This window comes from Marinobacter salexigens, assembly GCF_018860765.1.
Classification (GTDB): domain Bacteria; phylum Pseudomonadota; class Gammaproteobacteria; order Pseudomonadales; family Oleiphilaceae; genus Marinobacter; species Marinobacter salexigens_A.
In genome coordinates, this window is the sequence record NZ_JAHKPV010000001.1 from 480,489 (window position 1) to 1,181,043 (window position 700,555).

641 protein-coding genes, 1 tRNA gene, 1 other RNA gene, 3 pseudogenes and 1 riboswitch (1 of these 647 running past the window's edge) are annotated in these 700,555 nt (G+C 53.3%); of the genes and pseudogenes, 335 read left to right on the top strand and 311 right to left on the bottom strand.

Annotated features, from left to right (window positions below):
- Nucleotides 1-151 carry the 3' portion of an AraC family transcriptional regulator gene (locus KO508_RS02215; RefSeq protein WP_216006703.1) on the top strand. 920 nt of this gene lie to the left of the window's left edge, so only the last 151 of its 1,071 coding nucleotides appear in the window; the start codon falls outside the window, past its left edge; the stop codon is at nucleotides 149-151.
- Here KO508_RS02215 and queE read toward each other — a convergent pair whose 3' ends face one another.
- Together queE and queC are read right to left on the bottom strand one after the other, a co-directional pair.
- Nucleotides 152-808, bottom strand: coding sequence for a 7-carboxy-7-deazaguanine synthase (queE, locus tag KO508_RS02220; protein WP_216006704.1), 657 nt, complete (start codon nucleotides 806-808; stop codon nucleotides 152-154). It abuts the gene before it with no gap.
- Nucleotides 808-1,473: a 7-cyano-7-deazaguanine synthase QueC gene (queC, locus tag KO508_RS02225; RefSeq protein ID WP_216006705.1), complete on the bottom strand. Its 666-nt coding sequence runs from the start codon at nucleotides 1,471-1,473 to the stop codon at nucleotides 808-810. The genes queE and queC overlap by 1 nt, the downstream gene beginning before the upstream one ends.
- Nucleotides 1,474-1,622: 149 nt before the next feature.
- Here queC and KO508_RS02230 point away from each other — a divergent pair, with 149 nt between their 5' ends.
- Nucleotides 1,623-2,114 (top strand): 3'-5' exonuclease, encoded by a 492-nt coding sequence (locus KO508_RS02230; protein ID WP_216006706.1) that lies wholly within the window; start codon nucleotides 1,623-1,625, stop codon nucleotides 2,112-2,114.
- Here the strand turns inward: KO508_RS02230 and KO508_RS02235 are convergent.
- Nucleotides 2,104-2,343, bottom strand: coding sequence for a hypothetical protein (locus KO508_RS02235; protein WP_216006707.1), 240 nt, complete (start codon nucleotides 2,341-2,343; stop codon nucleotides 2,104-2,106). The genes KO508_RS02230 and KO508_RS02235 overlap by 11 nt on opposite strands.
- Before the next feature lie 431 nt (nucleotides 2,344-2,774).
- On the opposite strand from KO508_RS02235, the gene KO508_RS02240 reads away from it, so the two are divergent.
- A complete protein-coding gene (locus KO508_RS02240) occupies nucleotides 2,775-3,047 on the top strand; it encodes a hypothetical protein (protein WP_216006708.1) in 273 nt (90 codons plus the stop codon).
- A gap of 27 nt (nucleotides 3,048-3,074) precedes the next feature.
- Here KO508_RS02240 and KO508_RS02245 read toward each other — a convergent pair whose 3' ends face one another.
- The 3 genes from KO508_RS02245 to KO508_RS02255 are packed head-to-tail and all read right to left on the bottom strand — an operon-like array spanning nucleotide 3,075 to nucleotide 7,640.
- The gene (locus KO508_RS02245) at nucleotides 3,075-3,488 is read right to left on the bottom strand and encodes a response regulator (protein WP_216006709.1); all 414 of its coding nucleotides are present in this window, start codon (nucleotides 3,486-3,488) and stop codon (nucleotides 3,075-3,077) included.
- 55 nt (nucleotides 3,489-3,543) lie between these two features.
- Complete coding sequence (locus KO508_RS02250; RefSeq protein ID WP_216006710.1) at nucleotides 3,544-4,095, bottom strand: hypothetical protein; 552 nt, start codon at nucleotides 4,093-4,095, stop codon at nucleotides 3,544-3,546.
- Nucleotides 4,095-7,640: a response regulator gene (locus tag KO508_RS02255; RefSeq protein ID WP_436836601.1), complete on the bottom strand. Its 3,546-nt coding sequence runs from the start codon at nucleotides 7,638-7,640 to the stop codon at nucleotides 4,095-4,097. The genes KO508_RS02250 and KO508_RS02255 overlap by 1 nt, the downstream gene beginning before the upstream one ends.
- 128 nt (nucleotides 7,641-7,768) lie before the next feature.
- Between KO508_RS02255 and KO508_RS02260 the strand changes: the two genes are divergently transcribed.
- Nucleotides 7,769-8,842, top strand: a complete 1,074-nt coding sequence (locus KO508_RS02260; RefSeq protein ID WP_216006711.1) for a hypothetical protein — start codon at nucleotides 7,769-7,771, stop codon at nucleotides 8,840-8,842.
- On the opposite strand, the gene KO508_RS02265 is transcribed toward KO508_RS02260, so the two are convergent.
- On the bottom strand, nucleotides 8,836-9,093 hold the full coding sequence (locus KO508_RS02265) for a hypothetical protein (RefSeq protein WP_216006712.1): 258 nt from the start codon (nucleotides 9,091-9,093) through the stop codon (nucleotides 8,836-8,838). The genes KO508_RS02260 and KO508_RS02265 overlap by 7 nt on opposite strands.
- Nucleotides 9,094-9,296: 203 nt before the next feature.
- Here KO508_RS02265 and KO508_RS02270 point away from each other — a divergent pair, with 203 nt between their 5' ends.
- Nucleotides 9,297-9,641, top strand: a complete 345-nt coding sequence (locus KO508_RS02270; protein WP_216006713.1) for a hypothetical protein — start codon at nucleotides 9,297-9,299, stop codon at nucleotides 9,639-9,641.
- 8 nt (nucleotides 9,642-9,649) lie between these two features.
- Here the strand turns inward: KO508_RS02270 and KO508_RS02275 are convergent, their stop codons facing one another.
- Nucleotides 9,650-10,936, bottom strand: a complete 1,287-nt coding sequence (locus tag KO508_RS02275) for a serine hydrolase domain-containing protein (RefSeq protein ID WP_216006714.1) — start codon at nucleotides 10,934-10,936, stop codon at nucleotides 9,650-9,652.
- A gap of 112 nt (nucleotides 10,937-11,048) precedes the next feature.
- Between KO508_RS02275 and ybaK the strand changes: the two genes are divergently transcribed.
- Nucleotides 11,049-11,519 carry a Cys-tRNA(Pro) deacylase gene (gene ybaK, locus KO508_RS02280; RefSeq protein WP_216006715.1) on the top strand — a complete coding sequence of 157 codons (471 nt, stop codon included), beginning with the start codon at nucleotides 11,049-11,051 and terminating at the stop codon, nucleotides 11,517-11,519.
- A gap of 79 nt (nucleotides 11,520-11,598) precedes the next feature.
- Here the strand turns inward: ybaK and KO508_RS02285 are convergent, their stop codons facing one another.
- The 9 genes from KO508_RS02285 to KO508_RS02325 form a co-directional block, all read right to left on the bottom strand.
- Nucleotides 11,599-13,842 (bottom strand): NADP-dependent isocitrate dehydrogenase, encoded by a 2,244-nt coding sequence (locus KO508_RS02285; RefSeq protein WP_216006716.1) that lies wholly within the window; start codon nucleotides 13,840-13,842, stop codon nucleotides 11,599-11,601.
- A gap of 322 nt (nucleotides 13,843-14,164) precedes the next feature.
- Entirely contained in the window at nucleotides 14,165-16,156 is a 1,992-nt protein-coding gene (locus KO508_RS02290) for an acetoacetate--CoA ligase (protein WP_216006717.1), read from the bottom strand.
- A 16-nt stretch (nucleotides 16,157-16,172) separates the two neighbouring features.
- The gene (locus KO508_RS02295; RefSeq protein WP_216006718.1) at nucleotides 16,173-16,952 is read right to left on the bottom strand and encodes a 3-hydroxybutyrate dehydrogenase; all 780 of its coding nucleotides are present in this window, start codon (nucleotides 16,950-16,952) and stop codon (nucleotides 16,173-16,175) included.
- 12 nt (nucleotides 16,953-16,964) lie between these two features.
- Nucleotides 16,965-18,329 (bottom strand): TRAP transporter large permease, encoded by a 1,365-nt coding sequence (locus tag KO508_RS02300; protein ID WP_216006719.1) that lies wholly within the window; start codon nucleotides 18,327-18,329, stop codon nucleotides 16,965-16,967.
- The gene (locus KO508_RS02305) at nucleotides 18,329-18,967 is read right to left on the bottom strand and encodes a TRAP transporter small permease subunit (RefSeq protein ID WP_216006720.1); all 639 of its coding nucleotides are present in this window, start codon (nucleotides 18,965-18,967) and stop codon (nucleotides 18,329-18,331) included. The genes KO508_RS02300 and KO508_RS02305 overlap by 1 nt, the downstream gene beginning before the upstream one ends.
- A 118-nt stretch (nucleotides 18,968-19,085) precedes the next feature.
- Nucleotides 19,086-20,138, bottom strand: coding sequence for a TRAP transporter substrate-binding protein (locus KO508_RS02310; RefSeq protein WP_216006721.1), 1,053 nt, complete (start codon nucleotides 20,136-20,138; stop codon nucleotides 19,086-19,088).
- Between the two features lie 327 nt (nucleotides 20,139-20,465).
- Nucleotides 20,466-21,878 (bottom strand): sigma-54 interaction domain-containing protein, encoded by a 1,413-nt coding sequence (locus KO508_RS02315; RefSeq protein ID WP_216007296.1) that lies wholly within the window; start codon nucleotides 21,876-21,878, stop codon nucleotides 20,466-20,468.
- Between the two features lie 137 nt (nucleotides 21,879-22,015).
- Nucleotides 22,016-24,124: a D-(-)-3-hydroxybutyrate oligomer hydrolase gene (locus KO508_RS02320; protein WP_216006722.1), complete on the bottom strand. Its 2,109-nt coding sequence runs from the start codon at nucleotides 24,122-24,124 to the stop codon at nucleotides 22,016-22,018.
- Nucleotides 24,125-24,417: 293 nt separating this feature from the next.
- Nucleotides 24,418-24,777: a DUF6164 family protein gene (locus tag KO508_RS02325; protein WP_216006723.1), complete on the bottom strand. Its 360-nt coding sequence runs from the start codon at nucleotides 24,775-24,777 to the stop codon at nucleotides 24,418-24,420.
- Between the two features lie 87 nt (nucleotides 24,778-24,864).
- Between KO508_RS02325 and KO508_RS02330 the strand changes: the two genes are divergently transcribed.
- The 4 genes from KO508_RS02330 to KO508_RS02345 are packed head-to-tail and all read left to right on the top strand — an operon-like array spanning nucleotide 24,865 to nucleotide 29,347.
- Nucleotides 24,865-26,277: a DUF2868 domain-containing protein gene (locus tag KO508_RS02330; protein ID WP_216006724.1), complete on the top strand. Its 1,413-nt coding sequence runs from the start codon at nucleotides 24,865-24,867 to the stop codon at nucleotides 26,275-26,277.
- A complete protein-coding gene (locus KO508_RS02335; protein ID WP_216006725.1) occupies nucleotides 26,274-27,704 on the top strand; it encodes a GTPase/DUF3482 domain-containing protein in 1,431 nt (476 codons plus the stop codon). The genes KO508_RS02330 and KO508_RS02335 overlap by 4 nt, the downstream gene beginning before the upstream one ends.
- 50 nt (nucleotides 27,705-27,754) lie before the next feature.
- Entirely contained in the window at nucleotides 27,755-28,150 is a 396-nt protein-coding gene (locus KO508_RS02340; RefSeq protein ID WP_216006726.1) for an ectoine synthase, read from the top strand.
- Between the two features lie 12 nt (nucleotides 28,151-28,162).
- Entirely contained in the window at nucleotides 28,163-29,347 is a 1,185-nt protein-coding gene (locus KO508_RS02345) for an MFS transporter (protein WP_216007297.1), read from the top strand.
- A 144-nt stretch (nucleotides 29,348-29,491) separates the two neighbouring features.
- Here KO508_RS02345 and KO508_RS02350 read toward each other — a convergent pair whose 3' ends face one another.
- Complete coding sequence (locus tag KO508_RS02350; RefSeq protein ID WP_216006727.1) at nucleotides 29,492-30,667, bottom strand: type III PLP-dependent enzyme; 1,176 nt, start codon at nucleotides 30,665-30,667, stop codon at nucleotides 29,492-29,494.
- Between the two features lie 237 nt (nucleotides 30,668-30,904).
- Between KO508_RS02350 and KO508_RS02355 the strand changes: the two genes are divergently transcribed.
- Nucleotides 30,905-33,259: a fatty acid cis/trans isomerase gene (locus KO508_RS02355; protein WP_216006728.1), complete on the top strand. Its 2,355-nt coding sequence runs from the start codon at nucleotides 30,905-30,907 to the stop codon at nucleotides 33,257-33,259.
- A gap of 24 nt (nucleotides 33,260-33,283) precedes the next feature.
- Here the strand turns inward: KO508_RS02355 and KO508_RS02360 are convergent, their stop codons facing one another.
- Nucleotides 33,284-34,102: an ATP-grasp domain-containing protein gene (locus KO508_RS02360; RefSeq protein ID WP_216006729.1), complete on the bottom strand. Its 819-nt coding sequence runs from the start codon at nucleotides 34,100-34,102 to the stop codon at nucleotides 33,284-33,286.
- Nucleotides 34,103-34,260: 158 nt separating this feature from the next.
- Here KO508_RS02360 and KO508_RS02365 point away from each other — a divergent pair, with 158 nt between their 5' ends.
- Entirely contained in the window at nucleotides 34,261-34,629 is a 369-nt protein-coding gene (locus KO508_RS02365) for a DUF6746 family protein (protein WP_216006730.1), read from the top strand.
- Between the two features lie 9 nt (nucleotides 34,630-34,638).
- On the opposite strand, the gene hrpB is transcribed toward KO508_RS02365, so the two are convergent.
- The 8 genes from hrpB to KO508_RS02405 form a co-directional block, all read right to left on the bottom strand.
- Nucleotides 34,639-37,128 (bottom strand): ATP-dependent helicase HrpB, encoded by a 2,490-nt coding sequence (gene hrpB, locus KO508_RS02370; protein WP_216007298.1) that lies wholly within the window; start codon nucleotides 37,126-37,128, stop codon nucleotides 34,639-34,641.
- 8 nt (nucleotides 37,129-37,136) lie between these two features.
- Nucleotides 37,137-38,351 (bottom strand): YbfB/YjiJ family MFS transporter, encoded by a 1,215-nt coding sequence (locus KO508_RS02375; protein WP_216006731.1) that lies wholly within the window; start codon nucleotides 38,349-38,351, stop codon nucleotides 37,137-37,139.
- Between the two features lie 143 nt (nucleotides 38,352-38,494).
- A complete protein-coding gene (locus KO508_RS02380; protein ID WP_216006732.1) occupies nucleotides 38,495-38,821 on the bottom strand; it encodes an antibiotic biosynthesis monooxygenase family protein in 327 nt (108 codons plus the stop codon).
- 322 nt (nucleotides 38,822-39,143) lie between these two features.
- A complete protein-coding gene (locus KO508_RS02385) occupies nucleotides 39,144-39,803 on the bottom strand; it encodes an SCO family protein (protein ID WP_216006733.1) in 660 nt (219 codons plus the stop codon).
- A gap of 62 nt (nucleotides 39,804-39,865) precedes the next feature.
- A complete protein-coding gene (gene cyoE, locus KO508_RS02390) occupies nucleotides 39,866-40,786 on the bottom strand; it encodes a heme o synthase (protein ID WP_216006734.1) in 921 nt (306 codons plus the stop codon).
- On the bottom strand, nucleotides 40,783-41,913 hold the full coding sequence (locus KO508_RS02395; RefSeq protein WP_216006735.1) for a COX15/CtaA family protein: 1,131 nt from the start codon (nucleotides 41,911-41,913) through the stop codon (nucleotides 40,783-40,785). The genes cyoE and KO508_RS02395 overlap by 4 nt, the downstream gene beginning before the upstream one ends.
- 24 nt (nucleotides 41,914-41,937) lie before the next feature.
- Complete coding sequence (locus KO508_RS02400) at nucleotides 41,938-42,588, bottom strand: hypothetical protein (protein ID WP_436836602.1); 651 nt, start codon at nucleotides 42,586-42,588, stop codon at nucleotides 41,938-41,940.
- Nucleotides 42,569-43,234 carry an SURF1 family protein gene (locus KO508_RS02405; protein WP_289851818.1) on the bottom strand — a complete coding sequence of 222 codons (666 nt, stop codon included), beginning with the start codon at nucleotides 43,232-43,234 and terminating at the stop codon, nucleotides 42,569-42,571. Before KO508_RS02405 ends, KO508_RS02400 begins: the two co-directional genes overlap by 20 nt.
- Nucleotides 43,235-43,359: 125 nt before the next feature.
- On the opposite strand from KO508_RS02405, the gene KO508_RS02410 reads away from it, so the two are divergent.
- Nucleotides 43,360-43,563, top strand: a complete 204-nt coding sequence (locus KO508_RS02410) for a twin transmembrane helix small protein (RefSeq protein ID WP_216006737.1) — start codon at nucleotides 43,360-43,362, stop codon at nucleotides 43,561-43,563.
- 19 nt (nucleotides 43,564-43,582) lie between these two features.
- Here the strand turns inward: KO508_RS02410 and KO508_RS02415 are convergent, their stop codons facing one another.
- Genes KO508_RS02415 through coxB form a run of 4 tightly spaced genes read right to left on the bottom strand, consistent with a single transcriptional unit; the run spans nucleotide 43,583 to nucleotide 47,864 of the window.
- Nucleotides 43,583-44,470, bottom strand: a complete 888-nt coding sequence (locus KO508_RS02415; protein ID WP_216006738.1) for a cytochrome c oxidase subunit 3 — start codon at nucleotides 44,468-44,470, stop codon at nucleotides 43,583-43,585.
- A gap of 16 nt (nucleotides 44,471-44,486) precedes the next feature.
- On the bottom strand, nucleotides 44,487-45,086 hold the full coding sequence (locus KO508_RS02420) for a cytochrome c oxidase assembly protein (RefSeq protein WP_216006739.1): 600 nt from the start codon (nucleotides 45,084-45,086) through the stop codon (nucleotides 44,487-44,489).
- A 12-nt stretch (nucleotides 45,087-45,098) separates the two neighbouring features.
- On the bottom strand, nucleotides 45,099-46,682 hold the full coding sequence (ctaD, locus tag KO508_RS02425) for a cytochrome c oxidase subunit I (RefSeq protein ID WP_216006740.1): 1,584 nt from the start codon (nucleotides 46,680-46,682) through the stop codon (nucleotides 45,099-45,101).
- 57 nt (nucleotides 46,683-46,739) lie between these two features.
- Nucleotides 46,740-47,864, bottom strand: a complete 1,125-nt coding sequence (gene coxB / locus KO508_RS02430; protein ID WP_216006741.1) for a cytochrome c oxidase subunit II — start codon at nucleotides 47,862-47,864, stop codon at nucleotides 46,740-46,742.
- A gap of 205 nt (nucleotides 47,865-48,069) precedes the next feature.
- Here coxB and KO508_RS02435 point away from each other — a divergent pair, with 205 nt between their 5' ends.
- From KO508_RS02435 to KO508_RS02470, 8 genes are all read left to right on the top strand, one after another.
- Nucleotides 48,070-49,398 carry an MATE family efflux transporter gene (locus tag KO508_RS02435; RefSeq protein WP_216006742.1) on the top strand — a complete coding sequence of 443 codons (1,329 nt, stop codon included), beginning with the start codon at nucleotides 48,070-48,072 and terminating at the stop codon, nucleotides 49,396-49,398.
- 198 nt (nucleotides 49,399-49,596) lie between these two features.
- Nucleotides 49,597-50,247 (top strand): hypothetical protein, encoded by a 651-nt coding sequence (locus KO508_RS02440; protein ID WP_216006743.1) that lies wholly within the window; start codon nucleotides 49,597-49,599, stop codon nucleotides 50,245-50,247.
- 43 nt (nucleotides 50,248-50,290) lie between these two features.
- Nucleotides 50,291-50,977, top strand: a complete 687-nt coding sequence (locus KO508_RS02445; protein WP_252737773.1) for a methylamine utilization protein — start codon at nucleotides 50,291-50,293, stop codon at nucleotides 50,975-50,977.
- Nucleotides 50,977-53,334, top strand: a complete 2,358-nt coding sequence (locus KO508_RS02450) for a putative bifunctional diguanylate cyclase/phosphodiesterase (RefSeq protein ID WP_216006744.1) — start codon at nucleotides 50,977-50,979, stop codon at nucleotides 53,332-53,334. The genes KO508_RS02445 and KO508_RS02450 overlap by 1 nt, the downstream gene beginning before the upstream one ends.
- A complete protein-coding gene (locus KO508_RS02455) occupies nucleotides 53,331-54,242 on the top strand; it encodes a DUF3034 family protein (protein WP_216006745.1) in 912 nt (303 codons plus the stop codon). Before KO508_RS02450 ends, KO508_RS02455 begins: the two co-directional genes overlap by 4 nt.
- A 2-nt stretch (nucleotides 54,243-54,244) precedes the next feature.
- Nucleotides 54,245-54,688, top strand: a complete 444-nt coding sequence (locus tag KO508_RS02460) for a group I truncated hemoglobin (protein WP_216006746.1) — start codon at nucleotides 54,245-54,247, stop codon at nucleotides 54,686-54,688.
- Nucleotides 54,689-54,710: 22 nt separating this feature from the next.
- The gene (locus KO508_RS02465) at nucleotides 54,711-54,941 is read left to right on the top strand and encodes a DUF1653 domain-containing protein (protein WP_216006747.1); all 231 of its coding nucleotides are present in this window, start codon (nucleotides 54,711-54,713) and stop codon (nucleotides 54,939-54,941) included.
- 114 nt (nucleotides 54,942-55,055) lie between these two features.
- Nucleotides 55,056-56,378, top strand: coding sequence for a Na+/H+ antiporter family protein (locus tag KO508_RS02470; protein ID WP_216006748.1), 1,323 nt, complete (start codon nucleotides 55,056-55,058; stop codon nucleotides 56,376-56,378).
- 473 nt (nucleotides 56,379-56,851) lie between these two features.
- Here the strand turns inward: KO508_RS02470 and KO508_RS02475 are convergent, their stop codons facing one another.
- Nucleotides 56,852-57,103 (bottom strand): YheV family putative zinc ribbon protein, encoded by a 252-nt coding sequence (locus KO508_RS02475; RefSeq protein WP_216006749.1) that lies wholly within the window; start codon nucleotides 57,101-57,103, stop codon nucleotides 56,852-56,854.
- Nucleotides 57,104-57,159: 56 nt separating this feature from the next.
- Complete coding sequence (gene prlC, locus KO508_RS02480; RefSeq protein ID WP_216006750.1) at nucleotides 57,160-59,205, bottom strand: oligopeptidase A; 2,046 nt, start codon at nucleotides 59,203-59,205, stop codon at nucleotides 57,160-57,162.
- Between the two features lie 301 nt (nucleotides 59,206-59,506).
- Between prlC and KO508_RS02485 the strand changes: the two genes are divergently transcribed.
- Nucleotides 59,507-60,043 carry a gamma carbonic anhydrase family protein gene (locus KO508_RS02485; RefSeq protein ID WP_216006751.1) on the top strand — a complete coding sequence of 179 codons (537 nt, stop codon included), beginning with the start codon at nucleotides 59,507-59,509 and terminating at the stop codon, nucleotides 60,041-60,043.
- Here the strand turns inward: KO508_RS02485 and KO508_RS02490 are convergent.
- The 8 genes from KO508_RS02490 to KO508_RS02525 all read right to left on the bottom strand — a co-directional run bounded on the left by KO508_RS02490 (nucleotide 60,040) and on the right by KO508_RS02525 (nucleotide 66,667).
- Nucleotides 60,040-60,351 (bottom strand): PA4642 family protein, encoded by a 312-nt coding sequence (locus KO508_RS02490; protein ID WP_216006752.1) that lies wholly within the window; start codon nucleotides 60,349-60,351, stop codon nucleotides 60,040-60,042. The two genes, KO508_RS02485 and KO508_RS02490, sit on opposite strands and share 4 nt — an antisense overlap.
- 22 nt (nucleotides 60,352-60,373) lie before the next feature.
- Entirely contained in the window at nucleotides 60,374-61,207 is an 834-nt protein-coding gene (locus tag KO508_RS02495; RefSeq protein ID WP_216006753.1) for a flagellar motor protein MotB, read from the bottom strand.
- Nucleotides 61,208-61,211: 4 nt separating this feature from the next.
- Nucleotides 61,212-61,985, bottom strand: a complete 774-nt coding sequence (locus tag KO508_RS02500; RefSeq protein WP_216006754.1) for a MotA/TolQ/ExbB proton channel family protein — start codon at nucleotides 61,983-61,985, stop codon at nucleotides 61,212-61,214.
- Nucleotides 61,986-62,066: 81 nt separating this feature from the next.
- Complete coding sequence (gene aroE / locus KO508_RS02505) at nucleotides 62,067-62,894, bottom strand: shikimate dehydrogenase (RefSeq protein ID WP_216006755.1); 828 nt, start codon at nucleotides 62,892-62,894, stop codon at nucleotides 62,067-62,069.
- Between the two features lie 12 nt (nucleotides 62,895-62,906).
- The gene (gene hemF, locus KO508_RS02510) at nucleotides 62,907-63,833 is read right to left on the bottom strand and encodes an oxygen-dependent coproporphyrinogen oxidase (protein ID WP_216006756.1); all 927 of its coding nucleotides are present in this window, start codon (nucleotides 63,831-63,833) and stop codon (nucleotides 62,907-62,909) included.
- An 8-nt stretch (nucleotides 63,834-63,841) separates the two neighbouring features.
- Nucleotides 63,842-64,414 (bottom strand): L-threonylcarbamoyladenylate synthase, encoded by a 573-nt coding sequence (locus tag KO508_RS02515; RefSeq protein WP_216006757.1) that lies wholly within the window; start codon nucleotides 64,412-64,414, stop codon nucleotides 63,842-63,844.
- 44 nt (nucleotides 64,415-64,458) lie between these two features.
- Nucleotides 64,459-65,580, bottom strand: coding sequence for a DNA-processing protein DprA (gene dprA / locus KO508_RS02520; protein WP_216006758.1), 1,122 nt, complete (start codon nucleotides 65,578-65,580; stop codon nucleotides 64,459-64,461).
- Nucleotides 65,581-65,647: 67 nt separating this feature from the next.
- A complete protein-coding gene (locus KO508_RS02525; RefSeq protein ID WP_216006759.1) occupies nucleotides 65,648-66,667 on the bottom strand; it encodes a LysM peptidoglycan-binding domain-containing protein in 1,020 nt (339 codons plus the stop codon).
- Nucleotides 66,668-67,076: 409 nt separating this feature from the next.
- Between KO508_RS02525 and def the strand changes: the two genes are divergently transcribed.
- The 9 genes from def (at nucleotide 67,077) to KO508_RS02570 (ending at nucleotide 75,748) form a co-directional block, all read left to right on the top strand.
- Nucleotides 67,077-67,580 carry a peptide deformylase gene (gene def, locus KO508_RS02530; protein ID WP_216006760.1) on the top strand — a complete coding sequence of 168 codons (504 nt, stop codon included), beginning with the start codon at nucleotides 67,077-67,079 and terminating at the stop codon, nucleotides 67,578-67,580.
- A 102-nt stretch (nucleotides 67,581-67,682) separates the two neighbouring features.
- The gene (gene fmt, locus KO508_RS02535; RefSeq protein WP_216006761.1) at nucleotides 67,683-68,618 is read left to right on the top strand and encodes a methionyl-tRNA formyltransferase; all 936 of its coding nucleotides are present in this window, start codon (nucleotides 67,683-67,685) and stop codon (nucleotides 68,616-68,618) included.
- 1 nt (nucleotide 68,619) lies between these two features.
- Nucleotides 68,620-69,921: a 16S rRNA (cytosine(967)-C(5))-methyltransferase RsmB gene (rsmB, locus tag KO508_RS02540; RefSeq protein ID WP_216006762.1), complete on the top strand. Its 1,302-nt coding sequence runs from the start codon at nucleotides 68,620-68,622 to the stop codon at nucleotides 69,919-69,921.
- Nucleotides 69,918-71,294 (top strand): Trk system potassium transporter TrkA, encoded by a 1,377-nt coding sequence (trkA, locus tag KO508_RS02545; protein ID WP_200363697.1) that lies wholly within the window; start codon nucleotides 69,918-69,920, stop codon nucleotides 71,292-71,294. The genes rsmB and trkA overlap by 4 nt, the downstream gene beginning before the upstream one ends.
- A gap of 167 nt (nucleotides 71,295-71,461) precedes the next feature.
- On the top strand, nucleotides 71,462-72,496 hold the full coding sequence (gene glyQ, locus KO508_RS02550) for a glycine--tRNA ligase subunit alpha (RefSeq protein ID WP_354667994.1): 1,035 nt from the start codon (nucleotides 71,462-71,464) through the stop codon (nucleotides 72,494-72,496).
- A gap of 2 nt (nucleotides 72,497-72,498) precedes the next feature.
- Entirely contained in the window at nucleotides 72,499-74,580 is a 2,082-nt protein-coding gene (gene glyS / locus KO508_RS02555) for a glycine--tRNA ligase subunit beta (protein ID WP_216006763.1), read from the top strand.
- A 3-nt stretch (nucleotides 74,581-74,583) separates the two neighbouring features.
- Nucleotides 74,584-75,153, top strand: a complete 570-nt coding sequence (gmhB, locus tag KO508_RS02560) for a D-glycero-beta-D-manno-heptose 1,7-bisphosphate 7-phosphatase (RefSeq protein ID WP_216006764.1) — start codon at nucleotides 74,584-74,586, stop codon at nucleotides 75,151-75,153.
- A 24-nt stretch (nucleotides 75,154-75,177) separates the two neighbouring features.
- Nucleotides 75,178-75,254 (top strand) — tRNA-Pro (locus KO508_RS02565).
- A gap of 146 nt (nucleotides 75,255-75,400) precedes the next feature.
- A complete protein-coding gene (locus KO508_RS02570; RefSeq protein WP_216006765.1) occupies nucleotides 75,401-75,748 on the top strand; it encodes a RidA family protein in 348 nt (115 codons plus the stop codon).
- Here KO508_RS02570 and KO508_RS02575 read toward each other — a convergent pair.
- Genes KO508_RS02575 through KO508_RS02585 form a run of 3 tightly spaced genes read right to left on the bottom strand, consistent with a single transcriptional unit; the run spans nucleotide 75,745 to nucleotide 80,595 of the window.
- Complete coding sequence (locus tag KO508_RS02575) at nucleotides 75,745-76,863, bottom strand: ABC transporter permease (protein ID WP_216007302.1); 1,119 nt, start codon at nucleotides 76,861-76,863, stop codon at nucleotides 75,745-75,747. The genes KO508_RS02570 and KO508_RS02575 overlap by 4 nt on opposite strands.
- Before the next feature lie 2 nt (nucleotides 76,864-76,865).
- Nucleotides 76,866-79,631 carry a ribosome-associated ATPase/putative transporter RbbA gene (gene rbbA / locus KO508_RS02580; protein ID WP_436836603.1) on the bottom strand — a complete coding sequence of 922 codons (2,766 nt, stop codon included), beginning with the start codon at nucleotides 79,629-79,631 and terminating at the stop codon, nucleotides 76,866-76,868.
- Nucleotides 79,624-80,595 (bottom strand): HlyD family secretion protein, encoded by a 972-nt coding sequence (locus KO508_RS02585; protein ID WP_252737775.1) that lies wholly within the window; start codon nucleotides 80,593-80,595, stop codon nucleotides 79,624-79,626. Before KO508_RS02585 ends, rbbA begins: the two co-directional genes overlap by 8 nt.
- Before the next feature lie 345 nt (nucleotides 80,596-80,940).
- Here KO508_RS02585 and KO508_RS02590 point away from each other — a divergent pair, with 345 nt between their 5' ends.
- Genes KO508_RS02590 through KO508_RS02600 form a run of 3 tightly spaced genes read left to right on the top strand, consistent with a single transcriptional unit; the run spans nucleotide 80,941 to nucleotide 83,765 of the window.
- Nucleotides 80,941-81,486, top strand: a complete 546-nt coding sequence (locus KO508_RS02590; protein WP_216006767.1) for a rhodanese-like domain-containing protein — start codon at nucleotides 80,941-80,943, stop codon at nucleotides 81,484-81,486.
- Nucleotides 81,487-81,546: 60 nt separating this feature from the next.
- Nucleotides 81,547-83,157, top strand: coding sequence for a tetrathionate reductase family octaheme c-type cytochrome (locus KO508_RS02595; RefSeq protein WP_216006768.1), 1,611 nt, complete (start codon nucleotides 81,547-81,549; stop codon nucleotides 83,155-83,157).
- Nucleotides 83,154-83,765, top strand: a complete 612-nt coding sequence (locus KO508_RS02600; RefSeq protein ID WP_216006769.1) for a cytochrome b/b6 domain-containing protein — start codon at nucleotides 83,154-83,156, stop codon at nucleotides 83,763-83,765. The genes KO508_RS02595 and KO508_RS02600 overlap by 4 nt, the downstream gene beginning before the upstream one ends.
- 94 nt (nucleotides 83,766-83,859) lie before the next feature.
- Here KO508_RS02600 and KO508_RS02605 read toward each other — a convergent pair whose 3' ends face one another.
- Complete coding sequence (locus KO508_RS02605; RefSeq protein ID WP_216006770.1) at nucleotides 83,860-84,300, bottom strand: hypothetical protein; 441 nt, start codon at nucleotides 84,298-84,300, stop codon at nucleotides 83,860-83,862.
- A 248-nt stretch (nucleotides 84,301-84,548) separates the two neighbouring features.
- Between KO508_RS02605 and KO508_RS02610 the strand changes: the two genes are divergently transcribed.
- The 3 genes from KO508_RS02610 (at nucleotide 84,549) to KO508_RS02620 (ending at nucleotide 88,832) form a co-directional block, all read left to right on the top strand.
- Nucleotides 84,549-85,805 (top strand): NAD(P)/FAD-dependent oxidoreductase, encoded by a 1,257-nt coding sequence (locus KO508_RS02610; RefSeq protein WP_216006771.1) that lies wholly within the window; start codon nucleotides 84,549-84,551, stop codon nucleotides 85,803-85,805.
- Between the two features lie 255 nt (nucleotides 85,806-86,060).
- Complete coding sequence (locus KO508_RS02615) at nucleotides 86,061-88,421, top strand: sensor domain-containing phosphodiesterase (RefSeq protein WP_216006772.1); 2,361 nt, start codon at nucleotides 86,061-86,063, stop codon at nucleotides 88,419-88,421.
- 39 nt (nucleotides 88,422-88,460) lie between these two features.
- Nucleotides 88,461-88,832, top strand: coding sequence for a VOC family protein (locus KO508_RS02620; RefSeq protein ID WP_216006773.1), 372 nt, complete (start codon nucleotides 88,461-88,463; stop codon nucleotides 88,830-88,832).
- Nucleotides 88,833-88,860: 28 nt separating this feature from the next.
- Here KO508_RS02620 and KO508_RS02625 read toward each other — a convergent pair whose 3' ends face one another.
- Nucleotides 88,861-91,125, bottom strand: a complete 2,265-nt coding sequence (locus KO508_RS02625) for an ATP-dependent DNA helicase (RefSeq protein WP_216006774.1) — start codon at nucleotides 91,123-91,125, stop codon at nucleotides 88,861-88,863.
- Entirely contained in the window at nucleotides 91,122-92,813 is a 1,692-nt protein-coding gene (locus KO508_RS02630) for a VRR-NUC domain-containing protein (RefSeq protein WP_216007304.1), read from the bottom strand. Before KO508_RS02630 ends, KO508_RS02625 begins: the two co-directional genes overlap by 4 nt.
- Nucleotides 92,814-92,973: 160 nt before the next feature.
- Here KO508_RS02630 and KO508_RS02635 point away from each other — a divergent pair, with 160 nt between their 5' ends.
- The 7 genes from KO508_RS02635 (at nucleotide 92,974) to KO508_RS19025 (ending at nucleotide 100,226) form a co-directional block, all read left to right on the top strand.
- Nucleotides 92,974-93,717: a substrate-binding periplasmic protein gene (locus tag KO508_RS02635; protein ID WP_216006775.1), complete on the top strand. Its 744-nt coding sequence runs from the start codon at nucleotides 92,974-92,976 to the stop codon at nucleotides 93,715-93,717.
- Between the two features lie 142 nt (nucleotides 93,718-93,859).
- A complete protein-coding gene (locus KO508_RS02640) occupies nucleotides 93,860-94,363 on the top strand; it encodes a sigma-70 family RNA polymerase sigma factor (protein WP_216006776.1) in 504 nt (167 codons plus the stop codon).
- A 3-nt stretch (nucleotides 94,364-94,366) separates the two neighbouring features.
- A complete protein-coding gene (locus KO508_RS02645) occupies nucleotides 94,367-95,344 on the top strand; it encodes a FecR domain-containing protein (RefSeq protein ID WP_216006777.1) in 978 nt (325 codons plus the stop codon).
- A gap of 121 nt (nucleotides 95,345-95,465) precedes the next feature.
- Nucleotides 95,466-97,958 (top strand): TonB-dependent siderophore receptor, encoded by a 2,493-nt coding sequence (locus KO508_RS02650; protein WP_216006778.1) that lies wholly within the window; start codon nucleotides 95,466-95,468, stop codon nucleotides 97,956-97,958.
- A gap of 68 nt (nucleotides 97,959-98,026) precedes the next feature.
- Nucleotides 98,027-98,305: a hypothetical protein gene (locus tag KO508_RS02655; RefSeq protein ID WP_216006779.1), complete on the top strand. Its 279-nt coding sequence runs from the start codon at nucleotides 98,027-98,029 to the stop codon at nucleotides 98,303-98,305.
- Complete coding sequence (locus KO508_RS02660) at nucleotides 98,302-99,966, top strand: PepSY-associated TM helix domain-containing protein (RefSeq protein ID WP_216006780.1); 1,665 nt, start codon at nucleotides 98,302-98,304, stop codon at nucleotides 99,964-99,966. The genes KO508_RS02655 and KO508_RS02660 overlap by 4 nt, the downstream gene beginning before the upstream one ends.
- The gene (locus tag KO508_RS19025) at nucleotides 99,966-100,226 is read left to right on the top strand and encodes a DUF3325 domain-containing protein (RefSeq protein WP_354668008.1); all 261 of its coding nucleotides are present in this window, start codon (nucleotides 99,966-99,968) and stop codon (nucleotides 100,224-100,226) included. The genes KO508_RS02660 and KO508_RS19025 overlap by 1 nt, the downstream gene beginning before the upstream one ends.
- 133 nt (nucleotides 100,227-100,359) lie before the next feature.
- Here KO508_RS19025 and KO508_RS02670 read toward each other — a convergent pair whose 3' ends face one another.
- Nucleotides 100,360-100,977, bottom strand: coding sequence for a hypothetical protein (locus KO508_RS02670; protein WP_216006782.1), 618 nt, complete (start codon nucleotides 100,975-100,977; stop codon nucleotides 100,360-100,362).
- A gap of 80 nt (nucleotides 100,978-101,057) precedes the next feature.
- Nucleotides 101,058-112,640 carry an Lcl domain-containing protein gene (locus tag KO508_RS02675; RefSeq protein ID WP_216006783.1) on the bottom strand — a complete coding sequence of 3,861 codons (11,583 nt, stop codon included), beginning with the start codon at nucleotides 112,638-112,640 and terminating at the stop codon, nucleotides 101,058-101,060.
- 1,247 nt (nucleotides 112,641-113,887) lie between these two features.
- Here KO508_RS02675 and recC point away from each other — a divergent pair.
- The 3 genes from recC to recD are packed head-to-tail and all read left to right on the top strand — an operon-like array spanning nucleotide 113,888 to nucleotide 123,458.
- Complete coding sequence (recC, locus tag KO508_RS02680) at nucleotides 113,888-117,487, top strand: exodeoxyribonuclease V subunit gamma (RefSeq protein ID WP_216006784.1); 3,600 nt, start codon at nucleotides 113,888-113,890, stop codon at nucleotides 117,485-117,487.
- Nucleotides 117,484-121,215 carry an exodeoxyribonuclease V subunit beta gene (recB, locus tag KO508_RS02685; protein WP_216006785.1) on the top strand — a complete coding sequence of 1,244 codons (3,732 nt, stop codon included), beginning with the start codon at nucleotides 117,484-117,486 and terminating at the stop codon, nucleotides 121,213-121,215. Before recC ends, recB begins: the two co-directional genes overlap by 4 nt.
- Nucleotides 121,212-123,458, top strand: coding sequence for an exodeoxyribonuclease V subunit alpha (gene recD, locus KO508_RS02690; protein WP_216006786.1), 2,247 nt, complete (start codon nucleotides 121,212-121,214; stop codon nucleotides 123,456-123,458). Before recB ends, recD begins: the two co-directional genes overlap by 4 nt.
- 258 nt (nucleotides 123,459-123,716) lie before the next feature.
- Here the strand turns inward: recD and KO508_RS02695 are convergent, their stop codons facing one another.
- Nucleotides 123,717-125,525 carry an ABCB family ABC transporter ATP-binding protein/permease gene (locus KO508_RS02695; RefSeq protein ID WP_216006787.1) on the bottom strand — a complete coding sequence of 603 codons (1,809 nt, stop codon included), beginning with the start codon at nucleotides 125,523-125,525 and terminating at the stop codon, nucleotides 123,717-123,719.
- A 205-nt stretch (nucleotides 125,526-125,730) separates the two neighbouring features.
- Here KO508_RS02695 and KO508_RS02700 point away from each other — a divergent pair, with 205 nt between their 5' ends.
- Nucleotides 125,731-127,455, top strand: coding sequence for an ABC transporter transmembrane domain-containing protein (locus KO508_RS02700; RefSeq protein WP_436836610.1), 1,725 nt, complete (start codon nucleotides 125,731-125,733; stop codon nucleotides 127,453-127,455).
- 16 nt (nucleotides 127,456-127,471) lie between these two features.
- On the opposite strand, the gene KO508_RS02705 is transcribed toward KO508_RS02700, so the two are convergent.
- From KO508_RS02705 to KO508_RS02715, 3 genes are read right to left on the bottom strand one after another with little or no spacing between them, the layout of a single operon-like run.
- Nucleotides 127,472-128,719 carry a hypothetical protein gene (locus tag KO508_RS02705; protein WP_216006788.1) on the bottom strand — a complete coding sequence of 416 codons (1,248 nt, stop codon included), beginning with the start codon at nucleotides 128,717-128,719 and terminating at the stop codon, nucleotides 127,472-127,474.
- On the bottom strand, nucleotides 128,716-129,918 hold the full coding sequence (locus KO508_RS02710) for a methanobactin export MATE transporter MbnM (RefSeq protein WP_216006789.1): 1,203 nt from the start codon (nucleotides 129,916-129,918) through the stop codon (nucleotides 128,716-128,718). The genes KO508_RS02705 and KO508_RS02710 overlap by 4 nt, the downstream gene beginning before the upstream one ends.
- Complete coding sequence (locus KO508_RS02715; protein WP_252737777.1) at nucleotides 129,915-130,910, bottom strand: MbnP family copper-binding protein; 996 nt, start codon at nucleotides 130,908-130,910, stop codon at nucleotides 129,915-129,917. Before KO508_RS02715 ends, KO508_RS02710 begins: the two co-directional genes overlap by 4 nt.
- Nucleotides 130,911-131,142: 232 nt before the next feature.
- Here KO508_RS02715 and KO508_RS02720 point away from each other — a divergent pair, with 232 nt between their 5' ends.
- Both KO508_RS02720 and KO508_RS02725 read left to right on the top strand, forming a co-directional pair.
- On the top strand, nucleotides 131,143-132,420 hold the full coding sequence (locus tag KO508_RS02720) for an aspartate aminotransferase family protein (protein ID WP_216006790.1): 1,278 nt from the start codon (nucleotides 131,143-131,145) through the stop codon (nucleotides 132,418-132,420).
- Between the two features lie 106 nt (nucleotides 132,421-132,526).
- A complete protein-coding gene (locus tag KO508_RS02725; protein ID WP_216006791.1) occupies nucleotides 132,527-133,285 on the top strand; it encodes a VC0807 family protein in 759 nt (252 codons plus the stop codon).
- A 97-nt stretch (nucleotides 133,286-133,382) separates the two neighbouring features.
- Here the strand turns inward: KO508_RS02725 and gyrB are convergent, their stop codons facing one another.
- The 5 genes from gyrB to dnaA form a co-directional block, all read right to left on the bottom strand.
- Nucleotides 133,383-135,797 carry a DNA topoisomerase (ATP-hydrolyzing) subunit B gene (gene gyrB, locus KO508_RS02730; protein ID WP_216006792.1) on the bottom strand — a complete coding sequence of 805 codons (2,415 nt, stop codon included), beginning with the start codon at nucleotides 135,795-135,797 and terminating at the stop codon, nucleotides 133,383-133,385.
- Between the two features lie 78 nt (nucleotides 135,798-135,875).
- Entirely contained in the window at nucleotides 135,876-137,009 is a 1,134-nt protein-coding gene (gene recF, locus KO508_RS02735) for a DNA replication/repair protein RecF (protein WP_216006793.1), read from the bottom strand.
- 129 nt (nucleotides 137,010-137,138) lie between these two features.
- The gene (locus KO508_RS02740) at nucleotides 137,139-138,410 is read right to left on the bottom strand and encodes an ABC1 kinase family protein (RefSeq protein WP_216006794.1); all 1,272 of its coding nucleotides are present in this window, start codon (nucleotides 138,408-138,410) and stop codon (nucleotides 137,139-137,141) included.
- Nucleotides 138,411-138,420: 10 nt separating this feature from the next.
- Complete coding sequence (dnaN, locus tag KO508_RS02745) at nucleotides 138,421-139,524, bottom strand: DNA polymerase III subunit beta (protein WP_216006795.1); 1,104 nt, start codon at nucleotides 139,522-139,524, stop codon at nucleotides 138,421-138,423.
- A 92-nt stretch (nucleotides 139,525-139,616) separates the two neighbouring features.
- The gene (gene dnaA, locus KO508_RS02750; RefSeq protein ID WP_216006796.1) at nucleotides 139,617-141,083 is read right to left on the bottom strand and encodes a chromosomal replication initiator protein DnaA; all 1,467 of its coding nucleotides are present in this window, start codon (nucleotides 141,081-141,083) and stop codon (nucleotides 139,617-139,619) included.
- Between the two features lie 697 nt (nucleotides 141,084-141,780).
- Here dnaA and rpmH point away from each other — a divergent pair.
- The 5 genes from rpmH to mnmE all read left to right on the top strand — a co-directional run bounded on the left by rpmH (nucleotide 141,781) and on the right by mnmE (nucleotide 145,848).
- On the top strand, nucleotides 141,781-141,915 hold the full coding sequence (gene rpmH, locus KO508_RS02755; RefSeq protein ID WP_008172542.1) for a 50S ribosomal protein L34: 135 nt from the start codon (nucleotides 141,781-141,783) through the stop codon (nucleotides 141,913-141,915).
- A gap of 15 nt (nucleotides 141,916-141,930) precedes the next feature.
- Entirely contained in the window at nucleotides 141,931-142,338 is a 408-nt protein-coding gene (rnpA, locus tag KO508_RS02760; protein ID WP_216006797.1) for a ribonuclease P protein component, read from the top strand.
- Nucleotides 142,338-142,631, top strand: coding sequence for a membrane protein insertion efficiency factor YidD (yidD, locus tag KO508_RS02765; RefSeq protein WP_216006798.1), 294 nt, complete (start codon nucleotides 142,338-142,340; stop codon nucleotides 142,629-142,631). The genes rnpA and yidD overlap by 1 nt, the downstream gene beginning before the upstream one ends.
- 4 nt (nucleotides 142,632-142,635) lie before the next feature.
- Entirely contained in the window at nucleotides 142,636-144,366 is a 1,731-nt protein-coding gene (yidC, locus tag KO508_RS02770) for a membrane protein insertase YidC (RefSeq protein WP_216006799.1), read from the top strand.
- A 93-nt stretch (nucleotides 144,367-144,459) separates the two neighbouring features.
- Nucleotides 144,460-145,848: a tRNA uridine-5-carboxymethylaminomethyl(34) synthesis GTPase MnmE gene (mnmE, locus tag KO508_RS02775; protein WP_252737782.1), complete on the top strand. Its 1,389-nt coding sequence runs from the start codon at nucleotides 144,460-144,462 to the stop codon at nucleotides 145,846-145,848.
- An 11-nt stretch (nucleotides 145,849-145,859) separates the two neighbouring features.
- Here the strand turns inward: mnmE and KO508_RS02780 are convergent, their stop codons facing one another.
- The gene (locus KO508_RS02780) at nucleotides 145,860-146,318 is read right to left on the bottom strand and encodes a YchJ family protein (RefSeq protein ID WP_252737784.1); all 459 of its coding nucleotides are present in this window, start codon (nucleotides 146,316-146,318) and stop codon (nucleotides 145,860-145,862) included.
- Nucleotides 146,319-146,396: 78 nt separating this feature from the next.
- On the opposite strand from KO508_RS02780, the gene KO508_RS02785 reads away from it, so the two are divergent.
- The 3 genes from KO508_RS02785 (at nucleotide 146,397) to KO508_RS02795 (ending at nucleotide 149,284) form a co-directional block, all read left to right on the top strand.
- Nucleotides 146,397-147,065, top strand: a complete 669-nt coding sequence (locus KO508_RS02785) for a DUF2959 domain-containing protein (protein ID WP_252737785.1) — start codon at nucleotides 146,397-146,399, stop codon at nucleotides 147,063-147,065.
- Nucleotides 147,066-147,230: 165 nt separating this feature from the next.
- Complete coding sequence (locus KO508_RS02790; protein WP_216006800.1) at nucleotides 147,231-148,286, top strand: cytochrome-c peroxidase; 1,056 nt, start codon at nucleotides 147,231-147,233, stop codon at nucleotides 148,284-148,286.
- A gap of 242 nt (nucleotides 148,287-148,528) precedes the next feature.
- Nucleotides 148,529-149,284, top strand: coding sequence for a substrate-binding periplasmic protein (locus KO508_RS02795; RefSeq protein WP_354667995.1), 756 nt, complete (start codon nucleotides 148,529-148,531; stop codon nucleotides 149,282-149,284).
- Nucleotides 149,285-149,348: 64 nt separating this feature from the next.
- On the opposite strand, the gene KO508_RS02800 is transcribed toward KO508_RS02795, so the two are convergent.
- Nucleotides 149,349-151,169 carry an acyl-CoA dehydrogenase C-terminal domain-containing protein gene (locus tag KO508_RS02800; RefSeq protein WP_216006801.1) on the bottom strand — a complete coding sequence of 607 codons (1,821 nt, stop codon included), beginning with the start codon at nucleotides 151,167-151,169 and terminating at the stop codon, nucleotides 149,349-149,351.
- A 290-nt stretch (nucleotides 151,170-151,459) separates the two neighbouring features.
- On the opposite strand from KO508_RS02800, the gene KO508_RS02805 reads away from it, so the two are divergent.
- The 19 genes from KO508_RS02805 (at nucleotide 151,460) to glmS (ending at nucleotide 172,958) form a co-directional block, all read left to right on the top strand.
- Entirely contained in the window at nucleotides 151,460-152,008 is a 549-nt protein-coding gene (locus tag KO508_RS02805) for a DUF3833 domain-containing protein (RefSeq protein WP_216007311.1), read from the top strand.
- Nucleotides 152,009-152,045: 37 nt separating this feature from the next.
- Nucleotides 152,046-153,140: an efflux RND transporter periplasmic adaptor subunit gene (locus KO508_RS02810; RefSeq protein WP_216006802.1), complete on the top strand. Its 1,095-nt coding sequence runs from the start codon at nucleotides 152,046-152,048 to the stop codon at nucleotides 153,138-153,140.
- Between the two features lie 3 nt (nucleotides 153,141-153,143).
- Complete coding sequence (locus KO508_RS02815) at nucleotides 153,144-156,257, top strand: efflux RND transporter permease subunit (RefSeq protein ID WP_216006803.1); 3,114 nt, start codon at nucleotides 153,144-153,146, stop codon at nucleotides 156,255-156,257.
- 28 nt (nucleotides 156,258-156,285) lie between these two features.
- On the top strand, nucleotides 156,286-157,566 hold the full coding sequence (locus tag KO508_RS02820; protein ID WP_216006804.1) for an MFS transporter: 1,281 nt from the start codon (nucleotides 156,286-156,288) through the stop codon (nucleotides 157,564-157,566).
- A 358-nt stretch (nucleotides 157,567-157,924) separates the two neighbouring features.
- Nucleotides 157,925-159,811 carry a tRNA uridine-5-carboxymethylaminomethyl(34) synthesis enzyme MnmG gene (mnmG, locus tag KO508_RS02825; protein WP_216006805.1) on the top strand — a complete coding sequence of 629 codons (1,887 nt, stop codon included), beginning with the start codon at nucleotides 157,925-157,927 and terminating at the stop codon, nucleotides 159,809-159,811.
- 8 nt (nucleotides 159,812-159,819) lie between these two features.
- Nucleotides 159,820-160,461, top strand: a complete 642-nt coding sequence (gene rsmG, locus KO508_RS02830; protein WP_216006806.1) for a 16S rRNA (guanine(527)-N(7))-methyltransferase RsmG — start codon at nucleotides 159,820-159,822, stop codon at nucleotides 160,459-160,461.
- A 76-nt stretch (nucleotides 160,462-160,537) separates the two neighbouring features.
- Nucleotides 160,538-161,332 carry a ParA family protein gene (locus KO508_RS02835; RefSeq protein ID WP_216006807.1) on the top strand — a complete coding sequence of 265 codons (795 nt, stop codon included), beginning with the start codon at nucleotides 160,538-160,540 and terminating at the stop codon, nucleotides 161,330-161,332.
- A 63-nt stretch (nucleotides 161,333-161,395) separates the two neighbouring features.
- On the top strand, nucleotides 161,396-162,271 hold the full coding sequence (locus tag KO508_RS02840) for a ParB/RepB/Spo0J family partition protein (RefSeq protein WP_216007312.1): 876 nt from the start codon (nucleotides 161,396-161,398) through the stop codon (nucleotides 162,269-162,271).
- Between the two features lie 205 nt (nucleotides 162,272-162,476).
- Nucleotides 162,477-162,869, top strand: a complete 393-nt coding sequence (locus KO508_RS02845) for an ATP synthase subunit I (RefSeq protein WP_216006808.1) — start codon at nucleotides 162,477-162,479, stop codon at nucleotides 162,867-162,869.
- Nucleotides 162,870-162,884: 15 nt separating this feature from the next.
- Nucleotides 162,885-163,736 carry a F0F1 ATP synthase subunit A gene (gene atpB, locus KO508_RS02850; RefSeq protein ID WP_216006809.1) on the top strand — a complete coding sequence of 284 codons (852 nt, stop codon included), beginning with the start codon at nucleotides 162,885-162,887 and terminating at the stop codon, nucleotides 163,734-163,736.
- Nucleotides 163,737-163,789: 53 nt separating this feature from the next.
- Entirely contained in the window at nucleotides 163,790-164,017 is a 228-nt protein-coding gene (gene atpE, locus KO508_RS02855; protein WP_014873137.1) for a F0F1 ATP synthase subunit C, read from the top strand.
- A gap of 96 nt (nucleotides 164,018-164,113) precedes the next feature.
- Nucleotides 164,114-164,584 (top strand): F0F1 ATP synthase subunit B, encoded by a 471-nt coding sequence (locus KO508_RS02860; RefSeq protein ID WP_200363847.1) that lies wholly within the window; start codon nucleotides 164,114-164,116, stop codon nucleotides 164,582-164,584.
- A gap of 11 nt (nucleotides 164,585-164,595) precedes the next feature.
- Nucleotides 164,596-165,132: a F0F1 ATP synthase subunit delta gene (locus KO508_RS02865; RefSeq protein WP_216006810.1), complete on the top strand. Its 537-nt coding sequence runs from the start codon at nucleotides 164,596-164,598 to the stop codon at nucleotides 165,130-165,132.
- 28 nt (nucleotides 165,133-165,160) lie between these two features.
- On the top strand, nucleotides 165,161-166,705 hold the full coding sequence (atpA, locus tag KO508_RS02870; RefSeq protein WP_216006811.1) for a F0F1 ATP synthase subunit alpha: 1,545 nt from the start codon (nucleotides 165,161-165,163) through the stop codon (nucleotides 166,703-166,705).
- Nucleotides 166,706-166,771: 66 nt separating this feature from the next.
- A complete protein-coding gene (gene atpG, locus KO508_RS02875) occupies nucleotides 166,772-167,632 on the top strand; it encodes a F0F1 ATP synthase subunit gamma (RefSeq protein ID WP_200363853.1) in 861 nt (286 codons plus the stop codon).
- A gap of 53 nt (nucleotides 167,633-167,685) precedes the next feature.
- A complete protein-coding gene (gene atpD, locus KO508_RS02880; protein WP_216006812.1) occupies nucleotides 167,686-169,080 on the top strand; it encodes a F0F1 ATP synthase subunit beta in 1,395 nt (464 codons plus the stop codon).
- A 36-nt stretch (nucleotides 169,081-169,116) separates the two neighbouring features.
- Complete coding sequence (locus KO508_RS02885; RefSeq protein ID WP_216006813.1) at nucleotides 169,117-169,539, top strand: F0F1 ATP synthase subunit epsilon; 423 nt, start codon at nucleotides 169,117-169,119, stop codon at nucleotides 169,537-169,539.
- A gap of 168 nt (nucleotides 169,540-169,707) precedes the next feature.
- Complete coding sequence (gene glmU / locus KO508_RS02890) at nucleotides 169,708-171,072, top strand: bifunctional UDP-N-acetylglucosamine diphosphorylase/glucosamine-1-phosphate N-acetyltransferase GlmU (RefSeq protein ID WP_216006814.1); 1,365 nt, start codon at nucleotides 169,708-169,710, stop codon at nucleotides 171,070-171,072.
- 53 nt (nucleotides 171,073-171,125) lie between these two features.
- Nucleotides 171,126-172,958 carry a glutamine--fructose-6-phosphate transaminase (isomerizing) gene (gene glmS / locus KO508_RS02895; protein WP_216006815.1) on the top strand — a complete coding sequence of 611 codons (1,833 nt, stop codon included), beginning with the start codon at nucleotides 171,126-171,128 and terminating at the stop codon, nucleotides 172,956-172,958.
- A gap of 1 nt (nucleotide 172,959) precedes the next feature.
- On the opposite strand, the gene KO508_RS02900 is transcribed toward glmS, so the two are convergent.
- Nucleotides 172,960-173,802: a helix-turn-helix domain-containing protein gene (locus tag KO508_RS02900; RefSeq protein WP_216006816.1), complete on the bottom strand. Its 843-nt coding sequence runs from the start codon at nucleotides 173,800-173,802 to the stop codon at nucleotides 172,960-172,962.
- 127 nt (nucleotides 173,803-173,929) lie between these two features.
- On the opposite strand from KO508_RS02900, the gene KO508_RS02905 reads away from it, so the two are divergent.
- Nucleotides 173,930-174,823 carry a DMT family transporter gene (locus tag KO508_RS02905; protein WP_216006817.1) on the top strand — a complete coding sequence of 298 codons (894 nt, stop codon included), beginning with the start codon at nucleotides 173,930-173,932 and terminating at the stop codon, nucleotides 174,821-174,823.
- Between the two features lie 31 nt (nucleotides 174,824-174,854).
- On the opposite strand, the gene phnE (KO508_RS02910) is transcribed toward KO508_RS02905, so the two are convergent.
- From phnE (KO508_RS02910) to KO508_RS02930, 5 genes are all read right to left on the bottom strand, one after another.
- Complete coding sequence (phnE, locus tag KO508_RS02910; RefSeq protein WP_216006818.1) at nucleotides 174,855-175,664, bottom strand: phosphonate ABC transporter, permease protein PhnE; 810 nt, start codon at nucleotides 175,662-175,664, stop codon at nucleotides 174,855-174,857.
- Nucleotides 175,661-176,470: a phosphonate ABC transporter, permease protein PhnE gene (phnE, locus tag KO508_RS02915; protein ID WP_354667996.1), complete on the bottom strand. Its 810-nt coding sequence runs from the start codon at nucleotides 176,468-176,470 to the stop codon at nucleotides 175,661-175,663. Before phnE (KO508_RS02915) ends, phnE (KO508_RS02910) begins: the two co-directional genes overlap by 4 nt.
- Nucleotides 176,467-177,297, bottom strand: coding sequence for a phosphonate ABC transporter ATP-binding protein (phnC, locus tag KO508_RS02920; RefSeq protein ID WP_216006819.1), 831 nt, complete (start codon nucleotides 177,295-177,297; stop codon nucleotides 176,467-176,469). Before phnC ends, phnE (KO508_RS02915) begins: the two co-directional genes overlap by 4 nt.
- Nucleotides 177,298-177,389: 92 nt before the next feature.
- Nucleotides 177,390-178,334: a phosphate/phosphite/phosphonate ABC transporter substrate-binding protein gene (phnD, locus tag KO508_RS02925; RefSeq protein WP_216006820.1), complete on the bottom strand. Its 945-nt coding sequence runs from the start codon at nucleotides 178,332-178,334 to the stop codon at nucleotides 177,390-177,392.
- Between the two features lie 163 nt (nucleotides 178,335-178,497).
- Nucleotides 178,498-179,754 (bottom strand): glycerophosphodiester phosphodiesterase family protein, encoded by a 1,257-nt coding sequence (locus KO508_RS02930; protein ID WP_216006821.1) that lies wholly within the window; start codon nucleotides 179,752-179,754, stop codon nucleotides 178,498-178,500.
- Between the two features lie 277 nt (nucleotides 179,755-180,031).
- Between KO508_RS02930 and KO508_RS02935 the strand changes: the two genes are divergently transcribed.
- Nucleotides 180,032-180,502: a hypothetical protein gene (locus KO508_RS02935; protein ID WP_216006822.1), complete on the top strand. Its 471-nt coding sequence runs from the start codon at nucleotides 180,032-180,034 to the stop codon at nucleotides 180,500-180,502.
- A 68-nt stretch (nucleotides 180,503-180,570) separates the two neighbouring features.
- Here KO508_RS02935 and KO508_RS02940 read toward each other — a convergent pair whose 3' ends face one another.
- Genes KO508_RS02940 through KO508_RS02970 form a run of 7 tightly spaced genes read right to left on the bottom strand, consistent with a single transcriptional unit; the run spans nucleotide 180,571 to nucleotide 189,722 of the window.
- Nucleotides 180,571-182,163, bottom strand: coding sequence for an ATP-binding cassette domain-containing protein (locus KO508_RS02940; protein ID WP_216006823.1), 1,593 nt, complete (start codon nucleotides 182,161-182,163; stop codon nucleotides 180,571-180,573).
- Nucleotides 182,160-183,767, bottom strand: a complete 1,608-nt coding sequence (locus KO508_RS02945; protein WP_216006824.1) for an ATP-binding cassette domain-containing protein — start codon at nucleotides 183,765-183,767, stop codon at nucleotides 182,160-182,162. The genes KO508_RS02940 and KO508_RS02945 overlap by 4 nt, the downstream gene beginning before the upstream one ends.
- Nucleotides 183,768-183,824: 57 nt before the next feature.
- Nucleotides 183,825-186,062 (bottom strand): TonB-dependent receptor, encoded by a 2,238-nt coding sequence (locus KO508_RS02950; RefSeq protein WP_216006825.1) that lies wholly within the window; start codon nucleotides 186,060-186,062, stop codon nucleotides 183,825-183,827.
- Nucleotides 186,063-186,092: 30 nt separating this feature from the next.
- Nucleotides 186,093-187,064, bottom strand: a complete 972-nt coding sequence (locus KO508_RS02955) for a siderophore ABC transporter substrate-binding protein (RefSeq protein ID WP_216006826.1) — start codon at nucleotides 187,062-187,064, stop codon at nucleotides 186,093-186,095.
- Between the two features lie 2 nt (nucleotides 187,065-187,066).
- Entirely contained in the window at nucleotides 187,067-187,840 is a 774-nt protein-coding gene (locus KO508_RS02960; protein ID WP_216006827.1) for an iron ABC transporter ATP-binding protein, read from the bottom strand.
- The gene (locus tag KO508_RS02965) at nucleotides 187,837-188,787 is read right to left on the bottom strand and encodes an iron chelate uptake ABC transporter family permease subunit (RefSeq protein WP_216006828.1); all 951 of its coding nucleotides are present in this window, start codon (nucleotides 188,785-188,787) and stop codon (nucleotides 187,837-187,839) included. Before KO508_RS02965 ends, KO508_RS02960 begins: the two co-directional genes overlap by 4 nt.
- A complete protein-coding gene (locus KO508_RS02970; protein ID WP_216007314.1) occupies nucleotides 188,784-189,722 on the bottom strand; it encodes an ABC transporter permease in 939 nt (312 codons plus the stop codon). Before KO508_RS02970 ends, KO508_RS02965 begins: the two co-directional genes overlap by 4 nt.
- Nucleotides 189,723-189,936: 214 nt before the next feature.
- Here KO508_RS02970 and KO508_RS02975 point away from each other — a divergent pair, with 214 nt between their 5' ends.
- Nucleotides 189,937-190,560 carry a TetR/AcrR family transcriptional regulator gene (locus tag KO508_RS02975; protein WP_216006829.1) on the top strand — a complete coding sequence of 208 codons (624 nt, stop codon included), beginning with the start codon at nucleotides 189,937-189,939 and terminating at the stop codon, nucleotides 190,558-190,560.
- Nucleotides 190,561-191,147: 587 nt separating this feature from the next.
- On the opposite strand, the gene KO508_RS02980 is transcribed toward KO508_RS02975, so the two are convergent.
- From KO508_RS02980 to KO508_RS02995, 4 genes are all read right to left on the bottom strand, one after another.
- On the bottom strand, nucleotides 191,148-191,921 hold the full coding sequence (locus KO508_RS02980) for an ABC transporter (RefSeq protein ID WP_216006830.1): 774 nt from the start codon (nucleotides 191,919-191,921) through the stop codon (nucleotides 191,148-191,150).
- The gene (locus KO508_RS02985) at nucleotides 191,908-192,831 is read right to left on the bottom strand and encodes a metal ABC transporter solute-binding protein, Zn/Mn family (RefSeq protein ID WP_216006831.1); all 924 of its coding nucleotides are present in this window, start codon (nucleotides 192,829-192,831) and stop codon (nucleotides 191,908-191,910) included. Before KO508_RS02985 ends, KO508_RS02980 begins: the two co-directional genes overlap by 14 nt.
- Before the next feature lies 1 nt (nucleotide 192,832).
- On the bottom strand, nucleotides 192,833-193,951 hold the full coding sequence (locus tag KO508_RS02990; protein WP_216006832.1) for a hypothetical protein: 1,119 nt from the start codon (nucleotides 193,949-193,951) through the stop codon (nucleotides 192,833-192,835).
- 70 nt (nucleotides 193,952-194,021) lie between these two features.
- Nucleotides 194,022-195,314 (bottom strand): hypothetical protein, encoded by a 1,293-nt coding sequence (locus tag KO508_RS02995; RefSeq protein WP_252737787.1) that lies wholly within the window; start codon nucleotides 195,312-195,314, stop codon nucleotides 194,022-194,024.
- A gap of 209 nt (nucleotides 195,315-195,523) precedes the next feature.
- Between KO508_RS02995 and KO508_RS03000 the strand changes: the two genes are divergently transcribed.
- Together KO508_RS03000 and KO508_RS03005 are read left to right on the top strand one after the other, a co-directional pair.
- A complete protein-coding gene (locus tag KO508_RS03000; protein WP_216006833.1) occupies nucleotides 195,524-196,528 on the top strand; it encodes a CobW family GTP-binding protein in 1,005 nt (334 codons plus the stop codon).
- Between the two features lie 86 nt (nucleotides 196,529-196,614).
- Nucleotides 196,615-197,163 carry a ZrgA family zinc uptake protein gene (locus tag KO508_RS03005; protein ID WP_216006834.1) on the top strand — a complete coding sequence of 183 codons (549 nt, stop codon included), beginning with the start codon at nucleotides 196,615-196,617 and terminating at the stop codon, nucleotides 197,161-197,163.
- Nucleotides 197,164-197,165: 2 nt separating this feature from the next.
- Here the strand turns inward: KO508_RS03005 and KO508_RS03010 are convergent, their stop codons facing one another.
- The gene (locus KO508_RS03010; RefSeq protein WP_252737789.1) at nucleotides 197,166-197,612 is read right to left on the bottom strand and encodes a DUF3299 domain-containing protein; all 447 of its coding nucleotides are present in this window, start codon (nucleotides 197,610-197,612) and stop codon (nucleotides 197,166-197,168) included.
- 157 nt (nucleotides 197,613-197,769) lie between these two features.
- On the opposite strand from KO508_RS03010, the gene KO508_RS03015 reads away from it, so the two are divergent.
- The 7 genes from KO508_RS03015 (at nucleotide 197,770) to KO508_RS03045 (ending at nucleotide 205,415) form a co-directional block, all read left to right on the top strand.
- A complete protein-coding gene (locus KO508_RS03015) occupies nucleotides 197,770-198,486 on the top strand; it encodes an ABC transporter ATP-binding protein (protein ID WP_216006836.1) in 717 nt (238 codons plus the stop codon).
- The gene (locus tag KO508_RS03020) at nucleotides 198,483-199,757 is read left to right on the top strand and encodes an ABC transporter permease (RefSeq protein ID WP_216006837.1); all 1,275 of its coding nucleotides are present in this window, start codon (nucleotides 198,483-198,485) and stop codon (nucleotides 199,755-199,757) included. The genes KO508_RS03015 and KO508_RS03020 overlap by 4 nt, the downstream gene beginning before the upstream one ends.
- Before the next feature lie 137 nt (nucleotides 199,758-199,894).
- Nucleotides 199,895-201,262 (top strand): amidase, encoded by a 1,368-nt coding sequence (locus tag KO508_RS03025; RefSeq protein WP_216006838.1) that lies wholly within the window; start codon nucleotides 199,895-199,897, stop codon nucleotides 201,260-201,262.
- Nucleotides 201,259-201,972 (top strand): 5-oxoprolinase subunit B family protein, encoded by a 714-nt coding sequence (locus tag KO508_RS03030; protein ID WP_354667997.1) that lies wholly within the window; start codon nucleotides 201,259-201,261, stop codon nucleotides 201,970-201,972. The genes KO508_RS03025 and KO508_RS03030 overlap by 4 nt, the downstream gene beginning before the upstream one ends.
- On the top strand, nucleotides 201,969-202,937 hold the full coding sequence (locus tag KO508_RS03035; protein ID WP_216006839.1) for a biotin-dependent carboxyltransferase family protein: 969 nt from the start codon (nucleotides 201,969-201,971) through the stop codon (nucleotides 202,935-202,937). The genes KO508_RS03030 and KO508_RS03035 overlap by 4 nt, the downstream gene beginning before the upstream one ends.
- A 146-nt stretch (nucleotides 202,938-203,083) precedes the next feature.
- Nucleotides 203,084-204,589 carry a sodium/proton antiporter NhaB gene (gene nhaB / locus KO508_RS03040; RefSeq protein ID WP_216006840.1) on the top strand — a complete coding sequence of 502 codons (1,506 nt, stop codon included), beginning with the start codon at nucleotides 203,084-203,086 and terminating at the stop codon, nucleotides 204,587-204,589.
- 70 nt (nucleotides 204,590-204,659) lie between these two features.
- Nucleotides 204,660-205,415, top strand: coding sequence for a substrate-binding periplasmic protein (locus tag KO508_RS03045; protein ID WP_354667998.1), 756 nt, complete (start codon nucleotides 204,660-204,662; stop codon nucleotides 205,413-205,415).
- A gap of 7 nt (nucleotides 205,416-205,422) precedes the next feature.
- Here KO508_RS03045 and KO508_RS03050 read toward each other — a convergent pair whose 3' ends face one another.
- Nucleotides 205,423-206,160 carry a DUF3047 domain-containing protein gene (locus KO508_RS03050; RefSeq protein ID WP_216006842.1) on the bottom strand — a complete coding sequence of 246 codons (738 nt, stop codon included), beginning with the start codon at nucleotides 206,158-206,160 and terminating at the stop codon, nucleotides 205,423-205,425.
- 82 nt (nucleotides 206,161-206,242) lie between these two features.
- A riboswitch (cobalamin riboswitch) is annotated at nucleotides 206,243-206,439 on the top strand.
- A gap of 145 nt (nucleotides 206,440-206,584) precedes the next feature.
- Here KO508_RS03050 and KO508_RS03055 point away from each other — a divergent pair.
- Nucleotides 206,585-209,353: a ribonucleoside-diphosphate reductase subunit alpha gene (locus KO508_RS03055; protein WP_216006843.1), complete on the top strand. Its 2,769-nt coding sequence runs from the start codon at nucleotides 206,585-206,587 to the stop codon at nucleotides 209,351-209,353.
- A 60-nt stretch (nucleotides 209,354-209,413) separates the two neighbouring features.
- Entirely contained in the window at nucleotides 209,414-210,472 is a 1,059-nt protein-coding gene (locus KO508_RS03060; protein WP_216006844.1) for a ribonucleotide-diphosphate reductase subunit beta, read from the top strand.
- 22 nt (nucleotides 210,473-210,494) lie between these two features.
- On the opposite strand, the gene KO508_RS03065 is transcribed toward KO508_RS03060, so the two are convergent.
- Nucleotides 210,495-211,481, bottom strand: a complete 987-nt coding sequence (locus tag KO508_RS03065; RefSeq protein WP_216006845.1) for an integron integrase — start codon at nucleotides 211,479-211,481, stop codon at nucleotides 210,495-210,497.
- Nucleotides 211,482-211,845: 364 nt separating this feature from the next.
- Here KO508_RS03065 and KO508_RS03070 point away from each other — a divergent pair, with 364 nt between their 5' ends.
- From KO508_RS03070 to KO508_RS03135, 14 genes are all read left to right on the top strand, one after another.
- Nucleotides 211,846-212,235 carry a hypothetical protein gene (locus KO508_RS03070; RefSeq protein ID WP_200367901.1) on the top strand — a complete coding sequence of 130 codons (390 nt, stop codon included), beginning with the start codon at nucleotides 211,846-211,848 and terminating at the stop codon, nucleotides 212,233-212,235.
- Nucleotides 212,236-212,313: 78 nt separating this feature from the next.
- Nucleotides 212,314-212,709 carry a VOC family protein gene (locus tag KO508_RS03075; protein WP_216006846.1) on the top strand — a complete coding sequence of 132 codons (396 nt, stop codon included), beginning with the start codon at nucleotides 212,314-212,316 and terminating at the stop codon, nucleotides 212,707-212,709.
- Between the two features lie 119 nt (nucleotides 212,710-212,828).
- Complete coding sequence (locus tag KO508_RS03080) at nucleotides 212,829-213,107, top strand: type II toxin-antitoxin system RelE/ParE family toxin (RefSeq protein WP_216006847.1); 279 nt, start codon at nucleotides 212,829-212,831, stop codon at nucleotides 213,105-213,107.
- A 10-nt stretch (nucleotides 213,108-213,117) separates the two neighbouring features.
- On the top strand, nucleotides 213,118-213,405 hold the full coding sequence (locus tag KO508_RS03085) for a HigA family addiction module antitoxin (RefSeq protein WP_102587158.1): 288 nt from the start codon (nucleotides 213,118-213,120) through the stop codon (nucleotides 213,403-213,405).
- Between the two features lie 95 nt (nucleotides 213,406-213,500).
- The gene (locus tag KO508_RS03090; RefSeq protein WP_113813901.1) at nucleotides 213,501-213,827 is read left to right on the top strand and encodes a hypothetical protein; all 327 of its coding nucleotides are present in this window, start codon (nucleotides 213,501-213,503) and stop codon (nucleotides 213,825-213,827) included.
- Nucleotides 213,828-213,939: 112 nt separating this feature from the next.
- The gene (locus KO508_RS03095; RefSeq protein ID WP_216006848.1) at nucleotides 213,940-214,347 is read left to right on the top strand and encodes a VOC family protein; all 408 of its coding nucleotides are present in this window, start codon (nucleotides 213,940-213,942) and stop codon (nucleotides 214,345-214,347) included.
- Between the two features lie 116 nt (nucleotides 214,348-214,463).
- On the top strand, nucleotides 214,464-214,739 hold the full coding sequence (locus KO508_RS03100) for a hypothetical protein (RefSeq protein ID WP_216006849.1): 276 nt from the start codon (nucleotides 214,464-214,466) through the stop codon (nucleotides 214,737-214,739).
- A gap of 122 nt (nucleotides 214,740-214,861) precedes the next feature.
- Nucleotides 214,862-215,293, top strand: a complete 432-nt coding sequence (locus KO508_RS03105; RefSeq protein ID WP_216006850.1) for a DUF4259 domain-containing protein — start codon at nucleotides 214,862-214,864, stop codon at nucleotides 215,291-215,293.
- Between the two features lie 103 nt (nucleotides 215,294-215,396).
- Nucleotides 215,397-215,912: a hypothetical protein gene (locus tag KO508_RS03110; RefSeq protein WP_216006851.1), complete on the top strand. Its 516-nt coding sequence runs from the start codon at nucleotides 215,397-215,399 to the stop codon at nucleotides 215,910-215,912.
- Nucleotides 215,913-216,011: 99 nt separating this feature from the next.
- Nucleotides 216,012-216,614: a hypothetical protein gene (locus KO508_RS03115; RefSeq protein ID WP_216006852.1), complete on the top strand. Its 603-nt coding sequence runs from the start codon at nucleotides 216,012-216,014 to the stop codon at nucleotides 216,612-216,614.
- 362 nt (nucleotides 216,615-216,976) lie between these two features.
- Nucleotides 216,977-217,282 (top strand): hypothetical protein, encoded by a 306-nt coding sequence (locus tag KO508_RS18795; RefSeq protein WP_252737791.1) that lies wholly within the window; start codon nucleotides 216,977-216,979, stop codon nucleotides 217,280-217,282.
- A 138-nt stretch (nucleotides 217,283-217,420) separates the two neighbouring features.
- Entirely contained in the window at nucleotides 217,421-217,699 is a 279-nt protein-coding gene (locus tag KO508_RS03125) for a type II toxin-antitoxin system RelE/ParE family toxin (protein ID WP_216006853.1), read from the top strand.
- A complete protein-coding gene (locus KO508_RS03130; RefSeq protein ID WP_012137899.1) occupies nucleotides 217,699-217,992 on the top strand; it encodes a HigA family addiction module antitoxin in 294 nt (97 codons plus the stop codon). Before KO508_RS03125 ends, KO508_RS03130 begins: the two co-directional genes overlap by 1 nt.
- Nucleotides 217,993-218,075: 83 nt before the next feature.
- Nucleotides 218,076-218,501: an N-acetyltransferase gene (locus KO508_RS03135; protein WP_216006854.1), complete on the top strand. Its 426-nt coding sequence runs from the start codon at nucleotides 218,076-218,078 to the stop codon at nucleotides 218,499-218,501.
- Nucleotides 218,502-218,529: 28 nt separating this feature from the next.
- On the opposite strand, the gene KO508_RS03140 is transcribed toward KO508_RS03135, so the two are convergent.
- A complete protein-coding gene (locus tag KO508_RS03140; protein WP_216007318.1) occupies nucleotides 218,530-219,402 on the bottom strand; it encodes an IS110 family transposase in 873 nt (290 codons plus the stop codon).
- Nucleotides 219,338-219,484: a hypothetical protein gene (locus KO508_RS03145; protein ID WP_216006855.1), complete on the bottom strand. Its 147-nt coding sequence runs from the start codon at nucleotides 219,482-219,484 to the stop codon at nucleotides 219,338-219,340. Before KO508_RS03145 ends, KO508_RS03140 begins: the two co-directional genes overlap by 65 nt.
- 456 nt (nucleotides 219,485-219,940) lie before the next feature.
- Here KO508_RS03145 and KO508_RS03150 point away from each other — a divergent pair, with 456 nt between their 5' ends.
- The 4 genes from KO508_RS03150 (at nucleotide 219,941) to KO508_RS03165 (ending at nucleotide 222,221) form a co-directional block, all read left to right on the top strand.
- Nucleotides 219,941-220,927, top strand: coding sequence for an alpha/beta hydrolase family protein (locus tag KO508_RS03150; protein WP_216006856.1), 987 nt, complete (start codon nucleotides 219,941-219,943; stop codon nucleotides 220,925-220,927).
- Between the two features lie 135 nt (nucleotides 220,928-221,062).
- On the top strand, nucleotides 221,063-221,599 hold the full coding sequence (locus tag KO508_RS03155; protein WP_216006857.1) for a hypothetical protein: 537 nt from the start codon (nucleotides 221,063-221,065) through the stop codon (nucleotides 221,597-221,599).
- Nucleotides 221,600-221,731: 132 nt separating this feature from the next.
- On the top strand, nucleotides 221,732-221,986 hold the full coding sequence (locus tag KO508_RS03160) for a type II toxin-antitoxin system RelE/ParE family toxin (RefSeq protein WP_216007319.1): 255 nt from the start codon (nucleotides 221,732-221,734) through the stop codon (nucleotides 221,984-221,986).
- Between the two features lie 10 nt (nucleotides 221,987-221,996).
- On the top strand, nucleotides 221,997-222,221 hold the full coding sequence (locus KO508_RS03165; protein WP_216006858.1) for a HigA family addiction module antitoxin: 225 nt from the start codon (nucleotides 221,997-221,999) through the stop codon (nucleotides 222,219-222,221).
- Nucleotides 222,222-222,285: 64 nt separating this feature from the next.
- On the opposite strand, the gene KO508_RS03170 is transcribed toward KO508_RS03165, so the two are convergent.
- Together KO508_RS03170 and KO508_RS03175 are read right to left on the bottom strand one after the other, a co-directional pair.
- On the bottom strand, nucleotides 222,286-222,468 hold the full coding sequence (locus tag KO508_RS03170; RefSeq protein WP_216006859.1) for a CcdB family protein: 183 nt from the start codon (nucleotides 222,466-222,468) through the stop codon (nucleotides 222,286-222,288).
- On the bottom strand, nucleotides 222,399-222,608 hold the full coding sequence (locus tag KO508_RS03175; protein ID WP_216006860.1) for a type II toxin-antitoxin system CcdA family antitoxin: 210 nt from the start codon (nucleotides 222,606-222,608) through the stop codon (nucleotides 222,399-222,401). Before KO508_RS03175 ends, KO508_RS03170 begins: the two co-directional genes overlap by 70 nt.
- Nucleotides 222,609-222,804: 196 nt before the next feature.
- Between KO508_RS03175 and KO508_RS03180 the strand changes: the two genes are divergently transcribed.
- The 3 genes from KO508_RS03180 (at nucleotide 222,805) to KO508_RS03190 (ending at nucleotide 224,398) form a co-directional block, all read left to right on the top strand.
- Nucleotides 222,805-223,659, top strand: coding sequence for a DMT family transporter (locus KO508_RS03180; protein WP_216006861.1), 855 nt, complete (start codon nucleotides 222,805-222,807; stop codon nucleotides 223,657-223,659).
- An 85-nt stretch (nucleotides 223,660-223,744) separates the two neighbouring features.
- Nucleotides 223,745-224,146 (top strand): GFA family protein, encoded by a 402-nt coding sequence (locus KO508_RS03185; RefSeq protein WP_216006862.1) that lies wholly within the window; start codon nucleotides 223,745-223,747, stop codon nucleotides 224,144-224,146.
- A gap of 72 nt (nucleotides 224,147-224,218) precedes the next feature.
- Entirely contained in the window at nucleotides 224,219-224,398 is a 180-nt protein-coding gene (locus KO508_RS03190) for a hypothetical protein (RefSeq protein ID WP_216006863.1), read from the top strand.
- On the opposite strand, the gene KO508_RS03195 is transcribed toward KO508_RS03190, so the two are convergent.
- Nucleotides 224,395-224,949: a shikimate kinase gene (locus tag KO508_RS03195; protein WP_216006864.1), complete on the bottom strand. Its 555-nt coding sequence runs from the start codon at nucleotides 224,947-224,949 to the stop codon at nucleotides 224,395-224,397. The two genes, KO508_RS03190 and KO508_RS03195, sit on opposite strands and share 4 nt — an antisense overlap.
- 293 nt (nucleotides 224,950-225,242) lie before the next feature.
- On the opposite strand from KO508_RS03195, the gene KO508_RS03200 reads away from it, so the two are divergent.
- The gene (locus KO508_RS03200) at nucleotides 225,243-226,160 is read left to right on the top strand and encodes a sensor domain-containing diguanylate cyclase (protein WP_216006865.1); all 918 of its coding nucleotides are present in this window, start codon (nucleotides 225,243-225,245) and stop codon (nucleotides 226,158-226,160) included.
- Nucleotides 226,161-226,259: 99 nt separating this feature from the next.
- Nucleotides 226,260-227,171 carry a lysophospholipid acyltransferase family protein gene (locus KO508_RS03205; protein ID WP_216006866.1) on the top strand — a complete coding sequence of 304 codons (912 nt, stop codon included), beginning with the start codon at nucleotides 226,260-226,262 and terminating at the stop codon, nucleotides 227,169-227,171.
- A 64-nt stretch (nucleotides 227,172-227,235) separates the two neighbouring features.
- Here KO508_RS03205 and KO508_RS03210 read toward each other — a convergent pair whose 3' ends face one another.
- Nucleotides 227,236-227,691, bottom strand: coding sequence for an MgtC/SapB family protein (locus KO508_RS03210; protein ID WP_216006867.1), 456 nt, complete (start codon nucleotides 227,689-227,691; stop codon nucleotides 227,236-227,238).
- A 14-nt stretch (nucleotides 227,692-227,705) separates the two neighbouring features.
- Nucleotides 227,706-228,875: an AI-2E family transporter gene (locus KO508_RS03215; protein WP_216006868.1), complete on the bottom strand. Its 1,170-nt coding sequence runs from the start codon at nucleotides 228,873-228,875 to the stop codon at nucleotides 227,706-227,708.
- Nucleotides 228,876-229,117: 242 nt separating this feature from the next.
- Here KO508_RS03215 and KO508_RS03220 point away from each other — a divergent pair, with 242 nt between their 5' ends.
- The 4 genes from KO508_RS03220 to ahpC all read left to right on the top strand — a co-directional run bounded on the left by KO508_RS03220 (nucleotide 229,118) and on the right by ahpC (nucleotide 232,626).
- Complete coding sequence (locus KO508_RS03220; protein WP_216006869.1) at nucleotides 229,118-230,128, top strand: DctP family TRAP transporter solute-binding subunit; 1,011 nt, start codon at nucleotides 229,118-229,120, stop codon at nucleotides 230,126-230,128.
- On the top strand, nucleotides 230,128-230,622 hold the full coding sequence (locus tag KO508_RS03225; RefSeq protein WP_216006870.1) for a TRAP transporter small permease: 495 nt from the start codon (nucleotides 230,128-230,130) through the stop codon (nucleotides 230,620-230,622). The genes KO508_RS03220 and KO508_RS03225 overlap by 1 nt, the downstream gene beginning before the upstream one ends.
- Nucleotides 230,612-231,916 (top strand): TRAP transporter large permease, encoded by a 1,305-nt coding sequence (locus KO508_RS03230; protein WP_216006871.1) that lies wholly within the window; start codon nucleotides 230,612-230,614, stop codon nucleotides 231,914-231,916. The genes KO508_RS03225 and KO508_RS03230 overlap by 11 nt, the downstream gene beginning before the upstream one ends.
- 146 nt (nucleotides 231,917-232,062) lie before the next feature.
- On the top strand, nucleotides 232,063-232,626 hold the full coding sequence (ahpC, locus tag KO508_RS03235; RefSeq protein WP_216006872.1) for an alkyl hydroperoxide reductase subunit C: 564 nt from the start codon (nucleotides 232,063-232,065) through the stop codon (nucleotides 232,624-232,626).
- A gap of 109 nt (nucleotides 232,627-232,735) precedes the next feature.
- On the opposite strand, the gene KO508_RS03240 is transcribed toward ahpC, so the two are convergent.
- A complete protein-coding gene (locus KO508_RS03240; protein WP_216006873.1) occupies nucleotides 232,736-233,467 on the bottom strand; it encodes a DUF3581 domain-containing protein in 732 nt (243 codons plus the stop codon).
- A 305-nt stretch (nucleotides 233,468-233,772) separates the two neighbouring features.
- Here KO508_RS03240 and ahpF point away from each other — a divergent pair, with 305 nt between their 5' ends.
- On the top strand, nucleotides 233,773-235,338 hold the full coding sequence (ahpF, locus tag KO508_RS03245; protein WP_216006874.1) for an alkyl hydroperoxide reductase subunit F: 1,566 nt from the start codon (nucleotides 233,773-233,775) through the stop codon (nucleotides 235,336-235,338).
- A gap of 125 nt (nucleotides 235,339-235,463) precedes the next feature.
- Here the strand turns inward: ahpF and KO508_RS03250 are convergent, their stop codons facing one another.
- Nucleotides 235,464-236,132 carry a transglutaminase-like domain-containing protein gene (locus KO508_RS03250; RefSeq protein WP_216006875.1) on the bottom strand — a complete coding sequence of 223 codons (669 nt, stop codon included), beginning with the start codon at nucleotides 236,130-236,132 and terminating at the stop codon, nucleotides 235,464-235,466.
- A 225-nt stretch (nucleotides 236,133-236,357) separates the two neighbouring features.
- On the opposite strand from KO508_RS03250, the gene KO508_RS03255 reads away from it, so the two are divergent.
- From KO508_RS03255 to KO508_RS03310, 12 genes are all read left to right on the top strand, one after another.
- Nucleotides 236,358-238,499 (top strand): TonB-dependent receptor, encoded by a 2,142-nt coding sequence (locus KO508_RS03255; protein ID WP_216006876.1) that lies wholly within the window; start codon nucleotides 236,358-236,360, stop codon nucleotides 238,497-238,499.
- A complete protein-coding gene (locus tag KO508_RS03260; RefSeq protein WP_216006877.1) occupies nucleotides 238,493-239,428 on the top strand; it encodes an iron-siderophore ABC transporter substrate-binding protein in 936 nt (311 codons plus the stop codon). Before KO508_RS03255 ends, KO508_RS03260 begins: the two co-directional genes overlap by 7 nt.
- Nucleotides 239,415-240,410: a FecCD family ABC transporter permease gene (locus tag KO508_RS03265; RefSeq protein WP_216006878.1), complete on the top strand. Its 996-nt coding sequence runs from the start codon at nucleotides 239,415-239,417 to the stop codon at nucleotides 240,408-240,410. The genes KO508_RS03260 and KO508_RS03265 overlap by 14 nt, the downstream gene beginning before the upstream one ends.
- The gene (locus KO508_RS03270; protein WP_216006879.1) at nucleotides 240,407-241,378 is read left to right on the top strand and encodes a FecCD family ABC transporter permease; all 972 of its coding nucleotides are present in this window, start codon (nucleotides 240,407-240,409) and stop codon (nucleotides 241,376-241,378) included. Before KO508_RS03265 ends, KO508_RS03270 begins: the two co-directional genes overlap by 4 nt.
- Before the next feature lie 3 nt (nucleotides 241,379-241,381).
- Nucleotides 241,382-242,179 carry an ABC transporter ATP-binding protein gene (locus KO508_RS03275; protein WP_216006880.1) on the top strand — a complete coding sequence of 266 codons (798 nt, stop codon included), beginning with the start codon at nucleotides 241,382-241,384 and terminating at the stop codon, nucleotides 242,177-242,179.
- Nucleotides 242,180-242,295: 116 nt separating this feature from the next.
- Nucleotides 242,296-243,285 carry a 2,3-diaminopropionate biosynthesis protein SbnA gene (sbnA, locus tag KO508_RS03280; protein WP_216006881.1) on the top strand — a complete coding sequence of 330 codons (990 nt, stop codon included), beginning with the start codon at nucleotides 242,296-242,298 and terminating at the stop codon, nucleotides 243,283-243,285.
- Between the two features lie 22 nt (nucleotides 243,286-243,307).
- Nucleotides 243,308-244,321, top strand: coding sequence for a 2,3-diaminopropionate biosynthesis protein SbnB (sbnB, locus tag KO508_RS03285; RefSeq protein ID WP_216006882.1), 1,014 nt, complete (start codon nucleotides 243,308-243,310; stop codon nucleotides 244,319-244,321).
- Between the two features lie 10 nt (nucleotides 244,322-244,331).
- A complete protein-coding gene (locus tag KO508_RS03290) occupies nucleotides 244,332-246,074 on the top strand; it encodes an IucA/IucC family protein (RefSeq protein WP_216006883.1) in 1,743 nt (580 codons plus the stop codon).
- Complete coding sequence (locus KO508_RS03295; protein ID WP_216006884.1) at nucleotides 246,058-247,257, top strand: MFS transporter; 1,200 nt, start codon at nucleotides 246,058-246,060, stop codon at nucleotides 247,255-247,257. The genes KO508_RS03290 and KO508_RS03295 overlap by 17 nt, the downstream gene beginning before the upstream one ends.
- On the top strand, nucleotides 247,254-250,766 hold the full coding sequence (locus KO508_RS03300; RefSeq protein WP_216006885.1) for an IucA/IucC family protein: 3,513 nt from the start codon (nucleotides 247,254-247,256) through the stop codon (nucleotides 250,764-250,766). The genes KO508_RS03295 and KO508_RS03300 overlap by 4 nt, the downstream gene beginning before the upstream one ends.
- Nucleotides 250,767-250,773: 7 nt before the next feature.
- Nucleotides 250,774-251,529 (top strand): HpcH/HpaI aldolase family protein, encoded by a 756-nt coding sequence (locus tag KO508_RS03305; RefSeq protein ID WP_216006886.1) that lies wholly within the window; start codon nucleotides 250,774-250,776, stop codon nucleotides 251,527-251,529.
- A gap of 2 nt (nucleotides 251,530-251,531) precedes the next feature.
- On the top strand, nucleotides 251,532-252,767 hold the full coding sequence (locus KO508_RS03310) for a type III PLP-dependent enzyme (protein ID WP_216006887.1): 1,236 nt from the start codon (nucleotides 251,532-251,534) through the stop codon (nucleotides 252,765-252,767).
- 142 nt (nucleotides 252,768-252,909) lie between these two features.
- Here the strand turns inward: KO508_RS03310 and KO508_RS03315 are convergent, their stop codons facing one another.
- Together KO508_RS03315 and KO508_RS03320 are read right to left on the bottom strand one after the other, a co-directional pair.
- A complete protein-coding gene (locus KO508_RS03315; protein WP_216006888.1) occupies nucleotides 252,910-253,665 on the bottom strand; it encodes a TrmH family RNA methyltransferase in 756 nt (251 codons plus the stop codon).
- Nucleotides 253,662-255,299 (bottom strand): NAD(P)/FAD-dependent oxidoreductase, encoded by a 1,638-nt coding sequence (locus KO508_RS03320; protein WP_216006889.1) that lies wholly within the window; start codon nucleotides 255,297-255,299, stop codon nucleotides 253,662-253,664. The genes KO508_RS03315 and KO508_RS03320 overlap by 4 nt, the downstream gene beginning before the upstream one ends.
- A gap of 185 nt (nucleotides 255,300-255,484) precedes the next feature.
- On the opposite strand from KO508_RS03320, the gene rlmE reads away from it, so the two are divergent.
- Complete coding sequence (gene rlmE / locus KO508_RS03325) at nucleotides 255,485-256,105, top strand: 23S rRNA (uridine(2552)-2'-O)-methyltransferase RlmE (RefSeq protein ID WP_216006890.1); 621 nt, start codon at nucleotides 255,485-255,487, stop codon at nucleotides 256,103-256,105.
- 72 nt (nucleotides 256,106-256,177) lie between these two features.
- On the opposite strand, the gene KO508_RS03330 is transcribed toward rlmE, so the two are convergent.
- The 3 genes from KO508_RS03330 to KO508_RS03340 all read right to left on the bottom strand — a co-directional run bounded on the left by KO508_RS03330 (nucleotide 256,178) and on the right by KO508_RS03340 (nucleotide 259,083).
- Entirely contained in the window at nucleotides 256,178-257,335 is a 1,158-nt protein-coding gene (locus tag KO508_RS03330) for an iron-containing alcohol dehydrogenase (RefSeq protein WP_216006891.1), read from the bottom strand.
- 91 nt (nucleotides 257,336-257,426) lie between these two features.
- A complete protein-coding gene (locus KO508_RS03335) occupies nucleotides 257,427-258,008 on the bottom strand; it encodes a TetR/AcrR family transcriptional regulator (RefSeq protein ID WP_216006892.1) in 582 nt (193 codons plus the stop codon).
- Nucleotides 258,009-258,048: 40 nt separating this feature from the next.
- Nucleotides 258,049-259,083 (bottom strand): histone deacetylase family protein, encoded by a 1,035-nt coding sequence (locus tag KO508_RS03340; protein ID WP_216006893.1) that lies wholly within the window; start codon nucleotides 259,081-259,083, stop codon nucleotides 258,049-258,051.
- Between the two features lie 159 nt (nucleotides 259,084-259,242).
- Between KO508_RS03340 and KO508_RS03345 the strand changes: the two genes are divergently transcribed.
- The 3 genes from KO508_RS03345 to KO508_RS03355 all read left to right on the top strand — a co-directional run bounded on the left by KO508_RS03345 (nucleotide 259,243) and on the right by KO508_RS03355 (nucleotide 261,897).
- On the top strand, nucleotides 259,243-259,533 hold the full coding sequence (locus KO508_RS03345; RefSeq protein ID WP_200362683.1) for an encapsulin-associated ferritin-like protein: 291 nt from the start codon (nucleotides 259,243-259,245) through the stop codon (nucleotides 259,531-259,533).
- 15 nt (nucleotides 259,534-259,548) lie between these two features.
- A complete protein-coding gene (locus KO508_RS03350) occupies nucleotides 259,549-260,262 on the top strand; it encodes an SGNH/GDSL hydrolase family protein (protein WP_216006894.1) in 714 nt (237 codons plus the stop codon).
- 108 nt (nucleotides 260,263-260,370) lie between these two features.
- A complete protein-coding gene (locus tag KO508_RS03355) occupies nucleotides 260,371-261,897 on the top strand; it encodes a flavin-containing monooxygenase (RefSeq protein WP_216006895.1) in 1,527 nt (508 codons plus the stop codon).
- A 149-nt stretch (nucleotides 261,898-262,046) separates the two neighbouring features.
- Here the strand turns inward: KO508_RS03355 and KO508_RS03360 are convergent, their stop codons facing one another.
- The 6 genes from KO508_RS03360 to hutW form a co-directional block, all read right to left on the bottom strand.
- Nucleotides 262,047-262,781: a DUF5777 family beta-barrel protein gene (locus KO508_RS03360; RefSeq protein ID WP_216006896.1), complete on the bottom strand. Its 735-nt coding sequence runs from the start codon at nucleotides 262,779-262,781 to the stop codon at nucleotides 262,047-262,049.
- Nucleotides 262,782-262,882: 101 nt separating this feature from the next.
- Nucleotides 262,883-263,347, bottom strand: a complete 465-nt coding sequence (locus tag KO508_RS03365; protein ID WP_216006897.1) for a c-type cytochrome — start codon at nucleotides 263,345-263,347, stop codon at nucleotides 262,883-262,885.
- Complete coding sequence (locus KO508_RS03370; protein ID WP_216006898.1) at nucleotides 263,313-264,458, bottom strand: hypothetical protein; 1,146 nt, start codon at nucleotides 264,456-264,458, stop codon at nucleotides 263,313-263,315. Before KO508_RS03370 ends, KO508_RS03365 begins: the two co-directional genes overlap by 35 nt.
- A gap of 45 nt (nucleotides 264,459-264,503) precedes the next feature.
- A complete protein-coding gene (locus KO508_RS03375; RefSeq protein WP_216006899.1) occupies nucleotides 264,504-265,178 on the bottom strand; it encodes an SDR family oxidoreductase in 675 nt (224 codons plus the stop codon).
- Entirely contained in the window at nucleotides 265,172-265,717 is a 546-nt protein-coding gene (hutX, locus tag KO508_RS03380; RefSeq protein WP_216006900.1) for a heme utilization cystosolic carrier protein HutX, read from the bottom strand. Before hutX ends, KO508_RS03375 begins: the two co-directional genes overlap by 7 nt.
- Nucleotides 265,718-265,743: 26 nt before the next feature.
- Complete coding sequence (hutW, locus tag KO508_RS03385; RefSeq protein ID WP_216006901.1) at nucleotides 265,744-267,141, bottom strand: heme anaerobic degradation radical SAM methyltransferase ChuW/HutW; 1,398 nt, start codon at nucleotides 267,139-267,141, stop codon at nucleotides 265,744-265,746.
- A gap of 46 nt (nucleotides 267,142-267,187) precedes the next feature.
- Here hutW and KO508_RS03390 point away from each other — a divergent pair, with 46 nt between their 5' ends.
- A complete protein-coding gene (locus tag KO508_RS03390; RefSeq protein ID WP_216006902.1) occupies nucleotides 267,188-267,463 on the top strand; it encodes a hypothetical protein in 276 nt (91 codons plus the stop codon).
- Nucleotides 267,464-267,646: 183 nt separating this feature from the next.
- Nucleotides 267,647-268,969: a DEAD/DEAH box helicase gene (locus tag KO508_RS03395; protein ID WP_216006903.1), complete on the top strand. Its 1,323-nt coding sequence runs from the start codon at nucleotides 267,647-267,649 to the stop codon at nucleotides 268,967-268,969.
- 108 nt (nucleotides 268,970-269,077) lie between these two features.
- On the opposite strand, the gene KO508_RS03400 is transcribed toward KO508_RS03395, so the two are convergent.
- Both KO508_RS03400 and KO508_RS03405 read right to left on the bottom strand, forming a co-directional pair.
- Nucleotides 269,078-269,803, bottom strand: a complete 726-nt coding sequence (locus tag KO508_RS03400; RefSeq protein WP_216006904.1) for an OmpW/AlkL family protein — start codon at nucleotides 269,801-269,803, stop codon at nucleotides 269,078-269,080.
- A 157-nt stretch (nucleotides 269,804-269,960) separates the two neighbouring features.
- Nucleotides 269,961-270,431 carry a winged helix-turn-helix transcriptional regulator gene (locus tag KO508_RS03405; protein WP_216006905.1) on the bottom strand — a complete coding sequence of 157 codons (471 nt, stop codon included), beginning with the start codon at nucleotides 270,429-270,431 and terminating at the stop codon, nucleotides 269,961-269,963.
- 141 nt (nucleotides 270,432-270,572) lie between these two features.
- Between KO508_RS03405 and KO508_RS03410 the strand changes: the two genes are divergently transcribed.
- Entirely contained in the window at nucleotides 270,573-271,685 is a 1,113-nt protein-coding gene (locus KO508_RS03410) for an NADH:flavin oxidoreductase (RefSeq protein ID WP_216006906.1), read from the top strand.
- 96 nt (nucleotides 271,686-271,781) lie between these two features.
- Here KO508_RS03410 and pntB read toward each other — a convergent pair whose 3' ends face one another.
- Nucleotides 271,782-273,176 carry a Re/Si-specific NAD(P)(+) transhydrogenase subunit beta gene (gene pntB / locus KO508_RS03415; protein ID WP_216006907.1) on the bottom strand — a complete coding sequence of 465 codons (1,395 nt, stop codon included), beginning with the start codon at nucleotides 273,174-273,176 and terminating at the stop codon, nucleotides 271,782-271,784.
- A gap of 12 nt (nucleotides 273,177-273,188) precedes the next feature.
- On the bottom strand, nucleotides 273,189-274,766 hold the full coding sequence (locus tag KO508_RS03420; RefSeq protein WP_216006908.1) for a Re/Si-specific NAD(P)(+) transhydrogenase subunit alpha: 1,578 nt from the start codon (nucleotides 274,764-274,766) through the stop codon (nucleotides 273,189-273,191).
- A gap of 157 nt (nucleotides 274,767-274,923) precedes the next feature.
- Here KO508_RS03420 and KO508_RS03425 point away from each other — a divergent pair, with 157 nt between their 5' ends.
- Together KO508_RS03425 and KO508_RS03430 are read left to right on the top strand one after the other, a co-directional pair.
- Nucleotides 274,924-275,562 carry a MarC family protein gene (locus KO508_RS03425; RefSeq protein ID WP_216006909.1) on the top strand — a complete coding sequence of 213 codons (639 nt, stop codon included), beginning with the start codon at nucleotides 274,924-274,926 and terminating at the stop codon, nucleotides 275,560-275,562.
- Nucleotides 275,563-275,571: 9 nt separating this feature from the next.
- Complete coding sequence (locus tag KO508_RS03430; protein ID WP_216006910.1) at nucleotides 275,572-276,135, top strand: gamma-glutamylcyclotransferase; 564 nt, start codon at nucleotides 275,572-275,574, stop codon at nucleotides 276,133-276,135.
- A 120-nt stretch (nucleotides 276,136-276,255) separates the two neighbouring features.
- Here the strand turns inward: KO508_RS03430 and KO508_RS03435 are convergent, their stop codons facing one another.
- On the bottom strand, nucleotides 276,256-277,173 hold the full coding sequence (locus KO508_RS03435) for a DMT family transporter (RefSeq protein ID WP_216006911.1): 918 nt from the start codon (nucleotides 277,171-277,173) through the stop codon (nucleotides 276,256-276,258).
- A 123-nt stretch (nucleotides 277,174-277,296) separates the two neighbouring features.
- On the opposite strand from KO508_RS03435, the gene KO508_RS03440 reads away from it, so the two are divergent.
- Nucleotides 277,297-278,244, top strand: a complete 948-nt coding sequence (locus KO508_RS03440) for a LysR family transcriptional regulator (protein ID WP_216006912.1) — start codon at nucleotides 277,297-277,299, stop codon at nucleotides 278,242-278,244.
- Between the two features lie 22 nt (nucleotides 278,245-278,266).
- Here the strand turns inward: KO508_RS03440 and KO508_RS03445 are convergent, their stop codons facing one another.
- From KO508_RS03445 to KO508_RS03455, 3 genes are all read right to left on the bottom strand, one after another.
- Nucleotides 278,267-280,768 carry an acyl-CoA dehydrogenase gene (locus KO508_RS03445; protein WP_216006913.1) on the bottom strand — a complete coding sequence of 834 codons (2,502 nt, stop codon included), beginning with the start codon at nucleotides 280,766-280,768 and terminating at the stop codon, nucleotides 278,267-278,269.
- A 127-nt stretch (nucleotides 280,769-280,895) separates the two neighbouring features.
- Nucleotides 280,896-281,786, bottom strand: coding sequence for a prenyltransferase (locus KO508_RS03450; protein WP_216006914.1), 891 nt, complete (start codon nucleotides 281,784-281,786; stop codon nucleotides 280,896-280,898).
- Between the two features lie 11 nt (nucleotides 281,787-281,797).
- On the bottom strand, nucleotides 281,798-282,685 hold the full coding sequence (locus tag KO508_RS03455) for an AEC family transporter (protein ID WP_216006915.1): 888 nt from the start codon (nucleotides 282,683-282,685) through the stop codon (nucleotides 281,798-281,800).
- A gap of 227 nt (nucleotides 282,686-282,912) precedes the next feature.
- Here KO508_RS03455 and KO508_RS03460 point away from each other — a divergent pair, with 227 nt between their 5' ends.
- Nucleotides 282,913-284,115 (top strand): MalY/PatB family protein, encoded by a 1,203-nt coding sequence (locus KO508_RS03460; protein WP_216006916.1) that lies wholly within the window; start codon nucleotides 282,913-282,915, stop codon nucleotides 284,113-284,115.
- Here the strand turns inward: KO508_RS03460 and KO508_RS03465 are convergent.
- The 3 genes from KO508_RS03465 to KO508_RS03475 are packed head-to-tail and all read right to left on the bottom strand — an operon-like array spanning nucleotide 284,099 to nucleotide 286,880.
- A complete protein-coding gene (locus KO508_RS03465; protein ID WP_216006917.1) occupies nucleotides 284,099-284,443 on the bottom strand; it encodes a hypothetical protein in 345 nt (114 codons plus the stop codon). The two genes, KO508_RS03460 and KO508_RS03465, sit on opposite strands and share 17 nt — an antisense overlap.
- Nucleotides 284,444-284,471: 28 nt before the next feature.
- Complete coding sequence (locus tag KO508_RS03470; protein WP_216006918.1) at nucleotides 284,472-285,410, bottom strand: DMT family transporter; 939 nt, start codon at nucleotides 285,408-285,410, stop codon at nucleotides 284,472-284,474.
- A gap of 45 nt (nucleotides 285,411-285,455) precedes the next feature.
- Entirely contained in the window at nucleotides 285,456-286,880 is a 1,425-nt protein-coding gene (locus tag KO508_RS03475) for a succinylglutamate desuccinylase (RefSeq protein ID WP_436836604.1), read from the bottom strand.
- A 186-nt stretch (nucleotides 286,881-287,066) separates the two neighbouring features.
- Between KO508_RS03475 and KO508_RS03480 the strand changes: the two genes are divergently transcribed.
- Nucleotides 287,067-287,225 carry a YqaE/Pmp3 family membrane protein gene (locus KO508_RS03480; RefSeq protein WP_216006919.1) on the top strand — a complete coding sequence of 53 codons (159 nt, stop codon included), beginning with the start codon at nucleotides 287,067-287,069 and terminating at the stop codon, nucleotides 287,223-287,225.
- Between the two features lie 49 nt (nucleotides 287,226-287,274).
- On the opposite strand, the gene KO508_RS03485 is transcribed toward KO508_RS03480, so the two are convergent.
- The gene (locus KO508_RS03485) at nucleotides 287,275-288,930 is read right to left on the bottom strand and encodes an MBL fold metallo-hydrolase (RefSeq protein ID WP_216006920.1); all 1,656 of its coding nucleotides are present in this window, start codon (nucleotides 288,928-288,930) and stop codon (nucleotides 287,275-287,277) included.
- A 188-nt stretch (nucleotides 288,931-289,118) separates the two neighbouring features.
- Here KO508_RS03485 and KO508_RS03490 point away from each other — a divergent pair, with 188 nt between their 5' ends.
- Nucleotides 289,119-289,544, top strand: a complete 426-nt coding sequence (locus KO508_RS03490) for a thioesterase family protein (RefSeq protein WP_216006921.1) — start codon at nucleotides 289,119-289,121, stop codon at nucleotides 289,542-289,544.
- On the opposite strand, the gene KO508_RS03495 is transcribed toward KO508_RS03490, so the two are convergent.
- The 5 genes from KO508_RS03495 to KO508_RS03515 form a co-directional block, all read right to left on the bottom strand.
- Complete coding sequence (locus tag KO508_RS03495; RefSeq protein WP_216007321.1) at nucleotides 289,530-290,822, bottom strand: MATE family efflux transporter; 1,293 nt, start codon at nucleotides 290,820-290,822, stop codon at nucleotides 289,530-289,532. The genes KO508_RS03490 and KO508_RS03495 overlap by 15 nt on opposite strands.
- 310 nt (nucleotides 290,823-291,132) lie before the next feature.
- Entirely contained in the window at nucleotides 291,133-291,630 is a 498-nt protein-coding gene (gene tpx / locus KO508_RS03500; RefSeq protein ID WP_216006922.1) for a thiol peroxidase, read from the bottom strand.
- Between the two features lie 98 nt (nucleotides 291,631-291,728).
- Entirely contained in the window at nucleotides 291,729-292,949 is a 1,221-nt protein-coding gene (locus KO508_RS03505; RefSeq protein ID WP_216006923.1) for a Bcr/CflA family multidrug efflux MFS transporter, read from the bottom strand.
- A gap of 219 nt (nucleotides 292,950-293,168) precedes the next feature.
- Nucleotides 293,169-294,080 (bottom strand): LysR family transcriptional regulator, encoded by a 912-nt coding sequence (locus KO508_RS03510; RefSeq protein ID WP_216006924.1) that lies wholly within the window; start codon nucleotides 294,078-294,080, stop codon nucleotides 293,169-293,171.
- Nucleotides 294,081-294,126: 46 nt separating this feature from the next.
- Nucleotides 294,127-295,278, bottom strand: coding sequence for an alpha/beta fold hydrolase (locus KO508_RS03515; protein ID WP_216006925.1), 1,152 nt, complete (start codon nucleotides 295,276-295,278; stop codon nucleotides 294,127-294,129).
- Nucleotides 295,279-295,445: 167 nt separating this feature from the next.
- On the opposite strand from KO508_RS03515, the gene KO508_RS03520 reads away from it, so the two are divergent.
- Nucleotides 295,446-296,339, top strand: a complete 894-nt coding sequence (locus KO508_RS03520; protein WP_216007322.1) for an acyltransferase — start codon at nucleotides 295,446-295,448, stop codon at nucleotides 296,337-296,339.
- A gap of 15 nt (nucleotides 296,340-296,354) precedes the next feature.
- Here the strand turns inward: KO508_RS03520 and KO508_RS03525 are convergent, their stop codons facing one another.
- The 9 genes from KO508_RS03525 to folE form a co-directional block, all read right to left on the bottom strand.
- Nucleotides 296,355-298,388, bottom strand: a complete 2,034-nt coding sequence (locus KO508_RS03525) for a ribonuclease R family protein (RefSeq protein WP_216006926.1) — start codon at nucleotides 298,386-298,388, stop codon at nucleotides 296,355-296,357.
- A 70-nt stretch (nucleotides 298,389-298,458) separates the two neighbouring features.
- On the bottom strand, nucleotides 298,459-300,177 hold the full coding sequence (locus KO508_RS03530; protein WP_216006927.1) for a sensor domain-containing diguanylate cyclase: 1,719 nt from the start codon (nucleotides 300,175-300,177) through the stop codon (nucleotides 298,459-298,461).
- Nucleotides 300,178-300,568: 391 nt separating this feature from the next.
- Nucleotides 300,569-303,196, bottom strand: a complete 2,628-nt coding sequence (locus tag KO508_RS03535) for a heavy metal translocating P-type ATPase (protein ID WP_216006928.1) — start codon at nucleotides 303,194-303,196, stop codon at nucleotides 300,569-300,571.
- A gap of 6 nt (nucleotides 303,197-303,202) precedes the next feature.
- Nucleotides 303,203-303,634 carry a MerR family transcriptional regulator gene (locus KO508_RS03540; protein WP_216006929.1) on the bottom strand — a complete coding sequence of 144 codons (432 nt, stop codon included), beginning with the start codon at nucleotides 303,632-303,634 and terminating at the stop codon, nucleotides 303,203-303,205.
- A gap of 223 nt (nucleotides 303,635-303,857) precedes the next feature.
- Entirely contained in the window at nucleotides 303,858-304,178 is a 321-nt protein-coding gene (locus KO508_RS03545; RefSeq protein WP_216006930.1) for a hypothetical protein, read from the bottom strand.
- A gap of 69 nt (nucleotides 304,179-304,247) precedes the next feature.
- Nucleotides 304,248-306,416, bottom strand: coding sequence for an EAL domain-containing protein (locus tag KO508_RS03550; RefSeq protein ID WP_216007323.1), 2,169 nt, complete (start codon nucleotides 306,414-306,416; stop codon nucleotides 304,248-304,250).
- A gap of 192 nt (nucleotides 306,417-306,608) precedes the next feature.
- Nucleotides 306,609-307,046 carry a CoA-binding protein gene (locus KO508_RS03555; RefSeq protein ID WP_216006931.1) on the bottom strand — a complete coding sequence of 146 codons (438 nt, stop codon included), beginning with the start codon at nucleotides 307,044-307,046 and terminating at the stop codon, nucleotides 306,609-306,611.
- A gap of 35 nt (nucleotides 307,047-307,081) precedes the next feature.
- Nucleotides 307,082-307,456, bottom strand: coding sequence for a dihydroneopterin triphosphate 2'-epimerase (gene folX, locus KO508_RS03560; RefSeq protein ID WP_216006932.1), 375 nt, complete (start codon nucleotides 307,454-307,456; stop codon nucleotides 307,082-307,084).
- Nucleotides 307,457-307,480: 24 nt separating this feature from the next.
- Nucleotides 307,481-308,050 carry a GTP cyclohydrolase I FolE gene (gene folE / locus KO508_RS03565; protein WP_216006933.1) on the bottom strand — a complete coding sequence of 190 codons (570 nt, stop codon included), beginning with the start codon at nucleotides 308,048-308,050 and terminating at the stop codon, nucleotides 307,481-307,483.
- A gap of 210 nt (nucleotides 308,051-308,260) precedes the next feature.
- Here folE and KO508_RS03570 point away from each other — a divergent pair, with 210 nt between their 5' ends.
- Nucleotides 308,261-309,184: an alpha/beta fold hydrolase gene (locus KO508_RS03570; RefSeq protein WP_216006934.1), complete on the top strand. Its 924-nt coding sequence runs from the start codon at nucleotides 308,261-308,263 to the stop codon at nucleotides 309,182-309,184.
- Here KO508_RS03570 and KO508_RS03575 read toward each other — a convergent pair.
- Nucleotides 309,181-310,248: a GGDEF domain-containing protein gene (locus tag KO508_RS03575; protein ID WP_216006935.1), complete on the bottom strand. Its 1,068-nt coding sequence runs from the start codon at nucleotides 310,246-310,248 to the stop codon at nucleotides 309,181-309,183. The two genes, KO508_RS03570 and KO508_RS03575, sit on opposite strands and share 4 nt — an antisense overlap.
- Before the next feature lie 205 nt (nucleotides 310,249-310,453).
- On the opposite strand from KO508_RS03575, the gene KO508_RS03580 reads away from it, so the two are divergent.
- Nucleotides 310,454-311,536, top strand: a complete 1,083-nt coding sequence (locus KO508_RS03580) for a patatin-like phospholipase family protein (RefSeq protein ID WP_216006936.1) — start codon at nucleotides 310,454-310,456, stop codon at nucleotides 311,534-311,536.
- Between the two features lie 19 nt (nucleotides 311,537-311,555).
- Here KO508_RS03580 and znuB read toward each other — a convergent pair whose 3' ends face one another.
- From znuB to pilG, 11 genes are all read right to left on the bottom strand, one after another.
- Nucleotides 311,556-312,380 (bottom strand): zinc ABC transporter permease subunit ZnuB, encoded by an 825-nt coding sequence (znuB, locus tag KO508_RS03585; protein WP_216006937.1) that lies wholly within the window; start codon nucleotides 312,378-312,380, stop codon nucleotides 311,556-311,558.
- The gene (gene znuC / locus KO508_RS03590) at nucleotides 312,367-313,155 is read right to left on the bottom strand and encodes a zinc ABC transporter ATP-binding protein ZnuC (protein WP_216006938.1); all 789 of its coding nucleotides are present in this window, start codon (nucleotides 313,153-313,155) and stop codon (nucleotides 312,367-312,369) included. Before znuC ends, znuB begins: the two co-directional genes overlap by 14 nt.
- On the bottom strand, nucleotides 313,148-313,639 hold the full coding sequence (locus tag KO508_RS03595) for a Fur family transcriptional regulator (protein ID WP_216006939.1): 492 nt from the start codon (nucleotides 313,637-313,639) through the stop codon (nucleotides 313,148-313,150). Before KO508_RS03595 ends, znuC begins: the two co-directional genes overlap by 8 nt.
- Before the next feature lie 76 nt (nucleotides 313,640-313,715).
- Nucleotides 313,716-314,174, bottom strand: a complete 459-nt coding sequence (locus KO508_RS03600; protein ID WP_216006940.1) for a chemotaxis protein CheW — start codon at nucleotides 314,172-314,174, stop codon at nucleotides 313,716-313,718.
- Nucleotides 314,175-314,185: 11 nt separating this feature from the next.
- Nucleotides 314,186-315,238 carry a chemotaxis protein CheB gene (locus tag KO508_RS03605; RefSeq protein ID WP_216006941.1) on the bottom strand — a complete coding sequence of 351 codons (1,053 nt, stop codon included), beginning with the start codon at nucleotides 315,236-315,238 and terminating at the stop codon, nucleotides 314,186-314,188.
- Nucleotides 315,238-322,737 (bottom strand): Hpt domain-containing protein, encoded by a 7,500-nt coding sequence (locus tag KO508_RS03610; protein WP_216006942.1) that lies wholly within the window; start codon nucleotides 322,735-322,737, stop codon nucleotides 315,238-315,240. Before KO508_RS03610 ends, KO508_RS03605 begins: the two co-directional genes overlap by 1 nt.
- Nucleotides 322,738-322,748: 11 nt before the next feature.
- Entirely contained in the window at nucleotides 322,749-323,648 is a 900-nt protein-coding gene (locus KO508_RS03615) for a CheR family methyltransferase (protein ID WP_216006943.1), read from the bottom strand.
- Between the two features lie 27 nt (nucleotides 323,649-323,675).
- The gene (locus KO508_RS03620; RefSeq protein ID WP_216006944.1) at nucleotides 323,676-325,751 is read right to left on the bottom strand and encodes a methyl-accepting chemotaxis protein; all 2,076 of its coding nucleotides are present in this window, start codon (nucleotides 325,749-325,751) and stop codon (nucleotides 323,676-323,678) included.
- A gap of 93 nt (nucleotides 325,752-325,844) precedes the next feature.
- Nucleotides 325,845-326,390 carry a chemotaxis protein CheW gene (locus KO508_RS03625; protein WP_200362583.1) on the bottom strand — a complete coding sequence of 182 codons (546 nt, stop codon included), beginning with the start codon at nucleotides 326,388-326,390 and terminating at the stop codon, nucleotides 325,845-325,847.
- Between the two features lie 20 nt (nucleotides 326,391-326,410).
- A complete protein-coding gene (pilH, locus tag KO508_RS03630) occupies nucleotides 326,411-326,773 on the bottom strand; it encodes a twitching motility response regulator PilH (protein ID WP_200362581.1) in 363 nt (120 codons plus the stop codon).
- Nucleotides 326,774-326,807: 34 nt separating this feature from the next.
- Nucleotides 326,808-327,200 carry a twitching motility response regulator PilG gene (gene pilG, locus KO508_RS03635; RefSeq protein WP_216006945.1) on the bottom strand — a complete coding sequence of 131 codons (393 nt, stop codon included), beginning with the start codon at nucleotides 327,198-327,200 and terminating at the stop codon, nucleotides 326,808-326,810.
- Between the two features lie 298 nt (nucleotides 327,201-327,498).
- On the opposite strand from pilG, the gene gshB reads away from it, so the two are divergent.
- The 8 genes from gshB to KO508_RS03675 all read left to right on the top strand — a co-directional run bounded on the left by gshB (nucleotide 327,499) and on the right by KO508_RS03675 (nucleotide 334,483).
- A complete protein-coding gene (gene gshB, locus KO508_RS03640) occupies nucleotides 327,499-328,452 on the top strand; it encodes a glutathione synthase (protein WP_216006946.1) in 954 nt (317 codons plus the stop codon).
- A 45-nt stretch (nucleotides 328,453-328,497) separates the two neighbouring features.
- Nucleotides 328,498-329,364 (top strand): energy transducer TonB, encoded by an 867-nt coding sequence (locus KO508_RS03645; protein WP_216006947.1) that lies wholly within the window; start codon nucleotides 328,498-328,500, stop codon nucleotides 329,362-329,364.
- Nucleotides 329,361-329,927 (top strand): YqgE/AlgH family protein, encoded by a 567-nt coding sequence (locus tag KO508_RS03650; RefSeq protein ID WP_216006948.1) that lies wholly within the window; start codon nucleotides 329,361-329,363, stop codon nucleotides 329,925-329,927. Before KO508_RS03645 ends, KO508_RS03650 begins: the two co-directional genes overlap by 4 nt.
- Complete coding sequence (ruvX, locus tag KO508_RS03655) at nucleotides 329,920-330,351, top strand: Holliday junction resolvase RuvX (RefSeq protein WP_216006949.1); 432 nt, start codon at nucleotides 329,920-329,922, stop codon at nucleotides 330,349-330,351. The genes KO508_RS03650 and ruvX overlap by 8 nt, the downstream gene beginning before the upstream one ends.
- A gap of 15 nt (nucleotides 330,352-330,366) precedes the next feature.
- Nucleotides 330,367-330,876: a bifunctional pyr operon transcriptional regulator/uracil phosphoribosyltransferase PyrR gene (gene pyrR, locus KO508_RS03660; protein WP_216006950.1), complete on the top strand. Its 510-nt coding sequence runs from the start codon at nucleotides 330,367-330,369 to the stop codon at nucleotides 330,874-330,876.
- 27 nt (nucleotides 330,877-330,903) lie between these two features.
- A complete protein-coding gene (locus KO508_RS03665) occupies nucleotides 330,904-331,935 on the top strand; it encodes an aspartate carbamoyltransferase catalytic subunit (protein ID WP_216006951.1) in 1,032 nt (343 codons plus the stop codon).
- Nucleotides 331,932-333,233, top strand: coding sequence for a dihydroorotase (locus tag KO508_RS03670; protein ID WP_216006952.1), 1,302 nt, complete (start codon nucleotides 331,932-331,934; stop codon nucleotides 333,231-333,233). The genes KO508_RS03665 and KO508_RS03670 overlap by 4 nt, the downstream gene beginning before the upstream one ends.
- A gap of 212 nt (nucleotides 333,234-333,445) precedes the next feature.
- Nucleotides 333,446-334,483, top strand: coding sequence for a putative solute-binding protein (locus tag KO508_RS03675; RefSeq protein WP_216006953.1), 1,038 nt, complete (start codon nucleotides 333,446-333,448; stop codon nucleotides 334,481-334,483).
- Between the two features lie 73 nt (nucleotides 334,484-334,556).
- Here KO508_RS03675 and KO508_RS03680 read toward each other — a convergent pair whose 3' ends face one another.
- Entirely contained in the window at nucleotides 334,557-334,835 is a 279-nt protein-coding gene (locus KO508_RS03680) for an HU family DNA-binding protein (protein WP_216006954.1), read from the bottom strand.
- Nucleotides 334,836-335,232: 397 nt separating this feature from the next.
- On the opposite strand from KO508_RS03680, the gene KO508_RS03685 reads away from it, so the two are divergent.
- From KO508_RS03685 to KO508_RS03700, 4 genes are all read left to right on the top strand, one after another.
- Nucleotides 335,233-336,180: a hypothetical protein gene (locus KO508_RS03685; protein WP_252737793.1), complete on the top strand. Its 948-nt coding sequence runs from the start codon at nucleotides 335,233-335,235 to the stop codon at nucleotides 336,178-336,180.
- A gap of 27 nt (nucleotides 336,181-336,207) precedes the next feature.
- Nucleotides 336,208-338,271, top strand: coding sequence for a TRAP transporter large permease subunit (locus KO508_RS03690; RefSeq protein WP_216006955.1), 2,064 nt, complete (start codon nucleotides 336,208-336,210; stop codon nucleotides 338,269-338,271).
- A 180-nt stretch (nucleotides 338,272-338,451) separates the two neighbouring features.
- On the top strand, nucleotides 338,452-338,676 hold the full coding sequence (locus KO508_RS03695; RefSeq protein ID WP_216006956.1) for a hypothetical protein: 225 nt from the start codon (nucleotides 338,452-338,454) through the stop codon (nucleotides 338,674-338,676).
- A 48-nt stretch (nucleotides 338,677-338,724) separates the two neighbouring features.
- Complete coding sequence (locus KO508_RS03700; protein WP_216006957.1) at nucleotides 338,725-339,285, top strand: hypothetical protein; 561 nt, start codon at nucleotides 338,725-338,727, stop codon at nucleotides 339,283-339,285.
- A 115-nt stretch (nucleotides 339,286-339,400) separates the two neighbouring features.
- Here the strand turns inward: KO508_RS03700 and KO508_RS03705 are convergent, their stop codons facing one another.
- Together KO508_RS03705 and KO508_RS03710 are read right to left on the bottom strand one after the other, a co-directional pair.
- Nucleotides 339,401-341,287, bottom strand: coding sequence for a serine/threonine-protein kinase (locus KO508_RS03705; RefSeq protein WP_216006958.1), 1,887 nt, complete (start codon nucleotides 341,285-341,287; stop codon nucleotides 339,401-339,403).
- Nucleotides 341,288-341,292: 5 nt separating this feature from the next.
- On the bottom strand, nucleotides 341,293-341,583 hold the full coding sequence (locus tag KO508_RS03710; protein WP_200362556.1) for a PAAR domain-containing protein: 291 nt from the start codon (nucleotides 341,581-341,583) through the stop codon (nucleotides 341,293-341,295).
- Nucleotides 341,584-341,885: 302 nt separating this feature from the next.
- Between KO508_RS03710 and tagH the strand changes: the two genes are divergently transcribed.
- From tagH to KO508_RS03840, 26 genes are all read left to right on the top strand, one after another.
- Nucleotides 341,886-343,136 (top strand): type VI secretion system-associated FHA domain protein TagH, encoded by a 1,251-nt coding sequence (gene tagH / locus KO508_RS03715; RefSeq protein ID WP_216006959.1) that lies wholly within the window; start codon nucleotides 341,886-341,888, stop codon nucleotides 343,134-343,136.
- On the top strand, nucleotides 343,133-343,597 hold the full coding sequence (tssJ, locus tag KO508_RS03720; protein WP_216006960.1) for a type VI secretion system lipoprotein TssJ: 465 nt from the start codon (nucleotides 343,133-343,135) through the stop codon (nucleotides 343,595-343,597). The genes tagH and tssJ overlap by 4 nt, the downstream gene beginning before the upstream one ends.
- A 52-nt stretch (nucleotides 343,598-343,649) precedes the next feature.
- The gene (gene tssK, locus KO508_RS03725; protein ID WP_216006961.1) at nucleotides 343,650-344,972 is read left to right on the top strand and encodes a type VI secretion system baseplate subunit TssK; all 1,323 of its coding nucleotides are present in this window, start codon (nucleotides 343,650-343,652) and stop codon (nucleotides 344,970-344,972) included.
- Between the two features lie 29 nt (nucleotides 344,973-345,001).
- Entirely contained in the window at nucleotides 345,002-346,306 is a 1,305-nt protein-coding gene (tssL, locus tag KO508_RS03730; protein WP_216006962.1) for a type VI secretion system protein TssL, long form, read from the top strand.
- 17 nt (nucleotides 346,307-346,323) lie between these two features.
- Nucleotides 346,324-349,830 (top strand): type VI secretion system membrane subunit TssM, encoded by a 3,507-nt coding sequence (tssM, locus tag KO508_RS03735; protein ID WP_216006963.1) that lies wholly within the window; start codon nucleotides 346,324-346,326, stop codon nucleotides 349,828-349,830.
- Nucleotides 349,831-349,846: 16 nt separating this feature from the next.
- Nucleotides 349,847-350,524, top strand: a complete 678-nt coding sequence (gene tagF, locus KO508_RS03740; RefSeq protein WP_216006964.1) for a type VI secretion system-associated protein TagF — start codon at nucleotides 349,847-349,849, stop codon at nucleotides 350,522-350,524.
- 1 nt (nucleotide 350,525) lies between these two features.
- Entirely contained in the window at nucleotides 350,526-351,311 is a 786-nt protein-coding gene (locus KO508_RS03745; protein ID WP_216006965.1) for a PP2C family protein-serine/threonine phosphatase, read from the top strand.
- 15 nt (nucleotides 351,312-351,326) lie between these two features.
- The gene (tssA, locus tag KO508_RS03750) at nucleotides 351,327-352,472 is read left to right on the top strand and encodes a type VI secretion system protein TssA (RefSeq protein ID WP_216006966.1); all 1,146 of its coding nucleotides are present in this window, start codon (nucleotides 351,327-351,329) and stop codon (nucleotides 352,470-352,472) included.
- A gap of 42 nt (nucleotides 352,473-352,514) precedes the next feature.
- Nucleotides 352,515-353,024 (top strand): type VI secretion system contractile sheath small subunit, encoded by a 510-nt coding sequence (gene tssB, locus KO508_RS03755; RefSeq protein WP_200362537.1) that lies wholly within the window; start codon nucleotides 352,515-352,517, stop codon nucleotides 353,022-353,024.
- Entirely contained in the window at nucleotides 353,021-354,517 is a 1,497-nt protein-coding gene (gene tssC / locus KO508_RS03760; RefSeq protein ID WP_216006967.1) for a type VI secretion system contractile sheath large subunit, read from the top strand. Before tssB ends, tssC (KO508_RS03760) begins: the two co-directional genes overlap by 4 nt.
- 41 nt (nucleotides 354,518-354,558) lie before the next feature.
- Entirely contained in the window at nucleotides 354,559-356,079 is a 1,521-nt protein-coding gene (gene tssC / locus KO508_RS03765; RefSeq protein WP_216006968.1) for a type VI secretion system contractile sheath large subunit, read from the top strand.
- 40 nt (nucleotides 356,080-356,119) lie between these two features.
- A complete protein-coding gene (locus KO508_RS03770; protein WP_216006969.1) occupies nucleotides 356,120-356,917 on the top strand; it encodes a type VI secretion system accessory protein TagJ in 798 nt (265 codons plus the stop codon).
- Nucleotides 356,907-357,368, top strand: coding sequence for a type VI secretion system baseplate subunit TssE (gene tssE, locus KO508_RS03775; protein WP_200362528.1), 462 nt, complete (start codon nucleotides 356,907-356,909; stop codon nucleotides 357,366-357,368). Before KO508_RS03770 ends, tssE begins: the two co-directional genes overlap by 11 nt.
- On the top strand, nucleotides 357,368-359,182 hold the full coding sequence (gene tssF, locus KO508_RS03780; protein ID WP_216006970.1) for a type VI secretion system baseplate subunit TssF: 1,815 nt from the start codon (nucleotides 357,368-357,370) through the stop codon (nucleotides 359,180-359,182). Before tssE ends, tssF begins: the two co-directional genes overlap by 1 nt.
- The gene (gene tssG, locus KO508_RS03785; protein ID WP_216006971.1) at nucleotides 359,182-360,147 is read left to right on the top strand and encodes a type VI secretion system baseplate subunit TssG; all 966 of its coding nucleotides are present in this window, start codon (nucleotides 359,182-359,184) and stop codon (nucleotides 360,145-360,147) included. Before tssF ends, tssG begins: the two co-directional genes overlap by 1 nt.
- 13 nt (nucleotides 360,148-360,160) lie before the next feature.
- Nucleotides 360,161-362,737 carry a type VI secretion system ATPase TssH gene (gene tssH / locus KO508_RS03790; protein ID WP_252737912.1) on the top strand — a complete coding sequence of 859 codons (2,577 nt, stop codon included), beginning with the start codon at nucleotides 360,161-360,163 and terminating at the stop codon, nucleotides 362,735-362,737.
- Nucleotides 362,738-362,758: 21 nt separating this feature from the next.
- Entirely contained in the window at nucleotides 362,759-363,250 is a 492-nt protein-coding gene (locus tag KO508_RS03795) for a hypothetical protein (RefSeq protein WP_216006973.1), read from the top strand.
- A 156-nt stretch (nucleotides 363,251-363,406) separates the two neighbouring features.
- Nucleotides 363,407-363,886 carry an Hcp family type VI secretion system effector gene (locus KO508_RS03800; RefSeq protein ID WP_216006974.1) on the top strand — a complete coding sequence of 160 codons (480 nt, stop codon included), beginning with the start codon at nucleotides 363,407-363,409 and terminating at the stop codon, nucleotides 363,884-363,886.
- Nucleotides 363,887-363,970: 84 nt separating this feature from the next.
- On the top strand, nucleotides 363,971-365,866 hold the full coding sequence (locus tag KO508_RS03805) for a type VI secretion system Vgr family protein (RefSeq protein WP_216006975.1): 1,896 nt from the start codon (nucleotides 363,971-363,973) through the stop codon (nucleotides 365,864-365,866).
- Nucleotides 365,867-365,895: 29 nt separating this feature from the next.
- Nucleotides 365,896-366,714 (top strand): hypothetical protein, encoded by an 819-nt coding sequence (locus KO508_RS03810; protein ID WP_216006976.1) that lies wholly within the window; start codon nucleotides 365,896-365,898, stop codon nucleotides 366,712-366,714.
- Nucleotides 366,714-367,562: a hypothetical protein gene (locus KO508_RS03815; RefSeq protein ID WP_216006977.1), complete on the top strand. Its 849-nt coding sequence runs from the start codon at nucleotides 366,714-366,716 to the stop codon at nucleotides 367,560-367,562. Before KO508_RS03810 ends, KO508_RS03815 begins: the two co-directional genes overlap by 1 nt.
- A gap of 141 nt (nucleotides 367,563-367,703) precedes the next feature.
- Nucleotides 367,704-368,144, top strand: coding sequence for a hypothetical protein (locus tag KO508_RS03820; RefSeq protein ID WP_216006978.1), 441 nt, complete (start codon nucleotides 367,704-367,706; stop codon nucleotides 368,142-368,144).
- A gap of 72 nt (nucleotides 368,145-368,216) precedes the next feature.
- The gene (locus tag KO508_RS03825; RefSeq protein WP_216006979.1) at nucleotides 368,217-372,674 is read left to right on the top strand and encodes a glycohydrolase toxin TNT-related protein; all 4,458 of its coding nucleotides are present in this window, start codon (nucleotides 368,217-368,219) and stop codon (nucleotides 372,672-372,674) included.
- Nucleotide 372,675: 1 nt separating this feature from the next.
- On the top strand, nucleotides 372,676-373,038 hold the full coding sequence (locus tag KO508_RS03830; RefSeq protein WP_216006980.1) for a hypothetical protein: 363 nt from the start codon (nucleotides 372,676-372,678) through the stop codon (nucleotides 373,036-373,038).
- 107 nt (nucleotides 373,039-373,145) lie between these two features.
- Complete coding sequence (locus tag KO508_RS03835; RefSeq protein WP_216006981.1) at nucleotides 373,146-373,871, top strand: hypothetical protein; 726 nt, start codon at nucleotides 373,146-373,148, stop codon at nucleotides 373,869-373,871.
- A gap of 32 nt (nucleotides 373,872-373,903) precedes the next feature.
- Nucleotides 373,904-374,227: a hypothetical protein gene (locus KO508_RS03840; protein ID WP_216006982.1), complete on the top strand. Its 324-nt coding sequence runs from the start codon at nucleotides 373,904-373,906 to the stop codon at nucleotides 374,225-374,227.
- Between the two features lie 37 nt (nucleotides 374,228-374,264).
- Here KO508_RS03840 and KO508_RS03845 read toward each other — a convergent pair whose 3' ends face one another.
- The 3 genes from KO508_RS03845 to KO508_RS03855 form a co-directional block, all read right to left on the bottom strand.
- Nucleotides 374,265-374,603, bottom strand: coding sequence for a hypothetical protein (locus tag KO508_RS03845; RefSeq protein WP_216006983.1), 339 nt, complete (start codon nucleotides 374,601-374,603; stop codon nucleotides 374,265-374,267).
- An 85-nt stretch (nucleotides 374,604-374,688) separates the two neighbouring features.
- Nucleotides 374,689-375,180 carry a hypothetical protein gene (locus KO508_RS03850; protein ID WP_216006984.1) on the bottom strand — a complete coding sequence of 164 codons (492 nt, stop codon included), beginning with the start codon at nucleotides 375,178-375,180 and terminating at the stop codon, nucleotides 374,689-374,691.
- Between the two features lie 2 nt (nucleotides 375,181-375,182).
- Entirely contained in the window at nucleotides 375,183-376,058 is an 876-nt protein-coding gene (locus tag KO508_RS03855) for a M15 family metallopeptidase (protein WP_216006985.1), read from the bottom strand.
- Nucleotides 376,059-376,472: 414 nt separating this feature from the next.
- On the opposite strand from KO508_RS03855, the gene KO508_RS03860 reads away from it, so the two are divergent.
- Genes KO508_RS03860 through KO508_RS03870 form a run of 3 tightly spaced genes read left to right on the top strand, consistent with a single transcriptional unit; the run spans nucleotide 376,473 to nucleotide 378,478 of the window.
- Nucleotides 376,473-376,985: a DUF6795 domain-containing protein gene (locus tag KO508_RS03860; RefSeq protein ID WP_216006986.1), complete on the top strand. Its 513-nt coding sequence runs from the start codon at nucleotides 376,473-376,475 to the stop codon at nucleotides 376,983-376,985.
- A 9-nt stretch (nucleotides 376,986-376,994) separates the two neighbouring features.
- On the top strand, nucleotides 376,995-378,161 hold the full coding sequence (locus KO508_RS03865; protein WP_216006987.1) for a lipase family protein: 1,167 nt from the start codon (nucleotides 376,995-376,997) through the stop codon (nucleotides 378,159-378,161).
- Nucleotides 378,162-378,172: 11 nt separating this feature from the next.
- On the top strand, nucleotides 378,173-378,478 hold the full coding sequence (locus tag KO508_RS03870) for a hypothetical protein (RefSeq protein WP_216006988.1): 306 nt from the start codon (nucleotides 378,173-378,175) through the stop codon (nucleotides 378,476-378,478).
- 76 nt (nucleotides 378,479-378,554) lie between these two features.
- Here the strand turns inward: KO508_RS03870 and KO508_RS03875 are convergent, their stop codons facing one another.
- The 6 genes from KO508_RS03875 to mutM form a co-directional block, all read right to left on the bottom strand.
- The gene (locus tag KO508_RS03875) at nucleotides 378,555-380,090 is read right to left on the bottom strand and encodes a phosphoenolpyruvate carboxykinase (protein ID WP_216006989.1); all 1,536 of its coding nucleotides are present in this window, start codon (nucleotides 380,088-380,090) and stop codon (nucleotides 378,555-378,557) included.
- Nucleotides 380,091-380,264: 174 nt separating this feature from the next.
- Nucleotides 380,265-381,119 carry an Hsp33 family molecular chaperone HslO gene (hslO, locus tag KO508_RS03880; RefSeq protein ID WP_216006990.1) on the bottom strand — a complete coding sequence of 285 codons (855 nt, stop codon included), beginning with the start codon at nucleotides 381,117-381,119 and terminating at the stop codon, nucleotides 380,265-380,267.
- A 58-nt stretch (nucleotides 381,120-381,177) separates the two neighbouring features.
- On the bottom strand, nucleotides 381,178-381,585 hold the full coding sequence (hslR, locus tag KO508_RS03885; RefSeq protein WP_216006991.1) for a ribosome-associated heat shock protein Hsp15: 408 nt from the start codon (nucleotides 381,583-381,585) through the stop codon (nucleotides 381,178-381,180).
- Nucleotides 381,586-381,626: 41 nt separating this feature from the next.
- The gene (gene yrfG, locus KO508_RS03890; RefSeq protein ID WP_216006992.1) at nucleotides 381,627-382,316 is read right to left on the bottom strand and encodes a GMP/IMP nucleotidase; all 690 of its coding nucleotides are present in this window, start codon (nucleotides 382,314-382,316) and stop codon (nucleotides 381,627-381,629) included.
- 67 nt (nucleotides 382,317-382,383) lie between these two features.
- Complete coding sequence (locus KO508_RS03895) at nucleotides 382,384-382,716, bottom strand: hypothetical protein (protein ID WP_216006993.1); 333 nt, start codon at nucleotides 382,714-382,716, stop codon at nucleotides 382,384-382,386.
- 119 nt (nucleotides 382,717-382,835) lie between these two features.
- Nucleotides 382,836-383,648: a bifunctional DNA-formamidopyrimidine glycosylase/DNA-(apurinic or apyrimidinic site) lyase gene (gene mutM, locus KO508_RS03900; RefSeq protein WP_216006994.1), complete on the bottom strand. Its 813-nt coding sequence runs from the start codon at nucleotides 383,646-383,648 to the stop codon at nucleotides 382,836-382,838.
- Between the two features lie 164 nt (nucleotides 383,649-383,812).
- On the opposite strand from mutM, the gene KO508_RS03905 reads away from it, so the two are divergent.
- Nucleotides 383,813-384,991, top strand: a complete 1,179-nt coding sequence (locus KO508_RS03905) for a DesA family fatty acid desaturase (protein ID WP_216006995.1) — start codon at nucleotides 383,813-383,815, stop codon at nucleotides 384,989-384,991.
- Here the strand turns inward: KO508_RS03905 and rsmD are convergent.
- Nucleotides 384,967-385,608 (bottom strand): 16S rRNA (guanine(966)-N(2))-methyltransferase RsmD, encoded by a 642-nt coding sequence (gene rsmD / locus KO508_RS03910; RefSeq protein WP_216006996.1) that lies wholly within the window; start codon nucleotides 385,606-385,608, stop codon nucleotides 384,967-384,969. The two genes, KO508_RS03905 and rsmD, sit on opposite strands and share 25 nt — an antisense overlap.
- A gap of 159 nt (nucleotides 385,609-385,767) precedes the next feature.
- On the opposite strand from rsmD, the gene ftsY reads away from it, so the two are divergent.
- The 8 genes from ftsY (at nucleotide 385,768) to KO508_RS03950 (ending at nucleotide 393,964) form a co-directional block, all read left to right on the top strand.
- Nucleotides 385,768-386,985, top strand: a complete 1,218-nt coding sequence (gene ftsY, locus KO508_RS03915) for a signal recognition particle-docking protein FtsY (protein WP_216006997.1) — start codon at nucleotides 385,768-385,770, stop codon at nucleotides 386,983-386,985.
- Between the two features lie 39 nt (nucleotides 386,986-387,024).
- Nucleotides 387,025-387,714 (top strand): cell division ATP-binding protein FtsE, encoded by a 690-nt coding sequence (gene ftsE, locus KO508_RS03920; protein ID WP_216006998.1) that lies wholly within the window; start codon nucleotides 387,025-387,027, stop codon nucleotides 387,712-387,714.
- Nucleotides 387,704-388,717: a permease-like cell division protein FtsX gene (gene ftsX / locus KO508_RS03925; protein WP_216006999.1), complete on the top strand. Its 1,014-nt coding sequence runs from the start codon at nucleotides 387,704-387,706 to the stop codon at nucleotides 388,715-388,717. Before ftsE ends, ftsX begins: the two co-directional genes overlap by 11 nt.
- A gap of 195 nt (nucleotides 388,718-388,912) precedes the next feature.
- Entirely contained in the window at nucleotides 388,913-389,773 is an 861-nt protein-coding gene (gene rpoH, locus KO508_RS03930) for an RNA polymerase sigma factor RpoH (protein ID WP_216007000.1), read from the top strand.
- A 237-nt stretch (nucleotides 389,774-390,010) separates the two neighbouring features.
- Nucleotides 390,011-390,922: an NAD(P)-dependent oxidoreductase gene (locus tag KO508_RS03935; RefSeq protein ID WP_216007001.1), complete on the top strand. Its 912-nt coding sequence runs from the start codon at nucleotides 390,011-390,013 to the stop codon at nucleotides 390,920-390,922.
- 5 nt (nucleotides 390,923-390,927) lie between these two features.
- On the top strand, nucleotides 390,928-391,701 hold the full coding sequence (hyi, locus tag KO508_RS03940; protein WP_216007002.1) for a hydroxypyruvate isomerase: 774 nt from the start codon (nucleotides 390,928-390,930) through the stop codon (nucleotides 391,699-391,701).
- 108 nt (nucleotides 391,702-391,809) lie between these two features.
- Nucleotides 391,810-392,490 carry a winged helix-turn-helix domain-containing protein gene (locus tag KO508_RS03945; protein ID WP_216007003.1) on the top strand — a complete coding sequence of 227 codons (681 nt, stop codon included), beginning with the start codon at nucleotides 391,810-391,812 and terminating at the stop codon, nucleotides 392,488-392,490.
- Nucleotides 392,477-393,964, top strand: a complete 1,488-nt coding sequence (locus tag KO508_RS03950; protein WP_216007004.1) for a sensor histidine kinase — start codon at nucleotides 392,477-392,479, stop codon at nucleotides 393,962-393,964. Before KO508_RS03945 ends, KO508_RS03950 begins: the two co-directional genes overlap by 14 nt.
- Here KO508_RS03950 and KO508_RS03955 read toward each other — a convergent pair.
- Both KO508_RS03955 and greB read right to left on the bottom strand, forming a co-directional pair.
- The gene (locus KO508_RS03955; protein WP_216007005.1) at nucleotides 393,961-394,242 is read right to left on the bottom strand and encodes a hypothetical protein; all 282 of its coding nucleotides are present in this window, start codon (nucleotides 394,240-394,242) and stop codon (nucleotides 393,961-393,963) included. The genes KO508_RS03950 and KO508_RS03955 overlap by 4 nt on opposite strands.
- Before the next feature lie 283 nt (nucleotides 394,243-394,525).
- Nucleotides 394,526-394,999 carry a transcription elongation factor GreB gene (gene greB / locus KO508_RS03960; protein ID WP_216007006.1) on the bottom strand — a complete coding sequence of 158 codons (474 nt, stop codon included), beginning with the start codon at nucleotides 394,997-394,999 and terminating at the stop codon, nucleotides 394,526-394,528.
- Nucleotides 395,000-395,189: 190 nt separating this feature from the next.
- On the opposite strand from greB, the gene KO508_RS03965 reads away from it, so the two are divergent.
- Nucleotides 395,190-395,648, top strand: coding sequence for a hypothetical protein (locus KO508_RS03965; RefSeq protein WP_252737795.1), 459 nt, complete (start codon nucleotides 395,190-395,192; stop codon nucleotides 395,646-395,648).
- An 83-nt stretch (nucleotides 395,649-395,731) separates the two neighbouring features.
- Here the strand turns inward: KO508_RS03965 and KO508_RS03970 are convergent, their stop codons facing one another.
- A complete protein-coding gene (locus KO508_RS03970; protein ID WP_216007007.1) occupies nucleotides 395,732-395,992 on the bottom strand; it encodes an acyl-CoA-binding protein in 261 nt (86 codons plus the stop codon).
- Nucleotides 395,993-396,062: 70 nt separating this feature from the next.
- On the opposite strand from KO508_RS03970, the gene KO508_RS03975 reads away from it, so the two are divergent.
- Together KO508_RS03975 and KO508_RS03980 are read left to right on the top strand one after the other, a co-directional pair.
- The gene (locus KO508_RS03975) at nucleotides 396,063-396,218 is read left to right on the top strand and encodes a hypothetical protein (protein WP_216007008.1); all 156 of its coding nucleotides are present in this window, start codon (nucleotides 396,063-396,065) and stop codon (nucleotides 396,216-396,218) included.
- Between the two features lie 45 nt (nucleotides 396,219-396,263).
- Nucleotides 396,264-397,124 carry a DNA ligase gene (locus KO508_RS03980; RefSeq protein ID WP_216007009.1) on the top strand — a complete coding sequence of 287 codons (861 nt, stop codon included), beginning with the start codon at nucleotides 396,264-396,266 and terminating at the stop codon, nucleotides 397,122-397,124.
- Between the two features lie 30 nt (nucleotides 397,125-397,154).
- On the opposite strand, the gene KO508_RS03985 is transcribed toward KO508_RS03980, so the two are convergent.
- On the bottom strand, nucleotides 397,155-397,937 hold the full coding sequence (locus KO508_RS03985; protein WP_216007010.1) for a substrate-binding periplasmic protein: 783 nt from the start codon (nucleotides 397,935-397,937) through the stop codon (nucleotides 397,155-397,157).
- Nucleotides 397,938-398,206: 269 nt separating this feature from the next.
- Here KO508_RS03985 and KO508_RS03990 point away from each other — a divergent pair, with 269 nt between their 5' ends.
- The 4 genes from KO508_RS03990 (at nucleotide 398,207) to KO508_RS04005 (ending at nucleotide 400,851) form a co-directional block, all read left to right on the top strand.
- A complete protein-coding gene (locus KO508_RS03990; protein ID WP_216007011.1) occupies nucleotides 398,207-398,530 on the top strand; it encodes a DUF883 family protein in 324 nt (107 codons plus the stop codon).
- The gene (locus KO508_RS03995) at nucleotides 398,530-399,033 is read left to right on the top strand and encodes a hypothetical protein (protein ID WP_216007012.1); all 504 of its coding nucleotides are present in this window, start codon (nucleotides 398,530-398,532) and stop codon (nucleotides 399,031-399,033) included. The genes KO508_RS03990 and KO508_RS03995 overlap by 1 nt, the downstream gene beginning before the upstream one ends.
- A gap of 285 nt (nucleotides 399,034-399,318) precedes the next feature.
- On the top strand, nucleotides 399,319-399,897 hold the full coding sequence (locus tag KO508_RS04000) for a porin family protein (protein ID WP_216007013.1): 579 nt from the start codon (nucleotides 399,319-399,321) through the stop codon (nucleotides 399,895-399,897).
- 171 nt (nucleotides 399,898-400,068) lie between these two features.
- Nucleotides 400,069-400,851 (top strand): ATP-binding protein, encoded by a 783-nt coding sequence (locus KO508_RS04005; protein ID WP_216007014.1) that lies wholly within the window; start codon nucleotides 400,069-400,071, stop codon nucleotides 400,849-400,851.
- 9 nt (nucleotides 400,852-400,860) lie between these two features.
- On the opposite strand, the gene KO508_RS04010 is transcribed toward KO508_RS04005, so the two are convergent.
- From KO508_RS04010 to pdsR, 3 genes are read right to left on the bottom strand one after another with little or no spacing between them, the layout of a single operon-like run.
- Nucleotides 400,861-402,168: a DUF3422 family protein gene (locus KO508_RS04010; RefSeq protein WP_216007015.1), complete on the bottom strand. Its 1,308-nt coding sequence runs from the start codon at nucleotides 402,166-402,168 to the stop codon at nucleotides 400,861-400,863.
- The gene (locus KO508_RS04015; protein WP_216007016.1) at nucleotides 402,165-404,249 is read right to left on the bottom strand and encodes an ATP-binding protein; all 2,085 of its coding nucleotides are present in this window, start codon (nucleotides 404,247-404,249) and stop codon (nucleotides 402,165-402,167) included. The genes KO508_RS04010 and KO508_RS04015 overlap by 4 nt, the downstream gene beginning before the upstream one ends.
- A 3-nt stretch (nucleotides 404,250-404,252) precedes the next feature.
- A complete protein-coding gene (gene pdsR, locus KO508_RS04020) occupies nucleotides 404,253-404,954 on the bottom strand; it encodes a proteobacterial dedicated sortase system response regulator (protein ID WP_216007017.1) in 702 nt (233 codons plus the stop codon).
- 424 nt (nucleotides 404,955-405,378) lie between these two features.
- Between pdsR and KO508_RS04025 the strand changes: the two genes are divergently transcribed.
- From KO508_RS04025 to KO508_RS04040, 4 genes are read left to right on the top strand one after another with little or no spacing between them, the layout of a single operon-like run.
- The gene (locus KO508_RS04025; RefSeq protein WP_252737796.1) at nucleotides 405,379-407,433 is read left to right on the top strand and encodes a marine proteobacterial sortase target protein; all 2,055 of its coding nucleotides are present in this window, start codon (nucleotides 405,379-405,381) and stop codon (nucleotides 407,431-407,433) included.
- Nucleotides 407,430-408,074: a class GN sortase gene (locus KO508_RS04030; protein ID WP_216007018.1), complete on the top strand. Its 645-nt coding sequence runs from the start codon at nucleotides 407,430-407,432 to the stop codon at nucleotides 408,072-408,074. Before KO508_RS04025 ends, KO508_RS04030 begins: the two co-directional genes overlap by 4 nt.
- A gap of 47 nt (nucleotides 408,075-408,121) precedes the next feature.
- Nucleotides 408,122-408,820 (top strand): lysophospholipid acyltransferase family protein, encoded by a 699-nt coding sequence (locus tag KO508_RS04035; RefSeq protein WP_216007019.1) that lies wholly within the window; start codon nucleotides 408,122-408,124, stop codon nucleotides 408,818-408,820.
- 58 nt (nucleotides 408,821-408,878) lie between these two features.
- Nucleotides 408,879-409,280 (top strand): MAPEG family protein, encoded by a 402-nt coding sequence (locus KO508_RS04040; protein WP_216007020.1) that lies wholly within the window; start codon nucleotides 408,879-408,881, stop codon nucleotides 409,278-409,280.
- 55 nt (nucleotides 409,281-409,335) lie between these two features.
- Here the strand turns inward: KO508_RS04040 and KO508_RS04045 are convergent, their stop codons facing one another.
- Nucleotides 409,336-409,776, bottom strand: coding sequence for an OmpA family protein (locus tag KO508_RS04045; RefSeq protein WP_216007021.1), 441 nt, complete (start codon nucleotides 409,774-409,776; stop codon nucleotides 409,336-409,338).
- Between the two features lie 199 nt (nucleotides 409,777-409,975).
- On the opposite strand from KO508_RS04045, the gene KO508_RS04050 reads away from it, so the two are divergent.
- Entirely contained in the window at nucleotides 409,976-411,424 is a 1,449-nt protein-coding gene (locus tag KO508_RS04050) for a rhomboid family intramembrane serine protease (protein ID WP_216007022.1), read from the top strand.
- A gap of 28 nt (nucleotides 411,425-411,452) precedes the next feature.
- On the opposite strand, the gene KO508_RS04055 is transcribed toward KO508_RS04050, so the two are convergent.
- A complete protein-coding gene (locus KO508_RS04055; protein ID WP_216007023.1) occupies nucleotides 411,453-412,907 on the bottom strand; it encodes a tetratricopeptide repeat protein in 1,455 nt (484 codons plus the stop codon).
- A gap of 147 nt (nucleotides 412,908-413,054) precedes the next feature.
- On the opposite strand from KO508_RS04055, the gene KO508_RS04060 reads away from it, so the two are divergent.
- The 3 genes from KO508_RS04060 to acnA all read left to right on the top strand — a co-directional run bounded on the left by KO508_RS04060 (nucleotide 413,055) and on the right by acnA (nucleotide 418,129).
- Nucleotides 413,055-413,633 (top strand): SCO family protein, encoded by a 579-nt coding sequence (locus tag KO508_RS04060; RefSeq protein WP_216007024.1) that lies wholly within the window; start codon nucleotides 413,055-413,057, stop codon nucleotides 413,631-413,633.
- Between the two features lie 72 nt (nucleotides 413,634-413,705).
- On the top strand, nucleotides 413,706-415,229 hold the full coding sequence (locus tag KO508_RS04065) for a methyl-accepting chemotaxis protein (RefSeq protein WP_216007025.1): 1,524 nt from the start codon (nucleotides 413,706-413,708) through the stop codon (nucleotides 415,227-415,229).
- Nucleotides 415,230-415,360: 131 nt separating this feature from the next.
- Complete coding sequence (gene acnA / locus KO508_RS04070) at nucleotides 415,361-418,129, top strand: aconitate hydratase AcnA (protein WP_216007026.1); 2,769 nt, start codon at nucleotides 415,361-415,363, stop codon at nucleotides 418,127-418,129.
- Between the two features lie 68 nt (nucleotides 418,130-418,197).
- On the opposite strand, the gene KO508_RS04075 is transcribed toward acnA, so the two are convergent.
- Together KO508_RS04075 and KO508_RS04080 are read right to left on the bottom strand one after the other, a co-directional pair.
- The gene (locus KO508_RS04075; protein WP_216007027.1) at nucleotides 418,198-420,192 is read right to left on the bottom strand and encodes an ATP-binding protein; all 1,995 of its coding nucleotides are present in this window, start codon (nucleotides 420,190-420,192) and stop codon (nucleotides 418,198-418,200) included.
- The gene (locus tag KO508_RS04080) at nucleotides 420,189-421,976 is read right to left on the bottom strand and encodes an ATP-binding protein (RefSeq protein ID WP_252737798.1); all 1,788 of its coding nucleotides are present in this window, start codon (nucleotides 421,974-421,976) and stop codon (nucleotides 420,189-420,191) included. Before KO508_RS04080 ends, KO508_RS04075 begins: the two co-directional genes overlap by 4 nt.
- A gap of 105 nt (nucleotides 421,977-422,081) precedes the next feature.
- Between KO508_RS04080 and KO508_RS04085 the strand changes: the two genes are divergently transcribed.
- The 5 genes from KO508_RS04085 to KO508_RS04105 are packed head-to-tail and all read left to right on the top strand — an operon-like array spanning nucleotide 422,082 to nucleotide 426,629.
- Complete coding sequence (locus tag KO508_RS04085; RefSeq protein ID WP_216007028.1) at nucleotides 422,082-423,740, top strand: diguanylate cyclase; 1,659 nt, start codon at nucleotides 422,082-422,084, stop codon at nucleotides 423,738-423,740.
- A 28-nt stretch (nucleotides 423,741-423,768) separates the two neighbouring features.
- Entirely contained in the window at nucleotides 423,769-424,932 is a 1,164-nt protein-coding gene (locus KO508_RS04090) for an HDOD domain-containing protein (RefSeq protein WP_216007029.1), read from the top strand.
- Entirely contained in the window at nucleotides 424,922-425,320 is a 399-nt protein-coding gene (locus tag KO508_RS04095) for a response regulator (protein WP_216007030.1), read from the top strand. Before KO508_RS04090 ends, KO508_RS04095 begins: the two co-directional genes overlap by 11 nt.
- A 41-nt stretch (nucleotides 425,321-425,361) precedes the next feature.
- Nucleotides 425,362-425,718 carry a DUF2288 domain-containing protein gene (locus KO508_RS04100; protein WP_216007031.1) on the top strand — a complete coding sequence of 119 codons (357 nt, stop codon included), beginning with the start codon at nucleotides 425,362-425,364 and terminating at the stop codon, nucleotides 425,716-425,718.
- On the top strand, nucleotides 425,718-426,629 hold the full coding sequence (locus tag KO508_RS04105) for a lysine exporter LysO family protein (RefSeq protein ID WP_216007032.1): 912 nt from the start codon (nucleotides 425,718-425,720) through the stop codon (nucleotides 426,627-426,629). The genes KO508_RS04100 and KO508_RS04105 overlap by 1 nt, the downstream gene beginning before the upstream one ends.
- A 19-nt stretch (nucleotides 426,630-426,648) precedes the next feature.
- Here the strand turns inward: KO508_RS04105 and KO508_RS04110 are convergent, their stop codons facing one another.
- The gene (locus tag KO508_RS04110; protein ID WP_216007033.1) at nucleotides 426,649-427,857 is read right to left on the bottom strand and encodes an HD-GYP domain-containing protein; all 1,209 of its coding nucleotides are present in this window, start codon (nucleotides 427,855-427,857) and stop codon (nucleotides 426,649-426,651) included.
- Entirely contained in the window at nucleotides 427,854-428,663 is an 810-nt protein-coding gene (locus KO508_RS04115) for a TatD family hydrolase (RefSeq protein ID WP_216007034.1), read from the bottom strand. Before KO508_RS04115 ends, KO508_RS04110 begins: the two co-directional genes overlap by 4 nt.
- 162 nt (nucleotides 428,664-428,825) lie before the next feature.
- On the opposite strand from KO508_RS04115, the gene KO508_RS04120 reads away from it, so the two are divergent.
- Nucleotides 428,826-430,097: a D-amino acid dehydrogenase gene (locus tag KO508_RS04120; RefSeq protein ID WP_216007328.1), complete on the top strand. Its 1,272-nt coding sequence runs from the start codon at nucleotides 428,826-428,828 to the stop codon at nucleotides 430,095-430,097.
- A gap of 59 nt (nucleotides 430,098-430,156) precedes the next feature.
- On the top strand, nucleotides 430,157-431,341 hold the full coding sequence (locus KO508_RS04125) for a methyltransferase (RefSeq protein ID WP_354668000.1): 1,185 nt from the start codon (nucleotides 430,157-430,159) through the stop codon (nucleotides 431,339-431,341).
- 22 nt (nucleotides 431,342-431,363) lie between these two features.
- Here the strand turns inward: KO508_RS04125 and KO508_RS04130 are convergent, their stop codons facing one another.
- On the bottom strand, nucleotides 431,364-432,563 hold the full coding sequence (locus KO508_RS04130; protein WP_216007036.1) for an OmpA family protein: 1,200 nt from the start codon (nucleotides 432,561-432,563) through the stop codon (nucleotides 431,364-431,366).
- 169 nt (nucleotides 432,564-432,732) lie between these two features.
- Nucleotides 432,733-435,012 (bottom strand): ATP-dependent helicase, encoded by a 2,280-nt coding sequence (locus KO508_RS04135; protein ID WP_216007329.1) that lies wholly within the window; start codon nucleotides 435,010-435,012, stop codon nucleotides 432,733-432,735.
- A gap of 309 nt (nucleotides 435,013-435,321) precedes the next feature.
- Here KO508_RS04135 and KO508_RS04140 point away from each other — a divergent pair, with 309 nt between their 5' ends.
- The 3 genes from KO508_RS04140 to KO508_RS04150 all read left to right on the top strand — a co-directional run bounded on the left by KO508_RS04140 (nucleotide 435,322) and on the right by KO508_RS04150 (nucleotide 438,639).
- Nucleotides 435,322-435,699, top strand: coding sequence for a DUF2237 family protein (locus tag KO508_RS04140; protein ID WP_216007037.1), 378 nt, complete (start codon nucleotides 435,322-435,324; stop codon nucleotides 435,697-435,699).
- Nucleotides 435,699-437,861 carry a tRNA(Met) cytidine acetyltransferase TmcA gene (locus tag KO508_RS04145; RefSeq protein WP_216007038.1) on the top strand — a complete coding sequence of 721 codons (2,163 nt, stop codon included), beginning with the start codon at nucleotides 435,699-435,701 and terminating at the stop codon, nucleotides 437,859-437,861. The genes KO508_RS04140 and KO508_RS04145 overlap by 1 nt, the downstream gene beginning before the upstream one ends.
- A gap of 70 nt (nucleotides 437,862-437,931) precedes the next feature.
- A complete protein-coding gene (locus KO508_RS04150; RefSeq protein ID WP_216007039.1) occupies nucleotides 437,932-438,639 on the top strand; it encodes an ankyrin repeat domain-containing protein in 708 nt (235 codons plus the stop codon).
- A 17-nt stretch (nucleotides 438,640-438,656) separates the two neighbouring features.
- On the opposite strand, the gene KO508_RS04155 is transcribed toward KO508_RS04150, so the two are convergent.
- On the bottom strand, nucleotides 438,657-439,763 hold the full coding sequence (locus tag KO508_RS04155; RefSeq protein ID WP_216007040.1) for an enoyl-CoA hydratase/isomerase family protein: 1,107 nt from the start codon (nucleotides 439,761-439,763) through the stop codon (nucleotides 438,657-438,659).
- Between the two features lie 232 nt (nucleotides 439,764-439,995).
- On the opposite strand from KO508_RS04155, the gene KO508_RS04160 reads away from it, so the two are divergent.
- Complete coding sequence (locus KO508_RS04160; RefSeq protein ID WP_216007041.1) at nucleotides 439,996-440,331, top strand: c-type cytochrome; 336 nt, start codon at nucleotides 439,996-439,998, stop codon at nucleotides 440,329-440,331.
- Between the two features lie 23 nt (nucleotides 440,332-440,354).
- Here the strand turns inward: KO508_RS04160 and ppnN are convergent, their stop codons facing one another.
- Nucleotides 440,355-441,737, bottom strand: coding sequence for a nucleotide 5'-monophosphate nucleosidase PpnN (ppnN, locus tag KO508_RS04165; protein ID WP_216007042.1), 1,383 nt, complete (start codon nucleotides 441,735-441,737; stop codon nucleotides 440,355-440,357).
- 110 nt (nucleotides 441,738-441,847) lie between these two features.
- On the opposite strand from ppnN, the gene thiI reads away from it, so the two are divergent.
- The gene (gene thiI, locus KO508_RS04170) at nucleotides 441,848-443,302 is read left to right on the top strand and encodes a tRNA uracil 4-sulfurtransferase ThiI (protein WP_216007043.1); all 1,455 of its coding nucleotides are present in this window, start codon (nucleotides 441,848-441,850) and stop codon (nucleotides 443,300-443,302) included.
- 5 nt (nucleotides 443,303-443,307) lie between these two features.
- On the opposite strand, the gene KO508_RS04175 is transcribed toward thiI, so the two are convergent.
- The gene (locus KO508_RS04175; protein WP_216007044.1) at nucleotides 443,308-444,321 is read right to left on the bottom strand and encodes a histone deacetylase family protein; all 1,014 of its coding nucleotides are present in this window, start codon (nucleotides 444,319-444,321) and stop codon (nucleotides 443,308-443,310) included.
- A 246-nt stretch (nucleotides 444,322-444,567) separates the two neighbouring features.
- On the opposite strand from KO508_RS04175, the gene KO508_RS04180 reads away from it, so the two are divergent.
- Nucleotides 444,568-446,022, top strand: coding sequence for an NAD-dependent succinate-semialdehyde dehydrogenase (locus KO508_RS04180; RefSeq protein ID WP_216007045.1), 1,455 nt, complete (start codon nucleotides 444,568-444,570; stop codon nucleotides 446,020-446,022).
- Nucleotides 446,023-446,088: 66 nt separating this feature from the next.
- Here the strand turns inward: KO508_RS04180 and KO508_RS04185 are convergent, their stop codons facing one another.
- The 3 genes from KO508_RS04185 to KO508_RS04195 are packed head-to-tail and all read right to left on the bottom strand — an operon-like array spanning nucleotide 446,089 to nucleotide 449,365.
- Complete coding sequence (locus tag KO508_RS04185; protein ID WP_216007046.1) at nucleotides 446,089-446,502, bottom strand: substrate-binding domain-containing protein; 414 nt, start codon at nucleotides 446,500-446,502, stop codon at nucleotides 446,089-446,091.
- A gap of 11 nt (nucleotides 446,503-446,513) precedes the next feature.
- Nucleotides 446,514-447,719, bottom strand: a complete 1,206-nt coding sequence (locus KO508_RS04190) for a hypothetical protein (RefSeq protein WP_216007047.1) — start codon at nucleotides 447,717-447,719, stop codon at nucleotides 446,514-446,516.
- A 32-nt stretch (nucleotides 447,720-447,751) separates the two neighbouring features.
- On the bottom strand, nucleotides 447,752-449,365 hold the full coding sequence (locus KO508_RS04195; protein ID WP_216007048.1) for a methyl-accepting chemotaxis protein: 1,614 nt from the start codon (nucleotides 449,363-449,365) through the stop codon (nucleotides 447,752-447,754).
- 218 nt (nucleotides 449,366-449,583) lie between these two features.
- Here KO508_RS04195 and uvrD point away from each other — a divergent pair, with 218 nt between their 5' ends.
- From uvrD to KO508_RS04215, 4 genes are all read left to right on the top strand, one after another.
- Nucleotides 449,584-451,749 (top strand): DNA helicase II, encoded by a 2,166-nt coding sequence (uvrD, locus tag KO508_RS04200; RefSeq protein WP_216007049.1) that lies wholly within the window; start codon nucleotides 449,584-449,586, stop codon nucleotides 451,747-451,749.
- Between the two features lie 241 nt (nucleotides 451,750-451,990).
- Nucleotides 451,991-453,013, top strand: coding sequence for a permease (locus tag KO508_RS04205; protein ID WP_216007050.1), 1,023 nt, complete (start codon nucleotides 451,991-451,993; stop codon nucleotides 453,011-453,013).
- Nucleotides 453,000-453,761, top strand: a complete 762-nt coding sequence (locus KO508_RS04210) for a type 1 glutamine amidotransferase (protein WP_216007051.1) — start codon at nucleotides 453,000-453,002, stop codon at nucleotides 453,759-453,761. The genes KO508_RS04205 and KO508_RS04210 overlap by 14 nt, the downstream gene beginning before the upstream one ends.
- 102 nt (nucleotides 453,762-453,863) lie before the next feature.
- Complete coding sequence (locus KO508_RS04215) at nucleotides 453,864-454,265, top strand: ArsR/SmtB family transcription factor (protein ID WP_216007052.1); 402 nt, start codon at nucleotides 453,864-453,866, stop codon at nucleotides 454,263-454,265.
- Nucleotides 454,266-454,322: 57 nt separating this feature from the next.
- Here the strand turns inward: KO508_RS04215 and KO508_RS04220 are convergent, their stop codons facing one another.
- The 5 genes from KO508_RS04220 to KO508_RS04240 all read right to left on the bottom strand — a co-directional run bounded on the left by KO508_RS04220 (nucleotide 454,323) and on the right by KO508_RS04240 (nucleotide 458,665).
- Complete coding sequence (locus tag KO508_RS04220) at nucleotides 454,323-455,120, bottom strand: undecaprenyl-diphosphate phosphatase (protein ID WP_216007053.1); 798 nt, start codon at nucleotides 455,118-455,120, stop codon at nucleotides 454,323-454,325.
- Nucleotides 455,121-455,236: 116 nt separating this feature from the next.
- The gene (gene arsB, locus KO508_RS04225) at nucleotides 455,237-456,307 is read right to left on the bottom strand and encodes an ACR3 family arsenite efflux transporter (RefSeq protein WP_216007054.1); all 1,071 of its coding nucleotides are present in this window, start codon (nucleotides 456,305-456,307) and stop codon (nucleotides 455,237-455,239) included.
- 8 nt (nucleotides 456,308-456,315) lie between these two features.
- A complete protein-coding gene (gene arsH, locus KO508_RS04230; RefSeq protein ID WP_216007055.1) occupies nucleotides 456,316-457,032 on the bottom strand; it encodes an arsenical resistance protein ArsH in 717 nt (238 codons plus the stop codon).
- Between the two features lie 30 nt (nucleotides 457,033-457,062).
- Nucleotides 457,063-457,293, bottom strand: coding sequence for a thioredoxin family protein (locus KO508_RS04235; RefSeq protein ID WP_216007056.1), 231 nt, complete (start codon nucleotides 457,291-457,293; stop codon nucleotides 457,063-457,065).
- 43 nt (nucleotides 457,294-457,336) lie between these two features.
- Nucleotides 457,337-458,665 carry a permease gene (locus tag KO508_RS04240; RefSeq protein ID WP_216007057.1) on the bottom strand — a complete coding sequence of 443 codons (1,329 nt, stop codon included), beginning with the start codon at nucleotides 458,663-458,665 and terminating at the stop codon, nucleotides 457,337-457,339.
- Nucleotides 458,666-458,811: 146 nt separating this feature from the next.
- Between KO508_RS04240 and KO508_RS04245 the strand changes: the two genes are divergently transcribed.
- From KO508_RS04245 to arsJ, 3 genes are read left to right on the top strand one after another with little or no spacing between them, the layout of a single operon-like run.
- A complete protein-coding gene (locus KO508_RS04245) occupies nucleotides 458,812-459,576 on the top strand; it encodes a metalloregulator ArsR/SmtB family transcription factor (protein ID WP_216007058.1) in 765 nt (254 codons plus the stop codon).
- Between the two features lie 45 nt (nucleotides 459,577-459,621).
- Nucleotides 459,622-460,626, top strand: a complete 1,005-nt coding sequence (locus KO508_RS04250) for an ArsJ-associated glyceraldehyde-3-phosphate dehydrogenase (RefSeq protein WP_216007059.1) — start codon at nucleotides 459,622-459,624, stop codon at nucleotides 460,624-460,626.
- A gap of 1 nt (nucleotide 460,627) precedes the next feature.
- Entirely contained in the window at nucleotides 460,628-461,821 is a 1,194-nt protein-coding gene (gene arsJ / locus KO508_RS04255) for an organoarsenical effux MFS transporter ArsJ (RefSeq protein ID WP_216007060.1), read from the top strand.
- 14 nt (nucleotides 461,822-461,835) lie between these two features.
- On the opposite strand, the gene KO508_RS04260 is transcribed toward arsJ, so the two are convergent.
- Nucleotides 461,836-462,462: a hypothetical protein gene (locus KO508_RS04260; protein WP_216007061.1), complete on the bottom strand. Its 627-nt coding sequence runs from the start codon at nucleotides 462,460-462,462 to the stop codon at nucleotides 461,836-461,838.
- A 98-nt stretch (nucleotides 462,463-462,560) separates the two neighbouring features.
- Here KO508_RS04260 and KO508_RS18940 point away from each other — a divergent pair, with 98 nt between their 5' ends.
- Together KO508_RS18940 and KO508_RS04265 are read left to right on the top strand one after the other, a co-directional pair.
- Nucleotides 462,561-462,689, top strand: coding sequence for a hypothetical protein (locus tag KO508_RS18940; protein WP_289851822.1), 129 nt, complete (start codon nucleotides 462,561-462,563; stop codon nucleotides 462,687-462,689).
- Nucleotides 462,686-463,825, top strand: coding sequence for a tRNA-queuosine alpha-mannosyltransferase domain-containing protein (locus KO508_RS04265; RefSeq protein WP_354668001.1), 1,140 nt, complete (start codon nucleotides 462,686-462,688; stop codon nucleotides 463,823-463,825). The genes KO508_RS18940 and KO508_RS04265 overlap by 4 nt, the downstream gene beginning before the upstream one ends.
- A 27-nt stretch (nucleotides 463,826-463,852) precedes the next feature.
- On the opposite strand, the gene KO508_RS04270 is transcribed toward KO508_RS04265, so the two are convergent.
- The gene (locus KO508_RS04270; RefSeq protein ID WP_200362356.1) at nucleotides 463,853-464,257 is read right to left on the bottom strand and encodes an acyl-CoA thioesterase; all 405 of its coding nucleotides are present in this window, start codon (nucleotides 464,255-464,257) and stop codon (nucleotides 463,853-463,855) included.
- Nucleotides 464,258-464,449: 192 nt separating this feature from the next.
- Between KO508_RS04270 and KO508_RS04275 the strand changes: the two genes are divergently transcribed.
- From KO508_RS04275 to phoU, 5 genes are all read left to right on the top strand, one after another.
- A complete protein-coding gene (locus KO508_RS04275) occupies nucleotides 464,450-465,493 on the top strand; it encodes a substrate-binding domain-containing protein (protein WP_436836605.1) in 1,044 nt (347 codons plus the stop codon).
- A 79-nt stretch (nucleotides 465,494-465,572) separates the two neighbouring features.
- Nucleotides 465,573-466,961 carry a phosphate ABC transporter permease subunit PstC gene (gene pstC / locus KO508_RS04280; protein ID WP_216007062.1) on the top strand — a complete coding sequence of 463 codons (1,389 nt, stop codon included), beginning with the start codon at nucleotides 465,573-465,575 and terminating at the stop codon, nucleotides 466,959-466,961.
- Nucleotides 466,954-468,228: a phosphate ABC transporter permease PstA gene (gene pstA, locus KO508_RS04285; RefSeq protein ID WP_216007063.1), complete on the top strand. Its 1,275-nt coding sequence runs from the start codon at nucleotides 466,954-466,956 to the stop codon at nucleotides 468,226-468,228. The genes pstC and pstA overlap by 8 nt, the downstream gene beginning before the upstream one ends.
- A gap of 44 nt (nucleotides 468,229-468,272) precedes the next feature.
- On the top strand, nucleotides 468,273-469,151 hold the full coding sequence (gene pstB / locus KO508_RS04290; RefSeq protein WP_436836611.1) for a phosphate ABC transporter ATP-binding protein PstB: 879 nt from the start codon (nucleotides 468,273-468,275) through the stop codon (nucleotides 469,149-469,151).
- A 32-nt stretch (nucleotides 469,152-469,183) separates the two neighbouring features.
- On the top strand, nucleotides 469,184-469,906 hold the full coding sequence (gene phoU, locus KO508_RS04295; RefSeq protein WP_216007065.1) for a phosphate signaling complex protein PhoU: 723 nt from the start codon (nucleotides 469,184-469,186) through the stop codon (nucleotides 469,904-469,906).
- A 28-nt stretch (nucleotides 469,907-469,934) separates the two neighbouring features.
- On the opposite strand, the gene KO508_RS04300 is transcribed toward phoU, so the two are convergent.
- The 6 genes from KO508_RS04300 to KO508_RS04325 all read right to left on the bottom strand — a co-directional run bounded on the left by KO508_RS04300 (nucleotide 469,935) and on the right by KO508_RS04325 (nucleotide 475,390).
- Nucleotides 469,935-470,300, bottom strand: a complete 366-nt coding sequence (locus KO508_RS04300) for a histidine triad nucleotide-binding protein (RefSeq protein ID WP_216007066.1) — start codon at nucleotides 470,298-470,300, stop codon at nucleotides 469,935-469,937.
- Nucleotides 470,301-470,334: 34 nt separating this feature from the next.
- The gene (locus KO508_RS04305; RefSeq protein ID WP_216007067.1) at nucleotides 470,335-471,630 is read right to left on the bottom strand and encodes an FAD-dependent monooxygenase; all 1,296 of its coding nucleotides are present in this window, start codon (nucleotides 471,628-471,630) and stop codon (nucleotides 470,335-470,337) included.
- 85 nt (nucleotides 471,631-471,715) lie between these two features.
- Nucleotides 471,716-472,270, bottom strand: a complete 555-nt coding sequence (locus KO508_RS04310) for an aminoacyl-tRNA deacylase (protein WP_216007068.1) — start codon at nucleotides 472,268-472,270, stop codon at nucleotides 471,716-471,718.
- A gap of 170 nt (nucleotides 472,271-472,440) precedes the next feature.
- Nucleotides 472,441-473,274 (bottom strand): mechanosensitive ion channel family protein, encoded by an 834-nt coding sequence (locus tag KO508_RS04315; RefSeq protein WP_216007069.1) that lies wholly within the window; start codon nucleotides 473,272-473,274, stop codon nucleotides 472,441-472,443.
- Between the two features lie 128 nt (nucleotides 473,275-473,402).
- Complete coding sequence (gene mnmH, locus KO508_RS04320; protein ID WP_216007070.1) at nucleotides 473,403-474,515, bottom strand: tRNA 2-selenouridine(34) synthase MnmH; 1,113 nt, start codon at nucleotides 474,513-474,515, stop codon at nucleotides 473,403-473,405.
- 470 nt (nucleotides 474,516-474,985) lie between these two features.
- Entirely contained in the window at nucleotides 474,986-475,390 is a 405-nt protein-coding gene (locus tag KO508_RS04325; RefSeq protein ID WP_216007071.1) for a VanZ family protein, read from the bottom strand.
- Nucleotides 475,391-475,487: 97 nt separating this feature from the next.
- On the opposite strand from KO508_RS04325, the gene cysZ reads away from it, so the two are divergent.
- The 7 genes from cysZ to KO508_RS04360 all read left to right on the top strand — a co-directional run bounded on the left by cysZ (nucleotide 475,488) and on the right by KO508_RS04360 (nucleotide 485,252).
- A complete protein-coding gene (cysZ, locus tag KO508_RS04330; RefSeq protein ID WP_216007072.1) occupies nucleotides 475,488-476,237 on the top strand; it encodes a sulfate transporter CysZ in 750 nt (249 codons plus the stop codon).
- 16 nt (nucleotides 476,238-476,253) lie between these two features.
- Nucleotides 476,254-479,136 carry an RNA polymerase-associated protein RapA gene (gene rapA / locus KO508_RS04335; RefSeq protein WP_216007073.1) on the top strand — a complete coding sequence of 961 codons (2,883 nt, stop codon included), beginning with the start codon at nucleotides 476,254-476,256 and terminating at the stop codon, nucleotides 479,134-479,136.
- 66 nt (nucleotides 479,137-479,202) lie between these two features.
- On the top strand, nucleotides 479,203-481,653 hold the full coding sequence (locus KO508_RS04340) for an acyl-CoA dehydrogenase (RefSeq protein ID WP_252737800.1): 2,451 nt from the start codon (nucleotides 479,203-479,205) through the stop codon (nucleotides 481,651-481,653).
- An 18-nt stretch (nucleotides 481,654-481,671) separates the two neighbouring features.
- Nucleotides 481,672-482,052, top strand: coding sequence for a fluoride efflux transporter CrcB (gene crcB / locus KO508_RS04345; protein ID WP_216007074.1), 381 nt, complete (start codon nucleotides 481,672-481,674; stop codon nucleotides 482,050-482,052).
- A gap of 235 nt (nucleotides 482,053-482,287) precedes the next feature.
- A complete protein-coding gene (locus KO508_RS04350; RefSeq protein ID WP_071265711.1) occupies nucleotides 482,288-482,494 on the top strand; it encodes a cold-shock protein in 207 nt (68 codons plus the stop codon).
- A 165-nt stretch (nucleotides 482,495-482,659) separates the two neighbouring features.
- Entirely contained in the window at nucleotides 482,660-483,235 is a 576-nt protein-coding gene (locus KO508_RS04355) for a glutathione S-transferase family protein (protein ID WP_216007075.1), read from the top strand.
- A gap of 271 nt (nucleotides 483,236-483,506) precedes the next feature.
- Nucleotides 483,507-485,252 carry an alkaline phosphatase D family protein gene (locus KO508_RS04360; protein WP_216007076.1) on the top strand — a complete coding sequence of 582 codons (1,746 nt, stop codon included), beginning with the start codon at nucleotides 483,507-483,509 and terminating at the stop codon, nucleotides 485,250-485,252.
- 3 nt (nucleotides 485,253-485,255) lie between these two features.
- On the opposite strand, the gene KO508_RS04365 is transcribed toward KO508_RS04360, so the two are convergent.
- On the bottom strand, nucleotides 485,256-487,655 hold the full coding sequence (locus KO508_RS04365; RefSeq protein ID WP_216007077.1) for a xylulose 5-phosphate 3-epimerase: 2,400 nt from the start codon (nucleotides 487,653-487,655) through the stop codon (nucleotides 485,256-485,258).
- Between the two features lie 130 nt (nucleotides 487,656-487,785).
- Here KO508_RS04365 and ilvD point away from each other — a divergent pair, with 130 nt between their 5' ends.
- From ilvD to KO508_RS04380, 3 genes are read left to right on the top strand one after another with little or no spacing between them, the layout of a single operon-like run.
- Nucleotides 487,786-489,462, top strand: coding sequence for a dihydroxy-acid dehydratase (gene ilvD / locus KO508_RS04370; RefSeq protein WP_216007078.1), 1,677 nt, complete (start codon nucleotides 487,786-487,788; stop codon nucleotides 489,460-489,462).
- A gap of 29 nt (nucleotides 489,463-489,491) precedes the next feature.
- Nucleotides 489,492-490,433: a D-alanyl-D-alanine endopeptidase gene (gene pbpG / locus KO508_RS04375; protein WP_252737802.1), complete on the top strand. Its 942-nt coding sequence runs from the start codon at nucleotides 489,492-489,494 to the stop codon at nucleotides 490,431-490,433.
- A 45-nt stretch (nucleotides 490,434-490,478) separates the two neighbouring features.
- Nucleotides 490,479-490,958 carry an asparaginase domain-containing protein gene (locus KO508_RS04380; RefSeq protein WP_216007079.1) on the top strand — a complete coding sequence of 160 codons (480 nt, stop codon included), beginning with the start codon at nucleotides 490,479-490,481 and terminating at the stop codon, nucleotides 490,956-490,958.
- Nucleotides 490,959-490,960: 2 nt separating this feature from the next.
- Here the strand turns inward: KO508_RS04380 and rsuA are convergent, their stop codons facing one another.
- The 4 genes from rsuA to KO508_RS04400 form a co-directional block, all read right to left on the bottom strand.
- The gene (gene rsuA / locus KO508_RS04385) at nucleotides 490,961-491,653 is read right to left on the bottom strand and encodes a 16S rRNA pseudouridine(516) synthase RsuA (RefSeq protein ID WP_216007080.1); all 693 of its coding nucleotides are present in this window, start codon (nucleotides 491,651-491,653) and stop codon (nucleotides 490,961-490,963) included.
- A 5-nt stretch (nucleotides 491,654-491,658) separates the two neighbouring features.
- Complete coding sequence (locus KO508_RS04390) at nucleotides 491,659-492,687, bottom strand: metal-dependent hydrolase (protein ID WP_216007081.1); 1,029 nt, start codon at nucleotides 492,685-492,687, stop codon at nucleotides 491,659-491,661.
- Between the two features lie 203 nt (nucleotides 492,688-492,890).
- Entirely contained in the window at nucleotides 492,891-493,586 is a 696-nt protein-coding gene (locus tag KO508_RS04395) for a THxN family PEP-CTERM protein (protein ID WP_216007082.1), read from the bottom strand.
- Between the two features lie 159 nt (nucleotides 493,587-493,745).
- Nucleotides 493,746-495,002, bottom strand: a complete 1,257-nt coding sequence (locus KO508_RS04400; protein ID WP_354668002.1) for a lytic murein transglycosylase — start codon at nucleotides 495,000-495,002, stop codon at nucleotides 493,746-493,748.
- A gap of 248 nt (nucleotides 495,003-495,250) precedes the next feature.
- Here KO508_RS04400 and KO508_RS04405 point away from each other — a divergent pair, with 248 nt between their 5' ends.
- Entirely contained in the window at nucleotides 495,251-496,132 is an 882-nt protein-coding gene (locus KO508_RS04405) for a response regulator (RefSeq protein ID WP_216007083.1), read from the top strand.
- Here the strand turns inward: KO508_RS04405 and phoR are convergent.
- The 5 genes from phoR to KO508_RS04430 all read right to left on the bottom strand — a co-directional run bounded on the left by phoR (nucleotide 496,129) and on the right by KO508_RS04430 (nucleotide 500,493).
- Nucleotides 496,129-497,472, bottom strand: coding sequence for a phosphate regulon sensor histidine kinase PhoR (phoR, locus tag KO508_RS04410; RefSeq protein WP_216007084.1), 1,344 nt, complete (start codon nucleotides 497,470-497,472; stop codon nucleotides 496,129-496,131). The genes KO508_RS04405 and phoR overlap by 4 nt on opposite strands.
- Nucleotides 497,473-497,508: 36 nt before the next feature.
- On the bottom strand, nucleotides 497,509-498,201 hold the full coding sequence (gene phoB / locus KO508_RS04415) for a phosphate regulon transcriptional regulator PhoB (protein WP_216007085.1): 693 nt from the start codon (nucleotides 498,199-498,201) through the stop codon (nucleotides 497,509-497,511).
- Nucleotides 498,202-498,369: 168 nt separating this feature from the next.
- On the bottom strand, nucleotides 498,370-499,257 hold the full coding sequence (ubiA, locus tag KO508_RS04420) for a 4-hydroxybenzoate octaprenyltransferase (protein ID WP_216007086.1): 888 nt from the start codon (nucleotides 499,255-499,257) through the stop codon (nucleotides 498,370-498,372).
- A 110-nt stretch (nucleotides 499,258-499,367) separates the two neighbouring features.
- The gene (locus tag KO508_RS04425) at nucleotides 499,368-499,955 is read right to left on the bottom strand and encodes a chorismate--pyruvate lyase family protein (protein WP_216007087.1); all 588 of its coding nucleotides are present in this window, start codon (nucleotides 499,953-499,955) and stop codon (nucleotides 499,368-499,370) included.
- Complete coding sequence (locus tag KO508_RS04430; protein WP_216007088.1) at nucleotides 499,936-500,493, bottom strand: hypoxanthine-guanine phosphoribosyltransferase; 558 nt, start codon at nucleotides 500,491-500,493, stop codon at nucleotides 499,936-499,938. The genes KO508_RS04425 and KO508_RS04430 overlap by 20 nt, the downstream gene beginning before the upstream one ends.
- Before the next feature lie 268 nt (nucleotides 500,494-500,761).
- Between KO508_RS04430 and KO508_RS04435 the strand changes: the two genes are divergently transcribed.
- The 3 genes from KO508_RS04435 to KO508_RS04445 all read left to right on the top strand — a co-directional run bounded on the left by KO508_RS04435 (nucleotide 500,762) and on the right by KO508_RS04445 (nucleotide 503,079).
- Entirely contained in the window at nucleotides 500,762-500,929 is a 168-nt protein-coding gene (locus tag KO508_RS04435) for a rubredoxin (RefSeq protein WP_216007089.1), read from the top strand.
- A 19-nt stretch (nucleotides 500,930-500,948) separates the two neighbouring features.
- A complete protein-coding gene (locus KO508_RS04440) occupies nucleotides 500,949-502,103 on the top strand; it encodes an NAD(P)/FAD-dependent oxidoreductase (RefSeq protein ID WP_216007090.1) in 1,155 nt (384 codons plus the stop codon).
- Nucleotides 502,104-502,224: 121 nt separating this feature from the next.
- A complete protein-coding gene (locus tag KO508_RS04445) occupies nucleotides 502,225-503,079 on the top strand; it encodes an acyl-CoA thioesterase (RefSeq protein ID WP_216007091.1) in 855 nt (284 codons plus the stop codon).
- 9 nt (nucleotides 503,080-503,088) lie between these two features.
- Here KO508_RS04445 and KO508_RS04450 read toward each other — a convergent pair whose 3' ends face one another.
- The 3 genes from KO508_RS04450 to KO508_RS04460 all read right to left on the bottom strand — a co-directional run bounded on the left by KO508_RS04450 (nucleotide 503,089) and on the right by KO508_RS04460 (nucleotide 507,351).
- Nucleotides 503,089-505,650 carry an EAL domain-containing protein gene (locus KO508_RS04450; protein ID WP_354668003.1) on the bottom strand — a complete coding sequence of 854 codons (2,562 nt, stop codon included), beginning with the start codon at nucleotides 505,648-505,650 and terminating at the stop codon, nucleotides 503,089-503,091.
- A gap of 69 nt (nucleotides 505,651-505,719) precedes the next feature.
- Entirely contained in the window at nucleotides 505,720-506,172 is a 453-nt protein-coding gene (locus KO508_RS04455; protein WP_216007092.1) for a flavodoxin, read from the bottom strand.
- A 75-nt stretch (nucleotides 506,173-506,247) separates the two neighbouring features.
- The gene (locus KO508_RS04460) at nucleotides 506,248-507,351 is read right to left on the bottom strand and encodes a GGDEF domain-containing protein (RefSeq protein WP_216007093.1); all 1,104 of its coding nucleotides are present in this window, start codon (nucleotides 507,349-507,351) and stop codon (nucleotides 506,248-506,250) included.
- Between the two features lie 195 nt (nucleotides 507,352-507,546).
- Here KO508_RS04460 and KO508_RS04465 point away from each other — a divergent pair, with 195 nt between their 5' ends.
- Nucleotides 507,547-509,106, top strand: coding sequence for an inorganic phosphate transporter (locus KO508_RS04465; protein ID WP_216007094.1), 1,560 nt, complete (start codon nucleotides 507,547-507,549; stop codon nucleotides 509,104-509,106).
- Between the two features lie 97 nt (nucleotides 509,107-509,203).
- Entirely contained in the window at nucleotides 509,204-509,470 is a 267-nt protein-coding gene (locus KO508_RS04470; protein ID WP_216007095.1) for a hypothetical protein, read from the top strand.
- An 84-nt stretch (nucleotides 509,471-509,554) separates the two neighbouring features.
- Here the strand turns inward: KO508_RS04470 and panP are convergent, their stop codons facing one another.
- Nucleotides 509,555-511,231: a pyridoxal-dependent aspartate 1-decarboxylase PanP gene (gene panP, locus KO508_RS04475; protein WP_216007096.1), complete on the bottom strand. Its 1,677-nt coding sequence runs from the start codon at nucleotides 511,229-511,231 to the stop codon at nucleotides 509,555-509,557.
- Nucleotides 511,232-511,563: 332 nt separating this feature from the next.
- Between panP and KO508_RS04480 the strand changes: the two genes are divergently transcribed.
- Both KO508_RS04480 and KO508_RS04485 read left to right on the top strand, forming a co-directional pair.
- The gene (locus tag KO508_RS04480) at nucleotides 511,564-512,481 is read left to right on the top strand and encodes a hypothetical protein (protein WP_216007097.1); all 918 of its coding nucleotides are present in this window, start codon (nucleotides 511,564-511,566) and stop codon (nucleotides 512,479-512,481) included.
- A complete protein-coding gene (locus KO508_RS04485) occupies nucleotides 512,481-513,044 on the top strand; it encodes a hypothetical protein (protein WP_216007098.1) in 564 nt (187 codons plus the stop codon). Before KO508_RS04480 ends, KO508_RS04485 begins: the two co-directional genes overlap by 1 nt.
- Nucleotides 513,045-513,085: 41 nt before the next feature.
- Here the strand turns inward: KO508_RS04485 and KO508_RS04490 are convergent, their stop codons facing one another.
- The 3 genes from KO508_RS04490 to KO508_RS04500 form a co-directional block, all read right to left on the bottom strand.
- A complete protein-coding gene (locus tag KO508_RS04490) occupies nucleotides 513,086-513,433 on the bottom strand; it encodes a DUF503 domain-containing protein (protein WP_216007099.1) in 348 nt (115 codons plus the stop codon).
- 204 nt (nucleotides 513,434-513,637) lie between these two features.
- The gene (locus tag KO508_RS04495; RefSeq protein WP_216007100.1) at nucleotides 513,638-515,338 is read right to left on the bottom strand and encodes an acyl-CoA dehydrogenase family protein; all 1,701 of its coding nucleotides are present in this window, start codon (nucleotides 515,336-515,338) and stop codon (nucleotides 513,638-513,640) included.
- Nucleotides 515,339-515,340: 2 nt separating this feature from the next.
- Nucleotides 515,341-515,973: a TetR/AcrR family transcriptional regulator gene (locus KO508_RS04500; RefSeq protein WP_216007101.1), complete on the bottom strand. Its 633-nt coding sequence runs from the start codon at nucleotides 515,971-515,973 to the stop codon at nucleotides 515,341-515,343.
- Nucleotides 515,974-516,243: 270 nt separating this feature from the next.
- On the opposite strand from KO508_RS04500, the gene KO508_RS04505 reads away from it, so the two are divergent.
- The 5 genes from KO508_RS04505 (at nucleotide 516,244) to KO508_RS04525 (ending at nucleotide 522,324) form a co-directional block, all read left to right on the top strand.
- On the top strand, nucleotides 516,244-516,474 hold the full coding sequence (locus KO508_RS04505; protein ID WP_216007102.1) for a hypothetical protein: 231 nt from the start codon (nucleotides 516,244-516,246) through the stop codon (nucleotides 516,472-516,474).
- A gap of 158 nt (nucleotides 516,475-516,632) precedes the next feature.
- Nucleotides 516,633-517,661 carry a lipase secretion chaperone gene (locus KO508_RS04510; RefSeq protein WP_216007103.1) on the top strand — a complete coding sequence of 343 codons (1,029 nt, stop codon included), beginning with the start codon at nucleotides 516,633-516,635 and terminating at the stop codon, nucleotides 517,659-517,661.
- 114 nt (nucleotides 517,662-517,775) lie between these two features.
- A complete protein-coding gene (gene hemB / locus KO508_RS04515; RefSeq protein ID WP_216007104.1) occupies nucleotides 517,776-518,792 on the top strand; it encodes a porphobilinogen synthase in 1,017 nt (338 codons plus the stop codon).
- 80 nt (nucleotides 518,793-518,872) lie between these two features.
- Nucleotides 518,873-521,014: a polyphosphate kinase 1 gene (gene ppk1 / locus KO508_RS04520; RefSeq protein ID WP_216007105.1), complete on the top strand. Its 2,142-nt coding sequence runs from the start codon at nucleotides 518,873-518,875 to the stop codon at nucleotides 521,012-521,014.
- Nucleotides 521,015-521,037: 23 nt separating this feature from the next.
- On the top strand, nucleotides 521,038-522,324 hold the full coding sequence (locus tag KO508_RS04525; protein WP_216007106.1) for a DUF945 family protein: 1,287 nt from the start codon (nucleotides 521,038-521,040) through the stop codon (nucleotides 522,322-522,324).
- Between the two features lie 56 nt (nucleotides 522,325-522,380).
- Here the strand turns inward: KO508_RS04525 and coaD are convergent, their stop codons facing one another.
- The 4 genes from coaD to KO508_RS04545 form a co-directional block, all read right to left on the bottom strand.
- On the bottom strand, nucleotides 522,381-522,863 hold the full coding sequence (gene coaD, locus KO508_RS04530) for a pantetheine-phosphate adenylyltransferase (protein WP_216007107.1): 483 nt from the start codon (nucleotides 522,861-522,863) through the stop codon (nucleotides 522,381-522,383).
- A gap of 116 nt (nucleotides 522,864-522,979) precedes the next feature.
- On the bottom strand, nucleotides 522,980-524,572 hold the full coding sequence (locus KO508_RS04535; RefSeq protein WP_216007108.1) for a GMC family oxidoreductase: 1,593 nt from the start codon (nucleotides 524,570-524,572) through the stop codon (nucleotides 522,980-522,982).
- Between the two features lie 56 nt (nucleotides 524,573-524,628).
- Nucleotides 524,629-525,264, bottom strand: a complete 636-nt coding sequence (locus tag KO508_RS04540) for a hypothetical protein (protein ID WP_216007109.1) — start codon at nucleotides 525,262-525,264, stop codon at nucleotides 524,629-524,631.
- A gap of 70 nt (nucleotides 525,265-525,334) precedes the next feature.
- Nucleotides 525,335-526,780: a coniferyl aldehyde dehydrogenase gene (locus KO508_RS04545; protein WP_216007110.1), complete on the bottom strand. Its 1,446-nt coding sequence runs from the start codon at nucleotides 526,778-526,780 to the stop codon at nucleotides 525,335-525,337.
- Nucleotides 526,781-526,957: 177 nt separating this feature from the next.
- On the opposite strand from KO508_RS04545, the gene KO508_RS04550 reads away from it, so the two are divergent.
- Nucleotides 526,958-527,638 carry a TetR/AcrR family transcriptional regulator gene (locus KO508_RS04550; RefSeq protein ID WP_216007111.1) on the top strand — a complete coding sequence of 227 codons (681 nt, stop codon included), beginning with the start codon at nucleotides 526,958-526,960 and terminating at the stop codon, nucleotides 527,636-527,638.
- Nucleotides 527,639-527,835: 197 nt separating this feature from the next.
- Here KO508_RS04550 and yihA read toward each other — a convergent pair whose 3' ends face one another.
- Complete coding sequence (gene yihA / locus KO508_RS04555; protein ID WP_216007112.1) at nucleotides 527,836-528,474, bottom strand: ribosome biogenesis GTP-binding protein YihA/YsxC; 639 nt, start codon at nucleotides 528,472-528,474, stop codon at nucleotides 527,836-527,838.
- A gap of 173 nt (nucleotides 528,475-528,647) precedes the next feature.
- Here yihA and KO508_RS04560 point away from each other — a divergent pair, with 173 nt between their 5' ends.
- The 3 genes from KO508_RS04560 (at nucleotide 528,648) to KO508_RS04570 (ending at nucleotide 530,910) form a co-directional block, all read left to right on the top strand.
- Nucleotides 528,648-529,256: a c-type cytochrome gene (locus KO508_RS04560; RefSeq protein ID WP_216007113.1), complete on the top strand. Its 609-nt coding sequence runs from the start codon at nucleotides 528,648-528,650 to the stop codon at nucleotides 529,254-529,256.
- A 147-nt stretch (nucleotides 529,257-529,403) separates the two neighbouring features.
- Nucleotides 529,404-530,039, top strand: coding sequence for a thiol:disulfide interchange protein DsbA/DsbL (locus tag KO508_RS04565; RefSeq protein WP_216007114.1), 636 nt, complete (start codon nucleotides 529,404-529,406; stop codon nucleotides 530,037-530,039).
- 10 nt (nucleotides 530,040-530,049) lie between these two features.
- Complete coding sequence (locus KO508_RS04570; RefSeq protein WP_216007115.1) at nucleotides 530,050-530,910, top strand: endonuclease/exonuclease/phosphatase family protein; 861 nt, start codon at nucleotides 530,050-530,052, stop codon at nucleotides 530,908-530,910.
- Between the two features lie 66 nt (nucleotides 530,911-530,976).
- On the opposite strand, the gene rpmG is transcribed toward KO508_RS04570, so the two are convergent.
- The 3 genes from rpmG to radC form a co-directional block, all read right to left on the bottom strand.
- Entirely contained in the window at nucleotides 530,977-531,132 is a 156-nt protein-coding gene (rpmG, locus tag KO508_RS04575; RefSeq protein WP_071263342.1) for a 50S ribosomal protein L33, read from the bottom strand.
- An 11-nt stretch (nucleotides 531,133-531,143) separates the two neighbouring features.
- Nucleotides 531,144-531,380, bottom strand: a complete 237-nt coding sequence (gene rpmB, locus KO508_RS04580; RefSeq protein ID WP_071263340.1) for a 50S ribosomal protein L28 — start codon at nucleotides 531,378-531,380, stop codon at nucleotides 531,144-531,146.
- Between the two features lie 217 nt (nucleotides 531,381-531,597).
- On the bottom strand, nucleotides 531,598-532,272 hold the full coding sequence (radC, locus tag KO508_RS04585) for a RadC family protein (protein WP_216007116.1): 675 nt from the start codon (nucleotides 532,270-532,272) through the stop codon (nucleotides 531,598-531,600).
- A gap of 175 nt (nucleotides 532,273-532,447) precedes the next feature.
- Here radC and coaBC point away from each other — a divergent pair, with 175 nt between their 5' ends.
- From coaBC to argA, 7 genes are all read left to right on the top strand, one after another.
- Nucleotides 532,448-533,647 carry a bifunctional phosphopantothenoylcysteine decarboxylase/phosphopantothenate--cysteine ligase CoaBC gene (gene coaBC, locus KO508_RS04590; RefSeq protein WP_216007117.1) on the top strand — a complete coding sequence of 400 codons (1,200 nt, stop codon included), beginning with the start codon at nucleotides 532,448-532,450 and terminating at the stop codon, nucleotides 533,645-533,647.
- A 1-nt stretch (nucleotide 533,648) separates the two neighbouring features.
- On the top strand, nucleotides 533,649-534,110 hold the full coding sequence (gene dut / locus KO508_RS04595; protein WP_216007118.1) for a dUTP diphosphatase: 462 nt from the start codon (nucleotides 533,649-533,651) through the stop codon (nucleotides 534,108-534,110).
- Between the two features lie 91 nt (nucleotides 534,111-534,201).
- Entirely contained in the window at nucleotides 534,202-536,859 is a 2,658-nt protein-coding gene (locus tag KO508_RS18945) for a phosphomannomutase/phosphoglucomutase (RefSeq protein WP_216007119.1), read from the top strand.
- 52 nt (nucleotides 536,860-536,911) lie between these two features.
- A complete protein-coding gene (gene argB / locus KO508_RS04605; protein ID WP_216007120.1) occupies nucleotides 536,912-537,808 on the top strand; it encodes an acetylglutamate kinase in 897 nt (298 codons plus the stop codon).
- A gap of 24 nt (nucleotides 537,809-537,832) precedes the next feature.
- The gene (locus KO508_RS04610; RefSeq protein ID WP_216007121.1) at nucleotides 537,833-539,086 is read left to right on the top strand and encodes an acetylornithine deacetylase; all 1,254 of its coding nucleotides are present in this window, start codon (nucleotides 537,833-537,835) and stop codon (nucleotides 539,084-539,086) included.
- A 27-nt stretch (nucleotides 539,087-539,113) separates the two neighbouring features.
- Nucleotides 539,114-540,307 carry an acetylornithine deacetylase gene (gene argE / locus KO508_RS04615; RefSeq protein ID WP_216007122.1) on the top strand — a complete coding sequence of 398 codons (1,194 nt, stop codon included), beginning with the start codon at nucleotides 539,114-539,116 and terminating at the stop codon, nucleotides 540,305-540,307.
- Nucleotides 540,308-540,408: 101 nt separating this feature from the next.
- The gene (gene argA, locus KO508_RS04620) at nucleotides 540,409-541,716 is read left to right on the top strand and encodes an amino-acid N-acetyltransferase (RefSeq protein ID WP_216007336.1); all 1,308 of its coding nucleotides are present in this window, start codon (nucleotides 540,409-540,411) and stop codon (nucleotides 541,714-541,716) included.
- Here the strand turns inward: argA and KO508_RS04625 are convergent.
- On the bottom strand, nucleotides 541,690-542,766 hold the full coding sequence (locus KO508_RS04625) for an aminopeptidase (protein WP_216007123.1): 1,077 nt from the start codon (nucleotides 542,764-542,766) through the stop codon (nucleotides 541,690-541,692). The genes argA and KO508_RS04625 overlap by 27 nt on opposite strands.
- Nucleotides 542,767-542,878: 112 nt before the next feature.
- On the opposite strand from KO508_RS04625, the gene KO508_RS04630 reads away from it, so the two are divergent.
- Both KO508_RS04630 and KO508_RS04635 read left to right on the top strand, forming a co-directional pair.
- Nucleotides 542,879-546,658 carry a DUF1631 family protein gene (locus KO508_RS04630; RefSeq protein WP_216007124.1) on the top strand — a complete coding sequence of 1,260 codons (3,780 nt, stop codon included), beginning with the start codon at nucleotides 542,879-542,881 and terminating at the stop codon, nucleotides 546,656-546,658.
- Between the two features lie 39 nt (nucleotides 546,659-546,697).
- On the top strand, nucleotides 546,698-547,564 hold the full coding sequence (locus KO508_RS04635; protein ID WP_216007125.1) for a phosphoribulokinase: 867 nt from the start codon (nucleotides 546,698-546,700) through the stop codon (nucleotides 547,562-547,564).
- 30 nt (nucleotides 547,565-547,594) lie between these two features.
- On the opposite strand, the gene speD is transcribed toward KO508_RS04635, so the two are convergent.
- Both speD and KO508_RS04645 read right to left on the bottom strand, forming a co-directional pair.
- Nucleotides 547,595-548,389, bottom strand: a complete 795-nt coding sequence (gene speD, locus KO508_RS04640) for an adenosylmethionine decarboxylase (RefSeq protein WP_216007126.1) — start codon at nucleotides 548,387-548,389, stop codon at nucleotides 547,595-547,597.
- Between the two features lie 170 nt (nucleotides 548,390-548,559).
- Nucleotides 548,560-548,982, bottom strand: a complete 423-nt coding sequence (locus tag KO508_RS04645) for an OsmC family protein (protein ID WP_216007127.1) — start codon at nucleotides 548,980-548,982, stop codon at nucleotides 548,560-548,562.
- A gap of 267 nt (nucleotides 548,983-549,249) precedes the next feature.
- Between KO508_RS04645 and crp the strand changes: the two genes are divergently transcribed.
- Nucleotides 549,250-549,891 (top strand): cAMP-activated global transcriptional regulator CRP, encoded by a 642-nt coding sequence (gene crp / locus KO508_RS04650; RefSeq protein ID WP_200362219.1) that lies wholly within the window; start codon nucleotides 549,250-549,252, stop codon nucleotides 549,889-549,891.
- Here crp and KO508_RS04655 read toward each other — a convergent pair.
- The 8 genes from KO508_RS04655 to KO508_RS04690 form a co-directional block, all read right to left on the bottom strand.
- Nucleotides 549,876-550,760 carry an alpha/beta fold hydrolase gene (locus KO508_RS04655; protein WP_216007128.1) on the bottom strand — a complete coding sequence of 295 codons (885 nt, stop codon included), beginning with the start codon at nucleotides 550,758-550,760 and terminating at the stop codon, nucleotides 549,876-549,878. The genes crp and KO508_RS04655 overlap by 16 nt on opposite strands.
- A gap of 104 nt (nucleotides 550,761-550,864) precedes the next feature.
- Entirely contained in the window at nucleotides 550,865-551,944 is a 1,080-nt protein-coding gene (gene modC / locus KO508_RS04660; protein WP_216007129.1) for a molybdenum ABC transporter ATP-binding protein, read from the bottom strand.
- Complete coding sequence (gene modB / locus KO508_RS04665) at nucleotides 551,944-552,621, bottom strand: molybdate ABC transporter permease subunit (RefSeq protein ID WP_216007130.1); 678 nt, start codon at nucleotides 552,619-552,621, stop codon at nucleotides 551,944-551,946. The genes modC and modB overlap by 1 nt, the downstream gene beginning before the upstream one ends.
- A gap of 20 nt (nucleotides 552,622-552,641) precedes the next feature.
- Nucleotides 552,642-553,421: a molybdate ABC transporter substrate-binding protein gene (gene modA / locus KO508_RS04670; RefSeq protein ID WP_216007131.1), complete on the bottom strand. Its 780-nt coding sequence runs from the start codon at nucleotides 553,419-553,421 to the stop codon at nucleotides 552,642-552,644.
- Nucleotides 553,422-553,508: 87 nt separating this feature from the next.
- Nucleotides 553,509-553,865: a winged helix-turn-helix domain-containing protein gene (locus tag KO508_RS04675; RefSeq protein ID WP_216007132.1), complete on the bottom strand. Its 357-nt coding sequence runs from the start codon at nucleotides 553,863-553,865 to the stop codon at nucleotides 553,509-553,511.
- On the bottom strand, nucleotides 553,858-554,775 hold the full coding sequence (locus tag KO508_RS04680; protein WP_216007133.1) for an alpha/beta hydrolase: 918 nt from the start codon (nucleotides 554,773-554,775) through the stop codon (nucleotides 553,858-553,860). Before KO508_RS04680 ends, KO508_RS04675 begins: the two co-directional genes overlap by 8 nt.
- The gene (locus tag KO508_RS04685) at nucleotides 554,738-555,715 is read right to left on the bottom strand and encodes a sterol desaturase family protein (protein ID WP_216007134.1); all 978 of its coding nucleotides are present in this window, start codon (nucleotides 555,713-555,715) and stop codon (nucleotides 554,738-554,740) included. The genes KO508_RS04680 and KO508_RS04685 overlap by 38 nt, the downstream gene beginning before the upstream one ends.
- A 102-nt stretch (nucleotides 555,716-555,817) precedes the next feature.
- A complete protein-coding gene (locus tag KO508_RS04690; protein ID WP_216007135.1) occupies nucleotides 555,818-556,558 on the bottom strand; it encodes a glutathione S-transferase family protein in 741 nt (246 codons plus the stop codon).
- Between the two features lie 175 nt (nucleotides 556,559-556,733).
- Between KO508_RS04690 and KO508_RS04695 the strand changes: the two genes are divergently transcribed.
- On the top strand, nucleotides 556,734-557,696 hold the full coding sequence (locus tag KO508_RS04695) for an META domain-containing protein (protein ID WP_252737804.1): 963 nt from the start codon (nucleotides 556,734-556,736) through the stop codon (nucleotides 557,694-557,696).
- Nucleotides 557,697-557,800: 104 nt separating this feature from the next.
- Here KO508_RS04695 and KO508_RS04700 read toward each other — a convergent pair whose 3' ends face one another.
- The 3 genes from KO508_RS04700 to KO508_RS04710 form a co-directional block, all read right to left on the bottom strand.
- On the bottom strand, nucleotides 557,801-558,856 hold the full coding sequence (locus KO508_RS04700; RefSeq protein ID WP_216007136.1) for a betaine/proline/choline family ABC transporter ATP-binding protein: 1,056 nt from the start codon (nucleotides 558,854-558,856) through the stop codon (nucleotides 557,801-557,803).
- Nucleotides 558,857-558,865: 9 nt separating this feature from the next.
- Complete coding sequence (locus tag KO508_RS04705) at nucleotides 558,866-559,900, bottom strand: ABC transporter permease (RefSeq protein ID WP_216007137.1); 1,035 nt, start codon at nucleotides 559,898-559,900, stop codon at nucleotides 558,866-558,868.
- Between the two features lie 119 nt (nucleotides 559,901-560,019).
- Nucleotides 560,020-560,988, bottom strand: a complete 969-nt coding sequence (locus tag KO508_RS04710; RefSeq protein ID WP_216007138.1) for an ABC transporter substrate-binding protein — start codon at nucleotides 560,986-560,988, stop codon at nucleotides 560,020-560,022.
- A gap of 341 nt (nucleotides 560,989-561,329) precedes the next feature.
- On the opposite strand from KO508_RS04710, the gene KO508_RS04715 reads away from it, so the two are divergent.
- Nucleotides 561,330-561,947, top strand: coding sequence for a glutathione S-transferase family protein (locus tag KO508_RS04715; RefSeq protein ID WP_216007139.1), 618 nt, complete (start codon nucleotides 561,330-561,332; stop codon nucleotides 561,945-561,947).
- 41 nt (nucleotides 561,948-561,988) lie between these two features.
- On the opposite strand, the gene KO508_RS04720 is transcribed toward KO508_RS04715, so the two are convergent.
- Both KO508_RS04720 and KO508_RS04725 read right to left on the bottom strand, forming a co-directional pair.
- Nucleotides 561,989-562,417, bottom strand: coding sequence for a GGDEF domain-containing protein (locus KO508_RS04720; RefSeq protein ID WP_216007338.1), 429 nt, complete (start codon nucleotides 562,415-562,417; stop codon nucleotides 561,989-561,991).
- Complete coding sequence (locus KO508_RS04725) at nucleotides 562,377-563,018, bottom strand: hypothetical protein (RefSeq protein WP_216007140.1); 642 nt, start codon at nucleotides 563,016-563,018, stop codon at nucleotides 562,377-562,379. The genes KO508_RS04720 and KO508_RS04725 overlap by 41 nt, the downstream gene beginning before the upstream one ends.
- Nucleotides 563,019-563,114: 96 nt before the next feature.
- Here KO508_RS04725 and KO508_RS04730 point away from each other — a divergent pair, with 96 nt between their 5' ends.
- A complete protein-coding gene (locus tag KO508_RS04730) occupies nucleotides 563,115-563,723 on the top strand; it encodes a DUF4202 domain-containing protein (RefSeq protein WP_216007141.1) in 609 nt (202 codons plus the stop codon).
- A 49-nt stretch (nucleotides 563,724-563,772) separates the two neighbouring features.
- Here KO508_RS04730 and trpC read toward each other — a convergent pair whose 3' ends face one another.
- The 6 genes from trpC to rpe form a co-directional block, all read right to left on the bottom strand.
- Complete coding sequence (trpC, locus tag KO508_RS04735; protein WP_216007142.1) at nucleotides 563,773-564,588, bottom strand: indole-3-glycerol phosphate synthase TrpC; 816 nt, start codon at nucleotides 564,586-564,588, stop codon at nucleotides 563,773-563,775.
- Between the two features lie 212 nt (nucleotides 564,589-564,800).
- Nucleotides 564,801-565,829 carry an anthranilate phosphoribosyltransferase gene (gene trpD, locus KO508_RS04740; protein ID WP_216007143.1) on the bottom strand — a complete coding sequence of 343 codons (1,029 nt, stop codon included), beginning with the start codon at nucleotides 565,827-565,829 and terminating at the stop codon, nucleotides 564,801-564,803.
- Nucleotides 565,830-565,842: 13 nt separating this feature from the next.
- The gene (locus tag KO508_RS04745) at nucleotides 565,843-566,424 is read right to left on the bottom strand and encodes an aminodeoxychorismate/anthranilate synthase component II (protein WP_216007144.1); all 582 of its coding nucleotides are present in this window, start codon (nucleotides 566,422-566,424) and stop codon (nucleotides 565,843-565,845) included.
- Nucleotides 566,425-566,439: 15 nt separating this feature from the next.
- A complete protein-coding gene (trpE, locus tag KO508_RS04750) occupies nucleotides 566,440-567,927 on the bottom strand; it encodes an anthranilate synthase component I (RefSeq protein WP_216007145.1) in 1,488 nt (495 codons plus the stop codon).
- 247 nt (nucleotides 567,928-568,174) lie between these two features.
- Nucleotides 568,175-568,864: a phosphoglycolate phosphatase gene (locus tag KO508_RS04755; protein WP_216007146.1), complete on the bottom strand. Its 690-nt coding sequence runs from the start codon at nucleotides 568,862-568,864 to the stop codon at nucleotides 568,175-568,177.
- Complete coding sequence (gene rpe / locus KO508_RS04760) at nucleotides 568,861-569,562, bottom strand: ribulose-phosphate 3-epimerase (protein WP_216007147.1); 702 nt, start codon at nucleotides 569,560-569,562, stop codon at nucleotides 568,861-568,863. The genes KO508_RS04755 and rpe overlap by 4 nt, the downstream gene beginning before the upstream one ends.
- A gap of 90 nt (nucleotides 569,563-569,652) precedes the next feature.
- Here rpe and KO508_RS04765 point away from each other — a divergent pair, with 90 nt between their 5' ends.
- Nucleotides 569,653-570,594 carry a DUF3530 family protein gene (locus tag KO508_RS04765; RefSeq protein WP_216007148.1) on the top strand — a complete coding sequence of 314 codons (942 nt, stop codon included), beginning with the start codon at nucleotides 569,653-569,655 and terminating at the stop codon, nucleotides 570,592-570,594.
- 42 nt (nucleotides 570,595-570,636) lie between these two features.
- Here KO508_RS04765 and KO508_RS04770 read toward each other — a convergent pair whose 3' ends face one another.
- From KO508_RS04770 to KO508_RS04780, 3 genes are read right to left on the bottom strand one after another with little or no spacing between them, the layout of a single operon-like run.
- A complete protein-coding gene (locus KO508_RS04770; protein ID WP_216007149.1) occupies nucleotides 570,637-571,389 on the bottom strand; it encodes a molecular chaperone DjlA in 753 nt (250 codons plus the stop codon).
- A 4-nt stretch (nucleotides 571,390-571,393) separates the two neighbouring features.
- Nucleotides 571,394-572,101 (bottom strand): N-acetylmuramate alpha-1-phosphate uridylyltransferase MurU, encoded by a 708-nt coding sequence (gene murU / locus KO508_RS04775; RefSeq protein WP_354668004.1) that lies wholly within the window; start codon nucleotides 572,099-572,101, stop codon nucleotides 571,394-571,396.
- Nucleotides 572,098-573,141, bottom strand: coding sequence for an aminoglycoside phosphotransferase family protein (locus KO508_RS04780; RefSeq protein ID WP_216007150.1), 1,044 nt, complete (start codon nucleotides 573,139-573,141; stop codon nucleotides 572,098-572,100). The genes murU and KO508_RS04780 overlap by 4 nt, the downstream gene beginning before the upstream one ends.
- Before the next feature lie 360 nt (nucleotides 573,142-573,501).
- On the opposite strand from KO508_RS04780, the gene KO508_RS04785 reads away from it, so the two are divergent.
- From KO508_RS04785 to slmA, 9 genes are all read left to right on the top strand, one after another.
- Entirely contained in the window at nucleotides 573,502-575,793 is a 2,292-nt protein-coding gene (locus KO508_RS04785; protein ID WP_252737933.1) for an LPS-assembly protein LptD, read from the top strand.
- A 96-nt stretch (nucleotides 575,794-575,889) separates the two neighbouring features.
- Nucleotides 575,890-577,233: a peptidylprolyl isomerase gene (locus tag KO508_RS04790; protein ID WP_216007151.1), complete on the top strand. Its 1,344-nt coding sequence runs from the start codon at nucleotides 575,890-575,892 to the stop codon at nucleotides 577,231-577,233.
- Nucleotides 577,233-578,240: a 4-hydroxythreonine-4-phosphate dehydrogenase PdxA gene (pdxA, locus tag KO508_RS04795; RefSeq protein WP_216007152.1), complete on the top strand. Its 1,008-nt coding sequence runs from the start codon at nucleotides 577,233-577,235 to the stop codon at nucleotides 578,238-578,240. The genes KO508_RS04790 and pdxA overlap by 1 nt, the downstream gene beginning before the upstream one ends.
- A complete protein-coding gene (gene rsmA / locus KO508_RS04800; RefSeq protein ID WP_216007153.1) occupies nucleotides 578,241-579,092 on the top strand; it encodes a 16S rRNA (adenine(1518)-N(6)/adenine(1519)-N(6))-dimethyltransferase RsmA in 852 nt (283 codons plus the stop codon).
- Nucleotides 579,085-579,885: a symmetrical bis(5'-nucleosyl)-tetraphosphatase gene (locus tag KO508_RS04805; protein ID WP_216007154.1), complete on the top strand. Its 801-nt coding sequence runs from the start codon at nucleotides 579,085-579,087 to the stop codon at nucleotides 579,883-579,885. The genes rsmA and KO508_RS04805 overlap by 8 nt, the downstream gene beginning before the upstream one ends.
- Nucleotides 579,875-580,303, top strand: a complete 429-nt coding sequence (locus KO508_RS04810) for a DUF423 domain-containing protein (RefSeq protein ID WP_436836606.1) — start codon at nucleotides 579,875-579,877, stop codon at nucleotides 580,301-580,303. Before KO508_RS04805 ends, KO508_RS04810 begins: the two co-directional genes overlap by 11 nt.
- Before the next feature lie 7 nt (nucleotides 580,304-580,310).
- On the top strand, nucleotides 580,311-580,511 hold the full coding sequence (gene thiS / locus KO508_RS04815; protein ID WP_216007155.1) for a sulfur carrier protein ThiS: 201 nt from the start codon (nucleotides 580,311-580,313) through the stop codon (nucleotides 580,509-580,511).
- A 68-nt stretch (nucleotides 580,512-580,579) separates the two neighbouring features.
- The gene (locus KO508_RS04820; RefSeq protein ID WP_216007156.1) at nucleotides 580,580-581,389 is read left to right on the top strand and encodes a thiazole synthase; all 810 of its coding nucleotides are present in this window, start codon (nucleotides 580,580-580,582) and stop codon (nucleotides 581,387-581,389) included.
- 34 nt (nucleotides 581,390-581,423) lie between these two features.
- Entirely contained in the window at nucleotides 581,424-582,011 is a 588-nt protein-coding gene (gene slmA, locus KO508_RS04825) for a nucleoid occlusion factor SlmA (protein WP_216007342.1), read from the top strand.
- A gap of 303 nt (nucleotides 582,012-582,314) precedes the next feature.
- Here slmA and KO508_RS04830 read toward each other — a convergent pair whose 3' ends face one another.
- The 4 genes from KO508_RS04830 to KO508_RS04845 form a co-directional block, all read right to left on the bottom strand.
- Nucleotides 582,315-583,139: an inositol monophosphatase family protein gene (locus KO508_RS04830; protein WP_216007157.1), complete on the bottom strand. Its 825-nt coding sequence runs from the start codon at nucleotides 583,137-583,139 to the stop codon at nucleotides 582,315-582,317.
- Between the two features lie 54 nt (nucleotides 583,140-583,193).
- Complete coding sequence (locus KO508_RS04835; RefSeq protein WP_216007158.1) at nucleotides 583,194-584,489, bottom strand: pyridoxal phosphate-dependent aminotransferase; 1,296 nt, start codon at nucleotides 584,487-584,489, stop codon at nucleotides 583,194-583,196.
- A gap of 101 nt (nucleotides 584,490-584,590) precedes the next feature.
- The gene (locus tag KO508_RS04840) at nucleotides 584,591-585,934 is read right to left on the bottom strand and encodes a substrate-binding domain-containing protein (RefSeq protein WP_252737808.1); all 1,344 of its coding nucleotides are present in this window, start codon (nucleotides 585,932-585,934) and stop codon (nucleotides 584,591-584,593) included.
- A 113-nt stretch (nucleotides 585,935-586,047) separates the two neighbouring features.
- Nucleotides 586,048-586,362: a DUF3301 domain-containing protein gene (locus KO508_RS04845; RefSeq protein WP_216007159.1), complete on the bottom strand. Its 315-nt coding sequence runs from the start codon at nucleotides 586,360-586,362 to the stop codon at nucleotides 586,048-586,050.
- A gap of 148 nt (nucleotides 586,363-586,510) precedes the next feature.
- Between KO508_RS04845 and KO508_RS04850 the strand changes: the two genes are divergently transcribed.
- Nucleotides 586,511-588,199, top strand: a complete 1,689-nt coding sequence (locus tag KO508_RS04850; protein ID WP_216007160.1) for a putative bifunctional diguanylate cyclase/phosphodiesterase — start codon at nucleotides 586,511-586,513, stop codon at nucleotides 588,197-588,199.
- A 107-nt stretch (nucleotides 588,200-588,306) separates the two neighbouring features.
- On the opposite strand, the gene KO508_RS04855 is transcribed toward KO508_RS04850, so the two are convergent.
- Nucleotides 588,307-591,384, bottom strand: a complete 3,078-nt coding sequence (locus KO508_RS04855) for an efflux RND transporter permease subunit (RefSeq protein WP_216007161.1) — start codon at nucleotides 591,382-591,384, stop codon at nucleotides 588,307-588,309.
- Complete coding sequence (locus tag KO508_RS04860) at nucleotides 591,384-592,517, bottom strand: efflux RND transporter periplasmic adaptor subunit (RefSeq protein WP_216007162.1); 1,134 nt, start codon at nucleotides 592,515-592,517, stop codon at nucleotides 591,384-591,386. The genes KO508_RS04855 and KO508_RS04860 overlap by 1 nt, the downstream gene beginning before the upstream one ends.
- A gap of 172 nt (nucleotides 592,518-592,689) precedes the next feature.
- Between KO508_RS04860 and KO508_RS04865 the strand changes: the two genes are divergently transcribed.
- Nucleotides 592,690-593,181: a molecular chaperone DnaJ gene (locus KO508_RS04865; protein ID WP_216007163.1), complete on the top strand. Its 492-nt coding sequence runs from the start codon at nucleotides 592,690-592,692 to the stop codon at nucleotides 593,179-593,181.
- A gap of 3 nt (nucleotides 593,182-593,184) precedes the next feature.
- On the opposite strand, the gene KO508_RS04870 is transcribed toward KO508_RS04865, so the two are convergent.
- Complete coding sequence (locus KO508_RS04870; protein WP_216007164.1) at nucleotides 593,185-593,973, bottom strand: secretin N-terminal domain-containing protein; 789 nt, start codon at nucleotides 593,971-593,973, stop codon at nucleotides 593,185-593,187.
- Here KO508_RS04870 and KO508_RS04875 point away from each other — a divergent pair.
- Nucleotides 593,967-594,209: a hypothetical protein gene (locus KO508_RS04875; protein ID WP_216007165.1), complete on the top strand. Its 243-nt coding sequence runs from the start codon at nucleotides 593,967-593,969 to the stop codon at nucleotides 594,207-594,209. The two genes, KO508_RS04870 and KO508_RS04875, sit on opposite strands and share 7 nt — an antisense overlap.
- A gap of 130 nt (nucleotides 594,210-594,339) precedes the next feature.
- Nucleotides 594,340-595,392, top strand: coding sequence for a 3-deoxy-7-phosphoheptulonate synthase (locus KO508_RS04880; RefSeq protein WP_216007166.1), 1,053 nt, complete (start codon nucleotides 594,340-594,342; stop codon nucleotides 595,390-595,392).
- Here KO508_RS04880 and KO508_RS04885 read toward each other — a convergent pair.
- Entirely contained in the window at nucleotides 595,337-596,008 is a 672-nt protein-coding gene (locus KO508_RS04885) for a LysE family translocator (RefSeq protein WP_216007167.1), read from the bottom strand. The two genes, KO508_RS04880 and KO508_RS04885, sit on opposite strands and share 56 nt — an antisense overlap.
- Before the next feature lie 217 nt (nucleotides 596,009-596,225).
- Here KO508_RS04885 and KO508_RS04890 point away from each other — a divergent pair, with 217 nt between their 5' ends.
- Both KO508_RS04890 and KO508_RS04895 read left to right on the top strand, forming a co-directional pair.
- Complete coding sequence (locus KO508_RS04890) at nucleotides 596,226-597,668, top strand: dihydrolipoyl dehydrogenase (RefSeq protein WP_216007168.1); 1,443 nt, start codon at nucleotides 596,226-596,228, stop codon at nucleotides 597,666-597,668.
- Nucleotides 597,669-597,786: 118 nt separating this feature from the next.
- Nucleotides 597,787-598,260, top strand: a complete 474-nt coding sequence (locus tag KO508_RS04895; protein ID WP_216007169.1) for a Dps family protein — start codon at nucleotides 597,787-597,789, stop codon at nucleotides 598,258-598,260.
- A 65-nt stretch (nucleotides 598,261-598,325) separates the two neighbouring features.
- Here the strand turns inward: KO508_RS04895 and KO508_RS04900 are convergent, their stop codons facing one another.
- The 7 genes from KO508_RS04900 to KO508_RS04930 form a co-directional block, all read right to left on the bottom strand.
- Complete coding sequence (locus KO508_RS04900) at nucleotides 598,326-599,450, bottom strand: NAD(P)/FAD-dependent oxidoreductase (RefSeq protein WP_216007170.1); 1,125 nt, start codon at nucleotides 599,448-599,450, stop codon at nucleotides 598,326-598,328.
- A gap of 11 nt (nucleotides 599,451-599,461) precedes the next feature.
- Nucleotides 599,462-600,778, bottom strand: a complete 1,317-nt coding sequence (locus KO508_RS04905) for a class I SAM-dependent methyltransferase (protein WP_216007171.1) — start codon at nucleotides 600,776-600,778, stop codon at nucleotides 599,462-599,464.
- Between the two features lie 174 nt (nucleotides 600,779-600,952).
- The gene (locus tag KO508_RS04910) at nucleotides 600,953-602,248 is read right to left on the bottom strand and encodes a TRAP transporter large permease (protein WP_216007172.1); all 1,296 of its coding nucleotides are present in this window, start codon (nucleotides 602,246-602,248) and stop codon (nucleotides 600,953-600,955) included.
- Nucleotides 602,245-602,790, bottom strand: a complete 546-nt coding sequence (locus KO508_RS04915) for a TRAP transporter small permease subunit (protein ID WP_216007173.1) — start codon at nucleotides 602,788-602,790, stop codon at nucleotides 602,245-602,247. The genes KO508_RS04910 and KO508_RS04915 overlap by 4 nt, the downstream gene beginning before the upstream one ends.
- 98 nt (nucleotides 602,791-602,888) lie before the next feature.
- A complete protein-coding gene (locus tag KO508_RS04920; RefSeq protein ID WP_216007174.1) occupies nucleotides 602,889-603,965 on the bottom strand; it encodes a TRAP transporter substrate-binding protein in 1,077 nt (358 codons plus the stop codon).
- 141 nt (nucleotides 603,966-604,106) lie between these two features.
- Nucleotides 604,107-604,565: an ATPase gene (locus KO508_RS04925; protein ID WP_216007175.1), complete on the bottom strand. Its 459-nt coding sequence runs from the start codon at nucleotides 604,563-604,565 to the stop codon at nucleotides 604,107-604,109.
- Nucleotides 604,566-604,617: 52 nt separating this feature from the next.
- Nucleotides 604,618-605,679 (bottom strand): acyltransferase family protein, encoded by a 1,062-nt coding sequence (locus tag KO508_RS04930; protein WP_216007176.1) that lies wholly within the window; start codon nucleotides 605,677-605,679, stop codon nucleotides 604,618-604,620.
- A gap of 117 nt (nucleotides 605,680-605,796) precedes the next feature.
- Here KO508_RS04930 and KO508_RS04935 point away from each other — a divergent pair, with 117 nt between their 5' ends.
- The 3 genes from KO508_RS04935 to KO508_RS04945 all read left to right on the top strand — a co-directional run bounded on the left by KO508_RS04935 (nucleotide 605,797) and on the right by KO508_RS04945 (nucleotide 607,934).
- Entirely contained in the window at nucleotides 605,797-606,864 is a 1,068-nt protein-coding gene (locus tag KO508_RS04935; protein ID WP_216007177.1) for a beta-N-acetylglucosaminidase domain-containing protein, read from the top strand.
- Between the two features lie 57 nt (nucleotides 606,865-606,921).
- On the top strand, nucleotides 606,922-607,401 hold the full coding sequence (locus KO508_RS04940; RefSeq protein ID WP_216007178.1) for a hypothetical protein: 480 nt from the start codon (nucleotides 606,922-606,924) through the stop codon (nucleotides 607,399-607,401).
- Between the two features lie 170 nt (nucleotides 607,402-607,571).
- Nucleotides 607,572-607,934, top strand: a complete 363-nt coding sequence (locus tag KO508_RS04945; RefSeq protein ID WP_216007179.1) for a T6SS amidase immunity protein Tai4 family protein — start codon at nucleotides 607,572-607,574, stop codon at nucleotides 607,932-607,934.
- 177 nt (nucleotides 607,935-608,111) lie between these two features.
- Here the strand turns inward: KO508_RS04945 and KO508_RS04950 are convergent, their stop codons facing one another.
- The 11 genes from KO508_RS04950 to KO508_RS04995 form a co-directional block, all read right to left on the bottom strand.
- A complete protein-coding gene (locus KO508_RS04950; protein ID WP_216007180.1) occupies nucleotides 608,112-608,522 on the bottom strand; it encodes a hypothetical protein in 411 nt (136 codons plus the stop codon).
- Nucleotides 608,523-608,910: 388 nt separating this feature from the next.
- Nucleotides 608,911-609,468 carry a GNAT family N-acetyltransferase gene (locus KO508_RS04955; protein ID WP_216007181.1) on the bottom strand — a complete coding sequence of 186 codons (558 nt, stop codon included), beginning with the start codon at nucleotides 609,466-609,468 and terminating at the stop codon, nucleotides 608,911-608,913.
- Between the two features lie 208 nt (nucleotides 609,469-609,676).
- Nucleotides 609,677-609,922: a DUF6434 domain-containing protein gene (locus tag KO508_RS18805; RefSeq protein ID WP_252737810.1), complete on the bottom strand. Its 246-nt coding sequence runs from the start codon at nucleotides 609,920-609,922 to the stop codon at nucleotides 609,677-609,679.
- 47 nt (nucleotides 609,923-609,969) lie between these two features.
- Entirely contained in the window at nucleotides 609,970-610,383 is a 414-nt protein-coding gene (locus KO508_RS04960) for a PaaI family thioesterase (protein WP_216007182.1), read from the bottom strand.
- A 134-nt stretch (nucleotides 610,384-610,517) separates the two neighbouring features.
- Nucleotides 610,518-610,667: a type II toxin-antitoxin system RelE/ParE family toxin gene (locus tag KO508_RS04965; RefSeq protein ID WP_216007183.1), complete on the bottom strand. Its 150-nt coding sequence runs from the start codon at nucleotides 610,665-610,667 to the stop codon at nucleotides 610,518-610,520.
- A gap of 3 nt (nucleotides 610,668-610,670) precedes the next feature.
- Complete coding sequence (locus KO508_RS04970) at nucleotides 610,671-611,327, bottom strand: helix-turn-helix domain-containing protein (protein WP_252737812.1); 657 nt, start codon at nucleotides 611,325-611,327, stop codon at nucleotides 610,671-610,673.
- A gap of 91 nt (nucleotides 611,328-611,418) precedes the next feature.
- Entirely contained in the window at nucleotides 611,419-611,889 is a 471-nt protein-coding gene (locus KO508_RS04975; RefSeq protein WP_216007184.1) for a carboxymuconolactone decarboxylase family protein, read from the bottom strand.
- Between the two features lie 129 nt (nucleotides 611,890-612,018).
- Nucleotides 612,019-612,507: a hypothetical protein gene (locus tag KO508_RS04980; protein WP_216007185.1), complete on the bottom strand. Its 489-nt coding sequence runs from the start codon at nucleotides 612,505-612,507 to the stop codon at nucleotides 612,019-612,021.
- A 91-nt stretch (nucleotides 612,508-612,598) separates the two neighbouring features.
- Nucleotides 612,599-613,441 carry a TIR domain-containing protein gene (locus KO508_RS04985; RefSeq protein ID WP_216007186.1) on the bottom strand — a complete coding sequence of 281 codons (843 nt, stop codon included), beginning with the start codon at nucleotides 613,439-613,441 and terminating at the stop codon, nucleotides 612,599-612,601.
- Nucleotides 613,442-613,987: 546 nt separating this feature from the next.
- Nucleotides 613,988-614,698: an SIMPL domain-containing protein gene (locus KO508_RS04990; protein WP_216007187.1), complete on the bottom strand. Its 711-nt coding sequence runs from the start codon at nucleotides 614,696-614,698 to the stop codon at nucleotides 613,988-613,990.
- A complete protein-coding gene (locus KO508_RS04995; protein ID WP_252737814.1) occupies nucleotides 614,695-615,714 on the bottom strand; it encodes a ChaN family lipoprotein in 1,020 nt (339 codons plus the stop codon). The genes KO508_RS04990 and KO508_RS04995 overlap by 4 nt, the downstream gene beginning before the upstream one ends.
- Before the next feature lie 62 nt (nucleotides 615,715-615,776).
- On the opposite strand from KO508_RS04995, the gene dauA reads away from it, so the two are divergent.
- The gene (dauA, locus tag KO508_RS05000; protein WP_216007188.1) at nucleotides 615,777-617,558 is read left to right on the top strand and encodes a C4-dicarboxylic acid transporter DauA; all 1,782 of its coding nucleotides are present in this window, start codon (nucleotides 615,777-615,779) and stop codon (nucleotides 617,556-617,558) included.
- Nucleotides 617,559-617,572: 14 nt separating this feature from the next.
- Nucleotides 617,573-619,519: a CASTOR/POLLUX-related putative ion channel gene (locus tag KO508_RS05005; protein WP_216007346.1), complete on the top strand. Its 1,947-nt coding sequence runs from the start codon at nucleotides 617,573-617,575 to the stop codon at nucleotides 619,517-619,519.
- 23 nt (nucleotides 619,520-619,542) lie between these two features.
- Here the strand turns inward: KO508_RS05005 and KO508_RS05010 are convergent, their stop codons facing one another.
- The 3 genes from KO508_RS05010 to KO508_RS05020 are packed head-to-tail and all read right to left on the bottom strand — an operon-like array spanning nucleotide 619,543 to nucleotide 621,776.
- Nucleotides 619,543-619,932 carry a CBS domain-containing protein gene (locus KO508_RS05010; RefSeq protein WP_216007189.1) on the bottom strand — a complete coding sequence of 130 codons (390 nt, stop codon included), beginning with the start codon at nucleotides 619,930-619,932 and terminating at the stop codon, nucleotides 619,543-619,545.
- A gap of 12 nt (nucleotides 619,933-619,944) precedes the next feature.
- Nucleotides 619,945-620,295 (bottom strand): P-II family nitrogen regulator, encoded by a 351-nt coding sequence (locus KO508_RS05015; RefSeq protein ID WP_216007190.1) that lies wholly within the window; start codon nucleotides 620,293-620,295, stop codon nucleotides 619,945-619,947.
- Entirely contained in the window at nucleotides 620,292-621,776 is a 1,485-nt protein-coding gene (locus tag KO508_RS05020; RefSeq protein ID WP_216007191.1) for a DUF1538 domain-containing protein, read from the bottom strand. The genes KO508_RS05015 and KO508_RS05020 overlap by 4 nt, the downstream gene beginning before the upstream one ends.
- Before the next feature lie 281 nt (nucleotides 621,777-622,057).
- On the opposite strand from KO508_RS05020, the gene KO508_RS05025 reads away from it, so the two are divergent.
- The 3 genes and pseudogenes from KO508_RS05025 (at nucleotide 622,058) to senA (ending at nucleotide 625,396) form a co-directional block, all read left to right on the top strand.
- Nucleotides 622,058-623,650 (top strand): isocitrate lyase, encoded by a 1,593-nt coding sequence (locus KO508_RS05025; RefSeq protein WP_216007192.1) that lies wholly within the window; start codon nucleotides 622,058-622,060, stop codon nucleotides 623,648-623,650.
- A 133-nt stretch (nucleotides 623,651-623,783) separates the two neighbouring features.
- Nucleotides 623,784-623,981: pseudogene (locus KO508_RS05030) on the top strand (SLC13 family permease); the annotation flags it as partial.
- 50 nt (nucleotides 623,982-624,031) lie between these two features.
- Complete coding sequence (gene senA, locus KO508_RS05035; protein WP_252737816.1) at nucleotides 624,032-625,396, top strand: selenoneine synthase SenA; 1,365 nt, start codon at nucleotides 624,032-624,034, stop codon at nucleotides 625,394-625,396.
- Nucleotides 625,397-625,408: 12 nt separating this feature from the next.
- Here senA and KO508_RS05040 read toward each other — a convergent pair whose 3' ends face one another.
- The 12 genes from KO508_RS05040 to KO508_RS05095 form a co-directional block, all read right to left on the bottom strand.
- Nucleotides 625,409-626,989, bottom strand: a complete 1,581-nt coding sequence (locus KO508_RS05040; protein ID WP_216007193.1) for a cation:proton antiporter family protein — start codon at nucleotides 626,987-626,989, stop codon at nucleotides 625,409-625,411.
- Between the two features lie 108 nt (nucleotides 626,990-627,097).
- Nucleotides 627,098-628,045: an alpha/beta fold hydrolase gene (locus tag KO508_RS05045; protein ID WP_216007194.1), complete on the bottom strand. Its 948-nt coding sequence runs from the start codon at nucleotides 628,043-628,045 to the stop codon at nucleotides 627,098-627,100.
- Between the two features lie 107 nt (nucleotides 628,046-628,152).
- Nucleotides 628,153-629,439 (bottom strand): phosphoribosylamine--glycine ligase, encoded by a 1,287-nt coding sequence (purD, locus tag KO508_RS05050; protein WP_216007195.1) that lies wholly within the window; start codon nucleotides 629,437-629,439, stop codon nucleotides 628,153-628,155.
- 48 nt (nucleotides 629,440-629,487) lie between these two features.
- Nucleotides 629,488-631,068, bottom strand: a complete 1,581-nt coding sequence (gene purH, locus KO508_RS05055) for a bifunctional phosphoribosylaminoimidazolecarboxamide formyltransferase/IMP cyclohydrolase (RefSeq protein ID WP_216007196.1) — start codon at nucleotides 631,066-631,068, stop codon at nucleotides 629,488-629,490.
- Nucleotides 631,069-631,153: 85 nt separating this feature from the next.
- On the bottom strand, nucleotides 631,154-631,471 hold the full coding sequence (gene fis / locus KO508_RS05060) for a DNA-binding transcriptional regulator Fis (RefSeq protein WP_200362137.1): 318 nt from the start codon (nucleotides 631,469-631,471) through the stop codon (nucleotides 631,154-631,156).
- Nucleotides 631,468-632,463 carry a tRNA dihydrouridine synthase DusB gene (gene dusB / locus KO508_RS05065; protein ID WP_252737936.1) on the bottom strand — a complete coding sequence of 332 codons (996 nt, stop codon included), beginning with the start codon at nucleotides 632,461-632,463 and terminating at the stop codon, nucleotides 631,468-631,470. Before dusB ends, fis begins: the two co-directional genes overlap by 4 nt.
- A gap of 227 nt (nucleotides 632,464-632,690) precedes the next feature.
- Nucleotides 632,691-633,983 (bottom strand): DUF3426 domain-containing protein, encoded by a 1,293-nt coding sequence (locus KO508_RS05070; RefSeq protein ID WP_216007198.1) that lies wholly within the window; start codon nucleotides 633,981-633,983, stop codon nucleotides 632,691-632,693.
- A 73-nt stretch (nucleotides 633,984-634,056) separates the two neighbouring features.
- Entirely contained in the window at nucleotides 634,057-634,953 is an 897-nt protein-coding gene (prmA, locus tag KO508_RS05075) for a 50S ribosomal protein L11 methyltransferase (RefSeq protein WP_216007199.1), read from the bottom strand.
- 28 nt (nucleotides 634,954-634,981) lie between these two features.
- Entirely contained in the window at nucleotides 634,982-636,328 is a 1,347-nt protein-coding gene (gene accC / locus KO508_RS05080) for an acetyl-CoA carboxylase biotin carboxylase subunit (RefSeq protein ID WP_216007200.1), read from the bottom strand.
- Nucleotides 636,329-636,346: 18 nt separating this feature from the next.
- Nucleotides 636,347-636,811, bottom strand: a complete 465-nt coding sequence (gene accB / locus KO508_RS05085) for an acetyl-CoA carboxylase biotin carboxyl carrier protein (protein ID WP_216007201.1) — start codon at nucleotides 636,809-636,811, stop codon at nucleotides 636,347-636,349.
- A 27-nt stretch (nucleotides 636,812-636,838) separates the two neighbouring features.
- A complete protein-coding gene (gene aroQ / locus KO508_RS05090) occupies nucleotides 636,839-637,279 on the bottom strand; it encodes a type II 3-dehydroquinate dehydratase (protein WP_200362131.1) in 441 nt (146 codons plus the stop codon).
- A gap of 263 nt (nucleotides 637,280-637,542) precedes the next feature.
- Nucleotides 637,543-639,156: a diguanylate cyclase gene (locus tag KO508_RS05095; protein ID WP_216007202.1), complete on the bottom strand. Its 1,614-nt coding sequence runs from the start codon at nucleotides 639,154-639,156 to the stop codon at nucleotides 637,543-637,545.
- A 223-nt stretch (nucleotides 639,157-639,379) separates the two neighbouring features.
- Here KO508_RS05095 and KO508_RS05100 point away from each other — a divergent pair, with 223 nt between their 5' ends.
- On the top strand, nucleotides 639,380-640,432 hold the full coding sequence (locus KO508_RS05100; RefSeq protein ID WP_216007203.1) for a DUF2333 family protein: 1,053 nt from the start codon (nucleotides 639,380-639,382) through the stop codon (nucleotides 640,430-640,432).
- 56 nt (nucleotides 640,433-640,488) lie between these two features.
- Here KO508_RS05100 and ppa read toward each other — a convergent pair whose 3' ends face one another.
- The 3 genes from ppa to rpiA form a co-directional block, all read right to left on the bottom strand.
- Entirely contained in the window at nucleotides 640,489-641,016 is a 528-nt protein-coding gene (ppa, locus tag KO508_RS05105) for an inorganic diphosphatase (RefSeq protein ID WP_216007204.1), read from the bottom strand.
- Nucleotides 641,017-641,188: 172 nt separating this feature from the next.
- Entirely contained in the window at nucleotides 641,189-642,328 is a 1,140-nt protein-coding gene (locus KO508_RS05110; RefSeq protein WP_216007205.1) for an acyl-CoA dehydrogenase family protein, read from the bottom strand.
- Nucleotides 642,329-642,464: 136 nt separating this feature from the next.
- Complete coding sequence (gene rpiA / locus KO508_RS05115; RefSeq protein ID WP_216007206.1) at nucleotides 642,465-643,145, bottom strand: ribose-5-phosphate isomerase RpiA; 681 nt, start codon at nucleotides 643,143-643,145, stop codon at nucleotides 642,465-642,467.
- 137 nt (nucleotides 643,146-643,282) lie between these two features.
- On the opposite strand from rpiA, the gene ilvA reads away from it, so the two are divergent.
- Both ilvA and KO508_RS05125 read left to right on the top strand, forming a co-directional pair.
- Nucleotides 643,283-644,818: a threonine ammonia-lyase, biosynthetic gene (ilvA, locus tag KO508_RS05120; protein WP_216007207.1), complete on the top strand. Its 1,536-nt coding sequence runs from the start codon at nucleotides 643,283-643,285 to the stop codon at nucleotides 644,816-644,818.
- A gap of 221 nt (nucleotides 644,819-645,039) precedes the next feature.
- Entirely contained in the window at nucleotides 645,040-645,210 is a 171-nt protein-coding gene (locus tag KO508_RS05125; protein ID WP_216007208.1) for a hypothetical protein, read from the top strand.
- Between the two features lie 11 nt (nucleotides 645,211-645,221).
- Here KO508_RS05125 and KO508_RS05130 read toward each other — a convergent pair whose 3' ends face one another.
- The 5 genes from KO508_RS05130 to KO508_RS05150 form a co-directional block, all read right to left on the bottom strand.
- On the bottom strand, nucleotides 645,222-645,854 hold the full coding sequence (locus tag KO508_RS05130) for a 5-formyltetrahydrofolate cyclo-ligase (RefSeq protein WP_216007209.1): 633 nt from the start codon (nucleotides 645,852-645,854) through the stop codon (nucleotides 645,222-645,224).
- A 120-nt stretch (nucleotides 645,855-645,974) separates the two neighbouring features.
- Nucleotides 645,975-646,835 carry a hypothetical protein gene (locus tag KO508_RS05135; RefSeq protein WP_216007210.1) on the bottom strand — a complete coding sequence of 287 codons (861 nt, stop codon included), beginning with the start codon at nucleotides 646,833-646,835 and terminating at the stop codon, nucleotides 645,975-645,977.
- A gap of 242 nt (nucleotides 646,836-647,077) precedes the next feature.
- Nucleotides 647,078-647,257: non-coding RNA, 6S RNA (ssrS, locus tag KO508_RS05140), on the bottom strand.
- Nucleotides 647,258-647,318: 61 nt separating this feature from the next.
- Nucleotides 647,319-647,615: a cell division protein ZapA gene (locus tag KO508_RS05145; protein WP_216007211.1), complete on the bottom strand. Its 297-nt coding sequence runs from the start codon at nucleotides 647,613-647,615 to the stop codon at nucleotides 647,319-647,321.
- A complete protein-coding gene (locus tag KO508_RS05150) occupies nucleotides 647,615-647,821 on the bottom strand; it encodes a TIGR02449 family protein (protein WP_200362121.1) in 207 nt (68 codons plus the stop codon). Before KO508_RS05150 ends, KO508_RS05145 begins: the two co-directional genes overlap by 1 nt.
- A gap of 191 nt (nucleotides 647,822-648,012) precedes the next feature.
- On the opposite strand from KO508_RS05150, the gene KO508_RS05155 reads away from it, so the two are divergent.
- From KO508_RS05155 to KO508_RS05175, 5 genes are read left to right on the top strand one after another with little or no spacing between them, the layout of a single operon-like run.
- The gene (locus KO508_RS05155) at nucleotides 648,013-648,612 is read left to right on the top strand and encodes a UPF0149 family protein (RefSeq protein ID WP_216007212.1); all 600 of its coding nucleotides are present in this window, start codon (nucleotides 648,013-648,015) and stop codon (nucleotides 648,610-648,612) included.
- Between the two features lie 26 nt (nucleotides 648,613-648,638).
- Nucleotides 648,639-649,958, top strand: a complete 1,320-nt coding sequence (gene pepP / locus KO508_RS05160; protein ID WP_216007213.1) for a Xaa-Pro aminopeptidase — start codon at nucleotides 648,639-648,641, stop codon at nucleotides 649,956-649,958.
- 4 nt (nucleotides 649,959-649,962) lie between these two features.
- A complete protein-coding gene (gene ubiH, locus KO508_RS05165; protein ID WP_216007214.1) occupies nucleotides 649,963-651,228 on the top strand; it encodes a 2-octaprenyl-6-methoxyphenyl hydroxylase in 1,266 nt (421 codons plus the stop codon).
- Complete coding sequence (locus KO508_RS05170) at nucleotides 651,225-652,448, top strand: FAD-dependent monooxygenase (RefSeq protein WP_216007215.1); 1,224 nt, start codon at nucleotides 651,225-651,227, stop codon at nucleotides 652,446-652,448. Before ubiH ends, KO508_RS05170 begins: the two co-directional genes overlap by 4 nt.
- A 29-nt stretch (nucleotides 652,449-652,477) precedes the next feature.
- Nucleotides 652,478-653,398, top strand: coding sequence for a DUF808 domain-containing protein (locus KO508_RS05175; protein ID WP_216007216.1), 921 nt, complete (start codon nucleotides 652,478-652,480; stop codon nucleotides 653,396-653,398).
- A gap of 2 nt (nucleotides 653,399-653,400) precedes the next feature.
- On the opposite strand, the gene KO508_RS05180 is transcribed toward KO508_RS05175, so the two are convergent.
- The 7 genes and pseudogenes from KO508_RS05180 to KO508_RS19110 form a co-directional block, all read right to left on the bottom strand.
- On the bottom strand, nucleotides 653,401-654,120 hold the full coding sequence (locus KO508_RS05180) for a 16S rRNA (uracil(1498)-N(3))-methyltransferase (protein WP_216007217.1): 720 nt from the start codon (nucleotides 654,118-654,120) through the stop codon (nucleotides 653,401-653,403).
- The gene (gene tatC / locus KO508_RS05185) at nucleotides 654,117-654,911 is read right to left on the bottom strand and encodes a twin-arginine translocase subunit TatC (RefSeq protein WP_216007218.1); all 795 of its coding nucleotides are present in this window, start codon (nucleotides 654,909-654,911) and stop codon (nucleotides 654,117-654,119) included. The genes KO508_RS05180 and tatC overlap by 4 nt, the downstream gene beginning before the upstream one ends.
- Nucleotides 654,908-655,330 (bottom strand): Sec-independent protein translocase protein TatB, encoded by a 423-nt coding sequence (gene tatB / locus KO508_RS05190; RefSeq protein WP_216007219.1) that lies wholly within the window; start codon nucleotides 655,328-655,330, stop codon nucleotides 654,908-654,910. The genes tatC and tatB overlap by 4 nt, the downstream gene beginning before the upstream one ends.
- Nucleotides 655,331-655,341: 11 nt before the next feature.
- The gene (gene tatA, locus KO508_RS05195) at nucleotides 655,342-655,575 is read right to left on the bottom strand and encodes a Sec-independent protein translocase subunit TatA (RefSeq protein ID WP_216007220.1); all 234 of its coding nucleotides are present in this window, start codon (nucleotides 655,573-655,575) and stop codon (nucleotides 655,342-655,344) included.
- Between the two features lie 91 nt (nucleotides 655,576-655,666).
- Nucleotides 655,667-655,996, bottom strand: coding sequence for a phosphoribosyl-ATP diphosphatase (locus KO508_RS05200; protein WP_216007221.1), 330 nt, complete (start codon nucleotides 655,994-655,996; stop codon nucleotides 655,667-655,669).
- A 12-nt stretch (nucleotides 655,997-656,008) separates the two neighbouring features.
- The gene (gene hisI / locus KO508_RS05205; protein WP_417502494.1) at nucleotides 656,009-656,416 is read right to left on the bottom strand and encodes a phosphoribosyl-AMP cyclohydrolase; all 408 of its coding nucleotides are present in this window, start codon (nucleotides 656,414-656,416) and stop codon (nucleotides 656,009-656,011) included.
- Between the two features lie 177 nt (nucleotides 656,417-656,593).
- Nucleotides 656,594-656,683, bottom strand: a pseudogene (locus tag KO508_RS19110) (LysE family translocator); the annotation flags it as partial.
- Nucleotides 656,684-656,931: 248 nt separating this feature from the next.
- On the opposite strand from KO508_RS19110, the gene KO508_RS05215 reads away from it, so the two are divergent.
- Both KO508_RS05215 and rlmF read left to right on the top strand, forming a co-directional pair.
- A complete protein-coding gene (locus KO508_RS05215; RefSeq protein WP_200362108.1) occupies nucleotides 656,932-657,126 on the top strand; it encodes a CsbD family protein in 195 nt (64 codons plus the stop codon).
- A gap of 124 nt (nucleotides 657,127-657,250) precedes the next feature.
- Entirely contained in the window at nucleotides 657,251-658,159 is a 909-nt protein-coding gene (rlmF, locus tag KO508_RS05220) for a 23S rRNA (adenine(1618)-N(6))-methyltransferase RlmF (protein ID WP_216007223.1), read from the top strand.
- A gap of 43 nt (nucleotides 658,160-658,202) precedes the next feature.
- Here the strand turns inward: rlmF and KO508_RS05225 are convergent, their stop codons facing one another.
- From KO508_RS05225 to ubiE, 10 genes are all read right to left on the bottom strand, one after another.
- The gene (locus tag KO508_RS05225; protein ID WP_216007224.1) at nucleotides 658,203-658,454 is read right to left on the bottom strand and encodes a DUF2164 domain-containing protein; all 252 of its coding nucleotides are present in this window, start codon (nucleotides 658,452-658,454) and stop codon (nucleotides 658,203-658,205) included.
- 50 nt (nucleotides 658,455-658,504) lie between these two features.
- Nucleotides 658,505-659,038 carry a GNAT family N-acetyltransferase gene (locus tag KO508_RS05230; protein ID WP_216007225.1) on the bottom strand — a complete coding sequence of 178 codons (534 nt, stop codon included), beginning with the start codon at nucleotides 659,036-659,038 and terminating at the stop codon, nucleotides 658,505-658,507.
- A 66-nt stretch (nucleotides 659,039-659,104) separates the two neighbouring features.
- Complete coding sequence (locus KO508_RS05235; protein WP_216007226.1) at nucleotides 659,105-659,557, bottom strand: hypothetical protein; 453 nt, start codon at nucleotides 659,555-659,557, stop codon at nucleotides 659,105-659,107.
- Between the two features lie 36 nt (nucleotides 659,558-659,593).
- The gene (locus tag KO508_RS05240; RefSeq protein WP_216007227.1) at nucleotides 659,594-659,995 is read right to left on the bottom strand and encodes a GFA family protein; all 402 of its coding nucleotides are present in this window, start codon (nucleotides 659,993-659,995) and stop codon (nucleotides 659,594-659,596) included.
- A 100-nt stretch (nucleotides 659,996-660,095) separates the two neighbouring features.
- The gene (locus KO508_RS05245; RefSeq protein ID WP_216007228.1) at nucleotides 660,096-660,416 is read right to left on the bottom strand and encodes a hypothetical protein; all 321 of its coding nucleotides are present in this window, start codon (nucleotides 660,414-660,416) and stop codon (nucleotides 660,096-660,098) included.
- Between the two features lie 679 nt (nucleotides 660,417-661,095).
- Nucleotides 661,096-661,521 (bottom strand): GNAT family N-acetyltransferase, encoded by a 426-nt coding sequence (locus KO508_RS05250; RefSeq protein ID WP_216007229.1) that lies wholly within the window; start codon nucleotides 661,519-661,521, stop codon nucleotides 661,096-661,098.
- Nucleotides 661,522-661,684: 163 nt separating this feature from the next.
- Nucleotides 661,685-662,071 (bottom strand): tautomerase family protein, encoded by a 387-nt coding sequence (locus KO508_RS05255; RefSeq protein WP_216007230.1) that lies wholly within the window; start codon nucleotides 662,069-662,071, stop codon nucleotides 661,685-661,687.
- A gap of 75 nt (nucleotides 662,072-662,146) precedes the next feature.
- Nucleotides 662,147-663,790 carry a ubiquinone biosynthesis regulatory protein kinase UbiB gene (gene ubiB, locus KO508_RS05260; RefSeq protein WP_216007231.1) on the bottom strand — a complete coding sequence of 548 codons (1,644 nt, stop codon included), beginning with the start codon at nucleotides 663,788-663,790 and terminating at the stop codon, nucleotides 662,147-662,149.
- The gene (locus KO508_RS05265) at nucleotides 663,787-664,428 is read right to left on the bottom strand and encodes a ubiquinone biosynthesis accessory factor UbiJ (protein ID WP_216007232.1); all 642 of its coding nucleotides are present in this window, start codon (nucleotides 664,426-664,428) and stop codon (nucleotides 663,787-663,789) included. The genes ubiB and KO508_RS05265 overlap by 4 nt, the downstream gene beginning before the upstream one ends.
- A complete protein-coding gene (ubiE, locus tag KO508_RS05270; RefSeq protein ID WP_216007233.1) occupies nucleotides 664,428-665,210 on the bottom strand; it encodes a bifunctional demethylmenaquinone methyltransferase/2-methoxy-6-polyprenyl-1,4-benzoquinol methylase UbiE in 783 nt (260 codons plus the stop codon). The genes KO508_RS05265 and ubiE overlap by 1 nt, the downstream gene beginning before the upstream one ends.
- A 126-nt stretch (nucleotides 665,211-665,336) precedes the next feature.
- Here ubiE and KO508_RS05275 point away from each other — a divergent pair, with 126 nt between their 5' ends.
- The gene (locus KO508_RS05275; protein WP_200362098.1) at nucleotides 665,337-665,615 is read left to right on the top strand and encodes a polyhydroxyalkanoic acid system family protein; all 279 of its coding nucleotides are present in this window, start codon (nucleotides 665,337-665,339) and stop codon (nucleotides 665,613-665,615) included.
- Between the two features lie 16 nt (nucleotides 665,616-665,631).
- Here KO508_RS05275 and KO508_RS05280 read toward each other — a convergent pair whose 3' ends face one another.
- Together KO508_RS05280 and KO508_RS05285 are read right to left on the bottom strand one after the other, a co-directional pair.
- A complete protein-coding gene (locus KO508_RS05280) occupies nucleotides 665,632-666,381 on the bottom strand; it encodes an FFLEELY motif protein (protein ID WP_216007234.1) in 750 nt (249 codons plus the stop codon).
- Between the two features lie 109 nt (nucleotides 666,382-666,490).
- Nucleotides 666,491-667,414, bottom strand: a complete 924-nt coding sequence (locus tag KO508_RS05285; protein WP_216007235.1) for an alpha/beta hydrolase — start codon at nucleotides 667,412-667,414, stop codon at nucleotides 666,491-666,493.
- A 322-nt stretch (nucleotides 667,415-667,736) separates the two neighbouring features.
- On the opposite strand from KO508_RS05285, the gene KO508_RS05290 reads away from it, so the two are divergent.
- The 9 genes from KO508_RS05290 (at nucleotide 667,737) to KO508_RS05330 (ending at nucleotide 677,793) form a co-directional block, all read left to right on the top strand.
- Nucleotides 667,737-669,140 (top strand): WS/DGAT domain-containing protein, encoded by a 1,404-nt coding sequence (locus KO508_RS05290; protein WP_252737818.1) that lies wholly within the window; start codon nucleotides 667,737-667,739, stop codon nucleotides 669,138-669,140.
- 120 nt (nucleotides 669,141-669,260) lie between these two features.
- Nucleotides 669,261-670,781 carry an acetaldehyde dehydrogenase ExaC gene (gene exaC, locus KO508_RS05295; RefSeq protein WP_216007236.1) on the top strand — a complete coding sequence of 507 codons (1,521 nt, stop codon included), beginning with the start codon at nucleotides 669,261-669,263 and terminating at the stop codon, nucleotides 670,779-670,781.
- A 148-nt stretch (nucleotides 670,782-670,929) separates the two neighbouring features.
- Nucleotides 670,930-671,568 (top strand): acrylate utilization transcriptional regulator AcuR, encoded by a 639-nt coding sequence (gene acuR / locus KO508_RS05300; RefSeq protein WP_216007237.1) that lies wholly within the window; start codon nucleotides 670,930-670,932, stop codon nucleotides 671,566-671,568.
- Nucleotides 671,569-671,615: 47 nt separating this feature from the next.
- On the top strand, nucleotides 671,616-672,599 hold the full coding sequence (gene acuI / locus KO508_RS05305; RefSeq protein WP_216007238.1) for an acrylyl-CoA reductase (NADPH): 984 nt from the start codon (nucleotides 671,616-671,618) through the stop codon (nucleotides 672,597-672,599).
- A 43-nt stretch (nucleotides 672,600-672,642) separates the two neighbouring features.
- Nucleotides 672,643-673,221, top strand: a complete 579-nt coding sequence (locus KO508_RS05310) for a peroxidase-related enzyme (RefSeq protein ID WP_216007239.1) — start codon at nucleotides 672,643-672,645, stop codon at nucleotides 673,219-673,221.
- Nucleotides 673,222-673,568: 347 nt separating this feature from the next.
- On the top strand, nucleotides 673,569-675,356 hold the full coding sequence (locus tag KO508_RS05315; protein ID WP_216007240.1) for a CotH kinase family protein: 1,788 nt from the start codon (nucleotides 673,569-673,571) through the stop codon (nucleotides 675,354-675,356).
- Nucleotides 675,353-676,111, top strand: coding sequence for a polyphosphate polymerase domain-containing protein (locus tag KO508_RS05320; RefSeq protein ID WP_216007241.1), 759 nt, complete (start codon nucleotides 675,353-675,355; stop codon nucleotides 676,109-676,111). Before KO508_RS05315 ends, KO508_RS05320 begins: the two co-directional genes overlap by 4 nt.
- Nucleotides 676,095-676,676 carry a DUF4956 domain-containing protein gene (locus tag KO508_RS05325; protein ID WP_216007242.1) on the top strand — a complete coding sequence of 194 codons (582 nt, stop codon included), beginning with the start codon at nucleotides 676,095-676,097 and terminating at the stop codon, nucleotides 676,674-676,676. The genes KO508_RS05320 and KO508_RS05325 overlap by 17 nt, the downstream gene beginning before the upstream one ends.
- Nucleotides 676,669-677,793: an OprO/OprP family phosphate-selective porin gene (locus KO508_RS05330; protein ID WP_216007243.1), complete on the top strand. Its 1,125-nt coding sequence runs from the start codon at nucleotides 676,669-676,671 to the stop codon at nucleotides 677,791-677,793. Before KO508_RS05325 ends, KO508_RS05330 begins: the two co-directional genes overlap by 8 nt.
- Here the strand turns inward: KO508_RS05330 and KO508_RS05335 are convergent.
- Genes KO508_RS05335 through KO508_RS05345 form a run of 3 tightly spaced genes read right to left on the bottom strand, consistent with a single transcriptional unit; the run spans nucleotide 677,790 to nucleotide 681,306 of the window.
- Nucleotides 677,790-679,154 carry a sensor histidine kinase gene (locus KO508_RS05335; RefSeq protein WP_216007244.1) on the bottom strand — a complete coding sequence of 455 codons (1,365 nt, stop codon included), beginning with the start codon at nucleotides 679,152-679,154 and terminating at the stop codon, nucleotides 677,790-677,792. The genes KO508_RS05330 and KO508_RS05335 overlap by 4 nt on opposite strands.
- Nucleotides 679,151-679,798, bottom strand: coding sequence for a response regulator transcription factor (locus KO508_RS05340; protein WP_252737821.1), 648 nt, complete (start codon nucleotides 679,796-679,798; stop codon nucleotides 679,151-679,153). The genes KO508_RS05335 and KO508_RS05340 overlap by 4 nt, the downstream gene beginning before the upstream one ends.
- Nucleotides 679,798-681,306 (bottom strand): response regulator, encoded by a 1,509-nt coding sequence (locus KO508_RS05345; protein WP_216007245.1) that lies wholly within the window; start codon nucleotides 681,304-681,306, stop codon nucleotides 679,798-679,800. The genes KO508_RS05340 and KO508_RS05345 overlap by 1 nt, the downstream gene beginning before the upstream one ends.
- 228 nt (nucleotides 681,307-681,534) lie before the next feature.
- Between KO508_RS05345 and KO508_RS05350 the strand changes: the two genes are divergently transcribed.
- From KO508_RS05350 to msrB, 3 genes are all read left to right on the top strand, one after another.
- Nucleotides 681,535-682,911 carry a class II fumarate hydratase gene (locus KO508_RS05350; RefSeq protein WP_216007246.1) on the top strand — a complete coding sequence of 459 codons (1,377 nt, stop codon included), beginning with the start codon at nucleotides 681,535-681,537 and terminating at the stop codon, nucleotides 682,909-682,911.
- An 83-nt stretch (nucleotides 682,912-682,994) separates the two neighbouring features.
- Entirely contained in the window at nucleotides 682,995-683,645 is a 651-nt protein-coding gene (gene msrA, locus KO508_RS05355; RefSeq protein WP_216007247.1) for a peptide-methionine (S)-S-oxide reductase MsrA, read from the top strand.
- A 13-nt stretch (nucleotides 683,646-683,658) separates the two neighbouring features.
- A complete protein-coding gene (msrB, locus tag KO508_RS05360; protein WP_216007248.1) occupies nucleotides 683,659-684,084 on the top strand; it encodes a peptide-methionine (R)-S-oxide reductase MsrB in 426 nt (141 codons plus the stop codon).
- A 40-nt stretch (nucleotides 684,085-684,124) separates the two neighbouring features.
- On the opposite strand, the gene KO508_RS05365 is transcribed toward msrB, so the two are convergent.
- Entirely contained in the window at nucleotides 684,125-685,108 is a 984-nt protein-coding gene (locus KO508_RS05365) for a calcium/sodium antiporter (protein WP_216007249.1), read from the bottom strand.
- A 486-nt stretch (nucleotides 685,109-685,594) separates the two neighbouring features.
- Here KO508_RS05365 and mqo point away from each other — a divergent pair, with 486 nt between their 5' ends.
- From mqo to KO508_RS05380, 3 genes are all read left to right on the top strand, one after another.
- The gene (mqo, locus tag KO508_RS05370; protein WP_216007250.1) at nucleotides 685,595-687,076 is read left to right on the top strand and encodes a malate dehydrogenase (quinone); all 1,482 of its coding nucleotides are present in this window, start codon (nucleotides 685,595-685,597) and stop codon (nucleotides 687,074-687,076) included.
- A 62-nt stretch (nucleotides 687,077-687,138) separates the two neighbouring features.
- Complete coding sequence (locus KO508_RS05375) at nucleotides 687,139-688,371, top strand: ATP-grasp domain-containing protein (protein ID WP_216007251.1); 1,233 nt, start codon at nucleotides 687,139-687,141, stop codon at nucleotides 688,369-688,371.
- A gap of 54 nt (nucleotides 688,372-688,425) precedes the next feature.
- Entirely contained in the window at nucleotides 688,426-690,450 is a 2,025-nt protein-coding gene (locus tag KO508_RS05380; RefSeq protein ID WP_216007252.1) for a hypothetical protein, read from the top strand.
- A gap of 14 nt (nucleotides 690,451-690,464) precedes the next feature.
- Here KO508_RS05380 and KO508_RS05385 read toward each other — a convergent pair whose 3' ends face one another.
- Nucleotides 690,465-691,355 carry a chemotaxis protein gene (locus KO508_RS05385; RefSeq protein ID WP_216007253.1) on the bottom strand — a complete coding sequence of 297 codons (891 nt, stop codon included), beginning with the start codon at nucleotides 691,353-691,355 and terminating at the stop codon, nucleotides 690,465-690,467.
- A gap of 236 nt (nucleotides 691,356-691,591) precedes the next feature.
- Nucleotides 691,592-693,151 (bottom strand): BCCT family transporter, encoded by a 1,560-nt coding sequence (locus KO508_RS05390; protein ID WP_216007254.1) that lies wholly within the window; start codon nucleotides 693,149-693,151, stop codon nucleotides 691,592-691,594.
- A 361-nt stretch (nucleotides 693,152-693,512) separates the two neighbouring features.
- Between KO508_RS05390 and KO508_RS05395 the strand changes: the two genes are divergently transcribed.
- Together KO508_RS05395 and yddG are read left to right on the top strand one after the other, a co-directional pair.
- The gene (locus KO508_RS05395; RefSeq protein ID WP_216007255.1) at nucleotides 693,513-694,244 is read left to right on the top strand and encodes a helix-turn-helix domain-containing protein; all 732 of its coding nucleotides are present in this window, start codon (nucleotides 693,513-693,515) and stop codon (nucleotides 694,242-694,244) included.
- A gap of 86 nt (nucleotides 694,245-694,330) precedes the next feature.
- Nucleotides 694,331-695,236 (top strand): aromatic amino acid exporter YddG, encoded by a 906-nt coding sequence (gene yddG, locus KO508_RS05400; protein WP_216007256.1) that lies wholly within the window; start codon nucleotides 694,331-694,333, stop codon nucleotides 695,234-695,236.
- 19 nt (nucleotides 695,237-695,255) lie between these two features.
- Here yddG and KO508_RS05405 read toward each other — a convergent pair whose 3' ends face one another.
- The gene (locus KO508_RS05405; RefSeq protein WP_216007257.1) at nucleotides 695,256-696,095 is read right to left on the bottom strand and encodes a phytanoyl-CoA dioxygenase family protein; all 840 of its coding nucleotides are present in this window, start codon (nucleotides 696,093-696,095) and stop codon (nucleotides 695,256-695,258) included.
- A gap of 691 nt (nucleotides 696,096-696,786) precedes the next feature.
- On the opposite strand from KO508_RS05405, the pseudogene KO508_RS19030 reads away from it, so the two are divergent.
- From KO508_RS19030 to KO508_RS05425, 4 genes and pseudogenes are all read left to right on the top strand, one after another.
- Nucleotides 696,787-697,060, top strand: a pseudogene (locus tag KO508_RS19030) (thermonuclease family protein); the annotation flags it as partial.
- Between the two features lie 108 nt (nucleotides 697,061-697,168).
- Nucleotides 697,169-698,134, top strand: a complete 966-nt coding sequence (locus KO508_RS05415) for an SMEK domain-containing protein (protein WP_216007259.1) — start codon at nucleotides 697,169-697,171, stop codon at nucleotides 698,132-698,134.
- A complete protein-coding gene (locus KO508_RS05420; protein WP_216007260.1) occupies nucleotides 698,127-698,369 on the top strand; it encodes a hypothetical protein in 243 nt (80 codons plus the stop codon). The genes KO508_RS05415 and KO508_RS05420 overlap by 8 nt, the downstream gene beginning before the upstream one ends.
- Complete coding sequence (locus KO508_RS05425; protein ID WP_216007261.1) at nucleotides 698,356-700,083, top strand: DUF2326 domain-containing protein; 1,728 nt, start codon at nucleotides 698,356-698,358, stop codon at nucleotides 700,081-700,083. The genes KO508_RS05420 and KO508_RS05425 overlap by 14 nt, the downstream gene beginning before the upstream one ends.
- 125 nt (nucleotides 700,084-700,208) lie before the next feature.
- Here KO508_RS05425 and KO508_RS05430 read toward each other — a convergent pair.
- Nucleotides 700,209-700,555, bottom strand: a 347-nt coding sequence (locus tag KO508_RS05430; RefSeq protein WP_216007262.1) for a recombinase family protein, incomplete at its 5' end; no start/stop codon positions are given.

Genomic DNA, 700,555 nt, shown 5'->3' on the forward strand with positions numbered 1-700,555 from the left:
CCAAATTGCGGACGTTTTAGGCTATGCAGATGCCGCAAACTTCACCCGCGCCTTCAAACGTTGGACGGGCATAAGCCCAAGCCAATTCAGAGGTTTGGAACGTCAATCCAGTGGCATGGTTCTACAGGCCCAAACACCAGCCCCCGCATAATCAATCGATGCCGATAATTTTGTGCATTTGCAGTGTCAGCCGCCAGCGGGGATGAGCCAGACAGTAGTCAGTGGCCTTGCGAGTATTACTCTGTTTAACCGGGTCTGACTCGCCATCAGGCGCAGACGGAGAAGCCATGGGCGATAGGAAAAAATGCCGGGCGTTGATGTGCACAAATCTTTCCGGCATGGCTTTGGGCTGAGGGTACACCAGTTTCAGTTCATCGCAGGTTTCAATCACTACGGGGGCTTCCGCCTTGGGACTCACACATAGCCAGTCAATACCAGATGGCGCGGGCAGGGTACCATTGGTTTCCACACCCACCTCAAAACCCAAGTGATGTAAGGCCTCAACCAGCGCTTCATCTAATTGCAACAATGGCTCTCCACCCGTACAAACCACATAAGGTGCACCCGGCGCATCCGGCCAAAGGCTGCGAATGTGAGCCGCCAGAGCTTCTGCAGTGTCAAAAGCCCCACCGTTTTGACCATCGGTGCCAATAAAGTCTGTATCGCAGAAATGACACACCGCTGTTGCCCGGTCTTTTTCTCGGCCGGTCCACAGGTTGCACTTACTGAAACGGCAAAACACCGCAGCACGACCGGCTTGAGCACCCTCGCCTTGCAAGGTGTAAAAGGCTTCTTTTACTTTGTACATCAGCGACCTGCCTCGTACGCCAATGGATCTGCAAGGCCATTCTCTGAAAACGCTTCAAGCCGTTCTACACATGAACCACAGAGCCCACAAGCCTTTTCACGACCGTTGTAGCAGGTCCAGGTTTGGGCGTAGTTAAGCCCGAGCTTCAGGCCTTCAGCTAGAATTTCGCCCTTGGTCATGTGCATGAAGGGTGCCTCAATGCCCACGGGCTCGTAGTTGGCCACCCGGCACACAGCGTCCATTTTTTCTACAAATTCTGGCCGACAGTCAGGGTAAATTGCATGATCCCCACCATGGGCGCCATACCAAACCGCACCAGCGTTTACCGTCACCGCATAGCCCGTGGCCAAGGAGAGCAGAATCATGTTGCGGTTGGGCACCACTGTAGCTTTCATGCTTTCTTCTTCGTAGTGGCCTTCGGGTATCTCGCTGTCTGATGTAAGCGCAGAACCAGACATAACCTCGCTCATGGCGCGAATATCAATCACCTTGTGGGGGATATCCAAAGCAGCAGATACCGAGCGCGCAACATCCAGTTCACGCACATGGCGCTGGCCATAGTTGAAGGATAACGCATGTACTCGCAACCCTTGGGCGCGGGCGCGGTGAAGTAGGGTAAAGGAGTCCATACCTCCGGAATAGATTACAACCACGGTGTCAGTCATGCAGGCTCCTGGCAAGAGGGAATAAAGGCTACTGTAAAGGCTGCGCAATAAAGTGGACCTATTGTAACAGCGCAGAAGCAAGTTGGGTTCGCGTCCCCGAAGGCGGGCGGGTAAACTGCCACTAAATCAAACCACAAGCCAGACTGCCAATGATTACAGAACAGCGACCGGCGTTCATCGACTTCGAGGCATCAAGCCTGAGCCTGATCTCAAGTTACCCCATTGAGGTGGGCGTTTGCATGCCCGATAGCACTCTGCACAGCTGGCTAATCGCGCCTCACGCACTTTGGAAGGACTGGTCAGAGAGCTCAGAGCAGGTTCATGGTATTTCCAGAACCAGTCTTGTAACAGAGGGGAAGGACGTAACCGAGGTGGCCCAACGTCTGAACCGATTGCTGTCTGGGCAGGTGTTCTGTGACGCCTGGACATTTGACAGTTTCTGGCTCTACCGGCTATTCCGGGCCGCCAATGTGGAGCCCGGATTTCATCTGGAATGTATCTCGGCGCTGCTCAACCCCAAGCAGGTAGAACAATGGCCGTCTGCACGCCAGAAGGTTATTTCGAACCTTGGCCTGCCCGTTCACCGGGCTGCAAACGACGCTCTGATCCTGCAGAAAACATGGGAATACGTCAGTGCTTGAGTGACCGCGCTCTCAGGGCCATTATTTCCAGACCGCCCCTCAGAGTGGATAACGTCCAGTAGGTAACCAGCGCCATCAAGCCAGCTCCGGCAACGGTGAAGACAAGGTCATCACCAACAACCTGCCCCTTGGCTAATACCATGTATAGGGCCAATGCGGCTATCAAAACAATTTCTACGACAAAATGGAAACGGAACTTATTACGGGGAGATCCGGATTCGTCGGACATTTTCTTAGGTTTCAACCTCTACTGTTTATCGGCGTGGGTGTTTAGTTAGTGTACAAATCATCCCCCATACAGCCCTTAATATCTGTACGAATTAGTGGCTACGAACTAACCACTACCGCGATAATCTCCGCCCGTAGAAGGAGGGTGCCAAAACTTTAGGCTATTGCAAACACGAGGTTAACGGATACACTATTGAACCAAATACACCCAAAACGCCGAATATGAACCGAATGAATCCACAGCCTATGATGAATGCCGCAGCAGACTGCCTCAAAAGGCATTGTGTGCGTGCGTTGGTAAACGATATCTAACGGCTTTCGGTCAGTTCCCGGGAGCCTTTGCAGCGACCGGGTCAGCGTCTCCGCCAAACCCCGGTTGCTCACAGCTCCGGGGTTTTGTTTTTGCCATCGCAAAACGACAAGGAGATCAGCATGAAAAGACAACATACAACGCGTGCCGCTAACCAGCCTATGAATAGCCGGTCTGGGGCCATACGCCGCCCGGAACAACTGCCGCTACTGGACGCCATCTGCAAGAAGCTGAACCAACGCGTTAATCTAGATGACGAACAGAGAGTACTTGGATTGTACGAGAGAGGCTGGATCTTTAATGGTGTGCTGGCCACTTTGGGCAGCGCGGAAGCCCGCTACGTTCGTGCGCTGGCTACCCGCCACAACTCTTGGATTGCCCGTCAGGTGGCGTAGCACGTAAGAACGAGGTCTGAACCGGTTTTAGTGGTGCCGGTTCAGACCCTGCATAATAGCCGCATCACCACCGTGCACCACCGCATAGTTACTGATCACATCGTGAATTTTTTCTTGGGAGTAAGGCTTAACAACATAGCCGTTCGCACCAGCGCTGATTGCCCGCTGTATACTCTCTATGGAGTCATCTGCAGTAACCAAAACAACGTGCTGACCCTCTCGCGCCTTTTTAAACTCTTTCATCAATTCATGACCATCGCCGTCCGGCAGGCCAAGATCCAGAAGTATGATGTCGAATTTGCCATCGTCAAAAGCCTTACGGCCCAACGCAGCGCTCTCGCAATCCGTTACGCTGGTGGCCCCGGCTTTATAAAGCATGTCGACCAGTCGCTCGCGTATCACAGGCTCGTCTTCCACAACCAGTACCGTCAACTTATCCATTTTTATCTCCTTTTCGCCGGGCGTATGGTTGCGCAGTGTTCCTGCAGGGCAGTCACTACCAAGAATCTGTGCCAGTGTTCCGGGGCAGATCTAAAGGCGCATGCCCGGCCCGATTCGCGCTGGCATAGCCATCTGAGTGCTCATCAGCGCTCGTGGCATAGCCTTCGTGGCCGTCGTCACGGGTTAAAATATTGCTTATACCGACAGCTGTCGAATAGAGGGAAATTGCGATAATCAGCAATGTTGGCTGCACAAAGACCACAAAACCCGGAACTTCCGCACCGCCCATGATACTTAGTATAAGGATGATGGCTGGCCCTAGCACCACAAATAACGTTAGAGCTATGAAGAATACAATACGCTCCTTGTAGCGTCCAAGGTCCCGGTTGGTCACTAGCCCCAGCACGAATTTGCCGATAGCCAACCCGGCAAGTATGGCTGCCGCTATGCTCAAATCTGCATGCATCAACATTTCATAAAGGCGTCCATCCCAAAGGCGCTGCATACCGATAACAAGAAACGGAAAAAGCACGAACAAAATGTCGGCATAGGTGCCATACATCATGCTCATTGAATGTTGTTCACGGTGCAGTTGACGCTCACTCATTAGTTCAATCCTGTTTCGCTCTGTGGTTGTTCACGCTCGATCATCCCATCCAATACTGCAAACTCACAGCGTATCAGTTGCCATTGTGGGTCCGCTGCCTTTAACAGCCCCTCGACAATACCGGCCTGACGGGTCATCTCAGGATAACCCACAGCACCAGCTGAACCTTTTATTTGATGCGCTTCAGACGCAAGCACGGCTTTGTCTTTGTCTGCTATCGCTTGGCTCATTCGCTGCCTGCGTTCACCCAACCCTGACAGGAATTGGGCTGTCAGACGACTGATAACCTCGTCCTCGTCCGCTTCCGCATCCTCTTGCTCTCGCGCTGGCGCAGAATCCAAAAACCGACTCAGCAGCGCCTGAAGACGGTACTCATCTATCGGTTTCTCCAGCACCCCGTCACAGCCCGCCTCACGCAAGGCGTCGGTTTCTTGCTGGTCGCCAGCGGTAAACGCAATAATCGGGCGTCTAAATCCCGCCTGCCGGAGCAGCCGGGTTGCCTCCACTCCGTCCATGACAGGCATGTGCCTATCCATCAGCACCAATTGCACGGGCTCCGAAAGGGCCTTGCGCACGGCTTCGTCGCCTGCGGTAACGGACATTACTTCCAAACCCAGACGGCTCAACATACGCTCCACCAACTGCCGGTTCTCGGCGTGGTCTTCAGCCACCAACACACGGCCATTGTATTGCTGCGCTGGCATTCTTGAGCGGTCAGCCTGAACCTCCAAATATCGCGCCAACACGTCATAGAAGCGTTGCTTGTCGATGGGCTTTGCCAAATGCTCGTTGCAGCCAGCTAACCGGTAATCGGCAATATCTTCGGTCATCACATTCGCTGTCAGCGCAATCACCGGTGTATTCACCCCGGCCTCACGCAAGGCTGCGGTAGCATCCCGACCATTCATAACCGGCATCTGGATATCCATAAGAATTAGATCAAATGATTCCCGGATAGCCATTTCCAGAGCTTCCGCGCCGTTACCTACGTGAACCAGCTCAGCGCCAGTGCGGCCGACCAGCAGTGAAACCAGACGACGATTTACATCATTGTCTTCCGCACAAAGTATACGCCCCGAAAGGCGCGGTGCTGCCGCCATTGGGATACTTCGACGACGCTGGCTTAACTCTGAAGCGTCGCGCAAAAAGTGGACCTGTTCCAGCGGCCCAGTGCGAATAGATAGCTCAAACTCGCTGCCTTCTCCGTATGTGCTGCTAACACGGATACTGCCACCTAGCATTTCGGCCAGCCGGCGGGAAATACTGAGGCCAAGGCCGGTGCCACCATACTGGCGGGAAATTGCTGCACTGCCCTGAGCAAAAGGATCGAACAGACGACCTATCTGCTCCGGCTTCATGCCAATTCCTGTATCCACAACTTTGGCAATCAGAGTTTCGTCTTCGCGATCACATTGAATGGAAAGGCAAATAGACCCTTTTTCAGTAAATTTGAGGGCGTTTCCACACAAATTGATGATGATCTGACGCAAACGGGTTGGGTCTGTTTGAATTTGCTCGGGCAAGGGAAACTCAGAAGCAATATTGAAATCCAGTCCTTTTTCTCGGGCTCGCGGTGCAAAAAAGGCACGGATTTCATCCAGAAGCTCGGGGAGGTTTACTGAAACTATATCCACATCCAGCTTGTTCGCATCAATTTTGGAATGGTCGAGAATGTCATTCACCAGTTCCAGCAGATGCCGCCCGCTCCGAACGACTGTTTCAGCGCTGCTGCGCTTTTCCTGTTCATCAAGATCCGGATCCATCAGCGTTTCGCCGTAGCCGATGATGGCGGCTAAGGGTGTGCGAATCTCATGGCTCATATTGGCGAGAAACTGGCTCTTTGCTTCGGCAGAGTTGCGGGCCAACTCTTTCTCTAACCGCTCCTGTTCTCGCTCGCGCTCAATACGTTGGCGTCGGTGGCTCTCCGTAGAGTCTACACACGTCCCCTCAAGATGCGTGGGTTCACCTTCCGTATCGTAAGCGGTGTGAAGGGAGATAATCGCCCAGCGCTCGTCCCCCGACCGGGTTAGGTAGCGGGCCTCTACGCCCTTTACTGTGCCCCTAGCTTCCAGCTGCTCAACCACCAATTCCCGCAGCCGGTCATCAGCAATGCATGCCTCCAGTACGTCCGGATTGCTTTGCAACAGCTCCCGGCTGTTGCCATAGCCCATTAAACGCGCCATGGCGGGGTTAGCCGTTACAAACTGGCGCCCAGCCGACATCTGGAATACGCCTTCAATGGCGTTATCAAAGAGTGACTGGTAGCGCTGAAGGTTAGCCAGTGCTCGCCGGCTCCAGTTTAATGCCTGACCCTGAACCTGTTTTATGCGGTCTGCCAAAGCGAAAGAGAACAAAATAATCTGCGCAGTAAGCCCGACTTGGGGAGCGTAACCAGTGAACGCATTCAGCGGCAAGTAGCCCATAACCGTGAGGGCATAGATACTAAAACCAATGAGCGCCAGCGTCCAGGCAAAAAAGTATGAGCGCGCAGCCGGATTGTAATAGCGCCAAGACAGATAGCTGACCACAATCAAAATAAGGCAAAGCAACATCGAACCAATAACAATCCATTCCATGGCCGTGTGGTAAGGAACGAACACAGACAAAACGAAGGTAAGAATGACTGAGTACAAGCACATGATTAGAACCCGGTCCAGATCTACTGACCGGGTGCGCGTTTCCAGCAGTGCTCTGGCCATCAGAAGGCCCCAGAACCATGTCATGATGATCTGAAAGTGCAGATATTCTTTATTGAACAGCGCCGGGCGGCTGTCTAAAAGCTGGATGCCATGGACCTGCTCGGTTGCAATAAATACTGCCGCCGAGACCAAGTAAAGCACGTAATAGATATTACTGCGTTCGCGAACCGACACTGCTACAAACAGGTTATACGCCAAAATAGCCAGCAGGCTTCCGAGCAGCGCACCACGAATGATTTCGTCCACCGACACTTTTTCGATGTAACTATCAGGGCTCCAAAGGCTAATGGGCAAGCGAAAGGTGTTGGTATTGATGATGCGCAGGTACACCGAGGTAACGCTATTTGGCTCTAGATCAAGCCGGAATGTTGGATTGGGTACGGCTAGATCACGCTCTGCCCAATTGCCGTGGTAGCCTGCCTTTCGTTGATCGATCAACTCGCCATCGCGCACCAAGTACAGCACAACTTCGTCCACAAGCGGCAGCGCTAGCTCCAAAATCCACTCTGAATCAGTCTCTCCAGCGTCTGCGCGTACATCAAACCGAGTCCAGTAGGCGGACTCTGTGTAGCCAAAGTTCAGCACACCGCTTTCATGTTGGGTAAACCGCTCAGACTCCGTGGTAAGAATGTCTGACAAAAGATAGAGCTGACCGGCATCCTCCAGATAGGATATGCAGCCGCCAAAATCGCGAACGCTGTCCGTATTGCTTTTTAGAACAAGCTGGCCATTCACACACTGCTCTTGAGCGTCTGCCATTCCGGGCGCTAGAGTAGCGATCATAACTATCGCGGCAAGCAACCATTGCATGGCTTTGCCGAACGCCGGGGTACACCGTTGCTGCAAAATGTGATCTCCGCGAGGGCAGGTGCCTGTCTTATAGTTTATTGTCAGCAGTCGGATCGGGGCATAGCGCCCCGCGGGTAATTACTTTAGTCGTTTATGGTTGATTTCGCACCTCAGGGCCTTCTGAAATGAGACACTCTTACTTTTTTGCCGCCATCTCACTCACACTCCTTAGCGGGTGCGGGATGGAGGATACGGGCCCAAGCGCATTCAACCCTGCCACTAACGTAGATTTGGGCTTTTCAACATTTGACATTGAAAATACCGAATCAGCACCCGATAACCTTAAGCACACCCGGTTCTGGGATTTCTATCAAGGTATTCAACCCAGCGGCAGTGACGACAATGCCGATAACCGCGAGACGGCAAACGAGATTCGCAGCCATGTTGACAGGTTTATTCGAGCAACCCGTGCTGAGGATGGCAATAACTATAGAAAAGTACGGAACCCTCTCGACCTGATCAATCAGATCATTGCATCGAACCAAAGCACGAATTTCCGGGAAGGCCGAAAGTACATCAGCCAACGCATTGCTGATGAAGAGGCTGGCACCTACAACACTCGGGGAAATGGTGCTCTTATTCGGTTTACGGAGCAGGATGCCGCACTGAGAGACCTAGCGTTGAACGAAAAGCTATGGGTTTACCCAACGTTGGACTGGCGATATCTACCCGCTAACGCTGAAGGCAATAGTCTGGAAGAAAAGGTGTACCGAACAATTCAGTATGTAAGCCGGAGCGTGGAGCCAGAAGAGGTTGATGCGCAGCCAGAATTGGTTAGCGTCTTAGCCGGGAGCCGTTTTGATGCCAACAGCTTTGTCACCAGCGGCTACAACAAACCCGAATTTGCTACCGCAGACTATGCCAGCCGTAATTTCGGTAGCATCGAACTGAGGCAAGAATTCATTCGGAATAAAACCGACACGCTTTTTATCAAAAGTGCTGACAATCGGGTCTTGGATTTGAATCGTTATGACAGCGTAAACCTGAATGACTTGAGCCCTGACTGCCTAAGAGTTGACCTGAACTATGTGACGTCAACCGTGAGGATTTTTACGTCCAACGGCGAGCCAGCAGCACTTGAAACTCCGACCGCTGACAGCCCTAACAAAACTAGCCCAAACCCAGCCTATTGCGACAATCTGCCAGATAGCGAAGCTATCGTAAGCTGGGCTGCAACGGGGTCTACAGAGCGTCAGTAATGGCGCCACTCATCCAGTTCCCAGTTCTGCAAAAAGCCTTTTTTGCGGTCAATCATGCGCTCGTAGGCTGTAATCATAACGGCTACATGGGGTGCTTTGGCGAAGCGTAAAGCCTCAATCCGACGCTCTAATCGCTCGACTTCGGTGCTCACTCTCTGATGCACGTGACTTCGCACACTGTCGTGATGATCCAAACGAACCTGTCTGGTTGCCGGAGGCTGTTCATTGCGGAGCTTTTCTAAGTTATCCATTGCGTATCTCGTCCATTGAGTTGCAGATTTTCCTTGATCAGAATGTAGTTTGCACAACTGTCTGACAAAGTGCAACAAAATGAACAGAGCTTCACTCTTATCACCGCTATCTGCTTCTACGCGCAACGGCCCCACATCCGAGAATCCTGACGAGTCCACTGCTATAGTTCCCGTTACTGTTTTTATAGCGATCAGGACTGTTTATGAGCCAGACATCCGTTGCGAATACCCTAAGAGAATACCTTTCTCTGCTCGAATTACTAGACGACGCCTACTGGGAAGCCTCCAGCATTGCCCATAAAGATATGCTGTACGACATTATTAGCATCTTTAGTCAGGAGGTCTCTGAGATAAACAAGCTCAGCATTCAGGACCACCATTATCCTTATGAAGTGATCACTGAAGGCATTCGGCGGGTTGTGCCCAAACTGGAAAAGTTGGATGAAAGCCGCGAGGAAGTCATTCAGCGCACGCAGACACTGACTGACTTTCGCGACATTCTTTCATCTGTGCTCGGTATTCTTGAGGATCAGCTCAGAACCCTGTGAGGAGCACCTCAAAAGGCGACCACCGGGCGCTCGCTTTCCGGGCGCAGGGGGAATTGGCGGGCGATGGTGTATACAAACTTGCCCAGCGCAGGAATGTGGTGGCCCACAATCGGGATGCCGGTATTGATAAGGCTTACCGAGATGTCTCGCGCTGCATCGGCCCAGCACAGCTTGTTGATCAGCCCCACATGGCCAAAAGCGTACCGGCTTCTTTGTCCCCACAAGCCAACCGGGTTACCGCCCAGCATCATGCCGGCACTGAAACGCATAGGTATCATCATGGTGCGATCAATCTGTAAGGAGCCGAACTGCTGAATGGCCCGGCGAACGGTAATCTCATTGCAGATGCGCTTGCCGTTCCAGATACCGCCATTAAGCATCATCTGGAAGAATCGGCCCATCTCTTCAGCGGTGCCGCACAGATTACCGGCGGGGATCACCGCTTCCTGAAACAGGGGGTTATTGGTTACCTGCTCCACGGTTGATATGTCGCCGCCAAGTGCGCGGTTTACAATCCACGACACCGGGAAACGCGGCGTTGGCCCGGTCGCGTAATTTGTGGCCAACTCATGCAGACTCTCCGCCTCGATCCCGTAGGTAAACCACTTCATGCCCATGGGTTGGCGGATATGCTTGTCGAGGTAATTTTCGATGGTGTCGCCGGTGACTTTTTCAAGCACCCGCTGCAGAACATAGCCGCCAGTTATCGCATGGTAGGCCACCTTGGCACCGTCTACCGCCACGGCTCTGGACTCACACAGCAGGCGCCAGATTTCCTCTTGATCCCACAACACCTCGATGGGTGTGTCTTTCGGAATGGAAGGAATGCCGCCCCTGTGGGACAGGATCTGATGCACGGTGATGGTACGTTTGCCGTTTTGTGCAAACTCCGGGCAATAATAGGACACAGGGTCCATCAAATTCACCAGCCCTTGCTCAACCAGCATATGCATCAGCAAAGCGGTAACCGCTTTGGACGCAGAGAAGTAACAAACCGGGGTGTCGGTGGTCATGGCTACTCTTGGAGTGCCGACTGGCTCGTGGGGGCCATTTCCACTGGCATGGCCAATAGCCCGGTGCAGTATTTGTTCACCCCTGTGGCGCACGGATATCTGGATGCCCGGGTGGACACCGGTGCGATATAAGGCTTCGACGCTTTTCCAGATGGTATCTACTGTGCGGGCGTCTAAGCCCACGGCTTCCGGGTTTTCACCCGCGATGTCGCGCTGGGTTACAGTGGATAAATCCTTGGGAACCTTGCAACTGTGCAGTGCACGACGAGCTATTGGATTCATCAGGTACGCCTTGATATTGGTGACAGTTTTTATTCATTCTTAGGGCTGTTCAAATCTGAAGTTATCATAGACTGTTGAGCATTAGAAAAACCAACGATTTCAGGAGCAAACTATGACGCCCGGTATCGATGCGGCGAGTAAAGCTGGCGTTTTCCACACTATTCATGAATATGAGCACGACCCCGCCAGCACTGGCTATGGCAACGAGGCCGCCGAAAAAATGGGGGTTGATCCGGCACGGGTTTTCAAAACGCTAGTGGTCGCTGTGGATAGCAAAACCTTGGCTGTGGGCGTGGTTCCGGTTACAAGCATGCTAAGCATGAAGCTGATTGCGAAGGCCGCGGGCGGCAAAAAAGCGGTCATGGCCGACCCACAAGAAGTCCAGCGCCGCACCGGCTATGTATTGGGAGGTGTTAGCCCATTAGGCCAAAAGAACCGTTTAAAGACCTTCATTGATGCCTCCGCTGAAGGCTTTGAAACCATCTATGTGAGCGCTGGCCGACGCGGGTTGGAGATAGAGCTCTCGCCTGACGATTTGGCCAGACTGACCAACGGAAAGCTGATACCACTGCAGCAATCATAAAAAAACCCGGAGAGCCAAGTGAGGGCTTTCCGGGTTTTTATCTCGGGCGCTCAGGCGTAATGCCCGACGCCTTCTGGGATCACTTCACCGATGCGCGGGCATCCTTCAGAATCCGGTTGAAGGTTTCACTCGGCTGCATTACGGCCTGCACCTTTTCTGCAGGTGGGTGGTAATAACCACCGATATCCGCAGGCTGACCCTGAATAACGCTCATTTCTTCCAGAATCTTGTCCTTGTTTTCTTCCAGCTGCTTCGACATTTTGGTAAAGAACTCTTTCAGCTCCTTGTCGCTGTCCTGATTAGCCAGTTCTTCTGACCAGTAACGCGCCAAGTGGAAATGGCTGCCACGGTTGTCCAGCTCACCGGTTACCCGTGACGGCGACTGGTTGTTTTCCAGCAGGCGCTCAGTAGCCTTGTCCAACGTCTGGCCCAGCAGGCGCGCACGGTTGTTATCGTGCTTCTCACCCAACTCATCCAGTGATACGGCAATGGCCAGAAACTCACCCAGAGAATCCCAGCGTAGGTGATCTTCCTGCAACAACTGCTGCACGTGTTTGGGTGCAGAACCGCCAGCGCCGGTTTCGTAGAGGCCACCACCATTCAGCAGAGGCACAATAGACAACATCTTGGCGCTGGTACCCAACTCCAGAATCGGGAACAGGTCGGTGAGGTAGTCACGCAGTACGTTGCCGGTTACAGAAATCGTATCGAGGCCGCGAATCAGGCGCTCCATAGTCCAGCGAATGGCCCGCACAGGAGACTCGATACGGATATGCAGGCCTTCGGTGTCGTGATCTTTCAGGTAAGTATTTACCTTCTTGATCAGCTCGGCGTCGTGCGGGCGTTCATCATCGAGCCAGAACACGGCTGGCATGCCGGTGGCGCGGGCACGGCTAACGGCCAGCTTGACCCAGTCGCGGATTGGCAGGTCTTTGGTTTGGCAAGCACGCCAAATATCACCCTCTTCCACGTTGTGTTCGGTCAGCACTGTGCCGTCTTCGGCCACCACTCGCACAATACCGTCTTCCTTGATCTCAAAGGTCTTGTCGTGGGAGCCGTATTCTTCTGCCTTCTGCGCCATCAGGCCCACGTTCGGCACTGTGCCCATGGTGGTGGGATCAAAAGCTCCGTGGGTTTTGCAGAAGTTGATCATTTCCTGATAAATCGTGGCGTAGGTGGACTCAGGCATAACCGCCTTGGTGTCCTTGAGCTTGCCATCGCGAGCCCACATCTTGCCGGAGTTACGAATCATCGCGGGCATGGAGGCATCAACAATCACGTCGCTGGGTACGTGCAGGTTGGTGACACCTTTCACGGAATCGACCATGGCGATTTCCGGGCGGTGCTCGTAAGTCTTGTGTAGGGTTTCCTGAATTTCTTCCTGCTTCGACTCGGGCAACTGCTTGATTTTCTCCAGTACTGAGGACAGGCCGTTATTCGGATTTACACCGATTTCGTCAAACAGTTCGCCGTACTGGTCGAAAAGCTCTTTGTAGTAAATCTTCACCGCATGACCAAATACGATCGGGTGGGAGATTTTCATCATGGTAGCTTTTACGTGCAGGGAGAACATCACGCCGGTTTTTTCGCAATCAGCAATGGCTTCTTCGAAGAACTGGCACAGTGCTTTCTTGCTCATGAACATGCCGTCGAGCACTTCGCCATCCAACAAAGGAAGGTCAGACTTGAGAACCGTCTGCTCGCCTTTTTTGCTCTCGAACACGATGCGGGCGTTGGTGGCCTTGTCGAGGGTGATGGACTGCTCGTTGGAGTAGAAGTCGCCCCCGTGCATGTGCGCCACGTGAGTACGTGAAGCCGGGCTCCACTCACCCATGGTGTGGGGGTATTTACGGGCAAACGCTTTCACGGCAGTGGGTGCGCGACGATCGGAGTTGCCTTCTCGCAGAACCGGATTCACGGCACTGCCAAGCACTTTGGCGTAGCGGGCTGTGATCTCTTTTTCTTCGTCGGTTTGCGGATTTTCCTTGTACTCGGGAACTTTGTAACCCTGATCGTTCAGCTCTGTAATCGCTGCGCGCAACTGCGGTATGGAGGCAGAGATGTTTGGCAGCTTGATGATATTGGCATCAGGGTCTTTGGTGTATTCGCCCAACTCTGACAGGGCGTCGGGTACGCGCTGGTTTTCCTCAAGGTGATCCGGAAAGGTAGCCAGTATGCGCGCCGCAAGGGAGATGTCGCTGGTTTCAAATTCAATACCAGCTGGCTTGGCGTAGGTTTCCAGTATGGGTAAAAGTGACCGGGTAGCGAGGGCTGGTGCTTCGTCGGTCAGTGTGTAGACAATCTTTGCTTTGGATGATGTCATTTTCGTCCTCAGGCTAATAGGTGGGTTCAGGACGGTCATGGCTGGATCTTCCGTCTTGTGAACGGTAGGTCTATGCAATGACTGATTTTTAAACTTTTGATAGACCTACTAAGATAGCATTTTTTTGTAATCTCTGGTTACGATCTTAGTATAAGAACGGACTAAAAACCCTTGATCATCGGTAACTGGGCGACCAAAAGGTGGAATTTTACGAAACTTTCTAACATTTGGCCGATTAACTCGGGAGTAGCGCGCTGGGGTTAACGTCTCCCAAAACACGCTCCTTGCGGCACATCCATGTGGCGCAAGGAGCCCCGCCCTCTTAATCTTGAGGTAACAAGTTCTCCTCAGCAAGCCGCACGCGAATCTGGTCCAGAGCTTCCGGGTTACCCAGTGCATCGCGGTTGTCCGCTTTGGTGGAGCCGTTGATTAGGCGGGCGACGGCCAGTTCGACTTTTTTGCCGCTGCGGGTGTAGGGGATGTCCGGCACCTGAACGATGTGTTTGGGAACGTGCCTTGGGCTGGCGCCCTGGCGGATTCGGGTTTTTAGCTGCTTTAGTAATTCGTCGGTGAGTGTCTGACCATCTGCTGGCACCACGAACAGAACAACTTCTACATCACCATCAATCTGGCGGCCTACTACAAGACTGTCTTTTACGGCAGCTTCGGTTTCTACCTGACGGTAGATTTCAGCGGTGCCGATTCTTACACCGCCGGGGTTGAGGGTGGCGTCGGAGCGGCCGTAGATGATGGCGCCGCCGTGTTCGGTGAATTCTATAAAGTCACCATGTGCCCATACGCCGGGAAAGGTGTCGAAGTAGGCGGCGCGGTAACGTTCGCCATCGGCGTCGTCCCAGAAGGCAACGGGCATGGAAGGCAGAGGTTGGCGGCACACGAGTTCGCCACGGCCGTGATCTACGGGTTTGCCATCGTCGCCGTAGGCTACGGCATCAACGCCTAAAAACCGGCATTGGATTTCACCACGGCGCACGGATAGCAGCGGGGTGGAGCCTACGAAGCAGCCACAGATGTCGGTTCCGCCAGCGATGGAGCCGAGCAGGGCTTTGGGGGCGCCTTGGCTGTATACCCAATCGTAGTCTTCTGGAAGCAGAGGCGAGCCAGTTGAGAACACGACTCTCAGTTTGCTTAGATCAAGTGTTTCGGCCGGGGCCATTTCTTCCTTGCGACAGCCTGCAATGAATCTTGCGCTGGTGCCGAAGTGGGTTACACGCTCTTCCGCTACTGTGTCCCACAAGGAGCTTAAGCTGGGATATCCGGGTGAGCCATCTACGGTGATGACGGCAGCGCCGGTCAACAGGGCAGAGGCTTGCCAGTTCCACATCATCCAACCACAGGTGGTGAAGTAAAGGAACCGGTCTTCCGGGCCTACGTCGCCATGCAGCATGAGTTCTTTGGCATGATTAATCAGCAGACCTGCAGTGCCGTGTACGATGCACTTGGGCTTGCCGGTCGTACCGGAGGAATACAAGATGTAAACCGGATGGTCTGGATCGACAGGCGTGAATGAGGGCGCCTGCCCAGCGCCAGCGGCAAGGGCCTCTTCCCAGGTGGTCACCAGCTCACCGGGAACTGCCGTTTCGCCCGGGAGCTGTTCAACGCTGACAACGCATTTCAGTGTTGGCAGTCCAGCAACCAGTTCTGCAAAATCCTTCTGGCGGGCGAAGGTTTTGCCGCCATAGCCGTAGCCGTTTACCACGATCAAAGCCGAGGGTTCAATCTGGCCAAAACGGTCAAGAATGGCACCAATACCAAAGTCCGGCGAGGCAGAACTCCAGATGGCACCAAGGCTGGTTGCTGCCAGCATGCCAACGAGGGCTTCGTAACCGTTGGTAACAACACCAGCGACTCTGTCGCCTTTTTCGATACCTTTGCTGCGCAGGAAGGCCTCCAAGGCACCTACGTCAGCTTTCAGTTCACTGTAGGTGCGGCGCAGAATCTGACGCGTTTCGCAGTAAGCCACGACGGCTTCGTTGCTGGCATGTTCTCCCTCTGCCGATCGCAACAGGTTAGCGGCAAAGTTCAACTTCATACCCGGGAACCACTCGGCGCCGGGCATGTCCCGCTTACCCAGCACTTTATTGGCCGGTGTTTCACAGATAAGGCCACAGTAATCCCATACTTTCCCCCAGAAGGTTTCGAGATCTTCAACAGACCACTGGTGCAACGCGTGATAATCCGCAAAAGGGCCATAACCCTGATTGCCCAGCCAGGTTTTGAAACGGCCTATTTGGGTTGTCTCTACCGCGTCTTCGGAGGGAGTCCAGACTGCGGGCGATTGTTCTGTAAGGCTCATCCGTCGCTCCTGTTACTTACTGCATGTGCCAGCCGTGGCTGACAACGAAAGATTGGCCAGTGAGTGCGGCCGAAGGAAAGGCCGCAAGATGCACGGCCATTTCGGAAACATCTTCCAAGGTAGTGAACTTGCCGTCCACCGTGTTCTTCAACATAACCTTGCTGATGACTTCCTCTTCAGAAATACCAAGTTCTTTTGCCTGCTCCGGAATCTGTTTGTCTACCAGCGGCGTTCTTACAAAGCCCGGGCAGATAATATTACTGCGCACGCCATGCTCCGCGCCTTCTTTAGCAACCGCGCGGCACAAACCCAGCATGCCATGCTTTGCAGCCACATAAGGTGATTTCAGGGGTGAGGCCTCCAGAGAATGTACAGACCCCATATACAGCATAGTACCTCCACCACTTGCGTACATCTGTCTGAGCGCAGCACGGGTTACCAGAAAGGCGCCATCAAGATGCACGTTGATGACCCGGCGCCAGTCCGCATACGCCAGTTTATGTACCGGATCTATATGCTGAATACCTGCATTGGCCACGGCGATGTCCAAACCGCCCCATGCTTCCACAATGGTGGCAACACCGGCATCGACTGCGGCTTCATCGGTCACATCCATGGCCAGAGCCATGGCAGTGCCGCCCGCTTTTTCTATGGTATCTACAGTCTCTTGGGCGCTTTCCAGAGTAAGGTCGGCTACAGCTACACGGGCGCCTTCGCGGCCATAGTGTTCTGCGATTGCACGACCGATACCGCGCCCGGCTCCTGTAATCAGGGCTATTTGGTTTTCTAATCGCATCGTTGTCTCTCCTTAGTCATAAGCCACACCGGGCAGCCAGGTCGCGATCTCGGGTACCAAAAATACAATGGCCAGTGCGATCAGCTGAATAATGATGAAGGGTATAACGCCCTTATAGATGTCGATCACCGTGATTTCTGGCGGCGCTACACCTTTGATGTAAAACAGAGCAAAGCCTACCGGGGGCGTCAAAAACGACGTCTGTAGGCACATGGCAAAGAGGATGGTAAACCACACCAAGTCAAATCCGAGATGTTGGACAACCGGGGCCACCAGCGGAAGAATAATCAGTGTAATTTCAACCCAGTCGAGGAAGAAACCAAGCAGGAACACCGCGAACAGAATGGTCAACACCACGCCGTAGGGACCGAATGGTAGGCCCAACAGTGCATCTTTGATTACTTCATCGCCACCAAGCCCCCGCAACACCACAGAGAAAGCCGTTGCGCCAAGAAAAATAGCAAAGATAAACGCAGACGTTCGTGTGGTTTGCTGTATTGATGAGCGGAGAACCTTCGTATTCAGTCGCCGTGCCATAACAGCCAGCAAAAGAGCACCCAAGGCGCCGACACCGGACGCCTCCGTGGGCGTGGCTATGCCAGCAAAAATAGAACCGAGTACACCGAGAATCAGCGCAGCTGTAGGCAAAACTGCCTTGGCGACGTCCCAGACAATACTCCAGGATACTTTCTCCGTACCCTCGGGCACTGGCGCGATGTGCGGCTGCAACAGCGGGCGGATCATGGCATAGGCAACGTACATGGCACCCAATAGCAAACCGGGCAGGAAGGCTCCCATGAACAAGTCACCCACGGAGGCTTCGGGAACTGCCAGTCGGTCAGCCATCAGCACCAACATTATGGAAGGAGGAATCAGGATCCCAAGGGTGCCTGTGGCACAGGCCGTGCCCACTGCAAACCCTTTGTCATACTTGTTTTCCATCATCACGGGCAAGGAAAGCATGCCCAGTAGCACCACGGACGCACCAATAATGCCGGTGGTCGCTGCCAGCAGTACGCCAATAATAATGACCGTTACCGCATAGCCACCACGAACAGCACCAAACAGCTTTACCATGCTATTCATCAGTCGCTCAGCAACACCAGACTGGTCGAGCATGATGCCCATGAAGATAAACATGGGCAGCGCTACCAAGGTTTCACTGTTAACGACTTTCCACACCCGCTCGGGCATAAGTCCCATGGATGATACATAGTCAAACCAAAGATTGGCGCCAAAATTCTCAACGGCCACCACACCGATAACCGTCCAGATAACGGCAGTACCACCCAACACCCAGGCAACCGGAAAACCGGTCATCAACAAGGCCCCGAACGTTAGGAACATGCCAATCACAAATAAGGTTTCAAGCTCCATCAGGACACATCCTCTTTCTTGTTATTACTAGTATCGACAGGGATGGGCTTCGGAAAACCAAAAAGCAGTGCGGTAACTTTTAGCAAGCGCGATAGCGCAGCAATCGCTAGAAGAATAAAAGATAGTGCCACAACGCCCTTGAGAACCCAGCGGTAAGGAAGCCCGGCTGGCGCCTGACTGGTCTCGCCCTGCTGCCAGGAACTGAATGCGTAGGGGATCATCTCGTAAACCGCCAGCCCAAGAAACGGTAATAGCAGGAATAACAGGCCGAACAGTTCAACCCAGCCTTGAGTCTTCAACGTCATGCGTTCATGAAGCACATCCACCCTCACGTGATCATCAACCACTAGGGTATAAGCCAGTCCCAGAAGCCAGCCAATGCCAGCCAGATGCCACTGGACTTCTTCCAATGTCACTGATCCATGACCAAAGGCATAGCGACCAACCACCGCCCAGATGATTACGCCAGTTAGCACCACCCAGAGCCAAGAAGCACCCTTGCCTATTGCTGCGACCGCGCGATCGACCCATTGGCTAACACGGGTTGTTGGTAACTCTGTATGGTGGTGAAGGAATTCACCGGCATCGGGCACCGGTGCCCGCGAGTTTTGCGGTGAGTCTTTATCAGACACCGTCATAGAATAAATCCCCGCTCAGAAAACCTATGCTGTGAAACAAGGATGGCCCCGAAGGGCCATCCAGACTTGGTCCGAGAGCACCGAAATTTCTTCCGGTGCTCTCGGTCAGCTCTGGGGCTTAGAGATCCGACGGTACGTACGCACGCGAATCCCACACCTTGTAGGTCTCCATGAACTCGTTCTGGCTCTCGTAAACACGCTTGAAGTCCGCATCTTTGGAGGCTTCTTCTTTCAATACCTCTTCAGTAACCGACTTTAGCTTCTGGAGAACGTCACGGGGAATCTGGTCAGCGTTAACACCTTTGGCCTGAAAGCCAGCCAGCACCTTACCGTTCTTGTACTCGCCCTCGGCCAGAGCCAGCGTTGTGGCGGCGGTACAAGAGGCGTCAACCAGCGCCTTTTGAGCGTCGGTTGCGCTGTTCCACTCGTCCTTGTTGATCAACATGTACTGAGCAGTGAACTGCTGATGCCAACCGGGGAAGAGATTGTATTTGACCACCTGATTGAATCCGAGAATCTGGTCAATGGCAGGCATGGAAAATTCGGTTGCATCGATGGTGCCTTTTTCCAGCGCCTGAAATAGCTCACCCCCGGGCATCATGGTGACCGAAGCCCCCAGTTTTTCCAGAACCTTGCCACCTAAACCCGCGAAACGAATCTTTAAGCCTTTGTAGTCTTCCAGAGTGTCAATTTTGTCTTTGTACCAGCCAGCTGTTTCGGGCCCGATTATGCCGCAAAGCTGCGCGTGTACGTCGAAGCCTTTGTTGGCATACACTTCCTGCAGCATTTCATGGCCGCCACCATAGTAGTACCAGCCGGTATAGGCCCAAGGCTTCATACCAAAAGGTACAGCCGCAAACAGTGGAATCGCCGGAACCTTGCCTTGGTCGTAACCGATCCAGGTGTAACCCGCAGAAACCTTGCCATCGGAGACAGACTGGAGAATATCGAACGCCGGAACCAGCTTACCGGGCTCGTAAACACGAACCTGAATGCTACCGCCGGAAGCTGCATTAAGATTGTCTGCAACCCAGGCAGCTGGCGAACCCAAACCGGGGAGATTGGTGGAAAAGGCAACCGGCATTTTCCAACGCAAATCGTCTGCGTATACCGATCCTGTTGTCAGGGCAATCGCACCGGCAATCCCGGTGATGGCCTTGAGAAGTTTCATTGGCGAGTCTCCTAGCATTGTTGTTGTAGTTAGCTGGCAGGATGTTTTCCTGACGAGCCTGATCTGAGCGTAGTCAGACATCGCAGGAAACGAGACAGACATTTGTGTATTTTGAGTCCTACGAAAGCGTCAGTCTTGTTTTCTGCGTTGTTCTGACGTCCTGCATCCAAGAAACAGCAGAGACTGTGCCAATATTTTTTTTGTTATATGAATCAATAAGATAATATAAAGCCAGAACTTTTGACGATGTAAAGTGTCCTAAAAGTCGGACGATATAATTCGATAGTCGTAGGTACTTGTACAGATATCAAGACACCTGTCCGGAATTCAGGACATTTTCGCGAGTTTCTCATACAGCACGGACCGGGAAATGCCTAAGAGCCGGGCGGCTTTCGTACGGTTCCCCCTGCTTGCAACCAGCGCCTCTTCAACCGCCTGAGCTTCCGCCTCGGCTAGGGTTTCAGCTAATGGCCTGATGGGGCGCGACGAACCCCGTAAGGCCGGGCGAACCCCACCTCGAGGCAAAACCTTGAACATGGCATCAGCATCTAGAACGCCACCTTCCTCACTCATGGTCAGGGCGCGCTCAAGCACATTACGTAGCTCGCGGATGTTACCGGGCCAATCGTAACTGGCCAAAGCCGCAACGCCGGCATCGGTTATTTCCGCACGCATGTCCAGCCCTTCGCTAATCTCCCAGAGCAACGTTTCACAGAGCAGGCCAACGTCTGCCAATCGCTCTCTCAAGGGGGGGATGGGAATTTCGAGAACGTTGAGTCGGTAGTATAGGTCTGAGCGGAAAGTGCCGTCGGCAATCATAGCTTCAAGGTTGCGACTGGTTGCGGCGATAATGCGGACATCCACCGATGCAACCTTGTTGGAGCCAAGTGGTTCAACCTCCCCTTCCTGCAAGGCCCGCAAAAGTTTGGCCTGCAACGGCAGGGGCATGTCGCCAACCTCATCCAGAAACAAGGTACCGCCGTTAGCGAGCTGGAACTTGCCTTCGCGATGCTTGCGGTCTGCACCGGTGAAAGCACCTGGGGCGACACCGAAGAACTCAGCTTCGAGAAGATTGTCCGGAATGGCCGCCACGTTTACGCCCACAAAGGGCTTTGCTGCGCGTCTGGAGACAGCATGAATTGCCTGAGCCAGCACCTCCTTACCGGTACCGGTTTCGCCCAGTAAAAGCACGGCCATCTCACGACCGGCCGCCAAGCGGGCGCGACGCTTCACTTCAAGGGCACCGGGGCTAGCCCCAACGAAATCCCCGAGGCTGTATCGCGTGCTTCTTTCCTTTTTAGCCAGCGCTTTGCGCGCCGCAGCGAGATCCTGATGCAAGCGCCGATACTTGCTCACCAGCGGCGTTAGCGGTTGTAAATCATCGTAGAGTACAAACGCTACAGCGCCTTCTATTTGTCCATCTTCGTCGTAGAAGGGCAACCGGGTAACCACCAACTGTTGCTGTTGATGCTCCATGATGTCCAACAACAAGGGGTTGCCGGTTTCCACCACCTCGGGCATGCGGGTCCCGGGAATCACCTGACGCACCGGGCGGCCGATAGCACTCGCCGGGTCTTTCAGGCCCAGTAACTGCGAATAGCTGTTGTTCAGCCAGGTGATACGGGCCTCACGGTCAACGGCGATCGCCCCGGCACTAGCTTCCTCAAACATCGGGAAGAGTGCTTCGATAAGGTCTCGAGTCAGCCCGCTTTTATTTTTCTCACCAAACAACTGTGTCATGTAGCGCGTACCGCCGGGTCCAATATCATTCATGTTGAAAGCCCTGACACCCGGCAAGCCGGGTGTTCCGTCGGAAGTATATGGCCCTCTCAGCAGCGTGAGCAAATGAGAGGGCGCGCGCGATCACAAAAAGGCTGTCACTCCGGGATGCGTAACTCGCTATCAACCAAGAGAATTAAATCTCCATCCGCCGGTTGCGCTGCAATTTCAGGAAGGTTGCTCTCGGCCAGAGGCGTTGCGATATCCCCCCGCGGCGTGGTTCGGACTACCTGACTTGGCGGCAGTTCGGTACCGTTGGTCAAACGCTCCCAGACCAGATCCAGAGCTTGAAAATAGTAATGATGCAAAGGCACATAGCGGTCACCAATACCTGCGAACTGGTTCAGGATGTCGAGGTGGTGAGCGTTGAGCACTTCGTAATAACGAAGCTGGCTGGCAGTACCCTCAACCCGCTGATTAAGCCCGTAGTAGGGCCGGGATGCATGGTTGATGGGCAAAATGGCATCCGCTCGACCCGTCACAAACACTGCAGGCTTGCCACGGAGGTTTCCGGTTGCCCTGATGTCTTCGATGCCTTCAGCGATTGCTGAAGCCAGTGTGGCATCAGCCCCCGTCAACGCATCTCCTGTAATGGCATCACGCCCCAAGGCCAAACTGTGCAGGCACAATAAGGCGTCCAGACCGTAATCGATCTGGCTACTGCTTGGAGACACACTTGCGGGAAGCGCCGTGGGCTGGCCTTCAGCGTCATCGTAGATAATATCGACGCCTGCAGTGGGTGGGATACCGTTACTGACTGCAAAGGCGGCTGCCTCCCCGGCATCGGTAAACGGCGTCACCGTGCCAGCAGAGTCTGTTGCAGCAAAACTGAGCCCGCACACCCGATCTTCCACACCCGCACGGCCATAGGCATTGGCGTAAGTCATGGAAATGCTCTGAGCCACTTTGGAGGCAAAATGCACTGGCGCAAGTAGATTCTGCTCGGGCTGGATGCCGAAGTCTTGATTCAGGATTCTCTGAGCATCTGTTGCACGCGCGTCAGTGTCAGCACCCGTTACAAGGCCTTTGTTAAACAAGGAGTTGCAGATATTCTCACGCACCTGCTCCGCGTTGAGCGCGTTCAGCGGTGCGTTATCGCGGATGACTGGCGCCTGATTTGCACAGCCCTGATATACCGCAAGCGCAGTGGTGTATTCGAGCAAGCTGCGGCTGTGCTCAGATATCGCGGTGCTGGTACCTTGAACAATGGTGAAACTTGTGTCCATAACCGGGTTTACGTTGGGCTCGGACACGGCTACGCCATCAATCAACCCATTAATGTCCTGTTCTGCAGCGCGAACGGAAGAGCCGCCACCGTTGGAAACGCTGGAAGCGATAACTAACGTGTTCAGAGGTGTAATGGCATTGCTGTCGCTGCCGAACTGCTTATTGAGCGCCCAGAACCCGAATTCAATTGATTGCAGCACGTGCTGCCCCCAATCCGCTTCCGGATTGGCTTTCGAGTGCGCATGCTTCCAGGCCAAACGATCGGGCCACAAAGCACTGAAATCTCCGCGTTCCGTATCGGTCAGGTCTGCGCGGAACTGAACTGGCTCATCTCCCGTGGTAAGAGTGCCATCAATACGCTGAGCGGTGTTGCTCTTAAGGTTGTGCGAACCCGTGCCGCTACCTTTATCGGTGTAAACCACCGCGCAGCCTTTTTTCAAACCCCATTCCCCAGCTGTGCCAATCGCCCCGTAAACGCCTCTGGAACCGGATGATGGCGCGGTAATCATACAGGGGCTACTTTGATCAAAGCTGTCAGGTATCTGGGCCATAACCGTAACGGGCACGTCGCTACCCGGAACTGCCATAAAGGCAATGTATTCATGCCCCGGGATCATTCCTTCGGTGCCAATGCCTACGCTGGGGCCAAAGAACTCGCCATAACCTCCGCCAGCCGATGTATCGACTAAGGCACGGTAATTATTGTAGATGGCAAGCCTGCGCAACTCACTAGGCGAGGGGTTGAGGGCATCGGAGAATGTCGGCGCAGTAGGGCTGCCTAATCCCGTGGCGCCCATACCTGCGGTTAACAAGTCATCTGTCACACCATCGTATTGGGTATGCTGAATATCGCCCTGAATAAATCCGGGAATCGGGTTTGTGGCAGGCGGATTATCGTTGCTGCTGCCATTGCTGTCATTACAGCCACTGAGGCCAAGGCCTGTAGCGCCGATCAGCGCACAGATCATGATGCGTTTCATGGTCGTTCCTTATTTTGTTGTTGTTTAGAACGGGCCGGGACCGCGACCCGAGACCATTGTTATGCGCATCCTATGCCATGATTTTAGCTTACTGTTTTTGTTGGTTTTTTTCGGGATTTCCTTTATCCAAGTCGGCGCTTGTCCAGATTTCCGGACAACCTTAGAACCCATTTCACTCGGATTTGCACGGAATCACCTAGTTATAGGCGCTAGCACAGCCGAATTGTCCGGAATAGCGGACAACGTCGTGATTGGCGGACAGCCGGTTAAAGCGACATACCTGAAGCCCGCCGTCAAATCCGGATAAACGGCAGCAGACTGAGCCCCATAATCACCAATATGGCCACGCAAGCAGCCAGAGTGCGAACAGGCTTGTGTCGAAGCATTTGCCAAACACCACCGCTCTCGCCACTCAGTCGCCGAGCCTCATAAGCCTCACGTTGGCTTTCCATGCGCTGGCGCTGATATTCGTGCAGTAAGGCTTTCGCCCGGTTCGCTTCGTCTGTGTCGTGCACCCAAAAACCACCCATACTGATACCCCAACGGCTTGGCGGCGTCTCGTAAAAGCGCACGTCGTGGGCGTCAAATAACGCCCGTATTTCGTCGGCTTCGTCATCTGGCACGTGACGCAAATTCATCAGGTGGTGGGGCATGAAGGCTCGTTATCTGGTATCGGACAGGGTAATACCGATATCCTAACACCATAGACCCAAAGACCGAATTCATCACCGGAACCCTTCATGACTGATCACCCCCTCCGCTTACTGCTGGATTTCGATACCTGCGCCCAAAGAGACAAAGGCCAGGCCCCGGCATTTTTACACCGGCGGGATCGCAAGTTTGCACTGTCCTGCGAGCAGCAAAAGGTTGCGCCTACTCCAAAGCGCTGGCTGGCCCACATCAACCATCTGAGCGGCCCGGGGGCGAGCGCATCGCCAGCGGAACACACTCTGGGTTTCTGGCGTCGGATCAACAGTGGCTTTATGGCTGCGGGCACCCTATTTGGTTTACTCACTATGCTCGGCTTGCTGTTTTACGACGGTGGTCAACGCATCAACATCACGGTTTTTTTGGCCTTTGTTGCTTTCCAGCTTTTGCTGGCACTGCTAACTACGGGGCAGTCTCTTGCGGGCTGGCAGCCTTGGAGAACACTGCTCCGGCGCTTTCGCAACAATCCCGAATCTGAGGTGTCGGTAAAACTCCAGCCGGTTCTTATGGCAAGGGCCGCGCAACTGGGTGGGCTGTGTTTTGCGCTGACCGGTTTGGCAACCCTGCTGATTATGGTGGTACTACAGGATCTAGCTTTTGGGTGGAGTACCACTCTTGAGACCGATGCCAGCCGCTATCACAGCTTTATTGTTGCGGTTGCAGCGCCTTGGGCCTGGTTTTTGCCAGCTGCTGCACCAGACCTTGCACTTGTGGAAGCCACACGGTTCTTTCGCGCTAACGCGGCTGCGGACAGCATGAACCCGGCACGCTGGGGCCAGTGGTGGCCCTTTATTGCTATGCTCTGGACCACTTGGGCATTGTTGCCGCGACTTGCTCTTGCCCTGCTGGCGAACGTTCTAGTCCGGCGCAAGGCGCGGTATCTGTTGGCTAACCATCCGGCTATGCGAGCCTTGATGTATCGTATGGAAACACCTGCTCTGCATACAGGCAACGACCATAACGATGCCTCGGATCTGCCGGATACCGAAACGCACCTCAGACTAAAACCTTTGCCAGACGCCAGTATTGCCTTGTGTTGGGCAGGCGCGGGCGACCCGGAGTTGCCGGATGCACTGAGTGCAGGCAAGAGCCTGATTGCCAAAGCAGGCGGGCGGATGACGCTCACACAAGACCGGCAGGTTCTAGAGCAAGTGGCCAAACAACTGACACAGACACCCAGCGAATCAGTCCTTCTGATAACACGCAGCTGGGAGCCTCCTACGGGAGAGTTGGAAGATTTTCTGATTTCTGCGCGGGAACTCTGGCCTGAAGCATCGAAGATCGCCTTAGTGCCATTGGCCACCCGCATTGAGCGCGAACCGGATGCCCATCAAATTCAGCAATGGCTGAGATTTGCCAAGCGGGTAGGGCCGGAGTTTGTAACGGTTAGCCTGATACCAACGCACAGAACCCTTCCGGATGTGAATGGGGGAATTATGGAATGAGTACCGCACCTATTTTTGCCGTTGTAGGCCACCCCAACAAAGGCAAATCCAGCGTGGTGGCAACCCTATCGCAGAACGATGCCATAGCCATTGCGCTGGAGCCGGGCACTACACGTAAGCGCCAGCCCTACCCATTAAGCGTGGACGGCAGAGTGCTCTATACGTTGGTTGATACGCCCGGTTTTCAGCGCCCCCGACGGGTACTGGAATGGCTTGAAGCCCACAGCGTGTCGGCACCTGATCACAGCGAAACAGTGCGAGCGTTTGTTCAACAGCATCAGGGTGACGGCCGCTTTACCGACGAATGTGAATTGCTGGCACCGCTGATTGAAGGTGCGGGAATTATCTATGTGGTTGATGGTTCTGCCCCATACAGCGCTGAGCATGAAGCTGAAATGACCATTCTGCGCTGGACTGGTCAGCCCAGTCTGGCGCTGATCAATAGCATCGGGCCCGATGATTACAGCGACACCTGGCAGGCCGCGCTCGGACAGTTCTTTCAGGTTGTGCGCAAATTCGACGCAGTTCGCGCCCCGTTCGAGCAACACTTGAGTTTGTTACGAGCTTTTGGGCAGCTTGAGCCCGACTGGGAAAAGTCTCTAGATCAAGCAACCCACTACCTATCGGCCCAACGCGAACAGCGCCAGCATCAGGCTGCTGGCATCATTGCCAAAGCCTTGAAAGATATGATGTCGTTTCAGGAAAAGCGCACGCTCACGCTGGATCAAGCCGCAGGCACCAGTGACAGCACCCTAGCGGATCAGCTCCGACAGCGCTGGTATCAGCACCAACGGCAACGGGAGCAGACTCTGCGGGTGGAGATAGAGCACCTGTATCAACATCAAAGTATTCGTCGACAGGAAGCCGAGCTCGAATGGCACAGTGATCACGACCTGTTCTCGGAAGACAGCCGCAAACACTGGGCCGTTAGCCGACGCTATCTGGCGACTGCCGGTTTTGGTGCAGGCGCCGTTAGCGGTGCAGGGCTGGATGCACTTACTCTGGGCTCATCTCTGGGCGCCGGTGCCCTAGTGGGCGGCCTGATCGGCGCTGCTGGAAGCTACATGTACGGAGGCCGCTTCACGCTGCCGGCTCTAAGCATTGGCTTGCTTCAAGACGGCCTGAAAACAGCCTCCTTCGGCCCCGTGCAAGACAGCCAGTTTGGCTACGTGGTTTTAGGACGGGCCGTGGACCATTGGTGGCACATTAGCCACCGTAACCATGCAGGTAGAGAACTGCTCGACCTACAACCTGCAGATCATCACTGGCTCGAACGCCTCGATAAAACGAGTCGCCAAACCATTCAGAAGACCCTAGATAGGTGCCGTAAACAGCAACCGTTAGACGAAAGTCAGCGACATAGATTCCACGGCGCCATAGAACAATGCATGGCAGTTTATGACGACTGGCGGTTGAACCGGACCTGAAAGGAATGTTTATACTGTACGGCTATTCCATCACAAAATGAGGAATGCTCATGAAGATTGTGCGAGTTCAGGACATCATCGGTACCGAACGTGAAGTGCATGGCCCCGGCTGGACAAGCCGTCGTATGTTGTTGAAAAAAGACGGTATGGGCTTCTCGTTCCACGAAACGATCATTCCGGCGGGTGCCGAGCTTAACCTGTGGTACAAACATCATCTGGAAGCCGTTTATTGCGTAGCCGGTAATGGCAGCATTACAGACAAAGCCACTGGTGAAACCCACCAAATCTCCGACGGTACGCTCTACGCTCTCGACAAGCACGACCAACATACCCTACGCGGTGGTACTGAGGACATGCGTCTTATCTGCTCGTTCAACCCACCAGTTACGGGTCAGGAAGTTCACGACGAAGACGGCGCCTACCTGCCGGATACCAGCGAAGACTGATCTTACTTGTCCATAGCAGAAAACTCCGCGCCAACCTCATCGCCATCGACAGCAAGCCTGCTGCCGGTGGCGGTATTACTTTGGCTGGCAGGAGTCTACTTGCGCATCCCGATACTGGTTGCGCCACCGCTAGCACCGTTCATCGGTGACGAACTGGCACTCTCCCAGACCCTCACTGGCGCGCTGACTACCCTGCCTATTCTCATGCTGGCCATTGGCGCCATGCCGGGCTCCCTGTCCATATCCCGAATGGGTCCACGCAACACCCTGGCACTGGCCATGCTCGTTATGGTCATTGGCTCTGCTGGTCGTGGGCTGGCACCAGACACCATCACCCTGATGCTCACTAGCGCCGTTATGGGCCTAGGCATAGCCATGATGCAGCCCGCGCTACCGGCTTTGCTACCGCGCTGGCTGGAACCCAAAAACTTGGCGCTCGGCTCTGCCATTTACATGAACGGCATGCTGATGGGCGAATTCATTGGTGCAGGTATCACCCTGCCGGTCATCATGCCGCTACTGGACAACAGCTGGCGTGCAACCATGCTGGTTTGGTCATTACCCGCACTGCTGGTCGCTGCTGCCCTGTTCCTACCCAAGCGCGATCTGGCGAGACCCACCCGCAAAGCCGCCTGGCTACCCGACTGGAAAAATCCGCTCACGCTTAAACTGGGCTTATTACTTGGCGTATCCGGCTCGCTGTTTTTCGGCGTAAACGCCTACCTCGCGGCCTTGCTGGAACAAAGGGGAGAATTCGAAAACCTCACCGAAGCATTGTTCTGGTACAACTTCGCTCAGGTAGTGGCTTCTCTGTTGATGCTGAAAATGGCGCGCTACTGGGTAGGAAGAAAAGCCCCTCTGCTCATCATGCTGATACTCAGCTTACTGGGAACAATCGGGTTATTAGTGTTTTCAGGGTGGTGGGCAATCGCCAGCGCTACGTTCATGAGCTTCACCGCTGGCATACTGTTAATCATGATGGTGGCACTACCACCACTGCTGGTGCCCGCCAACGAAACCGGCAGACTGTCCGCCGGCAACTTTCTGGTCGGCTACACCATAGCCTTCGCCGTACCCATGCTGGGCGGCCTACTCTCGGACTGGACCGGCGACATAAAGCACGCAATAGCAGTAATGATTGTCTATGGAGTTCTAGTCTCCCCATTGGCAATCAAACTAAACCTGCAAAGGCAGTAAAACGCCCCCACCAATGGCCGAAGGCCGGGGAGCGGGGTGTCTTTTCTGCCGGGAAAAAGATGTCTGAGCGAAGCGAGTTGTTTTTCCCAGAAGAAAAGACACCTCGCTTCGCGGCCCACCCCCAATGAAGCACGCCCTCAGTCTTTAGATGTAGTAATCCTTTAGCGGAGGGAACCCATTGAATTCCACGGCACTATAAGTTGTTGTGTAGGCGCCTGTAGACAACCAGTACATACGGTCGCCAATAGCCAAGTTCAGTGGTAGCGGATACTTGTGGTGCTCATACATGATGTCCGCACTGTCGCACGTTGGACCCGCAATCACACAGTCTTCGCCTTCACCCTTTTTATCCGTCCAGATGGGGAATTTGATTGCCTCATCCAGAGTTTCAATCAGACCATTGAACTTACCCACATCGGTGAACACCCAGCGGTGCAACGCTGTGCGGGATTTGCGAGCGATCAGAACGACCTCACTCACCAAAACACCAGCGTTGGAAATCAACGAACGGCCTGGCTCTATAATGATTTCAGGCAGATCGTCACCGAAATCTTCCTTCAGGAAGCGGGTGATTTCAGACGCGTATACAGCCAACTCGTTGGTACGGTTGATGTAATTCGCAGGAAAACCACCACCCATGTTGATCATTTTCAATTCGATGCCGTCTTCTTCTTTCAAACGCTCAAAAATGACCTTCACCTTGTTCAATGCCGAATCCCACGCACCGATTTCCCGCTGCTGAGAACCCACGTGGAACGACACACCGTAAGGCACCAAGCCAAGATCACGCGCCAGAATCAGCAGATCCATGGCCATATCATTCTCGCAGCCAAACTTGCGGGAGAGAGGCCAATCCGCTGTTTGTGTGCCGTCGGTTAAAACCCGAACGTAAATCTTCGCACCAGGTGCCGCCTTGGCAATGTTACGCAAATCCGCCTCAGAATCCGTGGCAAACATACGCACACCCTTCTCATAAAAAGTGCGAATATCCCGCGCCTTTTTGATGGTGTTGCCGTAGCTGATGCGGTCACCGCTCACACCAAGCGCCATCACCTTCTCCAACTCATACACCGACGCGATATCAAAGCTCGCACCCTTGTCCCGCAATACAGTCAAAACCTGCGGAGCGGGGTTGGCTTTTACTGCGTAATACACATTGGCATAAGGAAAACCGTCCACCAGCTCGTCGTACTGACGATCAATCGTGGCGGTATCAATCACCACAAACGGTGTTTCCTTGGTATTCGCAAATGCTTTGATCCGCTCAAAAGTCTCGGCAGTGTAGTAATCGGCGATGTTAGCGTTGGCTGACTCAGTCATGGATGGTGTTTCCCCCTCGGGGCAAAAAACAGTGCGCGAACGCGGATGCCAGAACCTGAATGGCTCTGGCCAAGAAGCGCGATAATCAGGCTTTCTTTGCCTCACAGATATCAGCAAATCTACCCATAAATCGAACGTAGCCAGAACTCTAAAAAGCCCCTAATCAAAGAGGCTTTAGCGATCAACAACTCAACCGACTATAATTCTCCAAATCCAGACAACCACAACAGGCCCCCAATGCCGAGACTCATTGCAGCAACGCTCCTAACCCTGCTGTTTTTGGCAGGCTGCGCCGAAAACACCACGCCTCCCACATTTAAACAAGCGTTACCCACCGCAAGCCAGCAACCGGTCAGCTTCAACGACGATGTACGTCCTATCGTAGAAGCAAAATGCCTAGCCTGTCACAGTTGCTTTGACGCGCCCTGCCAACTCAAAATGGAATACTCCGATGGCTTGATTCGCGGTGCCCACAAAGACGCGGTTTACGATGGTGCACGCTTCGAAACCCAAAAAACCACCCGCTTGGGAGTCGACGCCCAAACCGAACAGCAGTGGCGAGAGATGGGCTTTTACTCGGTATTGGCAAGAGGCGACCAAACCCGCAGTTTATTTGAAAATATGATTCGCTTGGGCAAGGAGTATGAATTTGCTCCCAACAGTAAATTGCCTGAAGACATAGAGTTGGGCCTATCTCGGGCCAACCAGTGTGTTAACAATGAGAATTTCTCCGACTACGCCAGTGACCACCCTTACGAGGGCATGCCTCTAGCAGTCACTGGCCTCACCGACGACGAGTACGCCACCCTCACCGGCTGGGTCAACCAAGGCGGCGCCATCAGCCCGTTGGTTACCAAGGTAGATGACGCCGAGCAAAGCCACATCAAGCGCTGGGAAAGCTGGCTCAATGACCACAGCCTACGCCAACAACTGACCAGTCGATGGATTTACGAACACCTCTATCTCGCGCACCTATATTTTGAAGATAAGGGCGCCAGCACCCGCTACTTCGACATTGTGCGCTCCTACACAATGCCAGGCACACCCATCGACATGGTGGCAACCCGTCGCCCCAACGACGACCCCGAAGGCTTGGTGTACTACCGCCTGCGCCCGGTCGCTGGCAGCATTGTGCACAAGCGTCACATCACCTTCGAGTTTGGAGAACAACAGTTCGAGCGCACCCGCGAGTTGTTTGAAACTGGCGACTGGCAAGTAGAAACCCTGCCGGACTACAGCCGTGAAAACCGCGCCAACCCCTTTGCCACCTTTGCCGCCATCCCTGCAACGGCCCGCTACCAATTCATGTTGGACAATGCCGAGTACTTCACCCGTACCTTTATTCGAGGGCCGGTATGCCGTGGCCAAATTGCTACCGACGTGATCCGTGACCAGTTTTGGGTGGCCTACCACAATCCAGAAAACGATCTTTATCTAACCAATGCGGAGTATCGCGAAAAAGTAACGCCGTTGCTGGCCTTGCCAGGCCAAGATAGCGCCCTGCTGGATCTGGGTTACAACTGGGCCGAATACAAAGGCAAGCGCAACCAGTATCACAAACTGCGAAACCAAGCCTACGGCGAGACCTACCCTAAAGGTGCCTCTCTTGATCATATCTGGGACGGTGACGGCCATAATACCAATGCGCTACTCACTGTTTTCCGCCATCACGACAATGCTTCTGTACAGCGCGGCCTGATTGGCCAGGTGCCATTAACCAGCTGGTGGATGGACTATCCTCTGTTCGAACGCACCTACTACGAACTGGTGGTGAATTTTGACGTGTTCGGCAACGTGGCTCATCAAGCCCAGACGCGACTTTACTTTGACCTGATCCGTAACGGCGGCGAGCAGAACTATCTCCGCCTAATTCCTCCCGGTGAACGCAATAAGGTTTTGCATCATTGGTATCAGGGCGCAGGCGAGTTCAAGTTGGATTATAGCTATGCCAACATGGACGAGACGGCCCCATCACAGGTGCCTTATGCCACCTCGGCGTTCAATGAAGAATTGGGGGCGCGCCTGCTGTTGAAATTCCAGAAGCTGAATGCAGAGCGGGACGATCCCATAAACCGCTGTGGCGGCAGTGATTGTGGTCGCAAAGACAAGCCCGAATGGATTCGCGAGGCGGATCAGGTGCTGTCAGAACTGGCCGCTACCCGGGCGGAATTCCTTCCTGCCATCAACTACCTACCAAATGTCACTTTCTTGCGAGTGTACAACGAGGAAGGAAAGCGCACGGTTTACACGGTTATCCGTGACCGCGCTCACAGCAACGTCGCTTTTCTGCTAGGAGAGGACTTACGCTACCAGCCCGAAAACGACAAGCTGACCATTTATCCTGGCATTATTGGCAGCTACCCAAACTTCATGTTCGACATTCCCGCGTCGCAACTCGGACTGTTTAAAGACAGAATGAAAACCTTGAAGGCAGAAGAGCCGAAAGCCTTTGAGGCCTTAGTGGGTGTATGGGGCGTTCGCCGCACCCATAGGCAATTCTGGGAGATTCTTCACGATATCACCGCCTGGCAGCGCGAACATCAGCCGTTGCAGGCGGGTATTTTCGATATCAACCGTTACAAGAATCTTTAATCGGCCAGTGTGCCGCCTTCGGGCTCACACTGCCACAGGGCGGGAGGGCTCGGGGGTAGTAGAGCCTCCGGGGTCGCGGGGCTCAGACTCTTGTTGCAGGTACTCTAAAATGGCGTCCTTCAAGTCGCTGCCCTGACCCAGCCCCTGATTGCCAAATAAGCGGTTGAACTCCAGTACGAAGGGATACCCCTCCACCAAAGCAATATCAAAACCAGCATGGTCCACGCCCAAATCTCGGGCAAGCCGCAGCGCCAGATCCGTCATCACTGTCGGCACCGGGCTGTTGTCAATCCTGCCACCCTTGGACACGTTGTTGTAAAAGCCCTGATCGGCCTGAGTACGCCAGTAGGCTGTGACAACTTTATCGCCCACCACCACTATGCGCGCGTCGCGGTCCAGCGGCAGGTATTCCTGAACATATAGAACATCCGTGCGCTCGCAGTATTTGCGCCAGTCGTCACGGGTCTCAATCAGCCACACACCTTCGCCCATACTGGCCTTCGGCAGCTTAGCCACGAAGGGCAACACCATCTCACTCCAGATGTGCTCACGTTCCTCCGGGCCGTTGGCTTCAATGATTGTCCAGGGGATGTGCTCCGGCGCAACTGCCTCAAAAGCCCGGGTCATTTCCACTTTATCGTGGCCAATGAGATAACTGGCAACACTGGGGAAAACCCGACATTTCAAACCATGCACTATCGCATTGAGTTGCCAGTATTCCGGGAACAACACCCAATCTGCGTTGCGCAGCAATTCCTTGTGGCGCAAGTAATTTTCCGGCTTCAATACGGTGGTATCCGGAAAGCCAAGGGTGCGAAAAACATTAAACGATACGAAATTCATGGGCGGGATCGCGCTGATCAAAGTGGGTAAGTTTTAAGCAGTTTTAACCTAGGCGCAAGTATTTTTTGTGATTCGAATTGACGGTGATCATGGTTTTTAAAAGCGCATCTGATAATAATTCGCATTACATTTTGAGTTAACTTATTACGGAGCACACCATGACCATTCTTCGCCAGTTTACCGCTGTAGCCGCCTCTTTGCTGATCGCTGTACCTGCATTTGCAAGCGACAGTGATCATTTCAAGGGTCAGCCATCACACACCCTAGAGCAAGCCGTTGCCAACTTCTCCGAATACAACAATAAGCTCGAAAAAGTGCTGGCCGGAGATCTAACGCCAGAGGCTATGAACGAAGTGCATCAACTAACATACACTCTGGAAAACGCGCTACAAAAACTGGATGACGAGATTGACGCGCTTGAGGAGACCCTTGAGAAGGTTCACAAAGCCTCTGAACACGCCGATCCTGATACCGTGCGCTCTGCTGGCGAGCAATACCTCAGCAATAGCCGAAAGCTCGTAAACTAGTAGTTGGCGTTACTTTCTTTTGACGCCCTGCTGGGCAACAGCGGTTAGCGGATCTTCTGGCCAGGGATGTTTAGGATAACGGCCGCGGGTGTCTTTGCGCACCTGCGGGTACACGTTAACCCAAAAACTGGCCAGATCAGCGGTGACCGCTAGCGGTCTTTGGGCTGGAGACAGCAGATGTATTAATACCGGCACCTTGCCGCCGGCCACTTCGGGCGTTTTCGTCCAACCAAACAACGCCTGCAACTTGGCCGCTAAAACCGGGCCATTCTCAGCGCAATAATCCAGTGTAACGGAGCTGCCAGTGGGAATGGTCAGACTGGTTGGCGCAAGCTCAGCGAGCTGCTGCTGTTGCGGATAATCCAACAGACTGTTCAGGGCGTTTTGCATATTCAGGCGTGCCAAATCAGACCAGCGATGAATGCCTGCCAGAAAGGGGGCCAACCATTGTTCCAGCGACTCTGCCAAAGCCTTGTCACTTACATCCGGCCACTGCTCAGGGTAGTGCTTTGCCAGCAGCGATACTCTTGCCCGCCACTGCTTGGCCGCAGGCGTCCACGGTAGGCTATCCAGCCCTCTACGCCGCACCGCTGCGAGTATGCCCTGCTGAATCAACTCGGGTGACGGCTTGGTTAGTGGTTTCTCTACTAAAATCAGTGCCCCTAACCGCCGAGTTTTTCGCGCAATGACTGTGCCGCGTTTATCATCCCATTCGGCTTCGTCTTGCTCTCTTATATGGGCGGCCAGATCCGTTTCCAAAGTCGCTATGTCCACTGGCGCAGCTAAATAGATCCTTGCTTCTCGGGCCTTGCCGTCTAGGTCTGCTGCCACCAGCCATTCGTGCCGCGCAAGCCCGTCGTCGTCCCGCAACAGGGCGCCTTTGCCATTGCTGAGTTGATAGCGCGGTGTATCGCCGGGGCGACGTTTACCAATACGGTCCGGATAAGCGAGTGCTAACAAACGTCCAACTTCTGTGGCCGTGGCTATGGTTTCCTGTTCCCTGTTTCCATTCGCCTGAGACACCGATAAACGTTTAGCCTGTTGGCGTAGCGCTTGAAGACGGTGTGGATCTATACGTTGCGATCCACGTTCGCCACGAAGGGCTCGAATACGCTCATGCATATCAGCCCCGGCACCCGGCCCCAATATGTCCCTGTCTTCCAGCAACGCAGCAAGCTCGGCCGCCAACCGGCCCAATTCAAGCAACCTGCCCAATAGGACCATGTGGGCAAGCCGGGGATGGATGCCCAATGCTCGGGCTGACTTACCGTGTTCGGTAATCGCGCCATCGCCGTCTAGCATATCCAGCCACTGCAGCAGTTCTACGGCCTGCTGCCAATGGGCAGGCGGTGGCGGATCGATCCACACCAAGTTATCCGGCGTTCGGGCACCCCACTGGGCCAGCTCAAGCGCTAAGGGCGCGAGATCGGCCTCGCGAATCTCCGGTGGCGTAAATTCCGCTAGCCCGAATTGCTCAGACTCACTCCACAACCGATAACACACGCCCGGCTCCACACGGCCTGCGCGGCCTTTGCGCTGCTCTGCGGAAGCCTTGGACACACGGCCGGTTATCAAACGCGTCATGCCGCTGTTCGGGTCAAACACGGCCCTGCGTTGCTGGCCACTATCCACCACCACGCGCACGCCCTCGATGGTCAAACTGGTTTCGGCAATAGCGGTTGCCAATACCACTTTGCGAGTGCCTGCAGCGGCTGGCGCAATGGCCTGATCCTGCTCTGCGGCTTTGAGGTTGCCAAACAAGGGCGCAATCACTACATTCGAAGCCACCCGCCCGGATAAACGCTGGGCCACCCGGTGAATCTCGCCTGCGCCCGGCAAGAACACCAGTATTGAACCCGGCTGCTGCGCCAAGGCTTCGATGACGACCGCCACTATGTGATCCACCAACCGCGGGTTGCGATGGGTGGAAGGCTCAGGGCGATACACTACGTCCACCGGGAAGGCTCGCCCTTCGCTGCTTAAAACAGGTACATCTCCAAGCATGCGGGCAATGGGCGCAGTATCTAAAGTCGCGGACATCACCAGCACCCTTAGATCTTCTCGTAACGCCTCTTGAGTTTCTCGCACCAAGGCAAGACCGAGATCCGCTTGAAGGGAACGCTCATGAAATTCATCGAACAACACAGCAGCGTACTCGTCCAGCATGGGATCGCTCTGGATGAGCCGGGTGAGAATGCCCTCGGTGACGACTTCAATACGTGTAGTGCCAGACACTTTGGTGTCCAGCCGAGTGCGGTAGCCGATGGTTTGCCCAGACTTTTCACCCAATTGCGACGCCATAAATCTTGCAGCCGAGCGGGCTGCCAGCCGCCGTGGTTCCAACATCAGGATCTTTTTGCCATGCAACCAAGGAGCGCCCAGCAATGCGAGAGGCACTCTCGTCGTCTTACCTGCTCCAGGAGGTGCTTGCAAAAGCGCCGTGGTGGTCTGTTCCAGAGTGTGCTTCAACTCTGGGAGAATGTGGTCTATTGGGAGCACGTTTGGCTTCAATCGTGCTGAATCGTTCTTGCGTGCCAAGCTGCTGGGCGGGGCACAAAGAAGACGAAGATAAGGCCGAAAACCAGCGCACCTACGCCGATTCCAAAGGCGGATACCAGAGAGCCGCCAGCATCTAGCCATTGCTTGGTGAGCCAAGGACCGACCATTTGGGTGAAGCCGTATAGGGCAACCATGGCCGCTGACAAACGTGGGCCCTGATGTGGGTGCAGGGCGCGGCCGATGCGTTGGGTCAACAGTACAGTACCCAGAAAAGTACCGCCCACCAGTGCTGCGCACAGCAGTATGCCTAGGGCACCGGGCAAAACGACGGCAGCCACAACACCTACCAACTGAATAAGGAAGTTCAGTTTGAGTGCAGGTATGTCACCCATTTTGCTTCCGAGTCTGTTCCATACCCAAGCGGCGGGAATGGTGCTCAGGGCAACAATTAGCCAAGCGCCATCAAGCAACCAATGTTCGGCATCCAGTTCCAGCTTCGCCAACAATGGCAGGAAGGTCATGGGTAGGATGTAGCCCAACCCGGCACCAGCGTACGAGAGAAACAAGGGGATACTGGCACGGTCTATAAGCGGGGTGTTAGTTGTGCTTTTACCATTCTTGTCCGGCTCTTGGTCTGGCATTTCTAACTTCATCAGCCGGTAAGCACCCCAAATGGCCAAAGGAATGGATGCCAGTGCCACAGGCCACCAACGCTCAGCGCCTTCTAGCCAGTCAGCGGTGCCGGTAACCAGCCCACTGGAGAGCAACAAACCTAAGCCCACACCAATGTAGACCAGCCCACTCATACTTGAGCGGTTGCGCAACACCAACCATTCAAGAATCAGTGCAGGCGCCTGTACGAAAACTACACCATTGGCCACGCCGTTCAACCAACGCGCAGTAGAAATGGCGGTGAGGTTGTCTGTTTGGGTAACGAATATCGTGGTTAACACATGCACCACAAGAAAAGCTGGCAACAAAATACGGATATGGCTAACCCGGTGCCAACGAATCGCCAGCATGGCACCCACTAGATAACCGAAGTAGTTCCAGGTGGCGATGGCGGCACCTTCTGGTGCGGTGAGCTGGCCATCGCCGATCAGGTAGGGCAACAGCGGGGTGTAAACAAAACGGCCAAGCGTGTGCACCACCAAAAGCACGATAGCTCCTGCGGCCAGAACGCCAAAGAGTTCTTTCGGGGTTGTGGAGTTCTGTTGGTACATGCTGTCGGTTCCGGCGAGTGTGTTTCAGCCGTGCAGTTTATGCGAGTACCGCAGCGATGTCAGTTTGACCTTAGCAGAACCGCTCGGGTTGCCGGAGAATTTGAAGAGGAAACGCTACTTTTACAATCTACCGCATGACCGTCTTAAGCTTGCGTAACGCCATAAGCCCGCTCTACCTTTGCTACTCGCACCTCGAATTCGGAATACCAAGTTTTATGGCCCAAACGCTGAGCTTCAAGGTGCTCAGCATTTTGTTTCCAGTTTCGAATCGCTTCCTCGCTCGCCCAGTACGAAACGGTAATACCCACACCCTCACGGGCGGACTCGATACCGAGAAACCCCTCCTGCTGGGCTGCTAGCTCAACCATTCTGTCAGCCATAGCGCCGTAACCATGGTCACCATCCGTGCGAACAGAGCTGAAAATCACTGCGTAATATGGCGGATTTGGAGTTTTAGCGATCCCTGACATGACGTCCTCTTTGTGCTTGCACTTACCCGCTCCCCACTAACTGCGCAATCAATGCCGCCACAGATATAAGTACAGCTAAGCCAATTAACGAAACTATAAAGCCCATCAAGGTATTGACGTAGTTTTGATCATTGATCGGCTCTTTGGGAAAGTAACCAAAACTAAGAATACGACAGACAGGCCACCCAACGTACCAACCGAGCTCCCAGAAGCAAAGCTCCCAAATAAGCCAAATCAAAGAGCGAACAACTAGACCCGCAATGCGGTAGCCAACTTCCGGGCTCGCGGCGAGCCAAATGGAGAAACTCAGCTTGATTCGTTTTTAAGTGTCCTGGCGATTGGCTTTAGCCCACAAATAAATGCGCTCAAAAGCCTCTGCGAGGTGTTCCGGGTTGTGGGGGGGCTGAATCAATGCGGCTAGCTGGCCATCCGGGTTTACCAGCGCAAGGTGCCCGCTGTGGTCGACCAAGGTTTCGCCGTCCACGTCACGATGCACAAATACCGCACTCAGGCTTTGAGCCAGTGCGCGCAGTGTTTCCAAATTTCCAGTCAAGCCGTGGAAGTTTTCACCGAAAAAACCGGTGTAAGCTTTGAGCTGTTCAGGCGTGTCGTTTTCGGGGTCAGCACTAACCAGCAGGTAATCTGGCTGGGGCAGCTCTTTTGAGAGTAACTTATCGGTTCGGCGCAGGTTCGCCATTGCGGCCGGGCAGATATCCGGGCAGTTGGTGTAGCCCACGAACGCAAACGTCCATTTGCCACGAAGGCTGTCCCGGGTAACGGTTTCGCCGTTTTCGTTGGTGAGCGTGAATTCCGCCAATGGTCGAGGCTGGTCATACACATAGGTGTTCATTTCAGCCAGATCCGGAGCAGGCGTCGGCTCCCCGCTATCCACCAGAAATACCTGTCGACCTATGACCAGACCAAATACGAGTACAACCAAAAGCAGAAGTACAAATAACGTGACCTTCAGCGAACGATTCATTAGTGCTCCAAATGGAAAACTCTACGGTAACGCACCCCTCCTGCTGACGCGTCTGCACCAAGTCAGAAAAATACGTAATGATCTACAAGGAGTACCACAAACAGCGCCATCAGGTAAGTGATGGAGTATTTAAAGGTATTTAAAGCAACCCGACGATCGTCGCCTTTCAGCAGCTTTATGGCGTACTGAAGGAAGCGCAGGCCTAGAACCAGAGCTCCCGCCAGATAAATCCAGCCGGACATACCTGTGACAAAAGGTAGCAGGCTGACCGCCAGCAGCATCAGGGTATAGAGCAGGATGTGCAGTTCGGTGAATTTGTTGCCATGGGTGACCGGCAGCATAGGAATGCCAGCTTTGGCGTATTCTTCTTTACGGTGAATCGCAAGAGCCCAGAAGTGGGGTGGGGTCCAAGCGAAAATGATAAGAACGAGCAACAGGGCATGACCCTCTACCTGACCGGTTACGGCTGTCCACCCTAGCAGTGGCGGCATAGCGCCCGCTAACCCACCGATGGTGATGTTCTGAGGCGTGGCCCGCTTTAGGAACAGGGTATAAACGCCAGCGTAACCGACCAATGAAGCCAAAGTAAGCCATGCGGTTAGATGGTTCACCTGCCACATCAGCACCACCATGCCGATACTGGCAAGCAATGTGGCGAAGCCAATCGCTTCTACCGGAGAGATTTTACCGGTGGCTACGGGGCGCTTTCGGGTGCGGGCCATTACGGTATCGATTTTCTGGTCGACCACATGGTTGACCACGGCGGCCGCACCAGCGAGGAAGGCTATACCAAGATTGCCCCAGACCAGCACACTTAAACTGGGCAGCCCGGAGGTGGCCAATAACATGCCAATGGCCGATGTCAGGATCATCAAAGCCACAACGTTGGGCTTGGTCAGCTCCAGATAATCCCGCCAGGATATAGCCCGCATGGATTGACTGGTCGTGTTCTGGGCCGGCAGTACGTCCACTTGCTCACTCATGCCGTTATCTCCTGATGCATTATTGTTGTATGTGTTGCTTTTACAGCTTGCGCCTGAGGCAGCAGGTGGTGCCGCCAGATAAGGTATATCACCGACAACAGCAGTCCAGCACCCATGGCGTTATGGGCGACTGCAATCGGCAGGGGAATATGGAACACAATATTGGCGAGCCCCAGAGTTATCTGGGCTACCAGCGCCGCAGTAACAAGCAATACGGGGCGGTGCAGCTCCCGGTTTTTACTTCGGCGCCAAATCAGGGTGAGCAGCACAGAAAAGTACGCCAGAACCACTAACGCACCGACTCTATGGGTTACATGAATGGCTACGCGCCCATCCGCTGTAAGTTGGCCGCCCAGATAGTTAGGGCCTACGTGTTGGGTGATGTCAAAGCCGTGCTGGAAATCCATGCCTTGCGGCCACCATTGGCCCTGACAGGTTGGCAAATCGGTACAAGCGACGGCGGCGTAGTTGGAAGCCGTCCAAGCGCCTAAGGCAATCTGTAAAACAATCAACAGCAGACCGCCATAAAGCCAAGGGCGAAGGTTGAAGAGGCGAGAAGCAGCCACAGTCGGCTTCAAGGGTTTTTCCGGATCTGTTTTAGCAACGCCGGTTTCTGTCGCCGAGAACTTTTTTAACCTCAGCACCAGCAGGGTCAGTAAGCTCAGCGTGGTAAAGCCTCCAAGAAGATGAAGGGCAACAACTTGCGGCCAGAGCTTCAACGTCACCGTCCACATGCCAAAGGCACCCTGAAGCAGGATAAAACCCGCAATAAATAGGGGCAGTTTGAAAGGCACGCCACTCCGGCGCTGACGCACTGCGCTTGCGGCTAAGCCGAACACCACCAGCCCCAGTGTTCCGGCGGCGTAGCGGTGGATCATTTCCGGCCAGCCTTTGGCCACATCTACGGGCGTGTCCGGGAAACGAGCATTGGCGATGGCAATGTGGGTGTCGCTCTGGGGTACGGTCAGAAAGCCATAGCACCCAGGCCAGTCCGGACAACCCAGCCCGGCATGCACCAGCCGTGTCCAGGCGCCCAGCATGATGACCACCACGGCGAGAACCACTGCAAAGGTCGCCCAGTTTGCCATGGCTCTGGCTTTGGGCTGGCTGTCGGTAGGCAGGTGCATCAAGGTAGTTCCTCCGGGCTGTGCTTAGCCCACCTGTGACAGTTTGAGCAGGTGTTTGAGATCCTTGAGCATGTCCTTACCAGAGTTCTCAGGGCCGTAGTGCATCATCACGTTACCAAAGGGATCAATTAACATGATGCGGGGCTCTGCTTCCGGGTTAATGCCAGCAGGCCAGCCCGGCGTGGTACCCGGCACAGGTCTCAGACGCTCCATCAACCGGTATTCGGTGGGCCAGCGCGCCGCTAGATCACCGGAAATACCACCCAGTACGGCGGCTCGGGATACGCGGTTAGCATTTTTACCCAGTGCAATATTGGCCTGCCGGGCAAGGTAGAGAAGTTCTTCGCAACGGCTATCGCACTCGCCAGCTGCAACCACGAGTAGCCACTGGGGATCTGTCTGGCCTGCGCTAAAGCGTTCAGCCAGAGGCTCACCCGAAAGCGTCTCTAGATTAAGCGCGGCAACAGGCACCGTCGGATTGATCAACGCACCCTGATTGGTGTGGCCTGCCGGGTTTAGCCAACCGGTATAAAACATAATAGTGGCCAAAATCATCGGCCCAAATCCAAGTGCAAACAGCAACATAGCGGTGCGTCTGCCTCTGCGGACCTGTTCCGGTGTAGGGCCTTCTGTTTCTTCCTGCTGTGGTAATTGGTTAGCCATTGTCATTGTCATTATTGGTTCCTGTCTTTCGATAACTCGCCACTACACTCAATATAGTCAGCACCACTGCAAGCGCAAACCATTGTGTTGCATATCCGTAGTGGGTTTGTGGTCCCATGAGATCTGGTTCCCAATCAGCGCGATAAGCTCCCGGCTGTTCGCTGCCGCTAAGCCGAATAATTGCGCTAGGCAACCCCGAAACTTCCATTCTCGCAACGTCTGCAGGAAGTGCCTGTACTCGCCGGGGCCAACTGTCTGAAACGGCTGATTCCCCAGACAGCAAAGGCGGTTCCGGGTAAGGGCTTAATCGACCGGTTAAACTGAAAACACCTTCGGGGGGAGTAACAACGGGTAGCCTGTCTCGGGTTCGTGGCGCTGCCACCCAACCTCTGTTGACCAAAACAGCCGGCCCCTGAAGCGGGTAAAAGGCTGTTAGCACTTCGTAGCCGGCAATGCCATCGCGGGTTCGGTTATCCAACAGCCAACAACGTTCGCCAAAGAGCCCTGTAACCGTAACCGGCCTGCCGTTATCCAACCCGCTAGCAACCTGTTCAGGCCAATCAAGGTTTTGGGCTTCTTGTTGCCATTGCTCGATTAGAATCTGCTTTTCCGAAGCCCGGTTCAGCTGCCAAATACCCAGCCCGACCAACAACGGCAAGAAGGCTCCTGTAAAAACCATTAATCGCCAGTTTAGCTGCCATTTTCGCACGTGTTGCTTTGGCTCAGTCATGGTCTGCTATAGTAAATCTGGCAGCAATCAAAACAAAAACCAGAGACGTCTTTATGCTCAAAGCCCTTATCGTTTTCCTCATGCTCGCCGTGATTTTCAGTCTTTTCAGTGGGTTGTTCTTTCTCATCAAAGACGGAGGCAAAACCAATCGAGTGGTGACTTCCCTCGCTGTGCGGGTAACGCTAAGCGTGCTTCTTTTGGCGGTTATTATTTTGTCTCTGTGGCAAGGGAGCCTGACGTTACACCCGACCCCCTGATCCCGCTCTCTAAGTTGCATCAAATAACGTACACGAATACAAACAATCCCAGCCAAACAACATCCACAAAGTGCCAATACCAGGCCGTCGCCTCAAAGCCGAAGTGATTGTCGCCCGTGAAATGCCCTTTCTGTATGCGTATCAGCATGATAATTAGCATGAGAGTGCCCAGCATCACATGAAAACCGTGAAAGCCGGTTAGCATGAAAAAGGTGCTGCCGTAGATGCCGGATTGAAGCGTCAGGTTAAGCTCCTGATAGGCGTGCATGTATTCTTCCGCCTGGAAGAAAAGGAACACCAGTGCCAATATGATGGTCGCACTAAGCCAGATTTTTGTTTTCTTGCGGTTATCCCCTTTGAGCGCATGGTGGGCTACTGTCACGGTAAACGACGAGGCAACCAGCAAAATGGTGTTCAGCAGCGGCAACCCCCAAGCGCCAATAACGGACTTGGGTGCTGGAAAAGCTTCTGGGTCCGGGTTATTGATCAAAGGCCAAGTGGCTTGAAAGCCCTCCCAGAGCATGTTGGAGCTGCCACGGTCACCCTCACCGCCCAGCCAGGGCACAGCAAACACCCGGGCGTAGAACAGTGCGCCAAAAAACGCCGCAAAAAACATGATTTCGGAGAAAATAAACCAGCTCATACCCCAGCGGAAAGAACGATCCATCTGTGGACTATAGAGCCCGCTTCGGCTTTCTTTGATCACACTGCCAAACCAGCCGAACAGCATGTAAATCATAATCGCGGTGCCGACCGCGAATATCATCCAGTCGCCGCCCGTGCTTTGGCCCTGATTGCTGCTGACCATAATCGAGGCCGCGCCGTAAAGCATGACACCAAGCCCCACCGTGGCCACAATCGGCCACTTGCTCTGTTCGGGAACGTAATAGCTCTGATTTTCCGCCATAGCAATCTCCGATGGCTTATCCGTTATCGGTTATTGTTGTGTTCGTTGTGCTTGTTACAGCCGTCTGCGGCTCGCCTTGATCATAAAGTGTGTAAGACAGCGTTAGCTTGGTGATATGGCTAGGCAAATCCTGATCCACAATAAAAACCAAAGGCATATGGGTGTTCTCACCTGCAGATAGCGGCTGCTGGTTAAAGCAGAAACACTCAGTTTTGTGGAAATAAAGGGTACCTTCGGACGGTGACAGGCTGGGTACCGCTTGCCCCACCATATCCTTGTCCGTCGGGTTTTCCGCATAAAAATTCACGGTTGTGGCTTCGCCGGGATGCACCTCAACACTGCGCTCCACCGGCCGAAACACCCAAGGCATGTCTGGCCCGTTCTGGGCCAGAAATTGCACCTTGATCGTACGCGTCATGTCTGCAGCTGTGCGCTCAGTGGATTCATAGCGGCCGCTGGTTTTGCCATTGATGCCTGTAATGTCGCAAAACACATCGTACAGAGGCACCATGGCGAAACCGAAGGCAAACATGCCGACCACGCTGGCGACACACCAGCCAATAACCCGTGTATTACTGCGTTGGGGCGTCGGTTTATTTGCCTGTTGCTCAGCCATTTCTGCCTACCTCTATTTCACTTCCGGTGGCGTAGAAAACGTGTGGTAAGGCGCAGGTGACGGCACGGTCCACTCTAACCCTTCTGCACCGTCCCAAGGTTTTGCAGCCGCTTTTTCGCCGCCTTTCACACACTTCACCACAATTAGAAGGAACAACAATTGGGTCGCGCCGAACATAAAGGCACCGACGCTCGACACCATGTTGAAATCGGCAAACTGCAAGGCGTAATCCGGAATCCGGCGCGGCATTCCTGCCAGCCCCAAAAAGTGCATGGGGAAGAAGGCCAAGTTCATACCCACAAACGATAGCCAGAAATGGGTTTTGGCTAAGGTTTCGTCATACATATTGCCAGTCCACTTAGGCAGCCAGAAGTACGCCGACGCGAAGATGCCGAATATGGCTCCAGGCACCAGCACATAGTGGAAGTGGGCCACTACAAAGTAAGTGTCGTGGTATTGGAAGTCCGCCGGTGCAATCGCCAACATCAACCCGGAAAAGCCGCCGATGGTAAAGAGGATCACAAAGGCGATGGCAAACAGCATGGGGGCTTCAAACGTGAGTGAGCCCCGGAACATGGTAGCCACCCAATTGAACACCTTAACGCCCGTTGGTACCGCAATGAGCAAGGTGGCGTACATAAAGAACAGTTGCCCGGCCACCGGCACGCCTACGGTGAACATGTGGTGCGCCCATACCAAGAACGAAAGCAGAGCAATGGCACCCACCGCATACACCATTGAGGCATAACCAAACAGCTTCTTGCGAGAAAATGCAGGAATGATATGAGAGATCGCCCCGAAAGCCGGAAGGATCATGATATACACCTCGGGATGCCCGAAGAACCAGAACACGTGCTGGAACAGAACCGGATCGCCGCCACCGGCTGCATTAAAAAAGCTGGTGCCGAAGTTGATGTCCATCAGCATCATGGTGACCACGCCCGCTAGCACGGGCATGACCGCAATCAGCAAGAATGCCGTAATTAACCAAGTCCACACAAACATGGGCATTTTCATGAGCGTCATGCCCGGTGCCCGCATGTTGAGTACCGTAGCGATCACGTTAATCGCGCCCATGATCGACGACACACCCATAATGTGGATGGCGAAGATAAAGAAGGTTGTACTGGGTGGCCCATAGGTAGTGGAAAGCGGGGCATAGAAGGTCCAGCCAAAATTAGGCGCACCGCCCTCCATGAACAGAGTTGATACCAAAATCAGGAAGGCACAGGGCAGCAGCCAAAAGCTCCAGTTGTTCATTCGTGGCAGCGCCATATCCGGCGCGCCGATCATCAGCGGCACCATCCAGTTCGCCAAGCCAACAAACGCTGGCATAACTGCACCAAAGACCATAATCAGGCCATGCATGGTGGTCATTTGGTTAAAAAATTCCGGCTGAACAATTTGCAGCCCGGGCTGAAACAGCTCTGCCCGAATGACCATCGCCATGGTTCCGCCTAAGAGGAACATGGTGAAGCTGAATATCAGGTACATAGACCCGATGTCTTTGTGGTTCGTGGTCAGCAACCAGCGGCTGATGCCGCGAGCCGGGCCGTGATGATGATCTTGTGCGTGGGTACCTGCAACCGCACTCATGAAAACCCCCGTTACCGCCAATGTTTGTGGCTGGTGATATCTGTTATCTGGCGTTGATTACTGTTGGTTCTTGTAATCGAAGATTTCTTTTGGCGTGACCATGTCACCCATCTTGTTACCCCAAGCGTTGCGCTCGTAGGTAATGATGGCTGCAAGATCCGCTTCGTTCAGCTGTCCACCGAAGGCCTGCATGGCCGTACCGGACACGCCATTCACGACCACATCGATGTGCGCGGCCATATCGCCGGTCGCAATGGCACTGCCTTTCAGAGCGGGGAATGCCGGTGGAGCACCGCTGCCATCCGCCTGGTGACAGGCTGCGCAGGCGGTGGCGTAGGCCTTTTCGCCCCGCTCCATCAGCTCTTCCATGGTCCAGTCTTTCTGGGTCAACTCACGTTCTTTCTCGGCTGCCGCTTTCTGATCGGCAACCCAGGTGTTGTATTCATCTTCCGGCACGGCTTTCACTACCACCGGCATAAAGCCGTGGTCCTTGCCGCACAGCTCTGTGCACTGGCCGCGATAGGTGCCTGGCTTGTCTACCCGAGTCCAGGCTTCGTTGATGAAGCCTGGAATGGCGTCTTTCTTGACGCCAAAGTCCGGCACCCACCAGGAGTGGATAACGTCATTGGCCGTCAGCAAAAAGCGAACCTTCTTGCCCACCGGGATAATCATCGGGTTATCCACTTCCAGCAGGTAGTTTTCACCTTTGGTCTGCCGGTTATTGATTTGATCTTTCGGTGTCGTCAGGTTAGAGAAGTAACCAAAATCTTCGTTGATATACTCGTACTGCCATTTCCACTGATAACCGGTCACCTTGATGTCGACATCCGATTCAGTGGTGTCGTACATGTCGATCAGAGTTGTAGTGGCGGGAATTGCCATAACAATGAGAATGACAAGCGGAATGAGCGTCCAAAGAACCTCAACCAGCGTGTTTTCATGAAAGTTGGCAGGTTTTGCGCCCTGAGACTTGCGGTGGGCGAAGATAGACCAGAACATGATCCCGAATACCACGACGCCTATAACGACGCAGATCCAGAAGATGGTCATGTGAAGGTCAAATATATCGTTACTGGTACCGGTTACCCCGGGGGTCATGTTTACCGTCCAGTCCGCCATGGACAACGCGGGAAACGATAGACCGCCTAAAAGGGCACCTACCCGCTGAGCGTGCACGCGCATACTGTGTCTCCACAGAGTGTTATTCTTGTCGGATTTTGCGTAATCCCTCTACTCTTTACCGGCGCTCGCATTCGCCAGAAAATCGCAGAGTGAAAGCCTGCTTATTGGATACATCACAATCGAGTATAGACACAGATCAAAAAAAGACTAAAAACCAGTTAAACCCAAAAAGACTAAGGGCGCTCCTTTAAGAAGCAGATCGAATATGACAATGAAGATGTCGGTAACAGATCGCCGTTTATGGGCATTAGCATGGCCGTTGATGCTCACCAACCTCACCGTTCCGCTATTGGGTTTGGTGGATACGGCTGTGTTGGGGCATCTGGAAAGCCCCGAGTATCTAGGCGCCGTGGCGGTTGGCGCTAACCTGTTCAGCATTCTGTACTGGACGTTCGGCTTCATGCGCATGGGCACAACCGGGCTCGCGGCTCAGGCCTGGGGCAAGCGCGACAGCTTCAGTCAGGTGGCACTGCTTCTTCGCTCGGTCATGTTAGCTGTGGGCATTGGCCTGCTGCTGATCCTATGCCATCAGCCGCTGATTCGAATCGGGCTGGAACTCATGAATCCCAGCCCGGGCGTAACCGAGCTTGCTGCTGAGTATGCGGCTATAAGGATCTGGAGCGCTCCAGCGGTGCTGTGCCAGTACACGCTTGTAGGCTGGTTGATTGGTACCCAGTTCGCCCGTGGGCCCATGATCATGCTGATCGTGGCCAACGGCCTGAACATCGTGCTGGACGTGTTCTTCGTAACGGTGCTGGGTTGGAATAGCCGAGGCGTGGCCATTGCCACGGTAATCGCCGAGTACGGTGCCGCTATCATCGGTTTTATGATCGTGTTGCAACGCATGCCTGATGGACAAAAGCTCACCAGAGCATTGTTCGGAACTCTCGCAGACTATCTGGCCATCCTCCAAGTGAACCGTTACATCATGGTTCGCACTATTGCTCTGCTACTGGTGTTGGCGTTTTTTACTGCTCAAGGGGCTCGTCAGGGCGATACCATTTTGGCGGCCAACGCAGTGTTGATCACCTTCCTGCTGTTGATTTCCAACGCTTTGGACGGTTTCGCCAATGCGGCAGAAGCTTTGATTGGTGAGTCTGTGGGCAAAAACAGCAAAAAGCGCTTTCTGGTGGTGTTCCGCTGCGCTCTGCGCTGGTCTTTGTGGGGGGCTCTACTATTGACCATTCTATTCGTTGCCGGTGGCCGAGGCCTGATTGCACTGCTGACGGGCATTGAAGAGGTGCGAACAACCGCATTGCAATACTTGCCCTGGCTTTGGTTGCTGCCTTTCGTATCCGTATGGGGGTTCCTATTCGACGGCATATTTATCGGCGCTACCCGCACTCGGGAGATGCAAAACACCATGCTTTTCTCCGCCTTGGGGGTTTTCGCCCCTGTGTGGTGGTTAACCACAAGCTGGGGAAATCACGGGCTCTGGTTTTCCCTCATCTGCCTCATGTTGGCCCGTGCTGCGAGCATGGGTTGGTTATGCTGGTCATATACCCGTAACGATCGATGGTTCAGCAACCAATAGCCCAGAAGAGCAATCGTTAACAATATCTGACAGTCCAGTAATCGCAGCCCACGAAATCTCGTCTACACTTGTCAGAAAAGAAGGGCGCCTCACAGTGTTGAGTCGAAGCAACCCGCTGCTTAGCTGCCCAGTTACTTATTGTCCGTTACGGGAGGCGCCTTGCGACCTCAATTTGTTCAAACACCGGCATGTCCTCAAATGACTCCACAGGCAGTCCTAGAGATCATTGACCACGCGCGACGCAAGGAGGCACGCTCGGGAACCTTTCTGAGACAGCTGCATGAGAAGGCGGCGGCATTGCCCTCGGCTGTCACCATCGAGGGCTTTCAGCCAGCTTCTTGCTTGTTCCAGTTCGCCATAGAATATATAGAAATGGCGCCGCGGCTCATAGAATGTGTGGACGCCTGTGCAAGGGAGGCAGGGACAGCCAGATTGTTTGATCCGTTTGTAAAAGCGGCCATCGGTTACTTTACTGAGCCTTCGGCACTGCTTGTGCGTTATGATGGTTTGGACGGCCTGCTAATCCGCGCCTACCTTTGCCACCGCCTGATGGAAGACATGCACGAAAACAACCATTCTATCCGAACCGGCGGGCTGGTCGATATGGAAGCAACTCGTGCGAACCTGCTGGTTCACGAGCTGATTGGCGAACCCTTCGCAAACGAACTGGACAACTCCATCACCATAACAGTCCTGCAAATTGCCGGTACGCCGGATTACTATGAACTCAACCTGAACCCCTTCGTAGAACAAGTTAATAACGAAGCCTGGGACTGGATGCGGCGATACTGGGAAAACCTTCTGGTCCGTAATCACATCCGCTTTTCTCTGGGCTCCGGTTTGGCCTGATTCGGCTAGGGGCGGTGGAGTTTAGAGGGTGGAGCGCTGCGCAATGAATAGGCTCATATTCGTCATGAAGGTAAAAACGCTTTGTTTGCTGGCCGCTAGCCTGCTATCGACCCCGTTAATCGCGGAACAGCTTAGAGTGCGTGTTCAGCTTTCAGGCGGCGCAGGCCCGGTGACCGGTGCAGTGGTATACCTGAATGATGGGAGCCACGCAGCGCCTATACGTGCAGAAGTGATTCAAAAAGACCGCATGTTTCACCCCCATGTTTTAATTCTGCCCACTGGCTCCAGCGTCGATTTTCCCAATCAAGACAATACTCAACACCACGTATATTCATTTTCGCCAGCGAAAACTTTTAACCTCGAACTCTATGCAGGCAAACCTGAGGCACCCGTGCTCTTTGACCAGTCAGGCATTGTCGAGCTAGGCTGTAATATTCACGACCATATGCAGGCGTTTATTGTAGTGGCAGATACCCGCGCCATCGGACAAACCGATGAACAGGGAGAGCTCACGATTGCACTGGATTTCGGTGAAGCCCCGAAACCGGACTCTCTAAGCTTGAATATCTGGCATCCCCGCTTACCAAACAACACAAAACCCATTTCCCGAGAAATAAGTTCCGCCAGTCTGGAAAATGCTCCGGTGCACACCGTGAGCATTGAGCTCGACCCTGAGCCTAGGCACGAACACCCTCTGGACCACCTCCAGAAACGCTTTCAGGAACTTTGATGGAGCGCACAGCGAACCGCATCGGTTTTCGCGGTCGTCTTGTCACGGCCATGGTTGCGCTGGTTGCTTTAGTGAGCCTGTTAATTGGCGCACTATTGATGGTGTACCTGTTTGAGGACGAGAAGCGCCGGGCACTGGAACAACTCAGCATCGCTGAACGCCTAACAAACGAAGTCATCGAGCGCCGCACAGATCTAGAGCTCTCCCGACTAAGCGTGGTTGTGCGGGATTTCGGCTTCCGCTCTGCCATCGCAAGCCGCGATCCGGCCACACTTAGTAGCGCGTTGGAAAACCACAGTGGGCGTGCGGGGGCAGATTTTGCATTACTGCTGGGCCAACAAGGCGAACTTCTGGCATCCACTCTGGCCAAAGCCCTACCCGACATTACCTCCGCGCAGTTGTCCAATGCCCGCAGAGATGGGTCTGACCGCTCACTGCTTACCATCGACCAACGTGGCTATGAGGTGCTAGTGGTTCCGGTAGAAGCACCCGGATTGCGGGCATGGCTGGTAGCTGGCTTTGAATTGGATCAGGAGTTGGCCGACATTATCGCCAGGCTCAGTGGCAGCTCCGTTATTTTCCGCACAAGCACCGGCGCTTCGGGTGGTTTTACCAGCTTTGCAGCGTCAACAGACATCGACAGGGCGGAGGAACCCGCACTTATCAGCTCTGCCGGTGGCGGCCATTTTATTGAAAGCGCCCGCTACTTCACTCGTAGGCTCAACCTTGGCGCCTCTGGGCAAGGCGTCTTCGAAGCGATTCTGATGATCAGCCGCGAGGCCAGTCTACAGAACTACTACACACGCGCTCTGGAAATAGCCCTATTTGTTGCCGTGATCATGATACTTGCAACACTGCTGGCATTGCTCATTGCAAGACATCTCGGCAAACCAGTACTGCAGCTTGCAGACTACGCGCGTGCCGTCGGCCAAGGGCTAAACCCCCAAGCGCCCAGTATCCGCACCGGGGGTGAACTCCTGCAACTCCGGGATACCCTACGAGATACCTTGGCCCAACTCACTCGGCGCGAGGCAGAAATTCGCTATGCCGCAACCCACGATGAGGTAACCGGGTTGGGTAACCGAAACGCACTGATGCACACGGCGAATGAGAGCTTTAGGTCAGGAGACCCTTGCAGCCTGATCGGGCTGCGCGTGAGCGATCTTTCCAACATCAACGATACTCTCGGTATTGAGTTTGGCGACAAGGTACTACTTGCTCTTTCGCATCGGCTGCGTGATGAACTACCCGACGCTCTCCACATAGCACGAACCGGCGGCGGCGAGTTTCTGGCATTACTCCCGGCGTGCAGTTTGGAAACTTTGGATCAGCAGGCGAAGAGCTTGCATGCCAGCGTCGAATCACCGCTAAGTATCGACCGTACGCCGTTTTCATTGCGTGCCACTTTGATATCCATGCAACTGCCCGCCGATGCCTCAAATACCAATGAACTGAGACGGCGGGTGAACCTAACGTTCGAACAGGCTTTTCAGCAGCGCCTCACCATCACATGTTACGAACCCGGGCGTGACGAGAACCACCTGCGGGAGCTCAAACTGATCTCCGACCTTCACAGCGCCATCCGCAACAGTGGCTTGCATATGAATTATCAGCCTAAACTGGACAGCTACAGCGGACAGTTGCTTCAAGTGGAAGCTCTGGTGCGCTGGATGCACCCTGAGCTGGGCTTTATCTCACCGGAGGAGTTCATCTTTCTGGCGGAACAATCCGGGCAAATCCACGACCTAACAGACCACATACTGCAGCGTGTTGCTGGTGATGCCCGCGCTTGGTTCCGGGCAGGCCTGGATGCAGGCGTGGCGATCAATCTTTCCGCAATGGACTTAACCAGCCCCGGGCTGGCCGAACGCGTCGCCAGAACTTTTGAAGACTGGCACCACAATATGGACCGTATCACTCTGGAAGTCACCGAGGGTGCCTTGATGGAAGACCCCGCAGAAGCCATGGCTACCTTGAATCGCCTGCGGGACCTTGGCGTTACGCTTTCAGTTGACGACTTTGGTACCGGTTATTCCTCGCTGTCGCAGCTACGTATGCTGCCGGTTCAAGAGCTGAAAATCGATAAATCCTTTGTGTTAAACCTGAACACAGAGCCTCAGGATCAACTGATTGTAAAATCCACCATCGACATGGCTCACGGCCTTGGGCTAAAAGTTGTCGCAGAAGGCATCGAGAATCTCGAGACCTGGAAGCTGCTGCAAACCTGGGGCTGCAATGTGGGTCAGGGTTTTTACCTCAGCCGCCCGGTGTCAGCAGCAGATCTTGCACAGACATCGGCCACCATTAAAGAGCGTCAGCAGGAGCTGGCCGACATTTCGCCGGAGCCTTTGTCATGACCCCCTTTGCCGCAGGATTCATCAACACACTGGTGACAGGGAGGTTTATCCTTCTGCTAACACTGGGAATTCTCTCGGCGCCTGCCGCCATGGCCGATATCGGCAGCCGTATCTGGGCCACCGGGGGCGTAACCAACATAGAGGGCAGTGCGGGCGGAGGTCTGGTGCCCTGGGCCATGCTTGGCAGTTACGCCAGTGATGAAGAGTGGGGCGGCACGCTTGCCCTCAGCCGCGCCGAGGTGGATGACTACTCTCTCTCGGTTACCGGTGCTGGCTTGAACTGGAATAACCGGGTTGAGGTAACCATTGCGCACCAAACACTGGACCTCGATAGCTTAGTGTTCACACTCAAAAACGGTTTTGGGTTAGAACAAGATGAACTCAATCAGGATATTTTTGGTGTAAAAGTAAGACTGGCTGGTGACGTTCTCTACAGCCCTTGGGGGCAGTGGTCTGCAGGCATTCAACACAAGCGGCAACGGGATTTCACCGTGCCAAACGCGATAGGCGCCCGGGATGACAGTGGCACAGATGTGTACCTTTCCGGCTCCAAAGTGCTTTTTGCCGCTGTGTTTGGCCGCAACCTTTTGGTAAACGCGACAGTGCGTGGCACCCGCGCCAATCAAGGCGGGTTGTTAGGTTTTGGCGGTGATTTGAACAACGGATACGAGGTGATGTCGGAAGCCGGTGCTGGCGTTTTCGTTAACCGACAATGGCTGCTAGGTGCCGAGTACCGGCAAAAACCGGACAACCTGAGTTTTGCCCGGGAAGACGACTGGTGGGATGTATTCATTGCTTGGGTGCCAGATCGCCGGTTGGCGGTAACGGCTGCATTCGTGAATCTGGGCGACATTGCCACTCTAGAAGACCAGCAAGGTGTTTACCTGTCTCTACAGGGGAGTTTCTGAGTATGAGCAACACAAAGACGCTCATCGTCACACTTTTGATCACAGCAGGGCTTGTCCTAAATGGCTGCCAAAGCTTTCACGGTGAACCTGACAACAACCTGTACCAACAGCTCGGTGAACGATCTGGAATTGCAGATGTGGTAGAAGACCTTCTTTACCTGATTGTTGCCGACGAGCGTATTAATCATCAGTTTAAGGGTATGAATGTTGCTCAGTTCCACCGCAACCTTACCGATCAATTGTGCGAGCTCAGTGGCGGCCCATGTACTTACTCAGGGCGCGAGATGCGTGAACTACACGCAGATATGGGAATTACAACTACGCAGTTTAATGCGCTGGCAGAAAACCTTATTCTGGCTATGGAAAAACATCAGATATCAACCGCAGCTCAGAATCGACTCATTAAACGACTGCTGCCAACCTACCCAGATATCCGACACCTTTAACACTACAAGGCCACAGCACAGCATGACTGAAAAAAAGATCGATCTCCGACCCGGCCGCTACCGGCACTATAAAGGTAGAGATTACGAAGTAATCGACATTGCCCGACACAGCGAGACCGAAGAGAAACTGGTGGTTTACCGCTGCCTATATGGCGATTACAGCCTGTGGGTGCGCCCTCTTAGCATGTTCCGGGAAACGGTAAACGTGGCAGGCGAGCAGGTTCCACGTTTTGCACGAATTGATAAGGACTGACCGTTACACAAGTCCTTTGACTCAGCCATCCAATTGCTGCACATTACCGCGTTTTCATAATGCCTACCTTCCAAGAAGGTCGATTAACCCACCACGCGTACTCGGAGTTTTCCCATGAATGCCGTTGTTGCTGCGGTGCTGATCATGCTCGTGCTGAGCTTGGCCCGCATCCACGTTGTTGTTGCCCTTATCGTAGGCGCCGTTTCCGGTGGCCTAATCGCCGGACTGTCCCTTGAAGCTACCATCGAAGCCTTTAACAACGGCCTCGGCGGCGGGGCTACCGTCGCTCTTTCCTATGCAACCCTGGGTGCTTTCGCCGTTGCCATCGGTAAATCCGGCCTTGCCCATGCGCTGGCAGATAAAACGCTCACTATGGTCGGCCAGCAAGAAAACAGTGCAGCCGCCAAAAGTGTCCGCTACATGATCATCGGGGTGCTGATCCTGATTGCTCTGTCATCCCAGAACATACTGCCGATTCACATCGCGTTTATCCCGCTGGTCGTCCCACCCATGCTGTACGTGATGGCTAAACTGAAGATGGATCGCCGGCTCGTAGCCTGTGCGCTCACCTTCGGTTTGATCACCCCCTATATGTTCCTACCCATCGGCTTCGGCGGTATTTACCTGAACGACATCCTAATGGCTAAAATCAGCACCAACGGTGGTGAAACAGAAGGCCTAAGCGTAATGCACGCCATGGCCCTGCCTGCTTTGGGTATGCTCTGTGGCCTGCTGATTGCCGTATTCTTCACCTACCGTGGCGAACGTGAATACGATTTAGAAGCCATTACCCGCACTGAGCGAGTAAATGTATCTTATAGCTCCGGCACTTTGATCATGGCGGTTATCGCTATTGTGGTCGCCTTCGTGGTTCAGCTCTGGCTGGGCTCCATGATTCTTGGCGCTCTGGCGGGCTTCCTGCTGTTCAATCTTTCTGGCGTAGTGAAGTGGAAAGAAGCAGACGACCTATTTACCGAAGGCATGAAGATGCTCGCCATGATCGGCTTCATCATGATCGCCGCTTCGGGTTTTGCGGAAGTGATGCGTGAAACCGGCGAAATCGCCACGCTGGTGCAAAGCTCTGTAGACGTAATCGGCAACAACAAACCCATGGCTGCGCTGCTGATGCTATTGGTCGGCTTGATGATCACCATGGGCATTGGCTCATCCTTTTCCACCATCCCCATCATCGCGGCCCTCTACGTGCCTCTGGCGCTGGAAATGGGTTTCAGCTCTCTGGCTATCGTTGCTTTGGTCGGTACCGCTGGCGCTCTAGGTGATGCGGGCTCCCCCGCCTCTGACTCCACCCTCGGCCCCACCGCTGGCCTGAACGTAGACGGCCAACACAACCACATATGGGATTCTGTAGTGCCTACGTTCCTGCACTACAACCTGCCGTTGCTTGGCTTTGGGTGGTTGGCGGCTATGGTTCTCTGACTTCGACTTTGGAGTTGGCCTTCTTTTCGTAGCCTGCCGGTTTTGGGGGCTACGAGGTCACGGTGGGTTTTTTCTTCTGGAAAAAAGGAACTCGCTTCGCTCAGACATCTTTTTTCCGCCAGAAAAGACCCACCGCACCCTCTAGGCACACAGAATAGTTATCGCTAGAGAAAGAATGGAAAGGGGAAAACGTTCCTGCAACATTTTCAATGCTGCCAACACCGGATACGCGAAACCATAATCTGGAATTTGAAATCTAGAATCTGAAATACGGAATCCAAACCGTGCTGAACGGTCCAAACATCTTTATCTTTTAAACCGATCTATCCTCGCAGTAACAACAAGAGGACGTGGGGAGATGTTTTTCTGCCGGGAAAAAGATGTCTGAGCGAAGCGAGTTGTTTTTCCCAGAAGAAAAATATATCGCCGCGGCCTCGAACACCTCCAAACCAGCAGGCTACACCCAACAATCTCTAGTCCTCAGACCCAGCCTTAAAAAAAACAACCTGCTTAACCGTATGATCGTCGGTGTTCTCACGCTGATTAACCCGAGTTTCGAGCTCAGGATTGGCCGGCACCTCCGTATCCGACATAGCATCGGTAAAACCGCAAGCTACACACTCACGAATCTGCTCGTCGTTGTCGTCGGTGAACATCATGATCTTGTCCATCTCCGCACAGCGGGGACAAACCGCACCGGCTATAAAACGCTTTGGGGTCGCCATAACGTAACTCCAGATTAAAGCCTCCGGTGGCTGTAGAACCACCGGAGGGGATTGGATCAGGCCGCTTCGTCTGTGATGCCAGTCTGCTTCAACAAGGCATCCACCTGCGGCTCGCGGCCTCGGAAGGCTTTGAATAGTTCCATTGGCTCCTGAGACCCGCCTTTCTCCAGAATGTTCTGCAAGAACGCCCGGCCGGTTTCCTGATCAAAGATGCCGTTTTCCTCAAACAACGAGAAAGCATCTGCAGCCAGCACTTCCGCCCATTTGTAGCTGTAATAACCCGCAGCGTATCCGCCAGCGAAGATGTGGGAGAAGGCGTTCGGAAAACGGTTGAATTCCGGTCCTTCCACTACCGCTATCTCCTCACGCACTTTGCGGTGCATGTGCAGCGGATTGGTAGGCGCTTCTTCGGTGAACTCCGCATGGAGGCGGAAATCGAACAAGGAGAACTCCAACTGTCTCACCATAGCCATGCCTGACTGGAAGTTCTTGGCCGCCAGCAGTTTCTGCAACAGATCTTCCGGTAAGGGCTCCCCAGTTTCGTGGTGGCTGGCAATCAACGCTAAAGAATCTGGGCTCCAGCACCAGTTTTCCAGAAACTGACTGGGCAGCTCTACCGCATCCCAGGCGACGCCGTTGATGCCGGACACGTCCATGACTTCCACCTGAGTGAGCATGTGGTGCAGGCCGTGGCCGAATTCGTGGAACAGGGTGGTTACTTCGTCGTGGGTGAGCAACGACGGTTTGCCATTCACCGGTGGCGTGAAGTTGCACGTAAGGAAAGCCACTGGCAGTTGCAGTGTGCCACGCTGGTCGCGCCAGCGTACCCGACAATCGGCCATCCAGGCACCACCACGCTTGCCTTGACGGGCGAACAGGTCGAAGTAGAACCAGGCAATGGGCTCGCCGTTACGGCAGATGCAGTAGGCGGTGACGTCTTCGTGCCAGGTTTCTACATCTGGTTTGGCTTCAATCTGTATATCAAACAGCTTCTCAGCAACCCGGAACAAGCCAGGCACTACTTTATCCACAGGGAACCAGGGACGGAGTGTTTCGGGGGAGATGTCATAGCGCTGCTGGCGAAGCTTTTCGCTGTAGTAGCCAACGTCCCAGGCCTTCAGGTCATCCAGACCATGCTCGTTTTTGGCGAAGGCTTTGAGTTCAGCGTAGTCTTTTTCGGCAACCGGCTTGGACTTGGCGGCCAGTTCGTTAAGAAAGCCCAGAACTTCGCCGGTATCCCGGGCCATTTTCTTGGCCAGTGAGCGTTCGGCATAGTTGTTGAAGCCCAGCAGCTTGGCCAGCGCGTGGCGGCGCTTGAGGATTTCGGCCATTACCTGAGTGTTGTCCCAGTTTCCAGCGCCTGGCCCTACGTCTGAAGCGCGGGTAACAAAGGCTTCGTAGACTTCGTGGCGCAGCTCACGGTTATCGCAATAGGTCATCACCGGAAAGAAGCTGGGGAAATCCAGAGTAATTACATAGCCATCCAGTTCTTTCTGGCTGGCCGCCTGCTTTGCGCCTTCGAGCGCGGATTCCGGAATACCCGACAGTTCTTCCACATCGGTGATGTGTTTAAACCAGTTTTGGGTGGCATCCAGGACATTGTCGCTGAAGCGGTTGGTGAGTTCCGACAGCTCACGGGAAAGGTCCGCATACTGCTTTTTCTGGTCGTCGGGCAGGTCGACGCCGCCAAGGTGGAAGTCGCGCAGGGTGTTATCCACAGCTTTGCGTTGGGCTTCGCTCAGTTCCCTGAAGTCATCCCGGGCGGCGAGCTTTTTGTAGGCTTCACACAAGGCTGAGTTCTGACTGACTTCGGTGCTGTACTCGGTGAGCTTTTCCAAGCAATTCTTGTAGACCTTGCGCAAGTCGTCGTTGTTCATCACGCTGTTTAGGTGTGAGATGACGGACCAGGCGTTGCTCAGTTTGTTCTCAAGCGATTGCATGGGCTGAACCAGTGTGTCCCAGGTGGGGTCTTCATTCTGGGCCAGGCTGGCGATCTTCATGCGGTTTTCGCTGAGAATCTGGTCGATAGCCGTTTCCATGTGTTCGGTTCTCACATGGTCAAACCTCGGCAGCAAATCATCAGTCAGTAACGGATTGTTCATGGATCCCCTTCTCAGCAACGAGTTGGTAAAGTAGCGTGACATAGGCAACGCAATACTGTTGGTCCCGGGAGTGGAGTCCGGAGGAAGGGCCTTCCCAAAACCGTACGGAGCCATGGGTAAAGTGCAAAGCACTTCACGGGCAAGCCATGGACGGCTTGCCCAGGACCTTTGGCGTGACGCAGGAGCGTTAGCGCCAAAGGGCGGAGCCGAGCCTACATGGAGTATTTACGGCGTGTTTTGGAAAGGCCCTTCCTCCGAGCGACCCAGACTCGGGGAATAATCTCATCTACGAGTATATGTAATGACGAATATACGTTCTCACAAGGGTATCACGCCAAATTTAGGGGAGCGCACTTTGGTGGACCCCAGTGCGGTAGTGATCGGCGATGTTAAAACCGGAAACGATTGCTCCATCTGGCCGATGACCGTGGTGCGAGGTGATATGCACAGGATCCGCATTGGCGACCGTTGCAGTATTCAGGACGGCTCGGTGCTTCACATCACCCATGCCAGTGATTTTAACCCGGGTGGCCATCCGCTTACGCTGGGCGACGATGTGACCGTCGGGCACAAGGCTTTGCTGCATGGCTGCACCATTGGTAGCCGTGTGCTGGTGGGCATGGGCTGCATCATTATGGATGGCGCAGTGGTGGAGGATGAGGTGATTGTCGCAGCGGGCTGTTTGGTGCCGCCGGGTAAAACACTGGAATCCGGGCACCTTTATGTTGGCTCGCCGTGCAAGAAGGCGCGGGCTTTGACCGATAAGGAGCGCACGTTTTTTGCGTACACGGCGGCCAACTATGTGAAACTCAAGGATGAGTATCTGGCCGAGGCTTAGTGCTCAGTCGCTGCGGTCTTTTTCGCACCCGCCTGTTCCAGCGCCCGGGCGTAGTCTGCGCCTTTGCGGTGCTGGGATACGTGATCCAGAAAGGTCTCACCGGCCTCGTCAATGGCGTTTAGATCACCACCGGCTTCTACGAAGAAACCCACAAAGCGTTCAAAATCCTCTGCTCTCATGGCTCTGTATGCGTTCAGCAGGGCCGTGTAGTCAGATCCTTCTTCTTTGGGGTCGCTTGGCAGGTGGCTTTTTACGCGCTCGTCGCTCCACTCTTCATCAAGAACCTTGGGTTTATCAGGGCCGCTCATATTTTCTCTCCTATGTTTGTGCTCAAGGCCGGATTTCCACGGGCAAATCGCTGGTTGAGACGGATTCGTCACACTTGGGATCACGTATGGCAATTTCTACCCGGCGGTTCAATGCACGGTTTTCAGCCGTATCATTCGGGGCAAGCGGGTTGGTTTCAGCACGGCCAGCGGCGACAACTCGCTCGGCGGGTACCTGCCGGCTCAAAACCAATTCGTGTACCACAGAGACTGCACGGGCAGCAGAAAGGTCCCAATTGGAACGGTAACGGCTACTGGATATAGGCCTATCGTCGGTGTAGCCAGAAACCAATACATCTCCGGTGCACCCCGACAACACGCCAACCACTCGCTCAATAATGGGAATCATCTCCGGTTTTATTGCGGCCTCTCCAGATCGGAAGGCTGCTTCTTCCGAGAACCGGATAACCACTTTATTTTTATCGTAATTGACACTCAAAGCCCCGGACGCCACTTCGTTTTCCAGCTCGCGGATCATGTTGCTGGCTAGATCTATAACGCCACCGGAAATAACCGTGGTTGTGGAATCCGGCGCACGCTCGTCGATAAATTCAGGTTCTCGGGTTTGGGACTCTGTGGGCTCTGGCAGTGATACGGTATCCGATTCCACCAGAGTAATCGGCGAGCCGCCTATGTCGTCACTCAACACATTGGCAGAACCGAACGCCACGGACATGGAATTGGCCATGGCTTTGTATTTTTCGATATCCATTTCCGCAAACGACAGCAGCAGAATAAAAAACGTTAACAGCAGCGTGGCAAGATCGGCAAAAGTAACAATCCACGCAGGTGTTTGGTTTTTCTGCCGAGGCTTTCTGGCGTTCCGGATAGTTTGCAAAACCTCAGACCTCCCGCTCCGGTGCCAGCCCTTTGCGGTGCTCCGGCGTCACAAATGACGATAGCATTTCGGTCATCACTCTTGGGTTCTCGCCACGCATGATGTTACGCATGGAGGTGATGATCAAAATTTGATTGCGGCTTTCATCTTCCGCCTTGAGCTGAAGCTTGTCCGCCAGTGGCAGAGCAATCAGTTGAGCGATGAAAGCGCCGTATAGCGTTGTAAGCAAAGCCACGGCCATAGCTGGGCCGATGGATGAGGGGTCATCCAACGAATTGAGCATTTGCACCAACCCTACCAAAGTACCCAGCATACCTATAGCTGGCGCGGATTCACCAATGCCCCTAAATACCCGTTCCGCTACTTCGTAGCGTTCTGCCGTTTGCTGGGACTCTTGGGCCAGAGCCTCTTCCACCAGTTCAGGCGGGTGGCCATCCACACACAGGTTGATGGCTTTTTGCAGAAATTCATTTTTGGTGCTGTGGTTTTCTAGGCCCAAAATACCTTCTTTGCGTACGACCAGAGCCAGTGCACCTGCCTCGCGAATCAGTTCTGTTGGTCGTTCGACCTTATCGGTAAACGCCGCACTCATGGCTAAACGAAAAGCACTCATTACCGAGGACATGCGGAACTTTACGAGTGTGACCGCGAAGGTGCCACCCACAACAATTGCCAAACCCGGCAGATTTAGGAAGGTGAGAAGCGAGGCGTTTGCCAGCATCGCCAGAATCACAATCAAAATACCGGCAACAAGCCCTACTAGGGTGAAAATGTCCATGCACAGTCCTTAGCGGATAGCCCTTTTAGATAACCCTTACGGGGTGCTGTTTCTAAAACACGCCCGATGCGGTGCCGTCGATCAATCGTTGCGTAAGGCATCAATAACCGACGCGGTGTTTGGCTGAACGCCCCGCCACACACGGAAGGCTTCTGCAGCCTGTTCAATTAACATGCCCAAACCATCAAGTACACGAACGGCGCCATTATCCAGAGCCCACTGATTGAAGGTGGTTGTCTGCAAAGAATACATCATGTCGTAAACAACTGTGTCAGCGCCGATCACACTTGTGCGAAGTGGCGGCAGATCGCCCTGCAAGCTGGCGCTGGTGCCGTTGATAATGATATCGAACGGCTGATCTGGTGCTTCAAATCCGCACGCGCTCAGAGCTGTGGCATCGGCGTCGTCTGCAAACAGTGTAGTCAGCGCTTCGGCTTTGGCCACTGTACGGTTTGCGATAGTCAGGCTGACTGGATGTTGTTCAAGTATGGGCCCGAGCACACCACGCACGGCTCCGCCAGCACCCAGAATTAATACTCGTGCGCCATTGAGCTGCACGCCATGGTTGGCTGTGAGATCCTGCACCAGCCCTTTGCCGTCGGTATTGTCAGCGACCAGTTGGCCTTGATTGTCTTGAAACAGCGTATTGGAGGCACCCGCTTTTTCGGCTCTGGCTGTTCGGCTATCCGCCAGTGCCCATGCCTGCTCCTTGAAGGGCACAGTTACGTTCAGACCCTTTCCGCCAGCCTCAAAAAACTGTCGAACCGTCCCAACGAAATCTTCCAGAGGCGCTTGAATGGCTGTGTACTCAACCGGCTCACCGGTTTGCTTTGCAAACAGGCTGTGAATTCTAGGTGATTTACTGTGGTTTATCGGGTGACCAACCACCGCATATAACTCATTACTCATTAACAACCCCGTTTACGTCACGTCACCGGCCAGCCAATCGCGCCCGGTTAGAAAATACTCAGTCAGCCGTGCTTCTTCGCTGTCTGCTTCAGGTACCCGACTGTAATCCCAGCGCACCAATGGTGGTAGCGACATCAGTATGGACTCTGTACGCCCGCCAGACTGCAGGCCAAACAGGGTGCCCCTGTCGTAAACCAAATTGAATTCAACGTACCGCCCGCGCCGGTAGAGCTGAAAGTCCCGCTCGCGCTCACCGTAGGCATGATCCATACGGCGCCGAACAATCGGCTCATAAGCTTCAATATAGCTGTTACCTACGGATTGCATCAGCGCGAAGTCTTTTTCAAAATCCCCGGTGTTGTGATCATCAAAGAAAAGTCCGCCAACGCCCCGGGGTTCATCCCGATGCTTCAGATAAAAATAATCATCGCACCAGCCTTTGTAACGGGTATAGGTATCCTCACCAAACGGAGCGCAGGCGTCTTTCGCGGTTTTATGCCAGTGCACGCAGTCCTCATCAAACCCGTAGTAAGGGGTTAGATCATAGCCACCGCCAAACCAGTACACGGGTTCACCGTTCTCCGGCGTGGCGATAAAAAATCGTACGTTGGCGTGAGACGTAGGTACGTAAGGGTTATTCGGGTGAATGACGAGGGATACACCCATGGCTTGCCAAGGCGCACCGGCCAAATGGGGACGATGTGCGGTGGCAGACGCAGGCATGGTCGCGCCCATAACATGGGAAAAATTGACCCCACCTTTTTCAAAAATGCGGCCGTCGCTGATCACGCGGCTTACACCGCCACCGCCTTCGGGGCGATCCCAAGCGTCACGCACAAACTCTGCGCCATCTTCCAGAGCTTCTAATCGTTGGCATATCGCGTCTTGTAAGCCAAGCAGATACTCTTTAACCGCATTGCTATCCGGTTGCTGTGGCATGAATTCTCCTAACGAAGCTGTTTACCGCTGACAATATCAATAATACGGCTGGGTTTCTGGTTACCACCAAGGGCACCGGGCACAATCTGGTCAAGATGACCGTCAAAATAGCGACTAACCTGTGAGGCGTCACGGGCAGGCTCTAGTCCGGCCGGGTTGCAGGACGTAGAAACCAGAGGCATACCGGCGGCTTCACACAAGGCCTTAACCACCGAGTGCTCACTCACTCTTACCGCAATCGAGCTATGGCTACCGCGAACCCATTCAGGAATTTGCTTGTTTACGTCGGGCAACAAACAGGTCACAGGGCCGGGCCAATAGCCCAAAGCCTCCTTCTGAAGTTGCTCAGGCAAAGGATCGAGCAAAAATCGAATTTGTTCTACAGACGCAGCTACCAGAATCAGGCCTTTTTCAGCGGGCCGGTTTTTAAGCTCAAGAATGCGTGTAACCGCTTCAAGGTTCCAGGGATCACACCCCAGCCCCCACACAGCTTCGGTAGGGTAGGCGATAACGCCACCTTTCAAAATTGTGCTGCGGGCAACTTGTAACTGCTGATCATTTAAAGCATCGGGGGCAGTCATGATGATGTTGTCAGACCATAACGGAATTGATCATCACACTGGGTTCAGGCGATTTTCTGGAAGCCTCCGGGGACAGAGCTCACCAACCCTTCAAGTTCGAGAAGCAGAAGAGATTGGACAAGCTGGTCGGCCGGGAGACCGGTTGCCGAACACAGTGCATCGGTTGATTGGGGATCATACCCTAATGCCTCAAACACCGCGATTTCCCGGCTGTCCAGAGCGTCCGTTGGGCTGGCTGCTTTTTGCGTCTGGTGCCCGGCCGCCAGTGACCAAGCACAGCCAAGCTCTTCCAAAATGTCGTCTACTTGATCAACCAAGCGGGCGCCCTGTTTGATAAGGTGATGGCAGCCTCGCGCCACAGGGCTATGAATTGACCCGGGAATAGCAAACACCTCTCGCCCCTGTTCCAACGCAAGGCGGGCTGTAATCAGGGAGCCACTTTTGAGCCCTGCCTCAACGACCAATATGCCGCGGCTCAGGCCACTGATAATACGATTGCGCTGGGGAAAGTGGGCAGCTCTTGCAGGCGTGCCGGGCGGGTACTCAGAGACCATGAGTCCATTGGCGATAACACGCTCGCCAAGTCGGCGGTGCTGGTTGGGGTATATTCGGTCAAGCCCGCATCCAATAACGGCAATGGTTGCATGCCCGGCATCCAAGGCCCCAGCATGGGCCGCCCCATCAACTCCCAGAGCCAGACCGCTGGTGACCAGCAAGCCTCGTTCGCCAAGCTCGGCTGCAAAGCGGCGCGCGTGATCAAGCCCAGCAGGCGTGGCGTTGCGGCTGCCGATTATACCGATCTGCTCGCTACACAATAAACGTGCATCACCCCGGGTATACAACACCAAAGGGGCATCGTGGATGTGCCTCAGCGCCTCCGGATAACCAGCGCTTTGCCAAGTTACGATATCAATGCCATGCCGCTCACAGTCCAACAAAGCTTGCCGAGCCGTGGTTACCGCCGCATGGGTTTCATCACGCTTCTGCCATGCCAGAATTGCCGCTATTGCTTCAGCGTGCAAGCCCAGAGCACGGAGGGTGGCGGCGTTTTTTGTAAGAAGATCGGTAAGATCGGGAATTGTTGCGAGAAGAGCTCGCCGACGGGTACGCCCGAATTTAGGCAAACAGGTAAGAAAAAGCCACTGCGCAGAAAGGGAGGAAAGCACGACATCATCCTTGAAAACAACAAAGCCGGGCCTTCCTGGCCCGGCTTTTGATTAACCGGTTAAGAGACTATGGGTTAGTAACTTTGTCGCCCACAGACAACGGACGCGTTGCTTGCAGAACCAGCCCGTAGCTCATTTTTTCGTAAACCTGAAACACCATCAACAAACCGGCCCGCTCCGAGGGCAGCTCAACAGTTTCGTTGGTCACCGGGTCGCGAACGAAATTACCGCTTTTGAGAACGGCCATTACGTTGCCAGCCTCCAGTCCTTCGCGAGTACCACGGCTAATGGCGACCACATCGAATTGACCAATTTGAGTAACACCGCCATCCACTGACATCATCCTGCCCTCAACCTCCTGCTTCGGAGCGCTGGGTACAAAGCTGGTGGTCAGGCGGCGATCTTCGTTAACCAGCAAACGGTCACCAATACGCACTTCTTCGCTGGAGCGCGTGAGGTTTACGGTCAGAACATCGCCATCTTCGGAAGAAACGTTACCACGGGCAATGCTACGGGCCTCAAGACCAAGAAACTCACCGGTGTCCGGATCGCGGAACTCCTTGCTTCGACGGAACACACCCACTTTATCTGCGGGCTTCTCGCCACGGGCATAAATTCTGTCGCCAGCACCGGTCACAATACGACCGTCAGCCCCTTCAAGAACGTACGGCGCCTTATTGATCAATTCGGGGCTGACAATGCGGGTGTCGGTCAGGAAGCTGCTGATCGCATCAAGAGGAATAGCCGGGATGGGCGTCTCTATCCGCTCAGAGCGCACCTGCGGTGACAACTTCACCACACCGTTACTGTGCGCTACCTTGGTTACGCGGGGCTGGCCGTCAATATAAACCAGAGCAAGGCGATCACCCGGGTAGATTAAGTGTGGATTGGCAACCTGCGGATTTACGTGCCAAATTTCTGGCCAATACCACGGATCATTCAAAAACCGCCCTGATATATCCCAGAGGGTGTCACCCTTCACAACAGTGTAACGCTCAGGATGATCAGACCGCAGTTCGGGTGCAGCATGAGCCCAGGAGGTGAATAGCAGCGTAGTGGCTGCCAGAGCGTACAGCAGTTTCCTCATTGTCTAAGTCCTTGATCGCGTGCCTTGATTCTATGCATTCTGGTAAGGATGCAGCCAGTTTTCTGCAGCTTATTACGTTGTTATGCAACTTACTATAGAAGATGTCTCGCGAATTGTGATGTTATCTTTTGTTCTTCCAGTAAATTCTATGCCATTTACGAAAGGTTTTGGCTATTGCCTGATCAGTTTGTACTCAATCAACTATTTGTTGGATAATGTACTGCAAACAGGCAAGGCAGCGCCAATATTAGTGTGAGGGGAACAATTTGCGCTCTTTACTGTCGCATTTCAGAGATCGCTTTCACACAGTTACAAAAGGCAACGTTAAAATTTCGCCCAAGCCGTTAGTCATTCAGAATGTCAGCCAAAATTCCTGACGTTCGTCATACAGGCCAAAAGTACGAGCACTATGATACTAGATATTCTTGAATACCCGGATCCCCGTCTTCGCACTATTGCCAAGCCGGTAGACGAACTGACAGACGCCGACCGCACACTGATCGACGACATGTTCGAGACCATGTACGATGCGCCCGGCATTGGCTTGGCCGCCACACAGGTCAACGTGCACAAGCAAATCATTGTTATGGATTTGTCCGAGGACAAAAGCGAGCCACGGGTATTTATCAACCCGCAGGTTGAAGTCCTCGATGGTGAGCGCGAAGCCATGCAAGAAGGTTGTCTCTCGGTGCCCGGATTTTATGAGGACGTCGAGCGGGTGGAACACTGTATTATTCGCGCTCTGGACCGCGATGGGAAGCCGTTTGAACTCGAAGCTCGGGGCCTTTTGGCGGTGTGTATCCAACATGAGATGGACCACTTGAATGGCAAATTATTCGTGGATTACCTGAGCAACCTCAAGCGCAACCGTATTCGCAAGAAGCTTGAGAAACAGCACAAGCAGAGCGCGTAAACATTGCCTAGAAGGCGCGCGAAGAAATCACCGTCAGCTTAAAAGTATCGGACCGGGCAATGCCCGGTCTTTTCGTATTCAACGAAACAGAGACCCAACACCGTGCGACTCGTTTTTGCCGGCACCCCGGATTTCGCAGCCACCGCCCTCAGTGCTTTGCTAGGCACCCATCACACCCTTGTGGGCGTTTACTCTCAGCCAGACCGGCCAGCCGGTAGAGGGCGCAAGCTTCAGCCCAGCCCGGTCAAGCAAGTTGCGCTAGACAACGGAATCCCGGTATTCCAGCCGGAAAGCCTGAAAACCCCAGAAGCACAGCAAGAACTGGCCAACCTCCGACCGGATGTGATGATCGTTGCAGCCTATGGGTTGATTCTGCCAGAGGCTGTTTTGGCGATTCCCGTTCATGGTTGCCTCAACATTCACGCATCCCTTTTACCCCGTTGGCGCGGCGCGGCGCCCATCCAGCGCGCCATTGCCGCGGGCGACGAAAATACCGGTATAACCATCATGCAGATGGACAAGGGTTTGGATACCGGTGATATGTTGCTGAAATCCGCCACGGCCATTGAATCGAACGATACCGGCGGCAGCCTTCATGACCGACTTGCACAGATGGGTGGCCAAGCCATCCTCGAAGCTCTGGAACTGCTTGAAAAAGGTGAGCTTCAAGGCGAAGCGCAAAATAACGAGCAAGCATGCTATGCCCACAAACTGTCTAAAGAAGAAGGCCATATTGACTGGTCCCAAAGCGCACAAAACATAGAGCGCCTGATTCGCGCCTTCAACCCATGGCCCGGCACCTATACAGACTTTGAGCAGCAACGCCTGCGAATCCACGAGGCCATAGCCACCGATGAGCAGAGTCAAAATCCACCCGGCACCGTTATCAAACGGGAAAGAGAAGGTATTGATATCGCCTGTGGCACCGGTACTCTCCGCATTACGCGTTTACAACTATCAGGGTCTCGGGCCCAGAGCGTGAATGACTTGATCAACGGCGGCAAACAACTGCTGCTACCCGGACAGGAGCTGAACTAACATGGGCGACTACTATGTGCCCATGCGCGCTGTTGCTGCCGATGTTCTGCTGGCGGTAGAAGAGGGCGAGTCTTTATCGCAATGCCTACCTCCTGCTCTGCAACGTCTCGCGCCCAACGAGCGCCCTGTGCTGCAGGCTCTGTGCTACGGCACTTGCCGCTGGTTTCACCGCCTCGACAGCGAGCTGAATAGTCGGCTCAAAAAACCGATTAAAAAACAGGATCGCATTGTTCATCACCTGATGCTGGTCGCGCTTTTTCAGCTCCGTTTCAGCCAGCAGGCTACTTACGCTGTTCTGAACGAATCTGTGGAAGCGTGTCGCGCACTCGACAAGCCCCACCTCACCGGTTTGGTGAACGGTATTTTGCGCGCCGCTGAACGCGAAGGTGCCCCGGAGCCGGAAGACGATTCCAGCCGCTTCAGCCACCCCGTATGGATGGTGGAAAAACTACGCCATAACTGGCCCGACAATTGGCAGCAGATTTTGGAAGCAAATAATGCCCAAGCGCCCATGACGCTTAGGGTCAATGCTCTGCGCTTCAGTCGCGACGAGTATCTCGCTCTATTAAACGAAGCAGGCATCGATGCTAGTGCCACCCGCTTTGCACCTCACGGCATCCAGCTGGGCCGCCCAGCACCGGTTGATCAACTGCCTTGGTTTGCTGACGGCGCCGTTAGCGTACAAGACGAAGCTGCGCAGCTTTGCACCACGTTGCTAGACCTAGCCCCCGGCCATCGGGTTTTGGATGCCTGCGCAGCTCCAGGGGGTAAAACCTGCGCTATTCTGGAAAGCCAGGCAGAGCTTGCAGAGGTGGTCGCTCTCGACGAATCGGCTGCGCGACTGCCACGGGTTCAAGAAAACCTAGACCGACTGGATTTGCAGGCGAATTTGCTTCAGGCCGATGCAGCAGACATCGAGCAATGGTGGGACGGCCAACCATTCGATCGCATATTGCTCGACGTGCCTTGCAGCGCCAGCGGCGTAATCCGCCGCCATCCAGATATCAAATTACTGCGCCGAGAAACCGATATTGTGCCATTGGCGGCAATACAACTTGGGCTACTCGACGCCATGTGGGCCGTGCTCAAACCGGGCGGGCGTTTGGTATACGCCACCTGTTCCGTGTTCCCACAGGAAAACCACCGTATAATCCAGAGGTTTATTAAGCAGCAAAATAGCGCTGTTCTTGTTGAGCCAGAGGTTCAATGGGGCCGCGAGATGGGCGCAGGGCGGCAGCTTCTACCCGATCCAATCAGCCATGACGGCTTTTTCTATGCCGTACTGGAGAAACCTGAATCATGAATATCCTGATCCTCGGTGCTGGCCAAGTGGGTGGTACTCTGGCAGAGAATCTAGCCAGCGAAGCCAACGACATTACCGTCATAGACACAGATGCAATAAGGCTTCGGGAGCTGCAGGACCGTCTTGATATTCGTACCGTACAGGGCATGGCCTCCTACCCTACGGTGCTGAGTCAGGCGAACGCGGAAGACGCAGACATGCTGATTGCTGTCACCAACAGCGACGAAACCAACATGGTCGCCTGCCAAATAGCCTCGCTTCTGTACAGCACGCCCAAACTCATCAGCCGGGTGAGAGCCAGCGCCTACCTTTCGAACAAAAAACTGTTCGGTCGAGAAAGCGGCTTCCCAATCGATGTAATGATCAGCCCCGAGCATCTGGTTACCCGGCACATTACACGGTTGGTTGAATACCCCGGTGCCCTGCAGGTTCTGGAATTCTCCAAAGGTCTGGTTCGACTAGTGGCTATTCGCGCTACCGAAGGTGGGCCACTGGTGGGCCGAGAGCTGTCTTACCTACGCACGCACATGCCGAAGATAGAAACCCGGGTTGCCGCCATTTTCCGCAAAGATCGAGCCATCATGCCCAAAGGCGACACGGTGCTTGAAGACGGCGACGAAGTGTTTTTTATCGCCGGCGCCGATCATATACGCTCGGTGATGAGCGAACTGCAACCGCTGGTAAAAAACTACAAACGGATTTTTATCTGCGGCGGTGGCAACATCGGCCAACGTCTGGCTTACACCTTGGAAGACCGTTATCAGGTAAAACTGCTTGAGCGAGACCACGAGCGCTGTGTGCTGCTTTCCGAAAGCCTGCGCAAAACAGTTGTGCTTGAAGGCAATGCAGCAGACAAAGACATACTGCTGGAAGAAAACATCGAGAATACCGATGTGTTTATCGCCGTTACCAACGATGACGAAGCTAATATCATGGCGTCTTTGCTGGCCAAGCGCTTGGGCGCCCGCAAAGTATTCACCCTGATCAACAACCCCGACTATGTGGACTTGATTCAGGGCGGCGAGATTGATGTGGCGATTTCTCCTCAACAAACCACCATTGGCAGCCTGCTCACCCATGTACGCCGTGGCGACGTTGTAAACGTTCACTCTCTGCGCAGGGGCGCTGCCGAGGCGATTGAAGCCATTGCTCATGGGGATCATAAATCCTCAAAAGTCGTTGGCCGGCGGTTAGATGAGATCAACCTGCCTCAAGGTGCGACCATTGGCGCGATTGTTCGCCTCAATGAAGTGCTAATCGCCCATGATCACTTGCGGGTGCAACCAGATGACCACGTTATTCTGTTCCTGGTAGATAAATCTCGGGTACGGGAGGTTGAGAAGCTTTTCGCCGTAGGACTAACGTTCTTCTAGTTCAAAATCAATAGCATGAAGACGACTTAGAAATACCGCTTTGGCGAGCGTATAATGCGCCTTTTTTCCGAATGACCCTCTTGCGGGCGAATGAGCTCAAGATTGGCGCGATTAACGCGACTGACAAAAGAGTGGCTACACACAGACCGAATCAGCAGGCAAACGTTGTGAAAGAGAAGGCGACAGACAAGGCAGCGAACAGCACTCCAGACATCAAGACTTTCCAAGGCTTGATTCTGGCTCTGCAAAACTTCTGGGCACAGCACGGCTGCGTTGTGCTCCAACCACTGGATATGGAAGTGGGTGCAGGTACCTTTCACCCGGCTACCTTCCTACGGGCCATAGGGCCGGAAACCTGGAACGCCGCCTATGTTCAACCGAGCCGCCGTCCAACGGACGGTCGCTATGGCGAGAACCCCAACCGCCTGCAGCATTACTATCAGTTTCAGGTGGTACTAAAGCCGTCGCCAGACAATATTCAGGAACTTTATCTCGACTCGCTTAAAGCGCTAGGGCTTGACCCGCTCGTGCACGACATTCGTTTTGTAGAAGACAACTGGGAATCGCCGACACTCGGCGCCTGGGGTCTGGGTTGGGAAATCTGGCTGAACGGCATGGAAGTCACCCAGTTTACATACTTCCAGCAAGTGGGTGGCCTTGAATGCTACCCGGTTACCGGTGAGCTGACGTACGGTCTTGAGCGCATCGCCATGTACTTGCAAGGCGTAGACAGCGTTTACGATCTGGTGTGGACCGAAGGCCCGGACGGCGTAGTCACTTACGGCGACGTGTTCCACCAACAAGAAGTGGAAATGTCCACGTACAACTTTGAGTACGCAGACGTTGAATTTCTGTTCCAGAGCTTTGATGTGCACGAGCGTGAAAGTGCCCGGTTGATCGAAGCAGGCCTTGCGTTGCCTGCTTACGAGCAGGTTTTGAAGGCATCTCATACATTCAACCTATTGGATGCCCGCCACGCTATCTCCGTTACCGAGCGCCAGCGCTTCATTTTGCGTGTACGCACTCTGGCTCGGGCTGTTGCTCAGGCGTACTTCGACAGCCGCCGCAAGCTCGGCTTCCCGCTAGCCCCGGAAGCATTGCGCCAAGAAGTATTGGCCGTCGCCGAAGCCGCCGATAACAAGGCTAACGGCAAGAAAGGAAAAAAAGCGAAGCAGGCACAACAGGAACAGGGAAACGCATAATCATGGCAAAGCAGGATTTTCTGGTCGAACTGGGCGTTGAAGAACTGCCCTCGAAAGCACTCAAGCCACTGTCTGATGCGTTCACTCAGGGTATCACCAAGGGTCTGGAAGAAGCGGGCATCGCATTCGGTAAGGTAGAAGCCTTTGCTACACCTCGCCGCATGGCTGTGCGCATACGCGATCTGGCCGATGCCCAGCCCGACAAGCCCGTTGAGAAACGCGGCCCGGCCGTCAAAGCCGCGTTTGATGATTCCGGCAATCCAACACGCGCGCTTACCGGCTTCGCCACGTCTTTGGGCGTAACTCCGGATCAGCTCGACACACTGGAAACCGATAAAGGTGCCTGGCTGGTTTACCGCACGGTAGAGCAAGGTAAGCCAACGGTAGATCTGATGTCCGGGCTAGTTGAGCAGTCGCTTGCGTCACTGCCCATTCCCAAGCGCATGCGCTGGGGCGCTCGCCGCACTGAGTTCGTTCGGCCGGTACATTGGCTGGTTATGCTGTTCGGCAACAAAGTTATTGATACGCCCATCATGGGGCTGACGCCAGGCAACAAAACCATGGGCCATCGCTTTCATTGCCCGAAAACACTGATCATCCCAACGCCAACCGATTACGAAGTTGTTCTTGAGCAAGAAGGCTACGTGATTGCCGATTTCGCCAAGCGCAGAGAAATGATTCGCTCCGGCGTCATAGCTCTGGCTGAAGCTGAGGCGGGTGGCAAAGCAGTGATCAATGAAGACCTGTTGGATGAAGTCACCGGCCTAAACGAGTGGCCAGTGCCGCTTATAGGGCGGTTTGACAAACGCTTCTTAGAAGTACCGGCAGAAGCCCTGATTTCCTCCATGGAAGAGCACCAAAAATACTTCCACGTGGTAAGCACCGACGGCGACATGTTGCCCTTGTTTGTAACCGTTGCGAACATTGATAGTAAAGACCCTTCTCAGGTTATCTCCGGCAACGAAAAAGTGATTCGGCCACGGCTGGCGGATGCCGCTTTCTTCTACGAAAACGACCGCAAAATCCGTTTGGAAGATCGCATAGAAAGACTCAAGCCGATTGTCTTCCAAGAGAAACTCGGCAGTATTTACGATAAGTCTGTGCGGGTAGCGGCATTGGCTCAAAAAATCGCCGCCGCCATTGGCAGCGATCCCGCTCTGGCAGAACGTGCGGCCATGCTGGCGAAGACGGATCTGGTTACCGAGATGGTGCTGGAGTTCAGCGACCTTCAGGGCATTATGGGCCAATACTACGCAGCCGACGACGGCGAGCCTGCAGATGTGGCCAAGGCCATGAACGAACAGTACATGCCCCGCTTCGCTAAAGATGGCCTACCCACAACCATGACCAGCTGCGCGCTCGCCATTGCAGACCGTCTGGATTCGTTGGTAGGACTGTTTGGTATCGGCCAGCCACCCTCCGGAACCCGCGATCCCTTCGCCCTGCGCCGAGCCTCTTTGGGCGTACTGCGCATCATTATTGAGCGGGAACTGCCGCTGGATCTTCAAACTTGCTGCGAATGGGCGGAAGAAAACTTCTCCGGGCTGACTGAAGATAATACTGCCTCCAACGTAGTGGACTACATGCTGGACCGGTTCCGCGCCTACTACGATGAGCGCGGCATTGGGGCCGAGGTATTCCTGGCTGTTCACGCCCGTCGCCCTACACGCCCATTGGATTTCGACCGCCGGGTAAAGGCGGTAGAAGCCTTCCGTCAGCTACCGGAAGCCCAAGCGCTTGCCGGTGCCAACAAGCGAGTGTCCAACATCCTGTCCAAGCAGGGTGGGGACAGCGTTGGGGAAAACGTAAACAGCAACCTGCTGCAAGATGCCGCCGAGAAAACACTGGCAGCACAGGTAGACCAGCAAGCTGACAAGGTGATTCCACTGTTCGAGCAAGGCAATTACGCCAACGCACTGCAATCACTGGCCAGCCTGCAAGAGCCTGTAGACAGCTTCTTTACCGAAGTAATGGTGATGGCAGAAGATGACGCCGTGCGAGATAACCGCCTCGCATTGTTGAACCGGCTGCACAACCTGTTCTTGCGCGTTGCCGATATCTCACTGCTGCCCACCGCTGGCTGACCGATGCTAATCATCCTCGACCGAGACGGGGTCATCAACGAATACGATGGCAACTACATCTGTTCTGTGGATGATTGGCAACCCATTCCCGGTAGTATCGAGGCGATGGCACGGCTTTACAAAGCGGGCCATCGCATAGCCATCGCCACCAACCAGTCGGGCATTGCCCGTGATTTCTACGGCACCGACATACTGGCTGGCATGCATGAAAAGATGACGCAACTGCTGGAACCTCTGGGCGGCCGCATTGAGTTCATTGCATACTGCCCACATCATCCGGATGACGGTTGCGGTTGCCGCAAGCCACTCACCGGTCTACTGAAACAGATCCGTGATCACCTACAACTGAACACCCTCAAGGGTGCCATTATGGTAGGGGACAGCCGCAAAGATCTGGAAGCTGGCGTTGCGGAAGACTGCCAGCCTGTACTGGTCAGAACCGGCAATGGCAAAGACACAGAACACCATCTGAAAACCCGCCCGATCCCCAGCGCTAAAGTGGCAATATACGATCACCTTAGTGCTTTCACGGATGCCTTTTTATCCGGCTCAGGGCTAGAAAAGAGTATATGAACCCGTATAATACCCGCGGTTAATCGGCGTGTGGCGCAGCTTGGTAGCGCACTTCGTTCGGGACGAAGGGGTCGCAGGTTCGAATCCTGCCACGCCGACCATTTTTTCAACGACTTAGGGCTCATCTTCGGATGGGCCCTTTTTCGTTTTTGGCTGGGTGCACCTTTTGCACACATACCCGGTATTCTAGAACTCAATGAGTTGCTACTAACAACAATTTCATTCCACATTCATCGAGGCACTACCCATGGCTATAGAACGCATTTCAACCAACAACCGCATGAGCAAAATCGTAAAACACAATGGCACGGCTTACCTGTGCGGGCAGGTTGCCAAGGACAGGGACGGCGATATTCACACTCAGGTAACCGGCATGCTGGAAAAAGTGGATGAGCTTCTCCAGAGCATTGGTTCCAGCCGGAGCAAGATTCTGTCCGCGACGATTTACCTTGCGGATATGGCCGACTTCAAAGCTCTGAATGAGGTGTGGGATAACTGGGTGCCCGAAGGGGAAGCGCCAGCACGGGCCTGTGTGCAAGCCCAGATGGCGTCCCCGGAGTTGCTGGTAGAAATCTCGGTCGTTGCGGCCTGTTAAACGGCCAGGTGTCGGCGGAACAAAGCCAGCGATGTGCTGAAGAACACTACGCCGATACCTATTAGTGCCAGCATTTGCGGCCAGACCACGTCCAGCCCTGCACCCCGATACAGAATGGCCTGAGCCATGCTTACGAAGTGGGTCGTCGGAGCAGCCAGCATAATCGTTTGCACCAGTTCCGGCATGCTTTCCCTTGGTGTAATGCCACCGGAGAGCATTTGCAGGGGCAGGATGGTCAGAATCAGTAACAGACCAAACTGCGGCATGGTCCGGGCCACGGTACCAATCAGAATACCGATTGCGGTGGTGGAGAACAGGTGAATCAGCGCACCCGTCAGGAACAGCACAACCGAGCCCCGCACGGGTACTGCAAGGAACTCCTGAATCACCAGAGTGATGGAAAGGGTGGCCGCCAGCATAACCACCAGGCCGTTCGCCCATACCTTGGCAGCCATAATCTCGAAGGGCCTCACGGGCATCACCATAAGGTGCTCTACCGTGCCATGTTCGCGCTCACGGATCAGTGCAGCGCCGGTCAGGATAATACTGATCAGAGTTATCTGGGTGATCAGTTCCATAACGCCGCCAAACCAGGTGCCATCCAGATTGGGATTAAAACTGACCCGGGTCACCAGCTCTACCGGCAGCGAGCTTGAGGAGCTTCCTGTTTCCAGGTATTCCGCCACCTCCGTGGTAATGATCTGTTCTATGTAGCTGGAGCCTATAAACGCCTGCGTCATTCGTGTGGCATCGATATCCAGTTGCAGGCTGGAGACTTTTCCACTGCGTACGTCCCGCTCAAAACCGTCCGGAATGATCAGGGCGAAGGTATGAGTGCCCTGATCCAGCAGTTCATCAACCTGATCAAAACGGACCAGATCCGGTTTCAGAAACCAGGGCTGTTGCAGCGAGTCGATAACATGGCCGGAAAGCGCGGTCTGGTCTTCATCCACCACCGCCACAGGGGCATTGTGCAGTTCCATGGAGCCGGCAGAGCCAGCGGTATAGATAATCAACGTGAAAGCCAGCAACACGAAGATCAGCAGAACCTTGTCATGCCACACGCTGCGCAGCTCTTTAACACCAAGGTTCCAGATAGTTCCAAGAGATTCCATCATCAGCGCCCCTGTTTCCGGAGTAAGGCCACGGACAAAAACGTGAGTACAGGAATAAATGCCGCCAGGATCAGGAAGGCATGTTGCAGATCGCCAAAGGTCAGCCCCTTGGTAAACACGCCCCGGGAGATCTCCAGGAACCAGGTGGCAGGCCAAAACTGGCCAATCATTGACGCAATGCCTTCCAATGCGGATACGGGTTCGGTGACACCGGAGAACTGTACCGTTGGCAAGATGGTAATAATGGCAGTGGCCGCCAGCGCAGCAATCTGTGTAGACGCAAAAGCCGAGATTACCTGGCCTAGGCCCGTTGTCGCTGTAACAAAGAGCAGGGCGCCGAGGGTCAAGGTAAGCACACCGCCTTTGATGGGCACATCAAACAGATATATGGCCAGCAACACCAGGCTCACATAGCTCACCATGCTGAACCCGATGTAGGGCAGTTGCTTGCCCAATAGAAATTCCAGCCGGGTTACCGGGGTTACGTAAAGGTTGGTGATGGAGCCCAGCTCTTTCTCCCGAACAATGCCCAGCGCCATGAGAATCGCCGGAATAAAGATCAACAGAATGGGGATAACCGCGGGCACCATGGCATCCAGGCTTCGGAACTCCTGATTATACCGGTAGCGGGTTTTTATGGAGACCAGGCTCAAATTAGGCACAGTGCCATAAGTACGCAGAATCAGGTCCTGAAAATAGCTTAAATGCAGGCCCTGAATGTAGCCGAGAATGGTCTCGCCGCGAAATGGCATGGCGCCATCTACCCACACGGCTATCTCTGTGGGCCGACCCCGTTTGAGGTCCTTGCCAAAGCCGGGCGGGAATGAGAGCGCCAGGCTGAGCTCGCCGGATACCATGCGTTGTTCCAGCTCTTCCATGGTCGAAACCGGCGGTTGCTCCACAAAATACCGGGAGCCTGAAACCGCCGTGATGTAATCCTGGCTCTCCGGGCTTTGATCCTGGTCCAGTACTGCGAACGAGAGGTCTTCCACGTCTAGGGTAATGCCGTAGCCCAGAATCATCATGAGCAGTGCTGAGCCAACAAAGGCAAACGCCATGCGGATAGGGTCGCGTAGCAGTTCCCGGGATTCACGGCGGGCATAGGCCAGAAGTCGCCTCGGGCTGAAGGCCCTGTCACGCTGTGGCGATGCACTATCCGCACTGAGAACCTTGCCATCACCACGGCTCTCCGGCTCTTTATCCACAGCCTCAAGGGTCTTCATGAATGCAGCTTCAAGGCTGTCAGCCCCGGCGTCACGGACCAGTGCCGCTGGCGTATCACAGGCCAGGACTTCGCCAGCATGCATCAGGGAAATCCGGTCGCAACGCTCACCTTCGTTCATGAAGTGAGTGGAGATAAAAATGGTTACGCCATCTTCCCTGGACAATTTCAACAACAGCGCCCAAAAGCGGTTACGAGCGCCCGGGTCCACGCCAGAGGTAGGCTCATCAAGAATCAGCACTTCCGGTGAATGTACTACTGCCACAGCCAGAGACAAACGCTGGCGCACCCCAAGAGGCAGGTCACCGGCGAACTGCTCCATTACCTCGGCAAGGCCAAATTGCTCAGTGAGCTCAGTCACTCTGGGTTCAATAGTGTCTGCCGGCAGGTGAAACAGACGGGCGTGTAACTCCAAGTTCTGGCGCACGGTCAACTCGCTATAGAGCGAGAACGACTGGGACATATAACCAACGCGCTGGCGGGTAGCCAGGTCTCTGGCGTCCAGTGGTGAGCCGAACAGGGAAACCTCGCCCTCCGAGGGCGTCAGCAGGCCTGTGAGCATTTTCATGGTGGTGGTCTTGCCACAACCGTTGGAGCCCAGAAACCCGAATATCTCGCCTTTCGGGATGGTAAAGCTGACGTTTTTCACCGCCGTAAAGTCGCCAAAACGCAGGGTAAGATTGTGAGCCTCTATGGCCGGTGCATCGTCCGAAGAGGCATCACCTTTTGTCGAAGGGGCGTAGTCTTCACCTCCGGATACAAATTCCTGACGATCCTCTGGCAACAGGGCAATAAACGCATCATCCAGGGTTTCCGTACCTGTTTTCTGTTTCAACTCCGCAGGGGACCCCGTCGCCAGAATGGAGCCTGCATCCATCGCAACCAGCCAGTCGTAGCGCTCGGCTTCTTCCATATAGGCCGTGGCTACCAGCACGCTCATGGATGGCTGTTGCCGGCGAATCGTGTCAATCAGATCCCAGAAGCGCTGGCGTGAAAGTGGATCCACTCCGGTGGTCGGCTCATCAAGAATAAGCAGCTCCGGGTTGTGGATAAGTGCACAACACAAGCCCAGCTTCTGCTTCATGCCTCCGGAAAGCTTACCCGCAGGCCGGTCGCGGAAATCCAGCAACCCGGTGGCATCCAGCAAGCGGTCAACCTGCTCGGTTCGGGCCGTACCGGTCAGGCCAAACAGATCGGCAAAAAAACCGATGTTCTCGTCGACGGTGAGCGTATGGTACAGATTGCCGCCAAGGCCTTGGGGCATATAGGCAATGCGCGGTGAAACCTCTTTTCGAAACCGGGAACTGGCCATATCGCCACCCAGCACCTGTAACTTACCCTGCTGCAGTTTTCGGGCGCCAGCCACCAGTCCCAGAAGTGTGGATTTACCCACACCATCCGGGCCAATTAACCCGACCATGCAACCCGCTGGAACCTTCAGGTTGATGTCTTGTAACGCCACGCGAGTGCCATAAAAGTGGCTGAGGGCCTCAAGCCGAGCTACGCCCGCCTCAGCCTCCATACCCGTGTTCTGCATCTCAGCCATTGGGCAAAGTCACCAGCAGGTTTTCTGGCCAGGGTTTACTTTCATCTAGGCGCACATAGGCGTCACCGGGAACACCGGTTTTTACCCTGTCGCGATAGGCTTTCAACAGTTCCGCATCAATGCGAATGCGTACTCTGAACATGAGTTTTTCCCGCTCACTGCGGGTTTCCACAGCCTTGGGCGTGAACTGGGCTTCGGCCGCGACAAAACTCACTTCCGCCGGCACTACGAAATCGGGCAGGGCATCCAGAATAATACGTGCTTCAGATCCAACCCGGACTTTGCCGGCCTGAGCCGTGGGCAAGAACACCGTCATATAGACGTCGGTAACATCCAGTATGGTGGCCACTTTACCGCCGGCAGCCAGTACTTCTCCGGGTTCCGCAAGCCTATAAAGCACACGTCCGCCAATCGGGCTTTCCAGATGGCTGTCATCAATGGTGCTTTCGATCTTGCGAATACTGGCCTGCGCAGCTTCAATGCCGGCTTGTGCCGAAGCAATCTGAACGCGCGAGGCCTGCAGTGCAGCATCGGCCGTTTCTGCCACGGTGCTGGCCTGATCAAGCTGTTCGCGGGAAACATGGCCTTTTTCTATCAGGGCTTCAAACCGGCCCAGTTCGGCGCGGGCCAAACGCTTTTCGCTCTCCCGTTGTTTTACAACGGCTTCTGCCAAACGTTTGCCCTCGATTGCCTGACTCAGATTGGCCTCGGCAGCCGCTAGGCTGGCATCCAGTTCATCCGTATCCATAGCGGCTACCGGTGTGCCCACCTCAATCAGATCCCCTTCGGCCACAAAAACACTCTCCAACCGACCCGGAACCCGAGTAGCAACGTCCACTTGAGTCGCCTCGATACGGCCATTGCCTGAAGCAACATACTCGGGTAACTCATCGTCATCAGGTAGAAACTGCCAGCCTACTATCGCAAGCAGTGCAATCAGGGCCAAGGCAACCAGTAGTTTCATATAGGGTCTTGAGTTTGAGCTGGACATTCATCTTCCCCGGTGCAGTTGTGGGTTTGTGTACCCATACCAAGCTAAACATTAGTATATCACCGGGCTCGTCCCGATGACTGACACGTATCAAAGGTGTGCAAGATAGTAAGAGCAAAGACTCAAATGTCATGCAGCAAGAGCCGGTTCGACAACTGAATGACTTATTCTTAACATGGGTCTAAGCTTAACAGCTACACCGCCAATAGTTTGACGCCGGTCAACAGTATGGTTATAAGCTTATTCATAATGTTGATACTTCCCGCGTTTCAGGCGTATGGTTAAAGCTGACCATTATCCTATTCAGGAGAAAGCGCAATGAGGCCGTTACTGACTGCACTTCTTATAACTTTCGGGCTGAGCTTTCATGCTTTGGCGAACGAAGCTCTATCCCTAACCCCGCAAGAAACCTATGACATAGTTCAGAATCAGGGCGATCAGGTTCTGTTCGTTGATGTACGGGACCCGGTAGAAATCATGTTTATCGGTTACACCGATGTCGTGGACAAAAACATTCCTTTCAAACTCGCCGATCGCAATAAGTTTCTTGCGGACAAAGGCCGGTTTGCCATGGACACCAACCCAGATTTTGCGGCCAGCGTTGAGCAGGCCCTAAAAGACAAAGGGCTCGGCAAGGATGCACTGATTATTACCATGTGTCGCTCCGGTTCCAGCCGTGGTAAGCCCAGCGCCGACTATCTGCTGGAGCATGGCTTCACCAACGTGAAATACATTGATCACGGCTTTCAGGGTAGTGGTGCTAAGGAAGGCAAAAAAGCCGGGATGAGGATTGTAAACGGCTGGCAGAACGAAGGCCTGCCCTGGTCCATGAAGCTTAATCCGGAAAAAATATACCAGCCCTGACACGAGCTATACTGGCAGGGCACGGGCGGTTCCTTAATCTGATAAAAAATGGAGGACGTCATGGCCAAGCTGACCAAGACTCACCCGGGAAAATATCTGGTGGTGACTGCTCTGGCCGCCCTGCTGATGTTTGCAAGCACCTCTGGCGTGGCAGCCGTTGAGCGCAGCCCGGCCACGGCCGACCACAGCAAGTTCAAAGCCCTCAAAGGACCGTTTGAATCTGCCAGCGAGGTAACCGCAGCCTGTCTGAAATGCCACACTGAGGCGGCCACGCAAATCAAGGCTACCACACACTGGACCTGGCTTTATGAGCACCAGGAAACCGGCCAGACTCTTGGCAAAAACAAGGTTATCAACAGCTTTTGCGGTATGGCGGTTACCAACGAGCCTAGGTGCACCTCTTGCCACGTAGGCTATGGCTGGAAGGACATGAAGCAGCCACCGCCAGAAGCCGATTCCGCTGTGGATTGTCTGGTGTGCCACGACACCACCGGCGATTACTGGAAGTTCCCGACTCTGGCGGGCGACCCCACTTATGTTCCCCGGGAGTGGCCCAAGGGCAGCGGCAAGATGGTCCAACCACCCGACCTACCCAACATCGCGCAGAACGTGGGTGCGTCCGGCCGGGCTAACTGCGGCAGCTGCCACTTCTACGGCGGCGGTGGCGACGGTGTAAAACACGGCGATCTCGATTCTTCCCTGGTATCCCCTGACCGCTCTCTGGATGTACACATGTCTCCGGATGGTGCCAACTTCAGTTGTTCTGACTGCCACTCAACTTGGGGCCACAGTGTGTCTGGCAGCCGCTATCAGGTAAACGCCAAGGATACTCTGGGCATAGATATTCCCGGCCACACGGATCTCAGCCGTGCAAGCTGCGAATCCTGCCACGGAGCCGAGCCCCATAAAAAAGAAAAGCTGAACCATCACGTAGACAAACTGGCGTGCCAGACATGTCACGTACCCGCTTTTGCGCGAGGTGGCGTGCCTACCAAGATGTGGTGGGACTGGTCCACCGCCGGCAAGCTGGACGAGAACGGCGAGCCGATCACCACCTACGACGAAGCCGGCCATGTAAGCTACCTGAGCGAGAAGGGCGATTTCCGCCACGGTGAGAATGTGGTGCCTCACTACGCATGGTTCGATGGCACCGTTGAATACACCATGGTGGATGAACAATTCGATATTGATAACCCACCGTTGGAGATCAACCGGCTGGATGGCGAGCCAAACGACCCGGGCTCTCGCATTTGGCCGTTCAAGTTAATGCGCGGTAAACAGCCTTTCGATACCGAACGCAAAACGCTGTTGGCCACGCATGTATTCGGCGCTGATGATTCCTCGCTGTGGAGCAACTACGACTGGCCCAAAGCCTTGAAGTTTGCCAGTGAAGAGTCAGGTATGCCGTTCAGTGGTGAGTTCGATTTTATCGAAACCAGAATGTACTGGCCTATTACCCATATGGTACCGCCCGCCGATCAGGCCCTGCGTTGTGGCTCCTGCCATAGCGCGGAAAGCCGTCTGGCGGGCATTGGTGGCATCTACATGCCGGGCCATAACAGCAACCCCTGGCTTGATCGCATCGGGTGGCTGGTAGTGGCATTGACCCTTGCCGGGGTTGTGATACACGCCCTTGCCCGCGTGGTATTCAGAAGGAGGAAGCAGTCATGAGCCGGGTAATGATCTTCAAACGGTTTGAGCGCTTCTGGCACTGGTTTCAGGCTTTGCTGATTTTCAGTCTGCTGATCACCGGCTTTGAAATCCACGGCAGCTATTCGTTGCTGCACTTCGGTGACGCCACTCAGTTGCACACCATTGCCGCCTGGTCTCTGATCGTGCTTTGGTTGTTTGCCATTTTCTGGCACATCACCACCGGTGAATGGCGTCAGTATGTGCCCACCCGCGATGGTTTGTTTGCAGTGATTCACTACTATCTGATTGGCACCTTTACCGGTGCCGAGCATCCATACCGAAAAACCAGCAAGGCCAAACACAATCCGCTGCAACGATTGGCATATCTGTTCTTCAAACTGGTGATCTCACCCATCATCTGGGTCAGTGGCCTGTTGTATCTTTTTTACAACGATTGGCCCGCTGTGCTGGCAGGAGCACTCAACCTTGAAACCGTAGCACTGGTTCACACCGCTGCAGCTTTTGCCATGCTGGTATTCATTATTGCTCATGTGTACATGACTACGATGGGGCACACTCTCACCAGCCATATCAAACCTATGGTGACTGGCTATGAGGAGTTAGACGAGCCAGCGAAAAAGCCCTGACGAACTGACTATCCGCTGACTAAGCAGCCAAAAAAAGCCGACCCTTGCATTGAACAGGGTCGGCTTTTTCGTCTTACCAAAAGCTAAAAAGAGCTTAGAAGGTAAAGGTACGCATGGCCGGGTTCAGCATCTGGCCGGCCATTTCAGGTGGCGTAGCAACACCTACACCATCAATCAGGTCACTCTTGCTGTAATCGCTGTTAGGCAGATACAGGGCACACACGTTGGCAACTCCGCCTTGCTTCAGCAAACCACGCAGCATCTGACCGGGGGTTACATCTTTCGGCTTTAACGCCGGAGCTTCATAGTTTTTTAGAGCCAGATCACCGGCTTTGTCACACAAGAGTACGTTCACCTTGGTACCCTGTTGCGCCATGGTGTTAGAAAGCACCATCGCCATGCCTTGAGTTTGCAGGGACTCGCTTGAAAGAATCACCAGTACTTCCTCAACCATTTTCTGATCTCCTGCCTGAGCGCTGATAGGGGCAACAGCAACCACGGCCGCTGCAACAAGTGCTTTGAGTGATTTCATCATTAGTACGTGCTCCTTTATCGATTTTATGGTCGGTATAGCCACAGAGTAGGTGCTCACCCAGACGGGGTCAGTGACAAAGTCACCCTCGCTGTTGATTAACTCCCACCAAATGCAGTTTATCCATATCGCTGAATGAGCAGTCGCTTTATATTCCCAATCAATATAACCATAGAACATATAGTTTGGTAGTATTTGACACATCTCAAGAGAGAGCCGAGCTTTCAAATAATGACAAGAGGTTTTGAGGTATGAATAACGCCACTGCAGAAGCAGGCAAAGAAAAGCAGCACACTGTGGTTATTGTCGGAGGCGGAGCGGCGGGTATTTCCGTAGCATCCAGCCTTCACAAAAGAGACAGCAGCCTAGACATTGCCATTATCGAACCGTCCCAAACACATCACTACCAACCGGGATGGACTATGGTCGGCGGAGGTATATTCAAGCCGGAATCAACGTCCAAACCTATGGCTGCCGTTATGCCCGGCTTCGCCGTCTGGTACAAACAATCCGTGTCCTCTATCGACGAAGAGAACAATCAGGTAGTGCTGGCAGATGGGTCAAAAATCGGCTACCAAGCTCTTGTTCTAGCTCCCGGGCTGGAATTGAACTGGAGCGGCATTGACGGTTTGAAAGAGTCATTGGGCTCAAACGGTGTCTCCTCAAACTATCAGGAAGGTATGGCCAGCTACACATGGGCAACCGTGCAAAACCTGAAAAGCGGCCGCGCTCTGTTTAGCCAGCCACCTATGCCGATTAAGTGTGCAGGGGCACCCCAGAAAGCCATGTATCTGTCTTCGGATTACTGGCTCCGGAACAGCGTCCTGAATAATATAGACATTCAGTTCCACAACGCAGGCGCTGTGCTGTTTGGCGTTCCCGATTACGTTCCTGCGCTTGAGAGCTACATCGAGAAGTACGGTATTGAGCTCAATTACCAGAGCACTTTGGTGGCCGTGAATGGCCCGGCCCACAAAGCGACTTTCCGCCGAACAGACCCGAACGGCAACACCGTAGACCGGGAAATCGGCTTTGATATGCTACACGCCGTGCCACCCCAACGTGCCCCGGAATTCATCCGGGATTCCCGGCTTGCCAATGAAAGCGGCTGGCTGGATTTGGAAGACGACACCCTTCGACATAAGCATCATTCCAATATATTCGGCTTGGGGGATGTGAGCGGTACAGGTAATGCGAAAACAGCTGCCGCCGTTCGCAAACAGGCTCCGGTTGTTGCAGAAAACCTGCTTGCAAACCTGCGTAGTCAGCCCATGAACGCTGCCTATCTGGGTTACGGCTCCTGCCCGCTAACCGTTGAAAACGGCCGTATCGTACTGGCGGAGTTTGGTTACAACGGAGCGCTGCAGCCCACGTTTCCAAGTTGGATAAACGATGGCACCAAAGCCACAAAAGCCGCCTGGTATTTGAAGGCCAAGCAGCTACCGGCTTTATATTGGCATGTTATGCTCAAGGGCCATGAATGGCTGGCTAAACCCGCACGCCGCTGAACCCAACAGCAGCCCGACTGCTTCGGCAATGGGGCTGTTGCCTGAGCCGCTCTTTTGACTCAAGGCTGTTCGGAGTTAATCAGAGATTCTCTAGCGCTGCGGCCCATCACTGCTATTATCTTATATCAAGAAATTCGATTCTGGCTGGCCTATTGAACACGCCGATGTACACACTTGCCCGGTTCACCAAATGTCACAAAGTATCAAACCGCGATCTGTTAATATTTCGTCTGCTAGTTTCTGCAAGGATTCCGAATGAGTGAGACGGAAAATGAGAAAAGACGACTCGCAGCGGTAATTCGACTCGGGATTCTCGACACACCACCAGAAGAACGGTTTGAGCGTCTTACCCGCATCGCTCGCCAGCACTACCGGGTCAAAGTCGCTTTGTTCTCCGTACTGGATCTCGACCGCCAGTGGTTCAAATCCCGTCAGGGGCTTGAGGGTACCGAAACGCCACGTTCGATAGCATTTTGTGATCATGCCATACGGCAGGATCATGTTTTTATTGTGGAAAATGCCTCTCAGGATCCGCGCTTTCGCAATAACCCTCTCGTACTGGATGACCCAAATATCCGCTTCTATGCTGGCGTGCCGGTGCGCGAACCGAGCGGCTTCAAAATCGGTACCTTATGCATCATTGACGACAGGCCTCGACAGTTCTCAGAGAAAGATCTGGATGTGCTCCGTATGCTGGCAAGCATAGTGGAGGAGGAGTTGGAGCGCTCGTATATCGAGTCGGATAAAAGCAAGTATGTGCCCGTATCCCAACTTAATCGCGCTATCCACAGCGCCCAGAATGTGTTCCTCACAAGCGACAACGAAAGCTCTGCATTCAGCCAGATGCTCAACGATCTGCTGACCTTAACGGGCAGTCAGTTCGGGCTTATTGGCGAAGTGCTGCATAAGAGTAACGGCACACCCTTTCTCAAGGTTGGAGCCATTACCAACATCGCATGGAACGCGGAAACTCAAGCCCTATATCAGGGTTTGGAGCGTCGGGGCATGGTTTTTGATCGTTTAGACAATATTCTCGGGTTACCCATGGTGTCCGGTGAGATCGTTATCTCCAACGATTTATCGCAGGACCCAAGACGCGGTGGCCTGCCTGCCGGGCACCCCGTTATCAAAACCTACATAGGTATCCCGGTATTTTCCGGTAAGGCCCATCTAGGGATGATTGGCCTGGCTAACCGGCCTGAAGGCTACACCCAAAAACTGGCAGACGAGTTGGCTCCTCTGTCACAAACCCTCGGCCATCTTATTGAACGCAAGCGCCTGTATGCAGAAAAGGGAACTCATAAGAAAGATCTTGAGCTGGCGGCCAATTACGACGCGCTGACAGGCCTACCCAACCGCCAGCGACTTACTGAACTGTTCGAACAGGAACTGTATGAAGCTGGCCAGAGACATGGCCGGGTGTCTGTGTGCTTCATTGATCTGGATGGTTTCAAGAGCATCAACGATGAGCACGGCCATGCCGTAGGTGATGCCGTTCTGAAATCCGTCGCTGCAAAGCTACAAGCCACTGTGCGCAATCACGATATCGTAGCCCGTTTGGGCGGTGACGAGTTTGTGGCTATTCTGCGAGATGTAGGCGATGAAAGAGTATACGCACGCCTTCTTGACGCCATCCGGCAGCCCATTAATTTCCAGCACCATGTACTACAGGTATCCGGCAGCATGGGCGTTACCGTATTCCCAGACGATGACGCAGATTCCGATTTGCTCCTTCGTCATGCGGATCAGGCCATGTATGCGGCCAAAGAAACCGGTAAGAATTGTTACAAGGTATTCGACCTTCGATCACATTCATCCCGCAAAGAACGGGTTCGGGTTCTGGAGCAGATGGACACGGCCCTGCGCGAACAGCAGATGGAGTTGTACTATCAACCCAAGATCTGCTTCCAACACCACTGCGTGAACGGTTTTGAAGCGCTTATCCGGTGGAACCACCCAAGCGAAGGCGTTCTCAGCCCTGCGCACTTTCTAGAGCATATTGAGTACACAGAGTATGCGCGCACCTTGGGCAACTTTGTGATTCGGGAAGCCGTAAAACAGCTTGTGGAATTCTCCAAGCGGGATCTTCCTTACACGGTGAGTATCAATCTAAGCCCCTGCCACTTCTTAAGCCAAGAGTTCGAGAACGATTTATCCAGTGCGCTGGAAGATTGCCCAAACGAATTGCGTGCCCGCCTCATTCTGGAGATTCTGGAAACCACTGCGATGGACGACACGGAAGCTGCTCTGAGAAACCTGAAAGCCTGTCGTGAACAGGGTGTGGATATCTCTCTGGATGACTTCGGAACCGGGTATTCATCGCTGGATTATTTTCGGCGGCTGCCTGCACAAGAAATCAAAATTGATCGTTCGTTCGTCATGGACATGCTGGTAGACACAGACGACAGCATGATCGTCAGTGCTATCGTTAGCCTGTCGAAGAGCTTTAATCGTCGGCTGGTTGCAGAAGGCATTGAGAGTGCGGAGGTTGAAAGCAAATTAATTGAGCTTGGCTGCGACTTGGGACAGGGCTTTTTCTACAGCAAACCCTTGCCACTGCCGGAAGCCCTGCGTTGGGCAGAGAATTTCAGGTGGGAAAACAGATTAACGGCTTAATGCTAACCGCGTAGAAAACGCGATAAAGGAGAACAAAGCATGATTGGGTACGTCACCATCGGTGTCAGCGATATGGAGAGAGCCAAGAAGTTCTACGTTGAGCTTCTTAGCGATATGGGTGCAAAGCTTCTTGTGGATATGGGGCGCATTGCGTTTATTGGTGAAAGCATGAAAGGCCCCTCCTTAGCCGTGTGCACACCCTTCGACGGGCAACCTAACCACCCCGGCAACGGCAATATGCTGGCATTCTGGCCGGGCTCGAAAGAGGCGGTTGATGCTTACTACAAGAAAGCCATAGAGTTGGGTGCAACCTGTGATGGTGAACCCGGGCAGCGTATCCCAGACCAGTTTTACGGTGCCTACCTGAAAGATCAGGACGGCAACAAAATGGCGTTCTTCCACTTCGGTTAATCCGGAACGCCGCAAAACAGAGACCGTTCTATTCGGCGGCCTCTGTTTTAAACCACCACTCAGGCAATAACCCCCGAATCTGCGGCTGCATATAGCGGTCGTCTATAAGCCAGATCACCCCACGATCCTCCGGCGTGCGAATAACCCGTCCGGCAGCTTGCGCCACTTTCTGCAAACCCGGAATCAAATACGTATAGTCATATCCTGCCCCGAACCGCTGCTGCAGCCGATGTTTGAGAATCTCGTGCCAGGCATCGAACGGCGGTAAACCTAGAGTGGCGACAAAAGCGCCAATCAACTGATTACCCGGCAAGTCGATGCCTTCACTGAATACGCCTCCAAGAACCGCAAAGGCCACACTGCCTGCCTCTTCCCGAAATCCCGCCAAAAACTCTTTCCGCTGTTGTTGGCTCATTCCCGAGTGTTGCGAACGTTGGAGCACATCCGGCGCATGGTTTGCCAGAGTGTCACTCACCTTACTCAAATACTTGAAGCTACTAAAAAATGCCAGATAGTGCCCGGGGCGCTTCCGATATTGGTTCGCGATCAGTTCGGAAATTGGCGCTACCGACGTCTCGCGGTGAGCCTGCCGGGTACTTATCTTTGGCGTAAATTGCACCTGTAACTGGTCGGCGCTAAAGGGGCTGGGCAGAGAGATGAAACGGCTGGTCTGGGGCAAACCCAGCAAATCTCGGTAATACACACCGGGACTTAGCGTGGCAGAAAATAGCAAAACCGAGGCAGCGGCCTGAAAACGGTCGCGCAGAAAGTCCGCCGGTACCAAATTCTGAATGCTCAGGCGCGCTCGACCTCGGCCTTCGCGGTGGAATTCACACAGGGAATGATCACCAAAGGAGTCCGCCAGCTTCATGAAAGCAACAGATTCAAACAGCACTTCCTGCAAGGCTAGGTCCGGCGGGTTATCTGCAAGGTAATCGGACAACCCGGATACCAGCCCTTGCAGGCTCCCAGTCAGTGCAGTGGGAAGCTCAGCGAGAAATGCCGGCGTGTTACTTTTTTCGGAATGATCTCGAATAACCCCCTGCCAAGCTCGGGCTGTGCGATCGAAATGCTGCTTCAAAGCCTTGGGTGCTGTTTTTCGGACGTTAAGAAGCCGCTGTTGATCCAGTTGCACCGAATACATACCCCGCCCGCGATCCACCAGATTGTGAGCTTCATCCACGAGCACGGCCGTTTTCCAATTGTTCTGTCGGGTGAGGCCATGGAGTAGGGCAGACTGATCAAACATGCGATTCACATCGCCGATGATCACATCACACCAGCGTGCCATTTCCTGTGCCAGAAAGTAGGGGCAGATATCGTGGCCCGCAGCGATTTTTGCTAACTCTTCCTGGGTAAGCGTTGTGCCCGCCTGAGCAGCTTCGGCACGGGCATCCGGCAAACGATCAAAGAAGCCTTTGGCCAGCGGGCAGGAATCCCCATGGCAGGCTTTATCCGTATGTTCGCAGGCATCTGACTTAGCCACCAACTCCAGAGTGCGAAGGGGCCAGATGTGTGGTTGTTCCTGCGCAGCTCGCAACCGCTCCACTGCGTCCACCGCCAACTGCCTTGCGGTGTTCCGGCAGGTAAGGTACGCCAACCGGTCGTGTTTGGCGGCGGGCATGGCCATAAGCGCCGGGAACAAGGTGCCCAGAGTTTTACCCAGACCTGTGGGCGCTTCTAGCAGCAGGGTTTCGCTTTTTACGGTGTTTTTATACACCGTTTCGGCAAGCTGCCGCTGCCGGGGACGAAATTGTTCAAACGGAAAGCGCAGGCCCGCAAGGCGGCTATCCCGTTGCTCCCGATGATGGGCTTCCTGCTCTGCCCATAGCCGATAACGCCCGCACAGGATTTCCAGCTCCTGCCATAACTCCTTGGCAGTGGCGGTTTCAGTCACCGGTGTTTCCCGGTTGTTGCCGATATTGAAATACACCAGCGACAGCTTCAGGTTTTTACGGTTTTCCTGCTTACAGAGCAGGGCACCGTAGGCTCTTAGTTGGGCCCGGTGCAACGCCCGTTGGTGGAGCCGGAGTCGCGACAGGTCGCCCCGGTGGGTTTTAATTTCCTCCAGCAGGCCGGAGTGGGGGTTATACACATCGGCCCGGCCGTATAGCTCCAGCCCCATACACTCTCCGGAAAGTGAGTACTCGCTTTTGTAGCCGTACCCACGCTTACCCTGAATGGCTTGATGGCCAATAATGCCCTCTTCGGCACTGGGTGCCGGGGTGTACCGAAAGTCCAGATCACCTTCCCGAGCAGCAAATTCGCAAAGGGTTCGGACCGCCACCCTCATGTTCTTGCCTCGCAGTCTTGCCAGCGCAGATAGCACACGCTGGCGGCAATACCCTTACGGGCAAAGAAGTGCAGCCAACGGATTTGATGATCCTGCAGTCGATCGCCCGGGCCTTTTACTTCAATCATCTCATAACCGGGCCTATCTTCGTCGATTTGTGCCGAAAACCTAATAAGATCCGGGAAACCGCTTCGATGTTCGCGAATATTTAACAAAATCCGTTCAAACATAACCTGCAAATCTACGGCAGGAATTCTATCCAGTGCCAGATTCAGCAATTCTTCATTCAGCGCCGGCCAAACAACAAAAGGATTAGTGATGCCCTGTTTGGCGGCGTAAGTATCCAGAATTTTCTGGCGATAGCTGCCGTTCTTTAGCGCAACGAAGCACTCATCAAATAACGCTTGCCGACGACTTACAAAATCCTCCCGCACCAAGTCTGCGGGGCCGGTATGAAAAGGATGAAAAAAGGCACCGGGAATCGCTTTGAATATTGTGGGCCAGAACAACAAGCCGAAAAGGCCATTGATCAGCGTGTTTTCCACATAGAGCACCGGTGCCTCCGGCGTGGAAAGATGATCCCGAACCACCACCTCCACCGAGCCGCCGGTTTGTGACAGGCTCAATGTGAACTCCCGGATAGCAGGATGCACAATGGCGGGCGGAACCGGCTCGCCTACCTTTTTCGCCAGCCGCTTAACAATTCGGGATAAGCCCTGAGCCTCGACATCGCTTAGTTCTTCATTTCCCCACCGAGCGGCAATGGCCCAAGCTTCCTCAAAACGTTTCAATCGCTCTAGTAGCCGCAGCTGTTTTAATCTCGCCTCTCGATGACCACTGGCCTCCAGCGCTTGCAGTGCCAGTTCCCGATCTCCCTGACGTTCTGCCTGCCGCCCCAGCTCCAGCAGTAAGCGATCACGGCGACTGGTTAGCCAAGGGTTGTTCATGGCTGCGGGAATATCAGCCCAAACCTCAGCAGCGGGCACGCCTGCATCCAGACTCTCGCGACAGTGGTGCATGGCCAAGTAACTATCCACCTCACTGCGCTGAGAGAACGCCCGTGATTCAGGGGTAAACTCCACTTGCTCATAGCGATGGTGACCCAACTCCACCAGCACAAAATCCGACCAACTCTGGCGTAAGTTGCCGAAGAACATAAGGCGGATGCGGTCAAAGAGGGCCATGTGGCTGACCCGAACCACAGGGGAAGCAACGTCATCAAACCAGTCCGACAGTGCGCGGGCATCAGTACAGAATTCCTGCAAGACTTCCTTCATCCGTGCCTTAGGAAGATTTTTGGCTAGACCAGCTTGCTCCAGCACTGGTGAAAAAGCAGTGCGCAATTCAGCCAAAGTGAACAGACGGAAAATGTCATCCAGAGTCAGCAGAGGATCAGCATTCAGCCACCTGCGAGTAATCAACTCCTCCAGTGCGTCGGATTCCGGGCTTCCCAACTCGGGGTAATTCAATTTGTCTGCACGAAACGAGTCACCCGTGCGCATCACCATCCGGGTGAGCAGTGCTCGGGCAGGACGAGATAACTCAAAGAACTCGTCCAAAAACTCTTGCTCTGACCTCAATAACAGATCCGAGTAATGGCTCGCCACCCAAGCAACGACTGTTTCCATGTTTTGCAGGTAGTACAGGGGGTTTTCGAGATTCGCTGTGGCGGGCCGCCTGGGGCGCATATTCATAAATTCACAAATAAGCCTTAGTCCTTAGTATTGGATAGCAATTTGCCCTCGTTCCGGTTTCTACGAACTGCTCGCTTAACCGCGCAATTGCTACACTCGCGATCTTTCACATTTCAGTCTCAAATCATCTTAATCAAACAGTTGGAACGATTTCATGAAAAGAAAAATCGGGTTACTACTCGGCCTATTGTTGGCGGCTAGCGCTGCAACGGCCACTGAGGAGCTTCGGATCTACACCGAACAATACCCTCCTTATAATATGACGACCAACGGCCAACCTTTTGCTCACTCGACTGAAGAAATTAGCGGCCTGTGTACTGACATATTAAAAGCCCTGCTGGCTAACACCAACCTAAAGTACAGCATCAAGTTAAGAGAGCTCAGTTATGGTCTCAACCGGGCCGGACAACACCCTAATCATGCGATCTATTGCGTGTCCAAAACGCCAGAACGAGAGCCCGCCTTTGAATGGGTTGGTCCCTTGGCTTCTGTCAAGTGGACCTTCTTCGCCAAGCCGGGGTCGTCTATTGAGCTCAAAAACTTGGAAGAGGCCCGTCAATACCGAATCGGGGGCTATAAAGGCGACATCATGACGAACTATCTAACGGATGAAGGGTTCAAGGTGTTGGCCATCAGCAAAAACGGTTTGAACGCCCGTCGTCTGGTAGAAGACCAGATTAGCTTGTGGGTAGCGGATGGCTTGGCTGGCCCCTATCTAGCCGCAGATACTGCAGACGTAACCAACCTCAAGCGGGTTTTGGTCTTCCGCGAGACCCCTATGTTCCTCGCAATTAACAATGAAACGGACCCAGAGGTTATTCAGGCGCTCAAGGAAGGCTATCGCAAGCTTGTAGAGTCTGGCGAAAAAGAGGCCATTTCGCAGGCATACGGCTTTTAAAGTAGGGTCATCAGGTATAGCGATTGTCGGTTACGCCTAGAAGAGCCTCAGGCCTTGAATAGTTAGTATAATCTGAATAGATAGCTGCAATGATAACTGTTATCATTTAGGTTTATAATACAACTATAGGCCTCTCTTTCTTATGAGCACACCTGCAACTTGCGTCAGGCGAGTATACGCTGACCATCATTCCTGGCTTCGCGGATGGTTGCAGTCAAAGACTGGCTGCTCCAATAGCGCCGCTGATCTGGCCCAAGACACGTTCGTAAGAGTGTTGGTGCGCAAACGAGAAAACGAGCGTCTGGACATGCAGGAGCCAAGGGCCTATTTGCGCGTCATCGCTCATGGGCTGATGGTCGATCACTTTCGGCGAAAATCTTTGGAGCAGGCTTTTCTTGAGACGCTTGCACAGCAGCCCGAGCCAGTGGCCTTCTCTCCGCTGGAACGTGAAACTCTGTTGGAAACCCTGAACGAAGTCGATGCACTGCTTGACCGGCTACCTGCCCGTGCCCGCCGCAGTTTTCTGCTGTCTCAACTGGATGGCATGACCTATGACGAGATCGCCACCCAACTGGGCGTGTCCACCCGCACTATCAAGCGAGAAATGAAACTCGCTTTTACACTGCTGTTAAAGGCACTTGTTTAAGCCATGAGCAGCCCGACTAAACCATCCACTCAGACACTTGAACAAGCAGCTGACTGGCTCATCCTTAAAGATAACGGCCGCTTGAGCCACAAGCAGGAACAGGCCCTTGGCCAGTGGCGCAGCCAGAAGGCCGAACACGAACAGGCCTGGCAAGCGGCATGCCGCTTGCAATCCCTGATAGGCCGGGTTCCCGAGTCACTGGGGCACCAGGTGTTGGACCGGGAGCGACTGGACCGACGAACGCTACTCAAAGTGCTCACAGCCGCGGTTGTGATGCCGGCTACGGCATGGAGCCTGACGACCCAGCCCGATTGGCAACGCTGGACAGCAGATGCCCGTACCGCCACCGGAGAACAGCGGTCCATCTCCCTGCCAGACGGCAGCGAACTGACACTCAATACCGACTCAGCCGTAGACATTAACTACAGCAACCTTGCCCGACACATTGTTCTGCACCGGGGCGAGATCATGATCAGCACTGCTCAAGACACCCTACAACCGATACGTCCTTTTTTGGTCACAACCGAGCACGGAGAGATTCGTGCCTTGGGTAACCAGTTCATCGTCCGGACACAACTGCCGGGCTTTGCGGAAGCTACCGCCCACACGGGCGTAACCGCACTGCATCAGTCGGTGGCGGTTCGGCCCAGCAGCGAGTTACGGGAGACCCTTGTCGAAGCCAACCAACAAGCCGCGTTTACTCATCAAAAGGTCTATCCCCCCAAATCAGCGCCCTACAGTGCTAGTGCGTGGGTGAAAGGGCAGCTCATTGCAGACAACCAACGCTTGAGCGAATTTCTGGCAGAAGTGGCCCGCTACCGGTCTGGGATTATCCGTGTAGATCCCGCCGTTGCCGATTTACGGATTTCAGGTGTGTTTCAGCTCAAAAATACGGATCAGATACTGAGCTCTCTCGCCGGTACGCTCCCCGTTCGTATCAGCCGGATGACCGGCTACTGGGTGACTGTCACACCAGCCTAGTACTCAGGTACTTACTTAACGCTGAAAAATATCATTCATTTTGTCACTTTTTTCCTGTCTATACGGCATACCTCAAACAAACACTAATGATTCCCATTTCTAATCAATGGAGACCCAAGGTATGCCATCAACTCTCAAGACCCTGCCCCGGCTCGCCGATCGGCGCCCGGGGCGGTTTCGTCAGCAACCTCTTGTATCTGCGCTGCGGGCTAGCCTGTTTGGAGTTGGCCTGTCACTGACCTGCGCACCTCTGCACTTGGCTCAGGCTCAGCAACTGATTGAGACGGAGATCAACTACACCTTGCCGGCGGGCCCTTTGGCCCAGTCCCTTAATCGATTTGCCAGCGAGGCCGGAATCACCCTCTCTTTTGATCCTAAACTGGTTCAGGGCAAGCGAGCGCCATCCCTCAACGGACATTACTCGGTAGAGCAGGGGTTGAACTTACTTTTGGCCGGTTCCGGGATTCTCATGACGTTCATGAGTGACGATGTTATTGCGCTCCGGGCCTCTGAATCTGATTCACTGGTTTCTACTCCCTTGCATCTGGCCAGAGCTGACGACGCCTCTGCAGAGCCCGCTGTTCTGCCAGAGCTGACGGTAAGCGGAGATAGCGTGCCAGGCTCTGCCGGAGCCGGTTATAGAGAAGAGTCTGCTTCAGTTGGCATTTTGGGAAACAAAAGCCTGCAGAACACGCCCTACAGTGTTGATGTCTATTCCCGGGAATTGATGGACAATCTTCAGGCCCGGTCCATTGCGGACGTGACCAAGTTGGATGCTTCCGTAAGTCTGTCATCCGGTGATCTGATCTCAGAGAACAACACGGTTGCGATTCGAGGGCTCTCCCCAGACTCCGAGACCGGTCAGAAACTGGATGGCATGAACTTCCGCAGCAGAGCAAAAGATCTGCCGCTGGAGCATATCGAGAGTGTGGATATCCTCAAAGGCGCGGGAGGGTTTCTCTACGGATTCGGGGCTCCCGGTGGCATCATCAATTACACGTTGAAACGCCCCACGGATGCACCAACACGCACACTTAACCTGCAACTCATGGACAGTGGGCTACCGCTAGTACACGGAGATCTCGGTGGCCGGTTCGGTGCCGATAATCGGTTCGGGTATCGGATCAATGCCGTCCATGAATCCGGCGACACCTATATCAATGAGGGTGAATCGCGGCGCAATTCGGCGTCAGTCGCACTGGATTGGCGCATAACACCAGATCTGGTGTGGCAGGTTGATGCCCTGAAAGCGAATCATAATCGCAAGGGCGGCCAGTGGGCGGTGATCTCGAACGCCGACGGACAGAGCAGTAACTTTACTCCCGCTACTCCCATCGACCCGATTGATGGAGACAAACGCTTGGCACCGGAATGGACCAGCTACGAGTCAATTCAGGAAACCTGGGGCACTGACCTGAGCTGGCAGATGTCAGAGGACTGGAGCCTACAATTGGCCCACCGTCAGTCCGATAGCTATCGCCTGTTCCACCTTCCTGGGATTTTCGCCAATACTGACGATGTTTACTCAGCGTACCTGTGGAGCTACAACAACCTCTTTGAAAGCGAACAGTCACAGCTGCAACTCTCAGGTGAGGTAAGCACCGGATTCGTTCGCCATGAACTGGTGGCAGGCGCGTCCCTTACTGAAACGGTGTCGTCAAACAGCGGCTCACTGGGCCAGTCGGGTAACCTGGGCACCGGCAACCTCTCCGATCCCGAAGAGTTTGCAGAGCCATACGGCCGCCTCGCCAAAAGCGCGGCGGAAGTTGAGGAATATTCTCGTGTAAAACGAAGTGAGCTATTCCTATCTGACACCCTGAGAGTGGGCCAGAACTGGGACCTTATCATTGGTGCACGACATGGAAACCTGAAAGACGAGTTTGGTGATTACGACGAGTCCAAAATTACGCCAAGTCTGGCGGTGATCCATCGCCCCGTAGCATGGCTTTCCCTTTACGCCAGTTACATCGAAGCCTTCGAGCAGGGCGGGGTCGCGCCGGAGACCGCCGCTAATGCTGGCGAGGTGTTTGACCCGATGATTAGCGAGCAACAGGAACTGGGCCTCAAGATCGACCGGGACGACTGGTCCGCGAACGCGGCGATTTTCCGATTGCAGCGTGGTTTGTCCTACACAAACTCCGACAATGTATTCACCCAGAACGGGGAAGCCCGCTTCCAAGGCGTCGAGCTGTCAACCAAAACCCGCATCAGCTCCCAGTGGCTGCTTTCAGCAAGCGCCTTGTGGCTTGATGCCCGCAACAAGAAAACCGGAGATACCAGTCTTGACGGTGAGCGGATTCAAGGCATCGCCCGGGAACAGCTCAAGCTGTACAGCGAGTACAGGGTTAACGGCATACCATTAACTCTCAGCGCTGGTGCCCGGTATGTAGGTACACGCCCTGCAGACCCCAGAGGCCAATGGGAGGCGGATGCCATAACACTTTTGGATGCAGGTGCCCGGTACAAACTGGCAGCGGGCAGGGTGCCAGTTACCCTGCGGTTGAACATCGAAAACCTGACTGACGAAGCCTATTGGCTAATGTCATCGGGCGGCAGCTCTCTGGCTCAAGGCGCTCCTCGCACAGTCAAACTGGGCGCACAGATTGATTTTTAGGAACGGGTGCATGGCAATCACGACGGATTGTCCTGCTCTCGAGCTTTGCCACTGAAGGAAGATAACCCATGGGATTGTATGGATGGCGCCTGTTCTCATTGATTTGCGCCGCGCTTATCGGCGGATACCTAATGGCAGCGGCAGCGGGCATTTTTCTCGCTGGCGTGGTCCCAGATTCACGGGGAGCCGCAGCACTGACCGGCACAATGGCCAGCTTTGCGGTTTATGCCGGTGCCATCATCTGGGTATTTGCCATGCGCCGGCCCGCACGAGCGTGGGCCAGCCTTATTCTAGCCAGTGCCGTGTTGGCTACCACCGGCATGATACTGGGGAGGCATAGCCTGTGAGCACGCGTACACCCCGGCCGAACAAAACCCCAATGACCGAGGCGCCCCAAGGCGGCTTTCGACAGTCCATGGCCTGGCTGCATACCTGGGCCGGGCTTACTCTGGGCTGGGTGTTGTTCCTGATGTTCCTTACCGGAACCGCAGGGTATTTCGATACCGAGATTGATCGCTGGATGCAGCCTGAGTTGCCTCCTGCTCAAACTCACCTGAACGCCACCGATACCGCCGCGGTATTGTTAGCCCGGCTGGAAAAAGAAGCGCCCGAAGCGGAACGTTGGTTCCTACGCCTGCCAACAGATCGAAATCAGCCCTACCCGAGCGTATTCTGGCAGGGGGCATCGGTTGATGCCGGGGCCAGTGCGGCCCGAGGTAACCTGAAACTGAACGGTGAAACCGGCGAAACCTTTCAGGCGCGAGAAACCGGTGGTGGCCAACTGCTTTACCAAATGCATTGGCGGCTGCACTACCTGTCCCGAGCTCAGGCAGATGTCATCGTGGGGTTCGCAACATTGTTCATGCTGGTGGCTCTGGTCAGCGGCGTGATTATCCACAAGAAAATTTTCAAAGATTTCTTTACCTTTCGGCCAAGTAAAGGCCAGCGCTCCTGGCTGGACGCCCACAATGTATTCAGTGTACTGGCGCTGCCGTTTCATCTGATGATCACCTATTCGGGGCTCGTTTTCATGGCCTTCTCTTACATGCCGCTGGTGGTGGCCGCGCACTACGGCGTTGATGGAGAGGCCCGCAGCCAGTTTATTGCCGATGTTTTCGACCCTCCCGGTCAGGTTGAAGCCACCAACGAACCTGCCCCTCTGGTGCCGCTCACAGGTCTTATCGCGAAAGCGGAAGATCAATGGGGGAAAGGCCGCATTCGCAACATCGATATTCGCCACCCGGGTGATCGCAACGCCCGAGTCATCATTCATGAAAATATCGAAAAATCACTCGCCAGTGCGGCCGGGCTGATGGTGTTCAATGGTGTTAGCGGCGAACTGTTGCGTATGGTTCCAAAGGAGCCTTCAGCAGCCAAGGGCGCGCGAGACCTATTCATCGGCTTGCATGAGGGGCTTTTCGCTGGGCCGGTATTGCGCTGGCTGTACTTCTTTTCCGGATTACTGGGCACCGGCATGATCGCTACCGGGCTGCTGCTATGGGCGGTTAAACGACGGCAACGCGCCGAGCGGGCAGCAGGCACGGAAAATAGGGGATTGCGACTGGTGGAAAAACTGAACGTGGGCACCATCGTAGGGCTGCCTATCGGAATCGCTGCCTATTTTTGGGCTAACCGGTTGCTACCGATTGGCATTGAAGGCCGGGCAGACTGGGAAATAAACGCTCTGTTTATCACCTGGGCCGCAATGCTGTTGTACGGAACACTCCGCCCGACCAAGCGAGCCTGGATTGAACAACTTTCACTGGCCACCATTGCCTTTGCATTGCTACCTCTGATCAATGCTCTGACAACCAATAGCCATCTTGGACAATCACTGCGTGGAGGCGATTTGGTAATGGTCGGCTTTGATCTGGCCATGTTGTTTATCGGTGCCGCCTTCGCCGGCATTACTTGGCGCTTGATAAGCAAATGGTCACCCACCAACGGTGACCAGAAAGCCGGGCGCCAATGGGCCAAGTCTCTTGATCTAGCGAGGTCAGCCAAATGATGCCGTTGTTTGCATCCACCCTTATTTTCTCCGGCTTCCTCGCACTGTCCTTATCCATGAGCCGTCATTGTAGACAGGTACTTAATCGTTCCCTCTCTCCAAAGGCCAATCTTTGGCTACGGCTTCTGGGGTGGGCTAGTCTGGGCGCAGCCTTGATGATCTGTATAGCGTATTCGGGATGGGCAACGGGGGTACTGCTCTGGTTGGGATTGCTCAGCGCTGTCGGCTTGATCAATATTTTGTGGTTGACCTATCGTTGAGGTAGGCTCCGAATGAACTGACAAGCACAATCAAGCTCTGAGGATTTACATCACCATTAAGGTTCGTATTCTCACCCGCAAAGTCAAAGGGAAGTGTGATGCTCAGATTGCTGTCGGTAGTTGCGCAAAGACCCTACCACTCAACGTTTTTACTTATCAAAATTCCGTCTATACTTTCCACTTTTCTTGGCATCCAATGATATATTTCCGTGTACCTCCACCATCTATTTTTATACCCTACACCCATCGAAACAATTCCGCTAAGAATCGAAAAAAGAGCATTCAACACCCAAGTAAAAAAACCATCAAGTATCGAGCCTAAACCTTCATTTCTCTCAACAGATTTTCTAAATACTATATAAAGGACTAGTCCTGTCAAACTACCTCTGAAAAGTGCTCTTTTATAACTTAACGTAGCCAAAAGCACGAATCTTTCATCGCCTGACCTTGAATACTCTTTCAACAATCTTTTTGATCTTGATAAGCTACAGAAAATCACGGACTTATCGCCTAGGACTTTAAAATACTCTTCGATGGAGCCCGGTTTAAGAACATCCTCATCACCCGAATTTTCTATGAAAATTTCTCCAAAAAGTGCCAGACTTTCAGCGGTCCCGTTTTCTAATTCGCCTTGAAACACCTCCATCAATTCATTTCCAGAAGGTGTTTTCTCGCAAATACTCCACAACCTACCTGCTAGCTGTAGATGGCGAGGGCGCTCAAACTCACAACGGTCTAAAAACGCTTCCACTAACGAATCCGTACGTATGTTCCGAAGCATGAATTCAGGATGTAACACTACGCTATGACAAAGTTTTTTACGATATGAAGTCATTTTGGCCCCGGTGCGTGAATCTCTGTTCGATGTTGGTGATACTCGCCCATCTTGTCGACTTTTGATTGTGGATCAGATGGGTCTCCACCAAGCACTTCAGCTAACTCTGTAGCAATTTCTAAAAAAGTGTCGGGGTTCTTCATTACAATCTTACAAAATTTGAGTAAAGTTCCGCCTCCACCGCCTCCACCTGCAGCAACCATCCCCCAAGCTTCACCGTATTTTGGCAAAAGATTATATCTCTCAGGCAAGTTGTTCATGTTGTCCGCTTCAACTTTTGATTGAGGAAGCCTTCCTCCAGCAAAGCCAAAGCCTGCAGCAACATCGAACGATTGCAACCCTGTCGGATCTATCCAATTAACCGGATCCCCCAACACATACCCATAAAGATTCGTATCCCCTCCCGCAAAGCCAATGGGATCCCGCGCCGTCCAGCGGCCGGTTTTTGGATCGTAATCCCGATAACCGAAGCGGATCAACCCAGTATCATCGTCCTTTAACCCGCCTGCAAAGCCAAAGGGAATCGTGATGCTCGGATTGCTGTCAGCGATTACGTTGCCATAGGCATCATACTCAATGGCTTTGACCACCTGCCCCGCGTTGTCGGTGATTACTCTTGGGCTACCCAACTGATCCGTCAGCAGATAATAGGTGTTGCCATTCTCCGTAAAGCTCGTCGGAGCATGGCCCAGCGTGTAGCTGAACCGCTGTTTAAGATTGCCATTTCCATCGTAGGTGGCCAGCAGGGTGATTTTGTCCTGCCATAGGTAGCGCTCTATGACTTGCCCGTCTTTGAGCTTGGCCACGCGATTGCCCAGAGCGTTGTGCCGGTACTGGATGGTGTGATCGGGCGTTTGCACCTGCTTGAGTCGGCCCTGGCTGTCGTAATTGTAGGTGGTGACTTCGGTGCTAGTGGTTTTCTGGCTGAGGCGCCCGTTGCCATCGTAGCTGTAGTGGGTGTTGCCCTGGCTTTGCAACTGATCACCCAAGTTATAGCTGGCTACGGTGCTATTGACGCCACGCTCAGTGCTGGTGGCCAAGGTACGGTTGCCGTTGGCGTCGTACTGGTACTGCTCGACCAACTGGCTGTTTTTGGTCACGCCCGTGAGGCGGTAACGGTCGTCGTACGTGTAGCTGTACTCGTTGATCACTCCGTTTGGCAGCGTTTCGGTTTTGCCGGTGATCTGGCCAACGCTGTTGTAGGTCAGTTCGTAGCCGAAGGCGGCCGTCTGGTTCAGCTCGGTGCTGACGTTCGTGACTTCCCCATAGCCGTTGTAGGCGAAGGTTCGGTTCAGGGTGCCATTGCTCAGGCTAATGGGCAGGCCATGGTTGGCATCGCGGCCGAGGGTGAAGCCGTGAATGCCGGTTAACAAGCCGTCCCGGTCGTAGGTCAGGTTCGTGCTGTCACCGGCGTAGGTGAGCTGGCTGATCTGGAAGTTGGCATTGTGATCGTACTGAATGCCTTCGTTGAGTTCGCCCTGGTACCCGACTTCCTTCAGCAGGCTGCCATCCCAGGTGTAGGCGAGGGTTTCAGTGCCTTCGCTGATCTGGCTGAGCTGATCACCGTGGTGATAGCTGTAGAGGATGGAACCCTCTGGCGTGTTGGTTTGGGTCAGCCGGTTCTGACTGTAGGTGTTCTCCAGCCGCTGGCCGGAGGGCAGTGCGATGGCCGTGAGGCGGCGGTCGCGGTCGTACTCGTAGTGCGTGGCTTCGCCCAGTGGGGTGGTGTCGGAGGTGACCCGGTTGATGCCGTTGACCGTGCTCACATGCTCAGCGGGTGTGGGCACCACCAGCGTGGTCTGGTTGCCGTTGGCATCGTACTCACTGAGCGTGGCATGGCCGTCCGGGTAGGTGACTTTGGTTACACGGCCTAATGAATCGTACTCATAGACGGTTTGCCGGCCATCGGCGGCGGTAATGGCTGTTACCTGACCACGACCTTCGCTGCCGTATTGGTAGGTTGTGCTTCGGGTGCCCACGGCCTGGCCTGTGAGGCGACCCCGTGTGTCGTAGGCAAACACCGTATCTTGCAGTCCGGCGACGGATACGCTCTGTGTCAGCAGGGTGTCCGGGTCCACCACTTCGCTGACCACACGGCCTTCGGCGGAGGTCTGGGTCAAAGTGCCGGCACGGGTGTCTACCTCAGTGGTGCTGATATCGCCGTTTACATCGGTTGTGAGGGTGTAACGGCTGGTATCTGCACCGTTTTGCCCATAGGTTTTGTTCAGCGATGTCACGCTGGCCCGGCCACTGGGTTGGGTGATGGTGATCACGCTGGGTATTTCTTGCAGCGTTTTGGAGTCGAGCACCTTATCCACAACAGTGGTCACACCGCCGTAAGTGGTGGTCTGCTGAAGCTGATCGGCTCGCAGGATGTCGATCAGGGTGGCACCGTTCTTGTAGGTGATCTCTTTGCGCACATCGCCGTTTTCCAGTACCCGGCGAACGGTCTGGTAGTGCTCGCCTTCGGCGGTGGTGTAGCCGTATTTATCATGGCCAATGCCGACCCGGGTATCGAAGAAGTCCCACTGCCCACCTTCGGGATTGCGGGTCTGGTAAACCCGGCCATTCTCGTCGAATTCGTGGGGGTAGCTGTAGCCGTTGGGGTCAACCTTTTCCGTTAGCAACCCGCCAGCCTGGTAGAAGAACTGATACTGGCTGGCATCTTCGTAAGCCAGCGCGGTCAGGTTATTCTGCTCATTCACCGTGAGTTCAGTAACCTGCCCATCGGCGGCGACCATTCGGGTGGGCGTGCCATTAATATCCCGTTCAATGACGATGTGATTGCCGAACGGATCGGTCATGCCTACGAGCTTATCGCTGTCGTTGTAGCTAAACTCGACCAGCGTTTTGCCGCTGTCCAGGTCAATGGTGGCAATGTGCTTGCCATCCTTGTCGAAGCGGTAGGGCATTCTTGCGGAGGACGCCGCATCCCGAACACAGCGCACGTAGTATTGATCGGATTTACTGAACCGTTCGCTGTTAAAACTCAGGCTTTCGATAGCCCAGGCCTGGGTGTCTTCCTGATAGTTGGTTGTCGAGCTCCAATAGGGCTGACGGAAGCTGGCTTGATAGGTCCAGTGTGTGCCCGGCGGGAAGACCAGTTCAGATTGATGCTGAAAGACATTATTGGGCAACACGTACAACAGCTCATTGATGTTTGGCATACGCCAGTCGTCAAACCCAGCAAAGGTTGTTGCTTCGCAGTGATGGATACTCGCAGCCCAATCCCGTTTGGTAAGGGCGTTTTCCGGTGCATCCTGCCACATCAAGCCATTGTCTTTGTCGACAACTACTTGTTGAGCCGCGTCTCGTTGCAAGCCCTGAACGTAGCGGTCGTCTATGGACTCACCACGAACACACATAACCGGTAGGAGTTGGTCATCATAATTTGAGGTGTTTTGGCGCCATAGAAGCCGAGCTTGCGTCAAACTGTAAATCGCTGGCCCAATGTTAGCGCCCGACTTCTCGATCGTATAACCCACTTCTTTAGAGGTAGGTAGGCGCCAGCCAGAATCTTTTGGTTCGGCTTCGGTGGCGCAATATGCCTGAGCTTCCGCTTTGGAACGAGTTTCGAAAGGCCGATCGGCAAACTGCCATTCTAGCCCGGTGACTTTATCAACCAATACCGCTTCGTCGTTTACGGTGTAATCAATCGTGCTGCCACCGCTTTGGTAGTAACCGTCATCACCGTCCAACAGGCTGTAGGTGAGGCCAGTCTTGAGAATCAAAGACTGGGTTTCTACGTCAACAACTCCGCCATTACCAAGGTACACCCGGCCCGCCGGATCAAACTCATGAACGTTTGAGAGCGACCAGCCATTGCCAAGCTGTCTATCAAAGCTGTTTTTGAATGACACCCCGCGAGTCTGCCAGCTTATGTAGTTCTGCCGACCTGGAACCGCGGTCACGCTATCACCGACCTGCGCCCAGGCAACCGGAAATTCAGACAGTTCCCGTTCTTCTGCGGCAGCATTGCCGGCGCTAATGTATTGCGCCTTGTATTCGTAACCTATGCTGACACGCCCGCTGACCATACCTTTTGGCCGCACCCCATCAACTCGGGTGCCATCCCAAATGAACTCAACCTCGGTGTTTGTAGCCGGTGCGAGTTCACGCTGGAACACTCGCCCAGCCACTTCGAGCTTCACAATCATCTGTTCAAGAGTTGAGGGAATCGAAGCACCACTCACCTTAATGCGAGCTTTGTGTTTATAGCCTTCGGTTCGCTGGCTGGAATAGTGAAGCGTTAGTTGGGTGCCAGCAATTGAAATGTCTTCATGAAAGGTTTGCTGATACGGCTTCACATAGGAGCCGGTGCATTCGGTTTCTTCGTTTTTCTCGTCTTCCTGCTCAACGTCGGCATCGACCTCAGTCGGCGCTTCGTCTTCACTGGAGCCCCAGTTATAGTCCTTGGCCGAGAAGTGATTAAAGCTACCCCACCAGAGCGTGTCTCCCGCTTCGTAGCCTGCCAAACCAATAACCTCATCTTCGGTGTTGCCATTGCCGTTGAGGTCGTCCGGCGAGGAATCGCCGGTGTAGTCGAGGCCGTCGACCTCGCCATCGCCATCGACGTCCAACAACTGAACAACCACGCCATTGGAGGACGCCACCCACTGATTTCCAAGCCGATCGTAGGTTCCGATCGGGACAATCTCACCAACGTCAAAGCCCAGAAAGTTATCAACGAACATCACGACGTCGCTATCAAACACAACACTGTCGCTGTAATACACGCCAGCTACATGGAGATCGTTCGCAAAGGTGAAGGCTACTTCACTTGGCAGCTCGCCTGGCATTGATGTAGGTGTTTCAAACTCTGTAGCACTGAGCAAGAAGCTGTCTAAACTACGAGTACTGCCATCCGCGGAAAGCACCGTGGCGGAGGTAATACCATTGAACACGATAGTCGCCTGGCGTTTGCCAAACTCATCATTAACAGGGGTAGATTGGTGTATTTGAGGCTCGCTGGAGCTTAGATCGATGAGTGTTTGCTTGCTGTCTCGCAATAGCAGCATCACATCCTCAAGGTTCGACCAAGTATTTGAGGCCCCGATGGTTGTGCGCTGAATTACCAACCGCCCCGGCATCTCATACACGATGGTCTGCTGGCCGGCAGGACCAGCGATAATAAAGCGCCCATTACTATCCGTTTCCGTGGAGCCCAACTCGGGTTGGTTCAGGAACGATGCTTGCACCCCTTCAAGAGGCTGGCCATTGCGATCTTGTACTACACCGGTATAGACCGCCATGGCCATGGGGTCGTAGCCGGTAACGGAAGCGTTGTCTGGCACATACTCGGAATAAGCTTCGGCGGCCGTTCCCTGTATATTGCTGATATCCGTGGCTTCCCGAACCCGAACAAAGAGGCGGTTGGATTCCAGCCCGTTGATCCGGGCAAAAACCTGAGCCTGACCAATTTTCTCAGCCGTAACCACGCCATCAATAACTGAGGCGATGGAACGGCTGTCCGCAATAAAACTGGCATAAGGAGTGAAGTCACTCTGGTTACCATTGTCGTAAACACCCATGACCTGAAGAGGCTGGGTGTTGCCCGGAACCATTATCAGTGTGCTGGGTGAAACCCGGATCTCGCTCAGGCCGTTTGTCTCTATCAGCGACTCGTCAATATCCAGAATGTGCGCAGTGTTGCAGCCTTGTGCTGCAGACGTGTCCGTCGTACTGACTGTCGCAAGGTTCCACTGCTCATTCTGGTCAATCGTGTGGAAGACCGCCACATAACCGTGAACCTCCGGAGTAGCCTGACTGGGTCCGTAAAGGCCACGGGACACTCCAAAACCGATCAGTCCTTCGGTGTTGGAACTACCGCTATTCTCGTTAAGACCAGTCTGTAATAGGTGATCACGATGCCCCCAAGCTGGCCCGGTTGCCCAATCAAAATTTTCAAACCATGCTTTGTCTTGATAAATCCATAAAAATACAGCGCGAACCAGCACCTGATCGACTGTAGCTGACGCCAAATACCCTGACCCCCAAGCGACCGACTCGTTCAATACATGGGCATCACGGTGTCCCGCAATATAAGTATTAACATCCAGACGATCCCCAGGGCTCAGGCCATCGTTGTAATGCCCAATGACTTGATTACGGGTAAGGATGTAATCTGCGTATTCCTGAGCAACTGTCGCAACTTCTGGTGCCGCCCCTTCATAGGGTTTGATACCTCGCGCCGTGCGCTCAGCATTAATGAGGTACAAGCCTTTCTCCTGAACCGCCATAGCGTCCCACACGACTTGGGATGGCATGATCAGATACTGGAAGACGGACGGATCCTGGGCGCGTGCGAAGTTAAAGGCCCGCTCGATATCTTCAACGGTTGCAGCATCATTACCCAGCCATTCGGCATCGTTTTCGGGATACAGCTTCTCGTACCCACGATCATCGGTTACAGGGTTTGCTAGGCATTGTGCAAGGTCGCGAGTACCCAGCACTTCTATTGTCACGAGTTTCGAATCCGATAGGCCGAGCTCAGTGGTCACAACCAGCTCAACCGTATGACTACCCGCTTCAAGGTGGTCAATTAACACCGTTGCTTGCTCTGAAATCAGTTGGCCGTTTATGAACCACTGATAAGCCAATGTTCCGGACGCCACCGAACTACCACTGGCATTCAAATCGATCTGCGTACCGGCGTAGCCTGAGACTACATCTGGCGCAACGGCTTTCGGCGTATAACCAACAACGACGGTCACAGCCTTGTTACCTATTAATCCTGAGTCATCCTCAACCTCAAGCCGGTAGGCCCAGGTGCCTATCGGCAACTCGCTGAGTGTCAACTGTGCAGCGTCCCCCAGAAGCTCACTGCTGCCGGCGGCAAACCATCGATAGGCAACAATTTCACCATCCGCGTCGGTACTGCCCGAGGCGTCCAGCGTGAGGGAACTGCCTTCGCTCACAACGTGGCTGTCTTCAACCACGGCTACTGGTTGGTAACCAACAACAATCGTCACGGCCTTGGTGCTCACCAAACCCATGTCATCCTCAACCTCAAGCCGATAGATCCAGGTGCCTACCGGCAACTCGCTGAGTGCCAATTGAGCAGCGTCCCCCAGAAGCTCGGTGCTGCCGTCGGCAAACCACCGATAGGCGACAATCTCACCATCCGAATCGGAACTCTCTGAGGCATCCAACGTGAGAGAACTGCCTGCGTTCACAACGTGGCTATCGTCCAACGAGACTGTTGGTTCATAACCAACAACCACCGAGACCGTCTTGGTGTCCACCAATCCGGAATCATCCTCAACTTCAAGGCGGTAGCTCCAAGTGCCCACTTGCAAATCACTGAGCGTCAATTGAGCAGCGTCTCCCAGAAGCTCACTGCTGCCGGCGGCAAACCACCGATAGGCAACAATCTCACCATCCGCATCGGTACTCTCCGAGGCGTCCAGCGTGACGGAACTTCCTTCTGAAACCGTGTGAGCATCATTGACAACTGCAGCTATCGGTCGAACTTCAGTTACAGTCACCTCAAAACTGGTTCCCAGCACTTGACCAATAGAGTCAATTACTTCGAGCGTGTAATTCCTGGCTCCAGCGCCTAAGCCTTCGAGATTCAGAATCGCCTGATTTCCTACTACATCTCCGGTCGTATCATCAATCCACTTGAAGGAGACAATGCCTCCAGCGCCACTGGTTCCACTGGCATCGAGAACTACATTCTGACCAAGTCTGACCGATGATTCGCCGTCAATAGCAATCTCAATAGGGCGTATCACTGTAATTACGATCGATTCTGGATACGCCTGAGTCAGCCCGTTGTTGTCTGTCACGGTCAACCGAAGGCTATGCTCCCCAGAAGCTAGCGAGTCCAGATGCAGGACTGGGTCACTGCCAAGATCAGCATCATCCGTCAGGCTGTACCACTGATAAGATATAATTGTTCCGTCAGAATCTGAGCTGCTTGAGGCATCAAGCGTTAAAGACTCGCCGAAGTTAATGGAAGTCGGGTGACTCTCGATTCGAGCCACAGGTTCTGCGTAGTTGCGTACACAGCGAACGGGCGTATTGCTCTGCTGGCTATAGGGGAGCTGATGGACATGGTTAACTGCCAAACCAGACGCAATTTCGCTCTGGTATTCGAAGCGCCAAAACTGCGTCAGGTTTTCCAGCGCGTATGGGGCACGCGACCATCCCGGCGTCGTTGTCGTTGGCGTAGACGAAGCCCAATGCCGCACATCCGGTACGTTCAAAAAGACATCCGATGGGTTCTCTAGCGTAACGAAGTGCTCGAACTCCTGCATCAGTGTCTGAGATTCATTAAAATTCGGCAGACGCCAGTCGGAATGTCCCGCCAGCTCCAGCGTTTCGCAACTTTCTAGCGCAGCCGGCCAAGCTACATTGCTTACAAGAACCTGAGCATCGTCTTGCCACATTAGTCGATTGGCTCGATCAACGGTTACATTCTGTTCCATAGGCCTAAAAAAATCAGGAACAAAGCGTTGCTCTCCACTGACGCATCGAGCGTGGGCTCGGCCAGTACTTTCTGGCTTAAGCTCTCCATTACCAAAGTGTACAGTGCTGTGGTAGTTGGTTAACGGCTTATGATTGCTCACATCGATAGCAAAAAATTCCATGCCAGTGTGTTTAAAAGCCGAGTTGATCAAGTTATTGCGGTAGCGCGTGCGATGGTGCTCCAATAAGAACACTAATTCGAGTCTGTTCGGCAATCGCCAAGTATCAATACCTCCATGCACAAGATTTTGACAAAATCTCGCAGCATCGTTCAAACCATCAAAGGAAACATCAACATTATCCGTATCCTCCCAAATGAGCCCGTTGACAGGGTCCAAAACGATATCTAGCAAATCATTCCTTACATAGACTCTGGGAGTTCCCGCCTGAGTCGTCGCATCATCCATAGGGTGGACAGGAACGCGATAACCGGTCATTGGCAACCGAGACATTCCATCAGGCAAATGTTCTGTATCGGTAAAGGGCACTACGGTTAATTGGAATGACTGAGTATCGCTCGCGCCATAGATATCAGACGCTCTAATCACTATGTCATGGACACCAATGTGATCAAAACCCGGCGTCCAAACGATATCTCCATCAGTGGCAACCATTCCCTCAGGCCCACTAATCACTTCTAATACGGGCTCACCGTCATTGGGATCGGATACCAACACCTCATAGGTATATGACAGGCCTTCGAGTGCTCTTTTGGGTGGCGCACTCACAATCACAGGTGGCAGGTTTGGATCCTTTACTTCTATTTCGAAGTTTTGAATGACTTGCCCACCCCGTTCATCGGTAACGGCAATCTCCACTTGATGAAAGCCAAGCTGGGAACGGCTGGGTTCCCACGAAATCAACCCAAACGGGGCATCGACCATCATTCCTTCTGGGGCTTCATTTAGACCAATACACAACTCGTCGTTGTTCGAGTCCGCTGCTAGGACCCTATATTCAAATTTTTTCAGCGCCCACGCCTCAAGTCCTGGCGTTGATATAACCACTGGAAGCTGGTTGGCTTCACTTAACTGGCTAGCTGTTAACCCGTAACCTTCCGCATTTGCAAGCGCTGGGCTTGGCGAACAGCTATCAAAGGAGGCGCCCGCCACAACCATATTAAAAGGGTCGTCGGGCGCAGCAGGGGATGGCGTATCAGGTGGGATAGGCGGTTCTGCATTGAATATTTCGAATAACTCGTAGTAGTCGATATACCCACCATCAGCAAACTGTATAAAGCGAACCGTGTTTTGCCTGACAAAAAACTGGTGAACCCGGACCTCACTATTATTCCGGCTATTACCCAGAATTAAATCGTCTGCCATCCGCGAGTACGTCAGGTCAGATTTGCTTGTTCCGGACGTGTAGTACACGGTGTTGTAGCCTTCATAGGCAATGATGAACTTCTTCCCGGAATCTTGCTCAATCTCAAAGGTGATGCCTTCCATAGCATTTCCGCCACCGGAACCACTGATGCTACCGCCGTAACCAATGCGACCGATGAGATAGTCATCTCCGCTGAGTCCTTGCACCACCTTTGTTCCCATTCGCGGAATCAGAATGTCCGGGCTTGCAGAACCCACCAACGGGCTGCCATCTGCTTTACCGGCAAACAATTGAAGGGACTGAGCCACGGTGGCTGGAGGAGTAACACCAAAGGCCTGAAACAGTTGTGCGCCGGTGAGCTGACTACCATTCTGGAACTCAAGTGCAGAGATAGTGTTATCAATCACAAAGAACCGTTTTATGGTCAAGGATTGACCGCTTTGCCCGATATTGAGAACGAGGTCATCACCCGCCTTCATCAAACCACTGGTGACGTCTGAGTAGGAGATACCGGAAAGAAACTCAATGACATTTTGACCTTCCACATCGTGGATAGTATCGCGCCCATCACCCGCATCAATTCGGTAACGGTCATCGGCAGGGCCGCCAATCAGAAAGTCATCGCCAGCACCACCTGTCACCAATGTGGCGTCGTCACTCGCAACCAAAAGATCCGCATCGCCCGTGCCTGTTAGGCGCAACAATTCGGGCCATTCATTGCCCGGATCACTACCGCCGCCACCAGTATCGCCTCCTCCAGCACCATCACAGTTCTCTGTGGTTGGATCGCATGTGTCATCCGGCGGCGGATTTTCACCACTACCATCATCACAGTTTTCAGGGTCCGCTTCTGGTTCGGAACAGAGAGGTAGCCCTCCATCACCCGGGTCGCTTCCGTCACCAGCTCCGTCCAACGAAGTACCGTCAATTATCATCTGAAACGGCGGTACCTGAGCCGGTTCAGGCACACCAAACATACTTATGATTTGCTCGGCGGCTATCTCGCCGCCACTTTCAAAACGAATCGCTGAGACCGTATTCGCGCGCGTGAAGAATTTGTAAATTCTTACTTCGTTGCCGGCATCGCCATTGCTTAGAATCAGGTCGTCCCCGGATTTCATTAGATTTGAAGCGACATCACTGAAGGAGATTCCATCAACAAACAAAACAACGTTTTGACCCTCATAGGCAACAATGAAATCCTCGCCGTTGCCAAGGCCAATTTCAAAGGTGACCCCGCTTGCACGGCCAACCAGAAAATCATCACCGGCTTGGCCTTGAAGCATTTCCGTATCGTCAATAGGTATGAGGATGTCCCCAGCCTCCGTTCCCGTTAGCAATGGAGCCCCTTCATCTCCTATGTAAGGCACTTTCGAGACTTTGGTTTCAGTTGGGGCTGTCAGACCAAAGACTTGAAACAACAAAGATGCTGGAAGCGTTTGACCAGTTGAGAATTGAAACTCCTGAATCGTTCCGTCAACAGTGAAAAAACTCTTAATCGTGAGGCTCTGACCGCTCTGCCCAACGTTCAAAATCAGATCATTGCCTGATTTCATCAAACCACTGGATACATCCCCATAGCCGATTGAGCTGTCAAACTCTACGTAGTTACTCCCTTCCACTTCGTACAACGTATCCTTGCCACCTCCTGCGCTAACAACGTACCGATTGTCGCCCGGCCCACCCACGAGAAAATCATCACCGGTACCTGGAGTTACCCTTGCGCTTGCAACACCGACGATGATGAAATCGTCTCCAGCCGTCCCATCAATTGCATTCACTGCGCTGGCAGTTACTGAAGAACTAAACCAAAAAACCAAGGGAAGCGAAAAGATCGAAGCAACGATGGCTCGAAGTGCAGTTTTCGTAGCGCAAATCTCGAATAGTCAGGGAAATAATCTGTGGGGGCCCTGTAAGCATCTCGTTGGATGTCACGCAGGCCAGTTAAGGCATAGAGTTAGGGTGATCTGTAGGCACCCGAGGGCCATATGGACACTGCAGCTTCATCAGGAGGGATATGTAAGATCAAAACGGGGTAATACGACAACGCGCTGACGTTACGCTGGTTGTATCGCAGTATTCGTTCACAAGGTGTATTTGCGTCGGTTCGGCGAGATCTCATTAAAACTCTCCTTGTCTTAATTTGAACAATCAAACATTACCGACTGCTCACATCCGTGTAATTTAATTTTAATTATTCAGTTGCGCCATCACAACATTTAATTATCACTGGCAATAAATTTCATTTGTTTTTTTGCTCTACATCACGAAATTCGTAAACATATTTTGCCTTATGAGCCTGACCTCCCTACGGCCTGAATCGGTAACTTCGCTCGAATTTAACACTTTGATTCTGGGCTGGCTCAAGCCTCGCATATGTTTAAAAGCGCTCCAACCTTGTAGAGTACATCTGTTTTTTTACCGATAGTAATGCTTGCAAATTGACCAGATATAGACCGAATTCAGATCAAACGACGAAGAAACCAGGTTAGCAGTTGTTGGAGCCTCGTTGCGGACTTAAATAAGCTTTCCGGCTTGGCTCTGAACACCTTCCAGAATTGACTCTGCAATACGCAAGGGAAAAGTCGTTTGGTAACAACATTTCCACCTTACCGATAACGGCAGGAACCTGTTCCGCGACCTCGCCAAGCAGTTCGCTTGTCCTCTCGCTGGAAAACCCAACTTGTTGGGCGGTACTTACGAAGTGTCTTGGCTCGATGCGATCCCAATGATAGTGGCAGTTTCGACCTTTTACTGACATGGCCATTTTGGTTTTTTGCGGCGCTAGGCTGAGTCAGACACGCACACTCACCATTCTTCATGCCAGCCGCTCGCCGGATCCGGGGCTCCACGCTCCACCACACGCAACTCAAGATCAAGGGCGGAAAGAAGCTTGAATGGGGGACCGAAAAGCGGCAATCACTTCAATCCCTGATTGGAACACTACCGGTTCGGGCTATCCGTTTCTCCAACCACATGCGGTAACCTGTAGCATTGGATCAGTCTAAGATATCAAACAGGGAAAACCATGCCCGAACACGCTACCATCACCCCCGGTTTTCACGCCGTTCACGCCAATCATCTGGAAGACCTGCGCCGGGCTGTGGTGTTTATCTGCCAGCAGAACCCTCTACCGCCGCTGCAGAGTGAAACCTTTCTGGTGCAGAGTAATGGTATTGCCCAGTGGCTGAAGCTGGCGCTGGCGGAGAAGCGTTCGGAAGATGGCAGCGAAGGTGGTCTGGGCATAGCTGCGGGTATGGATTTCCTGTTCCCGGCGCGATTTATCTGGCAGGCCTACCGGGCGGTGCTGCCGGATGGCGAGGTACCGGAGCAATCCCCGTTTGATAAGCGGCGGCTGGTGTGGCGGCTTTATCGCCTGCTACCGGAACTGGTTCATACCGACGAGGTATTCAATCCGCTGGCGCGCTTTCTGGAAGGCAGCGACTCGGATTTGCGGGCCTTCCAGTTGGCCGAAAAAGTAGCAGATCTGTTCGACCAGTATCAGGTGTTCCGCGCCGATTGGCTGGCCGCCTGGGAGCAGGGCCGGGATGTGGTGATCACGTCCCGCAGCGAAGAAAAGCCGGTTGAGGAAGATACCCTTTGGCAGCCAATGCTCTGGCGCAAGCTGGTGGAAGATACAGGCGCTGAAGCCCACACCAGCCGTTCGCAGATTCACACCCGGTTTATGGCCGAGGGCCAGCGTATCGCTGCGCCTGCTCACCCAAGCCGTTTGCCCAAACGCATTGTGGTGTTCGGGGTATCGTCACTGCCACGTCAGGCTTTGGAAGCCCTCTACGTTCTTAGCCGTTTCAGCCAAGTGGTGCTGTGCGTTCATAACCCGTCGCAGTTTTACTGGGCAGATATCGTCAGTGACCGTGAGCTACTGAAGGCCGAGCGCAAGCGGGGCAAAGTCCACCAGACACTTTCAAAGATTGAGGATGCCGACCAACTGCACCAGCACGCCAATCCTTTGCTGGCGGCTTGGGGCAAGCAGGGCCGGGATTATATTCGCTTGCTGGATGAATTCGACAATCCGGATGAGTATCGCGCCAGTTTCCAGGTGCCAGATCAGAAGATCGACATCTTCTTCGACCACGGATCAGATCTCGCTCCTTGCCTGCTGCATCAGCTTCAGAATGACATTTACAACCTGACGCCCCTTCAGGAAATCCGGGAGGAACAGCGTGAACTCGATCTGGCCCATGACCATTCCATAGCTTTCCACGATGCCCACAGCCCGCAACGGGAAGTGGAGATTCTGCACGATCAGCTGCTGGCTGCCTTCAATGCAGATACCACGCTGCGGCCCCGGGATGTGATGGTGATGGTGCCGGATATCAACGTCTACGCACCTCATATTCAGGCGGTGTTTGGTCGCTACACGTCAGGCCTCAAGCGCCACATTCCGTTCACCATTTCCGATCAAGGCCAGCGCCACCACGAGCCGGTACTGATTGCCCTGGAAACGCTCATGTCGTTGCCCCGCAGCCGTTTCGGGGTGAGTGAGATCGTCAGCTTGCTGGAAGTGCCGGGAATTCGCGACCGCTTTGAGATTGCAGAAGAGGAAATTCCCTTAGCCCGGCGCTGGGTAGAAGGCGCTAACATCCGCTGGGGTCTGCACGGCGCTCACCGGGAGAGCCTGGAGTTGCCTGCCGGTCTGGATCGCAACACCTGGCAGGCTGGCCTGCGCTCCATGCTTTTAGGATACGGCATGGGCGACGATGAGCCCTGGGCCGGTGTTCAGCCCTACGGCGAAATCGGCGGGCTGCAAGCCAGCCTGGCCGGGCGTCTTGGCGAGTTTGTGTACCGCCTGGAAAACTTATGGCAAGAGCTGCAGGCAAGCCGCACACCCCAAGAGTGGGAAGAGCTCTTCTCGGCCATGCTGGAGCAGTTTTTCCACAAGGTGGAAGGGCATGACCTGTTGCTGCTGAACCGCTTTCGCCGGCAACTGGAGCAGTGGCTGGAAGACACGATGGCCGCCGGGCTGGATCAACAGTCGCTTCCGTTGAATATCGTGAAGGACGTGTTACTGGAAGGCCTGGATGAAGGCGGACTGAACCAGCGCTTCCTGGCCGGCAAGGTAAACTTCGCCACACTCATGCCCATGCGAGCGATCCCCTTCCGCAAGGTGTGCCTTATGGGTATGAACGACGGCGACTATCCTCGCTCACGGCCGCCTGTAGATTTTGATCTGATGGCTCAGGATTACCGCCCGGGCGACCGCTCCCGTAGGGAAGACGACCGTTACCTGTTTCTGGAAGCCATGCTCTCCGCTCGCGAACAGCTTTACATCAGCTGGGTAGGGCGCAGCATCAAGGACGATTCGGAACGCCCGCCGTCTGTGCTTGTGGGCCAGCTGCAGGATCACCTGAATAGCCTATGGCAGGTGCCAGGCGAGCCGGACATTGACGTAACCAAAGCACTGACCACCTGCCACCCGCTGCAACCCTTCAGCCGGGATTATTTCCCCAAAGCTAACGGTCTTGGCGAAGGCGAGTGCAATCAGCCAAAGCCCCTCGCCGAGGTGCTGGCTGCCCGCAGCCTTTTCACCTACGAAAACGAATGGCGCGGTGCCCATGGTGACCAGACTGAAGTGCAGCGCGAGCCGCAAACCGCTCTGCCATATCAACAGCCTGAGGAACCCATCACCCTCAACGATCTGGCCGGCTTCCTGAAAAAGCCTGTGGATACCTTCTACCAGCGCCGTTTGCAGGTGCGCTTCGAGGATGTGGAAGACGATGACACGGATAACGAAAACTTTGATCTGAACGGTCTTGATCGATGGCGTCTAGATACCGAACTGATTGAGCAGGGCCTGCTGAAAGCCGGTAACGAAGAGGACCTGCACGAGCGTCTGGAAAACACGTTGGATCGCATGGCGAGACGTGGCGACTTGGGTATGGGCGTCACCGAGCACCGGTTGCGCAGCGATCTCTCCGGCCGCTTGCCCGATCTGTTTCAGCGCTATCAAAGCGCCTTGGCAGAATGGCCCGAAGCGATCAATGAGCCACTACCGTTTGAGCACAGGCTGGCCAACAGCACTGGCTCCGTAGAAGTGCTGGATTTAATTAACAACCTGCGCCGCAACCACGAAGGCAAAACCTGCCGTCTGGTGATTGCCGGTTCAAGCCTGCTCACCGGCAGCGGTAGCAGCAAAAAGCTCCGCTACGCCAACCTGATGCGGGACTGGGTAATTCATCTGGCGGGGCAACTCATCGCACAACCGTTTGAAACCCTGATTCTGGGCAAGGAAGAAGGCCGGAAAGTCCGCTTTGCACCATTACCAAGAGAAACCGCTACCAAGCATCTGGACGCCATACTGACCCATTGGATAGAAGCCAGCACCCGCGCGTTACCACTGCATTGCGAGGCCGGCTTTGCCTGGATTTACAGCTTCTACCAGAGCAAAAAGTTCCTCGGTGATCACGACCGCGCCATCAGCGATGCCCAGCAGGCCTACACCACGGCTCTGGATCGGGATACAGGCTATCTGCGCGGCGCCTTTGAAAGTCCCGAAGCCCTGATGGAAAGCGGCGAATTTGAGGCCTTGCTGCACGCGCTTTATGTGCCTCTTTGGGAAGCTGAACAGGATAAATCCGCCGCCGGTCAGATTGAGGGCAAGCTATGACAGCCATCACCGAGACAAGAAAACCGAACCTTGATCCGCTAGCGCTGCCCCTGAGCGGCAGTAGCCTGATAGAAGCCAGTGCTGGCACCGGGAAAACCTTCACCATCGCTATCCTCTACGTGCGTTTTGTGCTTGGCCACGGACAACCCGAGGGCAGCCCTCTGGCCGCCGGCATGCTGCCGCCTAACCTGCTAGTGGTCACCTTCACCGACGCCGCCACCAAGGAACTGCGTGATCGTATCCGCACCCGGCTCACGCAAGCGGCCGAAGTGTTTTCCAGCAACGGGGAGAGCATTCAGCCCACACCGGAAACCGCACTGATCCATCAGCTCAGGGAAGACAGCTACCCAGACCCGGCTACCTGGCCGGACTGCCGCAAAAAGCTTCTGCTGGCCGCCGAATGGATGGACGAAGCCGCGGTGTCCACCATTCACGCCTGGTGTAACCGGATGCTCACGGAGCATGCGTTCGACAGTGGCAGCCTGTTTCGCCTGTCACTGGAAACCGATCAGAGTGAATTGCTCGATGAAGTGGCGCGGGACTACTGGCGCACCTTCATCTACCCGCTGTCGCCGGTACTGATGGACGAAGTGCTGAGCCACTGGAAAACCCCGGACAACCTGCGCGCCTCTGTAAAAAACCTCCTTGGCGACGCCGACTCCTTTGAAGTCGCTACCGACGATGTAAAGCAGGCCATCGAAGCTACTGTGCAAAAGCGCATGGAGCAGGCGCAGGCCCTGAAAGCCTACCCCTGGGCAGACTGGAAGCCTGAAGTCACCGACATGCTGATAGCGCTCAACAAGAGCAAACGCCTACACGGTGGCAGCATGAAGCCGATGATTGCCGCTTGGGACAAACTGCTGGATTGGGCCGCTTCCGATGAGCTTTACCCCGAGGGTCTGGACAAAGCCGGCTTCCAGAACCAGACCCCGGACATACTACCAACAAAACTCAAAGGCGAGGGCGATGCACCCCATCACCCAGCCTTTGATGCCATTGCAGAGCTGATCACATTCAGCCAGAGCCTGCCCAGCGCCGAGGCCGACATTCTCCGGCACGCCAGTTGCTGGATTGCAGCACGGCTGGAATCGGAAAAACAAAAACGCTCGGAAATGGGTTTTGACGACCTGCTCACGCGGCTGGACGATGCCCTGCATGGCCCCCGTGGTGATCAACTGGCAGCCACCATTCGTCGCCAATTCCCGGTGGCGCTGATCGACGAATTCCAGGACACAGATCCGGTGCAATACCGCATCTTCAACCGCATTTACCGGGTTGCAGAGAATCGTCCGGATACCTGTCTACTGATGATCGGCGACCCGAAACAAGCCATTTACGGCTTCCGCGGCGCCGACATCTACACCTATCTGGACGCCCGCACCGGTGCTCGCGATCGCACCTGGACATTGGGTCGCAACTTCCGCTCATCCAAGCCTATGGTGAAAGCCGTCAACCGGGTGTTTGAACATGGCGACCTCAACAGCCCAAAAGGTGCCTTCCTGTTCGGGAAGGGCGACACCTCACCCTTGCCATTTCAGGGCGTAGACGCCAACGGCACCAAGCGCCTCTGGTCGGTGAATGGCGAGGTACAGCCCAGCCTCACCCTATGGTCAATGGAAAGTGTTCAGGAAGACAAGAACGGCAATCGCAAAAGCCTCGCTAAAGGCACCGCTACAACGGATGTCGCTGAAACCTGCGCCAGTGAAATCGCTCGCTTGCTAACGCTTGGCCAGCAGGGACTGGCTGGTTTTGCTCTGGAAGAGAACAAAAACGATCTGGAGCCGGTTGAGCCCAAAGACATCGCCATTCTGGTGAATAACCGCAACGAAGCGGCTGCGGTACGGGATGCGCTGGGCCAAAGGCGCATTAAAAGTGTGTACCTGTCTGACCGGGATTCGGTGCTTACCTCGCAAGAGGCCAAAGAAGTGCTGTGCTGGCTCAAAGCCTTTGCCGAGCCACGGCAACTGGCCTACGCCCGCGCGGCTCTAGCCACGCCCACGCTGGGTTTGCCGTGGCGCTATCTTGACCAACTGCTGACCGACGAGATGGCGCTGGAGCGGGAGATTGATCGCTTTATGGGTTATCAGAGGCAATGGCAGAGCCAAGGCGTACTGCCCATGCTGCGCAGCTTCCTGATGGACTTTGAAGTGCCCGGGCGCTTGCTGCAACGCCCGGAAGGCGAACGCCGGCTGACCGACATTCTGCACATTGCCGAACTCTTGCAACAGGACAGCCTGCAACTGGACGGCGAGCACGCTCTGGTGCACCACTACACCCAGATTCTGCGAGCGGCAGACGAAGAAGACGAGCATCGCACCCTGCGTCTGGAAAGCGATGCCGGTCTGGTGAAAGTGATTACCGTGCACAAATCCAAAGGCCTGGAATACCCGTTGGTGTTCCTGCCCTTCGGCACCGCATTCCGTGCTCAAAGCGAAAAACAATCATTCGTGCGTTATCACGATGACAACGCAAAGCTGATCACCGTGTTTGATCCAACACCGGAAGACGTTACCCGGGCAGATCAGGAGCGGCTGGGCGAGGACATTCGCAAACTCTACGTGGCCCTGACCCGCGCCCGCTTCGCCACCTGGATAGGCGTTGCCGAGATTGAAAACTGGCACCTCAGTGGCCTGGGGTATTTGCTGGGTGGCGAACCTGCTGCGCAACAACCATTGAGTGAGACGCTAACGCAACTTGTTAATGGCCACACTGAGCTGTGCACGGAGCCATTGCCGGAAGCGACAGAACTGCACTACACCGCAGCGGCGCCCGCAGCACTCGGCCCAGCGCTGAGCTCAACCCGCGAAGCCCGAGAAGACTGGTGGATTGCCAGCTACTCCTCACTGGAATACACCGGGCTTTCCGGAACCGGCATAGCCTTCGCCGGGGAGGTGGAAGACGCCGAAACCCAGAACCTGCTGGAAGAGGGCGCCCACAACCCAGAAGACGAAGAAGCAAGCATTCCGCTCAGCCATAGCCTGCACAACTTCCCGAAAGGCGCAGGCCCGGGCACCTTTCTGCACGATCTGCTGGAGTGGTGCGTACAGCAAGGGCTACAACACCTTGTGGATAACCCTGAACACCTGCGTGAGCAGCTTATTCGCCGTTGCAGCACACGGGGCTGGAGTGATTGGGTAGATACGCTTGAACACTGGATACTCGCTCTCATCCGCCAGCCATTGCCGTTGAACCGTAACGGCGGTGAAAGCGTCAGTCTGGCGAACCTGAGCACTCTGCGGCCGGAACTGGAGTTCTGGTTTGAGAGCCGTAACGTAAGCACCCGAGCCATGGACAAACTGGTGACTCAACACACCCTAAACGCAGCGGACCGGCCGCAGGTGGATGCCGGGCGCTTCAACGGCATGCTAAAAGGCTTTATCGATCTGGTGTTTGAACATAACGGGCAATATTACGTGCTGGATTACAAATCCAATTACCTTGGCGATAACGACAGCGCCTACACAGATCAGGCCATGGGAGAGGCGATTCTGGAGAAGCGCTACGACCTGCAGTACATCCTCTATCTACTGGCCCTGCACCGTTTGTTGAAAGCCCGCCTGCCAGACTATGACTACGACCAGCACATAGGCGGTGCGGTGTATTTGTTTTTGCGCGGCGTGAACGCGCCGGGGGCAGGGGCGTTTACCGACAAGCCACCCAGAGTATTGATCGAACAATTGGATGCCATGTTCGACGGCAAAGCAGTCCCCGGGGAGGTGGCGGCATGAGCAAAACGCGAAATACCGAGAGCCAGTTTTCCTTTGATCTGGAAGAAACTATTGATGTGGATAAAACACCTTCAGCTTCTCCAAGCCGAGACTCTAGTTTGACCTTGGATCAGACCGAAAAAGTTCTGGAACTTCTGGATAGCTGGCAGCAAGCCGGTTGGATTCGCCCGCTAGACGTGCGGTTTGCACGACTGATTCAGGATCTGTCGGAAGAGCAGGGCGAAGCACCGCAACCGCTGGTTTTGCTGCTTGCTGCACTGACATCTCATCAGGTTGGCCGGGGCCACGTGTGTGTGGATCTGGCTGACCTGATCGCTGATGCTAACAACACTCTCTCCCTGCCATCAGAGGAGCAAGAAAACGCCGACAGCAACCTCAATGGCCCCGAAGAAGTACTGGCTCTCGTATCCTCGGAACAATGCTTGCACTCTATGCGAGCGACTTTGGCGGTAAGTGATGGCTCACATACTACACCTATGGTATTGAGTGGTACTCGCCTCTACCTACGCCGATTCTGGCGTTACGAGCAACAAATTGCCGCCGGCATTCTGCAGCGACTGGCACAGCCATCCACCCTGTCCGACCCGTCCTCAGCCGCTGCGAAAACACTCAGCCATGCTCTGGACGTACTGTTCAAACCGCAGAGTTCCACGGGCCCTACGGTGGACTATCAAAAGCTCGCCTGTGCTCTGGCCGCCCGAAACCGTTTCGCCGTTATAACCGGAGGCCCGGGCACTGGCAAAACCACCACTGTGGTGAATTTACTGGCCGCCCTGCAGTCCGTCGCGGGTGAATCTGCAGAGCGCGATGGGCGCAAATACCGTATTCGTCTGGCTGCACCCACCGGCAAAGCCGCTGCCCGGCTCAACGAGTCCATCGGCGGCGCTGCCAGCCGTCTGCCTCTGACGCAGCTACCGGGGCAGGTATCTCTGGCTGACATTCCCACCAAAGTAACCACACTCCACAGATTGCTGGGCAGTCGCCCGGACACCCGCAAATTCCGCCATAATCGCGACAACCCGCTGCTGGTGGATATTCTGGTAATCGACGAAGCGTCCATGGTGGATCTCGACATGATGGCGTCGGTATTTGACGCCCTGCCCGCAAACGCCCAACTGATTCTTCTGGGCGATAAAGACCAGCTGGCTTCGGTAGACGCCGGCGCTGTGCTGGGTGAACTGTGCCAACGTGCACCAGACGGGCACTATCTACCGGACACTGCTCAGTGGCTGAAAGCCATCACCGGCACCGACATCCCGACAAACCTGCAGGACTCCGAAGGCCAGCCACTGGATCAGGCGGTCGCCATGCTACGCAAGAGCTACCGCTTTGCCGAAGGCAGTGGCATTCGTCAGTTGGCCGAGGCGGTCAACACCAACACCCTGAACGACAACATGCTTCAGCGAGCCCGCAGCGCCGGTTTTGAGGATGTGGTGTGGTTGAATGGCCGAACCAGCAAACCCTCACTGGACGACACTCAGGCGTTGATCTGCCGCCATGCGGTCAGTGGTAGCCCGGAAGCTTTCTACAATAACGGAGAAGAGCGATTCCATGGCAACAACCAACCTCTGCCACCACCTGTAGGCTACCGGCACTACCTATCGCTGATGCAGAGTCACACCCTGAACGCCAACAGCACAACAGAGCAATGGGACGAGCTAGCACGATCCGTACTGGAAGCCTTCAGCGACTTTCAGGTGCTCTGCGCCCTACGCCGCGGGCCTTGGGGTGTGGAAGGGCTCAACGAACTCATCGCTCACCACCTGCTCAAACAAAGACTCATTCCCCGCGCCGAAGGCTGGTACGCCGGACGCCCGGTGCTGATTACCGGCAACGATTACAATCTGGGTTTGATGAACGGTGATGTGGGCATTACCTTCAGCCTGCCTTGGGGCACCAACGATCAGAACAATAACGCACAACCTCAGCCGGTATTACGCGTGGCCTTTCCAAGCAGCGATGGCAGCGGCGATATCCGCTGGATATCACCCAGCAGGCTGCAGCAACTGGAAACCGTGTACGCCATGACGGTGCATAAATCCCAGGGTTCGGAATTCAATCACACCTGCCTGATACTTCCCGACCGCCTAAGCCCCGTGCTCACACGGGAGTTGGTGTATACCGGCATCACCCGTGCAAGAAATTGGTTCAGCCTGATAACCGGTGATGCCAGCGTGTTCTCAGAAAGTGTCGAACAGCGGGTGGTTCGGGCTTCGGGGTTGGCTTCGGTTTTGACTCGATGATTTCTTGTTTCGAAAAACCATGATGTCAGACATTTGTTCGGGCGAGCCACCGGAAGCGAGTTACGAAAACCTGGAGCGCCAAGGATGGCGCGACGGAGCCCTACATGGGTGAAGCAAGCGTTTATGAAGCAGAGCTTCATGCGCAGCTGAACGACAGCAATCTGTGATTGCTGGCCGGACCCCGACAGGGGTATTTACGGGCGTTTTCCGTAACTCGCTTCCGGTGGCTGGCTTGCACAAATCTGATCCCAAGGAAAATCAGTCTCCCACGGGACTATCATCCTCACTATGCTGTTGCTGCAGCCACAATCTGGCGTAATAGCCATTCTGTGCCAGTAACTCACTGTGGCCACCGCTTTCCACAATCCGGCCCTGATCCATTACAAGAATCGTGTCGGCATCACGTACTGTGGATAAGCGGTGGGCGATAACCAGTGTTGTGCGCTGCCTGCTGACTTCGTTCAGGGCTTCCAGAATTGCCTGCTCGGAAATGGAATCCAACGACGAGGTGGCTTCGTCCAGAATCAGCAGCGGTGGGTTTTTCAAAAGTACCCGGGCAATAGCAACGCGCTGCTTCTCACCACCGGAGAGTTTCAAACCACGTTCGCCCACTTTGGTATCGTAGCCGTCCGGCAGGCTGCGGATGAAATCATCCAAGCGCGCCTGTTTCGCGGCGTGATGGACCTCCGCTTCGGTGGCCTCTGGTTTACCGTATGCGATGTTACTGTACAAAGTGTCGTTGAACAGTACGGTATCCTGCGGAACCACACCGATGGCAGAGCGCAGGCTGTCCTGACTAATCTCGCGAATAGTCTGGCCATCAATGCTAATGCTGCCTTTATCCACATCAAAAAAGCGGAACAGCAAGCGGGCGAGGGTGGATTTTCCGGCACCGCTGGCACCTACAACGGCAACTGTGTGCCCTGCGGGAATCGTGAAGTCCACATTTTGGAGAATTGGCCGATCTTCACGATAGGCAAAATGCACGTGATGAAAACCTATCTCGCCTTTATTCACAGTGAGCGCGGGAGCACCGGGGGCGTCTTCAATGGCCGGCGCTTCACCGAGCAAACCAAACAGACGCTCCACATTCACCAACGACTGGCGAATTTCCCGGTACACAAAACCCAGAGCATTCAACGGAATAAACAGTTGAAGCAAGTAAGCGTTGATCATGGTGAAGTCACCCAGAGTTATGGCACCACTAGCCACTTCCCTGACGGCCATTACCATCATGGTAATCATGGCCAAACCAATGATCAGCGCCTGTCCGGAGTTAAGCGCAGCCAGAGACAGTCGATTTTTCAGCCGCGCCTTCTCCCAGTTTTCTAGGTTCTCGTCGTAAAGTTCAGCTTCAAATGTTTCGTTATTGAAGTACTTCACGGTTTCATAATTGAGCAAACTGTCGATGGCGCGGGAATTGGACTGGTTATCCCGGGCATTGGCCTCACGAACGAACTTAGTGCGCCACTCGGTCACCTTGATAGAGAAAACCACATACACCACCACGGCGATGAGGATGGCGATTACATAGCTGGCGTTGAACGCCACAAACAAAATGCCTGTCACCATTAGGATTTCCAGCAGGGTAGGTACTATGTTGAATAGGGTAAAACGTAGCAGGAAGCTGATCCCGGTAGTGCCCCGCTCTATGTCTCTGGCTAGCCCTCCGGTTTTGCGATCAAGATGGAACGCCAATTCTCGGTCGTGCAGATGACGGAACACCCTTAGCGACACCCGCCGCATGGCACGCTCTGCGACCCGTGCAAACACGGCGTCACGCAGTTCACCGAATAACGTGCTGCCAAACCGTAACATGCCATAGGCGACCACCAGCACCACGGGGATCCACAGCAGCAGTTCGCCTTCTCGGCCCTGATCGAGATAGTCGACTATGTATTTCAGTGCCACCGGAGTTGCAACGGTTGCCAGCTTTGCGAGTATCAGAAAAGCTATAGATAGAGCCACTCGGCCACGAAATTCAGCGAGATAGGGCCAAAGCCCAGCGATGACCTTCCAATCCGGTTTGTGGTCTTGCGGGTAATCACTGTCGGCGTAGGCTCGCACGGGAATCCTTTTTTATGACGGGGTTATCAGTTAAAGCGTTATCAGGTAAAGAGCTATCAGGTAATACGGAGCTATCGAGCATGTGGGCAGGCTGTATGATAAGTCCTTACTTCAAGCTTAACCGTATAGCTGGCCAAGTTTACAGCAGCCAATCCTCAGGAGGCACACTATCAAAACCCATCATCGGCAAGCTCTCAAGCTCGTCATAGGCTTTATAAGCCCTTATCGCAAGGCGGTTGCAGGCGCTCTGGTCGCGCTTATTATCACTGCCGGTATCACGCTTGGGCTTGGGCAGGGTTTGCGAATCTTGGTAGATCAGGGCTTGGCCACTGCATCTCCCGGTAATCTAGCAAGCGCCATGGGGTTGTTTTTTATTTTGGTGCTGGGGCTGGCATTTGGCTCTTTCGCACGCTTTTATTTAGTGTCCTGGATCGGTGAAAGGGTGGTGGCGGATATCCGTAAGCAAGTGTTCAACCACCTGATCGACCTGCATCCCGGTTTTTTCGAGCAGAACCGCGCGCTAGAAATCCAGTCCCGGTTTACTGCCGACACCACGGTGCTGCAATCGGTCATAGGCTCAACCGTTTCTATCGCGCTGCGCAATGTACTCATGCTGGTGGGCGGACTGCTCTTACTGTTTATCACTAATGCCAAACTGGCTGGCATCATTCTTTTGGGTTTTCCTCTGGTTATCGTGCCGATCTTATTTTTCGGTCGGCGAGTTCGGCAACTTTCACGGCTGAGCCAAGACCGGGTGGCGGATGTGGGTAGCTACGTAGGCGAAAACCTCACACAAATCAAAACTGTGCAGGCCTTTAACCATCAGCCCCATGATCGGCGTTTTTTTGCAGATGTTTCTGAACGCGCCTTCGATATTGCTCGCGCTCGCATACAGCAGCGCGCCTGGCTGACGACCATAGCCATTTCTCTGGTGATGGGAGCTGTTGGGGTTGTGATCTGGATTGGCGGTCTTGATGTTATTCACGGCCACATTACTGCTGGGGAACTCGCAGCCTTCGTGTTTTACAGCCTTTTGGTGGGCGTTGCAGCCGGCGCTATCAGCGAAGTTATAGGCGAACTGCAAAGAGCGGCCGGTTCCGCCGCGCGGCTTTTCGAGTTGCTACAAACGGAACCCGAGTTTGACCGTCCTGCAAGCCTAACAAACGAGTTTCCAAAGCCCGTCACTGGTGCTATTGCCATTAAAAACCTGACTTTCAGTTATCCTGGCCGTCGCGAGCACCCTGCGCTCACCGATATTTGCTTAGATGTCCGCTCCGGAGAAACCCTTGCTTTGGTTGGCCCCTCAGGTGCCGGTAAATCCACGCTATTCGATCTGCTTTTACATTTCTATCAGCCCAACAGCGGCACAATCCACATCGACGGCACGGACAGCTCCACGGTTTCTCTGGAGGCGCTACGCAGTTGCTTTTCACTGGTGCCCCAAAACCCCGCTCTGTTCCATGGCACCGTTGCAGACAACATCCGTTATGCGCGCCCGGATGCCAGTCAGGCCGATGTTGAACATGCCGCTCGTATCGCTCATGCCCATGAATTTATAGAGAAGCTGCCAGAAGGCTATCTCACTCAGCTTGGCGATGCGGGGCTGGGACTCTCAGGTGGTCAAAAACAACGACTGGCCATAGCTCGCGCGCTTCTCACTGACGCGCCCATACTTTTGTTAGACGAAGCCACCAGCGCATTGGATGCAGAAAGTGAAAGCCTGATTCAACAAGCAATGCCCGCGCTTACCTCTGGCAGAACCACCTTAGTCATTGCCCATAGACTAGCCACCGTTAGAGATGCTGACCGCATCGCGGTTCTGGATCAGGGCAGGTTGCTGGCGGTGGGTACGCATCAGCATCTAATGCAGGAAAACCAGTTGTACCAGCGCTTGGCGTATCTACAGTTCCGCACCGAAACGGGTGAATAAGTCGTTAATGTCTATGTCAGTGTTGGTGCCCGGCACTGGAACCCGAGTTTTCAGGCCAAAGCCGGCCGCTCCAGATCACGCCTACCGACCAGCGTAAGTCGCTTTCTGGCAAGGTTCTATCCTCAGTAACTTCGGTTCGAAGCGCCAGATTATCCCGCCACTGCCAGTGCCAGAACGCAGAATAGCGTTCCGGATCGTGATCCTGTGGATTCGCAAGCCCGGAATCTGTAGCGAGAACGGGTGCGGCAGCCCCCACCAGATGATTGTCGGTGGAAAGCCACTCGCCTCTTATGCCCACAGTATGACGACGCCACTGAACATATGGTTGCACCCAAACGCCAAACTGCTCGCTATCCACGCTGGCCTCGCGGCCAGCAGAGTCATGCAGCATACCGCCCATATCCATTTGCATCAGCTCCGCCTCCACACCCCACTGCCAATAAGGTTCAGGGTTGTAGCGAATGGCGCCGTGGAGACCGGTAATGTCTGTGTCTCCGGTAAAGCGAGTATCTGGAAACAGGGCCGCTGTTACGCCAGGCGGAGCCACGGGGGTATGAGTATGGGTGCCACCGTAGCGATGATCTGCTCTGGATTCTGCAGATGCTTGGTAGAACCAGCCGCCCCCGGATAGGGTGAGGCGCTCGCCCTGCCACTGATAGCGGGCAAAGACATCCCAGTTGGTATCGCCGGTATCAGTGGCTGGATAGGCCGTGCCGCGCCATAGCTCGACACCAGCAGACACGCCCGCGGTTTCATGCCACCAGAAGCGCACTCCCTCATCGTGGAAGTCTCGGCCAAAAAATACATCATTCACCAAAGGAGCATCACTGACCCTGCGGTCCGCTGCATGGCTGGCCAGACTCGGAGAAAAAACAGCCGACATTTTTCCCGCTTCTAGCACCCAGGGCCCAGTGGTTTCGCAACAGGTATAGCCAAGATAAGCGTGTTGCAGCTCTATTTCGTCGGTATGGTCACCACCTCCGCCGTGGCTACCAATTTCAATGACAGCGAACACCCGCTCATTGATCCGAGAGCCTAGCGACAACATAGTCTCATCAACACTAACACCTTTCTCTTGGGGCCAAGCATGCCCGCCCATCATGGTGCCGGGGATTTGCCAGAACTCATATTCATCAACAAGACTGGCCGACCGCCAGGTGGCCACCACACTTGCATTCACTTCCAATTGAGCATCTTTGGGAATGTAATGGGCATAGCCGGTTACTGGCAGCAGCAAAGCCAGCAGAACATAGAAACGAATCATGGAGTCAGATCCTTATTGGCACTATCCGGCCAGGGATTTGAGAATCGAGGGTTGGAGATAAAGGCCTGGTCCGTCAGGGATTCCAGAAAAGCCACCAAGTCCTGAATTTCCGATTCTGTAATTGAGAACGAAACAATGAAGCCATCTTTGTAGGGATTCATACGGCCATCGCCCGGGTGGGGGGAGGCTACTTCCAATCGGCCACCGGCGGCGTAATTGCGGATTACATCCTCCAGCGTATCCACCGAGCCATCGTGATTGTAAGGTGCGGTCAGCGCCACGTTCCTCAAGCTGGGGGCTCGGAATTGCCCCATGTGACTGGCGTTCCCGGTTACTTCATGACGACCAGTGTTTGGTTCCGGATAAGCCCCAAGACCATCGATGTTGTAGAGCCCGGTATTGTGGAATAGCAAGGTATTAAAACTGGTCAGGCGATCGGTGGTAGCGTCAGTGAAATTATACCCAGCATGACAGTGGAAACACTCCAGCCTTTCGCTGTTGAACAATCGCTCTCCCCTCAGAGCTTCTGCGGACAATTCCCCTCGGTCAAAATCACTGTCGAATGAAACTAACCCGCGGACGAAAGAAGCAAGTGCCTTGACCACATTGTCCCAGGCCTGATCACTGAACAAAGCGTCACTCTGATCAGGAAATGCCTCGGCAAACAAACGTGCGTACTCAGGTTCAACCTGCAAGCTTCGGAGCACCTGCTCATGGTTGCCCTCGTTCAGCCCATGCTCAATAGGAGCGTCACCAAACAGAGGAATCATGATCTGTTTCTCGATAGTTCCAAGGCTGGGGTTGGCCCAGGTCAGAGTATTATTCCAGGCAACGTTCACCAAAGCCTGACTGTTCCTCGGATGACGTTCCCCTGTGGCCCCGGAAGCCTGCGCCAGTCCATCACTGAACGCCTTGTCCTGATGATGACAACTGGAACAGCTGATTGTGCCGTTGGAAGAGAGCCGACTGTCATAGAACAGATGCCGCCCAAGCTGGAATTTCGCTTCCGTCATGGGGTTGTCTTCGGGCTCCCGGGGCAGGGGAATGTGGTCCGGGAGCCCCCAGTCAAAACCGGAAACCCGGGCACCCTGATCATCCACCGTCGTCTGGCTTTGTTCGAGACAGCCCGTCAGCATAATCAGTAAAGCAACACCTATGACAGGCCGGCGAATGCCGGCCCTCAAATGGCGCTTTCTCATAGTGCCTGACGTTCAACTATAGAAAAGACTACAGCGTTAGGATTACCACCATCGTTTTGTTCTTCACCGAACGGTAGCGCGAGGTTCTTGAACACAGCAGGACATTCAGGATCTCCTGCAAACGACATGCAACCCGGCGCTCCACCGCCATCCTGATTCAGGTTGGAACCAGATATCAGAGCGGCATAATCAATTTTGATAGCGTACGCTCCCTGCTCGAATCCCCCCAGAGGCAAAGATACCTCTACCCTGTTATCCGCAGCGCAAGGCTCTGGTGCCACCCCATCTGCCAGATCAGAGGTACCAACCTCACAGCCGGTGCTTCCAAGGTGGAGGTTCCAGGCAGTACTGGACCATTCAGCATCGTCCGGCCGAGTGATACCACCAACAGGGATGACATCGGCTGCCATAAACTTGTAACCGTTCTGCCAGTTCCAGGTCATACCGCTCGCAAGGCCAGGATTTCTCAACGGCTCTTCAGCGCTGCTTTGATCGGCATGGTTCTGTTCAAATGGCACACCTATGGTAAATTCGAAATGGCTGATGGTCTTCTCAGGGTCCAGTTCGGCTGAACCAACAAGAGTATCCTTGAACCCTGGGTTATCATCGGTACCTGATATACAAACGTCGGTCGTATCACCGGTTTCGTTCACTGTTGCCGTATCACGGAAATCCAGAAGAGCAACCTGAGAGTTTTGGCCTGGGGCATCCGGGTCCAGATTGAAGGGAATTTCTTCTCCTTGATCCGTTACAAGACGCACGTTGCTGATAAACATTCGGAAATCTTCAAATTCAACACTGGCAGAATTGGTACCTAAACCTGTGAATGTCTGGCCACAAGTCATCGGATCGCTGCCTACCATCGCTTTGAAGGGTATGGTTAGTTCCGTTGGTTCATCAACAACTGTTTCAGTAGAGGAGGACGAACTTCCACCACAGCCACTCAGTAAAACACTACCTGCGATGAAGCAATACAGCCCTTTTTTTCCCATGCCAAAATTCTCCTTTTACCCATTTCACTTATGTTTGTTTGAGTTAATCACTTAAATCCCCCCCATTATCTTCAGTTTAAGCACAAAAATGAGTGTGGCATGTTGTCGCGGCTGCCGGAGCCTTCATCATATTCAATAGAGAGACTTTCTATCACCGGTTTGTGTCAGGCTCCGCGACTCCCTACACTGTTAAGCGAGATTGATAAATCAGAGACACAGGGAGAAAGGCAAAGTGAGCAATAAAGAATTGCAGGCCCTCAAAGAACGCTATGTTGCAGCAGGTGCGGCGAGTCCCAATGAACAGTTTGCCGACCATGCAACCAATTCTGAACTCTGGGACGCAGACGGCATTCGTATGATCGATTTTGCCGGTGGTATTGGCGTACTTAACATCGGTCACCGACACCCGAAAGTGGTTGAGGCGGTAAAAGCCCAACTGGATAAGCTAATGCATACCTGTCAAACGGTTATGCCCTATGAGGGCTACGTACGTCTGGCACAGAAGCTGAGCGAAGTGACTCCGGTTAAAGGTCACGCCAAAGTTATGCTGGCCAACTCCGGTGCCGAAGCACTGGAAAACGCCCTAAAGATTGCCCGTGCAGCCACTGGCCGCACCAACGTAATCTGCTTCAACGGCGGCTATCATGGCCGTACCTTCATGACCATGGCCATGAACGGCAAGGCCGCACCTTATCAAACCGATTTCGGCCCCATGCCTGGTAGCGTATTCCGTGCACCCTATCCGGTGCCCTATCACGGTGTGACGGAAGAGGACGCCCTACGTGGTTTGGAAATGACCATGAAGGCAGATTCACCCGCAAATCAAACCGCTGCGATCGTTCTTGAGCCGGTACTGGGCGAGGGCGGTTTTTACGCGGCTCCCACTAGCTTCCTTAAAGCACTGCGTAAGATCTGTGACGACAACGGCATCCTGTTGATTGTAGATGAAGTTCAAAGCGGCTTTGGCCGTACCGGCAAAATGTTTGCCCTTGAGCACAGCGGTGTTGAAGCCGACATTATTACTATGGCCAAGAGTATGGCTGATGGTATGCCAATCTCAGCTATTGTTGGAACCGACAAGGTCATGGACTCATCCGGGCCCAACTCGCTAGGCGGCACCTATACCGGCAGCCCGACTGCGTGTGCGGCTGCCTTGGCCGTGTTCGAGGTGTTCAAAGATGAAGATATTCTTGGCAAGAGCCTAAGCTTAGGTGAAAAGCTCAACCAGCGTTTTACCCAATGGCAAGAACAATTTACCCATGTGGATAATGTGCGCGGCCTAGGCCCCATGGCTGCCTTCGAAATGGTTGAAAGCAAGGAAAGCCGTAAGCCGATGCCGGAACTGGCTGCTGCAATTACCAAAAAAGCCAAAGAAAAGGGTCTAATCCTTCTTAGCTGTGGCCTGTATGGCAATACATTACGCTTCCTGATGCCTGTTACCATCGAGGATAATATTCTCGAAGAAGGCTTGGCGATTGTTGAAGAGTGCTTGAAAGAAGCCGGCGCTTAATACAAACCCTTTCGTTTTGTGTAATGAAAACCGAGCCTCCGGGTTCGGTTTTTTTGTGGAGTTCATCGTATACTGCCCGGAGTAGTTTCATCAATCAGGCAGAACCATGACGACACCAAACACCACGTCCGCGCCCGATCACAAGCCCAGACCTTGGGTTGATCTGCTGGTCAGTATTATTATTCCCTCCGTCATCCTAATGAAGTTCAGTGGTGACCAGCATCTTGGTAGCGTTAACGCCCTGATCCTGGGCTTAGCCTTCCCCCTTGGATGGGGTTTGTTCGAACTGATCCGTTACAACAAGAAGAACTTTATCGCCTTATTGGGGCTGGTCAGTGTCGGGTTAACAGGCGGTATCGGCTTGCTAGAGCTTGATGCCGGTTGGCTGGCGGTAAAAGAAGCGGCAATTCCTGCAATTATAGGCTTGGCTGTGCTGGCTTCTACCCGTACCAAATACCCGTTGGTACGCACGCTTCTGTATAACCCGAACGTACTCGATGTGGACAAGATTCAGGAAACTCTTGAAGAAAAAGAGCGTATAGAGGAGTTTGAAGCGCGTTTATTGAATGCCAGTTACTTTTTCGCTGGCACCTTTTTGTTTTCATCCATCATGAACTACTTGGTGGCCCGCTGGATTGTGGTCAGCCCTTCCGGTACTCAGGCTTTTAACGAAGAGCTTGGCAGGATGACTCTCGTGAGTTATCCAATGATTGCTATCCCGTCGATGGTGATGATGATGCTTATCTTCTATTATTTGTGGAGAACCATCCGTCGCCTCACGGGTTATACCCTAGAAGAAGTGATGGCGCCCCACTTGGCGGAGAAGGAAAAGGCTAGATCCTCCGGCTCTTCTTCCGGTAAATAGCGCTCTAATTCAATAACGTAAGCTGTTTTTCAGCAACAAAAAAAGCGGCCAGAGTAGTGATACTCTGGCCGCTTTTTTATTACCTATCCGAATACGATCAGATGTCGAGGTTACTTACTTCCAGAGCATGAGTCTGGATAAAGTCACGACGTGGCTCTACATCATCACCCATAAGAGTGGTAAAGATCTGGTCTGCCGCTATGGCGTCTTCAATCTTCACTTTCATCATACGGCGGCTTTCTGGGTCCATGGTGGTCTCCCAAAGCTGGTCCGGGTTCATCTCACCCAAGCCCTTGTAGCGCTGAATGTTCAAGCCTCGTTGGGCTTCTTTCATCAGCCAGTTGAGTGCGCCCTCAAACGATAGTACGGCCTGCGTGCGCTCACCACGCTGTATATATGCTCCTTCTTCGATGAGCCCGTTCAGGGTCTCGCCAAGGCGAGCTATAGCACCATACGACGGTGAATCAAAGAAATCGTGGCCAAATACATACTCGTAAGGAATGCCATGCACATAAATGGTTACTTTAGGGAGATAAAGCTCCCGTTCGTTATCCTTGGCCACAGAGAAGGTGTACTTGGTGCCGGTACGCGTATCCACATCCAGCTTGTCGCCAAGACGGCTGGCCCATGCAACAACCGTTTGCTCGTCTTTGAGATGTTCCGCTTTCAGGGTGTCATTGTGCAGCATTTGCTCCAACACCTTGGCCGGATAGGCACGGGACAAGCGCTCAATCATAGCCATGACGGTTTGATAGTCCTTCACCATGGTTTCAAGCGCAGAATCCTTGATGGAGGGCGCTTCCGGATTCACATACAACTGCGCACCTTCAAGAGATGTTTGGGTGAGGTAAGCCTCTTTTGCCTTCTCATCTTTCAGATACTGTTCTTGCTTACCGCGTTTCACCTTATACAATGGTGGCATGGCAATGAACACGTGGCCGCGCTCAATGATTTCGCGCATCTGGCGAAACAAGAACGTCAACAGCAGGGTGCGTATGTGGGAACCATCCACGTCGGCGTCCGTCATGATAATGATGGAGTGATACCGGAGTTTGTCTGGATTGAACTCTTCCCGCCCAATGCCACAACCCAATGCCGTAATGAGCGTACCCACCTCAGCAGAAGACAGCATCTTATCGAAGCGTGCTTTTTCCACGTTCAGGATCTTACCCTTCAACGGAAGAATAGCCTGTGTTTTACGGTCTCGGCCCTGTTTGGCGCTGCCACCGGCCGAGTCACCCTCCACAATGAACAGTTCAGAAAGGGCAGGGTCTTTCTCTTGGCAATCAGCTAGCTTGCCGGGCAAACCGGCAATATCCAGCGCGCCTTTACGTCGAGTCATATCCCGTGCCTTACGGGCCGCTTCACGCGCACGCGCCGCTTCAATCATCTTGTTAACGATGAGTTTGGCTTCGCTTGGCTGTTCTTGTAGATATTCCGCAAAACTTTGGTAGAGCTCTTGCTCAACGGCGGTTTTTACTTCCGAGGACACCAACTTATCTTTGGTCTGCGAAGAAAACTTCGGATCAGGCACTTTTACACTGATAATTGCCGTTAGTCCTTCGCGGGCGTCATCGCCGGAGGTGCTTACCTTGGCCTTCTTACCCAATCCTTCCTGTTCAATATAATTGTTCAGGGAGCGCGTGAGGGCCGCACGAAAGCCAGCAAGGTGGGTACCACCATCCCGTTGGGGGATGTTGTTTGTAAAGCAGTAAATATTTTCCTGAAAGGCATCGTTCCATTGCATGGAAACTTCAACCGCGATTCCGTCTTCCCGTTCCCTGTTGAAGTGGAATACTCGGTTTATAGGCGTTTTGTTGGTATTAAGATGTTCAACAAATGCTCGTAGGCCACCCTCGTACTCGAAAACCTCTTCCTTGCCACTACGTTCATCCGTCAAGCGGATGCGAACGCCACTGTTTAGGAACGCCAGTTCCCTGATGCGTTTTGCCAGAATATCGTAGTGGAACTCAATGTGGGTAAAGGTTTCCGGAGACGGAATAAAATGTACCCGAGTGCCAGATGCATCGGTATCGCCAACGGGCGCCAAAGGCGCGTTAGGCACACCGTGGGTATAAGTCTGTTCGTATACCTTACCATCACGACGAATGGTCAAGGTGAGAGAAGAGGACAGGGCGTTTACAACGGAAACACCTACACCATGAAGGCCACCGGAAACCTTGTAGGAGTTATCATCGAATTTACCCCCGGCGTGCAGCACCGTCATGATAACTTCAGCTGCCGATACACCCTCTTCTTCGTGGAGATCCACCGGTATACCGCGACCGTTATCTTGAACGCTCACGGACTCGTCTGGGTGAATGATAATCCCAATTTCGGAACAGTGACCGGCCAGAGCTTCATCGATGGAGTTATCCACCAATTCGAACACCATGTGATGCAGGCCGGTGCCATCATCCGTGTCGCCAATGTACATACCTGGCCTTTTTCGCACTGCATCAAGCCCCTTCAGGACTTTGATGCTGGCTGAATTGTAGCTCGATTCACTCATTAGGTAACTCCTGAAGCGTAAGGGCCAGCGCGTTCCTTAAGCCGCATGTTTGCGGTGCAAAAGGTAGATCGGCCGGTTTTATTCTTCCTTCAATTTGCCATGTTCCACGTGGAACATTCGATAATCGGGTATCTGCTTACCCTGCCACAAAGACTCCGGATCGGGACGTTCAATAGCAGTAATAAATACCTGACAGCGTAATTCCTGTAACTTCCGAGCCAACATGCTTTTGTGGCTCTCATCGAGCTCGGCGTTAATATCATCAACCAGAAAGCTGACCTGCTTTCCATGATCATTTAACACCATACTCTGGGCAATTTTCATCAAGATAACGAGGGTCTTTTGCTGGCCTCGGGAAAACGTCTCCGCTACCGGTCGTCCTTGAAACTTGATGCGGATATCCGCACGGTTTGGCCCATATAGGGTATGCCCCATGCGTGCTTCCTGCTCCCTATGACGGACAAGCACATCTAAGAGGGACTGACTGGTGTCCCACCCGGGATAAAACTCAAGCTTTAATCCCTTAGTCCAGCTCACATCAACTTCGTGAACAAGACTGTCGAAGGCGCTTTTGAATTGATCAAAGGCCTGTTTCCGAGCATCGCTTATCCGTTCGCTCAGTGCCACGTACTGGGCATCCCAGATACGCAGCATGGATTCGTCTAGTCTACCATTTCTCAGCGTTTGATTCCGCTGTGATGTAACTCTCTGGCACTGTTGCCAACTCGATGCGAAGGAAGGTTCCACGTGGAACACGGCCCAATCCAAAAATTGCCGACGCTTTCCGGGGCCACTTGCTACGATGTCGAAAACACCGGGATCAATAACGGACACTGGCAAATGCGTCGCAAGAGAAGACAAACTTCGTACACTTTCCCCATCTACTCGAAGCGTCGTTTCCTTCTGGGACACATCTCGTGATATACCGAGCCGATGAGCAAGAGTATCTCCTGATATTTCATTACCTTCACTATCAAGTCCATGGTCCAGCCCTCCAAATACTGTGAATCGTTGCTGTCCATGCTGCACAACGGCTTGATGCCTGTTTACCCGAAAAGATCGCCCAAGCCCAAGATAGCCAATAGCTTCAAGCACGCTCGTCTTGCCACTGCCATTTTCGCCGTACAACAAATTAAAAGACGGTGAGAACGAAATAGCGTCGGCAGGGGATAGGTTGCGAAAAAACTCGGTATGAAGTTTTACCAGCGCCATAGAAAGCACAGCTCGTCGCGGCAACAAAAGGAATGGAATGCATCCATGAAAAAAGGCAGCGCTTCACGGTTTAGGTGAAAGGCTGCCTTAGTGTACAAAACCGGGATGGTGAAGGCGACCGCCTTTACTTTAGTGGAGCATGTTTAGACGGTCATCCATGAATACATCCATTTCTGGGGCAAGAATGTGTACGTAGCGGTCAAAATACAAGAACTGCTTCAGAAGCAATGCAAATTCCCGAGGAAAGTGGAGACCATGACTTTCACCCACTTTCACCATATCCATAAGAATGCTGTTCACATCGTCTTCCGCCTGATCGGCTTGGTAAGGCACATGGTCAGGCACCATTTTATCCATCTGTTGGTACAACGTACGTAAATCGGCCGCCAAATCAGCAGCTTTTACTGTCTGACTGGTGATGCCTATGCGAATCATCGCCTCGGCCATGCCGTCAAAATTGCCAACCATAACAGCCGAAATGAAGTCACTCACTGCCTGCCAAGTGTCTGGTCGGATGCGGCCAACAATACCAAAATCGATAAACCCCACACGCCCGTCTTTCAGAACCATTAAGTTACCCGCATGCACATCGGCATGGAAAAACTCACACTGGGTTAAACTGGAAAACCACGTGTTCATTGCAGTGATCAGTGTGCGTTCAGGGTCCTTTGCATAGCCTCGGATGCTCTCCAAGTCGGTAAGGGGAACACCGTAGAAACGCTCCATCGTCAGAATACGTCGAGTGCTGCAATGCTCATAAACAACAGGAACAGTGGCGTCTTCGTTGTGGGTATCGTGAAGGAAGTTTCGGAACACCTTTAGGTTGTTTGCTTCTTTGATGAAATCGCATTCTTCCATCATGGTGCGTTGAATTTCCTCCACAATCCCAGACAAGGATGTCCAAGATAGCTTGGGTGCCAAGGTTTCGAGAACGCGAGCCGAGATATACAGAAAGTTTAAATCGGTGAGCAAAATGTTCTCGACGCCCGGCTTCTGCACTTTAATCACAACATCTTCACCGGTGATCAATCGAGCAGCGTGAACCTGCGCAATCGACGCAGAGGCGAGGGCTACTGGATCAATCTCGGAAAACACTTGATCAATAGGGCGACCCAATTCTTCCCTAACGATCCGTTTAATAACACCAAACGGCAGGTTAGGCGTGCGATCCAAGCAATGCTGAAACTCTTCCACGTACTCTTTCGGGAAGAAGGTCGGTGAACTGGCTATAAACTGCCCCAGCTTGATATAGGTGGCACCCAGCGATTCAAATGTCTCACGCAACAAGCGCGGGGCAGGGGGCCGTTCACCACCAACCCATTTGACACCGGTGCGGCCCAATACAGATAGTGTTTGCCCAATCCTGAGAACGCCTTTGATTCCGTTCGTTACGGTGCCCATCTATCCTCTCCTATAGCCTCATCGGCATAACCACATAAAGACAGCGGTTATCATTGTACGATTCGATCAGTGCGCTGCTGTTGGGGTTAGACAAGGTAATCCTGACCTGATCTTCATCCAGCGCGTTCATAACGTCTATCAAATAGCCTACATTAAAACCGATTTGTAGGGATTCGCCCTGATAGTCGACTGGTAGCGCGTCTTCGGCCTGTTCCTGATCCGGGTTGTTGGCAAATACCTGAAGTTCGTTCGAGGCAAGATTGAGACGAACACCACGAATATTTTCATGGGAGAGAATACCCGCACGTTGAAGGGTATTCTTGAGTGTCGCACGATCCGCTAAGACAACCTTGTCGCCGCCCCGCGGAATCACACGGTTGTAGTCCGGAAACTTGCCTTCAATTAGCTTTGAAGTAAAGGTATAAGCCCCAACCGTAGCGCGCAGATGGTTGTCACCTATAACCAGCGTAACCGGCGTTTCTACATCATCCAAAAGACGTGACAACTCTAGAACACCTTTACGCGGCACGATCACTTGGCGCGGCTCTGCACACCCCGTGCTCAGCTCCACGTGCGCCATCGCCAAACGGTGGCCATCGGTTGCAACCGTGCGAACGTGATCCTTATCCACTTCAAACAGCAAACCGTTCAAGTAATAACGAACATCCTGTTGCGCCATGGCGAAAGCGGTAGCGTCGAACATGCGTCTGAGTTCTTTTTGCGGCAACTCTAGGCGGAAGCTCTCAGGCTCATCTTCCACGTTGGGAAAATGCTCAGCAGGTAAAGTCGACAAGGTAAAATGGCTGGCACCGCAGCGCACATGTAAGCGATCACCTTCCAACACCAGCTCAATGGGCGCTTCATCACCCAGTGCCCGACAAATATCCGAGAGTTTACGGGCAGGAACGGTAATTCGCCCAGGCTGGTCGACATGGACAGGCGTAACTCGCCCCACCAGCTCGACTTCCATGTTTGTACCGGTCAAAACCAAAGTATTGTCTTCGGCCACCAGTAACACGTTAGACAGTACCGGCATGGTCTGTTTTTTCTCTACAACACCGGCAATGCTTTGCAAGGGTATGAGCAGGGATTCACGGCTGATCGTCAGTTTCATGTCACTCAGCTTTCTATTGTTGGAAGGATGAATGTTATTTGCTTGGGCAACTCGCCCGCCTCACTGAACCAATTTAATCGTTGAATCAGAATTCAGGTAGTCAGCAATCTCATAAAGTTCTGATAGTCCTCGCGGATACCGGGATCCGTTTCCTGAAGTTCCACGATTTTCTTACATGCATGCAAAACGGTGGTGTGATCTCGGCCACCAAAAGCATCCCCGATCTCCGGCAAACTATGGTTAGTCAACTCTTTGGAGAGCGACATAGCAACTTGCCGGGGCCGGGTCACTACACGGGTTCGGCGCTTGGAGTGCAAGTCCGCAACCTTGATTTTGTAGTACTCGGCCACCGTGCGTTGAATGTTATCTATACTCACCTGCTTCTCGTGCAGGGCAAGTAGATCTTTCAAGCTTTCCCGAATAAACGGTGGGGTAATTTCCGAACCGGTGAAGTGGGCATTCGCTATCACCAAACGCAGGGCACCTTCGAGCTCTCTTACGTTTGAACGGATTTTTTGGGCGATAAAAAAAGCGGCTTCGCTGCTCAATTTAACATTAGTCTGCTCGGCCTTCTTCATCAAAATCGCTACCCGCGTTTCCAATTCTGGCGGCTCGACCATTACCGTAAGCCCCCAACCAAATCGGGATTTAAGGCGCTCTTCCATATCGACAATTTCTTTCGGAAACCGGTCACAGGTTACGATAACCTGTTGCCCACCTTCCAGAAGCGCGTTAAAAGTATGGAAAAACTCTTCCTGAGACCGCTCTTTACGGGCAAAAAACTGGATATCGTCAATCAATAGAGCGTCAACGGACCGATAATATCGCTTGAATTCGTTAATCGCGTTTAGCTGCAGTGCCTTTACCATATCGGCAACAAACCGCTCCGATCGCAGGTAGGCCACCTTGGCGTTCGGATTACGCCGCACGATGTCATTTCCGATCGCGTGCATAAGGTGGGTTTTACCAAGACCCACCCCCCCATATAAAAACAATGGGTTATAGGCACCACCGGGATTTTCTGCAACTTGCATGGAAGCGGCTCGGGCAAGTTGGTTCGATTTACCTTCTACAAAGGTATCGAACGTGAAGCCTTCATTTAGAAAGCTCTGGTGCTTGATATCACCTTCTACCTGAACCGGGCGGCGTCCACCGTTGGACCTATACTCATTGAGCTGGGCTTGGCGATTCCCCCCGGAGGTAGCTGCGACACCCCGCTCCTCCTCCGTGACTTTGCCACCGGATTCTTCCTGAGTTCGCTGGTTCGCCTCCCGCTGAACCAATTCTGAGCGCACTACCGGCTCACTTTCACGGGGAGCAGAGCCAACTTTCATCCCAACTCTGGGGGCCTGCCCGCCGTTCAAATCTTTAAGTACTTCCTCTATACGCCGAAGATACTTCTCACTAACCCAGTCCATCACAAACCGGTTAGGTGCAAATAACATCAGTTGCCCTTCCCGGTGATCAGACTGAAGGGGCCTGAGCCAGGTATTAAACTGTTGTGCGGGAAACTCGTCCCGGAGTACTTCAAGACATTGATGCCACAATCTATTCGGCACGACAGTCCGCTCCCGATAACCCATTAGTTTCTCGAACCGGACAAAAACTGTCCGATCCCGAAAGATGACCACGAATTCTAACCTGTCGGCCCTTTCAGTAAAAGAGCAAATGCCTCATCATAAACAGGCTGTGGAAATTAATAATGTTATTTATCATGACATTACACACTTGTGTACAGGCTTGTGTACAGAAAAATCCTTTTTCGAAGTTACACACAACCCTGTGTGTACAACCAACCTTCAGTTCTGTGTGCAACTACCTTGTCTCCAGGTGGATAACTTAAGAACCTCCTAGCAATTTAACTTATCCACAATCCGTAATCGTCTCATCCACAGGGCTCAAGTGGGGTTTTCCGATGCCTTGTGAATGCTGCAAATTATTGAATTTAAGACGTAAAATCGGCTTTTCCACAGAAAACCGTCTACGTAATAACAGTAATAATAGAATTCTTTAAAGAATATTAAAAAGACCTATAGTTACTATTATTCTGGTCAGTACCCGAAGACCATCTGGCTTCGATCAATTCCAGATGCCACCACCGGATTCGACATCGGCATAAACCACTACCAATAAACGTTGAACCCAACGTCGAATTTGCATAGAATGCCGCTCCTGTTTTGGCTATTAATTTTCCAGCCAACTCTCGAATGTTTAATACACGCGAATGTCCAATACACGAATTGTGAGATAGTCACCATGAAAAGAACGTTTCAACCAAGCGTACTGAAGCGTAAGCGCGTTCACGGTTTCCGCGCCCGTATGGCAACCGCTAACGGTCGCAAAGTGATTTCCCGTCGCCGCGCCAAAGGCCGTGCACGTCTGTCTGCGTAATCTGTCGTTCGCCTTATGAAGGCTTTGAATTTCCCGAAATCGCATCGCCTATTGCGACCTGCTGATTACGGCAAAGTCTTCAACGACGTACAGATGAAGGTTCCGCACAGGAATTTTCTGATTCTGGCTACTCCGAATAATCTCGGACATGCCAGAATTGGTCTTGTGTTTGCGAAAAAGAACCTGAAACTGTCCGTTCAGCGAAACCGGATCAAACGTCAGGTACGGGAAACGTTCCGTCACCAACCTGATCTTCCGGGAATGGATATCATTGTTCTTGGACGCCAGGGGCTTGCAGTTTTGGACAATCAAACCGTCCGGGCCTCACTGAATAGCCTTTGGCAACGGCTGGCTAAGAAATATCATCAGCTACCGCCATCTCGACCAGTAGATTCTCGTTCTACCGGTGAGGGAAAAGGTTAATGAGCAAGTTGCTTCTCTTTCCCATCCGTTTTTATCAATATGCCATCAGCCCGCTTATGGCTAATCATTGCCGTCACTACCCAACCTGCTCACAATATGCAGTCGAAGCTATCTCTCATCATGGTTCGCTGAAAGGCCTTTATCTTTCTGTAAAACGTTTATCGAGATGTCATCCATGGGCAGAAGGCGGGTATGATCCAGTACCTGGTACGATGCACTCTGTACCAGACGATACAACATCCTGTTGCCCTCAGGCTGACAACCCATCTATAACAACCCAGACCAGACAGTAACTCTATGGATATTCAACGCATCGTATTATTTGCCGGCCTGGCTATTGTCAGTTATCTGATGGTGCTTGCCTGGAACGAAGACTACCATCAGCCGGTTCCTACTGAGCAGGTGGCAGAAACTGGGCGCATCCAGACAGATAACAGTTCTGTGGGCAGCGATGCCATGGTGCTTCCGGGTGAAGCGGCAACATCTACTCACAGCACCAGAAATTCTTCTAGCGAAGAGTTTGCAACCCCTGAAAGCGATCAAACCGTATCCAGTTCAACCAACTCTGACGTCACGGTTAGCGACCAATATATAAAAGTTCGTACTGACCTACTCGATCTAGAGATTGACCGTGTTAGCGGGAATCTCGTTAGAAGTTCGCTACTCGCTTATAACAAAACGTTAAATAGTAAGGAGCCGCTCAAGCTTCTGAACAACACAGAAAACCGGTTTTATGTACTTGAAAGTGGTCTTATAGGCCAAAACGGACCAGATAGCGCAAAAAATGGTCCAGCCCCTGTATATGCCACCGAAGCAACCAGCTATGAACTCGCTGAGGGTGAAAACGAGCTGACCGTTAACCTGGTACACACCATGGAAAATGGTGTTCAGATCACAAAGCGTTTCCAATTTTCCCGTGACAGCTACGAGATTGATGTTCGCTATCTGATTAATAACCAATCCAGTGAAAACTGGCAGGCAAACTTTACCGGTAAAATCGTTCGTGACCAGTCACCAGATCCCACCTCCGGGCCCAGCATGGGCATTAAAGCGTTTCTCGGCTTAGTAACAAGTTCCCCGGAAGACCCTTATGAAAAGTTCGATTTTGGTGATTTAGAAGAAAAGCGCATCAATGAAACCGTTACCAACGGCTGGATGGCATTTCTTCAACACTACTTCCTAGCAGCCTGGGTACCAGAAAGAGATCAACCGGCACAGTTCCAAACTACCCGTCGCGGGCCATTGCATGTCATGGGTTTTGTTTACCCCGCAACAACCGTAGCGCCGGGAGCAACCACAGAGATTGGTGCCCGAGCCTATATTGGTCCGAAGATCATCGACCGTCTTGAAGCCGTTGCCCCCAACCTTGATCGCACTGTGGATTTCGGCTGGCTATTCTTTATCTCACTGCCCTTGTTCATCATTATGGAATGGTTCCACAGCCTAGTAGGCAACTGGGGCGTTTCCATTATCCTGCTTACCGTTCTGGTGAAAGCGGTATTTTTCAAACTTTCTGCAACCAGCTATCGCTCCATGGGCCGCATGCGTGCCGTTGCGCCTCAGCTCACCAGACTGAAAGAGCTGTACGGTGATGATCGCCAGCGTATGTCGCAGGAAATGATGGCGCTTTACAAGAAAGAAAAAATCAATCCGCTGGGTGGGTGTTTGCCGATTCTTGTACAGATGCCGGTATTCATCTCCTTGTACTGGGTACTTTTCGAAAGCGTACAACTGCGCCATGCGCCCTTCATGCTGTGGATTCAGGATCTTTCCGTCATGGATCCTTACTTCATTTTGCCGATCCTGATGGGCGCCAGCATGATGTTGCAAATGAGCTTGAACCCAACACCTCCGGACCCGATGCAAGCGAAAATCATGAAGTTGATGCCAGTAGTATTTACCATCTTCTTCCTTTGGTTCCCGGCTGGTTTGGTACTTTACTGGTTAGTAAACAATATTCTTTCGATCAGCCAGCAGTGGTACATTACCCGGAAAATCGAAGCAGAAATGGCCACTAAAAAACACTGATTCAGTGGCTAATTGACTATCCAGTAAAGGCTCCGTAAAGGGGCCTTTACTGTTTAAGGAATGCAGTAAACTGTAGTGTAAGAGGCAAACTTCATGAGCCAGAACTCAGTTATCTCCAATATGCCTGACACCATAACAGCCATAGCCACGGCACCTGGTCAGGCCGGGGTCGGTATTGTTCGGGTATCCGGCCGGCTGGCAAAAAGCATTGCCACGGCAATGCTTGGATATACACCAAAGCCCAGATATGCCCACTACGGAGCCTTTCTGGATCAGAGCGGTGAGCTAATTGACGAAGGCATTGGTCTATTTTTCCCGAACCCCCATTCGTTTACCGGCGAAGATGTTTTCGAATTGCAGGGGCACGGCGGCACCATCATTCTGGATGTACTGTTGCGGGAAGTTTGCCTACTTGGGGCTAGGTTAGCTCGCCCTGGCGAATTCTCTGAGCGGGCATTTTTGAACGATAAATTAGACCTTGCCCAAGCAGAGGCTATTGCCGATCTTATAGAAAGCAGTTCAGAGCAAGCTGCGCGCTGCGCCGTCCGATCCATGCAGGGTGTGTTTTCTCGGCGGATAGATACGTTGGTTGAAGCAGTGACGCACTTACGGATTTACGTTGAAGCAGCCATCGATTTTCCCGAAGAGGAAATCGATTTTCTGGCTGATGGAAAGGTTGCAACGGATCTGCAGACACTGCTGGAACAACTCGAAGGCATTTTGGCTGAAGCCCAGCAGGGAACAATTCTACGGGACGGCATGAAGGTAGTGATTGCTGGCCGACCCAATGCGGGGAAGTCCAGCCTTCTAAATGCTCTGGCCGGTCGCGAAGCGGCCATAGTAACGGCTATTGAAGGCACCACCCGGGATGTTCTGCGAGAACATATTCACATTGATGGGATGCCCCTGCATATCATTGATACGGCAGGCCTACGCGATAGCCCGGATGAAGTGGAACAAATCGGTATAGCCCGGGCTTGGGATGAAATTCGCCAAGCCGATCGCATTCTGCTGATGGTGGATGCTACCACTACAGATAAAACCACACCCCACGAAATCTGGCCGGATTTTATCGATCAACTACCAGATTCGGCGCCGGTTACCGTCATTCGTAACAAAGTAGATTTGAGCGGAGAGAGCGTCGGGATTTCAGAGCCATCCGGAGAAGCAACTCCGGTGATACGCCTTGCTGCCAAGTCCACAAAGGGCCTTGAGGTACTTAGGGATCACCTTAAACACTGTATGGGTTTTGCCAGTACGACCGAAGGTGGCTTTCTAGCTCGGCGGCGGCACTTGGATGCATTGGAGCGCGCTCGTAAATCCCTACTTCAAGGTCAGGCTCAGCTTGAGGGCTATGGCGCTGGCGAGCTGTTGGCCGAAGATTTACGGGCGGCTCAGGATGCGCTTGGTGAAATTACCGGGCAGATTACGCCGGATGAACTGCTTGGGAAGATTTTTGGGTCGTTTTGTATCGGGAAGTAAAACCAAAAACCTCACAAACAACACGCCTTAAACTTCCTGCCGCTACCACATGGGCAGGGGTCATTGCGTCCGGGCTTTAAAATACCTTCTTGCGGTTCCCCCTGTAGATAAACCCAGCGCCCATCTTCCCGCACAAACTCCGAATCCTCTTGTAGGAAGCCCCACCCGGGGTTGAGTCGGTAAATGGCTTGAAAGTGTACGCGACCCTTATCGCCACTTTCGCTGCTTTCCAGAATACGCAGCGATGCCCAGTCCGGTGATCTGTCTAGATCCAGTTCTGCTGGCTGAGTGCTGTGGTGCCAGCTTGTGCGCAGGTAGTCCTCCAGCTTCAGCACATATGCGCTAAAACGTGAGCGCATTAGGGCTTCGGGATTGGGAGCAATTGCGCCTTGGTGGTAGCGCTGGCAGCAGTCTGCGTATGGGCTCTGGTTGCCACAGGGGCAGTGTGGGATAGTAGTTTGCTCTGTCATTATTTTGTAGCATTTGCGTCAGGGATTAAGCTTGCAGTATAACAACCACGCCCAGTCACCAAAGGATTGATTCAAACCATGTTTACCGAAACCACTAAAGCTTCTTTATTCACCCGGCTAACCGGCTTAATTGGTCTGGTGCTGGTACTCGGTGGTTGCAGTTCAATGTATTACAGCACGATGGAAAAGTTCGGCGTTGAAAAACGCGATATTCTGGTGGATAGGGTGGGGGATGCTAGAGATTCCCAGAGTGATGCCCGCGAAACCTTCCGCTCGTCTCTGGAACACTTCCAGAGCGTGGTGGACACGCCAGAAACTACGCTACAGGAAAAATATAATGTCATCAGTGACGCTTATGATGACAGCCTTAAATCGGCAAATAAGGTACGGGATCGTATCGAAGCGGTTGAAGATGTATCCGAAGCCTTGTTCGAAGAGTGGGAAGATGAACTGGATCTGTACGAAAGTGCCTCACTTAGGAACACCAGTAAGCGAAGGCTAGATGAGACCCGCAAGTTATACAGCAGCTTAATTACCCGAATGCATCAGGTTGAAAAGCGTATGGACCCTGTGCTCGAAGCATTTGAAGATCAGGTGCTTTTTTTGAAGCATAACCTTAACGCTCAGGCGATAGGTTCCCTCGAGGACGAGTTGGGGCAGATTCGACAGGATGTAGATAGCCTTGTTCGTGACATGGAAGCATCCATCGCGGAATCTGAATCATTTATACAACGGTTTCGTGAATAACCCGCTTGAGGCTTGAGTTAATAAAACCATGCGTTGAATTCCTGAATTTGACAGTCGTCAATTTTGTTACACGTAATGCCGCCTGCCGTGCTCCTTTCATTTACAAAAGTTAATCTTCTGATAGCTTGAGATGTAGTAACTACCCGCAAATGAGAGAGCAGAAAAATGAAACGGCAAACACTTAAATTGGCTATCGCTGTCAGTCTGGGTATTACTGCAGGAACCGCAATGGCGGTGGACTTGCAGGATCGTGCGCGGGACATGTTTTCGGCGATACCCCAGTATCCACCAGTTATTGATGGCAATGAGTTGACCGAAGCAAAACTTGAGCTTGGCAAAATGCTATTTTTCGAGCCCCGCTTGTCTGCAAGCCACCTGATTTCCTGCAATACCTGCCATAACGTAGGCATGGGTGGGCACGATTACCTTCCTGTTTCTATCGGCCACGGTTGGCAGAAGGGGCCACGAAACTCGCCTACGGTATTCAACGCTGTTTTTAACGCTGCCCAGTTCTGGGATGGCAGGGCGGCGGACCTTGCGGAGCAGGCGAAAGGGCCGGTTCAGGCGGGCGTAGAGATGAGCAGCACGCCGGAGCGCGTGGTAAAAACCCTGTCCAGCATGCCAGCTTATGTTGAGAAGTTTGGCCAAGCCTTTCCCGGTGAGGATAACCCGGTAACTTTCAACAATATGGCTATAGCAATTGAGGCCTATGAAGCAACGCTGATTACGCCGGATGCCGATTTTGACAAATTCCTGCGTGGTGATAAAACAGCCTTGAACGAGCAGGAACAGGAAGGATTGGCGCTGTTTATGGATAAGGGCTGTGTGGCCTGCCACGCCGGCGTTAATCTGGGCGGTCAGGCATACTATCCGTTTGGTCTGGTGACCAAACCTGGTGCCGACATTCTGCCTACCGGCGACAAAGGCCGTTTTGCAGTAACCTCGACCGCTTCTGATGAATATGTATTTAGGGCATCTCCTCTGAGGAATATCGAGCTGACCGCGCCTTATTTCCACTCTGGTGCAGTTTGGAGTCTGGAAGAAGCTGTTGCTGTTATGGGTACCGCTCAATTGGGAGCAGAACTGAATGATGGGGAAGTTAAGTCCATCACTGCTTTCCTGAAAACCCTGACAGGAAAAATCCCCGAAGTACGATATCCTGAGCTGCCACCAAGCACCGACGATACCCCGAAACCGGAATCCATGGTCGCGCCGCAGTGAGCTAAGCAATGAGTTAAAATTTGTTTGGCTCTGTTATTCCGAACTCTGCTTATTCGGGGTGACAGAGCCATTCTAACTTGGCCATATCCACACCTCCGAATGCTGTTTTACATAACGATACACCTTTAAATACAAACTCTACTCGTCTTGAACTACACTTTCGTAGTTTGCTTTCTGATGTGTCGAGAGGTCATGTTTCGGGACGTTTTCTAGAGATTGTGAGAGATAGAAGGAGAGTATCTGTGTGTAAAGGTGTTCGTCTAATAGCGCTAATGCTGGCTTTGTTCGGGAGCTTGGCGGCGGTGCCTGCCTCCGCATCGGAAAAGTTGTACCTCTATACTGAGAACTTCCCTCCGTACAATATGAGTGCGACTGGGCGTGCCTTTGAGCACAATGAAAACAGTATCGATGGCATTTGCACAGAAATGGTGAAAGCCATTTTGCAAGCCACGGATTTGGATTACGTTATCAAATTGCGTAACTGGAATTATGGCTATAACCGGGCTTTGTCGAAAGCTAACCATGGTATTTTCTGCACAACTTACACGGAAGAGCGCGCGCCCCTGTTCAAGTGGGTTGGGCCATTGGCGCAGAATCTTTGGACGGTTTTTGCGCCGCCGGGAAGCACGTTTACAATGGAAAAGCTTGAGGATGCAAAAGGGAAAACCATTGGAGGCTATCGCAATGATGTCCGTAGCGAGTACCTCCTTAAACGTGGATATGATGTGTCTGTGATTGACAGTGATGACCTCAATCCCAAGCGTTTGGTTTTAGGTCAAATTGATCTATGGATTGCAGAGCGCCTTGCAGGTCCCTATCTGGCCTCGCAACAGGATGTTGAAGGCTTGGTTCCGGTGTTCTCGTTTAACGATGTTGATCTATATCTAGCAATGAGCCCGGATACACCCGATGAGGTTATTGAAGAGCTCAACGAAGCTCTTGAAATCACGAAGAAAGACGGAATATTTGACGCTATTGGTACGAAATATGGCCTGTAGACACGAGCACGCACTATAAAAATTCCCGGGTAGAAACTACCCGGGACAAAAATCACCGGATAACTTATCCAGTGAAGGCCATATCGTCCGCACTTATTTGCATCAGATTTTTACTAGAGCTCAGCATACTGCTTGCGTGTGCCTGAGCTCTGGGGAGTAAACGCTCATAATAAAAGTCTGCAGTTGCCAGCTTAGTGTTATAGAAAGCTTCTGATTCATTGCCCCCCTTATCCAGACAATTAGTTGCCGCAACAGCTTGTCGAGCCCACATGTAAGCCATAGTCACGTAGCCGCTATACATCAGGAAGTCGTACGAAGCGGAACTGACAACGTCACGATCTTTGCGGGCTGCAAACATAATCCGCATCGTGAGTAGGTTCCACTGAGCCGTGAGTTTAAGCAGTTCCAGAGCGAAGGGACGTAATCGGCTGTCGGTCAGATGCTTGCGAGCAAAATTGGCAATTCGGGCCGTAAAATCACGAACCGCACCACCTTTGGTGGTTAGCAATACCTTGCGGCCAAGTAGATCCAGCGCCTGAATACCGGTGGTGCCTTCGTACAGTGTGGCAATCCGGGTATCCCGGGCAATCTGTTCCATGCCATGTTCGCGAATGTAGCCGTGGCCTCCAAACACCTGCATACCAAGGTTTGCTGCCTCGTTACCCAGTTCCGTGAGGAAACCTTTCAGAATCGGGGTCAAAAAGCCCAGTTTGTCATCGTACTTGGCTGCCTTTTTCTCATCGCCAGCGGAATAGCCTTCAACCATATGGTCTGCCAAGCGAGCAGCGTCATACAGCATGGCGCGGCCACCTTCGGCAATGGCTTTCTGGGTGAGCAGCATGCGGCGCACATCGGCGTGGTGAATCAAACTATCGGCTACATAGTCCGGGTCCTTTTTACCGGAAAGTGCGCGCATGGAGCGGCGCTCCTTGGCATAGTCCAGAGCCCACTGATAAGAGAGTTCAGCGGGGCCAACACCTTGAATGGCGGTACCGATACGAGCGGTGTTCATAAAGGTGAACATGCACTCCAGACCTTCGTTCTCGGGGCCGATCAGGTAGCCGGTTGCACCATCGAAATTCATCACACAAGTAGCAGATGCCTTAATGCCCATTTTCTTTTCGAGGCTGCCACATACCACGGCGTTACGCTCACCTACGCCAACTTCGGCTGTGGGTACAAACTTGGGCACAATGAACAGGCTGATGCCGCGGGTGCCCTTGGGCGCGTTCGGCAGACGAGCCAAAACAATGTGAATAATGTTCTCGGTAAGATCGTGGTCGCCGGAAGAAATAAAGATTTTGGTGCCGGTAACCTTGTAGGTGCCATCTGTCTGTGGCTCGGCTTTGGTTTTTACCTGGCCCAGATCAGTGCCGCACTGGGGCTCGGTCAGGCACATGGTGCCGGCCCAGCGGCCCTCGGTCATCGGCGTAAGATAGGTGTCTTTCTGGTCGTCAGTACCATGCAAAAAGATGGTGTTCATGGCACCCATGGACAAGCCCGGGTACATGGAGAACGACCAGTTCGCGGTGCCCATCATCTCTTGCTTCAGCAGGCCCATGGAGGCAGGTAGGCCCTGCCCGCCGAATTCTTCCGGGGCAGAGAGCCCTTGCCAGCCGCCCATCACATATTGGTTATAGGCTTCTTTGTAGCCTTTCGGGGTGGTTACCTCGCCATCTTTAAGCGTACAGCCTTCTTCATCACCAGGCTGGTAAAGGGGGCTCAGCTGTTCTTCACAGAAGCGAGCGCACTCGGAGAGGATCGCGTCAACAATATCCGGGGTTGCGTTCTCCCCACTGGCCAGAGAGGCGTAGTGTTTTGGGTAATCAAACACGTCGTTAAGCAGAAACTTCATGTCACGCAAAGGCGCCTTGTATACCGGCATAATTAATCCTCTGTACAGGTCTGAAAATCTGAAAGTAGGGCTATTCATTGCAAAGTTGGTTGTTGTTTTACGGCATTCCGCTTCGGCTTCCATTGACGAAAAGCGCCCAACGCAATGTCAATAAAGACAGTTAATGAGCTCTGCCTTAAGTATCTTTTGATCGAAGACCCACCCTTGGGCGTATTTAAGTAACACGCGTTGAACTGTGAATTTTTGATGGAATTTCTGACTTAAAAAGCCCTTTGGAGAGCCCTATGGCTAGTGTAAAAAAGATGCAAAACTCGCGTTCTATGATTCCCAAAATAGGTAAGCGCTCTATACTCATTTTTATAACGGTTTTGGGGTTGTTGAGTGGGTGTTCCGGGCCAGCTTTAACCGACTACGCAGAGCGTGGCCCCAAGCTTGTTCCAGAAAACTTTTTTAGCGGTGAACTTAGTGCCCGTGGTGTGGTCAAGGACATGTCCGGTGAAGTGATTCGCACATTTGATGCGGATATTTCAGCATCTTGGGACAACACTGGGGTGGGTACGCTGGATGAAGAATTCCGTTTTGATGACGGCGAAGTCCAAACCCGGATTTGGACCCTAACGCCTTCGGATACTGCCGATAGCTATCATGCCGAGGCGGGCGATGTGGTAGAGCCCGGCACCATGCGGTGGAGTGGGAATACCATTCATATGAATTATGTGCTTCGCATAGCCTATGGTGATGGAACTGTGGATGTGCGAATGGACGACTGGATGTATCTTGTTACGCCCGATACCTTGATCAACCAAACCACTATGAGCAAATGGGGGGTTGATGTCGGTGAGCTTGTACTTGTGATTCAGAAAAAATAACACCCGGCATTAGCCGGTCTGTCTGCTGGAAAATTTTATGTTGAAGCAATGGTTGATCGGTTTGCTGCTGGTGGTATTGGCAGTTGGTGGTGCTCTGGCTTATCGCAACTTCGTTGGCCCGGTGCAGGAGCAAGTTGCCCAAGAGCGACCAGCCAGTGCAGTTAACACTGTACTTCCAGTAACCGACACCGTGCGCGATCAGGTAGCGGCGGTTGGTAACTTGAAAGCGGTGAATGCCGTTGAGTTAACCACAGAAACAAGCGGCCGTGTGATGGAGATCAACCTGAAATCCGGCCGGCAGGTGAAGCAGGGTGATGTGCTGTTGCGGCTGGATGATCGGCAGGCAAGGGCAGATCTGGGTGTTATCGAAGCGCAACTGGCAGACGCCCGGCGCCAATACGAGCGCGCCCGGAGTCTGAGAGACAAAAACAGTATTTCCCAGTCTTTGGTGGATGAACTCCGAACAGCCGTAGAAGTGTCTGAAGCCCAGCATGCCGCGGCCCGTGTTCGGCTTGAAAACCACCTTATAGAAGCGCCGTTTGCCGGTGTAACAGGCCTAAGTGATATTAGCATTGGTGCATATTTAACGGCGGGTACACGGGTAACCACACTGGATGCCACCTCTCGCATGGAACTCAATTTTTCCGTTCCCGAGCGCTTTCTTGGCCAGATCAGCCCCGGCCAGAAAGTGCAGGGCAAATCGTCCGCCTATCCCGACTTGATGTTCAGTGGCGTACTGGTTGAGTTGGGCAGCCGTATTGACGAGCTAAGCCGCTCTTTACCGGTCCGCGCGCTTATCGATAATACTGAGGGCCGTTTGCGCCCGGAGCAATTCATGTCTGTGAGCCTGACCTTGCGTGAACGGCAGGCTCTGGTTATTCCGGAGCAGGCGGTGATGCTCCGTGGTGCAGAGAAATATGTGTTTGTTGCGGAAGATGGAATTGCCCGACGTGTGAACGTCACCTTGGGTGCGCGCATGCCCGGGAGCGTGGAAGTTGCTGAAGGACTAACGGCCGATGACCAAGTGATTGTAACCGGCCAGGATCGGCTGAGCAGTGGTGAACGTATCCGGGTAGTGGATGATGAAACCGCCATTCCCGATAATCGGTTCACCAGTGTTGTGGGGTCGTAAGCGGTGATACTTTCAGATATTTCCATAAAACGCCCGGTTTTTGCCACGGTTCTCAGCCTGCTGATTGTGGTGTTTGGCTTGACTGCCCTAATGGGCCTTCCGGTGCGTGAATATCCTGATATTGACCCGCCCATAGTGTCGATTTCCACGAATTACACCGGCGCTGCCGCCGATGTGGTGGACACCCAGATTACCCAAGTGATCGAGGGGGCGATTAGTGGTATTGAAGGGATTCGGACCATTGAATCCTCTACCGAACAAGGCGATTCCCGCACCAGTATCGAGTTTTCCACTTCCCGGGATGTAGATATCGCCGCCAACGATGTGCGCGATGCGGTATCCCGAGTTGCCAACCAGCTGCCGGACGAGGCGGACCCACCCATTATCCGCAAAGCGGATTCCGATGCCCGCCCGATGATGTGGGTAACTTTGCGTAGCGAGGTCTGGGACAGTGCCGAACTGAGTGATTATGCGGACCGGGTTCTGGCAGATAGATTGGCTGTGGTGGACGGCGTTGCCGATGTGCGCATTGGTGGCGAGCGCCGTTATGCCATTCGCGTGTGGCTCGACCGGGAGCGTCTGGCCGCCCGGGATATTACCGTGGCCGAGGTAGAGCGGGCATTACGTGCCAATAACGTGGAATTACCGGCGGGTTCGGTAGATTCTTCCACGCGCAACTTTTCCGTTCGCACAGAAGGCCGCCTGACCAAAGTTGAAGAATTCCGTGAACTGGTGATTCGCCGGGATGGCAATCAATTGCTGCGTCTTGGAGAAGTTGCGGATGTGCACATGGGCGTGGAGTCCGATATTGGACGTTTGCGGGCCAACGGCCAAACGGCCATCGGCATGGGTATTATTCGCCAATCCAAGGCCAATACTGTGGCGGTATCGGATGCTGTCCGAGCTGAGCTGGACAAAATACGGGAAACCCTACCCCCGGAAATCTCTATTACCGAAAGCTACGATGAATCCATTTTTATCCGCGCTTCCATTAGCGAGGTAATGACCACTCTGGCCATTGCCGTGTCTCTGGTCATTCTCGTGATCTTCCTATTTCTGCGTTCGTGGCGCGCAACCCTGATTCCCGCCGTAACCATTCCTGTAGCAGTGATCGGTGCCTTTATTGGCCTCGGATTTCTAGGCTTTTCGGTTAACGTACTCACTTTGCTGGCGGTGATTCTTGCCATTGGTCTGGTGGTGGACGATGCCATAGTGATGCTGGAAAACATTCAGCGTCGTATTGATGGAGGTGAGCCGCCGTTGCTGGCGGCTTATCGCGGCGCCAAGCAGGTGGCCTTCGCGGTTATTGCTACAACGCTGACGTTGGTGGCGGTGTTTGTGCCCATCTCGTTTATGGGGGGCAACATTGGGCGGCTGTTTGCGGAGTTTGGTTTTACGCTGGCAGCAGCGGTGGTGGTGTCCAGTCTGGTGGCGCTTACCCTTGCCCCGATGCTTTGTTCAAAGTGGCTCAGACACAGTCCCGAGAGTGCGGAAGGGCATCGGTTTTGGGCAGCAAGCGAGAAAGTGCTGAACGGCCTTACTAACGGCTATGAACGTCTGCTGCGATTCTCTCTCAATCAGGCGGGCTTAGTGCTGGGTTTGGGGCTTGTGGGGCTGGTTGTTGCTGTAGTTATCTACCCGCAATTGCCTCAGGAATTGGCACCTACGGAAGACCGAGGCGTTATCATTATGCCCGCTAATGCCCCTCGGGGCTCCACAGTGGAGTTTACTGACCATTACGCACGCAAGGCTGAAGAGAAACTTCTACCCTATCTGGAATCCGGTGTCGCCAGTCGCCTGCTTTCTATTGTCGGGTTCCGAAACGAGGAAGACAACGCCTTCATGATCATGGGCCTTGCGCCATGGGAAGAGCGGGACATAAAACAGCAGCAGATTACCAGTGAAATACGCAACAAACTGCGTGATGTTGCAGGGATGCGGATTGTAGCCATAGACCCGCCGGGGCTGGGCCAGAGAGGCTTTAGCCAACCGGTAGAATTTGTTATTGCTGGCCCGGATTACGAATCCGCCCGAGTTTGGGGTGAGGAAATCGTTGCTTTGGCTAAGGAAAATCCGGATCTGCTAAACGTGCAAACGGATTTCGAACTCACCCGGCCAGAGTTGCTCCTGAAAATTGATCGCGAGCGGGCGGCCGATCTGGATATCACCATCGAGGATGTTGGCCTGACGCTGCAAACCATGCTGGCATCCCGGCAGGTGACCACCTATCAGGATCGTGGCCGCGAATACGATGTGATTGTGCAGGCGGCCGACGCCGACCGTGCTACGCCAGCTGATTTAGGGCAGATCTTTCTGCGGCCTAGAGAGGGCGGCACACTCATACCCCTGCAGGCTCTGGTAACGGTTGACGAGCTTGGCGCAAACCCAGATTTACGCCGTATCGACCGACTGCCGGTTGTGGTAGTCAGCGCGTCGTTAGGAGATGGCTACGATTTGGGCTCGGCACTGACTTACCTGAACAATCTGGCTGTGGATAACCTGCCGCCCGAAGCAAGGGTGAGCTACCGGGGCATGTCCCGGGAATTCCAGGAATCGTCCTCGGCGATTTATGTCACCTTTGGTTTGGCCTTTATTATCGTATTTCTGGTGTTGGCGGCCCAGTTTGAAAGCTGGATTCACCCGCTCATCATCATGCTTCCGGTGCCATTGGCGGTAACCGGTGCACTGCTGGCGTTGTGGTGGAGCGGTATTAGCCTGAATATATATAGCCAGATAGGGATCATCATGCTGTTGGGGCTTATGTCAAAAAACGGCATATTGATTGTAGAGTTTGCCAACCAACTGCGGGATGAAGGTTACGCGGTGAAGGATGCAATTCTGGAGGGAGCCTCCTTGCGCTTCCGGCCCGTGTTGATGACCACTATATCCACCGTCTTTGGTGCAGTGCCTCTGGTTATAGCGACGGGAGCCGGTGCGGAAAGCCGGGCGGCGATAGGTATGGTGATTCTGGGCGGGCTGATCTTTGCGACCACACTTACCTTGTTTATCATTCCGGTGCTCTATAATCTGCTGGCTGGCTTTGCCAAATCGGCAAATGCGGTTGAGCATGAGTTGGAACGTCAAGCGTCTCTGCCTCAGGCAAATTCGTTAGACTGAAGCGAAACCTAGCAACCCGGATGCTTACATGGCCATACACAGTCAGTTCCGTTTATTGGGGCAGCGGCGCTTTTTGCCGTTTTATCTCACCCAGTTTTCCGGGGCCTTCAACGACAATCTCTATAAAAACGCGCTGCTGCTGCTGATTGCCTACCAGACCACCGGTTTGATGGGGCTTTCGGTTAATACAGTGATTAACCTGGCAGCTTTTTTGTTCATCTTGCCGTTTTTCCTGTTTTCCGGCATTGCAGGCCAGATGGCAGACCGTTACGAGAAGTCGGCCATAATTCGCAAGGTTAAGCTGGCCGAAATAGGCATTATGGCCATGGCGGCTTTGGCGCTCTGGTTTGGTTGGTACGAAGGCTTATTGATATTGCTTTTCCTGATGGGCACCCAATCCACGTTCTTCGGGCCGGTAAAGTACGCCATTTTGCCGCAGGTACTGAGTGACGACGAGCTGGTGGGCGGTAATGGCCTAGTGAGCATGGGCACTTTCGTGGCCATTTTGCTTGGAACCATAGCTGCTGGTGTACTGATGGGTCTTGAGGCGGCGGCCAAACTTACAGCAGTCGGTGTGGTGGCAATGGCGGTTGTAGGCTATCTCGCGGCTCGAAAAGTGCCACAAACTGGCATAGCTAGTAGCGAGCAAGTGATCCCGTTCCGCCCGATTCTGGAAACCTGGCATCTGATGAGTGTCGCCGCTGAGCGTAAGCCTGTGCTCTGGGCCATTTTGGCTATCTCCTGGTTCTGGTTTTTGGGTGCCGCCTATCTCACCCAGTTCCCCAGCTTTGCCTACAGCAACCTTCAGGGTGATGAAACCGTTGTCACTCTGTTGTTGTCTATGTTTATTGTGGGTATCTCCATCGGCTCCATGATGTGCGAACGGCTTACTAAACATCGCATCACGCTTGCGCCTGTGCCATGGGGAGCCCTTGGCCTGACTCTGCTGGGAGTAGATCTGTTTTTTGCAGTGCCAGTGAACCCGCAACCTTCGACTTGGTGGACGCTGATGACTGACCCGGTTTACATCCGGGTATTGTTTGATTTGGTGGGCATTGGGGTGTGCGGTGGTTTATTCATCGTGCCCCTTTATGCATTTATCCAGCATGAAACCCCGCCAAACAAGCGGGCACGTATTATTGCTGCACTGAATGTGATTAACGCACTCTTCATGGTGGTGAGTGCGCTCACGGGCATAGTGGTGCTCGGCATTCTCGACGTAGCTATTCCGGGCTTCTTCCTGCTGTTGTCGTTGGTTAACGGGATTGTGCTCATAGCCGTGTGGCGCCTGAGGCATAAAGCTGGGTGAGAGTCTGTGGATAATTATTGGGATAAGCTGCGGACAAGCTCTGAATAGGTTTTAATAAATACAATTAAAACAAGGTCTTGTCTGTCAATAAAGGCTTCTTGGTGAGTAGTAGTTTTTGTGGATAACTTTATTGAAAACTTTTGTGAGGAGAGTTGCCCAAGCCTATGAAAAGCCGGTAATTTATGTTCTCCAAACTGCGAAAAGCAGCAGAGACTAGACCATTGTCTAGGGATTCAAGATTTAACGAATATAATCTATCGTCGCTTCTGGTTAAAAATTGCACATTCTGACTGCAATTTCTCAAGTGAAACGTTATACTCCCCGCCCTGATTTTATCCCCCGATTTCCGAGGTGAGCTGTGGATTTTCCGACCCGTTTCGATGTTATTGTCATTGGTGGTGGCCATGCCGGTACCGAAGCCGCACTTGCGGCGGCACGCATGGGCTCCCAAACCCTGCTGTTGACCCACAACATTGAAACGCTGGGCCAGATGTCCTGTAATCCGGCCATCGGAGGTATAGGTAAAAGTCATCTGGTAAAAGAGATCGATGCCCTTGGCGGCGCCATGGCTCAGGCAACCGATCTTGCAGGTATACAGTTCCGCGTGCTTAACAGCCGTAAAGGTCCGGCCGTGCGGGCTACCCGCGCTCAGGCAGACCGAGTTCTGTACAAGGCTGCGATTCGCCATACGCTCGAAAACGAGCCAAACCTCACCCTGTTCCAACAGGCGGCAGACGATCTGATTGTGGAAAACGATCAGGTGATCGGTGTGGTCTCCCAGACCGGCATCCGGTTCAATGCTAAAACAGTGGTACTGACTACCGGCACGTTCCTTGGCGGGGTTATTCACATTGGCATGCAGCAGCATTCCGGGGGGCGCGCAGGCGATGCACCCGCCAACGCGCTGGCGCAGCGGTTACGAGAGTTGCCCTTTAACGTAGGCCGCCTGAAAACCGGTACACCACCGCGCATCGATGCCCGCTCTGTCGACTTCTCTGTGATGCAGGAGCAGTGGGGCGACAACCCGGCACCGGTTATGTCCTTTATCGGCAGCCGAGATCAGCACCCGGAACAGGTATGCTGCTATGTAACCCGTACCACCGAGCAGACTCACGACATTATTCGTAGCGGCTTTGACCGTTCGCCCATGTTCGCGGGGAATATAGAAGGTGTTGGGCCGCGCTATTGCCCGTCTATTGAAGACAAGGTTAACCGTTTTGCCGACAAGGATTCGCACCAGATTTTTGTAGAGCCCGAAGGCCTAACCACCCATGAGCTATACCCCAATGGCATTTCCACCAGTCTACCGTTTGATATCCAGCTTGCGGCGGTGCGTTCTATTCCGGGTTTTGAAAACGCCCACATTACGCGGCCGGGCTACGCCATTGAGTATGACTACCTGAACCCTCAGGATTTGCGCCACACGCTCGAAACCAAGTTTATTCAGGGTCTGTATTTCGCTGGTCAAATTAACGGCACCACGGGTTATGAAGAAGCGGGTGCTCAGGGCTTGTTGGCGGGCATCAACGCGGCTTTGCGCGCTCAGGAAAAGAGCGAATGGTACCCGCGCCGGGATGAAGCCTACCTTGGGGTGCTGGTGGACGATCTGATCACCATGGGCACCAAAGAGCCTTACCGTATGTTCACCAGCCGCGCGGAGTACCGCCTGATTCTGCGTGAAGACAACGCCGATCTACGCCTCACAGAGACTGGCCGTAAGTTGGGGCTGGTCAATGACGAACGTTGGCAAAAATTCAGTGACAAGTGTGAAGCCATAGCCACCGAGCGCAAACGTCTGGAGTCTACTCGCATCCATCCTGCTACCGAAGCAGGTGAACGAGCCAACGCTTTTCTCAAGCAGCCAATGACTCGGGATCACACGTTGGCAGAGTTGCTGCGTCGCCCGGAAATTGTTTACAACCATGTTGCTGAAATCGGTGCTGCCCAGGCAGATGACCCCGTTGTGGCAGAGCAAGTGGAAATCGAAATCAAATACGAAGGCTATATTTCGCGCCAGGAAGATGAAATTGAGCGCTTGCGCCGGAATGAGAATACCGCGTTGCCTATCGACATGGATTACGATGTGATCGGTGGCTTGTCTAACGAGATCAAGCAGAAGCTCAAAGAGGTACGTCCTGAGACGGTTGCTCAGGCATCCCGTATTCAGGGTGTTACACCAGCAGCAATCTCGCAGGTTCTAGTACACCTGAAGAAGCGCGAGCTTTTGCGCAAACAGAGCGCCTGAACGCGGTTATGACTCAATCTTTCTGGCAGCGCCAGCTCTCTGAGGGGCTGGCGCAAATGCAACTTTCCCTCAACGAAGACCAGCAACAACAACTGCTGGCGTTTCTGGCTCTGCTCAATAAATGGAACCGAGCCTATAACCTCACCGCGGTGCGGGACGAAAGCGAAATGGTTTCCCGGCAGTTGCTCGACAGCCTTAGTATTTTGCCTTGGGTAACTACAGAGCACCTGTTAGATGTGGGTGCTGGCGGCGGCTTGCCGGGTATCCCTCTGGCTATTGTGTTGCCTGCAAAGCGTTTCACACTGTTGGACAGCAATGGCAAGAAAACCCGTTTCCTGCAGCAGTGTATTCTGGAACTTGGCCTGAAAAACGTGGAAGTTATTCATGGCCGCGCCGAAGACTGCAAACCCGAGCACCCGTTTAGCCAAATCAGCAGCCGGGCGTTTACCGCTTTGGATAATCTGGTAGCTTGGTGTGGTGATCTGTTAGCGCGTGACGGGAGCTTCCTTGCCATGAAAGGTCAGTATCCGGATGATGAGGTAGCTGCCCTTCCTGCAGGCTGGCAGGTATCATCCAGTCATTCTCTAGAAGTACCCTGTGCTGGCGGTGAGAGACACCTGCTGGTGGTAACCCGATCAGAGTCCAGTTAGAGATTAGCCCCGGTAACCCGCAACTGTATTCAATAGCGGTCTTCAGAAACTGTATTGACGAACAAGGAGGCAAGACATGGCGCGCGTGATTGCAGTGACCAATCAGAAAGGCGGTGTGGGCAAAACCACCACCTGCGTCAACCTTGCTGCCTCATTGGCCGCCACCAAACGTCGGGTTCTGCTGGTGGATATGGATCCTCAGGGCAATGCTACTATGGGCAGTGGCGTGGACAAAAACGTTCTGCAACTTTCCGGCTACGACCTGCTGACCAAGCGCGCCTCCGCTGCTGAAGTTATTATCCCGGCAGAAGCTTCCGGCTTTGACATTATGCCGTCCAACGGCGACCTGACTGCTGCCGAAGTGGAGCTGATGAATGAGATTGGCCGGGAACACCGGCTTAGGCTTGCCCTAAACGGCGTTCGTGACGATTACGACTATATTTTGATCGATTGCCCGCCGTCACTAAGTTTACTAACCGTTAACGCGCTCTCAGCGGCGGACTCGGTGCTTATACCCATGCAGTGCGAGTACTACGCGCTAGAGGGTTTGGCGGCACTGATGAATACCGTGGAGCAAATTAAGGAATCCGTGAACCCAAACCTTGAGCTAGAGGGCATCTTAAGAACCATGTATGACCCTCGGAACAGCCTCACATTGGATGTGTCCAGTCAGCTCAATGAGTATTTTGGTGAAAAGGTCTATCGCGCGGTTATTCCGCGTAACGTACGCCTTGCAGAAGCGCCGAGCTATGGCATGCCAGCCCTGAAGTACGACAAGCTGTCCAAAGGGGCTATTGCCTATTTGGCATTGGCTGGAGAAATGGTGCGTCGCCACGGGGCAAAAAAGACACCGGCTCAGGTTGCGGTGTAACATACCCCCTCGCTAGGTTTTATAGATACACAACCACCATCAACGGGAAGAATGACTGATACCATGGCGGCGAAGAAACGAGGATTGGGCGAGCGTGGGCTAGGAGCCTTGCTAGCCGGTTCCAGAGTTAATCTGGATCAGGAACTGAAAGATCACGACGGTGAGTTGCGACAGGTTCCCATCGATCTGATCCAGCGCGGTCGTTTTCAGCCCCGGCGTGATATGGATCCCGCTGCGCTTCAGGAGCTGGCGGATTCCATTCGCCAGCAGGGCGTGATGCAGCCTGTTGTGGTTCGCCCGATTGCCGAAGGCCGTTACGAGCTGATTGCCGGTGAGCGCCGGTGGCGCGCAACCCAGATGGCGGAGTTGGACAGTATTCCTGCCATCATTCGCGATGTGCCAGACGAAGCTGCCATTGCCATGGCGCTTATTGAAAATATCCAGCGGGAAAACCTCAACCCCATTGAAGAGGCCTTCGCACTCCAACGATTGCAGGAAGAATTTGGTTTAACCCAAGCTCAGGTAGCCGAAGCCGTTGGGAAGTCCCGCACCACTATTACCAATCTACTGCGCCTGATTGGCTTGACCGAAGATGTACGGTTAATGCTGGAACACGGTGACTTGGAAATGGGTCATGGCCGGGCCATGTTGACGCTCTCACCGAAGCAGCAGGTGCAGGTTGCGAAGCAGGTTGTCGCAAAATCCATGTCCGTGCGCCAGACTGAAGATCTGGTGCGTCGGATTCAGCAAAACGCAGAAGCCGGAACACCTGCAAAAACCGGTGCCATAGACCCCAATATTCGTGCCTTGCAAGATGACCTTGCCGAACGTTTGGGGGCAAAAGTATCGATTGCCCACGGTCAGCGCGGCAAGGGTAAGTTAGTGATTGAGTACAGTTCACTGGACGAGTTGGACGGTATTCTTGGTCATATCCGCTAATTGGACATTAAAATCAGCATATCGGCTGAAAGTACCATAACCACCAGATGTCGTGACCACAACAGGCGCTAACCACAAGTTGTGTGGTAAATGGTGATTCTTAGCGCTAGTTTGAGTATGTTTTGGCCAGATTTCGTGCAGAGTCTGGTTGAACAACAAGTGCTTAAAACATATAATTTCGCGCGATTGGAATGATGGCGGTGATATGAAATTTCGGCAATCTCGAATCACCCACGTTCCCTTGGCCCGTTGGCTGATCATAGAGTTTACAGGCTTGTTCATTATCAGCCTTCTATGGTCACTTCACAGTGTTTTGGCCGGTTATTCCGCATTTATCGGCGGTCTTATCTTTATAGTGCCAAATGCCTGGTTTGTAAATCGGGTTTATCGTGACCAGGGCGCCCGTAATGCGCACCTGATGGTGGGGAATTTGTTCAGGGCGGAAACCACCAAAATCGCCCTTACCGCAATTTTTTTCGCGGCCGTTTTCACTTTAATGGAGCCGGTATACGTTCCGGCTCTGTTATTCACTTTTGCTGTGATGGTCTTAGCAGGTGGCGCGTTGCGCTGGCTGATACGGCCGCAACCACGGCGATGATGGGACGAGAGCAGAATGGCTGATACCCCAGTAGAGTATATAAAGCACCACCTCCAAAATCTGACCTATGGCAAGCTTGATGCTGGCTATGAGCGTTTTGACGGCAGCGTGATGAGTGAGTCTGGCTGGACCTTCGCTCGCACTGCGCAGGAAGCATCAGATATGGGCTTCATGGCTATCCACGTAGATACCCTAGGCTGGTCGATCGCAATGGGTGTCCTGTTTTTGGGACTATTCCGTTTCGTGGCCAAACGCGTCACTACAGGCGTCCCAGGTGGCTTGCAAAACTTGGTAGAAGTCACCGTAGAGTTCATTGAAAATCTGGTAAAAGACGGCTTTCATGCCCGTAATCCCCTGATTGCACCATTAGCATTGACCATCTTTGTGTGGATACTGCTAATGAACGTGCTTAAGCTGATTCCGGTGGATTACATTCCAACTATTGCACACGCTATGGGGCTTGAGTACTTCAAGATCGTACCTACCACAGACCCCAATGCGACCTTTGGTATGTCTATTGGCGTGTTCCTGCTGATTATCTTCTACAGCCTGAAAATAAAAGGTGTTACCGGTTTTGCTAAAGAACTTGGCATGCAACCGTTCAACCATTGGGCGCTGATTCCGGTGAACCTTGTACTGGAAATTCTGGTACTCATCGTTAAGCCCATCAGCCTGGCGTTGCGTCTGTTCGGTAATATGTACGCCGGTGAAGTTGTGTTTATTCTGATTGCACTGCTGCCATTGTGGGCGCAGTGGACTCTGAACGTGCCCTGGGCCATTTTCCATATTCTGGTAATTCCGCTGCAGGCGTTTATTTTCACCATGCTGACAATAGTTTATCTTGCGGCGGCGCACGAAGATCACTGATTTACCCGTTAAAAAGCAAACCCTTAACTATCTGAAAAACTGAGGAGTTCTCAATGGAAATGGTATTTATTGCAGCAGCGATCATCATCGGTATGGGCGCACTGGCCACCGGTATTGGCTTTGGTATCCTGGGCGGAAAACTGCTTGAAGCAACCGCTCGTCAGCCAGAAATGGCTAACCAACTGCAGGTAAAGACCTTCATCATGGCTGGTCTTCTGGACGCCGTTCCGATGATCGGTGTTGGTATCGCGATGTACCTGATCTTCGTTGTTGCTGGCTAACACAGACCAGAGATGCGGGCGCTACTCTGATAATCAGAGGCTGGCGCCCGGTTTTTCGGTTTCCAGCACGCAACGAATAGCAAGAGGTATATTGCCGTGAATATAAACCTTACGTTAATAGGGCAATCGATTGCCTTCGCTATTTTCGTCTGGTTCTGCGTGAAGTATGTATGGCCGCCAATTACGGCAGCCATGGAAGCGCGCCAGAAGAAAATTGCTGATGGTCTTTCTGCTGCTGACCGGGCTTCACTGGATCTTGAGCTAGCTCAGGAAAAGGCAGCCCAGCAAATGCAGCAAGCCAAAGAAGAAGCTGCTGTTCTTATTGATCAGGCCAACAAGCGCGCCGCCCAGATTGTGGAAGCATCAAAAGACGATGCTCGCAAAGAAGGTGAAAAGCTCATTGAGCAGGCCCGGGCGGAAATTCAGCAGGAGCGTGTTCAGGCTCGCGACGCACTTAGGACAGAAGTGGCATTGCTTGCCATTGCCGGTGCCGAGAAGATCCTGGAAACCTCTGTCGATGCCAAAGCTCACAGCGAGATGCTGGACAAGCTGGCCGCACAACTCTAAGCGAGGGTCCCATGGCAGAACTGATAACGTTAGCCCGGCCCTATGCGAAAGCCGTTTTTGACGCCGCTAAAGAGCAAGACGCCGTTGATTCCTGGGATCAGGCACTTGCCTTTGTTGGTTTGTTGGCGGCGGACGACGCTGTGAAGAAAATCCTGGCCAATCCTGGCCTGTCTGAGCAACGCAAGGCAGAGCTGTTTTTCGATACTGCAGAAGAACAGATGCCTGAAGCACTCAGAAACTTCCTGTTGATTCTTGCTGAAAGCAAGCGCCTAGCGCTGCTGCCGGAAATTTCAACCCTGTTTGCCTTCTACCGTGCGGAACTTGAGCGCACAGTTAATATGAAGGTGAGCACGGCGTATGAACTGACCGCCGATGAGCAGCAAAAGCTGGCAGAAGCATTGTCCGGAAAACTAGAGCGTAAAGTCGCCTTGGAAACCTCTGTCGATCGTACTTTGATCGGCGGTGTGGTGGTGAATACCGGCGATTTGGTTATTGACGCTTCAGTCCGTGGCAAGCTGGCCAAAATGGCTAAAGCACTGGGCTCCTGATTTCAGCAAAAGGTTTGAGGACAAAGGCATGCAGCAACTGAATCCATCCGAGATCAGTGACATCATCAAAAAGAGAATCGAGAAACTCGACATCTCTTCTGAAGCAAAAAATGAAGGCACCATCCTGTCTGTAGCAGACGGCATTGTGCTAATCCACGGTCTGGCCGACGTTATGTACGGCGAGATGATCGAATTCGCCAATGGCGTATTCGGTATGGCGTTGAACCTTGAGCGCGACTCAGTTGGCGCCGTGGTACTGGGTGACTACGAAGATCTGGCCGAAGGCCAGAAAGTACGTTGCACCGGCCGTATTCTGGAAGTACCGGTTGGCCCGGAGCTTTTGGGCCGTGTTGTAGACGGCTTGGGCAACCCGATTGACGGAAAAGGCGATCTGGGAACCACTAAGACTGATCCCGTTGAAAAAGTAGCACCGGGTGTTATCGAACGTCAGTCTGTTGACGAGCCGGTACAAACGGGTATGAAAGCCATCGATACCATGGTTCCCGTTGGCCGCGGCCAGCGTGAGCTGATCATCGGTGACCGTCAGATCGGTAAAACCGCCGTTGCGATTGATGCGATCATTAACCAGAAAAACTCTGGTATCAAATGCGTATACGTCGCGGTTGGCCAGAAGCAGTCTTCCATTGCTGCGGTTGTGCGCAAATTGGAAGAGCATGGCGCGATGGACCACACCATTGTGGTAGCCGCCGGTGCTGCAGATCCTGCATCCATGCAGTTCTTGGCACCTTACGCCGGTACAACCATGGGTGAATACTTCCGTGACCGTGGCGAAGACGCCCTGATCGTATACGATGACTTGTCTAAGCAAGCCGTTGCGTATCGTCAAATCTCCCTGTTGCTGCGTCGCCCGCCAGGACGTGAAGCATATCCGGGTGATGTTTTCTATCTGCACTCCCGTCTATTGGAGCGCTCCTCCCGCGTAAACGCTGAATACGTTGAGAAGTTCACCAACGGTGAAGTGAAAGGTAAGACCGGTTCTTTGACGGCTCTGCCAATCATCGAAACTCAGGCTGGTGACGTATCGGCTTTCGTACCGACCAACGTAATCTCCATCACCGATGGTCAGATCTTCCTTGAGACCAACCTGTTTAACTCCGGTATTCGTCCGGCGATGAACGCAGGTATCTCGGTATCGCGGGTAGGTGGTGCAGCCCAGACCAAGATCATGAAGAAACTGGGTGGCAACATCCGTCTGGCTCTAGCTCAGTACCGTGAGCTGGCAGCTTTTGCCCAGTTTGCATCGGATCTGGACGAAGCCACGCGTAAGCAGCTTGAGCACGGTCAACGTGTTACCGAATTGATGAAGCAGAACCAGTACAGCCCAATGTCTGTGGCTGAAATGGGTACGGTTCTGTTTGCCGCAAACGAAGGCTTCCTTGACGATGTAGACGTCGACAAGGTTGTTAAGTTTGAAGCCCAGTTGTTGGACTGGATGCGGTCAGAGCAGAAAGAACTGCTCGAAACAATCGGTGCTGAAGGCAAATATAACGATGAAATTGCCGCTGGCCTCAAAGCTGCTCTGGAGAAATTCAAGACCACTCAAACCTGGTAATACCAATGCCCGCTGCGGCGGGTTTGTTGGTCCCAAAGAGTGTCTAACTTGAAAGGGCAGTGACATATGGCCATCGGAAAAGAAATACGTAACCAGATCGGCAGCATCAAGAGCACGCAGAAAATTACCAGCGCCATGGAAATGGTCGCTGCGAGTAAAATGCGTAAAGCTCAGGAGCGTATGCAGGCAACTCGCCCCTATGCAGAAAAGATGCGGCAGGTAATTGGACACATCGCCAAGTCCAATAAAGATTACCGCCACCCGTTCATGGTTGAGCGTGAGGTGAAACGTGTTGGCTACATCGTTGTCTCCTCCGATCGCGGTTTGTGCGGTGGTTTGAACGCGAATGTTTTCAAACTGCTCGTGCGCGAAATGCGCGACTGGAAAGAAAAAGGTGTCGCAACCGATCTCTGTGCTATCGGGCAGAAAGGTGCATCATTCTTCCGCAACTACGGCGGAAACGTGATTGCTGCGCTAACGCATTTGGGTGATGACCCCAGTGCGGAAACGCTGATCGGCAACGTTAAGGTGATGCTCGATGCATTCAGAGAAGGCAAGATTGACCGCCTGTATCTGGTGAGCAACGAGTTTGTGAACACCATGACACAAATGCCGAAAGCTGAGCAGCTTCTGCCACTGCCGGAAGGCACGGAAGAAGATATTGGTCGCCAGTGGGATTACATCTATGAGCCGGATGCGCGTCCGATTCTGGACGGGCTGCTACCACGTTTTATTGAGTCCCAGGTTTATCAGGGCGTGGTAGAGAATCTTGCCTGCGAACAGGCGGCACGGATGATTGCCATGAAGAGTGCTACCGATAACGCCGGTGACATTATTGACGAGTTGCAGCTGGTTTATAACAAAGCTCGTCAGGCAGCCATTACGCAAGAGATTTCGGAAATTGTGAGCGGCGCGGCATCGGTCTGATCCGCCACAATCCTACTGGTTTTATTGACTATTAAGATAACGAGGAACCGAGCATGAGTAGCGGACACATCGTTCAGATCATTGGCGCGGTTATCGACGTGGAATTTCCACGTGACGCCGTGCCAGGCGTTTACGACGCACTGCTGCTTGAAGGTGGCGAGACAACTCTGGAAGTTCAGCAGCAGCTGGGCGACGGCGTTGTTCGTACCATCGCCATGGGCAGCACCGAGGGTCTCAAGCGAGGCCTGAAAGCAGAAAATACACACAAGCCAATTTCCGTACCCGTGGGCACCCAGACTCTGGGCCGTATCATGGACGTTCTGGGACGCCCCATTGACGAGGCCGGCCCAATTGGTGAAGAAGAGCGTTGGGGTATTCACCGCAAAGCACCAGGTTATGCAGACCAGTCAGCTTCCGCTGACCTTCTGGAAACCGGCATCAAGGTTATCGACTTGATCTGCCCGTTTGCCAAAGGTGGTAAAGTTGGTCTGTTCGGTGGCGCCGGTGTTGGTAAAACCGTAAACATGATGGAACTGATCAACAACATCGCGAAGGAGCACTCCGGTCTTTCCGTATTCGCAGGTGTTGGTGAGCGGACTCGTGAAGGTAACGACTTCTACTACGAAATGAAGGACTCCAACGTTCTTGATAAAGTAGCCATGGTTTACGGCCAGATGAACGAGCCCCCAGGAAACCGTCTGCGTGTAGCACTGACCGGCCTGACTATGGCTGAGAAGTTCCGTGACGAAGGCCGTGACGTACTGTTGTTTGTAGACAACATTTACCGTTACACCTTGGCTGGTACTGAGGTATCTGCACTGTTGGGCCGTATGCCTTCAGCGGTAGGTTACCAGCCGACTCTGGCCCAGGAAATGGGTGAGCTGCAGGAGCGTATTACCTCCACTAAAGATGGCTCAATCACGTCTATCCAAGCGGTATACGTACCTGCGGATGACTTGACTGATCCGTCTCCTGCCACCACCTTCTCGCACCTTGACGCGACTGTGGTATTGAGCCGTGACATTGCTTCCAAGGGTATCTACCCTGCGATCGATCCGCTCGACTCCACCTCCCGTCAATTGGATCCGTTGGTGATTGGTGAGCAGCACTACGCTGTTGCCCGTGGTGTTCAGAACGTTCTGCAGCGCTACAAGGAACTGAAAGATATCATCGCTATTCTGGGTATGGATGAGCTGTCTGAAGAAGACAAGCTGACTGTTTCCCGCGCCCGTAAGATTGAGCGGTTTTTGTCTCAGCCGTTCCACGTTGCTGAAGTATTTACCGGTTCGCCGGGCAAGTACGTGTCTCTGAAAGACACCATCAGCAGCTTCGAAGGCATCCTGAACGGCGACTATGACGATATGCCTGAACAGGCTTTCTACATGGTCGGGTCTATGGACGAAGCCATCGAAAAAGCGAAGGCCATGAAAGCGAAAGAAGCTAAGTAATCCTCTTTCACTTTCTGACCCAAGAGGCTTAGAGATATGGCTATGACAGTACATTGCGACGTCGTAAGCGCTGAAAAGAAGATTTACTCCGGTTTGGTAGAGATGCTTATCGCTACCGGCACCGAGGGTGAGTTGGGCATTCAGTTTGGCCATGCTCCGTTGCTGTCCGCCCTTAAACCGGGGGCAGTCCGGATCATCAAACAAGGTGGCGAAGAGGAAATCCTTTACGTTTCCGGGGGTTACCTGGAAGTACAGCCAAACCTTGTAACCTTGATGGCCGATACGGCGGTGCGTGCCAAAGACGTTGATGAGGCTGCCGCTGTGCAGGCTCAGAAAGACGCCGAAGCAGCACTGGCGAATAAGACGGGTGAGTTTGAGTATTATCGTGCGGCTACAGAGCTGGCCGAAGCGGCCGCTCAGTTACGTACCTTGCAAAAGCTGCGCAAGAACGTTCGCTAGAACGCTCTGGCAGAGCTTGCCCCGATAAAGCCGCATCCCGGCGTGGGTAGCGGGTGTTGTATGGCCTGAAAAGGCTTTTACGATGCTGGCTTCCACTACGAGGTGCGGCTTTTTTGTTGTGCGAACTACCATTAATAGAACCCCACCACGTAAGGGAGTAGTTGCCCCATGTCACCGTTGCACGTTGTTATCTTGGCCGCCGGTCAGGGCTCAAGGATGAAATCATCGCTGCCAAAGGTACTGCACAAAGTGGCTGGGCGAGCCATGCTTCATCACGTGATTGATACCGCCGAAACGCTTGGCGCTGAGAAGGTTCATGGCGTTATTGGCCATGGTGCTGATCAGGTTAAGGCGGCCTCCACCGCTTATAGCGTTAGTTGGGTAATGCAAGAACAGCAATTGGGCACTGGCCATGCCGTTGCTCAGGCGCTACCGGAACTCCCGGACGATGCGCGGGTGCTGGTGCTATATGGTGACGTGCCGCTGACGGCCGCCGAAACTCTCCAAGGGCTCGTTCAGGATTTGGATGAAACCACGTTGGGGTTGTTAACCGTCAGTCTGGATAACCCGCAAGGGTATGGCAGAATTTTGCGAAATGAGAAAGGGCAGGTTACCGCCATCGTTGAGCAAAAAGACGCCAGTGCAGAACAGCTGGCTATTACAGAAGTAAACACGGGCATTCTCGCGGTTAGCGCCCGACATTTAAAAGACTGGTTACCCCAGCTCTCTAGCAGCAACGCTCAAGGCGAGTATTATCTTACGGATATCATCGCCATGGCTGTGCAGGCTGGAATGACCGTCAACGTCGCTCAGCCGGGCAATCCCTTCGAAGTACAGGGGGTTAATAACCGTTTGCAGTTGGCTGAACTTGAGCGATGGCACCAAAGCCGAGAAGCCGATCGTTTGATGACCGAAGGAGCAACGCTGGCTGACCCCGCACGAGTGGATGTGCGCGGGGAACTTAGTATCGGCAACGATGTACTGATTGATGTAAACGTGGTTTTTAATGGCAAGGTGACCTTGGGCAGCCATGTATCCATCGGACCCGGCTGTGTGATTACCGATGCCAACATTGCGGATGGCGCTCAGATTCATGCCCATAGTGTTATCGAGCAAGCCAGTGTTGGCCCAAATGCACAGGTTGGGCCTTTCGCGCGATTGCGCCCCGGCACACAACTGGCGGCCAATACCAAAGTGGGCAACTTTGTTGAGACTAAAAAAACCATCGTTGGCGAAGGCAGCAAAATTAACCACCTCAGCTACGTGGGTGATGCTACGCTGGGAACCCATGTAAACGTGGGTGCGGGCACCATTACCTGCAACTATGACGGCGTGAATAAATACCAGACGGTGTTGGAGGATGGCGTGTTTGTTGGATCCAACAGTTCGTTGGTTGCCCCGGTTACTGTAAGGGAAGGTGCTACTGTTGGCGCTGGCTCGACGATTACCAAGGATGTGCCGGAGCATGAACTGGCCGTGGCCAGAGGCCGCCAGCGAAATATTTCCGGTTGGCAAAAGCCGGAGAAGAACTGAACAGGGCTTTTACATTATTCACCACGATTTTTATCACGAACAGGGTACGAAACATGTGTGGCATTGTAGGTGCGGTTTCAGAACGGGACGTTCAGGGCATTCTTCTTGAGGGCCTGCGCCGCCTGGAATACCGGGGGTACGATTCCGCCGGTATGGCAGTTTTGGATGGAAAGAGTGCCGTGCAGCGTGCTCGAGAAGTGGGCAAGGTAGCCTCACTTGCCGCTGCAATTGAAGCCAGCCCGCTTTCCGGCTATCTGGGCATCGCCCATACCCGTTGGGCAACCCACGGCGAGCCGTCTCAGCTCAATGCTCACCCCCACATGTCCGGTGACCGCCTAGCAATCGTGCATAACGGCATCATCGAAAACTATCAGGAACTGCGTGAAGAACTAAAGGCCGACGGGTTTGAGTTTACGTCTCAAACCGACACAGAAGTTGTTGCGCACCTAATAGAAAAGAACTTCCGCGAATTGGGCAAACTTTACGAGGCGGTGAAAACCTCCGTAACTCGCCTGCGTGGCGCCTATGCACTTGCTGTGGTGCATGCAGACGAGCCCGACCACATGGTTGTATGCCGTGAAGGCAGTCCGCTGGTGATCGGAGTGGGCATTGGTGAAAACTTTATTGCCTCCGATCAACTGGCACTGCTGCCAGTAACCGATCGATTCATGTTCCTCGAAGAAGGCGATCTTGCGGATATCCGCAAGGACCGCATCGAGATTCACGACCGTGATGGCATGCAGGTGGACCGGCCCACAAACCGCTTTGAACACAGCTCAGACTCCGCAGATAAAGGCGAGTATCGGCACTATATGCTCAAGGAAATCCATGAGCAGCCAAGAGTGATCAAGGCGACTATGGAAGGACGTGTGACAGCCTCACGGGTGCTGGAGCAAGCTCTTGGCACCGAGGCTGGTGACTTACTAAAAGATGTTCGTCACGTACAAATTATTGCCTGTGGCACCAGTTACCACGCCGGAATGGTAGCCCGCTACTGGATCGAAGATTTGGCCGATATACCTTGCTCCGTGGAAGTAGCCTCCGAGTTTCGTTATCGCAAACACGTTATCCAGCAAGACACGTTGTTTCTGTGTATTTCCCAGTCTGGCGAGACAGCCGATACTCTAGCTGCTCTGCGTCAAGCCAAAAAAGCGGGCTTCCGCGCCGCATTGGCTATCTGCAACGTGCCGGGCAGTTCCTTGGTGCGAGAATCCGATCTGGTCATCATGACTCAGGCTGGCCCGGAGATTGGTGTTGCCTCCACAAAAGCTTTTACTACCCAGCTGGTCGCACTGCTTATTTTCACTCTGGCGCTGGCCCGCAAAAACGGTTTGAGCGAAGAACGCGAAACCGAGATTGTTCAAGCGCTTCACCTAGTACCGGGACAGGTGAACGATGTATTGGCGTTGGAAGGGGAGATCGCAGAGATATCTAAGCGCTTTATGGATAAAAACCATTCCCTGTTCCTAGGTCGCGGCTCGCAGTTCCCTGTGGCCATGGAAGGTGCTCTGAAATTGAAAGAGATTTCCTACATTCACGCTGAAGCCTATCCTGCAGGCGAACTCAAGCACGGTCCGCTGGCGCTGGTAGACAGCGAAATGCCGGTGATCACGGTGGCACCCAATAACAGCATGGCCGAAAAGCTGAAATCGAATCTGGAAGAAGTGCGTGCTCGGGGCGGCGAGCTGTTTGTGTTTGCCGATAGCTCAGCGAACATAAAGCCAGAAGAAAACATCCATGTGGTGCAGCTACCGGAAGTACATGAAATAACCGCTCCAATTGTCTATACCGTTCCGTTACAACTGCTTTCTTACCACGTTGCCGTGCTCAAAGGCACGGATGTGGATCAGCCGAGAAATCTAGCGAAAAGCGTTACGGTTGAGTAGGTTAGAGAGCCTCCCAAAGAAGCTTACGGTATTGTGCCGGAGTTCGGCCGGTCTGTTCGCGGAAGACGCGAGTCAGATGGCTCTGGCTTGAGAAACCGCAATCGACGGCAACTTCTACAAGGGGTGCGTCTGAGCGCAGAAGTTGCTTTGCTCGGCGCACTCGCTGTTTGGTAATCCAAGCATGAGGAGGGCAGCCCTGCACTAGACGGAACATTCGGTGGAAGTGAAACTCGGACATATTAGCCAGCAGCGCAAGGTCACTAAGCTGAATGGTCGAGGCGAGGTGGGCTTCAACAAAGTCCTCCACTCGACACAGGATATGAGGCGCGAGCCCCCCAAGAAGGCGTGTTTGCCGACCAGAAAGTCCTCCTATCAGATCTGTTAGAGCGCCTTCCGCGTGAAGCAGATTGTTCGACATGGCTGCATGGGCGAGTTCGGCAAGCGGTTGTGCCACATGCGGTTTATCGGCGAAGTTGGCTTCAGGTAGGTCCAGTCGGCGTGCGTCGCAGTCATGGGCCTCCGCAAACATACTTCGCAGCTTTTCGTCAGAAAGATAGAGGTGAACGAAGCGAAATCGCTTGGTGATCTCCCACTCTGAACTTTGTCCCGCTGGCATGATACAGACTGCGCCAGGCCAGCCCGATGCCTTACCTGCATCAAGCCGTCGTGTTCCTGTCCCGCCCTTCAGGTACAGGCTAAAGGTATTATTGTGTGGCGCGTCGTATCGTACGTGATCGTTTTTATTTTCCCAGATTGCCACACCGCACCCTGCACCCAGATTCATCTTGGTGGAGAGATTTTCGGCGTTTGAAAGGCTGAGAAAATGTTCAACGGTTCGAGTCATGACATTAGCTTACCAAAGCACAATCGAAGTTGATTAACGCCTATCGAACTTAACCGCAAGAATATGCAAAACCGGAATAGGGAAAGCGGGTAGCGTAAAGGCATCAAAATGCAGTTGAAGGCCTACTATGAACAATATCACCCTGTTTATAACCACTGTCCTTATTTGGGGGACTACCTGGATCGGTATTGTGGCGCAGATCGGTGAGATACCAATCATCGTGTCCATTTTTTTCCGTTTCGGGCTAGCAGGGCTGATAATGCTGGCCGGGCTTGCGCTGATGCAGCGGCTTAAGCGTCCATCAATTTGGCGCTTTGTTGTTCTTCAGGCCCTTTGCCTCTTCTGTTTCAATTTTATCGGTCTGTACAAAGCCTCGGCGCTGATTCCATCGGGGCTGGTGTCGATTGTTTTCTCGCTGGCATCAATCTTCAATGCGATCAACGCGCGGCTATTTTTCGGCGACCGGATCACTCTAAAAACGCTTCTAGCCGGTGGTGTTGGTGCAACGGGCTTGGTGCTTATCTTCTGGACCGACCTCGTGGTCAGCTTCGACGCAGCTACTCTTAAGGGCATTGGCTGGGCCGTGTTTGGAACGGTGATGTTTTCCCTCGGTAACATGGCCTCGCGGCGCAACAGCAGTATCGGAATCACGCCCGTTATTGCCAACAGTTGGGGTATGGGCATCGGCGCGCTTGCGCTGCTAGGTTTAATCCTAGCGAGCGGACAACCTTTGACACTTTCTACGAAGCCAGAGTACTGGGTGGCGCTGGTCTACCTTGCGGTGATTGGGTCGGTAGTCGGCTTCACGACCTACCTTATGCTTGTCGCAAGAATCGGATCTGCAAAGGCAGGCTACGCGACAGTATTGTTCCCGATGGTAGCGCTGGCAATCTCGACCCTATTCGAAGGCTATAACTGGACACCGCTTGCCGTGATCGGGATCGGCCTGACCCTTGCAGGAAATGTGATTATGTTTTGGCGTCCTCGCAAGCGTGACAGTGGCGAGTTAGTCCGAGATTGATTTAGGGACGCCAAGTGGCACTTGAACGACTCTAAAGCACTGCCTGCCGGACCTTTGCAGACACCCACTCTGAAACAATAACCGTTGCCAGAATAACGAGAAATATTACGGTTACTTGGTTCCAGGCCAATGTGCTTAATGACGATTGGAGTTGTAAGCCCAAGCCACCTGCACCAACCAGCCCGAGAATGGTTGATTCGCGAATGTTGATGTCCCACCGGAAGACTGAAATACCCCAGAATGCCGGGAGGATCTGCGGGACAATCGCGTAATCAATAGTCTGTGCACCGGAAGCGCCTGTTGCCCGTATGGCTTCTACCTGCTTCTCATCAATCTCTTCGATAGCCTCATACAGGAGCTTTGCAACGAAACCAATGGAGCGAAGACCGATGGCGATAATTCCCGCCAATAGCCCCGGGCCTATGATGGCTACTAGCAGCAACGCCCAGATAAGGGAGTTGATTGACCGGGAGGTCACGATGATCAGCAACGCAACTGGGCGCACGAAATAGCGGCTCGGTGTGGTGTTGCCTGCGGCCAAAAATGCTACAGGTATTGCGATGATCACACCAATCAACGTGCCAAGGGTCGCAATGTTCAGGGTATCCCAGAGCGGCTGCCAAAGTTGATTGAGGTAGCCCCAGCGTGGCGGAAGCATGCGACCACCAATATCCGAGGCCTGGCGGGGAGCGTCTGCTACAAAAGCCCAGATGGTGTCTTCGGTCATCAGGTTCCAGCAAAATACGGTCAACGCTACTAACCAGAACCAACCGAGCCATCGCAGCATGTGTTGTTTTGGGGTGCGGAACTGCCAGATCTGCGTGTCTGCTCCGGATATCATTGAACCCACCGTCGGATATAGGATGAGGAGTATTCCACCACCAACACTATTGCGATGATGATGATTAAAATGGTGCCAGCCGAATCGTATTCGTAGCGATCGATGGCTGTATTCAGAGTGGCTCCTACACCGCCAGCGCCGACGATGCCGATAACCGATGACTCCCGGAAATTGATGTCCAGACGGTACAGAGAAAGGCCTATTAGCCGTGGCATCACTTGAGGCTGAACGGCATAGTTAACGACTTGCCACCAACGAGCACCGCTAGCGCGAATGGCGTCGATTTGGGCGCTGTCACAATCTTCGATGTCTTCGGCCAACAGCTTGGACAGAAACCCAATAGAGGCAAACGTCAGCGTAAGAAATCCGGCAAAAGGTCCGAACCCGAACATGGCGACGAGCAGAATTGCGATAATGATTTCCTGAAATGAGCGTGAAAGCGTAATGATGCTCCGGCAGAACATATACACCGGCGCTGGGGCTAGATTACGGGCGGCACCGATGCCGATTGGTACTGAGACCAATACGCCGGCTACAGTGGAGGTTAGAGTCATGGTCAAGCTTTCGATCAGTCCAATCTGGATATCCTGCCAGCGAGAGCTGAAATCCGGTGTTAGAAACCCCTGAATGAAGCGCCATCCTCGTTCTAACCCTTCATAAACCCGAAACCAGTCGACCTCCACCGAGTTGATCGCCAGAATCAGATAGACCACGCTGCCTGACATGATAATCCAGCGCCAGCGTTGGCTTTTGAGCAATACCGGCGGCCGCTTCCAAGTTCGCGAAGAGCTGATATTACTACTCACGAGCTCACCAGCATTGGCGAGCTATCTAGAGAGTTCTCTAGGAGGGTATCGTCGTCTTGTGGCTCATTGGTCTGCTGCATCTGGCCCCAGTCCTCGGCGCCGTAGATACGAGTGAGGGCCTCGTGGGATAAGGCAGATGGCAAGCCGTCAAACACCACCTTGCCAGCCTGTAAGCCGATGATTCTGTCTGTAAAATTCTGAGCCAGCACAACATCGTGAATATTGATGATGGCGGGCAGGTTCATTTCCCGACAAACGCTCTGGATTAGCCGCATAATTTGGCGGGAGGTTTTAGGATCCAGTGATGCGGTAGGTTCGTCTGCCAGCAAAAGTTCCGGATTCTGCTCCAATGCTCTGGCAATACCTACACGTTGCCGTTGACCTCCCGAGAGTTCATCAGCCCGTTTGTTGCAGTGATCACCTAGTCCCACACGGTTCAGTAAACTGAAGGCCTGATCAATGTCAGCCTGAGGGAATCGGCGTAGGAAAGATCGCCAACTGGAGACATAACTCAATCGTCCAGACAACACGTTCTCCATCACCGTAAGACGCTCTACCAGAGCGTACTCTTGAAAAATCATACCGATACGTCGGCGAGCCTGACGCAAAGCCCGGCCGTTGAGGGTGGTCAGCTCGGTTTCACCGAGGCAAACGCTGCCGGCGGTTGGCTCAACCAAGCGGTTGATGCACCGAATCAGGCTTGATTTGCCCGCGCCAGAGGGACCAATCAGCCCTACGACCTGCCCCGCAGGTACGGAGAAACTGATATCGCTCAGCGCTCGGTCGCCGGTTTTGTAGGTTTTTGATAAGGCTTTTAGTTCAAGCACAATTTGTTGCCATTGCTGATAATAAAAGACGGTGGGTGGGCCACATCTCGCAACGTGGCCAACCCACTGACGACAGGTTGTGGTCTGAGCCCTTAGCGGCAGTTGTAAACTACGCCGTTGGCATCATCGATCTTACGAATAACTTCCCAGTGTTCCTGAAAGGTAATCGGGATGAACTGGGCCTCACCTGACTTAGAGAATTCCTCTTCCAGAGAGGTGCCTTCCCAGTTGAAGGAGAAAAACGCCTTCTGAATCTTGTCTTGAAGTTCTGGTGTCAGGTTATGTGCGACGCCGTATCCAGTGGTGGGAAAGGTCTGGGACTTATACAAAGATACAATCTGCTCTTCTTTGATGACGTCCCGGTTCAGCATGCGCGACATAACTGAGTTGGCAACGGCTGCAGCGTCGTAGTCTTTATTGGCAACCCCAAGAATGGAGTTGTCATGCTTGCCAGAAAACACCGGAGTGAAATCTCTGTTTGGTACAAGGTCATAATCGGCTTTCAGAATCGCAGATGGCGCCTTGAAACCTGAGTTTGAGGTTTCAGAGGTAAAGGCCAGTTCGCGGTCTCTTAGCCCTTCTACATCAGTAATGCCGGAATCCGGATGGGTGATGATTTCCATTTCGTAGCCAAATGACCCATCAGCAGAAGCCATGATGGTGAAAGGGCGGAAACCACCGCATGCAACGGCTATCGGGTTGGAGCCAGTATTGAAACCGGCAATATGGAGGCGTCCGGCGCGCATGGCTTCGATTTGTGCAGCGTTGGATTGAACGGGGAAAAACTGGATTTTCTTACCCGTTTTCTCAGACAGATGGTCTAAAAAGTCAGACCAGGCTTCAGCGTAAACAGAAGGGTCTTCCACCGGCGTGTATGCAAAAATCAGCGTAGAAGGGTCGACCTGCTCAGACTTGGCAGGAATGTCTGCAATCAGATCACCGTCCTGATCACTGTATCGGGAGTCCAGTTTGAATGCGCCCTGCGCGAGCATTGGGGTCATTAGGGCTGCGCAAGTTAGTGTCATCAATTTATTCATAGGTGTGTCCTTGGGTCATGAAACCATCATCAGCCAGATACTAATCAGGTAATGTTATGGTTACGTGACACCGACAAGGGATTGAACCCAAAAGTCTGTGTCACGCAATCTCGTTTAACCTAGAGGGATCGGCTGATCAGGTGAATGCGGATGAATGAGACTTTTAAAGCCCCATACAATTGGCGTAGTGAGTGGTGGTCGCAGGCCAGTCTGAAAAAATGCCTATTACACCTATTTCCCGAGCCAGCACATCAATTACTGTATAAATATCGCCGTCGTTGTTAATGGCATCGCTGATACTTTGGTAATACCAGCCACCACCTTCTTTTAGGGGCCCGCTGCGCTCTAATGACCAGCCAATCAAATCAAGGCCTGCAGCCTTAGCGTTGAGTGCATAGTCAGACGGAACAATCTTTTGGTGAGCGTCTAGAGTTAGCATTTTCCAAAGTGCGGGTGCCAGAATAGGAACCCCTTGTTGGGTAAGGCTTTCCATGTACGCCATAGATGTGTTCTCTGGGTCGTTACTTTTCTCATCCAGAAATACGGCTTGGCGTCCAAACTCAGGCATTTGATTAACCCAGAATACGACATCATCCAACAGGAATGACTGCGGCCATACATCCTCAGGGCTCACGCCAGCAGAGATGTATTCGCTGATCATCTGGCGGGCATAGTCTTCTTGTGTGTAGTCACCTTCAAAAGGCATTTCGACCACCGGTGTTTTCAGTTCTGGAGTGAACTTGAGGCCCAGCTCTTTAATCAGTTGGATGCTTTCGCGATGGCTTAACAGGGTGCCTTCAGTGGCATACAGATTCGTGCGCCAATCGGCGGTACCGCCAAGATACTCCTCAGGGGTAGTGGCATCTTCATTAAACGCATCCATTTTTCCCCGGAGCGTCTTAAACTCAGCTAGCGTAATGTCACTGGTGCGGCATTCAGCCTCAGCCTTAGTGCCTGCGCTCGGATTGGCGGGCACGAATGGCTGTGTGCATTTGGCGTTCAGCTCTGGCACGGCCACAATGTTGGTCGTGGTGTGCAGGTCGTTCTGAGCGTGGCGGCAGACTAATTGCCGGTCCTTGGTAAAGGCAACGTCGCACTCAATAATCCCAGCCCCCATTTTGGCAGCTGCCACATAGGATTCGCGGGTATGTTCAGGAAACTGCAACGGTGCGCCACGGTGGGCAATGGAGAAAGCGCTTGCGGTCGGGGTCATAGATTCACACGCTTGCAGCGTACTCTTCAGTTCACCCTCATCCATATCGTTAACCAAAAAGTAAGGTCTGGGACCAAGCTGAACCAGCGGTGAGCTGTCATCAGAAGGCGTCGCTTCGGGCGCGCTGGCGTTGTTATCGCTGTCGTTGCAGCCGGATAACATAGCGAGAGCGCCGATGATCAGTGGCAATATAAGCAAGATTTTCATAACGGGCCTTTTGTTGGATATATTGGTTTTTTCCAGCATCGCGTTAGTCGGCGAGAATGGGGTGGTTGGTTAATCTAAGGCTGTACAGGCGCTAATATTGCCTAGGCTTAGTTAACGTCTGATGACAGTTTTGAGTCTCTGAGCTGGAATGTAACTGGAATCGAAGTACCGGCGAAGAACGGGACTTGCTGGGGTTGGTTGCAATAAGCCCTCTAATTTAACTTGCCTTGATGAGAATGGTTGTTATTATCGTTCGGTGAAAGCCAAGGAGGATGTCATGAAATTTCTTTGTCCGCACCACCGCTCGATGTTCGCAAACTTGTCACTCATAGAACAAAATGATTTGTGGGTTTACTGGATGGAAAACGCCCTTACTTTGTACGAAAGTCGGGATTCTGAAAAAGTCATCATTGTGGCAGGCAACGCCTTTGATCTAGCTTGTTTGGTTCGTACCCGAAATTCTGACTGTATGCATGTTGAGCTGACTCTTTCTGCCATTCTTTTGTGCAGCATCTTGCGTAATTGCGGTGAACATAGCGTTGCTGACGATATGTTGCTTCGAGCTCTTGAGAGCTTGCGAGCGACAGAGCGCTGCCACGTCCGCATGAGCGAATATTGCAGCAGCAACGAATGCATCGACATCTTGCTGGATGCGTCACTCCAGCCAGAGTTTTTTGCCCAATATTTGAACTGGCCGACGTGTCCAGTCACCTATCCGTCTAAGCAATCGGCAATGATGGTCCACTGAAGTATCATTGGAACTACGGAAATGCCTTTTAGCGGATTGAGGCAGACAGCCTGATCCGCTCCCCGTATTTAACCGCCCAGCATTATCGTATGAGTGGGGGCCCAGATAGTCTCGTTCCTATGGGTAACCAGAATAACGGTGCCCGGCAGTCTTCTTATGATTTTGGCGATTTCTTTCTCGGTATTCTGATCCAAGGCTGAGGTGGCCTCATCAAGAACCAAAATGGGAGCGCCCTTAATCAATGCTCTGGCCAGTGCTAGACGTTGGCGCTCCCCACCGGAAAGAGCCGAGCCTTGATGGCCGACCGGCTGTTCTATACCAAGTGGCGAACGATCTATTACGCTTCCTAACGTGACGTACCTTGCAATCTTTTCTAGGTCTGCGTCTGATGCGTGCGGCTTTCCTATCCGAATGTTATCGGCGAGTGTGCCGGTAAAAATGACGGGGTCCTGCCCGACGTATGCAATGTGTGCCATTAGATCCTCATAGCGAATCTTCGCCAGCGGAACCTTACCGAGGGTAATTTCCCCACGCTCCGGATCGTCGAAACGCATCAGCAGTTCAATCAATGTACTTTTGCCACTCCCAGTAGGGCCAACGATTAGTAGTCTGGCACCCTCTGGGGCGTCCACAGAAATATCGTGTAGCATCGGTGAGTGGCTGACTTGCGTTGCAGCAAGGCCATATCCTTCTGGCTGTTTGACTTCATCTGGCCCGGCTTCTGGCAATGCTGGTGCATCAATGATTTGGTGATAGTCCTTCAGCGCAGCTCGCAGGTCGTTGATGACAAGCCCTGATAGGGCGAGTTCTTCCATAGGCGCTGCAGCGCGAGTGATAAGCACCAATAGCGCCAATAATTGGCCGGGGTTGTTGAAACCTGTAAAGATCAGATAACTTGCCAGCCCCACCAATGGCAAGGCTCCCGCCAGTGCCGAGATGAAAACTGCAATGGCAGCGCCCCGGTTGATTCTCGCCATCGCCTGTTCCTGATGCTCCCATTGGCACTCGATACGCTTTAGCGCCAGTACCGGCCCTGCAGCGTTTCTTAGCAGTTCCAGGTGGTCTATGAGCTCTTGCGTGGACTGGGCTGTGTTCAGGTCTCTGGTATGCCGTTCGATATCAATTCTCTTGAGGGCGCGCTGTGCAAAAAACTGCATTCCCAGCGACATGGCAAGTAAACAACCCGCCACAAGCATTATCTCTAGTCCACCGACTAATCCCAGACCAATCAGAAGTAACAGGGGTATGAGTGGAGCGTGTAGTAGTGACTGTAACTGGTGGGCTGGAATGCTCATAAATCCCGGAATTCCGCGTCCGGCCAGTACCATAACCTCTGCCTGATGCTCGCCGGAAAACCACGACAACTTGGCCCGTGCTAATGCATTGCCTAGCGCTGCGTACAGATCTCCAGACAACCGGGCGCCTGAAAGAAAGCCTGCGCGTGTCACTAACACGGTCATCAACATGGCTATCGCAGCGCTTGTTACCACTGTGACAGGGGGGTGATGGTGAACAATTGCTAGCGCTAGTGTTGTGTATGCAGTTGCTTCGAGCGCCGCGACAACAATCCAGCCCAGACTGATTGCCAACACCCGGTTGCGAGAGTCTCGTGAGAAAGGGGATTTGCGAGTGCTCTTTTCATTCAGCGTTGAGGCGTTCATTCCGGAACCCTTAGTGTATTTCTCTGCATTTGTAGATGAACATCTGCTTCGGCGGCGCACACCGGATCATGAGAAACAATGACAATGGTTTTGCCTTGGCTGTGCGCGAGTAGCTGCAGGGATTTGATGATGTGTTTGGTCGTATCCGGATCCAGTGCACTGGTTGGTTCGTCCAGTAGAAGTACCGGTGCGGACGTAAGAAACATGCGCGCCAGCCCCAGACGCTGCATTTCACCTCCGGATAGATTGCCGGCATGGGCGTCGAGATCAACTTCCAGCCGCGCTTGACGCAGCGCCGCTTCGAGCTTTTCATCAGCCTGCTCTGGATCAGCCAGAGTAAGGTTCTCTCGAACGCTTGTTAACAGAGCAGAGCTGCCCTGCGGTAATAGCCGGATTGTCTGATGGCGAGCCTCTTCATTAAGCATGACTAAATCGACGCCTGCCAGGCGCATGGAGCCGCTGAGTGTTTGCTCCAGCCCCGCCAGAGCTCTGAGCAATGTAGTCTTCCCCGCGCCGCTGGGTCCGGATATAACCGTCATCGTCCCGGGAGAAAAACGGTAATCCGTCCTCTCAACAACGAACTGTTCGCCTGCCGTTAAGGTGACTGCCTTTGCTTCCAGCAGTACACGGCTTTCAGGCACCCTTGCATTGGCGCTGGGAAGCGGGGGTTCGCGAAAAAAGTCTGTCAGGTGGCGTGCCGCATTTCGTCCGGCGGAAACGTAGTCCAGACCATGCCCAAGCCTGAGCGAAGGGGTTACGATAGCCAAACCGAAAAACAGGCCAGCGGCTATTGCTGCGGTACCCTGCTGGTAGGTGATTGCGTAGGCAATAGCAAACGTCGCTACGGCCTGCAGAAGCGACACAGCAACCGCCGCGGCCGTTGCCACCTTTCTGACCCAGGTAATCATCCCGTGGGTAAATCTGTCTGTGGCACTGTGGTAGGAAGCCAGAGCCCCGGATTGTGCACCATAAATACGGCTAGCCCGAATGCCCCTCACATACTCGTCCACTGCGGTTACGATTTCCGACATGACTTTCGCACGCTGCTCACCATGACGTGCCGAAATTTTAGGCATAAACCATAGATAGTAGAGCGCTGCCACTGCACCGGGGGTTAGCACCAGTAGTGCCTGCAAACCAGAGATGGCCACGAGAAATGCAATAGACACCAGAGGGACGATGGCAAACGTAACGATTTCGGCAGGGAGGTGGGCTACCAAATGATGTAGCGAGAGGACATCGTTTGATAACAGGCTGCGCAGTTTCTTGTCATCCCACCGGGTAAGCGTGCTTGCTGGCAGCCGGATCAGGTGCTTAGCCACCTGTCGGCGCAGCCGGGCAGCAAACCCGGCTTCCGCTTTGTGAGTGGACCATGATGCTGCGGATGATAGTATTGCGCTGGCTAGCAACAGCGCGCCTACTCCGATGATCCATGTTACGGATTGATCATCGATCACCTGCACCAGGCACCACAGTGCGCCCAGTTTTGTCAGGCCGGACAAGGCAGCCGCCAGGGTGCCAATTGCAAGCATAGGCAGCGCTGGTTTTAGCGCTGCCGTCAGGGGCTCGTTAATCAAGCCGGAATACCATTTAATACTACTCATACAGACACCGGTAATGAAGCAATTGAAGCGGAGCGGTTGTCAAAAGTGTTCCACTGCTTAGAACCCCATCGTGGCCGAAAGCATGACCGTACGTGGAGCGCCCACGCCAAGTGAGGTGTAGTGTGGGGTCGCCCAGTACGTTTTATTGGTCAAGTTTTTAATGTTAAGCCTCCAGATCAGAGACTGACCTGAGACACTGGTGTCGTAACGTGCACCCATGTCGTACAGGGTGCGGCCTGACAGCGATATGAAGTTGTCGGAGTTGATGTACTGTTCCGATACAGAGGTAGTGTTCCCGGTCAACGTCAGACCCAGCAGTGCTGGAACATCCCATTCCACGCCTAGTTTTCCGGTCAGCTCGGGTATCCCTGGGGCCTGATTGCCCTGATTCACGCCGCCTGCCGTTTTTGTGAGCTCGGCATCGAGATACGCGATGCCGCCCATCAGGCGCAAGCGGTGCAGCGGGGAACCGAAGAAGCTCCACTCCGCCCCTCGGTTACGCTGTTCTCCGCCCGAGGAGAAAACATTAGTAACCGGGTCGGTATAACTGTTTGGTCGCTTGATTTGGTAGAGACTTAGGGTATGGGCAAAGTCCCCCAGATCGAACTTTAGACCGATTTCGTTCTGCTTGGTCTTGTAGGGTTCGAAAACTTCACCTGCATTCTCCGCCGTGGTTGGTGCCGTTGCTCCCTGGCTCAGGCCCTCTATGTAGTTGGCATAAACCGACAGGGCGTCCGTGGCTTTGAATATCACCGCAACTGCGGGTGTCACCGCGCTTTCGTCATAGCTGCTCAGCGGCATACCCGTGCTGGCCAGAGCGCTGTCCTGAACCACTTCCTGATGTCGAAGGCCCAGAGTCAGTTGCACTCGGTCTTCTGCAACGGACAGCGTGTCCGCTATGCCATAACTGGTCAGGCGCAGATCGGTTTGGGTAATGGGCTGGACGTTGAAGGGGGTATCACGTGGATCCCAGACCGGATTGTAGATATTTGTGATCCAGTCTTGATTAAGGACGCCCCGGCGGGCGTTTAGTTGGTAGTCTTCTTTATATCGCTGGGCATTGATCGCTACCTCATGGCCAATGTAGCCGGTTTGGAAGTGGCTCTGAAGGCCCGTCTCTACAGAAGTCCGCTTAGCCTCGTCGCCCACGTCACCCATGTTATTTCGATAGTCGCCGGCGTCGTTGATTATCTGGGCTACAGATGAGTTCGTCGCCCGAAATGTCGTCTCACTGGTGCCGATTGCGGCGTACACCATGACCTGATCGCTTACATCGATCTCGCCGCGTAGCATAGCGCCCTTATCTTTCGAGTGGTTGAATCCCCAGTCGGGGTTCAACAAGGTATCGGGCTCAGGTGGTCTGGGTAGTTTCACTCCCGGTGCAAGGGTGAGACCCCGGGTAGCACCATTGATCCGGTCTTCGCTCATATACAAATCGGCGGAAATCCGGGCTTGATCTCCGCGCCAGTCCAAGGCCAGCGAGGCTAATTGGACTTCCTTCTCTTGCTGGTTAACGGCGGTTTCGCCATCCCGATAGACGCCATTGAAGCGCACACCGAACTGATTCCTCTTGCCGAAACGTCGTCCCACATCGATATGACCGCCAAACTGTGAGTCAGACATATAAGTTGCTGTAAACTCGGTCATTGGTTCGTTTCCAGCTCGTTTGGGGACCAAGTTCACGGAGCCGCCTACGGACCCGTTTGGCGGCATGCCATTCAGTAGCGCTGAAGGCCCTTTCAAAACTTCAATGCGTTCAAACATCTCCGGCGAGCTCCGATAGTAGGGGGCAACGCCGAACATGCCGTCGAATGTAACGTCGCCGATGTCGGAACGGAAACCTCGAATGGAGTAGCTTTCGAGGTTCTCCCCGGTCACGCCACTACTGAATACCGACGGATCGGTTGCCGCAATTACATCAGTTACCGCTTGAGCCTGACTGTCCGCAATAAACTTCTCCGTGTAGCTGATACTATTGAATGGGGTCTCCATGAAGTCCTTTTCACCCAGCATTCCGGCACGGCTTCCGTTCGCTACCTGACCACCTGAGTAGGCTTCATTTGCGGAGATCGTGTTGCCCAAGACGTCAAGTTGGGGAAGTGATTCAATGTTTGAAGGCTCGGGAGTAGTGCTTTGAGCAGACGCCAGCGGTACATAGAAGGTCACTCCCCCCAGTGCCAGCCCAACAGCAAGAGCTATGGGTGTGGCTTTGTGGGTCCTCCCGACGACAGAGGTAAGTTGGCGTGCCTCACTCGCCGGAGCAGATAAACAGCGGCCATTCAATGTGCTTTTCATGGGAAATTCCTGTCAGTAAGTTGTAATAAATTAGCCCTGATACCCTGCGATAACCTCATCGATCAGAATCTTCAGCGAGGTCACGCTGGCAGCAGTGATGTACCAAGCGTCGGCATCAACAAAAACTACCCGCCCGTTCTTCCATGCTTTGGTTTGACGTAATAATGGGTTACCCATTTGCTCGGCAGTCATGACTGGGCGGCGCTCCATAACCGCCGTACGGTCGATGACATAGAGAATGTCCGGGTCGGCTTGATGGATAAATTCGCTGGAGACGGGTTGGCCGTGTAGGCTGGATGCATCTATGTTGCTGGCGGGTTTCACGCCAAGCGCATCGAAAATAAACCCGTAACGTGATCGAACGCCGAAGGAGCTGAAAGTGCCGTTGTTGTGCATCACGATCAGAGCGGTTTCTGGTCGACCGTTTGTGACCCGCCGTGCTTGCGCTACTTTTGCGTCAATTTCATCTATTTTTTGACCGGCGAGATCGCTCTTGTCGAAGATGCGGCCAAGAGACCGGAGATGTTCTTTAACGGCTGTGATGTGACCGTTTCTGCTGTCTCGGAAGTCGACATCGAAATGTACGGTGGGTGCGAGCCCGGATAGTTCTTCATAGTGATTGGCCTGTATAGGCGTTATCAGTATCAGGTCGGGGTTGAGGGCATACACTTTTTCCATGTTTGGCTGAGTAATAGCTCCAAGATCTTGCACGCCAGGAGCCGATTTGTAGCGGGCAAGAAAATGCGGAACATAGTCTTTCACCATCCCGGCAATCGGTACGCCGAGCTGGTCGAGAAAGTCCGCCTCGTTCATATCAAGCACCGCCACCTGACGGGGGCGCTGAGTAATCACTGTGCGTCCGAGGCTGTGTTCAACGATGACCGGTTCATCAAGAGGCAGAGAGGCCTGCTGGTTAGTCGATTTTTCCCCGCACCCTTGCAACGAAATAGCCGTCAGAATTGTCAGAGAAACCATTGCCCGATGTGCCTTTTTCCATTTCATTTTCATACTCCGGAACGGGGGGTGAAGTAGTCGCAAACGCAGCCGCGTTCGCTGCTCAGGATTTCAAAGTCCAAGTCATACAAATCGTGCAAAAGTGCTTCGGTGATGGTCTCGCCGGATGGTCCATTGAACCGGATTTGTCCGCCTTTTAAGGCCAGAATGTGGTCTGAATAGTTGGCAGCGAAATTAATATCGTGGATCACAAGAACCACGGTGCGTCCCTGCTCGTCACACAGGCGTCGCAGCGCATGCATAATCTGCACTGCGTGTTTCATATCAAGGTTGTTTAACGGTTCGTCTAGCAATAACACGGGCGTTTGTTGTGCGATGGTCATCGCGAGGAAGGCCATCTGCCGTTGACCGCCGCTGATTTCGTCTATGTAAGCGTTACGAAGTGGTTCAAGCGAGAGGAACTCGATGGATTCGTCAATCACTCTACGATCATTGTCATTGATGACCCCGCGGCTATAGGGGAAGCGGCCGAAGGCAACAAGCTCCCCCACCGTCAGGCGCATATTGAAATCAGAGGACTGCCTCAGGGTGGCAACACGCTTGGCGTACTCGGATGTAGGTATGCCTTTGACGGGTTTGCCGTCAAAAAAGATGTCCCCACTGCTAGGCTCAGACAGGCGCGCCATGAGCATCAGCAAAGTCGACTTACCGGCACCATTTGGTCCGATAACGGAGGTTACGCACCCAGGTGGAAAGCCGGCACTGACTGCAGACAGGACTGTCTTGGTGCCGTATGCCTTAGAGAGATTCTGGACAGTGATCATAGGGTGCCTCGAACTCGGACCGTCAACAGAAGGAAGTAGGCGCCACACACCAGATTGACTAGGATGCTGACGGTGGTTTTGTAGTTAAAAACATGCTCGACCAGGAACTGGGCAACGAGAAAGATGGCGATGGCGATGGCGCAGCCGGTTGGCAAAGTCAGGCGGTGCCTTCGGCTAGCTGTCAGCGCGTACGCAATATTGGCGACAAATATTCCCAGAAATGCCGTGGGGCCGATCAGGCTGGTCGAAACGGCGACTAGAATAGCGATTAGCGCAAGGTACAGGCCCACGAGTTTGGAGTGATTAACGCCCAAAGACATCGCCTGATCACGTCCTAGCGCGAGGACGTCAAGCTCTGGTAGATATTTGCGGCCAACCACACACACGCCAGTAAGCGCGACCAAAGAGTAGAGGAGGGTAGCGGGCTGGGCCCGGTTGAAAGAGGCGTAACTTAAGCCCTGAAACACCGCGAATTCACCAGGGCTGATCCGAAGCTGAACAAACTGTGTGAGAGTGCTAATGACCATTGTCAGAACCAGCCCGACTAGCAACAGACGGTAAATGTCATTGTTGCCGTTACCCAACAGCCATCGGTGGATGACCCATGAGTAGAGCAGCACTAGAATTGATGAGATAAAGAAGTTCCCACCCGAACCGATGGTCACCAGCCCTTGCGTACCCAGAACAAGTAGCAGCATTGACTGCCACATCAGGTATACGGCTTCATAGCCCATGATCGCCGGAGTGAGAATTCGATTGTTAACGAGGGTCTGGAAGATAATTGACGAAAGCGCTACACAGATTCCGCCGACAATAATGGCTGCTAGCCGTATCAGACGCTTGGGAATAATGTACTCGAAATTAAGCCCTGAGCCTGCGAATACGAACACCAACGCCAATACAATGACCGCCAAGAAAATGGTCCACAGCGCGCCTTTGCCCTTCATTGTTTTTCTCCCCGTAGAATCAACACGAGGAATATTGCACCGCCTATGAATCCGGCGGTTAAACCAATGGGAACCTCAAAGGGAAAGATCAGCAGGCGGCCAACGATGTCGCAGGCTAATAGAAGCGCTGCGCCACCCACTGCAACAAGCGGAAGCGTATGCTTAAGGTTATCACCGTAGTGCAGAACCACCAGATTGGGCACCACCAGCCCAACAAAGTAGATTGCCCCCACGGTGATCACCGTAACGGAGACAGTGATCGCTACCAGCAGCAGCCCCAACGTCGCGGTCGCTGCATAGCCCAACCCTAGACTGGTCGCCATGTCCTCACCCATCCCCAGAACGGTAAACCGATGGGCATAGAGGTATGCCAGAACAGCAATAGGTAGAATGAGATAGATGACTTCGTATTGGCCCTGAACCACTCTGGAGAAGTCCCCCATCAGCCAACCTTGCATGCTCTGCAAGATGTTCTGCTGGTATGCATAAAACTCGGCGACCGCGCTGAGAACGCTCCCGTACATGAGGCCAATTACTGGAACAAGCGCGGTATTTCTGAACTGGATACGCCTTATCACTGCGACATAAAGAAGGCTTGTAACAAAACAGAACCCCAGCGCGAACAGCATCTGACTGAACTTCCCCATCGCTGGCATCAGCGTTAACGAGACCAGAACCCCAAGTTTTGCGGCATCCAGCCCCCCAGAGGTGCCCGGCTCGACAAACCTGTTGCGAACAATGTGTTGAAGAATAACGCCACATACCGCCAAACCGACCCCGGTTAGGATGAGCGCTGCCATACGTGGCAGGCGACTGGCTGTCAGCGTTAGCCAAGTATCCCCTGATAGGAGCACCACCTGAGACCACTCCATTTGCCGCGCACCAACCAGCAGAGACCCAACGCAAAGCGCGACAAACAGACAAGCCATTCGCATACGAGTGGCGCCTGATATCTGGCTGCCATCTGCAGCTTTGATGGGCTGTTTTTCACTCTGAGAAGGAGTGTTCATGAAAAACCTTGAGGGATGGTAATGATAATTAGTCGCAACACAATAAATAAAAATTTATATAGTTGCAACCGTATAAACTAATTTGACGTGGGCTTTGTAAAGCGGTTTCATGGATGTCCCAGTCGACCAAGGAGCAAACATGGCACAGTCGCAAAATACCCCCGCCCGCGGTCGCCCCCCGGTTATCACCCGTGAACGGATAGCCAATGCGGGTATCGAGATGGGTCTGCCGAATATCACCTTTGTTGGTCTTTCGGCCTCATTGGGTGTCAGTCACATGGCGCTTTACAAGCACGTTCCCAGCCTTAAAGAACTTAAGCGACTGGTTGCCGAGGAGATCTTTCAACGATGGGAGATTCCGAAAGTTTGCGGTAAGGGGAAGGATGACCTGAAGGATCATCTGGTGGCGCTCGTCACATCTTTGCAAGATTTAGTAAAGTCCAACCCGGGCCTTCCGCCTTACCTGCTAAGAAGGTCGGCTTCAACGCCGCAAATCACCGCTAAAATCGGCGAGCACCACAAGCAAGTCGCCGATGTATATGGAATTCCCGAGAACCGCGCGCGCTGGATAGTCGCCACCGTTGCATTCCATTGCATCGCGGTAGCTGACACGATCTATTCCGCAGCAGAGAATGATTCGGGCTTAGAATTGGGCCATGTGGCTGATGAGGCTGAAGTTGAGGCGGAGTTTTCTCAAGGTATGAACGCCCTTATTGTCGGGGCACTGTTTATCCTGAATAAAAACGATGACAGGGTTTCATGATGGCGTCCCGCGATAGACGGTTTTGTTCAGGGCTTTGGTGAGTTAGTTCGTGATCAATTTAGGGTGCGGTTATCGCCGCTAGTGTCCTGTATATGCCAAACATGATTCGTTGTGGTAACCCTTGGAAGGCCAGCTTTTAACTTGTCACCACCACAGAGGATGATTACTATTTGTACGGGAAACAGACCTGCCACGGAATTTGGATGAAAGGCGGGATTTGAAACGGAATTTCTAAAGGGATTTATTATGAGCACAGCAGCTATTGCGACCAGTTAATCCGCCTGAAAATTCCCCAGCAGTACTGCGCTGCCCCTAGGCCCAACCACCACATCCTGCCGTCAAAACTGGACCCTATTTTGTTTCAGGGGCCTTTTTTTAAATCTTCGGAATTACTGAATTACCCGGTTTTCCCGTTGAGCCTTTTCCGCTCACTGAATTACGTTTATTTGATCGCATTGCCAACTTTTGCCAAGAAGAAACGCTTTAAAGGCTTCAACGAACCGCTTCCGGTGGGGTTGTCGACTACCATAATGTGCAAGCTACATGCTGCTCTATGCATATTGCTTTTTCTGAAGGGCGTCCCCTACCTACTTATTAGTATCTGGGGCCTGTTTGCTCTCTAATCTGAAGTAATATCCGGCAATCCAAAGCATAGCTGTAAGCAGTGTTGCGACGACGATAGCTGGCCCCACGGGTACATCGGAAACCACGGAATAGGCGATCGCGACTAAATGGCCGGTGATTGCACAAATCGCCGCGATGATTGGCGGTTTATCTTGAACAGAACCCACGATCAACGGTGTGATGATTAGGGTCGCGAATACGACGTAAATACCAGCGAGCGACACCGAGTAAGTGACTGAAATTGCGAAAACGGGCATGAAGGCTGCACCGGAAAACCAAGCTGGTAGCTTCCAGCTGAGTAGCCATACAAACGCTGTCAGTATCCCTGTTGCGATGATGAGCTCCCAACTTGCCCATAGTAGATCACCCGCAGCCGCCCTCTGCAGGGCTTGAGCGCCGTGGGGGTCACCACCAACCATCAATACTGCCAGACTAGCTCCTAGTACATAGAGAATGCCAATCCACGCCTCTTTGACCGCGCCGAGAAACCTGAAAATCAGTTGTACGGCTATGGCCGCGAGTAGGGCAAACAGCAAACTGCTTATCGACGCCCCTGCAAGTGTATGGTCTGGCAGGAAATACAATCCCGCCAGAGTTCCCAGCGCCGCCCATTGGGCAATCGCAAGATCCGCAAAAATGACTCCTCGAGCAATCACCTGATACCCCAGTGGCACGAGCAGCAGGCAGAGAAGTGCGCTGCCGAGCACCGGTAGGAGCATCCACTCAAAGGCTCCCATTAGCAACCTCTGGCATGGCACTTTCAAGGCGGTTGATAATTTCAGAAATCAGCTCAGCCAACGTGTCCGTTTTTGAGTCGTCAGTAACGGTTCCCGGTAGTACCAGAATGGGTTTTCGTGTTTGAGCCGACAGCCATTGCGCAGGCTTTTGGTTCTGGTGACTGGCAATCAAAATCGCTGCCGCATCTTCTAACCTCGGATCTGCTAATAGCTGATTCAGGTGGCTGGCGCTTGGGGGCAGACCGGGTTTCGGTTCCAGATCCATGGTTGCGTCTATGCCAAGCCATCTTAATAGATAGCCGAACCCGGTGTGCTGGATGACAAGGGAGCGCCCCTGCAAGGCTTTTGCTCTTTCTTGCCAATTTGCACTATGGAAGTTCCAGTTAACGCGCCATTTTATATAACGCGCAAAGATATCAGCTGAGTTGTCTGGCCTCATTGCGCCAAGGCGCTCAGCCAGCGCCTTGGCGATGTTCGGTAGTTGGTCCGGCGAGAGATGCACATGGGGATTCCCCTCGGGATGTACATCTCCCATGCTGCGATCTACATGATCATGGGGAGCAAACAGTTGAGCGTGATCTGCAGCAAAGAACAGCCCGGGTTGGCCTGGCTGAATGTCTGTATTGCCGGCTCTCTGAAGCAGTGCCGGCAACCAGCCCGCTTCCAGTGAAGCTCCCGTACACACAGCTATATCGGCCCGACTCATGGCTGCGATCAGGCTGGGTCTTGCTTCAATGTAATGGGGGTCCTGCAGATAGCTTGTGGCTGTTGTGAAGTGAGCGTCTGGCATGAATGTTCGGGCTAGAGCAGTCCATTCGGGCTCACAGGCAAACACGTGGAAGTCTGCTCGGGCGGGTAGAGAAATCAGCCCGGTCAATACAGCGGCGATGAACAATGGTAAATAGCGCATATCAGTATCCATGAGCCCCGTGTGCGCCGAGCGACACTACATATTGCAGCGCCACGGTATTATCCGCGTTGCTGAATCCGGTTGCCGACTGATGAGTGTATTGGAGCCTGAGTGTCGAAAAATGTGAACGCGACCAGGCCAACATGACATCCGTTTCTTTAAGGCGTTGGCTGTGGAAGTGATCACCGTGCGCCTCACGCAGGTCCACTTCGCCATACCGGATACCCGCCGACCACTGCGGCGCGAATTGGTGAACGCCAGACACGTACCAACCTTCGTGATAGTCATCAGAGGTCGCAAATTTATTTAAATCATCGGCATAGAGGTATTCCGCGCTAAGTGTGAACTGTTGTTCGCGGGTGTTGCCGTTTGGGGACCATTTCCAAACCACATCGGCAATGTAGAGGTTTTCACCGGTGTAGGATGCGCCATGACTGTGGTCGTGCCCGTGTTCGTCATCAAGGTCATGGTCATGGCCGTGGTCTTCTTCGTCCACGCTGATCTGACGGTTATGTAGATAAGACAGCCCTGCCTGCCAGCTTTGAGCGGCAGAAAGGTCGCCGCCTACTCGGGTATTCAGGGTATAGACACCGATATCTTCGGTTCCTTCCGAAAGTTGATCGCCACTGAAGGCCTCGGCGCCTATTTGCCAGTAAAACGGAGTGGGTAGGAGAGCATTTAGGCGCAGGCCGGTATCGTAATAGTGGCTTCCCAGCAGCGCCCGGTAAGCGGCTGGTCGCTCCACGAAATCATCTTCATGCATATGTCGGCCATTGAGGTAACCTACTTGAGAAAGGAAGCGGCCTGCTCGTACGTTCAGTCCAAGAGGTAAGCCGTTGGTTTGTAAGTAAGCCTCTTCAATCAGAATCTCACTCTCTCCATCATGTTCTTCGAAAACAGTGGTTAACCGCCCCGAGAATAGGTCGTCTATGGGAGAGGAGAGTGAGAGCTCTGTATGCCCTAAGCCAAATCCTTGTTCACGATGAGACAGCACGGTGTCATTCTGTTTGTAGTGTCCATCCAGAGTAAGGCTTACGTCTGGGTTGAGCTCGTTTGCTCCGGCACCGCTTGTGAGCAGTGCCAGTGATAAGGCGGTAAAAGGTACAATGCGATTTAACATGGGTACTCCAACGGCAACGCAACAAGGCAAGCCAGTGATCACCGGCCTGCCTTGTGCGGTTCATAATGGGTTAGTGCGAGTGTTCTTCGTTGTGCTCCCCATTCGTCAGGCCCAGCCAGACAACGGAAGACGCGTTAAAGCCTAGGTCGATGCTGCGGACAACATCACCATCAGCCATATCCACCTCAATCACGGTTTGATTGTGCAGTACGAACAAATGTTCTTGAGCCGCCGATACAGTCACCGCCAAGGTATCTTCTTCGCTGGGCGCGTCCATCAGCTGAACGGTTTTGAACAATGCCCAGTTATCGGCGGGGTTGAATAGCCGCAGGCTGCCGTCGTTACCAAGTACATAGAACACCTCACCGTGAGTCGTAAATCCTTGAGTGAGTCGGGCTACGTCTGAGCCAATATCCAGCTCTTGGTAAATAGTCGTTTCTGACTCTGGATCGATGATAAAGAGTTGGTCTCCTGCAATGCCCACCAGTTCTTCAACGTCGTGATTGCCGACGAGGGTTCCAATGCGTGCGCCTGTTTCAAGGCTGTCAGGGTTGGCCAATTTGGTAGCTGGATAGCCAGCTTCGTGGAGGTCGATCACCAGCACGCCGTCACCGCACCCAAACCCGAGACTATGCGCGTTCGTGGCGGCACCGTGGAGGTTCGGGCAGGCCTCGTCGTACCGAGTCTCGAAACCGAAACTGGAGCCGTCAAAATGATAACGCTCGACTGCCGCTGGGAGTGTGGTATCTGTAATGCCACTATCACGATAGGTCACGAATAGGTGGTCGCCAATCAGTTTGGCAACACCGTGCATGTTGTTTTCAAGATCGAGACTGGCGAGAGTGGAGCTGCTCCCCAAGGATGCGTCAGAAAAAACAGTCACTTTTGAACGGGCAGCAGAACCACCGTCAAAGAAGACGACACCGTAAGGCTCGCCCAAAGTGTAGTGAGTGGGCTTGTGGTCATTCAGCGTCAAGGGCAGCATGGTCGGGGCTTCGGCATAGTCGTGCAGATGATCGCCGTGATCCTCTGTATAAAGCCCGCCATCAAAGAACGACACTCGATCGTCTTCACGTTGGATAGCAACAGCATACCGATGATCGGGTGACGCATAGAGGCGTGGGGACTCACCGTCTATAGCCATGGACGTAAGTACCTCTTCATCGTCCAAGTTCAAGAACTTCAGGGCCGACGCATCCATATCAAACAGGGCCAGCCGCCCGCCGGTATCGATGTCTGTGTCATTGTGTGCCTCGTCTGAACTACTTCCACCACAGGCCGTTAGGAGTGTTGCTGTGGTCAGCGCCAAGATAGTCCCAAAGGGACGAAGCGTTGAAGTGAGCGGTCGGGGTTCGTAGATCATAAATTCTCCTATTTGATGTTATAACATTGCATCGTTGAAGTTGAAACGAGCCAATCCCGATTCAAGACATGGAGTGTTATCCTTTTGGGCGTAGACCCTTTCAGGGGGGGTTGGTCTAAAAAAGTGTAATGTTTCTTAATGACTCCAAATGTTATGTTATAACATATTTGGTGTAAAGCAGAGTTTATCCGACGACGAAGGATCAGCAGATGGCAGGCAACCAAACACGCATTCCCACTCACTTAGTGCTTGGTTTTCTCGGTGCTGGAAAAACCACGGCAATTCTCAATCTGTTGAAACAGAAGCCGGAAGGCGAACGCTGGGCGGTGTTGGTTAATGAATTCGGCGAGGTTGGTATTGATGGAGCCTTTTTGTCTAATCAGGGTGTGGCGGTTAAAGAGGTGCCTGGTGGCTGTATGTGCTGTATTTCCGGGCTGCCTATGCAGATTGGGCTCAACAGTTTAATCAGCTTTGCACGTCCTGATCGGTTGTTTATCGAACCAACAGGGTTGGGCCACCCGGCACAGGTGATCGATACGCTAACGGGTGAGTTTTACAGAGATGTATTGAGTCTTTCCACATCCGTTTGCTTGGTTGATCCGCGTAGGTTGGAAGATAAACGTGTGCTTGCTAGCCGACAATTTCATGACCAAGTGGCTGTGGCTGACGTGTTGGTGGCGAGCAAAGCAGATCTGTGTACGGCTCATCAGTTGGATCAATTTGATATCTGGGCAAACACTTGGCAACCCGCAAAGCAGCGCATTGGGCCGGTCAGTGGGGGTGAGCTTCCGCTAGATTGGCTAGCAGGTAGTTCGGGCAACCTGCCTCCACATTATCCTGAAAGTCACCACCACCATCATCATAGTAAAGCTTCGGCTGAAAAACCTTCGCTGGCGGATGAGCCCTGGCAGTATTACTTCGGCCAGGGCGAAGGTTATAACAGCATGGGCTGGCGGGTTCATGAAGACCTAGTGTTTGATCCGATCGCGTTGCAAAGCTTGGCCTCCAGTGCGGAGTTTGAGCGCTTCAAAGGGGTGGCACGTACAACCAGAGGCTGGTGGATGTTTAATGCCGTGGAGGGTGCATTAACGCTGCTAGACGCGGAGCCGACCGATGAGTCCCGGCTTGAGATTATCAGCCGAAAGCTGGAGCCAGTGCAGTTGGATCAGCAGCTTCGAGCTGCCTTAGCTGAACCTACTAAGCCCAAATTATAACCATCTATACTCAGCTGCTCAGTTGAGTTTTAACAGGCGGGGAACCTAAACACTTGCCCGACTATTAACTGCAATAAGGTAGAGAAATGTTATCCAAAAAACGAGTGGTTATCACCATCGCCTCGGCACTCATCGGTTCGCCCCTAATGGCTGCAGACAATCCCGCTTCACATCTGCACGGACAGGCCAACCTGCAACTTGCTTTCAACGATAACCGGGTTGATTTACTGTTCGAGTCTCCCGCTGGTAACTTGCTAGGGTTCGAGCATGAACCGCGTACAACGGAACAACAACAAACGTTAGATAGGGTCACTAGTTGGCTAAAGGCTACACCGCTCATCAATACCTCCGAATCAACATGCACAGTTGAGGCTGCTAACGTTCAGCGCCTAGGGCATGATGATGGGCACGCTCACGCTCATACCCACACCCATGGCGAGGAGGAGCATCATGCTGACATTGAAGTTACTCAGGTTCTGGTGTGCTCCGGTTTAAAACAAGCAGCGTCTCTGGTAACGCCTATTTCCACTCGCTTCTCAGGCGTGGAACATCTCAATATCGAATGGGTTGGCCCAGATGGGCAGGGCGCAACCCGATTGGAGTCTGGGGATCAGCTTTTTAAGCTTGGGCGCTGAGGTTACTCTTCATAGGGTTCAACGGCTTCGGCAACCATGGAGTAGGATGAGGTGCCAATGGCGGTTTCGGTGTGGTCAATCACCAGAGTACCTTCAACCCACACGGGGTCGTACAAAGCTTCAAGCTTAAACCCTTGTTTGTATTTTATATGGATAATTTGGTTGGGCGGCGGAGGCGGAACGTGTATGCAGGCGCCATAATAGGGCACCAGAAAGAACTCTAATATGCGCATGTCTTTGGTTGTTTTCAGAGGCACGACAAAACCGGGGATTCTGCTTTCAATATTGCTCATTTCCGGAACAACCCGACCGGTCATGATTTCGTCTGGCAATAGGGGCGGCCCATCACCCTCATGCTCCAGTTCTGGCATGTTTTCCAGCAGCGCCAGATCCTCGGCGGGCATGAGCTCTAGCCAGTCGATTTCACGCGGTTCTGAGCTTGCTTGCATAGAAATGCTCAGCAATAAAATTAGAAAAGCTGGTACGAGAGCCTTTGTAGGGCCTTGAAAAGAGTGGAGCATTGCAAACTTCCCCGGAAAACATGCAGCCGTTTAAGCGGTTGCGGATAAGATAAAGGCATAATACACGGAGCCGTTAACGATCAACATGAACAGCCAGTTATTATCCAGCGCAGATGGGTCTATCGATAAGCCTGAAGCAATTGAAACCTCAAATCTCACGTTTTGCTGGGACCGTCTTCAGCCGACGCTAAGATTCCCTGATTTTAGCCTGCCTCGAGGCGAGCATCTTTTTTTATACGGCCCAAGCGGGACCGGAAAAAGTACGCTCCTAAGCCTCTTGGCTGGAATGCTTTCGCCAGCCAGTGGCGTGGTCAAATTGTTAGGCACCGAATTCCACAGGTCCGATGCAGGCAAGCGCGATCGTTTTCGAGCGGATCATATCGGTGTGATTTTCCAGCAATTCAACCTTGTGCCTTACCTCACCGCCGAAGCCAATGTGACTCTGCCTTGCAAACTTTCATCTCGACGTAAATCCGCAACTGGGGAAAGCCCAACACTGGCGGCACAACGGCTATTGTCTGCTTTGGCTATTCCAGAGAGCCATTGGCAACGTAAGGTTACCCAACTGAGCATTGGTCAGCAGCAACGCATTGCCGCTGCACGGGCGCTCATTGGCGCTCCGGAGATTATTTTGGCTGATGAGCCTACATCCGCACTGGATAGCGATAACCGTGACCGCTTCATCAACCTGCTATTAGCTCTGGCCGGCGAGCGCAACACATCCGTGGTGTTTGTTAGCCATGACAGGTCGCTTGCGCGGCACTTTCATCATCAGATTGAGCTTGGTCAGGTGTCAGCATGAAGATTCGTCTCGCATTGTCTCTGGCAACAGCAAGCCTTTGGTACAGGCGCAAGGTGCTGGCGCTCGTGTGTCTCACCCTTACTCTTAGCGTCACCCTGCTACTTGGCGTCCAGTACTTGCGTACTGAAGTGAAGCAGTCGTTTACCAGCACCATCAGCGATACCGACCTGATTATCGGCGCCCGCAGTGGCCAGCTTAACCTACTGCTGTACACGGTGTTTCATATGGGAGATGCCACAAATAATATCCGCTGGTCGACTTTTCAGGCTCTCGAGAAAGATGCGCGTATCGACTGGCTGATTCCTATTTCATTGGGTGACAGCTACAAGGGATTCCGAGTTGTAGCCACCGACAAAGCATTTAAGGAGCACTTCCGGTACGGCCAAGGTCAACCTTTAGAGCTAGCGGGTGGCCAATGGTCTGAGGGGATTTTTGATGTGGTATTGGGTGCGGGCGTTGCAAGAACCCTGAGCCATCAGCTTAATGATGAAGTCATCTTGTCTCACGGCGGCGGGCGTACCAGTTTCTCCAATCACAAAGACACGCCCTTCAAGGTAACCGGCATTCTTGAGGCTACGGGCACACCGGTGGATCAAGCTGTATATATCAGCCTTCAAGGGATGGAGGCGATACACGTAGGTTGGGAATCGGGGGTCGCAATTCCTGGGCGCACACTCACGCCCGAGCGGGCGCAGGGTCGAGATCTCACACCTAGCGCGATTACCGCCGTGTTTGCCGGGCTGGATCGCAAAATTCTGACATTCCGTGTGCAGCGCGACATTAACCAGTACGCTGAGGAGCCGCTTTCTGCCATCTTGCCAGGTGTTGCCTTGAGCGAGCTATGGCGCTTGATGGGCCAGTTTGAACGGGCGTTGCTTGGTATAACCGGCTTCGTTGTGGTGACCAGTTTAATCGGTTTGATTGCGGTACTGCTCACACTGCAAGCCCAGCGCTCGCATGAGATTGCGGTCCTGCGCGCGACCGGTGCATCTCCCGGGCTGATCGCCAGCCTCTATGTGATTGAATGCTTGGCGCTAGCCGTGGTGGCTTGTTTGAGTGCGCTTGTATTGAGCTCTCTGGCAATCTCAATACTTGGCCCTTGGTTACTGACAAATTACGGCATTCAGATTCAATTGCGCTCCTTGAACCTAGAAGAGTGGGCTCTGCTGGCTTCTGTGCCGCTGGCGGCCTTGTTGGTGGCCTTTGTTCCAGCATTAAGCGCTTGGCAGACAAGCAGATCACAAGGATTTGGAAGCCCGGACAAGTTGTAAAGGAAGCTCAATGAGGCTTCAGTAAAATCCGGGTATTTTTCAGTTGCCAATCGTTTTGTGCGTTGGCAAGTGTATCCACTAGACTGGGAGCCAGAGATTACTTTAAGCAACAGCTACCACGAGGCCGCAGTGGGAATATGAAACGACAATCTGGCCAGCCACCTTTAAAGCTGAAAGAGGCAACCTTGTCGTCGTTGTTGACCGGGTTGCAGCAGGGCAAATGGTCTGCCAAGCAACTTCTTGAAACCTGCCTTAGCAATATTGATCGGCATGATGACCCCGCAAATCAGGTTTACACCGCCCGCTTTGATCGCACAGCCAGAGCTGAGGCCGCCGCTATGGATACGCTGCAACAAAGTCGTGTGCCAATGGGAGAGCTTGCCGGGCTGCCCATTGCACTAAAAGTACTGTTTGATGTTGCCGGTGAAGTGACCCATTCAGGCTCCAAATGGTGGAGCCAGAAAGCGCCAAGCGATGCGCTGATTGTCTCGCGCCTGCGCCGGGCTGGAGCAGTCATCACCGGCCACACCAACATGACCGAGTTTGCATATTCGGGCCTTGGGCTTAACCCCCACTACGGCACGCCTGCCAACCCGCTAGCATCAGGCCGTATATCCGGAGGCTCATCATCCGGAGCTGCAGCCGCTGTCGCTTGTGGAATGGCTGTGGCAGCGATTGGAAGTGACACTGGAGGTTCGGTGCGCATACCTGCCGCTTTCTGCGGTTTGGTGGGCTTCAAACCTACCCAAAAACGCATACCTCGTGACGGTGTGTTCCCCTTATCTCAAAGCCTCGACTCCATTGGTCCTATCGCCCATAGCGTTGATTGCTGTGCGCGATTGGATGCCGTGATGGCAGGGGAGCCTTGGCAGAAGAACGCTCAGGCAGATCTGCGCGGCCGCCGCTTTGTGGTACCCACTAACTACATGCTGGACGACTTGTCTTCCGGGGTCGCTGAAGCGTTCGCCAGCAGTCTGCGCAAACTGCGCGATTGCGGGGCTCAGGTCGTGGAAACACAGGTTCCTGTGTTGGATAGATTACCGGAGCTTATGAAGAGTGGAGGGCTTGCAGCCGCTGAGAGCTATCATGTCCATCGCCACTGGCTTCAGCAACACGGAAACGAATACGACCCACGGGTGCGGGAGCGCATGGAGCGGGGCGCGGGTATCAGTGCGGCAGATTACCTCGACCTGCTGCAGCTACGGGCGGCGCTAAAAAAGCAGGCAAGCCAATGGCTTAGTGCCTACGACGGGCTTCTTGCGCCCACGGTTGCTATTGCGCCACCTCTGCTTACAGAGTTGGAGAGCGATGCGGATTACTTACGCCTGAACTTGCTTGTATTGCGCAACCCAACGGTCGCGAACCTTCTTGATCTCTGCGCTATTACGCTCCCAAATCATCGCAGTGGTGACTTGCCCAGCGGCCTGATGTTAGTTGGCCAACATGGCTCCGATCGCAGTTTGCTTGGCGTTGCGCAGGCTGTGGAAGAGGCAATCTCATCGTGAGTTGGAAGCCCGTGCTCGAATCTGCCGGGTTGGATGCCTGGATTGTCAGGATGTTTGCGTCGATTGACGAGCGTAATGTGTCCTGGCTGTCTGCGTTGGCACGCCGGTGTGAGGAGGCCTTTGGCGATGCGCTGGTTGATCTAGTACCCTCCTATACAACGCTTCTGATTGTGTTTGATCCGCTTAGCGTGTCGCCCTCGCAGGCACGGGCAATTATTTGCCAGACGTTGGTTGATCTTGAACCGGAAGAGACTGCCCATGAAGGTGAGGTACACGAATTGCCCACTTGGTACGACGCCCGCGTAGGCCCGGAACTACCAAGGGTAGCGGAAGGCGCTGGTATGGCGGTTAGTGATGTTATTGAAGCCCACAGCGAGCGCGCCTATAGGGTTTTTGCCTTGGGTTTTGCACCGGGCTTTGCCTTTATGGGCTTAGTCGATCCTCGCCTCGAATGCGCACGCCTGAATACGCCCCGCAAGCGGGTTCCCGCCGGAAGTGTTGCTCTTGCAGGGCTCCAAACAGCAGCATACCCAACAGAAACCCCGGGTGGTTGGAACCTACTGGGACGCACCAGTGCGCGCCTATTCGATCGTGAGCGTGACGGCTTTAGTCTTCTGAGGGTAGGCGATCGGGTGCGTTTTGTCCCTGTGAGCCGCGAGGTATTTGAACGTGAGGGCGGAAACACCGCGCCACTGGAGCCCATAACGTGACACAACATGATTTGCCTGAGCCGGGTATCCGAGTGCTGTGTGCCGGGCCCCTCGCATTGCTACAGGACAGCGGGCGGTTTGGAGTGCGGCATTTAGGTGTGACTCAGGGCGGGCCAGCAGATCTGTACTCGTGGGCTTGGGCCAACCATCTCACGGGCAATCTCTGGGGATCTGCCAATCTGGAAATCACCTTCGGCGGGCTGAAGCTCGTCGCGGTGAGAGATCTGGAAATCGCGATTACCGGTGCAGACTTGGGCGCCACCATTGAGCACAAGCCAGTTCCGCTGTGGCAACGAACAATCTGGAAAGCTGGCGACACACTGACATTCGCTGCGCCGGTAAGTGGACTAAGGGCTTATCTTGCTGTGTGTGGTGGCTTTGCGGCAGAGCCCGTGTTGGGCAGCGTGGCTTGCGTAACCCGTGAAGAGTTGGGTGGTTTTGAAGGCAATGGCGCAAAGTTGGCAACAGGCGATGAGCTTTCGGTTAATCGTTCAGGCTCCGGCCAACAACTGGCAAACGCGCCAACTGAAGCTCCGAAGGATGTTTTGCCAGATTTCAGCCAGCCAGCGGTGCTGGATCTTCTGCCGGGTGCCCAGATTGCATCTTTCACTGGTCGCAGCCTGTTCGACGCATTTAATACTTGGTGGCAAGTGGATGACCGTGCTGATCGAATGGGTGTACGCCTGAGAGGCCCAACGTTGAACTGCAAGATCAATACGCTCATTTCAGAAGGTATTAGTCTCGGCAGCGTTCAGGTGCCACCGGATGGTCAGCCGATCATTTTATTGAATGATCGCCAGACCATTGGCGGTTATCCCCGATTGGGCGCACTGTCGCCGCTCTCTGCTTCGCGGTTAGCTCAGTGTTTACCGAGAGAGCCTGTAAGGCTGATTGCAAGAGGGAGTGATGCTGTGCTCAAAGAACATCGGATGTTCAGGGCTGTTTTTCACTCTGAGCCTGTTTAGAGCGCGATGGGTGGTGCGAAGCGGGCAGTACTAAAGAACAAGGCTATCCTGTATCTTTATACAATTAACCGGCGCAGAAATATCAAGGAAGATACAGGCATGTCGCCCCATACTGTTTTGGCCCGCTAACCCAGAAGAACCCCGCAATGCCCACAACCATTTTTTCTGCCTTCACCAGTAATTTTCTTGGCAAGGCTCCGGTCTGGTACAAACAGATCATTTTACTGTTTCTTATCGTTAATCCGATTGTGATGTATCTTCTGGGGCCAGTTTCAGCGGGCTGGCTGCTTATCGCCGAGTTTATCTTCACCCTTGCCATGGCACTGAAATGTTATCCATTGCTGCCCGGTGGTTTGTTGGCAATAGAAGCCTTGTTGATTGGCCTTACCACGCCAGACGCGGTGTACCTGGAAGTGCTCACCAACTTTCCGGTTATTCTGTTGCTAATGTTCATGGTGGCAGGCATTTACTTTATGCAGGATCTGCTGCTCGTTGCGTTCACCCAGATTCTGGTGGGAGTGCATTCTAAGTCGGCCCTGTCACTTTTGTTCTGCATCGCGGCTGCGTTGCTTTCCGCTTTTTTGGATGCGTTGACGGTCACCGCCGTTATTATCAGCGTTGCTGTCGGTTTCTTCTCCGTTTATCACAAGGTGGCCTCTGGTAAGGGGTATCAGAGCAGCGACCACAATTCCGATAGTGATGACGAGGTTATCGAGCTGCACCGCAACGATTTGGAAAACTTTCGGGCTTTTCTGCGTAGTCTGTTAATGCACGGTGCCATAGGTACGGCCCTTGGTGGTGTTGCAACCATGGTAGGCGAACCTCAAAACCTGTTGATTGCTAAGGTAGTGGGCTGGGACTTTATCGGGTTCTTTTTGCATATGGCGCCGGTGAGCATGCCGGTGTTGGCAGCCGGGTTAGTAACCTGCTGGGTACTGGAGAAAATGCGCTGGTTTGGCTATGGCGGGCGTCTGCCTAAGTCGGTGCGCCGTGTATTGGAAGAGTTTGCGGATAACGAGCGCGCCAAGCGTACCAAGGCCGATCAGGCGGCACTTTGGGTGCAGGCTTGCGCGGCGGTTATTTTGGTCGTGGGCTTGGCTTTGCATCTGGCCGAAGTCGGCCTGATTGGTCTGCTTGTTATTATCCTGATTACATCATTCACTGGCGTAACCAGTGAGCACCAGATAGGTAAAGCCTTTCAGGAGTCTCTACCGTTCACATCGCTTCTAGTTGTGTTCTTTGCAGTGGTGGCGGTGATTCACGAGCAGCACCTGTTCAAACCCGTAATCGATCACGTATTGTCACTTCCGGAAGGGCAGCAGCCGGGTATGTTCTTCATTGCCAATGGCCTGCTTTCGATGATCAGCGACAACGTGTTTGTGGCGACGGTTTATATCAGTGAAATTAAGCAGGCGCTGGATGCGGGTAGTATCAGTTATGAGCATTTTCAGAGCCTTGCCGTTGCAATCAATACCGGCACCAACTTGCCAAGCGTAGCGACACCCAATGGTCAGGCCGCCTTCCTGTTTCTGCTGACTTCAGCCATTGCACCATTGGTTCGCTTATCTTATGGTCGAATGGTTGTTATGGCGTTCCCGTACACGGTGGTGATGGGAGGTGTGGGATTGTATATGGTTATGTACCATATCTAGCATGCAAAAAATCTGGCGTTCTTATTGTGCTTCGGTTTTCACTCGGTGCTTTTTTGTTCGGCGTGTAACAGTGCTTACGCTGTTGGGGCTTGTTGTCCTCGCAAAGCCTGTGCTGGCCGAGAATGCAGTGCGTATTGGCTATACCGAGTTCCCTCCCATTGAATACCAGAATGAACAGGGCCAGCCTGCAGGCTATTTTATTGAACTCACCCGAAAAGTTGTTCAGGAAGCAGGCTATGAGCCCGAGTTTATTTACCTGCCTATAAGCCGGGCTTATCTGTATTTAAAAAGCGGTGCGATTGATTTGTTTCCCGGTCTCTCCGGGGTTCCGGTGCTCCAGAGTGAGGTGCTAGAGAGCTGGGTGAATGTATACCCGGTTAAGTTGTACGCCTGGCACCTTGAGGACTCGGCTCCGTTGACACATTTTGACCAGCTTGAGGGTAAAACCGTTATCGTGATCAATGGCTACACGTATGGAGGCCTGCTTTCTTGGCTTGAGAAATCTGATCGCATACGGTTAACCGAGGCGCCTAATAATGGCGCGGCGCTTGAGATGTTGAGGCTCAAGCGCGGAGATTATGTTTTGGATTACCTCGAACCGGCTGAGGAAATACTGCGCCAGCAACCAACACATAGAATCCGTGGTTCGGAACTGCGATCCCGCTATTCAGCGTGGCTTTATTCTCTGGCAAGTCCCAGAGCATCACTGCTCCGGGAGGAGCTTGACGATGCTTATCTACGCCTTCTCAGCCGAGGTGAGGTAGCGCCCGTTCGGAAGCTCAAGGCAGGCTTCGTTATCCCCGGATTTCCTGAACAGCACCGTTAAGAGGGCACTAGTTGGGGCTAGCGCGGGTGAGGGTGATATCGCCGTACCAAGCGGTTGCCTCTTCGCCGGTATTGTCTGAATCTGACATGATCGCAATACCCCGAATGGGCGGAGGGCTTTCTCCAAAGGCTTGGCGATAATCCGCAACAATATCCCGCTCTATACTCACCCACTCCCCGGCTTTCCCGTTGCCGGAGTTGACGGCAATCATCATGGTTTTGTCTGTATAGGGGTTGGGTATAAACTCGCCCTCCGGCAGAGTGTTTGCCCATATGTAGTTCAAGGCATTACCCGGTAGCTCTGCGCCAAAGAGCAGTGCGACGGTTTTGCGCTTGGCCCGTTCAAAAAATCCAGCTTTATCAGGCTCAAACTCGAAGGCAATGTAAATCCGGGCAGGGTAGTCATCGCCGGGTTTTGTACGAGCATTGCCCTTCTCAAAAACATTGGATACCTTCCAGCGCCAGCTAAGTATCGGTGAGTTCTCTGGCCGTACATCCAAGCGGGTGATAAGGCCAGACGCACCTCCGGAGGTGTTGGCTTGAACAACTTGAATTCCATTCTCAAGCATTAGCTCGTAGCGGGAGTGCGTTTCTATATCCGGGAACTCCAGCGGTTCCCAACCGTCTGTCAGCGACGTCATTTTGGAGAATGCAGGAAGCAGCGGCTCTTGTGCTAGCAGGTGCTTAGGGGCGAGGCTGGCCAAAGTAGCAACAAGCAAAATAACAGCGCGGTTGGTGATCAGCATGAAAATGTCCCACTTTGCAGTGTGTTTGTGGTAGACCCGGCGGGTCGGGAACGGTTGCCTTGTTTCTCGAAATTTTCCCGTATATAGTGCCGTAATCCTTGGTTGAATACCAAATATGGTATTCGGGAATCCGGTGAGAATCCGGAACTGACGCGCAGCGGTATTGGGGAACGAGTGTGGTACAAAGACACTGGCTGAGGCCGGGAAGTCACCACGCAAGGCAGAATTAACAGGTTCATGCCCCTAAGTCCGAAGACCAGCCAAGGAATACTACTACTGTACCTTCGCGACTCAGGCGCCAACTCAGGCCCAACAAGGTAAGCAGCAACGAACAGCGCATAGAACAGCCCCTACGGGCCGATGTGCTTGTTTGTCCTGCGTACGCGAAGGTTACGGACTTAACGCGTACTCAGGAGAAAAGCACATGTCTGCGACCGCTCTCGCCGAGCCCCGATCTTCATCGCCATCCGCCACCGAAACCCTTCAGGTAATCAAGCGTAACGGCAATTTGGTCAATTTTACCCCGTCTAAAATCAGCGTAGCGGTTACTAAGGCTTTCCTCGCTGTTGAAGGCGATCAAGCTGCGGGCTCTGCCCGTATCAACGACGCCGTCCATCGAGTAACTGAGCAAGTAGTGCAAGCCATCAGCCGCCGCCTGAAAGCGGGCGGCCGTGTTCATATTGAAGATATACAAGACCAGGTAGAACTGGCCTTGATGCGCGCAGAAGAACAAAAGGTGGCCCGCGCTTATGTACTCTACCGTGAAGAACATGCCCGCAAACGTGCTCAGCATGAGCCTGTAGAGGCTCACCCAACGTTGACGGTGAAACGGCCTGATGGCCAAACGGTACCACTGGACTTGGGCTTGATGAAGCAGCAAGTGGACAGTGCGGCACTCGGGTTAGAAGGTATTGAAACTGAGTCCTTGGTGGAAGAGGCCATTCGCAACCTTTACAACGGCATCGACGAAGCCGAAGTGCTAAGCGCCTTGATTATGACCGCCCGCGGCCGTATTGAGCGGGAACCAGACTATAGCGCTGTAACCGCCCGCTTGCTCTTGGAACAGCTGCGCCTTGAAAGCGTGACCGCACTGAACCTTGACACCACTCTGAGCCTCGCCGACGTTTATCCACAAGCTCTGAGCGCTTTTATTCACGCTGGCATTCGTTACGAGTTGTTGGATGAAGCCATGGCCGCGTTTGATCTTGAGCAGCTGGGTGCCGCGATCAAGCCTGAACGTGACCAGAAGTTTGGCTTCTTAGGTCTGCAAACCCTGTACGACCGTTACTTCCTGCACTGGAAAGAAGATCGTCTGGAGCTGCCACAGGTATTCTTTATGCGCGTTGCCATGGGCTTGGCGCTACGTGAAGACGATCCGAACAGCCGTGCCATAGAGTTCTATAACCTATTGTCGTCCTTCGACTACATGTCCTCCACCCCCACACTGTTCAACAGTGGCACCCGCCACTCCCAACTGTCGTCCTGCTACCTCACCACCGTGGGCGACGACCTTGAAGGCATCTACGGCGCCATTCGCGACAACGCTCTGCTCTCCAAATGGGCTGGCGGACTGGGTAATGACTGGACTCCGGTGCGCGCTCTGGGCTCCCGCATCAAAGGCACCAACGGCCAAAGCCAAGGCGTAGTGCCCTTCTTGAAAGTAGTGAACGACACCGCCGTCGCCGTAAACCAAGGCGGCAAGCGCAAAGGTGCCGTGTGCGCCTACCTAGAAAGCTGGCATCTGGACATCGAAGAGTTTCTGGAACTGCGTAAAAACACCGGTGATGAACGCCGCCGTACCCACGACATGAACACCGCCAATTGGGTGCCGGACTTGCTGATTGAGCGCATGCGACAAGACCGCGACTGGACCCTGTTCAGCCCCAGCGATGTGCCCGATCTGCATGACCTTTACGGCAATGAATTCCGCGAGCGTTACGAACACTACGAAGCACTGGCTGCAGAAGGCAAAATCGAACTATTCAAAACCATCCCGGCCAAACAGCTGTGGCGCAAAATGCTGACCGTACTGTTTGAAACCGGCCACCCGTGGATCACCTTCAAAGACCCCTGCAATCTGCGCTCGCCGCAGCAGCACAAGGGCGTGGTGCATAGCTCCAACTTGTGCACCGAAATCACCCTGAACACCAGCGTCGACGAAATTGCCGTATGCAATCTGGGCTCGGTGAACCTCGCCGCTCACATCAACAACGGCGAGCTGGACGTACAGCGACTTGAGCGCACCGTAAACACCGCCGTGCGCATGCTCGATAACGTTATCGACATCAACTTCTACGCCGTACCTCAAGCGCGTAACTCCAACCTGAAACACCGCCCGGTGGGCCTCGGCCTGATGGGTTTTCAGGATGCGCTTTACGCACTGGGCCTGCCGTACACTAGCCCACAAGCGGTGGAATTCGCCGATGTGGCCATGGAGCAGTTGAGCTACTTCGCCATACGTGCATCCGCCCAGCTGGCAGCAGAGCGGGGCGCTTATGAAAGCTACGAAGGCTCTCTGTGGAGTCAGGGAATACTGCCCATCGATTCCATTGAATTGCTGAAAAATGCGCGCCGGGAAGGTGATATCAGCGTGAACACCGACAGCCGTCTGGACTGGGCGCCAGTGCGCGATCTCATTGCACAGCACGGCATGCGCAACAGTAACGTGATGGCCATTGCACCCACCGCCACCATTTCCAACATCGTGGGCGTGTCTCAATCCATCGAACCGGCGTACCAAAACCTGTTCGTGAAATCGAACCTCTCCGGTGAATTCACCGTGGTGAATCCCTCGCTGGTGCGCGACCTCAAGGCGGTCGGCCTGTGGGACAACGTGATGGTGAACGACCTCAAATATTTCGACGGCAGCGTGCAGCAAATCGAACGCATACCCACGGAACTGAAATCCCGTTACGCCACTGCGTTTGAGATCGACGCGCGCTGGCTGGTGGAAGCTGCATCCCGCCGCCAGAAGTGGCTGGACCAGGCCCAGAGCCTGAACCTCTACATGGCCGAACCTAGCGGTAAAAAACTGGATGAACTCTACCAACTGGCCTGGGAGCGTGGCTTGAAAACTACCTACTACCTGCGCTCGCTGGGTGCGACCGGCGTGAACCAGCAGGATGCCCCCGTGGCGGCACCGCAGCCACAAGTATGCAGCATTGATGAACCCGACTGCGAAGCATGTCAGTGAGCGATAACCAGAGCGGTTCCGCACCAAAATTGCAGGCTTAACACCAAGAGGACACCACCCATGCTGAACTGGGACGACGAAACCAAACCAAAAACCCAGCCCGCTGCAGACAGCAGCGTGGCCCCGGTGAACGTAGACGACAAGCGCGTAATCAACGGCGAAACCGACGTAAACCAGTTGGCCCCCTTCAAATACCCCTGGGCTTGGGAGTTCTTCATGAACGCCAACAAAAACCACTGGACCCCGTTGGACGTGAACATGGCGCAGGACGTTCACGACTACCACCATCGCCTGAGCCCGGCGGAAAAGCACGTGTTCGAAAACGTGGTGGCCTACCTCACCACCTCCGACATACTGGCCATGCGCAACATTGGTCTGGCGGTGATGGAGAAGATGACTGCGCCTGAGCTACAGATATATCAGGCACGCCAAGTGTACGAAGAGGCGCTGCACACCTGGACCTACCAGCACTGCATTGAAACCTTGAACCTAGACCAAAGCGAAATTTACAACCGCTACCGCGTGGTGCCGCAAATAAACGCCAAAATCCAGATGGCAAACCGCCGCCTGGACGCCGCCATGCGCTCCGACCTGAACCTGCGGAACAAAGACGACCTGCAAGAATTCATCATGTCGTACCTGTTCTTTGCAGCGGTGTTTGAAGGTTGCTGGTTCTACAACGGCTTCAGCCCCATCTTCGCCTTGCAGCGCCGTGGCCTGATGCGCGGCACGGGCGAGCAGTTCCAATACATACTGCGCGACGAAGCCATGCACTTCGCCTTCGGCCTGAAAGTGGTGAACCAGATACTGGAAGAAGAAAACATCAGCTTCGATCCCAAAGCCGTGCGTGAAATGTGGGAAGAATCCGAAGCCGCCGAGCACGACTACGCCAACTACATCCTGCGGGACCCCATCCTTGGCTACTCCGCGGAATACCACACCGAACAATTCCGTTTCATAGCCAACCGAAGAGCCCGCACCGTAGGGCTGGAAGAACCGTTCCCGGGTGCGAAAAACGTATCACCCTGGCTGGAAGAACAAGCCACCATGCGTAAAGAAAAGAACTTCTTTGAAACGCGGGTGATTGAGTACCAGACAGGGGCGCAGTTGGAGTGGTGAGGCTGCACCGCATCTAGGGAATTCAAAAGCCTTCGTCCACCGGGCTGCGAACACCAAAACCACCTTTGCGAATTACATGGGTGTAGATTTCTGTCGTGCGCAGGTCTGAATGGCCGAGGAGCTTCTGGATGGTGCGAAGATCATAGCCGGCCTCCAGCAGACGCGTGGCAAAACTGTGGCGAAAGGTATGACTGCCCGCGAGCTTGCGGATCCCGGCAGCCTGAATAGCGAGACGAAAGTGCTTTTGAACCGTTCGGTCCATTAGATGATGTCGCCTGCTAATGCCCGAACGAGGGTCCTTCGAAAGCATCTGTGCCGGAAAGATGTATTGCCAACCAGGCTCCTGACTGGCATTCGGATATTTGCGTGCGAGGCTCGCCGGAAGATAAACAGAGCCAGATCCTTTCAAAAGATCCGCCTGATGCATGTGCAGAGCGGATTCGATCTGTTGTTTTAACGGTTCGATGAGGCGATCCGGTAGCAGGGTGATTCGATCTTTAGCGCCTTTACCGCTACGAACAATCAACTGCTGCATATCAAAATCAACGTCTTTAACTCTCAGTCGCAGAGCTTCGTTAATACGCAGCCCGGAGCCGTAGAGGAGCATGGCAACAAGCTTGTAATCTCCGCTCAGATTACGAATAACAGACCTAGCTTCCTCCGCACTGAATACCGTTGGAAGTTTGACCGGTTTTCTGGAGTGCTTGAAATCCAGATCATCCAGAGGTTGGCCCAGAAATTCTCGATAGAGAAATACCAATGCATTCAGAGCGACTCTCTGGGTAGAGGCGCTTACGTTTGCCTGCAAAACCAGATGAGACAGAAATGCTTCGACTTCCGCAGAGCCCATAACTGCAGGATGCTGGCGACCATGGAAGCGGATAAAGCGTTTGATCCAGAACAGGTAGGTTTTCTCTGTTTTATACGCCATGCCTCGAAAACGTATAAAAGCCCGAACCTTATCCAAAAAACGGGTTGGCTGTGCTGGTATTGGGGTAGGGATATCCATATCCTCTCATCCTTTAATGCTGTTTTTATATACAGTATACGGATCGCGATCGAAGTCAAGAGGTTGCTAATTGGTGGAGTTATACGAACGCGTTCGCAAAAATCCAGAACTCTCCAGAGAAAAGAAGGTAACTATCTGATAGGGTTTGAAAGTTGGTGCAGGAAGGGTGGAGTTATGCGCCCATGGTGGGGGCGGGAGTGGCTCTAAAGAGGGCGTATAACTCCGGCGGTAGCCGTGGTAATTGGTGCTCAAAAGTTTGTTTTTATTCAGAACATTTTTTTATTTTGAGTGTGTTTGAATGGAGTTTTACGAATGAGTGATATACGAACTCGTTCGTATAATTAGCTGTTAAGTTGCAAAAATTATGAATCAGTTCGATGGACCAAGCTGGCGAATCAATTTGTTGCCCGAGTGGGTAGGAGAGCATGAAGAAGATTGCTCTCTCGTTTTTCACCCGGAAGGCGTAGGGGCGCTCCAGATCAGTAGCTATTCCAAAGAAGGAACTGTCACGGAAGCTGACTTAAGAGGGTTGGCGGAAGAGCACATAGAGGCCGGAGCTAAATTAACTGAAGCTGACGCAGGCGACTTCAAGGGCTTCACTTTAGCATTTGGTTCGGACAATGAATTTTGGCAATTCTGGTATGTTGCCAACGGGCCAACTGCTCTATTCATCACATACAACTGCCAAGCAGCGGATCGCGACGCTGAAATTGAGTCGATCAAGAGCATGATCTCGGACTTGGCTGCAACTTAACCAGTAGGTGAAGCCGACCGGTACTGCGCTGCGCTCCGTCCCGGCGGCTTACCATGGCGTTAAGCACAAGGAAGGCTCATGCACGCAAACATAGCCCGCTACGGAATAATTCTGAACACGGAAAATTTCGAGGAGTGCGTGGCGTTCTATCGAGACCTCTTTGGATTGCGTCAGCTATTCGAGAAAAAGGAGGGTGACTTCAAGCTCACCTGTCTCGAGTACGGGAATGGCTATTTGATGGTCGAGCAAGGAGGCAAGGCGAAGAACGGCGTTAAGTCACCGACAGAGGGTAGCTTCAAACTGCGCTTTAATGTCGAGGATTTGGAGGAGGCCCTGGCGGAAATAAGGGCATGGGGTATCCAAGCTGAAATCCAGGAAAGTTCTTGGGGCCGGACTATCAACATCAGCGACCCCGATGGCAACCGGGTAGGTGTCAGAGATGAAGCTGGCTTCGTCCGCCAGATCAATGCTTAACAAGTCAATTAAGTTCGTTCCCGGCCTGGCGGCCGTCCACCGGACGCCCTAGACGGGCGCCGCTTATCATTGGCGTTATGTGTTTTGACACCTGATACGTTGCAGGGTACGCTCAAGGAATGATTCGAAGCTTCAAACACAAGGGCTTGGCAAAATTCTTCAAGTCCGGCAGCACTGCAGGGATTCAGGCCGCTCATGAAAAGAGGCTTCGGCTAATTCTCGGTAGATTGAATGCAGCATCGAATGCCAAAGATATGGACTTACCCGGTCTTCGTTTGCACGAGCTCTCTGGCAATCGTGCAAGAATCTGGTCAGTGACCGTCAGCGGTAACTGGCGAGTGACCTTCCGATTCGAAGACGGAGATGCCGAGATTGTAAACTACGAAGATTATCACTGAGGTACCGCCAATGTTAATGCACAACCCTCCGCACCCGGGTGAAGTACTGCGAGAGCTTTGTATTGAGCCCCTCGGCCTCTCTGTCACGGCGGCGGCAGAGGCATTGGGCGTTAGCCGCAAAACGCTGAGTGCCGTGTTGAATGGCAAGGCCGGCATCAGTCCAGAAATGGCGATCCGGCTCTCTATCGCTTTCGATACCTCGGCAGAAAGCTGGCTGAATCAGCAGTCCCAATACGAACTCTGGCATGCTGAACAACACCGCAAAGAGCTGAACGTGAAGAAGCTTGTTGCAGCCTGAAGCAGCACATAACCAGGCCATGCACCGGATGCCAAAACCTCCGCTTCGCTGCGGTTCTGTCACCGGTGATGGCGGGCGTTATGTGGGTATAGCCAATGCCGCTATCTGATTTGACAGAAGCTGAGTTGAAAATCGTTCAGCAATGTTTGGATGCCGCCGCTGACGGTAAATTCTTCGAGGATTGGGAATTTCACACCCTTTTCGGTGTTGATCGTGAAATTGTTCGTCAGGTAGCAAAACAGTTCCCCTTCGTTGATGAGTTTGATGAAAGCGAGGGTGGTAATGACGACTCTTGGTTGGTAATCAACAATACCTTTGCCAACCTCATTTTCTATCCGCATCGCAAAGATGCAGAGCTTGCCCAGTGGGTTACAGCTTCAAAGGGCCAAGTGGAGGAGGTTTTCAGAAAATGGCGGGGGTGAGTTCACATAACCAGTGCAGGCACGGCGACGCCTACTACATTGCGCCTTCGGCTGCATTTCGTAGGCGCGCATGCTGCAAGCGTTATGTGTACCCATCAGATTGGAGGAGCAGATGAAATCCATCACGACTTCGCTCATGTTTGTCGGAGAGCAGGCCGGGAAAGCCGAGGAGGCAATCAGGTTCTATACCTCTTTATTTCCTGGTTCAAAGATCACCGATATTCAGCGCTACGGAGCCGGTGAGCATGAACCAGAAGGTTCTATCAAAATGGCTCGGTTCAGGATAAACGGAACCGAGTTTTTGGCGCTGGACAGTCACCTTGATCACCAATTTAATTTTACACCCTCCATGTCATTGTATGTTGAGTGTGAGTCCTCAAGCGAAATTGAGGAGGCTTTTCGGGCCTTAGCCGACGGTGGCTCGGAGCTGATGCCTTTGGATAACTATGGCTTTAGCCAGAAATTTGGGTGGCTGAAGGATAGGTACGGCGTGTCTTGGCAGCTCAACCTATCGGATTAACGTGGCGACAGAGTCAACACATAACCAGGCGCAGCACTACGCAGCCTCCGGCTGCCGGACGCTCGCAAGCTCGCGCCGGTGTGCGCGGCGTTATACACAAGGAATGTTCATAGATCATGGCAAGGAATCGCGGCCAAGATGGGCCAATTGAAATAAGGTTGATCAGCCTTTTTGCCTCGCTGTTTTTCTCTGTCCCAACGGCAGCATTCGTTTGGCTCTGGGTCAATTTGGAGTTGGCCGTTTACTGGGATGGTTTTCTGAGCAGTCGTTACCTCATTTTCTCTATCTTGGGTTTTGCTGTGCTGGCGTTGCTGCTCCCGAGACTTTTCCCGTCTATTCTTGGGGGTGTCTGGCGCGGTATAGCCAAGGTTTGGCATTGGTGGGGGTGGTAGCCTTATGTATAACCAATCGTTCAAGTTCGCTACCGGCCTGGCGGCCGTCCGCCGGACGCCTACTACGCTGCGCTCCGTAGGCGCCGCTTAACATTCAGCGTTAAATCAAGAAAGGTATATTCATGGGTGCTTGGGGGATTGGCAATTTCGAGAACGATGATGCGGTCGATTGGACGCATGACATCTCTGGTTCAAAAGGGGTCAAGGTACTGCTTTCCCCACTAAAAGATGTTGTAAATGAAACTGGTTATTTAGAATCCCCCTATTGCTGTCAAGCGCTTGTCTCTGCTGAAATTATCAACAAGGCTTTGTCCAAAGACAGATCGGAACTCCCCGAAGAAATTCAAAATTGGTTAGAAAGGAAAAAGGGGCTCTTTGGCAAACTGCCAGTGTTAGAACCGGTGCACGCCTCGTTAGCTGCTCAGGCCGTCAAAAAGATAATGGGAGACTCAGAGCTAAAAGAGTTGTGGCAAGAGACCGGTGAATATGACCAATGGCTCTCAGAACAGCAGCGCTTACTGGTAGCCTTAGAGAGATTTAACCAGTCGCTGTAGTACGCGGCCGATGGCCGCCGGACGCCCTTTACATTGCGGCTTCGCCTCCATTACAAGGGCGCCGCTAAGCTCAGCGTTAAAGCTCATTCGAAATCGAGACCACTTGCCTGTAATGACGAGAAAAAGATCAAAAGATCCTGTAACGGCAGCTACTACAAGCTTTTTGTGGCCGTACCTGAAAAGCCAAGGTTTTGTGAAATCAACTACACGAAACTTTTCGAAAGAGGTTAATGGTTTCTTTCAGCAAGTATGGATAGATGCGAATGGATTTTCGGGAAAGGAATCAGTTCGAGTGCACTACAATGTAATGCCAGTTGCTGAAGCCAATGTGGCTTCATACAGTGTCGGTGATGGTATAGATAGTTGGGATATGTCGACGCATGAACTAGCTGACGAATCTATGCAAGATGTAGTCGTTTTACTCGGATCAGAGTTACTTCCGAAGATGGATTCTTTCTCGAACTATGAATCTTATATAACCCAGTTCAATGATTATGGATCGGGAAATGACGAGTACAAGCAAAGTACTCTCTCCAAGATGTCTCGCTGGAAAACCAGTGATTTCAATGCTGAGGAGCTAGAAAAAATAGATGCAAATAGAAAGAAGCTTAGGCTTTAACAAAGCAATCAACCGGACTCCGCATTGCGTGGTTCGCTTCGCTCACTTTACCACGCAATGCTCCGCTCGGTTATTGCGGCGTTATATAGGATTAATTACATGAAGTTGCGATATGACTCCTTGGACTACTTTAAAACACCTGAAGAGTTAATCTTTCGTCTTAGGCTATGGACTGATCCTGACTTTAAGAAAGCGCCTATATTGATGGCTTCACAGGCACATGGTTGGAATGGTGTCTCAGTTGTTAATGCGTCGGAAGATATATACGGATATTTTATGTCACAGAATATCCTTGGCTCTATTCAGGCTGAGGACCAAGACGTAATAAGGAAATTAACAGGTTTCGATCTGTTAGGGGTTCTATCTAGGTTGCAGCAAAATTTCTCCAATGGTTTGTATAATTCTGGCGCAGTACACGATGAGCTTTCAGCACTAATGTGGTTGGGCCCTAAAGTCGGACCATGCTTAAACGAAGCGAAAACCCATATTGTTGGATATTACAGCGAATCCGAAGGCCTGTCGCAAGCTTTTGAGAATATGCTGTTTATTGAACACTACCCTCCTCAGGGAGGCTTAATTCAGGATTGGCTCACGAAAGAAAAGTTCTTTGTCATCAGCTACAAAGCGGGACATAGAGATCAGCAGTGTATCGTGATGAGCCACCAAGCGATGGATCGTGAATACGGCATCAAAAATATATAACAAGGCCAAGCACGGCGACGCCTACTACATTGCGGCTTCGCCTCCATTTCGTAGCCGCGCATGTTGGCTGGCGTTAAGTGTGAGGGAGTATGAGCGAAGAATTTACTAGGCCTCGGTATCTCGAGGTTTCAAACCATTTCTTCCACGATGCCCGGGATTTTTACATCCGGTATAAGCATTGTATGGAGAGCGATGGCCCTCTGTTTTATACGCCTCGTTCGATGCGGGCCAAATCCTTCATTGATTTGCGGATGGGTATGGAGTCAGTCCTGAAATCCTTGATCTGTTACTTTGAGAACGAGGACAGGAAAGGCAAGAGACTCCTAAATTGGATACAGAAGTACGGTCATGACATTGGGAAAATGATGAGGAAGGTTCGCCCTCATCTGCCAGAGAACATCGTTACCGAGTACGAAGGCGATATCCTCAAAATGGATGGCTTACCAGTTGGGCTACGCTATAGATTGGATACTTGGGACTTCCGTGGAAACAGAGAAGAATATTACTACGATACGATAGGCAGTGATTACTGGTTAAACAGGAACCTAGAGGCACTTTCAAAACTCATTGATTTCGCGAATGAAAACCTAAAGCCCCACAGTCGAGTAGTCGGGTCTTCTGAGTTATTGGCCGAAATGATGGAGCCAAGGTACGAGAAATACACTTAACCAATAGTTGCAGTTCGTTCCGGGCCTAATGGCCCTACACCGGACAGCCTTGTCGCCGCTTCGCTCTGCCAAGGCTGCCGCTGAACAACGGCGTTAAGCTCTATTGTTGCATGGTGCGCAACATGCTATAATTCCCTCATGATTAAATCATTCCGTCACAAAGGACTGAAACGGTTCTACTCGACCGGCAGCACGTCCGGCATACAGCCAGATCACGCCAAGAAACTGCGCATGCAGCTGGCTGCTCTGGATACTGCCACTTCGGTGGAAGACATCGACATCCCTGGTTTTCGGCTTCATCCATTGAAGGGCAAAGACAAAGGCCGGTGGTCGATTAGGGTTAACGGAAATTGTCGCATGACGTTCGAATTTCAGGACGGCAACGCCTACATTCTTGATTATGAGGATTATCACTAATGACTATGCATAATCCGCCGCATCCTGGTGAATTCATTCGTGAGGTGTATCTGGAGCCTTTCGGTATCAGCTCTCGTCAGCTTGCTTCCAGTCTGGGCGTTTCACCTTCTACTTTGTCTCGGCTGCTCAAAGGGGATAGTGGCATTAGCCCTGAAATGTCATTACGGCTGTCCAAGGTTCTCGGTCGTACTCCTGAGAGCTGGTTGGCAATGCAAGATATGTATGATCTGTGGGTGGCTCGCGGCACAGTCAATCTGGAGGGTATTCATCGGCTGGACTTCGAAGCAGCTTAACCAGTGGCTGTTGTCGGACGCGCCTGCGCTGGCGCTCCGGCACGCCGCAAAGCCGGGCGTTACGAGTACTAGGGAGCAACCAATTGATTCGCGATTATCGGGAAGCCGATATTGATCAAATCTTGGCAATCTGGCTATCAGCATCGATTAAAGCCCATGACTTCATCGAATCTGTTTTTTGGAATTCGAAGATTAGCGAGATGCGTGATGTATACATCCCCGCATCGGAGACGCTGGTATATGAAGCCGAGGTAGACGTTGTTGGGTTCTATAGCCTATATGAGAACAATCTTGCTGCGATCTTTGTGACGCCAGACTCACAGGGCAAGGGAGTGGGCTCAGCCCTAATTAATGATGCTAAGAGTAGGCGAAAGAGCTTGCAGCTAACTGTTTATAAAGAAAATATACCGAGCATCGAGTTCTATCAGAAACACGGATTCACTTTACTTGAAGAGCAAATCGATGAGCACACGGGGCATCCTGAGCTCATCATGGAGTATCACTCGTAACAAGTGACTGTGGTGTCAATCCCATATATTAAGCCATATTTTCACGCCACGGTTCTTGGTTTTTAACCATGGTATTGAGCACCACAATCATCTTTCGCATGCAGGCGATCAGAGCGACCTTGGGAATCTTCCCTTGAGCTTTCAGATGCTCGTAGAAGCGTTTAAAAACGGGATTGCACTGTATAGATGAGAGCATGGCCATGAACATCACCGTGCGCACTCTGTGACGTCCTCCCCGTATCCTTCGTTTGCCATTGAGCTTGCCACTATCCCGGTTGATGGGAGCCACGCCGACCAGTGCGGCAATCTCTTTTCGGTTGAGCGATCCGAGTTCTGGAAGTTCGCTGAGCAAGGTGTAGGTGAGCACTTTGCCAACGCCTGGGACACTGGTCAGAATTTCCGATTTGATACGCCAGTGATCAACCTTGGTAACCTCCTGCTCGATCTGCTTGGTGATGGTTTCAATCTGACTCTGAAGCATTTTGAGCAAACTTTTGATGGAACGATGAAGTGCTTTTGGAAGGATTTGAAGGCGATTTTTTTCCATAGTGGATATTTCCAGAAGTTGGCTTCGCCGGGTTAATAAGTCTTTAATTTTCTGAGATGTTTTATCCGGAATCGGTTTGAATTCGGGCTTTAACGTAGCCGCATATTTGGCGATGACCTGTGCATCGATCCGATCGGTTTTGGCAAGCACACCGATGGCTTGGGCGTACCGTCTAACGCTGGTGGGATTAACGAAAATGATCGGAAGACCGGCCTGATCGCAGGCCTGAACCAGAGCATGTTCATAGCGCCCGGTTGCCTCCACCACGATGCGTTCGATGGAATAGCCTTTAAGGATTTGGACGAATCGCCGGATGTGCAGCTTCGCTGTTGGGAATCGAATAAAGCTCTCCAGAGGGGTGAAGAGCTATATCAAGATTGGCCTTACCAACGTCAACACCGATATTGACTGGAATTTGGATTTTTGAGTTGTTCATAATAAGCTGACTCTGCCTTGCTATACGGGCTCGAGGCCCCGATGACTGTTCGAGTTATCGCTTTAGAGTCATGCAGCGCTACGCACTTGTTATCGGTCTCTCGAAAGGGGAGCCGGCGCATTATCGAGCTGCTGCACGAAGGCCCCCAGTTGCAGCAGGGGGTGGGTCTCAACTTTACCCACACACGGCAGAAATTATCCATACAAGCGCATGTTGTTCGCCCTGGACTTCCCCCACTATACGCTTCGCTTCAAGCGGCAAATTATGGCGGAGTTGAGGCTGTAGAAAAAGGTCGGAGGTTTCTCCTGAGCGAGAACTGATCAATAATTAAGCTAAAAATAGGACCTATTCTTAAAATCTGGAACAGTTGGCATCGGAAATACACCCAGATTTTACGTAGGAGCATCATCGCAAAAAGGCTCTAGGGTTTTTCTACAGCTTCGTTAGGAACTTGAAATGAAAATCCGACTTATACCCATGATATTTCTATTTTTAACGTTTAGTACACACTCTGATTCAAGAGGCTTTGAGTCGCTGGTACTTGATAGGCCTGATGGGTCTAAAATAAATTATTATCTCCTCAAAGCATCATATGAATCACCGAGTGATGTTTTGTTGCTTGTTCTTCAGGGGTCTGGTTGTAACAGTGTTTTGAAAATTGAATCTATATTTAGTGACTATAGATATGTATGGCCAGAAGCAGATCTACTTCTAATTGAAAAATACGGTATTGACAAAGCTCTTACTTATAGCTCGGATCCAGAGCGAGAGGATTGCCCAATACAATATCTTCAAAAGGATAGTCCCAATCAACGCCTTATAGATATAGAGAAAGTTCTCAATGATGTGCGAAAAAACCGTGCATATAGTGAAGTTATCGTAATGGGTGGTAGCGAAGGCGCAGTTATTGCCAATTTATTTGCGTCGGGCACTGACGATGTGGATGCAACCATTTCTTTTAATGGAGGCGGTCGCCGATTCATCGACGACGTTTTTCACAATATCGCTTCAGCGCATGAAGGCAATGAAGAGGAAAATGAAAGCATAAATGGTTTTAAAGGGTTTTCTGAGCATATTCTTAATAGTGAGCCATTTGATCTCCAAGTAAGTGGGCATGGCTATACTTGGTGGCGTCAGATGTTGTCAGTTGATCAGTACGATGTTTTACGTAGAGTGAATTCACCTTTGCTTATAGTCCAGGGCGGCATTGATTTATCAGTTTCACCAGAGAAAGTTAATGAGATGGTGGCGGCGCTGAAAGAGTCAGGGAAGGAAAATATCGGGTATCTTGTTTACGAGAATCTTGACCATGGGTTTAATAATAGTAAAGGCCAAAGCGAGCGCAAAAGAGTAGTGTCCGATTTAAATAAATGGTTAAAGAAAACTCTACACAGAAACCCTAACAAGCGAATGCAGCCGACCGCTGACGTGTCGGCTGATTGAAACGCTATGAATTTTGGCTTTGAATCTAAGTGGTGTTATTTTTTTAGGTAAATTGGATTACCCAAGTAGCAGGCTTTAAACTATATAATGTATTACACCTATCACTACTTCATTAAATCACATACAGGATCAACAATGAAACAGATAATTCTAATAGTTCTAGTGGTGCTATCGTTTAATGCCTCAGCAGAAGTATCTAATTATAAATACAATTCACTAGTGGATGAATACAGAGAACTTGCCAAAAAACACAGCGATTTTATCGATAAATACAACGATCTTGTTGATAAATATAATGAGCTTATTTTTAATAATATAATGTCTGAAATAACGAAGATTCAACTAAATGAAGAGATTTTTGATGTTATAGCTGTAGGCGATAGAGCTTTGCATGGGTATGGCAACCGATGCATATTAGGTTCTACCGTATACACCGCTGACGGGAAGGAATATACAATATCATTTAATTTTGATGATGGGATTGGCTGGTCAAAACCATCTAAATTTCGTGACAGTATAAAAATTAACGGAACCAGCCCCGGTGTCATAGTCATAGCTCGCCCTGAGGATAAAGTAAAAGAACTTCAAAGGTTATTCATAGAAGACTATAACTTAAGAGAAGAGCTGGCAAAGATGTTTAAAAAATTGCACGAAGAGTGCTATACCAGCTAGCACAAAAAATTATATATTTATATTGATAGGCATTGTAGTGGCACAATGAATTTGAGGATAAATGGGATTCGATTAAATTATGACTGGAAATAGCATAACAATCACATGTACTCGGACATTACCACTGGCGTTATGCCTTTCTCCAGATCCATCCGTCAGATAATAATGCTTGACGTTAATTTCGAGCGAGTTGCTTTGAGGAAAGTTCGGCAACTCCAAGCTGCAAGCCAGTTGGATGATTTGAAAGTACCGCCCGGAAATATGTTGGAACCATTGCATGGTGACCATCAAGGTCAGCACAGCATTCGAATCAACAAACAGTTCCGGGTTTGCTTCCGCTGGACCAAGGTTGGCGCGGAAGATGTTGAAATTGTTGATTACCATTAGGAGGTGGCTCATGCGCAACATTGATGCTGTCACGCCAGGCGAGTTGCTCAAAGAAGATTTTCTGGAGCCGATGGGTATTTCTCAATACCGCCTGGCCAAAGAAATTGGGGTGGCGGCTCAGAGAATAGGCCAGATCATCGCGGGAAAACGTTCGATTACCGCAGATGCCCTTGAGGATCAGCTGAAGAATATTCGTCCTTGGACTGCTGTATCCGAAATCGGGCATAGGGCATAAAGCGGCTGCACAACGACCGATTTTCCGCCGCTTAGCGGCTCCAAACCTGCGCGTGAGCCGGGCGTTAAATGCCAGTGATTGCGAGATCCAGTGCTTCAACAATCTGGTCCCTGAAATGCGATAGGGAGCCAATTGGATTCTTCAGCTGTTTTTCAGGCACTGAAGAAATTTGAGGTGTCAGCAACAGCCGTGCTGTTCGACGAACTCGTTGTAGCTTTTGATTGCTGTCCGGTTTTCCTCTACCCATTGGTCAGCCTTGCGCTTTGCTAATTCTTCTTTCAATGCTCGCTCAAGGGTCGCAGACAGGTTAATGTTCAGAGCGCGTGTCTTTTTCAGCAAGTCGCTGTTAACCGACAAATTTGCGGCTGTGTTGTATAGATCGGCCATGGTAGCCGCCAGTTTCAGTAACACACTTAGTAATAGGGTATGCGCATATCGATAACTTGACTTGGATTGTCATCGGTGGATTTCTCATGAGCGCCATCGCCTTGGTGGGCAGTGTCTCCGCTTCGCTGCGTTAAAGTCACCGGTGCGTTTCGGCGTTAGAGGCTCTAGATTAAAGGTGCTCATAGGAAAACGTTTAATGTCGAATGTCCGTATCATTGTTCTTACATTGTTAGCCATGGTTGCATTTGCAGGTAATTCATTGCTCTGCCGGGCTGCGCTCAGGGATACCAGCATCGACGCGGCCAGTTTTACGACTATTCGATTGCTTTCCGGTGCTGTGGTGCTTTGGCTAATCGTACGAATGAGGCACAGCTCACCTGCCGGTGCTGGCAACTGGCCGTCTGCTTTTGCGTTGTTTGTTTATGCCGCCGGCTTTTCTTTTGCCTATACAGGTTTGTCTGCAGCAACCGGTGCACTGATACTCTTTGGCGCCGTCCAAGCGACCATGATCGGCTATGGTGTTTGGGTTGGGGAACGGTTGCATAAACCGCAACTCATTGGTCTTTGCCTCGCTTTCGGAGGGCTAATTGGTCTTATGCTGCCGGGGCTCTCTGCACCGCCACTAAATGGCTCCGTGTTGATGTTGGTTTCCGGCATTGCATGGGGCATCTACTCCTTGCGCGGTAAGGGAGGAGGAGATCCGACCAAAGTTACAACGGGGAATTTTCTACGCGCTGTTCCGATCACACTAGCAATGAGCATATTCATGTTGAGCGGTGCGTCGCTCGATACGGATGGGTTCTGGTATGCAGTTTCGTCGGGGGCACTGGCGTCCGGGGTGGGTTACGCCATTTGGTACACGGCCGTACCTGAGTTGAAGGCCACTAACGCTGCGACAATTCAACTGAGCGTTCCGATTATTGCGGCTTTGGGTGGCGTTATTATTTTGGGTGAACCGGTAACCCTACGTTTGGTATTGGCGTCCGTAGCTATTCTTGGTGGAATCGCGTTGGTTATTATGAAGAAGCAGAATGCGAACAGCGCCCGATAAATAAGAACAGAGTAGAGACAGCTTTTGCTCGGGATGCGACCAAGCTGCTGATATTGTAAGGGTGTGTTTGTTGCGAGGGGTTCTGATGACTGATTATTGCGGTTCTTGTCTGTGTGGCACCGTTAGCTTTGAGATAAAAGGTGGCTTCGATAGCTTTTACCTGTGCCATTGTCAGCATTGCCAAAAAGATACGGGTTCAGCCCACGCGGCAAATCTATTTTCACAGTCAGCGAAGTTGGTTTGGCTGTCGGGTGCAGAAGCGGTGACGTCCTATACTCTCCCAAATACTCGCCATACCAAGAGCTTTTGTAGGTTGTGTGGCTCAGCACTGCCAAATAGTCAGAACGGAGGTTTGCTCGTTGTACCTGCTGGGTGTTTGGACACCGACATCGCTATGGCGCCAACAGCGCATATCTTTTCATCCAGCAAAGCAGTTTGGGATGATAGGTTGGGGGAGGTGCCAGAGTTCGAGTGGCTGCCAGATTGAGCGAGAGTAGCCCCTTGCGGACTCCATCGGAGGCCCTAGTCAGGTGAATCCACAAATTTTGAGGAATAGGATATGAGTTTAAGGCTTATCGGCACCATTGGGACGTTTCTTTTAGTTTTTCTGGGGCTAATGTACAAGGTTGGCGACTTTAACACGGAAGAGTTCTTCGTTTTTCTTGGCTTGGCGTCCATAGCGGGCTTAATCGCTTGGTTTAAGCTTTTCAAGCCAGGCCCTCAACGGGACGGCAGCTAAGGGCGGGTACTCGGCCCTAAAAAGCCAAGGTTCCGATTTGCATTAGTAGTGGCGGCCTTGAGGATTTCTTCACACATCTGATTTTGGTTTTTGTGTTCGCCATTTACGACCACATCGGCGAATCGGGTATATAGCCCATGGCGTTCGGTAAACAAGTCTTCCAGTGTCTGCTCTGGGCGTTTGGATATGCCTCTTAGGCTGAAGTCGCCAATACGCTGTCGCACCGTTGTGAGAGAAATATCCAAGAATACGATGATGCTGTTTTGCTTAAGGTGCCGCATTGCTCGGTCGCTATATACAGCACTGCCGCCGGTTGCAATCACGTGGCCTGTTACGTCTAAATTGCACAGAACTTGTTCTTCAATTCGGCGCAAAGCCTCATAACCCTCACCATCAACAATAGATTGTAAGGTTTGGCCTGAGTGGGATTGAATTAACAAATCTGTATCTACGAATGCCAAAGCAGCAGCTTTGGCCAATAGAACACCCAGAGTGCTTTTGCCTGATCCGGGCATACCGATCAACACAACATTATTTAGCGATGAAGACATAGCTAAAGCTCACCTACACGTGGACTAACGGCCAGAGGTTAACCGAGGGCCTCTCGACGATACCACTGCTTTCTTTTCCTTTGCAGTTAAAAGCGGTTTCTTTTTCGTGCCCTTTTTCTTATCTTGTCCTTTACTCGTCATATCTACCTCAATAATCAATACACTGCCATCAGCAGCAGGCTGCCCTGCAGTATTAATCAGTATGGCCCTGTTGATGAACAAAGGAAGGGTTTGTCGTTCTTTGTGATTGCTGTAGGGATTGCGTGTAATCTGGCTATCCAGAGAGGCTCTCAATGAACACTCTTACGATTAATATTGAGCAGATGGCCGCTGTGTTGGACACACTGCCAGACCCCGTTTTTATTTTGTCACGCAGCGGCAAATATGTGGCCGTGTATGGTGGTCGCGATGAACGCTATTATCATAGCGGCAGCGGGCTTGTCGGTCTGTATATTGCCGATGTGGTCAAGGCTGAGAAAGCAGACTGGTTTCTTGAGCAGATCGATTGCGCACTCAAAACCGGTAAACTTGTGATCAAAGAGTACGAGTTGAGCAGCAGGGATGTTAAAGGCGTGCCTGATGATAATGGGCCTGTGGCTCCCATTTGGTTTGAGGCCCGTATTCAGGCACTTGATTTCCTGATTGACGATGAAGCCGCGGTGCTTTGGGTTGCAAGTAATATATCTGAGCGACACGATCTAGAAATCAAACTGCGTGAGTTCAGCGATACAGATCAGCTTACAGGGCTTTTCAACCGTAGGAGGCTTGAACGTGATCTGGCTCTTTATTATGAGACGTTTGAGCGCTATTCCTTGCCCACTTCCATTTTGATGCTTGATCTGGACCACCTGAAGACGGTTAATGACACGCTTGGCCATCATGCGGGCGACGAAATGATCCGTGAGGTTGCAGACGTTTTCCGAACAGAACTCCGGAAAACGGACACCGCTAGTCGCTTTGGCGGCGATGAATTTGTTATTGTCCTGCCGAATACAGAACAGAAGCAGGCTGTGCAGTTTGCTGAACGGCTTTGCGAGTGTGTTCGGCGAAAGCTTCAGCGTTTCTCTGCCAATGGTGTTGCTGTGACTGTCAGCCTTGGGGTGACTGTGACAATGCCTGAAGACCGTAGTTTTGAAGCCACCCTGAAACGAGCGGATAAGGCGTTGTACGAAGCTAAAAAACGGGGGAGAAATCAGGTCGTTGCAGTTTGATAATGAATTCATCTACCAATTCATAGTCTCACCTATTTTGTACGTAGAAACTATGTCAGGCTCACAGCCCAAATTTATAGACAAGGACGTTTGGCCAGAATGACTAAAAAGAAGAACTCATCCCTTTGGCACCCACGTTTGTGGCCATCATGGGCAATTGTATTTTTACTATATCTTCTTTCTTTTTTACCCATGTCATCCAAGCAGCGGCTAGGTGCTCGATTAGGCCGTTTTTTGAGTCGCAAGCTCAAATCCCGTGCGCGAGTGGCTGATCGAAACCTCGAACTCTGCTTTCCTGAGCTAGATAAAGAAGCACGCAAAAAGCTTGTGCAAGACAACTTTATTGCCTGCACCCGCGGGTTTCTGGAAAGCGCTCATGCTTGGTGGCGTGATATATCGCCCTATTGTGAGGCGGCCGAGGTGCAGGGGTTGGAGCATCTTCGAGAAGCTCAAAGCAGAGGTAAAGGTGTGCTTTTAATCGGCGGCCATTACAGTATTTTTGACTTCGCGTTACCGCTGGTTGCCTGCCACTTGAAAAAACCCGGATATGTTTATCGGCCCAATAACAATCCGGTTATTGACCGAATGATTGAAAACGGCCGCCGCCGCCACTTTGGTATCCGGCCGTTTACTAAGCGCGAGTTACGGCCAATGGTGACTTTTTTGAAGAAAGGGGGCGAAGTTTGGTTTGCCTGCGATCAGGATTTCGGTGGTAAAACGGAACTGTTCGTGCCGTTTTTTGGTGTGGAAGCAGGCTGCATTACTTCTCCAAGTTACATTGCTAAAGTCTCTGGCGCGTCGGTTATTTGTGTGAGCCACCTACGGATGCCAGATGGTGGTTACCGAGTTATTTTCTCTCCGATACAGGCTGGCTTTGGGGCGGATAAAGTTAAGGATACCGAGGTTTGGAACCGGTATATTGAAGACGCGATTCGCGAGCAGCCTGATCAGTATTTATGGCTGCACAAGCGCTTTAAATCTCGCCCCGAAGGAGGATGCAAAGTCTACTGAGCAGGTGGGCTTTCCCTGTGCGGGAAAGGTGAAGGGTTAACTAAGCAACCCTGCCAAGTGGGTTTCAGTCGCCATTGATGACTTCATGCTGAAAGCGGCCGAGCACCGACATAATGATTAGGGCCATTAGGGTCACCATGCCAGCGAGGGCAAAGATTCCCAGACCACAGGCCACGCCAATGGCGCCTGCCATCCAGATCGATGCCCCGGTGGTAATACCCTGTATGTTACCGCGACTCTGGATAATACTACCCGCCCCAAGAAACCCGATCCCGCCTATAACCCCTTCCACAATACGGGTTGGATCAATACTCGCTGAGGGATCGCCTTCTGCTGTGGCAAACAGAATGTGCATCCCCATGATGATAAAAGCAGAAGCCCCGAGCGAGACAAGCATGTGAGAACGCAAGCCCGCAGCCTTACCCCTAAATTCTCTCTCCAGACCTAAAACAAGAGCTAGGCCAGCTGCTGCAAGAAGCCGGATGAACATATCCAGCACAGGGATTTCTGTATCGAACATGGCGTACCTCGCTTTTATTTGCCCAACAGCTCACCGACGGGGCGCAGGTTTACAATGTGGTCGCACAAAGATTTTATAATCATGAGGATAGGTGTGGCGATGATTAGCCCTATCGGCCCCCAGAGCCAGCCCCAGAAAAGAAGGCCGATAAAGATCGCCACGGCGTTGAGGCTTGATATCTGGCTGGTCAGCCAAGGCGTCAAAAGATAGCCCTGAACACTGGTGATGGCCAATGAGGTGCCTGCTACGATAATGGTCATTTCCATTTCACCAAACTGGAGAAATGCTGCAAAGCCAGTACCAACTAACACCAGAAACGGGCCAAGGTAGGGTATGGCGCTGGCGATACCGGCAACCACGCCCCATAGCATTGCCTGCTCCACGCCGAGGGCTAGAAATGCAATCCAGGTTACAAGCCCCACGAACAGGGCGCCAAGCAGCATCACAAACAGGAACCGCCGCACCTGGCGGTGAAAATCGACCATAATCCGGGCAGCTTTACGCATTCGCCCGAACGACGGGCCTGAGAGCTTTACAATCTTGCGTTTATACAACGATCCCACGGCCAGTATGAAGTACACGAGAAGTAACACGGAAAAAAACTGTGAGATAAGCACCAGTGCAGCTGGTGAGCCTTTCAGCACGTATTGCTGAATATCCATCGGCTTATCTACTACCCGCACAGGTGTCACGCCTTCATGTGCGGGGTGCTTGTCACTTTGCCCCTGAGCTGCAGATTCCTCAATTTTTTTAGCGGCCGCTTGAGCCTTTTCCATGAGCCCTTGTTCTTGATCAGGAGCTTTAGCTTCATTGCGCTTAAATTCGTTGATGGCGACAGGGATTTTGTCCAGCATAGCCATGGCTTCGCGTTGCAGGGGGATGCTGGCTGCGGCAATCGCTCCAAGCAGTGTAACCATGACGATGGCAGCGCTCAGGGCTCTGGGGAGCCTCAGCCGGTCAAGCGTCGACACCAGTGGGTCGAGGGCGTAGCTGATTAAAACCGCGACCATTAGCGGAAGGAGCACCGCCTGAGCCCAGTTGATAAAATAGAGGGTGGCTATGCTGGCGAGAATAACCATCGATGTGCTGCGAACACTTACGGCTTCAATCAGTGCCTTCCGCTGTTTTTGACTATTGTGGTCTATGTTGTCGGGGCGGAGCTCACTCTGTTCGTTGCTTACCATGGTTTCCACTGTGGTGGTTGTAAGGTTTATATCCTATCAATTGTAGACCGCTCTGGCAGCGTGCGAGAAAAAAACAACAGAGTCGTAATGACGCGCCAACTTTATATTGCGACGCGTCGGGCTTTACTCAAGTGCTTTTCTTTTGCGTCGCGGCGACACCCGCTCCTATAATCCCCCATGACCGTGATGTGCTCGGCATCTCTCCCCGAGCTTTGCCATGCCAATAAAAAAAGGAAAACAACATGCTGAAAACCCGCTCTTTAATCGCTGTTGCCGCGGCGACTTTGTTGCTCAGCTCTGCTGCGAACGCCCAATACAAAGATGAATACACAGTTTCTACGGTTCTGCCGTCGGCATTTCCTTGGGGGCAGGCTGCGGATAAATGGGTCGAGTTGGTGAAAGAGCGCTCTGAAGGGCGCATCAATATGAAGATTTACAGCAACTCCCAGCTGGTTTCCGGAGACCAAACCAAAGAGTTTTCTGCCATGCGCTCCGGGTTGATCGATATGGCCGTGGGTTCGACTATCAACTGGTCGCCTCAGGTTCCTGAATTGAACCTGTTCTCCTTGCCATTCCTGATGCCGGATAATGCCGCGATTGATGCAATCACTCAGGGTGAGGCGGGCAAGGCGGTGTTCAAAGCGATTGAAAAACGCGGCGTTACACCACTGGCTTGGGGCGAAAATGGCTTTCGTGAGCTGTCCAACTCCAAATTGGCTATCAGCGAGCCAGCAGATCTTGAGGGCTTAAAAATTCGGGTTGTAGGCTCGCCTTTGTTTCAGGACACCTTCTCCGAGCTGGGCGCTAACCCCACGCAAATGAGCTGGGCAGACGCTAAGCCAGCACTGACCACCGGCGCGGTTGATGGTCAGGAAAATCCGCTTTCGGTTTTTGACGTGGCGCGTATCGATCAGGTTGGGCAGGAGCACCTCACGCTGTGGCACTACATGGCCGACCCGTTGGTGTTTGCGGTAAGTAACCGTGTTTGGAGCCAGTTCAATGCGGAAGATCAGGCGCTTCTGAAACAAGCGGCAATCGACGCTGGCAAATGGGAAATTGAAAAATCCCGTGCCGAGCTTGCGGACACGCTACAGGCCATTAAAGATCGAGGTGTAACCGTTACGGAGCTCACCCAGGCGCAGCACGACGCGTTCGTGAAGGCGACTCGCCCGGTTTATGAAAAGTGGACACCGCGCATTGGCGAAGACCTGGTGAAACAGGCCCAGTCTGCTGTCGCTAATCGTAAGCAGTAATGTCCTCACGACCCCCGAAGTTCCGGCCGGAAGCCTGGCTGGCATCGTTGGCGCTGATCGCAATCTGTGTGATCAGCTTGGGCAACGTGATTGTCCGCTACACCACCGATGCCTCCTTTGCGTTCACTGAGGAGTTCTCGGTGTTTCTTCTGGTATTGCTAACGTTTGCTGGCGCCGCGGTGGCTGCTCGTAATAATCAGCACATACGGATTGAGCTGATTGAGCACTACTTGCCGCCCGCTGCGTTGAAGGTATTGTTTGTGGTGCAGTGGCTGGTGGGCGTGTCGGTTATGGGGGTCACGACTTGGTATGGCGCTATTTTTGCGATGCAAGAATACGACTGGGAGTCCCTATCACCCGGGTTGGGGCTGCCCAACTGGATTTATGTAATTTGGTTACCGCTGATGTCGGCTGCCATTATTTTCCGGATGACCCAGAACTTCATTGACCGAATGCGTGGCAAGAAAGACGCGGAGGTCATCCATGAATCCTGATTTGTTGATGATCGGCAGCTTTCTGGTGGCATTACTGCTGGGTGTTCCCGTTGCCATCGCGCTGGGTTTTGGTGGATTGGTGGGGATCGTTGCTGGCTTGTCACCCGACATGCTCGCGACGTTTGGCACCAACACCTACAACAGTGTGTCTAAGTATCCACTGATTGCGATACCTTTGTTTATTCTCACCGGGCTTATTTTTGAGCGGGCCGGGGTGGCTGCCAGTTTGGTGCGCTTTGCTCAGGCCATTATCGGCCCTCGCCATGGCAGCCTAACGGTTGTTGCGGTTCTCGTGTGCCTTATCATGGGCGGAATGAGCGGTTCAGGGCCTGCAGATGCTGCAGCCGTGGCGATGGTGATGTTGCCCAGTATGCGTAAGGCGGGCTATCCACAGCCCTTTTCTGCCGCGCTGATTGCGGCTTCATCCTCCACCGCCATACTGATTCCCCCATCCATTGCGTTGATTCTTTATTCTATTGTGGTGCCGGGTGTGGATTTACGGGCGCTGTTTGCTGCGGGCTTGTTTCCGGGCATTCTGGCCGGGTTATCGCTGCTGGTACCGGCGCTGTACCTCGCCCGCAAGTTTGGTTGGGAGAACCCCGAAACCTCGGAGCGCCCGCCGTTTTGGCCCAGCTTCAAGGCGGCGTTGCCCGCGTTGTTTGCACCGGTCATCATTCTAGGCGGTTTGCGCTCCGGGCTATTCACCCCCACCGAAGCCGCAGTGGTCGCCGTGGCTTACGGTGTACTTGTAGGCTGCGTGGTATACCGAAACCTGAGCTTACGCAGCTTGTTTGATCTAATGACCGACGCGGCGGTCACATCCGGCGTGGTTATGTTGATCATTGCGCTGGCGGGTATTTTCGCCTGGGCGGGAACCACGCTGGGTACTTTCCAGCATCTTGCGGATGGACTGTTGTCGCTTTCCGACAACGGTTGGGTGTTGTTGGGCTTGGTCATGGTGCTGGTGTTAATCGCTGGCATGTTGCTGGATGCGGTGTCGATTTACCTGATTCTCATCCCCATTGTATTACCGTTGATGAATCATTTTGGCTGGAACCCTGTGTGGTTCGGTATTTTGCTGGCAATGAACATCGCCATTGGGCAATTCACCCCACCCGTAGCGGTTAACCTGATGGTTACAACACGTATTGCGAATATTCGTCTGGAACATACCATAGGCTGGGCGTTGGTCTTTATTGCTGCAATGAGCGTTAGCTTACTTTTGGTGATGCTGATGCCCGGGATTGCTCTCTGGCTTCCGGAGCAGCTTGGTTATGTTGTTGGGCCTTGGTAGAGGTGTAATTTCAGGTAGCGGCGGAAGTTTATAGGTGTGACCTATCGTTATCTTAAATATAATCAATTTTACCAAACTTGGCTTTTTGCTTAGTATAATGGCTGTAGATTCGTAAACACGCAAACGAACTGATAGGAGTGATATCCATGGGCGTAATCAATAGCGAAATCAAACCGTTTAACGCAACTGCCTTCAAGCAGGGCGAGTTTGTAGAGATTTCTGAAGCTGACGTGAAAGGCAAGTGGTCGATCTTTTTCTTCTACCCAGCAGACTTCACGTTTGTTTGCCCGACAGAACTGGGCGACGTGGCAGATCACTACGAAGAACTGCAGAAGATGGGTGTTGAAGTATTTTCTGTGTCTACCGACACGCACTTCACTCACAAAGCATGGCACGACAGCTCTGAGACGATTGGTAAGATCAACTACTTCATGGTTGGCGACCAGAACGGCAGCATCACCAACAACTTTGGTGTGATGCGTGAAGGTCAGGGTCTTGCAGACCGCGCTACCTTCCTGATCGATCCTGATGGAATCATTCAGGCAATGGAAATCACTGCAGAAGGTATTGGCCGAGATGCAGACGATCTGATGCGCAAAGTGAAGGCCGCCCAGTACGTGCGCAACCACCCAGGTGAAGTGTGTCCGGCCAAGTGGAAAGAAGGCGAAGCGACATTGGCTCCGTCTCTGGATCTTGTTGGCAAGATCTAAGCTTTCCACAAAACAGAAAGTAGACAGTACAGGTTCTCTAAGAACTTGTTATTAACACAAAACCCCGGGCTATCCGGGGTTTTGTGTGTTTGCGGCTTACGAATAGGGCCTAGGGTTCGACCGCGTCGACACCGTACCGGGACCCGCGAGCCTTCAGTCGATAGAACTCTTCAATCACGCCCGCCATGGCATCCGGGCAATAGGGTCGGAGTCCGCCCAGCACAAGGCGTTTGGACACTTCACCCACAGCTTGGCCATTGGAATTGAGCCGGTATTCCAGAGTGACATTACCGCGTTTGCCACTGTCTTCCAGCTCAGCTTTGTGAAGTTCCAGCTCAGGTGATGACGCATCCAGATTATCCAAAGTCAGGCTCATGCTCTCGTACATCACCATGGGCCGATCGGGATTGAACATCACACCCTTTGATTCCATCAGTGGTATCAAAGTGTGCGGGAAGTTCTTGCCGGAAGCTGCCACATAACAACGGGTAAACTCTTCAATAACTTTTTCATCCCGGGTTATGTCGCCGCTGCGAGTGACTTCCAGATACACCTTGTCGTTCTGGTCGCAAACCTGAATGGACTCGTCTCCGTTTTCACGGAACTCTAGAGGAACCCCGTCTCCAAGCAGGGCACGGAACTGGAAGGTCATGTGCCGGGAAAGGCCGAAGCGCGAGACCACTACGGCAAAAAGCAGATCTCCGGGAACGCAGAAGCGGCGGGCGTCGGGATCATGAATCGGGTTGAAATCTCCGGCCACTTCTTTGGCAAATTGGCTGGCCTGAGGGGCGGAAATATATACGCGTCCGTCTTGAATTGAATAAAAACGGTCTAGAAACATTTGCTACCTATCCTGAATGCAAAAGGGTGACGACACTGCGCCTTGCAACATGGTACCGAGGTCTGGCGTGTAAGGGTATGCGCTATTTGTACATTCACAGGACCTGGTGCTTTCGGGGTGCACTTTTAATAATGTTATTGTCACATATTCAATAGCATTCAGCTATCAATACGTTCGTGTCAATTAATTTGAGCATTTCATTGTGGGTGCGTATCTTGAAGACATATCCCAAACAAAGATTGCCTGAGGTGTGAGTTCAATCACTCAAGCAATCGCTTTACGAATCCAGAAAGGAGAATCCGTACATGTTGGATGCCAATATTAAGCAGCAACTGAAAGCCTACATGGAAAAACTGCAGCAGCCGATTGAGCTGGTGGCAGCCTACGACGATGGCGTTAAGTCTCAAGAGTTGCGAGAGCTGCTCGAAGAAATTGAGCCAATGTCTGAGAAGATCAGTTTGCGCACAGAACAGTCGAATGATGTGCGTCGTCCTTCCTTCGCCATAAATCGCGTAGGCAGCGACATGGGTGTGCGCTTTGCGGGCATCCCTATGGGTCACGAGTTTACTTCGCTGGTTTTGGCGTTGTTGCAGGTGGGAGGTCACCCATCCAAGGCGTCTCAGGATGTGATCGAGCAGGTTCAGCAGCTGGATGGTGAGTTTGAGTTCGAAACCTACTTTTCGCTATCGTGTCAGAACTGTCCGGATGTGGTGCAGGCTCTGAACCTGATGAGCGTACTGAACCCGAATATTCGCCACACGTCTATTGACGGTGCCTTGTTTCAGGACGAAGTGGAAAAGCGTGAGGTTATGTCTGTGCCCAGTGTTTACCTGAATGGTGAGCCTTGGGGCCAAGGACGTATGACTCTGGAAGAGATTGCGTCCAAGCTGGATACCAAATCTGACGAGAAAGAAGCCGAGAAGATCAACCAGAAAGATACCTTTGAAGTGCTGGTGATTGGTGGTGGCCCTGCTGGCGCAGCCGCCTCTATTTATGCCGCTCGTAAGGGTATTTCGACAGGCATTGCCGCAGAGCGTTTTGGTGGTCAGGTTGCGGACACCATGAGTATCGAGAACCTGATTTCTGTGCCTTACACCGAAGGCCCGAAGCTGGTGGCGGCCATGGAGCAGCACGTTAAAGAGTACGACGTGGATATCATGAACATGCAGTTGGCCGAGAAGCTGATTCCGGCGTCGAAGCCCGGCATGCCCCATGAGATACGTCTTGCCAATGGCGCGTCACTCAAAGCACGCACCCTTGTACTCTCTACCGGTGCTCGCTGGCGCCCGCTGGGTGTTCCCGGTGAGGCGGAATACCGCAACAAAGGCGTTGCTTACTGTCCGCACTGTGACGGCCCGCTGTTCAAGGGCAAGCATGTTGCGGTGATAGGTGGCGGTAACTCCGGTGTGGAAGCGGCGATTGATCTTGCCGGTATTGTGCGCCATGTAACGCTGATTGAGTTTGGCGCTGAAATGCGCGCAGACGATGTATTGCAGAAAAAACTGCGCAGCCTGAATAATGTGGACATTATTACCTCTGGCCAGACCACTGAAGTGGTTGGTGAGAATGGCAGGGTGAGTGGCCTGAAATACACAGATCGCAACACGGGTGAAAACCATCACGTAGCGCTGGAGGGCGTGTTCGTACAGATTGGTTTGGTGCCGAACACCGAATGGCTCAAAGGTGATATTGAGCTGAGCCAGCATGGTGAAATCATCATCAACGACCGCAACGAAACCTCAATTCCGGGTGTGTTTGCGGCTGGTGACGCTACCACTGTGCCGTTCAAACAGATTGTGATCTCTATGGGCGAAGGCTCGAAAGCTGCACTGAGTGCGTTTGATTTCTTGATTCGTAATTCTGTGGAATAAATCAAATTGGAATAGAGAGTTGGCAAGACAAACATGAGCCGGGGCGACTGCTCCGGCGGTGTTTTGGACATGCTGGAAAGTACTGAAAACGGCATTCGTCATGCAGGCGAGTGCCGTTTTGCGTTTCAGCTCCCGGAAATATCCTTTTCCAGACTGCCTTCAACCGCTTCGGGAGAGCCGCTTTCCAGAAACAGGTGCCCGTAAGCGGCTTTTATTCCCGACAAAATAAAATCATGGGGAACGTCATCGAAAAGACCATGATCGTTCACGTACTCCATGTGTGCTTTGCCGGATTCTGTGTATTCCTGAAACACCGAGTCGTTCACCCCGTCAAACTCCAGCGGCTCTACCTTCATCAACTCACAAAGCTGTTTGTTGAATGCAGGGGTAGCCTTTACCCAGCGGCCGTTTAGGTAAAGCTCGATAAACCCATGCATACGAAAGATATCTGAGCGCAGCCACTCAACTAGCTTGGGGCTTGATAGGTGATTACGCACATCAGCGAGGCCTAAGCGACTGGGGATGCCGATGGCCCTTGCAGCGGCGCCGAGCAATACGGCCTTAGGAATGCAGTAGCTTTCACCGGCTTTTAACGCGTAGCTGGCGCTGAAGGTCTCGGGTTCGGGGCGGAAAACGTAGGGGTTGTAGCTTACGCTGTCCCGAACCGCCAAATAAAGAACTTTGGCCTGCTCCACCGGGTGCTCGGGTACACCCTCAAGCTGTGATGCAATCCAAGCTTTTAATTCGGGCTGGTTGTAGTCGAAAAAAGCGGTGGGCTGGAGGTAGTGTTCCATAACTGGGTATCCGGTTTGGGCATCAAGCTTCGATCATCGCTAATTAGCAAGCTACAGGCAATAGCAATAACCGTCAGGATGACTGCCAAAATGGATCAGGGTTTCTGGCAGGGCATTTTCCTATTTTGGAGCGTCTATCTTGCTGTTTAGGTTAATGAGAAGTATTATTACTATCAATATCAATTCAATATTAGTTTTTTCGACTTAAAGCAAAATGAGATTCAAATGAGCCAGATCAATACTATTTCAAGCCTACTTCTGGCAGCAGTGGCGACTCCTTTCGCTATCACCGCAATCGCTCAAGAAACTCCAGTCGCTACCGAACTGAAACCGCTCGAGGTCTCCGCTACCCGTCAGGGCATAGCTGTCGACGAACTCGCCCACGCCGTCACCGTCATCGACCGTGAACAGCTCGATAGCCAGTTCCAGACCTCTCGCAACCTCGGCGAGGTTTTGGCAAAAACAGTGCCAGGCATGGCTCCCGCCAGTCAGACCCTGACCAACTTCAACCAGAGCTTGAGAGGGCGCAACCTACTGGTGTTGATTGATGGCGTTCCACAGAACACCAACCGCAACATAAGCCGCGACCTTATGAATATCGACCCCGCCAACATCGAACGCATCGAGGTGCTGCGCGGTGCCAGTGCAGTATACGGCAGCGGCGCTGCTGGTGGGGTCGTCAATATCATCACTCGTAGCAACGACGCCCCCAACAGTACAACGTTGGGGCTGCGTAGCTCGCTCACCAAATTGGATGAGGACGGTCTGGGTTATCGGGCGGAGCAACATCTGGGAGGCGGCAATGACTCTTACGATTATGGCGTCAATCTAGCCTGGGAGCGTCAGGGTGCCTTTTTCGACGCCGATGGTGACCGTATTGCCCCTGAGCCTAGTCAGGGCGACCTTTCCGATACCGACAGCTTGAGTCTGGCGGGTAAGCTGCGCTGGTTTCTGAATGGCAGCACCCTAACCCTATCAGCCAATCACTTCGACGCCGAACAGGACACCGATTACGCGTCCGACCCTGCCGTTGCCTCTCTACCTGCGGGCAGCGTCAAGGCCCGGCCCATTTCCGGGTTGAAGCTGGAGAGGCAGAGTCGTACTCGCAATAGCGCGATAAATCTGAGCTGGATTGCCAACCAGACCCTATTGGGTAGTCTTGATACACAGTTGTACTACCGTGATTACCATGCCCGCTTTTCTCCAGCTGATGGGCGTACTTGGTCGACTTGGGGTGTATTGGGCCAGAACTTTCAGGACACAGAGACGATGGGTGCGCGGGTAGGCTTGAGCACCGAACTCAGCGAGGCCAGTCTGGTGCGTTGGGGTGTAGACGTGAGCCGGGAAAAGTCCGAAGCCCCCATTGCCACCTATGATGGCAACGCTTTTGACAACAGCGGCGGGCTGGTATTTATCAATACCGGTGACCGAACTTTTATGCCTCCTATTACTCAGGACACTGTCGGTACCTTCGTGCAGCTGGAGCATGGTTTCAGCGACCGCCTACGCGGTGAGTTGGGAGCCCGCTACGAGTATGCGTCCGCTGAATTTGATGACTTCACCACGCTCGGTCAGGGTAATGGCATTGAGGGTGGCGAGATCAGTTTCGACGACTTTCTGTTCAATACGGGTCTAGTATTTGATGTCACTCGAACCAGCGAACTGTATGCCAATTTCTCTCAGGGCTTCGAGCTGCCGGATGTCGGCTTGCAGTTGCGCTATGCTCCCAGCGACTTTGATATCACCAGTTCTCAGTTGAAGCCCATCAAGACTGACAACTACGAAATCGGCACGCGCAGCGACTGGGGCCGCACCCAGACCAGCGTAGCTGTGTTCTACAGCCGATCAGATCTGGGGCAGCCCACCATCAAAGACTTTGCCTTTGTCCAGCCCCGCGCCAAGGAGCGGATCTACGGTATCGAGGCTACCCTTGACTATCTGATTAGCGAAAACTGGTTACTGGGTGGTTTGGTGACCTGGCTGGAAGGTGAGCGCTACGACGATGACGACCAGCGCTGGGAAGCCTTAAACGGCTACCGCATTCCTCCGGTGCAGGCGCGCACCTACGCTGAGTACACCCCCAACAATCACTGGTTCCACCGCCTGCAAATCAACTACAGCGGTTCACGGGACGATGCGTTCGAGGATCAGGTGGGCTTCGGCAGTCGTGAGGTGGAGTCCTACACTACCGTTGACTATCATACCCGCTACCAAATCAACCAACACAAGGTCAGCGTGGGTGTTGAGAATCTACTAAACGAGAACTATTTCACGGTGTACGGCCAATTGCTCCGCAACAATAACAACACCAGTCATATTCCGGCTTCGGGCATCACTTTGATGGCCACTTATCAATATCAATGGTAAAAGCTGCACTTCTGACTGCCCTCCTGTTGGCGGCCAATGGTTCGCCTGTGGCATTGGCGGAATCCTGCCGTCTGGTCAGTCATGCTTTGGGCAGCAGTTGTGTGAGCCCCGAACCGAAACGGGTGGCGGTGCTGGACACCGGAGAGCTGGATATCGTACTGGCTTTGGGAGTGGAACCCATCGCTGCCACCACCCCCTATCAGGTGGGGCAGTTCCCTGCGTACCTGCAAATGGACGACGATCGTGTGCGCTCTCTGGGGGTGGTGCAAGAGCCGGATCTTGAACGGCTAATGCGATTGCAGCCTGACGTTATCATGGGCAGCCAACAGCGCCACGGCCAACTTTACCCAATACTGTCGTCCATTGCCCCCACGGTTTTTAGTGAATCCCTTGGGGCAAGTTGGGCGGAGAACCTGCAGCTGTTCGCCGGTGCACTTGGCCGGGAGGCGGTAGCAGAACGACTGCTCGCAGGCATCGACGAACAATGTCGGCAGATCCGGAAACAGTACCGAGCCAAGGGCCAGCCGCGCTTGTCGATCATACGTTCCATGCAAACCCATGTCCGGCTCCCCTTAGGTGGCTCCTTTATTGGGAGTCTTGTGCAACGCTGTGGCCTTCTGCGGCCTGACGCCCAGTCCGGCACCGGCTTTGATCGCCGCCTGCGCTCGCCCCGGCATATCGACATGTTGGATGGGGACATTATCCTGCTCAGTGAATATGCTCCCGGGCAGGGGTCGTTGATAAAACGCTGGCAGCGCTCACCGTTCTGGTCACGGCTCGTGGGACAGGTCCACGAAGTGGATGATAGCTATTGGATGCTGGGCATCGGCCCCGTAGCTGCGAAGCGCGTGTTGAATGATTTGCAACGAATCATCGCTAGTTACTCACAACGACTCCAACAACAGGCCCAGCCTTATGCTCAGCATTGATCGCCGCCTTCTCTGGCTAGTGGGGGGGCTGTTATTAGTGGGTGCGGCGTCGCTGCTTTCGGGTATATCCAATGTCAAAATTGCAAACCTCTGGCACCTTTTGAGCGGCGGCATCACGATGAGTACCATCGACCGATTGGTATTGACGGAACTGCGGCTGCCTCGCCTGCTGGCGGCATTTCTAGTGGGGTCTGCACTTGGCGCCGCCGGTTGCCTGCTACAGCGTCTTACCGCAAACCCTCTGGCCAGCCCAGGTTTGCTGGGGTTGAATCAGGGTGCCGCTCTGGGGCTGGTCTGCTTGCTGGTCGCACCCTGGCCGTTCACGCCCATGCACGGTTTCATCGCTGCCATGGCCGGGGCCGCACTGGCCATGATTCTGGTATTCGGGGTGGTGCGGCTCGCCACCGGCGGGTTGGCAGCGGAAAGTCTCCTGCTCTTCGGAGCCCTCCTGAGTACCCTGTTCGGCGCCCTAACGACCATTGCATTGATTCTGGATCAGCATGCTCTGGATGCTATCCGTTTCTGGTTGGCAGGTTCGCTGTCATTGGTGGAACCAGCCCAGCTTCCTTCGCTGGCCATACTGGTTCTGACCGGTCTGGTGCTGGCAGGGTTGCTGTGCCGCCCGCTCCAACTACTGGAAACTGGCAGCGATACCGCGCGGGGGTTGGGCGCTAACCCTCGACTGATCCTGCTGTCGGTTAGTGTCGTTACCCTAATGCTTACAGCCGTGTCTGTGGCGGTCAGTGGCCCCATCCTGTTTGTTGGGTTGGTGGTGCCCCATCTGGCCCGGCTGTGGGTTGGCGAACGCCTGCACTACCAACTGGCGGGCAGCGCCTTACTGGGTGCCTTGCTGCTATCTCTCGCGGACCTCCTGATTTACCATCTCGACAACACCGACCGGCTGCCTCCAGGCGTCGCCCTAGCATTGCTGGGCGTACCCTGGTTTTTGTGGTTGGTGCGACGGAGGTACCTTAACGGATGATCGGACGTCTGATGACCGTTCCCTATCTCTTGCTATTGCCGCCGGTATTGGCCTTGTGCCTGCTCAATGGAAGCATCGACACACTGTCGCTTCTGCTGGTTGACAGCCAGCGCCAACTTATACTGCAGGTTATTACTGAACTGCGCCTGCCTCGGGTGCTGGTCGCGGCACTGGTAGGTGCGGGTCTAGGCATGTCCGGCCTGCTACTGCAGACCCTGTCCGGCAACCGGCTGGCGGACCCGGGTATTATCGGCGTCAATCAGGGAGCGGCACTGGCCGTTGTCGCGGGCCTGCTGCTGCTGCCGAACCTGCCGCCCCATTGGTTACCGCTGATGGGCGTCCTTGGTGGGTTGGCCAGCATGGGACTGCTTTGGCGTCTGAGCCGGGGCACCCCAGCCATCGCGCTGATCCTAATGGGGGTTGGGCTTAGCAGCCTGCTCAGTGCGCTGATTGGCTGCCTGCTGATCTTGTCGGAAACCCACCGGCTGGCCATGGTGATGACGTGGTTGGCGGGCAGCTTTGCCACCAGCAATGACGCAGTACTGATGAGCACCTTTGGGTGGTCAATAGTACTGTTGCCGCTATCTTGGTTGCTATGCAGACGCCTGAGTCCATTGCTGCTGGATCCGCTCAGTGGCCGTATGCTGGGAGCTCGTACAAGCCAGACCGAATCCTTCTGCCTGATGATGGCCTGTGCGCTCGGCGCAGTGGCAGTGGCCGCCGCCGGCACGTTGGGATTCGTCGGACTGCTTGCTCCCCACATTGCCCGGCGGCTGCACCCGCCGCAGCCGGAGCTGCTAGCCCTGCCTGTCTTGGGGTATGGCGCCCTATTGGCAATGCTGGCGGATCTGCTGGGACGGAGTTTGTTCGCACCGGTACAACTGCCGGCGGGACTGATGCTTGCCGTCGTGGGGGTTCCGGTGTTTATCCTGTTGCTGCTCTGGCAACAGCGTCTTCGTGGAGACTGATCAATGAGCAAGTATGCTGTTCGCGCCACCGATATTCGTGTGGGCTATCGCGGGATTCCGCTGATTGAGGAACCCCGCCTGACTATCCCAGCAGGGCGCATCACCGTCCTGCTGGGCGCCAACGGTTGCGGCAAGTCAACCCTGCTTAAGGCCATGGCTGGACTGCATCCCCTGCAGGATGGGCGAGTGTGGATCGGCGACGATGAGCTGGCCACAACCCCGGTCCGGCGGCTGGCCCGCCGATTGGCGTTCTTGCCACAGCACCCCAGTGCTCCCGAGGCCCTCACCGTGGCAGAATTGGTGATGATGGGGCGCTACCCGTATCGACATCCGCTGTTGCCGCCAAGTGCCCAAGACCGTGAGGCCGTAACGGAAGCTCTCGCCCAGACTGACCTACGTGAGCTGGGGAAGCGCACGCTGGGTACCTTGTCCGGCGGTCAGCGGCAACGAGCTTGGCTGGCCATGGTGTTGGCGCAACAGACCGATATCTTGATGCTGGACGAGCCCACCAGCTATCTGGACCTAAGCCACCAGTACGATTTGCTCAATCTGATCCAGCGGCTGAACCGGGAGCATGACAAGACTCTGGTACTGGTGCTACACGACCTGAATCAGGCGTTCGAATTCGCCGACCACCTGATCTACATGAAACAGGGACGCATCCGGGCTCAGGGGACGCCGGCCCAGACGGCGTCCCCGGAACTGATCGAGGAGATCTTCGGCCTCAACTGCGATATCCAGCCCCATCCAAAAGTATCTTGCCCACTGCTAATCCCGTTGGCTGGTCAGTACGGCCAGTAACGGCTCCAGCAGTTTATCCCTAGATAAACTTACCAAGCTGTAATTATAGACTGGCTTTTATTGCAAATCGTTCTTATTTGCATTTAGTATTGCCTCTTGCACCATAGGAGGCAAAAATGATCTACGACAATGTTGCCAGCTGTATAGGAAATACACCGCTCGTCAGGCTTTCACGGGTCTTTGCAGGAAAAAGCGTCACCGTTCTCGCAAAGATGGAACTCATGAACCCCGGCGGAAGTATCAAGGACAGACCCGCCAAGTATATGCTGGAAATGGGCATTCAGGCCGGCACGATCAATCCCGATAGCCACATCATTGAGAGTTCCTCGGGCAATCTGGCCATTGCCCTGGCAATGATCTGCAAACTGAAAGGGCTCGAATTCACCGCGGTGGTCGATCCGAAAATTTCCCCGGCCAACCTGAAGATGCTGAGGCTATACGGCGCCAATGTCGTAACCGTTACGCAAAAGGATGAGAACGACGGTTACCTGTTGACCCGAATCAACACCGTCAAACAGCTCCTTCATTCGATCCCCAACGCGGTCTGGATCAACCAGTACGCCAACCCGGACAACTGGCGCAGTCACTATTACGGCGAAGCGCGGGAAATCTTGGGACAGATCAATCACCAGATTGACTACCTGATTATCGGCGCGAGCACCTCCGGAACTCTCATGGGGGTGTCCCGCTGTCTGAAGGAGGTGTTTCCGGATATGCGGGTCATCGCGGTGGACATTGTTGGCTCCGTCCTGTTCGGAGGCAAGTCGGCCCCCCGCGAAATCCCCGGCATTGGCGCCAGCCGTGTTCCGGAACTGCTGTCTGCAAACGAGGTGGACCAGGTGATTTACGTCGACGATTACGAATCCGCCATGGGCTGCCGACGTCTGATTGCCGAAGAGGGTATTTTTGCTGGCGGCTCCAGTGGCTCCTCGATCTCGGCGATTGAGAAGCTCCTGCCCGAGATACCCGCAGGCAAATGCATCCTGACGCTGCTGCCGGACCGCGGCGATCGCTACCTTGATCTCGTCTATAACGAAGAATGGCTTGAACTGGTAAGGCAGCGTCATTTCAAGCACACACCCCATACCCACGAAGAAATTGCTTAATCGAACTCCAGGGAACTCATCGATGACCAACACCGCAACACTCCGCTATCTCAGCCAATCCGATCTGAAAGCGCTGGGCGCAGATCACAGTCATGCGTTCATTGAAGCAGTCGAGGAAGGTTTAAGGCTTCACGCCGAGGGCAATTTCGTCCAGCCACTCAAGCCCTACCTGCGCTGGCCCGGGGCCGACCATATTGCCGACCGGATCATTGCCATGCCCTGTTATCTGGGTGGCGAGAACCCCATGGCGGGCATCAAGTGGATTGGCTCCCGCCAACACAATCCCAGCAAACACCAGCTTCCCCGGGCCAGTGCGCTGATCGTCCTCAACGACGCCCAGACCAACTACCCCGTGGCAGTAATGGAAGGCGGCCTGATCAGTGCAATGCGCACCGCGGCAATCACCGGCGTCGCGACCCGATACCTCGCAGCCAGCAACTTTACCGATGTCACCATCATTGGCTGCGGGCCCGTCGCACACATGCAAGTGAAAACCCTGCTTGAACAGTACCCGCAGATCCAGACGGTGCACCTGTACGACCTGAACCCGGCTGCCGCCGACCACCTGATCAGCGACTTCGCCGCGGATTACGCAAACACCCGGTTTATTATCCACGAGTCGGCCAAGTCGGCGGTAGAGCAGGCCGACGTGCTGGTGACCTGTACCGTTTCCGACAAGCCCTATATCCCGTTCGAGTGGATCAAGAAAGGCTGCTTTATTTCCAACATCTCGATCATGGACATCGAGCGTGATGTCTTCCTGAAAGCCGACAAGGTGATCGTCGACGATTGGGACCAGTCCAACCGCGAGAAAAAAGTGATCAACGTGCTGGTGGAAGAAGGCCTGTTCAGCCGTGAGCAGCTGCATGCCGAACTGGGCGAGATTGTTTGCGGCTCGGTCCGGGGCCGCGATAACGATGACGAAATCATCCTGCTCAATCCGATGGGCATGGCCATTGACGACATCGTGTGTGCGCGCTGGTTTTACCAGGCCGCCGAAAGCAACAACGCGGGCACCGAACTCCCCTTGTTCTAGGAAGACGACAATGCGGCGGCAGCTTTATACCGACCAACTGCAAAAACTGATCGATGCCCTGTTCATGGAGGATTTCAATGGCGCCTGCAGCCACCTGCATTGTACCGGCTCATTCCTTTCCATCACCCTGGACGATACGACCCGCCTGGAACTGGCGTGTTCCAGGCGGGACGGGCTCAGGCCCTACCGGCTGCGAGACGACGAAGTGTTCCTTTGCAGTGACCAACAGCGCAGCCGGCTGGAAGCCCGGCTCCTCATGGCGCATCTGGTACAGGCCTCATGGTGGCCAGCCACCAACCGGGCGGAAGCGGTGCAGTGGTGGGAGGAGAGTTTCGATTTCATCGACGGTCTTCCTCACCTGCTCCGGCTTGCCACCAACCGGGGCCGTTCGACCCTGACCGTCAGCGAATACCTGGCGATGGCCGCGGACCGACCGTTCCATCCCTTTGCCCATGCGAAAGGGGAGCTGGCGGCCCTGATGTCGCCGTCGGAGGCCCGGGAACCTCGCCTCCCTCGCCTTCACTGGTGGGCCTTTAACCCGGACCAGCTGATGACCCGGCAGGCAGCGCAGCCTGCAGCGTTGCTGCTGGCCGGGGCTGAGCTGGCCAGCCTCAACCGCCAGCTTATCACCTTGGCGCCGGGGCACGTCGCCCTGCCGGTGCTACCAAGCCAGCACGCAACGCTGCTGTCGACTGGCGCCGGGGTGGATGCCGTGGACCTGCGGTTCTCATCGCCGGTGGGGCAGCCGACCTCGTCCCTGCGAACGCTGATCAGCGGAAGCGACGAACACCTGCACCTGAAACTTTCTACCAGTGCCCGGACCCTCGGGGCCATCCGTTCGATGCCCCCACGGTACCTTGTCAACAGTGATCAGGCCCACCGACTGCTGGAACGCATCCTGGCGCAGCACACCGAGCTGGCACAAACCGTGGCGCTGTGCGACGAAAGCCACTGGTGGGTCGTGGGAAGGGAACAGGACATGATCAGCAATCCGGGGCTGTTCGGCTGCCAGCTGCGTTATTTGCCCCGGGCTGCTGCTCACACCCAACCGGAGCAACTGGTCACATTGTCCGCGCTGAGCTTTGCCCATGCACCGGTATGGCAGCAGCTACTCGGTGACGGCATCGAACCCTGGCAAGCGGTCAAGGACCTGACGGCCCGGTTCGTCCAGACCTTCCTGACCTTGTGGTGCCACGGCGTCATGCCGGAATGTCATGGCCAGAACCTGCTCGCCCGCTATCAGGGCCAACGGCTAAGCGGCTTCGTGTTGCGGGACCACGACACCCTGAGGATTTGTCCAACCCGGCTCAAACAGCAAGGGCTGCCACTGCCCGACTACCAGATCGACTGGACCACGCCCAACTCGCTGGTGCTGGGGGCGGACGAACGGCTGCTGGGGTACTTCACCACCCTGGGGCTACAGGTCACCTTGTACCCCATTGCTCTGGCGGCACTTAACCACAGCGATCACAATGAAACGGACTTTTGGAACTGGGTGCGGGTGTGCATTGAAGAGTACGCCGCAACACTGGCCGATAAGCAACTGAAGCAGATCCTTTGCGAATCCTTGCTGGAAGCCGAGGTATGGCCATTCAAGCAATTACTCACACCGCTGTTAAATCAACAAGCTGCTTCAACAGGGATGCCAAGCTCCATGGGACATATCCACAACCCGCTGCTTACCTCCCAGCCAAACTCTCTCCCAGCCGAACAGGACTTAACGCAAGCTCGGGACCATGAAGCCACGACCTAACATTTTTGCACTGCTTTTCTGCTGCCAGTTCCTGGCCACCTTCGGCCTGATGGTGCTGGTCCCGGTCATGCCCTTGTACCTGAAGAAGCTGACCACCAGCACCAACGCATCGGCGGTCTGGGCGAGCATCGCCCTGGCGGCTCCCGCCATCGGTGGGCTGCTGACGGCACCACTGATCGGACGCCTGGCGGACCGCTGGGGTTACCGGACGGTGCTGTTTCTCGCCCTGACCGGCTTTTGCCTTTCGCTGGTGCTGATGTCGACAGCAGGTAGCCTGGTGCTCTTCCTGTTTGCCCGGGTGTTACTTGGGCTGTGTGGTATCTCGGTGGCCATCATGGCTTACACCAGCCATACCGCAGGCTTGCCGGGAGCCGGGTTGTCCAAAGGCGTGGCTCTGGGAAAACTTCAGAGTGCCATGGCGGCGGCCTGTCTCAGTGGCCCCCTGCTTGGCGGGCTCTTCATGGACCTGTGGGGCATGGAACTGCTGCTAAACCTGACAGCGGCCGTGACCTGCCTTGCCCTGGTCGTGGCGGCGACACTGCTCCGTGAAGCGCCAGGGACCACCGACAGCGATCACGGCAAGCCATTGCCCAAGCGGTGGTACTGGCAACGGCGCCACCTCTCCTGGCTCGCCGCTGGCACCTTGGCACAGGGCGGGGCCTTCGCCCTGGTCACCTGTTTTGCGCTTTATATCCGGGAGCTTGGCCCCAAGGCGTTCCCTGCCGCCACGACAACCGGCGTGCTGCACGCTCTGGCCTGGGCCTCCACCTTCCTCGCCGGCAGCTACTGGGGAAGGCGCAACGACCAGGGTCAGGCCAGCGACAACTTCATCCTTGCCTCGGCCGGGTGCGGTGCCGCCATCCTGGCGCTGGTCTGGGTGGACAGCCTTTGGCTGGTTGCGCTGCTGCGGCTTGCCCAGGGGTTCTTCTTCGCCGCCCTGATCCAGTCGGTCATGTACAGCGTGAGCGACCAAGTAGCACCAAGCCAACAAGGGCAGGCCATAGGTACGGCAAAGAGTGCTCTGGTCACCGGCCAGTTGATCGGTCCACTGGTGGCCGCCGCTAGCTATTCACTGTTTCAGGCCACAGGCGCCATGGCAGTTACCGCCGGGTTCTTCCTGGCTGCCAGCCTCCTGATGACAACCTTAAGATATTCAATCTACCCAGAGGTAACCCAATCATGACGCCGACCCATGCCCACCATTGGCGTAACAAGCTCTTCGAACAGTATCTCAATACCTTTTTCAGGGAGACTGGTGTGGATGTTCGCGAGAACCTGTTTTCCCGCCCGGAGGGGCTGACCGGGGAAGGGCCACAGACCACCGACAGTAACCTCTATTTCCGCTACCGGTTTACGGCCTCGGACACTGTCCTGTACGGCAGCCTCAAGCACCTTTCCCTGACCGGCTACCACCAATACGGTCACCGGTTCTGGCTGCAACAAGGCTCCGCGAGTGCTGCCAGCGAACTGACGGACATCCGTCCGCTGCTGCGACTGATCTGTGAGCAACTGGCCCACGATGCCGGTGGCGAAACGGAACGGGTGGTGGCCGCGGCAACGCTGTACGAGAGCATGTGCAACAGTGTTGATAAGTCATGCTTCTTTCTCGACGCGCGCGCCGTTCAGGCCGACGGACCGTCCGTGGTGGATGATTTTACCGCGGCGGAGCAGGGCATGGTGCTCGGGCACCCGTTTCATGTCACCTCGAAATCCAGTACCGGGCTTTCGGAACAGGATATGAGGCGATACAGCCCTGAACTGGGTGCCTCCTTCAAGCTCCATTACTTCGCGGTGGCACCGGCACTGGTTCAAACCTTGTCGGCTGGGGCCGAGGTCGCCCAACTGATTGACCCGGCCGCCCAACGGGAAGCCCGGCAACGGTTGGAGGAACGGGCCGGTCAATACCAGCTCGTACCCTGCCACCCCTGGCAGGCTAACTTCCTGTTAGAGCAGGCCGAGGTTCGCCGCAAGCTCGAAGAGGGCGACATTATTTCCCTCGGCCCCTTGGGTCAGATGGCCTGGCCGACATCGTCGGTCCGCACCGTATGGTTGCCGCAAAGCAGGCTGTTCCTGAAGTTGTCGCTGGATGTTCGGATCACCAACTTTATTCGCAACAATCCCCTTGATCAGGCCAGGCGCGCCATTGACGCCAGCCGCCTGATAAACCTGATGACCCCGGACGAGCGCAGCGAATCCCTCTGCCTGTTGCCGGAACTGGCGGCCCAGACCCTGAAGCTGCCAGGGCTCGAAGCCTCTTTTGGTATCATTTACCGGGCCGGGCTGGCCCCCGATGCCCTGGCGCAAACCCGGGTCCTGGGCAGCCTGGTGGAAGAGTGCCCGGTAACCGGAGCGCTGCCACTGCGCCATTACCTTCAGCAAGCCGCTCAGGTGGCGGACACGCCGATAACGCGCGGGTTTGTCTGTGACTGGTGGCGGCAATACCTCAGGGTGTCGCTGCTTCCGGTACTGGAGTTGTTCGCCAGAACCGGGATCAGTCTTGAGGCCCACCTGCAGAACTGCCTGATGCGATTCGATCAGGGCATGCCGGTGCAACTGGTTGTTCGCGATATGGAAGGCGCCAGTGTGGCGTCGGACGACCGCAGTACCGAGGTACAGTCCGATAGCCCGGTCTGGTATTCCGCAGACGACGCCTGGTTCCGCTTCAAGTACTACGTGGTCGTCAATCACATTGCCCACGTCACCGGGGCCCTCGCCCGGGTCTGCCCGGTGACCGAGGCCGCGTTGTGGCAGGTGGCGGGGCAGGCCCTGTCCGACACCGGTCTCTCGGAGAGGGCGCGGCATTACGCCCGCAAGTTGCTCGAAACCAGCCATCTACCGGCGAAGGCCAACATGCTGAGTACCTTTGCCAAAAGCGGCGAAAAACCGTCCTGGGTGGACATTCCGAACCCGCTCTTTGACCACCGGCCGACCGGCCTTACCCCGCTGTCTGATACCGGCTTCGAGGCTGCCTACCGTCACGCCGAACAACGGGTCATCACCCAGTTGCTGGAGGCATTGCTGTTTGAAGGGGTGCTGCCATACCAACAGGCACCCGATGGCCTGGGGATACCAATCACAGCGGCGCTGAGCTACCAGTGTCAGGCGACCACCAGCTTCAGTTTTGGCCGCATTCGCATCCGGCCGGGGTCACTGCAACGGATCGAGGCCGGGAAAACCAATATACCTTCCCCTTCCCTCGGGCAGGTCATGGAGGATCTCTCGCAAGTCATGGAGGCGGACCCCGAACGTTGGCAGCAGTTCCATGATGAACTCGCACATACCCTGGTCAAGCACGCTCAGGTCCTGCGGAACCCGCCGGCCCGCCCCATCCGGGACATGTCGTACTTTGAGCAGGAAGCCAGGGTGAGCAATGGCCACCTGTATCACCCCAGCTTTAAGTCCCGGATTGGCTTTGACCTGACCGAAAACCAGCGCTACGGACCTGAACTGTCCACCGGGCACACCCTGGTCTGGATTGCGGTGGACCAGGCCCTGACCCGAGTGGGGGTCAGTGGGACGGCCAGCCTGGAAGCCATCCATCGCGAGCAGTTCACCGTTGGGGAATACCAGGCCATTGAGCAGCAAATTCGAACCGCAGGTGGCCAGCCGGACCGTATGGTCCTGATGCCGGTACATCCATGGCAATGGCACAAGGTTATCCGCGTCTATTATCAGGCTCAGTTGGCCAGCAAGCAGATCATCGAACTGGAGGTGAAGGGGCCGGACTACCTGCCACAGCAATCGATCCGTACCCTGTCCAATGTGAGCGACCGGAACGCACCCTCGGCCAAGCTCGCCATGAGCCTGGTCAATACCTCGACCTCCCGGGTACTGGCCCCCCATACCGTCCAGAACGCCGCTCCTATCAGTGACTGGCTGTGGCAACTGGTCCAGGACGATGGGCTGCTGCCGGAGGAACACAAACCCATTATCCTGCGGGAAATCGCCGGCGTAAGCGTGACCCCGCCGCAACAGGTCCAGACGCAATACGGTGCCCTGGCCTGCATCTGGCGCGAGAGTGTGTACCGCTACCTGTCCCCGGGGCAGTCGGCCACACCCATCACCGCCCTGATGCAACTGGACGTTGACCAGCGCCCGGTCATTGACCCGTGGATCGGCAAGCACGGTGTTAACGAGTGGGTGACAGCATTGATCGAGCGCGTCTACCTGCCGGTCATGCACATGCTGTGGCAGCACGGCACCGCCCTGGAATCCCATGCCCAGAACATGTTGCTGGTCCATGAAGACGGGTTGCCCGTTAAAGGGGCACTTAAGGATTTCCACGATGGCGTGCGTTACAGCCGAGCGCTGCTGGCCAATGCTAAAGCCTTGCCCGATCTCACCGACGCCCCCCAGGCCCACGCCCGGGTCAATCCGAACTCGTTCCTTGAAACTGATAACGCCGATGAGCTGCGCGACTTTACCCAGGACGCCCTGTGTTTCGTCAACCTGGCGGAACTGGCGTGGTTCCTGAGTGAGCACTACGGTCTTTCTGAACGGGACTTCTGGGCGCTGGCCCGGCGGCCCATCCAGCGGTATCAGGCCGAACGTCCCAGCCTGGCTGAGCGCTTCAAGCTATTTGATGTTTTTGCCGCCGGAATCGATGTCGAACAGTTGGCCTGTCGCCGCTTTCTGCCGGAAATCAGGCTACGGACGATGACGGTCGCCAACCCATTGAAGGAGGACAGCTGACGTGACAATGCCATCACTCAAGTCAAGAATTATCGCCCGGGACGAGTGCTTCGGGCTGTTTTGCTCCATTCCCTCGGCGGTGGCCCTGGAGCAGGTGGCCGCCGCTGGTTATGACTTTGTCATCATCGACCTGGAGCACACCCTGATCAGCCCCGAGCAGGTCGAAACCATGATCCTGGCGGCGCACGGCGCTCAGCTGGCGGTGTTGGTGCGGGTCCCCCCACAAACGCCGCATCTGGTGGTGCAGCTACTGGATGCCGGGGTCGCAGGCATCGTGTTTGCGCGCATTGACGATGCGCAACAGGCACAGCAGGCGGTAGAACTCTGCCACTACGCGCCCCTTGGCCAGCGAGGGCTGAATGCCACGCGAGCCAGCCGCTACGGCATGGGCGGCCTGACCGAGGCCACCCGGCGTGCCGCAACCGAGACCCTTGTCGTGATCATGGTCGAAAGCCGGCAAGGGCTCGACAACATCGAATCCATCGCCCCCACCGAGGGGGTCGACGTGGTGCTCGAGGGCGCGGCCGACCTGTCCCAATCTCTGGACCTGACCTGGCAGACCAGTCATCCACAGGTTCAGGCGGCCGTCGAACGAGTGTGCGTGGCTACCCAAACCGCCGGCAAGGCTTTTTGTGCCATACCGCGGGAACTGGACGATATGCAGCGCTGGCGCGGGAAGCGCGTGTCACTTTTTGTGATCGGTGACGACCGGGGCGTGATGCGCCGGGCACACCTGGCCCACCTGTCAGCCCATAAGGAGTAACAATGACGGTTCCTTTTTCTTTGACGCCGCTGCTGCAGTACATAGAGCAACAGCACGAACCGATCTGCGCCTACTATTACGATCTGGATTACCTGGCGCAGCGAGCCCGGTGGATCAGCGAGAGCCTGCCGCAGCGGGTCCATTTCTACTACGCCATCAAGGCCAACTCCGACACCCCGGTGCTGACAACTCTGGCACCCCATGTCCATGGTTTCGAAGTTGCCTCGCTGGGTGAGATCCACAAGGCTCGCCAGGCAAGTTCCGGCACCCCCATCGCCTTCGGCGGGCCTGGAAAAACCCAGGTGGAGCTGCAGGGCGCCATCGAGGCCGACGTGGAGCTATACCACGTTGAGAGCGAACTGCAGTTGGTGCGCTTAAACGCCCTGGCGACCAAGTCGGGTAAGGTGGTGAAAGTATTGCTCCGGGTCAATCCCCGGTTCGACCTGCCGGACGCCACCTTACAGATGGCCGGTAAACCCACCCAGTTTGGTATCGACCAGGATCGGATATGCGATGTCCTCGACTCATTGCCGGCCTATTCCCACATCCGGTGCGTCGGTTTCCACTTCCATGCCCTCTCCAACAACCTGGATGCCAGGAGCCACCTGCTACTGGTTCAAAGCTACGTTGAAGTGGCCCGGTCATGGCAGCGAGCGTACGGCCTGAACATTGAGGTGCTGAACATCGGTGGTGGCATAGGCATCAATTACACTCCGGGCGGTGCCCAGTTCGACTGGCCCTACTACTGCCAGGAAGTGGAGCGGTACCTGGATAGCGGGGATTTCGACTTTCCGTTAGCTATGGAGTGCGGGCGTTTCGTCACCGCAACAATGGGCTGCTACGTTACGGAAGTCACCGACATCAAGGTCAATCATGGCGAGAACTTCGCCATCCTTCGTGGCGGCAATCACCATTTCCGCTTGCCGTCATCCTGGCAGCACAACCATCCGTTCCAGGTGGTACCGGTGGAGCAGTGGTCGTGGCCCTGTCCGCGGCCCGGGGTTTCCCAGCAGGAGATCACCCTGTGCGGGGAGCTTTGCACCCCGAAGGATGTGCTGGCAAAACAGGTCACGGTGGACCAGTTGCGGGTTGGAGATCTGGTGCTGTTTGACAAGGCCGGGGCCTACGGCTGGCATATTTCCCACCATGACTTCCTGAGCCATCCGCATCCCCATCGGGTCTATCTCCATGACAACCACTTATGCCAGATTGACTCAGTTATCGCTGGAACTAATTAAGCCTAATGTTGAGTCCAGACTTTTCGGTGAATGGACAAAACAGAATAGCCAATGGCGCTGCGGCTTTAGAAACGATACTGCCAGCAGTTGCTTCAAGTTTGGCGGTTGAAAGTCCGACTGTAGGTGTTGCTTAGAACTCTAGTTATTGTACTCCATTTGATAATGTGTAACCCCGAGCCAACTCATAGGTACACATGTTGACTGCCGAGGCTAAATTAAGGGATTCAATCTCGCCTTTGCCCACGATGGTGTAGGGAGTTGCCCCCAACTGATCCAATGCTTCGGCTGGCACGCCTCGGGCCTCGTTGCCGAACAGGTAGCAATCGTGCTGTTGGAACGACTCGGCGGTCAACCTGTCGCCGTTTAGATCGAGGCAGGCAATAGACTTGTAGCGGCTGTTTAAGCCAGCTAGAGGTACTTCGGTTTCAATCGGTACGTGGAAGATAGCGCCCATGCTGGCGCGCACCACTTTTGGATTGTAAGGGTCAACACTACCGGGGCTGAGCAGGCAGCGAAAGCCGCCAAACCAAGCCAGTGTGCGCAAAATAGTCCCGAGGTTACCCGGATCTTGAACTTCGTGCAGGTAAACGGTTTTTTCGCCGGGTTTTGGCGCAGGCAGGCTCTCGCTGTTTGGCATGGGCACTACGGCGAGAATGCCCTGAGGCGTGCGGGTGTCGGCGAGCTGGGACATCTGGCGCTCGCTCACTTGATGGGTTTTGAACGGGCTGGCCCACTGTTCATACCCGCCTGTTACATACAACTCGGATAAGCTCAGTTCAGGTTTGTGAGTAGCTGCTTTTTGCAGTTCCAAAACCAGATGTTCGCCTTCAACCAAATAATGGCTCAGCGACTGCCGGTATTTTTTGTGGTGTAACTTTTTGATGTCATCCAGCTTCACTTATGAGCTCCGCTGTTATTTTCCAGATCGTCCAGCATGGCTAGGGCCAGCGCCTCAGCAACTTTGATACCGTCCACGCCAGCAGAAAGAATGCCGCCAGCATAGCCTGCACCTTCACCGGCTGGATACAGGCCACGGGTGTTTAGGCTTTGTAGGCTGGTGCGATCTCTGGTGATGCGCACGGGCGAAGATGTTCGAGTTTCAATGCCGGTCAAAATGGCGTCTTTTCGGTCAAAACCTCGGATCTGTTTGCCGAAAGCCGGTAGGGCTTCACGGATGGCTTCGATGGCGTAAGGCGGCAGTGAAGGCGCTAAATCCCCTAACTTGATACCGGGCTTGTAGGAGGGCTCCACTTCGCCCAATTCGGTAGACGCTTTGCGTTTGATGAAGTCCCCCACCAGCTGGGCAGGAGCGCAATAATCACTACCGCCGAGTGTGTACGCTCGGGATTCCAGCGCCTCTTGAAATTCCACTCCGGCCAGGGGGCCTCCGGGGAAGTCTTCCTCTGGGTGAATGGCTACAACAATACCGGCATTGGCGTTGCGTTCGTTGCGGGAGTATTGGCTCATGCCGTTGGTAACAACTCGTTCAGGCTCAGAGGTTGCCGCCACCACCGTGCCGCCCGGGCACATACAGAAACTGTAGACTGCCCGACCGTTGCTGGCGTGGTACACCAGCTTGTAGTCTGCTGCACCTAAGGCCGGGTGACCGGCGTATTTGCCCAACCGCGCATTGTCGATCAGCGATTGCGGATGCTCGATGCGAAAGCCGATGGCAAAGGGCTTGGCTTCAATAAAAACGTCGTTCCGTTGGAGCATGCGGAAGGTGTCGCGCGCGCTGTGCCCAAGCGCCAGAATCACATATCGGCTGTCTAATCGCTCGCCGGAGGCCAATTCGACCCCGGCAACACGGCCATCGCGAACGCTCAGATTGGTGACTTTGCTTTCAAAGCGGATCTCGCCCCCAAGGCGGATGATCTCCTCACGCATGGTAGCCACCACGCCAGTAAGCCGGAAGGTGCCTATGTGGGGCTTGCTTACGTACAAAATTTCATCGGGTGCTCCGGCCCGGATAAACTCATGCATGACCTTACGGCCATAGAACTTCGGGTCTTTTATCTGGCTGTACAGCTTGCCGTCGGAGAATAGGCCCGCACCGCCTTCGCCGAACTGTACGTTCGATTCTGGCGATAGCTGCTTTTTCCGCCACAAGGCCCAAGTGTCTTTGGTGCGGCGGCGTACGTCTGTGCCGCGCTCCAGCACAATGGGCCGGAATCCCATCTGGGCTAGAATCAGAGCCGCGAAAAGGCCGCAGGGGCCGAATCCGATCACAATCGGGCGTTCGGTTAGGCCGGCGGGTGCCTTAGCAACTGGGTAATAGGCGGTATCGGGTGCTTGCCGGATGTGCTGGTCTTTTTCGAAACGGGCGAGAATGGCGTCTTCATTGCGCGCGTTCAGATCAACAATGTAAACGAACTTGATCTCAGTGTTTTTCTTACGGGCGTCGTAGCTGCGCTTGAATACGGTGAAATCCACCAGATCGGCATCAATGATGCCCAAGCGTTCGAGTATCGCGGCCCGGAGGGCGCTTTCGGGGTGATCCAGCGGCAGCGCCAGTTCGGTAAGGCGGATCATAATAGGTCCTGCGCGGTCTCTAGCCGCCAATGGCGGTTCAGATGCCGAGTATAAGAAATCGGAAAATAATGCGGCAATTGTACGTGCGGTTCGTGTGGTTGTCAGGGTTTTGCCGGGAGTGCCCGCGACACGTACAATGAAAGCTTGAGTAACCCCTTTTTTGATACACCTTTTAAAGAACCCCTATGGCACGTTCCAAAAGCAGTGGCCGCTGGCTTGATGAGCACGTAAACGATCCCTTCGTGAAACAGGCGCAGGTCGATGGCTATCGCTCCCGGGCCAGTTACAAACTTCTTGAAATCAACAAAAAAGACAGGTTAATTCATCCCAACATGGTGGTGATGGACCTTGGCTCGGCGCCGGGAGGTTGGTCGCAGGTGGCGGTCAATCTGGTGGGCCACAAGGGCAGGGTGTTGGCGTCAGACATATTGCCAATGGATGCCGTTGCCGGTGTGGAGTTTGTGCAAGGAGACTTTACAGAAGACTCGGTATTCGATGCCATTATGGAAGCGCTCGGCGATAGCCGTGTGGATGTTGTGATTTCTGACATGGCTCCGAATATCAGTGGTGTCACTGTAGCTGATCAGGCCTCGTCGATGTACTTGGTGGAACTTGCTTTGGATATGGCTGGACAGGTACTCAAACCCAAGGGCAGCTTTGTGGCCAAGGTGTTTCAAGGCGAAGGCTACGATGAGTATTTGAAAGCCGCTAGAGAGGTATTCGATAAGGTGGTGGTGCGTAAGCCAGATTCTTCCCGCGCCCGCTCCCGGGAAGTTTATGTTGTAGGCAAGGGTTTCAAAGGCTGAATTTGCCAACCGTGTAAGCAAAAAAGGGGCACCTGAAGTTTCAGGGCCCCGCAAAAGAAAAACGGTTTTTGCTTACAGGCTTGCTTGAAGCACCCGACGGCATACATCGGGCGTGACGTTGCCGTGCTCACCAAGCGCTGTCATACCGTGGCTTTCGAGGCTTTTGATCAATGGCTCGATGTGCTCTTCGCCAAGGCCGTAGTCGCCAAGGCGCGTTTTAACACCGAGTGACTCGAAGAAGTCTTGAGTTTTGGCAATCGCGGCCTCGGCTTTTTCCTCAGTGCTTCCCTCACGAATACCCCACACCCGCTCGCCGTACTGAACCAATTTGTCCAGTTTGGATGCTTTGCGCTCACGTAGCATTGATGGCAGCACAATGGCTAACGTCTGAGCGTGATCCAGATTGTGCAAGGCGGTCAGTTCATGCCCCAGCATGTGTGTGGCCCAATCTTGGGGCACACCGCTACCAATAAGCCCATTCAGAGCCAATGTCGCTGTCCACATTAGGCTGGCCCTAACCTGATAGTTCTCGGGCTCCGCGATGGCTTGTTCGCCGATTTCGGAGAGTGTCAGTAGTAGGCCTTCTGCAAAACGATCCTGTACGGGCGACTGAGCTGGGTAGGTTAGATACTGTTCGACCACATGAACGAAGGCATCTACAACGCCATTGCCCACCTGAGGCAGAGGTAAGGTGTAAGTTTTAGTGGGGTCGAGTATTGAAAACTGCGGAAATACAAGGTCACTATGGAACGGTAACTTCGCCTTCAGCGACCGACGAGTGACCACGGCACCTTTGTTCATCTCAGAGCCTGTGGCAGGGAGAGTCAGCACCGAACCAAAAGGTAGTGCGCTTTTAATATTGCTGCCGCCTTTGAGAAGGATATCCCATTCATCACCCTCAAAAACCGCGGCTGCCGCTACAAACTTAGTGCCATCGATGACTGACCCACCACCTACAGCTAGCAGGAAATCTATATTCTGTTCGCGCACCTGTGCAACGGCTTTGGTCAACGTTTCAAAGCTTGGGTTTGGCTCAATACCGCCAAACTCGGTTACTTGACGGTCGCCAAGTGCTTGGGTGACTTCACCCAAAGTGCCGGTGCGGCGAGCGCTTTCACCACCAAACAGTACGAGTACCTTGGCATTTTTAGGGACAAGTTTATCGAGCTCGGCAATTTTGCCTTCACCGAAGGCGATGCGGGTTGGGTTGTAAAAATTAAAGTTATTCATTTGGAATCCTTAATGTTGATTTTGTAGATATAAAATAGACCGGTCGACTAGGTTTTAGGCAAAAAACAGTCCGCATTAGATAAACGTTGATCTAATTTATGAGCAGTTTTTGAGTGCAGGCCATGGCATGCGCCATGTGTTGGTCGTCTCGATGAAGCTTGGTCAGCAGGCTTGCGCCAAGCCAAAGCTGATAAAGACTTGCCGCCAGTTGTCGGGCGTTTTGGTCAGGTATAGAACCTTCAGTAATGGCGGCTTCGACGCATCGGGTAATCCCGCCGATAATCCGGTCAGTGCCGTCTTTCAATGTCAGGCGCATGGCTTCAGATAAATCGGCGACTTCAGCGCTCAGCTTCACCACTAAACAGTCCCTCAAACCTACAGGGCCGCAGTATTGTTGCTGCCAGTCGTGCCAGTACCTCATGAGTCGATCTAGTGCCGACTCGCTGCTATCACTGAATCGAGTCTCCAGATTGTCCATGTAATCGACAAAGTAAGCCTCCAGTACCGCTTGGCCAAAGCTCTCTTTCGACCGGAAGTAGTGGTAGAAGGAGCCTTTCGGCACACCTGCTTGCTGGAGAATAGCGCTCAGGCCAACCGAGCTGAAACCTTGCGCCGCGAGAATATCGCGACCAGTAGTCAGTAGGTGTTGGCAGGTGTCTTTATGTCGATTCATGGCGCCATGGTAAAGATGATTAGACCGGTCGTCTAGTTGTTTATTGTTTCTCGGACTCAAAGCCCTGCATCACGTTCACCACATTCACTCCAATGGCGTCCACATCGTAGCCGCCTTCCATAGTGAACACGGTAGGCAGCCCGAGTTGGGCAATACGTTCGCCCAGTGAGACATAGTCTGTTGATTTCAGCTTAAAGAATGAAATCGGATCTTCCTCGAAAGTATCCACACCCAACGCAATTATCAGGGCGCTTGGTTGGAAATCGGCAATACGTTTACAGGCTGTTTCCAATCCTCTGCTCCACTCACTGTAAGGCGTTCCGGGAGGATAAATCACGTTGAGATTATAGCCTTTCCCATCGCCTTCTCCGGTTTCATCTTCAAAGCCCAGAAAGTGGGGGAACACGAGGTCGGGGTCTCCGTGCAGGCTGATGGTCAGCACATCACTGCGATCGTAGAAAATGGCCTGCGTGCCATTGCCATGGTGAAAATCCACATCCAGAATGGCAACACGTTCGTAGCCTTGGTCTCGAAACGCCTGTGCAGCAATGGCGGCGTTGTTGAAGAAGCAGTAGCCCCCGAAGAGATCAGCATGGGCGTGATGGCCGGGTGGGCGACACAGCGCAAACGCAGCCCTTTCGCCGTTTGCGACCAACTTTTGTGCTGTTAGTGCGACGTTGGCAGAGGCGCAGGCTGCTTCCCAAGTACCGTTAGAAATGGAGGTTTCGGCTGCAAAGCTAAAGTACCCAAGGCGGCCATCAATGTCTTTGGGCATGCGGGGTCGCATACCCCGGCCACACCACACAGCTGGAATAGCCTCCCCCGGTTTCCCTTCAGCCACCCAATCTGCCCAGCAATGTTCCAGAAACTCCACGTAATCGGCTGTATGCACCCGCTTTACAGGTTCCAAACCAAACTCGTCTGGCTCAATCACTTCTCCCAGAGTTTGTGACCTCACTCGGGCCAGAATGGTCTCCGCACGGGATGGCTTTTCATGGGGTTCGATCAGGATTCCGCCATCCAGCTCGGTTTTAGCAGAACGGAGGCTGTGCAAAGGTGAGAAAACAGTTTTCATAGGGTGCTATCCGGATCAGTTTGGTGTTCGACTTTGCCATAGCTTTTGCGGTGGCTCAAACTAAGCTAAGGTGTTTTGGTGGCGTATTTTGGTCTATTGTCAGAGCGTACAACTATGCTGAGAATTACCTCATTCACTATCGGATAAAAGGTTTCTTTTATGGCGAACGAAAGTTATCACGAACCTGTTGGCGAATTGACTGATGAAACCCGAGAGATGCACCGGGCCGTAAGCTCCCTAATGGAAGAGTTTGAAGCGGTAGATTGGTACAACCAGCGGATGGACGCTTGCAAGGATCCGGAACTGAAAGCAATTCTTGAGCACAATCGCGATGAAGAAAAGGAACACGCCGCCATGGTACTGGAGTGGATACGCAGAAGAGATCCAGTGATGGATAAGCACCTGCGGGAATTCCTGTTTACCGAAGGCCCGATTGGCCACCACGATTGAACGGGCGTAGTCGCTATGTTGTACCCCTTGTCGACGCTTGCGCTGGCACCGGTGCTTATCGGTCAGGGGCGCTATGTACGCCGGGTAACTCCGAGCTTGCAGGAGCCTGAAGGGGACCGTCAGGGTAGCCTTGGCGAAGGACCGGAACTCCGCCTGCTTATTCTCGGGGACTCGGCTGCCGCCGGGGTGGGAGTGACTACTCAGCAGGATGCGCTGGCGGGCCAGTTGGTTCGCGAGCTTGCCAGCGATCACCGCGTTATTTGGCGCTTGTTGGCAGAGACTGGCCACAAAGCGGCCGATGTTTTGGCTGCGCTCAATGCCTCGCCTCATAATCATTATGACGTTGTGTTGGTTTCTGTTGGTGTTAACGATGTGACTGGCCGCACTGGTAACAGGCAGTGGCTTACTGCACTCAATGAGCTGTCGGACCGATTAATTAATGGCATGAGCGCCACCCGCGTTATTTTTACCGCCATTCCTCCTATGCATCTTTTTCCAGCCTTGCCGCAGCCTTTACGCTGGTATCTGGGTATGCGGGCCAAACAGCTGAACACGTTGATGGAGAACCTCTGTAATAACTGGAACTCTGGGGTGGGCAGCCTTGAGTATCTTTGCATTTCCTTTCCTTTAGAGCCCGGTTTCATGGCTTCGGACGGCTTTCATCCAGGATTGGATGCCTACGGAGTGTGGGCCGAGCACGCTGCAGCCAGTATTCGCAAGCTGGCCTAATATCAGGGGTTTTAGACCCCACCTGCCAACCACTATCGGTACCCGGTTGCGCTATCGTGATTCTCAATGTGTTAACTGAATAACGACAGCGAAATTGAGAGGCCGGCTATGAGCGAGCAGCACTTTGACGTATTGATTATCGGTGCCGGGGTGTCTGGCATAGGTATGGCTTGTCATTTGAAGCGGGAATGTCCCGGCAAGACATTTGCTATTCTGGAGCGGCGCCAGTCCCTAGGCGGTACTTGGGATTTGTTCCGTTACCCTGGTATTCGATCCGATTCCGACATGTTTACCTTTGGCTACAATTTCCGCCCGTGGACTGGCGGTAAGGTGCTGGCGGATGGTGCATCCATCAAAAACTACGTTAGTGAAACCGCGCAAGAACATGGCATTGGACAGCACATCCGTTATGGCCTTGCGGTAAAAACCGCAGACTGGTCGAGTGTGGACAAGCGCTGGACGCTAACGGCGCTGAATGAAACAACAGGCAAAACCGAAAGCTATACCGCCAGTTTTATGATTGGTTGCACCGGCTACTACAATTACGATCAGGGCTACAAGCCCGATTTTCCCGGCGAAGCGGAGTTTAAAGGACAGGTTGTCCACCCGCAGCACTGGCCCGAAAACCTGGATTACACGGGTAAAAAGGTTGTCGTTATTGGTAGCGGCGCGACGGCGATTACGCTGGTGCCCACGCTGGCCGAAAAAGCCGAGCATGTAACCATGTTGCAGCGCTCGCCTACCTATCTGATGCCCCTGCCATCGATAGATAAGGTAACTCTCGGTATTCAGAAGGTGTTACCTGCAAAAGCTGCATACCGGCTCACTCGGGCTCGTAATATCACCGTTGCCCGGCTTCTTTACCAACGTTCCCGTAAGAACCCGAAATCCATGCGTCGGTTGTTTTTGGGCGTTATCAGGCGTCAAGTGGGTGATCAAATCGACATGCGCCACTTCACTCCAGACTACAACCCTTGGGATCAACGCTTGTGCGTGGTGAAAGATGGTGACCTGTTTGGTGCATTGAAAGCGGGCAAGGCTTCCATGGCGACGGATCACATTGAGCGCTTTACTGAAACCGGTATCCGCCTCAAATCTGGTGAGCATCTGGATGCGGATATCATCGTTCCTGCAACTGGCTTGGATATTCAAATGCTTGGGGGCATCAAGCCGAAAGTGGATGGCCAAGAAGTGCTTCTAAAACAAAAGGTTATATACAAGAATGTGATGCTAGAGGGCGTGCCTAATGCAGGTATGATTTTTGGTTACACCAATATCTCCTGGACCCTAAAAGCCGATATTGCCAGTGAATATCTATGCCGACTGATCAACTACATGGATCAGTACAAAGTGGGTATGGCGGTCGCCAAAGATAATGAAAACAGCTTGGGTGAGGATACGGTGATGGGCGCCTTGGACGCAGGTTACGTTAAGCGTGCAGCGGATCGCCTTCCCCGTCAGGGCACCCACGGCCCGTGGAAAGCCGCGCAGAATTATTTGGCGGATGTGAAAGTTCTGCGGTTTGATCCGATTGAAGATGGCTACATTGAGTTTGATGGCAGGAAAACCAAGGTCCGCAGAGGCGAACCCCGTGCTTTTCTCCGGCCTTTGCGCTCAGCGCTGTTTGGCTCTTGAGTAAAGCTGTTAGACAAGCACGCCTGAAAGTTCCGTCAATTTATCCTGAAACAGTTACCGCAGGTGAAGCGAAGGAAGCGCTGGCGCACTGATTTTTACGTGTTTCCTTACAGCTATGGCCGTTTTTTGTGGCTGAACCTGCTGCACTGTCAAAAACGGCGGCTGATGACAAATCCGGCATAGGCATCCCGGGAATCTGTCATTGCCAGTGGCGCCAGTACTTCGTGACTGTTGAGGTCACGATGATTAGCTAGAGTAATGCGAAAGCGATGGAAACCGGTGTTGATGTCCCAGGCGGCGACAATCCGCGGGTTTCTGTTGCTGCCGCGAAACCCCGCCATCGGTTGCAGTAGTTCCAGTGACGCAGCGTGCCAACTGTTCCAGTTTACGGTGGCGGCAAGCTGAGCCCCCAGTGAGCCTTCGCTTTCCCCGGCAAATCCGGGGTTGGTCTGGCTGGCGGCTCTGATGCCGGTTGTCAGGGTAATGGGTTCAGACTGATAGCCCATCATCACGTCCAGATTGACGCTGTTTTTGCGCCCGTCCCGCCCTTCTTTCTGACCGGTTTGTATGCCGGTGCCAAGAACCGACAGCAGGCGCCAGCGGTTACTCTGAGACAGCCACCAGTTTTCCCGCCAGCTCGCTTCAATAATGCCGGTAGGGCTGGTGCGTGATAGGCTGAACTGCCGGTTCCGGGTGGCGGCCCAATCCCATTGTAGCCGTACCCGGGAGCCCTGATCCATGCCAAAACTGTTACGCAGAAGGTCGTTGTTGATGGGGCCGTTAAACCGGTGGCTGACCCGCATCCAGTGGCTGCCCTCATCCGCGGTGTTAAATGCAGGCATCATGATAACGTAGCCATCATTGCCCCATGCCGGCCCGCTCATCAGCGCGGAGATAATCAGCCATCCTACAGAAAAACACAGTATTCTGAAGAGCCTGCTGTGACGTTTGAAAGAGCAGAAGTGAATCATGAGTTCATGCCAGTTTAACGGTTCTGATGACAGGCTCCGGCGCATTGAGGCGAGGAAGATGCAGCCAGTGCTTTTACCGAAGGGGATGCCGGCAGGAAGCGGTTTGCCGATGGCTGCCCAAGGGTGCCCAGATAGGCAACTATGTCAGCCCGTTCTTCACTGCCTAGCCGGGCCTGAAGGCCCGCCATCAGTGGCACATTGAGGATAGCCTGATTCAGATTGGCCTCTGTAATCTGCCGTATGTCTGGGGCGCCGGTTTGTTCCCGGCCTTCCCCGTTGCTGCCATGGCAGGCGGCGCAGTTCCGGTTGAACAGCGCCATGCCCCGTTGCGCATCCGGTGTGTAGCCGGCCTCAGGTGTCTGCTGGTAGCGAATTTCGCCATCATTGCAGCCACCGAGTAGCGCCAGAAGCGCAATGCCGGTTATCCGGGTCAGCGTTGATGGCTCAGAGTTTTTCATAGCGCAGGTAAATGTGGCCACTGGCCTGGTCATCATCCTCGCCATAATTGCTCAGAATCTGCAGCCGGTAATCTTCCAGCCCGTCGTGAATCCGGTAGACCGTGAAGTTGGCAGTCATGTCGTGGGTGCCCGTTACGTTGTATTCCAGCGGGCCAAAATTACCGGGATCAGTAAGTGCGCCAGTAGCCGCATCGGTAAATAAGGTATACACCTGATCGGGTGAGCCGGGGTTGGTCACATCCCAGGCTGAACCTTCGCCACCATTGAGAACCACCAGACCTACGCCCCCATTACCTGGGCCGGAAACGCCAGCGTTGGTTTGCAGGTCCCAGGAGCGGCCATTAACGGCAATGCTCAGATCCCATGCCTGATCTGAGCTAACAATACTGTTGGTGTTCATGTTCCAGTAAACCCGCTGTTCACTGAAATCCAGCCATTCTGAGGTCTCCTGAGCGCCGAAGCTCTGGCTGTTGCTGTCCCAGAGTTCCCGGGTCAGCTTCAGCTTGCGGGTGGTAGGTGTGGTGCCAGAGTCGTAGCCAACCTCTTCAACCTTGACCCGCGCATAGTGGTGCTGGCCATTGCCGTCGGCGTCGCCAGAGCGAATGATCCAACCATTACTGGTGTCATCTTTGGCGGCAAAGCTGGGGCCGGATGGGCCATAAGCTGCCTGCAGCCAGTCATCCATGTTGATGATGGTGGTGAGGCTGTCAGTGATGAGTGTGTCACAGGATTCTGTTGTGACGGCTTCAAAGTCTGTCTGGGTGTTGTCTTTGTTAAGCGTCTCGAACTCGGCGGGTTGCGGCTGGCCATTGTCGTCGTACAGCTGTGGGTAGTGATGAGCGGTGCAGCCGGCAACCTCGCCATCGCCGGCAATGCCGCCATTCAGGGCAAAGCCACTATAGCGTTTATAGGAGAGGTGCCAGAGCTCTTGGCCGGTTTTTTCCGATTCTGTAAACGTGCTTCCTGAGTTCATGTTCAGGTAAACACGCTCGTTATGGGTACTGTCGATGGTTATGTAAGCGGCGCTTTCCGGCACTTCCGGTGTGGGAGTTGTATCAATGTTCGAGTCGGAGCTTGAGCCGCAGGCTACCAGAGCTGGCAGTAATGCCAGAGCGAAAATCTGTTTGTACATGTTTGTTGGTCCTTGGTCAGAGTTACAGGGTGGAGTATCCGAGGCTCAGGCTGAGAGGCAGGCAGCCACCAGAGCGTTGTCTGATCGTGCCTGATCCTGATCAACCGCAGCGAAGGCCCGGCCTTCAGCTTCCGGGTTGGACAGCACCTCACAAATCAGGGTGGCAACGTCTTCGCGATGGATCATGCCGTGAATCTGTGGATCTTCCGAGAGTATGCCGCGCCCGGTTGCCGGTTCTGATATGAGGCCGCCGGGGCGAATGAAGGTATAGGGCAGGCCGCTGGCACGAATGGCGTTTTCACCTCGGGTCTTGGCATCAACGGCAGCTCCAAAGGCGACAATGGCACGCTCGGAGCGGTAGGGTGCCATTTCTCCGCAGCCAATGGATGTCACCAGAACAATACGTTTGACGTCGGCCTTCTGGGCAATCCGGGCCAGAACCCGGTGAGCGATGTCTTCAACCCATTCACCATCCGGCAGCCGGCCGGAAAGCGTTGATACCACCCGAACGCCTGCGCCTGCTGAGCGCAGAGCAACGCCAAGAGTTTCAGGATCGGTTGCATCGCCAAGTATCTGGTGAACTCCGATGTCTGCCAGTCGGTCGCTCTGTGAGCCAGGGCGCACCAGCGCAGTCACCGGAATCTGCCTGAGGCGCAGCTGCTGCGCCAGTTCCAGTCCAACCCCCCGGGTGGCCCCGAGGACCAATACCGGGTTCAACATGGTGCTGCCTCCGTTGCAGCCGCAGACAGGCGGTTCTTCAGGCTGTGGAAGTGCTTCAACTGGTCCTGCCGCAGGCTCCGGGTTTCGTCACGGCCCACGTACACTTTGAAGGCGCACTTACCCTGACCGTTAAGAAACTGAATCGAGGCGGTATCAACACCCATGAATGGGCGGGTAAGGAAAACAATATCGGTTATCCGATCGGGTTTCAGGTGACCGCTCAGGGGGTGCCCACCTTTCAGATTATAATAGCCATGCCCCAGTGACCCCTCAGGAACCTGACTTTGTACTTCGATAATGGCGTCTTCGGTGTGAACAATGATGTTGAGCAGCCCCCACTCGGCCAGCTCATTCATTACGCCGGTAAAGTGCTCACCTCTGACCCTTGTCCACAGGGCGTTAGGCAGGCACTGAATGACGTCCATCAGGCTTAACTGATGTTCGGCGGCGATGTTCTCAAGAATGCCGTCGCCGCTTTCCGCCAGCCGGGCTTTAAGGGTGGCGATGCTGTCTTGCTTGTCTGATGAGGTGCTGGACATAGAAAACTCCGGTGTGTTGCTGAGTATCAGTTGATAGTGGATTCGCAATCTGAGGCAATGCGGCCCGTCTCAATGGCTCGGGATTGTTGCAGTGGGGCAATCAGCAGTTCGATGGCATGGGCCTGAAGGTTGTTGCCCCAGAAGCGCCCAGCCGTGGTGAGCCAGAGCGTCTCATGGGCATGCACGGCCAGCCCGGCCGCTTGCCACTGCTCGGACAGCCGGGCCCAGGCTGAGGTCGCGCCCGTCAGGTCGGGTAGGGTTGCGTCCAGCTCTCGCCAGGACAGGCGGCCAACTTCGACCCCGGCAATGATTTTCTCCCTGAGCGTTTGCCAGTGGTCTGCCACCATCATGCCGCCCAACGCTTTGTGGTCGTTTCTGGTCTGCTCAAGATAAGCCGCAAGATCGCTCTGGTTGTGATAGCTGAATTGACCAATGCTGCCGCCGGCCCCGGATCCAAAAGCCAGAGTGTCGGCACCCGCCTTGATCATCAGGTTATAGCGGTTGCGTTCCCGGGTGGTTCTGGCCCAGTGACTATTGCTGACCTGATGCCAACCAGCAGCAGAAAGGGTGCGGGTGGCCTGTTGGTAGTAGCTGCCCTGATCTGCAAGGCTGGCCGGAGGGGGCATTTTTCCGGAAGCAACGGCTTTGCCCAGAGGGGTGCCGGGAATCATGCTCAAGCAGTAAACATCCAGGCCGTCCGGCGCCAGTTCCAGACTGGTGTTGAGGTCCTGTTGCCAGATTTCCGGCGTCTGCCCGGGCAACCCATACATAAGGTCGATCACAATGGCCGCTTGCCGCCGCGCAATCAGGCTTTCGATAAATTGGATTGCCTGCTCTCTGTCGGCTTTGCGCCCCTGTGCTTTTCGTACCTCTGTATTGAAGCTCTGGACACCAATGGAGATGCGATTGACGCCAGCTGCCAGAGAGGCCTCTACCTTCTCCTGATCAAAATGCAGAATGCGCCCCTCCAATGTGATTTCACAATCGGATGCCAGAGGCAGGTGGGTTCGCAGCGCTGTAATCAGCCTGACAAGGTCTGGTGTTTCCAGAGCAGTAGGTGTTCCGCCACCGAGATACAGGGCTTCGATAGGCGCGCCACCGACAACAAAGGGGCGCCGGGCATCGCGGATAATTTCCTGAATAACAGCATCAATGTAAGGCGCGGAAGCGCTGCGATGGTAGTGGTTCTTATAGAAACCACAAAACAGGCAATGGTTGGCGCAAAAAGGCACATGCACATAAGCCAGTCTGGGCGTCGTGTCTGGTGCCGCAGCTTCAATGGTGGCCCACTGCCGGCCTACCTCGCTCTCCGGGAAGGGGGTTTTATCCTTCCAGGGCATAAGTGGCACTCGGGCCGAATAAGCTTCGCGGATAGGGTCAAGACTTGGCTGTGGACTGGCTGGTGGCAGTTTGCGTGGCTGCACAAGGTCTCCCTGAAGATCTATGGCACAAATGAGATTTGTAACACTAATGACAATCATTATTAATACCGCTAAAGCGGAATGTCAACTACTTGTTACTGATCCGCATGAGCTGGTTGTTGCCGCCAAAGAGCTTGAGAGAATCCATGCCAGAAGCGTGAAGGAGGCACCGGAAAATGTGCCAGGCCTGCAGTTGCGGGAGATTCATGGCAAACCCGACTATGAGTTATGGCTTCAGGGGATTGCAGCGGACCGGGTGCTGTTTTGTGATAGCGGTTGGCAAACAGATTTGCGTCTGTTACTGTGCGCGGCATCCTGCCTCTAAGGATTCTGCAGTTTCCGGCTTACAGCCGCGTTGCGAACCATCCATACGACCTGTCAGAGGACGTCACCCCGATTACCGGCGAGTGACTGTAGTCGTCTAATATTCCATGAATCTTCATGGCATCTGCCCGCATTCGCCTAAAACGGTGTTCGTGGAGGCAGAACAATCAAGAGTTAATCATATATGAGTTTTTCTTCACTCGGTTTGTCCGAGCAGCTTGTCCGTGCCACCGCCGATCAAGGTTACGATACCCCTTCTCCCATTCAGCTTCAGGCCATTCCGGCCGTGCTTTCTGGCAAGGACGTGATGGCGGCAGCTCAAACGGGTACCGGCAAAACCGCTGGCTTTACCCTGCCGTTACTACAGCGTTTGGCTGAAAAACCGCGCACGGGCAAAGGCCCTCGTGTACTTATTTTGGCACCTACACGAGAGTTGGCTGCACAGGTTCACGATAGCGTTAACCTGTACAGCAAATATGTTCCCACCAAGGCCGCTGTGGTTTTTGGTGGCGTAAAAATCAATCCGCAGATGATGAAACTGCGCAAAGGTCTGGATGTTCTGGTTGCCACCCCTGGCCGCTTGATGGACTTGTATCAGCAGAACGCTGTGAAGTTTAACGAAGTGGAAATTCTGGTACTGGATGAAGCCGACCGCATGCTGGATATGGGCTTTATTCGCGACATCAAGAAAATTCTCGCTCTGTTGCCCGCCAAGCGCCAGAACCTGCTGTTCTCAGCCACCTTCTCCGGTGAGATTCGTGCACTGGCCCAAGGCCTGCTGAATAATCCGGTTCAGATCGACGTAGCGGTTAGAAACACCACCGCTGAAACGGTCAAGCAGTCTGTGTATGCCGTTGATCAGAGCCAGAAGACCGCTCTGTTGAGCAAGTTGGTTCGTGAGAACAGCTGGGAACAAGTGCTGGTATTTACCCGCACCAAACACGGTGCTAACCGCTTGACCCAGAAGCTGGAAAAAGACGGCATCACGGCAGCAGCTATTCACGGCAATAAGTCTCAAGGTGCTCGCACCCGCGCTTTGGCCGATTTCAAACAAGGTCAGGTGCGCGTGTTGGTTGCCACGGATATTGCGGCCCGTGGTTTGGACATCAAACAGCTGCCTCAGGTGGTGAACTTTGAACTGCCTAACGTGCCGGAAGACTACGTGCACCGTATCGGCCGGACTGGTCGAGCAGGCGAGAGTGGACATGCGTTGTCTCTGGTAAGCGCTGATGAGCTCAAAATGCTGGTTGGCATTGAAAAGCTGATCAAGAAGCAGTTGCCGCGCAAGGAAATGGAAGGTTTTGAGCCCAAAAACCATGTGGCCATGAAGCCTAAAGCCAAGGCGGACCCGAGCAAGGCTCGTAACCGAAGTGGTGGTAACGGCCGCCCGGGTGGCAAGCCCCGTAGCTTCGGTGATAAGCCGGGCGGGCGTAGCGGTGGACGCAGCCAGAATGGCAATAATGGCCAGCGTGGTCGCTCTTCGGGACAGCGCCAAAGCCAGAGCTAAAGCGCAAATAAAGCACCGCCCCAAGTGTAGGTGCTTTCATAGTGAATCGTAGAACCAAAAACGGAGCCTAAGCAGCTCCGTTTTTGGTTCTGGTTTGCAGAATCCTGATCAGAATTTGTAAGTAAAGCCGACCATGTAAACCATGGGGTCGATCTCAACTTCAAATGTGTCTGCGTTAGTAACGAAGTTACCTGCGCCATCGTAAACTTTTACGGTAGCGTCAGTGTTGATGTCTGCCCACCAGATCGCTGCGTTCAAACCAAAGTTCTCACTGAGCATATAATCGATACCAGCTTCAAACGCTACGCCAACGCTGTCATCAAGCTCCAGTTCAGTGGTAGCGCCTGCCAGCGGTACCGTTGCAGCTACAGCACCATCTAGTGTGCTGGTGGTCTTGGTTTCAAAAAACGTTGTGTAGTTCACGCCTACGCCCACGAAAGGCTGCAGCGCAGAAGAGCTGTGCATTGGGAAGTATTGCAATGTCAGTGTTGGTGGCAAGTGCTTGGTTTCACCCAGCTTACCTGCGCCGTAAAGATCTCCGGCACCATTGATGTTGTGCTTGAACGGAGTCGCGCCCAACACGCCTACGCCCAGATTGCTGGTAAACATATAGGTGGCACGAATACCGAGTTGGGTGTTCGTATCAACAGAAACCCGTGCGTCAGCTCCAAAAATCGGTGCGCCGCCAACTTTAATCACATCGCTTGAATCATCGGGTGCCACATGAACAGCCCCGGCACGTAGAATGAAATCACCACCCTCGAAAGCTTGGGCTGCGGGCGCAACGGCCATAACGGCGGCTGCTATAACACTGAGTTTGAACGTACGGGACATAAACATCTCCTTAACCTGAATCGTTGTTGTGCTCAGGTTAAAGGCCACGGAGATGGGAAACTTGATATAGCGCAATAATTGCGATTAGGTGATTCGTGTTCCGGCATCAGATTGATGCAACTCAAGAAATAGGTCGGGAGCGTAGTTTTGCGGATTGTCAGGCGGGGTCTTTTTTGCTGCCAAGCATCGGCTCGCCAGATACAAACACATCTCGCACGGTGATTGGCTTGCCTTCGGCATTCTGAACTTGAACCGTTTGAATTGGCTGCCCGGTGTCCCTGTCTCGAAGATCCAAGGGGGCTTCGTCGGGCGCGGGGTTCCACTTATCTCCCCATTGACGCAGCGCAATGACTACCGGGAATAAATCACGACCCTTCTCGGTGAGGCGATACTCAAAACGAGAGCCATGCTCGCCCACATCCACTTTCTTCAGGACGCCGTTTTCCACTAACCGGGCCAAGCGATCGCACAGGATATTTTTTGCGATGCCCAGTTCCTGCTGAAAATCCACAAAGCGCCGGGTGCCGTACATGGCGTGCAGCACAATAAGCAAGGACCACCAGTCTCCCACCTGATTCAGGGCGCGGGCGACGGAGCAGTTGGAATCATCAAAACGTTTTCTAGCCATGCGTTGAAGTGTACAGAATAGGGTTGCATCTTAAAACCAGATTAAATAAAGTTGCGTTAAGAGACCAAATTGACAAGGTAGCTAACTTCTGTCGTCAAGTTATTGCCTTTAACGCCCAAAATTGTCAGGGAGTAGTATCGAATGACCATGAATCTCGGCCCCATGTTTGAACCTTTTGAACTTCACAACCTTACCCTCCGTAACCGCGTAGCCATGGCACCCATGACCCGGAACTTTTCGCCCAAAGGTGTGCCCGGAGAAAATGTCGTGGCCTACTACAGGCGCCGTGCCGAAGCCGGTGTGGGCTTGATCATCACGGAAGGTACAACGGTAAACCACGCTGGTGCTAACGGTTACCCGAATGTCCCCGCGTTTTATGGTGATGAAGCGCTGGCGGGTTGGAAGAATGTAGTAGATGCAGTCCACGCGGCTGGCGGTGCCATCTTCCCGCAGCTTTGGCACGTGGGTGCGGTGCGTAAAGAAGGCACAGAGCCTGATGCTTCGGCTCCCGGTTATAGCCCGTCTGGCCTATTTGCGCCGGGTAAGCCCAATGGCAAGGCTATGAGCAAAGGCGATATCGATGATGTGATCACCGCGTTTGCGGATGCGGCACAGGATGCTAAAGCTCTGGGCTTTGATGGCGTTGAGCTTCACGGCGCCCATGGTTACCTGCTGGATCAGTTTCTTTGGGAAGGCACCAACCAGCGTGAAGACGAATATGGCGGTAGCATGGAAAACCGCCTGCGCTTCGTTGTAGAGATTGTGGCGGCCGTGCGCCATCGCGTGGGGCCTGATTTCCCCATTATGCTGCGCTTTTCACAGTGGAAACAGCAAGATTACGACGCAAAACTGGTGAACAGTCCAGAAGAGCTGGAGCAATTCCTCAAACCCCTCGTTGACGCGGGTGTGGATATTTTCCACGCTTCAACGCGTCGGTTCTGGGAACCTGAATTTGAAGGCTCTAGCCTCAACTTGGCAGGTTGGACGCAGAAGTTATCCGGCAAGCCCACCATGTCGGTTGGCAGCGTTGGCTTAACGGAAGACTTTATTAGCGGCACTATGGCCAGTAAACAAGAGTCGGTTGAGCAGTCTGGTATCGACGAGCTGGTAGAGCGCATGAACAACCACGAGTTCGAACTGATTGCTGTGGGCCGTGCGTTGCTGCAAGACCCGGAATGGCTCATCAAAGTGAAGGAAGGGCGACTTGGCGAGGTAGATGACTTTGCCCGTAAGTCTCTTACCAAGCTGTACTGAGCTTAGGCAGGCATGCCCTCGTGATTGCAATACACTCCCATCGCTTGATCAAGCGATGGGAGTGTTTTTATGGAAGTCTCACATAGACTCTAAGGCTTAGTCCCGTAACCCGCTCACTAACTTGTCGATACTGTCTTTGGCATCACCGAACAGCATGCGAGAGTTGTCCTTAAAGAACAGCGGGTTTTCCACCCCGGAATAGCCTGTAGCCATGCCCCGTTTAAGAATGACTACTTGCCGAGCTTTCCACACTTCAAGCACCGGCATGCCCGCGATGGGACTGCCCGGATCTTCCGCCGCTGCCGGGTTTACCGTGTCGTTGGCGCCGATAACCAATACCACGTCGGTTGACGGGAAATCCTCGTTGATCTCGTCCATTTCCAGCACTATGTCGTAAGGCACATGGGCCTCTGCCAGTAACACGTTCATGTGCCCGGGCAGGCGACCGGCAACCGGGTGAATGCCAAAGCGCACATTCACGCCGCGCTCCCGCAGCAGCTTGGTCATATCGCTCACACCGCTCTGGGCCTGAGCCACCGCCATGCCGTAGCCGGGCACAATAATGACGGAATCGGCATTACGCAGCTCCTCACATACCTCGTCTGCACTGGTTTCCAAAGCAGTTTGTTCCGGCCCTGAAGCGGCAGAACTGCTGCTGGTCTGACCAAACCCGCCGAGGATAACGCTGATAAACGAGCGGTTCATGGCCTTGCACATGATGTAACTGAGAATAGCGCCGCTGCTGCCCACCAATGCACCGGTCACGATCAGCAGGTCGTTGCCTAGCATAAAGCCGATAGACGCTGCAGCCCAACCGGAATAGCTGTTGAGCATGGACACCACCACCGGCATGTCGGCACCGCCAATGGCCATGATCAGATGCATGCCCAGCACGGAAGCAATGACAGTCATCAGCACCAGAGCAAGTATACCCAGCGCCATGCTCTGTGTACTCAGGAACCAGCAACCCAGTACCACCGATACGGCAATAGCCGCCAGATTCATCAGATGTCGGCCGGGCAAGGTAAGCGCCTTGCTGTCGATACGACCGTCCAATTTGCCGCAGGCCACCAGCGAGCCGGTGAAGGTAACGGCACCGATAAAGATACCCACAAACACTTCCACCAGTTTGATGGCGTGCTCGGCGCCCGTGCTTTGAATCAGAGGATCTAGATAGCCGGTGAAACCCACTAATACAGCGGCCAGACCTACAAAACTGTGCAGCAGGGCTACCAATTGCGGCATCTGGGTCATTTCGACTTTGTTGGCGATGACAATACCGATACTGGCACCCGCCAGCACGGCAATCACGATAGCGACAACTCCGCTGTTACTCACGCTGGCCATGGTAGCCACGAGTGCAATCAGAATTCCGGCAACACCATAAAGGTTGCCCCGGCGCGCGGATTCCTGATGGCTCAAACCTCCAAGGCTGAGAATAAACAATACACTGGCGACCACGTAGGCCACACTGACGAGTCCTGTACTCATGGCGGTGACCCCTTATTTGCGGAACATTTTGAGCATGCGATGGGTGACCCGGAAGCCGCCCCCTACGTTGATGCTGGCAATCAGCACCGCCACAAAGGCCATAATCCCGACCGCGGCGTTATCTGCCTGAGCCAGATGCAGAATGGCGCCAATCACGATAATGCCGCTGATGGCGTTGGTGACACTCATCAAAGGGGTATGCAGGGAGGCGGTTACGTTCCACACAACCTGCCAGCCAATAAAGCAGGCCAGCACAAACACAGTAAAGTGACGCAGGAAGCTCTCCGGCGCATGAGCGCCCACGCCATACAGCGCAGCAAGGGTGACAGCCAGCACGGCGCCTTTGCCAATCAGGCTACGGCGCTGGGACTCTTTGTGCGCTGCCGCTTTCTGCTCTGCAGAGGGCTCTTCTGTGCCGGGCGCTGGCTTAGGGCTGGTTGGTGTCTGTGGTTGCGGTGGAGGCCAGGTTACATCCTTGTCCAGCACTACGGTGAGGCCACGAATCACATCGTCTTCCATGTTCACTTGTGGCTTGCCGTCTTTATCCGGTGTCAGTTCGGTAAGTAGGTGAAACAGGTTGGTAGCGTATAGATCACTGGCCACCTTGGCCATGCGGCTGGGCAGATCTGTATAGCCGATCAGCGTCACATCATGTTGCTCAACGATTTTCCCGGGTTCTGTGAGTTCGCAGTTGCCGCCGCGCTCTGAGGCCAGATCCACAATCACACTGCCGGGTTTCATGGATTTCACCATGTCCGCCGTTATCAGTTTCGGTGCGGGCTTACCGGGAATCAGAGCGGTGGTGATGATGATATCCACCTCTTTGGCCTGCTCTGCAAAAAGCGCCATTTCCGCCTTAATGAACTCATCGCTCATCTGCTTGGCGTAACCGCCGGTGCCGCTGCCTTCCTCCTCGCCAAAATCCAGCTGCAGAAATTCGGCACCCATGCTTTCAATCTGTTCCTTCACTTCCAGTCGGGTATCGAAGGCCCGGACGATAGCTCCCAAACTGTTGGCTGCACCTACCGCCGCAAGCCCCGCTACACCGGCCCCGATCACCATCACCTTGGCTGGCGGTACCTTGCCCGCTGCGGTCATCTGGCCGGTGAAAAAGCGCCCGAAGTGATTGGCCGCTTCCACCACCGCACGATACCCGGCAATGTTGGCCATGGCGCTCAACGCATCCATTTTCTGCGCACGGCTAATCCGGGGCAGGCTGTCGATGGCAAACGTGGTGATGTTGCGGGCTGCAAGTTTGTTAAGCAGCTCGGAGTTTTGAGCTGGCCAGATGTAACTGACCAGAAAGGCGCCTTCCTTCATAACGTCGGCTTCGTGCTTGCCCAGTGCCGGATTCTTCATGGGCGCACGAACTTTAAGAATAAAATCAGCCTCGCTCCACAAGGAACGGGTGTCTACAGCGATTGTTGCACCAACAGCTTCATAGGCTTCATCGCGGTAATGCGCCGCTTCGCCTGCTCCGGCTTCAACGGTAACGTCGTATCCGAGGTTGATCAATTTGTGTACCGAGGGCGGCGTTGCTGCCACCCGCCGTTCGTCGCTAAATATCTCTTTTGGAATGCCAATCTTCATGATGCAAACGCCCTGTGTTTGAACCGATGAAATGAAGGAGAGCTACACTCAGCCTAGTGCAAATTCGGGACTTTGCTTGCTATAGGTTCTGTTGCGTACGGAAGACGTTGCGGATAGGCGTTATGCTTTGCCTCTTTTTCTGGACCGGATATTTTTGATGATTGAAATGTTTTTCAGTACCTATGTCAGCAGCACAATCCGCTTCCTGTTTTTGCTGGCGCCCTTCTTTGCCGTCTCTATGTTTATTGCGTTGACCCGCGGGCTGCCTGCGGCTGAAAAAGCCTCGATTATCCGCCGGGCCTGTATCGCGGCATCTGTTATGGGCGTAATCTTGTTCTTTGGTGGGCCGGTGCTGTTCAGTGCTATTGGCATTACCCTGAACTCTTTCCGCATTGGTGCCGGTACGCTACTGTTTCTTACTGCCATCAGTCTGGTCACCAGCGGCACCCGCAATCACGCCACCGGTTTGCCGGAAGAAGAGCGCGATGACATAGCGGTTGTACCCTTGGCCGTTCCAGTGATGATCGGCCCCGCCACCATCGGTGCTATTCTGGTATACGGCGCTGAGCTCAAGAGTGCCCCGGAAGTTGCTGGCGGGCTGCTGGGCCTGCTTTCCGGTCTGCTGATTCTGGGTGTGTTGCTGTACTTGTCCGGCTATCTGGAAAAGGCCTTGGGCAAAACCGGCCTCAACATTCTCTCCAAAATCAGCGGTCTGGTTCTCTCAGCCATGGCTGCTGAAATTGTACTGACCGGCATCACAGGCTTTATCGCCAGCTCGGGATTAATGGGAGCATAAGGGGGCTCAATGTCCGCTGACACCACGGAACACAATCGCAACCGACAGGATTTCTCCGGTATCGATTCGATCTGGTTGTTTGGTTATGGTTCTCTCATCTATAAAGTCGACTTCCCATATTTGGAAAAGCGCCCTGCGTCCATCGAGGGCTGGGCCCGCCGGTTCTGGCAAGGCTCTCACGATCACCGAGGCACACCTGAAGCGCCGGGGCGCGTGGTGACTCTGATCGAGCAACCGGGTGCCAAGTGCAAAGGCATGGCGTTTCGGGTATCACCAAGTGTGTTCGAACATTTGGATGTGCGGGAAAAGAACGGCTATTTGCGATTTACCACAACTTTGATGTTCGATAACGGCAGCCATGGTGAAGGGCTGGTTTATATCGCCACGGAAGACAACGAAGCCTTTCTTGGCCATGCGCCGGATGAAGATATAGCGCGGCAGATTGCTTCTGCGGTTGGGCCCAGTGGTCCAAACTCCGAATACCTGCTAAGGCTTGCTGAATCGTTGCGCGCACTGGGTGATGAGTGCACCCACACATTCTCAATTGAAGCCTGCCTAAAAGCAGACTCATAAACCGGGTACGCAATGCCAAACAAGCAGTAGGGGGAGAAACGCCTCCCGAAACTGTGCGGAGCCAAGCGTACACGGACGTATTCACAGCGTGTTTCGGGAGGCGTTTCTCCCCCTACTGCGTCAGGCCTCCACCGAAGCGACTCGAGACTCTTCCCGGGTAGCAGGATTAAAGCCTCTGGGAGGTGATTTGCGACGCTGGTTCAGGCCGATCATCACCAATGGCACAATAACCATCAAACTGCCCACCAGAAACCACCAATCCGGCACTTCGTTAAACCAGATCCAGCCAATACCTACCGCCCAAATTAGCCCTGTGTACTCGGCGCTGGTTACCTGATTCGCGTCTACCTGCCGGTAAGCCAGCAAAACCGTGATGTTGTAGCCCAGAATAAAAAACGCAGAAGCGGCAGCGGTAACCAGAATTTCCGGGTGCCAGATAGCACCCTGCTGCCACTCCCACACCGCCAGCAGTCCAGACATCGGAATCACCAACAGGTAATTGAGAAACAACTTATGCACGGTAGTCTGGCCCTTGGGCAACTTGCGTACCATCACTGCGTTGATGGCCAGCGTAATCGCCGACCCCAGTGCAGCCACAGCCGCCCAATTGAATTCTACTGGGCGCAGGATAACGATGATGCCCGCAAAGCCGCTAAATACCGCAAGCACACTCAAAGGCGACAGCGATTCCCGGAAGATAGCCACCGAAAACACCATCACCAGAATCGGCGCTGCGTAAAACACCGCGTTGGCTGTGGCCAGAGGCAAGTTGCTCAGAGCGACGATCATGCACAGCAGGCCGACCAGATGAACGTGTGCTCTTATGGCGTGAACTTTAATGCCGCCAAACAAGTTGGTGCGGTCGATCTTGCGGGCCAAAGGCAGCAGGAATAAGAGGGTAATCAGGCAACGTAAAAACGCGAACTGAAGAATGGGCGCGCCCGGTTCCATCAGTTTGATAAATACGTCCGATATCAGCGCCATGGCATTGCCAAGCACAAGCAAAAGAATAGCGCTGTTAACCGTTTTGCCTGACATCTTCTTTTTCCTGATTGTTGGGAGTGACTAAAGCGCGCACGTAGGAAGTGGCAGTCTTAGTCTAGGTGCGTTTTAATATCCGATAAAATGATGTTTATTAGTAAGGTATTAGGAAATTAGATAATGAAGCTGCCACCTCTGAAAGCCTTGCCGGTGTTTGAAGCCGTTGCCCGCCTCAATAGTTTTTCCTTGGCTGCTCAAGAACTGGCGGTAAGCCAGAGTGCGGTTAGCCATCAGATCAAGCAGCTGGAAACCTACTTGGGTGAGCAGCTGTTCTGGCGTAGTGGGCGCACCCTGATGATGACTGACGAAGGTCGTCAGTATCTGGATGCCGTTGGTACGGCTTTGCTGCAGATAGAGCGCGCCAGTGAACAACTTTTAGGGCGCGAGGAGTCTCAGCTGAGGCTTGCTTTGTTCAGTTCCTTTGCGGTGCGCTGGCTGGTGCCACGGCTGCCGGATTTGCAGCGTTTGCATCCGCAGGTGGAGTTGGCTTTGGAAATGACCAGCCAAAATCCTGTGCTGTCCGATAGAGTGGCGGACTGTTTTATTACCATCCACCGAAATTCGCCAGCCTACAGTTATGAGCTTTTGTATGTGGAGCGGCTTTTCCCGGTGTGTAGTCAAGACTATTGGCAACGTATCCGCAGGGAGTTGGGGCGGGAAACGGATGTTACCGGGCGCGATGAGCCAGCCATGACGCCCGCCGAGGTAGCGCGCTTCCCTCTGTTATCCACCCACAGCATCTATGATAAAGCCGCTGGAGACTGGGAGGCCTGGTATCAAGCTTCGGGAGAGCCCTTGCCTTCCGGCAGTCGCGTTCAGCATTTCAGCCACATGCTGCTGGCTCTGGAAGCGGCGCGTTATCATCAGGGCGTTGCCCTAACCAACGACTACATGTTGAGCACCCGCAAAGACTCTGAAGAGTTTGTGCGCTTGCCATGCCATTCCGTCGTCACCGGCGACAACTTCTATTTTGCCTGGAAAACCAGCCGTAGACAGGAGCGCGGCATTCAGATACTGCGCCGTTGGCTGGTTGATGAAGCGATTAAGGGAGGGTTGCGCGGGGCTTGAGATAGCCCCGCGCACTATAGCGCTACTCTTTGGCGGGTCTTTCAACCACTTTGCGTTTGCCTTTGGCGCATCGAGACAGCGCCTTCAGGCCCTCTTCGTCAAAGGCATCTACCCGGATAACGTCATACAAAGCCGTTAGTGCTTCTTCAAGTTTTTCGCACTCATCGGCTTTCACAACGCCTTCGGCGCAAGCCCAGTCCACCAGTTCTTTACGCTGGTGGCCCATCAACAATGCGATACCGTCCAGATCGTCTTCATCGCGATTGCGGATGGCGTCGTGCAGGCGGCTACGCATGTCGGCGGTTTCGTTTGCCAGTTTGTAGGCATTCAAAACCCGGCCAAGAGAGTCGTCCGGGTCCATGGTGGTGTAGGCTCCTCGGCTGATGCGTTGGCGTAGTGGGGTGTCCTTAACAATACTGGCGGCTACGCGAGTGCCCAGCGTGTCATCTGGCCCGTTAAGGCCTGTGGCACCCAACGGGAACACCAACAGGCGCAGGGGCCAGCGCAGAGCCGGTATCGGGAAGTTGATAATCGCTTCGCGCATGGAGTCTTGCAGGTCGCGCAAGCAGGACTGCAGACACCATTCCACCAGCGGGCGCTGATCATCCGGGTAGCCTTCCTCATGCCACTGTTTAATAACCGCAGACGCGTAATACAGTTGTACGAGGCTGTCTGCCATTCGCCCAGAGAGGCGCTGTTTGGCTTTAAGGCCTCCGCCTACGGAGAGTAGAGTGACATCGGTCATCAGCGCAAATGCGGCTGAAAATCGCGCCAGCTGGCGGTAAGACGACTTGATATTGCCCTGTGCGGGAACCGATTCAAGTAAACCACCGGTAAGACCTAGAACTAGAGCCCGCAGTGCATTTCGCGTCGTGTGGGCCAGATGTCGGTAAAAGATACCGTCGAATTTTTTGGCGGCCTGGTCTTCGTCTTCCATGCCAGCGGCGGCAATTTCTTCAACTATAAACGGATGACAGCGAATGGCACCCTGACCGAACACCATCAGGCTGCGGGTCAGAATGTTTGCACCCTCCACCGTAATACCGATGGGTACCGCATTGTAGGCGCGGGCCATAAAGTTGCGGGGGCCGGTAATGACGCCACGGCCTGCGACTACGTCCATGGCGTGGTTGATGACTATGCGCATTAGATCGGTATTGCGGTACTTCAGAAGTGCCGAGGGTACGGCTGGCCGAACGCCTCGGTCTAGCATGCCGGAGGTGAGCAAGCGGGCTGCATCCATCATGTAGGTGTAGCCTGCGATCGGTTCCAGAGCTTCCTGAACACCCTCAAATTGACTGATGGAGCGACCGAACTGCTCGCGGGTATAGGCGTAGGATCCGGTTGCCAGACTGGCAACCTTACCAGCACCGGTACCCAAAGCAGGCAGAGAAATGGAGCGGCCAATGGACAGGCACTCCAGCAGCATGGTCCAGCCTTTGCCGAGCATGTCCTGACCACCGATAACCTGATCCATGGGGATAAACACCTCGGTGCCCCAGGTGGGTCCGTTCATGAATACGGTATTCATCGGAAGGTGGCGAGCCCCTGCGTGTACGCCTTCCGTATCACGAGGAACCAGAACGCAGGTTACGCCTATGTCGGCATTATTGCCCAGCAGGCTCTCGGGGTCGTAAACCTTGATAGCGAGGCCAACCAGGGTAGCGACCGGAGCTAAGGTGATGTAGCGCTTGTTCCAGGTGACTTTCAAGCCCAAGACTTCTTTGCCGTTCCACTGGCCTTTGCACACGATGCCTTTATCGGGAATGGCACCCGCATCAGAGCCCGCAATCGGCGAAGTCAGGGCAAAGCAGGGAATTTCTTCACCGCCCGCCAAGCGGGGCAGATAGTGTTTTTTCTGCTCATCGGTACCGTAGTGCATCAACAACTCGCCCGGGCCGAGGGAGTTGGGGACCATGACGGTAACGGCCGCAGACACACTGCGGGTAGAAATCTTCATCACGATTTCCGAGTGGGCGGTGTTGGAGAAGCCCATACCGCCGTCTTCTTTCGGAATCACCAAGCCGAAAAAGCCGTTTTCACGGATAAACTTCCAGACTTTTTCCGGCAGGTCGTAGTGTTCGTGGGTGATTTTCCAGTCGTCCAGCATCGCGCAGAGTTTTTCTACCGGGCCATCGAGAAACGCCTGCTCTTCGCTTGTTAGGTTCGCAGGTTTGGCATTCAGAAGTTTCGACCACTCTGGTCTACCGGAAAACAGCTCGCCATCCCAGTCTACAGAGCCGGATTTCAAGGCTTCTTCTTCTGTGGAGGAAAGCTTCGGAAGGCGGCTGCGAACCCAGCTCAGCAGGGGACGGCTGAATTTGTCCAGACGCAGTTCGCTAGGAATAACCAGAATCAGAGCCAAGGCTAAGAAAAGACCGCCAAACAGAACACTGGCAATGTGCCATTCATCCTGAAATACGCCAATCAGGGTTGCGATGGACATCACCACAGCGGCGGTGGTGCCGCCAATTCCTACATAAATCAGAATCAGGGCACTAATGAGCAGTAAAAGTACACTCATGGGCAGACCTCCGTATCGTGAATGAAATCAGAGAATGTCAGTAATAACCTTCTGCTAAAGCTCTCTCACATGCAAGGACAATACATGGGTGTCCGCTTGTTGTTTCACTCATTGTTCGAGGTCGGGATTACAGGCTCAGTCCAACAATTAGCAGCGCCAACGTGGCCAGTAAAATGGCGACGTTGGTGCCTAGTAACACATTAAGTGCATCTGGCTGATCAATGGCTCCCGGCAGTTTCAAGACAAGCCAGAGGGCGAAGGGTGCTGTTGCCAGAGACAGTATAGACGCCAATGGTAACCAGCCGGTGATTATGCCTGTTACCAGAACAGCGTAGCCGGAAATAAACATGGCAGACACCAGGCGGGCGGCGGCGCGGGTGCCTAGCGTGATGACCAAGTGACGGCGACCGATTTTACGATCCGCTTCCGCATCCGGTATCTGGTTGATCAGTAGCAGTTCACTCACCAGTATGAGGCTGATAACAGAGACGGTGAGCGCAGTGGCATCAAGCCTGGCGCCGAGTGCTACCAGTGTGCCCAGAACCATTACCGGGCCGAAGCCGATGCCGGGAGCAAACAGGCACAGCAGGGGAGAGCGGGTAATCCATCGCGTGTAGGTGAGTATCAGCACCACGCCCGCTGCGCCCAGCACCAGCATGGGCAAACCCCTTTGCCAGAGGAAATACAGGCCGATCAGGATAACAAGAGCCAGAGTGCCAATAGCGGCCGCTAGCACCCTCTTTGCAGCGCCGGGGACCTCCGGAAGAGCCCCGCTACCGCCGGAAAAAGGTGTGCGGGTGGTGATCAGGTCGAGCCCGGATGTAAAATCCTCGTATTCATTAAATAGGTTCACCGCTGCATGAGCCAACAAGGCACCAATAAAGACTAATACTGTATCCAGCAGTGCCGGTGGCTCACCCTGTTGCCAAGCCACCGCGACTCCCAGCCCGACACACAGGGGCGCAAGAACCAGAAAATTGGGGCGGGAGGCGCGAACAACGGCGACGGCTTCAGACATTCACTTTTTCCTCAGATGTATCCGGCAGCAAAAACCAACCCAAGTACAATTGGCATGACAACCAGACTGCCCAGATTACTCAATAATACCAGTGATGCGACTTTGTGCGGTTCCTGCTGGTATTGCTCCGCAACCATATAGTTGAGAACCGCCGGTGGAAGGGCGGCAAATACCCAGAGCGCGGCAACCTGAAGGCCGGGCAGATCCAGCAGATAGATCATGGGCCACGCCAGCACCAAGCCACTGAGTGGGCAGGCAATAGCGCCGAGCATGCCCAGCTTCCAGTCGCTGAAGTCTATGTCCAGCATCCTTACGCCCAGAGTGAACAACATAAGAGGAATGCAGACTTCACCAAGCATGTTCAGAGACTCAAGCAGCCAGCCCGGTAGAGGCACACCCCCAAAGTTTACGGCCAGCCCGGCGATGCTGGCAAACACAATGGGGAGCCTCAGGCGCTGTATTATGGACGTGTGAGGGTCCAGCATGTACAGGCCCACGGAAAAGTGCAGCAGCATTTCCACGATAAACAAAACGATGGCCGCGGGCAGGGCGGCCTCGCCAAAGGCGAGAACCAAAAGCGGAATGCCCATGTTGCCCGAGTTGTTGAACATCATGGGTGGGAGAAAGGTTTTCAGGTTCAGGTTGAGAACCCGGGCCAGCGGATACAGAACAATCCCGGAGCCCAGAACAACAACCGTTGCGGCCAGCGCAAGCCCAGCGTATTCCTGCAGCGGGGCGTGCTGATCTGCCAGCACACTGAATACCAGCATGGGAACAAAAAGTTCCATGTTCAGAACGTTCAGACCCTGAATGTCTGGTGTACGGAACCGTCCGTAAAGGGCGCCACATCCGGCGATGAGAAACACCGGTAACAGTGTGGACAGGATTTGACCGATCATTAAAAGCTCCAGCAGGCGCCGGGGAAGAGGCTTGGCGCGGGTAAACCGTTAGGTTCGCAAGTATTTGGGTGATTCGGCAAGTAATATTACATTCCATAAGACCAAAGCAAAATGTCAGTGCTCTGAGGAAGCCTGGCGACTATACGGAGCCGGTTGCGAACATGGCGGTGCCCACCCAGAATACTGAACAGTGTTTCCCGATTGTCGGCCGATAGTGGAGTCCGCCTGTGAAAGAATTGTTTGATCTGCCCCTTGACCGTGAAAATACCTGCTCAGTTAAGTTTGATGCCCGCAAAGCAGTGTTCGGGCGTGAGGATGTGATTCCTGTCTGGGTAGCAGATATGGATTTTGCTGCACCAGAGGCTGTCACCCGGGCACTTGCAGAGCGCGCTGCGCACCCGGTCTACGGCTATACGCTGTTTCCCGAAAGTCTGTACCAGTCAATAATTGACTGGTTTAGGGAGCGTCATGGCTGGGAAATTCAGCGGGATTGGATACTGATGGCACCTGGCGTTGTACCCTCCCTGCACGCTGCCTGCATGGCCTATGCGGCGCCAGGCGAAGGCGTGATTGTGCAACCGCCGGTGTATCCACCGTTTTTCAGCTCTGTTCGGCTCAGCGGTCGGGAGGTTATTGAAAACCCACTGATTCACGATCATGAGACCGGTCAATACCGGATGGACCTGGAGCACCTGGAAGTCTGCGCCGCACGCCCTGATGCCCGGCTTCTGATGTTGTGCTCACCGCACAACCCGGTAGGACGTATCTGGTCGGAACAGGAGCTCACAGCAGTGCTGGCTATCGCTCGCCGGCATGAATTGACGGTGATTTCCGACGAAATTCACTGCGACCTTACCTTCACCGACAAGCCCCGGCACCGGATGTTGGCCGCTCTCGCGGGTCCAGACGATGCCCTAGTAACCGCGGTTGCTCCGAGCAAGAGCTTCAATATGCCCGGGTTGGGGTTGTCTGCTCTGGTCATCCCGGAGCGGGATCGGCGTAATGCCATGAAAGCAGTGTTTGATTCCATGCATTTGCAGCAGTGCAACCCGTTCAGTGTTGCGGGGTTTGAAGCCGGCTACCGGTACGGGGCACCCTGGCTGGATGATTTGATGGCGTATTTACAGCAGAACCGCGATTTTGTGCTGCAAACAGTCAACGCACGCTTGCCTGGAATTCAGACCCAGGCACCGGAAGGAACCTATTTGATGTGGCTCGATTGCCGGAGTCTGGGGATGAATGATGTCGCCCTGAAACGGTTTTTCGTGGAAGACGTCGGAGTAGGCATGAACCCCGGTATTTCATTTGGTGAACAGGGCAGTGGTTTTATGCGGCTCAACATCGGCTGCCCGAAGGCGGTGTTGATCGATGTGTTACAGCGTATCGAAGCGGCACTATCTGGCAACCGCCCGGCTACTGATCAACCATAAAACAGTGGTCGTCAACGAGTTCCCAGCGTGAAGGCTCGTTCTTCCCGGGCATGTCGCCGCTGGTGGTTTCGATCGCCCTCCACACCTTGCCGCCGTGGAAGGACATTGCACCTTCTTCATAAGTCTCGGCCCAAAGCCACTGTTCCGGACGCTCGCAAAGGCCAGAGTTTTCACCGGGTGTGCTGGTTGTGGCCGAGTCTGGTGTTTCAGCCTGCGTGGTCGCCTTGCTCTGGGCGTTCGCGACAGAACCGAGTGCTGAAATCATCAGCACCAGAAGCAGGGACCCCAGTGTGTGATGAATGGGTCTGAGCGTGAGCTTCTTAAGCATGGTGGGCTCCTTGTGAATTTAGAGTTTATCAGGACAATTTGCTGTAGTCCGGCACCTTTTGGCCTGCTCGGGTGGCCAGTAATAGTCCGGCTAGGATGAACGCGCCGCCAATTATATGGAAGAGCCCCAACGACTCTCCAAGGAAAATACTGGCCAGAATTGAAGCAAAAACCGGTGTCAGGTAAATGAAAATGGCTGCCCGGGACGGCCCTATACTGTGCACGGCGTAATTCCAGAAGCCGTAGGCGAGAATCCCCGGGAAGATTGCGAAGTAGGCAAGTGGCAGAGCGGTTTGTCGGGTCAACTCAAAGCCACCAGAGAAAAACAGTAGGTCGCCCAGATAAAACGGAAGGATAACCAGGGTGCCAAGCAGAATCTGAGTGCTGAGGAAGGTAAACCCGGGCAGAGGAACCGCCTGACGCCTGAGTAACACGGAAAACAGACCCCAGCTGAACACGGCGGCGACCATTATCAGATCGCCCGGTTGTGACTTCAGGCCGGTGAGAACCGATAGGTCCCCTCGTGCTACCACCGTGAGAATGCCAAATATTGCGAGCACGATTCCCAGTACCTGAATCGGTCGGGTGCGATCACCCAGAATAATCCATGCCAGCAGCGAAACGAAAATCGGAATGGTGGCGTTGATCAGGGCAATGTTGGTCGCTGTGGTGGTGACAGCAGCAACGTATAACAGTGAGTTGAAAGCACCGACGCTGAATGTGGCGAGTACTACCATGGAACCCAGATGCTGGCGGATCAATGCCCGGTGTCGCCAGATACCGGGCAGAGCAAAGGGCAGCAAAATAGCGAGTGCTATGACCCAGCGCCAGAAAGCCATGGAAATGGGCGGTATGCTGTCGACGGTGCCCCGGGCAACAACGGCATTGCCAGCCCAGAACAAAGGGGTCAGAACCAGACCTGCGTAGGTTAGAGTCGCAGATTTAGCTGGACTGTTTTCTGAAGGCACGTCAACTCCTGTCGGTCATTCGCGAAAGCGTACAACGATAGGATACTATTCTCCTGACACTTTTGCCTTGGTACCAATGTGGTAGGCCGCAAAACCCGCCATAACCACCTGATCAACGGCCATGCCGATAATGCGCCCATCACTGCTGGAGGCAATGGGGTGTTGGGCATTGGTGATCGGGTCTGCGATATAGCCAAGAATCTCACCTTCGGAAACCTTAGCGCCCAGTTCAACCTTGCTGAACAGAATGCCGCCGTGGTTTGCCCTTACCCAGGCCGAATCGTAGTACACCGGTTCCGGATCACCCCATACAAACATTCGCGAAATCATTTTCTGTTTTTCCATCAGGCTTGCCAGGCTGTTTACCCCGGCATCAATCTGATGCTCCTGAATGCGGTGGGATTCGCCAGCCTCCAAAGTGACGGCACGAATGCCGGCATTCACCGCTGCGGTGCGGAGCATCCCGGGGGATCCAGTGCTGTGCACAACGGCCATTCGATCAAAGCCCCGGGTAAATTCGGCAACCGCGGGGTTGTTCATATCGGCACGAAGCTGGGGTAGGTTGGTGCGCTTCAGTGAGCCGGTGTGGATATCCACCAGCATGTCACAGTATTGAATAACCTTCTCGAACAGGGAGTTGGCAATCCGGTCTGCCAGGCTGCCATTCTTGCTGCCCGGGAAATGTCGGTTCAGATCACGGCGATCCGGCAGATAACGGCTACCTTGCTGGAAACCGGGCAGGTTTACGATGGGAATACCCACCACGGCGCCGCTCAGTGTTTCCGGATCAAGGTCGTACATGGTCTGGCGAATAATTTCGATGCCGTTCAGTTCGTCACCGTGAATGGTGCTTGTCAGACACAGAGTCGGGCCGGCATTGGCGCCATTAACAACCAATACAGGCGTGGGCTGCGATAGGCCGGCAATCTGAATACCTGCTGACCAGCCCAAGCGAGTCGATGTGCCCGGCAGTACTTCGCTTCCAAGCAGAGCCAGGTTTTTGGCGCGCTCTGGCTCTTTATCCTCTGGTTCGGGTGTTGTTAGTTCTTGAGGCTCGGGTACAGCAGCAGGATCACCATCTTCCTGTGCTTTGCTGACATCAGATTCTTCAGTGTCAGGTTCGTCCTGAGCATCCGGAACCGGGGGAGGCTCTGGAGTTGGTACCGGTGCAACGTCTTTCAGGTCAATATTGGGCGCTACCTTTTTAGCTTTTTCTCTAGGTTTGGCCACCGTTTTTTTGACGGGAGAATGTTCCTTGGGGGTTGGTGATTTACGGGCTTCCTGCAGTGGATCTGAGCGCTCTACATCTTCAACGCTTTCGTCTTCCGCCAGTTCGGCCAGCATCACCTGTGTGGGTTGCTTCTTGCTACCGCTGTCGGAGGGCTCTGCCAGCGTTACGGAAGGCAGCGCCAGCAGGAGCGTACACAAAGTGATTGAAAGGGCGGTCAGCGCTTGCGGCCTGTAAAACAAAACGATTCCTCACAGGTAATTTACGAGGGCCCAAGAATAAAGGCCAGCCGGTGGTCATGGATATGGCAATAACAAAGGTTTAATGCCATTTTCATGATGTAGCCATTAATAATGCGGCTATGGGTAGTATGGTTGCGGAGTGTATTCGAACCTTACCCGTTATATCCGACTCAAGGAGTTAACTGTATGGACTTTTTGCGAATTATTATTGCGATTCTGTTACCGCCGCTGGGCGTGTTCTTGCAAGTGGGCATTGGGAAACACTTTTGGATCAACATCTTGCTGACTATTTTTGGCTACATTCCCGGCATAGTGCATGCGGTATACATAATCGCTAAAAAATAGCCATTGTTGCCACTGGCAGAGGCGTTGGGCATTTGCCAGTGGCTATGGCTCAGGTGGTGGGCGTTGCGCGCCAGACACCGTCTGTGTGCAAGGCTCGGCCATCGGCCTCTAGCTTCAGCAGGTGCGCCAAAGCGGAGCGGGCTGCAAGTCCGTGAATGGCGGTGGGCACATCGCCGTAAGCCTTGCTAGTGAGGTCTTTTAGATTTACGGGCGAAAGTTGTTCGAGCGCACGCGCGATCTTGTGTTCTCTGGCCAAGCGATGGGTGATTAGGTAGTCGATGATGGCTTCTGGCTGGCCCATCAAAAAGCCGTGCGCCGGAGCAATGAAGCGGATCGGCTCTGCCAGTAGATCATAAAGTGATTCCAGATAAGCTTTCATGTCGCCGTCGGGTGGGTTTATAACCACCGTTGAGCCCTGCATAATGTGATCCCCTGAAAACAAAAGCTCTTGATCCCTTAACAGAAAACATAGGTGGTTAGAGGCATGCCCCGGCGTGTGCAGCGCTTTGAGTGAGCCTGCATCGGTCTCGATAATATTGCCATGTTCAGGCTGTTCATCCGGCGCGAATGCCTGATCTTGCGAGGCACCTGCTGGTGCCTGCCGGCCGTACACTCGGCAGCCGGTTTTTTCTTTTAAGGCCCGGGTACCGGGGGAGTGGTCCAAATGCGTGTGGGTAACCACCACTGCATCAATTTTGCCACCCGTCACCTCCAGAATCTGTTCGATGTGCCCTTCATGGTTTGGGCCGGGATCCAGCACGGTAAAGCGCTCGTGGCCCAGAATATAGGTGTTGGTGCCGGGGCCGGTCATCATCCCGGGATTGGGTGCCGTAAGGCGGATCACGCCCGCGGCAATTTCAATAGGCTCACTGGAAACAACCTCCGCTTTTGTGGTGCCTTCGCCTTCCGGATCTAGCTTAACGGCCTCATCGTAGGCGGGCGAATCCGGTTCCAAAAATACCGGCTTGCCACGACGAATCGCTGGCCACGGGTCGCTCGGGTAGGCCTCTGGCGGATTGGCCCAGGCGTAGCGCATCAGGGTTTCCACAGAATCGAAATCGCGCAGGACCCGCAGTGTTCTGATGGTGGGCAGCGTCATCAAGCGCTTACCAGCCCGGTGTTCCTCCAGCGCCTGCGTTGGGCTGAGCCATACGTGGTCTATGGTTTCCTCGCCGTCATGACTCACAACTTGGTTCTCGGGCGCTTCGGTTACAAAGAACCGTGTGTCAAAGCGCCGGGGAGGACCAGGCGGGGTAACCCAGTGGCTAAGATAGGCTAGCCTGTCTAGTGGAATGGTTAGTTCGTGGCGCTGGCATAACTCCGCTAGCGAGAGTTCGCCTTTGAACACTGCTGTGCGATCGTCATGGACCGCATGATCTCGGGTTATTATGTGCCTATGCGCATCCACCGCGAGCAGCACGCCGGCCTCTTCAAAGCATTCCCGAACGGCAGCCAACATATAATCCGCTCCGCCCTCGCTCAGGCTCATGGTATGGCTGATCTCGGTATCTTCTAGCCCTTCCGCGTGTTCGCGCCCATGAGATTCTTTCTGGTCTACCGCGCCACCGGGAAAAACGTAGTAGCCGGGTAAAAAAACGGCTTCCCAAGTGCGTTGCAGTAGTAATATCTCAATGCCACTGGGAGTATCCCTCACCAATGCCAGAGTGGCTGCAGGGCGAATATCCGTAGAGCTTTTATTGTTCAAAACCGTAACCTCCGCTTGCCTTTACATCCAACGCATTACCGAACCTAACGCACAAAGGCTAGGTTTAGCGCTAAAAGACCCACAACGAAGATAACCGATTTTTGCGTCAAGATCTTGAGGTGAGCACGCGCGTACGAAAGAGTATCATCCACCGTCGCATCCATAATTTTGCTACACAGGTATCTGAAGTGGCCCGAATTAAACTCTCCTTCCCAGACGACGTTTTCTGTTTTGAAACCCTTATGCAGGTTCGTACAACAGACATTAATGGCGCTAACCATCTGGGCAACGATGCTTTGGTTTCAATACTCTCGGAAGCGCGAGCCCAGTTTTTGATTGGTTATGATATTCCTGAAAGCGATAGCGGCGGCGAGGGCATTATTGTGACCGATTTGGCCACTATGTATCAGTCGGAGTCTTTTTTTCCGGAGATGCTGCGCTTTGAAGTGGGGGTGATGGACTTCAATAAATACGGCGGAGACTTTGTGTTCCGGGTAACCAAGGTGGAGAGCGGCCAGCCTGTTGCTTTGGCAAAATATGGGTTTGTGTTTTTTGATTACCTAACGAAGAAGGTGGTGCCCATGCCGGAGAGCTTTCGGTCACGCTTTGCCTGATTTGTTTCCGCTTTTGCGGAGGTGCTTCATGCCGGTTCGGTAGAAGCTGTACGCCATGATGCCGGCAAACAGGTTACCCACCAATGCACCACTCATCAGCCCATATATGCCGTTGAGTTGGCTACCCAGCCACAGCAGCGGTAGGAAGCACAGAAACAACCGCAAGGATGAAACGAGCAGTGCCCGTAAAGCGAGGCCAAGAGCATTGCATACTGAGACCATCAGCATGCACACGCCAAGGCCACTATAGCTGAGCGGTACGCGAATAAGGTATGCCCCCAGAATTTCCTGTACCTGTTGATCGCTGCTGAATAGATCAGAGACGAGGCCAGAGGCGATTAGCCAGAGCAAGCCAATGGCCAGTTGCCACCCCACCGCAAAACGCACTGCAATCCGAACTAGCTTGCGGATCTGTTCTATCTCGCCTGCGCCTAGCATGCGGCCGATCATGGGTGGCATGGACATGGTGAGCGCGAGCACCACCACAATCGAGAAAAATTCCAAACGTGTCCCCAGACCCCAGGCTGCAACCGCAGCGGAGCCAAAGCCAGCGACCATGGCCGTTGCCAGCATGGCGGAAACAGGCGGCATAAGCTGGCTCACCATGGCGGGCGCCATAATGCTATTGAGCTGTTTCAAGGCGCGCCCCAGGGCGAGTTCGCGAAGGTCGAATCTAGCCCAGCCTCGCTTCAGCAGTTTTGGATAGATGAAAAGGCAGCCAATTCCAAAGGAGGTCACTGTGGCCCAAGCGGCGCCCGGTAGGCCCCAATCAAAAATGAAAATATACAGTGGATCCAGGGCGATGTTGGCGAGGCTGGTAGCGACCATCATGTAACCTGGCAGTTTGGTGTCGCCATGGGAGCGACAAATGCTGTATCCGAAGTATAAAAATGCGCCGATCCATGCAGAAAATAGCCAGGGCACCCAGTAGCTGCGCACCATTGGGAGCAGTGTGTTGTCTGCTCCTAATGCGCTCATGATGGGGCTTTGAAGAAGCCACAGGCCAACACATAGAAGGAGCACCAAGGCACTACCAACAGTGATGACCAGCCCGGCTAGGCGAAAGGCACGTAGTTCGTCACCCATGCCGAGCGTTCGCGAGATGATGGCCGTGGTGGCAATGCCAAGGCCTACTTGTAGGCCGATGATGAGCTGGTGCATGGGCAGTGTGAAGCCCAAAGCGGCCAGCGGGTCTCGGCCAAGCTGGCCGATAAAGGCGCTGTCTGCGAGCTGGAATGTCATGAGTGAGAGAACGCCAAACAGCATGGGCCAAGTCATGTGGTACAGCTGGCGGCGAAGGCTGACGGTTTGGGTGGTGTTGCTCACGGGTTTGGGGTGACGCCTTCGTGTTGGATTGGGATTGGGAGTCTAACAGGTTTGTTCTTTGTATTCGGTGTAGGTCCAGCGGGCAGGCAGGCTTTCCCAGACACGCCGTGAACCCATCCTTGGGGGCTTGGCATTGCCATCCTTGGCAATGCACAGTCTGGGAAAGCCTGCCCGCCCGCTGGACTTCGTGCCCTGCTATAGCCTACAGAACGCTACTTTTTAAAGTGCTTGGGCCAGTTTCAGGCTGATTGAAGATTCGCGGTTATAGAACCTTCAGTGCTGCGTCGTAATCCGGCTCGTCGTGGATTTCGCTGACGAGTTGGCTGTGGATGACTTTGTTGTCTTCATCCAGAACCACCACAGCGCGGGCGCAGAGTCCGGCCAGTGGGCCGTCTTGGATGGCTACGCCATAGTCCTGTTGGAAGCTGTAGTTGCGGAAGGTGGAGAGGGTAATCACGTTTTCGAGCCCCTCTGCACCACAGAAACGGGCTGCCGCGAAGGGTAGGTCTGCGGAGATAACCAGTACAACGGTGTTGTCCAGACCACCGGCTTTCTCGTTGAATTTACGAGTTGAAGCAGCACATACGCCGGTGTCGATGCTGGGGATGATGTTCAGGATTTTGCGTTTGCCAGCCCAGCTTTCGAGTTTCACTTCTTCCAAGCCGCTGTTGGTGAGCGTGAACGGTTGTGCTGTGTCATCGTTCTGCGGAAATTTTCCGCTCAGTTCAATGGGGTTGCCTTCGAGAGTGACTGTGCTCATGAATTGCTCCTTTAAAGATACGGATATGTTCGGTAACAGCTTACTCTGTTTAGTTCATTTTGGATGAGTTTGCATCCCGTTGAACAGTATCAAGGTAACTATCTGCTGGATACCGTTTGCGGTTCGAAGCCGGGAGCTGGGTGGCGTTGAACCAGCAGCAGGTAGCTGCCTAGAGACAAAGCGGCACAGGAGGCAATGATGGCTGCCATCACCAGTGAGGTGCCGTCATGCAGGTGGCCCACGAGTACGCCTGCGCAGGCGGCAATGGCCATCTGGGCAAAGCCGAATAGGGCTGAAGCAGACCCTGCCATACGCGGGAAGTTGGCCATGGCACCTGCCATGGTCTGCGGCATGACCATGCCGGTGCCTGCCATAAACAGAGCCTGCGGCAGGATAACTGCCCATACACTAAAAACTTCGGCCAGTGCCAAGGCCACCATTAAGCTACCTCCTGCAACGGCTAAGATCAGCCCGCGCACCAGTATTTGATCTGGCACTAAGTGGCTGCCAAGGCGTATGGCTGCGAGGTTGCCGGTTATATAGCCAACCACGATGCCAGCGAAATACAGGCCAAACTGTTGCGGTGGAACTTCAAGGAAATCAATCAGCACGAACGATGAGCCGGAAAGAAACGCAAACAGCCCGGAGAACAGCAGGGCGTTGGTGAGGGTATAGCCAAGAAAGCTGATGTCGGTGCCTATGGTGCGATAGTTTCGCAGCAGGCTGCAGAGTTTCAGTGGCTGGCGGTATTCCGGGCGCATGGGCTCAGGTATACCGAAGGCGACTACGACCGCCATGATTAGGGCGTAGCCACCTAGTGCGAGGAATATTGAGTGCCAACCCAACCCTGCCACCATTAGGCCGCCTAGCGTGGGTGCTATGGCGGGTGCTAATGCCATGATGCTGGCAAGAAGTGCCATGATTTTTGCGGCTTCGCGGGGTGTATAGATATCGCGGATGGCTGCGCGGCCCAGTACCGGCCCGGCGGATCCGCCGAGTGCTTGCAAAAAGCGGCAGAGGATAAGGGTTTCGATGTTGCTAGCGAGTGCGCAGCCGATGCTGGCGATGGCGAACAGTACGAAGCCGCCAATCATGATGGGCTTGCGACCAAAGCGGTCAGCTAAAGGGCCACACACTAGCTGCGCTATGGCAAAGCCAGCCATGTAGAGGCTGAGGGTGAGCTGAACCTGACTGGTACCGGTGCCAAAATCATTGCCGATTTGCGGCAGTGCCGGCAAATACATATCCGTGGCCAGCGGCCCGAGAGCGACGGCGGCAGCGAGTAGTATGGTTGTCCATATACTGGTGAGTGCTAGCATCTACTATCCATACCTTGGGGGTGGCGATTGAGGGGGCGAGGCTTCCAAAACACGCTGTGAATACGTCCGTGTACGCTTGGCTACGCCATCCATGGCTCCGCACAGTTTTGGAAGCCTCGCCCCCTCAATCGCAGTCAACTTTGGAGTGGATTCTAGGGGGAGGCTTGCGAAAAAATAACAGGGGCGCTGCTCATAGCATATATGAGCAAAACAGATGGGTTAGTCGTTCAGGCCATTCATGGTGGCGGCTACGGTGTTTATCTGGTTTCTCAGCCAGCGGTGCGCCGGGTCGTTTTGGTTGCGGCGGTGCCACACCATCAGCAGGGTAAAAGGGTTGAAAGTGAAGGGCAGAGGTACCCAGGAAAAATCCCGAAGTAAGTGTTTGCTCATGCGCTCAGGCGCGGTAACCAGCATGTCAGTGCCCCGGAGGAATTCCGGTAGGCCGGAGAAGTTGGATACGGTAATAACGTTACGGCGGGTTAGGCCGCGGGCAGATAAACCGGCTTCTAGGGCGGGCTTTTCTCCGGTGCCGAATACCAATGCTATGTGGTCGGCTTTCAGGTAATCGGTAACTGTTTCCGGCGCTTCTCGCTGGCTTGGGTCGTAAAAAACCACCATGCGGTCGCCCATCAGCCCTCGTTGCATAATGTCGGTGGCTTCCGGGGCGTGGGGGGAGATGATCAGGTCGCAGATGTTTTTGCGCAGCATGTCTGCCGTGGGAATACCGGAGGCAATGACCTGCAGCGTAACGCCAGGCGCTTGTAGGCGCAGGCGCTGCATGAGTTTTGGGAGCAGCATGTCTCGCTCGTAGTCGTTGGCGGCGATGATGAACGAGATTTCGGTGGTTTCTGGCGTGAAGGGTGGGCCAGAGGACAGGGAGTGCAGGTCATCCAGAATCTGGCGAATGTGGGAGCCGGCTTGCACTGCAAAGCGCGTGGGTGTGATGCCGCGCCCGGATTTAACGAATAGAGGGTCACCTAAAGCTTTACGCAGGCGGTCCAGAGTATGGCTTACAGCCGACTGGCTAACCCCAAGCTTAACGGCCGCCCGCGATACACTGCCCTCATCAAGAACCGTGACAAAGGTATGGAGCGCGCGGATATCAAGATTGAATGTATCAATAAGGTTCATGGGTAGCAGTGTAATTCACAACTGCCGTTGCCGGAACCTCGTGCCATCAATCAGAACGTTGAGCCAACCACTCTGCGATTTCCAGCCAGCTTTCAGCGGGCGCTTTGCTACCAGCCAGAATGCCCATGTGTCCGCCATGGGTTACGCGGAAGGTCTTGTCCACGGAGCTGACATGCCCCATCAAGCTCTTAGCTGCACCCGGTGTCACCATGGTGTCTTCGCTGCCTGCTATGGCAAATAAGTTGGCGTTGAAGTTGTTCAACTGTACGCGATCATCCCCAATCTGAACTGCGCCACGGGACAACTGGTTGTCGATCCAAATACGAACAACTGTGTCCTGAACAACTCCGCCAGGGTAGGCCACCATGCGGTCAAGAAAGGCAGAGGTTGTGGCATGGCTGGTTACAAACTCCCGATCTCCCAGCCGGACAATCAGCTCCCAGTAACCCATAAAGCTGCCAATAGGGTTGGTGAGTTTGAAGCCAATAGTGTTGGCCCAACCCGGACTGTGGAACCAATGCGGCCGGAGGTTGTGAAGCTTGAATCCGGTGCGTTTGTGAATTGAGTTGGACACATCGGCCAAGCGCTGATTCAGCAGTCCGAGAATGCCCGAAGCATGGCTATCGATAGGTGACCCCAACACGATGGCGTTACGCACATGCTGGTCTTTGCTCAGGGCCGAATAAAACAACGTAAACATGCCGCCCATGCTCCAACCGTGCAGCGATAGTTTCTGTTGGCCACTGTGTTCACGCACTCTGTCTAGAGAGGCGGGCAGGAGTTCAGCTACGTATGTGTGGAGGTTGTAATGGCTGTGCGCCCGCGTGGGTTTACCCCAGTCAATAAGGTACACCTCAAAACCTTTTGCACGCAGAAATCTTACCAAACTGCGCTGGGGGAAAAGGTCGTAAATCAGCATGTTCACAGCCAAAGGTGGAACGATAACCACAGGCGTTCGATGACTTTGCCTTTCAACAGGAATCGTCATGTCATCCAGTTCGATGAAATCTTCTTGCAGAGGGGGGTAGTAACGCAGGCTAACCAGCCCATCGGAGTAGAGCACGTCGAAAGGCGTTTGCCCTGCCTGCACGAGACTGGAGGCACGAAATACGCGATCGAAAGCATTGCCAGCATAGTGCGTTGTTTGCTTAGCCAATTCTGCTGCTTTCTCGGTCGCGGCTTTGATAAAGTCAGGCATTAAAAGCATCCATGGTAAAAAAGTAAGGCTATCGTGCAGCGCTTGGCCGCGCTATGGCAGTGCTGTCACTTCTGGCTGGCAGTCTGGTCACAATCAGCCACTGCCCATCGCAGGTGGTGATTGGTATGATTGCCCACCACTGGTTAAATAATCACAACAGGAAACCTATGCTCAGCTTCCTACCCGCTCCCGTTATCGGCGTAATCAACTCTATTCTGTTGGCAATCAATACGCTGTTTTGGTGTTTATTGCTCTATATTCCAGCGTTGTTGAAGCTCATTATCCCCCATAAGGGCTTCCGGGTTCTGTGTACCCGCGTCATTATCTGGATTTCGGAATCCTGGGTGGCGTGCAATACCGGTTGGATGAAGCTAACCCATGGTACGCAATGGCAGGTTACCGGCGCGGAAAACTTGCGCCGTGAAAGTTGGTACCTAGTGCTTAGTAATCATCAGAGCTGGGTGGATATTTTTGCCATGCAGCGGGTGTTTAACCGCCGTGCGCCTTTTTTGAAGTTTTTTTTGAAGCAACAGCTTATATGGGTACCGGTTATCGGGCTGGCTTGGTGGGGGTTGGATTTCCCGTTTATGAAGCGGTATACCCGAGAGTATTTGATCAAACACCCGGAGAAACGTGGCGAAGACCTGAAAGCCACCCGTCGTGCCTGCGAGAAGTTTCGCTACACCCCCGTGAGCGTCATGAACTTTGTAGAGGGCACCCGGTTTACCCCGGCAAAACACGAGAAACAAAAATCACGCTACAAGCACCTGCTTACCCCCAAAGCCGGTGGTGCCGCTTTCGTACTGGACACCATGGGTGATTCGATTCAGACGCTGGTTGATGTAACCATTGCCTACCCTGGCGGGGCACCGTCATTCTGGGACTTTATTTGCGGCCGGGTGAAGGAAGTGAAAATGGAAATTCATACTGTGACCATCCCAGAGCACCTTAAGGGCCGGGATTATGCCACTGATGCGGAACATAGGCGTAACGTGAAAAACTGGCTGGCGGAGCAGTGGCAGGCTAAGGATGCCCGCCTAGAGGAAATGCTCCGCCCATAGCCCTCGCGAGCGGCGTCAGCGCTTGCTGTCGCCGCTCTCCAGTGCATTCTCTTGCCCTTCTTCTATTGCGCCTTCCTTACCAGATCCTTTTGGCTTTTCATCCGCTTCAACAAGCTTGAAGTTGATCTGCCGACGCTCCTCTTCCACGCCTGAAAAGCTCACTTTAACCGTCTGATCAAGCTGGAAAATGCGCCCGTTTTTGTTGTGAATCAGGCGCAGGGTGACCGGATCAAAGCTGTACTTACCGTTAAGATCTTTGCAGCTAACAAAGCCTTCGAGACCATTGGCTTCCAAACGAACAAAGAATCCTGCTGGAATTGTTCGGCTGATGACACCCTCCATAGGTTCATCACTGAGGGTTTTGGCGAAGTCGCTCTTCAGCCAAGTTTCCAGATTATTGGCCGCCTGACGCGCTTTGAACTGGGTCGACTGAAGCGCCAGCAGTTGCGCGCTGCTCAGTGTCTTCAAGGGGGTGTCCCAGAGTGCTGATTTGATCACCCGGTGGACATACAAATCAGAATACTTGCGCAAGGGCGATGTAAACGTGGTGTAGGCATTCAGCCCCATACCTTGATGAGGTGCTGCAGTAAACGCTAGCTCCGCCCGCGCCAATTGGCGTGAAAGAATGGCCTTCACCGGCACATCCGCTTCCAAGTCTGCTGTTTTTTTCATCAGCGCTTTGAAGCCTTCTGGTTTAGTGGCATCTATATCCGCCAAGTGCGGTGCATAGCCTTCGATTAGCGCTCGAACATTGTCGGCGCGATCGTCCCGCAGTCCGGAGTGTTGGATGAACAAGCCTGAAGGCTGTTTGGTCAGAAAGTCTGCAGCGCAGCGATTAGCTGCAACCATGCATTCTTCTACCAGACGATGAGCCTCGTTCTGGATGGAAGGTTCGATGGCGCGAATACGTCGGTTTTCATCCAGCCTTAGGCGGAACTCTGGCCGGTCGCCGCTCAGCAGAGCGTGCTCGCTGCGCCATTTTCGTAATGCCGTTGCAGCCTGATGTAGCTGATCCAAACTGTTACAAACTGAGTCTGGCAGTGCTTTTATGTCTTCGTCTTCACGCCCTTCAATAAGGTTTGAGACCAGATCGTAGCTGAGTTTGCCATGTGAGCGGATAACGGCCCTATGGAAGCTGTATTCACCCAAGCTGCCGTCGTTGTTGACCTGCAAATCGCACACGAGCGCTAGCCGCTTCACGTCAGGCATGAGTGAGCACAACCGGGTGCTGATAGCGTCTGGCAACATGGGCAGAGGTTCGCCCGGGAAATAAATGGCGGTCGCGCGCTTGAAGGCTTCAAATTCCGCCGCACTTTCTGACCCAATGACTGCAGACGGGTCGGCAATGGCAATGGATAGCGACCACCCTGTTGCGTTTGGTTCGGCCAGCAGTGCATCGTCCATGTCTTGGGTGGCCGGGCTGTCAATGGTTACGTAGGCGCGGTCTGTGCGGTCTTCACGGTCTGTTTCGAGGGCTTCAATGGCGGCCTCAGTCAGGCTTTCTGCTTGCTCCATTACGGCTGTTGGCCACGCGTCTGCCAAATCGAAGGTTGCCAGAGTCAGCGCGCGCTCAATACCTGGCTCCCCAGCTTTACCGATAACCCGCAGAACCTTGGCTTGGCCTTTCCCGTCTTTGATGGGGTGCTTGTGCATGCAGCAGTATAGATAGTCATCTGGCTCTGCGTTCATGCGCTCTTTTGGCGGAATAAAAATCCAGCGATTGATGCCGGGGGTTTCCGGCACCACAAAATGCCCTTTTCCTTTCACCAGATAACGCCCAACAAAGGTGCTTAGTCGGCTTTCAATCAGCTCGTCGATTAAACCTTGGGTTTTACCTTTTTCAACCTCCAGCTCGGTGACGTTAACTCTGTCACCCGGGAGCACTTTTTGCATTTCTTCCGGTGGCAGGAATAGATCCCGCCCTTCATCCAGTGCGACGAATCCGAAGCGGCCGTTGGTGGCTTTAACCGTTCCGGGGAAAACAACTTTGTTTTCCTCAATGTCAGACTTTAGCTGGCGCAGCTGGTTTAGAGCGTCGGCATTGAGCATGGGGTAACCTGACTGAAAAAATGAATGATGGAGCGGAGTATAACGGTTATGGCGGTACGAGTCAGACCTGTTACACGGAGCTAACTTCTGTATGTTCCGGGCTGTTGATGCAAACGCGGTTGCGGCCTTCGCTCTTGGCCCGATATAGGGCTTGATCGGAATTCCTCAAAATTTTGCCCATGTCGTCTCCGGGCTTTGAAAAATAGCCGCCAACGCTAACCGTTACCGGTGTGCCTGTTTTGCAGCTTTCTTGTTCAACGTTTGCGCGAATACGTTTGGCGATGTGTTCTAGCGTTGCTGGATCGCATGGGGAGAGCAAAATGACAAATTCATCACCACCCCAGCGTCCCGGATGGTCATAAGAACGCAGGCAGGCTTTTAGCCATAAGGCAACCCGGCAGAGAATTTCATCGCCAGCCTGATGGCCAAGCTGATCGTTGAATGACTTGAAGTGGTCGATGTCGAGCCAGACCACACCAAAACCGTTGCCTGATCGCTCTGCTCGCTGAATCTCATTATCCAGAGCTTCATCCAAGCCCCGACGGTTTTTCAGACCGGTGAGAGGGTCAACCCGGGCCAGTTCGTGCAGTTCATCGGTTCGCTGGGCAACCTTGTTTTCTAATTCCCGAGTAGAGTCACGCAAGCTGACAGTCATTTTTTCAAAGTGGTCAACAAGTCGGCCAATCTCGTTATCGGGTTTGTCCAAACGCGGTAGGATGAAGCTCCCGCTACGAACTTTCTCCACTGCGGCTTCCAGCCCGACAATGGGTTTTACGATACGCGACTGGATGATGAGGTGGAAGACAATCAGCGTGACTAGAAGGCTGGCGATAAACACAGCCACCAGTGGCCAAAGGTAGCTTTGTGGCAGCAGAGTGTTGAGGTCTAGCAGGGTGATTTCGAACCAACCAATAGCAGGTAAAAATGCCACGCCAGCCAGATGCTCACGGCCTTCTACAGTAACGAAGCCGCTTTCGACATGGCCCGCCTCGCCAGCGTTTTTCTTCAATAACTGCAGCATGCCGAGAATTTTCTGTTTATCTTCGGGGGCTTCAAACAGGAGGTCGACGGTATTTTTCTGGCCTTCAGGTTTTACAACACTGGCGAAATCAATGTAATTGCGATCCCGGTAGAGCTGAATGGCGCCATTGTAGTCGACAAATAGGGTGGTGATGCCCTCCTGATTGATATCGACAATATCTTGCAAAAACGTATCAAGATTCATCCCGGTGCCAACCATACCCACGATCCGCTTGTCAGCATCACGCATGAGAACATCAATCCAGAGCTTAGTGACGCCCAGTTCTGTATCGGGGTTCACATTGAGATGAAAATCTCGGCCCTCTTCGATTAGCTGGTAGAACCAAGCATCGTCAGGCTTTTCCGGATCCAGAACGTAACGGAACTGCTGGCCTGCAAACTCATCTTTTTCATTATTGAAGTAGTAGCGGCCGCTGTCTCTGAGCGCCACAAAATAGCTGTTATCTCGAAAATTGGTGCGGAAGCTCTCCATTTCGTAAATAGCATTCGTTTTCAGGGTTTCATTTTCGGGGGCAGTTGCCCAGTTAATCAGTGCTGTCGAGTCTGCCATTTGTCGGGCAAGGCCGATTTCGCGCTCAAGAGATTGCAGTAGGCGAGCGCTGTCGTAGCGAACCTGTATCTCCGCTACTTGACGCCCCCAGCGTTCAATCAAATCGGCGGAAAGCTCTCGGTAGGCCAGCCAGGAGGCACATGCAGCGACAATAATCAGGCCTGCGGCGAGGCTGAGAAACCGGGTTTTAAGACTCAAGAAACACTTGCTCCGTTTTCTTATGTGTCGGAGTCAATAGTAGTGCACTGTCGGGCTTGTGTGTAGAAAAGTAGGCCCGAAAGTGCTGAAAACTGTTGTGATTCATGACCGATGCTTTTGGGCATGGGTGCAGGCACTTGTGCATTCAGGCTCTAACCTACGAGTCAGTTGTGCTCGGAAAGAACTTTGGGTCGCCCATTTCCAAGCCGGGGGAGCCCACGGGGATACCGGGAACAGCTAGACCAATTCATGGTTTTCTTTCTTTAACGTGGTGTTCAATGGTGCCTGTGATCCTGTGCTGGTGCATCGCTATCTGTTGACGAAAGCCAGAACCACCACACTGTTGCGGCCATCAGGGCAAGCCCTGCGGCATTAACCAGTATTACTTCCATCAGTTCCGCTCCTCTTGTGGCGTTTGGCTTGGCGCTTGAGCCGGTTTATGGCTGGTTTTAAACAGGCGCAGCCGGTTGGCATTGGTCACAACGGTTACTGACGACAGCGACATGGCCGCGCCAGCGAGAATCGGGCTCATCAAAATGCCCCAAACCGGGTACAGCAGGCCGGCGGCAACGGGAATGCCTAGGGTGTTATAAACAAAAGCGCCAAACAGGTTTTGGTGAATGTTTTTCACGGTAGCCCGGGAGATTTCTATGGCATCCGGCACACCGTGCAAAGAGCCCCGCATCAGCGTAATGGCCGCGCTTTCGATGGCGACGTCTGTGCCTGTGCCTATGGCGAAGCCCACATCGGCAGCCGCCAGCGCAGGAGCGTCGTTGATGCCGTCGCCCACCATGGCAACCGTGTAGCCTTTGCCGCGCATTTCATTCACCACATCGGCCTTGTCTTCCGGTAGCACTTCGGCGCGGTAATCGTCGATACCCGCCTTTGCGGCAATGGCTTTGGCTGTGGCGTCTATATCGCCGGTAACCATCATTACCCGTATACCCGCATCGTGTAGGCGCCGAATGGCGGCCTCTGAATCCGCTTTAATCGCATCGGCAACGCCCATAACGCCCAGTAATTCAGTGCCTCGGGCAAGAAGCAAGGGTGTCCCAGCTTGCTCGGTAATGGAGCTCTCTGCATCACTCAGGCTATCCAATGATATGCCTTCGGCCTCCAGCCAGCGGCGGTTACCCAAGCGAATCTTGTCACCTTCATACTCGCCAGCCACGCCTTTGCCATTCAGCGCTTCGAAACCAGTCACTTTAAGCGGCTGTGCGCGTTGTTCCTTTGCTTTGTTAACAATGGCTTCTGCAAGCGGGTGCTCGGAATGCTGCTCCAAGCCCGCAGCTAGTCCCAGAAGCTGTTGTTCATCGCCATTTACCGCATGCACGCTGGTCACCGCCGGATGACCTTCGGTGATGGTGCCGGTTTTGTCTAGAATCACTAAATCCAGCTTGCCAGCTGTTTGCAGGGCATCCCCCTGACGAATCAGGGCGCCGTATTCCGCTGCCTTACCAACACCCACCATCACCGACATAGGTGTAGCCAGCCCCAAAGCACAGGGGCAGGCAATAATCAGTACGGTGGTGGCTGCAACCATCATGTGCGCAACCGCGGGCTCAGGGCCAACGTTGTACCAGACCAGCGCGGCGGCGATGGCAATCAACATAACACTGGGTACGAACACCGATGATATTTTGTCTGCCAGACGCCCGATGGCAGGTTTCGAGCCTTGCGCCTTCTTCACCAAATGAATGATCTGAGCCAGCGCAGTGTCGCTACCCACCCGTGTGGCCTGATAAATAATTCCGCCGTGGGTATTGAGCGTACCGGCAGAAACATCATCATCCACGCCCTTGCTTACCGGCATGGGCTCACCCGTGAGCATGCTCTCGTCTATACGGGTGCTACCTTCAACAACGCGCCCGTCTACGGGCAAATTCTCACCGGGGCGAACCCGAATGTGGTCGCCTTTGCGCACGTCCTCCACCGGAATATCCTGCTCCTGCCCATCACGGATAACCCGCGCGGTTTTTGCCCGCAAATCCAACAGCCGACGCACAGCCTCGGACGTTTTGCCTTTTGCCCGCAGCTCCAAAGCCTGACCCAGATTGATCAAGCCGATAATCATGGAAGAAGCTTCAAAATACACATGCCGAGCCATCTCGGGTAAGGCATTGGGAATACTCACTACCATTATTGAGTACAGCCAGGCAGTCCCTGTACCCAGTGCAATGAGCGTATCCATATTGGCGTTGTGGTGCCGGAAGGCCTTCCAGGCCCCGCTATAGAAATGCCCACCTGTACCTGCCATAACCGCTAAAGTGAGAAACCCCAAACCCAGCCAAATGCCTTGATTCGACTCAGTTACCGTCATGGAGCCAAACCCCATGCCGTAGATCATCATGGCAACGCCTAGCCCCAAGCTAATCGCCATCTTCACCAGTAGAGTTTTATACCGCCTCTTGTCCTCCTCTTGCTTCTTTCCATCTGCGGCATCCGCGTCTTCAATCACACTGGCACCGTAACCAGAACTTTCTACGGCCTTAATCAGAGCCTGTGAATCCGACACCCCGGTTGCCGTAGCCGTGTTATCCGCAAGATTCATATGGGCATGGGTAACACCGGGCACCGATTTCAGTGCCTTCTCAATGGTATTCACACAGGAAGCGCAGGTGGCACCGGTAACAGCCAGATGTACCTCATCATCTCCGCGAGCCGGTTTCGGTTTTTCAGGTGCGCTCTCCGGAGATTTCTCCCGACCGCCTTCATCTACTGCTTTATCTGACGGAGTATCAACGGCGGCAGCCTTATCAACTTTGGACGCGCAGCAACTGGCAGGCCTCTCAGCAGCGGCCACCGGCTCTGCCGGGTACCCAATCTCTGTCACAACCCGGGCCGCCTCTTTGGCATCGACACCCTTCGGCAAGGACACCGTCTGATCCTCCAGACTAACCTCAACCAAATCCACGTCACCGGAGAGCGGCTCCAGAGCATTACGAATCTTCTTGGCGCAGCCCTGACAAGTGGCGCCGGAAATACTCAGAGTAGCTTTCAACACAGATTCTTCGCTCATAGTGATTTACTCCTCAACCTGCTTTGCGGGAGCCTGGTCATCCCAACGCTCAATCAACCGACAGATGGTGTGACCATCCGGCGTACCGTCGGGCATATCCTGCCAAGCGGCCAATGCTGTTTTCATACGCTTGCGCAACTGCTGCAACTCATCAATCTCGCGCTCCACGTCCGCCAGCCGCTGCTGAAACACATCCCGAACCATGGGGCAGGGCGAGTGATGATCATCCGCCTGATCCAAAATCTGCCGAACCTCGGGCAATGAAAACCCCAACTGTCGCGCCTTGCGGGCAAAACGCAAACGGCGAAGATCCTCAGCGTCGTAATGCTGATAATTGTTATCCGGATTCCGAGTAGGTTTGAGCAACCCTTCCCGTGTATAAAAACGCACGGTGTCCGGATTAACCCCAGCAGCAGTAGCAAGTTCTTTAACTTTCATATTTAGCAGCACCGCCAAATTCCAAGGAGCGGCGGTATGGAAGGCCTGTCCGAAAATGCTCGGAGCCAGGGAAGGCGGAGAGCAAGCGTACACGGACGTATTCACAGCGGTTTTCGGACAGGCCTTCCTCACCGTCGCGGCTATCACCGAAGTAGGATAGCTGAGCGTGTAGAAGATTTAAGGATAGCCTAAAACCTATGACCTACTCACAGGTCAAAGGTTTTCAGGAAGAGGAGCCTTTCGCCCGAAGGAAGGTACCGCAACTTTTGCACTGATCAGGCGCCATCAACTTAGCCTGCCAGCCAATCTTCACGCCACAAGCCGGACAGGCCAGACGCAACTGCAAAACAATAATGGGAGTAACCAAAGCCACAAGCAGAAGCCCCAAAGGTCCCCAACTTTCGCCACTGGAAAGCCCAAGCTGACTACTGAATACAAGAATAATAACCAGAGCCACAAACGCAAAAATGAAATAATTCCGATTCCAACGCTCCCAACTGCGAAGTTTGGCATCCTGTTCCGACGTCAAATAACCCGTGGCCATAAAATCTCACCTAAAAAATTCAATCACCGCCAATGCAATGGTGGAGGTCGCAGAAAGCAATTACAAACCTCAATCGACCATCGCACACTTCACAAGCTCACCGCTGGCCAGCGCCTTTTCCAGCTCTGCCGCTGGAACAGGGCGACTGATCAAAAAACCTTGAGCTATATTGCACCCCTGCCCCTTGAGAAAGTCCAACTGAGCCTGAGTCTCTACACCCTCGGCAACCACCTGCAAGCCCAGATTTTGGGCGAGATTAATCACCGCCCGGGTGATCACAGCATCATCGTGGCGCTCAGTCACCTCCGTGATGAACGAACGGTCTATTTTCAGAAGGTCCACGGGGAAGTCTTTCAAATACGCCAGAGAAGAATATCCCACTCCGAAATCATCAATCGCCAGTTGCACCCCTAAGTCATGCAAGCGGAACAACTGATCCCGATTGTGCTCAATGTTCTGAATGAAAATCTCCTCCGTAAGCTCTACTTCCAAATGATCGGCTGCGATACCCTCGCCATTCAGAGTGTCGCGTATGTGATCCACCAAATGGTCATTGTCTAATTCCCGCCCAGACAAGTTCACCGCCACTCGAAGATGCTCAAAAGGTGTGCCCTTCCAGGCTGCTAATTGACGGCAGGCGGCCATCACCACCCAGTGTCCGATGTCGGTAATTCGGCCATTTTCCTCTGCTAGCGGAATGAACTCTCCCGGCGCCAAGAGGCCTCTGCGGGGATGCTCCCAGCGGATAAGCGCCTCGACGCTGTTGACCTTGCTACTGTCCAGATTTAGTTGTGGTTGGTAATGCAGCACAAACTCATTGTTGGCAAGCGCCTGACTCAGGTCCTTTTCCAACTCCAGACGCATGACCTCCCGCTCCTGCATACCCTCGGTATAGAATTGGTAGGTATTGCGGCCCTGATCCTTGGCCCGGTACAGGGCGATATCGGCATTGCGCAACAGAGTATCTGCGTCCAGGCCGCTATGGGGGTAAACGGCAATGCCGAGGGTTGCGGTAATATTGTGAGTTTCGTTCTGGACCACGTAAGGCATTTCAAAACACTGTTTTATCTGGCCCAGTAAGTGGATGGTATCGTCAATATCCTCAACATACTGTTGGCAGATCATAAACTCGTCACCACCGGAATAGGCTACGGTAACGCACTCGTCACTGAGTTGGTTCAGGCGCCCGGCGACCTGAGCCAACAAGGCATCGCCAAACTGGTGCCCCAAAGAGTCGTTCAGCATTTGAAAGCGGTCGAGATCCAGCATCACAAATGCCACTTGCCGCTTATGGCGATCCGCAATAGTTAGCGCATGGGCCAGATCTTCCATAAAAAAGCGACGGTTTGCCAGACCGGTGAGAACGTCGGTGGACTCCAACCGTACCAAGTCTTGCTGTATAGCTTTGCGCTGGGCAATTTCCCCATCCAGCACGCGGCGCGTTGCTAGCAAATCCCGATTGCGTTTGAGTGTGAGTTGCAAGAGGAGTGTTGCGATACTGGCCACCAACCCTGTAAAAACAAGTGTAATGAAGATCCAGCGCGGCCAAGGGCTGGTTTGTTTGCTCACCCATGCCGGTGAAGGCTTAAGTGTTAGCTGCCAGTCCAGAGTTGGTAGGTCGATTGGTACGGTGTAGGACATGGAATCGCCGGTACTTTCAAAAACGCTTAATGCATAAATTTGAGCGCCTTTACTTAAGAGTTCAATGCGGAACATTGCCGGTTCCCGGGTTGCCAGCAGTTCGCTGGCCAGTGTTTCCATCCTAAAGACTGCGGCGATAAAACCATTGTTTTCTGGTCCGGCCCCCACCGGTGCATAGATAACAACGCCTTTGCCGCCTTGACGTAGCTCCAGTACGTCGGAAATATCAATGTCGCCCGAAAGCTTCGCAGTTTCGAGAGCCGTTCTACGTTCTTCGTTGAAGGCAACGTTGAAGCCAAGGATTGCGTTATTCAGTGAAGGGGGCTCGATCCAGCGGATAATATTGTTTCGGTCGATCCACTCGATCACAGAATAAATGCGATAGTCTTCTAAATAATTACGTACATCCTTCCGCCATTCGCTTTCCGGAGTCGTAGGATCCACTGCCAGCCGGTCGGCTATTCGTTGGATGGCTCCGGCATGAGCCAGAAACTCCCGCTCCAGATTGTTGGCCATGAGCTTGGTTTCGTTTTCGAGGTTGGCCTGAATCTGTCCGGTATATTGGTGAATCAGGCCCCAGCGGAGCCCGGATGCCATGGCAAGAAATAAAAGAAAGATCACCCCTGGAAAGATGGGGTGCAGCAACCGTTTTACCAACGATCCGGTTCTTTGGGGTGATTGTTTCAATAAGTGCACCGTTTACCATTAACCCAACGTATTAGTGTATCGGCTGCGAATAGCAAACAATAAGTCAATTTTCGCTAAAGACACGCCCCATTGCATAGCAGTTCAAGCTCTAGAACTTACTGCGGAGATACCCAATCGCGGGATCTCTTGCTTCGGGCACCTGTCCATCACCACCTTTAGCCCAGCCGCTTCCGCCCGCCCGGCTCCGGCTTCGTTGATCACGCCAATCTGCAGCCATACCACCGGGATATTGAGCTCTATCGCCTGATCGATTACTGCGTCCGTGCGCTCTGGTGCTAGAAACAGTTCCACCATATCGACCGGTTCTGGCAAAGAGGCAATGTCGGCGTACACTGTCTCGCCCAGCACTTTTTGACCGGCAAGGCGGGGGTTAACAGGAATCATCCGGTATCCGTGGTGCTGCATATACTCCATGACCTCGTGAGAGGGCCTGTGGGTTTTCTCGCTGGCGCCCACAAGAGCAATGGTGCGAACGCTTTCAAGAATGGCGCGCATTTGATCGGGTTGATTGTTGGGCATGGTGATGGTCCCTATGGTGCGTTAACGGTATTGAATCAACGGTGCGCCTCAAGACACACAGACACAGATTCCGCATAGCGTAACGCGTGGGGCTTGTCGATTTCCACTTGCGCCCACTGCACCGCTCCGTGCTCCATAACGATATTGAGCACCTCGTGAGTCAGGCGCTCCAGCAGTGCAAAGCGGTTGCCGTCCACGTGACCAATAATCTGCTTGGTAATGGTGCGGTAATTGAGCGCCGCAGTGATCTCGTTACGGTTAATTGCCTCTGTTGCATCGTAAGTCAGGCATACATTAATGATCACATCCTGCTGGTTGTTTATTTCCTCTTCCTTGATGCCTATGTAGGCACGCAGCAGCAAATCCTTTATCTGTACTCTTGCCTTGTGGTCGCAGGAAACTTTTGTCATGCCGCCTCCAACAGGCTATCGCGATTAGCGATTGCCGCTGATTAAATTGAAAAACTCTGTGCGTGTTGCTTGAGATTTGCGGAACTGGCCCAGCATCATCGAGGTTTTCATTTTCGAGTTCTGTTTCTCTACACCACGCATCATCATGCACATGTGTTGGGCTTCGATGACAACGGCGACACCTTTGGCACCGGTAACGTTCTCAACCGCTTCAGCGATTTGTCGTGTGAGGTTTTCCTGAATCTGCAGGCGGCGGGCGTACATATCCACAATGCGTGCAAACTTGGACAGGCCCAAAACACGGCCTTGGGGCAGGTAGGCGATGTGACACTTGCCGATAAACGGCAATACGTGGTGCTCGCACATGCTGTAAAGCTCAATGTCTTGCACCACAACCATTTCGTCCATCGTGGATTCAAAGACAGCGTTGTTAACAAGGTCGTTGAGATCTTGCTGGTAACCTTGGGTGAGGAACTGCATGGCTTTCGCGGCGCGCATGGGGGTATCCTGCAGACCTTCACGGTTGGTGTCTTCACCCAGCCCGTTGATGATGGCGCGGTAGTGCCCCGCGAGGTCGTCAAGGAGTTTGGTCATAGTGATATCCGGTTCTCTTAATGGTGCGGAGGTGGGGTATAAGGGCCAAAGCTTAAGTGAATTTGCCCTTTATCTCTACGATTTACGACCATAGGCACGGAAAAGACCGCTGACTGATAGTAGTTTAAAGGTCGCTGCTATGCCGTTCTGGTAGGAGGGGCGGGGTTGTTCTAAAGTCGCAGGCGATGAAGGCGTTATCGGGGACAAGGCATGGACAAGCACAAATCGGGTACTCGGGACCGAGTAGCCTCTGGTTGCGAGGTGATTGCACTTGAAGAATGGCAACAGGGAGGTAAGTGGTTTACCTACGAGGGCCATGCAATATTCAGCCGTATGGCGGGGCAGGGTGAGCCACTGCTCCTGATACATGGGTTTCCCACGGCAAGCTGGGACTGGAATCGGCTATGGCCCATGCTGCTACAGAACAACCATTTGCTGGCTTTGGATATGCTTGGGTTCGGGTTCTCCGATAAGCCCCGCAAGCACGCTTACAGTATCGAAGACCAATCAGATTTGATGCAAGGGTTGCTGGAAGGGCTTGGGCTCAAATCGATACACCTGCTAGCCCATGACTATGGCTGCAGTGTTGCCCAAGAACTGCTGGCCCGTGAACAGGAAGGAGTCTTGCCCTTCGAGATCGCCAGCGTCTGCTTTTTAAATGGGGCGCTGTTTCCTGAAGTGCACAATCCTCTAATGATTCAGAAGTTACTGCGTAGCCCCTTGGGTGGGTTGCTCGGTAGGGGGTTGACCCGGCGCAGCTTCGAACGGAGTTTTCTAAAGCTCTTTGGCAGCAAGAACCGACCAAGCCCTCAAGACACAGACGATTTTTGGCATCTGCTAACCTATAATAATGGCCGCGGTATCTTGCACCAACTTATTCACTTTATGGAGGAGCGCCGGTGCCACCGCCACCGTTGGGTGTCGGCGTTGCAGAATGCCAAACAACCCATGCGCCTTATTTCAGGCGCCGCAGACCCTGTATCGGGCGCGGCCACGGCCCGGCGTTATCAGGAGTTGATTCCCGAACCCGATGTGGTGCAGTTGATGAATGTCGGGCACTACCCGCATTTTGAGAGCTCTTGGGAGGTGTTTGCCGCCTACAGGGAGTTTCGCAAGCGCAAAGCGGGACACTAACTTGCTACCGGTGTTGGGGGGGTACCTAAGCTTTGGTGGTCTGATGGCGGTTGGTTGGTGGCGCTGACAACCTGATTGCGCCCGCTTGATTTAGCCTCGTAAAGCGCCTGATCGGCTCGGTTCAGCCACACAGACCAGGTCTCGCCCTTGCTGACTTCTGCGATACCGGCACTGGCGGTCACTTTAATGTTCTCAAGAAACGGCCGGGCATTGATGCTAGTCAGCAGTTGGTGTGCAAGAAGGTTGCACTCATGCTGGTTGGTTTCAGGTAACAAGATCATGAACTCTTCACCGCCGACCCGGAACAGTCGATCGCTTTCCCGAAGACGTTTGCGCAATCTTAGAACCATCTCTTTCAACACCTTGTCGCCCGCGAGGTGTCCCCATTGATCGTTAATGAGCTTAAAGTGATCGAGATCCAGTAGAATCAGGCTCGACAGCCGTTCATAGCGTTCACGCATCTGGATTTGGCTATTCAGAATATCAGCCAATTGCGATCGGTTGAGGCACCCAGTTAGTGGGTCGGTGGTTGCCACGCGGCTCAGTTCGTTCTGGAGCTTCCCCACCAGCCAAGCAAAAATCATAGAGAACACGCAAGTAAGGCCTAGCGAAAAGGTAATACGCCAGAAATCGGTCTCGGGAAATTTCAGGAAAGAAACCACAGCCATAGTGGTGACAAAAATGATGTTGCTGGCAATGGCTTCCCGTAGAGGCAGCAAGAAAAAAAGCGCGGATGCCGCCGGGTAAGCCCAGTACAGGCCTGAATGCCCGTTAATAGCTGTTGAATAGGCGGCACTCACAACGGCGAGCAGCGGGAATAGTCTGCCTTTTAGGAAATAGGTGTCACGCAGTCGCAACAGGGCGATCACAGCAAGTGCGTTAACACAGAAGAGGATTAACAGGCCGGAGAGTAGAAAATGATGGTGCTGCCATTGCACTACAACAAGCGGAGCCACGGCAATGAATGCCCACAAGTGCAGGTGGTATACCAGTTGACGTTTGAAACCAAGCACGGCGAGGGTTGGGTTAGTGGATGAATGCTCGATAGAAGAAAACGTGTTCACAGAACACTCCAGCTAGGTGTTGTTAAGTCGCCCCGCGTCTGTGACCGGGTCTGTTTCCGAGTTTAACATGGGTAATCCTTTGTACATCTGAACTGTTTGTTTATTGGTAGTATTAGTGTTGTTCAGTTGGCCCCGTATGACCACTCCGTTAAAATATTCTTGTTATCTGGTTATCATTCATGCCGAACCCTGATGGGAAACCCTTATGACCGCCATCCACACTCGCGCTCCCGCACTTACTATCCGGGCGGGTCGACGAACCCTGCAGCGGTTACAGGAAAAGCCCCTAACGCCGGATGATGTACACGTAATACCCGGAGCAGCCGGTGGCCCCAAAGCTCTCGGTCTTAGTGGTTTGGACAAGGCTATTTTCGGTGACTGGCTACCTCGGGTTGAGCAAGAGCGCTCTTTGATCGGTTCGTCTATTGGTAGCTGGCGGTTTGCGGCTATTGCCTCTTCGGACGACCCGAGTGCCCAACTGACCCGGCTAGCGGAGCTGTATACATCCCAAAGGTTTGCGAAAGGTGTCAGTGCTGCCGACGTAACTCGTCAAAGCACTTTGTTTCTCGATGAACTGATCGGTGGGCGGGAGGATTATATCCTTACGCATCCCTGGTATCGCTTGAACGTGGTCGTTGTGCGCAGTTTGGGCATGCTGGAGCCGGATACTAGAGCCCGGCTAAGCTTTGGTTTGATGACTGCCATCGGAGCCAACGCTGTAGGTCGGCGGCATCTGGGGCGATTTATGGAGCGTGGGATACTTCATGACGCCAGACTGAAGGCGCCATTGTCGCCGTTGTCTGACTTTCGCAGCTACGAAGTACCCTTGAGCCGCGAAAACTTGCTGCCTGCCCTTCTTGCATCTGCATCCATTCCTATGGTGATGTCCGGTGTTCGGGATATTCCGGGGGCCCCGAATGGTATATATCGAGATGGCGGGCTGCTGGACTACCACCTTGATTTGCCATACGAGCAGCCGGGCGTGGTTCTATACCCGCACTTTACCAACCGCGTGGTACCCGGGTGGTTTGATAAAACGCTGCCTTGGCGCCGTGGAGATGCAACTCGCTTGCAGGATGTACTGCTAGTGGCACCTTCCACGGACTATCTGGAGCGCCTACCGGACGGCAAGCTGCCAGACCGTAAGGATTTCGAAACCTACTTAGGAAATGACAGCGGTCGGGAACGCGCATGGCGCAGAGCCATTGCCGAGAGCGAGCGCCTGGGAGACGAGTTTCTTGAACTGCTAGAAACAGGCCGTCTGGTGGATGCCCTTCAGCCGTTATGACGGCTGGGCAGCTCGCTGCTCAGGCAGAAGGGCGCGCTGATAACTGGCCAGCGCTGCCATAAACGACTAGAAACGTAGCGAAAGCTGTGACTACAACGGAGGGGCCTGCTGGCGTGTCCAAATGCCACGACAGGCTTAGACCACCTGCCACAGCAATAAATCCGAACAGGACCGCTAGGGCCGCCATTTGTTCCGGGGTATTGGCCAAGCGGCGTGCCGTGGCTGCCGGAATAATCAGCAATGCGGTAATCAGTAGAACCCCCACCATCTTCATGGCAACCGCAATCACGATCGCAAACATCAGCATCAACAGCAGGCGCAGGCGCTCGACAGGTATGCCTTCCACCCGGGCCAACTCTTCGTGGATAGTGCTCATGAGCAAGCCGCGCCAGAGAACGGTTAGCAGCGATAGAATCAAAACAGCACCGCCGTAAATCCACAACAGGTCGTTGCGGGTCATGGCCAGTAGGTCGCCAAACAAAAGGCCAGTCAGATCGATCCGCACGCTCGGCATAAAGCTGAGTGCAACCAAACCGATGGCCAGAGCGCTGTGGGCGAGAATGCCTAAAAGTGTGTCGGTTGCGAGTGTTTTGTTGCGAGAGAACAGCATCAAAGCCATGGCCAAAATTACACTGGTAATGATCACCCCGAGATGCAGCGGAACACTGATCAAAAAGCTCAGGGCTATTCCCAGTAATGCTGAATGGGCCAGAGTATCTCCGAAATACGCCATTCTTCGCCATACCACAAAACAGCCCAAGGGCCCCGCGATCAGCGCCACTCCTAGGCCACCAATAAGCGCCCGCCAGAAGAAGTCATTCAGTAGCGTATCAATGATGCTCATGGCTACACTCCTCATGCCCGGTGGCTGAATGGGATGTGCCCGAGCCAACAACGTTACCGTGCAGGTCATGACTGTGGTTGTGATGGTGGTGGTACACCGCCAGCGAGTCGGCCACTGGTCGGCCAAAGGTTTCAATAAACGCCGGGTCGTGCGAGATGTCCGCGGGATAGCCGCTGCAGCATACGTGTTGGTTCAGGCAGATAACCTTGTCGGTAGCAGCCATAACCAAATGCAGGTCGTGGGATATCATGATAACGCCACAGTTAAGCTCGTCTCTTAGCTGGCGGATAAGATCGTAAAGCGCGGCTTGACCGTTGATATCAACTCCCTGAGCTGGCTCATCAAGCACCAGAAGGTCGGGCTTGCGCACCAAGGCTCTGGCCAGCAGAAGACGCTGTTGCTCGCCCCCGGACAAATGGTGCACCGATGCTTTGAGTAGATGGCTAACGCCGGTTCTTGCCAGTGCAGACTCACACTCTGCAAGCGACTGGCCACTGAGCAACATAAAACGTTTGACGCTCAGGGGGAGGGTTGTTTCCAAACTTAAATGTTGGGGCACATACCCGATAGCCAGATTCTGTGCACGCATGATACGACCGCTGGTAGGTACCTGTATGCCCAGAATGGTTTTGATCAACGTGGTTTTACCCGCACCGTTGGGGCCGATGATGGTAATGATGTCACCCCGGTGCAGCGATAAATTCACCCGATCAACAACCAAACGGTCGCCAAACCTCACAGTAAGGTCTTCGATAGCAACCAGAACTTCACTCATGATGCTGGTTCGCCTGACAACCGGGGCACAGACCTGCTACCTCCAGTGTTATTGCTTCGGGTTGAAAGGCTTCAGCTCTGGCGGCATTCTCGATGGCGGTGGTTACAGATGATTCCATCAACTCGAGTACGTTGCCGCAGGCACGGCAGATAAGGAACATCCCAGTGTGGTGTTCACCGGCATGAGTGCAGCCAGTGAAAGCGTTGAGGGATGCTATCCGGTGCACCAGACCGTATTGCTGAAGAAAATCCAGAGCCCGGTAGACCGTTGGTGGCGCAGCGTTATGGCCCTCGGAGGTCAGCTTTGCCAGCACGTCGTAGGCACCGAGCGGCTTGTGGGATTGCCAGATGAGTTCCAGAACCCGCTCGCGCGTGGGCGTTAGGCGGGCATTCTGTTGTTGGCAAATGGCTCTGGCTTCAGCCAGCGCCTGACTGACACAAGCATCGTGGTTGTGAGGGCGGTACGGGAGCGCGCGGGAAGGCATAATCGGAATCCTGCAAGGTTTGCAACATTATAACATTTGCAGGTGCCCAGATGCCAAGACGACAAATACCCAGAGTTTAGGCCAAAGATTCACTGGCAAGGGTTTCAAGATAGTCTAAATTGGGGATCCAAGCTGTTTCGCCATCAACGTCTACCAGCATTAAATCGGCAGGCCCATTTTCAGCCTCGAGTTGTTTGATCTGCTCTTGCCCAATTCGAACTTGGCTGGGAATGCCCTGAGTAATCAGAGCCAAAAAGCGAAGCTTTTTGTTGGAGCTAACGCTGTTGAGCACCAAAATCCGACCACGGTTTTCACCGGGTACAGTCAAATAGCCGCCATTGGCCGCGTCGTAAGAGATAACCGGTAAGCTCAGCCCTCGCCAATCGAGGTAGCCTGCAAGCCAGTCGGGTGCTCCGGTGCCAGCATCGTTGCTGGCATAGTCCACCACCTCGGCAATGGATACGTTAGGCAGTAAAAGCTGTCGCCCGCTCACGGGTATCATGACGCAGGAGAGGGTTTGGCTGTTCTCGTTCATTGCTTGTGTCCTCAGGCGGAGCCCCGTTTCTGCCTGCCTTTGAGCAAGCAGGATTCTTCGATGGTTTTAACCAGTTCCCGGGCCAGCTGTTCGGGTGTACCGCAGAAGGTGGTACAGCCTGTGGCAGCGACGGAATCCGGCATTGAGCTGTTGCCACAACTGGTGCTTTCTTGCACCCAGATTCGGCTTCCATAAGCTTTTAGTAAAGGTGCTGCGATTGCACCATCATTACCCATGCCGGAAAATAGGATTGCATGGCAGTGAGCGCCATAATGATCGGCCGTATTCAGTAACACCTTATCAATAGAGGGGCTATAGGGCCCGGGCCAAGGTGTGTCCTGTTCTTTTAGTACACCGGTCGTATCAAACTTCCATTCGTGCTCAACCGGCATCAGCACCACATCACCATTCTTCACTCTGTAGTTCTCTTCCGCATGCCGCAGCTTGTAATGGGCATGGCGGCCAAGCACCCGGGTGAGTACCTCGGCAAAATTACCGTCAATATGCTGGGCGTACACGAAACCCACTGGCAGGCCCGGCGGCAGTCTGTCGAGAAAAGCTTTCACCGCGGCAGGGCCACCAAGCGAGGCAGATAACACCCAGATTTCATTGGCCACAGAGCCGGGAACCGCCGGTGTGAGCCACTTTGGCAGCTCGGATGATACCGGGCTTTCCGGAACCCGCACCTCAAGTTCTTCGATGCTGGCTTTGGAGTCCAGCTGGGCAAGATCCCCCAATTGCTGCTCGAGCTTGCCCAGTAACCTCCGCTCCCAGCGAAAGTAATCTGTGGTGCCAGAACTGGGAGCTTGGTCCAGCCCGAACAGAACCGGCGCTTCGGTATTCTCCAGAAGGTAGTCAAACAGCGCCGGGTGGTCTGCTTCATCTTCCAGTGTTACCAGCCAGAGCCCGGCTTCCGGGAAGTCGGGGTGGCCCTGCAACCGCTCCGGGTCTCCGGAGAAACAAACATCAAGGCCGAACTTGGCGGCAGCTGCCTGCAGTCGATGCCGCTGCAGGACAATGTCCGACACGATTCCAACCTGAGCCCGACCGCTTTGGCCGGCCATTACTGCTTACCGGTTAGCCGTTCAATGGTCTTCAGCAACTCGGACTCCTGGAACGGTTTACCGAGATATTCATTGACGCCGATAGCCAGTGCCCGTTCACGGTGCTTTTCGCCGGTTCGGGAGGTGATCATGCAAATTGGCATATCGCGCAGGCTGTCATCGTGCCGCACGAAGCTGGCAACCTCAAAGCCATCCATACGCGGCATTTCAATGTCCAGAAGCATGATGTCCGGCTTGTGATCCTGCAGTTGCGCCACCGCATCCAGACCATCTTTTGCCGTGATAACTTCCATACCGTTACGTTCAAGTAGGCGCGAGGTCACCTTGCGCACGGTAACCGAGTCGTCCACCACCATGACAACGGTGGGCCGTTCTTCAAAGCGGGCGGATTCCCGAACTTTTTCCAGTTCGGTTAGACGCTGGCGCTCGGACAATATATCGGAACGAATCATGGCCGGCAGATCAAGAATCACCACCACGTTACCATCACCCAGAATGGTGGCACCGGATACGCCTCGAACAGTACCGAATTGTGGGCCTAGTGATTTAACAACAATTTCTCGGCTGCCCATCAGGTTGTCTACCTGAAGTGCCATGGGCTGTTCTGCACCACGAACCAGAATCACCGGCAGCGGCAAGGCTTGGCCCTGTAGTTTGGGGTGGTGGTCGCTGTTCAGCAGGCTGCCCAAATACTGCAAGCGGTACTCCTGACCTGCGTATTCGTACATGGGGGCATCCGGCTTGTAATATTCCTCAAGCTCGTACGTGCTAACCCGGACGATACCTTCGATGGTGTTGAGCGGGATGGCGTAAAAATCTTCACCCGTGGATACCATCAGGGCCCGGTTTACCGAAACGGTAAACGGCAGTCGCACAGTAAATACAGTGCCCCGGCCAACCTGTGACTCAATGTCCAGACTGCCGCCAAGTTGTTTGATTTCACTGGCCACCACGTCCATGCCAACCCCGCGACCGGAGATCTGGGTGACATTCTGCGCGGTCGAGAAACCGGGTTGTACGATAAACTGGAGAATCTCACGTTCGGAAAGATCTTCATCCTCACGCAATAGCCCCTGACGAATAGCTTTATCTCGGATGACGTCAGAAGGTATGCCAGCACCGTCATCCACCATGCGCAGGACTACATCGCCGCCTTCGCGGGCCAGAGATAAGGTAACTTCGCCTGCTTCCGTTTTACCCTGCTTCTTACGATCAGCTGGGCTCTCGATACCGTGGTCGATGGCGTTGCGCAACATGTGCTCCAGCGGCGCAATCATACGCTCCAGAATGTTGCGATCCATTTCGCCTTCGGCATTGCGAACATCAAATTCAACTTTCTTGCCCAATTCGCCACTGATCTGACGCACTATCCGGCGTAGGCGCGGGACCATGGAGGCAAACGGAATCATTCGGGTCTTCATCAGACCTTCCTGAAGTTCGGTATTGATACGAGATTGCTGAACCAGCAGCGTTTCTGTATCCCGAACCCTGTCAGCCAGCGTCTCGCGCAAATCCGCAAGGTCTGAGGAGGATTCCGTTAGTGCCCGCGATAACTGCTGGATGGATGAGTATCGGTCCATTTCCAGCGGATCGAAGTCGTCCCCATAATCCGGGCCATGTTCTTTCTCGGCACTGAACAGGATTTGTGCCTCAGTTTCGATTTCCATCCGGCGTAGCTGTTCACGCAAACGCTCGATGGTCGCGGCCATTTCATCCAAGGTATGGCCGAAATCACTGCTTTGCTGTTCTAGTCGGCCACGGGTAATACTGGTTTCACCGGCCAGGTTAACCAGTTCATCCAGCAATGGTGCGGACACCCGTATGGTTTCCTGAGCGGCACGCTGGGCGTCCGCCGCTCTATTTCGAGCCTTAGTTCGGGCAGGCTTGGGAGCCGGTTTAATCTGAACCTCCGGCTGTGCCGGAGGTTGAACCGCAGGTGCCGCTTCGGCCTCGGGTTCAATAGTTGCTGCATTCGATTCATAGCGCCCGCGTATATCCGCAACCAGCGCAATAATGCCATCGTGATACTCGGTAATGGCTTGCCACTGATTGTCATCGGGAGCCTCACCGCCCAGATTAATCAAGCGTGTCTCGAAACTGTGGGCCTTGTCACCCAGCTGGGAGAGCTGGGATAAACGGGCGCCGCCTTTCAGAGTGTGGAGTGCGCGCTGTGCTTCCTGATTGAAATGGCTATTGGCTGGGTCTTTGTGCCAGTCGGCAAGAAGCTGCTCCAACTGGTCCATGATCTCGCCAGCTTCTTCCAGAAATATCTCTAAAATCTCCGGATCGATGGCGTCTTGATCGGCACTTGCCTCTTCTTCCTGAGGCGCATCCTGACTTTCTGTGTCCAGTAACTGTGCGCTGCCGAACGCTGCAAGTAGGTCAGCCTCTGCTACCGGCTCCTTCCCTTGCGCCAGCTCATCAAGCATGGCCTTCAGGTTATCCAGCCCACGCCCGCTTAGAGTGAGCAGAAGCTTCTGGTTGCCCGGGGTCGACATGAGAAGATCAAGTGCGCCTGCCCAGGCTTCTGCCAACTCTGCAATGGGGTCAACATCAGACAGCCGGGCGCCACCTTTGAGGGTGTGCAGTTCTTGCTGAAGCTGCGCAGTGCCATTCATCGCTTGAGGATCGTCACGCCATTGGTCTAGGCATTCGCTGATGGCATCATGGATTTCATGGCCTTCAACCAGAAAAATGTTGGCGATATCGTTGTGTTCATCTTCGGCGTCAGCGTCCGCTGGCGTGATTTCAGGAACGGCTGTAGGAGTCTCAATGTCGGTAGACTCTGCTTCGGTGGGAACAGGTTCGCCACTGAGAATAGCCTCAACCTGATTCACCAAATCGACGGCGGGCGGGCAGGGCTTTTGGGTTGCAACTTGCTCAACCATTTGCGCTAGACGGTCGTGACAGGCAAACAGTACGTCGTTCATGGCACTGCTGGCTTCTAGCTGGCCTTCGGCCACTTTCTCGAATAGATCTTCGAGCACGTGGGTTAGGTCACCAATGGCCTCAACGCCAGCCATGCGAGCGCCACCCTTCAGGGTGTGAACGTCGCGCTGAAGTTCTGCGGCAACTGAACGATTAGATGGATCCTCACTCCAGGTGTGCAGGGCACTGCCTGTTGAATTGATTAGGTCATAGGCCTCTTCAAGGAAGATGCCGATGAGTTCTGGGTCCATGTGTGAGAGATCGGTTCCGACCTCTTCCGTTTCCGGCGCTTCTGTCTCTTCAAGCTCCAGCATCGGCGGCAAGACATCATCGGATTCGATGCTGTTCGGCTCAACGGGTAACGTCACATCTGTAACTGGCCGCGAGCTGTCAGTGTTATCCATGTAAGCGTGGATTTCACTGATGAGATCCGGCGCAGGGTGCGGCAGCTCTTTGGCATCCAGGCTGTCCACCATAGCTGCCAACCGGTCATGGCAACGGAATAGAAGGTCTGACAACTCTTCGTTAACAGACAGCCGTTTTTCGGTTAGCCCTTCAAACAGGTTTTCAAGTTCATGGGCCAAGTCGCCCACTGCTGAAATATCGGCAAGGCGAGCGCCACCCTTCAAGGTGTGAAGGTCCCTCTGCAGCAGGCGCAGTAGGTCTAGATTGCCGGTAGCTTCGCTCCAGCTCTGCAGGGCTTCCGCCGTGCTGTTGATGAGTTCCCGCGCTTCTTCAAGGAAAATCTCTGCGAGTTCGTCATCCAATTCACTGTCAGAGACTTCGGCATCGTCGTCATCTGCCCAGTCGGTTTCAGGAAGAGGTAGATCGGACGTCGACTGCGGCTCTTTGCTGGTTTCATCAGCAACAGAGCGATCAAGCTCGTCCATGTCGAAGCTGAGGTCGATTTCTTCCAGATCTTCTGTGAACTCTTGGTCGAAGGCGCTCGTACTTTCGTCGGCTTCGGAAAGAGATGCGGTCAGTGCTTCAAGCTCGGTCACCAGTTCATCGCCAGATTCGGTGGCCAAACCTGCGGCAACCTGATCCATCATATTGATCAGATGGTCGTGGGCGTTGCGCATGGTTGCGAAGAACGGTTCATCCGGTGTTTCGTTCCGGGCGGCGACGGTCACGTAAACTTCTTGCAAGGCTTCTGACAAAGCTGCGACATCCGGCAGCCCAGCGTCCGATGCAGAGTCGGTAAGCTGTGTCAGCTCTGCTGTGAGGCGCTGAAGCGGATTCTGGTCTTGAGGGTTTTGTGCCCATTCCGCGAGAATAAGATCGGCATCGAGAACGACGTCCAATCCTTCATTTAGGAATAGCTGAACCAGCTGAGAAGGCGCCGGTTGGGTACTACAGCTGGTATCTTCGCTGTAGCTGTGGAGTGTGTCGTTCGAGATGCGCTCCAGCTTTTCCAAAAACTCGTCGGTGCCGGGCAACGAGGCTTGGGGTTGCTTGCGTATCTGGGCCAGTCCTTGTGTCAGGAATTCGCAGGCCGCTTCAATCAGCGAAAGCACGTCACGGTCGGCGCGCAGATTCTGGGCGCGGGACTCTTTTACGAAGCGTTCAAGCGGCGCAATAACCGCTGCAATAGGCCCTATGCCTGCTGTATGCGCGCTGCCTTTGAGAGTATGCAGTGCCCGTGACAGGTTATCGGTGTAGGACACGCTAATTTTGTCGCCAGCAGATACCAGAAACTCTTTGAGGGTTTGCAAATGGGTCTCTGTTTCGCTCTCGAAGATATCCAGTAACACCGGATCGGCAGCTTCATCCTCCTCGTAGTGCTCGGCTTCAGTGTCTTCTATTTCAATCGAGCCAGATACGCCATCGACGTCGGCGACAGGCATGGTGCTGGCATCCGGGATTTCGCCGTTCGCAAGCGCTTTCGCTCGCGCCTCCAGACCTGAAGTATCAAACGAAGGCGGCTGATGGTTTTCAAAATCACTGACCAGAGCCGGGAAAACTTCGGTGGCGTCTTCCAGCAGACGAGCAATGTCGTCGTTCATGAAGGTACTGCCGTCGATCACACGGTTCAGTAGGTTCTCTACCGACCAGGCAAGCTCTCCCACAACCAGAGCACCGACCATACGGCCGCTGCCTTTGAGCGTGTGATAGGCACGGCGGACTTCAGCAAGTGCGCTACGGTCATCGTGTTGGCGTAGCAGCATGGGCAGGTATTCACGGATGGTATCCAGAACCTCGCCCGCTTCTTCGACAAAGATCTCCAGAATTTCGTCGTCGATCAAGTCGTCCTGTTGTTCCGAACTGGCAGCTACTACTGGCTCGGGAGGAGTCTCAACAACGGGCATCTCATGCAGGGTTTCATTGGTTTCTGGCGCTTCAGCCTGTTCGCCTTCGCTGCGGCGGGTTGTTGCCATGGCTTCGCCACGCTCAATCAACTCGGCAACGTCCCCCGTGGTTTGGCCGTCGCGGAACTCATGAATCAACGAGGGAATGCGAGCATTCGCTTCATCAATGTATGAGAACAGGTCGTCGTTAGGCTTGATGCTTTGATCAATGACTCGGTTCAGTAGGTTTTCCACCGACCAGGCAAGTTCGCCAAGGCTGGTAGCGCCAACTAAACGACCACTGCCTTTGAGCGTGTGGTACGCGCGGCGGACCTCGGTCAGTGCCGGACGGTCGTCGTGGTTTTGACGGAGACGCGGGTAAAATTCGTAGATTGTCTCCAGGACTTCTTCGGCTTCTTCTACGAAAATGCCGAGAATTTCGTCGTCCAAAAGTTCTTCATCGGAGCCTTTGGTTTCGGGTTGTTGCACTGTGCCACTTGCGATGGCTGCATCTTCAGCCGTAGCAGGCTCTACAACTGGTATTTCTTCCGCTGCGGGCTCTGTGCCCCAGGTGGGTTCCTCGCCTACCGGGAAGCCAAGGCTTGCAAGGCTCTCTTCTGCGATGCGCAGAATATCTTCGTTATCACTGATGCCTTCTGCCAGTCGCTCAAGGTAGTACTCGATACTGGTGATTGCATCGGCAAGGGTGTCGAGCTGCTTCCAGTCCGGAACGTGTCGGTCACTAAGCAGTACATCTGAAATGTAGCGTTCAGCAGAGGCTAGCATGCTGGCCACGCGCTCCAATGGCACCAAGCTCAGGCCGCCACGAATGCTGTGAAGCAGGCCGGGAACGTGTTCGATTTCCCGAACGTCCCACTGGGAGGCAATAAAGTTGATGACCGATGACTTTACCTGCTCCAGCGTGTTGCGGGATTCCCTCAATAGCGCACTGCTGGCCTCGCCGAGCTCGCGAGAACCCTGAGTGTCTGGTAGATGATCAATGTTGCTTTCGGAAGACTCCGGTTGCCGGTCACTGTCGAGCCCGGCAAGGCTGGCTTCCACGTAAAGTAGAGCCCCGGCTATGTCCATCATGGTGCCGTCATCGACTAATTCATTCTGGACACTCAGTTTTTCTATAAGCTCGATTTGGTCGGTAATAACCTTTCGCGGTATACCTAAGCCCAGTACAGCGAGCGTATTACCCACCTGCACCAAGCCGGGAAGAAGGTCTTCAAGTTCGCTATTTTGGCGCAGCTCTGACCGCACAAACAGGTCTAGCTGGTCTTTAAGTTTGGCAAGCTCTTCGTTGAGCGCGCTGACAACAGAGTGAATCGCTTCACGGCCTGGGCCGGAGACACGGTTTCGGGCAGCGACCACATCGTCGTCAGACGGCAGGGCCTCGCCTAGCTGGTAGCGGTTGCGTAGATCCCGGACGTTTTCGGAATCCAAATCCCGCGCCCGTGCCACGTAATAGAGCAGGTGCTTGAGCAGGGCATCGGGCGCTGGCTGCGCGAGAATGTCTGCGTGCTCATCGGTAAGGCGGCGGATTTCACTATCGAGCTCCCGCAGCAGGGATTTTACCGCTGCGTTAACCGGGTTGGCTTTTGCCTGAAGAGTTTCCACGAAGGCAGCTGCTGCTTTCCAGAGTTCCCCACGCGGAGTTCTCTGGCACAAGCGAATCAGTCTGTGGATAACCTTTTGTAGGTATGCGAACTGGGCGTCGAGATCTTCTTCGCGAACAATACCCGCAAGCGCAAACTGGTACATTTGCCGAAGCTTGCGAATATGGCCAAGCACCGTGGGATCCTGCAGCCGCTGCGAGACACTGCTCGCCACCTTCATGCGTGAGGGGGCCAGATCGGGCTTGAACAGCGACGTGTCTGAAAGCAGGGAATCACCGCGTGCTGCCCGGAGATCGTTCAGCAGAGGTAGCAGCACCATGGGGAAATCATCTTGGCTACTGGCCAGATGCTCCAGATACTGTGGAAGCTGCAGAATGGCCTGCATCAGTACCGCAACGGCTTCGTCCACGCTGGTGACGCTGTTATCCAGTACCGCCTGAGTGAGCTTTTCCATTTCTTCGGTCAGCAGGGCCGCACCGTAAAGCTCAACCATCTGCAGGGTGCCATGCACCTGATGGAGATAATTCAGGCAGAAGCGCAGGCGTGCCGTGTCGTCACGATTTTCGACATACGCTTCAAGCGCATGCTGACCTTGGGTCAGCGTGTCCTGTATTTCGCCCCGAACCCAGTCGAGGGCGATGCTGTCATGGTGATTGCCCATAACCTCTCCGGTTATTCTTCGTCAGTCTGGCGTTTTATCCACGCCAGTACATGTTCCGAGGGTACCTTTTGAAGACCCGGGGGCTGCCAATCGGTCAGCTCTCCCTGGCCCAGAACCAGTAGTCCCCCGGGCGCCAGCCGCTCTGCAAGTCGCCTGACAATGTCCCGCCTGCGCCAGCGACGGAAATAAATCAGCAAGTTCTGGCAGAAAATAATATTCATTCCGTGCATGGGCGCTTTATCCAGATCCAGTACATTTAGTCTGGTAAAGCAGACCCGCTCTCGGATGCTTTCGATAATTTCAACGGTGTTCCGCTCGGCCGGGCGGAAGTACCGGGTTTTCATGTTTTCTTCCATGCCCAGCAGTTTGCGGGCATTGAACTGGCCGGTCCGGGCCTTTTCGATAACCGGTGTACTGATGTCTGAACCGGTTACTCCATACAGTGGTTGCAGCCCCAGTTGCGTCATGCATTCGTTCAGCACCATAGCCAAGGTGTATGGTTCTTCGCCGGACGAGCAACCAACACTCCAGGCCTCAATCGGCCGTTTTCGGAACTGCTCCCTTGGCCGCGTAAGAACGTAGTCGGCAACCAGTCGGAACGCATCAGGATCCCGAAAAAAACGGGTTTCCTGCACCGTAAGTCGGTCAACCAGCGTTGACCATTCCCGTATGGCATCCGGCCCCGAGACAATCGTTTCGTAATAGGCCTGATAGCTGCTGCAGCCTATTTCCCGCATCCGGATAGCCAAATTGGTTTCCAGAAACGAGCGGCGCTCTGCAGGCAGCGTCATGCCGGTACGGTGCTCCAGTAGTGCTTGCCACTGGCTGAACTGCGCCTCGTCCATGTCAGGAAGACGGCGCAGAAACCAGGTGCTCTCGGCAGGTGACGGAGCGTTATGAGGCTCAGACATAAACCGCCATTAGCCTCGGGCTGAAAATCAGCCCACCACCGGAACGTTGCTGTCTTCCTCTTCTTCGTGGCCTGCCAGATCTTCTTCTGGCAACGTAAAGCCGGCAACGGAGGACCGAAGCTCGGAAGCCATTTCCGCCAGATTCCCGATAGACTTCGCAGTAGCGTTGGTACCGGACGATGTCTGGGAGGTGATTTCCTGGATAACGTTCATCGTGTTGGAAATGTGAGCCGCTGAAGACGACTGCTGGCGTGCCGCGTTGGAGATGTTCTGGATCAGCTCCGCAAGGCTCATGGATACGTTCTCGATTTCCTCGAGGGCGATACCCGCGTCTTGTGCCAGACGTGCACCACGTACCACCTCGGCGGTGGTGTGCTCCATCGAGATAACCGCTTCGTTGGTGTCAGACTGGATCGTCTTAACCAGCGCTTCAATCTGCTTGGTTGCAGCAGAGGAACGTTCCGCAAGACGCTGAACTTCGTCCGCAACTACCGCAAAGCCTCGGCCCGCGTCACCGGCCATAGAGGCCTGAATAGCTGCGTTCAAGGACAGAATGTTGGTTTGGTCGGCAATGTCGTTGATCAGGGATACGATGTCACCGATTTCCTGTGAGGACTCACCCAGACGCTTGATACGCTTGGAGGTTTCCTGAATCTGCTCACGAATGTTGTCCATGCCGCGAATGGTGTTCTGTACCACTTCCGCGCCTTTTTTGGCGATGGCAACCGAGCGCTCCGCAACCGCAGACGATTCAGCAGCGTTAGAGGATACTTGGTCGATGGACACGGCCATTTCGTTAACCGCAGCAGAGGCGCCTGCAATTTCTTGCGCCTGATGCTCGGAAGCGTCTGCCAAGTGCATCGCAGTAGACTGGGTTTCCTGGGCAGCAGACGCTACACGTACCGCTGTACCACGAATCGCCTGTACCAGCCCGCGCATCTGGTCGATCGCGTAGTTGATGGAGTCAGCGATGGCACCGGTGAAGTCCTCGGTTACTGTGGCCTCAGTGGTAAGGTCACCGTCAGCCAGATCGGCCAGTTCGTCGAGCAGTCGCAGGATTGCGTTCTGGTTCTGTTCGTTTTGTTCCTGAGTCGTCGCCAGACGAGCTTGAGCTTCCCGATACAGGGCTAGACCGATAAACACAACCATCGCGACCATGGCCGCCAGAATAATAAAGGCTAGGGTCGGGCTTATGAGACGCGAGCCACTTTGGGCGCGGAAGCTCTCGGCAAGAACAGACAGTTCTGAAAGCAGAATTTCTGAGTTCTGGAAAATGTCGCTGGCCGCAGTACGTACCTTGAAGAGGTCGGGAGAGGCTTCAAGGATGGCGTCTACGTTTTGGGAGATGAACTCGAAAAGCTCATCAACCGCTTCAAGACCATAAATGGCATCTTCATCATCAACCTTGGAAATGCCCATGTTGGGATTTCCGGTCAGCTGGCCTTCTAGTACCCGGCCAAACAAGCTGGCGTCACGGCCGAAGCGGTCGGCGGCAATGACGGCATCTTCATCACCGGAGAGTACGTTGTTTACCGAACGCACAATACGCTCTGCAAGCAGCGATTGGCGTTGGGCCAGAGCAATCTGTTCCGCCGGAGCGCCACTATCCAGAAGGATTTGTACGATATCGTCGTACTCCACCTGAAGCTGAGGGATGGTTTCGTTGAGGGTGCGCGCTACTTCGTGCAAGCCCAGCACTGCGTCCCGAGTGGACAGAATGCTGTCGGCGTTCTCGCGAACCGTATTCCAGTGCTGTTGAACGCCGCTTCCGCGGGCCATTTCACTGGCTGGCAGGCCGGTTTCCGGGTTGCCTTCGGTCACGTTGGACCAGAGCTGCTGGAACTCATCGCGGGAACGACGCAACTGGTTAAACGCCTCGGCGGTACCGCCAGCAGCTTCAGTCGCGTTTTTCGCGATTTCCTGTGACAGCACCCTGAGTTCAGCGGCGTTGGCGATATATTCCTGATCGTTCTGGCTATCCCTGTTAATGATAAACAGGACCACAACGAGCAGGACGGTGAGTGCGATCAGTGAGGTAATCAGACCAGCAACAAGCTTGTTGCCCCCCTGACCCATACCGATTCTTCCGGCTCTGTTTTTCATTTTCTGGCTCCCGGCCTCTATCTGGAATTTGGCAAGTTGTTTTTAATTAGGTTTCAGGCAGTCAGGGTGTTTTTCCTGCCACTGTCATCACCCTTACCACTGTGCGACGTCAAGAAAGCGTTCGTCTTCGAGCAGGTCGACGGCGGAGAACACTTTCCAGACTTCTTCGTTTCGTTCATAACCGCCTGCGACAAACGGCTGAACGTTTTCAGGCACACCAGCAGGTGCTGCCTTGAAACTGTCGGTTGCAAAGTACTGCATACCCAATACGGAATCGACGACTAACCCGCTGAAAATATCCCCCTGCTCAATGACAAGAACCCGCCGTTCCCTTTGGTTACGGGAAGAGCGGGGAATGTCGAAGAAGTTGGCGAGGTCAACCAGAGGGAGGAGGCGCCCGCGAACGTTGGCAGCCCCCATGAGAAACGGCCGAACTCCCGGAATATGCGTAAACCGGGGTACGTGCAGTATTTCAGTGACCTCACCCATGGGAGCCACATAGCGCTCGCCTGCAAGAACAAAGCCGATGCCGTTCCAAAGTTCAACGGCTTCTTCCTGTTCGGGTAGGCCAGCTGCCATGGATCGGCTACGTCGGGCGATATCCGTCAGAACGGTAAAAGGGGCGGCCTGTGCGGACATGCTTACTCCACAGTTGGGGATCAGCCAATCAGATTGTTGATTGTTTTGATCAGGTCGTCTTCGTTTACCGGCTTAACCAGATACCCTTTGGCGCCCTGACGGGTGCCCCAAACACGGTCGGTTTCCTGATCCTTGGTGGTGACAATAATCACCGGAATGGAAGCCGTTTCTGGAGCTCGGGTTAGCTGGCGGGTCGCTTGAAAGCCGTTAAGGCCAGGCATAACCACATCCATGAGCACCAGATCTGGAGTCTCAGCGCGAGCCTTGGCAACACCATCTGCGCCGTTGTCGGCTGTAAGCACTTCGTGTTTGTGCTTTTCCAGAATGGTGGAGATTTTCTTAACCTCGGTAGGAGAGTCGTCAACAATCAGAATGCGAGCCATTGGTTCCTCGATGGTTCTTTAGTGTCAGCAGGGTTTACTGTGGCGTCACGGGTATGTAGTGACGAATCGTATTGAGCAGCTCATCCTTGCTGAACGGTTTGGTCAGGTACTGGTCAGAGCCGACGATGCGACCCTTAGCCTTATCGAACAGCCCGTCCTTGCTGGATAGCATGATAACGGGTGTCTTTTTAAATGAGGAATTATTCTTGATGAGCGCACAGGTCTGGTAGCCGTCCAGACGGGGCATCATGATATCCACAAAAATGATGTTCGGCTGCGAATCGGCAATCTTTGCCAGAGCATCAAAACCGTCTGTCGCGGTGATAACCTCACAGCCAACCTTTTTCAGGAGGGTTTCTGCGGTGCGACGGATGGTTTTGCTATCGTCGATCACCATGATCTTCAAGTTCTCGAAGTTGTCATCCATTGTCCAGGTGCCTTGCGCTCAGCGACTGTCATTGTGTTCAAACGAGGGTTTTAACATAAATCTTAAGGTTCTTCTGTAAACCCCGCCCATTTATAGATTATTGATGGCCTGATAAAAAGTATTACTTTGTGACCAAATGTACTTATGCCTGCAACATCACGTAATTTACCAGAGATTTCTCGGGATGCATTCACGGCTCGGGTACAATACCATCTGATTTCCTAGCATAGCACTTATTGTCCGGTTCGCTCTGCAGACCGGTTCTGTTTTTTCACTCCTCAGGAGCGCAAGGGGCACTATGACAGTTCGACTCGGGATAGTGATGGATCCGATTCAGGATATCCACTTCAAAAAAGACAGCTCTTTGGCGATGCTACTGGCAGCGCAAAACCGTGGCTGGGAAATCGAATACATGGAATTGCCTGACCTCTATATGGAAGGTGGCAGGGCTATGGCTTCCACGCGCAGCCTAACGGTCCGAAAAGATCCTGATGACTGGTACAGCTTTGGTGCTGACAGAGATCGCGCGCTTGGCGATCTCGATGTTATCTTGATGCGCAAGGATCCGCCCGTAGATCGTGAATTCCTGATTGCCACCTATATTCTTGAATCTGCCGAACAGCAAGGTGCGTTGGTGGTTAATCCGGCGGCGACTCTGCGAGACTGCAACGAAAAGCTGTTTGCTACGCAGTTCGAGGATTTGACCCCACCTTTGCTGGTAAGCCGCTCATCGAAGCGCTTTCGGGAGTTTTACGCGAAGCATGGCGACATTATTATGAAGCCGGTGGACGGCATGGGCGGCCAGTCTATTTTTCGCGTCAAGGAGAATGACTTCAATTTGGGTGTGATTATTGAAACCCTCACCAACAATGGTGAGTATCAGGCCATGGCCCAGAAGTTCATTCCGGAAATCAGCGACGGTGACAAACGGATTTTGATGATTGAGGGCGAGGCAGTGCCTTATTCCCTTGCGCGAATTCCTTCGCAAGGCGAAAATCGCGGCAATCTTGCGGCCGGTGGCCGAGGTGAAGGTCGTGAGCTGACAGATCGTGACCGCGAAATCTGTGCGCGGGTAGCGCCGGTAATCAAGGAAAAAGGTTTGATGTTTGTTGGACTGGACGTGATCGGCGATTATCTGACCGAAATTAACGTGACCAGTCCGACCTGTATCCGGGAGTTGGACGATACTTTTGGAACAGACATCGGGAGTATGTTGATGGACGCCGTTGAAAAGCGTCTTAACCAGAACTGACGGGTATACCATGGATCAGGGCCAACGACAGAAACGGGCGTATTAATGACGGTGCAGGTGAGCGAGTTCGATAGGTTTTCCTTCACGTTATTCATGGCACTGGTGGTGCATGCGGTTGTGGTGCTGGGAATTACCTTTGCGCCTGAGTCGCCGCGTTCGTCTGCCCAGACCATGGAGATAACCCTGTCGCAGTTTGATGATGAACAGGCACCGGAGAAGGCCGACTTTCTGGCGCAGACCAATCAGCAGGGTAGTGGCACGGAAGAAGAGGTGCTGGAAATGACCACGCCGCAACCCTCTGAGATCAGGCAGCCTGAGGTTGCGCAAGTGCAACCGGAACCAAGGGCACAGGTTGAGCCGGTGCGTCGTCAGGAACGGGCGGTTGTGCAGACTGAAAGCCGCTCAAGCCGACAGGTTCAGCAGCCTGAACAGTCCACCGAACCGGAAGACGAGCCTCTGCCGGTAAGGGAAAAGAAAAGCTTGATGGATCGCAGTCTGGAGATCGCCAGTCTTGAGGCTCGCTTTGATGCCCAGCAACAAGCCTACGCCCGTAAACCCAGAGTTATGCGGGTAACGGCCGCTTCCACCTTAAAGTCCACCAATGCCTGGTATGTGCAGAATTGGGTGAGTAAGGTGACGCGGGTTGGCAATATCAACTATCCCACTGAAGCTCGCCGTGCGGGAGTTTATGGCACCTTGCGTATGCTGGTTTCCATGCAGAAAGATGGCTCCATCAAGGAAGTAGCTATTCTGCAATCGTCAGGAAGCACTCTGCTCGACGATGCGGCGATTCGGATTGTCAGGATGGCTGCACCCTTCGCACCCTTTCCTGACGACATGAAAAAAGACGTGGACGAACTGGAGATCATACGTACTTGGTCGTTCCAGCAACGGGGGCTCTCATCCGGATGACGGCATCTAAACACTCTCCGCACAGTCTTAAACACCACTTTCTGGTGGCCTCACCCTATCTCGCCGACCCTCGGTTTCATGGAGCGGTTGTTTACCTGTGCGAACACTCAGATGATGGCGCGCTTGGTTTAATGATCAACCAGCCTCTGGATATTCATTTGGGAGAAATTCTGGAGCAGCTTGACCTTCAGGGTGGCGAGCTCGATCTACCGGTTTTTAGTGGTGGCCCGGTTGAGCAGGAACGGGGTTTTGTTCTGCACCCACCGGGCGCCAGTTGGCAGAATACGGCCGAGGTGGCCAACGACGCTATGCTCACCACATCCCGCGACATACTTGCGAGCATTGGGCGAAACGAAGGCCCACCAGAGTTTTTGATGGTGCTGGGGTATTCCGGTTGGGGAGAAGGGCAGCTAGAAGAAGAGCTGGGCAGCAATGCCTGGTTGGTTTGCCCGGCAAACACCGAGATTTTGTTTCGAACACCTTGGGCTGATCGCTACAAAGCGGTTCTGGACCTGATTGGCATTGATCTCAACCAGCTTAGCGAAACGGTGGGGCATGCCTAAAGTCGGCCAACGCAGTGTTATGGCATTCGATTTCGGCCTGCGCCGCATTGGTGCGGCTACCGGGCAAGAACTGCTTGGTACAGGTCAGCCTCTCGCCATGATTCCTGCCGATAACGGAACCCCTGATTGGAGCCAGCTTGAGAAACTGCTGGTGGAGTGGCGGCCGGATCTGGTGCTGGTGGGCTTGCCTCTGAATATGGACGACAGCGAAAACGATATGTGTGGCCGTGCCCGCAAGTTTGGCAAGCGCCTGCACGGACGCTTTCATGTTCCAGTAGAAATGGTAGATGAGCGCTTGACCAGCTACGAGGCCAAAGGCCAAGTAATGGCTGCCGGTGGTAGCCGGGATTATGGTCGCCACGGAGTGGATGACCGTGCAGCCGTGCTGATATTGGAAACATGGTGTCGCCTGCAAAGTGAATAACACAGTGAGGATGGAATGAGCGCATTGCTTGATGTAGACCAGCTGATGGATAAGTTGGAAGCGGGGCTACGTGGCCTGCTTAACGAGCGAGGTATTGAGTCGCCGGTGCTTATTGGTATTCGCACGGGTGGTGTCTGGGTCGCGGACATTATTGGTAAGCGCTTGGGAATTGAAGAGCCGTTCGGCGAGTTGGATATTTCCTTCTATCGGGATGATTTCAGCCGAATTGGTCTCAACCCGAAAGTGACGCCCTCAAGCCTGCCTTTCGATACCGAAGGCCGGGACATTATTCTGGTTGATGATGTCATCATGAGCGGCCGCACTATAAGGGCTGCGATGAATGAGCTGTTCGATTATGGTCGCCCAGCCAGTATCATACTCGCCACTTTGATCGATCTAGGTGCCCGTGAACTGCCTATTCAGCCTGATGTGGCCGGGCAGTCGCTGACCTTGGGTGTGCAGCAGCGTGTGAAGCTGCGTGGCCCAGACCCGCTCCGGATAGAGCTTCAGGAAACCGAGCAGTAAACCCCCGAACTCGATAGCAGGCAAATCATGACCGCAAATGCAGCTTCCCCTAATCACTTACAGCTAACCCGGGACGGCCAATTGCGGCATTTCCTGACTCTGGACGGTTTAGGCAGAGAGCTGCTGACCGACATACTCGATACCGCCGACTCTTTTATCGAAGTTGGCGAGCGAAGCATCAAGAAGGTGCCTCTTCTAAGAGGCCGTACAGTGGTCAACTTGTTCTTTGAGGCCAGCACCCGCACGCGCAGCACCTTTGAGCTTGCTGCCAAGCGGCTCTCGGCAGACGTACTCAACCTCGACATTAATACCTCGGCCACCTCTAAAGGCGAATCGCTTTCAGACACGCTTCTCAACCTTGAGGCCATGGCTAGCGACATGTTCGTAGTGCGCCATGCCCAAAGCGGAGCCCCGCACTTTATTGCCCAAAGTGTGACCCCCGGGGTCGCCATTATCAACGCGGGCGATGGTCGCCATGCACATCCCACTCAGGCCATGCTGGATATGTTGACCATCCGGCAACACAAAGGCGGCTTTGAAGGCTTAAAAGTCGCCATAGTGGGGGATATTTTGCACTCTCGGGTGGCTCGCTCCCAGATCCGCGCCCTGAATGAGCTGGGCGCCGAGCAAATACGAGTTATTGCGCCCGGAACCCTCCTGCCAAGAGATGTCGAAAGCCTCGGCTGCACTGTGGAATACGATATGGCCAAGGGTATGAAAGATCTGGATGTCGTTATCATGCTGCGCCTGCAAAAAGAGCGCATGGAGGGGGCGTTACTGCCTAGCGAGCGGGAGTTTTACCGGCTTTATGGGTTGAGCCAAGACAAGTTGGCGCTGGCGCACCCAGAGTGCATCGTGATGCACCCCGGGCCGATTAACCGAGGTGTAGAGATTGAATCAGCGGTCGCGGATGGCCCGCAATCGGTTATTTTGAATCAAGTAACTAATGGCATAGCTATCCGCATGGCGGTGATGTCCATGGCGATGGGTGGGCAGGTCGCCGAGCGCCAGCAAAAATTGAACGAATTGAGCGAGTTGAATGAGAGAGGTCTGGCATGAGCGGCAACACACTATCCTCCAGTGCCAGCCTTAAAATTACCGGCGGCCGCTTACTTGATGGCCATGGCAGTGAAACTCCAAATCGCGCTTTGTTGATACGAAACGGACGCATTGCCGCTACCGGAGAGGCCGCTGAAACTGCCGACGCCGACCAAAGGTTTGATGCCAAAGGCTGCGTGATTACTTCTGGGTTTGTTGATTTGTATTGCAACCTGCGCGAGCCGGGCAATGGCCAGAAGGGCAATATAGTTTCGGAAACAAGAGCCGCTGCCCGAGGCGGCTTTACGACAGTCTGTGCGTCGCCAGAAACCTCGCCCGTTAACGACTCTCGGGCCGTTACTCACCTGATCCAAGATGGTGCCGACGCAGGCTCGCCTATCCGTGTTTTGCCCGTAGGTGCGTTAACTCGAGGCCTTGAGGGCGAGATGCTCAGCGACATGGCGGGTCTAGCCGCCGCTGGCTGTATTGCCTTGGGCAATGGCTCCCGTGGCGTAAGTAATGCCCGAGTGCTGCGCCGCTGTATGGCTTACGCCCAAACGTTTGGACTGACCGTGATGCTGCGCCCGGAAAACCAGTCCTTAGCCGCAGACGGCTATGCCCATGATGGCCTGATAACAGCTCGCCTCGGCTTGCTGGGCATTCCGGAAGTGGCAGAAACTGCATCCGTTATGGAAATGCTACTGCTTGCCGAAGAAACCGGTGTAAAGCTGCATCTGAGTCAACTTTCCTGCGGGCGCAGTGTAGAAATGCTTGCTGACGCGCGCCGCCGGGGGATTTCCGTAACCGCAGACGTAGCCATGCACCAGCTTGTGTTTACAGAAGATGCCCTGTCAGGTTTTGACAGTCGCTTCCACTTGCGCCCACCGCTGCGTTCAGAGACTGACCGTAAGGCATTGGTAGCAGGGGTTCGCGAAGGAGTGATTGATGCCATTGTAAGCCAGCACTTGCCCCATGAAAGTGCTGCCAAGCAGGCGCCGTTACCAGACACTGAACCAGGCCTCTCCAGCATCGAAAGCGTGTTGTCGTTGGGCCTTGGGCTAGTTAAGCGGGGCGAGTTAAGCCTTGCTGAGCTGGTTCGCGGGCTTACATCCGGCCCAGCATCGGTCATCGGCTTACCTGCCTCGATCAGCCAAGATGAGATAGCCGACCTGTGCGTATTCGATCCAGACGCTGATTGGACGCCAAGTAGCCAGTCTTTAGCCTCGGCGGGGCATCATGCGCCTGTACTTGGCCAACCGTTGCCCGGAGTGGTTAGGCTTACGTTGGCCGAGGGTCGAGAGGCGTGGGGCGGAGCTTAAAAACCATACCGCCTGCATAGAAATGCGGCAGGGGTTGGCTAACCTCTGTCGACACCATCACATATTCCAAATTTTTGCTCAAAAAGCCCTTGAGGGAGGGCACCTGTGCCAACGTATTCTTGCGGTTGTCGGCATACTGTTGCCGCAAATAGATGCGGCCCTGCTTGTACAGCGACACACTGGCCAAACAATAATAGCTCAGGAGTTATCCCTTGAAATCAGTAACCTTCCCACAGCGGGTGGCCTTGGCGGCCACTCTGTGTGCTAGCCTCATCCTGCCCTCATTGGGACATGCCCAGACAAGTACTGAAAACAGTGGCGATATTCTGGAGAGAAGCTTCTGTGTGTTTGACCCAGTCGGGGCCAATGGACCGCTATTTGCAATCACCAAGACCTTTCAGCCCGTTGCTCTTAAAAATGGTATCAAGCTGAACCTGAGTGCTTACACTGACGAAAAAGTTGCTGCTGAAGACTTTAAAGCTGGCCAGTGTGATGTCGTGTTGCTTACCGGCACCCGTGCCCGTGAATTCAATAAATTCACCGGCAGTCTGGAAGCCATGGGTGCCGTACCGGGTGAAGAAGAAATGCGCCTGCTATACAACACGCTCAGCCAACCGAACGCTCGCCCTCTACTGAAAGATGGCCCCTATGAAGTGGCCGGAGTATTCCCGGCTGGCGCGATTTACCTTCACTTGCGTGACCGCTCCATTGATTCGGTTGAAGAGCTTCAAGGTAAGCGCGTAGCAACTTTGGATTTCGATGAGGCGTCTGTTCGCATGGTTCGCCATGTAGGCGCGTCAGTGGTCGGCTCCAATTCCGCCAACTTTGCTGGCAAGTTCAACAACGGCAGTGTGGATGTCGCCTACGCGCCAGCGGTGGCGTATTCACCGTTGGAACTGTACAAGGGCGTTGAGCCAAACGGTGGGGTGCTCAAATACGCACTGGCCTACATGAACTTTCAAGTCATTATCCACAGCGATCGCTTCCCCGACACTGCGGGCCAAATGGTGCGTGATGAGGCCATCAAGCGCATTGATGAAGCCTACGAAATTATTGCCCAGGCGGAAGCCGAGATGCCGGAAAACGTATGGATGACTCTGCCGCAGGAAGTGACTGCCGAGTACGACAAAATGCTGCGTACTGTCCGCCTGTCGTTACTTGAAGATGGTGTGTACGACGAACGCGCAATTAAACTGATGAAAGCCATTCGCTGCCGTGTGGATGCCACCCGATCAGAGTGCGCTTCCTGATATTTCTATTGCAACTAACAGCCCCGCCTCAGCAAATTGGGAGGGGCTATTTTGGCCGGTTAGTGAGTGCACACTAGGCTAAGCGGAACGCGTCTTTAAGTGCTTTGCCTGCTTTGAAGCCGACAGTTTTGCTGGCAGGAATATGAAGGGGTGCCCCGGTTTGGGGGTTTCTACCCTCACGCGCATCACGAGTGCGGATGTTGAATGTGCCGAAACCGATCAGGGTTGTGTCTTCTCCTCTGCTAGCGGCAGCTGAGATCTGGTCAGTAAAAGCGGTAATCACTTCGGCGGCTTTTTCTCTTGTTAAGCCTGTGCGTTCAGCGATAGCTGCCGCGAGTTCGGGTTTTCGCATCGAGTACCCCTTTTTGTTTTTTTCGTCGGAACCGCCGCCCAACCGGCTTACGGTTGCTTGAATCTATAGCGGCTTATGACGCTTTGTGCAAATCAGCGGATGGGTAAAAACTGTGTGCATAGGCGTCATTTGCGGCTTCAGTCTCAAAAAGCGCGAACGCTGTAGGCCATAATGCGCGGCTGACAGCGGATTCAGAATAATAATGCAAAAACGTTCAAAAGGTTCAGAAACCATGATGCAAACCACCGGCATTTCATATTCAGAGACGTCCGTCCGGGGCCGTTCACGCCCGTCGTCTTTCAGGCAAAGGTTTAAGCATTCGGCCTCCTGGCTCAAAGGGGTTGCAGTCGCTCTTACCCTCGGGTCGCTGCTGTCAGGTTGTGGTGTCGTGAACCACATGATTTACAAAACCACCGGCGATGTAATGCAGGGCTTTTCTCGCGACCACACAATTCCCTATCTGATGGCCAGCGGTGATCTGGCTATGGGTTGTGCCATGAGCGAGGCTACCGCTCCATTGCTTATGTCCTTCGGCAGGGTGACCAATGAACCCGATCAGTTGGCTGTCATGCTCTATCTTTCGGCTGGTGGCTGTGCGGAAGAACAAGGCCGTGAGCATGAGCTAGCGGCACTGGCTGCCATGTATGAGAGAAAAGGTAATGCAGCAGAAGACGCCATCATCCGCCAAAAGCGGGCTTACTCTCTGGCCGCCAAGCGTTATTTGAAGGGGTGGCAGCATCACAACACCTATTATGGTGAGCCCGGCACCGGAGAGTGCCCGGACTTTGACGATGATATGGATGAGTTTATCTACTTTGCAGGTTTGCTCGCAGGTTTACAGGCGCTTAACTCAGAGATCCAATCCACCTCCTCCATCGGTGTTCCCAAGAACGTAGGTTCTGTTGTAGCCCGCGCCTCGAGCTGCCTTGAAAGTGATAAGTGGTGGGGCGCCCCGATGGCCTTGAAAGCGACCGTTTGGGCAATGATTCCCGGTGCGCAGCCAGAAGGTGAGGATGCCTTTGAGCGCCTCGCCATGACTGACCGTATGGGCGACGAGGCAGGCGTGCGCCTTAGTCATGTATTCCATGCAATTGCCGCCACAAACAAGGGCGATGAAGCAATGGTGAAGTCGGTGGTTCGCCAACACGCCGAGTCGCTGAAAGAGCAGCCAGCCAACGAAGACTGGGCCTTTGTGGATGCTATGGCGACCAACATGATTATCGCAATCTCCGACCGTCTATGGGTAGAAAATACCGGACACCGTACACCGCTGGGCCGGCTTGGCACCTTCTGGGACGACCAGAAGGCAGAAGTTGAGACCATGGACTTGGATGGTCTGCTGTAACCCGTTAACGTTCCAGAGTGTAGAGTCATGTCTAAGGGTAGTTTTCGTCGTAACGGGTTGGAGTGGTTTTCATCACTGCCTGCTTGCCTGCTATTGCTGTCTGTGGTGCTTTTTTCCACAAGCAGCGATATTCACAACCAGATGCTGCGTGGCGGCGAGCAGCTCTGGAGCGGCTACTACAAGCTACGCATGGACCCGGCTGCACCAACCTGTGATGCAAATCGGGATGTTGAAGCTGCTGTGGCCCATGAGCTTGCTCAAAAGCCAGCTGCTGACGACCCCATGGCAGCTCTCTTGGGTGCCCAAGACAAAGACCCTGCCGATGTTCGCCTTGCGATTGAGCGCTCGGTAGCCGAGTGCAAAGCTGCGTTCCAAAGTTATGAGAGTCTTCAGGGCCAACTTACTCCCGGTGTAAAAGCATATCGTGCGGTAGAGCTGTTTATTGCCGATCTCATTGCCTTTGGGCTCGTCTCCCAACGCTACATTTTGGTGATCTTGGTTATGCTGTGTGCTGCCACAGCAACGCTCACACGCCACCATATTGCTATGCGCGCCATGGAAACCCGTTTGGACTATACGGTTTCTCTGACGCTTCAAACCCTTGCCAACGCAATGCTGTTAGGCTCCAGCCTGATTTTCCGCCAGTCCAGTGTGGGCTCAGACGTATCGATATCTTCCGAAGATCTGCTGCTGCATAATTTTTGGGTTGTCGGGTTTGCCTGCCTCACATTGGCCAGCCTCTATAGGCTGATCCGCGCACCCTCAGATCTTGCCCCGGGTGGGCAGTTGAACAAAGCGTTTCTTGCGGTGCCACTGTATACCGTGATGTGTCTGATTTCCGGTACCTACTTCGCGTTGATTGGCCATGCCTCGGGCATTGGTATCTATCTTGGTAAAATGATGGAGTTGGCAGACATGTTCCTTAATGTGGGGCTCTATGTTTGGGTGGGCATGATGCTTAAACAAACACGTCTGGCGACGCTGGTGTTTAATCTATTCCGGCCCTGGCGTATGCCGCCGGAAATGCTCGCTGTTGTTGCGGTGCTTGTGGCCGCCGTTCCCACCGCCTATACCGGCGCCTCCGGGATTTTCGTAATTGCTGCAGGCGCTGTGATCTACAGTGAATTACGCGCTGCCGGTGCGCGTCGTCAGCTTGCGCTTGCGGCCACAGCCATGTCGGGCTCTTTGGGTGTGGTGTTGCGCCCTTGTTTGTTGGTCGTCGTTATTGCTTATCTCAACCGTGAAGTGACCACAGACGACCTGTTCGGATGGGGCATTTGGGTGTTCGTGTTGACCGCCGTCATGTTTAGCGCGGTGGCGCTCACGGTAAACCGCCAGAGTAAGTTTAATCTGGCGCCAGCGGCTGAAGCCATGCCTGCGACACTTCAGGCGTTGCGGTCGTTGATTCCTTATGTACTGGTGATTGTGGGCGTTGTGTTGCTCTACCGCTTTGCCCTAGATGTGCGCATGGATGAGTTTTCGGCACCGCGCCTACTGCCGGTGATTATGTTGTCCATACTGGTGTACGAGCACATTAGCTTTAAGAACAAAAAGGGCAGCGCCTCCGGCGAGATTAACCACCAAGGGTTGGAGCGCAGTGTGCGCGGTGCCACCAATGACACCACAGCGGAAATTGGTGCCTTGCTATTGTTGCTGGGCCTGTCGGTTAGCATCGGTGGTGTGATTGAGCGCTCTGAGATCATGCAGGCATTTCCTCAGGCATTCGACAGCGCATGGTCTGCCATGTTGTTAATGGTGGTTATTCTGGTGATTCTCGGGATGATTATGGACGCCTTCGGTGCCGTCATCCTTGTGACCGCAACAGTAGCAACCATTGCCTATTCCAGCGGCATTCACCCTATCCACTTCTGGATGGTTACGCTGGTGGCTTTTGAGTTGGGTTACCTAAGCCCACCGGTGGCGCTCAACCACCTGTTAACGCGACAAGTAGTGGGTGAAGCCGAGGTTCTAGCTGCCCAGCAGGAAACCGGCACCTTCTACGAGCGCCATGAGCGCATCATTATGCCGCTGATCGCTATGGGTATTTCGCTGGTGCTGGTGGCATTCGTGCCGTTGATGTTTTACGCCTGATCGATGCGGTGCAAATGGCTTTAAACTGAGTGGGAGTGTGCGTTCTTACGTTGTGCCCTAAAGCGTCTCCAGCACACTCCCTGATTGCAAAGAACGCCTGCAATAGCCAATCTCCCACACCACTCTACGAATCTGCTTACATTCGTATCATCCCGCTAAGGATAGGATCTGCGTCCTCTTTTGAAAGTCGACGTGGCCTACATGCTGCAAGATCGCCGAGGCGACCCAGCGGTGAAAGGGCTTTATGAACAGGCTCTGGAATCGCCCACCCTGATGATACGAGCCATTGCGCTTATTGTGCTGCATGGCGATATCGATTTCTGGGATACGGTGATGGTGGATAACGAATTCAATGAGGAAGCCGTTGCTCGGCTTAAAGGCGAGTATTTAAGCCGGGTGGGTTAGGTCTCTTTGCTGCGCGCCGTATTAAAAACAAACGATTAGGAAACATGTATGAAGAACATCTCAAGAGCACTGATATTGGCTATGGCCGCATGGTCGCTGCCAGTGTTTGCCGATAGCCTGCAACAAAGTGATGTAGACCGGTTTATCGCCAAAACACCGGCTGTTTTTACCGTTATTGCCTCCGTGGACCAGCGGCTGAGTAAGCAAGAAAAGAAACGGTTTCAGGCATCTCTGATGAAGATGCATCCCTACACCACCATGGCAGACATGATGGAGGACAAGCCCGATAACCTGTTGCTTGATGGCGTTAGCCAAAAAGTAGGCTATGAAGATTTTCAGCACTACGCGAAAGTGGCCGATCGGTTTTTTTCGGTTGCTATGAGTGCCCAGATGGTTGAGCAGTTGTCCGGCTTAGGGCAAGAAAACCCGGAAAACATCAACAACCTTTTCCGCTATCTTGATGACCCCAGCAAGCCTGAAGAAAAGCAACAACGTTTATATGAGATGTTTGAAAAAATGTGTCAGGAGCGGTGTGTGAACCCTGAAGATGTTGACATCGTCGCCCAGAACTACTTGCCGCTAAGTAAAGTGCTTCGCTTGAAAAAGTAGCCAACTGGCCTTTATAGGGCCACAAATAACTAAATTAAAATCGAACTTCCTACTACCTGCCTAGTTGGTCTAGCCATTATTCCAGCGAATTAAGGCCCGCCACGGCTAGATGCGTTTAGCGCATCAACGTGGTGGCGCGTTTTACCAATGGCTGAGCACGGCTAGTCTGATTTCTGGCCAGTAGAATATCTGCTTGAGAAAGGTACGCCTCGGCCAAGCGTTTCTCTGCTGTTACGATCTTTTCGAAGTCCCCAGGAATAACCTTTTTTAAGGCTTGTATGTCCTCATAAACTGCATCTAGCTGACGACTTGAACGAGCGTTCTTGATGGTAACCGGCCATGTCTCAAATTTCTGAGCATAGAACACAAGTGCCGCACTACTTGGGAAAACCTGATCACCTTCGGCGGCTTTATTGTCTTGGTACTGAGCCAACTCTTTGGCAGCCTCTCCAAGCTTTTCGAGAGCAAGGCGCTGTTCTTTCGTTTCCGGCGACTGCGCGAAGAAGCGATTCCCGATGGTGAGCAATTGTGCTTGTTTTGGAGCATCAAATGCCTTAAATGCCGAATCCACCTGAGAGAGATACTCTTTAACGGCTGCTGGCGATGGATTGGGTGGCTTATTTCCCAAGAATTCAAGGTTAGAGCCTAGTTTTACCAAGGCGTCAGCGCTTTTGGCTCCTTTATAGTTCCCCTGCTCCAGAGTGGATTGGATTTCATTGGCAATGGCACTTTGCAGGGTCTTTTGTCTATTCTCGATTCGGTTTTGAACACTCAAAAGCTCCCCGTCCCTTGGGAAGAGGGTGGTCGCATTCTCAAGCACTGAAAGCGCCTGCACTATGTTTGGTAAACCGTTCCCCTTATTGGGCTCAAGCGCCTTATCAATACGTGATAGGAAGTGGTTGACCAGAGGTGTTTGTTTGAGCTTGAGAAGCCCCGCTTGATCGAGCTCAGACATTCCCGATAACTGTTGCAAAAGCTGCTCAGCAGGGAGGTCTTTTAGTGCCAGATTATGTTGTCTCTGCTCTGTCAGGGCGTCTGCGGTATGCCTTGCTTTGGCAGATTCGGCCGTGCCTATGTGCCAAGCAGCAATACCCGCTGTGATCGCGGCAGTGGTGACCACCGTTTGCCCGACCGCCAGCCAAGGGGTTGGCTTCAGGGCGCTTTCTGTTTTCTGGATAGAAAGCTGCTGAGGGGCTCCGAGCAGTTGCTGCTTCAGAGTTCGCCATGTTTTCAAGGGTAGGTTGCCGGGCCGCTTTAACTTGGCCGATTGCCGCTCCTTCTGTGATGGTGATTGCCGATTGAAGGGGTGCTTGGAGCTCAAAAGCTCGTAACAGATGCAGGCGAGGGCATATATGTCACCCTCGCCAGTAGGCTGCTCACCCTTCGCTATTTCGGGCAGTGTGTAAGCTGGCGTGTACCCGTAAATAGATGTCTCGTCGAGACCGGGATTTAGAAAATCCTCTTGAAGCGGATCGCTCAGTACCCGGGATACGCCAAAATCGAGGAGTTTGACCTGGCCGTTACGCGTAAAGAAAATATTTGAGGGTTTTAGGTCTGCATGCACAACGTTGTTAGCGTGAGCGTATTTCAGTGCGGACACTATCTGCGCGACAATTTCCTTTACCCCTTTCCACTTCAAACCGCTGGGCCGCGAGCGCTGGATCATGCGTGTAAGCGGCTCACCTTCAAGCAGCTCCATGACCATAAAGCAGGTATCACCATCCTGTTGCAGGTCTTGCACCCGGATAATATTGGGATGGCTTAGGCTTTTGGTTTTGGCGGTTTCTCGGGCGAGCACGCCAAGCACACCGTCTTGGGTTAGCATGTCGTGCTTGAGGATTTTGAGCGCGACTTTGCAATCGGCTGCCCCCGCTTGCTCTAGCTGCAAATCCACTGCCCGATACACGTCGCTCATGCCGCCTGAGGCAATGAGAGCTTCAATTCGATAACGCTGGTTTAGTGTTTTATCAAGCCACTTATGTTTATTGCTCTTGCTTTCCACCGTGCTCACCCTCCCGTTAGAACCGTAGGGTTTCCGACGACAATTTTCCCGCCATGAACGGTGGCGTCGCCTAAGCGCGCTACCGGCAGACCGTTTGCGAAGACGGTTCCGGAGCCCTCAACGACAACATCGGGCGGGCCAACGCAAATGAGCTTGTCTGAAAGCCTTGCAATAGGTAGGCCGCCAACAAAAACATTAGGAGATGCTGCGAGGGTGGGGCCACCAACGTGCGGCACGGGGCCTGTTGTGGCGGGGCAGATATGAAAAGCTCCTAGAAAAGCAGTCGGCTTGCTCATGAGCAATACGTCCCTGAAAATAAATCCGTCCATTGGTCTTACAGAGCGTGATATTCGGCGATCCGAAAAGGTAGGTCAACCCCCTTGTGTGATCTTTGCCTACATTAGTGATGTCCGTGTTTAACAGGAATTGACAGTTCCAAGAGGCTAGAATAGTATCCATCAGTCAAGCCGCACTGGCGGTTGTTGAATTGAATGTGATCCGTTCCGACGTTCTTACAAAATTGGTCCAAGGAAGGTGCAGAAACCCGTGTCGTTATGACACAGCTTTCTAGGTTTTAGCTCAAAGGGAAGAGCGAGTGATGTTGTTAGAGCTCACAGTTACCAGCTATCAAAGGCTGTCGCCCTCAGTTACCGGCCAAAAGACGGTTGAGCCCAACGATGTTGTTGTTATTGGGCGAGCTACCGATTGTGACTGGCATTTACCCGATCCGCTAAAAGTACTCTCCTCCCGGCACGCCGAGATTCGTTTCTCTGATGGCCATTATACGGTTACGGATATCTCTACTAACGGCGTGTTTCTGAACGGCGAAGCCTCGGCCATTGGTCGTGGTAGTACTGTGGCGATCAAATCTGGAGATTGCTTGCGCCTTGGTGACTTTGAAGTTGTGGCTTCTGTCGTTGCAACGTCGACAGGGCAGGTTGAGTCCGATTTTTCGAAGCCATTAGAAAACAAGCCACTGGAAAGCCAGCCAGAACAGTTGCCCCCCATTCAAGCTGAAAGCTCTGAGTTGCCTCTGAATAGCAACCGCGTTGCAGGCGACAGCCCTGCAACAGCAGGTGCTTTCGGAGATTTTCTTGCTGCGGGCTTGGGCGAAAGGGTTATGGCAGATAGTCATGTGCCAATGCAAGAGCCCGCGATTCCCGGCGAGTGGCATTGGGGGCGGGGTAGTAGTGAGCAGTCCCAAGGCGCTGCGACAGCACAGGGTCTGCCCGTCTCGTCTCCAGCGCCAAGAGACCATGCCACTGCCACCCCAAGCCAGCAGTCTGATGCGCTAACAGCTCTTGCTGAAGGCCTTGGTCTCCCCTCAGAAAAGCTAGAAGGTGCTGGGCCAGCCGTATACAAGGATCTCGGAAGTCTCACTCGGGTACTGCTAGATCGTCTGTTGGACATGATCCACATGCGAGCCCGCCAGAAGCAGCAATTGCGTGTCGCTCAGACACTTTTTCAGCGGAGTGAAAATAACCCCCTGAAGTTCTCTGCTACACCACAGGATGCGCTGGATAGCCTTCTTATTCGGCCTCACGCTGCTAACTTGGGGCCGGTGGATGCTGTGAACAAGGCGTTTGATGACCTCTTCTCGCATGAGCAGGCACTGCTCAAAGGTGTGGAGTCTGTCGTTCAGGATCTTCTAGCGGATACGCCGAATGTGACTGGCACAAAAAATACAACGGGGCTGTTTGCCCGCCGTAAAGCCTTGGAAACAATTACCCGTCATCGTGCTTGGCAGCGGGACGTATACGGTAGCACCGACAGCATGCTCAGGAGCGACGTATTTGTTGAAGCCTACGAGCAGGCCGTTGGTCAGAACGAGGAGAGTGCCAAAACATGATATATGCCATGCGCTGGGCGATGGTCTTGGTGGCTGCAATAGCTTTAACTGGCTGTGTTGTTGCAAACACCATAGTGACGCCCTACACCGACTTACACTTCGCCTCTCACGGAAACATCAATCCGGATGCGAGCGGGCGATCCTCACCACTGGTAGTAAGAGTTTATGAGCTCAAGTCTGCAGGCAAGTTCAAAGATGCGGGCTTCTTTGAGATCTACGATGATGCAGAAGCGCTACTCGGTGAAGATTTGCTAAGCGACGTTGAGATTATTATTCGGCCAGCTCGGGGGCATGTTCACGAGATGCGATTGCATAAAGATACTACGCACATCGGAATCGTGGCCGCTTTTAGGGATATTGAGAATGCTGAGTGGAAGTTGACGCTCGCAGCAGATCCTCGTGGTTATGACAATCGAAGAATCAGCATAGACAGCCGTGCGATTGCCCGGGAGGACCGCTAACACACTTCGTGTGCGGTCAGTTCAGAATGAATAGCAATGGGTTTTATACATCATGGAACGAATAGCTAAGGTCGCTTGGTCTGAGGGTATGCTGCTTCGGCCACAGCATTTTCAACAGCAGGATCGTTTCTTGTACCAGACGGCGCGAAGCCGACATGCTCGTACCGCTGTGCACGGATACGGCATTTCAGAACTGGAGATGGATTCTCAGGCTCTCGCGCTTGGTCAGGTATCACTGGTTAGGGCGGTAGGCATTCTGCCGGACGGCATGCCTTTCGCCTTCGATCAAACCGATGCACTTGTATTAGAAGTTCCGCCAGATGCCAGAGATGAGCTGGTGTATCTGGTGCTGCCCATGGAAAAGCTATCGGGCACCAATATTGCCGCAGACAGCTCCACCCAGGGAGCTCGATACCGTTTTGAAGAAAACCGCTTGCTAGACGATTCTGCAGAAGATGGTGAGGAAGAGCTTTTGGGCTTGGCGCACCTTAATCCTCGCCTCAAACTCGGGCGTGATGATTTGGCGGGGTTTGCGTGTCTTTCTGTTGCCCGCATTGTGGAGGTGGTAAACGAGAAAGAAGTGAAGCTTGATCGGAGCTTTATTCCGCCGACATTGGATGTGGCAGCTGTTGCCCCTTTGGCGTCATTCCTGCGTGAAATCCTTGGCATGGTTAAGCAAAGGGCCAAGGCGCTAGCGGTACGAATGCAAAAGGGCGCAGAGCAATCATCAACACTGTTTGATGTGTTGATGCTGCAAACGCTGAATCGTTGGCAACCTATGCTAGAGCACCTGAAAGGCGCACCGCAAGTGCACCCGGAGCGCTTCTACGAGTTGGCAATTACCTTGACCGGCGAGCTGGCACTCTTTGCACGCGCAGACAAAATGGTGCCGTCCTTACCCCCGTACCGGCATGAACAATTGACGGAAACCTTTGGCGATTTGGCTGCGTTGCTGAGCCAATCACTGAGTACCGTTCTTGAGCAAACTGCGATTGCTCTGAAGCTGGAAAATGCTCAGTACGGAATCCGAGTTGCGCCATTGCCTGACGGCAGCCTTCTTGAAACCGCTCAATTTGTACTTGCGGTTAAAGCAGACTTGCCAACGGAAGATATCCGCCGTCGCTTGCCAGCGCAGATCAAGCTCGGCGCTGTAGAGCATATTCGTGACCTCGTTAACAACCACTTGCCGGGTATACCGGTAAGTGCGCTGCCCGTGGCGCCAAGACAGATTCCTTACCACGCCGGCTATCACTACTTTTTGCTGGATGGAAAAAGTGAGCGCTGGCAGCACCTCAAGCAGAGCGGCGGATTGGCGGTTCACGTGTCCGGTAATTATCCGGGGCTTGAACTCGAACTCTGGGCCGTCCGGCAGTAGCCGACATACACTTAAGCAGGGATTGCTACATGAACGACAGCACCGTCCTCAAACCGCGACCAGGCGCCCGACAGGCACCCGGCCCAGCACCACATGCTGCTCCCCGCCCGGCAGACGAAACTGTTATAGCTACGCCCGCAAAAAGTGCTTCTGGTTTTAGTCGGTTCAAGTTGCCCCAGACTCGTTTGGGCCCCGTTTGTGATCACGCATCTAAGCTGCTTTCTCTGGCTGTTCGGTTGCCAACCGCAGAATTGGTTGATGATGTTGCAGAGCTTCGCAGGCGTTGTGTAGAGCTGGTTCGTGAGTACCAGACCAGTCTTCAAGCGGACGGCCTCACCGCGGAAACCGTCGAAACAGCGTCGTATTGTGTGTGTGCACTTATTGATGAAATCGTGCTCAACAGCAGTTGGGGCGAAAACGGGCACTGGGCAGCGCATTCACTGCTGTCAGAGTTTCACTCTCAAACTTGGTCCGGCGCCTATTTCTTTGATCTGGTTGCGGCCGCAAGGCGCACGGCAAATACAGATGTTCTGATGCTTCAGTACCTTTGCTTGTCGCTGGGCTTTAAAGGCAAATATCGCGTTGAGTCACGTGGGCAAGAGGAGCTGGATACGCTCAGAGATTGCCTGTATCACGAAATATGTTCTGCCCGTGGTTCCTTAGGCACTCCATTCGAGAAAGCCTGGGAGCAGAAAGTCCTCACCGGTCCCGGCGTGACGCTAGGCGTGCCTGTATGGGTCGGCGCCGCAGTCGCTGCGATGATACTGCTGGTTTTTTATATGGCCTTTTCGCAGCGACTCGATTCTATCGCAGAGCCGGTATTGGCGAATATGGCAACGCTGGCGGTCCCGGAAGTAAGAGTGCCCACGGGTCAGGTAGGGCCGGGACAGGGTGACTACCTCAGACGAGTGCTCCAGACCGAAATCGACAGGGAGCTGGTCACGCTCAACGACAGCGATGGCGGCAAGATTACGCTGAGTATCGGGAATGAATCGCTGTTTGAATCTGGTGCAGCTGTTCTGCGAGAAGATGTGCTGCCACTAATGAATAAGATTGCCCGTGCGCTGGAATCGACAGAGGGAACCGTCATGGTAACCGGACACACCGATAACCAGCCCATCGCAACAAGCCAATACCCCTCTAACTGGCACCTGTCACTCGCCAGAGCGACAGCGGTTTCTGACGAGCTTGCAGGCTCGGCAAACCTGCAAGGCAGATTGTGGCCTGAGGGCCGTGGTGATACGGAACCCCGTTTTGACAATGCTACCTCTGAGGATCGTGCCCGCAATCGGCGCGTTGAAATCAGCTTGGTTCCTGAAGCCCTGAATGATTGATTACGTGAGGTAACCCCATGGCATGGATTCGCCGAATTTGGTCTCGGATAACCACAAGAACAATCTTTATTGTTCTTGGGTTTGTCGCACTTACGGTATTGATATGGTTTGGTGGCCCGCTGCTGGCGATCGCGGACTGGAAGCCATTTGCAAGTAAGTTAGCTCGAATTAGCTTTCTATTGACGCTCGTTGTTCTTTACCTCGGTGTTCAGTTGTGGCGCTCTCGACGTGAGCGTCGTGACAACGAACGCGTTGTTGAAGAAATGATGGCTACCGATCAGGGTGATGAGCTACTTCAGGAGGAGCTGGAAACTCAGCGCAATAACATGCGCAAGGCCCTTGCGCTTGTACGCAAATGGAAGTCTGGGCGCTTTAGTTCCGTCTATCAGTTGCCCTGGTACATGATTGTAGGCGCGCCTGGATCTGGCAAATCCACTGCACTGCTCAACTCGGGCTTGGAGTTTCCGCTCAAAAGTGAAATGGGGTTGGATTCGGTTAAAGGTGTTGGTGGTACCCGTTATTGCGATTGGTGGTTCACTAACCGTGCCGTGATCATTGATACAGCTGGCCGCTATACCACTCAGGAGTCCGGTGATAAACGGGACTCAAAAGGCTGGAATGCATTTCTAGGGCTACTGAAGAAGTATCGGCCCCGCCAACCAATCAATGGGGTGATTGTTGCTGTTAGTGTTGCCGATATGCTGGAACAGACGCCTACGGAACAGGCCATTCATGCAAGGGCGATAAAACAAAGAGTTCAGGAGCTGCGGAATCGTCTGGGCGTTGTTTTCCCGGTCTACGTGATGCTTACCAAGTTTGATCTTTTGGAAGGTTTTGTAGATACCTTCGGGATGCTCTCTGATCAGGAAAGAGAGGATGTTCTTGGTGTCACCTTTGATTTGGGAGCGGTGACCGATCCTGAGAAGTTGCCAACGGCCTTCGAACACGAATTTGATCAACTGCTGAATCGCCTTAGCGGGTTTTTACTGCACAGGCTGAAGCAAGAGCGGGCGCCTGACACTCGCAGTCGAATTTACGAGTTCCCCAAGCAAGTAGCGCTGCTCAGAACACCTTTGTGGAATCTGGTCAAAGATGTGTTTTTCCCCTCGGCTTACGAAGAGGTGCCGTTATTGAGGGGCGTTTACATGGTTTCCTCGGAACAGGGCCAGTCCGGTTTCGATAAAGTGTCTGGCATTGTCGATCAACAGTTCCGGCTCAAGTCATCGAAGGTGGGGAAAAATCACAGCGCTCAACCTAGTGGGGGCTATTTCCAACGGAAACTGTTCGATCAGGTGATCTTCTCTGAGCATGGGCTTGCGGTGACTGATAGCGGCAAAGCTCGGCAGCGAATGTTTGTTCGCCGCATCGCCTTTGCAGCAATGGCTGTTCTGACGGTTGGGCTTGCCGCAACTTGGTATGTTGACTATGCCCGGTCGAGGGACGCCATTGCAGGTTTTGCGGAGCGAACCGGCGGGTTAGCGAATACGCTAAATACGGTTCCAGACAATGCCCAGTGGTTGATGCTCGAAACCGTACTTAATGAATCGGCTGCCCTCTCAGGTGGTAACGAAATTCCAGAGACCCATGGTCTATCGTCTCTTGGCCATTTTCAGATTCAAGCGCTGTATCAGGGTGCCACAGGTGTTTACGGTCGGGTTCTTCAATACCGACTTGCCCAGACGCTGAAGGATGCCTTGGAAGAAGATATACAGTTGCATCTGGATAACCCTGAGTATTTGTATGAGGCGCTGAAAAGCTACCTGATGCTCGGAGATCGTAGCCGCTTCAATCGTGATCAAGTTTCGTTGTGGTTAGCCTATTTGATGGGAAACCATTTGCCCGGAGAGATTAACCGCCCTCATCGAGAAGCGGTGCTGGAGCACTTTGAAGCTTATTTGGATCTTGAACAGCCTCTGCGCGTATCACAGGGTCTTGTGGAGGTCGCGCGGAATGAACTGACCTCCGTGCCGCTTTCGGAACGGGCATATCAGCGTATTCGATTGGATGCTCAGGCAGCAGGTCTTCCTGAATTCCGGTTGCCAATGGTGTTGGGCACAGTTGCTGCAGAGGTTTTTGAGCGGCGCTCGGGTGAAAGCTTACATACGGGTATTCCGGCGCTATATACCAAGGCAGGATACCGCGGCGTTTTTGAGCCGGAGCGGGATCAGATTGTCAGCCATCTACTCGAAGATTCCTGGGTATATGGAGATGATTCAGCTGCCTACCGCAACCTAGACGAGGACAGAATTAAGGCGCTCGTTGAGGATCATTACTTCAGGGATTACATCCATGCATGGGATTCCCTGATGTCTGATCTTAAGATTCGTTCGTTCAGCAGTCCTGAGCAGGGTCGCTATTTGACGGGTTTGCTCAGTGGTCCGGATGCGCCGTTGAATCGATTAGTGTCTGCCGTCAACTACAACACACAGCTGGCCGCCACAGAGACGGAAGGTGCATCAGCCGCAGATGCTGCAAAGGGTCAGGCCATGCGTGAGGCTGGTCGAAAAAGCCGTGCGCTTGATCGGCTGAATCGAATTCTTCCCCTCACAGGTAAAGAGCAGCCCCAGACCACTCTGGTGGACGACACCTTTAAGGTTTTGCATAGCATCAAGGAAGAAACCTTCCAAACGCTACAAAGCAAAACCCGCACAATGTCCCAGTATTTTTCCGAACAGTCGGATGGCGCTAATAGGTTTCAGACGGTTTCTCGTGCTGACTTTAACTCCGCTGTGACTGGTTTCTACGCCACCGTCGGCAACACTCAGTCCACGCATCTTAAATCGATTGTCTCGGACTTTGCGCGCGAATCCAGAGGCTTGGTGCGAAGCTCTGCAACTCAAAAGATCAATGGTCTTTGGCGCAATCAGGTGTATCGAGAGTTTAAATCGGCCATCGCCGGGCTCTATCCTCTGGCACCGAATGCATCAGATGAGGTGAGTTTGGCGGACTTCAGCCAGTTCTTTGGCCACGGCGGCACTATCGACGAATTCTTTGATAAATACCTCGCTGATCATGTGGACACTTCGTCAGATCCTTGGCGGTTATCAACAGACCTCAACATCCGTAGAGACAGTCTGCGTTTTTTCCAGAGGGCGAACCGAATCCGCAACGCGTTCTTTGAGGATGGAACTAAAAATTTGAAAGTGCCCTATGCCGTTCAGCCGGTTTACTTGGACAGTCGCGTAACCCAGTTCTCGATTGAGGCGGGCGGGGATCAAATGCTTTACCGCCATGGTCCAGCCAGAAAACATCACTTTGAGTGGCCGGGCACCGGTGGCGATGTGCGCATTGCAGTAAATCCTGGATCGACATCTGACGCGGTTGTTCAGCGGAAGTTTCAAGGTGAATGGGGCCTTTTCCGGCTACTCGCTGCTTACGGCGGAGTTGGGGGTGAAGGCCGGGATCTTACGTTGGAAATCATGCTCAGTGACTATTTGGCTCGATTGAGAATTGAGCCAGCCTCGGTTAGGCATCCCTTCGCCGACGGGCTGATTGAAAACTTTACTTTGCCGGCACGTCTGTAGGTCAGGGAGCGAGAGCATGTGGGGATATATGGGCAAGGTGCCGGCGCGAGGAGATTTCATCACGGTGGATGTACGCCCGGATGTAAGAGATCTCTTCTTCGAGTGGTGCCAGACCTCGCTTGCTGTAAGCAGAGATCAACTGGAAGGGCAATGGATGGATGCCTACCTCACATCACCGATCTGGCATTTTTGCTCTGCGCCCGGAGGCATGCTTGATTCCGGCTTGTTGGGGACGGTTATTCCGTCGGTTGATCGCGTGGGTCGCCACTTTCCCTTTTTGGTGGTTCGCGAGTTTGCGGGCCAGATGCTTGATGGTTGGCGCCAGCCGGAATGGGCATCGTCTATGGAGAACTGCATTCTCGATGTTTTGGAGGATGGCTGGCATGAAGAAGTTTGGCGGCAACAACTGTCTGCCATTGAGCCTCCAGAGCCCACAAACGCACGAATGCAGTGGCCAGCGGGGGCGGGTAATTTGGTATTCGCCTCATCCGGTAGCGAAACGGATTGGCTAGAGGCCATGTTGCGAAAAGATCGAAGAACAACCATCTGGTGGACTCAGGGTTCAGCCTTTGTAGAGCCAGTAACATTGCTTACCGATGGCCTACCAAAGATTGGCCAGTTTGCTTCGATGATGGTCGGTCAATGGCACAACCATGGCTGGCTGGAAGCTGAATTTATAGGGCAGGGTGCCTGAGATGCGTTATTCCTCGGCTCAGTTCACACATACCGGCGCCGTTCGGGATCATAACGAAGATGCTTATCTGTCGTTTCCCGAGGATGGGCTTTGGGTTGTCGCGGATGGTATGGGTGGGCATCAGGCGGGTGAAGTAGCCAGTCAGTTGATATGCGATACCGTCAGTTTAGAGCGCCAGCGAAGCGGCAGTTCCATGAGCGCGAGTGATTTGGAAAAGGCGATATATCTCGCCAATCAACGTATACGAAAATATGGCGATGAGCAGTTACCCGGTGCCACTTTGGGCTCAACGATGGTGGCACTAAAGATCACCGATGACCGATATAAAATTCTCTGGATTGGCGACAGCCGGGCTTACCTGCTGAGGGAGAGCAAGCTACAGCGGTTGTCAAAAGATCATAGCCAAGTCGCAGACCTTGTAGAGCAAGGGGTTCTCTCAGAAGAGGAGGCCGAGTCTCATCCACTCGCTAACGTGATCACACGTGCGTTGGGTGTAGAGGCAGAGCCTTTGATTGACAGCGTAGAAGGCAAAGTGATGCCCGGAGATCGTTTTCTTTTATGCACGGATGGTATTAGCCGCGAGTTTGAGCGCGAGGAATTGGAGCAGTTTCTTATGGAAGAGCCTATTGAGGATATCAATCAGGCCCTCCGCCATGCGGCTTTGGTGAAGGAGTGTCGGGACAATATCACCTCAATCATTGTACAGGTTGAACCCCCTGTTGAGTTGGCCGGTTTGGCAGACAGCGCCCGAGATTCGACACTTCCGCTGGGCCAATGGAATCTTTAACAGGTGGAGAAGCCAATGACACATGAAGCCAATCGACTGTTTCCGCTCGAGACTCTGCTGGCGGACATATCGCCGGAATTACCCTGTGGGGATGACACTCGGGAGGATAGCTCGCCGGTTTCTCCTTATTTTACGCTTAAGGATCTTAGGAATCAGGCCAGAGCGATAGAGCGCCAAGTGCTTATCGGTGAGGAACCACCGCAAACGCCTCAGTGGCGCCAGCTTCTTGATGAGATTCCGGCCGTATTGGAAAACCGATCTAAGGATCTTGAGTATGTTGCCTGGCTGATTGAGGCCCTATGCAGGGAAAAAGGATTTGAAGGCCTAGCGGAAGGTTTTGAGCTTGCCCGTGAGCTGATCGATCTGCATTGGGAGAACCTCTATCCGCAACCTGACGAAGAAGGCCTAGATACTCGGATAGCGCCGTTGGTTGGCCTGAATGGAACGGATGGCGAAGGCACCCTTATTAAGCCAATCATTTCGGTGCCCTTGTTCTTCGATGGTGATGGGGTTACCTGCTACGCAGCCTGGCACGCTGAGCAGGCTACTGAAGTGGCCCGCCTCGATGAGTCCAAAGCCGAATCAAGAATCCGCAGCGGTGCTATGTCGCCCGACCTCTTGGCAACCGCTGTGCAAGAAACACCGACCGAGCATTTGGTGCAAACCCGGCATGCGCTAGAACGTGCGCATTCTGAGTTTCGCGCTCTGTCAGATGCCATGGACCGAGCCATGGGCGGTGACCCTCAGCCGACGACCAATATTTCAAAGGCTCTTGATCGCTGTTTGATCATGCTTAATCACAATGCCGGTGAACGTATTGATCGGTACTTGGAAGCGCAACAGCAGGAGCTGCATGTCAGTGCGGATCCAGATACACCAAATGAGGATGGCTCACCGAATACGACCGCGAAGCCTGCCGGTATAGACACGGTTAGAGTTGCTATTGAGAGCCGGAAAGAGGCACTGGAGCAGTTACGTAGACTGTCAGATTTTTTTCTCAAGACGGAACCTCACTCGCCGGTTTCTTACGCGATTTTACGGGCAGTTCGATGGAGCGAGCTGTCATTGCCTGAACTTATGGACGAACTGATATCCGACAGTGGAGCCCGGGACGGGTTCTTTAAATTAACCGGTGTGCCTGCCCCCGAGCAGCAGGAATGACCACTGGCAAACCAACAGTGAAGCTCAAAAGGAGACAGCAATATGGAAAGCATCCACAACAAATTGTCCCGGGTTCGCAAGCCCCGGGTACACATAACTTACGATGTGGAAACAGAGGGAGCCCTGGTAAAAAAAGAGCTGCCCTTTGTAGTTGGCGTCATGGGGGATTTTTCTGGCAACAATAATGCCGACGTTAAACCATTAAAAGATCGTCGCTTTATTCAGATTGATCGTGACAACTTTGATGAAGTTATGCGTCGAATGAGCCCGAGCCTGCGGCTTAAAGTTGACAACAAGTTGTCAAATGACGGATCCCAGATCTCTGTGGAATTGGGCTTCAATTCGATGGAAGATTTTCAGCCTGCAGCGATTGTAAATCAGGTCGAGCCTTTGCGGCACCTGATGGAAACCCGCAACAAGCTACGTGATTTGTTAACCAAGGTCGATCGTTCAGAAGAGCTTGAGGAACTGTTGGAGCGAGTGCTTAACAACGCAGACGATCTTCAGGCACTGAGCTCAGATCTGAGCAGCACAGAGGAGGACAAGGGATGAGTCTTGAAACACGCACCGAAGACGCGGTACTAGAGCATGAGGCAGGGTCGGTCAGCTTGCTGGAGCAAGCCATTGGCGCCACAAAGCAAACTGAAAGCAGTCGCGCCGAGGAGCTAATTCGAACGCTGACTGAAGAGGCCATGAAAGGCACGGTGACCTGGAACAAAAATCTGGCCATCACATTCAATCAGGCTATTTCGCGTCTCGACCAGATGATCTCTGGCCAGCTTGCTGAAATTCTGCATCAGGAAGAATTCCAAAAGCTGGAAGGTTCATGGCGTGGTATGCACCATTTGGTGATGAACTCTGAAACCAGTGCTATGTTGAAGATCCGTGTTCTTAACCTGAGCAAGCAGGATTTGCACAAGGATTTGTCGAAGGCGGTTGAGTTCGATCAGAGCCAGATTTTCAAGAAGATTTACGAGTCTGAGTTTGGCACGCCAGGTGGTGAGCCTTACGGCATGATGATTGGCGATTACGAATTTAATAGCCATCCGAATGACATTGAGACCTTGAGCTTGATGTCGAACGTAGCAGCAGCGGGCTTCTGCCCATTTGTGTCCGCTGGGTCTTCTGGCATGTTTGGCTTTGATGACTGGACCGAGCTCTCCAAACCGCGTGACCTTGAAAAAGTATTCGAATCGCTTGAGTACACCAAGTGGCGCTCATTCCGTGACAGTGAAGACTCCCGCTTTGTAACCCTCACGATGCCTCGGGTTCTTGCGCGTCTGCCTTATGGCAAGGCGACCAAGCCGGTCGAAGAGTTTGGATTTGAAGAGCTGGAACTGGATGCCGAAACCGGCATGGCTGTGACGCCAGACCACGATGACTACTGCTGGATGAACGCTTCTTACGTACTTGGCAGCCGCATGACGAATGCGTTTTCCAAATACGGCTTCTGCACGGCGATTCGTGGTGCTGAAGGTGGCGGTAAAGTAGAAGGCCTGCCAGCCCATATCTTCCGCAGCGATGATGGCGACCCCGACCTCAAGTGTCCAACCGAAATCGGCATCACCGATCGGCGTGAGGCTGAGCTGAGCAAACTGGGCTTCTTGCCGCTGTGTCACTACAAGAACACGGACTATGCGGTTTTCTTTGGCGCTCAAAGCTGTCAGAAGCCAAAGATCTACGATAATCCGGATGCAACTGCAAACGCCGCAATATCCGCGCGTCTGCCTTACATGATGGCAACTTCGCGTTTCGCCCACTACCTGAAAGTGATGGCGCGCGACAAGATCGGCTCGTTCATGGAAGCGGATGACGTTGAAAACTGGTTGAACCGCTGGATTATGGGCTACGTCAATGCGTCTGAGGGCGGTGGTCAGGAAATCCGTGCAAAATTCCCCTTGGCAGATGCAAAGGTTCAGGTGCGTGAGATTCCGGGTAGCCCGGGTTCATACAACGCTATTGCCTGGCTGCGCCCATGGTTGCAGATGGAAGAGTTGACTACGTCTTTGCGCCTCGTCGCCAAGATTCCGGAAATCGGTAACTGATGGAGCCTCCCGGGGGAGCTCCGGGAGTGCTTGGAGTTGGCATGAGCTCAGCATTGTCGTTTGTCGAGCAGGATTACATCACCCGCCGTCAGGCTTCTGACAGCACCTCTGCGCCTTCGTGGGGCAGAGGCCTGTCTGAGCGGCTGATTGCCGAGGCTGATGACCAGCAAGCACTGTTACTGTTTCTGAGTCACTATCCCGGCCGAACCAGATGGACACGGGATCAGATTCGGGCGGTATTGGCTGATCGTATTCTGCGTCTAGATCGGCTACTTAATGCACAGCTCAATGCCATACTCCATCATCAGGACCTTAAAGATCTTGAGGCTCATTGGCGCGGGGTCAGCCTTCTGGTTGATCAAGCAGCACAAGATGCGCAGCAGGATCAGGTCAAGATAAAGGTTCTGGATGCGTCGTGGGATGTTGTTTCCGCAGACTTTGCCAGAGCTATCGAGTTTGATCAGTCTAAGCTATTCGCCAAAGTCTATTCTGAGGAATTTGGCAGCCCGGGAGGAGAGCCTTTCGGCCTGCTTCTCGGAACCTACAGCATCAGCCACCGAACTCAGGGTGGCGCGGCAAATTTGGAGACGCTTCGGGAACTGTCGCAGGTGGCGGCGGCCGCATTTGCGCCCTTAATCCTCAATGCCGCTCCAAGCTTTTTTGGTGTGGATCATTACGCGGAACTAACGGGTGTGCGGGATCTGGAGAGCCACTTTTCCCAAGTGGAGCTCAGTGCCTGGCGCTCCCTGCGGGACACCGAAGACTCCCGTTTTCTCGGGTTAGCCGTGCCAAGAATGTTAATGCGACCGCCCCACCGGGAGTTAGGTGAGGGAGCCGAAGCGTTTGGTTTTCTGGAACATCGCAAAATAACCGATAGGGACTATCTTTGGGGCCCTGCCTGCTTTGCTTTTGGAACCGTTGCCATACGTGCGTTTTGCGAATCGGGTTGGTTCTCCCAAATTCGTGGCTTTCGGCCCGGTCGTGTAGCCCATGGCACGGTTGATAACATGCCTGATATTGCCGAAATCAATCCGTCGGGCGTGCTGTTTCCAACACGTCAGGCCGTGGACTGGCAGATTAGTGACCGTATGGAAAAGGCACTATCGGAAGAGGGCTTTCTACCGTTAGTGCCCTTGCCGAACACGCCCATGCTTGTATTCCATTCCGTGCCTTCGATACAGCAGCCAGAACGGCATGAGACAACTGCGGCAGATGTCAGCGCACGGCTCTCCTCCATGCTGCATTACATACTGTGCGTTTCGAGGTTTGCACACTATTTGAAGGTAATGGGGCGAGACCGGATAGGTGGCTATCGAACGCCGGAAGAGTGCGAGGCCCAACTACAACGCTGGATTCACGGTTACACCATGTCCACCGAGAATGCATCAGATGGCCTACGCACAAAGTTCCCGTTACGTGATGCACGTGTGACGGTAAAAGCACGAGCCGGAGAGCCGGGAAAATATTACTCAATCATACACCTCCAGCCTCACTTCCAGCTTGATCAGCTGGTGAGTGGTTTAAGGCTGGTTACTGAACTGACACCCGTGGACGGCCACTGAGCCGGTCACCCAGTTTTATATTCGAACGGAGGAGTAAGAAATGGATGTCATCAAACAGCATTTGGCGAGCGGCAATCTGGCGCAAGCTATCGAGGAAGTTCAGCAACAGGTAAAGGCGCAGCCTGCCGCGGCAGAGCTAAGGGCTTCCTTGATTGAGCTCCTGTGTGTGGCGGGTGACCTAGAGCGCGCCGACGACATGCTGGGCTCTCTCGCCCGTCACCATCCGGAGTGGCTGGCCGGTGCAGCAAACCTTCGCCAGCTCATCCGTGCACAACAGGCCCGGTTGGAGTTTCACCAAGGCAAACTGGCGGAGGATGCAGTGGTGTGCGAGGCCGAAAACCTTCAGACCATCCTAGCCCTGAGGGCCGCTCTGAATGAACAGGACTTCACTGCTGCCGAAGCGGCGGCCATCAGTTTGGAGCAGCAAAGACCAGCAACTGAGTTCCAGCTTGGTGAGGTAAGCGGGGATATACGCGACTGTGACGATAGCTTGTGTGACTTTTTGGAAGCGTTAAGTGCAGAAGGCAAGTTCTATCTATGGCGCTGGTCGGATATCGAATCTATCGATTTTCATCCACCAACCTCGCCAGTCGAGCTGGTATGGCGTCGAGCCGATGTTGAGCTGGCATCCGGTAAACAGGGAGAGGTGTTTGTTCCCCTCGTGTACGCCGCTAGCGACACCGATCATGAGCGCTTGGGGCGTGTGACAGAGTGGCGCGCACATTCTGACGGGTTAGTAACTGGCATAGGCCTCAAACAGTATCTTGTGGGTGACGATGCTGTAGGGCTTGCGGATGTGAAGCGAGTAGAGCGAGTAGCGGCAGTTTATGCAGACTGAACGCAATGTGCGCCTGCAGATGAACCTCTTGGACCGATTGGCAGCGGATCACAACGCTAAAGCGACGGTTACGACCATTCGCCAGTCTGTTCGTCGGGATCTCGAGGCGCTCTTAAATACCAGACGGTCCTGGCTGGTACTTCCGCCTGAGCTGCGGGAGCTCAAACAGTCGGTGCTTGGCTACGGCTTGCCGGACTTCACGGTGATGGATTTGGGAACAGAAGAAGCACGGCAATGGTTGTGTGAGGAAGTGCGCCAGACCATTGTGCGCTTTGAGCCAAGGCTGACGCGCATTGAAGTGATTGCTGAAGAGGGTGACACGCCCCTTGATCGCACCATGAGGCTGCGGATTGATGCCATTTTATTGGTTGATCCGGTACCCGAGCCAGTGGCCTTTCGCTCCGACCTTGAGCCCGTAAATCTCTCCATGACGCTTCAGGAGTGCGCGTGATGAGTGATGAACTCCTTCAGTACTACAACCGTGAACTTGCCTACCTAAGACGACAGGGGGCGGAGTTTGCCAAAGCTTACCCCAAGGTAGCGGGAAATTTGCGCGTCAGTGATGAGTCCGTAGAGGATCCGCACGTCTCGCGGTTGCTTGAGGGTGTCGCATTTATGACCGCCCAGATTCGTCGGCGTCTGGATAACCACTTTCCGGAACTGACAGATATCTTGATGGGCAACCTGTTTCCGGATTATCTGGCCCCGATTCCTTCCATGACGGTCATCCAGCTAAAAGCCGGTGCATCACAGACCCATTGTGCGGCATTGGACAAGCAGCAGCGTTACGAAACAACTGTGGAAGGTTTGCCGCCCTGTGAGTTTCGGTCACCGGCAAGCCACCACTTAGCGCCCGTCGACGTTGTGACCGCAGCGTTTGAGAATGCACCCTTTGATGCGCCAAGGCCTGCGGGTTCGGAGGGCGCACGCAGCGTGATCAAGCTTAGGCTTAAATCGCCTTTGCCATTCAATGAGATCAACCTGCCATCGTTGAGATTCTACCTGCATGGCCAGACTCACCTGAGCAACGAACTCTATGATCTTATCCACCGCTCAGGCATTGGCTTTGCGATTACCCCAACTACAGACACCCGGCAACTGCGGTTCTTCAGTGCCCAGCACATCAAGCCGGCAGGATTCGAGGCTGATGATGCCTTGGTTCCCTACAGTAAGCGCAGCTTCGACGGCTTTCGTTTGTTGACCGAGTTTTTTCTATTCCAAGAGAAATTTTTGTTTGCCGAATTTTCGGGGCTTGAAGGGTTTTGGCCCGAACATGAAGAGGTCGACCTGTTTGTTTATCTAGGCGAGGCTTCTGGCGAACAAGAAAAGAGTTTTGTGCCTGAGCATATGCGTCTTTGGTGCGTGCCTGCCGTAAATCTGTTCGACGAGGCTCTGGAACCGGTTAGCAATGATGACTCTAATCATGAACACCGGCTAGTTTCCCGATTTCGCGGCGCAGACACCTATGAGGTTGTCAGTGTGGAGTCTGCCAGTTTGGTAGAGAACGAAAACGTTCGTGAGATGGCGCCTTTCTATGGTATCGGTCACCCTCGCTGGCAATCGGGCCTGGACGTATTTTGGCATCTGGAAAGACGGGAAGCAGGCTGGGCTGGCGGGCAATATGAGCCTGGGTTTGAAACCTGTCTAACGCTGGTTGATCGCCGTTTCAACCGTCGCGTACTTGAGGATTTGCCTCAAGGCGAGATCTTGATGGTGAATGCTTGGTGCTGCAACCGGAACATTCCCGAGCGGCTGCCCTTCGGCGGTGGAGAACCCCGTTTTCGGGCGATAGGTGAGCCTCTTGTGGAGGAAGCCGTAGCGCTGGTGCCGCCAACACCCACAACCCGGGCAGACCTGTCAGACGGAGCGCGTTGGGAGTTTGTTCAGCAGTTGAATCTTGAACACTTCACTGGCAGCGAAGCTCTTAGTCGTCTCAAGGCGGTGCTGCGGCTACATGATTTCAGGCATACGCCGGAAACCGAAGCGTTGATTGAGGGCATTGAGCAGGTAAAAACTCGTCGAGTTGCCGCCCGAATTGGCAAAGGCGTCCACAGCGGTATATGTCAGGGCACCGAGATTTGTATCACCTTTTCCCGGTCAAACTATGCGGGCACCAGTATTTATCTGTTCTCAGCCATTCTTGACCGCTTTTTTGCCCAGTTTGCTCAGATCAATACCTTTACTCGGGTGCGGATTCGGTTGGAGGGGCATCATCGTGATTATTATCTTTGGCCTGCCCGAGCCGGCGAGCGGGAGTTGTTGTAATGGCAACCTCCACCACCTTGTTCAAAGCGGTCTGGAAAGCAGAGCGCCAGTTAATCAATAACCACGCCGGCTACCACCGAGTTGGCCATGATGGCTGGCCAAATAAAGAGGTGGTGCGCTTTCGCTCCAGCCAAAACCTCGGGTTTGCTGGTCAAGACCTTGTCCGCCTCAAAACCCAGCGGGAAGACGATGGCGCAGTACTGCATGAAATGATGACAGATCTCATGGGGTTGACGGGAGCGCGAGGCGCACTGCCAGCCTGTTTTACCGAGCGAGTGCTTGAGCAGGTAAGGGATAGATCACCTGCTACCCGGGACTTCCTCGACCTGTTCAATCATCGTCTTATTTCGCTGTTCTATCGGAGCTGGGAGAAAACGCAGCCAGCCGTGCATCAGGAACGGTCAGAGGCGGATATTTTCACGCGAATCCTAAAGTCTCTGACCGGCTGTGAGCAGAGTTGGCAACTTTATTACGGCGCTGCTTTCGCCCGCCGCTCGCGCTCCGCCAGTACATTGCGGTCCGTTCTGGAAGATATCGTGGGCATGAGTGTGGAGGTTCGAACGTTAAGGGGGGAGTGGGCGCCCTTGGCTCTGGAAGATCAATCAAGTCTGCCGAGCAGAAAACAGCCTGAGGGCCAATATGCTCGGCTTGGCGGCGTTATGTTGGGGAGCCGAGTATGGATGGCAGACAAGGGGTTGGATGTTGTTTTTCGCCCGAAATCCCGGGAGCAGCTTGTCTCTGTTTTGCCCGGCGGCACCTACAGCAAGACCGTTTCACACGTAGCGCAACAGCTGGTTAGCGGCCAAATGCGTGTTCATTATCGTTTGTCAGCCCGCGCTGCGCACCTGACCCACACTGTGTTGGGGCGTCATGGTCGGCTTGGGGCTGACAGTTTTATTGGAGCTCGGCCAGAGTCCGTAAAAATGGTCGAGGTCAGTTTCAAACCAAGCCAAGGAAAGGACTGAATTCATGTCTGCAATGACACTCAAATCCCTCGTCGAGAAACTCAATGACTCGGGCAAAGAATCGTTGGAAACAGCTGTAGGCCTTTGCTTCCAGCGGACACACCATACGGTTGAGCCAGAGCACCTTCTAAAAAGCATGATTCGTAATGACGACTCTGATCTGAAAGGGGTGCTGCGGTATTTCAACTTGGATATCACCCGTCTAGACGCGCAGCTGGATAGCGGGTTGGAAACGTTCAGAACAGGCAGCGGTGCAACACCGAGTCTTGCACCTAGATTGGTGGATCTATTTCGCCAATGCTGGCTGGATACGTCAATCGAGTTTAACGAGTCAACTATGCGAGGTGCCACCATGCTTTACAGCATGTTGAGCGACCCCGCTATGGCGGCATTGGTAACAAGGCATGCGGGCGAGCTTAATGGTATCGACCCGGCGCGTTTACTTGCCGAATGGCCGGATATTCATGCGACGCTTGCGCAGGAGGCGACCACATCCTCGAAGCCAGCAACCGCACGGGCAGGTAAAGAGCAGCATCTCTCCAAATACACCATCGATCTTACAGCTCAAGCGAACGCAGGGGAGCTAGACCCGGTTATTGGTCGGGACGATGAAATCCGTCAAGTGATTGATATTCTAACCCGCAGACGCCAGAACAATCCGATTCTTACGGGTGAGGCAGGGGTTGGGAAAACCGCAGTTGTTGAGGGGCTAGCCAGACGCATTGCTGAGGGAAATGTGCCGGACGTGCTAAAGCCTGCGCGCCTTTTAACTCTTGATCTTGCGTTGCTGCAGGCAGGCGCGGGTGTAAAAGGGGAATTCGAAAATCGCCTGAAAGGTGTTATCGAAGAAGTTAAAAGCTCTGAGCGGCCAATCATCTTGTTCATTGATGAAGCGCATAACATGGTAGGCGCTGGCGGCCAAGCTGGGCAGAACGATGCGGCGAATTTGCTCAAGCCTGCGTTGGCCCGTGGTGAATTGCGCACCATTGCCGCCACAACTTGGGCGGAGTATCGAAAGTTCTTCGAAAAAGATGCGGCTCTCACGCGTCGTTTCCAAGTAGTGAAGGTGGATGAGCCGGATGAGACAACGGCTATTCAGATACTTCGAGGCTTGGTTCCTACGTTGGAGGCACACCACGGAGTTGCGATTGCAGATGACGCGCTGAAAACAGCCGTGGTGCTTTCAACTCGCTTTTTGGCCAGCCGTCAACTGCCGGATAAGGCTGTAGCCTTGCTCGACACGGCCTGTGCTCGTGTGGCCATGAGTCAGGCAAGCGTGCCTGCTTCTGTAGAGCGGGCAAGGGCTGAGGTAACAGGGATGCAGCAAGAGTTGGCCCTGCTGTCTCGCGAATCCCGCTTAGGCGTTAATCATGGCGACCGGCAAGATGCCCTAGAAACCCAGCTTCATATAGCGGGTGAATCTTTAGCTCAACTAGAAGCTGAATGGGCGGATGAAAAGGCGCTGGTTCAGGAGGCTGCTGCAATCAGCAAGACTCTTCTGGAAGATGAAACCGATGAAGGCAAACAGCGGTTAAACGAAATTCGCGCCAGTCTTGGTGAGCGCGAGCAGGTTATGGTGCACTGGCAAGTGGATACGCAACTGGTCTCCGAGGTGCTGTCTGACTGGACAGGCATTCCCTTTGGCCGCATGCAGTCAGATGAAGTGGCGGGCATATTGAACTTGGCTACAACGCTCAAAACGAGAGTGACGGGTCAGGATCATGCGTTGGATGACATAGCTCGCACTATTCAGGTCGCTCGGGCTGAACTCGCTGATGAGAAGAAGCCCTTGGGTGTGTTTCTACTGGTTGGCCCCAGTGGTGTGGGTAAAACGGAGACCGCCATGGCTCTGGCTGAGCAGGTCTATGGTAGTGAATCCAACATGACCGTCATCAATATGTCGGAGTTTAAAGAAGAGCACAAAGTGTCCCAGTTGGTGGGTTCCCCTCCAGGCTACGTGGGTTACGGCGAAGGTGGCGTATTGACCGAGGCCGTCCGCCGCAAACCCTACAGCGTGATATTGCTCGATGAGATGGAAAAAGCACACCCTGGTGTTCAGGACATTTTTTATCAGGTGTTTGATAAGGGTTCGCTGCGGGATGGCGAAGGACGTGATGTTGATTTCCGGAACACTGTGTTGTTGATGACCTCAAACGCAGCCTCGGAACACATCTCCGACCTGTATGTAGATGAGCTTACCGCGCCAGAACCGGAGGCGCTGAAAGATGTGATCTGGAACGACCTGCTTGCCATCTTCAAACCTGCCTTTTTGGGGCGCACGGTGGTCTTGCCTTATCGGCCCCTTGGAGAGGAGCAGTTACGCACGATCACTCGGATGCAGTTAGAAAGAGTGTGCAAACGGGTTCAGAGGCAGCACGGCATTGCGCTTGAGTATAGCGACGACGTTGTTGAACGTATTGCAGATAGCGGTCATCAGGCCAGTACTGGCGCACGGAATATACAGCAAGTTATACAACGCGAGGTGCTAACAAGGCTGTCAGATGTCTTGCTCAATGCGATAGCAAATGACAAACCTCTGAAAGAGCTTCGAATCACACTCGACGATAATCAGTTCAATATTGGCAGTTAACGGGTGGGTAGGAGAAGCAATATGAAAATAACGGTGTGGTTGCAAAAAGAATTTCGACTTTTGTTAGTTACACCGTTTAAAATTCTGCTACTCCTGTTACTATTTCTAAATGGGTGTGCGTCCCATGGGAAACCAGTCACTCTATATGATACGTATACCGAATATACATATAGAGTGAAAGCTCGAGACTACGCTTATATATTGGATAATTTGATCACTCAATCCATGGGCGATCGAGGTATTAAAAAATCATCAGATTTTCCTGATTATTTTCCGATATTGTCAGATTTGCCGAGTATATTGGTTAAGAAAAAGGAACATTTTGAATTGCGGGATGGCAACTTCGGTTGCTTAACGCTAAATGGTTTCGATCGATTTGATCGACCAGCTGTTATAAAGATGGAGTTTGGAAGGGAGCAGGGAAGCTGGAAGCTGGCTTATGTTTCAGTTGATTACCTCAGTTTGCCGTCAGAATTTACGGGTGCAGCTGTGTGCCCAAAACGACGTGCATAGTAACAGGGCTTGTAACAATGCCGCTGTTCCTCTCTCTTTGTATTGCTATCTAAAAGCTGGACACAAACCCAAGAATCCGAGGTTCTGGCTAAGTGTCAGGACTAGGGTAACCATGTCCTCGTTACAGGACGTAACTTAAAAAGCAAGGAGATACACATGCAAGCGAATACCTACCTGGACTACGAAGGTATTAAGGGTGAAACCACCGCAGAACAGTTCAAGGATATGATCACTGTTCTGACCATGGACTTTAACGTTCATCGGGAGATTTCTTCTTACACCGGTACCGCTATGGACCGTGAAGCCTCTGCTACCCGCCTTGGTGATATTACAATCACTAAACTGCAGGACAATGCTTCTACTGACCTGTTCAAAGAAGCTACTGTTGGTAAGGGTAAAAAAGCAACTTTCCACGTGACCAAACAGGGTGACGCAGTTGAAGAAATCATGAAAATCGAACTAACCGATGCCATGATCTCCAACTACGCCGTTTCTGTTTCCGGTGACCGTCCGATTGAGTCTATTACCATTTCTTACACTGAGATGATGATGACTGTTACTCCGACTGATGACAAAAACAGCATCACTGGGCCGAAAGTATACGGCTACAGCGGTGTTAAAGGTCAGCAGTTCTAATAGCAGGCTCCGAACTAGTAGGGGAAGCCCTTTGGGTTTCCTCTGCTCTTTTTGTTCACCGAAACCAGGAAGGCGCGGCGATTCATGGGCAAGGAAAAGCAGCATCATTTTCTTCAGATTAACAGCTCTCTCGGTAAAGACGCTCTGGTATTGGAGCGGCTGAAAGTGCGTGAGGGCATGTCACGCCTGTTTGAGGTGCGGGTTGGATTTACCGCTAATCAACGTATCGCTGATATGAAGAAGCACATTGGCGAGGGTGTAACCGTTACCCTGAAGGTAGGGTCAAAAGATGGCGGTGGTGAAAAGCACTTCCATGGCCACTTTCTTAGTATGTGGGAATTGGGAAAGCCGCTTCACAACAGCGATGGCCAGCGTTATGAGGCCATTATCGTACCGAAAGCCTGGTCTGCCGCTAATCGCACCAACTGCCGAATTTTCCAAGACAAAACTGTAAAAAAAATTGTTGAGACAATTTTGGGGGAGCATGGAGTTGCGTTCAGCTGGAAGCTGAAAAAAGGACTTTATACCTACCGTTATTGTGTTCAGTACAACGAAACCGACTGGGATTTCGTTTGCCGGCTACTGGCTCACGAAGGTCTGTGTTTCCATTTCGAGCATTCTAGTGGCTCTCACACGATGGTCATTACCGATCATGAAAAGGCTTGGCCTAAGGCTGTTGAGGGTTCCGTTGTATTCTGTTCCAGACCAACCGGTGTGGCACATATTTCTAGCTGGTATGCCGGTTTTAAGGCAACAGCTAACTCCATCATTGAGCATGGCTTCGATTTCGAAACGCCCAAGCAGAAGGTTAAGGCTACCAGTAGCGAACAGGTACCTGGTGGCCCTTTTGGTTCACGCGAGCTGTTTGGGTACTTCGGTGAAGATCGTCCTATCAAGGATGGCGCCAACCTTGCTGCTTTGCACCTAAAAGGCATTGCTCAGGAATCAGAGAGCTATAGGGCTGTATCCGATTACCGCTCTTTTGGTGTTGGCTTAACTTTCTCCTTCAAAGAGCATGAAGACGAAATTCCGCCACATAATGAATTTGTGATCACGGAAGTGGCGATAGAGGCTTCGGTGCCGCTGAATGCGGATAACCAGCCATCAATGGGTAGCTTTTTCTATACCAACAGCTTCCGCTGCATACCAACCAAGGCGCCCTTTGTGCCTCGTAAACTGCCGAAGCCAATGGTGCCCGGTTTGCAAACGGCAACCGTTACCTGCGCTCCCGGCGAAGAAATCTATGTGGATGAACATGGCCGCATTAAGGTTCAGTTCCACTGGGACCGCGAAGGCAAATACGACCAAAAGAGTTCCTGTTGGATTCGTGTGGCTCAATCTTGGGCGGGCGAAAATTGGGGCGCACAGTTTATTCCCCGCGAAGGCCAAGAAGTGCTTGTTGAGTTCCTCAGTGGCGACCCAGATCTGCCGCTGATTACCGGCTCTGTTTATAACGGCAAAAATAAAATGCCGTATGAGCCTTTGTCCAAGAAGAATATTTCAGGGCTGAAAAGCCGGTCTACCACGAAAGGCGGCGGTGCCAACTACAACGAAATCAGTTTCGACGACACCATAGGCAAAGAGCTTTTGCTGATGCACGCCGAAAAAGATCACACGTTGACGGTTGAACACGATCAGACAGATGAAGTTGAGAACGATCGCACCACCACAATTGGCAATGATGACACGCTAACCGTCAAGAACGACCAGACGGATGACATTAAGAACAACCGCACCACGACCGTTGGAAATAACGACACCCTAACGGTCAAAAACAACCAAACGGTTGATATCACCGGTGCTCAAGCGACCACAGCGGGCAGAACCATAACGATTGATGCAGGCCAGAGCATCACATTAAAAACGGGTGCAGCAAGTCTGACAATGGAGGCTTCCGGTGCGATATCGATTAAGGGCACCAGCATTAGCGTGCAAGGTGTCACCATTGATATGAAAGCCGCGAAGATTAGCCTCAACTAATCAAAGGCTTTGCGCCGGAGTGCCCGTTAATGCTTGAAGACTTGCTTAAGCAGCGGCAAGCGCTGCTAGACAATGCGCAATCACCTTTGCAGTTGTTGCGACAGCTCGATAGGCGTTTAGTGCTTTGGTGTGAACAGCATCCGCAAGACTTGGCATTGGATAGTTGGCGAAAGGCACAAGGTGATGCCCCAGTTTTTTGGCCGGGAGCACTGAGGTTGGAGCTGACCATGCGTCTGCATGCTTGCCCGCCGTGGGAGGGCTTCGAGCTGTCGCAGAGTGAAACGGCCAGTGAGTGCAGGGAAGGAAACCACTGGCAAATGCTGGCCTGTCATTCCGGAATGGAACTTCCTAGGGAATGGCCGGAACCTCCGCAACAACAGCTCTGGGCAGCTATGGCGGCCAGCCGCCGAGGGCAAGAAGCCAAAGTAGACGCTTGTTGGCAAGCATGCGTTAGCATGCAGACCGGCGCCATAATGATGAGCGAGCCCGCTGTTAAGAGTTTGTTGTCGGAGTTGTGGCTCGCGGGGGATCCATTTTGGCGAGAGTGGTTTTTCCCGCTGCTATTGGCTGCGTCAGAACAACTGCATCCAGCCATGATTAATGGTTTGGCTGGAAGAGTGAGGGATGCTTCGGTGATTGAAGCTATGGGCATTTCGGGAAGTGATCGCTTTTTGCCGTTGCTTGCAGAGGTTGCTTCCCATGGGGGCGAGCAAGGAGAGGTAGCGAGCGAGGCCTTGCAGCGGAGGAAAGCTCATAGCCAAGACCTTGGTCAGCGGTACCGCCAATGGTGGGCAAGTTGGTTGCGTGTTCAGGGTGCTCCGTGGTCGCTGTTCGGAGGTTGTTGGTGATGGCTGCAAGCGAACGCACCGGAGGCTGGCAGGTCAGCGCCCTAATTGGTGAGATTGCCGGCCGAGGTCTGGCTGACTGGTTTCGGAGCGGGTTTGTTCCCGCAGATGATTCTGAGTCGCGGGAGGCAAACGGCGGGCTGTTAACGCCAGAGCGGCTGCGCCCGTATTTAGATCCAAATTGCCCGGGATGGTTAATACTTCCAGCTGCAGAGCATCAACGTAGAGAGCAGTGGCTGGCGGCATTTACTGACCAGCCTGTGGAGATTGGTTTTGGGCGGGCCGGGTTGGCTTTAGCTGTTCGGGCTGTGGATCGTGCCGGGGTTGCTGCGCAGATACTGGCCGCGGACCTCGAGCCAGAGCTTCAGGTTCTCGCAATGGTTTTGAGCCCGGGGTCTGGTCCTAGCGTGCACTTTAGTGCTCTGGATGGAAGGCTGGAGGGCACTAACGATTTGGCGACTCTGCTGACTAATGCGCAGGCGGCTGTGCCGGAAATAGAAGTGCTGGTATGCCCGGGCACTCCGCAGGAATGTGGCTTTGAGCGGATCATGCCTTTTTTGGCCGGCCTTTCACGTTGGAATCGACCCGCTTTACGTTGGGAGTTTCCTGAGCTGGTGTTGGATGCTCCCGGTGTTTTAGGCGCTCTTTGGGGGCTTTATTGGCTGTTGGATGGCTACAGAGTAGGCGATTGGCAACAACCGGGCGCATTGCTGTTGTTGGATGCGGTTAGCCCTTTGGCGGGAGTGATTGCAGTTAGTTGTAGTGAAACGAGTATGGCCGGTGCAGCGCCTCGGCCAGCCATCAAAAGCCTTGAGCAATACAGGACGGAGAGGGCACGAATCTCAAGTTGATGTCGGAGTTGTCCAGCGGATCATAAGTGATAGGTCACTGTGGATAAACGTACCCGCCGACCGGTTCCAGAGGCGCGTTCGGTACTTGGCGTGAGGCTTATGGAGTTTGAGCACCGGGCAAAACGGAGACAAGCCGTGAGAATGAGTTTTTATTGGAGATGGCTGCCGGTTTTACTGATGTTACCTGTGCTGGCGGAGGCAGGAGGCGTCGCTTCTCCGGTGGTTGACGCCAGAGTGATGGAAGTGGGGGTCGTTCGACACCAAGACACCCTATGGCGCTACGCCCGTTTTAGCAGCGAGAGCGATTACCCGTGCTTGAGGTTTGAAGCGGTTCATCCCGACCAAGGCTGGCGTGTGCTAGAGCGGCTGGATGTATGCGACATCACGCTTCAGGATGATGCCACTCTCGACTTTAGAGATACCGCTTACACGGGTTTCTCGGTGATCGAGTTTAGCCGAGAGCACAGTGCCTTCACTTTTGAGGTGGAGTACATCCGCCGGACGGCAGCGGGTGAGCAGAGTGTGTTTTGCATGTTGCCCGTCTCTCATAACGAGAACTTCGGACATTTAGTGTGCCGGTGATGAATACCAACACCGGAAAGGCCAAGCTGGCCAGATGTTACACCGGACGCATTAAGCAGGGATTGCACAAGTATGGCCAGTCATATCGAATTTAACGGCGCAGATGGCTACAAGTACATTGTTGTTCGGCCAGACACTTACGATGGTCCTCAAGGTCCAGAGAACGCTGAGGGCAATGAAGACTGGAGTCAGTGGCTGCGCAACCGCTTTAGCCCCGGGTTCGCCAATGAAAGCACCCAATGGCTGAGTGTGCTCCAAAGCCATGGTGTTTCACTCCACGTAGCGAGTAATAGCGACTTGCTATTCCGGCATGTTGCTCAGATGCTTCGAGATCGGCAACTGGCTATCTACAAAGTGCCTTTGCACAGCCTGCCGCCAAGTGAAGGCAGTGGCGGTGGAGGCGGCAGCAGCACTGCCCGCACGGGTAACGCCCCGGCAAGTGCCGCATCATCTGCCCCTGCAGGCAGCTCGAAAGCAAAGCAAGCCGATACCGACGACCCCGGAGCCAACACCGCTGACATGCAGTGCCAAGGTGATCCGGTAGCGCCTGTAACGGGTGAAGAAATCCTCGATATTGAGGACTTCGTTATAGAAGGCCCCATGCCCCTTACGTGGACGCGCCGCTACCGCTCAGGATACTGCGAGAGACAGTTGGGCTTCGGAGCAGGCTGGGCCATTACGTGCTTACGGCAGATACATCTTGATGGCGACCACCTCTGGATACTCGATAAAGACAGCCGATCCCTGCGCCTTAAAACACTCGCACCGGGTGAGATAACTTGGCAGGTTCATACCGGACTGAGGGTGGAGCGGCGCCAAGACAACCAAATAGTGTTGACCGAAGCCAACGGGATGGCCTGGATATTGGCCACACAAGACAACAAAACCTGGTTGCCTGTGAGTGTGCAAAACCTGACAGGCCAGCAGTGGCGTTTCCACTATGACGCTGAATTCAGGCTTTCTCATCTGCGGCTGAATGCCCATACCGCCGTGGTGTTCAGCTACAACAAGCATCACCCGGAGCGGGTACACGCCATACACTTGGAAAACGGTGACCAGCGTCGCCTCTTGGCACTTTACAGCTACGATGAACAGGGCAACCTGCTGCGCGCCGAAAGCGATTATGGCACCGAACAGTACCAGTATCAGGGGCACTTGCTCACCCACCGCGAATTACCCACCGGGTACACCTTCCACTTCGAATGGCAAGGTCACGGTGAGCGTGCGCGTTGCCTCCGCAGCCGGGGTGAACAGGGCCACCACGACTTCCAGTTCGACTACCAGCCCGAGCGCTACCTAACACAGGTACGCGATGCCCACGGCAACGTTCAGGTATTTCATTACGACGACAACGGCCGCATCCTAGCCCGGCAAGACCCTGATGGCGCACTCTGGCAGTGGGCCTACGATGGCCTAGGGCGCTTGGTGCAAGAAACCCGGCCCGATGGTGCGCAAACCCAACACCGTTACGATCGCCAAGGCCGTAAAGCTGAAACCATCGAGCCCGACGGCCGCAGCCACCGGTGGCACTTCAACGAGCTGGGCTTCTGTACCGCTGAAACGCACCCGGATGGCCGCACTCACAGGCGCCGTGTTGATTTAGCTGGCCGTTTGCTTAGTGAAGAACGCCCCGATGGCAGCCAGTGGCACTACCAGTACGATGCTGACGGCTGGCCAGTACAGGCTACCAGCACCACCGGAGAAACCACCGAACTGGGCTGTGCCGACACAGGCCACCTTCTGGCGAGCAACCGCAACGGCCAGCTTCAGCGTTTTGCCTTTCACCCGGATGGCCGCGTGGCGGGCAAGCTGGAACAGGGCTTGGTAACCCAATACGACTATCAAGGCCAGCGCCTACTGGCCGTGCACCAATACCCCGAACAAGCACCGGAACAAAAACGCAGCCGCCAGTACCACTACGACAAAGCTGGCCGCCTGACCGACTACACCACGGCCCAAGGCGACCAACACGGCTACGAATACGGCCCTTTGATGCGCCCACTGGCGTACCGCCGACCCGATGGTCACAAGGTTCAGTACCAGTACGACCTCAGAGAACGCCTGACTGCCATCACCCGCGCAGACGGCAAACAGTGGCAACTGGGCTGGAACGCCCAAGGCCACATCGACCGTTGCGCCGCCCCCGACGGCCGCGATATCCATTTTCAGTATAACGCCGCCGGGCACATCACCCACCGTGAACACCCCGGCTTCTGGGCACAACGCACAGAGCGAGACCCCGCTGGCCGGGTACTGACCCAAACCAGCCAAGGCAAAGACCGCAAAGCCGTCACCCGCCACTACCGTTACGACGCCTTTGGCCGCCGCACCCACGCCAGTTGCGCCGACCGCAAACTGCACTGGGCCTATAACACCGTCGGCCAGATCACCGAACACCATCAGGACCGCCACCGCACCACCTACGGCTACGGCCCCGGTGGCCGGATAGACACGATCCAACTGCCCGACGGCAGCACTGTCCATTACCACTACGACCCACAAGGCCGTTGGCACACCCTGAGCGTGAACGGCGACACCCTGATCGAACGCACCTTCGACAGCCAGAACCGGGAAACCACCCGCACAGCGGGCAGCAATACCCAAAGCCAGCTGCACGACCGCTACGGCTGCCTGATCAAACGCAAATGGCAAGGCCAACAAAGTGCCACAAGACGCTACCGCTGGGACGCCGAAAACCGTCTGGAAGCCACCGAAGACAGTCTGGCCGGCAGCACCCACTACCAACGGGACAGCCAAGGCCAACTGACCCAAGAGAACGACACCGAATACCACTACGATCTGGGCGGCAATCGCGTCCCGGAAGGCAGCCAGATTGAGAGCGACCGCCTGATCAACGTTGGCCACAATGACGAGCACACGCAGCCAACAAAACGATCCTACGATGCACTCGGCGCGGAAATCCGCATCACCAGCCAAACCACCGAACACCGAACCTTCGACGCCGAAGGCCAACTCATCGAACTCAAACGCCCCAGCCTGCACATCACCTACGGCTACGACGCACTGGGTAGGCGAGCCTGGCGCAAAACCGACGCAGGCACCACCACCTACCTGTGGCACAACGATGTATTGCTGGGAGAACAGAGCCCAACCGGCCAGTGGCAGTGGTACCTCCGTGACCCACAAACCGATGAGCCGTTAATCACGCTGATCGACAACCAACCCTACTACTACGAACTGGACCACAGAATGATGCCGGTTCGGTTGTGGGACCAAAGCGGCCAAAAGGTTTGGGAGGGGCATGCGGATGCGTGGGGTAAGTGCCGGCCTGAAACGCTCAATAACAGCATCCACCAGCCCTTGAGGTTGCCGGGGCAGTTTGAGGATGAGCTGACGGGGATCGTTCAGAATCGGTTTCGGGATTACGATCCCGCCACTGGGCGGTATCTGACGCCGGATCTTTTGGGAGTGCAGGGCGGCCTCAATACATACCGTTATACTCGGAACCCTTTAGATTATATCGACCCGCTGGGTCTGAGTAGTTGTGAGACTTCCGGCGTAACTCCGGACGATGCGATGAAAGGCGAAGAAGGGCCTGTCGGCGATGATGGACCGGCCTTCCAGAACATTGAGCTGGCTGGCGCTGTTGCTTTGGCCAGAGCGCCCGCTCCGGTTCCAAACCTACCGACATCAACCGTTACCCGTGTGGTAACCGGTGCGGCGGCGAATGATGCAGTGTATGCCGTCGAGCGGTCGTTGTTTTCCAGAGTTCTGCCAGCTCTGGGAACGGCGGCAACGTTTGTGACCGGGATGCTTTATAGCCCGGAACTGGGTGGCGGCCTAGAGCAGATCAGCGCACCGGATGGCACGGTTTACAGTAAGCATGGTGATGAACGAATCTGGAATGCTGCTGGGGTTGATGGTTCTACGTGGCAAACAGACTCGCCGCAGGAGGATATGGAGTATCGCACGTGGTTGGCGAATGGTGGGGATGGGTCGTTTCAGCAGTGGATAGCCAGCGGGAAGCCCACGGAAATTCTGCAACCTAATCTTCCCATAGATACTCACGATTTTGATAGTACGAACAGCGTTAGTCTAGGTGAGTTCTGTGATTCTGTCGAAGAGTTTGATGTCCACGACAAAAAATCTCAAGAAGCTTTCTCGCTATTTAACGATAAGCGGTGGGGAGAGCTTGAGGATATGTTCAACAGCGAAGGAATTAATGGTGGTTGGCCCCCGAATAGAGGAGCCATTAGTTCTATGGAAATCTCACTGGCGCCGGGCCAAAAGGTGGATAGGTACGGTGGTTTTTTCGATAATGATACTGGAGAATTTAGAGACCTAGGCACCTTTACTGCGGCAGCGGATGTACCTTTTGAGAACAGGGCGTTGCCTGAGGCCACTTTAAATAAGCCATACAAAAAATACGAGGTTATTAAAGAGATACCTAACGTTAAGGCAGGAAAAGCTATACCGTGGTTTGGCCAGCCTGGAGAGGGTGTCCAATATGAGTTGCCGGTTTCTATGGAAGAGCTGGTTAAGGGTGGATACGTTCAGGAGATAGAGTAGTATGAATATTGAAAATGACGGGGCCTGTTTAGTTTTTGACGGTGACATTGAAGAAATGCAAAAAATAACTCCTGAAGTTGAAGTTGACGGAGTTAAAGTAGATGTGACTCCAAGTGCGCTCAATAGAGTCGAAGATCTAGAGAAATTTCGTTGTGATATAAGTATTGATCAAATCGCGCATAATTTAGGTTTTAAGGTCACAGTGTTTGATGGAAGAAAGATCTATCATGGCAGTAAGCAAGGACTGAAGCTTTTTTTTATTGCTAAGAGTCTTTCTGGCATTGAAAAGATACTGATGTTCTCTTTTGGAGAGTTTCAGCCGAGGCGATTTATTTGCATATTTGAGGGTGTTTTAGAGGCCTAACTTAAAGAACTTTCGTGAGTATGTTCCAGAATGGGGCGGTATCTGACGCCGGATTCACAAGATATACTGGGCGCGGGATGAACGACTATCTACAAAGGAATGTAACCGTGTCTCATTTAATCGATCGCCTTGTTCAGCGATCCATAGTCGAGCAGTTCTGGGATATCGTGCTCGATACGGATGAAGTACCTTCGCTCCCAAACGAAGAGGCGTTACTGGCGCAGATTGAAGCCGAAACCGATGACGAAGCCAGTGATGAATTATTGTTGCAGTATCTTGATGCGCATGCACGCCACTTCAATACAGCTCCGCTAATAGGTGGGCCATTACCGGATTTCGCCGACATTGTTGAACTTGATGGGGAACCCATCATGGTTGGTCTTGTGGTGCCCTCTTTGCGCACGTTGAAACCTTTCTGTTCCCGAATAGTGACTAAGATGAGCGGGCTGGGTATCAAGGTTGGCTTGTTTATCGACGGCCCCATATCACCCGGGTTGACCCGTGAGCAATTGATCCTTGCCGGGAAATCGTTCAGGGAAGATCTGGAAAAAGTGGCTGCGGACGACGAGGTCGCAAGCCTGCTGGAGAATGACACCAAATCAAACCGCAAAGTCAAAAAGAAAAAGAACCAACCTATCGCGATTATTTTTGAACTGATTCAGGTGGGAGACCATATAGACACCCCCGCCGCCCGTGCGACGCTTCGCGAACTTAAGCTTCTCTTTAATCGGAAAGACCGGGTGTTTGTTTGCGGCACCCTCATCGACAGCGTAATTGGCGATACGCACTCGCGAACCGTGACCAACGACCGGCAGACATTCGAGAAGACCTGAGAAACAGCCGTTTCAACTGGAAATTGGTGTTGGTGGCTGTGATGGTGGCGTTAATCGGGACGGGGTTCAGCTACTACTTGCAACTGCAAGGAAGCCCGCGTCCTCTCGTGATGTTTTCAAGTGATATTCTGATTCCCCTCGTGATCATTCTGGGCGCGGTGTCCTTTAACAGGCTTCATAATCAGTCGGCTCGGCAGACCAAGTACTGCCTGATCGGTTATTTCAGCATCTATATCACGGTACTTTGTTGGTTGGTATGGCCCGTTACTTTTGCTTTTGTGCTGTATCTGGCCAAGGTGACGCTGCTGGTGTCATGTATTAGCATGATGGCCAGCACGATGATGGAGTTGGAGTGAGGTATTGGGCAAAGCTGAGAGCCGGTTATCAGCCGGATCAGAATTTGCCGCCATCAAGCCCTGCAATTACTCGCTCAAGGTTTGGCCGAGCTAGTGTCTCAAAGGCATAGTTCGCACTTTGTTCCTCATTATTGTTTTTGTGGGTGTCGTAGATGACGTCGTGATACCAGGTGGCCATCTCGATAGCGTGAAAATTTGTCAGTTGATCTCTGACGCTATCCAAGTGGCGGAGGCACGCGTCAATATGCTGAAAGTTATGGTAGGTACGGCGGGGTTCTGCGTAGTGTGCGCGTAAACGTTTATAAGCGTTCGCCGCTAGGTCTTTTGGGGCTTCAGGGAGCAGTGCTAACCACCGTTCATAGTGCAGGTCTAACATACCTACCCCCTTCGCTCTGCCAGCTTTTCCGAGGCTGTGAAAATGGAGCTAACCTGCTCCCGCATGGCGTGCAAATGCTGGCAGGTTATGTTTTTGTATCAACTCTGAGTAGTCCATTCTCTTCTTCAAAGTCTACCTGCACCTCATCCGGACTAAACTGGTAAAGATAATCAGGAATCTCTCTTCCTTCAAATTGTCGTTGAACAAAGTCGTACACCTGAGGCTCCAGAATAGGGCCGGGGTAGACGTAACCTTGAGCTTCATTCTGTTTAATGAAAACGACAGAGTAGTGGGTGAGGGTAAAACCAAACTCGATCGGGAGTTTGGGGGGCGATGCCTGCGGGTCTAGTGCAAAAAATGCCCAGTGATCACCAGCAGAAGCGGCAAAGTTGTTGAGATAGTGCGCGAAGTCGCCATAAGTCTCGTCGGTGTTGTCAGGATTGGGGCTGGTAGTGATGACGATGGCTTTGCCTGCATGCCAGGCCTCTACCAGTGGATGAGTGGCGGTGTCGGCCGACGCGCAGGCGGATATCAACAGCGCCAGCCCTAGAGTAATTGATGAACGTAGTAGCTTCATGGTCAATTTAGGTTCTTGAGAGGTATCGGGTGATTATTGGCGATGATGCGCTGGTTGAAGAAGAACTTGAATTCATAGGCATCGCCATAGGGGTTCAGCCGTTTGTCGAAGTGGGGCGTATCGGGATTGGAAAAATTTCCGCCCCAGCGGTAACCAGCGTTTTTCATATCGTCGATAAAGTTGGTTGCCCCTTCGGTCTGTCGACCGGCGGCAAAAGTGCGGCTGTTGTTCCAGTTGCTGCCATCAACAATGTTGCAGTCGATAGCGTGGCCAATCAAATGTTGAGAGCGGGTTGCCGGGGTTACTACGGCACCGGAAACCGGTACGCCATTTACCCGAAACGCCTGATTTAGCACTAGCTTCACACAGCGTTCACCGGCTTTTTTGTTGGCAGTGCTGAGCAGGTCAGCGGCAGCTGCGGAAAGCACTACGTCGCCCTCACAAACCGACACGTGGCTCAGTACTCGGAAACCAACGCCGACTTCGACGTGGTCCAGTTGTTTGCTGTCTAACCGTATAAGGTCGCCTGTACTGACATAGCCTTGGGCGATCCATCGGTTAAGCTCACTGGCTGTCTGGGTGTCCAGTCGCCCGCTTAAGGCCTGAGTGACCTTGCAGGTGTCGGTTACTAAAGACTGATTGAATCGCCTGTAGGGGTGCGCCGTGAGGCACCACTGGAACATTTTGAGCGCCTGCTCGGTGCCGGGCCCGAATTGACCATCCACAATGGCTAAGGGAATGTCTACCGCTCGCAGAGCCTCCTGCAATGCGGTGACATAGCTTGCAGCGTTCGGGCGCCGATGGCCGCCAAAAATTTGTTTTTTGTCACTGTCACCACTCTTGAGCTCGAACGGGCCGAAACATGAAGACCTTGCCATTGGATATCCTTATCTCTTTTGGTTCAGAAGCAGAGCCCAGCAATGAGCGAGCTGTAGAATTTTTACGGATACCTACACTTTGACTGGCAGGGAAGAGATTGGCGCGTGCGATCCTTCCATGTGATCTGGGCCGGCATCCTGAGGTGGACAATAGGCGGCACTCTTAAGACTGTCAATGACGCCTTCGGTTGCACATTACTCGTTAATATAAAAATAACGTCTCCAACAATTGACACCCAATACAGCCTACATTAATGTTGATTTTCAAATTAGCCAGGAAGGCGTTACGTTCAGGGATTTAGAACATGTAGTTACTTTCAGTACATCGTTAATTGATTTGAAAGTACCCTGCCTCAAAACACCAATGTTCTTCATCTACTGACTCTGTGCCTTCTGTTCCGGGACGGTGTTGTCTTGTTTAAGCGCTTCTGGATTTTTTCTGTTATTGCATTGGCCGTTTCAACGGCAACGGGAGTTTATGCAGGAATGTTTGGATTTCTAAAAAACTACGATGTTCAGTTATTCCCGCCAGTTGAGGGACGCCTTCTGCATAGTGGGGTGCCTTTAGAGGGAGTGGAAATTATTAGGGAGGCGACATATGACGAAGTGAAAACCGAAACGGTTGTCACCGATGATGATGGGCGTTTTTTTTTCCCTGAATGGGTAACTCGCTCGAATACTCCAGGTAAGCCGTTGATTGAAGTTCGTCTTCGTCAGGTGGTCGCAGCAAAGTATCAGGGTGAGTACTATATTCTATGGCAGTACACAACGGATCAAATTGAGCCAGAGTCAGTGATTACGGAACTTCTGAGCAATCTTGATTGTGATATTACGAACGAGGAAATTGATCACTATTTTCCGATACCGGATAACCCCGACTTCGAGCACATTATTGGTAGCATCTGTAGATGGGAAACCAAATCATAAGGATATGTTATGCAAGCACTTTCGCCACGCCTTGCCGCCGAGTTGGCGGACCTCGTCTATGAAGTTCAGGCGCCAAGCACTATTCCGAATCTTGGCCTAAAAAAGAGTCAAGAGCTTAAAGCCTCGTTTGATATCGATCTCTCCAATGGGCCGATAACCGGTACTACAGGGGGCTTTTTCGGGCTGTTTTCGAAGACTTCGGGGTTTGCTTTGGTCGGTCATGGAAAAGGGCGCTTTCAAGGGCATCAAGTAGTTGCCATACGGGGGACTCAGGATGGTCATGACTGGCTGACTAACGGCAATGTAGGGTATTCAACCTGCTCAAGTGGTTCCACCGTGCACGCAGGCTTTAATCAGGCCTTCGAAAGTATGAGGTCTGGTATCGAGTCGCTGCTGGCCCCACAATTGGCGTCAAGCGGAGTGCAGGGTGTTCACTGTGTTGGGCACAGTCTTGGTGGCGCTCTTGCTTCTCTAACAGCAGATTGGGTTAAAGATCACTATCGCAAGCAAGTTAATGTTTATACCTTTGGGGCGCCGAGGGTCGGACTCGATGGGTTCGCCCAGCACTCTACTCACGCGACAGCGCGAATGTTTCGCTGCACTCACGGTGCGGACCCGGTGCCCAATGTGCCTCTCTGGCCGTTTATTCATGCACCTGTAAACGGTTTTGAATACCGTCTCGATAATGGCTCGGGCATTAGCGTTGATGCTCATGGGATGGGTAAGAACAAGCGGCCTGGTTATCGGAACACTGCTAACACAAATGACTGGTCTAGGCTGCATCAGAGCTCACTGGATTATTTAAAGCAACCTGTTCGGTTGGACTACGAGCGCCGCAATGAGGCCTCATTCTCCGCATATTGGGCGGAACGTATATCTGCTGCATTAATTACTCTTTTGAAAGATGCTGGTTATTATGCAGCTGTGCTTGCACAGGCAACGGTTAGTTCTACCCTTACGTTTTACGATCTGGTTTCAAGAACTATTCAGCAAATTGCCGAGTCGTCATTGAAGTTGGCTGATCAGGCTCGTGGGTTGTTGGGTCATATGTTGGCATTTGCGCGAATGGCGGTAACAACAGTTGGAGAGCTGACTTTTACGTTTATTCGGTGGGTCTTCGATAGAACTGTAGGGGCGCTTTACCGAGCTGTCCAAACTGCCTTACAGAGGACTTAGGAATAATAGCTATGTCGCTAGATGATTCGTTCTATTTGCGTAATGAGTTGAATCAACCAGTGGTTTTTACGGCTACACCGAGGCTTGATGAGTCCGGGGCGCCAGAAAGTGAGGCGTTTTTGCCTCACGCCACTTATGCTAAGGAAGCGTTGCGTACGATTGTTGATGCGCAGCAGGATCCTTTTGCCAATCTGCTTACAGAGTTGTGGCTTTACGCTTACCAAAAGCCGTGGGCTGTACCCGATACCGTGGACAAGATAATTGTGGATATCGCAGACAAAATTGAATGCAGAGAGCTGTTCGTCTATCTGGATTGATCTGCCTTTTTGTGCGGGAAAGCCGGAAGGTGCCGGGCACAAAAAACTCACTCAGAGTCTTTTGTGCCCGATAGTTTTACTGCAGTTTTGGACCGGCTGCGACAATTGAGTCGGAAACATCAAACTTCTTGAAGTTTTCCACGAACTGGTTGATCAGCTCTTCTGCTTTTTTGTCGTACGCGTCTTTGCTAGCCCAAGTGTTGCGTGGGTTCAGTAGGGCGGTATCAACACCCGGTACTTGCTTTGGAACGCTCACGTTGAGGGTGGGCAAGTGTTCGGTTTCGACGTCATCCAAGTCACCGTTTTGAATTCCGCTGATGATCGCACGGGTCGTCGGTATGCTGAAGCGTGTGCCTTCGCCGTAGGAACCGCCAGTCCAGCCGGTGTTTACTAGGAAGACCTTGCTGCCGTATTCGTCGATGCGCTTCATGAGCAGTTCTGCGTAAACGCCTGCCGGGCGCGGGAAGAATGGAGCGCCGAAACATGTAGAGAAGGTGGACTTGAGCTTGGACGATGAACCCATTTCCGTAGAGCCAACCAAGGCAGTGTAGCCGCTTAGGAAGTGGTAGGCAGCGCCTTCACGGCTCAGGATAGACACTGGGGGCAGAACGCCGGTCATGTCGCAAGTCAGGAATACAATGTGCGAGGGCTCACCTGCACGGTTTTCCAGTACGCGTTTTTCGACATGCTCAAGAGGGTAGGCACAGCGTGAGTTTTCGGTTAGTGAAACGTCGGTGTAATCCGGCTCACGGGTTTCTGGATCAATAGTGACGTTTTCAATAATGGCACCGAAGCGGATAGCGTCCCAGATGATGGGTTCGTTCTTCTTGCTTAGGTCGATGCACTTGGCGTAGCAGCCGCCTTCGATATTGAATACAGTGCCCGGGCCCCAGCCGTGTTCATCATCACCGATCAGGAAACGGTGTGGATCGGCCGACAGGGTGGTTTTGCCGGTGCCGGAAAGGCCGAAGAAGAGGCAGGTTTCGCCGTCTTCACCTACGTTGGCAGAGCAGTGCATCGGGAGTACGTCTTTTTCCGGGAGCAGGAAGTTCTGCACGGAGAACATGGCTTTTTTCATCTCGCCTGCGTAATGCATGCCGGCTAGAAGCACTTTGCGACGGGCGAAGTTTATGATCACACAGCCATCGCTATTGGTGCCGTCACGTTCTGGTACGCATTCAAAGTTGGCAGCGTTCAGAATCTGCCATTCTTGCTTATCAGCCTGATTGTAGCTTTCCGGGCGAATGAACAGGTTGCGACCAAACAGGTTTTGCCAAGCGGTCTCGGTGGTCATCTTCACGGGTAAATAGTGCTCAGGGTCTGAGCCTACGTGCACTAGGGAAACAAAGCTGTCTCTTTCAGCAATGTAGGCTTCTACACGATCCCAAAGAGCATCGAATTTATCCGCGTCGAACGGGCGGTTGATCGGCCCCCAGTGGATACTGTCAGAGGTGCTTGGCTCTTCGACAATATAGCGATCCATCGGGGATCTGCCGGTGCGTTCGCCGGTCTTAACGACTAGTGAACCGTTGGAAGCCAGCTGGCCTTCGTTCCGCGCCAGTGCTTGCTCTACCAGCTGTGCTGTACTCAGATCATTATAAGTGTTGCTCACTTCGACCTCGCCCTCGGGATGTCTTAGTGACTGCTCAGGTCGCCTGCCCAAAATTGACGGAAATCTGAACAATCGGGTCAATTCAGGCGCGCTATTATGCCAGAGGCGCCGGTAAAAAACGACTGCTCCGGAAGTCTCAGGATTGCTGACTTCCGGGCGAATTTATAACCAGCCCTAGTGTAGCGTGTGGCCAGAAAAAAGGTGATCTATATCGTTTCTATCGAAGCGATAGTGTTCGTGGCAGAACTGGCAATCCATATCGATGGCGCCCTGTTCCTCCAGTATGCTGTAACACTCGTCTTTGCCTATGGCTTCTAGCGCGACGAGGGTTCTGTCTCTGGAGCAGCTGCACTGAAACGCTACCGCCTCGGCGTCGAAAAGCCGTACTGTTTCTTCGTTAAACAAGCGGTGTAGTAAGGTTTCACTATCTAATTCAAGCAGTTCGGCGGCTTCAACAGTGCGCGCAAGGTGATTGACCCGCTCCCAAAGCTCGTTGTCCTCCTCGGTAGCACCGGGTAGGCGTTGAAGCATTAAGCCAGCAGCGCCGTTTTCATTGGAAAAAAGAAACAGGCTGGTGGGGATTTGCTCCGAGCGCTCAAAATATTCTTCAAGGCAACCGGCGAGGGTTTCGCGCTCCCGGGGCACAACACCCTGATAGCGGTTGCCCTGTCTGGGGGTAATAGTAATCGCCATGCGACCGTCGCCCAGCAGGTTGTGGAAACTGTCTTCACTTATGGCCTGTTCATCAAATCGCGCTAGGCCGCGGATCTTCCGGTCATGACTGCATTCGGCCATGAGTGTCCGCAGCGGGCCTTCGCCTTGCGCCTGAATGGATAGGGTGCCCTCGAACTTTAAACTGCTACTCATTACGATGCTGGCCACCAGCGCCTCGCCAAGCAGTCCGCGAACGGACTCGGGGTAGGGCGCCTGACGGGATATTTCCAGAAAGCTCTCGTTAAGCTGAACCCAGGCTCCGCGCACCTGGCTGTGTTCAAATATAAAACGCTGGAACTGGTCGCGAGATGCCATGGTGGTTCTCCTGAAAACTGGGTGCTTAATTAGATGGGCGACGTCAGATCGATGTGGCTCAAATGCTGTTCTGGTCGCGAAATTTTTGAATATCACGGCGATCTTTCTTGGAAGGCCGACGGGCTGGTGGTAGCTGGGCTGCTTGCATGGTTTTGCGTTGCCACGAGAGGTCTTCCCGCTTTTTTACGCTGTCTTCGGTTTCATGGTAGAGCTTCTGGGCTTCTGGCGCACCGCGCCTGCGCTCACTTATATCGTCAACAATCACGACTTTTTCCATAAAGCCGAGGCGCAGGGTGAGCGTGGCGCCTGACTCAACCAGTCGTCCGGGTTTACAGCGCTGGTTGTTGTAGTGAACTTTGCCGCCTTCAACCGCTTCTTTGGCCAGAGCGCGCGTTTTGTAGAATCGCGCAGCCCAAAGCCATTTGTCGAGTCTTACCCGTTGATCGTCCGAAGTGGATGCCGCCATGTCTCCTCACTTGATGGGCGTTTGACAGCATTATAGCGCTCTCAGCCACTAGATGGCAGAGGCCTTTGCTGGTGAATGGAGGACAGAATTTCATCAAAGTGATGAACGCAGGGGATGTCGGGATGCGTCTCCCGGGCAGCTTGCGTGCTATCAGGAGCCAAAATGCCCAAGCACTGGGCAATGCCTGCGGCTCGAGCACTTTCTAAAACGGGGAAGCTGTCATCCACCATTAGAGTGGTGGCAGCACGGTATGGCGCCAATTGCTGTAGGTCTTGCCAAAAAGCGGTGTCTTCTTTGGGTTTACCCAGTTGGTGGCTAGAAACAATGCAGTCTACAAAACTGTCGAGGCCTGTGCACTGTAGCTTTAGCTCAAGAGGGTCGGGGTGACAGTTAGTTACGATGACCGATCTAAGCCCGGTTTTTTTGAGTGCTTGAAGGAAGTTCGCTACGTGAGGGCGGTAACCAATTCGGTTGCCGACTTCGGACTTTAGGCCAGTGATGTCCATAGCGAGCCGCTCGCTCCAATAATCGGTGCAATACCAGTTCAGGGTGCCTCTCTCGGCCATGATCATGCTGATAAGTTGGTGCTTTGCTTCGTCGGGGTGCAGGTCGTACTGTTCAGCGTAGCGCTGGGGCAGGTGTTCCAGCCAGAAGTGATTGTCGAAGTGCAGATCAAGCAGTGTGCCGTCCATGTCCAGGAACACGGTTTCGAGAGACGTCCAGTTGATCATAAGTATAAACAGCCTGAAGAATTTTCGTCAGGCTGCCGCAGATGCCAACGAGAGGCAAGCCCGAATGTTACTTACCAGACTGCTCGACAGTCTCGGTTTTTTGGCCAGTTGTGGTGCAGCCAAGGCAGCGCACAAACGTCGCTTTCGCCGGGCCTACTACCAACGTTTCTCCAGCTTCAGCGGCATTGCCTCCAAGTAGAGAAAACGGAAGGGATACCAGATAAACGGCGGCTCCAACAACGGTAGTAGCCAGTAGAACGGGGCGCACGAACACTGCGTCACCGGCCATCGCCAAGGCGGACGGGCTTTCATCGATAGCGCGGGCGTGGCCTACGGATGAAAAAGCTAATAAGCAAGCCGTTAGCGTGGCCATCAAGGTGCGTGAAATAGTGCGGGTCATTGTATGTCTCCTGAGTGTTAATCCTCTGTTAACTATGAATCATATTTGCGTATTTTCAAACGAATATTCGCTGAGAGTTGCGCAGTCTCATGGGGTTTAGGCAGGGAGTCGCCAAGAAACTACCTCTGGCATCGAGTGCAGTACACCGTTGACCGGCCGCTCATGCGGATTTCCTTCAAGGGTGTTTCGCACTCTGGGCAGGGCTCTCCTGTTCGGCCATAAACGAGCAAGGATTGAGCAAAGTAGCCCGGTTTGCCATCGCTATTCACGAAGTCCCGCAGAGTCGTGCCGCCCATCAAAATCGCAGCGCTGAGAATTTCGCGAATGGCCTCCGCAAGGCGTTGATAGCGGTCGAGGCTGATGCGGCCAGCTTTGCGTCGGGGGTGAATGCCAGCTTTGAATAAGGCTTCGTTGGCGTATATGTTGCCTACGCCCACAACCACGTGGCTGTCCATAATGAAGGCTTTCACTGGGGTGTTTTTTGAGCGCGAGAGTTGGAAGAGCATTCGACCGTTAAATTCCGGTGATAACGGCTCTGGGCCGAGGCTGGCAATTAATGGGTGCGCCGCAGCAGGGGCGGCCCACAACCAACAACCGAATCGGCGTGGATCATTGAAGCGCAGAGTAACGCCGGAATTCAGCACAAGGTCGATGTGGTCGTGTTTCTGTGCTGGCGCGCTATCCGTGATGATGCGAAGGCTGCCCGACATGCCCAAGTGGATAATGGCTGTACCATGGTCCAGATTCAGGAACAGGTATTTCGCGCGCCTGTCCACTGTTCGGATAATCCGGCCTTCCATTTGTTCAGCAATGTTCTCAGGCACAGGCCACCGCAGGCTGCCATTGCGAACCTTGATTTGATCGATGGTTTGGCCTTCACAGTGCGGCGCAATGCCACGCCGTGTGGTTTCCACTTCAGGTAATTCGGGCACGCAGACTGTCTCCGGTCAAATGTGTGAGCCGTAATATTGCGCAAATGTGAACAGTAACAAATTTGCATTTTAAAGCTGTTGTTCTAGCTAACAGCTGTACGCTAAAGTAATCGTGCCGGTGCCAAAAATTGCAGGCGCCCAAGATTTTGATTTGAGGATAAATTATGTGGTTTAACGGTCTCCTTGACCTATCAGTGATGCAGCTGATTTTAGTTGCTTTGGGTATGACCCATATCACTATCATCAGTGTAACGCTCTATCTGCATCGCCATTCAGCTCACAACTCGTTGGATTTGCACCCTGTACTGAAGCACTTTTTCCGCTTTTGGTTGTGGCTGACCACCGCGCAGAATACCAAAGAATGGACCGCGATCCATCGTAAGCACCACGCCAAGTGCGAAACCGCAGAAGATCCACATAGCCCAGTGGTGCTTGGGATAAAGAAAGTGCTGTTTGAAGGCGCGGAGCTCTATGCGTCGGCGGCTACACCGGAGACTCTTGAACGTTACGGCCAGCGAACTCCCGATGACTGGGTCGAGCGAAACATATATAGCCGCTACAAGATGCTGGGTATTACCCTGATGGCGGTTATTAACTTAGCGTTGTTTGGCGTGCATGGTATTTGGATATGGGCCGTTCAAATGGTCTGGATACCCTTCTGGGCAGCCGGTGTGGTGAACGGAGTTGGCCATTGGATGGGTTACCGTAATTTTGAGTGTGCAGACAATGCCCGCAACATTTCTCCATTAGGCATTTTGATTGGTGGGGAAGAGCTGCACAACAACCACCATACCTACCCGAACTCATCCAAACTCTCGCGTCGTTGGTACGAGGTAGATATCGGCTGGGGTTATATCCGCACTTTCCAGCTGTTTGGTCTAGCTAAGCCCAAAGGATATCGGCCCATTGCGCATTATGTGCCGGGTAAGCAAGACGTCGATGTCGAAACCGTTCAGGCCATTGCCAACAACCGGTTTGATATCATGCGCCAGTATCGCAAGCGTGTAACAGAGCCGGTTCTGCGCCAACAAAAGAGCCTGATGGATGAGGAGATTCGGCCCCGGTACCGAAAGCTCAAGCAGCTTTTGTCCCGGGAAGTCACCCTCATAAAGCCACGTGAGAAAGAAACGCTGGAGTCGGCTCTGGAAAGCAACGCTGTTTTGCGCCAGATCTACGAGATGAGCAACGACTTACAGGCACTTTGGCGCCAGCGTGGCCTCAAACCACAGGACAAGCTCCACGCATTGATGGAGTGGTGCAAGGAGGCTGAAGCCAGCGGCATCCGGTATCTGGAAGAGTTTGCCGCCCATTTGCGGGCCTATTCGTTGCGCCCCGCAGTCTGAGCGACTCGGTATAGACAATAAGTGACCTGTCCTGCGGTTTTTTGCCGGTGCAGTTGCCAGTCGGCGGGTGCAGACGGAGTAGGCAGGTCGCTCTCATGCTCCACATAGACCCAGCCCCCAGACTTAACCCAGCCCTGAGAATCCAGCAACGGAAACAGTGTTGTTAACCAGCCCTGCCGGAATGGCGGGTCCATAAATACGATATCAAACGGCTGCCGCGCCCGCTGGCTGAGATAAGTGTCTACGTTGGTGCAGGTAACCGTGCCAGCCTCGGAGCCAAGAAGCCGAAGGTTGTTGCGCAGCGCCGTTGCCAAAGCGGGGTTGTTGTCAACCAGCGTGGCATGGGCGGCGCCTCTGGAAAGCGCCTCGAAGCCAAGCGCGCCTGAGCCGGAAAACAAATCTAAACAGTCGCTTCCCGCCAAATGAAATGAAAGCCAGTTGAACAGAGTTTCCCGCGTGCGTGCTGGCGTTGGGCGCACCCCTCCCGCGTCAGGGAAGCGGAGTTTACGGCTGCGCCAGTCGCCGCCGATAATGCGCAACTCACCGCCAGCCCCTGGGTTACGGGCGGCTAGTGGCTTGCTTGAAGGCCGCGGGCCTGAGTGTTTTCTTCGCGCCATATCCTAAGCTCCGGAAGCTGACTGGGTTCTTGCTGGCTGGCGTATCTTAGCGGAAAACCGGTGTTCCATGATAATCCACACGACCCTCACTTCCCGGGGACAGTCTGCTAGAATGTGCGCTTTATTTGTCCCGCCCAATCAGACTGACGGTATGACTTTATGATGGCAGAGTGGATTTCAGTCGGCCTTTTGGCCCTTCTTGTATTCGTATTTGTTCTGGATATCGCCAGCAACCGACGTCGGGTTCCGCGGCCGAAGCCCGTGCCCCAGCGCAAACCGGAGGCTCTGAAAGGTCCCGCACCCGCCGCACCGGTTGAGCGCAAAGCTCCGGACGCTACCCCCGAGCCCGTGCCAGAAGAGCCTGCGGAAGCGCCAGCCGCCCCTGCACCGAAGACAGTGGCAGAGCCTGAGCCTGCACCCGAACCAGAAAAGATACCGGAGCCAGAAGCTGCGCCCCAGCTCAGCGTATTCGAGCGCATCAAGCAGGGTTTGGGTAAAACCCGAGCGAGCCTCACCGGTGGTATGGCTGATCTTTTTGCGGTTGGCAAGAAGATCGATGAAGACCTACTGGAGGAAATTGAGACCACTCTGCTGATGGCCGATGTGGGCGTGACTGCCACTTCAGAAATTATTGAATCCCTTACCGACAAACTCCAGCGCAACCAACTAAAAGACGGCGAAGCACTGCGCAAGGCGTTGCGTGATGAATTGCACGGCTTGTTAAAGGATGTCACCAAGCCGCTGACGATTGATGCGGGAACTAAGCCTTATGTCATTTTGATGGTCGGCGTGAACGGCGTAGGCAAGACCACCACAATCGGCAAGCTTACGAAAAAGCTCCAAAGCGAAGGCAAGTCCGTCATGTTGGCGGCAGGTGATACCTTCCGTGCTGCCGCTGTTGAGCAGCTTCAGGTTTGGGGTGAGCGTAATAACGTTCCTGTGGTTGCTCAACATACCGGCGCTGATAGCGCATCGGTGATTTTTGATGCGATCCAGTCAGGTCGGTCCCGTGGCGTAGATGTTGTGATCGCGGATACGGCAGGCCGGTTGCAGAATAAAGATAACCTGATGAGCGAGCTGGAAAAAGTCGTTCGGGTTATGAAAAAACTAGATGACACCGCCCCTCACGAAGTCATGCTGGTCCTGGATGCGGGCACAGGGCAGAACGCACTGAGTCAGGCACAAGTGTTCCAGAAGGCGGTTGGCGTAAGCGGTATCACCTTAACGAAGCTGGACGGTACAGCCAAAGGCGGTATCGTGTTCGCCATTGCTCGCCAGTTGCAGCTTCCTATTCGCTTTATCGGTGTGGGTGAGCAAGTTGATGATCTGCGCAGCTTCGATGCCGAAACCTTTGTGGACGCATTGTTTGCAGAATAGTTTGTCGAGCCACCTGAACTTGTGGAGCAATAGTCCGCCATGATCGAATTTCGTCAGGTTACCAAGCGGTATGACAGCGATCATACTGCATTGCGACAGGTGAATTTTCATCTAGCCCGTGGTGAGCTGGCCTTTCTGACAGGGCATTCTGGTGCGGGCAAAAGTACCCTGCTGAAATTGCTTATGGTTATGGAACGCCCCAGTGCAGGGGAAGTGGTGGTTGGTGGTCAAATATTGAATAGTCTGCCAAGGCGACAAATTCCTTATATACGTCGCCACATTGGCGTAGTGTTTCAAAACCACCAGCTGCTTTTTGATCGTACCGTATTCAACAACGTTGCCATGCCTTTGGAAGTTATGGGCGCTACGCCGCGTGACGTTGGGCGGCGGGTAAGAGCTGCGCTGGATAAGGTTGGCTTGCTGAGCAAAGAAAAAATGAATCCCTTACAGCTCTCGGGCGGTGAACAGCAGCGCGTAGGCATTGCGCGGGCTGTGGTGAACAAGCCACCGCTACTGTTGGCGGATGAGCCCACGGGTAATCTGGACCCAAAACTGTCGGCAGATATCATGAACCTGTTTGCGCAGTTCAGTCAGGTTGGCGTAACCGTGCTCATAGCCAGTCACGACCTTGCTCTGATCAACGAGATGAACCGGCGCACATTAACGCTGGATCACGGTAATCTGGTTGCCGGTGGTAACCCGCTTCAGGGAGGTGCCGGTGGCCGCTGATCCTTCACCCAAGCTCCGTAAGGCAGACGCTGAAAGAGGCGCCAAAACGTCTCGGTCCCCTTGGAGCGAGCAGGCTGAATCCTATTTTACACATCACCGAAAAGTAGCTCGTGACAGCGCAGTTCGCATGTGGCGAACGCCGGTGGCAAGCCTGATGACGTGGACCGTTATGGGCGTGGCTTTGGCTTTGCCGGTTGCGCTTCTATTATTGTTAGCCAGTCTGCAAGGCGTGAGTGCCGGGTGGGAAAGCAGTGCGCGAGTGACTGCCTACATGAAAATGAGCTCTAGTCTTGAGCAGACTCAGGCTCTGGCTAGTGAAATCGACGGAGATGGCCGTGTAGCGGAGCTGGAATTGATTGATCGCGATCGCGCCTTGGCAGAGTTCCGGGCATCGTCGGGCCTGGATGATGCTCTGGACTATTTAGAAGAGAACCCCTTGCCTCACACGTTGCTGGTCACGCCAGAGGAAAGTGCTCGGTCTGCCGACGGTGTTGCGGCTCTGGTAACGTTTATAGAAGGTATGGAGGGAGTTGAGCGGGTGCAGGTGGATCTAGGCTGGTTGCAGCGCCTTAACGCCATGACAGACCTGCTTGCGCGGGCAGTATGGGCGCTTGCCATATTGCTGGCCGCAGCTGTGGTACTGGTGATTGGCAATACCGTGAGGCTGTCCATAGAGAGCCGTCGTGATGAGATCCTGGTCGCCAAACTGGTTGGTGGTACAGACAGTTTTGTGCGCAGGCCTTTTCTTTATACCGGTGCCTGGTTTGGTCTTGGAGGTGGCGCTGTTGCCTTGATACTGCTGCAGCTATCCCTGTGGTGGCTGAGTGGCCCCGTTGAACGCCTCGCTGGATTGTACCGCAGTGACTTCTCACTGAACGGCTTAAGTCTTGATGGTGGGTTTGCGTTGATTATTGCCGCAATGCTGCTAGGCTGGCTGGGCGCTTGGGTAGCGGTAAAGCGCCATCTTGATGACATTGAGCCGGGGGAAATTGCCGGTGGTTGATGATCCGGACTGCGGAAAGACCGTATTGAAGTAAGATGCATTCCGGAGTAGGTTCGTAAGCAGTTAAAGTTAGGGAGAATTCTCCATTTAGTTGATTTGAAACGTTTTACTTGGGGATTCGGGAACTTTTAGGGTTCGTGACGGTCTAATTTTTATTCGTTATATTATGCGACCGTCAGGTTCGGAGGATACAACATGGGTACGAGCTTACAGCTCATTGAAAAACTTGTTCCGGGCGCAAATCTTGAGGCATATATTCAGGCCGCGAGTCGCATTCCGGTACTCACCGTGGATGAAGAACGAGAGTTGGCCGAGAGGCTGCACTACGAAGAAGACGTAGATGCAGCTCGCCAACTGGTGTTGTCCCACTTGCGTTTTGTTATCCATATAGCCCGCAGCTATTCCGGTTATGGATTGGCGCAGGCGGATTTGATTCAGGAAGGTAACGTTGGCTTGATGAAAGCTGTCAAGCGCTTTAACCCGGAATACGGGGTGCGGCTGGTGTCTTTCGCAGTGCACTGGATTAAAGCTGAGATTCATGAGTTCATTCTGCGTAATTGGCGCATTGTGAAAGTGGCGACCACCAAGTCCCAGCGTAAACTGTTTTTCAATTTGCGCAGCCAGAAGAAAAAGCTGGCGTGGTTGAGTCACGATGAACTGCACGCAGTGGCAGACGACTTGGGTGTTGAGCCAAGGGTTGTGCGTGAAATGGAAGGCCGCTTGGCGTCCCACGACACTGCCTTTGATGGCCCGATGGATGATGATGACGATAGCGCCTACAAAGCGCCGGCGTATTATTTAGAAGACCATCGCAGCGACCCAGCCGTTCAACTTGAAAAAGCGGACTGGTCTGAGGACTCTAACGGTCGCTTGATGCAGGCGTTGGAGCTGCTTGATGAGCGCAGTCAAGATATTCTGCGTGAGCGTTGGTTATCCGATAACAAGGCAACACTTCATCAGTTGGCCGACAAGTACGGTATTTCAGCCGAGCGTATTCGCCAGTTGGAAAAGAATGCCATGAAGAAAATCCGCACGCAGATGACGGAAGCTGCCTGATTAAGGTAGAGCATCTGCAAGTGTCCTGAAAACGCCACCACCGGCCACCGGTTGGTGGCGTTTTTGTTTGTGTGGTGTGTAATGCACTCAAGTATAAGAGGCGATTGGGCAGGCGTTTCCAAAACCGTGCGGAGCCATGGATGGCGGAGCCGAGCGTACATGGATGTATTTACAGCGTGTTTTGGAAACGCCTGCCCAATTGCCTCCTCCACCGATGCTGGATAGAGACCCACTCCTATGATCGAAAAACTCCCCCGAATCGCATTTCTTGGCATCGGCCTCATGGGCGCACCCATGACCCGTAATCTGCTGGATGCAGGTTTTTCCATGAATTTATGGAATCGCACCGCCAGCAAGTGTGAGCCGTTTTCTGCCGAGGCAACTGTCGCGGCCACTCCCGCTGACGCAGTGCGAACCGCCGATGTGATTATCACCATGCTGGAAAACAGCGATGTGGTAGAGCAGGTGTTGGTTGCTAGCGGTGCTATAGAAGCCATTAAGCCGGGCGCTCTGGTGATTGATATGAGCTCCATTCAGCCATCGGTGGCTCGTCGGCATGCTGCACTTGCGGCGGAACAGGGTGCTGGGTATGTGGATGCGCCGGTTTCCGGTGGAACTCTGGGGGCAGAGGAAGCACGATTGAGCATTATGGCTGGGGGTTCTGAGGATGATGTTCTTCGGGCGCAACCGATATTCGAGGTGCTGGGCAAGAGCACCCGAATTGGCCCTGTGGGCGCCGGGCAGCTTGCCAAATTGGCTAACCAGGCGATTGTCGGGATTACCATCGGGGCTGTGTCTGAGGCTCTGTTGTTGGCTGCCAAAGGTGGGGCTGATCCGGCAGCTGTGCGGGAGGCGCTTATGGGGGGGTTCGCTGGCAGCCGGATTCTTGAGTTGCATGGTCAGCGCATGATCGACCGAGATTTTACGCCCGGAGCACCAGCGCGTATCCAGTTGAAAGACATGCGGATGATTTTGGATGAAGCCCGCGCTGAAGGATTGACGCTACCCTTGTCACAGCAGGTGCATAATGAATACCTGTCTCTGGTTGCTAATGGTCACAGCGACGCTGATCACAGTGGCTTGCTGCTGGAACTGGAGCATATTAACCGCGCCCGCCTTGGTGCTGCTGACTCGGGATCTAAGGAGTAACTGCCATGCCGCGTTTTGCTGCCAATCTATCGATGCTATTCACCGAAATGCCGTTTACCGAGCGTTTTGCCAAAGCGGCTGAGGCCGGGTTTACTGGCGTGGAGTATCTTTTCCCCTATGAGTGGCCTAAGGACGAGTTGGCCAAGGCGTTGGAAGAAAACGGTTTGACTCAGGTTCTGTTCAATCTACCCCCTGGTGATTGGGATGCCGGGGAACGTGGGATTGCATGCTTGCCGGATAGGGTTCATGAGTTCCGTGCAGGTGTAGAACAGGCAATTGAGTACGCGCGAGCGTTGGGGTGTAAGCGGTTGAACTGCCTGGCTGGATTGAAACCGGTGGAACTGAGTGAAGACACGGCCTGGCAAACGCTGGTGGCGAATGTGGCCTGGGCAGCGGATAAGTTGGAGGATGACGGTATTACGTTGTGTGTTGAGGCAATAAACTCTCGGGTCGATATGCCTCGTTTTTTCCTTGATACGTCTGCTAGAGTCATGGCGCTGATTGAGGATGTGGATGTCGATAACCTGCGCCTGCAATATGACATCTACCATATGCAAATCATGCAGGGCGATCTGGTGCGATCCATGGAGTGCTTGCTGCCATGGATTGGGCATATCCAGTTTGCCGACAACCCGGGCCGGCATGAGCCGGGAACCGGAGAGATTAACTTTTCGAATGTTTTTTCTGCCATCGACAAAATGGGTTATGACGGCTGGGTAAGTGCGGAATATCGGCCCTCTGGCACCACCGCAGATAGCTTGCACTGGTTGCCGATCTAAGGTCGCCCGTCGCCATTAGCGACACCCTCTTACAAGATCGTAACTGGCCGGTGTCCCGAGATATTCGTACTCTGTTGTTAATGTAATCCGCTATCAGGAGGAGATCCGGTGAAAGCGCTGGTAATCGAAGACGATCAGGACGTAGCAAATTATCTTGTTAAAGGGCTGAAGGAATCAGACTTCGTAGTCGATCATGCTGCCGACGGCAAAGACGGCATGATGATGGCCGCCAGTGAAGAGTACGACATCATGATTGTCGACCGTATGCTCCCGGGCATGGACGGGCTCTCTATTATTAAGACGGTCCGCGCCACGGGAAATCAGGTGCCGGTACTTATACTGAGCGCCTTGGGCGATGTTGATGATCGTGTTGAAGGCTTGCGGGGCGGCGGTGATGATTACCTGACCAAACCTTTTTCTTTTACGGAACTTCTCGCCCGAATTGAGTCACTGGTTCGGCGGAACCGCCAGTCTGCAGAAACCGAAACCGTGCTTCGGGTAGCCGATTTGGAAATGGATCTGTTGGCACGAACGGTAAAACGCTCTGGCCAGAACATTGACGTTCAACCCCGTGAGTTCCGGTTGCTGGAGTACTTGATGCGTAATGCTGGTCAAGTGGTCACCCGAACCATGCTGTTGGAGAAAGTCTGGGATTATCATTTTGATCCCCAAACTAATGTGATCGACGTGCACATAAGCCGTCTACGGGCAAAGATCGACAAGGAATTCGAGACCCCCTTACTGCAAACCATTCGTGGTGCAGGATACATGCTTCGTGAAACTACTTAGCCAGCTCAGGACATCGTCCTTCCAGCTTGCCTTGCTGTACATGGTGGTGTTTGCCACCTCGGTATTTTTGTTACTGGCCTTTATTTACTGGCGCACAGCGGGTTTTATGACCGCTCAGACCGACGAGACCATTGAAGCAGAAATCGCCGGGCTGGCGGAGCAGTACAGAGGGCGTGGTGTAAATGGTCTGATCACGATTATTCGTGAGCGGGTTGCCCGCGATCCCAATGCAAAAACGATCTATCTACTGACCACCGAAGATTCTCTCAAACTGGCAGGTAACCTAGAAACCTGGCCGGAAGGCAGCCCCTCAGAGGGCGGCTGGGTTAACTTCACGCTTAGCTCTGCAGTGGGCTGGACAGGGCCGGAACGCTTGGCCCGGGCTCGAATTTTTGAAGTTCAGGGTGGGTTGAGGTTACTGGTCGGCCGAGATGTCGACGAACTCACTAATCTCAAACGAGTGATTGAAACCGCCATTAACTGGGGAATGGGGATCACCCTTGCATTGGCGCTGCTCGGCGGTTACCTGATGAGTCGAAACACCATTCGCCGCATCGAGGTCATCAACAATACCTCCCGACGAATCATGAACGGACACCTCTCACTGCGCATACCCACCCGTGGTACAGAGGATGACTTTGATCAGCTTGCAGAAAACCTGAATCAAATGCTGGACAGGATTGTCTACTTGATGGAAGGCATTCGCCATGTGTCTGACAGCATTGCCCACGACCTTCGCACTCCTCTCACCCGCCTGAGAAACCAACTCGAAAACACCTTGATGTCCGTGGATAACGATGAGGCCCGCGAGCAAGCAGGCCGTGCGGTTGCAGAAGCGGACCAACTACTTGCCACCTTTAATGCTCTTTTGCGTATCGCGCGCTTGGAGACGAAAGGTAATTCTTCTGACATGAAGCGGGTGGCACTGGATGAGTTGGTGTCAGATGCCTGCGAGCTTTATGAAGCCTTGGCGGAAGACAAAGAACAGACGTTTGAGCAGTCCCTTGAGCCCGGTGTAATCATTGAAGGCGACCGAGACCTGTTATTTCAGATGATCAGCAACTTGATTGACAATGCTATCAAATATACGCCCGAGCAGGGTGCCATTGGCGTGGTTGTGAGGAAGGAGGGGGGCGACGCCGTTTTCGAAGTCAGGGACAGCGGTATCGGTATTCCTGACGATGAGAAAGATCAGGTGTTTCAGCGCTTTTACAGGGTTGGCAAGAGCCGTTCGCTTCCCGGCAATGGTCTGGGGCTCAGTTTGGTGAGCGCCGTTGCGGAAATTCACAAAGGGCGGATTGTGCTGAGTGACACGGACGAAGAAGCGCAACCGCCAGGCCTTACGGTCGCGGTGTATATGCCTGCCCCCACTCATGTACGAAAACGCATCAGAGTTAAGCAGGCGGGGCAGGAAAACGAATCTGTTAGTGCTGGCGCAGTTGCGGGACAGAAACCGACCGTATCCGAGTCTTAGTGGCTCGGGCGGAACCGCTTTACCTGTGACATTACTGGAGCGACCAGTGTGTCGGCACGGGTTTCAATTTGTTGGGTAATGCGCTCAAACTGTGAGCGACGAAGGTTCAAGCGAACCTGAATGCTGTCCCACTCACCTTCTAGATGCTTCTGTTCTGACATCAAAAAAGCCGCAATGTTATGGCGGTTAACTTTTCCGGTAATGCCCATCTGGTCAAGGCGGTAACCCACGGCGTCTATGCCTTCTAGAGCTATATTCAGGAGCTTCTGTGTATTCATTGTGCTATCTCCAAAGCTGGAAGCGAATATAAGGTTCGTTGTCCGAAAGCTATAGGCCTTACCTAGAGTGTACAACCTAATTCCCAATACAGAGGCTGACCAAAAGGTAACTCACCGGCAAGGGCTGGGTAATGCAGGGTGTGGAGAATAGGATGGGTAGTTTGAAGCAAGCATGTATAGCCGCTTGTTTCTACCTCCAGCACAGCGCTAGCCTTACCCCGTTTTTACGGGGTTTTTTTATGCTTGATGGAAAAGCTTCAAGAAGAGTGGTTGGCCAGTTGCACTATTTATCGTAAGCAATGCTGTTGATATACCAAGTGATTGTTCCTGCATCGGTTCTTACCTCAGCCTCGTCGCCCACTTGCTTTTTTAGCAGAGCCCGGGCCATGGGCGAATCAATGGAAATGTAATCGTTGCGGTTGAATATCTCATCGTAGCCTACGATTCGGAATTTCAGGGTTTTGCCATCATCGTTTTCGACTTCTACCCAAGCTCCGAAAAAAACCTTCCCTTCTTGCTCTGGATGATGCTCTACCACTTTAAGGTTGTCCAAACAGCGCCTTAAATAACGCACCCGGCGGTCAATTTCCCTAAGCCGCTTCTTGTTGTACTGGTAGTCTGCGTTTTCGCTGCGATCACCAAGACTGGCTGCCCAAGTAACCTTTTTGGTGATCTCCGGGCGTTCAAATCGCCAGAGCTCATCAAGTTCTTTTTGCAGGTCATCGTAGCCCTGTCGGGTGATAAGTGGTGTCTTCAAGACTGCTCCTGTTTTTGCAAAGTGAGTGTGTAGCGGGAACAAAGAGGCTGCAAGCGTGACGATCGAATCATATTCACCAGTGAAAGATGTCACAAAACGGTCAATCTACTGAGAAATACGGACGGTTTGGCGATAGACTGATTAAAATTTGACACATTTAAAACAGGATGTGTCTTGGAGGATGGACGCCATGAATCTGTTACAACGTATTGCTGGATCGCCTGAATCGTTTCGTTCTAGGTGTGTTCCTGCTTTTCTATTACTCATGGTAGCAGGATTGGCAAACGCACAGACCAGTTCCGGCGAGAATGAGGTATTTGAAGTTGAGGAACGCTCCACTCTGGAGACCATCTCTTTTAGCTCAATTGAGGAAGACGCTCTATCAGAAACGGTCATTGAGGGCGCTCTGACAGAGCCAGCCGAGGGTATTCCAGTTCAGCAGGTAGGAAAAGGAGACTTTTATTTAGACCCGCTTGCGTTGCAGCCCGGTGATGGCCGCACCGATCTAGGACGTTCGGAGATCCCAGTCGAGTTTCGCTTCAGTACTCCCAAATCTATCCCCGGGCAAACACACAGCGATAATTTTGTGATTCGCCCGCCGAACAACCGTACTTACGATGCGCTCAATTTGAATGTAACCGACCGTTGAGTGCTTCTTCAGGTTAATCGTTACATAGGCAGAGAAGCGATCCCGGCGGTATCTTCCAAGCCGGGATCGAAGAGCAGCTTGGCTTACTTGAGGGATTCGAGTTTGTCGATGTACTTTTGCATGGCTTCATCTTTTGACATGCCTTTGCACTTTTCCCAGGCGTCATACTTGGCGCGGCCAACAAAATCCATCATGCCCGGGCGCTTGCCCGACACGTCGCCTTCGGTGCCCTGCTTGTACAGTGCGTAAAACTCCAGCTTCATTTCGTTGGACGGCTTGAAATCGCCTTCCGCAGTCTGAATGTAGTTTACCGCCTCGTCGAAACTGGTTTTCAAATCGCTCATATCAATCTTCTCCTTGGTTTTTGTGATAATGCCTTGAGGCTATATATGTGCTTGCAGGAGTATAGCCATCGTGTTGCTTGCCGTCATTGACCGATTTGCTGGCTACTTTGGCCAGTCGGTCACAAGTGTTTGCTCAGGTACAGATGCCTTGATAAAAGTATGCGAACGCTCACAATTCAATGCTCTGTTGGCGGATTTGGTTGAGAAGTCTGGCTTGTCTATGTAGGTTTTTAGTCGGGTAAAAGGAAGATAAACGTTAAGGATTAGACGTATGCAATTGATATGTACATGGGGGTTCATTCCAGCCCTATTTCTACTTTTGATGGGTGCTGCACGTGCCAGTGAGATTGAACCGCCGCTGGTACCTCTCGCCAGCACTTATAAACAGGGAGTTGTCCTAGAGGATTACTGGGTCAGCGAAAAGCTGGACGGTGTAAGGGCTTATTGGAGCGGGCATGTGTTTTTATCCCGTAACGGCAATGTTTATAGGGCACCAGACTGGTTCATCGCTGGCTTGCCTGATATTCCCTTGGATGGTGAGCTATGGATGGGGCGGCAACGCTTTGCGGAGCTGTCCGGTGCAGTTCGTAAGCAGGCGCCCATTGACGTCGAATGGCGCCGTATCCGATTTCATGTATTTGATTTGCCGGGCGCCGGGCCATTTCATGAACGCTATGAGCGGTTGCAGACACTGATAGACAGTGCGGATTCACCCTACCTGAAGCTGGTGCAACAAAAGCCAACTTCCTCACACTCTGCGTTGATGGCTGATTTGGACAGGGTTATCGCTGAAGGTGGTGAAGGCCTCATGTTAAAGCGGCGGGAAAGCTCTTACGAGGCAGGCCGCTCTGATGACCTGTTGAAGGTGAAAGCCTTTGAAGATGCAGAGGCTGTGGTGGTTGAGCGCATAGCAGGCAAAGGGCGCCTGCGGGGCATGATGGGAGCGCTGAAAGTAGAGCTTCCAAATGGCCGCCGTTTTCGCATCGGAACAGGGTTTAATGATGAGATCCGCGCGCACCCGCCCGCACCGGGAACGCATATAACCTTCAAGTACTACGGCTTAACAGCAACCGGCCTGCCACGCTTTGCAAGCTTTTTGCGTATTCGTGACGATGAGCCACCAGGGCCCTAGGTGGCCTCTGGTGACGCATAAAGTCTCAAATTATTGTCTGTAGTTGTTTTCAATTCTATCCAACTCACCGGCTTTGCGGGCCTCGTCTAACGCTCGCTGAAAGGCGGCAACAATAGTGGGGTCAGTGCTGTTACTGAAAGCCAAGTACATGGGGGTTTCTCGAAACACCAGCACCGGCTTTAGGCCGGTTATGCCATGCTCTTCTTTGGCGACCAGTGGGCCGACCAAGCCGTCCGTTACCCACAAATCCGCTTGTCCCAGCATCAGCCGCCGTGTGTTCACGTCGCCTGAAACGGCAGTGAGAACATTGAATCCCTTGTCGATCAGATAATCCGACATTACGTCACCCTTGTAGCCAGCAATCTGTAGATCTTTTGCATCGTCAAGGGAGTTCAGACTGATATCTGAATCTGGAGCTGCAAAAAGCGTCCATTTAATGGATGCTAACGGGCCTACCCATTGGAACTGGCTCTCACGCTCATCCGTTCTGGCGGTGCAAAAAAGACCATGGTTTTCACGTTCCTGAACCCAGTTATAGGCATAGCTCCATGCCCGCATTTTCATAACATAGTCGTAATCCAGCCGGGCGAGGGCGGCTTTAACCATATCGCTACAGATACCGGTAATATCGTTTTCGCCATGGGCAAACGCCTTACCAGAAACAGTATCGTTGTAGGGTGGATACTTCTCGGTAAAGATATACAAACGGTCGTCGGCTGTCGTCGAAGCCGCGAATCCCGATAGTACCAACGACAACAAACCAGTTTTTACGCCGTTTAAAATCTTACGAGAGGTTGAAGTCAGCATAGGCATTAGCTCGTCCTTTGTTTTTGGTTCCGACGCCCCAAGGGGCCGCTGTTTACCGAGGAGTTTTATCATGGCGCGTTCGCATTCAAATGTCAGTGACAAAACGTAGCAGGTTACCCATTACAGGTGCTCCGCTTTCTGCTGGGTTAGTGTACAGTTACGAAGTGGGAACCCTATGCTACAGTAGTTTGCGAGCGGTCTTGCATGGTTATACGTAGCCAGTCTAGCCCAGACCGTCGTCGAATGAACTCAGGAATCGGATCAGGAGACAGCTCATGGAAAAGCAAACAGCAAAAGATGATTATGCCCGCGTTAAAGAAGATCTCCAGCTGCTGCGGGAAGATATGGCATCACTTACCAAGGCTGTTGCAGATGGCCAGAAGGCCAATGCCAGTAACCTGAAAGATGAAATCAGCCGCGAGGCTCAAGCCGTGTTTGATAATCTGCGCAAGCGCGGCGATGCCGCCCTTACTCGCGCTACAGAGGCGGGCTCGCAAACCGTAGAGGGTGTGGAACACAAAATTGAGGAGAGGCCGTTTCTCAGTATCATCCTCATGTTTTTGGCAGGTGTTATCGTAGGCAAAATGCTCGATCGCTAATGCTGCCCGACTCTGCAACGATCCAAAGCACCCTTCGTAAAGTTGTTGCGGCCATCACCGGTGTGGTGTTGGCCTTGGTGCTGCTTACCGCGCTGTTAGTAACCGGCTTTTATTTTTTGGTTAATGCAGCGGCTCTGGCTCTGGCTCCTCTTGTGGGGAAGCCAGCGGCCATGGCGATTACCGGGTTTGCATGCTTGTGCTTGCTCGCACTGTTCTTCTATCGAATGACTCGCCCTGCCAAATCCCGCAAAGATAGCGAGGGCGGCGCGTCAGCCTCTGGTTCCGCATCCCCCGTTGAGGTTTTGCGGTCGCTGATCGCTCAAAATCCACTTGAGGCTGCTGCTTTGGCTTTTGCCGTGGGCGTTGCTGAGCAGGCTGATCCTAGATTGAAAAATCTACTGCTTCAAGGTGGCATGGTTCTGATGCGTCAGGCTCCCAGCTCTGCTACCTCCGAACCTGACGATTCTGCCACATCTTCCGCTGACAAGCCCTCAGCCGAATAGCTTTTTGTTGGCCTTATCAGCTCGAAAAACCTCTTGGAAATCCTTTGTCCTGTACCTTCGAGTAATTGGAGTTTTTGGTGGTTTTGTTCTATCTCTTTGGTTTTCTTTAATTTTTCTTTGAGAATTAAGAGAGTATGAAGAGATTTTAGTTTGGATGTAACCCAAAACTGCCATCAGAGCCACTAGGGTGGGAGCACGTATTTCGGGGGCAGTGAGTGGAATTACTCAGCCACCCGAAGAACGCTATTAACGAATAGAACTCTTAACTAGTGAGGATGATGCATTATGAACTCTAAAGCTCGTATTGCCTGTGCCACGATTTTGTCTGCCAGTGTTTTTGCAGCCCCTGTAGCCTTGGCGCAAGGCTCTTCTGATCGTGACGCCTCCGGTCCATACATTAAGGGTAGTTATGGTGGCTATAAATCGCACGGCGGGGATTTCGATGATTCGAATGATCTTTATGGAGCGGGGTTAGGTTACCAGTTCAACGAGTTCTTTGGCTTGGAAGCGAACTATGTGGACTTCGGCAATTTCGGTAAAGACGACACGAAGGCAAGCTTAAAAGGCGGCGCGCTTGTGGTCATCGGTCGACTACCGCTATCAAGTAGTTTTGGTGTCTACGCCAAAGCGGGTGCATTCGCTGCGGCGCTTGACGTGGACGCTTTTGACGAGGACGAGACCTATGACGATGTAAGCCCCGTTGTAGGTGCAGGTGTTGATTTCCGCATTTCAGAGCACCTGACTACCTTTCTGGAATATAACCGCTATAACGTAGACATTGATGAAAATGATTTTAACGGTCAGCTGAATAACGATGGCCCAGATTTCGATACTGCGCAGGTTGGCCTCAAGTTTCAATTCTGATTAGAGTCAGTCTGACCCTAAAAAACGGCGCAGGGGTTTAACCTCTGCGCCGTTTTTGCTTTTAGCCGCTTCGATAGCCTGCCTATAGCTCGTACCGATATACTGACAACTGGCTTCCCCGGCAGGGAACCGGGAAGCACATCTGTACTCAACGAAACGGGACGAAAGCTTATGACTGAACACCAACCCTTTGATTGGTCATCAACTCCGGCCGCTGTGTGGCGTCGCCACCGCTCGGGCTTGCGCGCCGTTCGAAGGTTAGACCCGGTGCAATGGGGCTCGCTAACGGGTATTGATCGTCAGCAAAAGGCGCTTGCCCGCAACACAGAGCGCTTTCTTGCCGGAGAGCCCTCCAATAACGTGCTGCTTTGGGGAGCCCGAGGAACGGGGAAATCATCCCTTATCAAGGCGCTGCTGAATCGCTACCAAGAGCAGGGTTTGAGAATTATTGAGGTGGATAAGGACGACTTGGTGAACTTGCCGGAGATTGTGGATGACATCTGTGATCTGCCGTTCCGCTTCGTTATCTTCTGTGACGACTTGTCGTTTGATGTGGGTGAGACCGGTTATAAAGCGCTGAAAAGCGTGCTTGAAGGTTCGCTGGAATTACCGCCAGAGAACGTTCGTGTTTATGCCACATCTAATCGCCGTCATTTGATGCCGGAATTTATGTCCGACAATCTCAAGGGTCATACTCAGGATGGCGAAATTCATCCTGCGGAAGCTATTGAAGAGCAGGTTTCTTTGGCTGATCGCTTTGGTTTGCAGTTGTCCTTTTACGCGTTTCCCCAAGAGGGGTATTTGCAGGCAGTGGATACGTTTTTCCCGAGCGTGGTCGACAGGGAACACCTGCACCGTGAAGCCATCCGCTTCGCCACCCAAAAAGGCGTACGAAATGGCCGCACCGCGCAGCAGTTTTACCGACAGTTTGCCGGAGACGAGAGCCTTGGCTAAGGCCTTTTGCTACTGCCGTCTTGCCATGCGGATAAAGTGATGGTGAACAAACCGAATCGCTAGATACACCAGTGCAAGTGTAGCGGGAATGGCAATCCCCAGCGCCAGAGTTTTGTTGAAGATAATCCCTGCTTCGTAAATGGAATCCAACGCTAGCTTCAGAAGACCGATCAGATAGTAGGTGATAGCGACAACCGAGAAGCCTTCAACTGTGTGCTGCATCATCAGTTGGATTTTTGAGCGCCTGTCCATGGAGCTCAGTAGCTGCTGATTCTGGCTTTGGATGGCCAGCTCCACCCGAGTTCGCATCATGTCAGACGCGCGGTCTACCCGACGGGAAAGGTCTTCCAGTCGCACGCTGACGGATTCACAGGTTTTGACAGCAGGGGTTAGTCGGCGAGTCATAAACTCAGAGATAGTGAGATGGCCCGACACTTCGTCTTCTCGCAGCTCTTCAAGGCGGGTCAACACCAGCTGATGGTAGGCTTTGGTGGCGGAAAACCGAAATGTGGAGTGGGCACGAAAGGCTTCGATTTTGGCCGCAATATTCGTGAGTTCGGCCAAAATGGTCTGTTCATTCTGGGTTTCGTTGTCAGCCAATGCCTGAGTGATGACGGTCAGTTGCTGGTCCATATCATTCAGGGCAGGTGTGATTTCGCGGGCAACGGGCAGTGCCAACAGAGACATCAAACGATAGGTTTCGATTTCCATCAACCGTTGAACGAGCCTGCCTAATTGGCTATCCGACATGCTGTAATTGAGCACCATGAAACGGCCGAAGTTATCTGAGTGCAACTGAAAAGTGCCTAATACCCGAGCAGCTCCTTCTTGAGGGCTGCTGCCTACCAAGCGCATGCCCTCAAAATGTCGACGCATAAACGCGGGTTCGTTGCGGGCGTGTTCCACCGACGGGCCAACGTCAATATGAAAGGCGGCAACCACTATGCCTTCGAGTTGTTCGAGCCAGCCATGGGGCAGCGCGCTGACACCCGTTTCCTCAAAGGGCTCGGCATCGGACGGAGCCAGATTGGTAAAAGTGTAAGCGGTAAATTCCAGATGGACCTCGCGGCGAATGCGCAACTGATCAAAAGTTTGCTCGTAACAAGTGACCTCCTCCTCTGGCCAGGGTTGCCCCAGCATTCGGTGTAGGCTTTGCAGATGTTTAAACTGGCTTTTGCGTTGCTCCGATGTGGTCAACACTGCAATGTGGCTTACCCTTGCCTGCGGTGGTAACACCTGAAACGGACGCGAATGCAGCTCCTGATAAAGGTCAGGGCGCAGGGGGTGAAAATCCAGTGCGAGGGTTTGGGCGGTCACGGGTCAGTCCTTGGTTTATCCGGAAGCTTTGGGATGATAACGCGGAAGCAAGCGCCGTCAATGCCATTCAGGCGCTGGTTTTGAGCGTCAACTCGGCCATCGAGAAAGTCGGCAATCAAGCGCACAATTAACAGCCCTTGGCCAAGATGCCCCTCGGTTTTGCCTTCACGCTGGGATACAAACGCCTCGAAAATGTTGACGCCGGAGCTGGTGGGTAAGCTTGAACCTTCGTTAAACACGTCGATCTGGCAGTGTTCCGGGTGTTGGTACAGACGTATTTCAATCCTACCGTTTTCGGGTGTGAAGTCGCGCGCGTTATCGACCAGTTTGTCTAGCATTTGTACTAGTAGTTCTGGGGAGCCCACAAGGTTGATGCCGGCCTCCGGTCCTGTGTAGACAAATTGATGATCTGGATCCAAGGCCTTATAGGCCGCGCTTGCCTGACTGACCACCTCTGCCAGATCGAAGTCTTCCTTGTCGGCGTGATCAAAACTCTGTTCCAAACGGGCTGCTTCGCTCATGCCGTTGAGGATTTGTCGCAAGCGTTCGGTCGCTGTGGCCGCACGCCCGATGTATTGCAAGCGTTCATCTTCGGTTTCGGCGTGAGATAGGTTCTCCAAAGATGAACGTACCACGGCCACGGGGGTTTTGAGTTCGTGGGAGAGACGCTTTGAAAAGCTCTCCAGATAGCGGTTATAGCCGTGCAGCCGGTCTGCCATCTGGGCGAAATGGTTCTGCAATTGGCCCAGCTCATCCTTGGCTCCGGAGCCCGGCAGGGTGCCGATGATTCGACCATCCTGATCAATGGTGGCGCTGACCGCGCGCTGTAAACGGGCAATGCGCCAAGACAGCCAACTGGCGTAGCCCAACAACACTAACGTCAGGCCGATAATAATCAAGGTGCTTCGAGCGATAACTGACCCCAACGCAGAGCCGGATAGCGTTAGTAGCTGATCAAGAGACTGTTCGACGATCAGTGTTCTGCCTCCGAATACGGGCTTGGTGGTCATCAGCCAAATGCTGTCGTCTTCATGCCGTACAAGCCCTTCTTTGGGTAGGGTGTTCATGTCTAGGCGAGTGCGGTTGGCGGTGAGCGTTGCCGGCGTGGGTTGATACAACTGCACCAGTGCTCGCAGGGTGTTAAGGCTTATGTGCTCAATAATTTGCAAGGGGCTGAGTGCCTCAAACTCTGGCGGCGCCTGTCGAGCAGGCGTTGACTGTTGTGCGATGACCCAGCCTGCCGGCTCGATCAGCCGGGTAACTTGCCCTCTGCTCATTCCTGACGTCAGTTGGCGTTCCAATTCGGGTTGGCGTTCGACGAGAGCGGGTAGAGGGTCTATTGATGTGGATGTTTGCGCCGAAGTTGGGTTGTCCTGCCACTGGATAGCAAAGCCTAGGCGACTGTCTGGCGGTGGTTTGGGCAGTTCCAGTTCAAGCTGCCAGCCGTTACCTACGCTGTGCCAATATCCGCTTACACGGTAGTCGGGCTTGCCTTCGCTGTCTCCGTTCGCCGTATCAATGGTGGTTGCGTAGACCTTGCCTGGCGCGGGGGTGCGTATGAGCCATGCTGCGGTTTGGGCGTCGGGGTTCAGTTTAGCGTTTGCGGGCTCTAGCCAGAGCTTTAGTCGATCATGAGACTGCTGGGGCGCGCCGGGGTTGAAGAATACGGGCTGGCGATTGTTGAGGCGTATTAATAAGTACAGGTGGCGTTGGTCGGTTGCGGCTTGCCAGCGCATGGTGGGTTTGCCGATGGTTTCTGTGAGGCGGTCCGGTGATGCAGCAGATTGCCAGGGTTGGAGTCGTTCACTTTCGTCGTAGCCGGGCCAGTCATCGCTGTAGCCGTCCAAATTGATGGGGGACTGTAGGCTTTCTACGTAAATGGCGGGCGCATGAGGCGCTACGACCGGGAGCCCAAGGCTTAGATCACCGGCGGTTTGTGCAAGCCGGTCTGCCTGATCCTGTAGTTGTTGAAGTGCCTGTTGCCGTAAGGCTTGATCCAGTTCCAGCACAAACTGGAGGCCAGCCCATGGGATGAGCAGCATCAGTAGGCTGGCAATAAAAAGCTGGCGTTTGAGAGTCACGAGTCAGAGCTCACGGGCATTCCAGCGGTATCCCATGCCGTAGGCGGTTTGGATTCCGTCGAAGGTGCTATCGATCTGCAGGAATTTGCTGCGGATGCGTTTGATGTGAGAGGTGACGGTGTTGTCGTCCAAATGCGTGCTGGCGGCTTCCATGAGTTGGTCACGGTTGCGTACATGGCCGGGGTGTTGTGCCAATGAGTGCAGCATCCAGAATTCTGTAACAGTGAGGTCTATTGCGTTGTCGTCCCAGGCTACGGTCATGCGATCAACGTTTAAGCTCAGGCGGCCACGGTTTACCACTTCGTCGGGCTTTTGCAGGGCGTCCGCCCAGGCATCTGCCCGGCGTAGCAGCGCGGTTACTCTTGCCAGCAGGTGTTCCATGCTCATGTCCTTGGTGACGTAGTCGTCAGCGCCTAGTCGTAGGCCGTGTACTGAGTCTATGTCGCTGTCGCGAGCGGTTAGGAAGATGATGGGCAGGGTTGCAGACAGTGAGCGTAGGTCTTGGCAGAGGGTGAAGCCGCCTTCGGGTTCGTCGCCTAGGCCGACGTCTATGATGGCGAGGTCGGGGAGGCTTTGGCGCAGTACTTGCCAGGCGGATGATCGGTCGCTGTAGGTGGATACGCGGTAGCTGCGGCGTTCGAAGGCGGCGCGGTAGTTGTCGCGGATAGCGGGTTCGTCTTCTATTAGGACGAGGTGTTTTTTCATGGTTTTTGCTGTTTGTCTGTGGGCGTTAGGGTCTATTTAAACACGGGGGGCGTTTAGAGCAAGGTTAGCTTGCGGTGTTGTCATAATTCATCATTTTTTGTTCGCGGAATGTTGGATTCTGCCATGGGGGTGCCTTTTTGGGTTGGTGAAATGGCTGTGTCTGATTTAGTCATGTAGCCAAAGGATTATTGCCATGATGTTTTCTTCTTTATCCGCTCAACATAGCGCTTTCCCATTTGTCGCGAACCCGCCCTCCCGCAAGGCGGCACCCCCTTCCGAAACACGCTGTGAATACCTCCCTGTACGCTCGGCTCCGCCATCCATGGCTCCGCACGGTTTCGGAAGGGGGTGCCGCCTCACGGGAGGGCTCAGTGCAGGGCGCTCGCTTCGTGTTCGGCGTTTTATGGAGGGGGTTAGTTTGTGGATGGCTATGTTGTTGGTTTTGTTTGTGCAGCCTTTGTATGCAGAGGCCAATACCGGTAATGAGGATTCCGCAGGTGTGCTGCATTTTGTTGACGGTAAAGGCCAATGGCAGGAACCGGCTTTGGTGCTGGGGAGCGATTTTGATGTTCGGGTTAGTGGATTGATTGCAGACAGCAAGCTGGTGCGGACGTTTAAGAACACGAGTGATGATTGGCGTGAAGGAGTGTTTGTGTTTCCTCTGCCGGAGAAAGCCAGTGTTTACGGGCTGACCATGAAGATTGGTGAGCGCACGATTGTAGGGGAGGTTCAGCCCCGTGAGGAAGCGAGGAAGACTTATGAAACGGCTCGGGATGCCGGGCGGCATGCGGCGACGGTTGAGCAGCAGCGGCCGAATCTGTTTACCACTCGGGTAGCGAATATTCCACCGGGGGCTGAGGTGAGTGTAGAGCTGAATTATCAGCAGCTGGTGAGCTATCGGGATGGGGTGTTTGAGTTGAGTGTGCCAACAACTCTGACTCCCCGATATATGCCGGGTGAGCCTTTGGCGGTGGCGCCGCAGCAGTGGCAGGGTGGTTGGGCTGTGCCTACTACCGAGGTGTTGGATGCGAATGCGATCAGTCCGTTCACGGTGGATGTGGACGATGTTGCTGCGGGCAGTCACAGGGCGTCGGTTCGGTTCACTATAGATGCCGGGCTTGCGTTGGCAAATGTGTCTAGCCCTAGTCATCCGGTGGTTACTCAGCAGGATGGTCAGGTGTTTACGGTTGAGCCTCAGGTAGGTGAGGTTGTGATGAATCGGGATTTCGTGTTGCGTTGGCAGGCGTTTGCTGGGCAGGAGCCTGAGGCGGCTGTTTTTCATCAGCGCTGGGCGGATGAGGATTATTTGTTGGCCATGGTGGTGCCGGGGCGGGCGGGTAAAACTCGTTTGCCACGGGAGCTTACGTTTGTGATTGATACCTCCGGTTCTATGGCCGGGGAATCTATTCGGCAGGCGAGGGAAGCGCTGCAATTGGGATTGGAAACGCTGGCACCCGGTGATCGCTTTAACGTGATTCAGTTTAATTCCCAGCCACACGCTCTGTTTATGCAGTCGGAAATGGCAACGGCGAATAATCTGGCCCGGGCGCGGCAGTATGTGAGTGGGTTAAGTGCCGATGGTGGTACGGAAATGGCTCCGGCATTGACTATGGCTCTGCAGAGTCAACGAGCGGCTGGGCGGCTGGTAGCTGCTTCATCTGAGTCAGATTTGGCCCCGAGAGTGCGCCAAGTTGTGTTCATGACGGATGGTGCGGTTGGGAATGAGTCGGCGTTGTTCGATCAAATTCGTCGCCAATTGGGTGATCAACGGCTCTTTACTGTGGCTATAGGGTCAGCGCCCAACATGCATTTTATGCGTGAGGCGGCACGGTGGGGGCGGGGTAGTTACACGTCAGTGCAGGATCCCACGGATATAAGCGGCCCGCTGGCTAAGTTGTTTGCGGCTATGGAGGCACCAGTGCTGACAGATATTAAGGTGAGTTGGCAGGGGCAGTCTGCATCGGCACTGGAAGACAGTTTTCCACGTAGGCCCGGTGATTTGTTTCAAGGTGAACCTTTGTTGCTGGTGGTGCGGGGTGTGTCACCTGCGGGTGAGTTGAGTGTTTCAGGTCGGTTGCCGGGTGGCGGGATGTGGCAACAGCGTTTGGATTTGCAGCAGGCGGCTTCAGGCACAGGGTTGAACCGCTATTGGGCGCGGGAGAAGATAGACAGCCTTCTGGATGACGCGCGGGTTCAGGCGCAAGAGCCGCAGAAGGCCAAGATCACCCAGTTGGCGGTTGAGCACAATCTTATGTCGCCTTATACGAGCTTTGTAGCCGTTGATAAAACACCAGTCAGGGCTCCCGAAAGCGCTTTGTTGAAAGACAATCTGCCAACACTGCTGCCAGCAGGAAGCCAACCCGGCATGGTCCGCTACCCCCAAACAGCAACCTTCGCTCCCTTGTTGATTGCTTTGGGGCTGCTCGGTTTAATGTTCTCGGCCGCTATTACACTGCTTCAACGGAGAGCATACCCGTGAGCCGTTCGTTACTACTGTTAATCACAAGTTCTTCCATGCTATTGCTGTTCGGATTATGGGTTCCTGTAAAAGCAGTGGTGGCTCAGGAGTTGCTGGAAATTGCCTGGGCTGAGAGTCAGGCCCGACAAACAGAATCCCGGCCTTGGCCTTGGGCCGATACCTGGCCGGTGGCAAAGCTGTCTATGCCAGAGCTTGGCAGTTCGATGATTGTATTGGCGGGCGTTCACGGTGAAAGCTTGGCTTTTGGGCCAGGCCAGATGATGGGTGGCGGTGGCCAGCAGAGTGCGGTTGTTATTGCCGGTCATCGAGACACCCATTTCCGGCCTCTGAAACAGCTAGAACCCGGCAATGAACTGCGGCTTCAAAGCCGCGATGGGCGCTGGAAAGAGTATCGGGTGCAAACCACAAGAGTTGTGGATAGTCGTACAGAGCTCATTGATACTCATAAATTGCCCGCAGGTACTCTGTTGCTGGTTACCTGCTATCCCTTCGACAGCATGGATGCCGGTGGCCCGCTGCGCTACGTGGTGGAGGCCCGTGTAGAAGGTGTCGCCCGTGTAGTCAATGTAGAAGGTGATCACAATCAGGTTCTTTATAGTCAGGCCATAATGGACGAAATTGACACTGTTGCAGGCCTATAAACTTGGCGTACACTTGTGCGCCAAAATCCTGGTGCAGAGTTTGTCGTATGGGCTTTATCAGAAGTGTTTTGGCTTGGTTGAGTGTTCCCGTGCTTTGCATACTCGCCCTGCCATTCTTTATTGTTAGGCCGTTCAATCCGGATAATAACCGGCTACTGGCCATTGCATTGGCGCGCACCGGTCGCGCAATACTCGGTATGGAGCGACCGGTGGAAGATGTGGAGAACATGCCTCAGGATCGCCCGGTGGTGGCAATTTGCAATCACCAATACAACGATGATCTTTTTGTGGTGGGAGATCTGGTAGCGCCTCGCACCGTAACCGTGGGCAAGTCCTCACTGGTATGGGTTCCGTTTTTTGGCTGGGCATTCTGGCTCGGCGGCAATGTGATATTGAACCGTGCCCGCTCCCGCAAAGCTGTTGCAGTCATGCAAGCTACCAGCGAGGCGATCACCCGCGAGAATAAAAGCCTGTGGGTTTTTGTGGAAGGCACGCGAAGCAAGGGTCGTGGCCTACAGAAATTCAAAAAAGGTGCCTTCTACGCAGCGGTGACCGCTGGGGCACCCATTGTTATGGTGTGCACAGCCGAGTACCGGAATAAAACAATGGGGTGGCTGGCCCGGCGTGAGCCGGTTACTATGCGGATTCTGCCCCCGATAGAAACCGTAGGCCTTACCACTGAAGACGTTCCTGCTCTGGTCGCACGTTGCCACAATGAAATGGCGGAGGTTATTGCCAGCCTCTAACCTTATTATCGGGTTGCGGCGTACGGGCTGTTTTCAACCAATCTAGGAAGAACCGAATATGATCGTACCTGTTACCGGAGTGTTTGCCGCTGTACTCGGTATATTGATGTTAGTGCTTTCAGGCCATGTGGTTAGGTTTCGCCTGAAATACAAAAAAGGGATGGGAGTTACTGATAACCCTGATTTTCAAGCCGCCGTTCGTGCCCACGGCAATCTTGTAGAGTACGCTCCCATCGGGCTGATTATGTTGGGGATCGCTGAGTTAAACGGTGTGGCAAGCGGATTTATTTACTGGACTGGCATGACTCTGGTCGTTGGTCGCCTTCTGCATGCTTGGGGCATGATCAGTGGCCATGGAGAGGAGCACATAGGACGCGCAATTGGCATTGTAATGACGTGGCTTGCCATTCTTGCAGCAGCCATTCTGTTGTTGTGGAATATTTGGCAGGTAAACGGCTGATTGTCTGAATTAAACCTCTGGGGCCATATTCTCTGACCCCAGACTCTTGGTTCGTTTAGAGAGCTTTCGCCATATCGCTGGTTAAATATTCTATCTCTACCCGGCGATTTGCGGCTCGATCATCCGGCATTGTAAAGGGGCGGGTTGAGCCCCAGCTAGCAACCAGAATGCGCGATTCAGCCACTCCTTCCTGAATCAGAAACCTGACGACAGCGTTAGTTCGTTGTCGGGATAAAAAGCGGTTGTAGTCCTCTGCGCCAAAATTATCAGAATGACCATGAATGCGAACGCTTACAGACGGATGCTGCTTCATGTAGGTCGCATGCTGACGCATGATTGCCGTGTCTGAGCTTTCCAAGGCGTGCTTGTTAAAGCCGTAATGGAACCTCATTCGGTGTGGGCGCTGTGTGTCGGTAAAAAGATCCGCTGTATTAAAGCCTGAGGCCACGGCTGCTTTAGCAATTAACTCCGGGTTGTCCAATACGAGTACAGTCATCTGCAGTGTCCTTGTTCCAGGTCTCTGGTTTTTCTTGTTATTCCCGCTCACTATTACCCAGAGTGGAAATAACGGTAATTGGCGGATGGTCTAGTGTACCTAGACCTTTTCGCTGAAAATCATTAAAGCGCGAAAATAAGACACTGGTATGATAGAAAACAGTTTTTCAGGGACAGATTATGATGAATTGTGACCGCCTATGCTGATTATTCCTGCTGAGAACACCATTAACTGGAAACGCCCCCCCTGGGTGACCCTTGGTTTGATGTTCGCATGCTTGCTGGTATTCCTGTTTTATCAAGGAGGAGACAGTCGCAAACTTGAACAAGCAGTAGATGCTTATGTGGATGCTGGGCTGCCGCAACTGGAAGAGCCAGCTTATGAGGACTACCTGCAACGAAAAATCCGCTTCGAGGGCGACGATGAGCGCGCTCTTGAGTTGCGACAGTTTCAGCAGTTAAGGGAAGAAGGCGAAGACTTCTGGCTCTCGGCGAGCCTGCTTATGGACCGCGAGTTCTATCATTATTTGCTGCAAAATCGCGACATAATCTGGGCGCCTGCAGAGCGTATGCACTGGCTGGAACAGCGCAGCATCATTGAAGAAACCTACATCCAGCGCCTAAGTGCCAACCAACTGGGGCTTATTCCCGCAAAACTGTCGCTGTATACGCTGATTACTTACCAGTTCCTGCACGGCGGCTGGGGCCACATTATTGGCAACTTGCTCTTTCTATTCCTGCTTGGTTTTACGGTAGAAAAAGCGCTTGGGCCGGGTCGGTTCTTGCTGGCTTATCTTGCCTGTGGTGCTTTGTCTGGCGTTGTTTTTACTGCCTTTTCGCTAGGGAGTTTTATTCCCTTGGTGGGGGCTTCCGGCTCTATTTCCGGCCTGATGGGAATGTATGTAGCCATCTATGGTCTGCAGAAAATCCGCTTCTTCTACTTCCTTGGCGTGTATTTTAATTATTTCCGTGCCCCTGCACTGGCCATCTTGCCCGTGTGGCTGGGTAAAGAAATCTACGACTACTGGTTTGCGGGCGCCACGGGAGTTGCCTACATGGCACACGCAGGCGGTTTGCTAGCGGGCGCCGGGCTGGTGTGGCTGCTGGGAAAAAGCTGGTTGCAGGTACGGGAGGAGTTTTTCGAGCCGGAAGAAAGTGAGCAAGACGAACGCTTCACCACCGGTTATGCCCAAGCTATGGCTAGCCTAGGGCGCATGGATTTTGATCTGGCCCGTCGCCAGTTTGAGGCATTGCGTGAGAACTACTCCGACAGGCCTATAGTGCTGGAGCATCTTTATAAGCTCGCCAAGCTGCGCCCGGATTTACCCGAGTACCAGTCCCGCACCCGTGAGTTAATGAACGATGCCCAGAGCCGTAGACAGCCAGAGCAGATGGTTGCTGTGTGGCAGGAATACCTGAGAAAAGGCGAGGAACACCATCCGCTTGCTGCGGAGGACCACAATAGAGTGTTGTTCGCCAGCCTAAAGCAACACGACATGAAGGCGGCAGAAAAGGCTTTTGAGCGTTTGCGTGGTGCTGATGATCCGTTATTGACGTCAGAAGCCTGCCGTTTACTTGTAGAAGAGTTCGAGAAATTGCAGATGGCTCCGAAGGCCCAGCACTACCGTCAGCTGCTTCAGGCAGGCTAAGTCGATGTCGCCCCCACCCTCACAGGCCTTACTCCTGAACCAGAAAGCTAGCCCGAGGCCCCTTAAGCAATTCCCGCTTCTCAGCCTGCGCCAAAAACACCGGAACCTGCTCATGCAGCGGGTGGCTTTCACAGCGCTTCTGAATAAACGTTAAAAATGCCGTCGCCTTCTCCCACTGGTTCAGCCCGTTAGCCAGACTTTGTGCAACAAGGAGATAAGCCGGGGCTAACTCATCGCTGTCCGGGAAACGTTTATGGAAGTCCTGAAGCAGCCGTATAGCTGGCTTGTATTGGCCCCGTTGATATAAACAGCGGGCGCAGCGCACGGCCAGTTCCGGGTCATCCAGTTTAAAGCCCGGCTCCGCCTGCTCCAGCATGCCCAACACCGAGGTTATTCCGTCACCGTCATTGCGGTCTGCCAGCCAACCCAGAATTCTCGGATGGTATTGATAAAGCTCCGTTGTATCATTTCTGGCTTTCAACAACTGGTATAACTGACCAATACGCACAGGGTCGTTGCGGTTATGTTTTAAGGCTTCCTTCAGCATGCCCTGAACCCGGTCATAGTTGCCGTCCTTCAGGTTCATATCAACGTCCGCATCAAAGCGTGCACCGCGATCCCGTTGATGCATGTCCTCGCCAGAGGGTTCATCTTGAAGATCCGAAGCGAAGCCTAACTCTTCCTGATACTGAAATAGCAGGTAACCAAGCATATTGAACAGAATCAGAGTGAAGGTACTGTTCAAAAAGCCTGATAGGGGCTGTGAAAACCAAAAAGGAAAGTGGTTGTAAGCAAAATCTTGAGCCACACCTGAGGCCAGGGTCAGCAGAATAAGGTAACCGTACAAGAGGAAATACGGGGTGCCGATGCGGGAGATGAGCACGGCTAAATTCATCGGGTTGACCGCAGCACCCACAGAACGCTCCATGGCTAACACCATAATGCTCGCGGGCAGTGCGAGAACCACAAAAGCCAGTGCCAGCAGCATTAGTAATGGGCCACCCACCATAGCGGCTGCGCCAACAAGACCGCCCATTACAATGAATACCAGCAATTGGAGAATAACAATGTTAAAGCCGCTGCCAGTGAAGGCCACTGAAACAGAGGGCGGTGCTAAGTGGCCTTCCGCTGTGTGATTGATGACCGCATAGGTGTACTTGAACAGCGCTAATGCCAGCACCAACCAAACCACAATTCCAATTAGATTGGCAGGAGCCAAAAGCGGAACCAATGTGCAGATAGCAATAACAATCAGTGGGTCTGTGTGAAACGGATAACGAAAAAACGATCCAATCCGGTTCCAGAAAGGTACAACCTCCGTCGCTGCACCCAAATACCGCATGGCTTTGCTACATGAAGGGCAAAGCCCACGGCGCTGCCGTGTGTCGGCGTCCGGCATGCAGCGGGTGCAGTAATGCACTTGGCATTCGCCGCAGTGCCATTTCGCCGGGTCGCCGGGATGGTAGTGACAATCGTGTTTCATATTTTGTGGCGATCCTGACACAGTATAAATAGGCTTTATGATCGCAAAAATGATGCTTAAAGAATATGCCGAAATGGCCGTAAATCTCTATGAAGCCCGCAGTCGTTGCAAAAGGCTTGCTTAAACTCCCATGGCGAAACTCACATTATGAAACCTGCCTCCGTCATTCTTATACTGGCAGCCCTCGTGTTGGCCGCTGTTTTACCGTTTTTTCAGGGGTTATCGAGTGAATGGGGCGGAACGTCTGGCTATTACGGTTATAAAACCGATGTGCCTGTACCGCCGTTGCCCGGTGCGGGCGTGCCCAAGAAAGGGTTGAATGTGGTGTTTTTTGGTTATCGGAGTTGCGGCACTGTCTGCCCGCTGCAACTAATTAACCTAAAGGCTTTACACGATCAGTGGCGTGATCGACCTGTAAACTTTGTGTTTGTGACTCTGGACCCTGAAAACGACAGTCAGCGGGAGTTGAATCGGGTGATGGTGGCACTGGGCAAGAATTTTAGGGCGGTACGGCCAACTGATTTTCGGCAAGCTCAGGCGCTGGCTGATCGATATGGTGATTTTGCTGCCCGCGAAGGCGCAGTAACCGGAGAGATCAACCACGGGGCCAGACTCTACGTTGTCACAGAAGGCAACCGTAGACAGCTTTTATATGCCTCGCCCGAGTTGGATTTAGCGCGAGTTAACGACGACCTTGCGCGGCTTATGGAATTGGACCGAAGTTAAGCCATAAACCGAAGGTTTCGAACGAATTTTGTACAAGCCAGCCTAGCGCGTGTTTGGAAGAGAGGTGTACGTATGAATGCAACAAATGACATCCAAGGCCTGCAACAGCAAGATCTGTTGCGAGTAGACCGTCGCATGCTTTGGCTCTTGCTGGCCCAAGTGCCGGTGGTTGGCTTGCTTGTGCCTTGGGGTTATGGAACCTACAGCTTTGCGCTCACAGCATCGTTGGCAATTGGAGCTCTGACCATCGCCGGTTACAGCTTTCTGCGTGGAACCCGTGCGTGCGGTGTGCTTTTTTCTATGTGCCTGATGCTGTTCTCGGGCACCATGATTCAGGCCCAGTTAGGACGCATCGAAATGCATTTTCATATTTTTGCTGCTTTGGCGCTTACGATTGCCTACCGCGATTGGTTACCAGTGCTTGCCGCTGCCGGGTTGATCGCAGTGCACCATTTTGCCTTGACGGCGCTGCAGTTGTCAGAGGCCAGTGTTGGTGGTATCCCAGTGATGCTATTCAATTATGGTTGTAGTTGGTCGATTACAGCATTGCATGCCGTTTTTGTGGTGTTTGAGGCTGGTGTGTTGTCGTTTTTTGCGGTCAAGATGTCGGCTGAGCAAAGGCGTTCGTGGGAAATGATTGCACTGGTTAGTGCGTTTGACGACGAGCATGATCTGCGTGGCCGGCTTGCAAACGCAAATGGCGATCTTGCCGCTACTTCTTTTAATACGATGATGACGAAGTTTGCCGTGTTGATTGAATCTGTTCGGACGCTCTCGGGCCAGTTGCATGCCCGTGCGTCAGATCTCGAGGCAGCTAGTGATTCAACTAACCGTATCATGGATGCACAGCAGGCTCAGACTGATCAAGCTGCCGCGGCCACTAACGAAATGACGGCAACCATTCAGGATGTGGCACGCAACGCTCAGTCTGCAGCTGAATCGGCAACCCACTCAGCGGATGCATCTGCCGAGGGCACGCGCCACATCCAAAGCGCGATTGACATGACGGAAGCCACGAATACAGCGCTGGCAGACTCTTCTCGCATGGTTGCCGAACTGGTAGAAAAGGTTCAGTCCATCGGTACGTTCATTGCTTCAATCAATGACATTTCAGACCAAACTAATTTGCTTGCCCTGAATGCTGCCATTGAAGCAGCGCGTGCGGGTGAGCATGGACGTGGTTTCGCAGTCGTGGCTGATGAAGTTCGGAACTTGTCACGCCGCACTCAGGATTTCACCACCGAAATCCGTGCGACGATGGATGGGTTAGCGCATGTTTCTGAAGCCACTTTGGCAGCCATTGAGATGGGACAGACACGATCAAAAGAAACTCTGGGAGCAATGACTGAGACGGGCAGGGCGATTGCGGATATTGAAGCCGCGATTGCCGAAGTGAATGGCATGAATTTGCAAATAGCCTCGGCGACTGAGCAGCAGGCGGTCGCCTCGGGGCAAATTAACCAGAGCGTTCAACAAGTTGCTGAGCAGAGTCAAGATGTCGTGCAGGAAGCTGCAAAGTCTCAAGCCATAGCTACAGAAATTGGGCGGATGATTGAAGAAGTGGATACATTGATTGCTGGCTACAAAACACGGTAATGAGTTGGCTGAGACGACCTTTAGCGCCCGCTATTCACTGCCTGAATGGTGAACATTATTTGCGGTGAGTTGAAGTCTGCCAAAACGATGCAATAGTAAGAGGATAGGAATTCAATGTAGGAGGTCCTACCGTGTCGAATGATAGCCTTGGCAAAGACAGCCTGAATACCTTAACCAGCCTGAGCGCTGGTGGAAAAACCTTCCATTATTACAGCCTGCCCAAAGCGGCCGAATCGCTTGGCGACATCAACCGTCTACCGTTTTCCCTGAAAGTCCTTTTGGAAAACCTGCTACGCAACGAAGACGGCGTAACCGTGGATCAAAACCACGTGGATGCCATGGTGCAGTGGCTGAAAGACAAACGCTCGGACACTGAGATTCAATTCCGCCCGGCCCGCGTGTTAATGCAAGACTTTACCGGTGTGCCCGGCGTAGTTGATTTGGCCGCCATGCGCGAGGCGGTTAAAAAGGCTGGCGGAGACCCTGCTCTGATCAACCCTCTGTCGCCTGTGGATTTGGTTATTGACCACTCGGTAATGGTTGACAGGTTCGGTAGCTCATCAGCGTTTAACGATAACGTAGCCATTGAAATGCAGCGTAATGAGGAACGTTACGAGTTCCTGCGTTGGGGCCAGCAAGCCTTTGATAACTTCCGCGTGGTTCCACCGGGAACGGGTATTTGCCATCAGGTAAACCTTGAGTACCTCGGCAAAACCGTGTGGCAAAAAGAGCAGGGAGGTAAAACCATCGCCTATCCCGATACGCTGGTGGGTACAGACTCTCACACCACCATGATTAACGGCCTTGGCATTCTTGGCTGGGGTGTTGGTGGTATTGAAGCGGAAGCGGCCATGCTCGGCCAGCCGGTATCCATGCTGATTCCAGAAGTGGTCGGTTTCAAAATGACGGGCAAGTTGCGCGAAGGCATCACCGCTACAGATCTGGTACTGACCGTTGTTGAAATGCTGCGTAAGAAAGGCGTGGTGGGCAAGTTCGTAGAATTCTACGGCGACGGTTTGAAAGATATGCCGATAGCGGATCGTGCCACCATTGCCAACATGGCTCCCGAATACGGCGCGACCTGCGGCTTCTTCCCAGTGGACGAGCAAACCCTCACGTACCTGCGCTTGACTGGCCGCGACGACGAGCAGATCGAGCTTGTGGAAGCTTACGCCAAAGCTCAGGGCTTGTGGCGCCTGCCGGGGCACGAGCCGGTTTACACGGCCACGCTTGAGCTTGATATGGGCGATGTTGAGGCCAGTATGGCTGGGCCGAAACGGCCTCAGGACCGGGTCGCCTTGAAAAACATGAAAGCGGCCTTTGAGTTGCTGATGGAAACCGCCGAAGGTGGGCCGGATGCAGCAGAAAAACGTGACAACGAGCTGGAGTCTGAAGGCGGACAAACAGCTGTGGGTGTCGATAACAGTTATCACCACCCTTGTAGCCGATCGCTGATATTGAACGGACAAGAAACCCGTCTGGATCCCGGCGCGGTGGTGATTGCAGCCATCACCTCCTGTACCAACACATCCAACCCCAGCGTAATGATGGCTGCGGGTCTGGTGGCGCGCAAAGCCGTGCAGAAAGGTTTGAAAACCAAGCCTTGGGTGAAAACCTCTCTGGCACCCGGCTCCAAAGTAGTGACCGATTATCTTGAAGCTGGCGGCTTTCAGGAGGACTTGAACAAGCTGGGCTTTGATCTCGTCGGTTACGGCTGCACCACCTGTATCGGTAACTCCGGCCCGCTGCCGGATGAGGTTGAAAAAGCCATTGCTGATGGCGATATAACGGTTGCATCGGTGTTGTCGGGCAACCGCAACTTTGAAGGCCGCATCCACCCATTAGTGAAAACTAATTGGTTGGCGTCGCCACCCTTGGTTGTAGCCTATGCATTGGCCGGTAACGTGCGTCTGAATCTGGCAGAAGAGCCGCTGGGCGAAGATCAGGACGGTAATCCGGTATACCTGAAAGATCTGTGGCCAAGCCAGCAGGAAGTGGCTGAGGCTGTAGCAAAAGTTAAAACGGAGATGTTCCGCACCGAATACGCTGCCGTGTTTGATGGTGACGCCACATGGCAGGCCTTGGACGTGCCGCAAACCAAAGTGTACACCTGGGCTGAGGACTCCACTTACATCCAGCACCCGCCATTCTTCGAAGGCATGGGGCCGGAGCCTGACCCGATTGAGGATATTGTCGATGCAAATATTCTGGCTTTGCTGGGGGATTCGGTAACCACCGACCATATTTCTCCGGCCGGTTCTTTCAGCGCCGACAGCCCTGCAGGCAAATACTTGCAGGAGCGAGGGGTTGAACCGAAGAACTTCAACTCCTATGGTTCCCGTCGTGGTAACCACGAGGTCATGATGCGTGGCACCTTTGCCAACGTGCGTATCCGCAACGAAATGCTGGATGGCGTTGAAGGTGGTTTCACCAAATTTGTGCCCACTGGGGAGCAAATGCCGGTTTATGACGCCGCCATGAAGTATCAGGAACAGGGAACACCGCTGGTGGTGATTGCCGGTAAGGAATACGGAACTGGCTCAAGTCGCGACTGGGCTGCCAAGGGCACACGCTTGCTGGGCGTTCGTGCGGTGGTGGCGGAGTCTTATGAAAGGATTCACCGCTCCAACCTGATTGGTATGGGTGTAATGCCGTTGCAGTTCCCGGACGGTGCAAGCCGCAAGAGTCTTAAACTCACCGGCGAGGAAACCATCAGCATCAGTGGATTGTCCGGCGATATAATGCCGGGTCAAACCTTGACTATGACGGTAAGCTATAAAGATGGTTCCACGGCAACCTGCGATTTGAAGTCGAGGATCGATACGGCTAACGAGGCAGTGTACTTCCACCACGGTGGAATCCTGCACTATGTGGTGCGTGAAATGCTTAAGTCTGCCTAAGCCAACGGCTTATTTGGTATAGATAAAGAGCAGAGTCGGCAGTCCCTTAAACGGGAGCTGCCGGTTTTTTATGGATTGGAGTCGGCTACCGGAAGGCGAACCCAGAAACTGGCTCCTTGCTCTGGCAAGGATTCAAAGCCGACTTCGCCTCCCATCATCGTAATGAGTTCGCGGGTTATGGCAAGCCCAAGCCCCGTCCCGCCTTGGCTGCGGGTGTCGGAACTGTCTGCTTGGGCAAAGCGCTGAAAAATCTGGTCCCGGAAGGCTTCCGGAACGCCCTTACCGCTGTCGTGGACGGTAATGATAACCGTTGGTTTTCCTTCTGATACCTGCTGTTCAACCGATACGTCGACACGGCCTCGGTCGGGTGAAAATTTTATTGCGTTGGATATCAGGTTATTGAACGCTTGCAATAGTCGTTGGCCGTCTACCATTACGTCGGTTTGTGGTATGTCCTGCGCAAGATGAATGGTGATTTCACGCTGTGCGCCATAAGGCTGGTTTGCATTGACCGCTTGTTCCACTAGCGGCTGTAGGGGTTGCCACAGCATATTGATGTTCAGTTTGCCTGCCATGAGCTTTTCAATGTCCAAAAGGTCGTCGATCAGCGTTGCCAACTGGCGGGCATTGCGCTCGGCGATGTTTATAATATCCAGTGCTTGTGGTGAAAGCTCCCCGGTTGCACCGCCTGCCACTAGCCTGATAGCTCCGGTAAGAGAGGTGAGCGGTGTGCGCAGCTCGTGGCTAACAGTAGACACAAACTGGTTTTTCAGGCGCTCGATTTTTTTGCGCTCGGCAATATCTTCCGCTAGCACCCAAAGTAGTTTGCGCTCTGAGGCGTCATGTATCAGTACACAGTGCACGATTGCCGGATAGCCGCTACCGTTGCGATCGATGATTTCTTGCTCGATGGGCCCGAAATAGCCATTTTTTTCTAATTGCCCCAAAATGTCGGCTCGTAGAGATATCTCCATAGGGGTGAGCAGTTGACGATAGCTCAACTTCAGAAACTCGTCTTTGCGATAGCCTGTTGATTTCAGCATGGCGGCATTTACGTCGATGATTCCACCGGTGTGATAATCCGCAAGAACGATACCCGAGGGTGCCAGCTCGAAAAGGTGTCGCAACTGTTGCTCACTTTCCTGAAGCGCCAGCAAGGCGCGCTTTTTATCGTGAATGTCTTCCAGATAGCCGTGCCAGAGAATACTTCCGTCCGGCAGTTTCTGTGGCGTGGAGTGGCCTTCAATCCAACGTATGTTGCCATCTGGTCGACGTATTCGGAATTGGATAGACCAGGTGCTCAGTTGTCGAGACGATTCCTCGATGGTTGCGGCCACAGCTGAGGCGTCCTCGGGGTCAATCATCGCAAACAGAGCGGCAGCATCCGTTTTGGCTTGAGCTGGGGTGACGCCGAAAGAGCGCTCTACACCCATGCTGCTATAGGGAAAATTCATGCTGCCATCGGGATAGCGGCGAAACTGATACAGCCCGCCTGGCACCATATCCGCAAGCTGTTTGAGCATAGTCAGGGATTCGTTCTGTTCTTCCAGCTCCTGGTCTCGATAGTGAAGGGCTAATGTGCGGGCACTAATCTGCTCCTCCGCACAGTCGGCGAGGTCGCGCAGGCATTCGCGGTCTTCTTCGCTGAGGGTGCGCGGTTTACGGTCCATAACACAGAGTGTGCCGAGGGCATAGCCATCTGCACTGTGCAAAGGCGTACCTACATAAAACCGGATATTCGGATCGCCCGTGACCAGCGGGTTATCGCGGAAGCGTTCATCTTCTTGCGCATCCTCAACCACCAGAGGTTCGTTGTCGAAAAGGGCGTGGCCACAAAAGGAGACGCTTCGCGGGGTTTCACTGGCATCCAACCCCACGCAGGATTTGAACCATTGGCGGTCCCGGTCAACCAGTGAAATCAACGCAATAGGCACATCCAGAAGTCTAGCTGCCATACGGGTAAGCCTGTCAAAGCGTGCTTCTGGTGGGGTATCGAGAATTCGCAAATGATCCAGTGCCGCTTGTCGCTTGCTTTCATCGGCAGGAAATTCAGGAGTTATCATGATGAGGATCCCTCCGCTAACGCGGTGCTGTTCAGGGGCAACTCAACCCAAAAATGCGCTCCATTTTTATTGTAATATCCAACGCTGCCGTTCAGGAGTTTCGCAAGCTCGCGACTGATTGCTAAGCCCAGGCCCGTGCCACTGGTCGCGCGGGTCGTGCCCGTTTCTGCTTGAGCAAAGCGGTTGAAAATCTTCTTTTGAAAACCTCCGGGAACACCTTTGCCTTGATCGCTGACAGTGATACATAGAGTGTTTTGATCGGTTTTTTCGGCACTGAGCGTCACCAGACCACCTTTTGGCGAAAACTTGATGGCATTGCTGACAAAATTATCAAGTATTTGCCGCAACCTGTGACCGTCGGTATCCAAAGACATAGCGGGTATGTCGGGCGCAGCCAGCTTGACATCGAACTCGCGTGCCATTGTTTCATTGTCACCAACGGTTTCGGCAAGCAATGTCTGCAAGTTTTCAGTTTTAACGCTCACACGCAGTTTACCGCTGGAAAGTTTGCTGAAATCGAGCATATCGCCGATGAGCCTTTGCAGGCGTTCACCATTACGCAGAGCTAGCACAGTTAACTCCTTGGCGCGATCAGGCAGTTCGCCTGCAGTGCCAGAGTGTAGCAGGCGCAAGGCGCCATTCATTGAGGTTAAAGGTGTACGCAATTCATGGCTGACATTGGAAACAAAGTTGACTTTGAGCCGGTTGGTGGCATCCCGCTCATCCATTAATTGGTTAAACGCTGCTGCTAAGTCACGTACCTCTGGCGCGCCTTCTTGTTGCAAGCGCCGGGAGGATTCGGGTTTCCGGATCATCGAGCGTATGCGTCGGGTCATTTGGGTGAGGGAGGCGGTTGTAGAGCGAAGAGCGAGATAAGTCAGCAGTAATATCCCCAACGTTAGGCTTACACTGAGCACAAAGAAGCGGCTGAAGGCCTGCTGGGCAGGCGCAGTTGCCAGAGATTTGGGCACCGCACGTATAAACAGCCAGCCCAAACGCTGTAGGTGGCTGGTTGCATAGATGAGTTTCTCGCCCGAATTGGTCTCAACCTCCCCAAAGCTGACGCCTGAGAGGGCGGCATCAATCAGCAAATTCTCTCCGGGGTCTGGAAGGTTCTCTATCGCTTTTCCGGTGGATGAGCCCTCTATAAACAAGAAGTTAGCTGAATCGACTACCAGAAAAATGGCGTCTTCGCTGGCGCTATTTCGAACGCTTTCAGGTATCAGAAGCGACTGGTTCATTTGCAAAGTACCGGTAGCGAAGCCCAGAAGATCTCCGTTATCACTCACTATGGGGGTAATGAATACCATCAACGGAATGCCCGTTGTGCGTCCTATCAATGGGCGGCTGATCACCGGTTTGCGTGTTGTCATGGCTTCCCGCCAGTGGGGTCGATCCGCGTAATTGGTACCTACCCTGTTCGGAACGAATGTGTTTTCAGCAATGAGAGTAGCGTTAGCGTTTGATACGGTAAGGCTATGGGGGAATAGCTCACTCAGTTTTTGCTGTTTTTTTAGAAGGCTTGTGAGTTGTGCTTCAGGTAACAATTGGTCATCGTGGCTTAGGATGGTTGCGAACTGGGCCAGAGCACTGGTTCGGAGCTCAAGATCCTGACTGACCAAACTTGAAATGTGGGCGGTTTCGTTTACCTGTTGCGCGGACAGATTGGTCGCAAAATCCTCCAGTAACGCGGTGTAAGCAACGTAGATAACTGAACCTACGGTTGCGAAGCAACCAAGCATAACAATGATGGCAAAGCGGGTACCTAGAGATAAGTGGGTCAAAACGCGCTCCTGTCTGGCAATTTTCTCCAAAACTTGCTTTGATTGAACAGTAATTGAGCCAGAATTCACAGCGTTTGCGCGCGATATTTAACAACAAGAGCCTTTATGCCTAAAAGCCTCTCTTCCGATGTGCGGAAAAAACTGGAGACCCTTCGCAACCGTTTCCGGGATAAAACGATCGGTGATATTCAAGGGCTGGTTACTAATATCCAGAACGCGTCGCAGCGCTCCGAGGCTGTTAATGAGTTGGTTGCCGCCTATCAACTGCTGCATCGGCTCGCGGGATCGGCCGGCACCTTGGGTTTTACCCAGCTCGGCGAGCAGGCCCGCAAGCTTGAGGTTGCAATAAAGCCCTTAGCGGAGCAGGTAACCGAAGGGGCAGACAGCGAGTGCATTCGGCTTCAGTTACAACAGCTGTTGGATGGCGGCTATGAACACGACATTTCAAGCCTCGGCAGCTTTTTGGGTGTGGCCGAGCCGGTATCAGCCCAGTGGCATAATCCTAAACGAGCGGAGGCCGATCGCCAGTCGGTTGTGTTGACACTGGAGCCGGACCATCAGCTTAACGACTTGATAATGCAGGGTTTGGCGTTGTATGGGTACCAAGTACGCAGTCTGAGCAGCGGCGAACAGTGGCCGGACGGTATGAATGATGTTGATCTGGTGATGATCAGAGACACGCTGTTGCAAAATGAGGGCGAGATCTGGTTGTCTAAGCTGCACAGCTTGCCGGTGATCTGCTTCAGCAGCACCCACGACTTTATTACCCGCTACCGGCTAGCGCGCCTGGGTGTTGATGCGTGTGTTGACGAGCCCCACGATATTCCGGCACTAGTAGACCGGGTAGAGCAGCTTCTGGCAGAAGGGCTGGCGACGCTCACCGGGCGAGTGATGATTGTGGACGATGATAAAGAACTGCTGGAACATTACCGGCTTGTTCTTTCTAGTGGCGGTTTGCAGGTGCGGGCGCTTGATGACCCATCCCGCTTATTGTCAGAACTGGCGGATTTTCGGCCGGATATTCTGTTGATGGATGTACAGATGGGCCAGTACGATGGCCCGGTGTTGGCTCGCATGTTGCGGTTTCAGTCAGAATGGCTGAGCCTGCCCATTATATTCTTTTCGTCCGAAGAAGACCGCGATCTGCAATTGGATGTACTCGCACGGGGCGGTGATGATTTTGTGACCAAACCCGTCTCGGACCAGTTTTTGGTGCGCACAGCGAGAATACGCTGTTATCGTGCCCGGCAGCTCGATAAGCTGGTATCACTCGACAGCCTCACCGGCCTACTAAAGCACGCCCTAGCCAAAACCGAACTCAATCGCGAGCATGCACGCTGCGCCCGCTACGGCCACAGCTCTGTTGTCGCAATGCTGGATTTGGATCATTTTAAGCAGGTTAATGACTCCTACGGCCATGGAACTGGTGATGTAGTGATTAAGGCCTTATCCAACCTTTTGCGCCACCGGCTTCGTAGCACCGACATTATTGGCCGCTACGGAGGCGAGGAGTTTGTGCTGGTGATGCCCGAATGCGTCATGAACGAAGCCGTAGAAATACTCGAAGCACTTTGCCAGGATTTCGCCCGTCTGGTGTTCAATGCCGAAAGTGCGGAGTTTTCGGTAACGTTCAGTGCCGGTGTTGCTGCCCTCAATGCTTATGAGACCGGCGAACAGGCTATTGAAGCCGCTGACAAAGCTCTCTACCAACGCAAGCGCGCCGGGCGGAATGGCGTTACCGTGGCCGCTGGTGACCTATCTTGATGATTAATTACAAACTCAGAGCGTCACTATGTATGTTTTGATTCTCGAAGATGATGAGTTGGTTGGCGATCTACTCGAGACGGTTGTGGCAGGTGCCTACCCCGGTGCGTCTATTAAGCTCTGTACCCTAGTGCAATCGGCAATAAGCAGTTGGCAGGAAAAACCAGCGGACCTAGTGATCGCCGACTGGAACCTGCCGGATGGCTCAGGGCTTGAGTTGATTCGCGTAGTGCGGAATACGAGCAGTGATGTCCCAGTGCTTATGATCAGCGGCCGCGCAGATCGTGACTCCATTTTGGCCGCAGCCCATTTGGGCATCAGCGGTTACGTTAGTAAGCCGTTTCAAGTGGACGTTTTACACCAAAGGCTGACAGCGCTGGTGCCCAGCTCAATCGATCTTGGCGATGCGTCAAGTAATACGCTGGAAGATAAAATGGAAGCAGCCTGCAACTCTGCGATCCAACTGCCCGGTCAGATTGACACTGGTGAAATTCTTGAACTCATAGAAAAGTGTGATGAGCTGGATGCTGTAGCCTTGGCAGAAAGCTGGAAAAAAGAGCCGTCCCTGAGTGCCAAAATGCTGGATGTGGCGAATAGTGCATCTTTTCGCCGTTCTGGTACACCGGTAAAAACACTCAGGGAAGCGATCAGTGTGATCGGCGTTGCAATGGCCCTGAATCAAGCTTTGGCCTTATCTCTGGATATTTCGGGGAAGCTTGCTTGCTCGCGCTTGGCGGAGCGTGCACGTCAAGAACAGGAGCAGGCGTTGCATGTGGCGGAGACTGCCCGGTCCTTGGCCCAACGGATTGGTGATAAACCGGCCATCTACTACACTGCCGGCCTTTTGAGTAAGGCTGGTGAGTTGGCGGCGCTGAAGGTTTTGCAGAACCATTCTGATGAATCCGGAGACCCTCCCGACATAGAGCAGATTGACTCTGCACTTGCCTATTGGGCGGAAAAGCTTGGGAACCGAATCAAAGTGCAGTGGCGCTTACCGCTTGACCTTCGAGAGCTTATTGGTGCCGTATATTTTGTTAGCAGAAGCAACGTTAGTCAGTCTAAGTTGGTTATGCGCACAGCTGCTTTATTGTCAGCTGAACAGGCAGATAGCCCCGAGTGTCGCACATTGTTGCGACGGCTAGGTATTGAACACCGAGAAGACAGTCGAGAGGGCAGTCAAGATGACACCTGAAAGCTTACAACGTATTTTGATGGTTGAAGACGAGCCGGATATCCGAACGGTTGCGGAACTGGCATTGGAGGCTATTGGCGGGTTCGAGCTTACAGCATGTGAGTCGGGGCAACACGCGTTGAAAAAAATAGAAGAATGCCGCCCTCAGTTGATTGTGTTGGATGTGATGATGCCCTGCATGGACGGTCCGGCTACCTTACGGGCGATTCGTGCCATGCCGGGCTACGCTACAGTGCCAGCGGTGTTCATGACTGCAAAAGTCCAAAGTGATGAAGTCCAGAGCTACCTCGCATTGGGCGCGGCCGGTGTTATTCCAAAACCATTTGACCCACTCACACTGGCAGATCAGATCAGAGAGATCTGGAACGAGGCTCATGCTATCGGTTAAGCTTCTTCCGATTTTTACTGTCACCATCGCAAAAGGCTGATATGTCGTCCTCACGCAATAACGATGAAACCAAAGCCAAACTTAATTTGGAAACGTCCCGTATACGCTGGCACGAGTTACAGACCTACTACGCCCGGGGTCAGGTTGTGCGTGTCGGCAAAGCTCTGGATCTGTTAGATGTAGCCTCAGAACTCACCGCTGATAACCGTGCGCTGTTTGAGCAGTGGCTTGCTGCGGGACATGTGGGGGATGTGTCTCCCGATATGGCGCGTGCGTGGTACGACCGTGATGCCGAGCTCTGGGCCGTGGTTGTGGCGCCTTGGGTGCTGGTTCAGGACCGCACGGAAGTTTCTGGGCCCTCAGGGTCTTCCAACCCTTCTGACTCGTCGGTGCATTAGTGCTTACCGACGCTTTATTGATTCTTGCTCCACTGTTTTTGGGCTTCGCTTTGGCGCTGAAAAACCGGCGGCTTATGACTGGAATCCACTACACAGTGGAAGCCCTGGTGTATTTTATTCTGGCATTGCTGGGGTTAGGGCTGGGCCAGATGGAAGGCTTGTCTAGCCAACTTGGCGCCATGGCTAGTCAAATGTCCGTTTTGGTGATTGTCCTGTTCGTGGCTAATATGGCCGGGCTGTGGTTATTTCATCGCTGGCAGCCCATGGTGCCCGAACATCGGAATCAGTCTACCGGAAATACTGGCTATGTGCGGCTTTTCATGGCGGCCCTAAAGCCTTTGCTGGCGGTGTTTGTGGGGCTGATTTTAGGCTATTTCCTGCTCCCCGATCTGCCGCAGGCCGAGCAACTGGCCACCTGGTCTCTTATGTTGCTACTGTTCCTGATTGGCCTGCAATTGCGCAACGCAGGGCTTTCGTTGCGAAAACTGTTGATGAACACGCAAGGCTTAGGGATTGCATTCATGCTCGTGCTCAGCTCTCTGCTAGGTGGAGTGCTGCTGATTCCGGTATTGGGCCTGCCTTGGAACGAGGTGCTGGCACTAGCTTCGGGTTTTGGCTGGTACTCTCTCTCGGGTATTGTGATCGGGGAAGCCCTTGGGCCAGCCTGGGGCGGCGTGGCTTTCCTGAACGATGTATTGCGGGAGATCATTGCCCTTGCCATCATTCCCTTAATGATAGGCAGTCGGCCAGCTATGGCTATTGGTTATGGCGGGGCTACATCCATGGACTTCACATTGCCGGTGATTCGCAGTAGTGGAGGGTTGAGCTGTGTTCCCGTGGCCATTGCATCGGGCTTTTTGCTGTCGTTTTTATCGCCGGTTCTAATGGGTGTTTTGTTATCGCTAAGTTAAGCCGATAGACCAGTCGGGGTCAGCTAAGAAACTTACGCACATCAATGTGGTAATCGTCAGGATCAACAGCCCGTAGAATGCGATCCTGATTACCCGGTTTCGAGAGGTCAATGGTCGTCACTGTAATCGGCATCCGGAATTTCGTGTGGTACATCACCCGCACCACGGGGAGCCGCTGATCTTCCTCGTTGATCTCAACCACAACGCCAAGCCGCCCGCTATCCAGCAAAACAAGAGACCCGACCGGGTACAAACCAATACAGCGGATGAACTGCTTCACCAGTGTTGCGTCCAGATGGTCGCCACTCCATTCCAGAAGTTTTTTCAGGCCTTGTGTCGGCGTCAATCCTTTGTGGTATACACGATCTGCAGTAATTGCGTCATAAACGTCTGTAATGGCCACCATGCGCCCATATACCGAGATCTGCTCGCCCTTTAGGCCCTCCGGATAACCGGAGCCGTCCATTCGTTCGTGATGCTGCGCTGCTGTGATCACCGTCAGCTCACCTATGCCCTCTGTTGCGGACAGGATATCCCGGGAGTGCCGGGCGTGGAGCTTCATTACTTCAAACTCTTCCGGCGAAAGGCGGCCGGGTTTGTGCAACACTTCATCGGGCGTTAGGATTTTGCCAAGGTCGTGGAGCAGGGCGCCAACAACGGTTTGATGCATCACATCTGTGGGAAGTTGGCGATATTGCCCGAAAAGCGTCATCAGCACGCTCAGGTTTACCGAGTGCTCAAGCAAGTAATTGTCTTTTTCGCGAATCCGACCAAGACACCCCAGCGCATTGGCGTTCCGGGATACGGAGCTTTGCAGCTCATCCGCCAGCTTGTGAATGGGGGCTACATCAACAGGTGCGCCCATTTTGGCGCTGCTCATGAAGTTGCTAACCAACTCTTGGGCCTGTGAATGGACTCCCATCGCAATCACGATTTCTTCCGAAAGAGATACCTTAGGTGCAACCCCGGGCTTCTGCTCGCCAGCTTTTTGCAGGGCTGCGTCATTACGCCCATCTACCTCGGCCGCAGGTTCCGAATCCTGACTGTCGATCCCCTTTTGCACATCAATGTAAACAAACTGCACGCCCATCTTGCGGATTTTTTCGATGGTTTCATCCCGTTTGATCACGCCGCGCCTTCGTTGCGTGTTGTGGGGGATCCAGTCGTTGTTCAGGTCGGAGATGTACATGCCGACCTTTAACGCGGAGACGGGAATGCGCTTGATCATGGCGTGGGAAAAAACGTTCTCAGGCTATTGTGGTAGGTTTGGGTGATTACATTGTTCAGCGGTAAGCCTTTTACCTCGGCAATTTTTTCAGCAACGAACGGCAGGTAAAAGGGCGCGTTTTCCTTGCCGCGATAAGGTACGGGCGTAAGGAAAGGCGCGTCGGTCTCTAGAAGGATTTGGCTGATGGGAGCCATACGAACGATATCCCGCACGTTTTCTGCCTTATTGAAGGTCGTAATGCCGTTAAAGCCTAGATTCCAACCCTGATCCAATGCGTATTGGGCAAGACCCGGGCCGGATGTAAAACTGTGGATTACGCCGCGGCGTTTAAGAGACTGCTCAAACTCTTTCAGTATAGCGATAGTTTCTTCATCTGCTTCCCGACTGTGGATAACGACCGGGCGGTCATTGTCGCAGGCAATTTGAAGCTGGCGCCGAAAAACGTCTTGCTGGGTGGCGCGATCGGCTTTGTCATAAAAATAGTCCAGCCCAATTTCGCCAACGGCAACAATCTTTTCGTCGCGTGCGTGGGCGCGAATCTCTGCCTCTACTGCATCGTTATAAGTTTCTGCCTCATGGGGGTGAATGCCCTGAGTGCCGTATAACCATGATGCCTTTGCGCTGAGTTCTCGAACTTTTGCCAGATTGTCCGGAGCCACGGCAATGGTGATTACCCGTTCGATATTCACTTGCCGTGTCTGCGCCAGAGTTTCCTCCAGCGGGCGCTCCTTGAGATAGTCCAGATGGCAGTGGGTTTCGATAATCGGGTGATCGAATACGGGAATCTCGCGACGTTTTTTACTCATGAACAGGTGCTAGGCTCCGGTACAGGCAGTTGGTTTGGCTGCTACTCTTAGGCGTGAAACATGAGAGTTTACCAGTTGTCTGTTTATTGGCCTACGTTCATCCGTAAGGAGTTTCCTTGATGAATGTTGCTGTTCCGGTTTGATTCAGGGTTGGAGGTGCAGATGCACGTTGTCGTAGTTGGTGGTGGCGTTGTGGGTGTAACCACAGCTTGGGAGCTGAGCCGTCGTGGTCATCAGGTGACGGTACTTGAACGCCTTAGCATGGCAGGAAGTGAGACCAGTAAAGGCAATGCAGCGCAACGCTCATACGGCGTGGTTTATCCTTGGGCTGATCCAAGCATGGTGTTTAAGGCGTTGCCCTGGCTTGTTAAGCAGGATGGCCCGTTAAAACTGCGCATGCCGCCATCTCTTGCAGCTGTGAAGTTCATGTTTTCGACTCTGAGGTACGCCTGGTCGCCAGGCCTGTTCGGTTTCAACAAGCGCGCCATGCTTCGTCTTGGTATTCACAGCCGTGAGCGTTTTCTGAAGCTGGAGGAGGAGCTTGATCTGGGGTTTGATGGCGGCCACCGTGGTCTGTTGCACCTTGCTAGTACGCCAGAAGAACTGGAGGTGCATCGAGGTACTCACCGGCTACTCAACGAAATGGGTATTGCTTCTCGGCTGCTGACACCGAAGCAGGTATACGAAGTAGAGCCGGGCATGGCAGAGAACGGCCCTCTTTATGGCGCCCTAAGCTATGACACAGACGGTACTGGCGACTGTCACTTGTTTTCGCTGGCACTGGCTAAAGCCTGCGAAGAGAAGGGCGTGAACTTTCGCTATAACGTCCAAGTGAAGCGGCTGGTGGCCAATAGTCAGGCGGTTGAGTCGGTGGTTTTGCAAAACGAGAACGGCCAACAAGAAACCCTTGAGGCTGACGCCTTTGTGATCAGCGCTGGTTGTTGGTCTGATGAGTTGGTTCGGCCTTTAGGCCTCAAGCTGCCCATCTATCCTATTAAGGGCTACAGCATTACCGTCCCTTTGAAAAGCCCGGATAACGCGCCGGTTTCCACCATTCATGATGACAACTTCAAGGTTGTCTCCACGCGATTGGGCGACCGCTTGCGCTCAACCGGCTTTGTGGAGCTGACGGATTTTAACCGCGACATTCCAGAAGCTCGCATAGCCACTATTCGCAAATCTGTAGAGTCCCGTTTCCCGGGTTGCGCTGATCTGGATGCGGCAGAGACATGGACCGGCTTTCGGCCCATGACACCCGATGGCCCTGCCATCATCGGCCGTGGCCCCCGAGAAAATCTGTACCTGAACACCGGCCACGGTACTTTTGGTTGGACTTTTTCGGCGGGTAGTGCGGATGTGATTGCGCAAGTGTTGGATGGCGAAGAGCCTGCTGTGTGTTTGGATGCCTTCCGTCCGAGGCGCTATCAGGAGTGAATGTTTTCCCGGCCACCGATTCTTTTTACTCGCGATGGAGAGCGCTCAATGATTGGCTGGTGCGGCATCAAACAATCTGGCGGCCAGCTCCGTTTATCGAGCCAGTGCCGGGATGGGTTCAGAGCCATCCTGAGCTGGCGCAACGATTGATAGGGCTTAGCGATGCTGAGTGTGCCGGGTTAGATGGTCAGCCGGCAAAGCTGGCAAATGTGGCGTCCCAATACCTACCAGAACTGGCTCTGTACGCAAATTTGGTGGATGTGCCGGAATTAGCGCCTGAACCTGCGAATGTTGTGGCAGCGACACTGCCCGAAATCCGGGCAACGGATATGCCGGGACGCAAGCGAGAGCAGGCGGGTGCTTTTACAGCCGTATTGAAGCCGCTGCAGCAACCGATTTTGGATTGGTGCTGTGGCAAGGGCCATTTGTCCCGAACGCTCGCCGCACAGAGTCAAAATCAAGTTCAGGGTTATGAGTGGAATTCAAAGCTGGTGGCCGATGGTAACCGGCTAGCGGCCCATTTTGGAGACGCGGTTCAGATCCACTGTCAGGATGTTATGGCGCCGCATGTGCTCCTGCCAGGCGGCACCCACATAGCAGCCCTGCACGCATGCGGGGATCTTCATCGGCAGCTATTGATACAAGGAACTGCGGCAGGGGTGCCGAGATTGAGCCTGTCGCCTTGCTGCTATCACAAAACTGCTGAAGGGCGTTACAAGACGCTTTCAGAGCGTGCAACGACGCACGATGGAAGGCTTGCGCTCAATCGTGATGATATGCGCTTAGCCGTGAGGGAAACGGTAACAGCGCCAACCGGCGTTAGAGAGCAGACAACAACCTTGAGCCAGTGGCGGTTGGGATTTGATGGGCTTCAGCGTTCGCTGCGCGGGGTGAATGAATACCTACCTGTGCCGTCCTACTCCCCAAAGTTAATGCATCAAGGGTTCGCGGCTTTTTGCCATTGGGCGGCCAGTAAAAAGCAGCTTATTTTGCCAGCACACACAGATTTCGATACTTGGCTTGCCCATGGAGTGCAGCGCCAAAAAGATGTACGTCGTTACGAGCTCATCCGACATGTTTTCCGTCGGCCTTTGGAGTTGTGGCTGGCTCTGGATTACGCGGTCTTTTTAGAAGAACAGGGGTATGGTGTGCGGTTCGGCCGCTTCTGTGCTCGATCTCTGACACCCAGAAACCTGTTGCTGGATGCCGTCAAAAAGAAAGGCGCCCGAGAGCGCCTTTCTTAACTTCACTTGTTTGTCTTCAAACCTAACGGCGAATCTGAATGCGCGCTTCAACCCGGCGGTTTTCAGCACGGCCAGCAGCCGTGGCGTTAGATGCAACCGGCTCTGTCTCTCCGTAGCCTTTAGCGCTCACCTTGGTAGGATCTACTCCCAGTGGCCCGGTCAAACGGTCGGCAACGGCTTGGGCTCGGCGTTGTGACAGGGACTGATTGTAGCTTGCCTTGCCGGTGTTGTCGGCGTGGCCAGCGATTTCTACGATGGTTTCAGGATTTTGCTTCAGCGCGTCTGCAACACGGCGGATTTCCGCGTCATAAGCGTTGCCGATGACCGAGCTGTTGAGCGGGAACTGAACCTCAATGGTAAAGGTTTCGATGGTTTCAGTTACGCCTTCGCAACCGGTTTCGTCCACGTCTGCGCCAGCGGTTGTGTTAGGACACAGGTCCTGACTGTCTACGACGCCGTCGTTATCGCCATCAAGTTCGCAGCCACGGCTGTCTACCTTGGCGCCGCGCGGGGTATCGGGGCAGGCATCACGAACATCGGCTACGCCATCGCGATCTGCATCCGGCTCACAGCCGGTGGTGTCAACCATAGCTCCAGCCGGAGTGCCGGGGCACTGATCGCGGGAATCGGGTACGCCGTCTGCATCTGTATCTGCGGGTGTTGGCTTGCCGACTGCGCGGTGAAACGCAAAGCTAATGCCGAGCGATACCTGAGTATCGAAGGTGCTTTCGTCGATGCCGTGGAACTCACGCAAGTCGCCACGTAGAGCAACGGAATCTGACACGTTATAACGGAAGCCAGTACCTACGTTAACGCGGGTTTCGTCATGGTCGGTGCCGGTTGTGCGATAGCTAATGGAATCGTTTACGCCAAAGTCAGCATGCCCAGCGCCCGCAGAAACGTATGGGTTCCATGCTTTATCTTGCCCGGCAAAGTAGTAGATGCCATCGATACGAAGCTCTTCAAATTCAGATGAGCCATCAACATACTTGCGGTCTGCATCAGCGCGGGAGTACAGGGCTTCAACTGCCCAGTTTGGCCGGAACCGGTACTCTAGACCCACACCAAATGTGCCCGTCTCACTCAAGTCCCGATCATCATCAAAAAGCTGAAAGGCGGCAAAAGGATTAATGTAAATGGTTTCCTTGCGCTCGGCCGCTAAGGCCGGGGTGGCAAGAGTAGTGGCGATGGCGATCATCGAAATCGGGCGCATGATGCTCATGCAGAACCTCCAGTTGGACTCGTATTTAGGCTGCTGAGTTACTTAAACCATCAGAATGCATAGTTAGTTTCAACTCAAGCTAAAGAGTTACAAAAAAACAACGAATTGGCAATTCCGGTTACATTAGGAAATGTACGTGCAGAGTGATAGGGGGCTAGTGACAGTGCTTTTATGACAGCGGAACACTGAAATAGAGGTGCGCGCTTTTTTTGCTGAAATTCATTTTTTCGCCGCTGGCAAAGTGTACTTCGAAGGAACTCTCATCTTCCGAAACCACAGTACCAGCACCAAAGATGGAGTGGGTAAGGCGTGGTTGGTGCCACAACGGCGATATATTTGTAGCGTTTGTTTGGGTTTCGCCTTCAAGGGTGACGCTCTCCTGCGCGGCGTAACGTGAGCTGACTGGCGTTAGGGGCGTTTGCAGCTTCAGTACAGGGTTGGTCTCCGGCGTCCACTCATCGAGCAAGCGCCCTAACTCGTCAGCCAACTCAAAACAGAACTCCTCCACGAACCGGCTCGGGCCTTGATCTCCATCTAGATGCGGTTGTGTGCTTACTGGCCGGGAGATTAAGTGCAGTGTTTGCCGCGTTCGAGTCATGGCAACGTACAATAGCCGTCGTTCGCTTTCCAGAGTGGCGCGGGCATCATCTTGAGGCCGTGGGCTGTGGGGCAGGTACTTCTCTTGTAATCCGGGGATGATCACCCTTTGCCATTCCAGTCCCTTGGTGCGGTGAATGGTTGAGAGTAATACACCTCCGCCCGCCTGCTTTTCATTGGCCTGTTGGCGTAGCGCTTTGAGATGTGCAAGAGCTCCCGTAGCGTCCACATTGAGGCCTTTTAGATAGTCGCGGAAGCCGTGAATGGTATCTATACGTTCCTCAGCGCTTTCATGGGTGAGTGCGAGACTGCGAACGCCTTCGTACAAATCCGTATGCTCTGCATACACCGTGATCAGCCCGGCAACGGGGCCGGAATAGCCGCGCAGCTTGTCCAGTACTTCGCCCAGCTTACGCAGTTTACGTGCTGCCATGGGCGCTAGTGCATCGTAATCCAACGCGAGCAATCGTTCGTGCCAGCCATTGGCAAACCCGGCTAGAAATTGTGCTAACTGTTCCAGTTCCGGTTCTTTGAGGCCCACATGGGGAAAGCGCAAAAGCTGGCGGGCCAGCTCTAGCCGGTCGACCTCAGACAATTTCTCAAGCGCTCCAGAAACCAACTTTAACAGTGCTGTGATGGCCTGCACTTCGCGGCTGAACAACGCCCCTTTGCCAGCATCAATGCGATAGGGGATCTGCTGAGCTAGCAATTTTAGTTCAATAGGAACGCTCTGGCTCCAAACCCGGAACAGGATTGCGGTTTGCGCCAAGGGGTCTGCTGCATCCTGACTCAGAATCTGAAGTACCGCATCGGCGTCGTTCTCGGCTCGGTGTAGAGCGATTTCTGTTGCGGGAGTGGATGGATGGGAGTGGCACAAAACATCCTTGCGACCGGTATTATGGCAAATCAGGTGATTGGCAAGCAGCGCCACTCGGTGACCATAGCGGAAGGTGAAGCTTAGAGTCTGTTCCAGAGGGCTTTCAAACTCGTCGCTAAAGCGTTTCAGAATAAATTCGGGCTTGGCGCCTCGGAACTCATAAATGGTTTGGTCCGGGTCACCCACTACCGTTACCCGGGCGCGATCGCCTGCTACATAGCGCAGCAGCAAATGTTGAATCTCGTTGGTGTCTTGGTATTCGTCCACTAAAATAAGATCCATCTTGTTGCCCACCAGTCGTTGCAAGGGTGGGTTCTGATGAATCGCCATCACCGGCTCGTAGAGCATATCGGCAAAGCTGATACGGCTTTGTGCTTTGCGCCATTGTTCAAAGCTGTGGAACAGGTCAATAAGGTATCGGTATTTATCGGAGTAACCCAGGTCTTCAAATACTATCTCGGCCGGTGACAGGGTGGTTTTCACCATGTCGATAAATCCGGTTGCTGTCTCTACAAAATCTTTCTTGTTTCGCCTTATCTCGTCCGCCAAGTCCTCCGGCGCCAGTCGCCGTGTTAATAGCCAAGCTTGAAAACTGATTTCCTGCTCGGTCAGGATCTTTTCAGAGAAGCCCGGCAGGTAGCCTTCACGCACAAAGCGCTTATATAGCCGCAGCCCCATGGCATGGTAGGTTCGGATCTCCGGGAGCGCCAAGCCGCTGTGGTAACACACTTCTTGTAGCTTACGCTCAAAATCTATGCGGGCGCTGCGGTTGAACATAAGCACCAAAACGCGGGCAGGGTCGTGTCCTTGCTGCAGCAAATAGCGAATGCGCCAGGCAAGGGTGGAGGTTTTGCCGCTGCCTGCCACTGCGGTGATGACCGAGTGCTCGTAGCCAGCGGTAATAATCGCTCGCTGTTCGTCGGTGAGAAAGTCAGGTAGATCTAAGGCAGAGGATTCAGGGGTGTTGGTTGGCATGGGTGCTATTGTACTGGTCAACTGGTAGCGCGGGTACCTGTGCCGTTAACATGATTGATTAACTAAGCGAATCCACCTCATTAGTTGGAGGGCAGCGAGGCAGAACCTTCTCCAAAATCGTACGGAGCCATGGGTGAAGAGCGAAAAGCTCTTCACGGGTTGGCCATGGACGGCCAACCCAGGACTTTCACTGCGACGCAGGAGCAATAAGCAGTGGGAGGCGGAGCCGAGCGTACATGGATGTATTTACAGCGTATTTTGGAGAAGGTTCTGCCTCGCTGCTAACTCCCAGAGCCGGAGAGAGTAGAGATGCAAATAGAAGACTCAATTAACGTACTTGGTGAAAAGCTGGAAACCTGTAGCACTGATCCGGAAACCGGCTTTTACCGGGATGGCTGCTGCAATACTGGGCCAGATGATCACGGTTCTCACACCGTATGCGTTGTCATGACGGATGAGTTTCTGGAATTTTCCAAAGCTCGCGGTAATGATTTGAGTACACCCGTGCCTGCATTCGGATTCCCGGGATTAAAAGCTGGCGACGGCTGGTGCCTGTGTGCGGCCCGCTGGCATGAGGCTTTTGAAGCTGGTACTGCGCCGAGAGTGCGGTTGCGTGCTACGCATCAGGGGGCGTTGGAACACTGTGCTCTGGGTGATTTGAAGTCCCATGGAATTGACCTTAGCTAATGAATCCCGAAACCTTGCCTCCCCTGCTGGATACGACAGCTTGGTGCTCGTTGCAATCAAATCTTGCAGCTACCGGACAGCGGCGGCTGGTATTGGTGGAAGGCGCCCGTGAGCTTTCTAGGCAGTGGCTAAAAGCTCTGCTGCCAGCATTGGAGCTGATGAAAGGTGGGCTCTGGATCGGGGACGCAGATGACGCGCCCGATAACCGTTTGGTCAGCATTAAGGCTAATCAGGCACGGCAGTGGCTGGGTCAGGAAACGTCAGTCATTGTATGGGATGGCTGGCGGGGGAATCCTCCGGATGCGTTTGCCGCGCTTTCGGGCACGTTGAAAGCTGGTGGGTTGCTGTTTTGGTTGATGCCATCGCTGGAGAAGTGGGGGAGTTTTGCTGACCCGGATTATTCCAGAACCGGCTTGGAGCACGATCAGCTTCACCCTTTTGCCGAGCGTATGGCGCGCATTCTTGCGCTAGACCCTTCGGTGATACGGGTGCAGTCCGGCGCGCTGGGGGCAGTAGGTCTTCCCGTGCTGACTGAGTCAGTTTCGGAATTCCGGGTGACTACTACGTCGGACCAGCAAGCGTTGATTCACAAGTTGGTGGCTTTTGGGTTGGGGCGTCGGCGTCGGCCAATGGTGGTTACCGCAGATCGTGGGCGCGGTAAATCGGCGGCTCTTGGTATGGCAGCGGCGCAACTGCTGCTGCAAGGGCGTCGGCAGGTGTTGGTGACTGCGCCGGCACGGGATCATGTGAATGCGCTGTTCGCCCACGCGCTGGAAAGCCTTGGTACCGATGTTATAAGGGCTGAGGATAACCGGATAGTAACTGTGACTGGCGCCCAGATACGCTTTTTGCCGGTTCGGGATTTGTTAAAGGATAGGCCGGAAGCTGAAGTGGTTCTGGTGGATGAGGCAGCAGCTATTCCAGTCTCCTTGTTAAAGCAGGTTCTTTTGGGTTGGCCGCGGGTCGCTTTTGCATCTACGGTTCATGGCTATGAAGGCGCTGGCCGTGGGTTTGCTATTCGCTTTCGCCGGATTCTCGATGAGAAAACTCCCCAGTGGCAGGCACACACGCTGTCCAAACCAGTGCGCTGGGCCGAAGGCGATCCGCTGGAGGCGCTGATATCGGAGCTGTTTCTGCTTGGTGCCGATCATGACTCAGCGGTCGGTTTATCGGACGCGGTGGCTGGAAAAGTGGTGATTGAACCCTGGCAACCTGCTCTGGCCTCGGAGGCTGAGTTGACCAGTGCATTTGGTTTGCTGGTGGACGCCCACTATCGAACCACGCCCGCAGATCTTAGACAATGGCTGGACGATCCCGCCGCTAGAAGCTGGCGCGCTCTTGTGAATGGCAAGACGGTGGGTGTGCTTTGGGGGGCAGTAGAAGGTGGTTTGAGTAAGGAGCTGGCAGAACAAGTGGCCAGTGGCAAGCGGCGCATTCGTGGGCACCTTCTGCCGCAGTCTTTGGCCAACCACAGCGGATTTCCCGAAGCGGCTAGCTTGCGTGGTTTGCGGATTGTTCGTGTTGCTGTTTCAGCTCAGGCAAGGCGCCTCGGGATTGGGAATCGGCTAGTTGCTGCAGCGGCTGAGCGGGCAAAGCAGGAGGGTTTGGATTTCACCGGCACCAGCTTTGGCGGCAGTGCCGACTTGTTCGCCTTCTGGGCTTCTTGTGGATTGGAGTTCGTACGCATTGGATTGCAGCAGGAGGCGACCAGTGGTGAGTACCCCTTGCAGATGATGAGTGCGCACAGTGATGAAGCCTCGGCCCTCGTTCAGCAATTGCGGGCTCGTCTGGCGCGGCACTGGCTTACGCTGGTGCCATTGAATTGGAAGGATTTGGAGCCAAAACTGCTGGCCGAGTTAGCCGCTGAGCTGCCTCCATGTTACCGGCCCGATGCGGCAGATATTCAGGACATGAAGAGCTTTGGTGACGGCCACAGAGGCTTCCGGCTAATGGTGCCCGTGTTGCGTGAGTTGAGCATGACTTCAGGGTTTATGAAGTGGCTTGGCGCGCATGAAAGTGCGGCTATTTGGTGTCGGGCTGTGTTGCAAGGCTGGTCTTGGTCGGACTTGCAAAGTGAAGGCTTATGTTCGGGGCAGCGGGGTGGGGAAGATCAATTGCGCGCTGTCATCCGTGAACTTATGCAGAAGGGGCCAAAGCTGTGACGCGCTCGATTTAATTATTGCACACACCTGCTCAGAATAGATGATACCTAACTGACTGAGACTTCTTGATATGGCCAAGGGAACCGGCTTCTCCCATTTTTCGATCCTGTTATACACCCTGCTGCTCGCTGCCAGCGCTACGTTGGTTGGTGGGTGTGCTTCCAAAGAAGCGCCTGCTAACTTGAATCCGCAGGTCGACAGTACCTCGGGCTCGGATCTGTATCGTGCGGCGGAGCAAGGTGATGTTGATGCGGTTAGCAAGCTGACGGAATCAGGAGCCCCCCTGAATACCCTTACGGGTAACGGCACACCGTTAATGGCTGCTGTACGAGCGAAGGCGGATCGGGTTGTATGGTATTTACTCAGTCAGGGGGCGAGTCCGGATCTTGCAGAGAGCGATCAGGTTACCCCGCTGATGGTGGCCTCGGAGCAGGGGGATCGTCGGCTCGCGCGCCTGCTGTTGCATGCTGGCGCCAAAGTGAATGCTACCGACCTTCAGGGCTATACACCGGTCATGCGGGCAGCGGAGAAAGGTCAGCTGTCGGTGGTGAAGATTTTGTTAGCGGCCGGAGCCAACGTCAATGTCAGTCAAAACGGTGAATCACTGCTCATGAAGGTGGTTTCTACCGGCGACCTGCTAACCGCAGAAATGCTTTTGGCAGCGGGTGCCGATGTAAACTACCGCGCAGAGAGCGGTGCCACGGCGCTTGATGTTGCCCGCACCCGCAATCACCAAGACTTGGAGATGCTATTGGTGCAGGCTGGGGCTGAGCTTTAAAGCGCTTGAGTGGGCCCCTATTTCCCAAGCTGCATGGGGTCTGTTTCGTCGTTCCATACGGGTAAGAAGTGGGCGTCGACAACGGATTGGGGCACTTCTTTGATGCCATCATAAGACCACTGCGGGTTCTGGTCGCGGTCTATCAGTCTGGCTCTTATGCCTTCTGTCAGATCGGGCCTGCGCAAGCATTCCCACACCATGGCCAATTCCATTCTGAATACGTCTTTTAGAGTCATCTGTTGGGCTTTCTTAAGCTGATTCCAGATAAGCCAAGCAGATACCGGGCATCCCCCTTTCAGTGTTTTCATGCAGGCTTGCCACCATTCGGATTCGACATGAGCCGCAAGCAGTTGGTCGATGATCTCCGGTAAGCTGATGCCCGCACACAATCTTGCAATATCCCGTTCGTGTAACTCTAAATGACCGGTGGGCAGCGCGGAGTAATCCGGGGTTTCAAATTGGCTCAATAATTGGGTCAGACGGCTGTCATCACTGGCTACACGGCCACTCCAAGCCTCTTCCTGTAAGCTATGAAGCAGGCATTGATGATCACTGTTTGGCAGGGCTATATCCGCTAGTCCGACACGCAGTGCGTCAGTCACGTTCAGACGTGCGCCGGTAAGGCCCATAAACAGACCAAGACGCCCCGGCAGGCGATTCAGGAACCAGCTGGCACCAACGTCTGGAAACAGTCCAATAGACATCTCTGGCATGGCCAGAGTTGCGTCTGGCGTAAGCAACCGATAGCGACAAGCGGAAAACAGGCCCAGCCCACCACCCATAATTATGCCGTGTCCAATACCCACAACCGGCTTGGGAAACCTGTGCAGGGTATAATCCAGTTCATACTCGTGCCGGAAAACGCTAAAGGCCGATTCGGGCTTTTCTGCACCCGTTAATGAGCGGTACAAAAACTGAATGTCACCGCCAGCGCAGAAGCTTTTTGCTCCGGTGCCGCGTATCACTAAGATACAAATGCGGTCGTCTTCAGCCCAGCGTTTTAGGCTACTTCTGATGGTGACGATCATCTCTTCAGTGAGCGCGTTTAGTGTGGAGGGGGTGTTTAGCGTTAGCAAGCCGATATGGCCTTCGCGGCAGGGGAGTTCTTGAACCTCTACAGACATTAACAGTGTCTCCGGGCGATAAATAATCTCTGATGCAATTTTCGTTCGTATCATCTCCTTAACTGACGGAAAGTGAAAGTGAGCGAACGTTGAAAAAACTGCATTGATCTATGGCATTTGCGCTCTGGTATCGCTGTGATATAAGTTCGAAACAGTTATTGTCCGGTTTAAACGCACTAAAGTTTAGGGCACCGGTTTCAAAACTTAAAACGATGATGAGAGGTTAATCATAATGAAACTTAAACACTATGCTGTTGCAGGTCTTTTTGCACTGAGCGCTGCAGTTCCTGCTGCGGCTTCCGCTGCCGGTGATGCCGCTGCGGGTAAGGCAAAAGCAGCTGTTTGCGCTGCTTGCCACGGTCAGAATGGCATTGCCCAGATCCCGATGTACCCTAATCTGGCAGGCCAGCACGAGCAATATTTGGCTTCTTCCCTGAAAGCTTACAAAAACAAGCAGCGTAACGGTGGTCAAGCGGCCATCATGCAGGGACAGGCCGCAGCACTGAGTGATGAAGATATTGCCAATCTGGCGGCTTATTACGCGAGCCTGCCTGCTGGCGGTAAGTAAGCGTTATTTATCAGTACGGCAGCTCAGGCTGCTGTACTGACGATACGGTAGCTCGGACGATATGCGGATGTGCCCGGTAATTTCATGCGGTTCTGGGCCACAAACTGCTCCAACATAGCCTCTAGAGGTTTAATCAGGGTTGGGTCGCCCGCAATTTCAAACGGTCCCTTTTCCTGAATCTGTCGAATACCCCCTTCTTTTACGTTGCCAGCGACAATGCCACTGAAGGCCTTTCGCAGATTTGCCGCAATCAGGTGTACGGGCTGGTCACGGTGTAGTTCCAAAGCAAGCATACTCTTGTGATCCGGCTCGAACGGCTGCTGGAACACTGGGTCGATTTTTAGCATCCAGTTAAAATAGTATGCATCCTGCATGGCACGGCGGAAGGTTTCGACATCGTGCATCCCCTTTTTCATTGCCTGTGCCACCCGCACTGGATCGTCGATGATGATTTCATACTTGTTGGCAGCCTCATCCCCCAGAGCGTTGCGAATGAACTTGTCGATCATCTCGAAATACTCAGCGTTCTCTGGTCGTCCGGTAAATACCACAGGGAAGGGCAGGTCTGCGTTATCCGGGTGCAACAGTATTCCGAGTAGGTAAAGGATTTCCTCTGCGGTACCTACGCCACCGGGGAAAACCACTACGCCATGGCCACAGCGTACGAAGGCTTCTAGCCGCTTTTCGATATCCGGCATTATCACCAGTTCGTTAACAATGGGGTTTGGTGCTTCAGCACCGATAATGCCGGGCTCGGTAATACCAATGTAGCGACCGTTTTTAATGCGCTGTTTGGCGTGGGCGATGGTGGCGCCTTTCATGGGGCCTTTCATAGCACCGGGGCCGCAACCGGTGCAAATGCTCAACTCTCGCAGGCCAAGCTGGTGCCCGACTTCTTTGCTGTACTGGTACTCGTCATGGCTGATCGAGTGCCCGCCCCAGCAAACAATCAGATCAGGCTGGCGACCCGGCTGCAGCACTCTGGCGTTGCGCAGAATGTGAAACACCATGTTGGTTAGGTCTTCCGGCTCTTTGCTCTTCAGAGCCTTTGCAAACTGGGGTGTCGAGTGGCTGTATACAATATCCCGTAACACAGAGAACAGGTGTTCACGAATAGCCCGGAGCATCTCGTTATCCACAAACGCGTGTGCAGGTGCGTTGATCAGTTCCAGTTTTAGGCCCCTGGGCTGGGGGATCAGGCGTATATCAAAGTCCGTATGGGCTTCCATCAAGTCCTGGCAGTCATCGGTCACGACACCTGTGTTCAGAACCGCTAAAGCACATTGTCTGAATAACCGGTACAGGCCACCCTCGCTTCGGTCTTTTAGCAGATTAACTTCGTGATTGGACAGTATTTCCAGACTGCCCTCAGGTGATACAAGGGCATTGATGGTGGGTTCGGTCATTAATGGAAAAGCTCCTGAGTGCTGCGGTAATACCCGATTTTGAGGCATAGAGCCAAAACGTTACACTATGCGCCTCTGTGATCATACACCATCCGACAAAATGCCCACTTATGAAACTGTTAATCCGTCCCGCCCCGGAAGTAGCCATTAAAAGCAAGCCTGTTCGCCGCCGCCAAATGCGCCACCTGCGCCAGAATGTCCGTAAACTTCTGGCCCGGCTGGATCCCGACATTGTGGTCGACGGCAGTTGGGACAGGGTAGATGTGGAAGTACCCGAGGGTCGGAGTTTGAATGGCGTCGTTGTGGATGAGCTTTTGCGCATTCCTGGTATTTCCACCATTCAGGAAATCGCGGCCTTTCCGTTTCTTAGCCTTGAGGATATGGCAGAAAAAGCGGTGGAAGCATTCGCGGGGCGCCTCGACGGTAAATCGTTTGCGGTTCGTGCACGGCGCCACGGTGAACATGACTTCTGCTCAGTAGATCTTCAACGCGCAGTCGGCAGCGCCCTCATGCAATCAGCTTCTGGCGCCAGCGTTGATTTGCGCACGCCTCAAGTGGAAGTGCGTATCGAATTGCGTGATGACCAGTTTCACATTGCCCATCGCAGGCATCGTGGCTTAGGTGGTTACCCGCTGGGCAGTGTAGAGAACGTTATGACTCTGGTATCGGGGGGCTATGATTCATCTGTCGCGGCCTATCTGATGTTGCGCAGAGGTTTACGCAGCCATTTCCTGTTTTTCAATCTGGGTGGCGTGGCGCACGAAGTGGGTGTGCGTCAAGTGGTTCACTATGTGTGGAGTCGCTACGGCGCTTCCCATGGCGCCAAGTTTATCTCCGTGCCTTTTGAGGGCGTGGTGGAAGAAATTATGCGTTCCGTTGGCCACCGGCATTGGGGTGTGGTGCTCAAACGGCAAATGCTAAAGGCCGCCAGCGAAATAGCGCAAAGCAACAACGCTGTTGGTTTGGTAACCGGTGATGCGGTGGCTCAGGTTTCAAGCCAAACCCTAACCAACTTGAATGTGGTTGATCGTGCCAGCGATGAGGTGGTTTTGCGGCCACTGGTCGCCATGGACAAAGAATCCATTATCAAGATTGCCCGGGAAATCGGCACGGAATCCTATGCCAGAAGCATGCCCGAGTACTGCGGCGTTATCTCCCAGAAGCCCGCTACGCGTGCTCGCCTGCATCGGGTAGAGGCTGATGAAGCAGAGATGGACCCGCGGGTTCTGACGCAGGCTATTGAAGCCCGCGAGGAAACACCCGTTGAGGGTTTGCTGGAAAGTACCACCACGCCGGAAGAGGTTGATCTGGTGAAAACGCCAGCGGTAACGGATGTGATTATTGACGTGCGCCATCCGGCGGAGGGCGAATTGTCGCCGCTAGTGCTTACCGGCAATGAAGTGCTTAAAATTCCGTTTTACGAATTGAGCCGAAAGCTTCCAGAGCTACCTTCCACTCGCCAGTATCTGCTGTACTGTGATCGCGGCACTATGAGCCAGATGCACGCTGTAAACCTGAAAGCAGACGGGCACGCAAACGTAAAAGTTTACGCACCAGCCTCTTAATGGTATCAGCCAGCCAGACCCCTGAAGAACTGCTGCACGTTCTCGCTAAGAGTGTCTAGATCGTAGCCGCCTTCCTGCACGACGAGTGTTGGCAGGCCAAGCTGTCGCATGTGGGTGCTAAGTCGGCAGAAGCCTTCTGACGATACCGACACCTTGGCCTGAGGGTCATCTTTGTAGATGTCAAAGCCCAAAGTCAGTATCAGAGCGTCTGGCTGATATAACTTGATGGCCGCTATGGCCTCCTCAAGCTTTTTGAAAAAATCATTCTCGGATGAGCCGTGGGGCATGGGCAGGTTGATGTTGTAGCCGTAGCCCTCGCCTTCGCCGCGCTCATTCTCGAAACCAGACACCACCGGGTAGAAGTTGGTGGGGTCGCCGTGAATGGATATATAGAGCACATCGCTGCGGTCGTAGAAAATTTCTTGAATACCCTGACCATGGTGCATGTCAGTATCTAGAATCACCAAACGCGGAAACCGGGGCTTCATGTGCTCGGCCGCAATGGCGGCGTTGTTGAGGTAGCAAAAACCGCCTGCGGAGTCTTTGCGGGCATGATGTCCAGGTGGGCGGCATACAGCGTAGGCTGTGCGGTCGCCTGCCATGAGAGCATCTGCGGCACCCAGAGCGGTTTGCGCAGACCAGTAGGCAGCCTCCCAAGTGTGCTCGCCTATGGGACTGCTACCGTCGGACTGATAGCGCGCAGCCTCTGCCAGAATGCCTGACAAGTGGTTTGGGGAGCGAACGAAGATATTGGACATGACTTCCTCACCCCAGTCGTCCATCTCTTTCCAGCGTCGGTGAGCCGATTCGAGAAAACGTAAATACCCTAGATCGTGCACCTTGGAAATTGGCCTACCGCCTTGATCTGAAGGCTGCAATACCGGTATCCCCATTTCCTTCAAGCCCTCCAGCATCTGGCTGGTGCGGTCCGGTACCTCTTGAGGCTGACGCATTTGGCCCCGCGTAAAGTATGACTGGGGAGAGTGCTTATCTTGCGCGGGATGGAAAAACGCTTTCATTATCCGACCTCCTGAGTTTCCGGTACTGCTTCGGTACGGTTTCTGTGCTTTTTCTGCACTTTCTTTGTACTACGAATGCAGACACTTTTGATATAGGCATTGGGAGTATAGGCACAGATGAAGAATGGTCAAAAGCCGAGACATCGACTTTACAGGTAGTGATTCAGCATCCACTATGGAAGACAGATTCAACCAACGCAACTGTGCACCTTTGTGGGTGTCGTTACTGACTGAATAGGAGCCGAAATGATCGAGTCACCACTGCTAGGAAAGATGACTGGCTACATCGGCGGTCGCTGGACGGACAATGAGCACGGCAATACCTTTGATGTCTACAACCCGGCAACGGGTGAGGTGATTGCCAAAGTCGCTTCTATGTCTGAAAGTGAGGTGAAGGCGGCGGTCACTGCCGGAAAATCCGCATTACAACTGACCACTCCCTACACCATCGAAACCCGCAGAAAATGGCTGGAAGATATCCGTGATGCACTTAGGGCAAACAAGGAAGAAGTAGGTCGAATACTCTGTTTGGAACACGGTAAGCCGTTGAACGAAGCTCAGGGCGAAGTGGATTACGCTGCTGGTTTCTTTGATTATTGCGCTAAGCACATTCAAGCATTGGACGCCCACACGTTGCCGGAAAAACCGAAAGACTGCACCTGGGCTGTGCACTACCGCCCCATTGGTGTCACCGGGCTTATCACCCCTTGGAATTTCCCTATCGGCATGATTGCGAAAAAGCTTTCAGCCGCTTTGGCAGCGGGTTGTCCGTCTGTAATTAAGCCCGCCAGTGAAACGCCCTTGACCATGATTGCGTTGTTCAAACTGATAGACCAACACGTGAGTCTGCCAGATGGCATGGTGAATCTGGTAATGGGCAAGGCCAGCGTGATTGGCAAGGTTTTGTGTGAAAGCCCCGATGTGCCCATGCTGAGCTTTACCGGTTCCACAGAGGTGGGCCGCAAGCTGGTGGTGGATACCGCCGACCAGATTAAAAAGCTGGCTTTGGAGTTGGGTGGCAACGCACCGTTTATCGTGTTTGAGGATGCGGATCTGGACGTTGCTGCAGACAACCTGATTGCTAACAAATTCCGAGGCGGTGGCCAAACCTGTGTGTGTGCAAACCGGATTTTTGTTCACGAGAAGGTCATAGACTCCTTCGGTGAAAAGCTCGCGGAGCGGGTGAACAAAATGACAGTTGGGGATGGTATTACAGGTGATGTTGACCTTGGTCCGCTCATTAACAAAGCTGGTTTTGACAAGGTGAAGCGCCATTTGGAAGATGCCCTAAGTAAAGGTGCATCATTGGTCGCTGGCAAACAGCCGGGCGATTTGGGCGAGGGGCACTTGTTCTTCCCGCCAACGGTTGTCTCAGGTGTAACGCCAGATATGTGCTGCTCTCGGGAAGAAACCTTCGGACCACTGGTGCCTATGGCTAGCTTCAGTAGCGAGGAAGAGGTCATCGAAGCCGGGAATGATACCGAGTTTGGTTTAGCCTCCTATGTGTTCACCGCCGATGCAGAGCGTGCCCAGCGTGTTGCTGCGGGCTTGCGGTTCGGCCATGTGGGATGGAATACTGGCACCGGACCAACGCCTGAAGCACCTTTTGGTGGCATGAAAGCGTCTGGTACAGGTCGTGAAGGCGGGTTGGAAGGGTTGTTTGAGTTTGTTGAAGCCCAGACCATACCAAGAGGCTTCTGATTTGAAGCTTGGAGTTTAAACAAAGAAGGCGAGCCGTGGCTCGCCTTCTTTGTTTAAGACTGCTGGTTAAGGCTTAAGAATAACCTTTACCGAGCCGTCTACATCGGCTTCATCAATATAGCCAATGCTGCCAGGTGTTGATGCAACCTGAGCTTTCATCGCAGCCGGGCTGGCGGCTTCTGCGGGTGGCTGGCCGCGGCCAGTAAACACCTGCTTAGACCAGAATGCCTTGAGCTGGGCATCGTTCCGCCCTGTGATCTTGTCGTGAAACTGAGCACGCACCGGGCTGCCTTCGGGTAGCTCGAACGGTGTGGCTTTTTGCCCGTCTGGAAGCGCTTTGCTGCGGTTCAGGTACAGGTCGCGCACAAGGTTGTCGGTGAGGTTATCCGGGCCTGCGGGGTTACCAATAATCACAACATCAGCCAATGCGAGGGGGCTGACCAGCAAGCTGGCCGCAAAAATCAGGCTTAGCTTTTTCATGGAGGCCTCCGTTAAAACGCCGAGTCGAGTTTTAGGGTGTAGACGTTGGTGCTTTCAGTATCGTTTGAGAGCATGTACGCGGTGTTCAGGTTGCCATAACCCTTATCCAGCCCACGAACGTGAGTAACGTCTGCTTTAATTGCTACCCCAGGGGTAATGTCCCAGCGTGTACCAACACTATACTCAGTGCGCTGATAGTTGAGGATTGACTCAGGGACAGCGCCGGGAATGAATGCACCTGTCCGCTCGTCATCATCCATGCTTTCTGTCCAACCTGTGGCTATATAGGGCATCCAGTTGCCAAAGCGATGACCAATAGATAGGTAAGCAGAATCAGTGTCGGCAAACTTACCGTCTACTTCTGCCCGGGTGACTTCCGAGACGATCTGCCAGCTGCCGTCATCGTAGCTTGCGCCAATGCCGTAAAAGTTGCCTCGGTCATTTGTGGCCAACTGAGTGATGCCAGCTGGCAGGGTAATACCTTGACTTGCGGCTAGCCTACCAAGGCGTGTGGCGTCAACATAGGTTTCCGCTGTTGCTGCGACACCTCGTAGCGTCCAAACATAGTCAGTCCATGTCAGGTTAAGACCGCCAATATTACGCAGTTGCACATCACCGGAGTTGCCGTCTTCGTCGGTGAAGCCGGTGAAGCCGGTTACTGTGAGCGATGAGTCATCGAAATTGAAGTTATACGTAGCGTCGGCGCCAACATAACTGGTAATCGCAATGGGGCCGTAAACGCTTTGAGGTGGGCGTGCCCAGGGCTGAGCGTAGCCAACTTCAAGGGAGTCGGAGTACATGAAGAACGGGATGCGCATTTTACCCGCTCGCAACTGCAAGTTATTGGTAGGACGGTGGCTTAGGTACGCCCACTCTACCTGTGGCTCCCAGTCATCAGCACCACGGCCGACCAGTTGAAGAACCGCTTGGCTCTTTTCAGTTACATCAAACGTGCCTTGCAGTGCCAGCAAGCTAAGGTCAGCCACGTTTGTTTTTTCAGTGATGCCGGTATAGCCAGCGTCGTTACTCGCCCGTGCTACGCCCGTGCTGAAGAAACCGTTGAAACGTACGCGGTCATTTTTGGCAGCGTTCAACTGTTGTTGCATGGAATTGAGCTGCTGCTGCATGTTGGCTAATGTGTCTTCGGTGCTTTGGGCAGAAGCGGAGCTCGCCGCAATGGCTAAGGCCAGTGGCGCGAGATGTAGCAATCTTTTCATAGGTTTTCTATCCGTACGCTTTCGTGGTTGATTTACACGCGGAACTGGCTGGCAACAGTCTGAAGACCATTGCTGACGCTCTGGATATCGCGGCTAACGCTATCCAGCTCGTCGGTGCTTTCCATGACTGCCTCGGCGTTCCGGTGCATATCCGTCATGTATGTGGTTACTTCATTAAATGTAGTGCTTTGTTCGTAAGTTGCGGCAGCAATCTGTTCGTTCAACTCACTGATCTGCTGCACGTTCTGCAGAATTCGGGAAAGTATTTCGCCGGATTCGGTAGTCGCTTCAACACCTTCATGAGCCTTGCTTACGCTGGATTTCATGGAGGTAACTGCTGAGGAAGAAAGCTTGGAAAGCTCTGAAATGACACCCTGAATTTCTTCGGTTGCTTTGTGTGTGCGCACGGCGAGCCCCCGTACTTCATCGGCGACCACTGCGAAGCCGCGACCATGCTCACCCGCACGGGCTGCTTCAATGGCAGCATTCAAGGCCAACAGGTTGGTTTGCTCTGCGACGGTTTGAATGGTATCGAGTAAGCCGCCGACCCGCGCGGAGAACTCATCAAACTGGTTCACCAAACCTGCCGTATTCTCAATTTCGTTTACCAGCTCGCGGATGGTTGCGACGTTATTCTGGACCTTCTCCTGCCCCGACTGGGCAAAGCGTGCCGCATCTTGAGTCTGGTCGGATGCACTGGAGGCAAACCCGGCAACTTCTTCAACACTTTTCACCAGTTCATCGACCGAGTTACGTGTAGATGAGATGGCCTGCGCTTGACTGCTAATGCGCTCGAGATTGGCCCGACTAGCGTCAGTTAGGTGTCCGGTGGCTGTATTGAGACCATTCACATCGTCGCTGATGGTGGCAAAGGAATTGTGCAGCTTGGCAACGAACAGGTTGAATTGGTTAACCAGCTCTCGGAGCTCATCCCGGCCTTCATAATTCAAGCGCTGGGTTAGGTCGCCCTCGCCAGAGGCCATGTTTTTTAGGGAGTCAATAATTTGAGTAAGACTGGAAGATATCGAACGCCCGATCACCAAGCTGATTGCGATTAGTACAATCACCGTAACGACGAGAATAATGAGAGCCAAAGTTTGTGCTTGGCTTGAGGCTTCAACGGTTTCAGAAATAGCATCTTGAAACTGGCCGCGATTGGTTTCCAGCATTGTGTTCAGCCCGGCTTGCAGCTGCTCCAGACGCTCGGCGTTACGCGCTGCATCATCGCCGATGCGGCTAAAATCGGCGGTACCATCAATAATCGTGGTCGCTATGCGGGTGGCATTGTTGTAATAGCTATCCAGGTCCCGACTTAGCTTCCGGGCAGTGTCAGTCTGGTTGGGGTTCAGCTCTGCGATTTTATTTAGGTTGGTTGTGATGGTGTCGCGATAAGCTTGGGTTGATTTTAGCTGTTGGTCATCACCCGTGGTCACTGAGCCGCTGATTTGCTGCTCCATCAACTTTAGCTGACCCTCGTTGATTGTGGTCAGTTCCAGTGTTGGGTAGAGGCGATCTTTTACTTCGCTCAGGCGCTCAGAGTTGGACCGCTCGGTCATAAAGGCAAAACCTTGGCTTATCAGGAAGGCCAAGATGGCAATGCTGACAAGTAGACCAAGCTTTTGAGAAATTTTAAGTGCTGACAACATAGTCTCTTCCTGAAGGGACAACCCAAATGCGCAGGGCAAGCTTATAGGTTGCTATTGTTAGACGAAATGCTAATTGTGTTTCGTACTGTTATTTTCTGTTGACGGCCAATGTGAGCGGAACTTGATAGTGAAATGTACGCATCAGCGCAGGTTTGGCGCTGAGTTGTTATAATCCGCAGCCTGAATTCTCAATTCACCGGACTACAGCGATCTGCCCCATGGATGTCTCTCACATTATCGATTCCCTGAATGATGCCCAGCGTGAGGCAGTCACAGCACAGAACGACCATTTGTTAGTGCTGGCCGGTGCAGGGAGTGGCAAAACTCGGGTGCTGGTGCATCGGATTGCGTGGTTGATGCAGGTGGATCGCGTTCCACCGACAGGCATTTTGGCGGTTACCTTCACCAATAAAGCTGCTAAAGAGATGCGTTACCGCATCGAAGAGATGATGAATATCCCGTCGCGGGGCCTTTGGTTTGGCACCTTCCACGGTATTGCCCACCGTTTGCTACGGGCACATTCGAAGGATGCCGGGCTGCCAGAGAACTTTCAGGTGCTGGACAGTGACGATCAGCTGCGCATGGTTAAGCGGGTGATGCGTGAAGCGCAGATTGACGAGAGCAAGTTCCCGCCAAAACAGGCCCAGTGGTTTATCAGCAGTCAGAAAGACGAGGGCCTGCGAGCTGACCATATTCAGGAAAACCCAGCAGATCATTTTACCTCCACCATGTTGAAGGTATACCGCCGCTACGAGCAACTTTGCCAACAAAGCGGGCTGGTAGATTTTGGTGAGCTGCTGTTGCGCTCTCACGAGCTTTGGTTGCATCGCCCGGAGCTTTTGGCGCATTACCAGCAACGTTTTCAGCATATGCTCGTGGATGAGTTTCAGGATACGAACACCATCCAGTACGCATGGCTGCAGGTTCTGGCGGGCAACCGTGTTCCCTTAACAGTGGTAGGTGATGACGACCAATCCATCTACGGCTGGCGCGGCGCCAAAATCGAGAATATCCAGCAATACCAGCGAGACTTTCCCAATGCCCGGTTGGTTCGGCTAGAGCAAAACTACCGCTCCACACAGTTGATTCTGAAAGCTGCTAACTCAGTCATTGCCAATAACCAAGGCCGGTTAGGCAAGGAGCTCTGGACCGATGGCGTAGAAGGCGAACCCGTCAGCCTGTATGCCGCATTCAATGAACAGGACGAAGCCAATTACATTGCCGATAGCATTTCCAGCTGGGTAAGTGAGGGCAATTTGCGCAGCGAATCCGCCATCCTGTACCGCTCCAACGCCCAGTCTAGGGTGTTGGAAGAGTCCTTGATGCGCCAAGGTATCCCGTACCGCGTGTATGGCGGCCTGCGCTTCTATGATCGTCAGGAAATCCGCAACGCTTTGGCGTATTTGCGGCTGGTGCATTATCGCCGAGACGATGCCGCCTTCGAGCGGGTAGTGAACGTGCCGACCCGGGGCATTGGCGCTAAAAGTCTGGCGGAACTGCGTGAGTACGCTACCAACCAAAGCGTATCGCTATGGGAATCCGCAGAGCGCCTGTTGGAAGCTGAACAGGTTAAAGGCCGGGCTAAAACTGGCTTACAAAAGTTCATTAGGGTCATTGAAGAGCTGTCCGTTATGGCCGAGGAAGCATCGCTTCACGGTCTGATGAAACAGACCATTGAAGCCAGCGGTCTTAAGGACTATCACGCCAGCGAGAAAGGAGAAAAGGGTCAGGCCCGAGTTGAAAACCTAGAAGAACTGGTCAACGCCTTATCGGATTTTGAGGTGGAGGAGGGCGTTGATCCGCTCTCGGAATTCATTGCTCAGGCAGCGCTGGATGCTGGCGAGTCTCAGGCGGGTGATCACGAAGATAGCGTGCAGTTGATGACCCTGCATTCCGCCAAGGGTTTGGAGTTCCCTCTCGTGTTTCTTGCCGGTGTCGAAGAGGGGCTATTTCCCCATAGCATGTCTCTGGAAGAGCCGGGGCGTATGGAGGAGGAGCGACGACTGGCCTATGTAGGTATTACTCGTGCCATGAAAAAGTTGGTGATTACTTACGCCGAGTCTCGCAGGCTATATGGGCAAGAAAAGTTCAATGCACTTTCTCGCTTCGTGCGGGAAATTCCCGGTGATTGCCTTCAGGAAGTGCGGTTGCGTAACACGGTGACCCGCCCGGCTATGATGGATCGCCCGAACGAAGGTTTGTTCAGTCAGGATTCTGCTCAGCAGTCCGGATTCAGTTTGGGGCAAAGAGTGCGGCACCCCAAGTTTGGAGAGGGTGTTGTTCTGAATGCCGAAGGCAGTGGCCATCACACGCGGGTGCAGGTGAACTTTGATGAGGGGGCAAAATGGCTGGTGCTTGCCTATGCGCCCCTTGAAGCCTGCTAGTGATAATAACGGACGTTCCTGTCAACGCCTGTTATTTCGCCATAAATAATCTGCCCTTTCAGTCAGCCCCAGCTATTAATGCCGGCACCGGAGTGCCGGCGTATATCATCAGGATGGTGATGTCTTTGGCCTGATTCCTATCTCTTGCTTGCCAGAAGCGACTTTATTGGTTAAATTGCAACGTATGCATAAATGCGCGTATGTGCATTTATAAAGTTGTCTTTCAATATCAGGTGAGTTTATGGAGAAGAACAATTGGGCGGTAGCTCTGGAGGAGCTGCTTCACGTAGGTGGTACTCTGGTTCTCATAATTGCTGTAGTTGTGGTCCTGACGGGCATCATTCGGGAATACATTCCGCAGGAGAAGCTGCAGAAGAAACTGGCAAAGCACGAAAAGCATGGGCCGTTGGTGGGCGCTCTGTTAGGTACTCTTACCCCCTTCTGCAGTGCATCCATGGTTCCAGTTGTCATGGGTATGATTGAGATGAAAGCATCGATGGGGATGGTTTTCGGCTTTCTGATCTCTGCACCTCTGTGCAACTTCGTGGTGGTTGGTCTGATCTTTGCCGTGTTTGGGTGGGAAGTTGCGCTCCTGTACTTTGTTCTGACGCTTGCCGGGGCGGTTCTTGCGGGTTACGTGATTGGTCTGACCCCGCTAAAAACTGCCTTCCGCAGAATCTCCGAAGTGCCTGTAAGTAGCTGTGGTGGTTCAGCGTTGGCAACTGGCCCGGTTGCGACTTCCTCTTGTCAGAGTGGAAACAATACGTTGGATGAGTGTTCTGGCCCTGAGGCGCTGCAAGAGTGTATGGCTACGGCTTGCGCGCCTTATCCCAGCGATGCTGTGGTGACTCACAAGGAACGGTTACGGCTGGCTATGAGGTTCGCCTGGGCACTGTTCAAACGCATTATTCCCTACGTCCTGATTGGTGCCGTCATCAGTGCATTGTCTGCTGGTTTTTTGCCCGCAGAGCTGGTCGAAGAATATATTGGCGACGACAACTGGTACGCCATTCCTGTGGCAGCGGCTATTGGCGTGCCCTTATATTTGCGAATCGAGATGGCTATTCCTCTGCTTCAGGTACTGATCGCCAAAGGTATGGGCATGGGCGCAGCCATGGCCCTGCTAATCGGCGGGACGGGTGCCAGCTTGCCCGAAATCGCGATTATCTCTTCGGTGCTTAAGCCAAAAGCGGTTGTGGCATTTGTGATTACTGTGATCACTCTGGCCATCGTCGGAGGGGTCATTTTCAGTGTCGTCTTTTGATACGTGCTCTGGCTTCGAGCATTCACAGGAACGACCGGTGCGCCTTGGCTTGTTGTTGTGTGGTGATGTGCACACGGCCCTGCAACCGATGTTTGATAATTATGCGGGATGTTTGATTGATCGGCTCCAGTTGCGTAACGCACATATTGAAGTCAGGCTCTGGCATGCGTGGAAAGGCGAGTTGCCAGATAAGGTAACGGATGCAGATGCGTACCTGGTCGGTGGCAGTCCGGCCAGCGTGTTTGACCGGGAGCGCTGGATTGACCAGCTAGGCTCCTTCATCCGGCAGGCTCACAGTGCGCGACGGCGGCTGGTGGGGATCTGTTTTGGCCACCAGATGATTCACCATGCTTTAGGCGGGCGTGTTGAGCGGGCTGATGCCGGGTGGGGGTTGGGGATATATCCCATAAATCTGAGTCGCCAGATACCTGGCCTGTCGAGCAAGAATTCTGTGGCGTTGTATGCAATGCATCAGGATCAGGTTATAACGCCCGCTGAAGGGTTTGAGCTTTTGGGGGGCAGTGAATTCTGCCCCCATTATATGATGAGCCATGCCGACAGGGTTCTGACCATACAGGGACATCCGGAGTTTACCCATAACTTTTTTGCTGAGTTTCTGAAGCTCGCTGAATCCCGATTTGATGAGAAGAGCGTTGCCCGTGCGCGGCTTGGAATGCTGGGTGCTGATGATGGCGAAGCTGTCTGTCAGATGCTCAATGGTTTCGTACTGGGGCGGTCAGTCCTGTAAAGCCTGGCTTATGGTCAGAGTGGCGCGTTAATGGTGTTCGCCGGATTGCTGCGCTGCTACTAATGGCCTAAGATCCGAACCAAACGGAGGTTTGGAAACATAATGATGGATGGTCACTATGTCGAAGGCTTGAAAGCTATAGCGGATCCGAATCGTTTGCGGCTTTTCTGGCTGCTGGTTCAGATTGATGAGCGGATATGCGTAGCCGAAGCGATGGATGTTCTTGGTGAAACCCACTACAACGTTTCTCGCAATCTGAAAATTCTGCAAAAAGCCGGTCTGGTGACGGCGCAGAAGGAAGGGAAATGGGTTTTCTATACTCTCAACAGAAAGGGGACGCCTTTTCATGCCAGACTCCTGGCGGCGGTAAAAAGCATCCCTGAGCAAGAATTTGAAAACGAAATTAAAAAATGCCGTCTGCGTCTGGAGATGCGCGAGAGTGGCCAGTGTGTCCTTGGGCCCGATAGTCAGGAGTGGGCTGCTATTATTCAGGAAAAGGGCTAGCTCAACGAAGCTCGGCGCAATTGTTGGCAGGTAATCTATTGCTCAGGTGAGCAGATTTTACATTAGCAGAACGTAAATGGCCCCGGCCAGAAGGATTCGATAGAGCACGTAGGGCCACATGCCAACTTTATTCAGCCACTTCAGGAAGAAGTGGATGGCGGTAATGGCGATTAAAAATGAAGTGACGCTGCCCACCAGAAAAGCACTCCAATCGACCAAAATCTCCGAGGTTGCCACTTCCAGAAGTTTGACGGCAGAGGCCAACGCAATAATTGGAATGGCCAGAAGAAACGAAAACCGGGAGGCTGTCTCCCGAGACATGCCCAGAAACAGGCCGGCGGTTATGGTTACACCGGAGCGGGATGTGCCGGGAACCAGTGCCAGTGCCTGGGCAATTCCTACCAGTAACGCGTCCTTCCAGTTCAGTGTGTCCATAGTACGCTGGCGCTTGGGCATCCAGTCTGCAATACCCAGTAACAGGCCGAAAATTAGTGTAGTGGCGAAGATGATCTCCACTGCCCGAAGTTCATTGTCGATGATATCCAGCAGCGCAAGGCCCGCGAGGCCTGCGGGAACCGTGCCGATTACAAGGTATAATGCCAGTGCTCCCTGGCCGACGACACGGCGTTGGCCCATGGACATCAGACCGTCTCGGGCAATACCGAACACGTCTGTGCGGAAGTAGAGCACCACCGCCAGCAGAGTGCCCATGTGCACTGCAAGGTCGAAGGCGACGCCCTGATCTACCCAGTCAAAGAAAGCTGGAACCAGAATAAGGTGTGCTGAACTGGAGATAGGCAGAAATTCGGTCAATCCCTGTAGAAGGCCAAGGAAAAGAGCTTGAAGAAAGTCCATTCTAAGGGTTCCGTTAGGGTTTGTTGCGTCACAAGGTTGGGCAGGATGTTAGCAGGGTGGTGGTTGGCTGAACAGGCTTATAACCCCGGGACATTGCCCCGAGGCTATACAAGGACTCAGGGCTGGAACTTGTTTCTGGTGTTGTTGGCAATGCGCACCAGAATTAGCATCAAGGGAACCTCCACTAATACGCCTACTACAGTGGCCAAAGCCGCCCCGGACTGCAGACCGAACAGCGCAATGGCGGAAGCGACGGCCAGTTCAAAGAAATTGCTGGCACCTATCATGGCACCGGGGGCGGCGATGCAGTGGCGCACGTTCCATAGCCTCGCCCAGCCGTAGGCCAGGAAGAAGATAAGAAAGGTCTGGATGATCAGCGGCACCGCAATCAACGCAATATGCAGCGGGTTTTCCAGTATGACTTCGCCCTGAAATGCAAACAACAGCACCAGAGTGATAATCAGCGCTGCCGGGGTTACCGGGCCGAGACGCTTCAGAAATACTTCGTCATACCAGTGCTGGCCTTTGCGGGCAATCAGGCTCCGGCGGGTCAAGTAGCCAGCTGTGAGCGGAATGACAATATATAGTACTACGGACAACACTACGGTATCCCAGGGTACCTGAATATCCGATATGCCCAGCAGGAAAACCACGATTGGGGCGAAGGCAAACAACATAATGATATCGTTCAGGGATACCTGTACCAGAGTATAGGCAGCGTCGCCTTTGGTAAGATAGCTCCAGACAAACACCATGGCTGTGCAGGGAGCTGCGCCCAGCAAAATGGCACCTGCCAGGTATTCACTCGCCAGGTCTGGTTCGATAAACGGCTCAAATACTACCATCAGGAAGAACCAGGCGATGGCGAACATGGTGAAGGGTTTGATCAGCCAGTTCACGATAGTGGTAATGGCCAGTCCTTTCGGTTCTTTCCGTACGCCCACAATGGCGCTGAAATCAATCTGCGCCATCATCGGGAAAATCATTGCCCAGATCAGGATGGCGACAGGAATAGACACCTGAGCGTATTCGAATCGGGACAGAGTTTCGGGAACCGCAGGGGCAAACTGACCCAGTGCCACTCCTACGATAATAGCCAGGGCCACCCAGATCGACAGAAACCGGCCAAACAGGTCCATGCCACCGGGGTCGTTATCACGGTCTACTGCATCGGTGTTGTTGCTCATGGTTTTCCTCAGATGGACCGCTGGTTTACGCGTTTCGACAACTCTGCCGCGCTTTCCTTTCGCTCGGAATAGCGATCGGTGAGGTAATCACTGCGATCGCGAACCAACAGAGTAAACTTAATCAGCTCTTCCATCACATCCACAATGCGGTCGTAATAAGGTGAGGGCTTCATGCGGTCATTGTCATCGAACTCCATGTAGGCCTTGGGCACCGAAGACTGGTTGGGGATGGTCAGCATCCGCATCCACCGGCCCAGCACCCGCAACTGATTCACCACATTGAATGACTGGGAACCGCCGCATACCTGCATAACGGCCAGAGTCTTGCCCTGAGTGGGGCGAACGGCTCCCATGGATAGCGGAATCCAGTCGATCTGGGTTTTCATGATGCCAGTCATCGCCCCGTGGCGCTCAGGGGAGCACCACACCATACCCTCTGCCCATTGCGCCAGATCCCGCAGTTCCTGGACTTTGGGGTGCGACGCATCTTCCGCATCGGCCAGCGGCAGGCCGCGCGGATTAAAGATGCGGGTTTCCGCGCCCATGGCCTCCAGTAAACGAGCCGCCTCTTCAACGGCCAGACGGCTGAATGAGCGCTCACGTAGCGAGCCATACAGCAGCAGAATACGCGGTGCGTGATTTGCTGGCTCCGTTGCGAATACCTGTTCTGTGGTCGGTGGCTGGAACAGGTCTGCGTTGATATTCGGTGTGTCGGTCGGCTTCATAGTGCGATTCGGAATCCCTGATAAATGTGTTTAGCTAAGGTGTTTCTTGATGTCTGCCGGGCTGGCCACTTTGCCCTCCACTATAATGTCATTGTTTAAAGCCAGAGCCGGTGTGCGCATGATGCCGGCGTCGATAATCGCATTCACGTCGGTGACCTTTTCCACTTCGTAACTCAGGCCCAACTCATTAGCGGCTTCCTCGGCGTTGGCTGTAAGCTGTTTGCATTTGGCACAGCCACTTCCATAGATTGTCATTTTCATAGTGATTTCCTTCCGGTGTTGGGGGTACGTATGAGGGCGGGTATCAGGCGGACACCCACCAGTTACCATAGGCAAAGCCGGTGATCGTAGCCATCACTACAACCAGAGCGCAGTAAACCAGTGTTTTCTGCGTGCCCAGAATGGTGCGAATAACCAGCATGTTGGGTAATGACAGAGCTGGGCCAGCCAAAAGCAGCGCAAGGGCCGGGCCTTTGCCCATACCGGAACCCATCAGAGCTTCCACTATGGGCACTTCGGTCAGCGTAGAGAAATACATTAAAGCACCCAGCACCGAGGCAAGTATGGTGGAAAGCAGTGAGTTGTCACCAACCGCTATGGCTACCCATTCAGATGGAATCATGCCTTCGTGGCCGGGTCTGCCCAGCGCAAAACCCGCAACGAACACGCCAGCCAGCAGTAGCGGCAGGATCTGTTTTGCGAAATCCCAGCTCTGCACCGGCCATTCCCGGTCGTCTTCCCGCAGCATGGCAATCAGCATCAGCCCGCCGATGCCGATCACAAATGGTAGCTCGGGCATGCCGGGTGCCATTATGGCGATAACAGCAATGACGGCGCCCAGAGTCAGTAGTTGCACTGGGGGCCAGTTCCAGCGCCAGATCAGCAAACCACCTAAAGCTGCAGCCAGTGCGGCAGTGATCGGCCATTTGAGAGCGTGAATGGCCATCCAGGTATCGCTGTCTGCCGCCGCCCAGTTGGCGAATACAAGAATGCCGACCATAAGGGCAAAGAACAGGGCAATGATACCAACAGGTTTTTCTGCACTGTCGTCACCAAAGCCTCGAGCATTTGAGACTGAACGCTGGGCTTCTTCCTTGCGATAGATCAGGTGCATGATGCCACCAATCACTATGGCAAAAACGATAGCGCCGACGGCCCGGGCAAGGCCGATTTCAGCACCCAGTACCTTGGCGGTCACCACAATGGCCATGATGTTGATGGCAGGGCCGGAATATAGAAAGGCTACTGCAGCTCCCAGGCCTGCGCCGCGACGATAGATACCGCCAAACAGCGGCAGCACGGTGCAGGAGCAGACGGCCAGCAAGGTGCCGGACACAGATGCCACAGTAAAGGCAACGGGCTTGGGGGCGGCGGGGCCGAGATAACGCATCACCGAACCCTGACTGATATATACCGCCATGGCGCCGGCAATCAGGAATGCTGGCAGCAGGCACAGGATAACGTGTTCGCGGGCGTACCAGTTGGTCAGACGAAAAGCTTCAAGGATGGCGTTATCAAAGCGCTCGGTGCCGGCGGGTATGAAATAAATAGCCAGAAACACCAGTATCATGAAGAACAGCAGGTTGCCTTCCCGCTGATTGCTCCGGTATATCGCTAGTAGTTTTTCTGTCATGTCGGGTTCCGGTTCCTTGGGTGATGCGTGTAGGCAACCATAGAAGATAAGAAGACTATGTCATTCAGGTGTCTTTACTTTGTAACTTTCAACACCTATTATCGCTAAAAACAGATATATGGCAACTTGTATATGCGAAAAATCATATGAAAAGAAAAGTTCTGTTCATCTGCACCGCAAACAGCGCCCGTTCATTGATGGCGGAGGCACTGTTGAGACACATGGCCGGAGATCAGTTTGAGGTGGCCAGTGCCGGTACTCAGCCTTCTGAGCCCAATTCCCTGGCTTTGCAGGTTTTGCAGGAGGCGGGAATACCCACCGAGGGTCTCCAGAGTAAATCGTTGGCGCATTTTCAGAATGAACACTGGGATTATGTGATCACTCTTTGTGAAAAAGCCGCCCGTGAGTGTGTGGCTTTTAGCCAGGGAGCCCAGCAAATCGCCTGGGATTTTCCAGACCCGGCCGCCAGTAACCGCCATGTAATATTTTCACTGACTCTGAAAGAGCTTAAAGAGCGGATAGGTCTGTTCACTCTGGTACATCAGAAAGGGACAGCCCTGAAACCCGAAGTTTATAAACCCGTGACTATATTTAAGGCTCTGGGTGACGATTTGCGGTTGGCTGCCCTGTTGTTGATCCGGGATCAGGCCAGACTTTGCGTGTGCGAATTGACCGAGGCTTTTGGGTTGGCACAGCCGAAAGTCAGCCGCCATCTGGCGATTCTTCGGGATGCAGGGTTGGTCGAAACGGAGCGTCGTGGTCAGTGGGTCTACTATTACCTTAACCCCCGGCTACCCGCCTGGGTTTCGCGGGTTGTGGATGAAACCGCCCGGAACAATGGCGCATTGATTGAAATGCCCCTGATGCAACTGCAGGCCATGGCTGATCGCCCGGCGGTGCAGTGCCCCTGATTATCAATCAGATACACGGATTACGAACCTATTGAGGAGTCCGCCATGAGCAAGATCAAAGTAGGCATTAACGGATTTGGCCGCATTGGCCGACTGGCTCTGAGGGCAGCTTGGGGCTGGCCAGAGCTGGAGTTTGTCGCCATTAACGATCCGGGGGCGGATACCCACACTCTGGCGCACCTGTTGAACTTCGACAGTGTTCACGGTGTCTGGAGTCGCGAGGCTTCAGCCAGTGACGATGAGATGGTAATCGACGGCAAGCGCATTTCAGTTACCCATAACAAGGCCATCGGTGACACTGACTGGTCGGGCTGTGATGTGGTGATTGAAGCCAGTGGGGTCAACAAGAAGGTCGCGGTGCTTCAGGCATACCTGGATCAGGGCGTGAAACGTGTGGTGGCTACGGCACCAGTGAAAGAGGTCGGAGCTAAAAACATCGTTCTGGGTGTGAATGAGCATATTTTCGACCCGGCTCAGGACCGCATTCTCACCGCAGCCTCGTGCACCACGAATTGCCTGGCACCTGTGGTTAAGGTTATCCACGAGAAACTCGGCATCAAACATGGCTCTATCACCACTATTCACAGCCTGACCAATACTCAGACCATCCTCGATGCGCCTCATAAAGACCTGCGTAGAGCCAGAGCCTGTGGCAGTTCGCTGATTCCCACCAGTACCGGTTCTGCAACCGCAATTATCGAGATCTTTCCGGAGCTGAAAGGGCGGTTGGATGGCCATGCCGTACGGATACCGCTTACCAATGCCTCGTTGACCGACTGTGTGTTTGAAGTGGAGACGCCAACAGATCGGGACACCGTGAACAGGTTGCTGAAAGAAGCCGCCGAGGGCGAACTGAAGGATATTCTGGGTTATGAAGAGCGCCCTTTGGTATCCATTGATTACAAGACGGATCCGCGCTCATCCATTGTCGATGCCTTATCCACGCTGGTTATCAATGGCACTCAGGTAAAAATCTACGCCTGGTATGACAATGAATGGGGTTACGCCAACCGCACCGTAGAGTTGGTGCGCAAGGTAGGTTCTGCCTGATATGAGCGCGGCCATTCGTCAATATCTAGTGATTACAGGCAACTACTGGGCCTTCACTCTGACGGATGGCGCGCTGCGTATGTTGGTGGTGCTGCACTTCCATCAGCTGGGTTATTCGCCTCTGGAAATTGCCCTTTTGTTCATTTTTTACGAATTCTTCGGGGTTGTGACTAATTTGGTAGGCGGCTATCTGGGTGCCCGCATGGGGCTGAATCGCACCATGAATATCGGGCTATTCTTGCAGATTGCCGCTCTGGCCATGCTAGCAGTGCCAGCAGCCTTGCTGACCGTACCCTGGGTGATGGCGGCGCAGGCTGTGTCTGGCATTGCCAAAGACTTGAACAAAATGTCCGCCAAAAGCGGTATTAAGTCGCTGGTGCCAGATGCCCAGCAGGGCACTCTGTACAAATGGGTAGCCATACTGACCGGCTCGAAGAATACCCTGAAGGGTGTAGGTTTTTTCCTGGGTGGCGTATTGCTGATGTCGGCCGGTTTTACTGGCGCGGTGATAGTCATGGCCGTGGCGCTTGGTCTCGTGTGGTTGGCGAGCCTGTTCTTGCTCAAGCAGGAGCTGGGTAAGAGCAAGGCCAAGCCCAAGTTCAGTGAAATTTTGTCGAAAAGCCGGGCTATTAACGTGCTATCTGCAGCCCGGATGTTTCTATTCGGTGCTCGGGATGTCTGGTTTGTGGTGGCCCTGCCGGTCTACCTCCATACAGTCTTCGGCTGGGATTTCTGGAAGGTGGGGGGCTTTATGGCCACCTGGGTCATTGGCTATGGCTTTATCCAGACGGTCGCTCCCCGAATTACCGGCAATTTGGACAATAAACAGTCCGCCGTGCTCTGGGCCGCTGCCTTGGCGCTGATTCCCGCTGCTATTGCCACTGGCCTGATGCTGAATTGGTCACCGCAGGTCGTTATTGTTGGTGGCTTGCTGTTGTTCGGTGTGCTCTTTGCCATTAATTCCTCCCTGCACAGCTACCTGATTGTCAGCTATGCCAGGGGTGATGGTGTCTCGCTGGATGTGGGTTTCTACTACATGTCCAATGCGGCGGGTCGGCTGCTGGGAACTGTCTTGTCCGGTTGGGTCTATCAGAGTTATGGCTTGGGGGCCTGCCTTTGGATTTCGGCAGGGCTTGTGGCCATAGCTGCTTTGTTTTCGTTGATGCTTCCCCAAAGGCAGGAAGCCCTGGCCTGACGCTTGATGACGCGTTAAAACCTCAGCACCAAACCAGCACCGGCTTCAACCTGAAGATAGCCACTGCTGCTATAGGTGAGCTTGCAACCTCCGGAGCAGAACACCGAGCCACCGGAATCCAGTGCGGTATAAACACCTCGCAGGTCAAGCCGCAGGCGCAGTTGCTCACTAATGAAAAATTGATAGCCGCCGCCGAGGGACAGGGCAATGCGGTGGTGGGTATCGAATGCCGAATTGTTTGGTTCTAGGCGGGTTACGCCCAGTACGCCGGACGCAAAACCGCCGTAGGTTTTGCCGCCCGGAAAGTAAAGACCACCGAACTGTAGCTGGTAAATTGTTATGTCGATGGATTCTGTGCCCGGAGCAAACAGGCCGTTGTCGAGCTTTGCCGAGGTTTGCTGACGGCCGAAATATAACTCTCCCTGCTTGCCTGCCTCCTGTAGATCGAAGTTCAATGCCAGCCCCTGACTCACCGTGTCCTCAAACCGGATTTGATCTTTGGTGTTGGTACCGGAGGATTCGATATCGATCGAGCTACTTGCGCGAAAGCCTGCGAAAGGTGCGATGCTAACGTCGGCCACCACCGGTGACGCGAACAAGGCAAGACTTAACCCCCATGTAATTAACGGCTTAACGTTCACGGTTTCCGAGTTCCTGTTGTCGCGTTCTGGCGGAGTAGGGCCTTATGGTATAACGCATAAAAGTTGGGGGCGACCTTGCCAATCTGCGAGGTTGATCCATGAGCACGATCAAAACGGAGGTGTTTCGTATGCCTGAACTCAGACTAGCAGTAACCACTGGAGCCAATCGGAGTTCGAAGAATACCGGTTCTTTCTGGCGCAGCAATGATGAAGGGCTGCCTTGGTGAGTATCAAACCCCGCATATTGCTCCTGTCGGCTTACGATGCCGCCAGTCATAAACGTTGGCGGGAGCAACTCGTTCAACTCTTGCCGGACTATCACTGGCATACCTTGGCACTAGCCCCACGATTTTTTCAGTGGCGTATCCGCGGCAACGCTCTGAGTTGGCTTAACGAGCCTAGTTTTCAAGAATCCTGGGATTTGGTGGTTGCTACATCCATGGTGGACCTCGCAACCTTACGGGGGCTGCACCCACAACTGGCGAACACGCCTTGTTTGTTATACATGCATGAGAATCAGTTTGCCTTCCCCGTAAGCCATCAGCAGCAGGGGCGCGTAGAGCCTCAAATGGTGAACCTCTATGGCGCTATGGCTGCAGACTGTGTGGCATTCAACAGTGCCTGGAATCGAGACAGCTTTTTGCAAGGGGCGGGGGCGTTTTTGAACAAAATGCCGGATGCGGTGCCGAGCGGGCTGGTTGACAACCTGAAGCGTAAATCCGAGGTGCTGCCGGTGCCTATCGAAGACGCATTGTTTGAGGGCACACCAACGCCCTTGAATCGAGAGTGCCCGCATCTGCTCTGGAACCACCGTTGGGAATACGATAAAGGGCCAGACAGGCTGCTTAACTTTCTGGACGTGTTAGAAAGGCAGCAACAGCCGTATCGTCTGAGCGTGGTCGGAGAGAGTTTCCGTAACCATCCAAGCGCCTTTGCCCAGATAGCGACAAGGTTCCGTGATCGCATAGAAAATTGGGGGTTTCTGGAGAGCCGAACTAAATACGACAGACTGCTACGCAAAGCAGATGTTGTTCTATCAACGGCGCTTCATGATTTTCAGGGCTTGTCGATGCTGGAGGCTATGGCCGCTGGGTGCGCCCCATTGGCGCCGGATAGGTTGGCTTATCGGGAGTACGTGCCTCACAGCTGTCGTTACGACAGCCATGAAGAGGATGCTGATACGGAAGCTAAGGCTGCAGTCGGTTGCTTGCAGCGGCTTATCGAAAAGCCGCCACCTTGCTGCCAACCCGATGCCTGGAGTGCGTCGGTACTTGCAGGGAGGTATCGATCCCTGTTTGACCGGCTCATCAAGATCGCGCCTAAGCCTGAACCTTCAAGTGATTCGATTGGATCAATGCAGTAAGGCTTGGCGAGCAGGGTCGATTGATGGTCAGGCTTTCTGTTCGGGAACTTCTCGAATACGGCCTTGTTCATCAATGGCCACGTAGACAAACCTGCCTTCGGTGACTTTGCGCGGATTTTTTGCCGTGCGGTCAAGGGTCCATACTTCCACATTAATTTTCATGGAGCTGCGGCCTATGTCTACTAATTCGCAGTAACAGCCGACTTGGGAGCCGACTCGTAACGGAGAGAGAAATTCCATCCCGTCCATGGCCACGGTAGCGTTGCGGCCCAAAGAAATACGCCCAGCGACGGTAGCTGCGGCAATATCCATCTGTTTGACCAGCCAACCGGCGAAGACATCGCCATTGGCGTTTGTATCCTGAGGTAATGGAACGATCTGAAGGGTTAAGTCGCCCCGGGGCTGGGGTTTATCGTCATCGTATGCAGTCATGGATCACGCCTTTTGTTATCTAGAATTATTTTCTTAGCATGTTAACGGGATGGCGACTCTCTGCAAGGGTATTTTCTCAATGAAGCCTATATTCCATCGACTGTAACAAAGTTGTCACAGAGCGTTCGTAGGATGCACTCATCGGAAACGCACATCCGACATAACGTCCTAAACTGAAACCGGAGACTCGACGTGATAAAACTCAATAAAACATTCGCTACATTGGCGCTGGCTGGCACCGTCGCTGTCATGTCCGCACCGGCGATGGCTCGTGACACTATCAGTATTGTGGGATCATCCACGGTTTACCCGTTCGCTACTGTTGTGGCTGAGCGTTTTGGCTCCAACACAGATTTCTCTACGCCGAAAATGGAATCCACAGGTTCCGGCGGTGGCATGAAGATTTTTTGTCAGGGTATCGGTACACAGAACCCTGATATCACCAATGCTTCCCGTCGTATGAAGAGCTCTGAGTTCGAGCTTTGCCAGAGCAACGGCGTGAAAGACATTGTTGAATTCCGTATTGGTTCTGACGGCATCGTGATTGCCAGCTCGCAGGAAGCAGATCACATGGATCTGACCCTGAAGCAGCTGTTCCTGGCCCTGGGTGAGAAAGTACCGCAGAATGGCGAGTGGGTTGCTAACCCCAATAAAAACTGGAGCGATGTTGACTCCAGCTTGCCAAACAAGCCTATCCGCGTAATGGGACCGCCTCCGACTTCCGGTACCCGTGATTCATTCAATGAACTGGCGTTGGAAGGTGGTTGTGATCAGCTACAGGAAGCCGAAAGCCTGAGCAAAGATGAGCACAAGGCGATCTGCCAGAGTATTCGTGAAGACGGAGCCTTCATCGAAGCGGGTGAGAACGATAACCTGATTGTTCAGAAACTCATCGGTGACAAAGACATGTACGGTGTGTTCGGTTACAGCTTCCTGGAAGAGAATGCTGACCGTTTGCAGGCGGCCTCCCTCAACGGTGTTGAGCCTACTCAGGCAAACATCGCAGAAGATAAGTACCCGGTTGCACGCTCTTTGTTCTTCTACGTGAAGAAGGCTCACGTGGGCGTGGTTCCTGGTATCGTTGAGTACGCTTCCGAGTTCGTCAGCCCCCGTGCCATGGGCCCGAACGGTTACCTGAAAGATGTGGGTCTCATCGTACCGACTCGCGAAGCTTTGATGGAGCTTCAGGACAAGGTAGAAAATATGCCTAACCTGACTCTGAATGAGCTGAAGTAAACCGGAATATTTCGGTTAATGCAGGGTGCAGGCGTACACGAGCCTGCACCCTTCTGTGTAGTTGAAGACAGGAATTCTCATGCAACCGTTAAACCTGCTTTTATTGACGATGCTGCTGGCCGCAGTCGCCTATGTGCTGGGCTCCGCGCGCTCCCGCACATTGGCTATGCCGCTCGGCGGTGTGCGTCACCTGAAATCACTGCCCGGGTATTATGGCGTTCGTGCAGCCATCTGGTGCGGAGTACCTGCGCTCGTTATCCTTGGATTGTGGGCAGCGTTTGAAGGCAAGATGATCCAGTCAATCGTGGTCGGTACCCTGCCTGATACCATGATTCCGGATACGGCAGGTGAAGCCAGCCTTCTGATGAGTAAAATTGGCAATGTTGCCAATGGCTCCTTACCACCTGGCTTTGTGGAGGAGCCGGTAGCTAAGGCGGCCGAATTACTGCAGGTACTTCAGGTACAGAGCAAGATTTACATGACGGGCCTTGTTCTTGCTGTTGCGCTGTTGGCGGGATTTGTGGGTTGGGTGAGGATTCGCCCATTACTGAATGCTCGTGAGCAAGTCGAAGCCATTTTGCGCTGGTTCTTTTTTGCCTGTGCCGGCGTTGCAGTTTTGACAACGGTAGGTATCGTTTTTTCGGTGGTGTTTGAAACCATCCGATTTTTCGAGCAAGTGCCATTTTTTGAGTTCTTCTTTGGCACATCCTGGAGCCCCCAGCTGGCCCTGAGAACCGATCAGGTGGGCTCGGAGGGAGCCTTCGGTATGATCCCGCTGTTCACCGGGACTTTGTTGATTTCGTTTATTGCGATGTTGATCGCAGCGCCTGTTGGTTTGCTATCGGCAATTTACCTCTCTGAATACGCCAACAAACGGGTTCGCAGCACCGTCAAGCCCTTACTGGAAATGCTGGCAGGTATTCCCACGGTGGTGTATGGCTTTTTCGCGGCCTTGACGGTCGCGCCGTTCATCAGTGATCTGGCCAGTGCAATTGGCGTGGAGGCCTCTTCACAGAGTGCTCTCGCAGCGGGGTTGGTCATGGGTATCATGATTATCCCGTTCGTGTCCTCGCTTTCAGACGATGTTATTAACGCTGTTCCCCAGACACTTCGTGATGGCTCCCTTGCTCTGGGTGCCACTCAATCTGAAACCATGAAGAAAGTTATTTTCCCGGCGGCATTGCCGGGCATCATGGGTGGCCTTTTGCTGGCCGTGTCCAGGGCCATTGGCGAAACCATGATTGTAGTAATGGCTGCTGGTCTGGCGGCTAACCTCACTGCCAATCCTCTGGAAACGGTAACCACCGTGACGGTACAGATTGTCACTCTGCTGGTTGGTGATCAGGAGTTTGACAGTGCCAAGACTCTGGCTGCGTTTGCACTGGGTGCGATGTTGTTTATCTCTACCCTGTTGCTCAACGTTATTGCTTTGAAAATTGTTCGAAAATACCGGGAACAATATGACTGATCATACTTCACAAGCGGAACTGGTTCGCCGGTCCCTCAAAGGCAGATATCGCAAAGAACGCCGTTTCCGGGCTTATGGAATCGTGGCTATTGCAATAGCCCTCGCTGCTCTGGTTACTCTGTTTACCGATATTGTAGGCAAGGGGTACACCGGATTCCTGAAAACAACGATCACTCTGGAAGTGACCATGGATCCGGATCTGATGTATTTGGATGACCCTACAGATCCGAAACAGGTCCGTATGGCGGACTTCGTTGCACCTCTGGTAGCTGCTGTGGGTAGGGCTCTGCCGAGTGCAACTCAAGATGATCAGGACGCCTTACGCCGGTTGATCAACCCATACGCTTCCAGTGAGCTTCGAGACGCGCTGATTGAAAATCCGGAATGGATGGGGACAACGCGAACCATGTCTTTTCTGGCGCACAGTAACGTTGATGTGTATGTGAAGCACAAAGGCGATGCAGCATACTCGATCAAGCTAACGGACCAGCAACAGGCCTGGGTGGATGACCTCAGAGCGCGCGAGCTTGTAGAGACCAGCTTCAACGATGTGTTTTTCACCAGCGGTGATTCAAGGGATCCTGCCAAGGCGGGTGTTCTGGGGGCGATCGTTGGCTCTTTGCTGACGATGATCATTACTCTGGTACTGGCGTTCCCCATTGGTGTCGCTGCCGCTATCTACCTGGAAGAATTCGCCCCGAGGAACAAGCTGACGGATTTCATTGAGGTGAACATTAATAATCTGGCTGCGGTACCGTCTATCATTTTCGGTTTGCTGGGCCTTGCGATTTTCATCAACCTGTTCGGCATGCCGCGTTCAGTGCCGGTGGTAGGTGGCTTGGTACTGACCTTGATGACCCTGCCTACCATCATTATTTCCAGCCGCGCAGCAATCAAGAGTGTACCGCCTTCGGTACGCGAAGCTGCTGAAGGTATTGGAGCTTCGAAAATGCAAGTCGTGTTGCACCATGTGCTTCCGTTGGCCTTACCGGGCATGTTGACCGGCTCGATCATCGGTATGGCTCAGGCGCTGGGCGAAACCGCACCACTTCTGTTGATAGGCATGGTCGCGTTTATTGTCGAAGTCCCGGAAGGGCTTTTTGATGCCGCAACTGTTTTGCCCGTTCAGGTGTTTCTGTGGGCTGGCAGCCCTGAGCTGGCATTTATTGAACGTGCTTCAGCTGCGATTATGGTCTTGTTGGCTTTTTTGATGAGTATGAACGCATTGGCTATTTGGCTGCGTAAACGTCTTGAGCGCCGGTGGTAAGGAGAATAGATATGAGTACTGTTAGTTCGACGATAACCAACAAAATGCAGGCGCCAGATGATAAGGCCATGCCGGTAACAGAGGATAAGGTCATGCCGGTAACAGAGGCAAAGCCCGAACAAACGGTGTTGGAGGAGGGCGTGACGGTTGGTACGCCCTTCGCGGACGACCCCAAGTTCAAACTGCGGGATGTGGAGGTGTTTTACGGTGAAACACAGGCCATAAAAAATATCAGTCTGGACGTCGCCCGGAATGAGGTTATCGCCTTTATCGGGCCTTCCGGTTGCGGCAAATCCACCTTTTTGCGCTGTTTGAACCGCATGAACGATAGCATTGATAGCTGCCGGATCAAAGGTTCATTGCTGTTGGATGGGCAGAACATCTATGACTCAAAGCGAGACGTAGTTGAGCTGCGCGCTCGTGTTGGCATGGTTTTCCAGAAGCCCAACCCCTTCCCAAAATCTATCTACGACAATGTCGCCTATGGCCCGCGGATTCATGGTTTGGCCAATCGCAAGTCTGATCTGGACGACATTGTAGAAAACAGTCTACGCAAGGCAGGCCTTTGGAACGAGGTGAAGGATCGCCTTGATGCCATGGCAACCGGCATGTCAGGGGGGCAGCAACAGCGGCTGTGTATCGCAAGAGCCATCGCCGTCAGCCCCGAAGTGGTGCTGATGGATGAGCCCTGTTCGGCGCTGGATCCTATTGCTACTGCCAGAATTGAAGAGCTCATTACTGAGATGTCCGAGAGCTACACCATTGTGATCGTGACCCACTCCATGCAGCAGGCCGCGCGAGTGTCCAACCGCACCGCCTACTTCCATATGGGGCACCTTGTGGAAGTAAACGATACCAGCAAGGTGTTCACTACGCCGGAACACGAGCTGACCGAATCCTACATTACCGGTCGTTTTGGTTAATCCCGGTGCGCAGAACAAAAGAGGAATACAGCATGCCTACGAATAAAGACGACGTTTACGGGGACCATATATCTAACAGTTTCAACGACGAATTGCTGGCATTGAAAACCCGATTTCTAAAAATGGGTGGTCTGGTGGAAACTCAGATCGAAAGTGCTTTGAAGGCGTTGGTTGACAGTGATGGGTATTTGGCGGAAGAAATTCGAGCCAACGACCGAATGGTTGACCGGATGGAAATGGACATCGACGAGGAGGCGATGCTCATTATCGCCCGCCGTCAGCCTACTGCCCGAGATCTGCGACTGGTTATTTCAGTTATCCGAATGGTTGCGGATTTGGAGCGAGTTGGCGACGAAGCCAAAAAAATTGCCAAGTTTGCCATTAAACTCACCGAAGAAGGGCAGACTCCCCAAGGATATGGGGAGATTCGCCACATTGGGGCTCACGTCATGGCCATGCTCCATGATTCGTTGGATGCCTTTGCTAGACTGGATTCCGAACAGGCCTTGCGGGTGATGAAGGAAGATAAACGAGTAGATGAAGAGTATCAGGCTGCGGCCCGCACTTTGCTGACCTTCATGATGGAAGATGCTCGCAATATTTCACGCTGCATGTCGGTAATGTGGGTTCTGCGGTCGTTGGAGCGGGTGGGCGATCACGCCTGCAACATTGCCGAAAACGTGATCTTCATGGTGAAAGGCGAAGACGTGCGCCACACACCAATGGAAGAAGCCGAGCGGGTGGTGGGGCGCTAAAGCCCCACGCTATCCAAGTTTTGGTTTCTCAGGCCTGCTTCATTTTGTCGGTATACGGCGGCCAGCCTAGAGGTTTGCCTGCCAATAGATGCAGATGAATGTGGAATACGGTCTGGCCGGAGTTTTCACCGCAATTCATCACCGTGCGATAGCCGTCATCGGCAAAGCCCATCTCTTTCGCGAGCTTGGCGGCTACCCAGTAAAGGTGGCCGACCAGTTCTCGGTCCATCTCCTCGATATCATTGATGGTAGCAATCAGCTTTTTGGGGATGATCAGTAGGTGTACCGGTGCTTGCGGATTGATATCGCGAAACGCCAAGCTGATGTCGTCTTCATAAACGATATCCGCCGGGATTTCGCGATTAATGATCTTGGTGAAAAGCGTTTCTGACATTTTGGCTTCCTTTTGTTTATCGTTGTCCAAATATTCAAAGCTGGCTCAGCCCCGGCAACCGGGCTGTTAATTGCCGGATAACCGCTGGGAGCTCATCGTCGATTCCCATGGCATAGCGTGCTACCCGATTGCGTGCGAAGGGCAGGGCACGGACGGTGCCCAAGCCGAGGTTCCGGAGCAAATGAAGCGGCGGGATCTGGTTGCTAAACAGATGATAAAACGCATCCATGGCGAACATCATACGCCTGTTCGCAGGTCGCCGTTGCTGCTCATAGCTGGCCAGCCATGAGGGCTTGGCCAGGTCGTCCCCGGCTCTCTTGGCTTCTTTCAAAAGACTCTGCAAACACTGGGCATCCTGAAAACCAAGGTTTACGCCCTGTCCCGCTAAGGGATTGATGGTGTGAGCGGCGTCTCCCACTAGCACAATACGCCCCGCCGAGTAGTGTTTGGCGTGTTGGCGGGCGATGGGAAAGCTGGCGCGATCTTCAATATGGGTAAGCTGTGGCAGTTCGGCCGGAAAGCCCTTCTGTATCTCCACCATCAAAGCTTCAGTGTTCAGGGTTTTCAGTCGGGCGATTTCTTCTGGCGAGTCGTACCACACCAGTGAAGCGCGGCTTTCCCCAGAATGACTGGCGCCTACGTTATAAAGTGGCAGAAAGGCTCTGGGACCGGACGGGTAAAACCCCTGCCAGGTGATATCTTGCACTGGCCCCTGATAACGCACAGAAATAACCATGGCCTGCTGATCGTACTGGTTCCGGGTAACACCGATGCCCGCCCTGTCCCGCACCCGGGATTGCGCACCGTCGGCACCAATAATGAGTGCGGCGGTCAGTTCCTCGCCACCCTCAAGCACAACTTTGACCTGAGCATCAGTCTGGGTAATGCCAGTGACGCCCTTGCCTGCCAGTATGGTAACCGAGGGCTCGGCTTGTGCAGCTTGCCAAAGGCCCTGCTGGGTTACGGAGTTTTCAACAATATGGCCTAGGTGAGGAGCGTTCAGCCCGGCGGCATCAAATTCCACCTGATTGGACGTGCGCGGTAGCAAGTTGCTTAATGGATGAGGGGTTTCGTCCCATACCGCTAGGCGGCGATAGGGTGTTGCGCGCATATTTAGGATATGGTCCCAAGCGCCCAGACTTCGCAGATAGCGTTCGCTTCCAGCGCTTAGGGCAGAAACGCGTATATCGGGGGCCGAGCCCGGATCGAACTTGGGTGCAGGGGCGCGATCAACCATCGCGACACTGAAGCCTTCCTGCCCAAGGCCAGTAGCCAGTGCGGCGCCAACCATGCCAGCGCCGACAATCACAATATCAAATGCTTGAGTCATATCGGTTTCCTGTCTGATGCCCACAGTTTACGCGATGGCAACAATCAGACAAGCGACCGGGGTCAAGCCGAGTACAATAGCAGCATTAACCTAGCACCCCAGATACCTGTTGTTCCGAGTGCTCCCCATGCTGGCGTCGGCCTTTCAGTAACCAAGCTGGCTTGGGAGCACCGGGCTTGTTAAAGCCTCGATTGAGCACCATGGGCTGAACCAGGTTCAGAAAATCCCGGGTTTTCATGTGCAGGGTTTCTGTATGGCTGCCTGCGGCAAAGGCCAGCTCGGATTGTTCTGTTAGCGGTTCGGCGCAGTAAACGGTCATCCCGAACAGGTTGCCGAAAGGCGGCATGGCCCCGACTTCACAGTCTGGGAAGCGATCCTGAAATGCCTGCTCGTCGGCAAGGTCAACAAAGTCGGTATCCAAAATGCGGGAAAGGCTCTCCCAGCGCACGCGCCAGGTTGCTGGCATAACCAGCATCGCCATTTTTCCATCCAGTTCGATAATGACAGTTTTAACGACCTTATCACCCGCAATTTTTACGTGGTGGGCAAGATCCTGAGCGGTAAATGCGGGAGGGTGAGTGAGGCACATGTATTCAACATTGGCCTCATCAAGAAACTCTTTTAGCTGCTGTATCGGCATAGAGAAAGCCTCCTACCAGCAATGACAACTATCCGAAGCGGTCGGCATGTGTAGCTTGCTCCGGCGACGTTCTGACGGGGCCCCAAGGGCCCCGTCATTATTGGTCAGCTTAGCTTAGGTTGTGCTGTTTGCGAGTAACGGGTTGTATCTATGTGATACGGATTGCTATTTCACTCGGTTTTGTACATGTGAACGTCGCGCTGAGGAAAGGGAATGGAGATACCTTCCGCATCAAAGGCTTTTTTCACACGCTCTTGCATGTCCCAGTAGAACGGCCATAGGTCCCCAGACTTTGTCCAGGCCCGAACAGTAAGATCAACAGAGCTGTCTCCAAGACCACCCACCACAATCAGCGGCTCGGGATCTTTTAGCGCGCGCTCATCTTCTTCGATAAGCCGTTTGCAAATGCTCTTGGCTTTATCGATATCGTCGTTGTATCCAATGCCGAATGTCATGTCGCAGCGGCGGGTATCGTAGACGCTCATGTTGGTTAGGCTGGAGTTGGATAGCTGGCCGTTGGGGATCACTACGCGACGATTATCGAAGGTGTCGACAACCGTGTAGAGAATGCTGATTTCACGAACCGAGCCCAGAAAGCCCTGAGCTTCGATCACATCGCCCACTTTGAAGGGCTTGAAAAGCAGAATCAGCACACCACCTGCAAAGTTGCCCAGACTGCCCTGCAGTGCAAGGCCAACAGCCAGACCTGCAGCACCAATGATAGCGACAAAGGAAGTCGTGGCGATGCCTACCATGGAAGCAACAGAGATCAGCAGCAGAATCTTGAGAATCGCGCCAGTCAACCCACACAAAAACTTGTTAAGGGTAGGATCCTTTTTCCCAAGTTTTGCATCCAAAACGTTCACAAAACGATTGATCAGCCACATACCGATAATCAGCGTAATAATGGCCAACAGAACTTTAGGGGCATAAGTCATGACCAGTGCAATGGCCTGATCTATGTATTCAGAACCGCGCCCGTCAGCGCTAAATAGGTCTTCCATAGGGACTCCTTGAGATTACTGTTCTTAGTTAATTATCATTTTCTGTGTGGTTCCGGTGTAGCCGGATGAGTTTACCGCATTTTATAGCAGACAAGGCGCCCGGGGTATATCGGAGTTGCAGCGGGCGCTCACATTACTTGTGTAGAGCTATCGTCGCTCGCCCAAGCAATTACGGTATCTGCGCCGCCTCGAATAAGAATTTGTCCCTGCTTCTGGCTAAGTTGGTAGTCGTACATGGGGTCGTAGTAGTTCTGCAGCAAAGGCTGGATCCAGGCGTCATGGCTGTAAACGTCACCCCGGTTTTCCTGTTGCTGCAGGGCTTGCTCCATAAGACCGCGCAACTGGCTGTGACGTTCGCCGCCCAGACGTTTGCTTATGCGTTCGAGCGCGCCAAGCAGGTAGTCGCGGAAGTTCAGCCAGCCTGCTTCTTCTCCGTCTCGGTTCATGTAATCGGCGCACATACCCTCTACGTAGTCTTCTCGGATAATGCGTATGCGCTCTTCTAAAGATTGTTCGAGGATAAGAAGTGGTGCGCGAGCCATGCGTTCTTTCAGTGCATCGGGCAAGGCACAGCGGCCGACCAGACGGCTTTCATCTTCAAGATATATCGAGCCACCCGTAAGGTGGTGTGCTTTGAGCATGGCAACGGCCAGTCTGTTTTCAAAGTCTATTTGCGAGGGCTGCGGTGTTACCTGACGTCCGAAGCTGGAGCCTCTATGATTTGCCAACCCCTCCAAATCTACTGGGTTAGGGAGTTGCTGCAGCACGCGCGTTTTGCCGGTACCTGTGCGCCCGCTGAGAATGCGGAAATCGCCGGGCTCAATGAGATTGTTGAGGCTGTCGATAAGAAACCGGCGTAAAGCCTTGTAGCCACCCTTGATGAGAGGGTAATCAATACCGGCGTCTTTGATCCACTGCTGCGTAAGTCTGGACCGCAAGCCACCCCGGAAACAGAATAAGTAACCCTCGGGATGGTTTGCTATAAACCGTTTCCAGGCTTCGATTCTCTGTGCCTGAATATCGCCCGAAACCAAATGGTGCCCAAGCCGGATGGCTTCATCCTGCCCCTTCTCCTTGTAACAGATCCCCACCCGGTGCCGCTCTTCGTCATTCATCAGGGGAGCGTTCTGAGCACACGGGAAGCTGCCTTTGGCGAATTCTACGGGTGCCCGTACATCCATCAACGGGGTGTCGTTTAGGAATAGGGGGAGATAATTATCGGTATCGGGTCTGCTTGCCATGACAGGGCTCAGTCGCTTGCCAGAATGAGGCAGCAGTATAACGGATGGGACACGGAATAAAAAAAGGGCAGCCCTAGGGCTGCCCTTTACCGGAACAGGTCGGCGCATCCTTGCGCTGAGTGCAACAGCCTTGTTGCGAATCCATTTGCCACTCCGTGGTGCCAGCATCCGAGCCAGCCATCCGAATAGTTATCCCTTAAGCCAGATATCCATGTATCCCTGCTTCTCCCAGCACTCCGTGCCGGGGTGCATCCAGTGCGTCGTCCGTTTCCTTGCCATCCCTGACGAAGTCACTATACCAATGGTTGATGATAGAAACCTGCGGGTTCTAGCCTGTCTTTGCTAGTAGGGTTGACGGTTGGAGTTAATAAAGATTAATAGTATCAGTGTATTAGGGTATTCTGGTGTGGCAGTATGGCCTCTGCGCACGTCAGATCACTGCAAGATCTCACATGCTTGTGAGATATATCTCACATGGAATTGGGCGAATCTCTCAAGCCCTGATGGCTCACTTTGCGTAGTCCCGGCCAGAGTAGGAGTCCGATTAGAATGCCTCCGCCATTGGCGGCGACGTCCAGCAGCGAAAAGTCTCTGTATGGCAGGTTGGCCTGTACGGCCTCGATGCCCAGTCCAAACGCCAGTAAAACCGGTGCGTACCAGATGGCTCGTAGCTGTGGCCAAGCTAGTCGAGTGAGAATGGTGAGTTCAACAAAGGCGATCAGGTGGTTCACTTTGTCGCTGGGAGCGGAAGGTATCGGGTAACTGTTGTTAGTGGTTGCCAGAAAGCCGATAGCAACAACGGATAGCACCAGGGCAAGGCGCCACAGCGGGCGGCAGTGCAACAAAACGGTCAGTTGGTGTCTCAGTGTTGCCATTAGTGAAATCCGTCAGAGTTCTCTGGCTGTGTGAAGGTTTTCAACATGATATGCTTTGCGCCCCGTCACTGTCATTGAAGCGGAGGGCCAATCGGCGATGCTCAGAGGTAATTTTTTTCGTGGACTGGGCTATTTGGGTGAAGGCTTTCGCCTGATTCGCCAGCCTGGTTTGCGGCTATTCGTTGTCATTCCGCTTGTAATCAATATTTTTCTCTTCGGACTGCTGTTTTATTTTCTGGGCGAACTGTTCGGCGTATTGATTGCGACCGCGATGGACTGGCTGCCCGACTGGGCCTGGTTGCAGGCGTTGGACTGGTTGTTCTGGATTCTCTATGGCGCTGTAATCTTGCTCATGTTGGCTTACGGTTTTGTGATTATCGCAAACCTTATTGGCTCGCCATTCTATGGTTACTTGGCAGAACTGACGGAGAAGCATCTTACCGGTCAGGAAGTTAGCACCGATGACGGCTGGGCAACCATCATAAAAGACATTCCTCGGGCGCTTTGGCGCGAGGTCCAGAAGATCGCCTATTACCTACCCCGAGCTTTGGGCCTGTTTATTATCGGCATCATTCCAGTGGTCAACGTGGTTGCAGCCGTGCTGTGGTTTTTGTTCAACAGCTGGATGATGGCGCTGCAGTATGTAGATTACCCAGCGGATAATCATAAGGTGAGTTTTAAGGCGTTGCGCCAGTTGCTTGCCGATACTCGCCTGTCAGCTTTGGGCTTCGGGCTCCCAGTGGCATTGGCCGCTATGGTGCCGGTTCTTAATTTGGTCGTAGTTCCAGCCGCAGTTTGCGGCGCGACCGCCTATTGGGTGCGCGAGAAAGGCGCAACACGAAACTAAAGAGTCTGGAGGTTTTTTGGACGCATCGGATTTTGCTATAGGTCAGCGCTGGGTCAGCCACAGTGATACAGCGCTTGGCCTAGGAATAGTGACAGATATTTCTGGTCGACGGATTACCCTAGGGTTTCCAGCGGCAGACGAAGAGCGCACCTACGCTATTGATAACGCGCCGCTTTCTCGCATCGTGTATCAGCTAGGTGAAGAAATCGAGACCTTCGACGGTTCCAGATATCTGGTGCGCGCGGTTGAAGACCTCAGTGGCGTACTGCTTTATCACGGCGAGGCGGTAGGTGATGGCGAGCAACTTGAAACGGATTTAGAGCAGATATCCGAAGTGAAGCTCGCGGGTTCCGTTAATTTTTCTGCGCCGCACCAGCGCCTCTTTGCTGGCCAGTTTGATCGCAACGGGGCCTTTCGCCTGCGCTTCGCCACACTGCAACACATGGACCGCCTGCGTGCGTCCCCCGCACGCGGGCTAATCGGCGCCCGCACGCAGCATTTGCAGCATCAGGTTTACATTGCCCATGAAGTTGCGAAACGCCATGCGCCACGGGTGCTTTTGGCCGATGAGGTGGGCCTTGGTAAAACCATTGAGGCTGGCCTAATCCTGCATTACCAACTGCAGACCGGGCGAGCCCGGCGGGCGCTGATTGTGGTTCCGGATTCGCTGATACACCAGTGGCTGGTGGAGATGCTAAGGCGCTTCAATCTGCGTTTCTCTATTGTGGATCAGAGCCGCTACGATGCCTTAAAAGACTCCGAAGACGATGTCGACGCTTTGATGAATCACATCTTCGGTGAGGAATCGTCCGTTAACCCGTTTGAAAGCGATCAGTTGGTGCTATGCAGTCTCGATTTTCTGGTTAATAGCAAAAAAGCCAGAACCGACGCATTGAAGGCAGGTTGGGACCTGATGATTGTCGATGAGGCCCATCACCTAGCTTGGAGTCCGGAGGAGGTTAGCCCTGAGTACCAGTTAGTAGAAGAGCTCTCTGGAGTAAGTGAAGGCTTACTACTATTAACAGCAACGCCGGAGCAGGTGGGTGTGGCCAGCCACTTTGCCCGGCTGCGACTGCTCGACCCTGCACGGTTTCATGATTTACAGGCGTTTCAGGACGAAGAGCACCAATACGAAGCGATTAACGACGTAGTGCGGCGTATACAAGATGAGAGCTCGGAGATCCAAGGGGAGGACCGTAAGGCCTTGGAGCTCTGGTTGGGCGATGAGGTGGCGCAATTGTTGGCAGGGGACTCCCCACGCCAATCTATTATAGACGCACTGCTGGACCGTCATGGCACTGGCCGGGTTTTGTTCCGTAATACTCGCGCTGCCATTCAGGGCTTTCCGGAGCGCCGGGCCAATGCGGTGCCTCTGGATTGCCCGGCCATGTATCAAGATCAAGCCTTTGGCTACCCCGGCTTGGCTCCTGAGCAGTCGGTGCCGGAAGAGCAATGGCTTGCAGATGATCCGAGAGTTGTCTGGCTAGAGAAAAAACTAGCCAGCTTGCGTCCCGCGAAAGTGGTGGTGATCTGCGCCATGGCTGAAACGGCCATGGCTCTGGAAACGTATTTGCAGCTCCGGGCAGGCATTCGCAGTGCCGCCTTCCATGAACACTTGAGCCTCTTGGAGCGCGACCGAGCCGCCGCCTACTTTGCTGACGACGAACAAGGCGCTCAGGCATTGATTTGTTCCGAGATTGGCAGCGAAGGTCGCAACTTCCAGTTTGCGCACCATCTAGTGTTGTTCGATTTGCCCGCAAACCCCGACTTGCTCGAACAGCGTATTGGGCGACTTGACCGCATCGGGCAGAAGGAAACCATCGATATTCACATTCCTTACCTTAGAAACACGTCGCAGGAGGTCCAATACCGCTGGTTCCATGAAGGTTTGAATGCGTTTTCTGAAAGTTGCGCTGTGGGCGTGGCGGTACAGGAGAAAGTTAGCGAGCAGTGGAATAGCGCCATCGAAGGCGATTTATCCGTACTGGACAACCTGGTTGAAGCGTCGGCGGCAGAGACTGATCGCTTGAAAACGCTGCTACAGAATGGTCGAGATGCGCTGATTGAACTTAACTCCTGTCGCCGGGATATTGCGGATACGCTGATTGCCGGTATTGAAGAGGAAGAAGGCTCCGTTCAGGTGCGCGACTACATGATGGATGCCTTCGATATTCTCGGCGTGGATGTGGAAGACCACTCTGAGCATGCAGACATTCTGCGCCCCGGCGAGCAATATCAGGCTGGCCACGTTGCTGAGTTGCCGGAAGATGGTGTAACCGTTACCTGGGAGCGCCAGCATGCTCTGGAGCGGGAAGACATAGGGTTTATGAGCTGGGAGCACCCTATGGTTACCGGCGTGATGGACTCGGTGACCAGTTCCGGGCTGGGCAAAGCGGCACTGGCAAGCTTGTCAGTGAAGGCATTGCCAGCAGGAACCTTGCTTATGGAAGCCCTGTTTACGGTGCACTGCCCGGCGCCCGAAGCCTTGCAGTTGACGCGTTATTTGCCGGTTTCACCCTTACGGTTGCTGGTGGATGTGAACGGTAAAGAGCTTTCTGGTGCACTGCCCCATGATCGACTGAATGATCTGTGCTCCAATATCCGGCGGCGCACCGCGCAGGCGATTGTGCCGCAGATTCGGCCACAGGTGGAAACGATGGTAGACCATGTGGAGCGCTTGTCTGCTCCGCATCTGGAGCCCATGAAACAAAAGGCTCTTGAGCAGTTAGCGGCAAACTTTGAGCCGGAAATTCGCCGACTGGAAGCCCTGAAGGAAGTGAATCCGGCGATCCGCGAAGAGGAAATTGATTATTTTCGCAGTCAGCTAACGGCCGCACAGGAAGCCATTGGGCGCGCGAGTCTGGCTTTGGAAGGGATTCGGGTGATCGTCACAGCTTAGAGCTGTTTTTTGAGATACCCTTGAGTAAACTTTTTTCAATTGACCCATGGATAACAGAGAGACCCTATGATGACTTTGATTCTGTTTCTAGTGGCACTGGCAGGCTTGCTAGTTGTTATGCGACGTGAATCCGGTGCCAAACCGGCTATCGGTGTAATGCTTGTGGTTGGCATTCTATCGTTGGTGTTTGCGTCAGGATGGCTGGCTTTGATTCTCTTTATTGGCGCTGCTGCTACTGCTGCTGCCGGGTTGCCGGGCTTGCGTCAGGGCTGGCTCACACCGCGCATTTTCGCCATGTTCAAGAAAGTGGCTCCAAAAGTATCGGCTACCGAGAAAGTGGCGCTTGAAGCTGGCACCGTGGGTTGGGACGGTGAGCTATTTACTGGGCAGCCGGATTGGCACAACCTGCTGATCAATCGGCACACCGGCCTAAGCGAAGAGGAGCAGGCCTTTGTAGATAACCAGTGCGTTCAGGCGGTCTCTATGTGTAATGCATGGGATATCGCGGTAGAGCGCGCCGATCTTCCGAAAGAACTGTGGGACTTCCTCAAGAAAGAGAAGTTCTTCGGAATGATAATCCCCAAAGAGTACGGCGGGCTTGGTTTTTCTGCAAAAGCCCAGACTGCAGTACTGCAAAAGATTGCCGCCAACGAGATGTTGATGGTTTCCGTAGGCGTACCCAATTCTCTTGGGCCAGGCGAGTTGCTGCTCAAGTACGGTACGGATGAACAAAAAGACCACTATTTACCGCGATTGGCTGATGGCCGTGAAATTCCATGCTTTGGGCTCACGGGCCCTCGTGCTGGCTCGGATGCCACCTCTTTGCCGGATGTGGGCACCGTGTGCAAACAAGACATAGACGGTAAAGAAGTTATTGGTATAAAGCTCAACTTTGAAAAGCGCTGGATCACCCTTGCGCCCATCGCGACGGTGGTGGGGCTGGCGTTCCGCATGTTTGACCCGGACGGCCTGCTTGGTGACACCAAAGACTATGGCATTACCTGTGCGCTGATTCCCCGGAACACTAAAGGTATGGAAATCGGCCGCCGCCATTGCCCTATCGGTAGCCCCTTCCTGAATGGCCCGATCATCGGTAAGGACGTATTCATCCCGCTGGATTACATTATCGGTGGTATGGAAATGGCTGGCCAAGGTTGGCGCATGCTGGTCGAGTGCCTCTCTGTTGGCCGCTGCATCACGCTGCCCTCAGGTGCGGCAGGCTCCGCTGCCTACGCTGTGGGTACTGCTGGCGGCTTTACCCGCATCCGCCGCCAGTTTAACACGCCGGTGGCAGACATGGAGGGCGTACAGGAGCCCTTGGCTCGCATTGCAGCTAAAACCTACATCTCTCAGGCCGCAGTTAACCACACAGCTAACATGATTGATAAGGGCGAGAAGCCAGCTGTGCCATCGGCGATCCTCAAGTATCACCTGACTGAATTCCAGCGCGGCATTTTGGCAGATGCCATGGATGTTCACGGTGGCAAAACGGTGACTCTGGGGCCGCGTAACTATCTGGGTATAGGCTATAGCGGCTCACCTGTTTCCATTACGGTGGAAGGTGCCAACATCATGACCCGGAGCCTGATGATCTTCGGGCAGGGCGCGATTCGTTGCCATCCTTATGTACTTAAAGAGTTGGCCGCTAAAGATAATGACGACATCAATGCATTTGACGACGCCTTCTTTAGCCATGCAGGTTTGATTTTCGGTAACGCAGCTCGTGCCTTTACTCAGGCGCTTAGCATTGGCCGCGCCGATGTTCCGTTTGACAGTGCCAGCAGAAAGTACGCTCAGGCGGTTGCCCGGTTCAGTGCCGCTTTTGGCCTCTGTTCCGACGCCGCTATGACGACGCTAGGCAGTGAATTGAAAATGCGTGAGTTGATCTCTGCACGGCTCGGCGACATGCTCTCCAATTTGTACCTCGCTTCCATGGTGCTCAAGAACTGGCACGAAACCCAACCAGTGGAAGGTGAAAAAGAGGTGATGCAATACAGCCTTGAGTTGCTTCTGCATCGCACAGAGGAGGCCTTGGATGGGTTTCTACAAAACCTGCCGAATCGTGCGGTAGCGCTGGCTCTGCGCGCAATCACCCTGCCTCTGGGTAGGCGTTGGGGTAACCCCCATGATGATCTTGCTCGCAAACTTGCTCGATTTATTTCCACCGATACGCCGATTCGTCACAAACTGCTTGTTGGCACTTGGACGACAGAAGGCGAAGGTGCGGTGGAGAATCCGGTCGCTCGTTACAATGGCTTGCTGAAAGACTACGACAAAGCCGAACAGCTCTATCGGAAAGCTACGAAGGCCTATGCCAAAGGTGAGCTCCCGGCCACTGCGCTGCACCCGGAAGAGCGCTTTGAAGCGGCATTAGAAGCTGACATCTACACCAAAGAGGAAGCCCAGTTTATGCGTGAGTATGAATCTGTGGTGCTTGAAATGCTCACTGTGGACGATTTCCCGTTTGATGAGTTTGCACGCAACAAGGAAACCTTGATTGATCACAACCCAGCGTAAGCAGGTAAGCGGCTGACCATGTGGTTATCGCTCATTGCAGTCAGCGCAGGTGCCGTTGTCGGCGCTAACCTGCGCTGGCTGCTTGGGCTTTGGTTGAATACAAGCTATCACGCGATTCCATTTGGAACCCTTGCCGCCAACTTAGGTGGTGGTTGGTTGGTTGGGTTGTTACTTGGCTATTTCAGCCAGAGCAGTTCGCTGGCGCCTGAGTGGCGTTTGTTTGCCATTACCGGCTTGTGTGGTGCGCTGACAACATTTTCTACCTTTTCTCTCGAGATGTTTGCTGCGATTCAAGACGGCAAATGGGCGATGGCCATAACGGGCATTCTCGCCCATGTTGTTGGCTCTATACTCATGACTGCATTGGGTATTTATACCTTTGGTGTATTGAAAGGCTGATGGGTATGGCTACCTAGGCGATTTATTTTAAATCTACTTGGCAAGCCGATGATTCAGTAGTAGAGTGTTTTGGAAGGAAAGATTCAGTAAAGCATTTCATGAATATGACGTACTCCGCAGTTAGTAGTGACCGTCCTGTTTTTGATCCCGCGAGTTCTGTATTTCCGTAAAACGCTGACCAGCCACATTCAGTGAATGGCAGCAGATAATATGATTGATTTCAGGAAGTTTAAGTATGTCTACTACTACCGGTACTGTTAAGTTCTTCAACGAAGCTAAAGGCTTTGGCTTTATCACTCGTGAAGGCGGCCCGGACGTTTTTGTTCACTACAGCGCAATTCAGGGCAGCGGTTTCAAGACTCTGGCAGAAGGCCAGCAAGTTGAGTTCACCGTTACTCAGGGCCAGAAAGGTCCTCAGGCGGAGAACGTTACTCCTCTCTAATCCCGTTCGGATAGAGTAGTAACCGCCAAAAGGCAGCTTCGGCTGCCTTTTTTCGTTATAAGGATTAGGTTATTTTCCTGTGTTACGGGATTGTTGTGGTACATTTTCAGCTAGGCACTGTGTTATTGGAAAGTGTCTTTAAAGGGTTACACAACCGGAGAGTTTATGAAGCTGTTTGGATCAACTACCTCGCCCTATGTCCGGCGCATCCGCATTCTGCTTGATGAGGAACGCTACGACTTCGTTAATCTGGATATTTACGGAGAAGACCGTGACGAAATCAGGCGCAACAATCCGGCGCTGAAAATACCTGTACTTGAAAGCGACGGTCAGGAAATCTACGATTCCCGGATAATTTCCCGCTATATCAGTTCAAAGCAGGGCCGCGACCCTCTTACTTGGGATCAGCAGAATCAGCTTACCCTGATTGACGGTGCTAATGATTCAGCCGTTATTTTGCTATTGGCAAAGCGCTCCGGACTGGATGTGGACACGCCTGGCGTGTTGTTTTTTGATCTGCAGCGCGAGCGCATTATGACAACCCTGCGTACACTCGCCGCTCAGGTTGAAGACGGACAGTTCGAGGAGTGGAATTACCCGGCCATGTGCCTGTATTGTTTGGTGGACTGGTTCGATTTTCGCGACCTTGCTGACTTCTCGGGCGTCGAGAGCCTGCTTGCCTTCCGTGACAGCCGCAAAGACCTCCCTTGGGTAGCTGAAACCGACCCTCGCCAGCCTTGATCGTTCGCTAGTAAGGTGCCCTTCAGGTCGGGCACCTGCTGCTTTAACCAACGCCCCTATCCCTTCTTTCGTTGTTTTTCATTCCTGCTATTGCTCATTGATTTGCTCACTTGTCGTAATTTGACAGGGTGTTGTCGCAATTCGGTAGTGCGTTATTCACACAAGCGGATTAGTTTCTAAGTTGGCGCCATAAAAGTTGCGTGCTGTTGTGTTTCGGGCATTAGGTGCTCGACCTCTCCCGACTTCCAAGAATTTAAAGGAACCTATAACAATGACGAAACTGACGAGACGGGACTTCCTGAAGGCGTCTGCCATGGGCATGGGCGCAGTGGTTGTTTCGACTGGCTTAGCTGGCTGTGTATTTGATAGTGACGACAACCGCTCTACAGAGTTTACTCACGGTGTAGCCAGTGGCGACCCCTTGGCCGACGGGGTGGTTCTCTGGACCCGGGTAGTACCGAGCAAAGAGTTTGAGAGAGCCGTTAGCGTGGCTTGGGAAGTGGCTACGGACTCTGGTTTTGAAAACCTCATTCACTCAGGTACGGCTGAGGCCAGAAACGCCCATGATTTTACGGTTAAAGTCGACGTTCGTGGTCTTGCCTCTGGCCAGACCTATTACTACCGGTTCCGTACGTCCGACAGCCAGTCCTCCGCGGGTAAAACCCGAACGTTACCGGAGGGCGGCGTGGATTCGGTTCGATTGGCAGTGGTGTCTTGTGCAAACTACCCCGCGGGTTACTTCAACGTCTATCGTGAAATCAGCAAGCGCGAAGACCTAGATGCGGTTGTGCATCTGGGTGATTATATCTACGAGTACAGCAGTGAAGCGGGCAGTTACGCTGCGGCTGACGCAGCTGCGCTTGGCCGCACCTTCCCAGCAGATAACGATGTGGAGTTGATAACGCTGAAGGATTATCGACGCCGCTACGACATTTACCGGTCGGATGCAGACCTGCAGGCGCTGCACGAGAAAGTACCGTTTATAGTTGTTTGGGACGATCATGAAGTCGCAAACGACGCTTGGCAAAACGGCGCAGAAAACCACAATGCCGACGAGGGCGACTACGGCACCCGTAAGCTCGAAGCCCTGCAGGCATACTTTGAGTGGATGCCCATACGTCCGGTGTTTGAGGGGAATGACGAGGCGATATTCCGCACTTTCCGGTTTGGTGATTTGGTGGACCTGCACATGCTGGATACCCGGCATATGGGGCGAGATGAACCGCTGGACTATCTGGATTACTTTTCATCGGATGGCAGTCTCAATCAGGCTCAGTTTATTGCGGACGTTGGCAGCCAGAGTCGCACCTTGTTGGGTGCCGAGCAACTGCTCTGGCTTCAGTCCTCAATGGGATATTCCACGGCCAAGTGGCAGGTGTTGGGTCAACAAATACTCATGGGGCGCATGAACCTTCCGGCCGAGTTACTGGTTGCTATAGCAACGGAGAATTTTGCGGGCTTGCCTCAGGCACTTGGAGAGTTAGCGCAGCTCAAAGGCCGAAAGTTGGCAGGAGACCCCACACTCACAGCCGCAGAGTTGGCGCGGATAGAAACTGCTGCACCTTATAACCTCGATGCGTGGGACGGCTACCAGTATGAGCGGGAAGTTGTTCTGGGTACCGCAAAGCAGTTGAACAAGAATCTTGTGGTGCTGGCGGGGGATACCCACAACGCTTGGGCCAATAACTTGAAAGACTTTAATGGCGATCAAATAGGCGTGGAGTTTGCCACGTCGTCGGTGTCATCGCCGGGCTTGGAGGAGTATCTGCAATTGCAGGCGGATCAGGTTGCTGGAGCCGAGCAAGGCATTAGTTTGCTGGCGGATGATCTGGATTACCTGAACCTCAATCAAAGAGGCTACATGATGGTCACCTTCACAGCGGATGAGGCGCGGGCTGACTGGTGCTTTGTGGACACTATCAAGGCTCGTGATTACGCTATTGATGCTACTCGCAGCACGAGCCGGAGAGTCCGGCCCGGCATGGGTAACCGCCGTTTGGAGTCTGTTCCGTCCTGACGGTTATGGCAGGCCGCGAGTGATCAAAGTAGGGTCGCCGCGGCCTTCAACGGCTGCCAATTCGGCACTCGATAGCCACTCTCCGGGTGGCTTGTTTAATGCGTTGGCGCAAGCGGCCAGAGCGTGGCCCCAAGAGCAACGATTGGCAAACAGCATGCCTGCCTCGTTCAAGGTGCCGCCGCGATTGATGTAACCCAATATTCTACTTTGACTGGGGTTTGGGAACAGTGTGTGCATGTGCCCGCGAAACACCTCCGGTCGCATGTGAGTCAGCGCAACTCGCCGATGCAAACGGCTAGGAAACAACCGTTCCCGTTCAATCTCCGGCATGCAGATTTCTGCTTCAAACGTGTCTCTCGGCTCGCGGAAACGCCCGGGTTCCTGCACGTAGACCAGTCGGAAAGATGTGCCTGTTTCACGCAGGCGCTCGCAAGCGCGAATGGCTTCTGAAAGCTGGTAGGCTCCGTTGGCGATCAACAGGACTGGCTCGTTGCCAGATGTGTCCTCGTCCACTACCAACGCGCCATGCCGTGCAAGAGCCTCGGCTTCGTGGGTATCGAACACGCAAGGCCGGTTTCGTTTGGGTATGACCATGCAACTGATGGTTCCGCGCCCTGTGAAAACCGAAGGAAGAACCGCCAGAGTGCTGTTGTAATCCGCTGGGAAAAGAACCCGGGACACATCGCTCATTTCACCCAGCAGGCTTTCACAAAAGGTGGTGTCTTGATGCGATTGTTCGTTCTTGCCGTTTTCCCAAGTGTGGGAAGTGGCAATCACCGGCAGGCCAAGCCAGCGAGCAGAGCGGCCAACAGCTTTCTGGTGACGCGCAAAAATCAGCTCTTGGCGGATTGCGCCAAGCATTTTTACGCAGAAGGCTTCGTAGCTGGCGACCAGATTGACCCCGGCTTTGTTGGCCAGACAAGCAGACACAACGGCTTCTTCGTTCAGTGCGGTGATGATCTTGCCATCAACCGACTCCGAGTCATTCTCGGGATCGTTAACCCGGTGTTTGAGGTCTTCCAAAACCCCTGTCAGGCGATTGCTTGCAAGCTCATCGGGGTTGCCCACACGCGCCCTGAGCTCTGGGTTTTGCGTCACCAGAGCCCGGAAGAAGTCGTCAACTGCCCGCATGGGAGAAACTGACTCGTGGCATGCGGCAATGACTGGAATAGCTAAGTCTGGCGGATTGCGCTTCGCCAGAGGATGGTCGCGTTCCAAGGGGCGGGACTGTTGTTCATGCTCTTTTAGCCGCAACACGCTTTGTGCAAGTTCCTGCGGAGCTACCCAAAGGCGCGATGCGTGTTCCTGAAATAATTCCCGAGCCCGAACGTCCAGTCGCGGGTTGCCGGGTAGTGGCAAATTGTGTGCTGGGTTTAATCCCGCGCCATAAAAGCCAAAACCTTTCACCGTTTCGGCAATGCCGTAGGGAATGCGAACCGGATAACTCAGCTCGCCTTCCAGCGCACTGTCACGCCGGTACTGGAGAGAGTTTTCCATTTCGGCAAGCGCACAAACAAAGGCCGCCGGATCGCGGCCATCAAATCTGAAAGGATCAAAGCCCAGAGCTGCAAGGCGTGCCTCAAACCTTTCAAGCCCCTTGCGGGTGCCCAGTTCAGTACGCTGTTCAATACGCCGACCATTGGCGATCATTACTGGCATCACCAGACCGCAGTCGGCTGCCCGCCACCAACGAGGGATCCAGTCACTGCCGCGCTGCTCTTCAGCTGCGCCATCAGACAAAAAGGCGATGAGTGATTCGTCAGGCAGCGGCATGTGGGCGTACTGAAGCTCGGCAAAGCCTAAGTAACCGCCTTCAATAATACCGCCCGCCGTGTATGGGTTAACATGACTTCCCAATGGGGCTGCTGTACTGCCATCCGGCTTTTGCTGGTAGCTGTAAAAATCCGCTACCATCCGTGACAGCCCATCCGTTCCGGTGTAGCGTTTATGCTGTTCCGGCAGAAGGTTGCTGGTGAGTACGTTCAGCGCATCGATGGCGGCTACGCAATGCCCTTGGCCCATCAGCCAGCTTCGGGTTCGCCCTGTCAGGTTATTTAGAGCCATGTAGGCTGCATAGGCTGGGACCATGTTCAACGCGCCGCCAGTATGGCCTTCGGGATTGCACTTGAAGTCCTTTGCAGCCAAAGGGGCGCCAGAGCTGTCTACGCGGTTTGCATAAGTCATGTGTACGACCAACCACATGCCAGCGCTGGTTAGCCGGTCTAGGTCCGCCAGCTTGCGGTAGACTGTAGCGGTATCAGGTTGGAGGCCTGCGGCAACAAGACGAGAAGCAAGAATTTGAACATGCTCGCAAGTGGTGTCGGTATGCTCGATGACGCCATAGCCGCGGCGCCAGAGTTCGTACTCTGGGCAAACCGTTGATGGCGAAATGGGTGATGACATAGCTTGCCTCCAAGGCATAATTATTGTGCAACGATTGTAAGAGGCACTCGCATTGCGCCGTTTGATTCAGGTCAGGCGAACAGGCTTCTCACGACAACTGCGTTTTGTAACCGTTTTAAAGGAGAAACTGATGACCGATGACAAACGCCGCCGTTATTCCGCCCCTGTGGTGGATGGTGTGGGTAAGTCCGCTAGCCGGGCTATGCTGCGGGCTGTCGGTTTTACCGATGAGGATTTCCGTAAGCCGCAGATCGGCATTGCCTCCACCTGGAGTAATTTGACGCCCTGTAACATGCACATTCACGAGTTGGCCGAAGCTTCCTCGGCGGGCGCTGATTCAGCTGGCGGCAAGTCATTGATCTTCAATACCATCACGGTTTCTGATGGCATTGCCAATGGCACGCTCGGCATGAAGTATTCGCTTGTGTCGCGGGAGGTTATCGCTGATTCCATAGAAACTGTGGCAGGTTGCGAAGGGTTTGATGGGCTGGTTGCCATTGGGGGGTGTGACAAAAACATGCCAGGCTGCCTAATAGGGCTGGCCCGACTGAACCGGCCATCGGTGTTTGTGTACGGCGGCACCATTCTGCCCGGTGAGAACCATACGGACATTGTGTCGGTATTCGAGGCGGTGGGGGCTCACGCTCGGGGCGATCTCGATTTAATTGAAGTTAAACAAATTGAAGAAACAGCCATTCCCGGCCCGGGTTCCTGTGGCGGTATGTACACTGCCAACACCATGGCATCGGCTATTGAAGCTATGGGAATGAGCCTGCCGGGAAGTTCCGCACAGAATGCGGTATCCAATAACAAACTGGATGACTGCCGTGCCGCGGGTGCAGCGGTTTTGAGTCTTCTGGATAAAAACATCAAGCCTTCAGACATCATGACCCGAGCGGCGTTCGAGAATGCGATTACCGTTGTGATTGCTTTGGGTGGCTCAACCAACGCAGTTCTGCACCTTTTGGCAATGGCCAGCACGGTTGATGTGGAGCTGAGTCTGGAAGACTTCGTAGAGATTGGTAAGCGCGTACCTGTTCTTGCTGACTTGCGTCCTAGCGGCCACTACATGATGTCTGAGTTGGTGGCGATTGGTGGCATACAACCTCTGATGAAGATGTTGCTCGATCGAGGCTTGTTGCATGGAGACTGCCTGACTGTAACCGGCCACACGCTGGCGGAAAACCTGGCTAAAGTAGAGCCTTATGCCGAAGGTCAGGACATTATCCGTGCGTTCGACAATCCTGTGAAAGCTGACAGCCACTTGCGCATTCTCTATGGCAACCTGGCACCGGAAGGCGCTGTTGCAAAGATCACCGGTAAAGAAGGTACTCATTTTTCCGGGCGTGCCCGGGTGTTCCATTCCGAAGAAGAAGCGCAAGCGCGGATTATCGACGGAACCGTGGTTGCCGGTGATGTGTTGGTGATTCGATACGAAGGCCCGAAGGGTGGCCCGGGCATGCGTGAAATGCTTACGCCGACATCGGCAATTATGGGTAAGGGCCTTGGCAACGATGTAGCCTTGATCACGGATGGTCGTTTTTCCGGAGGCAGCCACGGCTTTGTCGTTGGGCATATAAGCCCGGAAGCTGCAGAGGGTGGCCCCATTGCGCTGGTTGAGGATGGCGATACAATTACCATCGATGCGGTGGCAAACACCATGGTATTGGATGTGCCTGACCAAGAGCTTAAACGCCGACGCAAAGCTTGGGTTGGTCCCGAACCACGATTCACGCGTGGCGTGCTTGCCAAATACGCTCGCACAGTAAGTTCTGCGTCCACTGGCGCGGTTACCGACCTGCCATGATGCATCAATAACGCAGAGACAGAACGCACATGCATAAAGTGAACATCGCGCGGATGCTATTGTGGCTGGTGTTATGCCTGCCACTAGCAGTAAGTGCGCAGCAGAAGAGCGCCAGCGTGGCTGGTGCTCAGAACTTGAATTTGGCATCGGTCAATGCGGCCGTGGCGATGGCTGGTAGCAACGAACTGGTGTTTGGTCGAAATGCTGACCGACCTGTACCAATCGCTTCCATAACCAAAGTGATGACAGCTCTAGTGGTGCTGGACTCCGGCGCCGCGCTGAATGAGTGGTTGGTATTCCAGAAACGCCACACGGTTGCCGCAGCCAATGCCTACACCCGCATCCGGATAGGTTCGAAGATGCGCCGTGCCGATGTGCTTCGTATTGCGCTCATGTCGTCTGAAAACTTTGCGGCCTACACCTTGGCCCGAAGCCATCCGGGTGGCTTCGATGCATTTATTGACGCGATGAATGCCAAGGCAAAAGCTCTTGGTATGAGCGGCACCCGCTTTGTGGACCCGACGGGTCTTTCGGCAGAGAACCTATCCACAGCAGGGGATTTGGTGAAGCTTATTAATGCTGCGGCAAAGCATCCGGAGATTCGGGAGTATTCCACCACTGGCTATTTTCGTGGCAACTTCCGGAACCCCCGTTACAGCTTGTCGTTTGGTAACACCAATGCTCTGGTGCACCGGGAAAGTTGGGGAGTGGAACTGAGCAAAACCGGCTATCTTTCGGAGGCCGGGCGCTGCTTGGTAATGATTTCTGAAATGAACGGCAAACAGGTGGTCACAGTACTTTTAGACTCTTTGGGAACTCGGTCTCCAATGGGGGATGCAGGGCGCATCAAACGCTGGCTGGATACCGGTGCCGAAGGGCGGGTGGCGAAAGCTGCAAAGCAATATGCACAGGAGAAGAACGCGGCCTACAACGCAATGGCCCACGGCCCCGCAACTACCGCGCTCAAGTAACGTCTACACAAAGTCGCGCCATACCCTGAACAGGGCAGGAAGGTCATGATCCAGATTTTTACCACCGGCGGTACCATCGATAAGGTGTATTTCGATGCCAACAGCGAATTTGAGATTGGCGAGTCTCTGGTGCCGGAATTGCTGGCGGAATCCAACATCCACAAAGGCTATAGCCTGCGGGGGTTGTTGCGTAAAGACAGTCTGGAAATGGACGATGCAGATCGTGCGTTGGTTCTTGATGCCGTTACCGCCAGTGACAGTAATCGTATACTGATCACCCACGGAACGGACACCATGGCTGAAACGGCTCAAGTGCTGTCACCTCTGAGTGGTAAAACCATCGTTCTTACAGGCGCAATGCAGCCTGCTCGAATGCGTCGAAGCGATGCAGTGTTCAACATAGGGTTTGCTTGGGCAGCGTTACAGCTTCTGCCCTCAGGCGTTTATATTGCGATGAATGGCGAGGTGTTCGAGGCTGGTGCTGTGCGTAAAAACCTGAAGGCTCAGCGCTTCGAGCGCGCCTGAGCTCAAGCAATTGAAGCGATTTCTTGCTCCGTCAGCTCTCGATACTCGCCCGGCCTCAGTGCCGGGTCGAGTGAGACGGCACCAATGCTCTGTCTGTGCAGGGCTTCCACATGGTTCCCCACCGCTGCAAGCATGCGTTTGACCTGATGATAGCGCCCTTCTGAAATGGTCAGCTCAATCAATTGTGGCTCCACAACGTTGACCTGCGCCGGCTTTGTGGGCATCGCTTCGTTGTGAAGCACAATGCCTTTCTCCAGTTCTTCGATGGCGGACTCTGAAATGGGTGTGGTCAAAGTTACCCTGTAAGTTTTTGGGCAGTCTACTTTGGGGGAGGTGACTCGGTGAGACCACTTTCCATCGGTTGTCAGTAACAGTAAGCCTGTGGTGTCGGCATCTAATCGCCCGGCAATGTGCAGGTCTCGAGTTAGTTCCGCAGGAAGAAGATCCAGCGCAGTTGGATGATCACTGTCGCGGGTTGCACTGACAACGCCCGCAGGCTTGTTCAGCATCAGATAGCGTTCACCCTGAATGGTCAGTTGCGCGCCATCCAGAGAGATGTCTGCATCTGCAGGGACGTGCTTTCCCGTGTCTTTCCAAACCTCCGTATTAACCTCAACTCTCCCTGCATGTATGGCGCGTCTGGCCTCTTTACGAGAAAGTGGTGAGCTTGTGGAAATAAACTGATCAAGGCGCATAGTTGTTAACACTCCTGGCCAGAGGCTGGCGTTGCAAGGCTGGCAAGACACAGTATTGGAATTGCGCCGGTGGTGCGGGCCCAAAGTAAAGGCAGGGCTCCGGTGTTCATTACGGGGCGTGGCGCTCGAGCACCATTGCCGGGAATAACGGCTCCATCTTGCTGATTCGCGAGAATGAAGGTGAACGGGTGTGCACCGGGAATGCCAAGCCGAACGTCGGTTGCGGTGATTTCCTCGCCGTTAGTTTTGTAGTCTAGGAAGCCGCGGGTAAACCACTCCAGACGGCGTGTCTCGGGTAATTGCGAGACAGCCTTGGCCAACTCTGGCTGACGCGGGAAATGCTCAAGTGTTAAAGGTGCGTCGCCATCCAGAAAGCCGGTTACGATTTCAACGCGATGCTGGTCAGTCATGGCTGTGGCACGCCAGAGTACTGTGTTGAACGGCATTGGCTGTACAAGCAATTCAGCGTCTTGAAAGCCGGCGTCTGCAAGCGCGGGCTGCACCCGCTCGGTGATGGTTTGCTGGGCTACAAACGACCAACCGAGATACGCAGTGGAGAGAACCAGCCCCGTTGCCACGGCGCGCATCGCCGGAGGGCGTATTAGAAAGGCGATGCAGCCTGCCAAAAGCGGAAGTGTATAGAGAGGATCGATGATAAAAATGCTGCTTATGGCAAGCGGCCTACCAATCGGCCAGAAAAGCTGGGTTCCGTAGGTGGTGAAAGTGTCTAGTAGCGGGTGCGTCATTAACACCAGTGCAGTCAGTAACAGCCAGCGCGGAAACCCCGGCTCCGGTTTCCAGCGCCAAAGCAAAGCTGCTAATAGCAGTGATAGAGGTGCAAGTACAAACAGTGAGTGGCTAAAGCCTCTATGCTGCGTAAAGTTCGCAACCGCCGTTCCATAGTCAATTAGCACATCGAGATCGGGCAGAGTGGCTAGTAGCGCGCCGGTGAGCAGAACAGGTCGTCCGAGGGTTTTACCTGCCAAAAGACCCGCGATGGAGGCGCCCAGAGCAGCTTGGGTGATTGAGTCCATGAATTCCGTAAAAGTAGAAAGTGTTGGTGAGTATTATGCTTGGAATGCGGGCTCAGATCACGGCAAGAAAGGTGTGGTTCAACAACGAGGGTGTTAAAAAAGCTGACACCCCGAGCTTGGTGCAAGCGCAGGGTGTCAGCTTTGTACTCGTTTATATTCTGTGCACTACAGGGTTAAGGTGCTCCTGTTAGTGCGCCAGCCACTCAGGCTTTGCGGCGACGTGCCATGCCGAGACCAGCCAGACCAAGGCCGAGCAGGGCTAGGGTACCGGGCTCTGGGACTGAAACCGGCAGGGCTGTTGCGTTTAGTCTGGCCCAAAGGTTGTAGTCCTGAACCGTGTTTTCGGGAGTGCTGCCATCCGCGCTCAAGCCCAGCAGTTCAAGTGAGTACTCGACCCCCCCGAGAATAAAGTCCGAACTGGTGACTGATGCGCCAGTCTGAGTGATTGTGTCGTCAACGTCACCCGTAAATGATCCAAACCAGCAAATGCCTAGAAACAGGGTACCGGTGCATGCGGTATCGGGAGTTTCATTATGGGTAAAGACAAACTCGCCTTCACCAGCACCAGTGATTCCAGCAGCTGAAAAACCAAGAGTGACCGCGAGATCTGCAGATGTCAGAGTTCCACCGGATACTTGGTTGTTCGTATGTGTCAACATCCCAAGAACAAATGCCGAATCGTCATTGATTACCGGCAGTGGTGTTGCGCCCGTGAACTCGTAACTACTCTGGATGCCGTTACCCCAAGAGATCAAACTTGTACCGTTACCATTCACTCCGTTTCCGGTAGTGTTTTCAAACGTGCCGTCAATCGACGTTACGTTAACTGGAAATGCTGCTGCGCTCATAGCTGCTGCCAGCAACAGTGCACCGATAGACCCTTTCGCCAACATCTTCATGTACTTCTCCTAGCTTTATAATCATGAAATGACAAAATTTCATTTATGTCGTTAGTTACGACTGTTAAGCTAGTTTTGTGCCAATCTAAAATCATCTTTAATTACAGACTGTTATAGTTTCTTGAGTTTTTGGTTTGTAAAGAAAGCTGACGACCTGAGCTAGTTGTCTATCTCAAGCCGGTCAAGCAACTCCTGCCCCGGAAATCCATCCGCGATCATCCCTTCATCGTGCTGAAACTTACGAATCGCAGAGCGGGTTGCGGGCCCGGTGATACCATCCGGTTTTCCAGCATCGTATCCGCGCTCACTGAGAGCGGACTGCAGTTCAAGAACTGTGTTTCTGGACAACGCCGGTGCATCTTCCGGCGGCGGGTTCTGTAGCATTCCAGCCCCGGCGATGCGGTCAGCCAGATGGCCTACTGCTATGGCGTAAAACTCCGACCGGTTCCAACCCATGATCACTTTGAAGTTGTGGTAGGCCAAAAAAGCTGGTCCCTCATGGCCTGCCGGGACGACCAGAGCTGCGGTGATATTTTCTCGGCCAAGAGGTTTACCGAACGCATCGGTAATGCCCAGCTTGCGCCATTTATCCAATTCAAGACGTCGGCCGTCGGCCATTGCGTAGTCGAAGTTTTCTGGCAGCAAGACTTCCCGGCCCCAGCGATACTCTCCGTCCCAATTCATGGATTCCAGAAAGCGCCCTGCAGACATCATGGCGTCTGGCAGGCTGTTCCAGAGATCGCGCCGGCCGTCGCCATCCGCGTCGACAGCGTGTTTCAGAAATACCGTGGGCATAAACTGCACGTGACCCATGGCGCCAGCCCAAGACCCTTCCATTTGCTCTACAGGAATAGCCCCTTCATCGATAATGCGTAGCGCGGCGATCAGTTGTTCAGTAAAGAAACTGCTTCGGCGGGTATCGCACGCGAGAGTTGTTAGGGAATCGGGCACAGACATTTTTCCGAAGTAGCTGCCGAAATTGGTTTCCAGCCCCCAGAAAGCGACAAGGTATGGGGCGGGTACGCCGGTTTCTCTGGTCACCCGTGCTAGCAACTCGCTGTGCTCCTTAATCAGTTCACGGCCCTTGCTCACCCTGCTGTCATTAACCCGACGATTCAGGTAATCCGCAAATGTGGTGGTGAACTCGGGTTGCCTGCGGTCCAGCTCGATTACCCGGTCTATATGCTTCACTCCGGTCATAACGTCTTGGGCCGTTTTGGCGCTAACGCCGGCGGCAATAGCTTTTTCTTGCAACTGTAGCTTGCACTCTTCAAAGCCGTCGGACGATGCCAGTACGGCGTCGTTGTCTGCTACCGCTGATATGGCGGGCAGTGAAGCGGTTGCCAAAAAGGCAGATACAGAAAGACGGCACGCCATGCGCCGGTTAGGCAGAATCCTTGCAAGCTTGGTCAGCACGCGAAACCTCGGTCATTAAAGAAAGAGTGAACGTTAAAGGGTAGGGGCATGGTAGCGTGTTTTCAGTCTGTTGAAACACCTTACGGGGCTGTTGGGGGTGACAGTTCTTTAACCTCAACGTTTTGGAGGCCACACAACAGGCTTTTTATCTGTTTTAAGGTTGAAGTTTGTGGTTTTTTGTAGCTTGCAGGTTTCCCGCGCGGGCCTTTGTTCTATAGTTGGGGCATACATTCCTAAGAGTTTGAGACATGGCAACGCTGAAAGCGCTGGTGGTTGATGACGCCAGTTTTGTAAGGGATTTGGTTAAGCGGACGATACGTCAGCGTTTTCCCGTTATCGAGACGACCGACGCGCAGAATGGTCGTAGGGCGCAATCGCTTATGTCCCGAGCGAGTTTTGATCTGATTTTATGTGATTGGGAAATGCCCGAAATGTCAGGCCTTGAACTGCTGCAGTGGATGCGCCAGCAGCCACAGTACGAGAAAGTGCCTTTCATTATGATTACCAGTCGCGGCGATAAAGATCATGTGATCGAAGCAGTGAAGGAGGGTGTGTCCGAGTATTTGGGCAAGCCTTTCAGCCCGGAAGGCCTGAGTAAAAAAATTATCAAGGTGATGGGTAGCACGCTGAGTAATGCGATGGGCCGAAGTGGCAAGTCGATGGCTGGCCCTGCCGATGCGTTTAAAGAGTCGGCGGCGCTGCTCACGCAAAAAAGGGAACCGGCGTCGCCGGCGGCGGAACAGCCTACGTCAGCACTCGGAGCGCTCGCACCCTCGGCCCCGGCAAGCCCAAAACCCGCAGCGGCGAAGGGCAGTATGAGCCTTGCTTCAGTGCGCTTTGCCGAGAGCACACTGAAATCTGTGGTTAAGGATATCAACCTAACCGAGGTGCGGGTTATTGCCAAGCGTGATCAGTCATTTCCGGGGATTTTGGATCAAGCAGTCGTGGATATAGAAACTGGCGAGGGGCAGATGGCACGGTTGAACGGCTATGTACATCAGCTGCAAGCTGTGGATAAGCGTCGGGATACGGACTTTGTGAGCGTCACCATTCGCTTTGTAGATGAGGATCCGAAAAAAATGGAAGACCTGTCTCGCTTCGTTGCGCGCTTTCGGGCCGGTAAGCGCTAAGCTTTGTCCTCATCGGATGTTTGGTGGGTCGGTGCAGCTAAGGCGGACGTCACCAGACGCTCCGCTGGAAAGTGGCAGATAAACTCGCTACCTTCACCAAGTTCGCTGCGTATCTCCAGATTGCCATCGTGATTGATCAGCACATGCTTAACAATAGCCAGCCCCAATCCAGTCCCGCCGGTATCTTTATGTCTGCTGGGATCGGCTCGGTAAAAACGCTCAGTTAGGCGAGGGATATGAATCTGGTCAATACCCGCGCCTGTATCTTTTACCGAAAGGTGGCCTCCGTGACTATCGACGCTCCAGGAAACGGAGATTGTACCTCCGGCTGGGGTGTATTTAACGGCGTTGAATATCAGGTTGGAAAAAGCGCTGCGCAGTTGGTTTTCATCACCGTCTAGCCATTGCTGGCTGCTAGCCTCAAAGCGAATGTCATGCTGGCTTTTGCCACTCAATGTGCGGGCGTCTTGGCAGACTTGCTGCACGAGGCTGTCCACGTTCGTTGGTGCGTCATTCGCGGCGTGTTCGCCGGTTTCTATTCGGGACAATAGAATAAGATCGGTAATCAGTGTTTCCATGCGAACCGACTGTGTTGCCATTGTGTTGATGGCTCGCCGCCATTTCGCAGGCAAGTCATCGGCGTTGTCTGCTAGAGTTTCCAAATAGCCGCTGATAACCGTTAGGGGGGTTCGCATCTCGTGGGATACGTTGCTTACAAAGTCTCTGCGCATCTGCTCTAGTTGGTACAGGCGCGTAATATCCTTGGCGACGATAAGGCGATCGTCTTCTCCGAATAGACTGATCTGGATTTGCAGATGAATATGAGGCTTCGCGGGCGAGTGCAGCTCTAGAGGCTCGCGGTAGTCCTTGGCATCAAAGTAGGATTTAAAGGCCGGGGTGCGGATGAGGTTATAAATAAACTGGCCCTGATCGGTCGTTCGGCGAAAGCCCAGTAAGTGCTCTGCTGAACCGTTCCACCACTCCAGACCCCCGCGTGCGTCGGTCATAATCACGCCGTCACGCATGGCGTTGGTAGACTCCTGTATGCGGTCGATGCGCGTTCGCAGCCTATCCTGTGTGTGTAGATAGTTCTGGTTGAGTTTGTGCAATTTTTCAAAAAATTCACCCCAGATGCCTGTGCTTTGGGGTGCCTCGTCTGCAGTAATCGGGTCTGTTAACCACTGCGACAAGCGGCGAGTTTGGTAAAGCGTCCAGAGTAAGTAGAGGCTCAAGCCCGCAATCAGACCGTAAACCGGATACCCCAAATAAAACCCCAAAAACGCGGAGCCTGCGAGGCCTGCAAGCGTGTAACGCAGATGTCGCGACCAGATTTTCTGCATGGAAGATTGCCTTGTATGCCTCTGGTGAGTTACGCGTTAGGCGGGTTGGGTAGAGAACCTGTAACCTGCGCCTCTCACTGTCTGAATGAGATAGTCGTGTTGCTCCCCTAAAGCCTTGCGTAACCGTCGGATGTGCACATCAACCGTTCGCTCCTCAACGTAAACATTGCCACCCCACACCTGATCCAAAAGCTGTGATCGGGTGTAAACTCGTTCCTGATGCGTCATGAAAAACTGCAGAAGCCGATACTCCGTTGGTCCGATGTTCAAGGAGCTGTCGTTTGCGGTGACGCGATGGCTTGACGGGTCTAATATTAGCCCATCCACTTCAATGGGGCTGTCGATACCTGGCGGTGTTGCCCTGCGGAGAACAGCCTTTAAGCGGGCTACGAGTTCTCTGGGGCTAAAAGGCTTGGTAATGTAATCATCCGCACCAACCTCTAGACCGCGGATTTTGTTATCTTCTTCAACCTTGGCCGTTAGCATAATAATGGGGATGTCTGAGGTGGTCTCTTCTTTTTTCAGGCGTCTTGCCAGCTCTATGCCGCTGGTGCCCGGCAACATCCAGTCCAACAGAATAATATCTGGTTGTTTGTCGATAATTAGGGCATGAGCTTCGCGAGCGTCTGCAGCTTCCATGCTGTGGTAGTCGGCCATTTCAAGAGCAACGGCGATCATTTCGCGGATGGCGGGTTCGTCGTCGACTATCAGGACGGTTTTTCCAGACATATTCTATAACCTGTTTCAGACCATGATTTGTTACTGACCTATTACAATGCCTGAGTGTTACAGCTGTGTGACAGGCTTGATTTTGAGTAACTCTCGCTGTGTGAAAAGTAATGACACTGTTGCGCCAGAAGGCTTCGCCTCTTCTGGCACTGACGGCAAACAGTTAGCTCAGGCGACGATCAGGTCTATAACCAGCCCGGCAAACACCGCAAACCCCGCCCAGTTATTGTTCAGGAAGGCCTTGAAGCATCCGTCGCGCTCGCGGTCCTTGGCTAGATATTGCTGGTAGATAAACAGGCAAGCCATCGCAACCAATCCTAAGTGATAGAAACTCCCGAGCTCATAACGGCTGCCGATGATTATCAGGATAAGCACTACCATGGCCTGAAGTACACCGATAATGGCCCGGTCAGCATCGCCGAAAAGGATGGCCGTGGATTTGATGCCCACTTTGAGGTCGTCGTCGCGATCCACCATGGCATAGAAGGTGTCGTAAGCCACTGTCCAGAGCACATTGGCCGTAAATAGCAGCCAAGTCACCTGACTAAGTTCGCCAGCCTCTGCGGCCCACGCCATGGGAATCGCCCAGGAAAAGGCAGCGCCAAGAAACAGCTGGGGTAAGTGCGTAAAGCGTTTGGAGAAGGGGTATATAAACGCCAGCAATGCGCCGCCAAAGGAAAGGTAAAGTGTGAAGGTGTTGGTAAAAAGCACCACCATCAAAAAAGAAATAATGCATAGACCACCAAACAGAGCGACGGCCTCCCACGCTTTTACTCGGCCGGTGGTCAGTGGGCGATCTTTGGTGCGTTTTACGTGCTTGTCCCAATCCCTGTCCGCAAAGTCGTTGATGGCACACCCAGCGGCGCGCATGAAAAACACGCCCAATGTGAAAACGATGATATTGCCGATGCTTGGGCTACCGTCACTGGCAAGCCAAAGCGCCCAGTATGTAGGCCAAAGCAGGAGTAGTGTGCCAATAGGACGGTTGATGCGCAGCAACTGGGCGTAATCGGCTAATCGACTCCGTATATTTTCTGGTACGGCATTAAGTAACATGGGTCTATCCGGTTGAAGCATGGAAAACGAGACACTGGTGAGTAGAAAGTACAGGGATTATAGCCAGTGGGTGAGCAGGGGTAAAAGTTGGCGGTTTTCTGCGGGGCGCCTCAGTACTGACGATAGAGGATTGGGAGTAGATATTCGCCCACAAGCAGGGCGCTGTTTTTGTTGCTGAACAGTGAGCGGCGGGCAAGTAGGGGCTGGCTGGCATTCGAGGGTCTTTGGCTTTCGTGGTTGCAGAGTCCTGTTTCAAGTGGCCCCCGCTTCCAGTTGCGGCTACTGAACAGAAAGGCGCCTAGAGGCTTGCTGCCGAGATATAGAAGCCGCCTACCTTCGCCTGTCAGGCAGGCAAGTGGAATAACTGTGCGTGCGAGAACCCATGGTTTACCGTCTCCGCACAGGCGAACCTCGCGAATCCATGACCGTTGGCGATGCGGGATGCCGAGGCGCATGGCTTCTTCAGGGGTGGGCGTGGCGAAGCCTTCTCGCTGAACTTCAACGTGAAATGAACGAGCACAATGGTTTTGCAGGGCCCGGGTAAAGGAGCCCTCTACCTTTAGCCAGTAACGCGCAGGGCCATGAACCTCGGGGTTGCGCAGCCCTGCAGCAGCGAAAGAACTGTACCAATCGGTTGGCGGAATTATCAGGCTGGAGCTGGCGTCCGACGTGTTGATGTCAGAGGCCTTTAACGGCATAAATCCCGGGCGCATTGCGCCAGTAACCCTTGTAATCCATGCCGTAGCCAAACAGGAAACGGTCTTCCACATCCAACCCAGTAAAATCTGCTTTTAGATCCGGCCGGGCTTTGCGATCGTGCTGCTTGTCGACCAATACAGCTGTTAACACTTGCTTTGCGCCATGGGCCAGACAATAGTCCGCGATGGCACAAAGGGTGGTGCCTTCATCAAGAATGTCGTCAATAATTAGCACGGTGCGGTCTTTCATGTCTGCCTGAGGCTGGAGCTTCCACTCCAAAATGCCACCGGTAGTTTCCTGCCGGTAGCGCGTCGCATGAAGATATTCTGCCTGCACCGGGAACTTGAGCTGTGGTAGCAGTTGGCCGGTGAAGATCAGGCCGCCGTTCATCACACAAAACAGCAGGGGGTTGCTGTCTTTGAGGCGGCCGGTAATGTCGTCGGCTAGATTGCGGATGGCAGCCTGCACCTGTTGCTCATCAATCAGGCAGTCAGCTTCGGCCATAACCTGATTCATTTCGGCGACGGTATCGGTCATAACGGTCGGTCCTGTCATAAAACCGGCGATTATACCGGAGAGGACCGGTCGAGGGGAGGGGGTGTTCTATCAACTATTGGCAGAAAAACCCGGTTGAGTGCGTCTTTGCTGGCATTGGTGAATCCTGAAGGGCCGGGTATTATTGTGTCGCATCGCAGACAGGTGCGTGGGACGCTAGGGTTTTTGGGTGCCTGTGCAAAGAACTTATTTTGATGTATTGTTCGACAATTATCATGGCGACCGCAAGTGTGTGGTGGAGAGATTGTTTATGAAGAAGTGGCAGTGCGTAGTGTGTGGTCTGGTTTATGACGAAGTAGAAGGTTGGCCAGAAGATGGTATTGAGCCCGGGACTGCTTGGGACGATGTGCCCGACGATTGGGTTTGTCCCGATTGTGGAGTGGGCAAGGAAGATTTTGAAATGATCGAGATAGGTTGACCCCTAACGGAGCATGGCTATGACAGAGCAGAACCCCATCGTTATTATCGGGACCGGTTTGGCGGGGTACTCTCTCGCGAGGGAAATCCGTAAGCAGGATAAGGATATACGGATTGTGATGGTAACCGCTGATGATGGCGTCAGCTACTCTAAGCCCATGCTGTCGACGGGTTTTACCAAAGGCAAAGATGCTGACGGTCTGGCTCAGGCGGCCACTGATGCCATGGCGGAGCAACTGAATCTGGAGTTGCGGACTTTCACCACCGTTACCGGTATAGATACCGATGGCCACAGGTTGCTGCTGGGCGACGAAAGCCTTTCTTACAGCAAGCTGGTGCTGGCCTGGGGCGCGGATGTTATTCGCTTGACTATTCCTGGTGATGGGCAGGAGCGGGTGTTCCCGATTAACGATTTGGAAGATTACCGGGTGTTCCGGACAGCGTTGAAGCCGGGAGGCCGGGTGGCCATTATGGGAGCCGGGCTTATTGGTTGTGAGTTTGCGAATGATCTACGCAATGGCGGTTATGAAGTAGAGGTAATCGCGCCCTCCGATGCGGTTATGCCAAGCCTATTGCCTCCGGTTGCCGCCAAGGCTGTGCAGGAAGAGCTAGAAACGCTGGGTGTGCGCTTTCATCTTGAAACTCTGGTTGAGCGGGTTGAACCGGCGAGCGCGGGGGTAACCTTGTTCCTCGCCAACGGTGAAAGCTTGCAGGCGGACCTTGTGATTTCCGCAGTGGGGCTGCGGCCCCGAACGCAACTGGCCCGTGCCGCCGGAATCGACACTGGTCGTGGAATCAAGGTCAACAGATTACTGGAGACCTCGGCCTCGGATGTTTATGCTCTGGGTGATTGCGCGGAGGTAGACGGCCACGTATTGCTTTATGTGCTGCCTTTGATGGCTTGCGCTCGTGCTTTGGCAAAAACCCTGACCGGAGAGCCCACCGAGGTGACATACGGCACCATGCCTGTGATGATCAAAACTCCCTGTTGTCCAGCTGCGGTGTGCCCGCCGCCTTCAAACGCTGAGGGTAGTTGGGAAACCGAGCAGGATGGCACTCATGTAAAAACCTTGTTTAAGAATGCCAGCGGCGAGGTTTTAGGCTTTGCGGTTACTGGCCGGTTTGCGCTGGAAAAACAGGCGTTGTCTAAAGTTGTGCCGCCTATTCACGCTTGAATATCCAGCAGCTGCCAGCATTTCTCTATTCCGCTTAGCGGGTTGGGGCGATTTTTCGTTGCGGATGGGATCTGCTTAGGGTAGAAACTCTTCGTGTGCTAACGAATCAACAGGAGCAGGCATGCTTGATGTTACAAAGAACCTGATTGAGTTGCTGTATCTGGAGCCAACGGGTGAAGGCCATTATCGTGGCGACAGTCAGGACTTAGGGTTTCCCCATGTGTTTGGAGGGCAAGTCCTCGGGCAGGCTTTGATGGCGGCCAGTCATACAGTTGAGGGCCGTCTCTGCCATTCTTTGCACGCTTATTTTCTGCGCCCCGGCAACCAGCATATGCCTATCGACTATGAAGTTCAGCGGGTGCGCGATGGCCGCAGTTTTGCAGTTCGCCGGGTTATCGCCCGACAAGATGGCAAGGAAATTCTAACGGGAACCATGTCGTTTCATGTGCCTGAAGAAGGCTTTGAGCATCAGGCGGATATGCCAGACGCACCAGATCCTGACACTCTGCGGTCTGAGCAGGAATGGGGCAAAATCATGGCGGCACAAGCGCCGGAAAAATTGCGGGAGATCATGACCCGCGACCGTCCCATTGAAATCCGCCCGGTCAATCCGGTGAATCCGTTTGCGCCGGAGAAACGCCCGCCGCACAAACAAAACTGGATCCGTGCGCTGGGACCATTGCCGGATGATCCGGTTTTGCACCGCTGCCTACTCATATACGCATCAGACTTTTCGTTTCTAGGAACCTCGCTCAGCCCCCATGGCGTATCGTTTATGAATAAAGGGTTGCAGGTTGCAAGCTTGGATCATGCGATATGGTTTCATCGGAATTTTCGAATGGAGGATTGGCTACTTTATGACAAGGACAGTCCGAGCGCTTCTTCTGGGCGTGGGTTCAATCGTGGCAACTTCTTCAATGAAAAAGGTGTTCTTGTTGCGTCCACAACGCAGGAAGCGTTGATTCGTCTGCGCTAAAGCCTGCTGTCATCCCGAGCGGTGTTGGATGGCAGCGGTTTCGTGCCACTCTGTTAGCCAGGTGAGCATTTGCTCAAACGGGAGCGGTCGGCTCAGCAGGTAGCCCTGAATCATATCGCACCCCATTCCTTTTAGTAGGCTGGCAGTTGCCTCATCTTCCACACCTTCGGCTACAACACGGTAGCCAAGGCTGTGGCACATGTCGATGGTGGTTTGAACGATCACCCGGTCCGCCTCTCCGGTGGCCAAGTCTGTGATAAGCGATCGGTCGATTTTAATCTCGCTGGCGGGTAACTGTTTGATATAGGAAAGCGACGAGTAGCCCGAGCCAAAATCGTCAATAGAGATGGGAATGCCAGCGCTCGCCAATGAGTTAAGAGCCTTCAGCGCGTTAACCGGATCCTGCATCATGGATGTTTCTGTCACTTCAAAGGTGATGGCACCTTGATGCTGGGTGTTGGCACTTGTCAGCCGTTTTACGAACAGCGGGAAATCTTGCTCCCTCAGATTGTTCGGCGAGATGTTCACCGAAATGTCCAGTTGATAACCGTGCTCAAGAAAGCGGCTGCGAAGTTGTAGCGACTCCTCCAGTACCCATCGGGTCAACGGCTTAATAAGCCCGGTTTGCTCGGCAAGAAGGATGATCTCATCCGCAGGTACAGGGTGCTCCCTCCCGGGCCAACGAATGAGTGCCTCCATGCTAGAAATTCTTCCGGTTTTGCAATCCAGCTTTGGCTGCAGATGAAGAGCAAGGCCTTCACTCGCCAGTGCTTGCTGTAACTCGGACACCATCGTAAGTCGGCTAGCGCTGTAGGAGTCTATGGAAGGGTCGTAATAGGCTATGCCCCGTTCATGGGCACGCTCGGAACTCTCCGCGATGGCAGCCTTGCGAATCAAGGATGTGGCATCTGCGCCATGGGCTGGTGAAACGGCAACGCCCAGCTGGGCATTAAGCGGGATTTGCATACCCAGATAATCAACTGGGCTGCGGATAGCGTCCAATTTACGCAGTATTTCTTTGGGGACCTGCTCTGCTACGTTGACATCCACCACGCAGGCAAAGGTCTCCGGATCCAGCGAGGCTAGAAAAAAGTTGCGACCGTTGTGCTGGCCTAAAGAAATAATACCCGGCATCTCGCGAACCGTTGCATTCAGGCTTTTCGAGGCCAACTCCAGAATGCGGTCACTGTTCTGGTGTCCCAGAGTTTTTGTAACAGACTGTAGGTTGTTCAGGTGAATGACAACGATGCCATGGCGCCTATGCGGCGATTGGAGAATCAGGTCGTTTACCTGCATTTCAAAATTGGTGCGATTCGGCAGGCCGGTAAGCGAGTTGTGCAGGGCGTTCTCAATTAACTTGAGTTCGGCTGAGCGCCGGGCAGTCATGGCTTTCAGCTCTGCTTCCCGGGCTTCCACCTTTTCATGCCGTTCTTGGTAAAGGCGGGTAGCTAAGGCCAAAGTAAGCAGCATTGCTTCAAGTGCTGAGCCAATCTCCATGCCGTAGAAGGTAATGAAATTGTTGGGCAGCAGGCCGTACTTGTTGGCTGCCGTAATAGCGCTGCCAAGAGATAGCGCGCTCCAAGCCAGAGTGTAATAGACGGCTTGGGGTTTCCCCCGTATCCATTGCAGCGGGCCAATCACGGTGAGTAGTAGTGTGCTTGGGATGGCCATAGCGACGGTGATGCGGACGGCGCTGCTGTAATCCAGAACACCCGTCACCAGAGTCATGATGACGTTTACCGTAATAAAGCCAAGCACAATGCTGTTGAGGATGGGGGCTGTTTGTTTCAGCCTCAGAAAAGAGCGAGAGAATAATAGAGTGAATATAACAGCCAACGGAATCGTGAGCAGCATGGAGCGATTTTGAATTTCGGGGCTTTCTGGCCAAAGCAGTTGAAAAGCTGTGCCATTGAGATTGCCTATCAGAAGGAGATAGCCCGCTGTCGACAGCACGTAAAGTAGATAAACGGGCTCTCTCAGGGCAAGAAAGACCAGCAAGTTGAAGAATATAACGCTAATGAGTATGCCGTAGTAAACCGCATGCAGCTGCTCTTCAACCGACGCATGCTCAAAAAACTCCTGAGTGCTCCATAGCGCCATGGGTACCTGAAGTGTACCTCCGGTGCTGATTTCCAGAAGAATTTGCCGGTTTTCGCTAGTGTCCGGGCTGAACGGAAACAAGAAATGACGGTTGAGAATAGGGCGCTTTGAAAAGGGATGGCGATCCCCAGAAACGACGGTGTCTACAAGCTTTCCGTTATCAATGAGATAGAAGGTGACATGGTCAAGCTGGGAGTAGGCTACCTCTAATAAATCGATCCGAGGGTTGGCAGGAACCTTAAAGCGAAACCACGCCGTATCTTGTGTATAACCAAAATTCGGGCTGCTTTTGTTAAGTGGTTGCCAGTCATCAGAGGCGGAAGCTTCGATGGGCGACAATTGTACGCCGGGCGGAATACGCAAAAACTCTACACTGGGAAAACGAAATGCCTCCGCTCCCTGACAGCTAAACGCCAGAGGCAGGAGTAACATCAGTGCTGCCAGAATGCGAGACCATTGGTACCTTGTCACGATTCACCGCTTATTGTAGTTATCGTCTGAATCAGTATGAGCTGTAGCCTATAGCGACTCAAGTCGCTCTTATACGAATACAGCAGCTACCCATTCACGCACCCAGGGTAAAGCCTCGCTTTCCGGCTCTTGGGTTTCTAGCGCATCAATGCACAGGGTTTCGCCAACCTTGCGGGCGGCGGTTTCATACAGTGCTTCTTCCATCAGTTCGCCCGCGCCACAAAAAGTATCGCCATAGGAGCTGTCACCCAAAACGATAATACCAAAAGGGCGGCCTGGCTGTTGTGGCAGCTGTTCACGTAAAGCTACATAAAAAGGCAGCAGGTTGCCTGGAACCTCTCCCTGCCCCGTGGTGGATGTGCAGACCAGCAAAGGCGATGTGTCAGACGTTATATCGCTGAGCACCGGGTTCTCCAAAACCTGTACCGAGTAACCTTCTGTATCTAATGTTTGTTTGATGGCTCTAGCGGTCATCAGAGCGCCGCCGTAGACGCTGCCCACGAGAATACGTATGTCTTTCATATCAATCCTTGTTTAATACCAAGCACAGTGCAGGGCTTTCGAGGCGCTAAATAATAACGGCAGGGTCAGCTGGCCTCAAACGCTAGGTTCGCTTTGGGTATCTGCCGTGTGGCTGCGCACTCTAGGTATAACCCTGTTTCGTCCTGCTTCTTTTGCACTGTATAAATGCGCATCTGCTTGCTTAAGCATAGTTTCAATTGAGTCCACCTGAGCGACGGAGCAAACGCCCGCGCTCATAGTGATCGGTAGCTCCTGACCGTGATAGCTAAAGCGATCTTGCTCCACTTTGCTACGCAAGCGCTCAGCCAAAGTGAGGGCGGGAATCAACGAGGTGTCAGGTAGTAGCAGAAGGAATTCCTCGCCACCCCAGCGAGCCGCTACATCTGTTTGGCGGATCACGGATTGCACCAGTTTGGCAAATTGCTTTAGAGCCGCATCGCCCGCGTTGTGGCCGTATTGGTCATTGATGTTCTTAAACAGGTCCAGATCAATCAGGACGATTGAAAAGTGATGTCCTGCGCGCTTATGCCTAGAAAATTCCTCCGATAAACGATTCAGGATGTCGCGTCGGTTGGAGAGCCCGGTGAGTTCATCGGTTTTGGCGGCATGCTCGTGGGTCAGGGCTAAATCCAGAAGTTCGTTGCGGGCTTTCAGCCTGCTTGCTTCCAGTACAAAACAGAAAATTGACTCAAACGCCAGAGTAACGAAAAAACGGATTATGAAGTCGTTTTCGTACTCCGCAAACACAAATGGCAGATTAGGGAACTGGAATACAATAACGGCTACCAGATAAACCAGCAGAAGAATCATGGTGCCGGTTTTTAGGTTGGTTAGAAAAAACAGTAAAGGAGGGAAGACATAGAACCAGAGAGGGCCGGTGTTTCCCTCGCCGCCCGAGGCGATTAGATAAGTGAAAAGCACACTGACAACAACCAGAAGGCCGGTTTTTTGCACGTCACGATTGCCCGTGCGGGCATACCAGACCATGTTGGCCAGCACGGGCAGTATAAAGCCCCATAGGGTCAGGGCGTGGGTGATATGGTCTGAATGCCAAGCTTTGGCGCCAATACTTGCAAGGCACAGCGCCGCTGCTAGGGATAGCCACGTCAACACCCGTGAAACCTGAGCCTCTTCACGTTCACGCGCAGCCTCGTAACCCAAGGAAGAATCTTTGATCATAACGGCCCTATTCCGTGGCTCACTGGTTTTCGCCCATTATGAATCAGACAATGGTAGGTGTGCATCTATTGTGAGTGTATTGTGTGACCAAGTTGTACAGATGCACATTTGTTTCAATTTAAAGGCAAAAAATTTATAGTTGCGCGCAGCACAGCGGTTCGTTCTCCATTTCGACCAAATGAGACCTTTTCTGTTATGGCCCGTTCAAGCGGATTTCTGGATACCCTTCTCACCAGCGACTCTACCGAGCGATACCGGATTGGCTTCAGCCTGCTATTCCTGTTGGGCGTTTGGCTCGTTGTTGGCGCCTTCAGCGAAGGTATGCCCAACAGCACGCTGCTAATGGCTGCAGCGGTTATTGGCGGCTATATGGCTATTAATATAGGTGCTAATGATGTTGCTAACAATGTTGGCCCCGCCGTTGGTTCTGGAGCCCTGTCTTTGGGTGCTGCGGTTATTCTCGCAGGCATATTTGAGTCGGCGGGAGCGCTGATTGCTGGAGGCGATGTTGTCTCCACCATCAAAGGGGGAATCATCGACCCCACAAGCTTGGAAGATGGCCGAGCCTTCGTTTGGCTGATGACTGCAGCACTGCTGGCTGGTGCGCTTTGGTTAAATCTTGCTACTTGGATGGGCGCGCCGGTATCCACTACCCACTCAATTGTGGGCGGTGTGCTCGGGGCGGGTATTGCTGCGGGGGGCTGGGGCATTGCTGACTGGGGTGTCATGGCCAAGATTGCTGGCAGTTGGGTTATTTCGCCGGTTCTAGGCGGCGCTTTGGCCGCCCTACTGCTGTACATAATCAACAAAACGGTTTTGTATCGTAAAAACGTGATACCCGCAGCTCGCACGTTTGTGCCCTGGCTTGTAGCGATCATGGCCTGGGCCTTCGGTACCTACCTGATGATCAAGGGTGTAAAGAAGATCATCAAGGTGGACTTTCTTGAAGCCTCACTCGTTGGTCTTGCCGCCGCTGTTATAGCTTTTTTCGTTGTTCGCACTTTGGTGTCCCGTCGAGCGGCCACTATGGAAAACAGTGCGGGTGGTGTGAACACACTGTTTACTTGGCCGCTGATATTCGCAGCTGCTCTGTTGAGCTTTGCCCATGGCGCAAACGATGTAGCCAACGCCATTGGTCCGCTGGCGGCAATTAACGATGCGCTATCCAACGGAGCGATCGTGACTGCATCTAGTATCCCCGTGTGGGTGATGATGATTGGCGCTCTGGGCTTGACCGTTGGCCTTATGTTGTTTGGGCCTCGCTTAATCAAAACCGTCGGTAGTGAAATTACCGAACTGGATAAAACCCGCGCGTTTTGTATTGCTCTGTCGGCAGCATTGACTGTGATTCTTGCGTCGCAACTAGGCTTGCCTGTTAGCTCTACTCACATCGCTATTGGTGGCGTGTTCGGAGTTGGCTTTCTGCGCGAATACCTGAAATCCAACTATGCGACCCAGCTGCATAAGATCATGGAAGAGCGTGATGAAGATGATCGAGAATTACTCAAACCTTTCTTAGATGATTTCCGCAACGCCTCCGTTGAGGAAATGGAAAAGCTATTGAAGCGCGCCAAGAAAAAGAAACACGTGCCTCTGACCAAGTCGGATCGCAAGCGCCTCAAAAAAATCTATAAAGAAGAAATGGTCAAACGATCGCACCTCGTGCGCATCGCGGCAGCCTGGATTATCACGGTGCCCGCCTCGGCAATTATGGCGGCTCTATTGTTTTTCACCTTGCGCGGACTTTTTGTATAAGGTGCTGGCTGGTTGTAACGCGCGGGTTTGGTCATACTGTACGTCTACCGAAGGAGCTGCATGCTCCCTAAGAACTTATTTGCCCGGAGGGTGAGTTATGAGTACGCCAATTGAAAGCCGTCAGGCTAGGGTGATTGATGAGCTGCGCGTTTTCATCAAGAAGGTACTGAGCGATCCGACCATTGCGGTTAAATCCATCGACATTGCCCGAAAGTATCGATCTGAGCCAGATTCCGACGAGCTGATTGCGCGGGAAATCAGCGCTAACACCACCATCCGTATTCCGGAGAAGTGGAGTGAGGCGGATCGGATGTTTTTGGACATTATTGACGAAGTGCTGGATGACGAAGAGGCTTTGTACTGAGTCAGGCCTCGGTGGAGCGAGCGGGACGGCGCGGTTTCTGAAACCGCGCCGTCCCGCGCACCGAATCTTTTGAGTTTGTCTTCTTCAGGCGTGATTTAGGCCCTGCCCGTGCTGATTAAGCACCGCATCCGCCATCTGGTGCAGTATTCCGATTTCGTCCTGAATGCCTTCCTCCCCTGAAAGCTCTCTTTGCTCTTCCAGAATGTCCGCCAATATTTTTGGCGTGGTCAGGGGATTTGCAAGAACCACCCGGAAAACAATGCACGGGAAGTTGTAGTAACGGGCAGGCTCCAAACGGGTTCTTGAAACAAAAGCCTTGCCGCGCTCCCGTTGGGTTTTCTGGATAAATTTAGTGATTCTGTTCAGGCAGGCGTTAAGTTTTTCCGCCTGCAGGGGGTCTGCCAGAGCCAAGGCTTGCTGCACGTTTTCCGGGCAATAGCGGTAAGTAAGAATGTTAAGTTCCGGCCGGGTGACCAGTTCAAAATCCGGCTGGGCTGAAATCATATCAGCGAATGTCGCTGCCTTTTCGATACCCTGATCAATCAGTATCTCGTAACCTTCTCTGGCCAGAATTTTCAGGCCGGAATGAATCAGCATAGACATACCGGGGCGTGAGCCTTCCAAGGTAGTGGTACCGAGATCCCGTGAGCCTTTGCGGATGATGTATTGGGCGTGATGCTCAACGGCATTGGCCAAGCTAGGGTCTTTGAACACGACCAGCCCAGCGCCCATGGGCACATATAACTGTTTATGGGCATCGAAGGTAACGGAGTCTGCCTTCTCTATACCACGCAACAAGTGCCGGTAGGTTCTGGAGAACAGTGTAGGCCCGCCCCAGGCTGCATCCACGTGGAAGTGGGCGCCGAATTCCCGAGCGGTATCTGCCATGGCGTCCAGCGGGTCAACGTTACCGGTTTCGGTAGTACCTGCAACCCCGCAGATCGCCAGTATCTTGATTTTTTGTTTCTGCAACTCCAGACACTTGTCGCGCAACGCATCGGTTTGAATCCGGTTGGTGTCGTCGGTGTCCACCGCAACCAAAGATTCGCGGCCCAGGCCTAGTACATCCGCCGCCTTACCTAGAGAGTAGTGGCCGCGGCGCGATACGACGATGGCAGCGCCTTCGTAGCCGTAATACTTGAGCGCGCGAAACAAGCCTTCCTGATGCAACCCCCGGAAACTGCCTTCAGCCGGAAATGCCCGATTGCGAGCTACCCAGAGTGCGGTCAAATTTGCAACGGTTCCGCCAGAACACATGGCGCCAAGAGCGTAGCGAGCGTCGTGCATCCATTTCCGGTAAAAGGCGCCATCCTCTTCGTACACCAGCCGATGAATCATGCCAAGAACCTGACGCTCCATGGGGGTAAACGCTTTGGAGGTTTCGGTTTTTACCAGATTCTGGTTGAGGGCAATCATGATCTTCGACAGCGGCAACATAAAGTAAGGCAGCGCTGAGGTCATGTGGCCTATAAAGGCTGGAGATGCTGTGTGAACGGAGTTGGCAACCAGCTTGTCGAGCAGGAACTGGGCTTGTTCCGAAACGAACACGGGTTTTTCAGGGATAGCGTAGTCCGAGAAGTTTTTCTCGACATCTGCGAGATCCCGTTCGACGGCAACGATGTGCTCCTGCAGAAAGCCTGCAAGGTTGCTGGAAATATTCTGGTCAATACGGCTAAGCGTAGATTCCGGTGCTTCTGGCACAGTGAACACGCGATACATGGCCTCGATGGAAGCCTGAGCCGTTTTTTTCTTACCGGTCATAGATACCACACACAATCAGTGGTCATCCGCAGGGTCGGTTCCGGATACCCGACGGATACAGCCGGGATTTGTTCCGGCATTGGTTACTTGTCGCCTGTTGGTTACAGGCACGCTGGCATCCCTGAGGTGGCGTAGTATACGGGCTGCTTTGATGTTGTGCCATAGAGCTTTTTTAGAGGACTTCGCGGTGAATGTCGAGTATTGCAGCGTCGATTTCTCGCGAGTGGGACATAGATAGCTGTCAGCCCGTTGGCATTTCCAAAAAAGTTGGTTTAAAGTTTGCGCGCTAGAGTTCTAGGATGAACGCGGAGTTATCAATACAAGGAGTGTATATGTGTCCAAATCCAACTAATCATATAAATCGTGCCCGTGAATTGGCGGAAGAACGCCACTTGCGCGCAAGCCTGAATGAGCAACTTGCAGCTAATCGAATCGATGTTTACGTATTGAGTGCGAGTGAGCTTACAGATGTCTGGGTTAATGCCCAGAAAGCAGGTGGTCGATCAGATTCTGAAGTAGAGTCTCTCTACGAGCAGATTACGGGTTTTGCCTTGGGCACCATTCGTGACCACACAGGTACTGTTTCTTCTTCTATTGTATTAGCTAAACTTGGCGCCGACATGCATCGCTCGGGGACTTTGTTTGCGACTTATCGTGTTATTTTACGTGAGGGTAAAAGCTTCATTGTGCTTTCTGGATATGCTGGCTTACGAAGGTATCTAACTGCACCAGTTTATGGTGTGAGAAATCCGAAAGTTATCAAAATGGGGATAGGGCAGGTAGCAGCGAAGGCGGCGTTAAAATCTGGTGCAGTACTAACATTGATCCTCAGTCCGGCCGTGCGAACTCTAGAGTGGCTTTTTACCGATGAGCTGAAAACGATGGAGGCAATGCTGGCCCACATAGCGACAGACATTGCGAAAGGCTTTATTGCTGCAGGCGCTGCTTATTTTGCTTCAGGGGTCCTGCCTGCTATCGCTGTCTCTATGGGGGCATCGGTGGTAGCGGTTATTCCGGTTGTGGCAGGGATAGCTGTAGCCATTGCTGCAGGCATGCTCCTTAACTTGGTGGATGACAAGTCGGTGTTAACAGAGAAACTTGTCGATGCGCTGGTTCAACATAAAGAGTCATGGGCTACGGCTATGAAAGAAAATAAAAGAAGTGTTGAGCTGGTCAGGAGAGAAGCCAATTATTATTTCGGTAGTACGCGAGGTAACCTCGATTTTATTCGTCGTTTTGGTGGTTTTTGATGGGTGCGACTATTGATTCATTGCCACCCATCAATCGCCCCATTGCATTTTGGGGCGGGGTGCTTGTACTAGGTATGGGTGTTGGCCTGACAGCTTTGTCTGTCTGGGCTCTTTTGGTCAATCATAGAGACTATGATGAGGCTGTTCAGGCGGGAGTACCTATCCTTCTGGAAAATACAGGGATTACAGTTATGTATCTTGCCCCGATCGCTTATTTGGGGCTTGCTATGTTTGGTACGTTTGGAATCGTTGTTGCGATTCGAGGTAAAGCTTTCGCAATAGCAGTGTCTGACAAACTGAACAAAATAGTGGCGGTGGTGCTTATTGTCGGCGTTTTGGGGATGTTTTTTGGCTCTTATGTCGCGAATAAACTGTGGGCTGAGCACTTCGAGAGTCAGGGATACTTGGAGTGTTCGCAACCATTCAGAATGACCAGCAAATGGTTCACAGCGGTGTGGGTTGATTCGATATCGTTGTGTGACGATAGAAGAGTTCTGAAGATGTTTGGTTCCGGCAAGCGCGTTTCGTATATCAATAGCGTTATTGAGGAAAGCCGACACTAAGAGCCAGCAGCCGCGAGGGTTTTGGCTAGGTTTGGGTGCGGTTAAATTATTTCCCGGTGGACATCGAGTATCGCCGCATCGATTTTTTCCTGAATGGCTTTCTCTATTTGGTCTAGACGTTGGGTGATCAGTTGCGAGGATGTGCCAAGTGCCGCAATGCTCCAAGTTGCACAATCTAGGGCTTCTAGGTCGGCGGTTTCTGCTATGGCTAAGTCGGGTTCTTTGCCCCATACGGCGCGCAGTGGGGTGAAGACTTTGCGCTTGGCTTTGAGGTCTTCGCAACCGTAGAGTTGGAAGTGTAGGGTGAGCACGCCTACGTGGGGTGTTATCGCGGCATGTTGTTGAGGTGCATTGCCTTCTTTGAGTAGTTTTCTGAGTGCTTCAGACATGGCTCTTCCGGTTTGGGTGCAGGAACCGGCGAGGGCAGACTGCCCAAAACACGCTCCTTGCGGCACATCCCTGTTGACGCTTGGGCTCCGCCATCCTTGGCTCCGCACAGTTTTGGGCAGTCCACCCTCGCCGGTTCTCGGACAATTCAAGGGGAGTCCACATAGTTTCAGAAGCTGCTCCCCTAAGCTGCTAGTAGGTTTTGTTCAGCCTACTACAGGCGTAGCCCTCTTGATAATAGCCGCGGCATCGGTGCCGGAAGGTAGGTTGCCGTAGTTCATACCGCCGTTGGACTCCAGTCGGGAGGCGCAGAAGGCGTCTGCTACGGCTTTGTCGCCGTTGCGAAGCAGCAAGGATGCCTGCATGGCTAAGGCCATTCTGTCTACCAAATTGCGAGCGCGGTATTGGAAGTCGCTGATGTCGGCGAAGTCGTTTTGCAACTGCGCTAGGAACTGGTCAAAGCGGCGATCCGCGCCTTTGGCTTCGGCGGTTTCGTGGAAGAAGGCGTCGAGGGTTTCCGGTTCTTTTTGGATGGCGCGTAGGGTATCCAGGCACTGGACGTTGCCGCTGCCTTCCCAGATGGCGTTTACCGGGGATTCGCGGAACAGGCGGGGCATGATGCAGTCTTCCATTACGCCGCTGCCACCGATGCACTCCATGGATTCGTAGGCATGGTTCGGTGTGCGCTTGCAAATCCAGTATTTGCCGACGGGGGTGGCCAAGCGGGCCAACAAGCGTTCGTGTTCCTGATCTTGGTTGTCCAGAGCGCGGGCGATTCGCAGGGTGTAGGTGAGGGCGGCTTCGTTTTCCAGAGCCAAGTCTGCAAGCACATTTTGCATTAGCGGTTGGTCGCTTAAACGGTTGCCGAAGGCGCTCCGGTGGCGGCAGTGATGCGTTGCCTGAGCGACGGCTTGACGCATACCAGCAGAGCTGCCGATCATACAGTCGAAGCGGGTCATGGCGACCATTTCTATAATGGTGGGTACGCCTCGGCCTTCTTCACCAATCATCCAAGCCAGCGCGCCGCGCAGCTCTACTTCGCTGGAAGCGTTGGCAACGTTGCCCATTTTGTTTTTCAGGCGCTGTATCTGCCATGGGTTTTTGGTGCCGTCCGGGCGCCAGCGCGGCATCAGGAAGCAGGACAAACCGCCGGGCGCCTGAGCCAGTACCAGAAAGGCATCGCACATGGGGGCGGAAACAAACCACTTGTGACCGACTAATTCATAGGCCTGACCCGGTCCTTTGCTTCCTATTGGGTAAGCCAGAGTGCTGTTGGCGCGTACGTCGCTGCCGCCTTGCTTTTCTGTCATCGCCATACCGATGGTTACAGAGCTCTTTTCTGTGTCTGGAACGTTGCGGGCGTCATAGCTGTTAGCGAGTACACGGGATTCCCATAGGGCCGCCAGCTCTGGTTGCTTACGGATAGAAGGAATTGCAGCAAACGTCATGGTAACCGGGCAGCAGTGCGCGGCTTCCACTTGCGAGTGCATGTAATACTTTGCAGCGCGAGTTACATGCGCGCCTTTGCCCGGGTTTGTCCACGGGCTACTGTGCAGGCCGTTTTCAAAGGCGATGCTCATCAGTTCGTGGTACGAAGGGTGAAAGTCTACTTCGTCGATACGGTGGCCAAACCGGTCGTGGGTGTTGAACACCGGTTTGTTACTATTGGCTCGAAAGCCTAGGTCGATAGTTTCCGCATTGCCGGCAAGTGCGCCATAAGTCTTTAGATCGCTTTGAGCATCCCCGGCACCCTCTCGTTTTACCGCTTCTTGAAGAGCCATATCTTCGTCGTACAGGTTGTAGTTTTCCAGCGCTGGCGGCTGATTGACTACTTCGTGGGTGACCGCCAAGTAACGGTCGCCATGACCTCCTGAAGCTATTTGGTGTTTGGGTTGCGGGGTGTTCATAGCTATCTCCTAGTGCCGGTCAACCCCTGTATGCAAAAGCGGATGATAGTGTTGGCCAGCGGGTCGTTGTTGTCAGTTGCTGTTGTAGTTGCCTGTTCGTTCTGGGTTGGCGACAAGGGGCCCACCAAACTCTCTGCAATAGCACCAACCAGACATGTACTGCTCTGGCGGGCGTTTTGATCCGGAATGCACCCTTCTTTGATGCCTTCTCGAATCGCTTGTTCAAATAAGTCGGCATAGGCCTTTCGATACGCTAGCCGCTCTTCTTCAACTTTCGGGTCTACAGGTTCGGCAATAAGCGACCAGGCCATAACAGGGCCTTTCAATGCGCGCTCGGCAAATTGTTGCAAGGCTTTTTCCAGTCGCTCTATTGCGCTACCCGGTGTTGCCAGCGATTCCACAACTTTGTCTATTTCGCGCTGCGTGGCGATGCGGAATATTTCGGCAAACAAGTCTTCCTTTGACTCGAAATGGCGATAAATCGACCCTGTAGCGACACCTGCAAGCTGAGCAATGCGCGTAATCTTTGCATTGCGAAAACCTCCCTCCGCAACGCATTGATAGGTGCATTCAGCGATACGCTGACGCGCGGCGGCTTTGCGCAGTCGCATCTTTTCAGTTTCACGATAAGCCATTTCGGGCCTCTGCAATTAGTGAATATTGATTCATTCTTTACCTTGATGCAAATGCTTATTCTCGGATTTTATTTAATCTTTTAAATTCATGGAGTTAGTCAGCGTTACAAATATTCACGAAAAAGTTATTGTCAGATAATAGCGCTGTCACGAAAAGCAGATTATAAAGACGCCAAGACGTTGCCGCAGTAGCGGCTGGTCGAGACGGAGCTTGGTATCTCTTATGGGTATACCTCGCTTGTAACACTGTTTTCGTTGATGGAGAGAGCCATGAGTGAGTTCGACGAAAGCAATTTTGAACAATCCGGGAACTGGGCGAATGCGAGTAGTGACGTCGACGACACCCATTCGATCGCAGGCAGGGCACGGGTGCGCGAGCAACTGCAGCAAGATATTGACGCTTTCCTGAGCCAAGGCGGTACCATTCAGGAAGTTGAGACATCTTTTCGCGTTAGCTCTCCTCGTAAGGTGGATACCGGCTTTAACAACCGCGCTCTTTGAGCATCGCCTTTGCAGGCCGGGGTATTCACCTTGGCCTGTTTTTGCGGTCTGTCTCGGTCAAAAGCCTTATTTCCCTTTAACATTGCTCGTGCAAAGTGTCTAAATCCCTCGCTATGGGGTTTTAGTCAAGCCACCCACGGCCGGACCCATCCATTATCATGAAACCTGCTTCCAGACACTCCTTTATCGTTCCTGTGATCATAGCAGTTGTGATTGCACTCTGGTTGCTTGCTGATGGTGCTCAAAACCGGCCTGCATCTGCTCACCACGACGACAAGTCAGCCGATGTAAAAGCCAAGGACGCCGACTTTTCCGAAGCCCGCCAGCTACCCCCTTCTAAACTGGTCTCCGAGGTCTCCGAGGTAGACGTTTCGGGTTTGCCAGCGTCTCTGGCAGGCACCTCGGAACCGGGTGGCTGGGCCATAACGGATCGTTTTGGCAACCTTATCCCTACAAGCGAGTTGCGACAGCTGTTCGAATATTACCTGTCGGCTTTGGGCGAGGAGTCCCTGTCGCAGCTCGTGGCGAGAATCCGGCTTGTTCTTTCGGCATTGGATGAGCCTGCAAGAGGGCAGGCCCTTGATACCCTTGGCCGTTATCTGGACTACAAGCTAGCGCTATCAGATTTGGAAGCCGCTTACGGAGAAGCCGGGACCTCTGGCCCGGGGGAAATGGAGCGGCGAATGTTGGAAATTCAGGCTTTACGTAGGACGTGGTTGGATGCAGATACAGCAGAGGCATTCTTCGCAGACGAAGAAGCGATAGACCGCTTCCAGCTAAAAAAGCGAAGCCTCAGCAGGGACAGCAGCCTAACCGACGAGCAGCGTGAAGAAGCTCTTGCAGAGGCTGAAATGGCGTTACCTGAGCCTGTGCGGCGGGCCCGGCAGCAGACTCGTAAGTTTGCCCGTTATGAGCAGGTGCGGGAGGCCATGGCCAACGATCCAGAGGCACTGCGCGCCTGGCGGCGCCAAGAATTCGGCGAAGAAGCTGCCCAAAGATTGGAGAATCTGGATGCCGAGCAAAAGGATTGGAACAAACGGTGGCAGTCTTATGCCAAAGAGCGGGATGCCTTGAAGGCCTCGGGTCTGGCGGAGCCAGAGCGCGAAGAGAGTTTGAACCAACTGCGCGAGAAGTATTTCAGCGAGACTGAGCGCATTCGCGCCAAGGCGTTGGATTCTATTCAGTAGCTTTTCAGTAGCCTGCAACCAAAGCCCCTTGAGGTGTATGATGGTGCAAACGGTGCCTTTCGGGCACCCGGATTTTCGGTTCAACTCGTTGTCGTGCCACTCAGGAGGTTTTCCGTGCCTTTATCAACACCCCGCACCTTTCCCGGTACCCGTTTGCGTCGCAATCGCGCCAGTGATTTTTCTCGCCGGCTGGCGAGGGAAAACCAGCTCACACCAGATAACCTGATCTATCCGGTTTTTGTGCTTGAAGGTGAAGGGCAACGCGAGCAAGTGTCATCCATGCCGGGTGTCGATCGCCTCAGCATTGATCTGTTGGTTGAACAAGCGGCGGAACTGGTAGAGCTCGGCATTCCAGCAATAGCCTTATTCCCGGTGGTCGCGGCGGACAAAAAGAATTTGTCTGGCTCAGGTGCCTGGGACTCGGATGGTCTTGCACAGCGCGCTGTACGAGCGCTAAAAAAAGCGTATCCCGAATTGGGTGTTATCACAGACGTAGCGCTGGATCCCTTCACCACCCATGGTCAGGATGGCATCATCGATAATGACGGCTACGTACTGAACGATGTCACCGTTGAAGCGCTGGTCAATCAAGCGCTGTCCCATGCCGATGCCGGTGCGGATGTTGTTGCTCCTTCCGATATGATGGATGGCCGTGTTGCCGCCATCCGCGAAGCTCTGGAATCTGCAGGGCATGTGAATACTCGCATTTTGGCTTATTCAGCGAAGTATGCATCTGCTTATTACGGCCCATTCCGGGACGCAGTCGGCTCTGCCGCAAACCTCGGTAAAAGCAACAAGTCGACCTACCAAATGGATCCGGCCAACAGCAACGAAGCAATTCATGAAGTGATGATGGACCTTGCTGAAGGGGCAGACATGGTGATGATCAAACCCGGCATGCCGTATCTAGACATAGTGCACCGGGTGAAAACCGAACTACAGGTGCCAACCTTCGTATATCAAGTCAGTGGCGAATACGCCATGCATATGGCTGCGGAGCAGAACGGCTGGCTTGATGGTGATGCCGTGGTTATGGAAAGTTTGATGTCTATGCGCCGTGCCGGCGCGGACGGAATCCTGACTTACTTCGCTGTGCGAGCGGCCCGCCTGATGCGGGATCAGAGACGCTAGAATCGCTGCTGGACTATCCTCCGCGGGACTATCCACCGCCGGAAGTTGGCCTGCGGTAAATCAGACAGGAACTGAATACCATGAGAACGGAAATCGCCAGAAATCTGACAGCGGAAGGGGAGCAAAGTGTACCCGCTCCGATAGAAATTCCGCCGGTGGGTGAAGTGATCAACTTGGATGCCAGCGAAAACTACTTCAACCGAGAGTTGAGCCAGCTTCAGTTCAATTATCGGGTGTTGAAGCAGGCGCTTGATACCACCCATCCGCTGATTAACCGGTTGATTTTTTGCTGCATTTTTAGCAGCAACATGGATGAGTTCTTCGAGATACGAGTAGCTGGCTTGCGTCAGCAGATTAAGTACGGCCGGGAAACTCTGGGCGCTGACGGCATCATGCCTGAACAAGCACTGAGCGAGATTAGCCGTGTTGCTCATGAGTACATTGATGAGCAGTACGACATTCTGAATCACGTGCTGATTCCGGAGATGGAAAAACAGAATATTCACTTTGTGCGGCGCCGGGAATGGACGCCAGAGCAAGCAGAGTGGGTGCGCAACTATTTTGAGGATGAAATTCTGCCGGTGGTGAGCCCTATCGGGTTGGACCCATCGCACCCGTTTCCCCGTCTGGTGAACAAGAGTTTAAACTTTATTGTTGAGCTTGATGGCAAGGACGCGTTTGGTCGTGAAACCGGTATGGCCATCGTGCCAGCGCCGCGTTCGCTGCCAAGACTCGTGCGCCTGCCGGATGACGTCTGTAGCGGCGGCGAAAATCTGGTGTTTCTGTCGTCGATGATTCACGCCCACACCGACGAGCTTTTCCCAGGCATGGAGGTAAAAGGTTGCTATCAATTCCGGCTAACCCGCAACGCCGATCTGGAGCTGGAAGACGACCTTGAAGATTTGGCGTCTGCTCTGCGCGGTGAGTTGCTCAGCCGTCGTTTTGGCGACGGAGTACGGCTGGAAGTGGCGGATAACTGCCCTCAGGAGTTGGTGCAGTTTTTGTTGACAGAATTCGGCCTTGGGCAACGAGATCTGTATCAGGTAAACGGGCCGGTCAACCTCACACGGTTGATGGCCGTGACCGGCTTGGTTGATCGCCAAGATCTGCTGTATTCCAGCTTTTCGCCCACCATACCGCGGCAAATTCGTAGCAGAGAAACGTTGTTCGACGCCATTCGAAAACGGCCGATTTTGCTGCATCATCCGTTTCAGAATTTCAGCCCGGTAGTGGATTTTCTGCGTCAGGCCGCGAAGGATCCGCAGGTGCTGGCAATTCGTCAAACGCTCTACCGCACAGGCGCCAACTCCGAGATTGTTGAAGCTTTGGCCGATGCCGCGAAGCGGGGCAAGGAAGTAACGGCGGTTGTTGAGCTGAGGGCACGATTTAGTGAGGCAGAAAACCTGGAACTGGCAAGCCGGTTGCAGGAGGCCGGGGTGATCGTGGTCTACGGCGTTGTTGGGTACAAAACCCACGCCAAGATGATTCTTATTGTGCGCCGGGAGGAAGGTCGCCTACGTCGTTATGTGCATTTAGGGACGGGCAATTACCATGCGGTCAACGCGCGGCTGTATACCGATTACAGCTACATGACGTGTGACGAATCCATTGGTGATGATGTCAATAAGCTGTTCCAGCAGTTAACCGGTATGGGCAAGGCTTTGAAGATTAAAAAGCTGTTCCATGCGCCGTTTACGCTCCACAAACGATTGCTCAGTCTTATTGAGCGTGAAGCAGAGCTCGGTGAAAAAGGGCGCATCATTATCAAGATCAATGCCCTCACCGAAATTCAGCTTATTAAGGCGCTGTACAGGGCCTCTCAGGCCGGGGTACAGGTAGACTTGATAGTGCGTGGTATTTGCAGCATCAGGCCCGGGGTTCCGGGGCTTTCGGATAACATTCGTGTGCGCTCCGTTGTGGGGCGGTTTCTGGAGCATACCCGAGCCTACTATTTTGGTAACGAGGGTAAGCCAGACGTTTACTGTTCAAGCGCGGATTGTATGGAGCGCAACTTGTTAAGCCGAGTTGAAACTGCCTTCCCTATAGAAGATCCGGAGCTTATAGCGCGAGTGAAGGAAGACTTGGATACCTATCTTGCAGACAACTGTCAGTCCTGGGTGTTGCAACCAGATGGTGGCTACATTCAGAACCAGCCAGCCGAGGGTGAGGAGCGAGTGGCCTCACAGGTGGTGCTGTTGGAACGCCTGACTGGCAAAACCTGACATTTTCTAAATGGAGAGAGTACTTGAAAGCAAAGTGGATAATTGCCGGTGCAGGTGTACTGGTTGTCGCTGGTGCAATGCCATGGGTCGTGGGGTATGTAACTGAGCAGCAGTGGCAGCAGGTGAATCAGGAGTTAAATCAGGCGCAGCCGTTTTTACAGATGCAAACAGAAGACTACCGCCGAGGGTTCCTTAGTTCGAACTTGAACGGCGCTATAACTGTGTTGAACCCCGAAACCGGCGAGACTCGCCGTATAGACTACCGTGCCGATGTAACCCATGGCATTACCGGTAGCTTTATGGACTTTGAGCCAGTTGACGGCTGGGCGCCTGAAGGCGCGGACTGGTTTCAAGAGCGACCAAGGCTAACTCTCGAAACGCGCCTTTGGGGTGTTGCCATACTTGAGTTGGAAGCACCGGCTATTGCGATCAACAATCCTGACAGCGGTGAGTCGTTTAGAACCAGTGGCGGTGTTGCACGTATTGAAATCAATGATACTGGATCTCAAGCGGAGGCACTGATTGTTTGGCCGCAACTTAGCCTCTCCGGCCCTGAGATGAGTGTTCGCGTTAATGGGTTCCGTGTAGAGCAGAGCATGGCCCATCTGGAAGGGGATGTTTGGACAGGAAGCATGGAGGCGTCCATAGATTCTGTTGCTTTAACGTCTCCCGAAATGTCCCCGCTAACCATAGAAGGTGTCTTTGCCCACAGCAGCACCGAAGCAAAACGGGACGGGCAGCGCCTAGATTCGAAAATGACGATTGAGGCGGAGAAGGTTCTGTTTGAAGACGAGGTTTACGGCCCGCATAAACTGGCATTCGCACTCGATAATCTGGACGTAGCGAGTTGGAATATTCTGACTTCAAGCATGACAGACCTGCAAAGTTTGACTTTAGCGCCTACTTCCAGCGGCCCTGAAATGTTTGAGAAACAGATGGCGGCCATGGGGCAAGTTACTACGGCTATGCGTGATCTGGCGGCTGCAGGGTTTTCCGTGGGCTTCTCCGAGCTGACTATGGATACACCTGAGGGCGAGATAACGGGCCATGCAGTTATTCGCCACCCGGAACTCACAGCAGATGAGAAAGCGGGAATGCTGTTGGTGATGCAGCAGCTAGCCGGGGAAATGAGCTTGAGCGTGCCTTCTGTGCTGGTAGATGACTACCCAGCGGTGCGCTTGCAACTTGCGCCGCTTGTTAAGCAGGGCTTGTTGGTGCCCGATGGTGACAGGTTGGTGCTGGCGGCTAAGCTGAATGACATGATGGTTGACGTTAACGGCCAGAAAATTCCGTTGCCGCCGCTGTTCTAAGGTAGCGTCAAGAAAAAAGCCCCTGCTTGGGGCTTTTTTCTTATACGGCGTTAGGCCTAAGCCCCTCTGAATTTCTCTTTCAAGGCAGCCCCTACTACCGGGTCAACAAATTCAGACACATCCCCGCTTAAAGAGGCGATTTCGCGGATAAGGCTGGAAGAAATATAGGACAGGTGGTTCGACGGTGTTAAAAATACGCTTTCCAGCTCTGGCGCCAAGCGACGGTTCATATCTGCAAGTTGAAATTCGTATTCGAAATCGGAGACGGCCCGCAGGCCACGAAGAATCACCGTGGCGCCTTGGTCACGAACAAAATCGGCGAGTAAATAGCTAAAGCCTGTCACGCTGACATTTGGGATGCCGGTGGTTGCCTGCCGCACCAACTCGCAGCGCTCTTCCAGATCAAATAATGGCTGTTTCTTCGAGTTATAGGCAACGGCTACCACAACCTCATCAAACATGCGGCTGGCACGTTTTATAAGATCCGTGTGGCCATTGGTGATGGGATCAAAGGTGCCAGGATAAATGACTTTAGGCATGCATAGCTCCTCATTTTAATAGGCGCCCAGAATATCAGCATTTCAGCGCATTCTGTAGACCGACTGAAAGTCCTCCTGCGCCGGTACGTAGCGCTGAGAGTTTCCGTTCGGGCGTTTTACGCTTTGAGCCTTTGGGCCAATCGCGTGCTGTTTCGTGCAGCCAAGGCATACACAGACAGTTGTGGATTGGCGCCTATGCTGGTGGGGAATATCGAGGCGTCGTGTACGCTGAGGTTGCTAACCTGATGGTGCTCGCCAAACCCATTGACCACAGATTCTTCAGGGTTGCTTCCCATTCCGCAACCGCCCATTTGGTGTGCGGTGAACAAGCGAACCCGGTGGGGCTTCATGGAAAAGCCATCGATGGCCGCTTTGGCATCGGCCCAGCTGGAGTACCAGTCAGAGTCCAAATGCATCAACCGTACTTTTTTGGCGCCAGCGGCAAATTGAATTTCCGCCATGGTGTAGAACGCGTTGCGCAGCCCCTTCCAAAGATAATCACTGATCGGGTAATCCAGCATCGGGCTGCCATCGTCTCGCAAAGATACTGTGCCGCCGGTGCTGTTTTCGTGAAACCCGTCCCGCACCAGTGCGATAACCGACTGCATCCAGGGTAAGCTAGCCAGATTTTTAGTCTGTTCGTCGCCATGCCCGGGTACAACACCGGCAGACATGGCCGGGTGCAGCGGTGGCACTTCCAACTTGTAACCTGCGTCCCCATCTACGCCGTCGCGGAAGTTGAACTCGTCGGAATAAACCGACTGCGGCGCACCGTAAAACGGATCTACCAATTTCGGCATTTGTGCAACGCTGGCGTTCACCGGGTGAATAAAGGATCGCTTTCCCAAGCGCTCGTAGGGGTCGGGCAGTTTGGAGCGCAGCAGTAGGCCGGGGGAGCCTATCGCACTGGCGGCAACCACAAAGTGCTTGGCTTTAAGCGTAACGGTTATATTGGTGGGCGTAATCCCATCGCTGGCCATTGCTATGGCTTGCAAGGCATCAATTTTGTCCTGTTTCATCACCAGCCGCTCGGCGCGCAGCCCGTGGTATAGGGTGGCATTATTATCTAGCGCACCGGGAATGGTGGTCATTAATGCACCTTGTTTGGCGTTGGTTGGGCAACCCACGCCACAGTAGCCCAGATTCCAGCAGCCTTTGACGTTACGCGGGATCACCTGCCAGCTAAAGCCCAGCTTTTCGCAACCTTGGCGCAATATGTCGTTATTAAGATTGGGCGCCATTTCCCAAGGTGACATGGAGTGCCGTGCTTCACGGCCTTCAAACCAGGGTGCCATAGCCTGTGGGCTCAGTGCCTCTAGGCCAAACTGCTTAACCCAATAGCTGAGCGTTGCATCCGGGGTGCGAAAACTGCTGGTCCAGTTCACCGTGGTCGAGCCGCCTACGCAGCGGCCTTGCAAAATCGCAATGGCACCGTCTTTAGTCGTGCGGCTCATGCCCTCCTGATAGAGATTGGCATAGGACGTAAGTTCGTCCATTTTGAAGTCTTTTTGGTAGTACAGGCGACCCTCTTCTACCAAAATAACGGAGAGGCCGCTCTTGGCGAGAATTTCTGCGGTGGTTCCGCCACCTGCGCCCGTACCGACAATAACCACATCCGCTTCTGCCGTGTGGTTCTCGGTCAGCGTGGCGCCGTCGATGACGTTCCAGCCGGATTCCAGCCCCTGGGCAATGCGATCGTTGAACGACATGATTGGTGGTTTCCCTTTAATAAAAATAACAGCGGGCTTAATCCGCAGGCTGAAGATCAGGCTTTACGGAATTGCGGCAGGGCTTGAACCGCCCACTCGGGTGGGCCTGGGTAACCGGAAAGGTGCCAGTTCTCCTGGTAGCCGTAAAACGCCACGTTGCTGATTTTGGTCAGGGCCATGTAGCCATTATTGAACAACCCGATACTGCTTGAGCGCCAGCGTTCGAGAAATCCGTTGGCCTGTTTCGTGGTGACATTCGGCCAAGGTGACCAAAGCCGTGCGATGGTGACCCGGGTAACGCCTAAGTTGAGCAGATCAAACAGTTGTCTGAGCTCTTTTTGGTTGGCAGGCCCGAATTTTTGGATACCTGCGTCAATACGCTCGACGGTGCTGGCAATAACCATGCGTCGGGCATTGGCTGGCTCCGGTAGGGCGGAACCGAGAATGGCCGGTAGCAGAGCTTCGAAGAGTTTGATGTCGTCCGCTGTCAGGAACTGGAACTTGTACCGTGCATCCATGCGTGTTTCAACAGCGCCTAACCGCCCAGCTGGTGAAGTTGCGCAGCCGCTTAGGCCTGCAGTTACACTAATGGTGCCCAAAAATAAGGCGCCACCCAGCCCGGTACGAAGGAAGCTGCGCCGGTCCAAAGATATCGAGTCCTGCCCTTCGGGTAGGGTGAGGGGGTCGGTCATAATTGGCTCACTCTTATTTTTAGTATGGCGATTACCGGGGCTCTATAGCCCCGGCTGCAATGCAAGGCGCTTAGCGGATAAAGAATTTGTAGATCATTTTATGGGCGGATGTCCCATAAGGAGGATAAACAAATTTGCCGCTGTTGAACTTCTGTTTGGCAAAAATAGCTCGTTGGTGCGAGAAGGTCAGGAAGCCTTCCTTGCCATGGTAGTGACCCATGCCTGAATCGCCTACGCCACCGAAGGGAAGGTCGTCCTGGGCTACGTGCATCAGGGAATCGTTAATGCACATACCCCCCGAGAGAGTGTGATCGATCACTTGCTTTTGCTGGTCGCGGTCGTAGCCAAAAAAGTACAGGGCCAGAGGTCGCGGGCGGTCGTTAATGAACTGAATCGCCTCATCAAAGTTGCCGTAACTCACAATCGGCAGGATAGGCCCGAAGATTTCATCCTGCATCAGCTTCATGTCCGGCGTGGTTTTCAATACCAGTGTTACCGGAATCTTATGGGTGCCGTCGCCCATGTTTTCCTGTGCAGGGTTCATCTCAATCAGCTCGGCGCCTTTAGCTTTGGCGTCCTCAAGATAACCCTTCAGACGCTTGTACTGGCGCTCATTGATAATGGCCGTGTAGTCATCGTTATCCCGCAGGGAAGGGTACATTTCCGCAAACTGGGCGCGGAACTCGTCTACGAAAGCCTGAGTGCGGCCGGCCGGGCAAAGTACGTAATCCGGCGCCACACAGGTTTGACCTGCGTTGAATGCCTTGCCGAATGCAATACGCTGCGCCGCATCCTCCAAAGGCACGTCTGGAGAAACAATAGCGGGTGATTTGCCGCCCAGCTCCAGAGTTACGGGTGTTAGGTTCTCGGAAGCGGCCCGCATCACTAACTTGCCTACAGATGTGGAACCGGTGAACAGCATGTGATCGAAAGGCCGTGCGGAAAAGTCAGCCGCAACGTCGGCTTCGCCATTGATTACGGCCACTAGATCTTCCGGAAAAGTGGCTTCAATTAGTTCTTTGAACAGAGCTGATGTATGTGGCGTGAATTCGGACATTTTGATCATGGTGCGGTTTCCCGCGGCGAGAGAGGCAACAAGAGGCCCCACAGCCAGATACAGCGGGTAATTCCAAGGCACAATCACGCCAACAACGCCTTTCGGCTGGTAGCAGACCTTATTGCTGGCAGGCCGGAAGAGAATGGATACGTGCCGGCGAGAAGGCTTCATCCAGCCTTCGAGGTTTTTCAAGGTGTAATTAATACCTTGAATGGAAGGCATGACTTCTGCAATGAGTGATTCGTCCCGGGAGCGGCAGGAAAAATCCCGGTCAATGGCATCCACAATGCGATCCTGATAGGACAGCAGGGCTTGTTTGAGCCGATTCAGGTTTTCCTGACGCTCCGCCAGCGACGGCGTAGGGTGGTCGTGAAACGCCTTTTTTTGTACTCCAAACACCCGGTGGGTCTGCTGAATGTGACTATTGCTCTCTGTGAGCTGAACTGCGCTGGCACCCATGGTGTCCTCCCTTTGGCTCCGCCGTTTAGCGGCGATAGCCTGATGTATTGTTATGGCGAAAAAACGCTCAATTTGCACTGGAAGGTATTATTAGAGTATATACTCTAGTGAGTCAAGCAGCTCCAATGGCGAATCAGGCCATCTGTGAGCTGTAAAACAACAAACGCCGATGAGCCTATGAAAACCAGAGACAAAATATTGCTGTCGAGTCTTGAGCTGTTTAATGAGCAGGGCGAGCGAAACGTAACAACCAATCACATTGCGGCGCATTTGGCGATATCGCCGGGCAACCTCTATTACCACTTTCGCAACAAGTCCGACATTATTTACGAGATATTTCAGGAATACGAAAAACTGGTGGACTACTACCTTGATATTCCTGAGGGCCGAGTGCTGACGCTGGACGACATGACGTTTTATCTAGAATCGGTGTTTGATGGTCTTTGGAGTTACCGGTTTTTTCATCGAGATCTGGAATACTTGTTAGATAGGGATTCACGTTTGCGCGACGACTACCGCGAATTTACCAACCGGTGCCTCGCGGCCATAAGCCTTATTTTCGAAAAGCTGGCAGATGGCGGCATTTTGGAGCCCCAGCCAGAAAGCCTCCGTTCAGCCATGTCGCTGAATGTTTGGTTGGTTATTACCAATTGGATGGCGTTTCTGAAAACAGCTCATGGGGAGAAAGCGTCCGCCTGCCTGACATTGCGGGAGCTTAAGCAGGGTATTTATCAGGTATTAACGCTCGAAATACCCTACCTGACGCCAGCGTACCGTGAGCAGGTTATGACGTTGCGGGAAAAATACCGGCCAAAGATGCCTGAACAGGAAGGTGCGAGTGAAACTTCGGTGGGTTGACTAAGGGTGTACGGGTACTGGGGGGGCAGTGTTGCAACTTTCTGGCTCGGAACTTTTTCAGCAGGGGGGTGTCACAATGGTCGGCGCAGGGAATTCGGACATTTCCAGCGCCTCCTGAGGGAGTTCTCAGGTTTTAGCACGTCGCAAACCCTGATGTTTTACCGGCCTGACTTTTTTTCAGGCCGGTTTTTTCATTCCTATCGAAGATCTTCACTGGCGTTTTCCAGCCAGTCTGTCAGTGCCGCCCGGCACTCATCAACACCGCGTTTTGATGTTGATGAAAACATAACCAAGTGCTCGACACAGGTAAATTCCTGAAGCTTTTTGGAAATTTCCAGCATGGTGGTTTTGGCTTGCCCGAATTTAAGTTTGTCGGCTTTTGTGGCCAGAATCATCAGCGGCAACTTGTTATGTTCGCACCATTCCACCATCATTTGGTCAAATTCGGTAAGTGGGTGGCGGATATCCATTACCAAAACCAGACCGCGTAAACACTGACGGTCGTTCAGGTATTGCCCGAGGTGTTTTTGCCAGTCATCTTTCATGTCTCGGGAGACTTTCGCGTAGCCGTATCCCGGCAGGTCTACTAGCCGAGCATTTTCGCGGTTTAGGGAAAAAAAGTTGATTAAACGCGTGCGCCCTGGCGTTTTACTGGTGCGGGCGAGTTTGCCGTTGGCAGTAATTGCGTTCATGGCGCTGGACTTTCCTGCGTTTGAGCGTCCGGCGAAAGCCACTTCTGCGCCAGTGTCAGGCGGGCAGTCTTCCAGTCGGGGCGCGCTTATTAGGAAGCGAGCGCTGTTAAAAGAGATGCTTTTTTGAGTCAGGTCAGAGTCCACAGCGGTTGGCTTTCCTTTGGATTTCAGTTATCAGGGATTAATGTATAATGCTACACCAATTCCGGGCGGTACGCTTGGCGTAACCGCTGTCAGCCTTGGTCTTGAGCCTGACTGAACAGCGCCTGCCAGCTGCAAACTAAGAATATTTTCGAGATGAGAGAAGCGGAGCGAGCATGAAGAAACTGATCGCAGGATTTGTTTTCGGCCTTGGCCTTACAGCTATGGCGCACGGAGCAGGGGATCCTGAAGCAGGCAAGCAAGCGGCGGCAGCCTGTCAGGCATGTCACGGCCAGGGTGGAGCCAAGCCAATTATGGGTGCCTATCCGAAAATATCCGGGCTGGGCGAAAAGTATTTGTACAACCAGTTAGTGGCGATCCAAGAAGATGCTCGTCCGATCCCAGAGATGACCGGCCAGCTTACGGGAAAGTCAAAACAGGAGCTTGAGGATCTTGCAGCTTACTTTGCGAGCCAAGAGATGGTTGTAAGTCAGGCTGACCCAGAATTGGTAGAGAAAGGCGCTGCGCTTTATCGCGGTGGCAATATGGCCTCTGGCGTTCCAGCCTGTGCGGCGTGCCATAACCCGCAGGGTAAGGGTAACGGGCCTGCCGGCTATCCGCATATTGGTGGCCAGAATGCAGAGTATCTAGCTAAGCAGCTAGAAGCCTACCGCGATGGTACTCGGGCGAACGGCGCTAATGCGGCGATCATGATGGACGTATCTGCCAGATTGACCGATGCGGAAATTGAAGCGGTTTCCAGCTACATTTCTGGTCTGAACTGATATAGGCCTTCTCAGCTTGACGAAAAACCCCGCCTTGCGCGGGGTTTTTCGTCTGTCGATCCTGTAATCCACAAACTGTGGAACTTTTCAGGCTCGGTTGGTCATAATATCCCCTATAACGACACTTATGAATTTTGGAGATACTTCATGTTTCGAGCACTTAGATCGGTTGGCTTGTTTTTGGTGGTTCTGACCGTATTTGGTCAAGCCAATGCGGCAGACTGGCAGGAAGGAACGCATTACAAAAAGCTCGACACCCCGGTGCGGACAGATACTGATTCAGGTATCGAGGTTGCAGAGGTTTTCTGGTACGGCTGCCCGCACTGCTATAACTTCAAGCCGCTAGCTGAGAGCTGGGAAGCCAAAGCTCCGGATGATGTAAATTATGTACGCATTCCTGCGGCTCTGGGGCGCTCCTGGGTTCCCCATGCTCAAGCCTTCTATGCGCTTGAGGCCATGAACTCGTTAGATAAAGTGCACGATGCCCTGTTTGAAGCATTGGCGGGCCAGCGTCGGCCACTAAATGACGGAGAGTCTCTGGCGAATTTTGTTGCGGGTCATGGAGTCGATCGTGAGGAGTTTCTGAATAACTTCAACGGTTTTGGTGTCAATGCACGTATGCAGCAGGCTCAGTCCAAAATTCGTGGTGCGCGCATTACGGGCACACCGACTATGCTGGTGAATGGCAAGTACACGGTTAGTGCGTCCATGGCCGGTAGTCTGGAGGCAGTGCTGGCGGTAGTGGATTATTTGGTAGAGAAAGAGCGCTCTGCAGCTAAATAACAGCAACACTATGTATAAACGCTTCAGGAAGCAGCTTAATGGCATTCTCAGCGCCCGAGATGAGTCGAAAGGCTCAAACTCGGGCCTTGAGCATGTGCCCGAGTTTGAGCCCCAGCGTCACCTCCGGTTGCTTACGTTTAATATACAAGTGGGTATCAACACCTCCTCTTACCGTCACTATCTAACCAGAAGCTGGCAGCACTTCCTTCCCCACCGCAATCGCATCGAGAATTTGGATCGCATAGCCTCGTTGCTTAGCAACTACGATGTAGTGGCGCTGCAGGAGTGTGACGGAGGGAGTTTACGCAGCGGTCATATCAATCAGGTTCAGTATCTCGCCGAAGCGGCGGGTATTCCTTACTGGCATCAACAGTTGAATCGTAACTTGGGCCAGATTGCCCAGCATAGCAACGGCTTGCTGAGCCGGTTCCGGCCCTTGGATGTAAAAGAGTACAAGTTGCCGGGTCGGCTTCCCGGAAGAGGTGCGATTGTAGCCCGCTATGGCACTGAAGAAGATCCGCTGGTTTTGGTGATGATGCACCTCGCACTGAGTAAGTCGGGGCAGCAGCGCCAGCTGGGCTTTATCAGCGAGTTGATATCAAAGTACCGGCATGTGGTGTTGATGGGTGATATGAATGCCCATGCTGAGCAGCTGTTAACCCAGACCCCGTTGAAAGAGACAGACCTGATACCTCTGCCGGACAGTGCCCACAGCTTTCCAAGCTGGCGGCCCGAGAAGGCGCTGGATCATATTCTGGTGAGTCCAAGTTTGCAGATAAGAAACTCGGAAGTGGTGAGCTATCCCATGTCCGATCACTTGCCGATTGCTATGGATATAGCGTTGCCAGACGGGTACCTGAAAAAGTTCTGACAAAATCGAAGCACATACAAAAAAACTCGGCAGTGCCGAGTTTTTTTGTGGATCCAAGATCAGAAATTACTTGATCTTGGCTTCCTTGTACGCAACGTGCTTGCGGACAACCGGATCGTACTTTTTGATCTCGATTTTTTCCGGAGTGTTACGCTTATTCTTCATGGTCGTGTAGAAGTGACCCGTGCCTGCTGATGAAACCAGCTTGATTTTTTCGCGCATGATGCGGCTCCTTATACTTTCTCGCCGCGGGCACGAAGATCGGCCAATACAGCGTCAATACCATTTTTATCGATGATGCGCATACCCTTGGTAGAGGTGCGCAGCCTTACGAAACGCTTTTCAGACTCAACCCAAAAGCGCTTGCTTTGCAGGTTAGGCAGAAAGCGACGACGGGTGTGGTTCATCGCGTGAGAAACATTGTTACCGGAAACCGGACGCTTACCGGTTACCTGACAAACTCTGGACATACTTGCCTCCGACCTGAGCAATGGTCTTAATAAATACGAATTCGATTTTAATGCGTCTCTGGTTGCCGAGGAACGGTTAAGTTCCCGTTTGCGCCCCTGAACTGAACGCTGCTCGCCAGACGCCGCCAGAAAGGGACGCTTTTATACCAGAACCAGCCCCCCAACGCAAAAAATTGTTGGGAATTTGGCCAGTTTTCCTGCATTCGCCTAGGATGGCTTACATCAATCCACGTTCTGCGAGCGATATTACCTCACCGTGGCCCACTACCATATGGTCAAGAACCCTGATATCCACAAGGCCAAGCGCTTCTTTTAAGCGTCTGGTTAGGGAAATATCAGCCTGACTGGGTTCGGCGACGCCGGAAGGGTGGTTGTGGGCAAAGATAACGGCGGCGGCATTATCTTCCAAAGCTTGACGTACAACCTCCCGAGGATATACGGCGGCTCCGTCAATGGTGCCCCGAAACAACTCTCGGTACTGGATAACCCGGTGCCTGTTGTCCAGAAATAGACCCGCGAAAACTTCGTGGGGGTAGGTGCCCAGCCGGCTTGTGAGAAAGCGCCGGGTATCCTCTGGTGAGCGCAACGGGTCACCTTGGCGCAAGGGTTCATCCATTACTCGCCGGGCCATTTCCATAGCAGCTTGAACCTGTGAGTATTTCGCGGTGCCTAGCCCTTTTACGTCGCAAAACTGTCTGCGGGAGGCCGTCAGTAGCCCGCGCAAGCCGGAAAATTCCTGCAAAAGAAAGCGTGAGAGCTCCATAACTGGCATACCGCTTGTGCCGGTGCGTAGAAAAATAGCCAGTAGCTCTGCGTCAGAGAGGCTTTCGGCGCCGTGGGCGAGCAATCGTTCACGGGGGCGCTCATCCATGGGCCAGATGGTATCGGTCATTTTGGCTTCCTTGCATAGTGATTGAAGGGGTTAGCGCTTCCTGTGCGCTTTCCATTTACACAGATTACTCCAAAAAGTAACAATCGGTAAACGTGCGGAGGGTCATGCAGGCTGTCGGTATGGCCAGAGCATGCTATCTTATAAGCCTTTCATTTTAAGCGGATACGGAGCCTTTATGGCCGTCAGAAACATCCTGCTGGGCATAACCGGCGGCATTGCAGCCTATAAAAGTGCCGAACTTGTGCGCCTGCTTAAAAAGGCTGGCTACGGGGTGAGGGTAGTTATGACCCAAGGGGCGGAAGCCTTCGTGACGCCTCTGACTTTTCAGGCCCTCAGTGGTGAGCCGGTGCGTACGTCTTTGCTTGACCCAGAAGCCGAAGCTGGTATGGGGCATATAGAACTGGCGAAATGGGCTGATCAGGTGGTTATTGCACCTGCCTCCGCAGATTTTATCGCAAGGCTCGCTCAAGGAATGGCTAACGACCTGCTAACGACGGTCTGTTGTGCAACCGTCGCCCCAATTGCCGTCGCGCCAGCCATGAATCAGGCAATGTGGAGCAACGAGCGCACCCAGCGCAATATTCGTTTGCTGGCGAGCGATTCGCAAATTACGCTCTGGGGGCCGGATCAAGGTGAGCAAGCCTGCGGCGATAATGGGCCAGGGCGCATGATTGAGGCCGCAATGATTGCTGACCTGATTATGGACAAGCAACATGGTGATAAAGGGCTTGCAGGAAAGCGTGTCGTTATCACCGCAGGCCCAACCCGTGAGCCGATCGATCCGGTGCGCTATATCAGCAACCACAGTTCGGGCAAGATGGGCTACGCACTGGCGGTGGCTGCAAGAGATGCTGGTGCCAAGGTTGTTCTGGTTAGCGGGCCGGTCAACTTGGAGTCTCCGGCGGGTGTCGACGTTCGCGCTGTAATTACAGCCGAGGATATGTTGAAGGCAGCTTCGTTAGCCGTTGATGAAGGCTGCGATTTGTTTGTCGCAACTGCGGCAGTGGCGGATTATCGGCCTGAAAATTGCGCCAGCGACAAGATCAAAAAGTCCAGTGAGACCATGGCCCTACCTCTCACGCGTAATCCCGACACATTAGCGACTATTGCAGGGCGCTCAGATGCGCCATTCACGGTGGGCTTTGCCGCTGAGACCTCCGACGTTGCTCATTACGCCAAAGACAAAATGCAGCGCAAAAATTTGCGCATGATTGTTGCCAACGATGTGTCGGCGCCGGGGTTAGGCTTTAACAGTGATGACAACGCGGTGACGGTATTCTGGTCGGGTGGGCAGGAAACGATAGGCCCAGACACTAAAAAACGTATTGCCTCACGCTTAATAGAGCTTATTGGCGAACGGCTGAAGCAGGAATAATATGAGCAAAAAGAATTTACAGGTGCGCATTCTCGATGACCGGATTGGTAACGACATTGCTTTCCCCGAGTACGCCACAAAAGGCTCTGCCGGTCTCGATTTGCGGGCCTGCCTCGATAGCCCTATTACATTAGCGCCAGGCGAAACAACATTAATTCAAACCGGGCTTTCCATCCACATTGCCGACCCATCTCTGGCCGCGATGATTCTGCCCCGAAGTGGGCTGGGGCACAAACACGGTATTGTGCTGGGTAATTTGGTAGGTTTGATTGATTCCGATTATCAGGGTGAGTTGATGGTGTCCTGTTGGAATCGTGGCAATGCAGCCTTTACGGTAGAAGTTGGGGAACGCATAGCCCAGCTGGTGCTGGTGCCGGTCATTCAAGCCGACTTTGAAATAGTTTCGGAGTTTGATGCCAGTTTAAGGGGTGAGGGCGGATTTGGTTCTACCGGAACCCGGTAACCTTAAGCCTTAACGCAGAAACCTGTCGCGGCGTCTATACTTTGCCGATACGTGCTTGTCCAGGACAAAAAGATAATTCGCAGGATGAACTATGAAGCTGGGTAAGAAGAAGTCGTCTGAAGCAACTGCTGATGAGCAACCGGCTACCAAAGCAGAAAAAAAACCGAAAGCCCGGGCTACTGCAGGCTCTAAGCTGAAACACCTTGGCTCGACGGCTATAAAGCAGTCGTTGGTTGTTTTTGCGGCGGGACTGGTTGCTGTGGTTCTAATACATTTTCTGGTGTTGCAGCCAGCTGGCGACAAGCGTTTTAACGCTTGGAAAAGTGTAGAAGCCGACGCTGCCGCTCAGCGCATAGGCCAATACCTGACATTGATGCAGCAGAGCGTCAATGGTTTGGCAACCCAACCTCACGTGGTGGGCGCGCTAATTGGAGGTGGGAATTCCGGGGCCGTTCAGCAGAGGCTAGCCACCGCTTTGCCGGGCGTGCAGGCGGTGTTCCTGTTCCCCTATCGCCAAGTTCCGCGGACCGGCAGCGATCTGCTTGGCTTCGCCGGGCTAGAGTTGGCCCGACGGGCTGAAAATAGCCAGCCCTTGCACCCGGATGCCTTCCCCCGTGAAAACCGCTGGTATGTGCAAATGGCAGCGCCAGTGCGCAATCCGTCCAGCAAGGCTATTGTAGGTAGCCTTCTGGTGGTTTTTGATGCCTCTGTGCTGCAGCCACTGCTTTCCGTGGTTAATACGCAGCTAGGGGGTGAGCTGGCGTTGATACAAACCGTTTCCGGCGCCCCCCGTACGTTTGTCAGTAGCGGCACAAGTACAGGCGTAGCCGCAAGCGCTGCGGAGACCAGAGTCCTCGCTAACCCCGATTGGAGCATTACCTATAAGCCGGGTGCTTTGCCAGCGCCACCGGTTAACATTCTACTACTCGCACTGCTAGTTGGGGTGCCTGTACTCATAGCCGCCATAGTGGTTTGGGTGTTGTTGGTTAGTGCTCAAAAGAGCCTGCGTCACGAAGTAACCAGCCTCGTTCAGTGGGCCCACAAAGTATTTAGTGGTGAACGACAAAAACTGCCCAATTTCCAGTGGGGTATAGTGGGATCCACCTCGGAGGTGCTTTACAGGTTGTCGCAAGTTGTGGATAAACGTCTGGCGAAGTCTTCCGAGAAGACCAAACCAATGCCTGCTGCTCCTGCAAAGGGTGCAAGAGTGGTTGAAACAGACGATGCCGAACCGCTGTTTCAAGATAAAGAGCTGCCAGACATTGATATGCTCGATGGTGATGAAGATGTCTTAGGCTTTGGCAGCAGTAGTGACGAAAGCTCATTTTTTAGCGACGAAGATATACTGGGAGTTGAAGAGTCCAGCGAGCCCGCTATTGAAATATCGCCCAATATATTCCGGGCTTACGATATCCGTGGCATCGTTGGGGAGACGCTTTCGGCAGCCATTGTCGAGAGAATTGGCGCCGCTATAGGCTCAGAAGCTATAAGCCGCGGTCTGGCATCGCTATGCATAGGTTACGATGGTCGACACTCAAGTCCTGAGCTGGCGGATGCGCTCGCCAGAGGGGTTATGGCATCGGGCTGTAACGTTATCCATGTGGGTGCGGTACCGACACCTGTGTTGTATTTCGCAACCCATCATCTTGAGAACGGCTCGGGTGTGATGGTAACGGGCAGTCACAACCCGGCAAACTACAACGGCCTCAAAATCATGTTGGGGGGCGAAACCCTCTCCGGCGACGCAATCATGTCTCTGTTCCAACGCATAAAGTCGGGTAATCTCGCCGCTGGCCGGGGCACTCAATCGTCTGAGGATGTGCGTCGGGCGTATCTTGATCGCATCGTGGGTGATATTGCCGTTGCTGCACCACTCAAAGTGGTTGTCGATGCAGGTAATGGTATTGCAGGCGAGCTGGGCCCCATGCTGATTGAAGAGCTTGGTTGCGAAGTGGTCCCGCTGTACTGTGAAGTTGATGGAGATTTCCCAAATCATCACCCGGATCCCGGCAAGCCAGCCAACCTTGCAGACTTGATTGAAAGAGTCAAAGCGGAAGGTGCAGATCTTGGTGTGGCCTTTGATGGCGATGGTGACCGCCTGGGTCTGGTGACCAATACTGGCAAGATTATCTGGCCGGACCGTTTGTTGATGCTGTTTGCCCGTGATGTGGTTTCACGGAACCCCGGCGCGGATGTGCTGTACGATGTGAAATGCAGCCGTCGGCTTGCCGGCGTGATTTCGGAATCTGGCGGGCGTCCCATTATGTGGAAGACCGGCCATTCACTGATGAAGGCCAAAATGAAAGAAACCGGTGCCCTGTTGGCCGGTGAGATGAGTGGCCATATTTTCTTTGCAGAGCGCTGGTACGGCTTTGATGACGGACTATACGCTGCCGCCAGACTTCTTGAGATACTGGGTATTGAGGACCGTCACAGTGAAGAAGTGTTTGAAGACTTCCCTGAGGACATCAGTACACCGGAGCTCAATGTAGAGGTCACCGAAAGCAGCAAGTTCTCGATTATGGAGAAGCTGGGCCAAGAGGGAGAATTTGGCGACGGCAATATCAGCACCATAGACGGCATTCGAGTGGATTATGCAGACGGCTGGGGATTATGTCGGGCTTCTAATACTACGCCAGTTTTAGTGCTTCGCTTCGAAGCCGAAACAGAAGAAGCTCTGTCGCGGATAAAAAACATTTTCCGGAGCCAGCTACAAAAGGTAGCACCGGACCTTATGGCTGAGTTCTGATGCTTAACCCCTAAGGCTTTTTATTTTGATTTTGATCTATTAAGGCAACAAAATGACGCTGGATCGTGAAACGGCAATGCAGGTGGCCACCGTACTTAGCCGAGGCTTACCTTATATTCAAAGGTTTACCGGCAAGACAGTGGTTATCAAGTACGGCGGCAACGCAATGGAAAACGAAGAGCTTAAAAGCAGCTTCGCCCGTGATGTTGTGCTTATGAAACTGGTGGGCATCAATCCGATTGTTGTTCATGGCGGTGGTCCGCAAATTGGTGAACTCCTGCAGCGTTTGAATATTCAGTCCCGCTTTGTGAATGGCATGCGTGTGACCGATGCAGCAACCATGGATGTAGTGGAAATGGTATTGGGTGGTCAGGTGAACAAGGAAATCGTGTCCTTGATCAACGCCCAAGGTGGCACTGCCATCGGCCTCACTGGAAAAGATGCCAACCTCATTCGCGCTCGCAAGCTCGAAGTGGTAGATCGCTCACCAGAGTTGGAACGCGCTGAGATTATAGATATCGGGCGTGTGGGCGAGGTTTCCAGTATTAATGTGGATGTGATTGATATGCTCACCCGGAGCAATGTAATTCCGGTCATTGCGCCTATTGGCGTTGGGCCGGATGGCGCCTCTTACAATATCAATGCGGATCTCGTGGCAGGCAAGGTTGCAGAAGCCATGAAGGCTGAAAAGCTAATGCTTCTGACCAATGTGTCTGGACTCAAGAGCAAGGAAGACAAAGTGCTCACCGGGTTAACAGCGCAGCAGGTGAACGACCTAATCGAGGACGGCACCATCCACGGCGGCATGCTGCCGAAAATTCGGTGTGCGTTAAGTGCGGTGGAGAACGGCGTGCGCACCTCCCATATTATTGATGGCCGAGTGGCACATGCATGCTTGTTGGAAATCTTTACCGATGAGGGTGTGGGTACACTTATTTCCCGCAACTGACGGCGCCGCTTAAGGAATTTTTGGATGAAACGCCTGTTCACAACTCTGGTACTGGCTGCTCTGATTGGATTTGTCGCATTCAAGGCCGGAGTTTGGTGGCTGGCGGATCAACGTATGGCGGAAGCGCGTCAGGCGCTCAGCGAGACCGGTGTTTTAGAGCGTGGTAAAATTGGCTCGGGCATCGAAGGCCGTCTGGTTTTATCCGGAGCCGCTTGGCAAGGTTTTGAGCTTACCCAGCCGCTGGTCATTGGCCGCGCGGAATTCGACGCCGGCTCCCCTGTTACTTTGCTCGAAGCACTTGTTAATCCAGCTAACTTGCCAGCCAATTGGTCGTTGCAAGCTGAAGGATTGGAATTGGTGCTTGAGGCAACCATGTTCCGCAACTGGGTAACGGCAGGAGGCGTAGAGGGTCGCGAACACGCAGCCTTGTTCGCACTTCCTTGTGCGCCAGATCCGCGCCAGCAGCTGGGTAGTGGCGACCTTTTGCGCATGGGCATCACCCGCTTGACCGGCGAGTTGGTTCTGAGCCAGACACCCGAACAGCTTCATCTTGAACTAAATTCGGCCAATACCGGCAGTCTGGAGATTAACTGGCCGGGCGCCCGTATCAGTTTAGTGTCTCCTGAAACGACTTTAACGAGTTCGACCCAACCCCTAGAAGTTACTCTACGAGACGGCGGGCTTATGCGCCGGGTTGCAGCTTATTGCGCCAGAGAGGCGGGGCTAGAGGCATCGCAATGGGCGGGACGAGCGCTGGCAACATTTGAAGGTGGATTGAAAGCTCGAGGCTGGCGCCCCAGCAGTCAATTATTGGCGCTCTACCGGCAGTGGTTGCTTGAGGGCGGAGAAATAACAGCCTCTGTGCAATCGGGCTCTGAAACCCTCGGAGTACCCGTACGCGCAATGGGTGAAAGTGCGGACGGCGCTTTGGCCTGGGCAGTGGAATACAATGGTGCCATGGTACCGGATGTGTTTCTGCAAAAAGCGGAACCCGCTGTACAGGAACCACCCAAAGCGGCGTTAGAGCCAGTTGTCCCAAGCGAAAACTCAAATGTTGCTAGCTGGCACCCGGAAAACCTTGAGACGGCAACTGCATGGGTTGGCCGTGTGGTTCGGGTGACGCTTTCGAACGGTAATTTGGTGAAAGGCCGCTTGGCGAGTGCTGACGAACAGGAACTGGAAGTTGCCCGTGAAATGGCGGGTGGTGAGGTGGGCTACCCCATTGCTATTCGAGCAATTACAGCATTTGAAGTCTGGCGGCGCGGCCAGACACAGTAACGCTCTGGCCCGGAACGAGGAGACATAATGCCGCAGTTTGGCAATGATGATGGTCGTAAGGTAATCAACAGAGCTGAAACAGTCCCCGATGTGCGGGAAATGCTAACTACGCTTATCTCGCTGCCATCTATCAGCAGCGCATCCGCTGAATGGGATCACAGCAACGAGCCAGTAGTGCGAACACTTGGCGAGTGGCTGGAGGCACTGGGTTTCTCTGTAGAATTGCTGGCGGTGCCAGAAATGCCTGGCAAGTATAACCTCATTGCAACGCTGGGCAGTGGCTCCGGCGGGTTGGTGCTTGCTGGCCATACGGATACGGTTCCTTTTGATGACAAACGCTGGCAGAGCGACCCATTTACCCTAACCGAACGCGACAACCGCTGGTACGGTTTGGGCACCTGCGACATGAAAGGCTTTTTCCCTCTAGCCATCGAAGCCGCCCGAGAGTTCGCTGCTGCTGACCTAAAGGAGCCGCTGATCATTCTCGCCACCGCTGATGAAGAAACCTCCATGAATGGCGCCAGAGCGCTTGCGGAAGCGGGCAAGCCGAAAGCCCGGTACGCAGTTATCGGTGAACCTACGAGCCTTCGGCCCGTGCGCATGCACAAAGGGATCATGATGGAGCGACTTATCTTTGAGGGGCAGTCCGGCCACTCCTCGGACCCGAGTTTAGGCCGCAACGCCCTTGAAGGCATGCACGAAGCCCTCGGTGAACTTCTGACCCTGCGCGCTGATTGGCAGGCACAGTACACCAACCCGAATTTCGATGTGCAAGTGCCAACACTTAACCTTGGTTGCATCCACGGTGGCGATAACCCCAACCGCATTTGCGCTCGGTGCGAGCTGCACTTTGACTTGCGTCCGTTGCCCGGAATGAGCATGGAAAATCTGCGTCAGGATATTCTACATCGGCTTCAGCCATTGGCGGAGCGTCGTGAATTGGCGATGGAGTTTGAGCCGCTGTTTGATGGTGTGCCTCCATTTGAGACGCCAGCCGATGCGGCGCTGGTGAAGGCCTGTGAACAACTTACTGGTCACACTGCGCATGCCGTTGCCTTTGCGACTGAAGCTCCCTGGCTGCAAAAACTTGGTATGGAAACTCTGGTTCTTGGCCCGGGTTCAATTGACCAAGCTCACCAGCCAGATGAGTTTATAGAACTCTCGCAACTGGAACCTACGGTGAAAATACTAAAGAGTCTAATCAGACAGTTCTGTCTTTGAGCAACTTGGCGCTCCACGGTTTTGGAGTGGGTGCCTGACAGCGCTCTCCGAGTATGCGGGCGCACGAAAAAAACATGGAAAATACGATTGGGGAACACCATTTGAAAACCAACGGCTGGCTGCATTCATTCCGCCACTCATCGCCTTATATCAACGCACACCGTGGCCGTACGGTGGTGTTGACCCTGCCCGGTGATGCGTTTGAGCATGAAAACTTTATCAACATCGTTCACGACATCGCCTTGTTGAGCAGTCTGGGCGTGCGACTGGTTGTTGCCTTTGGTTCACGCCCGCAAATTCAGAAGCGTCTGGACGAGGCTGGCCTAGAATCGTCGTTTTCCCGCAATTTGCGCATCACTCCTGAAAACCATTTACCACTGGCTATGGAGGCAACGGGCGGTTTGCGAGCATACCTTGAAAGCCAGCTGTCTATGGGGCTTGTGAATTCCCCTATGCACAATGCGCGCATTCGGGTTAGCAGTGGCAATTATGTAACCGCGAAACCAGTCGGTGTGCTGGATGGCGTCGATTTCGGCTACACGGGCAAAGTGCGCCGTGTAGACGTAGCTGGCATTGAAAAGTTACTGGAGCAGGGCCATATCGTTTTGCTGCCGCCTATGGGTTATTCGCCCACTGGAGACGCTTTTAATTTGTCCTACGAAGATGTGGGCAGTCAGGTTGCCGCCGCACTGCAGGCAGAAAAACTAATGGTGTTTATTGATGACCAAGGCTTGCTGGAGCAGGATGGCTCTTTGATTCGCGAGCTTTCAGCTAGGCAAGCTCCCGAGCGGCTGAGCGACGGCACGGTAACCGGGCATGACGCTGACTTGTTGCGAGCCGCCTGCGATGCCTGTGTAAAGGGTGTCCGGCGGGCGCACTTTATCAGCTACGTGAACGATGGCGCTTTGCTCGAGGAACTGTTTACCCGCGATGGTACAGGGACTCTGGTCAGCGGGGATCACTATGAACAGATCCGTCAGGCTAGGGCGGAAGATATCGGCGGTATTTTGGGGCTGATCGAGCCACTGGAAGAGCAGGGTATTCTCGTACGGCGGTCGCGGGAAATGCTGGAAACCGATATTGAACATTTTGTTGTTGCCGAGCGTGACGGCACCATCGTGGGCTGCGCTGCCTTGCACAATTATCCGGATGAAGGTGCGGGTGAGCTCTCCTGCTTCGCAGTGGATTCCGCCTATCGCCGTGCAGGTCGTGGCGATGATATTTTGCTGATGGTGGAAAAGCACGCCCGCAGCCAAGGCATCCACAAGCTGTTTGTGCTAACCACACAAACCGAACACTGGTTTCGTGAGCGCGGCTTCCAGCCCAGTACTGTTCAGTCGTTGCCCGGGCCTAAGCTTGCGGCCTACAACACGCAGCGTAACTCAAAAGTTTTTTTCAAACCGCTCTGATAGTGCGTCCAGCGTTGGCTGTCGATTTTCTTCCGGTTGTTCGGAGAGAGATTCAACGGCACGATAGAAAGCCGGAAAATCGTAACCGGTCTCTTTCAGTAGTTGTCGAAAGGCAGGTACGTGCTGGTTGTATTGGGTGAAAAGAGCCACGCGGGCGTTGTTGAAGTTGACAGGAGGATGGCCGAATGGGCCAGTTTTGTTTTCGGTCTCGCTGGCTAGCAAGCGTTCATAGTTTGTGTTGAGTTCGTCAAATAGGTGCTGCTTGCGCTTGCGCAAGCTTTCCTCAGAAAGCACATCTTGTTGCTGGAAGAGGCGCTTCAGTTTGGCATTTGTATTTGCCACCAGAGCGTGGGTGCGATTGCGGAGTTCAAGCCGTATTAACGCCCTCTTAAAGGCTGCTGGGTCGCCTTTTTGCGTTAGCCACAGCTTTAAACCTTCGAGCTCGACTGCGGTGGCAAAACTCTCGTTGAAGGCAGTGTCGCCTTTGATGTACACCACCCGATGGGCCAGTTCGTGGAACATTAGAGCCACCATGCGATCATTGGCAAGATTGGTAAAGCTGGAGTGCAATGGGTCGTCAAACCAGCCCAGCGTTGAGTAAGCAGTAACGCCACCAAGGAAGGTGTCGTAACCTTCAGCACGAAATTTCGCTTCTTCTTTTCGAGCATCTTCAAGGTGAAAATACCCGCGGTATGCCTGACACCCCAGAATTGGGTAGCACCACTGGTGCGGTTGCAGCGAGAATTCGGGTACGGCAACAAGGTTAACCACAACCCAGGGCTGCTCTAGAACTACGTAGTCCGTGAAGGCATCCCCGGGCGAGAGCCCCAAGAACTCGTCTGCAAACCGCAGGGCCTGTCGGGATAGAATCAGCTTGTCACGGAGCTCTGGAGAGGTGTCTTCGCTGTTGATAAAGCTGTCTACCGGTTTACCGGCTATCGTCAAAGCCAAGTGGCCGCGAATGGCCTGTGAATAGTAGCTGAAAGTCGTACAGCCACTCAGTAGTGTCACCAGTAGTAAAACCGTATAGATCTGACTAAGCTGTTTCATAGGTACGATGTTATAGCTTTGCGGATAGTGTGTCTGCGATGGGTCTCTATAGTACACTTATGGTTTGAGTTATAAGCTTAATACTCCGGTTTTGCGCAACATCAGGTAATCCATGGATCCGAGAGAACGTCGAAGCAGCCCCCGCAAACCTATCAAGCTTGCTGCCCAGATTGACCTGGGCACAGGTGAATCTTGGCCGTGCCAAGTGGCGGATTTCTGCCCGGAGGGCTTGTTTGTCCGCTACTCGGGCGAAACCTCCCGCAAGCTTGATCGAGCTTTTGCCACCGCTAACCCCTCCGAGTTAATCGTGCGTTTCCGGGATCTGGATGGAAAGCGTCGGCATGAGCTTCACGTTAGTGTTGTTCGGCGCATCGACGGCGCCATGGGTGTGAATTTTACCCGCAACAATCCCGAAGCTGTTGCATCTATGCTGCAACAGTGCGGAGGTTCCGGCGGTCAAGCGCCGGCCTCCTTACGCGCCCCGAGTGAGCGGGTTCAGTTTGTCCTCCATCAGTCGGCGCGAGCCGTTGTTCAGCATATTGAACCACTTATGGACGCCTGTTTCGTGCAAATGGCCGATGCTCTGAAGACGGCTGCACAGAAAGCCACGAACGATCAGCAGGCAAACGAGCTAATGGACTTTTCGGGTCAGGTTCAGGCGCGGCAGCGGGTCATTTGGCACCAAATCGCCCGCAGTCTCGAATCGCCGCTCAAACCAGCCCCCAAAGGTTTCCCCGGATCAGAACTCTCTGTCGTCGACAAAGGCGAGTTTGAAGACTGGCTGACTATTCGGGTAATGGTTACCAAGGCTGATACCCACTACCGTAAAGATCTCCTGCAGCTTAAGCTGCGCCTAGACAAGTTGGGCATTGCCAATGCCACCGGGCATCATAACCCTCTTGGGCCATCATTAGTGGCTGAATCTTTCCATGCAGGTCTGAGCCAACTGAAAGCTTCCAGAGATGTTGAGAAGATTTGCCTGAAGGTGTTTGAAAAGTCCGTTCTGCAGCACCTTGGGCCGCTTTATAACGAGCTCAATAACATTCTGATCCGCCACGGAGTACTGCCAGATCTTGACCTCAGCAAGTACCTGAGTGAGCAAGCTGTCGGCAGTAATCCAAGCAAACCAGAACCGAAAATAAGCAAACAAACGCCGCTCTCTGAAGAGGTTAAACGAGCGAATCAGCAGAGCGCGGAACGGGTTGACACTAACGCGACTCCGCCGCCACCTATTGGCACTGGCGCAGGAAAAAATCGCTCCGGAAGCGAGTTTCGAGGCTATGCTCAGGCTGCCCAAACAGCTTTTGCTACCGTGCGCAGCCTACTTGGGACACTTGCGGCCAACCGCGCAACACGAGGTAAAGCTGAGCCCGCTCCTTTTCCCGCCAATGCACGGTCCATGTCGCCCGGTGAGCTGCAGCGCGAGCTTCAGCAACTGCAAACAGAACCAGCTAGTTCCAAGAGCAATGTTATTCCGCTGCGAGAGCGTGTTGTAGAGAAAGTTCGAGAGGCAGACGGAAAAAAACTCGATGAAGAGCAACAGGGTACGCTGGATGTTGTAGATCGGTTTTTCAACTCTGTGACTGAGAGCCCGAAGCTCAGTGAGTACGCTCAGGAGCGGATGCGCCAGCTTGAAGTGCCGGTTTTGAAAGTGGTGATGCGCGACCCTGCTTTTTTTGACGATAAGAATAGCCCCGTTCGGGGAGTTATGAATCGGTTGGCCCAATTGGGCGTTAAAGGCGGTCGTTTGAACCCGGTGGTGCAGCGCAAAGTGGATGAACTTATCCAGCGTATCACCACCGACTTTGAGCAGGATACCGGCGTTTTTGAGCGCACGGTTCATGAACTCGATGGCCTCATTGATCGCCAGAATCTGGTGTATCGTCGTAATGTCGAGCGCGTAACCGCTGCTGCTGAAGGCGCCCAGAAGGTTGCCGAGTCCAAAACCGCCGTGGCGGAGGTGCTGAACCGGAGGCTGGAGGGGCGAAAAGTCCCGAAAGCTATTATTAGCTTGCTGGAGGGCGGCTGGAAGGATTTGTTGTCGTTAACTTGGATTCGTCAGGGGCCGGATAGCCAGATTTGGCAAGACTACCTTGCCGTGGTTGACTCCTTGCTGGCGTTTGCAGAAGACCGAGACATTGCCGTGAATCTACCGGAATTGCTCCGGGTGATTCAGGATGGTTTGGCGTCTATTTCCAGCAACCACATGCCTTCGTCCCAGATACGGGACGAACTGAAACGATTTTTGGTGCGCAGCCCCGATAGTCCACCAGAAATGGTGGAAGTTCCTAAAGTTCAACCCGTTGAGGATCTAAAAAAGTCGCTGTCTGAGCGTGAACAGCGCAGTTTGCAGCGTTGGATCAATCGCGCCCAAAGGTTGCGCACCGGCGATTGGTTGCGGGATCAAGCAAAACCTGACGAGCCCCAGTACATTAGGTTGGTTTGGGTAGCGCGCGGGTTTACCCGGTTTGTTTTCGTGAACCATCAGGGCATGCGGGTTGTGGAAGTTGAACTTGACGCTTTGGCCCGCCAGATGCGCAAGGGCATAATCGTGCCGGACAGCCAGTACGAGAGGCCTCTGGTGGATGAGAGTATCGACCGCATGGTGCGCAAGGTTTATGACCAGTTGTCCTGGGCATCCACCCATGACGAACTGACAGGCCTTCTGAGTCGTCGTGAGTTTGAGCGCATGCTTGACCAGCAGTTGGCCCGGCGTGAGGACGAGCGGTCGTTGCTTAGGTTGGATCTGCGCAAGTTCCGTTTGTTGAATGACACTGCTGGCTACCAAGCAGGTGACGACGCACTCAAACGTGTGGCCGATCTATTGCGCAACCACGTAGGGGACGGTATGCCTCTTGCGCGGCTGGCGGGTAACGAGTTTGGTATGTTGGTGCCGTCTGAGAACGCAATAGGCGCGGCTCAGGATCTGATTGCTGCCGTAGAGGATGCCGAGTTCGTTTATGGAGGGCGTCACTATCAACTATCTGCGTGTGTTGGCGTGGTGCCGGAGTTGCCGGGCTTAATCAGCGCTGAACTCTGGTTAAGGGCGTCTGAACAGGCATTAAGTCATGCCCGAGCGAAAGGTCTCGGCAAGCTGGCGGAGTACACCCTGAACCCCGGAGATCAGGCTCGTCAAGAGCAGATAGCGGCCAAGGTTGCCAGTCTCGGTGATCTGGACGAGGAGCGCATGTTGTTGCGCTGCCAGAAGATTATCCCGCTGCACGGCCGGACGAAAATGGCAGCTCAATATGAAGTGTTGATCAGCATGTACGATGATGCCGGAACACTCATTACCGGTCGCGACTTTGTTCGTATGGCGGAGCGTTATGATCGCATGCAGGCCGTTGATCACTGGGTGGTTGGGCACATGCTGGACTGGTTGAGGGTGCAGGCGCCAGACCCGCGTCATCTGGGCGGAGTGTGTATCAACCTCTCGGGTTACTCCTTGAATGATCAATCGTTGCTGGAATACATTTACGAAAAACTCAGTGAAAAAGATGCGCCCATCGAGCGCCTTTGGTTTGAAGTAACCGAAGCTTCGGCCATTAATGATGTACAGGCAGTGGCTGACTTTATTATCGAGATGAAAGAGCTTGGCTGTCGGTTCTGCCTCGGGAACTTTGGTAGTGGCCCCAGTTCGTTTGAATTCATGCGCTCGCTGCCGGTGGATTTGATCAAGATCGACAGCGCATTCACTGGCCAACTTAATACCAGCGAAACCGACCGCGCCATGGTGCAGTCGATGGTCGATATGGCGCATTATATGGACAGGGAGGTTATCGCTAGTCAGGTTGAATCACGCGCGGTTCTGGATACACTAAGGCAACTTGGAGTGGATTATGCACAAGGTTTTGTAATTGAGAAGCCCCGCTCGCTCGATAGTCTTACCTGACGTTTCTCGTTTCTTTTCAACCTCTGGCGCACCTCAGCTATGTCAAAACGACACCCTATAATTGCGGTCACCGGCTCGTCTGGCGCTGGCACAAGCACCACAGGACAGATTTTTCGGCGCATGTTTGCAAACGAAGGGCTCTCGGCTGCCATGGTGAGTGGTGATAGTTTTCACCGGTATAACCGTGAGCAAATGGCACGTCTGGCAGCCAAGGGCCAGTTTGGTGAGCGTAACCACTTCGCGCTTGCCGCCAACCACATAGATAAACTGGAAGCGTTATTTTACGACTATGGCCATACGGGGAATGGCCGGTATCGCCAGTATGTTCATGACGAAGATCGTGAACTACAGGCTGAGGGCCACAAGCCGGGCACATTCACTGCCTGGGGCTCTTTGCAGCCCGACACAGACATACTGTTTTATGAAGGGCTACATGGGGCGGTTGTGAGTGAGGCGTACAACATTGCCCAGTATGTTGACTTGCTCATTGGTGTAGTGCCCATCGTTAATCTGGAGTGGATTCAGAAAATACATCGAGACACCCACCAGCGTGGTTACAGTCAGGAAGCCGTGGTCGCCACCATCATCAATCGAATGGACGATTACGTTCACGATATAGTGCCGCAGTTTTCGCACACCCATATTAATTTCCAGCGCATACCGCTTGTAGACACGTCCAACCCCTTTGTTGTTCGGGACGTACCTACTGAAGATGAGAGCATGTTGGTGATTCGGTTTCGGGATGCCTCAGACGTGGATTTTGCTTACTTGCTGCAAGCAATACAGAACAGCACACTTTCCCGCCATGACACTCTGGTTATTCCGGGCACAAAAATGGCGCTGGCCATGGATCTGATAGTGAGACCTATGGTGCAGCGCCTGATTGCCCAGAAATCGTTTGCCTGAGCCTTGTAGGCTCCCTTTACCGGGTAATCCTTACTCCATGTTGCGGGAGTAGAATATCTCCAGCTTTTCGCGCTTTAGGCGCTCTTCAATAGATTGAGCAATTTCAGGGTCCAGATCTTCGGCATTTTCACCAAAAACGTGGTTGTCGAGATTGAACTCTTTCACCATCATCTTGGTATGAAAAAGGTTTTCTTGATAAACGTTCACATCGATCATCTGATAGGCGTTTTGCGTATCTTCGGTCAGATAGTTCTGAATCGAGTTGATATCGTGGTCAATGTAATGCTTGGTGCCGTCGATATCGCGGGTAAAGCCGCGCACACGGTAGTCAACGGTAACCACGTCAGAGTCAAAGCTGTGAATCAGGTAGTTCAACACTTTCAAAGGCGAGATCAAGCCGCAGGTGGACACGTCAATGTCTGCCCGGAAGGTGCTGATACCCTCGTGAGGATGGCTTTCGGGATAGGTGTGCACGGTCACATGACTCTTGTCCAAGTGAGCCACGATGGTATCGGGTAGTGGGCCGGGGGATTCTTCGTTGTCTGGCTCTTCGCCACTGGTTAGCTCATGCTCGGCGATGAGCATGGTAACCGACGCCCCGTGGGGTTCGTAATCTTGCCGAGCGATATTGAGAACATTGGCGCCGATGATTTTGACGACATCAGTCAAGATCTGGGTAAGACGCTCTGCGTTATACATCTCATCGATGTAATCAATATATCCTTCACGCTGTTCTTCAGTCTGCGCATAACAGATGTCGTAAATATTGAAGCTCAGAGATTTGGTCAGGTTGTTGAAACCGTGCAACTGGAGTTTTGGTTCCATGCTCAGCCCCTCCGATTTATGGAGATGAATGACAGCAGAGCAGCAGTTGTGCGCTCTGCGGAGGCCGCCACCGATGACTGACCAGGTTGTTCACCTTTTGCGCAGACCGGCGGAGAAAGGGCGATATTATGCACACAGCGGGGGGCGTTGAATAGTCGTTGGGGTGCAGGTTATTCCGCACTGTGAATTTCATGGCTGTGGGTGATTTCTACACCGGCTTTTTCAAGCATGATTGAAGCCGAGCAGTATTTTTCGGCAGATAGGCTTACTGCGCGTTTTACCTGATTTTCCTTGAGGTCGCGGCCGGTCACTACAAAGTGCAGGTGGATCTTGGTAAACACCGATGGCACGGCATCCGCTCGCTCCGCTTCGAGTTCTGCGTGGCAAGCGGTAACGTCCTGACGGCTCTTTTTCAGAATACTCATTACATCAAATGACGAGCAGCCTCCAAGGCCCATGAGCAGCATTTCCATCGGGCGGGGGCCAAGGTTCTCGCCACCATGATCGGGTGGGCCGTCCAGTTGCACAGAGTGCCCAGTGCCACTGGTGGCCCTGAAGCTGGCATTGCCTGTCCAGTCGACGCTTGCTTTCATAAAGGGTGCTCTCCTGTTGCTCAGTGGCAGGCATAAGGCTGCCCGGAAATAACGTAAAGGAGCAGAATGCTAGCACAACCGGTGTGATCTGGCAGTTGGTGCTACATGCTCGAGATGCATCCCGCATACGGTTAGCGGTTGCTCGACGAAGGTCTTCTTGCTATAAGTTGTTCTGTTTTGTAGCAAAAGTAAGCGAACCCGCAGGGACAGCCGGGTGAACAACAAGCATCGGATCCCGCCAGTATTTTAGGAGGCACCACTCGCACTATGGCCACTATCGTCAATCCAGTTGAGCAGAAAACCAAGCATCTCGACTATTTTCTATCGCAGTGTCACCGCCGCCGGTATCCGGCCAAGAGCACTATTATTTATGCCGGTGACAAAAGTGACTCCCTCTTTTACATCGTTAAGGGGTCCGTGACGGTTATCATCGAAGACGACGATGGCCGTGAGATGATCATGGCTTACCTCAATGCTGGAGACTTTTTCGGCGAGATGGGTCTGTTCGACAACATGGACTCCCGCAGTGCCTGGGTAAAGGCGAAAACCGAATGTGAAGTGGCTGAGATCAGCTACCCAAAATTCCGGGAAATTGCCCAGCAGGATCTCGGAGTTCTCTACTTTATTGGCGAGCAAATGGCCTCACGGCTGCGCCAGACCACCCGCAAAGTTGGTGATTTGGCATTTCTGGACGTTACTGGCCGGGTTGCCCGCACCTTGCTGGACTTGTGCAAAGAGCCAGACGCCATGACACATCCGGATGGCATGCAGATTAAGATCACCAGACAGGAAATTGGCCGTATCGTCGGCTGCTCCCGAGAGATGGTTGGCCGGGTGCTAAAGACGTTGGAAGATCAAGGGCTTGTGATGGTAAAAGGCAAAACAATGGTGGTTTACGGAACCCGCTGAGGGTAAGTAAAGTTGCGAACCGCACTGGCAATGACCTCTGGCTCTGTAAGAGGGGCCCAGTGCGGGGCATTTATCTGCACTCGTGTTAGTTTTTCTACCCATTGGTCTAAACCGCAGAATATATCTTCACCTACGTAGTTATCATACTTAGGAATTATTAGTTGTACGGGACAGGTTGCGAATCTTGGTTGAGGCCGTAGCAGGCGAGGTAAAACATTCGCCCGATACAACCGCACACCAAAGCGCCCGTCATCTTTTTGTAACTTGCTGGAACAGGCATCGACAATACCCTCGCGCTTCTTCAGAAAAGCGGGCCATTGCTTGTAAAGGCCCATGTTCCAAATAGCTTCTGGTATGGCTGGTACTTGAAACAAAAATACGTACCAGGATTTAACTAATTGTTTGGTAACTCGGGCGAATCCGTGGCGTGTAAAGCTTGACGCCTGCGCTGTTAACCAGCTCGCCATATGGTCGAGACAAGGACCAGAAATAGACGTAAAGGAAAGAATCCTCTCCTGCAATGGGCCTGCACCAACCGACTCCCAACTCTGAATGGAGCCCCAGTCGTGGGCGAGTATATGAAACTTGCGATCTGGCAATAACTGACCGACGACAGCTTCAAGATCTTTTGCCAATAGTGATAGCCGGTAGTCTCGCGTATGCAGAGGTTTATCAGAAAGACCGGCACCTCGGACATCGTAGCGTATGAGAAAGTACTCTTGTTCCAGAGCGTCGACTACTTTGTCCCAAACGCTGTGGTTGTCTGGGTACCCGTGAACTAACACCAGAGGAATGCCGTCTGGATTTCCTTGGGTTACAGCATGTAGGCAAATTTTTCCGCTGGTAACGCGGTGAGTGTTGAGCGTCATGAGGGGGGGCCGTGATCAAGTCATTGAGTGGTTCCTGCTAGGCAGCATACTTGTCAGCGGCAGAACGAGCTTTGTTCAAAAGGGCCATAAGCCGGTCTAGTTGATCAGTCAACAATAGCGACCGACTTAACCTGCATCCACACCTGCTGGCCGGGAGCGATGTCGAGACTGTGCACCGCTCTGCTGGTCAGGCGAGACAGGAACGGTGTTGGCCCCGCTAGCAATCGCACCATAGAGGTTCCCGGGCTCACCTCTAAGGCTATTTCGTTAATGGTGGCAGGCAGGGTGTTTTGGATGCTCTGATCAGCCTGTTCGCTGAGGGCCAGGCTGATATCCTTTGCCAGTACCTGTACGCGGACTCGTTGACCGATTGCCAGATTCTCATCGGCACGAAGCCACAGATGTCCTCCTGCAAAATCTGCCCGGCACAGATGCCACCGTTTATCACGTTCCGAGAGGGTAGCGTCAAGAATGACTCCGGCATCGTCCTCCAGCCCAAAAGGCTGATCTGTGCGTGCCATAATCTGTTGCAGTGGCCCTTGAGCAATTACCTGCCCTTTATCCATCATCACAATATGGTCCGCCAGCCGTGCAACCTCCGCGGTAGAGTGGGACACATAGAGCATGGGGATGGCGAGGTTATCCCGCAGGGCCTCCAGATACGGCATAATCTCCCGTTTGCTGCTTTGGTCCAGAGCAGACAAAGGCTCGTCCATCAGCAGGAGCTTGGGGCTTGTGAGCAGAGCTCGGGCAATCGCGACACGCTGACGCTCTCCACCAGAGAGCTTTTCCGGCATGCGGTTAATCAAGTGACTGAGCCCCAGCCATTCAATCGCTTGGTCGAAGGTTATTTGGCGTTCGCTTTGAGGAATGCGCCGGTATCCGTACATCAAGTTGCGTTTTACTGAAAGGTGAGGGAATAGGCTGGTTTCCTGAAACACGTAGGCAAGCGGCCGCTGGTGAACGGGGCGGCTTCCGGACTCGCTCTGCCACTCGTCACCTTTAACGCGCATGATGCCGCGCGCCTGTTGTAAGCCCGCCATACAGCGCAGCAGCGTTGTTTTACCGCAACCGGAATGTCCGAACAAAGCGGTGAGCCCGCTACCGGGTAGGTCTAAATCGACATCCAGTGAAAATGTTCCAACTTTGCAGGCGAATCGCGCTTTTATTCCGGTTGCCGCCATTATTTCACCAGTCCAGATTGCAGCCGCCCGTTGAGGGAATAAAGGGTTACCAGCACCACAAAGGAGAACACAACCATACCTGCCGCTAGCCAGTGAGCCTGAGCGTATTCCAAAGATTCCACATGATCGTAGATAGCGACCGAGAGTACCTTGGTTTCGCCGGGTATGTTGCCACCAATCATTAGCACTACACCAAACTCACCGATGGTATGGGCAAAAGTAAGCACGCCTGCGGTAAGAAATCCTGGTCGAGCCAGTGGGAGCACTATGGAAAAAAAGCGATCCCGGGGTGAGGCCCGAAGCGTGGATGCGACCTCAAGAAACTGCTCGTTGATGGAAGCGAAGGCGTTTTGCAGGGGTTGCACGGTGAACGGCAGGGAATAGATGACCGACGCAATGACCAAGCCTTCGAAAGTGAAGGGCAATAGGCCCAACCCCAGTTGCTCTGTGAACTGGCCGACCATACCTTTAGGGCCCATCAGAACTAAGAGATAAAACCCCAGAACGGTAGGCGGCAATACCAAAGGTAGAGCGACAATAGCGGCAATAGGCTGGCGCACCCAATGAGTGCTGCGGGCCAACCACCAGGCAACGGGCGTACCCACCACCAGAAGCAAAACTGTAGTTAAACCTGCAAGCTTCAGTGTGAGCCACACGGGCTCCCAGTATATGTCCATGGTGTCGGCCGGGTTATATCTCAGTTTTGGGTTTCATAGCCGAACTCTTCAATAATGTTTTTAGCTGTATCGCTGCGCAAAAATTCTATCCATTGATGCGCAGCCCGATTGCTTTCGCTACGAGTCAGAAGAATAGCTTGTTGATTAATGGGGGAATAGTAGCTTTGTGGAATCATCCAGAGTGAGCCGTCTTGACTGTCCCAAGCTCGTACTTGTGAGAGTGCCACAAAACCAGACTGGGCATTGGTGGTTGCGACAAATTGAAAGGTTTGAGCAATGGAGTCCCCGCGTACCAAGCGGTCTTGCAAAGGCTCCCAAAGGTCCAGCTTGGTAAGCACTTCTTGAGCAGCCAGACCGTAAGGGGCTGTTTTGGGGTTCGCAATGGCGAGCCGGGCGAAGTCGCCGGACTTAAGCCAGATTTTTGGGTCTTCAAACGTGTCGGGTGTGGGGCTCCAAAGTGCCAACTTACCGCGGGCGTATGTGAACCGGGTGCTGGCTACACCTTGGCCATTCTCTTCAAGTAGCTCTGGCCGACGGGTGTCTGCGGCCAAAAACACGTCGAATGGTGCGCCATTATCTATTTGTGCGTAGAGCTTTCCGGTAGAGCCATAGCTTGCGACGGCTTCTAAGCCGGTGGCTTCGTGAAATGCCACAATCAAGTTGCGAGTTGTGTCGGTGAAGTTGGCGGCTACTGCAATGCGAACATCGGCGGCGTAGGCCTTGCTGCCGAATGCTAGTGACAAGCAGAGCGCTAGGTAAAGCGCTATCACTTGGCGATAGCGTCGCTTGAGTATAAACATGGCCACTCTCCTTATATCCGTATGTATATAGCGGTACGGATAGTATAGTTGCTTGCCGTTGGAAACAAGGGTTGTTGTTTTGCTGTTTTAGGTGTTTTTGCTAAGCAAGCTTGCTAACTCTGTGAGTTCGGGACGCTCTGACACGGCGTTTTCGTACTGCCGATAGAGTGCGAGCACTTTTAGTCCCTCATCTGAAAGCTCAGCACCACCGCCCTGATTACCACCTGTGGCAGTGAGCACCAAAGGGTTTTCAAAGCAGGTGTTCATAGTATCTACCAATAACCAGGCTCTTCTGTAGCTCATCTTCATAGCTCTGGCGGCAGCAGAAATTGAACGGTGTTGCTGGATTAACTCAAGCAACTGAGCTTTGCCGGGGCCCAGAGCGATGGTATCGCCAGCCTTCAGTCTCAATCTGGGGGTGAGGCAGGTGTTGCTGTCAGGCATTAGGCTGATTTCCATGGGAAAGCAGAGAGAGTACGTGTTCCCGAACTTCCTCTATGTTGGTTTCATTAAGCATTTCATGCCGACCGCCCTCGAACAGCCGAAGACTGGTTTCTTTTACTCCGGCTTGGCGAATGTCCTCTAAGTGGCGGGAAACCCCTTTGCCCATTTCGCCCACGGGGTCATCGGAACCGGAGAAGAGGTGAACCGGAAGGTCCTTTCTCCAAGTTGATGGCCTAATACTAAGCATCCCTTGAATAAAATCTTTCCATAGACCTATCGAGCATTCGAATCCGCATAGGGGGTCTGCAATGTATAGGTCTACCTGTGCCGTATCGCGACTCAACCAATCGCAATCCGTGCGGTTGGGCCGAAACATGCGATTAAACTTCCCGAAAGACATTTTAGCAATGGTTGGGCTTCGGTGATGTTTGCCGTGAATTCTGCGAATTGCGCCTATTAAGATGCCGGAAACCCATAGTTCAGTTTTAGGGATGCGGTTGGTTGCGCTGAGTATCAGCCTATCCAGAGATTCGGGATGCTGCTGCGCGCAGCTTTGAGCGATGAACGACCCCATGCTGTGCCCGAGCAAGGTCAGTGGAATAGAGGGGAAGCGTTCCCGGGTATCAAGCAGTACCCGGTTTAGGTCGTCGACTACCTTGCTCCAGCCATCCGCATCACTGTAGTGGCCAAGCTGGTCGGGTTCACAGTCAGGGCCGTGGCCTCGATGATTCAGTGTAACAACGGCAATATCCCGTTCGGCCAGCCAGCGGGCGAAATTTGTATAGCGCCCAGCGTGTTCTGCCATGCCGTGGGCGATAACCAAAACGGAGTAAGGTTTATGCGGGGAAAAAACGGTACCCGATATGATGTGATTATTCTGACCGTTCAGGCTCAGGGGTTGTTCTTGCATGGCGTGTTCCGGAAGCTATTGGAGTCGGACGTTCCCACTCTGGCGGTTTCCAGAGGTGGTTCATTCGAGAGGCTAGTCTACCCGGGCGGGCCATGTCGCGGAACAGATCCACGTATTCATGTGTCCACAGCACGAACAGGTTGTTTGATGGCGCCGGGCGGGTAATACCGTACTCCACGGGTATTTCGGCATCTTCAGCTGTAAAGGTTCCGAATAGGCGGTCCCATATGATGAGGGTGCCTCCGTAATTTCGGTCAATGTATTCCGGGTTGCGGCCGTGATGAACACGGTGATGGCTTGGGGTATTGAATATGTGTTCGGCCCATTCTGGAAGTTGCCCAACCAGAGTGGTGTGAACGAAAAATTGATAGACAAGAGACAATGCGTAGGCGATACCAATCCAAACTGGGTTGAAACCCAACAACGCCAAGGGTAGGTAAAAGGCCCAGCCGCCGTTAAAAATGTTGGTAGCGTTCTGACGCATAGCTGTAGAAAAGTTCATTCGCTCTGAGGAATGATGGACAACGTGGGCGGCCCAAAACCAGCGTATGCGATGGCTGGCTCGGTGCATCCAGTAGAAACAGAAATCAACGCCCAGGAAGGTAAGAATGCCGGTGAACCAGTTCAGTTCAAGCTCAAGCAAGCGGTATCTGTAGCACAGCGCATAAACCGGAAAGGCAATAATGCCAGCAAATAATAGCTCGGTGGCCTGATAACCCGCCCCCAGAGTGAAGTTGCGAATAGCTTCGCGGGTGTCCATTAGCTTCAGATTGTGCCTTATTTTTACGTACTCAAAGGCCGCTACTGCTATGAAAACCGGTGTTGCAATAACAAATATAAGTTGCCGCTCATCCAGTGCCAGCCAAGGGGAAACGGCTTGCCAAAGTGGCAGTAAGCCACTTTCCTCAAGTACGGTGAGCATCATTTCGGTAAGAGACACCGGCTATCCCCTCTCTTTTGGATTCCTCAGCATTCTGGCATGAACCTGCGGAATCGGGAGAGTCGTATCGCGTCACTGAGAGTAGCGATTTACGCCAAGGAGCTATCTATTATCACCGTACACTTTGGCGAGCACCTGCAGTTGAGGTTGCCATTCCGTCAGCCAACTCTGAATATCCCTCGGAATTCGCGCAGGTTTTGGCCAGGGTACCGGGTAGGCTTCTGGTTGAAACAAAGGCGCAAAGAGCGCTGCGGCTGTGAGGTCTGCACGGGAGAAGGCGTCACCCGCTAGAAACGGCTGTTTGCTGTAGGTTTCTACAAGCTCTGTTAACAGGCCTTCCATAACCTTTCGGGATTCTTCCGCTGTTTTCTCGTTGATTTTCATCCAATTCCGCATCACTTCGTTTACCCGGCTAAAGGCTAAACTGAGCAGGATACGATTGTAAAAGGGTGTGCCCGCGGTCAGTAGTGGCACCACTATTTTCGGACGCTGCAGGAAGTGGTGGTAGGAGTAACATCGCACAGCCGGACCAGCCTCGTCATCCAAACGTTTCTCCCATGCTAGAGCCTGTGCTTTTGCAGGCTCATCAAGCGGGGTGAGGGGGTTGTCGGGAAAAGTTTTATCAAGGTAGTCGAGAATGTCCGATGAACCTTGAACAACTTCACCGTCATGCTCCAGTACGGGTACAGATGCGCCCGCACCTTTGGTGAGCTTTTTGATGGTTTTTATATGCTGTCCCGGCAACAGGTTTGTGGTTTCGTAGTTGAGATTTTTGTAATCCAGTGCCCAGCGTATTTTCTCGCAGTAGTGGGAAATGGCGAATTGGTAAAGTCTGAGAGCCATGGGGTGTCTCCTAAATGATGGGCACTAGCATAGCCTTGCGCCTGAAGGATAAAAAGCGTTAGGGCCACATAAGTTGCGTGTTTGTAACGGTTTTGCAGGCACCACGATTGGTTTTTACTCAGGCTTGTCTTTAATATGCCTGTAATCTTTTACGTTACAAACATAGGTTGTATCCATGTATTTACAGCGGGTTTTGATGACAGCTGCAGTGGCGGCTACTGGGCTTTTTCTAACAGCATGTGCCACGGGGCCAGAGTCGAGAGATGTCACGAACAGTTATCAGTGCGGTCAGCTAGACGTTCATGTCACTTCCTTGGGCAATGGTGACCACTTAGAGGTGGATTACAAGGGCGAGCGTTTGCAGCTAGAGCGTAAAGTCAGCGCTTCTGGTGCACGTTACGAAGCGCCTGATGACGAGAAAACCCAGTTTTGGAGCAAGGGTGAGTGGGCAATGTTCTCAGTAAAAGGGCAGGCGTATCCCGACTGTCTGCAGGCTGGTGCTCTGGAAACACCATTTGAAGCTACCGGTAATGAGCCATTCTGGGACATGCGCTTAATGCATCAACAGATGGAGCTGAATCGTCTCGATGATACCGGTGAGCCTAAAAAGGTTACGCTTGAAACAACCGTTTCCAATCAAAACGGCCGTGAATTCCGTGGCAAGCTAGACGGCCAGCCGTTATCCCTCAAGGTGGACCGGCAGTTGTGTGAAGACACTATGTCTGGAGCGCAGTTCCCGGCTCAGGTTCGCCTTGAGCTGAATGGTGAGGTGCTCGAAGGCTGCGGTGGTGACCCTGAACGTTTATTCCGTGGGGTCGAGTGGGTGGTTGAAGACTTGGCCGGTGCAGGCATTATTGATAGCTCCCGCATGACCGTTGAGTTTTTTGATGAGAACCGTCTTGCGGGCCGGGCTTCCTGTAATCGCTACGGCGGCCAGTATGAGCTTACTGCAGAGGGAATGACTTTTGACTATATGTTCTCAACAAAAATGGCCTGTGCTCCGGCCCTGATGAATCAGGAAGGCCGTTTTCTGGAACTCATGTCGAACGTAAAGCGTGCGGAGATCGGCCCCAACGGAAAGCTGGTGCTAACAACCTCTGCGAACGAAGAAATTACCGCTTATAAGGCAACTTATTAACCGATAAAATCAGGAAGTGTTCGCCTTTGGGTCGGTTGTTTTCCGGCTTGAGGGCCGAAGTTGAAAAACGGGCCTTACAATGAGGCCCCTTCAGTTTTTGTGGATCACCCCTTGTGGTTATTTGGGGGTGATACGCCAGTAGGAACCAGTGCGCGGGTCAGGTCTTTCATGCAGAGACTGCCTACCATCTCACCTTTTCGAACCACTCTGAACACCTTGTCTGTGTCGCCACCTGACCGTGAAAGCACGGTCTCCAGATTGTCCCTCTCGGAGATGTCACCGGCATACTCAGCGTCGTTATCCACGTGCTTTTTCATAATCGAGCGAACCCGAAGTACCCGGGCGCGGTTGATGTCGTTTATAAAGGCAACAATGTAGGGATCGTTGGGGTTGAGCAGGATGTCCTGAGGATCTCCCTGTTGAACCACTTCTCCATCTTTGAGAATCACCAGATGGTCTGATAGCTTCAGTGCTTCGTCCAGATCGTGGGTGATGAAGACGATGGTTTTTTGAAGTTCATCCTGAAGCTCCAGTAGCAAATCCTGCATGTCGGACCGGATTAGTGGGTCCAAAGCGGAGAAGGCTTCGTCCATCAACATGACCGGGGAGTTCGAGACCAGCGCGCGAGCTATGCCTACCCGTTGCTGCATGCCGCCGGATAGCTGGTGGGGATACTGCTGTTCATTGCCTTCAAGACCCACACGGCCCAGCCATTTCACCGCTTCTTGCTCAAAGTCTGCGACGTCTGAGCCACGAATATTGAGGGCCATGCCCGCGTTCTCAAGCACGGTTTTATGGGGCAGCAGGGCGAACTTCTGAAACACCATAGACATTTGTTCCCGCCGCAGTTGGCGTAGCTGCTCTTCGTTCAGCTCCAGAACATCTTTGCCATCAAGCCGGATTTCACCGGCGGTGGGCTCAATGAGTCGGTTAAGGTGCCGGATCAGTGTTGACTTGCCCGAGCCCGAAAGACCCATAATGACGGTGATTTTGCCATCGAGGATATCTACGTTGATATCCCGAAGTCCAAGAACGTGATTTTGCTGATCCAACAAATCAGCCTTGTTCATGCCCCGTTTAACGTATTCAAGCGCCACGTCGGGTGTTGGCCCGAAAATCTTATAGAGGTTTTTTATGGAAATTTTAACGTCGTTTGCCACTTGATATCCTCACTGATTCTGGCTGGCGTTGATGCGCGCTAGGGATGCTTTGGTTACTCGGTCTAAAATGACCGCTAAGATGACAATGCCAAGGCCGGAAACAAGCCCGACGCCGAGCTCCAAGTTACGGATGCCTCTAAGTACCAAAACACCAAGACCGGGCGCCGAAACAAGCGAGGCGATCACAACCATGGCAAGGCTCATCATGATGGTCTGGTTTACGCCCGCCATAATGTTAGGCAGTGCCAGAGGTATCTGAACCTTGAACAGTTTCTGGCGTGGAGTCATGCCGAAGGCGTCTGCCGCTTCAATCACATCTTTATCTACCAACCGTATGCCAAGATTGGTTAGCCGCACCACAGGCACTATGGCATAGAGAATAATAGCGATACCGTAGAGCTTGGATTCGGTTACGCTGAACAGGAATATCAGCGGAATCAGGTACACGAATGGCGGTAATGTCTGCAGCATGTCGAGCACCGGAATCATTATCCTTTGCAGGGTGTTACTCCGGGCCATGGCGATACCTATGGGCACCCCAAGCAGAACGCAAAGAAACGCGCAGACAAAAATAATCGCAAGTGTCTGCATGGCGTATTCGTAGTAATCAATGAATGCCAGCAGACCAATGCTGATACCTACGAACAGCACCAGCTTCCAGGATTTGGTGACCACGAAAACAACCGCCAACATGATCGGGATGACAATCCACCAGGGCGTGTTCAGCATGCCGTAGAGGGCGCTATCCAGAAACCAGCTCAGGGGCTGGGTCAGTGGGTCGAGCATCAGGCTAAGATTGTCTTTTATCGCAAGAAAACCCTGTTCAAGACCTTTGGTGAGCTCCCGCGATTGCGGGAAAGCGGCACAGGATTCATTGAGTGTGTCCATGGACGGAAAAGGGAGGTCCCACAGAGATTCCGGCTCTGCATCGCTGCCCTTGGTTTTTGCGAGCAGGTCAGCCATCGACATCGGGCCGTCTGATTTACCTTCCGCGCACCACTCTTTTAATCCCAGTGTCGAAAAAAGGGAGTCGTAGGTTGCCATTAGTGTTCAGCCTCTTGTGCGCATGGGTGGCCATACGCCATCGAAATCAGTTGCTATTACTATCGGGCGTGCCCGGGGCAGCATCGTTGCTGATGCAGCCCCGGGTCAGGGTGGGTCAATCAGTTTTCAAGAAGAGCTGAGAGCTTCTTCCTGGCGTCGTCGTTCAGCCAGTCGGACCATTCATCCCGGTTATTGCTCAGGAAATAGACGGCAGCTTCTTCGGCGGAAGCGTTGTTGGAATCCATCCATGCTAGAAGTGAGCTCATGGTGTTCGTCTTGAAGGTCATGTTGCTGAGCATCTCGGTGACTTCCGGTTCGCGCTCTTTGAAGTCGGTGGTAACAGAGGTAAGAACCGTCGCTGCGGGGAATTCGGATACACCCGGATTGTCCGCGTTAGCAGTCTGGTTCTTCTGGTGAACCTCTTGCTTGTACTCGCCCAGCTCCACTCGTGTCATATCGTATTTGCCCAGAGGCACGGTCGGGCCCCAGTAGTAGCCAAACCAGGGTTCTTCATCCTGTACGGCAGACGCCATTGAAGAGGCGAGAGTTTCACCAGATCCATGGTTAAAGACCTTGATGCCGGACGCTTCCAGATCCAAAGCACGAACCAGATTGTCGCTGACAACTCTGCAGCCCCATCCGTCAGGACAGTTGTTGAAGCGTGCGCCAACCAACTCGGGATTAGCCATTATGCCTTCGATAGTCTTGAGCTCAGGGTGTTTTTCCGCCAGATAGGTGGGAATCCACCAGCCTTCTACCCCGCCGGGATCCAGCACTTTGGCTAGCCGTTCAATCTTGCCTTCTTCCTCAAGGCGCAGGTAGGCCTCGCCGGCAGAGTTCAGCCACAGTTCGGTAACAATGTCCGGCTCGCCGTTTTCCGCAACAGAGGTCACGGCAGGAACCGTGTCGGAGGGGATAACCGACACATCGCAGCCATAACCCTGTTCCATAATAAATTTGGCTACGTTGGTGACCACTGTGTTAGACGCCCAGTTCATTTCTGTGATGGACACTTCACCACAGTTTGCCTGTGCCATGGCGGGCACTGATAGCGCACATAGCAGTGCGGCAGACGTAAGCTTTCGCATAGTCACTTCTCCGTTCGGGGTTTGGTGAATTTTGGTATCAGTTGATTTACTGGTTGTTTTAATACTGACACGAGGTAACCGGCAAAGGCTCTCTGGTTTGCGGTTTTCTGGGAATTCTGAAAGTCGGGCAAAACGGCTTGTCTCGGTTACCACCTACTATTTAGCATAAGGATCCTGAGCTCAGTTACAAGGTTTTAACGAAAATGGGCGATATTTGAAGACGTATTGAAGCAGCTCACGGGTATTCTGAACAGTTGCTTGACGCAACCCTTTATTCGGGCCAGTCTTTCGGGGCTGAAATTCTGACCCACACCAAATCATCCGGAACGGAGCTGATAAAAATGAAGATTTTCGAAACAAAAACCGCACCGAATCCTCGACGTGTACGTATGTTCATGGCGGAAAAAGGCTTGCTTGAGAAGGCTGAGTTCATAGAAATTGACTTACAGAAAGGTGAGAACCTGACGCCGGAGTACAGAGCACGTAATCCCATGAAAAAAGTACCGGTTATGGAGCTGGATGATGGAACCTGCATCTCCGAGACCATGGCCATTTGCCGCTACTTCGAAGAAAGTTATCCGGAAGCCCCCACTCTTCTGGGAGATACACCTGTAGAGAAAGCTCTGATCGAGCAATGGGTCAGGTGGGTTGAGTTCTACTTCTTTATGCCGACGGGCATGTGCTTTCAGCATACCAGTGGTTACTTCAAGGATCGGATGAACCCTATCAAGGAATGGGGTGAGGATTGCGGCAAGAGCGTTACCAAGTTCATGGCGTTTCTCGATAATCACCTTGCCGAGCGAGACTACATTTGTTGCGATCGCTTTACCGCTGCTGACATCAATGCATTTACAACGGTTGCGTTCGCGCGGGTAGTAAATATTCGTATCTCCCCGGAGCATGCGAACCTTCAGGCTTGGTACGACCGCATAAAAACGCGTGCGTCGGCGCAGGTCTGATAACCTCGATCGCTGGCGCATATCGTCACTGGTTCGGTGAACTATATGCCCTGGCGATCAGTAACGGCATACTCGGATTGCGGTGGCGCGATAACCTCTGTGCGGTTACGGCCACCGTCTTTCGCTTTATAGAGGGCTTCATCGGCCCGTTTGATGGCGTTTTCAATAGCGTCCCGCCCCCGGCAACTGGTGACTCCAAGGCTGATGGTCTGGGGTATGAGATGTTCGCCGGCACGCATAGGCTCCCCGGCAATAGATAAGCGGAGTTTTTCCGCCAGATGCAGAGCGCCCTTCAGGTCGGTTTCGGGTAACAGAATCAGGATTTCCTCGCCACCCCATCGACAGAGAACGTCCTGAGCCCTCATTTGGCTGCTCAGCCTTTGTGCTGTTTCTTTCAGCACAATATCGCCACTGTCGTGCCCGTGATCATCATTTACCCGCTTGAATCGGTCGAGATCCCCGAGGATCAGGCTGTGTGTGGTGCCGTAGCGCTGCGCTTGTCACTACCCCGATGGTTACCATCACCAGAGGGTCAAACATGAAGGGGAGCAGTTCTGGAAGTGCCAGACCCCGCGCCCAAGCCACCAGCGCAAAGATTGTGAGGGGCAGGGCGAACATTAACCACCACTCTCGTGACCCTCTTACCGAGAGAATGGCCACGCCGAAAAAGCTTATAACCATGCCGTTGGTTATCTGATAGGTGTCGGCAGTCCGTCCGTTGTAGTGAATCAGAAATAGCCCAAGTATCATGAACATTACCGAAATTCCCATCACTCTGAGCAAGTGACGGCTCTGGCATCGAGGGGTGCTGGTATAGTGGGAGAGCAGCGTTAACAACGTGCTGAGCAGAACCGGTAGCCGGAAAAGAAGCTCCGTTAACCAGAGATCCGGGTGGTGGTGGGCGAGGCGCAGTTCATGGGAGAACTGGTAGAAGATCACGGTGATCAGAAGTACCCAGGCAGCAACAATGGCCACGTGTCCTTCTACCGTCCGTATGTATGCCTCATAGGCGGGCAGCCATTTGAGTGGTACCTTTTTGTATGGCGGTTTGAGGTCTGAAGTTCTCACCATAATCATAATCCGGCTGCCAGTAGTTATAATCATCAGTCAATATGACGCCAGACACAATAACTCCTGAGGGGTAATTGTGTCGCAAAAGGAGACAGTATGGAGTGTGGATCTGTGAAGTGTGCTCTGGATGCGATCGACAGTGCAAATCGCGCGGATCCCAATATGGATGCTATGGCTGGCGAGCTCCTGCCCAGAGAGTACGTTTATAGCCTGCACATGACGCGATGGCTGTATGAGTTGGAGCCTGTGCCATCGGACCGGATGCAGATCGCCTGTCGTGCCCAGCACCTTGAGCGCTGGAAAATGCCCCGCAGCGATTACCCGGAAGGCCGAAAATCCTATTATGAATGGCGTCAGGCCTGTGGGCGTATGCATGGCCGCAGGGCGGCCGAGATTATGGCCGACTGCGGATATCCCGAAAGTGAATGTGAGCGGGTGGAGGTAATTCTGACCAAGCGGGAGCTGCGCAAAGACGCGGACACTCAGCTGCTCGAAGATGTCGCCTGCATGGTGTTTCTGGAAAAATACTTTGCGCAGTTCTATGCCGACAACGCGGAGTACGAGCGGGAGAAGTGGCTGAGAATCGTGCGTCGTACCTGGGGTAAAATGTCGCCACGCGCTCATGAGCAGGCGCTGGCGTTGTCGTCAAAGCTGCCAGAGCATTTGCAGCTGCTGTTGCAGGAAGCTTTGAGGGACCCAGCCTGACTTGTGCAGGCAGGTCTGGGTTTTATGTCTCATTTCGCGCTGGGTTAGGTTAGCTGGGGAAGAAGAGTTCCTGCAGCTTTGCGCCGGGATTAGCAGCGCGCATGAAGGATTCGCCCACGAGAAAACCGTAGATGCCCCGGCCGCTCATGGCTTCCACGTCGGCACGGGTCATGATGCCGCTTTCGGTAATCGCCATGCGCTCTGGACCTATGCGTTGGTGCAAGTTAAAAGTGGTGTCCAGAGAAACGTCGAAGCTGTGCAGGTCGCGGTTGTTAATGCCCACCAACGGCGTGCTCAGCGTCAGTGCTTCGTCCATTTCTTCGCTATTGTGCACTTCGACCAGTACGTCCATGCCTGTTTCATGTGCGATGCCTTCCAGTTCCTGCATCTGGTCTTTGGTGAGACAGGCGGCAATCAGGAGTATGCAGTCGGCGCCGATGGTGCGCGCTTCGTACACCTGATAGGGAGCCACCATGAAGTCTTTGCGGATAACCGGGAGGCTGCAGGCGTTGCGGGCTGCTATCAGGTAGTCTTCGTGGCCCTGAAAGAAGTCGTGGTCAGTGAGTACTGACAAGCAGGCGGCACCGCCTTTTTCGTAGCTTTCGGCGATTTCGGCGGGCTCAAAGGGGTCGCGCAGTATGCCTTTGCTGGGTGAGGCTTTCTTGATTTCGGCGATGACAGCGGGTTTGCTGGCTTCTATGCGTTGGCGTAGGGCGTTGGCAAAGCCGCGGGTTTCGGGTTGGTCGCCAGCCTGAGCTTTGAGGTCTTCTAGGCTTTTTTGCCGTTTGCGGGTGCCTATTTCTTCCCACTTTCTTTCTACGATGTTGCGCAGGATGGTTGGGGTCTTGTCGTTTTGCTTGTTCATTGTGTGATTCAGTCCGTGCCTGAGCGTGCCGCTAATCGCTTCTCAAAACACGCCCGTGAATACGTCCATGTAGGGCTTGGCTGCAGTCATCCTTGGCTGCAGACAGTTTTGAGAAGCGATTAGCGGCACGCTCTCAGAGTTTGGTGAAGCCTGCCAAAAGCTAAAAGCAAAGCTTTGTGTGCTGCCCGGTAAGCCAGAGCCTGTTTTTTTTCTCAGAAACAGTGTGAAAAATCCGCCAGTTCTGCGAGTTTTCCAGCCGCAAGGCCAGAGCCCATGGCATCGAGGGCCATTTCCACGCCTGCTTTAGCTGTTGGCGCCAGACCGGATACGTAAATAGCTGCGCCTGCGTTGAGAGCGATCAGGTCCCGGGCTTTTTCCGCCATGTCATCGTGGCCGCGGCCGAAGGCGGCTTTGATCAGATTCAGGGAGTCTTCGGCATTATTTACGGACAAGCCTACAAGGCTCTGGCTTTTAATACCCAGGTCTTCCGGGGTGATGTCATATTCGGTGATCTCGCCATTTTTCAGTTCAGCTACATGAGTGGCGCTGGCGAGGCTGATTTCGTCGAGACCATCGTTGGATGCTACTACCATGATGTGTTCAGAACCGAGTTTTTGCAGCACTTCTGCCATAGGGCGGCAGAGGGCTTTACTGAATACACCCAGAAGTTGGCGTTTTACGCCTGCAGGATTGGTCATGGGGCCGAGAATGTTGAACAGGGTGCGGCAACCCATTTCCTTGCGTGGGCCTACGGCATGCTTCATGGCGCCGTGGTGGGCCGGGGCAAACATGAAGCCGACACCAATCTGCTCTACGCAGCGGGCGACCTGTTCCGGCGTCAGGTTGAGGTTGATACCGGCCTGTTCAATCAGATCGGCACTGCCGCTTTTGGAAGAAACCGCACGGTTACCATGCTTGGCCACAAAGCCGCCAGCCGCTGCAACCACAAACGCCGAGGCTGAAGAAACGTTGAACAGGTTAGAGCCATCTCCGCCAGTGCCTACGATATCCACCAAAGGTTCGGCTTTAATGGTTACGCCGGAAACCAGTTCGCGCATGACCTCCACGGCACCAGTGATTTCGTCGACGGTTTCGCTTTTGAGGCGCAGGCCCATAAGCAGGGCGCCAATCTGGGCATCGGTCGCTTCGCCGTTCATGACGATGCGCATCACACTTTTCATTTCTTCCCGGGACATGTCCAGGTTTTCGGCCACCCGGTTCAGTGCGTCTTTCATATTCATTGGTTGTGCCTTTTTATTGGGTTCGCAGGAAGTTGCGCAGCAGTTCGTGGCCCTGTTCGCTCATGATGGATTCAGGGTGGAACTGCACCCCTTCGATGGCCATGGTTTTGTGGCGCACCCCCATGATTTCTTCCACGCTACCGTCGCTGTTGCGGGTCCAGGCGGTCATTTCCAGACAGTCCGGCAGGCTGGCTTGTTCAATGACAAGGCTGTGATAGCGGGTAGCTTGCACAGGGTTGTTGAGGCCTCGGAATACGCCTGTGTTCTGGTGGTAAACAGGGGAAACTTTGCCGTGCATTACTCGCCCTGCGCGGATGATGTTGCCGCCGAATACCTGACCGATGGCTTGATGGCCGAGGCAGATGCCGAGGATGGGTATCTTGCCAGCAAAGTGGCGGATGGCTTCCATGGACACCCCGGCTTCATTTGGCGTGCAGGGGCCGGGGGAAACCACGAGCCTTTCGGGGTTCAGGGCTTCAATCTGTTCCACGGTGATTTCGTCGTTTCGGTGTACGTGTACGTCGGCACCCAGTTCCGCGAGATATTGCACCACGTTGTAGGTGAAGGAATCGTAGTTGTCGATCATTAATAGCATGATGTTTCCCTCGCCTCAGTGGTCAAAGTCGTTGTAGGTCATGGCCACCGCGCGGAAGATAGCGCGGCCCTTGTTCATGGTTTCTTTCCATTCAAGGCGAGGTACAGAGTCGGCAACAATGCCAGCGCCAGCCTGTATGTGCAGGGTTTTGTCTTTGATCACGGCAGTTCGGATAGCGATGGCGGTATCCATGTTGCCGTTAAACGAGAGGTAGCCCACGGCACCGCCGTACACACCGCGTTTGACCGGTTCCAGTTCGTCGATGATCTCCATGGCCCGGGTTTTCGGGGCTCCGCTCAGAGTACCTGCGGGCAGGGTGGCTTTGAGTACGTCCAGGCAGCTGGTGCCGTCTTTTACTTGGCCGGTTACGTTGGACACTATGTGCATCACGTGGGAGTACCGCTCCACGGCCATTTTTTCAGTGAGTCTTACGGTGCCGGTTTCCGATACGCGACCGGCATCGTTGCGACCCAGATCAATCAGCATCAGGTGCTCGGCAATTTCTTTCGGGTCTGCCAAGAGCTCGGCTTCCAGAGCCCGGTCTTCCGCATCTGTGGCACCACGTTTGCGGGTGCCCGCGATGGGGCGAACGGTGACTTCTCTATCTTCCATGCGCGCCAGAATTTCTGGCGATGAGCCTACGATGTGGAAGTCGTCTAGATCCAAAAAGTACATGTACGGCGATGGGTTCAATACCCGTAGTGAGCGGTACAAGTTTAGGGGTGGAGCTTCAAACGGAATGGACATGCGCTGAGAGATGACGGTTTGCATCACGTCGCCGTCCAGCACGTAGTCTTTGATTTTATCCACCGCTGCTTCGAACTTTTCTTGACTGAAGCCAGACACAAACTCGCTTTCATCCACGGTTTTTCCGCGCAGATGCATTGGCGTTTGCGGAGCATTGGCGGTCTGTCGGTGCAGCTTCTGTTCGAGTTCGTCGAGTCTGGTTTGGGCCAGTTCGTAACCGCCTTGGTCTGCTGGATCCACGTGCACAATCAGGTGCAGTTTGCCGCGCAGGTTATCGAACACCACCAGCTCGTTGGATACCATCAGCAGTATGTCGGGCGTGCCGATTCGGTCCGGGGGGCAGCTAGACGCAAGGCGCTTTTCGATATAGCGCACAGTGTCGTAGCCGAAGTAGCCCACCAGACCACCGTTGAACCGCGGCAGCTCTTCCAGATCAGGCGCATTGAAGCGTGCCTGGTAATTGGCCACAAACGCCAGCGGGTCATCCACTTCAGCGCTTTCAACCAGTTCCCCATGACGGCGAATCTCTACCCGATGGTTGAATACCTTGAGCACTTCCTGACTGGGCAGGCCGATGATGGAGTACCGGCCCCATTTTTCGCCGCCCTGAACGGATTCAAACAGGTACGAGTAAGGCCCGCTGGCGAGCTTGAGGTAGGTGCTTAAAGGAGTATCCATGTCCGCAAGGACTTCGCGATACACGGGGATACGGTTGAAGCCAGCTTGGGCCAGCTTACGGAATTGTTCGGAGTTCATGGTCGGGCTTCCTGAGATCTGATCTGCGTTCGAGCAGGCCATTGGCAATACTGGCCGGTCCTGTCGAGTGGTGGCGTCAAGCGGGCATGCGCGCGCTATTCGCCGAGCTGAGTATTTTCAGCCGGTACGCCATCGCCACCATCGTGTTGCGCGGGTCGTGAGGATGCCTCGCGCTGCAGTCAGATTCAGTCCCTGCACGGCAGGAATCTCCCGAATTGATAAGAATGAATGTACAAGATCTGAGAGGTTACAAAAGCTCGCTCAGGGAATCAACCACAGCGTCTGCTCCCAGTGCCTGTATCGAGCGTCCAAAATTGTAGCCATAGGTGACAGCGACGCAAGGAATACCCGCAGCTTGAGCGGCGCTGACATCTGCAGCAGAGTCGCCAACCATTACCGTGGTGCCGCGGCTGCCGTTTAGAGCTTTCATGGCATGGAGCAAAGGACCCGGGTCTGGCTTTCTGGTGTCCAGTGAATCGCCACCGACCACCAGTTTGAAGTGGTGGTCCAGCTCCAGTTGTTTCAGAAGTGGGCTTACAAACTGTTCCGGCTTGTTGGTCACCACAGCCATGGGGCAACCCCGTTTACTTAAGGATTCAAGGCAGGCTTTTACTCCGGGGTACACTACAGCGTGCTTGCCGTTGAGTTGCCGGTAATTGTTGTAAAACAACGTTAGAGCATCGTCAAACAAGGCGTCGTCTGCAGCGCTCGCGGGTTCCCAATCGGCTTTGCCAGCTAAGGCTCGGCGCATCAAAACGGGAGAACCGTGGCCCACCCACTCTCGCACCTGTTCAAGGCCAGCGGGTTTGCGCCCCAGCTGTTCAAGGGTGCAATCAACTGCAGCAGCAAGATCCGGAGCGCTGTCTACCAGAGTGCCGTCAAGATCAAACAGGGCAACGCCGGGCCAGCGCTGGTTAAACAGGCCTGCTAGGCTCACTGACCCGTTACCGTATGGCCTAGCGCCATGCGAGCTTGTTCGAGCTCTAGCCGCATGGCATCAATAGTGGCTTTGTAGTCGTCAGTATTGAAAATAGCTGAGCCGGCAACGAAGGTATCTGCACCGGCTTCCGCAATTTCACGAATATTATCGGTTTTCACGCCTCCGTCTATTTCCAAACGGATATTGTAATTGCTAGCGTCGATACGTTTTCGGGCCTCTCTAAGCTTATCAAGGGTGCCGGGGATAAATTTCTGGCCACCGAACCCGGGATTAACTGACATCATCAGCACCATATCGAGCTTGTCCATCACATGATCCATGTGGTGCAGCGGTGTGGCCGGGTTAAACACCAAGCCCGCCTTGCAGCCTCCCTCTCGAATCAGTTGGAGGGAACGATCAATGTGTTGGGATGCTTCCGGGTGGAAAGTTATGTAGCTCGCGCCAGCGTCGATGAACATGCGAATTAGGTCGTCAACCGGCGATACCATAAGGTGTACGTCGATGGGCGCGGTAACGCCGTGTTTGCGCAGAGCTTCGCAAACCATCGGCCCGATGGTCAGATTGGGCACGTAGTGGTTGTCCATAACGTCAAAGTGCACCACGTCTGCGCCTGCGGCCAGAACGTTATCTACCTCTTCGCCCAAACGGGCAAAATCGGCAGATAGAATGGATGGGGCAATCAGATAAGGATTCATCACGGGTCTCGCAAACAATTGGCAGCTATTAATAATAATGACAGTCTAACAGCACAGGACAGTGTTTTCGTAGCCAGAGGAGTAGGAACTGTGCGCCGATTCAGAACAATAAGCCAAAGCCCTTACCTCATGAGCATTTCCGGATGGCTTGTGGCCGGGATCATGTTAGGCACTGCTGTGCCAGTATTGGCACAGGATGAAGCAGTTATCTCGCCGACTCCGAATGAAGTGCGTAGCGGTGTGTCTTCCGGTTTGGGTGAGTGGGGGTTGAACCACAGATTTCCGGATTCTGCGTTGTGGCTGGAACTTGAAGACGGCGCTCGCACGCTGGCGCTGTTTTGGCCCGAAACGAAAACTCCCGCAAGAGGTGCGGTCATTATTTTGGCGGATGAGGGGGAGAACGCAGCGTCTGGGCTTACTGGTACTTTGGCGCGAGAATTGGCCAATCGTAAATTGGCGGTGCTTAGTTTAGGCCTTGAGCCGCCGTCGGAGGCCCTTCAACGGATTCTTGAGCGACCGCTCGTTGCGCCCGAGCCAAAACCGGAAGCTGAGGGGCAGAGCCCGGGGGTGCCAAGTTCAGCTGCGATTGATGTTTTGGCGGCGGAAGCCCCAAGCGATCTGGAGACTGCCTACCGCAAACGCATTCTCGATGAACTCGCGGCGGCGGCTGCGGAGCTTAAAAACCGTGAATATGAGCTGACAGCGTTAGTAGGAATAGGGCGGGGAAGTAATCACGTTGTGGCCTATGCAGCTGAATTAGCAGCACCTACTGCGCTGATATGGGGTGGCCCAAAATTCTATCCGCGTGATGCAAAGCAGTTGGCGGAAAACGTAAACAAAGCTTCCGTACCTCGTATTTTGGAGTTGTCTTTATCCGATGCAAGCGGGCAGCGCAAGGCGGATTTGGAGCGGGCCGGTGTGCAAGGGTTTAGTCGGCAAAATGTGGGGGCAGACATCGACTTTATGCCACGAGATGGCAAGGCAGTTGCGAGCAGGATATCCGCATGGTTAAAGCGGGATGATCGTCAATAGTGACTAATGATTGTCAGGCAGCACCCACCAAATAATTAGCGTTTACTTGTAGTGTCGCCGGATTAGCTCCCAGGCCTGTTGGTAGCGCAGAAGGCGTTCTTTGGCCAACGCATGCTCAGCGGCGCTGAGTTGCTGTTGCAGTAGCTTGTCGGGATGGCACTCAGAGACTTTTTTCCGGTATGCCCGCTTGATTGTTGCAATAGGGTCGCGCCTTGTTACGCCAAGCAATGCGCAGGCCTGCTCGAGATTGACTGGTGCAGAGGGTGCGCCGCTGATGTCGCCCCATACCCGGCTGGCGTAGCTGTCAAAAATGTCTTCGCTGATGGTAACTGGCATGCCAATCTGATCAATCGTATCTTCGCAGCGATAACGACGGGGCTTACTCGGTCGGCCTTTCAGTTGGGCAGCGTGACACAGACAAATAGCCATCTTTAGTGCCGGGGTAGGCCATATTCGATGGCTGAGCCTCAGTGTGAGCCCAATGAGCGGCGGCAGGGTTTCAGAGGCTTTGCCTTTTTGGAAGCTGTTAATGGCTTTGTGTCTTTGTCGCTTCGACAGCTTTAGAGCTTTGATCAGATTTTCTGCAAAACCTATATCTTGCTCCGAAACCCTACCTTCTGCTTTTGCAATATAGCCTAGAAAGAAAAACAGTGGGCGTCTGCACCATCGGGGCAGGCTGGTTTGGCCTATCAGCTTGTGTGCCTGATGGTTGGAGGCGGAAAGCTTGGCCAATAGGCCGGAGAAGGCGGCCTCCATTCTAGGAGGTAAGGCCGGTTGCGCAGAGCGAGTCGCCATCGCACTAGGGCTCCTGAATGGCCAGTTGTCGGTCTAATTCCCGCAACCGCTCAGGCGTTCCGACATCAACCCAACGCCCGAAGTGATGCAGCCCAGCCACCCGACCCTTTGCCATGGCTGTGCGCAGAACCGGCCCGAGCTTTCCGGCTTGGTCGGTCAGCCCTTCAAACAGCCTTCTATGTAGCAGGCTGATGCCAGTGAAGGTTAGTTTCTCGCCTTCTTTCCCAGCACATTCCTCGGAGAGTAGGCCGTTGTGGTTCAAACAAAAATCGCCTTTGCGGTGGTGTGTGGGGTTGTCTGTCATCACCAGAATGGCATCGAGAACGGAGTGAGAATCAGAGGTTGGAGGTTGTAGCCGGTTTAAGTCGAAGTCGGTCCAAATATCGCCGTTTATAACCATGAACCAATCGGTCTCGTTCGATGTAAGCATCGGCAGGGCGCGGACAATGCCTCCGGCGGTTTCTAAAGGCTCACCTTCTCTGGAATACCGCAGCGATAAGCCGAAGCGCTCGCCCCCTCCCAAGGTGTACTCAATCTGCTCCCCGAGCCAGGCATGATTGATCACCACCTCCCGAAAACCAGCACGATTGAGATGCTCAAGGTGATGCTCAATGAGTGGCTTTCCACCGGCGCTGAGCAGGGGCTTTGGCGTGGTAAGGGTGAGCGGCCGCATACGCTCACCCTTACCAGCGGCAAGAATCATCGCTTTCACGCTGTGTGCTCCTGCGCAGGAAGTGGGCCAATCAATTCTTCCGCTTTTGGCACAGCGACCGTTGCCAGCCAGTCATGGAAGTGCCTCAGTGCAGGCTGGCGTTTGCTGGCGGCTAGTAAGTACCCAAGAGTGCGGGGAATGTCGTCCAAATAGCGCCGCTTTCCGTCGCGCATGGCCAGACGGGCAAAAATCCCTGCTGCTTTGAGGTGCCGTTGAATGCCCATAAGTTCAAACCAGTGGCGGAAGGTGTCGCAGTCTGCGCGGTGAAGACCCGCCTCCAAAGACTGTTTTCGGAAAGCTTCCAGCCAGTCGTAAATACGTTCTTCAGGCCACTGTATGTAGCAGTCCTTGAGCAGCGAAACGACGTCGTAAGTAATGGGCCCGGTCACCGCATCCTGAAAGTCGATAACTCCGGGGCGGCTATGTTGTTCGCGCACCAGTAAATTTCTGGAGTGGTAATCCCGGTGCACGGTCACTGCCGGTTGCGCCAGAGCGCTTTCACGAAGCAGGGCAAAGGTGGTGTCGAGCATGGATTTTTCGATGTTGTCCAGTTCCAGCCCTAGATAGCTTTCTAGCAGCCAGTCCCGGAATAAGCCCATTTCGCGGTTCAGTAAGGCCGCGTCGTATGCGGGTAGCGGGTAGTCGGGATGAGCGGGAACCTGCTGAATAAGGAAGAGTTCATCCAGCGCGCTTTGGTACAGGGAATCTACCGTATCCGGGGTTAGCTGGCCTAGCATTAACCGGTCGCCGAAGTCTTCCAACAAGAGAAAACCGTGCGCTGGGTCGGCTTCAATAATCTTCGGAACCATAATGCCTGAATCAAGCCAATGCTGACCAATGTGAATAAACGGCCTGCAGTCCTCCAGCTCTGGCGGTGAGTCCATAACAATAAAGGATTCTTCGCTGCCGTTGGTGTCCGTGTTATGTACCCGGAAGTAACTCCGGAAACTGGCGTCGCCGGAAACGGGAATGGCTTCGGCGTTCTCGAAACCGGGAAACTGGCTGACCCAAGTAGTCAGCATCTGCAGTCGGTTATCCATAGCTCGGGCAATTGTCCTGGCGTTATTAAAGTGCATTGATGTCAAAACAGTGTACAAGCCATGAGCACGTGTACTGTTCAGGTGCTGTTATCACGGCTCCTTTGCAAGGAGTATAAAGAGGGTAACGCGCTTTTGCAGCGGAGTTTCGTGTATCCGGCTCCGTTTCCGTTAACAAGCCTCAGAGGCATGTGTAAACTAGGCCGCTGTTGTTTGTGTATTGGTGCCCGTTGCGTCATGCACACTCCTTCATGCAACTGGAACAGGAACCTTGCCATCGTGCCAATGCCCGACAGCTATCTGCAAGAGCAGAACGGCACATTGCTGCGCCGGCTTGTGGGCCTGCTTGCCGGATGCGTCCTAATGTCGGTGGCTGGTTTGTCCTCCGGTGAAGAAGCACCTTCTGCCGCTGAAATGGATTGGCGCCCGAAAAGCCAGCTTCCGGATGCTGTCAGACATTCGCTACCGGCGTTTTGCGCTGGCGGATACTTGCCGTCTGGCTCCGAAGAGGGCGGTTCGGGGTTGTTTGGTGAAACGGCTGGCGAGGCGGCTGCCTTGCAGGCGAGCGGCTTGAGCGCCCGCTATGAAATTGATCAAGAACTGTACCTCCAAGGCGATGTTCAAGTGCGACAGGGGAGCTTCCGAGTGTCGGGTTCCGAAGCGCGGTATCGCCAGAATATTGGCCGGCTATCGATTGAAGGCCCTTTGGTCAGCCGCGGTAACGGCTTTTTGCTGACTGGGGAGCGGGCAGAATACGATGTGGATTCAGGGCGCTTTGATATCAACACCGCGACCTTCCTTCTGCACGAGCCGGAAATGCGCGGTAGGGCGGGAAGTCTATCTCGGCTAGACGACTCTTTGGTAGAAATTCGCGATGGCATGCTAACCACATGCGGTCCTCAGCAAAACGATTGGGCTATTGTTGCTTCCGAGATTGAATTGGATCAGAGCGAGGGTTTCGGAACAGCGAAACATGTTCGTCTTGAGGTTTTAGATGTACCGGTGTTTTACTGGCCTTACGCCAGCTTTCCCATTGATGATCGCCGCAAAACTGGCTTCCTTTATCCGCAATTTGGTTCTTCCAGCGCAGGTAGCGGAGTCTTCATGGCGGCCCCTTATTACCTGAACTTGGCCCCCCATTACGATGCCACTCTAACGCCGCAGTACATTCATGGCCGTGGGCTGTTCAACGAGGTTGAGGGTCGTTACCTAAGCGATTTTGGCCAAACAACCCTTCAGCTTGGCTATATAGATAATGATTCCGACTACGAAGATGAGAACCCTGGGGAGTCTGGCCAGCGTTGGGGGTTGGATGCGTCCACGCGGGCGGCCTTAGGCAGTGGTTGGACGGGGTACGGCGATTTTTCAGTAGTCAGTGACGAGGATTACCTGAGCGACCTGAACCGTAGTTTGGAAATTGACCAGACCACGCATCTGCAGCGCAAAGGCGGTGTGCGCTATCAAGGGTCGAATCAGTTTTTTGATATATATCTTAACGACTACCAGACCGTCAGCGACCGAATTGCACAGGCGGATAGGCCTTACGCCCAATTGCCAGAAATGATTTACGCTGGCAGTACCGAGGCAGGATGGTTAGAAGCCGGGCTAGAAAGTCAGTACAGCTGGTTCTACCGAGACAATGACACGTTAACAGGGCTCGATAAGGCCAACGGTCAGCGTTTTCTGGCTCGCCCTGAATTGGCGTTGCCAATGCGTGCACTTTGGGGCTTCAGTCGCCCTTCGGTCAGTCTGGATTACACCCGTTACGAGCTGGAAGATTACAGCGCCGGTAGTGACAGTTTCGATCGTACCGTTCCAGTGGTGGAGTGGGACAACGGCCTGTACTTTGATCGCCAATCTACCTTGTTTGATGTGCCCTACAACCAAACTCTTGAGCCCCGTCTATATTACGCTTGGGCTGATGCGGAAGCGGACCAGAACGACATTCCCTCGTTTGATACCGCCTTGCAGACCTTCCGCTTTGAGCAGTTATTTCGGCCAGACCGCTTTGTTGGAGGCGATCGGGTAGGTGATGCAAACCAGTTAGCGGTGGCCTTGACTAGCCGCTTTAATGATCTGGTGACCGGCTCCGAGCGGGCCCGTTTCAGTATCGGCCAGATTCAGTATCTTGATGATCGTGAGGTGACTCTGTTCGGCGAGGGCGGGGGTGATCGCAGTCGCTCGCCGCTCGCGGGCGAAGTGGTGTTAAGCCCTCTACAAAACCTGCAGGTTCGGTCTTCAGGGCTCTGGGACCCCGATACCGGCGATACTGAAGAGGGGCGCAGCCAGCTAATTTTTCATTCTCGGGACTACCGGTATTTGGCGAGTATTGGCCATACCTACAGCAAGGGAGAGTTGGAGCAATCGGATATTGCGGCGGTTATTCCGGCAACAGACCGTGTTAGCCTAATCGGCCGCTGGGTGTACGATTCGGATTTGGATCGCACCGTTGGTTCACTTGCCGGGATCGAGTACAACAACTGTTGCTGGAGCATCCAAGTGGTTCACCAGAATTATTTGACGGATGATCAAACTCTGGATAGCCGTTTGCTTTTCCAGGTTCAGCTAAAAGGTCTGGGCGGCAGTGGCGGCGCATCCACATCGATCTCTAAGGCAATTTATGGTTTTGACGAGCGTGAGCGGCGTCGTTTCTGAGCCGTCTGATTAACGTTGCTATTTAGCACCCCCTGACGGCAACTGTGCCATTCCGGTACCCTATCCGCAGGCTTATTTCTTCATTAAGAGGTGATTATGAAGGCGACGATTCGCCAGGGTTTACAAACATTGCTGATGTTGTTGGCAGTGGTGCTTTCTTTTGCGGCTCAGGCCGAGCGCAAGCTGCTTGATCAGGTTGTGGCCATTGTTGATGATGATGTGGTCCTACAGACTGAACTGGAGGCCAGAATTAACACAATCACCGGGCGTCTCAGTGCCCAAGGAACTGGCCTGCCGCCCCGTCGCCTCCTTGAAGAACGGGTTCTGGAACAGCTGATTACCGAATCGGTCCAGCTGCAGATGGCGGATAGAATGGGTATGCGCATCAGCGATAACGAGCTGAACGAAACCATCGCCAACATTGCTGAGCGAAATGGTCTTAGCTTAGCCGAGTTTGAAAACCAGCTTGCCGTTGAGGGCGTAAGCTATCGGCAGGCTCGGGAGCAGATCCGTCAGGAAATGCTTACTGGGCGCGTCCAGCAGCGACAGGTTGGCAACCGGGTTCGCGTTACCGACCGTGAGGTTCAAAACTACCTGCAAGCGTTGGAATCCACGGGTGGTAACGATGCTGAATACCGGCTTGCTTATATTTTTATCGAACTGGATAACCCTGCTGATGATGCAGCTGTTGACGCCACCCGCGAGAAAGCAGAAGAACTTCGTACTGCCATTCTCGACGGTCGTGATTTTCGCGAGGTAGCGGTAGCTGAATCTGATGCCAGCAATGCCCTTGAAGGCGGAGATATGGGGTGGCGTAGCGAGCGCCAGTTACCGTCACTGGTGGCGCCAGTTGTACCAGATCTTGAGGTTGGTATTCCTTCCGAGGTTCTGGAGAACAACAGTGGCTTTCACATGGTTATGGTGATGGAGAAGCGCGGGGGCACCCAAAAGCAGGTTATCCAGCAAAACCGCGTGCGCCATCTTCTGATTCGCCCGTCTGAAGCCATAACCGATACCGAGGCGGAAGCGACCATTCGTGAACTGTCTCAACAGCTTAAAGACGGTGCTGATTTTGCCGTGTTGGCGCGACAGTACTCAGACGACCCAGTTTCTGGCTCTGACGGTGGCAATCTGGGCTGGGTAAGCCCGGGTCAAATGGTGCCCGCGTTTGAACAGGCTATGCAGGAGGCTAGTGTCGGCGAATATAAAGGGCCGTTCCGCTCGCAATTTGGCTGGCATATTCTTCAGGTTGAAGAGCGCCGCCAGAAAGACATCAGTACAGATGTGAAAGAGGCCGAAGCCCGTCAGGCCATTTATCGCCGTAAGTTCGAAACCGAGCTGCAAAACTGGCTTAGAGAAATCCGGGATGAAGCCTTTGTCGAGTTCAAAGGTGAGTATGCAGACGATGAGTCTGCCAATGCGCAGGAAACTGCAAAATAATGGCTGAAGAGATTGTTCTCGCACTGACTGCCGGAGAGCCGGCAGGCATTGGTCCCGAGCTATGTCTAGAGTTGGCCGCAGCGCAGCGTGATGTGGGCGTGGTCGTGATTGCCAGCCAGCCAATGCTGGCGGCGCGAGCCGGACTTCTAGGGCTCGACGTAAAGCTACATTCTTGGCGGCCAGGGTCGGCGCCAAGAAAGGGTGTGGGCGAGCTTTCCGTATTGCATGTAGAAGGTTGTATTTCGCACCAAGCGGGCGAGCTCGACACGGCTAACAGTCGCTATGTTTTGGACACTCTCACCGTTGCAGCCAAAGGCTGTCTTGAGGGTGATTTCGACGGCATGGTTACGGCGCCGGTTCACAAAGGCGTGATCAATGAAGCAGGTATCGAATTCAGTGGTCATACTGAATTTTTGCAGGAGCTCTGTGGCGTTGAACGGGTGGTTATGATGCTGGCTACCGAAGAGCTGCGAGTAGCCTTGGTAACCACTCACTTACCCCTCAAAGACGTATCCGCTGCGATTACGCCCGAGCGTTTGACGCAAGTTGCCACCATTTTAAACGCCGATCTGAAAACATTTTTCGGAATTGCGCAGCCGAAAATTCTGGTTGCGGGGCTAAACCCCCACGCAGGTGAAGGGGGCCACCTTGGCCGGGAAGAAATTGACGTGATTGAGCCAACCCTTGAGACCCTCCGCGGCCAAGGAATACAGCTGGTTGGGCCCCTACCGGCAGACACGCTGTTCACGCCCCATTGGTTAGACGACGCCGATGCCGCCTTGGCCATGTATCACGACCAGGGCTTACCAGTGCTTAAATTTCAGGGCTTTGGGCGCGCGGTAAATATCACCCTTGGGTTACCCATTGTGCGCACATCCGTGGATCACGGCACGGCTCTGGACCTCGCTGGCACAGGCAAGGCCGATGCGGGCAGTTTGCATACCGCTATTCGAGTGGGCGAGCAAATGGCGCGCTCCCTCAAATCCGCTAAAAAGAGAGAAACCTGAGTGAGCAAAAAAGCCGGCCATCAGGCCAGAAAACGGTTTGGCCAGAATTTTCTTCACGATCCTGGCGTGATTGAGCGCATTATTCGCTCCATTCACCCGAAGGCAGACGACGCCATTGTCGAAATTGGCCCGGGGCTTGGCGCAATAACAGAGGAAATTTTAGCGGTTAACCCGAAACTTCAGGTGGTGGAGCTAGACCGCGATCTCATTCCTGTGCTGCGTACCAAGTTTTTCAACTATCCCGATTTTCATATCCACGAAGCCGACGCACTGAAGTTTGACTTCAGCCAGCTTGTGGATGAGAAGCCTCTGCGCATCATTGGCAACTTGCCTTATAACATCTCCACTCCCTTAATTTTTCACTTGCTGTCCCAGTCAGGCGTGGTGCAAGACATGCACTTCATGTTGCAAAAAGAAGTAGTACAGCGGATGGCAGCGGTACCCGGCGATAACAATTACGGCCGGTTGGGCATCATGACCCAGTATTTCTGCAAAGTTCAGCCCTTGTTTGAAGTAGGCCCCGGCGCCTTCCGGCCCGCGCCAAAAGTAGACTCTGCCATTGTGCGGCTAGTACCTCATGCAGAGCTTCCGCACCCTGCAAAGGATCTTGTCACCCTGCAGGCTGTGGTAAGAACAGCGTTTAACGCTCGCCGAAAAACCCTGCGCAAAGCTTTGGCGGGACTGGTAACGGTTGAGCAACTGCAAGCTTTGGGCATCAATGACGGCCTGCGGCCGGAAAACCTCAGCTTGGCCGACTACGTCAGCATTGCGGATGCGCTAACAGACGAAAAAAGCCGAGCCCAGCCCGGTGAGGGAAGCGTAGGAGACGTGTCTGGAGACAGCCATGACTGATTACGCCATAGGCGATATTCAGGGCTGTTATGACCGCTTGAAGGATGTTCTGGCCAAGGTGGATTTTTCGCCTTCCCGTGACCGCCTTTGGGTGGCGGGTGATTTGATTAACCGGGGGCCATCCTCCCTGAAAACCTTGCGTTATATTGAAAGCTTGGGCAGTGCCGCTGTGGTGGTTCTGGGTAATCACGATCTGCATCTGCTGGCAGTGGCTCTCGGTGGCCATGCGCCGAAGCGCAAAGATACTCTGACAGGGATACTGAACGCGCCAGATTGCGATAAGTTAGTGAGTTGGCTACGGCAGCAAAATCTGTGTGTGTATGATTGTGAACGCAACATCATGATGGCCCACGCAGGTATTCCTCATATTTGGAGTATCCAGCAGGCCCTTGCTAGTGCGCGGGAAGTAGAAGATGTTATTCGTGGAGAGCAGGCTTCGGAATACTTTGCGCATATGTACGGCAACAAGCCAGAAGGCTGGAATGAAAAGCTCACCGGCATGGATCGTTGGCGGGTCATCACCAACTATTTCACCCGAATGCGTTTTATTGCCAAAGACGGCAGGCTAGAGCTGACTGTAAAAGAGTCGGCAGGCAAGGCGCCTAAGGGGTTTACGCCCTGGTTTGAATTTCCGCGTACTGATGATTTAAAAGTGATTTTCGGGCATTGGGCGGCCATCGAAGGTGAGACAGGTAGTACGCAGTTTATTGGTTTAGATACTGGCTGCGTTTGGGGTGGAGCCCTCACGATGATGAATCTGGACACTGGGGAGAAAATCCACTGTGACTGCTGAATCTATAGAGTCGCATCCAACAGGCGTTATGCGTCTTCCCATCATTACAGGCGCTTTTTTTGCGGTTACAGCGGTTATGGCTGGAGCTTTCGGTGCTCACGGCCTACGCAATATCGTAAGTGAGCGTAGTTTAGAGGTGTTTCAAACAGCCGTTACCTATCAGATGTATCACGCCATTGCGCTGGTGCTGGTTGCCCTGTTATCTGGCTTTGGTCTTTCACGACGGCGACTGAGCTTAGCCGCTGGCTTCTTTTTTTCGGGCGTCCTGCTATTCAGTGGCAGCCTCTATACGCTAGTGCTGACCGACATACGCTGGGTTGGCCCGATTACGCCCCTTGGCGGTATATGTTTTATGATTGGCTGGGCACTGCTGCTGACCGTTGGCCTTCGCCAGAATACGACTCAAAACAGAGGTTAAGAATGCTATGCAGGTTCAGGTAAATGGCGAAGCCATGGAGCTGCCAGAAGGGGCCACGGTTGCCGCATTGTTAGAAAAAATGGCTATCGCCGGTAAGCGACTGGCAGTGGAGGTAAATGAAAACATAGTACCCCGTAGCCAACATGCCGAATTTGCCTTAAGTAATGGTGATCGCGTGGAAGTTGTTCATGCGATTGGAGGCGGTTAAAACCCGTCTGCCCGCAATTCTTTTAGCTGTGAATTTACATCACTACGTTTTATCAATCCGGAAACACTATGACCGACACGCCTAAGATTGAGCTGCCTGAAGACAAACCTCTTGAAATTGCTGGTCGCACTTACCAGTCGCGGTTGCTGGTTGGCACCGGCAAATATCGCGACCTGATGGAAACTGGTCATGCCATTGAAATGAGCGGTGCTGACATTGTGACCGTGGCGGTTCGCCGCACTAACTTGGGCCAGAACCCAGACGAGCCAAATCTACTGGATGTGATCTCCCCGGAACACTACACCATCCTTCCCAACACAGCTGGTTGCTACACCGCCAAAGATGCAGTGCGCACCTGCAAACTAGCAAGAGAACTGCTTGACGGTCGCGATTTGGTGAAGCTGGAAGTGTTGGGTGAACACAAAACGCTATACCCGAATATGCCGGAAACTTTGGTGGCTGCCGAAGAGCTGATTAAAGATGGCTTCAAGGTAATGGTCTACTGCTCCGACGACCCCTTATTGGCCATGCGTCTTGAGGAAATGGGCTGTATCGCGATTATGCCATTGGGCGCACCCATAGGTTCCGGGCTGGGTATTCAGAACCGTTACAACATTCGGCTGATCGTCGAAAATGCCAAGGTGCCCGTATTGGTGGATGCCGGTGTCGGCACGGCCTCTGATGCCACCATTGCCATGGAATTGGGCTGCGACGGCGTACTGATGAACACCGCCATCGCTCAGGCCAAAGATCCTATTAAAATGGCCAATGCGATGCGTCTTGCCATTGAAGCAGGTCGCGAAGCTTATCTCGCTGGACGGATGCCCAAAAAGCTCTATGCAAGTGCTTCTTCGCCCCTTGATGGTACTTTTTTCTGAGTCAACGTCTGATTAAGAGCGCTGTAGTATGGCCATAACCGATCAGAAACCCAGCCGCCGAGAAGCGATTCTCCGCGCTCTATTGGAGCTTCTGGAAAAGGATCCGGGCGCCAGAATCACGACTTCTGTTCTGGCCAAGTCTGTTGGTGTAACAGAGGCGGCGCTTTACCGCCATTTCCCTAGCAAGCGTAAAATGTTTGAAGCGCTGCTGGAATTTGCGGAAGAAGCGGTATTTTCTCGTTGTCAGGTTATTCTGCAGGATCAGGAAGACGTGCAGGTTCGTTTGCAGCAAGTGGTGCACTTGGTTCTGGTTTTCGCGGAGCGTAATCCGGGGTTATGTTGTGTTCTCACTGGTGATGCGTTGGTGGGCGAAAACGAGGCTTTACGCAAGCGTGCCTCGCAGTTCTTCGAGCGCTTGGAAACGCAGGTGCGGCAAACCCTGAAAGAAGGCGAAATCCGCCAGAGCTTGCGGTCACGTACCAGTGCCACACGGGCGGCGGATTTTGTTCTGGTATTCATGGAAGGCCGAATCCAGCGGTTTATCCGCTCGTCGTTCTCCCGACTGCCCACGGCTGATTTTGACGAGAGTTGGGGGTTGGTTGCTGAGGGTGTTTGGGGCTAGTTGGGAGTTTTCTTGCCCTTGTAGCCTGCTTGTTATGGTGCAGCCGGTTGATGGGGTTGGTCTGCACAGAACCGCTACGAGCACGTCCATGTGCGCTTGTTTCCGGCCATCCTTGGCCTCCAACATTCTGTGCAGACCAACCCCACCAACCTCGTTCACGCAGCTAAGATATATCGGGCCTCTGCTCGTCTTTTTTGATGAGATCTCAAGTTAGCCAGGTGGCACAGTCAGGAAGGCCCTTTCTGGGTGTGCCTGCCCCGAACTTTGAAGGCTGCAAAGGTGGCGGGCGCCGGATCAAGCGCTTTAGTCGTACCCAGAGGCCGAACGAAGAATTTCACGAATAGGCTCCCAGATTGCAGGCGCCGAAATCAGAATGTCGCGACCCCAGAGGTCGGCAGGGTAACCCTCCGGAACCTCACTGAAGTGGCCAACCGTTGCTCCGGCTTCCAAAGCGATTAAGCGAGCAGCCGCGAAATCCCATGGGCTGACGTTTTCGTAGTAGATGTCCAAACGGCCGCAGGCCACCCAGCAGATATCCAGAGCCGCCGAGCCGATGCGGCGTAGGTCTCGGCATTGGTGAATCATTGCATTCAGGCGGTTAACCAGCGGCGCCAGATTGTCTTTGGTGTAGGGGAAACCAGTTGCGAAGAGTGAATCCCTTGGAACTGTCGCGCCACTGTGATGGATGGGATTACCGTTGAGCGTAGCGCCGTCACCGAGTGTGGCGCGGAAGGTCTCGCCGGGGAACGGTGCATGCACCACACCCGCTTGCACGCGACCGTTTTCAGCATAAGCAATAGACACAGCAACCTGCGGGTGACCGTAAGCGTAGTTTACCGTGCCATCAATGGGATCTACGATCCATAGCGGAGTTTCCAGCTCCTCAGCTTGACTGAGATCCGGCATGGATTCTTCCGATAGGATGCGGTGTTCAGGGAAGCGCTTACGAATCGCATTGGTGATATATTCATCAGCCATAACGTCGGCGTGGGTGACTAGCTCAGTCTGCGCTTTGTATTCGGTGCGCAGAGTGTTGTTTTCACGCTCCCGACGAATCAGCTCCCCGGCTTCCCGGGCTAGATCTTCTGTAAAATCAGTGATGTCCCGTAGGGAAAAAGAGTCAGACATGGCGCCCCCGCTATTATCTCTGAAGAGTGAGGGCGCCAGTCTAGCATGGCAAGATCAGAGGCTGTTCAGCCATGCCTCCATCTTATCCATCGCTTTCACCAGACGCGGACATGCTTTGTCGACAAAGTTGTCATCAAGCTCCTTGTCTGCATAGTCTTCCCCTGCCAACTGCAGAGACTCGGCTCCGTCGAAGTCTACGAACGCCAAACGGGCACCCAGATGATCCGGAACGAACCCGAAGTCACTGGCTGGTAGAATGGCCACGCCTGTATTTTCCAACAATGCCTGACAAAACGCTTGGCTGGTTTTGATGTCCTTTCTTGCTAGCTGGTCGCGGAAGCTGTCGAAGTTAGGGAACAGGTAAAACGCGCCTTCGGGCTTCTGAACAACGGCGCCCATGTCGCTCAGACGTCGGTGCATATACTCGCCAATCACTTTCAGCACACGACGAGACTGGTTCAAATACTCGTCTATGTCATCGCCGCCGTTAAAGGCAGTAATCGCAGCGTGCTGTATGGGTGCGCTGGTAGCTGTGTAGGTTTCGCTGGCGATGATAGCCATGGCGTCCTGCAGAGGGCGAAGTTCTTTTGGGAAAATGAACGTTCCCAAGCGCCAACCTCCAGCGCCAGCCCACTTGCTAAGCCCGGTGCTAATAATAGTACCCTCTGGGTAGTAGCGTGCGATGGACTTGTGTTTGCCCTCAAAGTGCACTTCGCCGTAGATCTCGTCGGAGAGCAAAATGATCTTGTATTTACGGGCAACGTTGGCAATAGCCAATAGCTGGTCGTCAGTGTAAGTGCAACCGGTGGGGTTGGACGGGTAGTTCAAAATTAGAATGCGCGGGCGAGATACATCGTCCCGGCAGATGATGTCCAGCTCTTCAGCAGTAAGCTGCCAGTTGTTCTCTGCATGGGTAGGTAGCCAATGTACCGAGCGGCCAATAATACGTGCCTGTGGCGCATAGGAGACCCAGCTTGGGCGTGGAATCAGTAGATCACCGTAGTAGGCCAGTTGCAGAATGAATAACAGCTCCTTGGAGCCGGGGCCGATTAATACGTCCTCCCAAGTGCAGCGCATGCGCTCGCTTCGGTTGATGTAACCGGCGATGGATTCACGCAGGCTTTTGAGGCCTTTGACTGGCAGATAGTCCTTTTCGTGCGCATGCTCTTTCAGGGCATCGACAACACGCGCTGGAACAGGGAAGGGAGACTGTCCCAGCCCAAGCTTAATAATGTCCTTCCCTTCGGATCTTAGCTGATTGCTCAGCTCATTGATTCGAAGGGTAGCTGAAGGCTGGATGCCGCGAACGTTTAGGTTGATTGCAAAGCGCTGGTCGTTATGGATATCCATTGTCTCGGTCTGTTAGTGGAGAGTGGCAGCGACAGTATAGGAAACCCAAACATAGTTGTGTGCGCTATGCGGATAAGTGATTGCCGAAGGGGCGTTATTTATTAGCGATTACGAACCCAAACTTCAACTCGCCCGTTGCGCTTCTCTCCACTCGTACCTCCGGACATACCTACTGGCATGTAGTGACCATAACCGGTGTAGCGAACATCGTGAACGCCAAGGTTGGAGAGTGCCTTGCGCACTGACAGTGCCCTTAGCTCTGATATAATTTGGGCTCGTAATTCGTTGGTTTGTTGGTCTGCAAAGCCAATGAGCATTAGATCGTCCGCTTCGCGATTTTCCCTACTGAGGTAGTCGGCAACTCGGAACAAGTCCCTTTTCGCTTTGTTGTCCAGCTTGGTACGTCCCTCCGAGAAGCGGAAGTTAACGGTCAGTCGATTATAGTTCTGTGTCAGCAATTTGAACGAGGATGGTGTGCTACCGGCCAAATCGGGTTTAACTGCTAGGGGATTTTGGGAAACAAACCCTGACTTAGAGACAAGGCTCTGGCCTTCTGCCCCTAGTACGAATTCGATAAAGTCTTTCGCTAGGATCTTTGTAGCATCGCCGGATGTATACATGAATAAGCGTCGGGAAAGCGGGTAGTCTTCGCTGGCAACCGTTAGTACGGATGGTTTCAGCGCGGGAGCTTCGCCATCTGAAATCGCCAGCACCTTGCTATTACGAATTGAAGCCAGTCCAGAAAAGCCAATGCCTCCGGGGTCGGCACTCACATCGTCTGAGAGTTGGTCGTTTGATTCATAGCGTTTGGCCGAAGCATGAAGTGGGTAGGCATTGCCCAAAACCAGACTCTTAAAGGTGTCCCAGGTTCCTGAGCGGTCATCCCGCGCATACAGGTTAATGGGCCGGTCAGCGCCACCGACTTCAGACCAGTTACGAACTTCACCTGAAAATATGCTAGCCAGTGTATCGATACTGAGTTGATTGATTAGATTTGAAGAATGAACCAATACCGCTAGGCCATCTATTGCAATAACATGCTCGCTTTCAAGATCTTCGAGGTTGGCGCGTTCCGCCATTTGCTCTACTTCCGTCGGCTTGACAGGGCGGGAGGAAGCCCAGATATCTGCACGTTTGGCCTTCAACGCTTTGAACCCAGTACTGGAACCGTGGGCAGCGACCAAAATTCGAAGAGGCGCACCACTCTGGCTTCCTATCAAGAGTTGCTCGTTGTGTTTGCCGTTGCCAAGGGTTTGGACGGATTCATTGCCGCGACTGTTAAGGAAACCTTCGACCAGCATAGGTGCCAGTACCGCACCGATTGTGTTGGAGCCGTGAATCTCCATCTCTTCAGCGCGGCTGCTGGACATACTGAACATTAAAATCAGACACAATAAGCCCGGCAGGGCGCTCTGCTGAGTGAGGTGTGAACGGTGTTGTATCATGATAAATCCCTATGGCAACAAACAGTTAGCGTTGCGGGAAGAATGAGGCAGAATTATTACAGGAATGTTTCAGTAACCAAAAAGTGGCAACGGGAGCCGGCTAACTCGGGGTATTAAGAAAAGCGGTGAGGGTCTAGTTCCATGTTCAATATTCGAGGCCCAAGCATGATAACTCGGCCGCTATAGCGCTCTTCACCAGTAGAAGTGAAATCGAACAGAAAGCGGCGCCAAACGCGAACTTGGCCTTGATCATCTCGTTTGAACCAGATGCCGCGCAAATAGATGGCATCATCAAGCAGCATAACGTCCATGGTTTTGCAGTAGCGGTGAACGGCTTGAAGTACCGAGTCTTTAATAGCCTTGGCACGCCACCAGTACCAAATGGCAAAGGCGGCGATAAAGAGCCAGAACAGCGTTCCCAGAGTCATGATGAAAGCAGTTTTTCCAAAGAAATAACAAGTTAGAAGCCAGCCTACCTTATTGTGATAGATTGGGGAATTGCTGTGCTATCCGTCTATACTAAATGGGTGTGCATATTTGATAAATGCGGATTGAAGTTTCAGGAGCGTGTAATTCATGCAATTTGAGCAGCCGCTAGATTTCAGAGCGTTGGCGGATCAGTACCCACGCGCCATCATGATTGCCACCAAAGAACCGAGAATTATCTATGTAAACAGCATGTTCCATTCCGTCACCGGATATGAGGCGGATGAGGTGATGGGCAACTCCCCTTCTGTGCTTAGTGCAGGGCTCCATGCACGAGAATTCTATCAATCTATGTGGCAATCTCTGGCAACAGATGGCCTCTGGGAAGGACTAGTCTGGAACCGAAAGAAAAGCGGTGAAGTCTACCCGCAGTGGCTCAGTATTTTCTCCGTGGAGTACGAAGGCCAGCAGGTTTATGTCGGGATGTTTATGGACATGAGCGAGAGAACCGGTGCGGATGAACGTCTGGCCTCGCTTGCCTATTATGACGCGCTTACAGAGCTGCCCAATCGCTCATTGTTTCAGGAATTTTTGAATGCCCGCGTTAGCCAGTATGTTCGAGGCGATGCGCGCTTTGCGGTGCTTTTTATTAATTTGGATTTCTTTAAAACAATCAACAGCCTGCACGGGCATGAGCGGGGCGATGGCGTGCTTAAGCAGGCAGCACTTTGTATTCAAAGTGTAGTGCATAAGGATGACATAGTAGCCCGACTTTCCGGTGACGAATTTGCTGTCATTGTAGAGTTGCAAGAGTGTGCCGAATTGGAAGAGGTCTGCCAGCGCATGGTTCAGGCCTTCCGAGCGCCGGTCATTGTTGGTGATCGAGAGTGCTTTATATCGGCATCGGCAGGCGCGGCGGTTTATCCCCTGCACGGAAAGAGTGGAGCAGAACTCTTACATAAGGCAGATCGCGCCTTGCACATGGCGAAGCTGGCAGGACGCTCCTGCTACCGCATATACAGCCAAGCAGATGATGAGCAGGGTCGGGGTGAGCAACAACTGTCTGAAGCTTTGACGGTGTCTCTGAAAACCTCTCCGGATGAATTCTATGTTGTTTATCAACCTCAATACGAACTCAGTTCCGGGCAAGTAGTTGGCATGGAGGCCCTATTGCGCTGGCAGCATCCAGAATTTGGAGCTGTATCCCCGGGCGATTTTGTGCCTTTAGCAGAGCGTCGTGGCCAGATTCATGAAATAACCCAGCAATTGGTTCGAGGGATTTTGGCGGATTTAGAAAAAACAAAACCGGCTGTGCAGGGGCATCTGGGGTTGGCGATTAATATTTCTGCCCGCCAAATTACTGATGCTCGGCTGGACGTCGCGATTGGCCCGCTGTTCGAGCGTATCCGCGAGATGGGCTGGCGTCCGGAAATAGAGATCACAGAAACTCACGTTATGAATCTCTCCGGTCCTTGTTTAGAGAAACTGAGAGGGTTTAGAGAGCAAGGTGTAGGAATAGCAATTGACGACTTTGGAACCGGTTATTCTTCTCTGGCCTACCTGCAAAACCTTCCGGTGCAAGTGCTGAAGATTGATCGTCAATTCATCAGCCGTCTTGGTGGGGAAACGGGCGGTTCAAGAATTGTGTCTGCGATCCTTGGGATAGCAGAGGCGCTTGGGCTTGAGGTTGTGGCTGAGGGCGTCGAAAATCAGGCCCAGTATCAGGAGCTTCGTGAGCTGAATTGCCAGCGGGGGCAGGGCTTTTTGATGGCAAGGCCACAGCGCTGGCAGGAGGTACAAGAAACCATCGCTTATCCCTACCGAAATGGCGATGACTGAACTCTAGTTCCATCGGTGTCTTACGAATTCACTACCCTCAAATGCTGCCCATTAAAAAACCCGGCTCATGATTAGTGAGCCGGGTTTTTAGTTATAGCTGTTAGCCTTTATGAACTTACGGGCACCGGCTCTGAATGACCATCCTGTTCGTCGTTTCCTTCGTTGTGATCGCGAGCCAGCAGAATGTAGAACGCTGGTAACACGAATACCGTGAACAGGGTGCCAATGCCCAAGCCGGCACTGATGGTCAAGCCAATGGCGAAGCGGCTTTCTGCACCCGGTCCAGCTGCGATAAGCAGCGGTACCATGGCGAAGATCAGCGCCAATGAGGTCATTATGATGGGCCGCAGACGAATGGCTGCTGCTTCAATAACCGCTTCTGTTTTGTTCATGCCTTTATCTTTCTGCAGCTGGTTGGCGAACTCCACGATCAGTATGCCGTTTTTAGAGACAACCCCGATCAGGGTAATCAGACCTACCTGCGTGTAGATATTCATGGTCGCAAAGCCAAGAACGATAAATGCCATGGCACCAGCCACCGACATGGGGACTGACACTAGGATGATGAACGGATCGCGCCAGCTTTCGAACTGTGCCGCAAGCACCAGATAAATCACCAGCAGCGACAGGAAGAAAGTGACGATTAGAGCGCTGCCCTGATTGGCCAGCTGCCGACTCTGACCTGTGTAGTCGTATGTGAAACCTTGCGGAAACACTTCGTCGGCAGATTGTTCCATGAATTCCATAGCTGTGCCCGCAGCGACACCGGGCATAACGACGCCTTGCAGAGTGAGCGAGTTTTGCTGGTTAAACTGTGTACGGTTGGACGGTTCAACATCGTGTGTAAAGCTCACAACACTGCCCAATGGCACTAAATCGCCATTGCCTGTGCGGATATAATAATCGTTCAGCGCTTGCTCATCCAAACGGAACTTCTGATCCACCTGCGGGATAACTTGATAGGAGCGGCCTTCCATGCTGAAACGGTTGATATAACCGCCACCAAGCATGCTGGAAAGCGATTGCCCCACGTCTTGCATTGAAAGCCCAAGGTCCGCCACCCGGTCACGATCAACATTGATGCGGGTAACCGGCCGATCAAAGTTGATCGACTTCTGGAGGAACATAAAGTTACCGCTACCCATAGCCTTGCCCAACAGCTCACTTGCTACCTGATCAAGCTGCTCGTAACTGCTGCCAGTGGTGATCACGAACTGGAAGGGCAGACCACCGCCTGAACCGGGTAGGGCTGGTGGAGCGAATACCGCAGTCTGCAGCCCGGTCACTTTTTTAAGTTCGCCATCAAGCTGAGGCTGGATTTCGAACTGGCTAAGCTCCCGCTTGCTCCAGGGTTCCATCTTGAAGCCACCAAATACAGCGTTGGGGGCGGTGATGCCCACAATCATGAAGTCTTCTGCATAGCCGGGTGTGGAAGCCAGACGCCCCTGAACTTCGTCACCGTGTTCAAGCAGGTAGTCTAGAGTGGCTGTTTGGGGGCCAAGGCCCTGATAGAACAAGATGCCCTGATCTTCCGTGGGCGCCAGTTCGTTTTGGCTCATCATCGCCATGAAGTAAATGGAGCCAAGTACCACCAGCGCAAAAAACACCACCACAGATTTGGTTTGCATCAAAGAGGCAAGCGCTGATTTATAACCCGACGAAATGCCGTTGAACGTGCGCTCTACTAGCCTTTCGAATTTACCTGGGTTGCCATGAGGCTTCAGAACCATGCCGGACAACATAGGCGAAAGCGTAAGAGCCACAATGCCCGAGATTACGACGGTACCGGCCAGCGTGAAGGCGAACTCGGTAAACAGGGAGCCTACAAGACCACCCATAAACCCGATCGGCGCGTACACGGCCACCAAGGTGGTGGTCATGGCAATGATGGGTACAGCCATCTCTCTGGCGCCGTGCAGGGCAGCTTCAAACCGTGACTCACCCTCCTCGATGTGTCTGTGTACGTTCTCGACCATAATAATGGCGTCGTCTACTACCAGACCGATGGCAAGAACCATAGACAGCAGAGTGAGTAGGTTCAGGGAGAACCCGAACATCAACATAATGAAAGCGCCACCAATCAGTGACAGTGGGACTGCTACAGAGGGCACAATAGATGCGCGAATAGAGCCTAGGCACAAGAAAACCACCACAAGAACGATACCCATCGCTTCAATTAGGGTACGGATCACTTCGTTGATGGAATCTTCAATAAAGTCCGATGCGTCATAAGCTAGGCGCACGTCCATTTCGCCCGGCAACTGGCTTTTGATATCCGGAAGATCATCTTTAACCAGACCAGCTACCGTGAGCGGGTTGGCGCCCGGCGCGAGCTCAATAGCCACGTAGGTTGCGGGTTGACCTTTATACAGCGCTAGCGCACTGTAGGTTTGTGACCCCAGTTCAACGCGGGCAATGTCCTGCAATCGAATCTGGGTTCCGTTAACCTGCTTGACCACCAGATTGTTGAACTCGTCTGGATCCGCGACATCTGTGTCACTGGTCATGCTTATTTCAGTGTAGGCGCCCTTGGTGTTGCCCACTGCCGCCTGATAGTTGTTGGCGCGCAGTTTGGCGACCACTTCTCCGGGCGTCATGTCCACCGCCGCAAGGCGCTCAGGGTCCAGCCACACCCGCAGGGCGAACTCGCGCCCAAGAAGTTGTGCTTTACCTACGCCAGAAAGCGCCTGCAATCTAGGCTGCACTACCCGAGTCAGGTAATCGGTAATCTGAGGAACGGCCATCTCGGTGCTGTAAAAAGCAATGTACATCAGCGCCGTGGAATCACCCGTGGTGGAGGTGATTACCGGGTCCTGCGCATCAGCCGGGAGTACGTTGCGCTGGCTAGCCACCTTGGCCTGAATTTCAGCCAGTGCCGCGTTGGCGTCGTAGTTCAGCACCATCTTGGCCTCGATGGTCGACTTACCCTGCGAGCTGGTGGATGTCAGGTAATCGATACCGCTGGCTTCGGCAATCGCTTGTTGCAGAGGTGTGGTTATGAAGCCTTTGATGAGGTCTGAACTAGCGCCCGGGTAGGCCGTTGTGACCGTAACCGTTGTGCTTTCGAGTTCCGGGTATTGCCGGATCTCCATCTCCATAGCGGCTCGGGCACCGAGCAGCAGGATGAGTAGGCTAACCACCGTCGCCAAAACGGGACGATGGATGAAAATGTCGGTGAATCGCATTATTCAGAGGCCTCCTGCGGCTGCTTTTTCTGGCTCTGGCCAGAGCTCTCGTCAGAGTTCTCTTCTTGAATCTTGACCTTTTGGCCAGCGCGGAGTCTCAGCAATGCTTTGGAAACGACTTTCTCGCCTGCTTCGAGGCCAGAGAGAATAGCAACGCGCTTGTCACGGGTTTGGCCCGCTGTGACGCTGCGGCGATTGACAACCAGATCGCCGTCATCGTTTTCCTCAATCACAAACACGAAATCGCCATAGGTGTTGTAGGAGACGGCCGTGCGGGGAACCGTAACCACTTTGTCATCCTTCGGCTGCAAGGTACGGATGGTTGCGAACATGCCCGGTCTGAGCAGCTTCTGTGGATTGCTCAGAGTGGCGCGCACACGCACAGTGCGGGTTTCGGGGTTCACGGATGTGTTGATGGCGCTGACTTTGCCTTTGAACTCCTGCTCAGGAACCGCAGCAACGGTAGCAACCACTGAGTATTCCCGTGCAACGTCCTGTAGATTCTTCTCAGACAAGGTGAAATCTACGTAGATCGGATCAAGCATGTTGATTTCAACGATCGGCGTGCCCGTGGCAATGTACTCACCCTGATCCACCATACGAATGCCCAGAGTGCCATCGAAGGGTGCGCGGATAACTTTTTTACTGAGCTGGGCATCCGCCTCGTTAACGCGGGCTTGGGCTGCGTCGAAGTTGGCTTTGGACTCATCAAATTGGGACTGGGACACAGCACGCTTTGGCAGTAGGTCGGAGATACGTTTGAACTCCTGCTCCGCAAGTTGAGCTTCCGCTCTACGGGTGCGCACGGCGGCTTCGTCAATTGCCGTATTCAGGCGAATGAGAATGTCACCTTTTTTCACGGTATCGCCCGATTCGAAATTAATGCTCGAAATAACGCCAGGAACCTCGTTGGCAACTTCAATGCCGTTGACCGCATTAACACTGCCCACGGCTTTAATACTTGGGGTCCAGCTCTCAGTGCGAGCTTCGGTGGCAGATACCTCTGCAGGCGGTTGCGGTTGGGACAGCATTTCTTTCATCTGGCCAAACTGGTAAAACTTATAGCCAAAGATGCCGCCAAGCACCACGCCGAGGAAAATAATTGCGATCAGGAAGCGGGAAGCAGTGCGCATAGTTCAGGTCCTGGGAATCTCTATTTGGATGCGGGAATGATAAATTCGCGACAAAGCGTAGCATCCTACAAAATTCAGGGTGCACTTGTCACCGGGTTGTAGGTATTTTTGGCTAGCTTTGCCGTTACACTGGGTGCCAGAATTACGCTCTTTCAGCAGCAAAGGATCAATCATGCATTGGATACTTGGAATTGCGCTGGCGGCAACCGTCTTTGTGATTCTAAAACAGTGGGGTGGATTGTCGGCGGAAAAGAAAAAAGCTGCAACCTGGAAGCTTGTCTTTGTTGCTGGCGGCCTCTTTTTGTTGGTGATGGTTTTAACCGGCCGAGTGCATGTATTGACCGCCGGAATCGCGGCGTTGATACCTCTTTTGCGCAAACTGCCGGAACTTGCCCGGTTCTTCCCCGCCTTGAACCGACTTTTCTCGGGCAAAGACAATGCTGGGCCTGCCGGTGGCGCCGAGTCGGGGCAGCCGCAAGGCACCGGAATGACTGAGCGAGAAGCCTGCGAAATACTGGGTGTTACCGAAGACTGTACAAAAGAAGACGTTGTTTTGGCGCACCGCCGCTTAATCCAGAAGCTGCACCCGGATCGTGGTGGCAGCGACTATCTGGCTGCGAAGATCAACGAAGCCAAAAGCGTTCTGCTCCATAGTAGAGCTTGAGGGTTAATGGATAACGTCGACCTTAACTTCAAAACTGCGATTGTCTGAGCGGCTGCTTTTCACGCTGTAAGCAATGCCTGATTGTTCGCGGGTGGATTGAGTAGACGCACTGCCTAATGAGACCCATTGGCCGGGCTCTACACGGCGAATGGTCACCAGAGCCTGCGTTTCATAACCTTCTAGCTCGGCAGGGTCGACCTCAAAAGATACAATGTTAAGTTCCACTGCCTGATCTGAAATAACCTGAGGGCTAACAACAAACCCGCTGCGTGTTTCGACCTGAGTTAAAATAGCCGCCGGGTTCCTACCGCCACGCACAGCGAAGGGCAGGGTACGCACCTGACCTGATGTAATATGGGCAGATTGCCCGTCCATAACTACAAGGCTCCGTTCCCGCGAGCCGCTGGTGCTGGTAACGCGACGTTCTACGGTAACGCCAACTGTGTTTCTGGTTGTAGTAATGCCGCCGCCGGAGCCTTTGCCGCCAATATCTTCTGTAGAACGCACTGTGATTCGCAGCTGGGCTTGGGCTACATCAAGGGTTTCAACCAAGGTGCCGATTTCATCTAGCATTGACTGTGTTCCGCGAACCACAATCTGTTGGCCCCTAGCAGTAACTGCTAAGGATTCGCCCTGATACAGCTCCCGAATCTGCGCAGCAACGTCTTCAGCTGGCCGATTGTTGAGTTGATAAGCGCGGGAGTCCGCGTGTGCAGCGCCGGAGCCTGAGACGAGCGCCAGAGCAACGATAAAAACGAGGTGAGAGGTGAGGTTTCGTAGGCTCAATGACATATTTTGGCTCCCATTTTCCCGATAAACGCGGTTTGCCTGATAAAAAAGTCCGGTTTACGGGTTGCCAAGGTGAAAACCCGGGGTATATATTGATAAGCATGAAGACGACACAAGCGATCTGTCAATTGAATGTTCTGCAAGCTTTCAGCCAAAAGGCGAAAGATGCGGTCGCTGCTGTGTTTTTTTGGTGGTTTGGTTATGGCTTTTATTTTAGCCAGCGTCTGGGCCGCCCATAGCATCTTCAACAAACGAATAACGAGGATGGCAGCCCGGGGAAAACCAGGCTGCCGTCGGACTCAGAAAGCCCCGACTGGTAGCCCAGCCGGGGCTTTTTTGATTCTGATACAGGGAAACGGGAAAACAGATATGAACATGCCTTTGAACGCCGCCGGGAAAGATCAGGCCCTAAGTGCAGCCGCAACTCACCGTGAGGAGACCGCGCTACCTACGCCAGCTGAGCTACGCCAGCGCTTGCCTTTGGATGAGCGGCTTGCCCGACAGGTGAGCAGGCACCGGCAAGCGATTCGCAATATTTTGCACGGCTCAGATGAGCGCACGTTGATCGTCGTCGGCCCCTGTTCGATTCACGATGAAGTAGCCGCGTTGGAGTATGGTGAAAAACTCAAAGCACTGGCAGACGCCGTCAGCGACCGCTGTCTAATTGTGATGCGCGCCTATCTGGAAAAGCCCAGAACAACCGTAGGGTGGAAGGGTTTGTTGTACGACCCCGAGCGCACAGGCACGGGCGATCTTAACGAAGGCTTGCTCCGTTCACGACGCTTGCTTCTTAACTTAGCCGAGATGGGGTTGCCATTGGCCACTGAAGCCTTGAGCCCTTTTGCCATGGATTACTTGGGGGACTTGGTGAGTTGGACTGCCATCGGAGCCCGCACCACCGAATCCCAGATTCACCGCGAGATGGTCAGTGGGCTGCCGATGCCCGCAGGTTTTAAAAATGGCACTGACGGTGGTATCAGCGTTGCGATTAATGCGATGAAGTCGGGAGCCCACCCGCATCACCACCTAGGGGTATCCAGTCATGGCGCGCCGGTTATGGTTAGTACCCGGGGTAACCCAGACACCCATCTTGTGCTGCGCGGCGGCAGGGGAATCACCAATTACGATGAAGTCAGCATTCAGCATGCCGTGAAGAGTCTGTCTGAAGCAGAGCTGTGCGCAGCCATTATGGTAGATTGCAGCCACGATAACGCCTGCAAACAGGCTGAGCGGCAGATCGATGTAGCCCGTGAAGTGATGCGCCAGAAGCATTCGGGTACCGCTGGTATTCGTGGGCTGATGCTAGAGAGTTTTTTAGAGGCAGGCCGACAAAACGACGGTGACGACCTGCGCTATGGATGCTCTATTACTGACCCATGCCTGAGCTGGGATCAGACGGAGGCTCTGCTCCGCTCACTGTAGAGAGTAAGAGGTGGCCTGCCAGTAATAGCAGAACACCACCCATGAGCCGGTCTAGCCAATGGCCAAACCGGTTAAAACCTTTGCGAACGGCGGGCAGGGTGAAGAATATGGCAACCAGAACGAACCAAACCCCTGTAGCCAGCGCCATATAAGCGCCATAGCTTGCCTGAATCGCTACTGGAGTGCCCGGGCTGATCACTACCGAAAACAGCGAAACAAAGAACAGGGTCGCTTTGGGGTTCAGAGCATTGGTTAAGAACCCCAGACGTAGTGCGGCAAAACTGGACTGCAATGTGTGCGGCTCGGTTTCCACATGAATTCCGCCCGCTCGGGCCCTGAGGCACTGCACAGCAATCCAGATTAAATACAAAGCCCCGGCAATCTTAAGTATGGTAAATAGCAGTATCGATTGCTGAATAATCAACCCAATACCCAGCAGCGAATAGCTTACGTGCACCAGAATGCCAGCACCGATACCTATGGCAGTGAGTAGCGCATTCCGGCGGCTTTGGCACAGCGCCTGTCGGATCATTACCGCAAGGTCTGGTCCCGGGCTGGCAACAGCCAGCAGATGCACAAGCGCCACAGTGAAAAATTCCGGCCAATAATTGTTCATACCTAAGGTTCTCGTTAACTATCAGAATTACGGGTAAAGGCTTATGGATAAAAATGCAGAGATTGCCAGAGTCTGTATAGGGCTGTCAGCATAAACCCAGTCGCCGGTTTTTTCACCTACCGCACAAAACAATCCCGGCCTCTATACTGGCGTATACTCGATTGAAGATTTCATCCACTTTCCCGGGCTTCGGGAGTATCGGTTTGGAGACTAATTTATGGAAAAGCGCGAAGTTGACGTTGCCATTATCGGTGCGGGCACTGCAGGAATGGTCGCCTATAGCCGCGTACGAAAAGTCACGGATAAGGTTGTGTTGATCGAAAGCGACCAGTACGGCACTACCTGTGCGAGAGTGGGCTGTATGCCAAGTAAACTTCTGCTTGCAGCTGCGAATAGCGCTTACCAGATGGCTCAGGCAGATCTTTTCGGAGTGTCTGCGGGCAAGATTACCGTAGACGGCAAAGCAGTTATGGCGCGAGTGCGCTCGGAGCGCGACCGGTTTGTCGGTTCGGTTCTCCGCTCCGTAGAAAAATTCTCTGAAGAGCACAAAATCAAAGGCCATGCTCGCTTTGCAGGGCCAAACCGCCTCATTGTCGACAACGATATCGAAATAAACGCCAAGCGTATCGTTATCGCTACCGGCTCTCGCCCCAACATTCCGGGGTTTTTGAAAGAAGCAAAAGACCGTTTGGTAGTAAATGACGATATTTTCGAATGGCAGGATTTGCCCGAATCGGTGGTGGTCTTTGGCCCAGGTGTGATCGGCTTGGAGCTAGGCCAGGCACTCAGCCGTCTAGGTGTTCGGGTAAGAATGTTCGGTGTGGGTGGCGCCGTTGGGCCGATTCAGGACGACAGTATCCGTGCCTATGCACTCAAGCGCTTCAATGAGGAGTTCCCGCTGGATCCGGATGGCGATGTGAAGCGGATTGAGCGCGTGGATGGAGGTGTGGCGGTTACATTCATTGATGGCAGCGCGGGCGAGAAAACCGAAACATTCGAATATTTGCTCGCGGCGACGGGGCGCAGGCCAAATGTCGACGGCTTGGATATACAAAATGCGGACATTGAATTAGACGACAAAGGCATGCCCCTTTATGACCCGCATACACTTCAGTGCGGGCAAAGCCACATATTCATTGCGGGTGATGCGAACAACCATTTGCCTCTGTTGCACGAAGCCGCAGATGAAGGTCAGATTGCTGGTAATAATGCGGCGTCTTACCCGGAAGTAAGAGCAGGCAAAAGAAACACCCCCCTTGCAGTTGTGTTTACCGACCCCCAGATAGTTAGTGTAGGGTTAACGATTAATGAAGTGGATGAGCGTTGTGGCGGCTGCTTTGCAGTAGGCGAAGTGTCGTTTGAAAATCAGGGGCGTAGCCGTGTGATGGGTAAAAACAGTGGCTTGCTGCGGGTATACGGCGAGCATGGAAGCGGGTTATTTATGGGTGCAGAAATGTTTGGCCCGGCGGCCGAGCACATAGCCCACTTGCTGGCATGGTCAGCGCAGCGCCGGTTAACCGTTAGCGAAATGCTGGAGATGCCGTTTTATCACCCGGTAATTGAGGAGGGCGTAAGAACGGCTCTAAGAGACCTCAACCGAAACCTAAATATAGGTCCGGCTCCGGAGGGTGATTGCACGGATTGTGGCCCTGGTGTTTAAACGCCCTAGAGATAAATTTCTGCTATGACCTAAATGGGATAACTCAACTTCACGAGAGCCTGAAGTTTTCGCTATTGTTAATTCAGGTTGAATTTTACAGCCACCAAGGAGGCATGTAATGAGCAAAAACTTTATTGGTCTAGATAAAGAAAAAACGGTAAAGCTGGCCGATTCTCTCAACGATCTGCTGTCCAACTATCAAATTTTTTACATGAATGTGCGCGGTTATCATTGGAACATCAAAGGCGATAACTTTTTTGAGCTGCATGTGAAATTTGAAGAGCTGTACGACGATCTGTTGTTAAAGATTGATGAGATCGCTGAGCGCGTTCTCACGTTGGGCCATCGCCCTTCTCATGCATACAGCACTTACATCGAGCGCTCGGAAATTCCTGAGCAGAAAAATGTTGCGGATGGCAAAGAGGCCATGAACAACATTGTCGATAGCTTTGCCAAGTTGATCGGCAAGCAGCGGGACTTGCTAAGCCTTGCAGGCGATGCAGAAGATGAAGGCACCGTTGCTTTGATGAGTGATTACATTTCCCAGCAGGAAAAAACGGTCTGGATGTATCGCAGCTATTTGGGCCACTAAGTCCCGGAAGCAATAAAAAGGCGGCCCGACGGCCGCCTTTTTTATATCTGCATGAAATGTGCGCGTTACGAATTCGCGGCTAGAGCTGGCACGTCTTGATGCAGAAACCACTTTTCTGTGATCACCTTGCGCGTAAACCAGTGTGATCGCATTAGCGTGGCGGCCAAGGGCATTTTGACCCAGCCCGGCACTTGAAAACCATCCTCGGTAACCGAGCCTCGATGGCCAAAACGCTCCGCAATAGCATCGGCGTAGGCCTGCAAGGAAGTGGCAGAAAAGTCTGGCGCTTGCAGGATTACGTCAGCCGCCAATAATGCAGATTCAACGGCCGGGCGAATCCCTTCACCGCTTTGGGTATAAGCAAGCCCCGCAGCATCGCCAATGAGCAAAAGGCCGTCGTCGAGCAGCGCTCGCCCGGCATGGTCATAGAGCAAATAAGCGTGACCTTTGAAACGGCTGGGCAGGTCTGCTGGAACCTTGCCTTTAGTTTTCATGGCCTCCACAAAATCCTGCAAATGGTCCGTCAGTTTGTGGTTGTCTTCCCGCCCGAGGCCAACGTTTAAGTAGTTACCCTTGCGGAAGACCCAAGCGTAACCTTTTAGGTCTTTGCAAAACCAAAGCTCGGGCGTGTCTCCTCGAGCTTCGCAGGCCTTTGCTTGTTCGTGAGTCATTTCAAACTCGATTTCTTTGGCGGCCACGACGGTCTCGTGGCTGCCCGGGCCGTTGCCAACCAGCCTGGCAACCGGGCAGAAGTGCCCGCCTGCGCCAACAATTAATGGCGCCGACCAGGTATCGTTGACCACCCAGTTGCCCTCTTTGCGAGTAATCGTTTTAACGGGTGTGCCAAGCTGTTTAGGGGTAGTTGTGCGCTTCAGTAGATAATCATCGAACTCGCAGCGCCTTATGCCATAGCTGACGACACTGCCATGATCATTTTCAACCGCCGTTTGCCCCATCATGCCGATCCGGAAACGGCGTATGGGTTGAAGCGTCCGCCCATTACCGTAATCGGCAAGGTTGATGTCCAAAGTTTCAATCACAGAGGGTGTCACCCAGCCTGCGCAGGTTTTGTCCCGGGGGAAAGCGTGTTTGTCGATCAGCAGGGCACACTTGCCGCTACCCTCAAGGGCTTTCGCGAGAGTAGATCCTGCCGGGCCAGCGCCAACAATAATCAGGTCATACGTTTCCATGTGCGATAACCTCAAACGCTTTCAGGTGCTGCGGGGAAGGTGTAAAGGTCCTGACGAGTTACAGGTAGCTGATTACTATCGCCATGGGTAAATACAACCTGAAATAGCTGCAGAGACCCCGCCCGAAAAGCGGCAATAGAGCCTGCCAGATACATGCGCCAAGCTCGGGTAAAATACTCGTCGTACATCTCAGTGATTGCGCTTTGCGCCCCATCAAAGCGTTCCATCCAAACGCTCAAAGTGCGGGCATAGTGGAGCCTCAGGTTCTCTACATCGAGCACACAAAAATCGCTGTGCTCACACAGGCCCATTATCTCGCCGATACTAGGGGGGTAAGCGCCGGGGAAGATGCGCTTTTCTATCCATGCGTTCATCAACATGGGCCTGTTGCGGCCAATGCTGTGAATGAGTGCTATGCCATTGGGCTTTAGTGAGCGTTTAATCAGCTCTGACAACTCAGTGAAATTATCTTTGCCCACATGCTCTAACATGCCAACCGACACAAAGGCATCGTACTGGCCATGAATGTTTCGGTAGTCGTCTTTAATATACTCAATTTGTGTGTGCAGCCCTTGCTTGCGGGCCTGCGCTTGAGCATAAGCAATTTGCTCCTCCGAAATATTGTAGGCGTGAACCTTAACTCCGTAATGTCGTGCCATGTAACGCGCCAGACCACCCCAGCCGCAACCGGCTTCAACGACGGTCATGCCGGGTTTGAGTCTGAGCTTTCTGCAAATATACTCCAGCTTTGCCAACTGTGCTTGCTCTAAACTCAGTTCCGGGCGCTCATAGTAGGCGCAGGTGTACTGCATTTCGGCCTGATCAAGCCAAAGCCGATAGAAGTCGTTGCCTAGATCGTAGTGGTGGCGAATGTTTTCCGGTGCTTCCGAAGGACCTGTTGAGCGGGGCGCATGGTTCCGCCATAGAGCCTCAAGCCAACGTGGCCACTTTTGGCGAGCCTGATGAATAGTCCGGTAGAGCGATTCCATCAGCTCGGGCAGATCGCCCTCCACATCTAGGCGCCCGGCACTGTATAGGTCGCCAAAAGCGAGATTAGGGTTGGCGACCAACGCGTATAGCGCTTTTGGGTCGGCTAGATAAACGGTAAACAGTGCAGGTTGCCCATGGGGTTCAATTTCATCGTTGTTCCATAAGCGGAATCGAATGGGAGGAGACCCTGCCATGCGCATGAGCTTGGCTACCAGCCAACGCTCGTGGGAATGTGGTTCGCGAGTTACCTGAGTGTCCTGCAGGGGCAGGTTTAGGACGTGGGATTGGTGGGTGAGGCTGTGCTGGGGGGCGCTTTTTCGAGCGCTATTCTTATTCACGGACTCTGCTCCCTTTTTTACCCTAACATTGCTGTTCAGGCTGGCGATTGTGCGCCGAGGCTTATCCCGAATACTTGTCTGAGAATTGTTGGTTACTTACTAAGTATAGAGAGTGTTTTGTGTTTGTCAGGTATGCAGTCGCAGCCGGGCTTGGCGACCCGGCTGCGCCACAAGTCAGTAAGAGGAGCTCATGCCGAACCACTCGGGGAATACCACGATCAGCGCCAGCACAAACACCTGAAGGAAGATAAACGGCAACACGCCTTTGTAGATATCGACCGTTCGCACTTCCGGCGGTGCCACCCCTTTTAGGTAGAACAAAGAGAACCCGAAAGGTGGTGTGAGGAAGCTGGTTTGCAAATTCATGGCGATGAGAATGGCGAACCAGAGCATGTTGATGCCCAAAGCTTCAGCCACGGGCGCCAGAATTGGCACGATGATAAATGAGATTTCCACAAAATCGATGAAAAAGCCCAGAATCATAATCACCAACATGGCGAGGATGATAAAGCCCCACTTCTCACCCGGTAGCGCCAGCATCCACTCTTCCAAAAGATAGTCGCCACCTGTGTAGCTAAAGACCATGGAGAAAGCCGTAGCACCGATCAAGATGGCAAACACCATGGCGGTTACCTTGACCGTATCTTTCGATGCATCCCAAACCATTTGGAACGAGAACTGACGGTAGATGATGGCCAGAACAATCGCGCCAACACCACCCAGAGCGGAAGATTCTGTAGGTGTGGCAATGCCAGTAAAGATTGAACCGAGAACGATAACAATCAACGCCAATGGCGGAATGATCGCCAGCAGCGCATTCATAACTTCCTTTTTACGGGAAATGCTGTCGTCTTTTGGCATCGCTGGTGCCGTTTCGGGCTTGAAGCGGGTCATGATCAGGATATAAGCGATATAAAGCCCGATAAGTACCACGCCAGGCCCGACGGCAGCTTTGAACAGGTCGCCAACAGGAAGCCCGAGCACATCACCCAGAATGATCAGAATGATCGAGGGCGGAACAATCTGCCCTAGAGTGCCCGCCGCACATATGGTGCCAGTTGCAAGGCGCTTGTCATACTTGTGGGCTAGCATAACCGGTAAGGAAATCAGGCCCATGGCTACTACGCTTGCGCCCACAACGCCGGTGGAAGCCGCGAGCAAAGCGCCCACAAGAATCGTAGATATGGCCAAGCCGCCGGGTAGCCCGCCAAACAGTCTGCCCATGGAGGTTAATAATTGCTCTGCGAGGCGGGTGCGCTGCAAAATAACGCCCATAAAAATAAACAGGGGCACAGCCATCAGGACGGTGTTTTGCATAACGCTCATGATGCGGTAAGGCATGAAGGCAAATAAATCCATGCCCTCTGCGAACACACCAAAGAACAAAGCAACGCCACCAAAGGTGAAGGCAACGGGGAAGCCCAACATCAGCATGAATAGGGCAACCAAAAACATAATCATACCGATCATGCGAGACCTCCTCCGCTGTGCTCACCTTCGTACTGTTTCTCACCAGCCATAACTCGCAGAGCGTAGGTAGCCATGTTGAGACCAGCTGTAGCGATAAAAAAGGCGGTGATCGGGATAATAGATTTAATGATCCAGCGTTGGGGTAACCCGCCGGGGTCGCCGCTGCCTTCGCCCATCTCGTAAGCATTCACGGCGAAATCGTAACCATAGATGCCAATCAAGTAGGCAAACGGAATTACAAATATCAGCGCACCTATGAGGTTTACCCAGGCCTTGGCTTTGCCGCTCCAACGCGTATAAAAAACGTCAACCCGTACGTGGCCATCGGTGCGCAAGGCATATGGAATCCCGAATAGGAATACCACCGAATACAGGTGCCATTCCATCTCCTGCATACCGATAGAAACTTCGTTAAACGCATAACGGGCAACAACGTCGTAAAAAACATTACCAGCCATCAGCAACATCGCGACACAGGCAACCCAGCCACAAAGAGCGGACAAACGGGCAAGGCCTTCGTCCAGTTTTATAATCCACTGCATTTACTATCCTCCGCCAAGGGCTGGCTTTTTGCTATTGCTATATACAACAAAGCCGGGACCACCTCCGAAGCGATCCCGGCTCCATTACAGCCTCTATCTTACTCTACTGTACCCATGGTGTTCAGGTATGCGCGCTCAGAAATATCGGTATATGCGCGGCTCTGCTCCAAATAATCTTGCTGCGATTTTACAATTCGAGCAGCCTGCTCGTTGCTTTCAGATGCTTCTTTCAGCAGCTTTTTGTTGGCGTCGAACATAGCCTGGAAAATATCCTGCGGGAACTGCTTAATCTGCACGTTCGGGTAGTCTTTCTTGATGTTGGCCCAGGCTTCCGCATTTGCATGCTGAGAAAGAACCAGCATGTCGTAAGAAGCTGTGCGCATTGCTACTCGCATGATTTCTTGCAGGTCGGCTGGCAACTTTTCCCAAACCTTCTTGTTGATCAAGAATTGCAGTTCAGTGGATGGCTCGTGCCAGCCTGTGTAGTAGTAGTCAGCAATCTGTTGAAAGCCAAGACGCAAATCCAAAGCTGGGCCTACCCACTCAACCGCATCAATGGTGTTGCGCTCAAGAGCGGTGTATAGCTCACCCGGTGCAATGTTGGTGGGGTTAACGCCTACTTCAGCGAAGACTTCACCAGCGAAGCCAGGGATGCGCATCTTCAGGCCTTTCAGATCGTCCAGTGATTTGATCTCTTCACGGAACCAACCGCCCATTTGAACGCCCGTGTTGCCACCTGGGAAGGAGAGCATGTTATGAGGCGAATAGACTTCCTGCATAAGCTCCATGCCGCCGCCGTGATAGAACCATGCATACTGTTCCATGGCGTTCATGCCAAAAGGCATGCTGGTGAAGAACAGAGTCTCGGGAACCTTGCCCTTCCAGTAGTAGGAGGCGGAGTGGCCCATGTCGTACTGGCCAGCCTTAACCATATCAAACACGCCTAGCGGCGCTTTATGCTTGTTGGCAGAATCGATACGGATTTTTATGCGCCCGTTTGACATGGTCTCTACGGACTTGGCGAAGTTCTTGGTAGTGTCACCAAAAATCGGGAAGTTAGGGCCCCAGGTTTCGGCCATTTTGAGAGTAAAGGTATCTTCAGCGAATGCTTGCGCAGAAGTGAAAGTAGCGGCCACGGTGATTAACGCCGCAGAGAGAACGGAACGAATCTTCATTGCTCTTGTGTCCTTTTGTCATTTTTATAGGTCTAGCCTGAGCTTCTTTCGAGAGGCCTTACGACTCGTTCACATTATCAAGTATCTTGTGCGTCAGTAAAATGAAAAAACGCCCTGTTACGACATAGGTCGTAGACCGAATCAAAGGTCGTTCATTCTGCCAATCTGGCTGGACAGCTGCATGGCTTCGTGTTGCTCAAGGGACAAGAGGTCTTCAAGCAGTGTTTTTGCGCCTTCGATTTCTGCCTTGCCGATGAGTGTTTTGTACAGATCCATCACTTGGTCGTGGAAGGCAAAGATCTCTTTGGCTATGTCATCAAAGCTCATTGTCGTAAACCTCGGGTCGCAGGCCGCGCCAGGTTTGAGCGGTTTGTGATTTTGGTAATCATAAAGCCGCGTTTGTAAAACCTTGGGGTTAGCCTGCTTCTCAAACTCCGTCACGGTTTTTGCCAGCATAGCTTCGTGGCTAGCAACGTAGTCCATAAGCGCACTGGTGCGCTCATTGTTGTGCTTCTCAGCAGCGTCGTGCAGGCACCTTGCCAAATGAGCATGCAGTTGGCGGGTCCAGTCAATCAGGTCTTCAAAGGTTTTTATTTCCATGGCTAAACTCCGTCAATCGAGTGTTTATTCAGCTTAATGATCACAGATTAGTCTATTTAGCGGCTTTTGCTGCTGAGCCTATTGTTTGAGCCGTTTCAGCGCGGCTGCGCCAGCTTCGGAACCGGTGCAGTGCCGGTTTCTCCACAGTGTAATGAATCAGCGAGGCGAGAAGAAAGGCTGTGCCAAGCGCTAGGCTAACGCCCAACCATCCCGGCAGGCCTACGCTGTAGCCCCAGCTAATCACGCCATAACCAATGTTTTGGTGCACCAGATAAAGGCTGTATGAAAGACTGCCTAACCACAGCAAGGGGCGGTTTGCTAGCCAGTTGAGGCGCCCGGAAACGGCCAGTGCAAATACTGTGAAACACCCGAGTACGAACAAACTGTAAGGCAGTTTATAGGCAAAGAGCCCGTGGCCTACCGCAAGAGCCAGCAATGCTGAGTCTGCCATTATCGGTCGGCCGTAACGGTAAATACGGTATATCAGCATGCCACCAATAAACAGCGGAGCGTACTTCACGAACATCAGGTCTTTGACCAGAAATTCCACGCCTTCAGGTATTTGCTTCCACCAAATTACACCAGCGTAGCTCGCCAGCATCCAAACCCAGAACGCCAAGCGAAGTTTTGACCAGTCGCGCAACGTATAAAACAACAGTGCCATCCAGCTATAGAAAGTGACTTCTACAACGAGGCTCCAATAAGCGCCGTCTACATGCTCGGCACCAAAGTATTCGTGCAGCAAGGTGGCGTTGAGCAACGCGGTCTCAAAACTTACCGCCCGGCTCTCCGGGCCCAGAAGGTGCACGGATACGAACGTTAGAATAATACCTGTCCACAGTGCCGGTAAAAGCCGAACCGCTCTTGCCAATCCAAACCAAGCGGCGTTGCGAGTGCGCTCAAGGGTCATGAAAATGACAAAACCACTGAGTATGAAAAACAAGTGAACGCCGTATCGACCGAAGAGGAGCGTGTCTGTTAATAGCTGGGGAATGTCGAACCCATGGCCGAAAAGCTTGTCGTAATAGGGCAGGTAATGAAAAAGCACGACCCCCAAAGCAGCGAGGCCACGCAATGCATCAAGACTGCCCAGCCTTGTCTGAGAAGGACTCATAGCGGTTTCCGTAGGAATTTTCTCTATAGTAGCCTGCTTTGGCTGCAGGCAGTACGGGTGGGATATACCATTCGCTTGCCGTAGGTATACCATGTGGTAATAAACAGGGAGAGCGCCATGAGCACAACGCTGGGGATTATTGAAGGGTTCTATGGGCCGGTATGGAGCTGGCAAGAGCGGCAACAACTGGTACGTGCGTTGGCCCCGCATGGCTATGGCTTTTATTTGTATGCGCCTAAGGCCGATGCTTTTCTGCGTCGGCGCTGGCAAGAGCCTCATCCACCGGAAATGACATCGGAGCTTGCCGAGTTCGGCCGGTTTTGCCGTAAGCAGGGGCTGCGGTTTGGTATAGGGCTGAGCCCCTTTGAAATCTTTAATTGTTTTGACGAAGCTGCCCGCACTGCGCTCGCCGCGAAGCTAGAACTGCTTGACCGCATTGGTATTGATGAACTGGCCATTTTGTTCGACGACATGAAGGCCGACACGCCCGCGCTTGCGGAAACTCAAGCGGAAATCATGCACTGGATTCGCGAACGCACTCAGGTTCGCATTCTTTCAATATGCCCCAGCTACTATTCCGATGATCCGGTTCTGGACCGGGTGTTTGGTGAGCGCCCATCAGACTATCTGGAAACCCTTGGCCGACTTCTGCACCACGACATTCAAGTTTTCTGGACAGGCGAGGAAGTCTGCTCAAGAGAGATTTCTCCCGGCCACCTAAAGCGCGTCGGCGACCGGCTTGGCCGTAAGCCAGTGCTCTGGGATAACTACCCAGTGAACGACGGCGACCGCATGTCGCGGCATTTGCACTTGCGGGCATTTACCGGCCGCCCAGCGGCGAATGCGGCCTATCTGGCAGGCCATGGCATCAACCCAGCCTTGCAACCAACATTAACCACGATTCCCGCAATTACTCTGGCCGAATCCTATCGACAGGGGCCGGAATACCAATATGGGCAGGCGTTTCGCCATGCCGCAAAGGAAGTGCTTGGGCGGGAATTTGCAGACCAACTTCATGCTGACCTACTGGTGTTGCAAGATGCGGGCTTGGGGCGCATCAGCGAGGAAAAACGACAAAGCCTAATACGCACCTACGACGCCTATGACCACCCTGCAGCTGGCGAAATCCTCCGCTGGCTGGTGGGGGAGTATCAGGTGACGGATGAGATGGTGCAGACTCAGTGAGGTGTTCCCTTGCAATGCTAGCTCGAAGGTCCATAGCTCGCAGTGAGACATAACGGCATGAGGTGTTTCTCCTTTTCTTTGTTGGTAGCGGCACTTTTGCAGGCTGGCTGTAGTTACGCGGGGCAACCGCTGAACACTGAAGCGCTTGATGCGCAGCAGCGTTTTTTACAAAAAAGCGTAGTGCAAACCCAATTTAGCGCCGTGGTGCGTGTGTACAGTGTTAGTAGTGTAGCCATTGCCAATAGTCCAAACATGGTGTGGCATATTTACCGTGCCGAGATCATCACTCCTATCCGGGGTCGACAGCGTGGTGATATTAGCTATGCAATGGCGGTAGAAAAAGGCGAGGAAACGGTGATTCCCGAAGAGCCGGTGTTGCTAACATTGTGCGTGAATAACGATGATGCCCTTGTTGCTGACTTCTATTGGCCAGGCACCGGGGCCGAGTTTGTGGTTACGCCAGCGCTGATACAAGTTGCTCAGTTGGCTGCTGCAAGTAGCGATAAGGGCCAAAGTCAGTTTGCTATGTGTGACTAAGCAATAGCGCAACACGCTATGGAAGGGAAAGTTTCTTCTGGTGAGAGTGGCGACTGGTATATTTTTCGAGTTGGTGATTTGGTCTCGTTTGTTTCAGAAAGAAATGGGGCTACCTGTTCCGGCAGCTGTTACTTTCCGAGGGTGCGAAGAGCATTGTTTTGGGAGTTAAAATGAAAAAGGCTTTATTGCTTTGCGCTGTTGTTGCCCAGAGTGCATGTGCCAATGCTGATCGCTCAGGCACTCCAATGTACCCTCCGGAAATCATTTTTAGAAATTACGCCTTGAGCACCTGTCTTGCTGATGCGTTCGAAGGCGCCGAATTAAGGAAGGATGCCAGCGCTACCGCTGCTGGTTTTCTTGAGTTTGGAACGGGCCCTATCGAAGCCTATACAGAGGCTACTTTGATGGGGCGCGATTTCCTGAAAAAGAACTATGATGGCAAGGCTCCGGTTGAGTTCAATACAAAGAAATGCATTGATTTTTTCCATAGTGAGGAACTCGATAGGCTAGTCGAACGGTATATCGCGAATTAGCGTGACGACTGTGCCCAAAAGCTCCACGAAACAGGTAAAACACCGGGGCAAAAGGCAGAAGTGCTTGGGGCAAGCCGTAATCGCGGATATGGATAAAATTCATCCGTGACTCCTGATTTTTTGTTCATAGTGCTCGCGGAGTAAGGGTGAGCTTGCATCGCGTACTGCGAGGCTTTGTTAATTCAATATTTCAATGTACCACTTGGGCTTGATGCGCCCGAAATCCTTACGGGTATTGGATTTCAGTGCCTTTTTTGAGTCCAGTACCTTCGCCTCGCCGTGCTCCCTGATGAAAACAACCCAGTGCCAAAAGGGCTTACCTTGTTCGATGCGCCATTTGATGGCCATAAGAGCCCTATCTGGTAGACACTCCCAAGCTTCAAAAGGTGTTTCTTTGGGCGAAACAGAGATGCCGAGTTCACGAAGTAATGTCCGAACGTGCTCTGTTTCTGACCAAAGTGTTGAGTCTGTCGCGTAAATGCCTAGTGCATTTGCTTTTTGCTGGGCTTCTGCGTAGCTGACACCGGCAAGAGCGGCACATGCCGCAATACCGCAGCCGGTTAATTCTTCTTGAATCACAGGTTCCATAGCTTTACCAATTAACGGCTGGGCTTGGGTCTTTGTGCAACAACAACTGCAGCTCTTCAGGTTCTTCCGTGAAGGTTGCATTCGTAATTTCTGGCTCCAGAGCTTATATCTATTGCAATCTCTGCGAGATCTCGAAGGCTGTCATGCCAGTAAGACACGTCGTTTACGAACTTCTGGCACATGGTTATGAATGTTCCGGCCACATCCCATCCATCATAACTGGATAGGTAATCGGCTTATAATGGGTAAATTCAATATCTCGGACGTGGGTGAAACCACTCCAAAGCATCCTCGCGCCCTTCATCCATTGAGATGGCTTAACCCGTTTCTCTATCTTCTCGACTTCCTCAGCCGTAGCTCCGGGGCCGGAACGAACCGGAGCTAATGGTTAGGCTTTTGCATCCCACTGTTCTCGTCGTAACCGATAAAGTACATGCGGCCGCAACAGACTATCCTCGGGTAAACTGGGATGTTCGAACTCGCAACTGTAGTTCATGCCGATGCGCTCCATGACACGGCGCGACCGCCGATTGCCTACGGTGGTAAAGGAGACAATCTCAGGTAGCGCCAGCCGGTGAAACGCAACATTGAGCGAGCCAAGTGCAGCCTCTGATGCATAGCCTTTTCCCCAGTGGGCTGACGATAATCGCCAACCAATCTCGACACACGGCGAAAAAGGCAAGCTTGCTGTAGGTACGTGTAGCCCACAAAAACCAATAAAGGGCACGACACCCTTAACCTCTAGTGCCCAGAACCCCCAACTGCGCCGCGCAATGAGCGAGCGAATTTTGTCCGCCATCTCATTACTCGCCTGACGACCCAACGGTTCGGGAAAGAACTCCATAACCTGTGGGTCAGCGTTAAGTGCTGCGAACGGCTCGAAATCACTTTCTCGCCATTGCCGCAAACGCAGTCTCTCAGTCTCGAATTCTAATAATTCTGCCATAGTAGGGTGTGCCTTGCCTCGGAAGCGTTATAAGGCTATAGAAAAAAACTAGCCGCTTTACTCGGTGACGCTCCTAAGTGAAATCCGGGTGTGTTTTCGATGATGACGGCGCCCGACCAGAGCACCCGGTGAGGGGCTTCGGCCCGGAACAACCTTGATGACCTTGCTGTGCGGCAGGTTCAGATTCAACATCAACCACATCAGGGCTCTACCCTTTTCTTTTGCTTCGTTGCCGCCACTCGATGGCCACCTCGCCCATCGTTTTGGGCTCTCCGTTCTTTATCCAAGCCATAAATTCCCGGTCAAACCTGAAATCAGATCCGCAACACCCTTGCAGAAATCGGCGCACATTCTGCGTATTCCGATAGGTGCTCGTCACCGGAGTACTTTCAGTAATGTGATCACTGTGCCAGTCAAAAGCACTCTCTCGCACTGTCAACTTTCGATCCCTCATAAAGCGTGCATAAGCGGCGCCATTCGACTGCGTACTGATGCGGATGGTTATATCTTTTGATTGACTTTGTTGATGGTTCCTTGGGCAACCGCAACTGTGCGCTCACCATCGCCGCCAATCGCAATGACGTGACACTGGCAAACCGCCTGATTTTTGCCCGACGACAATACCGTAGCCTTAGCTACTAGTTTTTCGCCCAAGGCGGGACGTAGGTAATTAATCTTGTACTCGGAAGTAACTGAATCACCCAAAACAGATCCACCCGCATAAGTTAATGCGTTGTCGGCGAGGTAGCTGACAACCCCGCCATGAACGAACCCGTGTTGCTGTTTCAGCTCATCACGCACAACCAGTGTAAGAACAGCCGTACCTGGTTCAAATATTTCAAGCTCAGTACCGAGCATGGTGCTGAAGGGCTGACTCGCCAATATCGCCTTACCAAACTCAAACAGCTCACTCATTACTCGCAGATCCTATAGATATAACGCCCGGCTTTGCGGAGCGCCAGCGCATCCGACAACAGCCACTGGTTAAGCTGCTTCGAAGTCCAGACGGTGAATGAATTCATCAGGATGCGGCGGATTATGCATAGTCATTAGTGATAGTCTCCATAATCAAGAATGTAGGCGTTGCCGTCCTGAAATTCGAACGTCATCCGCCAATTTCCGTTAACCCAAATCGACCAACGCCCTTTGTCTTGACCCTTCAATGGATGAAGCCGAAAGCCAGAGATGTCCGCGGTCACTTGTTATACCTGCCCCGGTGTAATACGGGCAATGGAGCGGAACTCTCTTGTCATATGAGCCTGATCGCAGAATCCGAATTGTTGGGCGACATCGGCCAGGTTGACATTCTCTCGCATCCGTAAAAAGCTGATTGCTTTTCTTATTCTTAATATACGCTGATAACGCTTGGGCGGCATCCCCAGCCAGAGCTTGAACAAACGTTCGATCTGTCGCTGGCTCAGGTCATTGCTTTGACTCAATTGCCCCGGAGCTTTGTCTTGCTCGATACACGCCAGTGCCTTCTGCAGAGGATCCGGAATAACCTTGGTGACATCCAGAGTTGTGTCGGCCCATCGGTGCAGAGCATCAACCTTGCGTTCGTTACTTTTTTGCATCCGGAGTTCAGCATAGACCCGATAGAGGCGATATAGCTGATCGTGTTCTGGTGACAATAACGTGGGCTTGTCATAGTGTTGCCCCAAGACGCCATAACCCACCGCTGGATGGAAACGAATACCGGCTAGCTGCGCCCCGGAAGCCAGCACAATGGTCTCCGCCCTGGTGCTTATCGGAAGCAGGATCACACCTTCCGGCAAAGCTTCCTCGCCAATCGCCACATCACCCGCAAGATTAAAAATAATGCCACTGCCGGCATCCGAGTACAGTGGTTTCCTTACCAAACCCGGCCAGGGTACAGAAGCGGACCAAACCGCCTGGACAAATGCAGCCAGCTGCCCCGAGGGTTGAGACAGCTGAAACTCGAATGCCTGTTTAACGGAAGCTTGCTGGTTTATAACTGCCCACCTCTGGCGTAAATGCTTTTACCATCCGGTTCCAGCTGTTGATGGCGTTAATGGCTATGGTCAAATCGACAACCGCTTGTTCGCCCAATACGTCGATTACCTTCTGATAGCTCGTGTCGTCCACCCGTTTACCAGAGGTGACATGCTCTGCCCAATTTAGTGCAGTACGCTCTGCGTCTGAATACAGAGGCATATCTCGCCACGCGCTTAAGCCAATGATACGTTTATGAGTTTCACCCTGAGTTAGCGCATCTTTGCTGTGCATATCGATACAGAAAGCACACTGGTTAATTTGCGACACTCGCAGTTTAACCAATTCCCAGACCACGGTTGTCACTGTGTCTGAAGCGTTAAATTGCTCACGTAAATAGCTTTCCTGATTCATCAGGATTTGCATCGCTTTGGATGCGAGGTCGAAGTAGTTTGCCCGTAAAGCCATCGCCTATTTCCTCAGTGGTTGCTTCAGGCAATAAGGTATGAAATAGGTCTCGGCGGGTATTGAATATTTCCGACATGCCATCGGTTCCGAGAGAGGCGTCGCCGCGCCTGCATTGGTTAAAACCTACCATCAGGAACCTCCGAGGTTAGCCAGCCGCACCGCAACGTTGTTGTGTTGCGATCCAGTTTCATTCTCATGCTGCGAGCCGAAAAGATTGACCCACTGCCCCTGAGCCAACACCAACTCCCCGGTGCCAACACTGCTCCCATTGCTTGTAGTGTAATTGCCAGCATAGTTGAACTGAAATTGGCCGGACGAGCCCATGATTGGCTTGAGTTCATAACCTATGGACAACTCACTGGAAGAGGCAAAGCCTTTATCCTTGCTCGATACGCTAACCCTTAAAAGTCTCGATTCTTCCAGAAAGCTTGGCAATAAATCAGAGGGTAAGCTATCCGATTGTGTAGCCTGACACTCACAATACCGAATCTCCAACACCAGCGGTTTATTGGCGAGATAGTCTTCAGGAGCCGAGTTGTCGGCAAGAGCAATGCTAGGAATCAAGGATAGAAAGAGCAGATTAACCCGCAGAGTAATTTGTGTTGCGATCCGTTGCATGTGACCTCCTGTATTTACGTATTAACGCGTTGGCTTTGCGGCGTGCCGGAGCGCTAGCGTAGGTGCGTCCGACAACAGCCATTTGTTATGTTTACAATAAAGCAGAAAGGTCAACTGTATATCCTGCTTCCCTTAACTCCTTTGCTAGATCAAGCTTCCAAGCACCTCTAAGGTCTAGATCAATGTAGACGACACCGCTTATATCATTAGGCGCTTCAACACCATCTACTAACAAAGCCGAAACTCTTGGGCGCCCCAGCCGACCTATAAAGTATCCATGCTCGAATACAACATTTTGCCTGGCTCTAGATTTTAGTTCAGGGGATTCGGATTTCTTGGCACCTATGTCACACGGTGTATACAAGATAACTGCATATCCAACGTCACTATTTGCCTCAATCTTCTCAATAATCGTTCGGCTTGAACTTGTTTGCTCGTGCAGCACGATTGGTTCCAAGTTCGCCTTTTCGAGAAAACGAGCCATTTCTGATTTAGCTGCGCTATCGTGACCATGAACAACAAAAACTTTCTTATTGTCCGACGCCAAATTAACTGGCGGAGCTTCCTTTTTCGACTCGTTAGCGACAGAGTCTTTTACTTCCTTTATTAAATTACGCGTTAAATCAGTTGTGTAGCCATCGCCACTTATTACATCTTCGGTAGACAGAAACACAATGAAATTTGGAGGAATGTTACTGTTCGCTACATCAGCCGTGCCTGAAGCGTCCCTCTCTGTTTGCTTAATCTTGAGCGAACGTATCTTGCTAAATTCAAGGTAGGCGCCGTCAACAAGGATTTCATCTCTTAGCACGTAAGGTCGGATTATTTCATCTCTAATTTCTTCTAGGTCCGTGCGGTCACATTCAATAACCTTGATGAAGTGTCCATTTTTGTTCTTTTCATTGGTTTCAACAACAATATGAAAAAAGCTCATGATATTCCTTCAAAGATCCAGCAAGACTTTCTACGGCGCGGAAACATAACAGCGTGTTAGGCGGAAGTAACTTTTACGGCACAAACGTGACTTCCATAATTTACTCCGCTCTAACCTGATTTCGCCAAAAAATATTGTTTAATAACAATGTCTTATGGGGTCTTAAGCTGTCGAGCTTTGTAATCGCGTGACGTCTTCATTGTTGCAATAACTCCGCATCACTCGCTTTTTCGGCTGACGCAGCCGCCTTGAGCAATCTCTGTAACAGGTGCCATCACTCACAGTAAAACAGAGTCCAATAAAGCCGGAAAAAACTCAACGTAAAATTAGAAGGCGCTTCCGCTTTACGTATTTTCATCACCGACGCCTCAGGTTTTTGAAGTATCGTATCATTGCGCGGACAACCTGCCTCCGGGCTTGGATTTGATCCTGTCTCACCCGTTCAATATCAACGCCGCTTTGCCCATTCCTGTATCTGGCGTGGAATGACTCTGAAACGGTTCTTTCGATTGTGACTGCAGGGTCACTGTCTGGCACCTCTATAAGCTATCGCAAATAGTACTCAACGGTAGAAACTACCCGCACGGTCTTTACCGGATGTTGTTGCTCTGAAACCCCCGGAGCCTGATCCCTGGCCAGTATTTGGAACACGCCTTGATTGGCTCGGCGTAGGTCGCCCAGTTCGGTTTTAGCATCTTCGGCAAATTGGCTGGCGGCTTCTCGGGCAGATGCCGTGGCTTCAGCAATCATGTCTGGTTTGATGTCGTTCAGGCCGTTGAACAAGTAGGTTGGGCCGCTTGGGCCATAGTCGGAAGAGAGCACCACGCCAGAATCCACCAGTTCGCTTACGCCTTGTGCGGCTTGGCGGATTTTCTCGATATCTTCACTGCGCACCATCAGAGTCTGGCTGATGATAAATTTCTGTTGGCTATTGTTGTCCTGATAAGGGTTGGCTCGGGTGTCGGTCACATCCAGCCGTTGCAGTTCCACGGCGCTATCGCCGATGGCCTGCAGTTTCAGGAATGCCATGATGGCGTTGCGGCTGCTGCGGGCTTTGTCCTGAGCTTCGCTTAGGCTAACCCCGGTGGCAACAAAGCGGATTGGCCACAGGGCTAGGTCGGCATTTACTTCCCGTTCTGCAACACCTTTGACCGTTACGTAGCGATCACCGGTACGCAGGTCGGTGAGGCCATCGCTAATCAGCGAGGCTGACATGATGGCACTTAAGCCCAGAATTAGGGCAGCTATGACTTTCATGGAGAGTCTCCCGGGCAGGTGTCATCAGAGGGGCGTTTGAACCTTGCAGACATTGCTTTGTGTTCGCGGTCTTCATCAACGAACTCTGTCGGCAAAGGCTGGATAAAATAAAGAAAATCGCCTTTGTTTTGGTTCTCATGCAGTGGTGCTGTCTCGGCATCTGCCGGCCATACTACCGGTGAAATCACGGCAACCGAAATATTCGGCGCCCGTTGCTTCAGCAAGGCGACGGTGCCCAGATGTTCTTCGCTGTGAAATGTGCCGGTGGTGTGGATGATCTGGGCCTGAGGGTGGGCTTTCCGGGCAGCGAGTATGCGGCTTGCCATGGTGTTGTCTCGCAGCAGTTGGGCATGGTAGGTGTTGTTCATGCGTTCGCGCATGGCGTCGTCTGCTGCGCCGTGGCTGCTGGTAAGGGTGGCGTCGAATTTTTCCCGGTAGGCGGGCGTGTCCATGAATGGATTGTTGGGTAGTTGCGCCTGTTCGTTGGTTGGCAGCTGATTAAGATGCTCCGGCCCTGTGCGGCCGACACAGCGCACCATGGCTGCGGGGGCGTTGGCGGCAATAACTGGCAGGCCATGTTGCCGTGCAAATTCCACCAGTGGGCGGTAGGAGGCGCGGTAATTCGGCCAGGCATCGCTGTCTTCTATAAATTCGGTTTCACCGGTTTTGCCACTCAGGTAGGCGTCGACAGCCGCTTGGTTATCCAGATTAAACTGCTCCATAGACAGCACCTGCTGCGGCTGCTGGCGGTAAAGAGCTGTTTGAATTTGCGATTGCAGTAGGTGTGCGGCTTGATGCCCATGGTATTCACCTATGACCACTACGTCAGCCCGAGACAGCTTTTGGGCAAGTGCTTCTAGGCTCAATACCATACCTGTGCTGGCATCGCTCAAACGCCACTCATAAAGGGTTTCTGGCCTTGTATCCGCATTATCTTTGCTGGAAAAAAGCATGGTTGCACACCCCGTGAGGCTGCCAATCAATAAAGCCAGCGTGGCGATGGATAAACTTTTCATGGCGAAATTATATATGATGTAGGGCCTCGCTACTTGCATGTATTCTCAGACACGAGGTCAGTATGCCCCATCGCGCTCATCTTTTTTCATTGCGGCTTGCCCACGCCTTCCGTGAAGCCTGTATTGATCAGCCCTATAACAGCCGCCGCTTTCTACGGGATTTAATGGCCGGTGTTACGGTGGGCATTATTGCAATACCGTTGGCCATGGCGTTGGCGATTGCAAGCGGCGTTGCGCCACAGTATGGCCTCTACACGGCGTTTATTGCCGGGTTTATTATAGCGCTAACGGGCGGTAGCCGGTTCAGTGTCTCCGGCCCTACGGCGGCTTTTGTCGTTATCCTTTACCCCATCGCGCAATCATACGGTCTTGGTGGCCTATTGCTGGCAACCCTGATGTCCGGGGTGTTGTTAATCGTTATGGCGCTCATGCGGCTGGGGCGCTTCATTGAATACATCCCCGAATCCGTCACCCTTGGGTTTACAGGTGGTATTGCAGTGGTCATTGCAACGCTACAGGTGAAAGACTTCTTTGGCTTGTCTGTGGAGAGTATGCCAGAGCATTACTGGGACAAGCTGGCGGTGCTGGCGCAGAATCTTCCGGCGTTGGATAGTATGAGTGCTCTGGTTGCGGTGGTTACGCTTGTGGTCATGCTGCTTTGGCCGCGCCTGAAAACGCCTGTTCCACCGCATTTGCCAGCGGTGATCATTGGTAGCCTGTTAGCGGCTTGGCTGAACGCCAATGGTGCCGCAGTGGATACCATTGGCTCGCGCTTCAGCTATTTGTTGCCTGGAGGTGGCGTTGGTGCAGGTATTCCGCCTTTTTTGCCGGAGTTTTCTTGGCCCTGGCAGCAGGCTGACGTGAACGGTAACCCTCTTGGGTTTTCGTGGAGTATGGTGCGCGAGTTGCTACCGGCGGCTTTTGCCATTGCGATGCTGGGCGCCATCGAGTCCCTGCTTTGTGCCGTTGTGCTTGATGGCATGACCGGCAAGCGCCACAGTGCTAACAGCGAACTGATGGGGCAGGGGTTAGGTAATATCATTGTTCCCTTCTTCGGAGGCATTACCGCTACGGCTGCCATTGCCCGGTCTGCTGCCAATTACCGGGCTGGTGCGGAATCGCCGGTTGCCGCTATGATCCATGCGCTTGTGGTGTTGTTGGCGCTGGTGTCACTGGCCGGCGTACTCGCTTATTTGCCCATGCCTGCCATGGCTTCTTTGCTGATTATGGTGGCGTGGAACATGAGTGAGGCACCCAAGGCTGTGCATCTTCTAAAAACCGCACCGCGCAGCGATGTATTGGTCTTCCTTACCTGCTTTTCCCTTACTGTGGCTCTGGATATGGTGATTGCCATCACCACAGGTGTTCTGTTGGCCGCCGTGCTGTTCATGCGGGAAATGGCGGAGATGACGAAAGTAACCGATATCACAACCGGTAAGCGGGTGAGCGATGAAAATCTTCCCTCTGGCTGGAAGGTTTTCAAAATCAACGGCCCGCTGTTTTTTGCGGCGGCCGACCGTATTTTTGGAGAGCTAGCGGAGCTGTCTCGCAACGTGGACGGGTTTATTCTATATATGGATGGCGTTACCGTTCTGGATGCGGGTGGACTGTCTGCCCTCAATAAGTTGGTAGCAACCTGCCAGAACAACGGCACCCGTATTGTGATTGCAGATCTGCAGTCCCAGCCCCAGCGCACACTAGCCCGAGGTGGTTTGGGCCCAGTGGACGGGGTTCTACAATTTACTTCGTCGCTGCGGGAAGCACTGGCACTGCCATTGTCATCTATCGCCCCACAAAGCTCATCGCCTTCCGAACCCAACTCAGTGCACATCGGACCTAACTGATGAAAAAAACCGCCATGCTGCCGTTTCGCGTCGTCGACCGTGTGAAGTTTATTGTTGAGCGACAGCTGGTAAAGGGTGCAGGCTTCCAACTTCTGGTGGTAGGTATTTTTATCGGCCTTATCTCGCTCATCGGGGGGCTGCTGGTGGTTCCGCAGGGCGGTGAGTTTGATGATCCGGGCTCTGCTGTCTGGTGGGCTTTTTTAAGGCTCACTGATCCCGGCTACTTGGGTGACGATATTGGTGTCTGGCAGCGAATCGTCTCAACGGCGTTGACGATTCTGGGCTACGTAGTGTTCATGGGCACTCTGGTGGCTATTCTGACTCGCTGGTTGATTGCCAAGATGGAAGAGCTAGAGCGTGGGCTGACGCCGGTCACTCTGAAAAATCATGTTGTCGTGCTGGGTTGGACGGCCCAGACGCCGCCATTGGTGTCAGAATTGTTTGGGGCGTCTGGGCGTATGCAGCGATTCCTCGAAAAACACGCCACCCAAAAACTGCGCTTGGTGGTGCTGGCGGAAGAGGCCAGCGCAGCACAGTTGCACGAGTTGCAAAACGAGCCGGGGGTGGGCCGCCGTGCCCGCGAGGTCATACTGCGAAGTGGTTCCGCCATTCAGCCGGATGCCCTGCACCGGGTGGCGTGTCTGGACGCAGCCGCAGTCATTGTGCCCAGCCAGACCCATCACGCTGGCAGTCTGGTAACCTCCGATATCGAAACGGTAAAAGCTCTATTGTCTATTGCGGCCCAGGCCCGGCACCTGAGTGCGCCGCTACCCTATGTGGTTGCTGAAATTCAGGATATGCGCAAATTGTCGGTGATTGAACGAGCCTACCCCGGTGCTGTGGAAGTAGTGGCTGGCGACGCCACCATCAGCAGGCTCATGGTACAGAACGTCCTTCATCCCAACCTTTCGGAAGTCTACAACGAGTTGCTGACTGCAGGTGAGGGTAGCGAAATCTTCGTGCGCGGTGGTGAAACTGCAGAGGGCCTTACCCTGTCGGAGTTGGCAACTCAAAGACCCCATGCGGTTGTACTGGGTCTTTTACACCCTGCTGAATGCGGCGGTTGGAAAGTGAATTTGTTGGCGTCGTCAGACACGCTCATTCGAAATGAAGATCGAGTTGTCTTGCTCGCTAGCGATTATCAGCACACCAGTGCCGACCCGAAAGCACAGCCTCTGGCTAGCATCAAGCGGACAAGTGCACAGGCTGTTGAGCGGCCGGAATCCAACACTCACCGGGTGCTGGTGCTTGGCTGGAATCGCCGAGTACCCAGTTTGTCTACGGAATTTGGCAGCTACAATGGTCGTCACTTTCAACTGGACATGGTGTCGTCCATACCCCTGGAAGAGCGCCAATGGGAAATTGCTCGTTATGGTGTTGATCTGGGCAAGATTAACGGTCGCCTGCTGGAAGCCGATTACATGGTGGAAGAGGACTTAAGAAATCTGGACCCTGCCAGTTACGATACTGTCATGCTACTTAGCAGCGACCGTATCGGTTCCGATGAAGAGGCGGACGCCCGCGCCATGGTGGGCTATCTGCAACTGGAGGATATTTTGGCTCAATCACCGCGCAGGCCTCAGGTGATTTTGGAGTTGAGCGATCCCGACAATCGGCATCTGTTGTATGGCCATCAGAGTGAAATGTTGATCAGCCCGATGATTCTGAGTCATGTGCTGGCTCAAGTCGCCCTGCGTCGAGAATTTCGGGTGGTTCTGGATGAGTTGTTTACCGTGGGTGGCGCCGAAATTCAATTCCGTGACCCGCACGATTACCCGTTGCCTGCTAGTGCTGATTTCAAACTGCTCGAAAAAATTGTCGCCGAGCGAGGAGAGATTGCACTAGGTGTATTCCGGACAAATGCCGACGAGCGGGGGCGGCACCTGATGTTGAATCCGCCCCGGGATCACTATCTGGAGTTGCAATCAGGCGACCAGCTTGTGGTTTTGTCCGCCAGTTGAAGCCCCGTGCTGGGTACCTGATGCTATTCCACTTGCTCCAGAAAGGCCGTCATGATGTCGTCCATGGTGACAAAGCCTAGCAACTCGTTGTCCTCCAGGACCAAAATACGCTTCACTTTATGCTCAGTCATCAGTGCCGCTACCTGACGCACGGCAAGGCTTTTGCCGACACTTAGTGCCGGTTTTGCGCAGGCGTCGTATACGTTCAGCAAGTCGATATCATTCGCTTCTGCAATGACGGTTTTCAGTACATTGGTGTAGGTAATCAAGCCGTAACCGTCGTTGGGGTGCTGTTTTTCAACAACCAGTGACTTGACGTTGTGCCTCTTCATCAGGCTTAGGGCTTCCCGCAGCTTGGCAAAGGGAGACACACAAACTACATCACTAATCATTACGTCTTTGACCAGTTTCATGCCTGAAATTCCTTAGATATCTTCTTTTAAGTGCTGTTCAAATTTCTGGAACTGGGACATGTCGATGCCGCCAAGATGTTCCAATGGAAGGGAAAATACCATGCCTCGGGAGTCGTTTTCCGCTGGCATTAATAGCCTCTGAATGGCTTTCAAAATCTGCAGGGATAAGCGCTTTTCAAGCACCATCAACAGAACGCTTTGGCTGCCGTCGTAGGCTAGGCCGAAGAACGTCTTTTTGGCGTTGTTGCTGATCCCTCGGCCGGACATCACCGTGATGCCGCCGGCACCGAGCTCGCGGGCGGAATCAATACATTCCTGCTCCTGTTCTTCTGGAACTATAGCAACGAGAACGGAAAACTTCATGTGTGCACCTCTCTGCGATCTGCTCGCCATTGCATGATAATGGCGTAGAGCATCACGGTAACAATAGGAAAGATAGAAGCGAAAGCAATGAGGCCGAAACCGTCAATCAGGACACTGCGACCCTCAATGTTGGCGGCCAGACCAATGCCTAGTGCGGTTACTAAGGGCACGGTCACCTCTGAGGTGGTGACGCCGCCCAAGTCGTAGGCCAGAGCAACGATGTAGTTGGGTGCCAAGGCTGTGAGTATAATCACCATGGTGTAAGCACCCATAATGAAATAGTGCATGGAACCACCGACGATGATTCTATGCACCCCGATGCTGATGCCAATAGCGACGCCGAGGGCAACAAGAAGCCGGATTACGTTGCCATTGATGCCCCCGGATGCGGCTTCTTCCGCTTGCTTACCGACTGCCAATAAGGCCGGCTCCGCCATGGTGGTGGCAAAGCCGATCATAAAAGCAAACAGGTAGACAAAACCGAACTGTTCCAGATTGATCAATTGCTCTGCCATGCTGGTGCCAATCGGGAACAGGCCCATTTTTAGGCCGACTACGAAGGCATAGAGGCCGAAGATCACCAGTAGGAAGCCAAACAGAATTTTTGGTGGGTTGGATAACCCGCGTTTCAGCACAATGTACTGGAAGAACAGAATGGTGATAATGATTGGCAGAACGTCTCGGACCATGCTGGCTATATCCAGCAACACATTTAACGGGGCCGAGAGGGTCGGATCGCTGGTCTGTACGGTCGCTTCCACAGCTTCGCCAGCGCCGCCGCTGTAAACGAAAATGCCATACAGTTGTACAGTTATCATCGGCACCATCACCGCCAGAGCCACCAGACCAAAGCCGTCAGTTAGCGGGTTGCGGCCCCGGATGGATGCGGCCAGACCTATACCTAAAGCGGCAATCAGGGGCACTGTTACAATGTTGGTGGTAACCCCGCCGGAGTCGTAGGCTAGGCCGATAATTTCTTCAGGGGCAAACCAGGTGACGACAACCACGATGATGTATCCGGTTATCATGAACCAGTGCAGCGGATAGCCGATGATGGTGCGGAATACGCCGAGTGCTATGACCATGCCCACTGAGGTGGCCACCAGTAAACGAAGGGTGAGCGCGTCGACCTTGCCGTTACTGATATCTTGGGCTTGCTGGGCCACGGCAATCAGAGCCGGCTCGGCCACCACGGCTGAAAATCCCATGGCAAAGCCAAAAGAGAGCAAGATGGGCACAGATCCTTTTTTGGCAAACTGGTTAGACAAGCTTTTGCCAACGGGGAAGATGCTTAGCTCCAGACCCTGAAGAAACAGCGCTACGCCAACTGCCACAACCAGCAAACCAATGGCCATATTCAGTGTGTTGTCGGGAATCTGCTGTAAAACCACCAACTGAAAAAAGGCAACCACCACCACGATCGGCAGCAGATTTTTCAGCGCGTGCAGCAGTGAATGGCCGAAAGCGCGGATATAGAACACTCAATACCTCTGGTATCTGTGGGTGTTTGCATCTGTGATATCAATCAAGTGATTGAATCATAGCATGTTGCTGTGGGGTGAAAATGATCAGCTTCAAGAGAGCTTTCAGCTTAAGTTGCGCGCATCCTTCATCATTCATATTGGAAATGCCGAAAATACATAATATAAATTTCAATTATGAATTTGAAGCTAATAACATAGTCGAAAAATCAGGCAAGCCATAGGTCGCATTGCCCGGAAACCAGTCATCACAACCGTCGTTCACACAAAGGATCGAGATTATGCCTTACGCAAAAGACATCGATAGCATTGCTTCCATTGTGAAGCAAAACCCGACTTGGCACGCCATCAACCCTAAGCACGCCGCACGTATGCGCGCCCAGAACAAGTTCAAGACTGGTCTGGACATCGCTAAGTACACTGCAAAGGTTATGCGTGAAGATATGGCTGCCTACGATGCCGATTCTTCCAAGTACACCCAGTCTCTGGGTTGCTGGCACGGTTTTATCGGCCAGCAGAAAATGATTGCTATCAAAAAGCACTTTGGTAACACCAAGCGTCGCTACTTGTACCTGTCTGGCTGGATGGTTGCCGCTCTGCGTTCCGAGTTCGGTCCTCTGCCTGACCAGTCCATGCACGAGAAAACCGCTGTTTCTGGCCTGATCGAAGAGCTGTACACTTTCCTGCGTCAAGCAGATGCTTGGGAACTGAACCACCTGTTCCGCGATCTGGAAGCTGCTGAAAAAGCGGGCGACACTGCCAAGGCAGAAGAGCTGATCAAGCAGATCGACAACCACGAAACTCACGTTGTACCTATCATTGCAGACATCGACGCCGGTTTCGGTAACGATGAAGCAACCTACCTGCTTGCCAAGCAGATGATCGAAGCGGGTGCTTGCTGCATCCAGATCGAAAACCAGGTTTCTGATGAGAAACAGTGTGGTCACCAGGACGGTAAAGTAACCGTTCCTCACGCCGACTTCCTGTCCAAGATCAACGCTGTACGCCTGGCGTTCCTTGAGCTGGGTGTGGACGACGGTGTTATCGTTGCTCGTACCGACTCTCTGGGTGCTGGCCTGACCAAGCAAATCGCTGTAACCAACGAGCCGGGTGACCTGGGTGACCAGTACAACAGCTTCATCGATGGTGAGTACATCGAAGACGCTTCCCAGATCGAGAACGGCGACGTTGTTATCAAGTCTAACGGCAAGCTGCTGAAGCCTAAGCGTTTGGCTTCCGGCCTGTTCCAGTTCAAAGAAGGTTCTGGTGAAGATCGCGTTGTTCTGGACTGCATCACTAGCTTGAAGAACGGTGCAGACATGCTGTGGATTGAAACCGAGAAGCCGCACGTTGGCCAGATCGCTGCCATGGTTAACCGCATCAAGGCAGAAGTTCCTGATGCTAAGCTGGTTTACAACAACAGCCCGTCTTTCAACTGGACTCTGAACTTCCGTCAGCAGGTATTTGATGCCATGCAGGAAGAAGGCAAAGATGTATCTGCCTACGACCGCGCCAAGCTGATGAGCGCAGAGTACGACAACACTGAGCTGGGCAAACTGGCTGACGAGTGGACTGCTAACTTCCAGCGTGACGCTGCACGTGAAGCGGGTGTATTCCACCACTTGATCACTCTGCCGACTTACCACACTGCGGCCCTGTCTACCGACAACCTGGCCAAAGGCTACTTCGGCGACGAAGGCATGCTGGCCTACGTTAAAGGTGTTCAGCGTGAAGAGATCCGTCAGGGTATCGCCACAGTTAAGCACCAGGATATGGCTGGTTCTAACATCGGTGACGACCACAAGGAATTCTTCGCAGGTGATGCTGCGCTGAAAGCTGGTGGTGCTGATAACACTATGAACCAGTTCGGTTAATCGAACGGTTAATAGCACCCGCTCCCGGAGTTGTTCCGGGAGTACAAAAACCCCGCAACTGGAGACAGTTCGCGGGGTTTTTGTTTTGGGCTTTGCTATATTCAGTTACTCGTAAAGGAACAGGAGATCGACCTTGAGTATCGAGCAAGGCATTGTATTTGCGGTGCTCGGAATCACCCTTGCCATGTTTGTGTGGAACCGCCTGCGCTTTGATGTGGTTGCCATGCTGGCGCTCTTGGCGGTGGCAGTGACCGGGTTGGTGCCCACGGAAGAGTTGTTTGCCGGTTTTGGCCATCCTGCTGTGATCACCGTGGCGGCGGTGCCGGTTATTATGCTGGTTTGGACATGACCGTTTAAAATGAATCAAGCTTGGGAGCCATGATGAAAGCGGAGCACATGCACAAGGCTGAATTGCTGGCGGCGCTTGCGCACACGCGACGACGAACGCGAGAACTCATTACATCATTGAGTGAACGGCAGCTTGAGGTACCTTATCACCCAGGCGTGAACCCACCGCTGTGGGAAATGGGCCACGCTGCTTTTTTCTATGAAGTGTTTGTGTTCAATCTTCTGGATGGCGATGCCAGCTTTGACCCTTCCATGGATGATCTATGGGACTCCTTCCATATTGATCACCGAGATCGCTGGCGCAAAGATCTGTTTCCCGGCCTTGAAAAAACCTTGGCCTATTTTGATCATGTGTACGACAAAATGGCGAAGCGGATTGAGCTCAACCCGCTGACAGACCGTGAGCTTTACCTATATCGATACGCCATCTTTCACCAGAACATGCACATAGAGTCGCTAGTGTGGTGCCGCCAGACGGTTGGTTACGAGCCGCCACCCAGTGCAGATTTCAAGCGCCCTGCACCGGGTGAGCTGCAAGCCAGCACAGCGCAGCGTGATGTTACTGTTCTCGCCGGTAACTGGCACATTGGCATGCCGGGGGACTCGCCGCAGTATGCCATGGAGGATTTTGCTTTCGATGCGGAAAAACCCCGCCACCTAGTGCGTTTGGGCGAGTTTTCGATTTCCCGTTTTCTGGTAAGCAACCGTGAGTTTATGGCGTTTGTAGAGGATGGTGGTTACCAAAAAACCGAGCTTTGGTCGTTTGGTGGCCAGAAATGGCTGAGAACAGACGTTGATGTGGCGCTGGTTCACGGGGTGGCAGCCCCGATGATACAAGCACCTCGGCACCCGCTTTATTGGCGCTGGAATGATGGCCAATGGCAGGAGCGCTTATTTGACCGCTGGCAGCCACTGAACCCGGAGGCCCCAGTAACCCACGTTAGCTATTGGGAAGCAGAAGCCTATTGTCGGTGGGCGGGGCGGCGCCTGCCTACCGAGCAAGAATGGGAGGCCGCAGCGCTCGGGAATCGCGAAGGTGAGCGATTCAGTAAGTACCCTTGGGGCAACACACTTCCTGATGCCTTGCATGCAGATATGAATGCTAGCGGTATGGCACAGAACCCTATAACCGATTATCCGGAGGGCGACAGCCCTTTTGGTTGCCGCCAAATGATCGGCACAGTGTGGGAGTGGACCAGTAGTCAGTTTTTGCCTTATGACGGCTTTCGCGTAGACATGTATCCGTTCATGTCCACGCTGCAGTTCGGGGGCCACAAGGTGAGCCGGGGTGGCAGTTGTGCCTCTTCATCCAGCCTGATTCGTGGCACCTACCGTCAGGCATACTTACCCCAGAGAAACGACGTCTTTGTCGGCTTTCGAACATGTGCTCTGAAATAAAAGCAACTGAGTTCAGCTTGCTTTTTCAGAATGCAAAGCCGGTGCCTGAGTTATCCTGCTCAGAAGGTGGCTGGCCAAGGCGACCCCGGTCTCACTCATAGTTAGATACGTATTGTCTGCGCCAGCTTCACATATGCGTTCGGCCTCGTCGGCAAACATGGTGTGAGCAACAATGTAGCCGGTAAAGCCAAGTTTGCGCAGCATCCGTGCGGCAATCAGTTTGGCTTCTATATCGCTCATGGCGAGTACAACCGCTTCGACAGCGGGCATGTGTAGTGCTTCCCAGAAGGTATTGTCTTCAGCGTCTGCATAAACAACATTGCGTCCTTGTGCCTGATGTCGCTCTACCTTCGCAAGGTCAGAATCCAAAGCCATCAGCCTTGCTTCTGTGGTTTGCAGCCAGTCATAAGCAGCCGTGCCGGTTCGCCCCATACCCATTACCAAAATGCGAGTGTCGCCTAGAGAAATAGGGAGTTCATCCGGATGTCGCTTTTGGCTTTCAAAGCGCACAAGGCGAGGGCTTAGCCGCTCGTAAAGTGGATGCGCAAGCCGGTTCAGTGGCGCCGAAATTAAAAAAGACAATGCTACTGTGATCGCTAGGGGCACCAACCACTCGGGTAGTGCAATACTGGCAACAATTAACCCAAATTCACTGTAGTTGGTGAGTGCCAGCGAAGTGAGAAAGCCACTGCGGGCACGCAGGCGGAACAGTAACATCAGGAAGAAGAAGAGAATGCCCTTAATCGGCAGCACAAGTGCAGCCACTATAGCAAACACAATGGCATCGGTGTCTGGTAGACCTCCTATGCCGATTTGCAGAAAGAAGCCGACCAGAAAGATCTCTTTCACACTCCAAAGCGATTTGGCCAACTCTTGACTGCGGGGGTGGTTTGCAAGAATGGCACCGAAAATCAGGGCGCCCAGCTCAGAACTGAGGCCGACCGCTTCAAAACCTAGGCCTCCAAGAACCAATGCCAGTAGCATGCCCAAAAGAACCAGTAGCTCATCATGCCCGCTAGCATCCAGCAGTTTGAACAGTAGTGGCCGTAGCAGTGGCAAGCCAAAGACGATCAACGCCCATCCCGAAGGCGTTTGGCCTGCAGCCAGACTCATCACCAGAAGGGCGATCAAGTCTTGCATGATCAGAATGCCGATAGACACCCGGCCGTGAAAAGCTCTGAGCTCACGCTTGTTTTCCAGTACCTTGGCTGCCAGCACGGTAGATGAGAATGACAGGGCAACGGCCAGCATAAAGGCCACGTACCATGTGATATCCAATAGCAGGTAAAGACCGGGTGCAAACACCAGACAGGTGATGCCAAAGTGCAACAGGCTGCCACCGATCACTTCTGGCCTGATTACCGACCTTAGCTTGAGCTTCAGGCCGACGGTAAAAAGCATGAGCAGAACACCCAGATGTGCGATGTGGGCGAGTGCCGCTGTAGGTTCTGGATAGAGAGGAATGGAAGGAGTGGCCGCAATAGCGCTGAGAACGAACCCCGCGCCCAAGTAGCCGATTAACGGCGGCAAGCCAATGCTCTTGATTAGAAGGCCAAGAACAAAGGCCAAGGAAATCCAGATAGCTTCAGGCATGAGGGGTTCTTTAAGAGGACAGATAAAACGAGTTAGCTTCTCTGTAAGGCTACCTTGTTTTCCTCGGTCATTGAAGACAATGAAGGCATAATCTCTTGCCCTTTTGTCTCAGCTCGCCTTCAAAATACGTGCCTTGGCAAATTCAATGAACAGTCGTGCGGACTCTTCTGGCGCTTCGATCATTGGTGCATGGCCAATGCCTTCCATTATTACCAATTGCGAGTCGGGAATAGCCTGTTGAAAGGCCTCGCCGTTGCGGTAGTCAAGTATGCGATCTTCTTTACCCCAAACAATGAGCACAGGATCTTCAATGCGGTTTATCGCGTCGCGGAAATCCGATGTGATGCCAACCTCTTTTATGGCGGCAAAGATCACTTTGTTTACTTCTTGGTTGGCGATGGCTTTTTCTTCTAATACGCTCAGTATCGGCCATGGAATAAAGGGCCTTTCTTCCATGGCAAAATCCATTAGGCGTTCGAAATCACCGGGTTTGCTGGGGATGAGTGGATTGTCGCCAGCGAGCACCATGCCGACCATGTCGTTCTCGTAGTCCAAAATTCCAGCGGGGTCGAACAAAACGGCTGTTTTGATTTGCTCCGGGTAAGTGGCTGCGTACAAAGCGGTTATTCCACCCCCCATGGAATTGCCCATCATGTGCATCTCGTTGATATCAAGAGCCTCGAGAATGCGGGCAAGATGGCCAACTTGTTCCTCAATACGGTACCCCAAATCCAGAGGCTTGCTACTTTCACCGTGCCCGGGCAAGTCTATGACATAAACATTGAAGTCGTCCGTGAGCTCGCGGGCGATGCGGTTCCAGTTATCTTTATTGGCGCCAAACCCGTGCACCAGAACAATGGTGTCGCCTTCGTTGGCTTCGGCGTTTTTTAGGTAGGCGATGCTAAGCTCACCCACGGTAATCATGTCTGCTTCAAGCCCGGCGGCGGAGCGTTCGTAGCCGATGGCGGTGTCATAGATGCTATGGCGTGAGCAAGCGCTTACCATCAATATTGATAGAAGTATAAAAATGGCAGTGTAGGGAGATTTTTTCAGCATTTGGGCGGTTCCAGATTGTTTGTATTTTACACCCTATGGGCGAGCTCGCTTACATTAACCCATAAAAAAGCCCGGTCATTGGCCGGGCTTTAGCATACTGAGCGTCGTTACGATTTTTCTCTGGCAATGGCGCGATACGCAATGTCGTTGCGGTAAAACGCACCATCCCAACTGATGGTTTTAGCGAGCTGGTAAGCTCGGCTCTGGGCTTCTGTTACCGTATTGCCCAGTGCCGTTGCGCACAGCACGCGGCCGCCACTAGTTACCACCTGACCGTCTTTTAGGGCGGTTCCTGCATGGAACGCCTTCTCGCCTTCGGTTTCGGTTTCCGGTAAGCCCGAAATGGCATCGCCTTTGTTGTAGTTGCCGGGATAGCCTCCGGCTGCCAGAACAATACCTACGGCGGCGCGTTCGTCCCAATCAGAACTGCACTGGTCCAGTTTGCCGTCGATGGCTGCCTGGCAAAGCTCTACGATATCTGACTTCATGCGCAGCAGGATCGGCTGTGTTTCGGGATCACCAAAGCGGCAATTGAACTCGATGACTTTCGGTGCGCCCTTGGGGTCGATCATCAGGCCAGCATACAGGAAGCCTTTGTAAGGATGACTTTCCGCTGCCATGCCGCGCACAGTTGGGTAGATTACCTCGTCCATAATGCGTTGGTGCACGTCAGCGGTTACCACGGGGGCAGGGGAATAGGCGCCCATGCCACCGGTATTCGGGCCGGTATCACCGTCGCCCACGCGCTTGTGGTCCTGTGAAGTGGCCATGGGGAGAACATTTTCGCCATCCACCATCACAATAAAGCTGGCTTCTTCACCGTCGAGGAATTCCTCAACCACAACACGGCTGCCTGCTTCGCCAAAGGCGTTACCTGCCAACATATCGCGGATGGCGGTTTCGGCCTCGTCGAGGGTCATAGCCACGATGACCCCTTTGCCTGCGGCAAGGCCGTCAGCCTTAACCACAATCGGCGCGCCTTGTTTGCGAACGTAAGCCAGAGCTTCGTCTACGTCAGTGAAGTTGCCATAGCCCGCGGTTGGAATGTTCTGGCGAGCCAGAAAATCCTTGGTGAAGGCTTTGGAGCCTTCCAGTTGGGCAGCACCAGCACTGGGGCCGAATACGCGCAGGTCGCGTTCTTCGAAAAGATCTACAATTCCTGCCACCAAAGGTGCTTCCGGGCCAACAATGGTAAGGCCAACTTGGTTGTCGGCGGCAAATTTGGCCAGCCCTTCAAGGTCCAGAACGTCAATGTTGACGTTCTCAACACCCGGCTCGCGAGCAGTGCCAGCATTGCCCGGCGCCACAAAAACTGTGTCTGCATCCGGAGACTGAGCGGCCTTCCAGGCCAGAGCGTGTTCGCGGCCGCCGCTGCCGATTACCAGAATATTCATATCTTGTTGCCCCGTATGTTTAAAAAAGAGCTGCCTAAAGAGGTTTCGTTAGTGCCGGAAATGGCGCATGCCAGTGAATACCATAGCAATGCCGTGCTCGTTGGCTGCGTCGATGACTTCCTGATCCCGCATAGAACCACCAGGCTGAATCACGGCGGTAATACCGGCTTCGGCAGCGGCATCAATGCCATCCCGGAAGGGGAAAAAGGCATCCGAAGCCATGACAGAACCTTCCACTTCCAGATTCTCGTCTGCTGCTTTGATGCCAGCAATTCTGGCGCTGTAAACGCGGCTCATCTGGCCTGCACCAACACCAATGGTGCGGCCCGCGCGAGCGTAGACAATGGCGTTGGATTTCACGTATTTCGCTACTTCCCAAGCGAACAGTAGGTCGTTTAATTCCTGTTCTGTGGGCTCGCGTGTGGTGACAACCTTCACATCGGCCATGGCAACCATGCCTAAATCGCGATCCTGAACCAAGAGACCGCCGGTTACGCGTTTGTAGTCCATGGATTGGGCGCGTTCACCTTTGATATCACCGCAGGCTAACAACCTGACATTCTTCTTCGCGGAAACCAGTTCTACCGCTTCCGGTGCAATGGTTGGTGCAATAATGACCTCGACAAACTGGCGGTCGATAATCGCCTTGGCGGTTTTTGCATCCAGCTCACGGTTGAACGCAATGATGCCGCCAAATGCAGAGGTGGGGTCGGTGGCAAAAGCCAAGTCGTAGGCTTGGAGAATGTCAGCACCGATAGCAACACCGCAGGGGTTGGCATGCTTGACGATCACGCAGGCCGGGTCGGCAAACGGCTTAACGCATTCCAGAGCCGCGTCGGTATCTGCCACATTGTTGTAGGACAGCGCTTTGCCCTGAAGCTGTTTCGCCGTGGCAACACTGGCTTCCTTCGGGCTGCGCTCGGCATAGAAGGCTGCACGTTGGTGCGGGTTTTCGCCGTAGCGCATGTCCTGAACTTTTACGAACTGGGCGTTAAAGGTACGGGGGAAGTCAGCATTGTCGTTGTCTGCGGTGCGTCCACCCAAGTAGTTGGCAATGGCGCCGTCGTAGCCAGCGGTATGCTCAAATGCCTTCACTGCAAGATCAAAGCGGGTGGCGTGGCGGAGGTGGCCGTCGTTATCGTCGAGCTCCTTCAGAACCCGGCTGTAGTCCGAGGCGTTAACCACGATGGCTACGTCGTTGTGGTTCTTGGCTGCGGCGCGAACCATGGTGGGTCCGCCGATATCAATGTTTTCAATAGCAGTAGCAAGATCGCAGTCTGGGTTAGCAACGGTGGACTCGAAGGGGTAAAGATTTACCACAACCATATCAATCGGATTGATACCGTGCTCGCCCATGATGGCGTCGTCTGTGCCCCGGCGGCCCAGAATGCCACCGTGGATTTTCGGGTGCAGGGTTTTAACCCGGCCGTCCATCATCTCGGGAAACCCGGTGTAGTCAGAGACTTCGGTAACGGGAACCTTGTTTTCTTTCAGGAGACGGAAGGTGCCTCCGGTGGAAAGTAGTTCGATACCGCGGTCGGTGAGGGCGCGTCCGAACTCGACGATGCCGGATTTATCACTAACGCTGATCAGTGCGCGACGGACGGGGGTATTAGCCTGGTTTGCCATGGGGTCACATTCTTCACTTGGGGTGAACGAACAAGGGCCTCGCGAAGGGTATCCGGGAGGCCCTCTTCAAGTCAGGGTTTCTCGATTATAGCAGCCCGTACTGCTTGAGCTTTTTACGCAAGGTTCCGCGGTTCAGGCCGAGCATGGTTGATGCCTTAGTCTGGTTGTTGCGGGTGTACTTCATTACCTGCTCCAGCAAAGGTGCTTCCACTTCAGAAAGTACCAGTTGGTACACCTCTGTAACGGGGGCTCCATCAAGCTGGGCAAAGTAGTTTTTCAGAGCCACTTCAACGTTATCACGCAGGGTAACGGTGTTGCCGCTGCTGTTCACCGTTTGCAGTTGGTGAATATCATCGTTGGCCGGGGCGTTCAGGGTGTTGTTTGCCAAAGTCTCAGCGGTCATGCTGCGAATACCTCTCCATTTCGTAAGCCTGAAAAATACTGTTGAATACTGTTTTTCTGCTCTAGTGCATCGTCGAGCGCATTGAAGCAGTTTCGAAACTGTTTGCCGGGGTCGTGTGACTGCAAGTACCAGCCCACGTGTTTTCTAGCAATACGCACGCCCATGAGCTCGCCATAGAAGCTATGTAGGGCATTTAGGTGTTCGCTTAAAATCTGTTCCACTTCGCTCAGCGGCGGTGCCGGAAGGTGTTGCCCGGTTTCAAGGAAATGCAGTATTTCCCGAAAGATCCATGGGCTGCCTTGAGCGGCGCGGCCAATGAGCAGGCCGTCTGCGCCTGTATGCTCCAAAACGGTGCGGGCTTTCTCCGGCGATGTAATGTCGCCATTTGCAAACACCGGAATGCCAACGCTGGCTTTTACTTCGGCAATGGTGTCGTACTCCGCATCGCCGTTGTATTTATCAGCTCGGGTGCGGCCATGCACGGCCAGCGCCTGAATGCCGATGTCTTCAGCCATGCGGGCGATGGTTGGGGCGTTGCGATAGTTTTGATCCCAGCCGGTACGCATTTTTAGCGTAACGGGGATGTCCACTGCGCTGACAACCGCTTCCAAAATGTCCCGTACCAGACGCTCGTCTTTCATCAGCGCTGAACCAGCCGCTTTGTTGCAGACTTTTTTGGCCGGGCAACCCATATTGATATCAATAATTTGGGCGCCTGATTCGGCATTAAGCCGGGCCGCATTGGCGAGCATGTCAGGGTCGCCCCCTGCAATTTGCACCGATCTTGGTTCCGGCTCACCGGCATGATCCATGCGGGTTCGGGATTTACGCGTGTGCCAAAGCTTGCTGTCTGCTATCACCATTTCCGAGACTGCCAGACCCGCACCCATTCTTCGGCAGAGCAGCCGAAAAGGGCGATCTGTTACACCTGCCATGGGTGCAACAATCAGCGGATTGGGCAGGGTGTACGGCCCGATTTTTGCCGTTGGCAACATGGTTTGAATCCGTATCACAGCAGAGTAAGCAAAGGTCGGAGCTGTTCGGTTGATTAATAAATAACCGATGGCAGTTCCGAAGGGCGCTAATGATACCGCTGGGGGCACCATGATTGAAGGGGCAAGGGAGCGAAAAAACTGATTATTTTTCGCTCTTTCTGGTTGACTTTTGTCCTACGAGATGGGGGCTGGGGTGTCGGGGTGGTTGCCTCCGGCAGTCAGGTTTAAGGCGCGTAGGGTTGGAATATTATGTTGTAGTTAACTGCGTCCCGACCAGGGTCGCGGATACTAATGGCAATGCGCACAGGGGTCTCGACGGGCATACTTTTGAGCGCTTCGGCTTCGCCAGCAAGGTATTCTTCAGGTGTGAAAATACTCTGTGCGACAACGTCTCCGTTCAAATTGGAGAAGGTAAGCGCGATAGCCGGGAAAGGTTGCTGGAAATCCGCACGGTTAATGATGACAGCATCCACCACTAACTGATTGCGGTTTTCTGGATCGGTACGAACCACAAGTTTGCGGCTTTGGATGGCATCGACGTTGATTATAGGTTCCAACTCACAGCCTGCTAGTTCGCAGCCCTTTTCATAAAACGGTCGCAATTCGGGTATCGCCGACAGTCGGTCAAACTGGAACCAGGTGATTTGTGCAACCAACACACCGATAAGGCCAAGCACAATGACCGACCAAACCGCAGTGCGTAGCCAACCTCTATTGTTGCCACCTAAGGATACCGGCTCGTGCCTAAGATCACCGAAAGGTGCTTCAGCTGCGAAGCGCTCACCTTTGAGTGGGCGCTCGGGCTCTAGCTCTGTGTCCTGCTCTTGGTCAAAAGACTCAAGTGCTAGGCTGGATTGATCATCATCGAAAAAGTCCGATGTGTCTTTGTGTCCCTTGTTATCTGGGGTTTGAGCGGGTACCTCCGGATCCGGTGCAGGTTCAAGAGGTGGCTGTAGCTCATATTCCAGCTCCGCATCGGCTTGCTTCTCTGGTTCCGCCTTTACTGGCGGTTTGTCCGAATCAGGAGTGGTATCCGCGCTTTTTTCCGGTGCATTGTCCTCTTGAAGGATGGCTTCAGCCCAGCTCTCATCGACGCCTTCTGAGATATCGTCGTCGACGGTGTCATCTTGGGCGGAAGGTGCCCGGTCGTCGAAGCTACGAAAGCTGTCGCTCAGCTCGTCATCCGAAAAGGTCAGTTTGGTGCCTGCATAGCGACCTTCTTCGGCATCTTCTTCGGGATTGTCTGCGAAGACGAAGTTGTCTTCGGTTGTATCGCTGGAAAAACCGCTGGCAGGTTGATTCGGTTGCGTACCCTCTGAGGGCTTTTTGCTGCTTATCTCAGAGGGCGTTTTCGGAGTGGCAACTGTTGCGCTTGTTACCTTGTGCTCAATCGCATTAAAAACATCCATGCAGTGGCCACAACGCACCTTACCCTTGGCAACGCCAAGCTGCTCATCGGTCACCCTGAAACGGGTAAGACATTTTGGGCACTGGGTTTGCAGGCTACTTTGGGTCATGCTTCGTTCCTGAAAGCGACTGGGCTACGAACTAAAAGAAGAGCTGAGAGTTTAGTCTTTAAGTCGCCCTTCGTCATCTGTCGTTGCGTCGTCCGGTTAGGCGCACCCATTCTTCGCGCTGTTCCGGTTCGTCCATAACGAACCAGGGTTCGTAGGCTGCCATGACCTCGCGGGCCTGATTCGACAGTATTCCCGAAAGCACCAGATCACCTCCTTGATTGGTTAGCGCGGCAAGATGCGGCGCCAGACTAATCAATGGCTGTGCGAGAATGTTCGCCAGCATGACATCTGCCTTGGTGTCCGGCTCATTTTCCGGAAGGTAGAGGTCCAGTTTGGATTCGTCTACGCCGTTGCGACGAGCGTTCTCACGGCTTGCTTCCAGCGCCTGAGGGTCGGTATCCACGCCCACAACGTGGTGGGCACCCAGAAGCAGTGCCGCCAGGCCGAGTATGCCCGAGCCGCAGCCGTAATCAGTAACCTGTTTGCCACTCACATCCATGCCATCTAGCCATTCCAGACAGAGCGCGGTGGTGGGGTGTGTGCCTGTGCCAAAGGCCAGCCCGGGGTCGAGCATGAGATTAGCGGCATTTGGGTCTGGTGCTTCATGCCAGCTTGGCACTATCCACAAGCGCTCGCCGAACTGCAGTGGATGAAAGTCATCCATCCAGGCTCGCTCCCAGTCTTTGTCCTCCACCAGAGTAACGTCGATTTCTGAGAGGGATTGCTGGGTTTGCTGGTGCCAAGCGTTGCGCACGTCTGCACACAGCTGGTCTATGTCACGGTCGGACTGAAAAAGCCCGGTTACCGTTGTTTGGCTCCACAAGGGCGTGGTGCCGGGGTCGGGCTCGTATAGGGGTTGGTCTGCAGCATCTTCCATGGAGACGGCGTCTGCGCCCATCTCCATAAGCAGATCTTCAAGCTGATCCGCAGTATCGGGATCAGCAGGGATCTGAAGTTGTATCCAGGGCATAAGTCTTCCCGCATTGAGATGCAGGAGGTTAGTCCCGCATCAGTTTTTCAAGGTAATGGATGGTGAAGTCTACCGTTTTAAAGCCACCATCGCGTATCAGTTTTCGGTGAAGAGGCTGGTTGGTCTTTATGCCTTCAACCAAAAGTTCGTCCAGAGCGTTCTTCATTCGTCTCCGGGCTATCTGTCGGTCGTCGCCCCAAGTAATCAGCTTGGCGATCAACGAATCGTAAAACGGAGGTACGGTATAGCCGCTATAAAGGTGTGAGTCTACCCGCACACCATAACCACCGGGAGCATGGAAGTGCTTCACTGTACCCGGGCTGGGCACAAAGGTCGCCGGATCTTCCGCGTTAATGCGGCACTCTATTGCGTGGCCTCGGATGTGAATGTCTTCCTGTTTATATTGAAGTGGTAGGCCACTGGCAATCCGCAGCTGTTCACGAACAATATCGACACCCGTTACCATTTCCGAGACAGGATGCTCTACCTGAACACGCGTGTTCATCTCAATAAAGAAAAACTCGCCGTCTTGGTACAGAAATTCAAAGGTGCCAGCGCCGACATAGCCGATTTCCTTGCAGGCATCCACGCATGCCTTGAGGGTGTGCTCGCGGGCTTCGGGCTCAATATTCGGGGCTGGAGCCTCTTCGATAACCTTTTGGTTCCGGCGCTGCATGGAGCAGTCCCGATCGCCCAGATGAATGCAGTTGCCGTGCATGTCGGCCAGCACTTGAATTTCTACGTGACGAGGGGCTTCCAGAAACTTTTCCAGATAAACCGTTGGGTCGCCGAAGGCGTTCCGGGCTTCAGTCTGGGTGATTTGTACGGCCTTGAGCAGTGCTGCTTCGGAATGCACCACCTGCATGCCACGGCCGCCGCCGCCCGAGGCCGCTTTAATCATTACGGGGTAGCCGATTTTACGTGCAATTTGCAAGGTGCGGTCGTCGTCATCCGTTAACGGGCCGTCTGAGCCCGGCACAGTAGGAACGCCTGCGCGAATCATCGCGTTAATAGCAGAAACCTTGTTGCCCATCAGGCGAATGGTCTCCGCTCTGGGGCCGATAAAGCGGAAGCCGCTTTTCTCAACCTGCTCGGCAAAGTCGGCGTTCTCCGCCATGAAGCCGTAACCCGGGTGTATACCCACGGAATCTGTTACTTCTGCTGCACTGATGATGGCAGGTATATTGAGGTAACTTTCCAGAGGGCTGTTGGGGCCGATACAGACGGATTCATCAGCCAGACGCACGTGCATCAAGTCGCGGTCAACTTGTGAGTGAACCGCTACGGTTTTGATACCGAGCTCTTTACAGGCACGCAAGATCCGGAGGGCTATTTCACCTCGGTTTGCGATCAGAACTTTTTCTAACATGGCCATGAGTAGCTATCACCGGGTTCAGGAAATGATTAACAGCGGCTGGTCAAACTCTACGGGCTGACCGTTATCAACCAGAATTTCAGTGATTGTGCCGCTCTTGTCGGCTTCAATCTGGTTCATCATTTTCATGGCTTCTACAATGCAGACAACATCGCCAGCTTTAACCTGCTGGCCGACTTCTGCAAAAGAATCTGCAGTGGGAGACGGTGCCCGGTAAAAGGTTCCCACCATCGGAGAGCGCAGGGCATGTCCGTTGTGTACGGGTTGTTGTGAGCTGTCTTCCTGAACAGGGCCCGGAGTTTCCGGAGCAGGAGCGTATTGGGGTTGCTGGGGCGGTGCGTAGTGGCTCATGTATTGAGCACCTGAGGCCTGCTCACGACGGCGGGAAATGCGAACAGAGTCATCTCCCTCGTGAATCTCAAGCTCTTCGACGTCAGACTCCTCAAGCAATTCGATCAGTTTTTTGATTTTGCGAATATCCATAGTCAATCCAGTCCCGTGTTGTCAGTTCTATCGGTGAATTTGTTGTATGGCTGCCTGGAGCGCGAGCTCGTATCCTTGGCTGCCTAATCCGCAGATAACGCCTTGGGCGATATCAGAAAAATATGAGTGATGGCGAAAAGCTTCTCGCGCATGCACGTTAGAAAGATGTACTTCTATAAACGGAATGCCTGACGCCAATATGGCATCCCGCAGGGCAACACTGGTGTGCGTAAAGGCAGCAGGATTAATAATGATGAAATCTACACCTTCTGCCCGAGCTTCATGGATTCTATCAATCAATTCATATTCCGCGTTTGACTGTAGGTGTAACAAGTGATGGCCGTGCTCTGCAGCTTGTTCGCTTAGTCGCGCATCAATATCTGCCAGTGTTTCATGGCCATAGACCTCTGGCTCGCGGGTGCCGAGCATGTTCAGGTTGGGGCCGTGGAGCACGAGAATTGTCGACATGATAGCGTTTGCCTTTATGACTGTAATAACAGGATCGCCGAATTTATTGGCATTTTCCACCCATCGTGTGTGCTTTTATCCCTCAGATCAACACTAATTGACAATGTTGTTTATTGCACACAAGTGGCGACTGAGGACAGAAGAACGGAAATGGGGCCTGCTGATAGCAATCATTGTCGTGAACGGTGGGGGTGACTTCTATACGACGATGGTTTCATACGAGCAGCCAGCGCTGGCTGCCCCGTCTATTTTGCTTGTGTTGGTCAGTTATCTGCCAGCGTGACGCAATTCCGGCCGTGTTCCTTGGAGGTGTAAAGAGCGCGGTCGGCACGCTCGCAAAGAGTTTGCGAGGGCTCGTTGTTCCAAGACGCCACGCCACAACTAAAGGTCACGTTGAACTCTCGGTCTCCGGCGGGCTGCTGTAGCTCGGCAAAGCGTTCACGGATCTCATTCAGAACGTTTCGGGCGTCACTTGGGCGTGTGTTGGGCAGAATAATAGCGAACTCTTCGCCACCGTAGCGGCCAATGTGATCGGTTTTACGCAGGCGCTGTTTCAGGAACATTGAAAGGCTGCGGAGAACCCGGTCGCCAATTGGGTGTCCGAAGGTATCGTTCACCTTCTTGAAGTAGTCAATATCAATCATTGCAAAGCACAGGGGTTGGTCTTTCTGCTGTGCCCGTACGATCTCCTGATCTAGCAAATACAGTGTATGGGTGTGATTGTAGAGGCCGGTTAGGCTATCGCGAATCATTAACGCCAGTAGCGAACGGGCGCGTCGGCCACGATTATGAAGCGTTGCGATAAGGTGTTTCGGGTCAATTGGCTTGGTTAGGAAATCGTCACCTCCAAGGCTCATAGCATGCAGTTGCTTGGTAACGTCATCTTCTGCCGAAAGGTAGATGATGGGAACGCTGTGGAAACGGTCCTGTTGCCGGATTACTCGCGCAACTTCCATGCCGGTGCAGCCGGGCATGTACATATCGAGAATGATGATTTCCGGCGAAAATATATCCAGTGCGTGGATTATCTCCATGGGGTCGGTAATGATGTGGGCTGTCATGCCCGCCTTTCTTAGAACCGTCTCCATGAATTTTGCCTGTGCTCTGGAGTCGTCCAGAACAAGCACCCGGTATGGCTCAACGGTGTTGCCGTGCGTATAGGTTTCTATCTTCTCAATCAGCTGACCAGGATCAACGGCTGGGTAGAAAAACTCTTCGCCGCCACATCTGGAAGCCCTAAGACGGGTTTCAATGGTTCCGTCTTCATCACTCATAAAGATAATTGGAACCGGTGTGTCGTGGCGTTCCTGAAGGCGCTCGATGGTGGCGATGCCGGCATTCTTGCTGCCGCCAAAGTTGACATCCATCAGGATAGTTTCTGGCTTGTGCAGGGCACAGGCCTCGGCTAGCTCCTCTGCTGAATCAAAAGCCGCAGCACGAAAGCCAAAAAACTCAAGCTGGCGGATCAGCCGAGAGGCCATTTCAACGTTTGCGAGTGCGATGTATACAGGCGTGCGCCGGAACTGGTGGGGAGCTTCTGTGTGGGTTTGGTCTGTTCGCCTGAGAGTGCTTCGGGCGAGTGCGTCAAGGGCATCTTGAAGATGCCGTTCGGTGGCGTCGTTCAGTGGCGTATCGTCAGGCCAGCTGCGGACAATCTCGAGAATTTTATTGCCAGCATCGGCATGGCCCGCCATTTCGAAGCGCTTCGCATATCGTACCAGCTTTTCGGAAGCCGACAGCAGTTCTTCGCGGTGCGTGGAAAAGGGTTCACTATTGGCGTGGACTTTTTGCCAGATGTCTAGAACAACCCGTGCTTGAGTTGTAACGCGGCGTGCAAAGTGCTGCCTGAGTTTTTCTTTCTGGCTTGCGTCGCTCATTATTCTCCGGATTGCCTCTTCTCATTGTGGGCCGTTCTTTGCGGCGAGGACGTTTATCCCAACTTTAGTCTGTTTCTGGAGTCTATAGTGTTTAGAGTTGTCGGGGTAAGTTGCACTGTGTAATTGTTTGTGAATTCTGCGGTGTGTATATAGAACGCGCCATAGGTTAGGATCTGTAAGACCGTTTGCACAGTCAATTAACAGACAAGGGGCTCAACGTAATATGCCAGGCAAAATCAAACAGTATTTCAGAGACAAGAAAGAAGACGCTCAGGATTATGCTGGTAACAACGGTATGATCGGCAAGTTTTTAGCCGTTGTCTTGCTGGTATACCTGCTGGTAACCGTGGTACTGGGCATATATTGGAGTAGTGAGCCGGAGGCCTTCTCCGTACGTGAACATACCCGGGCGGTCGCGAATGAGATGCAGCGAGAGCCGATCACTGGTTTTGCTACAACGGTGACCATGATCCGTATAGCAGAAACACTTTTGGACAAGCCCGGCGGATATATTTCAAATGATATCTTCCCCCCAGGGCTTTGGTTGGACAACCAGCCAAGCTGGGAGTACGGCGTGCTCGTGCAGTTGCGCGATCTTTCACGCGCCATGCGCAAAGACATTAGCCGGTCACAGAGCCAGTCTGCGGAAGACCCTGATCTGACGATCGCCGAGCCGCAGTTCCACTTTGATAGTGCTAGCTGGGCGATTCCTTCCACAGAGGCCGAGTATCGCCGGGGTATTACCGCACTGAAGCGCTACCTTAACCGACTTTCAAGCCCTGAGCAGGCCAACGCTCAATTCTTTGCGCGGGCAGACAACCTGAGTAATTGGCTTGGCGATCTGGAAACTCGTCTGGGCAGTCTTTCTCGGACGTTGGGTGAGAGCGTGGGTAAGGCATCTGTGTCAGAAGCTGTAGCCAATGTGGACTCAGATAACCCGTTGAATGAAGAAGCTGGCGGCGGTGACATCAAAACCGATTGGACCAAGATTGACAACGTGTTTTATGAAGCCCGCGGTAGCTCTTGGGCGTTGTTGCATATTTTCCGCGCCATTGAAGTGGATTTCCGTAAGGTGCTGCAGGATAAAAATGCGGTTTCTAGTGTTAAGCAGGTGATTATTGAGCTTGAGGGCGCGCAAGGCGGAATGTGGAGCCCGGTTATTCTTAATGGTAGTGGGTTTGGAGTTTTGGCGAACCACTCACTGACCATGGCGGCGTATCTTTCCCGCGCCAACGCAGCCATCAGTGATATGCGTGATCTGCTGTCACGAGGTTAGAGGTTTCAAGCGGGCACAAAAAACGGGCCGTAGCGGCCCGTTTTTTGTTAATTGATTTAGCCGGTGTAGGCATTGATCGATTCGACAATGGCCTTCTTCGCCGCAGCGGCGTTATCCCAGCCCTGAACTTTGACCCACTTGCCCGGCTCAAGGGTTTTGTAGTTTTCAAAGAAGTGACGAATCTGGTCGCGCAGTAGCGTTGGCAGATCTTCTACTTCGTTCACATCGTTATAGGCATTGGTCAACTTGTGGTGAGGTACAGCTACCAGCTTAGCATCACCGCCGGCTTCATCTTCCATGTTTAGAACGCCGACCGGACGGCAGCGAATTACTGAGCCAGCTTGAAGTGGGTAAGGGGTAACAACCAAAACGTCTAGCGGGTCGCCGTCATCGGCTAGAGTATGAGGAATAAACCCGTAGTTGGCTGGGTAGAACATAGGCGTTGCCATGAAGCGATCTACTAGCAGGGCGCCCATGTCTTTGTCGAGTTCGTACTTGACCGGGGAGCTGTTAGCCGGGATTTCGATGGCTACGTAGATGTCTTCTGGCGGGTTTTTGCCAGCGGGAATGTTATCGAATTGCATGAGAGTTCCTTCCTGATACGTTAGGTTCGTTTAACTGTGCTTGAAAAGTGAGCGCAATTATACGGGACTCTACTGTCATTCGAAACTAAACCTTGGTAGGCAGGTTTTGGTGCAAGCTGCCCTCTGCCGGCAGAGGGCAGCCCGAGCATCTGAGTAAATCTGATTTTGAAGCCTATAGCCGGATTTGCTTGGCAATCAGTTCCTTCATGATTTCTGTAGTGCCGCCGCCAATCGACAGGATTTTTGCGTCCCGGTACAAGCGATCAACCACAGATTCCCTCATGTATCCCATGCCTCCAAACAGTTGCACGGCTTCGCGGGTGACTTTTTCGCAAACATCCACAGAGAAGTTCTTAGCCATGGCTACTTGCTTGATCGGGTTTTTGCCTGCTTGCATCAGTGCAGCGCAACGGTAGGTGTATTCCCGGGCCACGTCGATTTGGGTGGCCATGTCGACCAGTTTGTGGCGAGTGACTTGGAAGCCCGAAACCGGGCGGCCGAAGGCCTGACGTTGTTTTGTGTATTCCATGGCTGCCTCATAGGCCAATTGGGCGGTCATGTAGGCCATTATGGACAAGCTGAGACGTTCAGCTAGAAAGTTACTCATGATGGCAATAAAGCCCGCGTTCTCTGCGCCAATCAACCGGTCTGCAGGTACTCGGCAGTCTTCAAAGAACAGCTCGGCGGTATCGCTGGCCCACCAGCCCATTTTTCGAAGCTTTTTACCGTTAGAGAAACCGGGCATGTCGCGGTCGATTAGCAATAAGCTGATGCCCGCGTGGCCTTCGCCACCGGTGCGCACGGCTACGGTGAAGTGGTCGGCCCGGGTGCCGCTGGTGATGAAGGTTTTGCTGCCGTTTACGATGTAGTGATCGCCGTCTTTCACTGCGCGAGTTTTTAGGCTGGCAACGTCTGAACCGCCGCCGGGTTCTGTGACTGCAAGGGCGGCAATTTTTTCACCGCGTAATACCGGCGGCACGACTTCTTCACGGATGTCTTTTTTAGCCCATTTAGCAACGGGCGGTAGACCGATATCCAGAGAGCCTATGCTGGCGACAAAGCCACCCGAGGTGGAGCGCATGAGCTCTTCGGAAACCGCTACCTTCATAAAGATATCGCCTTCGCCCACACCACCTAGAGCCTCAGGGAACCCAATGCCAAGAAGGCCCGCGTCTCCGGCTCTTTGATAAATCTCCCGCGGAAACTCACCAGCTTCTTCCCAGTCATCAATATGAGGGGCGACGTGAGTCTCAATAAATTTTCGGGCGGTTAGTCGCACCTGCTCGTGGGTTTCGTTGAAGAAATCGGACACGGTAACAAACCTCTATTCTGAGTTAATGAGAGGTAGTGTCGCGCAATTTCAATTGCCAAGCAAGCGCTTGGTTTATATCTGGCTTAGCACAAAAAAACTGGCTTGAGGTGCCAGTTTTTTTGTAGATCATTGCAGATTATGAGTCTTTCCGAGCGATGCTCTCGACTCCGCGACTGGTTCCGAGGAGCAGTAGGTCCGCTGGGCGACGAGCGAATAGCCCGTTGGTAACAACGCCCACAATGTTGTTTAACCGTTCTTCGATCTGAATCGGGCGGGAAATATCCATGTTGTAGATGTCTAGAATGATGTTGCCATTGTCGGTTGTGAATCCGTCTCGATAGACGGGGTCGCCGCCTAGCTTTACGATCTCGCGGCCAACAAGGCTCCGTGCCATGGGGATAACCTCTACCGGCAAGGGGAACTCGCCCAACACGCCGACTTTTTTGGATTCGTCTGCAATGCAGATGAATGTCTTGGCAACTTCTGCAACGATCTTCTCGCGAGTCAGTGCTCCGCCGCCGCCTTTGATCAGTTCAAGGTGCTCATTGGTTTCGTCGGCACCGTCTACATAAAACTCCAGCTCGCCAGCACTATTCAGATCGTAAACCGGAATGCCGTGGCTTTTTAATCGCTCGGCGGTTGCTTCTGAACTGGCCACAGCGCCGTCAAACTCGTTTTTAAGCTCAGCTAGCATGTCGATGAAGAAGTTGGCTGTGCTGCCGGTGCCAACGCCAACAACGCTATCGCGCTCCAAGCGCGGTGCAATGTAGTCCACTGCAGCTTTGGCAACGGCTTTCTTGAGTTCGTCCTGAGTCATTGAGCGCTCCGAGTTCAAATCTTGTGGGTTCAGCGAACCATTATAGCGCTTATGAGTGGCCAGCTTATAGACGACAGCCGTGCAAAGTTCCTACACTGTAGGTTTTCCCCGACCACTCACCAGCAACCGGAACCAACATGCCGCAACGCTACATCAAAAAGATCCTCGATGCGCGCGTCTATGACGTGGCCATCGAAACACCCCTCACTGAAGCCCGCAGCCTGTCCAAGCGCTTTGGCAATAATATTATGCTCAAGCGGGAAGACCTTCAGCCGGTGTTTTCTTTTAAGATTCGCGGCGCGTACAACCGGCTTGTCCAGTTGTCGGAGGAGCAGAAATCCAAAGGGGTTATCTGTGCTTCTGCGGGCAACCACGCTCAAGGTGTGGCACTCGCAGCGAAGGAATTGGGTATCAAGGCGGTTATCGTGATGCCGCAAACCACGCCTGAGATCAAAGTGCGCTCAGTGCGGGCTCATGGGGCGCGTGTCGTACTTAAGGGTGATGCTTTTGACGAAGCCGCCGCCCAAGCTCAGGAGTTGGTGGAGAAACACGGGTATACCTACATCCCTCCTTATGACGACCCGGATGTCATCGCAGGGCAGGGCACGGTTGCCATGGAAATGCTGTGGCAGTTCAGCAAACCCATTCACGCGGTATTCATTTGTGTGGGTGGTGGTGGCCTGATTGCCGGTATGGCAGCCTACATCAAATACCTACGTCCTGAAATCAAGGTGATTGGCGTTGAGCCCGACGATTCCAACTGCCTGCAAGCTGCCATGAAAGCAGGCAAGCGGGTGGTTCTGGATGAAGTGGGCATTTTTGCAGATGGCGTAGCGGTGAAGCAGATCGGTAAATACCCGTGGGAAATCTGCAAAGACCATGTGGATGAGGTGATCACCGTCTCCACCGATGAGATCTGTGCAGCAATCAAAGACATTTTTGAAGACACGCGCTCAATCGCCGAGCCAGCTGGGGCGCTGGGTGTTGCCGGTATCAAGAAGTACATTGAGCGGGAAAACATCGAGAATGAAAACTTGGTGGCTACTTTGAGTGGCGCCAATATGAACTTTGACCGCTTGCGCTACATCTCTGAGCGCACAGAAATCGGGGAGAAGCGAGAGGCGATCCTTGCGGTTACCATCCCAGAAAAGCCGGGGGCCTTTAAGACCTTTATCAACGCTCTGCACAAGCGCAACATCACCGAGTTTAACTATCGCTATGCCGATGCGAGCAAGGCGACCATTTTTGTGGGCGTTCAGGTTCAGGCTGGCGGTTTGGGTAGGGACGAGTTGGTGCAGGATCTCCGTGAAAATGGCTACTCTGTTCTCGATCTCACGGAAAGTGACATGGCCAAACAGCACATTCGTCATATGGTCGGTGGCCACGCGCCCACGATTGCCAATGAAAAGGTGTTTCAGTTTGAGTTCCCGGAGCGCCCGGGGGCTTTGCTGAAGCTGCTTATGTCGCTAGGCACACGCTGGAATATCTCTATGTTCCATTACCGCAATCACGGTGCCGCATACAGCCGCGTGCTACTAGGCGCACAAGTAGATAATGATGAAGAGAAAGACTTTGAAACCATGCTCGGAAAAGTAGGCTTCCGCTATGAAAACATGACGGATAACGAGGCTTACCAGCTGTTTTTAGGTGCTGGCAACGGCAAGGCATCCTAAGCCGCTCAGTTAGCCAGCCCGGGCAATAGCGCCGGGCTGGTTCTTCGCAGTTATGACCCTGAGGTACTCCCCGTTAGCCATTGTTTTTCTTACTGAACTTTAATCTGTTAAAAATTGTAAAATTCAAGATGCGTGTTAGTCTTTCGTCTAATTCTTGAAAACAAGAATAGCTAACTGATTTTCCGCAGATTTAATCTTATTTTTGAACAGGGATACGCATCATGGGTGGCAAGCCAGATATTATCCGGGCTGTTGTGCTGATTTTTGCTGTCGGCCTCGTAATTACCGGATTTACCTCGCTTCAGGCCTCGGAAGAGCGTTCCTCGTCCACCACAAAAAGCTCTGTCTCAGCCGACTCCGAGTACATGGCCAAAGCGCCGTTAAATCGGTAACAGCGTCCTCGCTATTTAACTCGATATACCTGTTTGTCTGTCACCACGCTATGGAGTGGCACATCCCAAGGCTCAACCGGTAATCTTTCCACTTTTTGAAAGTCATGAGCCAAGCCAACCAGCTTTGGCGCCAATCTGGGTCGCAAGCGGCTGAACGCAAACGTGCGATCATAAAAGCCGCCTCCCATCCCCAGTCTTCCACCTTGCTCGTCAAACCCCACCAACGGAAACAGCACAGCGTCTAGTGCCCAAACAGGCCGCTTAAGCCCTTTGCTAAAGGCCGGTTCGGGTATGCCAAAGCGATTGGCGGTTAGTTCAACGCCATCGTAATAGGGGCTGAAGACCAATCTTCCGGGATGGATGGGGTGTAGTACCGGTAGGTAGAAGTGAATGCCTTTGAGCCGGGCCATAGTGACATAAAGGTGTGGGTCGATTTCACCGTCATTGGCCAGATAAACGGCGATGTGTTTGGCCCTGTGCAGATCCTGATTGTTCAAGAGGCATAGTGCGAGCTGTTCTGAGGCCCGTCGTTGTTGCTCTGTAGAAAGTGTCTGGCGGCACTGGCGCAGATGCTTGCGCAGTTGGCTGCGAGACAGTTTGTCCGGATGGCGGGTAAACGGTTGGGGGGTAAGAAACTGGCTCAAAATGAAGCCTCTCAGACGACCGTTCTTGTTGCTAGCGGATATATCATCCCAGCCCGTCGCAACTTCATCAAGTAGCGGGTGAAGTTGCGCCCGACCATAGCTTTAAGTTGCTGGTCGTATTCAGTTGTCGAGAGGTGGCAAGCATATACGAATGCGCTGCCAAGGCTCGCGGCAAGGCAGTGGCAAGGTTGGAGCATGGTAGGTGAGATATTCAATGGTATTTCCTAGGAATTGACTGCGGCTCCAAATGATCCTTACCTCGCCAGCATAGTTTGCTTTTATCAGAATTCCGTTGTTATCAGTATCCTCTGCGGTAATATTCGTTGGGGGCTGTTCGGGAACCTGTAATACCCAGCTCCACGGCGCGGTGGCGGGCTTATTGACAATATGGCGTGCAAACGCTTGAGGATCCTCGAATCCCTGAACTTTTTCGGCGTACTCGAACCGCGCGGAGAAGGGTTTAGGTGGCTCGATCCCGTTGATGGAATATCGGAGCTCCGCGCTACTCCCGTCAGGATAAAAACTATGCCATTCAGCAGTCGGAAGCCCCGATGGCATCAGGCCAACTGTTTTTGATGCAGGAGCTAACGCAAATGTTGTGCGGGTTCGTCGTTCAGGAAACCTTGTTTCCCATGGTGCTTCTGTCTTAGCAAGCTGTTGCTGCAGAGCTTTAGCCATAGCCGTAACTTTAGGGGGCGAAGGGAAGTGGCGCGAATCTGCAGGAAACATTAACAAGCCTAGAGGAAGGGCGATTAGCCATCCGGCGAAATACATTAAGAGGGTGCTCCGGCGGGCTTTCTGCTTTTTAGTGTTCTTGGTGAGATAGCAATACCAGGTCAAGGGCATCGCAATTAAAAATAGAGTTAGAACGGTAAAAACTAACGCTGCGGAGTTTACGAAGAAGGCGCCAAAGCCACTGCCCCACTCTGCCCACCAGTAGAACACAGCAAGCCCGGATGTAACGCCCGCTGCAACAATCACCGCAGACACCACTGGCAGGTAGAGAGAGTGGTCCTTGCTACGGGAGCGATCAGGCTTGCTGTTATTTTGAATACTGTTTATGGCTGCCTCTCAAGCAATTCGTGCAGTTCTGCGGCCTGATTTAATAAGCGCTCAGCAGTACTTTGCGGAAGGGAAAGATTAAACCCAGACGGTTCTCGCAAAGTAATTGAGCTTGAAGTGATGGTTAAACTTGGTGCTGAGAGCAGTGAGCTAAGAAAATAAAGCTTCCCGAGCTGCCGTTATCGGATGTGGCCCTTGAACCCAAAGTTCAAGGTCGGTGGCCGCTGTGACATATTAGGCTTTCCCCCTGCGGGGACATGCTCACAATGCCCTAGAGTAGCCACCTGGGTAAAGCGCATCGGCTCGAGGACGAATCCGACTTGCGAACAGCCCAGGAAGTGTTTCCATTATAGGGCCAGTTCCGGGGCCGATTGCAATACCTATCGGGGGATCCTTAAAAACTCAGTGGTTTGACTGTTCTCCGAGAGCGTTTTCCAGCTTGCTGTCCATGGCTTTGAGTAGAGTGCTGGTGGCATCGGACATGGTGTCCCGCTCAAGTAATTCATGGGTCATATTAAGAGCGGCCATCACGGCGATTCGTTCTGTTCCGAACACTTTGCCACCGGTGCGAATTTCACGCATTTTACTGTCCAGATGTCTGGCCGCACGTATGAGGGCTTCCTGTTCTTCCGCAGGGCAAGCGACCAGATATTCTTTGTCGAGAATTTTCACCTCAACGGTGGTGGATGGCTTAGACATCAATGGTGCTCCAGCGCTCGAAGGCGGCCGATCATGGCTTCGATCTTGTTTTTGGCAAGATCATTTTTTTGAATAAGCTGGCTCCGTTCCCGGTTCCAGTCATCCTGCAACTGCCTCAAATTCGCATTATCCCGCTCAAGTTTTTGGCAGTGTTCGATCAGCTTGTCCAGCTTGTCCGCTAACGCTTGTACTTCGGACTGTTCCATGACGTGCCCAGCATAGGTTGAAGTTATTGCGACTAACTATAAGTGTGTGTGCCATACCGGTCAATTTACAGGCGTGTCATAAGTTGTGAATTGCCGTTCTTCGTGTTCCGTACAGCAACCTGAAGGTGTCTTGGAAGCGCCTGAATGCTAGGATGGGGCCTTAACTCCACAACACAGGATTGTCTTGGTTCATGTCAGAAACCGACACTGCCAATGCGGCCCATGCCGCTGAATTTGAGCGCTGGGCAAATGTTTATACGGCCCACAAAGCGTTTAGTCACCCTTCCGAACTTCATGGCGCACTTTGCGGTCGGTTAGCTGCTGGCTCTCGCATAGAGGAAGATGAGTGGTTGGCCATGGTATGTGAGCATATGGGGCTTCCGGAAACCGCAGTCGAAGAGAGCGAAGACCTATCAGTCTTCATGAACGAGGCTTACGAACAGGCGCTGGCGTTTTTGAAGTCGGCGGATATGAGCTTTCATCCTTTGCTGCCTGATGATGATTATGCGATTGATCAGCGTCTTGAGGCTCTGGTGGCCTGGGTGCGTGGCTTTCTCGAAGGCATGGCCCTCTCTGCCGGAGAGTCGTTGGGCGAGGCCCCAGAGGAAATCCGCGAGCTTATCGGAGACATGGTCGCGATCAGTCAGGTTTCTGAAGATCAAGAGTCTGATCAGGAAAGCGAACAGCAATTGTTAGAAATAACCGAGTACATCCGGCTGGGGGCTTTGGCCGTATTCACCGAGTTCAATCCGCCGGAAAAGCCGGCATCACAAGCGCCAACGCTGCACTGATTATGTCACACACTGCGGGAGACCCTATGCCGTCCATTATACCCGTCAAGGAATTCGCTGAGCGCCGCCGCAAGTTGATGGAGCGCATGGCGCCAGACAGCATTGCCATTATTCCGGCTGCACCCGAGCGTGTTCGCAATCGCGACGTATTGCATCCGTTTCGCCAAGACAGCGACTTCCAGTATCTCACCGGTTTCGGGGAGCCTGAGGCAGTTTTGGCGCTGATCCCCGGCCGTGAGCACGGAGAGTCTGTTCTGTTTTGCAAAGAGCGAAATCCCGAGAAAGAGCTGTGGGATGGCTTTCTTGTAGGCCCTGAGGGCGCGATAGAGCGCTACGGTTTGGATGATGCTTTCCCGATTTCAGATATCGACGACATTTTGCCCGGCATGATCGAAGGCCGCAGCCGCGTGTATTATCCGTTAGGCAAAGATCAGGGCTTCGATACTCGGGTAATGGACTGGGTTAAGGTGCTTCGCAGCAAGGTTAAAAGTGGTGCGCACCCGCCGGGTGAGTTTGTGTCTCTGGAGCATCTTCTGCACGACCTCCGGCTTTATAAAAGCAGCTGTGAAATCAAGGCGATGGCCAAAGCTGGCCAGATCAGCGCTGAAGCCCATTGCCGTGCTATGAAGCGTGCCCGTAAGGGTGGTTATGAGTACAACCTTGAGGCGGAGCTGATTCATACCTTTATGGATCATGGGGCCCGTTCCACGGCCTACCCGTCTATTGTTGGTGGTGGGGCGAATGGCTGTATTTTGCATTACATCGAAAACATAGCACCACTCAAAGACGGCGAGCTAGTTCTAATCGACGCAGGTTGTGAGGTTGAGTGTTACGCCTCTGATATTACCCGCACCTTCCCGGTAAGTGGTAAGTTCAGCCCCGAGCAGCGAGCAGTTTACGATGTGGTGCTGGAGGCGCAGTACGCGGCCATTGATGCCGTTCGCCCGGGCAATCACTGGAATCACCCCCACGAAGCAGCCTTGAGGGTGCTCACCGGCGGCTTGATCGATCTGGGTATCTTGTCTGGCACGGTTGATGACGCCATCGCCAGCGAAGCCTTTAAACCGTTCTTTATGCACCGAACCGGCCATTGGCTGGGATTGGATGTGCACGATGTGGGCGACTACAAAGTAGGGGATGCATGGCGGCTACTTGAGCCGGGCATGGCGCTTACCGTTGAGCCGGGTTTGTATATCGCACCGGATAATACCGATGTAGATGAAAAGTGGCGCGGCATTGGTATTCGTATCGAAGACGATGTGGTGGTTACAAAAGAGGGCTGCCGGGTACTGACGGACGGCGTGCCCAAGACCGTGGAAGATATTGAAGCCCTGATGGCGGATTAAGCCTGTGAAACATTCCGATACCGATGTGATCATTGCCGGTGGTGGGCTGGCGGGTGCGACCTTAGCTTTGGCTTTGACCAGAGTAGCGCCTGCGCTGAGCGTAACCGTGGTTGAGGCTTTCCCGCTCTCGGCGGATGCTTTGCCGGATTCCTATCAGCCCAGTTACGATGCCCGTTCCACCGCATTGGCTTGGGGCTCCCGACTGATTTTTGAAGAGCTTGGGCTTTGGCATCGGATATCGGAGCATGCGACACCCATTCAGCATATTCACGTATCGGATAGAGGCCGTTTCGGCGCCACTCGCTTAAATGCCCAAGAGTATGAGCAGCGAGCTCTGGGTTACGTGATGGATAACCGCTGGATGGGGCTTTGTTTAATGCGGGAGTTGCTCGAAACAAAGGTTCAGTGGCAAGCGCCAGCAGACGTCATCGATATGACGCCCTGCGAGCAAGGCGTGAGCGTTAGCCTAAAGATCGGCAACGAAACCAGCCGATTAAAAGCGCAATGTTTGATTGTGGCTGATGGTGGCCGTTCCGGGTTGCGAGAAAAGCTCGGCTTCCAGCCAAGCCATCACGGCTACAATCAGAATGCACTTATTGCCAACGTATCCACCAGTGACAGCCATGAGTTCACGGCATTTGAGCGTTTTACCGAAGCGGGCCCCATGGCCATGTTGCCCCATGGGTCGCCATCCAGAGCGGGGCATGAGTCTGCGCTGGTATGGACCTTGAACGATCAAGAACTCAAGCAGGTTCTGGCGATGTCCGATAGCGACAAATGTTTGCGGCTCCAAGAGCGCTTTGGCTGGCGCCTAGGGCGGTTTACCAGAATAGGTGAGTGTAACTATTACCCGCTGACACTCACGACTGTAGCCGAGCCTGTAAGGCCCGGGGTGGCGCTCGTGGGCAATGCCGCGCACGCTTTGCATCCGGTTGCAGGGCAGGGTTTTAATCTGGCATTGCGGGGGTTGATGACTCTGGTGGAACAGTTCCGGTTGGCGGCAGAGCAGGGGCGGTCACCGGGCGATTTTCAGATATTGCGCCGCTATCACGAGTTGCACAGTCCGGATTGGCAGCAAACCGTGCAGTTCTCGGATTCGCTGATTCGTATTTTTGGCCACTCATTGGCACCTGTTGCCACAGCCAGAGATGCCGGGTTAGTGGGCCTAGACTTGTTGCCCAGCGCCAAGCGGCTGTTTGCGCGCAAAGCCATGGGAACAGGCGGGCGCAGAGCGGTTATCAATGGGCCAGCGGCGAGTGATAAACAATGAGTGATGCCAAAGTGTTCGACATTCTCGTGGTTGGCGGTGGTATGACGGGTACCGCGCTGGCTATCGGCTTGTCGAAGCAAGGTTGGACGGTTGGCTTGGTTGAGGGCAGTGATCGTGCCGTGCTGCTAAAACAACCTGATCCCGTTGAAGGCGTAATGGATTTCGAACCTCGAGTTAGCGCCATTTCTGTGGCCAGCCAACAGCTGCTTGAATCTTTGGGTGCTTGGCGCGGCGTAGCGACCGGGCGTCACTGTCCCTATCAAGGTATGACTGTATGGGATGGCGACGGTACTGGGCGAATTCATTTCGACGCTGCCGAATTACAAGCCCGAGCCTTGGGGACGATTGTCGAAAACCGCAGTTTGGTCAGGGCCCTGTTCGAGATAGTAGAAACCAGCGGTGTTGACCTGATTGATGGTGTGCAGGTTACCGCTTGCACTCAAGACGACGACCTACGCAGCATTGAGCTTGCCGATGGACGTAAACTCGGCGCCCAACTCGTGATTGCGGCTGATGGCGCCAATTCCAGATTACGGCAATGGGTTGGCTTGCCTACCCGCGAATGGGATTATGATCAGCAGGCGATTGTATGTACCGTGCGCACAGCCCAAAGCCATAAATACACAGCCTGGCAAAGGTTTTCGCAAACCGGACCTTTGGCGTTTTTGCCGCTGGCAGCCGAAAACGGTGATGAGCATTATTGCTCCATCGTTTGGTCACAAGATACCGAAGAAGCCCGCCGTCTGATGGCGCTGGATGATGCAACTTTCTCCGCCGAACTAGAGCGCGCCATCGAAAGAGAGCTTGGTACGATTGAGTCGGTTTCCAAGCGCTTTGCATTCCCACTGCGTCAGCGTCACGCTAAAGACTACACTGCGCCCGGCTTCGCTTTAATCGGTGACGCAGCCCACACCATTCATCCCTTAGCTGGTCAGGGTGCCAACCTCGGATACGGTGATGTTCGGGTAATGCTGGAGGAGTTATCCAGCGCCAAAAGGTCTGGTTTAAGCCCGGCGAACGAGCTGGTTCTTGCGCGCTACCAACGTCGTCGAAAAGGCGAGAACCTAACCATGATGATGGCGATGGAAGGTTTTAAACAGCTATTTGGTCGCGATGAGTTGCCTTTCAGGCTTCTCAGAAATACCGGTATGCGCTGGCTTGATGGGCTAGGGCCGGTAAAAAACCGTGTTGCAGCAGAGGCCATGGGCCTTAATCTATAAACCGCCACCACCACACAGGATACTCACAGATGGCAGGAGCCAGTCTACTCACACTTCTCGATGATATTGCAGCGTTGCTCGACGACATTTCTTTGATGACAAAAGCCGCGACAAAGAAAACAGCGGGCGTGCTAGGGGACGACCTTGCCCTGAACGCGCAACAGGTTACCGGTGTAAGGCCTGCCCGGGAGTTGCCGGTAGTTTGGGCGGTTGCCAAGGGGTCGATGGTGAACAAGGTGATACTTGTGCCGGCTGCCGTCGCTATCAGTTTCTTTATGCCTTGGTTGGTTACGCCTTTGCTGATGCTTGGCGGTGGCTTCCTATGCTTTGAAGGCGTTGAAAAGCTGGCCCATAAATTTTTGCATGCCAAGGAGGACGAACAACATAAAAAGGAGCGCCGTGAGGCTCTGAAACAACCGGGCGTGGATTTGAGGGTATTGGAGAGGGAAAAGATAAAAGGCGCCATTCGAACAGACTTTATTCTCTCTGCTGAGATAATAGCAATTACTCTCGGCGTGGTAGCCAGCGCTAGCATAGGTATGCAGTTTGCTGTTCTTTCTGTGGTGGCCGTGGGCGTTACTGTCGTTGTTTACGGATTGGTGGCAGGGATTGTAAAGCTGGACGATCTTGGCCTCTACCTGAGCCAGAGAAACGGTGAGTTGGCGCAAAAGGTTGGTGACGGTATTCTCTGGCTTGCACCATACCTTATGAAAGCCTTATCGATTGTCGGCACTCTCGCTATGTTCTTGGTGGGAGGTGGCATTCTTGTGCACGGCGTACCGCCCGTTTACAACGCTATTGAACTCTTCGCTGCGGATTATAGCGGTCTGTGGGCCATGCTGATTCCTGTGCTAGCCAATGGCTTGGTCGGGGTTGTCGCGGGGGCTGTGCTGGTAGCTGTGATTACCCCCCTTATACGGCTGTGGGAAGCGAGATCAAAGACAGCTTGAGATTAAAGACAGGCGTTAAATAGCCGGCTGGTAAGAACCGGAACGGCGGTTTCTACTCGCAATATGCGCGGCCCCAAGTGAACGCTTTGGCACCCTGCCTCTTCCAACTTGCCCACTTCGTAAGGCGTGAATCCGCCCTCCGGCCCGATACACAGCGCAGCTGGCCTGTTTAAGTGTGTAGGGCAGGGCGTGGGTGTGCCCGGGTGTGCAACTAGTGCTTCTTTGTCTTCTAGGAGGGCGGGCAGTTCGTCTTCTACAAAAGGTTTGAATAGTTTGCGAATATGCACTCTCGGCATAGCGGTGTCTTTTGCTTGCTCTAGCCCAAGAGTAAGGTTTTCTCGCAGGTTATCGTCTGATAGCCATGGCGTTTGCCAAAAGCTTTTTTCCACCTTGTAGCTGTTGATCAGCCAAATGTCTTTGATGCCCAATGTGGCGCTGGTTTGCAGGATGCGGCGGAACATTTTTGGTCGGGGCATGGCCAGAATCAGAGTAAGAGGCAAGGGGCGAGGTGGCTGCTGATCCAGCTTAATAATCAATTCAGCTTCGGAGTTTGTGAGCGAAATTACTTCTCCCAGCCCCATCAAACCATTCACTCGACCAACGGGCAGTCGATCACCAATAGCAGCACCGAGTATCGATTTTATATGCTCCAGCCTGCGGCCCCGAAGTACCACGCGATCGGGGGCAACAAAATCCTCGTCAAACAGTAAGGCTAGATTCATTCAGAAGGCGACTCGTCCGTTTCTGCGACTTCGCGCACGGCCAGCCTGCCAAACAAAATGCCCAGTTCGAACAGAATCCACATGGGTACAGCCAAAAGTGTCTGGGAGATAATATCTGGTGGCGTAAGCATCATGCCAATAACAAAGCAGCCCACCACCACATAAGGCCGTTTTGCTGCTAAATCGGCAGGTGTTGTTACGCCACTGAGAATCAGCAAGATGGTGGCAATGGGAATCTCGAAAGCGACTCCGAACGCAAAAAACATTTTCAGCACGAAATTGAGATAACTGCTGATATCCGGCAGCTCAACAATGCCTTCGGGGCCTATGGCGGTGAAAAAGCCAAACACCAGCGGGAACACCACGAAATATGCAAAAGCGGCGCCTAGATAGAAGAGAATGACTGACGTAAAGAGCAACGGAAAGGCGAGCCGTTTTTCATGGGCATAAAGCCCCGGCGCAACAAAGCTCCAAAGCTGATAGAGAATGATTGGAATGGCGGCGAAAACCGATAAAAAAAGCGCCAGTTTCAAGGGCGCGAAAAACGGCGAAGTGATGTCCGTTGCGATCATTGTCTGGCCAATGGGTAGCAATGACCGAATAGGCTCTGATAACCAAAGGTACAATTCGTTAGCAAAGGGGTAAATGGCCGCAAAACAAATAACCACCGCCAGAACCATCTTCAGTAGCCGGTTACGAAGTTCCAACAGGTGCTCAACAAGAGGCATCTCCGGCTGCTGGGCCGTGGTGCTTTGATGGCTTGGCTTTTCGCCATCTGTATTAGCATTCATGAAGGCTTATCCGACGGTTTTTGCACAGTATCTGACGGAACCGATTGGTTCTCTTCGGGAGCGGCTAGGGTCTCGTTTTTCGGAGTCTCATCCGTCGCGGTTTTTGGGGTGGCCGCTGATTTGCCTGCGGGCTTGTCCGACATGATCATGTGTTCGTACTTTTTGGCTTCATCCAGAGCGCCGCGCACCGTTTTCTGCACGTCATCCAACCCTACATCGCCCGCATCCCGCAGCTCTTTTCTGAGCTCTTCGGCTTTTAACTGACGGTCAAGCTCGGAAGTGAACTGACTAACCATACGGCGCGCACCGCCAACCCAGCGCCCAGCAGCCCGCGCAGCCGTAGGGAGCCGTTCAGGGCCGAGCACCAACAGCGCAATAACACCACAAATAAGCAGCTCTAAAAAGCCGATATCAAACATTCTGCTTGGTCTCAGCTTTTGGTTTTATCCTTGGGCTTATCGTCAGCCGCTTGCCGAGCTTGTGCTTCTTTTGTGTTTTCCAATGAGTCCGGATCGTCGGTTTTGCCATCTTCGTCGTTCATGGATTTCTTGAATCCACGTATGGCGCCGCCTAGATCAGTGCCAATGTTGCGTAGTTTTTTGGTCCCGAACAGCAGAATTACGATGCCCAGTACAATAAGAAGTTGCCAAATACTGATGCCCATTAAGGGATCCTCGTTTTTGATGTTTCTGTTGGGCGATATTGTACGCCACCAAAGTAGGTTCGCGGAAACCCTCGTAAGGGGTATTACCGGATTATTCGCTTCGGGAAGCCTTCTCGTCGAGCCCTGAAAGATTAAAGCGGCTAGACAACTCATCCAGAACATCCTTCTGGCTAAGGCCTAGGCTAGAAAGCATAACCATGCTGTGAAACCAAAGGTCTGCCGTTTCACTAATCACCGCACGGGTCTCTCCAGTGTGCTCGGCATCCTTGGCAGCCAATAGGGTCTCGGTGCACTCTTCGCCAACCTTTTCCAGAATTTTGTTCAAGCCTTTGGCGTGCAGGCTAGCGACGTAGGATTTCTCCGGGTCGGCTGATTTACGGGCTTCCAGAACCCGGGTCAGGTTTTCCAGAACATCACTCAATGGGCGCTCTCCTCAGTTACTGCCATAAATGGCATCAGGATCTTTAATTACGGGCTCAACACCGACCCACTGGCCATCCTTCAGAGAGCGGTAGAAACAGCTGCGTCGGCCAGTGTGGCAGGCAATGCCACCTTTTTGTTCAACTTTCAGCAATATTACGTCCTCATCACAGTCAAGGCGGATATCCTTAACAACCTGCTGGTGCCCGGAGGTCTCGCCCTTGCGCCAGAGCTTACCCCGAGACCGTGACCAGTAAACCGCTTGACCTTCTTCAGCCGTTAGGCGAAGTGATTCCCGGTTCATCCAAGCCATCATGAGAATGTCACCTGTGGCGGAATCCTGAGCGATAGCCGGAACCAAGCCGTCAGCTGTCCAGCGAATGGCTTCAAGCCAATCAGTGCCGTTTACAGTATTGGACATATCTTTCATTTATGTGAATCCTGAGCTGCGCGCCGTGTTGCGGCGCCTCCTTGTCTGTTAGCGCTATGCTACCAGAACACCCGCCTCTATTTCGCCCGAAGCAGGCTTAAACCAAGACCTATATACACAAGCCCTGTGACTTTGCCTATAACCTGAGACAGGCGAGGGTTTGCTCTGACTACGCCATGCTTGGATGCCGAGAAAGATTAAGTAGGTGGCGCCTAGGAGTTTGACCACCGAAAATGCCAGCGCGGAGGTAGCCAATATAACTGGTGTGGCGTTCTTTTCGCCAGAGCGTTCCTGTCGGAGTGCCTATTGTTCAAGCGTAATATCAGGGGGTCAGACCTGCCAAGTATGAATTAATCGCAACTCGGAAAGCGTTGTCAAAGAAACCTTCCTATGTGAAGGTTATTGCCGATGTCACGGATTGCCGTGTACACAGCAAATGAAATATTCCTTTTACATTGGCGGCGATCAGTTTTTTACGCTGCCCATTTAACGCGAGGAAATATGCTATGAATAACGACATCATTGAAGGTAACTGGAAACAGCTTAAAGGTAAGGTACGCGAGAATTGGGGCAAGTTAACAGACGACGATGTAGATGAAATCGCCGGCCGCCGCGACCACTTTATCGGTAAGGTTCAAGAGAAGTACGGCATGAAAAAGGATGAAGCAGAGAAAGAGTGGGAAAAGCTAAAGAACTCCTAAACCCCTAGTGCCGTTATGATCATCAAAAGCCGGTACCTACTTTTCCATAGGTACCGGCTTTTGGGTTACAGACCTCGGAAACCTTCGTGTGAAAAATCAAAAGCGACGAGTTAATGCTCATTTAATGCCTGATCGCAAAGGCCTCCACTCGAAAAATCTGCACAAGCACGGCTATGATTTTTCATCGCTGGTAGAAAGTTATCCGCCGCTCGCCCCCCATGTAAAAGAAAACGCCCATGGCAACCCTTCTATAGAGTTTGCAGATCCGCAGGCCGTGAAGTCTCTAAACGCCGCACTATTGACTCACCATTACGATATTGCTGGTTGGGATATTCCTGAGGGGGCACTTTGCCCGCCCATTCCGGGCAGGGCAGACTATATTCATCACATCGCCGAACTGGTTGGCCCTTCCAAGACCCAAATCAACTTGCTTGATATAGGAACCGGAGCAAACGGGATATACCCGATTTTGGCATGTCAGATCTACGGCTGGCGCTGTGTGGGTAGTGATATCAATGCTCGCTCACTTGAAAACGTTGCGGTGATTGTTGATCGAAACCCTCACCTGAAAGGCAGCCTCACACTGCGCATGCAACAGGATCAAAACCAGATGTTCGAAGGCATTATCCAGAAGGGAGAGTTCTTTGATGTCAGTGTGTGCAATCCGCCATTTCATGCTTCTCAAGATGAAGCAAACAAAGGCTGCCAGCTAAAGCTTAAAAACCTTGCCCGTAATCGTGGTGAGCAACGTACCCAGCCAACATCGCCCACTTTGAATTTTGGTGGCTTAGAGGCGGAGCTCTGGTGTAAAGGCGGCGAACGGTTGTTTCTTAAAAAAATGATAAAGGAAAGCAAGACGTTTTCAAGCCAATGCCGCTGGTTTACAAGTCTGGTTTCAAAAGCTGACAACGTAAAACCGGCAATCAAACTGATCCGTAAGCTAGGGGCGACGGAGGTCCGGGAAATAGAGATGAAGCAGGGGAATAAAATTACGAGGATATTGGCTTGGACATTTACTGGCGTGGGAGGATGATTTTGTACGGGCTAGCATCCCCCGCCACGTTCGGCAGTGCGCGCTATTTAAAGCTTACGGGCTTCTCTATCTCGTAAATTGTATCCACGATTTCTTCGACTTTTGTGGAAATAATGGATTGGGCATCGCGCAGTCCCTTGTTGTAAAACAACACGCCAAGTTCTTTCTCGAAAAAATCAATCAAGAATTCGGCATCAAAGCCTCCGATCTCGTGATTGAGCTTTTCGGAAAAATATGACTTCAATTTTTCGACCATGACCTCTTTTTCTGCTCTGCTGAAATCGATCTTGGACAAACCAAACTCCTCCATTAGTTTATGGCGCTGCCTGATGAGTGCAGACTGTGCTACAAATACTGATTATTTGATGCCCAATCATCGCGTGTCATTCGATATAAACGCACCGGCCTGCTGTGAAACTCCCGGGCAGTATAGTCCCGGAATCCTGCCTTCTCAGTTACCCTGATGGAAGCAGTGTGCTTTGGTTCGATAATGGCGACTACTGACTCACAATTTTGTTGTTCAAAGGCATACTGCATCACGCCTTTGACTGCTTCCGATGCAAGCCCCTGATTCCAAAATCTGCGCGCCAATCGGTACCCTAGATTAGTTTCCTCAAACTCGCCGACCAACTCCGGCCCAACACCACAGAAACCTATAAGGTCACCTGAAGCCTTCTCGGATAATGCCCATGGGCCGATTCCGTGGGATGCGTAACACTCCATACACCAGTTGATAAATTGTCGGGTGGCTTCTTCGTCGCAAACCCCGCGAACGGAATACTCCATTACAGCTGGATCGCTCAGAATTTCAGTGAGCGCTGGGAGGTCTGCAAAGGATAGCTGCCTTACGACTAAGCGCTGTGTTTCAAATAGTTGCACTGAACACTCCTTGTTCATAATGGTGAATTTTTCCCAATGAAATGCATGTGTCGCAATAGATAAACGTTAATCAACCGAAACCACGAAAGCTAGAATCATATAGACAATTACACCCCATAAATGGGCCTTATACATAATTGGGCTCTTATCACGCGTATAAACGGCATGCTGGCCAAGGGCGTATCCGGTTTTATGAACCATGAGGGCGTAATAGCCAGCAAAAGGTATGGAAACCGGGAAAACCCAAGCGAATATGCCTTCGAGCACGAAGTTTAACGCCAACAAAAAAAGGATTGCGAATAGAAACAAGTGTTGGGCAAATCTTACCGGTTCAGCTTCTGGGGGAAGCTTCTGCTTTGAAAACAGCGGCTGTTTTTTGATACTGCTTTCTTCTTTTGCTTTGGCTTTCTGAATTGTGAGCCAATCCGCATAGTCCTTCCCGCATTGGGCGCAGCGCCAGTTATGGCTCTCCCGATAGTCGGATGCGGCGAATCCACAAAATGGGCATGGCGCGCTCATTTAAGCCCTCTCACTGAACGAACTTGATTGACATGGCTACATGTCATCGCGCCAGCCCCTGTGCTTTCGCACCCCCTCGTACTCAAGCCATGGCTCGTCATGTGAAGCCCAAATATGGGCCTCTGGCCGCAATTCAGGGTCATCATCCAGAGTAGCTACCCGAACGATTACATGCGGTTGCACCGGCCTTTCTGCCACCAAATGAGACCCGCAGCATTTGCAAAAATGACGTAATTTCCCGGGAGAGGACTCGAACGTAGAAATAGACCCCACGCCCTTGAGCCAACGGAAATTCTCGCGCTTTATGCCAGCTGTAGAGGCAAACGGGGCAGCGTGGGCTTTACGGCAAGTTTTGCAGTGGCAATGCACAATGGGCATATCCACAGAGTCTATTTCGTAGCTTACCTCGCCACACAAACAGCTTCCCTTCAGCCCCATGGGGGTCTCCTTCTTTATATATGCATAGGCAACCAGCACCGGAGCGCCCTCAAAGGGAACCAATAAGCGGTATGGCTTTGTTGATTGATTAGCCGTCTGGCTACGCATTGCTAACCAACCAGGCTGCAAAAAACAATGCGCCACTGATGCCGAATGTGAGTACCGCTAACCCTTTAGGTATCTTTATCTTATCTCTTGCCAATCCTCTGATGGTGCCATGCAAAAGAACTAAGATGAAGAATGATACGATGACCCATGTGCCCAGAGAGATCAAACGATCGAAAGGGTCAGTGTTGTGTATAAAAATCGTCACCGCCATCGCGGCCATGATCAGTACAAAACCAGTCATCACAATGGCGTCAAAAGCAGAGTATCGATTGTTCATGTCAGTGGCACATAACGAGTTTTCGGTCTCTTTCACAGCTTCCTGCTTGATGCATTAGTTAGATTCATTTCCTATGCCCGGCCGCCACCTGAATGCTGCCCCACTGAAACTGTTTGTAGATGGTATAGGGCAGAACCAATGTGTCTGCTACTGCACATGCCATTGAGTCAAGCACGTACCCACCAATTTCGAATGAGTTATAGAGGGATCCGTTCGTCCGTGATGCAAACAGAGCAAAACATGCGTTGTGTGCCAATCCGCTGTAGACACGAGGCAGCGAGTTGCAATTTGTCTTGCTGTTCCAGTAGTTATCCGATGTCGCGCCATTTTCTGCGACACTGATAGTCTTGGTGGTGGCGCACCCGCCACATGCTAATACCAGAAGGGTGATTCCCGCCTTAAATTTCCTCATCAAAAGGTTCCCTCCCTGCGTTGAGCCTACGGTGCCGTAAAACCTAACCGCCAATGATAGACGATGCCCTGATAAGGGCATCCGGTGTAGGCCGCAGGCCGGAATGACCCTAATTGGTTGCAGTCTCGGTTTACGCCAGTGGCCGAAGGCTCGCTCCACACCAAAAGCAATTTCGCCGCGTTTTCTTAACTTGCCGCCCACAGTCCGGGCAATCAGCCCCTTGAACGGGGTCGTATTTCCCGTCTTCCCTACCATCCCGAAGAAGCCGGCGGGGCTCTTCGGGCCACGTACTGCTTGGGCTTTTTATAAATTGAATTCAAAAACCTGTTGTTGCTTCAATAACTTGAAACCTTGCGCCTGGTAAAAGTTATGGGTGGCAGCACGCTTTGAATTGCTGCGAACCCGGACGGCAACCCCGATTGACTTCGCCCAGACGACAGCTTCCGCCACTAACTCAGAACCAATTCCTTCACTTCGGTGTTGCTCATCAACTATGAGGCCAGCTATTTCAATAAATGGTGCAACTCCAACTCGCACCGCTAAATATGCATGTAGCCAACCAACAACCACATCGCCTAGGTCCGCTACCCATATCCGATGGCCGTCTGAGTTCAAGAGCAGGTCCAGGGCATCGCCAGATTGATGCTTTGATTCAGCGGCAGGCGTCAGCACATGCGCTAAACGCTCGATCCCATGCTTATCTGCAAACACTGCTGGTCTGATGTTCACACATTCTCCGGAAAGGATTTATGGCGCTGAATGAAGAGACGCATCTTTTCGTGTCTGCGCAAATGGCGTTTGCTATTGTACTGCCATCTACGGAAACTAGTATCCCCACCACATAGTCATCCTTAAAATACAATGCACAGGTATCCGGCGCCGGAGCGCCATGCTACACATTCACCGTGTACTTGAGGTCACGCGCCTCGTCACCAGTCATACCTCGAAAACCCCAACAGTGAGCAGGTTGCTCCTTAATTGTTACTTCGACATCGACTGGTGATATACCGACCACCGTTTCGATCTTGTTGAAGAGTTCCTTGATCAAAGTTTTTTGGGTCTCTGGAGTTCGCCCCTGCATCATGTTGATCTCTATGACGGTATAAGCTGGCGTCCTGCCGCCCGGATAATAGAAGTCCTCGGCATCTAGTGGGATGAAGCGGTGGGCCCGCTTGTCTTCCGGCAGGCCGAGTACGGACTGCATGCACCCGTGAATGACCTCGGAGAGTTGAGCTTTAATCGGGTTCAGGTGTTCCTTGATGCCATAAATGATAATCACGATGCCTCCTGCAATGTGTAAGGTTTGGAGTTTGGTTGATCAATCCTAAAAGGTACCGGAAGCCACCTTTATCTTTTAGCGACTACCCCGCATAACCAGTACGCCCGCTCCAGCAAGCAGCGCCCATGTCCAGATTGGCGCATTCTCTGCCCATTCGCGAGCTTCTGGTTGGGTTCCGATAATGGCTGCTGCGATAAGGGCTACGGCGGCGATGCCCCGGCGCCAGCGTCGGTCGGTTCTACGTTGTTGTTCCCGAAGCAAGGCTAGGGTGTCTTGGTTTTGTTTCTCGGTGGGGCCTGCGCCGCGTAGTTGTAGCAGTGCGTCGTGAACCAGTTGCGGCATTTCTGGTGATTGTTCTAGCCAAGCGGGTAGGTGGGTCTGTAGGGATTTGATTAGGCCAGAGGGGCCAATCCGCTTGCGCATCCATTTTTCTAAGAACGGCTGGGCGGTGCTCCACAGGTCAAGTTCTGGGTACAGCTGGCGGCCTAGGCCTTCTACGTTAAGCAAGGTTTTTTGCAGTAGAACCAGTTGCGGCTGCACTTCCATATCAAACCGCCGAGCGGTCTGGAACAGGCGTAGCAGAAAGTGGCCGAAGGAAATGTCCTTCAGTGGCTTTTCGAATATCGGTTCGCACACAGTTCGAATGGCGGCTTCGAATTCGTTCACTCGTGTCTCTGGTGGAACCCAGCCAGATTGAATGTGAAGCTGCGCCACCTGCCTGTAATCCCGGCGGAAGAAGGCCAGCAGGTTGCGCGCTAGGTAGCTTTGGTCATCCGGCGCTAAGGTGCCCACAATGCCAAAGTCGATGGCGATGTATTTCGGATCGGCCGGGTTGGAAACGTCTACAAAGATGTTGCCGGGGTGCATGTCAGCGTGGAAAAAGCTGTCTCGGAATACTTGAGTAAAGAAAATCTCGACGCCTTTTTCTGCCAGCACTTTGAGATCCACACCCGCAGCCTTTAGCGCTGGAACATCGGCAATGGGTATGCCGTGTATACGTTCCATCACCATGACGGTTTTGCGGGTGTAATCCCAGTCGATGAAGGGAATGTAGATCAGCGAGGAACTCTCGAAGTTACGACGCAACTGGCTCGCGTTGGCGGCTTCCCGTTGTAAATCCAGCTCGTCGTGAATGGTGGAGTCGTAATCCGCTACCACTTCGACCGGGTGTAAGCGCTTACCTTCTGTCCAGTATTTCTCCAGCAGGTTGGCCATCAGGTACATCAAGGCTAGGTCTTGCCGAATCACTTTTTCGATACCGGGGCGTAGCACTTTCACTACAACGTCTTGGCCGTTCATAAGCGTAGCGGCATGCACTTGTGCCACAGAAGCCGAGGCTAGCGGGTCTGCGCTGAATTCTTTGAACAGTTCCTCTACCGGGGCCCCGAGGGAGGTTTCAATAATGTTGCGGGCCACATCGCTGGGGAACGGTGGCACGCGGTCCTGAAGGGTTTTCAGCGATTCTGCCATGTCGTCGGGTAACAGATCACGGCGAGTGGACAGTATTTGGCCGAACTTCACGAATACCGGGCCAAGCTCTTCCAAAGCCAAGCGCAGGCGATCACCGCGACTAAGCTTGGGTTGCGGGAATAGGTGCCAGGGGGCCAGTAGGAAAAATACTTTCAGCGGTGCGGGAAGCTCCGACATGGGCAAGAATGTGTCTAGCCTGTAGCGGCAGAATACCCAGGAAATGCGAATCAGGCGTTGCAGGCGGGTCACGGAGTCTCCGATTTGTCAGTATTGCTACGGCTTTCAATCTGGCTTACGCGAGCTTCAAGGCGCTCAAGGTGTAGGCTGAGAGAATCGATGTCCTCAAAGGTGGCCTCCAATTCGCGGCGGCCGGGCAAAGCTCGGCTTTCTTCGTGCACGTATTCCTCAATGTTGGCGTTCAGTGTCGTGAATGCCTGACGGCTCCAGACCACTGCGTTGCGAATACGTTTGCCGATAAAGTGGGCTGGTACATCACCGATGTGCCTCGCCATGGCCGCTTCCCAGTCTGGGTTGAGCTGGTCCAGTGCGCGTTGAAACTGGTGCGCCAGTGCGGTATCGCCGACCACATCGAGGCGGTTATCCGTGAACACACGGTTGTCACCTGTAGCCAGTGCCGCAAAAGCCAGTGGTTTGCCGCTGATTTCTAGAGCCGGGCTATCGGCTGGCTGGCTGTGTACTTGCACTCGATTGCCTACTCTGTGAAGCGAACAGGTTAGAGCAATTGGGTCGGTGATGCGGAACTGTACCGACCCTTCAAGGGCATCCAATAGCGATTTCTGGCCGGCGGGATCCAGTTCAAGCGCGTGGTTCAGTGCCCGCTCGATTATGGCGGTTATCGCCGTAAGCAGGGTCGGGCCGGGAAACATCAGGGTTTAATCCCCACATGCAGGGCAACAATGCCGCCAGTCATGTTGTAGTACTTGCAGTTCACCAGACCTGCGTCTTCCATCATGCTTTTTAGGGTGTCTTGGTCTGGGTGCATGCGGATGGACTCGGCCAGATACTTGTAGCTTTCACTGTCGCCGACGATGAGCTGACCGATCAGGGGCAGGGCGGTAAACGAGTAAGTGTCGTAGGCTTTGCTGAGCAGCGGATTGGTGGGTTTTGAGAACTCCAACACCATCAGTTTTCCGCCGGGCTTGAGTACGCGGGCCATATCCCGCAGAGCCTGATCCTTATCAGTTACGTTACGCAGGCCAAAGGCAATGGATACGGCGTTGAAGTTGTTGTCCGGAAAGGGCAGGTGTTCCGCATCGGCTTGTACATACTCAATGTTGCCAGCGTAACCTCGGTCGGTTAGGCGGCTGCGCCCAACTTGCAGCATGGAGGCGTTAATATCGGCAAGCACCACTTTGCCGTCGCGACCTACCAAGTCAGAGAACTTCATGGTCAGATCGCCGGTGCCGCCCGCAATATCCAGCACTTGATGGCCTGGACGCACGCCGGAAAGCTCAATGGTAAAGCGCTTCCATAGCCGGTGGACGCCCATAGACATTAGGTCGTTCATCAGGTCGTATTTGCCCGCGACACTGTGAAATACTTCGGCTACCTGACTGGCTTTTTGACTTTTGGCCACATTGCGAAAACCAAAATGGGTAACGTCGTCTTGGCCATTACCGGGAGTGGTAGGCGTTTGTTGCTCGCTCATTGGGCGTGTCCTGTCAGAAACTGAATCTCGTATTCTAACGCTTGGCGGGGTTGCTACAAGGGTGGCTACAGGTTAAATACCGCCTTACACTGTAAAACTGTTTAATTTTGAAGAGAAAACTGACTCATGTCCGTAATCGATGTACATCGCGCCCACACTCTTGATAAAGAACATGCCCGCGAAGCGGCCGAATCTCTCGCTGAGGACCTCTCCAGCAAGTTCGAGCTTAATTACCAGTGGGAAGGTGATCAGCTCAAGTTCAAACGCTCGGGTGTTAAAGGCCATTTGAATATTACCAACGACGACCTACACGTGCATTTGGAGCTGGGCATGCTGCTGCGACCCTTCAAATCACGAATTGAGCAAGAGATTCATAGCCAGTTGGATCAGATTTTAAAAGCCTAAAGCGCCTGCTGTTGTTTTATAGGTCGCCCGGGAGCGTAAAGGGCTGCGGGTGACCGTTCAGGATATTGTTCATAACCCGCTGCTCTCGGGTTACCAGTCGATCAATCAGTACGTCCACGTTATCCATTTTCCGGAATGCTGAATAACCCCGGTGAAGGAAGTTGTGCAGATCGCTCAGGTCGGCCATCTCCGCAGGCGTTCGGCTTATTGAAAGGAGCCAGCCCAGAGTTCGGTTACGCACGTAGCGGTCAAGCTTTTGCCCCACCTCAGCGACCAGCATCACTTGTTTTTTGCGCTGTTCCAGCTTTTGACTGGCGCGGTATACCTCGCAGTAGTGTTCTGCGGTGACAGATCTTGCGGGGATATTGCGTTCTTCAAACAATTCCGCCAATTCGAGATCCAGCTGCTGGGTAATTAAGTTGAGTTCTACCAGACCGGCAAGCACTTCAAGTTGTTGGTCTGGTAGCCACTTGACCATTTTGGGGAACACACGGTCTATATTGTCGTCACGGCGCGTCATGCTGGCGGGTGCGTATAGGTCGGTGAGCAGAAATTCCAGCCCTTCGTGGTAGCCGGGGTGCTGATACAAATCCAGATGGGTGAATTTCAGGCGCTCGGCTTGCCAAGCGGCAATCACGAAGGTGTTGTCGAGCAACCGATGCTTTGCTTTATGTTGCCGGAAATCGTGATATTCCAATAAAAGCTGCTGCAAGCGATAGGCGCTTTCTGAGCGCACGTCTGTGCCAACAAGGCGCTCACGATACATGGTGACAACTCCGGTCGTTCTGCGTAAAGGCGCATAGTTTACCGGAGGGAGGATGTGTGTGCAGCTGACCGGTCATTGCCGGGCGCTGATTTTAGTGGCTTGCTCGGTTTTAGCCTTGAGCGGCAGCGGGCAAGGACTCAAAGCCCGGTAACCATTCTTTGCTGTCGAGGGTTATAAAATGGCTAGGTGCCTGAGTTTCGATAATGCGCATGGATGTGGGGCTCTGGCGCGCACTGGCGAACATTGCCTGTCGATCCAGAATCCGATCTACGCCTGGTATCAAAAAGGTACCGTGGCGCACATGCTTGTATACATCGGTATCGGTGCGCTGCATCCAATCAAGTATATTCTCTATGTTGCGCACGATGGTGAGATGATCACGAGTTGAATAAAACAGCTTACCCAGTAGTTGTCTTTTGCGAGGGTTCATTTTTCCGAAGAAGGTTTGGCCGTAGGCAGACGAAGGTGCGCTGTTGATCAAGCGGATCAACCAAGGCCACATGCCGTGGCTTACGGGTTCCAGAAGTGCTGATACCAGTGGGTGAATTTTGCCTTGAGGCAGGACTGGTGCTTCAAGAACTACTTCTAAGTCTTCGTACAGTTCCGGGCGCTGCTTAATTGCTTCAAGAATCACAGCACCGCCTCGCGAGTGGCCGTGAATGCGCACGTTTTGAGTGCTCGGAAGGTTGGTTAGGGCCTGATTCAGAATGCAGGCATCGTACTCAATAGTGCCTTCCAGACGTTTGATCGGCACTTCCCATTCGGGCGTTTCGGGCGTCACACCGTTTACCGGGATATGGTAGTTGCTGCAGGTGAGCAGGATTAACTCGGTTGTTGGTGCGTCGTAGGTCTGGGTGAAATAGCAATGATTTTCCAGAAAGCCATGCACGCCAATAACTGTGTGCTTTGCCTCGCCGCTGTGATTGCGAACAGAAACCGCACCTTCGCCAACACGGTATACTCGCCCTGAGAACATCTCTGAATAGGCGCTATCGATCGGTCTGATCAGCTTGCGAATATGGCTTGCTTTCATACTACATCTCCTCCCAGCACGGCGGTTGCCTGTTATTAGAGTTAGGTCTTTTGACCTTGGTTGTGCTGGCGATCTAAGTTGTACCCTCATTCGACCCGATCGTTATTGGCGCTGGCAACGGAGCATTTGCTGTTCCATGGCCAACCGGGAACCGCTGGGGTCTTGTAATAACTATTACATCAAGTCTTATAACCAGTATAGGGCTACGGCATATCTAAGTGTAAAATATTGTAATATTGCGCGTTGTGGAGCCGCTGGAGTATGTCTGGCACAATGCCTGATTCTGTATTTTTCACTTCACCACTTCCGGGGATGTTTGGGTTTGAGTCACGAGCAAACGCACCTCATGCTTCCTACGGATTCAGCCTGGCTGGCGCTGGAAAACCCTCGGAACCCCATGACTATTACGGTCATGATGAGAGCCGATGGGTTAACCTCGCCCCGAATGCGAGAGTTCTTACGGGTTTACTGGATGGCCTGGGAGCGCTTTGGGTGCATGCCGGTTAAACGGGCGCCTGGTTGGTGGTGGGAGCAAGATCCGGTTTTTGATCTGGGGCATCATCTTGATGTAGTGCTTGACCGCTTCACAGAATCCGAACTGCAGGACTGGGTTTCTGCGAGAATAAACCAGCCTTTACCTGCTTACCGTCCCCTTTGGAAATTCTGGTTGGCGCCCAATGCTGAGGGCGGCTCTGCACTCTTGCTCCGAATACATCACTGTTATGCCGACGGAGTTTCATTAACGGGCATTTTTGACAGCCTTTGCCCAGCTTCGCCGCAGCAGCACCCCGCCATATACGGAGCGCATCAAACTGAGGACTTTGCCCCTTGGATGGCCGCAGCAAAAGGCCGACTTGAAGGCATGGTATCGGGTGGTACGAGCTCAGGCTCTGTCGCCGAAGAGCCGATTAGCGCAGACGGTAAGCGTCGGGAGCGCACTGGTTGTTGGTTGGACCAGCTGACTCGCACCGGTTTGAAGCTGGTTAACGAGGTCACGGACTTTTTAGCGGAACCCGAGGATACGCCATCCGACCTCAAACGCCCGTTATTGGGACAGCGCCATTGCCGCTGGTCGGTGCCGGTTCCACTCGATCGGTTTCGGTCTATCGCCAAAACGATGAATGTCACTATCAACGATGTACTCCTCAGTTGCGTGGCGGCTGCTGTGCGGCCTCGGCTTGGGGTTTCCGGTACGACACTGGATGATGCTGTGATGCACGCTGCCGTTCCCATCGATATTCGTAGCCGCTTACCCGATGACCTGCAGCCTGAGCCTGACGCTCTTGGTAATTATTTCGGCACGGTGTTTGTGCCTCTACCGGTGGATGGCGAAAGTGCTCCGGAACGGGTTTATCGCATTAAGCAAGAAACCCGTCGGCTTAAGAAAAGTTGGCAGCCCGGGATAGCCTGGGGCGTTGCCGCTTGTGCCTCGTTGATTCCCGAACCCCTGCGCCAGCCGTTGTCGGATGTTTTTTATCGTAAAGCCAGTGCCGTGGTATCAAACGTTCCCGGCACGCCTGAAGCACGCTATATAGCTGGCTGTCGTATTAAAGAGCAAATGTTCTGGGTGCCACAGGCTGGTGATATTGGGCTGGGGATCAGCATTGTGAGCTATGCCGGGCAGGTTCAGTTTGGCGTTGTGGCAGACGAAGCCGTTCTGGACGACGCGCAAGGGTTTCTAAAAGACTGCCTACAAGAACTATCAGACCTCTCAGGGCGCCCCTAGATTTTCGTCACCCTCTCTTAACACCCAAACGATTCACCTTTTACTATTTCAAGTCTACAGTGAATGGGCAAACGCGCATGGCCGCGTAGTCATTCACAAGCAAAACAAAAGGTGACGATCATGATTTATGCACAACCTGGCAAGGACGGCTCCGTTGTTTCTTTCAAGTCCCGTTACGGAAACTATATTGGCGGTGAATGGGTTGCTCCGGTTAAAGGGGAGTATTTTGAAAACATAACGCCAGTAACTGGCGCTACCATTTGTGAAATTCCTCGCTCCTCCGCCGAAGATATCGATCAGGCACTCGATGCTGCGCACAAAGCTGCACCGGCTTGGGGTAGAACCTCCCCGGCAGAGCGCTCAAATATTCTGCTTAAAATTGCTGACCGAATTGAAGCGAATCTCGAAAAATTGGCAGTTGCGGAAACTTGGGATAATGGCAAGGCAGTTCGTGAAACCCTAAATGCGGATATACCTCTGGCGGCAGACCACTTCCGCTATTTTGCCGGTTGTATCCGGGCACAAGAAGGGCACATGGGTGAGATTGACCACAACACGGTGGCCTATCATTTCCATGAACCCCTTGGTGTGGTTGGCCAGATTATTCCGTGGAACTTCCCCATATTGATGGCGGCGTGGAAGCTTGGCCCTTGCTTGGCGGCTGGTAACTGCACTGTACTCAAGCCAGCAGAGCAGACGCCAGCCAGTATTTTGGTATTGATGGAGATCATTGGTGATCTGTTGCCACCGGGCGTTATCAATATTGTAAACGGTTACGGTATCGAGGCGGGTGAGGCGCTAGCGACCAGCAAGCGTATAGCCAAGATTGCCTTCACGGGCTCTACTCCGGTTGGTTCGCACATTCTCAAGTGCGCTGCAGAAAACATCATTCCTTCAACAGTCGAGTTGGGTGGCAAGTCCCCCAATATCTATTTCTCGGATGTTATGAAGGCCGAGCCCGAATTTGTGAATAAGTGTGTAGAAGGTCTTGTTCTGGCGTTTTTCAACCAGGGCGAAGTGTGCACCTGCCCTTCTCGCGCGCTGGTGCAGGAGGATATGTTCGAAGAGTTTATGCAGAAGGTGGTTGAACGCACTAAGACTATCAAACGCGGTAACCCGCTGGATACCGATGTGCAGGTGGGTGCTCAGGCCAGTAAGGAACAGTACGACAAGATCATGTCTTACCTTGAAATTGGCAAGCAGGAGGGTGCTGTTGTACTTACCGGTGGGGCCAAGGAAGACATGGGTGCAGAGTTCAAAGACGGCTTCTACATCCAGCCCACCCTGTTTAAGGGTGATAACAAAATGCGTGTATTCCAAGAAGAAATTTTTGGCCCAGTGGTCGGTGTAACCACGTTTAAAACCGAAGAAGAGGCCGTGGCCATTGCCAACGACACAGACTTCGGTTTGGGTGCCGGTGTTTGGACCCGCGATACCAACCGCGCCTATCGCGTGGGCCGCAACATTCAGGCTGGCCGCGTATGGATGAACTGCTATCACGCCTACCCGGCGCACGCAGCCTTTGGTGGTTACAAGAAGTCCGGCGTAGGCCGGGAAACCCACAAGATGGCGCTGGACCACTACCAGCAAACCAAGTGCATGCTAACCAGTTACGACATCAACCCGCTCGGGTTCTTCTGATCCAGAAGCAGTGTCAGGCCCTGAGCAAAAGGGGCCCGACGCTGGTCCCTTTATAACGCCTCTTCTGAGGCGTTTTCTCTTTTTAGTAGACGCTCGGTCATAAATATGCATAATTAATTAGACGATTGGTCTAAATAAAGGGCGATGTGTGGAAAGTACACCAGTTAAACGCAAGCGTGGCCGGCCGCCCAAAAGCCAGAATGCCGGCTATCAGGACACCCGCCAGGCGCTGATCCGGGTGGGTTTGGCGGCATTGACCGAGAAGGGGTACTCCTATACCGGGCTTGACGAAATTCTGCGCCAGGCCAGCGTGCCAAAGGGCTCCTTCTACCATTATTTCGAGAACAAAGAGGCTTTCGGGAAAGCGTTGATCGAAGCCTACGGGCATTTTTTTGCCGTAAAGCTGGAGCGTTCACTTTCTGACACTTCCCTTCAGCCACTGGCACGGATTCAGGCTTTCGTTGATGACGCGAAAGCCGGCATGCAGAAGTTTGATTATCGGCGCGGATGCCTGATCGGCAACCTGGGGCAGGAAATGGCGGCCTTGCCTGAGAGCTTTCGCGATCTGTTGCGTGAAACCTTCCAGGATTGGGAGGCGCGGATCGCTCGGGTGCTGGGGGAAGCTCAGCACGTCGGTGAGATGTCGGGCAAGGTGTCGCCGGGCTCGATGGCACAATTCTTCTGGATAGGCTGGGAAGGCGCGGTACTTCGCGCAAAACTCGAAAAAAGTTCACAACCGCTGGATCAGTTTGCCGAAGGTTTTATGGCACTGGTGCGCAGCTCCTGATGCAAACACATGAGTTCAACTCATAAGGCGAAATCATTGGAGGCAATATGTTCAAAGGTATTTTGATTGAGGGCAGTCGGAGCGACCAACAGGTGTCCTTGAAAACGATTGACGAGGCCCAGTTGCCAGAAGGCGATGTCACTGTAGATGTCGCCTACACCACACTTAACTACAAGGATGCGCTTGCCATTACCGGGCGCGCTCCCATCGCGAAAAGTTACCCGATGGTTCCGGGGATCGACCTGGCAGGAGTGGTAACCGAATCTTCAAATTCAGAGTTTAAAGCCGGAGACGAAGTTGTCCTGAATGGCTGGGGTGTCGGCGAAAAACACTGGGGCGGCCTTGCGCAGAAAGCGCGGCTGTCTGGTGACTGGCTGATCCCATTGCAGGCACCTTTCACCGCTCGCCAGGCTATGGCTATTGGCACCGCAGGTTATACCGCGATGCTTTGCGTGATGGCACTGGAGACGCACGGCGTAACTCCGGATTCGGGCGACATTCTGGTGACTGGCGCAACAGGCGGGGTTGGTAGCGTTGCGGTCGCGGTGCTGGCCAAACTGGGTTATTCGGTGATCGCTGTCACGGGCAGGCCCGAAGAGGAAGGCTACCTGAAGTCTTTGGGCGCAAAGCAGATTCTGGACAGGGCAGAATTGACTGAGCCGGGCAAGCCGTTGGCACGGGAAACCTGGGCCGGGGCAATTGACGTGGCCGGTGGCCAGGTTCTGGCGAACGTATGTGCTGGCATGAAGTATCGGGGTGTTGTCGCGGCATGTGGCCTGGCAGCCGGAATGGATTTCCCTTCTACGGTTGCGCCCTTCATTCTGCGGGGCGTAACCCTGTGTGGCGTGGACAGCGTCATGGCACCGAAAAAAGACCGGGTGCACGCATGGAAACGGCTGGCGCAGGACCTTTCGCCGGAACTGCTGGACAGCATGATTACCGAAGTGCCCTTTGATGAGGCAATCGATGCCGCGGGCCGGCTCATGGACGGCAAAATCCGGGGTCGTGTGGTGATTTCCGTAGCCGACTAATTCGGGCGTTTACTAAGCTGAATAACAAAACAGAGGACATGAAATGACGGTACAAACAGAACAAGCCATCAGCCGTTTCCCGGTGCCAGAACTGGACGCCATGCCTGAGGATATCCGTAACCGGATTCTGGCAGTGCAGGAAAAATCAGGCTTTATCCCCAATGTTTTTCTGGTACTTGCTCATCGGCCAGCCGAGTTCCGGGCTTTCTTCGATTATCACGATGCCCTGATGGAAAAAGACAGCAATCTCACCAAGGGTGAGCGCGAAATGATCGTGGTGGCCACAAGCAATCTGAACCAGTGCCAATATTGCGTGGTGGCTCATGGTGCGATTTTGCGGATTCGGGAGAAGAACCCGTTGATTGCGGATCAGGTGGCGGTTAACTACCGCAAGGCGGATATAAGTGACCGCCAGAAAGCGATGCTGGATTTTGCCGTCAAGGTCTCCCGGCGAGCCGAGGAAGTCGGTGATGAGGACTTCGCAGTACTGCATCACCATGGCTTTACCGACGAAGACATATGGGATATTTCGGGGGTTGCGTCGTTTTTCGGGCTATCCAACCGAATGGCGAATGTGACAAGCATGCGCCCGAATGCGGAGTTTTACGCATTGGGTCGCTAAGCCTGACCTGAGAGCCTCCTGACGAGCTACACTTATCCTGAACCGTTTGGTGATGATAATGCAGAGCAGGAGGCGGCAGTGAGTGATTATCGAATAGAAACCGACAGCCTGGGCGACGTACAAGTGCCTGTCGGCGCGCTTTGGGGTGCCCACACTTAGCGCGCAATCAACAACTTCCCGGTCAGTGGCCAGCCCATGCACATGCGTGGGCCTTTCATTGATTTGACCTCCCTTTTTTGAAGCCCTCCGCGTAAGACTTTCTTACAGACAATAATGCCCCTCCCCGGAATACTGCTCTCAATCGGTTTTACAGCCGGTCTGGTTTCAAGCATCTGCGGGAGTAACGGATGAAAACAAAAATCAATGAGTACGGCAGTGGCCGAATAACAGTCAAGCTTGGGGCGCTAGCCATGCTGTTGCCGCTTTTTGCTGCGTGTGGTGGTGATGGTTCCACAGAGGTGTCTGATCCGGGAGATTTGGAGGCTCCGAGAGAGTCTGTGAATTTGGGGGGTGAGGGTGATCTGTACGCACCCAACCGGCTGTTGGAGGTTAGCGTCTCCATGGATGCAAGCGAGTTTAACCAGCTTCGCTCGGAAGGCAGAACACTGGCTAGCACCGCGCGCGAGTGCCTAACGGACTACGAGTACAGCGAGTTTACAGCCAGCGTTACCATTGATGGCGTTGCCATGGAGGACGTGGTAGTCCGCAAGAAAGGTTACATAGGGTCGCTGAGCCCCAGTACCCCCTCTCTCAAGCTGGATTTCAATGATTTATGGGACGGCAGAACCTACCAGAACAGCAAAGGGATAACCCTGAACAACAATCGTCAGGATCCGTCTAACGCGCGCCAGTGCTTGGCCTATGAGCAGTTTCGGCAAGCAGGCATTGCCGCTCCGCGATGTAACTACGCCAGAGTTCGCGTGAATGGCGAGGACCTTGGCATCTTCACCAATGTAGAGCCCATCAAAAAACCGTTTCTCGCCCGTGCATTCGGTGATGATGAAGGTAATCAATACGAAGCACAAACAGCGGACTTTGGCACTTGGTTGAGCCAGAGGTTCGAGAAAAAAACCAATGAGAGAGAAAACGACCGCAGTGATTTGCAATCGGTTACCGATGCGCTGGCATTGCCCGATGATCAATTGATGAATGTGCTCCCACAACTTGTAGATGTAGACGAGTTCATTCGCTTTTGGGCCGTTGAGACTTTAGTTGGCGCGTGGGACTCCGCCACCGGCAACGCTAATAACTTTCATATTTATCGTGCTCCTGATACCGGCCGGTTCCATTTTATTCCCTGGGGTGCTGACACGGCTTTCCGCGGAGAGCATCCGCTCAAACCTGATACAGGCGTGTTATACCGAAACTTTTCTCTAGCCGACCGCCTGTTCAATATTCCGCAATACCGAGCCCAATACCAAGCTGAGTTAGAGGGCTTGTTGGCCACTCAATGGAACGAAAGCCAGCTGTTGCAGAATCTTGAGCAGATTCGTGAACTGACGGGTACCTCTGAAGCCGGCGTGGCCAGCCTCAAAGCTTTTATTGAAGGTAAAGGCACACCCACTGACCCTGACTACCGCTTGCCGCGTAGAGCGGCTCTAGAGCAGGCGTTGACGGCAGAGACAGCCTCCGGCTCGGTATACCGCCTCGCAGATGTCCAGCCAGATTGCAGCGCACCTGTTACCACCCCATTAACCGGCAGTGTGTCTGCCGTGAACGGCACCGATAGCGGGTCCTTTAGCTTTACGTTGCCAGATGGACGGCCGGTAGATGCCAGCCTAACGTTCGCAGCTTTTGAGGTGGATAGTTTGGTGTACTCAATTGACACCGAATCGTCTCCAGAAGTGGTCAGCCTGCTGATGATTGGTGTGGATGCGAGCAACAGCTTTAAGCCTTACGTTCTGCAACTGTTCATCGAAGCACCGGACTATGTGCCCGGCACCCATGAATTTCACGGCTTTGCCACCAATGCTTTGTTGTTCGAGGTAGATGAAAGCCTGCCGGGTGATGTGCGAACGTTGGCACTTGGTGCGACGGGCAGCGTGATTCTTACCAGTGTAGGCACAGGATCCAGCGCGGGCGATGTGGAGCTGACTCTGGATGCCATTCTCGAATACGGGCCTGATGTGCAATGAATATGGCCGTTCTTAGCCCCTTGGCCAGCTTTTGTGGGCATGGTCTGACTGATCAGGCGCGGGTTGCCTTGATGAGTCGAGTCGATTCCAAGTTTGTGGTGCGGCCCGAGCTGTTGAATGCTTGCCTGTCTACTCTTGGCGACGCGTACACGGTTCTGGATATGGGCGGGTGTCGGCGCTTTGGCTACGACACCCTGTACTTTGACAGTCCCGACCGGCGTCTGTTTTTGGATCACCACAACGGCAAACTTAACCGGTTCAAGATTCGGTTACGGCACTACCGACATGGTGAAATCATGTTTTTTGAGGTCAAGAAAAAAACCAACCGGCAGCGCACTGTGAAAACCCGGATGCCGGTAACGTTTGATTCCTTTGTGGATGGTTCCACCGCAAAGTTTCTGAAAGAGCAATCAGGCCTGCCGGCAGCAGGGATGCAGCCGGCTCTTTTTGTCTCCTATCAACGGACAACGCTGATTGACCCGCAGGGCGCCGAGCGTATCACTCTGGATACCCAGCTTGCTTTTCATTCTCCCGACCGGCAACGCTCCGTAGAGCTGCCGGGCGTGGCGATTGTAGAAGTAAAGCATGAGCGCCACTCGGGTTTTTCACCCATGTTGCAAGCCTTGGCCAGACTGGGCGCGCGCTCCGTGCCCTTTAGTAAATACTGTGTGGGCAGCAGCCTACTCTTTGAGCCTTACCTGAAAACCAACCGTTTTAAACCGTTGTTAAGGAGTCTGTATGGAATCCGCAGTTGATCTCCATTTTCTTATTCGGCTAATTATAAATACCGCCTCTGTTTTTATTCTTATTCGCTGCTACTACGCGTTTTCTCGCCACAGGGAGAATGCAGCCTCGTTCATTCTCTTCGGAGTTGGTGTCTTTTTAGTAACGTCATTGCTGCACTCGGTTACTGTCACTATGGGATTCGCGTTCGGACTGTTCGCAGTGTTTTCTATGTTGCGATACCGAACTGAAGCTCTTGGTATCAAAGAGATGACCTACCTATTTCTAGTGATCGCCATGGCACTGCTGGCGGCAGTGGGTAGCATGCAACACTACGAACTCGCGGGGTTGAACCTTCTAGTTATTGCTTTGGCCTTGGTTCTTGAAACCCGAGTGATACTGCCTCGACATGGAGAAAAAGAGGTCGAGTACGAGCTCATCGAGAACGTACACGCCCGGCAGCAGGATGTGTTGATTGCAGATCTGCGCCAACGAACCGGCCTAGATGTGTTTCGAGTTGATGTGGTGTCTATCAGTTACTTGCGCGATACCGCCATGCTTCGGATGCACTTCCGTCTGGACGGACACCATGCGTGATCAAGTTCGTTGGGCTGGTTTGGTCGCGTGGCTGACGCTACTTTTTCTTCTGCAACCGCTGATGCTGCAGGCTGAGCCACTTGAGCTGGACTTTAGTGGATATATTGCGGCGGGTGTTGATCACTATGGCGCTTTCTACGATGAGAAGGGCGAGCCTCACACCACTCATGGCGTGCTGCGGAATGCCAAGCTGGAGCTTGAGCTGGACTGGGGACGGTTTTGGTCGGCGGAAATCGATGGTAGCTATGAAGTTCGTGATGACAAACGCGAAGCCGAGCTGGGTGACGCCTATGTACAGTATGAGACTAGCGATCGCTACAAAATTACACTCGGGCGGTTCAAAGAGCCCTTCGGTTTTGAACGCTTAAGCAGCTACTCCACCATTAATACAAGTGAGCGTTCGCTCGTGACTTCGGCTTTTGCGCCGGGCCGTTCGCAAGGTTTGACGGTAGGACGGTTTAGAAAATCCACTACCTGGGTTTTGGGCGTATTTACGAACGAACCAGAGGGCGAATCAACCCGGGCTGTGACAGGGCGCTATACTCTTGCTCCTATTCGAGCCGATGGGCGCGTACTGCATCTTGGCATTGCGGCATCCTGGCGTGATTTGGGAGATGAACGATTTCAGATTAAAGAAAGAGGCGAGGTATTCAGTGCCGACAATGTTATTCGTAGCCCGCGCTTCGATGCCCGGGAAGGCACCTTGCTTGGGCTGGAAGGTGCATGGTTGTCGGGCCGGTTATCGTTGGTAGCCGAGGCTATGGCGCAGCAGGTGACGCGCGTGAATGGAGAGCATTGGTGGTTCACCGGGGCCTACGTGCAAGCAGGCGTTTTTCTCACCAACGACCACCGGCGCTATAAGCGTGGCGAATTCAAGCGGCCTGAACCGACAAGCCGGGCGGGGGCCATTGAATTGGTAGCCCGCTACAGCGCTATCGACCTGCAGGATCAAAAGCTGGGTGCACAGGCAGAAGTTGCTCTGCTTGGTGCGAACTATTATTGGGATGACCGGCTACAGCTTCGACTGAACTGGCTAATGCCTGGAATAGAAGGCAACGTTTTGACGCCAGAGCCAGAGGGTAACGCACTCACATTTAGAGTGCTCTTTCGATACTAGGTTGTAGGTGTGGGCAGCTTAAGAACAACCTGAGTCCACTCACCCAGCTCGCTGCGAATATCCATATGGCCTTGGTGGTGGCGGATGATGGTCTGACAGATGCTGAGCCCGAGGCCTAAATTGTCCGGTGTTTTGCTGGTGGAGTAGAAGGGGTCGGTCAGCCGTTTAATGTCCTCCGGAGCTATGCCATGACCGTTGTCTTGGATAGATACCTCTAAGCTGCCGTTTTCGGAAACAGCCCGAATATCGATACGTTTTGATGTTTGGCTTTTTTCTTTCCCCAGTGCCGACGTGGCATTCAAAAGCAAGTTAACAAAAACTTGAGTCAGCGCGGATGGATAACACGCCACGGAAACGTTGGCCGGAATAGATAGACGCACATCCGTGCCGCGGAGCTGGTGTTTGCAGAAGCGCAATGCTGTTTCAACAAGGGAGCCCACGTCGGCTTTCTCGATGCTGTGATCCGGCTCTGGCCGTGAGAATTCGATCAGATCCGACACTATGTCGGAGATGCGTTTTTGGTGGAGTGTCGCGTCATCTAATGCCTCTGACAGCTCACTGTCGCGATTTATGGATCTGGCGTAGTCCACTGCCTGGCTGGCGCAATTCAGAGGGTTCATGATTTCGTGCAGAAGGCCTTTGGCCATATGGCTTAGGGCTTGATGTTTTTGTTCTAGGGCTAAGCGGTCTTCTGTGGCCTCCAAAGTGTATAGCGTTCGTGACAATGCGCGGTTTCGATCCTTCAGTAAAAATTGCAGCGCTAGCAAATTTCGTAAAAACATACGGAAAAAATAGGCGGATATCGGTGCAATGAGTATGCACATGAGAACCAGCCAGTTAGTTAGAGTGGCGGTTATTGCGCTTCCGAAGCTGGCGGCTGGAACGGCCAATGCTGTAGCGGTGGCCAACAGGATCAGGTTAATCAGTAGAATGGTGATTGTATGAGCCATCGAGAGGGTGATGATTCCGACGGAACTCATGAACAGAAGTAACCCTACAATCGGTGCCAGCGTGGCTCCCGAGAGGATATAGCCCAGATAGCTGAACAGCGCCATGTGAAAAAAGACCAGATACACAATTAGAGGCGACATCCGCCTTAGTCGGGTAAAGCGATGGGCGGCAATCAATACCGCAAGTACAGCGGTGTAGAACAGGTGAGTGCCGGTGACCCCTGGTTCTGCTGGAGACAATGCGAGCCCTAACAAGAAGATGAGGGTTCCAATGAACGTAATGCCCAGAGACACATCAGCAAAGACCGGCAACACTAGGAATCGCGACTGACTGCGGTAGAAGCGTTCGTAGCGTTGTTGTTGAACTACCGACAACTGACGAACCTGATCTATGCCAGAGAGCAGCGTCATGCGGCGGCTCCGTTATGGTGACGCTTCATGAACAAGATTAGCTCCGGCAATCGTTCGAACCCGAGTTTGATGAAAATTCTATCTTTGTAGGAGTGAACCGTCTTGCAGGAGACGCCTAACTGCGCGGCGATTTCTTTAATCGGCGTACGGCTCGCTATCATCTGTGCGACCTCCCGTTCCCGGCCAGACAGCGCATGATAAGCATTAACCAGCCCTTGCGAAGGTGTGTCTGGCTTGTTCCAAGCGCCCACATACACTTGCCCGTTGCGGATACAGAACAGAGTTTTAACGAGATCTTGGATGGGCTGGTGTTTCGACACGACAGCCTTGATACCTGCCTCCAGATAAATCCCTAGCCGGCTTGCGCTAACAGGGGTATCAGAAATGAGCAGAATTGAGAGAGTAGGGTGCATGCTGAGAGCGTTCTCGGCAATGGTTAAGCCATCGTTATCCAACAAGTTTTCTTCAATGATTAAGACCCCGGGCTTGGCTGATTCAAGCCGGTTCAGTGTGTCTATTCCGGATTCAGATTCGCCTACCAGATCAATATCGCTGTGCAGTAGTAGCTGGAACAATAAGCTGTCCCGGAACAGGCGTTGGCCAATGGTCACGTAGAGTCGCAGTTTGCGATTGCTCTGCGACATCAGGCCTCCGGCGAGTTAGCCAGCGGTAATGCCAGCACCAGATTGTAGGACTGTGTCGCGCCGCGTATCTGTAGCTCACCTCCCAACCGGTACGTAGATACGAAAAGCAAAAGAAGAGCTACCTGTTGGTCCAAAAACGGACGGGAAAGCCTAGTGAGTGGCGCTAACAGGTGAGCGTACAGCTTCAACGGAGCTTCGCAGGATAGAATCAGACTGTGTTCGGAGGTTTGGTTCAAATTCAGGCTGCGCCAGCTCAGCCCGGAAGCCGTGAGAAGAGTCGTGAGCGCCTCACAGAGCATGAGCAGTATCGAGGAGGCTGGTGCGTTGCTGCCATGTTCATACTCGGGCTCTTCAGAACGCTGCAATGCCGCACGAATAGCCGCCCCATCAATCTCGGTGTGCATGGATGCGGCTACCTGCAAGCGCTTTAGTTGCCTGTGCACCTGTTCGTCAAACTGTTGAATAAGATCGTTTTCAAGGCTGGTCTCCAAGCTCGCCCTGAGGTGTGATGTGTTGGCAAACAAGCATGGAATGGTGTCCAGAGCTTGTAAGAAACGTGACATTACCGGGGCGCCAGCGGCTGTATCCACAGGTTCTGAAAGGTTGCTCAACAGCAATTCGCGGCGTTTGTCGCGCAACCCGTTGAACTGATGTTCCAGCTGCGAGAGCGTGTTTTCCCGTGCGGACGCCAAGGTTAAGTGTCGAGCGATGGCCTCTTGAAAGAGCGGCAACAGCTCCGTCGCTCGCCAAGGTTTTTTCTGATATCGAAAAATGCCGCCCTCGTTAACGGCGTCAAGCGCAACATTTACCTCGCCGTAAGCCGAGGTCAGAATGCGAACGGTTGCTGGGTGGGACTGTTTAAGTTCATCGAGAAGCTCTTTACCCTGCATGCCCGGCATGCGCTGGTCTGTCATTATCACCGCGAGCGTTCCGGAAATGGATTGAATGAGCTTGAGGGCCTGCTCAGCACTGTCGGCGCACAGCACACGAAAGTCATTCTGCATTCGCTCCAGCTGGCGGGCGAGATACTTGGTGGCTGTGGGTTCATCGTCGACTATTAAAACCGTTGGAACTTCGGAGGCAGCTTTAGGCTTTACCTCTGGCATAACGTATTCATTGCTCTTGCGGGCGAGTGCTGAGGTTAAAACATGCGAGCGCACTAGGTCCGGGTCCAATGGCTGTTCGAAACAGCGATCAATCAGGCGTTTTTCCAGCAGAGAAACCAATACGTCCAACGGAACTGCATCGCTAATGAGAATTTTCAGTAGGTCTGGGTGTGTATCGCGTGCATGGGTCAAAAGTGGGGAGTTGGTTTGGCTCGACGGCTGGCTCGTTAGAATAAACAGTGCATGCGGTAGCACGGAGCGCTCTTTAAGGGCCGCGATAGCAGCCTGATCGGTTTCAAATGCGTCAATTTTAAGCTTGTTGCCAAGCTCTCCCTCCAACGCTGCGAGAGCCTGCTTGCTTTCGTAGCGAAGGAAAATCTGTGGTTCTTCCGTAATGGCCATGCTGGGTGCAATCCTGAAAATCCGCTTAATAAGGAGATTAGCAACGTGCGCAAAATTTGTTGTAGGAATTTCCTACAAATGTGCCGAAAGCCCGAATCGCTAGTGGATTATGTGAGCCTGTTAGCGCTTTCGTCCTAAGATAATGTTTAGACCGCTGGTTGATACACAATCTATGTCGTGTCATACAGATGTATGGCTTGATATATAAACGGATGCACAGGAGGGAATATGAGCGAATTCAGGACAGAAACCGACAGCTTAGGCGACGTACAGGTGCCTGCTGGCGCGCTCTGGGGCGCCCAAACCCAACGCGCCGTTGATAACTTTCCGGTAAGTGGTCTAACAATGCCACCAACGTTTATCTCGGCAGTCGCCCGAGTCAAGCAGGCCGCTGCAGAGGCTAACGCTAGCTTGGGGCTTTTGGATAACCGCTTGTGTGATGCCATTACCGATGCGTGTCAGGCGCTTGTTCAAGGGGAGCATGCGGATCAATTTCCTATTGATCGTTACCAGACTGGCTCAGGCACTAGCACCAATATGAACGTCAATGAGGTGGTTTCGGCTATAGCCGCCAGCAATGGGGTACAAGTGCATCCTAATGATGACGTGAATATGAGCCAGAGCTCCAATGATGTGATCCCCACCGCCATTCATGTGAGTTCTGTGATCGGCGTGAGAGAGCGACTGCTTCCAGCACTGACGCACTTGCGGGGAGTTATTTACGAGCGTGAGGCCCTATTCTCTGACCAAGTCAAAACCGGGCGAACTCACCTTATGGACGCCATGCCGATTACCCTTGGCCAAGAGCTGCGCACCTGGCGTGAACAGATACTTGCGGTGGAGAAGCGTTTAGATACTGTTGTAGAGGAATTACTCGCAGTGCCTCAGGGCGGTACTGCTGTAGGCACCGGCGTGAATGCGTTACCGGAATTTTCGGGTCAGTTTGTGAAGTTTCTGAAGGCCAACACCGGTTACCCATTCCGCCCTATGGAGCATAAGTTTGTAGGGCTGAGCGCACAAGATGGGCCTGTCGCGCTTTCGTCTCAGTTGCGTGGGCTTGGCATTGTGCTTACAAAAATAGCTAATGATCTGCGCTGGATGAACAGTGGCCCGATTCATGGGCTTGCGGAGATCAGCCTGCCAGCCTTACAGCCAGGTAGCAGTATTATGCCGGGCAAGGTAAACCCTGTTATCCCCGAGTCAGTCGCGATGGTGGGTGCTCAGGTTATGGGGCTCGACAGTGCCAACGCTATTGCAGGGCAGTCGGGCAACTTTCAGCTAAACGTCATGTTGCCACTCATTGGCGGCAATCTATTGGATATGATCGGCTTACTCAGCAATGCAACCAGCATGCTGGCGGACAAGGCCATCCGGGGCTTCACTGTGCACACCGACACTTTGGATGCGAGCGTTGGCCGTAACCCGGTGCTGGTGACGGCACTGAACCCCGAAATCGGTTACAGCCTAGCCTCCGAGATTGCCAAGGAAGCCTATAAAACCGGCCGTCCGGTTATCGACGTAGCAGAGGAACGGAGCGGTCTTAGCCGCGGGCGTCTGGAAGAACTTATGGACCCGCTAAAACTGACTCGAGGGGGCGACGCCTGATGGCCGACTGCCGATTGGAAAACTGATCTGTTTGCGCCCACAATCTGTAGATTGTAGACATTCAACTCACAGAAGAGGTCACTATGACATCATCTTGCAGCATTCCCGGTTTGAACGTTCCCCGGACCCGCTTTCCGCAGCCGGAGCAGGATTTACCGATGGAGGAAGGCGAGCAGCGGGTGGTGCTCGCTGGCGGCTGCTTCTGGTGTGTGGAGGCAGTAATTCTGGCAATGGATGGTGTAACCCGTGTGGAGTCTGGTTACGCAGGGGGGGCGCCGGAAACTGCTAATTACGAAGCTGTGTGCACGGGCACGACAGGCCATGCCGAAGTGATCGACGTGCATTATGATCCCGCCAAGGTGAGCTTCGGCGAGCTACTGCGTGTATTTTTCTCCGTAGCTCACGATCCAACCCAGCTGAATCGGCAGGGTAATGATCGGGGTACCCAATATCGCTCTGCCGTGTTTTATGAAACCCTGGAACAGAAACAGGTTGTAGAGTCCTATATCCGTCAACTTGGTGAAGCCGGGGTATACTCTGACCCCATAGTCACTACGCTGGAGCCGTTGGAAGCCTTTTATCCAGCCGAAGCTCATCACCAGAATTTTGCAGCGCGGAACCCGTACCAGCCCTACATCATGGCCGTCGCTGCCCCGAAAATGGAAAAACTGATAGACGGATTCAGTGACCGGCTAAAGCCGGAATACACTGATTCCAACGACAATTTAGCCTGAGGAGAGATAGTGTATGACCCAATCTGCTGCAGGTTATGACCTGACGCCCCTAACGGAAGCCCAGATTCAAGAGAAGGCAGCCAGCCTGACTCCGGAGGAGCGCGAAGTGCTTTTGGATCATGGAACCGAGCACCCGTTCTGCGGCACCTTGTTGGATAACAAGTTGTCGGGTGCTTATCATTGCAGGCTTTGCGATCTACCGCTGTTTAGTTCAAACGCGAAGTTTGACTCTGGCACCGGGTGGCCGAGCTTTTTCCAGCCGTTCGATAAAGACCATATCCGCTACATTGAAGATACGAGCTTGGGGATGGCCCGTACAGAAATACGCTGTATCCGCTGCGACAGTCATCTGGGGCACGTGTTTCCGGACGGCCCTCCGCCAACCGGGCAGCGCTATTGCCTGAACTCCATTGCCATGGAGTTTCAGGTAAACAGTTAAAGCTGCCAGCAGGAATAAATAGAGAGTGAAAGCGTCGCTGTCAGCTTGTGCTGGCAGCGACCACTGTAGAGAGCAAGTAACCGGTATAGGCCACATAAACCAGTAGCAGAATAGAGCCGTCGAATCGGCTTATCACTTTTCGCCAGCCAGTCAGCCCAAACCCCATCACCAGTAAGCCAACCGTCAGCGCCAGCATGAGCGTCCAGTCACGGTATAGCACCTCTGAATCCACCGACAGCGGCTGTATAACCGCTGCCAACCCGACGACAGCCAGTGTGTTGAATATGCCCGAACCAAGGATGTTGCCGAGAATTAGGTCGTGCTCGTTCTTACGCACGGCAGCTAAGGCTGAGGCCAGCTCCGGCAGAGACGTACCGATGGCTACGATAGTCAGGCCGATGACCAGATCACTGACCCCAAGACTCTGGGCAATAGTTACTGCCCCCCACACCAGGAGCCGGGAGCTGACAACCAAAAGAACAAGGCCGACAACCAGCCACATGATGGCTGTTTTCATCGGCATAAGATCCGGGCCCATCTGAGAGTCGGTTTCACCTGCCAGAGAGTCGCCTTTTCCTCGCATTCCCTGAAAAATCGACCAGCCCATCACGGCCGTAAACACACCCAGTAGCACCCAGCCGTCTAGCCGCGTTAACTCGCCATCCAGTAATTGCGCCCCGGCAATCAGGGTAAGAATAACTAATAGCGGGAGCTCTTTACGGATAACCTGAGAATGCACCGCAATGGGCGCAATCACCGCAGTAAGGCCCACAATGAGCGCAATATTGGTGATGTTGGAGCCATAGCCATTGCCCAGTGCAAGCCCAGGGTTACCATCGGCAGCTGCCATAGCGGAAACAGCCAGCTCCGGCGCGGAAGTGCCGAATCCTATGATGACCATGCCAATCAACAGCGTGGGCATGCCCAGATGTTTGGCGGTCGCAGCTGCACCTTCCACGAACTTGTCTGCACTCCAGACCAGCAATATAAGGCCGGCGATGATAGCGCCAATAGCCATTCCCATAAGTTAGCCCCAGTCATGTTGCATCTGCCCGGTGCACGACAACCTCGAGAACCCCGAGGTACAAGCACCGGAAAGGTGTGCAAGATACCGCATAAGGGCAGCTGAGGTCAGCCCCTTTCGAATCAAGTGGCGCTCTTGCGGTCGTACCGAGGCGTGAGACTAAAGTTGCGGTGATATTCTGTGCTAAAGAAGAGAGAATTCGGAAAAGTGTGCTCTGCGCGTGTCGGGATTATTACCTATAACTCCGCGCAAGCCACTGTTCGTATGCTAACGAAACAACCGCTAGACTTAGAAGCAGATCATGCTCCGATGCGTCTCCATTGATGATCGCAATGTATATTTCTGCGAAAATCCGGATAATTGCTCTCATATTCAGAACGGACGCACAAGGCAACGCCATTTACCATGCGACTTGCCCGCATCCGATACACCTCTTCGCTGATCGTGGAGGGGGGACAGGCTCAAAACTAGCTAGGATGAAAACCAATGGCCGTTAAACAGGCAGATGTAGTATTGGTCGGTGGTGGCGTCATGAGCGCTACCCTCGGCGTGATGCTAAGGCAGCTGGACCCGTCGATGAACATTGTCATGCTGGAGCGTTTAGACCACGTTGCCCATGAAAGTACGGATGGCTGGAACAACGCAGGAACAGGTCACGCTGGCTACTGTGAGCTTAACTACACGCCCGAAACCGACGATGGCGATGTTGCTATCGAGCGTGCGCTTCAGATCAATGCGCAATATGAGGTGTCGTTGCAGCTCTGGTCGCATTTGGTAGAGCAGGGCATGTTGCCCGAACCCTCAAAGTTTATAAATCGCACACCGCACCAGAGCTTTGTTTGGGGCGAAAAAGACGTGGCGTTTCTCAAGCGTCGATTCGAGCGCTTGAGTGGCCATCACCTGTTTAGCGAAATGGAATACACCGAGTCCCCTCGGGAGCTGGAAAGCTGGATGCCTCTGGTCGTAGAGGGCCGTGACCCGATGCAGCGTGTTGCCGCAACCCGAATTAGCCATGGCTCGGATGTGGATTTTGGTTCTTTGACCCGCAGTATGGTTGAGTACCTGCAGAGCCAGCCCAATTTCGAGTTGATGCTCGGTTGCCCGGTGCATTACATAGACCAGCGCGACAACGGCCGCTGGAAAATCCGGGTTAAAAACCAGCATACCGGCGAGTTAACCAAGCTGGAAACCGAGTTTGTATTCCTCGGTGCTGGCGGCGGTGCTTTGCCTTTGCTGCAAAAATCCGGAATTGCAGAAGCTCGCGGCTACGGCGGCTTTCCTGTTAGCGGCCAATGGCTGGTATGCCGTAAGCCTGATGTTGTAAAACAGCACCATGCCAAGGTGTACGGTAAGGCGCCTATTGGCGCACCGCCCATGTCGGTACCGCATTTGGACACTCGAATTATCAATGGCGAGCCGGCTTTGCTATTTGGTCCGTTTGCGGGCTTCACGACACGCTTCCTCAAGCAGGGCTCAATCTTCGATTTGTTTGGCTCGGTACGCACCTCCAATCTCAAGCCCATGTTGTCTGTGAGCAAGAGCAATATGGACCTTACCCGCTACCTGATCGGGGAGGTATTCCAATCGCACAGCGATCGCGTAGAAGCGCTACGCAATTTCTTCCCGGAAGCTGAAGAAGACAACTGGGAACTGCGGAATGCAGGCCAGCGCGTACAGATTATCAAGCAAGCTGAAGGTGGCGGCGGCAAGCTGGAGTTCGGGACAGAAATTGTGGCCTCAAAAGACGGTACCTTGGCCGCGCTACTCGGTGCATCACCGGGCGCGTCTACAGCCGCAAATGCGATGATCAATGTCATTGAACGCTGCTTCCCGACCAAGGTCCAGACACCAGAGTGGCAAGAGCGCATGAAGGTAATGGTGCCCTCTTACGGCCAGTCGCTGGTTAACGACGAGGCGTTGTTGAAAAAAGTTCGGGAAAGAACCCTTGCTACCTTGAAGTTGGGTTAATATTTGCGATTCTCACACATCGGCGTAGGGTGAAAGGACATTCGAAAGCAAGGATAGAGCCGATGAGCGAGCACAAATATAACCCGGATAAGGGCTATGTCGCACTGCTGGGCTGGAGCCTCAACGCTGTAGAAGCTGCTGACAAGTTTGATCGTCGTTATGTGGTCGTGGCGCCAGATTGGGCCGAGCCTTACTGCCAAGAGCACGATATACCCTACGTGCCTTGGAACTTTGAGCGCCTGAACGACCGCTCTGTGGAAATAGCCCAAACCCTTAAAGACATGGGCGTGGACGTTGCCATTCCTTTGTTTGAAGAAACGGTTGAATGGGCGGGCGCGATTAACTCAGTGCTGATGGACAAACCGCGGCTGTTTGGCCAAGCCATGCTATTGCGTGACAAGGCTCTGATGAAGCGCCGTGCCCAGCTCGGAGGTATCCGGGTGGGTATTTTTGAAGAGGCCCACGACAAAGGCGACGTTATCCGCTTTCTCAAGCGAGTGAATCAAACCCTACTCAAGCTTGATGGCGACCCCAACGACCCGATTCACCTGAAAGCTTTCGATAAGGCCGGCTGCCTTGGCCATCGAGTCATTCGTACTCCAGACGAAGTGGACTCAATTCCAGACGAAGAATTTCCTGTGCTTATGGAATCCCATCTCGACGGCTGGGAGTTTGCCGTAGAAGCGTGGGTTCATAACGGCAAGATCGCCTTTCTGAACATCTCTGAGTACGTCACGCTGGGTTACTCGGTATTTGTGCCCGCAACACCGGATCTTGAAAAGTACCGTGACCAGATTCGCGGCGAAATCGAAAAGCTGATCAAGACGTTTGATATCGATTTCGGCTTTGTGCACCCGGAATACTTCGTAACCAGCGACAGTACCATGTACTTCGGCGAAGTCGCCTATCGTCCTCCCGGGTTCAAGGTGTTCGAGCTACTTGAGACAGCCTACGGCTTCAATGCTTATCAGGGTCTTATACTGTCTTTTGATCCCAAGACTACGGAAGAAGAAATCAAAGCCTTCTTCCCGAAAGAAGTGGTGGACGCCAAAGGCTACGCCGGATGCTTTGGCGTATACCCGCGCCGCCGGGTTGTAAGCAAGCTCGAAATTCCCGAGGAAACCGAGAACCACGAGTACTTCGAATCCCACGAATTGACGCCGCCACTTGAAGAAACTGTTACCAAACGGACGGCATTCGGTACCCACTGGGGCTTGGTGTATTTCTTTGGTGAAGACCCATATGTAATGCGGGACTTGCTGAAGCATCAGGAAGACCTGGATTTCTATGTATAATCGGGCGATGCATTAACAACTATAGGGCCTGATGCAGGCTCTGAGGAACATCGTTTGAACGATCATAAATCGGGCAATGTGGTTCCGGCTGTGAACTTGGAAAAGCTGGCGCAAAGACTGGTTGAGGCAACTCGCGTTCTGGACGAAAGCCGGGCTTTTGCCAAACTTGGCAAACTGCCGAGAGTTTTTGATCTAGCTCGCCGTATTCTGATGCAGCCGGAAGGCTGCGCAGTGATTGAGGCGCGTGCAGAGCAGTTAGAAAAAGCAGGTGTGTTTGAGGGTACAGATTGGGCGGAGCCTGCCACCCTGCTACCCTCCTTAACAACGCACTCGCTGCAAAGCCCTAATGCAGATACGGTCGTTATCGAAGCACTCAGTGAGCTCCGCCTGCTATCGGTTGTTCGCGGCACCTATCTACACCCCTCTGTGTCCGCGGAACAAGCCCATCACTACCTGACTCAAGTTTTGGCGATCAACCTCGGACTGCTGTTCGGTATGACGGGTGAAGCCGAGCGGGAGCAGGGCAAGTTGGCCCTTATCAGTCAACATGTTGTGCAGCATGTGGCTCAACATATTGGCTACGAGCATGTCATCGACAGCCTAATTGAGGAAATTTGGCGAATTTTGCAGCAGCGCCCGATTCAAGTGGGCGATGTGCGCAAAATGATTACCCAGATCGCCATTTGCCGGGCAGAACCGAATGCTGATCTTGGCAGTGCAGGGCGGGGTGCGGATCGGCTGATATCGAGCTTATACGGTCCAACTCGTGGGTGCAGTGAAGATCCGGGCACCGTTGTATACCAGCAACGGCTCGAATCTATGGATGCCCAGACGCTACAAAATGAAGCCACCGGCTTTGCGCGTTCCATGCACGACACCGGGTTGGTCTCTCCTTATCATGCGTGTTTTGTGCGTTACATTTTGGAAGGTCAGGATAATTTGCTCAGCGAAGCCTTAGGGCTATCAAGCACCGGCAGGGATTGCCTTATGTGCTACCGGGAGCTGGTGCATCTGCTGATCACCGAGGGCATTTTCCCCGAGACAGCGCAGGGCCTATATGGCCTCGCACTTATGCTTGAGCGGGGCATTCTTTACCAGCCACCGGTGGCGCCAGCACTCTGGCGCCAAGCTAGGCTTAACCTCTGCCCACAAGCCCGTGAGCGCCTTCAGCTGGCCTATGGCTACCAACCGCAGGCGGGTGCTTGGTTGATTCAGGGTGTGCTCAATATGTTGGGGCAACCTTTAGGTGTTGGTCAGGGGAACAACCCAACTTGTCAGTCTGCGCGTGCATTGTCTATGTGGGCCTATAACGATCCTGACTACCTATTGCAGATGGTTGCATGGGCAGCCAGAGATAATGAAATTGTTATGCATTTCGAGGGACAACCGGTCTCCTCGGTGCAAAGTCTTGGTGGCGTTGCATCGGAGGTCACTCTGGATCTTGATCCGGTTTCGTTGGTTGTAGTGCCCCATCTCGATAGAATTTACGGTGAAATGGGCCGCATGTGCATAGGCCGCGAAGGCGATCCACACCGTTGGGTGAACCCGGAATTTCACGGCTGGTCTGCCGGGCGAGGGTTTGCAATCAACGTGGATGTAGCTACAGGCAATCTGGAAGACTTAGAAGGATTTATTCGCCATTTCTATGCCAGCTATCACCCTTATTACAACGGCAACCAACCACTGATACACCCTCAGCCAGCAGGTATTGCGGTAACCGATAGGGCTGCGCGGTTCATTGGCTGGCATGCGATTACCATATTGCGGGTGGCTTTGGACCCTGAAGGTGAGATGCGCGCGTATTTCTACAACCCAAACAATGACAGCGGTCAAAGTTGGGGTGATGACGTAAACGTGAGCACGGACGGCAAGGGGGAAAGATTTGGCGAGGCATCGCTGCCCTTTGAGCAGTTTGCGTCCAGACTGTACATCTTCCACTTCGACCCGCTTGAGCGAGGCGAGCCTGCAGATGTCGGGGAGGAAGAGCTCCAGCGGGTAGTGTCGCGGGTGTATCGAAGCTGGGGTGAAAACCGCGTACCCGCTAAAGAGTTACAGGCCGAACCACCACAGGCTGAGTAGTCCTCTCGTGCTGCCTATTGCTCAGAGTGACGGGCGCCTCTGAGCATGGCGTGTAGCAATTCATCTGCATCAAATTTTGTTAGAGCTTCGTTTGCGCCCACTTGATTGGCGTAGCTCAGGCTCATTTCGCTGTTCAGGGATGTGTGCAGAATAATGTAAGGTTGCTTTAGAGTGCCATTATCCCGCACGTTAAAAGCCAACTCGTAGCCATCCAGACCTGGCATCTCAATATCGCTCACTAGAATATCAATGGGCTTCCCACGTTCATTGCTATTAAGCAGGATCTGCTGGGCTTCATCGCCGTTGGTGGTCACTTGATATGAAATATCCTTGGCATCCAACACGTCGCATAGCTGTTTGCGGGCAACCCTTGAATCATCTACCAAAAGGATGTTTAAGGCTTTTAGCGCTTCGCTCTGTACGTCGGTCAGCACCACATCCCGGGTGTCCAATGAGTCTGGGTATACATTTGCCAGCAGTAGCTCAACATCCAGTAGCTGAATAAGCTCGCCTTCCATATTCAATAAGCCGGTTATAAACGCTTTGTCTCCTAGTGCTGAGGGTGGCGACTTGACCTTTTTCCAATCCGTTTCGATGATTTTCTGTACATCACGCACTAGAAATCCAGTTTCCTGACGCTGAACATCGGTAATTATAATAGACGCTGTTTTTCGTTCCTCCGCAGTCAAGGGCGGATAGCCAACAGCCGCGGCCATATCAATCACCGGCACCGCTGAACCTCGGAAGTTCATGGTGCCAATAACGGCGTAATGGCTATGGGGCATTTTAATGAGGGGCTTGAACGGCAGTATTTCACGAATTTTCAGCGTGCCAATCCCGAACAGGCGGGAGCCTGACAAGCTGAATAATAACAGTTTTTGAGTTTGCTTGGCTTTGCTGCTCATAACACCGGATCCTTACAAATAGCCCCTACCATCATATAGCTAGGTAGCTTCAAGGGGGCAAATCAAACTAGATAAGGGTTAACGATAGCAAGCTTACTGGCTGTTGCCAGCAAATAAGTCAAAGCCTTGCTATAAATAAGTGTTTCTGGCTCAAGGTACAGCCGCCTAGGCGAGGATTTCCACCGGCATTTCTTCTCGGGCGAATCCGGACACTTCAGGCTGATAATGAGTAGTGCTTACTCAGGGATCAGCTTCTGTTCCCGCGCCATGGCATAAGCTGCTTTGGGTCCGAGCCACAGCGAGGGCAGCAAGATCAGCGACACCGGAATAGCGGTGATCACAATGAACTGCTGAAGCACACTGATCTGCCCCGCACCCATGTACAGCAGAATGCCTGCCATACCTGCCATTGCCAACCCCCAGAACGCCCGTACAAAGGTATTCGGTTGGTCGTGTCCAGTGCTCACAACGGCAATGGAGTAGCTCATGGAGTCACCGGTAGTGGCAACAAAAACAGTGGTTAGTATCAGAATGGCCAGAGCCATAAAGCTGCCACCCGGTAGAGACTGCGCAACCGTTATAGTCGCCACATCAAAGCGGAAGCTGTTCAGCGCTTCAGTCAGATCAATTACGCCGGTCATTTGGTAGTAAATGCCAGAGCCGCCCAGCAGGGTAAACCAGATGGTAGTGGCAACAGGTGCCATAACCGCTACGGCCAAGATCATTTCACGAATGCTTCTGCCGCGAGAAATACGGGCAACAAAAATGGCCATTAGTGGTGCATAGCCAATAAACCAGGCAAAGAAGAACACTGTCCACCACTGCATCCACCAGTCAGGAGATGTATCCGCAGTCATGGTTGCCATAGCCATAAAGGAAGAAACGTATTGGCCCATGCTTTGGAGATAGGTGTTGGTCAGAAACAAGGTGGGGCCGAAGACGAAAATAATGGCTCCGATGGCCAGCGCCAGAAACACGTTCATCCGGCTCAAAAACTGAATGCCACGGTGAACGCCGGTTGCTGCTGAGGTCACGTAAATCATAGCCAAAGCAATTAGGATAGCCATTTGTGTTACCAGACCATCAGTCAGACCAAACAGTTCGCTCAGACCAAAACTCATTTGGGTTGCGAGAAAGCCAATCGGGCCAACGGTGCCAGCTACAATGGCAATGACGCAGCAAGCGTCTACAACACTGCCTAACCAGCCACTCATGATGCGTTCACCGAACACCGGGTATAGTAATGTGCGTGGTTGCAAAGGTTTGCCCTGTACATAGTGGGCATGTGCCAGAATGATCGCAGCCAAGGTGCCCAGAACAGCCCAAGCCAAAAAGCCCCAGTGCATGAATGATTGCGCCATAGCATTGGAGACCGCAGCAGCGGTGCCGGGTTCTGATGTAAACGCAGGTGGCGTCACAACAAAGTGATAGATCGGCTCACCAGCGGCAAAGAACACACCGCCTCCGGCCAGCAATGTGCACATAATGATAGAGAGCCAGCGGAAAGTGCTCATCTCCGGCTTGGCCAGATTCCCAATTTTGGCTTTGGCTGCCGGAGTGCAAGCCAGACCAATAGCAATAAAGAATGTAGCCAACAACAACATCTGGAAGTAGGTGCCGAAGACCTTGGCCGTCCAGGCAAAGCCGCTGCCAATCAGCTCGGCTACGCCTTTGGTGTCAAATAGAGAGAAGCCAACAAATAACGCAATAAAGCCAACGCTGAGAGTGAGCACTACAGGGTCGCCAAGCTGAGCTATGGAGTAGTCTCCGCCTGATTTGTCGTTGCCCTTAATCATAAACTAAACCTTTTTTAATAATCGCAGGCGCGCGACAGTGCCACAAAGTGTCTGTTAATACCAATGTACAAGGGAATTTTCTGCCGACATCCTAAGTGAACGTCAGTGCTTGCAGTCTGTTCTCTTCCACCGGCACAAACTCAGCCCGAGGCCGTAGCTGGTCTGGCCGGTTGGCAGTGAGCTCCTGAGCACTTGGCTCTGCTGGGTTCGTAATCTTAATGACGTTATCTTGCGGTTCAATTACCACTGTACCTTGGCAGCAGTCCTAATAGGCACTGCGGGTATGTTCGGCCATCAGAGCGAGCCCGAGAGATGCGAAAGAGGCAATCAGTATTGGCGCTGTTGGGTTTATACTGTTGGCATGACGCATCCAGACATTAACCTACACTTACGAACCTACGATGGGGAGGGAAGAAGTCACTCCCACGATCACCACCAACTTGTTTTGCCTCTCGCCGGCACGCTGTGGTTGTCTGTGGATTCAGTTGAAGGGAAGGTGGTTAATCAGCGAGCCGCGATCATTCCATCCGGACGTGATCACGGATTTCTGGCGACGGAAGAGAACCAATTTTTGGTGGCAGATGTTCCTGAAGGTTTGGCACCATCGCTGGACAGATTGCCCTGTTTTGTTGAGCTGGATTCGGCACTGCTTCATTACGTAAAGTTCCTGCACAGTCAGATTCGTGAAGGGAACGGATCTGCGTACACCCAGCACCAAATGCTACTCCTGCTTATCCAGCTTCTTCAGGAGCGGCATGGCAGTGAGTTGAGGCTGGATCGCCGGGTTGTTGTTGCCAAACAGTATCTGGACGATCGTTATTGTCAGGCGATATCGGCTTCGGAGCTATCCGGCACCGCTCACCTGAGCACCCGGCAATTGAATGACCTTTTTCGCAAGCAGATAGGCATGACACCACACCAATACCTCACCGAATTGCGAATGAAAGAAGCCTGGCGACTGTTGGAGCAGTCGGATCTCAGTATCCAGCGGGTTGCGGATGCGGTCGGTTATACCTCTCTTTCATCGTTCAGTGATCGCTTCAGGGGCCACTTTGGGCATGCCCCCAGTTACTTCCGCCGAAAATCGAAATAATCCCGCCATAACCTGAAAGCTATCTCTGGGGTGGAAGCATAGTCTGCCATGATCATTTAGCCGTTGAGATATTTGGGAGAAATACCATGGCATCTGTTAACGGAGCCACCTGGATAGGGTCGGTTTCTATCCTGCTCTGGGGCACTCTGGCGCTCTTGACGAAGTTGTCTGGCGGCGAGATTCCGGAGTTCCAGTTAATGGCGATGACTTTCGGCATTGCCTTTGTGTTGATGTGTGTTCGCTGGTTCCGGGCGGGGCACGCGGGCGTAAAATACCTGCGACAGTCACCGCTGGCTTGGGCCATTGGGGTTGTCGGTTTGTTCGGTTACCACTTCGCCTATTTCAAGGCCATGACTCTCGCGCCGGCAGTGGAAGTCAGTCTGCTGGCTTATCTTTGGCCGTTGTTGATCGTGCTGCTGTCTGCGCTTTTGCCCGGTGAATCCCTTCGCGCACAGCACATTGTTGGAGCCCTGTTGGCATTGGCGGGTTGTTGGCTGCTGATTGGCAAAAATGCCGATGGGTTTGTTTGGGAAAACTTGCCTGGCTATTTCGTGGCATTGCTCTGTGCCCTGATCTGGTCCTGCTATTCAGTGCTCAGTCGGTTGGTCCGCTCGGTGCCGACAGATGCGGTGGGGTGGTTTTGCGGTGTCACCGCCATTTTGGCCCTGATCTGCCATCTTCTGTGGGAGCAAACAGTATGGCCTCAGGGACTGGTTCAATGGGTTGGTGTGATAGGGCTGGGGCTGGGCCCGGTGGGGATCGCCTTTTTTACTTGGGATTACGGTGTGAAACACGGCAACATTCAGCTGTTGGGAACGCTGGCCTACGGCGCACCGTTGATTTCGGTGATCCTGCTGATCCTCGCCGGATACGGTGAGGCCACGGTTGCGGTTGTCGGTGCCAGCATTTTGATTGTGATTGGTTCTTTGGTTGCGAGCAGGGTCAGAAATAGACAAGGGACAACTCCCTATGCAAAAAAGCTCCAATCTTGATTGGTCTATGTTGATGGCATTACTTCTCCAGCAAGCGAAGCGGGTGCATACCCTCGACCATGCCCATGAACGGCGGATAGATTGAGTAGCCAACCAGAGCCTGCAGCTCAGGGGACAGGGCGCGCACGGTCTCCTTGGACAGCTCAAGCAGATAATTTTCCTGCTGCCGCATATAGGCTTCGCAGTATTGATGTGTAACGGCGAAGCGCGCATGTGATGAGGTATTTTTGCCGCCGCCATGCCAGGTGGTTCCCAGAAAGAACACCACCGAACCGGCTGGCATGACGGCGGGTATGGCGTCAGCTCGTTTTGCGTGCCGATCGTTTCCCCATATGTGACTCTCAGGCACGATGACGGTAGCGCCATTATCTTCGGTGAAGTCATCAATCGCCCACACGGTTGCGGCGCCCAGTGGCTGACGGGGGCGGGGCAGGCGATAGAAGGCGTCATCGTGATGCAGCCCTTGTGGAGCCTCGCCGGGAAGAATGTTGATGATTTGGCTCTGGGACAACAGAAAACCGGGCTCGAACAGCCGATCCATGAGCCCCAGAATTCGCGGATGAACAGCGAGTTGGTCGGTTGCTCTGGTCTTGGACAAAACGTTGTAGACCCGTTGTGTCTGGTGCCCCTCGAACGGGTTTCGTCCGGTCTGGCCGAGCAGGGCAAGGCCTTCTTCTTTGATCGTGGCGCAGGTTTCAAGGGGGATCAGATTTTCGATGATGACATAGCCGTCACGCATCAGCTTCTCGAAGTCTTGCTCCACTTCCACGGTGTTACGCTCGGCCCCCGGTTTCAGGCGCCGGTGGGTTTTTGCGTGATCGCCTTTTTTGTAGCGCTGCGCATCGAATGATTCAGACATTGGGCATTCCTCGTTATTGGTCATTAAAGTGGTTTTCCACCGGCCATGTGAAGAGGTAAACCTTTATTCTAAAATACTCTTGTGTTTTTTCGGGTGATTTCGAATACAGATTGGGAAAGCTTGGAGCCATCTAAGTTTGAGGTGCTCATAGGTGGCTCCTGTGTAGGAGGCGCTGTAAACGCATGCAGCCAGTGGTGTCCAAGTGTTTTTGTTAACGCTTCGTCTAAAAGCACTGCTTTAGAAACGAAAAAAGCTCCTGAAGTCAGGAGCTTTTTCGGTTAAGTTGGTGGAGACGGCGGGAAACTCCACCAAAATCAATAAACCACTGATTGCACCGGCTTTGTGGGTCGGAAAATCAAAGTGTAACGCACTTTGTATCGCACCCCAACGCAACCATTCCTATTCCACACCCACCGTGCGTGCTCTGAAACATCATTGCACATTGCCGGTGCAAGCCTACGCGGATTCCGCCGGTTGCCTTCAGGGATGGACTGAAAGACCTGAAGCACGACGTTGACTCTGAACTGAACGAAGAAATCTAAGCAATTGATAATAAGGGACATACCTGGAATGGACGCTGGTGTTCATCGATTTCAGCATCGAGAACAAGCTGCCTGATAAAATGAGCGAATAAAGATTCGCTTTGCTGAAATAGACTGCCCGGAATACGGGCAACTAGGGGCAGAATGCTACTGAAGATTTGAAAGAGGTTCTGAGTAGTGGGACTGTCACCGTTGAGGTCACCGACGTTGACTACTACGGGCGTATTGGTGGGCAGGTCTACACCAAAGGGAGTGAACATCAATCGCTACATGGTGGAGTCTGGTAGCTGTTGGGTCTATCCTCTCTATGCAAAAGACCAAGATTTATTTAAGCTGCAGAGCGAAGCACAGACGGCTGAACGCAGGTTGTGGCGGCTACCCGAAAATGGGAGAGTACCGCCATGGGAATGGCGAAGAAGGTAGCAAAAAGGCAATTTTTTGATCTTTAACCTGATTGTCGATAGTTGTATTCAGTTCGATGAGAAAATTGCAGCTGTGAGGCTATATGAAGAAGAGCGTGATGGGTGAAAAATGACCAAAAAACAAGAATACATGACTGCCATCATCACTCTGCTTACGCGGATTCCGCCAGTGGTCACTGCTAGTAACAAGCTAAATTTAACAGACGTAAATACCTTCTCTGAGGATTTTTATGAGCAGCTGTTAAATCTCGTTTATGGTTATCGATTAAAAAACGAGAACGAATTTGATCCCAATGCCGCAGCGATAGACCTTAGAGACACAGGTAATAAGGTTGCCATTCAAGTTACGTCAACGTCGTCTCTTAAAAAAACGCAAAAGACCGTAGAAAAATTCATCGAACACGGTTTGTTCAAAAAATTCAAGCGATTGATTATTTTGAACATCGTTAAAAAAAGCAAGCACAAAGAATGTAGTATAGGAGATGACCAGTTTTCGATAGATACCGAAAAGGACATTTGGGATATAAACGACATTTTGAGGGATATTAAATACCTCACTGACATTGAAAAGATAAAGTCTATCCGAGATTTTTTGCGGAAAGAGTTGCAGGATGAGCCAGTTTCAACTTTGCCGAATGAAGTGAATACTATATTGGCAATGATTGAAATGCTTAGTAACGAAAGTCATCCCCATGCTGGAAATGGATTCATTGAAGATCCAGATCCCGATAATAAGATAAACAAAAGATTTTCCGATCATTCTGAATATCTAAAAAATAGATATTATGATCTTTATATTGAATACGGAAAGATCCTGGGTACGATAAAAGAAGAGAGTGATATTGGTGGTCAGGCACTTCGCAGAGCAGGTACATACTTGAAGGGCTACAGCGATGAAGTTCTTACGAATAGCGGCGGTGATCCAAAAGTAGCACTTGGAGTCTTAGTCGACAATTTTAAGGTACATTTATCTAACCTTGGCTTCTCTTTTGACTCGTGCGCTGCCGAATTTTACATAGTTGATCAACTAATTCAATGTAACGTCTTTCCTCTCAGGAAGGTAAGCAATGGCTAATCTATTTTCAAAGAATGAGAATTTAGAGAAATCAGCTCCGGTTGTTGGGTCTGAGATTCTCAAACTACTTAATGCTTCTGGTGGGCGCACGATTAGTATTTTTGATGCAGCCCGTGCCCTCCGGAAAAGCAACAAAGTTGGTGCAAAAAGCCTTTATAACGGCATATTATTCTTGTACTCACTAGACGTTATTGAGTTTGACGAGCCTTATATAATATCAAATGTTAACGATTAAGCGATTATACAGCGAGCCGAGCCTTTTTGAGCCAGTTGAGTTTTACAATGGCTTCAACCTTATACTTGGTGAAACAACCGATAAATCTGTTAAAACTAACGGTGTTGGTAAATCCTTGTGCGTAGAATTTATAAATTATGCCCTTCTTAAGGATCACAACCAAAGCAGGGTTGCAAAGATACCCAAAAATGACCTTCCTGAAAATTTCGAAATCTGCTTGGATTTTGAAATTGGGCAAAGGCAAATAACCATACGTAGAAACGTTTTCAAGGAAGATTTTCCTCAACTTTTTGTTGATGGAAAATTAAAGCCTGTAGCGTCGAAGAGCCAGGTGTTAGAGTATTTGGCATCTTTGACATTTGGCTCTACAAGAAGCAGCGAATCGCCATCCTTTAGGTCGATACTCGGACCCTTGATAAGAGATGAAAAGTCAGAGTTTAAGTCTATTATCAAATGCTTTGATACAGATAAGCGCATACCTCCGGATTATGAGCCTCACCTCTATTTGTTAGGCATCAATCCAGCACCTTACAACCAAGCAAACCGCTTGAATCGAGATTTGGAGAAAATTAAAGCAGCCAAGTCAAAGGTGAAAGAGAATATTGAAGCATTAACTGGGAAAAATATATCTGAAGCTAAAGCCGATTTGAATGATTTAAAGAATCAGGTGGATAAAACTCAAAGCGATATTGATAAGCTTGAGAATGTAGAAGGCTACGATATAGTAAAATCTGAAATTCTTGCTCTAGAAGAAGATATTGATGAGAAGCGTGCTCGTCAGGAAGTTTTAAAATCTGAGCTTTCGAAAATCAACCTGTTTAAAGGTGATAATTACATAGATGAAGAAGAGGTTGCTGATCTCTATAACCAATTTAGAGATGGACTTGGCGACTTGATAAAGAAAGAGTTGTCAGAAGTTAGCGCATTTAAGAAAAAAATTGATGACTTTCAACGATCTTTGATCAACGAGCGAAAGGACGGTGTTATCGCAGAAATAGGCTCGTTAGCTGCAGAGTTAAAGGTTTTGGATAATCGCTATAAAGAGAAGGCATCCCTTCTAGACCAAGAAGGGATTTTGAAAAGCTTAAAGAAAACTATCGCTATTCACCAGAAGAAAATTGAAGAATACTCATCTCTTAACTCGTTCCTAGATTCATATAGCAGTCATGAACAAGAACGAAAGCACAAGGACATTGAGAGAAAAAATCAAATTCATCTTCTAGACAGCTATGTGATTGAATCCAAGGGCTCTGTAGAAGAAATTGAATCCTTAATTTTGGAAATGCATGAATATGTCTATGGGAATCAGCAATGTTCTTTTGGCGTGGAAGTCAAAGACAACAAAGAAATCGTTAAGTTTGACTTGCGAATTCATGACGATGGCAGCCACAGTATTGATAGGGAGAAGGTGTTTTTTTACGACTACGCTCTTTTAACATCGCCTAGTACTGAAGGTCGACATCCTGGACTATTGATACACGACAACATATTTGAAGTTGATAGAGATACGTTAATAAAAAATCTAGATTACGTGAATTCAACTTTGGGCGACCTGTCGAATAAACAATATATCCTGACTTTAAATAAAGACATGCTGTCTGAACAAGACCTGGAACTTACGGAACTGGATTTTGATCAGCATGTACGCGCCACTTACACAAAAGAAAAAAGGTTCCTGAGGATTGATTACCAAGAATTGTTTAGGTCTTCGTGATTAATTGGACAACGAAAACCGAAAACGGGCTCTTGTCGAAGTAATCACCGTACAAAAAGACGAAATCCAGGCTCCAATCGAGCTGCAATTTGAAAAAGCTTTTCGGTTAACTTCCTAAAAAGGCGTCACGCTGGTGACGCTTCCCCCTTCGCTGCGATTTTGTATAAGTATCCCCGACTGATACCCCACCGATGTGCAAGTGCGGTCTTGTTCCGTTCTTCCTCGAACTCTGTCCTGATCTGATCCAGCTGGGCTTCACTGAATCGGCTTTGGCGACCTTTGTATCGTCCCTGCGCTTTGGCAATGGCGATACCCTCACGCTGGCGCTGAAGAATGCAGTTCCGTTCAAATTCCGCAACGGACGATAGCAGGGGCAGCATCAACTTCTGAAAAGGGTCTTCCTTGTTGGGTTCGAATCGGAGTTTTTCTTTGTGAAAGTAGATGGTCGCACCGTAAGCGCTCCACGAACCCC

Bases quoted from the DNA above. Each gene is read 5' to 3' on its own strand.
- queE (WP_216006704.1), bottom strand. From the start codon at position 808: ATGTACAAAGTAAAAGAAGCCTTTTACACCTTGCAAGGCGAGGGTGCT.
- queC (WP_216006705.1), bottom strand. From the start codon at position 1,473: ATGACTGACACCGTGGTTGTAATCTATTCCGGAGGTATGGACTCCTTT.
- KO508_RS02230 (WP_216006706.1), top strand. From the start codon at position 1,623: ATGATTACAGAACAGCGACCGGCGTTCATCGACTTCGAGGCATCAAGC.
- KO508_RS02235 (WP_216006707.1), bottom strand. From the start codon at position 2,343: ATGTCCGACGAATCCGGATCTCCCCGTAATAAGTTCCGTTTCCATTTT.
- KO508_RS02240 (WP_216006708.1), top strand. From the start codon at position 2,775: ATGAAAAGACAACATACAACGCGTGCCGCTAACCAGCCTATGAATAGC.
- KO508_RS02245 (WP_216006709.1), bottom strand. From the start codon at position 3,488: ATGGATAAGTTGACGGTACTGGTTGTGGAAGACGAGCCTGTGATACGC.
- KO508_RS02250 (WP_216006710.1), bottom strand. From the start codon at position 4,095: ATGAGTGAGCGTCAACTGCACCGTGAACAACATTCAATGAGCATGATG.
- KO508_RS02260 (WP_216006711.1), top strand. From the start codon at position 7,769: ATGAGACACTCTTACTTTTTTGCCGCCATCTCACTCACACTCCTTAGC.
- KO508_RS02265 (WP_216006712.1), bottom strand. From the start codon at position 9,093: ATGGATAACTTAGAAAAGCTCCGCAATGAACAGCCTCCGGCAACCAGA.
- KO508_RS02270 (WP_216006713.1), top strand. From the start codon at position 9,297: ATGAGCCAGACATCCGTTGCGAATACCCTAAGAGAATACCTTTCTCTG.
- KO508_RS02275 (WP_216006714.1), bottom strand. From the start codon at position 10,936: ATGAATCCAATAGCTCGTCGTGCACTGCACAGTTGCAAGGTTCCCAAG.
- ybaK (WP_216006715.1), top strand. From the start codon at position 11,049: ATGACGCCCGGTATCGATGCGGCGAGTAAAGCTGGCGTTTTCCACACT.
- KO508_RS02285 (WP_216006716.1), bottom strand. From the start codon at position 13,842: ATGACATCATCCAAAGCAAAGATTGTCTACACACTGACCGACGAAGCA.
- KO508_RS02290 (WP_216006717.1), bottom strand. From the start codon at position 16,156: ATGAGCCTTACAGAACAATCGCCCGCAGTCTGGACTCCCTCCGAAGAC.
- KO508_RS02295 (WP_216006718.1), bottom strand. From the start codon at position 16,952: ATGCGATTAGAAAACCAAATAGCCCTGATTACAGGAGCCGGGCGCGGT.
- KO508_RS02300 (WP_216006719.1), bottom strand. From the start codon at position 18,329: ATGGAGCTTGAAACCTTATTTGTGATTGGCATGTTCCTAACGTTCGGG.
- KO508_RS02305 (WP_216006720.1), bottom strand. From the start codon at position 18,967: ATGACGGTGTCTGATAAAGACTCACCGCAAAACTCGCGGGCACCGGTG.
- KO508_RS02310 (WP_216006721.1), bottom strand. From the start codon at position 20,138: ATGAAACTTCTCAAGGCCATCACCGGGATTGCCGGTGCGATTGCCCTG.
- KO508_RS02315 (WP_216007296.1), bottom strand. From the start codon at position 21,878: ATGACACAGTTGTTTGGTGAGAAAAATAAAAGCGGGCTGACTCGAGAC.
- KO508_RS02320 (WP_216006722.1), bottom strand. From the start codon at position 24,124: ATGAAACGCATCATGATCTGTGCGCTGATCGGCGCTACAGGCCTTGGC.
- KO508_RS02325 (WP_216006723.1), bottom strand. From the start codon at position 24,777: ATGCCCCACCACCTGATGAATTTGCGTCACGTGCCAGATGACGAAGCC.
- KO508_RS02330 (WP_216006724.1), top strand. From the start codon at position 24,865: ATGACTGATCACCCCCTCCGCTTACTGCTGGATTTCGATACCTGCGCC.
- KO508_RS02335 (WP_216006725.1), top strand. From the start codon at position 26,274: ATGAGTACCGCACCTATTTTTGCCGTTGTAGGCCACCCCAACAAAGGC.
- KO508_RS02340 (WP_216006726.1), top strand. From the start codon at position 27,755: ATGAAGATTGTGCGAGTTCAGGACATCATCGGTACCGAACGTGAAGTG.
- KO508_RS02350 (WP_216006727.1), bottom strand. From the start codon at position 30,667: ATGACTGAGTCAGCCAACGCTAACATCGCCGATTACTACACTGCCGAG.
- KO508_RS02355 (WP_216006728.1), top strand. From the start codon at position 30,905: ATGCCGAGACTCATTGCAGCAACGCTCCTAACCCTGCTGTTTTTGGCA.
- KO508_RS02360 (WP_216006729.1), bottom strand. From the start codon at position 34,102: ATGAATTTCGTATCGTTTAATGTTTTTCGCACCCTTGGCTTTCCGGAT.
- KO508_RS02365 (WP_216006730.1), top strand. From the start codon at position 34,261: ATGACCATTCTTCGCCAGTTTACCGCTGTAGCCGCCTCTTTGCTGATC.
- KO508_RS02375 (WP_216006731.1), bottom strand. From the start codon at position 38,351: ATGTACCAACAGAACTCCACAACCCCGAAAGAACTCTTTGGCGTTCTG.
- KO508_RS02380 (WP_216006732.1), bottom strand. From the start codon at position 38,821: ATGTCAGGGATCGCTAAAACTCCAAATCCGCCATATTACGCAGTGATT.
- KO508_RS02385 (WP_216006733.1), bottom strand. From the start codon at position 39,803: ATGAATCGTTCGCTGAAGGTCACGTTATTTGTACTTCTGCTTTTGGTT.
- cyoE (WP_216006734.1), bottom strand. From the start codon at position 40,786: ATGAGTGAGCAAGTGGACGTACTGCCGGCCCAGAACACGACCAGTCAA.
- KO508_RS02395 (WP_216006735.1), bottom strand. From the start codon at position 41,913: ATGCACCTGCCTACCGACAGCCAGCCCAAAGCCAGAGCCATGGCAAAC.
- KO508_RS02400 (WP_436836602.1), bottom strand. From the start codon at position 42,588: ATGACAATGACAATGGCTAACCAATTACCACAGCAGGAAGAAACAGAA.
- KO508_RS02410 (WP_216006737.1), top strand. From the start codon at position 43,360: ATGCTCAAAGCCCTTATCGTTTTCCTCATGCTCGCCGTGATTTTCAGT.
- KO508_RS02415 (WP_216006738.1), bottom strand. From the start codon at position 44,470: ATGGCGGAAAATCAGAGCTATTACGTTCCCGAACAGAGCAAGTGGCCG.
- KO508_RS02420 (WP_216006739.1), bottom strand. From the start codon at position 45,086: ATGGCTGAGCAACAGGCAAATAAACCGACGCCCCAACGCAGTAATACA.
- ctaD (WP_216006740.1), bottom strand. From the start codon at position 46,682: ATGAGTGCGGTTGCAGGTACCCACGCACAAGATCATCATCACGGCCCG.
- coxB (WP_216006741.1), bottom strand. From the start codon at position 47,864: ATGCGCGTGCACGCTCAGCGGGTAGGTGCCCTTTTAGGCGGTCTATCG.
- KO508_RS02435 (WP_216006742.1), top strand. From the start codon at position 48,070: ATGACAATGAAGATGTCGGTAACAGATCGCCGTTTATGGGCATTAGCA.
- KO508_RS02440 (WP_216006743.1), top strand. From the start codon at position 49,597: ATGACTCCACAGGCAGTCCTAGAGATCATTGACCACGCGCGACGCAAG.
- KO508_RS02445 (WP_252737773.1), top strand. From the start codon at position 50,291: ATGAATAGGCTCATATTCGTCATGAAGGTAAAAACGCTTTGTTTGCTG.
- KO508_RS02450 (WP_216006744.1), top strand. From the start codon at position 50,977: ATGGAGCGCACAGCGAACCGCATCGGTTTTCGCGGTCGTCTTGTCACG.
- KO508_RS02455 (WP_216006745.1), top strand. From the start codon at position 53,331: ATGACCCCCTTTGCCGCAGGATTCATCAACACACTGGTGACAGGGAGG.
- KO508_RS02460 (WP_216006746.1), top strand. From the start codon at position 54,245: ATGAGCAACACAAAGACGCTCATCGTCACACTTTTGATCACAGCAGGG.
- KO508_RS02465 (WP_216006747.1), top strand. From the start codon at position 54,711: ATGACTGAAAAAAAGATCGATCTCCGACCCGGCCGCTACCGGCACTAT.
- KO508_RS02470 (WP_216006748.1), top strand. From the start codon at position 55,056: ATGAATGCCGTTGTTGCTGCGGTGCTGATCATGCTCGTGCTGAGCTTG.
- KO508_RS02475 (WP_216006749.1), bottom strand. From the start codon at position 57,103: ATGGCGACCCCAAAGCGTTTTATAGCCGGTGCGGTTTGTCCCCGCTGT.
- prlC (WP_216006750.1), bottom strand. From the start codon at position 59,205: ATGAACAATCCGTTACTGACTGATGATTTGCTGCCGAGGTTTGACCAT.
- KO508_RS02485 (WP_216006751.1), top strand. From the start codon at position 59,507: ATGACGAATATACGTTCTCACAAGGGTATCACGCCAAATTTAGGGGAG.
- KO508_RS02490 (WP_216006752.1), bottom strand. From the start codon at position 60,351: ATGAGCGGCCCTGATAAACCCAAGGTTCTTGATGAAGAGTGGAGCGAC.
- KO508_RS02500 (WP_216006754.1), bottom strand. From the start codon at position 61,985: ATGGACATTTTCACCCTAGTAGGGCTTGTTGCCGGTATTTTGATTGTG.
- aroE (WP_216006755.1), bottom strand. From the start codon at position 62,894: ATGAGTAATGAGTTATATGCGGTGGTTGGTCACCCGATAAACCACAGT.
- hemF (WP_216006756.1), bottom strand. From the start codon at position 63,833: ATGCCACAGCAACCGGATAGCAATGCGGTTAAAGAGTATCTGCTTGGC.
- KO508_RS02515 (WP_216006757.1), bottom strand. From the start codon at position 64,414: ATGACTGCCCCCGATGCTTTAAATGATCAGCAGTTACAAGTTGCCCGC.
- KO508_RS02525 (WP_216006759.1), bottom strand. From the start codon at position 66,667: ATGAGGAAACTGCTGTACGCTCTGGCAGCCACTACGCTGCTATTCACC.
- def (WP_216006760.1), top strand. From the start codon at position 67,077: ATGATACTAGATATTCTTGAATACCCGGATCCCCGTCTTCGCACTATT.
- rsmB (WP_216006762.1), top strand. From the start codon at position 68,620: ATGGGCGACTACTATGTGCCCATGCGCGCTGTTGCTGCCGATGTTCTG.
- trkA (WP_200363697.1), top strand. From the start codon at position 69,918: ATGAATATCCTGATCCTCGGTGCTGGCCAAGTGGGTGGTACTCTGGCA.
- glyS (WP_216006763.1), top strand. From the start codon at position 72,499: ATGGCAAAGCAGGATTTTCTGGTCGAACTGGGCGTTGAAGAACTGCCC.
- gmhB (WP_216006764.1), top strand. From the start codon at position 74,584: ATGCTAATCATCCTCGACCGAGACGGGGTCATCAACGAATACGATGGC.
- KO508_RS02570 (WP_216006765.1), top strand. From the start codon at position 75,401: ATGGCTATAGAACGCATTTCAACCAACAACCGCATGAGCAAAATCGTA.
- KO508_RS02575 (WP_216007302.1), bottom strand. From the start codon at position 76,863: ATGGAATCTCTTGGAACTATCTGGAACCTTGGTGTTAAAGAGCTGCGC.
- rbbA (WP_436836603.1), bottom strand. From the start codon at position 79,631: ATGGCTGAGATGCAGAACACGGGTATGGAGGCTGAGGCGGGCGTAGCT.
- KO508_RS02585 (WP_252737775.1), bottom strand. From the start codon at position 80,595: ATGAAACTACTGGTTGCCTTGGCCCTGATTGCACTGCTTGCGATAGTA.
- KO508_RS02590 (WP_216006767.1), top strand. From the start codon at position 80,941: ATGAGGCCGTTACTGACTGCACTTCTTATAACTTTCGGGCTGAGCTTT.
- KO508_RS02595 (WP_216006768.1), top strand. From the start codon at position 81,547: ATGGCCAAGCTGACCAAGACTCACCCGGGAAAATATCTGGTGGTGACT.
- KO508_RS02600 (WP_216006769.1), top strand. From the start codon at position 83,154: ATGAGCCGGGTAATGATCTTCAAACGGTTTGAGCGCTTCTGGCACTGG.
- KO508_RS02605 (WP_216006770.1), bottom strand. From the start codon at position 84,300: ATGATGAAATCACTCAAAGCACTTGTTGCAGCGGCCGTGGTTGCTGTT.
- KO508_RS02610 (WP_216006771.1), top strand. From the start codon at position 84,549: ATGAATAACGCCACTGCAGAAGCAGGCAAAGAAAAGCAGCACACTGTG.
- KO508_RS02615 (WP_216006772.1), top strand. From the start codon at position 86,061: ATGAGTGAGACGGAAAATGAGAAAAGACGACTCGCAGCGGTAATTCGA.
- KO508_RS02620 (WP_216006773.1), top strand. From the start codon at position 88,461: ATGATTGGGTACGTCACCATCGGTGTCAGCGATATGGAGAGAGCCAAG.
- KO508_RS02625 (WP_216006774.1), bottom strand. From the start codon at position 91,125: ATGAGGGTGGCGGTCCGAACCCTTTGCGAATTTGCTGCTCGGGAAGGT.
- KO508_RS02630 (WP_216007304.1), bottom strand. From the start codon at position 92,813: ATGCGCCCCAGGCGGCCCGCCACAGCGAATCTCGAAAACCCCCTGTAC.
- KO508_RS02635 (WP_216006775.1), top strand. From the start codon at position 92,974: ATGAAAAGAAAAATCGGGTTACTACTCGGCCTATTGTTGGCGGCTAGC.
- KO508_RS02640 (WP_216006776.1), top strand. From the start codon at position 93,860: ATGAGCACACCTGCAACTTGCGTCAGGCGAGTATACGCTGACCATCAT.
- KO508_RS02645 (WP_216006777.1), top strand. From the start codon at position 94,367: ATGAGCAGCCCGACTAAACCATCCACTCAGACACTTGAACAAGCAGCT.
- KO508_RS02650 (WP_216006778.1), top strand. From the start codon at position 95,466: ATGCCATCAACTCTCAAGACCCTGCCCCGGCTCGCCGATCGGCGCCCG.
- KO508_RS02655 (WP_216006779.1), top strand. From the start codon at position 98,027: ATGGGATTGTATGGATGGCGCCTGTTCTCATTGATTTGCGCCGCGCTT.
- KO508_RS19025 (WP_354668008.1), top strand. From the start codon at position 99,966: ATGCCGTTGTTTGCATCCACCCTTATTTTCTCCGGCTTCCTCGCACTG.
- recC (WP_216006784.1), top strand. From the start codon at position 113,888: ATGCCCGAACACGCTACCATCACCCCCGGTTTTCACGCCGTTCACGCC.
- recB (WP_216006785.1), top strand. From the start codon at position 117,484: ATGACAGCCATCACCGAGACAAGAAAACCGAACCTTGATCCGCTAGCG.
- recD (WP_216006786.1), top strand. From the start codon at position 121,212: ATGAGCAAAACGCGAAATACCGAGAGCCAGTTTTCCTTTGATCTGGAA.
- KO508_RS02705 (WP_216006788.1), bottom strand. From the start codon at position 128,719: ATGATTCGTTTCTATGTTCTGCTGGCTTTGCTGCTGCCAGTAACCGGC.
- KO508_RS02710 (WP_216006789.1), bottom strand. From the start codon at position 129,918: ATGAGAAAGCGCCATTTGAGGGCCGGCATTCGCCGGCCTGTCATAGGT.
- KO508_RS02715 (WP_252737777.1), bottom strand. From the start codon at position 130,910: ATGGGAAAAAAAGGGCTGTATTGCTTCATCGCAGGTAGTGTTTTACTG.
- KO508_RS02725 (WP_216006791.1), top strand. From the start codon at position 132,527: ATGACGACACCAAACACCACGTCCGCGCCCGATCACAAGCCCAGACCT.
- gyrB (WP_216006792.1), bottom strand. From the start codon at position 135,797: ATGAGTGAATCGAGCTACAATTCAGCCAGCATCAAAGTCCTGAAGGGG.
- recF (WP_216006793.1), bottom strand. From the start codon at position 137,009: ATGGCGCTGGTAAAACTTCATACCGAGTTTTTTCGCAACCTATCCCCT.
- KO508_RS02740 (WP_216006794.1), bottom strand. From the start codon at position 138,410: ATGGGCACCGTAACGAACGGAATCAAAGGCGTTCTCAGGATTGGGCAA.
- dnaN (WP_216006795.1), bottom strand. From the start codon at position 139,524: ATGAAACTGACGATCAGCCGTGAATCCCTGCTCATACCCTTGCAAAGC.
- rpmH (WP_008172542.1), top strand. From the start codon at position 141,781: ATGAAAAGAACGTTTCAACCAAGCGTACTGAAGCGTAAGCGCGTTCAC.
- rnpA (WP_216006797.1), top strand. From the start codon at position 141,931: ATGAAGGCTTTGAATTTCCCGAAATCGCATCGCCTATTGCGACCTGCT.
- yidD (WP_216006798.1), top strand. From the start codon at position 142,338: ATGAGCAAGTTGCTTCTCTTTCCCATCCGTTTTTATCAATATGCCATC.
- yidC (WP_216006799.1), top strand. From the start codon at position 142,636: ATGGATATTCAACGCATCGTATTATTTGCCGGCCTGGCTATTGTCAGT.
- mnmE (WP_252737782.1), top strand. From the start codon at position 144,460: ATGAGCCAGAACTCAGTTATCTCCAATATGCCTGACACCATAACAGCC.
- KO508_RS02780 (WP_252737784.1), bottom strand. From the start codon at position 146,318: ATGACAGAGCAAACTACTATCCCACACTGCCCCTGTGGCAACCAGAGC.
- KO508_RS02785 (WP_252737785.1), top strand. From the start codon at position 146,397: ATGTTTACCGAAACCACTAAAGCTTCTTTATTCACCCGGCTAACCGGC.
- KO508_RS02790 (WP_216006800.1), top strand. From the start codon at position 147,231: ATGAAACGGCAAACACTTAAATTGGCTATCGCTGTCAGTCTGGGTATT.
- KO508_RS02800 (WP_216006801.1), bottom strand. From the start codon at position 151,169: ATGCCGGTATACAAGGCGCCTTTGCGTGACATGAAGTTTCTGCTTAAC.
- KO508_RS02805 (WP_216007311.1), top strand. From the start codon at position 151,460: ATGATTCCCAAAATAGGTAAGCGCTCTATACTCATTTTTATAACGGTT.
- KO508_RS02810 (WP_216006802.1), top strand. From the start codon at position 152,046: ATGTTGAAGCAATGGTTGATCGGTTTGCTGCTGGTGGTATTGGCAGTT.
- KO508_RS02820 (WP_216006804.1), top strand. From the start codon at position 156,286: ATGGCCATACACAGTCAGTTCCGTTTATTGGGGCAGCGGCGCTTTTTG.
- rsmG (WP_216006806.1), top strand. From the start codon at position 159,820: ATGACTCAATCTTTCTGGCAGCGCCAGCTCTCTGAGGGGCTGGCGCAA.
- KO508_RS02835 (WP_216006807.1), top strand. From the start codon at position 160,538: ATGGCGCGCGTGATTGCAGTGACCAATCAGAAAGGCGGTGTGGGCAAA.
- KO508_RS02840 (WP_216007312.1), top strand. From the start codon at position 161,396: ATGGCGGCGAAGAAACGAGGATTGGGCGAGCGTGGGCTAGGAGCCTTG.
- KO508_RS02845 (WP_216006808.1), top strand. From the start codon at position 162,477: ATGAAATTTCGGCAATCTCGAATCACCCACGTTCCCTTGGCCCGTTGG.
- atpB (WP_216006809.1), top strand. From the start codon at position 162,885: ATGGCTGATACCCCAGTAGAGTATATAAAGCACCACCTCCAAAATCTG.
- atpE (WP_014873137.1), top strand. From the start codon at position 163,790: ATGGAAATGGTATTTATTGCAGCAGCGATCATCATCGGTATGGGCGCA.
- KO508_RS02865 (WP_216006810.1), top strand. From the start codon at position 164,596: ATGGCAGAACTGATAACGTTAGCCCGGCCCTATGCGAAAGCCGTTTTT.
- atpA (WP_216006811.1), top strand. From the start codon at position 165,161: ATGCAGCAACTGAATCCATCCGAGATCAGTGACATCATCAAAAAGAGA.
- atpG (WP_200363853.1), top strand. From the start codon at position 166,772: ATGGCCATCGGAAAAGAAATACGTAACCAGATCGGCAGCATCAAGAGC.
- atpD (WP_216006812.1), top strand. From the start codon at position 167,686: ATGAGTAGCGGACACATCGTTCAGATCATTGGCGCGGTTATCGACGTG.
- KO508_RS02885 (WP_216006813.1), top strand. From the start codon at position 169,117: ATGGCTATGACAGTACATTGCGACGTCGTAAGCGCTGAAAAGAAGATT.
- glmU (WP_216006814.1), top strand. From the start codon at position 169,708: ATGTCACCGTTGCACGTTGTTATCTTGGCCGCCGGTCAGGGCTCAAGG.
- glmS (WP_216006815.1), top strand. From the start codon at position 171,126: ATGTGTGGCATTGTAGGTGCGGTTTCAGAACGGGACGTTCAGGGCATT.
- KO508_RS02900 (WP_216006816.1), bottom strand. From the start codon at position 173,802: ATGACTCGAACCGTTGAACATTTTCTCAGCCTTTCAAACGCCGAAAAT.
- KO508_RS02905 (WP_216006817.1), top strand. From the start codon at position 173,930: ATGAACAATATCACCCTGTTTATAACCACTGTCCTTATTTGGGGGACT.
- phnE (WP_216006818.1), bottom strand. From the start codon at position 175,664: ATGATATCCGGAGCAGACACGCAGATCTGGCAGTTCCGCACCCCAAAA.
- phnD (WP_216006820.1), bottom strand. From the start codon at position 178,334: ATGAATAAATTGATGACACTAACTTGCGCAGCCCTAATGACCCCAATG.
- KO508_RS02930 (WP_216006821.1), bottom strand. From the start codon at position 179,754: ATGAAAATCTTGCTTATATTGCCACTGATCATCGGCGCTCTCGCTATG.
- KO508_RS02935 (WP_216006822.1), top strand. From the start codon at position 180,032: ATGAAATTTCTTTGTCCGCACCACCGCTCGATGTTCGCAAACTTGTCA.
- KO508_RS02940 (WP_216006823.1), bottom strand. From the start codon at position 182,163: ATGAACGCCTCAACGCTGAATGAAAAGAGCACTCGCAAATCCCCTTTC.
- KO508_RS02945 (WP_216006824.1), bottom strand. From the start codon at position 183,767: ATGAGTAGTATTAAATGGTATTCCGGCTTGATTAACGAGCCCCTGACG.
- KO508_RS02950 (WP_216006825.1), bottom strand. From the start codon at position 186,062: ATGAAAAGCACATTGAATGGCCGCTGTTTATCTGCTCCGGCGAGTGAG.
- KO508_RS02955 (WP_216006826.1), bottom strand. From the start codon at position 187,064: ATGAAATGGAAAAAGGCACATCGGGCAATGGTTTCTCTGACAATTCTG.
- KO508_RS02960 (WP_216006827.1), bottom strand. From the start codon at position 187,840: ATGATCACTGTCCAGAATCTCTCTAAGGCATACGGCACCAAGACAGTC.
- KO508_RS02965 (WP_216006828.1), bottom strand. From the start codon at position 188,787: ATGAAGGGCAAAGGCGCGCTGTGGACCATTTTCTTGGCGGTCATTGTA.
- KO508_RS02970 (WP_216007314.1), bottom strand. From the start codon at position 189,722: ATGCGAATGGCTTGTCTGTTTGTCGCGCTTTGCGTTGGGTCTCTGCTG.
- KO508_RS02975 (WP_216006829.1), top strand. From the start codon at position 189,937: ATGGCACAGTCGCAAAATACCCCCGCCCGCGGTCGCCCCCCGGTTATC.
- KO508_RS02980 (WP_216006830.1), bottom strand. From the start codon at position 191,921: ATGGGAGCCTTTGAGTGGATGCTCCTACCGGTGCTCGGCAGCGCACTT.
- KO508_RS02985 (WP_216006831.1), bottom strand. From the start codon at position 192,831: ATGCGCTATTTACCATTGTTCATCGCCGCTGTATTGACCGGGCTGATT.
- KO508_RS02990 (WP_216006832.1), bottom strand. From the start codon at position 193,951: ATGTTAAATCGCATTGTACCTTTTACCGCCTTATCACTGGCACTGCTC.
- KO508_RS02995 (WP_252737787.1), bottom strand. From the start codon at position 195,314: ATGATCTACGAACCCCGACCGCTCACTTCAACGCTTCGTCCCTTTGGG.
- KO508_RS03000 (WP_216006833.1), top strand. From the start codon at position 195,524: ATGGCAGGCAACCAAACACGCATTCCCACTCACTTAGTGCTTGGTTTT.
- KO508_RS03005 (WP_216006834.1), top strand. From the start codon at position 196,615: ATGTTATCCAAAAAACGAGTGGTTATCACCATCGCCTCGGCACTCATC.
- KO508_RS03010 (WP_252737789.1), bottom strand. From the start codon at position 197,612: ATGCAAGCAAGCTCAGAACCGCGTGAAATCGACTGGCTAGAGCTCATG.
- KO508_RS03015 (WP_216006836.1), top strand. From the start codon at position 197,770: ATGAACAGCCAGTTATTATCCAGCGCAGATGGGTCTATCGATAAGCCT.
- KO508_RS03020 (WP_216006837.1), top strand. From the start codon at position 198,483: ATGAAGATTCGTCTCGCATTGTCTCTGGCAACAGCAAGCCTTTGGTAC.
- KO508_RS03025 (WP_216006838.1), top strand. From the start codon at position 199,895: ATGAAACGACAATCTGGCCAGCCACCTTTAAAGCTGAAAGAGGCAACC.
- nhaB (WP_216006840.1), top strand. From the start codon at position 203,084: ATGCCCACAACCATTTTTTCTGCCTTCACCAGTAATTTTCTTGGCAAG.
- KO508_RS03050 (WP_216006842.1), bottom strand. From the start codon at position 206,160: ATGCTGATCACCAACCGCGCTGTTATTTTGCTTGTTGCTACTTTGGCC.
- KO508_RS03055 (WP_216006843.1), top strand. From the start codon at position 206,585: ATGTCTGCGACCGCTCTCGCCGAGCCCCGATCTTCATCGCCATCCGCC.
- KO508_RS03060 (WP_216006844.1), top strand. From the start codon at position 209,414: ATGCTGAACTGGGACGACGAAACCAAACCAAAAACCCAGCCCGCTGCA.
- KO508_RS03065 (WP_216006845.1), bottom strand. From the start codon at position 211,481: ATGGATATCCCTACCCCAATACCAGCACAGCCAACCCGTTTTTTGGAT.
- KO508_RS03070 (WP_200367901.1), top strand. From the start codon at position 211,846: ATGAATCAGTTCGATGGACCAAGCTGGCGAATCAATTTGTTGCCCGAG.
- KO508_RS03075 (WP_216006846.1), top strand. From the start codon at position 212,314: ATGCACGCAAACATAGCCCGCTACGGAATAATTCTGAACACGGAAAAT.
- KO508_RS03080 (WP_216006847.1), top strand. From the start codon at position 212,829: ATGATTCGAAGCTTCAAACACAAGGGCTTGGCAAAATTCTTCAAGTCC.
- KO508_RS03085 (WP_102587158.1), top strand. From the start codon at position 213,118: ATGTTAATGCACAACCCTCCGCACCCGGGTGAAGTACTGCGAGAGCTT.
- KO508_RS03090 (WP_113813901.1), top strand. From the start codon at position 213,501: ATGCCGCTATCTGATTTGACAGAAGCTGAGTTGAAAATCGTTCAGCAA.
- KO508_RS03095 (WP_216006848.1), top strand. From the start codon at position 213,940: ATGAAATCCATCACGACTTCGCTCATGTTTGTCGGAGAGCAGGCCGGG.
- KO508_RS03100 (WP_216006849.1), top strand. From the start codon at position 214,464: ATGGCAAGGAATCGCGGCCAAGATGGGCCAATTGAAATAAGGTTGATC.
- KO508_RS03105 (WP_216006850.1), top strand. From the start codon at position 214,862: ATGGGTGCTTGGGGGATTGGCAATTTCGAGAACGATGATGCGGTCGAT.
- KO508_RS03115 (WP_216006852.1), top strand. From the start codon at position 216,012: ATGAAGTTGCGATATGACTCCTTGGACTACTTTAAAACACCTGAAGAG.
- KO508_RS18795 (WP_252737791.1), top strand. From the start codon at position 216,977: ATGATGAGGAAGGTTCGCCCTCATCTGCCAGAGAACATCGTTACCGAG.
- KO508_RS03125 (WP_216006853.1), top strand. From the start codon at position 217,421: ATGATTAAATCATTCCGTCACAAAGGACTGAAACGGTTCTACTCGACC.
- KO508_RS03130 (WP_012137899.1), top strand. From the start codon at position 217,699: ATGACTATGCATAATCCGCCGCATCCTGGTGAATTCATTCGTGAGGTG.
- KO508_RS03145 (WP_216006855.1), bottom strand. From the start codon at position 219,484: ATGAACAACTCAAAAATCCAAATTCCAGTCAATATCGGTGTTGACGTT.
- KO508_RS03150 (WP_216006856.1), top strand. From the start codon at position 219,941: ATGAAAATCCGACTTATACCCATGATATTTCTATTTTTAACGTTTAGT.
- KO508_RS03155 (WP_216006857.1), top strand. From the start codon at position 221,063: ATGAAACAGATAATTCTAATAGTTCTAGTGGTGCTATCGTTTAATGCC.
- KO508_RS03160 (WP_216007319.1), top strand. From the start codon at position 221,732: ATGCCTTTCTCCAGATCCATCCGTCAGATAATAATGCTTGACGTTAAT.
- KO508_RS03165 (WP_216006858.1), top strand. From the start codon at position 221,997: ATGCGCAACATTGATGCTGTCACGCCAGGCGAGTTGCTCAAAGAAGAT.
- KO508_RS03170 (WP_216006859.1), bottom strand. From the start codon at position 222,468: ATGGGTAGAGGAAAACCGGACAGCAATCAAAAGCTACAACGAGTTCGT.
- KO508_RS03175 (WP_216006860.1), bottom strand. From the start codon at position 222,608: ATGGCCGATCTATACAACACAGCCGCAAATTTGTCGGTTAACAGCGAC.
- KO508_RS03180 (WP_216006861.1), top strand. From the start codon at position 222,805: ATGTCGAATGTCCGTATCATTGTTCTTACATTGTTAGCCATGGTTGCA.
- KO508_RS03185 (WP_216006862.1), top strand. From the start codon at position 223,745: ATGACTGATTATTGCGGTTCTTGTCTGTGTGGCACCGTTAGCTTTGAG.
- KO508_RS03190 (WP_216006863.1), top strand. From the start codon at position 224,219: ATGAGTTTAAGGCTTATCGGCACCATTGGGACGTTTCTTTTAGTTTTT.
- KO508_RS03195 (WP_216006864.1), bottom strand. From the start codon at position 224,949: ATGTCTTCATCGCTAAATAATGTTGTGTTGATCGGTATGCCCGGATCA.
- KO508_RS03200 (WP_216006865.1), top strand. From the start codon at position 225,243: ATGAACACTCTTACGATTAATATTGAGCAGATGGCCGCTGTGTTGGAC.
- KO508_RS03205 (WP_216006866.1), top strand. From the start codon at position 226,260: ATGACTAAAAAGAAGAACTCATCCCTTTGGCACCCACGTTTGTGGCCA.
- KO508_RS03210 (WP_216006867.1), bottom strand. From the start codon at position 227,691: ATGTTCGATACAGAAATCCCTGTGCTGGATATGTTCATCCGGCTTCTT.
- KO508_RS03215 (WP_216006868.1), bottom strand. From the start codon at position 228,875: ATGGTAAGCAACGAACAGAGTGAGCTCCGCCCCGACAACATAGACCAC.
- KO508_RS03220 (WP_216006869.1), top strand. From the start codon at position 229,118: ATGCTGAAAACCCGCTCTTTAATCGCTGTTGCCGCGGCGACTTTGTTG.
- KO508_RS03225 (WP_216006870.1), top strand. From the start codon at position 230,128: ATGTCCTCACGACCCCCGAAGTTCCGGCCGGAAGCCTGGCTGGCATCG.
- KO508_RS03230 (WP_216006871.1), top strand. From the start codon at position 230,612: ATGAATCCTGATTTGTTGATGATCGGCAGCTTTCTGGTGGCATTACTG.
- ahpC (WP_216006872.1), top strand. From the start codon at position 232,063: ATGGGCGTAATCAATAGCGAAATCAAACCGTTTAACGCAACTGCCTTC.
- KO508_RS03240 (WP_216006873.1), bottom strand. From the start codon at position 233,467: ATGTTTCTAGACCGTTTTTATTCAATTCAAGACGGACGCGTATATATT.
- ahpF (WP_216006874.1), top strand. From the start codon at position 233,773: ATGTTGGATGCCAATATTAAGCAGCAACTGAAAGCCTACATGGAAAAA.
- KO508_RS03250 (WP_216006875.1), bottom strand. From the start codon at position 236,132: ATGGAACACTACCTCCAGCCCACCGCTTTTTTCGACTACAACCAGCCC.
- KO508_RS03255 (WP_216006876.1), top strand. From the start codon at position 236,358: ATGAGCCAGATCAATACTATTTCAAGCCTACTTCTGGCAGCAGTGGCG.
- KO508_RS03260 (WP_216006877.1), top strand. From the start codon at position 238,493: ATGGTAAAAGCTGCACTTCTGACTGCCCTCCTGTTGGCGGCCAATGGT.
- KO508_RS03265 (WP_216006878.1), top strand. From the start codon at position 239,415: ATGCTCAGCATTGATCGCCGCCTTCTCTGGCTAGTGGGGGGGCTGTTA.
- KO508_RS03270 (WP_216006879.1), top strand. From the start codon at position 240,407: ATGATCGGACGTCTGATGACCGTTCCCTATCTCTTGCTATTGCCGCCG.
- KO508_RS03275 (WP_216006880.1), top strand. From the start codon at position 241,382: ATGAGCAAGTATGCTGTTCGCGCCACCGATATTCGTGTGGGCTATCGC.
- sbnA (WP_216006881.1), top strand. From the start codon at position 242,296: ATGATCTACGACAATGTTGCCAGCTGTATAGGAAATACACCGCTCGTC.
- sbnB (WP_216006882.1), top strand. From the start codon at position 243,308: ATGACCAACACCGCAACACTCCGCTATCTCAGCCAATCCGATCTGAAA.
- KO508_RS03290 (WP_216006883.1), top strand. From the start codon at position 244,332: ATGCGGCGGCAGCTTTATACCGACCAACTGCAAAAACTGATCGATGCC.
- KO508_RS03295 (WP_216006884.1), top strand. From the start codon at position 246,058: ATGAAGCCACGACCTAACATTTTTGCACTGCTTTTCTGCTGCCAGTTC.
- KO508_RS03300 (WP_216006885.1), top strand. From the start codon at position 247,254: ATGACGCCGACCCATGCCCACCATTGGCGTAACAAGCTCTTCGAACAG.
- KO508_RS03305 (WP_216006886.1), top strand. From the start codon at position 250,774: ATGCCATCACTCAAGTCAAGAATTATCGCCCGGGACGAGTGCTTCGGG.
- KO508_RS03310 (WP_216006887.1), top strand. From the start codon at position 251,532: ATGACGGTTCCTTTTTCTTTGACGCCGCTGCTGCAGTACATAGAGCAA.
- KO508_RS03320 (WP_216006889.1), bottom strand. From the start codon at position 255,299: ATGATCCGCCTTACCGAACTGGCGCTGCCGCTGGATCACCCCGAAAGC.
- rlmE (WP_216006890.1), top strand. From the start codon at position 255,485: ATGGCACGTTCCAAAAGCAGTGGCCGCTGGCTTGATGAGCACGTAAAC.
- KO508_RS03330 (WP_216006891.1), bottom strand. From the start codon at position 257,335: ATGAATAACTTTAATTTTTACAACCCAACCCGCATCGCCTTCGGTGAA.
- KO508_RS03335 (WP_216006892.1), bottom strand. From the start codon at position 258,008: ATGAATCGACATAAAGACACCTGCCAACACCTACTGACTACTGGTCGC.
- KO508_RS03340 (WP_216006893.1), bottom strand. From the start codon at position 259,083: ATGAAAACTGTTTTCTCACCTTTGCACAGCCTCCGTTCTGCTAAAACC.
- KO508_RS03345 (WP_200362683.1), top strand. From the start codon at position 259,243: ATGGCGAACGAAAGTTATCACGAACCTGTTGGCGAATTGACTGATGAA.
- KO508_RS03350 (WP_216006894.1), top strand. From the start codon at position 259,549: ATGTTGTACCCCTTGTCGACGCTTGCGCTGGCACCGGTGCTTATCGGT.
- KO508_RS03355 (WP_216006895.1), top strand. From the start codon at position 260,371: ATGAGCGAGCAGCACTTTGACGTATTGATTATCGGTGCCGGGGTGTCT.
- KO508_RS03360 (WP_216006896.1), bottom strand. From the start codon at position 262,781: ATGAGCGGGCCGGCATGGGGCAATGATGGCTACGTTATCATGATGCCT.
- KO508_RS03370 (WP_216006898.1), bottom strand. From the start codon at position 264,458: ATGTACAAACAGATTTTCGCTCTGGCATTACTGCCAGCTCTGGTAGCC.
- KO508_RS03375 (WP_216006899.1), bottom strand. From the start codon at position 265,178: ATGTTGAACCCGGTATTGGTCCTCGGGGCCACCCGGGGGGTTGGACTG.
- hutX (WP_216006900.1), bottom strand. From the start codon at position 265,717: ATGTCCAGCACCTCATCAGACAAGCAAGACAGCATCGCCACCCTTAAA.
- KO508_RS03390 (WP_216006902.1), top strand. From the start codon at position 267,188: ATGACAATCATTATTAATACCGCTAAAGCGGAATGTCAACTACTTGTT.
- KO508_RS03395 (WP_216006903.1), top strand. From the start codon at position 267,647: ATGAGTTTTTCTTCACTCGGTTTGTCCGAGCAGCTTGTCCGTGCCACC.
- KO508_RS03400 (WP_216006904.1), bottom strand. From the start codon at position 269,803: ATGTCCCGTACGTTCAAACTCAGTGTTATAGCAGCCGCCGTTATGGCC.
- KO508_RS03405 (WP_216006905.1), bottom strand. From the start codon at position 270,431: ATGGCTAGAAAACGTTTTGATGATTCCAACTGCTCCGTCGCCCGCGCC.
- KO508_RS03410 (WP_216006906.1), top strand. From the start codon at position 270,573: ATGACCATGAATCTCGGCCCCATGTTTGAACCTTTTGAACTTCACAAC.
- pntB (WP_216006907.1), bottom strand. From the start codon at position 273,176: ATGAGTACAGGACTCGTCAGTGTGGCCTACGTGGTCGCCAGTGTATTG.
- KO508_RS03420 (WP_216006908.1), bottom strand. From the start codon at position 274,766: ATGAAGATTGGCATTCCAAAAGAGATATTTAGCGACGAACGGCGGGTG.
- KO508_RS03425 (WP_216006909.1), top strand. From the start codon at position 274,924: ATGATTGAAATGTTTTTCAGTACCTATGTCAGCAGCACAATCCGCTTC.
- KO508_RS03430 (WP_216006910.1), top strand. From the start codon at position 275,572: ATGTCCGCTGACACCACGGAACACAATCGCAACCGACAGGATTTCTCC.
- KO508_RS03435 (WP_216006911.1), bottom strand. From the start codon at position 277,173: ATGTCAGGCAAAACGGTTAACAGCGCTATTCTTTTGCTTGTGCTTGGC.
- KO508_RS03440 (WP_216006912.1), top strand. From the start codon at position 277,297: ATGAAGCTGCCACCTCTGAAAGCCTTGCCGGTGTTTGAAGCCGTTGCC.
- KO508_RS03445 (WP_216006913.1), bottom strand. From the start codon at position 280,768: ATGAGTGTACTTTTACTGCTCATTAGTGCCCTGATTCTGATTTATGTA.
- KO508_RS03450 (WP_216006914.1), bottom strand. From the start codon at position 281,786: ATGTCTGAAGCCGTCGCCGTTGTTCGCGCCTCCCGCCCCAATTTTCTG.
- KO508_RS03455 (WP_216006915.1), bottom strand. From the start codon at position 282,685: ATGATCGGTCAAATCCTGTCCACACTGTTACCGGTGTTTCTCATCGCC.
- KO508_RS03465 (WP_216006917.1), bottom strand. From the start codon at position 284,443: ATGCTTAAGAAGCTCACGCTCAGACCCATTCATCACACACTGGGGTCC.
- KO508_RS03480 (WP_216006919.1), top strand. From the start codon at position 287,067: ATGGACTTTTTGCGAATTATTATTGCGATTCTGTTACCGCCGCTGGGC.
- KO508_RS03495 (WP_216007321.1), bottom strand. From the start codon at position 290,822: ATGACTTGGCCCATGCTGTTTGGCGTTCTCTCACTCATGACATTCCAG.
- tpx (WP_216006922.1), bottom strand. From the start codon at position 291,630: ATGAGCACAGTCACTCTCGAAGGCAACCCCATTGAACTGAGCGGAAAA.
- KO508_RS03505 (WP_216006923.1), bottom strand. From the start codon at position 292,949: ATGCTAGCACTCACCAGTATATGGACAACCATACTACTCGCTGCCGCC.
- KO508_RS03510 (WP_216006924.1), bottom strand. From the start codon at position 294,080: ATGAACCTTATTGATACATTCAATCTTGATATCCGCGCGCTCCATACC.
- KO508_RS03515 (WP_216006925.1), bottom strand. From the start codon at position 295,278: ATGCCTGACTTTATCAAAGCCGCGACCGAGAAAGCAGCAGAATTGGCT.
- KO508_RS03520 (WP_216007322.1), top strand. From the start codon at position 295,446: ATGCTCAGCTTCCTACCCGCTCCCGTTATCGGCGTAATCAACTCTATT.
- KO508_RS03525 (WP_216006926.1), bottom strand. From the start codon at position 298,388: ATGCTCAATGCCGACGCTCTAAACCAGCTGCGCCAGCTAAAGTCTGAC.
- KO508_RS03535 (WP_216006928.1), bottom strand. From the start codon at position 303,196: ATGAGCGAAGAATCTGTGTTGAAAGCTACTCTGAGTATTTCCGGCGCC.
- KO508_RS03540 (WP_216006929.1), bottom strand. From the start codon at position 303,634: ATGAAAGTTAAAGAACTTGCTACTGCTGCTGGGGTTAATCCGGACACC.
- KO508_RS03545 (WP_216006930.1), bottom strand. From the start codon at position 304,178: ATGGCCACGGGTTATTTGACGTCGGAACAGGATGCCAAACTTCGCAGT.
- KO508_RS03550 (WP_216007323.1), bottom strand. From the start codon at position 306,416: ATGGCATCCGGGCTCCGCTGGGGCCTGATTCACCAATATACCGGACAG.
- KO508_RS03555 (WP_216006931.1), bottom strand. From the start codon at position 307,046: ATGCCCAACAATCAACCCGATCAAATGCGCGCCATTCTTGAAAGCGTT.
- folX (WP_216006932.1), bottom strand. From the start codon at position 307,456: ATGACAAAAGTTTCCTGCGACCACAAGGCAAGAGTACAGATAAAGGAT.
- folE (WP_216006933.1), bottom strand. From the start codon at position 308,050: ATGACCAAACTCCTTGACGACCTCGCGGGGCACTACCGCGCCATCATC.
- KO508_RS03570 (WP_216006934.1), top strand. From the start codon at position 308,261: ATGGACAAGCACAAATCGGGTACTCGGGACCGAGTAGCCTCTGGTTGC.
- KO508_RS03580 (WP_216006936.1), top strand. From the start codon at position 310,454: ATGACCGCCATCCACACTCGCGCTCCCGCACTTACTATCCGGGCGGGT.
- znuB (WP_216006937.1), bottom strand. From the start codon at position 312,380: ATGAGCATCATTGATACGCTACTGAATGACTTCTTCTGGCGGGCGCTT.
- znuC (WP_216006938.1), bottom strand. From the start codon at position 313,155: ATGAGTGAAGTTCTGGTTGCTATCGAAGACCTTACTGTGAGGTTTGGC.
- KO508_RS03595 (WP_216006939.1), bottom strand. From the start codon at position 313,639: ATGCCTTCCCGCGCGCTCCCGTACCGCCCTCACAACCACGATGCTTGT.
- KO508_RS03600 (WP_216006940.1), bottom strand. From the start codon at position 314,174: ATGAACGAGAACAGCCAAACCCTCTCCTGCGTCATGATACCCGTGAGC.
- KO508_RS03605 (WP_216006941.1), bottom strand. From the start codon at position 315,238: ATGGCCGGCCAAAGCGGTCGGGCTCAGGTTGGAATCGTGTCGGACATT.
- KO508_RS03610 (WP_216006942.1), bottom strand. From the start codon at position 322,737: ATGGGCAATCACCATGACAGCATCGCCCTCGACTGGGTTCGGGGCGAA.
- KO508_RS03615 (WP_216006943.1), bottom strand. From the start codon at position 323,648: ATGTCTGAGCCTCATAACGCTCCGTCACCTGCCGAGAGCACCTGGTTT.
- KO508_RS03620 (WP_216006944.1), bottom strand. From the start codon at position 325,751: ATGAAAAACAGAGCCGGAAGAATCGGTATGGGTCAGGGGGGCAACAAG.
- KO508_RS03625 (WP_200362583.1), bottom strand. From the start codon at position 326,390: ATGTCCGCACAGGCCGCCCCTTTTACCGTTCTGACGGATATCGCCCGA.
- pilH (WP_200362581.1), bottom strand. From the start codon at position 326,773: ATGGCTCGCATTCTGATTGTTGACGACTCTCCTACCGAGGTTAAGAAA.
- pilG (WP_216006945.1), bottom strand. From the start codon at position 327,200: ATGGATGACAACTTCGAGAACTTGAAGATCATGGTGATCGACGATAGC.
- gshB (WP_216006946.1), top strand. From the start codon at position 327,499: ATGACAGTTCGACTCGGGATAGTGATGGATCCGATTCAGGATATCCAC.
- KO508_RS03645 (WP_216006947.1), top strand. From the start codon at position 328,498: ATGACGGTGCAGGTGAGCGAGTTCGATAGGTTTTCCTTCACGTTATTC.
- KO508_RS03650 (WP_216006948.1), top strand. From the start codon at position 329,361: ATGACGGCATCTAAACACTCTCCGCACAGTCTTAAACACCACTTTCTG.
- ruvX (WP_216006949.1), top strand. From the start codon at position 329,920: ATGCCTAAAGTCGGCCAACGCAGTGTTATGGCATTCGATTTCGGCCTG.
- pyrR (WP_216006950.1), top strand. From the start codon at position 330,367: ATGAGCGCATTGCTTGATGTAGACCAGCTGATGGATAAGTTGGAAGCG.
- KO508_RS03665 (WP_216006951.1), top strand. From the start codon at position 330,904: ATGACCGCAAATGCAGCTTCCCCTAATCACTTACAGCTAACCCGGGAC.
- KO508_RS03670 (WP_216006952.1), top strand. From the start codon at position 331,932: ATGAGCGGCAACACACTATCCTCCAGTGCCAGCCTTAAAATTACCGGC.
- KO508_RS03680 (WP_216006954.1), bottom strand. From the start codon at position 334,835: ATGCGAAAACCCGAACTCGCGGCAGCTATCGCTGAACGCACAGGCTTA.
- KO508_RS03685 (WP_252737793.1), top strand. From the start codon at position 335,233: ATGATTTACAAAACCACCGGCGATGTAATGCAGGGCTTTTCTCGCGAC.
- KO508_RS03690 (WP_216006955.1), top strand. From the start codon at position 336,208: ATGTCTAAGGGTAGTTTTCGTCGTAACGGGTTGGAGTGGTTTTCATCA.
- KO508_RS03700 (WP_216006957.1), top strand. From the start codon at position 338,725: ATGAAGAACATCTCAAGAGCACTGATATTGGCTATGGCCGCATGGTCG.
- KO508_RS03710 (WP_200362556.1), bottom strand. From the start codon at position 341,583: ATGAGCAAGCCGACTGCTTTTCTAGGAGCTTTTCATATCTGCCCCGCC.
- tagH (WP_216006959.1), top strand. From the start codon at position 341,886: ATGTTGTTAGAGCTCACAGTTACCAGCTATCAAAGGCTGTCGCCCTCA.
- tssJ (WP_216006960.1), top strand. From the start codon at position 343,133: ATGATATATGCCATGCGCTGGGCGATGGTCTTGGTGGCTGCAATAGCT.
- tssK (WP_216006961.1), top strand. From the start codon at position 343,650: ATGGAACGAATAGCTAAGGTCGCTTGGTCTGAGGGTATGCTGCTTCGG.
- tssL (WP_216006962.1), top strand. From the start codon at position 345,002: ATGAACGACAGCACCGTCCTCAAACCGCGACCAGGCGCCCGACAGGCA.
- tssM (WP_216006963.1), top strand. From the start codon at position 346,324: ATGGCATGGATTCGCCGAATTTGGTCTCGGATAACCACAAGAACAATC.
- tagF (WP_216006964.1), top strand. From the start codon at position 349,847: ATGTGGGGATATATGGGCAAGGTGCCGGCGCGAGGAGATTTCATCACG.
- KO508_RS03745 (WP_216006965.1), top strand. From the start codon at position 350,526: ATGCGTTATTCCTCGGCTCAGTTCACACATACCGGCGCCGTTCGGGAT.
- tssA (WP_216006966.1), top strand. From the start codon at position 351,327: ATGACACATGAAGCCAATCGACTGTTTCCGCTCGAGACTCTGCTGGCG.
- tssB (WP_200362537.1), top strand. From the start codon at position 352,515: ATGGAAAGCATCCACAACAAATTGTCCCGGGTTCGCAAGCCCCGGGTA.
- tssC (WP_216006967.1), top strand. From the start codon at position 353,021: ATGAGTCTTGAAACACGCACCGAAGACGCGGTACTAGAGCATGAGGCA.
- tssC (WP_216006968.1), top strand. From the start codon at position 354,559: ATGAGCTCAGCATTGTCGTTTGTCGAGCAGGATTACATCACCCGCCGT.
- KO508_RS03770 (WP_216006969.1), top strand. From the start codon at position 356,120: ATGGATGTCATCAAACAGCATTTGGCGAGCGGCAATCTGGCGCAAGCT.
- tssE (WP_200362528.1), top strand. From the start codon at position 356,907: ATGCAGACTGAACGCAATGTGCGCCTGCAGATGAACCTCTTGGACCGA.
- tssF (WP_216006970.1), top strand. From the start codon at position 357,368: ATGAGTGATGAACTCCTTCAGTACTACAACCGTGAACTTGCCTACCTA.
- tssG (WP_216006971.1), top strand. From the start codon at position 359,182: ATGGCAACCTCCACCACCTTGTTCAAAGCGGTCTGGAAAGCAGAGCGC.
- tssH (WP_252737912.1), top strand. From the start codon at position 360,161: ATGACACTCAAATCCCTCGTCGAGAAACTCAATGACTCGGGCAAAGAA.
- KO508_RS03795 (WP_216006973.1), top strand. From the start codon at position 362,759: ATGAAAATAACGGTGTGGTTGCAAAAAGAATTTCGACTTTTGTTAGTT.
- KO508_RS03800 (WP_216006974.1), top strand. From the start codon at position 363,407: ATGCAAGCGAATACCTACCTGGACTACGAAGGTATTAAGGGTGAAACC.
- KO508_RS03805 (WP_216006975.1), top strand. From the start codon at position 363,971: ATGGGCAAGGAAAAGCAGCATCATTTTCTTCAGATTAACAGCTCTCTC.
- KO508_RS03810 (WP_216006976.1), top strand. From the start codon at position 365,896: ATGCTTGAAGACTTGCTTAAGCAGCGGCAAGCGCTGCTAGACAATGCG.
- KO508_RS03815 (WP_216006977.1), top strand. From the start codon at position 366,714: ATGGCTGCAAGCGAACGCACCGGAGGCTGGCAGGTCAGCGCCCTAATT.
- KO508_RS03820 (WP_216006978.1), top strand. From the start codon at position 367,704: ATGAGTTTTTATTGGAGATGGCTGCCGGTTTTACTGATGTTACCTGTG.
- KO508_RS03825 (WP_216006979.1), top strand. From the start codon at position 368,217: ATGGCCAGTCATATCGAATTTAACGGCGCAGATGGCTACAAGTACATT.
- KO508_RS03830 (WP_216006980.1), top strand. From the start codon at position 372,676: ATGAATATTGAAAATGACGGGGCCTGTTTAGTTTTTGACGGTGACATT.
- KO508_RS03845 (WP_216006983.1), bottom strand. From the start codon at position 374,603: ATGTTAGACCTGCACTATGAACGGTGGTTAGCACTGCTCCCTGAAGCC.
- KO508_RS03850 (WP_216006984.1), bottom strand. From the start codon at position 375,180: ATGAAGCTACTACGTTCATCAATTACTCTAGGGCTGGCGCTGTTGATA.
- KO508_RS03855 (WP_216006985.1), bottom strand. From the start codon at position 376,058: ATGGCAAGGTCTTCATGTTTCGGCCCGTTCGAGCTCAAGAGTGGTGAC.
- KO508_RS03865 (WP_216006987.1), top strand. From the start codon at position 376,995: ATGCAAGCACTTTCGCCACGCCTTGCCGCCGAGTTGGCGGACCTCGTC.
- KO508_RS03870 (WP_216006988.1), top strand. From the start codon at position 378,173: ATGTCGCTAGATGATTCGTTCTATTTGCGTAATGAGTTGAATCAACCA.
- hslO (WP_216006990.1), bottom strand. From the start codon at position 381,119: ATGGCATCTCGCGACCAGTTCCAGCGTTTTATATTTGAACACAGCCAG.
- hslR (WP_216006991.1), bottom strand. From the start codon at position 381,585: ATGGCGGCATCCACTTCGGACGATCAACGGGTAAGACTCGACAAATGG.
- yrfG (WP_216006992.1), bottom strand. From the start codon at position 382,316: ATGATCAACTGGACGTCTCTCGAAACCGTGTTCCTGGACATGGACGGC.
- KO508_RS03895 (WP_216006993.1), bottom strand. From the start codon at position 382,716: ATGACCCGCACTATTTCACGCACCTTGATGGCCACGCTAACGGCTTGC.
- KO508_RS03905 (WP_216006995.1), top strand. From the start codon at position 383,813: ATGTGGTTTAACGGTCTCCTTGACCTATCAGTGATGCAGCTGATTTTA.
- rsmD (WP_216006996.1), bottom strand. From the start codon at position 385,608: ATGGCGCGAAGAAAACACTCAGGCCCGCGGCCTTCAAGCAAGCCACTA.
- ftsY (WP_216006997.1), top strand. From the start codon at position 385,768: ATGATGGCAGAGTGGATTTCAGTCGGCCTTTTGGCCCTTCTTGTATTC.
- ftsE (WP_216006998.1), top strand. From the start codon at position 387,025: ATGATCGAATTTCGTCAGGTTACCAAGCGGTATGACAGCGATCATACT.
- rpoH (WP_216007000.1), top strand. From the start codon at position 388,913: ATGGGTACGAGCTTACAGCTCATTGAAAAACTTGTTCCGGGCGCAAAT.
- KO508_RS03935 (WP_216007001.1), top strand. From the start codon at position 390,011: ATGATCGAAAAACTCCCCCGAATCGCATTTCTTGGCATCGGCCTCATG.
- hyi (WP_216007002.1), top strand. From the start codon at position 390,928: ATGCCGCGTTTTGCTGCCAATCTATCGATGCTATTCACCGAAATGCCG.
- KO508_RS03955 (WP_216007005.1), bottom strand. From the start codon at position 394,242: ATGAATACACAGAAGCTCCTGAATATAGCTCTAGAAGGCATAGACGCC.
- KO508_RS03965 (WP_252737795.1), top strand. From the start codon at position 395,190: ATGAATCTGTTACAACGTATTGCTGGATCGCCTGAATCGTTTCGTTCT.
- KO508_RS03970 (WP_216007007.1), bottom strand. From the start codon at position 395,992: ATGAGCGATTTGAAAACCAGTTTCGACGAGGCGGTAAACTACATTCAG.
- KO508_RS03980 (WP_216007009.1), top strand. From the start codon at position 396,264: ATGCAATTGATATGTACATGGGGGTTCATTCCAGCCCTATTTCTACTT.
- KO508_RS03985 (WP_216007010.1), bottom strand. From the start codon at position 397,937: ATGCCTATGCTGACTTCAACCTCTCGTAAGATTTTAAACGGCGTAAAA.
- KO508_RS03990 (WP_216007011.1), top strand. From the start codon at position 398,207: ATGGAAAAGCAAACAGCAAAAGATGATTATGCCCGCGTTAAAGAAGAT.
- KO508_RS03995 (WP_216007012.1), top strand. From the start codon at position 398,530: ATGCTGCCCGACTCTGCAACGATCCAAAGCACCCTTCGTAAAGTTGTT.
- KO508_RS04000 (WP_216007013.1), top strand. From the start codon at position 399,319: ATGAACTCTAAAGCTCGTATTGCCTGTGCCACGATTTTGTCTGCCAGT.
- KO508_RS04005 (WP_216007014.1), top strand. From the start codon at position 400,069: ATGACTGAACACCAACCCTTTGATTGGTCATCAACTCCGGCCGCTGTG.
- pdsR (WP_216007017.1), bottom strand. From the start codon at position 404,954: ATGAAAAAACACCTCGTCCTAATAGAAGACGAACCCGCTATCCGCGAC.
- KO508_RS04025 (WP_252737796.1), top strand. From the start codon at position 405,379: ATGGCTATGTTGTTGGTTTTGTTTGTGCAGCCTTTGTATGCAGAGGCC.
- KO508_RS04035 (WP_216007019.1), top strand. From the start codon at position 408,122: ATGGGCTTTATCAGAAGTGTTTTGGCTTGGTTGAGTGTTCCCGTGCTT.
- KO508_RS04040 (WP_216007020.1), top strand. From the start codon at position 408,879: ATGATCGTACCTGTTACCGGAGTGTTTGCCGCTGTACTCGGTATATTG.
- KO508_RS04045 (WP_216007021.1), bottom strand. From the start codon at position 409,776: ATGACTGTACTCGTATTGGACAACCCGGAGTTAATTGCTAAAGCAGCC.
- KO508_RS04050 (WP_216007022.1), top strand. From the start codon at position 409,976: ATGCTGATTATTCCTGCTGAGAACACCATTAACTGGAAACGCCCCCCC.
- KO508_RS04055 (WP_216007023.1), bottom strand. From the start codon at position 412,907: ATGAAACACGATTGTCACTACCATCCCGGCGACCCGGCGAAATGGCAC.
- KO508_RS04060 (WP_216007024.1), top strand. From the start codon at position 413,055: ATGAAACCTGCCTCCGTCATTCTTATACTGGCAGCCCTCGTGTTGGCC.
- KO508_RS04065 (WP_216007025.1), top strand. From the start codon at position 413,706: ATGAATGCAACAAATGACATCCAAGGCCTGCAACAGCAAGATCTGTTG.
- KO508_RS04075 (WP_216007027.1), bottom strand. From the start codon at position 420,192: ATGATAACTCCTGAATTTCCTGCCGATGAAAGCAAGCGACAAGCGGCA.
- KO508_RS04085 (WP_216007028.1), top strand. From the start codon at position 422,082: ATGCCTAAAAGCCTCTCTTCCGATGTGCGGAAAAAACTGGAGACCCTT.
- KO508_RS04090 (WP_216007029.1), top strand. From the start codon at position 423,769: ATGTATGTTTTGATTCTCGAAGATGATGAGTTGGTTGGCGATCTACTC.
- KO508_RS04095 (WP_216007030.1), top strand. From the start codon at position 424,922: ATGACACCTGAAAGCTTACAACGTATTTTGATGGTTGAAGACGAGCCG.
- KO508_RS04100 (WP_216007031.1), top strand. From the start codon at position 425,362: ATGTCGTCCTCACGCAATAACGATGAAACCAAAGCCAAACTTAATTTG.
- KO508_RS04110 (WP_216007033.1), bottom strand. From the start codon at position 427,857: ATGATCAAGCGCATTCCCGTCTCCGCGTTAAAGGTCGGCATGTACATC.
- KO508_RS04115 (WP_216007034.1), bottom strand. From the start codon at position 428,663: ATGAGTAAAAAACGTCGCGAGATTCCCGTATTCGATCACCCGATTATC.
- KO508_RS04120 (WP_216007328.1), top strand. From the start codon at position 428,826: ATGCACGTTGTCGTAGTTGGTGGTGGCGTTGTGGGTGTAACCACAGCT.
- KO508_RS04130 (WP_216007036.1), bottom strand. From the start codon at position 432,563: ATGAGCATCATGCGCCCGATTTCGATGATCGCCATCGCCACTACTCTT.
- KO508_RS04135 (WP_216007329.1), bottom strand. From the start codon at position 435,012: ATGCCAACCAACACCCCTGAATCCTCTGCCTTAGATCTACCTGACTTT.
- KO508_RS04140 (WP_216007037.1), top strand. From the start codon at position 435,322: ATGCAAATAGAAGACTCAATTAACGTACTTGGTGAAAAGCTGGAAACC.
- KO508_RS04145 (WP_216007038.1), top strand. From the start codon at position 435,699: ATGAATCCCGAAACCTTGCCTCCCCTGCTGGATACGACAGCTTGGTGC.
- KO508_RS04150 (WP_216007039.1), top strand. From the start codon at position 437,932: ATGGCCAAGGGAACCGGCTTCTCCCATTTTTCGATCCTGTTATACACC.
- KO508_RS04155 (WP_216007040.1), bottom strand. From the start codon at position 439,763: ATGTCTGTAGAGGTTCAAGAACTCCCCTGCCGCGAAGGCCATATCGGC.
- KO508_RS04160 (WP_216007041.1), top strand. From the start codon at position 439,996: ATGAAACTTAAACACTATGCTGTTGCAGGTCTTTTTGCACTGAGCGCT.
- ppnN (WP_216007042.1), bottom strand. From the start codon at position 441,737: ATGACCGAACCCACCATCAATGCCCTTGTATCACCTGAGGGCAGTCTG.
- thiI (WP_216007043.1), top strand. From the start codon at position 441,848: ATGAAACTGTTAATCCGTCCCGCCCCGGAAGTAGCCATTAAAAGCAAG.
- KO508_RS04175 (WP_216007044.1), bottom strand. From the start codon at position 444,321: ATGAAAGCGTTTTTCCATCCCGCGCAAGATAAGCACTCTCCCCAGTCA.
- KO508_RS04180 (WP_216007045.1), top strand. From the start codon at position 444,568: ATGATCGAGTCACCACTGCTAGGAAAGATGACTGGCTACATCGGCGGT.
- KO508_RS04185 (WP_216007046.1), bottom strand. From the start codon at position 446,502: ATGAAAAAGCTAAGCCTGATTTTTGCGGCCAGCTTGCTGGTCAGCCCC.
- KO508_RS04190 (WP_216007047.1), bottom strand. From the start codon at position 447,719: ATGAAAAGATTGCTACATCTCGCGCCACTGGCCTTAGCCATTGCGGCG.
- KO508_RS04195 (WP_216007048.1), bottom strand. From the start codon at position 449,365: ATGTTGTCAGCACTTAAAATTTCTCAAAAGCTTGGTCTACTTGTCAGC.
- uvrD (WP_216007049.1), top strand. From the start codon at position 449,584: ATGGATGTCTCTCACATTATCGATTCCCTGAATGATGCCCAGCGTGAG.
- KO508_RS04205 (WP_216007050.1), top strand. From the start codon at position 451,991: ATGGAGAAGAACAATTGGGCGGTAGCTCTGGAGGAGCTGCTTCACGTA.
- KO508_RS04215 (WP_216007052.1), top strand. From the start codon at position 453,864: ATGATGGATGGTCACTATGTCGAAGGCTTGAAAGCTATAGCGGATCCG.
- KO508_RS04220 (WP_216007053.1), bottom strand. From the start codon at position 455,120: ATGGACTTTCTTCAAGCTCTTTTCCTTGGCCTTCTACAGGGATTGACC.
- arsB (WP_216007054.1), bottom strand. From the start codon at position 456,307: ATGAGCAACAACACCGATGCAGTAGACCGTGATAACGACCCCGGTGGC.
- arsH (WP_216007055.1), bottom strand. From the start codon at position 457,032: ATGAAGCCGACCGACACACCGAATATCAACGCAGACCTGTTCCAGCCA.
- KO508_RS04235 (WP_216007056.1), bottom strand. From the start codon at position 457,293: ATGAAAATGACAATCTATGGAAGTGGCTGTGCCAAATGCAAACAGCTT.
- KO508_RS04240 (WP_216007057.1), bottom strand. From the start codon at position 458,665: ATGACAGAAAAACTACTAGCGATATACCGGAGCAATCAGCGGGAAGGC.
- KO508_RS04245 (WP_216007058.1), top strand. From the start codon at position 458,812: ATGAAAAGAAAAGTTCTGTTCATCTGCACCGCAAACAGCGCCCGTTCA.
- KO508_RS04250 (WP_216007059.1), top strand. From the start codon at position 459,622: ATGAGCAAGATCAAAGTAGGCATTAACGGATTTGGCCGCATTGGCCGA.
- arsJ (WP_216007060.1), top strand. From the start codon at position 460,628: ATGAGCGCGGCCATTCGTCAATATCTAGTGATTACAGGCAACTACTGG.
- KO508_RS18940 (WP_289851822.1), top strand. From the start codon at position 462,561: ATGAGCACGATCAAAACGGAGGTGTTTCGTATGCCTGAACTCAGACTA.
- KO508_RS04270 (WP_200362356.1), bottom strand. From the start codon at position 464,257: ATGACTGCATACGATGACGATAAACCCCAGCCCCGGGGCGACTTAACC.
- pstC (WP_216007062.1), top strand. From the start codon at position 465,573: ATGCAACCGTTAAACCTGCTTTTATTGACGATGCTGCTGGCCGCAGTC.
- pstA (WP_216007063.1), top strand. From the start codon at position 466,954: ATGACTGATCATACTTCACAAGCGGAACTGGTTCGCCGGTCCCTCAAA.
- pstB (WP_436836611.1), top strand. From the start codon at position 468,273: ATGCAGGCGCCAGATGATAAGGCCATGCCGGTAACAGAGGATAAGGTC.
- phoU (WP_216007065.1), top strand. From the start codon at position 469,184: ATGCCTACGAATAAAGACGACGTTTACGGGGACCATATATCTAACAGT.
- KO508_RS04300 (WP_216007066.1), bottom strand. From the start codon at position 470,300: ATGTCAGAAACGCTTTTCACCAAGATCATTAATCGCGAAATCCCGGCG.
- KO508_RS04305 (WP_216007067.1), bottom strand. From the start codon at position 471,630: ATGACTCAAGCATTTGATATTGTGATTGTCGGCGCTGGCATGGTTGGC.
- KO508_RS04310 (WP_216007068.1), bottom strand. From the start codon at position 472,270: ATGCCGATACAGCAGCTAAAAGAGTTTCTTGATGAGGCCAATGTTGAA.
- KO508_RS04315 (WP_216007069.1), bottom strand. From the start codon at position 473,274: ATGGAAGACCTATTTAGCGCTGACGGGCGCGGTTCTGAATACATAGAT.
- mnmH (WP_216007070.1), bottom strand. From the start codon at position 474,515: ATGGCAAGCAGACCCGATACCGATAATTATCTCCCCCTATTCCTAAAC.
- KO508_RS04325 (WP_216007071.1), bottom strand. From the start codon at position 475,390: ATGGCAACACTGAGACACCAACTGACCGTTTTGTTGCACTGCCGCCCG.
- cysZ (WP_216007072.1), top strand. From the start codon at position 475,488: ATGCTCAGAGGTAATTTTTTTCGTGGACTGGGCTATTTGGGTGAAGGC.
- KO508_RS04340 (WP_252737800.1), top strand. From the start codon at position 479,203: ATGATGACTTTGATTCTGTTTCTAGTGGCACTGGCAGGCTTGCTAGTT.
- crcB (WP_216007074.1), top strand. From the start codon at position 481,672: ATGTGGTTATCGCTCATTGCAGTCAGCGCAGGTGCCGTTGTCGGCGCT.
- KO508_RS04350 (WP_071265711.1), top strand. From the start codon at position 482,288: ATGTCTACTACTACCGGTACTGTTAAGTTCTTCAACGAAGCTAAAGGC.
- KO508_RS04355 (WP_216007075.1), top strand. From the start codon at position 482,660: ATGAAGCTGTTTGGATCAACTACCTCGCCCTATGTCCGGCGCATCCGC.
- KO508_RS04360 (WP_216007076.1), top strand. From the start codon at position 483,507: ATGACGAAACTGACGAGACGGGACTTCCTGAAGGCGTCTGCCATGGGC.
- KO508_RS04365 (WP_216007077.1), bottom strand. From the start codon at position 487,655: ATGTCATCACCCATTTCGCCATCAACGGTTTGCCCAGAGTACGAACTC.
- ilvD (WP_216007078.1), top strand. From the start codon at position 487,786: ATGACCGATGACAAACGCCGCCGTTATTCCGCCCCTGTGGTGGATGGT.
- pbpG (WP_252737802.1), top strand. From the start codon at position 489,492: ATGCATAAAGTGAACATCGCGCGGATGCTATTGTGGCTGGTGTTATGC.
- KO508_RS04380 (WP_216007079.1), top strand. From the start codon at position 490,479: ATGATCCAGATTTTTACCACCGGCGGTACCATCGATAAGGTGTATTTC.
- rsuA (WP_216007080.1), bottom strand. From the start codon at position 491,653: ATGCGCCTTGATCAGTTTATTTCCACAAGCTCACCACTTTCTCGTAAA.
- KO508_RS04390 (WP_216007081.1), bottom strand. From the start codon at position 492,687: ATGGACTCAATCACCCAAGCTGCTCTGGGCGCCTCCATCGCGGGTCTT.
- KO508_RS04395 (WP_216007082.1), bottom strand. From the start codon at position 493,586: ATGAAGATGTTGGCGAAAGGGTCTATCGGTGCACTGTTGCTGGCAGCA.
- KO508_RS04405 (WP_216007083.1), top strand. From the start codon at position 495,251: ATGGCAACGCTGAAAGCGCTGGTGGTTGATGACGCCAGTTTTGTAAGG.
- phoR (WP_216007084.1), bottom strand. From the start codon at position 497,472: ATGCAGAAAATCTGGTCGCGACATCTGCGTTACACGCTTGCAGGCCTC.
- phoB (WP_216007085.1), bottom strand. From the start codon at position 498,201: ATGTCTGGAAAAACCGTCCTGATAGTCGACGACGAACCCGCCATCCGC.
- ubiA (WP_216007086.1), bottom strand. From the start codon at position 499,257: ATGTTACTTAATGCCGTACCAGAAAATATACGGAGTCGATTAGCCGAT.
- KO508_RS04425 (WP_216007087.1), bottom strand. From the start codon at position 499,955: ATGCCGTTAAAGGCCTCTGACATCAACACGTCGGACGCCAGCTCCAGC.
- KO508_RS04430 (WP_216007088.1), bottom strand. From the start codon at position 500,493: ATGACCGATACCGTCGCCGAAATGAATCAGGTTATGGCCGAAGCTGAC.
- KO508_RS04435 (WP_216007089.1), top strand. From the start codon at position 500,762: ATGAAGAAGTGGCAGTGCGTAGTGTGTGGTCTGGTTTATGACGAAGTA.
- KO508_RS04440 (WP_216007090.1), top strand. From the start codon at position 500,949: ATGACAGAGCAGAACCCCATCGTTATTATCGGGACCGGTTTGGCGGGG.
- KO508_RS04445 (WP_216007091.1), top strand. From the start codon at position 502,225: ATGCTTGATGTTACAAAGAACCTGATTGAGTTGCTGTATCTGGAGCCA.
- KO508_RS04455 (WP_216007092.1), bottom strand. From the start codon at position 506,172: ATGAAAGACATACGTATTCTCGTGGGCAGCGTCTACGGCGGCGCTCTG.
- KO508_RS04460 (WP_216007093.1), bottom strand. From the start codon at position 507,351: ATGATCAAAGATTCTTCCTTGGGTTACGAGGCTGCGCGTGAACGTGAA.
- KO508_RS04465 (WP_216007094.1), top strand. From the start codon at position 507,547: ATGGCCCGTTCAAGCGGATTTCTGGATACCCTTCTCACCAGCGACTCT.
- KO508_RS04470 (WP_216007095.1), top strand. From the start codon at position 509,204: ATGAGTACGCCAATTGAAAGCCGTCAGGCTAGGGTGATTGATGAGCTG.
- panP (WP_216007096.1), bottom strand. From the start codon at position 511,231: ATGACCGGTAAGAAAAAAACGGCTCAGGCTTCCATCGAGGCCATGTAT.
- KO508_RS04480 (WP_216007097.1), top strand. From the start codon at position 511,564: ATGTGTCCAAATCCAACTAATCATATAAATCGTGCCCGTGAATTGGCG.
- KO508_RS04485 (WP_216007098.1), top strand. From the start codon at position 512,481: ATGGGTGCGACTATTGATTCATTGCCACCCATCAATCGCCCCATTGCA.
- KO508_RS04490 (WP_216007099.1), bottom strand. From the start codon at position 513,433: ATGTCTGAAGCACTCAGAAAACTACTCAAAGAAGGCAATGCACCTCAA.
- KO508_RS04495 (WP_216007100.1), bottom strand. From the start codon at position 515,338: ATGAACACCCCGCAACCCAAACACCAAATAGCTTCAGGAGGTCATGGC.
- KO508_RS04500 (WP_216007101.1), bottom strand. From the start codon at position 515,973: ATGGCTTATCGTGAAACTGAAAAGATGCGACTGCGCAAAGCCGCCGCG.
- KO508_RS04505 (WP_216007102.1), top strand. From the start codon at position 516,244: ATGAGTGAGTTCGACGAAAGCAATTTTGAACAATCCGGGAACTGGGCG.
- KO508_RS04510 (WP_216007103.1), top strand. From the start codon at position 516,633: ATGAAACCTGCTTCCAGACACTCCTTTATCGTTCCTGTGATCATAGCA.
- ppk1 (WP_216007105.1), top strand. From the start codon at position 518,873: ATGAGAACGGAAATCGCCAGAAATCTGACAGCGGAAGGGGAGCAAAGT.
- coaD (WP_216007107.1), bottom strand. From the start codon at position 522,863: ATGCCTAAAGTCATTTATCCTGGCACCTTTGATCCCATCACCAATGGC.
- KO508_RS04535 (WP_216007108.1), bottom strand. From the start codon at position 524,572: ATGTCGTTCAACGATCGCATTGCCCAGGGGCTGGAATCCGGCTGGAAC.
- KO508_RS04540 (WP_216007109.1), bottom strand. From the start codon at position 525,264: ATGACCGACCCCCTCACCCTACCCGAAGGGCAGGACTCGATATCTTTG.
- KO508_RS04545 (WP_216007110.1), bottom strand. From the start codon at position 526,780: ATGGGTGCCAGCGCAGTTCAGCTCACAGAGAGCAATAGTCACATTCAG.
- KO508_RS04550 (WP_216007111.1), top strand. From the start codon at position 526,958: ATGAAAACCAGAGACAAAATATTGCTGTCGAGTCTTGAGCTGTTTAAT.
- KO508_RS04560 (WP_216007113.1), top strand. From the start codon at position 528,648: ATGAAGAAACTGATCGCAGGATTTGTTTTCGGCCTTGGCCTTACAGCT.
- KO508_RS04565 (WP_216007114.1), top strand. From the start codon at position 529,404: ATGTTTCGAGCACTTAGATCGGTTGGCTTGTTTTTGGTGGTTCTGACC.
- KO508_RS04570 (WP_216007115.1), top strand. From the start codon at position 530,050: ATGTATAAACGCTTCAGGAAGCAGCTTAATGGCATTCTCAGCGCCCGA.
- rpmG (WP_071263342.1), bottom strand. From the start codon at position 531,132: ATGCGCGAAAAAATCAAGCTGGTTTCATCAGCAGGCACGGGTCACTTC.
- rpmB (WP_071263340.1), bottom strand. From the start codon at position 531,380: ATGTCCAGAGTTTGTCAGGTAACCGGTAAGCGTCCGGTTTCCGGTAAC.
- radC (WP_216007116.1), bottom strand. From the start codon at position 532,272: ATGACCGATACCATCTGGCCCATGGATGAGCGCCCCCGTGAACGATTG.
- coaBC (WP_216007117.1), top strand. From the start codon at position 532,448: ATGGCCGTCAGAAACATCCTGCTGGGCATAACCGGCGGCATTGCAGCC.
- dut (WP_216007118.1), top strand. From the start codon at position 533,649: ATGAGCAAAAAGAATTTACAGGTGCGCATTCTCGATGACCGGATTGGT.
- KO508_RS18945 (WP_216007119.1), top strand. From the start codon at position 534,202: ATGAAGCTGGGTAAGAAGAAGTCGTCTGAAGCAACTGCTGATGAGCAA.
- argB (WP_216007120.1), top strand. From the start codon at position 536,912: ATGACGCTGGATCGTGAAACGGCAATGCAGGTGGCCACCGTACTTAGC.
- KO508_RS04610 (WP_216007121.1), top strand. From the start codon at position 537,833: ATGAAACGCCTGTTCACAACTCTGGTACTGGCTGCTCTGATTGGATTT.
- argE (WP_216007122.1), top strand. From the start codon at position 539,114: ATGCCGCAGTTTGGCAATGATGATGGTCGTAAGGTAATCAACAGAGCT.
- KO508_RS04625 (WP_216007123.1), bottom strand. From the start codon at position 542,766: ATGAAACAGCTTAGTCAGATCTATACGGTTTTACTACTGGTGACACTA.
- KO508_RS04630 (WP_216007124.1), top strand. From the start codon at position 542,879: ATGGATCCGAGAGAACGTCGAAGCAGCCCCCGCAAACCTATCAAGCTT.
- KO508_RS04635 (WP_216007125.1), top strand. From the start codon at position 546,698: ATGTCAAAACGACACCCTATAATTGCGGTCACCGGCTCGTCTGGCGCT.
- speD (WP_216007126.1), bottom strand. From the start codon at position 548,389: ATGGAACCAAAACTCCAGTTGCACGGTTTCAACAACCTGACCAAATCT.
- KO508_RS04645 (WP_216007127.1), bottom strand. From the start codon at position 548,982: ATGAAAGCAAGCGTCGACTGGACAGGCAATGCCAGCTTCAGGGCCACC.
- crp (WP_200362219.1), top strand. From the start codon at position 549,250: ATGGCCACTATCGTCAATCCAGTTGAGCAGAAAACCAAGCATCTCGAC.
- KO508_RS04655 (WP_216007128.1), bottom strand. From the start codon at position 550,760: ATGACGCTCAACACTCACCGCGTTACCAGCGGAAAAATTTGCCTACAT.
- modC (WP_216007129.1), bottom strand. From the start codon at position 551,944: ATGGCGGCAACCGGAATAAAAGCGCGATTCGCCTGCAAAGTTGGAACA.
- modB (WP_216007130.1), bottom strand. From the start codon at position 552,621: ATGGACATATACTGGGAGCCCGTGTGGCTCACACTGAAGCTTGCAGGT.
- modA (WP_216007131.1), bottom strand. From the start codon at position 553,421: ATGTTTATACTCAAGCGACGCTATCGCCAAGTGATAGCGCTTTACCTA.
- KO508_RS04675 (WP_216007132.1), bottom strand. From the start codon at position 553,865: ATGCCTGACAGCAACACCTGCCTCACCCCCAGATTGAGACTGAAGGCT.
- KO508_RS04680 (WP_216007133.1), bottom strand. From the start codon at position 554,775: ATGCAAGAACAACCCCTGAGCCTGAACGGTCAGAATAATCACATCATA.
- KO508_RS04690 (WP_216007135.1), bottom strand. From the start codon at position 556,558: ATGGCTCTCAGACTTTACCAATTCGCCATTTCCCACTACTGCGAGAAA.
- KO508_RS04695 (WP_252737804.1), top strand. From the start codon at position 556,734: ATGTATTTACAGCGGGTTTTGATGACAGCTGCAGTGGCGGCTACTGGG.
- KO508_RS04705 (WP_216007137.1), bottom strand. From the start codon at position 559,900: ATGGCAACCTACGACTCCCTTTTTTCGACACTGGGATTAAAAGAGTGG.
- KO508_RS04710 (WP_216007138.1), bottom strand. From the start codon at position 560,988: ATGCGAAAGCTTACGTCTGCCGCACTGCTATGTGCGCTATCAGTGCCC.
- KO508_RS04715 (WP_216007139.1), top strand. From the start codon at position 561,330: ATGAAGATTTTCGAAACAAAAACCGCACCGAATCCTCGACGTGTACGT.
- KO508_RS04725 (WP_216007140.1), bottom strand. From the start codon at position 563,018: ATGGTGAGAACTTCAGACCTCAAACCGCCATACAAAAAGGTACCACTC.
- KO508_RS04730 (WP_216007141.1), top strand. From the start codon at position 563,115: ATGGAGTGTGGATCTGTGAAGTGTGCTCTGGATGCGATCGACAGTGCA.
- trpC (WP_216007142.1), bottom strand. From the start codon at position 564,588: ATGAACAAGCAAAACGACAAGACCCCAACCATCCTGCGCAACATCGTA.
- trpD (WP_216007143.1), bottom strand. From the start codon at position 565,829: ATGAATATGAAAGACGCACTGAACCGGGTGGCCGAAAACCTGGACATG.
- KO508_RS04745 (WP_216007144.1), bottom strand. From the start codon at position 566,424: ATGCTATTAATGATCGACAACTACGATTCCTTCACCTACAACGTGGTG.
- trpE (WP_216007145.1), bottom strand. From the start codon at position 567,927: ATGAACTCCGAACAATTCCGTAAGCTGGCCCAAGCTGGCTTCAACCGT.
- rpe (WP_216007147.1), bottom strand. From the start codon at position 569,562: ATGAATCCTTATCTGATTGCCCCATCCATTCTATCTGCCGATTTTGCC.
- KO508_RS04770 (WP_216007149.1), bottom strand. From the start codon at position 571,389: ATGGCGACTCGCTCTGCGCAACCGGCCTTACCTCCTAGAATGGAGGCC.
- KO508_RS04780 (WP_216007150.1), bottom strand. From the start codon at position 573,141: ATGGATAACCGACTGCAGATGCTGACTACTTGGGTCAGCCAGTTTCCC.
- KO508_RS04785 (WP_252737933.1), top strand. From the start codon at position 573,502: ATGTCGGTGGCTGGTTTGTCCTCCGGTGAAGAAGCACCTTCTGCCGCT.
- KO508_RS04790 (WP_216007151.1), top strand. From the start codon at position 575,890: ATGAAGGCGACGATTCGCCAGGGTTTACAAACATTGCTGATGTTGTTG.
- pdxA (WP_216007152.1), top strand. From the start codon at position 577,233: ATGGCTGAAGAGATTGTTCTCGCACTGACTGCCGGAGAGCCGGCAGGC.
- KO508_RS04805 (WP_216007154.1), top strand. From the start codon at position 579,085: ATGACTGATTACGCCATAGGCGATATTCAGGGCTGTTATGACCGCTTG.
- thiS (WP_216007155.1), top strand. From the start codon at position 580,311: ATGCAGGTTCAGGTAAATGGCGAAGCCATGGAGCTGCCAGAAGGGGCC.
- KO508_RS04820 (WP_216007156.1), top strand. From the start codon at position 580,580: ATGACCGACACGCCTAAGATTGAGCTGCCTGAAGACAAACCTCTTGAA.
- KO508_RS04830 (WP_216007157.1), bottom strand. From the start codon at position 583,139: ATGTCTGACTCTTTTTCCCTACGGGACATCACTGATTTTACAGAAGAT.
- KO508_RS04835 (WP_216007158.1), bottom strand. From the start codon at position 584,489: ATGGATATCCATAACGACCAGCGCTTTGCAATCAACCTAAACGTTCGC.
- KO508_RS04840 (WP_252737808.1), bottom strand. From the start codon at position 585,934: ATGATACAACACCGTTCACACCTCACTCAGCAGAGCGCCCTGCCGGGC.
- KO508_RS04845 (WP_216007159.1), bottom strand. From the start codon at position 586,362: ATGACTCTGGGAACGCTGTTCTGGCTCTTTATCGCCGCCTTTGCCATT.
- KO508_RS04850 (WP_216007160.1), top strand. From the start codon at position 586,511: ATGCAATTTGAGCAGCCGCTAGATTTCAGAGCGTTGGCGGATCAGTAC.
- KO508_RS04855 (WP_216007161.1), bottom strand. From the start codon at position 591,384: ATGCGATTCACCGACATTTTCATCCATCGTCCCGTTTTGGCGACGGTG.
- KO508_RS04860 (WP_216007162.1), bottom strand. From the start codon at position 592,517: ATGCGCACTGCTTCCCGCTTCCTGATCGCAATTATTTTCCTCGGCGTG.
- KO508_RS04865 (WP_216007163.1), top strand. From the start codon at position 592,690: ATGCATTGGATACTTGGAATTGCGCTGGCGGCAACCGTCTTTGTGATT.
- KO508_RS04875 (WP_216007165.1), top strand. From the start codon at position 593,967: ATGACATATTTTGGCTCCCATTTTCCCGATAAACGCGGTTTGCCTGAT.
- KO508_RS04870 (WP_216007164.1), bottom strand. From the start codon at position 593,973: ATGTCATTGAGCCTACGAAACCTCACCTCTCACCTCGTTTTTATCGTT.
- KO508_RS04880 (WP_216007166.1), top strand. From the start codon at position 594,340: ATGAACATGCCTTTGAACGCCGCCGGGAAAGATCAGGCCCTAAGTGCA.
- KO508_RS04885 (WP_216007167.1), bottom strand. From the start codon at position 596,008: ATGAACAATTATTGGCCGGAATTTTTCACTGTGGCGCTTGTGCATCTG.
- KO508_RS04890 (WP_216007168.1), top strand. From the start codon at position 596,226: ATGGAAAAGCGCGAAGTTGACGTTGCCATTATCGGTGCGGGCACTGCA.
- KO508_RS04895 (WP_216007169.1), top strand. From the start codon at position 597,787: ATGAGCAAAAACTTTATTGGTCTAGATAAAGAAAAAACGGTAAAGCTG.
- KO508_RS04900 (WP_216007170.1), bottom strand. From the start codon at position 599,450: ATGGAAACGTATGACCTGATTATTGTTGGCGCTGGCCCGGCAGGATCT.
- KO508_RS04910 (WP_216007172.1), bottom strand. From the start codon at position 602,248: ATGATCGGTATGATTATGTTTTTGGTTGCCCTATTCATGCTGATGTTG.
- KO508_RS04915 (WP_216007173.1), bottom strand. From the start codon at position 602,790: ATGCAGTGGATTATAAAACTGGACGAAGGCCTTGCCCGTTTGTCCGCT.
- KO508_RS04920 (WP_216007174.1), bottom strand. From the start codon at position 603,965: ATGAAGATTCGTTCCGTTCTCTCTGCGGCGTTAATCACCGTGGCCGCT.
- KO508_RS04925 (WP_216007175.1), bottom strand. From the start codon at position 604,565: ATGGAAATAAAAACCTTTGAAGACCTGATTGACTGGACCCGCCAACTG.
- KO508_RS04930 (WP_216007176.1), bottom strand. From the start codon at position 605,679: ATGAGTCCTTCTCAGACAAGGCTGGGCAGTCTTGATGCATTGCGTGGC.
- KO508_RS04935 (WP_216007177.1), top strand. From the start codon at position 605,797: ATGAGCACAACGCTGGGGATTATTGAAGGGTTCTATGGGCCGGTATGG.
- KO508_RS04940 (WP_216007178.1), top strand. From the start codon at position 606,922: ATGAGGTGTTTCTCCTTTTCTTTGTTGGTAGCGGCACTTTTGCAGGCT.
- KO508_RS04945 (WP_216007179.1), top strand. From the start codon at position 607,572: ATGAAAAAGGCTTTATTGCTTTGCGCTGTTGTTGCCCAGAGTGCATGT.
- KO508_RS04950 (WP_216007180.1), bottom strand. From the start codon at position 608,522: ATGGAACCTGTGATTCAAGAAGAATTAACCGGCTGCGGTATTGCGGCA.
- KO508_RS04955 (WP_216007181.1), bottom strand. From the start codon at position 609,468: ATGGCAGAATTATTAGAATTCGAGACTGAGAGACTGCGTTTGCGGCAA.
- KO508_RS18805 (WP_252737810.1), bottom strand. From the start codon at position 609,922: ATGAGGGATCGAAAGTTGACAGTGCGAGAGAGTGCTTTTGACTGGCAC.
- KO508_RS04960 (WP_216007182.1), bottom strand. From the start codon at position 610,383: ATGAGTGAGCTGTTTGAGTTTGGTAAGGCGATATTGGCGAGTCAGCCC.
- KO508_RS04975 (WP_216007184.1), bottom strand. From the start codon at position 611,889: ATGGCTTTACGGGCAAACTACTTCGACCTCGCATCCAAAGCGATGCAA.
- KO508_RS04980 (WP_216007185.1), bottom strand. From the start codon at position 612,507: ATGCAACGGATCGCAACACAAATTACTCTGCGGGTTAATCTGCTCTTT.
- KO508_RS04985 (WP_216007186.1), bottom strand. From the start codon at position 613,441: ATGAGCTTTTTTCATATTGTTGTTGAAACCAATGAAAAGAACAAAAAT.
- KO508_RS04990 (WP_216007187.1), bottom strand. From the start codon at position 614,698: ATGAAAGTCATAGCTGCCCTAATTCTGGGCTTAAGTGCCATCATGTCA.
- KO508_RS04995 (WP_252737814.1), bottom strand. From the start codon at position 615,714: ATGAAAAGTTTATCCATCGCCACGCTGGCTTTATTGATTGGCAGCCTC.
- dauA (WP_216007188.1), top strand. From the start codon at position 615,777: ATGCCCCATCGCGCTCATCTTTTTTCATTGCGGCTTGCCCACGCCTTC.
- KO508_RS05005 (WP_216007346.1), top strand. From the start codon at position 617,573: ATGCTGCCGTTTCGCGTCGTCGACCGTGTGAAGTTTATTGTTGAGCGA.
- KO508_RS05010 (WP_216007189.1), bottom strand. From the start codon at position 619,932: ATGAAACTGGTCAAAGACGTAATGATTAGTGATGTAGTTTGTGTGTCT.
- KO508_RS05015 (WP_216007190.1), bottom strand. From the start codon at position 620,295: ATGAAGTTTTCCGTTCTCGTTGCTATAGTTCCAGAAGAACAGGAGCAG.
- KO508_RS05025 (WP_216007192.1), top strand. From the start codon at position 622,058: ATGCCTTACGCAAAAGACATCGATAGCATTGCTTCCATTGTGAAGCAA.
- senA (WP_252737816.1), top strand. From the start codon at position 624,032: ATGAAAGCGGAGCACATGCACAAGGCTGAATTGCTGGCGGCGCTTGCG.
- KO508_RS05040 (WP_216007193.1), bottom strand. From the start codon at position 626,989: ATGCCTGAAGCTATCTGGATTTCCTTGGCCTTTGTTCTTGGCCTTCTA.
- KO508_RS05045 (WP_216007194.1), bottom strand. From the start codon at position 628,045: ATGCTGAAAAAATCTCCCTACACTGCCATTTTTATACTTCTATCAATA.
- purD (WP_216007195.1), bottom strand. From the start codon at position 629,439: ATGAATATTCTGGTAATCGGCAGCGGCGGCCGCGAACACGCTCTGGCC.
- purH (WP_216007196.1), bottom strand. From the start codon at position 631,068: ATGGCAAACCAGGCTAATACCCCCGTCCGTCGCGCACTGATCAGCGTT.
- fis (WP_200362137.1), bottom strand. From the start codon at position 631,471: ATGACCGCTGAGACTTTGGCAAACAACACCCTGAACGCCCCGGCCAAC.
- KO508_RS05070 (WP_216007198.1), bottom strand. From the start codon at position 633,983: ATGACCCAAAGTAGCCTGCAAACCCAGTGCCCAAAATGTCTTACCCGT.
- prmA (WP_216007199.1), bottom strand. From the start codon at position 634,953: ATGCCCTGGATACAACTTCAGATCCCTGCTGATCCCGATACTGCGGAT.
- accC (WP_216007200.1), bottom strand. From the start codon at position 636,328: ATGGCCATGTTAGAAAAAGTTCTGATCGCAAACCGAGGTGAAATAGCC.
- accB (WP_216007201.1), bottom strand. From the start codon at position 636,811: ATGGATATTCGCAAAATCAAAAAACTGATCGAATTGCTTGAGGAGTCT.
- aroQ (WP_200362131.1), bottom strand. From the start codon at position 637,279: ATGTCGACAATTCTCGTGCTCCACGGCCCCAACCTGAACATGCTCGGC.
- KO508_RS05095 (WP_216007202.1), bottom strand. From the start codon at position 639,156: ATGAGCGACGCAAGCCAGAAAGAAAAACTCAGGCAGCACTTTGCACGC.
- KO508_RS05100 (WP_216007203.1), top strand. From the start codon at position 639,380: ATGCCAGGCAAAATCAAACAGTATTTCAGAGACAAGAAAGAAGACGCT.
- ppa (WP_216007204.1), bottom strand. From the start codon at position 641,016: ATGCAATTCGATAACATTCCCGCTGGCAAAAACCCGCCAGAAGACATC.
- rpiA (WP_216007206.1), bottom strand. From the start codon at position 643,145: ATGACTCAGGACGAACTCAAGAAAGCCGTTGCCAAAGCTGCAGTGGAC.
- ilvA (WP_216007207.1), top strand. From the start codon at position 643,283: ATGCCGCAACGCTACATCAAAAAGATCCTCGATGCGCGCGTCTATGAC.
- KO508_RS05125 (WP_216007208.1), top strand. From the start codon at position 645,040: ATGGGTGGCAAGCCAGATATTATCCGGGCTGTTGTGCTGATTTTTGCT.
- KO508_RS05145 (WP_216007211.1), bottom strand. From the start codon at position 647,615: ATGTCTAAGCCATCCACCACCGTTGAGGTGAAAATTCTCGACAAAGAA.
- KO508_RS05150 (WP_200362121.1), bottom strand. From the start codon at position 647,821: ATGGAACAGTCCGAAGTACAAGCGTTAGCGGACAAGCTGGACAAGCTG.
- KO508_RS05155 (WP_216007212.1), top strand. From the start codon at position 648,013: ATGTCAGAAACCGACACTGCCAATGCGGCCCATGCCGCTGAATTTGAG.
- pepP (WP_216007213.1), top strand. From the start codon at position 648,639: ATGCCGTCCATTATACCCGTCAAGGAATTCGCTGAGCGCCGCCGCAAG.
- KO508_RS05170 (WP_216007215.1), top strand. From the start codon at position 651,225: ATGAGTGATGCCAAAGTGTTCGACATTCTCGTGGTTGGCGGTGGTATG.
- KO508_RS05175 (WP_216007216.1), top strand. From the start codon at position 652,478: ATGGCAGGAGCCAGTCTACTCACACTTCTCGATGATATTGCAGCGTTG.
- KO508_RS05180 (WP_216007217.1), bottom strand. From the start codon at position 654,120: ATGAATCTAGCCTTACTGTTTGACGAGGATTTTGTTGCCCCCGATCGC.
- tatC (WP_216007218.1), bottom strand. From the start codon at position 654,911: ATGAATGCTAATACAGATGGCGAAAAGCCAAGCCATCAAAGCACCACG.
- tatB (WP_216007219.1), bottom strand. From the start codon at position 655,330: ATGTTTGATATCGGCTTTTTAGAGCTGCTTATTTGTGGTGTTATTGCG.
- tatA (WP_216007220.1), bottom strand. From the start codon at position 655,575: ATGGGCATCAGTATTTGGCAACTTCTTATTGTACTGGGCATCGTAATT.
- hisI (WP_417502494.1), bottom strand. From the start codon at position 656,416: ATGTCCAATACTGTAAACGGCACTGATTGGCTTGAAGCCATTCGCTGG.
- KO508_RS05215 (WP_200362108.1), top strand. From the start codon at position 656,932: ATGAATAACGACATCATTGAAGGTAACTGGAAACAGCTTAAAGGTAAG.
- rlmF (WP_216007223.1), top strand. From the start codon at position 657,251: ATGCCTGATCGCAAAGGCCTCCACTCGAAAAATCTGCACAAGCACGGC.
- KO508_RS05235 (WP_216007226.1), bottom strand. From the start codon at position 659,557: ATGAGCGCGCCATGCCCATTTTGTGGATTCGCCGCATCCGACTATCGG.
- KO508_RS05240 (WP_216007227.1), bottom strand. From the start codon at position 659,995: ATGGGGCTGAAGGGAAGCTGTTTGTGTGGCGAGGTAAGCTACGAAATA.
- KO508_RS05265 (WP_216007232.1), bottom strand. From the start codon at position 664,428: ATGTTTCCCGGCCCGACCCTGCTTACGGCGATAACCGCCATAATCGAG.
- ubiE (WP_216007233.1), bottom strand. From the start codon at position 665,210: ATGAGCGAGCAACAAACGCCTACCACTCCCGGTAATGGCCAAGACGAC.
- KO508_RS05275 (WP_200362098.1), top strand. From the start codon at position 665,337: ATGTCCGTAATCGATGTACATCGCGCCCACACTCTTGATAAAGAACAT.
- KO508_RS05280 (WP_216007234.1), bottom strand. From the start codon at position 666,381: ATGTATCGTGAGCGCCTTGTTGGCACAGACGTGCGCTCAGAAAGCGCC.
- KO508_RS05285 (WP_216007235.1), bottom strand. From the start codon at position 667,414: ATGAAAGCAAGCCATATTCGCAAGCTGATCAGACCGATCGATAGCGCC.
- exaC (WP_216007236.1), top strand. From the start codon at position 669,261: ATGATTTATGCACAACCTGGCAAGGACGGCTCCGTTGTTTCTTTCAAG.
- acuI (WP_216007238.1), top strand. From the start codon at position 671,616: ATGTTCAAAGGTATTTTGATTGAGGGCAGTCGGAGCGACCAACAGGTG.
- KO508_RS05310 (WP_216007239.1), top strand. From the start codon at position 672,643: ATGACGGTACAAACAGAACAAGCCATCAGCCGTTTCCCGGTGCCAGAA.
- KO508_RS05315 (WP_216007240.1), top strand. From the start codon at position 673,569: ATGAAAACAAAAATCAATGAGTACGGCAGTGGCCGAATAACAGTCAAG.
- KO508_RS05320 (WP_216007241.1), top strand. From the start codon at position 675,353: ATGAATATGGCCGTTCTTAGCCCCTTGGCCAGCTTTTGTGGGCATGGT.
- KO508_RS05325 (WP_216007242.1), top strand. From the start codon at position 676,095: ATGGAATCCGCAGTTGATCTCCATTTTCTTATTCGGCTAATTATAAAT.
- KO508_RS05330 (WP_216007243.1), top strand. From the start codon at position 676,669: ATGCGTGATCAAGTTCGTTGGGCTGGTTTGGTCGCGTGGCTGACGCTA.
- KO508_RS05335 (WP_216007244.1), bottom strand. From the start codon at position 679,154: ATGACGCTGCTCTCTGGCATAGATCAGGTTCGTCAGTTGTCGGTAGTT.
- KO508_RS05340 (WP_252737821.1), bottom strand. From the start codon at position 679,798: ATGTCGCAGAGCAATCGCAAACTGCGACTCTACGTGACCATTGGCCAA.
- KO508_RS05345 (WP_216007245.1), bottom strand. From the start codon at position 681,306: ATGGCCATTACGGAAGAACCACAGATTTTCCTTCGCTACGAAAGCAAG.
- KO508_RS05350 (WP_216007246.1), top strand. From the start codon at position 681,535: ATGAGCGAATTCAGGACAGAAACCGACAGCTTAGGCGACGTACAGGTG.
- msrA (WP_216007247.1), top strand. From the start codon at position 682,995: ATGACATCATCTTGCAGCATTCCCGGTTTGAACGTTCCCCGGACCCGC.
- msrB (WP_216007248.1), top strand. From the start codon at position 683,659: ATGACCCAATCTGCTGCAGGTTATGACCTGACGCCCCTAACGGAAGCC.
- KO508_RS05365 (WP_216007249.1), bottom strand. From the start codon at position 685,108: ATGGGAATGGCTATTGGCGCTATCATCGCCGGCCTTATATTGCTGGTC.
- mqo (WP_216007250.1), top strand. From the start codon at position 685,595: ATGGCCGTTAAACAGGCAGATGTAGTATTGGTCGGTGGTGGCGTCATG.
- KO508_RS05375 (WP_216007251.1), top strand. From the start codon at position 687,139: ATGAGCGAGCACAAATATAACCCGGATAAGGGCTATGTCGCACTGCTG.
- KO508_RS05385 (WP_216007253.1), bottom strand. From the start codon at position 691,355: ATGAGCAGCAAAGCCAAGCAAACTCAAAAACTGTTATTATTCAGCTTG.
- KO508_RS05390 (WP_216007254.1), bottom strand. From the start codon at position 693,151: ATGATTAAGGGCAACGACAAATCAGGCGGAGACTACTCCATAGCTCAG.
- KO508_RS05395 (WP_216007255.1), top strand. From the start codon at position 693,513: ATGACGCATCCAGACATTAACCTACACTTACGAACCTACGATGGGGAG.
- yddG (WP_216007256.1), top strand. From the start codon at position 694,331: ATGGCATCTGTTAACGGAGCCACCTGGATAGGGTCGGTTTCTATCCTG.
- KO508_RS05405 (WP_216007257.1), bottom strand. From the start codon at position 696,095: ATGTCTGAATCATTCGATGCGCAGCGCTACAAAAAAGGCGATCACGCA.
- KO508_RS05415 (WP_216007259.1), top strand. From the start codon at position 697,169: ATGACCAAAAAACAAGAATACATGACTGCCATCATCACTCTGCTTACG.
- KO508_RS05420 (WP_216007260.1), top strand. From the start codon at position 698,127: ATGGCTAATCTATTTTCAAAGAATGAGAATTTAGAGAAATCAGCTCCG.
- KO508_RS05425 (WP_216007261.1), top strand. From the start codon at position 698,356: ATGTTAACGATTAAGCGATTATACAGCGAGCCGAGCCTTTTTGAGCCA.